Annotated in this window: 868 protein-coding genes, 2 tRNA genes, 2 other RNA genes, 29 pseudogenes and 1 riboswitch (2 of these 902 running past the window's edge); of the genes and pseudogenes, 465 read left to right on the top strand and 436 right to left on the bottom strand. The window is 63.0% G+C overall.

Going from position 1 to position 891,629, the window contains the following annotated elements; all coding sequences use genetic code 11:
• The 16 genes from NLM25_RS36960 to NLM25_RS36885 all read left to right on the top strand — a co-directional run.
• A protein-coding gene (locus tag NLM25_RS36960) for a chemotaxis protein (protein ID WP_254140180.1) crosses the window boundary here: on the top strand, positions 1–783 show its 3' portion. It extends 408 nt beyond the left edge of the window; only the last 783 of its 1,191 coding nucleotides appear in the window; its start codon lies beyond the left edge, outside the window; it ends in the stop codon at positions 781–783.
• The gene (locus tag NLM25_RS36955; protein ID WP_254140179.1) at positions 780–2,123 is read left to right on the top strand and encodes a flagellar hook-length control protein FliK; all 1,344 of its coding nucleotides are present in this window, start codon (positions 780–782) and stop codon (positions 2,121–2,123) included. Before NLM25_RS36960 ends, NLM25_RS36955 begins: the two co-directional genes overlap by 4 nt.
• A complete protein-coding gene (locus NLM25_RS36950) occupies positions 2,074–2,658 on the top strand; it encodes a transglycosylase SLT domain-containing protein (RefSeq protein ID WP_254122800.1) in 585 nt (194 codons plus the stop codon). Before NLM25_RS36955 ends, NLM25_RS36950 begins: the two co-directional genes overlap by 50 nt.
• A gap of 87 nt (positions 2,659–2,745) precedes the next feature.
• A complete protein-coding gene (locus NLM25_RS36945; protein WP_254122799.1) occupies positions 2,746–3,978 on the top strand; it encodes a flagellar hook protein FlgE in 1,233 nt (410 codons plus the stop codon).
• 34 nt (positions 3,979–4,012) lie between these two features.
• Positions 4,013–5,488: a flagellar hook-associated protein FlgK gene (flgK, locus tag NLM25_RS36940; protein ID WP_254140178.1), complete on the top strand. Its 1,476-nt coding sequence runs from the start codon at positions 4,013–4,015 to the stop codon at positions 5,486–5,488.
• Between the two features lie 3 nt (positions 5,489–5,491).
• On the top strand, positions 5,492–6,538 hold the full coding sequence (locus NLM25_RS36935; protein ID WP_254140177.1) for a flagellar hook-associated family protein: 1,047 nt from the start codon (positions 5,492–5,494) through the stop codon (positions 6,536–6,538).
• Positions 6,539–6,605: 67 nt separating this feature from the next.
• Complete coding sequence (flaF, locus tag NLM25_RS36930; RefSeq protein ID WP_254122793.1) at positions 6,606–6,950, top strand: flagellar biosynthesis regulator FlaF; 345 nt, start codon at positions 6,606–6,608, stop codon at positions 6,948–6,950.
• Entirely contained in the window at positions 6,950–7,369 is a 420-nt protein-coding gene (gene flbT, locus NLM25_RS36925) for a flagellar biosynthesis repressor FlbT (protein ID WP_254122791.1), read from the top strand. The genes flaF and flbT overlap by 1 nt, the downstream gene beginning before the upstream one ends.
• 15 nt (positions 7,370–7,384) lie before the next feature.
• Positions 7,385–7,804: a flagellar hook assembly protein FlgD gene (gene flgD, locus NLM25_RS36920; protein WP_254122790.1), complete on the top strand. Its 420-nt coding sequence runs from the start codon at positions 7,385–7,387 to the stop codon at positions 7,802–7,804.
• Positions 7,801–8,067: a flagellar biosynthesis protein FliQ gene (fliQ, locus tag NLM25_RS36915; protein WP_254140176.1), complete on the top strand. Its 267-nt coding sequence runs from the start codon at positions 7,801–7,803 to the stop codon at positions 8,065–8,067. Before flgD ends, fliQ begins: the two co-directional genes overlap by 4 nt.
• A gap of 76 nt (positions 8,068–8,143) precedes the next feature.
• Positions 8,144–10,225: a flagellar biosynthesis protein FlhA gene (gene flhA, locus NLM25_RS36910; RefSeq protein WP_254122786.1), complete on the top strand. Its 2,082-nt coding sequence runs from the start codon at positions 8,144–8,146 to the stop codon at positions 10,223–10,225.
• Positions 10,222–10,974, top strand: a complete 753-nt coding sequence (gene fliR, locus NLM25_RS36905; RefSeq protein ID WP_254140175.1) for a flagellar biosynthesis protein FliR — start codon at positions 10,222–10,224, stop codon at positions 10,972–10,974. The genes flhA and fliR overlap by 4 nt, the downstream gene beginning before the upstream one ends.
• A 6-nt stretch (positions 10,975–10,980) precedes the next feature.
• Complete coding sequence (locus NLM25_RS36900; protein WP_254140174.1) at positions 10,981–11,400, top strand: hypothetical protein; 420 nt, start codon at positions 10,981–10,983, stop codon at positions 11,398–11,400.
• Positions 11,397–11,879 (top strand): rod-binding protein, encoded by a 483-nt coding sequence (locus NLM25_RS36895; RefSeq protein WP_254140173.1) that lies wholly within the window; start codon positions 11,397–11,399, stop codon positions 11,877–11,879. Before NLM25_RS36900 ends, NLM25_RS36895 begins: the two co-directional genes overlap by 4 nt.
• A gap of 39 nt (positions 11,880–11,918) precedes the next feature.
• Positions 11,919–12,431, top strand: coding sequence for a flagellar biosynthesis protein FlgN (locus NLM25_RS36890; RefSeq protein WP_254122779.1), 513 nt, complete (start codon positions 11,919–11,921; stop codon positions 12,429–12,431).
• Positions 12,428–12,883 carry a hypothetical protein gene (locus NLM25_RS36885; protein WP_254122778.1) on the top strand — a complete coding sequence of 152 codons (456 nt, stop codon included), beginning with the start codon at positions 12,428–12,430 and terminating at the stop codon, positions 12,881–12,883. Before NLM25_RS36890 ends, NLM25_RS36885 begins: the two co-directional genes overlap by 4 nt.
• A gap of 272 nt (positions 12,884–13,155) precedes the next feature.
• On the opposite strand, the gene NLM25_RS36880 is transcribed toward NLM25_RS36885, so the two are convergent.
• Positions 13,156–13,932, bottom strand: a complete 777-nt coding sequence (locus NLM25_RS36880; RefSeq protein ID WP_254122777.1) for a response regulator transcription factor — start codon at positions 13,930–13,932, stop codon at positions 13,156–13,158.
• A gap of 816 nt (positions 13,933–14,748) precedes the next feature.
• On the opposite strand from NLM25_RS36880, the gene NLM25_RS36875 reads away from it, so the two are divergent.
• On the top strand, positions 14,749–15,693 hold the full coding sequence (locus NLM25_RS36875) for a hypothetical protein (protein ID WP_254140172.1): 945 nt from the start codon (positions 14,749–14,751) through the stop codon (positions 15,691–15,693).
• A 14-nt stretch (positions 15,694–15,707) separates the two neighbouring features.
• Here the strand turns inward: NLM25_RS36875 and NLM25_RS36870 are convergent, their stop codons facing one another.
• On the bottom strand, positions 15,708–16,286 hold the full coding sequence (locus NLM25_RS36870) for a MarR family winged helix-turn-helix transcriptional regulator (protein ID WP_254140171.1): 579 nt from the start codon (positions 16,284–16,286) through the stop codon (positions 15,708–15,710).
• 652 nt (positions 16,287–16,938) lie between these two features.
• On the opposite strand from NLM25_RS36870, the gene NLM25_RS36865 reads away from it, so the two are divergent.
• Positions 16,939–17,826: a dienelactone hydrolase family protein gene (locus NLM25_RS36865; protein ID WP_254140170.1), complete on the top strand. Its 888-nt coding sequence runs from the start codon at positions 16,939–16,941 to the stop codon at positions 17,824–17,826.
• A 189-nt stretch (positions 17,827–18,015) separates the two neighbouring features.
• Here the strand turns inward: NLM25_RS36865 and NLM25_RS36860 are convergent, their stop codons facing one another.
• Entirely contained in the window at positions 18,016–18,864 is an 849-nt protein-coding gene (locus NLM25_RS36860; protein WP_254140169.1) for an SDR family oxidoreductase, read from the bottom strand.
• A gap of 156 nt (positions 18,865–19,020) precedes the next feature.
• Between NLM25_RS36860 and NLM25_RS36855 the strand changes: the two genes are divergently transcribed.
• A complete protein-coding gene (locus NLM25_RS36855; RefSeq protein WP_254141322.1) occupies positions 19,021–19,776 on the top strand; it encodes an HAD family hydrolase in 756 nt (251 codons plus the stop codon).
• Between the two features lie 24 nt (positions 19,777–19,800).
• Here the strand turns inward: NLM25_RS36855 and NLM25_RS36850 are convergent, their stop codons facing one another.
• Both NLM25_RS36850 and NLM25_RS36845 read right to left on the bottom strand, forming a co-directional pair.
• Positions 19,801–20,208, bottom strand: a complete 408-nt coding sequence (locus NLM25_RS36850; RefSeq protein ID WP_254140168.1) for a nuclear transport factor 2 family protein — start codon at positions 20,206–20,208, stop codon at positions 19,801–19,803.
• Positions 20,209–20,306: 98 nt separating this feature from the next.
• On the bottom strand, positions 20,307–21,776 hold the full coding sequence (locus NLM25_RS36845) for a mannitol dehydrogenase family protein (protein ID WP_254140167.1): 1,470 nt from the start codon (positions 21,774–21,776) through the stop codon (positions 20,307–20,309).
• Positions 21,777–21,918: 142 nt separating this feature from the next.
• On the opposite strand from NLM25_RS36845, the gene NLM25_RS36840 reads away from it, so the two are divergent.
• The 6 genes from NLM25_RS36840 to uxuA all read left to right on the top strand — a co-directional run bounded on the left by NLM25_RS36840 (position 21,919) and on the right by uxuA (position 28,136).
• Complete coding sequence (locus NLM25_RS36840) at positions 21,919–22,731, top strand: FadR/GntR family transcriptional regulator (RefSeq protein ID WP_254122766.1); 813 nt, start codon at positions 21,919–21,921, stop codon at positions 22,729–22,731.
• Between the two features lie 89 nt (positions 22,732–22,820).
• Positions 22,821–23,780, top strand: coding sequence for a sialic acid TRAP transporter substrate-binding protein SiaP (locus tag NLM25_RS36835; protein ID WP_254141321.1), 960 nt, complete (start codon positions 22,821–22,823; stop codon positions 23,778–23,780).
• 114 nt (positions 23,781–23,894) lie between these two features.
• Positions 23,895–24,473, top strand: coding sequence for a TRAP transporter small permease (locus NLM25_RS36830; RefSeq protein WP_254140166.1), 579 nt, complete (start codon positions 23,895–23,897; stop codon positions 24,471–24,473).
• A gap of 4 nt (positions 24,474–24,477) precedes the next feature.
• Complete coding sequence (locus tag NLM25_RS36825; protein ID WP_254122762.1) at positions 24,478–25,884, top strand: TRAP transporter large permease; 1,407 nt, start codon at positions 24,478–24,480, stop codon at positions 25,882–25,884.
• On the top strand, positions 25,881–26,930 hold the full coding sequence (locus tag NLM25_RS36820; protein WP_254140165.1) for an L-idonate 5-dehydrogenase: 1,050 nt from the start codon (positions 25,881–25,883) through the stop codon (positions 26,928–26,930). The genes NLM25_RS36825 and NLM25_RS36820 overlap by 4 nt, the downstream gene beginning before the upstream one ends.
• Before the next feature lie 15 nt (positions 26,931–26,945).
• Positions 26,946–28,136 (top strand): mannonate dehydratase, encoded by a 1,191-nt coding sequence (gene uxuA / locus NLM25_RS36815; protein ID WP_254140164.1) that lies wholly within the window; start codon positions 26,946–26,948, stop codon positions 28,134–28,136.
• Between the two features lie 124 nt (positions 28,137–28,260).
• Here the strand turns inward: uxuA and NLM25_RS36810 are convergent, their stop codons facing one another.
• On the bottom strand, positions 28,261–29,199 hold the full coding sequence (locus NLM25_RS36810; RefSeq protein WP_254140163.1) for a LysR family transcriptional regulator: 939 nt from the start codon (positions 29,197–29,199) through the stop codon (positions 28,261–28,263).
• Positions 29,200–29,410: 211 nt separating this feature from the next.
• Here NLM25_RS36810 and NLM25_RS36805 point away from each other — a divergent pair, with 211 nt between their 5' ends.
• The 6 genes from NLM25_RS36805 (at position 29,411) to NLM25_RS36780 (ending at position 35,302) form a co-directional block, all read left to right on the top strand.
• Positions 29,411–30,490, top strand: a complete 1,080-nt coding sequence (locus tag NLM25_RS36805) for an ABC transporter ATP-binding protein (protein ID WP_254140162.1) — start codon at positions 29,411–29,413, stop codon at positions 30,488–30,490.
• Positions 30,491–30,525: 35 nt separating this feature from the next.
• A complete protein-coding gene (locus NLM25_RS36800) occupies positions 30,526–31,242 on the top strand; it encodes an HAD family hydrolase (RefSeq protein ID WP_254140161.1) in 717 nt (238 codons plus the stop codon).
• 16 nt (positions 31,243–31,258) lie between these two features.
• Positions 31,259–32,566, top strand: coding sequence for an FAD-binding oxidoreductase (locus tag NLM25_RS36795; RefSeq protein ID WP_254140160.1), 1,308 nt, complete (start codon positions 31,259–31,261; stop codon positions 32,564–32,566).
• Positions 32,567–32,588: 22 nt separating this feature from the next.
• Positions 32,589–33,635, top strand: coding sequence for an ABC transporter substrate-binding protein (locus tag NLM25_RS36790; RefSeq protein ID WP_254122751.1), 1,047 nt, complete (start codon positions 32,589–32,591; stop codon positions 33,633–33,635).
• A gap of 72 nt (positions 33,636–33,707) precedes the next feature.
• Positions 33,708–34,520, top strand: coding sequence for an ABC transporter permease (locus NLM25_RS36785; protein ID WP_254141320.1), 813 nt, complete (start codon positions 33,708–33,710; stop codon positions 34,518–34,520).
• Positions 34,517–35,302: an ABC transporter permease gene (locus NLM25_RS36780; protein ID WP_254122750.1), complete on the top strand. Its 786-nt coding sequence runs from the start codon at positions 34,517–34,519 to the stop codon at positions 35,300–35,302. Before NLM25_RS36785 ends, NLM25_RS36780 begins: the two co-directional genes overlap by 4 nt.
• 6 nt (positions 35,303–35,308) lie before the next feature.
• Here NLM25_RS36780 and NLM25_RS36775 read toward each other — a convergent pair whose 3' ends face one another.
• Complete coding sequence (locus tag NLM25_RS36775; protein WP_254140159.1) at positions 35,309–35,962, bottom strand: TetR/AcrR family transcriptional regulator; 654 nt, start codon at positions 35,960–35,962, stop codon at positions 35,309–35,311.
• 207 nt (positions 35,963–36,169) lie between these two features.
• Here NLM25_RS36775 and NLM25_RS36770 point away from each other — a divergent pair, with 207 nt between their 5' ends.
• Genes NLM25_RS36770 through NLM25_RS36760 form a run of 3 tightly spaced genes read left to right on the top strand, consistent with a single transcriptional unit; the run spans position 36,170 to position 40,703 of the window.
• A complete protein-coding gene (locus NLM25_RS36770) occupies positions 36,170–37,510 on the top strand; it encodes an MFS transporter (RefSeq protein ID WP_254140158.1) in 1,341 nt (446 codons plus the stop codon).
• A gap of 19 nt (positions 37,511–37,529) precedes the next feature.
• Positions 37,530–39,014 carry a carboxylesterase family protein gene (locus NLM25_RS36765; protein ID WP_254140157.1) on the top strand — a complete coding sequence of 495 codons (1,485 nt, stop codon included), beginning with the start codon at positions 37,530–37,532 and terminating at the stop codon, positions 39,012–39,014.
• Positions 39,015–39,038: 24 nt separating this feature from the next.
• On the top strand, positions 39,039–40,703 hold the full coding sequence (locus tag NLM25_RS36760; RefSeq protein WP_254140156.1) for a carboxylesterase/lipase family protein: 1,665 nt from the start codon (positions 39,039–39,041) through the stop codon (positions 40,701–40,703).
• A 67-nt stretch (positions 40,704–40,770) separates the two neighbouring features.
• Here the strand turns inward: NLM25_RS36760 and NLM25_RS36755 are convergent, their stop codons facing one another.
• Positions 40,771–42,468, bottom strand: coding sequence for a GMC family oxidoreductase (locus NLM25_RS36755; protein WP_254140155.1), 1,698 nt, complete (start codon positions 42,466–42,468; stop codon positions 40,771–40,773).
• 247 nt (positions 42,469–42,715) lie between these two features.
• Here NLM25_RS36755 and NLM25_RS36750 point away from each other — a divergent pair, with 247 nt between their 5' ends.
• Positions 42,716–43,462, top strand: a complete 747-nt coding sequence (locus NLM25_RS36750) for a metallophosphoesterase (RefSeq protein WP_254140154.1) — start codon at positions 42,716–42,718, stop codon at positions 43,460–43,462.
• Between the two features lie 8 nt (positions 43,463–43,470).
• Here NLM25_RS36750 and NLM25_RS36745 read toward each other — a convergent pair whose 3' ends face one another.
• The 9 genes from NLM25_RS36745 to NLM25_RS36705 form a co-directional block, all read right to left on the bottom strand.
• Positions 43,471–44,103, bottom strand: a complete 633-nt coding sequence (locus NLM25_RS36745; RefSeq protein ID WP_254122738.1) for a hypothetical protein — start codon at positions 44,101–44,103, stop codon at positions 43,471–43,473.
• An 8-nt stretch (positions 44,104–44,111) separates the two neighbouring features.
• Positions 44,112–46,364: a xanthine dehydrogenase family protein molybdopterin-binding subunit gene (locus NLM25_RS36740; RefSeq protein ID WP_254140153.1), complete on the bottom strand. Its 2,253-nt coding sequence runs from the start codon at positions 46,362–46,364 to the stop codon at positions 44,112–44,114.
• Position 46,365: 1 nt separating this feature from the next.
• Positions 46,366–46,827: a (2Fe-2S)-binding protein gene (locus tag NLM25_RS36735; protein WP_254122734.1), complete on the bottom strand. Its 462-nt coding sequence runs from the start codon at positions 46,825–46,827 to the stop codon at positions 46,366–46,368.
• A gap of 291 nt (positions 46,828–47,118) precedes the next feature.
• Positions 47,119–47,571: a universal stress protein gene (locus NLM25_RS36730; RefSeq protein WP_254140152.1), complete on the bottom strand. Its 453-nt coding sequence runs from the start codon at positions 47,569–47,571 to the stop codon at positions 47,119–47,121.
• Between the two features lie 77 nt (positions 47,572–47,648).
• Entirely contained in the window at positions 47,649–48,077 is a 429-nt protein-coding gene (locus NLM25_RS36725) for a universal stress protein (RefSeq protein WP_254122730.1), read from the bottom strand.
• Between the two features lie 166 nt (positions 48,078–48,243).
• Positions 48,244–48,972 carry an aspartate/glutamate racemase family protein gene (locus tag NLM25_RS36720; protein ID WP_254140151.1) on the bottom strand — a complete coding sequence of 243 codons (729 nt, stop codon included), beginning with the start codon at positions 48,970–48,972 and terminating at the stop codon, positions 48,244–48,246.
• A 40-nt stretch (positions 48,973–49,012) separates the two neighbouring features.
• On the bottom strand, positions 49,013–49,783 hold the full coding sequence (locus tag NLM25_RS36715) for an amino acid ABC transporter ATP-binding protein (protein ID WP_254140150.1): 771 nt from the start codon (positions 49,781–49,783) through the stop codon (positions 49,013–49,015).
• A complete protein-coding gene (locus tag NLM25_RS36710) occupies positions 49,780–50,442 on the bottom strand; it encodes an amino acid ABC transporter permease (RefSeq protein WP_254140149.1) in 663 nt (220 codons plus the stop codon). Before NLM25_RS36710 ends, NLM25_RS36715 begins: the two co-directional genes overlap by 4 nt.
• A 3-nt stretch (positions 50,443–50,445) precedes the next feature.
• On the bottom strand, positions 50,446–51,282 hold the full coding sequence (locus NLM25_RS36705) for a transporter substrate-binding domain-containing protein (RefSeq protein ID WP_254122725.1): 837 nt from the start codon (positions 51,280–51,282) through the stop codon (positions 50,446–50,448).
• A 237-nt stretch (positions 51,283–51,519) separates the two neighbouring features.
• On the opposite strand from NLM25_RS36705, the gene NLM25_RS36700 reads away from it, so the two are divergent.
• The 10 genes from NLM25_RS36700 (at position 51,520) to NLM25_RS36655 (ending at position 60,805) form a co-directional block, all read left to right on the top strand.
• Positions 51,520–52,437 carry an NAD(P)-dependent oxidoreductase gene (locus NLM25_RS36700; protein ID WP_254140148.1) on the top strand — a complete coding sequence of 306 codons (918 nt, stop codon included), beginning with the start codon at positions 51,520–51,522 and terminating at the stop codon, positions 52,435–52,437.
• 16 nt (positions 52,438–52,453) lie between these two features.
• Positions 52,454–52,807 carry a RidA family protein gene (locus NLM25_RS36695; RefSeq protein ID WP_028160714.1) on the top strand — a complete coding sequence of 118 codons (354 nt, stop codon included), beginning with the start codon at positions 52,454–52,456 and terminating at the stop codon, positions 52,805–52,807.
• Between the two features lie 10 nt (positions 52,808–52,817).
• Entirely contained in the window at positions 52,818–54,044 is a 1,227-nt protein-coding gene (locus NLM25_RS36690; protein WP_254140147.1) for a pyridoxal phosphate-dependent aminotransferase, read from the top strand.
• Positions 54,041–55,702, top strand: coding sequence for a thiamine pyrophosphate-binding protein (locus NLM25_RS36685; protein ID WP_254140146.1), 1,662 nt, complete (start codon positions 54,041–54,043; stop codon positions 55,700–55,702). Before NLM25_RS36690 ends, NLM25_RS36685 begins: the two co-directional genes overlap by 4 nt.
• A 3-nt stretch (positions 55,703–55,705) precedes the next feature.
• Positions 55,706–56,971 (top strand): FAD-binding oxidoreductase, encoded by a 1,266-nt coding sequence (locus tag NLM25_RS36680; RefSeq protein ID WP_254140145.1) that lies wholly within the window; start codon positions 55,706–55,708, stop codon positions 56,969–56,971.
• A 9-nt stretch (positions 56,972–56,980) separates the two neighbouring features.
• The gene (locus tag NLM25_RS36675) at positions 56,981–57,724 is read left to right on the top strand and encodes an aspartate/glutamate racemase family protein (RefSeq protein ID WP_254122717.1); all 744 of its coding nucleotides are present in this window, start codon (positions 56,981–56,983) and stop codon (positions 57,722–57,724) included.
• A gap of 109 nt (positions 57,725–57,833) precedes the next feature.
• On the top strand, positions 57,834–58,538 hold the full coding sequence (locus NLM25_RS36670; RefSeq protein WP_254122716.1) for a GntR family transcriptional regulator: 705 nt from the start codon (positions 57,834–57,836) through the stop codon (positions 58,536–58,538).
• A gap of 278 nt (positions 58,539–58,816) precedes the next feature.
• Positions 58,817–59,377: a phosphonopyruvate decarboxylase gene (locus tag NLM25_RS36665; RefSeq protein WP_375166904.1), complete on the top strand. Its 561-nt coding sequence runs from the start codon at positions 58,817–58,819 to the stop codon at positions 59,375–59,377.
• Positions 59,377–59,967 carry a thiamine pyrophosphate-dependent enzyme gene (locus NLM25_RS36660; RefSeq protein ID WP_254140144.1) on the top strand — a complete coding sequence of 197 codons (591 nt, stop codon included), beginning with the start codon at positions 59,377–59,379 and terminating at the stop codon, positions 59,965–59,967. The genes NLM25_RS36665 and NLM25_RS36660 overlap by 1 nt, the downstream gene beginning before the upstream one ends.
• A gap of 58 nt (positions 59,968–60,025) precedes the next feature.
• Complete coding sequence (locus tag NLM25_RS36655; protein ID WP_254140143.1) at positions 60,026–60,805, top strand: SDR family NAD(P)-dependent oxidoreductase; 780 nt, start codon at positions 60,026–60,028, stop codon at positions 60,803–60,805.
• Positions 60,806–60,812: 7 nt separating this feature from the next.
• Here the strand turns inward: NLM25_RS36655 and NLM25_RS36650 are convergent, their stop codons facing one another.
• Genes NLM25_RS36650 through NLM25_RS36640 form a run of 3 tightly spaced genes read right to left on the bottom strand, consistent with a single transcriptional unit; the run spans position 60,813 to position 63,833 of the window.
• A complete protein-coding gene (locus NLM25_RS36650) occupies positions 60,813–61,640 on the bottom strand; it encodes a carbohydrate ABC transporter permease (RefSeq protein WP_254140142.1) in 828 nt (275 codons plus the stop codon).
• Complete coding sequence (locus NLM25_RS36645; protein ID WP_254140141.1) at positions 61,637–62,485, bottom strand: carbohydrate ABC transporter permease; 849 nt, start codon at positions 62,483–62,485, stop codon at positions 61,637–61,639. Before NLM25_RS36645 ends, NLM25_RS36650 begins: the two co-directional genes overlap by 4 nt.
• Positions 62,486–62,492: 7 nt before the next feature.
• Positions 62,493–63,833, bottom strand: a complete 1,341-nt coding sequence (locus NLM25_RS36640; RefSeq protein WP_254140140.1) for an ABC transporter substrate-binding protein — start codon at positions 63,831–63,833, stop codon at positions 62,493–62,495.
• Between the two features lie 76 nt (positions 63,834–63,909).
• Between NLM25_RS36640 and NLM25_RS36635 the strand changes: the two genes are divergently transcribed.
• The gene (locus NLM25_RS36635; protein WP_256570791.1) at positions 63,910–64,965 is read left to right on the top strand and encodes a LacI family DNA-binding transcriptional regulator; all 1,056 of its coding nucleotides are present in this window, start codon (positions 63,910–63,912) and stop codon (positions 64,963–64,965) included.
• Positions 64,966–64,998: 33 nt separating this feature from the next.
• Complete coding sequence (locus tag NLM25_RS36630) at positions 64,999–67,149, top strand: ADP-ribosylglycohydrolase family protein (RefSeq protein WP_254122709.1); 2,151 nt, start codon at positions 64,999–65,001, stop codon at positions 67,147–67,149.
• 7 nt (positions 67,150–67,156) lie between these two features.
• Here the strand turns inward: NLM25_RS36630 and NLM25_RS36625 are convergent, their stop codons facing one another.
• The 3 genes from NLM25_RS36625 to NLM25_RS36615 are packed head-to-tail and all read right to left on the bottom strand — an operon-like array spanning position 67,157 to position 70,926.
• Positions 67,157–67,951, bottom strand: a complete 795-nt coding sequence (locus NLM25_RS36625; RefSeq protein ID WP_254140138.1) for an IclR family transcriptional regulator — start codon at positions 67,949–67,951, stop codon at positions 67,157–67,159.
• A gap of 19 nt (positions 67,952–67,970) precedes the next feature.
• Positions 67,971–69,704, bottom strand: coding sequence for an FAD-dependent oxidoreductase (locus NLM25_RS36620; protein ID WP_254140137.1), 1,734 nt, complete (start codon positions 69,702–69,704; stop codon positions 67,971–67,973).
• A gap of 7 nt (positions 69,705–69,711) precedes the next feature.
• Positions 69,712–70,926: an ABC transporter substrate-binding protein gene (locus NLM25_RS36615; RefSeq protein WP_254140136.1), complete on the bottom strand. Its 1,215-nt coding sequence runs from the start codon at positions 70,924–70,926 to the stop codon at positions 69,712–69,714.
• A gap of 338 nt (positions 70,927–71,264) precedes the next feature.
• Here NLM25_RS36615 and NLM25_RS36610 point away from each other — a divergent pair, with 338 nt between their 5' ends.
• The gene (locus tag NLM25_RS36610; RefSeq protein WP_254140135.1) at positions 71,265–72,566 is read left to right on the top strand and encodes an MFS transporter; all 1,302 of its coding nucleotides are present in this window, start codon (positions 71,265–71,267) and stop codon (positions 72,564–72,566) included.
• A 6-nt stretch (positions 72,567–72,572) separates the two neighbouring features.
• On the opposite strand, the gene NLM25_RS36605 is transcribed toward NLM25_RS36610, so the two are convergent.
• On the bottom strand, positions 72,573–74,054 hold the full coding sequence (locus NLM25_RS36605; RefSeq protein WP_254140134.1) for a hypothetical protein: 1,482 nt from the start codon (positions 74,052–74,054) through the stop codon (positions 72,573–72,575).
• A gap of 53 nt (positions 74,055–74,107) precedes the next feature.
• Entirely contained in the window at positions 74,108–75,070 is a 963-nt protein-coding gene (locus NLM25_RS36600; protein ID WP_254140133.1) for a LysR family transcriptional regulator, read from the bottom strand.
• 134 nt (positions 75,071–75,204) lie between these two features.
• On the opposite strand from NLM25_RS36600, the gene NLM25_RS36595 reads away from it, so the two are divergent.
• From NLM25_RS36595 to NLM25_RS36550, 10 genes are all read left to right on the top strand, one after another.
• On the top strand, positions 75,205–76,518 hold the full coding sequence (locus NLM25_RS36595) for a cation:dicarboxylate symporter family transporter (RefSeq protein ID WP_254140132.1): 1,314 nt from the start codon (positions 75,205–75,207) through the stop codon (positions 76,516–76,518).
• A gap of 18 nt (positions 76,519–76,536) precedes the next feature.
• Positions 76,537–77,571 (top strand): PdxA family protein, encoded by a 1,035-nt coding sequence (locus NLM25_RS36590; RefSeq protein ID WP_254140131.1) that lies wholly within the window; start codon positions 76,537–76,539, stop codon positions 77,569–77,571.
• Positions 77,561–79,015, top strand: coding sequence for an MmgE/PrpD family protein (locus NLM25_RS36585; protein WP_254140130.1), 1,455 nt, complete (start codon positions 77,561–77,563; stop codon positions 79,013–79,015). Before NLM25_RS36590 ends, NLM25_RS36585 begins: the two co-directional genes overlap by 11 nt.
• 18 nt (positions 79,016–79,033) lie before the next feature.
• Positions 79,034–80,470, top strand: coding sequence for an MmgE/PrpD family protein (locus tag NLM25_RS36580; protein ID WP_254140129.1), 1,437 nt, complete (start codon positions 79,034–79,036; stop codon positions 80,468–80,470).
• A 40-nt stretch (positions 80,471–80,510) separates the two neighbouring features.
• Complete coding sequence (locus tag NLM25_RS36575; RefSeq protein WP_254140128.1) at positions 80,511–81,482, top strand: tripartite tricarboxylate transporter substrate binding protein; 972 nt, start codon at positions 80,511–80,513, stop codon at positions 81,480–81,482.
• 17 nt (positions 81,483–81,499) lie between these two features.
• Positions 81,500–82,288 carry an SDR family NAD(P)-dependent oxidoreductase gene (locus tag NLM25_RS36570; protein ID WP_254140127.1) on the top strand — a complete coding sequence of 263 codons (789 nt, stop codon included), beginning with the start codon at positions 81,500–81,502 and terminating at the stop codon, positions 82,286–82,288.
• On the top strand, positions 82,288–83,106 hold the full coding sequence (locus NLM25_RS36565; RefSeq protein WP_254140126.1) for an alpha/beta fold hydrolase: 819 nt from the start codon (positions 82,288–82,290) through the stop codon (positions 83,104–83,106). The genes NLM25_RS36570 and NLM25_RS36565 overlap by 1 nt, the downstream gene beginning before the upstream one ends.
• Positions 83,107–83,194: 88 nt before the next feature.
• Positions 83,195–83,986 carry a fumarylacetoacetate hydrolase family protein gene (locus NLM25_RS36560; protein WP_254122696.1) on the top strand — a complete coding sequence of 264 codons (792 nt, stop codon included), beginning with the start codon at positions 83,195–83,197 and terminating at the stop codon, positions 83,984–83,986.
• Positions 83,987–84,096: 110 nt separating this feature from the next.
• Positions 84,097–84,870: a transporter substrate-binding domain-containing protein gene (locus NLM25_RS36555; RefSeq protein WP_254140125.1), complete on the top strand. Its 774-nt coding sequence runs from the start codon at positions 84,097–84,099 to the stop codon at positions 84,868–84,870.
• A gap of 133 nt (positions 84,871–85,003) precedes the next feature.
• Complete coding sequence (locus tag NLM25_RS36550; RefSeq protein WP_254122694.1) at positions 85,004–85,420, top strand: hypothetical protein; 417 nt, start codon at positions 85,004–85,006, stop codon at positions 85,418–85,420.
• A gap of 7 nt (positions 85,421–85,427) precedes the next feature.
• On the opposite strand, the gene NLM25_RS36545 is transcribed toward NLM25_RS36550, so the two are convergent.
• From NLM25_RS36545 to NLM25_RS36530, 4 genes and pseudogenes are all read right to left on the bottom strand, one after another.
• On the bottom strand, positions 85,428–86,168 hold the full coding sequence (locus NLM25_RS36545) for an IclR family transcriptional regulator (protein ID WP_254122693.1): 741 nt from the start codon (positions 86,166–86,168) through the stop codon (positions 85,428–85,430).
• A 21-nt stretch (positions 86,169–86,189) separates the two neighbouring features.
• Positions 86,190–87,041: a CoA ester lyase gene (locus tag NLM25_RS36540; RefSeq protein ID WP_254140124.1), complete on the bottom strand. Its 852-nt coding sequence runs from the start codon at positions 87,039–87,041 to the stop codon at positions 86,190–86,192.
• Positions 87,041–87,508, bottom strand: a pseudogene (locus tag NLM25_RS36535) (MaoC family dehydratase); the annotation flags it as partial. The gene NLM25_RS36540 and the pseudogene NLM25_RS36535, both read right to left, overlap by 1 nt.
• Positions 87,509–87,537: 29 nt before the next feature.
• Positions 87,538–88,740: a CaiB/BaiF CoA-transferase family protein gene (locus tag NLM25_RS36530; protein ID WP_254140122.1), complete on the bottom strand. Its 1,203-nt coding sequence runs from the start codon at positions 88,738–88,740 to the stop codon at positions 87,538–87,540.
• A 227-nt stretch (positions 88,741–88,967) separates the two neighbouring features.
• Between NLM25_RS36530 and dctP the strand changes: the two genes are divergently transcribed.
• From dctP to NLM25_RS36500, 6 genes are read left to right on the top strand one after another with little or no spacing between them, the layout of a single operon-like run.
• Complete coding sequence (gene dctP, locus NLM25_RS36525) at positions 88,968–89,993, top strand: TRAP transporter substrate-binding protein DctP (RefSeq protein ID WP_254140121.1); 1,026 nt, start codon at positions 88,968–88,970, stop codon at positions 89,991–89,993.
• Positions 89,994–90,033: 40 nt separating this feature from the next.
• Positions 90,034–90,588 carry a TRAP transporter small permease gene (locus NLM25_RS36520; protein ID WP_254122689.1) on the top strand — a complete coding sequence of 185 codons (555 nt, stop codon included), beginning with the start codon at positions 90,034–90,036 and terminating at the stop codon, positions 90,586–90,588.
• Positions 90,589–90,600: 12 nt separating this feature from the next.
• Complete coding sequence (locus NLM25_RS36515) at positions 90,601–91,890, top strand: TRAP transporter large permease (protein WP_254140120.1); 1,290 nt, start codon at positions 90,601–90,603, stop codon at positions 91,888–91,890.
• 29 nt (positions 91,891–91,919) lie between these two features.
• Positions 91,920–93,086 (top strand): acyl-CoA dehydrogenase family protein, encoded by a 1,167-nt coding sequence (locus tag NLM25_RS36510; RefSeq protein WP_014492761.1) that lies wholly within the window; start codon positions 91,920–91,922, stop codon positions 93,084–93,086.
• Positions 93,087–93,110: 24 nt separating this feature from the next.
• Positions 93,111–94,664, top strand: a complete 1,554-nt coding sequence (locus tag NLM25_RS36505) for an AMP-binding protein (protein WP_254140119.1) — start codon at positions 93,111–93,113, stop codon at positions 94,662–94,664.
• Between the two features lie 7 nt (positions 94,665–94,671).
• Complete coding sequence (locus NLM25_RS36500) at positions 94,672–95,919, top strand: acetyl-CoA hydrolase/transferase family protein (protein ID WP_254140118.1); 1,248 nt, start codon at positions 94,672–94,674, stop codon at positions 95,917–95,919.
• 1 nt (position 95,920) lies between these two features.
• Here the strand turns inward: NLM25_RS36500 and NLM25_RS36495 are convergent, their stop codons facing one another.
• The 3 genes from NLM25_RS36495 to NLM25_RS36485 are packed head-to-tail and all read right to left on the bottom strand — an operon-like array spanning position 95,921 to position 100,264.
• Entirely contained in the window at positions 95,921–96,457 is a 537-nt protein-coding gene (locus tag NLM25_RS36495) for a hypothetical protein (protein ID WP_254140117.1), read from the bottom strand.
• Between the two features lie 12 nt (positions 96,458–96,469).
• On the bottom strand, positions 96,470–97,789 hold the full coding sequence (locus NLM25_RS36490; RefSeq protein ID WP_254140116.1) for a hypothetical protein: 1,320 nt from the start codon (positions 97,787–97,789) through the stop codon (positions 96,470–96,472).
• Between the two features lie 60 nt (positions 97,790–97,849).
• Positions 97,850–100,264, bottom strand: coding sequence for a hypothetical protein (locus NLM25_RS36485; protein ID WP_254140115.1), 2,415 nt, complete (start codon positions 100,262–100,264; stop codon positions 97,850–97,852).
• A 513-nt stretch (positions 100,265–100,777) separates the two neighbouring features.
• On the opposite strand from NLM25_RS36485, the gene NLM25_RS36480 reads away from it, so the two are divergent.
• Positions 100,778–101,476: an RNA polymerase sigma factor gene (locus NLM25_RS36480; protein WP_254140114.1), complete on the top strand. Its 699-nt coding sequence runs from the start codon at positions 100,778–100,780 to the stop codon at positions 101,474–101,476.
• Positions 101,477–101,617: 141 nt separating this feature from the next.
• Complete coding sequence (locus NLM25_RS36475) at positions 101,618–102,442, top strand: flagellin (RefSeq protein WP_254122680.1); 825 nt, start codon at positions 101,618–101,620, stop codon at positions 102,440–102,442.
• A gap of 11 nt (positions 102,443–102,453) precedes the next feature.
• Here the strand turns inward: NLM25_RS36475 and NLM25_RS44200 are convergent, their stop codons facing one another.
• Positions 102,454–102,699 carry a hypothetical protein gene (locus NLM25_RS44200; RefSeq protein WP_254140113.1) on the bottom strand — a complete coding sequence of 82 codons (246 nt, stop codon included), beginning with the start codon at positions 102,697–102,699 and terminating at the stop codon, positions 102,454–102,456.
• Between NLM25_RS44200 and fliD the strand changes: the two genes are divergently transcribed.
• From fliD to NLM25_RS36425, 9 genes are all read left to right on the top strand, one after another.
• Positions 102,659–104,230 carry a flagellar filament capping protein FliD gene (gene fliD, locus NLM25_RS36465; protein WP_254140112.1) on the top strand — a complete coding sequence of 524 codons (1,572 nt, stop codon included), beginning with the start codon at positions 102,659–102,661 and terminating at the stop codon, positions 104,228–104,230. The two genes, NLM25_RS44200 and fliD, sit on opposite strands and share 41 nt — an antisense overlap.
• On the top strand, positions 104,230–104,658 hold the full coding sequence (gene fliS, locus NLM25_RS36460) for a flagellar export chaperone FliS (RefSeq protein WP_254122678.1): 429 nt from the start codon (positions 104,230–104,232) through the stop codon (positions 104,656–104,658). The genes fliD and fliS overlap by 1 nt, the downstream gene beginning before the upstream one ends.
• A gap of 171 nt (positions 104,659–104,829) precedes the next feature.
• The gene (locus NLM25_RS36455; RefSeq protein WP_254140111.1) at positions 104,830–105,102 is read left to right on the top strand and encodes a hypothetical protein; all 273 of its coding nucleotides are present in this window, start codon (positions 104,830–104,832) and stop codon (positions 105,100–105,102) included.
• 268 nt (positions 105,103–105,370) lie between these two features.
• Positions 105,371–106,036, top strand: a complete 666-nt coding sequence (locus NLM25_RS36450) for a flagellar hook assembly protein FlgD (RefSeq protein ID WP_254140110.1) — start codon at positions 105,371–105,373, stop codon at positions 106,034–106,036.
• Positions 106,037–106,067: 31 nt separating this feature from the next.
• Positions 106,068–107,333, top strand: coding sequence for a flagellar hook protein FlgE (gene flgE / locus NLM25_RS36445; RefSeq protein ID WP_254122675.1), 1,266 nt, complete (start codon positions 106,068–106,070; stop codon positions 107,331–107,333).
• Between the two features lie 3 nt (positions 107,334–107,336).
• Positions 107,337–107,597: a hypothetical protein gene (locus NLM25_RS36440; protein ID WP_254140109.1), complete on the top strand. Its 261-nt coding sequence runs from the start codon at positions 107,337–107,339 to the stop codon at positions 107,595–107,597.
• Between the two features lie 15 nt (positions 107,598–107,612).
• A complete protein-coding gene (locus NLM25_RS36435; RefSeq protein WP_254122673.1) occupies positions 107,613–108,068 on the top strand; it encodes a flagellar protein FlgN in 456 nt (151 codons plus the stop codon).
• Positions 108,069–108,084: 16 nt separating this feature from the next.
• Entirely contained in the window at positions 108,085–109,857 is a 1,773-nt protein-coding gene (flgK, locus tag NLM25_RS36430) for a flagellar hook-associated protein FlgK (RefSeq protein WP_254140108.1), read from the top strand.
• An 18-nt stretch (positions 109,858–109,875) separates the two neighbouring features.
• Positions 109,876–110,787 (top strand): flagellin, encoded by a 912-nt coding sequence (locus NLM25_RS36425; RefSeq protein WP_254140107.1) that lies wholly within the window; start codon positions 109,876–109,878, stop codon positions 110,785–110,787.
• A 6-nt stretch (positions 110,788–110,793) separates the two neighbouring features.
• Here the strand turns inward: NLM25_RS36425 and NLM25_RS36420 are convergent, their stop codons facing one another.
• From NLM25_RS36420 to NLM25_RS36380, 10 genes are all read right to left on the bottom strand, one after another.
• On the bottom strand, positions 110,794–112,368 hold the full coding sequence (locus tag NLM25_RS36420; RefSeq protein ID WP_254140106.1) for an AMP-binding protein: 1,575 nt from the start codon (positions 112,366–112,368) through the stop codon (positions 110,794–110,796).
• 33 nt (positions 112,369–112,401) lie between these two features.
• Positions 112,402–113,037 (bottom strand): uracil phosphoribosyltransferase, encoded by a 636-nt coding sequence (upp, locus tag NLM25_RS36415; protein ID WP_254140105.1) that lies wholly within the window; start codon positions 113,035–113,037, stop codon positions 112,402–112,404.
• 160 nt (positions 113,038–113,197) lie between these two features.
• Positions 113,198–113,326, bottom strand: a complete 129-nt coding sequence (locus NLM25_RS44010) for a hypothetical protein (protein ID WP_256570789.1) — start codon at positions 113,324–113,326, stop codon at positions 113,198–113,200.
• Between the two features lie 90 nt (positions 113,327–113,416).
• Complete coding sequence (locus tag NLM25_RS36410) at positions 113,417–113,803, bottom strand: hypothetical protein (RefSeq protein ID WP_254140104.1); 387 nt, start codon at positions 113,801–113,803, stop codon at positions 113,417–113,419.
• 18 nt (positions 113,804–113,821) lie between these two features.
• On the bottom strand, positions 113,822–114,007 hold the full coding sequence (locus NLM25_RS36405; RefSeq protein ID WP_254140103.1) for a hypothetical protein: 186 nt from the start codon (positions 114,005–114,007) through the stop codon (positions 113,822–113,824).
• Between the two features lie 114 nt (positions 114,008–114,121).
• A complete protein-coding gene (locus NLM25_RS36400; protein ID WP_254140102.1) occupies positions 114,122–114,520 on the bottom strand; it encodes a hypothetical protein in 399 nt (132 codons plus the stop codon).
• Positions 114,521–114,545: 25 nt separating this feature from the next.
• Complete coding sequence (gene dapA, locus NLM25_RS36395; RefSeq protein WP_254140101.1) at positions 114,546–115,463, bottom strand: 4-hydroxy-tetrahydrodipicolinate synthase; 918 nt, start codon at positions 115,461–115,463, stop codon at positions 114,546–114,548.
• 18 nt (positions 115,464–115,481) lie between these two features.
• Entirely contained in the window at positions 115,482–115,739 is a 258-nt protein-coding gene (locus NLM25_RS36390; RefSeq protein ID WP_254122664.1) for a hypothetical protein, read from the bottom strand.
• A 134-nt stretch (positions 115,740–115,873) separates the two neighbouring features.
• On the bottom strand, positions 115,874–116,152 hold the full coding sequence (locus NLM25_RS36385; protein WP_254140100.1) for a hypothetical protein: 279 nt from the start codon (positions 116,150–116,152) through the stop codon (positions 115,874–115,876).
• Between the two features lie 22 nt (positions 116,153–116,174).
• Positions 116,175–116,642, bottom strand: coding sequence for a hypothetical protein (locus NLM25_RS36380; RefSeq protein ID WP_254140099.1), 468 nt, complete (start codon positions 116,640–116,642; stop codon positions 116,175–116,177).
• A gap of 497 nt (positions 116,643–117,139) precedes the next feature.
• Here NLM25_RS36380 and NLM25_RS36375 point away from each other — a divergent pair, with 497 nt between their 5' ends.
• From NLM25_RS36375 to NLM25_RS36350, 6 genes are all read left to right on the top strand, one after another.
• Positions 117,140–117,229, top strand: coding sequence for a K(+)-transporting ATPase subunit F (locus tag NLM25_RS36375; protein ID WP_035698142.1), 90 nt, complete (start codon positions 117,140–117,142; stop codon positions 117,227–117,229).
• 112 nt (positions 117,230–117,341) lie between these two features.
• Positions 117,342–119,045, top strand: coding sequence for a potassium-transporting ATPase subunit KdpA (gene kdpA / locus NLM25_RS36370; protein ID WP_254140098.1), 1,704 nt, complete (start codon positions 117,342–117,344; stop codon positions 119,043–119,045).
• Between the two features lie 50 nt (positions 119,046–119,095).
• Entirely contained in the window at positions 119,096–121,210 is a 2,115-nt protein-coding gene (gene kdpB / locus NLM25_RS36365) for a potassium-transporting ATPase subunit KdpB (protein ID WP_254140097.1), read from the top strand.
• Between the two features lie 184 nt (positions 121,211–121,394).
• Positions 121,395–122,000 carry a K(+)-transporting ATPase subunit C gene (locus tag NLM25_RS36360; protein ID WP_254140096.1) on the top strand — a complete coding sequence of 202 codons (606 nt, stop codon included), beginning with the start codon at positions 121,395–121,397 and terminating at the stop codon, positions 121,998–122,000.
• A gap of 40 nt (positions 122,001–122,040) precedes the next feature.
• A complete protein-coding gene (locus tag NLM25_RS36355) occupies positions 122,041–124,764 on the top strand; it encodes a sensor histidine kinase KdpD (protein WP_254140095.1) in 2,724 nt (907 codons plus the stop codon).
• The gene (locus tag NLM25_RS36350; RefSeq protein ID WP_254122657.1) at positions 124,761–125,450 is read left to right on the top strand and encodes a response regulator; all 690 of its coding nucleotides are present in this window, start codon (positions 124,761–124,763) and stop codon (positions 125,448–125,450) included. Before NLM25_RS36355 ends, NLM25_RS36350 begins: the two co-directional genes overlap by 4 nt.
• 59 nt (positions 125,451–125,509) lie before the next feature.
• Here the strand turns inward: NLM25_RS36350 and NLM25_RS36345 are convergent, their stop codons facing one another.
• Positions 125,510–126,394: a Ku protein gene (locus NLM25_RS36345; RefSeq protein WP_254140094.1), complete on the bottom strand. Its 885-nt coding sequence runs from the start codon at positions 126,392–126,394 to the stop codon at positions 125,510–125,512.
• A gap of 117 nt (positions 126,395–126,511) precedes the next feature.
• Between NLM25_RS36345 and ligD (NLM25_RS36340) the strand changes: the two genes are divergently transcribed.
• The gene (ligD, locus tag NLM25_RS36340; RefSeq protein WP_254140093.1) at positions 126,512–129,178 is read left to right on the top strand and encodes a DNA ligase D; all 2,667 of its coding nucleotides are present in this window, start codon (positions 126,512–126,514) and stop codon (positions 129,176–129,178) included.
• 129 nt (positions 129,179–129,307) lie between these two features.
• Here ligD (NLM25_RS36340) and NLM25_RS36335 read toward each other — a convergent pair whose 3' ends face one another.
• Entirely contained in the window at positions 129,308–129,472 is a 165-nt protein-coding gene (locus tag NLM25_RS36335) for a DUF3309 family protein (RefSeq protein ID WP_007595743.1), read from the bottom strand.
• A gap of 180 nt (positions 129,473–129,652) precedes the next feature.
• Between NLM25_RS36335 and NLM25_RS36330 the strand changes: the two genes are divergently transcribed.
• Positions 129,653–129,970 (top strand): polyhydroxyalkanoic acid system family protein, encoded by a 318-nt coding sequence (locus NLM25_RS36330; RefSeq protein WP_254122654.1) that lies wholly within the window; start codon positions 129,653–129,655, stop codon positions 129,968–129,970.
• Positions 129,971–129,973: 3 nt separating this feature from the next.
• On the opposite strand, the gene treY is transcribed toward NLM25_RS36330, so the two are convergent.
• From treY to NLM25_RS36300, 6 genes are read right to left on the bottom strand one after another with little or no spacing between them, the layout of a single operon-like run.
• A complete protein-coding gene (treY, locus tag NLM25_RS36325; protein WP_254140092.1) occupies positions 129,974–132,760 on the bottom strand; it encodes a malto-oligosyltrehalose synthase in 2,787 nt (928 codons plus the stop codon).
• Position 132,761: 1 nt separating this feature from the next.
• Positions 132,762–134,516, bottom strand: a complete 1,755-nt coding sequence (gene treZ, locus NLM25_RS36320) for a malto-oligosyltrehalose trehalohydrolase (RefSeq protein ID WP_254140091.1) — start codon at positions 134,514–134,516, stop codon at positions 132,762–132,764.
• Positions 134,513–136,591, bottom strand: a complete 2,079-nt coding sequence (gene glgX, locus NLM25_RS36315) for a glycogen debranching protein GlgX (RefSeq protein ID WP_254140090.1) — start codon at positions 136,589–136,591, stop codon at positions 134,513–134,515. Before glgX (NLM25_RS36315) ends, treZ (NLM25_RS36320) begins: the two co-directional genes overlap by 4 nt.
• 3 nt (positions 136,592–136,594) lie before the next feature.
• The gene (gene glgB / locus NLM25_RS36310; RefSeq protein WP_254140089.1) at positions 136,595–138,742 is read right to left on the bottom strand and encodes a 1,4-alpha-glucan branching protein GlgB; all 2,148 of its coding nucleotides are present in this window, start codon (positions 138,740–138,742) and stop codon (positions 136,595–136,597) included.
• Positions 138,735–142,025 carry a maltose alpha-D-glucosyltransferase gene (gene treS, locus NLM25_RS36305; protein WP_254140088.1) on the bottom strand — a complete coding sequence of 1,097 codons (3,291 nt, stop codon included), beginning with the start codon at positions 142,023–142,025 and terminating at the stop codon, positions 138,735–138,737. Before treS ends, glgB begins: the two co-directional genes overlap by 8 nt.
• Positions 142,026–142,035: 10 nt before the next feature.
• Positions 142,036–143,982, bottom strand: coding sequence for a maltotransferase domain-containing protein (locus NLM25_RS36300; protein WP_254140087.1), 1,947 nt, complete (start codon positions 143,980–143,982; stop codon positions 142,036–142,038).
• 204 nt (positions 143,983–144,186) lie between these two features.
• Here NLM25_RS36300 and malQ point away from each other — a divergent pair, with 204 nt between their 5' ends.
• Both malQ and NLM25_RS36290 read left to right on the top strand, forming a co-directional pair.
• On the top strand, positions 144,187–146,148 hold the full coding sequence (malQ, locus tag NLM25_RS36295) for a 4-alpha-glucanotransferase (protein ID WP_254140086.1): 1,962 nt from the start codon (positions 144,187–144,189) through the stop codon (positions 146,146–146,148).
• A 43-nt stretch (positions 146,149–146,191) separates the two neighbouring features.
• Complete coding sequence (locus tag NLM25_RS36290) at positions 146,192–147,994, top strand: glycoside hydrolase family 15 protein (protein WP_254140085.1); 1,803 nt, start codon at positions 146,192–146,194, stop codon at positions 147,992–147,994.
• Positions 147,995–148,225: 231 nt separating this feature from the next.
• Here NLM25_RS36290 and NLM25_RS36285 read toward each other — a convergent pair whose 3' ends face one another.
• From NLM25_RS36285 to NLM25_RS36260, 6 genes are read right to left on the bottom strand one after another with little or no spacing between them, the layout of a single operon-like run.
• Positions 148,226–149,038 (bottom strand): HAD family hydrolase, encoded by an 813-nt coding sequence (locus tag NLM25_RS36285; RefSeq protein ID WP_254140084.1) that lies wholly within the window; start codon positions 149,036–149,038, stop codon positions 148,226–148,228.
• Positions 149,039–149,074: 36 nt separating this feature from the next.
• Positions 149,075–149,605 carry a gluconokinase gene (locus tag NLM25_RS36280; protein WP_254140083.1) on the bottom strand — a complete coding sequence of 177 codons (531 nt, stop codon included), beginning with the start codon at positions 149,603–149,605 and terminating at the stop codon, positions 149,075–149,077.
• On the bottom strand, positions 149,592–150,341 hold the full coding sequence (gene pgl, locus NLM25_RS36275) for a 6-phosphogluconolactonase (RefSeq protein ID WP_254141319.1): 750 nt from the start codon (positions 150,339–150,341) through the stop codon (positions 149,592–149,594). The genes NLM25_RS36280 and pgl overlap by 14 nt, the downstream gene beginning before the upstream one ends.
• A complete protein-coding gene (zwf, locus tag NLM25_RS36270; RefSeq protein WP_254140082.1) occupies positions 150,341–151,852 on the bottom strand; it encodes a glucose-6-phosphate dehydrogenase in 1,512 nt (503 codons plus the stop codon). The genes pgl and zwf overlap by 1 nt, the downstream gene beginning before the upstream one ends.
• Before the next feature lie 40 nt (positions 151,853–151,892).
• Positions 151,893–152,891, bottom strand: coding sequence for a phosphogluconate dehydrogenase (NAD(+)-dependent, decarboxylating) (gene gnd, locus NLM25_RS36265; protein ID WP_254140081.1), 999 nt, complete (start codon positions 152,889–152,891; stop codon positions 151,893–151,895).
• Between the two features lie 13 nt (positions 152,892–152,904).
• On the bottom strand, positions 152,905–155,754 hold the full coding sequence (locus tag NLM25_RS36260) for a bifunctional transaldolase/phosoglucose isomerase (protein ID WP_254140080.1): 2,850 nt from the start codon (positions 155,752–155,754) through the stop codon (positions 152,905–152,907).
• A gap of 307 nt (positions 155,755–156,061) precedes the next feature.
• Here NLM25_RS36260 and NLM25_RS36255 point away from each other — a divergent pair, with 307 nt between their 5' ends.
• The 4 genes from NLM25_RS36255 (at position 156,062) to NLM25_RS36240 (ending at position 161,796) form a co-directional block, all read left to right on the top strand.
• A complete protein-coding gene (locus NLM25_RS36255) occupies positions 156,062–156,724 on the top strand; it encodes an STM3941 family protein (protein WP_254140079.1) in 663 nt (220 codons plus the stop codon).
• A 299-nt stretch (positions 156,725–157,023) separates the two neighbouring features.
• Positions 157,024–158,967: a PrkA family serine protein kinase gene (locus tag NLM25_RS36250; RefSeq protein WP_254122638.1), complete on the top strand. Its 1,944-nt coding sequence runs from the start codon at positions 157,024–157,026 to the stop codon at positions 158,965–158,967.
• A gap of 19 nt (positions 158,968–158,986) precedes the next feature.
• Positions 158,987–160,264 (top strand): YeaH/YhbH family protein, encoded by a 1,278-nt coding sequence (locus tag NLM25_RS36245; protein ID WP_254124590.1) that lies wholly within the window; start codon positions 158,987–158,989, stop codon positions 160,262–160,264.
• A complete protein-coding gene (locus NLM25_RS36240) occupies positions 160,261–161,796 on the top strand; it encodes a SpoVR family protein (protein ID WP_254140078.1) in 1,536 nt (511 codons plus the stop codon). Before NLM25_RS36245 ends, NLM25_RS36240 begins: the two co-directional genes overlap by 4 nt.
• Positions 161,797–161,803: 7 nt before the next feature.
• Here the strand turns inward: NLM25_RS36240 and NLM25_RS36235 are convergent, their stop codons facing one another.
• From NLM25_RS36235 to NLM25_RS36210, 6 genes are all read right to left on the bottom strand, one after another.
• Complete coding sequence (locus NLM25_RS36235) at positions 161,804–162,247, bottom strand: DUF1801 domain-containing protein (protein WP_254140077.1); 444 nt, start codon at positions 162,245–162,247, stop codon at positions 161,804–161,806.
• 2 nt (positions 162,248–162,249) lie between these two features.
• Positions 162,250–162,468: a hypothetical protein gene (locus tag NLM25_RS36230; RefSeq protein ID WP_071910157.1), complete on the bottom strand. Its 219-nt coding sequence runs from the start codon at positions 162,466–162,468 to the stop codon at positions 162,250–162,252.
• A 44-nt stretch (positions 162,469–162,512) separates the two neighbouring features.
• Positions 162,513–162,944, bottom strand: coding sequence for an SRPBCC domain-containing protein (locus NLM25_RS36225; protein ID WP_254122635.1), 432 nt, complete (start codon positions 162,942–162,944; stop codon positions 162,513–162,515).
• The gene (locus NLM25_RS36220; protein WP_254122634.1) at positions 162,941–163,264 is read right to left on the bottom strand and encodes a helix-turn-helix transcriptional regulator; all 324 of its coding nucleotides are present in this window, start codon (positions 163,262–163,264) and stop codon (positions 162,941–162,943) included. The genes NLM25_RS36225 and NLM25_RS36220 overlap by 4 nt, the downstream gene beginning before the upstream one ends.
• Before the next feature lie 87 nt (positions 163,265–163,351).
• The gene (locus NLM25_RS36215; RefSeq protein ID WP_254140076.1) at positions 163,352–163,816 is read right to left on the bottom strand and encodes a DsrE family protein; all 465 of its coding nucleotides are present in this window, start codon (positions 163,814–163,816) and stop codon (positions 163,352–163,354) included.
• Positions 163,817–163,903: 87 nt separating this feature from the next.
• On the bottom strand, positions 163,904–164,524 hold the full coding sequence (locus NLM25_RS36210) for a hypothetical protein (RefSeq protein ID WP_254140075.1): 621 nt from the start codon (positions 164,522–164,524) through the stop codon (positions 163,904–163,906).
• 200 nt (positions 164,525–164,724) lie between these two features.
• Here NLM25_RS36210 and NLM25_RS36205 point away from each other — a divergent pair, with 200 nt between their 5' ends.
• Positions 164,725–165,309, top strand: a complete 585-nt coding sequence (locus NLM25_RS36205) for an STM3941 family protein (protein ID WP_254140074.1) — start codon at positions 164,725–164,727, stop codon at positions 165,307–165,309.
• A gap of 129 nt (positions 165,310–165,438) precedes the next feature.
• Here NLM25_RS36205 and NLM25_RS36200 read toward each other — a convergent pair whose 3' ends face one another.
• The 10 genes from NLM25_RS36200 to pqqA form a co-directional block, all read right to left on the bottom strand.
• Positions 165,439–166,494, bottom strand: coding sequence for a 2-oxoacid:ferredoxin oxidoreductase subunit beta (locus NLM25_RS36200; protein WP_254122630.1), 1,056 nt, complete (start codon positions 166,492–166,494; stop codon positions 165,439–165,441).
• The gene (locus NLM25_RS36195; RefSeq protein ID WP_254122629.1) at positions 166,491–168,338 is read right to left on the bottom strand and encodes a 2-oxoacid:acceptor oxidoreductase subunit alpha; all 1,848 of its coding nucleotides are present in this window, start codon (positions 168,336–168,338) and stop codon (positions 166,491–166,493) included. The genes NLM25_RS36200 and NLM25_RS36195 overlap by 4 nt, the downstream gene beginning before the upstream one ends.
• Positions 168,308–170,107: an FAD-dependent oxidoreductase gene (locus tag NLM25_RS36190; protein ID WP_254122628.1), complete on the bottom strand. Its 1,800-nt coding sequence runs from the start codon at positions 170,105–170,107 to the stop codon at positions 168,308–168,310. The genes NLM25_RS36195 and NLM25_RS36190 overlap by 31 nt, the downstream gene beginning before the upstream one ends.
• A gap of 236 nt (positions 170,108–170,343) precedes the next feature.
• Entirely contained in the window at positions 170,344–171,021 is a 678-nt protein-coding gene (locus NLM25_RS36185) for a DUF4286 family protein (RefSeq protein ID WP_254140073.1), read from the bottom strand.
• Between the two features lie 156 nt (positions 171,022–171,177).
• A complete protein-coding gene (pip, locus tag NLM25_RS36180; protein ID WP_254140072.1) occupies positions 171,178–172,164 on the bottom strand; it encodes a prolyl aminopeptidase in 987 nt (328 codons plus the stop codon).
• Positions 172,154–173,353: a pyrroloquinoline quinone biosynthesis protein PqqE gene (gene pqqE, locus NLM25_RS36175; protein WP_254140071.1), complete on the bottom strand. Its 1,200-nt coding sequence runs from the start codon at positions 173,351–173,353 to the stop codon at positions 172,154–172,156. The genes pip and pqqE overlap by 11 nt, the downstream gene beginning before the upstream one ends.
• A complete protein-coding gene (pqqD, locus tag NLM25_RS36170; protein ID WP_143841421.1) occupies positions 173,350–173,661 on the bottom strand; it encodes a pyrroloquinoline quinone biosynthesis peptide chaperone PqqD in 312 nt (103 codons plus the stop codon). Before pqqD ends, pqqE begins: the two co-directional genes overlap by 4 nt.
• An 11-nt stretch (positions 173,662–173,672) precedes the next feature.
• Positions 173,673–174,452 (bottom strand): pyrroloquinoline-quinone synthase PqqC, encoded by a 780-nt coding sequence (pqqC, locus tag NLM25_RS36165; RefSeq protein WP_254140070.1) that lies wholly within the window; start codon positions 174,450–174,452, stop codon positions 173,673–173,675.
• Positions 174,449–175,378 (bottom strand): pyrroloquinoline quinone biosynthesis protein PqqB, encoded by a 930-nt coding sequence (gene pqqB / locus NLM25_RS36160; RefSeq protein ID WP_254140069.1) that lies wholly within the window; start codon positions 175,376–175,378, stop codon positions 174,449–174,451. Before pqqB ends, pqqC begins: the two co-directional genes overlap by 4 nt.
• 130 nt (positions 175,379–175,508) lie before the next feature.
• The gene (pqqA, locus tag NLM25_RS36155; RefSeq protein ID WP_007595659.1) at positions 175,509–175,589 is read right to left on the bottom strand and encodes a pyrroloquinoline quinone precursor peptide PqqA; all 81 of its coding nucleotides are present in this window, start codon (positions 175,587–175,589) and stop codon (positions 175,509–175,511) included.
• Between the two features lie 243 nt (positions 175,590–175,832).
• Here pqqA and NLM25_RS36150 point away from each other — a divergent pair, with 243 nt between their 5' ends.
• The 5 genes from NLM25_RS36150 (at position 175,833) to tarD (ending at position 179,588) form a co-directional block, all read left to right on the top strand.
• A complete protein-coding gene (locus NLM25_RS36150) occupies positions 175,833–176,090 on the top strand; it encodes a DUF6894 family protein (RefSeq protein WP_254122622.1) in 258 nt (85 codons plus the stop codon).
• An 80-nt stretch (positions 176,091–176,170) separates the two neighbouring features.
• A complete protein-coding gene (locus tag NLM25_RS36145) occupies positions 176,171–177,571 on the top strand; it encodes an amidase family protein (RefSeq protein ID WP_254140068.1) in 1,401 nt (466 codons plus the stop codon).
• 2 nt (positions 177,572–177,573) lie between these two features.
• Complete coding sequence (locus NLM25_RS36140) at positions 177,574–178,050, top strand: glutathione peroxidase (RefSeq protein ID WP_254122620.1); 477 nt, start codon at positions 177,574–177,576, stop codon at positions 178,048–178,050.
• Positions 178,047–178,304 carry a DUF3297 family protein gene (locus NLM25_RS36135; protein WP_100231941.1) on the top strand — a complete coding sequence of 86 codons (258 nt, stop codon included), beginning with the start codon at positions 178,047–178,049 and terminating at the stop codon, positions 178,302–178,304. Before NLM25_RS36140 ends, NLM25_RS36135 begins: the two co-directional genes overlap by 4 nt.
• A 114-nt stretch (positions 178,305–178,418) precedes the next feature.
• On the top strand, positions 178,419–179,588 hold the full coding sequence (gene tarD / locus NLM25_RS36130) for a D(-)-tartrate dehydratase (protein ID WP_254140067.1): 1,170 nt from the start codon (positions 178,419–178,421) through the stop codon (positions 179,586–179,588).
• Positions 179,589–179,722: 134 nt separating this feature from the next.
• Here tarD and NLM25_RS44195 read toward each other — a convergent pair whose 3' ends face one another.
• The 4 genes from NLM25_RS44195 to NLM25_RS36110 all read right to left on the bottom strand — a co-directional run bounded on the left by NLM25_RS44195 (position 179,723) and on the right by NLM25_RS36110 (position 185,117).
• Complete coding sequence (locus tag NLM25_RS44195) at positions 179,723–180,913, bottom strand: DUF418 domain-containing protein (RefSeq protein WP_254140066.1); 1,191 nt, start codon at positions 180,911–180,913, stop codon at positions 179,723–179,725.
• Positions 180,914–180,921: 8 nt separating this feature from the next.
• Positions 180,922–182,370, bottom strand: coding sequence for an MmgE/PrpD family protein (locus NLM25_RS36120; protein WP_254140065.1), 1,449 nt, complete (start codon positions 182,368–182,370; stop codon positions 180,922–180,924).
• 278 nt (positions 182,371–182,648) lie between these two features.
• A complete protein-coding gene (locus tag NLM25_RS36115) occupies positions 182,649–184,001 on the bottom strand; it encodes a malonyl-CoA decarboxylase (RefSeq protein ID WP_254140064.1) in 1,353 nt (450 codons plus the stop codon).
• Positions 184,002–184,316: 315 nt separating this feature from the next.
• A complete protein-coding gene (locus NLM25_RS36110; RefSeq protein ID WP_254140063.1) occupies positions 184,317–185,117 on the bottom strand; it encodes a helix-turn-helix transcriptional regulator in 801 nt (266 codons plus the stop codon).
• A 60-nt stretch (positions 185,118–185,177) separates the two neighbouring features.
• Here NLM25_RS36110 and NLM25_RS36105 point away from each other — a divergent pair, with 60 nt between their 5' ends.
• A complete protein-coding gene (locus tag NLM25_RS36105) occupies positions 185,178–186,350 on the top strand; it encodes an MFS transporter (RefSeq protein ID WP_254122614.1) in 1,173 nt (390 codons plus the stop codon).
• 367 nt (positions 186,351–186,717) lie between these two features.
• A complete protein-coding gene (locus NLM25_RS36100; protein ID WP_254140062.1) occupies positions 186,718–188,985 on the top strand; it encodes a cation:proton antiporter in 2,268 nt (755 codons plus the stop codon).
• On the opposite strand, the gene NLM25_RS36095 is transcribed toward NLM25_RS36100, so the two are convergent.
• Positions 188,982–192,134, bottom strand: coding sequence for an efflux RND transporter permease subunit (locus NLM25_RS36095; RefSeq protein WP_254140061.1), 3,153 nt, complete (start codon positions 192,132–192,134; stop codon positions 188,982–188,984). The two genes, NLM25_RS36100 and NLM25_RS36095, sit on opposite strands and share 4 nt — an antisense overlap.
• 13 nt (positions 192,135–192,147) lie before the next feature.
• Positions 192,148–193,341 carry an efflux RND transporter periplasmic adaptor subunit gene (locus tag NLM25_RS36090; protein ID WP_254140060.1) on the bottom strand — a complete coding sequence of 398 codons (1,194 nt, stop codon included), beginning with the start codon at positions 193,339–193,341 and terminating at the stop codon, positions 192,148–192,150.
• 233 nt (positions 193,342–193,574) lie between these two features.
• Between NLM25_RS36090 and NLM25_RS36085 the strand changes: the two genes are divergently transcribed.
• The 3 genes from NLM25_RS36085 (at position 193,575) to NLM25_RS36075 (ending at position 197,634) form a co-directional block, all read left to right on the top strand.
• Positions 193,575–194,366: an ABC transporter substrate-binding protein gene (locus NLM25_RS36085; RefSeq protein ID WP_254140059.1), complete on the top strand. Its 792-nt coding sequence runs from the start codon at positions 193,575–193,577 to the stop codon at positions 194,364–194,366.
• 188 nt (positions 194,367–194,554) lie between these two features.
• The gene (locus NLM25_RS36080; RefSeq protein ID WP_254140058.1) at positions 194,555–196,273 is read left to right on the top strand and encodes a phospholipase C; all 1,719 of its coding nucleotides are present in this window, start codon (positions 194,555–194,557) and stop codon (positions 196,271–196,273) included.
• A 17-nt stretch (positions 196,274–196,290) separates the two neighbouring features.
• A complete protein-coding gene (locus tag NLM25_RS36075; protein WP_254140057.1) occupies positions 196,291–197,634 on the top strand; it encodes a cytochrome-c peroxidase in 1,344 nt (447 codons plus the stop codon).
• Positions 197,635–197,659: 25 nt separating this feature from the next.
• On the opposite strand, the gene NLM25_RS36070 is transcribed toward NLM25_RS36075, so the two are convergent.
• From NLM25_RS36070 to NLM25_RS36050, 5 genes are all read right to left on the bottom strand, one after another.
• A complete protein-coding gene (locus tag NLM25_RS36070) occupies positions 197,660–198,733 on the bottom strand; it encodes a hypothetical protein (protein ID WP_254140056.1) in 1,074 nt (357 codons plus the stop codon).
• A 113-nt stretch (positions 198,734–198,846) separates the two neighbouring features.
• The gene (locus NLM25_RS36065; protein WP_254140055.1) at positions 198,847–200,172 is read right to left on the bottom strand and encodes an MFS transporter; all 1,326 of its coding nucleotides are present in this window, start codon (positions 200,170–200,172) and stop codon (positions 198,847–198,849) included.
• A gap of 113 nt (positions 200,173–200,285) precedes the next feature.
• Positions 200,286–201,134: a fumarylacetoacetate hydrolase family protein gene (locus NLM25_RS36060; RefSeq protein WP_254140054.1), complete on the bottom strand. Its 849-nt coding sequence runs from the start codon at positions 201,132–201,134 to the stop codon at positions 200,286–200,288.
• Positions 201,131–202,735 carry a bifunctional 3-(3-hydroxy-phenyl)propionate/3-hydroxycinnamic acid hydroxylase gene (locus NLM25_RS36055; RefSeq protein ID WP_254140053.1) on the bottom strand — a complete coding sequence of 535 codons (1,605 nt, stop codon included), beginning with the start codon at positions 202,733–202,735 and terminating at the stop codon, positions 201,131–201,133. The genes NLM25_RS36060 and NLM25_RS36055 overlap by 4 nt, the downstream gene beginning before the upstream one ends.
• Positions 202,732–203,634 (bottom strand): VOC family protein, encoded by a 903-nt coding sequence (locus tag NLM25_RS36050; protein ID WP_254140052.1) that lies wholly within the window; start codon positions 203,632–203,634, stop codon positions 202,732–202,734. The genes NLM25_RS36055 and NLM25_RS36050 overlap by 4 nt, the downstream gene beginning before the upstream one ends.
• Before the next feature lie 172 nt (positions 203,635–203,806).
• Here NLM25_RS36050 and NLM25_RS36045 point away from each other — a divergent pair, with 172 nt between their 5' ends.
• Both NLM25_RS36045 and NLM25_RS36040 read left to right on the top strand, forming a co-directional pair.
• The gene (locus NLM25_RS36045) at positions 203,807–204,505 is read left to right on the top strand and encodes a GntR family transcriptional regulator (RefSeq protein ID WP_254140051.1); all 699 of its coding nucleotides are present in this window, start codon (positions 203,807–203,809) and stop codon (positions 204,503–204,505) included.
• 99 nt (positions 204,506–204,604) lie between these two features.
• The gene (locus tag NLM25_RS36040) at positions 204,605–204,853 is read left to right on the top strand and encodes a GCG_CRPN prefix-to-repeats domain-containing protein (protein ID WP_254140050.1); all 249 of its coding nucleotides are present in this window, start codon (positions 204,605–204,607) and stop codon (positions 204,851–204,853) included.
• 13 nt (positions 204,854–204,866) lie between these two features.
• On the opposite strand, the gene NLM25_RS36035 is transcribed toward NLM25_RS36040, so the two are convergent.
• Together NLM25_RS36035 and NLM25_RS36030 are read right to left on the bottom strand one after the other, a co-directional pair.
• Positions 204,867–206,360 carry an NAD(P)/FAD-dependent oxidoreductase gene (locus tag NLM25_RS36035; RefSeq protein ID WP_254140049.1) on the bottom strand — a complete coding sequence of 498 codons (1,494 nt, stop codon included), beginning with the start codon at positions 206,358–206,360 and terminating at the stop codon, positions 204,867–204,869.
• A gap of 96 nt (positions 206,361–206,456) precedes the next feature.
• Positions 206,457–206,921 (bottom strand): cupin domain-containing protein, encoded by a 465-nt coding sequence (locus tag NLM25_RS36030; RefSeq protein WP_254140048.1) that lies wholly within the window; start codon positions 206,919–206,921, stop codon positions 206,457–206,459.
• A gap of 188 nt (positions 206,922–207,109) precedes the next feature.
• On the opposite strand from NLM25_RS36030, the gene NLM25_RS36025 reads away from it, so the two are divergent.
• Positions 207,110–208,132, top strand: coding sequence for an AraC family transcriptional regulator (locus tag NLM25_RS36025; RefSeq protein ID WP_254140047.1), 1,023 nt, complete (start codon positions 207,110–207,112; stop codon positions 208,130–208,132).
• An 11-nt stretch (positions 208,133–208,143) separates the two neighbouring features.
• Here the strand turns inward: NLM25_RS36025 and NLM25_RS36020 are convergent, their stop codons facing one another.
• Both NLM25_RS36020 and NLM25_RS36015 read right to left on the bottom strand, forming a co-directional pair.
• Positions 208,144–209,997, bottom strand: coding sequence for an ATP-binding protein (locus NLM25_RS36020; RefSeq protein ID WP_254140046.1), 1,854 nt, complete (start codon positions 209,995–209,997; stop codon positions 208,144–208,146).
• Between the two features lie 133 nt (positions 209,998–210,130).
• Entirely contained in the window at positions 210,131–210,763 is a 633-nt protein-coding gene (locus NLM25_RS36015; RefSeq protein WP_254140045.1) for a cupin domain-containing protein, read from the bottom strand.
• 217 nt (positions 210,764–210,980) lie between these two features.
• Here NLM25_RS36015 and NLM25_RS36010 point away from each other — a divergent pair, with 217 nt between their 5' ends.
• The 7 genes from NLM25_RS36010 (at position 210,981) to NLM25_RS35980 (ending at position 219,910) form a co-directional block, all read left to right on the top strand.
• Positions 210,981–212,672 (top strand): peptide ABC transporter substrate-binding protein, encoded by a 1,692-nt coding sequence (locus NLM25_RS36010; RefSeq protein WP_254140044.1) that lies wholly within the window; start codon positions 210,981–210,983, stop codon positions 212,670–212,672.
• A 27-nt stretch (positions 212,673–212,699) separates the two neighbouring features.
• Positions 212,700–213,650 (top strand): ABC transporter permease, encoded by a 951-nt coding sequence (locus NLM25_RS36005; protein ID WP_254140043.1) that lies wholly within the window; start codon positions 212,700–212,702, stop codon positions 213,648–213,650.
• A gap of 2 nt (positions 213,651–213,652) precedes the next feature.
• Positions 213,653–214,528, top strand: a complete 876-nt coding sequence (locus tag NLM25_RS36000; RefSeq protein WP_254122593.1) for an ABC transporter permease — start codon at positions 213,653–213,655, stop codon at positions 214,526–214,528.
• 40 nt (positions 214,529–214,568) lie between these two features.
• Positions 214,569–215,897: an FAD-binding oxidoreductase gene (locus NLM25_RS35995; protein ID WP_254140042.1), complete on the top strand. Its 1,329-nt coding sequence runs from the start codon at positions 214,569–214,571 to the stop codon at positions 215,895–215,897.
• A 7-nt stretch (positions 215,898–215,904) separates the two neighbouring features.
• The gene (locus NLM25_RS35990) at positions 215,905–216,831 is read left to right on the top strand and encodes a glyoxylate/hydroxypyruvate reductase A (RefSeq protein ID WP_254140041.1); all 927 of its coding nucleotides are present in this window, start codon (positions 215,905–215,907) and stop codon (positions 216,829–216,831) included.
• Between the two features lie 9 nt (positions 216,832–216,840).
• On the top strand, positions 216,841–218,709 hold the full coding sequence (locus tag NLM25_RS35985) for an ABC transporter ATP-binding protein (RefSeq protein ID WP_254140040.1): 1,869 nt from the start codon (positions 216,841–216,843) through the stop codon (positions 218,707–218,709).
• Positions 218,710–218,983: 274 nt separating this feature from the next.
• Positions 218,984–219,910 (top strand): AraC family transcriptional regulator, encoded by a 927-nt coding sequence (locus NLM25_RS35980; RefSeq protein ID WP_254140039.1) that lies wholly within the window; start codon positions 218,984–218,986, stop codon positions 219,908–219,910.
• Between the two features lie 24 nt (positions 219,911–219,934).
• On the opposite strand, the gene NLM25_RS35975 is transcribed toward NLM25_RS35980, so the two are convergent.
• Positions 219,935–220,861: a catalase family peroxidase gene (locus NLM25_RS35975; protein ID WP_254140038.1), complete on the bottom strand. Its 927-nt coding sequence runs from the start codon at positions 220,859–220,861 to the stop codon at positions 219,935–219,937.
• Between the two features lie 470 nt (positions 220,862–221,331).
• Here NLM25_RS35975 and NLM25_RS35970 point away from each other — a divergent pair, with 470 nt between their 5' ends.
• Both NLM25_RS35970 and NLM25_RS35965 read left to right on the top strand, forming a co-directional pair.
• Positions 221,332–221,928 (top strand): hypothetical protein, encoded by a 597-nt coding sequence (locus tag NLM25_RS35970; protein ID WP_254140037.1) that lies wholly within the window; start codon positions 221,332–221,334, stop codon positions 221,926–221,928.
• Positions 221,929–222,164: 236 nt separating this feature from the next.
• Positions 222,165–225,493 (top strand): annotated as a pseudogene (locus NLM25_RS35965) (adenylate/guanylate cyclase domain-containing protein).
• A gap of 41 nt (positions 225,494–225,534) precedes the next feature.
• Here NLM25_RS35965 and NLM25_RS35960 read toward each other — a convergent pair.
• Positions 225,535–226,758 carry a polyhydroxyalkanoate depolymerase gene (locus NLM25_RS35960; protein WP_254140035.1) on the bottom strand — a complete coding sequence of 408 codons (1,224 nt, stop codon included), beginning with the start codon at positions 226,756–226,758 and terminating at the stop codon, positions 225,535–225,537.
• Between the two features lie 169 nt (positions 226,759–226,927).
• Between NLM25_RS35960 and NLM25_RS35955 the strand changes: the two genes are divergently transcribed.
• Positions 226,928–227,584, top strand: coding sequence for a glutathione S-transferase family protein (locus NLM25_RS35955; protein WP_254140034.1), 657 nt, complete (start codon positions 226,928–226,930; stop codon positions 227,582–227,584).
• Between the two features lie 280 nt (positions 227,585–227,864).
• On the opposite strand, the gene NLM25_RS35950 is transcribed toward NLM25_RS35955, so the two are convergent.
• Positions 227,865–228,089 carry a hypothetical protein gene (locus tag NLM25_RS35950; RefSeq protein ID WP_254122583.1) on the bottom strand — a complete coding sequence of 75 codons (225 nt, stop codon included), beginning with the start codon at positions 228,087–228,089 and terminating at the stop codon, positions 227,865–227,867.
• Between the two features lie 185 nt (positions 228,090–228,274).
• Here NLM25_RS35950 and NLM25_RS35945 point away from each other — a divergent pair, with 185 nt between their 5' ends.
• Positions 228,275–228,631: a hypothetical protein gene (locus tag NLM25_RS35945; RefSeq protein WP_254122582.1), complete on the top strand. Its 357-nt coding sequence runs from the start codon at positions 228,275–228,277 to the stop codon at positions 228,629–228,631.
• A gap of 9 nt (positions 228,632–228,640) precedes the next feature.
• Here NLM25_RS35945 and NLM25_RS35940 read toward each other — a convergent pair whose 3' ends face one another.
• Complete coding sequence (locus NLM25_RS35940; RefSeq protein WP_254122581.1) at positions 228,641–229,744, bottom strand: mandelate racemase/muconate lactonizing enzyme family protein; 1,104 nt, start codon at positions 229,742–229,744, stop codon at positions 228,641–228,643.
• Positions 229,745–229,912: 168 nt separating this feature from the next.
• On the opposite strand from NLM25_RS35940, the gene NLM25_RS35935 reads away from it, so the two are divergent.
• The 4 genes from NLM25_RS35935 (at position 229,913) to NLM25_RS35920 (ending at position 234,288) form a co-directional block, all read left to right on the top strand.
• Positions 229,913–230,758, top strand: a complete 846-nt coding sequence (locus tag NLM25_RS35935) for an AraC family transcriptional regulator (protein ID WP_254140033.1) — start codon at positions 229,913–229,915, stop codon at positions 230,756–230,758.
• A 133-nt stretch (positions 230,759–230,891) separates the two neighbouring features.
• Entirely contained in the window at positions 230,892–231,818 is a 927-nt protein-coding gene (locus tag NLM25_RS35930) for an SMP-30/gluconolactonase/LRE family protein (RefSeq protein WP_254140032.1), read from the top strand.
• Between the two features lie 213 nt (positions 231,819–232,031).
• A complete protein-coding gene (locus NLM25_RS35925; protein ID WP_254140031.1) occupies positions 232,032–232,625 on the top strand; it encodes a GNAT family N-acetyltransferase in 594 nt (197 codons plus the stop codon).
• Positions 232,626–232,641: 16 nt separating this feature from the next.
• Entirely contained in the window at positions 232,642–234,288 is a 1,647-nt protein-coding gene (locus tag NLM25_RS35920) for a GMC family oxidoreductase (protein ID WP_254140030.1), read from the top strand.
• A 125-nt stretch (positions 234,289–234,413) separates the two neighbouring features.
• Here NLM25_RS35920 and NLM25_RS35915 read toward each other — a convergent pair whose 3' ends face one another.
• The 3 genes from NLM25_RS35915 to NLM25_RS35905 form a co-directional block, all read right to left on the bottom strand.
• Positions 234,414–235,043, bottom strand: a complete 630-nt coding sequence (locus NLM25_RS35915) for a hypothetical protein (protein WP_254140029.1) — start codon at positions 235,041–235,043, stop codon at positions 234,414–234,416.
• A 118-nt stretch (positions 235,044–235,161) separates the two neighbouring features.
• Complete coding sequence (locus NLM25_RS35910) at positions 235,162–236,004, bottom strand: MoxR family ATPase (protein WP_028152332.1); 843 nt, start codon at positions 236,002–236,004, stop codon at positions 235,162–235,164.
• A 96-nt stretch (positions 236,005–236,100) separates the two neighbouring features.
• Positions 236,101–236,346 carry a GlsB/YeaQ/YmgE family stress response membrane protein gene (locus tag NLM25_RS35905; RefSeq protein WP_128927390.1) on the bottom strand — a complete coding sequence of 82 codons (246 nt, stop codon included), beginning with the start codon at positions 236,344–236,346 and terminating at the stop codon, positions 236,101–236,103.
• A 123-nt stretch (positions 236,347–236,469) separates the two neighbouring features.
• Between NLM25_RS35905 and NLM25_RS35900 the strand changes: the two genes are divergently transcribed.
• The 3 genes from NLM25_RS35900 (at position 236,470) to sseA (ending at position 239,221) form a co-directional block, all read left to right on the top strand.
• Positions 236,470–237,645, top strand: a complete 1,176-nt coding sequence (locus NLM25_RS35900) for a VWA domain-containing protein (protein WP_254122574.1) — start codon at positions 236,470–236,472, stop codon at positions 237,643–237,645.
• Positions 237,646–237,755: 110 nt separating this feature from the next.
• A complete protein-coding gene (locus tag NLM25_RS35895; RefSeq protein WP_254122573.1) occupies positions 237,756–238,169 on the top strand; it encodes a rhodanese-like domain-containing protein in 414 nt (137 codons plus the stop codon).
• Positions 238,170–238,369: 200 nt separating this feature from the next.
• On the top strand, positions 238,370–239,221 hold the full coding sequence (sseA, locus tag NLM25_RS35890) for a 3-mercaptopyruvate sulfurtransferase (protein ID WP_254140028.1): 852 nt from the start codon (positions 238,370–238,372) through the stop codon (positions 239,219–239,221).
• A gap of 2 nt (positions 239,222–239,223) precedes the next feature.
• On the opposite strand, the gene NLM25_RS35885 is transcribed toward sseA, so the two are convergent.
• A complete protein-coding gene (locus tag NLM25_RS35885; RefSeq protein WP_254140027.1) occupies positions 239,224–240,039 on the bottom strand; it encodes a hypothetical protein in 816 nt (271 codons plus the stop codon).
• A 364-nt stretch (positions 240,040–240,403) separates the two neighbouring features.
• On the opposite strand from NLM25_RS35885, the gene NLM25_RS35880 reads away from it, so the two are divergent.
• Positions 240,404–241,606 carry a L,D-transpeptidase gene (locus NLM25_RS35880; RefSeq protein WP_254140026.1) on the top strand — a complete coding sequence of 401 codons (1,203 nt, stop codon included), beginning with the start codon at positions 240,404–240,406 and terminating at the stop codon, positions 241,604–241,606.
• Positions 241,607–241,663: 57 nt separating this feature from the next.
• Here NLM25_RS35880 and NLM25_RS35875 read toward each other — a convergent pair whose 3' ends face one another.
• Both NLM25_RS35875 and NLM25_RS35870 read right to left on the bottom strand, forming a co-directional pair.
• Positions 241,664–242,626: a D-2-hydroxyacid dehydrogenase family protein gene (locus tag NLM25_RS35875; protein WP_254140025.1), complete on the bottom strand. Its 963-nt coding sequence runs from the start codon at positions 242,624–242,626 to the stop codon at positions 241,664–241,666.
• Between the two features lie 132 nt (positions 242,627–242,758).
• Complete coding sequence (locus tag NLM25_RS35870) at positions 242,759–242,974, bottom strand: hypothetical protein (RefSeq protein WP_254140024.1); 216 nt, start codon at positions 242,972–242,974, stop codon at positions 242,759–242,761.
• A gap of 234 nt (positions 242,975–243,208) precedes the next feature.
• Here NLM25_RS35870 and ettA point away from each other — a divergent pair, with 234 nt between their 5' ends.
• Positions 243,209–244,858, top strand: coding sequence for an energy-dependent translational throttle protein EttA (ettA, locus tag NLM25_RS35865; RefSeq protein WP_254122567.1), 1,650 nt, complete (start codon positions 243,209–243,211; stop codon positions 244,856–244,858).
• A gap of 7 nt (positions 244,859–244,865) precedes the next feature.
• The gene (locus NLM25_RS35860) at positions 244,866–246,092 is read left to right on the top strand and encodes a lytic murein transglycosylase (protein WP_254140023.1); all 1,227 of its coding nucleotides are present in this window, start codon (positions 244,866–244,868) and stop codon (positions 246,090–246,092) included.
• A 103-nt stretch (positions 246,093–246,195) separates the two neighbouring features.
• On the opposite strand, the gene NLM25_RS35855 is transcribed toward NLM25_RS35860, so the two are convergent.
• Both NLM25_RS35855 and NLM25_RS35850 read right to left on the bottom strand, forming a co-directional pair.
• Entirely contained in the window at positions 246,196–246,480 is a 285-nt protein-coding gene (locus NLM25_RS35855) for a hypothetical protein (RefSeq protein ID WP_247323010.1), read from the bottom strand.
• A gap of 211 nt (positions 246,481–246,691) precedes the next feature.
• Entirely contained in the window at positions 246,692–247,018 is a 327-nt protein-coding gene (locus NLM25_RS35850) for a hypothetical protein (RefSeq protein ID WP_254122565.1), read from the bottom strand.
• Between the two features lie 137 nt (positions 247,019–247,155).
• On the opposite strand from NLM25_RS35850, the gene NLM25_RS35845 reads away from it, so the two are divergent.
• The 3 genes from NLM25_RS35845 (at position 247,156) to bfr (ending at position 248,516) form a co-directional block, all read left to right on the top strand.
• The gene (locus NLM25_RS35845) at positions 247,156–247,461 is read left to right on the top strand and encodes a hypothetical protein (RefSeq protein WP_254140022.1); all 306 of its coding nucleotides are present in this window, start codon (positions 247,156–247,158) and stop codon (positions 247,459–247,461) included.
• A gap of 161 nt (positions 247,462–247,622) precedes the next feature.
• Entirely contained in the window at positions 247,623–247,895 is a 273-nt protein-coding gene (locus tag NLM25_RS35840; protein WP_254122563.1) for a bacterioferritin-associated ferredoxin, read from the top strand.
• A 132-nt stretch (positions 247,896–248,027) separates the two neighbouring features.
• Positions 248,028–248,516, top strand: a complete 489-nt coding sequence (bfr, locus tag NLM25_RS35835; RefSeq protein WP_008556076.1) for a bacterioferritin — start codon at positions 248,028–248,030, stop codon at positions 248,514–248,516.
• Positions 248,517–248,666: 150 nt separating this feature from the next.
• On the opposite strand, the gene NLM25_RS35830 is transcribed toward bfr, so the two are convergent.
• The gene (locus NLM25_RS35830; RefSeq protein WP_254140021.1) at positions 248,667–249,269 is read right to left on the bottom strand and encodes a pyridoxamine 5'-phosphate oxidase family protein; all 603 of its coding nucleotides are present in this window, start codon (positions 249,267–249,269) and stop codon (positions 248,667–248,669) included.
• A 192-nt stretch (positions 249,270–249,461) separates the two neighbouring features.
• On the opposite strand from NLM25_RS35830, the gene NLM25_RS35825 reads away from it, so the two are divergent.
• Both NLM25_RS35825 and NLM25_RS35820 read left to right on the top strand, forming a co-directional pair.
• Positions 249,462–250,865, top strand: a complete 1,404-nt coding sequence (locus tag NLM25_RS35825; protein ID WP_254140020.1) for a S8 family serine peptidase — start codon at positions 249,462–249,464, stop codon at positions 250,863–250,865.
• A 45-nt stretch (positions 250,866–250,910) separates the two neighbouring features.
• Entirely contained in the window at positions 250,911–251,153 is a 243-nt protein-coding gene (locus NLM25_RS35820; RefSeq protein WP_254140019.1) for a hypothetical protein, read from the top strand.
• A gap of 26 nt (positions 251,154–251,179) precedes the next feature.
• Here the strand turns inward: NLM25_RS35820 and NLM25_RS35815 are convergent, their stop codons facing one another.
• Together NLM25_RS35815 and NLM25_RS35810 are read right to left on the bottom strand one after the other, a co-directional pair.
• On the bottom strand, positions 251,180–251,533 hold the full coding sequence (locus NLM25_RS35815; protein WP_254140018.1) for a hypothetical protein: 354 nt from the start codon (positions 251,531–251,533) through the stop codon (positions 251,180–251,182).
• Positions 251,534–251,665: 132 nt separating this feature from the next.
• The gene (locus NLM25_RS35810) at positions 251,666–252,727 is read right to left on the bottom strand and encodes an alpha/beta fold hydrolase (protein ID WP_254140017.1); all 1,062 of its coding nucleotides are present in this window, start codon (positions 252,725–252,727) and stop codon (positions 251,666–251,668) included.
• Between the two features lie 123 nt (positions 252,728–252,850).
• Between NLM25_RS35810 and NLM25_RS35805 the strand changes: the two genes are divergently transcribed.
• Positions 252,851–253,117 carry a DUF2277 domain-containing protein gene (locus NLM25_RS35805; RefSeq protein ID WP_254122557.1) on the top strand — a complete coding sequence of 89 codons (267 nt, stop codon included), beginning with the start codon at positions 252,851–252,853 and terminating at the stop codon, positions 253,115–253,117.
• Positions 253,118–253,214: 97 nt separating this feature from the next.
• On the top strand, positions 253,215–253,430 hold the full coding sequence (locus NLM25_RS35800) for a hypothetical protein (protein WP_254122556.1): 216 nt from the start codon (positions 253,215–253,217) through the stop codon (positions 253,428–253,430).
• A gap of 9 nt (positions 253,431–253,439) precedes the next feature.
• Here NLM25_RS35800 and NLM25_RS35795 read toward each other — a convergent pair whose 3' ends face one another.
• The 3 genes from NLM25_RS35795 to NLM25_RS35785 form a co-directional block, all read right to left on the bottom strand.
• Positions 253,440–253,940 (bottom strand): collagen-like protein, encoded by a 501-nt coding sequence (locus NLM25_RS35795; RefSeq protein ID WP_254140016.1) that lies wholly within the window; start codon positions 253,938–253,940, stop codon positions 253,440–253,442.
• Between the two features lie 113 nt (positions 253,941–254,053).
• Positions 254,054–254,302, bottom strand: coding sequence for a helix-turn-helix domain-containing protein (locus tag NLM25_RS35790; RefSeq protein ID WP_247330096.1), 249 nt, complete (start codon positions 254,300–254,302; stop codon positions 254,054–254,056).
• A 214-nt stretch (positions 254,303–254,516) separates the two neighbouring features.
• Positions 254,517–255,284: an SDR family NAD(P)-dependent oxidoreductase gene (locus NLM25_RS35785; protein ID WP_254140015.1), complete on the bottom strand. Its 768-nt coding sequence runs from the start codon at positions 255,282–255,284 to the stop codon at positions 254,517–254,519.
• 111 nt (positions 255,285–255,395) lie between these two features.
• Here NLM25_RS35785 and NLM25_RS35780 point away from each other — a divergent pair, with 111 nt between their 5' ends.
• Complete coding sequence (locus tag NLM25_RS35780) at positions 255,396–255,881, top strand: J domain-containing protein (RefSeq protein ID WP_254140014.1); 486 nt, start codon at positions 255,396–255,398, stop codon at positions 255,879–255,881.
• Positions 255,882–256,094: 213 nt separating this feature from the next.
• Here NLM25_RS35780 and NLM25_RS35775 read toward each other — a convergent pair whose 3' ends face one another.
• The 3 genes from NLM25_RS35775 to NLM25_RS35765 all read right to left on the bottom strand — a co-directional run bounded on the left by NLM25_RS35775 (position 256,095) and on the right by NLM25_RS35765 (position 257,381).
• Positions 256,095–256,346, bottom strand: coding sequence for a hypothetical protein (locus NLM25_RS35775; RefSeq protein ID WP_254122552.1), 252 nt, complete (start codon positions 256,344–256,346; stop codon positions 256,095–256,097).
• A gap of 236 nt (positions 256,347–256,582) precedes the next feature.
• Positions 256,583–256,843 carry a hypothetical protein gene (locus NLM25_RS35770; protein ID WP_254122551.1) on the bottom strand — a complete coding sequence of 87 codons (261 nt, stop codon included), beginning with the start codon at positions 256,841–256,843 and terminating at the stop codon, positions 256,583–256,585.
• 154 nt (positions 256,844–256,997) lie between these two features.
• Positions 256,998–257,381: a RidA family protein gene (locus NLM25_RS35765; protein WP_254122550.1), complete on the bottom strand. Its 384-nt coding sequence runs from the start codon at positions 257,379–257,381 to the stop codon at positions 256,998–257,000.
• A gap of 490 nt (positions 257,382–257,871) precedes the next feature.
• Between NLM25_RS35765 and NLM25_RS35760 the strand changes: the two genes are divergently transcribed.
• The gene (locus NLM25_RS35760) at positions 257,872–258,306 is read left to right on the top strand and encodes a hypothetical protein (protein ID WP_254122548.1); all 435 of its coding nucleotides are present in this window, start codon (positions 257,872–257,874) and stop codon (positions 258,304–258,306) included.
• A 62-nt stretch (positions 258,307–258,368) separates the two neighbouring features.
• On the opposite strand, the gene NLM25_RS35755 is transcribed toward NLM25_RS35760, so the two are convergent.
• The 5 genes from NLM25_RS35755 to NLM25_RS35735 form a co-directional block, all read right to left on the bottom strand.
• Positions 258,369–259,193, bottom strand: coding sequence for a hypothetical protein (locus NLM25_RS35755; RefSeq protein WP_254140013.1), 825 nt, complete (start codon positions 259,191–259,193; stop codon positions 258,369–258,371).
• A 310-nt stretch (positions 259,194–259,503) separates the two neighbouring features.
• Positions 259,504–260,196 (bottom strand): glutathione S-transferase family protein, encoded by a 693-nt coding sequence (locus tag NLM25_RS35750; protein WP_254140012.1) that lies wholly within the window; start codon positions 260,194–260,196, stop codon positions 259,504–259,506.
• Between the two features lie 11 nt (positions 260,197–260,207).
• Positions 260,208–260,600: a hypothetical protein gene (locus NLM25_RS35745; RefSeq protein WP_254140011.1), complete on the bottom strand. Its 393-nt coding sequence runs from the start codon at positions 260,598–260,600 to the stop codon at positions 260,208–260,210.
• Positions 260,601–260,793: 193 nt separating this feature from the next.
• Positions 260,794–261,447: a glutathione S-transferase family protein gene (locus tag NLM25_RS35740; RefSeq protein WP_254140010.1), complete on the bottom strand. Its 654-nt coding sequence runs from the start codon at positions 261,445–261,447 to the stop codon at positions 260,794–260,796.
• A 255-nt stretch (positions 261,448–261,702) separates the two neighbouring features.
• Positions 261,703–262,215, bottom strand: a complete 513-nt coding sequence (locus NLM25_RS35735) for a mismatch-specific DNA-glycosylase (RefSeq protein WP_254140009.1) — start codon at positions 262,213–262,215, stop codon at positions 261,703–261,705.
• A 219-nt stretch (positions 262,216–262,434) separates the two neighbouring features.
• Between NLM25_RS35735 and NLM25_RS35730 the strand changes: the two genes are divergently transcribed.
• The gene (locus tag NLM25_RS35730) at positions 262,435–264,027 is read left to right on the top strand and encodes a protein kinase (protein ID WP_309143660.1); all 1,593 of its coding nucleotides are present in this window, start codon (positions 262,435–262,437) and stop codon (positions 264,025–264,027) included.
• 12 nt (positions 264,028–264,039) lie between these two features.
• Here NLM25_RS35730 and thiC read toward each other — a convergent pair whose 3' ends face one another.
• From thiC to NLM25_RS35700, 6 genes are all read right to left on the bottom strand, one after another.
• A complete protein-coding gene (gene thiC, locus NLM25_RS35725) occupies positions 264,040–265,938 on the bottom strand; it encodes a phosphomethylpyrimidine synthase ThiC (RefSeq protein ID WP_254122541.1) in 1,899 nt (632 codons plus the stop codon).
• 24 nt (positions 265,939–265,962) lie between these two features.
• Positions 265,963–266,571: a thiamine phosphate synthase gene (locus NLM25_RS35720; RefSeq protein ID WP_254140007.1), complete on the bottom strand. Its 609-nt coding sequence runs from the start codon at positions 266,569–266,571 to the stop codon at positions 265,963–265,965.
• Positions 266,558–267,340, bottom strand: a complete 783-nt coding sequence (locus tag NLM25_RS35715; RefSeq protein ID WP_254140006.1) for a thiazole synthase — start codon at positions 267,338–267,340, stop codon at positions 266,558–266,560. The genes NLM25_RS35720 and NLM25_RS35715 overlap by 14 nt, the downstream gene beginning before the upstream one ends.
• A 4-nt stretch (positions 267,341–267,344) precedes the next feature.
• Positions 267,345–267,542, bottom strand: a complete 198-nt coding sequence (gene thiS, locus NLM25_RS35710; protein WP_063981493.1) for a sulfur carrier protein ThiS — start codon at positions 267,540–267,542, stop codon at positions 267,345–267,347.
• A complete protein-coding gene (locus tag NLM25_RS35705) occupies positions 267,533–268,543 on the bottom strand; it encodes an FAD-dependent oxidoreductase (protein WP_254140005.1) in 1,011 nt (336 codons plus the stop codon). Before NLM25_RS35705 ends, thiS begins: the two co-directional genes overlap by 10 nt.
• A riboswitch (TPP riboswitch) is annotated at positions 268,531–268,659 on the bottom strand. (Overlaps the previous gene by 13 nt.)
• Before the next feature lie 133 nt (positions 268,660–268,792).
• Positions 268,793–269,326, bottom strand: coding sequence for a lytic transglycosylase domain-containing protein (locus NLM25_RS35700; RefSeq protein ID WP_254140004.1), 534 nt, complete (start codon positions 269,324–269,326; stop codon positions 268,793–268,795).
• Positions 269,327–269,555: 229 nt separating this feature from the next.
• Between NLM25_RS35700 and NLM25_RS35695 the strand changes: the two genes are divergently transcribed.
• Positions 269,556–269,756: a hypothetical protein gene (locus NLM25_RS35695; protein WP_254122536.1), complete on the top strand. Its 201-nt coding sequence runs from the start codon at positions 269,556–269,558 to the stop codon at positions 269,754–269,756.
• 75 nt (positions 269,757–269,831) lie between these two features.
• On the opposite strand, the gene NLM25_RS35690 is transcribed toward NLM25_RS35695, so the two are convergent.
• Both NLM25_RS35690 and NLM25_RS35685 read right to left on the bottom strand, forming a co-directional pair.
• Positions 269,832–271,157 carry an ATP-binding protein gene (locus NLM25_RS35690; RefSeq protein WP_254140003.1) on the bottom strand — a complete coding sequence of 442 codons (1,326 nt, stop codon included), beginning with the start codon at positions 271,155–271,157 and terminating at the stop codon, positions 269,832–269,834.
• Positions 271,158–271,168: 11 nt separating this feature from the next.
• Positions 271,169–271,909 carry a response regulator gene (locus NLM25_RS35685; RefSeq protein ID WP_254122534.1) on the bottom strand — a complete coding sequence of 247 codons (741 nt, stop codon included), beginning with the start codon at positions 271,907–271,909 and terminating at the stop codon, positions 271,169–271,171.
• 180 nt (positions 271,910–272,089) lie between these two features.
• Here NLM25_RS35685 and NLM25_RS35680 point away from each other — a divergent pair, with 180 nt between their 5' ends.
• Positions 272,090–272,659 carry a hypothetical protein gene (locus NLM25_RS35680; protein ID WP_254140002.1) on the top strand — a complete coding sequence of 190 codons (570 nt, stop codon included), beginning with the start codon at positions 272,090–272,092 and terminating at the stop codon, positions 272,657–272,659.
• 218 nt (positions 272,660–272,877) lie between these two features.
• Positions 272,878–273,408: a PRC-barrel domain-containing protein gene (locus NLM25_RS35675; protein ID WP_254122532.1), complete on the top strand. Its 531-nt coding sequence runs from the start codon at positions 272,878–272,880 to the stop codon at positions 273,406–273,408.
• A 220-nt stretch (positions 273,409–273,628) separates the two neighbouring features.
• On the opposite strand, the pseudogene NLM25_RS35670 reads toward NLM25_RS35675, so the two are convergent.
• From NLM25_RS35670 to NLM25_RS35635, 8 genes and pseudogenes are all read right to left on the bottom strand, one after another.
• A pseudogene (locus NLM25_RS35670) lies at positions 273,629–274,843 on the bottom strand (ABC transporter substrate-binding protein).
• A 140-nt stretch (positions 274,844–274,983) separates the two neighbouring features.
• Positions 274,984–275,814: an ABC transporter permease gene (locus NLM25_RS35665; RefSeq protein WP_254140001.1), complete on the bottom strand. Its 831-nt coding sequence runs from the start codon at positions 275,812–275,814 to the stop codon at positions 274,984–274,986.
• A complete protein-coding gene (locus tag NLM25_RS35660; RefSeq protein WP_254140000.1) occupies positions 275,811–277,064 on the bottom strand; it encodes an ABC transporter permease in 1,254 nt (417 codons plus the stop codon). Before NLM25_RS35660 ends, NLM25_RS35665 begins: the two co-directional genes overlap by 4 nt.
• Positions 277,065–277,284: 220 nt before the next feature.
• Positions 277,285–278,343 (bottom strand): ABC transporter substrate-binding protein, encoded by a 1,059-nt coding sequence (locus tag NLM25_RS35655; RefSeq protein ID WP_254141318.1) that lies wholly within the window; start codon positions 278,341–278,343, stop codon positions 277,285–277,287.
• A gap of 66 nt (positions 278,344–278,409) precedes the next feature.
• On the bottom strand, positions 278,410–279,534 hold the full coding sequence (locus NLM25_RS35650) for an ABC transporter ATP-binding protein (protein WP_254139999.1): 1,125 nt from the start codon (positions 279,532–279,534) through the stop codon (positions 278,410–278,412).
• A gap of 136 nt (positions 279,535–279,670) precedes the next feature.
• Complete coding sequence (locus tag NLM25_RS35645) at positions 279,671–281,239, bottom strand: DUF4403 family protein (protein ID WP_254122527.1); 1,569 nt, start codon at positions 281,237–281,239, stop codon at positions 279,671–279,673.
• Between the two features lie 129 nt (positions 281,240–281,368).
• Entirely contained in the window at positions 281,369–282,007 is a 639-nt protein-coding gene (locus tag NLM25_RS35640) for a PQQ-binding-like beta-propeller repeat protein (RefSeq protein ID WP_254139998.1), read from the bottom strand.
• A 30-nt stretch (positions 282,008–282,037) separates the two neighbouring features.
• Positions 282,038–283,258: a helix-turn-helix domain-containing protein gene (locus NLM25_RS35635; RefSeq protein WP_254139997.1), complete on the bottom strand. Its 1,221-nt coding sequence runs from the start codon at positions 283,256–283,258 to the stop codon at positions 282,038–282,040.
• A 150-nt stretch (positions 283,259–283,408) separates the two neighbouring features.
• Here NLM25_RS35635 and NLM25_RS35630 point away from each other — a divergent pair, with 150 nt between their 5' ends.
• Entirely contained in the window at positions 283,409–284,203 is a 795-nt protein-coding gene (locus NLM25_RS35630) for a DUF899 domain-containing protein (protein WP_254139996.1), read from the top strand.
• Complete coding sequence (locus NLM25_RS35625; RefSeq protein ID WP_254139995.1) at positions 284,196–284,471, top strand: hypothetical protein; 276 nt, start codon at positions 284,196–284,198, stop codon at positions 284,469–284,471. Before NLM25_RS35630 ends, NLM25_RS35625 begins: the two co-directional genes overlap by 8 nt.
• A 13-nt stretch (positions 284,472–284,484) precedes the next feature.
• Here the strand turns inward: NLM25_RS35625 and NLM25_RS35620 are convergent, their stop codons facing one another.
• Together NLM25_RS35620 and NLM25_RS35615 are read right to left on the bottom strand one after the other, a co-directional pair.
• Complete coding sequence (locus NLM25_RS35620) at positions 284,485–284,994, bottom strand: GNAT family N-acetyltransferase (protein ID WP_254139994.1); 510 nt, start codon at positions 284,992–284,994, stop codon at positions 284,485–284,487.
• Positions 284,995–284,996: 2 nt separating this feature from the next.
• A complete protein-coding gene (locus NLM25_RS35615; protein ID WP_254122521.1) occupies positions 284,997–285,476 on the bottom strand; it encodes an Lrp/AsnC family transcriptional regulator in 480 nt (159 codons plus the stop codon).
• Between the two features lie 132 nt (positions 285,477–285,608).
• Between NLM25_RS35615 and NLM25_RS35610 the strand changes: the two genes are divergently transcribed.
• Positions 285,609–286,004, top strand: coding sequence for a nuclear transport factor 2 family protein (locus NLM25_RS35610; RefSeq protein WP_254139993.1), 396 nt, complete (start codon positions 285,609–285,611; stop codon positions 286,002–286,004).
• A gap of 9 nt (positions 286,005–286,013) precedes the next feature.
• Here the strand turns inward: NLM25_RS35610 and NLM25_RS35605 are convergent, their stop codons facing one another.
• Both NLM25_RS35605 and NLM25_RS35600 read right to left on the bottom strand, forming a co-directional pair.
• Positions 286,014–286,433 carry a cytochrome c family protein gene (locus NLM25_RS35605; RefSeq protein WP_254139992.1) on the bottom strand — a complete coding sequence of 140 codons (420 nt, stop codon included), beginning with the start codon at positions 286,431–286,433 and terminating at the stop codon, positions 286,014–286,016.
• Positions 286,434–286,543: 110 nt separating this feature from the next.
• On the bottom strand, positions 286,544–287,260 hold the full coding sequence (locus NLM25_RS35600; RefSeq protein ID WP_254122518.1) for a L,D-transpeptidase: 717 nt from the start codon (positions 287,258–287,260) through the stop codon (positions 286,544–286,546).
• Between the two features lie 274 nt (positions 287,261–287,534).
• On the opposite strand from NLM25_RS35600, the gene NLM25_RS35595 reads away from it, so the two are divergent.
• From NLM25_RS35595 to NLM25_RS35585, 3 genes are all read left to right on the top strand, one after another.
• On the top strand, positions 287,535–288,587 hold the full coding sequence (locus NLM25_RS35595; RefSeq protein ID WP_254122517.1) for a glycosyltransferase family 1 protein: 1,053 nt from the start codon (positions 287,535–287,537) through the stop codon (positions 288,585–288,587).
• A gap of 33 nt (positions 288,588–288,620) precedes the next feature.
• Positions 288,621–289,310 (top strand): methyltransferase domain-containing protein, encoded by a 690-nt coding sequence (locus tag NLM25_RS35590; protein ID WP_254122516.1) that lies wholly within the window; start codon positions 288,621–288,623, stop codon positions 289,308–289,310.
• A gap of 154 nt (positions 289,311–289,464) precedes the next feature.
• Positions 289,465–290,124 carry a hypothetical protein gene (locus NLM25_RS35585; protein ID WP_014492925.1) on the top strand — a complete coding sequence of 220 codons (660 nt, stop codon included), beginning with the start codon at positions 289,465–289,467 and terminating at the stop codon, positions 290,122–290,124.
• A 287-nt stretch (positions 290,125–290,411) separates the two neighbouring features.
• Here the strand turns inward: NLM25_RS35585 and NLM25_RS35580 are convergent, their stop codons facing one another.
• Entirely contained in the window at positions 290,412–292,076 is a 1,665-nt protein-coding gene (locus NLM25_RS35580) for an aminotransferase class III-fold pyridoxal phosphate-dependent enzyme (RefSeq protein WP_254139991.1), read from the bottom strand.
• Between the two features lie 35 nt (positions 292,077–292,111).
• Between NLM25_RS35580 and asd the strand changes: the two genes are divergently transcribed.
• Positions 292,112–292,975 carry an archaetidylserine decarboxylase gene (gene asd / locus NLM25_RS35575; protein WP_254139990.1) on the top strand — a complete coding sequence of 288 codons (864 nt, stop codon included), beginning with the start codon at positions 292,112–292,114 and terminating at the stop codon, positions 292,973–292,975.
• A 64-nt stretch (positions 292,976–293,039) separates the two neighbouring features.
• Positions 293,040–293,609 carry an NUDIX hydrolase gene (locus NLM25_RS35570; protein WP_254139989.1) on the top strand — a complete coding sequence of 190 codons (570 nt, stop codon included), beginning with the start codon at positions 293,040–293,042 and terminating at the stop codon, positions 293,607–293,609.
• A gap of 199 nt (positions 293,610–293,808) precedes the next feature.
• Here the strand turns inward: NLM25_RS35570 and NLM25_RS35565 are convergent, their stop codons facing one another.
• On the bottom strand, positions 293,809–295,257 hold the full coding sequence (locus NLM25_RS35565; protein WP_256571069.1) for a FecR domain-containing protein: 1,449 nt from the start codon (positions 295,255–295,257) through the stop codon (positions 293,809–293,811).
• A 220-nt stretch (positions 295,258–295,477) separates the two neighbouring features.
• Positions 295,478–296,263 carry a DUF2147 domain-containing protein gene (locus NLM25_RS35560; protein WP_254139987.1) on the bottom strand — a complete coding sequence of 262 codons (786 nt, stop codon included), beginning with the start codon at positions 296,261–296,263 and terminating at the stop codon, positions 295,478–295,480.
• A 197-nt stretch (positions 296,264–296,460) separates the two neighbouring features.
• On the opposite strand from NLM25_RS35560, the gene NLM25_RS35555 reads away from it, so the two are divergent.
• A complete protein-coding gene (locus NLM25_RS35555; RefSeq protein ID WP_254139986.1) occupies positions 296,461–297,339 on the top strand; it encodes a DUF2147 domain-containing protein in 879 nt (292 codons plus the stop codon).
• Between the two features lie 66 nt (positions 297,340–297,405).
• On the opposite strand, the gene NLM25_RS35550 is transcribed toward NLM25_RS35555, so the two are convergent.
• Positions 297,406–297,636, bottom strand: coding sequence for a hypothetical protein (locus tag NLM25_RS35550; protein ID WP_254122509.1), 231 nt, complete (start codon positions 297,634–297,636; stop codon positions 297,406–297,408).
• A gap of 39 nt (positions 297,637–297,675) precedes the next feature.
• Between NLM25_RS35550 and NLM25_RS35545 the strand changes: the two genes are divergently transcribed.
• Together NLM25_RS35545 and NLM25_RS35540 are read left to right on the top strand one after the other, a co-directional pair.
• Positions 297,676–298,875 (top strand): extensin family protein, encoded by a 1,200-nt coding sequence (locus NLM25_RS35545; RefSeq protein WP_254139985.1) that lies wholly within the window; start codon positions 297,676–297,678, stop codon positions 298,873–298,875.
• Between the two features lie 102 nt (positions 298,876–298,977).
• A complete protein-coding gene (locus tag NLM25_RS35540; RefSeq protein ID WP_254139984.1) occupies positions 298,978–299,559 on the top strand; it encodes a histidine phosphatase family protein in 582 nt (193 codons plus the stop codon).
• A gap of 18 nt (positions 299,560–299,577) precedes the next feature.
• Here NLM25_RS35540 and NLM25_RS35535 read toward each other — a convergent pair whose 3' ends face one another.
• Together NLM25_RS35535 and NLM25_RS35530 are read right to left on the bottom strand one after the other, a co-directional pair.
• A complete protein-coding gene (locus NLM25_RS35535) occupies positions 299,578–299,919 on the bottom strand; it encodes a DUF6665 family protein (RefSeq protein WP_254139983.1) in 342 nt (113 codons plus the stop codon).
• Positions 299,920–299,973: 54 nt separating this feature from the next.
• Positions 299,974–300,609, bottom strand: coding sequence for a TetR/AcrR family transcriptional regulator (locus tag NLM25_RS35530; protein ID WP_254122505.1), 636 nt, complete (start codon positions 300,607–300,609; stop codon positions 299,974–299,976).
• A gap of 197 nt (positions 300,610–300,806) precedes the next feature.
• Between NLM25_RS35530 and NLM25_RS35525 the strand changes: the two genes are divergently transcribed.
• The 4 genes from NLM25_RS35525 (at position 300,807) to NLM25_RS35510 (ending at position 307,577) form a co-directional block, all read left to right on the top strand.
• The gene (locus NLM25_RS35525) at positions 300,807–302,144 is read left to right on the top strand and encodes an HlyD family secretion protein (protein ID WP_254139982.1); all 1,338 of its coding nucleotides are present in this window, start codon (positions 300,807–300,809) and stop codon (positions 302,142–302,144) included.
• A gap of 29 nt (positions 302,145–302,173) precedes the next feature.
• Positions 302,174–303,757 (top strand): DHA2 family efflux MFS transporter permease subunit, encoded by a 1,584-nt coding sequence (locus tag NLM25_RS35520; RefSeq protein WP_254139981.1) that lies wholly within the window; start codon positions 302,174–302,176, stop codon positions 303,755–303,757.
• Between the two features lie 558 nt (positions 303,758–304,315).
• A complete protein-coding gene (locus tag NLM25_RS35515; protein ID WP_254139980.1) occupies positions 304,316–306,115 on the top strand; it encodes an ABC transporter ATP-binding protein in 1,800 nt (599 codons plus the stop codon).
• A 55-nt stretch (positions 306,116–306,170) separates the two neighbouring features.
• Positions 306,171–307,577 (top strand): MATE family efflux transporter, encoded by a 1,407-nt coding sequence (locus tag NLM25_RS35510; protein WP_254139979.1) that lies wholly within the window; start codon positions 306,171–306,173, stop codon positions 307,575–307,577.
• A 195-nt stretch (positions 307,578–307,772) separates the two neighbouring features.
• Here NLM25_RS35510 and NLM25_RS35505 read toward each other — a convergent pair whose 3' ends face one another.
• Entirely contained in the window at positions 307,773–308,516 is a 744-nt protein-coding gene (locus tag NLM25_RS35505) for a sulfite exporter TauE/SafE family protein (protein ID WP_254122500.1), read from the bottom strand.
• 231 nt (positions 308,517–308,747) lie between these two features.
• On the opposite strand from NLM25_RS35505, the gene NLM25_RS35500 reads away from it, so the two are divergent.
• Positions 308,748–309,005 carry a hypothetical protein gene (locus tag NLM25_RS35500; protein ID WP_254139978.1) on the top strand — a complete coding sequence of 86 codons (258 nt, stop codon included), beginning with the start codon at positions 308,748–308,750 and terminating at the stop codon, positions 309,003–309,005.
• 5 nt (positions 309,006–309,010) lie between these two features.
• Here NLM25_RS35500 and NLM25_RS35495 read toward each other — a convergent pair whose 3' ends face one another.
• Complete coding sequence (locus NLM25_RS35495; RefSeq protein ID WP_254139977.1) at positions 309,011–310,381, bottom strand: PLP-dependent aminotransferase family protein; 1,371 nt, start codon at positions 310,379–310,381, stop codon at positions 309,011–309,013.
• 79 nt (positions 310,382–310,460) lie between these two features.
• Between NLM25_RS35495 and NLM25_RS35490 the strand changes: the two genes are divergently transcribed.
• Entirely contained in the window at positions 310,461–310,895 is a 435-nt protein-coding gene (locus NLM25_RS35490; RefSeq protein ID WP_254122497.1) for a DUF983 domain-containing protein, read from the top strand.
• Between the two features lie 72 nt (positions 310,896–310,967).
• Entirely contained in the window at positions 310,968–311,681 is a 714-nt protein-coding gene (locus NLM25_RS35485) for an alpha/beta fold hydrolase (protein ID WP_254139976.1), read from the top strand.
• Between the two features lie 184 nt (positions 311,682–311,865).
• Here the strand turns inward: NLM25_RS35485 and rnpB are convergent.
• Positions 311,866–312,297: RNase P RNA component class A (gene rnpB, locus NLM25_RS35480), an RNA gene on the bottom strand.
• A 150-nt stretch (positions 312,298–312,447) separates the two neighbouring features.
• Here rnpB and NLM25_RS35475 point away from each other — a divergent pair.
• Complete coding sequence (locus NLM25_RS35475) at positions 312,448–312,801, top strand: YciI family protein (protein WP_254139975.1); 354 nt, start codon at positions 312,448–312,450, stop codon at positions 312,799–312,801.
• 22 nt (positions 312,802–312,823) lie between these two features.
• Entirely contained in the window at positions 312,824–314,056 is a 1,233-nt protein-coding gene (locus NLM25_RS35470; RefSeq protein ID WP_254139974.1) for an RNA polymerase sigma factor, read from the top strand.
• Positions 314,057–314,209: 153 nt separating this feature from the next.
• Here the strand turns inward: NLM25_RS35470 and NLM25_RS35465 are convergent, their stop codons facing one another.
• Positions 314,210–315,073 carry an N-acetylmuramoyl-L-alanine amidase gene (locus NLM25_RS35465; protein ID WP_254139973.1) on the bottom strand — a complete coding sequence of 288 codons (864 nt, stop codon included), beginning with the start codon at positions 315,071–315,073 and terminating at the stop codon, positions 314,210–314,212.
• Between the two features lie 429 nt (positions 315,074–315,502).
• Between NLM25_RS35465 and rsmH the strand changes: the two genes are divergently transcribed.
• From rsmH to ligA, 20 genes are all read left to right on the top strand, one after another.
• Positions 315,503–316,492 (top strand): 16S rRNA (cytosine(1402)-N(4))-methyltransferase RsmH, encoded by a 990-nt coding sequence (gene rsmH / locus NLM25_RS35460; RefSeq protein ID WP_254139972.1) that lies wholly within the window; start codon positions 315,503–315,505, stop codon positions 316,490–316,492.
• Between the two features lie 3 nt (positions 316,493–316,495).
• The gene (locus NLM25_RS35455; RefSeq protein WP_254122491.1) at positions 316,496–316,888 is read left to right on the top strand and encodes a hypothetical protein; all 393 of its coding nucleotides are present in this window, start codon (positions 316,496–316,498) and stop codon (positions 316,886–316,888) included.
• Positions 316,885–318,633: a penicillin-binding protein 2 gene (locus NLM25_RS35450; protein ID WP_254139971.1), complete on the top strand. Its 1,749-nt coding sequence runs from the start codon at positions 316,885–316,887 to the stop codon at positions 318,631–318,633. The genes NLM25_RS35455 and NLM25_RS35450 overlap by 4 nt, the downstream gene beginning before the upstream one ends.
• Positions 318,634–318,716: 83 nt before the next feature.
• Positions 318,717–320,174 (top strand): UDP-N-acetylmuramoyl-L-alanyl-D-glutamate--2,6-diaminopimelate ligase, encoded by a 1,458-nt coding sequence (locus NLM25_RS35445; protein ID WP_254139970.1) that lies wholly within the window; start codon positions 318,717–318,719, stop codon positions 320,172–320,174.
• The gene (gene murF / locus NLM25_RS35440; protein WP_254122488.1) at positions 320,171–321,550 is read left to right on the top strand and encodes a UDP-N-acetylmuramoyl-tripeptide--D-alanyl-D-alanine ligase; all 1,380 of its coding nucleotides are present in this window, start codon (positions 320,171–320,173) and stop codon (positions 321,548–321,550) included. Before NLM25_RS35445 ends, murF begins: the two co-directional genes overlap by 4 nt.
• 152 nt (positions 321,551–321,702) lie before the next feature.
• Positions 321,703–322,806, top strand: coding sequence for a phospho-N-acetylmuramoyl-pentapeptide-transferase (gene mraY, locus NLM25_RS35435; RefSeq protein WP_014492955.1), 1,104 nt, complete (start codon positions 321,703–321,705; stop codon positions 322,804–322,806).
• A gap of 10 nt (positions 322,807–322,816) precedes the next feature.
• On the top strand, positions 322,817–324,217 hold the full coding sequence (gene murD / locus NLM25_RS35430; protein ID WP_254139969.1) for a UDP-N-acetylmuramoyl-L-alanine--D-glutamate ligase: 1,401 nt from the start codon (positions 322,817–322,819) through the stop codon (positions 324,215–324,217).
• A 2-nt stretch (positions 324,218–324,219) separates the two neighbouring features.
• Positions 324,220–324,624, top strand: a complete 405-nt coding sequence (locus NLM25_RS35425) for a hypothetical protein (protein ID WP_254122486.1) — start codon at positions 324,220–324,222, stop codon at positions 324,622–324,624.
• A 261-nt stretch (positions 324,625–324,885) separates the two neighbouring features.
• The gene (gene ftsW / locus NLM25_RS35420) at positions 324,886–326,037 is read left to right on the top strand and encodes a putative lipid II flippase FtsW (RefSeq protein WP_254139968.1); all 1,152 of its coding nucleotides are present in this window, start codon (positions 324,886–324,888) and stop codon (positions 326,035–326,037) included.
• Positions 326,038–326,147: 110 nt separating this feature from the next.
• Positions 326,148–327,248, top strand: a complete 1,101-nt coding sequence (murG, locus tag NLM25_RS35415; protein WP_254139967.1) for an undecaprenyldiphospho-muramoylpentapeptide beta-N-acetylglucosaminyltransferase — start codon at positions 326,148–326,150, stop codon at positions 327,246–327,248.
• Between the two features lie 122 nt (positions 327,249–327,370).
• Complete coding sequence (murC, locus tag NLM25_RS35410) at positions 327,371–328,774, top strand: UDP-N-acetylmuramate--L-alanine ligase (RefSeq protein ID WP_254139966.1); 1,404 nt, start codon at positions 327,371–327,373, stop codon at positions 328,772–328,774.
• A gap of 4 nt (positions 328,775–328,778) precedes the next feature.
• On the top strand, positions 328,779–329,699 hold the full coding sequence (murB, locus tag NLM25_RS35405; RefSeq protein ID WP_254139965.1) for a UDP-N-acetylmuramate dehydrogenase: 921 nt from the start codon (positions 328,779–328,781) through the stop codon (positions 329,697–329,699).
• Between the two features lie 23 nt (positions 329,700–329,722).
• Positions 329,723–330,709 carry a D-alanine--D-alanine ligase gene (locus NLM25_RS35400; RefSeq protein ID WP_254139964.1) on the top strand — a complete coding sequence of 329 codons (987 nt, stop codon included), beginning with the start codon at positions 329,723–329,725 and terminating at the stop codon, positions 330,707–330,709.
• Between the two features lie 350 nt (positions 330,710–331,059).
• Positions 331,060–332,076, top strand: coding sequence for a cell division protein FtsQ/DivIB (locus tag NLM25_RS35395; RefSeq protein WP_254139963.1), 1,017 nt, complete (start codon positions 331,060–331,062; stop codon positions 332,074–332,076).
• A complete protein-coding gene (ftsA, locus tag NLM25_RS35390) occupies positions 332,073–333,395 on the top strand; it encodes a cell division protein FtsA (RefSeq protein ID WP_254139962.1) in 1,323 nt (440 codons plus the stop codon). Before NLM25_RS35395 ends, ftsA begins: the two co-directional genes overlap by 4 nt.
• A gap of 90 nt (positions 333,396–333,485) precedes the next feature.
• Positions 333,486–335,288 carry a cell division protein FtsZ gene (gene ftsZ, locus NLM25_RS35385; protein WP_254139961.1) on the top strand — a complete coding sequence of 601 codons (1,803 nt, stop codon included), beginning with the start codon at positions 333,486–333,488 and terminating at the stop codon, positions 335,286–335,288.
• Positions 335,289–335,651: 363 nt separating this feature from the next.
• A complete protein-coding gene (lpxC, locus tag NLM25_RS35380) occupies positions 335,652–336,614 on the top strand; it encodes a UDP-3-O-acyl-N-acetylglucosamine deacetylase (protein ID WP_254122477.1) in 963 nt (320 codons plus the stop codon).
• Positions 336,615–336,860: 246 nt separating this feature from the next.
• Positions 336,861–337,751 (top strand): outer membrane protein assembly factor BamD, encoded by an 891-nt coding sequence (locus tag NLM25_RS35375; protein ID WP_254139960.1) that lies wholly within the window; start codon positions 336,861–336,863, stop codon positions 337,749–337,751.
• Between the two features lie 13 nt (positions 337,752–337,764).
• Positions 337,765–339,438, top strand: coding sequence for a DNA repair protein RecN (recN, locus tag NLM25_RS35370; protein WP_254139959.1), 1,674 nt, complete (start codon positions 337,765–337,767; stop codon positions 339,436–339,438).
• 156 nt (positions 339,439–339,594) lie between these two features.
• Positions 339,595–341,745 (top strand): NAD-dependent DNA ligase LigA, encoded by a 2,151-nt coding sequence (gene ligA, locus NLM25_RS35365; protein WP_254139958.1) that lies wholly within the window; start codon positions 339,595–339,597, stop codon positions 341,743–341,745.
• A gap of 162 nt (positions 341,746–341,907) precedes the next feature.
• Here ligA and NLM25_RS35360 read toward each other — a convergent pair whose 3' ends face one another.
• On the bottom strand, positions 341,908–343,182 hold the full coding sequence (locus NLM25_RS35360; RefSeq protein WP_254139957.1) for a multidrug effflux MFS transporter: 1,275 nt from the start codon (positions 343,180–343,182) through the stop codon (positions 341,908–341,910).
• A 333-nt stretch (positions 343,183–343,515) separates the two neighbouring features.
• Entirely contained in the window at positions 343,516–345,345 is a 1,830-nt protein-coding gene (locus NLM25_RS35355) for an aminopeptidase P family protein (RefSeq protein ID WP_254139956.1), read from the bottom strand.
• Between the two features lie 188 nt (positions 345,346–345,533).
• Between NLM25_RS35355 and NLM25_RS35350 the strand changes: the two genes are divergently transcribed.
• A complete protein-coding gene (locus NLM25_RS35350) occupies positions 345,534–345,713 on the top strand; it encodes a hypothetical protein (protein ID WP_254139955.1) in 180 nt (59 codons plus the stop codon).
• Positions 345,714–345,832: 119 nt separating this feature from the next.
• On the opposite strand, the gene NLM25_RS35345 is transcribed toward NLM25_RS35350, so the two are convergent.
• Positions 345,833–346,720, bottom strand: a complete 888-nt coding sequence (locus NLM25_RS35345; RefSeq protein WP_254139954.1) for a 50S ribosomal protein L11 methyltransferase — start codon at positions 346,718–346,720, stop codon at positions 345,833–345,835.
• 164 nt (positions 346,721–346,884) lie between these two features.
• On the opposite strand from NLM25_RS35345, the gene NLM25_RS35340 reads away from it, so the two are divergent.
• Positions 346,885–347,040 (top strand): Flp family type IVb pilin, encoded by a 156-nt coding sequence (locus NLM25_RS35340; RefSeq protein WP_375166950.1) that lies wholly within the window; start codon positions 346,885–346,887, stop codon positions 347,038–347,040.
• A 275-nt stretch (positions 347,041–347,315) separates the two neighbouring features.
• On the opposite strand, the gene NLM25_RS35335 is transcribed toward NLM25_RS35340, so the two are convergent.
• Positions 347,316–348,926, bottom strand: coding sequence for an NAD(P)/FAD-dependent oxidoreductase (locus NLM25_RS35335; protein WP_254139953.1), 1,611 nt, complete (start codon positions 348,924–348,926; stop codon positions 347,316–347,318).
• A gap of 261 nt (positions 348,927–349,187) precedes the next feature.
• Here NLM25_RS35335 and NLM25_RS35330 point away from each other — a divergent pair, with 261 nt between their 5' ends.
• Entirely contained in the window at positions 349,188–351,467 is a 2,280-nt protein-coding gene (locus tag NLM25_RS35330; RefSeq protein ID WP_254139952.1) for a fused MFS/spermidine synthase, read from the top strand.
• A gap of 109 nt (positions 351,468–351,576) precedes the next feature.
• Here the strand turns inward: NLM25_RS35330 and NLM25_RS35325 are convergent, their stop codons facing one another.
• Positions 351,577–352,560, bottom strand: a complete 984-nt coding sequence (locus NLM25_RS35325) for a glycerophosphodiester phosphodiesterase (RefSeq protein ID WP_254139951.1) — start codon at positions 352,558–352,560, stop codon at positions 351,577–351,579.
• Positions 352,561–352,718: 158 nt separating this feature from the next.
• Positions 352,719–353,504 carry a L,D-transpeptidase gene (locus tag NLM25_RS35320; RefSeq protein WP_254139950.1) on the bottom strand — a complete coding sequence of 262 codons (786 nt, stop codon included), beginning with the start codon at positions 353,502–353,504 and terminating at the stop codon, positions 352,719–352,721.
• Positions 353,505–353,830: 326 nt separating this feature from the next.
• Here NLM25_RS35320 and NLM25_RS35315 point away from each other — a divergent pair, with 326 nt between their 5' ends.
• Positions 353,831–354,154, top strand: coding sequence for a hypothetical protein (locus NLM25_RS35315; RefSeq protein WP_254122464.1), 324 nt, complete (start codon positions 353,831–353,833; stop codon positions 354,152–354,154).
• Positions 354,155–354,265: 111 nt separating this feature from the next.
• Here NLM25_RS35315 and NLM25_RS35310 read toward each other — a convergent pair whose 3' ends face one another.
• Both NLM25_RS35310 and NLM25_RS35305 read right to left on the bottom strand, forming a co-directional pair.
• Positions 354,266–355,027 (bottom strand): ABC transporter permease, encoded by a 762-nt coding sequence (locus NLM25_RS35310; protein ID WP_254122463.1) that lies wholly within the window; start codon positions 355,025–355,027, stop codon positions 354,266–354,268.
• Positions 355,024–355,947: an ABC transporter ATP-binding protein gene (locus tag NLM25_RS35305; protein ID WP_254139949.1), complete on the bottom strand. Its 924-nt coding sequence runs from the start codon at positions 355,945–355,947 to the stop codon at positions 355,024–355,026. Before NLM25_RS35305 ends, NLM25_RS35310 begins: the two co-directional genes overlap by 4 nt.
• A 285-nt stretch (positions 355,948–356,232) precedes the next feature.
• Here NLM25_RS35305 and NLM25_RS35300 point away from each other — a divergent pair, with 285 nt between their 5' ends.
• Complete coding sequence (locus NLM25_RS35300) at positions 356,233–356,952, top strand: hypothetical protein (protein ID WP_254139948.1); 720 nt, start codon at positions 356,233–356,235, stop codon at positions 356,950–356,952.
• A 67-nt stretch (positions 356,953–357,019) separates the two neighbouring features.
• Here the strand turns inward: NLM25_RS35300 and NLM25_RS35295 are convergent, their stop codons facing one another.
• Genes NLM25_RS35295 through NLM25_RS35280 form a run of 4 tightly spaced genes read right to left on the bottom strand, consistent with a single transcriptional unit; the run spans position 357,020 to position 359,999 of the window.
• Entirely contained in the window at positions 357,020–357,580 is a 561-nt protein-coding gene (locus tag NLM25_RS35295) for a TMEM175 family protein (protein WP_254139947.1), read from the bottom strand.
• A 43-nt stretch (positions 357,581–357,623) separates the two neighbouring features.
• A complete protein-coding gene (locus NLM25_RS35290) occupies positions 357,624–358,394 on the bottom strand; it encodes an SDR family oxidoreductase (protein WP_254139946.1) in 771 nt (256 codons plus the stop codon).
• A 15-nt stretch (positions 358,395–358,409) separates the two neighbouring features.
• On the bottom strand, positions 358,410–359,270 hold the full coding sequence (locus tag NLM25_RS35285; RefSeq protein ID WP_254139945.1) for an alpha/beta fold hydrolase: 861 nt from the start codon (positions 359,268–359,270) through the stop codon (positions 358,410–358,412).
• A 33-nt stretch (positions 359,271–359,303) separates the two neighbouring features.
• Entirely contained in the window at positions 359,304–359,999 is a 696-nt protein-coding gene (locus NLM25_RS35280; RefSeq protein ID WP_254139944.1) for an alpha/beta fold hydrolase, read from the bottom strand.
• Between the two features lie 125 nt (positions 360,000–360,124).
• Here NLM25_RS35280 and NLM25_RS35275 point away from each other — a divergent pair, with 125 nt between their 5' ends.
• A complete protein-coding gene (locus NLM25_RS35275) occupies positions 360,125–360,751 on the top strand; it encodes an ABATE domain-containing protein (RefSeq protein WP_254139943.1) in 627 nt (208 codons plus the stop codon).
• Between the two features lie 27 nt (positions 360,752–360,778).
• Here NLM25_RS35275 and NLM25_RS35270 read toward each other — a convergent pair whose 3' ends face one another.
• A complete protein-coding gene (locus NLM25_RS35270; protein WP_254139942.1) occupies positions 360,779–361,957 on the bottom strand; it encodes a cytochrome P450 in 1,179 nt (392 codons plus the stop codon).
• 16 nt (positions 361,958–361,973) lie between these two features.
• On the bottom strand, positions 361,974–363,182 hold the full coding sequence (locus tag NLM25_RS35265) for an ABC transporter substrate-binding protein (protein WP_254139941.1): 1,209 nt from the start codon (positions 363,180–363,182) through the stop codon (positions 361,974–361,976).
• Positions 363,183–363,299: 117 nt separating this feature from the next.
• On the opposite strand from NLM25_RS35265, the gene NLM25_RS35260 reads away from it, so the two are divergent.
• From NLM25_RS35260 to NLM25_RS35250, 3 genes are all read left to right on the top strand, one after another.
• Entirely contained in the window at positions 363,300–363,764 is a 465-nt protein-coding gene (locus NLM25_RS35260; RefSeq protein WP_254122453.1) for a MarR family transcriptional regulator, read from the top strand.
• A 225-nt stretch (positions 363,765–363,989) separates the two neighbouring features.
• A complete protein-coding gene (locus NLM25_RS35255; protein ID WP_254139940.1) occupies positions 363,990–364,799 on the top strand; it encodes an outer membrane protein in 810 nt (269 codons plus the stop codon).
• Positions 364,800–364,926: 127 nt separating this feature from the next.
• On the top strand, positions 364,927–365,868 hold the full coding sequence (locus NLM25_RS35250) for a LysM peptidoglycan-binding domain-containing protein (RefSeq protein WP_254139939.1): 942 nt from the start codon (positions 364,927–364,929) through the stop codon (positions 365,866–365,868).
• Between the two features lie 112 nt (positions 365,869–365,980).
• Here the strand turns inward: NLM25_RS35250 and NLM25_RS35245 are convergent, their stop codons facing one another.
• Positions 365,981–370,003, bottom strand: coding sequence for a VCBS domain-containing protein (locus NLM25_RS35245; RefSeq protein WP_254139938.1), 4,023 nt, complete (start codon positions 370,001–370,003; stop codon positions 365,981–365,983).
• Between the two features lie 596 nt (positions 370,004–370,599).
• Here NLM25_RS35245 and NLM25_RS35240 point away from each other — a divergent pair.
• Both NLM25_RS35240 and NLM25_RS35235 read left to right on the top strand, forming a co-directional pair.
• Positions 370,600–371,106 carry a FecR family protein gene (locus NLM25_RS35240; RefSeq protein WP_254139937.1) on the top strand — a complete coding sequence of 169 codons (507 nt, stop codon included), beginning with the start codon at positions 370,600–370,602 and terminating at the stop codon, positions 371,104–371,106.
• Between the two features lie 95 nt (positions 371,107–371,201).
• Positions 371,202–372,050, top strand: a complete 849-nt coding sequence (locus NLM25_RS35235; protein WP_309143635.1) for a tetratricopeptide repeat protein — start codon at positions 371,202–371,204, stop codon at positions 372,048–372,050.
• Between the two features lie 87 nt (positions 372,051–372,137).
• Here NLM25_RS35235 and NLM25_RS35230 read toward each other — a convergent pair whose 3' ends face one another.
• A complete protein-coding gene (locus NLM25_RS35230; RefSeq protein WP_254139935.1) occupies positions 372,138–373,211 on the bottom strand; it encodes a tartrate dehydrogenase in 1,074 nt (357 codons plus the stop codon).
• A gap of 21 nt (positions 373,212–373,232) precedes the next feature.
• Positions 373,233–374,531 (bottom strand): MFS transporter, encoded by a 1,299-nt coding sequence (locus NLM25_RS35225; RefSeq protein WP_254139934.1) that lies wholly within the window; start codon positions 374,529–374,531, stop codon positions 373,233–373,235.
• A gap of 155 nt (positions 374,532–374,686) precedes the next feature.
• Between NLM25_RS35225 and NLM25_RS35220 the strand changes: the two genes are divergently transcribed.
• Complete coding sequence (locus tag NLM25_RS35220) at positions 374,687–375,604, top strand: LysR family transcriptional regulator (protein WP_254139933.1); 918 nt, start codon at positions 374,687–374,689, stop codon at positions 375,602–375,604.
• Positions 375,605–375,642: 38 nt separating this feature from the next.
• Entirely contained in the window at positions 375,643–376,467 is an 825-nt protein-coding gene (locus tag NLM25_RS35215; protein WP_254139932.1) for an aspartate dehydrogenase, read from the top strand.
• A gap of 3 nt (positions 376,468–376,470) precedes the next feature.
• Here NLM25_RS35215 and NLM25_RS35210 read toward each other — a convergent pair whose 3' ends face one another.
• Positions 376,471–377,775, bottom strand: coding sequence for a sorbosone dehydrogenase family protein (locus NLM25_RS35210; protein ID WP_254139931.1), 1,305 nt, complete (start codon positions 377,773–377,775; stop codon positions 376,471–376,473).
• 511 nt (positions 377,776–378,286) lie between these two features.
• Between NLM25_RS35210 and NLM25_RS35205 the strand changes: the two genes are divergently transcribed.
• From NLM25_RS35205 to NLM25_RS35195, 3 genes are all read left to right on the top strand, one after another.
• Positions 378,287–378,811 carry a hypothetical protein gene (locus tag NLM25_RS35205; RefSeq protein WP_254122442.1) on the top strand — a complete coding sequence of 175 codons (525 nt, stop codon included), beginning with the start codon at positions 378,287–378,289 and terminating at the stop codon, positions 378,809–378,811.
• 319 nt (positions 378,812–379,130) lie between these two features.
• Positions 379,131–379,337 carry a hypothetical protein gene (locus NLM25_RS35200; RefSeq protein WP_254122441.1) on the top strand — a complete coding sequence of 69 codons (207 nt, stop codon included), beginning with the start codon at positions 379,131–379,133 and terminating at the stop codon, positions 379,335–379,337.
• A 280-nt stretch (positions 379,338–379,617) separates the two neighbouring features.
• A complete protein-coding gene (locus tag NLM25_RS35195) occupies positions 379,618–379,824 on the top strand; it encodes a DUF2934 domain-containing protein (RefSeq protein WP_254122440.1) in 207 nt (68 codons plus the stop codon).
• Between the two features lie 1,110 nt (positions 379,825–380,934).
• On the opposite strand, the gene NLM25_RS35190 is transcribed toward NLM25_RS35195, so the two are convergent.
• From NLM25_RS35190 to NLM25_RS35160, 7 genes are all read right to left on the bottom strand, one after another.
• On the bottom strand, positions 380,935–381,561 hold the full coding sequence (locus tag NLM25_RS35190; RefSeq protein WP_254122439.1) for an isoprenylcysteine carboxylmethyltransferase family protein: 627 nt from the start codon (positions 381,559–381,561) through the stop codon (positions 380,935–380,937).
• A 27-nt stretch (positions 381,562–381,588) separates the two neighbouring features.
• A complete protein-coding gene (locus NLM25_RS35185; RefSeq protein WP_254139930.1) occupies positions 381,589–382,620 on the bottom strand; it encodes an NAD-dependent epimerase/dehydratase family protein in 1,032 nt (343 codons plus the stop codon).
• A 29-nt stretch (positions 382,621–382,649) separates the two neighbouring features.
• Positions 382,650–383,186 carry a DUF962 domain-containing protein gene (locus tag NLM25_RS35180; protein ID WP_254139929.1) on the bottom strand — a complete coding sequence of 179 codons (537 nt, stop codon included), beginning with the start codon at positions 383,184–383,186 and terminating at the stop codon, positions 382,650–382,652.
• A 153-nt stretch (positions 383,187–383,339) separates the two neighbouring features.
• Entirely contained in the window at positions 383,340–383,996 is a 657-nt protein-coding gene (locus tag NLM25_RS35175; RefSeq protein ID WP_254139928.1) for an OmpA family protein, read from the bottom strand.
• On the bottom strand, positions 383,996–384,412 hold the full coding sequence (locus NLM25_RS35170; RefSeq protein WP_028145495.1) for a hypothetical protein: 417 nt from the start codon (positions 384,410–384,412) through the stop codon (positions 383,996–383,998). The genes NLM25_RS35175 and NLM25_RS35170 overlap by 1 nt, the downstream gene beginning before the upstream one ends.
• Before the next feature lie 88 nt (positions 384,413–384,500).
• Positions 384,501–384,788, bottom strand: a complete 288-nt coding sequence (locus NLM25_RS35165; protein ID WP_254139927.1) for a type II toxin-antitoxin system HicB family antitoxin — start codon at positions 384,786–384,788, stop codon at positions 384,501–384,503.
• 8 nt (positions 384,789–384,796) lie between these two features.
• A complete protein-coding gene (locus tag NLM25_RS35160; protein WP_254139926.1) occupies positions 384,797–387,424 on the bottom strand; it encodes an ATP-dependent helicase in 2,628 nt (875 codons plus the stop codon).
• A gap of 239 nt (positions 387,425–387,663) precedes the next feature.
• Between NLM25_RS35160 and NLM25_RS35155 the strand changes: the two genes are divergently transcribed.
• Positions 387,664–387,837, top strand: coding sequence for a DUF1328 domain-containing protein (locus NLM25_RS35155; protein ID WP_018319670.1), 174 nt, complete (start codon positions 387,664–387,666; stop codon positions 387,835–387,837).
• Positions 387,838–387,992: 155 nt separating this feature from the next.
• Here NLM25_RS35155 and NLM25_RS35150 read toward each other — a convergent pair whose 3' ends face one another.
• A complete protein-coding gene (locus NLM25_RS35150; protein ID WP_254139925.1) occupies positions 387,993–388,487 on the bottom strand; it encodes a thioesterase family protein in 495 nt (164 codons plus the stop codon).
• 84 nt (positions 388,488–388,571) lie between these two features.
• Between NLM25_RS35150 and NLM25_RS35145 the strand changes: the two genes are divergently transcribed.
• The 3 genes from NLM25_RS35145 to NLM25_RS35135 all read left to right on the top strand — a co-directional run bounded on the left by NLM25_RS35145 (position 388,572) and on the right by NLM25_RS35135 (position 391,880).
• Positions 388,572–389,996, top strand: a complete 1,425-nt coding sequence (locus NLM25_RS35145) for an FAD-binding oxidoreductase (protein ID WP_254139924.1) — start codon at positions 388,572–388,574, stop codon at positions 389,994–389,996.
• 103 nt (positions 389,997–390,099) lie between these two features.
• A complete protein-coding gene (locus NLM25_RS35140; RefSeq protein ID WP_254139923.1) occupies positions 390,100–391,422 on the top strand; it encodes a Spy/CpxP family protein refolding chaperone in 1,323 nt (440 codons plus the stop codon).
• A 98-nt stretch (positions 391,423–391,520) separates the two neighbouring features.
• The gene (locus tag NLM25_RS35135) at positions 391,521–391,880 is read left to right on the top strand and encodes a hypothetical protein (protein ID WP_254139922.1); all 360 of its coding nucleotides are present in this window, start codon (positions 391,521–391,523) and stop codon (positions 391,878–391,880) included.
• A 128-nt stretch (positions 391,881–392,008) separates the two neighbouring features.
• Here NLM25_RS35135 and NLM25_RS35130 read toward each other — a convergent pair whose 3' ends face one another.
• The 7 genes from NLM25_RS35130 to NLM25_RS35100 form a co-directional block, all read right to left on the bottom strand.
• The gene (locus tag NLM25_RS35130; protein ID WP_254122427.1) at positions 392,009–393,100 is read right to left on the bottom strand and encodes an ABC transporter ATP-binding protein; all 1,092 of its coding nucleotides are present in this window, start codon (positions 393,098–393,100) and stop codon (positions 392,009–392,011) included.
• Positions 393,101–393,175: 75 nt separating this feature from the next.
• Positions 393,176–394,027: a carbohydrate ABC transporter permease gene (locus NLM25_RS35125; RefSeq protein WP_028147670.1), complete on the bottom strand. Its 852-nt coding sequence runs from the start codon at positions 394,025–394,027 to the stop codon at positions 393,176–393,178.
• 3 nt (positions 394,028–394,030) lie between these two features.
• A complete protein-coding gene (locus NLM25_RS35120) occupies positions 394,031–394,966 on the bottom strand; it encodes a carbohydrate ABC transporter permease (RefSeq protein WP_254139921.1) in 936 nt (311 codons plus the stop codon).
• A gap of 65 nt (positions 394,967–395,031) precedes the next feature.
• On the bottom strand, positions 395,032–396,348 hold the full coding sequence (locus NLM25_RS35115) for an ABC transporter substrate-binding protein (RefSeq protein ID WP_254139920.1): 1,317 nt from the start codon (positions 396,346–396,348) through the stop codon (positions 395,032–395,034).
• An 88-nt stretch (positions 396,349–396,436) separates the two neighbouring features.
• Complete coding sequence (locus NLM25_RS35110; protein ID WP_254139919.1) at positions 396,437–396,616, bottom strand: hypothetical protein; 180 nt, start codon at positions 396,614–396,616, stop codon at positions 396,437–396,439.
• 211 nt (positions 396,617–396,827) lie between these two features.
• Positions 396,828–398,495, bottom strand: coding sequence for a SulP family inorganic anion transporter (locus NLM25_RS35105; RefSeq protein ID WP_254139918.1), 1,668 nt, complete (start codon positions 398,493–398,495; stop codon positions 396,828–396,830).
• Between the two features lie 227 nt (positions 398,496–398,722).
• Complete coding sequence (locus tag NLM25_RS35100) at positions 398,723–400,207, bottom strand: caspase family protein (protein ID WP_254139917.1); 1,485 nt, start codon at positions 400,205–400,207, stop codon at positions 398,723–398,725.
• Between the two features lie 427 nt (positions 400,208–400,634).
• Here NLM25_RS35100 and NLM25_RS35095 point away from each other — a divergent pair, with 427 nt between their 5' ends.
• Genes NLM25_RS35095 through NLM25_RS35085 form a run of 3 tightly spaced genes read left to right on the top strand, consistent with a single transcriptional unit; the run spans position 400,635 to position 404,531 of the window.
• Entirely contained in the window at positions 400,635–401,666 is a 1,032-nt protein-coding gene (locus NLM25_RS35095; RefSeq protein WP_254122421.1) for a TRAP transporter substrate-binding protein, read from the top strand.
• Positions 401,667–401,688: 22 nt separating this feature from the next.
• Entirely contained in the window at positions 401,689–403,542 is a 1,854-nt protein-coding gene (locus tag NLM25_RS35090) for a TRAP transporter large permease subunit (protein WP_254141317.1), read from the top strand.
• Between the two features lie 11 nt (positions 403,543–403,553).
• Complete coding sequence (locus NLM25_RS35085) at positions 403,554–404,531, top strand: NAD(P)-dependent oxidoreductase (protein WP_254139916.1); 978 nt, start codon at positions 403,554–403,556, stop codon at positions 404,529–404,531.
• Here the strand turns inward: NLM25_RS35085 and NLM25_RS35080 are convergent.
• The gene (locus NLM25_RS35080) at positions 404,528–405,694 is read right to left on the bottom strand and encodes an ABC transporter substrate-binding protein (RefSeq protein ID WP_254139915.1); all 1,167 of its coding nucleotides are present in this window, start codon (positions 405,692–405,694) and stop codon (positions 404,528–404,530) included. The genes NLM25_RS35085 and NLM25_RS35080 overlap by 4 nt on opposite strands.
• 284 nt (positions 405,695–405,978) lie before the next feature.
• On the opposite strand from NLM25_RS35080, the gene NLM25_RS35075 reads away from it, so the two are divergent.
• Entirely contained in the window at positions 405,979–408,408 is a 2,430-nt protein-coding gene (locus NLM25_RS35075; RefSeq protein ID WP_254141316.1) for an EAL domain-containing protein, read from the top strand.
• A gap of 269 nt (positions 408,409–408,677) precedes the next feature.
• A complete protein-coding gene (locus NLM25_RS35070; protein WP_254139914.1) occupies positions 408,678–409,979 on the top strand; it encodes an MFS transporter in 1,302 nt (433 codons plus the stop codon).
• A gap of 176 nt (positions 409,980–410,155) precedes the next feature.
• On the opposite strand, the gene NLM25_RS35065 is transcribed toward NLM25_RS35070, so the two are convergent.
• From NLM25_RS35065 to NLM25_RS35045, 5 genes are all read right to left on the bottom strand, one after another.
• Complete coding sequence (locus tag NLM25_RS35065; RefSeq protein ID WP_254139913.1) at positions 410,156–411,073, bottom strand: MBL fold metallo-hydrolase; 918 nt, start codon at positions 411,071–411,073, stop codon at positions 410,156–410,158.
• A 92-nt stretch (positions 411,074–411,165) separates the two neighbouring features.
• Positions 411,166–412,371, bottom strand: a complete 1,206-nt coding sequence (locus NLM25_RS35060) for an NAD(P)/FAD-dependent oxidoreductase (protein ID WP_254139912.1) — start codon at positions 412,369–412,371, stop codon at positions 411,166–411,168.
• A 119-nt stretch (positions 412,372–412,490) separates the two neighbouring features.
• Positions 412,491–412,781 (bottom strand): hypothetical protein, encoded by a 291-nt coding sequence (locus tag NLM25_RS35055; RefSeq protein ID WP_254139911.1) that lies wholly within the window; start codon positions 412,779–412,781, stop codon positions 412,491–412,493.
• Positions 412,782–412,878: 97 nt separating this feature from the next.
• The gene (locus NLM25_RS35050) at positions 412,879–413,838 is read right to left on the bottom strand and encodes an AraC family transcriptional regulator (RefSeq protein ID WP_254139910.1); all 960 of its coding nucleotides are present in this window, start codon (positions 413,836–413,838) and stop codon (positions 412,879–412,881) included.
• A 196-nt stretch (positions 413,839–414,034) separates the two neighbouring features.
• A complete protein-coding gene (locus tag NLM25_RS35045; protein WP_254139909.1) occupies positions 414,035–414,646 on the bottom strand; it encodes a TetR/AcrR family transcriptional regulator in 612 nt (203 codons plus the stop codon).
• A 129-nt stretch (positions 414,647–414,775) separates the two neighbouring features.
• Between NLM25_RS35045 and NLM25_RS35040 the strand changes: the two genes are divergently transcribed.
• The 5 genes from NLM25_RS35040 to NLM25_RS35020 all read left to right on the top strand — a co-directional run bounded on the left by NLM25_RS35040 (position 414,776) and on the right by NLM25_RS35020 (position 421,659).
• Entirely contained in the window at positions 414,776–416,008 is a 1,233-nt protein-coding gene (locus NLM25_RS35040; protein ID WP_254139908.1) for a cytochrome P450, read from the top strand.
• Between the two features lie 290 nt (positions 416,009–416,298).
• The gene (locus NLM25_RS35035; RefSeq protein WP_254139907.1) at positions 416,299–419,916 is read left to right on the top strand and encodes an AsmA-like C-terminal region-containing protein; all 3,618 of its coding nucleotides are present in this window, start codon (positions 416,299–416,301) and stop codon (positions 419,914–419,916) included.
• An 86-nt stretch (positions 419,917–420,002) separates the two neighbouring features.
• Positions 420,003–420,215 (top strand): hypothetical protein, encoded by a 213-nt coding sequence (locus tag NLM25_RS35030; protein ID WP_254139906.1) that lies wholly within the window; start codon positions 420,003–420,005, stop codon positions 420,213–420,215.
• A 71-nt stretch (positions 420,216–420,286) separates the two neighbouring features.
• Positions 420,287–421,402 carry a DUF2336 domain-containing protein gene (locus tag NLM25_RS35025; protein WP_254139905.1) on the top strand — a complete coding sequence of 372 codons (1,116 nt, stop codon included), beginning with the start codon at positions 420,287–420,289 and terminating at the stop codon, positions 421,400–421,402.
• Between the two features lie 23 nt (positions 421,403–421,425).
• Positions 421,426–421,659 (top strand): hypothetical protein, encoded by a 234-nt coding sequence (locus NLM25_RS35020; protein WP_254139904.1) that lies wholly within the window; start codon positions 421,426–421,428, stop codon positions 421,657–421,659.
• A 173-nt stretch (positions 421,660–421,832) separates the two neighbouring features.
• Here NLM25_RS35020 and NLM25_RS35015 read toward each other — a convergent pair whose 3' ends face one another.
• Positions 421,833–422,060: a hypothetical protein gene (locus NLM25_RS35015; protein WP_254122409.1), complete on the bottom strand. Its 228-nt coding sequence runs from the start codon at positions 422,058–422,060 to the stop codon at positions 421,833–421,835.
• A gap of 228 nt (positions 422,061–422,288) precedes the next feature.
• Between NLM25_RS35015 and NLM25_RS35010 the strand changes: the two genes are divergently transcribed.
• Both NLM25_RS35010 and NLM25_RS35005 read left to right on the top strand, forming a co-directional pair.
• Positions 422,289–422,654, top strand: a complete 366-nt coding sequence (locus NLM25_RS35010) for a response regulator (RefSeq protein WP_254139903.1) — start codon at positions 422,289–422,291, stop codon at positions 422,652–422,654.
• A 210-nt stretch (positions 422,655–422,864) separates the two neighbouring features.
• Positions 422,865–423,350 (top strand): YkgB family protein, encoded by a 486-nt coding sequence (locus NLM25_RS35005; protein ID WP_254139902.1) that lies wholly within the window; start codon positions 422,865–422,867, stop codon positions 423,348–423,350.
• 10 nt (positions 423,351–423,360) lie between these two features.
• On the opposite strand, the gene NLM25_RS35000 is transcribed toward NLM25_RS35005, so the two are convergent.
• Complete coding sequence (locus NLM25_RS35000) at positions 423,361–423,858, bottom strand: GNAT family N-acetyltransferase (protein ID WP_254139901.1); 498 nt, start codon at positions 423,856–423,858, stop codon at positions 423,361–423,363.
• Positions 423,859–424,038: 180 nt separating this feature from the next.
• Between NLM25_RS35000 and NLM25_RS34995 the strand changes: the two genes are divergently transcribed.
• Entirely contained in the window at positions 424,039–424,302 is a 264-nt protein-coding gene (locus NLM25_RS34995; protein WP_254141315.1) for a hypothetical protein, read from the top strand.
• Between the two features lie 158 nt (positions 424,303–424,460).
• Positions 424,461–425,216: an outer membrane protein gene (locus NLM25_RS34990; RefSeq protein WP_254122404.1), complete on the top strand. Its 756-nt coding sequence runs from the start codon at positions 424,461–424,463 to the stop codon at positions 425,214–425,216.
• A gap of 182 nt (positions 425,217–425,398) precedes the next feature.
• Here NLM25_RS34990 and NLM25_RS34985 read toward each other — a convergent pair whose 3' ends face one another.
• The 4 genes from NLM25_RS34985 to NLM25_RS34970 form a co-directional block, all read right to left on the bottom strand.
• Positions 425,399–425,854 (bottom strand): hypothetical protein, encoded by a 456-nt coding sequence (locus tag NLM25_RS34985; RefSeq protein ID WP_254139900.1) that lies wholly within the window; start codon positions 425,852–425,854, stop codon positions 425,399–425,401.
• 179 nt (positions 425,855–426,033) lie between these two features.
• A complete protein-coding gene (locus NLM25_RS34980) occupies positions 426,034–427,740 on the bottom strand; it encodes a response regulator (protein ID WP_254139899.1) in 1,707 nt (568 codons plus the stop codon).
• Positions 427,737–429,248: an ATPase domain-containing protein gene (locus tag NLM25_RS34975; RefSeq protein ID WP_254139898.1), complete on the bottom strand. Its 1,512-nt coding sequence runs from the start codon at positions 429,246–429,248 to the stop codon at positions 427,737–427,739. The genes NLM25_RS34980 and NLM25_RS34975 overlap by 4 nt, the downstream gene beginning before the upstream one ends.
• Before the next feature lie 169 nt (positions 429,249–429,417).
• Complete coding sequence (locus NLM25_RS34970; RefSeq protein WP_254139897.1) at positions 429,418–430,353, bottom strand: AraC family transcriptional regulator; 936 nt, start codon at positions 430,351–430,353, stop codon at positions 429,418–429,420.
• A 106-nt stretch (positions 430,354–430,459) separates the two neighbouring features.
• Here NLM25_RS34970 and NLM25_RS34965 point away from each other — a divergent pair, with 106 nt between their 5' ends.
• From NLM25_RS34965 to NLM25_RS34945, 5 genes are all read left to right on the top strand, one after another.
• Positions 430,460–430,798: a carboxymuconolactone decarboxylase family protein gene (locus tag NLM25_RS34965; protein ID WP_375167856.1), complete on the top strand. Its 339-nt coding sequence runs from the start codon at positions 430,460–430,462 to the stop codon at positions 430,796–430,798.
• 122 nt (positions 430,799–430,920) lie between these two features.
• Entirely contained in the window at positions 430,921–432,192 is a 1,272-nt protein-coding gene (soxC, locus tag NLM25_RS34960; protein WP_254139896.1) for a sulfite dehydrogenase, read from the top strand.
• Positions 432,179–432,727, top strand: coding sequence for a c-type cytochrome (locus tag NLM25_RS34955; protein ID WP_254139895.1), 549 nt, complete (start codon positions 432,179–432,181; stop codon positions 432,725–432,727). Before soxC ends, NLM25_RS34955 begins: the two co-directional genes overlap by 14 nt.
• Before the next feature lie 7 nt (positions 432,728–432,734).
• Complete coding sequence (locus NLM25_RS34950; protein WP_254139894.1) at positions 432,735–433,205, top strand: DUF302 domain-containing protein; 471 nt, start codon at positions 432,735–432,737, stop codon at positions 433,203–433,205.
• A 20-nt stretch (positions 433,206–433,225) separates the two neighbouring features.
• Positions 433,226–433,543, top strand: a complete 318-nt coding sequence (locus NLM25_RS34945) for a hypothetical protein (RefSeq protein WP_254139893.1) — start codon at positions 433,226–433,228, stop codon at positions 433,541–433,543.
• Positions 433,544–433,957: 414 nt separating this feature from the next.
• On the opposite strand, the gene NLM25_RS34940 is transcribed toward NLM25_RS34945, so the two are convergent.
• From NLM25_RS34940 to ssrA, 7 genes are all read right to left on the bottom strand, one after another.
• Positions 433,958–435,829, bottom strand: a complete 1,872-nt coding sequence (locus tag NLM25_RS34940) for a ferrous iron transporter B (RefSeq protein ID WP_254139892.1) — start codon at positions 435,827–435,829, stop codon at positions 433,958–433,960.
• A 34-nt stretch (positions 435,830–435,863) separates the two neighbouring features.
• Positions 435,864–436,139 carry a FeoA family protein gene (locus tag NLM25_RS34935; protein ID WP_254122394.1) on the bottom strand — a complete coding sequence of 92 codons (276 nt, stop codon included), beginning with the start codon at positions 436,137–436,139 and terminating at the stop codon, positions 435,864–435,866.
• A gap of 115 nt (positions 436,140–436,254) precedes the next feature.
• Complete coding sequence (locus NLM25_RS34930; protein WP_027529561.1) at positions 436,255–436,509, bottom strand: ribbon-helix-helix domain-containing protein; 255 nt, start codon at positions 436,507–436,509, stop codon at positions 436,255–436,257.
• A complete protein-coding gene (locus tag NLM25_RS34925) occupies positions 436,506–436,694 on the bottom strand; it encodes a DUF4169 family protein (RefSeq protein ID WP_254122393.1) in 189 nt (62 codons plus the stop codon). The genes NLM25_RS34930 and NLM25_RS34925 overlap by 4 nt, the downstream gene beginning before the upstream one ends.
• 276 nt (positions 436,695–436,970) lie before the next feature.
• Positions 436,971–438,404 (bottom strand): class II fumarate hydratase, encoded by a 1,434-nt coding sequence (fumC, locus tag NLM25_RS34920; RefSeq protein ID WP_254139891.1) that lies wholly within the window; start codon positions 438,402–438,404, stop codon positions 436,971–436,973.
• Between the two features lie 87 nt (positions 438,405–438,491).
• Positions 438,492–439,010: an SspB family protein gene (locus NLM25_RS34915; RefSeq protein WP_254139890.1), complete on the bottom strand. Its 519-nt coding sequence runs from the start codon at positions 439,008–439,010 to the stop codon at positions 438,492–438,494.
• Between the two features lie 113 nt (positions 439,011–439,123).
• Positions 439,124–439,491: a transfer-messenger RNA gene (gene ssrA, locus NLM25_RS34910) on the bottom strand.
• A gap of 96 nt (positions 439,492–439,587) precedes the next feature.
• Between ssrA and NLM25_RS34905 the strand changes: the two genes are divergently transcribed.
• The 12 genes from NLM25_RS34905 to NLM25_RS34850 all read left to right on the top strand — a co-directional run bounded on the left by NLM25_RS34905 (position 439,588) and on the right by NLM25_RS34850 (position 450,301).
• Positions 439,588–440,193, top strand: coding sequence for a chromate transporter (locus NLM25_RS34905; protein ID WP_254139889.1), 606 nt, complete (start codon positions 439,588–439,590; stop codon positions 440,191–440,193).
• Positions 440,190–440,720, top strand: coding sequence for a chromate transporter (locus tag NLM25_RS34900; RefSeq protein ID WP_254122389.1), 531 nt, complete (start codon positions 440,190–440,192; stop codon positions 440,718–440,720). The genes NLM25_RS34905 and NLM25_RS34900 overlap by 4 nt, the downstream gene beginning before the upstream one ends.
• A gap of 93 nt (positions 440,721–440,813) precedes the next feature.
• Positions 440,814–441,575: a tripartite tricarboxylate transporter TctB family protein gene (locus tag NLM25_RS34895; protein WP_254139888.1), complete on the top strand. Its 762-nt coding sequence runs from the start codon at positions 440,814–440,816 to the stop codon at positions 441,573–441,575.
• Between the two features lie 7 nt (positions 441,576–441,582).
• Entirely contained in the window at positions 441,583–443,097 is a 1,515-nt protein-coding gene (locus tag NLM25_RS34890; RefSeq protein WP_254122387.1) for a tripartite tricarboxylate transporter permease, read from the top strand.
• Positions 443,098–443,237: 140 nt separating this feature from the next.
• Positions 443,238–444,218 carry a tripartite tricarboxylate transporter substrate binding protein BugD gene (locus NLM25_RS34885; protein ID WP_254139887.1) on the top strand — a complete coding sequence of 327 codons (981 nt, stop codon included), beginning with the start codon at positions 443,238–443,240 and terminating at the stop codon, positions 444,216–444,218.
• Positions 444,219–444,388: 170 nt separating this feature from the next.
• Complete coding sequence (locus NLM25_RS34880) at positions 444,389–445,183, top strand: thymidylate synthase (RefSeq protein WP_254139886.1); 795 nt, start codon at positions 444,389–444,391, stop codon at positions 445,181–445,183.
• A gap of 5 nt (positions 445,184–445,188) precedes the next feature.
• The gene (locus NLM25_RS34875) at positions 445,189–445,674 is read left to right on the top strand and encodes a GNAT family N-acetyltransferase (RefSeq protein ID WP_254122384.1); all 486 of its coding nucleotides are present in this window, start codon (positions 445,189–445,191) and stop codon (positions 445,672–445,674) included.
• Positions 445,674–446,183, top strand: coding sequence for a dihydrofolate reductase (locus tag NLM25_RS34870; protein WP_254139885.1), 510 nt, complete (start codon positions 445,674–445,676; stop codon positions 446,181–446,183). Before NLM25_RS34875 ends, NLM25_RS34870 begins: the two co-directional genes overlap by 1 nt.
• A gap of 153 nt (positions 446,184–446,336) precedes the next feature.
• On the top strand, positions 446,337–447,473 hold the full coding sequence (hflK, locus tag NLM25_RS34865) for an FtsH protease activity modulator HflK (protein ID WP_254122382.1): 1,137 nt from the start codon (positions 446,337–446,339) through the stop codon (positions 447,471–447,473).
• Positions 447,470–448,366, top strand: coding sequence for a protease modulator HflC (hflC, locus tag NLM25_RS34860; protein WP_254122381.1), 897 nt, complete (start codon positions 447,470–447,472; stop codon positions 448,364–448,366). Before hflK ends, hflC begins: the two co-directional genes overlap by 4 nt.
• Before the next feature lie 71 nt (positions 448,367–448,437).
• Positions 448,438–448,644 carry a DUF2065 domain-containing protein gene (locus tag NLM25_RS34855; protein ID WP_025038031.1) on the top strand — a complete coding sequence of 69 codons (207 nt, stop codon included), beginning with the start codon at positions 448,438–448,440 and terminating at the stop codon, positions 448,642–448,644.
• A gap of 157 nt (positions 448,645–448,801) precedes the next feature.
• A complete protein-coding gene (locus NLM25_RS34850) occupies positions 448,802–450,301 on the top strand; it encodes a Do family serine endopeptidase (RefSeq protein ID WP_254139884.1) in 1,500 nt (499 codons plus the stop codon).
• A 143-nt stretch (positions 450,302–450,444) separates the two neighbouring features.
• On the opposite strand, the gene serB is transcribed toward NLM25_RS34850, so the two are convergent.
• The gene (serB, locus tag NLM25_RS34845) at positions 450,445–451,350 is read right to left on the bottom strand and encodes a phosphoserine phosphatase SerB (protein WP_254122379.1); all 906 of its coding nucleotides are present in this window, start codon (positions 451,348–451,350) and stop codon (positions 450,445–450,447) included.
• Positions 451,351–451,361: 11 nt separating this feature from the next.
• On the opposite strand from serB, the gene miaA reads away from it, so the two are divergent.
• The 9 genes from miaA to NLM25_RS34800 all read left to right on the top strand — a co-directional run bounded on the left by miaA (position 451,362) and on the right by NLM25_RS34800 (position 460,680).
• On the top strand, positions 451,362–452,303 hold the full coding sequence (gene miaA / locus NLM25_RS34840; protein WP_254139883.1) for a tRNA (adenosine(37)-N6)-dimethylallyltransferase MiaA: 942 nt from the start codon (positions 451,362–451,364) through the stop codon (positions 452,301–452,303).
• 329 nt (positions 452,304–452,632) lie between these two features.
• A complete protein-coding gene (locus NLM25_RS34835; protein WP_254122376.1) occupies positions 452,633–454,408 on the top strand; it encodes an acetolactate synthase 3 large subunit in 1,776 nt (591 codons plus the stop codon).
• Positions 454,409–454,412: 4 nt separating this feature from the next.
• A complete protein-coding gene (locus NLM25_RS34830; protein WP_254139882.1) occupies positions 454,413–455,384 on the top strand; it encodes a threonine dehydratase in 972 nt (323 codons plus the stop codon).
• 23 nt (positions 455,385–455,407) lie between these two features.
• Entirely contained in the window at positions 455,408–455,950 is a 543-nt protein-coding gene (ilvN, locus tag NLM25_RS34825) for an acetolactate synthase small subunit (protein WP_254122374.1), read from the top strand.
• Between the two features lie 3 nt (positions 455,951–455,953).
• Positions 455,954–456,649 (top strand): class I SAM-dependent methyltransferase, encoded by a 696-nt coding sequence (locus NLM25_RS34820; protein WP_254122373.1) that lies wholly within the window; start codon positions 455,954–455,956, stop codon positions 456,647–456,649.
• A 49-nt stretch (positions 456,650–456,698) separates the two neighbouring features.
• Complete coding sequence (locus tag NLM25_RS34815; RefSeq protein ID WP_254139881.1) at positions 456,699–457,574, top strand: EamA family transporter; 876 nt, start codon at positions 456,699–456,701, stop codon at positions 457,572–457,574.
• 7 nt (positions 457,575–457,581) lie between these two features.
• Positions 457,582–458,184 carry a LysE family translocator gene (locus NLM25_RS34810; RefSeq protein ID WP_254139880.1) on the top strand — a complete coding sequence of 201 codons (603 nt, stop codon included), beginning with the start codon at positions 457,582–457,584 and terminating at the stop codon, positions 458,182–458,184.
• A 135-nt stretch (positions 458,185–458,319) separates the two neighbouring features.
• The gene (gene ilvC / locus NLM25_RS34805; RefSeq protein WP_014493068.1) at positions 458,320–459,339 is read left to right on the top strand and encodes a ketol-acid reductoisomerase; all 1,020 of its coding nucleotides are present in this window, start codon (positions 458,320–458,322) and stop codon (positions 459,337–459,339) included.
• Between the two features lie 489 nt (positions 459,340–459,828).
• Entirely contained in the window at positions 459,829–460,680 is an 852-nt protein-coding gene (locus NLM25_RS34800; RefSeq protein WP_254139879.1) for an SDR family oxidoreductase, read from the top strand.
• Between the two features lie 4 nt (positions 460,681–460,684).
• Here NLM25_RS34800 and NLM25_RS34795 read toward each other — a convergent pair whose 3' ends face one another.
• Positions 460,685–461,305 carry a hypothetical protein gene (locus tag NLM25_RS34795; protein ID WP_254139878.1) on the bottom strand — a complete coding sequence of 207 codons (621 nt, stop codon included), beginning with the start codon at positions 461,303–461,305 and terminating at the stop codon, positions 460,685–460,687.
• A gap of 106 nt (positions 461,306–461,411) precedes the next feature.
• Between NLM25_RS34795 and NLM25_RS34790 the strand changes: the two genes are divergently transcribed.
• The 3 genes from NLM25_RS34790 (at position 461,412) to NLM25_RS34780 (ending at position 464,621) form a co-directional block, all read left to right on the top strand.
• Positions 461,412–462,065 carry a TetR/AcrR family transcriptional regulator gene (locus NLM25_RS34790; protein ID WP_254139877.1) on the top strand — a complete coding sequence of 218 codons (654 nt, stop codon included), beginning with the start codon at positions 461,412–461,414 and terminating at the stop codon, positions 462,063–462,065.
• Between the two features lie 327 nt (positions 462,066–462,392).
• Positions 462,393–464,105: a sulfatase-like hydrolase/transferase gene (locus NLM25_RS34785; protein WP_254139876.1), complete on the top strand. Its 1,713-nt coding sequence runs from the start codon at positions 462,393–462,395 to the stop codon at positions 464,103–464,105.
• A gap of 138 nt (positions 464,106–464,243) precedes the next feature.
• On the top strand, positions 464,244–464,621 hold the full coding sequence (locus NLM25_RS34780; RefSeq protein WP_254139875.1) for a rhodanese-like domain-containing protein: 378 nt from the start codon (positions 464,244–464,246) through the stop codon (positions 464,619–464,621).
• A gap of 30 nt (positions 464,622–464,651) precedes the next feature.
• Here the strand turns inward: NLM25_RS34780 and NLM25_RS34775 are convergent, their stop codons facing one another.
• Together NLM25_RS34775 and NLM25_RS34770 are read right to left on the bottom strand one after the other, a co-directional pair.
• A complete protein-coding gene (locus NLM25_RS34775; RefSeq protein WP_254139874.1) occupies positions 464,652–466,211 on the bottom strand; it encodes a glycine betaine ABC transporter substrate-binding protein in 1,560 nt (519 codons plus the stop codon).
• Positions 466,208–466,990 (bottom strand): ABC transporter ATP-binding protein, encoded by a 783-nt coding sequence (locus NLM25_RS34770; RefSeq protein WP_254139873.1) that lies wholly within the window; start codon positions 466,988–466,990, stop codon positions 466,208–466,210. Before NLM25_RS34770 ends, NLM25_RS34775 begins: the two co-directional genes overlap by 4 nt.
• A gap of 134 nt (positions 466,991–467,124) precedes the next feature.
• On the opposite strand from NLM25_RS34770, the gene NLM25_RS34765 reads away from it, so the two are divergent.
• Positions 467,125–467,943 carry an ABC transporter ATP-binding protein gene (locus NLM25_RS34765; protein ID WP_254122363.1) on the top strand — a complete coding sequence of 273 codons (819 nt, stop codon included), beginning with the start codon at positions 467,125–467,127 and terminating at the stop codon, positions 467,941–467,943.
• Positions 467,943–468,728: an ABC transporter permease gene (locus NLM25_RS34760; protein ID WP_254139872.1), complete on the top strand. Its 786-nt coding sequence runs from the start codon at positions 467,943–467,945 to the stop codon at positions 468,726–468,728. The genes NLM25_RS34765 and NLM25_RS34760 overlap by 1 nt, the downstream gene beginning before the upstream one ends.
• A 43-nt stretch (positions 468,729–468,771) precedes the next feature.
• On the opposite strand, the gene NLM25_RS34755 is transcribed toward NLM25_RS34760, so the two are convergent.
• A complete protein-coding gene (locus tag NLM25_RS34755; RefSeq protein ID WP_254122361.1) occupies positions 468,772–469,221 on the bottom strand; it encodes a cupin domain-containing protein in 450 nt (149 codons plus the stop codon).
• Between the two features lie 138 nt (positions 469,222–469,359).
• Here NLM25_RS34755 and NLM25_RS34750 point away from each other — a divergent pair, with 138 nt between their 5' ends.
• From NLM25_RS34750 to NLM25_RS34690, 13 genes are all read left to right on the top strand, one after another.
• Positions 469,360–470,385, top strand: a complete 1,026-nt coding sequence (locus tag NLM25_RS34750) for an ABC transporter substrate-binding protein (RefSeq protein ID WP_254139871.1) — start codon at positions 469,360–469,362, stop codon at positions 470,383–470,385.
• Positions 470,386–470,414: 29 nt separating this feature from the next.
• Positions 470,415–471,119: an NUDIX hydrolase gene (locus NLM25_RS34745; RefSeq protein ID WP_254139870.1), complete on the top strand. Its 705-nt coding sequence runs from the start codon at positions 470,415–470,417 to the stop codon at positions 471,117–471,119.
• 95 nt (positions 471,120–471,214) lie between these two features.
• Positions 471,215–472,525: an ABC transporter substrate-binding protein gene (locus NLM25_RS34740; protein WP_254139869.1), complete on the top strand. Its 1,311-nt coding sequence runs from the start codon at positions 471,215–471,217 to the stop codon at positions 472,523–472,525.
• Positions 472,526–472,540: 15 nt separating this feature from the next.
• A complete protein-coding gene (locus tag NLM25_RS34735) occupies positions 472,541–473,308 on the top strand; it encodes an ABC transporter ATP-binding protein (protein ID WP_254139868.1) in 768 nt (255 codons plus the stop codon).
• A 5-nt stretch (positions 473,309–473,313) separates the two neighbouring features.
• The gene (locus NLM25_RS34730; protein WP_254139867.1) at positions 473,314–474,018 is read left to right on the top strand and encodes an ABC transporter ATP-binding protein; all 705 of its coding nucleotides are present in this window, start codon (positions 473,314–473,316) and stop codon (positions 474,016–474,018) included.
• Between the two features lie 5 nt (positions 474,019–474,023).
• On the top strand, positions 474,024–474,905 hold the full coding sequence (locus tag NLM25_RS34725) for a branched-chain amino acid ABC transporter permease (protein ID WP_254139866.1): 882 nt from the start codon (positions 474,024–474,026) through the stop codon (positions 474,903–474,905).
• Positions 474,902–475,921 carry a branched-chain amino acid ABC transporter permease gene (locus tag NLM25_RS34720; RefSeq protein ID WP_254122350.1) on the top strand — a complete coding sequence of 340 codons (1,020 nt, stop codon included), beginning with the start codon at positions 474,902–474,904 and terminating at the stop codon, positions 475,919–475,921. The genes NLM25_RS34725 and NLM25_RS34720 overlap by 4 nt, the downstream gene beginning before the upstream one ends.
• Positions 475,881–476,810, top strand: coding sequence for a polyphosphate kinase 2 family protein (locus tag NLM25_RS34715; protein WP_254139865.1), 930 nt, complete (start codon positions 475,881–475,883; stop codon positions 476,808–476,810). The genes NLM25_RS34720 and NLM25_RS34715 overlap by 41 nt, the downstream gene beginning before the upstream one ends.
• A complete protein-coding gene (locus tag NLM25_RS34710; RefSeq protein WP_254139864.1) occupies positions 476,807–477,844 on the top strand; it encodes a patatin-like phospholipase family protein in 1,038 nt (345 codons plus the stop codon). The genes NLM25_RS34715 and NLM25_RS34710 overlap by 4 nt, the downstream gene beginning before the upstream one ends.
• Before the next feature lie 300 nt (positions 477,845–478,144).
• Entirely contained in the window at positions 478,145–478,999 is an 855-nt protein-coding gene (locus NLM25_RS34705; RefSeq protein WP_254139863.1) for an arylamine N-acetyltransferase, read from the top strand.
• A 768-nt stretch (positions 479,000–479,767) separates the two neighbouring features.
• On the top strand, positions 479,768–482,095 hold the full coding sequence (locus NLM25_RS34700) for a mechanosensitive ion channel domain-containing protein (protein ID WP_254139862.1): 2,328 nt from the start codon (positions 479,768–479,770) through the stop codon (positions 482,093–482,095).
• Positions 482,096–482,197: 102 nt separating this feature from the next.
• Positions 482,198–483,196 (top strand): tripartite tricarboxylate transporter substrate binding protein, encoded by a 999-nt coding sequence (locus tag NLM25_RS34695; protein ID WP_254139861.1) that lies wholly within the window; start codon positions 482,198–482,200, stop codon positions 483,194–483,196.
• Between the two features lie 138 nt (positions 483,197–483,334).
• Positions 483,335–484,987 (top strand): NAD-dependent malic enzyme, encoded by a 1,653-nt coding sequence (locus tag NLM25_RS34690; RefSeq protein ID WP_309143634.1) that lies wholly within the window; start codon positions 483,335–483,337, stop codon positions 484,985–484,987.
• 297 nt (positions 484,988–485,284) lie between these two features.
• On the opposite strand, the gene NLM25_RS34685 is transcribed toward NLM25_RS34690, so the two are convergent.
• Entirely contained in the window at positions 485,285–486,688 is a 1,404-nt protein-coding gene (locus NLM25_RS34685) for a hypothetical protein (RefSeq protein ID WP_254139860.1), read from the bottom strand.
• Positions 486,689–487,037: 349 nt separating this feature from the next.
• On the opposite strand from NLM25_RS34685, the gene NLM25_RS34680 reads away from it, so the two are divergent.
• The 8 genes from NLM25_RS34680 to NLM25_RS44000 all read left to right on the top strand — a co-directional run bounded on the left by NLM25_RS34680 (position 487,038) and on the right by NLM25_RS44000 (position 495,313).
• Entirely contained in the window at positions 487,038–487,430 is a 393-nt protein-coding gene (locus NLM25_RS34680) for a BlaI/MecI/CopY family transcriptional regulator (protein ID WP_254122339.1), read from the top strand.
• The gene (locus tag NLM25_RS34675; protein ID WP_254139859.1) at positions 487,427–489,937 is read left to right on the top strand and encodes a M56 family metallopeptidase; all 2,511 of its coding nucleotides are present in this window, start codon (positions 487,427–487,429) and stop codon (positions 489,935–489,937) included. The genes NLM25_RS34680 and NLM25_RS34675 overlap by 4 nt, the downstream gene beginning before the upstream one ends.
• A 167-nt stretch (positions 489,938–490,104) precedes the next feature.
• The gene (locus NLM25_RS34670) at positions 490,105–491,586 is read left to right on the top strand and encodes a DUF1800 family protein (RefSeq protein ID WP_254139858.1); all 1,482 of its coding nucleotides are present in this window, start codon (positions 490,105–490,107) and stop codon (positions 491,584–491,586) included.
• A 2-nt stretch (positions 491,587–491,588) separates the two neighbouring features.
• Positions 491,589–492,839, top strand: a complete 1,251-nt coding sequence (locus NLM25_RS34665; protein ID WP_254139857.1) for a DUF1501 domain-containing protein — start codon at positions 491,589–491,591, stop codon at positions 492,837–492,839.
• A 170-nt stretch (positions 492,840–493,009) separates the two neighbouring features.
• Positions 493,010–494,173: a serine hydrolase gene (locus NLM25_RS34660; RefSeq protein ID WP_254139856.1), complete on the top strand. Its 1,164-nt coding sequence runs from the start codon at positions 493,010–493,012 to the stop codon at positions 494,171–494,173.
• A 170-nt stretch (positions 494,174–494,343) separates the two neighbouring features.
• Positions 494,344–494,853, top strand: a complete 510-nt coding sequence (locus NLM25_RS34655) for a septal ring lytic transglycosylase RlpA family protein (protein WP_254139855.1) — start codon at positions 494,344–494,346, stop codon at positions 494,851–494,853.
• 115 nt (positions 494,854–494,968) lie between these two features.
• Positions 494,969–495,124, top strand: coding sequence for a hypothetical protein (locus NLM25_RS34650; protein ID WP_212096529.1), 156 nt, complete (start codon positions 494,969–494,971; stop codon positions 495,122–495,124).
• Between the two features lie 60 nt (positions 495,125–495,184).
• Positions 495,185–495,313 (top strand): hypothetical protein, encoded by a 129-nt coding sequence (locus NLM25_RS44000; RefSeq protein ID WP_256565996.1) that lies wholly within the window; start codon positions 495,185–495,187, stop codon positions 495,311–495,313.
• Positions 495,314–495,451: 138 nt separating this feature from the next.
• On the opposite strand, the gene NLM25_RS34645 is transcribed toward NLM25_RS44000, so the two are convergent.
• The 3 genes from NLM25_RS34645 to NLM25_RS34635 all read right to left on the bottom strand — a co-directional run bounded on the left by NLM25_RS34645 (position 495,452) and on the right by NLM25_RS34635 (position 498,959).
• Positions 495,452–495,757: a hypothetical protein gene (locus NLM25_RS34645; RefSeq protein ID WP_254139854.1), complete on the bottom strand. Its 306-nt coding sequence runs from the start codon at positions 495,755–495,757 to the stop codon at positions 495,452–495,454.
• A 112-nt stretch (positions 495,758–495,869) separates the two neighbouring features.
• On the bottom strand, positions 495,870–496,142 hold the full coding sequence (locus tag NLM25_RS34640) for a hypothetical protein (RefSeq protein ID WP_254139853.1): 273 nt from the start codon (positions 496,140–496,142) through the stop codon (positions 495,870–495,872).
• A gap of 126 nt (positions 496,143–496,268) precedes the next feature.
• Positions 496,269–498,959: an alpha/beta hydrolase fold domain-containing protein gene (locus NLM25_RS34635; protein ID WP_254139852.1), complete on the bottom strand. Its 2,691-nt coding sequence runs from the start codon at positions 498,957–498,959 to the stop codon at positions 496,269–496,271.
• 260 nt (positions 498,960–499,219) lie between these two features.
• Here NLM25_RS34635 and NLM25_RS34630 point away from each other — a divergent pair, with 260 nt between their 5' ends.
• Both NLM25_RS34630 and NLM25_RS34625 read left to right on the top strand, forming a co-directional pair.
• Complete coding sequence (locus tag NLM25_RS34630) at positions 499,220–499,396, top strand: hypothetical protein (RefSeq protein WP_254122326.1); 177 nt, start codon at positions 499,220–499,222, stop codon at positions 499,394–499,396.
• Between the two features lie 81 nt (positions 499,397–499,477).
• Entirely contained in the window at positions 499,478–500,938 is a 1,461-nt protein-coding gene (locus NLM25_RS34625) for a carboxylesterase/lipase family protein (protein WP_254139851.1), read from the top strand.
• Between the two features lie 15 nt (positions 500,939–500,953).
• On the opposite strand, the gene NLM25_RS34620 is transcribed toward NLM25_RS34625, so the two are convergent.
• Positions 500,954–501,133 (bottom strand): hypothetical protein, encoded by a 180-nt coding sequence (locus NLM25_RS34620; protein WP_254139850.1) that lies wholly within the window; start codon positions 501,131–501,133, stop codon positions 500,954–500,956.
• Positions 501,134–501,284: 151 nt separating this feature from the next.
• On the opposite strand from NLM25_RS34620, the gene NLM25_RS34615 reads away from it, so the two are divergent.
• Together NLM25_RS34615 and NLM25_RS34610 are read left to right on the top strand one after the other, a co-directional pair.
• Entirely contained in the window at positions 501,285–502,082 is a 798-nt protein-coding gene (locus tag NLM25_RS34615; RefSeq protein ID WP_254139849.1) for a class III extradiol ring-cleavage dioxygenase, read from the top strand.
• A gap of 196 nt (positions 502,083–502,278) precedes the next feature.
• The gene (locus tag NLM25_RS34610; protein ID WP_254139848.1) at positions 502,279–503,049 is read left to right on the top strand and encodes a phosphorylase; all 771 of its coding nucleotides are present in this window, start codon (positions 502,279–502,281) and stop codon (positions 503,047–503,049) included.
• Between the two features lie 23 nt (positions 503,050–503,072).
• On the opposite strand, the gene NLM25_RS34605 is transcribed toward NLM25_RS34610, so the two are convergent.
• From NLM25_RS34605 to glgC, 4 genes are all read right to left on the bottom strand, one after another.
• The gene (locus tag NLM25_RS34605) at positions 503,073–503,756 is read right to left on the bottom strand and encodes a nucleoside deaminase (protein WP_254139847.1); all 684 of its coding nucleotides are present in this window, start codon (positions 503,754–503,756) and stop codon (positions 503,073–503,075) included.
• A gap of 300 nt (positions 503,757–504,056) precedes the next feature.
• A complete protein-coding gene (locus NLM25_RS34600) occupies positions 504,057–504,317 on the bottom strand; it encodes a SemiSWEET transporter (RefSeq protein ID WP_254122318.1) in 261 nt (86 codons plus the stop codon).
• Between the two features lie 35 nt (positions 504,318–504,352).
• Entirely contained in the window at positions 504,353–505,810 is a 1,458-nt protein-coding gene (gene glgA / locus NLM25_RS34595) for a glycogen synthase GlgA (protein ID WP_254139846.1), read from the bottom strand.
• Positions 505,807–507,069, bottom strand: coding sequence for a glucose-1-phosphate adenylyltransferase (gene glgC / locus NLM25_RS34590; RefSeq protein ID WP_254122316.1), 1,263 nt, complete (start codon positions 507,067–507,069; stop codon positions 505,807–505,809). The genes glgA (NLM25_RS34595) and glgC overlap by 4 nt, the downstream gene beginning before the upstream one ends.
• A 393-nt stretch (positions 507,070–507,462) precedes the next feature.
• On the opposite strand from glgC, the gene NLM25_RS34585 reads away from it, so the two are divergent.
• A complete protein-coding gene (locus tag NLM25_RS34585; protein WP_254139845.1) occupies positions 507,463–507,924 on the top strand; it encodes a hypothetical protein in 462 nt (153 codons plus the stop codon).
• A 123-nt stretch (positions 507,925–508,047) separates the two neighbouring features.
• On the opposite strand, the gene NLM25_RS34580 is transcribed toward NLM25_RS34585, so the two are convergent.
• Positions 508,048–509,028 carry an ABC transporter substrate-binding protein gene (locus tag NLM25_RS34580; RefSeq protein ID WP_254139844.1) on the bottom strand — a complete coding sequence of 327 codons (981 nt, stop codon included), beginning with the start codon at positions 509,026–509,028 and terminating at the stop codon, positions 508,048–508,050.
• A 475-nt stretch (positions 509,029–509,503) separates the two neighbouring features.
• Here NLM25_RS34580 and NLM25_RS34575 point away from each other — a divergent pair, with 475 nt between their 5' ends.
• The 9 genes from NLM25_RS34575 to NLM25_RS34535 all read left to right on the top strand — a co-directional run bounded on the left by NLM25_RS34575 (position 509,504) and on the right by NLM25_RS34535 (position 518,428).
• The gene (locus NLM25_RS34575; RefSeq protein WP_254139843.1) at positions 509,504–510,607 is read left to right on the top strand and encodes an ABC transporter substrate-binding protein; all 1,104 of its coding nucleotides are present in this window, start codon (positions 509,504–509,506) and stop codon (positions 510,605–510,607) included.
• A complete protein-coding gene (locus tag NLM25_RS34570; protein ID WP_254139842.1) occupies positions 510,585–511,607 on the top strand; it encodes an ABC transporter permease in 1,023 nt (340 codons plus the stop codon). The genes NLM25_RS34575 and NLM25_RS34570 overlap by 23 nt, the downstream gene beginning before the upstream one ends.
• Positions 511,601–512,401 (top strand): ABC transporter ATP-binding protein, encoded by an 801-nt coding sequence (locus NLM25_RS34565; RefSeq protein ID WP_254139841.1) that lies wholly within the window; start codon positions 511,601–511,603, stop codon positions 512,399–512,401. Before NLM25_RS34570 ends, NLM25_RS34565 begins: the two co-directional genes overlap by 7 nt.
• Entirely contained in the window at positions 512,395–513,567 is a 1,173-nt protein-coding gene (locus NLM25_RS34560; RefSeq protein ID WP_254139840.1) for an acyl-CoA dehydrogenase family protein, read from the top strand. The genes NLM25_RS34565 and NLM25_RS34560 overlap by 7 nt, the downstream gene beginning before the upstream one ends.
• 20 nt (positions 513,568–513,587) lie before the next feature.
• Complete coding sequence (locus NLM25_RS34555; RefSeq protein WP_254139839.1) at positions 513,588–514,688, top strand: LLM class flavin-dependent oxidoreductase; 1,101 nt, start codon at positions 513,588–513,590, stop codon at positions 514,686–514,688.
• The gene (locus NLM25_RS34550; protein ID WP_254139838.1) at positions 514,685–515,623 is read left to right on the top strand and encodes an ABC transporter substrate-binding protein; all 939 of its coding nucleotides are present in this window, start codon (positions 514,685–514,687) and stop codon (positions 515,621–515,623) included. Before NLM25_RS34555 ends, NLM25_RS34550 begins: the two co-directional genes overlap by 4 nt.
• A gap of 331 nt (positions 515,624–515,954) precedes the next feature.
• On the top strand, positions 515,955–516,800 hold the full coding sequence (locus NLM25_RS34545; protein WP_254139837.1) for a CmcJ/NvfI family oxidoreductase: 846 nt from the start codon (positions 515,955–515,957) through the stop codon (positions 516,798–516,800).
• Positions 516,801–516,903: 103 nt separating this feature from the next.
• Positions 516,904–517,215: a septal ring lytic transglycosylase RlpA family protein gene (locus NLM25_RS34540; protein ID WP_254122305.1), complete on the top strand. Its 312-nt coding sequence runs from the start codon at positions 516,904–516,906 to the stop codon at positions 517,213–517,215.
• A 43-nt stretch (positions 517,216–517,258) separates the two neighbouring features.
• Positions 517,259–518,428, top strand: coding sequence for a Gfo/Idh/MocA family protein (locus NLM25_RS34535; RefSeq protein WP_254139836.1), 1,170 nt, complete (start codon positions 517,259–517,261; stop codon positions 518,426–518,428).
• Between the two features lie 193 nt (positions 518,429–518,621).
• Here the strand turns inward: NLM25_RS34535 and NLM25_RS34530 are convergent, their stop codons facing one another.
• The 7 genes from NLM25_RS34530 to NLM25_RS34500 all read right to left on the bottom strand — a co-directional run bounded on the left by NLM25_RS34530 (position 518,622) and on the right by NLM25_RS34500 (position 527,464).
• A complete protein-coding gene (locus NLM25_RS34530; RefSeq protein WP_254139835.1) occupies positions 518,622–519,932 on the bottom strand; it encodes an ABC transporter substrate-binding protein in 1,311 nt (436 codons plus the stop codon).
• Positions 519,933–520,127: 195 nt separating this feature from the next.
• Positions 520,128–521,366: an ABC transporter substrate-binding protein gene (locus NLM25_RS34525; RefSeq protein ID WP_254139834.1), complete on the bottom strand. Its 1,239-nt coding sequence runs from the start codon at positions 521,364–521,366 to the stop codon at positions 520,128–520,130.
• 40 nt (positions 521,367–521,406) lie between these two features.
• Entirely contained in the window at positions 521,407–522,885 is a 1,479-nt protein-coding gene (locus NLM25_RS34520; protein ID WP_254139833.1) for an ATP-binding cassette domain-containing protein, read from the bottom strand.
• On the bottom strand, positions 522,885–523,811 hold the full coding sequence (locus NLM25_RS34515; protein ID WP_254139832.1) for a branched-chain amino acid ABC transporter permease: 927 nt from the start codon (positions 523,809–523,811) through the stop codon (positions 522,885–522,887). The genes NLM25_RS34520 and NLM25_RS34515 overlap by 1 nt, the downstream gene beginning before the upstream one ends.
• Before the next feature lies 1 nt (position 523,812).
• Positions 523,813–524,688, bottom strand: a complete 876-nt coding sequence (locus tag NLM25_RS34510) for a branched-chain amino acid ABC transporter permease (RefSeq protein ID WP_211384649.1) — start codon at positions 524,686–524,688, stop codon at positions 523,813–523,815.
• 102 nt (positions 524,689–524,790) lie between these two features.
• Entirely contained in the window at positions 524,791–526,035 is a 1,245-nt protein-coding gene (locus NLM25_RS34505) for an ABC transporter substrate-binding protein (RefSeq protein WP_254139831.1), read from the bottom strand.
• Positions 526,036–526,360: 325 nt separating this feature from the next.
• The gene (locus NLM25_RS34500; RefSeq protein WP_254139830.1) at positions 526,361–527,464 is read right to left on the bottom strand and encodes an FAD-binding oxidoreductase; all 1,104 of its coding nucleotides are present in this window, start codon (positions 527,462–527,464) and stop codon (positions 526,361–526,363) included.
• 225 nt (positions 527,465–527,689) lie between these two features.
• On the opposite strand from NLM25_RS34500, the gene NLM25_RS34495 reads away from it, so the two are divergent.
• The gene (locus NLM25_RS34495; protein ID WP_254139829.1) at positions 527,690–529,579 is read left to right on the top strand and encodes a peroxidase family protein; all 1,890 of its coding nucleotides are present in this window, start codon (positions 527,690–527,692) and stop codon (positions 529,577–529,579) included.
• 87 nt (positions 529,580–529,666) lie between these two features.
• Here the strand turns inward: NLM25_RS34495 and NLM25_RS34490 are convergent, their stop codons facing one another.
• Positions 529,667–530,899, bottom strand: a complete 1,233-nt coding sequence (locus NLM25_RS34490; RefSeq protein ID WP_254139828.1) for an SMP-30/gluconolactonase/LRE family protein — start codon at positions 530,897–530,899, stop codon at positions 529,667–529,669.
• A 305-nt stretch (positions 530,900–531,204) separates the two neighbouring features.
• Here NLM25_RS34490 and NLM25_RS34485 point away from each other — a divergent pair, with 305 nt between their 5' ends.
• The 5 genes from NLM25_RS34485 (at position 531,205) to NLM25_RS34465 (ending at position 535,863) form a co-directional block, all read left to right on the top strand.
• On the top strand, positions 531,205–531,450 hold the full coding sequence (locus tag NLM25_RS34485) for a hypothetical protein (RefSeq protein WP_254139827.1): 246 nt from the start codon (positions 531,205–531,207) through the stop codon (positions 531,448–531,450).
• Between the two features lie 559 nt (positions 531,451–532,009).
• On the top strand, positions 532,010–533,572 hold the full coding sequence (locus NLM25_RS34480; RefSeq protein ID WP_254139826.1) for a 2-isopropylmalate synthase: 1,563 nt from the start codon (positions 532,010–532,012) through the stop codon (positions 533,570–533,572).
• Positions 533,573–533,790: 218 nt separating this feature from the next.
• The gene (locus tag NLM25_RS34475) at positions 533,791–534,804 is read left to right on the top strand and encodes a TRAP transporter substrate-binding protein (RefSeq protein ID WP_254139825.1); all 1,014 of its coding nucleotides are present in this window, start codon (positions 533,791–533,793) and stop codon (positions 534,802–534,804) included.
• A gap of 204 nt (positions 534,805–535,008) precedes the next feature.
• Positions 535,009–535,617: a Spy/CpxP family protein refolding chaperone gene (locus NLM25_RS34470; protein WP_254122281.1), complete on the top strand. Its 609-nt coding sequence runs from the start codon at positions 535,009–535,011 to the stop codon at positions 535,615–535,617.
• Positions 535,618–535,787: 170 nt separating this feature from the next.
• A tRNA-Lys gene (locus NLM25_RS34465) sits at positions 535,788–535,863 on the top strand.
• Positions 535,864–535,920: 57 nt separating this feature from the next.
• Here NLM25_RS34465 and NLM25_RS34460 read toward each other — a convergent pair.
• Together NLM25_RS34460 and NLM25_RS34455 are read right to left on the bottom strand one after the other, a co-directional pair.
• Complete coding sequence (locus NLM25_RS34460) at positions 535,921–537,252, bottom strand: hypothetical protein (RefSeq protein ID WP_254139824.1); 1,332 nt, start codon at positions 537,250–537,252, stop codon at positions 535,921–535,923.
• A gap of 974 nt (positions 537,253–538,226) precedes the next feature.
• Positions 538,227–539,264: an IS110 family transposase gene (locus NLM25_RS34455; RefSeq protein ID WP_254137022.1), complete on the bottom strand. Its 1,038-nt coding sequence runs from the start codon at positions 539,262–539,264 to the stop codon at positions 538,227–538,229.
• A gap of 514 nt (positions 539,265–539,778) precedes the next feature.
• Here NLM25_RS34455 and NLM25_RS34450 point away from each other — a divergent pair.
• From NLM25_RS34450 to NLM25_RS34440, 3 genes and pseudogenes are all read left to right on the top strand, one after another.
• Positions 539,779–541,790 (top strand): annotated as a pseudogene (locus tag NLM25_RS34450) (ParB/RepB/Spo0J family partition protein).
• Positions 541,791–542,501: 711 nt separating this feature from the next.
• Positions 542,502–542,813 (top strand): DUF736 domain-containing protein, encoded by a 312-nt coding sequence (locus NLM25_RS34445; protein WP_254122275.1) that lies wholly within the window; start codon positions 542,502–542,504, stop codon positions 542,811–542,813.
• Positions 542,814–543,478: 665 nt separating this feature from the next.
• Positions 543,479–543,802 carry a DUF736 family protein gene (locus tag NLM25_RS34440; RefSeq protein WP_254122273.1) on the top strand — a complete coding sequence of 108 codons (324 nt, stop codon included), beginning with the start codon at positions 543,479–543,481 and terminating at the stop codon, positions 543,800–543,802.
• 1,693 nt (positions 543,803–545,495) lie between these two features.
• Here NLM25_RS34440 and NLM25_RS34435 read toward each other — a convergent pair.
• Positions 545,496–545,906 carry a hypothetical protein gene (locus tag NLM25_RS34435; protein ID WP_254122272.1) on the bottom strand — a complete coding sequence of 137 codons (411 nt, stop codon included), beginning with the start codon at positions 545,904–545,906 and terminating at the stop codon, positions 545,496–545,498.
• A gap of 157 nt (positions 545,907–546,063) precedes the next feature.
• Here NLM25_RS34435 and NLM25_RS34430 point away from each other — a divergent pair, with 157 nt between their 5' ends.
• From NLM25_RS34430 to NLM25_RS34415, 5 genes are all read left to right on the top strand, one after another.
• On the top strand, positions 546,064–546,243 hold the full coding sequence (locus NLM25_RS34430) for a helix-turn-helix domain-containing protein (protein ID WP_254122270.1): 180 nt from the start codon (positions 546,064–546,066) through the stop codon (positions 546,241–546,243).
• A 424-nt stretch (positions 546,244–546,667) separates the two neighbouring features.
• Positions 546,668–546,802 (top strand): hypothetical protein, encoded by a 135-nt coding sequence (locus NLM25_RS43995; protein WP_256565533.1) that lies wholly within the window; start codon positions 546,668–546,670, stop codon positions 546,800–546,802.
• Between the two features lie 426 nt (positions 546,803–547,228).
• Entirely contained in the window at positions 547,229–549,514 is a 2,286-nt protein-coding gene (locus tag NLM25_RS34425; protein WP_254122268.1) for an AAA family ATPase, read from the top strand.
• A gap of 48 nt (positions 549,515–549,562) precedes the next feature.
• The gene (locus NLM25_RS34420) at positions 549,563–550,999 is read left to right on the top strand and encodes a hypothetical protein (protein ID WP_254139823.1); all 1,437 of its coding nucleotides are present in this window, start codon (positions 549,563–549,565) and stop codon (positions 550,997–550,999) included.
• A gap of 315 nt (positions 551,000–551,314) precedes the next feature.
• Complete coding sequence (locus tag NLM25_RS34415; protein WP_254122264.1) at positions 551,315–552,286, top strand: hypothetical protein; 972 nt, start codon at positions 551,315–551,317, stop codon at positions 552,284–552,286.
• Positions 552,287–552,572: 286 nt separating this feature from the next.
• On the opposite strand, the gene NLM25_RS34410 is transcribed toward NLM25_RS34415, so the two are convergent.
• The 4 genes from NLM25_RS34410 to NLM25_RS44540 form a co-directional block, all read right to left on the bottom strand.
• Positions 552,573–557,546, bottom strand: coding sequence for an ATP-binding protein (locus NLM25_RS34410; RefSeq protein ID WP_254139822.1), 4,974 nt, complete (start codon positions 557,544–557,546; stop codon positions 552,573–552,575).
• A gap of 1,013 nt (positions 557,547–558,559) precedes the next feature.
• Complete coding sequence (locus NLM25_RS34405; RefSeq protein ID WP_254122262.1) at positions 558,560–559,846, bottom strand: CARDB domain-containing protein; 1,287 nt, start codon at positions 559,844–559,846, stop codon at positions 558,560–558,562.
• A gap of 1,392 nt (positions 559,847–561,238) precedes the next feature.
• The gene (locus tag NLM25_RS34400) at positions 561,239–561,607 is read right to left on the bottom strand and encodes a hypothetical protein (protein ID WP_254139821.1); all 369 of its coding nucleotides are present in this window, start codon (positions 561,605–561,607) and stop codon (positions 561,239–561,241) included.
• Between the two features lie 820 nt (positions 561,608–562,427).
• A complete protein-coding gene (locus NLM25_RS44540; protein ID WP_375166948.1) occupies positions 562,428–562,766 on the bottom strand; it encodes a tyrosine-type recombinase/integrase in 339 nt (112 codons plus the stop codon).
• Between the two features lie 294 nt (positions 562,767–563,060).
• On the opposite strand from NLM25_RS44540, the gene NLM25_RS34395 reads away from it, so the two are divergent.
• Both NLM25_RS34395 and NLM25_RS34390 read left to right on the top strand, forming a co-directional pair.
• On the top strand, positions 563,061–566,198 hold the full coding sequence (locus NLM25_RS34395; RefSeq protein WP_254122256.1) for a hypothetical protein: 3,138 nt from the start codon (positions 563,061–563,063) through the stop codon (positions 566,196–566,198).
• Entirely contained in the window at positions 566,199–568,286 is a 2,088-nt protein-coding gene (locus NLM25_RS34390) for a hypothetical protein (protein ID WP_254122254.1), read from the top strand.
• Positions 568,287–568,358: 72 nt separating this feature from the next.
• On the opposite strand, the pseudogene NLM25_RS34385 reads toward NLM25_RS34390, so the two are convergent.
• A pseudogene (locus NLM25_RS34385) lies at positions 568,359–568,603 on the bottom strand (hypothetical protein); the annotation flags it as partial.
• A gap of 989 nt (positions 568,604–569,592) precedes the next feature.
• Here NLM25_RS34385 and NLM25_RS34380 point away from each other — a divergent pair.
• A complete protein-coding gene (locus NLM25_RS34380) occupies positions 569,593–570,243 on the top strand; it encodes a hypothetical protein (protein ID WP_254122252.1) in 651 nt (216 codons plus the stop codon).
• Between the two features lie 924 nt (positions 570,244–571,167).
• On the opposite strand, the pseudogene NLM25_RS34375 reads toward NLM25_RS34380, so the two are convergent.
• Positions 571,168–571,651: pseudogene (locus tag NLM25_RS34375) on the bottom strand (3'-5' exonuclease); the annotation flags it as partial.
• Between the two features lie 117 nt (positions 571,652–571,768).
• Here NLM25_RS34375 and NLM25_RS34370 point away from each other — a divergent pair.
• From NLM25_RS34370 to NLM25_RS34330, 9 genes are all read left to right on the top strand, one after another.
• Entirely contained in the window at positions 571,769–572,143 is a 375-nt protein-coding gene (locus tag NLM25_RS34370; RefSeq protein ID WP_254122250.1) for a nuclear transport factor 2 family protein, read from the top strand.
• A complete protein-coding gene (locus NLM25_RS34365) occupies positions 572,140–573,360 on the top strand; it encodes an amino acid ABC transporter substrate-binding protein (RefSeq protein ID WP_254139820.1) in 1,221 nt (406 codons plus the stop codon). The genes NLM25_RS34370 and NLM25_RS34365 overlap by 4 nt, the downstream gene beginning before the upstream one ends.
• Positions 573,361–573,556: 196 nt before the next feature.
• Complete coding sequence (locus NLM25_RS34360; protein WP_254122245.1) at positions 573,557–575,137, top strand: Na+/H+ antiporter; 1,581 nt, start codon at positions 573,557–573,559, stop codon at positions 575,135–575,137.
• Between the two features lie 383 nt (positions 575,138–575,520).
• Positions 575,521–575,688, top strand: coding sequence for a hypothetical protein (locus NLM25_RS34355; protein ID WP_254139819.1), 168 nt, complete (start codon positions 575,521–575,523; stop codon positions 575,686–575,688).
• A 77-nt stretch (positions 575,689–575,765) separates the two neighbouring features.
• Positions 575,766–576,608 (top strand): alpha/beta fold hydrolase, encoded by an 843-nt coding sequence (locus tag NLM25_RS34350; RefSeq protein WP_254139818.1) that lies wholly within the window; start codon positions 575,766–575,768, stop codon positions 576,606–576,608.
• Positions 576,605–576,910, top strand: coding sequence for a GNAT family N-acetyltransferase (locus NLM25_RS34345; RefSeq protein WP_254122239.1), 306 nt, complete (start codon positions 576,605–576,607; stop codon positions 576,908–576,910). The genes NLM25_RS34350 and NLM25_RS34345 overlap by 4 nt, the downstream gene beginning before the upstream one ends.
• Entirely contained in the window at positions 576,907–577,800 is an 894-nt protein-coding gene (locus tag NLM25_RS34340) for a pirin family protein (protein ID WP_254139817.1), read from the top strand. Before NLM25_RS34345 ends, NLM25_RS34340 begins: the two co-directional genes overlap by 4 nt.
• Positions 577,801–577,853: 53 nt before the next feature.
• On the top strand, positions 577,854–578,291 hold the full coding sequence (locus NLM25_RS34335; RefSeq protein ID WP_254122237.1) for an OsmC family protein: 438 nt from the start codon (positions 577,854–577,856) through the stop codon (positions 578,289–578,291).
• 65 nt (positions 578,292–578,356) lie between these two features.
• Positions 578,357–578,869, top strand: coding sequence for a nuclear transport factor 2 family protein (locus NLM25_RS34330; protein ID WP_254122235.1), 513 nt, complete (start codon positions 578,357–578,359; stop codon positions 578,867–578,869).
• A 277-nt stretch (positions 578,870–579,146) separates the two neighbouring features.
• On the opposite strand, the gene NLM25_RS34325 is transcribed toward NLM25_RS34330, so the two are convergent.
• The 5 genes from NLM25_RS34325 to NLM25_RS34300 all read right to left on the bottom strand — a co-directional run bounded on the left by NLM25_RS34325 (position 579,147) and on the right by NLM25_RS34300 (position 583,365).
• Positions 579,147–579,545: a RidA family protein gene (locus NLM25_RS34325; RefSeq protein ID WP_254122233.1), complete on the bottom strand. Its 399-nt coding sequence runs from the start codon at positions 579,543–579,545 to the stop codon at positions 579,147–579,149.
• Positions 579,546–579,576: 31 nt separating this feature from the next.
• Positions 579,577–580,443 (bottom strand): alpha/beta fold hydrolase, encoded by an 867-nt coding sequence (locus NLM25_RS34320; RefSeq protein WP_254122231.1) that lies wholly within the window; start codon positions 580,441–580,443, stop codon positions 579,577–579,579.
• Positions 580,444–580,515: 72 nt separating this feature from the next.
• Positions 580,516–581,256, bottom strand: coding sequence for an SDR family NAD(P)-dependent oxidoreductase (locus NLM25_RS34315; RefSeq protein WP_254122229.1), 741 nt, complete (start codon positions 581,254–581,256; stop codon positions 580,516–580,518).
• A 216-nt stretch (positions 581,257–581,472) separates the two neighbouring features.
• A complete protein-coding gene (locus tag NLM25_RS34310) occupies positions 581,473–582,273 on the bottom strand; it encodes an SDR family NAD(P)-dependent oxidoreductase (protein ID WP_254122227.1) in 801 nt (266 codons plus the stop codon).
• Between the two features lie 429 nt (positions 582,274–582,702).
• Entirely contained in the window at positions 582,703–583,365 is a 663-nt protein-coding gene (locus NLM25_RS34300) for a hydrolase (RefSeq protein ID WP_254124573.1), read from the bottom strand.
• A gap of 132 nt (positions 583,366–583,497) precedes the next feature.
• On the opposite strand from NLM25_RS34300, the gene NLM25_RS34295 reads away from it, so the two are divergent.
• Entirely contained in the window at positions 583,498–584,406 is a 909-nt protein-coding gene (locus NLM25_RS34295) for a LysR family transcriptional regulator (RefSeq protein WP_254122226.1), read from the top strand.
• Between the two features lie 133 nt (positions 584,407–584,539).
• A complete protein-coding gene (locus tag NLM25_RS34290; RefSeq protein ID WP_254122225.1) occupies positions 584,540–585,115 on the top strand; it encodes an alpha/beta hydrolase in 576 nt (191 codons plus the stop codon).
• Between the two features lie 860 nt (positions 585,116–585,975).
• Here the strand turns inward: NLM25_RS34290 and NLM25_RS34285 are convergent.
• The 3 genes from NLM25_RS34285 to NLM25_RS34270 form a co-directional block, all read right to left on the bottom strand.
• Positions 585,976–586,341 (bottom strand): hypothetical protein, encoded by a 366-nt coding sequence (locus tag NLM25_RS34285; RefSeq protein WP_254122224.1) that lies wholly within the window; start codon positions 586,339–586,341, stop codon positions 585,976–585,978.
• Positions 586,342–587,792: 1,451 nt separating this feature from the next.
• Positions 587,793–588,080, bottom strand: coding sequence for a hypothetical protein (locus NLM25_RS34280; RefSeq protein WP_254122222.1), 288 nt, complete (start codon positions 588,078–588,080; stop codon positions 587,793–587,795).
• 305 nt (positions 588,081–588,385) lie between these two features.
• Positions 588,386–588,529, bottom strand: a complete 144-nt coding sequence (locus NLM25_RS34270) for a hypothetical protein (protein ID WP_254139816.1) — start codon at positions 588,527–588,529, stop codon at positions 588,386–588,388.
• 92 nt (positions 588,530–588,621) lie between these two features.
• Between NLM25_RS34270 and NLM25_RS34265 the strand changes: the two genes are divergently transcribed.
• The gene (locus NLM25_RS34265) at positions 588,622–588,801 is read left to right on the top strand and encodes a hypothetical protein (RefSeq protein WP_254122216.1); all 180 of its coding nucleotides are present in this window, start codon (positions 588,622–588,624) and stop codon (positions 588,799–588,801) included.
• A gap of 200 nt (positions 588,802–589,001) precedes the next feature.
• Here NLM25_RS34265 and NLM25_RS34260 read toward each other — a convergent pair whose 3' ends face one another.
• The 14 genes from NLM25_RS34260 to NLM25_RS34195 form a co-directional block, all read right to left on the bottom strand.
• Positions 589,002–590,288, bottom strand: coding sequence for an NRAMP family divalent metal transporter (locus tag NLM25_RS34260; protein ID WP_256565532.1), 1,287 nt, complete (start codon positions 590,286–590,288; stop codon positions 589,002–589,004).
• A 91-nt stretch (positions 590,289–590,379) separates the two neighbouring features.
• Complete coding sequence (locus NLM25_RS34255) at positions 590,380–591,444, bottom strand: UDP-glucuronic acid decarboxylase family protein (RefSeq protein WP_254139815.1); 1,065 nt, start codon at positions 591,442–591,444, stop codon at positions 590,380–590,382.
• 12 nt (positions 591,445–591,456) lie between these two features.
• Complete coding sequence (locus NLM25_RS34250; RefSeq protein ID WP_254122210.1) at positions 591,457–592,581, bottom strand: glycosyltransferase; 1,125 nt, start codon at positions 592,579–592,581, stop codon at positions 591,457–591,459.
• Positions 592,578–593,666 (bottom strand): glycosyltransferase, encoded by a 1,089-nt coding sequence (locus tag NLM25_RS34245; protein ID WP_254122208.1) that lies wholly within the window; start codon positions 593,664–593,666, stop codon positions 592,578–592,580. The genes NLM25_RS34250 and NLM25_RS34245 overlap by 4 nt, the downstream gene beginning before the upstream one ends.
• Positions 593,663–594,790, bottom strand: coding sequence for a glycosyltransferase (locus tag NLM25_RS34240; RefSeq protein ID WP_254122206.1), 1,128 nt, complete (start codon positions 594,788–594,790; stop codon positions 593,663–593,665). Before NLM25_RS34240 ends, NLM25_RS34245 begins: the two co-directional genes overlap by 4 nt.
• Positions 594,787–595,899 (bottom strand): glycosyltransferase family 4 protein, encoded by a 1,113-nt coding sequence (locus NLM25_RS34235; RefSeq protein WP_254122204.1) that lies wholly within the window; start codon positions 595,897–595,899, stop codon positions 594,787–594,789. Before NLM25_RS34235 ends, NLM25_RS34240 begins: the two co-directional genes overlap by 4 nt.
• Complete coding sequence (locus NLM25_RS34230; RefSeq protein WP_254122202.1) at positions 595,896–597,182, bottom strand: TIGR04295 family B12-binding domain-containing radical SAM protein; 1,287 nt, start codon at positions 597,180–597,182, stop codon at positions 595,896–595,898. The genes NLM25_RS34235 and NLM25_RS34230 overlap by 4 nt, the downstream gene beginning before the upstream one ends.
• Entirely contained in the window at positions 597,179–598,243 is a 1,065-nt protein-coding gene (locus NLM25_RS34225; RefSeq protein ID WP_254122198.1) for an NAD-dependent epimerase/dehydratase family protein, read from the bottom strand. Before NLM25_RS34225 ends, NLM25_RS34230 begins: the two co-directional genes overlap by 4 nt.
• Positions 598,243–599,355 (bottom strand): NAD-dependent epimerase/dehydratase family protein, encoded by a 1,113-nt coding sequence (locus NLM25_RS34220; RefSeq protein ID WP_254122196.1) that lies wholly within the window; start codon positions 599,353–599,355, stop codon positions 598,243–598,245. Before NLM25_RS34220 ends, NLM25_RS34225 begins: the two co-directional genes overlap by 1 nt.
• Positions 599,356–599,595: 240 nt before the next feature.
• Positions 599,596–600,537 carry a beta-xylosidase gene (locus NLM25_RS34215; protein ID WP_254122195.1) on the bottom strand — a complete coding sequence of 314 codons (942 nt, stop codon included), beginning with the start codon at positions 600,535–600,537 and terminating at the stop codon, positions 599,596–599,598.
• Positions 600,534–601,301: a TIGR04290 family methyltransferase gene (locus tag NLM25_RS34210; RefSeq protein WP_254122194.1), complete on the bottom strand. Its 768-nt coding sequence runs from the start codon at positions 601,299–601,301 to the stop codon at positions 600,534–600,536. The genes NLM25_RS34215 and NLM25_RS34210 overlap by 4 nt, the downstream gene beginning before the upstream one ends.
• Positions 601,298–602,398, bottom strand: a complete 1,101-nt coding sequence (locus NLM25_RS34205; RefSeq protein ID WP_254122193.1) for a glycosyltransferase — start codon at positions 602,396–602,398, stop codon at positions 601,298–601,300. The genes NLM25_RS34210 and NLM25_RS34205 overlap by 4 nt, the downstream gene beginning before the upstream one ends.
• Entirely contained in the window at positions 602,395–602,991 is a 597-nt protein-coding gene (locus NLM25_RS34200) for a histidine phosphatase family protein (protein WP_254122191.1), read from the bottom strand. The genes NLM25_RS34205 and NLM25_RS34200 overlap by 4 nt, the downstream gene beginning before the upstream one ends.
• Positions 602,991–604,091: an inositol-3-phosphate synthase gene (locus tag NLM25_RS34195; protein WP_254124571.1), complete on the bottom strand. Its 1,101-nt coding sequence runs from the start codon at positions 604,089–604,091 to the stop codon at positions 602,991–602,993. Before NLM25_RS34195 ends, NLM25_RS34200 begins: the two co-directional genes overlap by 1 nt.
• Before the next feature lie 317 nt (positions 604,092–604,408).
• Here NLM25_RS34195 and NLM25_RS34190 point away from each other — a divergent pair, with 317 nt between their 5' ends.
• Both NLM25_RS34190 and NLM25_RS34185 read left to right on the top strand, forming a co-directional pair.
• Complete coding sequence (locus NLM25_RS34190) at positions 604,409–604,696, top strand: hypothetical protein (RefSeq protein WP_254122189.1); 288 nt, start codon at positions 604,409–604,411, stop codon at positions 604,694–604,696.
• 16 nt (positions 604,697–604,712) lie between these two features.
• The gene (locus tag NLM25_RS34185; protein ID WP_254139814.1) at positions 604,713–605,627 is read left to right on the top strand and encodes a hypothetical protein; all 915 of its coding nucleotides are present in this window, start codon (positions 604,713–604,715) and stop codon (positions 605,625–605,627) included.
• A gap of 4 nt (positions 605,628–605,631) precedes the next feature.
• Here the strand turns inward: NLM25_RS34185 and NLM25_RS34180 are convergent, their stop codons facing one another.
• Together NLM25_RS34180 and NLM25_RS34175 are read right to left on the bottom strand one after the other, a co-directional pair.
• On the bottom strand, positions 605,632–606,408 hold the full coding sequence (locus NLM25_RS34180; RefSeq protein ID WP_254122186.1) for a Crp/Fnr family transcriptional regulator: 777 nt from the start codon (positions 606,406–606,408) through the stop codon (positions 605,632–605,634).
• A 214-nt stretch (positions 606,409–606,622) separates the two neighbouring features.
• Positions 606,623–606,925 (bottom strand): hypothetical protein, encoded by a 303-nt coding sequence (locus NLM25_RS34175; protein ID WP_254122185.1) that lies wholly within the window; start codon positions 606,923–606,925, stop codon positions 606,623–606,625.
• On the opposite strand from NLM25_RS34175, the pseudogene NLM25_RS34170 reads away from it, so the two are divergent.
• Positions 606,861–607,097 (top strand): annotated as a pseudogene (locus NLM25_RS34170) (transposase); the annotation flags it as partial. The gene NLM25_RS34175 and the pseudogene NLM25_RS34170 sit on opposite strands and share 65 nt — an antisense overlap.
• Here the strand turns inward: NLM25_RS34170 and NLM25_RS34165 are convergent.
• Positions 607,092–607,400, bottom strand: a pseudogene (locus NLM25_RS34165) (transposase); the annotation flags it as partial. The pseudogenes NLM25_RS34170 and NLM25_RS34165 sit on opposite strands and share 6 nt — an antisense overlap.
• A 74-nt stretch (positions 607,401–607,474) precedes the next feature.
• A complete protein-coding gene (locus NLM25_RS34160; RefSeq protein ID WP_254122184.1) occupies positions 607,475–607,729 on the bottom strand; it encodes a hypothetical protein in 255 nt (84 codons plus the stop codon).
• A 1,293-nt stretch (positions 607,730–609,022) separates the two neighbouring features.
• Between NLM25_RS34160 and NLM25_RS44535 the strand changes: the two genes are divergently transcribed.
• Entirely contained in the window at positions 609,023–609,331 is a 309-nt protein-coding gene (locus NLM25_RS44535) for a hypothetical protein (protein ID WP_375166901.1), read from the top strand.
• A gap of 94 nt (positions 609,332–609,425) precedes the next feature.
• Here NLM25_RS44535 and NLM25_RS34150 read toward each other — a convergent pair whose 3' ends face one another.
• The gene (locus NLM25_RS34150) at positions 609,426–609,668 is read right to left on the bottom strand and encodes a hypothetical protein (protein ID WP_254122182.1); all 243 of its coding nucleotides are present in this window, start codon (positions 609,666–609,668) and stop codon (positions 609,426–609,428) included.
• 2,276 nt (positions 609,669–611,944) lie between these two features.
• On the opposite strand from NLM25_RS34150, the gene NLM25_RS34145 reads away from it, so the two are divergent.
• Positions 611,945–612,115, top strand: coding sequence for a hypothetical protein (locus NLM25_RS34145; protein WP_254122181.1), 171 nt, complete (start codon positions 611,945–611,947; stop codon positions 612,113–612,115).
• Positions 612,116–612,123: 8 nt separating this feature from the next.
• Here NLM25_RS34145 and NLM25_RS34140 read toward each other — a convergent pair whose 3' ends face one another.
• The 3 genes from NLM25_RS34140 to NLM25_RS43990 all read right to left on the bottom strand — a co-directional run bounded on the left by NLM25_RS34140 (position 612,124) and on the right by NLM25_RS43990 (position 612,833).
• Positions 612,124–612,402 carry a hypothetical protein gene (locus NLM25_RS34140; protein ID WP_254122178.1) on the bottom strand — a complete coding sequence of 93 codons (279 nt, stop codon included), beginning with the start codon at positions 612,400–612,402 and terminating at the stop codon, positions 612,124–612,126.
• On the bottom strand, positions 612,399–612,617 hold the full coding sequence (locus tag NLM25_RS34135) for a hypothetical protein (protein ID WP_254139813.1): 219 nt from the start codon (positions 612,615–612,617) through the stop codon (positions 612,399–612,401). The genes NLM25_RS34140 and NLM25_RS34135 overlap by 4 nt, the downstream gene beginning before the upstream one ends.
• Positions 612,618–612,710: 93 nt before the next feature.
• Positions 612,711–612,833 (bottom strand): hypothetical protein, encoded by a 123-nt coding sequence (locus NLM25_RS43990; protein WP_256565531.1) that lies wholly within the window; start codon positions 612,831–612,833, stop codon positions 612,711–612,713.
• A gap of 931 nt (positions 612,834–613,764) precedes the next feature.
• Between NLM25_RS43990 and NLM25_RS34130 the strand changes: the two genes are divergently transcribed.
• Entirely contained in the window at positions 613,765–614,031 is a 267-nt protein-coding gene (locus NLM25_RS34130; RefSeq protein WP_254122176.1) for a DUF6894 family protein, read from the top strand.
• Positions 614,032–614,173: 142 nt separating this feature from the next.
• Here the strand turns inward: NLM25_RS34130 and NLM25_RS34125 are convergent, their stop codons facing one another.
• Both NLM25_RS34125 and NLM25_RS34120 read right to left on the bottom strand, forming a co-directional pair.
• Positions 614,174–614,803: a tyrosine-type recombinase/integrase gene (locus NLM25_RS34125; RefSeq protein WP_254122174.1), complete on the bottom strand. Its 630-nt coding sequence runs from the start codon at positions 614,801–614,803 to the stop codon at positions 614,174–614,176.
• Positions 614,804–614,841: 38 nt separating this feature from the next.
• Positions 614,842–615,228, bottom strand: a pseudogene (locus tag NLM25_RS34120) (transposase); the annotation flags it as partial.
• Positions 615,229–615,411: 183 nt separating this feature from the next.
• Between NLM25_RS34120 and NLM25_RS34115 the strand changes: the two are divergent.
• Positions 615,412–615,876, top strand: a complete 465-nt coding sequence (locus NLM25_RS34115; protein WP_254139812.1) for an NUDIX hydrolase — start codon at positions 615,412–615,414, stop codon at positions 615,874–615,876.
• 1,053 nt (positions 615,877–616,929) lie between these two features.
• Here NLM25_RS34115 and NLM25_RS34110 read toward each other — a convergent pair.
• Positions 616,930–617,232, bottom strand: coding sequence for a hypothetical protein (locus NLM25_RS34110; RefSeq protein ID WP_254122170.1), 303 nt, complete (start codon positions 617,230–617,232; stop codon positions 616,930–616,932).
• Between the two features lie 142 nt (positions 617,233–617,374).
• Between NLM25_RS34110 and NLM25_RS34105 the strand changes: the two genes are divergently transcribed.
• Together NLM25_RS34105 and NLM25_RS34100 are read left to right on the top strand one after the other, a co-directional pair.
• Positions 617,375–617,674 carry a hypothetical protein gene (locus NLM25_RS34105; protein WP_254122168.1) on the top strand — a complete coding sequence of 100 codons (300 nt, stop codon included), beginning with the start codon at positions 617,375–617,377 and terminating at the stop codon, positions 617,672–617,674.
• Complete coding sequence (locus NLM25_RS34100; RefSeq protein ID WP_254122166.1) at positions 617,675–617,959, top strand: hypothetical protein; 285 nt, start codon at positions 617,675–617,677, stop codon at positions 617,957–617,959.
• 41 nt (positions 617,960–618,000) lie between these two features.
• On the opposite strand, the gene NLM25_RS34095 is transcribed toward NLM25_RS34100, so the two are convergent.
• Complete coding sequence (locus NLM25_RS34095) at positions 618,001–618,885, bottom strand: NAD(P)/FAD-dependent oxidoreductase (RefSeq protein WP_256570778.1); 885 nt, start codon at positions 618,883–618,885, stop codon at positions 618,001–618,003.
• A 20-nt stretch (positions 618,886–618,905) separates the two neighbouring features.
• On the opposite strand from NLM25_RS34095, the gene NLM25_RS34090 reads away from it, so the two are divergent.
• Positions 618,906–619,295 (top strand): hypothetical protein, encoded by a 390-nt coding sequence (locus NLM25_RS34090; RefSeq protein ID WP_254122162.1) that lies wholly within the window; start codon positions 618,906–618,908, stop codon positions 619,293–619,295.
• A gap of 46 nt (positions 619,296–619,341) precedes the next feature.
• On the opposite strand, the gene NLM25_RS34085 is transcribed toward NLM25_RS34090, so the two are convergent.
• Positions 619,342–620,943: an alpha-amylase family glycosyl hydrolase gene (locus tag NLM25_RS34085; protein ID WP_254122160.1), complete on the bottom strand. Its 1,602-nt coding sequence runs from the start codon at positions 620,941–620,943 to the stop codon at positions 619,342–619,344.
• 207 nt (positions 620,944–621,150) lie between these two features.
• Between NLM25_RS34085 and NLM25_RS34080 the strand changes: the two genes are divergently transcribed.
• The 4 genes from NLM25_RS34080 to NLM25_RS34070 all read left to right on the top strand — a co-directional run bounded on the left by NLM25_RS34080 (position 621,151) and on the right by NLM25_RS34070 (position 623,904).
• Positions 621,151–621,426: a hypothetical protein gene (locus NLM25_RS34080; RefSeq protein ID WP_254122158.1), complete on the top strand. Its 276-nt coding sequence runs from the start codon at positions 621,151–621,153 to the stop codon at positions 621,424–621,426.
• Positions 621,427–621,496: 70 nt separating this feature from the next.
• Positions 621,497–621,619, top strand: coding sequence for a hypothetical protein (locus tag NLM25_RS43985; protein ID WP_256565529.1), 123 nt, complete (start codon positions 621,497–621,499; stop codon positions 621,617–621,619).
• Positions 621,620–621,673: 54 nt separating this feature from the next.
• Positions 621,674–622,021 carry a hypothetical protein gene (locus NLM25_RS34075; protein WP_256565905.1) on the top strand — a complete coding sequence of 116 codons (348 nt, stop codon included), beginning with the start codon at positions 621,674–621,676 and terminating at the stop codon, positions 622,019–622,021.
• 86 nt (positions 622,022–622,107) lie between these two features.
• Positions 622,108–623,904, top strand: a complete 1,797-nt coding sequence (locus NLM25_RS34070; RefSeq protein ID WP_254122154.1) for an SDR family oxidoreductase — start codon at positions 622,108–622,110, stop codon at positions 623,902–623,904.
• On the opposite strand, the gene NLM25_RS34065 is transcribed toward NLM25_RS34070, so the two are convergent.
• The 13 genes from NLM25_RS34065 to NLM25_RS34010 all read right to left on the bottom strand — a co-directional run bounded on the left by NLM25_RS34065 (position 623,889) and on the right by NLM25_RS34010 (position 636,299).
• The gene (locus NLM25_RS34065; RefSeq protein WP_254139810.1) at positions 623,889–626,288 is read right to left on the bottom strand and encodes a glucose/quinate/shikimate family membrane-bound PQQ-dependent dehydrogenase; all 2,400 of its coding nucleotides are present in this window, start codon (positions 626,286–626,288) and stop codon (positions 623,889–623,891) included. The two genes, NLM25_RS34070 and NLM25_RS34065, sit on opposite strands and share 16 nt — an antisense overlap.
• 5 nt (positions 626,289–626,293) lie before the next feature.
• Entirely contained in the window at positions 626,294–626,671 is a 378-nt protein-coding gene (locus NLM25_RS34060) for a cytochrome c family protein (RefSeq protein ID WP_254122150.1), read from the bottom strand.
• 21 nt (positions 626,672–626,692) lie between these two features.
• Complete coding sequence (locus NLM25_RS34055; protein ID WP_375167855.1) at positions 626,693–627,142, bottom strand: c-type cytochrome; 450 nt, start codon at positions 627,140–627,142, stop codon at positions 626,693–626,695.
• 185 nt (positions 627,143–627,327) lie between these two features.
• Complete coding sequence (locus tag NLM25_RS34050; protein WP_254139809.1) at positions 627,328–628,167, bottom strand: substrate-binding domain-containing protein; 840 nt, start codon at positions 628,165–628,167, stop codon at positions 627,328–627,330.
• The gene (locus tag NLM25_RS34045) at positions 628,151–629,998 is read right to left on the bottom strand and encodes a methanol/ethanol family PQQ-dependent dehydrogenase (RefSeq protein ID WP_375166899.1); all 1,848 of its coding nucleotides are present in this window, start codon (positions 629,996–629,998) and stop codon (positions 628,151–628,153) included. Before NLM25_RS34045 ends, NLM25_RS34050 begins: the two co-directional genes overlap by 17 nt.
• 114 nt (positions 629,999–630,112) lie before the next feature.
• Positions 630,113–630,901 (bottom strand): heme-binding protein, encoded by a 789-nt coding sequence (locus tag NLM25_RS34040; protein ID WP_254122144.1) that lies wholly within the window; start codon positions 630,899–630,901, stop codon positions 630,113–630,115.
• 84 nt (positions 630,902–630,985) lie between these two features.
• A complete protein-coding gene (locus tag NLM25_RS34035) occupies positions 630,986–631,909 on the bottom strand; it encodes a cytochrome c oxidase assembly protein (RefSeq protein ID WP_254122142.1) in 924 nt (307 codons plus the stop codon).
• A complete protein-coding gene (locus NLM25_RS34030) occupies positions 631,897–632,250 on the bottom strand; it encodes a hypothetical protein (protein ID WP_254122141.1) in 354 nt (117 codons plus the stop codon). The genes NLM25_RS34035 and NLM25_RS34030 overlap by 13 nt, the downstream gene beginning before the upstream one ends.
• Entirely contained in the window at positions 632,247–632,846 is a 600-nt protein-coding gene (locus tag NLM25_RS34025; protein ID WP_254122140.1) for a cytochrome c oxidase subunit 3, read from the bottom strand. The genes NLM25_RS34030 and NLM25_RS34025 overlap by 4 nt, the downstream gene beginning before the upstream one ends.
• Complete coding sequence (gene ctaD, locus NLM25_RS34020) at positions 632,843–634,756, bottom strand: cytochrome c oxidase subunit I (RefSeq protein WP_254122138.1); 1,914 nt, start codon at positions 634,754–634,756, stop codon at positions 632,843–632,845. The genes NLM25_RS34025 and ctaD overlap by 4 nt, the downstream gene beginning before the upstream one ends.
• Entirely contained in the window at positions 634,753–635,736 is a 984-nt protein-coding gene (coxB, locus tag NLM25_RS34015) for a cytochrome c oxidase subunit II (protein WP_254124567.1), read from the bottom strand. Before coxB ends, ctaD begins: the two co-directional genes overlap by 4 nt.
• Positions 635,737–635,937: 201 nt before the next feature.
• Positions 635,938–636,060, bottom strand: coding sequence for a hypothetical protein (locus NLM25_RS43980; protein ID WP_256565527.1), 123 nt, complete (start codon positions 636,058–636,060; stop codon positions 635,938–635,940).
• A gap of 29 nt (positions 636,061–636,089) precedes the next feature.
• Positions 636,090–636,299, bottom strand: a complete 210-nt coding sequence (locus tag NLM25_RS34010) for a hypothetical protein (RefSeq protein ID WP_254122136.1) — start codon at positions 636,297–636,299, stop codon at positions 636,090–636,092.
• 266 nt (positions 636,300–636,565) lie between these two features.
• Between NLM25_RS34010 and NLM25_RS34005 the strand changes: the two genes are divergently transcribed.
• The 4 genes from NLM25_RS34005 to NLM25_RS33985 all read left to right on the top strand — a co-directional run bounded on the left by NLM25_RS34005 (position 636,566) and on the right by NLM25_RS33985 (position 638,955).
• The gene (locus NLM25_RS34005; RefSeq protein WP_254139808.1) at positions 636,566–636,739 is read left to right on the top strand and encodes a hypothetical protein; all 174 of its coding nucleotides are present in this window, start codon (positions 636,566–636,568) and stop codon (positions 636,737–636,739) included.
• Positions 636,740–637,524: 785 nt separating this feature from the next.
• Entirely contained in the window at positions 637,525–638,292 is a 768-nt protein-coding gene (locus NLM25_RS44190) for an NUDIX hydrolase (RefSeq protein WP_309143633.1), read from the top strand.
• A gap of 116 nt (positions 638,293–638,408) precedes the next feature.
• Positions 638,409–638,642 carry a hypothetical protein gene (locus NLM25_RS33990; protein ID WP_254122132.1) on the top strand — a complete coding sequence of 78 codons (234 nt, stop codon included), beginning with the start codon at positions 638,409–638,411 and terminating at the stop codon, positions 638,640–638,642.
• A 106-nt stretch (positions 638,643–638,748) separates the two neighbouring features.
• Complete coding sequence (locus NLM25_RS33985) at positions 638,749–638,955, top strand: hypothetical protein (protein ID WP_254122130.1); 207 nt, start codon at positions 638,749–638,751, stop codon at positions 638,953–638,955.
• Between the two features lie 50 nt (positions 638,956–639,005).
• On the opposite strand, the gene NLM25_RS33980 is transcribed toward NLM25_RS33985, so the two are convergent.
• A complete protein-coding gene (locus NLM25_RS33980; protein ID WP_254122128.1) occupies positions 639,006–639,893 on the bottom strand; it encodes a manganese catalase family protein in 888 nt (295 codons plus the stop codon).
• A gap of 421 nt (positions 639,894–640,314) precedes the next feature.
• Between NLM25_RS33980 and NLM25_RS33975 the strand changes: the two genes are divergently transcribed.
• From NLM25_RS33975 to NLM25_RS33965, 3 genes are all read left to right on the top strand, one after another.
• A complete protein-coding gene (locus NLM25_RS33975) occupies positions 640,315–640,812 on the top strand; it encodes a ferritin-like domain-containing protein (RefSeq protein ID WP_254124561.1) in 498 nt (165 codons plus the stop codon).
• 190 nt (positions 640,813–641,002) lie between these two features.
• Positions 641,003–641,167, top strand: coding sequence for a hypothetical protein (locus tag NLM25_RS44530; protein ID WP_375166898.1), 165 nt, complete (start codon positions 641,003–641,005; stop codon positions 641,165–641,167).
• Between the two features lie 206 nt (positions 641,168–641,373).
• Positions 641,374–641,712: a hypothetical protein gene (locus NLM25_RS33965; RefSeq protein WP_254122126.1), complete on the top strand. Its 339-nt coding sequence runs from the start codon at positions 641,374–641,376 to the stop codon at positions 641,710–641,712.
• A gap of 249 nt (positions 641,713–641,961) precedes the next feature.
• On the opposite strand, the gene NLM25_RS33960 is transcribed toward NLM25_RS33965, so the two are convergent.
• The gene (locus NLM25_RS33960) at positions 641,962–642,177 is read right to left on the bottom strand and encodes a DUF6894 family protein (protein ID WP_254122124.1); all 216 of its coding nucleotides are present in this window, start codon (positions 642,175–642,177) and stop codon (positions 641,962–641,964) included.
• A 913-nt stretch (positions 642,178–643,090) separates the two neighbouring features.
• On the opposite strand from NLM25_RS33960, the gene NLM25_RS33955 reads away from it, so the two are divergent.
• Together NLM25_RS33955 and NLM25_RS33950 are read left to right on the top strand one after the other, a co-directional pair.
• Positions 643,091–643,618: a hypothetical protein gene (locus tag NLM25_RS33955; protein ID WP_254122122.1), complete on the top strand. Its 528-nt coding sequence runs from the start codon at positions 643,091–643,093 to the stop codon at positions 643,616–643,618.
• A gap of 138 nt (positions 643,619–643,756) precedes the next feature.
• On the top strand, positions 643,757–643,927 hold the full coding sequence (locus NLM25_RS33950; RefSeq protein ID WP_254122120.1) for a hypothetical protein: 171 nt from the start codon (positions 643,757–643,759) through the stop codon (positions 643,925–643,927).
• A gap of 252 nt (positions 643,928–644,179) precedes the next feature.
• Here NLM25_RS33950 and NLM25_RS33945 read toward each other — a convergent pair whose 3' ends face one another.
• Both NLM25_RS33945 and NLM25_RS33940 read right to left on the bottom strand, forming a co-directional pair.
• Entirely contained in the window at positions 644,180–644,512 is a 333-nt protein-coding gene (locus NLM25_RS33945) for a hypothetical protein (RefSeq protein ID WP_254122118.1), read from the bottom strand.
• Positions 644,513–644,590: 78 nt separating this feature from the next.
• A complete protein-coding gene (locus tag NLM25_RS33940; protein WP_254122116.1) occupies positions 644,591–645,049 on the bottom strand; it encodes an Hsp20 family protein in 459 nt (152 codons plus the stop codon).
• A gap of 334 nt (positions 645,050–645,383) precedes the next feature.
• On the opposite strand from NLM25_RS33940, the gene NLM25_RS33935 reads away from it, so the two are divergent.
• From NLM25_RS33935 to NLM25_RS33895, 9 genes and pseudogenes are all read left to right on the top strand, one after another.
• The gene (locus NLM25_RS33935) at positions 645,384–645,599 is read left to right on the top strand and encodes a hypothetical protein (RefSeq protein ID WP_254122114.1); all 216 of its coding nucleotides are present in this window, start codon (positions 645,384–645,386) and stop codon (positions 645,597–645,599) included.
• On the top strand, positions 645,596–645,775 hold the full coding sequence (locus tag NLM25_RS33930) for a hypothetical protein (RefSeq protein ID WP_254122112.1): 180 nt from the start codon (positions 645,596–645,598) through the stop codon (positions 645,773–645,775). Before NLM25_RS33935 ends, NLM25_RS33930 begins: the two co-directional genes overlap by 4 nt.
• On the top strand, positions 645,772–646,008 hold the full coding sequence (locus tag NLM25_RS33925; RefSeq protein WP_254139807.1) for a hypothetical protein: 237 nt from the start codon (positions 645,772–645,774) through the stop codon (positions 646,006–646,008). Before NLM25_RS33930 ends, NLM25_RS33925 begins: the two co-directional genes overlap by 4 nt.
• A 59-nt stretch (positions 646,009–646,067) precedes the next feature.
• Entirely contained in the window at positions 646,068–646,364 is a 297-nt protein-coding gene (locus tag NLM25_RS33920; RefSeq protein WP_254122111.1) for a hypothetical protein, read from the top strand.
• Positions 646,365–646,376: 12 nt separating this feature from the next.
• On the top strand, positions 646,377–646,748 hold the full coding sequence (locus tag NLM25_RS33915; protein WP_254122110.1) for a hypothetical protein: 372 nt from the start codon (positions 646,377–646,379) through the stop codon (positions 646,746–646,748).
• A gap of 727 nt (positions 646,749–647,475) precedes the next feature.
• Positions 647,476–648,735 carry a hypothetical protein gene (locus tag NLM25_RS33910; protein ID WP_254122109.1) on the top strand — a complete coding sequence of 420 codons (1,260 nt, stop codon included), beginning with the start codon at positions 647,476–647,478 and terminating at the stop codon, positions 648,733–648,735.
• A gap of 158 nt (positions 648,736–648,893) precedes the next feature.
• The gene (locus NLM25_RS33905) at positions 648,894–649,067 is read left to right on the top strand and encodes a hypothetical protein (protein WP_254122108.1); all 174 of its coding nucleotides are present in this window, start codon (positions 648,894–648,896) and stop codon (positions 649,065–649,067) included.
• 15 nt (positions 649,068–649,082) lie between these two features.
• Positions 649,083–649,289, top strand: coding sequence for a DUF2188 domain-containing protein (locus tag NLM25_RS33900; RefSeq protein ID WP_254122107.1), 207 nt, complete (start codon positions 649,083–649,085; stop codon positions 649,287–649,289).
• 10 nt (positions 649,290–649,299) lie between these two features.
• Positions 649,300–650,211 (top strand): annotated as a pseudogene (locus tag NLM25_RS33895) (ATP-dependent DNA ligase); the annotation flags it as partial.
• A gap of 52 nt (positions 650,212–650,263) precedes the next feature.
• Here the strand turns inward: NLM25_RS33895 and NLM25_RS33890 are convergent.
• The 3 genes from NLM25_RS33890 to NLM25_RS33880 form a co-directional block, all read right to left on the bottom strand.
• Positions 650,264–651,244, bottom strand: a complete 981-nt coding sequence (locus tag NLM25_RS33890; RefSeq protein ID WP_254139806.1) for a DUF305 domain-containing protein — start codon at positions 651,242–651,244, stop codon at positions 650,264–650,266.
• Between the two features lie 142 nt (positions 651,245–651,386).
• Positions 651,387–651,932 (bottom strand): hypothetical protein, encoded by a 546-nt coding sequence (locus tag NLM25_RS33885; protein WP_254139805.1) that lies wholly within the window; start codon positions 651,930–651,932, stop codon positions 651,387–651,389.
• Positions 651,933–651,945: 13 nt separating this feature from the next.
• Positions 651,946–653,121: a zinc-dependent alcohol dehydrogenase gene (locus NLM25_RS33880; protein ID WP_254122101.1), complete on the bottom strand. Its 1,176-nt coding sequence runs from the start codon at positions 653,119–653,121 to the stop codon at positions 651,946–651,948.
• 158 nt (positions 653,122–653,279) lie between these two features.
• Between NLM25_RS33880 and NLM25_RS33875 the strand changes: the two are divergent.
• Positions 653,280–654,061: pseudogene (locus NLM25_RS33875) on the top strand (SDR family NAD(P)-dependent oxidoreductase).
• 37 nt (positions 654,062–654,098) lie between these two features.
• Here the strand turns inward: NLM25_RS33875 and NLM25_RS33870 are convergent.
• The 6 genes and pseudogenes from NLM25_RS33870 to glgA (NLM25_RS33845) form a co-directional block, all read right to left on the bottom strand.
• Positions 654,099–654,305 (bottom strand): DUF72 domain-containing protein, encoded by a 207-nt coding sequence (locus tag NLM25_RS33870; protein ID WP_254124556.1) that lies wholly within the window; start codon positions 654,303–654,305, stop codon positions 654,099–654,101.
• Positions 654,306–654,316: 11 nt separating this feature from the next.
• Positions 654,317–654,820, bottom strand: a pseudogene (locus NLM25_RS33865) (DUF72 domain-containing protein); the annotation flags it as partial.
• A 214-nt stretch (positions 654,821–655,034) separates the two neighbouring features.
• Entirely contained in the window at positions 655,035–657,272 is a 2,238-nt protein-coding gene (gene glgX / locus NLM25_RS33860; protein WP_254122099.1) for a glycogen debranching protein GlgX, read from the bottom strand.
• Between the two features lie 21 nt (positions 657,273–657,293).
• A complete protein-coding gene (locus NLM25_RS33855; protein ID WP_254122098.1) occupies positions 657,294–657,575 on the bottom strand; it encodes a DUF3606 domain-containing protein in 282 nt (93 codons plus the stop codon).
• A 72-nt stretch (positions 657,576–657,647) separates the two neighbouring features.
• The gene (locus NLM25_RS33850) at positions 657,648–658,784 is read right to left on the bottom strand and encodes a glycosyltransferase family 4 protein (RefSeq protein ID WP_254122097.1); all 1,137 of its coding nucleotides are present in this window, start codon (positions 658,782–658,784) and stop codon (positions 657,648–657,650) included.
• A 22-nt stretch (positions 658,785–658,806) separates the two neighbouring features.
• Positions 658,807–660,216, bottom strand: coding sequence for a glycogen synthase GlgA (glgA, locus tag NLM25_RS33845; protein ID WP_254122096.1), 1,410 nt, complete (start codon positions 660,214–660,216; stop codon positions 658,807–658,809).
• A 338-nt stretch (positions 660,217–660,554) separates the two neighbouring features.
• Here glgA (NLM25_RS33845) and treZ (NLM25_RS33840) point away from each other — a divergent pair, with 338 nt between their 5' ends.
• The 3 genes and pseudogenes from treZ (NLM25_RS33840) (at position 660,555) to NLM25_RS33830 (ending at position 663,770) form a co-directional block, all read left to right on the top strand.
• Positions 660,555–662,372 carry a malto-oligosyltrehalose trehalohydrolase gene (gene treZ, locus NLM25_RS33840; protein WP_254122095.1) on the top strand — a complete coding sequence of 606 codons (1,818 nt, stop codon included), beginning with the start codon at positions 660,555–660,557 and terminating at the stop codon, positions 662,370–662,372.
• Between the two features lie 68 nt (positions 662,373–662,440).
• A pseudogene (locus NLM25_RS33835) lies at positions 662,441–663,297 on the top strand (SDR family oxidoreductase).
• Positions 663,298–663,557: 260 nt separating this feature from the next.
• A complete protein-coding gene (locus NLM25_RS33830) occupies positions 663,558–663,770 on the top strand; it encodes a hypothetical protein (protein WP_254122094.1) in 213 nt (70 codons plus the stop codon).
• Positions 663,771–663,794: 24 nt separating this feature from the next.
• On the opposite strand, the gene NLM25_RS33825 is transcribed toward NLM25_RS33830, so the two are convergent.
• Together NLM25_RS33825 and NLM25_RS33820 are read right to left on the bottom strand one after the other, a co-directional pair.
• Entirely contained in the window at positions 663,795–664,043 is a 249-nt protein-coding gene (locus tag NLM25_RS33825; protein WP_254122093.1) for a PilZ domain-containing protein, read from the bottom strand.
• A gap of 95 nt (positions 664,044–664,138) precedes the next feature.
• Positions 664,139–664,420 (bottom strand): Rieske 2Fe-2S domain-containing protein, encoded by a 282-nt coding sequence (locus NLM25_RS33820; RefSeq protein ID WP_375166897.1) that lies wholly within the window; start codon positions 664,418–664,420, stop codon positions 664,139–664,141.
• A gap of 498 nt (positions 664,421–664,918) precedes the next feature.
• Here NLM25_RS33820 and NLM25_RS33815 point away from each other — a divergent pair, with 498 nt between their 5' ends.
• Together NLM25_RS33815 and NLM25_RS33810 are read left to right on the top strand one after the other, a co-directional pair.
• Complete coding sequence (locus NLM25_RS33815; RefSeq protein ID WP_254122091.1) at positions 664,919–665,113, top strand: hypothetical protein; 195 nt, start codon at positions 664,919–664,921, stop codon at positions 665,111–665,113.
• A gap of 132 nt (positions 665,114–665,245) precedes the next feature.
• On the top strand, positions 665,246–665,515 hold the full coding sequence (locus NLM25_RS33810; protein ID WP_254122089.1) for a hypothetical protein: 270 nt from the start codon (positions 665,246–665,248) through the stop codon (positions 665,513–665,515).
• A gap of 193 nt (positions 665,516–665,708) precedes the next feature.
• Here the strand turns inward: NLM25_RS33810 and NLM25_RS33805 are convergent, their stop codons facing one another.
• From NLM25_RS33805 to NLM25_RS33795, 3 genes are read right to left on the bottom strand one after another with little or no spacing between them, the layout of a single operon-like run.
• Positions 665,709–665,954 (bottom strand): hypothetical protein, encoded by a 246-nt coding sequence (locus NLM25_RS33805; RefSeq protein ID WP_254122087.1) that lies wholly within the window; start codon positions 665,952–665,954, stop codon positions 665,709–665,711.
• Positions 665,955–665,994: 40 nt separating this feature from the next.
• Complete coding sequence (locus tag NLM25_RS33800) at positions 665,995–666,948, bottom strand: DUF72 domain-containing protein (RefSeq protein ID WP_254139804.1); 954 nt, start codon at positions 666,946–666,948, stop codon at positions 665,995–665,997.
• A gap of 3 nt (positions 666,949–666,951) precedes the next feature.
• Positions 666,952–667,596 (bottom strand): cell envelope biogenesis protein TolA, encoded by a 645-nt coding sequence (locus tag NLM25_RS33795; RefSeq protein ID WP_254122085.1) that lies wholly within the window; start codon positions 667,594–667,596, stop codon positions 666,952–666,954.
• An 83-nt stretch (positions 667,597–667,679) separates the two neighbouring features.
• On the opposite strand from NLM25_RS33795, the gene NLM25_RS33790 reads away from it, so the two are divergent.
• Positions 667,680–667,904 (top strand): hypothetical protein, encoded by a 225-nt coding sequence (locus NLM25_RS33790; RefSeq protein WP_254122083.1) that lies wholly within the window; start codon positions 667,680–667,682, stop codon positions 667,902–667,904.
• A 6-nt stretch (positions 667,905–667,910) separates the two neighbouring features.
• Here NLM25_RS33790 and NLM25_RS33785 read toward each other — a convergent pair whose 3' ends face one another.
• From NLM25_RS33785 to NLM25_RS33775, 3 genes are all read right to left on the bottom strand, one after another.
• Complete coding sequence (locus tag NLM25_RS33785; RefSeq protein WP_254122081.1) at positions 667,911–668,168, bottom strand: hypothetical protein; 258 nt, start codon at positions 668,166–668,168, stop codon at positions 667,911–667,913.
• Between the two features lie 84 nt (positions 668,169–668,252).
• Entirely contained in the window at positions 668,253–668,567 is a 315-nt protein-coding gene (locus tag NLM25_RS33780) for a hypothetical protein (RefSeq protein WP_254122080.1), read from the bottom strand.
• Positions 668,564–669,202: a cysteine hydrolase family protein gene (locus tag NLM25_RS33775; protein ID WP_254124554.1), complete on the bottom strand. Its 639-nt coding sequence runs from the start codon at positions 669,200–669,202 to the stop codon at positions 668,564–668,566. The genes NLM25_RS33780 and NLM25_RS33775 overlap by 4 nt, the downstream gene beginning before the upstream one ends.
• Before the next feature lie 343 nt (positions 669,203–669,545).
• Here NLM25_RS33775 and NLM25_RS33770 point away from each other — a divergent pair, with 343 nt between their 5' ends.
• From NLM25_RS33770 to NLM25_RS44525, 4 genes and pseudogenes are all read left to right on the top strand, one after another.
• Positions 669,546–669,788 carry a hypothetical protein gene (locus NLM25_RS33770; protein WP_254122079.1) on the top strand — a complete coding sequence of 81 codons (243 nt, stop codon included), beginning with the start codon at positions 669,546–669,548 and terminating at the stop codon, positions 669,786–669,788.
• Positions 669,789–669,831: 43 nt separating this feature from the next.
• Positions 669,832–670,362, top strand: a complete 531-nt coding sequence (locus NLM25_RS33765; protein ID WP_254124552.1) for an alpha-ketoglutarate-dependent dioxygenase AlkB — start codon at positions 669,832–669,834, stop codon at positions 670,360–670,362.
• Entirely contained in the window at positions 670,362–671,327 is a 966-nt protein-coding gene (ligD, locus tag NLM25_RS33760) for a non-homologous end-joining DNA ligase (RefSeq protein WP_254122078.1), read from the top strand. The genes NLM25_RS33765 and ligD (NLM25_RS33760) overlap by 1 nt, the downstream gene beginning before the upstream one ends.
• A 292-nt stretch (positions 671,328–671,619) precedes the next feature.
• Positions 671,620–671,691: pseudogene (locus NLM25_RS44525) on the top strand (DUF2934 domain-containing protein); the annotation flags it as partial.
• Positions 671,692–671,883: 192 nt separating this feature from the next.
• On the opposite strand, the gene NLM25_RS33750 reads toward NLM25_RS44525, so the two are convergent.
• The 4 genes and pseudogenes from NLM25_RS33750 to NLM25_RS33735 all read right to left on the bottom strand — a co-directional run bounded on the left by NLM25_RS33750 (position 671,884) and on the right by NLM25_RS33735 (position 675,634).
• Entirely contained in the window at positions 671,884–672,420 is a 537-nt protein-coding gene (locus NLM25_RS33750; RefSeq protein ID WP_254124550.1) for a DUF4142 domain-containing protein, read from the bottom strand.
• Positions 672,421–672,889: 469 nt separating this feature from the next.
• Positions 672,890–673,069 (bottom strand): hypothetical protein, encoded by a 180-nt coding sequence (locus tag NLM25_RS33745; RefSeq protein ID WP_254122077.1) that lies wholly within the window; start codon positions 673,067–673,069, stop codon positions 672,890–672,892.
• Positions 673,070–673,093: 24 nt separating this feature from the next.
• A pseudogene (locus tag NLM25_RS33740) lies at positions 673,094–673,324 on the bottom strand (DNA ligase); the annotation flags it as partial.
• Between the two features lie 1,455 nt (positions 673,325–674,779).
• Complete coding sequence (locus NLM25_RS33735; RefSeq protein WP_254122076.1) at positions 674,780–675,634, bottom strand: LysR family transcriptional regulator; 855 nt, start codon at positions 675,632–675,634, stop codon at positions 674,780–674,782.
• A 160-nt stretch (positions 675,635–675,794) separates the two neighbouring features.
• Here NLM25_RS33735 and NLM25_RS33730 point away from each other — a divergent pair, with 160 nt between their 5' ends.
• The 5 genes and pseudogenes from NLM25_RS33730 to NLM25_RS44520 form a co-directional block, all read left to right on the top strand.
• Positions 675,795–676,619: an oxidoreductase gene (locus NLM25_RS33730; protein WP_309143659.1), complete on the top strand. Its 825-nt coding sequence runs from the start codon at positions 675,795–675,797 to the stop codon at positions 676,617–676,619.
• 46 nt (positions 676,620–676,665) lie between these two features.
• Positions 676,666–677,514 (top strand): alpha/beta fold hydrolase, encoded by an 849-nt coding sequence (locus tag NLM25_RS33725; protein WP_254122072.1) that lies wholly within the window; start codon positions 676,666–676,668, stop codon positions 677,512–677,514.
• A gap of 105 nt (positions 677,515–677,619) precedes the next feature.
• On the top strand, positions 677,620–678,150 hold the full coding sequence (locus NLM25_RS33720) for a VOC family protein (protein WP_254122070.1): 531 nt from the start codon (positions 677,620–677,622) through the stop codon (positions 678,148–678,150).
• 139 nt (positions 678,151–678,289) lie between these two features.
• The gene (locus NLM25_RS33715; protein WP_254122069.1) at positions 678,290–678,688 is read left to right on the top strand and encodes a hypothetical protein; all 399 of its coding nucleotides are present in this window, start codon (positions 678,290–678,292) and stop codon (positions 678,686–678,688) included.
• A 212-nt stretch (positions 678,689–678,900) separates the two neighbouring features.
• Positions 678,901–679,048: pseudogene (locus tag NLM25_RS44520) on the top strand (IS110 family transposase); the annotation flags it as partial.
• An 81-nt stretch (positions 679,049–679,129) separates the two neighbouring features.
• On the opposite strand, the gene NLM25_RS33710 reads toward NLM25_RS44520, so the two are convergent.
• On the bottom strand, positions 679,130–679,351 hold the full coding sequence (locus tag NLM25_RS33710) for a hypothetical protein (protein ID WP_309143631.1): 222 nt from the start codon (positions 679,349–679,351) through the stop codon (positions 679,130–679,132).
• Between the two features lie 325 nt (positions 679,352–679,676).
• Between NLM25_RS33710 and NLM25_RS33705 the strand changes: the two genes are divergently transcribed.
• A complete protein-coding gene (locus NLM25_RS33705; RefSeq protein WP_254122068.1) occupies positions 679,677–680,135 on the top strand; it encodes an Hsp20 family protein in 459 nt (152 codons plus the stop codon).
• 134 nt (positions 680,136–680,269) lie between these two features.
• On the opposite strand, the gene NLM25_RS33700 is transcribed toward NLM25_RS33705, so the two are convergent.
• Positions 680,270–680,410: a hypothetical protein gene (locus NLM25_RS33700; protein ID WP_254122067.1), complete on the bottom strand. Its 141-nt coding sequence runs from the start codon at positions 680,408–680,410 to the stop codon at positions 680,270–680,272.
• A gap of 234 nt (positions 680,411–680,644) precedes the next feature.
• Here NLM25_RS33700 and NLM25_RS33695 point away from each other — a divergent pair, with 234 nt between their 5' ends.
• Together NLM25_RS33695 and NLM25_RS33690 are read left to right on the top strand one after the other, a co-directional pair.
• Positions 680,645–681,136: a hypothetical protein gene (locus NLM25_RS33695; RefSeq protein WP_254122066.1), complete on the top strand. Its 492-nt coding sequence runs from the start codon at positions 680,645–680,647 to the stop codon at positions 681,134–681,136.
• Positions 681,137–681,320: 184 nt separating this feature from the next.
• On the top strand, positions 681,321–682,292 hold the full coding sequence (locus NLM25_RS33690; protein ID WP_254122065.1) for an ABC transporter substrate-binding protein: 972 nt from the start codon (positions 681,321–681,323) through the stop codon (positions 682,290–682,292).
• Positions 682,293–682,681: 389 nt separating this feature from the next.
• Here NLM25_RS33690 and NLM25_RS33685 read toward each other — a convergent pair whose 3' ends face one another.
• The 5 genes and pseudogenes from NLM25_RS33685 to ligD (NLM25_RS33670) all read right to left on the bottom strand — a co-directional run bounded on the left by NLM25_RS33685 (position 682,682) and on the right by ligD (NLM25_RS33670) (position 686,378).
• The gene (locus NLM25_RS33685; RefSeq protein ID WP_254122064.1) at positions 682,682–682,900 is read right to left on the bottom strand and encodes a DUF6894 family protein; all 219 of its coding nucleotides are present in this window, start codon (positions 682,898–682,900) and stop codon (positions 682,682–682,684) included.
• A 450-nt stretch (positions 682,901–683,350) separates the two neighbouring features.
• Positions 683,351–683,434, bottom strand: a pseudogene (locus NLM25_RS44515) (L,D-transpeptidase); the annotation flags it as partial.
• Between the two features lie 994 nt (positions 683,435–684,428).
• Positions 684,429–684,749, bottom strand: coding sequence for a hypothetical protein (locus NLM25_RS33680; RefSeq protein ID WP_254122063.1), 321 nt, complete (start codon positions 684,747–684,749; stop codon positions 684,429–684,431).
• A 71-nt stretch (positions 684,750–684,820) separates the two neighbouring features.
• Positions 684,821–685,279 carry an Hsp20 family protein gene (locus NLM25_RS33675; RefSeq protein WP_254122061.1) on the bottom strand — a complete coding sequence of 153 codons (459 nt, stop codon included), beginning with the start codon at positions 685,277–685,279 and terminating at the stop codon, positions 684,821–684,823.
• Between the two features lie 178 nt (positions 685,280–685,457).
• A complete protein-coding gene (gene ligD / locus NLM25_RS33670; protein ID WP_254124546.1) occupies positions 685,458–686,378 on the bottom strand; it encodes a non-homologous end-joining DNA ligase in 921 nt (306 codons plus the stop codon).
• 470 nt (positions 686,379–686,848) lie between these two features.
• Here ligD (NLM25_RS33670) and NLM25_RS33665 point away from each other — a divergent pair, with 470 nt between their 5' ends.
• The gene (locus NLM25_RS33665; protein WP_254122059.1) at positions 686,849–687,076 is read left to right on the top strand and encodes a hypothetical protein; all 228 of its coding nucleotides are present in this window, start codon (positions 686,849–686,851) and stop codon (positions 687,074–687,076) included.
• Positions 687,077–687,512: 436 nt separating this feature from the next.
• Here NLM25_RS33665 and NLM25_RS33660 read toward each other — a convergent pair whose 3' ends face one another.
• The gene (locus NLM25_RS33660) at positions 687,513–687,698 is read right to left on the bottom strand and encodes a hypothetical protein (RefSeq protein WP_254122057.1); all 186 of its coding nucleotides are present in this window, start codon (positions 687,696–687,698) and stop codon (positions 687,513–687,515) included.
• An 878-nt stretch (positions 687,699–688,576) separates the two neighbouring features.
• Between NLM25_RS33660 and NLM25_RS33655 the strand changes: the two genes are divergently transcribed.
• Positions 688,577–688,801 (top strand): hypothetical protein, encoded by a 225-nt coding sequence (locus NLM25_RS33655; protein ID WP_254122055.1) that lies wholly within the window; start codon positions 688,577–688,579, stop codon positions 688,799–688,801.
• Between the two features lie 53 nt (positions 688,802–688,854).
• Here the strand turns inward: NLM25_RS33655 and NLM25_RS33650 are convergent, their stop codons facing one another.
• Positions 688,855–689,097, bottom strand: coding sequence for a hypothetical protein (locus tag NLM25_RS33650; protein ID WP_254122053.1), 243 nt, complete (start codon positions 689,095–689,097; stop codon positions 688,855–688,857).
• Positions 689,098–689,377: 280 nt separating this feature from the next.
• Positions 689,378–689,551: a hypothetical protein gene (locus tag NLM25_RS33645; RefSeq protein WP_254122051.1), complete on the bottom strand. Its 174-nt coding sequence runs from the start codon at positions 689,549–689,551 to the stop codon at positions 689,378–689,380.
• A gap of 238 nt (positions 689,552–689,789) precedes the next feature.
• Here NLM25_RS33645 and NLM25_RS33640 point away from each other — a divergent pair, with 238 nt between their 5' ends.
• Positions 689,790–689,990, top strand: coding sequence for a hypothetical protein (locus tag NLM25_RS33640; protein ID WP_254139803.1), 201 nt, complete (start codon positions 689,790–689,792; stop codon positions 689,988–689,990).
• A gap of 725 nt (positions 689,991–690,715) precedes the next feature.
• Here the strand turns inward: NLM25_RS33640 and NLM25_RS33635 are convergent.
• Both NLM25_RS33635 and NLM25_RS33630 read right to left on the bottom strand, forming a co-directional pair.
• Positions 690,716–691,764 (bottom strand): annotated as a pseudogene (locus NLM25_RS33635) (hypothetical protein).
• 50 nt (positions 691,765–691,814) lie between these two features.
• A complete protein-coding gene (locus tag NLM25_RS33630; RefSeq protein ID WP_254122049.1) occupies positions 691,815–693,113 on the bottom strand; it encodes an Nramp family divalent metal transporter in 1,299 nt (432 codons plus the stop codon).
• Between the two features lie 201 nt (positions 693,114–693,314).
• Between NLM25_RS33630 and NLM25_RS33625 the strand changes: the two genes are divergently transcribed.
• Together NLM25_RS33625 and NLM25_RS33620 are read left to right on the top strand one after the other, a co-directional pair.
• The gene (locus NLM25_RS33625; RefSeq protein ID WP_145668885.1) at positions 693,315–693,653 is read left to right on the top strand and encodes a DUF1236 domain-containing protein; all 339 of its coding nucleotides are present in this window, start codon (positions 693,315–693,317) and stop codon (positions 693,651–693,653) included.
• A 125-nt stretch (positions 693,654–693,778) separates the two neighbouring features.
• Complete coding sequence (locus NLM25_RS33620) at positions 693,779–694,159, top strand: hypothetical protein (protein WP_254122047.1); 381 nt, start codon at positions 693,779–693,781, stop codon at positions 694,157–694,159.
• Between the two features lie 79 nt (positions 694,160–694,238).
• On the opposite strand, the gene NLM25_RS44065 is transcribed toward NLM25_RS33620, so the two are convergent.
• Complete coding sequence (locus NLM25_RS44065) at positions 694,239–694,640, bottom strand: hypothetical protein (RefSeq protein ID WP_305887439.1); 402 nt, start codon at positions 694,638–694,640, stop codon at positions 694,239–694,241.
• A 309-nt stretch (positions 694,641–694,949) separates the two neighbouring features.
• On the opposite strand from NLM25_RS44065, the gene NLM25_RS33610 reads away from it, so the two are divergent.
• From NLM25_RS33610 to NLM25_RS33595, 4 genes are all read left to right on the top strand, one after another.
• Positions 694,950–695,150: a hypothetical protein gene (locus NLM25_RS33610; protein ID WP_254122045.1), complete on the top strand. Its 201-nt coding sequence runs from the start codon at positions 694,950–694,952 to the stop codon at positions 695,148–695,150.
• 15 nt (positions 695,151–695,165) lie between these two features.
• Positions 695,166–695,573, top strand: coding sequence for a hypothetical protein (locus tag NLM25_RS33605; protein ID WP_254122043.1), 408 nt, complete (start codon positions 695,166–695,168; stop codon positions 695,571–695,573).
• Positions 695,574–696,016: 443 nt separating this feature from the next.
• Positions 696,017–697,057, top strand: coding sequence for a glycosyltransferase family 4 protein (locus NLM25_RS33600; RefSeq protein WP_254122041.1), 1,041 nt, complete (start codon positions 696,017–696,019; stop codon positions 697,055–697,057).
• 128 nt (positions 697,058–697,185) lie between these two features.
• Positions 697,186–697,692 carry a PRC-barrel domain-containing protein gene (locus NLM25_RS33595; protein ID WP_254139802.1) on the top strand — a complete coding sequence of 169 codons (507 nt, stop codon included), beginning with the start codon at positions 697,186–697,188 and terminating at the stop codon, positions 697,690–697,692.
• Positions 697,693–697,953: 261 nt separating this feature from the next.
• Here NLM25_RS33595 and NLM25_RS33590 read toward each other — a convergent pair whose 3' ends face one another.
• On the bottom strand, positions 697,954–698,181 hold the full coding sequence (locus NLM25_RS33590) for a hypothetical protein (protein ID WP_254122037.1): 228 nt from the start codon (positions 698,179–698,181) through the stop codon (positions 697,954–697,956).
• A gap of 217 nt (positions 698,182–698,398) precedes the next feature.
• Here NLM25_RS33590 and NLM25_RS33585 point away from each other — a divergent pair, with 217 nt between their 5' ends.
• Positions 698,399–699,508, top strand: a complete 1,110-nt coding sequence (locus NLM25_RS33585; protein WP_254122035.1) for a DUF1236 domain-containing protein — start codon at positions 698,399–698,401, stop codon at positions 699,506–699,508.
• A gap of 23 nt (positions 699,509–699,531) precedes the next feature.
• Positions 699,532–699,843 carry a hypothetical protein gene (locus NLM25_RS33580; protein ID WP_254122033.1) on the top strand — a complete coding sequence of 104 codons (312 nt, stop codon included), beginning with the start codon at positions 699,532–699,534 and terminating at the stop codon, positions 699,841–699,843.
• Here the strand turns inward: NLM25_RS33580 and NLM25_RS33575 are convergent.
• Positions 699,792–700,097, bottom strand: coding sequence for a hypothetical protein (locus NLM25_RS33575; RefSeq protein ID WP_254122031.1), 306 nt, complete (start codon positions 700,095–700,097; stop codon positions 699,792–699,794). The two genes, NLM25_RS33580 and NLM25_RS33575, sit on opposite strands and share 52 nt — an antisense overlap.
• A gap of 246 nt (positions 700,098–700,343) precedes the next feature.
• Between NLM25_RS33575 and NLM25_RS33570 the strand changes: the two are divergent.
• Positions 700,344–701,169: pseudogene (locus NLM25_RS33570) on the top strand (ribonuclease HII).
• A 28-nt stretch (positions 701,170–701,197) separates the two neighbouring features.
• Here NLM25_RS33570 and ligD (NLM25_RS33565) read toward each other — a convergent pair.
• Positions 701,198–702,145 (bottom strand): annotated as a pseudogene (ligD, locus tag NLM25_RS33565) (non-homologous end-joining DNA ligase).
• A 226-nt stretch (positions 702,146–702,371) separates the two neighbouring features.
• Here ligD (NLM25_RS33565) and NLM25_RS33560 point away from each other — a divergent pair.
• A complete protein-coding gene (locus NLM25_RS33560) occupies positions 702,372–703,502 on the top strand; it encodes a YihY/virulence factor BrkB family protein (protein WP_254122027.1) in 1,131 nt (376 codons plus the stop codon).
• Between the two features lie 43 nt (positions 703,503–703,545).
• On the opposite strand, the gene NLM25_RS33555 is transcribed toward NLM25_RS33560, so the two are convergent.
• On the bottom strand, positions 703,546–705,474 hold the full coding sequence (locus NLM25_RS33555) for an AI-2E family transporter (RefSeq protein ID WP_254122025.1): 1,929 nt from the start codon (positions 705,472–705,474) through the stop codon (positions 703,546–703,548).
• Between the two features lie 272 nt (positions 705,475–705,746).
• On the opposite strand from NLM25_RS33555, the gene NLM25_RS33550 reads away from it, so the two are divergent.
• Positions 705,747–706,202 (top strand): YidB family protein, encoded by a 456-nt coding sequence (locus NLM25_RS33550; protein ID WP_254122023.1) that lies wholly within the window; start codon positions 705,747–705,749, stop codon positions 706,200–706,202.
• A gap of 51 nt (positions 706,203–706,253) precedes the next feature.
• The gene (locus tag NLM25_RS33545; RefSeq protein WP_249759731.1) at positions 706,254–706,517 is read left to right on the top strand and encodes a GlsB/YeaQ/YmgE family stress response membrane protein; all 264 of its coding nucleotides are present in this window, start codon (positions 706,254–706,256) and stop codon (positions 706,515–706,517) included.
• Between the two features lie 83 nt (positions 706,518–706,600).
• Here NLM25_RS33545 and NLM25_RS33540 read toward each other — a convergent pair whose 3' ends face one another.
• From NLM25_RS33540 to NLM25_RS33515, 6 genes are all read right to left on the bottom strand, one after another.
• On the bottom strand, positions 706,601–707,338 hold the full coding sequence (locus NLM25_RS33540; protein WP_254122021.1) for a hypothetical protein: 738 nt from the start codon (positions 707,336–707,338) through the stop codon (positions 706,601–706,603).
• Positions 707,335–707,751, bottom strand: a complete 417-nt coding sequence (locus NLM25_RS33535; protein ID WP_254122020.1) for a phage holin family protein — start codon at positions 707,749–707,751, stop codon at positions 707,335–707,337. Before NLM25_RS33535 ends, NLM25_RS33540 begins: the two co-directional genes overlap by 4 nt.
• Positions 707,748–708,428, bottom strand: a complete 681-nt coding sequence (locus tag NLM25_RS33530; RefSeq protein ID WP_254122019.1) for a hypothetical protein — start codon at positions 708,426–708,428, stop codon at positions 707,748–707,750. The genes NLM25_RS33535 and NLM25_RS33530 overlap by 4 nt, the downstream gene beginning before the upstream one ends.
• A gap of 12 nt (positions 708,429–708,440) precedes the next feature.
• Positions 708,441–709,388, bottom strand: coding sequence for a DUF3618 domain-containing protein (locus NLM25_RS33525; protein WP_254122017.1), 948 nt, complete (start codon positions 709,386–709,388; stop codon positions 708,441–708,443).
• 78 nt (positions 709,389–709,466) lie between these two features.
• The gene (locus tag NLM25_RS33520; protein ID WP_254122015.1) at positions 709,467–710,063 is read right to left on the bottom strand and encodes a hypothetical protein; all 597 of its coding nucleotides are present in this window, start codon (positions 710,061–710,063) and stop codon (positions 709,467–709,469) included.
• A gap of 51 nt (positions 710,064–710,114) precedes the next feature.
• A complete protein-coding gene (locus NLM25_RS33515) occupies positions 710,115–710,552 on the bottom strand; it encodes a SemiSWEET family sugar transporter (RefSeq protein WP_254141312.1) in 438 nt (145 codons plus the stop codon).
• Between the two features lie 153 nt (positions 710,553–710,705).
• On the opposite strand from NLM25_RS33515, the gene NLM25_RS33510 reads away from it, so the two are divergent.
• The 4 genes from NLM25_RS33510 to NLM25_RS33495 are packed head-to-tail and all read left to right on the top strand — an operon-like array spanning position 710,706 to position 712,711.
• The gene (locus NLM25_RS33510; RefSeq protein WP_254122012.1) at positions 710,706–711,290 is read left to right on the top strand and encodes a phosphatase PAP2 family protein; all 585 of its coding nucleotides are present in this window, start codon (positions 710,706–710,708) and stop codon (positions 711,288–711,290) included.
• Positions 711,277–711,882 (top strand): cupin domain-containing protein, encoded by a 606-nt coding sequence (locus tag NLM25_RS33505; protein WP_254122010.1) that lies wholly within the window; start codon positions 711,277–711,279, stop codon positions 711,880–711,882. Before NLM25_RS33510 ends, NLM25_RS33505 begins: the two co-directional genes overlap by 14 nt.
• Complete coding sequence (locus tag NLM25_RS33500) at positions 711,879–712,226, top strand: DUF3147 family protein (RefSeq protein ID WP_254122009.1); 348 nt, start codon at positions 711,879–711,881, stop codon at positions 712,224–712,226. Before NLM25_RS33505 ends, NLM25_RS33500 begins: the two co-directional genes overlap by 4 nt.
• A complete protein-coding gene (locus tag NLM25_RS33495; protein ID WP_254122008.1) occupies positions 712,223–712,711 on the top strand; it encodes a DUF3147 family protein in 489 nt (162 codons plus the stop codon). Before NLM25_RS33500 ends, NLM25_RS33495 begins: the two co-directional genes overlap by 4 nt.
• 14 nt (positions 712,712–712,725) lie before the next feature.
• Here the strand turns inward: NLM25_RS33495 and NLM25_RS33490 are convergent, their stop codons facing one another.
• The 4 genes from NLM25_RS33490 to NLM25_RS33475 all read right to left on the bottom strand — a co-directional run bounded on the left by NLM25_RS33490 (position 712,726) and on the right by NLM25_RS33475 (position 715,279).
• Complete coding sequence (locus NLM25_RS33490) at positions 712,726–713,211, bottom strand: ferritin-like domain-containing protein (protein WP_254122007.1); 486 nt, start codon at positions 713,209–713,211, stop codon at positions 712,726–712,728.
• A 232-nt stretch (positions 713,212–713,443) separates the two neighbouring features.
• Entirely contained in the window at positions 713,444–713,701 is a 258-nt protein-coding gene (locus NLM25_RS33485; protein ID WP_254122006.1) for a response regulator, read from the bottom strand.
• Between the two features lie 253 nt (positions 713,702–713,954).
• The gene (locus NLM25_RS33480; RefSeq protein ID WP_254122005.1) at positions 713,955–714,458 is read right to left on the bottom strand and encodes a ferritin-like domain-containing protein; all 504 of its coding nucleotides are present in this window, start codon (positions 714,456–714,458) and stop codon (positions 713,955–713,957) included.
• Positions 714,459–714,646: 188 nt separating this feature from the next.
• Entirely contained in the window at positions 714,647–715,279 is a 633-nt protein-coding gene (locus NLM25_RS33475) for a cysteine hydrolase family protein (RefSeq protein ID WP_254122004.1), read from the bottom strand.
• 117 nt (positions 715,280–715,396) lie between these two features.
• On the opposite strand from NLM25_RS33475, the gene NLM25_RS33470 reads away from it, so the two are divergent.
• Positions 715,397–715,540, top strand: a complete 144-nt coding sequence (locus tag NLM25_RS33470; RefSeq protein WP_375166896.1) for an SDR family oxidoreductase — start codon at positions 715,397–715,399, stop codon at positions 715,538–715,540.
• Positions 715,541–715,642: 102 nt separating this feature from the next.
• On the opposite strand, the pseudogene NLM25_RS33465 reads toward NLM25_RS33470, so the two are convergent.
• Positions 715,643–715,816: pseudogene (locus tag NLM25_RS33465) on the bottom strand (DNA ligase); the annotation flags it as partial.
• Between the two features lie 242 nt (positions 715,817–716,058).
• On the opposite strand from NLM25_RS33465, the gene NLM25_RS33460 reads away from it, so the two are divergent.
• A complete protein-coding gene (locus NLM25_RS33460; RefSeq protein WP_254122002.1) occupies positions 716,059–717,054 on the top strand; it encodes an MBL fold metallo-hydrolase in 996 nt (331 codons plus the stop codon).
• 624 nt (positions 717,055–717,678) lie between these two features.
• Here NLM25_RS33460 and NLM25_RS33455 read toward each other — a convergent pair.
• The 3 genes and pseudogenes from NLM25_RS33455 to NLM25_RS33445 form a co-directional block, all read right to left on the bottom strand.
• Positions 717,679–718,107 (bottom strand): hypothetical protein, encoded by a 429-nt coding sequence (locus NLM25_RS33455; RefSeq protein WP_254122000.1) that lies wholly within the window; start codon positions 718,105–718,107, stop codon positions 717,679–717,681.
• A complete protein-coding gene (locus tag NLM25_RS33450; RefSeq protein ID WP_254121998.1) occupies positions 718,094–718,321 on the bottom strand; it encodes a hypothetical protein in 228 nt (75 codons plus the stop codon). The genes NLM25_RS33455 and NLM25_RS33450 overlap by 14 nt, the downstream gene beginning before the upstream one ends.
• A gap of 1,329 nt (positions 718,322–719,650) precedes the next feature.
• Positions 719,651–719,938: pseudogene (locus NLM25_RS33445) on the bottom strand (DNA ligase); the annotation flags it as partial.
• Between the two features lie 562 nt (positions 719,939–720,500).
• On the opposite strand from NLM25_RS33445, the gene NLM25_RS33440 reads away from it, so the two are divergent.
• Together NLM25_RS33440 and NLM25_RS33435 are read left to right on the top strand one after the other, a co-directional pair.
• The gene (locus tag NLM25_RS33440) at positions 720,501–720,851 is read left to right on the top strand and encodes a hypothetical protein (protein ID WP_254121997.1); all 351 of its coding nucleotides are present in this window, start codon (positions 720,501–720,503) and stop codon (positions 720,849–720,851) included.
• 611 nt (positions 720,852–721,462) lie between these two features.
• Positions 721,463–721,660, top strand: a complete 198-nt coding sequence (locus NLM25_RS33435; RefSeq protein ID WP_254121996.1) for a DUF6894 family protein — start codon at positions 721,463–721,465, stop codon at positions 721,658–721,660.
• A gap of 266 nt (positions 721,661–721,926) precedes the next feature.
• Here NLM25_RS33435 and NLM25_RS33430 read toward each other — a convergent pair whose 3' ends face one another.
• Positions 721,927–722,256 carry a hypothetical protein gene (locus tag NLM25_RS33430; protein WP_254121995.1) on the bottom strand — a complete coding sequence of 110 codons (330 nt, stop codon included), beginning with the start codon at positions 722,254–722,256 and terminating at the stop codon, positions 721,927–721,929.
• 1,307 nt (positions 722,257–723,563) lie between these two features.
• Positions 723,564–723,794 carry a DUF6894 family protein gene (locus tag NLM25_RS33425; RefSeq protein WP_254121994.1) on the bottom strand — a complete coding sequence of 77 codons (231 nt, stop codon included), beginning with the start codon at positions 723,792–723,794 and terminating at the stop codon, positions 723,564–723,566.
• Between the two features lie 163 nt (positions 723,795–723,957).
• On the opposite strand from NLM25_RS33425, the gene NLM25_RS33420 reads away from it, so the two are divergent.
• A complete protein-coding gene (locus NLM25_RS33420; RefSeq protein ID WP_254124544.1) occupies positions 723,958–724,167 on the top strand; it encodes a PRC-barrel domain-containing protein in 210 nt (69 codons plus the stop codon).
• A 46-nt stretch (positions 724,168–724,213) separates the two neighbouring features.
• Here the strand turns inward: NLM25_RS33420 and NLM25_RS33415 are convergent, their stop codons facing one another.
• From NLM25_RS33415 to NLM25_RS33400, 4 genes are all read right to left on the bottom strand, one after another.
• Entirely contained in the window at positions 724,214–724,543 is a 330-nt protein-coding gene (locus tag NLM25_RS33415; RefSeq protein WP_254121993.1) for a PQ-loop repeat-containing protein, read from the bottom strand.
• Between the two features lie 1,080 nt (positions 724,544–725,623).
• Positions 725,624–725,923, bottom strand: a complete 300-nt coding sequence (locus NLM25_RS33410; protein WP_254121991.1) for a hypothetical protein — start codon at positions 725,921–725,923, stop codon at positions 725,624–725,626.
• Between the two features lie 34 nt (positions 725,924–725,957).
• A complete protein-coding gene (locus tag NLM25_RS33405; protein WP_254139801.1) occupies positions 725,958–726,917 on the bottom strand; it encodes an alpha/beta fold hydrolase in 960 nt (319 codons plus the stop codon).
• Positions 726,918–727,134: 217 nt separating this feature from the next.
• Entirely contained in the window at positions 727,135–727,644 is a 510-nt protein-coding gene (locus NLM25_RS33400; RefSeq protein WP_254121987.1) for a Phasin protein, read from the bottom strand.
• Between the two features lie 354 nt (positions 727,645–727,998).
• On the opposite strand from NLM25_RS33400, the gene NLM25_RS33395 reads away from it, so the two are divergent.
• On the top strand, positions 727,999–728,208 hold the full coding sequence (locus NLM25_RS33395) for a PRC-barrel domain-containing protein (RefSeq protein WP_254121985.1): 210 nt from the start codon (positions 727,999–728,001) through the stop codon (positions 728,206–728,208).
• Here the strand turns inward: NLM25_RS33395 and NLM25_RS33390 are convergent.
• A complete protein-coding gene (locus NLM25_RS33390; RefSeq protein WP_254141377.1) occupies positions 728,182–728,343 on the bottom strand; it encodes a hypothetical protein in 162 nt (53 codons plus the stop codon). The genes NLM25_RS33395 and NLM25_RS33390 overlap by 27 nt on opposite strands.
• 302 nt (positions 728,344–728,645) lie before the next feature.
• Between NLM25_RS33390 and NLM25_RS33385 the strand changes: the two genes are divergently transcribed.
• From NLM25_RS33385 to NLM25_RS33375, 3 genes are all read left to right on the top strand, one after another.
• Entirely contained in the window at positions 728,646–728,831 is a 186-nt protein-coding gene (locus NLM25_RS33385) for a hypothetical protein (RefSeq protein ID WP_254121983.1), read from the top strand.
• Between the two features lie 285 nt (positions 728,832–729,116).
• Positions 729,117–729,818, top strand: coding sequence for a DUF1326 domain-containing protein (locus NLM25_RS33380; RefSeq protein WP_254121981.1), 702 nt, complete (start codon positions 729,117–729,119; stop codon positions 729,816–729,818).
• Positions 729,819–729,927: 109 nt separating this feature from the next.
• Positions 729,928–730,572 carry a DUF2182 domain-containing protein gene (locus NLM25_RS33375; protein WP_254121979.1) on the top strand — a complete coding sequence of 215 codons (645 nt, stop codon included), beginning with the start codon at positions 729,928–729,930 and terminating at the stop codon, positions 730,570–730,572.
• An 860-nt stretch (positions 730,573–731,432) separates the two neighbouring features.
• Here NLM25_RS33375 and NLM25_RS33370 read toward each other — a convergent pair.
• The 5 genes from NLM25_RS33370 to NLM25_RS33350 form a co-directional block, all read right to left on the bottom strand.
• A complete protein-coding gene (locus NLM25_RS33370; RefSeq protein ID WP_254121974.1) occupies positions 731,433–731,972 on the bottom strand; it encodes a hypothetical protein in 540 nt (179 codons plus the stop codon).
• A 93-nt stretch (positions 731,973–732,065) separates the two neighbouring features.
• A complete protein-coding gene (locus tag NLM25_RS33365) occupies positions 732,066–732,245 on the bottom strand; it encodes a hypothetical protein (protein WP_254121972.1) in 180 nt (59 codons plus the stop codon).
• 43 nt (positions 732,246–732,288) lie between these two features.
• The gene (locus NLM25_RS33360; RefSeq protein ID WP_254121970.1) at positions 732,289–732,465 is read right to left on the bottom strand and encodes a hypothetical protein; all 177 of its coding nucleotides are present in this window, start codon (positions 732,463–732,465) and stop codon (positions 732,289–732,291) included.
• 20 nt (positions 732,466–732,485) lie between these two features.
• Positions 732,486–732,806 carry a hypothetical protein gene (locus NLM25_RS33355; RefSeq protein ID WP_254121968.1) on the bottom strand — a complete coding sequence of 107 codons (321 nt, stop codon included), beginning with the start codon at positions 732,804–732,806 and terminating at the stop codon, positions 732,486–732,488.
• 70 nt (positions 732,807–732,876) lie between these two features.
• Entirely contained in the window at positions 732,877–733,326 is a 450-nt protein-coding gene (locus tag NLM25_RS33350) for an Hsp20 family protein (RefSeq protein WP_254121966.1), read from the bottom strand.
• Between the two features lie 371 nt (positions 733,327–733,697).
• On the opposite strand from NLM25_RS33350, the gene ligD (NLM25_RS33345) reads away from it, so the two are divergent.
• Positions 733,698–734,576: a non-homologous end-joining DNA ligase gene (ligD, locus tag NLM25_RS33345; protein WP_254121963.1), complete on the top strand. Its 879-nt coding sequence runs from the start codon at positions 733,698–733,700 to the stop codon at positions 734,574–734,576.
• A 32-nt stretch (positions 734,577–734,608) separates the two neighbouring features.
• Entirely contained in the window at positions 734,609–734,848 is a 240-nt protein-coding gene (locus tag NLM25_RS33340; RefSeq protein WP_254121961.1) for a hypothetical protein, read from the top strand.
• A 1,944-nt stretch (positions 734,849–736,792) separates the two neighbouring features.
• Here NLM25_RS33340 and NLM25_RS33335 read toward each other — a convergent pair.
• Positions 736,793–736,960, bottom strand: coding sequence for a hypothetical protein (locus NLM25_RS33335; RefSeq protein ID WP_254139800.1), 168 nt, complete (start codon positions 736,958–736,960; stop codon positions 736,793–736,795).
• A gap of 295 nt (positions 736,961–737,255) precedes the next feature.
• Here NLM25_RS33335 and NLM25_RS33330 point away from each other — a divergent pair, with 295 nt between their 5' ends.
• From NLM25_RS33330 to NLM25_RS33315, 3 genes are all read left to right on the top strand, one after another.
• Positions 737,256–737,978, top strand: coding sequence for a Crp/Fnr family transcriptional regulator (locus NLM25_RS33330; RefSeq protein WP_254121957.1), 723 nt, complete (start codon positions 737,256–737,258; stop codon positions 737,976–737,978).
• 36 nt (positions 737,979–738,014) lie between these two features.
• Entirely contained in the window at positions 738,015–738,233 is a 219-nt protein-coding gene (locus NLM25_RS33325) for a DUF6894 family protein (RefSeq protein ID WP_254139799.1), read from the top strand.
• 2,320 nt (positions 738,234–740,553) lie between these two features.
• A complete protein-coding gene (locus NLM25_RS33315) occupies positions 740,554–740,784 on the top strand; it encodes a hypothetical protein (protein ID WP_375166895.1) in 231 nt (76 codons plus the stop codon).
• Between the two features lie 28 nt (positions 740,785–740,812).
• Here the strand turns inward: NLM25_RS33315 and NLM25_RS33310 are convergent, their stop codons facing one another.
• The 6 genes from NLM25_RS33310 to NLM25_RS33285 all read right to left on the bottom strand — a co-directional run bounded on the left by NLM25_RS33310 (position 740,813) and on the right by NLM25_RS33285 (position 745,876).
• Positions 740,813–741,079, bottom strand: a complete 267-nt coding sequence (locus tag NLM25_RS33310) for a hypothetical protein (RefSeq protein ID WP_254121949.1) — start codon at positions 741,077–741,079, stop codon at positions 740,813–740,815.
• 313 nt (positions 741,080–741,392) lie between these two features.
• A complete protein-coding gene (locus NLM25_RS33305; RefSeq protein WP_254121947.1) occupies positions 741,393–741,887 on the bottom strand; it encodes a hypothetical protein in 495 nt (164 codons plus the stop codon).
• Between the two features lie 274 nt (positions 741,888–742,161).
• Entirely contained in the window at positions 742,162–742,635 is a 474-nt protein-coding gene (locus NLM25_RS33300) for a hypothetical protein (RefSeq protein WP_254139798.1), read from the bottom strand.
• Positions 742,636–742,758: 123 nt separating this feature from the next.
• Positions 742,759–743,328, bottom strand: coding sequence for a thermonuclease family protein (locus tag NLM25_RS33295; protein WP_254121944.1), 570 nt, complete (start codon positions 743,326–743,328; stop codon positions 742,759–742,761).
• Positions 743,329–743,982: 654 nt separating this feature from the next.
• Positions 743,983–744,822: a Crp/Fnr family transcriptional regulator gene (locus NLM25_RS33290; RefSeq protein WP_254121943.1), complete on the bottom strand. Its 840-nt coding sequence runs from the start codon at positions 744,820–744,822 to the stop codon at positions 743,983–743,985.
• An 814-nt stretch (positions 744,823–745,636) separates the two neighbouring features.
• Complete coding sequence (locus NLM25_RS33285) at positions 745,637–745,876, bottom strand: DUF1127 domain-containing protein (protein ID WP_254121942.1); 240 nt, start codon at positions 745,874–745,876, stop codon at positions 745,637–745,639.
• Positions 745,877–746,020: 144 nt separating this feature from the next.
• On the opposite strand from NLM25_RS33285, the gene NLM25_RS33280 reads away from it, so the two are divergent.
• Positions 746,021–747,568 (top strand): winged helix-turn-helix domain-containing tetratricopeptide repeat protein, encoded by a 1,548-nt coding sequence (locus tag NLM25_RS33280; RefSeq protein WP_254121941.1) that lies wholly within the window; start codon positions 746,021–746,023, stop codon positions 747,566–747,568.
• Positions 747,569–747,843: 275 nt separating this feature from the next.
• On the opposite strand, the gene NLM25_RS33275 is transcribed toward NLM25_RS33280, so the two are convergent.
• Positions 747,844–747,921 (bottom strand) — tRNA-Met (locus tag NLM25_RS33275).
• Between the two features lie 534 nt (positions 747,922–748,455).
• Between NLM25_RS33275 and NLM25_RS33270 the strand changes: the two genes are divergently transcribed.
• The 8 genes from NLM25_RS33270 to NLM25_RS33235 all read left to right on the top strand — a co-directional run bounded on the left by NLM25_RS33270 (position 748,456) and on the right by NLM25_RS33235 (position 758,032).
• Positions 748,456–749,817: a PotD/PotF family extracellular solute-binding protein gene (locus NLM25_RS33270; RefSeq protein WP_254139797.1), complete on the top strand. Its 1,362-nt coding sequence runs from the start codon at positions 748,456–748,458 to the stop codon at positions 749,815–749,817.
• 83 nt (positions 749,818–749,900) lie between these two features.
• On the top strand, positions 749,901–750,779 hold the full coding sequence (locus tag NLM25_RS33265) for an ABC transporter permease (protein ID WP_254121939.1): 879 nt from the start codon (positions 749,901–749,903) through the stop codon (positions 750,777–750,779).
• Complete coding sequence (locus NLM25_RS33260; protein ID WP_254139796.1) at positions 750,776–751,681, top strand: ABC transporter permease; 906 nt, start codon at positions 750,776–750,778, stop codon at positions 751,679–751,681. Before NLM25_RS33265 ends, NLM25_RS33260 begins: the two co-directional genes overlap by 4 nt.
• A gap of 18 nt (positions 751,682–751,699) precedes the next feature.
• Entirely contained in the window at positions 751,700–752,806 is a 1,107-nt protein-coding gene (locus NLM25_RS33255) for an ABC transporter ATP-binding protein (RefSeq protein WP_254121935.1), read from the top strand.
• 22 nt (positions 752,807–752,828) lie between these two features.
• Entirely contained in the window at positions 752,829–753,320 is a 492-nt protein-coding gene (locus NLM25_RS33250) for a (2Fe-2S)-binding protein (protein ID WP_254121933.1), read from the top strand.
• A gap of 2 nt (positions 753,321–753,322) precedes the next feature.
• Positions 753,323–755,710, top strand: a complete 2,388-nt coding sequence (locus NLM25_RS33245; protein ID WP_254121931.1) for a xanthine dehydrogenase family protein molybdopterin-binding subunit — start codon at positions 753,323–753,325, stop codon at positions 755,708–755,710.
• 11 nt (positions 755,711–755,721) lie between these two features.
• Complete coding sequence (locus NLM25_RS33240) at positions 755,722–756,519, top strand: xanthine dehydrogenase family protein subunit M (protein ID WP_254121929.1); 798 nt, start codon at positions 755,722–755,724, stop codon at positions 756,517–756,519.
• 16 nt (positions 756,520–756,535) lie between these two features.
• Entirely contained in the window at positions 756,536–758,032 is a 1,497-nt protein-coding gene (locus NLM25_RS33235) for an amidase (RefSeq protein WP_254139795.1), read from the top strand.
• Here the strand turns inward: NLM25_RS33235 and NLM25_RS33230 are convergent.
• A complete protein-coding gene (locus NLM25_RS33230; RefSeq protein WP_254121925.1) occupies positions 758,029–758,928 on the bottom strand; it encodes a LysR substrate-binding domain-containing protein in 900 nt (299 codons plus the stop codon). The two genes, NLM25_RS33235 and NLM25_RS33230, sit on opposite strands and share 4 nt — an antisense overlap.
• A gap of 611 nt (positions 758,929–759,539) precedes the next feature.
• Positions 759,540–760,454: a LysR family transcriptional regulator gene (locus tag NLM25_RS33225; RefSeq protein WP_254117113.1), complete on the bottom strand. Its 915-nt coding sequence runs from the start codon at positions 760,452–760,454 to the stop codon at positions 759,540–759,542.
• Positions 760,455–760,750: 296 nt separating this feature from the next.
• Here NLM25_RS33225 and NLM25_RS33220 point away from each other — a divergent pair, with 296 nt between their 5' ends.
• From NLM25_RS33220 to NLM25_RS33175, 11 genes and pseudogenes are all read left to right on the top strand, one after another.
• Positions 760,751–761,308 (top strand): flavin reductase family protein, encoded by a 558-nt coding sequence (locus NLM25_RS33220; protein WP_254117114.1) that lies wholly within the window; start codon positions 760,751–760,753, stop codon positions 761,306–761,308.
• Complete coding sequence (locus NLM25_RS33215) at positions 761,305–761,709, top strand: nuclear transport factor 2 family protein (RefSeq protein WP_254117115.1); 405 nt, start codon at positions 761,305–761,307, stop codon at positions 761,707–761,709. The genes NLM25_RS33220 and NLM25_RS33215 overlap by 4 nt, the downstream gene beginning before the upstream one ends.
• A 21-nt stretch (positions 761,710–761,730) precedes the next feature.
• Positions 761,731–763,311: a 4-hydroxyphenylacetate 3-hydroxylase family protein gene (locus tag NLM25_RS33210; RefSeq protein WP_254137154.1), complete on the top strand. Its 1,581-nt coding sequence runs from the start codon at positions 761,731–761,733 to the stop codon at positions 763,309–763,311.
• A gap of 233 nt (positions 763,312–763,544) precedes the next feature.
• Positions 763,545–764,408 carry an intradiol ring-cleavage dioxygenase gene (locus tag NLM25_RS33205; protein ID WP_254117117.1) on the top strand — a complete coding sequence of 288 codons (864 nt, stop codon included), beginning with the start codon at positions 763,545–763,547 and terminating at the stop codon, positions 764,406–764,408.
• A gap of 441 nt (positions 764,409–764,849) precedes the next feature.
• Positions 764,850–765,335 (top strand): annotated as a pseudogene (gene opgC, locus NLM25_RS44510) (OpgC domain-containing protein).
• Between the two features lie 197 nt (positions 765,336–765,532).
• On the top strand, positions 765,533–766,609 hold the full coding sequence (locus NLM25_RS33200; protein ID WP_254121923.1) for a calcium:proton antiporter: 1,077 nt from the start codon (positions 765,533–765,535) through the stop codon (positions 766,607–766,609).
• A gap of 49 nt (positions 766,610–766,658) precedes the next feature.
• Positions 766,659–767,768, top strand: coding sequence for an efflux RND transporter periplasmic adaptor subunit (locus tag NLM25_RS33195; RefSeq protein ID WP_254121921.1), 1,110 nt, complete (start codon positions 766,659–766,661; stop codon positions 767,766–767,768).
• Between the two features lie 4 nt (positions 767,769–767,772).
• On the top strand, positions 767,773–770,811 hold the full coding sequence (locus tag NLM25_RS33190; protein ID WP_309143630.1) for an efflux RND transporter permease subunit: 3,039 nt from the start codon (positions 767,773–767,775) through the stop codon (positions 770,809–770,811).
• A gap of 15 nt (positions 770,812–770,826) precedes the next feature.
• Positions 770,827–771,268 (top strand): annotated as a pseudogene (locus tag NLM25_RS33185) (patatin-like phospholipase family protein); the annotation flags it as partial.
• A 482-nt stretch (positions 771,269–771,750) separates the two neighbouring features.
• Positions 771,751–772,017 carry a hypothetical protein gene (locus NLM25_RS33180; protein WP_254121919.1) on the top strand — a complete coding sequence of 89 codons (267 nt, stop codon included), beginning with the start codon at positions 771,751–771,753 and terminating at the stop codon, positions 772,015–772,017.
• 145 nt (positions 772,018–772,162) lie between these two features.
• The gene (locus tag NLM25_RS33175) at positions 772,163–772,417 is read left to right on the top strand and encodes a PepSY domain-containing protein (protein WP_254121917.1); all 255 of its coding nucleotides are present in this window, start codon (positions 772,163–772,165) and stop codon (positions 772,415–772,417) included.
• Between the two features lie 812 nt (positions 772,418–773,229).
• On the opposite strand, the gene NLM25_RS33170 is transcribed toward NLM25_RS33175, so the two are convergent.
• A complete protein-coding gene (locus NLM25_RS33170; protein ID WP_254121915.1) occupies positions 773,230–773,760 on the bottom strand; it encodes a septal ring lytic transglycosylase RlpA family protein in 531 nt (176 codons plus the stop codon).
• A 236-nt stretch (positions 773,761–773,996) separates the two neighbouring features.
• Positions 773,997–774,224 carry a hypothetical protein gene (locus NLM25_RS33165; RefSeq protein WP_254121913.1) on the bottom strand — a complete coding sequence of 76 codons (228 nt, stop codon included), beginning with the start codon at positions 774,222–774,224 and terminating at the stop codon, positions 773,997–773,999.
• A gap of 456 nt (positions 774,225–774,680) precedes the next feature.
• Between NLM25_RS33165 and NLM25_RS33160 the strand changes: the two genes are divergently transcribed.
• Complete coding sequence (locus NLM25_RS33160) at positions 774,681–774,917, top strand: hypothetical protein (protein ID WP_254121911.1); 237 nt, start codon at positions 774,681–774,683, stop codon at positions 774,915–774,917.
• Between the two features lie 77 nt (positions 774,918–774,994).
• On the opposite strand, the gene NLM25_RS33155 is transcribed toward NLM25_RS33160, so the two are convergent.
• Positions 774,995–775,510 carry an MBL fold metallo-hydrolase gene (locus NLM25_RS33155; RefSeq protein WP_254121909.1) on the bottom strand — a complete coding sequence of 172 codons (516 nt, stop codon included), beginning with the start codon at positions 775,508–775,510 and terminating at the stop codon, positions 774,995–774,997.
• Between the two features lie 43 nt (positions 775,511–775,553).
• Here NLM25_RS33155 and NLM25_RS33150 point away from each other — a divergent pair, with 43 nt between their 5' ends.
• Positions 775,554–775,997: an ABC transporter substrate binding protein gene (locus NLM25_RS33150; RefSeq protein WP_309143658.1), complete on the top strand. Its 444-nt coding sequence runs from the start codon at positions 775,554–775,556 to the stop codon at positions 775,995–775,997.
• Positions 775,998–776,154: 157 nt separating this feature from the next.
• Here the strand turns inward: NLM25_RS33150 and NLM25_RS33145 are convergent, their stop codons facing one another.
• The 3 genes from NLM25_RS33145 to NLM25_RS33135 all read right to left on the bottom strand — a co-directional run bounded on the left by NLM25_RS33145 (position 776,155) and on the right by NLM25_RS33135 (position 779,634).
• Complete coding sequence (locus NLM25_RS33145) at positions 776,155–776,571, bottom strand: hypothetical protein (protein ID WP_254139794.1); 417 nt, start codon at positions 776,569–776,571, stop codon at positions 776,155–776,157.
• Between the two features lie 253 nt (positions 776,572–776,824).
• Positions 776,825–777,571: a C13 family peptidase gene (locus tag NLM25_RS33140; protein WP_254121904.1), complete on the bottom strand. Its 747-nt coding sequence runs from the start codon at positions 777,569–777,571 to the stop codon at positions 776,825–776,827.
• A gap of 1,091 nt (positions 777,572–778,662) precedes the next feature.
• Entirely contained in the window at positions 778,663–779,634 is a 972-nt protein-coding gene (locus tag NLM25_RS33135) for a DUF418 domain-containing protein (protein WP_254121902.1), read from the bottom strand.
• Between the two features lie 529 nt (positions 779,635–780,163).
• Between NLM25_RS33135 and NLM25_RS33130 the strand changes: the two genes are divergently transcribed.
• On the top strand, positions 780,164–780,385 hold the full coding sequence (locus NLM25_RS33130) for a hypothetical protein (protein ID WP_254139793.1): 222 nt from the start codon (positions 780,164–780,166) through the stop codon (positions 780,383–780,385).
• 158 nt (positions 780,386–780,543) lie between these two features.
• On the opposite strand, the gene NLM25_RS33125 is transcribed toward NLM25_RS33130, so the two are convergent.
• The 3 genes from NLM25_RS33125 to NLM25_RS33115 form a co-directional block, all read right to left on the bottom strand.
• A complete protein-coding gene (locus NLM25_RS33125; protein ID WP_254121898.1) occupies positions 780,544–780,747 on the bottom strand; it encodes a hypothetical protein in 204 nt (67 codons plus the stop codon).
• A gap of 513 nt (positions 780,748–781,260) precedes the next feature.
• Positions 781,261–781,464 carry a hypothetical protein gene (locus tag NLM25_RS33120; protein WP_254121896.1) on the bottom strand — a complete coding sequence of 68 codons (204 nt, stop codon included), beginning with the start codon at positions 781,462–781,464 and terminating at the stop codon, positions 781,261–781,263.
• Positions 781,465–782,258: 794 nt separating this feature from the next.
• A complete protein-coding gene (locus tag NLM25_RS33115; protein WP_254139792.1) occupies positions 782,259–783,182 on the bottom strand; it encodes an arginase family protein in 924 nt (307 codons plus the stop codon).
• A 142-nt stretch (positions 783,183–783,324) separates the two neighbouring features.
• On the opposite strand from NLM25_RS33115, the gene NLM25_RS33110 reads away from it, so the two are divergent.
• A complete protein-coding gene (locus NLM25_RS33110; protein WP_254121893.1) occupies positions 783,325–783,534 on the top strand; it encodes a hypothetical protein in 210 nt (69 codons plus the stop codon).
• Between the two features lie 1,212 nt (positions 783,535–784,746).
• Here the strand turns inward: NLM25_RS33110 and NLM25_RS33105 are convergent.
• Positions 784,747–784,953 (bottom strand): hypothetical protein, encoded by a 207-nt coding sequence (locus NLM25_RS33105; protein ID WP_254121891.1) that lies wholly within the window; start codon positions 784,951–784,953, stop codon positions 784,747–784,749.
• 255 nt (positions 784,954–785,208) lie between these two features.
• Here NLM25_RS33105 and NLM25_RS33100 point away from each other — a divergent pair, with 255 nt between their 5' ends.
• Positions 785,209–785,391, top strand: a complete 183-nt coding sequence (locus NLM25_RS33100; protein WP_254124540.1) for a cold-shock protein — start codon at positions 785,209–785,211, stop codon at positions 785,389–785,391.
• 28 nt (positions 785,392–785,419) lie between these two features.
• Here the strand turns inward: NLM25_RS33100 and NLM25_RS33095 are convergent, their stop codons facing one another.
• Positions 785,420–785,722: a hypothetical protein gene (locus NLM25_RS33095; RefSeq protein ID WP_254121890.1), complete on the bottom strand. Its 303-nt coding sequence runs from the start codon at positions 785,720–785,722 to the stop codon at positions 785,420–785,422.
• Positions 785,723–786,442: 720 nt separating this feature from the next.
• On the opposite strand from NLM25_RS33095, the gene NLM25_RS33090 reads away from it, so the two are divergent.
• Entirely contained in the window at positions 786,443–788,002 is a 1,560-nt protein-coding gene (locus tag NLM25_RS33090) for a hypothetical protein (RefSeq protein WP_254121888.1), read from the top strand.
• A gap of 1,853 nt (positions 788,003–789,855) precedes the next feature.
• Here NLM25_RS33090 and NLM25_RS33080 read toward each other — a convergent pair.
• Positions 789,856–790,959 (bottom strand): DNA topoisomerase IB, encoded by a 1,104-nt coding sequence (locus NLM25_RS33080; protein ID WP_254121884.1) that lies wholly within the window; start codon positions 790,957–790,959, stop codon positions 789,856–789,858.
• A gap of 254 nt (positions 790,960–791,213) precedes the next feature.
• On the opposite strand from NLM25_RS33080, the gene NLM25_RS33075 reads away from it, so the two are divergent.
• Positions 791,214–792,038 (top strand): ribonuclease HII, encoded by an 825-nt coding sequence (locus NLM25_RS33075; protein WP_254121882.1) that lies wholly within the window; start codon positions 791,214–791,216, stop codon positions 792,036–792,038.
• 31 nt (positions 792,039–792,069) lie between these two features.
• Here NLM25_RS33075 and ligD (NLM25_RS33070) read toward each other — a convergent pair whose 3' ends face one another.
• The 5 genes from ligD (NLM25_RS33070) to NLM25_RS33050 form a co-directional block, all read right to left on the bottom strand.
• Positions 792,070–793,017 (bottom strand): non-homologous end-joining DNA ligase, encoded by a 948-nt coding sequence (ligD, locus tag NLM25_RS33070; RefSeq protein WP_254121880.1) that lies wholly within the window; start codon positions 793,015–793,017, stop codon positions 792,070–792,072.
• Positions 793,018–793,125: 108 nt separating this feature from the next.
• Positions 793,126–794,529 carry a TAXI family TRAP transporter solute-binding subunit gene (locus NLM25_RS33065; RefSeq protein ID WP_254121878.1) on the bottom strand — a complete coding sequence of 468 codons (1,404 nt, stop codon included), beginning with the start codon at positions 794,527–794,529 and terminating at the stop codon, positions 793,126–793,128.
• Between the two features lie 37 nt (positions 794,530–794,566).
• Complete coding sequence (locus tag NLM25_RS33060; protein WP_254121876.1) at positions 794,567–794,827, bottom strand: hypothetical protein; 261 nt, start codon at positions 794,825–794,827, stop codon at positions 794,567–794,569.
• A 46-nt stretch (positions 794,828–794,873) separates the two neighbouring features.
• The gene (locus tag NLM25_RS33055) at positions 794,874–795,437 is read right to left on the bottom strand and encodes an MOSC domain-containing protein (protein WP_254121874.1); all 564 of its coding nucleotides are present in this window, start codon (positions 795,435–795,437) and stop codon (positions 794,874–794,876) included.
• The gene (locus NLM25_RS33050; RefSeq protein WP_254139791.1) at positions 795,437–795,733 is read right to left on the bottom strand and encodes a hypothetical protein; all 297 of its coding nucleotides are present in this window, start codon (positions 795,731–795,733) and stop codon (positions 795,437–795,439) included. Before NLM25_RS33050 ends, NLM25_RS33055 begins: the two co-directional genes overlap by 1 nt.
• A 284-nt stretch (positions 795,734–796,017) precedes the next feature.
• Between NLM25_RS33050 and NLM25_RS33045 the strand changes: the two genes are divergently transcribed.
• Positions 796,018–796,242 carry a DUF2171 domain-containing protein gene (locus tag NLM25_RS33045; RefSeq protein ID WP_254121872.1) on the top strand — a complete coding sequence of 75 codons (225 nt, stop codon included), beginning with the start codon at positions 796,018–796,020 and terminating at the stop codon, positions 796,240–796,242.
• Positions 796,243–796,402: 160 nt separating this feature from the next.
• The gene (locus tag NLM25_RS33040; RefSeq protein WP_254121871.1) at positions 796,403–796,576 is read left to right on the top strand and encodes a hypothetical protein; all 174 of its coding nucleotides are present in this window, start codon (positions 796,403–796,405) and stop codon (positions 796,574–796,576) included.
• 94 nt (positions 796,577–796,670) lie between these two features.
• Here NLM25_RS33040 and NLM25_RS33035 read toward each other — a convergent pair whose 3' ends face one another.
• The gene (locus tag NLM25_RS33035; protein ID WP_254139790.1) at positions 796,671–797,111 is read right to left on the bottom strand and encodes a hypothetical protein; all 441 of its coding nucleotides are present in this window, start codon (positions 797,109–797,111) and stop codon (positions 796,671–796,673) included.
• An 877-nt stretch (positions 797,112–797,988) separates the two neighbouring features.
• Here NLM25_RS33035 and NLM25_RS44180 point away from each other — a divergent pair.
• From NLM25_RS44180 to NLM25_RS33020, 3 genes are read left to right on the top strand one after another with little or no spacing between them, the layout of a single operon-like run.
• Positions 797,989–798,315: a phosphatase PAP2 family protein gene (locus NLM25_RS44180; protein WP_309143657.1), complete on the top strand. Its 327-nt coding sequence runs from the start codon at positions 797,989–797,991 to the stop codon at positions 798,313–798,315.
• Positions 798,312–798,644, top strand: a complete 333-nt coding sequence (locus NLM25_RS33025; RefSeq protein WP_254121869.1) for a hypothetical protein — start codon at positions 798,312–798,314, stop codon at positions 798,642–798,644. Before NLM25_RS44180 ends, NLM25_RS33025 begins: the two co-directional genes overlap by 4 nt.
• On the top strand, positions 798,641–799,117 hold the full coding sequence (locus tag NLM25_RS33020) for a DUF3147 family protein (protein ID WP_254121868.1): 477 nt from the start codon (positions 798,641–798,643) through the stop codon (positions 799,115–799,117). Before NLM25_RS33025 ends, NLM25_RS33020 begins: the two co-directional genes overlap by 4 nt.
• Positions 799,118–799,135: 18 nt before the next feature.
• Here NLM25_RS33020 and NLM25_RS33015 read toward each other — a convergent pair.
• The 6 genes and pseudogenes from NLM25_RS33015 to NLM25_RS44170 form a co-directional block, all read right to left on the bottom strand.
• Positions 799,136–799,357 (bottom strand): annotated as a pseudogene (locus NLM25_RS33015) (DUF892 family protein); the annotation flags it as partial.
• A gap of 237 nt (positions 799,358–799,594) precedes the next feature.
• Positions 799,595–800,170: pseudogene (locus NLM25_RS33010) on the bottom strand (YihY/virulence factor BrkB family protein).
• Positions 800,154–800,594 carry a hypothetical protein gene (locus NLM25_RS44175; RefSeq protein ID WP_309143629.1) on the bottom strand — a complete coding sequence of 147 codons (441 nt, stop codon included), beginning with the start codon at positions 800,592–800,594 and terminating at the stop codon, positions 800,154–800,156. The pseudogene NLM25_RS33010 and the gene NLM25_RS44175 overlap by 17 nt, the downstream one beginning before the upstream one ends.
• A complete protein-coding gene (locus NLM25_RS33005) occupies positions 800,581–801,126 on the bottom strand; it encodes a hypothetical protein (protein ID WP_254121867.1) in 546 nt (181 codons plus the stop codon). Before NLM25_RS33005 ends, NLM25_RS44175 begins: the two co-directional genes overlap by 14 nt.
• Before the next feature lie 11 nt (positions 801,127–801,137).
• Positions 801,138–802,313 carry a zinc-dependent alcohol dehydrogenase gene (locus NLM25_RS33000; protein ID WP_254121866.1) on the bottom strand — a complete coding sequence of 392 codons (1,176 nt, stop codon included), beginning with the start codon at positions 802,311–802,313 and terminating at the stop codon, positions 801,138–801,140.
• Positions 802,314–802,456: 143 nt separating this feature from the next.
• Entirely contained in the window at positions 802,457–803,086 is a 630-nt protein-coding gene (locus NLM25_RS44170; protein ID WP_254121865.1) for a DUF3459 domain-containing protein, read from the bottom strand.
• A 110-nt stretch (positions 803,087–803,196) separates the two neighbouring features.
• On the opposite strand from NLM25_RS44170, the pseudogene NLM25_RS32990 reads away from it, so the two are divergent.
• Positions 803,197–803,271, top strand: a pseudogene (locus NLM25_RS32990) (metallophosphoesterase); the annotation flags it as partial.
• A 421-nt stretch (positions 803,272–803,692) separates the two neighbouring features.
• Here NLM25_RS32990 and NLM25_RS32985 read toward each other — a convergent pair.
• From NLM25_RS32985 to NLM25_RS32975, 3 genes are all read right to left on the bottom strand, one after another.
• Positions 803,693–803,965 (bottom strand): hypothetical protein, encoded by a 273-nt coding sequence (locus NLM25_RS32985; protein ID WP_254139788.1) that lies wholly within the window; start codon positions 803,963–803,965, stop codon positions 803,693–803,695.
• Between the two features lie 66 nt (positions 803,966–804,031).
• On the bottom strand, positions 804,032–805,003 hold the full coding sequence (locus NLM25_RS32980) for a patatin-like phospholipase family protein (protein WP_254121863.1): 972 nt from the start codon (positions 805,001–805,003) through the stop codon (positions 804,032–804,034).
• Positions 805,004–805,019: 16 nt separating this feature from the next.
• Positions 805,020–805,256, bottom strand: a complete 237-nt coding sequence (locus tag NLM25_RS32975; protein WP_254121862.1) for a DUF3551 domain-containing protein — start codon at positions 805,254–805,256, stop codon at positions 805,020–805,022.
• Positions 805,257–805,400: 144 nt separating this feature from the next.
• On the opposite strand from NLM25_RS32975, the gene NLM25_RS32970 reads away from it, so the two are divergent.
• Positions 805,401–806,258 carry an SDR family oxidoreductase gene (locus tag NLM25_RS32970; protein ID WP_254121861.1) on the top strand — a complete coding sequence of 286 codons (858 nt, stop codon included), beginning with the start codon at positions 805,401–805,403 and terminating at the stop codon, positions 806,256–806,258.
• 68 nt (positions 806,259–806,326) lie between these two features.
• Positions 806,327–806,713, top strand: coding sequence for a VOC family protein (locus tag NLM25_RS32965; protein WP_254121860.1), 387 nt, complete (start codon positions 806,327–806,329; stop codon positions 806,711–806,713).
• 113 nt (positions 806,714–806,826) lie between these two features.
• Here the strand turns inward: NLM25_RS32965 and NLM25_RS32960 are convergent, their stop codons facing one another.
• Together NLM25_RS32960 and NLM25_RS32955 are read right to left on the bottom strand one after the other, a co-directional pair.
• Positions 806,827–807,453 (bottom strand): hypothetical protein, encoded by a 627-nt coding sequence (locus tag NLM25_RS32960; protein ID WP_254121859.1) that lies wholly within the window; start codon positions 807,451–807,453, stop codon positions 806,827–806,829.
• A 12-nt stretch (positions 807,454–807,465) separates the two neighbouring features.
• Positions 807,466–807,786, bottom strand: coding sequence for a hypothetical protein (locus tag NLM25_RS32955; RefSeq protein WP_254121858.1), 321 nt, complete (start codon positions 807,784–807,786; stop codon positions 807,466–807,468).
• A 253-nt stretch (positions 807,787–808,039) separates the two neighbouring features.
• Here NLM25_RS32955 and NLM25_RS32950 point away from each other — a divergent pair, with 253 nt between their 5' ends.
• The 3 genes from NLM25_RS32950 (at position 808,040) to NLM25_RS32940 (ending at position 809,640) form a co-directional block, all read left to right on the top strand.
• The gene (locus NLM25_RS32950) at positions 808,040–808,249 is read left to right on the top strand and encodes a hypothetical protein (RefSeq protein ID WP_254121857.1); all 210 of its coding nucleotides are present in this window, start codon (positions 808,040–808,042) and stop codon (positions 808,247–808,249) included.
• Between the two features lie 132 nt (positions 808,250–808,381).
• Positions 808,382–809,425: a glycosyltransferase family 4 protein gene (locus NLM25_RS32945; protein ID WP_254121856.1), complete on the top strand. Its 1,044-nt coding sequence runs from the start codon at positions 808,382–808,384 to the stop codon at positions 809,423–809,425.
• A complete protein-coding gene (locus tag NLM25_RS32940) occupies positions 809,422–809,640 on the top strand; it encodes a hypothetical protein (RefSeq protein ID WP_254121855.1) in 219 nt (72 codons plus the stop codon). Before NLM25_RS32945 ends, NLM25_RS32940 begins: the two co-directional genes overlap by 4 nt.
• A 14-nt stretch (positions 809,641–809,654) precedes the next feature.
• Here NLM25_RS32940 and NLM25_RS32935 read toward each other — a convergent pair whose 3' ends face one another.
• Positions 809,655–809,909 (bottom strand): PilZ domain-containing protein, encoded by a 255-nt coding sequence (locus tag NLM25_RS32935; protein WP_254124538.1) that lies wholly within the window; start codon positions 809,907–809,909, stop codon positions 809,655–809,657.
• A 1,015-nt stretch (positions 809,910–810,924) separates the two neighbouring features.
• Here NLM25_RS32935 and NLM25_RS32930 point away from each other — a divergent pair.
• The 3 genes and pseudogenes from NLM25_RS32930 to NLM25_RS32920 all read left to right on the top strand — a co-directional run.
• Positions 810,925–811,140, top strand: a complete 216-nt coding sequence (locus NLM25_RS32930; protein WP_254121854.1) for a hypothetical protein — start codon at positions 810,925–810,927, stop codon at positions 811,138–811,140.
• A gap of 15 nt (positions 811,141–811,155) precedes the next feature.
• Positions 811,156–812,298 carry an AI-2E family transporter gene (locus NLM25_RS32925; RefSeq protein ID WP_254121853.1) on the top strand — a complete coding sequence of 381 codons (1,143 nt, stop codon included), beginning with the start codon at positions 811,156–811,158 and terminating at the stop codon, positions 812,296–812,298.
• A 304-nt stretch (positions 812,299–812,602) separates the two neighbouring features.
• Positions 812,603–813,346 (top strand): annotated as a pseudogene (locus NLM25_RS32920) (excinuclease ABC subunit A); the annotation flags it as partial.
• Here the strand turns inward: NLM25_RS32920 and NLM25_RS32915 are convergent.
• From NLM25_RS32915 to NLM25_RS32905, 3 genes are read right to left on the bottom strand one after another with little or no spacing between them, the layout of a single operon-like run.
• Positions 813,276–813,608 carry a SemiSWEET family sugar transporter gene (locus NLM25_RS32915; protein WP_254121852.1) on the bottom strand — a complete coding sequence of 111 codons (333 nt, stop codon included), beginning with the start codon at positions 813,606–813,608 and terminating at the stop codon, positions 813,276–813,278. The pseudogene NLM25_RS32920 and the gene NLM25_RS32915 sit on opposite strands and share 71 nt — an antisense overlap.
• A 24-nt stretch (positions 813,609–813,632) precedes the next feature.
• Complete coding sequence (locus tag NLM25_RS32910; protein WP_254121851.1) at positions 813,633–814,031, bottom strand: low affinity iron permease family protein; 399 nt, start codon at positions 814,029–814,031, stop codon at positions 813,633–813,635.
• 14 nt (positions 814,032–814,045) lie between these two features.
• Positions 814,046–814,213, bottom strand: a complete 168-nt coding sequence (locus NLM25_RS32905) for a hypothetical protein (protein ID WP_254121850.1) — start codon at positions 814,211–814,213, stop codon at positions 814,046–814,048.
• A 227-nt stretch (positions 814,214–814,440) separates the two neighbouring features.
• Between NLM25_RS32905 and NLM25_RS32900 the strand changes: the two genes are divergently transcribed.
• A complete protein-coding gene (locus tag NLM25_RS32900) occupies positions 814,441–815,046 on the top strand; it encodes a cupin domain-containing protein (RefSeq protein WP_254121849.1) in 606 nt (201 codons plus the stop codon).
• Between the two features lie 114 nt (positions 815,047–815,160).
• Here the strand turns inward: NLM25_RS32900 and NLM25_RS32895 are convergent, their stop codons facing one another.
• Positions 815,161–815,523, bottom strand: coding sequence for a response regulator (locus NLM25_RS32895; RefSeq protein ID WP_254121848.1), 363 nt, complete (start codon positions 815,521–815,523; stop codon positions 815,161–815,163).
• Between the two features lie 319 nt (positions 815,524–815,842).
• On the bottom strand, positions 815,843–816,358 hold the full coding sequence (locus NLM25_RS32890; RefSeq protein WP_254121847.1) for a ferritin-like domain-containing protein: 516 nt from the start codon (positions 816,356–816,358) through the stop codon (positions 815,843–815,845).
• Positions 816,359–816,483: 125 nt separating this feature from the next.
• Between NLM25_RS32890 and NLM25_RS32885 the strand changes: the two genes are divergently transcribed.
• Together NLM25_RS32885 and NLM25_RS32880 are read left to right on the top strand one after the other, a co-directional pair.
• Entirely contained in the window at positions 816,484–817,533 is a 1,050-nt protein-coding gene (locus NLM25_RS32885; RefSeq protein ID WP_254124536.1) for an ATP-dependent DNA ligase, read from the top strand.
• Positions 817,534–817,577: 44 nt separating this feature from the next.
• Positions 817,578–817,745, top strand: coding sequence for a DUF2934 domain-containing protein (locus NLM25_RS32880; protein ID WP_254121846.1), 168 nt, complete (start codon positions 817,578–817,580; stop codon positions 817,743–817,745).
• Between the two features lie 35 nt (positions 817,746–817,780).
• Here NLM25_RS32880 and NLM25_RS32875 read toward each other — a convergent pair whose 3' ends face one another.
• Positions 817,781–818,761, bottom strand: coding sequence for a DUF305 domain-containing protein (locus tag NLM25_RS32875; RefSeq protein WP_254121845.1), 981 nt, complete (start codon positions 818,759–818,761; stop codon positions 817,781–817,783).
• A gap of 396 nt (positions 818,762–819,157) precedes the next feature.
• Here NLM25_RS32875 and NLM25_RS32870 point away from each other — a divergent pair, with 396 nt between their 5' ends.
• On the top strand, positions 819,158–819,940 hold the full coding sequence (locus NLM25_RS32870; RefSeq protein ID WP_254124534.1) for an SDR family oxidoreductase: 783 nt from the start codon (positions 819,158–819,160) through the stop codon (positions 819,938–819,940).
• 30 nt (positions 819,941–819,970) lie between these two features.
• On the opposite strand, the gene NLM25_RS32865 is transcribed toward NLM25_RS32870, so the two are convergent.
• The 4 genes from NLM25_RS32865 to NLM25_RS32850 form a co-directional block, all read right to left on the bottom strand.
• Positions 819,971–820,693, bottom strand: coding sequence for a DUF72 domain-containing protein (locus NLM25_RS32865; protein WP_254121844.1), 723 nt, complete (start codon positions 820,691–820,693; stop codon positions 819,971–819,973).
• 104 nt (positions 820,694–820,797) lie between these two features.
• A complete protein-coding gene (locus NLM25_RS32860; RefSeq protein ID WP_254121843.1) occupies positions 820,798–822,069 on the bottom strand; it encodes a DUF892 family protein in 1,272 nt (423 codons plus the stop codon).
• Between the two features lie 116 nt (positions 822,070–822,185).
• On the bottom strand, positions 822,186–822,512 hold the full coding sequence (locus tag NLM25_RS32855; protein ID WP_254121842.1) for a low affinity iron permease family protein: 327 nt from the start codon (positions 822,510–822,512) through the stop codon (positions 822,186–822,188).
• Between the two features lie 382 nt (positions 822,513–822,894).
• Complete coding sequence (locus NLM25_RS32850; protein ID WP_254137937.1) at positions 822,895–823,176, bottom strand: hypothetical protein; 282 nt, start codon at positions 823,174–823,176, stop codon at positions 822,895–822,897.
• Positions 823,177–823,605: 429 nt separating this feature from the next.
• On the opposite strand from NLM25_RS32850, the gene NLM25_RS32845 reads away from it, so the two are divergent.
• The 6 genes from NLM25_RS32845 to NLM25_RS32820 all read left to right on the top strand — a co-directional run bounded on the left by NLM25_RS32845 (position 823,606) and on the right by NLM25_RS32820 (position 826,485).
• Positions 823,606–823,833: a hypothetical protein gene (locus tag NLM25_RS32845; RefSeq protein WP_254137936.1), complete on the top strand. Its 228-nt coding sequence runs from the start codon at positions 823,606–823,608 to the stop codon at positions 823,831–823,833.
• Positions 823,834–824,034: 201 nt separating this feature from the next.
• On the top strand, positions 824,035–824,343 hold the full coding sequence (locus NLM25_RS32840; protein ID WP_254121839.1) for a hypothetical protein: 309 nt from the start codon (positions 824,035–824,037) through the stop codon (positions 824,341–824,343).
• Positions 824,344–824,446: 103 nt separating this feature from the next.
• Positions 824,447–824,812 carry a response regulator transcription factor gene (locus NLM25_RS32835; protein ID WP_254121838.1) on the top strand — a complete coding sequence of 122 codons (366 nt, stop codon included), beginning with the start codon at positions 824,447–824,449 and terminating at the stop codon, positions 824,810–824,812.
• Positions 824,813–824,841: 29 nt separating this feature from the next.
• Complete coding sequence (locus tag NLM25_RS32830; protein WP_254121837.1) at positions 824,842–825,237, top strand: response regulator; 396 nt, start codon at positions 824,842–824,844, stop codon at positions 825,235–825,237.
• 375 nt (positions 825,238–825,612) lie between these two features.
• Entirely contained in the window at positions 825,613–826,170 is a 558-nt protein-coding gene (locus tag NLM25_RS32825) for a hypothetical protein (protein ID WP_254139787.1), read from the top strand.
• 24 nt (positions 826,171–826,194) lie between these two features.
• Positions 826,195–826,485 carry a hypothetical protein gene (locus tag NLM25_RS32820; RefSeq protein WP_254121835.1) on the top strand — a complete coding sequence of 97 codons (291 nt, stop codon included), beginning with the start codon at positions 826,195–826,197 and terminating at the stop codon, positions 826,483–826,485.
• A gap of 209 nt (positions 826,486–826,694) precedes the next feature.
• Here the strand turns inward: NLM25_RS32820 and NLM25_RS32815 are convergent, their stop codons facing one another.
• Positions 826,695–826,880: a hypothetical protein gene (locus NLM25_RS32815; RefSeq protein WP_254121834.1), complete on the bottom strand. Its 186-nt coding sequence runs from the start codon at positions 826,878–826,880 to the stop codon at positions 826,695–826,697.
• A gap of 466 nt (positions 826,881–827,346) precedes the next feature.
• Here NLM25_RS32815 and NLM25_RS32810 point away from each other — a divergent pair, with 466 nt between their 5' ends.
• Positions 827,347–827,979 carry a tyrosine-type recombinase/integrase gene (locus NLM25_RS32810; RefSeq protein ID WP_254121833.1) on the top strand — a complete coding sequence of 211 codons (633 nt, stop codon included), beginning with the start codon at positions 827,347–827,349 and terminating at the stop codon, positions 827,977–827,979.
• 92 nt (positions 827,980–828,071) lie between these two features.
• Here the strand turns inward: NLM25_RS32810 and NLM25_RS32805 are convergent, their stop codons facing one another.
• Both NLM25_RS32805 and NLM25_RS32800 read right to left on the bottom strand, forming a co-directional pair.
• Positions 828,072–828,398, bottom strand: a complete 327-nt coding sequence (locus NLM25_RS32805; protein ID WP_254121832.1) for a hypothetical protein — start codon at positions 828,396–828,398, stop codon at positions 828,072–828,074.
• Between the two features lie 952 nt (positions 828,399–829,350).
• Positions 829,351–830,325: an AraC family transcriptional regulator gene (locus NLM25_RS32800; RefSeq protein ID WP_254139786.1), complete on the bottom strand. Its 975-nt coding sequence runs from the start codon at positions 830,323–830,325 to the stop codon at positions 829,351–829,353.
• 1,210 nt (positions 830,326–831,535) lie between these two features.
• Here NLM25_RS32800 and NLM25_RS32795 point away from each other — a divergent pair.
• Entirely contained in the window at positions 831,536–832,330 is a 795-nt protein-coding gene (locus NLM25_RS32795) for a class I SAM-dependent methyltransferase (protein WP_254121830.1), read from the top strand.
• Between the two features lie 546 nt (positions 832,331–832,876).
• On the opposite strand, the gene NLM25_RS32790 is transcribed toward NLM25_RS32795, so the two are convergent.
• Positions 832,877–833,041 carry a hypothetical protein gene (locus tag NLM25_RS32790; protein ID WP_254121829.1) on the bottom strand — a complete coding sequence of 55 codons (165 nt, stop codon included), beginning with the start codon at positions 833,039–833,041 and terminating at the stop codon, positions 832,877–832,879.
• Positions 833,042–833,844: 803 nt separating this feature from the next.
• Here NLM25_RS32790 and NLM25_RS32785 point away from each other — a divergent pair.
• Positions 833,845–834,663 (top strand): BA14K family protein, encoded by an 819-nt coding sequence (locus NLM25_RS32785; protein ID WP_254121828.1) that lies wholly within the window; start codon positions 833,845–833,847, stop codon positions 834,661–834,663.
• Between the two features lie 349 nt (positions 834,664–835,012).
• Positions 835,013–835,489: a hypothetical protein gene (locus tag NLM25_RS32775; protein WP_254139785.1), complete on the top strand. Its 477-nt coding sequence runs from the start codon at positions 835,013–835,015 to the stop codon at positions 835,487–835,489.
• Here the strand turns inward: NLM25_RS32775 and NLM25_RS32770 are convergent.
• From NLM25_RS32770 to NLM25_RS44505, 6 genes are all read right to left on the bottom strand, one after another.
• A complete protein-coding gene (locus NLM25_RS32770; protein ID WP_254121826.1) occupies positions 835,458–835,880 on the bottom strand; it encodes a hypothetical protein in 423 nt (140 codons plus the stop codon). The genes NLM25_RS32775 and NLM25_RS32770 overlap by 32 nt on opposite strands.
• A gap of 119 nt (positions 835,881–835,999) precedes the next feature.
• Entirely contained in the window at positions 836,000–836,806 is an 807-nt protein-coding gene (gene fetB, locus NLM25_RS32765; protein ID WP_254121825.1) for an ABC transporter permease, read from the bottom strand.
• On the bottom strand, positions 836,803–837,399 hold the full coding sequence (locus tag NLM25_RS32760; protein ID WP_254121824.1) for an ATP-binding cassette domain-containing protein: 597 nt from the start codon (positions 837,397–837,399) through the stop codon (positions 836,803–836,805). The genes fetB and NLM25_RS32760 overlap by 4 nt, the downstream gene beginning before the upstream one ends.
• A 3-nt stretch (positions 837,400–837,402) precedes the next feature.
• Positions 837,403–838,437 carry a Cj0069 family protein gene (locus NLM25_RS32755; RefSeq protein ID WP_254139784.1) on the bottom strand — a complete coding sequence of 345 codons (1,035 nt, stop codon included), beginning with the start codon at positions 838,435–838,437 and terminating at the stop codon, positions 837,403–837,405.
• Between the two features lie 363 nt (positions 838,438–838,800).
• Positions 838,801–839,490, bottom strand: coding sequence for a glutathione S-transferase family protein (locus tag NLM25_RS32750; protein WP_254139783.1), 690 nt, complete (start codon positions 839,488–839,490; stop codon positions 838,801–838,803).
• Positions 839,491–839,513: 23 nt separating this feature from the next.
• Positions 839,514–839,615 carry a DUF1127 domain-containing protein gene (locus NLM25_RS44505; RefSeq protein ID WP_375166894.1) on the bottom strand — a complete coding sequence of 34 codons (102 nt, stop codon included), beginning with the start codon at positions 839,613–839,615 and terminating at the stop codon, positions 839,514–839,516.
• A 265-nt stretch (positions 839,616–839,880) separates the two neighbouring features.
• Here NLM25_RS44505 and NLM25_RS32745 point away from each other — a divergent pair, with 265 nt between their 5' ends.
• The 3 genes from NLM25_RS32745 to NLM25_RS32735 all read left to right on the top strand — a co-directional run bounded on the left by NLM25_RS32745 (position 839,881) and on the right by NLM25_RS32735 (position 841,836).
• The gene (locus NLM25_RS32745; RefSeq protein ID WP_254121822.1) at positions 839,881–840,816 is read left to right on the top strand and encodes a transcriptional regulator GcvA; all 936 of its coding nucleotides are present in this window, start codon (positions 839,881–839,883) and stop codon (positions 840,814–840,816) included.
• A gap of 322 nt (positions 840,817–841,138) precedes the next feature.
• Positions 841,139–841,378: a hypothetical protein gene (locus NLM25_RS32740; RefSeq protein WP_254121821.1), complete on the top strand. Its 240-nt coding sequence runs from the start codon at positions 841,139–841,141 to the stop codon at positions 841,376–841,378.
• Between the two features lie 263 nt (positions 841,379–841,641).
• Positions 841,642–841,836 (top strand): hypothetical protein, encoded by a 195-nt coding sequence (locus NLM25_RS32735; RefSeq protein WP_254121820.1) that lies wholly within the window; start codon positions 841,642–841,644, stop codon positions 841,834–841,836.
• A 444-nt stretch (positions 841,837–842,280) separates the two neighbouring features.
• Here the strand turns inward: NLM25_RS32735 and NLM25_RS32730 are convergent, their stop codons facing one another.
• Together NLM25_RS32730 and NLM25_RS32725 are read right to left on the bottom strand one after the other, a co-directional pair.
• Positions 842,281–842,532: a hypothetical protein gene (locus NLM25_RS32730; protein ID WP_309143628.1), complete on the bottom strand. Its 252-nt coding sequence runs from the start codon at positions 842,530–842,532 to the stop codon at positions 842,281–842,283.
• Between the two features lie 119 nt (positions 842,533–842,651).
• Positions 842,652–843,113: an Hsp20 family protein gene (locus tag NLM25_RS32725; protein ID WP_254139782.1), complete on the bottom strand. Its 462-nt coding sequence runs from the start codon at positions 843,111–843,113 to the stop codon at positions 842,652–842,654.
• 319 nt (positions 843,114–843,432) lie between these two features.
• On the opposite strand from NLM25_RS32725, the gene NLM25_RS32720 reads away from it, so the two are divergent.
• Entirely contained in the window at positions 843,433–843,660 is a 228-nt protein-coding gene (locus tag NLM25_RS32720; protein ID WP_309143627.1) for a hypothetical protein, read from the top strand.
• Positions 843,657–843,836 (top strand): hypothetical protein, encoded by a 180-nt coding sequence (locus NLM25_RS32715; RefSeq protein WP_254121818.1) that lies wholly within the window; start codon positions 843,657–843,659, stop codon positions 843,834–843,836. The genes NLM25_RS32720 and NLM25_RS32715 overlap by 4 nt, the downstream gene beginning before the upstream one ends.
• Positions 843,837–844,309: 473 nt before the next feature.
• On the opposite strand, the gene NLM25_RS32710 is transcribed toward NLM25_RS32715, so the two are convergent.
• The 4 genes from NLM25_RS32710 to NLM25_RS32700 form a co-directional block, all read right to left on the bottom strand.
• Positions 844,310–844,549 (bottom strand): hypothetical protein, encoded by a 240-nt coding sequence (locus NLM25_RS32710; protein WP_254121817.1) that lies wholly within the window; start codon positions 844,547–844,549, stop codon positions 844,310–844,312.
• Positions 844,533–844,658, bottom strand: coding sequence for a hypothetical protein (locus tag NLM25_RS43970; RefSeq protein WP_256565523.1), 126 nt, complete (start codon positions 844,656–844,658; stop codon positions 844,533–844,535). The genes NLM25_RS32710 and NLM25_RS43970 overlap by 17 nt, the downstream gene beginning before the upstream one ends.
• 542 nt (positions 844,659–845,200) lie before the next feature.
• On the bottom strand, positions 845,201–846,874 hold the full coding sequence (locus NLM25_RS32705; RefSeq protein WP_254121816.1) for a DNA polymerase/3'-5' exonuclease PolX: 1,674 nt from the start codon (positions 846,872–846,874) through the stop codon (positions 845,201–845,203).
• Between the two features lie 343 nt (positions 846,875–847,217).
• A complete protein-coding gene (locus NLM25_RS32700; RefSeq protein WP_254121815.1) occupies positions 847,218–847,733 on the bottom strand; it encodes an inorganic diphosphatase in 516 nt (171 codons plus the stop codon).
• Between the two features lie 306 nt (positions 847,734–848,039).
• Between NLM25_RS32700 and NLM25_RS32695 the strand changes: the two genes are divergently transcribed.
• Complete coding sequence (locus NLM25_RS32695; protein WP_254121814.1) at positions 848,040–848,243, top strand: hypothetical protein; 204 nt, start codon at positions 848,040–848,042, stop codon at positions 848,241–848,243.
• Between the two features lie 30 nt (positions 848,244–848,273).
• Here the strand turns inward: NLM25_RS32695 and NLM25_RS32690 are convergent.
• Positions 848,274–848,471, bottom strand: a pseudogene (locus tag NLM25_RS32690) (DUF6496 domain-containing protein); the annotation flags it as partial.
• Positions 848,472–848,846: 375 nt separating this feature from the next.
• On the opposite strand from NLM25_RS32690, the gene NLM25_RS32685 reads away from it, so the two are divergent.
• The 5 genes from NLM25_RS32685 to NLM25_RS32665 all read left to right on the top strand — a co-directional run bounded on the left by NLM25_RS32685 (position 848,847) and on the right by NLM25_RS32665 (position 851,813).
• Positions 848,847–849,242: a gamma-glutamylcyclotransferase family protein gene (locus NLM25_RS32685; protein WP_254121813.1), complete on the top strand. Its 396-nt coding sequence runs from the start codon at positions 848,847–848,849 to the stop codon at positions 849,240–849,242.
• Positions 849,243–849,280: 38 nt separating this feature from the next.
• Entirely contained in the window at positions 849,281–849,808 is a 528-nt protein-coding gene (locus tag NLM25_RS32680) for an autotransporter-associated beta strand repeat-containing protein (protein ID WP_254121812.1), read from the top strand.
• A 404-nt stretch (positions 849,809–850,212) separates the two neighbouring features.
• A complete protein-coding gene (locus tag NLM25_RS32675; protein WP_254139781.1) occupies positions 850,213–850,482 on the top strand; it encodes a hypothetical protein in 270 nt (89 codons plus the stop codon).
• 57 nt (positions 850,483–850,539) lie between these two features.
• Complete coding sequence (locus tag NLM25_RS32670) at positions 850,540–850,749, top strand: hypothetical protein (protein ID WP_254139780.1); 210 nt, start codon at positions 850,540–850,542, stop codon at positions 850,747–850,749.
• A gap of 437 nt (positions 850,750–851,186) precedes the next feature.
• On the top strand, positions 851,187–851,813 hold the full coding sequence (locus NLM25_RS32665; protein ID WP_254115807.1) for a response regulator transcription factor: 627 nt from the start codon (positions 851,187–851,189) through the stop codon (positions 851,811–851,813).
• A gap of 797 nt (positions 851,814–852,610) precedes the next feature.
• Here NLM25_RS32665 and NLM25_RS32660 read toward each other — a convergent pair.
• The 5 genes from NLM25_RS32660 to NLM25_RS44500 all read right to left on the bottom strand — a co-directional run bounded on the left by NLM25_RS32660 (position 852,611) and on the right by NLM25_RS44500 (position 855,543).
• Positions 852,611–853,096 (bottom strand): DUF992 domain-containing protein, encoded by a 486-nt coding sequence (locus tag NLM25_RS32660; RefSeq protein ID WP_254139779.1) that lies wholly within the window; start codon positions 853,094–853,096, stop codon positions 852,611–852,613.
• Positions 853,097–853,696: a hypothetical protein gene (locus NLM25_RS32655; RefSeq protein ID WP_254139778.1), complete on the bottom strand. Its 600-nt coding sequence runs from the start codon at positions 853,694–853,696 to the stop codon at positions 853,097–853,099.
• On the bottom strand, positions 853,693–854,829 hold the full coding sequence (locus NLM25_RS32650) for an AI-2E family transporter (protein ID WP_254139777.1): 1,137 nt from the start codon (positions 854,827–854,829) through the stop codon (positions 853,693–853,695). The genes NLM25_RS32655 and NLM25_RS32650 overlap by 4 nt, the downstream gene beginning before the upstream one ends.
• A gap of 51 nt (positions 854,830–854,880) precedes the next feature.
• Entirely contained in the window at positions 854,881–855,117 is a 237-nt protein-coding gene (locus NLM25_RS32645; RefSeq protein WP_254139776.1) for a hypothetical protein, read from the bottom strand.
• Positions 855,118–855,345: 228 nt separating this feature from the next.
• Complete coding sequence (locus tag NLM25_RS44500; RefSeq protein ID WP_375166808.1) at positions 855,346–855,543, bottom strand: hypothetical protein; 198 nt, start codon at positions 855,541–855,543, stop codon at positions 855,346–855,348.
• A gap of 247 nt (positions 855,544–855,790) precedes the next feature.
• Here NLM25_RS44500 and NLM25_RS32640 point away from each other — a divergent pair, with 247 nt between their 5' ends.
• On the top strand, positions 855,791–856,501 hold the full coding sequence (locus NLM25_RS32640; RefSeq protein ID WP_254115838.1) for a Bax inhibitor-1/YccA family protein: 711 nt from the start codon (positions 855,791–855,793) through the stop codon (positions 856,499–856,501).
• 6 nt (positions 856,502–856,507) lie between these two features.
• On the opposite strand, the gene NLM25_RS32635 is transcribed toward NLM25_RS32640, so the two are convergent.
• The 7 genes from NLM25_RS32635 to NLM25_RS32605 form a co-directional block, all read right to left on the bottom strand.
• Positions 856,508–857,011: a DUF1269 domain-containing protein gene (locus tag NLM25_RS32635; protein ID WP_254139775.1), complete on the bottom strand. Its 504-nt coding sequence runs from the start codon at positions 857,009–857,011 to the stop codon at positions 856,508–856,510.
• A 187-nt stretch (positions 857,012–857,198) separates the two neighbouring features.
• Entirely contained in the window at positions 857,199–858,971 is a 1,773-nt protein-coding gene (locus NLM25_RS32630; protein ID WP_254139774.1) for a complex I subunit 5 family protein, read from the bottom strand.
• Positions 858,971–859,312: an NADH-quinone oxidoreductase subunit K gene (locus NLM25_RS32625; RefSeq protein WP_014493399.1), complete on the bottom strand. Its 342-nt coding sequence runs from the start codon at positions 859,310–859,312 to the stop codon at positions 858,971–858,973. The genes NLM25_RS32630 and NLM25_RS32625 overlap by 1 nt, the downstream gene beginning before the upstream one ends.
• Positions 859,309–860,238, bottom strand: a complete 930-nt coding sequence (locus NLM25_RS32620) for an MnhB domain-containing protein (RefSeq protein WP_254139773.1) — start codon at positions 860,236–860,238, stop codon at positions 859,309–859,311. Before NLM25_RS32620 ends, NLM25_RS32625 begins: the two co-directional genes overlap by 4 nt.
• Positions 860,239–860,249: 11 nt before the next feature.
• On the bottom strand, positions 860,250–860,543 hold the full coding sequence (locus NLM25_RS32615; RefSeq protein WP_028152034.1) for a monovalent cation/H(+) antiporter subunit G: 294 nt from the start codon (positions 860,541–860,543) through the stop codon (positions 860,250–860,252).
• Positions 860,540–860,830 carry a monovalent cation/H+ antiporter complex subunit F gene (locus NLM25_RS32610; protein ID WP_071911305.1) on the bottom strand — a complete coding sequence of 97 codons (291 nt, stop codon included), beginning with the start codon at positions 860,828–860,830 and terminating at the stop codon, positions 860,540–860,542. Before NLM25_RS32610 ends, NLM25_RS32615 begins: the two co-directional genes overlap by 4 nt.
• Positions 860,823–861,344 carry a Na+/H+ antiporter subunit E gene (locus tag NLM25_RS32605; protein WP_254139772.1) on the bottom strand — a complete coding sequence of 174 codons (522 nt, stop codon included), beginning with the start codon at positions 861,342–861,344 and terminating at the stop codon, positions 860,823–860,825. The genes NLM25_RS32610 and NLM25_RS32605 overlap by 8 nt, the downstream gene beginning before the upstream one ends.
• Positions 861,345–861,710: 366 nt before the next feature.
• Between NLM25_RS32605 and NLM25_RS32600 the strand changes: the two genes are divergently transcribed.
• Both NLM25_RS32600 and NLM25_RS32595 read left to right on the top strand, forming a co-directional pair.
• Positions 861,711–862,814: an efflux RND transporter periplasmic adaptor subunit gene (locus NLM25_RS32600; RefSeq protein ID WP_254124144.1), complete on the top strand. Its 1,104-nt coding sequence runs from the start codon at positions 861,711–861,713 to the stop codon at positions 862,812–862,814.
• Positions 862,811–865,876 (top strand): efflux RND transporter permease subunit, encoded by a 3,066-nt coding sequence (locus NLM25_RS32595; protein ID WP_254139771.1) that lies wholly within the window; start codon positions 862,811–862,813, stop codon positions 865,874–865,876. Before NLM25_RS32600 ends, NLM25_RS32595 begins: the two co-directional genes overlap by 4 nt.
• A gap of 6 nt (positions 865,877–865,882) precedes the next feature.
• On the opposite strand, the gene NLM25_RS32590 is transcribed toward NLM25_RS32595, so the two are convergent.
• From NLM25_RS32590 to NLM25_RS32560, 7 genes are all read right to left on the bottom strand, one after another.
• Entirely contained in the window at positions 865,883–867,712 is a 1,830-nt protein-coding gene (locus NLM25_RS32590) for an SLC13 family permease (RefSeq protein WP_254139770.1), read from the bottom strand.
• 52 nt (positions 867,713–867,764) lie between these two features.
• Positions 867,765–869,594 carry an SLC13 family permease gene (locus tag NLM25_RS32585; RefSeq protein WP_254139769.1) on the bottom strand — a complete coding sequence of 610 codons (1,830 nt, stop codon included), beginning with the start codon at positions 869,592–869,594 and terminating at the stop codon, positions 867,765–867,767.
• Between the two features lie 54 nt (positions 869,595–869,648).
• Positions 869,649–871,031 (bottom strand): M20/M25/M40 family metallo-hydrolase, encoded by a 1,383-nt coding sequence (locus tag NLM25_RS32580; RefSeq protein WP_254139768.1) that lies wholly within the window; start codon positions 871,029–871,031, stop codon positions 869,649–869,651.
• Positions 871,032–871,133: 102 nt separating this feature from the next.
• A complete protein-coding gene (locus tag NLM25_RS32575; protein WP_254139767.1) occupies positions 871,134–872,783 on the bottom strand; it encodes an MFS transporter in 1,650 nt (549 codons plus the stop codon).
• Positions 872,784–872,854: 71 nt separating this feature from the next.
• Entirely contained in the window at positions 872,855–873,853 is a 999-nt protein-coding gene (gene glsA, locus NLM25_RS32570) for a glutaminase A (RefSeq protein ID WP_254139766.1), read from the bottom strand.
• A gap of 196 nt (positions 873,854–874,049) precedes the next feature.
• Positions 874,050–875,615 carry an AbgT family transporter gene (locus tag NLM25_RS32565; RefSeq protein ID WP_254139765.1) on the bottom strand — a complete coding sequence of 522 codons (1,566 nt, stop codon included), beginning with the start codon at positions 875,613–875,615 and terminating at the stop codon, positions 874,050–874,052.
• Between the two features lie 411 nt (positions 875,616–876,026).
• Positions 876,027–877,625, bottom strand: a complete 1,599-nt coding sequence (locus NLM25_RS32560; RefSeq protein WP_254139764.1) for a DcaP family trimeric outer membrane transporter — start codon at positions 877,623–877,625, stop codon at positions 876,027–876,029.
• Between the two features lie 501 nt (positions 877,626–878,126).
• Between NLM25_RS32560 and NLM25_RS32555 the strand changes: the two genes are divergently transcribed.
• Positions 878,127–879,344 (top strand): ATP-binding protein, encoded by a 1,218-nt coding sequence (locus NLM25_RS32555; RefSeq protein ID WP_254139763.1) that lies wholly within the window; start codon positions 878,127–878,129, stop codon positions 879,342–879,344.
• 311 nt (positions 879,345–879,655) lie between these two features.
• On the top strand, positions 879,656–880,291 hold the full coding sequence (locus tag NLM25_RS32550; RefSeq protein ID WP_254139762.1) for a response regulator: 636 nt from the start codon (positions 879,656–879,658) through the stop codon (positions 880,289–880,291).
• A gap of 334 nt (positions 880,292–880,625) precedes the next feature.
• Here the strand turns inward: NLM25_RS32550 and lpdA are convergent, their stop codons facing one another.
• Genes lpdA through NLM25_RS32525 form a run of 5 tightly spaced genes read right to left on the bottom strand, consistent with a single transcriptional unit; the run spans position 880,626 to position 885,889 of the window.
• Positions 880,626–882,023: a dihydrolipoyl dehydrogenase gene (gene lpdA, locus NLM25_RS32545; protein WP_254139761.1), complete on the bottom strand. Its 1,398-nt coding sequence runs from the start codon at positions 882,021–882,023 to the stop codon at positions 880,626–880,628.
• Positions 882,024–882,036: 13 nt separating this feature from the next.
• Positions 882,037–883,320: a dihydrolipoamide acetyltransferase family protein gene (locus NLM25_RS32540; RefSeq protein WP_254139760.1), complete on the bottom strand. Its 1,284-nt coding sequence runs from the start codon at positions 883,318–883,320 to the stop codon at positions 882,037–882,039.
• On the bottom strand, positions 883,320–884,336 hold the full coding sequence (locus tag NLM25_RS32535; protein ID WP_254139759.1) for an alpha-ketoacid dehydrogenase subunit beta: 1,017 nt from the start codon (positions 884,334–884,336) through the stop codon (positions 883,320–883,322). Before NLM25_RS32535 ends, NLM25_RS32540 begins: the two co-directional genes overlap by 1 nt.
• A gap of 3 nt (positions 884,337–884,339) precedes the next feature.
• Entirely contained in the window at positions 884,340–885,572 is a 1,233-nt protein-coding gene (locus tag NLM25_RS32530) for a 3-methyl-2-oxobutanoate dehydrogenase (2-methylpropanoyl-transferring) subunit alpha (RefSeq protein ID WP_254139758.1), read from the bottom strand.
• Complete coding sequence (locus tag NLM25_RS32525) at positions 885,569–885,889, bottom strand: hypothetical protein (RefSeq protein WP_254139757.1); 321 nt, start codon at positions 885,887–885,889, stop codon at positions 885,569–885,571. Before NLM25_RS32525 ends, NLM25_RS32530 begins: the two co-directional genes overlap by 4 nt.
• 125 nt (positions 885,890–886,014) lie before the next feature.
• Between NLM25_RS32525 and NLM25_RS32520 the strand changes: the two genes are divergently transcribed.
• Positions 886,015–886,515 (top strand): Lrp/AsnC family transcriptional regulator, encoded by a 501-nt coding sequence (locus NLM25_RS32520; protein WP_254139756.1) that lies wholly within the window; start codon positions 886,015–886,017, stop codon positions 886,513–886,515.
• A gap of 64 nt (positions 886,516–886,579) precedes the next feature.
• On the opposite strand, the gene NLM25_RS32515 is transcribed toward NLM25_RS32520, so the two are convergent.
• Positions 886,580–887,089, bottom strand: a complete 510-nt coding sequence (locus tag NLM25_RS32515; protein ID WP_254139755.1) for a hypothetical protein — start codon at positions 887,087–887,089, stop codon at positions 886,580–886,582.
• 390 nt (positions 887,090–887,479) lie between these two features.
• On the opposite strand from NLM25_RS32515, the gene NLM25_RS32510 reads away from it, so the two are divergent.
• The 3 genes in view from NLM25_RS32510 to NLM25_RS32500 are tightly spaced (at most 52 nt apart) and all read left to right on the top strand, a layout consistent with a single transcriptional unit that may run on beyond the window.
• Complete coding sequence (locus NLM25_RS32510; RefSeq protein ID WP_254139754.1) at positions 887,480–888,478, top strand: ABC transporter permease; 999 nt, start codon at positions 887,480–887,482, stop codon at positions 888,476–888,478.
• 48 nt (positions 888,479–888,526) lie between these two features.
• The gene (locus tag NLM25_RS32505) at positions 888,527–889,543 is read left to right on the top strand and encodes a sugar ABC transporter substrate-binding protein (RefSeq protein WP_254139753.1); all 1,017 of its coding nucleotides are present in this window, start codon (positions 888,527–888,529) and stop codon (positions 889,541–889,543) included.
• A 52-nt stretch (positions 889,544–889,595) separates the two neighbouring features.
• Positions 889,596–891,629, top strand: partial view of an SMP-30/gluconolactonase/LRE family protein gene (locus NLM25_RS32500; protein WP_254139752.1) — the 5' portion only. 84 nt of this gene lie beyond the right edge of the window; only the first 2,034 of its 2,118 coding nucleotides appear in the window; it begins with the start codon at positions 889,596–889,598; its stop codon lies off the right edge, out of view.

Raw genomic sequence — 891,629 nt, 5'->3', positions numbered from 1 at the left:
GACGTCAAGCCGCGCACGCTTCCATCGGGCCTGGGCGGGCAGGTCGCGCTGGTCCAGGGCGCGCTGTTCGCGCGCTCCGAGGCATCGCTCGCGATCGAGCGCCTGGACGACGCGCGCCTGCTCTTGCCAGGCACGCTCGTGGAGGAGGCGGCGCTGCGCCGCGAGATCCTGCTGGTCGGGCAGGCCGAGGATTTCGACAAGTTCGAGTTTCTGACGCTGGCCTATATCCGCCACTACCGCAACTCGGTCTACGCCGGGGACTTCTGGCAGCGCTTCTCCTCTGGCCTGACGCAATCGAGCCTCGCTCTCGACGAGCGCCGCTTTGCGCGGATCGTCACCCTGCTGGAGCAGATCGACCGCGCGAGCCGCCTCAAGCTCTATCTCGTGATCGCGCGTACCGCGATGGTGAATGGGCGGCTGGCCGTGTCCCGGCTTGCCGGCGAGCGCGCGCTGACACTCAGTGCCGATGCCTCGCCGGAACGCGAGCGCGCGCACTTCTTCCGCGGCGTCTCGCGGGCGCTCACCGACGAGTATGACGGTGGTGTCGCCGAGCTGAAAGCACTCGACCGCTCCAAGCTACCCGAGCGCGACGTCCCGTTGTTGAACGCAACGTTGCAGCTGGCACTCGATGTCCGCAAATCGTTCGCGGGCGGATCCGCCGTCGCCGACAAGCCTCCGGTCACGCCGGCGCGCCTCGATCTCGCCTCGTCGACCGCGACGCTCGCGCGCGCTCAGACAGAGCTCGGCGAACTCGAACGCCTCACCAGGGATCGCCGTCCATGACGAAACTCAGTGGAACCTCAGGCCAGGTCTTTTCGGGTCTCGCCGAAAGCCTCAACATGCGCGGCACGTCGCGCTCCGGCAAGACCGCCGGGACGAAATCGCCGGCAGATTCGTCGTTCAACGATCTGCTGCACACCGTCTCGAATCTCGCGAAAAAGGCGCTCAACGACGAGGGCAGCGATACGAGCGTGAAAGCCGGGTCGTTGCGAACGCGTCTTGCGCACCCAACCGGGAAGGACAAGACGACGGACGAGACGGTGCAGGAACGCACCGGGGCGGCTGACGAGTCAAAATCCAGTCACAAGGCTTCCGACGAAAAGACCGAGAAAGCGCCAGAGACGCAAGCTCCGGTCGACCACAGCGCGAAGGCGGATGTTTTGGACAGGCCGAGCATTCCCGCCATCGCCGGACAGGAGATCGCGGCCGTTCCGACGGTGAAGCCGCAGATCCAATCGCCGGCAGGCGACAAGAAGGATGCGCCCGCACGCGATGAGCGCGCATCCACGACGAAGCGTGAAGTTCAGGCGACAGGTATGGCGAGGATCGCCACCGCCGATCCCGCGCCGACAGCTACGGCTCCGACAGGTTCGCGGTCACAGGCCGTGGCATCGCCGACCGTAGCGGCCGCGCAGCAAGGCAGCGAAGCGTCCTCGAAGGCCATGCCCGCGACGCAGGGCTTCGAGGCCGTCACGGCCAATGTCGAACGCGCTGTCAAAGCCTCGGCGCGGGACGCACTGCCCGAAGCGACCAAGGTCACCGTGGTCCAGCAGGAGACCCATCTGCCGCCGACACAGTTCAGCGCCACGCAGCAGGTCGCCAACGCGGTCGTCGCCGAGCTGAAGGAATCGCCGGCTTCGACGGCATCCGCCGTCCCCGATCTCGCGACGTCGCAGACCAATGCGCCCGAGCCGCTCAAGATCCTCACGATCAATCTTGAGCCGCCGGCGCTCGGCAATGTCACCGTGCGCCTGCGCCTCGTCGGCTCGGAGGTCTCCGTTCACCTCGCGGCCACGCGCAAGGACACCAGCCAGATGCTGGATCAGCAGCGCGACTCGATCCGCGATCTCATGCAGTCGGCGGGCTATGTCGCCGACGTCGCGCCTGTCCAGCACGGTTCGCTGGACGGATTCCAGAGCGGCTCGGGGCAGTCGCAGCCGCAGCTCTCGGGCCAGCAACAGTCGTCGTCGCAGTCGCAAGGCTCGTTCAACGGCGCCAGCACGTCGTCGGGGCAATCGGATGGCGATGCGAGGCAGGCCCGGCAGGAGCGCCAGTCCAACCAGGAGACGCGTCATGACCAGGACGTGGGCCCGCAGATTCGCCGCGGCCCTGTTTATCTGTAACGCGGGCGCCGCCGCAGCGGCGACCGACAACGCACGGCCCTGCGAGCGCGAGATGGCGCGCGCATCGCAGCAGCACGGGATTCCGCTCGGCATTCTCTATGCCGTCGGCCTCACCGAGACCGGACGGCGCGGCGCGCTCTATCCTTACGCGCTCGGCGCCGACGGCCAGACCGTGTTCGCCAAGGACATGAACGATGCGATCGCGAATTTCGAGGCGATGCGCAGCAAGGGCATCAAGCTGATCGACCTCGGCTGCATGCAGATCAACCACTATTATCACGGCGACAAGTTCGCTTCGGTGCGCGCGATGTTCGATCCCGCCAAGAACGTCGAATACGCCGCACGCTTCCTGAAGGAGCTGAAGCAGCGCGAGGGCAGCTGGACCATGGCGGTCGCCCGCTACAACGCCGGCCCCAACAATCAGCCTGCGCAGAAGCGCTACGTCTGTCACATCGTCGCTCATCTGGTCTCGAGCGGCTTCGGCGCGTGGACCGACAAGGCGCGTTCCTTCTGTCAGCCGAAGACAACGTCATAACAAGAAGTTGTGCATGGTTCCAAACCATCAGCCCCGCGCAAGCAAGAACCCTCATTGTAACTGCACCCTACCAAAGGAGCCCAATCCATGAGCCTCTACGGCATTATGCGCACCGGCGTTTCCGGCATGTCTGCGCAGTCCAACAAGCTGTCGACGGTCTCGGACAATATCGCGAACGTCAACACCACCGGCTACAAGCGGGCTTCGACCGAATTCTCCTCCCTGATCCTGAAGAGCGGCTCGGGCAATTACGACTCCGGCGCGGTCGAGACGACCGTCCGTTACGCCATCAGCGACGCCGGGCATACGCAATTCACCACGTCGACCACGGACCTCGCCGTCCAGGGCAACGGATTCTTCGTGGTCTCGAACGCCGCCAACACGCAGCAGTTCCTGACGCGCGCCGGCTCGTTCGTGCCTGACAGCCAGGGCAATCTGGTCAACGCCGCCGGCTACTATCTTCTGGGTCAGCCCGGCCTCGTGACCAATTTTTCGCAGAACAGCCTGGCCGGCATGCAGATCGTCAACATCGCCCAGGTCTCGCAGGTGCCGGTGCCGTCGACGGCGGGGACGCTCACGACCGGCAATCTGGATCCGAAAGCGGCCGTCATTGCCGGCCCGCCCGGTCCGGCCTCTTACTCTTCGAAGAGCTCGATCGTGGCTTACAACAATATCGGCCAGGCCGTGACGCTCGACGTCTATATGTCCCATACCGCGACGGCCGCCGGCTCAGACACCTGGCAGATTCAGGTCTATGACTCCGCGACGGGTACCTCGCTTGCTCCCGCCACCACTTTCACCTTCGACACCACGGCGGCCGGAAAGGGTGCGCTGGCCGCGGCGAGCCCGACGGGCCTCACCGTGACCGTTCCCGGCGGCGCGCCGCTCGCCATGGATCTGTCGAACATGACGCAGGTCGGGACCGATTTCAGCTTCAAGGCAACCGTCAACGGCAGCGTTCCGTCGGCCATCGACAAGGTCGACGTCGACGAGGCGGGCCATGTGACGGCGGTCCTCAAGAACGGCCAGCAGCTGACGCTCTACACGCTCATGCTTGCCGACGTCGCGAGCCCTGACAATCTCACGCCCGAGCCGGGCAACGTCTATTCGACCAACGCGAATTCCGGCAACGCGCAGGCCGCGAATGCCGGCACCGGCGGGCTCGGTACGATCCAGAACGGCGCGCTGGAAGACTCCAACGTCGATCTCGCGGACGAGCTCACCGGGATGATCGAGGCGCAGCGCGGCTTCACCGCGAACTCGAAATCGTTCCAGACCGGTGCCGACCTGCTCGACGTCGTCGTCAACCTGAAGCGCTGAATTCTTCGGCGCTCATTCCGGGCAAGAGTCAATCATGTCCCTTACCGCTGCTCTCGACTCCGCTCGCGCCTCGCTCATGGCGTCCGGTATCCAGTCGTCGACCATCTCGCGCAACATCGCCGGCGCCAGCGCCGCCGGCTATTCGCGCAAGATCGCCGTTCTGGACAATTTGCCCAATGCCGGCGTCTATGTCGCGGCGATCCAGCGTGCCGCCAGCTCGGGTCTCTACAACAACGTCTTGATCGCGACCTCGTCGTCCGCCAAGCAGAGTGCGATCTATGACGGTCTTCAGACGATATCGGCCTCGACTGTGGACGATCCCGATCTCGGGCAGTCGCCGGCCGCCCAGCTCAGCAAGCTGAAGCAGGCGCTCCAGCAATATGCCAACGCCCCGGACAACACCACGCTGGCGCAGGCGGCGGTCACGTCCGCCAAGGACATGGCGACCGCGCTCAACCAGGCCACCAAGACCGTGCAGACGGTGCGCCAGGGTGCGGACGCCGATATGGCGACTTCGGTCACCAATATCAATCAGTTGCTCAGCCAGTTCGATAAGGTCAACACGGCGATCGTGAAGGGGACGATCACCGGTGACGACGTCACCGACTACCTGGATCAGCGCGACACCATCGTCTCGAAGCTGTCGGAGGAGGTCGGCGTCTCGATGACGCTTCGTGCCAACGGCGACGCGGCGCTGTACACCGACAGCGGCGTCGTTCTGTTCGACAAGACGGCGCGCTCGGTCAGCTTCGCGGCGACCAATATCTATACGGCTGGCACGACGGGCAATGCGGTCTATATCGACGGTGTCCCGGTCACCGGCGCCAATTCGGTGATGCCGATCAAGACCGGCAAGCTCGCGGGCCTTGCCCAGTTGCGCGACAACGCCACGGTCACGTATCAGAGCCAGCTCGACGAAGTCGCACGCGGCCTTGTCGAAGCCTTCAAGGAAGTCGACCAGTCCGGCGCGGCGCTGCCGGATGTGCCCGGCCTTTTCACCTATCCGGGTGCGCCGGCGATGCCGGCGAGCGCGACAGTCTCGGTCGGCCTGGCCGGCTTGATCAGTGTTGCCGCGTCGGTCGATCCGGCGCAGGGCGGCAACCCCAATCTGTTGCGCGATGGCGCGATCAGCGGCAATGTTGCATACCGATACAACACCGCCGGCAGCGGCGGCTACTCGACCCGGCTGCAGCAGCTCATCGGCAACATGGATGCGGCGCAGCCGTTCGATGCGACCACGCAAGGCAAGCCGATGGGCAGCTTGATCGACTTCGCGGCGTCATCGACGAGCTGGATCGAAAACCAGCGCAAGACCGCGGACGACAACGTCACCTACCAGAAAACGCTGCTCGACCGCAGCACCGCGGCGCTTTCGAACGTCAGCGGCGTCAACATGGACGACGAGATGTCCTTGATGCTTCAGGTCGAACGTACCTATTCGGCGTCGTCGAAGATCATCTCGACCGTCGACCAGATGTTGCAGAGCCTTCTGGCTGCCGTGGGGAACTAAGTCATGATGAGCGCCAACTATATCTCGACCTTGATGCTGTCTTCGTCGTTGAGGTCCTCGATCACGAACAACCAGGCTGCGCTGACCAAGGCCTCGAAGGAAGCCACCACCGGCCGCTTCGCCGATGTTGGCCTCGAACTCGGTGCCACGACGGGAAACGACGTCACGCTGCGGGCGGATTTCAGCTTCGCCGATCAGCTCGTCGATACCAACGGGCTCGTCTCGGGCCGCCTGGACACGACACAGAACCGGATCACCCAACTCAATACGACAGCAACGTCCTTCCTCAAGGACCTGATCGCGGCCCGCAGCACCGACGGCGGCGGGCGGATCATCCTGCCGCCTGCGTCGTCCAACCTCCAGGACCTGATCGGCGCGCTGAACGTCTCCTATAACGGTTCGTATCTCTTCTCGGGCATCAACACGCAGAACACGCCGATCACGGCTTACACCGCGGGCTCGGCCAGCAAGAACCAGGTCGACGCCGATTTCCTCGCGACCTTCGGCTTCTCGCAATCCTCGCCCAGCGTGAACACCATCACCCCGGCGCAGATGCAGACCTTCCTCGACACCACTTTCGATGCCGAGTTCGCGAGCCCGGCCTGGAACACCAACTGGTCATCGGCCACCGACCAGGTCATGCAAAGCCGTATCTCCACGACCGAGATCGCCGATACGTCAGTGAGCGCCAACCAGGCCGGCTTCCGCAAGCTCGCCGAGGCCTACACCATGATGGCGGATCTCGGGAATGCGAACCTGGACCAGGCGACGTTCCAGGTCGTCGTGGACAAGGCCATCGGGCTCGTCGGTAACGCCATCACGGACCTCGCTGCGCTCGGCGGCAGCGTCGGCACGGTCCAGCAGCGGGTCACCGGCGCCACCGACAAGCTCAAGACGCAGCAGGACATTCTGAACAAACAGATCGTCGGTATGGAGGCGGTCGACCCGACCGAGGCCTCGGTCCGGGTCAACACACTGCAGACGCAGATCCAGACGGCACTTGCGCTCACCTCGCAGCTTCAGAAGCTCAGCCTCGTCAATTATCTCTGAGCCCAGGTTCCTGGTTAGGCTCGCAACCTTTGTCTCATTGTTTGGTCTCCTGCGCAGAGTGGTTCCGATGACGTTTGAAGCCTATGGAGCGGTCGTCGACGATAGCGGCTATGAGGCGCGGGGCCGCGAGCGGCAGGCGCTCAGTCTCGGCATCGACCGGCTCGAGCGGCTCCAGGGAGGGCGCTTCAGCCGCGAGGACCAGGTCGAGAGCCTGCTCTATGTGCGGCGGCTGTGGACGATCTTCATCGAGGATCTGGCGCATCCGGAGAACGGCCTCCCCGAGAAGCTGCGCGCCGACATCATCTCGATCGGCTTGTGGGTCGTCAAGGAAGCCGACCGCCTGCGCGAGGAGAGGTCGAACGACGTGATGCAGCTCATCGAAATCAACCGCATGATCCGAGACGCGCTTTAATGAAAGTATCCTTGCGGGCGGGCGAACGCATTTACATTAACGGCGCGGTGCTGCGCGTGGACCGCAAGGTCTCCGTCGAGCTCGTCAACGACGTGATGTTCCTGCTCGAAGGGCAGGTCATGCAGGCTTCCGACGCCACCACGGCGATGCGGCAGCTCTACTTCATCGTCCAGCTCATGCTGATGAACCCGACGGATATCGGCGCGGCAGCGGCGCTCTATGGCGAGCATCATGCGTCCCTGCTCGCGGTTTGCGAGAGCCGCGAGATGCTCGACGGGCTCGCCGCGATCCACGAGCTGGTCGGAACGACACGTTATTTCGAGGCGCTCAAGCGGATCCGGGCGCTGTTTCCGGTGGAGGACGCCATCCTGGCCGGTCTCGCCGGCGCCACCACCGAGATTCCATTCGAGGCTGCCTGACAGCGGAGAGGCTACATGAACGTCACCAGCGCGACCGACAGCACCAGCAAGTCCAGTTCGACCAACTCCACCACGACCACGGCGAGCAACACCGTCGATTACAATACGTTTCTTCAGCTCCTCGTCGCCGAGATGAAGAACCAGGATCCGACCAATCCGATGGACACCTCGCAATATATGAGCCAGTTCGCCCAGCTCTCGACGGTCGAGCAGGCCATGCAGACCAATTCGAAGCTGGATGCGCTGCTGTCCTCGCAGTCGCTGTCACAGGCCAATGGGCTGATCGGGAAAACCGTCAGCTTCACCGACTCGACCGGGGCGACCTTCAGCGGCAAAGTCACTTCGATCTCGATCAACAGCGACGGCTCCATCGCGACGCTCGAGAACGGCACGAAGGTCGCGGTCGGACCCGGACTCACGATCAGCCAGTCATGAACGAGAGGGACGCCCTCGACATCGTCCAGGCGGCGATCTGGACCATCATCGTCGCCTCCGGCCCCGCCGTCGGCGCCGCGATGCTTGTCGGCACCGCCATTGCGCTGATCCAGGCGCTGACCCAGATCCAGGAGGTGACGCTGACCTTCGTTCCGAAGATCATCGTCATTCTCCTGGTCGTTGCCGTCTCCGGTTCCTTCATCGGCGCGCATCTCTCCACCTTCACCGAGCTGGTCTATTCGCGGATCGAGCACGGCTTCTGATCCGCGAGAGCTCCGGCCACCACCCCCGCGTAAGCTTTGCACGGCAGATTGGGGGTGGACCCTCTGCCGGTGACCCATGGCCGATACGTTAGCTGCTAGCCTGCCGACCCCGCGACGATTGGGGGCCGACGCGTTTTTCGCGGGCGGTATCGTGGCCATGCTCACGATCCTGTTTCTGCCCATACCGCCGATCCTGATCGACCTCGGACTTGCCATCTCGATCGCACTGTCGGCGCTGATCCTGATGGTTGCGCTGTGGATCCAGCGGCCGCTTGATTTTTCCGCGTTCCCGACCGTGCTGCTGATTGCGACGATCCTGCGCCTGGCGCTGAACGTCGCGACCACCCGTTTGATCCTGTCGCGCGGCGGGGAAGGCGAGCAGGCCGCGGGCCACGTCGTTGCCGGCTTCTCGAAATTCGTCATGGGCGGCGACTTCGTCATCGGCCTGATCATCTTCGCCATCCTGGTGACGGTGAACTTCGTCGTGATCACCAAGGGTGCAACGCGTATCGCCGAAGTCGGCGCCCGCTTCACGCTAGACGCCATCCCCGGCAAGCAGATGGCGATCGACGCCGATCTCTCCGCGGGCCTGATCGACGACAAGGAGGCGCAGCGCCGGCGCCGCGAGCTCGAAGAGGAAAGCGCGTTCTTCGGCGCCATGGACGGTGCCTCAAAATTCGTCCGCGGCGATGCCATTGCCGGCCTGATCATCACCGCGATCAACATCTTCGGTGGCATCATCATCGGCGTAACCCATCACGGCCTGACCCTGTCGCGCGCCGCCGACGTCTACACAAAACTCTCGGTCGGCGACGGTCTGGTATCGCAGATGCCGGCCCTGATCGTGTCCCTGTCGGCGGGCCTGCTGGTCTCGAAGGGCGGCACCAGGGGCTCGGCGGAGCAGGCCGTGCTACGGCAGCTCGGCGGCTATCCCCGCGCGGTATCTGCCGCCGCGCTGATGATGTTCGTGCTCGGCCTGATGCCGGGTCTGCCGATGGCGCCCTTTGTGCTGCTCGGCGGCGTCATGGCCTTCGTCGGCTATTCGCTGCCGAAGCAGCAGGCGGCCTTGAAGCAGAAGGAAGATGCGCGCAAGGCCGACGAGCGCGCCCAGGCCGAGGCCAAGGACTCCGTCAAGGAGTCGCTCAAGACCGCGGAGATCGAGCTGTCGCTCGGCGGTCATCTTTCGGTTCACATGCTGGGCTCGCGCACCGAGCTTGCGCACCGGGTCAGCAAGATCCGGAAGAAGTTCGCGAAGCAGTATGGTTTCGTGGTTCCCGAGATCAAGCTCAGCGACAACCTGTCGATCGATCCCAAGGGATACCAGATCAGGATCCACGACACGCGCGTCGCCCATGGCGAGCTCCGGCTCGGCGAGGTGCTGGTGCTCGTCGACAAGGACGGCAAGCCCGACGTGCCCGGCGAAGAGGTGATCGAACCCGCTTTCGGCATGAAGGCGCTGTGGGTGACGGAGGCGTTCACCGACGAGGTCAAGCGTCAGGGCTGCAAACCCGTGGACAATCTGTCGGTTCTGCTCACGCATCTGAGTGAAGTGCTCAGGGCAAATCTCGCGCAGCTGCTGTCGTACAAGGACATGCGCGGGCTGCTCGACCGTCTCGAACCCGAATACAAGCGCCTGGTCGAGGATCTCTGCCCGTCGCAGATCTCCTATTCGGGCCTGCTGGCGATCCTGAAGATCCTGCTGGCCGAGCGCGTGTCGATCCGAAACCTCCATCTGATCCTGGAGGCCATTGCCGAGATCGCACCCCATGTCCGGCGCTCCGAGCAGGTCGCAGAGCATGTGCGGACGCGCCTTGCCCAGCAGATTTGCGGCGACCTCTCCGACAACGGCGTGCTGAATGTCGTCCGCCTCGGCAATCGCTGGGACCTGGCGTTCCACCAGAGCCTGAAGCGCGACGCCAAGGGCGACGTCGTCGAGTTCGACGCCGACCCGCGCCTGATCGAGCAATTCGCGACCGAAGCCAGTGCCGCGATCCGCAAATTCACCGAGAACGGCACCAGCGTGGTTCTGGCGGTGACCCCCGAAGCCCGCCCCTATGTCCGGATGATCCTGGAGCGCGTGTTTCCGACCTTGCCGATCCTCTCGCATGTCGAGGTCGCCCGCAGTGCCGAGATCAGGGCGCTCGGAGCCGTCTCGTGATCGCCGGCCTTGCCGACAGCGTGCTGGTCACGTTCATCGTGTTCTGCCGCATCGGCGCCTGCCTGATGCTCGTGCCCGGCTATTCCAGCGTCAACGTTCCGGCCCAGGTCCGCCTGTTCGTCGCGCTGGTCACCACGTTTGCGCTGACGCCGATCCTGATCGCGGTCCTGAAACCTCTGACCGACAACGCCGCGCCGTTGAATCTCGCGCTCCTGATCTGCTCCGAGCTCGTGGTCGGCAGCGTCATCGGGCTCGGCGGGCGCGTGTTCTTCCTCGCGCTCCAGACCATGGCGACCGTGATGGCGAGCGCGATCGGGCTGAGCAACATCCCGGGAACGCCGGTCGGCGACACCGATCCGGCGCCGGCCCTGGTGCCGCTGATCATGGCCGCCGTCACCACGCTGTTCTTCATGACCGATCAGCACTGGCAGGTCCTGCGCGGGCTGATGAACTCCTACGACGTCTGGCAGCCCGGCAACAGGATCGGCGGCAGCATGGCGCTCGACCAGCTCGTCGGCCGCCTGTCCGAGGCGTTCGTGCTGACGCTGCGGATCACGAGCCCCTTCATCGTCTACTCGGTCATCGTCAACCTCGCGGTCGGCCTGATCAACAAGCTGACGCCGGCGATTCCGGTCTATTTCATCTCGGTGCCCTTCGTGCTGTTCGGCGGCTTCCTGCTGCTCTACCTCACCAGCGACGAGCTCTTGACGCAGTTCATGCTCGGCGTCTCGTCGTGGCTGGCGGAGTGATCGGTCATGAATTCGCGCGCGGACAAGCTCGGCCGGATGGTCTCGCTGGTGAAGCTTCAACTCCGGCTGTCCGAATGGCAGCTGGCGCATCTGAGGCAGCAGGAGCGCAGCTTGCAGGACGAGCAGGAATGGCTGGTGGGGACCCTCAACGAGGGGAAGCCGCCGGCGGGGTCGTCGAGCGAATCGATCGCGCGGCGCCTGAACAGGACGAGCGTCGATGCGCGCGCGGTCCAGGCGCAGGCGTCGCAGCAGCTCGACCAGGTCCGCTCGGAGAGCCGCCGTGTGAAACAGCTCGAGCAGGTCGCGAAGGCCGCGCTCGCGGACAAGCTTCGCGACGCGGAAGCGCGCTCGCTCGAAGAGATGATGGGAATGAGCCCCGCCGTGCGCGACTGGACGCCACGGCCAGCCAGCCGGAACAAGACATGATCGTGACAGCGACACCCGACCTCGTTCTCGATGTTCTCGAGGCCGCCGATCCCGTGGCGCAGCGCGCGGCGACGGCGAAGCTCGATGCGCTGAAATCATCGAACGCCGATTTCGCCGCCACGATGGACGCGGAGGTCGGCAAGGCCAAGGCGGCGACTGCCGATCAATCCGTGGCGAAGGTGGCCGAGGCGCAGTCGACGGCTGTGAACGGACCGCCCGTGCAGGTGATCAAGGCGCCCGCATCCGGCGAGGTGTACCGGAAGTTCGAGGCGTTCATTCTCCAGACCTTCGTCGAGACGATGCTGCCGAAGGAGTCGGAGGAGGTCTTTGGCAAGGGCACGGCCGGCGGCGTCTGGAAGTCGATGCTGGCGGAGCAGCTCGGTGCTCAGCTGGCAAAGGGCAAGGGCATTGGCATTGCCAAGCAGCTCGCCGCTGCTCAGCCAGCGGGGCCTGACGTTACGGGGAAGGCCGGATCGTGATCCGGGAATGGGTGACAGAAGTTGAGGGGTGAATTTCCTATGCAGGCACAAGAAGGCGCGGCGGCCCTGGTGGTGGAGCAGCCGGTCATGGACACCGAGGCGATGACGATGGAAGTTGCGTCGGGCGATGCACTATTGCCCGCGCTGCTGCCGAATGTCGGCAATGACGTGGTCAACGACGGCACTGACGAGGCGAGATCGGACGAGGTGCGCGGCTTGTTGTCTGCAATCCGCCGGCTCGAGAACATCGTCGAAGAAGAGACGGTCGCGCTCGCTACGGGCCAGAAGATCGATTTCGACGATTTCAGCGCCCGGAAGAGCCGGAGCATGCTCGAATTCGTCCGCCTGATGCGGGCACGGATGCATCTCGGCAGCGAGGTCGAGATCACCGAGGAGATCCAGCGGTTGCGCGAGAAGCTCGAGCGAAACCGTTCCATCCTCGAAATGCATTACGATGCGGTGCGCGAGGTCGCGACCATCATCGTCAAGGCGATCAAGGATGCCGAGTCCGACGGCACCTATACCGGCCGCACAGCACGGGACGGAAAATGATCAGACTCGTGCTGGCCGGGCTCTGGGTTTGCATCCTCACGGCGGGCACGAGCTATGCCGTGGCCTATTGGAAGGAGAACGGCAGCCTGCTGCCGGCAAAGGAGGAGTATCTCGACGGCCTCCAATACCAGAAGACGCGGGCGCTCAGCGTGCCCATGGTCGAGGGCGGCAACGTGCAGGGCTACATCGTGGCGCGCTTCGTCTACACCGTTGAGGCGCGGACCATGCACCAGCTCAACGTCCCGCCGGAGCCGTTCGTCGTCGACGAGGCTTTCCGCAGGATCTATGCCGACGACCGCCTCGATTTCAGGAAGCTCGCCCGTTACGACCTCTCCATTCTCACGACGGCCATCAAGCAGCGCGTCAACGAGCGGATGCAGGCCGACATTGTCCAGGACGTCCTGGTCGAGGACTTCAACTACGTTTCGAAGGAAGAATTCCAGAAGCAGTAGCGTTTTCGTGCGAGCTGGATACCGGCTCGTGCAAGAAAGCGCGCCGGAGCTGAGATCCAGAGCCCGATTCCGATTCCATCCAGGCGGGGCTTCGGCGCGCGTGATCGTTTCGGGAGGATCTGGCCTGAGTAGCAAATCGACGCCCGTGCCGCGGCGCCTGCGTCGCGGGGCCCGCCGTCTGCTCCACCGTTTCTATCGCTGAAAGTGCAACGGCCTCTGCGAAGGGTACTCCGCAGAGGCCGTTGTCGGTTTCGTGGCGTTGCCCTGCCGCGTCAGTTTCCGGCCGGGTACGCCGCCGGGGCGGCATGTGCCCTGTTCAGGAGGATGCCGACCTCGTCCAGTTCCTGCATCGGCACGTCGATGGCGGTCGTCTCGCCGGCCGGAATGTCGAGGCGGTATCCGACGTAGCGCCGGGCCACGATCGCGTCGAAGCCGAGGCGGTCGCGGAGTTTCTTGCGCAGCTTGCTGACGTGGCTCTCGATCACGCTCTCGTCGAAGGTCGACTCGAAGATGCCGTAGACCGCGTTGAAGATCTGCGTCTTGGTGATCCACTTGCCGTGGTTGCTGACCATATATTCGAGAATGCGCAGCTCGCGGCGGGGCAGGGTGAGGGCGTGGCCCGCGATCTCGGGGTCACGTCCGTTGAAGAAGACCTGGATCCTGGTCTCGCAGGGCCTCGGCAGCTCGCCCACCCGGCGGCGCGCGATTGCGGCCGTTCGGGCGAGGATCTCGCGCAGGTGAATCGGCACATGAACGACGTCGTCGACGCCCGATTCGAACAGCTCAAGCGTGTTCTTGAGCATCTTCTGGCCGCTCATGGCGATGATGGGAGCCGAGGAGCGCTTGCGCATCGCCCGCGGCAGGCTTCCACGGGCGTCGCAATCCCCGAGGAGGAAGGCGTCGACCGCAGCCAGATCCGATTCACTCGCAGATTGCAGCCAGTCCCAGAATTCTCCGGAGGAGAAGCCGATCGACGATACACCTTCGCGAACGAGCCCTCCGACGTAGCTGTTCGTGACGCTCTCGCGATCATCAACGATGATATACATAGTCTTTCGCCCCTGTTTCGCACTTGTTGCGGCCGGTTGGTTGTTGTGATGCCCGGCTCGGCAATGATGCTGTTTGACGACATTCCTTCCCGCGAACCGTTGTTATGGTTTCGATATTCGCGGGCAGCCCTACGCATTCAGTGCCTGCGTGTGCAGGCCTGCTACTTCGACTCGATACTGAACGCTTACTGCGTGAGGCCCGGCGGGTGTCTTACGGATCACCCCGCGGAGCGGATTGAGACAGCGACCTAGAACAGTTGCGCCAAGTTGCCTATCAGGTCCGAACGCCACTGAACTGTGTCGATCTCCTCGCCAACTGGCGAGAATCACTTGGTAGGACCGTAACAATTGCCGATTTCCGATCAAGCGCGCGGAACAAAGCGATTGCTACACGTGCTTGATGCTAATGATTTGTTTCGGGTTGTTTCTTTGTATATCTGACCGCATCAGTTGATTTGATATCCGAACTAGTTTTGCACCGTAGCGTTTCTAAGGTTCCGCATCCCCGTACAATCACAGCTGTTTTATCGGGTGCTGCGGGTCACGCGCATGGAGGGGTTTTCAACCCCGGATTGACTCTCCCGCTCATGTTTCCACATGCGACAATTCGACTCATGTACGGCGAGGCGACTCCAGCTTGGCGAAATCTTGGCGAGTGTGTGTCTTTCGAGTCGCACTCTCGCCACGTGCATGACGCTTTTGACTCATGTGACGTCGCATCGCGCGCGATGAAAAGTTTTCGTTGCGCACGTTTCAGGCAAGCTTCGGCAAATAACTTCACCGTTCGATAGATCGAACCGAACGGAGCATTTTCACATGTTGTCCGATGGACAAGCTCGCCCCAACGCGACCGCTGATGTTTCCGCGGCGGCGAAGCCGGCTCCGGAAGCGCGCGATGCAAACACGACACAGACGGCCAAGCCCGCTGCAAATGCAAAGCGTGTGGCGGCTGCGGCGAACGACGAAACTCTGGCGAAAGAGGCGCTCGAGGGGCTGAAGCGTATTCGCGCCAAGGCGCGCCTCGACAAGATGGCGATACCGAAGCCTGCACCAGTTGTAATCAAGCCGGCGGTAATCGTCGCCAAGCCGCCGCCGCCGCGTCCGACATGGGTTGTGCCGCTCGCAACCCTGGCGGTCGCCGCGATCCTGGTGGTCTGCGCCTGCACCGGCGTGATTGCTTATCTCACCACGCAGCCCGCCCAGAGCAACGTTGCCGCCAATACGGAGATCAGGAATCTGCGCGAGACTGTCGCGCAGCTGCGCAAGCAGGTCTCGGGCGTGTCCGAAAATCTCGACGGCCTGCGCACCGCGGTCGATCAGTCGAGCAAGGCGACCAATGACCGCTTCGGCAGGTTCGGCGAGAACCTGGATCGTATCGAGCGTGTGAGCTCATCCTCGACGGTGAAGCTCGACAAGCTTGCGCAGGCTCAAGCCCAGGCCCAGGTCCAAGCCCAGGCGCCGACGACCGTTGCTGTGCAACCGCCGTCGCAGACGATGCCGATGATGGCCTCGGTTGCTGCGCCCGAGATCACCGGCTCGGTGGCCCCGTCCGCGCCGCGCAAGGCGATCAAGGGCTGGTCCGTCCGTCAGGCCTATGAGGGGATTGCGATCCTGCAAAGTCCGAACGGCGTCATCGAGGCCGTGCTGGGACAGCAGGTGCCCGGCCTTGGCCGCATCGAGGAAATCAGGAACGAGAACGGCCGTCTGGTGGTGGAGTCCAGCGGCGGTGTCATCTACTCGTCACGCAAGGCAACGCCGTGATCGAAGGCCGTCTTCTATTGGCGGTGATGCTCGAAGCTGGTGCATAGCAGATCGATTTCCGCCTCCGCGATCGGTGCGCGAAACAGGCGGCAGCTGAACTCGGCGGCCGCCTTGCCGTCCGTGCCGGCGCGATCCTCGCGCAGGAAGATGCATCGTTTGCAAACGTCGGTATGGTGCCGCTGCTCGGCCGCGTCTGCCTGATCGAGCACATGCCGGAGCGTGTCGCGAAAGCGGATCTTGGTTTCGTCGTCGAGGACGGCGATCGGCTCGAGGAGAACGCTGATGGGGTCGCGCACCAGGAACTTCTTGCCCTGCTGTGTCACGCTCAGCGTCACCGATCGCTTGTCCGTGGCCGAGCGCTTTCGCTCCAGATATCCGAGCCGCTCGAGCTCGCCGATGATGAAAGAGGCGGTGCCGCGCGTGGTGCCGACATAGCTCGCGAGCGCCGAGGGCGTCCGCGAGAAACGGTTGGCGCGGGAGAGAAAGCGCAGGGCCATCCATTCGCGGTCGCGCAAGCCATGCTTGGTGCCTTCGAACCACAGGATGCGGGCCATCTGCCCCAACAACTCAATCGCTTCACGAGCTAAAATCATTTCAAGTCCGGATCGGATAAAGCTTTATTCAATTGCGTCTTTGGTCGCGCAATCTGGGAGGGCGAGAATGAATCTTGTCGAGCGATCCTTCGCTCGAAGAGGACGACGAACCGCGCTTGGTAGACGCTTCTCCGTTCTGGAGATGGAGGTTTCGAACGTGGAACTAGAGCGTCACACAGAAAGTTCGAGTAAATCGTACGGCTCAACTCTTCGGAAAATTTCAGTCAAATGACCGAGTTTTTCCCGCAGGATTCCGGTCTCGTGCCGCGTGTGAGCAACATGATGTGTCGCCACGGCCACTGCGGAGCCCATTTGTTGCCACAGGACGTTTCGAATCGCGGGCACCGCCGGAGCGTCTGCAACTCGTGGCAGCGAAAACGGTGGTGAGAGAACCACCATTCGCAGTTAATGGATGTTGCGCTGCAATGCAGCCAGACGGTTAAATCCGAAATACGTTCGGCCTACGCGCCGAATTCGCTTCATGTGTTTCCAACGCGGGCCTTCGCCATTGCTGGTCGGCAACGGCCTTTGGATCGTAGAGACAAGCCAGAAGGGCGGCGCGCTCGCAGGCTGGTGATTTGCGTTTCGCCGGCAACTATCGGCGAATGCGCCGCCCGAACGATCAGGGCCAGGAATCAGGAAGGATAGACCGATGAGCTTCGAAACCACCATGACATCCGACGTCGTCGGGCTGACGAAAGTCGCGCCGGTCTCGCGTCGCGGATTCATGAGCGCGACGGCGGCGGTCGCTGCCGGCTACACGCTTGCGGCCGGGCCGGTCCGCGCCGAGGTGATCGCGACCGACACCAGCGGCCTCCAGGCTGGCGATGCCAGGATCAAGGTCGGCTCCGAGGAGATGCCCGCCTATTTCGCCCGTCCGGCCGGCAACACCAGGGCGCCGGTGATCATCGTGGCGATGGAGATTTTCGGCCTGCACGAATACATCAAGGACGTGACGCGGCGTCTGGCCAAGCTTGGCGCGTTCGCGGTCGCGCCCGATTATTACTTCCGCAAGGGCACTGACCTCACCAAGGTCGCGGACATCAAGGATCTGCTGCCGATCGTCAATTCGAAACCGGACGCGGAGCTGCTGTCCGATCTCGACACGACAGTGGCATGGGCAGGATCGCAAGGCGGCGACACCGCCAAGCTCGGCATCGTCGGCTTCTGCCGGGGCGGGCGCACCGTGTGGGAATATGCCGCCCACGGCGGCACCCTCAAGGCGGGCGTTGCGTTCTACGGCACGGTGGTCGATCCCGCCAATCCGCTGTGGCCGAAGAGCCCGATGCAGCTCGCGCCCGAGATGAAGGCGCCGGTGCTCGGCCTCTATGGCGGCGCCGATACCGGCATTCCCGTCGCTCAGGTCGAGCAGCTCAAGGCCGCGCTCGAGCAGAACAAGAAGACGGCCGAATTCAAGATCTATCCGGAGGCGCCGCACGGCTTCCATGCCGACTACCGCGGCAGCTACCGCAAGGATGCGGCGGAAGATGCCTGGAAGCAGGCCCAGGCCTGGTTCAAGAAATATGGCGTGTTGAGCTGACGCCGAATCTCAAGAGGGCGGCCTTAATGGCCGCCCTCCTTGTATCAAGTTGCGGTCTCACTTCGTCATCGCGCCATAGACGATGTCCTGCGTTGAGCGGCATCTGCCCGAAGCGGATGTCGTCGCCGATCGTCGCGAACGAGCAGGCGCCGCCGCAATCGACCGTCGGCGCGACGCCGTCAGGATCGCCTATCGTCCTTCGCCGGCCCGCCACAGCGCGTCCAGGCCGTGCCGGTAGGTCGGATGGGCAAGCGTGACACCGAGCTCGCGCTTCAGTTTCGCGTTGGCGACGCGGGCGCTGCTGGCGTAGAAGCTGCGCGCCATCGCCGACATCTCCGCAGTCTCGAACGGCTCTTCGGCCGGCGGTACAACACCCATCAGTTTCGCGGCATAGGCGATCACGTCCTGCGGCGGCGTCGGCTCGTCGTCACAGACGTTCCAGGTGCCGCCGCCACGGTGTTTCACCGCGGCCATGATCGCGCTTGCGATATCGTCGACATGGATGCGGTTGAAGACCTGCCCGGGCTTGATGATGCGCCGGCCGGTCCCCGCCCGCAGCGTCACCAGCGCGTTGCGCCCGGGGCCGTAGATGCCGGCAAGCCGCAGGATCGCGGCATCGCCGCGCGTCGTGTCGGTCCAGGCCTGCTCGGCGACGACCCGCATACGCGTGCGGTCGAGTGTGGCCTGCGGTGGCGTGCTCTCGTCGACCCATCCGCCCGCGTGATCGCCGTACACGCCGATGGTGGAGAGATAGACCACCTTGCGGCGGCCCGTCGCCAGCATGTCGCCGAAGGCCGCGATGGCAGGGTCGCCGGTGCTGCCAGGCGGGATCGAGATGAGAAGGACATCGGCCTCGCCGATACGTTCGACCGTCTCGCGTGCTGGACTGCTTCCGGAAAAGGCATGGAGTTCGATGCCGGCAAGGTCATCCCGCGTTCCGGGATCGCGCACGGTGCCGGCGATATGCGAGAAGCTGCCGCCGAATTGGCGGACGAAGTGCCGGGCACTGTAGCCGAGGCCAAGGATGAAGAGCCGCATGCGCCTGCCGTGCTGGTCGGAGTTCCCGGTCGCGCTAGCTGCGCGCCCTTTGCTCATAAGAGATTTTTGGGTCCGGCAAAAGATATTGCAATTTTACTCGCCCACCAATGCAGGCGATGCTCGCCTATGACAGGAGCGTCAGGAGGGGCATCCTTCATGCAGGCAGAAGCGCCAGCTTTAGCGCCCGGCGATGCTGTCGAACTGATCCAGCGTGCCGCCGCGTTGATCTTCGATGTCGACGGTACGCTGGCCGAAACCGAGGAACTGCATCGGCGGGCCTTCAACCACGCTTTCGCCCGCCACGGTCTCGACTGGCATTGGGACCGCGCCGTCTACAAGAATCTGCTGCGGGTGACGGGTGGCAAGGAGCGCGTCCGCGCCTATCATGAAAGGCTGTGGATCGCCTCGCCATTGTCGGATGCGAGCATCGCAGAGCTCCATCGCGTCAAGACCTTGCATTACGCCGAGTTGATCGAGACCGGCTGCTGTCCGCTGCGGCCGGGCGTGGCGGATCTGCTCGCTGCGGCCAAGGCGCGCGGCCAGCGGCTTGCGATCGCGACCACCACCTCGCACGGCAATATCGATGCGCTGCTATCGCAAGCGCTGGGGAGCCGCTGGGCCGCGGATTTCGATGCGGTCGTCGCCGGCGACGACGTCCGGCACAAGAAACCCGCGCCGGATGTCTATCTCGAAACCCTGGCGCGGCTGAAGCTGGAGGCTTCAGACTGCGTCGCGATCGAGGATTCCGCCAATGGCCTGATCGCGGCCTCGCGGGCGAACATTCCGGTGCTCATCACGCGCAGCATGTTCTTCCGGGACGATGATTTCAGCGATGCACGGTTCGTGCTGGATGATCTGTCGGAACTCGGGGGCTCAAAACAAAAAACTGAAAAACAACCCCATGCACAGTAGAAAGCGCCGGCCGGCCCGCCGCGGTCAGTGGACCCGGTGGCTCGGGCTATCGTCTTCAGCCTGCTCGACAATCTGCGCGATCGGGCTCGACTGGTGATGCACCAGGCGCCAGCCGTCGCCAACGCGCCGAAAATGGTTGGCTGCGGCCAAAGCGGTGCCGTCGACGATCTCGATGCAGAGCACGCGGGCGCTGTCGCCGTCGACGATGGCCTGCGGTTCGGCGCAAGCGATCTGTGGCCGCTCCGGATTTTGCAGGATGTCGCGCCAGCTGCCGATCACGGTGGCGCGGCCGATGATGGCCGGCCAGCCGGGATGGATGCAGGAAATGGCGTCGTCATCCGCCCACATCCGCTCCATTTCGTTGAAGTCGCCCGTTGAAAAGGCGGCGTAGAAGGCCGCGTTCGCGGCGATGACCTTGTTGTCCTTTGCCATCGCTCTCGGGTGAGCCAATGACAGGCAAAAATCAAGCGCGACTTCCGATCGATTTTGCGTTCGACTTTGACCGCAGTGCAGCATTGCCTGCTTTGTGATCACGCCGAGACGTGCGTCTCCACGGCCCGCCGCGCGCCGTCCTTATAAAGACGGCCGAGTGCGGAGGTCACGGCCTCGCGCAGGCGCGGATCGGCGCCGAATGGACCGAACACTTTTTCCACGCCAAGCAATTTGGGCGCGAGCTTCTCGGCGACGGGACCGGCCTCGCGCGCCAGCGCGGCGAACTCGGCGGCGAGCGGATCGCGCACGTCGATCGCGCGGCCCTGCTCGTCGAGCGCGGTGACGTAGCGCATCCAGCCGGCCACGGCGAGCGCATGCGTCGCGATCGGCAGGTTCTTGGCGAGGCGATCCTGCATCGCGCCGAGCAGGCGCTGCGGCAGCTTTTGCGACCCGTCCATCGCGATCTGCCAGGTGCGGTGATGCAACGCCGGATTGGCGAAGCGCTTGAGCAGCGAAGCACGGTAGGCGGAAAGATCAGTGCCAGCAGGCATCGTCAGCGTCACCGCGGCCTCTTCCATCACCTGCGCGGCGAGACGGGCGAAATGCGGATCCTGCATGGTGCCGGCGATGGTCTCGTAGCCTGAGAGATAGCCGAGATAGGCCAGCGCGGAATGGCTGGCGTTGAGCAGCCGCAGCTTCATCAGCTCGAACGGCTTGACGTCGGTGACGAGCTCGACGCCCGCGGCGGCGAGATCGGGCCGGCCTGCCGTAAACCGGTCCTCGACCACCCATTGCGTGAAGGGTTCGGTCATGACCGGCCAGGCGTCGCGCAGGCCGAGAGCGGTCGAGACCGCATCGCGGTCCGCGTCCGTCGTCTCCGGCACGATGCGGTCGACCATGGTCGAGGGGAAGGCGGCCGTCTCGGCAATCCACTTGCCGAGATCCCTGGACCGAAGCGCAGCGAACTGCGCCACGATCCGCTGCACCGTGTGGCCGTTGGCGGCGAGGTTGTCGCAGCACAGCACGGTGAAGGGCGGAAGTCCCTGTGCGCGCCGGCGCGCCAGCGCGGCCACGATGAAGCCCGGCGCCGAGCGCGGCGCGTCGAGATTGTTGAGATCGTGCACGACATCGGCATGCCGCTCGTCGAGGTCGCCGGTCTGCGGCGTGTGGCAATAGCCCTTCTCGGTGACCGTCAGCGAGACGATGCGGATGGACGGATCGGCCATCCGCTCGACCAGCGCTGCCGGATTCTCGCGCGCGACGACGCTGTCGAGCAGCGCGCCGATCACGCGGTGCTCGGTGCCTTCCGCGGCACGTACGGCGACCGTATAGAGATGATCCTGTGGAGAGAGGGCGTTGCGCGTATCCGGGCTGCGCAGGCTCGCGCCGACGATGCCCCATGACGCGGCGCCGGTGGCGAGGCAGTCGTCGATGACGACCGCCTGATGGGCGCGATGAAACGCGCCGAGGCCGAGATGCACGATACCGGGCGTAACGCGCGACCGGTCATAGGCCGGGCGACGGATAGCCGGCGGCAACCGGTCGAGATTGGCGCGGCCAAGGCGCATGGACGTCTCCCCTTGCTTTGCTGCTGCTTGACATGGCGCCTGTCCTCGGTCAATGCTTCGGTCAATTGGTAAGACCAATTTTCCAAAATTGGCGGGCCGCCGGGGGTGCCTCCCCTGCGAGACCCTTTCGGGGAGGACCAGCGTGCCGCTGGAAGCTGTGGAGGCGAGACGGCTTTATCGCCAGGTCGCCGATCAATTGCGAAGCCTGATCGACAGCGGCGAGTACGCGGTCGGCAGCCGCTTGCCGACCGAGCGTGAGCTCGCCGAGCAGCTCAAGATCTCGCGCCCGACGGTGCGCGAAGCCCTGATTGCGCTCGAGGTGGAGGGTCGCGTCCGCATCCGGGTCGGTTCCGGCATCTACGTGACCGAGCCCGCGGATGCCGCGCCCGCGCTTCCGGCCTCCGGCATCGAAGGTCCGTTCGAGCTGCTGCGCGCCCGCGAATTCCTCGAAAGCGCCATCGCCGAGCAGGCCGCGCGTGTGGCGACGAAGGACGACGTCGCGCGCATCGATGCCTCCCTTGTCGCGATGGAGAATGTCGAGCATCCCGGCGAAGCCTCGATGGTGCACGACCGCGCCTTCCATGTCGCGATCGCCGGAAGTCTCGGCAATGCCGTTCTGGTGCGCGTGGTCGGTGAGCTGTTCGACCAGCGTCTCAATCCCTATTTCGCGCAGCTTGCGCATTATTTCGAGAGCCCGGGCACCTGGCGCACGGCGCTCGACGAGCATCGCGCCGTGCGTGATGCGATTGCGGCGCGCGATCCGGACGCCGCGCGCGAGGCCATGCGCACTCATCTGGCGCGTTCCCAGGAGCGCTTTGCACAGAACTTCGGTGCCGAGAACGCGGCGGGATCGTCTTCCGGGCGCAGCCGCACGGAGCGATCGCCGGCCAAGCCGTCAAAACCGAAACCTGCACCGAAGAAGCGGGCTGCGAGCAGCGGCGCACGGCGGCGATGAGATTGAGCGGCCCGTATCCACTTCGGGACGGGTGAACAAGAAGCAGACTTTAGTCAGTGGAGGATAAGTCAGTGTTGAAGAAGATGACGATGGTGCTCGCGACGTCGGTCGCGGCAATGTTCGCGGCGACCAATCCCGGCATGGCGCAGACCAAGCTCAAATGGGCCCATGTCTACGAGACGTCGGAGCCGTTCCACACCGCGTCGGTCTGGGCCGCGCAGGAGATCGGCAAGCGCACCAACGGGCGCTATTCGGTCGACGTCTATCCGGCCTCGCAGCTCGGCAAGGAGGCCGACATCAACCAGGGCCTTTCGCTCGGCTCTGTCGACATCATCATCTCCGGCTCGAGCTTCGCGGCCAAGAGCTTTCCGCCGATCGGCGTGACCTATTATCCCTATACGTTCCGCGATGCCGATCATCTCCTCGCCTACACCAAGAGCGATATCTTCAAGGAACTCGCCAAGGGCTATGAGGACAAGAGCGGCCACCACATCGTCGCGGTGACCTATTACGGCGTGCGCCAGACCTCGTCGAACAAGCCGATCAAGACCTGCGCCGACCTCAAGGGTCTGAAGATGCGCGTGCCCGACGTTCCGGCTTACCTTGCGATGCCGCGTGCCTGCGGCGCCAACACCGCGCCGATCGCGTTCGCCGAAGTCTATCTCGCGCTCCAGAACGGCACCGTCGAGGCGCAGGAGAATCCGCTGACGACGATCGAAGCCAAGAAGTTCTACGAGGTGCAGAAGCACATCGTGCTGACCGGTCATATCGTCGACCATCTCAACACCGTGGTGGCGGGCGCGCTCTGGAAGAAGCTCAGCGACGAGGACAAGAAGATCTTCACCGACGTCGCACAGGAGGCCGCTGCCAAGGCGACCGGCGAGATCAAGCAGAACGAAGCCAAGCTGGTGTCCTTCTTCAAGGAGAAGGGCCTGACCGTGACCGAGGTCGACAAGAACGAGTTCCGCGACACCGTGCTGAAGAACGTCGCGTTCGAGACGTTCGGCTATCGCAAGGCCGACTGGGAACGCATCCAGGCAGTGAAGTGACGACGTAGTCGTCATCCCGGGGCGGTCCGTAGGACCGAGCCCGGGATCTCGAGGTTCCGGGTCTGGTGCTAAGGCACCATCCCGGAACGACGGAGCCAGTTTGAGGAGTAACCCATGTCCACCGCCGAAGTGCACCGGCAGATCACCGGGGATGAAATCGCCCATACCTTCGAGGAGGAGGCGACGCCGAAGGTCGATCTCGGCGTCTACGCTTTCGAGGACTGGGTGGCGCTGGCGATCTTCTGGGTGATGGCGCTCGCCGTCTTCCTCCAGTTCTTCACCCGCTACGTGCTCAACGACAGCTATGCCTGGACCGAGGAGATCGCGACCTACTGCCTGATCGGCGTGGTCTTCATCGGCTCATCGATGTGCGTACGGCTGTCGCGGCATATCCAGGTCGACCTCATCTACCGCTATCTGCCGCAACCCGTGGGGCGCGCGCTGTCGACGGCGATCGACCTGATCCGGATCGCCTTCTTCGGCTACGCCATCAAGCTGGTCTGGGTCTACATCCAGATCATCGGCGATGAGTCCATGACCACGATCAATCTTCCCAAGGACTACGTCTATTACGCCGTGCTGCTCGGCTTCGTGCTGATGTTCGCACGCTCGGTGCAGGTCGCGGTGCAGAACTGGCGGCAAGGCTACTCGGTCCTCGAACGCCCCGGCGCCTACGACGGATCGGAAGGATAACATCATGCTGCTGTTGCTTGGAGGCTTTCTCATTCTGATGCTGCTCGGCGTTCCCGTGGCGATTGCCATGGCTGCGTCGTCGCTGCTCTACATCCTGGTCAGCGGCGTGACGCCCGACGTCACGCTGGCGCAGCGCATGATCGCGGGCGTCGAGAGCTTTCCGTTGCTCGCCGTGCCGTTCTTCATCCTGGCCGGCAATCTCATGAACATCGCCGGCGTCACCGGCCGCATCTACAAGTTCGCGGTCGCGCTGGTCGGCTGGATGCGCGGCGGCCTCGGCCACGTCAACATCATCGGCTCGGTGATCTTCTCCGGTATGTCCGGCACCGCGATCGCGGACGCCGCCGGGCTCGGCACCATCGAGATCAAGGCGATGAAGGACCACGGCTACTCCACCGAGTTCTCGGTCGGAGTCACCGCGGCGTCGGCGACGCTCGGGCCGATCATCCCGCCGTCGCTGCCCTTCGTGATCTATGGCATGATGGCCAACGTCTCGATCGGCGCACTGTTCCTGGGCGGCGTCATTCCCGGCATCGTCCTGACGTTGTTCATGATGGCCACCGTCACCTACTTTGCGCACAAGAACAAATGGGGCAGCGATACACCGTTCTCCTGGCCGCAGCTCGGCTCGGCCGGCCTCGAGATCCTCATCGTGCTGGCGTTCCCGCTTTCGATCTGGCTGATGGTGCTTGCCGGCATGTCGGTCAACATGGCTGTGGTCATCGGTCTCGGCACGCTGCTCGCGATCGACTGGTATTTCGACTTCTCGGCGGTGATGGCGCTGATGGCGCCGGTGATCCTGATCGGTGGCATGACGCTCGGCTGGTTCACGCCGACCGAAGCCGCGGTTGCCGCGGTGATCTGGTCGCTGTTCCTCGGTCTCGTGCGCTACCGCACCATGACGCTGAAGACGGTCGCGAAGGCGACCTTCGACACCATCGAGACCACGGCCTCGGTGCTGTTCATCGTCACGGCGGCCTCGATCTTCGCCTGGCTGCTGACGGTATCGCAGGCAGCCCAGATGCTCTCGGACTGGATGCTCAGTATCACCCACAACAAATGGGTGTTTCTGGCGCTCGCCAACGTCCTGATCCTGTTCGTCGGCTGCTTCATCGACACCACGGCGGCGATCACCATTCTGGTGCCGATCCTGCTGCCGATCGTGCTCAAGCTCGGCATCGATCCGATCCATTTCGGTCTGATCATGACGTTGAACCTGATGATCGGCCTGCTGCATCCGCCGCTCGGCATGGTGCTGTTCGTGCTCGCCCGCGTGGCAAAGCTCTCGGTCGAGCGCACGACGGTTGCGATCCTGCCCTGGCTGGTGCCGCTGATGCTCGCGCTGATCGCGATCACCTACATTCCCGAACTGACCCTCTGGCTGCCAAAATACATGGGACTTTCCAAATGACCTCTACCGCTCTCGCCGCAACCCTGTTTGGCCCCGAAGATCTGCGCATGATCGAGCATCCGCTCGACAAGCTCGCGGACGGCATGGTGCGCATCCGCTTCGGTGCCGGCGGCATCTGCGGCTCGGACATGCACTATTTCCGTCATGCCCGCACCGGAGATTTCGTGGTGAAGTCGCCGCTCGTGCTCGGCCATGAGATCTCGGGCGAGGTCGTGGAGATTTCCGGCTCCGCGGCGAACCTCAAGGTCGGCGACCGTGTCGCCGTCAATCCGTCGCGCTGGTGCGGCCATTGCGTCGCCTGCCGCGAGGGCCGGCCGAACCTCTGCGAGAACATCTACTTCATGGGCTCGGCCTCGAAGACGCCGCACATGCAGGGCGGTTTCGCCAATTATTTCGACGCGATCCCGGCGCAGTGCGTGAAGATTCCCGATCACGTGTCCTATCAGGCCGCGGCCCTTGCCGAGCCGCTCGCGGTCTGCCTGCACGCGGTCGCGCGCGCCGGCAACATCGAGGGCAAGCGCGGCATCATCTTCGGCGCCGGTCCGATCGGGCTTCTGACCATGCTCGCCGCGCATCGCGCCGGCATGGCCGACATCACGGTCGCCGACATCGCCCCGGCACCGCTGGCCTTCGCGACCCGGCTCGGCGCGTCGCATGTCGAGAATGTTGCGGGCGGTGAGGATGGCCTGAAGGCGCAGGCGGCGTCGCGTCCCTACGACGTCGCGTTCGAGGTCTCGGGCACGGCCGCGGGGCTTGCGAGCGCGATCGGCATCGTCAGGCGCGGCGGTGTGGTGGTGCAGATCGGCAATCTGCCGGGCGGCCAGATCCCGACGCCGTCGAATGCAGTGATGGCAAAGGAGATCGACCTGCGCGGCTCGTTCCGCTTCGGGCTCGAGTTCCTGACGGCTGTGGAGCTGATCGGCGCCGGCAGCGTCGACGTGCTGTCGCTGGTCACCGCCGAGCAGCCGCTGTCGACCGCGCCGGACGCACTGCGGCTAGCGCTCGACCGCTCGCAGAGCGTCAAGGTCGTGCTGACCGCGAATTGATTGGAGGGAACTCCCATGATGCTAGAGGGATGGCGCTGGTACGGGCCAGATGATCCGGTCTCGCTCGATGATGTCAGGCAGGCCGGGGCGACCGATATCGTCTCGGCGCTGCATCAGGTGCCGATCGGGGAAGCCTGGACGCGCAAGGCGGTCGAGGAGCGCAAGAATTTCATCGAGCGCGGCCAGCCCGGCCGCTCGCAGCTGACCTGGTCGGTGGTGGAATCGATTCCGATCCCCGACGACGTCAAGCGTCTCGGCGGCAAGGCCACAAAGTCCATCGAGGCCTGGATTGCGAGCCTGGAAGCGGTGGCGGCCGCCGGCATCAAGATCATCTGCTACAATTTCATGCCGGTGGTCGACTGGTGCCGCACCGATCTGGAGTGGGAGTTGCCGAACGGCGCCCGCGCCATGCGCTTCGACCAGGACCGCTTTGCCGCGTTCGAGCTGCATATCCTGAAGCGTCCCGCCGCCGTGCAGGAGTATTCGCCCGAGCAGCAGGCCCGCGCGAAAGCGCTGTTCGACCAGATGAGCCAGGCCGATATCGACTACCTCGTCATGGTCATCGCGAGCGCGTTGCCCGGTTCGACCACCGAGCCGATGACGATCCCGCAATTCCGCAACCGGCTGGAGACCTATCGCGACATCACGCCGAAGATCCTGCGGCAGCATCTCGCCGAGTTCCTGGGCCGCGTCGCGCCGGTTGCCGAGCAACTCGGGGTTTCGCTGACGCTGCATCCGGACGATCCGCCGCGGCCGCTGTTCGGCCTGCCGCGCATTGCCTCGTCCGCCGACGACTATCAGGCGCTGTTCGATGCCGTGCCGTCGAAGGCCAACGGCATCTGTCTATGCACGGGCTCGCTCGGCGTGCGCGCGGAGAACAATCTGCCGGCGATGGCCGAACGCTTCGGCCCGCGCATCGCCTTTGCGCATCTGCGCGCGACCAAGCGCGAGGCCGACGGCCTGTCCTTCTACGAGTCCGATCATCTCGACGGCGACGTCGACATGGTCGCGGTGCTGAAGGCGCTTTTGAAAGAGAACGCGCGGCGCGCGCCCGACAAGCGAATCGTGTTCCGTCCCGATCACGGCCATCGCATGCTGGACGATCTCGCCGCCACCAAGCGCACCAATCCCGGCTACACCGCCATCGGCCGCCTGCGCGGCCTCGCCGAACTCCGCGGCGCGATCAGGGCGATCGAGCATCGGTAGGAGCCGAAGCTCCATCCATGCCGTCATTGCGAGCGTAGCGAAGCAATCCAGGGTCTTTCCACGGAGGGATTCTGGATTGCTTCGCTACGCTCGCAATGACGGGGAGGGAGAAGAGCCTCCCCGCTCAATAACACGCCGCCATCGCGCCGAGCTTCGGATAGAGCCGGTCGATCGCGGCGATCTCGCTTTTCATCTGCGCGATGATCCAGTCGCGGATTTCGGCGGCGATGGGGCGCATCGGCCGGTTGCGCGGCGGCAGGAATTCGCAGATGCGCCGCGTGGTGGTCAGCCGGTCGGAGGCCGGCACCAGCGCGCCGGTCAATAACCAGTGCGAGGCCACCGTCAGCCAGCCGAGCGCGATGCCCTGGCCGAGCAGGGCGGCCTGCATCACGACGGCATAGTCGGTGAAGCTCAGCGCCTTGGCCGCACCGCGGCGGCCGGTGAGCAGCGAGGCGTAATCCGCGGCCCAGTCGCCCGGCGTCTCGGCGAGGCGAATGATGGTGTTGCCTTCGGTGGGATCGGTCTCGCCGAGATAGCCGGGGCTGCACATCGGCAGCATCACTTCCTTCATCACCAGCGTGCCGCCGGATGACGGCTCGTCGCGGTCGCGAAAGCGCATGCCGAGATCGACATTCTCCACCGGCCCGCGCAACGCGCCGGAGATGAGCTGGAAGCGCAGATCGACCTCGGGAAATTGCTTTTGCAGCTTGTCGATGCGCGGCATCAGCCAATGCGTGGTGAAGGCGGAGGAGACCGAGAGCGTCACCGTCTCGGTGCCTTTGCGGCGCCGCTCGATCTCGACGAGCCCGGTCTCGATGCTGCGAAAGCCCTCGAGCACGCGCCGATAAAGCAACTCGCCTTCCTCGGTGAGGACCGCGCGGCCCGCCTTGCGGTCGAACAGGCGAACGCCGAGATGCTCCTCGAACTGTCCGAGCATCCGGCTCACCGCGGGCTGCGTGACGTTCAGTTCCGCCGCTGCCGCGGTGAAGCTGCCATTGCGCGCCGCTGCGTCGAAGACGAACAGGGCGTTACTGGAGGGCAGCATCCGGCGCAGCTCGGGCATAACGCCATGTTATGAGCTGGGTGAGAATTTGGCAATTGCCGGATTTTGCCAAGTCTGGTGTCATTGGCATGACAGCCTAAACACAGGGCTCACGAGAGAAGATTTGGTGCGACGCACGCTTCGCCTGTGAGTGCTCAAAATCCCTGTCTATAAAGCAGGCTTATGGCGCGCAGTGAGGCACGCCAGCATAGGGACATGGCGAGGTCGATCGTTGGACAAACGAGCGGAAAGCGTCGAGATCAGGTCCGCGAGCAAGGCGTACGGCGCCGTTCGCGCCCTCGACGACGTTTCCCTCAATGTCGGCGCCGGCGAGTTCGTCTCGCTGCTCGGTCCCTCCGGCTCCGGCAAGACCACGCTGCTCGGCATCCTGGGGGGCTTCATCCTGCCCTCGAGCGGAACGATCCTGTTCGGCGGACGCGACGTCACCTGGATGCCGCCGCACAAGCGCGACATTGGCGTTGTGTTCCAGAACTACGCGCTGTTCCCGCATATGAGCGTCGGCGAGAACGTCGCCTTTCCCCTGCGTGCGCGCCGCCTGCCGAAAGCGAACTGGCCGGACAAGGTGCGGGCGGCGCTCGCGATGGTCGGGCTAGCCGGTTATGAGGGGCGCGGCATCGCGCAGCTCTCCGGCGGCCAGCGCCAGCGCGTGGCGCTCGCGCGCGCCATGATCTTCGAGCCGCGCCTGATCCTGATGGACGAGCCGCTTTCCGCGCTCGACAAGCAGCTCCGCGAATCCATGCAGATCGAGCTGCGCGCGCTGCACCGGCGCATCGGCGCCACCATCATCTACGTTACCCATGACCAGCGCGAGGCGCTGACCATGAGCGACCGCGTCGCCGTGATGAAGGACGGCCGGCTGATCCAGATCGACCAGCCCGAGCGGTTGCACGATCATCCCGCCGATTCTTTTGTCGCGAGCTTCATCGGTGAAGCCACGATGTTGCCCGTCCGCCGCGTCGATGCCTCCAGCGTCGCGCTCGGCAATGCGCTGCTGCGCAGCGCCCGCGCCATTCCCTCCGGTGACGCCCTGATGCTCGCCGTGCACAGCGAAAAGCTGCTGATCGACGACGGCGCGCAGGATGCCGCCTGCAATCGCCTGACCGGGACGGTCACCGATATCGTCTACCAGGGCGAGAGCCTGCGCATCTTCCTGGCGCTCACTGATGGCATCGCGCTCAGCCTGCGCCAGCCGAGCTATCACCAGGCCTACAGCCGGATCCCGCCGCTCGGCGGCAGTCTCACCGTCACCCTCCACCCCGAGGACACCATCGTCGTGCCCAGGGTGGACTGAAGCCAGCCTTGTTCAACCGAGAGAAGAAGCCAAAAATGTCGTCAGCAGCCTCGTTCAGCAATTTCAAGGTTCTCACCTTCGACGTCGTCGGCACCTTGATCGATTTCGAGACCGGCGTGCTCTCCGCGGTGCGCCGGATCTCGGGCAAGACACCGGCCGAGCTCAGCGACGACGTGATCTTCGAATCCTACAAGCGCGGCCGCGACAAGCACTATGAGCGCTCCAGCGAGGTGATGTTCCACGTCTATCGCTACCTCGCCAAGGAACTCGGGCTGCCGGCTGACGATGCATCCTGCGACGTGTTCCAGCTCGCCGTGCTGCGCTGGGGGCCGTTCGCGGATTCGGTCGAGGCGCTCAAGCGGCTGCGTACGAAGTTCCGCCTGGTGGCGATGACCAATGCGGACCGCGTCGCGCTCTCCTGCTACGCGCACGCGCTCGGCAATCCCTTCGACGACACCGTCTGCGCCGACGACACCGGCGTTGCCAAGCCGAACCCGGAGTTCTTCGCCTACAACAAGGGGCGCCAGTCCGCCTTCGGCTACAAGCAGTCCGACATCCTGCACGTTGCGCAGAGCCAGTACCACGACATCGGGATCGCGCGACAACTCGGTTACAAGGTGTGCTGGATCGAGCGCCGCCAGGGCATCGCCGGTTTTGGCGGCACGCCGGCGGTGGAGACGCTGACCAAGCCGGACTTCCATTTCCCGACGCTGAAGGCGCTGGCCGACGCGGCAATCGGGCCGGCGACTTAAATCCGTGAGCGCGAGCATGACACGGGACTGGAACGCGCTGCCATCGGCCAACTCGCTGTGGGAAGCCACAGCGGAGCCGGCGCGTGCGTTTCCCGTGCTGTCGGGCGAACATCAGGCGGATGTGGTGATCATCGGGGCGGGCTACACAGGCCTCTCCGCCGCGCATCACATCGCCAAGAGCGGATTGTCGCCGGTCGTGCTGGAAGCGAACCGCCCGGGCTGGGGTGCGAGCGGGCGCAATGGCGGTGTGATCACCGCCAAGTTTCGCCTGTCGTTCCGCGAGGTCGACGCCGCCCACGGCCGCGCCATGGCGAAGCGCATGTACGAGATCGCGCATGAATCGACCGACATGGTCGAGGAGCTGGTGTCCGAGTTCGGCATCACCAGCGCGAACCTGACCCGCACGGGCCAGGTCAAGGCCGCGCATAACGAGACGACGCTGAAGGCCGCGATCGACGAAGCCAACTGGATGACGCGCGAGATGGGCTCTGCCGAGGTCCGCATCCTCGACAGAGACGGCGTGCGCGAGGAGACCGGTTCCGACATCTTTGTCGGCGGCGTGCTCAATCCCGGCTCGGGCGGGATCCATCCTCTGAATTATCTGCGCGGCCTTGCAAATGGCGTCGCGAGCCGCGGTGTTCCGATCTTCCAGGAATCGCCGGTGGTGAGGCTGCGGCGCGATAACGACGGTATCGTCGCCGAAACGCCGCAAGGTGCGGTGCGCGCGAAACAGGCGATCATCGCCACCAACAGCTATTCCGACCTGACCGATGCGACCGCGCACATGCAGCGGACGCTGATCCCGTTCCGCAGCGCCATGGTTGCCACCGAGCAGCTGCCGCGCAATCTCGCTGGAAAGCTGATGCCGACGGGGCGCACCTACACCGAGACCAAGCGCATGATGCGCTGGTTCCGCATGGTCGACAATCGCGTCATCTTTGGCGGGCGCGGCGCCTTCGGCAAGCAGGACTCGCAAGCCGCCTTCGACGCGCTGCGCAAGGCGATGGTCGGCATCTTCCCCGATCTGGCCGACGTTCCGCTCGCATATAAATGGTCGGGCCTCGTGGCGATGACGCTGGACTCGGTGCCGCATATCGGCCGGCTCGACGACCGCACGCTGGTCTCGATGGGCTACAACGGCGCCGGTGTCGCGATGTCGGGCCTGATGGGCCGCTATCTCGCCGCCTTCGTGCGTGGCGAGTCGCCCGATGTCGGTCTGCTCGATATCAAGCGCATGAAGACGATCCCGTTCTATCCGCTGCGCGAGCCCGCCGTGCGCATGGTCGCCGGCTGGTACCAGTTTCTCGATGCGATCGGTCAATAAGATTGATTTGGAGGAGGTGAGGATGACGATGAAGCAGAAGTTTGGATTGAGCTGCGCGCTGCTGGGTGCGATCGGATTGACCAGTGCGGCTGATGCCGCCGAGCAGATCACCTTCGTCTCGCAAGGTGGCGCCTATCAGCAGGCGCAGACGGTGGCGATCCTCGATCCTTCCGCGAAAAAGCTCGGCATCACCATCAACCAGGATTCGATCCCCGACGCCTGGCCCGCGATCAAGACGCAGGTCGGCAGCGGCAAGCCGATCTGGGATGTCGTCGACACCCCGACCGGCAACTGCCTGCGTGGCGGCGAGCAGGGGCTGATCGAGAAGCTCGACTTCTCGAAGATTCCGAACGGCGCGGCTATGCCGGAGGCCTATCGCAGTCCCTATTCGGTATCCTATGAATTCTATTCCAGCGTGCTGTCCTACAGCCAGAAGACCTTCCCGAAGGACGCGCCGAACAGCTGGGCCGATTTCTGGGACGTCAAGAAATTCCCCGGCCGCCGCGCCCTGCGCAACCACCCGTTCGCCACGCTCGAGGCGGCACTGATGGCCGACGGCGTCGCGCCCGACAAGCTCTATCCGCTCGACGTCGACCGCGCCTTCAAGAAGCTGGAGGAGATCAAGCCGCATATCACGGTGTGGTGGACCTCGGGCGCGCAGTCGGCGCAGCTGCTCAATGACGGTGAGGTCGACATGGAGATGGCCTGGAACGGCCGCGTCAGCGCCGTCGCCAAGGAAGGCGCCAAGGTCGCCTTCACCTACAACCAAGGCATTTTGCAGAGCACCTCGCTCTGCATCCTCAAGGGCGCGCCGAATCTCGCCACCGCGGTGAAATTCCTCAACGAGGCCGTCGATCCCGTGCACCAGGCCAATCTGCCGCTCAACATCGATTACGGCCCGGGTAACCCCAAGGCGTTCGAGACCGGCGTGATCAAGCCCGAGCGCGCCGCGCAATTGCCGAGCGAGCCGGCCAATGCGGCCAAGCAGGCGCTGATGTCCTACGCCTGGTGGTCCTCGCCCGCGGGCGAAGCCGCCGAGAAGCGTTGGGCGTCGTTCATGCAGAAGTAAGCGAGCGAGGCAGCGTTGACGACATCCGTGCCCGATCCATCGCAAAAGCATCAGCGCCGCGAGCACGGCCTGATGCTGGCATTGGTGTCGCCGGCGCTGCTCGTGATCTTGGCTCTGATCGTGCTGCCGGTCGGCTGGCTCGCCTGGCAGTCGATCTATCATGACGGTTTCACGCTGGAGAACTATCGCCGCGTCTTCACCGAAGAGATCTACTGGCGCAGCTTTGCGCTGACCTTCGAGATCAGCCTCGCGGTCACATTGATCGCGCTGCTGCTCGGCTATCCCGTGGCCTACCTCGCCAATGCGGTGCCGAAGGGGTGGAGCATCCTCATCCTGTCGCTGGTGGTGCTGCCGTTCTGGACCAGCGTGCTGGTGCGCGCCTACGCCTGGCTGGCGCTGCTCCAGCGCACCGGCGTGATCAATCAGTTCTTGCGCTATCTCGACGTGATCTCCGAGCCGCTCGCGCTGGTCCACAACACCTTCGGCACGGTGGTTGCGACCGTGCATATCCTGCTGCCGTTCATGGTGCTGCCGCTCTATGCCACCATGCAGAAGATCCCCGGCGATTTGATGCAGGCCGGCGCGAGCCTGGGCGCAAGCCCGTCGCTGACATTCTTCCGCGTCTTCCTGCCGCTGTCGTTGCCGGGCGTGCTCGCCGGCTGCACCATGGTGTTCGTGCTCTGCCTCGGCTTCTACATCACGCCGGAGCTGCTCGGTGGCGGCCGCACGGTGATGGTGTCGATGCTGGTCAGCCGCAATGTCGAACTCTACAACCAGTTTGGCGCTGCGAGCGCCGTCGCGGTCGTGCTGTTCGCCAGCGTGCTCCTGATCTTCTTCGCCGTCAGCCGCTTCATTTCGCTCGATCGCGTGCTGGGGCAGAAATGATGCGCGCCTCGCCCGCACGGATCTTCCTCTATGTGATCAGCGCACTGGTGCTGGTCTATCTGATCCTTCCCGTCCTGATCATCGCGCCGATCTCGTTCTCCAGCGCACGCTTTCTGACGTTCCCGCCGCCGTCGTTCTCGCTGCGCTGGTACCAGCAATATTTCGCCAACCCGGCCTGGATGCAGGCGACGCGGGTGACGCTGACGGTCGCGTTCCTGACCGTCTTGATCGCAACGCCGTGCGGGGTCGCCGCCGCCTATGCGATCAGCCAGTCGAAGCTGCGCATCATGCGCGTCATCCATATGGCACTGCTCCTGCCGCTGGTGGTGCCGATCATCATCACTGCGGTCGGCATCTTCTTCGTCTATGCAAAAGTCGGCCTGGTCGCGACCATGCCCGGCCTCGTGCTGGCAAACGTGATGCTCGGCTTGCCCTACGTCGTCATCTCGGTGCTGGCGGGCTTGCAAAGCTTCGACCCGGCGCAGGAGATGGTGGCCCGTAGCCTCGGCATGAACCGCCTGCGCAGCTTCTTCGCGGTGACGCTGCCGCAGATCAAGTCCAGCGTGGTCGCGGGCGGCATCTTCGCTTTCATCTCGGCGATGGACGAGACCATCGTCGCGCTATTCATCTCCGGCGGCCAGTATCAGCCCCTGACCAAGCGCATGTTCACCGCGCTCCGCGACGAGATCGATCCGACCATCGCCGCGATCTCGACGCTGATGACGGCGGCGTCGTTCATGCTGGTGCTGCTCGCGAGCGCGCGGCAGAAGCGGAGTGGGTGAGGGCTGCTAAGCCTCCTTCGCCCCCAGCCATGCCAAAATCATCTCCACGATCTGCGTCCGGCTCTTCGCCAGCACCCTGGGCTCGCTGAGGTCGCGGTCGAACAGGGCGCCGAACGTATGGCGGTTGGCGACGCGGAAGAAGCAGTAGGAGGAGATGGCGAGGTGCAGGTCGATGGCGTCGACGTCGTCGCGGAAGGCACCCTCGTCGCGGCCGCGCTTCAGGATGCCGTCGAGTGTCGCGATCACGCTGGCGTTGAGCTGGCGCAGCTGCAAATTCTGCTTCAGGTGCTTGCCGTGGTGGATGTTCTCGATGCTGACGAGGCGGATGAAATTCGGGTTGCGCTCGTCGTGGTCGAAGGTCGCCTCGATCAGCCGGCGCAATCCCTCGCGGGCGTCGCAGCTTTCGATGTCGAGCTGGTCCTCCAGCGCGCGGATGCTGCGATAGGCTTCCTCCAGCACCGCGAGGTAGAGCTGCTCCTTGCCGCCGAAATAGTAGTAGATCATCCGCTTCGACGTGCGCGTCCGTGCCGCGATCGCATCGACGCGGGCGCCGGAATAGCCCTCCGAGGCGAATTCGGCCATCGCCACTTCGAGGATGTCGCGCTTGGTGCGCTCGGGATCGTTGGTGCGCTTCGATGGGGGCGGCATGCGCTCGAGCATTGCTGTTTCTCCCGCCAGTTTCCATGGATCGCCTTGAAGGTGAAGGCAAATTTCGCCTGTTCAGGCATCGATCCAAAGCGTATTGCGTAAACGTACTAGTTCGTACATTATGGATCCAAACCAAGGTTGCGGCAACAAGAACCAGAAAATGCTCGCGGGGCGACCGCCCGACGCGAGCCGCAACGGACACATGGGGAGGACAATTCAATGACGTTGACGTCAACCGCACCGCTGCAGGCGTCGTCCGGCGCAGAAGCTACACCGAACAAGCTTCCCAAGCGCGCAGCGCTGGTCAGCTTCGTCGGCAGCATGCTCGAATACTACGACTTCTTCATCTATGGCACCGCGGCGGCGCTGATCTTTCCAAAAGTGTTCTTCGCCAATGTCGATCCCTCGACCGCGACGCTGCTCGCGTTGCTCTCCTTCGGCATCGGCTATATCGCGCGCCCGGTCGGCGCCGTCATTCTCGGCCATTTCGGCGACCGCATCGGCCGCAAGACGGTGCTGCTGTTCACGCTGGTGCTGATGGGCGGCTCGACGCTCGCCATCGGCCTGCTGCCGGACGCCAAGGCGATCGGCAATGCCGCGCCTGTCATCCTGACGCTGCTGCGCCTGTTGCAGGGCCTCTCGGCCGCCGGCGAGCAGAGCGGGGCGAACTCGCTGACGCTGGAGCATTCCGCCAATTCCAACCGTGCCTTCTTCACGAGCTGGACCTTGAGCGGCACCCAGGCCGGTGCGATCCTCGCAACGCTGGTGTTCATTCCGGTGTCGAGCCTGCCTGAGGACCAATTGCTGAGCTGGGGCTGGCGCGTTCCATTCCTGCTGTCGTTCGTCGTTCTGGTCGTCGCCTATCTGGTGCGGCGGACCATGCCGGAAACGCCCGTGTTCGAGGACATCAAGGACAAGGCGCAGGTGGCGCGCTTCCCGGTCGTCGCACTGCTGCGCGATTACTGGCCAGACGTGCTGCGCGTCATCGTCTGCGCGCTGATCGCGACCGTGAGCACCATGACCGCCGTGTTCGCGCTCGGCTATGCCACCAGCAAGTTCGGCGTGGCGCGTCCGACCATGCTGTGGGCCGGCGTGCTGGGCAATGTCACCGCGCTGATCACCCAGCCGCTGTGGGCCCTGCTGGCCGACAAGATCGGCCGCAAGCCGGTGTTCATCGGCGGTGTGCTCGGCTGCGCCGTGCTGGTGTTCCCGTACTTCATGCTGGTGACGTCGGGGAATACGCTGGCGATCTTCGCAGCGGCGATGATCCTCTCGGGCGTCATCTATGCCGCGCCGAACGCGATCTGGCCGTCCTTCTATGCCGAGATGTTCGAGGCGCGCGTGCGCTATTCCGGCACCGCGATCGGCACGCAGCTCGGCTTCCTCGCCGCCGGCTTCACGCCGCTGGTGAGCGCAAGCCTGGTCGGCGAGGGACCGAACGGCTGGGTTCCCGTTGCGACCTTCGTTGCCTGCTGCTGCGTGATCTCGGCAGCGGCGGCGGCGACCGCGCGCGAGACGCACAAGGTCGACATTGCCGACCTCGGCAGGCAGCGTGGTTGAAAGCAGAGGTGACGATCGCATGTTGACGAATCCAGTTCCGACCACGAGCGGGCCGGTTCTCGGCGCCGAGCAGAACGGAGTACTTGCGTTCAAGGGCGTGCCGTTCGCAACTGCGCGGCGCTTTGCCAAGCCGGTGCCGCCCCGCGCGTGGACGGAGCCGCGGCAATGCACGGACTACGGCGCGTTCGCGCCGCAGCCCGGCCATCTCGATGCGGACGAGGCGACCTGTCTTAGCCTGAACATCTGGTCGCCGGCAGCGGCCGATCGCCCGCTGCCGGTTAAGTTCTTCATCCATGGCGGCGCCTTCGTCACCGGCGGCGGCGCCGATTACGACGGCTCCTTCCTCGCCGCGCACGGTCCGGCCGTGATCGTCACCATCAACTACAGGCTCGGGCCGCTCGGCTTCCTGCAACTGCATCGCCACGGCTTTGAGGAGGCCAACAACCTCGCCATGTTGGACGCGCTTGCCGCGCTCGACTGGGTGCGCGCCAACATCGCCAATTTCGGCGGCGATCCGGATGCGATCACGTTGTCCGGTCAGTCCGCCGGTGCTTCGATCGTGATTGCGCTTGCCACCCTGCCGCAAGCTCGAGGCAAGTTCATCCGCGCCCTCGCGCTCAGTGCGCCCGGGCGCAACATCATGAGCGCCGATCATGCCGACGACGTCGCGCGCCGCGTGCTCGACGAGCTCGATCTGGCGCGCGATCCAGCCGCGATTGCGTCCATGCCGCTGCCAAAACTCTTCGCCGGGATAGAGCGCGTCGGCCGCAGGCTCGCGGACGAGACGGAGCAGGGTACCGTGTTCGGTCCCGTGCTCGACGGCACGGTGATCCCGCGCGAGCCGCGCGATGTCTTTGCCGACGGGACCTTGCGCGACATTCCGCTCTGGCTCGGCTCCTGCCGCGACGAGATGGTGATGTTCCTGAAGAGCACGCCACCGGCCGCGATGATCCGCACCACCGAGCGGCAGGTGCGCGCGGCGTTTGGCGATGTCGGCTGGTGCCGCCTGCTGTCCTACTACCGTGCCACCGCGCGTCTCGACGAGGATCCGTACGAGGCGCTGCTCTCGGATGCGTTCTGGCATCGCCCGATGGCCGATCTCGCGCGGCTGCATGCTGCGGCGGGCGGCGCGGCGTGGCTGAGCCGGTTCGACCATCGTCCGGCGCTGGAGCCGTTCCTGTCGCAGGGACCGACCCATGGCGCGGACAACGCGTGCCTGTGGGCGCACCTGCCTGATTTCATCGACCGTCCGATCCTCAAGCGTAAGGGCGGACCGATGACGCCCGCCGACATCGACGTGGCGGCGCGGTTTCAGGCGGGTGTGCTGCGCTTCGTCACGACCGGTACGCCCGACGTCGCGGAAGCCTGGCCGCGGTTCGAGTCGGCCAAGGAGCCGCTCGCAATCTTCGGCCAGCCGTTCCATATTGTGCCTCACAATGAAGGCGCGCGCTTTCGCGTGTGGGCGGAACTGACAGAACAGTCCCGTTCCGTAGCGGTGGCCTGACAAGAAAAGCAAAGGGGAGATCAGATGGGCGTTTCAGACAGTGGGCGCGTGCTCTCGCGCGCGGTTCTCGCGATGGCCTCAATCCTCTCTTTGCTGGCGGCCGTGCCGGCGCCGGCGCAGATCGTCGTGACGCCGATCCCTGAAGATCCCGTCAGCATCGACAGCGGCGCTGTCTCCGGCAAGGTGCTGCCATCCGGCGTGAAGGCCTATTTCGGCATCCCCTATGCTGCGCCACCGCTCGGCGACCTGCGCTGGCGCGCACCGCAGAAGGTCGAGGCTTGGAAGGGCGTCTATCATGCCGACCGGCCGGCACCGGAGTGCATCCAGGTGCTGCGCCGGCACAATCTCAATCATTATTTCGGCGAGGAGGCGACCGGTGAGAATTGCCTCTATCTGAACATCTGGGCGAGCCCGGATGCGAAAGCGGGCGCAAAGCTGCCGGTGGTGGTCTGGATCTATGGCGGTGGCTTCACGCTCGGCTCCAGCGGCATGGCGATGTATGACGGCGAGAACGTTGCCAGGAAAGGTACGATCTTCGTCAGCTTCAACTACCGTGTCGGTATCCTGGGTAACCTCGCCCATCCCGAATTGACCGCGGAATCGCCGCACCATGCCTCCGGCAATTACGGCCTGATGGACCAGATCGCGGCCCTGCAATGGATCAAGCGCAACATTGCGACGTTCGGCGGCGATCCCGACAGCGTCACCATCACGGGACAGTCCGCGGGCGCCATGTCGGTCTCGGCGTTGGAAGCGAGCCCACTGGCGAAGGGCCTGTTCCATCGCGGATTCGCGATGAGTCTGAGCATGTTCGACAATCGCTTCAAATTCCCGACGCTGCCGGCCGCCGAGAAGATCGGTCTCGACGTGCAGACGGCGCTCGGCGCGTCCTCGCTCGCCGAGATGCGGCTGATCCAGGCCGACAAGATTCTTGCGATCCAGAAGGATTGCCAGCTCGGCTGCGCCGGAACGATCGCGGTCACGCCCGACATCGACGGCTACGTCCTGCCCGACACCGTGCCGAACATCTTTGCTGCCGGGAAGCAGAACGACGTCGCAACTGTCGCAGGCTTCACCAGCGACGAAAGTTCTAATGACCTCCGCACCGCGGCCAATCTGGAAGGCTACGTCGCGGCTGCGCGAAAGCTCTATGGCGACCAGGCCGACCGTTTCCTCGCGCTCTATCCGGCGAAGACTGACGAAGAGGCCAAGGCGATGGGCCTGCTCGCCGCGCGCGAGGGGCTGGTCGAGATCGGCACGCGCAACTGGGCCATGGCGCAGACGAAGAACGGCAAGGCGCCGTTCTACATGTACATGTTCTCTCGCGTGCACCCGTTCGCGAAGGACGTGCAGTTCTTCGACAGTCCGCAGAAAATCGGCGCCTACCACACGTCCGACGTGCCCTATTGGTTCGGGACCCAGGACGCCTTCAACAGGTTTCGTACCACGCGGGTCTGGACCGAATTCGATCGCGCAATGTCGGAACGCATGATGGATACGCTGGTCGCATTCGCGCGAACCGGCAATCCCGGCACGCCGGCGACGCCGTGGCCTCAGTGGGCTGCGGATACGCAGAAATATGTCGAGTTCGGCGACGATAGCGGTGTGCGCGAGGAGAACCGCGCGCGCCTCGACTTCCATACGCCGGCGAACGTCACGCCCTCGACACCGCGAGTCTCGCGGGACTGAAGCCTCCCTGGCATCATGGCCGGGCTCGTTGTCCCGGCCATCCAGTCCTGGTCTCGAACGTTGCCGCTTACTGCACCATCGCTGCCGCGATCTTCTCCGCCGACATCAGCACCGGGAAATTGGTGTTGGCGCAAGGCACCACCGGGAAGATGGAGGCGTCGACGACGCGCAGACCCTGGATGCCCTTGACGCGGCCCTGATTGTCGACCACCGCCATCGGATCGTCGGCCCGGCCCATGCGGCATGAGCACGAGGCGTGCCACACGCCGATGGTCGCCTTGCGGACGAAGGCTTCGAGCGCCTCGTCGTCGTTCATCACGTCATCGAAGGTGAAACCTTCCACCACGAAATTGTCGATCAGATAGTGCCGCAGCGCCGCCGGCCCGTCCATCAAGGTTGCGGCGATCTTTGTCAGGATCTTGTTCTTGGTATTGACCACGCCGATCTTGCGGACCTTGTCGGTGTAGGCGGCCGGGAACGGCTTGTCCGTCACAGTCTTCACGACGTCGCTCATCTGCACGGCCGCCATCTTGCGGAAGCCGCTCATCAGGCGATCGAGGTCGCGCCGGTCGGACAGCAAATTGAACTCGACGATCGGCTCGGCCGCGGGATCGCGCGAGGCAAGCTTGACCTGTCCGGTCTCGGAATAGGTCTTGTTGACGAAGGTCAGCAGCGAGCCGATCTGCTCGCCGACCGCGTGCCAGGCCGATTTGCTGAGCAGGACGACGAACATGTCGCCCTTCGGTACGCCTGATAGCCCGGACGAATAACGCAGGCCAAGCTGCATGTGACGCCTGGTATGCTCGTTCATGCGTGCGCCACGGCGGACAAAGGACGACAGCGAGATCGATGGATGATCCATCAGGCGCTGGCCGACGCCCGCCAGCCCCATCAGGACGGGAATGCCCATATCCTTGAGGTGGCCGACCGGACCGATGCCGGCGCGCAACAGATGCGCCGGCGAGTGGATCGCGCCGCTGGAGAGGATGATCTCGCGGCCGCGAAACTCCTGCTCGCGTCCGTCGACCACAGCCTTCACGCCGACGCATTGCGTGCCCTCGAACAGCAACTCCCGAACCTGCGTGTTGGTGGAGATCGTGAGGTTGGTGCGCTTGCGCGTGTCCCGATCGAGATAGCCCATCGCGGCCGAGACGCGTTGCTCGGCCTGGTTGGAATGCGTCACCGGGAAGAAGCCGTCGACGAACTCGCCGTTCTGGTCGGGCAGGAATTGATGGCCCGCCTGCTGGAAGGCCTCGGCGAATGCCTGCGAATGCCGTGTCCAGTGCTCCCGCGGAATTCTGCGGACCGGAATTCGGCCGTCCTTGCCGTGGTACGGCCCGTCGAAATCGAGGTCGCGCTCGACCTTCTTGAAGTAGGGCAGCACGTCCTTCCAGCGCCAGCCTTCGGCACCCCGCGCGTCCCATTCATCATAGTCGGTTGGTGCGCCGCGATTGGCCATCTGGCCGTTGATCGACGAGCCGCCGCCCAGCACGCGCGCCTGCTCGTATTTCCGCAAGGGCGGACGCCCTTCGTTCGGATTGTTGTGGCTGACGATTTGCGTCGTGACCTTGAGATCGGTCCAGTGGAAGCGCGGGTCGAAATAGGCTGTGCCGGGATAGCTGTCCCTGATCTCGGCGGGCTCGTTGCCCGGCGGTGTGTCCTGTCCGGCTTCGCACAGCAGGACCTTGTTGGCGCTCTTCGCGGAGAGTCGGTGGGCCAGCACGGACCCCGCCGAGCCGCCGCCCACGATGATGAAGTCGTACACGATTGGCGTTTCCTCTTGTTCTTGTACGGTGAGCCTAGCGGGTTATTGCCTGGAGGTCACGCCGCCACTGTCCGACAGTTCGCAACTCGCATCGCTTGCCCGGCCACCTTGAGTGTGTAATTCTTCCGTCAGCGCCGATTTGATCCTCAGCTTGCGGGCGCTTCTATAAATGCAGCTAAAGAGAACCGCCAGTCCTGCATTATCCCGCATCGCGTGAATCGTCGGCCATCTCGAACGGGAGGGTCACATGAAGTTTGCTGCCATCGCGGATGTACACGGGAATCGACCTGCACTTGAAGCCGTCCTTGCGGACATCGCCACGCTCGGCATCGACGAGGTCGTGAACCTCGGCGATCATGTCAGCGGCCCGCTGGAAGCGGCCCGAACCGCAGATTTGCTGATGGAGCGGGGCTTTCCGTCCATACAAGGTGATCAGGATCGAATCCTGCTGGAGCTCCGGCAGGCCGGCACCTCGGCGCGCAGCGATTTTCGTGAGCTCGAGCGCAAGCATTTCGAGTGGATGGCCAGCATGCCATCCACGCTCACGTACCAGGAACGGGTCTTCCTGTGCCATGGATCGCCAAGGGATGACGCTGCTTTCTGGCTCGACCACATCGCCGGCGACGGCTGTGCGCGTCCGAGCGGGATTGACGCTATTGAGGCCGGAGCCGAGGGGATCGACGCCGAGATCATCCTGTGCGCCCACACGCACATTCCGAGAATCGTTCGCCTGAGAGATGGCCGGCTGGTCGTGAATCCCGGCAGCGTCGGGTTGCCCGGCTATGACGGGAAATTGCCCGTTCCCTACGTGGTCGAAGTCGGCACGCCGCACGCTTGCTACGCTATTCTGGAGCACGTCGGAGGAGGATGGTCAGCGACAATCCGCTACGTGCCCTACGACACCACAGCCATGGCCGCACTGGCGCGCAGCAAGGGAATGCTCACCTGGGCGAGCGCGATTGCGACGGGGTGGGTGCAAGGCGGAGACAGATAGCCCTGCTGTCAGTTCGGACAGGGTTGCCCGGCCGCGCCCCACATTGCCATGTCCTTGACGTGATCCTCAAACGTGCCCGGTGGCGTCGTGCGGCCAGCTCCGGGCGCCCATCCGCGCGGGATGAAGCCGTTCAACGATGCGTCATGCCGCAAATGCGCCAGGAGACCAACGGCGTCGCGACCTCCATTGCGCTTGGGATCCTTCATCTGCGCACAGATCTCGGCGCCGCTCTTGCCGAACCAGATGAACTCGACCGGGGCGAGCTGCCAGTCGATGCCGGCGCGCGGCGGCGATGGTGCCGGATCGTTCGCCTGCGTCGAGGTCATGTGACAGGTCGAGCAGGCAATCTTCTCGGCCCCGATGCGGCTGTCACCACCGTGGACGTTCATGCCATGCACGCGCGGCCTGGTTTCGCCCGCCGGCGTCCAAATCGGGATCGCCCTGGCGTCGACATGGCAGTTGGCGCAGCGCGGATGCGTCACCACGGCCTCGATCCGCTTCCACGCCTCCAGCCCCTCGGCGCGGCTGACGCTACCCGGGGGCAGCGCATCCCTGGTGGTCTCGTCCTTGGCCGCGACAAGTCCGGTGAGGCCCGCAATCGCGGAAGCGGCGAGGGCGAGCGCGATCAGAGATCTCTTCATGGCCCGCCTCACACGAAATCGATGAACTTGTTGAAGGGCATTTCGCGGATGCGCTGCCCGGTCGCCGCGAAGATCGCATTCGCAAGTGCGGGCGCGGCCGGCGGAACGGGCGGCTCTCCAACACCTCTCACCTTGGGGTCGTTCTCAAGCCCGCGCACTTCGATGACGGGACATTGGTAGATCCGCATCGCTTCGTGGTGATTGTAATTGGTCTGTTGCACCGCGCCCTTGGCGTAAGTGAGCTCGCAGTTGATGGCGTGGCCGAGCCCCCAGATGACGCCGCCCTGAACCTGGTTCTCGAAGTTGACGGGATCGACGACCTTGCCGACATCGACCGCGATCCAGACCTTGTCGATCCTGATGCCGCGCTCCGTCTTCGTGACCTCGACGACCTCGGCTGTCGGTGTGCCGAAGGACTCAACGAACGCCACGCCGCGGCCCCTGCCGTTGCCGAGCGGACCCTTCCAGTCCGACATCTCTGCGACCGTCTCCAGCACCTTGCGGTAGGTCGGCACGGTGCACATCGCGATGCGCGCCTTCATAGGATCGAGACCCGCCGCATGGATCAGCTCGTCGATGAAGCTCTCGGTGAAGAAACCCGATGTCGAGGCGCCGACCGACCGCCAAGTCGTGCTCGGCGATAATCCTTGCGCCTCGTAGCTCGTCGCCCGGAAATTGGGGATGTCGTAGTAGACGTTCCACAGGCCGGCGGCCAATTGCCCGTCGGGATCCTTCGAGGGTGTGCCCGAACGCTCGAGCAGCCCTTTGAGCGGGGCAGTCGAAGCCAGTTGCAGGTCGGCTGCGACGATCTTGCCGTTGTCGATGCTGCCGCGATGCCGGGCGATCGCAATCTGTCGCGGAATGTCCTGGAGGAAATCCTCTTCGCGCGAGAACACCAGCTTGATCGGTGTTCCCTTCATCTGGTTTGCGATCTCGGCGAGAACGCGGACGTTCTCGTACTCGAGACGGTGACCAAAACTTCCACCAGCCCACTGATTGTGGAAGGTGACCTGTTCCGGCGCGAGACCGATTGCGGTCGCCGCGACGGACTGCACGAAGCGGGGGCTCTGATGGCTGACCCAGATCTCCATCCCCTTGTCGGTGACGAGGCCGATGCCGTTCAGCGGCTCGAGCGGCTGATGCGCCACGTAGGGTGCGCGATACTCGGCCTCGACGAGTTTGCCGGTCTTCAGGCCAGCTTCGATATCGCCGATCTTCCGCCACTCCTTGCCGAGAAATTCCGGCTTGAACGAGGATTCCAGAACCTTCCAATGGTCGGCCTGCTCGGCAGGATACACCGAGGGCGCCCATTCGCATGTGATGGCGTCGGCCGCCTTGATCGCGTACCAGCTGTTCGTCGCGATCACCGCGACGCCGTTCTTGATTTCGAGGATCTTCTTGACCCCCGGCATCGCCTGCGCCTTGCTCGCGTCGTACGATTTCAGCGGCTGCCCCTTGTTGGGGTTCAGCTTGACGGAGGCGTAGAGCATGCCGTCCATCTTCATATCGATGCCGAATTTCAGCTCGCCCATGACCTTGGCGCGAACGTCGAGCCGCGTCATCGGCTTGCCCAGCATGCGCCATTTCGACGGGTCGCGCGGCTTCGCGTCGAGCACCGGCGGAATCCTTGAAGCTTCCGCCGCAAGCTCGACATAGGCAATTTTCTTCCCGTCGGGCAGGATCACATGGCCGGATTGGGTGCGGAGGTCGGTCACAGCAACGCCCGATCGTTTGGCGGCGGCCGCCTTCAGCGTCTCGCGCGCGACTGCGCCGGCAACGCGAAGCTTTTCATAGGTGTCGGGGATCGTGCTCGACCCGCCCGTCATTTGCAGGCCGGCCTTCCTCAGCCATTCGAGCGTGGCGGCGCGCGCTTCCTCGGCGGCCGGACTCTGGTCCGCGGCCACGAACGGCGCGAACTCGTCTGCGAAGCCGGTGTTGAAGTAGGCGGGGCTCGGCCCTGCGAAGCGCATCTCGAACTGGCCGGGATCGAGGTCCATCTCTTCGGCGATCATGATCGGCTGCACCGAGCCGACGCCCTGGCCGATATCGGCGTGCTGCGCGATGAGCGTGATTTTTTCGGGACTGATCTCGACCCAGGGATTGAAGGTCACGGCGTCAGGCCCAAGTCCGACGGCCAGAGGATTGTCGCTGGCCGTCGCGGCTTGCGCGGCATCGCCAAAGGCGCCGAATGCGATGCCGCCGGCGATGGCGGCGGAGCCGAAAACGAAAGCGCGGCGGGACAGCCTTTGGATCTCGCCCATTTCACTTCTCCGCCATCTTTGCAGCGGCCGCATGGATCGCGGTGCGGATGCGGGGATAGGTCCCGCAGCGGCAGAGATTACCCGACATCACCTCGTTGATGTCCTCGTCCGTCGGCTTCTCGATCAATCCAAGCAGCGAAATGGCCTGCATGATCTGGCCGGTCTGGCAGTAGCCGCACTGCGGGACCTGATGTTCGATCCAGGCCTGGAGCACCGGGTGCTGGTCTCGATTGTCCAGCCCTTCGAGCGTGACGACGGCCCTGCCGGCGAGATCACCGATGCGCGCCTGACAGGATCGCACCGCCGCTCCGTCGATCTGCACGGTGCAGGCGCCGCATTGCGCGACCCCGCACCCGTATTTCGGACTGGTGATACCGAGCTCGTCGCGGAGCACCCAGAGCAGGGGCATCTCGGGAACAACGTCGACCTCGCGCTTGATCCCATTGACCGTGAGCTCGATCATATCGGTATCCTTTCGCGCGTCCTTGCGGGACGTGAGGTCGAACAAGCACGCTCCAGCGAGCGTCGTCGAACTTTTAGCCGGCACGTTCAGCGTGCCGCTCAACCGCCGGCGCTGTCAAACGGCGCGCCCGCGGCATTTGCAAATTCGCACGAAGACTATGGTGTGGGTTTTTGCCGCGCCTTCAGAGCGATCAGTGTCGATCGAGGCTATCGGCTTGAAGCAGGGTAGACCTCGCGACCTCATGCTCCGTCATGCCTGCGTGTCAGGCAGCAACGTCGGTGTTTCCCGGGATCAGTGGACGACCAGCACCGGCACGCTTCCGTCCGCCAGGACCTCCGATGTTTGACTCCCGAGGAATAGCTTCTTGAGACCCCGACGCCCATGTGAGCCCATGACGATCAAGTCGCAACCTGCGGACTTTGCCGTTGCGATAATCGTGGTGGCCGGGTGCGCATTTGGAACATGTAAGAGCTTTGCAGATATTCCGGCCTGCTCCGCCATGGCGCGCGCTTCACCGAGGAATTTGTCCGCACGCTGTTTGGAGGCCGCGTCGAAGGCATCAATTTCCTGCTGGGAGGGTATCCAGCCAGAGGCATGTCCGCTTCCGTAGTCGATCGGCAGCGGTTCCGTTACGGCGATGACCGTCACTTTGGCCTTCAGTGCCTTGGCCAATGCAATTCCATGCTCGAGGCCGTGCCGCGCGACATCCGATCCATCCGTGCTCAAGAGAATATGGGCGTACATTTGCGAGCTCCCTTTCTCGACGACAAGGTCTCTATTTCGCGGTGCGCTGATTTGGCCTCAAACGCGGGCCTGGATGTTCATGGACAGACCAGCACGGGTATCTTCGCGTGCGTCAGCACCTTGCTCGTCACGCTACCGATGAGAAGCGCGGCAACTCCGCTGCGCCCGTGCGACGACATGACGATGAGATCGCATCCCTTATCTGCGGCGGCAGCGATGATGGCTTGATGGGGTTGCCCGCTCTCCACTTGAAGCGTCTGGCACGAGACTCCGGCCGTCCTGGCTGCATTTGCCGTACTATCGAGCACGCTCGTGGCCTGCTGCTTGCGGAACTCGACATAGGCTACGACGGCCTCAAGGAACCGGCTCGACACTTCAGAGAATGGTTCCACAACGAAGATGATGGTTGCCGTGGCTCCAAGGGATTTCGCCAGCGCCAACCCCTGCGCTACTCCACGCTCTGCTAGCTCAGACCCGTCTGTCGGAATGAGAATATGCCGGTACATGCTTTACCTCCCGATTGTCTGGACGTATCGCTGCCTTGCATAGGTAAGCTGGGCTCGCCTTTCGGATGTAGTCTTGAGATAAATCAATCTACACAGATGTAGACAGTCGGCCCAGCCCGGACCTTCAACAAGTTCCGTACCGCGCGGGTCTGGACCGAGGTCGTGCTCAGCTCAGGAACGGCACCGGATGGGCCGCGCGATAGAAGAAGTTGATCAGGGTGTTGATGTCGAACACCGGCAGGTTCGAGACCTCGGCGACGTCCCGCGAGAACGGGCACATGTTGGTGCACTCGAACAGGATCGCGCCGGGATTTTTGCAGGACGCCATGAAAGCTTCCGTCATCTCGATCATCTCGGCGCGCAGCACGTCGGTGTCCAGTTCCTCCCGCCCGAGAATGTAGGTGGCCGGGAATTGCGCATCGGGCTTCATGCCCTGGACCTGGACGGGGATGTCGTCCTGCGACCAGCCGACGCCGCGGAAATGGCCGTCATTCATGTGATGGCCGCGCTCGGTGAAGACGCCGATGACCTTGCCCGGCGGCAGCATGGCGTGGATCAGCGGGGCCTGGATCAGGCTCGAGGTGAAGACCGGGATGTTCACCGCAGCGGCGAGCTGCTTCTGGAATGGGGCGAGGAAACCGCAGCTTGTCGTGATCGCCTTGACGCCCTCGGACTCCAGCTCGCGCGCCGCCGCGATGAACGGATCGAGCAGGGCCGGGTCGGGGTGATCGCCCATGATCTTGGTCGCGTGCGCACCGCGCACGATCTTGTAGCGCACGGGAAAATCATAGGAGAGCGCATTGCCGATGTCGCCGCGCGGACGCGGAAACTTCGTGTCGAGCATCAGGATGCCGATCGTCTCGCCGTAGTTCGTGAAGCCGCCACGGAGTTTCATCAGGTCTCTCTCCCGATTCGGGATGGTCGTGGCCGGCAGTTTAGTGCGTCTCGTGAAACCGGCTCAAGAATGCCTTCAGCCGCTCGCTGCGTGGCTGGCGGATGGTTTCTTCCGGTGTGCCGATCTCTGCCATGATGCCGTCGTTCATGAAGCCGACGCGGGTGGAGACGTCGGCGGCGAAGGCCATCTCGTGCGTGACCAGCACCATGGTCATGCCTTCGGCAGCCAGGCTGCGGATCACGGAGAGCACCTCGCCGACGAGCTCGGGGTCGAGCGCGGAGGTCGGCTCGTCGAACAGCATCACGTCGGGCTTCATCGCGAGCGCACGGGCGATGGCGACGCGCTGCTTCTGGCCGCCGGACAGGCGGCTCGGAAACGCATCGGCCTTGTCGGCGAGGCCGACTTTTGCGAGCAGGTCGCGGCCGAGCGCGTTGGCTTCTGCCTGCGCCATGCCCTTCACCTGCACCGGGCCCTCGGTGACGTTGGCGAGCACCGACATGTGCGGGAACAGATTAAAATGCTGGAACACCATGCCGACGCTGCGGCGGAGCAGCGCGAGCTGGGCATCGCCCGCGGCGCGCATGCCCTTGCCAAAGGCGAATGTATGCGTGCCGATCGCGAGCTCGCCCTGCTGCGGCATTTCGAGCAGGTTCAGGCAGCGCAGGAAGGTGGACTTGCCGGAGCCGGAGGCACCGATCAGGGTGACGACCTCGCCGCGCGCGACCGAGAGCGAGACGCCCTTGAGCACCTCGTGATCGCCGAATGCCTTGTGGATGTTGCTCGCGACCAGCGTCGCGCGGTTCGCGTTCATCGATGCGCTCCCATCTTCAGCTCGACCCGGTCCGCGACCAGCGTCAGCGGGAACAGCACGACGAAATAGAGCACGGCGATCGTGGTGTAGACTTCGAGCGGCTTGTAGCTCGACGCGGTGATCACGGTGCCCTGGTAAAGCAGGTCGCCGACCGCAACCACCGACACCAGCGAGGTGTTCTTGAGCTGCATGATGGTCTGGTTGATGAAGGAGGGGATCATCACCTGGGTCGCCTGCGGCAGCACGATGCGGCGGAAGATCCTGCCGCGGCGCATGCCGATGGCGCGGCCGGCTTCCCACTGGCCGGTGTCAACGGCCTCGATGCCGCCGCGGAAGATTTCCGCATAGAACGAGCCGGCGTAGAGCGACAGCGCGATGAAGCACGCCATCGCCGGCGACATGTCGACGCCGATCAGGACGGGCAGGGCGTAATAGACCCAGATCAGCTGCACCAGCAGCGGCGTGCAGCGGAACACCTCGATATAGAAACGCAGCGGCACCGTGACCCAGCGCGGTGCCGTCGTCCTGAGGATGCCGACGAACAGTCCGATCACGAGACCCGCGACCACCGTGGTCACCGTGTAGAACAGTGTGACCAGGAGCCCTTGCCAGATCAGGCCCCAATACGGCTTCAGCGCCGCGAAGTCCCAGACGTACATCGATCAGAACTGCACTTCGCTCGGGAGATCGTCGGCGGTGAGGCCGACCGCTTCGAAACCCTTCAACATCCATTCGCGGGTCTGGCCCATCGAGCGGTTGTAGTCGGCCCAGGCGCTGAGGAAATCCTTGTAGCGGCGATCGCTCTCGGCGCGGATGCCCATATTGGTCGGCAGCGTCAGCAGCGGGCGCGGGATCGCGAGATCGCCGAGGTTCGGATTCTTCTTCAGCGTCGAGACCGAGAGCACCGCCAGCGAGACGTTGCAATCGGCGCGTCCCGTCGCGACCGCCAGGATCGCCTCGTCGCGGTTCTTGAAACCGAGGATGGTTGCCTTCGGGCAGTAGCGGCGCGCGATCGTCTCGTGGGTCGAACCGATGTCGACGGCGATCTTGACCTCGGGCTTGTTGAGCTCGGCCCAGGTCTGCGGCTTGGCGAAGCCCTTCTTGGTGATGACGGTGAAGGAGTGCACCAGGATCGGCGTCGAGAAGTCGATCACCAGCGCGCGTTCCGGCGTCGGGTTCACGGCGAAGGCGAGGTCGACCTTGTCGGCCTGGAGGTCGAGGATCTGGTTGCCCCAGGTCGATTCCAGCGTCTCGAGCTTGGCGCCGAGCTTGCCGGCGATGTCCTTGGCCATCTCGATGCAGGCGCCCGACCATTCGTTGGTGGCGAGGTCCTTATGGAAGTAGGGCTCCTGTCCGACGATGACGGCGACGCGGAGCACGCCATTCTTCTTGATGCGGTCGAGCGTGGAGGCCGGCGCGTCGGCCTTGGCCGAGCTGCTCACGGCGGCAATCGCTGCGCCCGCGAGCGCGACTTTGGTGAGAGCGTCCCTGCGATTCATGGTCTCTGTCTCCCTGGAATTTGGGTCGGATCGTCTCCGGCCGCTGGACTATTTCTGTATTCAGGATAAAATGCAATACGGTATTTCGATTTGCTGGCCATTTGGGCGGCAAGGCAGAAATCAGCCGAATATCTTGGCAGGATTGCGCAAAATTCCTGATAGCCAGGGATTGCAAATCGCATTCAAGTCTGAATACAAGACTGAACGCAATATGGAAGTGAGCTGAAGGAGAGGCCTGTGCGCGCCCTATTCGTCGATGCGAACGACACCCTGGCGGCGGTGACCGACAAGCTGCTGGCCTCGCAGAAGCTGCCGGTCAGCATCAATCGCAATCCCTCGATCAAGCCTGACGATCTGCCCGGCCTGCTCGGCGATGCCGAGATCATGATCGTCGACCACACGGCCGTGCCGACCGCGATTGCCGAGAAGTGCAAGGCGCTGAAGCATGTCGTCTTCCTCGGCACCGGCGCGCGCAGCTACATGAATCCGGAAGAGCTTGGCGAGCGCGGCATCTCCGTCCACACCATCAAGGGTTATGGCGATACGGCCGTGGCCGAATGCGCGATCGCGCTGATGTGGGCCTCCGCGCGCAACTTCGGCGAGATGGACCGCGGCATGCGCGAGGGCAATTGGCTGCGCCGCGACGCGATGCAGCTCACCGGCAAGACGCTCGGCCTGATCGGCTTCGGCGGCATCGCCGCGGAAGCCGCGCGCATGGCGGCGGGCTGCGGCATGAAGGTGATCGCCTGGAACAGGACGCCGAAGTCGCATCCGGGCGTCGAGTTCGTGTCGCTGGAGAAGCTGCTGGCCGAGAGCCACGTCATCTCGCTGCATCTTCTGCTCAACGACGAGACCAAGGGTTTTCTGTCGCGCGAGCGCATCGCCCAGATGCGTCCCGGCAGCATTCTGATCAACACCGCGCGGGGCGCGGTCGTCGACGAGGACGCGATGCTCGATGCGCTCCGTTCGGGCCACATCGCCCACGCCGGCCTCGACGTCTTCACTGTCGAGCCGCTGCCCGCAGGTCATCCCGTGACAAAGCTGCCGAACGTGACGCTGTCGGCGCATTCGGCGTTCCGCACGCCCGAGGCGAGCGACAACCTCATTGGCGCGGCGCTCGATCACTGCCGCCGCATCATCGCCACCGGCAAGTAAGGAATAAGGACATCCCATGTCGGATATCACCCGCATCGACCAGAACGCCCGCCGCAGCCGCGCCTCCGTGTTCGGCGATCTCGTCTTCCTCGCAGGGCAAGTCGCGGACACCAAGACCGCCGACATCACCCAGCAGACAAAAGAGGCCTTGGCCAAGGTCGATGACATGCTGGCGCGCGCCGGCACCGACAAGTCGCGCCTGCTCAGCGTGCAGGTCTGGCTCAAGACCATGGACGACTTCGACGCCATGAACGCGGTCTATGATGCCTGGGTCGTGCCCGGCAATACGCCGACCCGCGCCTGTGGCAAGGTCGAGCTCGCCGATCCCGCCTTCCGCATCGAAGTGATCGCGATCGCCGCGCGCAGTTGAGGGCTCTGCCGTGACTGTCAGGGCACCCGCATCGACCTTCCGTCCCGCCCAGCGCATCGGCGCGATCGGCGTCTCCGAGATCCTCAAGATCGGGGCGGTCGCACAGCGGCTGAAGCGCGAGGGGCGGCCGGTGATCGTGCTGGGCGCCGGCGAGCCCGACTTCGACACGCCAGATCATGCCAAGGACGCCGCCGAGCGCGCCATCCGCACTGGGCAGACCAAATACACCATCCTCGACGGCACGGTGGAATTGAAGGCGGCGATATCAGAGAAATTCCGCCGCGAGAACGATCTCGTCTATGCCACTGATGAGATCACCGCCGGCGCCGGCGCCAAGCAGGTGATCCACAACGCCTTCATGGCGACCTTGAGCCCCGGCGACGAGGTCATCCTCGCAGCGCCCTACTGGACCAGTTATGCCGATATGGTGCGCATTGCCGACGGCACGCCGGTCGACGTGCTCTGCCGCGAGGACAATGGCTTTCGTCTGGACGCGGCCGACCTCGAACGCGCGATCACACCCAGGACGCGCTGGCTGCTGCTGAACTCGCCGTCCAATCCGACCGGCGCTGCCTATTCGGCGGCGCAGCTGCGCCCGATCCTGGACGTGCTCAAGCGCCATCCGCATGTCTGGCTGATGGCCGACGACATCTACGAGCACCTGACCTATGACGGCATGCCGTTCGTCACGGCCGCCGCGCTGGAGCCGAGCCTGAAATCGCGCACGCTGACCGTCAACGGCGTCTCCAAGGCCTATGCCATGACCGGATGGCGCGTCGGCTATGGCGGCGGGCCGCGCGAGCTGATCGCGGCGATGGCGGTGGTGCAGAGCCAGAGCACGACCAACCCGTCCTCGGTGAGCCAGGCCGCCGCGATTGCCGCGCTGACCGGGCCGCAGGATGTGCTGATCGAGCGCCGCGTCGCGTTCCAGCGCCGCCGCGACATCGTGGTCGATGCGCTCAACGCCATCGACGGCGTCACCTGCCGCCGGCCGGAAGGCGCGTTCTACACCTATGCCAGCTGTGCCGGCCTGATCGGCCGCCGCACGCCAGATGGGACCATCATCGACAGCGATGCTGCGTTCTGCCGCTATCTGCTGGAGAGGCATGACGTGGCCGTGGTGCCGGGCAGCTGTTTCGGCCTTGCACCTTATTTCCGGCTGTCCTACGCCACCTCGGAACAAAACTTGCGCGAGGCCATGATGCGCATCGCCAAAGCCTGCAGGGAGCTGTCATGACCATTCGCAACACCCGCACCGGGGGCCAGATCCTGATCGACCAGCTGGTCGCTCAAGGCGTCGACCGCGTCACCTGCGTGCCGGGCGAGAGCTACCTCGCGGCGCTCGACGCGCTGCATGACAGCCCGATCGACGTCGTGATCTGCCGCGCCGAAGGCGGCGCCGCGATGATGGCGGAGGCCTATGGCAAGCTCACCGGCCGCCCCGGAATCTGCTTCGTCACCCGCGGCCCCGGCGCCACCAATGCCAGCCATGGCGTCCACATCGCGATGCAGGACTCGACCCCGATGATCCTGTTCGTCGGCCAGGTCGATACCGGCATGCGCGAGCGCGAGGCGTTCCAGGAGCTCGACTACAAGGCGGTGTTCGGCACCATGGCGAAATGGGCCGTCGAGATCGACCGTCCCGACCGCATTCCGGAGCTGGTCGCGCGTGCCTTCCGCGTCGCGATGCAGGGCCGTCCGGGCCCCGTGGTGATCTCGCTGCCGGAGAACATGCTGACCGAGACCGCCGCCGTTGCGGACGCCATGCGTATCGAGCCGGCGGTGAGCTGGCCGGCGCCGTCAGATCTCGAGCGCGTCGGAGCGATGCTCGCGAGCGCCAAGGCGCCGCTCGTCATCCTCGGCGGCTCGCGCTGGAGCGATGAAGCCACCAAGAGCATCGCGCGTTTCGCCGAGCGCTTCGACCTGCCGGTCGCGACCTCGTTTCGCCGGGCGTCGCTGATCGACGCCGACCATTCGCATTATGCCGGCGACCTCGGCATCGGGCCGAGCCCGGGCCTGAAGGCGCGCATCGATAACGCCGACGTCATTCTGCTCATCGGCGGCCGCATGTCGGAGATGCCGTCGTCGTCCTACACGCTGCTCGACATTCCGACCCCGCAGCAGAAGCTAATCCACGTGCATCCTGGCTCCGAGGAGCTCGGCCGCGTCTATCAGCCGGCGCTGGCGATCCAGGCGACGCCCGCCGCGTTCGCCGCCGCCGTCGAGACGCTGAAGCCCGCCGGCACCGTTGCCTGGAAGGGCGAGGCCGCCAAGGCGCATGCCGATTATCTCGCCTGGACCGACAAGGCGCGCGAGCTGCCGGGCGCGTTCCAGTACGGCCAGGTCATGACCTGGCTGCGCGACCGCCTGCCGAAGGACGCGATCGTCTGCAACGGCGCCGGCAACTATGCCGGCTGGATCCATCGTCATCACCGCTTCCACAGCTTCGCCGCCCAGCTCGCACCGACCTCGGGTTCGATGGGCTATGGTGTGCCGGCTGCCGTGCTCGCCAAGCGACAGTTTCCGGATCGTGTCGTCGTCGCGTTTGCCGGTGACGGCTGCTTCCTGATGAACGGCCAGGAATTCGCGACGGCCGTGCAATACGACGCGCCGCTGGTGGTCATCGTCGTCGACAATTCGCAGTACGGCACCATCCGTATGCACCAGGAGCGCGACTATCCCGGTCGCGTCGTCGGTACCCAGCTCAAGAACCCTGATTTCGCGATGTACGCGAAGGCGTTCGGTGGCCATGGCGAGCGCGTCGAGCGCACCGAGGAGTTCGCGCCGGCCTTCGAGCGCGCACTGGCCTCGGGCAAGCCGTCGATCCTCCATTGCATCATTGATCCGCGCGCGATCTCGGTCGGCAAGGATTTCACGCCGGCGGTGAAGGCGTAGCCGATGTCGGAAGGCCGCCACGTCGCCATCATCGGAGCCGGCGCGGTCGGCGTGATCAGCGCCATCGAAGCGCTGCGCGAGGGTCATCGCGTCACGCTGATCGACGCGGGCGAGCCCGGTGGCGAGCAGGCGGCGAGCTACGGCAATGCCGGCTGGCTCTCATCGCATTCGGTGATCCCGCCGGCCGAGCCGGGCATCTGGAAGAAGGTGCCGGGTTATCTGATGGACCCGCTCGGCCCGCTCGCGATCCGCTGGTCTTACTTGCCGAAGGCACTGCCCTGGTTGATCAAATATTTGCTCGCGGGCTGGACCGAGGCGCGGGTCGAGAAGACCGCCTTTGCTTTGCGTGATCTGTTGAAGGACGCGCCGCTGCTGCACAGGAAGCTCGCGGAAGAAGCGGGCGTGCCCGAATTGGTCGAACGCAACGGCGTGATGCACGTGTTCCCGTCGCGCGGCAATTTCGACAACAATCTCGGCTGGCGTCTGCGCAAGAAGGTCGGCGTCGAATGGCTGGAGCTCAGCGCCGATGAGATGCGTCAGCGCGAGCCGGATCTCCATCCGCGCTACACCTTTGGCGTGGTGGTCGAGGAGGCCGGCCGCTGCCGCGATCCCGGCGCTTACGTCGCGGCGCTTGCCCAGCATGCGCTTGCGAGCGGTGCCAAGCTCGTTCGTGCCAGGGCAACCGGTCTCAAGCTTTCCGGCAATAAGCTCGTTGCCGTTCTCACCGAGACCGGTGAGATTGCTTGCGATGCTGCTGTGATCGCCGCCGGTGCGCGGTCCAGGCAGCTCACCGCATCGGTCGGCGATCCCCTGCCGCTCGAGACCGAGCGCGGCTATCACGTCATGATCGAGAACCCGGAATCGGGGCCGCGCAGCTCGATGATGGCGTCCGACGTCAGCATGGTCGTGAACTGGACCGACAAGGGGCTGCGCGCTGCCGGCACGGTCGAGATCGCCGGCCTCGAGGCTGCGCCGAACTGGAAGCGCGCCGAGATTTTGCGCAACAACCTCCTCAGCATGTTCCCCAAGCTGCCGAAAGACATCCCGACGTCGCGCATAAAAACGTGGTTCGGGCATCGGCCGAGCATGCCGGATGGTCTTCCCTGTATCGGCCACGCGCGCGCCTCGCGCGACATCGTCTATGCCTTTGGCCACGGCCATGTCGGCCTGGTCGGCTCGGCCCGCACCGGCCGTCTCGTCGCCCAGCTCCTGAGCGGCAAGCAGCCGGAAATTCCGCTCGCACCGTTCGCGCCCACTCGCTTCCTCTGAGATCGCACCATGACCACTTCAGCCAACTCATCCTCCCGCATCGCCCGTGGCGGCAAGGCCATCTACGGTGCGCCGCTGGGCATCTTGATGCTGGAAGCGCGCTTTCCCCGCATTCCCGGCGACATGGGCAATGGCACGACCTGGCCATTCCCCGTGCTCTATCGCGTGGTGAGCGGCGCTTCGCCGGAGAAAGTGGTGCTGAAGGGTGCGGCCGGCCTGCTGCCCGATTTCATCGATGCGGCCAAGGACCTGGTGAGGCTCGGTGCCGAAGCCATCACCACCAATTGCGGCTTCCTCTCGCTATTCCAGAAGGAGATCGCAGCCGCCGTCGGCGTGCCGGTGGCAACCTCATCGCTGATGCAGGTGCCGTGGGTGCAGGCGACCTTGCCGCCCGGCAAGCGCGTCGGCCTTGTCACCGTGTCAGGCTCGACCTTGACGCCGGCCCATCTCGAAGGCGCCGGCGTGCCGCTCGATACGCCTTTGGTCGGCACCGAGCACGGCAAGGAATTTTTCCGCGTCCTGATCAAGGCCGAGAAGGACGACATGGACGTGGCGCAAGCCGAGCGCGATGTGGTCGAGGCGGGCAAGCAGCTCGTCGCGAAAAACCCCGATGTCGGCGCCATCGTGCTCGAATGCACCAACATGCCGCCTTATGCGGCAGCCTTGCAGGCCGAGGTCGGCTTGCCGGTGTACGATATCTATTCCATGATCACTTGGTTTCATGCTGGGTTGCGTCCGCGCGCGTTCGCCTGAAGTCCGGCTGTCGCAAAGCTCTGAACAAGCTGTGCTAAGCAGCTGTTTGCATTGCAATCGTCCACACAGCCCCGGTATATTGGGCTGTGTTCGGGCATGAATGCAGCTGATGATGAGCAACGTGGAACTGGCCTCCGATAGTATCGTCGATCGCGTCTATGAACAGCTCAAGGCGATGGCCGTGAGCTATGAGTTCAAGCCGGGCGAACGGCTCAACGAAGGCGAGCTGGCCAAGCGCCTCGGCGTCAGCCGCACGCCGCTGCGCGAAGCGCTCAATCGTCTCAACACCGAAGGCTTCCTGCGCTTCACGCCGGGCAAGGGCTTTTTCTGCCGCGAGCTCGACGCGCACGAAATCTTCGATCTCTACGAGCTGCGCAAGTCGATCGAGGTCGCCTCGATCCGCCTCGCCATCAAGCGTGCGAAGGACGAGGACATCGACGCGCTCCTGAAATTCCTCGAAGCCACCGGCCCCGATCCCGGCCAGCGATCTTCGGTGGAGCTCGTCGAGCTGGACGAGACCTTTCACGAACGGCTGATGGGCATGTCGAACAATGCCGAGATGTTGCGCGTGCTGCGCAACGTCAATGCCCGCATCCGCTTCGTGCGCTGGATCGACATGGACAGCATCAACCGCTCCAATACGCAGGCAGAGCACCGCGCCGTCGTCGAAGGCCTCAAGGCGCGCGACGAGGAGGCTTGCGTCTCGGTGCTGGAGAAGCACATCGACCGCCGCCTGGATCGCATCACCTCCGCGATCAAGGAAGGCTACGCGCAGATCTATATGCCGGCGGCGGCGAGGTCTGCGGCGAACTAATCAGCCTGCTGCAAAGACGGTGCCCTCCCTTCTCCCCTTGCGGGAGAAGGTGGCGCGAAGCGCCGGATGAGGGGTATCTCTCCGCGCGTACGGAGTGTGCGGAGAGATACCCCTCACCCTGGTGAGTCCGTATCAACCTTCGGTGCTGCCTCTCCCGCAAGGGGAGAGGGCACAGCCATGCGCAGCGCTCGCGTCCCGCAGCTATACAATCCTTCGATACCTGATCGTGCCATACGGTCAGAGCTTTCGCGCGCGAACATCGCTAGCGTGCCGCCCGAATGTCACGGAGACCCGCGGTGCACAGCCCTCAAACTAGTCCCGAAGCGCGCAGCAGCGACGACTGGCCGTCCGAGCTCTATCGCGTCCTGAAAGCCGCCGACGTCAGGCAGATGTCCTACGTGCCTGATGCCGGCCACAGCCAGCTCATCCGCTTGTTCTCGGCCGACCGCGACGTCACCACCAACGTGCTGACGACGGAAGAGGAGGGCATCGCCATCGCCGCGGGCGCCTGGCTCGGCGGCCAGCGCAGCGTGCTGCTGATGCAGTCGAGCGGGGTCGGCAATTGCATCAACATGCTGTCGCTCTCGGCGATCGGCCGCTTTCCGCTTCTGATGCTGGTGACGATGCGCGGCGAATGGGCCGAGTTCAATCCGTGGCAGGTGCCGATGAGCCGGGCGACGCAGCCTTCGCTGGAGGCGATCGGTCTGAAAGTGATACGCGCCGAGACGCCGGAGGACCTGGTCGAGACCGTCGAATCGGCGGCGTCGCTCGCCTACGACTCAGACCAGCAGATCGCGGTCCTGATCGGGCAACGCCTGATCGGCAAGAAGAAGTGGTGATGCCAATGCAAGCTCAACTCGATCGTCGCGCCGCTGTCGCCGCGCTCCTGAAGGACCGCAAGGATACCCTGGTGGTCTCCGGCCTCGGCTCGCCCACCTACGACCTGCATTCCGTCGGGGATCACGACGGCAATTTCTATCTCTGGGGCGCGATGGGTGGTGCCGCGCTGATCGGGCTCGGGCTCGCGCAGGCCCAGCCGGGCAAGCGGGTCCTTGCCTTGACCGGCGACGGCGAGCAGCTGATGGGCCTCGGCGGCATCGCCACCATCGGCGTCGCGCGTCCGCGCAATCTCGACATCGTCGTGATCGACAACCAGCATTTTGGCGAGACCGGGATGCAGGCCAGCCACACCGGCCGCGGCGTCGATCTCACGGCAATCGCCGCCGCCTGCGGTTTTGCTGCGACCGCAACCGTGCGGACGCTGGAGGAGGTGCAGCGCCTCGCCGCCGAGATCGCCGGGCCGTCCGATGGTCCGCGGCTTTTTGTCATCAAGGTTTTGGCGGAAAATCCGCCGCGTTCACTGCCCTCGCGCGATGCCGTCTTTATCAAGAACCGGTTCCGTGCTCATCTCGGTTTTGCGGCGGCCTGATCCGGAGTTCTCGCTCCGGACCGGCCTGCCGCAAGCAGCTTATTCTGGAGTGAGACCCATGAAACTATCCGGCAAGGTCGCCGTCATCACCGGTGCGGCGCGCGGTATCGGCAAGGCCTGCGCAAAGCGTTTCCTCGACGACGGCGTCAAGGTGGTCATCTCGGACGTCGATACGGATGAGCTCGAGAAGACGGTCAACGAGCTGGGCAGGCCCAAGGAGCTGTACGCCGTACCGTGCCACGTCGCACGGCGCGCGGATGTCGATCGCGCGGTGGCGACCGCGGTCCGCGAGTTCGGCCGGCTCGACATCATGGTCAACAATGCCGGCGTCGCCCGCAACCGGGACATCCTGGAGATTTCCGAAGAGGAATTCGACGACGTCATCGCCATCAACCTGAAGGGTGCGTTCTTCGGCGTGCAGGCAGCGGCGAAGCAGATGATCGCGCAAGGCGGCGGCGGGGTCATCATCAACATGTCCTCGGTGAACGCACTGCTGGCGATCCCGTCGCTGGCGACCTACGCGATGTCCAAGGGCGGCATGAAGCAGCTGACTTCTGTCGCCGCCGTCGCGCTCGCCCCGCACAATATCCGCGTCGTCGCGGTTGGCCCGGGGACGATCCTGACCGACATGGTGGCGTCATCCATCTACACCTCCGAGGACGCGCGCAAGACCGTGCTGTCGCGCACGCCGATAGGCCGCGGCGGCGAGCCGAGCGAGGTTGCGTCCGTCGTGGCGTTCCTTGCGAGTGATGATGCGTCCTATATCACGGGGCAGACGATCTATCCCGATGGCGGGCGGCTGATCCTGAACTACACGGTGCCGGTGAAGGAGAAGTAGCGCGGCGTTACGACTTCACCGCGCCCGAAGTCATGCCGTCAATGAACTGGCGCTGCAGCAGCACGAAGATCACGACGATCGGTAACACGATGGTGACGGCGGCGGCGAGCATCTCGCCCCAGTCGGTCGAGTACTGGCCGGTGAGATTGTAGAAGCGCACGATCGCGGTGACGTTGCTGTCGTTCTGCAGGAACGTCACCGCGATGACGAACTCGTTCCAGGCATTCAGCCCGACGATGATCGCCACCGTGAGCAATCCCGGCCGCATCATCGGCAGGATCACGTAAAAGAACGTCTGCCACGGCTTTGCGCCGTCGACCTGGGCGGCTTCCTCCAGCGCGACGGGAATGGCGAGCGCATAGGTGCGCAACAGGAAGATTGCGAAGGGCGAGAACATCGCGGTGTAGATCAACGCCACCGCGGGGATCGAATTGACCAGGCCCAGCTTGGCGAAGATGAAATACAGCGGATAGAGATAGAGCTGCACGGGCACGGTGATCGTGGCCATGAAGTAGAAGGTGATGAAGCGCCAGAACTTGCCCTTCTGCCGCGCCAGCACATAGGCACAGGGCGTCGCGGTGACACAGACCATCACGATGGTGAGGATCGCGATCTCGGCGCTGTGCAACAGGCTCGGCCCGAGCTGGGCGTTGCGCCATGCGGAGGAGAAGTTTTCCCAGTGAAGCTGGGTCGGCAGCGCCAGCGGATTGCTGCCGATCTCGACCGTCGTCTTCAGCGCGTTCATGACGGCGAGCACGATCGGCAGCAGCGAGCTGAACGACGCGACGCCAATCAGCCCCAGGGCAAACGTCCTGCTCCAGCGATCCCCGATCATGTCGATTGCGCGTCGTCGGTGATCTGGAGCCAGAGATAGACGGCGGTCGCGCACAGGCCGAACAGGCTCATGACACAGGCCGCTGCTGCCGCCTGCCCGACATCGCCCTCGAAGAAGGCGTGTCGATAGGCGAAGGTGGCCAACACCTCGCTGCCATAGGCCGGGCCGCCGCGGGTGACGATGAAGATGAACTCGAACACCTGGAACGACCAGATCACGGTGAGAATGAGCATGAGCGTCAGCGTCGGACGAATGCCCGGAATCAGCACATGGCGGAACAGCGCGAAGAAGCCGGCGCCGTCGAGCCGCGCCGCCTCGATCTGGTCGACGGAGATCTGCCGCATCGCCGACAGGAACACGACCGCGAGAAAACCCCACCAGTGCCAGATGTCGACGGCCGCGACCGCATAGAGCGAACGATCAGGATCAGCGAGGGGATCTGAGATCGAAAAGCCGTGCTCGTTGAGCCAGGCGACGATGCCTGTGGCAGGGCTGAAGATCATGCCCTGGAAGATGCGGCCGGTGACGGCGACGGCGATGATGCGCGGCAGGAAGATGATGGACTGCACCACGATGCGCGCCTTCGGCGCCATCAGCAGCGCTGCCGCCATCACGAGCGCGAGGCACACCGGCACGGTGAGGAAGATCGCGGTCCAGATAAAGTTGTTGGTCAGAGCGGACCAGAACACGGGATCGGCGACCATGTTCTGGAAATTGGCCAGTCCCGCCCACATCGGCGTGCCCACACCATCCCAGATGAAGAACGCCGCCGTGAATGTCAGCACGGCGGGCACCAGGATGATGCAGATATTGATCAGCAGCGCCGGGAGCGCGAACAGCCACATTGTGGGATCAGGCCGTCCGCGGCGGCAGCGGCGGAACCTTGCCTTCCTTGGCTTCCTGGCTGAACAGTGTCTGCATGCGGGTGAGATATGCATCCGGCGTGATCTTGTTGAGCCAGACCTGCTCGATGCCCTCGATCAGATAGGAGTTGGTCGCGCCCGGCCAGAACGTCCACGTCGTGAAGCCGTACTGCCCCTTGCTGAAAGCCTCGTGCAAATTCGCGATGGTCTTCTCGAACAGCGGATAGCCGATGCCCTGCAGCATGTCCGGCGGCAGGTCCTTGACCGGCAGCGCCCATTTGCCGGGCCAGTCGCGGTTCATGGTCTCGTAGAACTTGCGGGTCAGCATGAACTCGAACACGGCGGCCGCGCCTTCGGCGTTCTGCGAGGTCTTCGCGATCGACAGCGTCGCGCCGCAGGCCAGGTGCACCAGCGATCCCGAGAAGGCGGAGCCGAGCGTCGGCGTCGGCATCACGTCCATCACCGTGTCGGGCTTCGACATGCCGTAGGACTTGGTGCCGAACGACCAGGTGCCGCTGAACGCCATCGCCGCCTTGCTGTTCACGACCTGCAGGAAGCTCTGCTCGATCGTCAGCGAGAAGTAGTTCTTGCCGAAATAGCCCTTGTTGTACCAGGCCTTCGACAGCTCGACCGCTTCGACGAAGGGCGGCGCGGTCCAGGGAAGCTCGCCTGCGAGCGCCTTGCGGACGTTGTCGGGGCCGGCGACGTTGTTGAAGAACACCGTCATCAGCCACTCGTTGACGCCCTTCCAGTCGGCATTGCCGGCGCCGAAGGGGATGATGCCCTTGGCCAGTGCGGCGTCGGCGACCTCTTCCATCTCCTTGCGGTTGGTCGGCAGCTTCCAGCCGTTCTGCTTGAACAGCTCCTTGTTGTAGAAGAGATGCATCGACTCGTAGTCGCGCGGCAGCGCGTAGAGTTTGCCGCCATAGACGCTGGTGTTGAGCAGGGGCGCGAGGAAGCGGTCCTTCCACTTGTACTTCTCGGCGAAATCGTCGAGCGGCAGCACCTGGCCGGCATTCGCGATCGCGGTGAGATAAGCGGGCCCTGCGGTCTGCACGATGTCGGGGCCGTTGCCGGCGACGAGGGCAACCTTCAGCAGGTTGTTGACTGCCGCACCCTTCACCTCGAGCTGGAGCAGATACTTGTCCTGCGAGGCGTTGAAGGCCTCGACCAGATCGTTGCGCAGCGCGGCCTGGCCGTCCGAATTCGCCTGGCCGAACCAGAACGTCACGACCTTGCGTCCGTCCTGGGCAGTGGCGCCGCGCGGCAGGCCGGCCGCAAGGGCTGCGGCAGGGATGGAGGCAACAAGCTGGCGTCGGGTCATGGTCATGGGATGAAACCTCGGTTTCCTCGAATAGCTGTGACGATTGTTGATTTTGCTTTAGTAATACGTATAACTAAGCCAAATGGCGACGTCAACAACGAGGACGAAGCGGGGGAAAGGGCGCGACAAAGTTGCGCTGTCCCGCCCCACGCAGAAGGATATTGCACTCGCGGCAGGTGTTTCGCAGGCCGCGGTGTCGCTCGTCCTGAACAAGGCGGAGACGCCCTCCGTCCCGCCGGCGACGCGCACGCGCATCCTCGAAGTCGCGCAGGAGCTGGGCTATCGGCCGAACCATCCGGCGCGCATGCTGCGCAGCGCGCGGACCATGACCTTCGCCTGCGTCATTCCCGACATCACCAACCCGTTCTATCCCGGCCTCGTGCGCGGCTTGCAGACGGTCGCGGCGCCCGCCGGCTATGACGTGCTGATCTACGACACCGACGGCCGGCCGGAAGGCGAGGCGCGCGCGATCGACTGGCTGCTGCAGGGGCGGGCCGATGGGGTGGTCGCGACGTTTTTTCATCTGCGCGCGCCGCAGCTTGCGGTGCTGGCCAGCAAGGGCATTCCGCTGGTGCGGCTGGAGAGCCAGCACAAGCCAGACGGACCGCTCGCGATCGACAGCGTCTATATCGACAACGCGGAAGCCGCGGCCGAGATGACGCGGCTTCTGATCGCGCGCGGGCACCGGCGTATCGCGATGATCCAGGCCGAGTTCGGCCCGAGCCACCGCCGCGCGCAGGGCTATGGCACGGTGATGCGCGAGGCGGGGTTGTCGCCCGATTTCATCACCGACAGCGCCTATTCGGAAGAATCCGGGGCGCGCGCGATGAAGCGTTTGCTCGAACGCAAGGGCGAGCGGCCGACCGCGGTGTTCGGCGCGAGCGACGTGCTGGCGCTCGGTGCGATGGAAGCGGCGCGCAGCGCCGGGCTCTCGATTCCCGGGGACATCGCGGTCGCCGGCTTCGACGACATTCCGGTCGCAAAACTGCTCGGCCTCACCACGGTGCGGCAGCCGGAGTTCGACCTCGGCGCGCTCGCGGCGAAGACGCTGGTGAAGCGGCTACTGCCAGGCGGGCTGGGATCGCCGGGCAAGAGCCACGAGCTGAAATTCGAGATCATGAAACGCTCGTCGGTTTGACCGGGCGAAGCAATTGAACGTGGGAGTGAACAAGTGACCTCTATTCCTCATGATTACGCGGAGCGCGTCTATGCCGGCGTGCTCGGCAAGCTCATCGGCGTCTATCTCGGCCGTCCCTTCGAGGGCTGGACCTATGAGCGCATCATGCAGGAGCTCGGGCCGATCAACTATTACGTCAACGAGCGCCGTGATGTCGCGCTGCGCTCGCACCATCTCGTCGTCACCGACGATGACGTCTCCGGTACCTTCGCCTTTCCGCGCGCGCTCGCCGACAACGGCTATCCCAAGCGCCTGACCGCCAAGCAGGTCGGCCAGGCCTGGCTGAACTACATCGTCGAGGAGCGCGCCGTGCTGTGGTGGGGCGGCATCGGCAATTCCACTGAGCACACCGCCTATCTCCGCCTGAAGTCCGGTATTCCCGCCCCCCAAAGCGGCTCGATCGAGCTGAACGGCACGACTGTGGCCGAGCAGATCGGCGCGCAGATCTTCATCGACGGCTGGGCGATGGTGAGCCCGGGCAATCCCGAGCAGGCCGCCTATCTCGCCGACCAGGCCGGCCGCGTCAGCCATGACGGCGAATCCGTGCATGCCGCAAAGCTGCTCGCGGCCATGGAGGCCCAGGCCTTCGTCGAGCGCGACGTGCAGAAGCTGATCGATGTCGGCCTCGGCTTCGTGCCGAAGGACGCGCTGATCCGGCGCGTCGTCAACGACGTCCGCGACTGGCACGCCGGCGACAACAGCAATGACTGGGAACGCACCCGCGCGTTGATTGCCGAGCGCTATGGCTACGATAAATTCCTCGGCAATTGCCACGTCGTGCCCAACCATGCGCTGATCATCCTGGCGACGCTGTACGGCAAGAACAGTTTTCAGGAGGCGATGCGCATCGCCAATACGGCCGGCTGGGACACCGACTGCAATGCCGGCAATGTCGGCTGCCTGTTCGGCATCCGCACCGGCCTTGCCGGCCTCGATGCCGGGCCGGATTTCCGCACGCCGATTGCCGATCGCATGTACATCTCGACCGCCGACGGCGGCGCCGCGATCACCGACGCCGTGATCGAGACGCAGTCTCTGGTCGCGGCGGGCCTTGCGCTCGCGGGCGCACCGGCGCTCGCCGTGGCCAAGAATGGCGCGCGTTTCAACTTCAATTTCCCGGGCAGCTTGCAGGGGTTCCATGCCAAGGGCGGATCGCCGGCGCGGCTGCACGAGGTCGAGCTCAGCAACGTCGCCGGCCATAGCCGCACCGGCGAGCGCAGCCTTGCGATCGACTTCCGCCGTCTTGCGCCCGGGCGCGTCGCGCGCATCGCCAGCCCCACCTTCTTCGACAAGGAGGTGTTTACGATGCCGACCTATCAGCTCGTGACCTGTCCGACGCTCTATTCCGGGCAGCGCGTCGAGTGCCGGCTCGAGTCGGAAACGGACGGCGGCACGGTCACCGCGCGCCTGTTCGCCAGCGTCTATGACGAGCACGACGAACTCGTACAGATCTATGGCGATGCGCAGGAGCTGACCGGCGGCTGCGAGGCCGTTCTGAGCTGGCAGGTGCCGGAGACGCACTCCTATCCGATCTTCGAGATCGGCATCGAGATCGAGACGCCCGATCCGCTCGGCGTCGACGGCACGCTGTATCTGGACTACCTGACCTGGGGCGGCGCGGCCGATACGGTGCTAAAGCGGCCGGACAACAATCTCAGCACGATGTGGAAGCACGCTTGGGTCAACAATGTCAGCCAGTTTCAGACCCGCTGGGAGGGGCTGCGCGTCACCAATGGCGACGGGATCGGCTTCATCGCGCAGGGCTCGCGCGACTGGAAGGATTATCGCGTAACCTCGGAGATCGCGCCGCTGCTGGCGAATGCCTGGGGCCTCGCCGCGCGCGTGCAAGGGCGCGAGCGATACTATGCGCTGATGTTCGATCGCGCCGAGGGCGGCCGCGTGCGCCTGGTCAAGCGCTTGCATGACGAGGTTGTGCTCGCGAGCGAGCGCTTCGCCTGGCAGCTCGATCAGAAGTATAAGGTCGAGCTGCGCGTGGTCGGTACCGGCATCGAAGCCCATGTCGACGGCAAGAAGCTGTTCAGCGTGCAGGATGCCCGTGAGCTGCCATTGACGGGTGGCGCCGTCGCGCTGGTCGTCGACAGCGGATCGATCTCCGCGGAAGAGGTGAGGGTGGCGCCGCTTTAGCGGCGCCTCACTCCGCCGCGATCGTCATCCCATAACCCAGCCGCTTCGAAATTCCACCCGCACAATCTCGCAGCGCATGCGCGATCGGGCTGTCCCAGCGCGCGTCGAAAGTGCCTTCCGGCCCCATCGCGGTGATCACCAGCGCGACATGGCCGGAATGGTCGAACACAGGCGCCGAGAAGGCATTGACGCCGGGCAGGGGATCGCCGAGCGCGCGCGCAAGGCCGTGCTTGCGGACCTCGGTGAGCATCTCGGCGACCTTCACGCCTTTCACTGCCCGCTTCGGATTGTAGCCGACGCCGTGACGGTCGAGGCCGCTTTCGAGCGCGGCGTTGATGGTCTTCTCGGGCAGGAAGGCCGCAAAGGCGCGCCCCGTCGCCGTCTCCAGGAGCGCCATCACCGAGCCGGCACGCATCACGATGTGCACGGGCTGGCCGGGCTCCTCCAACTGCACCACGGTCGGGCCGTGCGTGCCCCAGACCGCGAGCGAGACCGCGTGCCCGATCTGGCTCGCCAGCGCCGCAATCTTGGGACGTGCGATGCGCACGCCGGAGAGACGGCGCAGACTGATCAGGCCGAGTTCCAGAGCCAGCGCGCCGATTTCGTAGCGGCCGGTGGTCTCGTCCTGCTCGATCAGCCCGATACGGGAGAAGCTGGCCAGATAAGGATGCGCCTTGGCCGGCGTCATGCCGGCTTCGCGCGCGAGATCCCGCAGCATCATCGGCTCGCCGCATCTCGCCAGCGCGCGGAGCAATTCTCCGCCGACTTCGATCGACTGGATGCCGCGGCTTTCTCTCTTCATGCGTCTCCTGGCGTGTGGCTTACGCCGCGTTGCGCCTGGCGGCGCTGTCGGCGAGATGGCGGCCGGCAATGTAGCCGAAGGTCAGCGCCGGCCCAAGCGTGATGCCGGCGCCGGGATAGTTGCCGCCCATGATGCTCGCCATGTCGTTGCCGGCGGCATAGAGCCCGGGAATTACCCGACCCTCCGCATCGAGCGCCCGTGCGTTCTCGTCGGTGACGATGCCGGCATAGGTGCCGAGATCGCCGATCACCATCTTGACGGCGTAGAACGGGCCGTTCTCGATCGGCGCGACGCAGGGGTTTGGACCGTGCAGCGCATCGCCCTGGTAGCGGTTATAGGCCTTCGAGCCCTTGCCGAAGGCGGCGTCATGGCCCTGCGGCGCGGTCGCATTGAACTGCTTGACGGTTTCGGCGAAGGCATTCGCATCGATGCCGGCCTTCGCCGCGAGCGCGTCCAGCGTATCGCCGCGCATGAGGTAGCCGGTATTCAAGTGGTGCCCCAGCGGCATCGGGAAGGGCGGTACGCAGCCGAGCCCGTATTTGCGCAGGGTCGGGTGGTCGCAGACGAGGAAGGCCGCAATCTCCTCGCCGGGCTTTGCGGCCTTGATCATGGCCTGGACGAAGTCGTGATAGGAATTGCCTTCATTGGCAAAGCGCTTGCCGTCGCGCATCACCGCGATCACGCCGGGTTTGGCGCGGTCGATGAAGTGCGGCATCACGCCCTTCGAGCCGTCCTTGCGCGTCGTCAGCGACACCGGCACCCAGGCCGCCGCGTTCGGCAGGCGGTCCTCGACATGTCCGCCGGCGCTCTCCGCAAGGCGCAGGCCGTCGCCGGTATTGCCGGTCGGTCCGGGCGAAAAATGCTCATGGCCCGTCGGCGCGTGCGGAAACATCTTCTTGCGCCGCTCGACATCGTGCGGAAAGCCGCCACAGGCCAGCACGACGCCCCGCCGCGCGCGGATGCGTACATCGCGTCCCTCTCGGGTAACGATCGCGCCGGTCACACTGCCATTCTCGACCGTCAGCTCGCGCACCGGCGAGGACAGCCACATCGGAATCTTCAGGTCCTGCGCGGATTTTGCGAGCCGTCCGGCGAGCGCGTTGCCGTTGGTCAAGGTCATGCCGCGGCCGTAGCGCAGCACGTCCATCAGGTGACGCGACAGTCGCTTGGCGACATAGACCGCCGAAGTCAGCGACTTCGTCACCCGCATGAAATGGATGATCTCCTTCCCGGAGCCCAGCATCATGCCGAATACGGTGAGCTCGGGCAGGGGCATGCCGAGCGTCTTGATCTGGTCGCCGAGCTCGCGGCCGTCGAACGGTCGCGTCACCATGGAGCGGCCGCCCTGCGTGCCGCCGGGCGCTTCGGCGTGATAGTCCGGAAACACCAGCGGCATGTCGAAGCGCAGCGCCGTTTTACTCGTAAAGAAATCCACCGCCTCCGGGCCCGCGGTCAGGAACGCATCGACCCGCGCGGCATCAAAGTTGTTGCCGGCTTCGTGCCGCAAGTAGGTGCGGGCCTGCTCCGGCGTCTCGGCGATGCCGTAGGCCTTCGCCAGCGACGTGCCGGGAATCCACAGCCAGCCGCCGGAACGTGCGGTGGTGCCGCCGAAGCGCGGCTCCTTCTCGACGATCAGCACGTCGAGGCCGCGGTAGCGCGCGGTGATCGCGGCCGACATGCCGGAGGCGCCCGATCCGGCGACGAGCACATCGCACTCGTAAGTCTCAATTGCGCTATGCTCGTTGCCGGTCATGCTGGCCTCATTTCTTCAACAACGGACATTTGGACTCGGAGGCCGGGCGGAAGGCGTCCTCGCCTTTCACGGTCTTGACGATGTCGAGATAGTCCCAAGGCTCCTTGGACTGTTCCGGCGTCTTCACCTTGGCGAGGTACATGTCGCGGATGACGCGGCCGTCCTCGCGCAACTTGCCGCCATGGACGAAAGTATCCTCGATCGGCAGCTCGCGCATCTTGGCCATCACCTTGGCCGGATCGTCGGTGCCGGCGGCCTTGATGCCTTTCAGATAATGCAGCACCGAGCCGTAGACGCCGGTCTGGATCATGGTCGGCATCACCTTGGTGCGCTCGTAGAACTTCTTCGACCAGGCCCGCGTCGCCTCGTCCATGTTCCAGTACGACGCCGTGGTCATGTAGGTGCCCTGCGCGGACTTCAGGCCGATCGCGTGCACGTCGGTGTCGAACATCAGCAGTCCCACGAGCTTCTGGCCGCCCTGGACCAGGCCGAACTCGCCGGACTGCTTGACCGCGTTATCTGTATCCTGGCCGGCATTGGCGAAGGCGACCACGTCGGATTTCGAGCTCTGCGCCTGGAGCGCAAAGGAGGAGAAGTCGGCGGTGTTGGTCGGATGCTTCACGCCGCCGAGGACCTTGCCACCCATCTCGTTGATGAAACGCGTTGCATCCTTCTCGAGCTGCTGGCCGAAGGCGTAGTCCGCGGTGATGAAGTACCAGGACTTTCCGCCTTCCTTGATCACGGCGGAGGCCGTCACCTTGGATAGCGCGTAGGTGTCGTAGGTGAAGTGCACGGTGTTCGGGCTGCACAGCTCGTCGGTCAGCGAGCTTGCGCCGGGGCCGGAGAGCAGCGCGATCTTGTTGCGCTCGCGCACCATGTTGTGCACGGCGATTGCGATGCCTGAGTTCGGAATGTCGACGACGGCGTCGACCTTGCCGTTGTCGAACCAGCCGCGCACGATCTGCACGCCGACGTCGGTCTTCATCTGGTGGTCGGCGCTGATGATCTCGATCGGCTTGCCGAGCACGGTCGGCCCGAATTCCTCCACCGCCATCCTGGCCGCCTCGACCGAGCCCGGCCCGCTGTTGTCGCGACCCCAGCTCGACAGATCCGTCAGTACGCCGATCCGCACTGCGTCGTCGGAGACTTGCGCGTTCGCAACTGTGGTCATGGCAGCCGAAGTCATGGCCGCGAGCATGGCGCAGGCCAAAAACCCTCTCATCGTCGTTCCCTCTCTCAATGGCCGCTTGGCGCGGCTGGTTATTCTGGCGGCAGATTAGATATTGGCAAATGAGTTTGTCAATAGCGAATAATGGGGGTGCGTAGAGCAGTGCCGGGCAAGGAACAGACGCGCCATACATTCGGTGTCATCGCCCGACTTGATCGGGCGATCCAGTATTCCAGAGATGGTTGAGATTGAGCCGAGAAGCCGCGGCGTACTGGATTCCCCGCTTTCGCGGGGAATGACCGAGTGCTGAGAACGGGGAAACCAACACGCGGGCAGGTTGCAACCAGTTGCACGATTATCCATGATGCCGTCTGGAATTCATGGGGCTTGGCATGACGGCAGCAACGGGGGTCTCCGCTTCGGCGGAGAAATCGACGACGGCGCACGTGGTGTGGGCGAGCGCGCTCGGCACCGCGATCGAGTGGTACGACTTCCTGATCTACGGCACGGCCGCCGCGCTCGTGTTCAACAAGCTGTTCTTCCCGAGCTTCGATCCCTTTGTCGGAACGCTCGCGGCATTCTCGACCTATGCGGTCGGCTTCGTGGCGCGGCCGATCGGCGGCGCGATTATCGGGCATTATGGCGACCGGCTCGGCCGCAAGACCATGCTGGTCGCGACCATGATCGCGATGGGGCTCGGCACCTTCCTGATCGGCTGCCTGCCGACCTACAGCCAGATCGGCGTCTGGGCGCCGATCTTTCTCGTCATGTTGCGCTTCATCCAGGGCATCGGGCTTGGCGGCGAATGGAGCGGCGCGGTCGTGATGGTGATCGAGCATGCCGGTAATCGCCGCGGCTTTTACGGCAGCCTGGTGCAGATCGGTTTTCCCGTCGGAGTCGCGGCGTCCACCGGCATCTTCGGCCTGATGACGCAGCTGCCCGAGGCGGACTTTTTGAGCTGGGGCTGGCGCGTGCCGTTCCTGATCAGCATTTTGCTCGTCGGCGTCGGCTTCATTGTGCGGCTCAAGCTTGCGGAGACGCCGCACTTCAAGGAAGTGGTGGAGCGCAAGGAAGTGCTGGCTCAGCCGGTGCTGGAAGTGCTGCGCCGCGACTGGCGCAGCTTCCTGCTCGCGATCGGCATCACGGTGTCGGAAGTCGGGCTTGCTTACCTCCTCACCGTTTTCACGGTGGTCTACGCCACGACGAAACTCGGTTTGCCCCGCCAGGTGATCCTGAACGCGGTGGTCTATGCCGCGATCGTCGAGTTCGCGACGCTGCCGCTCGCCGGCTGGCTCTCCGACATCTTCGGCCGCAAGGCGCTGTATCTCGCCGGCGGCGTGTTCTCGGTAGCGCTGGCGTTTCCGCTGTTCTGGTTCCTCGACACAAAGGAGCCGGCGCTGATCACATTCGCGCTCGTCGTCACGATGACGCTGACACACGCGTTGCTGTTCGGGCCGAAGGCGGCGTTCATGCCGGAGCTGTTCCGCACCCAGGTGCGCTACAGCGGTGCTTCGCTCGGCGCCAACGTCGCGGCCGCGCTCAGCGGCGGCTTCTCACCGCTGATCGCCACCGCGCTGTTGGCATGGGCTGGTTCGTACTGGGCGGTCTCGGTCTACATCATCGCGCTGTCGATCATCACCATCGTTGCAACGCTGATGGCGCCGGAAACGGCGCGGGACGCGCTGAGGTCGTGAGGGGCCCTATTGGCAGGCGGGATTTGCGGCGTTCGGAAACACCAGGAAGGTGATGGTCTCCGGCGCAAGCCGGATCGCTCCCGCTTGTGTTGCGCGCGGTGCGAGCCGAGGCAGTTCGTCACCGGCGTTCAGCGCGAGCGTTTTGCCGTTCAACCTTACACTCGCGCCTTGCAGCCGCGCGGCATCTAATGTGTATCGCTCCGCGGGGCCAGGCGCCGTCAGAGCATGCGGTGTCCGCCGTGATATGTTGACGGCAAGCACGGACACCGCGCCCCGCATCGCCGGATGGCAATGGGCATAAAGATGCAGGCCAGGCGCGGCGGCTGCGCCCGCATCGAGCACGATCGTCCCCATCAGCCGGTGCCAGAGCAACGCAGCCCAGTAGTTCGGTCGCGGCCGGAATGTGCCCTCGTCGAGCAGGCCGTAGTCGCTGGCGGCCAGCGTGTTGTGCATCACCACCTGGACGCCGGCCTTCGCCAGGCGTCCAAGCTGGTCGACATAGCGGAACGTGTCGAGAAACGACTTGTCCCAACGGCTGCCGCCGCAGGCCGTATCCGCCGTTTCCGTCAACCAGATCGGCTTGCCCGGCTCGAATGCGTCGCGCAACGACCGGTAGGTCGCGAGCGTTACGTCGGTGCGAGCCAGCCATTCCTCTGAAAGCGCCTGTGCGGGATCATCGCGGCCGCCGCAGCGCGGCGAGACCGTGTTGTAGTGATGATAGGAGAAGCGATCGACGCCGGGGCCGGATGCCGCGAGCAGATCGCGCGTGGTGATGCCAGGCCCGGACGATGACGGCGCATCGCCAGCCGAGCCGGGACCGACGATCAGCGTCTGTGGCGCGGCACGCTGCATCCATTCGCGAAAGACCCTGAAGTCGCGGCCATAAGCCTTTGCATCATATCCAGACGGCGCACCGTTCGTGGCAGCGAGCGTCGGCTCGTTCATCAGCTCGGCGGCGGCGATGTGGCTGCCAAGCGAGTGCGTGAAATCGAGGAGGCGCTGCGCCTGGTCCGGCTTCCACACGCCGTCGCCATCGCGGCTGCCGGGACTGATGGCGAAGGAGGTGACGATCTCTGCATCGACCGCGCGCGCAAAGTCGATGACGCCATGCCATTGGTCGCGGCTGAGCACGGAGTTGAAGCCGGCTGGCGGCTTGGCCGGTACGGTCTCCGCATCGTTGAAGAACGTCGCATTGGCCCAAGTCCCGCTGACTCGAACATAAGCCGGCGCCAGGGCGGCTGCGAGCATGCGCAGACGTCGGTTGGAAAGATTGATCGGAGTCCTCAAGCTATAGCGATCGCGCTGATCGAAGGCACGGCCGGCGCGCGGATAAGGCCTCCAGAACCGCCCACCGGTCACCTCGACCATCTCGATATTGTAGGACTGAAAGCGAGGATCGATGGAGCCGATCGCCTTGAGCTCGCCGGGCGCAACGGAGATGTCGCCGGCGTATGCGGCGCTCGCCGCCGCGGTAGCGGCAAGGCCCACCAGCCATATGCGCCGCCAAAGCGGCCAAAGAAGCCGGGCGGGCCTGGTCGTCGTCATCTGGCTCGCGGCGCGGCGGCGGATTTTCCAGCCGGCCGACCCTTGCGAACCGTATTCCAGAAATTTTCGGCCGCGCGGGTCATGCGGGCGCGCGGGCGGAACAGCGAGACGGTGATGGCGATGGTCCATTCCGCCCCGCCGGCGCGCATCAGGCGGCCGCTGTCGAGATCGGCCTGAACCAGGCTCTGCGCAGCCCAGGTGATGCCGCGTCCTTCGCGTGCCATGTCGACCAGCAGCATGACCGGCGCGGCGAAGCTCGGAACGAGAAACGCGGACGGCTCTTTCACGGCGAGAAACGACGTAACGATCCGCCCCACGCCCGAGCCCGGGTGATAGGCGAGATAGGGCAGCGGCGCATCGGCCGTGCCGGGGAGGACGTAGCGCGGCCTGGCGTTGCCGCGGCGCGCGCCGCGCGATGGCTTCGTCATCGGCGCGCTGATCGGGATCAGGAGATCGTTCGACAGCTCGAAGCGCTGGAAGCGCTCCATGTCGAGCCGGGTCACCAGCGACGGATGATGATGGGCCAGCAGGAAGTGGGCTTGCGCATCCAGCAGCAGTTTTTCGCAGCCGGCAAAATTGGAGGCGACCAGCTGTACGGCGGAGTCCGCCCGCGCGCTGTCGGAACTGCGGATCCATTCCGGGAAGAAGGCCTGCGACAGCGCATGCGTGGCCGCAAAGGTGATGGTTTCGGCCTTCAGCCGCGCCGCCTCGAGCGCTTCCTCGCGTCCGACCAGAACCCTGCGCAGGACGTCTTCGGCAACGGGCCGAAAGCTCTCACCGGCCGGCGTCAGCGTGATCGTATGTGTCGAGCGTTCGAACAGTGGCGTGCCTAGCCACTCCTCGAGTGACCTGATGCGGCGGCTCAGCGCCGGCTGGGTCACGTGCCGGCGTTGGGCGGCGCGTGAGAACCCGCCTTCCTCGGCGATGGCAAGGAAGTCCTCCAGCCAGACCAGGTCCATGATGCGGTTTCGTCCTCAAATCATACCGATACGGCATTAGCGCCTCGGGCGCTGCTGGTCCAATGTAAATGCCATCACAAAACCAGAACAAGGCGCCACGCCGCATGGCGCAATGACGCGTTGGAGGGAATCAATTGCAGATCGCCGCAACACCGCTGTCCGAGCCCATACCGGCGCCGATTTCCGAACGGCGCCGCAAGCCGCTCTGGCGCGAGCAGTATGTCCTGGTGGTTGCCGGCGCCGCGCTTGGCGCATTGCTCGGCGCCCTGTTTCCGGCCTTTGCGGTCGAGCTGAAGCCGCTCGGCGATTGCTTCATTTCGCTGATCAAGATGACGATAGCGCCGCTGATCTTCCTGGTCGTGGTCACCGGCATCGCCCAGGTCGGCGACATGAAGGCGGTCGGCCGCATCGGGCTCAAGGCCTTTGCCTATTTCGAGGCGGTGACGACGGTCTGCCTGTTGATCAGCTTCGTCGTGGTGCGCTGGGTGCAGCCCGGTGCGGGCGTGGCGCATGCCACGGCGCAGCAGGCCGAGACCGTTGCCCGCTATTCGCAGGCCCATGTCGGATCGCTGTCGGCCTACATCCAGCACATGATCCCGGAGAGCTTTGTCGGCGCATTCGCGGCCGGCGACGTGCTGCAGGTGCTCGTGCTCGCGCTTCTGTGCGGCATTGGCCTGTTGCTGCTCGGCGAAAAGGCCGCGCCACTGCGGACAGGGCTGGAGCGGATCACCGAGCTCGTGTTCAGCGTCGTCCACGTTGTGGTGGCGCTGGCCCCGATCGGCGCCTTCGGCGCAATGGCCTTCACGGTCGCAAAATTCGGCGCCGCCACGCTCTATGCGCTGGCGCTCCTGGTCGGCACCGCCTGGGCGATGATGGCCTTCTTCATCTTCGTCATTCTCGGCACGATCTGCCGTCTCGCCGGCATCCGCCTGATGGATCTCCTGCGGTTGCTGCGCAACGAGCTGCTGGTCGTGCTCGGCACCTCGTCGTCGGAGACCGCGATCCCCGGCATGATGGAGAAGCTGCCGAAGGCGGGCGTGGGGCGGGCGGTCGCCGGCCTCGTCATTCCTTCCGGCTATTCCTTCAATCTCGACGGCGTCGCGCTGACGCTGCCGCTCTCGACCATGTTCGTCGCCCAGGTCTACGGCATCGAGCTGACGGCTGCGCAGCAATTGAGTCTGTTCGTGGTGATGCTGTTCACCAGCAAGGGCGCCGCCGGCGTCACCGGCGGCGCGTTCGCCGCGCTGGCTGCGACGGTGATCGCGGCAGGATTGCCGGCTGAAGGCCTGGCGCTGCTGCTCGGCATCGACCGTTTCATGTCGCTGGCCCGCGCCATCACCAACACCATCGGCAACGCGGTCGCCGCCATCGTGGTCGCGAAATGGGACGGGGAATTCAACCGCGAGGACTGGACCCGGTCCGCCGTTCAAATCCAACAAGCGAAGTAAGGATCCAAGGCTTCCAATATGGCTACCAACACCAGTGAACTGCCCGTCATCGCGCTGACCCCCGGCGATTGCACCGGCATCGGCCCCGAACAGATCGCGCGCATCCTCTCCGATAACCGGCTCGCCGACGCCGCGCGTCTCGTCGTGGTCGGCGATGCCCGCGTGCTCGAGATGGGCATGGAACATGCCGGCGTGAAACTGAAGGTCGAGCGGATCGCCTCGCCGAAGGCCGCCAGCTGGGGCCGCGGTACGGTGCAGCTCGTCGACTTGGGCAATACCGATCCCACAAAATTTCCGATCGGCAGAGCCAGTGCCGAATCCGGCCGGCTGACCGGCGAGACGCTGTCGCGCGCGATCGACTTCGCCAAGGCGGGCGATGTCGACGCAATCACCTTCGCGCCGCTCAACAAGCGCGCGATGTTCGACGGCGGCTGGAAGTTTCCCGACGAGCACAAGATGTTCGCGAGCCTGCTCGGCCACAAGACCTATTTCTCCGAGATGAACGTGCTCGACGGCCAGTGGATGTCGCGTGTCACGGGGCACCAGTCGCTGCGCGAGGCGCTCGACGGTATCAATCCGGCGAGCATCACTGATGCGATCGAACTGGTCGACCGGATGATGAAGAAGGCCGGCGTTGCCAAGCCGCGCATCGCGGTTGCGGCCCTCAATCCGCATGCCGGCGAGAATGGCCTGTTCGGCCGCGACGAGATCGAGATGATCCGTCCGACCGTCGAAGCCGCCGCCAAGACGGGCATCGCCTGCACCGGGCCTTATCCCGCCGATACCGTCTATATTCGCGCCTTTGCGGGCGAGTTCGACAGCGTGGTCGCGATGTATCACGACCAGGGCCAGATCGCGACCAAGCTGCGCGGCTTCAACCGCGGTGTCACCGTCACAGCCGGCCTCGAGACCGTCTTCACCACACCGTCGCACGGCACGGCGTTCGATATCGTCGGCACGGGCGTCGCCAAGACCGGCGCGCTCGAAAGCGCGGTCCGGCTCGCAGCACAACTGGCATCGATGAAGGTCAAGGAGGCCGCCTATGCCCACTGATCGCAGGACCCTGCTTCAGGCAGCCGCCGCGCTGCCGCTCGCGACTGTCGGCGCGAATACCGCCTTCGCCCAGGTTCCGGCCGCAACGCCCGCGGCCGCGCCACCCAAGGAGGTGACGCGCGCACTGGCGCATTATCTGGTCACCGCGAAATACGACGACCTGCCGGCAAATGTGCGCAAGGAGGGCGTGCGCACGCTGTTGAACTGGGTCGGCGTCGCCATCGGTGGCTCGCACCATGAGACGGTCGACATCGCCGTCGCGGCCCTCGGCCCCTTCTCCGGACCGCAGCAGGCGTCCCTGTTCGGGCGGCGCGAGCGGTTCGACATCATGAACGCGGCCTTCATCAACGGCGTGTCGAGCCACATCTTCGATTATGACGATACCCATCTGAAGACGATCATCCATCCTGCCGGTCCGGTCGCTTCAGCGATCCTCGCATTCTCGGAAATGCAGCCGGTCTCGGGCAGGGAATTCCTGAACGCGCTGGTGCTCGGCGTCGAGACCGAGTGCCGGATCGGAAACTCGGTCTATCCGAACCATTACGACGTCGGCTGGCACATTACCGGCACGGCCGGCGTGTTCGGCTCGGCCGCGGCGGTCGGCAAGCTGCTCAAGCTGAACGAGCAGCAGATGATTTGGGCGCTCGGCCTTGCCGCATCTCAGCCGGTGGGTCTGCGCGAATCCTTCGGCTCGATGAACAAGAGCTTCAATCCAGGTCGTGCCGCCTCCAGCGGGATCTTCGCGGCGATCCTTGCTTCGAAGAATTTCACTTCGTCCGATGCCATGATCGAGGCCAAGCGCGGCTGGGCCAACACCATCAGCACCAAGCAGGATTACAACGAGATCCTGGGCGACCTCGGCAAGCGCTATGAAGCCGCGCTCAACACCTACAAGCCGTTCGCCTGCGGCATTGTCATGCATCCCGCGATCGATGCCGCGGTCCAGCTGCGCAACGAGAGCAAGGTGACCGCGGACCAGATCGAGCGCATCGACCTCAAGGTTCACCCGCTGGTTTTGGAACTGACCGGCAAGAAGACACCAAGCCGGGGCCTCGAGGGCAAGTTCAGCATCTACCATGCGGTTGCGGTGGCAATCGTCGAGGGCGCCGGCGGCGAGAAGCAGTTCAGCGACCGGGCCGTGACCGATCCGACCATCGTCGCGCTACGCGGTAAAGTGAACCCGGTCATCACGCCGGGCATCAAGCCGGAGCAGGTCGATCTCACCATCGTGCTGAAGGACGGCCGCAAGCTCAACCGCTACATCGAGCACGCGATCGGCAGCGTTGAAGTTCCGATGACCGACAAGCAGCTCGAGACCAAGTTCTCGGACCTTGCCGACGGCATCATTCCTGCCGCGACGATCCGGCGCGTGATGGACGCCTGCTGGAACGTCGAGACCCTGCCTGACGCGGCGGAGATCGCAAAGATGTCGGTCGCGTCCTGACCGCGAGGGGATAGAAGCATGCCGTCACGCCGCCGTTTCCTGCAATCCGCCGGCCTGGTTACAGCTCTCGCCGCTACCGGCGGCCGTGTGGTTCTTGCAGCGGGGCCCGGTGTGACCGAGCGCCTCGCCCGCTACATGGTTGCCGCGCGCGATCAGGAGTTGCCGGAGCAGGTGCTGCGCGAATGCAAGCACCGCATTCTCGATACGCTCGGCGCGATGGTGTCTGGCTCGCGCATGAAGCCGGGCGAGATGGCGCTGAAATACGTCCGCACGCTTGGCGGCGATGCGCAGGCGTCCGTCATCGGCTCCGATTTCCGGACCACCGCGGTCAACGCGGCGCTGGCGAACGCGATGTTTGCGCATGCGGACGAGACCGATGATTTCGAGCCCGTCACCAAGGCGCATCCGGGATGCTCGGTGGTGCCGGCCGCACTCGCCTTCGGTGAACGCGAGCATCGCAGCGGGCAGGAATTCATTCGCGCGGTCGCGCTCGGCTACGACCTGACCTGCCGTCTCTTGATGGCGCTGGGTCCAGATCTCGTCCGTGGCTCGCACCGGAGCGCGGAAGGAACGTCATCGACCTTCGGCGCGCTCGGTGCCGCCGCTTCACTGGCGCGGCTCGACGAGAAGGGCATGCGCTACGCGATCTCCTATTCCTCGCAGCAGGTCTCCGGCCTGTGGAGCTGGGTGAAGGATCACGACCATATCGAGAAGGCGTTCGACTTCGCCGGCATGGGCGCCCGCAACGGGGTGATGGCGGTCGACATGGTCAAGACGGGCCTGACCGGCGTCGACGACGTGCTCGACGGTACGCATAATCTTTTCATCGCGCTGTCGACCGATCCGAAGCCGGAGGAGATGGTGAGGGACCTCGGCAAGCGCTTCTACGTCACGGAGACGGCGATCAAGACCTTCTCGGTCGGCTACCCGATCCAGTCGCCGTTGGACGCCATGCTGACGCTGCGCAAGCAACACAGCCTCACGCCAGATAACGTCCGTAATGTCCTGGTCAAGCTGCCGACCGATGCGATGGGGATTGTGGGCGAGAGCGCGATGCCTGACGTCAATTGCCAGCACCTCGTGGCTGTCGCGCTGGTCAAGGGCGCCGTGTCGTTCAACGACAGTCACGACGTCGCGCTGATGCATGATCCAAAAATCATGGAGCAGCGCGACAAGGTGACGCTGGCCGGCGACAAGGGGCTGATGGACCCGGCCGCACCGCGTGGTGCTGTCGTCGAGGTGACATTGACCGATGGCAGGAAGGTCGAGCACTTCACGAAATATCCGCCCGGCACCAAGGAGAATCCGCTGAGTACGGAGGCCGTGGCAGCCAAGACGCGGGACCTGATTGCGCCGGTTCTGGGCAGTGACAAGGCCGAGAGGCTGATTGATCAGATCGGCAATCTCGAACGGCTTGACGACGTCGGCAAGTTGAGGCCATTGCTGACGGCGTGATGAACCAATCAACAACAAGACAAACATCAAGGAAGTGCCCATGCGCGGGGTTATGCGACGCACCGTTCTGGCCGCCTGCGCGGCCGTTCTGTTCTCCGGCTTTGCGGGTGCGCAGGACTACCCCTCCCGACCCGTCAAGATCATCGTGCCGTTCCCGGCCGGCGGGTCCAACGACATCATCGCCCGCATCGTTGCGCAGAAGCTGACCGAGCGGAACGGCCAGACCTTCCTGGTGGAGAACCGCGGCGGCGCCGGCGGCAATATCGGCGCCGAGACGGTCGCGAGCGCCGAGCCCGACGGCTACACCCTGCTTTTGACTGCACCGCCTCCGCTCACGATCAACGGCTCCCTCTACAAGAAGCTGCCGTTCGATCCGGCGAAAGCCTTTGCGCCGGTGGCGCTGATTGCCTCGGTGCCGATCGTGCTGGTCGTCAATCCCTCGGTGCAGGCGAAGAACGTGGGTGAGCTGATCGCGCTGGCCAAGGCGAAGCCCGGTTCGCTGAATTTCGGCTCGTCGGGCATTGGCTCGACCAACCATCTCGCGGGCGAGCTGCTCAAGAGCATGGCCGGTATCGACATCGTGCACGTGCCCTATCGTGGGGCAGCGCCGGCGATGAACGATCTGCTCGCGGGTCAGATTCCCTTCATGTTCGACAACATGCCGGCGGTGCTGCCGCAGGTGCAGGGCAAGGCCATCAACGCGATCGCGGTCGCAGGCGCCAAGCGCGCGGAAGCGCTGCCCGACGTGCCGACGGTTGCCGAAACCGTGCCCGGTTTCGAGGCCTCGTCCTGGTTCGGGCTGGTGGCTCCCGCCAAGACGCCGGAGCCTGCGCTCGCCAAGCTGAGCGGCGAGCTCGAGACCATCCTGAAGATGCCTGACGTCAAGAAGCGCCTTGCCGAGCTCGGCGCCGAGCCCGGCGCGGTGTTCGGTCCGGCGTTCGGGCAGTTCATGACCGACGAAACCGCCAAGTGGGGCAAGCTCGTCAAGGCCTCCGGCGCCACCGTCGATTAGCGGATGAGGGTAGCGTCATGGATCTGAATCTGGGTGGCAAGGTTGCCGTCGTCACCGGCGGCAGCATCGGTATCGGCCGTGCCATTGCCGCCGAGCTCGCGCGCGAGCAGGCGCATGTCGTCATCGTCGCGCGCGACGCCGAACGGCTGGCGGCCTCGGCGCAGGACATTTCGCGGGACACAGGCCGGCGCGTGATCGCCTGTGCCGGCGACATGACCAGGCCGGACGACATCGTCCGCGCCATGGACACTGCGCGCGAGGCCTTCGGCCGCGTCGATATCCTCGTCAACAATGCTGGCGCGTCGCCGATGGGACGGATCGCCGAGACGCCGGATGCGACCTGGGCCAAGTCGATCGAGCTGAAGTTGCTCGGCTACATGCGCTGCGCGCGCAACGTTCTGCCGGAGATGCGGGACCGCCGCTGGGGCCGCGTCATCAACGTCATCGGCCGCAGCGGGCACCAGCCGCGCGCGGCCTACATGGCGGGCGGCGCGGTCAACGCGGCGCTGCTGAATTTCACGCTGGCGCTCGCCGAGGAATGCGCGCCTGACAACGTGCTGGTCACCGGCGTCAATCCCGGACCGGTGCAGACCGATCGCTGGGACAGCCTGATCTCGCAAGGAGCCGCGATCTCGGGTCAGGACCAAGGCGCGACCAATGCCGCCGCCATCGCCTCGGTTCCGCTCGGCCGCGTCGGACAGCCGCACGAGGTGTCCGGCATCGTTGCGTTCCTCTGTTCAGACCGCGCGTCCTTCATTACTGGTACCTGCATCAATGTCGATGGCGGTGGAACGAGGTGTATCTGATGGCTAGCGAACTGCGGAAGATCGGCGTCAGCGAGGATTGCGAGCTTGCGGTTCGCATCGACGACTATCTCCTGCCCTGGGACACCAAACCGCCGGTCGTGATGCTGCACGGGCTCGCCGAAAGCGGCGAGGCGTTCCGGCGCTGGGTGCCGTATTTCGCCACGCATCATCTCGTGGTGCGCCCTGACTTGCGCGGCTATGGCGATTCGACGCCGATGCAGGGCGATTACATCTATCGCTTCGCCGGCCTTGGCGACGACATCATCCGGATGCTGGACGCGCTGAAGCTCGATCGCGTCTTCCTGGTCGGCGGCAAGATCGGCGGCACGCTGGCGATGCATCTGACGGCCAAGCATCCCGACCGTGTGATCGCGGTCGCCGCAGTCGGCGCGCCGGCCTCGCTCACCTCGTTCAACGAGCGCGCGCCGACCTGGCGCAAGCAGATTCGCGAGCAGGGCGTGGAGGCCTGGGTCCGCGAGACCACGGCCGGCCGGCTCGGCTCGTCGCTGCCGCCGCCGGCGCTCGACTGGTGGATCAAGCTGATGTCGAAGACAAAGGCCTCGACGCTGGAGGCGTTCCTCCAGATGGTTCCGACCGTCGACGTGACCGGCGAGCTGCCCTCCATCAAGCGCCCGGCGCTGGTCATCACCACGACTGGCTCGGGGCTCGGCGACGTCGCTTCCGTCAAGGCGTGGCAGGAGACGATCCCGGGCTCGAAGCTCGAAGTACTGCCCGGCGATTCCTATCACGTGGCTGCCACGGACCCTGATGTCTGCGCGCGAAAAGTTCGCGAGTTCTTCGATCGCGTCGCGACTTAAGGCGTACGGGGCGGGCTGTTGGCCCGCCCATCGTTTGGTTCTATGACTGGCGTTCCGACAAGAAACGGCGAAATCAGGGAGTGAAGCCATGACAAAAACCACGCGACGGAGCGTGCTCACGGCCGCAGCAGCGATGACGGCAGCAGGCATCGCCGACGCAACGCCGGCGGCGGCGCAGGCCGGACCGAAGCCGATCTTCCCGGTGCCGATGGTGACGATCCCGATCGTGGGCGAAACGAGTGTGTTCCAGGTCCGCCGCATCTACTGCATCGGGCGCAACTACGCCGCGCACGCGATCGAGCGCGGCTCCGATCCGAACCGCGAGCCGCCGTTCTTCTTCCAGAAGCCGACGGACGCGATCCAGAACGTCGCGATCGGCCAGATTGCGGATCATCCCTATCCGTCGCTGACCAAGAACTATCATCACGAGGTCGAGCTGGTCGCCGCGCTGAAATCGGGCGGCACCAACATTCCGGCCGACAAGGCACTCGACCATGTCTATGGCTACGCGCTCGGCCTCGACATGACCCGGCGCGACCTCCAGAACGGCATGGCCGCGGAGAAGAAGCCCTGGGAGATCGGCAAGAGCTTTGACCACGCCGCGGTGATCGGCCCGATCCACCCGGCCAGCAAGACCGGCCATTTCGAGAAGGGCGCGATTTCGCTGGCGATCAACGGTACCGTGAAGCAGAACTCGGATCTCAGCAAGATGATCTGGAGCGTCGCCGAGCAGATCGCAAAACTGTCGGAAGCGTTCGAGCTGAAGGCCGGCGACATCATCTATTCGGGTACGCCGGAGAATGTCGGCCCGGTGGTGAAGGGCGACGTGCTGCTGTGCAAGCTCGAGGGCTTGCCGGACATGTCGATCAAGATCGTCTAGCGGCGGCAGCTTTCTTTGCCTCGCCCCGCAAGAACGGGGCGAGGGAGCGCACCACCGTTCGGTCGGAGCTCGTTCAACCCTGGAGGCGCACGGTGCGGCGGCATAGCTTGATGACTGCGTTGAGCCTGGTCGTCGCGACGATCGGTATTCCCGACGCAAAAGCCGAAGGCCCCGCCGACATCGCGCCGACGGGAACGCTCCGCGTGGCGGTGGCCGTCGGCCCCGCTGCGTCGGCGTTCTGGACGACGCGCGATCCTTCGACTGGCAAACCGCGCGGTGTCACCGTCGAGCTCGCCCGGGCTGCCGCAGACAAGCTGCACGTGCCGCTGCAGCTCGTCGAATACCAGAGCTCCGACGAGATCGCGGCTGTCAGCAGCAACGACGTCTGGGATCTCTCTTTCATGCCGGCGGACGTCAAACGCGAGCAGTTCGTCGACCAGGGGCCCGCTTACGTCGCTTATATGAGCGGCTATCTCGTGCGCGCCGGATCGGACATCCATTCCGTTGCGGATGTCGATCGCGCCGGTGCGCGCGTCGGCTGCATCGAGGGGACATCGACATCGCGCACGGTCGAGAAGTCGATCAAGCAGGCCAAGCTGACGAAGTTCGTCAAGCCGGAAGAGGCAGCCGAATTGATCGGCAAGGGCGAGCTCGATGCGCTCGCGATGGGCATGGGCGCGTTGGAAGATCTCTCGCGCAAGCTGCCGGGAACGAAAGTGCTTGACGAAGTGATCCAGTCGACCGGCGTCGTCGTGGTTGTGCCCAAGGGCAAGGCCGCAGCGAAGGTCTGGGCCGCGCACTTCCTCGACGACGCCAAGGCGGACGGCACGGTGCGGCGCGCGCTCGACGGCAACGGATTCACCGGCGACAAGGTCGCGCCGTAGCCGGTCTGTCTCCTCCGGGAACTCGCCTTCGTATTGCCGGAGTTCCATCGGCGATTGCCCCGTGTTGGGCAATGAACAAACCTCGTGCGGCCATATTTGAGTAAGACTGATCTCCCGTATGGGAGGCGCTCCGATGAAGAAAGCTCTGATCACTGCCGTCTTGATGCTGGCTGCGGTGCCCGCAACCGCCGTCGCGCAGGAGCGCGCCGGCGCTGCAGCGGTGGGAGCCGTGTCGGGCGCCGTCGTGTTGGGTCCGGTTGGCGCCGTGGCGGGCGCGGTGATCGGCTACACCGCGGGGCCAGCAATCGCCCGGTCCTGGGGCGCGAGAGATTCGCATTCGGCCAGACATCGGCAGCCGCCGCGCCGCGAGGCGTATCGCCCGGCCGCGAATGGCGCCCCGCCGCGCACACGCGAGGCGATGGCCGCCAACGGCCAGATAAGAGCTGCCAGCACTCCGCCGGTTCAGGCCGCCCCTGCGGTGCAGCCCGTTCAAGCTGCTCCAGTGGTGCCGGCGCAGACCTCGGCGCCACCCGTTCAGGGCTTCGACTGAAGCTATCCTACGCCGCTGTCTTCGGCCGCAGCCGGTCGACGGTCCGCGCGATCAGCGCGGCGACCTCCGGCACCTTCGGGCCGATGCGAAACTCCGGACCGGCGACGACGACGGAGAGACGCCGGTCGCCAATCGGCAAGGGAATCGCAGCGCCGGCGAGATCGCGGCTGTAATCCGCAAAACTCTGGCAATAGCCGCGCGCGATCGAGTTGCGCAGCTCGGTCTCGACGGCCTCGATGCTGATCGGCGTCGACGGGCCGTATTGCCTGAATTCGATCTTGCGATAGACGGAGTCGCGCTCCTCCTGCGAATATTGCAGCAGCAGAGCGCGGCCGCTCGCGGTGGCGTGGATCGGCACGCGGTGGCCGATGGTCGCGAAATAGCGGATCGCGGCCTGGGACTCGACGACATCGATGAACACCGCCATGACGCCGGCGGGGGCGACAATGGACGCGGTCTCTCCGGTTTCGGCGGAGAGATCGGCGATCAGCGTGTGCGTCCATGGCGGCAGCGGCTCGACCTCGGAGATCATCCGCGCCATCGCCAGCCACCGCGGCGTCGGATAGAAGCCGGCGCGCGGCCGCGGCTCGTAGAGATAGCCTTTCTCGGATAGCGTCGCGAGCAGGTTGAAGGTCGACGAGCGCGGCCAGCCGAAATGATCGGCGATCTCGGCAAGCGTCGCCGGCTTCCTCGTTTGCGCGAAGAATTCCATGATCTCCAGGACGTTTGCGGCTTGGCGAACGATCATGGCGGGGCTTTGCGTCCTGCTCTAGGGTTGGCCGAGGATCTTCTTCGCGGCGCGAAGATGCGGCTTGTCGATCATCTGGCCGTCGAGACGCAGCGTTCCGGAGTTCGGATTGCTCGCGAACGCCGCGATCACCTTCTCCGCCCAGGTGCGCTCGGCCTCGGTCGGCTCGAACGCCGCATTGACGACGTCGACGTGCTTGGGATGGATCAGCGCCTTCGCCGAAAAACCGTCGCGTCGCGCCGCGCGCGTTTCCTGCTCGAGGCCCGCGAGGTTGTCGATGTCGGTATAGACCGTGTCGATCGGCGCAACCTCGGCCGCGGCCGCCGCCATCAGGCAGAGATCGCGCGCCAGGCGATAGGGGCTGTGGAATACGCCGCCCGAGGCCTTCTCGGTGGCGCCGAGCGAGGCCGAGAGATCCTCCGCGCCCCACATCAGGCCGGCGAGGCGGGGGGAGCAGCCCTTGTAGCTGCCGAGGCCGAAGATCGAGCTCGCGGTCTCCGTCGCGACGCAGACGATGCGCGTCGCGCCGACCGTGATGCCGGATGCAGCTTCCAGCGCTTCGAGCCAGGTGGCAACCTGCCGCACGTCGTCGCCGCCTTGCGATTTCGGCAGCACGATGCCATCCGGCCGGCCGGGCATGACCGCAGCGAGATCGGCGAGCGTCATGCCGGTGTCGAGCGCGTTGACGCGGACATAGAGCTGGTGCGGGCCGGGACGGCCCTTCAGCATCGCGAGCGTCAGCCCGCGCGCCTCTTCCTTCTTCTCGGTGACGACGGAATCCTCGAGATCGATGATCAGCGCATCGGCCCGGCCTTCGCTCGCCTTCTCGAATTTGCGCGGGGAATCGCCCGGCACGAACAGCATCGAACGCATCAGACCGGCCTCTTGTGCATCATCGCCATGCGGCGGCATTTTCCGACGATCTCGTCGTTCTGGTTCAAGGCGTGGTGCTCGAACTCGACGATGCCCGCCCTGGGGCGCGATTTGGATTCCCTCAACGAAAGCACCCTCGTCGTCGCCCGCAGCGTGTCGCCATGGAAGACCGGTTTCGGAAACGTGACGTCGGTCATGCCGAGATTGGCGACGGTGGTCCCCATGGTCGTATCATAGACCGTCATGCCGATCATGATGCCGAGGGTGTAAAGGCTGTTGAAAATGCGCTGGCCGAACTCGGTCTTCTCAGAGAAATGGGCGTCGATGTGCAGCGGCTGCGGATTGAGCGTCAGCAGGCTGAACATGGTGTTGTCCATCTCCGTGACCGTCCGGGTCAGCGGATGCCTGAACTCCTGGCCTACGGAAAAATCTTCGAAATAAAGTCCGGCCATCGCGGTTTCCTCCCTGTGTCGTTGCGATTTGGCCCGCGCTGGCTTTAGGGCGGCGCGGCCAGGTGAATTGCCTTTTGCTCTGCGAGCCGATCGATCTCGTCCGTCGAGAAGCCGGCCTCGCGCAAAATGTCGCGGCCGTGCTGGCCCAGCGTCGGCGCGGGACCGGCGGCTTCCGGCTGGGTCACGCTCCAGGTCGAGGGCACGCGCATCTGGCGGATGCGGCCTTCCACGGGGTGATCGACGGTTTTGAAGAAGTCGACCGCGTTGAGATGCGGATCGTCCAGAATCGTCTCCAGCGTGTGCATCGGCATCACCGGAATGTCGGCGCGTTCCAGCAGTTCGCGCCATTCCGCCGTCGTGCGCGTGAGGAAGATGTGGCCGATCTCCTCATAGATCTCGTCGATGTGCTTCGTGCGCGAGGCATGGTTGGCGAAGCGGGGCTGCTGCAAGAACTCAGTCTGTCCGATCGCCTCAAAAAAGCTGCGCCAGTGCTTGTCGTTGTAGATCAGGACGCAGAGATGGCCATCGCTGGTCCTGTAAGGCTTGCGATAGCGCGAGAGCAGTCGCGCATAGCCGCCATGGTCGAGCGGCGGATCGTAGGTGAGGCCGCCGAGATGGTCGACCAGCACGAACTCCGCCATCGATTCGAACATCGGCACGTCGATGCGCTGACCGACGCCGGTACGCTGCTGGTGCATCAGTCCGCCTAGAAGCGCATTGACCATCATCAGGCCGACGATGCGGTCGGCGATGGTGACGGGAACGTAGCGCGGCGTGCCGTCACCGGCGGCAGCAAGCAGCGTCGGAATGGTGGCCGCGCCCTGGATCAAATCGTCGTAAGCGGGCTTTGCGGCATAGGGGCCGGACTGGCCGTAGCCGAACGCGCCGACATAGACGAGGGCGGGATTGACCGCGGCAAGCGTTTCGTAGTCGAGGCCGAGCCGCGCCATCGCCTGCGGTCGCACGTTATAGACGAGCGCGTTGGCGCGCTTGGCGAGCCGCAGCAAGGCGTCGCGGCCTTCTTTCTTCTTGAGGTCGAGGACGATGCTGCGTTTGCCGCGATTGGCGTTGTGGAACATCCCGCCCATGCCGGGCGTGCGGCCGGGACCGATCTGGCGAACGATGTCACCCTCGGGGCTTTCGACCTTAATGACATCCGCGCCCATGTCCGCCAGCACCTGGGTGCCGTAGGGCCCCATCAGCACCGAGGTCAGGTCGAGAATGGTGAAGCCGGCGAGCGGTCCCATGGGGCCTCGTTGGGTGAGTTCATATATGTGGAGTTAGAATTCATAAATCTGTGGTGTCAATTCGTGGACATGAACTGGGAGCGCATAGCCGCATGCGTAGTTCATATACTTGACAGATAAATTCACATATATGTACATCTTCCTCAAGCAAGAAATGGAGCGAGGGCTGAATGGTGCCGCAGCAATAGGCTGTCGCCTTCGGCGTGGGACGCGTCAGGGAGAATGAAATGAAGACAAATCTGGTCCGCGCTGCCGCCGTGCTCGCTCTCGCACTGCCGGTCTCGACGTTTTCGGCGCAGGCGCTGGAGCTCAAGGTCGCGGACTCCTTCCCCGCCGGGCACTATCTCGTCCGCCTGATGCTCAAGCCCTGGATGGACGACGTCACCAAGCGCACCAATGGCGCGGTGACCTTCACCTATTATCCGAACCAGCAGATCGGCAAGGCCGCCGACATGCTGCGGCTGACTCAGTCCGGCGTGGTCGACATCGGCTACATCGGACCATCCTATGTCTCCGACAAGATGCCGTTGTCGGAAGTCGCGCAATTACCGGGCGCGTTCGCGACCAGCTGCCAGGGCACGCTCGCCTATTGGAAGACTGCGCGCGAAGGCATTCTGGCCAAGCAGGAATACGCACCGAACAAGATCAAGCTGCTGATGGCCGTGGTGCTGCCGCCCTACCAGGTGTGGACCATCAAGTCGAAGGTTGAAACGACAAAGGACATGCAGGGCCTGAAGCTGCGTACCACGGGCGGCGCGCAGGACCTGACGCTGCGCGCGCTCAACGCCGTTCCGGTGCGCATGGCCGCGCCCGATGCCTATGAGTCGCTGTCGCGCGGCACCATGGACGGCCTGCTGTTCCCGCTCGACAGCGTCGTGTCTTACGGCCTCGACAAGTTGGTCAAGCACGCCACCGAAGGCGTCAGCTTCGGCAGCTTCATCGTCGCCTATTCCATCAACCAGTCGGTCTGGGACAAGCTGCCCGATGATGTGAAGAAAGCGATGAACGAGGCCTCGGAAGCGATCACGCCGAAGGCCTGCGCCGACGTCGACAAGGAAGGCGCAGTCACCAAGAAGCAGATGCAGGACGAGGGCGTCAGCTTCGATCCGCTCCCCGACGCGACGCGCGCCGAGATGAAGGACAAGCTGAAGGGCGTTGGCAAGGAATGGGCGAGCGGGCTCGACAGCCGCGGCAAGCAGGCATCCGCCGCGTTGAAGGAGTTCGACGATTTGCTGGCCGGCGGCGCCAAGTAACGCGCCGGGTAAACCGACAGAGAAGAAGGAGGCGCGAGAGGTGATCAAGCGGGCAGGAGATGTGCTCGGCGCGCTGGAGCGCGCGCTGACGGTGATCGCGGTGGTGTTCATGTTCGTGATCATGCTGCTTGTCGTGACCGACGTGTTCATGCGCTACGCACTGAACAGTCCGTTCTCTTTTACCTATGATCTGATCGGCCTCTATCTCCTCGCTGGTGTGTTCTTCTTCACGCTGTCAGACGCATTGCGCGAGCACGTGCATGTCGGCGTTGACATCCTCTTGTCGCGCTTCTCGCCGGCAGGACGGCGGCTGTCCGAGATCGTCACCGCGCTCGCCGGCCTGTTCGTGTTCGTCCTGATCTGCAAGGTCGGGTTCGAGCGTGCACTGGAGAATTACGAGCAGCACGACGTCCTCTCGGGCGCCATTCCCTGGCCGACCTGGATCTCGGCGGCACTGGTGCCGTTCGGCTGCGGCGTGCTGGTGCTGCGGCTGGCACTCCAGCTCGTCGGCAATGTGCTGAGCCTCGTCAGCGGGCGCGACCTCTATCCGCTGCCGCCGGTGACCGGCGTCGGCGAAGCACGCAGCTTCGAGTAACGGCAGGAATCCATGACACCTTTCATCGTTCTCGCCCTGCTGTTCGGCCTGCTCGCGCTCGGCACGCCCGTCGGTTTCGCCATGGCTTTCTCCGGCTCGGTCGGCCTCGTCATGGTCGGCGGCTGGTCCGCACTGTTCGGTATCCTGCAGACCGCTCCGCTCTCGACCGTCTCCTCCTACGAGCTGATCACCATTCCGATGTTCCTGCTGATGGCGGACCTCGTGCTGCTCTCCGGCGTCGCGGACGATCTGTTCAAGACGGCCTCGGCCTGGGTCGGCCGAATTCCCGGCGGCCTCGGCATGGCCACCGCGCTCGCCGGTGCCGGTTTCGGAGCCATCTGCGGCACCTCGACGGCCTCTGCCGCGACGCTGTCCTCGACCAGTCTGCCGGCGATGATCCGCCAGGGCTACGAGCCCAAGATGGCCGCCGGCGTGGTCGCCATCTCCGGCACGCTGTCGATGCTGCTGCCGACCAGCGTCGCGCTCGTCATCTTCGGCCTTCTCGCCGAGGTCAACATCGGCAAGCTGCTGATCAGCGGCATCATCCCGGCGATCCTGGTGACGTTCACCATCATGGCCACGATCTATTTCCTGGTCTGGCAGGATCCGTCACGCGCGCCGGCGGCGAAGTCGGTGCCGTGGCGCGAGAAGTTCGCGCTGCTGTGGCAGGTCTCGCCGATGGTTGTGTTGTTCTCGATCGTGACAGGGACGATCTACCTCGGCGTCGCGACGCCGACGGAAGCGTCCGCTTTCGGCGCGTTCGGCGCCTTCCTGCTCGCGATCGTCAAGGGCAAGATCACGCCGGCCTCGCTCTATGCGACGCTGCTGCGCGCCAGCCATGGCACCTGCATGATCATCATGATCCTCGTCGGCGCCTCGATCTTCGGCTACTTCTTCACGCTCACACATGTGACGCAGGACCTCGTCGCCTGGATCGGTTCGCTGCCGGCCTCGCGCTGGGTGATCATCACGCTGATCCTGTGCGGCTACATCGTGCTCGGCTCGTTTATGGACCAGATCGCGATCCTGGTGCTGACGGTGCCGATCGTGCTGCCGCTGATCAAGACGCTGGGCTTCGACCCGATCTGGTTCGGCGTCATCAAGATCGTCACGGCCGAAGTCGGCATGATCACGCCGCCGGTCGGGCTGAACTGCTTCATCGTCGCCCGCTATGCCAAGCGGCCCGTCGCGGAGGTGTTCCACGGCACCTTCCCGCACTTCATCGCGCACCTGATCGCGATCGCGATTTTGGTGGCGTTTCCGTCTATCATCCTCTGGCTGCCCTCGCAGATGGGGCGCTAGGAACAACGAGCCTCCACAAGGAGACCATCATGGATTTCGCGCTCACCGATCAGCAGGAAGCCATTCGCGACGCCATCGCAAAGATCTGCGAAGGCTTTCCCGATGCCTATTGGCTGAAGAAGGACCACGACGGCGGCTTCCCGCACGACTTTCACAAGGCACTCGCTGACGCCGGCTGGCTCGGCATCTGCGTGCCGGAAGCTTATGGCGGCTCCGGGCTCGGCATCACCGAGGCCGCGATCATGATGCGCACGATTGCGGAATCCGGCGCGGGCATGTCCGGCGCCTCCGCGGTGCACATCAACGTGTTCGGCCTCAACCCCGTCGTCGTGTTCGGCACCGAGGAGCAGCGCAAGCGCATGCTGCCGCCGATGGTCGAGGGCCGCGAGAAGGCCTGCTTCGCCGTCACCGAGCCGAACACCGGCCTCAACACCACCCAGCTCAAGACCCGCGCGGTGGCCAAGAACGACCGCTACATCGTCAACGGCCAGAAGGTGTGGATCTCCACCGCGCAGGTCGCGCACAAGATCCTGCTGCTGGCGCGCACCACGCCGCTGGAGGAGGTGCGCTCGCCGACGCATGGGCTGAGCCTGTTCTACACGGACTTCGACCGCAAGAAGATCAAGGTCCACGAGATCGAGAAGATGGGCCGCAAGATCGTCGATTCCAACGAGCTGTTCTTCGAGGACTTCGAGATCCCGATGGAGGATCGCATCGGCGAAGAGGGCAAGGGTTTTCAGTACATCCTCGAAGGTATGAACCCCGAGCGTATCCTGATCGCGGCGGAAGCCGTCGGTCTCGGCAAGCTCGCGCTGTCGCGCGCGACCGAATACGCCAAGACGCGCGTGGTGTTCAATCGGCCGATCGGCAAGAACCAGGGCATCCAGCATCCTCTCGCGGTGAACTGGGTCGAGCTCGAGGCGGCCTGGCTGATGGTGATGCAGGCGGCCTGGCAATACGACAAGGGCTTGCCCTGCGGCGCTGGCGCGAACGCCGCGAAATATTTCGCAGGCGAAGCCGGCTACCATGCCTGCGAGCAGGCCGTGATGACCCATGGCGGCTTCGGCTACGCCAAGGAGTTCCACGTCGAGCGATACTTGCGCGAGGTGCTGATCCCGCGCATCGCGCCGGTCAGCCCGCAACTCGCGCTCAGCTTCATTGCGGAAAAGGTGCTTGGGCTGGCCAAGTCTTACTAAGTTCGCGCGTTCGGCAGGATTGCCATGAATCTCGCTCATCATCTCCTGCGGGCCGCCAAGGCCGACGCGTCCGCGCCGGCGCTGCTGAAGGGATTGACGCCGGTTGCCGATTACGGCCGGCTCGCGACGATAGTGGCGTCGCTGGCGGCATCGCTGCAGCAACGCTTCGGCCTCGCCAAAGGCGACCGCGTCGCTTTGCTGATGAAGAACGTGCCGGACTACGTCCCCTGCCTGTATGCCTGTTGGCATGCCGGGCTGGTTGCCGTTCCCATCAACGCCAAGCTGCATCCGCGCGAGGTTGCGTTCATTCTCGAAAACTCGAGCGCCGCGCTTGTGTTCGTAACCGAGGACATGGCGAGCGTTGCGTCGGAGGCGCTTGTGCTCGGCACCGCCAGGCCGCGCGTCGTCGAGATCGGTTCGGCCGAGCATCGCGGCCTGGAGAAGGCCGATGGTATCGCCATCGCCGATGTCGCCATCACCGACCCTGCCTGGATCTTCTACACCAGCGGTACCACCGGCCGGCCCAAGGGCGCGGTGCTCAGCCATCGCAATCTGCTTGCGATGTCGCTGAATTATCTGGCCGAGATCAACCCCGTTGTCCCAGGTGAGGCACTGCTGCACGCAGCCCCAATGTCGCACGGCTCCGGCCTCTACATGGTGCCGCACGTGCTCGGCATGGGCGCGCAGATCATTCCGGAGAGCGGCCGCTTCGAGCCGGACGAGATTTTGGAGCTGACGGCCAAGCGCGACGGCATCTCCTTCTTCGCTGCGCCCACCATGGTGCGCCGCCTGACGGTCGCGGCGGAAGCGGCAGGCTCGAGCGCGCCGGGGCTGAAGACCATCATCTATGGCGGCGGCCCCATGTATGTCGCCGATTGCAAGGCAGCGCTGGCGGTGTTCGGACCGAAACTTGCGCAGATCTACGGTCAGGGCGAGACGCCGATGACCATCACCTATTTACCGAAGTCGATGCATGTCGACGCCGGCCACCCGCGTCATGAAGAGCGCCTCGCTTCGGTCGGCATCGCACAGGGCGTTGTGCAGGTGCGGACCGTGAATGAGGGTGGACAGGAGGTTGCACCTGACGAGATCGGCGAGATCATCGTGCGCGGCGATACAGTCATGTCCGGCTATTGGCAGAACCCGGACGCCACCGCGAACGCGCTGCGCGACGGCTGGCTCTACACCGGCGACATGGGTGCCTTTGACGCCGACGGCTTCCTCACGCTGAAGGACCGGTCCAAGGACGTCATCATCTCCGGTGGCACCAACATCTATCCGCGCGAGGTCGAGGAGGTGCTGCTGCGGCACGAGGCTGTCGCCGAAGTCTCGGTGATCGGCCGGCCGCATCCGGAATGGGGCGAGGAAGTGGTGGCGGTCGTCGTTCCCGTCGCGGGAAGAGCGGTCACCCAGGACGAGCTCGACCAGATGTGCAACGCCTGGATCGCGCGCTTCAAGCGGCCGAAACATTATTTCCTCACCGGCGAGCTGCCGAAGAACAGCTACGGCAAGATCGTGAAAACGGAGCTTCGGACGCTGCTCGGCGAGTCCTCCACACGCCTCGCGCCAATGGACTGAGGCGGCGATGCCTGCGGAGATCGCTTCGATCGATTTTTCGGGCCTGGTCCGCGAGAGCGATCTCGTCGTGTGTGGGCAGGCGACGGCGGAGCCTGTTACGCTGACCGAGGCGCTGATGGCGCAGGCGGTGTATCTGCCGCGCTTTCGCATGATGGTCGGGCCGATCTTCTCCGAGACGTTCTCCGCCGCCAGCGCGCCGAACGACTCGTTCCAGAGCTATGGCGTGATCGGCAATGCGCGGCGGCTCGCCAAAGCCGGGCGGCTCGACGTGATCCCGAGCAACTACAGCGCTTTTTGCGCCGACTTTGTCGCGCGCCGCCACAAGGCTGATGTTGTGCTGGTCCAGCTCGCGGAATCAGGAGGACGGCTGAGCACCAGCCTCTCCAACGATTATGTCATCGACGCCGCGCGCGGCGCGCGCTTGGTCATTGCCGAGATAAATGCGGACGCGCCCTTTACGTTCGGAGCCGAGTGGCCTGAGGATGTGCCGATCCATGTGCGCGTGGCGGCCCGACGTCCGCCGCTGGAGCTGGCCTCACCGCCGCTTGACGATGTCTCGCGGCGTATTGCCGCTCATGCGGCGGGCCTGATCGCCGACGGCAGCACGCTTCAGTTCGGTGTGGGACGGATTCCGGATGCGATCCTGTCCTCGCTGTCGCATGCGCGCAATCTCGGCATCCATTCCGGCCTGATCAATGACGCCGTCGTCGAGCTGATCGAGCGCGGCGCGGTGACGAATGCGGAGAAGGGAATCGATCCCGGGATCACGGTCACCAACCAGGTGATCGGCACGCAGCGGCTCTATCGCTTCGTGCACGAGAACGAGGCCGTCGCGGTGCGGCCGACGTCATATACGCATGGCCAGGGCGTGCTGGCGCGGATCAACCGGCTGGTCGCGATCAACTCGGCGCTTCAGGTCGGGCTCGACGGCAGCGTGAATTCAGAGACGCTGAATGGCGTGACGATCGGCGCGATCGGGGGGCAGCTCGATTTCGTGCGCGGGGCCAATGTATCACTCGGGGGCAGGGCGATCATCGCGCTGCCGGCGACGGCGTCGGACGGGACCAGCCGGATCGTCGCTGACGTCGAGACGGTGACGACACCTCGCGCCGATGTCGATGCCATCGTCACCGAATGGGGTGTCGCGGAGCTGCGTGGCTGCGGCCTCGCCGAGCGTGCGCGTCGCATGATTGCGATCGCAGCGCCCGTGCACCGCGACGCGCTGTCGGAACAGCTTCGCCGCGCGGCGCGCTAGCTCAGTTCATCATCGCAAGCGTCGGACGCTGGTTCTCGCCGGACCCGATGATGCCGGGGAAATCCGTCGCCTCGCCGGCGATCATGCCCGACATCTGCCAGAACAGATGAGCGAGGCGTGAGAACACCAGCCGCTCGCGCTCGGCAGGAACGGTGCCGTCCGGAACCGTCACAGTCTCGAGGCCGACCACTTTCTTGAAATCCGGCCAGATCGTCATCGACTGCGCGATCACGGAGTAGCAGCGCGGATCGTCGTCGTTCTCGTCGGGCGCCAGCGGTAAGCCGGGATATTGCACGGGCGCCGCGAAAAATTTGTAGGCGCCGTAGCCGAGCTGAAGCAGGAACTTTTCGGAGACGGCGATGTCGGCGGCAAAGGAGACGAGCCGCGCTTCGCTCAGCACGTCCGGATCGATCGCACTGAGGTCCGATGCGCGCAGCGCCGAGCAGAAGGCGAGGTCGCGATTGTGCTCGCGGAGCAGATTGGCCAGCGGCTGCTGCTGTTGCACGGTATCGGTGAGCAGGATGATGGTCTTGAGCATCTGTGGCGTGCCTCAGGGAAAGAGATGGCGGGCGGTCATGACCGCATCGTCGGCCGCGTGGTGGGCGAAGAAATCGTTGGCGATGCGCTGCCCCGGCGCGATCTCCAGGATGCGGTAGCGCGCCAGTGCTGCGGCATCGCGCGCGGCGCCGACATCGTCCTGCCAGGCACAGAGCGACAGCTCGAGCCGGCCGTATCCGCCGCTATCGGCGGCGTAGGCGCCGGTCACGGCTTCCACGGTTGCTGCCACCGCGCCGGCATCACTGGCCGAGATGTCGCGCAGGATCACGGCGATGCCGTTGGCGGTCTCGGGCTTCGAAGTCATCACCATGAAAGCATCGCGGGCACCGGTGCGTCCGGCGCGGCGGGCGGAGCGCACGATGCCTGCAAAAGCGGGATCAGGCCCGAGCTCCATCGTCGTCGTCTGCCGGTCATGCAGCACCGTGGCGCGCATCGCGCCGAGATCGCCCTTCAGCGCGTGATAGGACCGCGGCAACCACACCGTATCGAGCGGCACCTGCGAGGAGGTCAGGCTCCAGGCCTGGTCGAGCAGATAGCCCTCCCAGATCGCAGGGTAGGACGCGGCGAGCTGCTGCCAGGTGCGCAACAGCATTTCGGCGCGCCCGGTGCGGCCGAGATAGAGCGTGCGTGCCGACATCTCCCAGCGATTCCACTTGTGGAGTGCGACATCGCAGCCGAGGAAGGACGGCAGCAGCGGGGCCTCGCGCAAGGTCGCGCCGGCTTCGACGAACAGCAGCGGCTCGCGATATTTGTTCCACATCCGCACCATGAACTCGGCCTTTTCGAAGCAGAGGAGGCGGTCGCTGAACTCCGTCTCGATCGGCTCGATATGGCAGGCGAGGTCAAACCGCTCGAGCGAATGCCGGAGCGCGAAAGCCGCGGTCGCGTCGGTGCCGCGGGGATAGCAGGAGACGATCCGGGGGCGGACGGTGGACGCATCGGCTGCCGTGAGGAATTTCGACCAGCCGATGCCGCCCCACCACATCTCGTGCGGCCCGTCCGCGCCGCAGGGGCCGACGGTGCCGAACTCGGTCAGCTTGGACTTGAGAAAGTCGAAGCCGGGGTTCTCGCTTCTGGGGATGACGACGGCGCAGCCAGGCGTGAGCGAGCGGTAGAACAGCTCGGCCGCCGCGCCGCTCGGTGGCTCCTTGAGGATGATCACGCCGTTTCGCCTTCCGTCCGGCAGATCATCGAACGTCGGCGCGCCGTACTGGCCGGTTAGCCAATCGAGGCGATCGCGTTGGGCCTGGCCGAGCCTGATACCGCCGGATAGCAGCAGCCGATCAAGGTTTTCGTGCGTCCCGTCCGTCAATTCCGTACCCCCAGTCCCAGCCCTTTGACTTCAACGGTCCGGGTGGCGCGATCAGGCGCATTATTTGGGGCAGGCGCCGAGCGGGGTGATGGCCACAGAATAGATCGCAATGTCCTGCGTCATCGGGGCGATCGGGATCAGCAGGCAGCCGTCCTCGGTCTCGGCGCGATAGTGATCGCCGTTCCGCTGAATGCCGGCATAAATCAGGCTTTCAGCCGCGATGCCGGTCACGTCCTGGCTCTCGGCGGCGTCGCGAACATCGTCGGCGGTCTGGATGGTGACGCCATGCAGCAGGCCCTCTGCGGCGAATTTCGGCAGCGGCAGCGCGATCATGGCGATGCTCATCGCGCGCGAGACCGGAATGCGCACGCGCAGTTCGCCGAGGCCGGTGCGGTGGACGGTCGCCTTCTCCAGCGTCGCTTCGCCACTGGCGCGGAACAATCCGACCTGAACCGGGCCGCCGGGGCTTTCCTCGAAGACATCGGCCGGCAGGCGGTTGGCGCCGAACAGCGTGTAGAGATAGGCGTGGGATGGCGACAGGTGGGCAAAGCTGCCCGCGAGCCACATCGGCGGCGCGGCCGATGTGCGGGCGGCGGAGAGGCCGCGTGCGGTGATCTGCCGGCGGATGAAATCGCCGTCGACCATCGGTGCCAGCGCATGCGTGCCGAGGTTGACATCATGCTTCAAGGCACCGAGCAGCGCCAGCTCGTCGTCATCGGGCAGTAGCAGGAGGCGCGCCAATGTCGCTGCGCACCAGCGCGCGGCGATTTGGGGCGCCGCATAGGGAGTAAGGCCAAAGTCAAGTGCCACGTCTTCAGCGCTGGCGGCAAAGGCGAGGGCGCCGGCCTGAATCTCGCCCGCCAGCGCGATCTGGCATGCGGGGCGTGGATTGATCTCGCGCAGGACCCGGTCGCCGTCATAGTCGCGCACCGAACCGTCGGCCGAACAGCAGATCTGCTCCAGCACAGCGACGTTGCGGATCAGCATGCGTTTGACGTGAGGGGTGACCACGAGATCGGAGATGAAGCCTTCCGCACCATCCTCCTCGGCCAGGTCGTCGAAGGCGTCGTCGAGCGACATCAGATAGGCGCCGTGCAGGCGGATCTTGATGCCTTCCATGTCGAACACCCGTCGTAGCGCCTTCTGCACGCTGCCGGAATAGCCGAGATCGGCGAGCACGAGATCGGTGCAGTCGTCGAAGCCGGGAATGGCGTGGCGGAGATAGGCGAGCAGCCGGGCGCGCAGGCCGGCGGCGAGCTCGACGATTTCGGCCGGGTCGATCAGCTCCGGAAGCGCCTCGGCGAGCGCTTCGCCCGTGGCAATTCCGCCGGGGAAGCCGGCGAAGAAATTTGCGACCCTCGGCGGCAGCACCTTCATCATGTCGTGGAAGGTCGGCGCGTCGATCTTGAGGACCTTGCTGAGAAGGTCGACCAGCGGCTGCATCGTGTCGGCGGAGGCGATCAGGCTGACGCGGCGGTTGATCTCGAGATAGGCCGAGCTCATGCCGTGCAAATCCTGCCAGATCCGGTGCGGCAGAAAACCATCGCGGCCGAGGAAGCCGAGGGCGACCTTTCGGCCGGGACCGGATATTTCTTCGCAACGTCTGGCGATGAAGGCATCGCAGGCGGCCATGACCGGGCCGAGGACCGTCAGCCCCAGGTGGAAGGCTGGGGATTTCCCGGCGCTGCGGGCAGCGACCATGCGCCGTAGCGTTCGCGCACCATGATCAAGCCGCGACGGGCCGCCGGCGCACAACAGTTCGAACAACGCCGTTTCGCGCTGAAATCTCGAGGCCAGTTGCGCGGTGGCCTGAGGATAATAACGAGGGCAAATGCCGTGGCGCTTCGCGCCCTTGATGTCGGCCTTCTCGTTGTCGCCGACGTGAAAGGAGGAACTGGCGTCGATGCCCTGCTCCGACAGATACGTCGCGAATAGCGTCTCGCTCTTGCTGTTGCCGTGGTCGCACGACGCATAGAGGAAGTCCCATGCCAGCCCGGGACGGCAGGCTCGCAGCAGTCGCGCCAGCCGGTCGGAATCCCAATACGTGTCGGAGATGAATCCGACGCGATGGCCGGCGCGGTTCATGTCCAGATATTGCCTGATCATGTCGGGATTGGCGCGGCAGAGCTCCAGTTCGGCGGCGAACTCCGATTCGACCAGATCGTTCAGGTCTCCTCGCTCAAGGCCGAACAGCTTGAACGGAAAATAGGAATAGATCTCGGCGATGTGAACTTCGCTTCCGCCGCGCTTCTCCTTCGCGGTCCGGCGTGCGCGCGATTCGGCCTGGATTCGATGCTGAACGAAACTTGCGGAAACATTCGGACAAGTTCGTGAAATGCCGGAAAGCTCGTAAGTCCTTTCAAATACGCCATCCGGCGTCGTGCAGGCGCGAAGCAGAAACGTATCGAAAACATCGAACGACCAAGCAGAAACAATTTTCGTGCGGGGCGCGAGCCCTGCCGTTGCGATCATCATGCGACAATTCCCCGTCCACCATGACGATTAACGTGCGCATGCGCGGAGTCAGGCGCCACAACGACGAAAAAACTTCACGCACGATTCAAAATCGCATTCGTCGCGACTGACAGATTCAAAAAAAACGCTAGGTTCGAAAAAGGTGATTCGGCAAAAATTGCCGGGTGCGAAAGTCGTCTCGCGTTCATTCACACTCGGAAACAATCGCTCCTCGATGCGCTTCGCGCGCGTCGCGTTCGATCGCCTAGTGCCGCGTAATGTCAGCGTTTTCTCTCAACGACATCTATTCGGGATGGATGATCCGCCATGGCGCGAGACGATGTGATGATTGCAGCTGTGACGCGCGAGAGCATCGTGCGGTCGGCAATTATTGCCCGATGCTCGGCAAAAACGACCGGCTAACATCTTGAAAAATAACAAAAATTCTCCGCCTGGATTGTTTTGGCGCCGCGTTCAACTCCTGGAAGCCGTGTGGCATGTGCGCCGCCGGCATTGCGGGTTGGAGGTTGCGGGATGAGTTACGCTGCTGATGTCTGGGCTCCCGCCAAAGCCGAGATCACGACGACGGCGCCGGTCGATGCGATCGTACCGGTGATGCCGTCGGTGCCGCTCGCGCCGGACAGCGCACCAGTTGCCGCCGAAATCGTCTACGACGAGGACAGCGAACTTCTGGACAAGCTCGCCACCGGCGACGAAGCCGCGTTCCGCATGCTGGTCGAACGTCACATCGACCGCGCCTACGCGATCGCGCTGCGCATTGTCGGCAACGCGGCGGATGCCGAAGACGTGGTGCAGGACACCATGCTCAAGATCTGGAGTCATCGCGGTCGCTGGCAGCACGGCCGCGCCAAATTCTCGACCTGGCTCTATCGCGTCATTTCCAACCGCTGCATCGATCTGCGCCGCAAGCCGCGCAACGAGAATGTCGAGACCGTGCCTGAGGTCGCCGACGGTCAGCCCGGCGCCGTCGAGATCATCGAGCGCAACGAGCTGAACGGCATGCTGGAGCTCGCGATGCAGCGCCTGCCCGAGCAACAGCGGATCGCGGTGATCTTCTCGTACCACGAGAACATGAGCAACGGCGAGATCGCGCAGGTGATGGACACCACGGTGGCTGCCGTGGAGTCGCTGCTCAAGCGCGGTCGCCAGCAGCTTCGCCAGCTGCTGCGCAAGCACGAGCGCGACATCCGCACCGCGTTTACCGATTGCTAACCATAAAAATCACGTCACGAAAATTTTCGCGCCTGATCTCCTTGCGCTCCGCCGTTTGAGCGAACGGACGGGGCTGCGGTCCGCGTCGTCAATCGTCTTCAACGATGCGGCACGCCATGCCCATCAGCACAGGAGCTTCCAATGCCTGCAATCAATACCAACACCGCGGCGAACTCCGCGGTCCGCTATCTCAACATCAATTCCGCGCAGGAGAGCAGCTCGCTCGCAAAGCTGTCGAGCGGTTCGCGCATCACCTCGGCCTCCGACGACGCCGCCGGCCTCGCCATCTCGACCCGCATCTCCTCGGACGTCACCACGCTCCAGCAGGCCGCGACCAACGCCTCGCAGGCGACCGCGATCCTCCAGACCGCCGACGGCGGCGCCTCGAACATTTCCGATATCCTGGCGCGCATGAAGTCGCTGGCCTCGGAATCGGCGTCGGGTACCACGACCGACTCCAGCCGCGCCTACATCAACTCGGAATTCACGCAGCTGACGAGCGAAATCGACTCGATCGCGAGCGGCACGCGCTACTCCAGCCAGAGCCTGCTTGATGGCTCCAGCGTGTTCGCCTCCGGCGTCTCGGTCCTGGTCGGCTCCTCCGGCTCGGATACCATCACCATCACCCTGACCAGCCTCACGGCGTCTTCGCTTGGCGTGTCCTCGCTCGACGTGAGCTCGCTGTCGGATGCGACCTCGGCGCTGACCGCGCTCGATACCGCGATCGACACCGTCTCGGCCGCCCGCGCCAGCATCGGTGCGCAGGAATCGCGCTTCAACTTCTCATCGGACTCGATCTCGACGCAGACGCAGAACCTGCAGGCTGCGAATTCGGCGATCAAGGACGTCGATATCGCGGCCGAGCAGGCCAAGCTGTCCTCCGCCGAGGTGAAGACCCAGGCGGCGGTGTCGGCCGAATCCGCCGCGAACCAGATGCCGCAATATCTGCTCAAGCTGCTCGGCTAAGGCACGCGGCCCTAACGATCGTCATACCGGGCCGGCTTGATGCCGGCCCGGTCCAGCCTCGGATGAATCCTGGATGGATCGGGCAGCAAAGTGACAAGCGTCAGTTCGAGCACCAGCAGCACGTCGACGACCAGCTCGTCGAGCAGCTCCTCGGTCACCACGACCGGGACCACGACCTCGACAAGCGTCGACTGGAGTGCGCTGATCACCGCCGCGGTGAACGCGAAGCTCGCTACGGCGACTACGATCTCGACCACGATTACCAACAACGAAGCCAAGATCTCCGCCTACGAGACGCTTCAGACCAACCTTTCCACGCTGTCGAGCGGGCTGTCCTCGCTCGCGACCTCTGTCATCAATTCGCTGGCGACCAACGCCTTTGCCACCCGCGCTGCGACCATCAGCTCGACCGGCGACGTGAGCGCGTCCTCCGCGCTGTCGATGTCGGTCAGCAATGGCGCTGCGACAGGCGACCATACGCTCACGATCAGCCAGATCGCGACCGCGCACAAGGTGGTCGGCACCTCGCAGTCGAGCCAGACCGACGAGCTCGGCTACTCCGGCACGTTCTCCATCGGTCTCGATGGCGGCACCACGTCCGACATCACCATCACCAGCACGATGTCACTCCAGGACATCGTCGACAGCATCAACGCCCAGACCTCGACCACCAACGTCCAGGCCTCGATCGTGCAGGTGTCGAGCGGGTCCTACGAGATGGTGCTGACGGGAACCGAGGATGCCGCCGACATCACCTATTCCAGCACGTCCGGCGACGACATCCTGAACGAGCTCGGGGTGACCGACAGCACGGGCGCCTTCGCCGACGTCCTCCAGACGTCGCAGGCGGCCATCTTCTCCCTCGACGGCATTTCGATGACCCGGGATACCAACGACATCACCGACGTGCTCACGGGCGTGACGTTCAACCTGCTCCAGGCGACGCCTGATGGTGCCACGGTGAACATCAGCATAGAGCCCGACACCAGCCAGATCGAATCGGCGGTCGAGACCTTCGTCACCAACTACAACGCGTTTCGCGATGCGGTGATCGCGCAGCAAGCCACGTCGTCGGACGGTACGGCGGATTCGAGCGCGGTGCTGTTCGGCGACGGCACCATGCGCGATATCATGGACGCGCTCCAGAACGCGCTCAACAGCACCGTCGGCGGTCTCACCATGGCGGACCTCGGCTTGTCCTTCAACGAGAAGAACGAGCTCGAGCTCGACACCTCGACGCTGTCCGAGATCCTCAGCACGAATCTGAGCGGCGTCACCACGTTCCTGTCGGCGCAGACCAAGACATCGTCGAGCCAGCTCAGCGTCGTCAACACCGGAACGTCGCCGCAATCCTTTACGCTGGATCTGACGGTGGATTCCGACGGCAACCTATCCTCGGCTTCGGTCGGCGGCGATTCATCGCTGTTCACGATCAGCGGCACGACGATCATCGGCGCTGCCGGAACGGCCTATGCCGGCATGGCCTTCACCTATTCGGGATCGACGTCGCAGTCGATCACGGTGACCTCGACCCAGGGCATCGCGACCCAGCTCTACCAGATCTCCAAGAACTACTCGTCGAGCACGGGCGCGTTGCAGACGCTGATCACGAATCTGACCGATCGCGACAGCGAACTTCAGCAGAAGGTCGACGATATCGAAAGCGCCGCGTCGGCCTACCAGGCGCAGCTCCAGGTGCAATATGCGGCCTACCAGGCCGCGATCGAGAGCGCCAACAACACGCTCACCTATCTCAAGGCCCTGCTCAATTCCAGCTCGAGTGATTGATGATGCATAATCCGATGGCGTACATGGCCAACCAGGCCTATCGGGGAGCCGCGACCAGCGTGCCGCCGCTCAAGGCGATCTCGATGCTGCTTGGCGGCGCGATGACCTTCCTCCAGAAGTCGCTGGCCGCGCAGGAGGCGCGGCGCTTCGAGGAGGGGCACGAGTACCTGATGAAGGCGACCGCGATCCTGCGCGGGCTCAGCCACAATCTCGATTTCGCCAAGGGTGGGGCAGTGGCCGAGCGGCTGTTCCAGACCTACAACGCGATGATCGTGGCGAGCCACAAGGCCTTCGGCCGCCCGCATGCACGTGAAAGCTTTGGCCGCATCATTGCCGGGCTGACCGAGTTGCGGGAGGCCTGGGAGCACGTCGATGCGACGTTGCGCGGTGGCAAGGCCGGGCCGGCCGATTCGGCCCGCAGGGGCTGAAAAGCGCGGGCCGTCTGGTCCCGAAGCATGCCAACGATTCCACGGCCGGCCGTTTCGGCCGCCTTCCGTAGTGCTGCGGACGGTTTTGGCGCGTGAAACCGCCGGAATCCGGTTTCCGCCTTGCCTGCAATGCTTTATGACGTGGCCTGACCGAAGCGGGACCGGCGGGCGATGGACGTCACCGAGTTTGAGGAACTGATCGATCGGCTGGGCGAGGATCTCTCCCTCTGGCCCGACGATCGGCGCTTGCCTGCCGAAGAGCTGCTGGCACGCTCGTCCACCGCGCAAGCCCTGCTCGAAGAGGCGCGCACCCTGCGCCAGGCGCTCGCCGCGCCGCCGGTCCGCGCCCCCGCAGGCCTCGCCGACCGCATCGTTGCCGCCGCCGCGAAAACGAAAGGCGACACTGCCGAGCCCCGCACCGAAGGCGAGACGGCGGGGAGCTGAACGGCTCTTTCTCTCCGATGAGATCTGTCTCTTTCACCTCGCCCCGCTTGCGAGGAGAGGGAGTGCGGCACCATCGCCGTAACAAACTAGCCTGACATCATCGCATCGCTAACGCGTGAATACGGCAGATTTTGCCGCGTCGAATGCCGTTTTCGCGCACGCGAATCCCTGCCTGAATCCGCGCGCCCAACCGTTTCATCAGCACACAGATTTCAAGCGCGCCGACCGACGTCTGGTCGCTGGCCGCGCAAGGAAGCCGGAGTTTCTGATGACCGTTTCCGCCGCGAGTTCCGCAACGACTGCGACCACGACGACGTCGTCGTCGAGCACATCATCCAGTTCGTCGCTGACCTCCAGTGATTTCCTCAGCCTGCTCGTCAGCGAGCTTCAGAACCAGGATCCGCTGAACGCGACCTCGACGACGGACTTCATCAATCAGCTCACCTCCTACGCCAACTTCACCCAGCAGCAGTCGATCAACTCGAACATGTCTTCGCTGGCGAGCTCGTTCTCGAGCCTCGTGACGCTCAATTCGGTGAACTATATCGGCCACACCGTCGAGGCGAAGACCGACACGTCGACCCTGAGCAACGGCTCGGCGACGTTCGGCTACTCGCTGTCCTCGGCTGCTTCGAATGTCTCGATCAGCATCTCGGATTCCTCCGGCAACGTCGTCTACACCGGCACCGGCACGGGCAATTCAGGCTCCAACAGCTTCACCTGGGACGGCAAGGATTCCAGCGGCAACCAGCTCTCCGACGGTGGCCAGTACACCATCTCGGTGACCGCGACCGATTCCGCCGGCAACTCTGTCCTCAACTACACGACCGTCACCGGCACGGTGACCGGCATCGACACCTCGACCTCCACGCCCTCGCTCACGGTGAACGGCGTCGCCGTCAGCGCCGCCAACATCCTCGGCGTCACGTCCTGATCCCGCGTCCTGATTTCCTCGGAGTTTCATCATGAGTCTCACCGGTGCATTATCTTCGGCGATCTCGGCGCTCAGCGCCCAGAGCCAATCCCTGTCGATGATCAGCGACAACATCGCCAACTCCGATACGACCGGCTACAAGACGACGTCGGCGATGTTCGACGCGCTCGTGACCGCGTCGAGCAATACCACCTCGTATGCGTCGGGCGGCGTCACCGTCTCGGGCCGCGCCAACATCAGCCAGCAGGGCCTGCTGGCGGCGACCTCCAATGCCACCGACGTCGCCATCCAGGGCTCGGGCTTCTTCGTGGTGACCAGCGCCACGTCCGGCGGCATCACGTCCTACACCCGCAACGGCGCCTTCACGATCAACAATGCCGGCTATCTCGAGAACAACGGCAGCTACCTCGAGGGTTGGCGCACCGACGCGGACGGCAATGTGGTCGGCAGCGAGTCGGCCAGCAACCTCTCGGCCATCAATACCCAGATCGCCTCGACCAGCGGCAGCGCCACTACCAAGACCACGATCGCGGCCAATTTGCCGTCGGACGCTGCCACCGGCGACACCTATACCAGCTCGATGACGGTGTATGACTCCCTCGGTGCTGCCAACACGATGCAGATCACCTGGAGCAAGACCGGCACCAACACCTGGAGCGCGAGCTTCGCCAATCCGACCTCTTCGTCGGATACCACGACCGCGACAGGCACGGCCTCGGGCACGATCGACATCACCTTCAACAGCGACGGCTCGCTAGCCAGCACCAGCCCGGACCCGGCGACCGTCTCGATCACGGGCTGGACCGATGGCGCGGCCGACAGCACCGTGACCATGGACCTCGGCACGGTCGGCGGCACCGATGGCCTGACGCAATATGCCTCCGGCGAAACGACGCCCGATGTCAACGTCACCAGCATCGACTCCGATGGCCTGTCCTACGGCAAGCTGTCCAGCATCTCGATCGGCAAGAACGGTGTCGTCGATGCGACCTATTCCAACGGCGAGACCATCGCGATCTACAAGATCGCGGTGGCGACGTTCGCCGATCCCAACGGTCTCTCCGCGGCCAGCGACGGACTCTATTCGGCGACCGTGGCGTCGGGGAATGCCTCCTTGCAGGCGTCCGGCGAGAATGGTGCGGGCACGGTCTACGGCAGCGAGCTGGAATCCTCGACCACCGATACCTCCAGCCAGTTCTCGAGCATGATCTCGGCGCAGCAGGCCTATTCCGCCGCGTCCCAGGTCATCTCCACCGTCAACAAGATGTACGACACCCTGATCTCGGCGATGAGGTGAGCGATGCGTGGTGAGAAAGCGAGCGCCGCCGGAGAGGCGCTGCTGCGCCGGCTGAAGCGCCTGGTGGCCCGGGCGTCAACCGCCAAAGGCGATGACCGCAAGCAATTGCTTGCGCTGCTCGACGACGTCGAGACGACACGGCGCGGTCTCCTGCGGGAATGTGCGGAGATCGAGGGCGAGATGAGGCAGGCAACCGTCAGGACGACCGCGATCGGCGCGTATTTGCGTGGTTCGCAAGTCCACCGCGGCAAACGGCACAACTAGAAGAAGGCGATCACCATGACTGTAGCTCAAGCCACTCGGACAAGCGCCGCAAATGGCGATGCCCGGATCAAGTCGCTGATCACGCTGATCGACACGCTGACCGCGCTGGTCGCCGAGGAGAATGCCGAACTCGCTAAAGGCCTGCCGGCCTCGCGCCTGAAGCAGGTCGACGAGAAGAATCGCCTGGCGGAGATGTTCGAACGCACCGTCGCCGAATGCGCGGCGGGGACGACCAGCCTCAACGTACGCGACCGGATCCTGCGCGAGCAGCTCATGGAGCGGATCCTGAAGCTGCGTATGGCGATGGACGAGAATCTGGTGCGCCTGCGCGCGGCCATCGAGGCCAGCAACCGCCGGATCGAAGCCGTTATGCAGGCGATCCGCGAGCAGATCGCGGCGGTATCGCCCTATGGCGCCTCCGGCCGGCTCGCCGCGCGCGCGGTCTCCAGCGGCACCAGCCGCAGCGCCTGACGACGGAGGACACGCCGTGTCGCTCGATATCGCACGATCGATCGCCTTCAGCGGCCTGTCGGCCACGTCGGTGCAGATCAGCGTGACGTCGTCGAACATCTCGAACGCCGACACGACCGGCTATACGGCGAAGACCGCGAACCAGTCGAGCAGCGTCACCAACGGCGTCGGCACCGGCGTCACGGTGACCGGCATCACCTCGACGGTCGACAAGCTGCTGCTGAAGTCGTTGATTTCCGCGACCTCCGACCTCGGCTCCGCCGATACCACCAACACCTACCTGACGTCGCTGGAAAAGCTCTACGGCTCGACCAGCAGTACGGACAGTTCGTCGACCGGGACCTCTCTCGCCAACAGCATTGCTTCGCTGGAATCGGCGCTGTCGTCGCTGGCGAGCACGCCGAGCAGCGCCTCGTTGCAATCCAACGTCGTCAGCGCGCTCGACGACGTCGCGAGCCAGTTGCGGGAGACGTCGAGCAGCATCCAGAAGCTCCGCTCCGATGCCGACCAGGACATCGCGTCCTCGATCGATGACGTCAATACGGACCTGCAGCAGATCGCGGATCTGAACGCGCAGATCAAGCAGACCGCGGCGGCCGGCCAGTCGACCGCGGATCTGGAGGACCAGCGCAACACCGCGCTCCAGGACCTCGCGTCCAGGATGAACATCAATTATTTCACGGCATCGAACGGCGATATCCAGATCTACACCAAGTCCGGCCAGGCGCTGGTCGACAGTTCCGCGCATACCATCAGCTATACCGCCGCCGCCAATGTGACGGCGGCGACGACCTATACCGCCGGTTCCTCGTCGAGCGGCTTCAGCGCGATCACGGTGAACGGGGTCGACATCACCTCGCAGATCACAGGCGGGGACATCGGCGCGCTCATCACGCTCCGCGACACGACACTGCCGAACGCGCAGTCCCAGCTCGATCAGCTCGCCCAGCAGCTTGCGTCCGCAATGAACAGCGTCTCGAACAGCGCCTCCGCTGTGCCGGCGCCGACGAGCCTCACAGGGACGACCAGCGTCACCAGCAGCACGGCGCTGTCCGCCACCGGCACAGTGCGTCTTGCCGTCACCGACCAGAGCGGCAATCTGGTCTCCTACGGCGATCTCGACCTGTCGTCCTATTCCACCGTCGGCGACCTCGTCACCGCCATCAACGGCATCTCCGGACTGTCGGCCTCAGTCGACGCGGACGGCCATCTCTCGATCACCGCGACCGGCTCGGGCAACGGCGTCGCCATCAACCAGATGACGAGCTCGGTGGGGAGCTCGGGCGAGGGATTTTCCGAGCATTTCGGCCTCAACGACCTCGTGACCGGAACGAGCGCCGCTGACATCGCGGTCAACAGCAAGATCCTGTCAGGCACGAACGAGCTGCAACTGGCGACGCTGGACTCCTCGTCGAGCCTGACGGTGGGCAGCACCGTGCTGTCGTCGGGATCGGCCACCGTCGTCAACGCCTTCTACGACGCGCTGACGGACTCCCGGACATTCGCCACCACCGGCGGGCTCGCCGCCACCACCGGTTCGCTCGCCGATTATGCCTCGGCCATCGTGGCCGACGTGGCCAGCAAGGCCTCGCAGGCGTCCACCGATTACACCGCGAAGGAAACCGCGCAGTCGACCTATGCGAGTTCGCTGTCCTCGCAATCCGGCGTCAACCTCGACGAGGAGTCCGCCAAGCTCAGCACGCTTCAGAACAAGTACACCGCGGCCTCCGCGCTGATCCAGGCCATCAACACCATGTATTCGGCGCTGCTGTCCGCCGTGCAGTCGTAAACAGCCGGGAGCGGGCTCATGGTCGCGATGCGGGTCGCCACCTTCGCGCAGTCGAACAAGATGATCGCCGACGCGATGCGCGTGGAGACGGTCATGGCCAACAAGCAGATCCAGGAATCGTCGGGCGTGATCTCGAGCGATTTCGGCGGTTATGGGTCGGATGCGCAGCATGTCGTCAATCTCCAGGTCTCGGTGACTCGCGCGCAATCCTATATCGATGCCGCGACGCTCGCCGACAGCAAGGTCCAGGTGATGTATTCGGCGATCGGATCGATGACCGACATCCTCACGCAGCTCCGCTCCCAGCTCAGCGCGGCCTCGACCGGCAGCTCGACCGAGACGAATTCGGTGATCACCACCGCCCAGCAGATGCTGGAGGAGATGGGTTCGCTGATGAACACGCAATATGACGGCCAGTATGTGTTCGCCGGCGGCAAGACCGACACCGCGCCGGTCGATCTCACGAGCTTCGCGTCCGGTACCGGCTCCCTGACCACGACCGACACCAGCTACTACAACGGCGACGACGAGATCGCCTCGGTGCGGGTCGCCGCCGACGAGACGGTGTCTTACGGCATCACCGCCGACAATTCGGCGTTCGAGGAGGTGATGCGGGTGCTCAAATTCGTGGCCAACAGCACCTCGCTGTCGTCCTCGGATATCACCAGCGCGCTCGATCTTGCCGGCACGGCGCTCGACGACACCGCGGCGGTGCAGGCCAAGCTGTCGAACAACGCGTCTTCGATCGAGACGGCGAGCTCGCGCCAGACCGACTACAAGAGCTATGCCGAGACGCTGTCAAACGACCTTACCGGCGTCGACGTCGCCGCCATCACGGCGCAGCTGTCGACCTATCAGGCGCAGCTCACGGCGTCCTATTCGGCGCTCGCCAAGATCCTGAGCATCAATCTGGCGAGCTACCTGAAATAGGCCGGCCTATTCGGAAGCGATCCGTTCCATCGCCATGTCGCGTAGCCGGGCGCGCTGGATCTTCACGCCATTGGCGCTGTCGGTGACCGGGAAGGCATCCACGACGTAGATCCGTGCCGGGACCTTGTAGCCGGCGAGCCGCTCGCGAAGGCGCGCAGTCAGCGCCTCCTGCTGCGGTGGTTCCTGGTGCGGGATCACGAAGGCGACGCAGCGTGCGGTCCCCTTCAGATCGACCGCGACGACCTGGGCGTCGGCCACTCCCGTGCAGGATTTGAGCTCGTCCTCGATCTCGCCGGGCGCGACCAGGAAGCCGCCGAGCCGCATGGCGTCGCCCGCGCGGGTCTCGTAGACGAAGGCGCCGTCGCCGCGGAGATGGCCGATGTCACCGGTGCGGAAGAAGCCGTCGGCTGTGATCGCATCGCGCGTTGCGTCCGGGTTGTTGAAATAGCCGAGGAAGCACGAGGGCGCGCTGATCTCGATCTCGCCGGCGACGCCTTGGGCCGCGAGCTCGCCGGTTTCGGTGTCGCGCACGCGCACCTTCGTGTCGGGGGACATCGGCCAGCCGCCGCCCTCGATGCGGTCGGCGAAGGCGTCACTGACGCGGGCGATCGAGAACAGGGCCTGCACCTCGCTCGACCCGTAGAGGCCGAACAGCTTCATGCCGCGCGCCTCGGCCTCTACGGCGAGCTCGCGCCAGCCGGGCTGGAACGCGGCGAAGCCGCAGATCTCGAGATGCGGGAACGGCCGCGGCACATCGGTGAGCGCGAGGATGCGGCGGAACATCTCATCGGAGCCGAACGAGTGGGTGATCTCGTGCTCGTTGAGGATTTTGAGCGCCGGTGCCGCCTCGAAGGCGTCGAGCGCATGGACGGTCGCACCCGCGGCGATGAAGCCGAGCAGGCTCGTCATGCCGAAGGTGCCGCAGAATGGCAGCATGGCCAGCAGCGAATGACGCTGCGGCGAGAGGTTCAGCGCCTTGGCGACGGAGGTGGCGTGCGTGGCCAGCGTCCGCTGCGAATGCGCGACGAGTTTCGGTCCCTTGGTCGTGCCGGACGTGGTGTAGAGCAGCACGGGCAGGTCGACATCGTCCTGGGGTGGCGGGGCTGGTGGATATGCCTTGTCGAAGGCGTCGAAGCGCACGCAGGGCCAGTGTGCGGGGATCGTATCCGCGCCAACCACTGCGAGCTCCCGCAGCGCCGGAACCTCGTCCCTGGCCACGTCGGCGAGGATGGCGGCAAAATCGATCGAGCGGAAGGCGGCCTCGACCACCATCAGCCTGGCGCCAGAGACCTTGAGCAGATGCGCGACCTCGGCGCTGCGGTAGCGCGTATTGACCGCGGCGACGATCGCGCCACAGCGGGCGGCAGCGAACAGCAGCGCGATCCATTCGATCCGGTTGACCAGCCAGACCGCGACCACGTCGCCCTTGCCGATGCCCTGAGCCGCGAGCCAGGCGGCGGTCTGCTCGACCTTCCGTGAAAACTCGGCGCGTGAGGCTGGCGTGCCGTCGAACACGAAGGCGGGATCGGACGTGGGTTCGGTGCCGATCAGCGATTGAAGCGAAAATGGGTTGGCGCTCATGGCAACCGGACTAACCCGATCGCGCAAACCTGTCTACTTGGTGCCGAACATCCGGTCGCCGGCGTCGCCAAGGCCCGGTACGATGTAGCCGTGGTCATTGAGCCGCTCGTCGATCGCGGCGGTCCAGACCGGCACGTCGGGATGCTCGCTCTGGAACTGCGCGATGCCCTCGGGCGCGGCCAGCAGGCAGACGAAACGGATGTCGCGGGCGCCGCGCGCCTTGAGCAGGGAGGCGCCGGCGCAGGCGGAGTTACCGGTCGCCAGCATCGGGTCCATCAGGATCACGGTGCGGTCGGACAGGTCCTGCGGCGCCTTGAAGTAATATTCCACGGCCTGCAAGGTTTCGGGATCGCGGTAGAGCCCGATATGGGCGATGCGCGCCGAGGGCATCAGCGCCAGCATGCCGTCGAGGAAGCCGACGCCGGCGCGCAGGATCGGCGCCAACGTGAGCTTCTTGCCGGCGATCTTCGGCGCCAGCATCGGCGAGATCGGCGTCTCGATGTCCACCAGCTCCAGCGGCAGGTCGCGCGTCACCTCGTAGCCGAGCAGCATCCCGATCTCGTTCAGGATCTCGCGAAAGCTCTTGGTCGAGCGGTCCTTCTCTCGCATCAGGGAGAGCTTGTGCTGGACCAGGGGGTGGGCGACGACGTTGACGCTGCTTGTGCTCATGAAACCGCTCTACACGGTTCCGTGAAATTGCGCCAGATCGGCCCGGCCTTTCGCTCAGGTCTTTTCCGCGGGGATACGCGGCCTCCGGCGGGCACCGCGACCGCGCTGTGCGTCCGGTTGCTCGCCGCGTAGGCACCATCGTCGATCGATGTGCCGGGTTCTAAACTCCCAGACCGCGCGCAAGCAGCGTGATCACGAGCGTCAGGACTGCTCCCCAGATCAGGCTCAGCGTCATGGTCAGGATCGTCGTGGTGACCGCCTGCTCCAGATTTCCCTTGAGGAGCTGCATGCTACCTGTCCGAGGCCGTGGCCGCGGTGATGCGCATGCCGAGCAGCAGCGCGCACATCAATGCAACCAGGATGCCGATCTTGAGCTCGATCATGGCCGTAGCCTTGCGGCGATGCGCGCAAAAAGCCGCCTGGCTCCATCTGCCAACACGATCAGGGGATTGCCGCGGTTCTCGATGTCGAGCTCAAAGGTCTCGGCGGGGAATACGAGTGCGCACCGCGTCAGCCCGCTCTGCCGGTTGGCGAAGTCGACCGCCGAGCTCTTGAACAGGAACAGACCGCCGACGCGCCCATTCGCTTCGCGAGCGACCCAGAGGCCCGCGCCGTTGCGTCCGATGAAGAAGGCGGGGATGGCGGCGCTGACGACATCGGGGTCGAGCGGCTTGAGTGCCGTCGCCTGTTGCGCGTCAGGCCGGCGACGGGTGGCTTGAAGGGCGATCGCGGCCATGGCGGCCTCTTCACACATCTGCAAGGTCATGATGGTCTCCCATGCCCGTTAGGGGAGAAGGTGCCAGACATAGATCGTGGTCCTCAGCGCGATCAGCGCTGTGAGCACGCTGCCCATCGTGAGCACGGTCAGTGCGCCGAGCGCGACACGCTTGAGCCGGGCCTTGCGCTCCGGCGAGATCCGCGCAGGGGCCAGGTCAACGGAGTGTTCAAGGCCGTGAGTCAGCATCGACATCTCGATATTCCTTCGTCAGCATGGCGGTGGCCGAGGCCGCCGCAATCTGCCCCGAATGATGGCCATGAGCGCGTAGGATTGCGAGATGCGCGCCGGGCTCGCCGCATAGGAATCTCATAAAGATGCCGTCCGTCGCGTCGGAAGCCCTCTGAACAGGTCGCGGTTGCGCTTCGGACGAACTTCGGGCGGGGCAGGATCCGAACGCAAGATTCCGACGGCCGATGCAAAAGCCAGCCGCAGCCGCGGCTCGTTGATCTCACCACAGAAGCGGTCCAGGACCGCTGTCGCGTTCTCTCCCTCGCCACGGATAGCTGCGCAGAGCCGGGAGCTGGATCGGCGGAAGAAGTGGAGTGAGTCATCCGCGTTGCGCCGGTCGAGGCGATCGAGTTCTCCGGCAAGTGCGACGACATTCACCCGGTCGCAATCGTCCAGCGTGACGGCAAAGCGCAGCAGCGCCAATTGCCAGGCACAGAGCAGCCTGTGATGTCCATCGGCTGACGGCGGTGAGCTCATGCGAGATCCGATCGAACCCGAAACGTCAGGCACCGACGCTGTCGATCAGCTCTTCATCGGAGAGCGCAGCGAACGCCCGGACGACCTCCGCGCGAGCGGGAGCGTCCAGCGGCACGATCGGCAGCCGCGTGTCCGGCTGCATCAAGCCAAGCATGCTCAGGGCGAATTTGAGCGCCGCCGGGCTCTCCTTGGCGAGGCACGCGATGAGCGGCATCAGCCGCTTGTCGAGGTAGCGGGCGGATTGCAGCCGGCCCTGCCTGACATGTGAGAAGATCGTCCGGCAGAGATCCGGCGCGATGTTGGATATCTCCGAGATCGCGCCATCGCCGCCGTCCGCGATGAAGCCGAAGGCGGTGCTGTCGTCGCCGGAGAGACAGCGAAAGCCGGCAGGCAGGTGGCGGGACAGCCGCATCGGGCGGGTGATGTCATGGCTTCCGTCGCGCAGACCCACGAACTGGCGGGATTCGACGAGGCGCAGAAGCGTCTCGTCGGCGAGCGGTCGCAGTGTGCGGGAGGGAGTATCGTGCAGGATCACGGGCAGGCCGACCGAGCCGGCAAGGCTGCGGAAGTGCGCGAGCATCCCCTCCTGCATCGGCTTGTTGTAGGCGGGGACCACCGACATGATTGCATCGGCTCCGGCGGCTTCCGCGCGCCGCGCGAGCTCGACGGCGTGGCTCGTTGAATTCGACACCACGCCGGCGATGATCCGAACACGGCCGCGGGCGACATCGACCGCGGCGCGAATGACCAGCTCCTGCTCGGCCGGCGAGAGCGTTGGCGCTTCGCCTGCCGTCTCGCAGACCACGAGCGCGGGGACGCCGGCGGCGATCTGGCGCTCGCAGAGCGCGGCGAACGCCTTCAGGTCGATCGCGTCGGACGAATCGAACGGTGTCGGCAGGTCCGGAATGAACCCGGTGAACCAGGCGGAGGGCGGGATGAACATGGCTTTTGCCTGAGGGGTTCAGGCGGCGCGCTTGGGCGCGGCGGCATCGGGCCTTCTGCCCATGTCGAGCTCGATCTCGCGCGGCAGCTCGACGATGGTTTCGGGATGCTGGCCGTTTTCGAACAGCGCGTATTTGATCGCCTGCGCGCGGTTGACGAACAGGCCGCCATAGAGGCCGTTCTGTTCCTGGGCGACCCATTGTCCCCGCCGGTTCTTGCCGATGAAGACTATGGTCGAGGGCGAGCTGCACGACGAGGGAGGTTCGACGAGTTTCACGGATCTATTCCTTCCGATTGACGAAGGTCGCGGGGCGCATGTCCCGCGGCCACCCGATCAATATCTTTTCAAGCGAATATGATTTCGAGTGAGGCCGTGCGGTGATCGCATAGGAACGTCATAAAGCCTGATGTTCAGGCCAGTTCGTTGACGACATGAACCAGTGCGAACAGTGCGCCGAAGGCGACGCCTTCGTCCCAATGATTGAGGACGGCACCGAACAGCGGCTCGCGCCTGACGAGGCCGGCGAGGGCGCACAGAATGATCGACATCCAGAGCAGGGCGGCGAGGCTCCGCCCGAAGCCGACGCTGCCGAAGGCGGCAAAGGCGGCGAGCAGCGCGATGCGGACGGCAAAGCGCGCGATCACCCGAGCAGGGCTCGGGCCCCGCGATATGTCCGAAGATTGCGGCAAGGCGCGAACCTGTCAGGCTGGCTTAGCTGAAATTCTCGCAAGCAACCGGCTCGTAGAGAGCGTCCAGGGTTGGGCGCACGGTGGGGACGCTTGGCCGTGAAACCTCCACGGCCAGTGCCTTGACCTCGATGAAGGCCGACAGCAATGCCAGGGCGAGGTCGGCATGCCGGGCTTCGACCGCGGCGTCGAGCCAATCCGGCAGCTCGCGCTCGCGCGACAGCGCACAATGCCACTCGCCTTCGTCATAGGCGATGCGGCGAACCTGCCACAGCGGCAGCTCGAGCTCCATCAGCGCCAGCGCGGCATCGGTCCAGGCCTCCGCATCGACGAAACGCATCACGCGCGCGGTGCGCTCGCTTTGCCCGAGCGAGGGAAAGCGCCGGCAGGTGTGATCGATGACATCGAGCATCAGCGACCGCGTCATCACTGGCGCCGCGCGAAGGCGCTGGTTGAGGGAAGGTCGGGAAAGACGTCGGAGAGCGGCGGTCATGTCAGGCCTCCTGGAGTTGGCGTCGGTCAGTCGGCCGGCCTCTCCAAGATGGCCAAAAGTGCATTTGAAAACGAGATGGGGACGGGGCGGGAGATATAGTGATTTCATAAGTGACGATGGGAGTGCGCGAGGGGGCGCAACGTGCGGCCAATTCCCCTTCTGTCGTCCCCGCGGACACGGGGACGACAGCTCCGTGCGGGCAGGCACTGGCCCCAGCCTTTATGAGATTCCTATATCTTCGCCATAGGCCTCATCTCGAAAACCTATGCCTGTGCTGGCATTTCAGCACGGTCAAAAGTCCCGACTGGCGGTTGTGGAAATGCGCCTGCGTTTCCATCGAGCTTCGCCGGGTCCCCGAGAAGCAGTTGCGCCGGACATGAGGGCGCAATGAGGAGCAATCCCATGATGGACATCCTGATGCTGGCGCTGGGCTTCGTCTTCTTTGCCCTTGCGATCGGCTACACCTATGCCTGCGAACGGCTGTGAGGGAGCGGACCATGATTTTCGATTATGCGCTCGCCGGCGCCGTCTCGTTCGGCCTCCTGATCTATCTCACCTATGCACTCCTGCGGCCGGAACGGTTCTGAGCCGTGCTGCTCCTTGTCGAATTGCTGCTGGCGGACGCCGTGCTGGTCGCCTGCCTGCTGACGTTGCTCCTGCCGCTTTTGCGCCCGGCACCAAGCCTGAAGGGTTGATTCCATGACCATGATCGGTTGGCTCCAGATCATTCTCTTTTGCGTCATTATCGTCGCGCTCACCAAGCCGCTCGGCGGGTACATGACGGCCGTGTTCAACGGCGAGCGGACGTTTATGTCGCCGGTGCTGCGGCCGATCGAGGCGGGGATCTACTGGTTCTCCGGCGTCGACGAGAAGCGCGAGCAGCATTGGCTGACCTACACGGTCGCGATGCTGCTTTTTCACGTCGGCGGCTTCCTCATCATCTACGGCGTGATGCGGCTTCAGGCCGTGCTGCCGTTCAATCCTGCCGGGCAGTCGGCGGTGGCCCAGGATCTCTCCTTCAACACCGCGATCTCCTTCATCACCAACACCAACTGGCAGAACTACGGCGGCGAGAGCACGGTGTCCTATCTCGTGCAGATGCTCGGCCTGACGCACCAGAACTTCCTGTCGGCGGCAACCGGCATCGCGCTGGCGGTGGCCCTGATTCGCGGCTTCTCGCGCGCCTCGATGCGCACGGTCGGCAATTTCTGGGTCGACGTCACCCGCACGACGCTCTACGTGCTGCTGCCGATCTGCGTCGTCTACTGCCTGTTCCTGGTCTGGCAGGGCATCCCGCAGACACTCGGTGATTACGTCGAGGCGACGACGCTCGAAGGCGCCAAGCAGACCATCGCGGTCGGCCCGGTTGCCTCGCAGGTCGCGATCAAGATGCTGGGCACCAATGGCGGCGGCTTCTTCAATGCCAACGCCGCGCATCCCTTCGAGAACCCGACGGCGCTGTCGAACTTCGTGCAGATGCTGTCGATCTTCCTGATCGGCGCGGCCATGACCAACGTGTTCGGCCGCATGGTCGGCAACCAGCGCCAGGGCTGGGCGATCCTCGCCGTGATGGGCGTGCTGTTCCTCGCCGGCGTTGCCGTCACCTATTCGGCGGAAGCCAACGGCACCTCGACCATGCATGCGCTGGGCCTGACCGGCGGCAACATGGAAGGCAAGGAGGTTCGCTTCGGCATCGTCGCGTCCTCCCTGTTCGCCGTGATCACGACGGCCGCGTCCTGCGGCGCCGTCAATGCCATGCATGACAGCTTCACCGCGCTTGGCGGCATGATTCCGCTGATCAACATGCAGCTCGGCGAAATCATCATCGGCGGCGTCGGCGCCGGTCTCTACGGCATGCTGCTGTTCGTCGTGCTCGCGATCTTCGTCGCCGGCCTGATGGTCGGCCGCACGCCGGAATATGTCGGCAAGAAGATCGAGGCGCGCGAGGTCAAAATGGCGATGCTCGCGATCCTGGTGCTGCCGCTGATGTATCTCGGCTGGACCGCGGTCGGCGTGGTCTATCCGGCGGCGGTCGCCTCCATGGCGAATGCCGGCCCGCACGGCTTCACCGAGGTGCTCTACGCCTTCACCTCGGCGACCGGCAATAACGGCTCGGCCTTTGCGGGCCTCACCGGCAACACCTTGTTCTACAACCTCACGCTCGCCAGCGCGATGTTCGTCGGCCGCTTCTTCATGATCGTCCCGGCGATGGCGATCGCGGGCTCGCTGGCTGCCAAGAAATCGATCCCGCCGTCGGCGGGCACGTTCCCGACCACGGGCGGACTGTTCGTCGGCCTCGTCGTCGGCGTGATCCTGATCATCGGCGGCCTGACCTTCTTCCCGGCGCTCGCGCTCGGTCCGATCGTCGAGCATCTCGCGATGAACGCCGGCCAAGTGTTCTGATCGAAAAATGTTCTGATCGACAGTCTTCTGATGGGTTTGGAGTGACCTCCATGGAAACGATGAAACTGCAAAAACGCGCCTCCGTCTCGGCAATGCTCGACCCCAAGATCGTCGTGCCCGCGATCCGCGCCTCCTTCACCAAGCTCGACCCGCGGCTGATGGTCAAGAACCCCGTGATGTTCGTGGTCGAGATCGTGGCCGCGCTCACCACCGTTATTTTCCTGCGCGATGTTGTGACCGGCGGCGCAAATCTCGGCTTCACCTTCCAGATCATCCTCTGGCTCTGGTTCACGGTGCTGTTCGCCAATTTCGCCGAAGCGGTGGCCGAAGGCCGCGGCAAGGCGCAGGCCGATTCGCTGCGCAAGACCCGCACCGAGAGCCAGGCCAAGCTGCTGACCGGCGCCGGCCAGGCGTTCAAGCTGGTGCCGGGCACCAGCCTGAAGGTCGGCGACATCGTGCTGGTCGAGGCGGGCGATACCATCCCGTCCGACGGCGAGGTGATCGAGGGTGTGGCTTCGGTCAACGAAGCCGCCATCACCGGTGAATCCGCGCCCGTGATCCGCGAATCCGGCGGCGACCGCTCGGCCGTGACAGGCGGCACGCAGGTGCTGTCCGACTGGATCCGTGTCCGCATCACGGCGGCGCAAGGCTCGACCTTCATCGACCGCATGATCAAGCTGGTCGAGGGCGCCGAGCGCGCAAAGACGCCGAACGAGATCGCGCTCAACATCCTGCTCGCCGGTCTCACCATCATCTTCGTGTTCGCCACCGTCACCATTCCGAGCTATGCGGCGTATGCTGGCGGCTCGATCTCGGTGATCGTGCTGGTCGCGCTGTTCGTGACGCTGATCCCGACGACGATCGGCGCGCTGCTGTCGGCGATCGGCATCGCCGGCATGGACCGCCTGGTGCGCTTCAACGTACTGGCGATGTCCGGCCGCGCGGTCGAGGCCGCCGGTGACGTCGATACGCTGCTGCTCGACAAGACCGGCACGATCACGCTCGGCAACCGCCAGGCGACTGCATTCCGTCCCGTGCGCGGCGTCACCGAGCAGGAGCTCGCGGACGCAGCCCAGCTCGCCTCGCTTGCCGACGAGACCCCGGAAGGTCGCTCCATCGTCGTTCTGGCCAAGGAGAAATACGGCATCCGCGGCCGCGACATGGCCGAGCTTGGCGCCACCTTCATTCCGTTCACGGCGCAGACCCGCATGAGCGGCGTCGATGCCGGCGGCTCGTCGGTGCGCAAGGGCGCGGTCGATGCCATGCTCAACTATGTCGGCGGCGGCGCACCGCTGGCCGTTGCCTCCGGCAACACCGCGCGCGCGCTTCAGCCCGCCGGGCTCTCGGACATCGGCCGCGAGGTCCAGGCCATTGCTGACGAGATCTCGAAGGCCGGCGGCACGCCGCTGGCGGTCGCCAGGGACGGCAAGCTGCTCGGCGTGATCCAGCTCAAGGACATCGTCAAGGGCGGCATCCGCGAGCGGTTTGCGGAGCTGCGCCGCATGGGCATCCGCACCGTCATGATCACGGGCGACAACCCGATGACGGCCGCGGCGATCGCGGCGGAGGCGGGCGTCGACGATTTCCTGGCACAGGCAACTCCGGAGGACAAGCTCAAGCTGATCCGCGACGAGCAGGCCAAGGGCAAGCTGGTTGCCATGTGCGGCGACGGCACCAACGACGCGCCGGCGCTCGCGCAGGCCGACGTCGGTGTCGCCATGAACACCGGCACCCAGGCCGCCCGCGAGGCCGGCAACATGGTCGACCTCGATTCCAACCCGACCAAGCTGATCGAGGTGGTCGAGATCGGCAAGCAGCTGCTGATGACGCGCGGGGCGCTGACGACGTTCTCGATCGCCAACGACGTCGCCAAGTATTTCGCCATCATCCCCGCGATGTTCCTGGCGTTCTACCCGCAGCTCAATGTGCTCAACGTCATGAACCTGTCGAGCCCGCAGAGCGCCATCCTGTCGGCGATTATCTTCAACGCGCTCGTCATCATCGGGTTGATCCCGCTCGCTCTGAAGGGCGTTGCCTATCGTGCGGTCGGTGCTGGCGCGCTGCTTCGCCGCAACCTCCTGGTCTACGGCCTCGGCGGCATCGTCATTCCCTTCATCGGCATCAAGGCGATCGATCTCGTCGTTGTTGCCTTGCACCTGGCTTGAAATGTCAAAGCGAGCGACGAGGCGATCCTGCCAGACCCTCATCCTGAGGAGCGCGGAACGCGCGTCTCGAAGGATGAAGGCCCGGCCGGTGGCCTCGCCCTTCGAGACGCCGCGCAGGCGCGGCTCCTCAGGGTGAGGGGCAGGCTTCTTCGCTCGCAATGACGGAAGACATAGGAGACCTAACATGCTCAGAGAAATCCGGCCCGCCATCGTCCTGTTGCTGGTGCTCACCGCCATCACGGGCCTGGCCTATCCGCTCGCGATGACAGCCATTGCCGGCGCGATCTTTCCCGCGCAGGCGCAAGGAAGCCTGATCGAGAGGGATGGCAAGGTGGTCGGCTCCGCCCTGATCGGGCAGGAATTCAAGGACGACAAATATTTCCACGGCCGCCCCTCGGCGACGCTGGCGCCGGACCCGAATGATTCGACCAAGACGGTCTCGGCGCCCTACAACGCCGCCAACTCCGGCGGCTCCAATCTCGGCCCCACCAGCAAGGCGCTGGCCGACCGGCTGAAGGAGGACGTGGACAAGCTGAAGGCGGAGAACCCCAACGCTGCTGTCCCCGAGGATCTAGTCACGACCTCGGCCAGCGGCCTCGACCCCGACATCTCGCCGGAAGCCGCGCAATTCCAGGTGCCGCGCGTCGCCAAGGCGCGGAATATGCCGGAAGAGGCGGTGAAGCAGCTTGTGGCGGCCAACGTCCAAGGCCGTCTGCTCGGCCTGCTCGGCGAACCCCGTGTTAACGTATTGGCGCTGAACCTCGCGCTCGATCGCATGGCCGCGAAGTAGCGGTCTAGGCTCGCGGCGCCCCGATGATTATATTGGCAAAATGGTCCGAGAGCGCCGCGATCCCGAACAACGTCCGTCGCCTGAGGCGCTGCTGGAGACCGCGCGCCGGGAGGAGGGCGTCAGCGGCAAGCTGAAGATCTTCGTCGGCGCCGCCCCCGGCGTCGGCAAAACCTACGAGATGCTGCTAAGCGCCCACGCCAGGCGCAAGGCCGGCATCGACGTCGTGGTCGGTTTCGTCGAAACCCACGGCCGCGCCGAGACCGAGGCGCTGGTGCGCGGGCTCGAGGTGATCCCGCGCAAGCGGCTCGACTACCGCGGCCAGATCGTCGAGGAGATGGACCTTGATGCCGTGATCGCGCGGCGGCCGAAAATCGCTCTGGTCGACGAACTCGCCCACACCAATGCGGCGGGCAGCCGTCATCCCAAGCGCTATCTCGACGTCGAGGAGCTGCTCTCCCACGGCATCGACGTCTATTCGGCGGTCAACATCCAGCACATCGAGAGCCTGAACGACGTCATCGCCCAGATCACCCATGTGCGGGTGCGCGAGACGGTTCCGGATTCGGTATTCGACCGTGCCGACGCGATCGAGCTGATCGACCTCACGCCCGATGATCTGATCCAGCGGCTGAAGGAGGGCAAGGTCTATGTCCCGAGGCAAGCCGAGCGGGCCCTAGACCACTATTTCTCGCCGGGCAATCTGACTGCGCTGCGCGAGCTTGCGCTGCGGCGAACGGCCGAGCGCGTCGACGAGCAGCTTCTCAATCACATGCAGGCGAACGCCATCTCCGGTCCCTGGGCCGCGGGTGAACGCATTCTGGTCTGTGTCAGCGAGGATCCGCGCGCGGCCGGGCTGGTGCGCTATACGAAGCGGCTCGCCGACCGGCTGCATGCGCCGTTCACCGCGGTGTCGATCGAGACACGGCGATCCCTGCAATTGTCGGACGAGGAGCGCGATCGCCTCGCCGACACGCTGCGGCTCGCCGAGGCGCTCGGCGGCGAGGCGCTGACCATTCCGGCCGTCGGCCGGCGCATTGCCGACGACGTCATCAATTTCGCGCAAGGCAACAACGTCACCCAGATCGTGATCGGCAAGTCGACCCGCTCGCGCTGGTTCGAGATGACACGTGGATCGGTCGTGCACGATCTGGTGCGCCGCGCCGGCAACATCAGCGTCCATGTCATCCCCGGCGAGGAGCTCGTCGACCAGCCGGCGCCGAAAACGGCGGTGCAGACGGCTGCGCGATCGGACCCGTTCGATGCCCGGCCCTATCTCAAGGCGCTCGGGATTTCTGCGCTCGGCCTTGCTGCCGCCGTGGCCATCAAGCCGTATTTCGGCATCGAGAACGTCGACCTGATGTTCCTCACCGCCGTGGTGACGGTTGCCGTGCGCTACGGGCTGTGGCCGTCGATGCTTGCGAGCGTCGTCTCGTCGTTCGCCTACAATTTCTTCTTCCTGCCGCCGGTCTATACCTTCACCATCACCGATCCGACCAACGTCGCGGCGTTCTTCTTCTTCATGCTGATCGCGTTCGTGGTGTCGAATGTCGCGGGGCGGGTCCGGACCCAGGCCGACACCGCGATCGGCCGTATCCGGACAACCGAGCAGCTCTATGCTTTCAGCCGCAAGCTCGCCGGCACCGGCACGCTCGATGACGTGCTGTGGGCGACCGCCTATCAGATCGCGCTGATGCTGAAGGTCCGCGTGGTGCTGCTGCTGCCGGAGGAAGGCCTGCTCACGGTGAAATCCGGCTATCCGCCCGAGGATGATCTTGATCAGGCCGATCTTGCCGCCGCCAATTGGGCCTGGAGCAACGATCGTCCCGCCGGCCGCGGCTCGGATACGCTGCCGGGTGCCAAGCGGTTGTTCCTGCCGATGCGCACCGGACGCGGTCCGATCGGCGTCATCGGCATCGACAATGATCGTACCGGGCCGCTGCTGACCCCCGACCAGCGCCGGCTGCTCGATGCACTCGTCGACCAGGGCGCATTGGCTATCGAGCGCGTGCTGCTGGTCGAGGACGTCGATCGCGTCAAGCGCACCGTCGAATCCGAGCGGCTGCGCTCGGCACTGCTGACCTCGATTTCGCACGACCTCAAGACGCCGCTCGCCTCCGTGCTCGGCGCGGCCTCGACCATGCGCGATCTCGCCGGGGCACTGTCCGATACCGAGAAGCGCGATCTGCTCGCTACCGTGATCGACGAATCCGAGCGTCTCAACCGCTTCATCGCCAATCTGCTGGATATGACCAAGCTCGAATCCGGCGCCATCGTGCCCAACACGGCGCTGCACGATCTCGGCGAGATCGTCGGCAGTGCGTTGAGGCGGGCAAGCAAGATATTGACGGCGCACAAAGTGGAGCTGGTGCTGGCCGCCGATCTGCCGATGCTTCAGCTCGATGCCGTGCTGTTCGAGCAGGTGCTGTTCAACCTGCTCGACAACGCCGCAAAATATTCGCCGCCCGACACGACGATCGCAATCCGTAGCCAGCGCGAGCGGGATCATGTCGTGCTTCAGATCGCCGACGAAGGCGGCGGCATTCCGCCCGACGAGCTCGAGAGCGTGTTCGACAAGTTCTACCGCGTGCAGAAGGGCGACCATGTCCGTCCCGGGACCGGGCTGGGGCTCGCCATCTCCCGCGGCTTCGTCGAGGCGATGCGGGGCACGATCTCGGCCGCCAACCGCGGCGACCGCAGTGGCGCCGTTCTCACCATCCGTCTGCCCGTTCCGGTACAGACCCACGCATTGGATACCGCCGCATGAGCGCCGCCCCGATCAAGGTTCTGGTCATCGACGACGAGCCGCCGATCCGCAAATTGCTGCGGATGGGACTGACGACGCAGGGATATGAGATCCTGGAAGCGCCGAACGGCAAGACCGCGCTGGAGAAGCTCGGCGAGGAACCCGCGCTGATCATCCTCGATCTCGGTCTGCCCGATATCCAGGGCCACGAGCTGCTGCGCACCATTCGCGCTCGCAATGAGGGCGTTCCGATCGTGGTGCTGTCGAGCCGGGGCGACGAGGCCGGCAAGGTGCAGGCGCTCGATCTCGGCGCCGACGATTATCTGACCAAACCGTTCGGCATGGACGAACTGTTGGCGCGCCTGCGCGCCGCACTGCGCCATCAGCTTCAGGTGCAGGGCGAACGCCCGATATTCCGCACCGGTGATCTCTCGGTTGATCTCGTCCGCCGCATCGTCAAGCTCGGCGAGCGCGACATAAAGCTGTCGCCGAAGGAATATGACCTGTTGCGCGTGCTGGTGCAGCACGCCGGCAAGGTGCTCACCCACCGCTTCCTGCTCAAGGAGCTCTGGGACGAGCTGACCGACGCGCAATATCTGCGCGTCTACGTCCGCCAGCTGCGCCAGAAGATCGAGGCCGATCCGGAGCGTCCGCAATATGTGCTGACGGAGACGGGGATCGGCTATCGGCTGAAGGCGGGAGATTGATCCCCGCAGAACCGTAGGATGGGTTTCGCTTCGCTCTACCTATCCTACGATAACCACAGTCACCCCGCCTTCCTCTGCCGCGCTGTCGACCTGTGTGTCTTCTTCGCCGCCTGCCGCCGCCCCGTCGTCCGTCGCGCGTTCGACTTCGCCGCCGTCTTTTTCCCGCCGCGCCCTTTCAAGCTCTGCTTCAGCGCGTCCATCAGGCTGACGACGTTGCTCGGCCGCTCTTCCGGCTCCGGCAGCTCGATCTTCTTGCCGCTGGCCTTGCGCTTCACCAGTGCCTTCAGCGCGGTCTCGTACTCGTCCTTGAACTTGCTGGGGTCGAAATGCGAGGCCTTGGTGTGGAGGATATGGCCGGCGAGCTCGACCATGTCCTTGGTGATCTTCGGGCTCTTGATATCGTCGAAGAACTGGTCTTCCTCGCGCAGCTCATAAGGAAAGCGCAGCGTGGTGCCCAGCAGGCCCTTGCCGAGCGGCTTGATCGCGATGATGTGCTCGCGATTGGTGAGCACGATTTTTGCGAGCGCGACGCGATCCTGATCCTTCATGGCATCGCGGATCACGGCAAAGGCGTCGATCGCGGCCTTGCCGTCGGGTGCGACGTAATAGGGGTGGTTGAGGTAGCGCTGGTCGATCTCCTCGCTCGGGACGAAACTCTCGATGTCGATGGTGTGGTTGCTCTCGATCTGGACTGCCTCGAGCTCCTCCGGCTCGATCTCGACATATTTGCCCTTGCGCAGCTCGTAGCCGCGTCCCTTCTGGTCGCTCTCGACCACGTCACCGGTTTCGGAATCCACCATCTGTTGCTTGAGCCGGTTTCCGGTCTCGCGGTTGATCATGTGAAACCGCGTCTTCTCGGCCGCGGTGGTCGCCGGATAAAGCACGACCGGGCAACTGACCAGCGAGAGCTTTAACGTTCCCTTCCAATAGGCGCGCGGGGCCATTCCGTTCTCCAGTGTTTCAAGGCATTTTGGAACCCCAACCACCCCATCGGGTTTTGGTTCCGGGTGGGACTTTGGCCGTGATAGGCTCCAACGCGATTAGAGAATGCGGGACCGGTCGTGCTGCGAAAACTCTCCACCTACCGACAGAAGCGTGATTTCGAGAAGACCCCGGAGCCGTCGGGCAAGACGGCAGTGGCGCCCTCGAAGCAGCGGCGCTTCGTGATCCAGAAGCACGATGCGACGCGGCTGCACTATGACCTGCGGCTCGAGTTCGACGGCGTGTTCAAATCGTGGGCGGTGACCAAGGGGCCCTCGCTCGATCCGCATGACAAGCGGCTGGCGGTCGAGGTCGAGGACCATCCGCTCGACTATGGCGATTTCGAAGGTACGATTCCGGAAGGGCAGTATGGCGGCGGCACGGTCATGCTCTGGGACCGCGGCACCTGGGAGTCCGAGGATCCCGAGCGCGGCTTCAAGAAAGGCGATCTGAAGTTCACGCTGCATGGCGACAAGCTGCATGGAAGCTGGGTCCTCGTGCGCATGCGCAACGACCGCACCGGCGGAAAGCGCACCAATTGGCTCCTGATCAAGCACCGCGATGAATATGTCCGCGAGGGTGCGGACAACGACATTCTCGACGAGGACAGATCGGTCGCCTCCGGCCGTGCGATGGATCAGATCGCCGATGGCAAGGGCCGCGCGCCAAAGCCGTTCATGCTGACGAAGGGTGCCAAGACCAAGGCCGATGCGGTCTGGCAGTCCAACCGGGCCGAGGAGCCGAAAGGGCGCACCGTCAAGCCGGCGCCGCGCGCGGCGTTGCAGGGCGGGAAGGGAGCAAGGAAGAAAGCGACGACCGCGACAAATGCGAAAGAAGTCTCGGAGATGCCGGACTTCGTCGCGCCGCAGCTGTGCACTTCGGTCGGGCGGCCGCCCGGCGGCGATGGCTGGTGCCACGAGATCAAGTTCGACGGCTATCGCGTCCAGCTCCGCGTCGAGGACGGCGAGGCGACGCTGAAGACGCGCAAGGGCCTCGACTGGACCGACAAGTTCGCGGCGATCGCGAAGGAGGCGGGCGAGCTTCCCGACGTCATGATTGACGGCGAGATCGTTGCGCTCGATCACAACGGAGCGCCGAATTTCTCATCGCTTCAGGCCGCGCTGTCGGACGGCAAGACCGAGGACCTGATCTTCTTTGCCTTCGACCTCCTGTTTGCCGAGGGGCTCGATTACCGGCGCCTGCCACTCGGCGAGCGCAAGGATCGCCTTAGGGAACTGCTGGAAGCACGCAGGAAGAGATCGAGCCAGGTCCGCTATGTCGAGCATTTCGAGAGCGGCGGCGATGCCGTGCTGCAATCGGCCTGCAAGCTCGAGCTCGAAGGCGTGGTCTCGAAGAAGCTGGACGCGCCGTACCGGTCGGGACGCACGGAGAGCTGGACCAAGGCGAAGTGCCGCGCGGGTCATGAGGTCGTGATCGGCGGCTACAAGACCACCAACGGCAAATTCCGCTCGCTGATGGCCGGCGTGCACCGCGGCGATCATCTTGCCTTCGTCGGCATGGTCGGCACCGGTTTCGGCGCCGACAAGGTCAAGCGCATCATGCCGTCGCTGAAGGCCGTGGAGGCCAAGGAGAGTCCTTTCGGCGGCAAGAATGCCCCGAAGAAGACGCGCGACGTGCACTGGCTGAAGCCGGAGCTCGTCGCCGAAATCGAGTTTGCCGGCTTCACCGCCGACGGCAATATCCGCCAGGCCGCGTTCAAGGGCCTGCGGCAGGACAAGCCGGCCGAGGAGGTCGAGGCGGAGACGCCTGCCGATACCAAATTGGCAAAACCGTCCCCAAGAAAGCGCGCCGCGCCGAAGTCTGCCAGGAAAGACTCGGGCACCGCCGAGGTGATGGGTGTCGTGATCTCCAAGCCGGACAAGGCGCTCTGGCCCGATGGCGGCGACGGTGAGGGCGTCACAAAACTCGATCTCGCGCGCTACTTCGAGGCCATCGGGTCCTGGATGATCGAGCACATCAAGGGCCGTCCCTGCTCCATCGTGCGTGCGCCGGACGGCATTGGCGGTGAAACATTCTTCCAGCGCCATGCCATGCAAGGCACTTCGAACCTGCTTGAACTCGCGAAAGTCGCGGGCGATCGCAAGCCGTATTTGCAGATCGATCGTGTCGAGGGGCTTGCCGCGGTCGCGCAAATCGGCGGCGTCGAGCTGCATCCCTGGAATTGTGCCCCGAACGCCTACGATACGCCGGGCCGGCTGGTGTTCGATCTTGATCCGGCGCCGGACGTCGAGTTCGCCGATGTCGTGGACGCGGCCAAGGAGATGCGGCAGCGCCTCACCGACGTCGGTATGGAAAGCTTTTGCAAGACCACCGGCGGCAAGGGCCTGCACGTGGTGGTGCCGCTGCTCCACGGTGCGCGCGACAAGGTGAGCTGGAAGGAGGCCAAGGCGTTCGCGCAAGGCGTTTGCCAGTGGATGGCCGACGACGATCCCGAGCGCTATCTGCTCAACATGGCGAAGAAGCTGCGCAACGGAAAGATATTTCTGGACTACTTGCGCAACGACCGTATGTCGACCGCGGTCGCCCCGCTGTCGCCTCGCGCGCGCGATGGAGCGACCGTGTCGATGCCCCTGACGTGGGCGCAGGTGAAGGGTGATCTCGATCCGAAGCGGTACACGGTGCGGACTGTGCCGGGCCTGCTGACGCGATCGAAGGCGTGGGAAGGCTATGAAGACGCGGCTGCGTCGATCAAGCCGGCGATGAAGAAGCTGGCGGGGAAACGGTAGGTCGTGCTCCGGATGCTACGCCCGTAGGGTGGGCAAAGCGCAAGCGTGCCCACCGACTTTCTCGCGGGAGGGAGAAGGTGGGCACGGCGCAAGAGCGCCTTTGCCCACCCTACGGCATCGCGAATATCGCTAGATCCGTCCCAGCAGCAGAAGGATCAGCAGAATAACGATGACGAGCCCGAGTCCGCCGCCGCCGTAATAGCCGGTGCCGTAGAACGGGCCGCCGCCGATGCCGCTGAAGCCGCCGAGCAGGGCGATGACCAAAATGATTAGAATAATCGTACCGATAGACATGCGAGTCTCCTCCAGCCCTTTGTTGAAAGGGTCGTTGCACCTGTCCCTTGTGCGAGGGCAACTTGCCGCAGGTTTTATAGTTCCCCCATTGAAACACGGCGAACGGGTCCAACTTGCATGGAACCTTTGCCTGTGCAGCCGGCATGATTATGTGAGGATCAGTCACCGCAGGGCAGGGCCATGTCAGCACCGCTTGTCGTTTCCATTCCGCATCGTCTCGGCCGCGAGGAGGCCGTGCGCCGGCTCAAGACCGGGCTTGGCCGCGCCGCGGCCAGCATTCCCGTGATGCAGGTCGAGGAGGAGCGCTGGAACGGCGACAGCATGAACTTTCGCATCCGCGCGCTCGGGCAGATCGCGAGCGGTCAGGTCGATGTCGCCGACGATCACGTCAAGGTCGAGGTGGTGTTGCCGTGGCTGTTGCAGCGTTTCGCCGAGATGGCGCAGGCGACCATCCGCAAGCGCGGGCAGCTTCTGCTCACCAAGGATGAGGGAAAGTAGGCGTCAGCTGCGCGCGCGCTGTTGCCTCGGTCTCGCAGCGCTGGCGGCGCGGGCTTCGATGACGGCAGCAGGAAAATCACGGAAAGCATGCGCGAGCGGTAATTCATGGCCGGCAATGCCCGGCGCGGTGTAGCCGTTGATGTCGACCGCCGCGTCAACACCCTCGAACGCGGGCCATTGTCGGCCTTCCTGCGTGAAGGGTGCAAATTGGCGTCCGACCACGACGATCGCAGCCGCGCGGCCGTGTCGGCGGGCGAACGCGATGACATGGTCCGCATGCGCGCCGCGGACCTCCAGCGGCTGATACTCGCCCTGCGCGAAGACATCGGCGAACGCGTTGCGGAGCTTGAGCAGGTGCCGCGTCCAGGCCAGCTTGAGCTGGCCGTCCGGCCAGGTCTCGATCAGCCCGTGCCAGTCCGGCGCATCCAGTGATGTCAGCGCCGTCTGCCGCGCGGCAAAATCCACGGGGCGGCGGTTGTCGGGATCGACCAGCGACATATCCCAGAACTCGGTGCCCTGGTAGAAGTCGGGCACGCCCGGCTGTGTCGCCTTGAGCGTAAGCTGGCTCAGCGAATTCAAGGCGCCGAGCAGCGCGACGCGACGTGCCAGGGTTTGCAGCGCCTCCAGGAATTCGCGGGATTGCGAGGGGTCGAGGATCTTCTCGATGAAGCTCTTGACGCCGTTCTCATAGGGCTCGTGCGGATTGAGCCAGCTGGTCTCCTCCTTGCCCTCACGCGCCGCCTTCAGCGCATAGGCTTGGATGCGCTCGACAAAGCCGGCATCGGCCGGCTCCTGCAGCGACCAGGCGCCGAGCAGGGTCTGGTAGAGCATGTATTCGAACGTCGCTGACGGGGCGCGCAGATTGCCGTTGAGCGCAAGGTGCGGCGCGTTCAGGACTTTCCAGCGTGCCACGGCACTGGTCCATTCGCCGGGAATTTCACTCAGGGCAGCGATCCGCGCGCGGGCATCCTCGCCGCGCTTGGTGTCGTGGGTCGCGGTCGCCGTCATCCCTTGCGGCCAATCCTTGGCGCGCGCTCGCATGGCCTCGTGGAAGGCAGGTATCGTGAGGCCGTTGCTGGCGGGATCGCCGCCGACCTCGTTCAGGGCGAGCAGCCGGTGGAATTGATAGAACGCGGTGTCCTCCAGCGACTTCGCCATCATCGGTCCCGTGAACTGCTGCACCTTCAGCGCGAAGCGGCGCACCCGCGGGGCGCTGTGCGGGGGACGGCCGGGCTTGAGCAGGTCCATGGTCAGCGCGTCGCGCAGGAAGTCGAAAATGCCTTCGTCCGCCGCGAACCATTCCGCGCGGGCGTGTTCGATGGTGTCGTCGATCAGCTTGCGGTCGAGCGCAGTCGGGCCGCTATGCGTGAGGTAGGTGCGATAGACCGGGAAGTGCAGCACATAGAGCTCGAGCGCCTGCCGCAGGCTGTCGGCGGAGAAATCGCGGGTTGAGTAATGCCCGTTGGCGATGCGCGCGAGCAGGCGCGTGAGCACGGTGAATTCGCTGGTCAGCAGCGTCTCCAGCACGCGCCGCTTGGCCTCCTTGACGTAAGGCGCCAGCCGCGGCGGGCGGTTGCTGATCTGCCGCCAGGTCTCGTTCAGCGCCTCCAGCCCTTTCGCGTCGACCAGGACCTGGGTGATGACGTTCATCCACTCATAGCCCGTGGTGCCCTGAACGCCGGCAAAATGCGGCAGGCGCTCGTGCTCGCACAATATTTTCTCGATCACGGTATAGAACGGCTTTGTGTTGCCTTGCGCGTCGCGCACCAGCCGGCGCAGCCGCTGGCAATATTGCGCGGGATCGCGCAGGCCGTCGATGTGATCGAGGCGAATGCCTTGCAGCTTGCCGTCCGCAATGAGCTGCTTCACCAGCCGGTGCGTGGCCGCGAACGTGCTGGCGTCCTCGACGCGCAGGCCCGCAAGCCCGTTGACGTCGAAGAAGCGGCGATAATTGATGTCGCTGGAGGCAAGCCGCCAGTGCCCGAGCTTGTAGTGCTGGCGCTCCAGCAGATGATGCAGCGCCAGCGTCTGCGCCGGGCGATCCCTCGCGGAACGATAGGCGGCGAGACCGCGTACGATGATGTCGGCGCTGCCTGCGATCTCCTTGAGCTCCGCCTTGAAGGCGGGCGCTTCCTTGCGGTTGGGGCGGCGCAGCCCCGTGTAGCGGGCCGCGAGCGCGAGAAGGCGCTTGCCGGCGTCTGTCTCGGCGGCGTCGTCTTCCTTCACCATCATGCGCAGCATTTCGCCATAGCGCTCCGGTGCGATCGGCAGGCGATGCTCGAAATACCAGGCGGAAAAACTGCCTTCGTCGGGATCGTACTGCAGGTCGATCTCGCCGCGCTCCAGCGCCTCGCCATAGGGCGTGCCGAGGATCGGCAGCAGTACGCCGCCGCGCGCGCGATAGGCCAGTTGATCCCAGTCGATGTCGAAGGAAACTGCGTGCGGCGAGGCCTGCCCCCATTCCAGCACGTCCAGCCACCAGGGATTGTCGGCGAAATGCACGCCGACGTGGTTCGGCACGAAATCGATGATGAGGCCGAGGTCCTGCTGCTTGAGGGCATCGCTCAGCCGTGCAAAGCCGGCCTCGCCGCCGAGCTCGGGATTGAACTGGCCGTGATCGACGGTGTCGTAGCCGTGGGTCGAGCCCTTGCGCGCCTTCATCACCGGCGAGGCGTAGAGATGCGTGATCCCCAGCGCCTTGAGATAGGGAACGACCGCGGCAGCCTTGTCGAAGTCGAAATCCGCGGTGAGCTGAAGCCGATAGGTCGCAAGAGGAATCGCAGGAGGCATTTTAACCTCCGAGGTACCAGATCACTGACCAGGGCGGGAGCCGATCGCCGTTGACAGCGCCCCAGATCGGCGTGCCTGTCGCGTCGCCGGGCCGTGCGATGTCCTTGTCCGAGAGATTGGCGAGGAGGCGTAACGTCGTGCCATCGCCCATGCGCCAGTACGCGGTGAGCAGGCCGCTATCGGCCGCCGCGGCGTCGCCGAACCTCGCATTTTTCAGTCGGGGCGCGATCTCTTTGCGGCGGAGTGCGAGCAGGTCCCGCACCCGCGCGAGCCGGGTGTCCTGCTCCGGCGTGTGACCGGTCCAATCCAGGACGGCCGATTGCAGCGTTGCGGGATCGAGCGGGTCCGGCACGTCGTCGCCGTATTTCTCGTAGGCCCAGGCATATTCCTGCTTGCGGCCCTTGCGCACGGCGTCGGCAAGACCGCCCTGGAAATCGCAGAAGAACGGGAAGGGCACCGTCGAGCCCCATTCCTCGCCCTGAAACAGCATCGGCACCATCGGTGCGAGCAAAGTCACCGCGAGCGCGGCTTCGATCTGCTGCGGTGATGCCAGGCTCTCGAGCCGGTCGCCCAGGGGGCGGTTGCCGATCTGGTCGTGGTTTTGCAGGAAGTTGACGAAGGTCGACGGCGGCAGCTCGCCGCTCGCCTCGCCGCGCGGCTTCTTGCCCCAGAATTCGGAGATCTCGCCCTGGTAGACGAAGCCCGACGCCAGTGCGCGCGCAAGATCCATGCGCGGCGTCTGGTAGTCGGCGTAGTAGCCGGCGAGCTCGCCGGTCAGCATCACGTGCCAGACGTGGTGATAGTCGTCGTTCCACTGGCCGCGATATTTGCCGTTGGGCGGATCCTGCGCGGCATCGAGCAGGCTGGCGCGGTTGTCGCCGTTCTCCAGCACCAGATGGATGTGCCGCCCGGTGGCCTTGGCGAGTTCGCCGGTGGCGGCGCTGAGGTCCTGCAGCATCGACTGCTCGCCGGGGATCGCCATGATGTGGTTGGCGGCGTCCAGCCTCAGGCCGTCGAAGCGGTAGTCGGTGAGCCAGGACAGCGCGTTCTCGACTGCGAAGGCCCGGACCTGCGGCACGCGATAGTCGATCGCACTGCCCCACGGCGTATGCGCATCGGTGAAGAAGGCCGGCGCATAGCGGCCGAGATAATTCCCTTCCGGTCCGAAATGATTGTAGACGACGTCGAGGAACACCATCAGCCCGCGCAGATGCGCCTCGTCGATCAGTGTCTTGAGGTCCTCGGGCCGGCCATAGGCGCTGTCGGGCGCATACCACAGCACGCCGTCATAACCCCAGCCGCGGCGGCCGGCGAAATCGGCCAGCGGCATCAATTCGAGCGCGGTGACGCCGGTCGCAACGAGATGATCGAGCTTGTCGATCATGGCGCGGTAGGTGCCATCCCGCGTGAAGGTGCCGACATGAGTCTCGATCAGCACCGTCTCTTCCCAGGGACGTCCGCGCCAATCGCGCGCGCGCCATGCGAAGGCGTCGTGATCGATCACCTCGCTCGGGCCGGATACGTCCTCGGGCTGGAAGGCCGAGGCCGGATCGGGCACGTCGATCTCGTCGTCGATCCTGAACTTGTAGGGGCTGCCGACGGGCAGGGCGGCAATCTCGGCGACATACCAGCCATCCTGCCGGCGCTGCATCGCGTGCCTTCTGTCGAGCAGGAGATCGACCCGGCGCGCACCGGGCGCCCAAAGCCGGAACGACACGCCGTCCCTGGTCGGCCTCGCCCCGAAGGATGGCCTCATAGCGCCCCCGCGAAGGCGAGCACGGAGCGCGGCGGCGCCTTGCTGTCGCTTCCGGGCAGGAAATCAATGCTGTTCAGCCCGCCATCCGTCGTGTTCAGGATCTGCTGCCAGCTTTTGTATTCGGTCATTTTGGGCAATTTGAATGCGATTTCTTCGGGGGCGGCGTTCAGTACGATAAAGATCGCGGCGCTTCCCGGTTCCATCGGCCCCATCACATAGGAGAGGAACCGCCCTTCCGGGAAATTCCAGTCGCTCTCCGTCATCTCGTCGCCGGCGGGCGTCAGCCACAGCGCGCCGTAGGAGATGCCATCCTTGGCGCGGCCGTCGAGCCAGCGATGGCTGCGAAGCTGCGAGAACCGGCGGCGGATTTCGGCGAGCCCGGCGACGAAATCGACCATGTCGTCGCCGTCCTTGCCGAGATTGTCCCAGCCGACCCAGCCGACCTCGTTGTCCTGGCAATAGGCGTTGTTGTTGCCGGACTGCGAATTGCCAACCTCGTCGCCGGCGAGGATCAGCGGAACGCCCTGCGCCAGCATCAGGCAGGCCAGCACGTTCTTGCGAAGCTGCCGCCGCAGGCTGATGATGTCCGGATCGTCGGTCGGACCCTCGACACCGCAATTGTTGCTGTGGTTGTCGTTGGAGCCGTCGCGATTGTCCTCGCCATTGGCCTCGTTGTGCTTCTCGTTGTAGCTGAAGAGGTCGGCGAGCGTGAAGCCGTCATGCACGGTGATGTGGTTGATGCTGGCGCGCGGCCGCCGTCCGTCATGGTTGAACAGGTCGGATGAGGCCGTCATGCGGCTGGAGATGTCGCCGATCAGGCTGCCTTCGCCGCTCCAGTAGCGGCGCATGGCGCTGCGATACCGATCGTTCCACTCCGACCATTGCGACGGGAATGCGCCGACCTGGTAGCCGCCGAGCCCGAGATCCCAGGGTTCGGCGACGAGCTTGACCGTCGCCAGCACCGGATCCTGCCGGACTGCCGTGAGGAACGAGATGCCGCGATCATAGCCGTTCGGCCCGCGCGCCAGTGTGGTGGCGAGGTCGAAGCGGAAGCCGTCGACATGGCAGACCTCGACCCAGTAGCGCAGCGAATCCATCACCATCTGGAGCACGCGCGGATGGGTGAGGTTCACCGACGAGCCGCAGCCGGTGAAATCGTCGTAATAGCGCGGGTTCTCGCGATTCAGCCAGTAATAGGAGGCATTGTCGATGCCGCGGTAGCACAGCGTCGGACCGAGGTGATTGCCCTCGGCGGTGTGATTGTAGACGACGTCGAGCATCACCTCGATGCCGGCATCGTGCAGGCGCGCGACCGTGGTGCGGAAGGAATCGAGCGCGTTGTCCTGGGCATAGCGCGGCTCGGGCGCGAAGAAGGACAGCGTGTTGTAGCCCCAGTAGTTGGCGAGCTTCTTCTCGACCAGGATGCGGTCGTCGATGAAGCTATGGATCGGAAGGAGCTCGACGGTGGTGACGCCGAGCGTCTTCAAATGCTCGATCATCGCCGGCGACGACAGCCCGCCATAGGTGCCGCGCAAGTTTGGCGGCACGTCGTCGCGCTTCTGCGTCAGGCCCTTGACGTGGGCCTCGTAGATGATGGTGTCTTCCCAGGGGATGTTGGGCCGGATCTCGCGACGGCCCCAGTTGAAGGTCTCGTCGACGACGACGGCCTTGGGCATGCCGCGCGCGTTGTCGCGCCGGTCGAAGGAGAGGTCCTCGCGCGGCGAGCCGGTGCGATAGGCGAAATGCGCATCGCTCCAGACCAGCCGTCCGGCGAGCCGCTTGGCATAGGGATCGAGCAGCAGCTTGTTGGCGTTGAAGCGGTGGCCGTGCTCGGGCTCGTAGGGGCCGTGCACGCGATAGCCGTAGAGCTGGCCCGGCGAGACGTCGTTGAGATAGCCGTGCCAGACGTCCTCGGTGCGCTCCGGCAGCTCGACACGCTCCAGCTCGCGCCGGCCCTGCGTGTCGAACAGGCACAGCTCGACCTTCTGCGCGTTGGCGGAGAACAACGCGAAATTGCTGCCGCGTCCGTCCCAGCTTGCACCGAGGCGTGCGGGCGATCCGGCGGTCAGGCGCATCGGTCAGCTTTCCGGAACGAGGAAGATCGCGGCGAGGGGCGGAATGGTGAGGCGCAGTTCGGGGGCCTTGCCGTCAACGGCATTGACCTCGCCGATGTTCCCGACATTGGTGCCGCCATAATGGTCGGAGTCCGAATTGAACACCTCTTTCCACTTGCCGGCAAAGGGCACGCGAACGCGGTAGTTGCGATAGACGTTGGGCGAGAAGTTGACGATCACGAGGCATCGCGCGTGCTCGTCAAAGCCCTTGCGCAGCCAGGCGAACACGTTTCGGTTGCCGTCGTCCGTGATCACCCATTCGAAGCCGGCCTGTTCGCAATCCATCTGGTGCAGCGCCGGCACCGCGCGATAGAGCCGGTTGAGGTCGCGGATCAGCGACTGGATACCGGAATGGTACTTGTATTCGAGCAGGTGCCAGTCGAGCGACTGGTCGTGATTCCATTCGCGGCTTTGCGCGATCTCCGCGCCCATGAACAGCAGCTTCTTGCCGGGATGGCCGAACATGAAACTGTAATAGGCGCGTAAATTCGCAAAGCGCTGCCATTCGTCGCCGGGCATACGGCCCAGGATCGAACGCTTGCCGTGCACGACCTCGTCATGCGACAGCGGCAGGATGAAGTTCTCCGAGAAAGCGTAGTGCAGGCCGAACAGGATCTCGCCGTGATGATGCTTGCGGTGAACGGGATCCTTGCTGATGTAGTTCAGCGTGTCGTGCATCCAGCCCATGTTCCACTTGTAGCCGAAGCCGAGCCCGCCGAATTCGACCGGGCGCGAGACCTGCGGCCATGCCGTGGATTCCTCGGCGGCCGTGGTCGCCTGCGGGAAGCGCGCGAACAATTCGGTGTTGAAGCGGCGCAGGAAGTTGATCGCCTCGATGTTCTCGCGGCCGCCATACTGGTTCGGAATCCAGGCGCCGGGCGGGCGGCTGTAGTCGAGATAGAGCATGGACGCCACCGCATCGACGCGCAGCCCGTCGATCGCGTAACGCTCGAGCCAGAACAGCGCGTTCGACACCAGAAAGTTCGTCACTTCGGTGCGGCCGTAATTGTAGATCAGCGTGCCCCAGTCGAGGTGGCGGCCCTGCAGCGGATTGGCGTGCTCATAGAGCGAGGTGCCGTCAAAGCTGCCGAGCCCGTGCGGATCGTCCGGGAAGTGGCCGGGCACCCAGTCGAGCAGCACGCCGACGCCCTCGCGATGGCAGGCGTCGATCAGCGCGGCAAAATCCTCGGGCGTGCCGAAGCGGCTGGTCGGCGCGTAGAGGCCGGTCGGCTGATAGCCCCAGGAGCCGTCGAACGGATGTTCGCTGACGGGCAGGAATTCGAGATGAGTGAAGCCCATGTCGCGGGCATAGGCCGGCAGCTGCTCGGCGAGTTCGCGATAGGTGAGCCATTCGTCGCCGTTCTTGCGCCGCCAGGAGCCGAGATGGACCTCGTAGATCGACATCGGCGCCGAGAGCGCGTTGATGCCGTCCGGCGCCGGGCGCGGCCGCGGCAGATGCGCCTCGTCGAACACGATGGACGCCGTCTTCGGCCGCACCTCGCTCGCAAAGGCCATGGGATCGGACTTCAGCGGCAACTGGTGGCCGTGCGGCCCGACGATGTCGAACTTGTAGTGATCGCCGCCCTTGGCGTGCGGGATGAACAATTCCCAGTAACCGGCGCCGCGCACCCGCATGGGATGGCGCCGCGCGTCCCAGAAATTGAAATCGCCGACCACGGACACGCGCCGCGCATTCGGTGCCAGCACGACGAAGGCGATGCCGTCGATGCCTTCGAGCCGCATCGGATGCGCGCCGAGCTTGTCATAGAGTCGCTGATGGGTGCCTTCGCCGAGCAGATACAGATCGAAGTCGGTCAGGATCGGCGGGAAACGATAGGCGTCCTCGAACTCGACGACGCTGTCGCCGAACTTGGCGCGCAGCTGGTAGCGCTTCGAGCCGTTCGGCAGGGCGCCGATGAACAGACCTGAATCGTGGACGCGGTCGAGCTTCGCCACCTCGCCATGTTCGCCCACCGCCTCGACATTGGAGGCCTCGGGGAGGAACGCGCGCACCACGCTCTTGCCGCCCTCGGGATGCAACCCGAGATAATGGAAGGGGTCGGAATGGCGCCCCTCGATGATCGCGTAGGCCTCGGCTGGCAGTTTAGGCATGGGCTTCGCTCTCATTGGACAGAATGCGAAGCAGTCCGGTCAGCGCCGCGCGGAGTCCCTCCGGCCGGCGGGACAGCTCGTACTCTACTTCGTCGAAACCTTGATCAAGCAGGAAAAACCTTAACAGGCCTTCCGCGGATTGCCGATCTTCCGGCCACAGCCGGCGATCGGTCATGGTTTCGCGGTAGGCGTTGAGGAACGTCGCGGCGGCGCGTTCGCGCCATTCGCCGAGTGCGGTCGCGAGCCGGTCCTGCTCGTCGGCTGCGCCCGTGAGCGCACGACTGAGCGCGGTGTTTACCGAAAGCTCAATCGAGCGGATCAGGCCGGCGACGTCGCGTGCGGCCGGCGCCTTGCGCCGCCTGTCGGCCAGCGGCAGACGCGGATCACCGTCGAAGTCGATGATGAAGATATCGTCCTTCACGATCAGAATTTGCCCGAGGCGGAAGTCGCCATGATGACGGATGTTCAACCCGCCGATGTCGGATGGCAAGAGCGCATCGAGGTGGTCGGGCAGGGTCGCGCGCACCGCGACGAGCTGGTCGATCAACGGCCGATCGGCCTCGCGCAGACCGTCGCGGCTGTCGGCCAGCCGTTCGAAGATCCGCTCGGCCCGTGCCTTGAGCCCGGATGCCCAGCGCTCGACCTGCGCGGAGCCGATCGGCTCCGGCGCGAGATCGTCGGGCTTTGCGGCGGCGAGAGCCGCATGCAGCTCGGCCAGCCGCCGTCCGATCTGCGCCATGAAGTGCAGATAGGGCGCCTGCTCCTGGGTTTCGCGAAGCATTTCGCCCGGTGGCAGCACCCGCTGCTCGTCGATATAGCGGTCGAGATAACCCGTGGTGACCGCCCAGCCGTCGCCCTGGTTCTCGACATAGGCGTGCAGCACGCCGACCGCGCTGCTTCGATTGCCTTCGACCAGCTCGACGCTGCCGAGCAGCGCCGGCGTATTGGCAAAATGCGCGACGTCGGTGAGGTAGGAGCCAATCTCGATCTCGGGATTGATGCCGCTTTCGAGCTGGCGATAGATCTTGGCGACATACTGGTTGTCGACCAGCGCGATGCTGTTCGACTGCTCGATGGCGCGGATGCGTCCCGGCTCCTTGATGACGTAATCGGCGAACCGGTTGGTGGCTTTGAACTCCAGCCGCAGATTGTTCTCGTCGACCACCAGGTTCTGCGACAGGCCCCGCAGGAGAAGTCCGATGAAGATCTGCTCGGTTGCGACGTCAAGCAACGTGCCCTCTCGCGCGCCCTGGCGCACGGCGGCGAGCGCCTTCGGATTAAAGCGTTCGCGGTCGAAGCGGACCCACTCGATCTGCATTGGCAACACATAGCGCGTGGTCACGTCGTCCTGCGTGGTCTCGAAGAATGCGATCCACGGCCTGTTGTCGCCGATGTCGCTGAACGGTACCGCCGAGGTCAACGTGGCTTGAATGTGCTTGGGATTGTGCTCGGGATACCAGCGCGTGCGCGCCAGGAAGCCCGGCAGCACGTCGCGCTCGAACACGCCGCGCTCGCGCGCCAGCGACACCCAATTCGAATTGACCGGCACCACCAGCGTCTCGAATTCCGGCACCGCGCGCGGCGTCACCGGCTCGGACTTGTCGCGCTCGGCGAGCTGGAACCAGTAGAAGCCGTAAGGCCCCAGCGTGATCATGTAGGGCAGCTCGCCGACCGGCGGGAAGCGCGTTCGGCCGAGCATCTCCTGCGGGATGCGGTCCTTCCATGGCGACAGGTCGAGCTCCGTCGCCTGCGCGGCGCGCGAGAGGTTGGCCACGCAGAGGATCACCTCGTCGCCGTATTGCCTGACATAGGCGAGCACCGCGCGGTTGGCCGGCCGGATGAAGGTCATGGTGCCGCGGCCGAAGGCGAGCGTCGACTTGCGCACCGAGATCAGGCGCTTGGTCGCGCTGAGCAGCGAGGACAGGCTGCGCGACTGCGCCTCCACGTTGACCGATTCGTAGCCGTAGACGGGATCCATGATCAGCGGCGCGTAGAGGCGCGCCGGGTCGCAGCGCGAGAAGCCGCCATTGCGGTCCGGGCTCCACTGCATCGGCGTGCGCACGCCGTTGCGGTCACCGAGATAGATGTTGTCGCCCATGCCGATCTCGTCGCCGTAGTAGATGATCGGCGTGCCGGGGAAGGACAGCAGCAGCGAGTTCATCAGCTCGATCTTGCGGCGGTCATTGTCCATCAGCGGCGCGAGGCGCCGGCGGATGCCGACATTGATGCGGGCGCGTGGATCGTTGGCGTAGGTGGTCCAGAGATAATCGCGCTCGACGTCGGTGACCATCTCCAGCGTCAGCTCGTCATGGTTGCGCAGGAACAGCGCCCATTGGCAGCTTGCGGGAATGTCCGGCGTCTGGCGCAGAATGTCGGTGATCGGGAAGCGATCCTCCTGTGCGATCGCCATGTAGATGCGCGGCATCAGCGGGAAGTGGTAGGCCATGTGGCACTCGTCGCCACGGCCGAAATATTCCTGCACGTCCTCGGGCCATTGATTGGCCTCGGCCAGCAGCAGCTTGCCCTTGGAGTAGGCGTCGAGCTCCTGACGCAGGCGCTTGATGATGGCATGCGTCTCGGGGAGGTTCTCGTTGTTGGTGCCGTCGCGCTCGCAGAGATAGGGAATGGCGTCGAGCCGGAAGCCGTCGACGCCCGCGTCCAGCCAGCGCTTCATCACCTGGATCAGCGCGCTGACCACGCGCGGATTGTCGAAATTGAGATCCGGCTGGTGCGAGAAGAAGCGGTGCCAATAAAAGGCGCCGGCCTCCGGATCCCAGGTCCAATTCGACTTCTCGGTGTCAGTGAAGATGATGCGCGTGCCCTGGTATTTCTGGTCGGTGTCGCTCCAGACATACCAGTTGCGGGCGCTCGAGCCCGGATGGCTGCGGCGCGCGCGCTTGAACCAGTTGTGCTGGTCCGAGGTGTGGTTGACGACGAGCTCGGTGATGACGCGCAGGCCGCGCTTCTGCGCTTCCTGGATGAAACGCTTGAAATCCTTCATCGTCCCGAAATCGGGATTGACCGAGCCGTAGTCGGCGATGTCGTAGCCGTCGTCGCGGCCGGGCGACGGATAGAACGGCAGCAGCCACAGCGCGGTGACGCCGAGCTCCTGGAGGTAAGGCAGCTTCTCGGTCAGGCCGGCGAAGTCGCCGATGCCGTCCTGGTTGCTGTCGGCAAACGCCTTGACATGGAGCTGGTAGATAATGGCGTCCTTGTACCAGAGCTCATCCACGATCTCGGCAGCCTCGGCTTTCTTGGTGTCGACGGAAGACAATACATTCATGGCGTGATCCTTACGCCAGGCAGCGGAACAGCAACGCCGGATCGCGGTCGGGATCGATACGCAATTTGATCCCGCCCCATTCGATGCGGGACTGTTCGCCGGTGATGAGATTTTCCAGTGCGGTGACGTGGCGGCGTGCGCCGCCGCCGTCGATGGTGAGGTCGCCGAGCGGCAACCAGAATTCGCGCTCACGGCGCGTCAGGGCGATGACCGCGACGACGGTATCGGACGGATCGGCCGCCTCCTTGGCAAAGGCGATCGTCTCGCCATCCTCGATGCCGAGGAAGCGCAAGTTCTGCGTTTGCTGAAGTGCGGCGTGATCATCGCGGATGCGATTGAGCGCGGCGATGTAGGCCTTGATGTTGCCGGGCCGATCCCAGTCACGCTGCTTGATCCGGTATTTCTCGGAATCGAGATACTCTTCGCGGCCGGGAATCGCGTCGTGCTCCAGCAGCTCGAACCCGCTGTAGATGCCATAACTGCCGGACAGCGTCGCCGCCAGCGCGACGCGCGACTTGAACGCCCAGGGCTCGCCGCCCTGCAGATGATAGGGCAGCAGGTCGGGCGTGCTCACGAACAGGTTCGGGCGATAGAAGTCGCGCTCGGGATAGCGCGTCAGCTCGCAAAAATATTGCTCCAGCTCCCACTTTTCCGTGCGCCACGGGAAATAGGTGAAGGACTGCGCGACGCCGAGCTTGGCGAGGCCCTTCATCAGCTTCGGCTTCGCGAAGGTCTTGGAGAACAGGATCACCTCGGGATGGCGGCGGCGGATGTCACCGATCAGCCAGTCCCAGAACGCAAGCGGCGCGGTGTCGTGATTGTCGATGGCGAAGATGGTGACGCCCTGGTCGATCCAGAACAGCATGGCATCGCGAAACGCGTTCCACAGCCCGGCCCTGTCGACGGAGGAGAAATCGGGGTTGACGATGTCCGGATAGGGACCCTCCGCCGTCCGTACCGAGCGATCCGGCCGCCATTTGAACCATTCCGGATGCTGGGTCAGCCAGGGATGGTCCGGCGAGCATTGCACGGCGAAGTCGAGCGCGAGCTCGAGGCCGTATTCGAGGCACGTCGCGACCAGCGCGCGGAAATCCTCGATCGTGCCGAGCTCGGGATGCAGTGCATCGTGCCCGCCCGCGGCGGTGCCGATCGCATAGGGCGAGCCGGGATCGCCTTCGGTTGCCACCGGCGCATTGTTGCGGCCCTTGCGGCGGGTGTGGCCGATCGGGTGGATCGGCGTGAAGTAGAGCACGTCAAAGCCCATCGCGGCGATGTCGGGCACGCGCGCGATGCAGTCACGAAGCGTGCCATGCCGGCCGGGGATCTGGCTCTGGCTGCGCGGCATCATCTGATACCACGCGCCGAAGCGCGCCTTGTCGCGGTCGACGACCAGCGGGAAGTTCTGCGAGCGGGTGAGGTCGGGCCGCGACTGGCTCTCGGCCATGGCCGCGCCGAGATCGGCTGCAAGCAGCGAGCCGACATCGCCGGTCTGAAGATAATCCTCGCATTGCTTCATGATGACCGTCGTGGCGTCCTGCCGCGCGCCATGCGCCTTGGTCAGGAGGCCGGCGCCCTCGATCGCATCGAGGCTGACGTCCGCGCCGGCGCGCCGCTTGCGTGCGACCCCGCGGGACCAGGTGGCGAACTCGTCGGTCCAGGCTTCGATCGCATAGACATATTGGCCGGGATCAACCGGTGTGAACGCGCCGGACCAGCGGTCATTGCCGTGATGGATCATCGGCTCGCTCCGCCATTCCCGGTCCTGCTCACCGTGCCAGATCAGCGCGGCTCCGATCACTCCGTCGCCGTCGCGATAGATGTCGGCCCAGACCTCGACCCGTTCGCCGGCGATCCGCTTCACGGCGAAGCGGCCGCCATCGATCAAGGGATAGATGTCTTCGATGAGGAAAGCGCTGCCGGCTGCGGCACTCTCGACAGTTTGAATTGTCTTGTTCACGGTGATGCCATTGACAAGAAAGCAGGAGCCCGTTTCCCTTGTCGGGAACCTACGCTTGGTACCTATATAGAAAGCCGGTTCTGTGTCATTAGTTCCCTTGGGAACGACAGGTGCAGTTTGCGAGTTACCCTTGACTAAGGTCTTCCACCGCCTCGTTAAAATCGATGCCCCCGACAACAGGGTGGCTTGCAAGCTGCGTGCCGAATGGATCTTTTAGCTCAAGCCCGGATCAAGGGCGTTCAGTCCGAATTCGTCGACGCCCTCGGAAAGCTGCGGGTCACCGCGCCCGAGGCGCTCAAATCCATCCTCGACGCCCTGCCGGAGAAGCGGGTCTACCGCTTCGTCAGCGGGCCCGTGGTGGTGCGCGCCCTGGGACATCCGCGCACCGAATTGGCGACGATCGGCACGCCGCCGCTGCAGTGGAAATTGAGCGCAAACGGCAATGTGATCGCGCAAGGCGAGACGCGCGAGCCCGTCATCGCCTGGCCCGCCGGCCTGCCGCTCGGTTATCACCGGTTGACGCTGACCGATGCCAAGGGTGTCGCGGAAGAGGTGCCGATGATCGTGGCGCCCGAACGCGCCTTCGGCGGCGAGTTCGATCGCGGCTGGCTGCTTGCCGTGCAGCTCTACAGCGTCCGCTCGGACCGCAATTGGGGCATCGGCGATTTCACCGATCTTGCCGGCCTCGTCCGGCTCGCCAGGCAGCTGGGGGCCGACGGCGTCGGGCTCAACCCGTTGCACGTCCTGTTCGATGATCAGCCGGCCGATTGCAGCCCCTATTCGCCGAACAGCCGGCTGTTCCTCAACCCGCTCTATATCGACGTCGAGGCGATCCCGGAATTTTCCGCCGACCTCGTCCCCGACGCGGCTGCGACCGCGGCGCGGCTGCGTGAAGGCGATCGTGTGCCCTATGCGGACATGGCGGCGCTGAAATGGCGGGGCCTGCGCGCCGCTTTCGACAGTTTTGTGAAGAGTGCGAGCGGAGTCCGCCGCAACCAGTTCGACGCGTTCCGCGCCGATCGCGCACCGCTATTGTCCCGCTTCGCCTGCTTCGAGGTGCTGCGCCATCGCTTCACCCGGCCATGGTGGGAGTGGCCGCCGGAGTGGCAGCAGCCGGATGAAGCCAGATGCGCCGAGCTCCGCAGCGGTCCCGACAGGCGCGAGGTCGAGTTCGTCGAATTCGTGCAATGGACGGCCGACAGCCAATTGCATGCCGCCAAGGAGCTGGCCGGCCAGCTTGGCATGCGCGTCGGGCTCTACCTCGACGTCGCCGTCGGCGTGCAGTCCAACGGCTTCGATGCCTGGAACGAGCAGATGGCGATTTCGCGCCATCTCGCCGTCGGCGCACCGCCCGACGTGCTCAATACGGTTGGCCAGGATTGGGGCCTTGCCGGCTTCAATGCCGGTGGTCTCGAAGCGCAGTCTTTCGTGCCGTTCGCGAACATGCTGGCGGCGTCGATGCGCCATGCCGGTGCCATCCGGCTCGACCATGTGCTGGGCCTGAAGCGGCTGTATCTCGTGCCGCGCGGCTTCAAGCCCGACAACGGTGCCTATGTGCAGATGCCGTTCGAGGCGCTGCTCGGCGCGGTGGTGCGCGAGAGCGCGGCCCATAAATGCATCGTGATCGGCGAAGACCTCGGCACCGTGCCGGAAGGTTTCCGCGAGACGATGCAGGATTTCGGCATCTGGTCCTACCTCGTCATGATGTTCGAGCGCGACGATGCCGGCCATTTCCGCAACGCCGACCATTACCGGCCCAATGCGCTGGTCACGCTGAACACGCATGATCTCTGTACCTATGCCGGCTGGCGCTCCTTCAGCGATCTCAAGATGAAGCGCTCGCTCGGGCTCGATCCCGGCGAGGACGACCAGGCGCGCTGGGATGCGCTCGGCGCGCTCGACGCGATCCTGCGCCAGAACGGCATCAACGCCAACGATCTCTATTCAGTGCTCGCCTTCCTGTCGCGGGCGCCGTCGCGTCTTCTGGCGGTGTCGCTGGAGGATCTGCTCGGCGTGATCGACCAGCCCAACATTCCCGGCACGATCGATGAGCATCCGAACTGGCGCCAGCGCCTGCCGGTTACGCTTGACAAGATCGCCGCCAAGGTCGATCTCGCGGCCTTGAGGGCGGCGACACGGGAACGTTCGTTGACCGGCGGGAGTTGAAGCGCCTGGAATTTTTCGCGGATTTTCAGAGGCTCGCAACACATTGTCTCAGAGAATCGAGGACTATGCGCTGATCGGTGATTGCGAGACCGCGGCGCTGGTGGGGCGCAACGGCTCGATCGACTGGCTGTGCTGGCCGGCCTTCGATTCCGATGCCTGCTTTGCTGCGATCCTCGGCACGCCCAAGAACGGCCGCTGGCTGATCGCGCCGGGCGAGGACGTCGTCAGTATCTCGCGCCGCTATCTCGGCAACACCCTCATCCTCGAAACGCGCTTCGAGACCGAGAGCGGCGTCGTTGCGCTGATCGACTTCATGCCGCCGCGCGGCAAGGCCTCCGACATCGTGCGGCTGGTCCGCGGTGTCAGCGGCACGGTGAAGATGCGGATGGAGCTCGTCATTCGCTTCGGCTTCGGCGTCGACATTCCCTGGGTGCGACGCATCGACCATTCGCTGCTGGCGGTTGCGGGCCAGGACATGACGGTGCTGCGCACGCCGGTCGAAACCCACGGCGAGGACCTGACCACGGTCTCCGACTTCGAGGTGAAGGCCGGCGAGACCGTGCCGTTCGTGCTGACCTACGGCCCCTCGCATATCGATCCGCCCGCGCCCATCGATCCGGACGTCGCGCTTCAGGAGACCGAAAACTTCTGGAATGAGTGGTGCGGGAAATGCACCCGCGACGGCGAGTACCACGACCTGATCGTGCGCTCGCTGATCACGCTGAAGGCACTGACCTTTGGGCCCACTGGCGGCATCGTCGCGGCGCCGACCACCTCGTTGCCGGAAAAGCTCGGCGGCGCCAGGAATTGGGATTATCGCTTCTGCTGGCTGCGCGATGCCACCTTCACGCTGCTGGCGCTGATGAACTCGGGTTACACCGAGGAAGCCCTGGCCTGGCACAATTGGCTGCTGCGCGCAGCGGCCGGGTCACCGGCGAACATGCAGATCATGTACGGCATCTGGGGCCAGCGGCGTCTGCTGGAATGGGAAGCCGGCTGGCTCGACGGCTATGAGGGCGCCCGACCGGTGCGGGTCGGCAACGCCGCGCATGCGCAGCTCCAGCTCGACGTCTATGGCGAGCTGATCGACGCCTTCCACCAGTCGCGCATGGCCAGGCTGAAGCTCGACGACGAGACGACCTGGGCGCTGGAATGCGCGGTACTCCAGCATCTCGCCGAAGTCTGGGATCATCCCGACCACGGCATTTGGGAGCGACGCGGCCAGCCCCGGCACTACGTCTTTTCCAAGGTGATGACGTGGGTTGCGTTCGACCGCGGCATCAAGAGCGCCGAGACCTTTGGCTTCAAGGCGCCGCTGCTGCATTGGCGCGCCCTGCGCGAGGCCATTCATCGCGACGTCTGCAACAAGGGATTTGACGCGGAGGAGAACGCCTTCGTCGATTCCTATGGCTCGAAACTGCTCGATGCCAGCGTGCTGCTGTTGCCGGCGGTCGGCTTCCTGCCGTCGGCAGACCCGCGCATCCGGGGCACCATCGCGGCGGTCGAACAGCACTTGATGCGCGACGGCTTTGTCTTGCGACACGATCCGCGCGAGGTCTCCGAGGAGAAGCAGCCGATCGAAGGCGCGTTCCTGGCCTGCACGCTGTGGCTGGCCGATGCCCATGTGCTGGCCGGCGATCTCGACAAGGCGCAAGTCCTGCTCGACCGCGTCGTCGGCATCGCCAACGATGTAGGCCTGTTGGCCGAGGAGTATGATTCAGTCGCCAAGCGCCAGACCGGTAACTTCCCGCAGGCGCTGACCCACATCGCGCTTGTCAACACCGCACATAATCTGTCGGCGGCAAGGCAGGAGAGCGAGAAGCCGGCGGTGCAGCGGTCGAAATAGTAGTTGAGTCGGTTGCTGTGGACACTTCAGGGAAGCTGCCGGACGAGCTCGGCCTGCATGGTTCGAGACGCCCGCTTTGGCGGGCTCCTCACCATGAGGGTCTAATATTTCGCCGCGTCACGAGACCTTATCCTGAGGGCCCGCCGCAGGCGGGCGTCTCGAAGGATGGCCGCAGGCAGGCTCATCGCCAAGTTCTTGCCAAATGCAACAGTGCCGAGGCTATCGGACGTTCTACCCCACCCCGTTCCACTTCAGGATCATTTCCATCGCCTCCGCAAAACCATCCTGCTCATTGGTCGCGGTGACGTGGGTGGCCTGGTCCTTGACGCTGTCGGTGGCATTGCCCATGGCGATCGAGGTGCCGCTGACGCGGAACATGGCGAGGTCGTTCTGCATGTCGCCGATGGTGGCGACGGCGTCGGTCGAAATATCCAAGCGCTTGGCCATGGCCTGGACGAAGGTGCCCTTGTCGAAGCCGGGCGGCGTGACGTCGAGATAATAGGTCTGCGAGCGCACCGCGGTCGCCTCAACGCCGAGCGCCTCCTGCATCGCCTTCTCGCAGCGCTCGAGGCCGGCCGCATCGGCGCTGGCGCCGACGATCTTGCAGGCGCTCGAAAGATACGGCGAAAAATCCGTCACGATGGTCGGGTCGGAGCGGATCGTGTGCTGCTCGTGCGCGACGTATTTGCCGCTCGGGTTGTCGATCAGCCATTTGTCGTAGGTGAAGAGCCAGATGTCGGCGCCGAACTCCCGGAGGATCTGCAGGGACCGTTCGGCGGCGCCCTGTGGGATCAGGTGCTGCTCGACCGGCTTCATCTCGGGATCGACGATCGAGGAGCCGTTGAACGGGCCGACCGGCAGCCAGAGCGCCAGCGGCTCGATCAGGAAGCGCATGCCGATGGCGGGGCGGCTGGAGGTGATGGTGAAGCCGATGCCGGCCTGGTGCAGCCGATGCACCGCGGACCTCGCGCGTTCGGTCAGCGTCTTGTCCTTGGTCAGCAGCGTGCCGTCGACGTCGGAGACCACGAGTGAGATTTTCGTCATGGCAGGACCTTGGGTTTCTTGGCCTCTTTCTTGGCCTCAGCGTTTCGTGCCGCCCAGTCTCAGCTGCCGCACCACGCCGTCGACGATCGCCTCGACGGATTCGTCGATCGAGACGGTGATGACATGCTCGCCGGCCTCGGGCGGCTCCAGCGTCGTGAACTGGCTCGTCAGCAGCTCGGGCGGCATGAAATGGCCCTTGCGCTGCGCGAGCCGGGCGGCGATCAGCTCCTTGGTGCCCCTCAGGAAGACGAAGCGGACGTCGTCGCGGCCGCGCAGCAGCACGTCACGATAGGTGTGCTTCAGCGCCGAGCAGGCGATGATGACGTGCTCGCCCTTGTCGCAGACCCGGGCGATCTCGTCGGCGATGGCGTTGAGCCAGGGCCAGCGGTCCTCGTCGGTGAGGGGGTGGCCGGCCCGCATCTTCTGGACATTGCTGGCGGGGTGGAAGCTGTCGCCGTCCTCGAAGCGCCAGCCGAGCCGCTGGCCGAGCGCCTCCGCAACCGTGCTCTTGCCTGAACCCGACACGCCCATCACGATCAACGCACAAGGTGCTTCAACGCCCGCCACGAATTCCCTCCGGAAGCGCGGCCTGGTCGACCAGCCAGACGGTCTCACCATTCGAGCGCGCGCGTACAGCCGGCAGATTCTCGCCATTGAGCAGGCGCGTCAAGATCGGCTGCTTGTCGTGCCCGGCAATCTCGAACAGCATTTCGCGGCAGGACGCCAAAGCGGGCAGGGTGAGCGAGACCCGCGGCACGAAAGGCGCGACATTGGCCCTGGGGACGCCCACGACCCAGCGTGTGGTCTCCTCGACCGCGGGATAGCCCGGGAAGAGCGAGGCGGTGTGGCCGTCCGGTCCCGCGCCCATCAGAACCAGGTCGAACAGCGGCCGTGCCGGATCGAGGCTCGCAGCACCGTAGAACGATTGCAGCTCGCGCGCATAGGCTTGTGCACTTTGATCGGGGTTTTCAGCCGCCGTCGGGATCGGGTGGATATGGCCGGAGGGCGCATTGCGGTCGAGAAAGGTCGCGCGTGCGACCGCCATATTGTTGAGCGGATCGCTTTCCGTCACGAAACGCTCGTCGCCGATGAACCAGTGTACGCGGTCCCAGGGAATCCTTCCGCGCCAGGCGTCGCTTCCGAGCAATTGATAGAGCTTCTTCGGGCTCGAGCCGCCGGTCAGGCAGATTGCGATCCGCGAGGGATTGGTGGCGATCCGCGCCATCACCCGTTCGGCTGCGGCCAGCGCCAGCGCCTGGGCGTCGGCCTCGACGATCACCTTCGGCTGTCCGGCCGCGGCCATCACGAATATTTCCGCCAGCTGCGCCCGTCGCGCCGGAGCAACTCGTCGGCGCAGGCCGGGCCGTCGCTGCCAGCCTCGTAGGTCTCGATGCCGTTGGTGCCCGCGCTTTTCCAGGCATCCAGGAACGGCTGCACGGCCTGCCAGCCGGCCTCGATGCCGTCGGCGCGCTGAAACAGGATGTTGTCGCCGATCATGCAGTCGTAGATCAGCGTCTCGTAGCCGGTCGAGGGATCGGCGCGGAAATAGTCGCCGTAGCGGAACTTCATCTCGACGCCGTCGATGGTGACGCTGGGCCCCGGGATCTTGGCGTTGAACTGCAGCTCGATGGTCTCGGTCGGCGCGATGCCGATGGTGAGGAAGTTCTGCGACAGGCGGTCGACCGTCGTGCCCGTGAACATCGACAGCGGCGCCTGCTTGAACTTGATCGCGACTTCGGTGCGCTTGTGGCCGAGCGCCTTGCCGGTGCGCAGGTAGAACGGCACGCCGGCCCAGCGCCAATTGTCGATCATCAGCTTGAGCGCGACGAAGGTCTCGGTGGTGCTGCCGGGCTTGACGTCCTCGGTCTTGCGATAATCCGGGATCTCGTCTTCGCCGATCCGGCCCGCAAGATATTGCGCGCGCACCGAGCTCTTCAGCGCTTCCTCCTGGCTCGGTCGCTGGATCGAGGTGAGCACTTCGGCCTTCTCGGAGCGCACCGAGTGCGCGTCGAAGCGGGCGGGCGGCTCCATCGCGACCAGCGACATCAGCTGGAACAGATGGTTCGGCACCATGTCGCGCAGCGCACCGGTGGCATCGTAGAAGCCGCCGCGATGGCCGACGCCGAGCTTCTCCTCCACCGTGATCTGGATGTGGTCGATATGGTTGCGATTCCAGATGGGCTCGAACATGCCGTTCGCGAAGCGCAGCACCAGGATGTTCTGCACCGTCTCCTTGCCGAGATAGTGATCGATCCGGTAAATCTGGTGCTCGTCCATGATCTTCAGCAGCTCGGCGTTCAGCGCGCGCGCCGAGGCGAGATCGGTGCCGAACGGCTTTTCGATCACGAGACGCCGCCAGGCGCCGTTCTCCTTCATCATGCCGGTGCGACCAAGCTCGCGCGCGGTCGGCGCGAAGGCGGCCGGCGGCGTGGCAAGATAAAACAGCCGGTTGCCGCCGGTGTCCTGTGCGCATTCCAGCGAGTCCAGATGCTCGCGCAGTCGGTCGAACGAGGGCGGGTCGTTCGGATCGGCCTCGACGAACGTCACGCATTCCAGCAGCTTCCTGGCGACGTCGTCGTCCACGGGGCGCGTCGCGAACCGGCGCAGGCCCTTCAACAGGCTGTCGCGGAGCTCGTCGTCCGACTGGCCCTTGCGGGCCACGCCGACGACGCAGAATTTTTCCGGCAGCAGGTGCTCGGCGGCGAGGTTGTACAGCGACGGCATCACCAGACGGTGAGTGAGATCACCGGTGACACCGAAAATGACGAAGGCGCAATTTTCCGGCTTGCGCTTTGCTTGCGGGTCTTTTGTCACGAACGATTGGCCTTCGCTTTGTTACGTCTTGCTGTACTTGTTATTTGGGCTTCGACGCGCCCGGCTGCTTCGGCTCCTTGTGGCCGCCGAACCCTGCGCGCATCGCGGAGAGAATTTTTTCGGCGAAGGTGTGTTCCTTGCGGGAACGGAAACGTGTGTAGAGCGCCGCGGTCAGCACTTCGGCCGGCACCGCCTCGTCGATCGCGGCATTCACGGTCCAGCGTCCTTCGCCGGAATCCTCCACGAAGCCGGAATACTCCGCGAGTGCAGGGCTGTCCGCGAGCGCCGTCGAGGTGAGGTCGAGCAGCCATGACGGGATCACGCTGCCGCGCCGCCACACCTCGGCGATGTCGGCGAGGTCGAAATCATAGCGATGGTCGGCCGGCAGAGCCTCGATGCTGGCGTTCTTGAGAATATCAAATCCTTCGGCATAGGCCTGCATCAGGCCGTACTCGATGCCGTTGTGGATCATCTTGACGAAATGGCCGGCGCCGACCGGGCCGGCATGGATGTAACCCTGCTCGATGCGGGGATCGCGCCCGTCACGTCCCTCCGTGCGCGGGATGTCGCCGGCGCCGGGCGCGAGCGCGGCGAAGATCGGATCGAGCCGGTCGACCACCTGCTTCTCGCCGCCGATCATCATGCAATAGCCGCGGTCGAGCCCCCAGACACCGCCTGACGTGCCGACATCGACATAATGGATGCCGCGCGCCTTCAGCGCCTTGCCACGGCGGACGTCGTCCTGCCAGAACGTGTTGCCGCCGTCGATGATGACGTCGCCTTCCTGCATTACGCCCGCGATCGTGTCGATCGTCGTCTCGGTGATGTGCCCGGCCGGCAGCATCACCCAGGCCGTGCGCGGCCGTTCGAGTTTCGAGATGAACTCCTCGAGCGTCGCGGAGCCGACCGCGCCGTCGGCGGCAAGGCCGGCGACGGCCTTGGCGTCCTTGTCGTAGACCACGGTCGAATGGCCGTGACGCATCAGGCGGCGAACGATGTTGCCGCCCATCCGGCCGAGGCCGATCATGCCGAGTTGCATGTGAGAGATTCCCTTAATTCAGTGCATCGTTGAGCGCCGCATTGAGCGTCGCGAGACCTTTCTTGAGCCCGCCCTTCAGGTGCACCCGGAGCGCGCGCCGGCCGCGCTCGGTGAGCACGTCGAAGTCGCCGCGCGCCTGCGCCGCCTTGATGACGCCGAAGCTCGCCTTCTGGCCCGGCACCGCAAGGTCCTTGGCATCGTCGGCGGTGATCTGGAGGAACACGCCGCTGTCGGGCCCTCCCTTGTAGGCCTGCCCCGTCGAGTGCAGGAAGCGCGGCCCGAACTCGGCGCAGGTCGCGACGTGGCGCTTCTCGCGCACTTCCAGACGCATCGTCTGGAGTGCGTCGATCGTCGCCTTGTCGCGCGCGATGTAGCCTAGCAGGGCGACATAATCGCCATGGTTGGAGCGCGACAGATGCGCCCTCAGCCACGAGGTAAGGTCGCCGTTGGCGCCCGCGGCGCGCAGCGCCGTGGCGTTGGCTTCGTCGGTGTAGAGGTCGGCCTCATCGGTGCTGACCACCGGCTGCTCGGCCGGCAGTGTGCCGGTCTTCTCGAACGACGCGGTGAGCTCGCGGGTCTTGATCTTGGCCGCTTCCACGTCCGGCTGGTCGAACGGGTTGATGCCGAGGATCGAGCCTGCCACGGCGGTTGCCATCTCGAAGCGGAAGAATTCCTGGCCGAGATGGTCGATCGACTTCATGACGATGCGGACCACCGGATGGCCGGCCGCTTCGATCCCCGCGAGCGCCGAGTCGTGCGCGGCGTCCGCCTCGCCCTCGGTGCGGATGTCGATGAAGAAGCGGTCATTGCCGTAGACCGAGGGATCGCCCAGCGGCTCGCCGGCAATCGGGATCAGGCCCTTGCCTTCCTTGCCGGTGGATTCCGCGATGAGCTGCTCGGCCCAGGCGTCGAAATCGGCGATCTTCTTCGACGACAGGATCGTCACCTTGTCGCGGCCTTCGAGGCCGGCGAGGCCCATGGCAAGGCCGAGCTGCACGCCCGGGTTCTCACTCGGCGGCACGTCCGGGCCGCAGGAGCGGGCCATCGCCAGCGCATGCTTGAGGAAGGTCTTGACGTCGATGCCCGCGGTCGCCGCCGGCACCAGGCCGAACGGCGAGAGCACGGAGTAGCGTCCGCCGATCGACGGCTCGCCATGGAAGGTGCGGGCGTAGTTCAGCTCCTTCGCCGCCTTCTCAAGCGACGAGCCGGGATCGGTGACCGCGATGAAGCGGAAGCCGGTCTTGGCCTTCGGGCCGAGCGCCTGCGCGACGCGCTCGTGGAAATAGTCCTTCATCGCGTTCGGTTCGGTGGTGCCGCCGGATTTGCTGGAGACGATGAACACGGTGTTGGCGATGTCGATCTTGTCCTCCATTGCCCGCACCTGCGTCGGATCGGTGGAGTCAAGAACGTGCAGCTTCGGGAAGCCGGGCTTTTTCCCGAAGGTCTCGGCGAGCACCTCAGGGCCAAGGCTCGATCCGCCCATGCCGAGGACGACGGCGTCGGAGAATTTTTGGCCCTTCACGCGGCTCGCATAGTCCTCATAGTCGGCGACGTCGGCCTTTGCCGCGCTGTCGAGCCAGCCGAGCCATTTGTCCTCGTCAGTGCCGGTCCAGACCGATTTGTCGCGCTGCCACAGCCTGCGGATCTTTGCCGACGCGCGCCATTCCTCGGTGCTCTTGGCCACGGCCTTGCCGAGACCGTCGCCGAGCGAGAGATGCTGGCGGTCGATCGCGGGGCCAAGCACGGTCGCGCGCTTGTGGGCGACCGCACCGTAGAGCTTGTCGGCGGCATCGGCGAACTGCTTGACGCCGTCCTTGACGAGCTCCTCGGTGATCGCATCGAGCGAGACGCCGGAGCGCTCCAGCTCTTCCAGCACGCGCCTTGCGTCGTCGACATTCTCTTCCAGGCTGTCGCGCGGCTTGCCGTGGTCGCGGAACGCGTCGAGCGTCGCCGGCGGCACGGTGTTGATGGTGTCGGGGCCGATCAGCTCCTCGACATAGAGGACGTCGCTGTAGTCCTTGTTCTTGGTGCCGGTGGAGGCCCACAGCATCCGCTGCGGCTTGGCGCCCTTGGCGGCGAGCTTGTCCCAGCGCGGGCCGGAAAACAGGCGCTTGTAATCCTGGTAGGCGACCTTGGCGTTGGCGATTGCGACCTTGCCCTTCAGTGCGGCGAGCCGTTCCTTCTCGGATGGATCGTTGGCGCGGGCGATCTTCTCGTCGAGCTGCTTGTCGACGACCGAGTCGATGCGGCTGACGAAGAAGCTCGCGACGCTCGCCACGTGCGACGGGGCGCCGCCGCCGGCGACATATTTTTCCAGGCCGGCGAGATAGGCCTCGGCGACCTGAAGGTAGACGTCCCGGGAGAACAAGAGCGTGATGTTGATGCTGATGCCGTCGCCGATCAGCTGCTCGATCGCCGGCAGGCCCTCCGGCGTCGCCGGCACCTTCACCATCAGGTTCTTGCGACCAACGTCCTTCCAGAGACGCCGCGCCTCGGCGACCGTGCCGGCGGTGTCCATCGCCAGATAGGGCGAGACTTCCAGGCTGACATAGCCGTCGCCTCCCTGGAGGCGGTCATAGACCGGGCGGAGCACGTCGGCGGCGCTCTGGATGTCCTCGATCGCGACGGCCTCGAACAGGTCCGCCACGGTCCGGTCGCCGCGCTTCAGCGCCTTGCCGATCGGGGCGTCATACTCGTCCGAGCTGCCGATCGCCTTCTCGAAGATCGACGGATTGGAGGTGACGCCCTTGACGCCGTCGGTGTCGATCAGCCGCTTCAGATCGCCCTTGGCGATGAAGCCGCGGGCCAGGAAGTCCAGCCAGACGGCTTGTCCGTGCTTTTCCAGTTCTTTGACGGGATTCATGATGCTTATTTATCTCCAAGCCTACGGGCGAGGGGTTTCCGCGCCGGTCCTGACGCGCTATCCTCTAGCTTACATGCTCCCGGGAGGGAACCAATCAAGGGCATAGGCGTCATACCCTCCAGTGTAACTCCGTCGCGATCATGGCGATCCAGGCGGAAGTAGCCGTGCTGCGTAAAAAGTCGTTGGCTGGAAGAGCTCGCCAAGGTCTCGTCGCGTAACGTCAGCCGCTTCGTCTCGTCAGCCCATGGTTGCGTGGAGTGTCATCAGCGGATCCTGGTCCGCCTGATACATCGTCGCTCGGCCGCGAATGGCCATGCTGGGGAAAAGCATGCACGCACATCATAACGGCCGCACGCTCGCTGTCGCCGACAGCCCGCAGTCGGTCGCGCCGGCCGTATGCATCGACGCGTCCCACGACCTCGAAATCAGTCCATGTACGACCCAGCTGCGGCTGCTGGTCGCGGCGGGCTTCGCGATGACCCTTTTCAGTGCGACCCTTGTCTTCGACTGGTGGGATGGTCTCGGCGACTACGATACGACGATCGGCTATGCCGGCGTCGTGCTGTTCGGCCTGGTGACCAGCCGGCTGATCTGGCTGCTGCCCGCCGAACGGGGACCGGTGGTGATCGTCACCCCCTATGGCATCCGCGACCTCCGCATCGGCAATGAATTTCTGCTGTGGGACTCGATTGCGGAGATTTCGGCTGAGGAATGCCGCGGGCACAAGTCGATCGTGCTGACGCTGACGCCGGCCTTGCAGCGGCAGCTCTGCGCCGCCCGAAGCTTGGCGCGCCGCGCGCAGGACGATCGGCAGAATGAACGGATTGTCATCCGCTCGGAGGGTTTGGCGACCGATTTTGATACACTGCTGCGCGCTTGCCGCGATTGCCATGCTGCGAGCGCCGCGCGCACTGCATTGCAGCAGGAAGATGAACGCGGCACGCAAGGCTTCGCCGTACAAGCGTCATAAGATTGCCGCTCGCAGATCGCTCCATGTTGCAGTGCCGGATGGGCCCATCCCCGGTAATGCCCGGATGTTGCGACCAAGTGACATTTTCTGGAAATGAGCGAAGATAGCTACAGATTCGCACAAATTACAGGCATGTGCCTGTTCGTAACTCAACGAGTGCCTACGTTGTGCGTTGCGTGGTATCGGCGCCCGGGTGTCCAATGATCGTCATGTGCTCACGCTGATTCGAAATGGCCTGAGGAACGGTCCGGTAACTGCTTTCGTTTCAGCTTGTAGCGGAACTCACGCGGAGAGGGATCATGTATAACGATTCTCTATTCAACGCTTTCGCTAAGTCGTTCGAGGCGAGAAGCCAACACGACATGTCGATGGCGGAGTACCTGGAATCGTGTCGAAGCGATCCCATGAAATATGCGAACGCGGCCGAGCGATTGCTAGCAGCCATCGGTGACCCCCAGACGATTGACACGGCCAAGGACCCACGCCTTGGCCGTATTTTTTTGAACCGCACCATCCGGACCTATCCAGCCTTCGCCGGCTTCTACGGCATGGAAGAAACCATCGAACGCATCGTTGGTTTCTTCCGTCACGCCGCGCAAGGTCTCGAAGAGCGCAAGCAGATCCTCTATCTGCTCGGCCCGGTCGGCGGCGGCAAATCCTCGCTCGCCGAGCGGCTCAAGTCGCTGATGGAAGTGCAGCCGATCTACGTGCTCAAGGCCGGCGATGAACTCTCGCCCGTGTTCGAAAGCCCGCTCAGCCTGTTCGATCCAGATCATCTCGGGCCGATGCTCGAGGAGAAGTACGGCATTCCGCGCCGGCGTCTCACGGGCTTGATGAGTCCGTGGTGCTACAAGCGGCTCGAAGCCTTTGGTGGCGATATCTCGCAATTCCGCGTCGCCAAGATCCAGCCGTCGCGGCTGCGCCAGATCGCAGTCTCCAAGACCGAGCCGGGCGACGAGAACAACCAGGACATCTCCTCGCTGGTCGGCAAGGTCGACATCCGCAAGCTCGAGACCTACGCGCAGAACGACCCCGACGCCTACAGCTATTCGGGCGGCCTCAACCGCGCCAACCAGGGCATCCTCGAATTCGTCGAGATGTTCAAGGCGCCGATCAAGATGCTGCATCCGTTGCTGACCGCAACGCAGGAAGGCAACTACATCGGCACCGAGAATATCGGCGCGATCCCCTTCACCGGCGTGATCCTCGCGCACTCGAACGAAGCCGAGTGGTCGAGCTTCAAGGCCAACAAGAACAACGAGGCCTTCATCGACCGCATCTGCGTGATCAAGGTGCCTTATTGCCTGCGGATCACGGAGGAGCAGAAGATCTACGAGAAGCTGATCCAGGGCTCGGAGCTCGCGTCCGCGCCTTGCGCGCCCTCGACGCTGGAGACGCTGGCGCGGTTCTCGGTGATGTCGCGCCTGCGCAAGCACGAGAATTCCACGGTGTTTGCCAAGATGCGGGTTTATGATGGCGAAAGCCTGAAGGAATCCGATCCGAAGGCCCGCAGCGTTCAGGAATACCGCGATGCCGCCGGCGTCGACGAAGGCATGGACGGCGTCTCCACGCGCTTTGCCTTCAAGATCCTGGCTGCGACCTTCAACCATGATCCGCAGGAAGTTGCCGCCGACGCCGTGCACCTGATGTACGCGCTGGAACAGTCGATCCGCCGCGAGCAGCTCACGGAGGAAGTCGAGAAGCGCTATCTCGAATTCATCAAGGCGGATCTGGCGCCGCGCTACGCCGAGTTCATTGGAAACGAGATCCAGAAGGCTTATCTCGAATCCTACTCGGATTACGGGCAGAACCTGTTCGACCGCTACGTCGACTACGCCGATGCCTGGATCGAGGACCAGGACTTCAAGGATCCCGACACCGGCCAGCTGCTCGATCGCGAGCTTTTGAACCAGGAATTGACGAAAATCGAGAAGCCGGCGGGGATCGCCAACCCCAAGGACTTCCGCAACGAGGTCGTCAAATTCTCGTTACGTTCGCGGGCCCAGAACGGTGGCAAAAATCCGACCTGGACGTCCTACGAGAAGATTCGCGACGTGATCGAAAAGCGGATATTCTCCCAGGTCGAGGACCTGCTTCCGGTCATCTCCTTCGGGTCGAAGAAGGACGGCGAGACGGAGAAGAAACACGGCGAGTTCGTCGCACGCATGGTGGAGCGCGGCTACACCGAGCGTCAGGTTCGCCGGCTCGTCGAATGGTACATGCGTGTGAAGCAGGCCGGTTGAGGCGGATGAAAAAGTGCCGATTCACATTATTGACAGGCGCCTGAATCCAGGCGGCAAGAGTCTCGAGAACCGGCAGCGGTTCTTGCGTCGGGCCAAATCCCTGGTGCAGGGCGCCGTCAAGAAGACCTCGCAGGAACGCGACATCAAGGACGTCCTGGAGGGTGGTGAGGTCACCATACCGCTCGACGGCATGCACGAGCCGCGTTTCCGCCGTGAAGGCGGAACGCGCGACATGGTATTGCCCGGGAACAAGAAGTTCATCGAGGGCGACTATCTCCAGCGCTCCGGCCAGGGCAGCGCCAAGGATTCCGGTCCTGGCGAAGGGGACAGCGAGGACGCTTTCCGCTTCGTCCTCTCCCGCGACGAGTTCGTCGATCTCTTCCTCGACGACCTCGAACTGCCCGATCTTGCCAAGCGCAAGATCGCGCAGACCGAGAGCGAGGGCATCCAGCGCGCCGGCTACACCACCTCCGGCTCGCCCGCCAACATCTCCGTGAGCCGGACAGTGAAGCTCGCGCTTGCGCGCCGCATCGCGCTCAAGCGTCCGCGCAAGGAGGAGATCGAGGAGCTGGAAGCCGCGATCGCGGCCTGCACCGACGAGGACGAGCGTGTGGTGCTGCTCGCCCAGCTCGAAAAGCTGATGGCGAAGACCAAGCGGATTCCCTTCATCGATCCCCTGGACATCCGCTATCGCCGCTTCGAGACCGTGCCCAAGCCCGTCGCGCAGGCGGTGATGTTCTGCCTGATGGACGTGTCCGGCTCGATGTCCGAGCACATGAAGGATCTGGCCAAGCGTTTCTACATGCTGCTCTACGTGTTCCTGAAGCGCCGCTACAAGCATGTCGAGATCGTCTTCATCCGCCACACCGACCGCGCCGAGGAGGTGGACGAGCAGACCTTCTTCTACGGCCCGGCCTCGGGCGGCACGCTGGTCTCCAGCGCGCTCCACGCGATGCACGAGATCGTGCGGGAGCGCTTCAACCCGTCGGACTGGAACATCTACGCCGCGCAAGCCTCCGACGGCGACAATTCCTATTCCGACGGCGAGCTCACGGGCATGCTGCTGACCGACAAGATCCTGCCGGTCTGCCAGTTCTTCGCCTATCTCGAGGTCGGGGAGTCCGGCGGCAGCGCCTTCGATCTCTCCGACTCCTCGCTCTGGACCCTCTACGATCGCCTGCGCAACAGCGGCGCACCACTCTCGATGCGCAAGGTCAGCGAGCGCAGCGAGATCTTCCCGGTGTTCCACGATCTGTTCCAGCGCCGCGAAACTGCTCAGGAGAAAGCCGCTCCATGACGGAACGCTTGTTCGAAGGCGCCGATTGGGATTTCCACACCTTGCAGCGCATCACCGATGCCTGCGAGGAGGTGGCATTGAAGGATCTCGGGCTCGACGTCTATCCGAACCAGATCGAGGTGATCACGGCCGAGCAGATGCTGGATGCCTACTCGTCCGTCGGCATGCCGCTGTTCTACAAGCACTGGTCGTTCGGCAAGCATTTTGCGTATCACGAGGCGTCGTACCGCAAGGGCCTGATGGGCCTCGCCTATGAGATCGTGATCAACTCCTCGCCCTGCATCTCCTACCTCATGGAGGAGAACACGGCGACGATGCAGACGCTGGTGATCGCGCACGCCGCGTTCGGTCATAACCACTTCTTCAAGAACAATTACCTGTTCAAGCAGTGGACCGATGCGGAAGGCATTCTCGACTACCTGGATTTCGCCAAGAACTACGTCATGCAGTGCGAGGATCGTTACGGCCGCACCGAGGTCGAGCGCACGCTCGACGCCGCGCATGCGCTGATGTCGCACGGCATCGACCGCTATCCCGGCAAGAAGACGCTGGACCTGCGCGCCGAGGAGAAGCGGGCAGGGCGCCGCCGCCAGCACGAAGAGGAGGTTTTCAACGACCTCTGGCGCACCGTGCCGGCCGGGAAGAGCAAGACCCGCGCTGTGCTCAGCGTCGAGCGGCGCCGCAAGCTGCTCGGCCTGCCGCAGGAAAACCTGCTCTACTTCCTGGAGAAGAGTGCGCCGCGGCTGGCGCCCTGGCAGCGCGAGCTCCTGCGTATCGTCCGCCACATCGCGCAATATTTCTATCCGCAGAGCCAGACCAAGGTGATGAACGAGGGGACGGCAACCTACGTCCACTATCGCATCATGACCCAGCTGCATCAGCAGGGCCGCATCAGCGACGGCAACTTCCTCGAATTCCTGGGATCGCACACCAACGTGGTGTTCCAGCCTGAATTCGACGATCAGCGCTTCTCCGGCTTCAACCCCTATGCGCTTGGCTTTGCCATGATGCAGGACATCGAGCGTATCGTCACCAATCCGTCGGACGAGGACCGCGAGTGGTTCCCTGATATCGCCGGCAAGAACGACGTCATGGGCGTGCTGCGCGACGTCTGGGCCAATTACCGCGACGAAAGCTTCATCGCCCAGTTCCTGAGCCCGAAACTGATGCGGCAACTCCGCATGTTCCATCTGCACGACGATCCCGAAGAGCGCGCCGGCATCCGGGTCGATGCCATCCACGACGAGCGCGGCTTCCGCCGCGTCCGCCGCGAGCTGGCCCGGCAGCACGACGTCGGCTACATCGACGCCAATATCGAGGTGGTCGATGTCGATCTCTCCGGCGACCGCCGGCTGGTCCTGCATCACCGCGTCATCAAGGGCTCGCAGCTCAACGAGACCGACGCCAAACGCGTGCTCCAGCACCTCGCCGATCTCTGGACCTACGACGTCTCGCTGATCGAGGTCGATGCCAACGACAAGGTCTTGCGCGAATATGTCGTGAGCCCGCGTCCGATCCCGGCGGTGGCCTGAGGCCCGTCTACGCCGAACGCTTTGCGGGCTTCTTCCTGGCCTTGGACGCGTTAAGGTCTATCGCCGCGCGAATAAGCGCCTTCAACGCCTTCTCGTTGATCTTTTCGCCTTCGCGAATGTCGATCGCGCGCCGAACATTTCCCTCGAGGCTCGAATTGAACAGGCCGGCCGGATCGTCCAGCGCCGCACCCTTGGCAAACGTCAGCTTCACGACGGCCTTGTAGGTCTCGCCGGTGCAGATGATGCCGTCATGCTCCCAGACGGGAACGCCGCGCCATTTCCACTCCTCGACGACATCGGGATCGGCCTGCTTGATCAGGCCGCGGATTCGCCCCAGCATTTCGCCGCGCCAGTCGCCGAGCTCCTTGATCCTGCCGTCGATCAGCCTGGACGGCGAAGCGCCGTCCGTCTTCGTCGTGCTGCTTGTCTTCGCGGTCACAGCCTTCTTCATGATCACGCCTCTTGCCGCGCGCCGCTGCGGCGGCTGACATAGGGCAGCGCGAACATGTAGAGCCCGGTCGCGAGCAGCGGAATCAGCGGGACGAATGCCAGCAGCCCGATCCACGTGGCCTGGATTTGCAGCGTCAGGGCAACAATGTTCGCGATGACGGCGAGCGTGAAAGCGATGGACAGCCAGCGATGGATCTGCCGAACCCACATGTTCCCGGTCAATGAAACCTCCTCTTGAGATGATCGAATGAATCTCGGCGAGCGAGCTATTCAGCCCGCGCCAGCACTTCGTCCAGCTTGGCGAAAAACTGCTTCCACCCGGCATGCGCGCCGCCATAGGCCTGCTTCTGCGTCGGGCTGAAACCGGCCTGCTCGACGCGCAAATGCGTGCCTGCGCTCGTCGGGGTCAGCGTGAAGGTCACGACGCTCTTCAGATCGAACGCCGCGTCCTCATGCGAGAAATTCCAGGTATAGGCGAGCGCGCGCTGCGGCTCGATGGTGAGCACCTCGCAGTCCAGCACGCCGCCCCATTCGCCGCGAAGATTGAAGCGATGACCGACCGATGGCTTGAAGTCGTTCTTCATCAGCCATTCCTCGATCAGATGCGGCTGCGTCAGCGCGCGCCAGATCCGCTCGGCGGGAAAGGCAAATTCGCGCTCGACGACGACGGAACGTGTTTCGGTTGCTGCTTCAGTCATTGGTCCATCCTCTTCAGGAGATCGTCGAGGGCATCGAGCCGGTTCTGCCAGAAGCCGGCCATCTGGCCGGTCCAGTCGATCAGCGGATTGAGCGCGCCGGGCTGCGCGCTGTAATGGGTCTGGCGTCCTTCATGGCGGTCGCGCACCAGCCCGGCGAGCTTGAGCGCGCCGAGATGTTTCGAGACCGCCGGCTGGGAAACGCCGGATCGCGCCGTCAGTGCCCCGACCGTCTGCTCGCCCTCCCGGCACAGCCGCTCGAAGATCGCCCTCCGGGTGGGGTCGGCGAGCGTCCTGAACAGAAGATCGTGCGCGGCGGACATGCGAAATCCATAATCCATAAGTTATGGATTAACCCATAACCGTAGAGTTATGGGTAAGTCAAGCGGGGGAACGGAAAACTTCAGCGCCTAAGGCCGCAGATACAGATAACCCTGCGACTGCAACTCGGCCAAACGGACCACGCCGCCCTTCTCCGCGCTGACAAACCCCGGCAGCAAATCCGCCAGCGTGACGCTCTGCGCCTTCATCGTGTTGCCGCACGCCGCGAGCTCGACGCCGTTCTTCGAGAAATCGCCGACACGCTTGCTGACATCGGGATTGGCCTGCGCCCGGTGAAATGCCTTCAGCGCCAGCCCGTGGATCACCAGCGCGATCGTCACATGATCGGGACCGCCGACACCGTCGAGATGGTTCTGGATGTTGCCGAGCACGAAATTGACCTTCTCGGCGTCGGCGAGGTGATAGACGACCTTCAGCTTGTCCGACCTGGTGGTTTCAATCGCAGCCTTTTCAGTGGCAGCTTTGGCGCGCGAGGCGGCAAACGCCGCGCCCAGCGCCGAGACGGTGCTCCACAAGATGTTCCGGCGGTTCATGACGATCTCCCCCAAGCATGATCCGGAAAAGTGTGACGCGGTTTTCCGAAAAGATCATGCGCAAGCAATGACTTTGCCGGACGCATATCACTTGTGGCGGAGCACGGCGAGTTCCTTGCGGTCGTATGCAAGCGCAGCACACTCGCTGTTGTCAGTCCGCTCGAGGCGGAAAATCCCATCATCGCTGCCGGCGACCAGGGCCCGGTCGTCGGCTTCAGTCGCCTTGTTGTGCAGCCAGACCCTGATGCTTTCCAGCCGCACGATGGCAGATTTGTCGTCCTTCGACAGCGCAATACCGAGGCCGCCGCCCTCGCAATCGACGCCGCAGCCGAGGCGCACCTCGCTGCCGTCCTTGGTCAGCACGGTGTGGTGACAAGAGCCGCTAGAGTCGAAATCGCCGCTGCGGTGGCGGTATTGGAAGCCAATCCGGAAGGAGTTGTGCAGCTGCATGTCTGCTTCGTAGGTCTCCCCCGAGACCAGCAGCTTCATCGAAGCGACCTTCTGCTTCGGATGCCGCGCCAGATGCGCGGCATCGTAGCGGCGGACGAAGCAGGCATAGGCCTTGCTGCCGGGCGGTCCGGCATACATCCGCGCGTTGAAGGTCTCGGCCTCGGCCTTGCTCGCCTCGCGGATATCGTCGGCTTCCTCGGCCCGGGCGACGCCGATGAAAGCCACGAGGGCAAGCGGAAGGATGACGGCAAGCTTCATGATCACACCGGGCATTTTGGCCGTTGACGGGCCCGCACCGGGCGGGTGGGGGGCCTTTTGCCGGTTAGTCGCAAGCCGCACACCGTGCGTTCATCTGCACTTCCTCCGGCAGCCTCGCGCAAGGTTCCAGGCTTAACCCTTGCACAGGAGGGGGCGCGGAGTGACCCCAGGTTGTCGCAAATGGCTGGAGGCGGTGAAAAATGTCCGAAAGTCAGAACCTGCCCAATCTCGCGATCGGCTATTCCCGGGCCCGGCTGCTGATGCTCTTCGGCGGCAGCCTGCTGCTGACGCTGCTCTGCGCCGGGCTTGCGCATAGTTGGCAGCAAGGCCAGAACATCACCACGCCCCAGGTCGCCATCTGCTATGTCGGTGCGGTGTTTTTCGGCCTTGCCAGCTGCAGGATGCTCTGGAGGCTGATCACGGCCAGGCAGCCCGTGGTCTTCATCAGCCGTGTCGGCATTCGCGACACCAGGCTCGCCGGCGAGACCATCGCCTGGAGTGCCGTGCGGAAGGTGTTCCTCTGGGAGCAGCGCACGCAGAAATTCGTCGTGCTCAAGGTCGATCCCCTCATCGCCCAGCGATTCTCCGGAGGATTTGCCACGCAGGCCTTGGCGCTGCTGAACAAGGCGCTTGGCACTGACAGCGTGATCGTCAATGCGGGCGGCCTGACCATGGACACCGAAACATTGCTCGCGACTTGCAAGCAATATTGGGGTGCCGGACGCCCGGTCCAGGCGGACGAGGCCGCGCCGGCGCCCGAGGCTCAGCCCGAGCGGGTCGGTTGAGGCGACGCGTTCCTTGCGGCACGGGCAGTGCCGTAGGGTGGGCAAAGCGGAAGCGTGCCCACCAAAGTCGCTTACGGGGACAGCTCGTGGGCACGGCGCAAGCGCGCCTTTGTCCACCCTACGGATTCCTCACCGCAGGCTGGCGTTGATCTTGTCCAGCACTGCCGAGCCCGGACACAGCGTGTCCGCCTCCAGCGTGTTGAGCGGCGTCTCGACCGTGTTGAGATGCTCGTGCAGGTCCTCCGCGTCAGGATCGACGTAGAGCAGACCGGTGACGATCTGTCCCTTGGCGGCATGCCTCGCGAGGAAGGTCTGCGCGCCGAGCCGGTCGTGCGGGTCGTAGTCGGCGTCGATCTTGCGCAGCGCGATCTTGCTGCCGTCGTGCTGCTCGACCATTTGCACCGTTCCCGGCGCGTAATCGACGGCGATGGGATCGCGGCCGACCAGCACGTCGAGCCGGTTCACCGCGTCGTTGTGCTCGCGCACATAGTCGAAGCTCTTGGTCGAGCCGGCGTGGTTGTTGAAGGCGATGCAGGGGCTGATGACGTCGATGAAGGACGCGCCCTTGTGGCGGATCGCGGCGGCGATCAGCGGCACGAGCTGGGCCTTGTCGCCGGAGAACGAGCGCGCGACGAAGGTGGCGCCGAGTTGCAGCGCGATCGCGACGAGATCGATCGCGTTGTCGGTGTTGGTGACGCCCTTCTTGGACTTCGAGCCGCGGTCGGCGGTGGCCGAGAACTGGCCCTTGGTCAGGCCGTAGACGCCGTTGTTCTCGACGATATAGGTCATGTTGACGCCGCGCCGGATCGAGTGCGCGAACTGGCCGAAGCCGATCGAGGCGGAATCGCCGTCGCCGGAGACGCCGAGATAGATCAAATCGCGGTTGGCGAGGTTGGCGCCGGTCAGCACGCTGGGCATGCGGCCGTGCACCGAGTTGAAGCCGTGCGAATTGCCGAGGAAATAGTCGGGCGTCTTCGACGAGCAGCCGATGCCGGAGATCTTCGCGACCCGGTGCGGTTCGATCGAGAGCTCGTAGCAGGCCTCGATGATCGAGGCGGTGATCGAATCGTGGCCGCAGCCGGCGCACAGCGTCGAGATCTTGCCCTCGTAGTCGCGATGCGTGTAGCCGAGCTCGTTCTTCTTGAGGCCCGGATGATGGAATTTCGGCTTTGCAATGTAGGTCATGACACGGCCTTGCGGAGCGGGGTCACCTTGAGGTGATCCTGGTGGTCGCCAATGGCTTTTGCGATGAATCGGGCGGTGATCGGGGTGCCGTCATAGTGCACGATCGGCACGAGGCGCACAGGGTCGATGCCGTTCTCGTTGACGATGAGCTGACGGAGCTGGGCGTCGCGGTTCTGTTCGACCACGTAGACGAAATCGTGCTCGGCGAGGAAGCTCGCCACGCTCGAGTGGAACGGGAAGGCACGGATGCGCATCCGGTCGAGTTGGTGCCCGCGTGCTTCGAGCAGGCCGATCGCCTCGTCCATCGCAGGTGAAGTCGAGCCGAAATAGATCACGCCGTATTTGGTCGGCCGTTCCGCATTGGCTTGCAGCGGACGTGGCACCAGGTCCTGCGCCGTCTCGAACTTGCGCACGAGGCGTTGCATGTTGTCGGCATAGACCGAGCCTTCCTCGGAGTAGCGCGCATAGCGGTCACGCGAGGTGCCGCGGGTGAAGTACGAGCCCCTGGTCGGATGCGTGCCGGGATAGGTGCGATAGGGAATGCCGTCGCCGTCGACGTCGAGATAGCGGCCGAAGTCGCGACCTTCCTCCAGCATCTCCTCGGTCATCACCTTGCCGCGGTCATACTGTTTCGCGTCGTCCCACTTCAGCGGGCGGCAGAGGCGGTGGTTCATGCCGATGTCGAGATCGAGCATCAGGAAGATCGTGGTCTGGAGCCGCTCGGCAAGGTCGAACGCGGCGGCCGCGAACTCGAAGGCCTCGGCCGGATCTTCCGGGAACAGCAGGACATGCTTGGTGTCGCCATGCGAAGCGTAGGCGCAGGCGATGATGTCGCATTGCTGGGTGCGGGTCGGCATGCCCGTCGAGGGGCCGGCGCGCTGGATGTTCATGATCACGGCCGGGATCTCGGCAAAATAGGAAAGGCCGATGAACTCGGTCATCAGGGAGATGCCGGGGCCGGAGGTCGCGGTGAAGGCGCGGGCGCCGTTCCAGGACGCGCCAATGACGATGCCGATCGAAGCCAGTTCGTCCTCGCCCTGCACGATCGCGTATTTCGCCTTGCCGGTCTCAGGGTCGTGCCGGAACTTCTTGCAGTGGGCGGTGAAAGCCTCTGCCACCGACGAGGACGGCGTGATCGGATACCACGCGCACACCGTGGCGCCGCCATAGACGGCGCCGAGTGCGGCGGCGCTGTTGCCCTCGATGAAGATGCGGTCGCCGACCTTGTCGGATTTCTTCACCCGCAGCCCGATCGGGCATTTCAAATTCTGGAGCGCCCAGTCGCGGCCAAGGTGCAGCGCATGGACGTTGGAGGACAAGAGCTTCTCCTTGCCCTTGTACTGCTCGCCGATCAGCTGCTCGATCAGCTTCGGGTCCATGTCGAGCAGCGCACTGAGCGCGCCGAGATAGATGATGTTCTTGAACAGCTGGCGCTGGCGCGGATCGGTGTAGGTCGAGTTGGTGATCGCGGTGAGCGGCACGCCGATCACGGTGATGTCGTCGCGGAATTTGGTTGACGGCATCGGCTTGGTTGAATCGTAGAACAGATAGCCGCCCGGCTCGATGCCGGCGACGTCCTTGTCCCAGGTCTGCGGGTTCATCGCCACCATCATGTCGACGCCGCCGCGGGCGCCGAGATGGCCATCTTCGGTCACCCGCACCTCGTACCAGGTCGGCAGGCCCTGGATGTTGGAGGGGAAGATGTTGCGGGGAGAGACCGGAACGCCATGACGCAGGATCGCGCGCGCGAACATCTCGTTGGCGCTGGCCGAACCCGAGCCGTTGACGTTGGCGAAGCGGACGACGAAGTCGTTTACGCTGCTGAGCGGCTTTTTGTCGGACATGTCGAACCTGCGTGAGTCATCTCGATCAAATATTTCTGCATGTCCCAGGCACCGGTGGGACAACGCTCGGCGCATAGCCCGCAATGCAGGCAGACGTCCTCGTCCTTGACCATCACGCGCCCGGTCTTGAGATCAGACGAGACGTAAAGATCCTGGTCCGGATGCGGCGAGGGCGCCTTCAGGCGATGGCGCAGATCGTCTTCCTCACCGTTGTCAGTGAAGGTGATGCAATCCATCGGGCAGATATCGGCGCAGGCATCGCACTCGATGCAGAGCGAGGTCGAGAACACGGTCTGGACGTCGCAGTTCAGGCAGCGCTCGGCTTCGCCCAGCGCCAGCTTGACGTCGTAGCCAAGCTCGACCTCGGCGCGGATGTCCTTCAGCGCGATCACCTTGTCGCGATGCGGCACCTTGAAGCGCTTGTCGTTGGAGATGTCGTTGTCATAGCTCCATTCGTGGATGCCCATCTTCTGCGAGGAGACGTGCACCTCCGGCAACGGCCGCTCGGTGATGTCCTCGCCTGAGAGCATCTTGTGGATCGAGAGCGCTGCGTCGTGGCCGTGCGCGACCGCCCAGATGATGTTCTTCGGCCCGAACGCGGCGTCGCCGCCGAAAAACACTTTTGGATTGGTCGAGACGAAGGTCGCGGGATCGACCTTGGGCATGTGCCATTTGTCGAACTCGATGCCGCAATCCTGCTCGATCCAGGGGAAGGCGTTCTCCTGGCCGACCGCGACCAGCACGTCGTCGCAGGCGATCGTCTCGTCCGGTTCGCCCGAGGGCACCAGGTTGCGGCGGCCCTTGGCGTCGTATTCGGCCTTCACCTTCTGGAAGCTGACGCCGATCAGCTTGCCGGCGACGTGCTTGAAAGCGACCGGGACCATGTAATTGAGGATCGGAATGTCCTCATGGAGCGCGTCTTCCTTCTCCCAGGGCGAGGCCTTCATCTCCTCGAAGCCGGAGCGAACGACCACCTTGACGCTCTCGCCGCCGAGGCGGCGCGCGGTGCGGCAGCAGTCCATCGCGGTGTTGCCGCCGCCCAGCACGATCACGCGCTTGCCGATCTTGTCGACATGGCCGAACGACACGTTGGCCAGCCACTCGATGCCGATATGGATATTGGCGGCTGCTTCCTTGCGACCGGGAATGTCGAGTTCGCGGCCGCGCGGCGCGCCCGAGCCGACGAAGATCGCGTCGTATTTTTCCGCGAGCAGCGCCTTCATGCTGTCGATGCGGTGGCCGCCTTTGAAGTCGACGCCGAGACCCAGGATGTAGCCGGTCTCCTCGTCGATGACCGAATTGGGCAGGCGAAATTTCGGGATCTGCGAGCGCATCATGCCGCCGGCTTCGGGATCTCCGTCGAACACGGTGCAGTGATAGCCGAGCGGCGCGAGATCGCGCGCCACCGTCAGCGACGCGGGACCACCGCCGACGAACGCAACGCGCTTGCCGTTCTTCGGCGCGGGACGCGGCAGGCGCTGCTTGATGTCGTCCTTGAAGTCAGCGGCAACGCGCTTCAGGCGGCAGATCGCTACCGGCGTTTCCTCGACGCGTCCGCGGCGGCACGCGGGCTCGCATGGACGATCGCAGGTGCGTCCCAGAATTCCGGGAAACACGTTCGATTTCCAGTTGATCATGTAGGCGTCGCTGTAGCGGCCTTGTGCGATCAGTCGGATGTATTCGGGAACCGGGGTGTGTGCAGGACAGGCCCACTGGCAATCGACCACTTTGTGAAAGTAGTCGGGGGCCGCGATATCGGTCGGTTTCATTCCTACCCTGTCCGCGCAGGCCCAAAGACCCCGCGGCCTTTTCTTGAGCTTGCCGAACGCTAACGCGCGTCGATCTGGTTTATGAATGACGTCATTGGGTTAGCTTATTAGAACCGTTCCGAAGTACAACGGCAAATTTTCGCGCTTCCCCGCTTTCATGGGAGCTGCGCGCGTACAGCATTAGGGCCGCGCGCAAGCTGCGTGCGATGCAATATGTTGCGCTGCGGGTAGCTGCTTTAGCTGGGCGCGATATCGCTCTTCGCGAGGTCCCACATCAGCGAATAAGTGCCGACGGAGATGGGCAGCGGGAAGGGCGATGCAGCGGGACCGGTGAAGCGTTCGGCGATGACAGCGGAGACCGCGCCGACATGCGTGCCGTCGATCAGCACGAACCAGTCGCGCGCGCCCTCGTTGCGCACCGCCGGAATATCCGCCGTTGCGCCCGACAATTCCGCCTCGCTTTCGAGCAGATGCATCGAGATGATGCCTTCGCGGTCCTGCGGTGCCAGCTTTTCTTGCAGTGCATCACGCCATGCGCTCGCGTTGTCCGGCGTCGGCCGCAGCCGCACGAGGCCGAGCGCCGCGCCGCGGCCGGTGCCCTTGCTGATGGTGATGCGCGCGACCACGCGCAGCATGTCCTTGAAATGCGCCATGCTCCGCCGCGACCATTCGGTCTGGTTGGCGAGCCGCGTCCGGTAGGCGGGGCTGTCGAGCACATCGAGCGTTTCGGTCGAGTACAGCGAGAGATATTTGGGATTGGCGGCATGCGCGACATAGCGCCGCGCCTCCAGGAATCCCTCGATCGCGACGCGCTCTTCCAGATGTTCGCGATCGTACCAGCGGTTGAAATCGGCTTCCTCTGGAGCATCGATATTCATCGACGTCAGCAGCATGCCTTGCCCGGCGAGCGGCATTTTCTTGTTGTCCTTCCCATGCTGACCCGCATGGTGAGCATCCGGACGATGCTACGTATCGCCGGGTGAACCATGAAGGCCCCGCTGCAGCATCTCGGCCCTTCATCCTTCGAGACGCACTCCTTTGGAGTGCTCCTCAGGATGAGGAGGCAGATGCTAGCGCGCGACTTTCGATGCAAGGTCCGCGATCGACTTCATGACCGCGTCCCGCACGCCGGTATCATAGAGCGAATGTCCGGCTTCTTCCACGATCCGAATCTCGGAACCGGGCCAAACCTTCGCTAGCCGCTCGGATGTCTCAGGAGGGCACAACAGATCGTAGCGGCCCTGCACGATGATGCCGGGAATGCCTTCGAGCCGGCCTGCGTTTCGCAACAACTGGTCTTCGCTCATGAAGGAATTGTTGACGAAATAATGCGCTTCCATGAACGGCGTCGCAGGCAGCGTGCGCCAGACGTTCAGCGAGGCAAGATCCAGCCGCGTCTTTGCCGCCTTGTGCTCCGACAAGGCGCGCTCGGTGTCGTGCCAGGCGCGCGCGGCGGGTCCGTGCACGGCCGGATCGGCATCGAGGATGCGGCGCCAATAGGCGTCGATTGGATGCGCGCGCTCCTCCAGGGGCAGCACGCTCAGAAAATCCTCGTAGAGCGCGGGATAGAACTGTGACAGGCGCGACGTGAAGGCCGTCTCCACTTCGGCCCGCGTTCCCAGGAAGGTCGCGCGCAGCGCAATGCCGGAGACGCGCTCGGGATGCGCCTGCGCATACGCCAGCGCCAGCGTCGCGCCCCAGGAGCCACCCACCACCATCCAGCGCTCGAAGCCAAAATTCTCGCGGATCTTCTCCATGTCCGCGATCAGATGCGCCGTCGTGTTGTGCTCGCGCGATCCCTTCGGGCGGCTGCGGCCGCAGCCGCGCTGGTCGAACAGCACGGCGCAGAAGCGCTCGGGATCGAACAGCTTGCGATGGTCGGGCTGGCAACCGCTGCCGGGTCCGCCGTGCAGATAGATCGCGGGGATGCCGTCGGCACGGCCGACGCTCTCGACATAGAGCTCATGGCCGTCGCCGACATCGAGCATGTCGGAGGTCAGCGGGGCGAAAGGATCGGCACGTTTTACGGATGTGCCTGCGTCGGCGTCAGGCGCCATTCTCGGATTCCAGAGTGCCGCCGGCGAAGTTGCGATAGAGGAAGCGGTTCGTCTCGCCCTCGGCCTCGCGTTCGGCCTGCTTGAAGATGGTTTCGTGCAGCGGCGACAGCGCGCAGGCCGGATCGGTGTTGGCGGCGTCACCCGTCAGCGCAAAGGCCTGGCAGCGGCAGCCGCCGAAATCGATCTCGCGGAATTCGCAGGTCTTGCACGGCTCCTTCATCCAGCCGGTGCCGCGATAGCGGTTGAAGGCGTCCGAGTTCTGCCAGATCCAGGCGATCGAATGGTTGGAGCGCACGGATTCGAAGTCGAGCCCGGTGATGCTTTCGGCGGCGTGGCAGGGCAGCACCTTGCCGGCGGGCGAGATGTTGAAGAACTGCCGGCCCCAGCCGCCCATGCACTTCTTCGGCCGCAGCGCGTAGTAATCGGGAACCACGTAGTCGATCGCGAGCGTGCCCTTGAGGCGCTCGCGCGCCTCCTCGACGATGCGCGTGCACTCATCTAACTGCGCGACCGTCGGCATCAGCGCGGCGCGGTTCTTCAGCGCCCAGCCGTAGTATTGCACATTGGCGACCTCGAGCCGGTCGGCGTCGAGATCGATCGACATCTGGATGATGTCGGGGAGCTGGTGCAGATTCTGGCGATGCATCACCGCGTTCACGGTCAGCGGCAGGTCGAGCTCGCGCGTCCACTTTGCGACCTCGAGCTTCTTGCGGTGACCGTTCTTGTAGCCGGCGACGCGATCGGCGAGGCCCTCTTCGACGCCCTGGAAAGAGATCTGCACGTGGCAGAGGCCAGCGTCCGCAAGCTCGCTGAGCCGCTCGCGCGTCAGCAGCACGGCCGAGGTGATCAGATTGGTGTAGAGGCCGACGTCGCTGGCATGGTTGACCAGCTCGACGAGGTCCTTGCGCGCCGTCGGCTCGCCGCCGGAGAAATGGACCTGGAGCACGCCGATCTCGGCGAGCTCGCTCAACACCTTCTTCCACTCCTCGGTGGTCAGCTCCTTGCCCGAGCGGTCGAGCTCGACCGGGTTGGAGCAATAGGGGCATTGCAGCGGGCACCGATGCGTGATCTCGAGTAGCACCGCGAGCGGAATACCAAACGTCTCCGCCGTCGAGCGCTGCTTCTCCAGCACCGCGAGGCTATCGCTGGCGTCGGGCGGGATGACCGGGTTGCCGAGCACATCGCTCATGACGTCTTCTCCCGGGCCTCCGTGAGGAAGCCCTTGTCGGCGAGATCCTGCAGCATGACGATGACGTCGGCCAGGATCGCCTCGCGGGGCGCTGCGTATTTCGCGGCCAGCTGATCGGACACGTCGCCGACGCTGCGTTCACCATTGCAGAGCTGCAGGACCTCGACCGCGATCTCGTCCGGCGCCAGCACCCGTTCCGGCGCCAGGATCACCCAGACCTTGCGCGTCTCGTCGTATTTCAGCTTGGCATGCCGCGGTAGCACGGGGCGGCTTGCCTCGCTGACGCTGATATGACGCGGCCCGGCCATCGCTACGATCCTCAGCTCGATTTGGGCACGAAGGCGCCCGGCGGAATGTTGCCCTCGACATAGGCGTGCTGGAGCGCATCGAGCTGCACCCACAGCACGTTGGTCTTGAAGATCAGCGCGTTGCACACCTGGGCGCGTTGCTCCGGCGTCGTTGCATGCGCCTTGACATAGTCGAGCGCGAATCCGGCATCGCGCGGCGCCTGCGCAAGGCGGCGCTTGAAGTAGCTCATGATATCAGGATTGACGAAGTCGTAATGCTCCAGCATGCCGGAGATGCGCTCTTCGTGCAGGTTCGGCGCGAACAGCTCGGTGAGCGAGGAAGCGATCGCCTCCAGCGGGCTCTTCTCGCGGCAGTAGTGGACGTAAGCCTCCACCGCGAAGCGCGTCGCCGGCAGGATGCCTTCGGTCGATTCCACATAGGCCGTGTCGAGGCCGAGACCCTCGGTCAGCTTCAGCCAGCGCTCGATGCCGCCCTCGCTGCCGACGTCGCCGTCATGGTCCTCGATGCGGTGACGCCATTCCAGCCGCGTGGCGCGGTCGCGGAAGCGCGAGATCACCACAGCGTCCTTGATCGGGATCGTGCTCTGGTAATAGTAGCGGTTCAGCGCCCAGGCCTGCACCTGACCCTTGTTGAGCTTGCCGCCGTGCAGCAGCTTATGGAACGGATGCAGGCTGTGATAGCGCGTCGCCCCGATATGGCGCAGCGTCGCCTCCAGCTCATCGGCGCTGGTGAGCTTCAAGTCCTTGCCGATCGAGAGCGCAGTCATTCCAGTCAGTGACGCGGCATTCACAGCACGATCTCCGTTCCGTCGGCGGGTATCTGCCAGCCCGCCTGTTCGGCAGTCTTGCGCTCGATTGAGCCGGGCAGCAGTGCCGGATTCGAGTTATTGATATGCAGAAATATCTTCCTGTCGATATCGAGGTCGGCGAGCCGCGCGATCGCGCCGTCGTCGCCGGACATCGCGACATGGCCCATGCTCTTGCCGGTCTTGTGGCCGAGCCCGGCCCTGATCATCTCGTCGTCCTGCCAGACCGTGCCGTCGAAGAACACCAGGGCGGCGCCGTCGATCTCGGCCTTCAGCGCGTCGGTGACCTCGGCGCAGGCGGCGATGAAGTAGAAGCACTTGCCGGTGGACTTGTCGGTGATCTTCAGACCGAGCGTATCGCCGTCGCCGGTCTCGCCGCCCGGATGCGCCTTGCCTTCCAGATACCAGGCCGACTTGCCGGGCACCGCGAAGGGCAGCACCTCGAGTCCCGAGCGCGTGCCGTCGACGAGCCGTGGCTCGAACGGCTCGCTGATTCCGATCGGCTGGCGCCGCACGTTCTTCTCGTTCAGCACGTTGAAGATGCTGTTGCTCTTCAGGATCGCCAGCACCTTCTCATGCGCATAGACCGTGAAAGGCGAGCCCTCGCGCATCGAGAGCAGCCCGGCCACCGCATCCACTTCGCTGTTGGTCAGGATCACGCCTGCGACAGGCGTATGGCGCAGCGCGCCGGCCCTGGGATGCAGTTGCGGCGTGGCATTCAATTGCTGACGAAGATCGGGGGACGCGTTGATCAGGAACCAATGCTCACCGTCGCCGCTGAAAGCGACCGAGGCCTGGGTTCTCTGAAGCTCCTGGCCGTTTTCACGGGCCGCCCGGCAGCCCTCACACCCGCAGTTCCATTGCGGGACTCCGCCGCCGGCCCCGGCGCCCAGGACGACGACGCGAAGCATTAGACGTCTCCTGGAGGGAACGTCGCGAGGTGGATCTCAGGCCGACACAGCTGCCGACAAGTTTCGTATCTTCCGGAAACCGATCGTGACCGAAAGATCCACCTGCGCAGAACGCAAACTCACCAACCGCTTACTTGCGGGTGGCGCTCACATACATGTTGATTTCCATGCCACAGGGCACTTCGACGATCTTCGGGGCTTTCCAGGCCATTTCGGCTCTCCATATTGCGACTTCGGACATATCGCCCACGGTTAAATTACTGCGGGCGGAAAAGTTCGCTAGTGAAATCTTCCCGAGAAAGCCATGTTGCGCCGCGAAAATGAGGTGGAACATCGGTTACTGTGATGCTGCCTTGCGCTCGGCGCATTCGGTCGCGAACCCTGTCCTGATAAAGCAGTTGTGAGTGCAGTGCAGCCGTCAATCCGGTACAGGCGACCCAAGTGGACCTTCGTGATGCCCAGATACTTCTTCAACACCCGCATCGGCGACGAACTGATCGTGGATCCTGACGGAGAGGACCTGCGCAACCCCGATCGCGCCTGGGAGGTCGCCCGCCAGATGATCCTCGAAGTGGTGAAATCGGAGGGCGCCCAACCGGCGCTGCTCGAGGCCGTCATCGAGGTGACCGACGTCGAGGGCGAGATCGTGCTGGAGTTTCCCTTCAGCGAGGCGCTGCTGGACATGCCGGACCAGTCGGCGACGCGGCACTAACCCGCTCTTCCTCCCTGCGAAATCCGCATGGCTTTGCCGCGTTCCCGGCGCTAAAAGACGCCGGTCATACGGAGCAAGCCATGCAAGATCTCTGGCGCCTGTCGGCCGCCGACCTCGCCACCCTCGTCAAATCCAGGAAGGTTTCCGCCCGGGAGGCCGCCAAGGCCGGTCTCGCCCGGCTGGATGCGGTCAATCCCGCGCTCAACGCCGTGATCGACCACCGGCCGGAGGACGTGCTCAAGCAGGCCGACGCCGTCGATGTCGCCATTGGCCGGGGGGAGGACCCCGGCGTGCTCGCCGGCGTGCCCGTCACCATCAAGGCCAATGTCGACCAGGAGGGCTTTGCCACCACCAACGGCCTGAAGCTCCAGCGCGACCTGATCGCGCGCGAGGACAATCCGGTGGTCGCCAATTTCCGTAAGGCCGGCGCCATTCTCCTTGGGCGCACCAATTGCCCGGCCTTCTCCTATCGCTGGTTCACCACCAACCTGGTCCATGGCGACACCAAGAACCCCCGCGACGCCTCGCTGACCCCCGGCGGCTCGTCCGGCGGCGCCGGCTCGGCGGTCGCGGCCGGCATCGGCCATATCGCCCACGGCACCGACATCGCGGGCTCGATCCGCTATCCCGCCTATGCCTGCGGCGTGCACGGCCTGCGCCCGACTTTGGGCCGAATCCCCGCCTTCAACCCGGCGCTGCCCGAGCGCCCGATCGGGCCGCAGATCATGGCGGTGTCGGGTCCGCTCGCGCGTACCGTCAACGATCTCAGGATCTCGCTCGAAGCGATGGCGGCCCGCGACATCCGCGACCCCTGGTTCGTGCCGGCGCCGCTGGAAGGCCCGGCGCGCGAGAAGCGCGCCGCGCTCTGCCTCAACCCGGACGGTCTCGCGACCACGCCGGAAGTGAAGGCCGCGGTGATCGACGCCGGCAAGCGGCTCGAGCGCGCGGGCTGGACCGTCGAGACGATCGAGAATACGCCTCCGATGCGCGAGGCGGTCGAGTGGCAACGAAAACTCTGGCTCGGTGATGCCTATGAGGCGCAGCTGGAAATGGCCGAGCGAGAGGGCGATCCCGGTGCGCTGGCCTGCCTGCGCGGCAACCGCGCCAAGGTCACGCCGATGGACCAGGCGAATTACGCGCAGGCGCTGACCCGCCGCGCCACGCTGACGCGCGACTGGATGCTGTTCTTTGAAAAATATGCCGTGGTGCTGACGCCGGTCTCCGGCGAGCTGCCGTTCCCGGATCATCTCGACCGCAAGGACGCGGCATCCTTTGAACGCGTCTGGGAGGCGCAGATGCCGCAGATCGCAACGCCCTTCATGGGGCTTCCGGGCCTCGTGGTCTCCACCGGCCTTGTCGGCAAGGCCCCCGTTGGCGTGCACATCGTGTCCGGCCGCTACCGCGAGGACCTCTGCCTGCTCGCAGGCGAAGCGATCGAGGCTGGCGGCGTGCCGCCGTCGCCGATCGATCCCGTGGGTTAGCGATGTCTGCGATCTACGACTTCAAGGCCAACTCGCTTCTCGGCGACGAAGTGCCGATGCGCCGTTTCGAAGGGCAGGTGCTGTTGATCGTCAACACCGCGAGCAAATGCGGCTTCACGCCGCAATATCGCGGCCTCGAGGATCTCTATCGCGATCTCTCCCCGCGCGGCTTCTCGGTGCTGGGCTTTCCCTGCAACCAGTTCGGCGCGCAGGAGCCGGGGCAGGCGAGCGAGATCCAGGCGTTCTGCTCGACCAATTACGACGTCACCTTTCCCCTGTTCGAGAAGATCGACGTCAACGGAAGCAACGCACATCCTCTGTACGAGTACCTGAAACGCCAGCAATCCGGCCTGCTGGGCGCCTCCATCAAGTGGAATTTCACAAAGTTCCTGGTGGACCGTGCCGGCAAGGTGATCGCGCGCTACGCGCCGACCGCCCGGCCCGAAGGATTGCGGCAGCAAATCGAGACCCTGTTATGAGCGAGACAATCATGAGCGACGAATTTCCCGACCGCCTGTCGGTCGACCCGAACAGCCCCTATTACAACGCGGACATCCTGGCGCGCGACGTCGGCATCCGCTTCAAGGGCGTCGAGAAGACCAATGTCGAGGAGTACTGCATCAGCGAAGGCTGGGTCCGCGTCACCGCCGGCAACGCCAAGGACCGCTACGGCAACCCGCTGACCATCAAGGTGCATGGCCCCGTGGAGCCGTATTTCCGGGATAAGAAGTGACGGCGAAGCCGTCATTCCGGGGCTCGCGAAGCGAGAACCCGGAATCTCGAGATTCCGGGTTCGATGCTGCGCATCGCCCCGGAATGACGCATTAAAAAAGTAAGGCCACACCCCATGTCCGTCCGCATCGTCGACGTCCGCGAGATCACCAAGCCGATCTCATCGCCGATCCGCAACGCCTATATCGACTTCACCAAGATGACGACGAGCCTGGTCGCCGTCGTCACTGACGTCGTGCGCGACGGCAAGCGCGTCGTCGGCTACGGCTTCAATTCCAACGGCCGCTACGGGCAGGGCGGCCTGATCCGCGAGCGTTTTGCCTCGCGCATCCTTGAGGCCGATCCGAAGTCGCTGCTCGATGCAGCCGGCGACAATCTCGACCCCGACAAGGTCTGGGCCGCGATGATGACCAACGAGAAGCCGGGCGGCCATGGCGAGCGCTCGGTCGCGGTCGGCACCATCGACATGGCGGTGTGGGATGCGGTGGCGAAGATCGCGGGCAAGCCGCTGTTTCGCCTGCTCGCCGAGCGGCATGGCCTCACAGCCAATCCGCGCGTCTTCGTCTACGCCGCCGGCGGCTATTACTATCCCGGCAAGGATCTTTCGATGCTGCGCGGCGAGATGCGCGGCTATCTCGACCGCGGCTACAACGTCGTGAAGATGAAGATCGGCGGCGCGGGAATCGAGGAGGATCGCACGCGCATCGAGGCGGTGCTCAAGGAGATCGGCAAGGACGCGCAGCTCGCCGTCGATGCCAACGGCCGCTTCAACCTGGAGACCGGCATCGCCTACGCCAAGATGCTGCGCGACTATCCGCTGTTCTGGTACGAGGAGGTCGGCGATCCCCTCGACTACGCGCTGCAGGCCGCGCTTGCCGAATTCTATCCCGGCCCGATGGCGACGGGCGAGAATCTCTTCAGCCACCAGGACGCCCGGAATCTGATCCGCTACGGCGGCATGCGGCCCGATCGCGACTGGCTGCAATTCGACTGCGCGCTGTCCTATGGCCTGTGCGAATACCAGCGCACGCTGGAGGTGCTGAAGACCTACGGCTGGTCGCCCAGCCGCTGCATCCCCCACGGCGGCCACCAGATGTCGCTCAACATCGCCGCCGGCCTCGGCCTGGGCGGCAATGAGAGCTACCCCGACCTGTTCCAGCCCTATGGCGGCTTCCCCGACGGCGTCCGCGTGGAGAACGGCCACATCACCATGCCCGAGCTGTCAGGCATCGGCTTCGAGGGCAAATCGGACCTCTACAAGGAAATGAAGGCGCTGGCGGAGTAGGGGCGGCGCTGGGAGTGCGACGGCCGCGCCACTTGCTCCGTTGTCGTCCCCGCGAACGCGGGGACCCATAACCACAGGGAGAGGTGACGGCGCGAGCTGGTCACTCCGAGTCTTCGCCAAACCCACGCCTGTGGTTATGGGTCCCGGATCTGCGCTTCGCTTGTCCGGGACGACAGTTGAGTACGCATCGCGGCCCCCCGTGACAGCACCATCGGCTGCCGCACGCCATACATCAGCGTGCGCCACAGCCATTCGAGCGGACCGTATCGGAAGTGGCGCAGCCACCATGCGCTAAACAGCACCTGTCCGGTGTAGACGGCGATGCCGATGGCGAGGGCCGGGGTGATGCCAAGCCGCCCAAACAGGCCAAGGCCGTAGCCGTAAAAGATCCAGCCGAAGATGAGGGATTGCGCGACGTAGTTCGTGAAGGCCATCCGTCCCAGCGGCGCGGCCCAGCCGAGCAGCCTCTTGCCGCGCTCGAAACGGGCGATGCCGAGGATGGCGGCACCATAGCCCATGGCCAGCAGGATGGTGCCGAGCGGCTCGATGCCACGATAAAGCAAGGTCGCGCCGAGGCCGATCGCGGGGAGCGCGATGACGAGCAGTCCGCTGGTATTTTGCACAATGCCGCTACGCCAGGCCAGCGCGCCGACAAGAAACAGCCCGATCGTGCGCAGGAAGATGAATGCGTGCAGGGAGGCGATGAGGGGAATTTCGCGCAGGCGAAACGCCAACACATCGACGAAGCCGCCAGTCGCATAGATGCGATTGGCATCCATGACGTCCTGCCAGATCGCGGCCCTGCTCGGAAACAATCCAGCCGGCGGAAAGGCCTGCATCGCCAGGTACAGCGCCAGAAACACCAGCGCGGCGAGAGCGAGCAGCCAGCGCGGGCCAAACAGGAGCGGCAGCACGATGAACCCCGCTAGCGCATATTCGGTGAGGATGTCGCCGTTCCAGATCAGACACAGGTGAATGACACCGAACACCAGCAGCACGGCGAGCCGGCGCACGAGCAGCGCGGCGCGGCGCTCGCTGGTCGCGAGCCGGTCGAATTGAATGGCAAGACCTGCGCCGAACAGCAACGAAAACAGCGCAAACGCTTTGAGCTCGACGGCCTGTGTCAGGATCGTTTCGATGACACGATCGACCGGCGATGCGTGCGTCTTGGGACCAAGAAACTGTTCGAAGATCGAAACGCGAAATTCCATGACGAGATTGATGGCCATGACGCCGAGCAGGGCGATGCCGCGCAGAATGTCGATGGCATCGATCCGCTCCGCGGAGGGCGTCGGCCCGGGGACTGCGGCGTTATTGGACGTCACGGTAGAATTCACGCCCGCTGCAGCAACGGCCGCAGCGTACGAATATCCGTCACCGCCTCGATCTCATAGACCGACTTAATCAACTGCTCCGACTTCTCCCGCCCGACCACCGGCGCGATCAGGTCGCGCGCCTTGTCGATGACCTCTTCGCGCGTCATCGGGTTGCGCGGGGTGCCGCGCACGGCGGTGATGCGCTCGGAGAGGCGGCTGCCGTCGGTAAGCTCGATCTCGACGATGGCGACGCGCACCGGCAGCAGTTTGGCGAGCTCCTCGTCGCGCACCAAATTCACCTTGGCGCGCTCCTTCAAGACCGCCGCGTCCCGCATGCGTGGCTTGTCATGCGCGGCGTGAAAAGACGCGGTCTTGTCGAGCAGCATCACGGCGACCATGTGCTGGAGGCAGATGTCGGGGATGTCGCGGTTGTCCACGACCTCGGCGACCGATGGCGCAAGACGCACCGTCACCTGCTTGACTTGCTCCGCCTCGAAGGCCCGCTTGCTGCGGATCGTATAGATCGCGTCGAGCGGTCCCTGGATCGGCGATCCCACCGTCCATTTCTTGATGTCGGTGCCCGCGATTTCGTAGCGCTCGCCGAGCTTGTCCACGAGTTTTGCGGTCGCCGCCTTGGGCGAATACGCCAGGAAGTAATTGTCCGGCCCCGAGAAGACGTCGTCGACGCCGTTCCAGTCCGAGCGCACCAGGAGCGCCGAGGTGACGCCGTTGCGGGCCGGCATGCCGGCGAACACAAATCCCTTCTCGATGTGGTCGACGTCGCGCCGCCACACGATGAAGCCGGAGGATTGCTGTGCGGCATAGTCGAGCACCCAGCGCATCCGGCGCGCGTCGAAGCCGGCGACGCAGGCGGCTGCCGCGGAGGCGCAGAACGTGCCGGAAATGCTGTGCGTGCTCAGCACGCTCTCATAGCTGAAATCGGCGCCGCCCATCGCCATCACCACACGCGTGCCGACGTCGTAGCCGAGCGTCACCGCGCGCAGGAGATGCGCGCCGTCGATGCCGAGGTGCTCGCCAAGCGCAAGTGCGGCAGGAACGGTCGAGGATCCCGGATGCGACCGCGACGGGCTGTGGGAATCGTCGGTTTCGTCGGCATGCGCCATGACGCCGTTGGCAAGTGCGGCCTCGACCGGCGATGCCGTGAGCGTCGTACCGGCGACGGTGCCCGTTCCCTGCGTGGCATTGGCGCGGATGTAGCGCTGCGCGGCCTGACCGGGCGGCAGCTCAGACCCCGATATCATCGAGGCCAGCGTGTCGAGGATGTGGTGCTTTGCGTGTTCGGCGATCTCGGGCGGAAGTGCGCGGGCCTTGGCGGCACTCATGTAATCGCACAGCGCCGTCATCTCGGGCCCTGAAGGAGGGCCCTCCGCGAAACTGCGTGCAGGCGTGAGGGCGAGGCTGGTTGCCGCCGCGGCGGTCAGGCCGAGAAAGTGGCGTCGTTTCATGGTGTCCCGTCTTTGGTGCAGGAACTGATGAAACGGATAGCGCCTGGGATGGGCGGGTGTCCAGTGGCCGTCTTTCAGCAGCTTGTTTGTGGTGCGACGCGATGGCCACGCCAACAACGGTGTCGTCCCCGCGAAGGCGGGGACCCATAACCCCAGGAAGGAGTCGTGATGCGACGAGGCAACTCCGAGTCCCCGTAACCACGTCTTCCTGTGGTTATGGGTCCCGGATCTGCGCTCCGCTTCGCTGCGCTTGTCCGGGACGACAGCCGAGGTTGTCGCTACGACAACCGCATGTCCAGTAACCGTCGTCCTTCGCCCTTCAACAGCTTCTTCACTGCGCTCGAGGCCACGACCTCGCCATCATTGGCGTAGGCTTCGTGGTTCTTCTCGATGTCGTCGAAGCGGTAGAGGTAGTTGACCATGACGCCGGCGGACTCGCGCACGCCCTTCGGCGAGAGATCCCCTAACCAGTTGATGCGCTCGAGCCGGGCGCCGTTGCCGAGATGGAAGCGGGCGACGGAATCGATCAGCTTGCCCTTCGGCGTGCGGGCCTTGAGGAAATAGTAGGCCGCGAGCGGGTCGATCACGCTGCGCAGCAGCGTGGTCGTCTCGGGGTTCTCGAACCATTTGGGATCGTCGAGGCGCTTGAGGATCTCGCGGTCCTCATCGGACAGCGGCAGGTCCTTGTCCTGCTTGACCCACTGCATGAAGCCCGGCACCGGCGACAGCGTCACGAAGGTGTCGAGCTTCGGCGTCTCGCGGCGCAGCTCTTCGACCACCTGCTTGATCAGGAAGCTGCCGAAGGAGATGCCGCCAAGGCCGCGCTGGGTGTTGGAGATCGAGTAGAACACCGCGGTGCGCGCGCGTTCGATCGGCAGATGCTGGCGGTCGACCGCGAGCAGCGGTGCAATCGCGCCGGGGATCGTCTCGGTCAGTGCCACCTCGACGAAGATCAGCGGCTCGTCCACCATGGCGGGATGGAAAAAGGCGTAGCAGCGTCGGTCGACCGGATCGATGCGGCGGCGCAGATCGTCCCAATCGCTGATCTCGTGCACGGCTTCGTAACGGATGATCTTTTCGAGGATGTTGGCCGGGGTCGACCAGTCAATCCGGCGCAGCACGAGAAACCCCCTGTTGAACCACGAAGAGAGAAGATGCGAGACGTCGCGATCGAGCGCGGCGAGATCGGTGTGACCGTTCATCATGCCGAGCAGATCGGCGCGCATGCTGACGAGATCGCCGGTGCCGCCCGGCGCGCGGTTGAGGCGGCGGATCAGCTCCTGCCGGCGCGGCTCGGAGGCGAAGTGCAGGGAGCTCGCGTCCTCGTCGCTGGGCTTGGCGCGCCATTTCTCGATCGCCCTGGACAGGCGTTCCCGGTCGGGACCGAAATCGCGCACCAGTGCTTCGAAGAAAGCGCGGCGTCCCGTCGCATCCAGCTCCTGGTAGATGTCGAGCACCTCACGCGCCATGGCGGTGCCCGAAGCTTCGCCCCGGCCCGACAACAAGGCGCCGCAGAGCTCGATCAGCCCGTCGGCATCCTGCTTGGTGTCGGCCGAATTCCCGCGTCGAAGCAGCGTGCGGCCGCGTTCGGAGATGGTGGCGAGCAGGTCGGAGAAGTAGGCGTTGGCCATCGGAGCTTTTCGATTTCGGTTTGTGCGCTGCGGAAGCTTACACGGGATTTAGGTGAAAGCCGATCACAATCAAGCAGGGGAATGCGGCATCTTTAGTTGGGCCGTGCATTGCAAGAATGCCGTCATGCCGTTGAATGCGGACAATGTCACCGAGGGCACCGCTGCCGTAGGGTGGGCAAAGGCGCACTTGCGCCGTGCCCACCATCTCTCTCGACGACAGCGAAAGAGGTGGGCACGCTTCCGCCTTCGCTCTTCGAGCTACGGCGGACAAGTCGCTTTGCCCACCCTACGATTTCTTGCGGCTTGGCGGCGACCTCACCCCTTCCCCGCAAACTCCGTCGGCGTCCGGCCCGTCACCTGCCGGAACGCGGCCGAGAACGCCGACACGCTGGCATAGCCGAGCTGGGTCGCGAGCTGCTTCATCGACACATTGGTGTCCGTCGACAACCGCCGGATCGCTGCCGCGATCCGCGCGCGCTGGCACCAGCTCTTGAAGCTCAGCTGCGTCTCCGTTGAGAACAGCCGCGACAGCGTGCGCGCGGAGGTTCCGACCTCGCGCGCCAGCGTGTCGATGTCGTGCAGGCCGGTGGGGTCGTCGAGCACGATCATCGCGGCGCGGCGGCAGCGCGGCTCGTGCGGCAGCGGCACGAAGGTCGCGGAATCCTCGGCCTGGTGCAATTCCAGCATCACCAGACGGACCAGCAGCTCGGTGCGCTCTTCCGTATTGCGCGCGTCGAACAGCGCGAGGATCGCCTGATTGAGCAGTGGCGATACCCGCACCACGAATTCCCTGGTCAGGCCCTCATAGCGCTTTTGGCGCTTGAGCCAGGACAGGTCGAAATACAGCGTGCGCATCTCGATGTCGGCGAGCAGGTCGAGGGCGTGCTCGAGCCCGGCGGGCACCCAGACCGCACGGTCCGGCGGCACCAGCCAGCGTCCCCCGGGCGTCGTCACCTGCATGGTGCCCTTGGCCGCATAGATCAGCTGCGCCTCGCGGTGCATGTGCGGATCGATCCGCATGCCCTTGGGATAGTCGCGGGCGACCAGGTGCACGCCCGCGGGCGAGCGATGATTGCTCCGGACCTCCCGCAGGATTGGCGTTTCCAAGACAGTCATTGGCGGCATCCCGTCATGGCCAAGACATATAACCCATTTCGGAGCAGGAGAGGATTCGGAATGAACAGTCCCAGCCGGGTGATCAGTTTCGTCAACGCAGGCCATTTCATCGACCATTATTCGATGCTGATCTTCGCCGCCGCGGTGATCATCATGGGGCCCGCGCTCGGCATGGCCTATTCGGAGCTCCTGCCCTATGCGACCCCGGGCTTCGTCGCGTTCGGCGCGGGCTCGCTGCTCACCGGCTGGCTCGGGGACCGCTGGAGCCGCCGCCACATGATGCTGATCTTCTTCGTCGGCATTGGCCTCTCCATGATCTCGGTCGGCTTCGTGCAGACCCCGGCGCAGCTCGGTGCCGCGCTGCTGGCCATCGGCATCTTTGCCTCGATCTACCATCCCGTCGGCACCGCGATGATCGTGTCCTATGCCGACAGGCTGGGCCGCGAGATGGGCATCAACGGCGTCTGGGGCAATCTCGGTGTCGCCTCGTCCGCGCTGGTCACCGGCGTCATCGGCCAGTATTTTGGATGGCGCTTTGCCTTCATCATTCCGGGCATCGTGACGATCCTGATCGGCATCGCCTTCGCGATGATGGTCGTGCACGAGGACCGCAAGGGCTCGAAGCAGGCGGCCGCCCAGGCGCGTGTCGCCAAGCAGGACATGTGGCGGGTGATCCTGTCGCTGCTGATCGTCGTGATCGCGATCTCGACCACGTTCAACGCCGTCACCGTGGCGCTGCCAAAGCTGTTCGCGGAACGGCTCGCCGATCTCACCAAAAGCCCGGCGCTGCTCGGCGTCATCGCGGCTTGCGTCTACGTGTTCGGCGCGATGACGCAGTACACGATCGGCCGGCTGCTCGACCGCTATTCGCTGAAGACGGTGGCGCTGCCGCTGTCCTTCATGCTGGCGCCGTTCCTGTATCTGGCCGCGAGCCTGTCCAATCTGCCGCTGATCCTGGTCTCGATCGGCATCGTCATGGGCGCGTTCGGGCAGGTCACGGTCAACGACGCCATGGTCGGCAAATACACCAGCGAGGAATGGCGCTCGCGCGCCTATGCCGTGCGCTATTTCATCGGCTTCACCGCCGCCGGTGCCTCCGTCGGCCTGGTCGCATGGCTCTACGAGCAGGGCGGCTTCGTCACCATGCTGCATGCGTTCGCCGCGCTCTGCCTGCTGGCGATCGCCGCCGCGATCATCCTGCCGCGCGAGATCAGGTCGCCGCAGGCGGCCTAGGCTCTCTGCCCGTCATTGCGAGGAGCGTAGCGACGAAGCAATCCAGGCTACCTCCGCGGAGGGACTCTGGATTGCTTCGCTTCGTTCGCATTGACCGAGAAGCTCGCAATGACGGGGGATGAGGAGGCAGGCCACGCATGCCACCCATGATGCCATTATGCCGGTGTTTTGCCCGACGGAGCAAATAGATTCGGTAAGGCCGAAATTTTCTCGAGCTTTTTCAACGCCATCGCTACTGTGCATGGGGTTGTTTTCGAGCTTTTTGTTTTCGTCCCCCGCTGCAAGCCGCGGGAACCCGCTCCACCTCCCGCGGGTTCTATCCCCGTGGCCCCGTCACCGGGGCAAGTGAAGGGGGAAAGACACCTGCATGCAGTGGAGCCTGCTCCGACCGGTCGGCCTTGTCCCCGCGGCGCTTGTCCTCACCACCATTGCGGCCGGCGCCGAGGGCGGCAAATCGGCCGGTCCCTCGGAATTCCTGCTGGTCGCGCAGATCGTGCTGCTGATCGCCGTCGGTCGCGGCCTCGGCGAGATCATGCAACGGATCGGCCAACCCTCGGTGATCGGCGAGCTGCTCGCCGGCATCATCCTGGGGCCGTCGCTGTTCGGCTGGATCTGGCCGGAGGCGCAGCACGCCATCTTCCCGAAGACTCCCGAGCAGAAGGCGATGATCGACGGCATCGCCCAGTTCGGCATCCTGCTGCTGTTGCTGCTGACCGGCATGGAGACCGATCTCAAGCTGGTCAGGAAGGTCGGCAAGGCGGCGATCGCGATCTCGATCGCCGGCATCCTCGTGCCCTTTGCCTGCGGTTTTGCGCTCGGCGAGTTCCTGCCTGATGCGCTGCTGCCCAATCCGCAAGAACGCCTCGTGGCGTCGCTGTTCATGGGCACGGCGCTGTCGATCTCCTCGGTGAAGATCGTCGCCGTGGTCGTGCGCGAGATGAATTTCATGCGCCGCAATGTCGGCCAGATCATCGTCGCGACCGCCGTCATCGACGACACCATCGGCTGGATCATCATCGCGGTCATCTTCAGCCTGGCCTCGCATGGGACGCTGGATATCGCCTCGGTGGCGAAGGCGGTGCTCGGCACGCTCGCGTTCCTTGCCGTCAGCTTCACCATCGGCCGCAGGCTGGTGTTTCAGCTCATCCGCTGGGCCAACGACAATCTCGTCAGCACTGCGCCCGTCATCACGGTGATCCTGCTGCTGATGTCCGTCATGGCGCTGATCACGCATCTGATCGGCGTGCATACCGTGCTCGGCGCCTTCGTCGCCGGCATCCTGGTCGGCGAATCCCCGATCCTGACGAAGCAGATCGACGAGCGCCTGCGCGGCCTGATCTCGAGCTTCTTCATGCCGGTGTTCTTCGGCCTTGCAGGCCTCAGCGCCGATCTCTCGGTGCTTCGCGATCCCAATCTCCTGATGCTCACCGGCCTGGTGGTCGTGATCGCCAGCGTCGGCAAGTTCGGTGGCGCCTTCGTCGGCGGCACCGTAGGTGGCCTGAACACGCGGGAATCGCTGGCGCTCGCGAGCGGAATGAATGCGCGTGGCTCCACCGAGGTGATCATCGCGACCATCGGCCTGTCCATCGGCGTGCTCAGCCAGAACCTGTTCACGATGATCGTGACGATGGCGATCGTGACGACGATGGCGATGCCGCCGATGCTGCGCGCGGCGCTGGCAAGGCTGCCGATGAACAAGGAGGAGAAGGAGCGCCTGGAGCGGGAGGAATTCGAGAAGCGCGGTTTCATCGCCAATCTCGAGCGTCCCTTGCTGGCGGTGGACGAAAGCGTCAACGCCACTTTCGCCGCGCATGTCGCCGGCCAGATCGCCGGCATGCGCGGCCTGCCGATCACCGTGCTGCATATCGGCAGGCGCGCGGAAGAGCAGGAGAAGGGCCGCGACGAGGAGGAGAGCCACGAAGCCGTGGTGAAGAAGGCCGCCGAAACCGTGTCCGCCCACGGCGAAGGCAACGCCGGCAGCATTGATGTCGTCACCCGGGCGGGGCGCGCGGAGCTCGGCGAGACGATCGCCGAGGAAGCGCGGAAGGGTTTTGATCTGCTCGTCGTCGGCGTCGACAAGGTTACTGCCGCCAAGGATCGCTTCGATCGCAAGATCGAGGACATCGCCGCAACGTTCGAAGGACCGCTTGCGATCGTCGCAGCCAAGGGCAAGCATCTGAAGCAGCCGATGCCCGACGCGCTCAACATCCTCGTTCCGGTCTCCGGCAGCGGCGTCTCCAAGCGCGGCGCCGAGGTCGCGGTCGCGCTGGCGCAGGCCGGATCGGGCTCGCTCCGGGTGATCTATGTCGCGACGACGCGCGACAAGGGCGCGCAGCGCAGCCCGTCCCGCGGGCTGAGCCGGGAGGATGGCGTCCTCAAGGACACCAGCGATCTCGCCGCCCGCTACGACGTCGACATCACCACGACACTGCGCGTGAACCGGGCGCCGGAGGCGGCGATCCTGCGCGAGATCGGCGCCACCGATATCGATCTCGTGGTCATGGGCGTCGACCGCATCCAGGGCGACCATCTGTCCTTCGGCGGCGTTGCCGACGCCGTGTTGCGGCAGTCGAAGGTCTCGGTGCTGCTGGTGTCGAGCGGCGAGGCGCGGCAGGCGCCGGCGGAGAAGGCCTAGGACTTCGCTTCCACCGCCGGTTGGGCCTTCGCCTTCTTCGACGCGCGCCAGTTCTCGAACCGCTGCACCACCACGAAGAAGGCCGGCACGAACAGCACGGCGAGGCAGGTCGAGGCCAGCATGCCCGAGAACACCGTGATGCCGATCGACTTGCGCGCGCTGGCGCCGGCGCCGGTCGCGACCACCAGCGGCACCACGCCGAGGATGAAGGCGAACGAGGTCATCAGGATCGGCCGGAAGCGGGCGCGCGCCGCCTCGATCGCGGATTCCAGCACCGGCTTGCCGTCGCGGTTGTGCAACTCGAGCCCGACCTCGACGATCAGGATGGCGTTCTTGGCCGACAGCGCGATCAGGAGGATCAGGCCGATCTGGCAATAGAGGTTGTTGTCGATGTTGAGGCCGTTGAGAACCAGCATGGGCCCGATCAGCGACAGCGGCACCGCGAGGATCACCGAGATCGGCGCGTACCAGCTCTCGTACTGGCCGGCGAGCACGAGATAGACCAGCAGCATGGCGAGGCCGAACACCCAGTAGATCTGGTTCGAGACCGCCTTCTCCTGATAGGACATCGCGGTCCACTCATAGCCCGTGCCCGGCGGCAGCGTCTTGTCCGCGATCTCCTCCATCAGCTTCAGCGACTGCCCCGAGGAATAGCCCTGCGCCGGCAGGCCGATGATGGTCGAGGATGGATAGAGATTGTAGAGGCTGATCAGCGACGGGCCCGTGGCCGGCGTGATCGTCGCGACGGTGCCGATCGGGATCATGTCGCCGTTGGAGTTGCGGACCTGCATGTTGGCGATGTCGCGCTCGGTGACGCGGAACGCGGGATCGGCCTGGGTATAGACCTGGAACACGCGGCCGAACTTGTTGAACTGGTTGACGTAGGACGAGCCGAGATAGGTCGAGAGCGCCGCGAACACCTGATCGGTGGTGACGTGCAGCGTCTGGGTCTTGATGCGGTCGATCTCGACGTCGAATTGCGGCACCGACGAGCGGAACGAGGACTGCACGCGCTGCAGCGCGCTCTGGCTCTGGGCGTTGGAGACCATCGCGCCGGTGATGGCCTGGAGCTTGGCGAAATCGCTGTTGCCGTCGCGCAGCTCGACCTGCATCGAGAACCCGGCGGCGTTGCCGATGCCCTGGATCGGCGGCGGCGGCAGCACCAGCGTGCGCGCCTCCATGATGGTCGCGACCTTGTCGTTCAGCCCGTACACCAGCGAGCGCAAATCCTCGCCTTTGCCGCGGGCTCCCCAGTCCTTCAGGATGATGTAGGCGACGCCGGCATTGGCAAGGCTGGCACTGTTGTCGAGCGCGGAGATGCCGGCGATGGTGATGACCTGTTCGACGCCCGGCGTGTCCTTGATGATATCGGCGGCCCTGTCGAGCACCTTCTGGGTCCGCTCCAGCGAGGCACCGTCGGGCAACTGCACCGCGGCGATCAGATAGCCCTGGTCCTCGATCGGCAGGAAGCCGGTCGGCACCCGCGACAGGCCGTAGCCGCCGATCCCGATCAGCACCAGTGCCAATGCGACCGAGATCGTGCTGTTCCTGCACAGCACGCCAATGAGCCGCGTGTAGCCCCGCTCGACCCGGTTATAGACGGCGTTGAAGCCGCGGTAGAAGAAATTGCGCTGCTCCGGCGGCACCGTCGGCCGCAGCCAGAGCGCGCATTGCGTCGGCTTCAGCGTGGCCGCGTTGATGGCGGACAGAAGCGCGGTCGCCGCGATCACCAGCGCGAATTGCGAATAGATCCGTCCCGTCAGGCCGGCGAGGAACGAGGCCGGCAGGAACACCGAGATCAGCACCAGGGTGATGCCAACGATCGGCGCGAACAGCTGGTCCATCGCCCTGATCGCGGCGTCGTGGCCGTTCATGCCCTGCTCGATATTGTGCGCGGCGCCCTCGACCACGACGATGGCGTCGTCGACGACGATGCCGATCGCGAGCACAATCGCGAACAGCGTCGACATGTTGATGGTGAAGCCGAGCGCCGCCATCGCCGCGAACGCGCCGATGATGGTCACAGGCACGGTGGTTGCCGGCACCAGCATCGCGCGCCAGTCCTGCAGGAACACCAGGATCACGACCAGCACCAGCAGGCCGGCTTCGATCAGCGTCATGTAGACCTCGTGCACCGAGGCCTCCACGAACTTGGTGGTGTCGAACGGCGTGTCGTATTTGATGCCTTGCGGGAAGCGCTTGGCGAGCTCCGTCATCTTCTTCTCGACGGCCTGCTCGACCTGGAGTGCGTTGGCGCCGGGCGACTGGAATACGCCGATGCCGGTGGCCGGCTGCTTGTTCAGCGAGAAGATCTGGCTGTAGGTCTGTGCGCCCAGTTCGACCCAGCCGACGTCGCGCACCCGCGTGACGTCGCCGCTGGTGCCCGTTTTGACGATGATGTTCTCGAACTGGGTGGCGTCGTCGAGCCGGCCGTTGACGTTGAGCGTGTACTGGAACGCCTGGCCCGGCGGCGTCGGCGGCGCGCCGACCTGGCCGGCGGAGACCTGCTGGCTCTGCTGCTGGATCGCGTTGATGACGTCCTGCGGCACGAGGTTGCGCACTAGCAGCTTGTTCGGATCGAGCCACACCCGCATCGAATACTGGCCGGCGCCGAACACCGTGACGTTGCCGACGCCGGGCAGGCGCGAGAGCTCGTCGCGGATGTTGATGGTGGCGTAGTTGCTTAAATAGAGGCTGTCGAACGTCTTGTCCGGCGAGGTCAGCGTGACGAACAGCAGGATCGAAGTCGACCGCTTCTGCACGGTGACGCCCTGGTTCTGCACCGCGCTCGGCAATTGCGACAGCGCGCTGGAGACGCGGTTCTGCACCAGCACCTGCGCGAAGTTGAGGTCGGTGCCGATCTTGAAGGTCACGGTCAGCGTATAGGTGCCGTCGGAGCCGCTGTAGGACTGCATGTAGAGCATGTCCTCGACGCCGTTGACCTGCTGCTCGATCGGCAGCGCCACGGTGTCGATCACGGTCTTGGCGCTGGCGCCGGGATAGCGCGTGGTGACCTGCACCGTCGGCGGCACCACGTCGGGGTATTGCGCGATCGCGAGGTTGAACAGCGCGACGCCGCCGATCAGGATCATCAGGAGCGCGATGACGTTCGAGAGGACCGGCCGCTCGATGAAGAATTTTGAGATCATGGCTGGCAGCCCTTCACTTGGCCGACGCCTGCGGCTGACCGATCTTCGTCAGTTGCGGGTCGATCTTCTGGCCCGGGATCACGCGCAGCAGCCCCGCGGTGACCACGCGGTCGTCCGGCTTCAGTCCGCTTTCGACCACGCGCAGGCCGTTGTCGACAGGGCCGATCTGCACCTTGCGCTGCTCGACGACGTTGTCGCTGTTCACGACGAGAAGATAGCGGCCGCCCTGGTCGCTGCCGAGCGCGGTGTCGGGGACGAGGAGGGCGTTCTTCTCCTGGTCGAAGGGCACGCGGACGCGGACGAAATAGCCGGGCAGCAGCACCCGTTTGTCGTTGGGCACCACGCCGCGCACCGCGAGCGTGCCGGTCGATGAATTGAGGGTCGGCGAGACGTAGTCGAGGTGGCCTTGATGCGGATAGCCGGTCTCGGTCTGGAGGCCCACCTGGATCGGCAACTGCTTGAGGTCGGCGACGGTCAGCCCGCGGCGGGCCGCTTCGGCCCGGATGCGCAGGACGTCCTGCTCGTTGACCGTGAAGTTCACCCAGATCGGGTCCAGCGCCACGATGGTCGCGAGCTGGGTCGGGGAGGAGAAGCCGACGAGCTCGCCGACCGAGACCAGGTGCGCGCTGACGATGCCGTCGAACGGCGCGGTCACGTTGGTGTAGCCGTAATTGACTTCGGCGAGCCTCGTATTGACCTGGGCCTGCTGGAGACTGGCCTGAGCGTTGTCGCGGGTCGATGTCGATGTGTCGAGGGTGGACTGCGAGACCACCTGGCGCTGCACCAGATCGGTCTGTCGCCTGAAATCGGCTTCGGCCTGCTTCAGCGTCGCCTGCGCGCCGACCTCGGCGGCCTTCGCCTGCTCGAGCTTGAGCTTGTAGGTCTCAGGCTCGATCAAGAACAGCTGGGTACCCTGCTTGACGAAGCTGCCGTCCTGGTAGTCGATCGATTGCAGAAAGCCCTGCACGCGCGCGACGAGATCGACGCTCTTGATCGGCGCGGTGTTGCCGGTGGCCTCGACATAGCGGGTCACCGCGCGCTCCACGGGCGTCGCGACGTCCACCTTCGGCGGCGGCGGCGCCACGAACGTGTTCTTGTCCTCGCAGCCGGCGAGCGCCACCACGACCACGGCTGCGGTCAGTACCCGCCCGATATGTCTCCACGCTCCGTTCCGTTGTGCGAGGTCAGCGGGATTCGCGCAGGTCATTCGGTGGCCCCCGATTATTGTCTGTCGGTGCGGCAGGCTATCAACAAATGCCCGGCCGTGGAACACCATAGCCATGGCGGTCGCCGGCCTTGCACTGCAAACGCCGCTGTGGCCTTTGACGGATTTGTCATGACAAACCGCTTTTCACCGAGCGCACGATCGGCCAGAATTGTGTCAAAGGCCGAGTGACGCAGCGCGAGGCATCGAAGAAGAAAAGGTGAGGAGAACATGACATGCCAACGCTCGTCCAATCGGCTCTTGCCGGTCTCGTTCTTGCGGCTTTGGTCGCCATGCCAGCGCTAGCCGATGGTTTGAAGGACGACATCGCGCCGACCGGCAAGCTGCGGGTCGCGATCGCGATCAGCCCCGCGGGCGGTGCGTTCTGGTCAACCAAGACCGAGGCGGGATACGCCGGCGTGCCGGTCGATCTCGGCAAGGAGATGGCCGCCCAGCTCGGCGTCCCCGTCGAATATGTCGTGCACCAGAACTCCGGGCAGATCACCGAAGCGGCCGGCAAGGGGACATGGGACGTCACCTGGCTCCCCAAGGACCCCGAGCGCGAGACCAGGATGATGTTCGGCCCGATCTACGAGGTCGCCGACGCCACCTACATCGTCAAACCGGGTTCGAACGTCACCAATTTCGCCACGCTCGACCAGGCGGGCATCAAGGTGGCGGCCGTCAACGCCACGACCACCATGCGTGGCGCCATCGCGCATCTGAAGAATGCGAAAGTCACGGGCTACCAAACCTATGACGAGATCTTCGGTTTGCTCAAAGCCGGCGAGATCGACGCCTTCGCGCTGTCGCGCGACCAGCTCAACAAGATGGCGCAGAAGATTCCCGGCACACGGGTGCTGGACGAGACGTTCAAGAAGACGCTGACGGCCGTCGCCGTGCCGCTCGGCCACAGCCAGGCATTGACCTTCGTCACCAAATTCATGACGGACGCGACGACCAACGGCACGCTGCGCAAGGCCTATGACAATAACGGCCTGAAGGACACGCCGATCCGGACTGAGTAACGGCGCGGAGTCTTGAGCTTGCGCCGCAGCCTCGTATCGCGTGCGGCTCGCGATCGATTCGGCCAGTGTGAGAAATCTTGTCTGATCAACTGCGCAAATTGTCCTGTGCGTCAAACTGACACGGCTCTGTCATCGCGCGCCGTTAATCTCCCGAAGGTCGGCGTCAATTCCTTCGGGGCAACAGAACAATGAGATCCAGATTTCTGACGACGGTCGCGTTTTTCGCGGCCGCGACGGCACTTGCGTGCAGCATTCCCGTCCACGCGGACGATTTCGGCCGGGACGGCGACCACGGGCGGGATCAGGACCGCGGTCATCACCGTCATCCGCATGACATCCACACCGAGACGCCGATCAAGCATCTCGTGATCATCTTCAACGAGAACCGCTCGTTCGACCATTACTTCGCGACCTATCCGAACGCGGCCAATCCGTCGGGCTCGATCCCGTTCGTGCCGAAGCCGCATACGCCGAAGGTGAACAACCTCGTCACGGCGAACCTGCTGGTCAACAATCCGAACAACAGCCCGGCCAACGGCACCGGCGCGACGGCCCCGTTCCGTCTCGACCGCACCCAGGCCAACACGCGCTCGCAGAATCATTCCTACACGCCCGAGCAGCAGGCCGTGGACAACGGCAAGGAAGATCTGTTCCCGAAATTCACCGGCCGCGGCACCGCCGGCGGCGCCGGCGCGTTCGGCACCAACGGCCAGGTCATGGGCTATTTCGACGGCAACACCGTCACGGCGTTCTGGAATTACGCCCAGCACTTCGCCATGAGCGACAATGCCTGGACCGACACCTTCGGCCCGTCGACGCCGGGCATGCTCGAGGTGATTTCCGGCCAGACCAACGGCGTGCAGAACATCGTCGGCACGTCATCGTCGATCGCCGACGGCCAGGGCGGCCTGACGCTGATCGGCGACACCGATCCGGGCAACGATCCCTGCTCGAGCACGACCAGCACCATCCTGATGGACGGCAAGAACATCGGCGACCTGCTCAACGCCGAGCACATCAGCTGGGGCAGCTTCATGGGCGGCTTCGACCTGACGCTCAAGAACGCCAACGGCACCACCGGCTGCGGCCGCAGCACCTTCTCGAGCAACGTCAACGGCACCGTCGTGGACTACATCCCGCATCACGCCTGGTTCCAGTACTACAAGTCGACCGCCAACCCGACCCACGCGCGTCCGAGCTCGGTGCGTGCGGTCGGCCATACCTATGATCTCAACGGCAAGGTCGATCCGGCCAACCACGGCTACGATGTCGAGGACTTCTACGCCGCGGTGAAGGCCGGCAATTTCCCCGCCGTCTCCTACATCAAGATGTCGGCCTACCAGGACGGTCACGCCGGCAACTCCGATCCGCTCGATGAGCAGGCCGGCAATGTCGAGCTGATCAACTTCCTCCAGAAGCAGCCGGAATGGCGTGAGACCGCCGTCATCATCACCTATGACGACTCCGACGGCTGGTACGATCACCAGTATGTCGCGCCGAAGAGCGCCTCGTATGACGCAACCGCGGATCAGGTCAACGGTCCGGGCCTTTGCGGCCTCGGTCCCAACAAGCAGCCTGCGCCGAAGGGCCTGGTTGGCAAGCCGGTGAACGGCCGCTGCGGTCCGGGCACGCGCATTCCCTTCATCGTGGTCTCGCCCTACGCCAAAACCAACCACGTGAGCAGCACCTACATCTCGCAGGCCTCCGTGGTGCGGTTCATCGAGGACAATTGGCTGCGCGGCCAGCGCCTCGGCGGCGGCTCGTTCGACGCCAGCGCCGGCTCGATCATCGACCTGTTCGATTTCGATCATGATCACAGCCACGACTACCGCACGGACGCGCTGTTCCTCGATCCGACCTCCGGCACGGTGATCACCAGCCCGCCGGACGAGCATCACCACCACTAGTCCAACGGGACGCTTTGATGAACAGCCGCACCATGTGGCTTCTCGGCGCCGGCCTGCTCTGTCTGGCCGGCGCCGTCTTTGCTGCCGGGGCGCAAGGACGCGCGGAGACAAACCAGCCGGGCATGAACCCGAATCCGGTTCGCCTCATGCGTCCGCCCGTCGCGCCGTTGTCTTCGATGGCGCAACTCGGCAAGGAAATCTTCTACGACGCCTCGCTGTCCTCGTCCGGCGCGCTCTCCTGCGCCTCCTGTCACAGCCCGGATCATGCCTACGGCCCGCCCAATGACGGGCCGGTGATGCTCGGCGGCGCCACCCTGTCGCGGCAAGGCGCGCGCGCGGTGCCGTCGCTGACCTATCTCGATCGCCATCCGAACTTCAGCATCGGCCCCGACAAGGGCGACGACGACAACATCGTCGATCTCGCGCAGATGGCCGCAATCGGCCAGCAAGCCGCGCGCACGACGAAGACCGCAGGCGGCACCGGCGCGTCGGCGAACATCGTGCCGCAAGGCGGCTTGTTCTGGGACGGCCGCGCCGACACGCTTCAGGACCAGGCGCTGTTTCCGCTGCTCGATCCCAACGAGATGGACGGCGGCAGCGACGAGATCGTCGCGGACAAGCTGCGCCACGTGCCTTACGCCAACCGCTTCGTCGAGCTGTTCGGCGCAGGTGTGATCAGAAATCAGCGGCTCCTGATCGCGGAGGCCATGTTTGCCGTCGCGCGCTATCAGGTCGAGGAGCCGAGCTTCCATCCCTACACCAGCAAGTACGACTACTGGCTCGAAGGCAAGGCGCGGCTGTCCGAAAGCGAGCTGCGCGGCCTGCAAGCCTTCAACGATCCTGACAAGGCCAATTGCGCCGGTTGCCACACCTCGGCGCCGACCCGCGACGGCCTGCCGCCGCTGTTCACCGATCACCAGTACGAGGCCCTCGGCGCGCCGCGCAATGCCGCGCTCGCCGGTAACCGCGACCCTGATCATTTCGATCTCGGCGTCTGCGGTCCGCACCGCACCGACATCCCCGAGCAGACGCAATATTGCGGCATGTTCCTGACGCCGACGCTGCGCAACACGGCGACGCGCCACGCCTTCTTCCACAACGGCGTCTTCCGCAGCCTCGAGCAGGTGCTCGATTTCTACAACTTTCGCGATACGAACCCGGAGAAAGTGTTTCCGCATGCCGCCGACGGCACGGTGCGGAAATACGATGACCTGCCGCAAAAATATCATGCCAATGTCGATGTCACCGATCCGCCGTTCGATCGTCACCCCGGCGACAAGCCGGCGATGACCGAGCAGGACGAGGCCGACATCATCGCATTCCTGAAAACCCTGACGGACGGCTACAAGGTGGAGAACTAGAAAGCTCGTCCAGCGGCGGTGGAGCCTAGCGCGGCTTGATCTCCGCGTACTTCGCCATCGCCTTCTCGAACTTCCGGTTGAACAGCCACATCGCGGCGAGGATCTCTCGGAAGCTTGCCGATGTTCTCGCCCGATCAGCCTGTCCGAATGCGAAGATGCTGTTGTTGCGCAGGTGCTTCATGATCGTGGGGCTGGACACCCTGTAGTTCAGGAGATCGCCCGATTTGAGCGCGGACCGCGTCGGGGTGGGAACGATCTGGATCAATTCGAACAGCTTCATCTGGTCGATCGGGTCGGGCAACGTCTTCACGATTCCCGGGATCTCCCGGAAGACATCCGCGTGCGCGTTCATCAGGCCGTCGCGCACGTTGGTCCAGTGGTTGAAGCGGTGATCGGTGCCGCGGGCGCGCGCCTCTTCCTTGTCGTCGCGCGCGTTCAGCCCCGGATCGGCTGCCGCGATTTCGGGCTTGATCGCCTCCCATTTCCTGCGGCCGTTGCGGTCCTCGGACGGTCCGGTCTGGAAGCTGCCCATGTAGGTGTTCGAACGTCCGTTGCGGACATTCTGCTTGCCGTTGGTCTCGGCGAAGAACAGCCCGAGGCTGATCCGGCCGGCAGCTTCGGCGTGAGCCGGTGCAAGCCCTTTGGCGCGCGCAATCGCGACGGCGAGATCGACGACGTCCTTGAACGGCGTCGCCGAGTCCTGCGCACCCGCGGGCGGCGCCTCCATGATGTCGAACAGTTTTGAATATTCGTCGATCAGCGGCTCGATGTCCGCGTCGAAATAGGCCGGTGGTATCTCGAACTTGTTGGGCCGGCCGATCCGCGACGGCATGGCGTCGGTGAGATCCTTGTAGCTGCTGATGACGGCAACACGCGCCAGATAAATTGCCTGTCCCGGCAGGTTCGGCAGCGGTTGCTTCGCTTCGATCTGGCGGCGCCGCTCGGCAAGGATGGATTTGAAATCGCCGAGCGCGCGGTCATAGGCGGCGAGTGCCTCCGCTTGCCGCGTCGCGAGCGGACCCTGCTGTCCGATCGCGGGCGCCATAACGAAGAAGGCAACAGCCGCGAAGGCTGCGATGGCAAGACATCTCGGTCCCATTGCCGGGTTCCCCAAGGACTGTCGACAAGGCTTGTCGATTCGTCGCCAGGGGATCGTAAGCGCCAGACGCCGGGGCTGGCGAGATGCAAATTCCGGTCAGCCTTGTGTCGTGCCTACAATGTACGTTTCGCACTTTCCGGGGCGAGCAGGATGCCGATGAAGGCGCAGGCCGCGATCGCCTCGAAATAGAGGATCACGGGGGTGAAGCTGCCGCTCGATCCCATCAGGGCGGTGCCGACCAGGGGCGCGATGCCGCCGCCCAGGATGATGCCGAGCTGCTTGCCGAGGGAAGAGCCACTGACGCGGACTTCGGTCGGAAACAGCTCTGCCGTGAAGGCTGCTTCCGGCGCGAACATCAGCGCGTGGATGATTCCGATCGAGACGACGAGGCCCATGATCAGCAGCGTCGGATCCTTGGTCGCGACGAGCTGGAAGTAGATCGGGTACCAGGCCGCCGCCAGCAGGATGCCGAGTGCGATGAACGGGCGGCGACCGAAGCGGTCTGAATAGCTCGCGATCAGCGGCACCATGCACATCTCCAGCACATTGGCGATCATTGTGCCGAAGGTGACGCTGGACTGTGCCATGCCCAGCATCTTGACGGCATAACCGAGCACGAAGACCGTGCTCATGTACTGGAACGTGCTGTGTGCCATGTTGGCGAGACAGCCGAACAGCACCGATGTCTTCCACGACCGCGCCACCTCGAGCAGCGGTGCCTTCGGCCGCGCGGCCGAGGCCTGTACCGCCTTGAACAAGGTCGACTCATCGACCTGGAGGCGGATGTAGGTTCCGAGCGCCACCAGCACCAGGCTGAGCACGAAGGGCACGCGCCAGACCCATTGCGCGAAATCCTGCGGGGTCGAGACGAAGCCGAGCAGCGCGATGAAGCCGGACGCCAGGATCACGCCGATCGGACCCGACGCGTTGACGAAAGAGGCGAAGAAGCCGCGCCTTGCCGAAGGTGCATTCTCCAGCGTCAGCGACACCGCGTTCATGTACTCGCCGCCGAAGGCAAAGCCCTGCACGAAGCGCAAGGCGACCAGTGCGATCGGCGCCAGAAGCCCGATCGAATCATAGCTTGGCAGGCAGCCGATCAGGAAACTTGCGACGCCCATCAGCACGAAGGTGATCGTCAGCATCGCCTTGCGGCCGAGCTGGTCGCCGTAATGGCCGAACACCATGCCGCCGAGCGGGCGGGCGACGAAGCCGACGGCGAACGTCGCATAGACCGCCAGCATGCTCGCGGTCGAATCCATCTTGGGAAAGAAGAAGCGATCGAACACGACGGGCGCGGTGAAGGCGTAGATGAAGAAATCATAGTGTTCGATCACCGATCCGAGCGAGGATGCGACCACGAGCTTGCGGAAAGCCGGCGTGATCGGCGCCGCTTCGGCGTGGCCAGTCGTTCCGGTGATGACCTCTGCGGTGTTGCTCATGCGTTTCCCCTCTGCTTTTGCTTTTTGTCGTTCCAATCAGGTGCGACGGCCCGGCGGCTCGACGAGGCACGCCTCGCCGCCGCCGGAGTCCAAGGACGTGTCGAGCGGATCGGTCACGGCGTCTCGTCGACGACGGGATTGCGCAGGATGGCGAGCTTCTCGACCTCGACTTCGACGATGTCGCCGGGCTTCATCCACAGCGGCGGTGTGCGCTTGGCGCCGACGCCGCCGGGCGTACCGCTGACGATGACGTCACCGGGCTCGAGCCGGGTGAAGGTCGAGCAATATTCGATCTGGCGCGGAATATCGAAGATCATGTGCTTGATCTGCGCTTCCTGCACGATCTGCCCGTTGAGGCGGGTGGTGAGCTTGAGCTCGGCGAGCTCGCCGAGCTCGTCCGGCGTCATCATCCACGGGCCGAATGCGCCGGTATCAGGGAAATTCTTGCCGGGCGTGAACTGGTGGGTATGGCGCTGGAAATCGCGGATGCTGCCGTCGTTGTAGCAGGCATAGCCGGCGACATGGCCCATCGCCTCGCTGCGCGAGATGTAGCGGCCGCCCTTGCCGATGATGACCGCGAGTTCGCCCTCGAAGTCGAGGTCGGTCGAGACGCGCGGACGGATGATGGGCTTCAGATGTCCGGTCTGACTGTTGGAATAGCGCGAGAAGATGGTGGGGTGTTCGACCTCGGGGCGGCCGGTCTCCTTCCGGTGCGTCTCGTAGTTCAGGCCGACGCACAGGATCTTGTCCGGGTTCGGAACGACCGGCAGCCAGGTGAGCCCGGCGAGCGGCGTGGCGGCCGCCTTTGACTTCGCATCCGCGACGCCTGCGAGCGCGCCGGCGATGGCGGCCCTGAGATCGGCGTAGCGGGAGGCGAGCACGGCGCCGACATCGAGGAAACTGTCGCCATCGACGATGCCCCAGGTGGTCCGTCCGTCGATCTTAACGGTCGCGAGTCTCATGCTGTCTTCTCCATTTTCAAATCCGGATTGTGATGGCCGTGCAGGCGCGAACTGGTCTCGCGCAGGAGACTGCCGAGCTCGGCCGCGTTGCGCGCCGTTCCAAACAAGTAGTGATCAGGCCGCACGATCGCGGCGACGACGCCATGGCGGTCGAACCAGCCGGCCAGAACGCCGTCGATTTCCTCCAGCGCGCCGGGCTGGCCGGCACCCGCCGGCGCGATCGTCGCTGCGGACAATTCGGGATGCGCGGCGCAGAGCGTGGCGAGTGCGGATGTATCGCGGCGGCCGTCGATGAAGACGCGCAGGCCGGCTCCGGTCACCTGGTCGAGCAGGCGCGCTTCGCGCCCGCTCGCGATCCGTGGCTGCGGAAACAGCGTGCCGCGCGCCGAGCCGTCCTGCTCCGACAGAAAGCCTGCGCGCAGCGGCGGGATGATCTCCTGCCGCGTCAGCGCGAGCGGCTTGCCGCCGCCTTCCGCCAGAATCCGCGCGTCGCGCTGCCGCGCTGCCGCCGGATCGCGCTCGCAGATCGACTGGCCGATTGTCTTGATCTTGCCGGTCAGCTCGATGACGTGCTGCTTGCGTTCCGCCGTGTAGCTGTCGAGCAGCGTGTCGGGCGAAGTGCCCTTGAGCACGCGATCGAGCTTCCAGGCGAGATTCGTCGCATCGCGCAGGCCCTGGCACATGCCCTGGCCGATGAAGGGCGGCTGCTGATGTGCGGCATCGCCGGCAATGATGATGCGCCCCTTGCGCCAGTTGGCGGCGACGAGCGCGTGGAAGCGATAGGACGCCGCTCGCCACAGCTCGCCGTCCTCCGGCGTGAGCCAGGGCGACAGCAGCGACCAGACATTCTCCGGCCGCTCCATCTGCCGCGGGTCCTCGCCCGGCAGCAGCATGATCTCCCAGCGCCGATGGTTCTCCGGGCCGATCAGGAAGCTGACGGGGCGCGCCGGATTGCAGAACTGCGCGGAGTTTTGCGGCAGCTTTGCGAGCGCGGCATGATCGACCCGCACGTCGACCACGAGCCAGGGCTCGTCGAAGATCAGGTCTTCCAGCGCAATCCCGGCCATCTGGCGCACGGCGCTCGTGGCGCCATCGCAGCCGAGAACGTAGCGCGTCGTCACCGTCCGCAATCGTCCGCCAGCGTCCTTCAGCGTTGCCTCGACGCAGTCGGAGCGCTGCTCGAGATTGACCAGCTCGACGCCGAGCTCGGCCTGCACGCAAGAAAATCCCGTGGCGTGACGGCGCAGCTCCGCCTCGACCGGCGGCTGGCTGAACACCATGCTCGGCGTGTAGCCGAGCGGGTACGGCTTGGCGACCATGTCGATGCGACGGATCAGCTGGCCGTCGACGCCAAAATGCTCGGAGGCGGTGAACGGCTCGACATAGGGTGCGATCGCCTCCGCGACCCCCATATTGTCGAAGTGACGGAAGATCTCGTGGTCGAGCGCGATCGCGCGTGGCTTGTCGTAGATGACGGTGAGGCGATCGATGACGAGCGTGCGATGGCCGAGACGGCCGAGCAGGCCGGTGGCGACTGCGCCGGTCGGTCCGAAGCCGACGACGAGCACGTCGTAGTCCGTGGTGGCCGGGGACGTCGTCATGCGCGGCGACCTCGGTCGAACAGCACGGAGAGTTGCGCCGTCTTGCAGGCCTCGCTCTTGGGCGGCGCGATGCCCCACTGGTCGGTGCGTCCCGGCGGCCAGACCCATTCCGCCGGTCCTTTCGCGCGGTAGCTGTCGTCGACCTGGAGGACCTCGGCCGTATATTCGATGACGATTCCGGTCGGATCGACGAAATAGGCGAACACGTTGTCGCCGGGCCCGTGCCGGCCGACGCCCCAGCCGATCGGAAAGCCGTGATCGACCATGCGGCCGGAGCCGCGCATGACAGATTCCAGGTCCGGCATCAGGAAGGCGATGTGATTGAGTCCGTTGACCGGCGCTTCCGCGAGTACGACGGCATGGTGATCGCTGTTGCAGCACAGGAACGCCATCAGCTTCGAGCGGTCGGTGAGGCGAAAGCCGAGCACCTGCTGGTAGAACGTCGAGAGCTTTTCGATGTCGGCGCTGTTGATGTTGACGTGGGCGAGCCGCTCGGGACGGTCAGCCACGATGCGCGCCGCCTTGGTGCGATCGCCATGGACGAACTCCATGCAGCAGCCCTGCGGTTCACGGACGACGAAGTGTTCGCCGCCTGACGGCGCGCGCGACGGGCCGGGCGGCGTGATGATTTCGCAGGCGGCCTCGCGTGCGCGCGCAAACAGACGGTCGAGATCGTCGCGCGAGCGGACGCGAAAGGTGACCTTGCGGAGCGCGGCCCGCTCGGCTTGCGTGAGCTCGATGACGTGGAAGTCCGCTCCCGTCGCGGCGAGATAGACCGTGCCCTCGGCTTGTGCAGCGACATCGAGGCCCCAGACCTTCGCGTAGAAATCGGCCGAGGCGCCGAGGTGCGGCGTCGTGATCTCGACGCTGCGCAACGCGATCACCGGAAAATCGGACATCGGGCTTCCTCGCCGAAGGCAGGTGGCGCGCCCGAATTGCCGCGGATCGCCACAGAGCCGGTTGTTGTTGGCGAACGATTAATATATATAAAGCTCTCCGTAAAGATAGAATTTATAAATTAAAGGCGTTCGCGGCCTGATGTACAAACTTCGGTGAATCAGTGGGACGGCCATGAACTCTGACCTGTCGAGCCCGAAGTCCGACGCGCCGGCGACGCTGGCGACGAGCATCTACGCCCGCCTCAAGACCGACATCCTGACCACGCGGCTGGCGCCCGGCCGCAAGCTTCAGTCGCGCTTCCTGATGGAGCATTACAATGTCGGGCAGACCCCGCTGCGCGAGGCGCTCAACCGTCTGACCACGGAGGAGTTCGTGGTCGGCATGGAGCAGCGCGGCTTCTACGTGAAGCCGGTGAGCAAGGACGAGCTTCAGGAATTGACCAAGACGCGTTGCTGGGTCGAAGGGCTGGCCTTGCGCGAATCCATGCAGAACGCGACCCAAGGCTGGGAAGAGCAGCTTCTGGTGACGCATCACCGCCTCGACCGTACGCCGCGTTCACTTGATCCGGAAAAATTCGCGGACAATCCCGATTGGGAGAAGGCGCATCGCGCCTTCCACGCGACGCTGATCGGCCTGTGCGGCTCGCGCCCGCTGCTCGGCTTCTGCGAGCAGCTCGCCGATCGGCTCTACCGCTACCGCATGATGTCGATCGCCAAGGCCTATCCGGTCCGCAAGATCGGGACCGAGCACGCCCAGATTCTCCAGGCCGTGCTCGACCGGAAAACGGACGAAGCCGTGGCGCTGCTTCAGCAGCATTATCAGCGCACGGCTGACGTCATCTATTCCGATCTGGAGACGGTGCTGGATTGATACGCGTCGCCGTCTAAAGGCATGGCCAAGAAATTGGCGCATTGGAGGGGCCGAATGGCGCCGACCATATTGTGGTCGGCTCAAGCGCGGGAATGACCGATGACCAGGAATATCCTGTCGATACTGGTATTCGCGGCCCTGTTGTGTGTCACAAGCGTCAGTGCCGAGGCCGCGCAGGGCTGCGGCCGCGACGCCTATCGTGGCGCGGACGGCCGTTGCTACCTCAGGGGAGGCGCGGTCGTGGCAGAGCCCGGCGGTGCGATCATCGTTGCACCGTCGATGGGGGCCGGCCCGGGCCTTGTTGGGACCCGGGGCGGAGATGCTGCAGGACGGACCAAGCCCGACTGACCGCGCCTCGCGCTTACGCCGTGGCCCGGTACTCCGGCGCCGAGGCCAGGAATTTCGCATAGGCATCCGCATCCGGCGGCTGGAAGTGTCCGGCAAGCCCGCCGCGCTTCTGGTTCTTCGCGCCGATGTCGGCCATCAGCTCGTCGAAATGGCGGTAGTGATAGGGCGCGACGCAGAGGCCGCCATAGACGCCCGCGGCCGGCCGTTCGACGCGCTTGAAGTGCAGCATCATCTCGATGTTGTCGCGCATCGCTTGCGCCGTCGGCTGGTTCGCGAGCTGGACGTCGGCATACCGCACCAGCCAGTTGGCGGCGAGATCGGCACAGAGCACGGTGCAAAACGACGAGTTGAAGCCGACGAAGCCCATCTCAGGCAGGTCGGGATTTGCGATCAGGCGATAGAGCCGGTACTGCCCGTCCGTATCGACCAGCTTGGCCTGATAGGCCTCCGGCAGGAACGGCACGCCGAGCTTGTAGCCGATCGCGAGCACCGCGACGTCGGCACCAACGCGCTCGCCGCCGCTCATCACGATGCTGTCGCCTTCATAGTGATCGAAGCTGCCGAACACCGCCTTGATGCGGCCGTCGGCGACCATCGGATAGAAGCCCGGCGTTGCGATCGGCACCGAGCAGTTGACGCCGTCCTCGATCCGCTCCTTCGGCACCATCTTGCACCGGTTGAGCTTGAGCTGCGCCTTCAACAGGCTCTCAAGTCCGCGCCAGTTCGCCCAGATGAGAGGCGCGGTGAGACGAAGCGCGAGCCGCGCCATGGAGCTCGCGCCCCAGCCCGGAAACATCTCCTCCTGCGCGCGGATGTAGAGGATGCGCTTGAAGTTCACGAGCCCGCCGATGAAGTAGGGAATGCGCCAGACCGGCTCGCGCATCACGATGGTGACCTCGCGCGCGCCTGATTTCACCGCGTTCACCGCGATGTCGGTCGCGGACTTCGATCCGCCGAGCACGACGACGCGGCGCCCTTTCGCCAACGCCGGATCGCAATATTTTGACGAATGCAGGATTTGCCCGCCCTGCGCCAGGAAGCCATCCTCGCCCGGGCAATGCAGCTCCCGCGGCTCGTTGAACTGCCCGGTGCAGACCGCGACGAAATCGAAATCCTCGTTCGTGGTCGCGCCGGCCTTGTTCGACAAGGCGAGCGTCCAGCCTGGTTTGCCGTCGGCGCGCCGTGCCATGCCGGCGACGGCGGTGTCGAGGCGCAGCATGCGGTCGAGGCCAAAACTCTTCGCGTAGTCGGCGAGATAGGCATGGACCTGCGGCCCGGTCGGCCATTCCGGATAGGCCTCCGGCATGGCGCGGTCGGTGTAGCGGTAGAGCTCCTTCGGACTTTGCGTCTGCACCTCGGGATAGGAGCGCGCCGGCTCCCAGACGCCGCCGAGGTCGGCACTGCGCTCGACGACGGTGACGCGGTGGCCGCGGCTGGCGAACGCCTTGGCGGCGGCGAGGCCGGAGACGCCGGCGCCGATCACGCAGACATGCTTGGGGCTGACCATGGAATGCTCGCAATGTTTGGGCGCAAGCGGCCACGTTCGGCCGCGATGCACGGCCGGCGGACCTGCAAGCAGATGAAAATGGACGTGAGGCTTCGCCTATTCGTTGGCCTCGGGCGGCAGGAAGTCGACCTCGTGCAGCGCCGAGATGCGCACGACCTCCGCAGGGTCAGTCAGATTGTGGAGCTGGTTGAACAGCGCCTCCAGCTTCTGCATCGGCGAGACCCAGAACAGCGCGCGGCAGGGCTTGTCGGATTTGTTGAAATAGCCATGCGGGATGCCGCGCGGCATGCGCACGAGATCACCGGCATGAGCCTTGACCCATTGGCCGTCGAGCTTGAGGTCGAGCGTGCCTTCCTGGACCAGGATGAATTCGTCCTGGGTCGGATGGATGTGCACCGGCACGAACTGGCCGGGCTCGCTGTTGGTCTCGAACGCGAAGGTGGAGTCGGTGACGGCTTTCGGGAAATAGACCTGGCCAAGGATGTTCCAGCTCTTGCCGCCGTAGCCCGTGCCGTTTGCGGTAATGCCCTTTTCGAGTGCAGTCTTTTCGAGTGCTGTCATGGCTCGCCTCCTCATGGATACCGGCAGGGATGGAGCTTCGGCCTGCTATGGGCGGCTTGTCTATCCGCTAAACGAATCCGGATGCGGCTGTTGCCGTGCAACACGACGTTTTTGCGGCGCGGCTCTTTTCGCGTCCGGCGAACTATTATAGGCTTAAAGCAACTCCGTGACGCGAAGCGTGGTCGACGATGTCCGCAGCCGAGCTGGAAATGAGCATGCGGTCCGAAGCCGAAAGGCTTGCGGACTTCGCTCGCGTGACCACGGACGATGTCGACGAAGCGGCCGAGCAGATCGGACGCATCTTCTGTCCGCATGATCTCAAGCCGGTACGGCCGCGTGCGCCCGGCTTCTCCGCCCGGCACAATTGCGCGGCTTTCGACGGCTTCTCCATCAGCTATGTCGCCTATGGCGGGTCGGTGAGCATCGATCCCGGCTGCCTCGAGCGCTTCTTCCTGGTGCAGGTCCCGCTCACCGGCACCGCCCGCATTCGTGCCGGCGTCAGCGATGTCGATGCCGCGCCGGGCCGGACGGCGTCGCTGCTGTCGCCGACTATCCCGACCCGGATGACGTGGAGCGACTGCGCGCAAGCGATCCTGCTGCTCGACCGTCGCATGGTCGAGCAACGCGCGGCGGCGCTGTCGGGCAGGGCGGCCGGCCCGGTCGAGTTTGATGCCGCGATCGACCTGGACGCGCCGGCAGGGCAGGCGTTGCGGACCAGCCTTGCCGAGCTGATGCGGCTTGCCGAACGTCTCGGCCGGTCCGGCAGGCTTTCACCGGTCGCGATGGCCGATTGGCGCGAGGTGCTGCTCGATCATCTCCTCAATGGCCAGCGGCATGGCCTGTCGGATGCCATGAGGACGTTCTCAGGGCAAGCCGAGCGGCTGCCGCGTGCGCTCCGCGCCGCGCGGGACCATCTTGCCGACAATGCCGGCGAGCCGCTCGACCTCGCGCAGCTCGCCTGCGCCTCCGGCATCGGCGTCCGCGCGCTCCAGCTCGGCTTTCGCCGTCACTTCGGCCTGTCGATCTCGGAGATGCTGCTCGACATGCGCCTCGCCGGTCTGCACGCCCGCCTTGCGCAGGCCGCGCCCGATGCCTCCATCACCGGGATCGCGTTCGATCTCGGCTTCACCCATCTCGGCCGCATGGCCGGCGCCTACCGCCAGAAGTTCGGCGAGACGCCGTCGGCAACGCTGCGGCGACGGATGAGCTAGGCGGAAGGCATCTATTTCCGCGATCGCGTTGTGGCGTCGTCGGATGCCTGCCTGCGCAAGAAGCCCTCGACTTCGGCCTGCACCGAGTAGGGCGTCGGGATCGGATCGCCGGCGTCGTCGACGGCCGTGTCGAGGGAGCGGCGCAGCATGCGCGCGAGCTCGGCCTTGCGGTAGGGTTTCGTCAGAAGCGGCGCGCCCATGGTGGCGTGTCCCGGCCCATGCGGGGCGTCGTGGGCATAGCCCGACGTGAACAGCACCCGCAGCGAGGGCCGGGCGGCCACCATCTGATCGGCGAGCTCCCGTCCATTCAAGGCGCCGGCCATCACGATGTCGGTAAAGAGCAGATCGAACGGCGTGCCCCGGGCCGCGATGGCGAGCGCGTCGGCCGCGTTGGCGGCCGGGATGACCTTGTAGCCGAGACTTTCGAGCTGGACGGTGACGAACTGACGGACGTCGCGGTCGTCCTCAACGCAGAGGATGGTCTCCGTTCCGCCCACGATCTTGCGTTCGTCGTAGCCGGCCGGGCGAAGCGTGCTGGTCTCGGCCTTCGGCAAATAGATCGTGAAGGTCGTGCCGCCGCCTTCGGCGGAATCGACCTTGATGCCGCCACCGGACTGCTTGACGAAACCGAACACCATGCTGAGTCCGAGCCCGGTGCCCTTGCCGACCTCCTTGGTCGAGAAGAAGGGATCGAAGATCCGCTCCAGAAACGCCTGCGGAATGCCGGTGCCGCTGTCGGCGATCTCGATCTCGACATAGTGGCCGGCATAGCCGGCGCCGACGGCGACGGCCTCGCGCACGCCGAACACCACGTTGCGTGTCGTCAGCATCAGCTTGCCGCCGTCCAGCATCGCGTCGCGGGCGTTGATCGCGAGGTTGAGCAGCGCCGAGCTCAGCTGGCCGCGGTCGGCGAAAGCCAGCCAGACGTTGCGGTCGAGCCTGGTCACGATCTCGATCTTCTTGTCGAAGGTCGCCAGCAGCAGCTTTGTCAGCTCTTCGAGCAGTTCGTTGACGTCGATCTCGGCCGGCTGGAGCGCCTGCTTGCGGGCAAAGGACAACAGGCTCGATGTCAGCGCGGCGCCGCGATCGGCCGCTTCGCTGATCAGCTTGGTGATGGTCGCAAGCGGCGGGTTGTCCTTGACGGCGTCGGCGAGGATCTCGATCGTGCCCGTGATCACGGTGAGCATGTTGTTGAATTCGTGCGCGATGCCGCCGGTGAGCTGGCCGACCGCTTCCATCTTCTGAGCCTGGATCAACTGCTCCTCGGCGGCGCGTTTCTGGGTGACGTCCTTGACGAAATTATTGATGACGGTGCGTCCGCCGAGCCGGAGCGTGGAGCTCGACGCCTCGATCAGAATCTCCTCGCCGTTCCGGTGCAGCAGGGTCGCTTCGAACCGGATGCCGATCGGGGTATTCGACAGTTCCGGCAGGAGCCGCATCATGCGTTGCCTGAAGCCGTCGCGGAGCGGCTCGGCGATGAGCAGGTCGACGACGTCGGTGCCGAGCGCCTCCTTGCGCGTCCATCCGGTCAGGGCCTCGGCCTGAACACTCCACTCCAGGACGACACCTCTTTCGTCCGTCTGAACGAAGGCGTCGAGCGCGGTCTTGATGATGGCTTGCGTGACTTGTGCGCTCGCCTGCACCTGCTCTGCGAGTTGCGCAGCGATGCGCTTGTCCTGTGACGCCTCGATTGCGCGTGTGCAGTGCCGCGCAAGCAGCACCGCGACGGCGGCGCTAGCGACGAGGGCGACGATCTGGGCAAGGCCGAACCCGGCTCCGGTCACGGCATAGGAGGCGAGGAGCGCCGCGGCGGTCACGACGACCTGCGCGGTCATCGCGAGTGTCAGAAGCGGCCTGAGTTTCATGGTCTCACACCGACGACGTCAGTCGCGGCCCCTCGCGCCCGCCCTGTCAATGAGTCCGGCTCCACGTGAGCTACAGACTCCGTGCGCCGCCGTCGAGAGGCAATTTCCGGTGGCATCCGGGCGGCGGGCGTTTTCAACCTGCCGGCGATTCGGTCTGCCGCAGCGTCGTGACCCAGATCACGCGGGCGGCCTGCTGGGTCGGATTGTCGAACATGTGCGGCACGACGCTCGGAAAACGAAAACTGTCGCCGGCTTCCAGCAAGTGAGCCTGGTTGTCGAGCCACAGCCGCAGGCTGCCGGACAGGATGTAGCCGGCCTTCTCGCCGGTGTGCTGCAAAAAATCGGTGCCGGACGAGGCGCCGGGATTGAGCGTGAGCTCATAGAGTTCGAGCTGGCCTTGGTCGGCCGGCGTCAGCGCTTCCTTGACGACGCCGCTGGCGGTGAGCCGCAGCAGGCGCCGGCTGTTTTTGCGCACGATGTAGCGCTGCACATCGGCGGGATCGCTGGTCTCGAAGAAGTAGGAGATGGGAACGTCGAGCGCGATGCTGAGCAGGCGCAGCGTGCGGATCGACGGCATGGCGCGCGCGCGTTCGAGCTGGCTGATCATGCCGTTGGAGAGGCCGGTCTTGTTGGCGACGTCCTGGATCGACAGCCCGGCGCGCTGACGCAGCAGCCGCACGGTTTCGCCGAGCCGCTGGTCGACCGCATCGTCGGCCTCGATCGCCGGGGCGTCCTTCGGACCGTTTGTCTCGCCGCGACCATCCATGTCGCTCTCCCATGCATCATCTCAGCCCCGGACCACGTGGTCCGAGGCTTCAGTCGGAGTGAAAAGGTCGCGCATCCTAGCAATGTGATTGACAGCTGTATTTAGTCATGATGAAATTTTGGTTGAAAAATTTAGAAGCACTAAAGCCCACTCCTGTCCCTTTGCCGGGGTCTCGGGGCGCGGGAGACGGTGCCGCGTGCGGGAACGGAGACTGGTTATGGCAGACAGCACCGGCAAGTTCGGCGTTGGCGGACTGCATCATTTCGGCATTCCAAATCGCCGACAGTTCTTCCAGCTCGGCGCGGGCGCCGCGGCGGGATGGACGCTTTCAGGCAACGCCTTCGCGCAGACCGAGCGCCCGGGCAATCCGCCGGACAAGCCGCGCGGGCAGGTGATCGCCGCGCTGTCGCAGGAGCCGACCGTCTTCCATCCCCTGATGCCGGGCATCGAGGTCGATCAGGGCATCTGGTGGCAGGTGTTCTCGCCGCTCTGGTTCATCGAGCCCGACGGCAAATTCGTCCCCGACCTCGCGCGCGAAGTGCCGACCGTCGAGAATGGTGGCTTGTCGGCCGACGGCCTGACCTGGAAGATCAAGCTGCGCAGCGACGTGAAGTGGCACGACGGCACGCCGTTCACGGCCGAGGACGTGAAGTTCTCGCTGGAGCTGATCAACAACCCCGATTTCCGCGTCCGCAACCGCGTCGGCCACAACCTGGTCAAGGACATCAAGGTCGTCGCGCCCGACGAGATCCACTGGCGGATGGAGGCTCCCTATTCGCCTTACATGTCGATCCTGTCGCTTACCTTCATCGTGCCCAAGCACATCCTGGAGAAGCTGACGGATCCGAACGCCTCGCCGTTCCACAATGCGCCGGTCGGCACCGGGCCGTTCCGCTGGGGCGAGCGCGTGCCCGGCGACCACATTCAATTGAATGCCCACACCGGCTATCACGGCAAAGGACCTTACGTCGAACGCGTGGTCTTTAAATACATTCCTGATCTCACCGTGCTCTACACCCAGTTCCGCACGGGGCAGGTCGACTACACCGGCCTGCAGGGCATTTTGCCGAACTTCGTGCAGGAGGCGAAGACGCTGAAGGGCCGCAAGATCTTCGTCTCGGCGACGTCCTCGGTGGAGCACGTTGCGCCCAATCTCGAATTCGGTCCCTTCGCGGACCGCGCGGTGCGCGAGGCACTTTATCTCGCCATCAACAAGCAGGCGATCATCGATGCGCTGAACTACGGCCTGCCCACACAGACCGAGAGCTTCGTGCCGCAGCAGGCATGGTCGTTCCAGCAGGGCCTGCCGCAGCATAAATACGATCCGGCCAAGGCCAACGCGCTGCTTGATGCCGCAGGCTGGGTTCGCGGCTCCGGCGGCATCCGCGAGAAGGGCGGCGTGAAGCTCGAATTCACCAATTCGACCACGTCGGGCAACGCCGTGCGCGAACAGACCCAGCAGCTCCTGATCCAGGACTGGCGCGCGATCGGTGCGGCGATGCGCGTGAACAACATGCCGGCCGCGGTGATCTGGGGCGATTTCTGGCAGCAGTCGAAGTTCAATTCGGTGCTGGTGTCCGTGAACTTCATGCTCGGCAGCGATCCCGACGTCACCCCGCGCTTCGGCTCCGGCGCGATCCCCGCCAAGGGCGGCCGCGGCTACAACACTTATCAGTACAAGAGCCCCGAGGCCGATCGCCTGCTTGCAGAAGGCGCGAAGCAATTCGATCTCGCCCAGCGCAAGACCACCTATGGTGATCTGCAAAAGCTGATCCGCAACGATCTCGCCATCCTGCCGCTGTTCCAGGGCTTTATCGCCGAGGGCGTGAAGGAAGGGCTGCAAGGCTTCCGCCCCAACATCAACACCTCCATCAACTGCTGGAACATTCGCGAATGGTATTGGGCCTGATGCCTCAGGCTCGCTGGATCGCCTGAGATGGCCCGTTACGTCGTCAACCGCCTGGCTCAGGCGATCATGCTGCTGGTGATCGTTTCCGCGATCGGGTTCGCCATCCTGCATCTGGCACCCGGCGGTCCGCTCTCGCAATTCGCGGCGTCCGCGCAGATGACGCAGGAGGATCTCGACCGCGTCACGAAACAGCTCGGCCTCGATCGTCCGCTGCCGATCCAGTATCTCGACTGGTTCGGGCGCATGTTGAAAGGTGACTGGGGCAAGTCCTATCGCGACGGCGAGGCGGTGCTGTCGGTGATCTCCTCGCATCTCGGCGCGACGCTGGAGCTGATGGCGACGGCGACCATCATCGCGGTGCTACTCGGCTGCTGGATCGGCGTGCTCGGCGCGCTGCGCCGTTATTCGCTGTTCGATTCGCTCGCCACCGTCGGCGCCATGATCGCGCTGTCGATCCCGACCTTCTGGTTCGGCCTCGTCACGATCTACGTGTTCTCCGTAAAACTCGGCTGGCTGCCGGCCGGCAACCGCCAGACCGTCGGCGACGGCTCCTTCCTCGACCTCTTGCATCATCTGATCGCGCCGGCGCTGGTGCTGGCGCTGGTCGAGACCGCGATGTGGGGCCGCTTCATGCGCTCCTCCATGCTCGAAGTGATCAACCAGGACTACATCCGTACCGCGCGGGCCAAGGGCATGCCGGAGTGGCGCATCCTCACGGTGCACGCGCTGCGTAACGCGCTGCTGCCGATGATCACGGTCGCGGGCCTGCAGTTTCCGACGCTTCTCGGCGGTGCGCTGGTTGCCGAGACCGTGTTCACCTGGCCGGGCATGGGCCGACTGTTTCTCGATTCCATCGGTTATCGCGACTATCCCGTGGTGATGGGCATCCTGATGTTCTCGGCGACCATGGTTCTGATCGGCTCGCTGCTCGCCGACATCCTCTATGCCGTCGTCGATCCGCGCATCCGGGTGGGCTAGGGATGACGACTGCAACCTTGTCCACCGTTCAGCTCGCGCCCGGTCAGGCCGCCTGGCGGCGCTTCCGCCGGCATCGGCTCGCGCTCGCGGGCGCCGTGATCATCCTGGTGCTCGTCCTCGGCTCGGCGTTCGGTCCTTATCTGCTGCCGTTCGATGACACCTATATCGACATCATGAAGCGGTTCGCGCCGCCGCTGTCGGGCGCGCACATTCTCGGCACCGACGAACTCGGCCGCGACGTGCTGGCGCGGCTGATGATGGGTGGTCGGGTCTCGCTCTCGATCGGCATCGTCGCGATGGTGATCGCGATGGCGGTCGGCATCGCCGTCGGCGCTTTCGCCGGCTTCTATGGCGGTGTGGTCGGCGCGGTCCTGATGCGGCTGGTCGACGCCGTGCTGTGCTTCCCGACGATCTTCCTGCTGCTCGCGCTGGCGGCGCTCACCGAGCCCGGCCTGATCACAACGACAGTGCTGATCGCGGCGACCGCGTGGATGGCTGTTGCCCGCGTCGTCGAGGCCCAGGTCCGATCGCTGCGCGAACGTGAGTTTGCGGTCGCCGCACTTGCGTTCGGCTCGTCGAACCTGCGGATCATGTTCCGCGAGCTCGTGCCCAATGCGATCGCGCCGATCGTGGTCGCGGCAACGCTGAACGTCGCCAAGGCGATTTTGCTCGAATCCTATGTCAGCTATCTCGGGTACGGCATCCAGCCGCCGGCCGCGAGCTGGGGCAACATGCTCAACAATGCGCAGATCTATCTCACCAGCGCGCCGTGGCTCGCGATCGCGCCGGGCCTCGCCATCACGCTCGCGGTGACGAGCTTCAACTTCCTCGGTGACGGACTGCGCGACGCGCTCGATCCGCGGATGAACATCCCATGACGAGCAAGAACTCGATCGAACTGAAGTCCAGGAGTGCCCCATGTCCCCGCCGCTCACCCGTATAAACAGCGACGAACGCCTGCCGGCGCAGGTGGACGTCGTCGTCATCGGCGGCGGCGTCATCGGTGTCTCCGCGGCCTATCATCTCGCGAGGAAGGGCCTCTCCGTCGCTCTCGTCGAGAAGGGCCATGTCGGCGGCGAGCAGTCGAGCCGCAATTGGGGCTGGTGCCGCCAGCAGGGCCGCGCCCGCGAGGAGATTCCGCTCGCCCGTGAGGCGCTGCGGCTGTGGGAGGACATGCAGAACGATGCCGGTGTCGATGCCGGCTTCCGCCGCACCGGCGTTCTGTTCCTGACCAAAAGCAAGGACGAGCTTGCCAGCTGGGAGCGATGGGCCGCGACGGCGCGCGAGATGCAGGTGCACTCGACAGTCCTGACGCCGGCGGAAGTCGCCGAGCGCGTGCCCGGTAATGCCGAGAAATGGGTCGGCGGCCTGCACACGCCGAGCGATGGCCGCGCCGAACCGTCGATGGCGGTGCCCGCGCTTGCCACTGCCGCGCGAAAACACGGCGTCACCATCCATCAGGGCTGCGCCGCGCGTGGGCTGGAAACGACCGGAGGAAAGGTTAGCGCCGTCGTCACCGAGAAGGGGACGATCCGCACCCAGTCCGTGCTGCTGTCGGGCGGCGCGTGGTCGTCGCTGTTCTGTCGCCGTCACGGCATCGAGCTGCCGATCGGTCTCGTCAACGCCACCGCGTGCCGGACGACGCCGGGACCGGAAATCACGTCCGGCGCGCTCGGCACCGACTTCTATTGCATCCGCCGCCGCCTCGACGGCGGATTCACGCTGGCGCTGCGCAACCGCGGCACGGTCGAGCTGTCACCCGACCTGTTCCGCTATGCCCGCACCTTCTGGCCGACCTACTTGCATCGCAAGAACGGGCTGAAACTGTCGTTCGGCAAGTCGTTCTTCGACCAGATCGTGCGCGGCACGAGCTGGAGCTTCGACAAGCCGTCGCCGTTCGAGACCGAGCGTGTGCGCGATCCCGAGCCTGACATGTCGCTGGTCAATGCGGCGCTGGCCTCGCTGATCAAGTCGAACCCCGAACTGAAGGACATCGAGATCGCGGAGGCCTGGGGCGGCACGATCGACTGCACGCCGGACACCATCCCGGTGATCTCGCCGGTCGATGCCCTGCCGGGCTTCTTCCTCGCGACCGGCTTCTCCGGCCATGGTTTTGGTATTGGACCCGCGGCCGGCAAACTCGCCGCCGACATCGTGACCGGCGCGACGCCGCTGGTCGATCCCGCGGCCTACAGCCACAAGCGCATGATCGACGGCCGGCGCCTCGCGCCGGTCAGCCCGTTCTGAGGGCGGCATGACGGTTCTCTACAAGGCCAACATGGTGCGCGGCGCGGAATGGGCGACCTTCTTCGCCGAGCGCGCGCCCAATGTGCCGTTCCGCCTTTGGCCCGACATCGGCGATCCCGCCGATGTTCGTTATCTGGTGGCATGGGTGCCGCCTGACGACATCGCGACGACATTCCCCAACCTCGAGCTGGTCTTCTCGGTCGGCGCGGGCGTGGACCAGTTCGATACCACGAAAGTTCCGGCGCACATTCCGCTGGTGCGCATGCTGGAGCCCGGCATCGCCGAGACCATGGTGGAATACGTCACCATGGCGGTGCTCGGGCTGCATCGCGATCTCCTGCACTTCATCAGCCAGCAGAAGGAGCAGGTCTGGCGCGAGATCCGGATCACGCCGGCGAAGCGGCGGCGTGTCGGCGTGATGGGGCTGGGCCAGCTCGGCCATGCCGTGCTCGAACGGCTCAGGGCGTTCGACTTCCCGCTGCTCGGCTGGAATCGTTCGCTGCGCGAGATCGAGGGCGTCACCTGCTACGCCGGTGCGGAGGCGTTGCCGGAATTCCTCGCGCAGGCCGACATCCTCGTCTGCCTGCTGCCGCTGACCGATGAGACCCGCGGCATTCTCAACGCCGACCTGTTCGCGCGCCTGCCGCGCGGCGCGTCCCTCGTCAATGTCGGGCGTGGCCCGCATCTCGTCGAAGCCGATTTCCTCGCGGCGCTCGACAGCGGCGCGTTGTCAGGCGCCGTCCTCGACGTCGCCGATCCCGAGCCGCTGCCTGCGGGACATCCGTTCTGGAGCCACCCGCGCATCCTGCTGACGCCGCACAATGCCAGCATGACGACGCCCGATACGGCCGTCGATTTCGTGCTCGACGTCATCGAACGCCACCGCCGCGGCGAAGAGCTGCCGGGGCGCGTCGATCGTACGCGCGGCTATTAGGGCAATCGCATGAGCACCGGCGCAAGCAGACCTGATCACGTCATCGCCGCCGCGCAGGCCCCGGTGCTGTCGGTCACGGGCCTCACCACGTCGTTCGCGCGCGAAAGGGAATGGATCCCTGTCGTCCGCAACGTCTCGTTCGACATCGCGCCGCGCGAGACCGTGGCGATCGTCGGCGAGTCCGGTTCGGGCAAGAGCGTCACCGCGCTGTCGATCATGCGTCTCGTGCCGAAGGAGAGCGGCCGCATCGAGGGGCGCGTTACGCTGGCGGGTCGCGATCTGCTGACGCTGCCCGAAGCCGATATGAAGGACATCCGCGGCAACGACGTCGCCATGATCTTCCAGGAGCCGATGACGAGCCTCAATCCGGTGCTCACCATCGGCTTCCAGATCGCCGAAGCGCTGATCCAGCATCGCGGCCTCTCGCGCGCGGCGGCGGAGGCCGAGACCATCCGCCTGCTTGATCGCGTCCGCATTCCGGCGGCGAAATTCCGCTTCCACGAGCATCCGCACCGTTTCTCCGGCGGCATGCGCCAGCGTGTCATGATCGCGATGGCGCTGGCCTGCAAGCCGAAGCTGCTGATCGCCGACGAGCCGACCACGGCACTCGACGTCACCATCCAGGCTCAGATCCTGGAGCTGCTGAAGGAGCTTCAGCAGGAGGAGGGGATGTCGATCCTCTTCATCACCCACGACATGGGCGTGGTCGCCGAGATCGCCGACCGCACCGTGGTGATGTATGGCGGGCAGGCGGTGGAGACTGACGCTACGTCGCGCATCTTCGCCGCGCCCTCGCATCCGTATACGCGCGCGTTGCTCGCCGCCGTGCCCCGGCTCGGCTCGATGGACGGGCGCACGCGGCCGATGCGCTTTCCGATCGTGGACAAGGTGACGGGGACCTCGGATGAGCCGACGGAGACGCCGGACACGGTCTCGATTGCCGAGCGTCCGCTGCTCGAAGTCGCGGGCCTCACCACGCGCTTTCCGATCCGCTCGGGCCTGTTCGGCAAGGTCTCGGGCCGCGTCCACGCGGTCGAGAGCATCTCCTTCACCCTGCGCGCCGGCGAGACGCTGGCGCTGGTCGGCGAATCCGGCTGCGGCAAGTCGACGACCGGCCGCTCGATCCTCAAGCTGACCGAGCCGGACAGCGGGACCGTCCTGATCGACGGTCAGGATGTTCTCACCATGAACGGCCGCACCCTGCGCGACTTCCGCAAGCATATGCAGATCGTGTTTCAGGATCCGTTCGCCAGCCTCAATCCGCGCATGTCGGTGGGCACGGCGATCGCAGCGCCACTGCTCGCCAACGGGCTCGCGACGGCGTCGCAGGCGCGCGACAAGGTCGCCGATCTCCTCGTGCGCGTCGGCCTGACCGCCGACATGGCCGCGCGTTTCCCGCACGAATTCTCCGGCGGCCAGCGCCAGCGCATCTGCATTGCGCGTGCGCTCGCACTCGGGCCGAAGCTGATCGTTGCGGACGAGGCGGTCTCCGCACTCGACGTCTCGGTCAAGGCGCAGGTCGTCAACCTCATGCTCGACCTCCAGGCCAGCATGGGCCTTGCCTATCTCTTCATTTCCCACGACATCGCGGTGGTCGAGCGCATGAGCCATCGCGTCGCGGTGATGTATCTCGGCGAGATCGTCGAGACCGGCCCGCGCGCCGCCGTGTTTGGCAATCCTCAGCATCCCTACACCAGGAAGCTGATGGCAGCGGTGCCGGTGCCGGACCCCGCGCGTCGCGGCACGCGGCGTGAAGCATCCAACGACGAGATCAGAAGCCCGGTGCGGGCGCCGGATTATCAGCCGCCGGTCCGGCAATATCGCGAAGTGTCGCCCGGCCACGTCGTCCAGGTCTGGGGCGAGGAGTGGCAAGCCTGACGCGCGAAGGCGCGTTGCGAAGAATTTCAAGAACGCACGATAAAAATCGCGCGGTGATTTGCCGAGCATGTTAACGGGTTGTCGTGCGCGCTGTCGGGCTCGCGATATCACGCTGAAATCACAATGAAATCATCTCGTCGCGAGTCGATGCGATGGCTTGCCACAACAGCGTCGTGTTATGCGGTATAACTCGACCGTTGGCCGGTGATCTCCGATAATGCGCGGACCTCGGGAAGGCCGACGAAGACGTGCCTCTACGGACGGGTTTATTGAAATGACACAAGCAGGCGTCTACGGACGGAAGCTCGGGCAGGGCCTTCACGTGAAGCAAGCCCCGGTCCTGGTCACGCGTTCGCTGCGTAGCGCCGAGCTCGCGGTTACCGAAGTCCGCAATGATGATCCGAGGCGGGATCTTTCCGGCTCGCTGCCGGCGGAAGATGCCTATCTCGTCAGCCTGAAGATCCGCGACTATCCGGATTGCGAGTGCTGGGAGAACGGCCACTTTGTCACCAAGGCGAATGTCCGGGCCGGCGCGACCTATCTGTACGACCTCAAGCGCGATCCGCGCTATGTGATCGACAAGCCGTTTCACTCGCTCTTCTTCTATTTGCCACGCTCGGCCCTTCGCGACCTCGCCAGGCAACCCGGCGCGCCGCGCGTCGGCGAACTCAGCTACGAGCCCGGTGTCGGTCGTGATGACGGGGTGATCCGTCACATCGGCGCCACGTTGCAGGAAGGACTTCGTCGGCCTGACGAGACCAACCAGCTTTTCGTCGATCACATGATGCTCGCGCTCACGGCCCATGTCGCCCAGACCTATGGCGGGCTGAAGTCCGGGGCAGAGTTGAACCGCGGCGGCCTCGCGCCATGGCAGGTGAAGCGGGCATGCGACCGGCTCGACTCGGATCTCTCAGGCAAGATCGCGTTGCAGCAGATCGCGAGCGAGCTTGGCCTTTCGATCAGCCACTTCTCACGCGCGTTCCGGATCTCCACCGGCCTGCCGCCGCATCAATGGCTGCTCCAGCAGCGGGTGAAGGCGGCCAAGCAGCTGATGACGGTCCGCGACCTGCCGCTGTCGGAAATCGCGATCTCGGCCGGATTTGCCAATCAGAGCCATTTCACGCGGGTGTTTTCGCAGATGGTCGGCGTCAGCCCGGGCGCGTGGCGCCGTGAAAGGCATGGCGGGCCGATCGAGACCTGACGGAAAACGCGTCAGCAAAAAAATCTAGCGCCGCTTCGCCAGCGAGATGGTGTAGGCGGCGCGGCGCGCCGCAAAAATCTCGTCAGGCGGATGGCCGATCCCGTCGGCAAGATTGGCCGGATTGAAGATGGACCCGTCGCAGGCATCGTCGGTCTCAAGACTGGTGATGACGATCGTGCCCAGCCGAACCTCCTCGCGATTGTCCTCGTCCGGCCATCGCATGGTCGCGTCCATGACGGGATCGCCTGGCCGGTCGAGCAGGGCCATCACGTTGAGGCGGACGTCGCCGGCTGCGATCCGCCGAGCGAGATCCTCGTGCAGGAAGTCGGCGGACTTCGCCCTGGCTTCGTCCTCGCTCAGCGTGATGTCGCCGCCGACAGGCGCTACCCTGAACTTGATGAAGCGGGTCTCGCCTTTCGCATTCGTCGCGGGAAAGGCGTGCACGCCCCAATAGGTCGTGCCGGCAAAGCTTGCGGGCAGCCGGCGTGCGGCGATGTATTTCGCCTGATTCAGCGTCTCGGGGTTGGCTGCGGAGAACGCCTTGACCCTCTCTGCGTCCGGCTTGCCGTCCGCGCCGGGAATGCGCGCCTTCAGGAAGGCGAGCATCTGGTCGAGCGTCCTTGCGAAATGCACCGGAGCGCTTTCCACCAGGATGTCCGAGCGATGATCGTCGTCGCCAAGCCTGAAGCTGAAGCCGCGCAGCACGAGGTTGTTGGTATCGGCTACCCCGGGATTGCCGCCGCCGACGGAGAAGCGCGCCAGCACGCGCGACGGCTTGGTGAAGCTCAATGATCGCGTGATCTCCGCCGCGCGGTCGGACGGAGTATAGGTGCCGCGCACGCATCGGCCCTTGGCAAAGCTCGCACGCACCTTCGGCGGATTGCCTGCGACCGCCTTCAGCGCGTCGACGATCGCCGCCGGTGTGGCCGCGGGGGTGGGCAATTCGGACATGGCAAGGCCTCCGGCTCGAGCGGCATGTCCGTGTTGTAGGTGTCGCGCAGCGCCGGCGTCTTTCCCAAAGCCGCGCTGCCTTGCTTGATCCTGCTAAATGAATTGCTGCGGCTTCACCGCTCCCGTGCTCTCGTGCACGCTACGATGCAGATTAGTCCTGAAATTGTGATTGGATGGAGGGACTGAGAACCACGGTATGTGAACCGTCTCATATTCCGACACTTTCTTTTCGAGCTATCACTACCGCAAGAAATTGCCGCACCCGAAGCCAGTTGACAGACACGGGTGAGTTGCAATGCCTGCGAAGCCGCGTGCTCGCAGCTTTGGATTGGCTCTCGTCCTGTTCACGAGCGAGCCAGCCCCATCACTCACCACAGATTTTTCAGAAGTTGGAATCGAGGGAATCGCGAAACGCGTCCACGCAGCTCGGGGTCGGCGGGTAGGCTGCTACTTATTTAGAAGGAGCCCCCATGAAGATAAGCAACGCAATCTCCGCCGCATTTTCCATAACAAGGCACGCCGGCAATCTTGGGATCGCCCGGTCCAGTCTTATCAAGTCGGCCCATCTTCTTGAAAGAATTGGGCTCGCAGCCGTTGGGGCCTCCTGCGGTCTTTATGTAGGGGCGACCCTGTTACGTCAGAAAGGCGGATTGTTTGAAAGCGGCTGGATCGTGCTGCTGACGATGCTCTACGGCGCCCTCAGCTATTATGTCGGAATTGATTTGTCTCGCTCTGTCGCTCGGAAGTCGATTTCGAGTACCTCGGAAGAATACAACGGGTCCGAGGCCGTCGAGATCATGAGCGCGGCCGGAACGTTCGGCGCCGCGATTGCCGCAACCCTGTCCGTCAGCATCCTTGTCCTTGATCAAAACCTGCCCAATGGCCTGATAGTTTTTGTTGCCGGCTGTTGGGCGGTTGGCTCTTCGCTTCAAGTTGCGGCGGGTACGATGGCGCGCAACTACGAAGTGCCCGTGGACAGGAGTGAGGACAACGGTGCTCGCGGAGAGGCGTCTGCATGGCGTCATGACGTCGGCACACACGCAGTGCCGGATTCGGCTCAGGACTGAAAGTGCGTAGCTGAGACTCATCGCAACCTCTTCGTCCAACACTGCGTGCAGACGATTTCTAGTAGCGCAGTCGTTCGCATCGAGCACTGTCCCTCCCTGGAAGAGGTACGGTACTGAGCAACCTAAGTTGTCGCGCAACAGAGAAAACGTGCCATGGCGTTAGCGTTGGGATATTGTCCGAGCGCGCCGTGGTCCAAGATTCTGCTAACCGCCAACCACACGATCGGTGGGAGCCAATGCAGATTGCGGAGTGGCTCGAGAAGCTGGGCTTGGGCAATACGCAGAGCGTTTTGCCCAAAATGGGATCGACATGGGCGTCCTTCCCGAGCTGATGGACGAGGACTTCGACAAGCTCGGAGTTCTGCTCGGCCATCGCCGCAAAATGCTGCGTGCCATTGCCGACCTCGATCCCGCCGCGTCGATCGCATCGCCGGCGCCTCCTCATGACGCCGAGCGGCGCCACCTCACCGTCATGTTTTGCGATCTGGTCGGCTCGACTGCGCTCTCGGCGCGTCTCGATCCCGAGGACATGTGGGAAGTGATCCGTGCGTACCGCGCCGCCTGCGCCAGAGTCGTTACCGCTTACGACGGCAGGATAGCCAGGTTCGTGGGTGACGGAATACTCGTTTATTTCGGCTATCCCCGCGCCCACGAGGACGATGCGGAGCGGGCAGTGCGGGCGGGCTTCGACACCATCTCTGCGATTGGGCAACTCAAAACAGGCGCCGACGAACGGGTTGAATTGCGGATCGCAATTGCGACCGGGCTCGTGGTGGTCGGCGACCTCATCAGCGGAGATGCGTCAGAGGAGCACGCAACCGTCGGCGATACACCGAACCTCGCCGCTCGGCTCCAGAGCCTGGCGGAACCGGGGGCGGTCGTCGTTGCTTCGTCGACGCGCCGGCTGCTTGGTGATCTCTTCACTTTTCGCAACCTCGGCCGCCGTGAGGTCAAGGGAATAGCTGAACCCATCGCAGTCTGGGCGGTCGAAGGAGCGATCGCATCCGAGAGTCGCTTCGAGGCGGTCCGCGCGGCGCGGTCGATCGGCTTTGTCGGGCGCAAGGACGAGATCGAATTCATTCTCTCGCGCCAGCGGCTGGCATGGCAGGGGCAGGGCCAGATGGTCTTGATCTCTGGCGAAGCGGGCATCGGCAAGTCGCGTCTTGTCGCAACGCTGTCCGAAAGCCCCTTGTTGGGGGCGCACCGTCGGGTGCGATATCAGTGTTCGCCCTACCATACCAACAGTGCGCTCCATCCCTTTGTCGCGCAGCTCGAGCGCGCTGCCGGCATCCGTTCGCACGACACGCCGAGGCAAAAGCTGGACAAGCTTGAGGCGATGCTGGCTCTCGGAACACAGCAGGTCGCCCGAGCGACGCTTCTCATCGCGGCACTCCTGTCGATTCCAACCGGCGACCATTGCCCCCCGCTTGGCTTGAGCCCGCCGCAGCAGCGGCGACAGACGTTTGCCTCGCTCCTTGACCAGCTCGAGGGGTTGGCGCGAGAGCAGCCGCTGCTGATTGTCTGCGAGGATATGCATTGGGCCGATGCCACGACGCTTGAACTGTTCGATCTCGCGGTCGATCGGATCAGGGGGCTGCCGATCCTCGTGCTCACGACATCCCGGCCGGAGTTCGAGCCCTCCTGGTCGGGCCTTGCCAACGTCAGTCTGTTGCGGCTCGATCGGTTAGACCGGCAGGATACGCGTGCGCTGGTCGAGCAGGTGACCGTTGGTCGCCAGCTGCCGCGCGAGATGATGAAGCAGATCATCGACAAGACGGATGGCATCCCGCTATTCGTCGAGGAACTGACCAAGATGGTGCTGGAGTCCGGATTGCTCGTTGAAGAGCCCGGGCGCTATCGCCTCGATAGTCCACTCCCGCCGCTCGCTATTCCGGCGACGCTGCAGGATTCGCTGATGGCACGGCTCGACCGGCTCGCTCCAGTCAAGGAGGTGGCGCAAATAGGCGCCGCCATCGGCCGCGACTTTTCGTACGCGCTGCTCAGATATGTGACGGGACGCGATGATCTGACGCTGAGCTCCGCGCTAGCGCAACTCGAAGAGGCGGAACTACTGGTGCGTCGCGGGGCTCCGCCCGAAGCAAACTACAGCTTCAGGCACGCTCTCGTTCAGGAAGCAGCCTATGAGGGCCTGCTCAAGAGCAAACGGCAGGTGCTTCACAAGCGCATCGGCGATGTCCTGCGCGAGAAGTTTCCAGTCGTCGCCGAGACCGAGCCGGAAGTTCTGGCGCATCACTTCACTGAGGCGGGGCTGAGCGAAGTCGCCCTCGAGTGGTGGCGCAAGGCGGGTCAGCAGGCGCTGAAGCGCTCGGCTTATTCCGAGGCGATCGCACATCTCGGCAAGGCGATTGCGACGGCCGATGAACTGCGCGATGAGCCCCACCGGATGATGGATAGGCTGCATCTTCAAATCGCGTATGGCCGCGCCTTACGGGGCAGCCTCGGGCACAGCGCTCCCGAAACCGTAGCCGCATGGACGCGCGCCCGGCAATTCGCGGCCGACATCAATGATCCGGTTGAACTTGCGCCGATCCATTCGGGTCTCTTCAATGCCTGTCTGACACACGGCGAACTCGCTCCGATGCGGGAACTGGCGGACGCCATCAAAAGCGCGGCGGACCGACGGCCGGACTCGCCGGTGGCCGCCGTGGTCGCACACTGGACGGGTGGGGTTACCTGCTGGTTCGGGGGCGACTACTTGAACGCGAGAACGCATCTCGAGCATGCACTGGAGATCTATGGCGCCGAGCCGGATCCCGCGAAGTTCAGGGCTTCGGCGCTGGATCTGCCGTTCGTGATCATGAGGTTTCTTGCCCTGGTGCTTTGGCCACTTGGCAAGATCGCTCGCGCACGCCAGCTTGCGACCGAAGCGGTCAGTGCTTCGGGAGAAAAACGGGCGCTTTCCCGAGCCAATGCGCTTGTTCATCGAGCTGTGTTCGACGGACTAGGCGGAGGCATGTTGCAGCAAACAGAGACGATCCTGGCGCTCGGTCTCGCGCGCGATCACACGATGCCGCTGTATGTGGCCGCCGGCACCTATCTAAATGGCCTGGCCAAGTGGCGTGCCGGCGACCGAATAGCCGGACTGAGCGAAATGCGTCGCGGCTGGACCTTGCTGCACGAGAATGACTGCTATCTCTGTGAACCGTTTTGGGGGATGCATGTCGCCTTGGCGGACGCAGAGTCGGGTCAACTCGAAAACGGGCTGGAAATCTTGAGCGAATTGATCTCATGGACGGGGCAATCCGGGCAGCATTGGCTCGATGCCGAGCTGCATCGCGTATACGGGGAGCTCTTGTCGCGTCATGACCCTTCTGAGGAATCCAGTGCCGAAAATGCTCTCAAGCAAGGACTGGAGATCGCGCGACACCAACAAGCGAAGACTTTCGAGTTGCGCAGCGCCCTGGGACTTGCACGCCTGCACAAGGCAAAAGGCCGAGCGGGCGCGGTATCCGAGGTGCTCGCTCCCCTGCTCGCTGAATTCGATGCGGAGCGAAATCTTCCCGAAGTCGAAGAAGCGAAAGAGTTGCTCAAGTCTGGGCATTAGGCGCGTGCCGCTTCCCTATCTCCGGGCCAGGGGATGACGGGTTACGAATTCACGTGCACGAAATCCCGCAGCAGCGGATAGATCTCGTTATTCCAGCGCTTGCCCGAGAACACGCCGTAATGGCCGACGCCGGCCTGCATGTGGTGGACGCGGCGATAGGCGCGCACGCCGGTGCAGAGGTCCTGCGCGGCGAGCGTCTGGCCGATCGAGCAGATGTCGTCCTTCTCGCCTTCGACCGTCATCAGCCCCATGCGGCTGACGGCCTTGGTGTTCACGGGACGGCCGCGGTGCATCAGCTTGCCTTGCGGCAAGAGGTGCTGCTGGAACACGTCGCGCACGGTCTCGATATAGAACTCCGCCGGCAGGTCCATCACCGCAAAATATTCATCGTAGAAGGTCTTGATGGTCGCGGCCTTCTCCTTCTCGCCCTTGGCGATATGGTTGGCGAGATCCATGTGTTGCTTGATGTGGCGCTCGAGATTCATCGAGACGAACGCCGTGAGCTGCACGAAGCCGGGATAGACCTTGCGGAGCGCGCCGCGGCACTGCATCGGCACGTAGTTGATCAGGTTCTGCTCGAACCAGTCGATCGGCCTGCTCTTGGCGAACTCGTTGACCCTGGTCGGCTGGATGCGCGTGTCGATCGGGCCTGCCATCAGCGTGAGTGTCGCGGGCCGCGAGGGGTGATTGCCCTCGCACATGATTGCGGCGGCGGCGAGTGCCGAGACCGAGGGCTGGCAGATCGCGACCATATGCGGGCGCGGACCCAATTGGCCGAGGAAATCGATGAGGTGATCGGTGTAATCGTCGAGCCCGAAACGGCCCTCGCTGCGCGGAATGTCGCGCGGATTGTGCCAGTCGGTGATGTAGACGTCGTGATCCTGGAGCAGCGTTTTCACGGTGCCGCGCAGCAGCGTGGCGAAATGGCCCGACATCGGCGCCACCAGCAGCATGCGCGGCTGCTCCGGCGCGCCGTCCTTCCTGAAGTGCAGCAGCGAGCCGAACGGCGTCGCGTAGGCGACCTCCTCGGTGACGCCGACTTCGCGGTTGCCCACCATCACGCTGTCGATGCCGTAGGCCGGGCGGTGGTACGTGAGGGTGGAGCGCGAGATCAGCTCCAGCGCGGCCGAGAGCCGGCCGACGACCTGATCCGACAGGCCCTGCGGCACCAGATTGAGGAATTTGAGCGCGGACGAGGCTCCCGCCCGCCACGGCGCCGTCAGGTCCATATGGTTCTGATAGGCCTGATAATACATCGACATCATACTGAAAGCCCGGTTGCCCCCTGCTGCTATGCAATATCGACGCCAAGCGGGCGGTAGGCCGCCCTCGGAATTGGCACGTCGCTTGCTGCTCTCTTCGCGGGAAGCACAGGCAATGCGCACGCCCGCGCGGCGGAGCGGTGCCCGCGATCAGGCGTGAGGGAAGGGCCCTATGGCAAAGGCGACACTGACCATCAGCAGCAAAAACTATTCGTCCTGGTCGCTGCGCGGCTGGCTGCTGACGAAGTTTTCCGGGCTCGATTTCGAGGAGGTCGTGACCGCGCCGGACGACGCGTCGGCGCGTGCGGAGATCCTGCTGCTGTCGTCGTCGATCCTGGTGCCGTGCCTGCGCCACGAGGGCGCCGTGGTCTGGGATACGCTGGCGATCGCCGAATATCTCAACGAGGCGATGCCGGATGCCGGCCTGTTGCCTGATGACCGCGTCCAGCGCGCGCATTGCCGCTCGATCTGCGGCGAAATCCATTCCGGCTTCACCACGCTACGCGCGTCGCTGCCGGTCAATCTGAAGGGGCACTTCCCCGGCTTCAAGATCTGGTCGCGTGCGCAGGCCGACATTGACCGCGTGTGGTCCATCTGGCGCAACTGTCTGGAGAAGTCCGGCGGTCCCTTCCTGTTCGGCGAGAGGCGCACCATGGCGGATGCGATGTACGCCCCCGTGGTGACGCGCTTCGTCACCTATGACGTCAAGCTCGAGCCGCTCCTGAAGGCCTATGCCGATACCATCATGGCCATGCCGGAGATGAAGGATTGGGTCGCGGCTGCGAAGGACGAGCCGGCCGAGATCGAGGAGCTCGAGGTCGAATATTAGGCAGGCCAGGGGACGCCCTGCCTGTTTTGGGAGCGCGGCTTTAGCCGTCGCATCCGGCGGCCATGTCTTTGAAGCCGTTAACTTTTGGCGCCGTGGCCGGCTCAGGCTTGCTCACGCGCTGCGCAGATATTGTATGCGCGTGCGCCCGCATTGCGACATCTAGCCGTGAACAGGCGTGGACACGGCCTCACAGCTGATTCGGACGTGTTTCGTTCGGGCCGCGTTCCGAAGGTTAAGGCGGAGCGCGGCCTCGTTGCATTTTGAGACAAAGGCTGGGTGATCAGGCCACGCCCGACTGCTTCACCCGTGGCCGACGCCACCCGATGACGGTGGCTTCCACCGCGATGCCGGCCTCGTGGTTCTGCCAGCGTCCTTCGACATAGCGGCACGCGAAGGGCAGTTGGTACGTTCCGCTATGGTCCTCGCACAGCACCTCGACCGGCAGGCCAGGTGGTGGTTCTCCGGCGCCATCGAATTCCGCCAGTCGTCTATCGCGCGTTGCCATTCCAAAAATCTCCCCTAAACAAAGCCGCGAAGAGAGTGCCCAATTCTCCCCGCGTGCAGATCATCGCTCCCCGTCCAAGGGAGCAACTGCAAGCTCAACGCGAGAATGCGGTACGAGTGTGGTAGCGTCGGTGTGCGGCGCGCAAAAAGCGCACATTGCCGTGATCGATTGGACGAGGAACCTGCATGCTGCTTCGAAGCGCCGGCGTTTGTTTCGCGATGTTGCTGCTCGCCACGCTGGCGACTCCACCGGTCCGCGCGCAGGACGTGCCCGGCATCGAGATCTGCACGGTCGAGAAGACCATGGAGCGGCGCACGAGCTGCCTGCAGAGTAACGTCGACTTCCTCCAGAAGACCATCACCAAGCTGACGCTCGATCATCAGCAGAAGCTCGATGCGGCCAATCGTCAGATCGACGCGCTGAAGACTGTTGTCGCCGGCCTTCAGAAGACGCTCGGTGACCTCCAGTCTGCCCAGGCGAAGATCGCGGAGGATCTGAAGAAGAAGCAGGACGCACCGCCGCCGAAGGATGCGCAGAAATAAGCGCGGCGATTACGCCACGCGATAGCGCTCCATCACGCTGCGATCGGGCTCGTACCCAAGTCCGGGGCCCGTGGGCACAGCGACATGGCCGGTGGCATCGACATCGGCGCGCCCGCCCCAGAGGCACGCCTCGCGCTTGAGGTAGAACATTTCGACCAGCCCGTCGTCGCGTGTCGCCAGCAGGTGCAGCGTTGCCAGAAGGCCCGGACCGAAATAGGGGGAGTGCGGGACGATCTTCACGCCGAGCTGATCGGCCAGCGCCGCAACCTTCAGAAATTCAGTGATGCCGCCGACCTTGATCACCGATGGCTGGGCATGGCTCACCGCGCCCGCCTTCATCATCTGGCGGAACTGATATTCGGTGCAGGCATTCTCGCCGGCGGCGACGCCGAGCCCGCCCTTGCTGCGAACTTCTGCAAGCGCGGCAAAATCCTCGGGCGGCCAGACCGGCTCCTCCAGGAACATCGGTTGCGCGTCCTTGCACGCCTTCGCGAACGCGATCGCCTGCTCGCCGGTCAGCGGGCAGTTCATATCGACCATCAGAGGAACGCCGGGCCCGATCGCCTCGCGCGCGGCAAATACCGCGGGTGTCGTAGTCTCGTGCAGCTTGATCGCGCCATAGCCGAGCGCGAGCGCTTTCCTGCATTCGCCGGCGATGTTCTCGGGCGAGCCGATCCGCAGCAGGCTTGCATAGGCGGGAATATTTGCGCGCCTGGTTTCGCCGAGCAGGCGATGCAGCGGCACGCCTTTGGCCTTCGCCGCCAGGTCCCACAGCGCGATGTCGAGACCCGAGATCGCGAACATGGTGATGCCGTAGCGGCCGAACAGATGCAAATTGCGCTGGATCTGCTCCATGGCCGCGGGAATGCCGGCGGCGTCGGGCACCTTCAGCCCGCGGGCCTGCGGCGCGATCATCTCCTCGACGGCACTGTGCGTGGTGCGGGGACAGACATAGGCGAAGGCATCGCCCCAGCCGGTCAGCCCGGCATCGGTCGTGACTTCGACCAGCACCATGTCGAGCGCGGAGATGGCGGACGCGCCCTGGCGAAAGCTCGCGACACCGGCGTCATAGGGGATGCGGACATGGTGCGCCCGCACATCGGTGATTTCCATGGCGCGGTTCCTCTTTCTCGTGAGCGGTTTCAGCGAGTGTAGCTGCGAATGGCATGGCGTTGCCAGCGGCGATTCCCGGACTATCCTCATGCGCGGACCGCAATGCCGATCAAGCGAGGCGGCGCGCATCGGTGCATCATCGCCGCGCTTCGAATGAGAACCTGAACCATGAACCCAGCCCAGCGCGCGCTCTGGTATGTCGAGAGCCATCTGGCGGAGCCGATGACGCTCGACGAGATCGCCGTGGTCTCGGGCGTGTCGCGGTTCCACATCGTGCGCGCGTTTGCCGCAGCCACCGGGCTGTCCGTGATGCGTTACGTGCGCGCGCGGCGGCTGACGGAAGCCGCGCGCAATCTTGCGAACGGTGCGCCGGACATCCTGTCGCTGGCGCTGGCGGCGGATTACGGCTCGCACGAAGCATTCACCCGCGCGTTCCGCGACCAGTTCGGCACCACGCCCGAAGCGGTCCGCACCGCGACTTGCACCGGTCACCTCAAGCTTCAGGAGCCGATCCTCATGGATTCCACCATGCTCGACAATCTCAGCGCCCCGCGCTTCGAAACCGCAAAGACCTTCCTGGTCGCCGGTCCCGCCGAGCGTATCTCCTGCGACAACGGTGCGGCCATTCCGGGATTGTGGCAGCGCTTCCACCAGGAGGCCGCCGATATTCCCGCGGGCGTCGGCCAAGGCAATCATCAGGTCGCCTACGGCGTCTGCTGCAACGGCGACGATGCCGGCAATTTCGACTACATCGCCGGTGTCGAGGTCGCCGATTTCTCCGACCTGCCGCGGCGCTTCGGCCGCGTCCGCATCCCCGAACAGCGCTATGCGGTGTTTACCCACACCGAGCACGTCGCCTCGATCCGCCGCACGGTCAACACGATCTGGAATCAGTGGTTGCCGGCGTCCGGCCTGAAGGCCGCGGACGCCCCGAACTTCGAGCGCTATGACGAAAAGTTCGATCCCGCAACCGGCAATGGTGGCTTCGAAATCTGGGTGCCGGTCAGAGAGTAACGCGCAACGCTGGCATACCGTCCCGATTGCTTGGCAAGCCCCGGTGACTTTGTCATAACCGCAGGCAAATCTTGCGTGTGGGGCCGTGCCGGACATCCCGTGCAAGTCATAACAAGCAGCCGGGAGGGTCTCCATGTCCAACGTCCGCGTTCTCGCCACCGACCTCGAATTTCCCGAAGGGCCGGTCGTGATGCCGGACGGCTCGGTCGTGCTGGTGGAAATCCGCGGCCAGCGCCTGACGCGGGTTTATCCCGACGGCCGCAAGGAGATCGTCGCAAAAATTCCGGGCGGCCCGAACGGCGCCGCGCTCGGTCCCGACGGCAAGATCTACATCTGCAACAATGGCGGCTTCTCCTGGATTCCGACCGGCAACATGATCATGCCCGGCCCGCAGCCGGACGGCTATCTCGGCGGCTCGATCCAGCGCGTCGACCTGCAATCGGGCAAGGTCGAGACCGTCGTGACCAAATGCGGCGAGCACGATCTGCGCGGGCCGAACGACCTCGTCTTCGACAAGCACGGCGGCCTGTGGTTCTCCGATCTCGGCAAGCGCCGCCACCGCGAGATGGACGTCGGCGGAATGTATTACCTCAAGCCCGGCATGACCGAGATTGTCGAGGTCGTGCACGGCGTGCTGCCTGCGAACGGCATCGGCCTGTCGCCGGACGAGAACACCGTCTACATCGCGGAGACGCCCACGGGGCGGCTCTGGGCCTATGAGCTCTCCGCGCCCGGCACGCTGAAGCCGCGCGACGTGATCTATCGCGGCGAGCGGGGCAAGCCGATTTGTGGCCTCGGCGGCTACCAGATGTTCGACTCGCTCGCGGTGGAGGCTGGCGGCAATGTCTGCGTCGCCACCCTCGTCTCCGGCTGCATCTCGGTGATCGCGCCTGATGGGACCCTGGTCGAGCAGGTCCCGACCGGCGACCGCGTCACCACCAACATCGCCTTCGGCGGCGAGGGGCTGAAGACGGCCTACATCACGCTGTCAGGCAAGGGCGAACTGGTCGCCATGGACTGGCCGCGCGGCGGTTTGCCTCTCAATTTCCTAAACAAATAAACGGTGCTAGTTACGGTCCTGACGAGCGAGGCAAAGCAACCAGCAGACCCTCACCCTGAGGAGCGCGCCCTTCGCGCGCGTCTCGAAGGGCGAGGCCACCAGCCGGGCCTTCATCCTTCGAGACGCGCGTTCCGCGCTCCTCAGGATGAGGGGTTGGCAGTCAGGATTGCTTCGTCGCTTCGCTCCTCGCAATGACAAAAGAGAGAGTCTCAAATGCCCTGGCCTGATCCCATCACCCTGCGTGGACAGCACGCCCGTCTCGAGCCGTTGTCGCAGCAGCATCGCGAGGGGCTGGTGGAGGCCGTGAAGGACGGCGATCTCTACACGATCTGGTACACCGCGATCCCGACGCCGGAGAACGTCGCCAAGGAGATCGACCGCCGTCTGGCCTTGCAAGTCGCGGGCTCGATGCTCCCCTTCACCGTGTTCGATGGCAGCGGCAAGATCGTCGGCATGACGACCTACATGAACATCGATGCCGCCAATCGCCGCGTCGAGATCGGCTCGACCTGGTACGGCAAGAGCGCGCAGCGCGGTCCGCTCAACACGCAGTGCAAACTGCTGCTGCTCACCCACGCCTTCGAGACGCTGAATTGCATCGCGGTCGAATTCCGCACGCACTTCTTCAACCATCAGAGCCGCCGCGCCATCGAGCGCCTAGGCGCCAAGCAGGACGGCATCCTGCGCAGCCACCAGGTCGCGCCGAACGGCACGCTGCGCGACACCGTGGTCTACAGCATCACCGCGGCCGAATGGCCGACGGTGCAGACGCATTTGAATTATCAACTCAACGACAAGCCGCGCTAGGAGCGGCCGAGGCACCATGGACAGATTTGATTATGTGATCGTCGGCGCGGGCTCGGCGGGTTGCGTGCTCACCAGCCGGCTGAGCGAAGATCCGAACGTCAGCGTCTGCGTGCTGGAAGCGGGGCCGAGCGACTGGCACCCCTACATCCATCTGCCGGCGGGCTTCATCAAAACCTTCCACATGAAGAGCATCAACTGGGCCTACCAGCAGGAGCCGGGGCCTTGGACCGGCGGGCGCAGCATCTACGCGCCGCGCGGCAAGACGCTCGGTGGCTCGTCCTCGATCAACGGCCACATCTACAATCGCGGCCAGCGCATGGATTTCGACACCTGGGCGCAGATGGGCAATCGCGGCTGGGGCTATGCCGACGTGCTGCCCTACTTCAAGCGGCTGGAGAAGCGGGTCGGCGAGGGGGAGGACACCTATCGCGGCCGCGAGGGCAATCTCACCGTCACGACGATGGAGTGGCGCGATCCGCTCTGCGAAGCCTTCATGGAAGGCGCGGTCTCGCTTGGCATTCCCCGCAACCCCGATTACAACGGCAAGACCCAGGAAGGCGTCTCCTACTGCCAGCGCACCATCGACAAGGGCCTGCGCGTCTCCGGATCGACCGCGTTCCTCAAGCCCGCGATGAAGCGGCCCAACGTGCATGTGCACACCCATGCGCACGCGACCGAGATCATCTTCGAGGGCAAGCGCGCCGTCGGCGTGCGCTACACCAAGGGCGGCCGCGGCGGCACGCCTGTGGAGGTGCGCGCCAACAAGGAAGTCATCCTCTCCGGCGGCACCTATAATTCGCCGCAGCTGCTGCAGCTGTCCGGCATCGGTTCGCCCGATCTGCTGGGCGCCCACGGCATCGAAGTGCGTCACGCGCTGCCGGTCGGCGAAGGCTTGCAGGACCACTACGCGCCGCGCACGGTCGCTCGCGTGAAGGACATCAAGACCATCAACGAGCTTCGCCGCGGCTTCTCGCTGTGGATCGAGGCGCTGAAATGGGCGACCGCGCGCCGCGGCCTGCTGTCGCTGTCGCCGACCATGGTCTATTGCTTCTGGCATTCCGGCGAGAGCGCCGACAGTTCCGATCTCCAGCTCACCTTCACGCCGGCGAGCTACAAGGAAGGCGTGCAGGGCCAGCTCGAGGACGAGCCTGGCATGACGGTGGCCTCCTGGCAGCAGCGCCCCGAGAGCCGCGGTTACGTCCGCATCCGCTCATCCGATCCGTTCGCGCCGCCGATCATCCAGACCAACTATCTCGACGCCGAGCTCGACCGCCGTGTCATCGTCGGCGGCATGAAGCTCGCGCGGCGGCTTTTGAAGTCCGCGCCGCTGTCGCCCTACTACGCCTACGAGGATTTCCCGGGGCCGAACATCAACACCGACGACGAGTTCCTGGCGGCCGCCACCGAACGCGGCACCACCACCTTCCACCCCGGCTGCACCTGCCGCATGGGCCCGGCGGATTCGACCTGGGCCGTCGTCGACGACCAGCTCCGCGTCCATGGATTGGAAGGCCTGCGCGTCATCGATGCCTCGGTGATGCCGCGCATGATCTCGGCGAACCTCAACGCCTCCACCATGATGATCGCGGATCGTGCGTCGGATCTGATCCGCGGCAAGACGCCGATGGAAGCCGCCCGCATTCCGGATGTGGCGGTGGCGTGACATCTTCGTAGGGTGGGTTAGCGAACGGTGGCGCGAAGCGCGGCCGTTCGCGTAACCCACCGCTTCTGCCGATCCGGAGACAAACAGAGGCGGACTACGCCTTCGGCCAACCAACCCAGCTTTGCTTACGGGATCGGTGTCATCGGAGCGAAACTGGTCTTGATGTCGTCGAGGACGGGCTCTGTCGTCCGTCCGGTCATCACTGCCATGAGCGCCGGGAAATAAACGGAATAGGAGTGCGATCTCTTGCCCGTCTTTTCGTTGACGCTGTCGGTTTCACCGTGAACGACGTCCAGCGTGCACGGACCAACAGGCTCCTTGCCCGCTGATCTGAACTTGTAGTCAAACGTCACGGAGGACAGATCCGTGCTGTTGTCGGCATAAACTGTCGAATGTGCGATGGTGTACTTCAGATCCTGTCTATGATCGAAGAGCTTCGGCATGCCGTCGACGGTATACGTGATCTTCGAAGATTTGAACTTGCCGGCGAAGGCCGATGTGGTTTCGGCTGTCGCCAGAATCCCGGCAACGAGTACCACCTTGGTAACCAACTTGCCGTCCAGGGTTTTGATCCAGGCGACAGAATTTGCTGACTTGTCCCTGTAGACCTGGATGACAGCCGAACTGTCCTTTCCATCGTGGTAGGTCAATTCGACCGGTGCCGTCGTGTTCTCGATTGCGTTGCAGTCGATCGGCTCTGCGGCGACAGTTGCGCTCGCAAGCATCGCCAGAAGCAAGACGAAAACCCGCATCATCAGCCCCTCGCTCGCAACACACCGCCGCTCATCCTTCAAGACGCGCTACACGGCAGACTTGTGCCATACTGCGCATGCCTCAGGATGGCGGGATCAGCAGCGCTCTCGTGGCAAGAACCTAAACCTCCCGCCGGCTCAGAAACGCCAGCCGCTCGAACAAATGCACGTCCTGCTCGTTCTTGAGCAGCGCGCCGTGCAGCGGCGGGATCAGTTTGCGCGGGTCGCGCTCGCGCAGCTGCTCCACGCTCATGTCTTCGTTCAGCAGCAGCTTGAGCCAGTCAAGCAGCTCGGACGTGGACGGCTTCTTCTTCAGGCCGGGCACCTCGCGCACCTCGAAGAAGATGCGCAGCGCTTCCTCGACGAGGCGCTTCTTGATGCCGGGGAAGTGGACGTCGACGATGCGGCCCATCGTGTCGGCGTCGGGGAACTTGATGTAGTGGAAGAAGCAGCGGCGCAGGAACGCGTCCGGCAACTCCTTCTCGTTGTTGGAGGTGATCATCATGATCGGGCGCTGCTTCGCCTTGATCGTCTCGCCGGTCTCGTAGACATGGAATTCCATGCGGTCGAGCTCGAGCAGCAGATCGTTCGGGAATTCGATGTCGGCCTTGTCGATCTCGTCGATCAGCAGCACCGGGCGCTGCTCGGCCGTGAAGGCTTCCCACAGCTTGCCGCGCTTGATGTAGTTCCTGATGTCGGAGACGCGGGCATCGCCCAGCTGGCTGTCGCGCAGGCGCGACACCGCGTCGTATTCGTAGAGGCCCTGCTGCGCCTTGGTGGTGGACTTGATATGCCAGGTCAGCAGCGGCGCGTTCAGCGCCTTAGCCACTTCCTCGGCCAGCACGGTCTTGCCGGTGCCGGGCTCGCCCTTGATCAGGAGCGGGCGCTCCAGCACGATCGAGGCGTTGACGGCGACCTTGAGATCGTCAGTCGCAACATAGTCCTTGGTGCCGGTAAATTTCATTGCGTGTCCTTAGGTAATCGTCGGCGCGAGGCGCTCGCCCCCGTCGCGACAAGGGAACGGCCGCTCGTGGCGGCCGTTCCTGGTTCGGTCAGGCTTTCAGACCCGTCTTATCAGCGAAAGGATCACCAGCACAATCACCGCGCCGATGGTGGCATCCACGATGGCGCCGAGCGTGCCGGTGGCCAGCGCAATATGCAGCTGTGGCAGCACCCAGCTCGCCACGAGGGCACCGATGATGCCGACGACGATGTTGCCGATCAGCCCAAATCCCGCCCCATGGACAATCTTGCCGGCAAGCCAGCCGGCGATCGCGCCGATGATGAGCGCTGCGAGAATTCCCATTGCAAACGTCCCCCAAACAACCCCTTGAGGCGGCCAATTCTAGAGCAAAAAGCCTCCCGGTCCAGCGCAGAGCGGTGGGCTCGGCCCCTTGACGTTCGCCCCCCGACGGGCAATCTGTCACCCATGTTCCTGCAATTCTTCACTTCTCTGCGCGATGCGCAGGTCCCCGTGACGCTGCGCGAATACCTCACGTTGATGGAGGCGCTCGACGCTGACCTCGCGGACTACACGGTCGAGAATTTCTACTATCTGTCGCGCGCGTCCCTCGTGAAGGACGAGCGCAATCTCGACAAGTTCGACCGCGTCTTCGGCTCGGTGTTCAAGGGGCTGGAAAGCCTGCTCGACGCCATGGAGAAGGCGGAGATCCCCGAGGAGTGGCTGAAGAAGCTCGCCGAAAAGTACCTCAGCGAGGAAGAGAAGAAGCAGATCGAGGCCATGGGCTGGGACAAGCTCATGGAGACGCTGAAGAAGCGCCTCGAGGAGCAGAAGGGCCGCCACCAGGGCGGCTCGAAATGGATCGGCACGGCCGGCACCTCGCCGTTCGGCGCCCACGGCTACAATCCCGAAGGCGTTCGCATCGGCCAGGAGAAGAACCGCAACAACCGCGCCGTGAAGGTGTGGGACAAGCGCGAGTTCAAGGACCTCGACGGCAATGTCGAGCTCGGCATCCGCAACATCAAGGTGGCGCTGCGCCGCCTGCGCAAGTTCGCGCGCACCGGCGCGCCGGACGAGCTCGACCTCGACACGACCATTCGCGAGACCGCCAATCACGGCTATCTCGACGTGCACATGCGCCCCGAACGGCGCAATGCGGTGAAGCTGCTGGTGTTCTTCGACATCGGCGGCTCGATGGACGCGCATATCGAGCAGGTCGAGGAGCTGTTCTCGGCGGCGAAGAGCGAGTTCAAGCACATGGAATATTTCTACTTCCACAACTGCCTCTATGAAGGCGTGTGGAAGCAGAACAAGCGCCGCTTCACCGACCGTACCCCGACCTGGGACGTGCTGCACAAATACCCGCACGACTACAAGGTCGTGTTCGTCGGCGACGCCTCGATGTCGCCTTACGAGATCATGGTGCCCGGTGGCTCGGTCGAGCATGTCAACGAGGAGCCCGGCTCGGTCTGGCTCGATCGCATCATCCACACCTATCCGCATTCGGTGTGGCTGAACCCGGTGCAGCAGAAGCACTGGGACTATTCGGAATCGACCACCATCATCAAGCGCATCTTCGCCAACCGCATGTACCCGATCACGATCGAGGGGCTTGAGGGTGCGATGAAGGAATTGACGCACTAGCGCTGGTGTCATTCCGGGGCGCGCGCAGCGCGAACCCGGAATCTCGAGGTTCCGGGTTCGCTCGCTTCGCGATCGCCCCGGAACGACGGAAGAGAAGAAGGGAGAAACACATGCCCCAAAACATCACCCGCGGCATCAAGGCGCTGATCGACGAGGCCAATGCCGAGATCGAGACGCTCAACGCCAAGGACGCCATCGAGATCTCCAAGAACGGCGACGTCGTCATCGTCGACATCCGCGATCCCCGCGAGATCGAGCGCGACGGCCGCATCCCCGGCGCGTTCGCCTGCACCCGCGGCATGCTCGAATTCTGGATCGATCCGCAGAGCCCCTATGCCAAGCCGATCTTCCAGGAAGACAAGAAGTTCGTCTTCCACTGCGCCGGTGGCCTGCGCTCCGCGCTCGCGGCCAAGACCGCAAAGGACATGGGCCTGAAGCCCGTTGCCCACATCGCCGGCGGCTACGCCGCCTGGCGCGACGCCGGCGGGCCGGTGGAGCAGTGGGAGCCGAAGAAGAAGGGGTGAGGGTGCGCTGCTGTCACTCCAATCTCAGCTGTCATTCCCCGCGAAAGCGGGGAATCCAGTACGCCGCAGCCTCTCGGTTCAATCACAACCGTCTCGGAGTACTGGATCGCCCGTTCCCAGTGCGCAATTGCGCACTGGCCGGGCGATGACAGCGGAGCTTGGCGCGCACGGCCCGGAATGACGAAAAGGAAATGCATGCAATGACCACCGACCCCCTCGTCTCCACCGAATGGCTCGCCGCCCATATCAACGACGCCAACGTCAAGGTGATCGACGCCAGCTTCAAGTTGCCGGGCGTGCTGCCGCTGCCGAAGGACGATTATCTCGCCGCGCATCTGCCGGGCGCGGTGTTCTTCGACGTCGATGCCGTCTCGGATCATTCCAACCCGCTGCCGCACATGTACCCGAGCGCCGAGCAGTTCGGTCGCGACATCGGCAATCTCGGCATCGGAAATAGCGACACCGTCGTGCTCTACGATGCCGGCGGCTGGGTCGCGGCACCGCGCGCGTGGTGGATGTTCCTGGCCTTCGGCCACGGCAATGTGCGCATCCTCAATGGCGGCCTGAAGAAGTGGCGTGCCGAAGGGCGTCCCGTCGAGACCGGCGAGGTGAAGCCGAAGCCGGCGAGCTTCAAGGCGAGCTACGATTCCAAGCGCGTGCGCAGCATGCAGCAGCTCATCGCCAACGTCGAAAGCCGCGCCGAGCAGGTGATCGACGCGCGTGCGGCCGATCGCTTCGAGGGCCGCGCGCCCGAGCCGCGCGCGGGCATCCGTTCTGGTCACATCCCCGGCGCCCGCAACGTGCCCTACAATCTGCTGTTCGATGCCGCGACCGGCACCATGAAGCCGCTCGACGATCTCCGCGCCGCCTTTGCGAGCGCCGGCGTCAAGCTCGACGCGCCGATCGTGACGAGCTGCGGCTCGGGCGTGTCCGCCGGCGTGCTGACACTTGCGCTCTATCGCCTGGGCATTACCGACACCGCGCTCTATGACGGCTCATGGTCGGAATGGGGCCAGGAAAAGGGCCCCCCGATCGCGACCGGGCCGGCCTGAGCTTACTGGCGCGCGCGCGTGGCGGTTGTCGCCAGCATCTGCTGCCGCCCGAACGGATCGAAGCTCTGCTGCAATTGCTGAGGCGGTGGCGGACGCCGCACCACGCGGTGCCGCTTCTTCGCCTTCGCCTGGCGCTTGGCCGCCTTGCCGTCAGAGGCGCTGCTGTCGGCCTTGTTGCTCTCAGCCTTGTTGCTGCCCGCCTTGGCCTTCGCCGGCGGCTCCTTCGAGGCCGTCGTCGTGGGATCGCTCAGCGCGGCCACCTTGGCCGAAGCGACATCAAGCGCCGGGGAGGCGAGGGCGGCACTCGGATCAGCGAGAGCCGGTTCGCTGGCGGTCACGGCAGGCTTGGTCTCGGGGATCGATTGGGCCTCGGGGATCGATGCCGCGGTGTCGGCAGGGGTCAGCGTGTCGGTGGGCGCGGGCGCTGCGGCTTCCGCCGTCGTCTCGGCCTTCGCCGGCTCGGCGGCCGCGGCTTCAGCCGGCGGCGCGGCGACCTGAGCCTGGACGTCGGGCTCGGTCGTCAGCGCGGCGACTTGCTCGGGCCCGCTCACCGGCAGCGCGATGGTCGGCACCTGGTCGCGCAGCGACGGGGCTGGCTCGGCGGCCACCTCCGGCTCGGCCCGCAACGCCGCGAGCACCGGCTGGGCTGGCTCGGGCGCCTGCGCAAACACCTGCTCCTGCGGTCCGTTCCGCCAGGAGGGGTTGCTGACATACTGCTCATGGGTCGCCCGCAGCAGCGCGGCGGCGCCCAGGCCGAACACCAGGATGGAGGCTGACAGCAGGATCGCGGCAAACAGGAAGCGAAAGCCGGGAAGCATCGGACGGGTTACAAGTTTCCGCCCCGGCGGTGGCCAGGGCCCAAGAGCCATCTGAACGCGGTGACGGTACTGCTTGCCGCCTTCGCCACGCGGAAATTGGAGCTCAAAGCGGCGGCGAATCAGGCTGATTCGAACATATCGCAACGCCTCTGCGTCGTTCCCTTAAATTCGGGGCCCGGGACTCCGGCGATCTACGGCCCGATGCGATTTCCGCCCCGTGATGCAATGGGGCAACTGTGTGCGCCTGCATCACAAATCGCTAAATCAGGGACAAACAGCCTGCAATGTCTTGAATGTGCCGCTATCTTCGGTCATCTGGCCGTTAACGGTCCGGACGGGGCCCGGGGACACTACAAGAGCGATGATGATCAAACATTTTCTGACGATATGCGCTGCCGCAACAGTCGCTGCGGCGGGAACCTCGCTCGCACAGGCGCAGAGCTATCCGGTCCAGCAGGCGCCGAGCTACGGTGCCCCGGCCGAATATCGCCCCGGGGACCGCACCCCGAATTTCGACTCGCTGGAAGACGAAGACGACGCGATGCCGCAGGCCTCGCTGCCGCCGCCCGGCCCGGCCGATGATCCGCGTTATGGCCGCCCCGCCGGCCCGCCGGTCTACTCCGCCGCCCCGCCGCAGGGTCCGGTGATGTCGCCCGATGATCCCCGCTACGGTCGTCCGGCTGGCGCTCCGCCGGTCTACTCGGCCGCGCCCCCGCAGGGCCCCGTGATGTCGCCCGACGATCCTCGCTACGGCCGCCCCGCCGGTCCGCCGCCGGTGATCTATGCCAACCGTCCCGGTCAGCAGGGCCAGGCCCCCGCCAATGACGGTCTGCGTCCGCCGGAGGCCGTTGGTGGTCCCGCCGCGACCGGCACGGTCCAGTCCGGCCAGCCGTCCGTCGGCGCCGATGGCCGGCCGATGACGATCGCTTCGCTGCCGCCCGAGGAGCAGCCCGATGCTGCGCCGGCGCAGTTGCCGCAGAACCTGCGCCGCCAGGAGGTCTCGTTCCAGACCAAGGAGCCAGCCGGCACGCTCGTGGTCGATACCCCGAACACCTACCTCTATTACGTGCTCGGCGGCGGCCGTGCGATCCGCTACGGCGTCCGCGTCGGCCGCGACGGTTTCACCTGGACCGGCGTGCAGAAGATCACCCGCAAGGCCGAGTGGCCGGATTGGCATCCGCCGACCGAAATGATCGAGCGCCAGCCCTATCTGCCGCGCTTCATGGCCGGCGGCCCCGGCAATCCGCTCGGTGCCCGCGCGATGTATCTCGGCTCGACCGTGTACCGCATCCACGGCACGAACCAGCCCTCGACCATCGGCAAGTTCGTGTCGTCAGGCTGTATCGGCATGCTGAACGAGGACGTCTCCGACCTGTTCGATCGCGTCAAGGTCGGCACCCGCGTGGTGGTGATGCCGGGTGGCCCGCCGCCGGGAACGGCGACCGCCTCCAACGCGCCGCCGCCGGGAGCAGCCGCACCGGCTCCGATGTCCGCCCAGGCTGGCCCCGTTCCGGGCACGCAGCCGACGGTGGTGCCGCCGCTGCCCGCGCCGGTCACCGTGCGCTAGGCGCTGCGAGACCATTCAGATTTGCGAAGGGCGTGCCGTCGGCACGCCCTTTTCGTTTCAGGCCAGCTTCCGTGGCAGCTCGCTGCCCTTGGTGAAGGCGTCGATCGCCTCGACCATCTGGCCGTAATGGATACGCAAGCCGTCCTCGGTGGCGTAGCCGAGATGCGGGGTCAGCACGAGATTGTCGAGCTTGCGGAAGGGATGGTCGACCGGCAGCGGCTCGACCGAGAACACGTCGATGCCGGCGCCCGCAATCTTCCGCTGTTGCAAGGCCTCCAGCAGCGCCTGCTCGTCCACGATCGGCCCGCGCGCGGTGTTGACGAGGAACGCCGTCGGCTTCATCCGCGCGAGGTCCTCACGGCCGACCAGACCGCGCGAGCGATCGCTCAGAACCACATGGATGGTGACGATGTCGGCCTTGGCGAACAGCTCCTCCTTGGTGGCATAACCGACGCCGGCCGCCGCGCATTTCTCCGGCGTGAGGTTCGGGCTCCAGGCGATTACGTTCATGCCGAAGGCCTTGGCGATGGCGGCCATCTTGCTGCCGAGCTTGCCGAGCCCGACGATGCCGAGCGTCAGTCCCTCGATCTCGACGCCGGCAAAGGTCTGCCAGGGCTCGCCCGCATGCATCCGCGCGTTCTCGCGGCCGATGCCGCGGGTCAGCTCCAGGATCAGGCCCATGGTGAGCGGGGCGGTCGGATCGCGCGAATATTGCGTGCCGCCGATCGTGACGCCGCGCGCCTTGGCGGCCTCCATGTCGATCGAGGCATTGCGCATGCCGGACGTCAAAAGCAGCTTCAGCTTCGGCAAGCTGTCGAACAGGCTCTTGGGAAATGCCGTTCGCTCGCGCATCGCGCAGACGATCTCGAAGTCGGCGAGCGCGCTCGCCGCGGCCTGTTCCGAGGCAAAGGGATGGCTGAACACGGTGACGTCGACGCGGTCGGACAGTCTTTGCCAGTCGGCGACGTCGAGGGCGAGGTTGAAATAGTCGTCGAGAATTGCACAGCGCAGCCGCGTCATCAGCGTTCATCCATGGCGAGAGGTGATAGCGCGAGGCGAGGGCGCCATCGTCGGAACCGGGCCATGGTTGCGCGCAATCGGGGCTGCGCGCAAGCAGCTTACCTGTTCAAAAATCCGATAGGAGAGGAAGGCTCAGAGGTCGCGGGGCTTGAGGCGGAACGGCGCATCAATGCCGTGCTTGGCGCGCCAGGCGGGGCCGGGACCACGCATGTAGTGCAGCTCGGGGCGGTAAGGATTGAAAGCGGTGGCGAGGAAGCGCTTCCAGAAGCCCTTGACCTCGGACACGAGTCCGGACGCGTTCCCGGCCTCGACCGGAACGGCGATGGAGTGGGTCTCGATCAGAGCCATGGTCGGCCTCGCTGTTCTCCCCGCCGCTTCTGCCGCGGGTGGCGTCTTTTTGGCGCCATGACGAGCTTTGGCCTGCTTTATTAAAAAAAGGTTTCAATTGTCCGGATCGATGGCCGGATGGTGACCGTCCCGTATTGATCCGTGGTGAACGGAGGGAAAACATTGCCCTTTGGGGGCGGGATCGTTACATCGGCGGCAAGCAAATTTCCTCAAATCGAAGGTTTCACGGGACCGATGGCGCGCCAGTTCATCTATTTCATGCAGGGCCTGAGCAAGAGCTACCCGACCCGGAAGGTGCTCGATAACATTCATCTGTCGTTCTACCCGGACGCCAAGATCGGCGTGCTCGGCGTCAACGGCTCGGGCAAGTCGACGCTGCTCAAGATCATGGCCGGCCTCGACAAGGAATATAACGGCGAGGCCTGGGTCGCCCAGGGCGCCCGCGTCGGCTATCTCGAGCAGGAACCGCATCTCGATCCCGCGCTCTCCGTGCGCGAGAACGTCATGCTGGGTGTCGCCAAGCAGAAGGCCATCCTCGATCGCTACAACGAGCTGGCGATGAATTACTCCGAGGAAACCGCCGACGAGATGACCAAGCTGCAGGACGAGATCGAGGCCCAGGGCCTCTGGGATCTCGACAGCAAGGTCGACCAGGCGATGGACGCGCTGCGCTGCCCGCCCGACGATGCCGATGTGACCAAGCTCTCCGGCGGTGAACGCCGCCGCGTCGCGCTGTGCCGCCTGCTGCTCGACCAGCCCGAACTGCTGCTGCTGGACGAACCGACCAACCATCTCGATGCCGAGTCGGTGTCGTGGCTCGAAGGCCATTTGCGCAACTATCCCGGCGCGATCCTGATCGTTACCCACGATCGCTACTTCCTCGACAACGTCACGAGCTGGATTCTCGAGCTCGATCGCGGCAAGGGGATTCCCTACGAGGGCAATTACTCGTCCTGGCTGGTGCAGAAGCAGAAGCGGCTGGAGCAGGAAGGCCGTGAAGACGCCGCGCATCAGAAGACGATCGCGCGCGAGCAGGAATGGGTCGCGTCCTCGCCGAAGGCCCGCCAGGCCAAATCCAAGGCGCGCTATCAGCGCTACGAGGAGCTGCTCAAGCAGGCGAGCGAGAAGCAGACCCAGACCGCGCAGATCATCATCCCCGTCGCCGAGCGGCTCGGCGCCAACGTGGTCGATTTCGAAGCGCTCAGCAAAGGCTATGGCGATCGTCTCCTCATCGACGATCTCACCTTCAAGCTGCCGCCCGGCGGCATCGTCGGCGTGATCGGCGCCAACGGCGCCGGCAAGACCACGCTGTTCAAGATGATCACCAAGCAGGAAACGCCGGACAAGGGCACGATCACGGTCGGCGAGACGGTGCATCTCGGCTATGTCGACCAGTCGCGCGATGCGCTCGACGGCAACAAGAACGTTTGGGAGGAGATCTCCGGCGGCAACGAGCTGATCCTGCTCGGCAAGAAGGAAGTCAACTCGCGCGGCTATTGCTCGTCGTTCAACTTCAAGGGCGCCGACCAGCAGAAGAAGGTCGGCGCGCTCTCGGGCGGTGAGCGCAATCGCGTGCATCTCGCCAAGATGTTGAAGTCCGGCGCCAACGTGCTGCTGCTCGACGAACCGACCAACGATCTCGACGTCGACACGCTGCGCGCGCTCGAAGAGGCGCTAGAAGATTTTGCCGGCTGCGCCGTCATCATCAGCCATGATCGCTGGTTCCTCGACCGCATCGCGACCCACATCCTGGCCTTCGAGGGCGACAGCCACGTCGAATGGTTCGAAGGCAACTTCCAGGACTACGAGAAGGACAAGATGCGCCGGCTCGGCCAGGACAGCATCATTCCGCACCGCGTGAAGTACAAGAAGCTGACGCGGTGATTTCGGCATGATGCGGCGGGCGCTCATCGCAGCAGTGATCGTTCTCACCTGCGGCTGGTCGTCCGCCCGCGCCGCCGATGCCGCCTTCACGCAGTTCATCGCCTCGCTCTGGCCGGAAGCACAGGAAGCTGGCGTCTCGCGCAAGACGTTCGACGAACAGACGCGTGGGCTCGAGCCTGATTACAAGCTACCCGATCTGATCCTGCCCGGACGGCCCGCGACCGGCGCGCCGTCGCAGGCCGAGTTCGTGCAGGTGCCTGCCGACTATGTCAGGGAGGCCTCGATCGCGCGGCTCGCGGGCGAGGGGCAGCGGTTGCTGCAAAAATACAATTCCGCGCTGACGAAAATCGAGAAGACCTCCGGCGTGCCCGCCACCGTCATGCTCGCGATCTGGGGCCGCGAGACCGATTACGGCCGCTACACGCTGCCTTACGATCTCGTGCGGGTGCTGGCGACGCAGGCCTATGTCGGTCGCCGCAAGGACACCTACCGCAATGAGTTCATCCTCTCGCTGAAGATCCTCGGCGAGGGCGTGGTGACGCGCAAGGACATGCGCTCGTCCTGGGCGGGCGCGACCGGGCTGACGCAGTTCCTGCCGTCGGAATATTACAAGCACGGCGTCGATTTCGACGGCGACGGCCGCATCGACATCTGGCATTCGGTGCCGGATGCGCTGGCGTCAGCCGCGCAGCAGCTCGTCAACAAGGGCTGGCAGAGCGGCCTGCGCTGGGCCTACGAGGTGCAGGCGCCGGCGAAGGTCGATTGCACGACGGGCGTGCCGGAGGTGACGAAGCCGATCGGCCAGTGGCTGCGCGACGGCTTTGTGCCGGTGCGCGGCGCGAGGCTCAGTGCCGCCGAGCAGGCGCAGCCAGCCTCGCTGCTGCAGCCGGAAGGCATCTACGGCCCGTCATTCCTGACCACGAAGAACTACTTCGTCATCAAGGAATACAATTTCTCCGATCTCTACGTGCTGTTCGTCGGCCATCTCAGCGACCGCATGACGAGCCCGCTGCCGTTCGCGACACAATGGGCGGCATCCAAGCAGTTACGCACCAAGGACGTCGAGACCATGCAGCGCGGGCTCACGCGTGTCGGGCTCTACAAGGACAAGATCGACGGCAAGGCCGGCATGCAGACGCGCGCAGCGCTCGGCGCCTATCAGAAGTCGGCTGGCCTGAAGGTCGATTGCTGGCCGAGCGAAGAGGTGCTGCGCTCGATCCAGGCGGCGCGATAGCCGATCTCAATCGTCCCGCCAAAAGAAAAAAGCCCGGCCGATGGTCTCGGCCGGGCTTCGATCGCGGCGCGGATGCGCCATGCGATCAGATCTTGCGATCAGATCAGTAGCAAACGCGAACCGGGCGAACCACCCAGCCGTATCCGTCCCAATAGCGCTGGCGCTGCCAGTAGCAGGGCGGGGGCGGCGGGCCGGGCTCGGCGACGTAAACCGGACCACCATAGGCCGGGCGGCTCGACGCGATGGCACCGCCGACGATGGCACCGCCGATCAGGCCCGCTGCGATACCGGCGCCAATGTTGTCGCCAGCCTTCGCGGGCGGCGTGACCGTCACCAGCGAAGCAGCAACCGTCGCTACCGTAAGGGCGGCAACTAAAGTCTTCTTCATGCTCTAGGCTCTCCTGGGAGATGGGCTCCTCTTGTTAGAGGCGCCCGGGTTTCAAAGGTTCACGCAACACGCTGATGGAAGCGACCGTGCAGCTAGGAAGCGCGCAATTGGTCAATCCACGGTAAACGCGCACGGAGCTGTGACGAGAAAAAGCGGTCTTTTTCGGGCCCCAAGATGAACGGCGCATCCGTAGTGAACCGGCTTTGTCGTCTCAGCCACAGACTCGGACGCGACGGACGCGCCAGGCATAGCCGTCCCAGAAGCGCTGCTTCTGCCAGACACAGCCATCGCCATAATAGTCGTCAGCGACATAGCCGGGACCCGGCGCGTAGTAGCGGGGCGGGTAATAGCCGGGGCCATAGGAGTAGCCGGGGCCCGGTCCGTAATAATACGGAGACGCCAGCGCGCCGCCGACAATGGCGCCTCCGATGATCCCCGCGGCCACGCCAGCGGCGACACCACGCTGGGCATGGGCCGGTGTCCCGGCCGTGAGGGCCAGGATGGCGACGGCGGCGACCGTCAGGAGCGACTTCTTCATTGGTTTGACCTTTCGCTGATACACGCGGGAACTGTTTGGGGGGTAAGGTTCCATACTTCGTTTGAATGATCAATGAACGGCACCTTTGCCGGGGGCGACCAATTAACATGGATCGCAGGTCCGCGAGGGAGACGACGATGGGCAACGCGATGATGAATACCTTGATCGCTGCCGGGGTCATTTTCGCGATCGGCTATGGCTGGTTCACCCATCTCCAGAACCGGGGCCAGCGGCGCTCGCGCGCTGCGGCTGGCAGTGACGGAGGAAGTGGCGGCGACGGCTATTCGGGGACCAGCGACGGCTTCTCGCTGGGGAGCTGGTTTTCCAGCGACAGCTCAGGCGGCTCAACCGGCAGTGGCAGCTGTTCCAGCGGCGATAGCGGCAGCAGTGGCGGGGATTGCGGAGGCGGCGGCGATGGTGGTGGAGGCGGCGGCGGTGACTAGTTCCGCCAAAATCTTGATTCAGCGCAACACCCTATTTTAGAGCCGTTCTAGGCTGTTTTCCGGCCAGTTTGGAATAGCTTCAAATACCGGTTTTTCCCTTTGCATCCGGACGGCCCCTTAAATATCGATGATGGCGCATCACCGAAGGGCCTGCCGCTTCCATGATCGTTTGTTCCTGTAACGTGCTGAGCGATGACGACATCCGCGCCGCCGTCGCTGACTCCGACGACGCCGTACGTCATGCCAAGCAGGTCTATGGATGCCTCGGCTGTAGCGCCGAATGCGGCCGCTGCGCCCGCACCATCAAGACCATTATCGACGAAGCGCTTGGTCCCTGTGCCAAGTCCTGCTGCTCCGGCTGTCCGCATAGTCATACCGTGGCCGCCAATGACGAGACGGCCGAGCCCGCCCAGTTCGCCCTCGCGGCCTGCTGAAAACTTCCGCACCCCCGACTGAGCTTTTCCCCGGCTGCGTCCCCGTAGCCGGTTGCCCTCGTCCTTAAACTCATTTAGAAGCGTTCTAAATTCGGTTTAGGGCCGAGTTGGACTGCAAAGCTGGAGTGAACCATGCAGGGCGACGCAAAAGTCATCGACTATCTCAACAAGGCGCTGCGTCACGAGCTGACTGCGATCAACCAGTACTGGCTGCACTACCGCTTCCTCGACAATTGGGGCCTCCTCGACATGGCCAAGGTCTGGCGCAAGGAGTCCATCGAGGAGATGGAGCACGCCGACAAGCTCACCGCGCGTATCCTGTTCTTCGACGGTTTCCCGAACATGCAGGTGCTCGATCCCCTGCGCATCGGCCAGAACGTCAAGGAGATCATCGAGTGCGACCTCGCCGCCGAGATGAGCGCGCGGGCGCTCTATCAGGAAGCGGCGACCTACTGCCATGGCGCCAAGGACTACGTCACGCGTGACCTGTTCGAGAAGCTGATGAGCGACGAGGAGCACCACATCGACTTCCTCGAAACCCAGCTCGACCTGATCGGCCGCATCGGCCTCGAACTCTACACGCAGAAGCACGTCGGCGGGCTCGAGGGCGAGGGGCATTAAGCTCTAACGCCGCGACAGACTCTGTCGCCACACACTCCGGTGTCGTCCCCGCGAAAGCGGGGACCCATAGCCCCAGGGAGGAATGTGGCGCGCGATGCCAACTCCGAGCCACTACGCTTGTTCGGGACGACGCCGTGATTGGCGCACCGCCTACAACTGCGTCTTGTAACGCTCTTCCACGATCTCCTGGCTCTCCGGTTCGCCCAGGCCTGTCTGGTCGTGAATGACTTGGCCGATGCTCGGCATCACCGAGCGCTGCACCTTCTCCGGCGACCACAGCTTCGAGCGCATCAGCGCCTTGCCGCAGTGGAAATAGACTTCGCTGACCGCGACGTTCAGCACCGCGCGCGGCGGCTTGCCGAATTCCACCATCGATGCGAGCAGGTCCGGATCGGCCGACAGCGTGCCGCGTCCGCCGACGCGCAGCGTCTCGTCGATGCCGGGCACGAAGAACAACAGATGCACGAAGCCCGATCCTTCGACGACGTTGCGAAAACTGTCGATCCGGTTGTTGCCGGAACGGTCGGGCATCAGCAGCTGGTTGGGACCGGCGACATGGACGAAGCCCACCCCGCCGCCGCGCGGCGAAGCATCGACGCTGCCGTCGACGCCTGACGTTGCAAGCACGCAGAACGGCGACATCTCGATGAACTTCTTCGCATGCGCGTCGATCGCGGGACGCGCCTTTGCGATCACGCGCGGGCTCGGCTTGGCATAGATGGCGGCGAGGTCTTCGGCGCAAAGATCGGTCACGAAGGTCTCCCTGATTGAGTGGCGTTGGCGAGATCGGACTCCATCGGCAAGATAGCACGCGCGGCATGGACCAGCCACTGGACTGCGCGACGACCGGGAGCAGGCCCGCCCGGATGGTACAGGTAGCGCTGAACTAAAATTTCCCTTATAACGGGTGTTGTATTTTTTCGCTTTTCAAGGAAGGAATTTGTCATGGCTCCGACGCAGGCAATGCGGGTCGCGGGCGAGCGGCCGCGCCATCGCAAGCATGTCCCGGGACAGCTCATCGTTCGGTTGAAGCCGGAGGCCGCCCGGCAGATCGCGGCGACCTCGCCTCGGGCGACAACGCAGCGCGCGCTGAGAGCCGCGATGCCCGATGACGTCAGAGGTCCGATCGATTTCCTGAGCGACAATCTCGGGCTTCAGTCGATGAAGCCGCTGTTCGTGGTCGGTGACGGTGATGCGCCCGCGCAGCCGCAGCCGCAGGCGAGGGCCCTGGCCGCAGCTCATCGTTCGATCGCACGCTCCGCAACGGCGGTACCGCGGGAGGCGCTGGCCGGATTTCAGATCGTGCAGGTGGACAGCAAGGTCGATGCAGGCGTCCTGAAACGCCTGAGTGCCTCGAGGGCGGTGGATCTGGTCGAGCCCGTTCCCAACCGGTGGCTCAGTGCCGCCGCCGATCCCATGAAGATCCGGCAGTGGGGACTTCGCGCCATCAGATGGTTCGATAGACCGCGGCCGGGCGCGGGGCGGGTTCATGTCGCTGTGCTCGATAGCGGTGTCGATGCCGGACATCCCGATCTCACCGAAGCGATCGAGGAATATCGTCACGACGGAAACGGCGCGCGCGATTTTCTCGGCCATGGCACACATGTCAGCGGCACGATCGCGGCCGTGATCAATAATTCGGCCGGCGTCGCGGGCCTCGCCAATTGCCGGCTGCACTGCTGGAAGGTGTTCGACGATCCCAAACGCCCGGGCGCCGACGAGAACTTCAACTTCGAGTTCTACAGCAAGGCTCTCGCGGCCGCGCTCGATTCCAACATCAAGGTCATCAACCTCAGCATTGGCGGTGAGGACCGTTCGAAGGCGGAAGCGACGATCTTCGCCGAGCTGATCGATGCCGGCGTCGTCGTCTCCACCGCGATGGGCAACGAGTTTGAGAGCGGCAATCCGAAGGAGTATCCGGCGGGCTACCCGGACACGATCGGTGTCGGCGCCGTCGACGAATCCCATCGACGTGCCTCGTTCTCCAATACGGGGAAACACATCAAGCTGGTCGCGCCGGGCGTCAACATCCTGTCGACGGTGCCCCGGGTGCAGGCAAGCTTCGCCGACCATACTAGTTACGATTCCTGGCCCGGGACGTCGATGGCGACGCCGCACGTCACGGGTGCCGCTGCGCTCGTTTACATCGACAAGCCGAAATCCAAAGCAGCGGGGCTTGCGGTCGCGAAGCGCCTGATTGCGACTGCGACGAAATTGCCGGCGATGCGGGGGAAGGATTTTACGCCGGCATATGGCGCGGGCCTCCTGGATGTTGCGGCTGCTCTGCCCCGCGCGAAAGCGAAGAAATCGCGCAGGAGGAGAGCCAAGGCGAGAAAGAGCCGAAAATAGGCGTCATGACCTTGATCGGGCGCCGCGAACGGTTAGCTTCTCGGCATGTCCGTGCAGTTCAAATTCCATGATCGCGTCGATCAGCGCCGGCGGCGACAGATCATCAAGACGCTTGGGGATGCCGGCTATGCGGCCGAGAGCCTGTTTCCGGGACAGAAGCGGCAAGCTCTCGCCGCGATCTTCACCGTCGCCGAAGGGGACGCCAAATCCGTTCGCGCCGCGCTCGGCGATTTCGGCGATGACATCGAATATGTCGAGGTCTCTCCCAGGCGAGGCCTCAAGGCCTGAGTGCGTTCACGTCGCTCGAAAACGCTCTACACCGCATCCGCCGGCACGAAGCAGCTGATGATGATCGCGCCGCGGTGGTGGACGTACCACACCACGGCTTGGCCGACCGGATTGCCGCGATCGCGGATGATGGCGCGATCGGGCACCTCCATCCATTGTCCCTCGATCGGCACCCAATAGGCGCCGCCCCGCACGTCGTATTCCGTGCGATGGCCGTCGGAGATGTCGCAGCACGGCACGCCGTTCGGTGCGATCACGCTCTTGAACCAGGCACGGATGTCGGGCGGGACGTGGTCATATTGGCCGTTGTCGAACGCGAACGCGACGCTCGTCTGCGCCGCCATTGCGGCCAGCCAAACGCACAGTGCGAGCCTGTGCATGCGAACCTCCTCACCGCGTCTCGATTCTGGTTGTTGCGATTAAGCCCGAGCCGCCAGCGCATTGCATGCTCAAATAATATGCGGCGCCGGGGCGCCGCATATGATGCGTTGCGGGATGCGCAGTCCGCCGCCTTACATCGTCCGTTGCGGCGCGGTTTGCAGCAATTGCCTGATCTGCTCGGTGTAGAACTTTGCATTGCCGGTGGTGCCGTGACCGCGCGTCTCGGTGCTCGCGGGGATCAGGTACAGGCGGCCGTTCTTGACCCGCTTCATCGCAGCGTCCGTGAGGCCGGTCTCGGGCGGATTGCGCTCGTCGTCGGCGGAGTTGATCAGCAGCAGCGAGGCCTCGATCTGCTCCAGCTTCTCGCCGGCATTGTAGTCGTGCGAGGACTCCCACTGATAGACGAAGTCGTTCGCATCCGCCGTGATCGGTGTTGCCAGCCGCTCGTCGACGATCTTGTCGGCCTTGGCCGCGGTCGGCGCCTGCTGCTGATAGGCCAGCGTGCCGCCGATGCTGGCGACGCCATAGGCGGCGATGGCGTATTTCATCATGCGCGGCTGGCTGGTGTAGTTGCCGCCATTGTAGTCGGGGTCGTTGCGGATGGTGTCGAGCATGATCCGCCGCATCATCCAGTTGCGCGACGCCATCTCGGTCGGCTGCGAGGCCATCGGCACCAGCGCGTCCATCTCCTGCGGATATTTCTCGCCCCACATCCAGGTCTGCATCCCGCCCATCGAGTTGCCGATCACGAGCCGCAGATGCTTGACGCCGAGGCCTTCCTTCACGAGGCGATGCTGCGCCTCGACCATGTCGTCGTAATTGTATTTCGGAAAGCTCGTCTTCATGCCGTCCGACGGCTTTGACGATTTCCCGTGGCCGATCGCGTCGGGGAGGATGATGTAGTATTTGGATGCGTCGAGCGGCTGTCCCGCGCCGAACAGCTCGCCGGCAAAGGCTGATGACAGCATGCTCGCGCCCGAGCCGCCGGTGCCGTGCAGCACGAGCACCGGCTGGCCGCTGGGCTCGCCGATGGTGGTGTAGTGCAGCTTCAGCTCCGCCATGGTCTCGCCGGTGTGGAACTTGAAATCCTTGGCGACCCAGTCGCCTTGTTTCGGCGCCGGATAGTCGGCGGCGACCGCCGACGTTGCGATGGACAGCAGAACGGCTGACAGCGCCGCGCAACAAGCTCTCATGTTTCTCTCCCCATGCGGCTCATGATCGGCGGCCGCGTTACGGGAACTTAGCAGAAGTGTCCTGGAGGATGTAGGATTTCGGTTCGGTCGATCGTCCTTGAGGGAAGCATCAGGAGAGAGTGCATGTGCCGCAACATCAAGACCCTGTTCAACTTCGAGCCGCCGGCGACCGAAGACGAGATCCATGCCAGCGCGCTCCAGTTCGTGCGCAAGCTGTCGGGTTTCAACAAGCCGTCGCAGGCCAATGAGGCGGCGTTCGACCTCGCGGTGGCCGAAGTCTCGGAGGCCGCGCGAAAGCTGCTGACCTCACTGCACACCCATGCGCCGGCGCGCGACCGTGAGGTCGAGGCGGAAAAGGCCAAGGAGCGCTCGCGGCTGCGCTTCGGTTAGCCGGCCTCCTGCGTCCGTTCCGTGATCCGGCTCACGGTGAGAGCGGCCTCGGCTTGCGATGATGTCTGCCGGGATTTTGACCGCCCGGAGCACGAGCATGAGCCGCCCCCTTATTCCTCTCAAAGCAGGCGCCGTCACCTTCACGGCGCTGTGGACCGCATGGATGATGTGGTGGAGCGGCTCCTACAGCAGCGTCAACCTCGTCATCCTGACGCTGCTGGGCACGCTGGTCGGCTATCTCTGGTACCGCGCCATGCGCTGGCAGTTCGAGCGCATGGGCATGCTGCCGCCACGTGAGGATCAGGCGAAATAGGCGGCCCTGCTAGTCCTTGTGGCCGTGCTTCTTCTTTTTCTTCTTTTTCCTGTGATCGTCGTCTTCGCCGTCGTCGCTCTCGTCATCGACGATCGCCTCGTCAGCCTCATGCACCGCGGCCTCGAGCGCCGCGCGCTCGGCCGCTTCCTGCTCGCGTTGGCGGCGGCGCTCGTCCCAGGCGTCGAAGAGCTGCTCGAGCCACGGCAGCACCTGCTCGATCGACGGCAACTGGCCGGGCGGTCCGGTCTCGCCGCGCGGGCCTTGCGGGCCAGCCGGTCCTTGCGGTCCCGCAGCTCCCCGCGCACCGGCTTCACCGGGCTTACCCGGCAGACCGGCCTTGCCCTGCGCTCCGGCCTTTCCGGCCGCTCCGGGCTTGCCCTGAGGCCCGGGCTTGCCACGCGCGCCGTCCGGGCCACGCTTGCCCGGATGACCCTGCGGTCCCGGCCGTCCCGGTTCGCCCTGCCGTCCGCGCGGACCCTGCGGTCCCTGCCGTTTCTGTTCGTCTGCCACGCCATGCTCCCTTGACCGGAAGCAAGCTACTTAGCGGCGTTTGACGACAGCAGCAATTCTGCCGGCCCGCTGCGCCGGGCCTGATCAACATCAATCGTCCCGTACCTTGCGCGCTAGTCGTGATACGCGGGCACCTCGATGCCGGACGCCGCATAGATCCTGATCTTGTTGCGCAGCGTGCGCACCGACAGGCCGAGCACGCGAGAAGCGCGCGTGCGGTTGCCGTCGCAGCGTGCGAGGGTCTGGAGCACGAGCTCGCGCTCGACCTCGTCGACGGTCGCCCCGATCAACAGCGGAACGATCTGGTTGGGGGCCAGGAATTGCGCGCCCGGCTCGGACGCAGCGACATGAACAGTGGTCATCAACACACCTCCCGATCAACGCCCGCTTCCATCTTTGGAAGCGATCGAGAACAAACGGCCCCCAAGCCGTGAATCTACGGTGGGCGGGTTTGGTTAATGAAAGGTTAATCGCGGCCGATCGCACCAGATGACCTTGGGAATGCCGCGATGGCGCCGCGATTGGCACGAGATGCATAGCGATGCGGGACGATCTCGCGCGCGGGCGTGCCGCGCCTCACACCGTCCGGTACCCGCCATCCACCATCACGATCGTTCCCGTGACATAGGCCGACAGGTCCGAGGCAAGGAAGATCGCGGGGCCGACGATGTCCTCGGGCTTGCCGGTGCGCGCCAGCGGGGTGTGATCGACGAAGGCTTGCACCAGCGCCGGATTGGTCGCGCGCACATTGGCGTTGATGTTGGTCTCGATGAAGCCCGGCCCGATCGCGTTGACCCGCACGCCTTCCTTGCCGAGCTCCACTGCAAGCGCCTTGGTGAAGCCGAGCACGCCGTGCTTCGAGGTGGTGTAGGCCGCCGAGCTCGGCGTGCGCAGATGCACGAAGGACTGGATCGAGCCGATATTGACGATGCGGCCTTTGCTGGCGCGTAGCGGCGCGAGGAACGCCTGCGTCACGTTGAAGACGCCGTTGAGATTGAGCGAGATGATGTCGTCCCAGTCCTTCGCCACCGTCTCCGTCTCCGCGGTGAAGGCATTGCGGCGGGTGATGCCGGCATTGTTGACGAGGATCGAGGCCTGCCCGACCTTCTCAGTGACTTGCCTCGCGAGCGCAAAGCAGTCGTCACGCTTCGTCACGTCGAGCGCGAAGATCTCGGCCTTGCCGCCGTCCTTGCGGATCTCCTGGGCGGCCTCCGCGACCGTGTCGGCGTTGACGTCGAGCAGAACCACTTGCGCGCCCTCGCGGGCGTAGCCGGCGGCGATCGCCCGGCCGATGCCGGAGCCGGCGCCCGTGACGACGGCGATGTGGTTTGCGAGCAATGCCATGACAATTTCCTCCCGGATTCGTTTCGAAGTTTCATGAAAGGCTAACTCGAAATTAAGGGGTCGGAAACGGCGGCCTTGGCATACTGATCTTCATTGCTAAACGTTGCGCGCATGATGGAACGGCTTGAATCCTGGAAACTGGCTCTCGAACGCCTGCGGTCGGCGCGGTCGGCCGACTGGGCCGAGGCGGGCCGGCTGGTGGCCGAGATCGCGCGCATGAGCACGGATGCCACGCTGCGACAGGCGGCCGAGCAGGCGCTTCCGGTGCTGCGTCAGGCCGTGGACAATGACGATCACGGTGTCACGCTGGCGGCGCAGCGCCGCGTCGGCGTGATCCTCGAAGTCGTCCATGATCTCACCGCGCCGCGCTTCGGCCGCCGCAACGCCATGCCGAAGAAGCTCTCCAGCGAGGATCGTGCCCGCAGGATGCTCGGCCTGCCGCTCGCCGTTCAGCTCACCTGCGACGACATCAACCAGGCCTATCGCCGCGCCGCCAAGGGCATGCATCCCGACCGGGGCGGCAGCGCGGAAGCCTTCATCGACCTCGCCGCCGCGCGCGACATCCTGATCCATCCCGGCGCGCACAAGGACGCGTGAGGGCAACAAGCGATATCTCGTAGGGTGGGCAAAGGCGCGTTGCGCCGTGCCCACCGTCTTCGTGATGGATGGAATTGGTGGGCACGCTTTCGCTTTGCCCACCCTACGGCGTCGGTGCTCGACGCGGCCTCAGCTGTTCACGCAGCCCGGATAAAGCGGAGCGGGCAAGGACGCGTCGCGTCTTTGCCCGCTCCTGGTCCGCCGATCGAAGTTTTACCAGCTGCAGTGGCCGTTCTTCAGCGCATGGTCCTTCAGCACGAGTGCGTCGACGAAGGTCGGCACGGTCGCGCTGACGCGGGTGTAGTCGGAGAACAACGGCGCGGTCGGGATGCTCTCGTCCCAGATCTGGCAGAAGCCGGTGTCCTGCCAGCGGATCAGATGATAGCTGGCCTCGGCAGGGCTCGCGGCGACGAACGCGGTGACGGCAAGACCGGCGGCAGCGCACAGCACGGAAATACGACGCATGATCAGTTCCTCAAATGAAAGATGTGATGCGCCTCCCGACAATAGTTGGGAGGGATGGGGCGCTTTTGGGGATGCGCCCCGGACAAGATGTGAGTAGTTCCGCCGGCTGATCAGGTTCAAACAAGGCGCGCCGGAAAATGCGTCATTTGAGCCGGAAAACGAGCGCGCGCCTGCAAAGAAAAAGGGCGGGTCGCTTGCGCGGCCCGCCCTTCGAAATCAAATTCGTCGCGTGACGCTCAGAGCGTGCAGCGGCGCTCCGCGCGCATCTTGATCTGGAGGTCGGAAGCCGCGGTGAAGGTCGGGAGCGGCTTGCTGACGACCTTGTAGGTCGAGGCGCCCCACTGGAACGGCTTGTACTTCAGATCCTCGTTCCAGACCTGGCAGATGCCGGTGTTGTCCCAGCGGATCACGTAATAGCCGACCGCCGCCGAAGCCGGCACGGCAAAGACGGAAGTGGCGATGCCGGCAACGGCACAGAGGGCGAGCACGCGACGCATGAAGTATCTCCTTGTGGGGAAGTGTGACGCGAAAGTTCGTGCGGGAAAAGCAGGACCTTGGCAAGCCGGGGAGCGGCCGTTCACGGATATGTCAGACGGACGCGGCCACTTGGTTTGGCCGCGTGCCCTGCAAGTCACACGCGCGAGAAGCGGCTCACTTCGAAAGCGACGCCACCGCCTCGATCTCGATCAGCATCTTCGGATCGGGCAGCGCCTGCACCACGCAGGTCGTGCGCGCCGGATAGGGCGGCGGGCCGAAGGCGCCGGCATAGAGCGCGTTCATCGCGGCGACGTCGGAGGCGCGCGTGAGCAGCACGTTGACCTTGACGAGATCGCGGACCGTCGCGCCGGCTTCGTCGAGCACGCGCTTGATGTTGACGGCCACATTGGCGAACTGCGCTTCGAAGCCATCAGGCAGCGCGCCATGGCCGTCGAAGCCGGGAATGCCGGAGACGAACAGGAGATCGCCGACACGCGTGGCAAAGGACAGCGGCGGCGCCTTGACGTGCGGCGGGGGCGCGAAATGCTGGATCGGCATGGGATCACCTCGATGAAGGGCTGAGGCGCGTCAGCGTAGCGGCATGCAGGGGAGTTGCAATCGGCATTGAGAGAGGGGGCAAAACAAAAAATGCGAAAAACAACCCCATGCACAGTAGAAATCGAGCGGAAATCATTGATCTTTTTGAGTTCGGGAATGGCGAAATAATCGGTTGCTCCGTCGGGCAAAACAGGGGCAGAATGGCGTGATGGCGATTGTGTCTTGTTGCGCCAAACTCCGCGGTCATGCCCCGGCTTGACCGGGGCATCCAGTACGCCGCGGCCTCTCGGTTCAATCGTTGGCCCCTCTGGAATACTGGATCGCCCGTTCCCAGTGCGCAATTGCGCACTGGCCGGGCGATGACAGCTGAGAGCGCTGCTGCACCTCACGCCACGCGTCCATCCCATCATTTTGCCGCCGCGATCCATCGGGTAGATTCGCCCCGTCTGATTCGATTCCCTCCTTGAAAAATAGCCCCCGGAGACGCCCCATGAAGATCGCCACCACCTTCCGCGCCGCGCTGGTCGCCATTGCCGCGCTGGCCGGCCTTTCGACCTCGGCGATGGCCGACGGCGGCACCGTGGTGCTGACGATCTACAAGGCGGGCTGGATCATCGGCGGCTCCGGCGGTTCGGGCGTGCTCAACTTCCGCGGCCGCTCCTATGGGCTGTCGACCGGCGGCCTCGACTACGGCCTCGTCTTCGGCGGCTCCAAGACCGTGCTGCGCGGCCGCGTCTCCAACATCAACCGTCCGTCGGACGTGGCCGGCGTCTACGGCGCGGCCGGTGCCGGCCTTGCGGTGGGCCGCGGCGCCCGCGCGATCGTGCTGACCAACCAGAAGGGCGCCGTGCTGGAGCTGACCGGCACGCAGGTCGGCCTGATGGCGAATGCGGATCTCAGCGGCCTTGCGATCACGATGCGGTAGGGCGGGTGCGTAGGGCGACGGCCGCATGATGCGGCTGTCGCGTCAATCTCGGGTCAGGCTTGTTACCGTTGCGTGGGCCGCAGTTGTATCGGCTGCATTCCGGCTTGCGTCGACGCCGGCTTGCGCGGCGGGGCGGTGACCGGTCGTGGCTGCGGCACCGCCGCGGATCGCTGGTTCTGTTCCGCGCTGGCAGCAAGCAGGCGCGCGACCTGTTCCTGGTTCGCCTTCACGAGTTCGGCGGTCGCTGCCTGATCTCGGGTCAGTTGTTCCTGGCTGGCCTTGAGCTCGTCGATCGTCTGCTTCACGTTTGCGAGGTCGTTCGAGATCGTCTGGAGCAATTGCGTCAGCTCGGGCGGCATCTGGGCGGTTATCGGCGCTGCCTCTTGCTGAACTTGAGCTGCGGGTGGCAAAGGGGTCGTATCGTCCGCAGTCGCCACCTGTACGGCCGGGCCAGTCTCGGCGGAGAGCTGCGCCTCGCCCTGCGGCAGCATCGAGGCGGAAACCGCTTGCGGCGCCCAGCGGGACATCATGTGCAGCGTCGCGTCGCTGGCGAACTGCGAGGCAAAGGCGGCGCTGAAGATGCATGCCGCCAGCAAGAGGCCGATCACGCCGCGGAGCGCCGACCCGTGTCGGGGCGGCTGTCGCCCGGGCTGGTCGCCGGCCTCGGGCCCCAACCTGGCCATCTGCTGGTTCATACGCGCGAGCTGTTCATCGGCGAGCGCGATCTGTTGATAGGCATGCGCGAGCCTTTCATCCGCGCGCGCAACCAGCTCCTTGTCCGGCGCGGACAGTCCCGATCTCTGCGTGGACGGTCCGGGATCAACAGCGGGTGGATCAGCTGGCTTGTTGATTTCCGTGGTGGACTGCACTTCCGACGTGGACTGCATCTGCGCCTCCTGCCCGGGTTGACGCTGAATGAGGTTGGTCGTCCGAATCTGCTTTGCATACTCCCTCGTGCAGCTTTGACCAAAGCAAGACTGAGGCATGGAAACTCTGGGGCCGATTTGGGGCGATAGCCTGTCAGTCGCAGACGGAAGCGGGATGTTAGCCGTCGCAAGGTCCCGTAGGGTGGGTTAGCTGTGCGGCTGTGCGAAGCGCAGACGCTCAGCGTAGCCCACCTCTTTGGTTTCCGCAGTGACGGAAGTGGTGGGTTACGCCCTGCAGGTGCGCTTTGCGCATCTGCAGGGCTAACCCACCCTACGATCCGATCGCCGCATGAATCCGCTCGCAATGCGCGACGAGATTTGCGTGCGCATCGACGAAAGCCTTCAGCGGTGTCGGGATCGGAAAATAATAAATGTTGGCGATGAAGCCGTAGATGCCGGCATCGCAGCTGGTCGGCGCCGCACCGTGGACGAAGCCCTGCGCGGGAACGATCTCCGCCAGCACCTGCAAGTCGGCCAGCCCGCGCGCATAGGCCTGATCGGGCGTGTAGCGGCCGATGCCCTGGAAATGATAGCGTTGCGCGTTGTACGCCTTGGCCTTCTCGAACCCCTCGGCATTGATCTGCGGATGCTGCGCGATGAAGGCGTCGCGGAACGCGGGATAGAAGCGCTCGTCCTTCCAGCGTGAGTACGACATCACCCAGTAGAGATCGTCGAGCATGCGGGTGACGAGATGATTGGTCCGCCGCTGTTCAGGGGATAGTCCGGCATCGATGCTCAGGCGATATTTTGCGATCGCATGCGCGATGATGGTCTCGCTGTCGCCGATGGTCTCCCCGTCGTCGACGACATAAGGCAGCTGCCCGCGCGGCGCGGCGGAGGCATCGAACACGTGCTCGTGCACGAACGGCACGCCGGCGAGCTTCAGGAAGGTGTAGACCTTGAGGCCGTAGCCGTTGTTGTCGGCGACGCCGAACAATTGCGGATAGGAATAGAGGGTCAGCATGGTAGCTCCCTTCAGCGTGATGGTATCTTGGCTCGTTGCTCCGTCGTGACCGCTTGCGCAGGCTTGCTCGAGCGGATCATCAGAAACGATCCTGAATGGCCCGGCAGGTGCCAGCGTCCGTCGATCTCGGTTGCCTCGGCATTCACCGTGCCTTCATAGGTCACGCTGTCATAGCCGTAGCCGGGCGGCTCGTAATGCTTGACGACCGAAACCGCACTCCCGGAGCGATGACCGGCAATCGAGGCGTTGTGCGTGCTCAGCGGGCAGCCCGGAATCATGCATGGCTCGGTGACGCTTCCACTGACCGCGCCATTGATCTCGACGAGCGTCGCCGTGAACGTGATCATTCCGACACCCGGCTGGATGTAGCTGCCATCCCAGACACCGGAGATATCGTCGCTCATTGCGGTCGCTTCCCTGGATGATGCGGGCCGGTTGATATCAGGCTCTTCCACCTCAAGTCGTATCGCCGGAGTGACGTGCTTGCAACAGTGGCGCGCGTTATGCGCGGTGTCGTTCGATCGGAGGAGGCTTGGCAGCGCCCATTCGACGTATGGATTCGGGCCGATGTACCGGCTTCAGTGGGAGGCGTGACCTCTACCGGCCGGTCGATGCAGCCGTAAACACCGCCAACTGCGCATCGAACGCGCGCCGGAATGCCGGCCGCGCTTCGCCGCGCGCGACATAGGCGGCGATATCAGGAAATTCGTCCAGCAGGCCAGAGGTGTTCAACCGGCGCAGCACCGTTACCATCAGGAGATCGCCGGCGCTGAACGTGCCATCGAGCCAGTCGGCATTGCCGAGGTGACGGGACAATTCGCCGAGCCTGATACGCACGCGATCTTGCAGCATGAGCAGGCGCTCCGCGTACCAGCTCCTGTCGCGCTCGAACAGCATGGCCATCCCGAGCTCGACGATCGGCGGCTCCAGCGTGCTCAGCGCGGCAAACATCCACGCGATCGCGCGGCTCCGAGCGTTCGTGTCCTCAGGCAGCAACCCGGCGTGGCGCTCGGCGATGTGCAGCACGATCGCCCCGGACTCGAACAACACGAGATCGCCGTCCTCATAGGTCGGGATCTGCCCGAACGGATGCAGTGCAAGGTGCGCCAGCGCCTTCATCGCCGCGAACGAGACAAGGCGAACGTCATAGGGCTGGCCGACCTCCTCCAGCGCCCAGCGCACCCGCATGTCGCGGGCCTGCCCCTTGCCGCGGTCGGGCGAGTTTTCGAAGGCGGTGATGGTGGGGGGCATTGGAAGTCTCCGGCGTGTTGCGATGTATCCAGAGGACGGATGACGGGGGCGGTTTCCGACAACGATCCGTCCTTATCGCGTATGCCGCCAAACCAACGCTGTCGTCCCGGCGAACGCCGGGACCCATACCGCGGAATCTATCGGTTGCGGGCGGTCGACGTACCGAAACAACGAGTCTTCGCCAAACTTTGCCCTGTGGTTATGGGTCCCGGCGTTCGCCGGGACGACGACTGAGTGTGGAACACTACCCACGGCCTACGCCTTGATCCACGCCGCAAGCTCGCGCCATGGCTCCAGCGTCCAATGCCCGGACGCCGCGCCGGACGGCGAGGGCAGCACAAAAATCTCTGGCAAGCTCGCATCGCGCGGCTGCCGCCCTACCAAAATCCCGCTCGACGGCCTGCCGTAAAACAAGCTCGCCGCCTTCTTGCTCGTGAACGCAACCGTCCGCGGCCGGTACTTTTCGATCTTCGCCCTGAACCCAGGCACATCGATCGTCTCCGCCGCGATCTGGTGATCCATCCCCGCGCCCGACTTGGAGAGATCGGTGAAGCCGATCCCGAGCTCGATCAGCGCCGCGAATTCACTCGGCTGATAAAGCCGCGGCGTGATCCTGGCCTCATGGAGCGCACGCCAGAAGCGGTTGCCGGGATGCGCGTAGTAGTGCCCGAGCTCAGCGGAGCGCGTCGAGGCGGCGGTGCCGACGAAGACGAGGCGGAGGTCGGGGCGGAGCTGGTCGGGGAGGCGGTGGGGGGTGGCGCTCGGCAAAACGCGGGTCCAACAGGCTGGTCGAGACACAGTTTAATCGTTGGTTTGTTTAGCGAATGAGAGACCTGTCAATCTATAAAAATACCCCAAGCTGACTGTAGTAATGAGCGCATGTTGGAAGCTGTCGATTGGATGCAGGTTCGCAATTGCGATAAGCCGAAGATGTTGCGAGATGAACTCAGCAGAAAATGACCTATCTCTGTTGCTAAATTGTCGCTTGTGTATAGTTTTGGTCCCGAGGTTCTTCATCCTAAACGAGTGCTGGTTGTGGCAGGTCAACAGATCAAATCCGGGCTTCTGATTCTCGATAGATTCGAGTTGGTTCGGCAGCTAGGCGCGGGGGTATCTGGTTCGGTTTGGCTAGCCAGAGACTCGTCAACTGGATCCGAAGTAGTTCTGAAATTTTTCGCCCGACAGACTGCAGTTCGGGACGAGTACTATCGCCACTTACTGGAGTTGCACGAAGAGCTAGCAGGAATCCCTTCGCCCAGCTGGATCACTCCGATCGAGGTGAGCGAGTTCGAGGGGCTTGGTCTCATAGTCTTGCCGTACTTCGAAGGATCCAAAAATCTAGCGGATCTTTTAGCCGAACGACCCTCGATAACCTCTCTCCGAGCCGCCTTCTCTTGGATCGCTGGGATTGCCAACGCGCTTGATCGCCTCCATCAAGCCGGTGTTGTTCATGCTGATATCAAGCCCTCGAATATATTGATAAGTTCCGATGAGAACGAGATTCGACTCATTGATTTTGGGATGATTCGTAGGGACGAACGTTCAAACGTCGTCGAACTGATTTCGACTTGGCGATACTTGCATCCAATATTTACCGATGGGATCTCTCAAAAAAAGATCGGTCGGAAAACTCAAAACAATGCCGACCAGAAGAAGAGCCGGGCGATGGCTGTTTTTGGGCGGACCGTTCCGGGCGCATACGTCGACATTTATGCGCTGGGCATAATTGCCCTAGAACTACTTACCGGGCAAACGAACTATGCAAGACCACCGACCGAGCGTTCGATCAAAGATAAGATCGGTGCACTTAATGGGGCGTTCGCAAGACAATCAGAGAGCCTAAAGACCAGAATATCCAACCTGATTCTTCAATTGGTTCTAGTCAGTCCGGAAAATGAGACGATTTCTGCACGCGCGGCGGCCTCTATAGCTGAGTCAATAGTCTCTGAGTTGGCAAGGAGAGATTTGACGCAGGATGCGTCGGCGGTAGCGAGCGAAGGCGCGATCTCCCAAGCTGTCGACACTGCTAGTAATGCGCCGACGGCAGTATTCGAACTGAGGAATATTCGAGCCAGCCTCGAAGAAGAGACGTTGGCGCTATACTCGCAGGGCAATACTCGAGCGTCACTCAGCTCAGTTGAGCCCAATGCAGAAATTCAAGAAAAGGTTTCTGAGGTTTTTTCAACCGCTAGACGAAGAACTCAGTCGGCTTGGCGAATTGGCATGGCCATGACAGTGATCTGCTTCTCGCTAATTGTAGCGATGATTGTGATCGCGGTAGTCATGTCCACGATTGCTGGAAAGTTCATGTGGGGAGCGATTTTTGGCTCACTCGGTGTATCCTCTGTCATAGGGACGCTTATTTGGCGCCCTTACGATCGCTTGTTTCGCGCGACGATACTGGCCCAGCAAATTGAAGTCATTCACATTAAGGTCGTCGCGGGGTTAAGAAGTGTAGACCGCGGTGAGCAACTGAAAGTATGTGAAGATGCGATTGAATCGCTCACCGTGATATTCAAAGAGCATGCGCTCGGTGAAAGAGGTTCACCGAAGCGCAAAGTTTCTCGCAAGAAGCTCTAGGTCGATCATTCCTCACAGCACCCGATTGCTCTCCTTCACCTTCTCCGCATCCAGATAAACGCTGCTGCCCATCTCCTTGAACTTCGCGCTCATCTGCTTCATGCCGTCCTCGGCCGTCCCGCTCATCGACATGCCCACCGAGTTCGGATCGTTCAGCGTCGCGGCATAGTCCCGCACGTCCTGCGTGATCTTCATCGAGCAGAACTTTGGGCCGCACATCGAGCAGAAATGCGCGACCTTGTGGGCTTCCTTCGGCAGGGTCTCGTCGTGGAAGCTCTTGGCGGTATCAGGATCGAGGCCGAGGTTGAACTGGTCGGTCCAGCGGAATTCGAACCGCGCGCGGGAGAGGGCGTCGTCGCGCAGTTGCGCGGCGGGGTGGCCCTTGGCGAGATCGCTGGCGTGGGCCGCGATCTTGTAGGTGATGACGCCGGTCTTGACGTCGTTGCGATCGGGCAGGCCGAGATGCTCCTTCGGCGTGACATAGCAGAGCATGGCGCAGCCGAACCAGCCGATCATGGCCGCACCAATCCCTGAGGTGATGTGGTCATAGCCCGGCGCGATGTCGGTGGTCAGGGGCCCGAGGGTGTAGAACGGCGCTTCGCCGCACTCCTTGAGCTGCTTGTCCATGTTGATCTTGATCTTGTGCATCGGCACGTGGCCGGGGCCCTCGATCATGACCTGGCAGCCCTTGTCCCACGCGATCTTCGTGAGCTCGCCGAGCGTCTCCAGCTCCGCGAACTGCGCGCGGTCGTTGGCGTCGGCGATCGAGCCCGGACGCAGGCCGTCGCCCAGCGAGAACGAGACGTCATACTTGCGCATGAGGTCGCAGATCTCGTCGAAATGGGTGTAGAGGAAGCTTTCCTTGTGATGCGCCAGGCACCACTTCGCCATGATCGAGCCGCCGCGGCTGACGATGCCGGTGACGCGGCTGGCGGTGAGGTGGATGTATTGCAGGCGGACGCCGGCGTGGATGGTGAAATAGTCGACGCCCTGCTCGCACTGCTCGATCAGCGTGTCCTTGTAGAGCTCCCAGGTCAGCTTGACCGGATCGCCGTTGCACTTCTCCAGCGCCTGATAGATCGGAACGGTGCCGATCGGCACCGGCGCGTTGCGCAAGATCCATTCGCGGGTGGTGTGGATGTTGCGCCCCGTCGAGAGGTCCATCACGGTGTCGGCGCCCCAGCGGATCGCCCACACCATCTTCTCGACCTCTTCCTCGACGGAAGACGTCACCGCCGAGTTGCCGATATTGGCGTTGATCTTGGTGAGGAAGTTGCGGCCGATGATCATCGGCTCGAGCTCGGAGTGGTTGATGTTGGAGGGGATGATGGCGCGGCCGCGCGCGATCTCGTCGCGGACGAACTCCGGCGTGATGAAGGCAGGCACGGAGGCACCAAAGCTCTCGCCGTCGGCAAGGGCTGCTTCGGCGCGCTCGAGCTGCTGCTTGCGGCCGAGGTTTTCGCGGGCGGCGACGTAGATCATCTCCTTGGTGATGATGCCAGCACGGGCGAATTCGAGCTGGGTGATCTTGTGGCCGTCGAGGCCGCGCAGCGGCTTGTGATAGGCGCTGAACGCGCGCGCGGCCTTGTCGGTGGAGACGCTGCCATTGTCCTCCGGCTTGATCTGGCGCCCGTCATATTCCTCGACGCCGCCGCGCTCCAGCACCCAGGCCTTGCGGTCGCGGGCAAGGCCGGCGTTGACGTCGATCGTCACGCTCGGGTCGGTGTAGGGGCCCGAGGTGTCGTACACCGGCAGGTTCGGCTCGCCCGCGCCTTCGGAGAGGATGATCTCGCGCAAGGGCACGCGCAGGTCGGGCGCGGCGTCGGGCGATGCGAAGATCTTTCGCGAGGAGGCGAGCGGGCCGGTGGTGACGGCGGGGACGGTCTTGTCGGGGTTGGAGCGGATGTTCATGGGATCCTCCGTTATATCTCTGGTTCAAGCGGCTTTGGCGGTTTCGCCAAGCCATTGTTTGACCCGCGCATCCGGGTCGGCATTTTGGGTGACGTCGCTGACGACGGCGATGGAATCCGCGCCCGCGGCAAAGATCTCCGCGGCGTGCTCGAACTTGATGCCGCCGATCGCGACCAGCGGGATGGTGCCGATGCGCTTCTTCCATTCGGTGATTTTTGGAATGCCCTGCGGCTCGAAGCGCATCGATTTGAGCGTGGTGAAGAAGATCGGCCCCAGCGCGACGTAATCGGGTTCTGCCGCGAGCGCGGTCGCCAGCTCCGCATCGTCATGGGTGGAGATGCCGAGCGACAAGCCCGCCTCGCGGATGGCCTTCAGGTCCGCGTCGGCCAGATCCTCCTGGCCGAGATGCAGGTATTTTGCGCCGGCAACGACGGCCGCACGCCAATAATCGTTCACGACCAGCTTGGCCTGCGTGCCCTCGGTGATCGCCAGCGCGTCGCTGACGATCTGGAGTGCGTCGGCGTCGTTGAGATCTTTCGCGCGCAGCTGGATGGTGCCGACGCCGAGCTTGGTCAGTCGCTCGACCCATTTGAGGCTGTCGACGACGGGATAGAAACGATCAGGATACGGCATGCCAGAACGGGGTCCCAACGACAGGGGTGGAGGGGGAGGCGAAGTCGCGGGCGTTCATCAGCCCGGCCTCGTAAGCGGTGCGGCCGGCTTCGACACCGAGACGGAAGGCATTCGCCATCGCGACGGGATCGGCGGCCTTGGCGATGGCGGTGTTGAGCAGCACGGCGTCGTAGCCGAGCTCGAGCGCGTGCGCCGCATGCGAGGGCGCCCCCAAGCCGGCGTCGACCACCAGCGTGATGTCGGGCAGCCGTTCGCGCAGCAGTTTGAGCGCGTCGCGGTTGGTGATGCCTTTGGCACTGCCGATCGGCGCCGCCCAGGGCATCACCACCTTGCAGCCGGCATCGACCAGGCGGTTGGCGACCGAGAGGTCTTCCGTGCAATAGGGAAACACCTCAAAGCCGTCCTTGATCAGGATTGCGGCGGCCTCAACCAGGCCGACGACGTCGGGCTGGAGCGTGTCGTTGTCGGCGATCACTTCCAGCTTGATCCAGCTGGTGCCGAACAGCTCGCGGGCGAGCTTGGCCGTCGTCACGGCCTCACGCACGCTGCGGCAGCCGGCGGTGTTCGGCAGCACGGTGACGTCGAGCTCGCGGATCAGATTCCAGAATGCATCGCCCGTCTTGCCGCCGGCGGATTCGCGCCGCAGCGACACCGTGACGATGTTCGAGCCGGAGGCGCGGATCGCCGATTGCATGATCGCCGGCGAGGGATAGAGCGCGCTGCCGATCAGCAGGCGCGAGGCGAAGGTCTTGCCGTAGAAGGTCACCATGTCCTCACCCTCCCTGCCGCGGCGTGATGATCTCGATCTCGTCGCCGGCCTTGAGGTGGGTCTCGGCCCAGCGGCTCTTCGGCACGACGTCGTAGTTCAGCGCGATGGCGAAATGCGTGCCTTCGTAGTCGAGCTCGCTCAGCAGCGCGTCGACGCTGGCTGAATTCACCTCGCGTTGCTCGCCGTTGACGATCACCCGCATTGCATCACCTCATTGTCGATCTGGCCGCGCTCGACATAGCCAAGCGTCAGCTCGGCGAGCGCCGGTGCGATCAGGAAGCCGTGGCGGTAGAGCCCATTGACGCTGATCCGGCCGCCGCGCACGCCGATGCGCGGCAGATTGTCCGGGTAGGCGGGCCTGAGACCCGAGCCGAATTCGACGATCCGCGCCTCGCCGAAAGCCGGATGCACGGCATAGGCCGCGCCCAGCAGCTCCAGCGCCGAGCGCACGCTGACGCCGGTGTCCTCGGCCTCGATCGAGGTCGCGCCCAGCATGAACAGATTGTCCTCGCGCGGGATGACGTAGAGCGGCCAGCGCGGATGGATCAGCCGCACCGGGCGCGAAAGCTGCACCTCGCCGGTCTCGATCAGGATCATCTCGCCCTTGACGCCGCGAAGCTCCGGCTGCTCCTCGCGTGCGCCGAGGCCGCGGCAGTCGATCACGATGCCCTCCAGATCAGCGGCGCTGACGTCGCTGGAGAACTTGATGGTGCCGCCGGCAGCTTTGATGCGCTCGTGCAGCTTCGGCAGCACGCGGCGCGGCTCGACATGGCCCTCGGTCGGGAAGAACAGCGCATCGCGAAATCGGCCCTCCAGCGACGGCTCGAGCTCGGCAAGAGCCGCGGCATCGAGCCGGCGGTGGCCTTCGGTCATCCGCGCAAAACGCTCAAAATCATTGCGCTCGCGCGGGTGGGCGACGACCAGGGAACCATTGAAGGGCGTGTCGGGCAGCTCGCGCCGCCAGATGTCGAGGGAGTGCTGGCCGAGCCGGGAGATAATGGGCTCGGCGACCTCCGCCTCGCACCAGGGCGCGAGCATGCCGCCGGCCCAATGGCTGGTGGAATCGGTCATCGCGGCGTCACCGCGCTCGTGTAGGGTCACGGCGTGGCCGGCCTGCGCGAACAACAGTGCCTGCCAGGCGCCTGCAATGCCTGCGCCGATGATGGATACCGGGGAATCCGGTCGCTTGGTCGTCTGCAACATCCCTGTCCCTTCGCCGGCATGACCCGGATCAGGTTCAAAGGGTCACCGCGGTCTTGGGCGGATTTGCCCATTTAGCGGTATCTCAGCTCCTCCTCGGAGCACCCCTCGGAACGGCTCTAATGTATGCCAGTGGGCGCTGGTGTCAACGCGTTAGCCACAATGCTGTCATTCCGGGGCGATGCGAAGCATCGAACCCGGAATCTCGAGATTCCGGGTTCGGTCCTAGCGGACCGCCCCGGAATGACGATGTTAGTGAGAAACCTGCGCCCGCGCGTTACGGACGCGCTGGGCAAGCTTCCTGTGCGGCGCGGTTCCGAACATCGGCTGCGGATTGCCGTTGGGCTCGAGCCAGGTGTCGGCGCTGGCCTGCTGCACCATCTGTTCCTGCCGCTGCCGCTTTGCGACGTAGTAATAGCCGCCCGCGAAATAACGCACGGCTCGGGCGTGGTCGCCATTGGCGGCGTGATAGGCGCCGGCGAGATATTTGACGGCATAGGTGAGGTTGGTGTTGGGATCGCGCAGGCCGGCGGCGTCGCCGGTGTAGCCGACCCCGCGGGCGGTCGCGAGCTTGATCTGCATCAGGCCGATGGTGCCGCCACGGCCGACGAGCCCGGGCTGATAGCGGCTCTCGCGCATGATCACGCGATGCACCAGCGCCTCCGGCACGCCATTGGCGCGGGCATGGGCCGCGACCATCTCGGCGTATTCGGCTTCGCCGGCATTCGCCGCCTGCGCCATCATCAGACCCGCTGCAGCGAGCACGGCAATACGCAAAATTTTCATGAAATATTCCTCTGCAGAACTCACCTGCACCCGTGCGCGTTAGGCCGTGGGAACACGGCGATGATGTGGCGAAACGCCGCCTTCGGCGATTTTCGCCGGGCCGTCGTTTTTACGACTTAAACCTAAGTTAAGTTCGAAGCTGGCGGAGTGCATTACGCGACAGCAGGTCTGTCCATTGGTGCAGTCGCCCAAAAATCGCTATTCAAAACCAGCATTCGGGAGGACGTCCATGACTCGGGCTTACATCGGCGACATCCCCAAGCAGAATCCGTGTGCACAATGTGCGACACCGATCCCGTCTCCCGACTGGATCGAGCCGGGCGAAGGCCGCGTTTCCTATCTCTGGAAGTGCCACGCCTGCGGCTACCGCTTCGAGGCGGTGGCGATCTTCGATGCGCACGCGATCGAGCATCCGCCGCTCGCCGCCTGAGGCGTTGTCCCAGGGCATGATCTTGTTCGGAAGACCGCTGCGCACTTTGCGCTAGCGCGGCGCTTCGGGTCGTGCCTACGCGGCCAGCCGCGGCTGCTGCCACACCGGCAACTGCATGCGCACGATCAGTCCGTGCGGGTCGCGGTCGTGCAAGGACAGCTCGCCGCCATGGGCGAGCGCGATCGCGCGCGCGATCGACAGACCGAGCCCGAAGCCGGTGGAATCGTCCATGGTGCGCGCGTCGTCGCCGCGCACGAACGGCTCCAGCATCTCCTGCTTGCGTGCATCCGAGATGCCGGGGCCGTCATCCTCGACGTCGATGACGAGCGTGGTGCCCGAGATATCGAGGCGGATCGTCACCTCGGCGCCGAAGCGCACCGCGTTCTCGACGAGATTGGTGACGCCGCGGTGCAGATCGTCGGGCCGCGCGGCGGCAGTCGCCGAAGCGGGCCCGTCATAGTGCACGACATGGCCCATATCGCCGAACTGGTCGGCGATGAGCTGCAGCGTGCTCGCGATGTCGACCAGCGTCACCGCCTCGATCTTGCGGTCGTTGCGCAGCAGCGACAACACGGATTCCAGCATCGACCGCATCTGGTCGAGGTCGATCAGCATGCGCTTGCGGTTGCCCTCGTCCTCGATGAACTCGGCGCGCAGGCGCAGCCGCGTGATCGGCGTTCGCAGGTCGTGGCTGATCGCCGCCAGCATCCGGGTGCGATCCGACATCAGCCCTGCGATCCGCTCATGCATGCGGTTGAGCGCGCGCGCGACCGAGCGGATCTCCTCCGGGCCGCGCTCGGGCAGCGGATCGGCCGCCCCGTCCAGGCTGAAGTTCTCGGCGGCCCTGGCGAAGGACGACAGCGGCGCGGCCAGCGCGCGCGCCGCCCACAGGCCCAGCACGCTGATGCAGATGAAGGCGGTCATCAGCGTCACCAGCCACGGTGCGCCCCAGAACCACGGCCGCGGCCCGCCCTCGACATGGCCGGCGATCATGGCGCCGTCGGGCAATTCCACGCCGATGCGCCGCGCACCGCCTTCGGGCGCGAGCTGCGTCACCTTGTAGGCGTGGCCGAGGTGGCGGCGCACCCCGTGCACGTGCATACCTTCGCTCTCGTCGACGGTCGCCACCGTGCCGGGCACGATGGTCTCGAGGCCGAGCTTCGGGAAGGCGCGCGTGAGATCCGCCATGAGGCGCGGCCGCTCGCTGGCATCGGCCGAGCCGAGCAGCAACGCGGCATCGGTCAATTGACGGGCGCCATCCGGCGGCGCGTCGGGGCGGTCCGGCCGGGTGATCAGGAAGGCGGTGGTGACGACGAGGTGCAGCGCGACGGTCGAAGCCAGCACCAGCGCGGCGATCTGCCCGCCGATACCCTTGAGGTGGAAAAACCCGAACGGCTTCATCGTCGGCGCTCTCAGCTGCTCAGAGGCGCCGCAACCGCTTCGGTCCTGGGCGTGAACAGATAGCCGCCGGAGCGCACCGTCTTGATGATGGTCGGATCGGCCGGATTGGGCTCGATCTTGCGGCGGATGCGGCTCACCAGCACGTCGATGGAGCGCTCGAACGAGCCGGTGTTGCGGCCCTGCGTGAGGTCGAGCAGGCTGTCGCGCGACAGCACGCGGCCGGGCCGTTCGCAGAAGGTCCGCAAGAGATCGAACTCGGCGCTGGTCACCGCGACGCGCGCGCCTTCCGGATTGCGCAGCTCGCGCAGGCGCAGATCGATGCGCCAGCCTTCGAAGGCGAGCGTGGAGGCGCCCTCGATCGAGCTTGCCGCTTGAGCTGCGGCCTGGCGGCGCAGCACCGCGTTGATGCGTGCGAGCAGCTCGCGCGGGTTGAAGGGTTTCGGCAGATAGTCGTCCGCGCCCATCTCGAGGCCGACGATGCGATCGACGTCCTCGCCGCGCGCGGTCAGCATGATGATCGGCGTCTGCGCCTCCGAGCGTACCTTGCGGCACAGGCTCAAGCCGTCCTCGCCGGGCAGCATGACGTCGAGGATGATGAGGTCGACCCTGTGATCGGCCATGGCACGCGACATCTCGCGGCCATCGCTCACGGCGGTGACGTTGCAGGCGTTGTTGCGCAGGTACTTCGCAATCAACGTCCGGGTTTCGCGGTCGTCCTCGACGACCAGGATGTTGGGATTGGGAATGGCCATGAGCTTTGTTTGTCCAAGATTCGGGCCAAATGGCGAAGATTTTTGTTTCGGATTGTTTCTGGCTGCCGGGGCGCAACACCCGGCAATACCTGGGCAGGGAAACAGCAAGGTCTCGTTAACGCCGTTAACCATACCGTGACGGTGTCAGCAACGAAACCCCGCAAGAACCCCGGAGCCCTCATGACCTCGATTTCGGCCGCCTCCGCCGGTAACTACCAGTCGCCCCTGCAGCGGCTGCAGCAGGAGTTGCAATCGGAAGTTTCCGCCGGCACGATCTCGTCGTCCGACCAGTCGGCGCTTTCGACGGCGCTGACCGACATCGACACGGCCTTGCAGTCGAGCCGGTCCAGCGATCAGTCGAGCGGCACGCGTCCCTCCAAGGACGAGATGCAGTCGAAGATCGACGACCTCATTTCCAACGAGGTGTCGAACGGGACGTTGACGTCGGACCAGGCCGACGAGCTGAAGAACGTGTTCCAGTCCGCCTTCGCCAACGGTCCCGGCGGCGCCGGCGGTCCCGGTGGTGCGGGCGGGCCGCCGCCCGGTCCGCCGCCGGATGACAGCACTTCGGATTCGTCGTCGACGGACTCGACCAGCAGCACGTCGACTGACTCGACGACGGCCGAGATCCTCCAGCAGTTCCTCCAGGCGCTCCAGCAGTCGCAATCGTCGGCATCGTCCTACGGCGCCACCGGCAGCTCATCGAGCAACTCCGACTTCTCCGCGCTTCTCATCGACTACAAGAGCTGACCTGAAGCGACGCAGGTCTGCGCGTTCCTCGCCGCGATCGTGCTTCACCCAGGGCGCGCGATCGTCGGCGAGGAATCGTGCGCTGCAAAATGTTCCTGAGTGACTTAGGAACAATTGCAGGTTCGCGCATCGCGCGACGAAAATGCTGCACGCAAGGAACTGCACGTGATCAGCGCTGTTTTCTCCGTACAAGTTTTCTGCTGAAGGAGAGGACAACAATGTTGATGAAATCGATCGCCGCCGGCCTCGCCGGCACCGCGCTGCTTGCGACAGTTGCGTTCGCGCAATCGCCGACCGCCACCGGCGACAAGATGGCTCCTGCCGCCACCACCACGGCCACGACGACGACAGCGTCGGGCGAGTGGCGTGCCTCGAAGATGGCGGGCCTGAAGATCTACAACGAGGCCAACGAGAACATTGGCTCGATCAACGACCTGCTGATGGACAAGAACGGCGCCGTCAAGATCGCCGTGATTGGTGTCGGCGGCTTCCTCGGCATGGGCGAGCATCTGGTCGCCGTCCCCTACGAGAAGCTGAAGTTCGTCAACCAGGCCGTGGCCTATACCGGCACCGGCACGAACCCGGGTGCCAAGCCCGCCGCGACCACGACGACGGGCGCTGCGACCGGCACCGACAAGCCCGCTGCGACCACGACGACGTCCTCGTCGAAATGGTATCCGGACCACGCCGTGTTCAACGCCAGCAAGGACGAGCTGAAGAACATGCCCGAGTTCAAGTACTCGGAGTAATGGGCTTCTAGCCACTTGAACGAAGCGCGCCTGGTTTTCACCGGGCGCGCTGTCGTGTCGTTTTTTCTCTCCCGTCATTGCGATATGTTTGACCCTCACCCTGAGGAGCGCGCAATTCGCGCGCGTCTCGAAGGGCTAGGCCACCAGCCGGGCCTTCATCCTTCGAGACGCGCGAAGATGCGCTCCTCAGGATGAGGAATTGGCGCCGGCCGTCGGTCGCTCAATTCGACTTCACCAGCGGGCAACCGCCCTTGTCGAGGGGACGGAAGGCTTCGTCGCCGGGCACGGTGGCGATCAGCTTGTAGAGATCCCACTCGCCCTTGGATTCCTCCGGCTTCTTGACCTCGAACAGATACATGTCGTGCACCATGCGGCCGTCGATGCGGATCTTGCCGTTTTTGGCGAAGAAGTCGTTGACCGGCGTCTTGCGCATCTGCTCCATCACCTTCGGCGCCTCGTCGGTCTTGATGGCATCGATCGCCTTCAGATAGTGCATGGTCGCCGAATAGAGCCCGGCCTGGATCATGGTCGGCATGTGACCGACCTTCTCGTTGAACCGCTTGGAGAAGGCGCGCGTCTCCTCGTTCATGTCCCAGTAGAACGCGTCGGTGACGATCAGGCCTTGCGTGGCCTTGATGCCGAGCGAATGCGTGTCGGTGATCTCCTGCAACAGCGCGATCATCTTCTGGCCGCCCTGGGTCAGGCCGAACTCGGCCGCCTGCTTCAGCGCGTTGGTGGTGTCGCCGCCGGCGTTCGCCAGCGCGACCACCTTGGCCTTGGAGGCCTGGGCCTGGAGCAGGAAGGACGAGAAGTCCGAGGAGTTGAGGGGATGGCGCACTTCGCCGAGCACCTTGCCGCCGCTCTCCTTGACGACGTTGGCGGCGTCGCGCTGCAGCGCCATGCCGAAGGCATAGTCGGCGGTGACGAAGAACCAGGTGTCCTCGCCGCGCTTCACCATCGCCTTGCCGGCGACGTTCGACAGCGCATAGGTGTCGTAGGTCTAGTGCACCGTGTTGGGCGAGCAGGCGGGGCCGGTGATGTCGGACGAGCCGCCGCCGGAATTGATGTTGATCTTGTTCTTCTCGCGGGTCAGTGCCGAGATCGGCAATGCGACCGAGGACGTCGGCACGTCGAAGATCGCGTCCACCTTGTCGTTGTCGTACCAGTTGCGGGCGATGTTGACGCCGACATCGGGCTTGTTTTGGTGATCGGCGGCGACGACCTGCACGGGCTTGCCGGCGACCTTGGCGCCGTAATCGGCGACCGCCATCTCGACGGCCGCGAGCGAGCCCTTGCCGGTCGCATCCGCATAGAGGCTCGACATGTCCGTGAGCACGCCGATCTTGACGACGTCGTCGGAGATCTGCGCCTGCGCCGTGCCTGATGTGGCGGCGAGGGCGAGACCGGCCGCGATGGCGGCGACGAGTTTTTGCATGGTTGTTTTCTCCCTGTGTGTTGTTGTTTGGGCGTTGTTGCAGGGGAGGTTCTAGCGACAATCGGTCGCGGCAGCTAAGCAATCCGCGCCGTGGCGGGATGCAAAAAGGGAAGGGGCGAGCGGTGTTCCTTCGCGGCCGGTCAGGCGCTGTTGCCCTTGAGCCGTTCGTTGCGGCGGCGCAGGCCTTCGAGGGTGGCGAGCAGGATGACCGAGACCGTCGTCAAAATCACCGCCGCTGCCGTGATGGTCGGGCTGATGTTCTCGCGGATGCCGCTGAACATCTCGCGCGGCAGGGTGCGCTGTTCGGGACCCGCCATGAAGAGCACGATCACCACCTCATCGAAGCTGGTCGCGAAAGCGAACAGCGCACCCGACGCCAGGCCGGGCAGGATCAGCGGCAGGATCACGCGGCGGAACGCCTCAAGCGGCGAGGCGCCGAGCGAGGCGGCAGCGCGCGCCAAATTGGTGTCGAAGCTTTGCAGCGTCGCGCCGACCGTGATCACGACAAACGGCGTCGCCAGCGCAGTGTGGGCCAGGATCAAGCCGAGATAACTGCCGGTCAGTCCGATCGGCGCGAAGAAGAAATACAGGCCGACCGCGGTGATGACACCGGGCACGACGACCGGCGACAGCACGAAAGCCAGCACGAGTGGCTTGAACCGGCTCTTCCACTGCGCGAGCCCGAGCGCGGCCAGCGTGCCGAGAGCCATCGACAGCAGCGTCGAGGCTACACCGATGATCATGCTGTTCTTCAGCGAATTCATCCAGCGCGGCGAATTGATGAAGTCGTCGTACCAGCGCAGGGAGAGGCCCGGCAGCGGATAGGTGAGGTACGAGCCCGAGCTGAAGGACAGCGGCATGATCGCCAGGATCGGCGCGATCAGGAAGACGAACACCAGCGTGGAGATCACGATGGTCGCGGTCCACGCAATGCGCTGGCTGGGCGTGCGGAGGGAGGATTGATCGCTCAATTCTTCATGCCTCCCGTGACCTGCTGTCCCTGCACCAGCTTGCCGTAGACGAGAGCGAGCAGAAGCGTGGCCAGCAGCAGCACCGCACCCAAAGCCGAAGCAAGGCCCCAATTGGCCGTCTCGGTGGTGTAGAGCGCGATGAAGTAGCTGATCATCTGGTCGGCGGCGCCCCCGACGAGCGCCGGCGTGATGTAGTAGCCGAGCGCCAGGATGAAGACGAGCAGGCTTCCCGCGCCGATGCCGGGCAGGGTTTGAGGCAGGTAGATCCGCAGGAAGGCGGTGAGGGGTGGCGCACCGAGCGAGGCGGCGGCACGCATGTAAGCGGGCGAGATCGCCTTCATGCTGCTGTACAGCGGCAGGATCATGAACGGCAGGAGAACGTGGGTCATGGCCACGCAGACACCGAAGCGGTTGTAGATCAGACGCAACGGCTCATCGATGATGCCAAGCCAGTGCAGGCTGTCGTTCACGACGCCCTTGCTCTGCAACAGCACGATCCAGGCGCAGGTGCGAACCAGAAGCGACGTCCAGAACGGCAGCAGGACGAAGATCATCAGCAGGTTCGACCGGCCCGGCGGCAGTGCCGCCAGCAGGTAGGCGACCGGGAAGCCGAGGATCAGGCAGAGCGCGGTGACACCGAGGCTGATGAGGAAGGTGCGCGCAAAAACGTCTCGGTAGATGGCCTGATCCGGTGGGGCTGCGACGATCGCGCCGTCCGCGTTCCGCGTCATGTCGAGCGCCGCGAGAAGGTAGAAGCCGGTCACCGGACCGCCGGCGTTCTTGATCGTCGTCCAGGTGGTGCGTTCGCGCCAGGCCGGGTTGATCTTGCCCAGCGTCTCCGCGGCCGTGCCGGGCTCCGGCATCGCCTTCAGATTGCGCGCCGTGCTGATCAGGATCGTACGAAAGCCGTTCAGGGCGTAATTGAGCCGTTTGGCCGCGATGGCGATGGTGCCGGAGGCCCGCGCCGCCAGGATGTCGCTTGCCAGCGCCGCGTAGGCCGCCTCATTCGGCAGGTCCTTGCCGTCCCAACTGGCGAGTGCAGCGATCGTTTGAGGCAGGACCTGACGCACCTCGCGGTCATCGACCGCGCGCCACAGCATGCCGGCGATCGGGCCTGCGAAAGTGAAGAGCAGAAACAGCAGAAGCGGCAGAACCAGTGCCAATGCCTTGACCTGTCGTGCGCGCTCCGCCCGCTTCAGGCGGCGCTTGAGCGGCACTTCTGTCGATACATTGGCGGAGGCTGCCGTCATGGGAGGAGCCTCGTGGAGCGGCCTGAGCAAGCGCCTCGTCCTTCGAGACGACCGCTTCGCGGTCTCCTCAGGATGAGGCTCTTTGACATCCGTGTCTGTACAATCGTCGACACAGACTCAGACCTCATCCTGAGGGCCCGCCGTAGGCGGGCGTCTCGAAGGATGCGCGGCGGGCGGGCTATCCGCCACGTCTTTCCCTCAGCGCCCATTTGGTTGCGTGCTATTTTGCCGCCCATTTGTTGAAGCGCTCGGTCAGGCGATCGATGTTCTCGAGCCAGAAGCCAACGTTGATCTCGACCGCGTTCTTGATGTTGTCAGGCGCTGTCGGCAGGTCCTTCAGAACGGCGGGCGCGAGCTTACCGGCAGCGTCCTTGTTCGAGGTGCCGTAGGCGATGTTCTCCGACAGTTTTGACTGGTTCTCCGCCTTGCCTGCGAAGTCCAGGAATTTGTAGGCGGCGTCCTTGTTCGGGCTGCCCTTCAGGATGACCCAGCTGTCGAGCGTGAAGAGCGCTCCGTCCCACACCATGCCGAAGTTCTTCTTCTCGCTCTTGTTCGCGGTGTCGATGCGGCCATTGTAGACCGAGGTCATCGCCACCTCGCCGGAGGCGAGCAATTGCGGCGGCTGCGCGCCGGCCTTCCACCAGACGAGGTCACCCTTGATGCTGTCGAGCTTCTTGAACGCGCGATCGACGCCTTCGTCGGTCGCCAGCACCTTGTAGACGTCCTTCGGCGGAACGCCGTCGGCCATGAGGGCGATCTCAAGCGTGGTCTTCGGGCCCTGACGCAAGGCGCGCTTGCCGGGAATCTTCTTGGTGTCGAAGAAGTCGGCCCAGCCTTTGGGCGGCTCCTTCAGCTTGTCCTTGTCGTAGCCGAGTACGAAATCGTAGAGGATGGCGCCGACGCCGCAGGGATTGACGGACGGCGGGATATAGGCGGCCTCGCCGCCGATCTTCGTATAGTCCATCTTCTCGAACAGGCCTTCCTCGCAGCCGACCGCGAGTTCGTCGCTCTCGACCTGGACGACATCCCAGGTGGCGGCGCCACCCTGCACCTTGGCGCGCAACACGCCGACGCCGCCGTCCCAGGACTCGTCGTTCATCGCAACGCCGGCTGCTTTCTTGAACGGCTCGAAATAGACCTTCTTCTGGGCGTCCTGATACGCGCCGCCCCACGACACGACGGTGAGGTCACGCGCCTGCGCGACCGTGGCCAGCGCTGCGCTGGCAGTGAACGCCGCGACGAAACCCAGAGCAATCTTGCCAGTCTTGCGCTTCAGCATGGTCATTGTTCCTTCTTCATGTGGGTTGCATTGACGTTAATCGATGCAGGTTCGCTCATGTCGGGATCAGACGGGATCGAGGGCCAGGCAGTCCTCGGGGCGGAACGTAATGAACACGCTTTCGCCAGGTGTTAGGCGGCCATGTCGCGGGCTGTCATGCGCTCCCGGCTGAAGCTTGACCATGAATTCCCCGTTGCCGGCGACATCGAGCACGGCCAGCGCGTGGTCGCCGAGATAGATGGTGTTCTGCACTTTGGCCGGCAGCCGGTTCGGTCCGTCGCTGGAAGTGCCATCCGGGATGATGGCGACCCGCTCCGGCCGCACCGACAGCGAAGTCGATGCGCCCACACCCGATACATTAACCGCCCGTGCGGTCACGGCGCCGCCACCTGTCAGGACGACGCGGCAATATTCCCTTTCGACCGTCTCGACGGTGCCGGCCAGCACATTGTTCTCGCCGATGAAGTGAGCAACGAAGCTGTTCACCGGATGCTCATACAGCGCGTCGGGCTTGTCGATCTGCTGCACGATGCCGTCGTTGAATACGGCGATGCGGTCCGACATGGTGAGCGCTTCACTCTGATCGTGGGTGACGTAGACGACGGTGATGCCCATCGTCTCGTGCAGTTGCTTGATCTCCAGCTGCATCTGCTCCCGCAGGCGCTTGTCCAGAGCGCCAAGCGGCTCGTCCATCAGCACGAGTTGCGGATTGAAAACCAGCGCGCGGGCCAGCGCCACGCGCTGCTGTTGACCGCCGGACAGCTGCCCGGGCCGCCGCTGCGCCAGCGGTTCCATCTTGATCATGCGCAGCGCCGCTTTGACGCGCTCCTGCGTTTCCGACTTGTCGATCTTGCGCACGGACAGCGGGAAGGCGATGTTTTCCGCGATCGTCAGGTGCGGAAACAGGGCATAGTTCTGGAACACCATGCCGATGTCGCGCTTGTGCGGCGGCACGTTCTTGATCGACCGGTCAGCGAGGTAGATCTCGCCATGGGTCGGAACCTCGAAGCCAGCCAACATCATCAGCGTGGTCGTCTTGCCCGAGCCCGACGGACCGAGCAGGGTGATGAACTCGCCCTTCCTGATGTCGAGATCGAGGTTCTTCACCACGAGGTGCTCGCCATCATAGGTCTTCTGAATGCCGGAAAACCGCACCAGTGCCGGCGCAGGCGTGACCATGCCGGCTTCCATATTGCCCTCGCGTTATCAGCTATCGTGCTGTCAACACCTCGTTCGAGGTTGCGAGGAGCAGCTTAGCATCCTCCGACGAGAATGCCAGCGGCGCAAGCGACGGAGACGCGGCGAGGCGAGGCGAGTGAAGGCATCCTCACATCCCCGACAGCTTCGTCACCGACACGTTCAGCGTGCCGCCGGCTTCCGCGACCACGCGCAGCGTCTTTGAATCGAAGGCGATGTCGGCGAGCGTCAGGCTGTCGATCTTCGCGTCGACCTTGAGGCCGTCCTCGCTCTTCTGGTAGTCGGCGATCGCGGCCGCGATCTTCTCGCGCGCATTGGCGGCGATCGGCTTCAGGTCGAGCGTCGCTTTCTGCACCAGCGCCTGCTGCATCTGCGGCACCACCGCGCGTGCGGCGGCCCCGAGCAGGCCGAAGGCGGCCTCGGATTCCACCGCGAGCTGGATGTCGGCGAGCCGCAGCGTCTGCTGCGCCTGGTCGAGCATCGGCCGGCCCCAGATGTGCACGGTCGCCTCGGCACCAAGGCCGAGCCAGCTCTTCTTTTCCTTGGCGCGCACCAGCAGCGAGATCAGCAGCCGGTCGCCCGACGGGACCACGTTGACGCTCTTGACGGTGACGTCGACCGGGCCCGAGCCGTCCTCGGGATAGGTGTGGCCGACCATCTGCGCGGCGATCAGCTTGTTGATCTCGGTGAAGGGCACGTCGATCGGCACGCCGATGTTCACGCCGGTGCCGGTCGGCGGCACGATCGAGATCTTGTCGGGGAACGGGCAGTCCGGCTTGGTGGACGTCGAGGTGACGCGTGTCTCGAGCTCGAGGCCGAGCAGCAGCGTCACGTTCTGCGCGTCGACGCGCGGCTGCGCCGCGATGGCGCGGGTCGGTTTCATCTCGAGCCAGAGCGGCGGCAGCGCGGCCGAAGAGCTCGAGCCTTGCAGCGGGATCGAGCGGCAGGCCTTAGCCCATTGCAGCTTCGCATTCTCCCGCAGCGACGGATCGTTGCGGATCCGCTCGGAGACGATGTTGATCTGCTCGCCGACGTTCTTGTCGATCAGAGGCTTCACCTGCGCCGGCACGTTGACCTTGGCGCCGGAGACGTTGAGGTTGGTGTCGCCGAGATTGACCTGGGCGCCGAGATTGGGTTCCAGATGCCAGTTGGCCGCGAGCTTCGGGCGCGAGGTGACGACCACGTTGCCCTTGATCTCGGCGCTCGCATTCAGATTCTTGATGTTGACCGCGCCGATCCGTTTCGCTGCGTCACCGCCGAGCACGCTGCCGAGCGCGTCGCCGAGCGCCCCGGTGGCCTTGGACGACAGCGAGCCCGTCACGTTCAGCTTGCCATTGAGCGGCGTCGAGATCGTCAGCACGTCCTTGTCGCCGGCGGCCGCCATCGGCCCGCGCACGGCGCTCCAGCCGATGTCGGCGTTCTCCAGGATCTGCGAGATCGGGTTGTCGGCCTTGCCGGCGAAATTGCGCGGGGCGGCCTTCTCGGCCTGCTCCCGGATCGCCGATATCGCGATGGCAACCGGCGCCACCACGATCGAGCTCTTCGAGACCGGCGGCAGCGGCGGCAATTGCGCGACCGGCGGCGCAGTCGTGGTTGCGCGCGGCGACAGCCAGTCCATCGCTTTCAGGCTGATGAAAAACGACGCCGCGAGCACCGCCACGGCGATCAGGACGGTTTTGAAATTCAACGTCAGACGCATCTATCCCCCAAGCCGCCCCGGCGGGGATTTTACAGGGCGGGCGAGGAGGGCGCTAGAGCGCACCGGTGGGGTGGAATTGGGGCGAACAGGTTAACGGCTGCGACGCGCCGGCGCCGCGCATGCGCGCACCTAGCTGCGCCGGGGACGGCGGACCGCTCTCACATTGCCGCGAGGGCCGCCTCCGCAGAAGAACCGGTCGCCGCCGTCGGACTCCAACCCTGAAACCATCGTCCCGGCGGGCAGGTCGAGCTGCTCCAGCACCTTGCCGCTCTCGGGGTCGATCCGCCTGATGTCGCTATCCTCGCCCTCCCAGGTGCCATGCCAGAGCTCGCCGTCGACCCAGGTGACGCCAGTCACGAAGCGCCTGCTCTCGATGGTGCGGAGGATCTTTCCCGTTTCCGGATCGACCTGATGGATCTTGCGCTCGCGATATTGACCGACCCAAAGCGAACCCTCCGCCCAGGCCAATCCCGAATCGCCACCGCCGCCGGGTGAGGGGATGGTGGTGAGCACCTTGCCGGTGGCGGCGTCGATCTTCTGGATGCGATCCTCCGCGATCTGGAACAGGTGCCGGCCGTCGAACGCTGTCCCCGCATGCGCGGCGACGTCGATGGAGCGTGCGATCGTGCCGCTGGCGGGATCGACCGCATTCAGCTTGTCGCCGGATGCGAACCAGACATGGGTGCCGTCATAGGTGACGCCATGCACGGCCTCCACACCCGCAAACGGTCCGTACTCCCTGACGATCTCGGCGGCTGAACGCTTCATGTGCTCGATCCCTGTGATGTGTTCGCAATCCTACGTCTTCAGGAGCGGTCCGGGGAGTAACAAGCCTGTCGGGAAACCCGGGACCGGGGGCGTCATCCAGCGTCGGGCCCGTCCGTGTCCGAAGGACTGCACCTTGTTCGACCGCGCCAGCTCTTCGAGCGCCCGCTGCACGCTGCGCGCGCTCGTTCCCAGCGCCAGCGCGAGCGCCGAGCTCGACCAGGGCTCGCCGTCGGAGAGGAAGGCGAGCACCGCGGCGTGCTTTTCCTCGACGGGACGTGCCAGCACGAGGACCTCTCGCGTCTTGCGCGGTGACAGCGCAAAGCCCTGCTTCGTTGCGCTCACGTCGGCGAGGGGCTTGAGCTTCGCGCGGAGCCGGCCGATCTCGACCCGGAGCCGGGCGCGATGCGATTCATCGACGTGCCTCGCCCGAAACGCCGCGGTCATCAGCGCCTCGCGGGACACGTCCGCGGGCCACGCCTGCGCCAGGGGGCGGGCAAGCGCGAACAGCACCGGTCGCGTTCCGAACGAGATGACGATGCCTCCCTTGCGAACGGTGTGATGAAACGTGTCCACGACAAGCGCTTTGGACGCCGCCAGCGCTTCGACCTGTCCAAGCAAAAGCGGATGCTCCTTGCCACGCGCGATCAGGCGCGCCGCGGGCGTGTCGAGCACGAGGTTCGCACTTTCGACCTCGGCCGTGAGCGCAGCAATGCCGGCCAGCTGCGCTGCACGTGCCGCGCGGCCGAGCGCCGCGCGCGCGTCCTTCGTTCTGAGCCGCCGGATTGCGATGCCGGCGACCACGAGCTCGCGCACGACTTGCGATGCGGGCGGAAGCGGGGCCGCGCCGAGCTCGGCCAGCGTGCGCTCGGCCTCGTCGAGACGCCCGACAAGGAGGAGGCGGCGCGCCTCGATGTGACCCGCATGGGCGGCATTGGCGAGATCGCCGTGCTTTTCGAGCGTCGCGCGCGCCGCAGCAAGCGTTTTCACCGGCCAGTTCAGGTCGCGCGAGACGAGCGCGATCTCGGCTTCCGCGACCACGCATCTTGCGCGCGCCACCGCCTCTCTTGGGCCGAACGCGCGTGCGGCGCTGCGCAGCAGCGTCTTCGCCTTCGCGAGATCGCCCAGCTGCGCCATCGCGATGCCGCGCAGCGCCAGCGACGGCGCATCATTGCGCAGCGCAACGCGGTTCAGCGCGCCGAGCGGATCGCCGGCCTCTAACGCACGCGCGGCGGCCGTGATCAGCGACTCCATGACAATCCCGCCACACTTGTTACTCCCACCGCGCAACCGCTTGGTGCCAGAAATCGTTGACGACCGACAATGTGCGGTGAGGGGCGCGCGGTTCCGCGCGACGCGGAATGGCCGCCCCGGCAAGACGTCAAGCAAGAGGTTTGGAGAGTCATGATGACATCAGCAGACAAAGCAGGGACGAACGGACAGACCGCCATGCAGACACCGCCGGTGGTGTCGCCGCAGGACTGGGAGGCCGCCCGTCAGCAACTGCTCGTGAAGGAAAAGGCGCATACCCGTGCCCGCGACGCCCTGGCCGCCGCGCGCCGGCGCATGCCGTGGATGGAAGTCAGCAAAACCTATGCGTTCGAGGGGCCCGGCGGCAAGGTCAGTTTGACCGACCTGTTCCAGGGCCGGCGGCAGCTGATCGTCTACCGGGCCTTCTTCGAGCCGGGTGTGTTCGGCTGGCCCGATCATGCCTGCCGCGGCTGCTCCATGGTGGCCGACCAGGTCGCCCATGTCTCGCATCTCAACGCCCGCGACACCACGCTCGTGTTCGCCTCGCGCGCCCCGCAGGCGGACATCGCGCGGCTGAAGAAGCGAATGGGCTGGACCATGCCGTGGGTCACCGTCACTGACAGCTTTGACGCCGATTTCGGCGTCGACGAATGGCACGGCACCAACGTGTTCTACCGCGACGGGAACCGCATCTTCCGCACCTATTTCGTCAAGAGCCGCGGCGACGAGCAGATGGGCGGCACCTGGAACTACCTCGACATCACGCCGCTCGGCCGGCAGGAGGTCTGGGAGGACTCGCCAAAAGGCTATCCGCAGACGCCGACCTACAAATGGTGGAACTGGCACGACAGCTACACCGAAGGGGCCGCGCCCGACAAGAAGTGGGTCGAGATCTCGGACGCCGGCGAGAAGGCCTTTCGCGAAGAGGCTGCGGAAGGACGTGACTAGCCCCGTCAGCGCAACCGCCGGCGCCAGCCGCGATGGCGTCGTGGCCGCGCGCCACCTCGCCAGATGGCTTGGGCTGGCGGCCACGCCGACCTTTGCGAGCATGGCCGCGTTGACGGCCATGCTCGGCGGCGGGCAGGACATGCTGTGCGCCGCCGGGCACGCATCCGTGCTCGGCGGCATGGTGCCGATGTATCTCTTGATGAGCGCGTTTCACTCGGCGGCGTGGCTGAGGTTGATTTCGGAGCGGCGGGGCGGGGTCGGTCGCTAATGCGGCCCCGGCATCACCGGGGCCGCGTCACGTCGCTTCCGTCGAAGAACAGGACCATCAGGATCTCATCGTAGTATCTGTCGCCCACCTTCAACGCCTTCATGCCGCGACCGTATTCGACGAAGCCGGCTGCCGTGTAGAGCCGCAAGGCGGCGACGTTCTCGCTAACGACGACGAGATGGAGCTGCTCGACGCGCTGCGCAGCGTGCGCTGCCACCGCATCGACGAGCAGTCTCCCCGTGCCGGACTTCCGCGCTGGGGGCTGCACATACATCCCCCAGAGCATCGCCTTGTGCGCGGTCTTCGCGCCGTCCTCCCGCCGGAAGCCAGCGGTCCCCACGAGCTCGCCTGCGATGAACGCTCCGAAGACGTCCGATACCGAGAGGCGCTCCTCGAACCAGGCAAGCGGCATGTCCTGCTCGCGTTCGAACGTGCTGGCGAAAGCTTCGGGATTGGTCGCGAGGGCTTCCAGCCTGACAGGACGGTAGAGAGCTGCGTCGGCGGGCGTGAGCAGTCTGATCATGGCTATGAGAGATGCGCCAGCGGCAATGGCGCGCCAGCCTTCAAGGTCTGGATTGCGATGCTGCTGCGCACCTCCCGCACGATGGACAGGTTAAGAAGCTTGTCGACGAGAAAGCGCTGGTAATCCTCCAATTCCGGCACGACGATTTCGAGGAGGTAGTCAGCCTCCCCGGAAACGAGGTGACAGGCAACGACCTCGGGCATGGCCACGACCGTCCGCTCGAAGCTCAGCGCCTGATCGTTGGCATGGTCGTTGATCTTGACGCCGAGGAAGGCCGAGAAGCCTAGCCCGAGGCGGCCACGCCGCAAGGCGGCGCGGTAGCCGTCGATATAGCCGTCCCGCTCCAACCGCCGGACCCGCCGCAGGCAGGGCGATGGCGACAATCCGACCTTGTCCGCCAGTTCGATATTGCTCAACCGAGCATTGCTCTGGAGTTCGGTGACGATGCGCCGGTCGATCGCATCCAGCTCGCATTTTGGCATGAACTGCATCCTGTTGGACCATGAATGGCACAATGTTGCGCCCGAGCCGGCGAGACTAGCCTAGTTCGCTAGGACATGCCCCGGCTTTCCGTGGGAAGGATGGCGCCGACCTTGCTGCTGATGGAGTGAGCCATGACCGAAAGCCCTGATGTCGCGCCTCTGCTGGAGATGGTCGATCGTTACTTCACGCTGATGTACGACAATGACGTTTCGCAGTTCGACCGCGTCTTTGCGCCGACGGCGCAGCTCCACGGATTTCGCGATGCCGACTTGCGGATATTGCCGGTGAACGACTATCGAGCGATGCTGGCGTCGGCCCCGTCGCCGAAATCGAAGAATGCACCGCGCCTTCAGGAGATATTGCTGATCGATGTGACTTCGCCTGCGCAAGCCCTGGTGAAGGTTCGCGTTCGGATCGATCTGCTCCAATATGTCGACTATCTCGCGTTTCACTGCATCAATGACACTTGGCTGATCACAGCGAAGTCGTTCCACGTCGAGCGGAGGTATGAGCCGGCTGCCGCGTAGCGCCGGGCCCTATTGCCCGCCCGCCGCCTGCAAATAAGCAACGATCTTGCCCGCTTCCTCGGCTGACACGCCGCCATAGGGCTGCATCTTGTTGCCGGAGACGACCTCGTCCGGCTTGACCATGAAGCGGGTGAGCTTGTCCTGGTCCCAGGTGAAGCCGGCCTCTTTCATTGACGAAGAGTAGTTGTAGTTCGGCAGCGAGCCGGCCTTGCGTCCGACGATCTTGCTGAGGTTGGGACCCAGGCGATTGTCGCCTTCCTTCACGGAGTGGCAGGTGCGGCATGAATTGTTGAAGGCCTGCTGGGCTGCCTCGTCGCCCGCCGGCTGCTGCGCGAGCGCGGAGGGCGCGGACAAGAGCAGCGTCAACACACCGGCGCAGGCGATCGCGCGGGGCCATGGGCCTGGCGAGGTTTGCGGGCGTGATTGCATCTGCGCCTCCATCGGTGATCGCGCGGCAGCACGCACACGCGAGATGTCGAGGGCAAACGAAAACGGCCCCGGTGGGTTCCGGGGCCGTTTGCGTCAGAATGTCCTGTCGCTCAGCGCGTTGCGCTGCCGAGATCCGCCCTGCGCTCCGTCATCGGCAGCACGATCACCTTGGTACCGACGTTGACGCGGGAATAGAGGTCCGAGACGTCGTCGTTGGTCAGGCGGATACAGCCGGAAGAGACGCGCTTGCCGATGGTGTCGGGAGCGTTGGTGCCGTGGATGCGGTAGATGGTGCCGCCGAGATACATGGCGCGGGCCCCTAACGGGTTGCCGGGACCGCCGGCCATGTGGCGCGGCAGATAGGGCTGGCGGGCGATCATTTCGGGCGGCGGGGTCCAGGCCGGCCACTCTGCCTTCCTGGTCACCGACTGGACGCCGGACCAGGTGAAGCCGTCGCGGCCGACGCCGATGCCGTAGCGCAGCGCCTGGCCGTTGCCGAGCACGTAATAGAGATAGGTGTTGGGCGTATCGATGATGATGGTGCCCGGCGCCTCGCGCGTCGCGTAGGAGACGGTCTGGCGGCGGAAGCGCGCCGGCATCTCCACCGCGTCCTGATCTTCCGAAGGCGCGGCCTGATAAGGCGTCGCCTGGTAGGGCTGATAGGGCTGCAGCGGCTGCGGCGCGGTCATCGGCGGCAACGGCTGGAAGAAGGGGAAGAACTGCACCGGCGCGGCCTTTGCCGTGCCGGCGAATGCCACTGCGGAGATCGCGACTGCGCCAAAAGCAACGGCGCGCGAATACGTCTTGAACGTGTCCAGATTGAACATTTGATCGCCCCTGTTTGCTCGGTGTTTTTGACCACCGCGGCACCGTTGCGGTGCTCCGTTGCCCAAGATCACTAACGGCAAAACGTTTCGGGACATTTGCGCGGAAAACCGAAAACGGTTTCGTGGCGGAAAGGATTGTTTCATGACAGTTTCGTGGCCGCAGGGGTTCGTTAACGAACAAAACAGTGGGCCGACACTTCTGTGACGTCACACGCCTGAAATATCCTTCGTTGATGGTCCTAAGCCGAGAATCATCAACTCTCGGGATTCCCCCATGCGGGTATTAATCGCGACTGACGCTTGGCATCCGCAGGTTAACGGTGTGGTGCGGACGCTGACCTCGCTGGCGAATGCGGCCAAGGCCCTCGATGTCGAGATCGATTTCCTGACGCCGGACGGCTTCCGGTCGTGGCCGCTGCCGACCTATCCGGGCCTGCGCATTGCGCTGCCGAGCGGAAAGGAGATCGCGCGGCGGATCGAGAAGGCGGCGCCCGAAGCGCTGCACATCGCGACCGAAGGCCCGATCGGCTGGGCCGCGCGGGCCTATTGCCGCCGCAACCGGCTCGCGTTCACCACCTCCTATACGACGCGCTTTCCCGAATACGTGTCGGTGCGGACCGGCATCCCGGCGAGCGTCGGCTATGCCGTGCTGCGCCACTTCCACGATGCCGCCGCCATGACCATGGTGGCGACGCCGTCGCTGCGGCAGGAGCTGTCCGAGCGCGGCTTCAAGCGGCTCGGCTTCTGGACGCGCGGCGTCAACACCGAGCTGTTCCATCCCGATGCGCCGGCAAAGCTCGACCTGCCGGGGCCGATCTTCATGACCATGGGCCGCGTCGCGGTGGAGAAGAACCTCGAAGCGTTCCTCTCGCTCGACCTTCCCGGCACCAAGGTCGTCGTCGGCGACGGCCCGCAGAAGGCGGCGCTGGAGAAGAAGTATCCGGATGCCGTGTTCCTCGGCGAGAAGAAGGGCGCGGACCTCACCGCGCATCTCGCTGCCGCCGACGTGTTTGTGTTCCCGAGCCTGACCGACACGTTCGGCGTGGTGCAGCTCGAGGCGCTCGCCTGCGGCACGCCGGTCGCGGCGTTTCCGGTGACGGGTCCGAAGGACGTCATCGCCGATCATCCGATCGGCGCGATCGACCATGATCTGCGTACCGCGTGCCTGCGCGCGCTGACGATGTCGCGCGAGACCTGCCGCAACTTCGCGCTGGAGCGCTCCTGGGAAAACAGCGCGCGCCAGTTCGTCGGCAACCTCACCTCACTTCAGCCCAGCCGCGTCTTGCGCGCCTCGCCGGTCATGGCGCGGCGGCCGGTGCGCGGTTGATCGAACCTTTGAACCACAGCGAGAACCTCATCGATGGCTAAGATCATGAACCTTGACGGCACCCAGCAGCTCGACCTCACCCGTGGCACGGTCGAGCAGGCCTATGACCGCTGGGCGCCCGTCTACGATCTCGTGTTCGGCGGCGTGTTCGCCAAGGGCCGTCAGGCCGCGATCGCGGCCACCAACAAGATCGGCGGCCGCGTGCTCGAGGTCGGCGTCGGCACCGGCATCTCGCTGCCGCTTTACGCGCCGCATCTGCGCATCTTCGGCACCGACATTTCGGAAGCGATGCTCGACAAGGCGCGCCAGCGCGTTACCGAGGGCAATCTGAAGAACGTCGAGGGCCTCGCGGTGATGGACGCCGAGAAGCTCGAATTCCCCGACAATTCATTCGACGTCGTGATGGCGCAGTATGTCGTCACCGCCGTGCCGAATCCGGAAGTGGCGCTCGACGAATTCGCCCGCGTGCTGCGCCCTGGCGGCGAGCTGATCATCCTCACCCGCGTCAGCGCCGACACCGGCGTGCGCCGCTTCATCGAGCAGAAGCTCCAGCCGGTGGTGCGTCCGCTCGGCTTCCGTACCGCCGAGTTCGCCTGGTCGCGCTATGCGAAGTGGCTCTCGGGTGCCAAAGGCATCGAGCTCGCCGAACGCCGCCTGATTCCGCCGCTCGGCCATTTCTCGCTGGTGCGCTTCCGCAAGGTCGACGTCGCCAAGGCGGCGTGAGCGAGGCTGCGTAAGAGCGGCGGTGCAATCCGCCGCTCACGCGTTTACGTGCGTCATCGCGCCGCTGCACATCGTCACATGACAAAATGATGATGTCACACGGCCTACATCGAATCCCTGTAAATCCAGAACCCGAAGCATTTTGGGGGAGAGCATGATCAAGAATTATCTCGAGCAGCTGCGGATCCAGCGCTGGGACGACCATCGCTACTATCACCACAGCCGCATCAATCAGAGCCTGCACTTCGTCAGCGCGCTGAGCTTCCTCTTCGCCTATGTCTGGCTGTTCGTCGATCCCATGATCTCCGCGCTGGTCGGCTGGCTGGTCTCGATGACCTCGCGCCAGGCCGGTCACTTCTTCTTCGAGCCGCACGATTACGACCACATCAACCAGGCGACGCACGAGTACAAGGAAGACATCAAGGTCGGCTACAACCTTCAGCGCAAGGTGGTGCTGATGGCGATCTGGGCGCTGTCGCCGCTGGTGCTGGTCGTCGATCCGACCTTGTTCGGCCTGTTCACGCCCTGGGCTTCCGCGACCGACTTCATGCGTCAGGTCGCCAAGATCTGGCTGGTGATCGGCGGCGGCGGTCTTCTGTTCCGCACCGTGCACCTGTTCTTCATCCGCGACGTCGAGACCGGCCTCGTCTGGATGACCAAGATCCTGACCGACCCCTTCCACGATCTGATGCTCTATCGCAGCGCTCCGCTGGCGCTGATGCGCGGCGAGCTGATGGACCCCGGCCTGCACCTCAACCCCGAGCACACGCTGGGTCTCATCTCCGAGCCGACGCTCGAAGAGCAGCACGCCTGAGCGCGCCGTCGTCCAGACCGCAAATGTCTATGGCTTACGTCATGCCCGGCCTCGTGCCGGGCATCCACGTCTTGGGGGCTTCTTCTTCGCCTCTCCCCGCGCGCGGGGAGAGGCCGAATTTGCGCGCAGCGCGAATTCGGGTGAGGGGGGCTATCCGCGGGGGCGTTGCTAGTGGGGTGTCCGCCAACTCTCACCGCGCTCGCGGAGAGTCCCCCTCACCCCGACCCTCTCCCCGCAGGCGGGGAGAGGGAGAGGAGAGGGCGGTGTTCGGGGCGGACGAACCAGCCTCAGCGCCCGAAGCGCTTGGCCAGCATCTCCTTCAGGATTTGCCGCTTGATGTTCTTGTTGGTGAGCACGCCGTCGTGCCACCAGAAGCCGTCGGCTTTCATCTTCCCGGCCGCGCGGACGAAGCGTTCGGCGACCTCGGTGAAGTCGGCGTCGGTGTAGTTCAGGCTGAAGATCAGCCGGCCGGTGCCGACCCAGCTCAGCGACAGGCCTTCGGCGCGCAGATAATATTGCAGCATCCAGTTGTAGCGGGACGGCGTGGTGTACTTCACCGTCCAGATCGACGAGAAGTTGGCGAACCGCACCGGCAGGTCGGCATCGGTCATCATCTGGTTGAGCTTTTGCGTGCGGCCGTTCCAGGTCGCGTCCAGCCCGTCATAGATGGCGCGGAAGTTCGGGCTGGCGAGCCGGCTCAGGAACTCGTCCATCGCGGTCATGACGTAGGGATGCGAGTTGAAGGTGCCGCGGGCAAAGCAGATGTCGGCGGGACGATCGTCGCGGAAGCGGCGCATCAGCTCCTTCTTGCCGCAGACCACGCCGACCGGCAGGCCGCCGGCGAGGCTCTTGCCGTAGGTCACCATGTCGGCCTTGACGCCGAAATATTCCTGGGCGCCGCCGGCGGCGAGACGGAAGCCGACGAAGACTTCGTCGAAGATCAGCACGATGCCGCGCTCGGTGCAGACCTCGCGCAGCTTCGTAAGCCACTCGGTGTAGGCCGCGCGATCGAAATTGCCGCCGCGGGAGCTGTCGACCAGCGAGGAATCGCCGGGCGCGTTGGCGTTGGGATGCAGGCCCTGCAGCGGATTGACCAGCACGCAGGCGATGTCCTTGCGCGTGCGCAGGACATGCAGCGTCTTCTCGGACATCTCGGACAGCGTGTAGGTCTCGTGCGCGGCGATCGGGTTGCCGACGCCGGGCTGCACGTCGCCCCACCAGCCGTGATAGGCGCCGGCGAAACGAACCAGGTGCGTGCGCTTGGTGTGGTAGCGCGCCAGCCGCACCGCCTGCATCACGGCCTCGGTGCCGGACATGTGGAAGGAGACCTCGTCGAGGCCCGAGATCTGGCAGAGCCTCTGCACGTTCTCGAGGATGACGGGATGGTAGGGGCCGAGCACGGGACCGAGCGCATGCGCCCGCTTCTCCGAGCCTTCGATGCACTCCTTGTAGAAGTCGTTGCCGAAGATGTTGACGCCGTAGGACCCCGTGAGGTCGTAGGAGGTGTTGCCGTCGACATCCGTGACGGTGACGCCGCTGGACGATTCCATGAAGGTCGAGGTGCCGAGATGCTCGCGAACGAGACGCGAGAACTGGAACGGCACGCGGTAGGTCTCGGTGAAGTGCAGGTCGGAGATCGTCTCCGCCGCTTCCTTCGTCATCGCGCGACCCTTGGGGTAGCGCTCGGCGTAGAGAGCTGCGAGACGGAAGAAGGCGTCCTTGCGCTGCGTCACTATGTTCGCCGGAGCGCCGTCGCAGCCGAAATAGCGATCACCCTCGAACTCGTAGAACGGCAGCAGCTTTGCGACCCTGCGGGACATCTTGGAGTGCCCGGCGAGCGAGCGATGCTTGGCGCGGGACAACTCGACCCGCGCCTTGATCTTCGGGAGGACGGCGGCAGCGGACGCTGCGGCGGCCACGGAAAATGAGAGAATCGGGAGTGTCGTTTCCATGACAACAAGCGCTAACCCTGCGAGCTGACAGATTCATGACAGTCAAAGCCCTCATCGCCTCTTTCACCCAGCAGGAAGACCTCAACTTCCTGTTGACCAACCGCATCCCCCGCGCGGCGCTGACCCGCTTCATGGGCTGGTTCTCCAAGATCGAGAATCCCCTGGTGCGGGACGGCTCGATCGCGCTGTGGAAGCTGTTCTCCGACCTCGATCTGTCGGAAGCACGCAAGAGCCACTTCAAGAGCCTGCACGACTGCTTCACCCGGGAGCTCAAGCCGGGCCTGCGGCCGTTCGATCCGGATATCTCCGTCGTCGCCAGCCCGTCGGACGGCATCGTCGGCGCCCACGGACGCATCGCCGACACCGAGCTGTTCCAGGTCAAGGGCGCGCCCTATTCGCTGCTGGACCTCGTCGGCGATTCCGCGCTGGTCGACCAGCACCGCAACGGAAGCTTCGTCACGTTGCGGCTGACCTCGAGCATGTATCACCGTTTCCATGCGCCCTTTGATGCGCATATCGAGCGCGTCACGCTGATCCATGGCGATGTCTGGAACGTCAATCCGATCGCGCTGAAGCGGGTCGAGCGCCTGTTCTGCAAGAACGAGCGCGCCGTGATCCGTACGCATCTGTCGACCGGCGAGGCGGTGACGCTCGTGCCGGTTGCCGCGATCCTGGTCGCGAGCATCCGGTTGCACTTCCTCGACATGGTGCTGAACGCACAGACACGCGGTCCGGTCAATTTCCCCTGCGATGTCAACGTCACCAAAGGCGAGGAGCTCGGCTGGTTCGAGCACGGCTCGACAATCATCATCCTGGCGCCCGGCGATTTCACGTTTTGCGACGGTATCGCCGAGGGTACGCGCATTCGTGCGGGTCAAGCGCTGTTGAAGCGAAACTAGCCTTCAATCCGCCGTCGCCGCGGCCTATATGGTTCGCGGGCTGTTCGACGATACGGATTTGGTGATGGCGCGGGCGCCGGTCATGGCGGCGGGTGGTATTGTGCTGCGGCGTGGTGCGCCGCCGCTGGTTGCTGTCGTGCGCCAGCGCAAGCGTAATGAATGGGTCTTGCCCAAGGGTAAGCTCGACGATGGCGAGACGCCGAAGGAAGCCGCGCATCGCGAGGTGCTGGAGGAGACCGGCCACGACGTCGCCATCCACGAATTTCTGGGGACGCTGGTTTATCAATCCGGTGGCCGCTCCAAGGTCGTGCATTTCTGGCGCATGGAGGCCAATGGCGGTCCTGTTCGCAAGCTGATGAACGACATCAAGGCGGTGGACTGGCTGACGCTGGAGGATGCGCTCGCGCGCCTGTCGCGCGAATACGAGCGCGCGTTCCTGACCCAGATCGGCCCGATCGCGCTTGCGGCGGCCGGGCTGGCCTCGCCGCCCGATCCGGAGCCAACGCCGCCGCTGGCGGCAGACCACATCGATGCAGCCCTGCAGACGCTGACACCGGCGGAAGCTGCTTCTGTCGACGAGCTGCGGCATGGCTTGTTGCAGAAGGTGAAGGCCTGGCTGCGCGGCGAAGCGTGAGCAAGCACGATCTGCGCGCTTCTCTTCACCTCGCCCCGCTTGCGGGGAGAGGTCGGATTGCATCGAAGATGCGATCCGGGTGAGGGGGACTCTCCGCGAGTCCCTCTCGCCATTTGTGCGGAAGCAGGCCCTCACCCCAACCCTCTCCCCGTGAGAACGGGGCGCGGGAGTGCGCCGACAGCGCGGCGCGCACTACACTCTACCGCCGCTCCTTCTTCTCCTTCGGAGCGGGCGTTGGCCTTCGTGGTGCCGCAGGACGTTGCGCGGCGGGGAGGCGTTGCTGAAATCCGCCGGGGCGTTGCAGGCCCGGCTGTTGAGCCGCGGGCGGCTGGCCAGGCTGCGCGCCGGTGTGCGGCAGTTGCGGCTGTGTGGCCGGCTGCTGCTGCGGTCCGCCTGGCTGCGACGGCACGACTCCTCCGGGCCGATTCTGCCCGCGTTGTGGCTGGGTTTGCGGTGTGCCTTGTCCGGCGCGCGGCGGACCTCCTGCGCCTTGCTGCTGGCCGGGCTGCGGCTGGCCCTGTTGCTGCTGGCCTTGCCGCTGCTGACCTTGACCCGCGCGCGGGGCGGCCGGCTGCACTGCGCCGCCTTGTTGTCCTTGGCCCTGCCGCTGCGGCGGCTGCGCGCCCTGACGGTTTGGCGTGCCCGGCTGCTGCTGACCTCGTCGGTTGTCCTGACCGGGCTGGCCGTTCGGCCGCTGCGGCTGCTGACCCGGCGTCGTGCTCGGCCGCAATTGCTGCTGTTGCGGCTGGAACGGCCGCGGGATGCGCGGGCTCGCGGTCGGATTGGCGCGGCGGAAGTCGCGCTGCTCGGTGACGATCTGGCGGCCCGTGGTCTGCGCCAGATGCACCTGGCTGACGAAGCCGCGGTCGCGCGCGATCTGCTGCGGTGGAATCGTGATCGGCACCGCGGCAAAGCGCATGACGCCTGCCGTGGCTGCGCCCGGCCGGATCGCAAAGCCGCTGGAGGCTTGCGTCAGCGCGCCGAGCCGCGTGCCGCTGCTGCGGTCGTCGACGTCGATGTGCCCGACGCGGCCATCGGCATCGGGATAGAGTTTGATGTTGACGTTGCTCGTGCTGTTCGCCGCGGCGCCTTCGGGCACGTCGACGACGCCGGTGGTGCCGCGGATGCCGAGCGTTGCCGTCGGCGTCGTGATCTTCATGTCGCCGGTCTTCGCCACCGCTGCCGCGACGAAGGCGACCGTGCCCTTGCCGATGTCGAATATCCCGGAGTTCTGCTTGCCGCCGTCCTCATAGACGTAATTGTCGATGGTGATCTTCGAGCTGGCGGAGAGGTTGAACGTGGTCGCGTCATTGAAGGTGATGCCGAGCGTGGAGTTCGACGAGGTCTGCACGATATCGTTGAGATAGATGTCGTCGCGCGCGCGCAGCGGATACGAGTTCTTGTCGCGGACCACGGTCGCGATTCCCGTCACGGTCGCGACGTTGCCGATCGGCTCGACGGCGGCGGGTTGGGCGTCCGCGGCGGGCGCAGGCGAAGCCGATGGCGTCGGCGAGGGGGCGGGCGCCGGCTGCGCTTGTGGCTGCGCCTGCGCAAGCTCGATGGCGTCGGATGCCAGCGCCACGTCGGCGCCGGCCAGCGGCAAGGCCAGCAGGGCAAGCGCAACGGCGAAGCGGCGCCAGGCTACCAATGAAGTCACGAGGGGATCCCGGTGAGAACGCGAGGCGAGGGCGGCGGATTTCAGCCGGGGGCAGCTGAATGGTGGATGAACATATTGTCGCAGGGGAGGGGCGGACGTTCAAGGGCAGGCTCCTCAGGGCGAGGAGATAGAGTGAGGCTGTCGCGCGAGATCCCGGGTCGATGCTCTGCATCGCCCGGGATGACGATCGTACGGGATGACGCCTTCGGCGTCAGCTCACGCGCTTCCAGGTCTGGCCGCCGCAGAACATGCCGCCGAAGGCACAGCCCTGCACGCGCATCGCGTTCGGGCCCTTCATCGTGACGGTCGAGTCGTAGTTGCGGCCGGAGTCGGGATCGTGGATGCGGCCGCTCCACTTCGCGCCGTCGGGCTTCATGTTGATCAGGATGCGCTCGTTGGACTTCACGGCGTAGCCGCAGAGATTGGCGCCGCACTGTTCGACGCGGACATTGCCCTTGTTCTCCTCCGTCGCCCACACGCCGATCGGCGAGTTGGCAACCGCCACGGGCGCGGCGGCCACCGGAGCCGGAGCGGGTGCAACAGCGACGGGAGCGGGCGCAGCAACGGGAGCCGCAGCGGGCGCGGGCTGCGTGGTGGTGTCGTAGCTGGCGGCCGGAGCAGCGGTAACGGTGGTGGTGGGAGCCGCGGGCGCGACGACCGCAGGCGCGGCCGGCACGGTCGCCTGGACCGGTGCCTGCTGCACGGGCTGCTGCTGCACCGGAGCCGGCGCGGGCGGCGCGGTCGTGGCGGGAGCCGGCGTGTCGTCGACGTCGTCGTCCTTGGAGCCGAGGCCGTTGAGGTTGATGTTATTCAGCTTGATCGGCTTGTTCGACAGGCCCGGCGCGACGATGGTCACGCAATTGAGCGAGGCGCAGTTGCGCGGCGTCTCGATGCGGATGTGCTGGCCCTCGATCTGGAACGAGATCGAATTGCCGGCATGCGCGGCGGTGGCCGAAGCGAGGAAGAGCGCGGTGGCGGCGATGGTGAGCTTGCTCATGACAACCTCCGAAATTTGTGCGGGCCCGGTATGGACTGGTGTCGCGGGTGGATGAGGCGTGGTTCGACCCTAGGCCTGCTCCGTCCGGCCTTCTGTGATGGACGTCACTACGGCTCGCGGCCGCCTGGGTGAGCCAGCGCACATTCAGCCGCGATCCATCCCGCGTAACGTCGTCGCGGACAAAGAGGGAGGCGCCGATGAAGCGGCTTGCGACATCGCTTGGCACATTGATCGCTTTGATGGCGATTGCGCCTTCCGCCGAGGCCGGTTCCTACAGCTTCTCGATCGGTGGCCACCGGTTTCGTGTCGAGGCGCCCAGGAATTGCCGGTCGGCTTCCTGCGTGTCGATCTCCAATCGCAGCTTCAGGCCTAAGGAAGATGTCGGCAAGGCACCGGCGCCGCCGCCTGCGCCAGCGCCGGTCGTCCAAGCGCCGCAGCCGGTCTATCCGGCCGCGGTCCGGCCGCCACAACCGACCGTCGCCGTTGCGCCGCCCCCGGCGCCGCCTGCCCCCGTTCTTGCCGCGACGACGTCGCAGTCCGTTGTGCCGGCGCCTGCGCCAAGATTGGAGGCACCAAGAGCCGAGGTGCTGAGCCCCAGTCCGCCGCGTGTTGATCTCCAACGCGTCGATCCGCCGAAGGCTGCTACGCTCGATCCGCCGGTTATCGCCCCGAGTCCCGAGATCAAGCAAACGTCATCGATCGCACAGCGCGGCAATGACGAGCCGGCCTATTCGCCGCTCGGTGAATGGGAGAGCGCAGGCGCCAAGGGCACGGTTCGCATCGAACGCTGCGGTCCCGCGCTGTGCGGCTATGCGCTGGCCGAAGCGTCTAACCGGGGCGAGAGCGTGCTCGTCAACATGAAGCCGAAGACGCACGACGTCTGGACCGGCAGCATCTACAGCCGCTCCAGCGGCAGCACCTATTATGCGACGATGACGCTGAAGGCCTCCGGCAGGCTCCATGTCGAAGCCTGCGCGCTCGGCCGCTTCTGGTGCTCCGGCAACGACTGGAGGCGGGTCGAGGAGCCGCGGGAGGAAGTGGTCACGACCTCGCGCCAATGGGGCGCGCGGTCATAACGGATCGCGACACAAGCGCAAGAAGGGACGTGAAGAGCGGCAGCCTTCGATGCGTTTGATGTGCCGCTAGATCATGCCGAGCACGATGGCGCCGACGAAGGCCAGGGCAATGTACGCGGTGATCACGCTCAGTCTTCCGGCAAACGTCATGAGGTCGCTCCCTCTGTTGCCGCCCTGCGCGAGAGCATCATGGTTAACAGGAAGTCTCTCTCCGAAAAAGGCAGCCTCGCTGCCGCTCGTGCCGGGCCGCGCAGATGCATGCGCGCCGGTATGGTTAAAGAACACTGAAATCAACACGTTGAAGAGTCTTTAAGTAAATTCACCGAACGTGCGTGCATGACGCGCGGAGTTCGTTTGTATCTCGTCGGCTCCATCGTCCTTGTTTCGCTTGCGGGTTGCGGACGTGGCTTTTTCCAGGCCGAGCGTGAACCGTGGCGGGCCGAGGCCGAAGCCGCATGCCTGAAATCGGGCGCGGTGAAAGAGAGCGCCGACATCGTCCGCATCGACCCGATCTCCGGCCCCGGACAGTGCGGCGCCGAGTTCCCGTTGAAGGTCGCCGCCCTCGGCGAAGGCTCGAGCAGCTATGGCTTTGCCGACGAGGAACTGCGCCCGCCGGGCAGCATCGGCAACCAGCCGCGCTGGCCGGTGACGCAGCCGCGATCGAACACTCCGCAGAGCCAGAACTATCCATCGTCCTATCCGCAGCGGTCGAACTATCCCGAGAGCGCGGCGCGCCAGCCTTCCGGCTATGGCGCATCGTCCGGACCGATGCCGCTGAATGCGCCCGGCGTGGCGGCGCAGGAGGACGAGATCGATTTGCCGCCCGATGGCACCGATGCTGCGGGCGCTGCGCGCTACATGAATGCGCCGAGCTATCCGGCGCGACCGGCGCCTTACTCGCAGGCGCCCGCGCAGCAGCCGTTGCCGCGCCTCGGTCCCGCGCAGGGCAATCCCGTCACCGCCGTCGGTCCCGTTGCGATCAAGCCGACCGCGATCCTGGCCTGTCCGATCGTGTCCGAGCTCGACCGCTGGCTCGCCGACACCGTGCAGCCCTCGGCGATGCGCTGGTTCGGCGTTCGCGTCGCCGAGATCAAGCAGATCTCGGCCTATTCCTGCCGCGGCATGAACGGCAATTCGCATGCCCACATCTCCGAGCATGCCTTCGGCAACGCGCTCGACATCGCGGCCTTCGTGCTCGCCGATGGTCGCCGCGTTACCGTGAAGGACGGCTGGCGGGGCATGCCGGAAGAGCAGGGATTCTTGCGCGATGTGCAGTCAGGTGCCTGCGCGCATTTCACCACGGTGCTGGCGCCGGGATCGAACGTCTATCATTACGATCACATTCACGTTGATCTGATGCGCCGCGCCAGCCGCCGCCTGATCTGCCAGCCGGCCGCCGTCTCCGGCGACGAGGTCGCCGCGCGCGCGCAATCGCGCCGGCCCTATGCGAGCGCGCGTGAGCCGTCCGTGACCGGTTCGCTCGGTCGCAAGATAACGACGCGCAAGCACGAAGAAGACGAGTACGCCGACGAATAGGCAGAGGAAGCTTTTCTTGTAGCCCGGATGAGCGAAGCGATATCCGGGACCGTGTTCCCGCATATCGCTTCGCTCATCCGGGCTACGATCGCGTCAACTCGAATGTCCATCGTCCGCTATCTCACGCATCCGCAGGTGCAAATCGATCCTGATGTGCCGGTGCCGCAATGGGGGCTCAGCCCGGTCGGCCGCGCGCGCACCGAAGCCCTGGTGAATGCGAGCTGGCTCTCCCGCACCACGCAGATCATCTCCAGTGCCGAACGCAAGGCGATCGAGACCGCCGAGATCATCGCGGGCAGGCTCGGCATCATGATCGAGATCCGCGAGGCTATGCACGAGAACGATCGTTCGGCGACGGGCTTCCTGAAGCCGGCCGAGTTCGAGCAAGTCGCCGACCAGTTCTTCGCACAGCCTCATCTCAGCGTCCGCGGCTGGGAGCGTGCCGTCGATGCGCAGGCGCGCATCGTGCGCGAGACCAAGGCGGTGCTGGCGCGCAATCGTCCCGGCGACATTCTCTTCGTCGGCCACGGTGCCGTCGGCACGCTGTTGTTTTGCCATACTGCCGGCCATCCCATCGATCGCGTTCACGATCAGATGGGCGGCGGCGGCAACTGCTTCGCGTTCACCCTGGAAGGGCGCCGTGTCCTGCATGGGTGGCGCAAGATGGAAGAGGTCGGGACTTAGCTTTGCAGAGCTAGACGCTCATTTTGAAGCTGGCTTCGACGGTGCCGGCACCAGCCCCATGCACCGCTGCACCTCGCCCGGGACGTTGTAGGTCCGCATGATATGGCGGCTGTCGCGCAAGCCGGACGCCTCACGCTGCACCACGAACATCCAAAGCGCCTGGCCGGCCTCCAGCACCAGCTTGCGCCTTGCCGGTTGCATCGAGGCCGGCGTCTCCGGAAGCGCATGAGCGGCATCGAATTCGCGCAAGCGCGCAAGGCTCTGCTCGAGTGTGTGGCCCATCCGTCCAAGCGCCGAGGCCTGTTCCTGGACAATTTCGTAATGAAGGATATCGACCGGCGGGCGAAGATCACGGGACATGGCACTCAATATAGTGCCGCGGGAGCGGCCCGCGCAACGCGTGGCCTGCTGCTGCTACTTCGCCCGGTACGCCGCGAGAAACATCCGCGTCGCGCTGTCGACCACTTCGGTCATGCGCTCTTCCGACGGCGCGGGCGCGGCCTGGAAAACGAACGGCAGGAAGAGCGAGGCCTTGCACAGTTCCATGAACTGCGAGGCCGCAAGGTCGCAGTCGTCGATCTTGAGATCGCCGGCGGCGACATGGATTTTGAGATATTCGGAGAGCCGGTTGATCGTCTTGTCCAGCACGCGCAGATAATAGCGGCGGCCGACATCGGGCATGCGCTCGGCGATCGCCATCACGGTGCGGATCGCTGATCCGCCGCCGGGCCGGCACAGCAAGTGGATGTAGACCTGGCCAAAATCCTTCAGCGTGGTCTCGGCGTCGCGCGCCGGATCGAAATTGAACATGACCTGGCCGTGAAAGAGCGCTTCCTCCTCGAGGATGGCTTCAAACAGCGCGCTCTTGTCGGCGAAGTACACGTAGAGCGTGCCCTTGGAGACCTGCGCGGCACGCGCGATCTCGCCCATGCTGGCGCCGTCGAAACCAAGATCCATGAACACCTTGCGGGCCCCGTCCAGAATCTGGCGGCGCTTGGAACTGTCCTCCTCCTGGATGACGTGCAGATGTTCGCTGGCAGCTACAACCATTGGTTCAGCGTCTCGGAAGGTTTTTGGATCGGGCCCGACCCATGAAACCCAAATAAAGGATTCGGGCCAGTAGGGTCTCGACGGGAACATTATGTATATTGACCGAACCGTTCGGTCAATGATATTTGGAACAGGCGAGAGGGAACCGTCCGCTGGACGGCCGTCCTCGATCGCGCTTTTTTGTTGGGGAGGCCGTTATGGCCGTATCGAGAGACCAGGCTGCGCGCGTTCTTCGCCAGGACACGGTGGAGACGCCGGAGCAGGCGGTCAGTGAGGCTGCGACCGAGAAATCCGCCGCCCTTGCCGAGCAGTTGCGCTCTCATGTGGCCGACGAAACCAAGCGCCGCATCGCCGAGGCGCCGGAGAAGCCTGTGACCGACAAGCCGGCCGCGCCTGCGCCGGACGGGCCCGCCGCTGCCGGCGCGCCCAAGTCCGATACGCCCAAGTCCGGCAAGCGCAAATTCGTCCTGATGGGCGTCGGCCTCCTGCTGGCGCTCGCGGTCGCGAGCTATGCCGGCTACTACACGCTGGTCGGCCGCTTCTACGTCGCCACGGACGACGCCTATGTCCGCGCCAACAACACCATGCTGGGCGCGCGCGTTGCCGGCCACATCTCCTCGATCCTCGCGGGCGACAACACGACCGTGCGCGCCGGCGACATCGTCTTCCGCATCGACGACGGCGATTACAAGATCGCGGTCGATGCCGCCGCGACCAGGATCGCGACCCAGCAGGCCACCATCGATCGCATCGGCCGCCAGATTGCGGCGCTCGAAAGCCAGGTCGCGCAGGCCAAGGCGCAGCTCGTCTCGGCGGAAGCCGGTCTCAAGCGCGCCGATCTCGACTATGAGCGCCAGCAGGCCCTGAGCAGCAAGGGCTTCGCCTCGCGCGCCACCTTCGAAAGCTCGGAAGCCGGACGCGACCAGGGCGCCGCCGCAGTCAAGGCCGCGCAGGCCGCCTACGACGTCGCGGTCAGCAATGTCGACGTCACCAAGGCACAGCAGGCCGAAGCGCAGGCGCAGCTCGCCGAGCTCAAGACCTCGCTCGCCAAGGCCGAGCGCGATCTCGCCTTCACCGCGGTGCGCGCGCCGGTCGACGGCACGTTCTCGAACCGCCTGGTCAGCGCCGGCGACTTCGTCGCGGTCGGCCAGCGGCTCGGCAACATCGTCCCGCTCAATGACGTCTATATCGACGCCAATTTCAAGGAAACGCAGCTCAAGCGCATCCGTCCCGGCCAGCCGGTGACGATCAAGGTCGATGCCTACGGCATGCGCAAGTTCTCCGGCGTCGTCGACAGCATCGCGGCGGGCGCGGGCTCGGTGTTCACGCTGCTGCCGCCTGACAACGCCACCGGCAACTTCACCAAGATCGTGCAGCGCGTGCCGGTCCGCATCCGCGTGCCGAAGTCAGTGGCGAAGCAGAACCTGCTCCGCGCCGGCATGTCGGTCTATGCGACCGTCGACACCAACAAGGGCGCGGCCGACGCCGACAGCGAGGTCGATCTCGACGATCCCACCGCGATCCATCCGCAGTAGGCGCGCTACGAGCGCTGCGAGGCCGGACCATGGCGAACGCCACGACTGCTTCACCTGCCATGATGGCGGACCCCGCCTCGGAGCGTATCGCGCCGAAGCGGCTGTTCGCCTTCATCATCATGGTGTTCGGGATGTTCATGTCGATCCTGGACATCCAGATCGTCTCGGCGTCCCTCAGTGAGATCCAGGCCGGCCTGTCGGCAAGCTCCAGCGAAGTCGCCTGGGTCCAGACCGCCTATCTGATCGCCGAAGTGATCGCGATCCCGCTGTCGGGATTCTTGTCGCGCGCGTTCGGCACGCGGCTGTTGTTCGCGATCTCGGCGGCGGGCTTCACTGTTTCGAGCTTGCTGTGCGGCTTCGCTTCGACCATCGAGGAGATGATCCTCTGGCGCGCGCTGCAAGGTTTCCTCGGCGCCGGCATGATCCCCACGGTGTTCGCCTCGGCCTATACCGTGTTCCCGCGCTCCAAATTCCACATCGTCGGTCCCATCATCGGACTTGTTGCGACCTTGGCTCCCACGATCGGGCCGACGGTCGGCGGCTACATCACCGATCTGATGTCCTGGAACTGGCTGTTCTTCATCAACGTCGTGCCTGGCATCGGCATCACGCTCGGCGTGCTGGCGCTGGTCGATTTCGACGAGCCGCATTTCGAGCTGCTCGACCGCTTCGACTGGTGGGGCCTGCTGTTCATGGCCGGCTTCCTCGGCACGCTGGAATATGTGCTGGAGGAAGGCCCGCAGCACGAATGGATGCAGGACACGTCCGTTGCGATCTGTGCCTGGATCTGCGCGATCGCGGCGATCGCCTTCTTCTGGCGCGTCTTCACGGCGGCGGAGCCGATCGTCAATCTGCGCACCTTCTCCAACCGCAATTTCGCGATCGGCTGCCTCCTGCAGTTCTGCATCGGCATCGGCCTCTACGGCCTGACCTACATCTATCCGCGCTATCTCGCCGAAGTGCGCGGCTACAGCGCGCTGATGATCGGCGAGACCATGTTCGTCTCGGGCATCACCATGTTCCTGGTCGCGCCGCTGGTCGGCCGCCTCATGGTGAAGATCGACATGCGCTACATGATCGCGTTCGGCCTGATCGTGTTCGCGATCGGCTCCTACCAGATGACCTGGATCACGCGCGACTACGATTTCTACGAGCTGCTCGTACCGCAGATCCTGCGCGGGATCGGCATGATGTTCGCGATGGTGCCGACCAACAATATCGCGCTCGGCACGCTGGCGCCTGACAGGGTGAAGAACGCATCGGGCCTGTTCAACCTGATGCGCAATCTCGGCGGCGCGGTCGGGCTCGCCGTCATCAACACCGTGCTCAACGATCGCACCGATCTGCACATCACGCGCCTCCAGGAGCGCGTGACCTGGGGCAATGCCACCGCGACCGAAACCCTGACCATGTTCATGCAGAAGTTCCAGGGGCTCGGCGATTCCACGCTGATGGCGATGAAGCAGCTCAGCCAGATCGTGCACCGCCAGGCCGTGGTGATGAGCTTTGGCGATGCCTTCTTCGTGCTGACCGTGTTCTATCTCGGCCTCAGCCTGCTGGTCACGCTCCTGAACAAGCCGGCCTCCATGACCGGCGGCGGCGACGCGCACTGACGCGGCTCCATACTCGGTGTCGTCGCCCGGCTTGACCGGGCGATCCACACACTCGGTGTCATCGCCCGCCTGTGCGCAATTGCGCACTGGGGCGGGCGATCCAGTATTCCAGAGGCCGGCGTTGGAGAGCTCGCTCTCACCACATCCGTCCCGGCGTACTGGATGCCCCGCTTCCGCGGGGCATGACAGCGGAGAGTGGCGCGCCACCACCGAACCAAATTGCAACACTCGTCCGTGATCTTGCGGAAGCCCCGTTGCAAAGCGCGAACGACACATCTATAAAGCGCACCTTATTCAATCGAACCGGGGAGAGATTTGCATGATTTCGTCGCATTCGCAGATCGCACGCCCGCGCTCGATGATGTTCTGGCTCGGTATGTGCTCGACCCTCTAGGGTCCATTTTCGCCAGCTTCGATTGGGCCAAGGTTTCGACCAAGCGTCCCGATCGCCCCGCTTCCCAAGTCAAAATCAGCTTGAAGTGATGCCGTCCCGGCCCTCGCGGCCGGCCTGCGTCCATCGATGGAGCCGGCCCGCGCCAACAGCGGCCGGATGACGCCATGACCATTCTGTCAAAGAAGCCCGCGGCGATACGCGTGGTGCTGCCCTTCGTGTTCAGGCACTGGCTGAAGCAGCCGGGGCGGACGCTTGCCATCGTCGCCGGCCTGCTGGGTGCGACCGCCGCCGACCTGTTCATGCCGCTCTTCTCGGGGCAGCTGATCGACGCGTTGACCCGCGGGCCGTCCGATCCCGAGGCGCGCCACGCGGCACTTGTTGCATTCGGCGCCATCGTGGCGCTGGGCGCGGCCTCGATGGTGCTGCGGCTGGCGGGCTTGCAGGCAATCGTGCCGTTCACGCTGAAGACCATGTCGGAGGTCGCACAGGACGCCTTCATGCGTGTGCAGCGCTTCTCGACCGACTGGCACGCCAACTCGTTCGCAGGCTCCACCGTGCGCAAGATCACGCGCGGCATGTGGGCGCTCGACCTGCTCAACGATACCATTCTGCTGGCGCTTCTGCCTTCGCTGGTCGTGCTGATCGGGTCGATGGTGCTGCTCGGCGTGCACTGGGCTTCGCTCGGCGCGGTGATCGCGCTCGGCGCGCTCGCCTATGTCACGATGACGGTGCTGTTCTCGACGCGCTACATCGCGCCGGCCGCGCGTGTCTCCAATGCATGGGACACCAAGGTCGGCGGCACGCTGGCGGATGCGCTGACATGCAATGCGGTGGTGAAATCCTTCGGTGCGGAAGCGCGCGAGGATACGCGGCTCGCCCGCGTCATCAGCCGCTGGCGCGTGCGCGTGCGGCGGACCTGGTTCCGCTACAACTACACCGCCACGGCGCAGCTCTCGCTGCTGCTATGCCTGCGGGCGTCCGTGATCGGCGGCTCGGTGTTGCTGTGGATGTACGGGCACGCCTCGCCCGGCGACGTCACCTATGTGCTGACGAGCTACTACGTCATTCACGCCTATCTGCGCGACGTCGGCATGCACATCAACAACCTCCAGCGTTCGGTGAACGATATGGAGGAGCTGGTGGCGATCCATGACGAGCCGATCGGCATTGCCGATGCGGCCGCCGCGCTGCCGATCGCGATCGAGGGCGGCGAGATCGTGTTCGACGACGTCACGTTCCACTATGGCGGCCATCCCGCGCCGCTTTATGACGGGCTGTCGGTGACGATCCGCGCCGGCGAACGCGTCGGTCTGGTCGGCCGTTCGGGCTCCGGCAAGACGACCTTCGTCAAGCTGGTGCAGCGGCTCTACGACGTCTCCGGCGGCCGCGTGCTGATCGACGGGCAGGACATCGCGCTGGCCACGCAGCAATCGCTGCGCAGCCAGATCGCGATCGTGCAGCAGGACCCGATCCTGTTTCATCGCTCGCTCGCCGAGAACATCGCCTATGGCCGGCCCGGTGCCAGCCTCGAGGCGATCGAGCAGGCGGCGCGGCTCGCCAATGCGCACGACTTCATCCTGCGCCTGCCGAAGGGCTACGGCACGCTCGTCGGCGAGCGAGGGGTGAAGCTGTCGGGCGGCGAGCGGCAGCGCGTGGCGCTGGCACGCGCCTTCCTGGCGGACGCGCCGGTGTTGATCCTGGACGAGGCGACATCGAGCCTCGATTCGGAATCGGAGGCGCTGATCCAGCAGGCGATGGAGCGGCTGATGAAGGGCCGCACCTCGATCGTGATCGCGCACCGGCTGTCGACGGTACGCAGCCTCGATCGAATCCTGGTGTTCGACCGCGGCGATATCGTCGAGCAGGGCACGCATGCCGTGCTCGCGGGCAAGCCTGGCGGCATTTATCGCGGACTGTTCGAGCGCCAAGTGGTGGAGCTCGGACACATCGCAGCAGCGGAGTGAGGCGCGCGGCAGCGGGGCGCAAGTCCCGCGGTCACGCCGTCAAGGATGGAATGAGATGAAGGACCTGACGCGCGGCTCCATCGTGAGCCATATCCTGAGCATGGCGCCTCCGATCGTGGTTGGCATGATCACGATCATGATCTGCCAGCTCGTCGACCTGTACTTCGTCTCAGGGCTGGGCGAGGCGGCGATCGCCGGCGTTGCTGCGGCCGGCAATGCCGGCTTTCTCGTCAACGCGCTGATGCAGGTGCTCGGCGTCGGCGCGGTGGCGTTGATCGCGCACGCCGTGGGCCGCAAGGACCGCGACGATGCCAATCTCGTCTTCAACCAGTCGGTCGTCCTGTCGGTGCTGCTCGGGCTGCTGACATTGGTGGCGGGCTTCGCGCTGTCGCGCCCCTACATGCGCGCGGTTGCGGCCGACGCGGCCACGGTTGAAGCCGGCACGATCTATCTGCTCTGGTTCATGCCGGCACTGGCGCTGCAATTCGCAACGCAGGTCATGGCCTCCGCATTGCGGGCGACCGGCATCGTGCGGCCGAGCATGCTGGTGCAGGCGGTCGCCGTGGTCATCAACATCGCGCTCGCGCCGGTCCTGATCTCGGGCTGGGGCACCGGCCACGCGCTCGGCGTTGCCGGCGCGGGTCTCGCCAGCTCGATCGCCGTCTTCATCGGCGTGCTGATGCTGCTCGCGTATTTTCTGAAGCTGGAGCGCTATGTCGCCTTCCATCCGGCACAATGGCGGCCGCAGCTTCGGCAATGGAAACGGATCCTCAATGTCGGCCTGCCGGCGGGCGGCGAGTTCTTGATGGTCTTCATCATCATGGCCGTGGGCTATTACGTGCTGAGCGTTTTCGGCCCGGCGGCGCAGGCCGGATTTGGCATCGGGACGCGTCTCCTCGGCCTGATCCAGATGCCGGCGCTCGCCGTCGCCCTCGCCGCAGGGCCGATCGCCGGCCAGAATTTCGGCGCTGGCAACGGCGCGCGCGTGCGGGAGACCTTCGTCAAGGCGGCGCTGATCGCGACCGCCGTGATGATCGTTTTCCTGGTCCTCGCGCAGCTCGCGCCTGGTCTGTTGCTTGCCGGCTTCTCGAATGACCGAGAGACGATGGCGGTTGCGTCGCTTTTTCTGCGCATCGTCTCCCTCAACATGGTGGCGCAGGGGCTGATCTTCACCTGCTCCAGCATGTTTCAGGGGCTTGGCAACACCAAGCCGGTGCTGTGGACCTCGGCAACGCGGGTCCTCACCTATTCCCTGCCGTCGATCTGGCTCTCGACGTGGCCGGGCTTCCGGATGGAGCATGTCTGGTATTTGTCGATCGCGACGACCACGCTACAGGCCGCCCTGAGCGTGTGGCTGTTGCACCGCGAGTTCGGAAAGCGTCTCGCGCTGCCAGCACAGGAGAAGGTTGCGGAGCCGGCAAATGTCGAGCCGGTTGTGCCTCCCGTGCGCGAGCCCGCATAGCGGATTGCAGACGCGCTTGTCCCCCACCCATGGCTCCGGCTAGTTTTGCCGCGCCATGGGTGGCGAGAATCTGCTCAGAACCTGAATGACCGAAATGTTGAACGAGCAGGGACTCGATTTCACCACGGGCTGGATCTACGTGCTCGGTGTCGGCGTCGCCGGCGGCCTGGCGCTCGCCGCGAAGAGGACACGGAGCTAGAGCGCGGCGATACTGTTCCAGACGAGGGTAAGGCCCGACAGGAACAACAGGCCGAGCACGACGTCGCCAAAATGCTTGTCGTTCAGTGCGTGGTAGACGCGCGCCCCGGCCCATGCGCCGATCAGCGTGCCGGGAAAGGCGACCAGCGCGAGCCAGACCACTTTGAACTCGACGAGGCCCGAGGCCGTCTGCAACACCAAAGCGGTGGCGAGCACGGTAAAATTGAAGAGCTGGAAGATGCCGCGCCGCTCATGCTTGTTCCAGCCGCGGATGTTGGCCCACAGGATCGGCAGCGGCCCGGACAATCCGGCAAGGCCGCCGAGGATGCCGCCGGCAAAGCCGATCGCACCGTCGGCGATGCGTCCGCCGAATTTGACGGCGAGCGGCGTCTTGTTGAGGTACAGCGCGCTCGAAAAGATCAGGATCAGCACGCCGACACTCAGCTTGAATATTTTTGGATCGGCGGAGGCGATCAGCATGGTGCCGAGCGGCACGCCGATCAGTCCTCCGATCAGGAACGGCCAGACCAGCGAGAGATCAAAACTCTTCCACATCGACGGCAGCGTCGAGGTCTGCGCGATCACCGAGCAGATCAGCACCAGGGGCACCGCGAGCGAGGGCGGCAGCACGTAGAGCCAGATGCCGAGCGCCATCAGTGCCGTGCCGAAGCCGGCCAGGCCCGAGACGAAGCCGCCGGCCAATGCGCCAAACAGCAGCAGCGCGTAGTGAAGCGTTTCCAACCGATTGTCCTTGTCGCAATGGGCGATCCCGAATTGTTGATCGTCACTGCCCGCATAGCACAGCCGCTGCCGTGGAGGTCAATTTCAAAACCGCACGCAAGCGTGATCCCCCAAGGCGGGCGTTCGCGGCGAGCGGGCCTACATGATGGTCGTACTTCAATCTGGGGGCCCGCCCGACGCCATGATGCGCTCCGATTGGCCTGTTCCCGAACGAGATGATGGAGAATGACCATGACCCGCGCGAAGATTGCCGTTGCGGCCGCCCTCCTGTCGGCGGCGGCGCTGATGCCGACGATGGCGCAGGCGCAGTTTTCCGAGCCCGCGGCCTATCAGGCCGCTCATCCCGACCGCGACGTGCTGAATGGCGGCCAGCTCACGCCTGCAGGCCGAGCGGCTCGTGGCCTGCAGGGAACGCCGAGCGATGCCTACGCATCCTATCCGTCAGCCGTTGCGCCGGCGGTTCGCCCGCGCCATCGTCGCCATCATTAGCTCGCCTAGACGATCTGCCTGGTGTCGGCGGGCCTGTGCAGCGCGCCGACCAGGATGCGCAGTGCTTCCGTCAATTCCGCCCTGTTGCGCGCTGCGCCGAGCGAGACCCGCGCTGCATGCGGCGGTGTTCCGTCCACGGTGAAGGCATCGCCGGCGACGATCGCGAGTCCGTTCCGCAACAGATGCGACGCGACGTCGGGACGGTCGTCCGGCAACCGTAGCCAGAGATGATGGGCGGCGGGCCTGGCCAGGAACTGAAATCCTTTCAGCGCGCGCTGCGCCAGTTGCTGGCGGCCGATGGCTTCGTTGCGGATGGCAGTGATGATGCGATCGGCAATGCCGGTCTCGATCCAATGCGTCACCAGCGCGACCATCAGCGGCGCCGGCATCTGCACGGTGGCCTGCAGGTAAGTCCGCATCTCCCGCTGCGCGGCGCTGTCGGGCGTCACGAGATAGGCGACGCGCAGTGCCGGCGCGATGCATTTCGACAGCGTGGTCGCCAGATACGTCCGTTCCGGAATGAGGTTGGCGATCGGCGATGCCGAGCGGTCGAGCAGTCCGTAGGCGTCGTCCTCGATCAGAATCGTGTCGGCATCGCTGATGATCTTTGCGATGGCGCTACGCCGCTCGGCTGACAGCGTCGCGGTGGTTGGATTGTGCAGCGTCGGAATGAGATAGACGGCCTTCGGCCTGTGGGTGCGGCAGGCCTTCGCCAGCGCATCGGGCAGGATGCCGCCGTCATCCATGGCGACGCTCACGAGCTTGACGCCGAGCCGCGCCGCGGCGGCCTTGATGCCGGGGAAGGTGAGGGCTTCCGTCAGCACGACGTCGCCGGGCCGCGCGAGATGAGCGAGCAGGTTGAACAGGATCGTTTGCGCGCCGGGAAAGATCACGAGCTTGTCGGCATGCGCGTGCGGAACGCGTGCACGCATCCAGCGCGCCGCGACCTCGCGCTCATGCGCGCTGCCGCCGGGCGGCTGGTAGTTGAGATGCGCCGTCAGGCCCGATTGCGCGCGGATGGCTTCCATCCCGGCGATGATCCGCTCGTCGAGCTGCGCTTCCAGCGGATGCGGCGGAACGTTCATCGAGAGGTCGATCGCGACGGGATGCGGCAGGTCGACCGCGCGGCGCGCGCTGGTCTCCGACACGAACGAGCCTTGGCCGACCCGGGCTTCCATGATGCCGCGGCGCCGCGCCTCGGTGTAGGCGCGCGTCACGGTGGTGAGGTCGATGCCGAGGGCCTTGGCCAGCGCGCGCTGCGTCGGCAGCTGCTGGCCTCGCACCAGCCGGCCCGCGGCGATGTCGGCCTCCATGGCCTCGACGATGCGCTGGTAGCGCGGCCCGCTCAGCTCCGAGATTGTAGGAGTCCAATCCATGCAATTTAGGCCCATTCTCTTTGAATGTATGGATGCAAGATATTATTGTATGGATCAGTGAAAAGGAAGAGGTGTGGTCATGGCGACCGGTTCAATCTCTCTGGCGAAGGCAATGTGGCGCGGTTTCCGAGGCAAGTGCCCGAACTGCGGCGAGGGCCATCTGTTCGGCCGTTTCCTGAAGGTCGCTGATAGCTGCGATCATTGCGGCGAGGAGCTGTTCCACCAGCGCGCCGATGACTTTCCCGCCTATCTCGTGATCGTCGTGGTCGGCCATCTCGTGGTGCCGGCGATCCTCGCAGTCGAGACCGCCTATGCGCCGGCCGTCTGGCTGCAATTGGCGGTGTGGCTGCCAGTGACGCTGTTCGCTTCGCTCGCGCTGCTGCAACCGACCAAGGGCGCCATCGTCGGCCTGCAATGGCAGGTCGGCATGCACGGCTTCGAGGCGAGCAAGCTGCGACGCGAGGCCGCTGAGCTTGCGCCGGTGCTGGTGAAGGCGGACACGCGCGCGGCCTGAGCGGCCGCAGCGTTTACATCGCACGTTCGGCCGCTACACTCCATCGTACAAACAAGAACGGTGGAAACGCAGATGGCCGCACGCTCGAAGACTTTTCTGCTCTGTCACGGCGCATGGTCCGGTGGATGGGCCTGGAAGAAGATGCATCCGCTGATGGCGCAGGCCGGTCATCGGCTGATCGCGCCGACCTACACCGGGCTCGGCGAGCGCGCGCATCTCGCCCGTCCCGCGGTCGATCTCGACACGCACATTCAGGACATCCTCAACGTCATCAAATTCGAGGATCTCGGCGATATCGTGCTGCTCGGCCACAGCTATGGCGGCATGGTCGCGACCGGCGTCGCCGATCGCGCGCGTGAACGCGTGACGCAATTGATCTATCTCGACGCCTTCGTGCCGCGCGACGGACAGTCGCTGTTCGATCTCAACGAAGGCGGGCGCGAGCCGATGCGCAAGGCCGCAGCCTCGACTGACGGCTACCGTATCCCGCCGAATCCGCCGCCGCCTGACACCCCGCAAGCCGATCTCGACTGGCTCAATACGCGCCGCATCAACATGCCGATCAAATGTTTCGAGACCTCGCTGAAGCTCGACCACGGCGAGCCCGCGATGCCGCGCAGCTACATCTACTGCACGCGCATTCCGCCGGGTGACGTGTTCGGTCAATTCGCCAAGCGCACGAAGAGCGAAGATGGCTGGCGCTATTTTGAGCTCGATGCGAGCCACGCGCCGAATGTGACCGCGCCGGAGGCGCTGATGGGCGTCTTGGAGAAGATCGTCGCGTAACTTTCGCCGTCATTCCGGGGCGTGCGCAGCACGAGCCCGGAATCCATTTACCCACTGACACGTCCGCACGATGGATTCCGGGCTCTCGCTTCGCGAGCCCCGGAATGACACTATTTGAATGGCTGCGCGCTCGCGCCAAAATGGTGAGGGGCCCGATGCGTTGGCATCGAACCCCTCGTTGCAAGATATCAGCCGGCCTGTAAGCCGGGTTCTGTAGGGCACCGTCCGCTTGCGCAAACGATACGTGACGGCCATTCCTCTGGGACCATGTTTGCACATGGCCTCGAGCAACCTACCCGGACGGCGGGCCTGACATCGCCCCGCGGCGTTATCGCTCAAAGCGAACAGCCCGCTACGCCGTCCCTATTCGGTTTTGCTCCCGGTGGGGTTTACCATGCCGGCTCCGTTGCCGGATCCGCGGTGCGCTCTTACCGCACCTTTTCACCCTTACCCGCCTGTGCAGCTTGCGCTGCGAAGGCGGGCGGTTCGTTCTCTGTGGCACTTTCCCTGGGGTCGCCCCCGCCGGACGTTATCCGGCACCGCATGTCAAGGGAGCCCGGACTTTCCTCCCCGGCGGCCTTTCGGCACTTGCTGGAGCGGCCGTCCGGCCGACTGACCGGTTACGCATGGAGCATTTGTGACGGTTCCGTCAAGCCGATATCGAAGGGCACGCTTTGCCCGAAATAATTTATCCTGAAGATGTCGTTTGGAGCGCGCCCCGTTCGACTGGATGTCGGCGACACAGCCGAACAACAGGAGTTGAGCCATGCAATATCTGCTGATGATCTACCAGAACGAGGTCGAATACGCGAAGAACGACGCTGCCACGGCCCAGAAGATGATGGCCGAATACCAGACCTTCACGCAAGGCATCGTCCAGAGCGGCAATTTCAAGGCCGGCGACCGGCTCCAGCCGACCACGACCGCGACGACGGTGCGCATACGCGACGGCAAGCTGCTGACGACCGACGGGCCGTTTGCGGAGACGCGGGAACAGCTCGGCGGCTATTACCTGGTCGAGGCCAAGGATCTCAATGCTGCGATCGAGATCGCGGCCCGGATTCCGTCGGCGCGGATCGGCTCGATCGAGGTTCGGCCGATCTGGGTGTATGAGAAGTGACGGCGCAGCCGCGCATCGCCGCATGACTCCAAGCGAGATCGAAAAAATCTTCCGCGACGAGGCGGGGCGGGCGCTGGCCACCCTGATCCGCCTCGTCGGCGATTTTGATCTCGCCGAGGATGCGCTCCAGGATGCCTTTGCGGTCGCGCTGGAGCGCTGGTCGGCGTGCGAGGTGCCGGACAATCCGCGCGCTTGGCTGGTCAACGTCGCCAAGCACAAGGCGATCGATCGGATCCGCCGCCAGATCGCCTTTCGCGGCAGGCAACAGGCACTCGTGCACGAGCTCGAGCTGAACGCGCAAGCGCCCGACGAGCCGCCGGCGATGCTCGATGACGACATGCTGCGGCTGATCTTCACCTGCTGCCATCCCGCGTTCGCGCCCGAGGTCCAGGTCGCATTGACGCTGCGCACCGTCGGCGGGCTCTCGACCTCGCAGGTCGCGCGCGCCTTCCTGGTCGGCGAAGAGGCGATGGCGCAGCGCCTCGTCCGCGCCAAGCAGAAGATCAGGCTCGCCGGCATTCCCTATGAGGTGCCCGAGCGCGACGCGCTGGCGCCGCGGCTCGACGGCGTGCTCGCCGTGATCTATCTCGTCTTCACCGAAGGCTATGCGGCGACGTCGGGTGCGGATCTGATGCGGCCCGATCTCGTGGCCGAGGCGATCAGGCTCTGCCGGCTGCTCGACCGATTGATGCCCGATCGCGCCGGGATCAAGGGACTGCTGGCTTTGATGCTGCTTCATGATGCGCGCCGCGCCGGGCGCGAGACGCCGGCCGGCGATATCGTGCTGCTGGAAGAGCAGGACCGCACGCTCTGGGATCGCGCGCAGATCGAGGACGGTCTGCGACTGGTGGACGATGCGCTGCGCCTGCCCGGGCTGCCGCAAGCCTATGCGGTGCAGGCCGCGATTGCCGCGCTGCATGCGCGTGCGCCGAGTTTCGAGGAGACCGACTGGCCGCAGATCGCCGGACTCTACGAGGTGCTGCTGCGCATCAGCCCGTCGCCGGTGATCGAGCTCAACCACGCCGCGGCGGTGTCGATGGTCGACGGTCCGGGGCGTGCGCTCGCTCTCGTCGATGCGGTCGCCGCGCGCGGCGGGCTTCGTGGCTATGAGCTGTTGCCGGCAGTGCGCGCGGATCTGTTGCGGCGGTTGGGGCGGAAAGATGAAGCGCGCGAGGCGTATCGTCTCGCGACGGAGGCGACGCAGCTGGAGCCGTTGCGGCGGCTGTATGCGCGAAGGGTGAGGGAGATGGAGTAGGTGATTCCTCATCCTGAGGAGCGCGGAACGCGCGTCTCGAAGGATGAAGGCCCGGCTGGTGGCCTCGCCCTTCGAGACGCCGCGCAAGCGCGGCTCCTCAGGGTGAGGGTCTAGGCTCTGCGCTCGCAATGAGGGAGGGTGCGGCTGCTGCCGTCACTTCGATGCGACGACCGTCGCATCCGCCGGTAAACTTTCCAGCAGCGCCTGCAATGTCGACAGCGTCGAATGATCCGCGACGCCATCCAGCCGCGCCGGGCGGAAATGGCGCTGGAACGCGGTGACGACTTCCATCGTCGCGGCGTCGTATTTGCCGGTCAGCGGCACGCCGTAGCCGTATCGGGCGAGCGCCTGCTGCAGGCTCAGCACCTCGTCGCTGATGGTGCCGAGCATCAGGCTCTCGCCGCGCACGACCGGCGCGGGCGTCACCCAGTGGCCGACGCCGGAATTGGCCAGCGAATGCCACGGGAATTTCTCGCCGGGATCCTTCTTGCGCGCAGGCGCGACGTCGGAATGGCCGAGCACGCGGTGCGCCGGCACCTTGCGGCGGAGCATGATGCCGCGGCACAGCGCGATCACGGCGGCGATCTGGCGCAGCGGATATTCCGGATAACCCCAGTCATGGCCGCGATTGATGATCTCGATGCCGATCGAGCAGGAGTTGACGTCGTCTTCGCCGGCCCAGGCCGAGACGCCGGCGTGCCAGGCGCGCCTGGCCTCGGGCACGCATTGCACGATGCGGCCGTCCTCGAGCACGACATAATGCGCCGACACTTCGGTGCCCGCGGTGCACAGCCTTGCTAGCGCACCCTCGACATCGGGCATGCCGGTGTAGTGCAGCACGATCATATCCGGCTGCCGTCCCTTGTTGCGGTCGCCATGGTTCGGCGAGGGAATGATGTCGGAGACGATCGAGGAATCCGGCTCGAACGTCCGCGTGTTCGCCGCGGCCTTGGGAACCGGGAGAACGCGTTGACGCTTCGAATCAGATCCAGACGGCGTGGACGGACCGGACGACATAGACAGCTCAAGTCGGATAGAGAGTGGGCCAAGCCCTTCTCTTTACTATTCCTTTACCCTCCGCCGCGCGCAATCGTGCGGCGCGGTTAACGGATGCATTTTGGCGCAGTGTGTGGATGAGGCATCACCGACGCGTCACCTTTTCGACTTCTAACGAGCCGATCAACGTTTTCTTAACGCTAAGGGCCGTTACTGAGAGATGAAGAGCCGACCCGCGTCCGGAGGCGGCCAAAGCGTATTTTGGCTCGAAATCCCATGGCTGCCCGACAAATTCCACTGGGAACACTGGGCTGGCGGCCCGGGACGACCGGGCCAGGTAACCATGCTGGACAAGGGCTTTGTCGTGGAACCGCCGCGACGCGGAATTATTCGAGGCGTTATGGGCTTGTTCGTCCCCGATCTCGTTTGGACGTTCGGCAGGCTTGGCGCATGAGCTCGGTTCCGCACATCCCCGTTCTTGGCCGCGAGGCCATTGATCATCTCGCCCCGCGCGAGGGCGGTATCTATGTCGATGCCACCTTCGGCGCCGGCGGCTACAGCCGCGCCATCCTCGACGTGCCGGGAACCCGGCTGATCGCGATCGACCGCGACCGCACCGCGATTGCTGGTGGTGCCGAGCTGGTCGAACGCTCCGAGGGTCGGCTGACGCTTGTCGAGGACCGCTTCTCCAATCTCGCCGAGGTCTGCGCGGCGCAGGGCGTCGATGCAGTCGACGGTGTCGTGATGGATGTCGGGGTATCCTCGATGCAGCTCGACCAGGCTGGCCGCGGCTTCTCGTTCCGTCTCGACGGTCCGCTCGACATGCGGATGGGACAGACGGGGCCGACCGTGGCCGATGTCGTCGCGCGTGCCTCCGAAGGCGATCTCGCCGACATCATCTATCTCTTTGGCGAGGAGCGGCAGTCGCGGCGCATCGCCCGCGCCATCGTGGCGGACCGGCAGGAGACGCCGTTCACGACCACCCGCGCGCTCGCCGATCTCGTCGGCAGGGTCGTGCGCTCGAAACCCGGCGACATTCATCCGGCGACGCGGACGTTCCAGGCCCTGCGCATCTTCGTCAATGAAGAGCTCGAGGAACTCCAGACCGCGCTCGCTGCGGCCGAGCGCGTGCTGAGGCCGGACGGCCGCCTCGTGGTGGTCTCGTTCCACTCGCTGGAAGACCGCATCGTCAAGAATTTCCTGGCCGAGCGCAGCAAGACCGGCGGCGGCTCGCGGCATCTGCCGGAAGTGGCGCAAGTCGCTCCCAGCTTCCAGCTCCTGACGCGACGGCCGGTGGTCGCCGGCGAAGAGGAAGTCGCCCAAAACCCGCGCGCGCGTTCCGCAAAACTGCGCGCCGCCGAGCGCACGTCTGCGCCCGCGCATGACGACGGCGAGCCATCGACCTGGCCAAAACTCTCCGACGTGATGAGGGGGGGCTAGCACATGCGCTTCATCCACCTCCTCGTCATCGGCGCGCTGATCTTCGCGGCGGCCTATGTCTACCGGATCAAGATGGATTCCACGGCGCGTACCGAGAAGGTGCTGCGGCTGCATGCGGAGATCCGCGAGCAGCGCGATGCGATCGCATCGCTGCGCTCCGAATGGGCCAAGCTCGATGCGCCCTTGCGTCTGCAGGGCCTGTCCGACCGGCACCTGCCGCTCAAGCCGGTCAACGCCACGCAATATGATTCGCTGAAGAACCTGCCCGAGCGTCCGCCGCGGATGTTCAGGCCGGGCGAGCCCGACCCGATCGGGGCCATGCTCAACACCATCGAAGCCGCGAGCGACCCTGACACCGTGACGGGCTCCCTGCCTCAGCCCGAGGACAAGCAATGAGCGCTGCGACTCCGGCCAAACCCAAGCCGACTGAACCCTGGCGGCAGCGGCTGATCCGCAGCCTGCTCTACGGGCGCAACGTCGACCGCCAGGCGAAGGCCCGCGCGCGCGTTGGCCTCGCGATGCTGGCCTTCACCTCGGTCTACGTCCTGATCGGTGGCCGGCTCGTGATGTTCGCGATCGGCGCCGACGCCCACAGTGCGCGCCGCGCCGCCTCGCAGGAGGTGGTCGCGACTGCGCGCCCCGACATCGTCGACCGCAACGGCGCGATCCTCGCGACCGACGTCAAGGCGGCGAGCCTGTTCGGCGAGCCGCGTCGCATCATCGACAAGGACGAGGCGATCGAGCTGCTGACCGCGACCGTGCCCGATCTCGATGATGCTGAGGTGCGCGAGCGCCTGTCGGGACGAAAGGGTTTCGTCTGGCTCAAGCGCGAAGTCACGGCGAAGCAGCAGCAGGACATCCACAAGCTCGGCATTCCCGGCATCGGCTTCCTGCGCGAGAACAAGCGCGTCTACCCGACCGGCAACGAGGTCGCCCACCTCATCGGTCTCGTCAACATCGACAACCAGGGCATCGCCGGCATGGAGAAGTGGCTCGACAATCAGGGCCTCGCCGATCTCCACCGTGCCGGCTTTGCCACTGACCGGCTGCAGAAGCCGATCGAGCTCTCGGTCGATCTGCGCGTCGAGCACGCGTTGCGCGACGAACTGCTCAAGGCCAAGGAGAAGTACCATACCAAGGCCGCCTCCGGCATCGTCTCGAATGTCAAGACCGGCGAGATCGTGGCGATGGTCTCGCTACCGGACTTCGATCCCAACAATCCGAAGGAAGCGCACGACCCCGATCGCATCAACCGCCTGACCACGGGCGTCTACGAGATGGGCTCGACCTTCAAGGCGTTCACGCTGGCGATGGCGCTCGACTCCGGCAAGATCAATCTGAACTCGATGTGGGATGCACGCGGGAACCTGCACTACGGCAAGTTCACCATCCACGACAGCCATCCGCTCGGACGTTTCATCAACACCAAGGAGGTGTTCTATTATTCCTCCAACATCGGCGCTGCGCGGATCGCGCTCGGCCAGGGCGTCGAGGCGCACAAGGCGTTCCTCGCCAAGATGGGGCAGTTGACGCGGCTGCGCACCGAGCTGCCGGAGAGCGCGGCGCCGCTGATCCCGCGCCGCTGGGGTGAGCTGAACACGGTGACCATCGCGTTCGGGCAGGGCATGTCGGTGGCGCCACTCCAGGCGGTGATGGGGATCAACGCGCTAGTGAACGGCGGCTATCTGATTCCGCCGACCTTCATGAAGCGCAGCGAGGCCGAAGCGGCGGCGATGGCCAAACGCGTCATCAAGCCGGAGACCAGCGACAAGATGCGGTTCCTGATGCGCCTCAACGCCGAGGTCGGCTCGGCGCGGCAAGCGGACGTCAAGGGCTACTACGTCGGCGGCAAGACCGGCACGTCCGAGAAAGTCATCAATGGCCGCTACGCCAAGAAGCGGGTGCTCAACTCCTTCACGGCGATCATGCCCTCCGACAATCCAAAGTATCAGATACTGATCATGCTGGACGAGCCGCAGGCGATTCCCGAGACGAAGGGTTTCATCACCTCGGGCTGGAACACGGTGCCGACCGGCGGGAAGGTGATCGAGCGGATCGCGCCGCTTCTGGGCGTCGAGCCACGGTTCGACCTGCCGCCGTCCGACCGCCTTATTCTTGCAGCATCCAGGACAACCCAGTAATCAACCGGGGTGGCCATCGCCGGTGCTGAGTCGGCTTTTCCTGACGATTCGGCTTTCCGGCGCGGCATGTCGACTGGACGACCATGAAGCTGCGCGAACTTCTAGGCAATGATGCCGCACTCGAGCCCGCTGTCGCGGCGCTCGAGGTGACCGGTATTGCGCTCGACAGCCGTGTGGTCAGGCCAGGCGATCTCTTCTTCGCACTCGCGGGCAGCAAGACCGACGGCGCGCGCTTCATCGATGCCGCGATGGCCGCAGGCGCGGTGGCGGTCGTCGGCGACCACGCGCCGCCGGCCGGCAAGGTGCCGTTCATCGCCGTCGCCAACCCCCGCCGCGCGCTGGCGCTGGCCGCGGCAAGATTCTTCCCCGCCCAGCCCGCAACGATTGCCGCGGTGACCGGCACCAGCGGCAAGACCTCGGTCGCCGCGTTCACGCGCCAGATCTGGGAACGGCTGGGGCATGCCTCCGCCAGCATCGGCACCATCGGCCTCGTCTCGCCCAAGCGCACGGTCTATGGCTCGCTGACCACACCCGATCCGATCGCGCTGCACCGGCAGCTCAACGAGATCGCGCGCGAGGGTGTGACGCATCTCGCCTTCGAAGCCTCCTCGCACGGGCTGGACCAGTACCGCCTCGACGGCGTGCGCGTCTCCGCCGGCGGCTTCACAAACCTCTCGCGCGACCACATGGATTACCATCCAACCGTCGCGCACTACCTTGCCGCAAAACTCCGGCTGTTCCGCGAGCTGGTCGCCCCTGATGGAGCGGCGGTGATCTCGGCTGATCACGAATGCTCGGCGGAAGCGATGGACGCGGCGAAGTCGCGCGGCCTGCGCGTGATGGCGGTCGGCCGCAACGGCGATGGGGCAGGCGAGGGCATTCGACTCGCAAGCGCCGAGGTCGAAGGATTTTCGCAATTGCTCGCGCTCGAGCATCGCGGCAAGCGCCATTCCGTCCGGTTGCCGCTGGTCGGAGAATTCCAGATCGAGAACGCGCTGGTATCTGCCGGTCTTGCCATCGGCACCGGCAGCGATGCTGCCCATGTGTTCGCGAACCTCGAACATCTCGAAGGCGCCAAGGGTCGGCTGGAACGCGTCGGCGAGCGCAATGGCGCGCCGATCTTCGTCGACTATGCGCACAAGCCGGATGCGTTGGCGAAGGCGCTGCAGGCGCTGCGTCCTTACGCCAGGCGCAGGCTGGTCGTCGTGTTCGGCGCCGGCGGCGACCGCGATGCCGGCAAGCGTCCGATCATGGGCGAGATTGCGGCGGAGAACGCCGACGGCATCATCATCACCGACGACAATCCGCGCAGCGAGAAGCCGGAAGCCATTCGCGCCGAAATCCTCGCGACTGCCAAGGGTGCCCGCGAAATCGGCGACCGTGCCGCGGCGATCCGCGCCGCGATCGAGGAGTTGCAAGACGGCGATGCGCTGCTCATCGCCGGCAAGGGCCACGAGACCGGGCAGATCGTCGGCGGCCAGGTGCTGCCGTTCAGTGATCACGAGGCGGTCGCCGCCGCATTGACGTCGAGGATTGCATGAGCGCGCCAATATGGACGGTGGCCGAGGTGGCGCGCGCGCTGGGCGCTGCGGGGTCATTCCCGGACACGCCGATCGATTTCATTACGCAGGACAGCCGGCTGGTGAAACCGGGCAGCCTGTTCGTCGCGCTCAGCGGCACGCCGAGCGGCGGCTTCATCTCGGCCTTCGCCAGTGCGCGTGACGGCTGGGAATTTGCCGACAAGGCGGAAGCCTCGGGCGCCGTCGCGATGATCGTGCCGCACGAGATCGCAGGAATCCGCATTCCCCAGATCGTCGTCAAGGACACGCTGATCGACGGGCTCTGGGGCCTCGCGCGCGCCGCCCGCGCGCGCTTCAACGGTCCGGTGATCGGGCTCACCGGCAGCGCGGGCAAGACCAGCACCAAGGAATTCCTCGCCGCTTACCCTAACGCCTATGCCAGCCCGTCGAGCTTCAACAATTTCTGGGGCGTGCCGCTGACGCTGTGCAATGCCAGACCTGACGCCAGTCTCTGGGTCGTCGAGATGGGCATGAACCAGCAAGGTGAGATCGCGCGGCTCAGCGAACTGACCCGGCCGACAGTCGCGCTCGTCGTCAACGTCCAGCCGGTGCATCTGGAAAAGCTCGGCTCGCTCGAAGCCATCCGGCGCGAGAAAGTGTCGATCGCGCTTGGCCTGCCCGAGGATGGCGTGCTGGTGCTGCCTGCCGGCATCAAGGCGCCGGACTGGAAGGGCAAGGTGGTACGTTTCGGCGAGAAGGCCGAGGTGCACGAGGTCGCGCACGCGCCGCATGGCGAGAGTTGGCAGGTCGTTGCCGCGCTCGGCAAGAAGGAGATCGCCTTCAGCCTGACGCCGGGCGCGCCGCACCGCGTGCAGAATGCGCTCGCCGCGCTCGCCTCGATTCGCGCCGCGAACCTCGATGCCGCGACGCTCGCGATCAAGCTCGACCGGGTCGGCATCATGACCGGCCGCGGCGTCGAGCAGGCGGTCGGCGGCGTCACCGTGATCGACGACAGCTTCAACGGCAATCCGGCCAGCGTGGCCGCTGCGCTGCAAAGCCTCCAGGCGCGCAACATGAGCGGCGGCCGCCGCATTGCGGTGCTCGGCGACATGCTGGAACTGGGCGATGATGCACCGGGCTACCATACCGGCCTCGCCAAACATCTCGACGGCATCGACGGCGTCTACTGTGTCGGCTCCCTGATGCGCCACCTCTACGATGTGCTGCCGGCTGGCAAGGGCCTCGGCTGGCACGACGATCCCGCCACGCTGAAGCCCGGCGAGGTCGCAAATCTGCTGAGGGCAGGCGATGTCGTGGTTGTCAAGGGCAGCAAGAAGATGTTCTGGATCAACAAGTTTGTGCCGGGCCTAGTGGCCGCCTTGCAGGCAAAGGCGTAAACTGCTTGGAAGGCGCTGTTCCCGAATCCCACCCTTTTGCGGCGCGAAGCGTTTTCCCAGAGGTCGCCAGACCGCATGATGAAGACCAGCGAATGCGCGTGAGGCAAAGGCCAAGCCAAGGCCGCGTGCAAAGGCGCCATAGGACCGTCTGAATGTTTTACTGGCTGATCGAGCTCTCCAACACATTTCCGGGCTTCGGTGCCGTTCGCACCTTCCTGAACGTCTTCCGCTACATCACCTTCCGCACCGGCGGCGCCGTCGTCACCGGCGCGCTGTTCGTGTTCCTGTTCGGACCCTGGATCATCGATCATCTGCGCATCCGCCAGGGCAAGGGCCAGCCGATCCGGACCGACGGCCCGCAATCGCACCTCGCCAAGAAAGGCACGCCCACCATGGGCGGGCTGATGATCCTGTCCGGCCTCACGGTCGGCACGGTGCTGTGGGCCAATCCGCTCAACCCCTATGTCTGGATCGTGCTGGCGGTGACGCTCGGCTTCGGCTTCGTCGGCTTCTACGACGATTACCTCAAGGTGACCAAGCAGACCACCACCGGGTTCGGCAGCAAGCTGCGCCTGCTGATCGAGGCGGCGATCGCGCTGGTCGCCTGTTACGCGCTGGTGCGGCTGAACCGCGATCCCGCGTCGACCGCGCTGACGATTCCGTTCCTCAAGGACACCGTGCTGCATTTCGGCTGGTTCTTCGTCGTGTTCGGCGCCTTTGTCATCGTCGGCGCCGGCAATGCTGTGAACCTGACCGACGGTCTCGACGGCCTCGCCATCGTTCCCGTGATGATCGCGACCGCGAGCTTTGCGATGATCGCCTATCTCGCCGGCAACGCGGTGTTCGCCGACTATCTCCAGATCAAATATGTCGCCGGCACCGGCGAACTCGCGGTGCTCTGCGGCGCGCTGCTGGGCGCCGGTCTCGGCTTCCTCTGGTTCAACGCGCCGCCGGCCTCGATCTTCATGGGCGACACCGGCTCGCTCGCGCTCGGCGGCATGCTGGGTGCGATCGCGGTCGCGGTGAAGCACGAGATCGTGCTCGCGGTGATCGGCGGCCTGTTCGTGCTGGAGGCGGTCTCCGTCATCGTGCAGGTGGTGTCTTTCAAGCTCACGGGAAAGCGCATCTTCCGGATGGCGCCGATCCATCACCATTTCGAGCAGCTCGGCTGGACCGAGCCGCAGATCGTGATCCGGTTCTGGATCATCTCGGTGATGCTGGCGCTCGCCGGCCTGTCCACCCTGAAGCTGCGCTGACGGTACCACGATGATCCCGGTCACATCCTTCGCCGGCAAGACGGTCGCGGTGTTCGGCCTCGGCGGCTCGGGGCTTGCGTCCTGCCACGCGCTGAAGGCCGGCGGTGCCGAGGTGATCGCGGCCGACGACAATGCCGAGAACGTCGCCAAGGCCGCGCAGGCCGGTTTCATCACCGCGGATCTGCGCAACGTCTCCTGGGTGAATTTCGCAGCACTCGTGCTCGCGCCCGGCGTGCCGCTGACCCATCCTGTGCCGCACTGGAGCGTGCTGAAGGCGCGCGAGGCCGGTGTCGAGGTGATCGGCGATATCGAGCTGTTCTGCCGCGAGCGGCGGCGGCACGCGCCGAACGCGCCGTTCGTCGCCATCACCGGCACCAACGGCAAGTCGACCACGACGGCGCTGATCGCGCATCTCACCAAGGTCGCCGGCTACGACACCCAGATGGGCGGCAATATCGGCACCGCGATCCTGTCGCTGGAGCCGCCGCGCATGGGCCGCGTCCACGTCATCGAGATGTCGTCCTACCAGATCGACCTCACGCCCTCGCTCGATCCCTCCGTCGGCATTTTGCTCAATGTCAGCGAGGACCATATCGACCGTCACGGCACGATCGCGCATTACGCCGCGGTGAAGGAGCGCCTCGTTGCGGGCGTGCAGGCAGGCGGCACCGCGATCGTCGGCGTCGATGACGGTTTTTGCCGCGACATCGCCGACCGGCTCGATCGCGCCGGCAAGAAGGTCGAACGCATCTCCGTCAGGAATCCGCTGGCGAGCGGCATCCATGTCGAGCACGGCACCATCGTGCGCACCTCGGGCGGTGCCCGCAGCGAAGTGGCAAAACTCGGCGGCATCGGCTCGCTGCGCGGCCAGCACAACGCGCAGAACGCCGCCTGCGCTGCCGCCGCCGCGCTTGCGATGGGCATCAGCCTGGACGTGCTGCAGAACGGCCTGCGCAGCTTTCCCGGCCTTGCGCATCGCATGGAGCAGGTAGGCCGCCGCGGCAACGTGCTGTTCGTCAACGACTCCAAGGGCACCAACGCTGACGCCACCGCGCATGCGCTATCGTCCTTTTCGGAAATTTTCTGGATCGCGGGCGGGAAGCCCAAGGCGGGCGGCATCACGAGTCTCGCCGGCTACTTCCCCCGCATCCGAAAAGCCTATCTGATCGGCGAGGCGGCGCAGGAGTTTTCGGGAACGCTCGGCACGCAGGTGGCGCATGAGATCAGCCAGACTCTCGACGTCGCCGTCGAGCACGCCGCGCGCGATGCGGAGGCATCGGGCCTTGCGGATGCCGTGGTGCTGCTGTCGCCCGCCTGCGCGTCGTTCGACCAGTATCGCAACTTCGAAATCCGCGGCACAAAGTTCCGCGAGCTGGTGCAGGCGCTGCCGGGCGTGAAGCCGGTAGTGTGAGGATGCCGCGGCGACGCCGGATCGGACTTGTCGTTGCTGCCCTTGCTGTTCCGATCGTCGCGGGCTTTGTCTTCGTTGTCATCGTCGACAATGTCATGAGCGGCTTCGGCGCATGCCGCGTCGTTCGCCAGCGCGCGTTTGCCTCGCCGAGCGGTAGCCAATTGGTCGTCGTGGTCTGGAAGTCGTGCGGAGCGACGGTGCCCGACAGCACGCAAGCCAGCATCATTGCGCGCGGCCGGACGTTCTCGCCCGAGAGCACGCCGACCTTTCTCAGCGTGCGCGGCCATCTCGATGTTGTCGTCGTCTGGAGCAGTGAGCGAGCCGTCAGGATCGGCTTCATTCCCGGGCCTGACCAGATCTACAAGCGCGATCCGCGCGCGGGGGATATTGCGATCAATTACGAGTAGGGCGCGAAGCCGGTGGTTTGAAGGCAGGCGGCTATCGCTTGCTCCGCTGTCGTCGCCCGGCTTGGCCGGGCGACCCAGTATTCCAGAGACGACGCTTGAGCCGAAAGGCCGCGGCGTACTGGATGCCCCGGTCAAGCCGGGGCACGACAGTGTGTTTTGTGGACGCTGCGGAGATCATCTTCAAACATCCACATTTCATTAACCCCCCGTAAACCAACCTCGGCGACCAATGGACGGACCTCTGTCCGAAAGCGGCCGCCCATGCTCTCCCGTGAAGAACGCACCCCCTTTTCCGAGTGGTGGTGGACCGTCGACAAGCCGCTGATGGGCGCCATCCTGGCGCTGATGCTGACCGGGGTGATCCTGTCGCTGGCGGCGAGCCCGCCGGTTGCGACCCGCATCGGGCTTGATCCGTTCCATTTCTTCAGCCGCCACGTGATGTTCCTGGCGCCGTCCTGCATGGTGCTGCTCGGGGTCTCCTTCCTGACGCCGCGCGCGATCCGCCGCAGCGCGCTGATCATCTTCGCTGCGAGCATCATCCTGATCGTGCTGACGCTCGCGATCGGCCCCGAGGTGAAGGGCTCGCGGCGCTGGATCACGCTGCTCGGCGTCAACATCCAGGCTTCCGAAATCGCAAAACCGTCGTTCGTCGTCATCGCGGCCTGGCTGTTCGCGGAATCGACCAAGCGGCCGGAGATGCCGGCGACCTCGATGGCGCTGGTGCTGCTGATGATGCTGGTCGCGCTGCTGGTGATGGAGCCGGACTTCGGCCAGACCATGCTGATCCTGATGGTGTGGGGCTCGCTGTTCTTCATCGCGGGCATGCGTATGATCTGGGTATTTGGTCTTGCCGGGCTCGGAGCGGCCGGTCTGTTCAGCGCCTATCTGTTCGTTCCGCACGTCGCCGGCCGTATCAAGCGCTTCATGAACCCGGCCTCCGGCGACACCTTCCAGGTCGATACCGCCATGGAAGCCTTCTACAACGGTGGATGGTTCGGCCTCGGACCGGGCGAGGGGATCGCCAAGCGCAGCCTGCCGGACAGCCACACCGACTTCGTGTTCGCGGTTGCCGCCGAGGAGTTCGGTATCATCCTGTGCCTTGCGATGCTGGCGCTGTTCGCATTCGTCGTGATCCGCACGCTCTCGCGCGCCTATGCCAATGAGGACATGTTCTCGCGCTTTGCGGCGTCGGGCCTTGCGATCCTGTTCGGCGTGCAGGCCGCGATCAACATGTCGGTCAACCTCCAGCTCATCCCCGCCAAGGGCATGACGCTGCCCTTCATCTCCTATGGCGGCTCCTCGATCGTGTCGCTCGCCTATGGCGTCGGCATGATGCTGGCGCTGACGCGGCTGCGTCCGCGCACCGAGGTCGAGGCCAGCGGCCGCGCCGACGCGATGCGCAGCTACGCCTAGTCTTTCGTCATTGCGAGCGCAGCGAAGCAATCCAGAATCCTTCTGCGGGGACAGTCTGGATTGCTTCGCTGCGCTCGCAATGACGGCAAAGGCCTTGTAAAAGGGCATTTATGACCACGTCCCCCCTGATTCTTCTTGCCGCGGGCGGCACCGGCGGCCATCTGTTTCCGGCCGAGGCGCTCGGCGTCGAGCTGATCCAGCGCGGCTTTCGCGTCCGCCTCGTCACGGACGAGCGCGCGCTGCGCTATAGCGGGCAGTTCAGCAAGGACACGATCGACGTCGTCAGAAGCGAGACCGCGCGCGGCCGCAATCCGTTGCAGCTGGCCTATGCCGGCCTCACGCTCGCCGCCGGCACGCTCTCCGCTTATCGCTTGATCAAGCGATTGAAGCCGGTCGCCGTCGTCGGCTTCGGCGGTTACCCAACGCTGCCGCCGCTGGTCGCCGCAAAGTTCGCCGGCGTGCCCGGCATCATCCACGACGCCAACGCCGTGCTCGGCCGCGCCAACCGGTTCCTGTCAGGCCGCGTCCGCGCCATCGCGACGTCGCTGCCCGGCGTGCTCGACCGCGATCCGGCGCTATCAGGCAAGACCACGACGGTCGGCACGCCGATGCGTCCGGCAGTCCTCGCTGCGGCCGCTGTTCCGTATGCCGCGCCCGAGGTGAGCGGACCGCTGCGCCTGCTGGTCGTCGGCGGCAGCCAGGGCGCGCGCATCATGGCCGACATCGTGCCCGGCGCGATCGAGCGGCTCGAACCTGCGCTGTGGAGCCGGCTGATCCTGACCCAGCAGGTCCGCGACGAGGACATGAGCCGCGTCCGCGCGGTCTACGACAAGCTCAAGATCAATGCCGAGCTCGCGCCGTTCTTCACCGATCTGCCGGCACGGCTCGCCTCCAACCATCTGGTGGTGTCGCGCTCCGGCGCCGGCACGGTCGCCGAGCTCGCCGCGATCGGACGGCCCTCGATCCTGGTGCCGCTGCCCGGCTCGATCGACCAGGACCAGTTCGCCAATGCCGGCGTGCTGGTCAAGGTCGACGGCGCGGTCCGCATCCCGCAGACCGAGTTCACCTCCGACCGGCTCGCCGCCGAGATCTCCGCCTTCGCCGCCGCGCCCGCGCGCCTTGCATCCATGGCCGAAGCCGCCCGCGGCGCCGGCCGGCTCGATGCCGCCGAGCGGCTGGCCGATCTGGTGGTCAAGGTCGCGGGAATCTGACGCGAAAAAGCCCTTGTCTTCGCCTTCTAAAGCGGGGCATCCAGTAGGAACGGCGCGGCTGATTTGGCCGTGACCTTCGCCAGATGCCGCCTTTTTCCGGCGGCGAGGTCAGGGAACAGAGCATGAGACTGCCGCGCGAGATCGGACCCATCCACTTCGTCGGGATCGGCGGGATCGGCATGAGCGGCATCGCCGAGGTGCTGGTCAATCTCGGCTATGCCGTGCAAGGCTCGGACGCCTCCGACAATTACAATCTCGATCGCCTCCGCAAGAAGGGCGCAAAGGTCTCGGTCGGCCACAAGGCCGAGAATGTCGACGGCGCTGCGGTCGTCGTCGTGTCCACCGCGATCAAGCGTGACAATCCGGAGCTGATGGCGGCGCGCGAGCGCCGCATTCCCGTGGTTCGCCGCGCCGAGATGCTGGCCGAGCTGATGCGGCTGAAGAGCTGCGTCGCCATCGCCGGCACCCACGGCAAGACCACCACGACCACGATGGTCGCAACGCTGCTCGATGCCGGCGACCTCGATCCCACCGTGATCAACGGCGGCATCATCAACGCCTATGGCTCGAATGCGCGGCTTGGCGCCGGCGAGTGGATGGTGGTCGAAGCCGACGAGAGCGACGGCACATTCCTGAAGCTGCCGACCGACGTCGCGATCGTCACCAATGTCGACCCCGAGCATCTCGACCACTTCAAGACCTTCGAGGCCGTGCAGGACGCGTTCCGGCATTTCGTCGAGAACCTGCCGTTCTACGGCTTCGCCGTGATGTGCATCGATCATCCCGTCGTGCAAAGCCTCGTCGGCAGGATTGAGGATCGCCGCATCATCACCTATGGTGAGAATCCGCAGGCCGATGTCCGGTTCGTCGATCTCACCCCGATGGGCGGCGGATCGAAGTTCAAGGTCGCGTTCCGAGATCGCAAGACCGGCGCCATGCATGAGATCGCCGATCTCATGCTGCCGATGCCGGGCCGCCACAATGCTTCCAACGCGACGGCCGCGATTGCGGTCGCGCGCGAGCTCGGTGTGTCGGACGAGGCGATCCGCAAGGCGATCGCAGGCTTCGGCGGCGTCAAGCGCCGCTTTACCAAGACCGGCGAGTGGAACGGCGTCACGGTGATCGACGATTACGGTCATCATCCCGTCGAGATCGCAGCAGTGTTGAAGGCGGCGCGGGAATCCACCAACGGCAAGATCGTCGCCGTGGTGCAGCCGCATCGCTACACCCGCCTGCAATCGCTGTTCGAGGAATTTTGCACCTGCTTCAACGATGCGGACGCGGTTGTTGTCGCCGACGTCTATGCTGCCGGCGAAGCGCCGATCGACGGCATCGATCGCGATCATTTCGTCGCGGGCCTGCGCGCCCACGGCCACCGCGAGGTGATCGGGCTGCCGGCGGCGCCGGAGCTTGCGGGCATCGTCAAGGGGCTGGCGAAGCCGGGCGATCTCGTCGTGTGCCTTGGCGCCGGCAACATCACGCAATGGGCGTATGCGCTGCCCGGCGAATTGAAGGCGCTGGGGTAGGGCAGTGGGATTTCCCGACATCACCCCCTCGCTCAAAGCCGCGATGCCCGATCTACGCGGCCGGATGCTGGCCAACCAGTCGCTCGCCGAGCTCACCTGGTTTCGCGTCGGCGGTCCCGCGCAGGTGCTGTTCACGCCGGCGGACGAGGATGATCTCGCTTATTTCCTCGCCCATCTCGCTTCCGACATTCCCGTCTATGTCGTCGGCGTCGGCTCCAACCTGATCGTGCGCGACGGCGGCATTGCGGGCGTGGTGATCCGCCTCGCGCCGCGCGCCTTTGGCGAGGCGAGCGCGAGCGGCGACATCGTCACCGCCGGAACTGCCGCGCTCGACAAGCGCGTGGCGGAGGTCGCCGCGAGCGCCAATATCGGCGGGCTCGAATTCTACTTCGGCATTCCCGGCTCCATCGGCGGCGCGCTGCGCATGAATGCGGGGGCCAATGGCGGCGAGACCAAGGACGTGCTGATCGAGGCGCGCGGCGTCGGGCGCGACGGCACGAAGCACGTGTTCTCCAACGCCGGCATGAAGTTCGTCTATCGCAACAGCGGGGTCGATCCCTCCATCATCTTCACCTCGGCGCGCTTTCGCGGCGAGATCAGGGACACTGATGCGATCCGCGCGCGCATGGCGGAGGTGCAAGGCCACCGCGAGACCGCGCAGCCGATCCGCGAGAAGACCGGCGGTTCGACCTTCAAGAATCCGCCCGGCCATTCCGCCTGGAAGCTGGTCGATGCCGCCGGCTGCCGCGGCTTGCGCGTCGGCGGCGCGCAGGTCTCGGAGATGCACTGCAATTTCCTGATCAACACGGGCGACGCCACCGCGCACGACATCGAGACGCTGGGCGAGACCGTGCGTGAACGCGTGAAGGCGAATTCCGGAATTGAGCTGCACTGGGAAATCAAGCGGATTGGAATTCCCGGCTAACCCTGGACAAGCGACGAACGAACATGCGCATCACCATCCTCTTCGGCGGCTCCAACCGCGAACGTCTCGTCTCGGTCGCCTCGGCCCAGGCGCTGCATCAGGCGCTGCCCGAGGCCGATCTCTGGTGGTGGGACGTCGAGGACAAGGTGCATGTGGTGCAGTCGAAACAGCTGCTCGAACACGCCCGTCCGTTCGAGGACGAGTTCAAGCCCGGCACATCAGGCATTCCGCTGGCGCAGGCGCTGGATCAGGCCAAGGCCGAGAACCGCGTGCTGGTGCTCGGCCTGCATGGCGGGCGCGCGGAGAACGGTGAATTGCAGGTGATGTGCGAGGCGCGCGGCGTCCCGTTCACCGGCTCGGGCTCGGCCTCCTCGCATCTCGCCTTCGACAAGGTCGCGGCCAAGCATTTCGCTGCGCTTGGCGGCGTGACGCCGCCGGCCAATGTTGCGCTGGACAAGATCGACGAGGCCTTCGCCGAATACGGAAGGCTGATCGCAAAGCCGGCGCGCGACGGTTCGAGCTATGGCCTGATCTTCGTCAACGCCAGGCAGGATCTCGTCGCCGTCCGCAATGCGGCCAAGCACGAAGAGTACGTGATCGAGCCCTACATCGCAGGCGTCGAGGCCACCTGCGGCGTGCTGGAGCGCACCGACGGCTCGATCATCTCGCTGCCGCCGATCGAGATCATTCCGGGCGAGGGCAATTTCGACTACGCCGCAAAATATCTCCTGAAGTCGACCCAGGAGATCTGTCCCGGCCGTTTTTCGCCCGAGATCACCGCCGCGCTGAAGGAGCAGGCGATGCTGGCGCACCGCGCGATGTCCTGCACCGGCTATTCCCGCTCGGACTTCATCGTCTCGGACAGGGGGCTGATCTATCTCGAGACCAACACGCTGCCCGGGCTGACCAAGTCCTCGCTCTACCCCAAGGCGCTGAAAGCCGAAGGCATCGAATTCGTCGACTTCCTGCGCGGCCTGGTCGAGCTCGCCGGGCGGGGCGCGCGAAAATAATTAGGACTGGTTAACGGCGGAACAGGCGAAATGGCCGGTTTTGGAACCCAAAACCGGTAAAATGCCGGGTATCGCGGCACAAATGCCTCACAAGCCTGGGCAAAACGCATCCCGCGTTAACGAAGTTTACCTTTTGTTTACCAGGACGTCCGAAGGTTAACGCTGGCGGCGCATATGACGCTTTGGCTGCCGGCGCGTGGGCTGTTGCGGGTGATGTCACCTCCAGCGAACGCTTTGAAGGGGAGAGGTTTTCTACTTCTGAAGACCAGCACCCGGCCCGGCAAGTCCGAGACGTCATGTTCGCCAGGACCCGCGCGATGTCGCGGGCTAACTGTTGACGAGCTCGTGCAATGGATGGTGCAGGAAGCCTCACCCGGTCGTTTCTGAGATCGCTGAGGCCCCAAGCTGACCTGAAGGCGGCCGCTATCGGAGCGGTCGTGCTTCTGCGCGAGTGGGTGCAGGAGAGGCGTGACGAGAAGCGCGCTGCTGCCAAGATCCGGACCAAAGCCAAGCCCGTGGTCGAGCGCGATCCGCCGCCGCGCGTGGTCGCGCTGGTCGAGCGCTATCTGCCGCGCCGGGTCGGGATCACCATGACCGTTCTGCTGCTGCTTGGCAGCTGCGGCTTCGGCATCGTCAAAGGCGGCCATCTCCAGGATTTCATCACGGCGGTCAGCGACGCCCGCAACGCGCTGGCCAATTCCGCCGGCTTCCGCATCACCTCCGTCGTGATCAACGGCCGCAAGCAGCTCAGCCAGGACGAGATCCTCGCGGTCGGCGGCGTCAGCGGCCGTTCCTCGCTGCTGTTCCTCGACGCCGACGCCGTGCGCGACAAGCTCAAGGCCAATCCCTGGATCGCGGATGCGACGGTGCTGAAGCTCTATCCGGGCCAGCTCATGATCGAGCTCACCGAGCGCAAGGCGTTCGCGCTGTGGCAGGAGGCCGGCCGGCTCTCCGTCATCGCCGATGACGGCGCCGTGCTCGAGCCCTACGTCTCGCGCCGGTTCCTGTCGCTGCCGCTCGTGGTCGGCAAGGGCGCCGACACCCAGGCGCGCGATTTCCTGGCGCTGCTGGCGCGCTATCCGCAGATCAATTCGGTGACCAAGGCCGCGATCTATGTCGGCGAACGGCGCTGGAACCTGAGGCTCAAGGACGGCCTCGATATTCGTCTGCCCGAGCAGGACGTCGGCAACGCTCTTGCGACGCTGTCCAGGCTCGACAAGGAGGACAAGCTGTTCTCCCGCGACATCGTCGCCGTCGACATGCGCCTGCCCGATCGTCTGGTGGTGCAGCTGTCCGACGACGCCGCCAAGGCGCGCGAGGACCTGTTCAAGGACAAGAAGAAAAAGAAGGCCGGGGACGCCGCATGACCGGTCTTGATCGCACCCAGACCCCGAAGACGCGGCCGATGCCGCACAAGCGCGGCGGCCTCGTCGCCTGCCTCGACATCGGCACCAGCAAGATCGCCTGCATGATCGCGCGGCTGAAGCCGTCGGCGCCGAGCGACGCCTTGCGCGGCCGTACCCATGCGGTGGAATTGATCGGTTACAGCCAGATCCAGTCGCGCGGCATGAAGGCCGGCGCGGTGATCGATCTTGCCGAATGCGAGCAGGCGGTGCGCCAGGCCGTCGGGCTGGCGGAGAAGATGGCCAAGGTGCGGGTCGAGTCCGTGCTGCTGTCGGTCTCCGGAGGCCGGCTTTCCGGCCAGCTGGTCGAAGCCGCGGCCGATATCCGCGGTGGCGCGGTGACGGCGGCCGATGTCAGCCGCGTCACCTCCACCGGCATGCGCCACGCCACCGGCGAAGGCCGCACTGTGCTGCACGCGCTGCCGGTCGGCTACACGCTCGACGGCGTCAAGGGCATCCGCGATGCCCGCGGCATGGTCGCGCATCAGTTCGGCGTCGACATGAACGTCGTCACCTGCGATGCCACCGTCGCCCGTAACGTGATGCTGGCGGTGGAGCGCTGCCACATCAATGTCGAAGCCGTGGCGGCGAGCCCCTACGTGGCCGGCCTGTCGGTGCTGACCGACGACGAGGCCGATCTCGGCGCGGCCGTCGTCGAAATGGGCGCTGGCACCACGACGATCGCGGTCTATTCCGGCGGCCGCTTCGTGCATGCGGCGGGCTTTGCGCTCGGCGGGCAACACATCACGATGGATCTCGCGCGTGGCCTCTCCGCGACCATTGCCGATGCCGAGCGAATCAAGACGTTATACGGGACCGTCATCACCGGCGGATCGGACTCGCGTGAGCTGATGTCTGTACCGACAGCCGGTGACGAGCAGGATCTGCCGCAGATCGTCTCTCGCGCCACCATTGCCAACATCGTCAAGCACCGTGCCGAGGAAGTCTTCGAAATGGTTCGGGACAAGCTGAAGGATTCGCCCTTCGCCTCAGAGCCCAACGGTCGCGTCGTGCTCTCCGGCGGCGCCTCGCAGCTCACCGGTCTCGTCGAACTCGGCACCCAGATTTTCGGCCGGCCCGTGCGGATCGGACGTCCGCTCGGTTTCGGCCGGCTGCCCAACGAGGCGAAGAACGCCGCGTTCGCGGTGCCGGCGGGGCTCCTCGTCTACCCGCAATATGTTCACCACGAGCATGTCGAACCGCGGCATACGCGGCAGCAGGTCAAGACAGGGACGGGCGGTTATTTTGGAAAGGTCGGACGATGGCTACGCGAGGGCTTCTGATGGACCGGTTCCGCAATCTTCGAATTTCACCAACTCCCGCGGCCGCCGGCCGGGGCGAACCCACCACGCGCGCGTGATCGAGAGGCAAACATGACCATCAGCATCAATGTTCCTGATATTCACGAACTGAAGCCCCGCATCACCGTGTTCGGCGTCGGCGGCGCCGGTGGCAACGCCGTCAACAACATGATCACGGCGGGCCTCCAGGGCGTCGACTTCGTGGTCGCCAACACCGACGCGCAGGCGCTGACCATGTCGAAGGCGCAGCGCATCGTGCAGATGGGCACCGCGGTCACGCAAGGTCTCGGCGCGGGTTCGCAGCCGAACGTCGGCGCGGCGGCGGCGGAAGAGGTGATCGACGAGCTGCGCGACCATCTCTCGGGCGCCAACATGGTGTTCGTCACCGCCGGCATGGGCGGCGGCACCGGCACGGGTGCAGCGCCCGTCATCGCCAAGACCGCCCGCGACATGGGGATCCTCACCGTCGGCGTCGTGACCAAGCCGTTCCACTTCGAGGGCGGCCGCCGCATGCGCACTGCGGAAGCCGGCATCAACGAGCTGCACAAGGTCGTGGATACGCTCCTGATCATCCCGAACCAGAACCTGTTCCGGGTCGCCAACGAGAAGACCACCTTCGCCGACGCCTTCGCGATGGCCGACCAGGTGCTCTATTCCGGCGTTGCCTGCATCACCGACCTGATGGTCAAGGAAGGTCTGATCAACCTCGACTTCGCCGACGTTCGCGCCGTCATGCGCGAGATGGGCAAGGCGATGATGGGCACCGGCGAAGCTTCCGGCGACAAGCGCGCGCTGACCGCCGCTGAAGCCGCGATCGCCAACCCGCTGATCGACGACTCGTCGATGAAGGGCGCCAAGGGCCTCCTGATCTCGATCACCGGCGGCAAGGACCTCACCCTGTTCGAGGTTGACGAAGCCGCGACCCGTATCCGCGAGGAAGTCGATCAGGACGCCAACATCATCGTCGGCGCGACCTTCGACGAAGCGCTCGACGGCCTGATCCGCGTCTCGGTGGTCGCCACCGGCATCGAGCAGGCTGCGATCGCCCGCAACAGCCAGGCCACCAGCGCTCCGGTCGCGAATGCGGCGCCGCAGCAGACTCAACAGGTGCAGCAGGCTCCCGCTGCTCCGGCCGCCGCTGCCGAGAGCCGTCTCGCCGACCTGACCGCGCGTCTGCGTGCCGACAATCAGCGCATGGCCGAGCGCGCCCAGAAGCTGGAAGCCCAGATGCCGGCCGCAGCGCCGGCGCCGGTCGCGCCGCGTCCCAATGTCGAGCGTGCCGCGCTTGCCGCCATCGCGGCTGCCGTTGCCGAGGTCCCGCAGGCGCCCGCGCCGATGCAGACCTATGGCGACGTCACGGTGCGCCCGATCGCCCAGAAGCCGACCTTGTTCCCGGAGCCTGATATGGCCCCGGTGGCGATGCAGGAGCCGATGACGCCGGACACCTTCATCCCGCCGCAGGCCGAGCGTGCGCCGGTCCGTGCACCGCGGATGCCGCGGATCGAGGAACTGCCGATGCCGGCCCAGGCCGAGCTTCGCCAGGCCCGCGGCGAGGTTGAAGAAGAGACCCCGCAAAAGACCCGCCTGTCGCTGCTCCAGCGTCTCGCCAATGTCGGCCTCGGCCGCCGTGACGAGGAGAGCGAGGCGCCGGTCGCAGCCCGCACCGCAGGTCCGGCGATGCCGCCGCTGCCCGATCGCCGGCCTCAGAAGACCGTGGCACAGCAAATCGCGTCTACTGAGCCGGTATCAGAGTATGCCCGTCGATCCGCGCCGCAGGGCCTGGACATGCATGGCCGCCCGGCACCTGTTGCGCCGGCGCCACAGGGTGACGACCATCTTGATATCCCCGCCTTCCTGAGGCGGCAGGCGACCTGAGGATTGTTACAATAAGGCTGACGAAAAAAGGTCCCGGCGGGAAGCTTGCCGGGACCTTTCCTTTTGTCCCGTGCCTATCCGGATTGTGCGACCAAACAACTGATTTTAAATCATTAATTACGTATTCGGTGGTTCAGTAAAACTGCCGGAAACGGCCCCAAAACTCGGCGCAATTTGGTTAAGCCTTGGCGCGAATACGGCAGGTTTGGGGTAACAATCGGTAAAAAAGCGTGAGTTGGCGCTGTTTGAGGCAGTGACTATGGTTTGCCGTGACTTGGGGATACGGAGATTCGGAAGCGTCGGCACTGGCCGGCCAGACGGGTCTCGTATAAGTCGCAGTGGTCGTAGTGGGGCGGGTTCCTGATGAAATTTAGCCGGCAAACAACGCTTCGTGCGCAAGCCACCGTGGCAGGCGTAGGCGTTCACTCCGGTCTTCCTGTCACTCTCACGCTTGGGCCTGCGCCTGTCGACGCAGGTTTTATTTTTGTCCGCACCGGACTCGAGGGAAGTGACCGCGAAGTTCAGGCGACCGCCGATCAGGTGATCGCGACCGATTTTGCCACCGTCCTCGGCGATCGCAATGGTCCGCTGGTGTCCACCGCCGAGCACGTGCTCGCCGCGCTGCGGGGCATGGGCGTCGACAACGCCACCATCGAGATCGACGGTCCGGAAGTGCCGATCATGGACGGCAGCGCCGCGGCCTTCATTGCGGCGATCGACCAGGCCGGCATCGTCAGCCAGCCGGCACAGCGCCGCTTCATTCAGGTTTTGAAGCCGATCTCGGTCAAGATCGGTGACTCCTTCGGCGAGATCCGACCCTACGCCAACGGGTTCCGCGCCGAGGTCGAGATCGACTTCACCAATCCCGTCATCGGCCAGCAGAGCTACGGCTTCGACCTGAGCCCGGAACGCTTCCGCCGCGAAGTCGGCCGCGCCCGGACTTTCGGCCTGATGTGCGACGTCGCCCGGCTCTGGAGCGCGGGCTACGCACTCGGCGCCTCCTTCGACAATACCGTCGTGTTCGACGAGGAGCGGCTGCTCAACACCGAGGGCCTGCGCTACGCCGACGAATGCGCCCGCCACAAGGTGCTGGACGTGATCGGCGACCTCGCGCTGGCCGGCCTGCCGCTGCTTGGCGCCTACCGCTCGGTTCGCGGCGGCCACAAGCTCAACCACGCCGTCCTGACCGCGCTGCTCGCCGACCGTACCGCCTGGCGGGTGGTCGAGGGCGAGGCGGCTCGCCGCACCACGCGCCCCGCGGGCGAAGTCGGTCGCGGCATCGTCGGCGGCCGGGTCGCCGCGGCCTACGGGCCGGACGTGTCCTGAAGAGACCTGTCGCCGTGGCCGTGTGGCGGCGCCTTGCCCCGGGAAACTCCTGGTAACGATGATCGGCTAGGATTGCGGCGCGTTCGCCTTAATCCGGGCGAAATGCCTGCCTATCCGGTTGGTCCAAGGTCGTTTTTCGGTTACATCGGCGTGGTCGCATGGCAGGCACCACGGCACCATTTCGCGCCCAGGACGGGGTTCATGGGCTGGCGGACACCGCATCACAGGGCGTCAGGGCTTAAACTCATGTCGGCACAGCGTATGACGCGCGGATATCTCTCGGTCTCGTCTGGAGTCCGCGGGCTGCTTCACGCCGCCACCTTCATCGTGCTCGCGCTGCCGCTGGCCGGCTGCGGCACCGGCGCGCTCTGGGACAAGTTCACCGCCAAGGACGACACCTTCGTCGAGGAGCCCGCCGACAAGATCTACAATGAGGGCCTGTACCTCATGAACGAGAAGAAGGACATGAAGGCGGCGAACAAGAAGTTCGAAGAGGTCGACCGCCAGCATCCTTATTCCGACTGGGCCCGCAAATCGCTCCTGATGTCGGCCTATGCGTCCTACCAGGGCGGCGACTATGACGGCTGCATCGGCGCTGCCACCCGCTACGTCACGCTGCATCCGGGCAGCCCGGATGCTGCCTATGCGCAATACCTGATCGCGGCCTCCCATTACGACCAGATCCCGGACATCAGCCGCGACCAGGCCCGCACCGAGAAGGCGATCGCCGCGCTGGAAGAGGTCAACCGCAAATATCCGAACTCGGAATATGCGACCTCGGCCAAGGCCAAGATCGAGGGTGCGCGCGACCAGCTCGCCGGCAAGGAAATGAACGTCGGCCGCTACTACATGCAGAAGCGCGACTACACGGCGGCGATCAACCGCTACAAGGCCGTCGTCACGCAGTACCAGACCACCCGCCACGTCGAAGAGGCGCTGTTCCGGCTCACCGAGGCCTATATGGCGATCGGCATTGTCGGCGAGGCACAGACCGCCGCGGCCGTGCTCGGGCACAATTTTCCTGACAGCCGCTGGTACAAAGACGCCTATAATCTTGTAAAATCGGGCGGTCTCGAACCGAGCGAGAATCAGGGGTCCTGGATCAGCCGGACTTTCAAGAAGATGGGTCTCGGCTAGGAAATCTGGTTCCATGCTGGCGCGTCTGTCGATCCGTGACATCGTCCTGATCGAACGGCTCGATATCGAATTCGCCACCGGCCTTGCGGTTTTGACCGGCGAGACCGGTGCGGGCAAATCCATCCTGCTCGATGCCTTTGCACTGGCGCTCGGCGGCCGCGGCGACGCCGGCCTCGTGCGCCATGGCGCGGAGCAGGGGCAGGTTACCGCCGTCTTCGATATCCCCAAGAATCACCCTGCGGCGAAAATCCTCGCCGAGAACGGGCTGGACGATACCGGCGAGATGATTCTCCGCCGGGTGCAGCTCGCCGACGGCCGCACCCGCGCCTTCATCAACGACCAGTCGATCAGCGTGCAGACGCTGAAGGCGGTCGGCGCAGCCCTGGTCGAGATCCACGGCCAGCATGACGAGCGCGCGCTGGTCGATGCCGCCACCCACCGCCGCCTGCTCGACGCCTTTGCCGGGCTCGAAAAGGACGTCGCGGCCGTTGAGTCGCTCTGGGACGCCCGTCGTACCGCCAACACGGCGCTGGAGGAGCATCGCGCCGGCATGGAGCGCGCCGCGCGCGAGGCCGACTATCTGCGCCACGCCTCGGACGAGCTGAAGCAGCTGGCGCCCAAGGATGGCGAGGAGACCTCGCTGGCCCATCGCCGCACCACCATGATGCAGGGCGAGAAGATCGCCTCCGATCTGCGCGAGGCGCAGGAAGCGGTCGGCGGCCATCATTCGCCGGTCGCAACGCTCTCGGCTGCCGTGCGCCGGCTGGAGCGCCGCGCCGTCAATTCGCCGGCGTTGGTCGAGCCTGCCGTGAAGGCGATCGACATCGCGATCAACGCGCTGGAGGAAGCCGACCAGCATCTGCTGGCCGCGCTTGCCGCGACCGATTTCGACCCGGCCGAGCTCGAACGCATTGAGGAACGGTTGTTCGCCCTGCGTGCAGCCTCGCGCAAATATTCGACCCCGGTGGACCTGCTCGCGGCGCTCGCTGCCCAGTACGCGGCCGACGTCGTGCTGATCGACGCCGGCGCCTCGCAGTTGAAGAAGCTGGAGCAGGCTGCGATCGAGGCCGATGGCCGCTACGCCGCTGCCGCCAAGAAGTTGTCACTTGCGCGGCAGAAATCGGCGGAAAAGCTCAACAAGTCTGTCAATGCCGAGCTCGCACCGCTCAAGCTCGAACGCGCGAAATTCATCACCCAGGTGACGACCGACGAGGCGGCCCCAGGCCCGCAGGGGTTCGACCGCGTCGAGTTCTGGGTGCAGACCAATCCGGGCACCAAGCCGGGGCCGATGATGAAGGTCGCCTCCGGCGGCGAGCTCTCGCGCTTCCTGCTGGCGCTCAAGGTCGTGCTGTCCGACCGCGGCTCGGCGCCGACGCTGGTGTTCGACGAGATCGACACCGGCGTCGGCGGTGCGGTCGCGGACGCCATCGGCGGGCGGCTGGCGCGGCTTGCCGGCAAGGTGCAGGTGATGGCCGTGACCCACGCCCCGCAGGTCGCCGCCCGCGCCGACCAGCATCTGCTGATCTCCAAGGATGCGCTGGACAAGGGCAAGCGCGTCGCCACCCGCGTCAATGCGCTCGCCGCCGACCACCGCCGCGAAGAAATCGCCCGCATGCTCGCCGGCGCCGAGATCACGGCCGAGGCGCGCGCGGCCGCGGAGCGGCTGCTCAAGGCGGCGACGGCTTGATCGCATGTCCCGGACGCGCGCAGCGCGAGCCGGGACCAAGACTGCCGCCACCAGGCCCCGGATCAGCAGTGCACCGCGTCGCGCTGCACAGCATCCGGGGAACAAAGAACCCGACCCGCCTTTACCCTCCCGCCCGCTCCGTCGTATCCAAGCACCATGGCAAGAGCAGCAAAATCAAAACCGCTTCGTGACGTCGCCGACCTCACCAAGGCGCAGGCCAAGGTCGAGCACATGCGGCTGTCGCTCGAGATCGAGGGGCACAACGAGCGCTACTATCAGGATGACGCGCCCACCGTCACCGACGCCGAATATGACGCGCTGCGCCAGCGCTTCAACGCCATCGAAAAGCGCTTTCCGGAATTCGTCAGTGCGGACTCGCCCTCGCAAAAGGTCGGCGCAGCGCCGTCGGGCCGCTTCAAGAAGGTGCCGCACTCGCTGCCGATGCTGTCGCTCGACAACGCGTTTGCGGAGGAGGACGTCCGCGACTTCGTTGGCCGCATCGTGCGCTTCCTGAAGCTCGATGACGACCAGATCAACTTCTCCGCCGAGCCAAAGATCGACGGCCTCTCGATGTCGTTGCGTTATGAGGGCGGCGAGCTCGTCACCGCGGCGACGCGCGGGGACGGTGCGGTCGGCGAGGATGTCACCGCCAACATCCGCACGCTCGAAGACGTGCCGCAGAAGTTGAAGGGACGCAACATCCCCGACATCTGCGAGGTGCGGGGCGAGGTCTACATGACCAAGAAGGCGTTCCTCGCGCTCAACGAGCGGCAGAAGGCTGCCGGCGACACCATCTTCGCCAACCCGCGCAATTCTGCCGCAGGATCGCTGCGGCAGAAGGACCCGACCATCACTGCCTCGCGGCCTCTCGGCTTCTTCGCCTATGCCTGGGGCGAGATGAGCGCGATGCCCGAGGGCACGCAGAGCGGCATGATCGGCTGGTTCGAGCGCTGCGGTTTCAAGACCAATCCGCTGACCAGGCTGTGTCACTCCGTCGAGGAGCTTCTCGCTTTTCATCAATCGATCGAGGAGCAGCGCGCACGGCTCGACTATGACATCGACGGCGTCGTCTACAAGGTCGACCGTATCGACTGGCAGGAGCGGCTCGGCTTCGTCTCGCGCACGCCGCGCTGGGGCATCGCGCACAAGTTCCCGGCGGAGCGCGCTATGACGGTGCTGCGCGACATCGAGATCCAGGTCGGCCGCACCGGCTCGTTCACGCCGGTCGGCAAGCTCGAGCCGGTCGGCGTCGGCGGCGTGATCGTGCAGAACGTCACGCTGCACAACGAGGACTACATCAAGGGCATCGGCAACAAGGGCGAGGTGCTGCGCGAGGGCCGCGATATCAGGATCGGCGACACCGTCGTGATCCAGCGCGCCGGCGACGTCATTCCACAGATTGTCGATGTCGTCCTCGACAAGCGGCCGAAGACGGCGAAGGAATTTCCCTTTCCGAAGAAGTGCCCGTGCCCGCTGCACACCGACGTCACGCGCGGGGAGACGGCCGCCGGTGAGGAAGAATCACGCGCACGCTGCACCGGCGAGTTCGCCTGCCCCTATCAGAAGATCGAGCACCTCAAGCTGTTCGTGTCGCGACGCGCCTTCGACATCGACGGCTTGGGAGAGAAGCAGCTCCAATACTTCTTCGACGAGGATTGGGTGCGGGAGCCCGCCGACATCTTCACGCTGGAGAAGCGCAATGCGAAGCTGAAGCTCGAAGAGATCGAGGGCTACGGCGCCACTTCGGTGCGCAATCTGTTCGGTGCCATCGAGAGCCGGCGCAAAATCGCGCTGGAGCGTTTCGTCTACGCGCTCGGCATGCGCCATGTCGGCGAGACCACGGCGCTGGCGCTGGCGCGCGGCTACGGCTCCTGGGATGCCTTCCACGATGCCTGCCTCAAGGTCGCCAAGGGCGACGAGGAAGCGATGGCGGAGATGGACGCGCTCGACCAGATCGGCGACACCGTGATCAAGAGCATCGCCGACTATTTCGGCGAAAGCCACAATCGCGGCATCGTCGAGCGGCTCGTCAAAGAGCTCGATCAGATCGTCGACGCCGAGAAGCCGAAGAGCAACTCCGCCGTCGCCGGCAAGACGGTGGTGTTCACGGGTTCGCTGGAGAAGATGACGCGCGACGAGGCCAAGGCCACCGCAGAGCGTCTGGGGGCGAAGGTGTCGGGCTCGGTGTCGAAGAAGACCGACCTCGTCGTCGCCGGCCCCGGCGCGGGTTCAAAGCTCGCGGAAGCCAACAAGCACGGCGTCAAGGTGCTGACCGAGGATGAGTGGCTGACGCTGATCGGGGAGTGATCTCTTCTTCCCTTCTCCCCTTGTGGGAGAAGGTGGCGCGAAGCGCCGGATGAGGGGTTCTATCCCCGAGTCGAATTTTGACAGGGAGCGTGCGGAGACAGACCCCTCATCCGGCGCGCTATGCGCGCCACCTTCTCCCACAAGGGGAGAAGGAAGAAAGTCTCACATCATCCCGCTCTCTTCCTCTTCCGCCTGCTCGATCAGCGTCTCGCTCACCATGACCTCGCGGCGGGGGACGACGAAGATCATCATACAGGCGCAGAGCAGCGAGATCGCGAGCACTGCGGACGTGAGCGGCAGCGTCGTGGCGGAGTGGCCGCCGAGATAGGCGCCGAATTGCGACATCAGCGCGCCGATGCCCTGCTGCAGGAAGCCCATCGCACCCGACGCGGTGCCTGCGGCCTCGGGACGGATGCTGATCGCGCCGGCCGCGGAGTTCGCCATCACGAAGGCATTGCCGGCCATCACGATCATCTGCGTGCCGAACAGCCAGGCGGGCGCTTCGTTCCAGCCGATGAAGCTCCACGTCAGGTTCAAGAGGCTGCCGCAGAGCTGCAAACCGAGCCCGAACCAGATCAGCTTCTCCAGCGAGTGCCTGGGCGCAAAGCGCACGCAGAGCAGGTTGCCGACGAGATACGCAAAACCGGTCGTCGCAAACCAGGCGCCGTATTCGGCGCTGGTGCGGCCCATCTGCGTCACCACGAAGTAGGGGCCGCCGCCGGCGAAGGTGAAGATGATCTGCGAAGCCAGCACCTGGCACATCACGTAACCGACGAAGGCGCGGTTGCGAATGAGAACGCCGACGTCGCCGCGAAAGCCGCTGCCAGCGGCACGGGTGCGGCGCGTCTCCGGCAGGGCAACCGCGATGCCGGCGGCGACGAGGATCGCGCCGATGGTGATGGCGTAGAAGATCGCGCGCCAGCCGAACGCGGTCTCGATCAGGCCGCCGGTGAGCGGCGAGACCATCTGCCCGATCATCAGCGCCGCGACCACGAGGCTGATCATCGAGGCGACGCGATCGCGCTCGTAGATGTCGCGGATGATGGCGCGGCTGACCACCATGCCGGCGGCGCCGCCCAGCGCCTGGAAGAAACGCGCCGCGATCAGTTGCGGCAAGGTTTGCGCGAAGATGCAAGCGATGCTGGCCGCGACCATCAGCGTCAGCCCGCCGAGCAGCACCGGGCGCCGCCCGAACCTGTCCGACAGCGGCCCCATGATCAGCTGCGACAGCGCGATGCCGACCATGTAGAGCGACACCGTCATCTGCGCGATCGAGATGTCGCTGCCGAAATTCGTCGCCAGCACCGGTAGCGCCGGCACCAGCATGTATAGCGAGATCGGCGCGATCCCGGTCATGACGACCAGCAATAGCAGCACCACGCGCGAGGTCGCGATGTTGGCCGCCGCTCCTGGCGGCTTGCTGATCATGCCGTGCATTACGTGTCCGTCTCTGAAATTCGAATCGGACTGTAGCGTGCTCGCACAAGACGGATATCGGCGTTTCGGAATGCGGCTATACGGATTCCGGGATGGTTATGATGAGGGCGTGCGGAGGGGCGGATATTTACGGGGCGCACGTGCCGACATGTTGTGCGGCGTGCCTCAAACTCAGCTGTCATCGCCCGCGAAAGCGGGCGATCCAGTATTCCAGAGGCCGTATTGATTGAATCGAGAGGCTGCGGCGTACTGGATTCCCCGCTTTCGCGGGGAATGACATCCGTCGTGAGGAAAGAGCCTTGCGCAAATCGCGTAGTGCTATGCGCTTCGGCCTTACGCCTTCAGCTCCGCCGTCGCCTGATCGAGCCACGCCTTCGTCGCCTCGTCGAGCGCCGGCCGCACCTCGGCCCGCACGCGCGCGTGGTAGGCATTGAGCCAGTCGAGCTCGTCCTTACCCAGCATCGCGACATCGATCAGCCGGCGGTCGATCGGCGCGAGCGTCAGCGTCTCGAACGCGTTCATCGGTTTCTCCGCGCCCTTGATGTCGGCGGCGACCACCAGCTCGAGGTTCTCGATGCGGATGCCGAAACCGTCGGTCTTGTAGTAGCCCGGCTCGTTGGAGAGGATCATGCCGCGCTTCAGCGGCGTGGTGCCGAGCTTCGAGATCCGCGCCGGTCCTTCGTGCACACTGAGATAGCTGCCGACGCCGTGGCCGGTGCCGTGCTCGAAATCGACGCCGGCGGCCCAGAGATATTGCCGTGCCAGCGTGTCGAGCTGCGCGCCGGTGGTGCCGTCGGGAAACACCGCACGCGCAATCGCGATATGGCCGCGCAAGACGCGGGTGAAGCGGTCGCGCATCTCGGCCGTCGGCTCGCCCACGGCCATGGTGCGGGTGACGTCGGTGGTGCCGTCTTCGTATTGCGCACCGGAATCGATCAGCAAGAGATCGCCGGGCGCGATGCGCCGGTTGCTCTTGCGGGTGACGCGATAGTGCACGATGGCGCCGTTCGGGCCGGTGCCTGATATGGTCGGGAACGACACGTCCTTCAGCGCGCCGGTGTCGCGGCGGAAGGTCTCGAGCGCCTCGACCGCGTCGATCTCGGTGAGCTTGCCGCTGGGTGCCTCGCGGTCGATGAAGGCGAGGAAGCGCGCCAGCGCCACGGCATCGCGCACATGGGCTGTCTTCGTGCCCTTGATCTCGGTCGCATTCTTGACCGCCTTCAGCAGCGCGATCGGATCGCTGCCGCGCACCGGCTTGCCACCGGCGCTTACGATCAGCCGGCTGAGTGCGTCGGCCGCGGTGGCATTGTCGAGTGCGATCGCCGCGCCGCTCTTGGCGAGCGCCATCAGCGTCGGCGCCATCGCATCGGGCTCGCGCACGTCGGCGGACTGCTCGAGATGGTCGCGCGAGAGGTTGGAGAGCTTGCGGTGGTCGATGAACACGGTCGGCCGGCCGTCTTTCGGCACCAGCGCGTAGGACAACGGCAGTGGCGTATGGGCGACGTCGGCGCCGCGGATGTTGAAGGTCCACGCCACAGCATGGCTGTCGGACAAGACCAGCGCGTCGACGCCGAGCTTGTCGATCTCGCTTTTGATTTGCGTGATCTTCTCGGCCTCGGCGACCCCGGCATTTTGCAGGCTATGCACCGCCACGGCTGCCAGCGGCGGCTGCGGCCGGTCCTGCCAGATCGCGTCGACCGGATTGGAGTCGACTGCGACCAGCTCGGCGCCGGCCTTGGCGCAGGCGGCGGCGAGGCGTTCGGCTGCCGAAGAAGTGTGCAGCCACGGATCAAATCCGAGGCGGTCGCCGGCCTTCAGGTGCGCCGACACCCAGCTTTCCGGGGGCGGATCGATCAGCGATTCCACGGCCCAGGCCTTTGCGTCGACCTGCTTGGCCGCCTGGATCGTGTAGCGGCCATCGACGAACACCGCGGCTGCATGGGTCAGCACCACAGCCAATCCCGCCGAACCGGTGAAGCCGGTCAGCCAGGCCAGCCGCTCTTCCGACGGGGGGACATATTCGTTCTGTTGCTGGTCGGCGCGCGGAATGACGAAGCCGGTCAGCTTGCGGCGGGCGAGTTCTTCACGGAGCGTGGCAAGGCGCGCCGTCAATGCGACGCCGGCCTCGGGCTCCTCGAATGTCTGGAAATGCGCTTCGAACATGATGGGCTCAGTCTAGGATCATGGGGGGCGGTCCGCAATGTAGACGCATTTGCATCGCATCTGGCATGGAGTGTGCTTGAAAATGTTCCATTCGAATTGAGTGGAGTACAGGATGCAGCAGTTGCGCTTCGTCCGGATAACAGGGAAATTCGAGCAGGTGGTTCATCTCAACGGCGAGGGGACACACGATGCCAGCGTTCACGTTTGAGAAGATTTCGCCGCCGGCCGCCCGCGCCCCGGCCGCAACGCCCCCGAAGAAGCCGCGCGGCCTCATCACCCAGATGATCGATCGTTTCGCCGAACGCCGCGCCAAGCGCGCCTTGCGGGGCGAGCGCGCGCTGCGCCGGGACAAGAAGCCGGCGGAGTAAGAGCGGCGACGATAATGCCGTAGGGTGGGCAAAGGCGCGAAGCGTCGTGCCCACCATCTCTCTCGGTCGCAAAAAGTGCGTGGGCACGCTCCGCTTTGCCCACCCTACGGCACCCTCGCTCACCCCATCTTCCGCAGCAACAAGCTGCTCCACCCTTCGATCCGCAGGTGCCGCAGCGGCACGAGGCCGCGTGCGCGGTAGGCGGCGATCACGGCGGGGGCCTGGTGGGTCAAGAGGCCGGAGAGGATGACGCGGGCGCCGGGCGCGAGGTGCCGCACCATCGGGCCGGCCAATTGCCTTAACGGGTTGGCAAGGATGTTGGCCAGGACCAGGTCGAACGGGCCGCATTTGGCAAAATCCGGTGCGGCGAAGCCGGTGGCGCGGATCACCCGCACCTGGTTGCCGACTTCGTTCAGCGTCGCGTTCTCGGCCGCCACCCGCACCGATGGCGGGTCGATGTCGGAGGCGAGCACCGCGCGATGCAGCGCTTTCGCCGCCGCGATCCCCAGCACGCCGGTGCCGGTGCCGAGGTCGAGCAGGCTCCTCGGCAGGGAACTCTTCAGGACGTGGTCAAGCAACAGTAAACAGCCGCGGGTGGTGCCGTGGTGGCCGGTGCCGAAGGCGAGCGCCGCCTCGATCTCGATCGCAAGCTTGTTCGGCGCGACCCGGTCGCGGTCGTGACTGCCGTGCACGACGAAGCGCCCGGCCGGTACCGGGACGAGATCTTCCAGGCTCGCCTTGACCCAGTCCTTGGCCTCGATGGTGTCGAAGGTCAGGGTCCCGGCGATGTCGTTTCCTGCTGACGTCGCAACGACTTCGCGCAGCAATGCCTGGTCAGGCGCCTCGGCAAAATGGAGGGTAACGTCCCATTGTCCGTCCGGCCGCTCGAAGGCGGCGACTGCCGCATCGCCCTCCAAAAAGACCTCTGTGAGCACATCGACGACCCGCTTGGCCGCGGCCTCGGTGCCGATCGAAAAGCAGGCGCGATGGGTGGGGGAAAGCTGCATCCTAGGGTTCCGCTGAGTCCAATTTTTGGAACTTTTGTTCCCAATTTTCCGTATAACTTGCGGTTCCCAGATTAACCCGACCGAAGGTTGAGCCCCGTAGATTTTCGGATGTTGGAACCAGTCCACTCATTCTGTAATTGAAACGGAGGCAAGTCTTGAAGCGCATGATTCAGAAGTTCTGGTCGGACGAGTCCGGTGCAACCGCGATCGAGTACGGCCTGATCGCAGCGGGTATCGCACTGGCGATCATCACGGTGGTGAACAGCCTGGGCACCAGCCTGAACGACAAGTTCGGTTCGATTAGCACCTCCTTGAAGTAATTTCCGCTTCCCATTTCCCGGCGGGGGCTGATTTTTCTTTAGAGGCTGTTTCCTGACGATCGCCCGCACGGGGAATTGCCCCCCGGCGGGCGAGGTCGTTTTGGGGATCCACAGGTCGTCCGCTGGTTTCCCGCTCGTTGTCCACGGCTTTATCCCGCCACTCATCCCCAGCTTTTCCACCCCCTCGCACGCGGCTCCGCGGGCCGCCGCGCACCGGCTACCCACCGCTTTCGCACAGCCCTGCCAACAGACCTGTCCACAGCTCTTCCACAGACCTATCCACGGCTTCCGAACAGCGAGCGGTGGTCCCTCAGGATCGCCTGCGCCGCGTTGTGGCCGGGGGCGCCGGTGACGCCGCCGCCGGGATGGGCGCCGGAGCCGCAGTGATAGAGGCCCTTCAGGGGCCCGCGATAATCGGCATGACCCAGCATCGGCCGCGCCGAGAACAGCTGGTTCAGCGTCAGCGCGCCGTGGAAGATGTCGCCGCCGAGGAGGCCGAATTGCCGCTCGAGATCGAGCGGGGACAGGACTTGCCGGCCGAGCACGCTTGCGGCAAAGCCCGGCGCATATGTGTCCACCGTCGCGATCATGAGATCGGCGACCTCTTCGCGATGGTCGTCCCAGGATTTTCCGCCGGGCAGTTCGGGCGCGACGTGCTGGCAGAACAGGCTCGCGACGTGTTTGCCCTCCGGTGCAAGCGTGTCGTCGAGCGTGGACGGGATCAGCATCTCGACGACGGGTGAGCTGCTCCAGCCCTGCGCGCGCGCGTCGAGATACGCGCGATCCATGTAATCGAGGCTCGGTGCCAGGATGATGCCGGAGGAGAGGTGATCGCCATCGCCCGGGAGCGCGGTGAAGGAGGGCAAGCGGTCCAGCGCCACGTTCATGCGAAAGGTGCCGGAGCCGTTCTTCCAGTGCCGGATGCGGTTGAGGAAGTCCTTCGGCAGCGCGTCGGCCGCGATCAGCCGCGTATAGAGCAGCTTTGGATTGACGTTGGCCGCGACATATTTCGCGCGGATCGTCTCGCCGTTGTCCAGCACCACGCCGACCGCGCGGTCACGCTCGACGATCACCTCGCGCACGCCCGCATCGGTGTCGATCGCGACGCCGCGGCCCTGTGCGGTGCGCGCCATCGCCTGCGTGATCGCGCCCATGCCGCCGATGGCGTGGCCCCAAACGCCCTTCTTGCCGTTCACCTCGCCGAAGGCGTGATGCAGCATCACGTAGGCCGAGCCGGCGGCGTACGGACTGGCATAGTTGCCGACGATGGCATCGAAGCCGAACAGTGCTTTGACCAGATCATGCTCGAAGCGCTCGTCCAGCATCTCGCCGGCCGAGCGGGTGAAGAGATCGAGCAGGCTGCGGCTTTGCTCAAGCGTCAGGGTGCGCAGGATGTTGGCGCTCTGGAACGCATTCACGGCTTCGCGGATCGCGCTCGTGCCAAAGCCGTCGAGCAGGTTCGGTGGCGCGCGCAGCACGAACTGCCTGAGCACGTCGGCGATATCTTCCAGCTCGCGCGAGAACCCGTCGAGCGCCTCCGCATCATGCGCGCTGAGCCGCGCGACCGACGCCTTCGTCCGCCCCTCGCCGGTGAGGAGATAGCTGCCGTCGGGCGCAGGCAGGAAATTCTGCGCGCGCCGCTCGACGACCCGCAGGCCCTGCTCGGCAAGGGCGAGGTCGCGGATCACCTGCGGATTGAGCAGGCTCACGGTGTAGGCCGCGACCGAATTGCGGAAGCCCGGATGAAACTCCTCCGTGACCGCGGCCCCGCCGACCACCTTGCGGCGCTCGACCACGCGCACGCGCAGGCCCGCCATCGCGAGATAGGCCGCGCAGGTGAGGCCGTTATGGCCAGCGCCGATGATGACGACGTCGGTTTCGCTCATGATGTCCCTGGCGTCATTCCGGGGCGATGCGCAGCATCGAACCCGGAATCTCGAGGTTCCGGGTTCGCCTCTTCGAGGCGCCCCGGAATGACATCTCTATATCAAGCAATCGTCGCTGCAACATCACGTGTCCCTTTATTGCCCGTTCAGGCGCCTTGTGCTCCATTGCGCGCGTCCGGCGCCCGCCGGAGGACTTATCCGACGCGTTTTCTCGCGCGACCGGTGCCCACCTCGCCGGAAAACGCTTTTGCTGGAGCTTCCATGGATTCGATCGTGCAACCCGCCGCCACGGAGCAGCCGTCCTCGTCGCGCAACCGGTTGCTGCTGACGGTCTACACCGCCGCGATCTTCGTCAGCGCGCTGCTGTTGTTCTCGGTGCAGCCGCTGTTCACGAAGATGGTGCTGCCGCGGCTCGGCGGCTCGCCGGCGGTGTGGTCGGTGGCGATGGTGTTCTTTCAGTCGCTGCTGCTGGCGGGCTATGCCTATGCACACCTCTTGATGCAGGTCAGGAACCGGATCGTCCCGGTCGCGGTGCATCTGGTTTTGCTGATCGCAGCCTTCGCCACGCTGCCGCTCGGCATCGCCACCGCCTATGGTGAGCCGCCGGCCTCCGGCTATGCCTTCTGGCTGCTCGGCCTGTTCGTGGTCTCGATCGGCTTGCCGTTCTTCGCACTCGCCGCCAACAATCCGCTGCTGCAGGCCTGGTTCGTCCGCACCGGCCATCCCGCCGGGCACGATCCCTATTTCCTCTATGCCTCCTCCAACATCGGCAGCTTTCTCGCGCTGTTGTCCTATCCGTTCCTGCTGGAGCCGATGTTCACTTTGCACACGCAGAACCGGCTCTGGACCGGCGGCTATGGCCTCCTGATTCTCCTCATTGCAGCCTGCGGCGTGCTGCTGCTGCGCTCGCCGAAGCTTGCCGTGGTGGACGTGCAGACCGAGGACGTCAATGCGCCCGCGCCTGACATGGTGACGCGGCTGCGCTGGATCTTCCTCGCCGCGGTGCCGTCAGGCCTGCTCATCGCCGTCACCGCGCACATCTCGACCGACGTCGCGGCGGCGCCGTTGCTCTGGGTGCTGCCGCTGTCGCTGTATCTGCTCACCTGGGTGGTGGTGTTCCAGTCGCGGCCGCTGCTGCCGCACAAATGGATGCTGATGCTCCAGCCGGTCGCGATCGCGGGCGTCATCTTCCTGCTGGCCTTCGGCGGCGAACAGAATCTGCTGCTGACCCTCGGCGGCCACCAATTGTGCTTCTTCGTCATCGCCATGGCCTGCCACGGCGAACTGGCGCGGACACGGCCGGCCGCCAGATATCTCACCGGCTTCTATGTCGCGCTGTCGTTCGGCGGCATGGTCGGCGGGCTGTTCGCCGGCCTCGTCGCCCCATTCACCTTCTCATGGATCGCCGAATATCCGATCCTGATCGCGCTCGCCGCGCTGTGCCGGCCGCCCGCGAACGAGCGGCTGGTGGGCATCGTGAAATGGTACTGGCTGGCGCTCGCCGCGCTCGCGGTGGCGCTCGTCGTGCCCTCGTTCATGACGGGCGGCATCTCGACCTGGTTCGAGGATCACCGGGTCTGGGTCGCAGGCGCTGTCGGCGTGCTCGCCGCGCTGCTGGCGCTGGCGCTCAACGCCGGCCGCTGGAAGATCTTTGCGACCGTCGCGCTCGCGCTGGCGTTGATCCGCGTTTATCCCGCGGACGAGGGCCGCGTCACGACGGTGCGCAGCTTCTTCGGCGTGCACAAGATCGTGGTGACGCCCGGCGGCTATTTCCACGTGCTGATGCACGGCACCACCATCCACGGCGCCGAGCGCTTCCGCAACAATGACGGCACGCCTGTCGCCGGCCGGCCCGAGCCGATCACCTACTACCACAAGGATGGCGGCATCGGTCAGGCCGTCACCGCGATCCGCGAGCGCAAGGGCGCGCCGCTGAAGGTCGCCGCGATCGGCGTCGGCTCGGGTACGCTCGCCTGCGCCGCCGAGCCGGGCGAGAACTGGACCTTCTTCGAGATCGACCAGTCCATGGTCGACGCCGCAAGCGATCCGAAGAACTTTCGCTACATTTCGAGTTGCATGCCCGACATGAAGCCGGTGATCGGCGATGCCCGCCTCACCTTCGCGAAGGAGCCCGACGGCGCTTATGACCTGATCATCGTCGACGCCTATTCGTCGGATGCGATTCCGATCCATCTCGCCACCGAAGAGGCGATGAAGATCTACAAGGACAAGCTGGCTCCGCACGGCGCCGTGGTGATGCACGTCTCCAACCGGCACCTCGATCTCGAGACCGTCGTGGTCGGCATCGCCGACGCCAATGATTTGAAGAGCTGGGTCTTCAACGAGGATTCCGGGCGCGACAGCGACTACATCTTCTCGACCGACGTCGTCATCTCCGCGCGCGAAGACGCCGACATCGGCCGGCTCGCCGCCTCCAAGTCATGGGAGCAGACCGAAGCCGACGACCGGGTGCGGGTCTGGACCGACGACTACTCCAACATTCTGGGCGCGCTGTACCGGCGTCTGCGCGACGGGGAGTAGGAACGATTCTTCGTAGCCCGGATGGAGCGCAGCGCAATCCGGGGTGCCTTCGCGCGGCGGACACTGCTCCCGGATTTCGCTGCGCTCCATCCAGGCTGCAAGGGGGATTCTACGGCGCCACCGGCGTCCCCGCCGGCAGCGCAATTCCCTTCTCGCCCGCGATGTCTCTCAACAAATCCGGCCTGTCCGAGATGATACCGTCGACGCCGAGCTCGATCATGCGTGTCATGTCCTCACGCTTGTTGACCGTCCACACCACGACGCGCAGTCCGAGTGCGTGCGCCTCCGAGATGAGCGCTCCGGTCACATCGCCGAAATAGGGCGACCAGACCGCGCCGCCCGCAGCCTTGATCGTCCGCGGTAGCGAGCCGCCGTGATCGGCAGGATTGAAGCCCGCCGTCCAGTTGGTAGCCTTGTCGAGCGCCACCGTCTGGCCTGAGCCGCGCTGGAGCGTCAGGTAGACCGTCGGGATGTTGGGCGCCTGTTGCCGGACGAGCAGCAGGGTTCGCCAGTCGAACGACTGGATCATGACGCGGTCGGAAAACTTTTCAGTGTCGATCAGTCCGAGCACCTTGGTGACGAAAGCTTGCGGATCGAGGGATTCGTCCGGATGGTTCGGATCGATCTTGGTTTCGATGTTGAAACGCACGCGAGTGTTGCCGGACTTTCGCACCAGCGCGAACAACTCGCTCAGGGTGGGAATGCGTGTCCCCGGAACGGCCCGCTGATCGGGGAATTGCTTCGCATAAGAGCTGTCGGGACGGATCTGGCCGACGTCATAGGATCTGACCTCGTCGAGCCGCAGTTTTACGAAGGGCGTGCCGGGCGGCGTGACATAGGTCCCGTCGGATCTCCGCGCGAGATCGGGATTGAGCCCGCGCTCATGCGACACCACGACTTCGCCATCCGCGGTCACGCCGACGTCGAGCTCCAGCGTGTCCACGCCCATCGACAGCGCATTGGCGAAGGCCGGCAGGGTGTTCTCCGGCAGCAGCGCGCGGCCGCCGCGATGCGCCTCGAGATCGAAGGCCATAGCCTCTCCCGCCATCGAAACGAGGATCACAGTCAAGATCGTTGAGATATGTGAGGGCATGGCGGCACGCTGGGCAAGGGGCAGTGCTTGGTAGTCGAGCACTTTGCCGGCTTGTCGGCAACGTCGCAAAAACGAAGCCCCGACCGGGCCCGAGATTTTGAGAGCCGGTCGGCCGCGCCCTTCGTCGTCGAACGCGGCAACGCTGCGTTCGAATAGCGTCAGTTCTGGTAGTAATAGCCGCGCGGCTGATAAACCTGCCGGGGCTGCGGCTGATAATAGTAGCCCTGCTGGCCAGCGCCCTGGTCGTAATAGGAGCGCGGCTGCTGCTGCTGATAGACCTGCGCGTCATAGAGCGGCCGGGTGGAGGGGCGCGGCGCCGGATAGCGCGCGCCGGTGTCGCTGCCGTCGGCCGGATAGATGTAGTTGTCGTCCTGTGGCATGTAGCGGCGGGCGGGCTGCGCCGGCGGCGCCAGATTCACGGGATCGCCTGACGTGGCGTATTGCTCTTCGGCAGGCTGCGGAGCGCGGGCCACTGCTGTGGGGTTGCGGCCGCGCGGATTGCGGGCCAGAGCCACCTGGGCCGAGCCGGTCAGCGTCACCGTGGTGTTGAGCACGCCCTGTTGCTGCACCAGCGCGTAGAGCGTCGTCGCATTCTGACGCGACAGCCGCACGCAGCCATGCGACGCGGGCGAGCCGAGCCGGCCGACCGAGTCGGTGCCGTGGATGGCGTGCCCGACCTTGGTGAAGAAGATCGCATGCGGCATCGGCGCGTCGTCGAATTCCTTGGAGTAGTGATCCTCTTCCATGCGGAAGGCGCGGAATGCGCCGTTCGGCGTTTCACGCGAGGGAATGCCCGTCGACACCGGCCAGCGATAGCGCGCGACGCCGTCGACCGCGACGGTCATCTGCTGATTGTCCTTGTCGACGGTGATCTCGACCTTGGCCTGCGCGGTGCCCGCGCTCAAAAGCATCAGGGAGGTGAAAGCGATAAAAAATGAACGCATCTGAAAACGCATTTGAGTTCTGGCCTCCGGCCTGTTCACGCCAGGCGCTGCGGCTCTCCGTCCCCCGGCGTGCAATATGTCTGCAATCCGGCTTTCGTTCCAGCGGCCTGGCGGCCCATCGTTAACGCGATGCCGGGCGTAAGCAAGGCCGCTTTGTGCCACGTGGCTGGCGGCGGCGCTGACATTTTCGCGAGCGTGCCGAGCGTTCACAACGCCGACAATTCGTCATAAAGGCGCAACCATTCGGCCGCTTCGGGCGTTGATCGTGGCCACCCCGACAGGCGGCTTTCGCCGCCTTGCCCCCTTTAATTCCCTTGGGACCGAAGATGAACAAAGCCCGTATCGCCGCCGCGCAATTGCCGGCTGGTCTGCCAATCCGTCTGCTGTTCGCAGCCGCTGCCATCCTGCTCGCGTTGTTGTCGCTGCCGCAAGCCGGCCACGCCCAGGGCATCGTGCGCGGCGCCCAGGAAGGCTCCTATGAAGGCAACCGGATCGCCGGCCCTGTGGGCGGCGTGGTTGGTGGCGCGGTCGGCGCCGGTGTTGGTGGCGCCGTGGGGGCGGTCGAGGGCGTGTTCGGCATTCCGCATCATCGCCACTACCGCTGCCGCGGCTACTATGACGGCTATCACCGCTTCCATTGCTATCGGTAAGCACCGTCGTCATTCCGGGGCGCGCGGAGCGCGAGCCCGGAATCCATCGTGCGGCAGAGCCACTGGATGAATGGATTCCGGGTTCGTGCTTCGCACGCCCCGGAATGACAATCAGTTCTTCAACCGGTAACCCGTCCGGAAAATCCACCAGATGATGGCGAGGCAGATCACCAGGAACGCGGTCGTCATGCCGATGCTGACGGACACGCTGACATCCGCGATCTCGTAGAAGCTCCAGCGGAAGCCCGAGATCAGATAGACGACCGGGTTGAGCAGCGCCACCGTGCGCCAGGTGGGCGGCAGCATGTCGATGGAATAGAAGCTGCCGCCGAGGAAGGTCAGCGGCGTCACCACGAGCATCGGGATCATCTGGAGCTTTTCGAAGCCGTCGGCCCAGATGCCGATGATGAAGCCGAACAGGCTGAACGTCACCGCCGTCAGCACCAGGAAGGCCAGCATCCAGACCGGATGATGGATGTGCAGCGGCACGAACAGGCCGGCGGTGGCGAGAATGATCAGGCCGAGGATGATCGACTTGGTCGCGGCGGCGCCGACATAGCCGAGCACGATCTCGAAATAGGAGATCGGCGCCGACAGGATCTCGTAGATCGTGCCTGTGAATTTGGGGAAGTAGATGCCGAACGAGGCGTTGGCGATGCTCTGCGTCAGCACCGAGAGCATGATCAGGCCCGGCACGATGAAGGTGCCGTAGCTGACGCCCTCGACCTCGCTGATGCGCGAGCCGATCGCGGCGCCGAACACCACGAAATAGAGCGAGGTCGAGACGACGGGCGAGACGATGCTTTGCAGCACCGTGCGCCAGGTGCGCGCCATTTCGAACAGATAGATGGCGCGGATGGCGCGGTGATTCATGACGTCCTCACGAGGTCGACGAAGATGTCCTCGAGCGACGATTGAGTCGTGTCGAGATCGTTGAAGCGGATGCCGGCGTTGCGGAGGTCGCTGAGCAGGCTGGTGATGCCGGTGCGCTCGCCCTTGGTGTCATAGTCGTAGACGAGCGTCGCGCCGCCGTCGCAGAGGTCGAGCTCGTAATGGCTGAGGCTGTCCGGCAGCGTCGTGACCTTGCCCTGCAGATGCAGTGTCAACCGCTTCTTGCCGAGCTTCTCCATCAAGGTCGCCTTGTCCTCGACCAGCACGATCTCGCCCTTGTTGATGACGCCGATGCGGTCGGCCATCTCCTCGGCTTCCTCGATGTAATGCGTGGTCAGGATGATGGTGACGCCGGATTGCTGGAGGGTGCGCACCACCTCCCACATGCCCTTGCGCAGCTCGACGTCGACCCCGGCGGTCGGCTCGTCCAGGAACAGGATCTGCGGCTCGTGCGACAGCGCCTTGGCAATCATCACGCGGCGCTTCATGCCGCCGGAAAGCGTGATGATCTTGTTGTCCTTCTTGTCCCAGAGCGAGAGGTCCTTCAGGACCTTCTCGATGTGCGCAGGATTCTTCGGCTTGCCGAACAGGCCGCGCGAGAAGCTCACCGTGGCCCACACGCTCTCGAAGGCGTCGGTGTGCAATTCCTGTGGCACGAGGCCGATCAGCGAGCGCGCCTTGCGGTAGGAGGTCTGGATGTCCTCGCCGCCGACGAGGACCTTGCCTTCGCTGGGATTGGCGATGCCGCAGATGATCGAGATCAGCGTGGTCTTGCCCGCCCCGTTCGGTCCGAGCAGCGCAAAGATCTCGCCGCGCTTGATGTCGAGATTGACGTTTTTGAGCGCCTTGAAGCCGGACCCATAGGTCTTCGACAAATTGGCGACGGAAATGATGGAGGACATGATGGCCGCAAGTCTGAGGGGCAAAGGCTGGGGAGGGGGCTGGAACCGTCCCGGGAGGAGGTCAGCGGAGCCCTGAAATAGGAATGCTCTTGCCCGGCCGCAATTGCCGGGAGAAAAATGGTCTCAAAACAGGCGCTTCGGTGGCCGGTTTCAGGCAAGTGTTGCGCGATGGTCACGGGCTGTGGCTAAGATTGCCACTCACGCGCCTCTTTGTTGCGTCTGCGAGCAGGGCGTGGCTACGATTCCGGCCGATCGCAAAGCGTATTGTCCCCAGGGAAAAGACCGATGAGACCGAACGGCCGTCACACCGCCGGCGCCAGCCAGTTGTCCGCCATCCGCGTGTGGGCGATCTGCCTGCTCCTGCTGTCAGCTGTTGCCATCAACCCGACCACCGCCAAGGCGGCCCCGAGTCAGGCTGCCGCCCAGACCACGCATGTCTACCTGCTCCGCGGCGTGCTCAACATCTTCTCGCTCGGGCTCGACACGATCGGCTCCCGGCTCCAGGCCCAGGGCATCCCGGTGACCGTCGCCAACTTCGTGTCCTGGTCCTCGCTCGCCGATGAAGCCGCGACCGCCTACAAGGCCGGCCGAATCAAGACCATCGTCCTGGTCGGCCATTCCTCGGGCGCGACCGCGCTGCCGGATATGATCGCCAAGCTCAACCAGCTCGGCGTGCCCGTGAAGCTCGCGATCGGCCTCGATTCCGTGTTCAAGACCAGGCTGTCGACCGGCGCCGAGCGCTACATCAACATCTATATCGGCGATGGTCCCGGCGAGCCGGTGCGGGCCGCGGCTGGCCTGCGTGGCAAGCTCGACAATGTCGACGTCCGCGGCACCGGCGTCGGCCACATCTCGATCGACAAGAACGAGGCGATCCAGCGCAGGGTCATCGCCGAGATCGACGCCGCGATCATGCGCTCGCGCGCCCCGGCCGCTCCGGTTGCCGAACCGCGCGCACCGCGTCCGGCACGCTCGGCAGCCGCAACGGCGCCGGCACGGAACTGAAGTCGGCACATTAGCTCGAGATCTCGTCTGTGCCGCCGTCGACCTGCAGCTCGACGGCGGCATTGCTTTATGCCTCGTCCTCGCCACCCGGCGCTTCCGGCTTCAGATAGACGATCAGGCAGCAGCAGCACATCGCAAGTCCGGCCACGGGGAATCTCAAAGCCACGCCGGCTGCGATCGCGAAGGTCGCGAGCGTGACGATCGAGCGGGTGCGCATGATCCTGCGCTCCCGTGGCTGGACCTCGCCCGCCGGCGCACGCCCGACGAGGTCCCAGAGCAGCGCGACATAGGTCGCGTTCACCAGGAAGAACACTGCGGCGTAGAAAGCGACCGGCTGCGCCGCGAGCTCGCTCACCGCCATCCAGGCGGTGGAGAGCGGCAGCAGCGACACCGAGAACAGATGGGCAAAATTGAACCACATCAGCCGCGGCGTCGTTTCGCTCGCATAGCGCATCAGATGATGGTGATTGGCCCAGACGATCGCGATGAAAACGTAGCTGACGGCATAGGAGAGCCAGGTCGGCCACAACGCCAGCAGCGCCGCGAAGGTCGGGCTTTCGGGCGGGCGAAGCTCGAGCACCAGCACCGTGATCAGGACGGCGAACACGCCGTCCGAAAATGCGCTCAATCGTTCCGGAGTCCGTCTCGCATGTGCCATGTCGGCTGCTCCATCACGTCGATTTCACCTCACCGCCGTCCATGCGCAGCACCGTGCCGGTCATCCAGCGCGCCCGCGGCGAGACCGCGAATGCGATGAGCTCGGCGATTTCCCGGGCTTCGCCGAACCTGACAATGCCGGCTTGATTGAGCGCCTGTCGTTTTGCTTCGTCGAGCGAGATGTTGCGGGACGCCGCGGCCTTCTCGATCATGGACAGGCGGCGGCCGGTCATGATCGCGCCGGGCGAGACGCTGTTGACCTGAACCCCGTCGGCGATGCCGCGTTCCGCGAACGCCTTCGCCATGGCTTCGATTGCGGCATTGATGGCGCCGACGGCCGCGGCTCCCGGCTTCGGAATCACCGCCGCATTGCCGGACATGAACACGACACGTCCTCCGGCTTGCCTGAGCGCGTCCCAGGCACGGATCGTCAAACGCCGCGCGCCGTGGAATTTCAGCGCCATGCCGGCGTCCCACTGCGCATCGGTCATTTCAAACACATCGAGCCCGGGAACAGCGCCGGCGACATTGACGAGGGCATCGATGCGGCCAAAGCGATCCAGCGTCCGGCTCACGAGCGTGTCGGCCGAAGCCGGAGCCGCCAGGTCGAGATCGAGCTGCAGCGGCTCGGCGCCGGCCGCCTTGATCTCGCGTCCGGCCGCTTCCAGCTGGTCCGCGCTGCGTGCAGCGACGACGACCGCGCCGAAGTCCTGCGCGAGCCGTAGTGCGGCAGCCCGGCCGATCCCGGAGCTTGCGCCTGTCACGATGGCGACGGATGGCGACATGATGAAATCCTCGCGCTAGCGCAGCCGGCCGAGGAAATCGCGGATGCTGTCCGCGATCTCGCGCGCATGCGTTTCCAGCGCGAAGTGGCCGGTGTCGAAGAACTGCACCTCGGCGTTGGGATTGTCGCGCTTGAAGGCTTCGGCGCCGGGCGGGATGAAGAACGGGTCGTTCTTGCCCCACACCGCCAGGAACGGCGGCTTGCGCGTGCGGAAGTAGCTCTGGAATAGCGGATAGAGCGCAACGTTGCTCTTGTAGTCGCCAAACAGGTCGAGCTGCACGTCGTCCGAGCCCGGACGCGCCAGGTAAAAATTGTCGAGGTTCTGGCCGTCCGGCGACACCATGGCCGGATCTGGAACGCCGTGCGTGTACTGCCAGCGCGTCGTCTCCGGCGTGAGGAAGGCGCGCAGCGCGTCGCGGTTCGCCGGCGAGGGATCCTGCCAATACGCCTTGATCGGGGTCCAGCCGTCGCTGAGGCCGTCCTCATAGGCGTTGCCGTTCTGCGAGATGATGGCCGTGATCCGTTCGGGATGGCTGAGCGCCAGCCGAAAGCCCGTCGGCGCGCCATAATCGAACACGTAGATTGCGAACCGGTCGAAGCCGATCACTTCGGTGAAACGCTCGATCACATGCGCGATGTTGTCGAAATTGTAGATGAAGTCCTTGCGCGGCGGCATGTCGGACTGACCGAAGCCGGGAAGGTCGGGCGCGACGATGTGGTACTTGTCAGCGAGCAACGGGATCAGGTCGCGGAACATGTGACCGGCGCTCGGGAAGCCGTGCAGCAGCAGCAGCTTCGGCGCGCCCGAAGGTCCGGCCTCGCGATAGAAAATTTTGAAGCCGTCGACGTCTGCCGTGCGATATCGGGTGGTGGTCATGTCGTTCTCCGTTTTTCGATGGGGGATGAAGCGCTAGTTGCTGCGCACGGAACGAACCGCGTCGCGGATGATCTCGGCGACGAAAGCGGGCGCGGTGACGCTCGGCGTGTGATCGACGGCGTGGGTACGGATCTGCGCCTTCATGCGCTCGGCCATGAAGCGCTGCATCTCCGGCACGATCATGCGGTCCTGCTCCGCGAGCAGGTACCAGCTCGGCACGTCCTTCCAGAGCGGACGCCCGCCAGGGATCGTGATGCAGTCGACCGAGATCGGCCGCTGCACGGCGGCGAGCACGGTGTGATCTTCCGCGGACGCGTTTTGCGCGAAGGCGGTCGCGAAGGCGTCTTCAGGCAGCCAGATCAGGCCGTTGTCGTCAGGCGCAAGCTTCGGCGCCTGCGGATGCGGGGCGAGACGATAGAACACGTCCGCGACCTTCTCGCCTTCGTCAGGTGCCAGCGCTGCGACATACACCAGCGCCTTCACGCGTGCGGGGCGTGCCAATGCGATCACCGCGCCGGCATAGGCATGTCCCGCCAGCACCACCGGACCTTCGGTGCGGTCCAGGCTCCGGTTGAGGGCGGCGACATCGTCCGCAAGCGAGGTCAGCGAAAGCGGAGCCGCTTGCGCCTTGATGCCGTCGGCCTTGAGCGCCGTGATGACGCGCGCCCAGCTCGATCCATCGGCCCAAGCGCCATGGGCCAGGATCACAGTCATCTCCGCCTTGGCCATCTTCGCCTCCTGGATAGTAACCTGTTAAATAGCTGAGTTGAGGGTTATTAGCCCGATGAGTAACTTGTCAAGACGCATTTAACGGGTTACAGATCCGATCTTCCCGCCCGGCAGAGAAGCGACGCATGTCAAACAACAGACCGCCCGCCATGTTCATCGCCGACTCGCGCGGTCTCGATTTCCTGAACTCGATCGCGACGCCGGTCGATGTGCCCGTCGACTGGATCAACGACGGCGATGGCCTGGTCGACTGGCTGGCGCAGGCCAGGCTCGTCCCCGCGGAAGAACTGGAGATGCTGAGCACGCGCGCAAAGCCGGGCGAGCTGGACGCGGTCGCCGAACAGGCGAGGGCCTTGCGCGAGTGGTTCAGGACGTTCGTCCGCGGCCATGCCGGCCGGCCACTCGGTGCGGAGGTGTTAGGCGAGCTCGATCCGCTCAACAGCCTCCTGGCGCGCGACGAGGTTTTCGGCCGGATCGAAGCCCGGCTTCACGATGACAATCATGGCCTCGCGCTGCGCACGACGCGGCGCTGGCGATCGCCGGAATCACTGCTGCTGCCGGTCGGCGAAGCGATGGCGAAATTCGTCTGCGAGGAAGACTTCTCGAACGTGAAGGCGTGCGAGGGCCATAGCTGCACGATGGTGTTCGTGGACCATACCCGCAGGCGTGCGCGGCGATGGTGCAGCATGGCGATCTGCGGCAACCGCGCCAAGCAGGCCGCGCACCGCGACCGGCTCAAGCACCGGAACTGACCGACCGCAACGTCACATGCGATGCCGTCAGGCGGCGGTGACACGAACCGGCATGCTCTCCAGCCCGCGCAGGGAATTGTTGAGCCTGCGTTTCGGCTCTGCCGTGAGCTCGATGGTCTTCACGCGCCTTGCGAGCTCGCTGAAGATCAATTCGCCTTCCAGACGCGCGATCATCTGGCCGACGCAGGCGTGAATGCCGGCGCCGAAGCCGACATGGCCGGTCGCGAGCCGCTCGACGTCGAAGCGATCGGGTCCGTCCCACCGCGCCGGATCGCGGTTGGCGGAGGCCATGAACAGCAGCACCTTGCGGTGCGCGGGGATCACGCCGCCGCCGATCTCGACGTCGCGCGAGGTGGTGCGAAAGAACGTCTGCACCGGGGAATCGTAGCGCAGGCCTTCCTCGAAAGCGTTGCGCGCCAGCTCCGGCTTGTGGTGCAGCTTGCGGTATTCATCCGGGTGCGTGGCGAGCGCCAGCAGCGTGTTGCCGATGCCATTGACGGTGGTGTCGATCCCCGCGGTGAGGAACGGCCGCACCAGATGCGTTGCTTCGTGCTCGCTGATCTCGCCGTCGTCGGCCGCCTGGTAGATCATCATGCCGAGGCTGTCAGGGCGTAAGGCGTCGCGGGCGCAACATTCCATGATCCAGCTTTGCGCCGCGAGACCTTCCTTCCGCGAAGCCGCAAGCATCTCGTTCTCCGGACCAAAGCTGTCGAACACGAACGTGCTCCAGGCCAGCAGCTTCTCGCGGCCGTCCGGCCGGATGCCGATCGCATCCGGAAACACCTTCATCGGATAGGCTTCCGCAAGATCGGTCACGGCATCGAACGTGCCTTTGTCGATCAGCTCGGTGACCTTCCTCTCCGCCTCCTGCTGAAACGTCTCGCGCAGCTTCCTTGCGACGCCCGGAGACAGCGTACGGCCGAGAACCCGCCGGCCCTTGTCGTGATCGGGCGGATCGATCTGCAGCGTCAGCGGCTTCGGAAGCGCCGGGTTCATCCCGTGCAGCCCGACGCCTTCGCCGCTGATGAAGGTCTTCCAGTCCTTCAGCGCCGGCTCGACCTCGGCATAGCCCGCCATCGCCCACACGCCGTAGCGCTCCAGTGCGAACGCGGGCCCGAGCGCCCTTAGCGCCTGATAGGCGGGATAGGGGTCGATCAGGAAGTCGGGCGCAAACGGGTCGACCGGACTGGATGCAATGCCGCTCATGGTCAGCTCCCGGCCGCTATTGCTTGGTCAGCGGGCAGTGGCCTTCGCTCTCGGAGCGGAACGCGTCCTCGCCCTTGATCGTGGCGACGACCTTCAGCAGATCCCAGGCCGAATTCGACTCCTCGGGGGCCTTGACCTGGAGCAGGTAGAGCGGATGGATCTTGCGTCCGTCCTTGCGGATATAGCCTTTGCCGAACAGCGCATCGTCGGTGGGCATCTCCTTCATCGCGGCGACGACGGCCTTGCCGTCCTTGGCGCCGCCGACCTTGTCGACCGCCTTGAGATAGTGAATGACCGAGGCATAGACGCCGGCCTGCATGTCGTTCGGATAGGCCTTCGACGGAATGCGCTCGGCGAAGCGTTTGGCGAAAGCGCGCGTGCCGTCGTTCAGATCCCAATAGAACGGGTTCATGATCTGCGCGCCCTGCGCAAATTTAAGTCCGAGCGCGGGCAGGCCGTTCATTCCCAGGATCAATCCGACCAGCTTGTGGTCCTTGGTCAGGCCGAACTCGGCGGCTTGCTTCATCGAGGTGATGGTGTCGTCGCCGGCATTGGCGAAGCCGACGACGTTGGCGCCCGAAGCCTGCGCCTGAAGCAGGAAGGAAGCGTAGTCGGCCGTTCCCAGCGGATGCCGCACGCTGCCGAGCACCTCGCCGCCGGATGCCTTGACGGCCTCCGCGGCCTGCTTTTCCAGATCGTGTCCGAAGGCGTAGTCGGCGGTGATGAAGAACCACTTCTTGCCGCCCTGCTGCACGATCGCCTTGCCGAGGCCGCGACCGTAGGCATAGGTGTCGTAGGTCCAGTGCACGGTGTTCGGCGTGCACTTCTCGCCGGTCAGCAGCACCGTGCCGGCGCCCGATCCGACGAAGGCCTTGTTCTTCTCGGCGCTCATGCCGGCCACGGCAAGCGCGATCGACGAGTTCGGAATGTCGAAGATCGCGTCGACGCCGTCGTTCTCGTACCAGCGCCGCGCGATGCCGATCCCGATGTCCGTCTTGTTCTGGTGATCCGCCGCGACAACCTCGACGGGCTTGCCCGCGGCCTTTCCGCCATAGTCTTCGACCGCCATTTTTGCCGCGACGACCGAGCCGACGCCTTGATAGCTGGCGAACGGGCCCGACTGGTCGTTCAGGATGCCGATCTTCACCGCATCCTGGGCGAATGCCGGCGCTGCGGCCAGCATCAGGGCCGAAATGCACAATTTATGCAGGAATTTGCTGTTCATTGTCTCCCTCCCGTGGGCGGTCTTGGTGCCGCTAAATAATAGTTATATTTTATATCTATTTTCGGGAGAGTCAATTCGGCGGATGTCTGGCCGCCGCGGTTCGAGGAACATGAGCCCGTGAGACCCGCAGGGAAGCCCGGCCAGCCGCCGGAGAAATCGTTGAATTTGCAGGCGCTCCAGCGCACGCCGGGCTTCATGCTGCGGCTGGCGCAGCTGAAATTCTTCGAGGGCTTTTACGAAGAGTTCGCCGCATTGGGCGTGACGCCCGCGACCTATGCGATCTTCGCCGTCATCCGCGACAATCCCGGCGTTCCGCCGAGCAGCCTTGCAAGCCTGCTGCGGTTGCGCCTGCCCAACCTGATCAAGATCCTGAACGAGCTGGAATCATCGGGTTTCATCAAGCGCAACCGCTCGAAGGCGGATCGCCGCGCCGTCGAGCTCGTGCTCACGCCAAAGGGCGCAAAGCTCATTCAAGAGGCGGCAAGGCTGACGGAGCCGTACAACAAGAAGATGCTCGTCCCGCTCAGCGAGGCCGAGCAGCGCACCTTGCTTGATCTGCTGAACCGGATCCTGCCGCTTTAGGGCAAGGCTGCGGTGTTGCTACAGACCGCGCATCGCAGCCGGCTCAAGGGCAGGCTGTGAGCGTCGCGACGCGCTCAGTATCGTCGGAATTGTCCCAGCCCTCACGCCAAGGTTGTGTCTTTCAGGTGACAGCCAAATGCGGCCTGGCCGCCTAGGATATCGCCAATTCTGCAGAATTTTAGAATCGCGCGTCCGGCCGTCGGACGCGATGGACTGGAAATGAACATGAAGAAGATCATCGCGGCCACCCTGTTCCTCGCTCTCGGACCGGTGGCTGCTTCGGCCGCCGATCTTGCCTACAAGGCACGTCCCGCAGTTGTCGATCCCGGCTACAATTGGAGCGGCTTCTACATCGGTGTGAACGGCGGCTATGCTTGGAACAATTCCAGCGACGTCGCCGTTTCCGGCTCCCCTCTGATCACGATCTCGCAGCCTGGCGCCGTCCCCTTTGCCGTCGGTGGATTGCGGCCGGAAGGCTATCTCGTCGGCGGACAGGTTGGCTGGAATTACCAGTTTGGTCGCGGCTTGGTCGGCATCGAGGCAGATTTCGATTTCGCCGACATCAACGACTCCCGCAATGTCGATCTGCCGGCAATCGGTCCCCTTGTTCGAACCAGCGCGAGCGAGAAGATTGATTTCTTCGGGACCGTGCGCGGCCGTCTCGGTGGAATTGTGTCGCAGCGGTTGCTGCTGTTCGTGACCGGCGGTCTCGCCTATGCCAACGTCAAGGACACAGCTAACATCAACGAATTCTTCGCTGTGCCGGGGCTCGGGCGCCAGTTCACCGCAAGCGCCTCGGACCTGCGTTTCGGATGGACGGTCGGTGCCGGCGCGGAATGGGCCTTCGCCCGCAACTGGAGCGTGAAAGGCGAGTACCTCTACTACGATCTCGGCAGCCGCACGATCACCGGCCCGCAGACCAATCCCGTTGGGGCCGATTTCGCGACCTACAATTTCTCGACTCGCGGCAACATCGTGAAGGCAGGTCTGAACTACAAGTTCGACTGGGGCACGCCCGTCGTCGCAAAATACTGAAGTCCCATAGGAGTCCGGCCGCCTGGTGCGGTCCGGACGGCCCTCGGCGCCCCAAAATCCGCCAAATCGGTCGTCACTAAGCCGGTTTGGGGGAGGCCCTTGCCTCGCGTGTGGGACGGCTGGATTGATGATGGATTTGAGGCGGCTAGTCGTGCTCGCAGCGGTCGCGCTGCTTGCCCTCGGCACCGGTACGGCTGTTGCCTCTCCGGCCAAGTCCAAGCGCCCTGCGGTCGCGACCGCCGCGCCGCCGCCTCCCGCTCCGCCCGTGGAGCCGCTGCCGCCGCCGAAGGTCTACCTGTTCCGGGGCGCCATGGGGCCGATCTTCTCGACCGGCATGGACCGGCTCGGCGAGAAGCTGACGCAGGCCGGCTTCGCGGCCGACGTCTATGAGTTCACCCTGTGCCGGTTCATCGGCGGCCGCGTCATCTCCAGTTACAAGGAGACGCCGGCGCCGATCGTGCTGATCGGCCATTCCATGGGCGGGCTGTGCTCGATCGTAATCTCCGAGATGGCGGCCAAGGAGAACATTCCGATCAGCCTCGTCATCGCCATCGACCCCGCGCATGCGACCGGCGACGTGCCGCTCAATGTCGAGCGCTTCATCAACATCTTCCTGTCCGACAGCGTGCTCGGCGGCGGCGACGTCGTGGCCGTGCCCGGCTATCGCGGCCATTATGCGAGCTACGACCTCAAGGAGAACTCGCGGGTCAGCCACATCAACATCGAGAAGTCGGACGACATTCATCGCCAGATCGTCGAGATGGTGACGCAGCTGCCGCGTATCCCTGCGCAGGGCCAGGCTGATGCCGTGCCGCTGCGCTATCTCGTGCCGGCGGATACGCTGGTGGAATTGTGGGACAGCGGGGTGCGGGTCCCGGTGCGCGCGGGCGATACCATGGCGAGTATCGCTGCAGCCCGCCGCGTGCCGTTGTGGACGCTCGCGCAGAGCAACTCGCTGGCGGAGAACGCGACCCTCACACCCGGCCAGTCCATCATCGTCCCGCGCCATCTGACGCCGCCGGAGCCGACGGCCGCGATGGCGACGCCGACAACGCCGAGCCGGCGGTAGGTCCGGGACCGGTCTGATCGGAAACCAGGAAGTGCGTTCTCTCTCCGGCTTGCGGAGCGAGTCTCACGCGAACATGCCGCGATAAGTTGCCGGCATCGTCAGCAGGCCAGGGTCACACGATGAGGTCGTGATGCACATGAGATCCGACTGAACCGTCGACGACGTGAGCGCCATGGTGCAGGTGCGAAAGCTCGGCGGCCGCCGCGGCGTCGCCATGTCCGTCGGCTTTTGCCGCGCGTTCGTGATGGTCGAGCGGCGCTGGGACATCGTTCTCGAATGCGATGCCCGATCTCTCGATCGCCGGATTCAGGAAGTGGAAGGAATGGCCCAGCCCGTGCGGATTTTCCTGCCAGTGTCCGTGTGCGTCATCAGCCGCAGAATGAAATTGAGAATGAGGCCTGCTTGGCTCCCCGGTCGAAGCGTGACGGTGTTCGTTGGTCTGAGGAGGACTCGAACGCGCGCCGTCGCCGTTTTCGAGGGCGATCTCTGGGGCGGCATCAACCGCATTTCCGGTATCGGCAGCGCTCACCATGGTGGGGGCGACATCCGGCACGGGATGACTTTCCTGCGGCATGCCGCCCGCGCCAGTTCCGCTCGAATGGGTGCTCTCGCTGGTCGCGGTCTGTTCGAACACAAATCTGAAGGAGTCCATCGACGGCGAAACGGTTGCCGGATCCGAGAGGGTGGATGGCGTGGCAGCCTGGCCCGAGGTGGAAGAGGTGGTTGCCTCGCTCACACTGCTCCGATCCTGAGCGGCATCGAGGTGATGGCTGACATCCACCGATGGAGCGGTTGAGCCTCCGCTGGAGGAGGGCGGACTGTTGCCGTCCGTCGTGTCGGCGGAGACCTCGGACGTACTGATCGCAGCGACGGCCGTGTCACCTTGCATGGCTGCGGTCGGGCCGATGGTGTCGCTCACAGCCGGGGCCAGCGCGGCGGTTTGGTCCACGATGAAATCAGACGAATCGATGGTCGCGACACCCTGGAGATGAACTTCCAGCAGGCCGGAATCGCCGATATGGAGCGTTCGATCCGTCGGATTGACATAGACGACGGTTTCATTGGCCGAGCCGTCGTAAATCCAGGCGATGGTGTGGGCCGGCACGAATGTGCTTGTCGAGGTCAATGCCAGGATCAGGAATCCGAGCGCTCCGATGGCCGTCAAATCGATCTTGTCGGCTCCTGATTTGAAATCAGTGATCGTATCGAACCGGTCTGCACGGGAATCTGCCGTCGACAGATACACGAAGTTGTCATCGCCATTGCCGCCCGTGAGCCTGTCCGAACCGAGCCCGCCGATGATGGTGTCGCACCCGTTGCAGCCGTCGATATTGTCTCGTCCGGAGCCGCCGTAGATGATGTCATCCCCGTTGTTGCCCTTGATCGCATCGTTGCCCGATCCGCCAAAGATGGTGTCGTTCACGCCGGTGCCGTTGAGGGTGTCGTCACCGGCACCTCCGTAGACCGTTTGGGGAAAATTGCCGCCGCCGGCGATACAGTCATCCCCCGGCGTGCCGTAGACAAACGGGGGATCGCAGACGACGGTTGCTCCTGTTGCCAGATTGTCGAAGTCGTTGGGGTCGGCTTCACTGGCGCCACGGATGCAGATCGTCACCTCTTGGGCGGTGCCGTCGATGGTCGTCACCGTGAAGTGATCGGTGAGCGTATCGCCGATGTCGAGCGCGTCCACCACGCAGTTGTTGTTGTCGAGCACATAGGTCCATACGCCGGACGCGGTCATGGTGAAGGTGCCGTAGCCGCCGTCGCTTGCAGTGCACGAGGTCACCGCTGTGAAGGTGTTCGCCGGATTGTCGACGTCGGTATCGGCGAGCTTGCCGGTCGCGCACGGGATCCCGGACGAGATGCCGCCGGCTTCGAGCACCGAGCCCGTCGTGGTTCCGGAAATGATGGCGGCGTCATTCATGCCCTTGATCGTGATTGTCACCACCTGCGGCGTGCCGTCGAGCGTCGTCACGGTGAAATGATCGGTCCGGGTATCGCAGTCATTGAGGGCTTGCACTGCGCTGTTGTTGTTGTCGAGCGTGTAGGTCCACGTGCCCAGCGCTGTCATCGTGAAGGTCCCGAAGCCGCCCGCGCTCGTCTTTGGCGTGCTCACCGGGGTGAAGGTGTTGGGCGGATCATCGGGATCTGCATCGGTCAACGTGCCGGTCGCAGTCGGCTTGCCAGGCTTTCCATTGGCCACACATCCGGCCTCGAGCACCCAGCCGGTCGTCGTTCCGCAAATGACGGCAGCATCGTTGCTGCCGTTGATGGTGATCGTCACAACCTGTGCCGTGCCGTCGGTCGTGGTGACCGTGAAGCAGTCGGTCAGCGTGTCGGCCTTGTTGAGCGCCTGAACCGCGGCGTTGGCATTGTCGAGTGCATAGGTCCACTCGCCGGCCGCGGTGATCGTGAAACAGCCATAGCCATGCGCGCTTGCCGTCGGCGCGCCGACAGCCACGAAGGTGCTGGAGGGGTCGTCGACATCCGTGGCGACAAGTTTGCCCGCCGCGATCGGCGTGCCGGGCGAAGCACCGCTTGCCTCGACGACTGAACCGGTCGAGGTGCCGGAGATGACGGCGGCGTCGTTGCTGCCTTGGATCGTGATCGTCACGACTTGCGGGGTGCCGTCGATCGTGGTCACCGTCAGGGTATCGGTCAGGGTGTCGCCGACGCGAAGGGCCTGCACCGTGCTATTGTGATCGTCGAGGATGTAAGTCCACACGCCGTTGGCAGTCATCGTGAAACTGCCGTAGCCGCCCGTGCTCTTGGTCAGCGAACTGATGGCCGTGAAGGTGTTGGGCGGGTTGTCGACGTCCGTGTCTGTGAGCGTGCCGGTTGCGGTTGGTGTGCCGGGCGCCGCATTGGCGGTGCCGCCCGCCTCCACCACCCCGCCGCTGGCATTGCCTGAGATCGCGGCGGTGTCGTTGACGCCGTTGATGGCGATGGTGAAGGTCTGACTCGCCGAGAGCCCGCCGTCCGAGACCGTGATGACGAAGCTCGTGCTCGTCGGCGACTGCAGGGCATTGATTGCAGCGCTGTTCGGAACGAATGCGTAGGCGCCGGATGTGCTGTTGAGATAGAGGGTGCCATACGGTCCGGCCTCCGAAACATCGTATGTCCGTCCATTCAGGACCGTGTTGCCGACCGTCCCGCCGCTAATACCATAGGTCAATGTGGCATTGAACGCGCTGCTGGCGGCGAAGGTGCCGGTGGTCGCGGTGAACTCGTCGAACGTGATCGTGTCGATCTCGACCGGCCCGGCCGATACGCCCAGTGTCGGCGGCGGCCGTACGATGAGTGGGGTTACGAACACCGGCTCTGGCGTAGACGAGCCCAACGGCACAATTCTGTCTTCGAACGTGAAATTGATGTGCTCCAGCGGAAGCGAGTCGGCGAAAGGTGGCGTGCTCGATCCTGTTGCGCCTCGCGTGAGATTGGCGAGCACGTCCTGTTGAGCCGCCTGCAACTCCTCCATTCGAGCAGCGCTGTTGGCAACCTGGTTCATGCTGACCGAGGAGCCGATCCGGTGCAGGACGATGGTCTCGCCGGGATCATCCACGATGATGTGTCGCGGGACCGCCTCCTTGGTGATGAGCTCGAAGGCGCCGTGCTGCAGGTCCTTGTAGGTGATCCTGTCATCGTCCAGAAACGTGGTGTCCGGGTCTGCGGCTTGTGCGTCCTTCATCATCGAGAAGGTCAACGCCGCGATCGTCAGGATGCCGAACCCGCTCGCATGGGAACGGCTGCGAACGCTTCCCATGGGGGTGTCGATCGTCAGGGTGCCGCTGTTTGTCAGCCGGCCGGCCGCGAAAGCAAAATTTCCGCTGGCGACTGCGAGCACGGTCGAACGCGAAGCGCCGTCGGAATCGCAGGTGAATTCGCGCAGCTCGATGCGAGCGCAGCTGGAGACGTTGAATACGGTGTCGTCGAGAAGCCGAATTCCGATCTGCGCATCCGCAGCGGTCTCGATTACGTCACCGCGACAGACAAGGTCGCCAACGCTGACCCGAGTCGCCGCGCCGCCGTCACGCGTGAGAGTCGCGTGACCAAACGCTGTCCGAACCATGCCGATGATCTGGAGAGGCAGAGTCGCAATAGCTCCATGGGGGGCAACGCCCGAAGCGATGAACATTGACTTTGGCCTTGCATGCCGAATTATTCGGGCTTGGCGCGGTGCCGCGGTCTTCTTCTCGGTTTTGCCTACGCCACTGGGGCAAACAATGGCGCTGGCATCCCAGGCTTGCACGCCGAAAACGTTTGACTAAATCCCCCATCTCTATGGGTACGGAAGATTGACCAGGTCACGCGAGATGCCGCGTACTCGACACGAGCAGCTTGTCTCTCGGAACTGTTGACGACTAAGCGGTGCGAAAAAGTGGCTCACTTTCGGTAGCGAGGCAAACGGCTTGGCGCCAAGATCAATGGCAAAAAGGAGGTACTCCCTCTGGAGAGCTGGTCCACAGGACCGATCCGGGTGGTAGATATTCGCGGTGCATGACGTGCGAGCCTGGCCGGGACTTCCAAAGCCCGGCAAGCGGGCACGCGAACAGGATCTTCTCGGCAGGATCTTCTCGGAAAGGGCGGGTCATGTGCAGCCACACGATTACAGCCTTGGTGGCTGGTTTTGCCTGGGTTATCGCGAGTGGACTTGCGGCGCCGGCGCAGGCTCAAGTCGATCCGCTAAAGCCCGTCCTTCGGGATGTTGCGCCAAAGCCGATCGGAAAGGTCGTGGCCGTCACGGGGTCGGTCACGATCGAGCACGACGGTGCGGTCGTCGTCCAGGCGAACCTTCCCGATCAGGCCGCTCAAACCAAGGCCGGCGATGTCGTGTATCTGCGCGACGTGGTGCGAACCGAGACGGACAGCCGCGTCAGCATCAACTTCATCGATGGCTCGTCGTTCAACCTGTCGAGCAACGCGCGTATGACTTTGGACGAGTACGTGTATGAGCCGGCTGGAAAGTCCAACTCCTCGTTTTTCAATCTGACCAAGGGAACGGCCACATTCGTTGCCGGCCAGGTCGCGAAGACCGGCGACATGAAGGTCGATACGCCCGTTGCAACGATGGGAATCCGGGGCACCACGCCGCACATCGAAATTTCGGATGACGGCGGGGTCAAGTTTTCGACGCTCATCGAAGAGGGCAAGAGCAAATTGCTCAAGAAGAACGGCACCACCACGGCGCGGCAGCCCCAGGAGACCGGTCCCAGGATGAAGATCTGCCGAGGCTGCTGAAGCGATCTTCAAGGCGGGCATCTTGTCCCTGTCGCGGCATGCGAAGCATCCAGGGCGGTGTTCGCCCATCAGCGAGGCTTGACACGGACATGACCATGAGGGCCGCCATCGTCGATAGCGTCGCGCCTGTTCTCGTCTTGCTGTTGCTCGGTTCACCGGTGGCCGCGCAGGAGCCGCAGAAAAGCGGCCGCCTCAAGAACATTGAGCAGTGCAATGGTGCGGACCGCGTCCCGGCCCAGGTCCGGATCGCCGGCTGTGCGGCGCTCATCAATTCGGGTGATATCAGGGCGGACGCGCTGGCTGTGGCCTACAACAATCGTGGCAACGCTTATAGCGCGGCAGCGGAGTACGACCGTGCGATCGCCGATTTCGATCGCGCGATCGAGCTTGCGTCAGGTTACGTCAAGCCGGTGAATAATCGCGGCGTGGCCTATTTGAGGAAAGGAGCCTATGACGACGCGATTAAGGCTTTCGATGAGGCAATCAAGCTCAAACCCGGCTATGCCGGCGCTTTCGCCAACCGCGCGGTGGCCCACCTGAAATTGAACCAGTACGATCGGGCCGCGCGGGATTTCGACGAGGCGATCCGCCTCGATCCGGATTTGACGCTGGCATGGAGCGGACGCTGCTGGACCCGGGCGGTCACCGGTGATCTGCAGGCGGGGCTCGACGACTGCGACAGGGCGATCAAGTCGGGACCGAACGATGCCGCGGCATACGACTCACGTGCGCTGATCCGCCTGAAGATGGGTCAACTGGCCGCGGCCATTGACGACTACGATTCGGCGTTGCGCCTGGCACCGGGCCAGGCAGGCGCGCTTTATGGACGCGGACTGGCCAAACTCAGGCAGGGTGACAAAGCGGGCGGCGATCGGGACGTCTCGGCCGCAAGGCTCATCGAGGCCAAGGTCGGCGACGAGTTCGCCCGCCGAGGCGTGCAGTGACGTCCTGGCCGGCGGGCTCGACGCTCGCTGCGTCAAGCCCCCGGTCCCGCGTCGAATGCCCCTCCGACGCCTGCTCTCCAGAGCCTGCTAGACGTTCGAGCCGTGGATGGCGTCGATCACCGCGTCGGTGACTTCCTTCGTCGTCGCCTTGCCGCCGACGTCGGGCGTCAGCACGCCGGCCGCGCAGACGCGCTCGACCGCCGCCATCAGCCGCACGGCTGCGTCCTTCTCGCCGAGATGCTCGAGCATCTGCGCGCCGGTCCAGAACGTCGCGACGGGATTGGCGATGCCCTTGCCGGTGATGTCGAAGGCCGAACCGTGGATCGGCTCGAACATCGAGGGGAAGCGGCGCTGCGGATCGATGTTGCCGGTCGGCGCCACGCCGAGGCTGCCGGCGAGCGCGCCGGCGAGGTCGGACAGGATATCGGCGTGAAGGTTGGTCGCGACGATGGTGTCGAGGCTCTTCGGATGCAGCGTCATGCGCACCGTCATGGCGTCGACCAGCATCTTGTCCCAGGTGACGTCGGGGAACTCGCCGGCGACTTCGGCGGCGATCTCGTCCCACATCACCATGCCATGGCGTTGCGCGTTCGACTTGGTCACGACCGTCAGCAGCTTGCGCGGACGCGACTGCGCGAGCTGGAACGCGTAACGCATGATCCGCGTCACGCCGACGCGGGTGAACACCGCGACTTCCGTGCCGACCTCTTCCGGCAGGCCCTTGTGGGCGCGGCCGCCCATGCCGGCATATTCGCCTTCCGAGTTCTCGCGCACGATCACCCAGTCGAGATCGCCGACGCCGACATTGCGCAGCGGCGAGGCGACGCCGGGCAAAATCTTGGTCGGTCGCACATTGGCGTATTGGTCAAAGCCCTGGCAGATCGGCAGGCGCAGGCCCCACAGCGTGATGTGGTCGGGCACATCAGGCGCGCCGACCGCGCCGAAATAGATCGCGTCGAACTTCTTGAGCTCGGCAAGTCCGTCGGCCGGCATCATGACGCCGTGCTTCTTGTAATAGTCCGAGCCCCAGTCGAAGGTCTTGACGCTGAAGGCGAGGTCGCCGCTGCGCTTTGCGAGAGCCTCCAGCACGCGAACGCCGGCCGAGATGACCTCGGGGCCGATGCCGTCGGCGGGAATGGCTGCGATCGAGTGAGTGCGCATGAAGATGCTCCGTTTGGGATGTCAGTGGGATTGCGGGACGGGTTCGACGGGCGCGGTCTGCGCGCGCGACAATAGCAGGGTCAGGACCGCGGAGAGAACGAGCAGCCCGCTGACGAAATACAAACCGCCGACGAAGCTGCCGGTCTGGTCCTTGATCCAGCCGATCATGGCGGGCCCGACGAAGCCGCCGAGATTGCCGATCGAGTTGATGGTGGCGATGCCGGCTGCGGCCGCGGGGCCTGACAGGAACAGCGTCGGCATGCTCCACAGCGGCGGCTTTGCCGAGGAGATGCCGATATTGACCAGCGCCAGCGCGACCAGCACGGCGACGACACCGGCCGCGAGGCCGGCATAGGCGAGGCCTGCTGCGGCGATCAGGCAGGCCCACACGACATGCCAGGTGCGCTCGCCGGTCCGGTCCGAATGTCGCGCCCACAGGATCATGGCGACGACGGCGGCGGTTGCCGGCAGTGCGTTGAGGAAGCCGACCTGGAGCGAGGACAGACCGAACTGCTTGATGATCTGCGGCGCCCAGACCCCGAGCGTGTAGAGGCCGGCCGAGGTGCCGAAATAGATCAGCGACAGTGCCAGCACCCGCGGATCGGCGAGCCCGCGCCAGATGCTGTGGCTCGCGGTCGCAGCCTTGCTGGTGGTCTCCACGTTCATGGTCTCGACCAGCCAGCGGCGCTCGTCGTCCGCGAGCCATTTCGCCTTCTCGGGGCGGTCGGTCAGGAAGCCCAGCACGACGAAGCCGAGCAGCACGGCCGGCAGCGCCTCCAGCACGAACAGCCACTGCCAGCCCTTGAAGCCGAACAGGCCGTCCATCTCCAGCAGCGCGCCCGAGATCGGCGAGCCCAGCACGGTCGAGAGCGGCGCCGCCGCCATGAACAGCGCGGTCACCGCGGCGCGCTGGCGTGCCGGGAACCAGTAGGAGAGATAGAGGATGATACCGGGGAAGAAGCCGGCTTCGGCGACACCGAGCAGGAAGCGCAGGATGTAGAAACTCGTCGCGCCCTGCACGAACGCCATCGCCGCCGACACGAGGCCCCAGGTGATCATCACCCGCGCGATCCAGATCCGCGCGCCGATCTTGTGCAGGATGATGTTGGAGGGCACCTCGAACAGGAAATAGCCCCAGAAGAAGATGCCGGCGCCGAAACCGTAGACCGCGGGAGAGAGGCCGATGTCCTTGTTCATCGTCAGCGAGGCGAACCCGATGTTGACGCGGTCGATGAAGGCCACGAAGTACAGCAGCATGATGAAGGGAACGATGCGCCAGGTGATCTTGCGCAGCACGCGCGTCTGAATCTCGCTCGCCACCCTGGCCTCCCTGAAATTCGGTTTCATTGTGTCGGCGGACCCCGGAGGTCCACGCCGGCAGCGAGCCTAGGCGGGGGCAGCAGGCATACTCAATTGGCGCTGGTTTATACAAAAAAATGATATAATCCTCGCGGGTCGAGACGAAAGGACCTTGAATGGAATTGCATCAGCTCCGATGCTTCGTGGCGGCGGCCGAGCAGCTGCATTTCGGGCATGCGGCGCAGCAGCTCCAGATGCTGCCCTCGGCGCTCGGCCGGCAGATCAGGCTGTTGGAGGAGGATCTGGGCACGCGGTTGTTCGCGCGGACGACGCGGGCGGTGTCACTCACGGACGACGGCACGGCGCTATTACGCGATGCACGCGCGATCCTCGCCAAGGTCGAGGCCGTCGAGAGTAATCTGCGCAACCGCTCGCGTGCGGGGGCCGCGCGACGGCTCCGGGTCGGCGCCATCGACAGCGCGGCGGCCGGACTTCTGCCGCCACTGCTGCGCGATTTCCGCGACAAGCATCCCGATATCGCGGTGCAGCTGCTGGAGGACAAGACCGTCCGGCTGCTGCCGAGGATCCTCACCGGCGCGCTCGATCTCGCCTTCGTCCGCCCGCCGGTTCAGCCGGACAAGCGGCTCGAATTCCGCGACCTGCTCCAGGAGACCGCCATCGTCGCGTTCCCGCAGCGGCACGCGCTGGCGGAACGCAAGTCGATCACGCTGGCGCAGATCGCCGACGAGGCGATGCTGGTGCCAGACCGCCGCTCGCGGCCGCACAGCCACGACCTCACGATCAAGCTGTTCGAGCAGGCCGGGCTGACTCCGCGCATCGTGCAGGTCGCCGACGAAAAGCAGACCATCATCAACCTGGTCGCAACCAAGCTCGGCGTTGCCATCGTGCCGCGCTGGACCACGCGGGTGGCGGTGACGGGCGTGCGCTTCGTGCCGCTCCGGCCGAAGCAGAGCGGTCCGGTCGGCCGGCTGCCGCTCGCGGCGGCATGGTTGCGCGGCTCGCGCGATCCGGCCCGCGATGCCATGCTGGCGGTGCTGGAGGCGCGCCTGCGCAGCTATGCGCGGGAGGCGTGAGCGGTTATGACATTGGCCTGGCGAGAAGGTGGGACGCGATGACTGGACAGAAAGCTTCGAACGAATTGCGGGTTGCCATCGCAGGCCTCGGCTCGATCGGCACCAAGATCGCAACCGCCCTCGATCAGGGCATCGAGGGGTTGACGCTATCGGCCGTCGCGGTGCGCGATCTCGCCAAGCATCAGGCGTTCATCAGCGGTCTGCGCCGTCCGCCGCAGATCATGCCGATCGACCAGCTCGGCGACGCCGCCGACATCGTGGTCGAATGCGCGCCGAGCAATCATCTGCGTTCGATCGTCGAGCCCGCGGTGAAGCGCGGCAAGGCCGCGGTCGTCGTCAGCGTCGGCGGGCTGCTCGATAATTTCGATCTCGTCGATCTCGCGCGCGCCAATGGCGGCCGCATCATCGTTCCAACCGGCGCGCTGATCGGGCTCGATGCCGTCAACGCCGCCGCCGTGGGCACTATTCATTCGGTGAAGATGGTCACGCGCAAGCCGATCGACGGCTTGAAGGGCGCGCCGTTCATCGTCGAGAACAACATCGACATCGATAATCTGCGCGAGCCGCTCAAGCTGTTCGAAGGATCTGCGCGCGAAGCGGCGAAGGGTTTTCCCGCCAACGTCAATGTCGCGGTTGCGCTGTCGCTGGCGGGCATCGGGCCGGATCGCACCCAGATGCAGGTCTGGGCCGATCCCACCGTGACGCGCAACGTTCATCGCATCGAGGTCGAGGCTGATTCCGCGCGGTTCTCGATGGGCATCGAGAACGTCCCGTCCGAAAATCCCAAGACCGGCATGATCACCGCGCTGTCCGTGATCGCGCTGCTGCGCAAGCAGCGCGCCACGTTGTGTGTCGGGACGTAATTTTTACGCGCCCGTGACGCGCCAGATCACGTTGCCGACGTCGTCTGCCATCAGCAGCGACTTCTTGTCGGGGCCGATCACGACGCCGACCGGACGGCCGTAGGATTCCTTCTCGTCCGGGGACAGGAAGCCCGACAGGATGTCGCGACCGGGGCCGGACGGGCGGCCGTTCTCGAACGGAATGAACACCAGCTTGTAGCCGGACAGCTTGCTGCGGTTCCACGAGCCGTGCTGGCCGATCACCATGCCGTCCCCGAAGCCGGGCAGGGTCCCTGCCGGCATCCAGCACAGGCCGAGCGAGGCGGTATGGCCGCCCAGCGCGTAGTCCGGTTGAATCGCCTTGGCGACCATCGCCGGATCCTGCGGCACGCGGTCGTCCACCGTCTTGCCCCAGTAGCAATAGGGCCAGCCATAGAAGCCGCCGTCGCGCACCGAGGTGAGATAGTCCGGCGGCGTCTCGTCGCCGAGGCCGTCGCGCTCGTTGACGACGGTCCAGAGCACGTTCGTGGTTGGCTCCCAGGCAAGGCCAACCGGGTTGCGCAGTCCGGCACCGAAAATGCGATGCGTGCCGGCGGTGAGATCGAGCTCGTAGACCGCGGCGCGGCCTTCTTCGACCTCCATGCCCATCTCGGCGATGTTGCTGAGCGAGCCGACGCCGGCATACAGCTTCTTGCCGTCCTGGCTTGCCAGAAGACTGCGGGTCCAGTGGCCGCTCGGCTTGAACGTCGTGAGCCGCTTGCCTGGCGCGGTGATGCGGTCGGCGTTCGCGACATAGGGGAAGGCCATCACGCCGTCGGTGTTGCCGACATAGAAGGTGTCGCCGACCAGCGCCATGCCGAACGGCTGGCTGAGGTTTTCCATGAACGCGCCGCGATGCTCCGCGACGCCGTCGCCGTCCTTGTCGCGCAGCAGCGTGATGCGGTTGGCGGACACGCCGAGCGCCGCGGCGCGCCGCATCGTCGCCTGCATCGCATAGTGAAACACCGATCTCGGCGCGCCGGCGATCTGCGTCGCCTCCGCGATCAGCACGTCGCCATTCGGCAGCACCTCGATCCAGCGCGGATGGTCGAGCCCGGCCGCGAACGCATTGACCTTGAGCCCGGAGGCGACCGTCGGCTTCTGCCCCTCGCTCCAGCCGCGCGCCGTCGGCATCTTCAGGGTCGGGATGGCGCCTTGTGGTTTCGCCTCGGGAATGGCGGGCGTCTGGCCCCAGGCCGGCGCGGGCACGGTGCCCGAGAGCTTCCGCCATTGCAGCGCGATGCCGCCGAGGAGCGCAACGAATTGCGCGAAGATGCTGGAAAAAGTCATGAGAAGCCCCTGTCGAACCCTTAAGGCACAGTCCAACACCGGATCGCCCAAAGCCCCGCGCGGGCTCAGGCCTGATCGTCGACCTCTCCAGATCCACGATGTCTAGTCGTCGTGCCTCGTTGCGCGCGCATCCAACTGGTTGGCGGTAAAAAGGTCAACCGCCTGGGAACGCGATGGACGTCTATTCCCTTGGAATGGCAGCCGATCAAATTTGCATGGAGGTGCGAGGGCTGTTCGTGGCGGACTGGTCCAAGCGCGCCAACCCATCTCCGTCATCCTGAGGCGCCGGAGCGAAGCAGAGGCCTCGAAGGATGCGCGGTCCCGGCTATCGCCCGTCGGCGGCGATCGGGCAGAAGAACGCTTATGGAGCCGAAAGCGCTTTTGGCGCGAGCCCCTGTTCCTCCGCTAGGTATGGACATTGCTGACTGATTTTGCATGCCTTGCCCGCCGCGCGCAGTCGCGACATCTCCAAGCATGCAACTGTTTAACCATCCGTTAACCATACCTACTCATGATACTGCTCGTATGTGTGTTCGCGATGAGCTTGATCGGCATGGCGCAGCGTGGTTCCAGAGCGCCAGTTGGAGGGGATGAGGGCGTCCTGAGCTTTCCCTCACCGCTGGCACCAGACAAGGGAGCAACAGCTCTCGATCTGGTATATCAAGCGGCCGATGTCTTCCGCGATATGGAGAAGCACGCCCGCGAGACCGAAGCTCGTGCCCAATCACTTTGCACGAGCGCCTTAGAAAGATTGCGGCTGGCCGAAGTGCGAGCGGAAGCCGCGGAGCGGGCGCAGCGTGAACTCACCGTCACCACCGAACGTAAGTTGCAGGATGCTTGCCGAGCGCTGGAGCAAGCCCAGTGCTGCATTGAAGCTCAGAAGGACAAGCTGACGGCCGTGGAGCTTCGCGCCCAAGTTGCGGAAGCTCAAGCGCGACAAGCCAAGGAAGCGCTCGCGCTCGTTGAAGAGGCCATTCGCAAGCGTCTGCTTTGCGCAAGCCCGCATGCCGATGGCACGTTGGCAGCGGTAGCCTGACCAATTGCGACTGCAATGGCTCACTGGTGCGCGGGCAGGCGCGGAGCGGGCGAACTCACCCTGCTGTGAGCCTGGCGGGAGCCAACGCATTCAGCATTTGAAATCGGGCGGGATGGGGTTCGGCCCAAAGAGGGGCCGGTGCAGCCTGAGAGGCTCATTTTCCTTACGGGACAACACGCTGCGTTACCCGCGCGCGCCAAATTCCAATGACAGAGCCAGACGATAACGAACTATTAACCATGTTGGGATATCTGGAGAATTGGGCACTCGGGGCGCGTGTGCTGGCTTGCGGGCCAGCCGGTAGCGTAGGCGTGGACCCATGGCCCTTGACCCGGAAGAGCTCGTTACCCTGACAAATCACGGCTCGATGAAACTGCACGCGGCAGTATCGCGCGCGATGGCGTTGCTACCCAAGGAACGCAAGCGGACGACAATCGTCCGCGAGGGTGAACCGGCGATCCTGAATTTCGAGCAGATCAAAAACCTTGCGGCGCAGTGGCACGAACGGCTCGCGCCAATCGACTGACTAGTTTCGCTGTGCGGCCCCCGCGCCTCCCAAAGAGGCGGCGAGTGCACGGTCCCGTCGCCTTTCTGTAAGCATGAGCTTGATGCCGGTAGCCGCATGCGGATTACCGTTCGTTGCGACCGGCCTCCACGAGGGCTGCCGAGATTTCTCGCAGCGCCGACCGCCGTTTTGTCGTACCCGCGCGACGCTTGGCTTTCCGCTTCCCCGTTAAGATTTCATTAACCCTACGAGAGCAAGTCTTTTGGCCGGGGCCGGGCGGATCATTCGCAAGGAAAATCCCATGCCAAATCTGGAAGAGGCAATTCGCGAGCGCGCCTACCACCTCTGGGTCGCCGATGGTCAACCCGACGGAAAGGCGGAAGTCCATTGGATGCATGCTCAATACGAAATTCTCGCGGCGTCAGTTGCAAGCCCTGCCGCCGCTGACATTGCAGTGACAAAACCCGCCAGGAGGGCGCGATCCCCGAAAAAGCAAAACTCGCGCTGACTGGTCCAGCGCGAGGACCTGCGCCATTCGCAATCCGGTCGGCGGACTGCCGGTTGTCGTTCATCCAACGATGCGGGAATTGGCAGCCTCGCTAACCCAAACTTCTTCGAGAGGAACAGACAACAAGACCTGGACTATTTGTTGGGGTGGCAGTTCAATTGGCATTGGTTGATCGAGCCGGTTTCTCGCACCATCCAGCGCCGAGAGCGACGAGCGCCGACCTGACCAGAGCCGATGGCAACCAGTGTCCGACGGGACCAGTGTCCGTAAGGCCAGCGTCAAAGAGGCCAGGGTCCAGAAGGCCAGCGTAAAGCGAGCATCAACCCTGCAGGCAGCCCGCCAAGTCTGCTCGCAGCCAAACTTGGCAAGACACAGCAAAGCTTTTGCTAACGAAGAACCTTTGAAGCGTTTGGGACCATCGGTCGCTCCGATGGTCCCTTCTCATTGTGTTGCCATTGGCGCGAGACATCGCGTGGCTGTCGCTTACGCGTTCACCACGCGATCGATGCGCGGAACGCTATTTGATCGTCGCGTGCACAGTGATTACCGACGTGCCGGAAGCCGTCGGGCCCTGACCCGTTGCTCTGACGGCAAAAGTATCGCTCCCCTTATATTTGGCCTTCGTCTTGTACTCGAACGTAGACAGGTTGAGCCTTTTCAGCTTGCCGTGTGACGGCTTTTGAGAGATGTCCGCGCTACTCAAGGTGCCGCGCATCTTGATCGGAAATTGGCAACTTCCACCGGACGTGAGGTCAATGTCGGCCGTCGAGTTCTCGCCCCAATCCGCTAGTGTCCCTGAGATTGAGCATTCAGAAGCGGCCCCCGCCCGAGATACGGACAGTAGGCTTGGACAGCTAGCAACAAGCGCCAACGCAGCGACCTTTGACAACTGCATGATAGGCTCTCCGCAGTGTTGTCAGTTTACGGACATCGCTCCTCTGGCACCCCGGCTAGGCGGATGCCCTCGCAGATCTGCTCTCGTCCGGCGAGATATTTCGTATTGTCGCTTGCTTGGATGACAAGCAAGCGCTTGGATCGAGCGCAAGTCCCACACTAGCAGTAACGTCGTGCAGAGAAAGCGGACGGCAGGGACTGCGCCTTCGGGACGCTTCAGCGCGGCGACAAAAACGGAATGATCATCGGCACCCGGCGGCAATAGGCGCCGTAGGCGTCTTCGCCGAGCTCCTTGGACAGGAACACCTCTTCCATCCGGCCCTTCTGCCACATGCCGAGCGAGATCAGGATGGCGCCGAGGATCGTCGTCACCAGGCCGATCGCAACGCCGGTCACCAGCATGCCGAAGATCAACCCGGTGTAGATCGGGTGCCGCACGAAACCGTAGGGTCCGGTATCGATGACGCGATGGTCTTCCTTGTGGGTGATGGTGTTGGACCAGAATTTTCCGAGATGCAGCCGGCCCCACCAGGCGAAGGCGATGCCGGCGACCGAGAGCAGCGCGGCGATGGCGATGCCGGTGTTGCCGAGCACCCAGAGGGGCTTCAAGCCCAGGATCTCCGCAATAAAAGGCGTGTACAGGATGCCGCCGACCAGGATCGGCAGGCGATATTGCTGCGACTCCAGCGTCATGACCTGCTTCTGCGTCCGTCCCTGCCAGAACGAGGCGCCGACCCAGCTGGCGAGAAAGGCGACCCAGATCAGGGCCAGAAGTTCGGTCGGCCAGGTCGTGGTCCAGCCACCCCAGGCCACGGAGAGAAGCTTGCTGAAATCGAAGGACATGAAGGTTCTTTGCGTTAGGCGGCGGCCTTAGCCCGCGCGCGAGGAGAGCGCGTGATGCTTGATGGCGCCGGAGGGCTGCTGGCCATTGCGGGCGAGCAGATGGGTGATGGTTTCACGCAGCACGGGTTCGATCGGGCGCGGCGAGTAGCCGAGCTCGGTGCGCGCCTTGCCGATCGAGAGGTCGCTTGCGGCCAGTGCGATGCGCACACCCTCGGCGGTGCCGTTGGGCGGCCGGCGCGTGATGCGATCGGAGATGGATTCGAGCATGATCGCGGACAGCTCGGCGATCTTGCCGGGCACGACGACCGGGAACTGGCGGCGGCCGCTCATTGCCGACATCATCCGCAGGATGTTGCCGAGCGGAACGCAATCGCCGCCGAGGATGTAGCGCTGGCCGAGGCGGCCGCGCTCCATGGTCAGCACGAGGCCCATCGCGACATCGCGCACGTCGACGAGGTTGACCAGGAAGTTGAGATGCGGCTGCACCTTCTTCTGGAGGAAGTACCAGAGCATCGCCGTCGGCGGCGTCAGATTGTGGTCGGCTGCGCCGATCGGCATGGTCGGCGTGCCGATCACGAGCGGGAAGCCCGCGGCCGCGGCCTTCGCGGCGTGATGCTCGGCGAGTGACTTCGAGCGCGTATAGGCGCCGGGCATAGCATCGGCCGGCTGCAGCGCCTCTTCGGCGGCAACGCCATTGAGGTTGGAATAGCGGAACAGGATCGATTCCGTCGAGCAGTGCAGGAAGCGCGACACGCCGCGCTTCATCGCGGCTGCGAGCACGACCTCGGTGCCGCGGCAATTGACGTCGTGGAAGTCCTGCTTGTTGGCGACCCACATGCCGGGCAGGCCGGCGAGGTGATAGACCTGATCGACGCCCGCGACCGCCGCATCGACGGCGGCGGCGTCGAGCACCGAACCGTGCACATGTTCAACGTCGGCGTTCGCCGCGGCCGGCGGACGAACATCGAGAACCCGCACCCGCTGCCCACGGGCGCGGAGCGCTTCTACGAGATGATGTCCGATGAAGCCGCTGCCACCGGTAACCAGTACGAGAGCCATGCAGAAGGTTTGCTGTTTCGCTTCTAGAGCTATCGGGTTGAAAGGGAATTGGTCGGAAGAGGCGCCAGAATCGCGGCAAGGTCGCGACGGAAGCCCAATGCAATGAATAATTTCGCCATGACAAACATCGGTCCAAGCAGGAAATGCGTGGGGTGGTCGACCATCGACGGCTGCCGTTCCTCGAAAACCTTGTGGCCCACGATCTGCGCCGCGACGCCAATGCCGATCAGCACCGCAAAAATCGACCACATCATGACGATCGAGACCTGATTGCCGATCGCGGTTGCGACCGAAAGCAGCACGATCATCGCGGCGAGGATGCCGAGCCCGACCCCGGCGTCCAGCATCAGCCAGTACGCCAGCACCGGCAGGGCCAGAATCACCGCCAGGCTCACCTCGATCCCGAAGACGGGGAAATGCACGAGGGTCAGCGGCAGCACGGCGCCGGTGAAGAGCAGGAGGATACCGACCACGTGCATCGCGCAGTTCCAGGGATCGCGATGATATTCGACGTAGTCGGCCAGTTGGCGTTGAAAATAACTGGCCATCTCGGTCTCGTGCAGCATGGGGTCGGGAAGGGCGAGAACAGGCTATAGCACCTGATAGGGCAGTGCACAAACCGGCCCGCGTGTCGCGCAAAGCATGGCTGTTGCGCTTCCGACAGGTTGCAAAACGGTCAGGACTTCAAGGGGTTCCGCCGGCTGCCGAAGCGCTCCCGCTCAGCGCTTCTTGGCGGGCTTTTTCGCCGCAGGTGCAGGCGCCGCGGCCGGATGCGCGGGCGCCTCCTCCGGCAGCTTTGCGTAGGTCAGGATTTGCAGTTGGCCGTTGGCGGCCGAGGTCGGCTTGGCCCGGTCGAGAAACTGCTCCTCGCCGAGGCCGATCGGATGCAGCCGCTTGGTCGAGATCTTGAACGTGTTCACCAGCACGTCGCGGATCGCGTCGGCGCGGCGCTGGCTCAGGATCGCGTTGGCCTCGCGCGTCTTCGAATTTGATTCGACATGGCCGACGATCAGGAAGGTGTAGGGCAGCAGCGACGAATGAACCAGCGCGTCCGCGATGCGGCCGACGGTCTGGTAGGAGGCGGGCTGGATGATCGGCGTGTCGGCGTCGAACTGGATTTGCGCGTTGAAGGCGGGCAGGTTGGCCAGGTCAGGCGCGATGAGCGGCCGGTTCACCGGACCGGGATCGTTCTTGATCCTGGCCTTGGCACGCTCCATCACCTGCTGCTTGAGCGCGGGAAGATCGACCTCGGCGGCCTGCTCGAAATGGTTGAGCTTGCCGACGATGTCGTCGCGGGTCGGCGCCGCCGTCTGCGCGCTTGCTGCGCTCGCGAGCAGGGCCAGGCTGAGCGTGACGGCAATTCTGGACACGCGCATCAGCGATACCCCGCGTCGTCGACGGCCTTCAGGCAGTTGTTGCTGATGCCCTTGGGCGTCGAGACCAGGCAGGGAATCGACTTGCTGGTCTCCTTGGTCGAGCCGCCGCAGACCTTGACGATCTCGCGCTGACAGGCATTCGCCACCGTGACGCGCGCGGCGACGCGCTTCTGGATGGCGTCGAAGGCGCCGAGATAGTCGCTCGCGCATTGCTGGGAGAGCACGTCGCGGTTGCGCGACAGGCACTCCTTCAGGCGGGTCGAGTCCGGGTTGACGCCGCGGCAATTGGCGACGATTTCCGCACCGCAGCTCTTGGCCAGCAGCCCGATCGAATCGCCAAAGCTCATGGTCTCCGCCGCCGCAAGCGACGGCATCCCCAATGCCAGCAAGATCAGTGTGATGGAGCCCCGGACCATGGGTGCATCTGATACGGGGAAGTTCGCGGTGGTCAAGGGCTGTTCGGACCAGAACCGTCGAACGGTCGGCCAGTGCGGCGAACAGTCCTCACTCGGTGTCGGCGAGGGGAGGCCATTCGATCAGGGCGACCGTGTGTTTGCTGAGGTCGTCGGCAAATTCAGGATCGGCCTTGAGCTGGTCCAGCGTCCGCGGCGGGGGAAGCTGGCGGCCGTCCGCGATCAGCTCCTGCGCATAGAACGCGAGTGCCTCGGGCGCACTCTCCAGGGCCTCGTCGAGATCGTCGCCGCCGGAAATGCAGCCGGGCAGGTCGGGAAACCACAAGCTGACGGCGTCGTCCGGGTCCGCGTCCTCGATGATGGCAACGTACTGAGCCATATCGGGCCTCAGGCCCGTTGCACAAAGCTGTCCACGACCTTCTTCTCGCCGGCCTTGTCGAAGGCGATGGTGAGCTTGTTGCCGTCGATCTTGGTGACGCGGCCGTAGCCGAATTTCTGGTGGAAGACCCGGTCGGAGAGTGAGAATTCTGACGTCGTCCCGGTGGATTTCGCGACCAGCTCGCCCTCGATCGTCAGCGGACCGCGGCGGCGCGAGGAGAAGCTGCCGAAATCGGGTCCGGATGATGAGGAAGACGAGAATGTCGAGCCTTCTTCCTCGAAACCACCGCTTCTGTCGCCGCCGCCGCTGCGGCCGCCACCACGATTACGGTTGGCCTGGGCGCGCTGCCAGCCCGGCGTCGAATAGGTCGAGCCGAACGCCTCCATGTCGTCGAAACGCGAGGCGCCATAGCCGCCGGTGCCGCCCCAGGCCGAGCCGCCCTTGGATTCCGTGATCTCGACATTGGCGGCCGGCAATTCGTCGAGGAAGCGCGACGGGATCGTGGTCGACCAGGTGCCATGGATCCGGCGGTTGGTCGCGAAATAGATCATCGCGCGGCGCCGTGCCCTGGTCAGGCCGACATGGCCGAGCCGGCGCTCTTCTTCCAGCCCCGCGCGGCCCTGTTCGTCCAGCGTGCGCTGGCTCGGGAACAGGCCTTCCTCCCAGCCGGGCAGGAACACGTTGTCGAATTCGAGCCCCTTGGCCGAGTGCAGAGTCATCAGCGATACCGCGTCCTCGTCGGCCCCGCTATCGCGGTCCATCACCAGCGAGATGTGCTCCAGAAACCCTTGCAGGTTCTCGAACTCCTCCATCGAGCGCACCAGCTCCTTGAGGTTTTCCAGCCGGCCCGCGGCGTCCGCCGAACGGTCCTTCTGCCACATCTCGGTATAGCCGCTCTCGTCGAGCACGATCTGGGCAAGGTCCGTGTGCGCGGTGACCTCGCGCTGGGCGCGCCAGCGGTCGAACTGGGCGACGACGTCGCGCAAGGACCCGCGCGCCTTCGGCTTCAGCTCGTCGGTCTCGACCACCGCGCGTGCCGCCTCGAACAGCGGAATGCGGCGCTTGCGGGCGTGGTCGTGCAGCATCTGCACGGTGGCGTCGCCAAGGCCGCGCTTGGGCACGTTGACGATGCGCTCGAAGGCGAGGTCGTCGGCTGGCGAATTGATGACGCGCAGATAAGCCAGTGCGTCGCGGATTTCGGCGCGTTCGTAGAAGCGCGGGCCGCCGATCACGCGATAGGGCAGGCCGAGCGTGACGAAGCGGTCTTCGAACTCGCGCATCTGGTAGGACGCGCGCACCAGGATCGCGACCTCGTTGAGCTTTTCGCCCTTGCGCTGGATCTGCTCGATCTCCTCGCCGATGCCGCGGGCTTCCTCTTCTGAATCCCACGAGCCCGTCACCGTGACCTTCTCGCCGTCATGGTCCTCGGTGCGCAGCGTCTTGCCGAGCCGGCCTTCGTTATGCGCGATCAGATGCGAGGCGGCGGCAAGGATGTGGCCGGTCGAACGGTAGTTGCGCTCGAGGCGGATCACCTTGGCGCCGGGAAAATCGTGGTCGAAGCGCAGGATGTTGTCGACCTCGGCGCCCCGCCAGCCATAGATCGACTGGTCGTCGTCGCCGACGCAGCAGATGTTTTTGGTGGGACCCTTCTGCTCCCTCGCCCCGCTTGCGGGGAGAGGGTCGGGGTGAGGGGGAGTCTCGGCGAGCTCGGTGCTTGGAGAGTCCCCCTCACCCGCCGCGCTCTGGCGCGCAATTGCGCTGCCGAGCGCGTCGGCCTCTCCCCGCAAGCGGGGAGAGGCGAAGGACGGAGAGGCCGGCGCCTGCGACAGCAGCCGCAGCCACAGATACTGCGCGACGTTGGTGTCCTGATATTCGTCGACCAGGATGAATTTGAAGCGCTGCTGGTATTGCCGCAAGATATCCGGATGCTCGCGGAAGATGCGGATGTCTTCCAGCAGCAGATCGCCGAAATCGGCGGCGTTCAAAATCTTCAGCCGCTCCTGGTAGCTCGCATAGAGCTTGCCGCCCTTGCCGTTGGCGAAGACGGCGGCTTCGCCGGACGGCACCTGCGAGGGCGTCAGGCCGCGGTTCTTCCAGCCGTCGATCAGGCCGGCCAGCATGCGCGCCGGCCAGCGCTTGTCGTCGATGTTGTCGGCCTGCAGCAGCTGCTTGAGCAGACGAACCTGATCATCGGTGTCGAGCACGGTGAAGTTCGACTTGAGCTGCGCCAGCTCGGCATGGGTGCGCAGGATGCGGCCGCCGATGGAGTGGAAGGTGCCGAGCCACGGCATGCCTTCGACCGCGTGGCCGAGCATCTGGCCGAGCCGGTGCTTCATCTCGCGCGCGGCCTTGTTGGTGAAGGTCACCGACAGGATCTCGGCGGGGCGGGCGCGACCCTGGCTGAGGATGTGGGCGATGCGCGTGGTCAGCACACGCGTCTTGCCGGTGCCGGCGCCGGCCAGCACCAGAACCGGGCCGTCCAGCGTCTCCACGGCCTCGCGCTGCTCGGGATTGAGCCCCGACAGATATTTCGGGCCCACCGAGGCGCGCGCACGCGCGGCGATGCCGCCGGCCGCGGGCTGGTGGTCGGGGACGCTCTGGGACGTGATCTTGCTCGGCTCGGTCATGCGAATCATTTGGCCCCACGTTGGCACCGCGGGGTGGCGGGAGGGAGCCTTCTTAACAGGGATTGGTGCCTATATGGGGCGCCGGGGCGGGGTTTTCCACGTGCGCGGCGGGCCGATTTGTTCCAGCGAGAAGCGCGAATTTCACCGTTCTACGTGCCGGAACCATCGTTCCCGCGTCGAGATTGTCTGGGCAGGTGGCGCGGCAGCCGCGCCGACGCAAGAACAGACATCAAGACGAGGATTTGACCATGCTAGGCTGGGTTGTGACGTTTCTGGTTATCGCACTGATCGCCGGCATTCTGGGCTTCGGCGGCATCGCCGGCGCCTCGATCGAGATCGCCAAGATCATCTTCTTCATCGCGGTCGTACTGTTCCTGGTCTCGGCCGTGGTCGGCCTCGCCCGCGGCCGCAACAGGGTATAGCGTATCAGTCCCTCATGGTGAGGAGCGCGAAGCGCGTCTCCCGGACGATGCTTCGCACCGCCTAGAGAACCATGAAGGCCCGACTGTGGCCTTGCATCCTTCGAGACGCCCGCTTCGCGGGCTCCTCAGGATGAGGCGTTGAAGTGGATCATGCACTACCGCTTCGGGGGCATCGCCACGTTCCGGCCGATGCCCTCGGGCCGCGGCACGGCGCTGTGGGTCCCGACGACGGCCGCAATGCGCTGCCGGATATCCGGCGGAAAGGCCGCCACCTTTCGCGATCCCATGTCGATGTGAAGCGACATGTTTTCCGAGGTCGCCGATAGCCAGCCTTCGGTCGCGTGCCGCAACTCCTGGAACGTGTGCAGCCGCTTGTCGTCGGCTTCGAGCAGCCAGACCGACACCTGCACGGGATCGCCGAGGTGGATTTCGCGCAAATACCGCACATGGCATTCGGCAGTGAAGGTCGAGCCGCCCCGCTCCTTCATGTAGCCCGGCCCGATCCCGAGCTGTAACCACATCTGGTCGATCGCGCGGTCGAACATCACGTTGTAATAGGCCATGTTGAGGTGGCCGTTATAGTCGATCCATTGCGGCTCGATCTGCATGATCGAGGCGCGGAACGGTTCGGCAGCGGCGGTCTCCGGCATGTGTCCTTCCTGCTATGCGTCCGGTCGCTTGACTTGACCGGTGAGATGTCCTTTGCCACGGTTCTTCTGTCGGGAGGAATGTCCGTGGGTACGACCATCACCAATAATCCGCCGCGGCCGGAGCCGAAAGCCCTCGCAAGCGCGCTGGAGCAGCTTGCCGCACGCTTCGGCAACCGCCTCATCACCTCGCAGGCCGTGCGCGAGCAGCACGGCCATACCACCACATGGATCGTCAACCAGCCGCCTGATGGCGTGGTGATGGCGCAGGAGACCGCCGACATCCAGGACGTGGTGCGGATCTGCGCCAAAAACGGCGTCCCCGTCATTCCCTTCGGCACCGGCACCTCGCTCGAGGGCCAGGTCAACGCGCCGGCCGGCGGCATCTCGATCGACCTGCGCGACATGAACAAGGTGCTCGCGGTGCATGCCGAGGACCTCGATTGCGTGATCCAACCCGGCGTCACCCGCAAGGCGCTGAACGAGCATCTGCGCGACCAGGGCCTGTTCTTTCCGATCGACCCCGGCGCGGATGCTTCGCTCGGCGGCATGGCCTCGACCCGCGCCTCCGGCACCAATGCGGTGCGCTACGGCACCATGCGCGACAGCGTGCTGGCGCTGAAGGTGGTGCGCGGCGACGGCGAGATCATCACCACAGGCACGCGCGCCAAGAAATCATCCGCCGGCTACGACCTGACGCATCTGTTCGTCGGCGCCGAAGGCACGCTCGGCATCATCTCCGAGCTGACCATTCGCCTCCGCGGCATCCCCGATACGATCGCGGCCGGCGCGGTGTCGTTCGAGACCGTGCACGGGGCCTGTCAGGCCGTCATCCTGGCGATCCAGACCGGCATTCCCGTGGCGCGCATCGAACTGCTCAACGCCGCGCAGGTGAAAGCCTGCAACGCCTATTCGAAGCTGACGTTGCCGGAGACGCCGCTGCTGCTGATGGAATTCCACGGCAGCGAGGTCGAGGTCGGCGAGCAGTCCAAGGCCTTCGGTGAGATCGCCAAGGACTGTGGCGGCGGCGACTTCTCCTGGACCACCAAGCCGGAGGATCGCACGAAACTGTGGCAGGCGCGGCACGATGCTTATTGGTCGGTGAAGGCGCTGCGGCCCGGCGACAGCATCGGCGTGGTTGCAACCGACGTCTGCGTGCCGATCTCGCGGCTCGCCGATTGCGTCAGCGAGACCGAGGAAGACCTCAAGCGCCTCAATTTGCTGTCGCCGATCGTCGGCCATGTCGGCGACGGCAATTTCCACTGCTCGCTGGTCTGCGACACCAACGATGCCGGCGAGATGGCGCGCGGCGAGGAGTTCATGCATCGCCTGGTCGAGCGCGCGCAGGCGATGGACGGCACCTGCACCGGCGAGCACGGCATCGGCCAGGGCAAGCAGAAATATCTCAAGGCGGAACTCGGACCCGAAGCGCTCGACGCGATGCGGGCGCTGAAGAAAGCGCTCGATCCGCTCAACATCTTCAATCCCGGCAAGATCGTGCCGGAAGGCTAGCGTGGCCTGCCGCGTCGCGGTTGCGGAACTTTCGGCAGCCGGGCTGGTTCCAATTCCCGACAATTTCCGATGCCTTATTGGCGCGGCTTTGCGGGAGGATGCGATGTTGCGACCGATCGTTGGAATTGCCGTGATGGCGCTTGCCTGCATGCTGGCCGGTACGGCTCTGGGCAAGGGCGGGCACGGTGGCGGCCATGGTGGCGGGCATGGCGGTGGCCATCACGGCGGTGGTGGTCATCACGGAGGTGGTCATCACGGCGGTGGCCATTTTGGCCATCATGGCTTCGGACACGCGCATGGCGGCGGGCATCATGGCGGGCGGTTCGCAGCCGGCGCCCGACGTGGTGGCCCGAACTTCGGTCAGATCCGCAATGCCGGCGTCCGTCCCGCGCATTTCCGCAATGCCCTCAACGCGCACTCCGCCGCCTTCCGCAACGGCCGGCTGATGAGCAATCCGGGGGTGCGGGCGCAGATCGCGGCCGCTGCCGCGCTCGCCGGCTGGCATGGCGCAAGCAGCGGATGGTGGCAACATACGGGCGGCGGCTACGGCTGGGTCGGGCCGCTGTTCTGGCCGTTCGCCTATAACGACCTCTACGACTACACGATCTGGGGCGACGGCCTCGGCTTCTGGGGCTACGGCTATCCGGACATCTATGCCGGCATCTTCGGGCCCTATGGCTATGACGGCCTCTCGGCCTATCTGCCGCAACGTTCGCAAGGACGACGGCAAGCGCGAGGCGTCGCGCTCGATCAGCTCTGCGGCAGCGACCGCCGCGACATCGTCGGTCTGCCGATCGACCAGATCGCAGCCGCCGTGCAGCCGACGGACGCGCAAGGCGCAAGCCTCGACGATCTCGGCAATGCCTCGATCGACGCCGCAGGGCTGATCCGCGCGTCCTGTCCGGTGCAGGTCGCGGCGACGGCGCCCGGTCGGCTCGCGGCGATGCAGCAGCGCGTCGAGGCGATGGAGAAAGCCGTCGATCTCGTTCAGCCCGCACTGGATAAATTCTATGGCTCGCTCACCGACGAGCAGAAGGCGCGCTTCAATGCGCTGGCCGAGGATCAGCGCCGCGCGACGGCTTCCAGCAATGCCGGTGGATCGCTGGTCCAGACTTGCGGAGCATCTGCCGCACTCGATTGGCCCGGCGCCGACATCGAGGCGAGGCTTCACCCCGACGACACCCAGCGCGCTGCGCTGCAGGTGCTCCAGGATACCAGCGCCAAGGTCAGCGCATCGCTCAAGGCGGCCTGTCAGCCCAACGACGTGATGACGCCGCCGGCGCGCATGGTCGCGATCCGCAAGCGGCTCGATGTGATGCTGAACGGCGTCAAATCGGTTCGCGCGGCGCTGGAGGATTTCTACGCCACGCTGAATGACGAGCAGAAGGCGCAGTTCGAGGCCATCGGGCCGAGGCGCACGTCCTGAGCGCGCGGCAAGCCAGGCATGGCGGAAAAAACCGGATCGCCGATCTCGATCTTGTCCAATATTGTGCGCGCGTCTTGAAGACCACGGGTGGGGGGACGATGAAGTGGTTTGCGAGGCCGAAGCCGGCGGATGTTTGGGACGAGCCCCCTCAGGGCCCGCTCGGCGACATCGAGGCCGCCGAGCGCATCCGCGCGATCTGTGACGCCGCAGCCGTCAGCGCGGCAGGTTCGGCGCGCAACGACACGCGCGAAAGCGAGCGGTACGAGCGCGCGGCCAAGGTGGCGATGGAAATCGCGATGAAGATCTCGGATGGATTGATGCGCGACGCCGCCGTCCATCGCATCGTCGATCTCTGCATGAGGGCGGACGACATCAAGACCGCGCAGATCCTGTTTCGGGCGATCCATGCCAGCTGGATCCGTGAGACCGTGCAGCGGGACCATCCCACGCTGGCCTAGGGGCGTGTACTCGTAAATCCGGTATGCCCGGCAACGAGCCAAGTGCCATCGCGCTCTCCGGGCGTCATCGAAGCCGGTGACAGGAAGGCGAATTCCCGCTCACCGGTGGAATTGATCCTCTGCTGGCGTCAGATGGCCGCCTCGGTCTGCGCGTCGAAAACATGAAGCCGGGAAGGCCGCATGGCAACGCGCAGCTTGTCGCCCACCCTCACCCTCGCGGTCGGCTCGACGCTCGCCACCATGATACTCTCGCCGACCTTCATATCGAGCAGGATTTCCGAGCCGAGTTGCTCGACCACCTCAATCACAGCATCGAAGCATGGGTGGCCGAGATCAGCGCTACCCGCCACGGTGAGGTCCTCCGGCCGCACGCCGAGCATGACCTTGCGCCCGATACGGCCGCGCAGCCGCTGCGCGGTCTCGTCCGGCAGCTTGATGCGCAGGCCGGAGTTCTCGGCAATCAGCGATCCGTTCGCCTCGGTCACCGTAACGGCCGCGAAATTCATGGCTGGGGAGCCTATGAAGCCGGCGACGAACTTGTTGGAGGGATGATTGTAGAGTTCGAGCGGCTCCCCCACTTGCTGCACCACGCCGTCTCTCATGACGACGACCCGGTCACCCAGCGTCATAGCCTCGACCTGATCGTGAGTAACGTAAATGGCTGTGGTGCCGAGACGCAGATGTAGCTTTTTCAGCTCAACGCGCATCTGCACCCGCAGCTTGGCATCGAGGTTCGACAGCGGCTCGTCGAACAGGAACACGCGGGGGTGGCGCACGATAGCACGGCCTAACGCCACGCGCTGGCGCTGACCGCCTGAGAGCTGGCGTGGCCTGCGCGTTAGCAATTCACCAATGCCGAGCACGTCAGCTGCCTCCACCACGCGCTTGTCAATCTCGGGTTTCTCGAATTTGCGCATCTTCAGGCCGAACGCCATGTTGTCGTACACGGTCATATGCGGGTACAAGGCATAATTCTGGAACACCATGGCGATGTCGCGGTCCATGGGCGCCAATTCATTGACCACGTTGCCGTCGATGGAGATATCGCCGGAACTGATCGCTTCGAGCCCGGCGATCATCCTGAGCGTCGTCGTCTTGCCACAGCCAGAGGGGCCGACGAACACCATGAACTCTTTGTCGCGGATCTGAAGATTGACGTCTTTGACAGCGTGCACGTTGTCAAAGAACTTGTTGATCCCCTTGAGGACGACCTGGCCCATTCGCTTCCACCTGCCTCCCAAGGGTCTATGCGCAGTCTGCATGCGCGCTTTCGAATTCCCTTGACCGTGGTGCTGTCAGCCCTTCACCGATCCGGTCAGTCCCGCGACGTAGTGCTCGACGAAAAACGAGTATGCGATGGCGACTGGTATCGATCCAAGCAGGGCCCCAGCCATCAGCGGCCCCCAGTAGAATACATCGCCACGGATCAGCTCCGATGTGACGCCGACCGGCACAGTCTTCTGCTCTGGCGAGGACAGGAAGACGAGCGCATAGATGAACTCATTCCAGGACAGCGTGAAAGCAAAGATGCCGGCCGAGAGGATGCCCGGGATCGCCACCGGGATGACGATGTAGAGCATCGCTTGCCAGCGCGAGGCGCCGTCAATGCGCGCGCATTCCTCGAGCTCCTTGGGTACCGCCTTGAAGTAGCCCATCATGATCCAGGTGCAGAATGGAATAAGAAAAGTTGGATAGGTCAGGATCAATGACCAAGGCGTGTCACCCAGCCGATAGTTGCGTATGATCTCTGCCAGCGGAATGAACAGCAGCGTCTGAGGCACCAGATAGGTAATGAAGATGGCGGTGCCCAGGCTGCCGGCAAATGGAAAGTTCAGCCGCGACAGAGCATAGCCGGCGAACACACCGCACACGAGCGAGATGGCGGTTGATGCGAGCGCGATGAACGTCGTGTTCCACAGCCACGATGCGAACAGCGTCTCCTCGAACAGGTACCTGACATGGTCCCAGGTCGGTTTCCAGGTCCAGAACGGATTGTAGTTGCTCGAATTCCAGGGGCGGTAAAGCTCGCCGTCCGGCCGCACCGAGGTGATCACCATCCAGTAAAACGGGAACAGCAGGAAAAGCAGGAACAACGTCATAGGGACGTAGAAGAACACCCACTTTCGCCACCTTGCGCCTTCGATCATGGCTCAGCGAACCTCCACGCGGCGGATGTAGAGAAGCTGCATGACGACGACCAGAAACAGGACCGGAAACATGGCGAGCGAGATGGCGGCGCCCTCGCTTAGGAGGCCTGTGCCGACGCCGATCTGATAGGCGTAGGTGGCGAACAGGTGCGTTGCGTTGGCCGGCCCGCCGCCCGTCATCACATAGACAATCTGGAAATCGGCGAACGTCTGAATCACCGAGAACAGCATCACGACCATGGTCACGGGCAACAGCAGCGGCCAGGTGATGTGCCAGAACCGCTGCCACGGCTTGGCACCGTCGATGGCGGCGGCCTCGTTGAGTTCGGGACTGATGGTCTGCAGGCCGGCGAGCAAGCTGATGGCGAAGAACGGCACCCCGCGCCAGATGTTGACGATGATAATCGAGATCATCGCGAGGTCCGGATCGCCCAGCCAATTGATCCGCCCCGTGATCAAGCCGAGATGGTAGAGGAGCCAATTGAGAACGCTGAACGTCGGGTCGAACATCCACTTCCAGGCGAAAGTCGAGAGCACGGTCGGAATAATGAATGGCAGCAGGATGAAGGCACGGGTAAAAGCCTTGCCGCGGAAATTACGGTTGAGCAGCATGGCCAGCCACAGCCCGAGTCCCAGCTTGAAGACGGTGGTCACGCCCGTATAGAGGAAGGTATTGTAAACGGCGGTGCGAAAGATCCCGTCATTGAAGATCTTGTAGAAGTTGGCGAGGCCGACGAAGTCGCCGGGAATACCGACGCGCGAGCTGGTGACCGACAGCAGTATCCCTCGCATGAAGGGATAGGCGATGAACATGCCGAGCAGCACGATGGTCGGTACCAACAGCACGAACGCCAGCCAGCGCTCGTCCTCGAGCAAACGCTGTCGCCGGGGAGGGGGCGTCTCGCGGAGCGTGGTGTCGGAAACCGCGCTTATCGCCATGTTCGATCCTCGTCGGCCGGAAGATTCCGCCACCCCTCGAAAAATATGAGGGGGGCATTTTATCCTCAGACGTAGACCTTCCTGAGCTCAGCTTCCGCCCACTTCACGGCATCCTCGGGGGGCATGCCTTGGACGGCCTTTGCGTACATATCGACGATGACGTACTTGGTCACGACCTCGGCTGCCCTGCGGGTAGAGGGTCCCTCGTAGCCAGCGAAGCGCCCTGTGCGCGCGGCTTGCTTGTAGGGCAGCATGATCGGGTCGTCGCCCCAGAGCTTGTGCTTTTCCCAATCCGTGGTCGGGCCGACCGAGAAGCCCTTCTGGGAGACGAACCACTTGTCGTAGACGTCCTTGGAGTGAATCCAGCCAAGGAATTTCTTCGCCGCATCCTGGTTCTTGGAATACCCCATCAGGAGGTTCGAGAACGGGACGTGATAACTGAACTGTCCGCCGGGGCCCTTGGGCAGCGCGGCATGCAGGATGTCGTCCTTCAGTGGCGCGGCGGCCTCCGTCTTGTAGGTATCCGGCTTGCGCAGAGTCTCGATGTAGATCGAGGCGCCATTGAGCGTGGCGCTGCATGTCCCGGACAGAAAAGCGCGGTTGTTGTTGGAATCGTCCCAGGCGAGCCCGCCTTCATCGTGGGCATCCTTCCAGAAGGCTACCATGAACTTCACCGACTCGACCGTTGCCGGGCTGTTCAGCACAACCGTCTTGCCGTCTGCCTCGACCTCCTTGCCGCCCCAGGACCACAAATAGGGGTAGGCGAAGGCGGGGGCATCGCCGAAGGTGTGACCCAGCGTTTGGCCGATGGGTCGTCCCTTCGCCTTCAGCTTCTTGCCGGCCTCGCGATACTCTTCCCACGTCTGAGGAAATTTTCCGTCCGCGTAGCCGATCTCGGCAAACCAGGACTTTCGGTACGCGATCTGCAGGCCGACGATGCACCACGGCACTCCAATCCATTTCTTGCCGTCATTGGCGACAGCGCGGGATGTTTCGTAGAAGCCGCCCTGGCTCTTGCCGAGTGCTTCAGCGATGTCGCTGACGTCTACGACGCTTTCGCCGTAAAGTTGCCCCCAATTATTGAGGACGCAGACGATGTCGGGGCCAGACCCGGACTGGATCGCCGAGGTGACGCGGGCTTGGATATCGTTGGCGTTGATGGTCTCGATATTGAGCTTTATGCCGATCGCTTTCTCGCACTCCTTGGCGATTTCGTTACGCAGCAGCTGATCTGACGCCGGAACGAAGTCGGTCCAGCGTAGCCAGTGTACCGTGGCGGCTTGCGCATACGCGGGCGCCCTACCAACCGCCAGGATTCCGGCCATGCCGCCTGCAAGCGCGGTACCGCCCTTGAGGACGTTACGTCGGGTTACTGTCGTCATGCATCCCTCCCTCGATGTGTCCGAGTTGATGCTCTGCGGCCAGTCTTGCGCCGGCTTGGGTGCTTTCAGTCCATTGCGCCTCCGTGGTTCAACGCATGCGCGCGTTGATGCCTACGCAATGCATGGGCTCGATGATCATTCGGTGGTGTTTCACTGGCAGCGCTGGGGTGGCGAGTTCGCCGCGAACCAGGGTGCGTTCTTCGCGAGGCAGCGGCGCGATCGCATCGCTCCCAATCGTAACGGCGATACGACCGGCGGCCTGGATCATGTCGGCGCTGCAGCCAGGACTTGAATCCTACCGTCATAACGATCCCTCCCGCGCAGCGACGGTATAGCCGCGGCCAAGCGGGTTTTCCCCGTCTTATGTGAAGTTCGGTACCGGAAGCTGGCGCGACGTCATTGTCGCCGGTCGCAGCAGGAAATCAAGTGCTAGCTTTGACGCGCTGCCGTGGTCTTACTCCGCGAACTGAAGGCGGTGGTTATTTCGCCAGCTTGCGCACGGCCTCGTCGACGCTGTGGAAGACGTGCTCGCGGGGCAGGGCGTCGAACAGTCTGAAACGTTCGAACGCGTCCTGCGCGCGCGCCGATTCCAGCCGCGCCAGCGCGACCGTGACGCCCTGTTCGCTGCACACCTTGAAGACGTCGAGCAGGATCTGCGCGGCGGTGAAGTCGATCTCGACCATGCCGCTTGCCTCCAGCACCAGCAGCTGCGGCGTCGACGTGCCGAGCACTTTCGCCACGTCGCTGCGAAAGCCGGGCGCGTTGAGGAAGGACAGCGGCGCCTGCAGCCCGATCACGGCGACGCCATTGATGCGCTCGCCGGCGATGTGCGGATGCGCCGGCCACCAGATCGTGGTGCCCGGCACGCGCTCAAACTCGACCAGCCTGGCGCGCGTGATGCTCCAGATGCCGTGCAGCAGCGACAGCACGATGCCGAGGAACGCGCCCTGCTGGATCGGCAGCACGATGATCAGCGCGGCGGTCGCGACGATCAGCAGGAATTCGCTCGGCGACTGGCGGTAGATCGTGGCGATCTGCTTCACGCGGATGATCCGCAGTGCCACGAACAGCAGGATGCCGCCGAGCGCGGCGTCTGGAACGTGCTGCAACAATCCGGTGCCGAACGCGAGCAGTGCCAGCACGATTGCCGCTGCTGCAAGGCCCGCGAGCTGCGACTGTCCGCCGGTCTCGGCGACGATGCCCGTCCGCGGCGGGCTGGCATTGACCGGGAACGCGCCGAACAGGCCGGACAGCACGCTGCCGGCGCCGGCGCCGAGGAAATCGCGATCGACATCGGCGGGCTTGTCAGGATCGGACGGGAACGACCGCGTCGTCGCGGCGGTCTGCACCATCACCACGACCGTGATCACGAAGGCGAGCGGCACCAGGCGCACCCACTGCTCAGGCGCAAGCTCGGGCAGGGTCGGCCGCGGCAACGTGCCCGGCACCATGCCGACGACGTTGACACCCTTGCTCTCGAGGCCGAGCGCGATTGTGGCCAATGTCGCGGCGACGAGCCCGATCAGCGCGCCCGGGATCTTCGCACTGACCCTCTCGGAGATGAAGACCACGGCGAGCACGCCGAGACCGATGCACAGCGTAAACGGATTGGTGTGGCCGAGCTGGCCGGCGAGCACGCCGATGCGATCGAGCGTCGGCCCGCTCGGTGATTGAAGCCCGAGCACGCCCGGCAGCTGCGACACGATGATGTGGACGGAGATCCCGGCGAGGAATCCGACCATGACCGGCACCGACAACAGGTTGGCGATGCCGCCGAGGCGGAACGCGCCGCCGGCCAGCATCATCGCGCCGACCATCAGCGCCAGTGCGATCGCAAGCCCCTGATATTCGGGCGAGCCGGCTGCGGCCAGCGCCGCGAGCCCGCCGGCGAAGATCGGCGTGATCGTGGAGTCGGAGCCGCAGGACAGGAAGCGGTTGCCGCCGAGCAGCGCGAAGCCGAGCGAGCCGGCCATGAAGGCGAAGAAGCCGATCTGTGGCGCAAAGCCGCCGAGCCGCGCGGTCGCCATCTGTTCGGGAATGGCGATCGCCGCCAGCGTCAGGCCGGCCATCAGGTCGCCGGGCAGGGAATACGACGCGAGCGAGCGGAATAGCGGCCATGTGTGCCTGGCGTGAGCGTCGTGCGGCATTGATCAGAAGTCCCCCGGAAAGCCTGGCGGCGGGCGACCAGACTACAGCATTTCCGTACCGGGAAGCGACAGACGCAATTTCTCTGCATCCGCCGTCATTGCGAGCGCAGCGAAGCAATCCGGACATGCATCCGCGGAGACAGCCTGGATTGCTTCGCCGCTAGAACTCCTCGCAATGACGGAGGACATATTTATCCTCCTTTATCCTCCGGCTCGCCGAAATGGCCTCAGTACCGGCCGCGGTCGTTCCGATAATCGCCGCCGCGACCGCCACCCATTCCCACGCCAAGTCCGATACCAATGCCGATGCCTTGCATCACGGCGCCGGGCGGTGGGCCTGAAGGCGGCGCGCGTTCGTAGACCACTTCCTCGGGCGGAGGCGCAGGCCGGCGCTTCGGCGGCGTCTCGACCACCTTGCGCTTCGGCGGCGTGTCGTCGACGCGCTTCTTGATCACCGGAGCGACGCTCGGATTGACCGGCGTTGCCGGCGGCGACGGCGTCGAGCACGGACAGGTCGGCGCCATTGCGACGGCGATCGGGGCAGGGGTCGCTGCAGCCGTGACGGGCAACGCATAGTTGCGGTTCTGCACGCGGAGCAGCAGCCTGCGCGCGGTGGCGGCGAGGTCGCTGTTGTCCCAATTGTTGAGGTAGGCCTCGAACGCGGCGCGCGTGTTGATCGCGGTGGCCCGCTCCCACGCCAGCATCTGCCGCCGCCGCTCCAGCACCGTGCGCAGGCGCGGCGTGCGGGCGTCCTGAGCGTATAATTCGATATAGGCCTGATACGCCGGCACGGTGTCGTCGGTGATCACGAGCTCATAGGCGGCCCTGGCGTCCTTGCCCTGCAGATCCCTGCGCCAGTCCTCGACGCTGCGCGTGCCGCTGGCCAGCGCCATTGACGATGCGCCGGGAAGAGGAGGCTGACCGCCGCTGCTCTCGCCGCCGAAGAACCTGAAGTCGGTCGTCAGCGACGAGCTTTCCCAGGGGATCTGCCGCCCGTCGGTCGATTGCGCCACCGCGACGCGAATGCGCTTGAACACTTCCTCGATCGGCAAATTGGGCTGCTTGGCGACGGTCAGCGCCGCGGTGGTGTAGGGGCTGTCGATGCCGCTGCCATCCTCGGCTTCCGCGCCGGGCGAGGTCGAATAGGAGATGAACGAGCCGGGCGCGCCGGCCTTGGTATCGACGATCGCGAGCCCGTGGCCGGCGCCGCTGAGCGCCGGGAACGGATTGTTGCGGCAGGCGTCGAGCATGAAGATGCGCGCCTTTGTCGGCAGTGCGCCGAGCGTGTTGAGCAGATCGTTCAGCCGCACGCCCTGGAGCGGAATGTCGGCCTCGCGCTTGGGATCGAGATCGACCGGGACCAGATAATTCTCGCCGTCGATCTGGAGGCCGTGGCCGGCATAGAACACCAGCGCGACGGTATCGGCGCCGCTGGCGCTGACCTTGCCGGCGAAATCCGAGATCGCCGCGCGCATCTCGTTCTGCGCCAGATTGGCCGCCGTGGTGACGGTGAAGCCGGCATTGCCGAGCAGCTCCGTCATGCCCTTGGCGTCGTTGGCGGCATTGGGCAGCTCCGGCACCGTGCGATAGGCCGACTGACCGATCACGAGTGCGAGCCGCGCCTCGGCGGCGGCGTCTGTCGGCGTCATCAATTGCGTGAGCGCGAGAAGGCTGGAGGCAAGAAGCAAATTGCGAAAGGCTGGACGGCGCATAGTGTCACCTCCATCGGCAATGCGCGCGATGATGTCACCTTTTCTAGGTCGCCGCCACGTGCCTGTCTGTGCACTGGATCACGCTAAGCCGCGGCAAAATGGGGCAGGGCGTCTGCCGGAGCCCAGCGGCATCGTTCTGGTGGCATCCATGTGAATTGCGCATTGATCCATGCGCCAATTGGATTGATCGCTGATGCTGCGCAAAAGTGTCCTTGCGCACATCGGGCTCCAGGCCGGTCTCATCAAGAATCCCGCAAAAACATGCTTGTTTCGGTGCGCGCGGATGCCGTCAATATTCGCAACACGCCGCATTGCGACGTCCTGGGGCAAGCCTTGCCTGCCCCGTCGCTTTGGCCATACAGTCCGCGCAACAGGCCGTGGCTGCGATCTCGGCCGTAAACAAGAATATTCGGGGAGAGACCGCGCCATGACCATCGTGCCCGTGAGCCGTCGCACCTTCATCAAGTCGTCGACGGCGGTCACCGCCGGCCTCGTGCTCTCTCCCGCCATCATCGGCCGCGCGGAAGCTGCGACGCTGAAGCTGAAATGCTCCTCCTCGTTGCCGAACGATCCCAAATACGCCAACGGCCGCGTCTACTACGACAACCTCGTCAAGAACCTGAAGGGCAACGGGCTTGGCGAGCAGGTCGAGGTTGCTTTCTTCCCCGACAACCAGCTCGGGCAGGAGATCGACGTCATCAACTCGGTGAAGCTCGGCGTCATCGACCTCATGGTGTCGGGCTCGTCGATCTCGGCCAATCTGGTGCCGCTGGTCGGTACCTTCGACCTCGGCTTCCTGTTCTCGAGCTTCCCGCAGCAGACCAAGGCGTTCGACGCCGGCGCCGCCAAGCCGATCGAGGACGCGCTGCTCAAGGGCGGCAACATCCGCATCATCGCCTGGGCCTACAATTTCGGCTCACGCAGCGTGCTGGCGAAGAAGCCGGTGAAGACGCCGGAGGATCTCGCCGGCCTCAAGATCCGCACGCTGCCAAATCCCGTCATCACGGAATGCCTGCGCCTGATGGGCGCCGCCGCGACGCCGCTGGCGTTCGGCGAGATCTACACGGCGCTGCAGGCCGGCGTGCTTGATGGCCTTGAGCACGATCCGCCGACGATCCTCGCCAGCAAGTTCTTCGAAACGGCAAAATTCTATGCGCTGACGCAGCACAATTTCTCGCCGCTCGCGATCTACTTCAGCGACATGACCTACAACCGCATGGATCCGAAGCTGCGCGAGGGCTTCCTCGATGCCGCGAAGAAGGCCGCGGTCGACACCCGTGCCCACGGGCTTGCGGTCGAGAAGGAGGCGCTGGCGGCCTTGACCGAGAAGGGCGTCACGGTAGCCGAATGCGACCGCGAAGCGTTCAAGAAGCGCGTCGCGCCGCAGCACGAGAACTTCATCAAGGCGCGGCCGGAATCCAAGGCCGTCATCGACGTCATCCGCGCGACGCAGGCCTGATATGGCCAAATCCGAGCTGGCGATGGCCGGCGCCGTGTCTCTCTCGGGCGAGCGCCACGGGAGCATCACCCTGTTGCTTCGCCTCAGCGATGCGATCGCGGCCATTCTGCTGGCCGCCGATCTCGTCGTGGTCTGCGTCTCCGTGCTGCTGCGTTTCTTCTTCAATGCGCCGGTCGAATGGTCCGACGACGTCGCCCGGGGCCTGATGGTCGGCTCGGCCTTCTTCGGCGCGGCGAGCGCGCTCGCGCGCGGCGAGAATGTCGGCGTGTCCTTCTTCCGCGATCTGCTGCCGGTGCGGCTGCGCGCGCTGGTCGATGCCGCCAGCAGCGTGCTCGTCGTGCTGATCTCGGGCTATGTCGCCTACAACGCGATCAAGCTTGGGTCCTTGACGGCAGGCCAGACCACGGGATCCGGCCTGCCGCTGGAGCTGACCTTCTACCCGATGGGCATCGGCGCGCTGTTCATGACGGTGTTCGCGATCGATCAGCTCTGCGCGCGGCCGTTTCCTGACATTGTCAGGGGGCTCATTGCGGTCGCGATCGTGACCGGCCTCTATCTCGCCTGGGATTATCTGTCGCCGTCTACGGTGCCCTCGGCTGGCACGCTGATGCTGATCGGCTTCTTCGCGACCTTGTTCGGCGGCTTGCCGATCGGTTTCGCGCTGGCGCTGGCCGCGCTGATCTTCATCTGGGTCGAGGGCGCGCTGCCCGGCGTGATCTTCGCCCAGCAGATGGCGCGCGGCATCGACAATTTCGTGCTGCTCGCGATTCCCTTCTTCATCCTCGTCGGCTACCTCATGGAAGCCAACGGCATGTCGGTGCGGCTGATCGAGCTGTTGCAGCGCGCGGTGGGCCGCATGCGCGGCGGGTTGAACGTCGTGATGGTGGCCTCGATGGTGCTGTTCTCGGGCATCTCGGGCTCCAAGATGGCCGATGTCGCCGCGGTCGGCTCCGTGCTGATCCCGGCGGCGCGACGCTCGAAGCAGAACCCGGGCGGCGCCGTGGCGCTGCTTGCCGCGTCCGCGGTGATGGCGGAAACGATTCCGCCGTGCATCAACCTCATCATCCTGGGGTTCGTGGCGAACCTGTCGATCGGCGGCCTGTTCGTCGCCGGGCTGTTGCCGGCGGCGCTGATGGCGCTGGTCCTGATCGTCGTCTCCATCATCTTCGGCAAGACTCCGGCTGAAGCCGAGGATATCGAACCGCAGATGCCGGTGTCGGGCCTGTGGAGCGGCGCGATCGCCTCGTTCGGCCTGATCTTCATGATCTTCTTCGGCTTCAAGAGCGGCTTTGCCACCGCGACCGAGATCTCGGCGTTCGCCGTGGCCTATGCGCTCGTCGTCGGCAGCGTCGTGTTCCGGGAGCTCAGCTTCAAGTCGGCGGCGCACAGTTTTGTCCAGGCCGCGACGCGCGCGGGGCTCGTGCTGTTCATCGTCGCCGCGGCGCAGTCGCTCGCCTTTACGCTGACCTTGCAGCAGGTGCCGCATGCGGTCGGCGATTTCATGCTGGGATTGTCCAAGACCTCGGGCGTGTCGCTGTTCATCCTGCTCGCGATCGCCGTGCTGATCGTGATGGGCTCGGTGCTGGAAGGCGCCGCCGCGCTCATCATCTTCGGGCCTTTGCTGCTGCCGGTCGCCGTGCAGCTCGGCGTCGATCCCCTGCATTTCGGCGTCGTGCTGGTCATCGCGATGGGCATCGGCCTGTTCGCGCCGCCGCTCGGGCTCGGACTCTATGGCGCCTGCCTGATCGGCAATGTTCCGATCGAGCAGACGGTGAAGCCGATCATGGGCTATCTCGGCCTGTTGTTCCTCTGCCTGCTCGTCATCGCCTTCGTGCCGTGGCTCTCGACCGCGCTGCCACGCGCGTTCGGCTATTGAGGAGTGTTGCCGTGAAAGTTCTGCTGGCCCATACGCCGGAGATGCGCCGCAATTACTACGGCGACCGCAGCCTGAATGGCCTGCGCGCGGCCGCCGATGTCATCCTGCACGAGAGCGATGATACGCTGGACGCCGCCGGCCTCGTGCGCGCCGCTGATGATGCCGACATCATAGTCGCCGACCGCATGACCGAGGGCCGCGGCGAGATCTTCGCGCAACTGCCGCGCCTGCGTGCCTTCGTCCGCTGTGCCGTCGACATCCGCAATGTCGACGTCGATGCGGCCTCGAACGCCGGCGTGCTGGTGACCCGCGCCGGTCCGGGCTTCGTGCAGGCGGTGGCCGAGCTCGCGCTCGGCTTCATGGTCGATCTCTCCCGCGGCGTGTCGCGGGCGACGGCGGACTACCAGGCCGGCCGCAAGGTCGAGGCGCGGATGGGCCGCCAGCTCGCCGGCAGCCGCATCGGCATCATCGGCTATGGCAGCATCGGGCGTTACCTCGCCGAGATCGCCAAGGTGATGCGCATGGAGGTGCTGGTCGCCGATCCCTTCGCGACCGTCGGCGACAGCGAGATCCGGCATGTCTCTCTCAACGAGCTCCTCGCCGCATCGGACTATGTCGTCTGCCTGGCGATCGCCAACGAGCAGACCGAGAACCTGATCGGGGAGGTCGCGCTGGCGCGCATGCAGCGGCACGCCGTCTTCATCAACCTCTCGCGCGGTAACCTCGTCGACGAGGCCGCGCTTGCGAAGGTTCTACTCGAAGGCCGCATCGCAGGTGCTGCGATGGATGTCGGCCGCGCGCCCGACCAGATGCCGAGCCCGGCGCTCGCAAGGCTGCCAAATGTCATCGCCACGCCGCATGTCGGCGGGCTGACGCCGCAGGCGATCGAATATCAGTCGCTGGAAACGGTGCGGCAGGTCGAGGCGATCGTCAAAGGCGAGGTGCCGCAAGGCGCCGTCAACGCCGACCGCTGGACGCGGCGGCCCTAAAGGCGGTCGACCGCCCTGAACGTCCCGTCCTTCTGGATCACCGTCAAGAACACCTTCGGCTGCGTCTCGATCGCGCGCACGCCGACGGTGACAACGTTGCCGCTGATGTCGAAGCGACCGACATCGTTGACGGCCCGCAGCAGGCTCGCGCGGGTCGGCTGCGGCCCGGCCTGTTCCAGCGCCGCGGCCGCGAGGCGGCCGGAGAGATAGCCTTCGAGCGACACGAAGTCCGGTGTCAGCGTCGGGTCGAACGCCGTCTGCGCCGCCTGGTAGTCGGCGACGAGCTTTTGCGAGCGATCCCAGGGAAACGGCACGACTTGCGAGACGATGACGCCTTCGCCGTCGGGACCGAGCTCTCTCGCCAGCGCATTGGCGCCCACAAAGGAGATGTTGACGAAGGTCGGATGCAAGCCGCTGCGATGCGCGAGCTTGATGAACTCAGCGCAGGGGCCGTAGGTCCCGACCATCACGATGGCTTCGGGCTCGGCGCGCTTGATCATGCGCCAGGCCGAGCCGACCGCGCGGGTGTTGCGCTCGAAGGTGCCTTCGGCGGCGAGTTCGAGGCCGCGCCTGGCGAGCGCGCGCTTCACGCCGGCAAGACCGTCGCGGCCGAAGGAATCGTCCTGGTAGAAGATGCCGATGCGGGTGTAGTGGCGATCCTCGGTGAGGTGCTTGACCCAGGCCTCGGCCTCTGCGTCGTAGCTCGCGCGGATGTTGACGACGTTGGACAGTTCGAGGTCGCGCAGGAACTCGGCGCCGCTGAACGGGCCGATGAAGGGAACGTTTCTCGCACTCGTGATCGGTATGGTCGCCATCGCGGTCGGTGTGCCCACCGCGCCGATCAGCGCGAACACCTTGTCGTCCTCGATCAGCCGCAGCGTCTGCGCCACCGAGCGATCGGGATCGTAGCCGTCGTCGCGGCTGATGAGCTGAAGCCTGCGGCCGTGGACGCCGCCCTTGGCGTTGATCTCGGTGAAGGCCGCGACGATGCCTTGCCGCATCCGCTGTCCCAGCGCGGAAGAGGGGCCCTCGAGCGCGGCGGCCTGGCCGAACAGGATCGCATCCTCGCTGACGCCGACCTCGTCGCCTTTCGCTGCGAAATTCACCACGGCGAGTAGCGCGATGGCCAGGGCGGCGCGGGCCGCTGATCGCGGTCGTGTCATGAGGATGCTTGCCGGATAAGGGAAGATTTGTCGGAAACGCTAGTCCGGCCGGCCTGAACAGCTCGCTAACCCTTGATGCAACAGTGCTCCGTAAGACTCCGGGGAAAAGCGGCAAGTTGCTGGCAAAATGGGCCCTGCTTGCTGGTCAATCGTTAACTAAGCCACGCAATGTGAAACGCACGGGTTGCGAAATTGTGCGGTTCTTAACCGCGGTCCTTGTCCGATAGCAGTTACGGTGGCTCAACCAGAGGTGGGCTGCCGTGACAGGGGACTTGCGGATCAAGATGGGCGGTCGGGATCAGAACGATCAGGATCGGGGGCGTAGGAGCGGATGGTGGCGTGCCGCGCCGCTGCTCGGACTCTATCGCCCTGCGCTCGTCGCAGTCGGCGTCGGTCTTCTGTTCTCGGTCGTGGGCGCTGCCGCCGTGGCGCGATGGGAAGATCGCGTCACCAGGATCGAGTTCGCCAACGCGGCCGAAACCGAAGCCATCGTCATGCAGAACGGCATGAGCGAGTACATCTCCAGGCTCGTCGCGCTGCGCACGCTGTTCGAATCGACCAACGAGGAAATCACCCGCAGCGAATTCGAGACCTTCAGTGCCCGGCTGTTCGAACGTCATCCCGGCATGCTGCGCATCGCCTGGCTGCCGCGCGTCAACCGCAAGGAGCGCGCCGAATACGAGGCCGCCGCGATCACGGACGGCGTGTCCGGCTATCGCATCAAGTCGCTCCAGGGCGAGGGCTTCACGACCGCGCCGCAGGCCGATGAATATTTTCCGGTGTTCTACTCGACCCAGCCGAAGACGTCCTCGGTCTACGGCATGGACTACGCGAGCGTCCCGGAGCGCCGCGCGGTGCTCGAGCGCGCGCGCGACAATGACCGCGTCGCCGCCATTCGCACGCGCCTGTACGAGCCGAAGGAGGGCGGCCGGCTGCCCGACGTCCTCGTCGCCATTCCCGTCTACGCCAAGGGGACGTCGCGCGACACGGTCGCGGACCGGCGGCGCAATCTGGCGGGCTTCGTCGTCGGCGTCTTCGACCTGCCGCTGCTGCTCCAGTCCATCCGCGTCACCACGGGCGCAAGCCCGGCGGTCAGCGTGAACGTCTATCCGCCCTTCACGGGGCAGATCGTCAGCCTTGAGCAAATGCTGCCGGATTATTCGTCGGCCGCGACGTCGCCGCAGTCGATGCGGGACGTCGCCCGGACGCTGCACTGGTCGGGCAACCTCAAGATCGGGGATACCGACTGGCAGGTGCGCGCCATGCCGACGGCCGGCGGTTCGCTGGAGACGGCCTACGACCGCGCGGTCGCGGTCATCATCGTCGGCATGCTGCTGACGCTGTCGCTCGCAACCTATCTCATGCTCGCAAGCCGCAACTCGCGGCGGCTGTCGCTGGCGAACCGGCGGGTGCTGGAGCTCGCCCAGACCGACATCCTGACGGGCTTGCCGAATCGCGCCTTCTTCCTCACCCGGCTCGACCTGATGAACAACCAGTTGAGCGTGAGGGGCCTGCCGTTCTCGATCCTGATGCTCGATCTCGACCGCTTCAAGAACGTCAACGACTCGCTCGGCCACGGTGCGGGCGATGTGCTGCTGCGCCAGGTGGCGCTGCGGCTGCGATCTGCGCTGCGCGCCACCGACGTGCTGGCGCGGCTCGGCGGCGACGAGTTCGCCATCATCCAGGAGGCATGCGACGATCAGCGGGCCTGCGCGACCGAGCTCGCCGCGCGGATCGCCAAGCTGGTCGCCGAACCGTTCCTCCTGCCCGGCCATCGTGTCGAGATCGGCACCAGCATCGGCATCGCGATCGCACCGGACCATGGCAGCGACCAGGAGCAGCTGCTGAAGAAGGCGGACCTGGCGCTCTACCGCTCGAAATCGGCCGGCCGCAACTGCTTCACCATCTACGACGAGGCAATGTCGGCCGAGCTCGAGGCTCGCAATACGCTGGAGGGCGATCTGCGCGACGCCATCGCGCAGTGCCAGCTGGAGGTGCACTATCAGCCCTTTGTGGATGTCGCCGGCGGTGGTCGTCGCGGCTTCGAGGCGCTGGTGCGCTGGCGGCATCCGAGCCGCGGCCTGATCCCACCGGACCAGTTCATCGCGCTGGCCGAGGAGACCGGACTGATCGTGCCGCTCGGCGAATTCGTGCTGCGGCGCGCCTGCGCGGACGCAGCCTGCTGGCCCTCCGATCTCATCGTTGCGGTGAACCTGTCGCCGATCCAGTTCAAGGAAGCCGAGCTGTTCGAGACGATCTGCGCGGCGCTGCGCGATTCAGGCCTGGCGCCGCAGCGGCTGGAGATCGAGATCACCGAATCCGTGCTGCTGGAGCGCGGCGTCGAGAACCTTGCCTTCATGGAGCGGCTGAAGCACATCGGCATCGAGCTGGCGCTCGACGATTTCGGCACAGGCTATTCCTCGCTGAGCTATCTGACAGTATTCCCGTTCGACAAGATCAAGATCGACAAGTCCTTCATCCGCAACCTCGCGCATCAGCCGCGCAGCTCCGCGATCATCGCCTCGATCGTGACGCTCGCGCGCGGGCTGGATATGTCGGTCACTGCCGAAGGCGTCGAGACGGCCGAGGAGTTCGAGCGTTTGACGGCGCTCGGCGTCAACTTTGCACAAGGCTATCTGTTCGGACGCCCGCAGCCGGTCGACCAGATCACGTTCGACGTTGCCGTTCAGCCCTCGCAGCTCGACGCAGCCTGAGCGCGCGCCTCGTCCTTCGAGACGACCGCTTCGCGGTCTCCTCAGGATGAGGCCAAGCGGCATGTGCCTGTTGAAACTGTTGCCGCGCACTCCGTCCTCATCCTGAGGAGCCCGTCTAAAGCGGGCGTCTCGAAGGATGGCCGCAAACCGCCCGCCACGCTTCTTTCATTTCCGATTGTTACGCGCCAAAGCGGGCATGTGCGAAAATCGCTTGACCCGGGCAGCCCCGGATGGTCGTTAGGATCGTCCAGGGATGAAATAACAGAAACATGCGACTTCCGTTCTTCTACGGCTGGGTCGTGGTCGCCGTGACCTTCGTCACCATGGCCATCGGCGTCAACGCGCGCACCGCCTTCTCACTGTTCTTTCCTCCCATTATCTCCGAATTCGGCTGGGAGCGTGGCGTCACCGCCGGGGCATTTTCCTTCGGCTTCGTCGTCTCCGGCATCGTCAGCCCGCTGATCGGCCGCCTGATGGATCGCGCCGGCCCGCGCGCGGTGATGGAGCTCGGTGTCGTGCTGATGGGTGGCGGGCTGCTGCTCGCGCCACTCACCAGCCAACCCTGGCATCTCTACGTGACCATCGGCGTCATGGTCGGCGCCGGCTCGGTGTGTCTCGGTTATTCCGGCCAGTCGCTGTTCCTGCCGAACTGGTTCATCCGCAAGCGCGGCTTCGCCATCGGGATTGCCTTTGCCGGCGTCGGCATCGGCTCGGTGACGCTGCTGCCGTGGGTGCAGCACATGATCGAGCAGACCGGCTGGCGCACCGCCTGTACCGCGATGGGGCTGCTCATCCTCGTCGTGCTCGCGCCGATCAATCTGTTCCTGCACAAGCGCCCCGAAGACATCGGCCTTCAGCCGGACGGCGATGCCACGCCGGCGGCGGGCGCGGCAACGCCGGTCTCAAACATCGTCGATCCCGTCTGGGTCGGCACCGACTGGACGCTCAAGCGGGCGGTCGCGACCGCGCGCTTCTGGTGGATCGCGCTCGGCTATTTCAGCGGCCTGTACATCTGGTACGCGGTGCAGGTGCACCAGACCAAATTCCTGCTCGACATCGGCTTCAGCCCGGCTGTCGCGGTGTGGGCGCTCGGTATCGTCAGCCTGCTCGGCATTCCCGGCCAGATCCTGCTCGGCCACGTCTCCGACCGGATCGGGCGGGAATGGGTGTGGGCGATCAGCTGCGCAGGCTTTGCGATCTGCTTTGCGGCATTGATGGCGCTGAAATTCCAGCCGTCGCTGTGGCTGGTCTATGTCATGGTGTTCACGCAAGGCGCGCTCGGCTACGGCCTCACCTCGATCATGGGCGCGGTGGTGTTCGAGATCTTCCAGGGCAGGCACCAGGGCAGCATCTTCGGCACGATCATGCTGGCGGCGCTTGCCGGTGGCGCGGCCGGTCCCTGGGTGACGGGCCTGCTCTACGATCGCGCCGGCGACTACACGCTCGCCTTCGGCATCGCGATCCTCGTGAGCGGATTGTCGGCGCTCTCGATCTGGCAGGCCGCGCCGGGCAAGGTGCGTGCGGTGGCGGGCAGGCTGCACAAGCTTCCGGCCGCAACCGGCGCCGAATAGGTTCCGCACGCGCCGATTCGTCGTCGCCCTTTTCGCAGAACGTTGAGCATGTCGCGTCTCGGCGGGGTGCGCGGTCAGCGTAATCGCTTCCGGGCGACACGACGCATGAAAACCGGGGCGCGAACTCATGGATGTCATGAGCACCCGCCCCGGCTTGGCCCTAACTCAGCAAGCGATCAGTAGTCCCAGAACGCCGGCACCCAGCGGAAGGCGTCGCCGTCGGCTGCGACCCGGCCGATCGACGGGAACGGCAGGTGCGTCGCCACCAGCATCTCGCCGGTCTCGGCAAGCTGTCGCAACAGGCGGATACGAACGCGCGCGGCTTCCTCGGGGTCGTGCTCGAAGCCGTTGTGCCACTCCGGCTGTTCGAACCCGACCGCAAACACGGCGTCGCCGGCGAACGTCAGCGCCTCGCCGCCTGACGCGACGCGAACCACGCTGTGTCCGGGGGTGTGGCCGCCGGTGCGACGGACGATGACGCCCGGCGCAACCTCGTGCTCCTCGTCGAACTGCCGCAGCTGACCGCCGTACTCCTTCGCGAACCGCTTGGCGGCCGCCCGAAGCGCGTCCGGGAATCCCGGCGGCATGGCCACGCGCGAGAAATCAGGCGCCTCCCAGAATTTGACCTCGGCGGCCGCCACGTGGATCTGCAGGTCCGGGCGTAGCCGCTCCTTCACGCCGTCGACGAGCAACCCGCCGATATGGTCCATGTGCATGTGGGTCAGCACCAGGTCGGTCACGGACGAAAGATCGATGCCGGCGGCCTCCAGACGCTTGATCAACTGGCCAGCACGCGGCAGGTGCAGGTCTGGGTCTGATCCCAGTCCGGCGTCGATGAGGATGGTCCTGCCGCCGCTGCGGACCATGACCGCATTGAGCGCCCAGTCGAATGCGTCCTGCGGCAGGAACATGTCGTGCAGCCAGGTCGCCCGGTCGGCCGGCGTGGCGTTGTGCGCCAGCATGGTGGTTGGCAGCGGCAGCACGCCGTCGCTGACCACCAGCACATCGATCTCGCCGACCTTCAGCGCGTAGCGCGACGGCACCAGCTCTTCGGGTTTCGATGTCGCTTGGTATGAGGTGTTGTGCAGGTTCATGTTGGTCTCCTGTTTCAAGGCAGAGCTCCCGGCTTGTTCTGGTTGGGCCGGCCGCGCAGCCGGGAGAGCGCGGCCGTCATCCTTTCGTGCCGCTAGAGGCTCGTCACACGTTCCGGGTCGGCTGACGCGAGCGCTGCGGCGCGCTCGGCGCGGGGCGGGTAGATCCAGACGGTGTTGATCTCCTGCTTGGTCTTCTTGGCGACGTCGCCGACCATCTCGACCTTGCGGTCCCAGCCGCGCGTGAACAGCGCGCCGGCTTCGCCGAGATCGAGGCAGGTGACGTAAGCCTTCTGGTGATACGGCCTGGTCGGGACGCGCAGGAGTTCGGCGGCGGCATTGTTGCCGGCAAAGGCGCCCATGCGCGTGGCGTGTTGGCACGACATCAGCGCGTAATTGCCGTCGTCGTCGCATGCGGCCCGCGCGGCATCGCCGGTGGCGAAGACGCCGGCGACACCGGGCACGCGCAGATCGCGGTCCACCAGCAGCCGGCCGAAATTGTCGCGCTCGGCGGGGATCTGCGCTGTCAATGGCGCGGCGCGAATGCCTGCCGCCCACACCACCGTCTCGGTTTCGATGTGTTCGCCGGTCGACAGCGTAACGCCGGATTTATCGAGCGAGGCAACGCCGGCCCCGAGCCGGGTCTCGACGCCGAGCTTGCGCAAGGCCTCCTCGATCAAGGGGCGGGGGCCTTCGCCCATGTCGGGTGCGATCGCGCTGTTGCGATCGACGATGATCACGCGCGTGCCGGCGTCCTTGCCGAAAATCTTGTGCAGGCGTGCGGGCAGCTCGGTGGCCGCCTCGATGCCGGTGAATCCGCCGCCGGCGACGACGACCGTATCGCGGCCGTTGCCGGCCGGCCGCTCGGCGAGGCCGTGCAGATGCTTGTCGAGCGCGATGGCGTCGTCGAGCGAGTCGACGCTGAAAGCGTGCTCGGCAAGGCCGGGAATGTTGGGACGGAACAGGCGGCTGCCGGTGGCGACGACGAGACGGTCGTAGGACAGGGTTTTCTTCAAGCCCTGTGCAGCCGCGATCTGCACCGTTCGCGCTTCGGTGTTGACGGTCTCGGCGCTGCCCTGGACGTAGTCGACGTCGATGGCCTCGAGCACGTCGAGCAGCGGGGCGGTGAGGGTTTCCGGCTTCGGCTCGTAGAGCCGCGGGCGGACGACCAGCGTCGGCTCCGGCGCGACCAGCGAGATCTCCAGATCTTGCGGCGTCGCGCCCTGGATGTCGCGCAGGCGGGCAGCGGAGAGAGCGGCGTACATGCCGGCGAAGCCGGCGCCAATGATGAGCAGTCGCATGTAATCGAATCCTGGGTTTGGTTGGTTTGGAACGCGCGCGCCGTCGCCGCCGCTCGATGCGAGCAGAGCCTCGTAGGGTCGATGATGGCGCAAGAGGTGAAAAGGAGAGTGCCGTGCCCTTACGGCGCGGTGCAGTTCGGCAGCGAGGACAGCAGCGCGGGGCCTTCACATCCTCCCTGGCAGCTTCGCGGGCCTAATGGCCAGCCACGCAGCGCGGCCGGCATCACGGGCTTCCTGGGCCAGTCACGATCAAGCAGGATCGATGTCGAGGCGCTGGCGTTTTGCGCGGTCTGTGGCGGCGCCTCCTCGGCTGTCGGCGAGGTGAAGCGCACGGTCAGTGAGAGCCCGTATACGAGCGCCGTCGAGACGGCCTTCCGCCGGGGGGCAATTGCAAGCCGTTTCCAGTCCATCGTTTGTCTCCGTCCCCATGATGTGACGTTGCGATGTTTAGCGAACCAGATTGTCGATTGCCCCAGAGCGATTGCCGTCCCTGTCGAGAGATTGCTGCTAACGTGCGCGCCTGCGCCAATCGCTCGGCGTCTCGCCTGTCAGCTTCTTGAAGGCCGCGGCGAAGGCGGTTTGCGAGGAATAGCCGAGGACGGCGGCGATCGAGGCGACCGATTCGTCGCTCTCTTGCAGCATGTTCATGGTCTGCTCGAGCCGGTGTTGCCGCAGCCAGGCATGCGGCGAAAGCCCGGTGCTCTCCTTGAACGACCGGCAGAAATGAAAACGGGACAGTCCGGCGTCGGACGCCAGCGCCGAGAGCGAGACGTCTGCATCGCCGTCCGAACGCAGGCGTTCGATCGCGCGGCGCAAGACCGATGGCGCTAGCCCGCCGATGGTCGGCTGTCGCGCAGCCGGCACGCCTGCATGAGCGGCCAGCAGGCGCGTGGCGAGAAGATCCGTCAATTGCTGCCTGAACAGCGCATCCAGCGTGCCGTTGCCGTCGAGCGAGTCGGCCGCGCTCAGGAGCAGGCTCGACGTGATGGCGTCGGGATCCCCGGTTCTTTCCAGGAGGTCGTCGGAGCTTGCCGTGTTGGCCTCGTCGGCGATGCGCAGCAGCGTCCGTTGCGGGAGATAGAGCTGGATGACATGCATGGGCCGGTGAATGTCCCATCGGGACGTCGAGCCGGCCGGAATGATCGTCACGACGCCGGGACGCGCCGTCGAAATCGCGGCCGTCCGTCCCGTGCGCCGCTCCAGCGTCTGCGAGCCGGCGGGATACGTCATGATGACGTGATCGGCCATCGGCTCCACCACGTCGTGCAGCGGCTCGTGCTTCCAATAGGCGATGGTGCCGCTGTCGCAATCCGAGGCCATGCGAAGCGGCCTGGTCTTGAGCACGCGCGCCATCTCCGCGTCGGCGGCGCGCCGCGCCGACGTCGCACAGTCGTCCGGCTGTGTGCTCGTTATGGGTGGCAGGCCGTTGTGCGAGGGGTTGCGCATGAGTGGGGTGTTCCCGATCATCGCGTGGCTCCTCCCGATGTCTCTCGAACCAGACCAGGCGTCCGTGTTTGAAACGGGTCGGGGTGCGTTCTATGCGCTGCAACGGCGCGTCGTCTTGCCTGAAGCGGTTCTGCTTTGTCTGATCCTGCTCCAGGCAGGCGCGTCCTTTCGCGAATGCACGGCGGGGGCGGGCGATGAGGTGTCGGTGTCTTGAACGCTAGTTCGACGACAATCCCGTCCTGCGCCGCAAATCCGTGATCGCGCGCAGGAAGCTGTCGGCCGGCGTGGTCTCCGGATCGATCAGGCGGTGCAGGCGAAAGCCGTCTTCCAGTGCGAGCACGACGGAGGCCATCCACGGCGGGTTCAGCGTGTCGTTCCTGCCGTTGCTCTTCAACGTGGCCTCGACGATGTCGGCGACCAGCTTGCGCCGCGCGCGCAGCCGCTTGGCGAGCTCCGGGCGGCGCTTCTCGGCGCGCGCGACGAACAGGATCATCTCCATGTGCAGGAGCGGCGAGCGGCCCAGCGGGTCCTGCCGGCTGCGATCCATCGTCTTCAGCGCCGCGATGAAATCGTCGAGATTGTCGTGCTGCGCGAGGATGTCCATGTTGCGCCGGATCGACTGCTCGACATGATCCTCGAGCATGGCGATGATCAGTTCGTCCTTGCTCTTGAAGTTGGAATAGAACGCGCCGCGGGTGAAGCCTGCGGCGGCGGCGATCGCCTCGATGCTGGCGCCGCCGATGCCGTCCGCCTCAAACACGCGCGCGGCCGCTTCGAAAAGCTTGTCGCGCGTGTCGTCCCTGGTCGGCCTGGTTCTCAGCCTTGACATCGGCGCAGTTTAGGGCAGAATGCAACTCGATACAACAATGTATCGAGTTGATAAAACAGGGATGGTTACGCTGCGCAAGGGGGCTGCCCGGCGTATTCGATTCAGGCGGCAACCCGATTGGAGGTCACCATGAACGAGCATGTGCAAGGCGCCGGCGGCGGACCGCTGTTCAACCCGCTGTCGCCGGACTTCATCCGCGATCCCTATCCGCATTATGAGCGGCTCCGCGCGATCGATCCGATCCATGTGACGCCGTTCGGCCAGTTCGTCGCGAGCCGCCACGCCGACGTCAGTCTCGTGATGCGCGACAAGCGCTTCGGCAAGGATTTTGTCGAGCGTTCCAAGCGCCGCTACAGCGAGAAGATCATGGACGAGCCGGTCTTCCGCAGCATGAGTCACTGGATGCTGCAGGCCGATCCGCCGGATCACACCCGCTTGCGCGGCCTCGTCGTGAAGGCCTTCACCGCCCGCCGCGTCGAGGACATGCGGCCGCGGATCCAGGAGATCGTCGACCAGGCCATCGATGCCGTGATCGAGCGCGGTCACATGGACCTGATCGAGGATTTCGCGTTCCGTCTGCCCGTCACCATCATCTGCGACATGCTCGGCATCCCCGAGGATCATCGCGAGACCTTCTACAAGAGCTCGCGCGATGGCGGGCGGCTGCTCGATCCCGTACCGCTCACGCCGGAGGAGATCGCGAAGGGCAACGCCGGCAACATGATGGCGCAGATGTATTTCCAGCAGCTGTTCGAGCTGCGCCGCCGCAATCCAGGCGACGATCTCACCACCCAGCTCGTGCAGGCCGAGGAAGACGGCAACAAGCTCACCAACGAGGAATTGACCGCCAACATCATCCTGCTGTTCGGCGCCGGCCACGAGACGACCGTCAATCTGATCGGCAACGGCCTCCTGGCGCTCCATCGCAATCCGGATCAGCTCGCGCTCCTGAAGGCGCGGCCCGAGTTGATGGTCGGCGCGATCGAGGAATTCCTGCGTTACGATTCCTCGGTGCAGATGACGGGACGCGTGGCACTGGAGGACATCGAGGATCTCGGCGGCAAGAGCATCCCCAGGGGCGAGACCGTGCTCTGCCTGCTCGGCTCGGCCAACCGCGATCCGGCGGTCTACCCCGACCGGCCCGACCGGCTCGACGTCACCCGCCAGAATGTGAGGCCGCTGTCGTTCGGCGGCGGTATCCATTTCTGCCTGGGTGCCCAACTGGCGCGCATCGAGGCCGAAATCGCCATCGCGACGCTGTTGCGGCGGCTGCCGGATCTGCGCATCGACAACGTCGAGAACCCGGAATGGCGGCCGACCTTCGTGCTGCGCGGCCTCAAGCACCTGCCGGCGAGCTGGTGACAGCTGGCGGTCCTCATCCCGAGGAGCGCGCCAGCGCGTCTCGAAGGATGACAGGCCCGGATGCATCCATGCGGCGATAGCCGGGCCTCGCCCTTCGAGACGGCCGCGTTCCGCGGCCCCCTCAGGGTGAGGGTCTCGCGACCCGCGTTAACCTCCGCGCGCAACAGTCGCTGTGACTTCGCCACACTTCCCCTTATATAAGAGGCAGTTCCGGCGCGCCTGAAGCCTCAAGGCCAAGGTTTGCAGGGCCAAGGTTTGGCCCGGGTGCCGGTTTGGCCGAGGGGAGACCCGTGCAGACGACGCTGCTCGGATTGGCGATTGCCTTCATCATTGCGCTTCTGGCCGCGCTGATCGGGCCTTATTTCATCGACTGGAACCAGTTCAGGTCCCAGTTCGAGGCGGAGGCTGGCACGATCATCGGCGTGCCGGTGCGGGTGGCGGGCGAGCTGGACGCGCGGCTGCTGCCCGCGCCGACGCTGCGGCTGCGCTCGGTCACCTTCGGCGGCAACAACGATCTCGGCCGCCTGCGCGCCGACAAGCTCGACGTAGAGTTCAGCCTGAGCTCGCTGATGCGCGGCGAATGGCGCGCCACCGAGCTCTCGGTCAATGGCATGGCCGTGGATCTCGGCCTGGATGCCAGGGGCCGTGTCGACCTGCCATCCACCGCGAGCGGCACCTTCAATCTGGCCTCGCTTGCGATCGAACGGCTCAACCTCACCGGCCGCATCGCCCTGCACGATGCGGCCAGCCGCTCGACGCTGGAATTGAACGACATCGCCTTTTCCGGCGACGTGCGTTCGCTGGCCGGCTCGGTCCGCGGCGACGGCAGTTTCACCGCCGCCGGGGTGCGCTATCCGTTCCGCGTCTCCTCCGGGCCGAGCGCCGACGGCAGCGCTACCCGTCTCCACCTCAACATCGATCCCGGCCAGCGCGCGATCCTGGCCGATCTCGAAGGCGTGCTCGCCTTCGACAATCGCCTGCCGAAATTCGACGGCGCGCTGACGCTCGCCGTGCCCGCGATCAAGAAGGCCGGCGCGACGGGGCCGACGCCCTGGAAGCTCACGGCAAAGCTCAAGGCCGATCCGGCCGGCGCCAAATTCGATCAGATCGACGCGAGCTTTGGCGCCGAGGACAACGCGCTCAAGTTTGGCGGTGTCGGCGACGTCAGGTTCGGCGCTTCGCCGCTGCTGCGGGCGGTGCTGTCGGCGCGCCAGGTCGATGCCGACAAGCTGGCGGGCAGGGACGATGCCGATCCGCAGCGCGTCCTGCCGGCGCTGCGCGCCGGGCTTGCCGCGATCCCGCAGGCGCCGATCGCGGCGCAGATCGAGTTCAACTCCGACCAGATCATGCTCGGCGGCCGCCCGCTCCAGAACATCACGGCCGAGCTTCAGACCGACGGAAGGTCCTGGACCTTCCAGCGGCTCGAGCTGCGCGCGCCCGGCACGACGCAGCTCTCGCTCAACGGCGCAACGCCCGGCGCCGACAGCTTCAGCGGCCGTCTCAGCGTCGAATCGTCCGATCCCGATACGCTGGTGGCCTGGCTCCAGGGCCGCAGCGAGGTCAACCGCCGCAGCACGCGGCCGCTGCGCCTTGCCGGCGACGTGACCATCGCCGCCAACCATCTCGCCGTCGACAAGCTGAAAGCCGACATCGAGGGCGGCACGGTCGAAGGCCGTATTGCGTTCGTGCAGACAGGCGCCAGCAAAGGCTCGCGGATCGATGCTGACCTGAAGGCCGATCGTCTCGACCTCGATGCCGCCGCGAGTTTCGTTCGCGCGCTCGCCGGTCCCCAGGGCGAATGGCCGGAGGAAGCAAAACTCTCGCTCGACATCGGGCGGGCGATCTCGGCCGGCCAGGAGCTACAACGATTTTCGGCCGGACTCGCCTACGATCCGAAGAGCGTCGCTCTCGATCGCCTGAAGTTCGATCAAGCGGGCGGGGTGTCCGTCGATGGCGGCGGAAATTTCGATCGGGTCAATTCGCAGGGACGGTTTGTGCTGAACCTGACGGCCGCTTCGCTGCGGCCGATGACGTCCATCGTCGATGCGCTTTCGCCTGCATGGGCCCAGCGCCTTCAGGCAATCGATTCCGCCTCAGGGCCTTCCACCGCGAGTCTGGTCCTCGATCTCGGTGCCGACAAGAAAGGGGATGGCGGCCGCCGCTCCGCCACGGCCCAGCTCGACTTCGCGACGCCGCAGGCGACGGGGCATGTTCAGGCGGGCGCTGCGCCAGCGGTGTCCGACCTTCGCGGTCTTGATCTCGGCGCCCTCTCAGGCAACGAGTTCACCATCGATGCGCGGATGTCGTCCCAGCGTGGCAGTACGCTACTGGCCCTGTTCGGTCTTGATCGTTCGGTTGCTGCCGGCGAGGGCACTTCCCGCTTCGAAGGACGTTTGAGCGGCGCGTGGCGTAAGCCCCTGCAACTGAGCGCAAAGCTCAGCGGCGGCGGGCTGGATGCGGATGCGCAAGGCAGCGTCGAACTGTCGGAGCCCAAGGCCACCGTGAATTTGCGCGTGCGCAACGCCAATCTGGCGCCGTTGTTCGGGACCAGCCCGGCCGACCAATCGGTGCGGACCGTCAGCCTGTCCTCGCGCGTCGGCCTTTCCGGCAACCGCCTGACCCTGGACGATCTCGACAGCAGCGCGGCCGGCTCGCATCTGCGCGGTCATCTCGCGGTGACGCTCGATCAGGAGAAGAGCGTCGATGGCGAAGTCGGTCTCGACAAGCTCGACCTTGCGCCCGCGCTCGCGATGGTGATCGGCGCGGCCGGACGTGATTCCGGCGAGCCGCTGAGTGCGGGACTGCTCGGTGGCTGGCGCGGCCGCATCGCCTTTCAGGCCTTGCACGCCACCTTGCCCGGCGGCATCGAGCTGCGCCCCTTCGGCGGCACGATCCGGAGCGATGGTCAGTCGCTCGCGCTCGACACGCTCAAGGGCGGCCTCAGTGGCGGCGAGATGTCGGCGAGCCTTGATGCGCGCAATGGCGCCAATGGTCTGACGCTGAACGCGCGCATCGAGCTCAGCAATGTCGATGCAGCGACGCTGCGCTACCGCGACCTCGCGTTGCCGAAGGGCCGCGCCTCGGTGCAGATGACGCTGACCAGCCAGGGCCGCAGCGTTGCGGCGTTGACCGGTGCGCTCGCCGGCAACGGCACGGTGACGCTGGACGCCGCGGAAATCGGCGGCCTCAATCCGCGCGCCTTCGAGATCGCCATTCGCGCCAGCGACGGCGGCCAGGTCAGTGACGACAACAGGCTGCGGCAGCTGGTCGAGCCCGCGCTCGCCGCCGCGCCGATCGCGGTCGCCTCGGCGCAGATCCCGTTCACGATCCGCGACGGCCGCCTGCGCGTCGGCGCGACGCCGCTGGAAGCAAAGAATGCGCGCGCCATCGTCTCCGGCGGCTACGACATTCCCGCCGACCAGGCCGACATCCGCGCCAGCCTGACGCCGATCATGACCGGTCTCTCCGGCGCACCGCCGGAGATCCAGCTGTTCGCGGCGGGGCCGCCCGACAAGCTCAACCGCACCATCGATCTCGCGCCGCTGTCGTCGTGGCTCGCGGTGCGCACGATCGATCGGGAGACGCGCCGGCTGGATGCGATCGAGCGCGGCGAGCCGCCGCCGGCGACCGCGGCGCTGCCGACGCTGGTCTCGCCCGATCCCGTGCCCGAGCCGTCGCTGACCGATGTGCCGATGCCCGGCCGCGATCCCCGCCGCGCGCCGGCGAAGCCAAAAGCCGCGCCGCTGCCGAAAGCGCCGCATGCAGCGCCCGCCGCACCAAGCCCCCCGCTCGCGAGCCAGCAGGTCGCGCCGCTGCCGCCGCCGATCGAGGTGAGGCCGGCCCCCGGCCCGCCGCCCGTAAAACCGAGGCCCAAGCCGCCATTGGTGCTGACGCCGTCGAATCCGTGAGTGCAGTCGAAAGAACTTGGCCGGCAGCATCGTTGCGGCCATCCCTTCGAGACGCCCGCCGTTGGCGGGCTCCTCAGGATGAGGTCTTGTTTCTCGGCGACATCTTAGACCCTCATGGTGAGGAGCGCCGTCTTCGGCGCGTCTCGAACCATGAAGGCCGGGCAGCTTCGCAGTCCCCGTCATCCTTTGCCGCCGCCGAGGCCTTGCTCGCCGGTAAACCCGTTCCCTTGCATTTTAATGAATTTTCCTCGGCAAAACTGCGCTGCCGGTTTTACCGGATTTGCGCGTTTGTTCCCTAGTCTCGTTCCCAGAGGAATTCGGCGTCCTGCCAGCACAAGCAGGATGGCTCGCCAAGAACTGGGGTATCGAGATGAACGGGGCGAAATCGCTTCTGCAGGATCTGGACGACGCGATCGCGCGGGGCACCGACGAGAGCCGGGCGAAGGCGTTGTGGCACGCGACCGACATCCTGATCACCGGCCGCTATAGCGACGACGAGATCAGCATGTTCGGCGAGGTCATCGGCAAGCTCGCCGACGAGATCGAGGTCGCCGCGCGGGCGCAGCTCTCCGAGCTGATGTCGGCTTGCGACCACGCGCCGCTCAGCGTCATCCAGAAGCTCGCGCTCGACGACGAGATCGAGGTTGCCGGTCCGGTGCTGCGCGACTCCACGCGGATCGACGAGAAGATGCTGGTCGAGAGCGCCCTGACCAAGGGGCAGGCGCATCTGCTTGCGATCGCCCAGCGCGAGTCGATCGGCGAAGCCGTCACCGACGTGCTGGTCAAGCGCGGCAACCAGGAGGTCGTCACCTCCGTCGCGAAGAACGAGGGCGCGCGCTTCTCGGGCTCGGGCCTGCTGCACATGGTCCGCCGCGCGGAAGGCGACTCGATCCTCGCCGAGCAGCTCGGCCTGCGCAAGGACGTGCCGCGCCACATCTTCCAGCAGCTCATCGCGAAAGCGTCGGAAGACGTCCGTCGCCGCCTCGAGCACGAGCGCCCCGAGATGATGGCGCAAATCCAGAGCTCGGTGACCGAGGTCACCGGCGATTTGCAATCCAAGTTCGGTCCGTCCTCGCGCAGCTATTTCGTCGCCAAGCGCGTAGTGACGACGCAGTACCGCCAGGGCAACCTCAACCAGGATTCGATCTCGAACTATGCGCGCCAGCACCGTTTCGACGAGGTGCAGATCGGCCTGTCGCTGCTGTCGTCGCTGCCGGTCGACGTGATCGAGCGCGCGATGATGGACCGCAACCGCGAGATCCTCCTGGTGCTATGCAAGGCGCTCGATTTCTCGTGGAACACGACGATGTCGCTGCTGTTCCTCGGTGCCAAGGACCATCTGATCACGGCGCGTGAGCTCCATGACAACGAGCGCGACTTCGGCAAGCTCAAGATCGAGACCTCGCGCAGCGTCCTGAAGTTCTACCAGTCGCGCAAGACCGGTGCGGGTGAAGCGGGCCGTCAGCCCGAGCTCCAGATTCACTGAGCACGAAGAGGGGAGTATTTGCCATGTTGCCTCAATTCGGCACCGCAGTCCGCAAGACCAAGAGGCTCAACGCCGAGACGAGCGGATCGGCCCCGGAGAAGGCTTCCGTCGACGCCGCATGGCTCGTGCTGGAAGCCGCCAACGATCTCGGCGACCACGCCGCGATCGCAGCCTGCCGCCGCGTCATCGACGCCGAGCTGAACGGCACGGCCGCCGGCAGTTCGGATATCGATCTGGTGCTGGGGTATTTCCGGTAAGGTGCCGTGGTAGCCCGGATGGCCAGGGATTAGAGATTTCGCTGCGCTTGACCGGCCTGCGAACTTCGCCGCCGAACGATCAGATTTGCATATACGAAATCCGGAAATAAAAAGGCCTCGCCGAAGCGAGGCCTTTCTGCTTGATCTTGCCTGCTTGATGTTGCCGGCCGTCGCTAATCGTCCCAGTAATGACGGCGGATCACAACGCTGCGGTCGTAATCGCGGTCGCGGTGGTACCAGCCGTGATGCCAGCCGCGGTCATGCTCGTAGATGCGAGCGCGCGGACCATAGTAATCCCTGTCGCCGCCGACATAGACGCCGACGCCGGCCGCATTGGCGATGGTGGGGGCACCGATTGCAAGCGTCGCTACCGCCGCGAGAGCATAAGTCAGCTTCTTCATCTGTTCCTCCTTTGCATCGTCCGGGAGTCAACAACTGCCGCCATCGCCTGTTGCAGGAACTGTCAGGAAACTTTCTTGAACAGGCGTTCAGGGTCCACAGTGGGAAACCGCGGAACTGCAGAGCATCGTCAACAAAGGCGCACATTCGTGCCGTACCTCGCGCCAACTGAAAATGTTACGTGCTGCGACGGATCGCCGGCCAGCCCAAGTCGAAGCTCAAGGCCACTGATGTCGGAACCGCCTTCGATCCTGATCGTGGAAGACGAATATCCACTCCAGGGCGTGCTCGAGAGCGCGTTGGCCGAAGCCGGCTTCGCGTCGGACATCCTTTCGTCGGGCGAGGAGGCGATCACTATCTTCGTCGCCAGGGGGAAGCATCACAAGGCGCTCGTGACCGACGTCTGTCTTGGCGGCAAGCTGAGCGGTTGGGATGTGGCCCGGAGAATGCGAGAGAAGCATCCGGACCTTCCGGTCGTGTACATGATGGCCGGCGCCGATTTGGGTTTATGGAAGTCGCAAGGCGTGCCCAACAGCGTGCTTCTCGAAAAGCCGTTTCACCCCGAACGGCTCATCGCCGCGCTCCATGAGCTTTGAACCTGTGTGTTCGCCCGGATGGAGCGCAGCGTAATCCGGGACCGCCCGTCCCGCGGTTAGTCGACCGCGCCGCGAACACGCGCATCGCACGCAGCTGTGATCAGTGAAACCCCGATGCGGGGGTAACGACGGCCGCTTCTCTCCGTACTGCCTTCAGCGAAGCTGTTTTCGCAGAGCTGAACAACATGCAATCCGGGGAGAGATCGTCACATGCAAGGGTTCAACGTCGCTGAGAATGGAGGCGGTTCTTATCGTCCTCTCGCCATTCTCCGCTGGGTGATGGTGGTCATCTTCGTATCGTTTGGAATGCAGAAATTCACCCCGCAATCCGCACAAGGCATCGCCCAGTTCATCACCAACAGCCCGTTCATCTCCTGGCTGTCGGTGTTCGGCCTGAGGGGCGAGGCCTATTTTCTCGGTGTCGCCGAGTTCGTGATTGCGGCGCTGCTCGCGGCCGGCAGCTTCAGTCCGATCTTGTCTGCGCTCGGTTCATTCATGGGCATCGTGACCTTCGCGGTCACGTGGTCGTTCTTCTTCACGACGCCGGGCGTCGTCACCTGGAGCCTTTCGACCGATCCGATGGCGTGGAATCTTACCGGCGAGTTCCTGTTCAAGGACATCGTCCTGCTCTGTGTCTGCGTGGTGTTGTTTCTCGCCTCCCTGCCGCAATCGGTCGTTCGGCTCCGCACCGGCTGAGACGCGCCTCTTACCGACGCATGCGGTAGATCACGACGTCCTCGCCGTGATGCGTGGTGCTCTTCTCCAGGACATAGTTCGTCTTCTCCAGCACGCGACGTGACGCGCCATGTGCGACGAAAACCAGGCCGATGAGGGACGGGAGCTTGAGCTGTGACAGCCCGATTTCCGTCAGCGCGGCTGCGATCTCGCTCGCAAGTCCCTTGCCCCAGAGGTCGCGCTTGAACGTGTAGGCAATCTCGATCTCGTCGATTCCGTCCACGAGAATGTGCCTGATCCCGGCCCGTCCGGCGAACGCGCCGTCTTTCGTTCGCAGCACAAACAGCCCAAAACCGTGCTGGTCCCAATGGGCCATGTTGACCGCGAGATAGGTCTTCGTCACCTCGGGCGTACGCACGCCGCCGAGATAGCGGGACACGTCGGCATCGAGATGCAGCGCGACCAGATCGGCGAGGTGGTCTTCGCGCAGCTTCTCGGCGGTCAATCGATCGGTGCTGAACTGATCCATGGCCCTCGATAGCCGCTTTCGAAACCGGACATCGTTTACTCGCCGCTGATACGTCCTTCGGCGGTTTGGCCCGACGTGTCAATCGTCCGCATCAGCGCTGGCTTGATTTGAATCAAGCGTTAGGATGACGACCACGCCACAACCGCGACAGGCGGGGGCTTGTGGTCTGTTGGGGGTGTGATGATCCCGACCTGGTACGTCACCTTTGATGTTCGACAGCGTGGTGCCTTGCCGAGGCAGCGCAGTCCGCGCGAGACGAAGACTTTCGTGACCGAGGACGAAGCCAAGCGTTTCGCGCGCACAAAGCTCGACGAAGGCCTCGCCGTCTTTGCAGGCACGATCAATCCCCACGTCCCCAGGCGGCTCATTCCGGCGTCGGAGATCCAGGCGTGGCTCAACGATGAAGGAACCTCTCCGCCGCCTGCAGCTCCGAATGTCGAATAAGCATCTTACCGTGCATAGAAATGGCGCCTGGGTGTTGCCATTTTGTTACGGGCCTGGAGTCGTCTGCCGCGTAAACTTCTGGATGTTCGCGCGACTTATGCACGCCACCCAGCATAGGTGCCCATTTTTGAACGAAAAGAACTAGAAGGGGACGAGACATGAGAAAGCTTTCGATTGCTGCGATCAGCTTCGCGGCGCTGAGCGTGGCGGCTCCCGCCATGGCAGCCGACATGGCCGTCAAGGCGCCGCCGCCGGCACCGGTGGTGGCCGTCTACAGCTGGAGCGGATTCTACATTGGCGCCAATGGCGGCTGGGGACAGACCCATAATTGCTTGGATTTCGTAACGCCCGCCGGGAATGTCGCTGGCGGTTGCGCTGATCGCTCCGGCGGACTCGTGGGCGGACAGATCGGGTACCGCTGGCAAACCAATCAATTTGTGCTGGGCCTGGAAGCACAGGGCGATTGGGCCGACATCAAGAACACGCGTGTCAGCCTGATCGATCCCTTGATCTCGACCACAGGCAAGACCGACGCCATTGGTCTGTTCACGGTCCAACTCGGTTGGGCATGGAACCAGTCGCTGTTCTACGTAAAGGGCGGCGCCGCCGTGACCAACAATCGCTTCGATATATTCAACAACGTCACCGGGGTTGGCCTGGCCTCCGCAGGTCACACGCGCTGGGGCGGCGCCCTGGGGGTCGGCTGGGAATATGGCTTTACGCCGAACTGGTCGGTCGGTGTCGAATACGACCATCTCTGGATGGGGAATGACAACACAACCTTCGCAGGCGTGGTCACGCCCGGAGGCTTCACCCTCCTGGGCAACGGGGTCCGCCAGGATATCGACATGGTCACGCTTCGGTTGAACTACCGCTTCGGCGGTTACGGCGCGCCGGTCGCTGCTCGCTACTGAGCTTGTGTCTTCCCAGCAACTTCAGGCCCCGGCATCGACCGGGGCCTTTTTCATGCCGAAGGACGCGAGGGATTTCCGTCGGATTCTTCGTCGGCTCCGGCGATCGAGCCCGGCGAGTTGCCGAACGCCGAAGCCGACTGGAAACTGTGCGGACGCGTCGGTGCCGGTCAGCCGGATCTCAGTCACCAGGACCTGAATCCGAACCATGGGAACTGCCCCTGCCGCGCTGCAAGAACGATCGGTGGCGTCACCTGCCGCTTCGGCCTGATCGCGGCATGCTGGGCCTTGCGTGAGCGCTTGCGGTCGGTTGCTTCGGGCGAGCGCGCATCCGGACGCGGCAGCAGCGCGAGTGCGTTCGCCACCGCCGGCTTCTCCGCCGCTTGAGCGGGAGGCTTGACGCGGTCGGGCGAAGTCGCAGCCTCGGCAATCGAGATCACGGGCGCGGCGCCGGCAATCACCGGTGAGTGCGTGTCGAAGACCACCCGCTCGGGCCATTTGCGATCCGACTGAATGCGTATGGCCGGCCGATCCACGGCCGCGTTCTCCATGACGGGTGCCTTGGACAGGAGAACGTCCGCAACGAACAGGAGCGCGAGCAATGCCGCGCCGACCTTCCAGAAATACCCCAGCAATGGCATTTCAGTCGCTCCGTGCCCCCCGCATGTCTGGGCCAGGTTGCGACGACGTATGGTCATTGTTGGAGACGTTGCGCGAGGCAGCTTGATTCAGATCAAGCGCGAAGGAGATCTATGTAGCCCCGGACATCGCCTTGCAGCGCTGGAGGCTGGCCGTCGATCGCCTTCGGCACCGCGCGACATCAATACCGGCTGGAACGCTTGGACTCCGAATCGAGCCCGGATCCTGACCTTGCCGCGCTGAGCGCCGCGGCCAGCTCGTCGAGATGATAGGGTTTCGGCAGGATCTGCAGGCCCGCCAATTCGACGTCGTGAACTGCCGCCTCGGAGTATCCGCTGGTCAGAAGGACGGGTATGTCGCTTCGCCGTCTCTTGATCTCCCGCGCCAGCTCGACCCCATTCATGCCGCCGGGCATCATGATATCGGAAAAGATGAGGTCGACGGCGCGTCCGTCGGCCAGGGCACCGAGCGCGGCCGCGCCACTCGCCGCGCGCGTGACCTCGTAGCCGAGCTGCCCGAGCATCTCGCTCACCAGTGCGGCAACCTCGTCATCGTCCTCGACCAGAAGGATTCGGCCATGATTGCTCCTTTTCGGCCGCGCCCTGTTGAGATCGATGGGATGCCGCTCCCCGGAGGGAAGGCTGAGCGATCGCGGCAGGTAAAGTTCGATGCTGGTGCCTTGGCCGACTTCCGATCGGATGCGGACCGTACCCCGTGATTGCGTCGCAAAGCCATGGACCTGGGCCAGCCCGAGCCCCGAGCCCTTTCCGACCTCCTTGGTCGTGAAGAATGGTTCGAAAACGCGCGACAGGATCTCCGGACCCATGCCGACACCGGTATCGACGACGGACAGGCGCACGTAGTCTCCGGCGATCTGCGCGTCATTCAGATCGGGCAGATTTTCCCCGCGCACGAGGATCGTGCCGCCATTGGGCATGGCGTCACGGGCGTTGACGGCGAGGTTGAGGATCACGAGTTCGAGCTCGCCGGGATCGACCTCCACCGGCCAGAGCGTGTCCGGAAAATCGAACTCGACATGGACGTCGCCTCTCAGGCTTCGATCGAGCAGTTCGCGCATGCCTCCCATCTGCGAGGCGACGTCGACGGGCTCGGGCCGGAGCGTCTGCCGGCGGGAGAACGCAAGAAGTTGCCTCGTCAGGCTGGCGCCGCGCTGGGCGGCCTGGACCATCCCGTCCATGAGCCGGCGACGACGGGCCGGATCGGTCTGGCGGTCGAGGATGTCGAGGCCGCCGGAGATCACCATCAGCAGATTGTTGAAGTCGTGCGCCACCCCGCCGGTCAGCTGTCCGATGGCTTCGATCTTCTGGGCTTGCCGAAGCGTCTCCTCGACCCGGGCGCGCTCGTCCATCTCGACGCGCAGTTGCTCGTTGGCCTCCGCCAGCGCCCGCGTGCGCTCGACCACGAGCTTTTCGAGTTGCTGAGCGGTCTGCTCGCGGGCCTCGAACAAGGCCCGGATTTCATACTGACGCCGGCGTGCTCTCAGCGCCGACTGGATCGTGCTGGTCAGCGTCATGGGCTGAACCGGCCGCTCGAGCAGGGAGACGTTGCGGAGAACCTCGACGATCTGGCGGCGCCAGGCGACGACCGGCGGCTGCTCGCGGTGGCTGGTCAGGATGACGAAAGGGAGGTCGGACCATGGCGGCTGCCTCTCGACCCACTCTGCCAGTGCGGTCATGTCCTTGCCGAACAGTCCTTCCTCGGCAAGAAAAACCGCGCCGACCCCGGCGCCCATCTCGCTGACGAGTTCCGGGAGGCTACGGCAGTTGACCGCTTCCAGATTCGAGCTGCGGAAAAGCTCGGTGGACGCCGCTCCGTCGCGGCCGATCGGTGCGTAGACGAGAATGTGGCGATCGCGGTTCGAGCTCATTCCAGCGATCCTCCCGGCATTGTCGTGCCGGTATATTGCGGCGTGCCGGAAAAGATGCCGCTGAAGTTTTTCAGCGGCGGCCCGAGCGTGATGCCGGCGCCGGTGAGGCGAAACTCGCGGATGGTATGCTCATGATGGCCGCTGCGCTTCTTGACGACCGACAATGCGCGCCGAACCGTTCCGGCCGACTCGAAATAGCGCAGCATCAGCACCGCATCACTCAAATAGCTTATGTCGAGCGGCGTCTCCATCGGCCCGACCAGCCCATGCTGGGCAAGGATCAGAATGGTCATCACGCCTTGCTGCCCCAGATAGGTCAGGAGCTCGTGCATCTGGAGGACGAGAAATCGCTCGTCGGGCATGGCGTTCAGATAGCCGTTCAGGCTGTCGATGATGACAATGCGGGCATTGTCGGCTTCGACGCTTTTCCGCACGTTTGCGGCGAACTCGCCCGGGGACTGCTCGGCCGGATCGATCTGTTGAAACCGGATCAGTCCCGATGCGAAGTGCTTTTCGACGGGCAAGCCAAGCGACTTCGCGCGAGCCTCGACGGTGCCTCGGCCCTCATCGAACGCGAAGAATACCGCGTGCTCGCCTCGCTCGGCCGCCGCGATCGCATAGGTCAGCGCAAGGGACGATTTACCGACGCCGGCGGAGCCGATGAGAAGCGCGTTCGTGCCGCGCTCGAGACCGCCGCCCAGAAGCTGGTCGATCTCCGCGTTGCCGCTCGGCGTGAACTCGCCCAGGAAGGCCTTATGATGCTCGGCCGCGACCAGGCGGGGAAAAATCCGCAAGCCTCCCCGCTCGATCGTGAAATCGTGGAAGCCGCCGCGAAAACGAATACCGCGCATCTTGATCACACGAAGCCGCCGCCGTTCTGCGCCGTAGTCGAGGGCAAGTTGTTCGAGCATCACCACGCCGTGCGCAATGGAGTGGAGCTGGAGGTCGTCCTGGGATGACGAAAGATCGTCGAGCAGCACGACCGTGCAGTTGCGGTTGGTGAAGAAATGCTTCAGCGCCAGTACCTGGCGCCTGTAACGGAGCGGGTTCTGGGCAAGCAGGCGCAGTTCGGAGAGGCTGTCGAGCACCACGCGGGTCGGATTGATCCGTTCGACCTCCCTGAAGATCAGGCCGGTCGTTTCGTTCAGCTCCATCTCGGCCGGATGAAACACCGTGAGCTCGCGGTCGGGATCGAGGGTCGTCTCCGCCGGCACCAGTTCGAAGATGTCGACCCCTTCGAGCGACCAGCCGTGCCGCTGCGCCACGAGGTCCAGCTCGGGCCTGGTTTCGGATAGCGAGATGTAAAGCACGCGTTCGCCGTTACGGGCGCCCTTCAGCAGGAATTGCAGCGCTATGGTGGTCTTGCCGGTGCCGGGCCGTCCCTCGTAGAGATACATCCGATTGGCGTCGAAGCCGCCTCCGAGGATGTCGTCGAGCCCCTCGCTGCCGGTCGAAACCCTCGGCAAATCCGGCTCACCGTCCTGAGCGGCGCTGGCTGTGGTGATCATCGAACGTCCTGACGCTTTTACCCCGGAAAGGGCGTCATGGGTGTTGAGTCCCGCGGCTGGCAGCCAAAGGCTTCCACCGAAAAGGGAATGTCGATAAGGAACTCGAAGGACGGCCCCAAGTTCCTTTGCGGGAAATGGGCCCCTGTGGGAACCGCTGTCCTGACGGTCGCTACTGCTGCGGCTTCGCCATGCGCAGGGCGCCGGGTCGTATGCCGTATCTGCGCATGACGGCCTTGCTCAAGGCGCCTTCGGACGCATAGCCGACCTCGCCCGCGATTTTCGCGATCGGATCGGAGGTACCGGCCAGCCGCTTGCGAGCGATCGTCAATCTCAAATCGGACAAGAACGCCATCGGTGCGATCCCCGCACGCTTTTGAAATGCCCGCACCAATGTCGCGCGCGAGGTGATCGCAACGGCCGCCATCTCATCGAGCGTCCAGTCCCGGGCGAGATCGCCGAGGATCGCGGACACGACACGGGCCGTGGTGCGGTCGCGCAAGAGCGACACCGTCCCATTGCCGGTTGCGTCGTCTGCGAGATGGTCGCGCAGCATCATGACGAACAGCGCCCTCGCGAGATCGGCCGCAACCACCTCCGACCCGACCCTCCCGGCATCCAGCTCTTCGCGGATATCGGTCAACAGGCGCCGAAACCTCTCCAGCAACGGCTCGCCCGCTGTGCGCAGGATGATCTCGTCGGGAAGGGCGGCAATCAGCGGGTTCTCGTCCGTCGTCTCGAACAGAAACCGGCCACACAGCAGCTCTGTATCGACCTCGGCATCAACCGTCGCGCGCTGGCGGACGCCATTTCGGACCTCGGTCTTGATCCGCCCGGCAGCGCGCCCCGTTCGACTGCGGACCGCGTGACTGTCGCCGTGCGGCAGCAGCAGAATGTCACCAGCCTCCAGCCTCAGCGGGTCAAGGCCCGGGCGCTCGACCACACAAGAGCCGCGTGTGACCATGTGGAATTGCGCCCATCCTCTGCCGTTTGGCGCGTGCAGCGACTCCCAGCCGCCGCCGAACTTGCAGGAGTCCTCGAACACGGGACGGATCCTGAACAGCGGCACCATCGCCTTCAACAGCTCCGCCGCGTCCGTCTCGGACATTTCTCTCCCCTTGATCCGCCCGGACATGTCTCCGAGCCGCCTGGCCATCCACGGAGCGGCAAAGCGCATCTAACCTGTGCGCGTCAAGGCAGCGAGGAAGCATAACATGGCAATGCTCGACTGGAACAACTACCGCCGTCAGGTCGTCGCGGGCGTCGGCGAGATCGGGAAGCTGGCGCCGGATACGGTCAAGGGTTACGCGACCCTGAGCGGCGCAGGCGCCAAGACCGGTCATCTCGATGCGAAGACGCGCGAGCTGATCGCGCTCGCCGTCGCCATCAGTCTGCGCTGCGACGGCTGCATCACTGTTCACGCCGCTGAAGCGAAAAAACATGGCGCGAGTGAGGGCGAGATTGCGGAGGCGCTCGGCACCGCAATCTCGGTCAATGCCGGTGCGGCGTTGGTCTATTCGACCCGCGCGCACGAGGCTTTCAGGGACGCGTGAATTCACCGACGCTCATTCCTTCTAACATCACCTAACGAGCCATCTTCGCAGCGTCCGCTAGATTTGGGGACATGAAGGCGGACGTAATTTCCCAAAAGCACGATTGGTAAACGGAGGCGAATATGTCGTCCAAGACTCCGACTGAGATATTGCCACGACCTGCGAATGTGTCACGCCGCGGCTTCGTGGGAGGCCTCTCGGCGGGCATTTTGGGCGCGGTCGCGACCGAGGCGGCCGGCGCCGAGATACTGGCCGACATTCCCGATCGCGGCCCCGGCGCCGATCTCAGCGCACACAGCGAGCGCTCCCGTTTCGCAAAGCTCGATCGCATTCCGGAGTCCACACCGGGCAAGCGCAACGTCGACCCCGGCGATGCCATCAATTCCAAGACGCCGCACCATAAGCTCGTCGGCAACATCACGCCGACCGATCTGCATTACGAGCGCAGTCATTCCGGCGTGCCCGATATCGATCCGGCGCAGCACCGGCTCCTCATCCATGGCCTTGTGCAAAAGCCGCTGGTGTTCAGTGTCGAGGACCTGAAGCGGATGCCGTCGGTGACGCGCGTCGTGTTCATCGAATGCACCGGCAACGGCTGGGAAAACTGGAAAAAGGCCGATCCCGACATCACGGTGCAGAACACGCATGGTCTCGTCAGCACCAATGAATGGACCGGCGTGCCGCTGAAATTCCTGATCGACCTCGTCGCCAAGGACAAGGGCTCGAACTGGATGCTGGCCGAGGGCGGCGACGGCGCAGGCGTCGATCGCAGCATCCCGCTCACCGACGAGATCGTCAACGAAGCCTTCGTCGCCTATGGGCAGAACGGCGAGCCGCTGCGGCCTGCACACGGCTTTCCGATGCGGCTCGTGATGCCGGGCTTCGAGGGCAACCTCAACATCAAATGGCTGCGCCGCCTCAAATTCGGCAACGCGCCCTGGATGACGCGCTGGGAGACGGCGCGCTACACGCAGCTGCTGGCGGACGGCAAGGCGCGGCAATTCCAGCTCAGGATGGAAACCAATTCGGTCATCACGCAGCCCTCGGGCATGATGCAGATTCAGCCGGGCTACAACCGCATCTCCGGCCTTGCCTGGAGCGGCCATGGCAAGATCGCCAAGGTCGAGATCTCGACCGACGGCGCGAAGACGTGGAAGCAGGCGCAACTGAGCCTGCCGGTGCTGTCGAAGGCGCAGGTACGCTTCCAGATGGATTGGGTCTGGGACGGCAAGTCGACCAAGATCGTGAGCCGCTCGACCGACGAGAAGGGCAACGTTCAGCCGGACCGGCAGTCCTTCATCGCCGCGATGGGGAGCAATGCGCTGTTTCACTACAACGCCCAGCAGACCTGGAGCATCGATGAGGCCGGGAGGGTCCGCAATGTCCTCGCATAGCAAGCTGTTTCTCGCCGGCATCCTCGCGACTGGTTTGCTCGCAGCCCCCGCGTTGGCGTTCGATTTCGGCCGTCCCGCAACGCCGGCCGAGATCAAGCTGTGGGATATCGATATCGGCCCCGACGGCAAAGGCCTGCCTGACGGCAGCGGTACGGTCGCGCAGGGCAAGCAGGTGTTTTCCGACAATTGCGCAGCCTGTCATGGTGACAACGGCCAGGGCGGCATCAAGGATCGGCTTGCCGGCGGGCAGGGGACGCTCGCCTCCAACATGCCGGTCAAGACCGTCGGCAGCTTCTGGCCCTATGCGACGACCTTGTTCGACTACATTCATCGCGCGATGCCCTATCCGACGCCGGGCTCGCTCAGCACCGACGAAACCTACGCCGTCACCGCCTACATCCTGAGCCTCAACGGCATCGTTGCTGCGGACGGCAAGGTCGACAAGGACAGCCTGCCGAAAATCAAAATGCCCAATCGCGACGGCTTCGTTCCGGAGCCGGAATTCGATCCGGCCAAACTGTTCCGCAAGAAGTGAGCGGGCGATGAGGCTTTCGGCACTGATCAGGATCCTCGCTCTGGTCGCAGCGATATGCTCATGGGAGACACAGGCAATGGCCGCAGACGGACTCATCACCATCAAGAGCAACTTCGGGCCCGAAGACACGATGAAGCGACTGGAGGCCGAAGTGAACGCCAAGGGCCTCACCGTGTTCGCCCATGTCGATCATGCCGCGGGCGCCGCCGCCGTGGGTCTGACGTTGCGGCCGACTGATCTCATCATCTTCGGCAACGCCAAGGGTGGCACGCCGTTGATGCAGCAGGCTCAGACCATCGGCATCGACCTGCCGCTGAAAGCGCTGGTCTGGCAGGACGAACAAGGCGCGACCTGGCTGTCCTACAACGATCCCGCCTGGCTCGCCGGGCGTCACGGTGTCGGCGAGCCGGCCAAGGCTGCGGTTACCGCGATGACCGGCGCCCTGCATGCGATCGCGACCAAGGCGACTGCGCCGTAGCAAGCGCTTGAGGAGAGTCCATGAACAGCACCGACGGGCAACAGGCGCCATCCACTCCCCAAGGCGGCAAGCTCGCGAGATGGCTGGTCGTCGCGGTGTTATGCGCGATGCTCGTGGCCGCGTGCGTTCTGGGCTATCTCGGCTGGACCAGCACGGACACGAGCGTGCCGGCGTCCGGCTATGTCGCGCTGGTGCTCGGCGTCGCGTTCTCGCTGGTCGTCGGCATCGGCTTGATGGCGCTGGTGTTCTACAGCAGCCGCAAAGGCTATGACGAGCCCGCGGTGCTGATACAGGAGCCGGAGAGCGAGGCGGAGGATGGACAGAGCGGTCCGCGCTAGCGGCTAGGGTAATCGCATATGGCGGTTTGCGCGATCACAGCGCACGCCTCGTCCTTCGAGACGACCGCTTCGCGGTCTCCTCAGGATGAGGCTAAGCGGCATCAGTGCCGGTCGAAACAGCGGCCGCGCACTCGGCCCTCATCCTGAGGGCCCGCCAACGGCGGGCGTCTCGAAGGATGGCCACAGGGGAATCGCTCCCATATGCGATTCCCCTGCGCTAGCGGCCAGCGCAGAGAGCGATGATGTCATTGTGCCAGTGTTTTGCCCGACGGTGCAACCGGGGCAGTCTGTAGCGAGGATTACGCTTCGCTCCACCCGGGCTAGTGGACAATTCTCGCACCGCCTAAGCCATTGATTTCACAACCCCCGTCTACTGTGCATGGGGTTGTTTTCTCAGCTTTTGTTTTGAGGGGGCTATCCCGCCCCTAACGCGACCGCGGCGTTGTAGGTCACGAGGCTCGCGGCATAGGCCAGCACCAGCATGTAGAGGAAGGTCACGGCCATCCAGGTCCAGCTTCCGGTCTCGCGCCGGATCACGGCGAGCGTGGATGCGCATTGCGGGGCGAAGATGTACCAGGCCAGCATCGACAGCGCGGTCGCGAGCGACCATTTCGTCGCCAGCACCTGACCGATCTGCTCGGCGGCCTCCTTGCCGCCTTCGATCGCATAGACGGTGCCGAGCGCGGCCACCGCGACCTCGCGCGCCGCCATGCCGGGGATCAGCGCGACCGCGATCTGCCAGTTGAAGCCGACGGGGGCGAGCAGCGGCTCGAGCGCCTTGCCGATGATCGCGGCGAGGCTGAAGTCGATGGCGGGCTCGGTCGCGCCCGCGGGCGGCTGCGGGAACGAGGCCAGGAACCAGATCAGCACCATCATCGAGAAGATCGTGGTGCCGGCGCGATAGAGGAACATCTTGGCGCGGGTGAAGATGCCGATCACGATCGATTTCAGCCGCGGCATCTTGTAGTCCGGCAGCTCCAGCATGAACGGCGCCGGCGCATAGTCGCGCAGCATGAAGAACTTGATCAGGAACGAGACCAGCAGCGCGCTGGCGATGCCGGCCGCATAGAGGCCGAACATCACGAGGCCCTGGAGGTTGATGAAGCCCCAGACGTCTCTCGCCGGAATGAAGGCCGAGATGATCAGCGTATAGACGGGAATGCGCGCCGAGCAGGTCATCAGCGGCGCGATCAGGATCGTGGTCAGCCGGTCGCGCTTGTCGTCGATGACGCGCGTCGCCATGATGCCGGGAATGGCACAGGCAAAGCTCGACAGCAGCGGAATGAAGGCGCGGCCGTGCAGTCCCGCGCCGCCCATGATGCGGTCCATCAGGAACGCCGCGCGCGCCATGTAGCCGAAATCTTCCAGCAGCAGGATGAACAGGAAGATGAGGATGATCTGCGGCAGGAACACGATGACGCTGCCGACGCCCGAGATCACGCCGTTCTGGAGGAAGCTCTGCAACAGGCCGTCGGGGAGGGTGGCCTGCACGAGCTCCCCGAGCGCGTCGAAGCCGGACTTGAGCAGGTCCATCGCCGGCTGTGCCCAGGCGAACACCGCCTGGAACATCACGAACAGGATCAGCGCGAGCACGATCAGTCCGCCGACCGGGTGCAGCACCACGGCATCGATCCGCGCGGTCCAGGTGTCGGGTCTGGCAGGCAGGCTGACGCAGTCGGCAATGATGCGGTCGGCCTCGCGCTGGGTGGCGCGCAGCTCGGCGACGCTGAGCGCGCGCCAGTTGTTCTCCTGCGGCTCTTCGGCAAGTTTTGCCGAGATTTCGTCCGTCAGCGCCAGCAGATCGGCCGTGCCGCTCTTGCGGACCGCGATCGAGGTGACCACGGGCACGCCGAGCTCCTTGGCGAGCCGCGCGACGTCGACGGTGATGCCGCGGCGGCTCGCGATGTCGAACATGTTGAGGACGAGGATCATCGGCCGGCCGGTGCGCTTCAGCTCCAGCAGCAAGCGGATGGTCAGGCGCAGATTGGTGGAGTCGGCCACGCACAGCACGAGGTCGGGCACGGTCTCGCCGGAGGCCTTGCCGAGCACGAAGTCGCGGGTGATCTCCTCGTCCGGGCTGCGGCCGCGCAGCGAATAGGTGCCGGGCAGGTCGACCACGGAGACCTGGCGGCCCAGGGGCGTGACGAAGAAGCCTTCCTTGCGCTCGACGGTGACGCCCGGATAGTTCGCGACCTTCTGCCGGCTGCCGGTCAGCGCGTTGAACAGCGAGGTCTTGCCGCTGTTTGGCGTGCCGACCAGGGCGAGATGCAGCAGGGGTAATTCCATGGGATCAGGCCTTGGATCGGGGTCCGGTCGGCATCTAAGCGACGATGATGGCCATGGCTTCACGACGGCGGACCGCGATCGTGATGTTGTCGACACGGACGGCGATCGGGTCGCGCCCGACCAGCCCCTCGTGCAGGACCTCGATCCGGGCGCCCTCGACGAAGCCGAGCTCGATCAGCCGGCTCTCGAGCTCGATGTCGGAGAGGGCCGAGCCCGCGTCCTTGGCGGAAAGGTGCTGGATGACGCCGATATAGCCGCGCTGGGCCAAGCCCAGCGGCATCCGCGAACGCGTGTCATTGGTGTCGGTCATGCCCTGTATTTTCAACGCAGGGCATTGAGGTCAAGCGCGCGGGTCGGTCGAAACTGCACCTTAGAGTGATTTTAAAGTGCAGATCGGGGGACGCCCGGAAAAGCGCCCCTGACGCCTACTGAGCCGGGACCTTTTCCGGCTGGATGGCGGCCATGGCGCGGCTCTTGAAGTAGTCGAGCACGAACAGGCGGATCGCCGAGGACAGATTGCCCTGCTGGCGGGCGCCGTCGATCTCGCCGACGAGCTCGGACAGCGTCATGTTACGCAGGCCCGAGATCTCCTTCATGCCGTTCCAGAACGCCTCTTCCAGGCTGACGCTGGTCTTGTGGCCGGCGACCACGATCGATCGTTTCACGACGGGCGACTTCATGACTGATCCTCGCGATCGATCTGATGCTGGTCCAGATGCGCCTTCGCCTTGTCCGCGTGCGTCTCCTCCGCCGACCGCTCCGCCTTCGTGCGGCCGAACTTCGCCCGATTGGCGTCCGCCCGCTTCGCCGAGGCTTCCCGCTCGGCGCGCTTCCTGAAACGATTCAGGTTGATGACGTTCCCCATGCCGCGTCTCCATCATCCGATCCTCCTCAGACAAGATGAAACATTCAGAAACAGGGTGGCGCGTTGCGCCCCACAAGACTTGATCGCCATTCGCTCGTCCTCGTCAATCGGCCTCTGGGCCATCAAACGATGAATTAGCCCCGTCAAGGGCAGAGAGGCCGGCGTAGCACGCCGCCTCCCCGCAACATTGACGGTAATCAAATCCTGTCCTTTAAGCCTTATATTTATGCTTCCCGGGGCTCCGTATCATTACGGATGACTATCGGAATTCGGAATTCATCCGGGCTGCGTCATTTTCTCCGGCTGCACCAGGCGGTCGAACTCGGCCGCCGAGACGAAGCCGAGCCGCAGCGCCTCCTCCTTCAGGGTAGTACCGTTGGCATGCGCCGTCTTCGCCACCTTGGCGGCGTTGTCGTAGCCGATCTTCGGCGCGAGCGCGGTCACCAGCATCAGCGAGCGCTGCATCAGATCGCCGATGCGCTTTTCGTCGGCGCGGATGCCGCTGACGCAATGTTCGGTGAAGGAGCGCGCGGCGTCCGCCATCAGGCGGATCGAGTGCAGCATGTTGTAGGCGAGCACGGGCTTGTAGACGTTGAGCTCGAAATGGCCCTGGCTGCCGGCGACCGTGATCGCAGTGTGATTGCCGAACACCTGGCAGCACACCATCGTCATCGCCTCGCACTGCGTCGGGTTGACCTTGCCGGGCATGATCGAGGAGCCCGGCTCGTTCTCCGGCAGGATCAGTTCGCCCAGGCCCGAGCGCGGGCCCGATCCGAGCAGGCGGATGTCGTTGGCGATCTTGAACAGGCCCGTCGCGACGGAATTGATGGCGCCATGCACCAGCACATAGGCGTCGTTCGAGGCCAGCGCCTCGAATTTGTTGGCGGCGCTGGTGAAGGGAAGCTTGGTGATCCCGGCGGCGTGCTTTGCGAACAGTCTTGCAAAGCGCGGCTTCGAGTTGAGGCCGGTGCCGACGGCGGTGCCGCCCTGTGCCAGCGGATAGAGGTCCTTCACCGCGACCTTGAGGCGGGCGATGCCGCTTTCGACCTGGGCGGCGTAGCCGGAAAATTCCTGGCCGAGCGTCAGGGGCGTCGCATCCTGGGTGTGGGTGCGGCCGATCTTCACGATCTTGCCGAACTCCTTCTCCTTCTTGCGGAGCGCGCGGAGCAGCTCGCCGAGGGCAGGGACGAGATCGGCATTGATGCGGCTTGCGGCCGCAATATGCATCGCGGTCGGGAACGAGTCGTTCGACGACTGGCTCATGTTGACGTGGTCGTTGGGATGCACCGGCTCCTTGGCGCCGAGCTTGCCGCCGAGCAGCTCATTGGCGCGGTTGGCGATCACCTCGTTGAGGTTCATGTTGCTCTGGGTGCCCGAGCCGGTCTGCCACACGACAAGCGGGAAATGATCGTCCAGCTTGCCCTCGATCACCTCGCGCGCGGCGCGAATGATGGCGTTGGCGCGGCGCTGGTCGAGCAGGCCGAGCGCGAGGTTGGATTGTGCGGCGGCGAGCTTGACGATGCCGAGCGCATGCACGAGCGAAATCGGCATGCGGTCGATGCCGATGCGGAAATTCTGGCGCGAGCGCTCGGTCTGCGCGCCCCAATAGCGATCGGCGGGGACCTCGATGGGACCGAAACTGTCGGTCTCGATGCGGGTGGCGGGAGACGAGGTCTTCGAGCGGGCAGCCTTGGCCATGAGCACATCCATCCTGCCGCACGAACGCCGCGCGGCCTCTTCATGTGCTCTTCTATAGAGGCAGTTTGGCCGGCGCGACCGTTTCGCGCCCAACCTAGATCATTTCTTGCGGAAACGATCGAGCCGCACCACCTCGGCGCCGCCCTGGTTCGGAGCGGTCGGCTCGTCTGTGCTCTCTGCCGGCTCGATGGCAGGCGCGGGCACCGCGACGGCCGACGGTGCGGGAGCGGCCGGCAATGTCTCGGGCGAGACCTCGGCGACATCGGAGGTGTCGAACTGGAGGCCGAACTTCACGGACGGATCGAGGAAGCTCTTGATCGCACTGAACGGCACGATCAGCCGCTCCGGAATGCCGCCGAAGGACAGGCCGACCTCGAAACGGTCCTCGAGCACGGTCAGGTCCCAGAACTGGTGCTGGAGGATGATCGTCATCTCTTCCGGATATTGCGCCAGCAGCCGCGACGACAGCTTCACGCCCTCGGCCTTCGACACGAAGGTGATGAAGAAATGGTGCTCGCCCGGCAGTCCATGGGACGCGGCATCGGTCAGCACCTTCCGCAGCACGCCGCGCAGCGCGTCGCGGGCCAGCACATCGTATCGGATATGATCGGTCGCCATGATGGTCCTGTCGCATTCCCGGAGCCGGCCCCGCCGGCCCGACTCGCCAAGCCGCGATATTACCGCGCCTGACGGGTCAGCAGGAGTCCCCGCCGGGAAGGAAATAAGAGGTAAGTGGAGGCTTCTGTTGCCAGGTGCCTCCGAACCCCGCCTAACGGAGCTTAACCCGTTAGGACTTTAAGATGGTCTTTCAAACTGCGTTACGCAGCCTGAGCAACCGGAGCAAAGTTGTCGTTGGCAACTATTGCAGTAGCCCGATAACGGCGGAACAATACCGGGAAAAAGCACGCCCTTTACGCCCTCGTCGATCCTATTTCGCCCCCGCCAAAGCCCGCTTACAGGGCTAGCCCGCTGGTGGGCTTTGGTGGAGGCGCCGGGTACCGCCCCCGGGTCCGAATGGTTTATTGCGACGACCGTTTATTTCCATAGCCGGCGAACCGGCACCCCCAATATAGGGGGCAAAGGTTTCAAAAAACAGAGGTTTCGAGTGGAGACCCCACGGTTCTCTTTGGATAGGTTCCGGCCGGCCTTCGGTATGATCTTGGCCGCATGGCGGACTGCGTTCTAAGCTCCTGACATGTCCCCGGATTCAGCACCGGCCGCCCAAGAGCCGGATCGTCCAGCTACCCACGCCCCTCCACCCGGCCTCGTTGCGCTGTTCCTGGCCTTCGCCCGGATGTCGCTGGCCGGCTTCGGCGGGGTTTTGGTGTTTGCCCGCCACGCCATCGTCGATCAGCACCGCTGGATGACGGCGGAGGAGTTCAACGAGACCTTTGCGCTCTGCCATTTCCTGCCCGGGCCCAACATCGTCAACCTGTCGATGGTGTTCGGGTCGCGGCTGCGCGGGATCGCCGGCGGCGTTGCCGCCTTTACGGGGCTGTTGCTGCCGCCGACGGTGATCATGACCGTGCTCGCGATCGTCTACGCCCGGTTCGGCGATGTGGAGGTGCTGCGCCGCATCCTCGCGGGCATCTCCTGCGCGGCGGTCGGCCTCCTGATCGCGGTGGTCTTCCGCATGATGATGCCATTGATCAAGCGGATGGACGTCGTCGTGCTCATTCTGATGCTCGGCGTGTTCGTTGCGATCGGCGTGCTCCGCCTGCCGCTCCAGGCGGTGCTGCTGGTCGCGATCCCCGTCAGCATCGGCGCGACCTTCCTGATGCGGCGGAAGGTAGCAGCATGAACAGCGAGAACCCGATCTGGGCGCTGATCTCCACCTTTGGTCTAATGTCGCTGTTCGCCGTCGGCGGTGCCGCGGCGGCCGTGCCCGAGATGCACCGCATCGCCGTCGACGTGCATCACTGGATGACCGACAAGCAGTTCGCCGACGCCTATGCGATCGCGCAGCTCTCGCCAGGTCCGAACGTCCTTATCGTCACGTTAATCGGCTATGCCGTCGCCGGCATCCCCGGCGCGCTGGCGGCGACATTGGCGATGTGCCTGCCGACGGCGCTGCTTGCCTATTATGTCAGCCGGCTCCTGAACCGGCCCAGCCAGTCGCGCTGGCCCGGCCTGATTCAGGCTGCACTGGTTCCGCTGTCGATCGGATTGATGGCAGCCAGCGCCTTGATCCTGGCCCAGTCGACCGATCGCACCATTGCTGCGCTGCTTCTGACCGCGGTGGTTGCGGTGGTCGCATCCATCTCGCGCATCAATCCACTATGGCTTTTGCTCGCCGGGGGCCTGTTGGGTTTTGCTGGCATTGTGTGATGAAAATCGCTAGGCAGTGATCCGGGTGGGGGATCCATTCCAGCCGATTAGAACAACAGTGCTCGTGACTTAGAAGTCGCGGAGGAGACAAGCATGGCCGACACGATGGGCCACTCAGCGACTGCCACCCGAAATACGTCGGTGGCGCTCGGCTTCTGCCTGCTGGCGATTGCGCCGCAGATTTTCGAATTCATCTGGTCAATCGGGACAATCTTCGGCTGGGGCGCCGGGCGCGGCCCGGCGACGGTCGTGACCAGCCATGCGACGGCGCTGCTCGTCGGCGCGCCCAGTGCCTTATTCGGATCGTTCGGTGGCGGTACCAAGAAGGCGTCGGCTGAGGTGCTGCTGGCGCTGATCTATTCCTACCCGCTGTTTGCAGTCGCGATCCTCACGCTGTTCATGAAGATCCGGTCCGCGCAGGACTATATCGGCGGCGTCGTCCTGATGGCGGTCGCCCTGTTCGCGCTGTGGGCATCGAGTGATCTGCAGGGCATGCGAGGCTTCTCTTTCGGCGCAGGGACCGCGCCGCGGATGTTCGGCGGGCTGCTGGTCGCCTTGTCCGCCGGCATCGCCCTGACGGGCCTCCTGACGGAGGGGGCGGCGCTAGCCCACTACTCCTGGCGGGGACCGCTGTTCGTGATGGCCGCGATCCTCTTCTTCGCGCTGGCGATCCGACCGCTCGGCCTCGTGGTCACGGCCTTCGTCAGCTTCATGATCGCGGCGGTGGGCTCGCACGAGACGCGCTGGCTGGAAGCGGCCATCGTCGGCGCATGCCTGACGCTCGGCTGCGCAATCCTGTTTCCATACGTGCTCGGGCTGCCGATGCCGATGTTTCCGCGTTTCCTGATCCAGTGAGGGCGTGATGGATATTTTTGCCAACCTCGCTCACGGCTTCGCCGTCGCGTTCTCCCCGATCAATCTCCTGATGTGCCTGATCGGCGCCCTCGTGGGCACGCTGGTCGGCGTGTTGCCGGGCATCGGCACCATCGCAACGGTCGCGATGCTGCTGCCGATCACTTTCGGCCTGCCGCCGGTCGGCGCGCTGATCATGCTCGCCGGCATCTATTACGGCGCCCAGTATGGTGGCTCGACCACGTCGATCCTGGTCAACATACCAGGTGAGGCGACATCGGTCGTCACTGCCATCGACGGCCACCAGATGGCCAAGCAGGGCCGCGCCGGCCCGGCGCTGGCGATCGCCGCGATCGGCTCGTTCTTTGCCGGCTGCGTCGCGACCATCTTGATCGCTGTCCTCGGCGCGCCGCTCACGAAACTCGCGCTGGCGTTCGGTCCGGCCGAGTATTTCTCGCTGATGGTGCTCGGCCTGATCTTCGCGGTGGTGCTCGCCAAGGGCTCGGTGCTGAAGGCGATCGCGATGATCGTGTTCGGCCTGCTGCTGTCGATGGTCGGCTCGGACATCGAGACCGGCGCCTCGCGCATGGCCTTCAACATTCCGGAGCTTGCCGACGGTCTCGGCTTTGCGACGGTGGCGATGGGTGTGTTCGGCTTCGCCGAGATCATCCGCAATCTCGACGCCGGCGCCGAGATGAACCGCGACCTCGTGCAGCAGAAGATCACCGGCCTGATGCCGACGAAGAAGGATCTGATCGACTCGACGCCGCCAATCCTGCGCGGCACCGTGCTCGGCTCGATCCTCGGCATCCTGCCGGGCGGCGGCGCGGTCATCGCGTCCTTCGCTGCCTATACGCTGGAGAAGAAGATCGCGAAGGATCCGAGGCGGTTCGGCCGCGGCGCGATCGAGGGCGTGGCGGCGCCGGAAAGTGCCAACAACGCCGCGGCACAAACCTCCTTCATCCCGCTGCTGACGCTCGGCATCCCGCCGAACGCGGTGATGGCGCTGATGGTCGGCGCGATGACGATCCACGGCATCGTACCGGGCCCGCAGGTGATGCAGAAGCAGCCGGATCTGGTCTGGGGCATGATCGCCTCGATGTGGATTGGCAATCTGATGCTGATCATCATCAACCTGCCGCTCGTCGGAATCTGGGTGCGGCTGCTGCGCGTGCCTTACCGGCTGATGTTCCCCTCGATCGTGATCTTCTGCGCGATCGGCATCTACTCGGTGAACAACGCGCCGGTCGACGTCATCCTCGCGGGCGTCTTCGGTCTGGTCGGCTACTGGCTGATCAAGCACGATTTCGAGCCGGCACCGCTGCTGCTCGGCATGGTGCTCGGACCGCTGATGGAAGAGAACCTGCGTCGTGCGCTTCTGATCTCGCGCGGCGACTGGAGCGTGTTCCTGACGCGTCCGTTGTCGGCGGTGCTGCTGGCGATCGCGGCGTTTCTGCTGATCCTCACGGTCCTGCCCGTGCTGCGTGCCAAGCGCGACGAGGTGTTCACCGAATCCGAGAACTGACCGCGCCGCGCCCTGCGTCGTCGCCGCGCCCTGCGTCGGCGCGCCGCATTCGGAAGTCGAATCGACTTGTGCGACGGCTTGGTGAAATGAAAATGCCGGCCCTGTGGCCGGCATTTTGCCTTATGTCAGAGGGGATCGACATGACTTCCATTCGCGCACTTGCAGGCGCATGCGCCGCGGCGTTCGCATCATTGTGCGCCTTTGCCGCACCGGCGGAGGCGCAGACCTATCCGACGCGCAGCATCACCATGATCGTGCCGTTCGCGGCCGGTGGTCCGACCGACGTGATCTCGCGCATCGTCACAGGGCATATGGCGCAGACGCTGGGACAGAGCATCATCATCGAAAACGTGGTCGGCGCCGGCGGCACCACCGCGACCACGCGTGCCGCGCGCGCGGCCAATGACGGCTATACGCTGATCACCGGGCATATGGGCACGCATGCCGCCTCCGTGCCGCTCTACCCGAAGCTCGCCTACCACCCGGAAAAGGATTTTGAGCCGGTCGCGCTGCTGGCGGGCACGCCGATCCTGATCCTGGCGCGCAAGGACTTTCCGCCGAAGGACCTCAAGGAGTTCGTCGCCTACGTGAAGGCCAACGCGGAGAAGGTCAATGCCGCGCATGCCGGCGTCGGCTCGGTCTCGCACGTCTCTTGCGAGCTGCTGCACTCCATCCTCGACGTCAAGCCGGTCGGCGTGCCCTTCAACGGCACGGGTCCGGCGATGAACGCGCTGGTGGCCGGCCAGGTCGATTACATGTGCGACCAGATCGTCAATGCCGTGCCGCAGATCAATGCCGGCACCATCAAGGCCTATGCGATCGCAACGCCCGAGCGCAATCCGTCGCTGCCGAACGTGCCGACGACGGCGGAGGCCGGCCTTCCGACTTTCCAGGCCCAGGCCTGGAATGCGATGTTCGCGCCGAAGGGAACCTCGCCTGCGATCATCGCGAGCCTGAACGCCGCCGCCGTCAAGGCGCTCGACGACGAGACCGTGAAGAAGCGCCTGCTTGAGCTCGGCAGCGTCATCCCGGCGCCCAAGGACCGGACGCCGGAGGCGCTGGCGACCCTGGTCAAGAACGAGATTGCGAAGTGGACCCCGGTGCTCAAGCCGGCAACTTAACCAGCACTTTCAAGCCGATAGGCGAGCGGCGGGACGTCAGTTCCGCCCCTTGTCGTTTGTGCCGGGAACGCTCACTTTTCCGGGTATAATCAGGGAGGATAGCGAATCGCCGCTGTCGCAGCGCGGGGGGCGCCGTTAAGTTCGCCGCCTCCCCAAAGGCTCATTGGCACATGCACCAGTATCATGACCTGCTCGAGCGGATTCTTTCAGACGGCGCCGAGAAGACCGACCGGACCGGCACCGGCACGCTGTCCGTGTTTGGCCATCAGATGCGGTTCAATCTGTCCGCCGGCTTTCCGATGCTGACCACGAAGCGGCTGCCGCTCAAGGCGATCGTGCACGAGCTGCTCTGGTTCCTGAAGGGCGACACCAACATCAAATATCTGCGCGACAACGGTGTCACCATCTGGGACGAGTGGGCCGACGCCAACGGCGATCTCGGGCCGGTCTACGGCCATCAGTGGCGCTCCTGGCCTACGGCCGACGGGCGTAGCATCGACCAGATCGCCAACGTCATCGACATGATCAAGCGCACCCCGGATTCGCGCCGGCTGATCGTCACTGCCTGGAATCCGGCCGATGTCGAGAAGATGGCGCTGCCGCCCTGCCACCTGCTGTTCCAGTTCTATGTCGCGAACGGCAAACTGTCGTGCCAGCTCTATCAGCGCTCGGCCGACGTGTTCCTCGGCGTGCCCTTCAACATCGCCTCCTACGCGCTGCTCACCCTGATGGTGGCGCAGGTCACGGGCCTGAAGCCCGGCGACTTCGTGCATTCGCTCGGCGACACCCATCTCTATTCCAACCATCTGGAGCAGGCGCGGCTCCAATTGACGCGCGCGCCGCGCGCGTTGCCGGTGATGCGGATCAATCCCGATGTGAAGGACATTTTCTCCTTCCGCTACGAGGATTTCGAGCTCGTCGGCTACGACCCGCATCCGCACATCAAGGCGGAAGTCGCGGTCTAGCGCAGATGTCGCTCAACATCCGCCGCGTGCGCGCCGGCGAAGCCGGGCTCGTCCTTGCTTTCATCCGGGAGCTCGCCGAATACGAAAAGCTCTCGCACGAGGTCGAGGCGACCGAGGCGATGATTGCGGAAGCGCTGTTCGGCGAACGACCGCAACTCCATTGCGCGATCGCCGAGTGGGACGGCGAGGCGGTCGGCTTTGCGGTGTGGTTTGCGAATTTCTCCACCTTCAGTGGCCGCCACGGCATCTATCTCGAAGATCTCTTCGTGCGGCCGTCGCATCGGGGCAGGGGCCTCGGCAAGGCGCTGCTGGCCTACCTCGCGAAGGAGTGCGTCGACAACGGCTGGTCGCGCCTGCAATGGTCGGTGCTCGACTGGAACGCGCCGTCGATCGCGTTCTACAAATCGCTCGGCGCCGTCATGATGGACGACTGGACGCTGTGCCGCGTCACCGGCCCCGCGCTGACACGGCTTGCCGGGAGCGCGTCCTGATGGAGATCGTCTTCGTCGTCGCGATTGCGGAGAACGGCGTCATCGGCGCGAGCAACGCGATGCCATGGCGCTTGAAGTCCGACATGGCGCGCTTCAAGGCGCTGACGATCGGCAAGCCCGTGATCATGGGCCGCAAGACCTTCGAATCCCTGCCGCGGGCGCTTCCGGGCCGTACCAACATCGTCATCACGCGCGATGCGGATTATCGCGCCAATGGTGCCATCGTCACGACGTCGGCTGCCGATGCATGCGCAGTCGCGCGCGGCGATGCCCTGCGGCGTTCGGTCGCCGAGATCGCGGTGATCGGCGGCGCCGAGATCTTTCGGCAATGGCTGGACCGCGCCGATCGCCTCGAAATCACGGAAGTGCATGCGCGCCCCGAAGGCGACACGCATTTCGACATCGACAAGGCCGAGTGGGATGAGGTCGAGCGCATCCGTCATCCCGCCGGACCCAACGACAGCGCTGACTACTCCTATGTGACATATCGTCGGCGGGCGGGCCATTAACCGCATTCGCCAATGTTAACATTGACTTTTTCGTGCCCGAGCTTAGCTCGGAAGGCGGCCCAGGCCGCGTTGTAAGGGACTTGCCTGTCCCCTATAAAGCCGGACCGGACAATGCGGGCGGGGGCAATTCCACCCTGCCGAGGAGAGCGTCGAATGCCGTGGAAGAATCAGGGCGGTGGCCCATGGGGCTCGGGTCCGAAGGGACCTTGGGGCAACGGCCCGCAACCGGTCGGGCCAAGGCCGCCGGATCTGGAAGACCTTCTGCGGCGCGGCCAGGACCGCCTCCAGCAGATCATGCCGGGCGGTTATTTTTCAGGTATCGGCATCACGCTGATCATCCTGCTCATCATCGCGTTCTGGCTGCTGTCGGGCTTCTTCCGGGTGCAGTCCGAAGAGCTCGGCGTCGTGCTGCGCTTCGGCAAGCATGTCCGCACCGTGCAGCCGGGCCTGAACTATCACCTGCCCTATCCGATCGAGACCGTGCTGCTGCCGAAGGCGCTGCGCGTCAACACCATCTCCATCGGCATGACGCTGATCGACGATCCGGCGCGGCGCGGCCGTTCCATTCGTGACGTGCCGGAAGAGAGCCTGATGCTGACCGGCGACGAGAACATCGTCGATGTCGACTTCACCGTGCTCTGGCGCATCAAGCCGGACGGCGTCGGCGACTTCCTCTTCAATATCCAGAACCCCGAAGGCACCGTGAAGGCGGTCGCCGAGAGCGCGATGCGCGAGGTGATCGGCCGCTCGCAGATCCAGCCGATCCTGACCGGCGCGCGCAACGTCACTGAGCAGGGCGTGCAGGAACTGATCCAGCGCACCCTCGACAGCTACGGCGCGGGCATTCAGATCACGCAGGTGCAGATGCAGAAGGTCGATCCGCCCGCGCAGGTGATCGATGCGTTCCGCGACGTCCAGGCGGCACGCGCCAATCTCGAGCAGCTGCAGAACGAAGCGCAGACCTACGCCAACCAGGTCGTTCCTCAGGCGCGCGGCCGTGCGGCCAAGATTCAGCAGGACGCCGAAGGTTACAGGGAGCAGGCGATCGCCGAGGCCAAGGGCCAGAGCGCGCGCTTCCTGAAGGTTTACGAGGAATACAAGAAGGCGCCCGACGTGACGCGTGAACGGATCTATCTGGAGACGATGGAGCGCGTGCTCGGCGGTGCCGACAAGCTCGTCTATGACGGCGGCTCCTCGGGCCAGGGCGTCGTGCCCTTCCTGCCGCTCAACGAATTGACCACCAAGCGGCCGCCTACCACCGGTCAGCAATCGAGCGGAGCCACCCGATGAGGTCTCCGGTCACAGGTATCGTCACGCTGCTCGCCCTCCTGCTGGTCGTGATCGTCGGCTACATGTCGCTGTTCACGGTGCAGCAGACCGAGCAGACCATCGTGCTGCAGTTCGGCCGCCCCGTCGACGTCGTCACCGCGCCCGGCCTGCACTTCAAGGCGCCGTGGAATTCGGTGATCAACATCGACAAGCGGATCCTCGATCTGGAGAACCCGTCGCAGGAAGCGATCGCGTCCGACCAGAAGCGTCTCGTGGTCGACGCCTTCGCGCGCTACCGCATCAAGGACGCGCTGCGCTTCTATCAGAGCGTCGGCTCGATCCAGGCCGCCAACATCCAGCTCACCACGCTCCTGAATGCGGCGCTGCGCCGCGTGCTCGGCGAGGTCACCTTCATCAACGTGGTGCGTGACGACCGCGAGAAGCTGATGTTGCGCATCCGCGACCAGCTCGATCGCGAGGCCGACGGCTACGGCATCCAGGTCGTCGACGTCCGGATCCGGCGCGCCGACCTGCCCGAGCAGAACAGCCAGGCGGTCTACCTGCGGATGAAGACGGAGCGCGAGCGCGAAGCCGCCGAGTTCCGCGCACAGGGCGGCCAGAAGGCGCAGGAGATCCGCTCCAAGGCCGACCGCGAGGCGACCGTGATCATCGCGGAAGCCAACTCGCAGGCCGATCAGACCCGCGGCGCGGGCGATGCCGAGCGCAACCGCCTGTTCGCCGAGGCCTACGGCAAGGATGCTGACTTCTTCGCCTTCTACCGGTCGATGACGGCCTATGAGAACGGGCTGAAGTCGAACGACACCCGCTTCCTGCTGCGGCCGGAGTCGGATTTCTTCCGGTATTTTGGTAGCCCGTCCGGCAAGACGACGACCGCGACGCCGGCGAAGCCGTAAGCTAGACAAGGGCGGCCGGTCTGGCCGCCCTTCGTCCAGACAAGAACAGTACAACGGGAGGTTCCAATCCGATGAGGTCCATTGCGTTCGCCGACTTCCTCATCGGCTTAGGCATCCTGTTCGTGCTGGAAGGCTTGATGTTCGCGGCAAGTCCCAACTGGATGCGCAAGGCCATGAAGAGCGCTATCGCCACGCCGGACAATATCCTGCGGGCCGTTGGGATCGGTTCGGCCGTGGCCGGCCTGGTCCTGATCTGGGTTATGCGCCGTCCGATTTAGGCATCGCGCCAACGCCAAAGTGAAGGCGAGAGACTGGTTTTCGCCGTATTGTCCGGGTCTTGAGCCCCGTGAAGCTCCGCGCTTGCGCCGTCCCCCCGTTCGAGCGCAGTCTTGGAGGCGAATCCTTGGCGCCTTATCCTTTTCTCTGGAGATACCAATGACCGCTGCCACCATTGCCCCGACCCGCTTGCGCTTAGGGCTGGCCGCGCTCGCCGTCAGTGCATTCAGCGCGTTCGCCACACCGGCCTTTGCGCGCGGACCTGACGGCATCGCCGACGTCGCCGAGAAGGTGATCGACGCTGTCGTCAACATCTCGACCTCGCAGACCGTCGAAGCCAAGGGCGGCGGCAGCAACACCATGCCGCAACTGGCGCCCGGTTCGCCCTTCGAGGAGTTCTTCGACGACTTCTTCAAGAACCGCAGGGGTCCCGGCGGCGGCAGCAAGGGCGGCGAGCGTGGCGACAACCCGCCGCGCAAGACCAACTCGCTCGGCTCCGGCTTCATCATCGACACCGCGGGTGTCGTCGTCACCAACAACCACGTCATCGCGGATGCCGACGAGATCAACGTCATCCTCAACGACGGCACCAAGATCAAGGCCGAGCTGGTCGGCGTCGACAAGAAGACCGACCTTGCCGTGCTGAAGTTCAAGCCGCCGAAGCCGCTGGTCGCCGTCAAGTTCGGCGACTCCGACAAGCTGCGCCTCGGCGACTGGGTGGTCGCGATCGGCAATCCTTTCAGCCTCGGCGGCACGGTGACGGCCGGTATCGTCTCGGCCAAGAACCGCGACATCTCCTCGGGGCCGTATGACAGCTATATCCAGACCGACGCCTCCATCAACCGCGGCAATTCCGGCGGTCCGCTGTTCAACCTCGATGGCGACGTCATCGGCGTCAACACGCTGATCATCTCTCCCTCCGGCGGTTCGATCGGCATCGGCTTTGCCGTGCCCTCAAAGACGGTTGTCGCCGTGGTCGACCAGCTCCGCCAGTTCGGCGAACTGCGCCGCGGCTGGCTGGGCGTACGCATCCAGAGCGTCACCGACGAGATCGCCGAGAGCCTCAACATCAAGCCCGCGCGCGGCGCGCTGGTCGCCGGCGTCGACGACAAGGGCCCGGCCAAGCCCGCCGGCATCGAGCCCGGCGACGTCGTCGTCAAATTCGACGGCAAGGACGTCAAGGACCCCAAGGATCTCTCCCGCGTCGTCGCCGACACGGCGGTCGGCAAGGAAGTCGACGTCGTCATCATCCGCAAGGGCCAGGAGGAGACCAAGAAGGTCACGCTTGGCCGTCTCCAGGATCCCGACAAGGTGCAGGCCGCGGTGAAGACCGACGAGCCCGCGCCCGAGAAGCCGGTGACGCAGAAGGCGCTCGGTCTCGATCTTGCGGCGCTCAGCAAGGATTTGCGCACGCGCTACAAGATCAAGGACAGCGTCAAGGGCGTGGTCGTCACCAATGTCGACGCCAATTCGGACGCTGCCGAGAAGCGCCTCTCCGCCGGCGACGTCATCGTCGAGGTGGCGCAGGAGTCCGTCTCCAGCGGCGCCGACATCCAGAAGCGGGTCGACCAGCTCAAGAAGGACGGCAAGAAGTCCGTGCTGCTGCTGGTCTCCAACGCCGACGGCGAGCTGCGCTTCGTGGCGCTGAGCGTGCAATAAGGGGCGGTCTTGGCCCCACACTCAACTGTCATGCCCCGGCTTGACCGGGGCATCCAATACGCCGCGGCTTCTCCGTATCCTCGCTTTGTCTCTGGAATACTGGATCACCCGCTTTCGCGGGTGATGACAGCGGAGGGGAGGCTCTACGCCTCCACGAACTCGTCGCGCCGATACCCTTGGGCATAGAGCAGCGCGGTGAGATCGCCATGGTCGATCCGCGCGGCAGCCGCGGCCGCGACCGCAGGCTTGGCGTGATACGCCACGCCCAGCCCCGCCGCCTGGATCATCGCGAGATCGTTGGCGCCATCGCCGACCACGACGGAGTCGATGTCGTCGAGATCGAACGACTCCATCAAATCCACCAGCGTCGCGAGCTTGGCCGCGCGCCCCAAAATCGGCTCCTTCACCTCGCCGGTGAATTTGCCGTCGCGCACGACGAGCTCGTTGGCGCGATTCTCCTGGAAGCCGATCCTGGCCGCGACCGCGCTCGTGAACAGGGTGAAGCCGCCGGAGACCAGACAGGTATAGGCGCCGTGCGCGCGCATGGTCGCGACCAGCTCGCGGCCGCCCGGGGTCAATGTGATGCGCTTGGCCAGCACCTCGTCGACCACGCCGGCAGGAAGGTCCTTCAGAAGTGCGACGCGCTCGCGCAGCGCCGGCTCGAACTCGATCTCGCCGCGCATCGCGCGTTCGGTGATGGCGGCCACGTGGGCCTTCATCCCGACGAGATCGGCGAGCTCGTCGATGCATTCCTGGCCGATCATGGTGGAATCCATGTCGGCGAGAAAGAGCTTCTTGCGCCGGAATCCGACTGGCTGCACCACGATGTCGATGGGGAGATCGCCGCGAAGCTCGCGCAACCGCTGTTCGATGGCGTGACGGTCGCCTTCGAGGTTATCCTGCGCGCCGAAGGGGATGTCGACCGCAACGCCGTCGAACAGCCAGTGCGCCGGCGCTGCGTGGGGCAGCACGGCGCGGGCGCCGTCGACAATGGTAGAGTCGAGCGCGGGATTGTCAGGATTACAGATCAGCGTGGCGACGAGGGACATTTGAGGTTTTCGTGAACGAGGGGCATCCGATCAAGGCCGTGCTTATCGCAGGCCCGACCGCCAGCGGCAAGTCGGCGCTGGCGCTGGAGCTTGCGCTGAGCGCGGGCGGAATCGTCATCAATGCCGATTCCATGCAGGTCTATCGTGACCTCCGCATCATCACCGCGCGCCCCACACATGGCGAGGAAGCGCGCGCGCCGCACCGTCTCTACGGCCACGTCGATGCGGCCGTGAACTTCTCGGCCGGCGCCTGGGTGGCCGACGCGGCGAAGGCGCTGGAAGAGGCGAAAGCCGAAGGCCGCTTGCCGATCTTCATCGGCGGCACGGGGCTTTATTTCAAGGCGCTGACGGCGGGCCTCAGCGTGGTACCGCCAATTCCTGCGGAAATACGCGAGGGCGTGCGCGCGCGGCTGGAGCGGAATGGCGTCGAGGCGCTGCACGAGGAACTCGCGCGCCGCGATCCGCGCGCCGCCGAACGATTGAACCTGCGTGACCGCACCCGGATCGCGCGCGCGCTCGAAGTGATCGAAGCGACGGGCCGTTCGCTGCTCGACTGGCACCACGAAGGCCAGCCTCCGCTGCTGCCGAAAGACAGTTTTCGCGCGGTGTTTCTCGCGCCCGAACGTGACGAGCTCTATGCCCGCATTGATGCGCGTTTCGACGCCATGCTCGGTGGCGGGGCGCTGAAGGAGGTCGAGCGGCTTGCCGCCCGTCAGCTCGATCCGCTGCTGCCGGCCATGAAGGCCCATGGCGTGCCGGCGCTGATCCGGCACCTGCGGGGCGAACTCAGTCTGGAGGACGCCGCCATGATCGGCCGGGCCGATACCCGCCACTATGCCAAGCGCCAATTCACCTGGTTCCGGCATCAATTGCCCGATTTCGAATGGGTGAAGCTGGAGGAGGCGAGGGGCTGGCTGGCCGCAGCCGTTAGCGCGGCCCGGGACCCCGGCTGACGCGTTTTTGTACCCGGGTTCCCGAATTTACCCCTCGCCGAACCCCGGGAACACCGCTACACTGCCAAAATCGCGCGGGAACGGCCGCATCGCCTTGACATCCAGGCTTTGGCCGCTATGTTTCGCGCAACCTTTGGGAAGCCGAGCGTCCGTCATGCGCAACATTATTACCAAACTCCTTATCGCCGTCGTACCCAGGCACACCGCCGGGGGTGGCTAGCTGCCATCCACATGACAGGCGGTGTGCAGGGTCCCTCTTCGGGGCCTTTTTTATTTCCCGAAACCGACACGAACGAAGCCGCTGACAACAGCGCATCCGGAGCAAGACAATGAGCGACAAAAGCCACGATCCGAACCAGATGACCGGCGCCGCGATGATCGTCCGCGCGCTCATCGATCATGGCGTGACCGACATTTTCGGCTATCCCGGCGGCGCCGTGCTTCCGATCTATGACGAGATCTTCCAGCAGAGCGAGGTCCAGCACATTCTGGTCCGCCACGAGCAGGGCGCGGGCCATGCCGCGGAGGGCTATGCGCGCTCGACGGGCAAGCCGGGTGTTGCGCTGGTGACCTCCGGACCCGGCGCCACCAACATGGTGACGCCGCTGACCGACGCGCTGATGGACTCGATCCCGCTGGTCTGCATCTCCGGCCAGGTGCCGACGCATCTGATCGGCAACGACGCGTTCCAGGAGTGCGACACGGTCGGCATCACGCGGCCCTGCACCAAGCACAATTGGCTGGTGCGCGACGTCAACGATCTCGCAAAGGTGCTGCACGAGGCCTTCTATGTCGCGACCTCCGGCCGTCCCGGCCCGGTGCTCGTCGACGTGCCCAAGGACGTGCAGTTCGCGACCGGCACGTATCATCCGCCGCGCAAGTCGGACGTGCACCGCTCCTACGCGCCGCGCGTGAAGGGCGACGCGACGCAGATCCGCAAGGCGGTGTCGCTGCTCGCCAATGCCAAGCGCCCGGTGATCTACAGTGGCGGCGGCGTCATCAATTCCGGCCCCGAGGCGACCAAGCTCCTGCGCGAGCTGGTCGAGGTCACGGGTTTCCCGATCACCTCCACGCTAATGGGCCTGGGTGCGTACCCCGCGTCGGGCAAGAACTGGCTCGGCATGCTGGGCATGCACGGCACCTACGAAGCCAACATGACCATGCATGATTGCGACGTCATGCTGTGCGTCGGCGCGCGCTTCGACGACCGCATCACCGGCCGCGTCGATGCGTTCTCGCCGGGCTCGAAGAAGATCCACATCGACATCGACCCGTCCTCGATCAACAAGAACATCCGCGTCGACGTGCCGATCATCGGCGACTGCGGCAACGTCCTCGGCGACATCCTCCAGGTGTTCAAGGCGGAGGCGAAGAAGCCCGACATCAAGGCGTGGTGGCAGCAGATCGCGCAGTGGCGTGCCCGCAACTCGCTCTATTACAAGAAGAGCAACGACGTCATCCTGCCGCAACACGCGATCCAGAGCCTGTTCGATGCGACGCGCGGCAAGGACACCTACATCACGACGGAGGTCGGCCAGCACCAGATGTGGGCGGCGCAGTTCTTCGGCTTCGAGGAGCCGCATCGCTGGATGACGTCGGGCGGTCTCGGCACCATGGGCTACGGCCTGCCGGCCGCGATCGGCGTGCAGGTCGCGCATCCCGACAGCCTCGTCATCGACATCGCGGGCGATGCCTCGGTGCAGATGACGATGCAGGAGATGTCGACGGCGGTGCAGTACGAATTGCCGATCAAGATCTTCATCCTGAACAACCAGTACATGGGCATGGTGCGGCAGTGGCAGCAGCTGCTGCACGGCAACCGACTGTCGCATTCCTATTCGGAGGCGCTGCCGGATTTCGTCAAGCTCGCGGAAGCCTATGGCGGCGTCGGCCTCCAGGTGCACAAGCCTTCCGATCTCGAAGGTGCCATCCAGGAAATGATCTCGGTCAAGCGCCCGGTGTTGTTCGACTGCCGCGTCGCGGCGCTCGAAAACTGCTTCCCGATGATCCCCTCCGGCAAGGCGCACAACGAGATGCTGTTGCCCGAGCAGGCGAACGATGAGGCCACCGCCAAGGCGTTCGCCGGCGGCAAGGCGCTGGTGTGAGCCCATGTTCGACCTGACGGAGCTCGAGCGCGCACATGCGATCGTGGGGCAGGCGGTGCCGGCGACGCCGGCACGCGGCTGGCCGCTGCTCGCCGAGCGCCTCGGGACGCAGGTCATCGTCAAGCACGAGAACCACACGCCGATCGGCGCCTTCAAGGTGCGCGGCGGTCTCGTCTATCTCGAACGGCTGAAGCGCGAGCGGCCGGACATTCCGGGCATCATCTCTGCGACGCGCGGCAATCACGGCCAGAGCCTGGCATTCGCCGCGGGCCGCCATGGCGTGCCGGCAGTGATCTACGTGCCCCGCGGCAACTCGGTCGAGAAGAACCGCGCGATGAAGGCCTTTGGCGCCGAGCTGGTCGAGCACGGCGAGGACTTTCAGGCCGCCCGCGAGGAAGCCGAGCGCCGCGCGCAGTTCGCCGGCCTCCACATGGTGCCGTCGTTCCACCCGGACCTCGTGCTGGGCGTGGCGACTTACGCGCTCGAGCTGTTTCGGTCTTCGCCCGATCTCGACATTCTCTATGTGCCGATCGGACAGGGCTCCGGGATCTGTGGCTGTATCATGGCGCGCGATCTTCTGGGCCTGAAGACCGAGATCGTCGGCGTGCAATCGACCGAGGCGCCGTCCTATGCGCTGTCGTTCGCCGCCGGCAACATCGTGACCACCGAGACCAGCAACACGCTGGCCGACGGCATGGCCACGCGCATTCCCGACGCAGACGCGTTCGCGCTGATCCGGAAGGGGGCCGCGCGCATCGTGCAGGTTTCCGACGACGAAGTCGCCGCCGCGATCCGCGCCTACTGGACCGACACGCATAATCTCGCTGAAGGCGCGGGAGCCGCCGCGCTGGCCGCGGCGCTTCAGGAAAAGAACAAGCTGTCAGGCAAACGCGTCGGTCTCGTGCTGTCCGGCGGCAATATCGATTTCGATCTGTTCCGCAGTTGGGTCGGGGCAGAGGCGCCAGCGATGGCGTGACGGAGAGACAAGAGGGGACGACCATGAACCAGCCCGCATCCGCCTACTTCATCGAGGACCGCCACGATCCCAACGAGACGCATACGCTCTCGGTGCTCGTGCAGAACGAGCCCGGCGTGCTCGCGCGCGTCATCGGCCTCTTCTCCGGCCGTGGCTACAACATCGAGAGCCTTACGGTCTCGGAGACCGAAGCGCAGAAGCACCTGTCGCGCATCACCATCGTCACCACGGGCACGCCGATGGTGATCGAGCAGATCAAGCACCAGCTCGACCGCATGATCCCGGTCTATCGCGTCGTCGACATGACCCAGACCAAGCGCTCGATCGAGCGCGAGCTGGCGATGGTCAAGGTGCGCGGGCAGGGCGAGCACCGGGTCGAGGCGCTGCGGCTGGCGGATGCGTTCCGCGCCCGCGTGATCGACGCCACCACCGAGAGCTTTGTGTTCGAGATCACAGGCAATACGGACAAGATCAACCAGTTTATCGACCTGATGCGCCCGCTCGGCCTTGTCGAGGTGTCGCGTACCGGCGTTGCCGCGATCGGCCGCGGACCTGAAGGAATGTGAACCATGCTGGCGCGCGACTGGTACTACAACGAGCGGAACCGGATGGGGATCGAGCCCGCAGTGGCTTCGATCTACGACGCCCATGACGATGCCGATCTGCGGGCGCGCGCCGCGCTCAAAATGCTCGGGGTGCAGCGCGGCTGGCGCATCGCCGATATCGGCTGCGGCAACGGCGTGCTCGCCACCGAAGCGGCGCTGATGGGTGCCGAGGTGGACGCCATCGACATCTCGCCGGCGATGCTGGCACTCGCCGAGATCTACGCCCGCGACCGCAAGGCGCCCGTGCGCACGCAGTCCGCCGGCCTGCTCAGCTTCGCCTACCGGCCGGAATCCTATGATCTGATCGTCAGCGAGTTCACGCTGCACCATCTGCCGGATTTCTGGAAGGTGGTGGCGATGTCGCGAATCTACCGTGCACTGAAGCCGGGCGCGAGCTTCTATCTGCGCGACATCGTCTACGCCTCGATGCCCGACGCCGTCGAGCGCGACGTCGAGCAATGGGCCGACTTCCAGATCAAGAACCACGATTTTTCGCGCGAAGGCGTCGTCACGCACATGCGCGACGAATATTCCACCTTCGGCTGGGTGATGGAGCGGATGCTGACCGATGTCGGCTTCACGCTGGTCTCGGCCGACTACCACGCGCCCATGCACGGCACCTATCTGCTGCGGAAACCAAAAGCCGGCGAGCAAGGCTAGAACAGAACAACAAACAGGGCTGCACGACAAAGCAGAACCGAGAACAACAATGAAGCCGGCCGATATCCTCATCGCCATTCTGGTGGCGGTCATCTGGGGGTTTGCCTTCGTGGCGAGCCGGATCGCGCTCGACGAGTTTTCGCCGGAGCTGATGACGGCGATGCGCTTCACCATTGCCGCGGTGCCGTGCCTGTTCATTCCCAAGCCGAAGGTCGCCTGGTCGCTGCTGATCGCGATCAGCTTCGCGCTGTTCCTCGGCCAGTTCCTGAGTCAGGCCTATGGCATCGCCCACGGCGTGCCGGTGGGGTTGACCAGCGTCGTCGTGCAGAGCCAGGCACTGTTCACCATCGGCTTCGCCGCGGTCGCATTCGGGGAGCGGCCGACGCCGGTGCAGGCGCTCGGAATCGTCATCGCAGCAGTCGGTCTTCTGATGATCTGCGGCACCGTCGGTTATGATTTCAGCGTCGGTGCCTTCGCGGTGCTGATGATCGCCCCGATTTGCTTCGCCGTCGGCAATCTCCTGTTGCGCGGTGCCCGCGGCGCGCCGATGTTCGATCTGTTCGCCTGGCTCTGCCTTACAGCGGCGGTGCCGCTGTTCGCGCTGGCGCTGGTCGTCAACGGGCCGGTGCCGACCTTCCAGTCGCTGATCCACATGTCGCTCACGGGCCTAGTCTGCTTGCTGACGATCGGCGCCATCTCGACCAGCATTGCCTACTGGCTGTGGGGCCGGCTGCTGCGCGACTATCCGGCGGCGCAGGTGGTGCCGTTCGCGCTGCTGGTGCCTTTCGTCGGCTCGGCTGCCTCGAGCATCGTGTTCGGTGAAAAATTCGGACCCTTGAGGCTGACCGGCATGCTGACCGTGATCGGCGGCATCGCCGTGATGGTGCTGGCGAAGCGTCCGCAAATCCTGCCGAAGACCGCGTGAGGTGACGATGGCCCACTCGTTGTTCTATGCATTTCTCGCCTTCATGGTGGTGATGTATTTCACCCCCGGGCCGAACAACATCATGCTGCTGGCCTCGGGCCTGACCTATGGCTTCCGGCGCACCATCCCGCACATCGCCGGCATCGTCCTCGGCTTTGCCTTCATGGTCGCCGCGGTGGGCCTCGGGCTCGGCACCGTGTTCCTGGCCTATCCGGTCCTCCAGACCATCCTGAAATATGCCGGCGCCGCCTACCTGATTTACCTGGCCGGCATGATTGCCCTCTCCGGCCCCGCCAAGCCGGGCGAGGAGAGCGCCGGCCGGCCGATGACCTTCTGGGGCGCAGCCATGTTCCAGTGGATCAACGCCAAGGGCTGGGTCATCGTGATCGGCACCATCACCGCCTATGCGGCCATCGCCCAATTCCCGATCAACATCGCGATCCAGACCCTGATCAGCCTGCTCGTGGGCACCGTCTCGACCGTGGTCTGGGCGCTGTTTGGTACCGCACTGCGGCCGGTCCTGACCTCCGAGCGGCTGGTCCGCGCCTTCAACATTCTGATGGCGATCCTGCTGCTGGCATCGCTCTACCCTGTCTTCATGGATGCATGATGCCGCAGTTTTCCATGCAGAAACGGGTTTCCTTCGGGCTGCGAAATGCTCTAGACAGCCCCGGAAATCCGCAAATTTCACCGCCTGAGACCTGACCAACGGCCGATTCTGGCCACCTGAACCGAGGAAACGACTATGCGTGTTTATTACGATCGCGACGCCGACCTGAACCTGATCAAGGGCAAGAAGGTCGCCATCGTCGGCTACGGCAGCCAGGGCCACGCCCATGCGCTCAACCTCAAGGACTCCGGCGTCAAGGAGGTGGCGATTGCGCTGCGCAAGGACTCGGGTTCGGTCAAGAAGGCGGAAGCCGCCGGCTTCAAGGTGATGGAAGTCGCCGAAGCCGCCAAATGGGCCGACCTCGTCATGATGCTGACCCCGGACGAGCTCCAGGGCGACATCTACCGCGAGCACCTGCACGACAACATGAAGAAGGGCGCCGCCCTCGTGTTCGCGCACGGCCTCAACGTCCACTTCAACCTGCTCGACCCGCGCGCCGACCTCGACGTGCTCATGATCGCGCCGAAGGGCCCCGGTCACACCGTGCGCTCGGAGTATCAGCGCGGCGGCGGCGTGCCCTGCCTGATCGCGATCGCCAAGGACGTCTCGGGCAACGCCCATGACCTCGGCCTGTCCTACGCCTCCGCCGTCGGCGGTGGTCGTGCCGGCATCATCGAGACCACCTTCAAGGAAGAGTGCGAGACCGACCTGTTCGGCGAGCAGGTCGTGCTCTGCGGCGGCCTGGTCGAGCTGATCAAGGGCGGCTACGAGACCCTGGTCGAGGCCGGCTACGCGCCCGAGATGGCCTATTTCGAGTGCCTGCACGAAGTGAAGCTGATCGTCGACCTGATCTATGAAGGCGGCATCGCCAACATGAACTACTCGATCTCCAACACGGCCGAGTACGGCGAGTACGTCACCGGTCCGCGCATCGTGACCGCCGAGACCAAGGCCGAGATGAAGCGCGTTCTCGCCGACATCCAGGGCGGCAAGTTCGCCCGCGACTGGATGCTCGAGAACAAGGTCAACCAGACCTCGTTCAAGGCGACCCGCGCCAAGCTCGCCGCTCACCCGATCGAGGAAGTCGGCGCGAAGCTGCGCGACATGATGCCCTGGATCAAGAAGGGCGCGCTGGTCGACAAGTCGAAGAACTAAGCCCGTTGATCTTCGGACGTGGCGCGGCATGCCGCGCTACGTCCGGGACGCGGGAGCGAAAACACAAGCTTCGCTCGCCCAACCAATTCTTAAACCTTCACGAGTATCTTGGAGCGAGATCGCAACCAGCGGTCTCGCTCTTTTCATCTCGCGTTTTATCTCGCGCGAAGCATTGCTGCTTCATTCAAATTCTTCGCGAGCTGACATGCACTCTGAGCATGAAGAACTGACGCTTAAACCACATTCTTGATCTCGCGTCGTTTGTCAGGGCTTTTTCAGAAGCTCGCGATCACCAAAAGCCGAGTGTCTTCAGAGTCAAGGATTCGGCTCTTCATCTGCATTTTCAGCGCGCGATCAACCTCATGTCGCGACGTTCGCGCGCCGCTTCATCTTAAGAATTGAAACCTGCGTCGCCCTTTGAGCGTTGGGCGGCATTGCGCACTGGCGCGTTCCTCCTGCATGATCGCGGGAACTCAAGGGGAGGGGACCATGCGATCTGTTGTGGTGACCGGCGCGTCCACCGGCATCGGCTGGGCCATTGCGAAATTCCTGATCGGGCGCGGCTATCGCGTCTTCGGCAGTGTCCGCAAGCAGGTGGATGCCGACCGGCTCAAGGGCGAGTTCGGCGCCAATTTCATCCCGCTGCTGTTCGACGTCACCGACGAGGCCGCCGTGCTGGCCGCCGCCCGCCAGGTGCGTGAGGCGCTGGGCGGCGAGACGCTGGCGGGTCTCGTCAACAATGCCGGCATCGCGGTTGCCGGCCCCGTGCTCGAATTGTCGGCGGATGATTTCCGCCGCCAGATGGACATCAACGTCATCGGCCCGGTGATCGCGACGCAAGCCTTCGGGCCGCTGCTCGGGGCAGATCCCTCGCTGAAGGGGCCGAAGGGCCGCATCGTGATGATCAGCTCCGTCGCCGGCAAGAACGGTAATCCGCTGTCGGCACCCTACTGCACCTCCAAGCACGCCATCGAAGGGCTGTCGGAGAGCCTGCGCCGCGAATTGATGCTGTTCGGCATCGACGTCATCATTGTCGCGCCCGGCGCGGTGAAGACGCCGATCTGGAGCAAGGCCGAGCAGACCGATCTCTCGGTCTACCAGAACTCGCCCTATCTCCCGGCGCTGAACAAGGTCATGGCGTTCATGATGAAGCTCGGCGAGACCGGGCTGCCGGCCGAGCGGATCGCCGAAATCGTGTTCGAGGCGCTGACCGCGGCAAGCCCCAAGGTACGCTACCAGATCACGCCGGACCCGCTGCGTCATCTGATCGGCGCCGTGCTGCCGAAACGGACACTCGACCGCATCATTGCCAAGCGGCTGGGGCTGCTGCCGCAGGGCTGAAACCCTAGCGCGCCGCGATGGTCCGTCCGCGGGGATGGACGGCCATCGCGATCAGCCGCAGTGCCAGCACGGCGAGCAGCGGAATGAGGAACGCGGCGTAGAGCGGCATTGCCGGCACGCGCTTGCCGAACGAGACCATGAACTGGAACCAGAGATAGTAGCCGCAGGCGAGGTGCACCACGCGCCAGGCTTGCGGCCCGAGCAACGCGGCGGTGCGGTCGAACGAGGTCGCGCTCATGGCGATGATGACGGCATAGCCGATACCGCCAAAGACGTAGGAGGCGGCCGAGGTTGCCTCCGCAAACCCGGCCGGATCCATATTGGCGAAGGCAAGGATCGCAACCGCATGGATGGCGTGGGAGGCCGCAAAGCTCAGGCCCAGATAGCGGCGGTTGCGGCGCTGCCAGCGGGTCCAGGCATTGGGCCATAGCCGCGCCAGTGCCCCGGCGCTGAAGGCGAGGCAGAACAGCAGCAGCGAGCTTCGTGCCGTGAAGCGGATCACCATCCGCACGCCCTCGACCTCGAACTGCCGCATCGAGGCGATCCACAAGCTGAGGGCGACCAGGATCAGGGAGAGGACGGCGAGCAGCCGCCAGCCCTCGAACCAGTTTTGACGTTCCGTCACGATGGACCTCCCTCGTTATGTAATCGACGATTACATTCTCAGGCGGCGTGACGGCAACGGTGTAATCGCTGCTTACATTCACGTTCGAGTGATGCTAGGAAATCCCATGCCCTCCCGTCAGACGTCCAAGCCGCGCGCCCGCCGCCAAGCCTCCTCGGCCCGGCCCTATCATCACGGGGACCTCCGCCGCGTGTTGATCGATGCTGCGATGCAACTGGCGGCAGAGGGGGCCGAGATCTCGGTGCGCGAGGCTGCCAGGCGGGCGGCGGTGTCGCCTGGAGCGCCGTTCCGGCACTTCCCCAACCGCGACGCGCTGATGGCGGCGGTGGCCGAGGAGGCGCAGCGGCGCTTCCGTGCCGAGATCGAGGTGGCGCTGGGCCGGGCGCCGGCGACCGACCCGCTCGGCCGCTTCCGCGCCTTCGGGCTGGCCTATCTGCGCTGGGCGATGCGCAACCCCGCGCATTTCGAGATCATCTCCACCGGGCGCTATTTCGCCCATGGCAGCTCCACCGAGCTGACCCGTGACAATGCCGAGCTGATCGCTCTGACCGAGCAGATGCTGGCTGACGCGGCGGCGCAGGGCCTGCTGCGGTCGGACGACCTCAAGCGCATCGAGATCGCCGGCCGCGCCCTGGTCTACGGTTTCGCCCGGATGAATCTCGACGGCCACTTTCCGCGCTGGGGCGTGGAGGAGGGCGAGATCGAGCGGATGGCGGAAGGGGTGATCGACCTTTTCATCGCGGGGATCGCCAAGCCCTGAAGCGGCGGGTAGCTCTGCCCAACCCTCATGGTGAGGAGGCGCGCAGCGCCGTCTCGAACCATGCAGGCCCCACCCCGGGCCTCGCCCTTCGAGACGCCCGCTTCGCGGGCTCCTCAGGGTGAGGGGATAGAGCCAGGTGTGCGGCACCTCGCCGCCCACCTCCATAAAGCCAAAGTCGGATCGCGGCGCGCGTTGCCTGTCCTTGACTGTTCCGTTACAGTTTTATGACACGGTGCAGGCTTCCGGCTGCGCCGGATGCCCTTGCCGTCGTCAGGCCGGCCAGACGGCTAGGTATCATTGCGCCGGACCAGCTGTTGCGTGTCGTCGATGGCGTCCGCGCCCAATCCAGGCCCTTCTGCCACGACCGCCGCACTGGCGAGCGTCGCCGCGCTCGGTATCTGGCGGCTGCTCGCGGTCGCGGCTCCGCATCTGGCGGCACTCGCGCTGATGTACGAGACCGAGACCGATTTCGGCTCGCGCCTCTCCTTCGCACTCGCCTGGGGCATCCTCAACTTCTTCTGGATCACGCTGCTGCGCCGGCCGGCGCTGTCGGGCGCGCTGTCGCTGACCATGGTCGTCGTGCTGGTGCTGCTGTCGCGGCTCAAGCACGACGTTGCGCAGATGACGGTCAACTTCATCGACCTGATGATGATCGACCGCGACACCGTCGCGTTCCTGTTCACGATCTTCCCGAATCTGCGCTGGTCGGTGATCCTGGCCGGCCTCGTCACCCTGCCGCTGATGTATGCGCTGTGGTGGCTCGACCCGTTCCGCATCCGCCGCCTGCCGGCGCTCGCCTGCAAGCTCGCCTGTCTTGCCGCACTGGTCGGCTATTCGCTCTATCATCCGGATGAGGCCTGGCGCGGCTATTACGACGACGGCTATCTCTCGAAGTTCTTCCGCTCCGGCGTCAGCGCGGTCTCCGACTTCGCGCAATACGGCTTCATGGAGTCGGCGGCCTCGACCAACGAACGGCTCAACATGCCGCTGGTGGATGCCTGCCACCCCGCGGGCCGCCGGCCGAACATCATCATGGTCCATGATGAATCGAGCTTCGACATTCGCGCCGCGCAAGGCATCAAGGTGCCGCCGGGCTACGGCGATCATTTCAAATCCTGGGACGGCAAGCAGCGCACGTTCCTCGCCGAGAGCAATGGCGGTCCGAGCTGGTTCACCGAATACAACGTGCTCGCAGGCCTCTCCTCGCGCTCGTTCGGCCGCTTCGCCTATTTCGTGACGCGCATCGCATCGAGCCGCGTCGAGCGCGGCCTGCCGCTGGCGCTGCGCCGCTGCGGCTATGACACGATGTCGCTCTATCCCGCCTATGGCGGCTTCATGGCTGCGCGCAGCTTCCAGACGACGACCGGCGTCGAACGCTTCCTCGATTCCAAGGATCTCGGCGCCAAGGACGTCGAGCCGGACTCTTTCTTCTACGACAAGGCGCTCCAGTTGATGGGCCAGCAGCCGCCGAACAAGCCGCTGTTCACCTTCATCTATCTCGGCGCCAATCATTTCCCCTGGGAGACGCGCTTCCGCCCCGATCTGCTGCCGAACTGGCGTGCGCCGGGCAATGTGGCCTCCATCGACGAATATCTGCGCCGGCAGGCAATGAGCGCGGAGCAGTACAAGGCTTTCGTTGCGGGGCTGAAGAAGAACTTTCCGGGCGAGCCGTTCCTGATCGTGCGCTACGGTGACCATCAGCCTGAGTTTGCGCCTGCTATCCTCGAGCCCGGGCTCGACGAGGGCGCCCTCGGCAAGAAGCTCGACGCTTACGATCCGCGTCTCTACGCGACCTATTACGCGATCGACGCCATTAATTTCGAGCCGGTGAAGAGCGCCGCAGTGATGGACACGGTCGACGGCCCCTATCTGCCGCTGGTGATCCAGGAAGCGGCCGGCATTCCGCTCGATCCGTCCTTTGCCGAGCAGAAGGAGATCATGCTCCGCTGCAAGGGCATCTTCTACGGCTGCAAGGACGGCGCCGAGGCGCGGCGGCTGAACCGGCTGCTGATCAATGCGGGGATGATCCGGGGGCTGTAGTTTCCATCGCGGCCATTCATTCGCCACGGCATCGATCGATATTTTGGCCCCGGCGTCCTCCTCCGAACGAGGGACGCGATGAAGGGCGATGCCGGGTAATGGGGCGCTCAATCAATTGCGAACCACAGGAGAAGCAATTTGCCAATTTCCGTGAAACAGATGCTCGAGGCCGCTAACGCGGCCGTGCCGAAAATCACGCCGGCCCAGGCCAAGGAGATGATCGGGAAGGGCGCGCTCGTGCTCGACGTGCGCGATGCGCCTGAGATCGAGAAGAGCGGAAAGATCCCGGGCGCACTGAATATCTCTCGCGGCATGCTGGAGTTTCGGGCCGACCCGGACTCGCCCTATCACGACAAGACCCTCGCCAGGGACAAGACCGTGATCCTCTATTGCGCCTCCGGCGGCCGCTCCGCGCTCGCCGGCAAGCTGCTTCAGGACATGGGCTATGGCCACGTCTACAACGTCGGCGGCTTCAAGGACTGGGTCGATGCCGGAGAGGCGACCGAGGAGGCTTAAGCAAAGGCGGCGGCGCGGGGAGGCATTCCCCTAGCGCCTGCCCACCTTCTCCCACAGCCACTTCGCCACCGCATCGGGCGACGAATTCGCGTCGTTGCCGCTGGCGCGCAGGTTCGCTTCGCGCATCGTGGCGATGTCGATCTTGCCGAGCAGCGGCTTGAGGGCTGCCTGCAATTTCTCGTCACCGGACCGCTTCGGTGCCAGCAGCAGGATCGCATCATAGGGCGGGATCGCGTGCCTGGGATCGTCGAGCGCGACGAGATCGTATTTTGCAATCAGCCCATCGCTGGTGTAGCCGGCGATCACGTCGACCTCGCCGCTGGCGACCGCCGCATACATGAAGTCCGGCTGCATCTGCCGCTGGGCGCGGAACGAGAGGCCGTAGGCCTTTTGCAGCGCTGCCCATTCCGGGCGCGAGAAGAACTCGTAGTCGCCGGCAATCGACATCGTCGACGCATGCGCGGCGAGATCGGCGATAGTGCGGATGCCGAGCGCCTCGGCGCGCTTCTTCGGCATCACCAGCGCATAGGCATTCTCGAAGCCGAGCTCGCCGAGCAGGGTGATGTTGTCCTTCGCGAGCGAGGACTTCAACTCCGCCAACAGTTCCGCGCGCGGCTTGATGTCGGTGCGATGCAGCTGGTTGGCCCAGAGCGTGCCGGAATAGTCGACATAGAGATCGATGTCGCCGGCCTTGAGCGCCTCGAAGATCACGCTGGAGCCGAGACCCGATCGAGCGGTCGCGGAGAGACCGGCGGCCTGGAGGCGGTCCCTCAGCAGGGCCGACAGCACATATTGCTCGGCAAAAGTCTTGGCGCCGACGACGTAGCTCTGCGACGAGCGTCCCATCGCCGGCACCAGCGTTGCGAGGACCAGCGCCGCGATTCCGATGCCGCCGAGCGCGGGACGCACGCGACTGCGGTGGCGCAAGCCGCTCTCGATCAGGCCGAGCAGCTGATCGACGGCGAGCGCGAGCAGGGCCGAGGCAAAGCAGCCGAACAGCACGAACACCCAGTTCTGGGTTTGCAGCCCGGCGAAGATGTAATTGCCGAGGCTGGTCTGTCCGATCGGGGTGGACAGCGTGGCGGTGCCGATCACCCATACCGCGGCAGTGCGGATGCCCGCCATCATCACCGGCAGCGCCAGCGGCAGCTCGACCATGACGAGCGACTGCCGCGCGGTCATGCCGACGCCTTTCGCGGCTTCGATCAGCGCGGGATCGATGCCGTTCAGCCCGGTGATGCCGTTGCGCAGCACCGGCAGCATGGAATAGAGCGCAAGCGCCAGCATCGCCGGCAGGAAACCGAAGGCCGAGAAGGAGACGCCAAACCAGGCGAGCGTCACGGAGGCAATCAGCAGCAGCAGCGGATAGAACAGCGCGAGCAGCGCCAGCCCCGGCACCGTCTGTACGATACTGGCGAGCGCGAGGAGGACGGCGCGCGGCGCCGGGCGGTTGCGCGTCAGGATCGCCAGCGGCAGGCTGACGGCGAGGCCAAGCGCGAGCGCGGCAAGGCTGACCCGCACGTGATTGCCGAGATAGTCGGGCAGATGCGACAGCGCCTCGCCCCAGCGCGGATCGGCGAGGAGGTTCATGCCGCACCGCTCGTTGGCAGCAGCGCGTTCAACCGCTCGACCTGGCGCCGCGGGGTGCGCAGCAGCTCCAGCACATAGGCGTCGCTGCTGTTCGAGAGCTCCGCGGGCGTGCCCTGCGCCAGCAGCTTTCCACCGCGCATCACCGCGATGCGGTCGGCGAGCAGGATCGCTTCCGTCATGTCGTGGGTGATCATGACCGTGGTCAGGCCGAGCTTGCGATGCAGCTCGCGAAAATCCTCACCGAGCGCATCGCGGGTGAGGGGATCGAGCGCGCCGAACGGCTCGTCCATCAGCACGATGCGAGGCCTTGCCGCGAGTGCCCGCGCCACACCGACCCGCTGGCGCTGGCCGCCCGAGAGCGCCTCGGGCAGGCGGTCGCGGTGCGCGCGGCGGTCGAGCTGGACGAGCTCGAGCAGCTCGTCGACGCGCGCTGCGATCTTGGCTGCGGGCGTGCCGAGTAGTTTTGGCGTGATCCCGATATTGTCGGCGACACTCAAATGCGGGAACAGTCCGCCGCTCTGGAAGACGTAGCCGATCCGCCGCCGGAGCTCGACCGGATCGATGTCCTGCACGTTGTCGCTCTCGACGGTGATCGTGCCGCCGTCCGCCTCGATCAACCGGTTGGCGAGCCGCAGCAGCGTCGTCTTGCCCGAGCCCGAGCCGCCCACGATGGCCACAAACTCACCCTCGGCAACGTCCAGCGACAAATCGTCGACGGCCTTGAGCGAGCCGAAGCTTTTGGTGACGTGGGCATAGCCAATCATCGGCCTGGACGGCATCGGGCGGGGGCTCGCTTCGGTGCCCCGCCCATGGAGGGAGGGGATGACAAGGCCCATGCGTAGCACGCTTGGCGGCTCGATTGAACTTGGCCGCGCGAGCGGCTAAGGCATCGGGCCATGTTCGGAGGGAACACATGACAATGCCCACGGCAGTGGCGCTGGAAGATGCCAAGGTCGCGTTCCAACTCGGGGACGGGCGGGTCTATACGGCGGTGGAGAAGGCGCATCTGGCGGTCGCGCAGGGCGAGTTCGTCGCCATCGTCGGGCCCACCGGCTGCGGGAAATCGACGCTGCTCAACGTTGCCGCGGGTCTGCTCAAGCCGGCCGCCGGCAGCGTCAAGATCTTCGACCGGCCGCTGTCGGGGCTCAACCGGGACGCCGGCTACCTGTTCCAGGCCGATGCGCTGTTCCCCTGGAAGACCGCGCTCGACAATGTCGCGATCGGGCTCGAGATCAAGGGCACGCCGCGCGCCGAGGCGCTGCCGCGCGCGCAGAAATGGCTGACGTCCGTGGGCCTCGGTGCTTTCGCCAATCGCTATCCGCACATGCTCTCGGGCGGCCAGCGCAAGCGCGTGGCGCTGGCGCAGGTGCTGATCCGCGATCCAAAAATCCTGCTGATGGACGAGCCGTTCGGGCCGCTCGATGCGCAGACCCGGCAGGTGATGGGCAATCTGCTGCTCGACCTCTGGAATGCCGACCGCAAGGCCGTGCTGTTCGTGACCCATGATCTCGAGGAGGCGATCGCGCTCGCCGACCGCGTCGTGATCATGTCGGCCGGGCCGTCCTCGCGCATCATCGGCGACTGGCGGGTCACGCTGCCGCGCCCGCGCGACATTTTCGAGGTGCGGCTCGACAAGGAGTTCCATGCACTCCACCGCGAGATCTGGAGCGTGCTGAAGGACGAGGTGATGAAGGGTTACGCGCAATCCACCCAAGCGGCGGAGGCGGTCTGATGTCGCGCGTGACGCTGCTCGCACTGCAAGTCCTGGTCGCCGTCGTCTGCCTCGTGCTGTGGCAACTCTTTTCGACCGTGCCGGTGTTCGGCAAGATCCTGCTGCCGCCGTTCTTCTTCTCCAATCCCGTCGACGTCTTTGCCCAGATCGTGAAGTGGTTCTCGTCCGGCGTGATCTGGAAACATCTCGGCATCACGCTGACGGAATCGGTCCTGGCCTTCGTGATCGGATCGGCCGGTGGCGTGCTCATCGGCTTCTGGTTCGCGCGCCAGCCGCTGGTTGCGGCGGTGTTCGACCCTTACGTCAAGATGGTCAACGCGCTGCCGCGCGTCGTGCTCGCGCCGATCTTCGCGCTGTGGCTTGGTCTCGGCATCTGGTCCAAGGTCGCGCTCGGCGTGACGCTGGTGTTCTTCATCGTGTTCTTCAACGTCTATCAGGGCGTCAAGGAGGTCAGCCGCACCGTGCTCGACAATGGCCGCATGCTCGGCATGAGCGAGCGGCAGTTGATGCAGCACGTCTATTGGCCGTCGGCACTTTCGTGGATGTTCTCGTCGCTGCACACCTCGGTCGGCTTCGCCGTGGTCGGCGCGGTCGTCGGCGAATATCTGGGATCGGCGGCGGGGCTCGGCTATCTGATCCAGCAGGCCGAAGGCATATTCGACGTCGCCGGCGTGTTCGCCGGCATGTTCGTGTTGTCGGCCTTCGTCATCCTGATCGACTTCGGGGTGACGCTGGTTGAGCGCAGGCTGCTGGTCTGGCGACCGACCGTGGACGGGCGCGGGTAGGAAACGGGCCCGCGCCCCGGCGCGAGCCCGGAAGCGGGAAGGCTCAATCCAGCAGCTTGGTGTCGTCGGGCGCCTGCGGCGGGGTCTTGATCGCGATCGCCTTGACCTGGCCGCTGATCGGCTTGGTGCCGCCATGCGGTGTGCCCTTCGGAATGATGACGAGGTCGCCGGGCTTCACCGTCACCTCCTTGTCGCCGAGCCAGATCGTCCCGGTCCCGTCCAGGATGTACTGGATCTCGTTGGTGTTGGGGTGCATGTGCTTGGGCACATTGCCGACCTGGATCGAGATGGTGGCGCCGTCCGCGCTCGCGAACATTTTTGAGCGGTAGCCGACATTGTTGGCGTTCCCGAGCGCGTCGCCTTCCATCTCGCCGGTGTGGATGACTTGCGCGGTGATGTTTTCGGCGGCCAGCGCCGGTCGGAGCAGCTGGTTCGCGCCGCATCCGGCGGCAAAAGCGGTGGCGATCGATAGCCCGATTGCAAGGCGATTCATGGATGATCCTCCCCATCACAAGTTTGTTGTTGTGCACCCATGCTATTGCGCCGAAAGGCCGATGGCCAGTGCCTTAAGGCGCGCTTCTCAAGCCAGTCCTGCTGCTCTATGGTGCCGCCAGCCGAACGGAGGAAACCAATGAAGAACACGATTGCCAGGCTCGCCGGTGCGCTGCTCGCGCTGACGCTCACCACATCGCTTGCCGCGGCGCAAAGCAAGGTCACCGTCGCGGTCGGCGGGGGCGCCTGCCTGTGCTATCTGCCGACGGTGCTGGCAAAGCAGCTCGGCGAATACGAGAAGGCCGGCCTCAATGTCGAGCTGGTCGACCTCAAGGGCGGTTCGGACGCGCTCAAGGCCGTGCTCGGCGGCAGCGCCGACGTCGTCTCCGGCTATTTCGACCATTGCGTCAATCTCGCCGCCAAGAAGCAGGAGCTTCAGGCCTTCGTGGTCTATGATCGCTATCCCGGCCTCGTGCTGGTGGTCGCGCCCTCCCGCACCAATGACATCAAGTCGATCAAGGACCTCGCCGGCAAGAAGGTGGGCGTCAGCGCACCCGGCTCCTCCACCGACTTCTTCCTGAAATATCTCCTGAAGAAGAACGGGCTCGATCCCGCCGGCACCGCCGTGATCGGCGTCGGCCTTGGCGCGACCGCGGTCGCCGCCATGGAGCAGGGCCAGCTCGATGCCGCCGTGATGCTCGATCCCTCCGTCACCGTGCTCCAGGGCAGCCACAAGGATCTGCGCATCCTCAGCGACACCCGGACGCAGAAAGATACGCTCGAGACGTTCGGCGGCGAATATCCGGGCGGCGCGCTGTACTCGACCGTGGCCTGGATCAACGGCCACGAGAAGGAGACGCAGGCGCTCACCAACGCGATGCTTGCCACGATCGCCTGGATTCATTCGCATTCGCCCGAGGAGATCATGGCGAAGATGCCCGACGAGATGGTCGGCAAGAACAAGGACCTCTATCTCGCCGCGCTGAAGAACACGATCCCGATGTTCTCGGAAACCGGCAAGATGGACCCGAAGGGCGCGGACGCCGTGCTCGCGGTGTTCAGCGTCGGCTCGCCGGAGGTCGCGAACGCCAAGATCGACGTCAGCAAGACCTTCACCAACAAATTCGTCGACCAGGCCAAGAAGACCACCGGGAGCGCCAAATAACTGACGCGAAGGCAATGTAAACAGGCGTCATGACGTCACCGGTCATTCATCGCGTCACGACGCTTGCCCTTACCGTGCGGCCGATCGTTTGGCCGTTCGCGGAAGAGCAGCGTGCCGAGATCGCGTCGCATTTCGCCGAGAAGCAGCGCGAGCGGCCGAAGCTCTGGAACGGCCGCGTCCTGCTCGGGCGCGATGCCCTGTTCAAGGACGGCCATCTCTCGGCGACCTATTTCGAGACCGATTTCGCGAGCTTCCTTGCCTGGCGCGACTGGGGCTTTCCCGACAAGGCGGTGTTCAACGGCTTCGGCATGGGCGCGCTGCGCGCCTCCGACGGCGCCTTCATCATGGGCGAGATGGCGCAGCACACCGCCAATGCCGGCCGGATCTATTTCCCCTCGGGCACGCCCGACCTCGACGACGTCAGGGACGGCGCGCTCGACATTCCCGGGAGTGTCATCCGCGAGGTCGGGGAAGAGACCGGCCTGACCGAGGCCGATTACCGGGCCGAGCCGGACTGGCATTGCGTCGTGACCGGCCCGTCGATTGCACTGATCCAAATTCTCGACCTGGACATGTCGGGCGGCGTGGCGCGCGCCCGGATCGAAGCCAATCTCGCCCGCGAGGCCGAGCCCGAGCTTTCGGCCATTCATCTCGTGCGCGGAGTGAGCGATCTCACGCCGTCCATGCCGCGATTTGTCACGGCCTTTGTCGAGCAGCAGTTCGCGCCGCGCTGACGCGCGAGGCTTGACATCGCTGCGCTCAGCCCATGTGATGGGCAAAAAAGCAAAAGCAAAAAGAATGCAATGCACAATCGTCCAGGGAGGTTTTGATGCGTCTGCGCATGGCTGCCCGCTTGGTACGTGGGCTGTTGGTCGCGGTTGCCGCGACGGGCTTGGCGGTGTCCGCCCAGGCCCAGGAGAAGAAGATCAAGATCGGCGTCGTTTTTGATTTGACCGGACCTCTCGCCGGCGGTGGCTCCGAGCTCGGCTATATCGGCGCAAAGATCATCCTCGACCATTTCGCCAAGACCGGCGTCGAGGGCTACAAGATCGAGGCGGTCTACGCCGACGCGCAGAGCAAACCCGACATCGCCATCAACGAATCCGTCCGCCTGCTCGAGCAGGAAAAAGTGGACATGGTGCTCGGCTTCTTCTCCTCGGCGCAATGCGTGCCGGTGGCCGCGCGTGTCGAGCAGCTCAAGAAGTTCATGTGGATGACGACCTGCATCTCGTCGGCCGTGTTCAACGAGAAGGGCTACAAATACGTCTTCCGCCCGCAGGCGAGCGGCGACCAGTTCGGCATGATGACGATGGATTTCATCGCACAGAATGCCAAGGCGAAGTTCGACAAGGAGCCGAAGGATCTGCGCGTCGCCATCATCCACGAGGATGGCGCCTATGGCGTCGACGTCTCCAGGGGCAACGAGGCCGGCGCAAAGAAGGCCGGCTTCAACGTCGTGATGAAGGAAGGCTATTCAGCCACCGCGCCCGATCTGTCCGCGCTGGTGACCAAGCTGAAGCGCGCCAAGCCCGATGTCATTTTCCACACCGGCTACAACCCCGATATCACGCTGCTGCTGCGTCAGGCCCGCGAGCAGGGACTGAAGTTCGGCGCGCTGATGGGGCATGGCGCGGGCTACGGCGTCTATGAGAAGCTGAAGGAAGGCATGGGGGCTGACGCCACCTACATCTTCAACACCGACCCGATCTCGATCTGGCTCGCCAACCAGAAGACCATGGATCCGAAGCTTCCGCCTGTGATCAAGATGGTCGGCGAAGAGTTCGACAAGATCAGGCCGGGCGTCGCCATCCGCTCCGCCCATGTCGGCATCGGCGCGTCCAACACGTACGTCTTCATGTCCGACGTGCTGCCGCGCGCGATCAAGAAGTACGGCGGCGTCGATCCCGACGCGCTGCGCAAGGCGGCGCTCGACACCGACATCCCCGAGGGCGGCACGATGCTCGGCTTCGGCGTGAAGTTCTACGGCGAGGGCACGCCGATGGCCGGGCAGAACGAGCGGTCATTCCCGGTCGTGATCCAGTATATCGACGACAAGTCCTCTGTGGTGTGGCCCAAGAGCCAGGCGCAGCGCGAGGCCGTGCTGCCGCTGCCCAAGGGCACCACCTACAGCAACCAGTAGCGGCGGAGCGAAGCGGTGCTGGAAGTCAGCGGGCTGGTGAAGCGCTTCGGCGGCTTCACCGCCGTCAACAACGTGTCGTTCAGGGTCGACCAGGGCGAGATCCTCGGCCTGATCGGCCCCAACGGCTCGGGCAAGAGCACGATCTTCAACATGCTCTCCGGCACGCTGGCGCCGACGTCAGGTTCGATCCTGTTCGGCGGGCATGAGATCGCGGGCCTCGCGCCGCACCGGATCATCAACAGCGGCATCGGCCGCACCTTCCAGATTCCGCGGCCGTTCCGACGCCTGACGATCTTCGAGAACGTGGCGCTGGCCGGCTTCTACGGCCAGGGCCGGCACAGCCGTATCAAGTCGGAGGAGGCGGCCGAGCGGTCGCTGGCCATGGTCGGGCTGCCGACCGATCGCCATGCCAGCGTCGATGGCCTGGGCGCCGCCGGCCTGAAGAAGCTCGAACTGGCCAAGGCGCTCGCCACCGCGCCAAAGCTACTGCTCGCCGACGAGAGCCTCGGCGGTCTCGACGAGGCCGAAATGGACCAGGCGGCCGACATGCTGCGCAACATCCGCGACGAGCTCGGCATCACCATCATCTGGGTCGAGCACATCATGGGCGTGCTGATGCGCGTCGTCGATCGCGTCATGGTGCTCGATCACGGTGAGAAGATCTCGGAGGGGCTGCCGAGCGCCGTCGCCGGCGACCCGCGCGTCATCGAGGTCTATCTCGGCACCGACGCCGAGACCACGCAGGCCGCGGCGGCGGAAGCGCGCCGCCGCGCGGGAGGCTAGTTGCGATGCTGGAGCTTCGTTCGGTCAACGCGGGTTACGGCACGTTCCAGGCGCTGTTCGACGTCAATCTCGATGTGAAGGCGGGCGAGGCCGTCGGCGTCATCGGCCCGAACGGCGCCGGCAAGACCACCCTGATGCGCGTCATCTCCGGCCTGATCCGGCCTTCGCGCGGCTCGATCAGGATGGAAGGCGTCGACGTGGTGGCGACGCCGCCGCACAAGATTGTCAGCCTCGGCATCGCGCATGTGCCGGAGAACCGGCGGCTGTTTCCGCAGCTCTCGGTCGACGACAATCTCAAGATGGGCGCCTTCATGAAGGAGGCGCGTGGCCACTATGCCGAGCGGCTGGACGTCGTGTTCGACCTGTTTCCGCGCCTGAAGGAGCGCCGCCACCAGATGGCCGGCACCATGTCCGGCGGCGAGCAGCAGATGTGCGCGATCGGCCGCGCGCTGATGTCCAATCCAAAGCTCCTGCTGCTCGACGAGCCGTCGGCGGGGCTGGCGCCGGTCGTGGTGCAGCAGGTGTTCGAGCTGGTGAAGCGGATCCGCGCCAGTGGCCTGACCGTGCTGATCGTCGAGCAGAACGTGCAGCAGGTGCTGAAGGTGGTCGATCGCGCCTATCTGATCGAGGCGGGCACAATCAGGGCATCCGGCACGTCGGCCGAGATGCTGGCGAGCGACACGGTCAAGGAAGCGTATCTCGGGGTGTGAGGTTCATGCAGGCGTTCCTGGATGTTTTCGATATCTATTTGCTGGAGGCCGTGATCAACGGCATCCTGCTCGGCGGCGTGCTGGCGCTGCTCGCGCTCGGGCTGAACCTGATCTTCGGCGTCATCGACGTGACCTGGATCTGCTACGCCGAGCTGGTGATGATCGGCATGTACGCCATGTACTTCATGGTGCAGTATTACGGCGTCAGCTATTTCGTCGCCGCGCCACTAACCATCCTGCTGGTCGCGGTGCTCGGCGCGGCGCTGCATTACCTCGTCATCGCGCCGCTGCTCACCGCGCCGCCGATCAACCAGCTGCTCGCCACCGGCGGGGTGCTGTTCGTGCTCCAGAGCTTTGCCACCGTCGCCTTCGGCATCGACTTCCGCAATCTCGGCATCCGCCTGCCGGTGCTCGCCTTCGGCGACATGAATTTCAGCTACGCCCGGCTGCTCTCGTTCCTGGCGGCGCTGGTCGGCATGGTCGCGGTCTATCTGTTCATGACGCGGACCTTCACCGGCACCGCGATCCGCGCCATCTCGCAGGACCGGCAGATCATGGCGCTGATGGGCGTCGATACGAGGCGAATCTATCTCGTCACCTCGGCGCTTGGCGGCGCGCTGGCCGGGCTCGCGGCTTGTCTCCTTGTGCTGCAATATGACGTGCATCCCTTCGTCGGCCTGTCCTTCGGGCCGATCACCTTCCTGATCTGCGTCCTCGGGGGCCTCGGTAATTTCATCGGCGGCTTCATCGCCGCCTTCGTGTTCGCCGAGATCATCTCGCTCGGCGGCCTGTTCTCCGATCTCGAATGGGGCTACGTGCTCGCCTTCGCCTTCTTCATCGTCATGATGTTCATCCGGCCCGCGGGCCTGCTTGCGAGGCGCCGATGATGGGGCAGGGCCGGCTTGCGGCTTGGGCGGTGGGCCTCGCGGCGCTGGTCGCGCTGCCGTTCGTGTATCGCGATCCCTATCATCTGCACATCCTGGTGCTGATCCTGATCTGGTCGTTCGCCTACACCTCCTGGTCGATGATGGGGCGGTTCGGCCTGGTTTCGCTCGGGCACGGCGGCTTCATGGGGATCGGCGCTTATGTCACCGCGCTGCTATGGAATCATCTTGGCTGGTCGCCCTGGATCGGGATTCCCGTCAGCATGGTCGGGGCCGGCGCGCTGGCGCTGATCGTCGGCTATCCCTGTTTCCGCTTCCGCATCACCGGGCATTATTTCGTGCTGGTGACGCTGGCGCTGTCGGGCATCGTGCTCCAGGTCATCACGGCGACGCGCGACTATACCGGCGGCTCGCTCGGCTACACCCCGAACCGCGCGTCGGGCAACAAGCTGCTGGCGCTGCAATTCGACGACAAGACCACCTGGTACCTGATCGCGCTCGGGGTCTGGCTTTTCGGCATCGTGGTCTGGCACTGGGTGGACCGCAGCATGGCCCGCTACGCGCTGGAGGCGATCTCGGAGGACGAGGACGCGGCGGCTGCCGCCGGCGTCGACGTCACCGCGGAGAAGCTGAAGATCACGCTGCTCAGCGCGGTGATGACGGCGCTCGCCGGCGCGATCTACTGCCAGTACCAGATGTTCATCACACCGGACACCGTCAGCGGCATCGCGGTCTCGCTCCAGATGGTGTTCGCGGCCATCGTCGGCGGCCTGTTCGTTTCGCTGGGCCCGACCTTCGGCGCCATCATCACCATTCTGCTGGCGGAAACCCTGCGCATCGGCTTCGGCACCAAGGCGGTCGGCTGGGACAACCTCGTCTACGGCGTGCTGCTCGTGCTTTTCATCATATTCCTTCCCAAGGGCATCCTTGGTAGCTTGCTCGACCGATTGAAGCCGCAACGCAAGGTACCCCGCGCTCATGAACAAGAAGCCGTCCAAATCGCTCGCCCAGGAACTTGATCGCTACATCACGCCGTTCCGTTACGACGGATCGGGCAAGTTTCATCTCAAGGACCACAAGACCAACGAGAAGGGCGATCTCGACAAGGAGGCGGCGCAGGAGCTTCTCGACGCCAACAAGAAGCGGCTGATCGAGTTTCAGGAGAAGCTCTACGCCCAGGACCGCTGGTCGCTGCTGATCGTGTTCCAGGCCATGGACGCCGCCGGCAAGGATAGTGCGATCAAGGCGATCTTCGAGGGCATCAATCCGCAAGGCTGCGAAGTCAGTGCCTTCAAGGCGCCGAGCAGCAAGGAGCTCGACCACGATTTCCTCTGGCGCCACGTCGTCGCGCTGCCCGAGCGCGGTCATATCGGCATCTTCAACCGCTCGCATTACGAGGAATGCCTGGTGACGCGCGTGCACCCGGAAATCCTCGCCAAGGAGAAGCTGCCGCCAAAGCTCGTCACCAAGAACATCTGGAAGGAGCGCTTCGAGGACATCTCCGCCTTCGAGCGCTATCTCTGCCGCAACGGCACCGTCGTGCTGAAATTCTTCCTCAACCTCTCGAAGGATGAGCAGCGCGAACGCTTCCTCGACCGGCTGGAGGATCCGGCCAAGCAGTGGAAGTTCTCCATGGACGACATCAAGGAGCGCGCGTTGTGGCCGCGCTACCAGGCCGTCTATCAGGACATCGTCCGGCACACGGCCACGGCTCATGCGCCGTGGTACGTCGTGCCCGCCGACCACAAATGGTTCGCCCGCGTCGTGATCGGCTCCGTGATCAATGCTGCGCTCGAAAAGCTGGACCTGCGCTTTCCCCGCGCCGACAAGGCTTCGCTGGGCGAATTCGACGAGGTGCGCAAGGCGCTGGAGAAAGAGGGGAAGGGAGGCAGGAAGCGAGCGAAGTGACAGTCAGCGAGACCGCGAACCGGAAGAACGTCAACTTCGCCCTCCAAGGCGGCGGCGCGCACGGCGCCTTCGTCTGGGGCGTGCTCGACAAGGTGCTCGAGGACGGCAGGCTCGCGATCGAGGCGATCAGCGCCACCAGCGCCGGTGCGATGAATGCGGTGGCGATGGCCTCCGGCATGGCGAACGGAGGCGCGGAGGCCGCGCGGCAGAACCTGCACGCCTTCTGGTACGAAGTGTCGCGGATGGACATGGCGTACGACCTGTTCTCGCCGCTCAACCAGTGGATCCAGGCCCTGAAGCTGCCGCCGGAATATCATCCGGTCCACGCCTTCATCCACACGCTGACGCACACGCTGCCGCCGAACCTGCTCAATCCCTTCCAGTTCAATCCGCTTAGGGAGGTGCTGCAGCGCGTGGTCGATTTCGACCGGCTCAATTCCTCGCCGGACGCGCCGCAGCTGTTTCTCAACGCCACCAACGTCCGCACCGGCAAGATCAAGGTGTTCCAGAGCCCGCTTCTCACACCGGAAGCCGTGCTCGCCTCGGCCTGCCTGCCGCCCTATTTCCAGGCCGTCGAGATTGACGGCGAGCATTATTGGGATGGCGGCTATCTCGGCAATCCCGCGATCTATCCGCTGATCTACCGCAGGGGCAGTCACGACGTCATCATCGTGCAGGTGACGGCGATCCGGCGCGACGAACTGCCGGCCAGTGCAGCCGACGTGCTCCATCGCATCAACGAGATCAGCTTCAATTCGTCCCTGATGCGCGAGATGCGCGCGATCGCCTTCGCCACGCGGCTGATCGACAATGGCGAGCTCGACAGCGACAGGCATAGCCGCATGTACATACACTGGATCGGCAACGACCAGCTGATGTCGCAGCTCGGCACGGCCACGCAATTCCATCCGGAATGGAGCCTGCTATGCCGCTTGCGCGACGAGGGCCGCGAGGCGGCGCGAAGCTGGCTGGCGCGAAACTTCGACCGGGTCGGAGAGTCCTCGACGGTCGATGTGACGGACATGTTTCTCTAGGCGTCCTGTTTCTCTAGGCGTCCTGGCCCGCATGCGCGTGGCCGCGGACAAAAACCGCGAAAACAACCCCATGCACAGTAGCCGGGGATAGCGAAATCAATGGCTTGGCGGTCGCCGTGAATGTCTGCGGATTTTGCGAAGCCCCTTTGACCCGTCGGGCAAAACAGGAGCATGATGTCACCATCGCCCGAGCCCCGCGAACATTCGTGCGATAGACCGAATGGCGGCGACGCGCTACGATCGTTACGACGTGGATGATCTTCCAGAGTAGGTCCAACGTGGCAAAGGTCGGGGCTCGCAATGACCGACGCACACTTTGATCAGAGCGCTTGGTTGAAGCGCATCGGCTATTCCGGCTCCATTGCACCCACGCTCGAGACCTTGAACCGCCTGATTGTGGCCCACTCACATGCCATTTCCTACGAGACGCTCGACATTATGCTCGGGCGCCCGCCGAAACTCGATCTGGCTTCGCTGCAGAGCAAGATGATCACCAATAAGCGTGGCGGCTACTGCTTCGAACAAAATATGCTCTTTCGGGCGGGGCTTCGGTCGCTCGGCTATCGGATCACCAGCCTTCAGGGGCGTGTTGTCCGAGGGCTCGCGATTGATGCACCGCGTCCTGCTATTCATATGCTGTTGCAGGTAGAGTTGCCTGAAGGCCCTTATCTGGCGGATGTGGGCTTTGGAAATCTCGCGCCCACCTCTGCGCTCTTGCTCGCGCCGCAGGTGGAGCAGGAAACGCCGCATGAATTGATGCGCTTCATCGACGTCGATGGAGAGCTGACGCTGCAGGCGCGGCTCAACCATGGCTGGCAGCACATTTACCGGGTCATCCCCTATCCGCGCTACGACGGTGAATACGAAATCACCAATTGGTACACCGGCACGCATCCGGAGACACCGTATCAAGGCAACATCATTGTCGCCAAGCCTGGTCCCAATGGGACGCGGATCACGATGTACAATGCGCGCGTTACCGTACGCGATGCAGAAGGCCAGGCAAGAAAGCGATGGCTGGCCGCTGATGGTGAATTCCGAGACGTTCTCTGCGGCGAATTCGGACTGAATTTATCCAATGAAGATATTGACCGGTGCATCGCGGTCATGAAAGCGAAGGGTACCGGGGATGCGCCCCACCCATTTTTTGCGTGATGGGTTGACCAGCACAATTCATGTTGTGGTCCATAGCAGTGCTCTGCCGGTGCTCTGGCTTTCTCAAAATTATGAAAGGCGGCCGACGCGAATATTGCCTTCGACACAACGCGCTTATTTCGTCGTTTCACGCGGCCAATCCGTCGCGGAACCGGCGTGGATGCGCCCTCAATTGTGATCTCAAAACCATTGATCCTGCTTGACAGTTTTGTGTCACGGGAGGAGCATGCCGGTGGTCGCAAACAAGCGACGCGCAACGTCCACCTCATGAGCAAGGGGAGGTCTATGACACCACCTCCGCAAATCCAGCCGCGTTAAGTGCGATGGAGCTCGTTCGGACTATCGCATAGCGGCGGAAACCGCGAACGGCACGCCGGGTCAAGGTTTAGCGGGCTGCATCAGTGAGGCAAAGCCCCTACCTTCCCGGCGCTGTAATTTGCATCACACCGATCGAGTCGGATGGCCGTGATGAGGCCGCCGCGACAGGCGCTTTGACATCCTGCTTACTCTCCTCCTCCTCGCCGTCATTCCGGGCCGACTCCCGGAATGACGGGAGAGTTTTTTCGCACATTGCATCGAAATGCTGTTTCGGCGCCGCTGAATCCGCGGTTCCCATTCCTTCGCTGCGGCAAATGCCAAGAGAATGTCGCCTCGCTGGCCAACTTCCGACACAGCGCCGGGGCGAATAGCGGCGATCCGACATGACGCAGTGCTTCGGCGGTGACTGTCCCGATTCCGCCGGCGCATTCATTTTTCCAGGGAATCCTCGTGTCGCACAAGTTTGTTCCGGCGCTTCTCGCCGCTCTCTTCCTCGCGATCTCATCTCTCTCCAGCGTCAGTGCCGCGCCGGCGGCCGCCAACAATGCTGCCGCATTGTCGCCGGAGGACGCCAGGCGTGCGCTGGATACGCTCCAGGACGACAAGAAGCGCGCGCAGATGATCGACACGCTGCGCGCGATCGCGAATGCGAGCGGTCAGCAGCAGCCCGCCGCGCCCGAGCAGAAATCGCCGATCCCGCTCTCGGCCGACGGCCTCGGCGCGCAGCTCCTGCTGACGGTGTCCGAAGAGATCGGCGAGATCTCGCGCGAGATCGCCAGCGTGGCGCGGACGCTGACGCATTTCCCCGCCTTCTATTACTGGATCGTGCGGACCGCCAACGACCCCGCCGCCTACAACCTCCTGATCGAGATCGCCTGGAAGCTGGCGCTGGTGCTCGGCTGCGCCCTCGCGGCGGAGTGGGTGATCTTCCGTCTGATCCGGCGTCCGGTCGCGTTCCTGGAGGGACGCGTGCCGCAAACCGCGCGCCTGCCGGCGCAGGTGCTGCCGATTGCCGATCCGCCATCGTCGGTCGCCGATGTCACGCCCGCGCCCGAACTGCACAAGCGCCGCCACAGCCTGGCGCGTGTCTGGCAGTCGCTGCTGCGGCTGCCGTTCGTTCTCGGTCGTCTCATCCTCGAGCTGCTCCCGGTGTTCGTCTTCATCGGCGCGGCAACCGCATTGCTTGGAACGGAAATCGGTGACCCCGCAACCGTCCGCCTCGTGATCCTCGCCGTCGTCAATGCCTATGCGTTCTCGCGCGGGCTCATCTGCGTCGTTCGTGCGCTGGCGGGCCCGTTCGGCCTCGTTCCGGTTCGGGCCGAGACCGCCGCCTATATCGAGATCTGGGCGCGCCGCATCGTCGGCGTCGGCGTCACCGGCATTGCCTTTGCCAATGTGGCGCTGCTGCTCGGGCTGCACCGCGCCGGCTACGCGGCGCTGCTGCGCATGGTGATGCTGGTCGTGCATCTCTTCATCGTCGTCATCATCCTGCAATGCCGCCGCCAGGTCGCCGAAGCCATTCGTGCGCCGGCTGAAAGGCAGGGCATCGCGGCGCGCCTGCGCAATCGGATTGCCGGCGGCTGGCACTATCTCGCCATCGCGCTCGACCTTGCGCTGTGGGCGGTCTGGGCGCTCAACATCCGCAACGGCTATTCGCTGCTGCTGCAATATTTCGTCGGCACCGTCGTGGTGGCCCTGATCACGCGCGTCGCCATCATGCTGACGCTGAGCCTGATCGACCGCGGCTTCCGCATCAAGCCGGAGATCCTCCAGCGCTTTCCGGGGCTGGAGACCCGCGCCAACCGCTATCTGCCGCTGCTGCGCAAGATCGTTTCAGGCGTGATCGCGTTCATCGGCTTCGTCGCCGTGCTCGAAGTCTGGGGCGTCGATGCCATTGTGTGGTTCTATGGTGGCCAGATCGGCAGCCGGCTGATCTCGGCGGTGGCGACGATCGGCATCGCCGTGATCATTGCTGCCGTGATCTGGGAAGCCAGCAACGCGCTGCTGGATCGCCAGATCAACACGCTGTCGCGGGACGGGCACTATGCCCGCGCCGCGCGCCTGCGCACCTTCCAGCCGATGCTGCGGACGGCGCTGCTCTGCCTGATCGCCACCGTCGTCGGCCTCACGGCGCTGAGCGAGATCGGCGTCAATGTCGCCCCGCTGCTCGCGGGCGCCGGCATTGTCGGCATCGCCATCGGCTTCGGCTCGCAGAAGCTGGTGCAGGATCTCATCACCGGGCTGTTCTTGCTGCTGGAGAACACGGTGCAGGTCGGCGATAGCGTCAGCGTCTCCGGGCTCTCCGGCGTGGTCGAGAACGTTTCGATCCGCACCATTCGTCTGCGCGCAGGCGACGGCGCGGTGCACATCGTGCCGTTCAGCGCGGTCACCACCATCACCAACGCCAGCCGCGGCGCCGGCAATGCGTCCGTCAGCGTCAATGTCGCCTACAAGGAAGACACCGACCGCGCCGGCCAGATCCTCAAGGACATCGTCGACGAGATGCGCCGTGAGCCGGAGTTTCGCGCGGCGATCCGCGGCGACCTCGATCTGTGGGGCATCGACAAGGTCGACGGCGCCATGGTGTCGATCGTCGGCCAGATCCGCTGCACCGAGGCCGGCCGCTGGCCGGTCCAGCGCGAATTCAACCGCCGCATGAAGCTGCGCTTCCAGCAGAACGGCATCGAGGTCGCATCCCCGGTCCAGACCATTTTGATGCAGATCGCGCCGCCGACCGAAGCTGCCGCGAATTTGACGCCAAGGCGGGCGGCTGGATAACCGCTCGGTAAACTTACCGCTTGCCTCTGTCCACCCGGCAGCGTTCACTCCGGCTCCAGTCCGCTGACAACATGCGGGCGGCAAAAAGGGTGGGAGAGACTGATGCGGGGGCTGTGGGCCGGACTACGCGGTCACGTGATTGTCGTCTGCGCGTTGATTGGATGTGCCGCGTGGACGGCTTCCGCAAGCGCCCAGCCATTTCCATCGCGCCCCATTACCCTCGTCGTCCCGTTCGCGGCGGGTGGCCCGACCGATACGCTGGCGCGGATCCTGTCGGAGCGGATCGCGGCCGAGCTGCACACGACTGTCGTGGTCGAGAACGTGGCCGGCGCCTCCGGCAGCATCGCCGGCGCCCGCGTCGCGCGCGCGACGCCCGACGGCACCACCATCACGATCGGCCATTGGGGCACGCACGTGCTCAACGGCGCGATCTTCAAGCTGCCCTATGATGTGATCGCCGATTTCGAGCCGGTGGCGACGATCGCGATGGGCACGCAGCTGATCGTCGGGCGGAAGTCGCTCGAGGCCAACAATCTGAAAGAGATGATTGCGTGGCTGAAGGCCAGCCCCGGCAAGGCGACGGCCGGCACGGCTGGTGCCGGCACGGGCGCGCATGTCGCCGGCGTCTTCTTCAAGGAGAGGACCGGCACCGATTTCCAGTTCGTGCCTTATCGCGGCGCCGGACCAGCCATGATCGATCTCGTCGCCGGCCAGATCGACATCATGTTCGACCAGGCCTCGAACTCGCTGCCGCAATACAGGAACGGCGCGATCAAGGCGTTCGCGGTGACCTCGCCGACGCGGCTCGCCTCCGCGCCCGATATCCCGACCGTCGACGAGGCGGGCCTGCCCGGCCTCTACATCTCCTACTGGCACGGCATCTGGGCACCGAAGAACACGCCGAAGGAGATCGTCGCAAGGCTCAACGCCGCCATCGCCGTCGTGCTTGCCGATCCCTCCGTCAAGCAGCGCTTCGCCGAACTGGGGCAGGAAATTCCGCCGCCGGACCAGCAATCCCCTGCGGCACTCGGCGCATTCCAGAAGGCTGAGACCGAAAAATGGTGGCCGATCGTGAAGGCCGCCGACATCAAGCCCGAGTAGCGTTAACCTGTTATCGCACGCGAAAATCTCGCTGCGGTGCGAGATCACAATCGCTGCCTGAGTTTCTACGTCCTTGATCTCAGGTGAGCGCTGGCCGACAATACGTGCCCTTCAATAAGAAACTCCTCGGGGGAATTCGTGAATAGACCGGCTCGGGTCAGCGCCCATTCGACATCATCCGACACCGCCCACGGCATGACGCTGCTGCGCGATCCCTTGCTGAACAAGGGCACCGCCTTCACCGCGCAGGAGCGCGAGGCGCTCGGCCTCCGCGGCCTGCTGCCGCCTTGCGTGCTGACGATGGAGACGCAGGCCGAGCGCGTGCTCACCAATCTGCGCACGCTGCCGACGGACCTGGAAAAATACGTCGCGCTCAACGCGCTGCACGACCGCAACGAGGCGCTGTTCTTCCGCGTCGTCGTCGACAATATCGACGAGATCCAGCCGATCATCTACACGCCGACGGTCGGGCTGGCCTGCCAGAAATACGGTCTGATCTTCCAGCGGCCGCGCGGCATGTTCATCTCCTCGCGCGATCGCGGCCAGATAGCCGAGATCCTGAAGAACTGGCCCTATCCGGCCAAGCTGATCGTCGTGACCGACGGCGAACGCATCCTCGGCCTCGGCGATCTCGGCGCCAACGGCATGGGCATTCCGGTCGGAAAACTCTCGCTCTATTCGGCCTGCGCCGGTGTGCATCCCGAGCACTGCCTGCCGATCGTGCTCGACGTCGGCACCAACAACGAGGAGCTGTTGAACGATCCCTATTATCTCGGCCTGCGCGAGCGGCGGCTCACGGGCGAGGCCTATGACAGCTTCGTCGACGAATTCATGGTTGCCGCGCGAAAAACCTTCCCGGATGTGCTGATCCAGTTCGAGGATTTCGCCAATCATTCGGCGTTCAAGCTGCTGCACAAATATCGCGACGACGCCTGCGTCTTCAACGACGACATCCAGGGCACCGCGGCCGTGGCGCTCGCCGGCCTGTTCTCGGCACTCCGCGTCAACGGCGGCAAGCTGAAGGACCAGCGCATCCTGTTCCTCGGCGCGGGCGAGGCGGCGACCGGCATCGCCGATCTCGTCGTCTCCGCCATGATGGCGGAGGGCGCGTCGGAAGCCGAAGCGCTCCGGCGCAACTGGCTGGTGGATTCCCGCGGCCTCGTCGTCGGCGGCCGTGACGGCCTCTCAGGTCATAAGCTGCGCTATGCCCATGCCGATCAGGCGCCGATCGCCGACTTCCTCACCGCGATCAAGACGCTGAAGCCGACGGCGATCATCGGTGTTGCCGCGGTCGGCGGCGCCTTCACGCCCGACGTGCTCAAGGCGATGGCCGAGCTCAACGAGCAGCCGATCGTGTTCGCGCTCTCCAACCCGACCTCGAAGGCCGAATGCTCGGCCGAGGATGCCTACCGCTATACCGGGGGCCGGGCACTGTTCGCCTGCGGCAGTCCGTACGACCCGGTGAAGCTCAACGGCCGCACCTTCGTGCCGCGTCAGGGCAACAACTCCTACATCTTCCCGGGCGTCGGCCTCGGCGTCATCGCCAGCCGTTCGCGCCTCGTCACGGACGAGATGTTCATGGCCGCCGCCCATACGCTTGCCGATTGCGTCGGCAAGGACGACCTCGCGCAGGGTAGCCTCTATCCGGCGCTCCCTCGCATCCGCGAGGTCTCGGCCCGCATTGCGGCCGCCGTCGCGGACGTTGCCTATCAGCGCGGGCTCGCGGATGGACCTGCGCCGAACAACGTGAATGACCTGGTCCAGTCCCAGATGTACGAGCCGCATTACTGACACCTACAATTGGGATCGAGCCTGCGGATGCAGCCCTCGGTCCACTACTCTCAGCGCGAGCGCAGCTCGTCGCGGCCCCGTAAGAACTGGGGGGAGGGCGAGAGAGGTTGCCTCCCTAACCGCTCCGCTCTTCCGCGGGGAGAGTTCGGATTGCCCCGGCGATGCGAAGCATCGTCCGGCGATCCGGGTGAGGGGCAGGGGCACCTCACCAGGCGCGTACTCATAAGTCGTCGGCGATGTCTGCTTCGCTCCGATAGGAACTGCCTTTGTGAACGTATGTGTGCCCTACGCGTCCTATCACCTAATGGCAGCGTTGAGCGCATGCCAATCGACGCTCTCCAGTTCCTTGCGCTGTGTCGCCTGATCCGCGACGTTCCTGAACAAGGGTGTTGCTGCCCACGATGAGGGAACACACACGGCTGGCACGTCGACGACGTCGAACGGCTTCTCGCGATCTTTCGCCGTTTGGCATAGATGTTCCAGCCCCGTCTGAATTTGCAACGAGTAGTCGAGGCTGATCGCGCGGACTAATGTTCTGTTCGTGTTGTCGTTGAAAAATCGCGTAAGGGAATCGAACACCTCGCCAGGCGCGATGTCTCTGAAATAGGTCCTTAGCCGCTCCCCATAAGCGGTCTTGTTCTTCGGATCGGGATCGACAGCCCTGCTTGGAACATTTCCGAGAAGGAAGCTACGCGGGAACTGTGCGCTACCATGGCAGCTCAGGCAGGAAGAGTTCAGGTTGTCGAGCGGCCCGTTCACGCGCCCATGCCACCCCATCTCCAAACGGTTCTGCCAACCGTAGGTGACGCCCCTCAGGTCAGCATTGATCATGCTCTGCGTGACGGGCTGATCGGCTTCGGCGTGGGCATCGTTACCCCACATCAGTCCAACGGGTGTCAGCCTGCGCCAGGGGTCCTTGGATATGACATCCGTGCTGTAGACGAACGTTCCAAATACCCATCCGCTGGCGCCCGCCCGCGGGTCTCGAACGGCAATATCGAGCTGGATGAGATGAACTGCCTGAGGCACGCGGGTCGTCTTATGCTCGGGCACCCGATCAATGTCGGCATTCCAAGTCGGCGCGCCTTTTAGATATGGCACCTTGTCGTCGGACACGGTGCTGAACAAGAGCTTGAATGAGACGGTGCCCACCGGAAACAAGACGTTGGTCAGATCCGGTTGGCATGGTTCCTTGAAGACCTTTGCGAATGTTGTTGCTCCGATCTGATTGTAAAATCCGATTGCCCACGTCTGATCGCCGCCATCGACGCCTTCTTTAAGTTGATCTTTGAGGGTGGGCCGCTCGGCCGTGAGCCCATGCAGAAATTCTCGTCCTGTCGCTGTCCGATCCATCCAGAGGCCGTGGTACCAATTGCGCTTGTGGTTGTCTTGAATGCGGAACGCATTGGAAACCCCCGCCTCTGTGCCGTCCTCGTTGCCGTCGAACGCGTAATCCAGAACCGCATTCATGTAGGCGCGCCAATCGGTCCGGAAATCAATCGTCGACACGAAATCCGGTACCGCTTCGCTTGCGGTGCTGGGATAGTCGAAGCGCCCCTTGAAGCCCTGGTCCTCGGTGTGTCCGGGAGGCACCCCGAAGGATGGGTTATACGAAGTGGTGACGCATCGAGGGTCGGCACCAAGGGCCACCGTGCAACCCAACGTTAAAAACGCCATGAGGATAGTGGTGCGTATGAACATTCCTTCCTCCCGAAATGTATCCTGATCACGGTGTGAAATGTTGGCGCTGCCAGCAGATGCCCGCGCATTCCAGTCGCGGGAGGTCCCTTGACTCGCCTAAAGGCGCGTACGCTATCATAGGTTGAGTTGCTTGCCCATTCCCTCACGTTCGACACTTGCGTCAATCGGGCTATGGCCGCGCCTTAGCGAGTCCGCGTCCTGGCCAGATCCAAAGTCCATCGGACGAGCAGAGCTCCCGTTAGGTCAGCCAACTACCACCATTCCCAGTGGAATCGCCATTGTGCCGCCTGGCGGCATATGCGACAGTCTGTAGCGCTACAAGAAACTCAAACCGCAAGGTTCAGACACCATGGACGATCGTTTGCCCGAACTGGGCGACCTCGAGCACGAGGTCATGCAATTGGTTTGGGCCCATGGTCCTGTCACGGCCGAAGTCGTGCGCGAGCGGCTGTCGCGGCGTCTGAAGGAATCGACGGTGCGCACGGTGCTGCGCCGGCTGGAAGAAAAGGGCTATGCTCGGCACACCGTGGACGGGCGCACTTATGTCTACCACGCCGCCGAAGCGCGCGCGAAGGTCGCGGCCAAGGCGGTGCAGCGCATCGTCGACTGGTTCTGCAACGGCTCGATCGAGGAGGTCCTCGTCGGCATGGTGGACAATGCGATGCTCGACCAGCAGCAATTGCGCACGCTGGCCGACCAGGTGGCCAAGGCGAAGAAGGCGAGGGGAGTGAAGAAAGAATGATCGCAACTCTGGCGGAGGCGGCGCTGCGCTCCTTTGTGCTGGGAGGCGTCGTCTGGTTCGGTCTCAATCTGTTTCGCGTGCGCAATCCGCACGTCCACATGACGGCGTGGGTCGTCGTGCTGTTTGCCTCGCTCGCGATGCCCTTCGTGATGCATTGGCCGACGCTCACCATCACCCGGCTGCCTTTGCCGGCGCCTGTGCCGGACGATTTCCTTCCGGCCGACATCTCGATGCTGGAGACGCCGCAGCCCGCGCTGCCGGTCGTGCCCGTCGCGCCGCCGGTGAAGAGCGGGCTCCCGGTCGATTGGTGGCTGGTCGCCACCATGATCTATGCCGGCGTCGCCGGCCTGTTGCTGTTGCGGCTGGCCATCGGTCTTTGCCTGACCTGGCGTCTGGCACGCGCGGCAAGGCCGATGAGCGGCCCGCAGATGATCGATGCCGACGTGCGCGTCAGCCGCGACGTCGGTGGTCCCGTCACCTTCGGCTCGACCATTCTGGTGCCGCCGCAATTTGCCGGCTGGGACGCGAAGAAGCGCCTTGCGGTGCTCGCGCATGAGGGCGCCCATGTCGCCAACTGCGATTTCTACGTCCTCTTGCTCGCCACCCTCAATCGCGCGGTGTTCTGGTTCAGCCCGTTCTCGTGGTGGCAGCTCGCGCGTCTTGCCGAGCTCGCCGAGATCATCAGCGACGCAGAGGCGATCGAGGTGATCGACGACCGGCTGTCCTATGCGGAAATCCTGCTCGATTTTGCCAGCAGCGTGAAACCGCGGCCGGTCGAGCTTGCGATGGCACGGGCCTCGACCGTGCGCGCCCGCGTCGAGCGCATCATCGCGGCCGCGGCGATGCCCGTCGCGGTCGGCTGGCGCAAGCGGCTGTGGATCGCGGCTGCGATCGTGCCGGCCGTGATCGTGTCCGCCGGGATGATCGCCTATCGCACCCCGGATGCCGCGCCCGTCGCAGCCGATACCGGCGAGGTGCCGGCCCGGCATTATCGCCCGTTCGTCAATTTCTACGCCATGGGCCCGGCCTCGGTGTTCGCCATCTTCCGCGAGGGCGACGAGCTCTACGGGCAGCTCACCGGGCAGCGCAGGCTGCGCCTGACCGTTGGTGCTGACGGCACCGCGTCCTACGCGGCCTCGTCCGGCGAGATCACGTTCGCGCTCGATGCGGAGCGTCGCTCCTCCGAGCTGATGTTGCGCATGAGCGGCCGCGATGTGCGCGCGGTTCGCGTTGCCGAGATGCCGACCGCGGCAGCCGAACCGGCGCGGCTCGACCAGTATGTCGGCTGGTACAGGATTGCGCCGAACCGCGTGCTGACGGTCCTGCGTGACGGTGATCGGCTCCGGGTGCAGGAAACCGTGCAGGGCCCGGCGACGCTCCTCGCCGAAGGTGCCGACGTCTTCTCGATCCATGGCGAGAATCTGCTGATCTTCCTGCGCGACGAGCAGGCCAAAGTCTCGCGTGTGCTGGTGCAGAACGCTGTCTTCGGTGCGCGCCTCGCGCCGCGGATCGATGCGGCGGTGGCGCAGGCGGTCGAGGCCGATTTCGCGCGCCGCCTCGCGGAGGTTCCCGACAGATTCAGGGAGCAGGTCCCGGCCGCCGGCGGCAAGGAGGTGATCCTGCGCGGGATCGAGGACTTGCGCCGCGGCACGCCGAACTACGATCGCATGAGTGCGCCGCTGGCGGCCAAGATCCACCGGCAGCTCGATGAAACGCGCGCGACGTTCGTGGCGCTCGGCGCGGTCGAGTCGATCTTCTTCCGCGGCGTCGGCCCCGGCGGCTACGACATCTATGGCGCGAAGTTCGAGAACGGCACGGCCGAATTCCGCCTGATGCTCGAGCCCGACGGCAAGGCCGGCGACGTGATCTTCCGGGCCGACGGCAACGACGAGCTCGGCGGCATCGTGCCTTGCTCCGAGGAGGCGAGCGTGCGCGGCCGTGCCGGCACCTCGCCGATCAGGATCATGGTCTATAACGAGATGGGCGACGACATCCAGGTCTTCAATCTCGCCGCCGACGGCAGCCGCAGGATGCAGAGCGTCGTCCGGTCCAACGCGTCCTGGGCTTCCACGACCACCGTGAACAGTCCCTGGGTAATCGCCGACAAGTCGGGACGGTGCCTCGAGGTCCTGATGCCGGGCCGGCAGACGCGCTTCCATAATGTCGAGGCGTCGAGCCTTGGCGCGCGGCCGGGACGCGCGGCGCGCCGCGCAGTTCCGATCGCCAATGGCGAGGAGATGCTGCGGCGCTACATCGAGGGCGTCGGCAAGGGCCAGCCGGACTACGAGCGCATGACGCCGGAGGTCGCCGACATCACGCGCCAGCAGCTTCCGTTCGACCAGGCGATCCTGGCGCGGCTCGGCGCGTTGCGCGCGGTTTCGTTCCGCGGCGTCACCGCGCTCGACAGCGACATCTACGTCGCCCAGTTCGCCAACGGCTCTGCGGAATGGCGCATCGGCGTCAGGAACGGCACGATCACGAAGATCGCGCTCGGGCCCAATTTCTAGGACGGCTTTGCTGCCGGTCTGCCAAGACCGGCGGCTCCCGATGTCGTGACGGCGGCGACTCAATCTCCGCTTGCAGGCTCAGATACGAATGCTACGATCTGTAGCATTACCGTTCGTAGCCGCAGACGGCACGCCGTCGGGCAGTCTCGAAAGATTGAGCGACCGCCATGAGCAATGCTGCAAAGGCCGAGGTTGTGCTGGCGCTCCATCGCTTCGGGATGGGACCACGGCCGGGATCGATCGCCGCCATCGGGACCGATCCGCGTGGCGCTTTGATCGCAGAGCTCGACCGCCCGCTGGTATTGAGCGCGGCGGCGAGCCTCCCTTCGAGTGCGAAAGCCTACCGCACCGTGGCCGACGCCAATGCGCGGCGAACGGCGCGTGCCAAGCAGGCGCAGCAGCAGGCCAAGAAGCAGCAGATGGCTGCTGCTCCCGTTGCTGCGGGCGACCAAGGTCAGGCTCCGGCACAGCCGGAGGGGCAAGCGCAGGGCTACAGCCAGGAGAAGGACGCTGCCGAGATGGCGGCCAAGCAGGCCGCCGACGCCATTCCCGATCCCGGCCGTCCGATCTACTTGCAGGAAGCCAAGCTGCGCACGGAAGCCGCGCTCGCCGCCGATATCGGCTTTGCCGAGCGGCTGGTGTGGTTCTGGTCCAACCATTTCTGCGTCTCGGCCAACCGGATCCAGAGCATGTCCGGCGCCTATGAGCGCGAAGCGGTTCGCGCCAACGCGCTCTGCCGTTTCGTCGATCTCTTGCTGGCCGTCGAAGGCCATCCGGCGATGCTGTTCTATCTCGACAATCTGGAGTCGATGGGCGCGAACTCGACCGCCGGCATCAACCGCAGCCGCGGCCTCAACGAGAACTTTGCGCGCGAGATCATGGAGCTGCATACGCTCGGCGTACGCACCGGCTACACCCAGGACGATGTCATCAGCTTCGCCAACGTGCTGACCGGGTGGACGCTGGTGCCGCCGGGCGCCGATCCCCAGCATGGCGGCGAGTTCACCTTCAATCCACGGCTGCACGAGCCCGGCGGGCAGACCGTGCTCGGCAGGCGTTACGAGCAGGAGGATGCCGAGCAGGGACGCGCCGTGCTGCGCGATCTCGCCGCAAATCCGGCGACCGCCACGCATGTGGCAACCAAGCTCGCGCGCCATTTCGTCGCCGATGAGCCGCCGCCGGCGCTGGTCGAGCAGATGGCCAAGACCTTTCGCGACACCGAAGGCGATCTCAAGCAGGTCGCCATCACCATGGTGTCGTCGGACGACGCGTGGCGCGGGCCGCCGTCAAAGCTCAGGCGTCCCGGCGAATGGGTCGTCGGCATGGTGCGCGCGACCGGCATCACCGTCGTCGATCCCGTCCGCTTCACCGGCGGCCAGGAGCTGCTTGGGGAAGCGCTATGGCGTCCGTCCGCGCCGAAGGGTTATCCGGATGAGGAGGCGAGCTGGATCGACGGTGTCGGCCGCCGGCTCGACGTCGCCAACTATTTTGCCGAGCGCATCACCGGCATGGCCGATCCGCAAGTCATCATCGAGGACGTCTTCGCATCGCAGATCGCGCCCGAGGTGAAGCAGGCGGTCGGCCGCGCCGAGAGCCGGCAGCAGGCATTGGCGCTGCTGTTCATGTCGGCGGATTTTCAGAGGAGGTGAGCATGGGCTTGGTCAATCATTTGCCCACGCGGCGCGAGCTTCTGGTCGGCTCCGGGGCGCTGTTCGCGTGGAGCCAGATGCCGCGGATCGCACGTGCCGAAGGGCGCGATCCGCGCCTGCTCGTGATCGTCCTGCGCGGGGCGCTCGACGGCCTCGGTGCAGTCGCGCCGGTCGGCGATCCCGACTGGGTTTCGTTGCGCGGCGATCGCGCGCTGCTGCTGGACGGCAAGCCGCCGGCGCTGCCGCTCGATACCTTCTTCGCGCTCAATCCGGCGATGCCGAACCTGCACCGGCTCTACAAGAGCGGCAAGGCGGCGATCGTCCATGCCGCCGCGACGCCCTATCGCGAGCGCTCGCATTTCGACGGCCAGGACGTGCTGGAGAGCGGGCTCGTCAAGCCCGGCATGACCAGCTCCGGCTGGCTCAACCGCGCGCTGCTCGCGATGGAATCCGGCGGCCGCGTCGATCCGCGCGGCAGCCGCGCGCTTGGCATCGGCTCGGTGACGCCGCTGGTGGTGCGCGGCTCGGCGCCCGTCATGACATGGGTGCCGCAGAAATTGCTGCCGGCGAGCGAGGACACGCAGAACCGCCTGCTCGATCTCTACCAGCACACCGATCCAAAACTTGCGACCGTGCTCCAGGCGCGCATGAAGCTCGCCTCGCTCGGCGGCTCACCAGGCAAGGGCGATGCGATGTCGGACGATCCGACGCTGGCGCCTCCGGGCATCGCGCGCGTGCGCGCCTATTTTGCCGAAGCGGCCGGCACCGCCGCGCGCTATCTCGCCAAGCCCGACGGCCCGCGCGTCGGCGCGATGGGCTTCGTTGGTTGGGATACGCATATCGCCGAAGGCGCGGCCTCGGGCCAGCTCTACAATCTGCTCGGCGCGCTCGACGGCGCGTTCGCCGCGATCGAGACCAACATGGGCGAGGCGTGGAAGGAGACCGTGGTCGCCGTCGTCACCGAATTCGGTCGCACCGCGCGCATCAACGGCACGCAAGGAACGGATCACGGCACCGGCACGGTCGCTTTCCTCATCGGCGGCGGGCTCGCCGGCGGCCGCGTGATCGCGGACTGGCCCGGCCTGAAGCCGGCGCAGCTGTTGGAGGATCGCGACCTCAAGCCGACCACGGATCTGCGCGCCGTGCTGAAGGGTCTGCTGAGAGATCATCTGCGCGTCGAGGAGAACGTGCTGGCGGAAACGGTTTTCCCCGGCAGCGCCGACGTCAAACCGATGGGGGGCCTCGTGGCCTGAAGCGCGATGTGCACACTGACGCAACGAGAGCTCGATTTTCTCGCCAGCTTGAAGACGAACTGGCGAAGGCTCTATTGGCGTGAACTCGCGCGCATCCTCGGAGAGCATGCGCAGCCCGGATGCGCCGAAGCTTGCTCTGCGCCCCAACAGGGGTGACGGTGACGGTTCGAATGAGGCGGCGCCAATTCATTTCACTTCTCGGCGGAGCCGCACTGGCGCCGCTCTCCGCGTTGCCGGTGAATGCAGCCGACGGCTGCGGTGTCCCGCTCGAGCGGAACGACGGCTGGCCGGTCGGCTCCGTCAATGGCAACGGTCTCGCCGATCGCGAGGCGCTGTGCGGGATGGCCGATCGGCTCGCCTCGAGCGATGCCAATATCCATGCCGTCCTCGTCGCCCGCGATGGCAAGCTGGCGTTCGAGCGCTACTTCAAGGGAGCCGACGAGATACCCGGCCGCATTTACGGCCGCCGGGTGGAAACCGTCGCCTTTGATGCCGATACGTTGCACGACATGAAATCGGTGTCGAAGAGCGTTGCGTCACTCGCGGTCGGGATCGCGATCGATCGCGGTCTGATACGCAGCGTGGACGAACCGATCTTCAGCTTCTTTCCCGAGCTGGCCGACTTGCGTTCCCCTGAAAAGGACCGCATCCGGCTCGTGCATGTGCTCACCATGTCGATGGGCCTGAAGTGGATCGAAGCGACGCCCGCAACGGGAGACTACGACAACGACGAGACGCGCATGCATATGGCATGGGACCCGTGCCGCTACGTTCTCGGTCTTCCGGTGACTACCGCGGCGGGGCAGGAGTTCTTCTATAACACCGGCGCGCTTACGCTCGTGTCGGCCATCATCCGCAAGGCGACCGGACGCCCCCTCGATGAATTTGCGCGCGAGACGTTGTTCGAGCCTCTGGGGATCACCTGCACAGCGTGGGATCGGTACAGGGGGGATACCGATGCCGGAGCGGGATTGCGATTGCGACCACGCGACATGGCCAAGATCGGCCAGCTGGTCCTTGCGGGCGGCCGCTGGAACGATCGCCAGATCGTTTCCAAGGCATGGATCGACGCCTCGACGGCAGAGAAGATCAAGGGGACCGACGGTCAGTCCTACGGATATCTGTGGTGGCGCGGCCAAACGCGAATCAATGACCGGAAGATCAACTGGATCGGCGCGCTGGGGCGCGGCGGGCAGTCGATCCGCATCGTCCCGGAGCTCGATCTCGTTGTCGCGGTGACCGCGGGTTACTATCAGGACTACAGCCCACAAGCGTTTCGATTGCAGTTCGGCGTATTCAGGGACGTGTTGCGCGCGATCCCGCCTCCGGCCTGAGCTGGGCCATCGCCTCTAAGAGGCCATCTCTGCCCCGATTCAGGGGATGCCACTGTGGTGGAATCATCACAGCTGATGTGAAACGGCGGCGGCCTCAGGCCTGCTTTTGTTCCGACAAGGTTCTGCCCTCATTCCCGACCGAAACTCTCGGCAGTTCGGAGGGGCGTACCATGTCTCACATTGCACGTGCCGCAAGTGCCCGGATTTCCCTCGCAACCTCGTGCCGATTGCTGCTCGCCATCATCGGTGCCGCTTCGCTCGCCGCCTGCGCGCAGTCGCCGGTCGGCCGGCAGAAGGCTGATCTCGGCATCAGCCGGCACGCCGCAGTCGAGCGGCCGCACCGGGTGGCGGCGCTGCATCCACGGCCGATCCGCCGGGCGCGCGTGCCCGACGCCAAGCAAACCGCCTCGCACGGCGTTGCCAGCTTCTATTCGGATACGAAAACTGCGAGCGGCGAGAAGTTCGACAAGAACGAATTGACCGCGGCGCATCCCAGCCTGCCGTTCGGCACCAAGCTGCGCGTCACCGACGTCTCCTCCGGCCGCTTCGTGACCGTCCGGGTCAACGATCGTGGGCCTTATGTTCGCGGACGCGTGGTCGACATCTCGCCTTCCGCGGCCGAGGAGCTCGGCATGGTCGACAAGGGCATCACCAATGTCCGGCTCGACGTGGTGCGATAGAGCGCGATTCATCGACTTGAGCGCTCGCGCTTAACCGGCTGTTAGTCGCCCTGGCGCACCATGGGTGCCCAAACAAGTCGGGCCTTCAAATCGGAGGTCCTGGGGGAGGCGGCGCTTGAACACGATCCAGTATCTCGAAGATCAGGCCGCGCGCGCCGAGCGCCTCGCCAAACGGATCACGGATACACTGACGATCGAAAAGCTCCTGACCTTCGCCGGCGAACGCCGCCGCGAGATCGAGGTCATCGCCGGCAAGTACCGGCGCGTATAACTCCCATAAACCATGCACTGAACGCATTCGCCCTCGCCTCGAAGCGCGGAACTTCTCTTCGTGTCCTGCGTCATCTGGGCAGTGCAAGAGGAGGAGGAAGTCATGGGCTTTGGACGAGGTGCTTTGCTTTGGCTGCTTGGCGTGCCGCTGCCGATCGTTCTGCTGCTGGCATTGTTCTGGCACCACTGAGCATGATCCGGAAAAGCGTGTAGCGGTTTTCCGACAGGATCATGCTCGAACAAAAATGCTGCCACACGAAAAGCGCCGCGGGAGCGGCGCTTTTTTATTGCCTGCGATTCGAAGCGTATCAATGAGAACGAGGCGCGGTCAGGTATGGCTCTCGACGAAGTCGCTGAGATAGTCGGGCAGCGTGACACCATCGATCTCGCAGCGCGCCTTGATCTCGCCGGCGACGTCCGTCGAGATGTCCTTCATCCAGTGTTCGAGCGTGTTGAACGAGATCACCTTGATCGGATCGTTGAAGCAGCCGGCGACGAGCTCGCCGATCGTGGTTTCGAGATCGCTCCGCTCGATGCGGATTTCAGTCGCCTTGTCGCGGCGATCGATCACCACGAACAGGGTCTGGTCTGCGCCGTAGGGCACGACCTCGGATGGTACACCGGCTTCAAGCATCTCAGGGCACTCGTCTTGACTTCCGATCCCGGTTAACGGGAAAATCCGGAAGAAGGTTCCTGCCTTGGTGAAAAGCTTGTGGTGCGCGTGCAGCTTCCGCGTCTGCACGCAATCAGAGAAATTCTCTCAGCCGCGAGAGTTCGGCGATGTGCTCGGGCGAAAGGATATCCGTGACCAGCGGCGGCTGCGCCATCGTGTGAATATCATAGAGATGCCTGGTCGCGGCCGGCTTTTCCATGAACGCCGAGATGCACTCGTCGAGTGTCCCCTCGCTCACCTGGTACGAGGTTCTGTCCGGTCGGCGCTGGTTCGCGAGCGAGGGCCATTTATGCAGGGCCGCAAGCGCTCCGAAATCGACCTTTGAATGCGCAACCACGTCCCCCATCATCGCCTCACGCAAAACTGCCCCAGCACGCGGATCTGCGCGCCGGGGCCCACACCTATCGCTGCATCTCAATGCCTCACACACAACGCAGCAGCCGGGAAAAGGTTCCCGGCCGCCTCGTCGCCATCAGCTCGCGGCCGCCGCGATCTTGTGCCCCGGACTGGTCTGGCCGTGGCGGTTCTCGTCACCGCGACTGGCCTTTGGCGGAAGCCCGGCGAAGCGCCGCAGTGCTTCGGCCATCTGCACCCGGCCGGCGACCCCGGTGATCACCACGTCGACCATCGCAAAGGACGAGTGGAAATGGCCGTTTGCCTTGAGCTGCTCGACCGGGACGCCGGCGGCGGCCATCGCGTCGGCGTAGGCGATGCCCTCGTCGCGCAACGGGTCGAACTCGCAGGTGACGACGAAGGCCGGCGGCAGGCCCGAGACCTTGCCGCGCAGCGGCGAGACGCGCGGATCGGTGTGGTCGGCCGGCGAGCAGTAGAGGTCCCAGAACCAGTACATCAGCGACCGCGTCAGGAAGTAGCCGGTCGCATTGTCGTTGTAGGAGGGTCGGTCGAAGGTGCAGTCGGTGACCGGGCACACCAGCAGCTGCCCCGCGATCTCAGGCCCGCCGCGATCGCGCGCAAGCTGGCAGGTGACGGCGGCGATATTGCCGCCGGCGCTCCAGCCCGCGACCAGCACCGGACCCGGCTTGCCGCCAAGCTCGGCCGCGTGTTCAGCGATCCAGCGCGTTGCCGCATAGCCGTCCTCGGCCGCCGTCGGGAAGCGATGCTCCGGCGCGTGGCGATAGCCGACGCTGACGAACATCATGCCGGTCCGCCGCACCATGTCGCGGCAGAACGGTTCATCCGACTGCTCGTCGCCGAGCACCCAGCCGCCGCCGTGGAAATAGACCACGACGGGATGCGGCCCCGCCGTCGCCGGCTTGTAGACGCGGTAGGGCAGCGGACCGTCGGCGCCGGGCAGGGTGCCATCGACGATGTCGCCGATCAGCCGTCCCGCAGGGCGGCCCTTGTTGAACTCATTGACGAAGGCGCGGGCACCGATCGCGCCCATCGACTCGATCGGCGGCAGATTCAGTGACGCGAGCAGGTTCAGCACCAGCCGCACGTCGGGTTGCAGGCGCACGACCTCGCCGTCATTGCATTGCGCCGCGCCGTTCGGGCCGGTCAGCTTGAAACCGAGCATGCCGCGGCTCGTGACTTCGTCGCAGATGCTGCGATAGGGGCCGACGCCGCCGGTATAGGGCATCAGGCCCTGCACCTTGCCCGGCACGTTGGCGCCCGTGTACCAGGTGTTGGCGAGCCGGTGCAGCGTCACCATCGAGCAGTCGGTCATGTGCCGGCCCCAGCCGGCCTGCGCCGTTTCGGTCGGCTCCATCGTGGTGAAGCCGGCGTCGCGTAGCGCCGCAAGCCGGTCGACCACCCAGTCGACATGCTGCTCGATCGACACCGCCATGTTCGACAGCACCGACGGGCTGCCGGGCCCTGTGATCATGAAGAAGTTCGGGAAGCCTTCGACCGTGAGTCCGAGATAGGTCTGCGGCCCCTGCGCCCAGACATCGGTGAGCGATTTGCCGCCGCGCCCGGTGATCGGATGCACGGCGCGGATCGCGCCGGTCATGGCGTCGAAGCCGGTCGCGAACACGATGACGTCGACATCAAAGTTGCGCTTGCCGGTGGTGATGCCGCTTGCCGTGATCGCCTTGATCGGCTCCTGGCGCAGATTGACCAGCGTGACGTTCGGCCGGTTGTAGGTCGCGTAGTAATTGGTATCGAGGCAGGGGCGCTTGGCGCCGAAGGGATGGTCGTGCGGCATCAGCGCCGCCGCCGTTTCCGGATCCTTCACGGCCGCGGAAATCTTCTCGCGGATCAGCTCGCCGATCAGCGCATTGCCGTCGAAGTCGACGCCCTGGTCGGCCCAGAGCTGGGTCAGGATATGAACGAGATCGCCGGCAGCCCAGGCGCGTTCGAAGCGTTCGCGACGCTCGGCATCGCTCAACTGCCAGCTCACCACCGTCTGCTGCGGATACGGCACGCCCGTCATCGACTGGCGCGCATGCTCGCGATAGGCGGCGCGGTCGCTTTCAAAGTAGGTCCTGCGATCCTCCGGCGCCGGCCCGTTACCCGCAGGCAGCGCGAAGTTCGGCGTGCGCTGGAACACGGTCAGTTGCGCGGCTTGCTCGGCGATCAGCGGGATCGACTGGATCGCCGATGAGCCCGTGCCGATCACGGCGACGCGTTTTCCCGCGAGATCGACGCCGTCATGCGGCCAGCGGCCGGTGAAATAGACCTTGCCCTCAAAATCCTTGACGCCGTCGATCTCCGGCGGCTTCGGCGCCGAAAGGCAGCCGGTGGCCATGATGTAGTGGCGGCAGGAGACCGGCGTGCCGTTGTCGGTGGTGAGCTGCCAGCGCTCGGCCTTCTCGTCCCACCTGGCTTCGGTAACCTTGGTCTTGAAACGGATGTCGCGGCGCAGATCGTAGCGGTCGGCGACGAAGCCGAGATAGCGCAGGATCTCGGGCTGGGTCGCGTATTTCTCCGACCAGGTCCATGCCTCGTCGAGCTCCGGATCGAAGGTGTAGCTGTAGTCGATGGTCTGGATATCGCAGCGCGCACCGGGATAGCGGTTCCAGTACCAGGTGCCGCCGACATCGCCGGCTTCCTCGAGGGCGACCGCCGTGAGGCCGGCCTTGCGCAGGCGGTGCAGAAGATAGAGGCCGGCAAATCCGGCGCCGACCACGGCGACGTCGACCTGGTGGGCTGTTCCACTCGTCGCCTTGGACTCACGTGCGGCGACCATTGCGTCAGGCATGGTATTCCTCCCGTGTATCTTGTTTTGCCGGCAGGCTATCGTTGCAGGCCCGGCTTGTCATCAGAGCAGATGCAATCTTCGGTAGTCGTTTGCGGCCTCATCGTGGCCGCGCGAAAGTTACGGCGATACACGCACCGCGATGCACAATCGCCGGGATAGTCCGGTCTAATCAGATCACATCCTTCTGTGTATGCTTGCGGTTACAAGCCACGCGTGCCCAGGGCGTCATGACAGAGTTGAGCGAGCGCACGAAAGCGAACATGGACGTCGTCCTTGAGCAGACGTGTCGCCAATTGCCGCATGGCGGCGATCACGACAGCCGCAGGTTCATCGCCGAACGCCTGATCGAGGCGGCTCAGTCAGGTCACTCCACGCTTGGCGAGCTCGGCATCGTCGCCCGCCGCGCGCTGGCGGACATTATCGCCAAGGGCAACTAAGAGTAGCCGCGGAGCTTGCCTCCTCGCGCACCGCAGACGTAACCTGCCGGGGAACCCTTCCGCGCCCCGAGATCCCTCAAGATGCGGTCGTTGTTTGCGCTCGTTGTGGCCTCTTCGCTGCTTTGCTGCGACGGTGCGGCCGTCGCTCAGGCGGTCGGACAGTTTCCGTTCGCGCTGACGCGTGAAGGACAGATGCTTGGCGCCGTCGAGGGCGAGGTGGCGTCCTTCAAGGGGCTGGCCTATGCGGCCGCTCCGACCGGGCCGCTGCGCTGGCGGCCGCCGCAGGCAACGGCCGAGAACCCCGAGATGCGCACCGCCTATGAGTACGGCGCGCCATGCCTGCAGCCGTCGCTGCCTGATACGAGCGAGGATTGCCTCACGCTCAACGTATTCCGTCCCTTCGGGGTCGACGGTCCGCTGCCGGTGATGGTGTTCATCCATGGCGGCGGATTCGGCAGCGGCACCGCGAACGATCCGCTGTTCGACGGTGCAAAGCTCGCGCAGGCCGGCCTCATCGTGGTCACCGTGAATTATCGTCTCGGCGTGCTCGGCTGGCTCGCTCATCCCGCGCTGTCGGAAGGCGGCTCCGGCAATTACGGCCTGATGGACCAGATCGCGGCGCTGCATTGGGTGCACGACAACATCGCGGCCTTCGGCGGCGATCCGGGCAACGTCACCCTGTTCGGCAGCGGCGCAGGCGCGACGTCGATCGCGCTTCTGATGCTGTGTGCGCAATCGCGCGATCTGTTCCAGAAGGCCATTCTGCAATCGCTGCCCGGCCGTGCGCGTTTGCGCTCGGCACAGGAGGCGGAGGCCATGGGCCGGCAATTCGTGGCGGCGCTTGGGCAGGAGGCGGATTTGCGCGTCGTCGCGCCGGCGCGGCTGCTTGCTGCCGAGCAAAACCTGCTCACAGGCTCCGGACGCAGCTTCGCGCCCGCGATGGACGGAACCCTGGTGAGCGAAGACGTGGCCGCGGGATTTACGGCGGGGCATGAAAGCCGCATTCCTCTCATCATCGGCTCGAACGATGACGAGACGCGCTTCGATGGCGAGCCGGAGATCAGGGCGACGCTGGCGTCCTCGGGCGAGAGCAGCGATGAGCTGCGCAAACTCTACCCGGATATCGCCAGGCCATCGGAGCGCGCAGCCAAATTCTATACCGACAAGGTCTTCACCGAGCCGGTCAGACTGCTTGCCCGCCTCCATGCGGCAATCGGTGCGCCTACGTTTCGCTATCGCTTCGCTTACGTGGCCGAGGCCCGGCGCACGAATCCCGACGAAGGGCACGGGCGCGAGCTGCAATTCATCTTCGGCGCGCAAGGCATGCCCGGCGCGGGACTGCTCACACGAGGGGATCGCGAGGTCGCGAACCGCATGCGCGGTTACTGGATCAACTTTGCGAGGAGCGGCGATCCCAACGGCCCGGATCTGCCGCATTGGGATGCGGCCGCAGACCGCGATCGCCTGCTGCTGATCACGAACGAACGCATCGCGAGCGGAGACGACCCCTTGACGAGGCGTCTCGACCGGCTTGCGCGCTAGGAAGATGAGTTGGATTTATGCCGCGAGTTCGACCCGCGGCGCCGGGCTCAGCCGGTCTTCTTCGAGGTAGTCCATCGTGCCGTCCTTCTCGACGGCGTAGAACTGCTGGCCATCCTTCGACCTGTAGGCGGCGCGAACGACGCCGCGGCGGCCCTTGTCACTGTTGACGACGTCCCCCAGCGCAAACTTCTTCATCTCACGACCCTGTCTTCTGGCCGATTCCTTCGGCCACGGCCGGATTGTGGGCGGCAAATCGTTAACGACTTGCTAACCATACCGGTTTGCCTATGCTCGCCGCCGTTCGCGGGCAGTTCGCACCCCGCATCTTGTCAACGAGACCAGCCTCATGACGCGATTGCCGACCCTCTTCCTGTCGCATGGCGGCGGCCCATGGCCCTTCATGGAGGACCGGCGCGTGCAATACGCCAGGACCGCCGCGGAGTTCGGCCGGCTGCCGCAGCTTCTCCCAGAGAAGCCCAAGGCCGTGCTCGTCATCACCGGTCATTGGGAAGCCGACGCCTTCACCGTCTCCACCTCGGCGCATCCGCCGATGGTGTACGACTATTACGGTTTCCCCGAGCATACCTATCACCTCAAATATCCGGCGCCGGGCAAGCCCGAGCTCGCAGCCAGGGTGAGGGCGCTGCTCGAGCACGCGGGCCTGGATTGCCGGGAGGATCCCAATCAGGGTTTCGATCACGGCACCTTCGTGCCGCTCGGCCTGATGTATCCGAACGCGGACATGCCGATCGTGCTGCTGTCGCTGAAGTCTGCTTACGACGCGGCCGAGCACATCAAGGTCGGGCAGGCGATCGCATCGCTGCGCGACGAAGGGATTTTGATCGTCGGCAGCGGGCTGACCTATCACAACATGCGCGGGTTCGGCCGGGCAGAGTCGAAACCGGTCTCGTATGATTTCGAAGCCTATCTGAACGAGGCGATCGGCAATCCGGATCCGGCGCGCCGCAACGCGATGCTGGTCGACTGGGAGAACGCGCCCAGCGCGCGCCTCGCTCATCCGCGCGAAGATCATCTGCTGCCGCTGATGGTGGCCGCCGGTGCCGCCGGCAGCGACGTCGGCAAACGCGTCTTCGTCGACGAGGTCGCGAACGTTGCGATGGCGTCGTATGTGTTCGGCGGCTGAGCTTGCTTGCGCCTCTGAAGGTGCGAGTCTCCGCCGCGATCAGGCGGCAGCTGTGGCGTCCGAGGCACAGTTCTCCAACAACTGGCTTCCAACCGGGAGGCCGGTCGATTTTGTCTAGACGGGCAGTGCTCGTGCCGGCTTACTCTTGATCGCCCGAGTCTGGAGATACTTCGGTTTCAGGATATCGACGCCTCTGATGACGCTGCATGTTACGGTCGACGACGCTCAGATTGGCGCCCCCCGCCGTGACGTGAAGGCGGTCATCGCCGTCGTTGGACTTGCGATTGAGGCCAGGATAGCCGGGGCGTCAGCGATGATCGCTGACGGTGACCGAACCGCCTCTTGCTTGCGTGACGCCATCAGACACGGCGCGCGCGGCATTATAAGTTTTGGGGTCTGCGGCGGGCTAGATCCGAAGCTCCGACCAGGTCACGTTGTCATCGCCTCGTCGGTATTTGCCGCGAAAGATGAAGCTTATCCAGCTGACTTGCCCTGGGCCGAGGAGCTCCTTCGGATGATCCCGGATGCCAGGTACTCTGCGATAGCTGGTGTCGCTTCCCCGATGACAAGTCTTGAAGAGAGACGGGACTTCCATGGCATCACCGGGGCGGTCGCCGCCGACATGGAGTCGCAGGTCGTCGCTCGAATTGCTTCCGAATTCAGAATTCCCTTTGCCGTCTGTCGTGTTGTTCTAAACCCCGCGCATCGAAAACTTCCGAGGGCCGCGCTCATAGATATCGGGCCCGCAGGTAAGCCTGAACTGCGCAAAATTGGACGTTCGCTTGTTCAAGACCCGGGGCAACTTCCTGGTCTTAGCCGGCTCGCCGTTGACTCTGTCATGGCGGTGATGGCTTTGCGCAGCGCCAAGCAACGGCTTGGAGCTCACTTTGGTTTCCCGCACCTGTGTTCACGAAACCCGGTGCCCATTCCGACACGCACACTTGAAACGATGGCCACACGCGCCTGATCCTGCAGCAGCGCCTCCCGATCCTAGACTCCAGGTTTGTCCAGGTCCGAGATGGTGATTGAATCTGCACGCCGGCGCCGGAAGACGCTACTCACCGAAAGAGCCGGCGCGGCCAAAATATCCGCCAGCGCATTCCAGGAAAACGTTACCCGAGGCGCGCCCGCATGGCACGAAGTCTGCTCGACCGCTCGTCCGATGCAGCCTCGTCGTCTCATAAATCGCCAGGCGAGCGGGTTCCAGTCGCGCCAGACCTGCTCGGCCCTTTGAGATAGCAAGCCAGAGACGATTTCCGGCGCAGGTCCGAAGACCTCAGGCAGCCTGCTCGACAAATTGTTGTCCGACAGAACGTCCCATCTCGAAAATCCGCCCATGACCGGAGATGAAATGGCGAACACCACGCGACCAATCCGCGCCTCCCGTGTCGGGAAAGAACACATTGGGCAAGGTTCGACGATGGAATACAAGGTGCAATCCGGCAAACGCTTTTGCCCTAGAATCTTCTGCGCCGCTGAAAGAGCGACGAGTTCCGCGTGCCGGGTCACGTCGCATTCCGATGAAACGTGGTTGGTCGCTTCTGCGATGATCCGTCCTCGAGACGCGATCACGGCGCCGAATGGCAGCTCTCCTTGCTTCACCCCTTGCCGAGCGAGGTCGAGGCATCTTTCCATCATTCGCATATCTTGAGCGTCAGCTTCTGATCTACTCATGGGCGGTCCCTCGGGAACGCGAGATCGGTGTTGAGAATGCCCCCTTCAAATTACGGCCGCGCTGGAGCGACGACGAATGTTTCCGGCGCCGCACCGGAGGCGGCTTCTGCGGCCTGGCAATGTTGGCAATCAAACAACGGGCTACAAACAATCTGACTTGATCTGGATCAAGGGCCGCTACCTTTCAGGTACCGCACTGACCACACGATGGTCGATTGTCCATGTCGGCTCCGGGGTCCCTCGAAAGCAGACAGACCGGGTTTTATGGGGACACCCCAATCCGTCCTCGCAGCTTCAGGCTCAGCCGTACTTCAGCTTCATGAACAGGATGCCGGCGGCGAGCACCATGGTGACGGCGTTGGCGGCGACCAAAGGGGCGTCGCCTGAGAGCAGGCCGTAGACCAGCCAGAGCGCCAGGCCCAGCACCATGACCAGGAACATGCCGAGCGAGATGTCGCGGGCCGAACGGGTCTTCCAGACCTTGATGAACTGCGGCGCGTAGGCGACGGTGGTGCAGGTTGCGGCGGCAAAGCCGATCAGCTTGATCGCGGAGGGGTCCATGCCGGCTCTATAACATGGATTCGACGGATCTGTGCCTACGTCCGGCGCGCTGCCATGAGATCGCGATAGAGCGCGGCATAGTCGCCGGCGCGGTTGCGCCAGGACACGTCGGTCGCAAGGCCGTTCAGTTGCAGCCGGCGCCAGGTCAGCTTGTCGTGGAAGACGGTGTTGGCCTTGCGCAGCGTGCCGGCGAGGGCATCCGCGGTCACGGGGGCGAACTTGAAGCCGGTGGCATCAAAGCCCGATCTGTCGGCCTCGCCGATATCGACGATGGTATCCTCGAGGCCGCCGACCCGGGACACGATGGGCACGGCGCCATAGCGCAGCGCGTAGAGCTGGGTGAGACCGCATGGCTCGAAGCGCGAGGGCACGATGAGCGCGTCCGAGCCGGCCTGGATCAGATGCGCAAGGATCTCGTCGTAGCCGATCACGACCCCGATCCGGCCGGGGTTCGCGCGGGCGGCGGCCTGATAGCGATCCTGGAGATCGCGGTCGCCGCTGCCGAGCAGCGCGAGCTGCATGCCCTCGCCCAAAATGGTTGGAATGGCCTCGAGCAGGAGATCGAGCCCCTTCTGCCAGGACAGGCGGCTGATGACGCCGAGCAGGGGCGCCTCGTCCGAAGAATCGAGATTGAACTGCTGCTGAAGCACCGCCTTGTTCGCGGCCCGGAACGTCAGGTCCTGCGCGCCGAAGCGGTAGGCGATGTGCGGATCTTGTTGCGGATTCCACACCTCGATATCGATGCCGTTGAGGATGCCGCTGAGCACGTCAGCGCGTTCGCGCAGCAAGCCGCCCATCCCCATGCCGCCCTCGTCGCTCTGGATCTCCCGCGCGTAGGTCGGCGAGACCGTGGTGATGCGATCGGCGAATTGCAGGCCGGCCTTCAGAAAGCTGATGCCGCCAAAATATTCGAGGGCGTCGACATTGAAGGCGTGCCAGGGCAGGCCAATCGAGCCGATCAGCTCGCGCGCGAACTTGCCCTGATAGGCCATGTTGTGAATGGTCATCACGGTGGCGGGGCGCGGTCGGTTGTCATAGTGCAGATAGGCCGGCGCGAGCCCGGCCTGCCAGTCATGGGCGTGCACGACATCGGGCACGAACGCCGGCACGAGGCCGTGGCCGATGTCGGCGGCGATACGCGACAATGCCGCAAAGCGCACGCCATTGTCCGGCCAATCGACGCCATCGGCTGTCACGTAAGGATTGCCCGGCCGCGCATAGAGATGCGGCACGTCGAGCACGAACAGATCGAGCCCGTCATGTGAGCCCGCGAGCAGGCGTCCGGGTCCGCCGAAATAATCCGGCCAGCGCCGGATTTCGTCGGCGCCCCCCAGCATCCGCATCACGTCGGGATAGCCCGGCATCAGCGTGCGCATCTCGACGCCATGCGCCTTCAGCGCAAGCGGCAGCGCGCCGGCGACATCCGCAAGGCCGCCGGTCTTGACGATGGGGTAGACCTCAGAGGCGACCGCGAGGACGCGAACAGGCGTCATGTATTGAGCCTGTCGAGCATCGGCTGGGTGATGAGCGAAATGCCCTGCTCGGTGGTGCGGAAGCGCTTCGCGTCGAACTCGGGATCCTCGCCGACGACGAGTCCTTCCGGAATCTCGACGCCGCGGTCGATCACGACGTTCTTCAAGCGAGCGCCGCGGCCTACATTCACGTAGGGCATGATCACGGCGTTCTCGACATTGGCATAGGAGTTGATGCGTACGCCGGTGAACAGCAGCGAGCGGCGCAGCGAGGCGCCGGAAATGATGCAGCCGCCCGAGACCAGCGAGCTCACGGCCTGGCCGCGGCGGCCCTCCTCGTCATGGACGAATTTCGCGGGCGGCGTGATCTCCGCATAGGACCAGATCGGCCAGGCGCGGTCGAACAGGTCGAGCTCCGGCACCACGTCGGTGAGATCGATATTGGCGGCCCAATAGGCATCGACGGTGCCGACGTCGCGCCAGTAGGAGCGTGGGTCGCTGCCGGAACGGACGCAGGAGGTCGAGAACTGGTGCGCGATCGCACGGCCGTTCTTGACGATGTAGGGGATGATGTCCTTGCCGAAATCGTGATTGGAGTTCGGATCCGCGGCGTCGCGCTTCAGCTCCTCGTAGAGGAATTTCGCATCGAACACGTAGATGCCCATGCTGGCGAGCGAGACGTCCGGCTTGCCCGGCATCGGCGGCGGGTCGGCGGGCTTCTCCAGGAACTCCTGGATCAAGCCGTTCTCGTCGATATGCATGATGCCGAAGCCGGATGATTCCTGGCGCGGCATTTCGAGACAGCCGACGGTGACGTCGGCGCCGCTCTCGACGTGCTGGCGCAGCATCACCTCGTAATCCATCTTGTAGATGTGGTCGCCGGCGAGCACCACGATGAAGCGGGCGTTGTGCGACTCGATGATGTCGATGTTCTGGTAGATCGCGTCGGCCGTGCCGACATACCACATGTTCTCGGAAACGCGCTGGCTGGCCGGGAGGATGTCGAAGCTCTCGTTGCGCTCCGGGCGGAAGAAGTTCCAGCCCATCTGAAGATGCCGGATCAGGCTGTGCGCCTTGTATTGGGTCGCGACCGCGATGCGGCGGATGCCGGAGTTCACGGCGTTCGATAGCGCGAAATCGATGATGCGGGACTTGCCGCCGAAATAGACCGCGGGCTTGGCGCGCCGGTCGGTCAACTCCAGAAGCCGGCTGCCGCGTCCGCCAGCCAGGACGAATGCCAACGCCTGACGGGCGAGCGGCTCATTACCGACGGCACTCATGTCATCCTCCCACACTCCGGCGCATGCCAGATTCTGGCGTCAAGCAAGACCTTCGCGAGACGCCTCTCGGCCGCGCACCATTGGAACCGATAGTAGCGGTACGAATAGTAAATCGGGAAGGTGCTTGTTGGTTGCGAACGCGCGGGAAGCTTAATGCTTTGCCGTGGTCTGCTGCCTTGGGCTCCGTCGTACCGGTGTCATATCCGTGCGGGGGATGCCGGCGCCGGGCCTGACCAGAATTGAGGCAGGCGCGAGCTTCTTGTGCGGTGCACGAAACTGGAGGTCTTAACTTTCGGAGGCTTTGACTTTCGGAGGCTTTGATTTGGCGCAAGGATGCCCGATCATGGCCTTGCGATCCCCTTCCATACGAAACGTCAGACAGGGAGCAAGACGATGAGTATCTGGAAAACTGCAATTGCCTGTTCGCTGGCGGGTGCCGTGATGGCCGGCCAAATCGAGCAGGCGGCGGCGGCGCCGCTGCCGACCAACGTTGCGGCCATGAAAGCCGCGGCCGGCGATGATGTCACGCCGGTGTATTGGCGCGGCCGAGGCTGGGGCGGGGGCTGGGGCTGGGGTCTTGGCGGCCTCGCAGCCGGCGCGATCATCGGCGGCGCCATCGCCAGCAGCAGCTATGGCTACTATGGCGGCGGACCGTACTACGGCGGCTATGGATACCCGGGCTACGGCTATGGTTATGCGCCGGCCTACTATGGCGGCTATGGATCGAGTTACGCCTATGGACCGGGTTACGGTTATGGCTATCGATCCTACTACCGACCCCGTCCCTATTACGGCTACAGCTATGGCTACTACCGGCCCCGGGCGTATTACCGGCCTTACTACGGCTATTGGTGATCTTGCGCGGCTAGAGCGACAGCCACACGATCAGGCTCATGCAGGCGAAATGCGCGAGCACGATCGCGGCGAGATGCAACGGGCCGGCCTCGAGGCGAAGCCTGCGCATCCCGCCGCCTCCGTCTAGTTCGATCCCGCGGCCGCAGCGGTGAAGCTGCGGTCGACGGCTTTGCTGACGTCGAGTGTCTTCGGCAGGATGCCGTAGCGGGTCGAGCGGTCGGACGCTTCCTGAACTTCCTTCACGACGTTCTCGTCGATCACGATCGGGCTGGTGCGCTGCGCGGTGTAGGCCGACAGCAGCACGTCCTCGGGCAGCCTGGTCAGCTCGGCCGTGCTCCTGGCGTATTCACTGATGTGATCGAGCGACCATAGCCGCGCCTTGTTCAGCCGCTGCACGAGGTCCTGCACCGCCGCGCGCTTGGTGGCGATGGCGCTGTCGGAGGCGACGATGAAGGTGATGGTCGGCGTCAGGCCCTCGCCGTCGGCGACCACGCGGGCCTTGTCCTTCAACGTCGCGAACGAGACGTAGGGCTCCCACACCGCCCAGGCGTCGATCGAGCCGGCAACGAGCGCAATCTTGGCGTCGACCGGGCCGAGCGGCGCGAAGGTCGCGTCCTCCAGCTTGATCTGCGCCTTCTCCAGCGTCGCGTCGATCAGGAACTGGCCCCAGCCGCCGCGCGTGCCGGCGAGGCGTTTGCCCTTGAGGTCGGCGGCTGACTTGATCGGCGAATCCTGGCGCACAAGGATCGCTTGCGTCTTTGCATCCGACCTGGTGCCGCCGATCGCCTTGATCGGCGCGCCCGCTGCGTAGACCGAGAGGAAGGAGAGATCGCCGGTGTAGCCGACGTCGAGCGCGCCGGCGTTGAGCGCTTCCAGGATCGGCGCGGCCGCCGGGAATTCCGACCATTCGATCCTGTAGGGCAGGTCCTTTGCATAGCCGGAGATTTCGAGCAGCGAACGGTTGCCGCCCTTCTGGTCGCCGACGCGCAGCACGACGGTGTCGGCAGCGAACGACGCGGCGGCCGTGGACAACGTGATGGCGGCGGCAAGCAGCGATGCGGCGAGGCGGCGTGTGATGGGACGGTCGTGGGAGTTGATGCTCATGTGGCCTGTCTTGTTGCTTTGCTCACGACGCGTGAGCGAACGATGCAGCGGGACGATCAAGTCTATGATTGCGCGATGCGCAGTCAATGAAATGGCCAACCGTATTGCGTGCGCGATGAGCAAGGACGTTTCAGCGCGGCGCTGGTTTCGAGAACGTGCGATGTTCGCGACCGAAGCTGCGCAAGAATGAAGCAGGAGAGGGAGCCGCGTCGCGCCCTGCCAACCAATGCAGCGGCAAAAATCGTTTCATCGTCCCCGCACGCGCTGATGGAGAGAATGACTTCGCTTCGCGCCACATTCGAAATTCCATTTCATTGACGATGCGGCGAACGCGCCGCATGATTTGCGCATCGCATCAACGCGGCGCGAGAAGCGTCGGCGAAAATTATTCTCTCAACGCAGCTCCGCACGGAACATGCGCAACCTGAACCGTTGCGCGCATGGCGGAGCTGTGCCAGCGCAGGAGCGGGGACTGATGAACAACGACAACAAGCGCAGCGGTTCGGGGCTCGACCGGCGCCATCTGCTACAGGCCGGCCTTGCGGCGGCATTCGCCGCGCCGCTTGGTGCCCTTGGTGCAGCGCAGGCCTTTGCGCCGCGCGGGATTGCGCCCGGTGTCGATTTCTCGGAGTTTCCGCTGTGCCGGACGGCTGCGGATGGCCCCGCGCTCACAGGCGCGCCGCGCAAGCTGAAGCTGTCGTGGAACGCCGGCGCGGTCTGCCTCGCGCCGCTGCCTGTCGCGATCGAGCACGGCTTCTTCCAGAAGCAGAATCTCGACGTCGAGCTCGTCAATTATTCCGGCTCGACGGATCAACTGCTCGAGGCGATCGCGACGGGAAAGAGCGATGCTGGCCTCGGCATGGCGCTGCGCTGGCTGAAGCCGCTGGAGCAGGGCTTTGACGTCAAGATCGCCGCGGGCACCCATGGCGGCTGCATGCGCGTGCTGACGCGTACCGATTCCAACGTGAGCAAGCTCGCCGACCTCAAGGGCAAGATCGTCGCGGTCGGCGATCTCGGCGGTCCGGACAAGAACTTCTTCTCGATCCAGCTCGCCAAGCTCGGGATCGATCCCAACAAGGACGTCGACTGGCGCGCCTATCCCGGCAACCTGCTCAACGTCGCCGTGGAGAAGGGCGAAGTGCAGGCCTTCCTGTCGTCCGATCCGCTCGCCTATCTCTGGCTGAAGGACACCCAGTACAAGGAGGTCGCCTCCAACCTCGACGGCGAATACCGCGACAAGAGCTGCTGCATCGTGGGCCTCCGTGGCAGCCTTGTGCGCGAGGAGCCGCAGGTCGCCCGCGCGATCACGCAGGCGCTGCTCGATGCCGCCATGTTCACCTCTCAGAACCCTGTGGTGGCGGCGAAGTCGTTCCAGCCCTATGCGCCCAAGACGGCGACTCTCGCCGATATCGAGGGCATGGTGCGCTACCACACCCACCATCATCATCCCGTCGGCGAGATCCTGAAGCGTGAGCTCAAGGCCTATGCCGACGATCTCAAGAGCGTGCAGGTCTTCAAGCAGAGCACGGATACCACGAAGTTCGCGGAGCGCATCTATGTCGACGTATTCGCTGTCTGACGGCCTCGCCTCCGGCGCGCCGCGCGCCTCGCGCGCGCCGCTGCTCGCGGATTGGTTGCGGGAATCCGGCGTCGGCGTGTTCGCCAGCGTCGCCTGGATTGTCTTCGGCCTGTCCTGCCTGTGGTGGCAGGATGTCGGCGACTGGTCGCGCACGCATTCGCTCGGCATTGCCGCCTTCATCGTCGCCGCGGTCGCGTTGTTCGGGACCGTCGGTGCCGATTATCTGGGCTCCGCGGGCAAGGCCCTGCGCCAGCGCGCGCCCTGGCTCATCGCGCTCGGCGCCTTCCTGACCTTGTGGGAAGTCGCCACCGCAAAATTCGCCTGGCTGCCGCTGCCGTTCTTCCCGCCGCCGCAGTCGATCATCGAAGTCTATACCGACGATCTGCCAAAACTGCTCGACAGTGTCTTCGCCTCCGTCAAGCTTCAGCTCGGCGGCTACCTGATCGGCGCCACGGTCGGCTTCCTGACCGGCGTCTCGATCGGCTGGTCGCGCGCGGTCGGTTATTGGGTGCATCCGGTGCTGCGCTTCATCGGTCCGCTGCCGGCGACGGCCTGGCTGCCCATCGCCTTCTTCACATTCCCGTCGAGCTGGAGCGCCTCGACCTTTCTGATCGCGCTGGCGACCGGCTTCCCCGTCACCGTGCTGACCTGGTCGGGTGTCGCGAGCGTCAGCAATGCCTATTACGACGTCGCACGCACGCTGGGCGCCAAGCCGTCCTTCCTGGTGCTGAAGGTCGCGATCCCCGCGGCGCTCCCGCACGTCTTTGTCGGCCTGTTCATGGGGCTCGGCTCGTCCTTTGCCGTGCTCGTCGTCGCCGAGATGATCGGCGTCAAGGCCGGGCTCGGCTGGTACCTGCAATGGGCGCAGGGCTGGGCCGCCTACGCCAACATGTATGCGGCGCTGATCGTGATGTCGCTGCTCTGCTCCGGTGCGATCACGCTCTTGTTTGCAATCCGTGACCGCTTGCTGGTCTGGCAGAAGGGGACCGTGAAATGGTAGCCGCAGCCGGTTTGGCCGAAGTCGCGATACCGCCAGCCGCGGGCGCCGCGCTCGACATCGAGCAGGTCAGCCACGCCTTCGATATCGACGGCGCTGAGCTGCCTGTCCTCAGCGACGTCAGCATCTCCGTGGAGCCGGGCGAGTTCGTCGCGCTGCTCGGCCCCTCCGGCTGCGGCAAGTCGACCCTGCTGCGGCTCGTCGCCGGCCTCGACAAGCCCAAGCTTGGTACGCTGCGCGAGGACGAGGCGCGCATCACCCGGCCGCATCCTTCACGCGTGGTCGTGTTCCAGGACCCGACCCTGTTTCCCTGGCGGTCGGTCTGGGACAACGTCGCCCTGGGCCTCGAGGCCCAGGGCATTCTCAGGAGCCAGCGGCAGCGCGTCGATGACGCGCTCGATCTCGTTGGACTTGCTGCGTTCCGCAATGCCTATCCGCATCAGCTCTCCGGCGGCATGGCGCAGCGCGTTGCGCTGGCACGGGCGCTGGTCAACGATCCCAAAATCCTGATCCTCGACGAGCCGCTGGGCAAGCTCGACTCGCTGACCCGGATCACCATGCAGGCCGAGCTCGTCTCGCTTTGGCAGCGCAAGGGCTTTACCACGCTGCTGGTAACGCATGACGCCGAGGAAGCCCTGGTGCTGGCCAACCGCGTCATCGTGTTCAGCGACCGCCCCGCGCGCGTGAAGGCCGACATCCGTGTCGACCGGCCCTATCCGCGCCATCGCGGCGATCCGTATCTCGCCGATCTGCGCCGCCAGATCCTTGGCCTGCTGGGGTTGGATGCCACATGGTAACCTCGATAGCCAGGGGCCGCACGGCCCAGAGCGAGCCCGACTACATCGCACGCGCCGAAGCGTTGGCAGAGCGTTTCGCCGCGCGTGCGGCCGACCATGACCGCACCGGCAGCTTTCCTTTCGAGAATTTCCGCGAGCTGTCGGAAGCAGGTCTGCTGTCGCTGACGGTGCCGGCCATTCATGGCGGCGCCGGAGCGGGCGCGCGTTACGCTGCACGCGTCATCGGGATCATCGGCAAGGCCGATCCGTCGACCGCGCTGGTGCTGTCGATGCACTACATCAATCATCTCGTGATGGCGCGCAGTCCGACCTGGCCGGCGCGGCTGTCGCGCAAGCTTGCGCGCGAGAGCGTCGAGGGTCTTGCGCTCATCAACGCGCTCCGCGTCGAGCCTGAGCTCGGCTCGCCTGCGCGCGGCGGCCTGCCGGCGACGATCGCGCGGCGCACCGAAACAGGCTGGCGCCTGACCGGTCACAAGATCTATTCGACGGGATCGCCGATCCTGAAATGGTATCTGGTCTGGGCCCGGACCGACGAAGCCGAGACGCGCGTCGGTCAGTTCCTGGTGCCGGCAGGACTGCCGGGCACAAGCATCGTCGAGACCTGGGATCATCACGGCCTGCGTGCCAGCGGCAGCCATGACGTCATCTTCGACGACGTCGTGATCCCCCTCGATGCCGAGGTCGATGTCCGCAAGCCGGCCGAGTGGCGCGCGCCCGACGTCGCGCAGGCGACTGTCCACACCGTCTTCGTCGCGGCGATCTACGATGGCGTCGCTCGCGCCGCGCGCGACTGGTTCGTCTCGTTCCTGAAGCAGCGTGTTCCCGCCAGCCTCGGCGCGCCGCTGGCGACCCTGCCGCGCGCGCAGGAGATCGTCGGCGCCATCGAGGCCCGGCTCGCGGTCAATGCGCGGCTGATCGACACTTTCGCCCGCGACTTCGATGACGGTGTCGATCTCTCCAGTGGCGAATCCAACGTCATCAAGCTGACGGTCACCAACAACGCCGTTGCCGTGGTCGAGGATGCCTTGTCGTTGACCGGCAATCACGGCCTGTCCCGCGCCAATCCGCTGGAGCGGCACTATCGCGATGTCCTGTGCGGCCGTGTGCACACGCCGCAAGACGATTCCACGCGCACCGGGCGCGGCCGCGCCGCGCTCGGTCTTTAGAAACAAACAGGGAGACGATCATGTCGATCGAGTTCATCGGCTTCATCAGCAACAACAATTCATCCGAGACCGTCGTCCGCGAAGGACCGATCCTCAACCCCACGCACATCGAGACGGTGGCAAAAGCACACGAGAATGCCGGCTTCGGCCGCGCGCTGCTGGCGTTTCATTCGACGACGCCAGACGCGCTCCAGGTCGCCCAGCACGTTCTGGGCGTCACCTCTCGCCTCAACGTGTTGATCGCGCAGCGGCCGGGCTTTACCGCGCCGACGCTGCTGGCACGGCAGTTCGCCGTGCTCGACCAGTTTTCCCGCGGCAGGGTCGCGCTTCACGTCATCACCGGCGGCAACGCCACCGAGCTCAGGCAGGACGGCAACACGCTCGACGACAAGGACGAGCGCTACGCCCGCACCTCGGAATTCCTCGACGTCCTCAAGCTGGAATGGACCAGCGACAAGCCGTTCACCTACAAGGGCAAGTACTACCAGGTCGAGAACGCCTTCTCGCAGGTGAAGCCGTTCCGCCCCGAGGGGATCCGGGTCTATTTCGGCGGCGCCTCGGATGCGGCGATCGACGTCGCCGGCAGGCACGCCGACACGTTTGCGCTGTGGGGCGAATCCTACGCGCAGGTGCGCGATGTCACCTCCCGCGTGCATAACGCGGCGATCCGGCAGGGCCGGCCGACGCCACGCTTCAGCCTGTCGGTGCGTCCGATCATCGCCCCGACCGAGAAGCAGGCGTGGGAGAAGGCGGAAGAAATCCTGGCCCGCGCCACCGCGCTCCAGGACAAGACCGGCTATCGCAAGCCCGCCGACGGCCACGCCACCGCGGGTGCGCGGCGCCTGCTCGCGCTTGCCGACCAGGGCAGCCGCATCGACAAGCGGCTCTGGACCGAGATCGCAGCGCTCACCGGCGCCAACAGCAATACCACCGCGCTGGTCGGTACGCCCGAGCAGGTCGCCGAAGTCTTCGGCGACTATTACGATCTCGGCATCAGCCACTTCCTGATCCGCGGCTTCGATCCCCTGATCGACGCTATCGAGTATGGCCGCGAACTGATCCCGCTGACGCGCGAGCTGATCGCCAAGCGTCAGGCCGTTCGCGGCGAGGCGGCGGAATGATCCGCCTCATGCTGGCCGGCGCGCTGCTGTTCGGCTCGTTCGAGCTGGCGGCGGCGCAAACCACGTTGCGTGTCGGCGACCAGAAGGGCAATTCGCAGGCCGTGATGGAAGCCGCAGGCGTGCTCAAGGATGTGCCCTACAAGATCGAGTGGAAGGAGTTTCCGGCGGCGGCACCGCTGCTGGAGGCGCTGAGCGCCGGCGCGATCGAGACCGGGCTCGTGGGCGATGCGCCCTTCACCTTCGCCGCCGCTTCCGGCGCACCGGTGAGGGCGATTGCCGCGATCCGGCAGACGCGCGAGGGGCTCGCCATCCTCGTGCCCGAGACTTCGCCGATCAAGAGCTTTGCCGACCTGAAGGCTAAGAAGATCGCGACCGGCCGTGGCTCGATCGGCCACCAGCTGATCCTCGCCGCGCTCGAGAAGAACGGCTGGAGCGCGAGCGACGTGCAGATCGTGTTCCTCGCGCCCTCCGATGCCAAGATCGCCTACACGCAAGGATCGGTCGATGCCTGGTCGACCTGGGAGCCCTATGTCAGCCAGGAGGAGGTGCTGTTCAAGTCGCGCCGCGTCATCACCTCGGAAGGGCTGACGCCGGGGCTGAGCTTTCAGGTCGCGCGGCCCGACGCGATCCGCGACAAGCGCGTGGAGTTGACCGACTTCATCCGCCGCCTCACCGCGGCGCGGGCTTGGTCGCTGAACAACGTCGACAGCTACGCCGCGACCTGGGGCCGGCTGATGAACATCCCGACCGCCGTGCCGCAGAACTGGCTGTCGCGCGCAAAAATCCGCATCGCGCCGATCGATGACGGCGTGGTCGCGGACGAGCAGGGCACGATCGATCTCTATTTCCGCTGGGGCCTGATCAAGCAGAAGCTGGATGCGGCGGAGATCGTGGATCGGTCTTTTGCCGATGCGATTGCGAAGGCGGGGTTGTAAGCGACCCTCTCGTGTCCCGGACGCGGCGTCTTCCCTCTCCCCTTGTGGGAGAGGGTGGCTCGCCGCGATAGCGGCGAGACGGGTGAGGGGTCTCTCTCCGCGATCACATCTCTGGCATCTTGAACTCGCGGATAGATACCCCTCATCCGGCGCTACGCGCCACCTTCTCCCGCAAGGGGAGAAGGGGACCAGCGCTCACCTACATTCCTCGAGACATTTCTTCTGCACTGCCGGCTGGCGGCGACATCCGCATTGCTATTTGCAGCGCCTCCCTTGCACCTCGCTGTTCCCCGTCAAAAATCATTCAGACGACCACATCGGGAGACCGGCCATGGGCCTGCAAGAAACAAAAATCGAATCGCTTCCCTTCGTCACTGCCGAACTCAACTATCTCGCGCCGGTTTCGGGCAAGCCGCGCACCTATGCTTTCGATCCGCCGCCGGGCGAGCCCAGGAGCACGTCGTTGCCGGAGCCGCACCAGGTACCGATCTTCGATGCGCGCCTGATCGCGCAAAATTTCTCGCTCGATCGCGAGGGCTTTGCGCTGGTGCGTCACCCGACGCAGGTGAAGGATTTTTACAACGACGAGGAAATACTGGCGGTCTACTATCCCGCCGTCGAGGCGTTCCTGCGCGCGACGCTGAAGGCCGATCGCGTCGTCATCTTCGATCATACCGTACGCAAGCGCGTCGACGGCGCCGCCGATATCCGCGGCGGCGGGCCGCGCCAGCCTGCGACGCGCGTCCATGTCGACCAGACCGCCGTCTCGGGCGCCAACCGTGTGCGCGAGCATCTGCCCGACGAGGCCGACGAGCTTTTGAAAGGCCGCGTGCAGGTGATCAATCTCTGGCGGCCGATCCGCGGACCGCTGCGGGATTCACCGCTGGCGATGGCCGACGGCACCACAGTCGCGCCCGACGACCTCGTCGCCTCCGACCTGATCTATCCCAACCGTCGCGGCGAGACCTATTCGGTGAAATACAATCCGAGCCATCGCTGGTTCTATTTCCCGGAGATGACGCCGGACGAGGCGCTACTGCTCAAGTGCTACGATTCCGCAACCGACGGCCGCACCCGCTTTGGGCCGCACACCGCCTTCGTCGATCCGACCACGCCGGCCGATGCGGCGCCCCGCGAGAGCATCGAGGTCCGCACGCTGGTGTTCCACAAACAGTAACAATGTGTGATGGCACTGCCGGGCGCGCCCGGCAGTGTTCCTGGAACTTAACGGAACAAATCGACGTTTGCAGCGCCGGGCAGGGCGAACCGGGAGCGGTGCCGTGCGAACGCAGACGCTATTCTTCTGTCTGGCCACTTTTTCGCTTTCTGCATTTTCTGCCGCGCAAGCCGAAAGCGGGCTTGCCTCATACTACGGCTACGGAAAGGCCGGTAAGGGCGGCGAGCTGACCTGTGCCCACCGCACGCGTCCGTTCGGCACCGTGCTGCGGGTGTCCTATGGCGCTCGCTCGATTCAATGTCGTGTCAACGATCGCGGCCCCTTCATTCGCGGCCGCATCGTCGATCTCTCGGTGCCGGCCGCCCGCGCGCTGGGCATGATGAGCGCCGGTGTGGTGCGGGTCTCGGTGGAATAGGCCGGCCGTCGCGCTATAGTGCTGCCCAAAGCAGGGGGGCGCTATGAGCAGGATCAGGGTGGGACTCGTCGGCTGCGGCTTTGTGTCGGAGCTGCACATGTATGCGTTCCGGCGCGTCTATGGCGTGGACGTCGAGGTGGCAGCGGTCGCCGCGCGCGGCGATCGCGTCGTCGCATTCGCGGGGCATCACGGCATCCCGCGGGTCTATCGCAGCTTTGCCGAGCTGATCGCGGACCGCGAGCTCGATGTCATCGACATCTGCACCCCGCCCAACCTCCATGCCGAAATGATCATCGCCGCCATGCAGGCCGGCAAGCATGTGATCTGCGAAAAACCGTTCGCCGGCTATTTCGGCCGTGAGGGTGACCGGCAGCCGATCGGCAAGCATGTGCCGAAGGCGCTGATGTACGAGCGCGTGCTGGAGGAGATGGACGCGACGCGCACGGCGATCGAGCGCACCGGAAAACTCTTCATGTATGCCGAGGACTGGATCTATGCACCGGCCGTGACCAAGACCGCGGAGATCATCAAGGCGACCAGGGACAAGATCCTGTTCATGAAGGGCGAGGAGAGCCATTCCGGCTCGCACGCCGCCCATGCTGCGCAATGGGCAATGACCGGCGGCGGCTCGCTGATCCGCATGGGCTGCCATCCGCTCTCGGCCGTGCTTTATCTCAAGCAGGTCGAAGCCAGGGCGCGCGGCGAAAGCATTCATGTCGCCAGCGTCACCGGCGATGTCGGCAACGTCACGGCGATCCTGAAGCCCGAAGAGCGGACCTACATCAAGGCCAATCCGGTCGACGTCGAGGATTGGGGCACGCTGACGGCGACCTTTTCCGACGGCACCAAGGCGACCGTGTTCTCCGGCGACATGATCATGGGCGGCGTGCGCAACCTGATCGAGACCTACACGAGCGGCGGGTCGCTGTTCGCCAACATTACCCCGAACACGCACCTGATGAGCTACCAGACCTCCGAGGAGAAGCTCGCCAGCGTCTACATCACCGAGAAGGTCGACCGCAAAACCGGCTGGCAATATGTCTGCCTCGAGGAGGAATGGACGCGCGGCTATCTCCAGGAGATCCAGGATTTCATGGAATGCGCGGCCACGGGACGGCAGCCGCTGTCGGACCTCGCGCTGGCGTACGAGACGATCAAGGTGAACTATGCGGGGTATTGGGCGGCGGAGGAGGGAAGAAGGGTGGTGTTGTAGGCACCGGCGGAGCCGCAGCCTCACCTCGCCCCGCTTGCGGGGAGAGGTCGGAATTCAAGCGCAGCTTGAATTCCGGGTGAGGGGGACTCTCCGCGAGCCTAACTGTCACCGCCCCCGCGGAGACTCCCCTTCACCCCAACCCTCTCCCCGCAAGCGGGGCGAGGGAGCGCACTGTCCGCGCCGCGGTGCTTCACTACGCCCCGTAGGTCGATCCCTTCGGCAGCGGGAATACCGGATCCTGTGTGCGGATGTTTGTCGGCCACACCACCGAGATGTGCTCGCCGGCATTCTGCATCACCACCGGGGTCGAGCGCTCGTTCTGGCCTGACATCGGCGTACCCGGCGGGAAGAACTTGACGCCGTAGCCCTGGATGGTGCCGCCGGCGGGGATATCGACGTCGAGCGCGGCCTTGCGAACGGCCTCGGGCTCGAAGCTGCCGTACTTCTCCTTGGCGACCGGCAGCACGTTGTTGAGCAGCAGCCAGGTCTGGTTGAAGCCCATCGAGCAGTGCGGCGGCACGTCGGTTGCGCCGGTCTTGGCCTTGTAGCGCGTGACCATGGCGTTGGTCAGGTCGCCGATGCCCGGCGCAAGCTTGGCCGGGTCAAGCAATTGCGCCGGCACCGGATCGATGTTGCAGAAATTGTCGATGTCGGGGCCGAAGGTGGCACGCAGCTTGTCGAGCTGGCTGTAGCCCGCGCCCGCGCCGAACAGCATCTTGAAGCGCAGGCCGCTCTCGCGGGCCTGGCGCAGGAACAGGGTGATGTCGGGGTTGTAGCCGGCATGCGAGATCACGTCGGCCTTGGCGCGCTTGATTTTTGTGACGAGCACCGAGAGATCGGGCGCCGAGGCCGAATAGCCCTCGCGCAGCACCACCTGGATGCCGGCCTGCTTGGCATAGGCCTCGTCGGCCGTGGCAACGCCGACGCCATAGGGGCCGTCTTCGTGGATCAGCGCGACCTTGACGTCCTTGGGATCCAAGCCGAGCTTGCCCTGCGCGTGCTCGGCGAGGAAGCCGGCAAACGCCTGGCCGTACTGATCGGAATGGATCTGCGCGCGAAACACGTATTGCAGGTTCTTGTCCTTGAACACGGCGGTCGAGACCGCGGTCGTGATCCAGAGGATCTTCTTCTGCTGCTCGACCTTGGCGGCGAGCGGCACGGCGTGTGAGCTCGCATAGACGCCATTGATGATGTCGATCTTTTCCTGGCTGATCAGGCGCTCGGCCTCGTTGATCGCGACATCCGGCTTGCTCTGGGAGTCGGCGGCGACCGGCACGATCCTGGTCTTGCCGCCAATCCCGCCCTTCTCGTTGACGAGATCGATGGCGATCTGTGCACCGATCGAGGAGGCGACCGAGCCGCCGGCGGCGAACGGGCCGGTGAGGTCGTAGATCAGGCCGATGCGCAAATTCTCGGCTTGCGCCTGGGCCCGTGTCCAATCGAGGCTGAGTGCAGCGGCGGCAGCCGCCGAGTTCTTCAGCAGCTGCCTGCGTGAAGTCGGCATCCTATCCTCCCTCAAAACCGTTTGTTGATTGGTCTTGTTATTTTTTTGCGAAGTATGGGGAGCGGGGAGGCGGAAAGTCAACATCGCACAAGGTCGATACGAGGCAGCGGCCGGACTGAACGCATCTGCGAAAGGCAAAGAAAAAGCCCACCGCTCGCGAACGAGCGATGGGCGGAGATAGCCGCTGCGAGCCGGTTACTGCGACAGCTTCACGAAGCTCGGAAACTTCATCTTGCCCTCGGCGATCTTCTCGGGCCAGACCACGACCTGCTTGGAGTCCTGCCACTGGAAGACCAGGCCGGACACCGTCGTGGGGCCGGACTTGATGCCATGGGTGAACTCGTCGTCCTTGCCGTAGAACTGGATACGGCCAATCGTGCCTTCGTAGTCGGTCTTTTCGAGCTCGGTGACCATCTTGTCGGGATCGGTCGAGCCGGCGCGCTTGATGGCCTCGGTGATGAAGTAGACCTCGTCATAGGCGGTGTAGCCGGTATAGGCCGGCGGCGTGCCGAACTTGGCCTTGAAGGCGGCTGCGAACGGCTTTGTCTTCGAGGTCACCGCGACGTCGGGCGTCGCCACTGCCAGCGATGGCACGCCGTCGGCGGCCCCGTTGGTGTCCTTCCAGAAGGTCGGGCTCAGCGCCTGCGCGCTGATGCCGAACATCGGGATCGGCACCTGCTGGTTCTTCCACTGAACCGTCGGCTGCACGCCGACATGGGAGATGCCGGTGACGATCACGTCAGGCTTCTTGCTCTCGATGTTGTTGAAGATCGGCGTGAAGTCGGTGGTGTCAGGCGAGAAGCGGACATGCTCGACGACCTTGAGGCCGGCCTTGGGCAGGCAGGCTTCGTAGCCGACGTCGAGCGGCTTGGTCCAGGCGGCGTCCTCGCTCATGATCGCGACGGTCTTGAACTTGAGCTTGTCGACCAGGAGATCCTTGGCGGCGTCACAGACGAGCTGCGCCTGCGCGGCCGAGGTCAGGTAGCCGTGGAAAGTGTACTTGTTCTTCTCGTAGTCGTTGTGGATCGCCTTGGTGATCTCGTTCGAGGCGGCGCCGGGCGTGATCAGCGGCATCTTCAGCCGCGCCGCCCAGGGCTCGAGCGCCAGCACGACCTCGGAGATGTAGCTCGCGATCACGGCGGAGACCTTGTCCTCGCTCACCGCGCGCTGGAACGCGCGCACCGAGTCGGCCGAGGAGCTCTTGTTGTCGTAGGTGACGATCTCGATCTTGCGGCCGAGAATGCCGCCCTTGGCGTTGATCTCGTCGGCGGCGATCTGCGCACCGCCGGGGGTCGCAGCACCGGCAATCGATTGCACCTCGGCGATGACGCCGATCTTGATCGGATCGTTCGACTGCGCGTAGGCGGGCGCGGCGAGGCACAGGGCCAGCGCGGAGGTCAGGAGGCTGCTGCTAAGAAGCGTCGATCGTTTCATGGTCATTTCCCTTTCTATGCTTTTTGTTGATGTTGACGGACTAAAGGAAATCAGCGCCGGCTTCCGCGGCGAAGCGGCCGGGATCGCCCTCCCAGACGATCCGCGCGTGCTCGAGCACATAGACGCGGTCGGCATGGGGCAGCGCGAAGGTGACGTTCTGCTCGCCGAGCAGCACCGTGATCGCCGTGGTCTGCCGCAGCTTCTCCAGCGCCTTGGACAATTGCTCGAGGATGACGGGGGCAAGGCCCAGCGTCGGCTCGTCGAGGATCAGGATCTGCGGCTGCATCATCAAGGCGCGACCGATTGCCAGCATCTGCTGCTCGCCGCCGGAGAGCGTCTGCGCCATCTGGCCCTGACGTTCCTTGAGGATCGGGAACAGCTCGAACAGCCAGGCGAGCTGCGCGGCGCGCTTGTCGTCGGCGAGATGCTGCCCGCCGAGATCGAGGTTTTCGCGCACGCTCATCTCGCCGAACAGCTCGCGCGATTCCGGGCATTGCACGAGGCCGCTGCGGGCGATCTTCGCCGGGCTGGTGCCGCGCAGCTTCTCGCCGCCGCGCACGATCTCGCCGCTGTAGGGCAGGAAGCCCGAGATGGTGTTGAACAGCGTGGTCTTGCCGGCGCCGTTGAGGCCGACGACCGAGACGAACTCGCCCTCGTGAACGTGGATCGAGACGTTCTCCAGCGCCTGCGCCTTGCCGTAGAACACGCTGACATTCTCGACCTGGAGCAGCGGCACCTTGTCCTTGAAGCTGGTCTCGGGCCGCGCATGGGTCCCGATGGCGCCGCCGAGATAGACCCGGCGCACGGTCTCGTTCTTCATGACGTCCTCGGCCTTGCCGGTGACGATCTCCTCGCCGAGATACATCGCGAGCACGCGGTCGACGAGCGCGGCGACGCTCTTGACGTTGTGGTCGACCAGCATCACGGCGCGGCCCTCGTCGCGAAAGCTGCGGATCAGATCGGAGAAGACGTCGACTTCCGCCCGCGTCAGCCCGGCGAAGGGCTCGTCCACCAGCACGACTTTCGGGTCACGCGCGATTGCTTTCGCAAGCTCGAGCCGGCGCAGATCGGCGAAGGGCAGCGTCGGCGGGCGGCGGTTCATGACGTTGCCGAGCCCGACGCGGTCAGCAATCCACTTGGCGCGCTCGACCAGCGCCTTGTCCGGGAACAGCATGAACAGGCTGTCCGGCAGCAGTGCCACCAGGATGTTTTCCAGCACGGTCTGCCGGTTCAGCGGCCGCGAGTGCTGGAACACCATGCCAAAGCCCTTGCGCGCGATCTTGTGCGCGGGCAGGCCGGCGACGTTGTCGCCCTCGAAGATGACTTCGCCTGATGTCGGGCGTTCGATCCCCATCACGCTCTTCATCGCGGTCGACTTGCCCGAGCCGTTCGGCCCGATGAGGCCGAAAATCTCGCCGCCGTTGACCTCGAAGCCGAGGTTCTTCACCGCCGTCAATCCGCCGAAACGCTTGGTCAGGCCGCGGACTTCGAGCACGGCCCGGTTTGCAATCATATCCATCACGAGCGTGCCTCACGCGAGAGGGCCGCTCCGAGGAAGCCGCCGGGGAAGAACAGCACGACGAGCAGGGCGACCGCCGAGACGATGAAGGTCGCGAGCTCGCCGGTCGGCCGCAGGAATTCGCCGGCGACGATCAGGAAGATCGCGCCCAGCGCCGCGCCGAGCACGGTGCGCCGGCCGCCGAGCACGGCCGAGACGATGACGTTCACGCCGACCGCGACGTCGACGACGGTGCCGACCGAGGCGGTACCGAAGTAGAACACCAGCAGCGCGCCTGATAGCCCCGAGAAGAACGCGCTGACGATGAACGCGGCAAGCTTGTGCTTGATGATGTTGAAGCCGAGCGCGCCGGCCTGCACCGGGTCCTGGCCGCTGGCCTGGAGCACGAGGCCAATCGGCGATTGCGACAGGCCGTACAGGATCGCCGCCGAGATCGTCATGAATCCGAGTGCGATCCAGTAATTGGCGCCGGCATTGATCGTGATGACATCGGGGATGGTGAGGCCGATCTCGCCGCCGGTGAGATCGGCGAACACGACGATGAAGTTTTGCAGCATCAAGACCGCGACCAGCGTGGTCAGGCCGAAATAGGGCCCGCGCACCCGCAGCGCCGGCAGCGCCAGCACCAGGCCGGCGATGACGGAGGCGAGTGCTCCCAGCACGATGCAGGGATAAACCGACCAGCCGAATTGGGCGTTGAGGATGCCGGCGGTGTAGGCGCCGACGCCGATCAGGAAGGTCGGGCCGAAATTCACTTCGCCGGCGAAGCCGAACAACAGGTCCCAGGCCATTGCGAACACGCCGAAGTAAAACGCGACGGTGAGCAGGCCCAGCACATAGCCGGAGACGTAGAGCGGCAGCGTTGCCGCGATGACGACGAGCGCGAGCGAGATGAAGAACAGGCGCGAGGTAAAGAAGGTGGACATCTCAGCGCCTCCCCAGAAGGCCCTGGGGCCGGATATACATGACGAACACGAGCAGCAGCAGTGCGGGAATGGTGCGATAGGCCGGCGAGACCAGATAGGCCGTCAGCGTCTCGAGATAGCCGACCACGAAGGCGGCGATCAGCGAACCGGAGACGCTGCCGAGACCGCCGAGCACGACGATCGAGAACGCGCTCGCCGTCAGCGGTCCGACGCTGTAGGAGCTGACCCCCAAGAACATGCCGAGCAGCACACCGGCGATGCCGGCGAGGATGCCGTAGATTCCCCAGACCACGATGTAGATGTTGGTGAGCTCGAGCCCGAGCAGGGTGACGCCGCGCGGGTTCATCGAGGCCGCCAGCACCGCCTTGCCGGTGCGGGTGCGGTTCACCAGGAGCCACAGCAGCGCGATGACGAGGCAGCACACGATCGCCGTAAAAATCTCGTTCTTCGGCGTGCGGACGCCGAGGATCTCGACGACGCCCTCGACGATCGGCAGCACGGTCTTGGCGTTGTTGGTGAAGAAGTAGGCGATCAGCTCCTGGATCATGATGCCCCAGAGCAACGTGCCGGTGAGGACGAAGATCTCCTTCTCCTCATTGGGGATACGCCGGGAATCCTGGATCGGCTTCACCACCGCGAAATAGGTCGCGAAGGCGGTGAGGAGGGCGACCCCGACGCCGATCAGTGCACCGGCATAGGTGCCGACATTGAGCACGCTGGCCGCGGCCCAGGCCGCCACCGCTGCGGCCACCATGATGGCACCATGGGAGAGGTTGAGCACGCCGGAGACGCCGAAGATGAGGGTGAAGCCGGTGGCACCGAGAGCGTAGAGGGCGCTGATGGCAAAGCCATCGATCAAGATCTGGAAAGCTCGCATTGATGATTGGCCGCGTGGCAGTCAAACTGCCGCTTTGAGGGAAGGTGCTGCGGAGAGCCGCATGTGGAAGCTCCCGGGAGGTGGTCCCGGGAGCTGTTCCTGCTAGTTGCTGAGCTTGATGAAGCTCGGGAACTTGACGTCGACCTTGGCGACGTCCTTGGGCCAGACCGCGCTCTGCTTGCCGTCCTGCCATTGCAGCATCAGCCCGGTGATCAGGCCCTTGCCGTATTTGATCGAGTGGGTGAAGGGATCGTCCTTGCCGTAGAACTGGACGCGGCCGATCGTGCCTTCCCAGTCGGTCTTCTCGAGTGCGGCGACGAGCTTGTCGGCGTCGGTCGCGCCGGCGCGCTTCACGGCATCGGCGATGTAGTAGACCTCGTCATAGGCGGTGTAGCCGGCATAGGACGGATAATTGCCGAACTTCTTCTTGAAGGCTTCCGCGAACGGCACCGATTTCGGCGTCACCGCGACGCCGGGCCCGGAGACGCCCTGGTAGAGCACGCCTTCGGCCGCCTGGTTGGTGTCCTTGCCGAAGGTCTCGTTGGTCGCCTGCGAAGAGATGCCGAACATCGGGATCGGCACCTGCTGGTTCTTCCACTGCACCGTCGGCTGCACGCCGACATGGGAGATGCCCGTGATGATCACGTCGGGCTTGGAGCCCTCGATCTTATTGAAGATCGGCGTGAAGTCGGTGGTGTCAGGCGAGAAGCGGATGTGGTCGAGGACCTTCAGCCCGATCTTGGGCAGGCATTCCTCGTAGCCGACGTCGAGCGGCTTGGTCCAGGCGGCGTCCTCGCTCATGATGACTGCCGTCTTCATGTGCATCTTGTCGACGAGGAGGTCCTTGGCGCCGTCGCAGACCGAGAGTGCCAGCGCGGCCGAGGTCAGATAGCCGTGGAAGGTGTATTTGTTCTTCTCGTAGTCGGCATGAACGCTCTTGCTGATCTCGTTGGAGGCGGCGCCCGGCGTCACGAACGGCGTCTTCAGCCGCGAGGCCCAGGGCTCCAGCGCCAGCACGACCTCGCTGATATAGCTGGCGATGACCGCGTTGACCTTGTCCTCGTTCACCGCGCGCTGGAACGCACGCACGGAATCCGCCGAGGAGGAATGATTGTCGTAGGAGATGATCTCGATCTTGCGACCGTCGACGCCGCCATTGGCGTTGATCTCGTCCGCGGCGAGCTGCGCTGCCTGCGGAATCGAGGCGCCGGCAATCGCCTGCGCTTCCGCGATCACGCCGATCCGAAGCGGATCAGCCGCAAGTGCCGCGCCTGGTGCTCCCATTAGCGCACCGGCCGCGGCCGCACCGAGCGCTATTCGCAATGCAACAGAGAGTCGTTTTTTCATGTTGTTCTCTCCCTTTGAACAGGCCTCTTGTGAGCCATTGTGTCGCAACTATAACGGCGACGACATTCTCGGCAAGTGAAACCGCGTTCAGGATTGTGAGAGACGGACTAAAGTCTAGCGCTGCGCAAATTGCGGGCAGGAGAGCTGCTGGACCCGTTTCGCGCGCAGGCATGCAGATTTCGTCGGTGGGCATGCGTCCATGTTGCTGATCAGCTCGTAGCCCGGATGGAGCGAAGCGCAATCCGGGGTTCGCGCCAAGCGGCAACGAAGTCCCCGGATTTCGCTTCGCTCCATCCGGGCTACAAGAAAGAGCAACTCAATCAGCTCAGCGTGCTTGCAGCAGCGCAGGATCGAGCGGCTGAAGCCGGGCTGGATCGAATGGCGAGAGAGCGACCTCGCGCGTTGCACCCTCGGCGATCAGTTGCGCCATGGCCTCGCCGGTGGCGGGCGCATTCAGGATGCCCCACACATTGTGTCCGGTCGCAACATAGAGGCCTTCACTTTGCGGGACCTTGCCGATCAGCGGCAAGCCGTCCTGTGTCACCGGACGGAAGCAGGCCTGCCGTGCGATGATCTTCGCAGGATCGAACAGCGGCGACAGCCGCTCGGACATGGTTTGCAGGCGCGCAATCGCGTCCTGATCCGGCGTCACCGCAGCCGGATCGAGCGGCAGCGGCGCGATGTCTGAGAGTGCCGTGATATGCGTGCTGCCGTCGGCGCGTGGAAAGACTTCGATCGACACGGCGCTGCCGTCCTCGTCATACTCCAGGAACAACGCATCGGCCGGCACGTTGGGGCCGATGTCGTACACGATGCTCGGGCTGCGCTGGCCATAGACCGCGGGCAGGTTCATCCATTGTGCCGCGAGCAGCGACCATGGCCCCATCGCGATCACGACGGCATCGGCCTTGACGACGCTGCCTTCGACCTCGACACCCGTCGCGGTCGTGCCATTCGCATCGCGCGCGATGCCGGTGACGCGGCCTGCACGAAGCTCGGCGCCTTGCGCGAGTGCTGCGTTCATCACGGCCGACGTGAACTTGCGGGGATGAACGATCGCGGTCGTCTCCACTGTTCCGATGCGCTGGGCAATGGCGACGCCGTCGCTGAGCCAGCCGAGCGCGGATGGTGCATCCCGCCGCGCATCGCCATCGGAAGCAACAAAGCCGCTATAAGCGTTCATCGGACGATAGTCCCAATCGCCTGCGATCTCATCGCGGAGTTGCTTATGAAGCGCAAAGCTGTGCCGCGCCAGCGCATCGAGCGGCGAGCCTGCGCACCAGTCGCGCGCCAGGAAGCCGCCGGCCTTGCCGGACGCGGCGGCCGCGACCTCGGTCCGCTCCACGATGATGACGTCAGCGCCGAGCCGGCGGAGATATAGCGCGGTGCAGGCCCCGATCACGCCGCCGCCGCAGATGATGACGCGCATGGATTGTTCCTTGGATAGTGCTGCGCTGATTTGCGCAACATCGCCTGTTCGGCGCGATCGTTCAGGCCGAGATTGCCGCTGCGCCGCTAGAGGTGCAATTCTGTCGTATATCGGATGTCGTCACTCAACGATCATGCGAGCGTCACAAAGAATCACAAAAGCGTCATGCCGCAAGCGGCCAATTGAGCGGGCGCTGGGGGGAACACTCTACGGGGAGGGTAAACCATGGCGCTCAGATTCCGCAGCATCGACGGCTCCAACAACAATCGTGCGGATCCCACCTTGAACCAGGCCGACACCGACTTTGCTCGGCTGGGGCCGGCAAATTTCGTCGATGGGGTCAATGAAATGACGCCGGGGCCGAATCCGCGCGAGATCAGCAACATTGTCGTGGCGCAGACGGAAGTTGGCGATGACGAGGAAGGCCCACATCTGGTGGATGATGCCGGCGTCGCGCTGTCAGGCATGATGTATGCGTGGGGCCAGTTCATCGATCACGATCTGGATCTGCAGAAGGAGGGCATAGGCACGGATGATATCTCGATCAAGGTCCCTGCTGATGATGAATTTCTGCCGCCCGGCAGCATGATCCCGTTGACGCGGGTGGCGATCGATCCTGCGACGGGGGGCACCGGGCATCCGGCGGCCGCGATCAACACGGTGACGGGTTGGCTGGACGGATCGCAGATCTACGGTTCCGACGCGGCCACCGCAGCGAGCCTGCGAACGGCCGACGGCCATATGAAGGTGTCGGCGGGAGACAATCTCCCGATCGTCGAGACCGAGCACGGGAATGTCTTTGCGGCCGGTGACGTGCGGGCGCAGGAGAATCCCGACCTGACCGCCTTGCAAGTCTTGTTTGTGCGCGAGCACAATTACCAGGTCGATCGACTGCAGGAGGACCATCCGAACTGGAGCGGCGACAAGCTCTACGAGACAGCCAAGGCCATCACCACGGCCGAGATGGTCAACATCACCTACAACGAGTTCCTGCCGCATCTGTTGGGCGAGGACGCCATCAAGCCATACCACGGCTATGATCGCACGGCGGACGCGCGGATCACCGAAGAGTTTGCCGGTGCGGCCTTTCGCTTCGGTCACTCCATCGTCTCCGACGAAATCAGTGCGACCAGCAATCTGGGTGCCTTCACGTCGGAGCAGACGCTGGCGCAATCGTTCTTCGAAGACACGGCGACGTTCAAGGCGACTGGTGCGGATGGCCTGCTGCGGCATCTGTCGGGGGATCTGGCCAACCCGCTGGACGCTCACATTGTTGATGGCTTGCGAAACCTCCTGTTCGATCCTCCGGACAGCATGGATCTGGCAGCGATCAACATCCAACGCGGCCATGATCTTGGGCTAGGTACACTGAACCAAACCCGGGAGGCGCTGGGGCTTGCGCCTTACACCAGCTTCGATCAGTTCAGCTCTGACCCGGCGACGGCAGCAGCGTTCGAGGAAGCCTATGGTTCGATCGATGCCGTCGATTTGTGGGCCGGTGGACTGGCTGAGGATCATGCGGCAGGAGCCGTCATCGGGCCCACCTTCGGAAAAATCATCGCCGACCAGTTCACCGCTTTGCGCGACGGCGATCGCTACTACTTCGAGAACCAGGGCTTCGACAAGCAGACCCTGAACGAGATAAAGAACACCACGCTGTCGGACCTCATTCTGCGCGACACCGATACCACTGCGATGCAGAGCGATGCCTTCGTCGCCACCGAGCGGCACAGCGGCACGCTGGGCGGCGTAGACCCGACCGGAGAAGAGGCCGCATCAGGCATGGCGCAGCTTGTGGTCGGATCTCCCGGCATGGATATCCTGACTGGCGGAGATCTCGATGACACGCTGGTCGCCGCGCCCGGCCGCATGACCATGACCGGAGGTGCCGGTGTCGACACATTCGTATTCGACCTTGCTGAACTCGCAGGTAAGCACAACACCGCGGTCATCACCGACTTCGATCCCAAACAGGACAAACTGCAATTTTCAAACGACGTTCACGTCACAAAATCATCTGATCATCATGGCGGAACACTGTTGCAGGTCGGCTCCGAGACCATCGACCTGCTGGGCGTAAAGCAGTATGAGATGCATCATCACGAATGGACATAATGCCGGGTCGCCTCAAACGAGCGATGCAGCATCATTCGGCGCCGGCGAGGTACGCCGGCGCCGTGTCGTGATCCGCTCCGTGCCGCCTCAGCCCGGCCCTGCGCCCTGCGTCGCGGTGTAGACGGCGTAGAGCGACTGGCTCGCGGCCATGAACAGGCGGTTGCGCTTGGGGCCGCCGAAGCAGACGTTACCGCAGACTTCCGGCAGGCGGATGCGGCCGAGCAGCTTGCCCTCCGGCGACCACACCGTCACGCCGCTGTAGCCGACCGCGCGGCCGGCATTGCTGGACGCCCAGAGATTGCCGTTGACGTCGCAGCGCAGGCCGTCGGGCCCGCACTTCACGCCGTCGATCACGCAGTCGCTGAACTTCTTGAGACCCGAGAGCTTGTTGTCGCTGCCGACGTCGAACACGAAGATCTCGCCCTTGCCGCCGGGCCCGGTGTCGCCCGGTCCCTTGCCGGTCGAGGCGACGTAGAGCTTCTTGTAGTCGGGGGAGAAGCACAGGCCGTTGGGATCCGGCACCTGCTCTTCGGTGACGATGAGGTCGATGCGACCCGAGGGGTCGATGCGATAGCAATTGGTGGGCAACTCGCGCTTGCCCGGGACGAAGCCGGCCGGCTGTCCGATCCGCGGATTGAGCTTGCCGCCTGCATTGCTCGGGCCGCCCGCGACGTCGGGCTCGCCTTCATAGAGCTGGCCGCCATAGGGCGGGTCGGTGAACCAGTAGCTGCCGTCGGGATGCGCGGCGATGTCGTTTGGCGAGTTCAGCCGCTTGCCCTGATAGGCGTCCGCGAGCACCGTGGCGGTGCCGTCGTGCTCGTAGCGCGTCACGCGCCGGGACAAATGTTCGCAGGAGAGCTGGCGGCCCTGGAAGTCGAACGAGTTGCCGTTGGAATTGTTCGAGGGCGAGCGGAACACGCTGACGCGGCCGTCGTCCTCGGTCCAGCGCATCTGCCGGTTGTTGGGAATGTCGCTCCACAAGAGGTACCGGCCCTGCGCGCTCCAGGCCGGGCCCTCGGCCCACAACAGGCCGGTGTGCAGCCGCTTGATCGCGGTGTTGGGCTGCGCGAGATCGTTGAAGGAGGGATCGACCGCAATGATATCGGGGTCCCAGAAATAGGTGGTCGGTGCGCCGTTGGGGCCGAAATCACGCGGTGGGGTGGTGATGGTCGTCGGCGGTGCGGCAGGTCCGGTCTGGGCCAGCGCGGGGCCGGCCATCGTGGCGGCGGCGCCGAGCGCAAGTCCCCGGACAAGTGTTCGTCGTGAAAGCGCAGCATCCTGGTCACGCTGCTCGTGGTCACGAGCCTCTTGGCGTGTCATCGCGTCCTCCCGATCATGTTCGGCTGGCCGGTTGATCCGGCCGAGCGGGGCGAAGGTTAGTCCGGTCCGCGGCCGGTTGCGAGGGGCAGGCTCGCAGCCTCTGCGCGACGCCGGCTTGGCAGGGGCTGAAAGGCGGCCGCATTGCGGCTCCGCGAGGGCAAAAGCGACAATTCGTCCCGCTCTTGTCGTTCGGTGCTTGTCTTCGCACCCTGGCGGTTAACCGGGACCGTTTTTAGGGCGTGTCAAGCCTTGACCTCGCGCGCGATGTTGGCAGAACGTTGCCGGGGCATCAGCCGGAGTTCATTGTGTTAGCCGTTGTTGCATTGGTCATTGCGCTCGCCATCGCGTTCACTGCCGGCTATGTCACCCGCGATCTCGTCTCCCGCAAACGTCGGGCGGAGGCGCGCCGCTGGCGTGAATATACCGAGCCGGGCTGGCTTCGCGCCGCCGCGCCCGCCAACACCAACGAGGCCGCCCCCGTCGCCACCGGCGAGCTCGGTCAGATGCTGGACCGTTGGGAAAGCCGGGCCCGCAGTCGCCGCGCGAGCTAGCCAGACGACCGTAGGCGAAGCGCAATCCGTGGCCGGCGTCCCCACGCATCGCTTCGCGCATGCGCCTGCCTTCGCAGAATTTCTGGTTAACCGCATTAACCGCCCATCGGGATCCCCGAAGAGGGGCGGTCGTACGTCGTCACGAGCCGTGGATCGGGTTGCGGGGGGCGCCGTCGCGGACGCTTCGCGGTTCTATTAGGTCATCTCTACTGACCATCTTTTGGCGTTGCAGTTGCCGCCATTTCTCGTCTAGAAACGCGGCATTGAGCCTCCCGGCAACCAACCGTCAACGGTTTTGACCGAGGATTTGAGGGCTCAAAAGGGTCTGGCAATGCTGATTCGCGGCCAAATCGATGGGATTTCGGGGGAGGTGGCTCTGGCCGCCGCCACGATCCCGGCCGCGCTGCTGCCCACCCTCCTTATTGGCGGGCTTCTTCTTACTTGCCCCTGAGGGCCGGCTGGGCGCCACGCGCCTGGGCGCTCAGGGGTTGGTCGAGATCACCGGACACCTCAAGCGCCCAGAAGACTGACGGCGCGAAAGCTCAAAAGGAAATTTGAAATGGCCACCGCGAACAAGTCCGACAAGGACCGCGTCATTATTTTCGACACCACGCTGCGCGACGGCGAGCAGTGCCCCGGCGCCACCATGACCTTCGAGGAGAAGCTCGAGGTCGCCGAGCTGCTGGATGATATGGGCGTCGACGTCATCGAGGCCGGCTTTCCGATCACCTCGCAGGGTGACTTCGAAGCCGTGAGCGAGATCGCCCGCCGCTCCAAGAATTCCGTCATCGCCGGCCTGTCGCGCGCTCATCCGGCCGACATCGACCGCTGCGCTGAAGCCGTGAAGTTCGCCAAGCGCGGCCGCGTCCACACCGTGATCGCGACCTCGCCGTTGCACATGCGGGTGAAGTTGAACAAGACGCCGGAAGAAGTGCTCGAGACCTCGGTCGCCATGGTCGCGCGCGCCCGCAACCAGATCGACGACGTCGAATGGTCGGCCGAGGACGGCACCCGCAGCGAGATGGAGTATCTGTGCCGCATCGTGGAAGCCGTCATCAAGGCCGGCGCCACCACAGTGAACATCCCGGACACGGTCGGCTACACGGTGCCGGAGGAATACACTCACTTCATGAAGACGCTGATCGAGCGCGTGCCGAACTCGGACAAGGCCGTGTTCTCGGTCCATTGCCATAACGACCTCGGCATGGCGGTGGCGAACTCGCTGGCCGGCATCGTCGGCGGCGCGCGTCAGGTCGAGTGCACCGTGAACGGTATCGGCGAGCGCGCCGGCAACGCCGCGCTGGAAGAGATCGTGATGGCGATCAACGTGCGCAACGACAAATTTCCGTACTGGAACAAGATCGACACCACGCAGCTGACCCGCGCCTCGAAGGTGGTGTCGGCGGCAACCTCGTTCCCGGTGCAGTACAACAAGGCGATCGTCGGCCGGAACGCGTTCGCGCATGAGAGCGGCATCCATCAGGACGGCGTGCTGAAGGACGCCTCCACCTACGAGATCATGCGGCCCGAGATGGTCGGCCTGAAGCAGTCCTCGCTGGTGCTGGGCAAGCATTCCGGCCGCCACGCCTTCGTGCACAAGCTGGAAGAGATGGGCTACAAGCTCGGCCCGAACCAGTTGGAAGATGCGTTCACGCGGATGAAGGCGCTCGCCGACCGCAAGAAGGACATCTACGACGAGGACATCGAGGCGCTGGTCGACGAGGAGATGGCGGCCTCGCACGACCGCATCAAGCTGACCTCGCTGACCGTGATCGCCGGCACCCATGGCCCGCAGCGCGCGACCATGAAGCTCGACGTCGACGGCCAGATCAAGATCGAGGAGGCCGAGGGCAACGGGCCGGTGGACGCGGTGTTCAACTGCATCAAGCGCCTGGTGCCGCACGAGGCCAAGCTCGAGCTGTACCAGGTCCACGCCGTGACCGAAGGCACCGACGCGCAGGCCGAAGTCTCGGTGCGGCTGTCGCATGACGGCCGTTCCATGACGGCGCGCGCGGCGGATCCGGACACGCTGGTGGCCTCGGCCAAGGCCTATCTCGGCGCGCTCAACAAGATCGTCATGAAGCGCCAGCGCGACACGGTGACGACGGCGGCAGCGAGCTGACGCTTACGCTCCGGATGAAGCTACGGAAACGCGGCGCCCCCGGCGCCGCGTTTTTCGTTGAATGGCCGCGCGGATGTTCGATACCGCATTTTTGCAAGGAGACCCCTGCTAAGGGGCAATGGCGCCCCTGCCTGCTTCCCTATAAAGCTGCCTCAAGTCTTGAAACTAAGGCCTGGGGCCGGCGGTCCGTGCCCCACGAAAAACGTGCGGGAGGAAGCATGCGGAAACTCATTTTGGCTGCGGTATCGGTGGCGGTCTTCACCGGATCGCTGGCGCTGGCCGGGCCGGCATCGGCCCAGTCGCCGATCATCATCAAATTCAGCCACGTCGTGGCCACCGACACGCCGAAGGGCAAGGGGGCCGAGAAATTCAAGGAACTTGCCGAGAAGTACACCGGCGGCAAGGTCAAGGTTGAAATCTACCCGAACTCGACGCTCTACAAGGACAAGGAAGAGCTCGAGGCGCTTCAGCTCGGCAGCGTGCAGATGCTGGCGCCCTCGAACTCCAAGTTCGGCCCGCTCGGAATCCGCGAGTTCGAGGTGTTCGATCTGCCCTACATCCTTCCCGACCTGAAGACGCTGCGGAAGGTGACGGAAGGCCCGCTCGGCCTGCGGCTGCTCAAGCTGCTAGAGCCCAAGGGCATCACCGGCCTTGCCTATTGGGACAACGGCTTCAAGGAAATGAGCGCCAACAAGAAGCTGGTCACGCCCGCCGACTACCAGGGCATCAAGTTCCGCATCCAGTCATCGCGCGTGCTCCAGGCCCAGTTCAAGGCGCTCAGCTCGCTGCCGCAGGTGATGGCGTTCTCGGAGGTCTACCAGGCGCTCCAGACCGGCGTCGTCGACGGGCAGGAGAACACCTGGTCGAACATCTACACCCAGAAGATGCACGAGGTGCAGAAGTACATCACCGAGACCAACCACGGCTACATCGGCTACGTCGTGATCGTGAACAAGAAGTTCTGGGACGATCTGCCGGCCGACATCCGCGACCAGCTGTCCAAGGCGATGAAGGAGGCGACCGACTTCAACAACGCGCAGTCGCAGAAGGAGAACGACGACGCGCTGGCCGAGATCAAGAAGAGCGGCAAGAGCGAGATCATCAAGCTCACGCCGGAGCAGGATGCGGCGATGCGCAAGGCGATGGAGCCGGTCTACAAGGACGCCGCAGGCCGCGTCGGTCAGCCGCTGATCGACGAGTTCCAGAAGGAAGCGAAGAGCGCGACGAACTAACGTGCATGGCAAAATAATGCATGCGCAAAGGGCTTCCGTGCACTGCATGGAAGCCCTTTTTGTTGCAAATCATTTCAGTCTGCATCTGAACAGGCATTCACGGTAGTTACATCTCTGTAAGAACGGCTTCCCTGTCCAAGTTGTAAGTTGCGCGTCAGCTGCATCGCGCTCATCCTCGCGGGCATCCTTCCAGAGGAGGTTCGTATGAGGAAGTTCACCATCGCCGCCATCGCCGTGCTCAGCATCGCCGGCTCGGGCGCGGTCTATGCCCAATATCATCGCCCGTGGATGGAGCACATCCGCCACATGCGCATGAACCCGGAGGACCGCGCCGCTTTCGTCGACGCGCGGATCGCCGCCGTCCATGCCGGGCTGAAGCTCAATGCCGATCAGGAGAAGCTGTGGCCGCCGGTCGAGGCCGCCGTGCGCGACTTCGCCAAGCTGCGCATCGACCGCGCCAACGCGCGGATGAATGCCGGCCCGGGTGACGCATCGAGGGATGCCGACAGGCTTGATGATCCGATCGCCCGCCTGCGCCAGCGCGCCGAGGACATGGGCGCCAGCTCTGCCGCCCTGAAGAAGATCGCCGATGCCGCCGATCCGCTCTACAAGACGCTCGACGAGGGCCAGAAGAGGCGCCTTGCCGTGCTGACCCGCCACCGCGGCCCGTTCGGGGGCGGTGGGGACGGCCCGCCCCGGCACTTCATGGAACGGGGCATGGACCGCATGATGGAGCGCGGCATGGAGCACTTCCACCGCGACCGTTTCGACCGCGATGGCGGCCCGGACCGGGATCGCGAGGGCCGGCTCTGAGCCAGTGCGGGATTTTGCGGGGATTAACCCCGAGATTAACCCTGGGGAAGCCGCTGGAATCCAGCGGCTTTTCGCTTTTTGGGGACTGTGGAAAAACCTTCGCCGCATCGCTTGCCATCCCCGGATCGCTTTGCTAAACGACCGGCCTCGCAAGGCATTGACCGCCTTTCGGGCGCATAGCTCAGTTGGTAGAGCAGCTGACTCTTAATCAGCGGGTCCCAGGTTCGAGCCCTGGTGCGCCCACCAAGCTTTTCAATAGCTTAGGGGTTTGTCGCGGTCGTCATTCCGACAGACGGTCGATGGCTATTCCGACAAACCGGCTGCCTTTGTTCTTTCCTCTCGTCGCTTCTTGGTGCCGGAAATTAGCTGTTTCCGTGTGCGCTTTGCATAGGTCGGCAACTGCCGCGATGAGCGGTGCCGGCCCGCGGCTCTGAGCTCAGCGTCTGTCAAATCGCTGTCAGCACCCTCGGTGAAGCCGCCGTGGCGGAATGACGTGAAGGACAGTTCCTCCCGAAGACCGGCTGCGCGAATGATCTTCTTCACGACCTCCCGCAGGTAGCGAAGGTCCTGCTTTGCTGTGATCCATGGCAGCGGGGTGGCTGACCTCCGGTGCATATGGTCGCGCCGAAAAACTAGGCCAGACAGTGTCGTCTGTTTGATTGCGTCCAGCTCTGCCATCAGCTCGGGAAACAAGGTCGCGCCAGTCTCGTCGAACAGGGGCCACCAGGCCTCCTCGCCATTCTTCGGATGGACGATACGCACACTGTTCGGGCGCTCTTTCGGTCTGTAGTGGCCGATCTCGAGAGCACCGAAGACGTGCTCTTCTCTCTGGAGCCATTCCCATGCGACAAGTGCCGCCGTCGCCACGGATCGATAGCCAAGTTCGTTCGCCTTGGCGCGAAAGGCAACGAGTTCGTCCCAGGTTGCAGTCGGCGTCTCTCGCGCTGGCTGCCCCGGGGCGCGCGCCTTCAGTCCCATTTTGGAGAACGGATTGACGGCAGGCACTTTCTTCTCTTCCGCGCGCTGTCCGACGAACCAGGCACGACGGCAGGCCGTCATCGCAGCGTTCGCGAAGCGCCGGCGTTCCCGTTGCACAATGTTGCCGTCGGCATCCTTCTCTTCAACAAAGAGGAGCTTCGCATAGACGGCGTCGACGAAGCCTTTTGTAAAGTCGGCGATCTGCTTCGACCCCGCCCGCGTACCGTCTTTCAATAAGTGATCAGCGAATAGCGTCAGGCCCTGCTCATAGAGACGCTGCGTCTTGTGGTCGATTTCCTTCCACTTCTGATGAGCCTTGAACACCCCGGCGAGCCAGTCGAATGATCCAGGCGCGACGCCGAGCGGCACCAAATCCGTAAGACCACGAGAACGCCAACTATCGAAAGCCGGCAGAAGAACGTACTCGGCGCGTTCGACGGCGGCCGCGTAATCCTCGCCCAAAGGCTCTGCCTTGACATGGCATCCCTGATCACGTGCCCAGGTCGGAGGCTCAAAGAAATAGCCCACCGGCCACTCCTTAAAGGCTTCCTTCTGCAATACCGAGGCAATTTCAAAGCGGTCTTCGGAGGCTTCATACCAGCGCTGCCAGATCGGTTGACTGCCGATTCTGCCGAATAGCGGAGTCCCGCGCAACATATTCGTCTACGACCAACTTAGACCAAATAGGCTCTCGCGATCGGCCGCGGACTCGATAGCCGGTCGGCGCCGGCGCGTGTCCCTTGGAAATAGAGCGCACGAGCTCGTCCACGCTCCGGAAATCAAGATACGCGGCGAGCATGTCAATTCGCATCTCGGCTGGCCACGCCCCGTGCTCGGGATAGCGCGGCAATCGTGTGGAATGCCGCGATCTGGCCTCGCGCGACTTGCTATCACTGCTCGGTTGGGCTGCGGATCCATCGATCGCCATGCAGCAGAGCAAACATCATTCGGTCAATCCGGCAATTCCAAGCTAAACAACGTTGCCGCATGCTACGCCCAGATCAGACTGCTGGCGTCATCTCGATCAGGCTGATCGCTATTTCGTCAAATCGATCATCTTCGCGTTATCCCAACCGGCGCCAATGCAAATCGTAGCCATCCTTTGGACTCCGAGGATCTCGTCGTTGATATCGGGTGCGCGCAAATGGCGTGCGTGCGGCTATCGCCGCACCGGGCTCTCGTGAACCGAGCCGCGTTGCGTCTTGGCCTTCGGCTTCGATTCCTCGCGCAGGCAGCAGATATATAATGTGTCGCTCGCCGGAGGCACTCGCGCGAAGGGCTGCCGCTTCGCGGCACCGCTATCACTGCCCGTCGCGCGGGTGCCTTGTTAACCGGTCTTCTCTAACCGGGGTTGGGGCGTCAAGTACCAAATCTGATCTAATTGCCGCATTGTGGCTGTCCCTTCCGAACCTACCATGGCGTCAAAGCTATCCGGCGATCGCGCTTCTCTTCGAGGTCGGGATCCCCGCCTCATGATGATGTTCGTGAAGAAGTGGCGGGACCATCTCGGGAGCGCAGTCACGGAGCGATCGGCTCGCGCTGCAGACCGGTCATCACCCTCGCCATTCCTCGTCCTGCCGGACTCCTTGACAGCCTTTCGGCCGTGTTCCGCTGATCAGTGCACTCGGGTGTCAGGCCGCCGCTGTGGCCTCCGATCTCTCCCACCGGAAGTCGCTGCCGTCGCACCACATGCGGTGCAGGATGACGGATATCTTGCGAGCCACCGCAACCAGTGCATTTTTCATGGAGCTGCGCTTGGCAATGCGGATGCCCCATGCCTTTAGCGAGCACCAACGTCTGGTGTTGACCATCAATGAGTGCGCTGCTTCAAAGAGATGCTCTCGAGCAAAGGCATCGCCGCACCGGGTGATGCGCCCGTTGTAATCGACCTCTCCGGATGCGTATTTGCCCGGGGTCAGTCCAAGATGGACGCCAACATGCCGTGATTTTCGGAAGCGGCTTGGATTGTCGATGGTCGTCTTGAATGCCAAAGCTGTCAGGGGGCCAACGCCAGGAACCGTCATGAACCGGCGGCAAATAGCATCGCTCCGAACCAGGCGCCCAATCAAGCGCGTCAACACGTGCGCCTGTTCGCCGAGCATGCGCCGGGCCTCTAGCAATGGAACGACGAGGGCCTGTAAATCTCCATCAGCTACGATCAGCTCGCGTACACGTTCTTCAAAGCGGCTTTGGCCGATAAGGCCCACTTTGAATCCAAAGGTTCGAAGTGCTGCCCGAATATGATTGTTGAGGTCGCGTTGCTTGTCGAGCAGGCACCGACGACTGCCCATCAATGCTCGTAGCTTTTGGCTGTCTTCTGATTTGATGTGAACCGCCTTAAACCATCCTGTTCGCATCATTTGCGCGAGCGCGCGAGCATCGTTGCGGTCCGTCTTGACAGTTTGAGCCTGCATCACGCTCTTTGCGTGTCGGGTCTCAACACAAATGACCGGTAATCCACCTTCCGAAAGCCCCTTGGACAGCCACGAGGAACATTGACCGGCCTCCAGCCCAACGCGCCGCAAAGCGAAGCGGGTATTTTTCAGCCAGGAAATTAGCGCCTCGGGCTCAGTGTCCGTCACTCCTTCCCGGACGATATTTCCATCTTGATCAACGATGCAGATCGCGGTGCGCTTGAGAGAGACGTCGAGTCCAGCGAAGTAATTCATCAGGATCTCCAGCTCATCTTGTTGGGCGAATCGATCGACGTATTATGCGCCCGAGAGGTTGGTGCCCGGTTACTTCATCTCGCGACTGCACTCGGTCCCGGGTCCCGCCGCTTTCGCGTCGGCGCTATGCTGACCCTCTTGCGGGTGCCTCTTTTGATTTGCTCACTTTTGCTCTTATTTCCGACGTCCTGCTTTCACCCGCGGTGACTTGCTCAACATTCTAATGCTTGAAATCTATGGGGCTCCGCCCCTCGCGCGCGCCAGGGTGAAGCGCCGGCTGGTGCCGGCGCCGCCCCGAGCGGTCTCCCCGGTCTTCCGCGCTTGTTTCAATCCGCCAACTCCGGACTGCATGGCCCACGCTTGTGCAGACCCGCTTCTATCGAGCGGCCCCTACGGGCGGGTGATCCCCCTCCGGTCGGGTCGCCCTGGCACTTGCTACCCCGGTCTCGCCGACGGGCAGGGGCGCAGGCGCGTGGTGCGCCTTGCACCCATGGAAGCAAAGGAAAATACGATCATGTCGGCCAAGTCAGTTGAAATCATTCCGGCGAGCGGGACGGAGGTTTTGATTCCGCTCAACAAGCTCAAGAAATCCCCAAACAATGCGCGCAAGACGCCGCACAGTGAAGCGGCGATCGAGGGTTATGCGCGAGTATCGCCGCCAAGGGTATCCTGCAGAATCTGGTGGTCGAACCGGAGTTGGACGGAGAGGGAGCCGCCACAGGGTACTATCTCGTGACAATCGGCGAGGGCAGGCGGCTTGCCCAGCTTTTGCGGGTGAAGCGGAAGGAGATCAAAAAGACCGAGCCGATCCGTTGCGTCATCGACACCGCGAATGACCCCCACGAAATCAGCCTGGACGAGAACGTTACCCGGGAAAACATGCATCCCGCCGACCAGTTCGAGGCGTTCAGGAAGCTTGCGGACGAGCGTGGTTTTGGTGCGGAGGAGATCGCTGCCCGGTTCGGTGTGACGCCGCATGTGGTGCGGCAACGGCTCCGGTTGGGTGCCGTTTCCCCGAAATTGATCCAGCTCTATCGCGAGGGCGATCTGACCCTTGAGCAGTTGATGGCCTTTGCCATTACCGACGATCAGGCCCGGCAGGAGAGTGTCTATGAGTGCCTGTCCTACGACCGTGAAGCCGGTACGATCCGCCGGCTCCTCACCGAAACACACGTGGCCGCAACGGATCGCCGTGCGCGTTTTGTCGGGCTCGAAGCCTATGTCGAGGCGGGCGGTACGGTCTTGCGTGACCTCTTCACCGAGGACCGTGGCGGCTATCTGGAAGATTTGGCGCTGCTCGACTTGCTCGTGACCGCACGGCTTGGCCGGGAGGCGGATGCCTTGCGGATGGCCGAGGGATGGAAGTGGACGGAGCCCCACCTCGACTTCCCGCATGCTCACGGGATGAAGCGCGCTTACCCGCATCCGGTCGAGCTTTCGGCGGAAGATCAGGCCGCTCTTCAAGCGCTTCAAACCGAGTTCGATTGGCTGACGGAAGAGCATCAAACGGCCGAGGAATTGCCTGATGAGGTGGATGCACGGTTCGGTCAATTGGAGAGCCAAATCGAGCAACTCGAAGCGAAAAGGCAGGCCTACGATCCCGGCGATGTCGCGCGCGGCGGCGCGTTCGTGATCCTTAATCACGACGGCACCGTCAGGATCGAACGCGGTTTCATCCGTCCCGAGGACGACAAATCCCAACCCGGGGCCGGGCGGAATGGCGACGCTCAGGGGCAGGACGAGGAAGGCGACGGGGACGATCAAGCCACGCGCGATGGTGAAGGAGAGGACGGAGAGAATGAAGAGGAAGACGAGGAGCAGAAGCTGTCTGACACGCTCATTCGTGACCTCACCGCGCACCGTACCCTCGGGCTGCGTCTCAATTTGAGCGAGCAGCCCGAGGTCGCCATCGTGGCCGTCACCCACGCGCTTGCTGCGCAAATCTTCTACATCGGCGCCAATGCCCATGTGGTCGGTATTCAGCCCGTAAAGGCGGATTTGTCGACGCATGCGGCCGGAATCGAAGACACGCCGGCCGGAAAGGCGTGGTCGGATGGTCATGCGAACTGGGCGAGGCAGATGCCCCGGGACGTCGCCGCGCTGTGGGAATTCGTGGCCGAACTCGACTACGATAGCCGAATGGCGCTGTTCGCCCATTGCACGGCGTCAACGGTCAATGCGGTCAAATTGCCATTTGATCTGCGACCTCGCGCGTTGGCCGTGGCCAGCCGTATGGCCGGGGCCGTGGGCCTCGACATGACCGGATATTGGCGGCCGACGGTGCAATCTTATCTCTGCCGGGTCACCAAGGCGGGCATTCTGGAGGCCGTCCGCGAAGGCGTCGGCGAGGAGGCCGCCGAACGTTTGTCAGGAATGAAAAAGGTCGAGATGGCAGCGGCCGCTGAGCAGCTTTTGGCAGCAACGGACTGGTTGCCGTCTGTCCTCCGTACGGTGAAAACGGAGGATCAGGCCCGCACGTCAGACGAGGCGCAAGGGCGTGAATTCTGCTCGCAAGCTGCTGAGTAAGAGGTGAGCCGGGACGGCGAGCATGCCCCGGCTCACTTTCAAATTCCGGCCGCGTACCTAACGGTGCGCGGCCGGTTTGGTTGAGGTGATGCGGCGGCTAAGCCCGTTAGCCCGTCTCCAAATGCGGGTCACGATCCCTCTGATCTGCGCCATTTGCAGCGAACCGGTGAGCTTTTGCGGCGCCTCCCTTTTGGCGGCGGCCAGGCGATCAGGTTGGGGTTCTGATCGTATCTGGATCTCGCGTATCCGCCGCGTAGTCGCGCGAATAATCCTGGGCGCCCGCCGTCGTTTCCTAATTCGAAAATGCGGTCGAGCTCGTTTGCTTTATCCGGTGCATCTTGCTCGCGCTTGATGCGCAGACGTCGATTTTTCTCTGATCGATCCCGCCGTTTTCCAATGCTGTGGTGGGCTCTGGCAGCCACGGCCATCTCCGTCAGTCCGGTCATGGGCTCGCGTCCAACGCACCCTCGATTGGCTGATCAGGCCCGAGGGACGGCAAGAGCCTCGATCGCCTTCCCGCAACAGCTCACGCCTGCTTTTTTCCCCTGCCGCCGAGAGGCGGCATTCCTCGCGCAAGACAAAAAAGCAGGCTTTCGCCGTCCTCCGCTGCGCTTCGGGCCCAAGGGCTGCGGGCCGATCGCTCCCCGGGCCAAAGATCGCCATCGAGGCTGCGATGGGCGTGGCCCGAGCAACAGACAGACGGAGATCACCATGGCGACCATCGGCACTTTCACCGCTTCGGACAACGGCTACACCGGCTCGATCAAGACGCTGACGCTGAACATCAAGGCCAAGTTCGCGGCCTCAGAGAAGGACAACGACAAGGCTCCCGACTTCAGGATTTTCGCCGGAGCGACCGAATTCGGCGCCGCCTGGAAGAAGACCGTCCGCGACAGCGACCGCGAATATCTCTCGGTCAAACTCGACGATCCGAGCTTCCCCGCTCCGATCTACGCCTCGCTGGTCAAGGTCGAAGGCGAAGAAGGTTTCAGCCTGATCTGGTCGCGCCGCAGCGGCGACTGACGCCGGGGATCATCGGCCCCGTCTCCTCGGAGGCGGGGCTATTTTGCGGTTCCTGCGCCGCTTTGAAGGAAGATGGAAGGGCATTTTTCTCTAGAAAAGGGAGGCGCGCAGCCACGGATTCGCGGCACTCCTTGAAGCGGGTTCGAGGCGCCGAGTTGCGAATAAAATCGAGCTTTTGGACGCATTTTATGGCGGTTCGCGAGTTCAATCGCCGTCTGCGCATCAGCTCGATGGCACCGGATTCGACTGATTGGCGGCTCCGGCATCACGTCTCGGATGCGCAGCCGAGCCGCTCGTCGAGCCAAATGACCTGGTCTGAATCGCGAGAAGATCGAGATGTGAAGCGCACGTCGAGTCGCTGCCCACGCGCCGTTTACGTGGGCGAATGACGTTCTGCGGCAAGGCCCGTCTCCCCCGTCTGAAGGGGCACGATGCCCTGCTTTTGGCGCTACGACCTATGGCAGCCGTCCCCTATCCGAAACCCTCGCACGCTGCCTTTTTTCCCCGCCGGCAAGCCGGCTCCTCGCGCCCGCTTCGCTGCAAAAAAGGAGCGAGCTCAGGTGCGCCGCTGCGCTTCGCCCCCAAGGGTTCGGATGGGTGCCGTCCGCCATGACGGTCTCGCCATCGCAGGGCATCGGCCCCTGCGGCAACGAAGGAGACAGACCATGACCGCGATCGGATTCGTCACCCGCACAATGGACGGCGGCTTCAGCGGCGAGCTCAAATTGCTGCCCATCTGCGCCCACATCGACATCGTACCCAACCGCGATAAATCCGGCGATACTCCTGCAGACTTCCGCATCTTTACTCAAGGGATCGAGGTCGGATCCGGTCGAATTCTGAGCGGCGAGAGCCGCGCAACGGACTACGTCAGCCTGTCGCTCGCAGCACCTGGCTTTGGGGGCCGTAGGCTCTGCGCCAGCCTTGGTCGAACGGTTGGCCTAGGCGGTGACGGCGGCTTCTTTCTCGTCTGGAATCATGCCGACTAAGTCAAAAAAGTGGGCTCCCGCGCATTGTGCGGGAGCTTTTTTTGTCTCCTGGACGCCAGTTTTTTTGAGCGATTTAAGCGGCTCCGGCGTCAAAAATTCAGTCCGCCGACGTGAGAATCCTTGTCGGTTTGTGAGCGTTTCAAGGCTCCAATAGGCGATCTTCCGAGCTTGGAATTCTTGTGTTTCGGCCCACTTATGTCTCTCCACAACGCTCGACGGGCTTTCAAATTTTGCGGTTAGCGACGTTGTCTTGCGTCGATGCCAGCACCTCGCCATGGCAGACTGAGGAAACGACCATGGCTGAGATCAAGCGCGCCAGAAGACCAATTAAGTGTCCGGCTGCTGCAGATGGCATATGGGCGATGCCTTTGGCCCGCGCTCTACTCGTCGCTTCGCTCCTCACCGAGCCACCCTACGGGTGTCTCGGCCCTTCGGGTAACGATCGCTATCGCAAACGCTCGCAAACAGTGGAGCCCCGCAAGCTAACTGCTAGATCGTCGCAGCTCTTGCTCAATGAATTGGCCAGCAGACGGCAGCGCCCTCGACCGAACTCTCAGTAGAGGCGCGCGCGGTAGAGCAACTGGCCAAACGTCCCGTTTCGATCGGAGAAATGCACTTGCGCGGGGTGTAATTTTGCCCGGAATTGAAGGTCGCTCGATGGCTTTTTCGCTCCATTCCGATGAGGAAGCTCGCTCCAATGCCACTAGAATTTGCGCCGCTCTATAGGCCGCCGAGAGGCTACAATTGATAGCTTGGACACGTGCGGAGCCGTCGATTTTTTTGCGTGTCGTTTGGATCGCCAGATGCTGGTGCGGCAAGATGAGGAAGGGTTAGCGAGTAACAAAGAGGAGGGGAGTGAGTGCAAGATAAAAGCACTGGCGCCTGAGAGCGACTAAGTGGTTGTCTGCACATCCAGGATTTGGCTCTATCGATGTAAGTGATGTCGCTAAACCTTCCCTAATGCAATGGCGATGTTGAATGGTTGCGTCTGTATCTTGATGTGTGCACTGATTGGCTCCGCACAACAGCGCGTACCACGAGGCGATGCAGGAGTTTGGCAACGAATTCGACGTTTGGCCGAGCGTGACCGAAAAGAGCGGAAGACAGAGTTATCTCCGGCATCGTCCCTCGGAAATAGCAGAAGAGGAGCAATCCGCGACTATCGATCATCATTGACGAGGCCCGCATCGATCGTAGCTGGCCCTGGGCGCGATGCTGATGGGCGGAGTAGCAAGCAAGGGCCAATGCGCGTTGTTGACCTGACGTCGCTCGTCCGCGACTCAACATAGAGAGCAGGCTCTCGGCACCGGGTTCGATTGGTAACCGCTGATCCTTTCAACACGGGTGGCCGGTAGTTACGTCGTGTTGAGCAGAAGTGATGACTATGGCGCGGAAAAATCTGGTCACAAGTGAATTTGAGGCCATATCGAGATCACTCGGAGGCCGCCGGAATCGGTCACGACCTAGCAATTCAGGCGCCTCAGCGAGCCGAGCAATTGTGGCTGATTTTTGTGGCCGGCCGGCGATTTCTTGATCTTTGCTTTGGAGTGAAGGCCCTTGTTGGGGGCGGCTCGAAGAGCCATCCACACGGGAATCGATTTCGGGAGCACAGATCGTGCTCGACCGAACCGCGCGAGGCCGATCGAACGATGGCTCGGGTTGTCGTAAGCCCCTCGTGCCATAGGAAGCTTTGTCAATCAATTGCGGCCGCAGGGGCCGTTGGCATTCGCTCGATCGCTCCCTTGACCAGGTCCATCGAGTGTTCGAGACAATGCAGAAGCGATCTCAGGTCCAAAGCTGTGGCCTCCTCCAGATCGAGATTCTCTTCGCTGACAGCGCGGGCGACAAGTCGATCGATTTGTTCGTTTACTAGGACTCCTCCTGCGGACACCTCGATTTGCCCGCTTGGGCTGAGGCTAACCGAGACCTTCGACCGGCCGAGTATTGCGGCTTCTGCGACCGACCAAGGCAACTTGACGGAGCAGACAATCTCGCCGGTCCTGATCAGTCGGTAACCAGCGCTGTACCAGAGCGGGTCGAGGGGGGTCCCGTTTTCGCATCCCAATTCAAGGAAAGCTTCCACTGCATCGTTCACAAGAACCATGGCGCTAGCCGCACGAGTCCAACCAATTGTCGGAAGATAGCACGGAGCCGCGTCGATTGTAACTTAAAAGCGGTCGCCTTAAAGGCGTCAGCGGGGCCCTTCTATCCTCGTGAAACGGACGCACAAGGGCCCCCTGCGCGATACTCTGGCGAAGAACATGCGCCGCCTCAGAGCTGCGCGCGGCCTGAGCCAGGAAGCGCTTGCGCTTGAGAGCGGTATAAACCGCACTTACCTTAGCGGCGTGGAGCGCTCGGAACGAAACGTGTCAATTGACAATGTGGCAAGGATTGCCAGGGGCCTTAATGTGGAGCCTTGGAAGTTGTTGAAGGACGAGTAGCTTCGGTTAGTCTGTCCTCAAATCGGGCGGTCCTAAACTGGGGGTGCCAAGCCATCGCAGCTTGAGCCGTGGACCGGCGTGGCTAGCAGACTGTCTTCGAGAAGTGGGCCTTCCGGCCAAATTGAGGATCGCGGTGCGCATACTCTTCGTCAGGCTAATAATTTGAAGGTCATAGGTTCAACTCCTATCGGCGCTACCAACGCCCTCCTAGATTGGGGGTCTGCCGCCCTCTCGGAAATCCTGAGCAGGAGTTAGCCGTGAACGTCGATCTCAACGGGTTTGTACCGACCCTGCGGACGGATGACGACTTTCTCAACAATCCTCCTGATGGCCTCGCAGGCTGCGAGGCAGCTGTTCTCATCCGAGCCAGCCAGGTCCTTTTGAGGTCCCACACCTTCTCGTGATGCGCGTTTGCGGCTTTGGGATGAAATTCGACCGCGGGCAGGCGACCTCGGCGATGGTCGCCTCGATCACGTCGCGCTGGACCTACAGTTTGGCCAGCCGCTCGCGCGAGGCGCGGCTCGATGTTTCCGCCAGCAGCGCATCCATCGCCCTTTGAAATCGCGCCGTGGATGTTGCAGAGTCGCTTTTCAAGATCGTGAGATGGTGGGCCGTGTAGCTATGCAGCTCGCGCGCGGTCCCGTGATGATCGCTGACGTAAGCTGCAATGAGTTCGGGTGACGGCCAGTTGCTCCTCCCACGCAATTCTGCCTTCTGCACCTGAGCTTGCCTGGCGAAAATCGAGACGCTGGGCAACTTCCTGCGCCACGAGTACCGCGACATTGATGCAGAGGTAATCTGGAGTTAACTCAAGAGAACCTGCCGCTTCTGCTGAAGGTCTCACGCCGGCTGGCTGATCGCCTGCGCGACAAGGCGCCCGCATAATCGGGCAGACTGCCGGCGCTCAACCGAGTGTTGGATAATCGCGAAAATACACTTTCCCTGTTTCTCGGCAGCGGGTTAGATGCTGCTGGGGGAAACGCGTATGCTCAAAAAGATCATTGCGATCAAGAATGTCGGCCGCTTTCGGAATTCAGCAGCTTCAGGAAACCGGGAGCTCGCTCGGCACTCGTTCATCGTCGGGGCTAACGGGTACGGTAAAACGACGATCTGCGCGATCATGCGTTCGCTCAAAACGGGGGACGCATCCCATATTACCGGCCGCAAGACGCTGGGCGTGAGTGTACCGTCAGGTGTGGAGCTTCTTTTCGATACCGGTGCGGTTCGTTTCGACGGCGCGGCCTGGACAACAACCAAGCCCGCGATCGCGATCTTTGACGGGGTGTTTGTCGCTGAAAACGTCCACTCCGGCGATGTTGTCGACATTGAGCAGAAGCGAAACCTCTACCGCGTCATTGTCGGCGAGCAGGGCGTCAGGCTGGCGCAGGAAGACGCGAGGCTGGCTCAAGACAGCCGCGCGAAGACGGCCGAGATCACTGGGGCTGCCAAAGCTATCAACCCTCACGTACCAGCTGGTATGAAGCTGGAGAGCTTTGTCGCGCTGCCAGAAGCTGCCGATATCGCTGCTCAGATTATCAAACAGCAGCAAAACGTAGACGCTGCCAAGCAGGCGAGTGCCATCAGGGAACGCAAGCCTTTGGTGGAATTTCCCTGTCCGGACATGCCCTCGACCTTCGTGGGTCTCCTGGGGCGCACCATCGACGACATCGCCGCCGATGCAGAACAGCTGCTGAAAAGCCACCTTGCGAGCCACGGCATGTCGGACGGGGGAGCCAACTGGGTCGCCCGCGGGCTTGAACACGCCTCCGAGAGTTGTCCTTTCTGCGGCCAGGACATCGCCGGGTTACCCCTGGTGGCCGCTTACCGGTCGGTTTTCAGCGAGCGTTACAAGGCATTGGCTGATGAGATTGCGTCCGCTGCGGCATCGATTACCCAACTGTTCGGTGAGACCGCCTTGGCGCGTCTGGAGACGCTCGCCGAACAAAACAGTGCGGCCGTTATCTTCTGGAGCCAGTATTGCGATTTAGGGGCAACCTCCCTCGACCTGCCGGCCGCTACTTCGGCAGCCGCGCGGGACCTTGCCAAGGTAGCGGCCGAACTCCTTCGCCGAAAGGCAAGCGCCCCGTTGGAAGCGATTGAACTGGACGCCAAATTCAATTCTGCATTAGCCGCCTATGAGGCGGCTCAAGCGGCTTTGGGAGGCGTGAATAACGCGATCAAGGCGGCGAACGCTACAATCGTGGCAAAAAAGACGGAGACCGGTGCCGCTGATTTGAAGGCCGCTGAAGCCGAGTTGACACGCCTCAGAGCGGTTAAGACCAGGCACATGCCGGACGTGAAGGTGCTCTGCGACGCCCATACAGCCCTCGTGGCCGCCAAGGAGGCCGTCGATGCGCAGAAGGACACAGCACGCGCGGCGCTGGACGCACACACCAAAGGCGTCGTCAAACCGTATGAGAACCGCATCAATGCTTTTCTCGACGCCTTCAATGCAGGTTTTACAATCACAGAGACCAAGCACGGGTATCCTGGCGGTATCGCCACCTCGAGCTACCAGCTGGTGATCAACAACGTCCCGGTCGACATCGGCGACGGGAAGACTTCTGCCGGCGAGCCGAGCTTCAAGAATACCCTTAGCGCCGGTGACCGGACCACGTTGGCGCTGGCGTTCTTTCTGGCCCACCTAGAACGCGACCCCGAGGCGGCCAATACGATCGTGATGTTCGACGATCCGTTCAACAGCCAGGACGCATTCCGGCGCCGCCAGACCGTGCACGAGATCATGAAGCTGGCCGCTAGTTGTCGCCAACTCGTCGTCCTGTCGCACGATGCAACGTTTTTGAAGCAGTTGTGGGATAAGGCACCGCACTCAGAGCGGGCCTGCCTTGGCATATCAGATCAGCGGTCCCAGGGTTCGAAGCTTTCGGAGATTGATCTTGAAAGGGCCACTCAGGGCAGAACGGCAACCGATATTGATGACCTCCAAACCTATCTGATCAACGGCGCCGGCACACTTGTCGATGTAATCAGAAAGATGCGAGTGGTGCTTGAGACCTATTGCCGAACCACTTACCCGTCGAGCTTCCTTGCAACTGAATGGCTGGGCGACATGGTCGGTAAGATTAGGACAGGCGGAGCCTCACATCCGGCCCAAGCGCTTTATGATGAACTCGACCAGATCAACGGCTACACCAGCCAATATCACCACGGGGAAAATATGGGTGATATCACGCCAGACCAGATCGACCCGGTAGAGCTGACAGGCTACGTGCGGCGAACTCTCCGCATCGTAAATGCGCTGCAGGCATGATGTCCGGCTTAGGAAACCGAGGGACTAACAAGCAGGGCGAGGGATGAGATGCGGTTCAAGAAGTCGGAGGGGCAGACTGCGTCTGAGAAGATGCTGGCAGAGCTGTGCGACAAATCCTTCCTTCAGCTCTGGACTTACCCGAACCTGTTCAGAAAGCCGGGCAAGGAGCTGACCGATCTACTCGTGGTGTTCGGCAATGATGTGGTTATCTTTTCGGACAAGTCTTGCGGCTATCCCAGCACCGGCAACGCCGACCTGGACTGGAAGCTTTGGTACGGCAAATCGATCGATGATTCAGCGAGGCAGATCGCCCAGGCAGAGCGCTGCATCCGAGCCTTCCCGGAGAAAGTCTTTCTGGATGTGAAGTGCCAGGAACGGCTGCCGATCAATCTGCCCAATGCAAACGACATCCGCGTGCACCGCATTTGCATTGCCCTTTGCGCTCTTGACCGGGCCGAAGCGGAAACGGGGAAGCGCGCACTGAGGATTGAACCCGCCGTTCTGAATGACGCCGTCCGATTCACCGTGGGGATAACGGACAAGGCCAAGGGCTGGGTACACGTATTCGACGAGGAAAGCCTGACAACGGTTCTTAACGAGCTATCGACGATCAAGGACTTCATCGACTATCTCAACAGCAAAGTCGCGCTGATGGAGAGACCCAACTTCAAATATGCCGAGGCGGAAACTGATCTGCTGGCGTGCTACCTTTGCAATAACAGATCGTTTCCGGTCATCGAAGGCGACTTCGCCGTCCCGGGGGGGCTGTGGGCAACGGTCGAGGCGTCGCAGGAGTTTCTCGCCGGCCGCGAGGCGAACAAGGCCAGCGAGTTCTGGGACGGGATCATCGAGTACATCACCGACAACTACCTCGACGAGACCCTCGAGTTCGGCAACGAACTGGACATGTCGGACTATGAACGTGGGGCACGTATCTTGGCTGGGGAAACCAGGTTTCATCGGCGGGTGCTGTCAAAGCTCATCGTGGGACGGATGGAGGCGGCCAAAAAGAACGCCATTGGCACGCTGCTGCCATCCAATCAGGCCGACGTCGGGTATGTCCTTTATGTTGGCCAGGGCGATCAGGGCGGAGATCACGCAGCATATCGTGAAGAGCGAGCCAAGATTCTGCGCCTGCGCTGCGAAGCCGCAAAGGCGGCCATGCCGGAAAAGCGTTTCATCGTTGGCATCGCGATGGATGCGAGCGGCGTTGAAGGCTCTTCGGAGGATTTCATTTTCATGGACACGGCCGAATGGACGGCCGATAGGATGCAGAACGCTCAGAAAATCCGGGATGAACTTGGGTTCTTCAAAGCAGGGAATATGACCCTCACGCGCTTCACAGAGGACGAGTACCCTGGCAGTCGACCGGCGATCGATGTTCCCAAGCTGGCTGAAGAGTTATCCAACCTGACCCTATCGGAATCTGTTGAGCTAGCTGGGATGCTAAAAGCAAAGTGGGGTGGTTCTGAGCCCGCCGGCTGAAGCGCGTCTGCCTAGCCGCTCGTTACGGCGCAAAGTATCGGTTTCGTTTTCGCCAGAGAGTTCGCGGAGTGATTTGCCGCTGGCATAGATTTCACCGTCGCGGTTGATGGAAGTTATCGTTTGCCGACTCGCTCGAGCCGGCGCACCGATTTCGCGGCCTCGTCGGGGCTGCGGAAATGGTTTGCAGCAAGGCCGTTGAGGTAGATTGCGGACAAGGCGTCATGTCTGCCAACCATGCCATTGAGCCAAGCAGACTTACGTTAGCATATCCTGCCCGCCACTGGGCGGCGTCCGCAAAGGGAGGCTTCTAAAGCCATGTTCGCCAGTCCGGGGGGCACTATGGGGCCGATCGTTATCAACTCGAAGAAGCAGCAAACCGAGATATTCGAGCGGTTACACAATCGCATGAAGAGGCAATTCACGGGTCATGAACCTGGCAACGAATATTTCTTGCGCGGCTACAAGGGCTCCGAGGATATTGCCGGCTTCGGGCTCGATTTCTGGATCGGGTTTAAATGGATGGGGATCAATTTGTGGGGGCCGCCCCTCGATGGATCACAGGACAACAGAAATATCCTTGGCTTCGCGACTTACAGCGCAGAATCGGGGATTGGCAAAACGGCCGCGCTCCTTGCGAGCGACAAGGGTAGAATTGCGCTCTACCATGACGGTCGCGTTTACGCTCGGGATGGGCGAGCTCGGCCGCATCGAGATGAGGCAAAGATTAAGATCAATGGGCGGCTCTACTTCCGGATTGCCGACGTCGATGATGATCGCTTCTTTGATCGTGTCCTAAAGTATCACTACAGTCGCCTCAACCCCGATCTGAGGTCCGGTGGTGGTCGGGGAGGCAAGAAGGGCGGAAGCGGCCTGGATGCGGGACCCCCGAAGGGCGGTGTGCGGTCAAGCGCTGTCTTTCTCGCGCAGCACAATCCACTCACGACCGCCTTGTGGAAGCAGGTCGAAGCGCTTGGTTATGCGCTCCGCGCCTGTGAAGGCGTGACGCCCGATCTACTCGTCGAAAAAAATGGGAAATCGGCTCTTTTTGAGGTCAAGCCAGCGGCTCGAACCCACGACCTGATCTTGGCGTGCGGGCAGGTGCTGGTCTACAATGAACATGCCAAGGCGGACCGCATGGTCATTGTCAGTGAAAAGCCAGACTTGTCGCGATATGCCGGCAAGGGTATCGCGCGCGTTTTAAGGAAATTCGACATCAGCTACGTTCCTTACCGAAAGACCAGCGACGGATACCTTTTCGAGGGTCTTGAGCGCATCCTTCGCGTATAGAGATGTTTCGACCGCGCGGTGTCACAATCGTTTTGGTGAGTTAAGAAGAGCTCGCGGCGTCAAGAGCGCTAGCATTCCAGCGGCAACCTTCCCGCCGCTCATTTTAGCACCGAGCTTACGCATTACCGCCACGCACTCCCGCGCAGCAGTTGCATGATCCAATCCTGCTCGATTAATTTACGACGGGCGAAAGGCGCCTTTGAGCGAGAAATAAAGCGCCACTGCCTGGGATAAAGCTGCTGGGCAACTCGTTGGGAGCCAACCGGCGATCTGAACTTCAACGGCCTCAGAGAAGCTCGGGCAATCGATAGAGTAGGCGCCGCGCCGTTGGCCAGCCTGCGTTGACAAAGATATCGAGGCAGGCAATCAGCTTCTCGCGCCGATCGGGGCTGGCAAAGATGCCGCGGTGGTCGGCCAGATACACCCCCACGATCGTCACAAACCGATTGATCGCCATAGGCTCGAACTCGTAACCGTGTCGTGGACCGCCGGTGAGAACTGCGTGCACGATGAGGTCAAAGACGGTCTCGGGATCGGCAGGGCGCAGGAAATCTAGCAGCTCGATGAGGTAGTAAATTGTATGCGGGACGGCGACATCGCCAAGACGTCGGATGATCGGCGTCGCATCCCGCAGAAATGCACGTTTTGAATCGATGCCGGCCAAGGGGACGTCCTCGCTGCCCTGCGCCGCTGCGCCCGATGAGAAATAGAGCTGGTCGCCAATCTGATCGGCAAGACGCGCACAGGCGCGAACGCGGTTGCGCTCTGTTTCCGTGAGTTCGGCGTCGCCCTTGGCATAAAACGCATCGAGGCAAGACGCTGCGCGCGCCACCATTTCGGCCGCCAGCGACTGGAAATGCGTGCGAAGCTTGACCTCGATGGTCTTGTGCAGTCGATAGCCGCCGGTGATGTGGCCGCGCATGCTTGCAACGACGCGCCCGAGCTCGGCGTCATAGGTCTCCGGTTCGGCAAGCCAGGCTTGGATCAGGCTGTGGGCACGCGGCCGGTCATACCGGGTCCACAGAAACGTGACCACGCTGGCAATCCCCTCCACCATGCTATCGCCATGTACATCCTCCTCGTCGCTGGCGCGCGGGTGCAGCTTCAATGCGAGATCTTCGACGCGCTCCACGTCGTGATGGATTGCCCAGCAGAGGAAGCCGGTAAGGGCCGTCAGCACAGCCTTGTCGGTCGCGCTCGCGACGTATTGCTCAGCAATCCGCCAGAGATCCGCTCGCCTAAATTCCCAAAGGCATCCGAAATGGTTGGCGAACGCGTACCGAACACCCGCGTTCGGGTCGTCGCGCAGGGGGTCGATCGTGGGAAGTATGCGATCCGCCAACGATTGAGAGATTGTACAAAGGCGCAACGCCGCATCGGTTGCCGATGCGCGCGGCCCGCGATCGGTGGCTTTGCCCGGGACTCCTTCCGGACGACAATTCGTCAGCATTGGTGACACCAGCGTCCAGAGACGCACCGCCATCGCGGAATCTTTTCTCAAGTCGCTCTGCTCGCGCGCAAGCTTCGGCAGCGCATAACCCAGCTGATCTTCGGCATACGCGGTGATGCGCGGCGCAACCCCGTCGACGCTGGCGCTCTGGATGGCTGAGGCCACGGCTTCGGCTGCCGCAAGCCGGCTTGGGAAGTCGCCGCCAGCCTCATCGACGATTTCGATGAGGCGGAGCAGCTTCGCGTTGGCGGGCGCTTTGGCGTCAACCTCCTTGGGAAGCCAGTAATACGGTTCGACCGGCAGGCTCCTCACTTCGAACTCGTAGGTTCTGCGATTGTCGGTCGAAATTTCCTGGGTCGTGGCCGCCGTCACAAACCCGCGCGCTTGTTCGGTGGTGAGATTGGTTGGGCCAATGGCGCCAAACAGACGGCCTAAAAACGCCAGTTGCGTGCGTTCCGGATTCTTGAAGTCCGGGTAGGTGATGGTGCAGGCGCTATTCTCGAGCCGCTGCCGTTCCGATGGATCGACCAGGGGATAGACGGCAGCGACGAGATCAATGGCCTCTTTTGCCGTATCCGATGATCGTAGGATCGGCGTTGCGCTCGCATATGGCCACAGAAGTTTGCCAAGAACCGCCGCGCGCTTGGCGCCGACGAGAAATAACCGCGCCCAGAGCACCAGCGGCTTCGCATGGCGAATGACATATTGTGCAAGCGCCCGGGCGTCATCGTCGCTCGCAGTTTCAAGGCGAGTCTTGAAAGCCAAGAGCATGCCGGCCGCATTGTCCGCATGCGCATGGCGATCATCGGGATTGGATGCCCAGATGTGACTGTCATCCTCGATTAGCGTCAGCGTGGCACCGGCAGTTGGGAGATCAATGGTGCGAACCTCTCCGTATTTGCGTCGGACATAGCCTGCTAGCGCGGCGCTGATGGCACGGATGGCCGTTTCCGGCTGCGCTTCCAGGAAGCGCGGTACGATCTCCTTCAATTCCCATTTTGCGTGATCATAGTCCTGCCGCCGGTTGCTCGTTAAAGCGAGGATCTGGCTAGAGCCCATAGACGTCTTGCTGTCGTCGCTGACGCTGTAGCCGAAGACCACCCCAAAGATCTCAACAAGGAAATCGGGATCGGCATCCAGAAGCAGCTTTGCCTGACGTGCGAGCGCCGGGATGTCTTCATGCGCGTGGGTTTCAAGGCGCGCGGCCGCGAGCGCCTTCGCCAAGAGGGTGCGCGAGGCAACCGCATCCGAACGGTAGCTCTGTGCGACCAGTTCGATCGCGATAGGCAGCAAGGACAGGGCAGGGGGGCGATCGAACGCGTAGGAAAACAGCGCGCGTGCCGCAAGGCCAAAATCGGCCAGAATGGCGGGATTCGTGAGACGATCGCTGAACCGCGTCAGAAGCGTGCGGAACGGCCAGGCCAGTCCCTCCAGCTCGGTGCTGACGCGCGCGGCAAGATGGCACCATGCGGCATCCACGACTGGAAGCCCGTCATCAACGCGCACAACTATCGAGCCCACCACGTGTGCAAAGGCGCCGCTGGCGGCTTTCCGGCTGGCATGGTTCTGCAAAAGAGAAAGAAAACCTTCCAGGTCATCTTTCTGCCGCGGCTGCTCCGATGCGATGCGGGCCGCAATGCTGCGCGCCACGGGGTCGACGCCGGTGCCGCCAGCGAATAGCGAGACGGCTACCCAGAAGGCCTCGCGGGCAGGGTCGTCATTCTCCCAAAGTGCTTGCAACGCAAAACCAATCGCAGGCGCCAACATCAGCGACAAGCTGCGGTCATTGCGCAGACGATCCACGGTCGCCGCAATATTCAACGGATCGATGAAGAGGCGGCTCGCCGCGTAATCGAACAAGATGTGGTGCCGGAAGCCGATCAGTCGCACATCGGACAACAGCATCACGACGCCGTCTTTTTGAACGGCGTCGAAGGCGGCAGGATCCGGAGCCGCCGCCGTTGTGCGCCGCGCCCGCAAGCTTCGATTGGCGACCATTTCGCCGACCGCCTCGCGGAGGCAGAGCTCAGCGCCACTGCCGTGTTGTTCGACGCGCTTGCGCCAATAGAGCGCAAGTAGTGCGACTTGCGATGCGAGGCTGTTGAACGCCTCGGGCGTGGCGCCATTCGTGATAAGTTCAGCAAGTAGCCGTGTGTTAAAGGGAACGCGCGCTAGATCGTGCAACTTCTCGCCGCCGCGCGTGATTGCCTGGTCCAGAGGTGGCGCGTTAGCGCGCAACGCCGAAAACTCGGCATCCGTCCACGGCGGCACTGTGATGTGACGGATATCGAGAAAGTCCTTGCTCGCATAAGCCGCCGATGGCGGTGTCCCTTTGAACAACGAACGGAACTGTTCGCCCATCCGCAAATCGAACGAGCGAATGGAGGCAATCACCCTCCAGCGAGCGGAGGGATACTTGACGGCGGCGTCGATCAGGCTACGAAAGACTTGCTCGCCCGCACCGCCCCGCGTGGCATCCAGCGCATCGATGAACAGAAACGCAGGTGTTGCCCCCGGCCAATTTTGGAGGACGTCGACGACGCGGTGTTCGAGCCCAAGCTCCAGGCGCAAGCCCTCCACCGAGGCAACCGGCAACTGATCGACCGCCAGCTCAATGACATCGTATTTTTGTTCGCGGAGCGCGGTTGCCGCAGCGCTGATGACGGCACTTTTACCTGAACCGGGCTCGCCGATAACAAGGAAAGACCCGCTTTGTGCGGCTTCCATCACCGCTTGAGTGACGTGCCGCGGGACGGTGATATCGACGCCGGAGACAGTCGTTTTCTCAAATTCCGCCAACCGGCGGCCCATCTCCACGCTATATCGGGCAAGTTGCGCCACATCCGCCTCGTAACGCGGTGGCGCTTTGAGTGAGATGCCAAGAGCGGACAAAGCGCTACGAAATTGCAGGGGGCCATCGCCGAGCCTAGCTTCCATCAGGTGCTGACAATGCTTTTCGATCGCCACGAAGGCATTGGCTCCGGTGCTCGGTCGAGTGACGAGATGGCCGGCTCCCGCGACGGCCGCAGCACGGTCGGCGCCCGCCATATCGAATGGAATTACGAAAAGTAGGGGAAGGAGTGCACGAATGTCGCTCTCGCGGGCGGGCGCCTTGGTAAGGGACTTCCACTCCGCTTTCAGGGCTTGGACGAATGTCGTTAAGGCGTCCTTCTGTGCCTTGGGCAAGGGGGCCGCGTATTGCGCGCGGCAGGTGTTCAACGCGCGCGCGAGGTCGCGGGTCACGCTGCCACTCGATGTCGGGCCTGCCGCCAGCAGCAGGCGATCTTTGGATGGATCCAACGGCCGATCCCATCCCTTCCTCCCGTGGCCCCTTCTGGCGCTATGCCAGAGTCGGATCATTTGCCCAGCGGTTTTCCGCAAGTCGCTGTCGGCCTTGCCGGATAGCGTGACCCCGGTCTTGGCCTGAATGAAGATCCAACCGCCGGCATCGGTCTCGATCCCGCAATCGTCGACAGCGGCTTCACTTTCAAACCGTATCCCGCAAGGCTTTGCGCCACCTAGACCAAGGCGGTCATCCATGACGGTCTCTGCGAGCATCTGGACTGCGAAAACGGCGCCGACGGAGGCTTGGAAGGTCACGCCGGCAGTCGTTGCACTACCGCCAGCCCGTGCCAGTAGGTCGGCGGAGCTTTTTTTCTTGGCACTTGCTTTGGACGCAGATTTGCCGCCCGGCAAGGTCCGTCCCTTGCCTGACTTTCCGGTGGTCTTCTTGACAGGCCCCTCGGATGCCTTCTTTTTTTTGAGCGTCGTCTGCTTGCGCGGCGCAGCTCGCATCTTGCCCTTTGCCATGAGCGACGAATTTAGGTTGTAGCCCGGCCGCCGCAAGCGTGCTCAAATCAGGAACACTTTCAAGGACCTGCCCCAACGCTTTGTGGCGAGGGGCCGCCGGCCACAGCGATTCGCTTCGGGCAGGAGGCCGTTTTAGTTTCTGGTTTCGCTACGGCCGCAGACGGACCTCGACGATATCATTAAGCGGACCGAGCTACGGATATTGGGCATTTCCCAAAAGCTCGGAAACAAGAGGCGATATTCCCGCTGATAAGCAAAGCGGAAGTCCGTCGATACAGTTTTGCCGATACGATCGTTGGGCCTGCGCTGGCGTCAAACTGTGACACTTGTCGCGCGCTCGATTTGACGATCCGCAACGACTCCTTATTCTAGTTTCGCGAAGTGGTATCGATGTAGCATCAAAATCGGCGAGTCTGTGCCAGGTTTGTTGCAATCGTCGATGCTAAAAAGTCCCCGAGCCGGCATTGATGAAGGACCGCTGATCGGCAGATTTCTGAACGTGTTGGTTTCCGAAAAGGAAAGCTCTCGCTTTTTTGGGGGCAGCCTATTCCTTAGGATTGGCGCCTCACTCAAACTCGGCGTCGTTGAGCACTACGTAGGTGAGCGACTGAGGCCGGAGGTTTAGGTGACTTCTAATAGCGACAAGCGTTTTGCTCGGCACTTATCAAGGACGCGGTGATGCGAGCAAGGCACTGAAGAAGATGCTTACGCTCCCGAGCCGCCGCGGTGATCAAACAGCGGGAACCATTGTCCGTAAGTAGCACACAAGTGTGGAGCGACCTATATTGAGCATCCTTGATGAATTGAGCAAGAAGGTAGCCCAGAGCCTTGTTGTGCCCTTCCGCGCGAGCCGCAGCTTCGCTCGTACTCTTATTTCGGCCCAGTCCAAAGCGGAGCTTCGTGATAACTCTCTGACCGCCGAATAGAGAGCTAGGGGGAGCCGGCGGAATCCTCGGCGAAGTCCGGATCTGCGCGTTGATGCTCATCCGGGCTGCTCGTGCCGAGGAAGCTTTCTATGAAACTCCGAATCCACTGTAACTGATGTTGTTTGCTTTGCTGCTCTCTGGGACCTGATTCAAAATATCGAGATAGGCATAAACATAGTGATGGCCCACCCCCAAACCATACGGAAACTGCCAATACACGTAGTCGCCTTGTCCTGGATTGTACCCTGGGGCTGCTATGTCTGTTCTTGACGCGCCCCCATCAAGCTCGAGGCGAATCTTGAATGGCCCCGACGCCTTGTTGCCAATGTTCGCAAGGCTGAAATAGACGACAAAAGCTTGTCCCGGTTTCGGGAATTGCGTTGGTTGAATCCATGTATTTAGCCACGTGAGTTCTGCGCGTTGAACCTGTGGACGGCCGTCAGGAATACGAGCAGCGGCGGCGGCTGTCTGCACGAGGCGGTATAGAGGTACGAACCCTTGCGTCTGATTTGCGTAGACGTAGCAGGCAACTCCTTCGTCACGATAGCCCAACGCTGCAACAGCATTATCCCGTTCAGCGAGATCTGTTGTATAGAAATGGTCTCCGATCTTTGTGCTGACGCAACGGTAGAATGGAGTTACTCCACCTCGAGGTTTGTCATAGACGTAGCAGGCCTTGCCTTCGCCCCTGTAGCCGTATCTTTGGACGGCGAAATCCGCCTCCACAGCGGACGTGGTGTAAAAATGATCCCCATTGTTCGGGTTGTAGGCGCGAAATAATGGGACGGGCGCTTGAGGGTCGCTTGCTCGGACAAGTCTGTGGAAGGCGACGGCATTCGGTCGAGGCGCCGTATAGACGAAGCATTTAGTGCCTTCATCCGCATAGTTAAGATTTGCGATGGCGTTGTCTCGCTCGAGCACCGAAGTAGTATAAAAATGCTCCCCGGTATTCTTGCTTAGGAGGCGAAACAGCGGGGAGTTCTCCGCGGTCTTAATATCGAAAACATAGCATGCGACGCCCTCACTAGTATAGTTGAGGTTGGCAATCGCATTATCGCGTTCCGCCGCGGATATTGTGTAGAAGTGGTCGCCATTAATCCCGCTCACCATGCGATATAGCGGTACGCTTCCAAAGAGCTGACTCTCTAAGACGAAACAGCTTACACCCTCGCTAAGATAACCCACGTTCGCGACCGCATTGTCGCGTTCGGACGCGGAGGTTGTGTAGAAATGTTCACCAAGGCCTCTAGGGTTAACGAGAGGGGAATCAGGTGCGATTACCCAGCACGCCGTCCCTTCCGACTTGTAGTTGGAATTCTGAACGGCGGCGTCGCGTTCAGCGGCAGAAATCGTATAGAAATGATCTCCGGCCATCCTTCCTCTCCACAGGCTCTTAACCTTACATGAGATGGACTGATTGCTGCGTCTCTATCAAGCACGTTCCTGAGCGCCTGCTGTTCGAACGCTGCACGACAGTCGACCGAAAGCCAGTCCTCTATCAGCAGCGCCTCGATTAAGCCTCAGCAGAAGCCCACGGGCATCGGATACGGACAATTTTCACGCCCCCTAAAAGTCGCCCGGTTCTTCAGTTCACCCCATTCCCTCAACTGGCCACAAATCGGAACGTTGCCGCAGAGGGGGCAAAAGAAAGTTCTCGTGCCAGCTAGACTCATATCCACCCCCTGACCCCATGAGCAGAGCTTTTCGGTGCACGAGACTCCCGTTTTACAGGTACGATACCCGTCAAAATAAAACGACTGTCTTGTGGATCCTGCGGGCTCGGTATTACCTCCTGTAACTGGCCCACCCGCTGGCCCCTGTGTGGGGATTTGAACCTTTATTGAAACTTGGGCTTTATTGTTCGTCTCGTCTCGTTCGACAATCTGATTAGGATAGTCGATGTGCGCCTCATACCTGACGGGTGCCATATTGCCAGGAAGCAGGGTCACGCCCCGAGGTCCCCGCATATAGCCCACGGCGGGGTAGACCAGGGTGATCGTCCAGCGTCCGCCTTTGTTGAGGGGGCCAAACCGACAGATATCGGTCGTCGGATCAGGCTCCATCCCAACACCAGCTGCTGGATCGCACCTTATGGTGGAAATAAGCGGTTGCGTTTGAATTGAGACTGGCCGATGACCCGCGAAAGTCGTTGTGAGCTTCAGAAGCGCTTTCTGCACATCGGCCCCGCCTTCGGCGATTGTAGGTGCGCCGGATCGAGGTACTTCAAGTCCTCCAACTGGAGGGGTGGGTACAATCGGCGGCGCGTCTCTGAGCAGAGATGGTCGGCGTGATCCGGGTGACGTATTGGCAATTATGATCTGGATTTCGTAGGCCCTGCCGACAAGCACGTCGACCGGCGCCGCGCTCATGGATACGGTAAGATCGGGCAACGTTCTGGGCTGTGCCTCTGCCTCCCACGCTACTGCAGCTCCGATAGCGACCCCAGCAAGGATCGTCGCGGCCTTTCGTGAGAGAGGTAAGATCCTGGCCATGCTGTTTCTCACCAGCGGCACGAGGAATTTACACCCTGGGCCGCAAGGTGTCGATGCCCCACTGCGCAGGATTCAAGCTTCCTCGCGAGGGTTATCTTCTTTTGATGGTCTTCGGCTACCAGCGGTTGCTACCACCTAGCGGGGGGGCTCGATCCCGAATTTTTTGAGATCGCGATTGGCCTTCATCAAATCAAACAGCCGGGGAAGGTCAGTCAACGCATTGGGGCTTTCGCGCTCACGTCGTTCGATGATCCAACTGCGACGTTCCGGGTCCTCAATCTGCTCCTCTTCGGCGATGCACATCAGACGGTTGGCCGTCCGTCGGTTTTACCGAACCCAGTTCAGGAAGGATCATATTCATCCTGCTGCTGTCTTGCCTGCCTCTCCATTTTGACCCGCTCGCGCTCGTCCTCTTCTGCTTGCGCTCCATGCGTTCCCAGTTTCGAATTTCCAGCCAGCCACTCAAAACCGGGATCAGCGACAGCAAATAGACGAGCAGGAAAATATTGAGGAGCCAACTTGCGGCTGTTTCACCCATGTAGGCTTCGATTAGACCACGCAGCCAAAAGGCGATGGCGATCAGAATGCCGCCGCCCACAGATGTGAAAATGGCTTCCCGCAAGTCTTTCCGATTGAGGATCATCGCTCTACTCTCAGCCCTAGACCCGCTCAGCGCAGGGGCTAGCTCATGAGCCAGCCGAAACAGATTATCCCTGCCAAAAGCACGAACGGCCACGCACCCATTCATCGAGCTTGTCCCACAGTCAGCCCGCCGCGGCGATCACAAGTAACGCCAGCAGCAGGCGTGGACGAGGTACCGGGCAGGCGTCGATATGATCGGGCTCGGCACAAGTGAAGCTTCCATTGTCATACCGGCAGCCCGCGTAGTCCCAGTAAGTTTGAAGTTTCCGGCAGGAGCGCGACCTTTCGAGGCTTTGCCTTCATCCTGGACTAGGACGCGGTGTCATGCTTCTCCACGTAGCTCCGCGCAACCCGGTCAGAGATACCCTGACGTAAGGAGCCAATCAAAAATGGGCGGTGTATTGCCCGACGCGACAGCTTGATCCAAACCCGCGTAACGAATTTCTTCGTCGATCTCATCGAGGAATGACAGGGATTCCACGACTGCACAGACGGCGCGGATCAAAGCGTCAGCGTCTTTGTGTAGTTTAGGAAGGTTGAAGGGGGCCAGCCTTGCTGCCTTCTTCCGCAGCGGTCGTGGGGGATGTGAGCGGCGTCCTAGATCAGTGATACCAGCCTCCGCTGGGCGTCACTGTCGCCATCGATGTACCTTGCGTGGTCTGGATCGAGCGATGCCAGCCAACAACTGAACATCGCGCAAGGAGCCACCGGCTTTATGTACAAGCCGGGCCGCACGCGTGATGAATGTTCGGCGGCCCGAATGCGAGGAGCAGCCGTCAAGACCGATAGCTCGGTAGGCGCGGCTAAACCAGATGACGATGTTACGCGCTTTCATCTTGCCGCCCCGCTCCGAAAGCACGACGGGCTGTGAAGGTTCGGATTTCCCTCGGAGCGGGGAGAGCGCCTCTCGAAGGGCTGCATGGAGAGGGAATTCGGCCATGGCCCTTCTTTGCAGCGCCCTCCAAGGCTGGGCTAATGGCACCGTTCGGATCGAGAACCATCTCCCACGTGAGGTTCGCAATCTCAGCGGCTCGAAGGCCAGCTTTCACAGAGAGCAAGACGATCACGCGGTCTCGAAGCGGATACCGAGTCGTTTCGGCAAACAGAAGAAGATTGTCGATCTGGTCAGCAGCTAAAATCTTCGCCTGCTTGCCCGGCATAAAGCGCACGCTTTTGAATCTTCAGGCGATTCTATTTACAAAGCATGGCCGCGCAAGCACGATTTACTGGAGCAAATCAGAGCAGCCATGTGACGTGGCACCCGGCTGTCGGTCCCAAAATGGCGGCCCCAAGCCAGACCCTGAAGCGCATCGGTGGGGCCGTCCACATCATCAGCTCCGCCGATCACCCATTGCTTTCCCCCCGAACACGCGCCAATCTCATCCCTGACTCCAGTCTCGCCCGGAGGAACAAGCCGGGCAGGTCAGCTTCTGCAAAAGAAGGGAGCGTTCGCCGTGGAAATTCTTTTCCGATTCATGCTCACCCGGCCGGCGGTAGCTCAGAGCGAAGACGCTCCTAGCATTTTACTGGCGCAAGAATCTCCTTTCCAAGCAGCGCTCAAAGCGGCCGAGACAAGTCGTAATCGCCGGGAGGCCTACAAGGTCGCCGCACGTGACTTCGTTAAATCATCAGCTTTTATTGGTGATCCGAAACTCTTCTCTATCGCCAAAGAATTGAAGGCGCTCGCAACTGCATTCGACACGTTAGAAAAGAAAGAGGCGGTGACGAATTCGGAAGCGACCCAAGCCGTTGATGACGCTTTCGGAGCACGCCCGGACACTCTCGCGCTACGAGGGTCGCTCAATCAGCCGATCTCTTCTTTGAAGGATAGTTTGATTGCGATCAAACTTCTTCCTGAAGAGCATGAAAGGCCCATTGAACAGCTCTCGCGCCAGCTTCGCGACTTAGAAACAATTCTTCAAATTTCCAAAGTCGACGACTTTCCCGCAAAAGGGGCTGTGCTCTGGCGGTATCGGCGTCGATCGTTTCGCCTTCCAGATATCTTGCTTCCTCCTTCCGCGCTGTCCAACTCCGAGCAAGAGAAAGAGGAGCAGAAAAGACGTGAAGAAGAAGAGAAGAAAAGACGAGAGAACGCTCAAAAGAAATTCGATCTCTATAAGCACCTGGGAACAACAGTCGAGGTCTTAAAGAGGCTCGGAACCGTCCGAGACAATATCCAATCAACGCCGCAACGACCGGCTGTGGGATTCATGGTCGCCCCTCAGTGGCGACCGGTGCAGGTTTTTTCAACCGAAATGGGTCAGCGCCAGCACCTCTCGCAGCTGAATCTCTTGCGCACTGAGCTCAACATCAGGAATGAGTCTGGCGCTGCGGGAGCAACTGGAACTCCAACTCCCGCGACGAGAACAATTCCGAATGTCGAACTCGGCCCCAAAGTTGAAGGGAGCGCTTTTCCGGCGCTAAAACTGCAAAACGGAACAGGCGAATTCACACCCCTCTTGCCTGGTGAGGCAAGCTTTCGGCTGAAACCAGCGGTCGAACTTCAAATGCCCGAAGCCTCTCGCGCGTCGTTAAAAGAACGAGGGCTTGCGGTTTCCGAGCGCCCACTTGATCAAATTGTAGAGTCTCTTCGAAGCGAGCAGACAGCGTTAGCGAAGGAACTTGAATCTCTTTTTGGCAGGCCAACGCGGACAAGCCTCAAGCGAATCGGAAACACGCTCGTCAAAGTTGCGACTCCTCTTGCGTCAGACTGGACGACTCTGGTCTTAGGCTCTGGCGTTGGAACACTGACCGGGCCGCCCTTGCCCTTAGATCCCCGGGTCCCTCACTCCCACGGCAAAGTGGCTCCTTCGGGAATGGCCGATCTCTTGATCATCAAACAGCAGCTGATCAAATATGAAGCGGCGGATGTGGCTCACATCGAATCCATCTTAAAAGGCGAGAAAAAGGATCGCGAGCACTCGCGCCGCCGAGAGACCGAAGAGGTCACATTCCGCGAAAGCGAGACCACCACGACCGAAGAACGCGAGCTCGAATCGACTAACCGCTTCGAGATGTCCCGCGAGACGGAAAACACTTTGAGAGAGGACGCCTCCCTTAAAGCAGGCCTCACTCTGTCAGGAAGGTACGGGCCCACGGTTGATTTTTCCGCGAGTGCAGAGGGGTCTCTCGATCGCACCAAGGAAGAGGCGACGAAAACCGCGGCGAAATTTTCGCAAGAAGTAACGGAGCGCAGTTCCAGAAAAATCACGGAGCGCGTTCTTCAGCGAGCCTCGCTCCGGGTCACCAACGAAGTCATCGAAAAGAACCTGCACACTTTGGATAACACCGACGGCCCCGCGAACATCAGCGGCGTTTACCAATGGGTTAACAAAGTCTACGAAGCGCAAATGTTTAACTATGGCTTGCGCACGATGTTTGACTTCACGGTGCCAGAGCCCGGTGCTTTCTTGATCGCGGCCCTTGAGAAAAGCCATGCCCACGCCATGGAGCTCGAAAGGCCGTTGCCTTTCACTCTTCGACCTAATGAGATCGACGAAATTAATTATCACACTTACGTGTCGCTCTACCGTGCAACGGATGTCACGCCTCCGCCGGATGAGTACAAAACGAAATCATTTGATTTCAAGGCGGGCGGCGGAGACGACAGCACGGATTACGATCATTCCGGCCAAATCGTCATCGACGAAGGATACCAAGCCGTTCATGGCAGTGTCGGCAAAGTAGCGAACATCTGGGAAGACGCCGCCACGGTCGACGTGGTTCTCGGGAAGCGGACACACCGTTTTCCCAAGGGCGATTGGATGTGGAGCACGGACTTGGATCTGGAGACAGATTCGATTCCGTTTGCTCTAAACACGTACAAGATCAGTCATGTGGCAATTGCCGGTGAAGTGAAATGCCAACGCACCGAGCGCGCGATGAGAAAGTGGAGGCATGAAACTCACGCGAAGCTCACCCAAGCCTACAAGGTGCTTCAGGCCGACTACGAGGAGAAACTGGCGAACCTCGAAATGCAGGTAGGTGTTGCGATCAAAGGAAAAAGCCCAGCGCTCAATCTGCAGTTAATGAAGGATGAACTGCGAAAGAACTGCGTGGCAATTCTCACTGATCAGCACTTTGAACGATTTGGTGCGGTGGCGACAGGGTCCCACGGACTTCCGGAATCGGACCTTTACGAGAACGAGGCCGAAGGACCGTACGTGCGCTTCATCGAGCAGGCGTTCGAATGGGAGCATATGACATGGGTCACGTATCCGTATTTCTGGGGACGTAAAAGCCAGTGGGAGTCCAAAGTCTCTTATGAAGAAAATGATCCCGAGTTCAACCAGTTCTTAAAGGCCGGATATTGCCGGGTCGTAGTTCCCGCGCGTCCCGGATTTGAGGGCGCTATCGATCACTTTATGCATTTTGGCGAGCCGTGGAAGGGAAAGGGACTGCCGCCGATCTCGTCTCCACTCTATCTTCCGATCGCCGACGAAATCGCCGAACGATTGGCGAGACCAGGAGAAGAGGTTCCGCAAGGGGATCCGTGGCTCGTCCGTGTCCCGACAACACTCGTGCATCTCCGCGCCGACGACAGGCTTCCCGTTTGGATCAAGAACGCCGCGGGAGAGTGGGTTCCGGAATAAATGGCTGCACATCCTTTTGTGTTGGCAGGACCGATCGTGCGCAAAGCGACGCGCGAAATCGTCTGGTTTTGGGTGGCGTGCAGTAAAGAGATCAAAGGGTCTCAGGCTCGCGTTGTTCCCTACAACAACGACGGGTCGATCGCTACAAGGCTTGTCGACAAAGCCTTCAAGGAAATTATTTTAAGGATCAGCGACGAATACCGAATGAGGATCGGCGAGAATATCTGGATTGTCCTTTGCTCGGCCGTGCCGAAATCGGGATTGTTTCCGACGGATTTGATCTTGGGCTATGACTTAATCCTGAACACCGAAGAAAACGGTGAACCGAAAACGACGAAGATCAGTGATCTGAAACTCAGAATCAATTATCCCCCGTTTGATTTGCCGACGTTCATTATCGGTGAAAAGAAAAACTCGACGCTTGCGACCGGATCGTGTCGCCGCCCTGGGGCGCACGGCGAAGATGCTCACAATGTCTTTGATGAATTCATGGCCACGAACGCCGCGGATCCCGAGAAAAGGCCCTCAAGTCTTCTTCTCAGCGGCGACCAAATTTACGGCGACGATGTGGCTGTTCCGCTCTTTAAGGCGGTTCAGAAAATCGCGAAAAACGTCTTTGGCTATGTCGAAAAAATTCCGAAAGCAGACGGGTCGGGCTACACGTCAGTTGATTACTTTACCCACGAGAACCCCAAGTGGACGGAAGAGCCCGGCGCAGGTCGCGGATCGAAATGGGCTCCCGGCCCCGAGGAGCTTTGGTCGGGTCGTAAGCAGTTAAGCCATAGGATCACGAGTCCAATCGGATTCAGCACAGAAGATGGAGAAGCTCATCTTCTCTCATTTGCGGAGTATGCTTCGATGTATTTAGCAGTGTGGAGCCCCGAGCTTTGCAAGCTCTATGGGGTCGACGACGGCTCGGTCCCGAATTTGGAGGATTTCCCGACGGCTGTGCAGTCCAGCCGCCGAGTCATGGCAAATATCGCGGTCTACATGCTCTGCGATGATCATGAAGTCACGGACGACTGGAACCTCGATGAACCCTGGGAGACGGCGACAAAGGCGAGCCCGCTTGCGACAAGAATCATCTCGAACGGTTTGGCAGCCTACTGGGCTTTTCAGGCGTGGGGAAACGAGCCCGGCAAATTCAACAAGGACTTTCGCGACACTCTCTTCAAGCATTTCGAGAGACTTCGAACAGGCAAGGGGATGCCGGGCCCGACGTCGTACTTTTACGACAAACAGCTAATGAACTTTCATTGGACCTTTACGGCAGCGTCGAACCCGAAGGCAATTTGCGTCGACACGCGGACTCGGCGCGAATACCGGAGGGGTGAGTCGGTCGTGTTGAGCGGAAAAAAAGTGTGGCCAGCGATCAAAGAAGAGATGGATCAACAGGGTTTGCCTAGAGCCGGGCTGCTGCTTTTGGTTTTGCCGACGCCGTTTTTACCCCATCGAAGCATGCTCTATATCCAAAGTAAGCTCTTTAAATATCCCTCGGATCGCTATGAAGGGGATTACGAGCTTTACGCTAACAACACGGTTCAACGCTCGGAACTCATGGACTGGCTTAAGAATGAAACCAATCTCAAGGCGCTAGTTGTTTTTTCGGGTGACGTTCACCATGGCTCTGTGGTGACCGGACGCTACGCCTGGGGCGCCGATATGAATGAAATGATGAAGGGCAACGCTCAGTTCGTCATTCGTCTTGTGCAGGTCACAAGCAGCCCGATCAAGAATATTAAGAAGGATGCTTACATGGATAAGAAGTGGTACACGTTCTGGACGGACCCCGGAAACATCGGCGAATCGATCATTCCGTCGTGGGAACAACAGTACGCGATCCGTTCTCAAGGTGTCATCGCCATGCATGCTTCCGTTCGTGATCTCAAAGGACCACTCGGCCGGAAAACCTATGTTTTTGAAAACCACTTTTGCGTTGTCAAAATGCCGCTGAAGGCTGACGATCCGTCCGACATCATGTTCGTTGGGGTGAAAGACGGGAGGTTGAGAACAGCGAACATCACTGTCGATACGGACAATGACGCTACGAAATTCCGATTCATCAAGGGGTTCCCTCCGCCGAATTGAGTGAGCTGGTGGCGTGGGTCGGGGCTTGCAACAGATGGAGATGCACCTCATCGCCGATCCGGCGGATCGCGTTCACAACACGAGGCTCAACTGTTCTTGAAACAAATGTTCATGCGGATGCCAGGGGCCATCGGGCCAAGCGGCGGTGTGTTTCATGCCGCGCAATCTCAACGTCTCATCCGGCAGCGGCGCGCTGGAGCGCCTTCGCCTCGCCCCACGGCGCGCCTTCAGACGTCGAGCTCCTCACCCGAAATTAAGGTCACCGGCATCGCCTTCGGGTGGATCGGCTCGACGATGGCACTGGCGATAGTCAGCAGAACGTTCGGCTAGTCGGTTTTAACGCGCCCGAAACCGGAGACCGGGCTCTATGCGACGCAGAGCGCCACAAGGGCGATGCTGCAGAACGGCGACTTCGCGAATTGGTCAGCAGCGGTAGCCCGGCATTTCAGCAAATTGCATGCTCTTGTAAGTCTGGGACGGAAGGCACCAATGCGTGCAATTTCGGGCGTCGCTGCGGAGCGCTCCAAGTCAACGGCGTGGATGTGGGAGCTAATTAATCTCGGAAGGTCTAGCAGTTCGCTTCGTATGTGGCGCAACGAGCTGTCCAAAGCTGCCACGTCCTTGGTGCTGATGCAGGTTGTGTAAGATCACGACACGTCGCCCGCGCTACCAACGTCAGAGGTCGAAAGTCAGTTTGTGGCGCCAAATGGCATCTATCTCGATGAGCCCTATAAACAAACCGATCTCTCCGCCCATTACACCGGTATCGGAGAAGATGCTGACTGCGTGGCGCTTCAGGCGCGCTACAAGGACTGTGCAATCTCGATAAAGCGGGTCGCAGCATTGCTGAATCCGTAGGCGCTACGGTGCAATTGAAGATTGAGCACGGATATTGCCGACATAATCCGGAGTGGGCGTATCTGAGTTTGGTCGGTGGCGACAGACCCACGTCGCCGATTGATTGAGACTATTACATTCCGCACATCCAGAAACTCTTGAAGGCGCCATCCCTTGAACTTTCGCGGTTAATCTGGCGAACGATCACATCACTTCCTGTCGAGTCCAATTATTGGAAGGCTGCCTATCGTCGTAACTTGTCGGGGGTACGCATACTGCGGCCTCGCGTCTGGTGCATGAGCTTCGGGCTACCAAATGGGTTCCACAAGGCAATGGCGCGTTTGTTCGTCCGGGAGCGGCATCGCGCGAATTGTTGCCGGAAGGGTTTCCTTTTGACTCGGGTAATAAGGGCCTAAGTGCAATCGAATTTGGCTACGACGCATACTGCCGAACAGCGGAGGAAGATAGAATGGACGGCATAGCCAAGAGAGCAGGTTTTGCCGATGCAGCCGAGCTGGAGCGCGCGAGGCGTTTCGCCGCCCTTCCTGTGGAAGAGCAGGAAAAGTTTTTCGTTGAACGTGAGAACGCCGCGAAGGCGGCTATTCCGGATCGAGACCTTGCTAATCCCCAGCGACGCGCTCGGAATGTCGCCGAACAGGCTGAGAACGCTGCTGATAAGGAGAGCGAGATACGGAGCCGGTCAATATCCATCGGTCGGGAGGAAAAGAAAGTGGAGGCGGAGCAGTATTTGCGGAACCACTATCGGAATGCTGACGGCGAGATGACATGCCAGATATGCAAAGGTCCGTTACCGTTCAAGCTGGAGGACGGGGCCAAATTCTTTGAGGTGGTCGAGTTCCTTCCCGATCTGAGAAAGCGCCACTTCCAGAACTATCTCGCGCTTTGCCCCAATCATTCGGCGATGTACCGACACGCGAACGGATCCAGGGAAGTTATCTGTGAGATGGTCCAGAATCTCACGGGTAACGAGCTTGAGGTAACTCTCGGGCAAAAAGATAGGACGATATATCTCAGCAAGCATCACGTCATAGACATCAAGGCCGTTCTCGCGGCAGAAGCTCAAATTCCGCCGGAGGTTGAGGACGAGAATGCTGCGTGAGGCCCTCAATGTATCGCGACCAATACAAAAGGGATAGCGCCATCAAGATCGCACGGAGTTACAGCGATGTTCCTAGAGCAACTTAGTGACGAACAGCTCGATGCCTTCGAGTCGAACTATCGGAAGGCGAAGAAGACGGAGGGTGGAAAGTATTCACGCAGCGAAATCTTACTAGAGAGGCTGCGACGGAAACCGTCAGTGTTTGGTACCCGCCAGGTCGCCGCAAAGATCAGCGAATTGGCGCAACATCCGAGGATGGATTGTGCACCTATGGTCAAATCTGGTCTGAGTTTCGACCGAACACTCCCTGGGAGGGGCACAAGACGCTCGCAGTCGTAGCGTCAAGCCTGGGGCGTGTGGTGCATTATTGCGTCACGAACAATCTGCCGATTCTCACGACGCTCGTTGTCCAGACCGGCACGAGGCGTCTCTCGCATGAGGCCGTTCAAAATTTCTACAATGAGTGCCGAGAGTTGGGGGTTAGCGTAGGTCCCGATCCGGAAGTGTTTGTAAGAACGCAAGCAGAATTGACGCGGCACTTGGCCTTGCATGATCTTCCAGCCGCGTACTGATCGGGTTGCGCACCGTACCTCTCGAAGCAGGGCTCTCGCCGTCGTTGAGAAATTGCGAGACGGATGATGGGCGCGCTTGCTTTGCCGAGCGCAATGGTTAACCGGTCCGCGAAGCGGTCCGCTACAAAAATGGCTGTTCTGCCAAGTACTTGATCTCATTGGTGGGCCCGGCAGGACTCGAACCTGCAACCAGACCGTTATGAGCGGTGCGGCTAGCGTTACCCTCGCATAGGGCAGCTTTTTCTTCAGCGGTTCGGCCAAAAGGCGCCTTTTGCGCGCGAAATGCACCAAACTCGTTGCCCTCAGCCCTAACCGCAATCGGGTCGAGAAGCGTCTCGGCCGCTAGGCGGCGTCAGATCCGGCCGGATAACCGTGTGAATGCGGTCAGCCTCTGCACAGTTGGCTCGACGTTCTGCATGTAAATCTCGGTCCGGAGGAACGCGATCTCATCGTCGAGCGCGGTCTCATCGACGTCCCTGAACCAGGATTTCGGCTGCCGTCGCTGCCGTCATTCCAGCGATAACCCTGCGTTTCAACGAGTCCTTGAGCTCGAAAGCGGTCTGCTCCGCCCAGATTCGCATCGTCGGCCTGCGGGCGATTTCAAGCAGGAGCACAAGGGCGGATGAGGCCTTCGTCGGCAATTCGAACGCGAGCACCTCCAGCAAGGCGTGGCAATCGTCGACCGGCCGGTGCGCCTGATGGAAGTAGCCGGCTCCGTTCAGGAGATAGCCAAGCTGCAAGCCCGCGAAGCCATATTTGCGCCAGTCGATCTCGTTCATGCTGCGGCCCCAGGCCTTGTGCTCGAACAAGGGCCAGTAGCGTTCGGCGAACTTTCGGACCGGATGTTCCACTTTCTGCGACACAGCTAATCACATGGCAACGCTATAGCGGACCATTCCAAGCGTGTACCCTCGCGGACGTACCATGTGATGGAGTGCAATGTGCGACGGATCTTGGCCATCGACTACGATGCAATCATGCAGGGAAATCTCCGACGCGTTTTCGGAGAACGAGATCTATCCCGCAGAATCCAGGCGATCCGCGAGCTTTACGATAAGGATGCTGTGCTTCATGAGCCTCAAGATTCGGTGCAAGGTCATGAAGCGATTTCGCAAGCGGTGACAGAACTATTTGAGCGACTGCCGTCAGGTTTCGTTTTCAAGCCGATCCGACCGGCGCTCGGTCACAACGGTCTTGGTCGACTCCAGTGGTGGTCGGGGCCACCGGAAGGTCCCGCCGCCGTAACCGGCATTGATGTTGCCCATATCGAAGATAACGTAATCCGATCACTGCATGTGTTCCTCGATCAACCGGGCTCAGAGCAATGAAATCAATCTCGGCCCCGATCAGGATTGGATACTGTCTGTCGCTTACCGGGCCCGTATCCGGAAACAGCAGATCCGCCCAGCTTACGCACGACATCTGGCGAGACCAAGTGAACATCCGCGGCGGTCTTCTTGGACGTCCGGTCGAGTTGGTGCGCTACGACGATCAGGGGGACGGGTCGCGCGTGGCGTCGCTATACGCGCGCCTTATCGAGGATGATCGTGTGGATCTCGTGATGGGCGGATACGGGACCAACACCAACCTTGCCGCTCTGCCGGAAATAACCGCGCGGCGGCGCTTTTTTGTAGGGCTTATGGCGCTTGGTGCCAACATCGAGCTGCAATACTCTGACTACTTCGCGATGATTCCAACAGGTCCGGACCCCAACGCGTCGCTCACTGAAGGGTTCTTCGAAACTGCTTCGTTACAAAATCCTCGTCCTACCACTGTTGCGTTGCTCTCCGCGGATGCAGTCTTCTCGCGCAATCCGATCCTCGGTGCAAAGGCAAATGCAACAAAGTACAAGTTCGAAATCGTTCATGAGGCGACTTACCCGTTAACGACCACTGACTTCGCACCCTTTCTTGACGCCGCCGCACGAAGCGAATGCGACCTTCTCTTTCTGTGCTCGTATCTTCAGGATTCGGTCGACCTCCTTCGATCTCTCGACAGGCATTCGTTCCGGCCAAAGATGGTTGGAGCAAGCATGATTGGTCCTCAGAACGCTGGAGTCCGGAGCCAGCTCGGGCCGCTTTTGAACGGGATCGTGAACTACGAATATTGGGTGCCGGCACCCTCATTGGCGTTCGAGGGCGTAGATAAGCTCCTGAAAACCTACAGCTCGCGGGCAGCAGGGTCAGCCGTTGATCCGCTTGGACATTATATGGCACCGCTCGCGTACTCGCAGATGCAAGTTATCGAACAAGCTATCGAAGGTACGCGCAGCCTTAACGACAGTGCACTCTCAGAGTTCACACGCAACACAGAGTTCTCGACGGTGATGGGCAAAATCAAATTCGGTGTCCGTGGCGAGTGGGCGCACCCACGTGTGCTGCAGGTGCAATTCCAAAATGTCGACGGTTCCGATGTGGAGCAGTACAGGGATGGCTCGCGGCAGGTTGTCGTCGCTCCACGGGAGCTGGCATCAGGGCAACTGATATATCCTTTCGAGAACGCTCGGGAGGCGAAAAAGTCGGACCTTCGCGCGAAGTCACCTTAGACCGGTAGTTGACAGAGGCGGATGCCGGTCGGTGGCGTTCCGCCTCTTTCCACTGCAGGCCCCGCTATGTTCAGTCGCGACCGCGTACAGGGTGCGCCAACACCGCATCTATCCGGATGACAGAAACCTAAAGTCCTCATTCATCGAGCTGAGCCGCTCGATCATGCCTTGATCGCTAAGACGAGAGTAGGAAGACATGACTCCTGTAGCGCGCTTTGAGATCATGCTCCTGCTGTTGGCCATGATCGTCATCCTCGAGATACTCGCGCGAAAGCTTCAGCTTCCTCGTGCCGCGGCACTTATCGTGGGCGGAATTGGGCTCGCGATGATCCCGGAAAGCCCGAACATCGAACTCGATCCCGAGCTGGTCCTAATTCTGTTCTTGCCACCATTGTTGATGGCCAGCGCATGGTTCACTGCCTGGCGGGAATTTCGCGCCGACATAAGGATCATAATGCAACTAGCCGTTGGAGCTGTTGCATTCACTACGTTGGTCGTCGGCGTCGTAACACACTTGGTACAACCGGCCCTTCCGTGGGGAGCCTGCTTTGCTCTGGGTGCGATTGTCTCGCCGCCAGACGCGGTCGCTGCGAAGGCGGTGCTGCAGAAACTACCTTTGCCGCAGAGAATTATCGCGCTGCTAGAAGGAGAAAGCTTAGTCAACGACGCATCCGGGCTAGTACTTTTTCGACTAGCCGTCGGCGCAACACTTACCGGTGCATTCAGCACGACCTATGCGGTATTCCAGTTTTCCTGGGTTGCATTTGGCGGCGTGGCGTTCGGGGTGGCAGCCGCCTACGGGTCCATTTTCGTCATTAAACGCATTCCCGATGCCGATCTTACCGTCGCCTGGGGTTTCCTGACTGCTTGGATTTCGTACATTGCGGCGGAAAAATTGGGCGTCTCCGGAGTTTTGTCCACCGTAGCGTGCGGAATGGTTATGGGTTGGCACCAGCATGAACTTCTTTCAGCCGTTACACGCACGCGGTCGGCGGCCGTCTGGGGCGTTGCCGTGTTCTTGCTGGAATCGATGATTTTCATTCTTATCGGCCTGTCGCTGCGCGGCATATTGACCCGGCTCGGTGGACTGGAAACTTTGCTCCAACTGCTGCCATCGATGATGGCGATGATCGCAGCCGTGATCGTCGCGAGGTTTGTGTGGATCTTTCCGACAACGTACATTCCCCGCGCGTTGTTCTCGACGCTGCGCGCGCGCGATCCTTATCCTCCCCTATCCGTACCCTTCATCATGAGCTGGGCCGGCATTCGGGGCGTGGTCAGCCTAGCCGCTGCGCTCTCGCTTCCTGAGGCGTTTCCCGGTCGCGACCTCATTCTCGCGGTAACGTTCGCGGTCATTCTCGTGACGGTCCTGCTCCAAGGCACAACGTTGGCGCCCCTCGTGCGTTTGCTTTCCGGGATTGGACTTAATTCATTAACCGCCGCAAAGCTGTCTGAGGCTGAGGCCCGCGCTCGCATCGCTGCGGCTCAGCTATCGGCGGTTGAAAAAGAGTCGCTGAATTCCGACGGAAGTCACCGGCATCCTCGCTTAATGGAGCAATACTCTTACCGCGTTCGAGCGTCTGTGCGGTTCTCCGAAGAGCCCGAAGCTCATACTTCACATCGCGCGGATCACTTCGCAGCCGTTTTGGCCGCGCTTTCTGCTGGTCGTAAAGAATTGCTGCGGATGCACCGTGAAGACCTGATCCATGACAGCGTGCTCCATGCAATAGAGCAAGAACTTGATCTGGAAGAGATAACGGTAAAGCGGTTTGTATGACGGACCTCGAGAAACTCTTTATGCGCTTCAACGGCGGCAGATGCAAAGCTCGTCATTAGACTTAGATCGGGCGCGCGCGAGTTGGTCGACAAGCCTACCTATTTGCGTTCCGCTTTGTGAGACACAGCTGCTCACTTTCCGAACCTACCGTAAGCACACGCCACAATGTTACCTCGTTGAACAAGCGGAGCGTTAAGTGCCGAAGATCCTCAGTAACGAATGTCTGCCACCTGCGACCTCCGATCGCACATCGGCCAACAGCCAGGGGGACAGCGAGTTCAAGCACGCCGTCAGCAATCGGTCGACGGAAGCAGTCATAGCCGCGCTCTGGACAGAGACGTGCCTCATATTGCCTACCTTCTGGGCCAGGCTATGAGGCCTATGTGCCGTTCGACGCGGCCCGTCGTACCTTGTTTGCAGCTCACCAGGCGGCGGGCCACCGCATTGAGCAGGCAGGCGTACAGTTTAATAGCCGAGTGCCCGGCCTCATGAAGTTCTTTGAAAGCTTTGACGGGCTCGATCCAGAGAAGACCGCTGCCCGCGATCATTGACCTACTAGCAAGGCGGCGACCGTTGAACCTCGTCGGACTGATCTTCTGAGAGATGCTTCTTAGGAAAAAGCGACACAATGGCAAAGCTAACAACGCGGGACGGCACTAGAATCTATTACAAGGACTGGGGCTCGAGAGACGCCCAACCCATCATGTTCCATCATGGTTGGCCATTGAGCGCGGACGATTGGGAGAATCAGATGCTGTTCTTCCGCAACAGAGGTTACCGCGTCATAGCGCACGACAGGCGTGGTCACGGCCGTTCCGATCAGACCGATACCGGAAACGAAATGGATACTTACGCGGCCGATGTCGCCGAACTAGTACGTGACCTTGATCTGAAGGATGTAGTGCACGTTGGTCACTCGACCGGCGGCGGCGAGGTGATACGTTACGTTGCCCATAGTGAACCCGGTCGGGTTGCCAAGGCAGTGCTGATCGGCGCCGTGACTCCGATCATGTTGGCGACGCCACGATACCCTCGTGGTCTGCCAATGGAGGTCTTCGACGGATTTCGCAAAGCTCTCCTCCGTAACCGCGCGCAATTCTTCCTCGATGTCCCCAACGGACCGTTCTACGGCTTCAACCGCGAGGGCGCCGAAGTGAGCGAGGGACTTGTCCGCAACTGGTGGCGGCAGGGCATGATGGGCGCTGCCAAGGCACATTACGACTGCATCGCTGCCTTCTCGGAGACCGACTTCACAGAGGATCTGAAGGCCGTGTCCCTTCCGGTGTTGCTGATGCATGGCGAGGATGACCAAGTTGTGCCTGTCGACGCGTCGGCCCGCACGGCGATCCAGTTGTTAACCAGAGGCACACTGAAGACGTATCCTGGCCTGTCGCACGGCCTGTTCGCCACTCATCCCGATGTCATCAATGCCGATCTATTAGCGTTCATCGAGGATCGGACCACATCATGAACTCCGTAAGGGATAACGTTGCCGAACATCGTTTCGAACTGGCTATTGATGGCAGCGGTGAACTTGCTGCTGCATATTACCGCCCTAAAGGTGACCGGATTGTCCTCACCCACACCGAGGTGCCCGAGCGATTTGCGGGCCACGGCGTCGCCTCGGAGTTGGCGCGCGGCGTGTTCGAAGCGCTTCGGCGCGCCGGGCGCAAGGCCATCCTCGTTTGTCCTTTCATGACTGCCTTCTACGCACGTCACCCGGAATATTCGGACGTTGTCGATGACACGGCTCAACAGGAGAAAAGATTATGATTGAGATGGTCATCGAACAGCGGCGGCGAGATCTCGGGGGTGGCTTCGAGGTGGGACGTGTGCTGCCATTCGCCAAGCGGCGCATGGTGGGCCCGTTCATCTTTTTCGATCACATTGGACCGATTGATATCGCGCCCAGCGATGATCGCGGTTTAGACGTTCGCCCGCATCCGCATATAGGCCTCTCGACTGTGAGCTATCTGTTCGCTGGCGAGATCATGCATCGCGACAGTCTCGGCTACGAGCAGCCGATCCGTCCGCTGGAAGTCAATTGGATGACAGCAGGCAGCGGCATCACTCATAGTGAGCGCTTCGAGCATGCCCGCGCGCATGGTGATCGCGTGCACGGCATCCAGGCCTGGGTTGCACTGCCAGTCGACCAGGAGGAGGCCGCCCCTTCCTTTTCACACCATTCCGGAGTCGACCTGCCGCAGTGGAACGAGTCGGGGGTCATTGGGCATCTCATCGCCGGCAGCGCCTACGGCTTGGTGGCCGGCTCCGTAACGCACTCGCCGCTGTTCTACGCACATCTCGACATGTCGGCGGGGTCAACGGCAGAGGTTCCGGTCGGCCACAAGGAGCGTGCCCTATACGTCGCTACGGGCGCAGTTGAGGTGGATAGTCGCCGCTATGAGGCAGGTAGGATGCTGGTGCTCGGTGCGGGAATCTCGCGCGTAAAAGCGTTCGAAAAGTCGGCTGTGATGGTGCTCGGGGGCGAGCCCATTGGTGAGCGCTTCATCTACTGGAACTTCGTGTCATCTTCCAAGGAGCGGCTCGCTCAGGCGGCCTCAGACTGGAGGGCGGGACGGATGAAGCTGCCGGATGCGGACAACGCGGAGTTCATCCCACTACCGGACCAGCCCAAGCCGGCTGCCTCGGCCAGTTCCTAAGCGGCGAGATTACAAGAAATCGGTTTTGTCGCTCTTGTCTGATGGAGATGATGATGGCTGCGCCGCGCGCACATGTAACAGTGTCAGAGACCGGAAGAAGCACTTTCGCTGTTCGGATCGAAACGAGCAGTCATGTGCTTACCGGCGACGAACCCGTGGATGCCGGCGGTGGCGGACTTGGTCCCAGCCCTTTTGAACTTCTGTCGACTGCACTGGCAGAATGCACGGCGATGACTGTGCGTTGGTACGCCCGCCAACAGCGCTGGCCGTTGGAACATGTGTCGGTGGTGCTCGATTACGCGAAAAGACTGCCTGCCGGCGCTTCTAGTCCCGTTGATGTGTTCGAGAAAAACATCTTCATTCGGGGTGCCAAGCTTACGGACGAGCAGCGCTCACGACTGTTCGATGTTGCCTCCAAGTGCCCAGTTCAACGCGTTCTAGAAAGCTCTCCTTCGATAAGGTCAGAGCTAGCAGCAATAACTGACCTGTAAAGAGATAGCCAAGGGCGGCTACCTGACACCTCAATTCCTAGATTTTCCAGAAGAAGGAGCTCACAATGTCTACCAGTGCGCAAGCTGTCAAAAAGTTGTCTACCGCCGAACCCGCGTCTGCGGCATCCCCTTTGGCCATTCTGCGGTTGATCTTGTCGAACCCAACCGATCTGGATTTCGTCAAACAATTTACGACTGATGACTTCATATATGTATCGCTCAATTATGAGCACCCGGAACTGAAGCAGATCATGCCTTGGGCCGGAACCAACGAAGGCACCAAAGGACTGGTTCAGACCTTTATGGACGTCAGCCGTTATTGGACGACAGATGACTTCCAAATTCAGGACAGCTTTGAGAATAAGAATGGCGCAGCGATCTTTGGCTCCTTTACTTACACATCAAACATTTTGGGAAAAAAGGTGACATCACCCTTCGCGGTACTGGCGCGCGGCGAGAACGGCAAGCTGTCATACGTGCAGTTTATGGAAGATACCTTCGCGACCGTCCGCAGTTTTAGAGAAAGCGGCGAGTATCTCATCAAAGCAAATCCAGACGGATCGGAAACCAGCGTCTGAAAGCAAGGTTAAGATCCGGCCGCGATAAGCCATTACATTTGCATCAAGGGACTAGGCCACGTCCGGCCGACTTTGAGCCGTCTGGCCTAGTTGGAGCCACCCTGACCTCCGCGAGGAGCTGCAAGGCCGAGTTGGCTCTCAAAGGCCAGCTCCGAAGCTCGTTACCGACCAGGACCTGCGCACCATTCCATTGCCATGCCGGTCTAGATCTGCAGCATTTCCGGTAGTGAGGCCCCAGGACATTGGTGCTCGCCAAACGCCTGAAACCGGCAGCCGCTCAAGGCTGACTTGGGATGCGGGCAATCGCCTTGATTTCAAAATCGAAGCCGGCGAGCCAGGTCACGCCGACCGCCGTCCAGTTGGGGAAAGGCGGATCGCCGATCTCGGCAGATCGGACCTTCATAACGGTTTCGAACTGCGCTTCAGGATCGGTGTGAAAGGTGATGACGTCGACCACGTCGTCGAGGGTGCAACCGGCCGCGGCCAGAACAGATCTGAGATTGGCGAATGCGCGGCGCACCTGTTTCTCGAACACCGGTTCGGGCGAGCCGTCTTCGCGACTACCAACCTGCCCGGACACGAACAGCAGGTCGCCGGACCTGATCGCCGCCGAGTAGCGATGCTCGTCATAGAGGGCGTGGCGCTGGGCCGGGAAGATCGGCTCGCGTGTGGACATCGGTATCTCCTATGTGTGGTGGGAGGTGGCGTCACTTTCCGAGTGAGCGTTGAAGAAAGTCGCGGATGATGACGGCTATCGCTCGATGGTGCGTCTCCAGTGCAAAGTGGCCAGCGTCAAGCAGGTGCACCTCGGCGTTCGGCAGGTCTCGCTTGTAGGCGAGTGCTCCTGCGGGAACGAACGCAGGATCGTGACGACCCCATGCCGCCAGAAGCGGCGGATGGTGTTGGCGAAAGTACGCCTGGAAGGCCGGGTAGAGCGCGACGTTGCTGCGATAGTCCAGGATGAGATCAAGCTGTATGTCCTCCGCGCCATGACGCGCCATGTACGCGATGTCGAGCTCGTATCCGTCAGGGCCGAGCGGATCCGGATCCGCGCCTGTCCCGTATTGCCAGCTGCGGATCGTCTCAGGCGACAGCGATGCGCGACAGGCCTCGCGATTTGCTTCGGTAGGCTCGCGCCAGTAGGCCTGCCACGCGCCCCATTCGTCACTAAAGCCCTCCTCGTAGGCGTTTCCGTTCTGAGAGATGATTGCGGTGATGCGATCCGGGTTCTTCATGGCGAGCCGCAGGCCGATCGGCGCTCCATAGTCGAATATGTAGATGGCGAAACGGTCTAGCCCGATCGCATCGATGAACGCCTCGATCACCACGGCCAGGTCGTCGAAGCTGTAGTTGAATGCGCCGCGCTCGGGTGCCCGCGTCTGGCCGAATCCGGGCAGGTCGGGCGCGATGATGCGGTAACGGTCCGCCAGCAGAGGAATCAAGTCCCGGAACATGTGGCTTGCCGTCGGGAAACCATGGAGTAACAGCAGGGCCGGGGCATCGACGGGGCCGGATTCCCGATAGAAGACCTCGACGGCCCCGACCCGTTGGGTGCGATAGCGAACGCTCGACATCTGTCTGCCCTTTATGACTGAGGCGATGGTGCCGGCAAGCTGCACTTGGCCGACCCGTCGGCGTGTTGAATCCTAGGCGAGCGCGCCCGCGTCGGCGTTGAGGATCGTGCCGGTGATCACGCTCGCAGCCGGGCTTGCCAAGAACACGACCGCATTGGCGATCTCGCGCGGCTCAGCGTAGCGCCCCAGCGACGTCATGCCCCGCTGGAAGTCGGCTGTGTTGCCGTCTGCGGGATTCGCATCCGTGTCGGTCGAGCCGGGCTGCACCAGGTTGACAGTGATGCCGCTCGGCCCGAGCTCGCGGGACAGGCCGCGGGTGAACGAGGTCAGCGCTGCCTTCGAGACGGCGTAGGCCGTCACGCCCGGAAATGGAACGCGCTCGGCGAGACCAGAGCCGATGGTGACGATGCGGCCCCCTGCGCGAAGGTGCGGGATGACAGTCTTGGCGAACAGCATCGGCGCGCGGACGTTGACGTCCATCAGCTTCTGGTACTCGCCGAGGTCCAGCTCCGCAATCGACCCATAATAGCCGATCGCCGCGCTGTTGATGAGGATGTCGATGCCGCCATGCTCGGTCACCGCGTTGTCGACGGCGCGCGTGATCGCCTCGGGGTCGGCGCTGTCGGCCTGGATGGCGACGGCACGACGTCCGGTCGCCCTGATCGACGCAGCTACTGCCTGGGCCTTCTTGGCGGAGTTCTGATAGGTGAACGCGACGTCGGCGCCGTTCTCGGCGAGCGCCAGCGCGATCGCGGCACCGATTCCCCGCGATCCACCGGCCACGAGGGCTCGCTTTCCACTCAGATCGATCATTCTATTTCCTTTCTCCATCCTAAAGTCGGCCGCTCCGGAGCGCGTGAAGCCGCGACGGGAGCACATGTTCAACTTATTTTGGGGAGGGGCCTTCGCCTTGCTTAGTGGCGAAACCTGCCGAGCTGTGTTGCAGGGGATGGAACGCCGCGATCGGACGCTTGAGGAACAGCGGGTGATCGACGACCTGATACCGCTGCTTCAGCAGAACGGGGTGGATCAATGTGGCTCCGCACCGGACCCGACGGCGACCCGGCTTGGGGCGGGTTCCTGGTCGAGAATCTCGATCAGGCGCGCAGCAGCTTCACAGGGGTCCAAAGCGTTCGCGCCCGTCTCTTCGTTACTCTTGGAATATTCTGCAAGCCGCCTGCCGTACAGTTTGCGCTGCTCAGGGCCCATGTTATTGGCGGCGCTCATTAGAGCATCGGACGTCGTCAATACATCACCGCCTTGGATGCGGCCCATCGATACCGTCGTGACGTGCACGCCGAACGGCTTGAGGTCGGCCCGGTAAGCGGACACGAGCGCCTCGAGCGCCGCGTTAGATGCTGCTGCAAGCCCACAAAAGGTAGCTGGGGTACTGCTTCTCGCGTCGATGATTTGGACGATCTGGCCGCGCGATCGGCGAAGAGCCGGCAGAAAGGCGTTGATCACGCTCATCGCACCAATGACGCTCTCCTCAAGAGCATGCCGTGCGGTATCGATTGAGACCGCTTCGAGCGGGCTCGGGGGGATGACGTGAGAATTGTTGATCAGGAGGTCGAGCCCGGCCCCGTCGAGCGCGTCCGACACGCCTTCCGCCCAAATTCTGCCTTTGGTGAATTTGGTGACATCGCTCACCGCGAGGCTGACGCGCCCGCCCGCCCCAGTTCTGAGCTCCTGCACCTCGGCAGCAGACGCTGCAGTTCCGAAGACGATACAGCCTCGGGCGGCGTAGCCCAACGCGAGCTCGCGACCGAGACCGGTACCGGCTCCGGTGATCACGACCGAATACCGGTGACGTCGCGGGCGGGATGCCATAACTACCCTCCTGAATTGCAGCGCCAGCTTTCCGACGATGCTCCTGGCGACGAGAGCGACTTCATTGCCAAGGGGCTCGATCGAGCGCCTCGTTGCAGCGGAGTCCTGCGAGGCGGTGCTCATTTGAAAAGTGATACGTGAGAGCCCGCCCAGGACCGCACTAGCCTCCTGGATCTTGGCCGCAACTGTCGTCGGATCACCTACTAGGAACGCGCCTTCAGGCCCGGCCATGCTGTCGAACTGCGTGCGCGTCGGAGGTCCCTAGCCCCGCGCGCGCCCGACTGTCTCGGTGAGGTGGGCCCAGCCGGGAAGAAGGCGCCGCAGGCCGCCACTCCTGCGCAGCGAGCTGCACCTTTAGCTCGCCGGTTTCTTCGGCGGCGCAGGGAGCGGGTCGCGCAAGGCGCATCCCGGCTCCCCCATTCATTCCGATCAGACGCCTGCCGACTGTTCGTTAGGCACTGGTGTGTTCAGCAACTGCTGCTCCCACAGGTAGGCGACGCCGCTGCCGCCAACGTGATCGATCATGACCTGCGTCAGCGGACCGGCCGTCTTGAGACGCGCCCAGTCGCGCTGCCATTCGGCCGCGAGGGCCAACCAAGTCATCATGTTGATGCCGGCCCCGATCATGCGCTGAATGGCGACCTCGTGGGCCTCAACCGAGGTGCCTCCTGATGCGTCGGTGATCACTGTCACATCCCAGCCTTCGCCCGCGGCCTGGATCGCCGGCATGGCGACGCAGACTTCTGTCCAGAGGCCCGCTATGATCAGCTGCTTCCGTCCCGTCGCTTTCACAGCTTCTACGACGGCCTTGTCTTCCCAAGTGTTGATGAAGGTGCGGTCGATCACCTTCTGGTCCGGGAAGACGTCGGTGACATGCTTGAAGATCAGTCCGCCCCGCCCCGCAATGACGCTCGTCAGGATCGTTGGGACGCCGAAGACCTTGGCGGTCTTGGCTAGTGCAGTTGTGTTATTCACTACTGCCTGAGGATCATGGCTGTTCAGGTTGGCGAGCTGGTAGGGCTGATGGTCGATCAGAACCAATACCGAATCCTCCGGTCGAAGGAGGGAACCGAGACCTTGGCGAAAACTCATGGCAATTCCTTTCCTGCAGAAGCGCTCATTTGTCGCGATTTGCAGCGCACCGCGCATGTTCGAATGCCATTGCATTTCTCATGCGTATAGTTTCAAGAAGTGCTGTGCTGAGTTGCGGATCGGGGAACGCACGTGGATATTGAGGAACTTCGGACATTTGTCGAGGTCGCCGATGCTGGAAGCGTCACGGCAGCTGCGCTTCGTCTTGGCGTTTCCAAGTCGATCGTCAGTCGGCGTTTGGCCAGGCTGGAGGCGGACCTAGGTATCCAATTGCTCGCACGTACCACTCGAGGTGCTGGCCTGACGGAAGCTGGAATACCGTTTCGCGAACACGCCGCGAAGGTTTGCGCAGAGATCGACAATGCTCGAGAAACGATCCTGCCAGCGGGCAAACTACGTGGCAACTTGCGGATCGCCGCTCCGCTGACCTTCGGCCCGACACACTTCGCGCCCGTGGTCGCGGAACTGGCGCGCCTCAATCCTGAGCTGCAGGTTCGCGCTTCCTACACGGACCGTTTCGTTGATCTGATCGCGGAAGGGTTTGATTGCGCCATCAGGATCGGTCACCTCGTCGATTCGAACCTGCTTGCCAGGAAAGTTGGATACACGCCAGCCGTATATGTGGCAACGCCTGAATACATCGAGCGTCATGGTGCTCCAGAAACGCCAGTAGAATTCGAAACTCACGACGTTGTCATGCAAGGGACTGAGACCTGGCTGGCACTTGATGGCGACAAGCTGATTACACTTAGGCCGAAAGGGCGCTTTAAAGCGGACAACGCCGTCGCTCTCGTCGCCGCCGCTCTTGCGGGAATCGGGCTTGCAGGTATTCCGAAGGAACTTATCATCGGGCATCTTGAGTCCGGCGCCTTGGTTCCGGTGATGAAGAAGTATCCGCCCCCAACCTTGGGCATCTACGTGGTGCGTCCGGCCGGCCATCATCCAGCCCGAAAGGTGCGGGTGCTGACTGAAATGATGGTTGAATGCTGCGAGAGCCTCTGCAGGGGAATCATGCTGAGGGAAGCTCAACAAGCGCGGTAGCAAGCGAACACACCTGTTAGTGTTGCGAAAACTGCGACACAGACCGACAGCAAACGACGCTATCGTCACCCGTGCCCGAAGGGCACTATCGAGCCGGAGCGCACTTGCCAATTTGCAGGCGCAAGGAGGCTGGATGAGCATCGAAAGGCGGCGCGTCACTTTCAAGAACGATGTTCGAACGATCGTCGCGCACCTCCGCTTACCAGATCGCTTCTCCGAGCAAAAAGGCCATCCGGCCGTGGTGATCGTTGGCCCTGGCAGCAGCGTACAGGAACAGGCGGGTGCCGTTTACGCAGAGAAGCTGGCTGCCAAGGGCTATCTGACTGTCTTCGATCCCTCGTTCCAGGGCGAGAGCGAAGGCCAACCCCGAGACACCGAGAACCCGGCAGTGCGCGTCGAGGATATCCGCTGCGCGATCGACTTCCTCGTGACGCTGCCCTTCGTCGCCGAGGAGGCGATCGGTCTACTTGGCATCTGCGCGGGCGGCGGCTACGCGATCAACGCCGCTTTGATTGAGCGCCGCTTTAAGGCAGTGGGCACCGTCGTAGCCAACGACATCGGATCGGCGTTCCGGCGCATGCAGACGAAGGCCTCAGCGGTGGAGGACATGCTTGCGGCCGACTTATTGCGCCTTCCGCCCCACAGGTCGGCTTATGGCCCAAAATGGACCGACTTGCGCCGCCCTCCGATTGTCGCGTTCTGCCCTTAGCGCGGTGCTAGCAAAAATGGGCGAAACTGGGCAGTCATGCGCTCGCTGTTGGCAGCGAGATCCTTGTTTTCGGGAGAGCCGATAACGGACGTCTCTCGATCGATGAAGCCAAGACAATTGCAAGGCCCGCGACAGCCACGCCTGCAAAAACGTCCACGAAGTAGTGTCTCCGAGCAGGGGTGTTGCGGCTAAGGTGGCAATGGCCTGCCTTCGACGTTGCAAGATCTCGGGACTTACAGGCTCTAATCCGGTGGTTCCAGTCGAGTTATTTGTTGCTCGCGCGGGCTGGAGACTATCGCTTGACTGAGCGGCGACTTCGCTTTGACGGGCGAGGGAGCTTCGCTGGAAGTCACACATCCACTCAAAAACAGCGAGGTAGCCGAGAGCCAGGCCATCGCCGAGGCGGGTGCTCGAAACTGATGCGCCATTATCTTCAAGATTTCCAGGTTTCGGATGGGCGAAGTGACATGCTACGTCTTCGCTCGAAGGTTGCGGAGGTTTAAGCCGTAACCGATACGCGGACAATAGTTGAAATGGTGGCGGGCCGTGCCAGCGACGCCATTGGACCATCGCTAAGGCGGCCGGCGGTAGGTCCGGGCAGTTGAGGAGTATGGCTATCGGTTCTTGACTCGCCCTTCAATATCTACGAGGCGATGATTGAGATGTGAGCGCATAATTGTCCTCAATTTCAGCTGCGCGCTCCTCGTCCTTCGCAAAGACATACAGGAGATAACCATCAACTTCGCTGAACGGGCTTACCGCGAACGATGAGTGCCATTCGTGGCTGTATCGCTTGGTCCTGAATGGCGGTAATTTTCATGCTTCTCAATTGGAGCGCCGAAACCGGCCCACAGAACGGGCTATTGCCGTTTAACCACACAGGCATCCACCGCATAAGCGCACTGCTCACCTGCCGTTAGAACACCCCCGGTTGGGCCGGAGTAATTCACGGATGAAACTACGCCGCCTGCGAAGACGATATTGATCTTGCAAAAGCGCCTCGAGCTGACCGCGGTGGCACTGTAACGATCGCCGCTGATGTTAGCGACCTGCATGCCGTTCCCGGAATCATAGCCCCAGACTTCGGTGCTGCCTTCAGCCGCCTTGTTTAATGGTGCACCCATGCATGCAAGCACTCGTTCCTTTGACATGCCCACCATTTGCGTGCGCGCATCCTGCGCGACTTCCGCTCGTTGGAACGCGCAACCAGCCAATGCGGCGCCCATTAAAACTATCGCTAACCTATGCATAAGTCCCCCACTCCCAGACCCATCCAACCGCAACCATTGCGCGAGGGCAAGAGAAACGCAGTGCAACAATCGATGGGGATTGGCTCGGCCTGTCACTGAGGGTCAAAAGTGACCTTCCATGCGCGGCGGGGCGCTTCGCCCCAACCTTATTAAGCGGAAAATGAATACCGAGATCGGATAGCAGCTAGCGCTCCGCCAGTTGACGAGCCCGATAGGCTTTGATCGTCGCTTCGCTCACATCGGTCGGGTAGCAGAGCGGAGCTGCGCCACCCGGCCGGCTGTACGCGCTTCGACTACCGCAGGCGCGACCGTTGCGCATCCTGTCATCGGGGCAAGCGCATGATTTCCCGCGGGCATGATAGGCGCGCCGACTCTCCGCCACGATCACCGCTGCGATCGCGGCCGCTGTAAGTACGGCCGCCGTCTCTCTAACTTTGGACTCGTTTGGTGTTGCAGATGGCGTTGGCGGCACTGGCGCGGCTTGGCGTGGCGCCGGCTGCTGGATCTGCGGTCTAACGTCGAGCGGAGCTGGCGCCTTCACCAACGGCGTCCTGGAAGGTTCTGGGCGCGGTTCTGGTCTTGGTGGCACCTGAGCGGTGGCGGGCAGTTGGGCGAACGTAGCAGGCGCGGACGGCGGAGCGGCGGGACGGCTGACGACGTATGCCAGCAGCCCAATCGCAATCGCTAAAAACGCGTATCCGCGCATCTCCGAGCCCCCCTCCACGACGGGAGCGTTTCGCAACTTTCGCGAGAGATCAAGAGGGGGTTCCTGCTCGCAAGCCTTTGCGTCCTCGATGCGATGCCGAGCTCGGCTGTTGTCCGCGCCTACCGCCGCGAGGAGAGAGAACGAAAACCGAATCTGCGTGTCAAAAACGTGCCGCTATCGGCGCATTCTCATGCATGTTTCTGCATTTATACTCAACGACGCCCAACGCGCCGTCTTTCCAAGGGGAAAGATGGTGCTGCCAGACAGGATTGAACTAAGGCTGCAATCCTGCTTGCTATTGATTTTATTGGTAATTTCGGCCCGACGATCTGTTTTTGTGTGGCACTCTTGCGTGGCGCTTAGTCTCTGAAGAGTACCATAACCGTACAAGCGGATTCCACTGTGTTGGCGCGCCTTTCAACATGGCCGGATGTGGGCTGCGGCGCCGGAATGGGGCCGCCTTATCAACATGCGTCCTGCCTGAGTAGCGCGCGACTGAGGCCGAGTCAGAGCGGAAACTTATCAGCGCGGCGGCTGAAGCGTGAGGCGCCAACGGCTATGGGTAACGACCGAACTCTGGCGAACAGCAACCACCATCGGCATGCCCCGGTCCGCGCAGATGTTACCCTGCCGAAGCTTTGTGACAATCTCCGTGGGCTCTCCTGCTTGCCATTGTGAGCCTCCCTTCATGGCCAAAACATACTCGGTGTGGATCCGCCCACTACTGAATAGGTGCGAGTAATGAGAACGCGACGTAGCCGATCTCTTTGCCATCTCTCGCTACGAGCGCCCACCCGTCACTGTTTTTGACCATCGAAACCAGTGTTCCGGCAGGAAGCTTCTGGACGATGACTCCAGCGGAATTTGCGCTCTCAAAGACGTGCGCTGCGCTGGCGCTGACCACGACATGCGTCGGCTTCATCGGGATGGAGGCGGCGTCGAGCTTCGGGGAAGCTGTTTTTGCTGCGAGCACTTCGGCCTTGTTGGTGAGGGCAAAGTTGTTGCCCACGATCGAGCGTTTTTCTCACGCATGATGCACCACAATGGCTTAAATTGAGCGGGTTGTCATGGCTGCCGTCGCGGCGGCCGCCTCTGTGCCTTCCTCGCTGATCTGGATCTCAGTTTTCTGGACTATCCGAGACAAATGTTGAGGCGTGTTGGAAAAGCGGCTCCCGCTCCGACGATGCGCATGACCGGGGCGTGCGGGTCGAGCGGCGGTTCGGGCGACGCGGCGACGCCTCCGAGATTCTCCGCCGCAAACTGGCTTCGGTTGTTGGCTGAGATTTCACGAAACTAAAAGGACATGGAAGACCGTCAGGAGTGACGACGATGCTTGACGAAGAGCTTGCCCGCATCCGCGCGCATCGCAACAACATTCACCGCTATCGACGGCTTGAGCGAACGATGCTGTCTGATCTCGAGCGTCAGTTCGTCGAACGGCGCCTTGCCGAGGAGCAAGCCGCCCTCGAGGCGCTGACGTCCAGGACATTTCCCGTTACATTGTCCATGCCGAGAGGATCGACCAGGCCGTCGAACATGGGGGCCGCCTCATGATAGGGATCCGAGCCCTTCTGATCCGCGGCAGCGAGAAGGTCATCCATCACTACCATCTGCTGCTGGCTCGCGCAAAAACTGACGAGGAGCGCGAACTCTATCTGGGCCGCATCGAGCGAGAACATCGCGTTCTCGATCAGCTTCAGTGCAGTTTCTCGGAGCGTTCCTTGGCATGACCTGTCAGAAGGACAACGATCAATTCGCCAATTTCGACCTCTTGCTGAAGCGTCGTGGGCGCGGCAGATGGAAGTGGTCCGTCTCCGCGGCTAGTGGCGAGCCCGTAATATCCGGCTCGGAATGCACGCGCGCGGGCGCGCGGTACAAGGCGGAACGCGCCTTGTTCCTTCTGATGTGCGCGAGCGCCTCGCGAAGGCAGTCAACCGATGATCCAGCTCGCGACCAAGCCGGCCGTTGCCGCGAATATCGCCGAGACGGTCAACCAGCCAAGCGCCTTCATTCCGGCGCTGTTGACTTCGCTGCCCATCAGTCGGTGATCGCTCGTCATCAGGAGGATTAGAAGCAACAATGGCGGCGTCGAGAAGCCCTGCACGATGCCCGAATAAATCAGCGCCTTCATGGGATTGAAGCCAAGGAAATTGAGCAGGACGGCCGCAGCCGTGAAGCCGGCGATGGCGAGGTAGAATTGGTGGGCTTCCTTGGGGCGTACGTTGAGCGAGCTCTTCCAACCGAGGGTCTGGCAGAGATCATAGGCCGCGCCCGTGGTCATGACGGGGACCGCGAGGAACCCGACCGCGATAATTCCGATGCTGAAGAGCGCGGAGGCGGCATTGCCGGCCAAGGGTTTCAATGCCTCAGCGGCTTGTGCCGCGGTGCTGATGTCGCTCTGCCCTGCCTTGTGCAGCGTCGCCCCGGTCGAAAGAATAATGAAGTACATGATGACATTCGAGAACGCCATGCCGACCAAAATGTCGCGGCGCGATTGTGCAAGCTCCGTGCCCATGCCGGCGCGTCGCGCCTGCGCGCTCATCCGACCAGCGGCAATAAGCTCCTCGACTTCGACATTGGACTGCCAGGTATAGAGATAAGCCGATAGCGTCGTGCCGATCACCGCGACCAACATCGACAGGAATTCCTTGGAAAACTGGATCTCCGGAACGAACGTGCCTCGCAGCACGGCCCATGGATCCGGCGATGCAAGGGCCGCCGATCCGACATAGGCGAACAGCGACAGAGCCAGCCAGCGGAAGACGTTGCGGATGAGCGCATACGAGCCACAGACCTGTAGCACGAGGATGATGCCCGCAATCGCCGGGACCACGATGCCATGCGGGATGGCCACGAACAGGTTGATCGTTGCAGCCATCGCGCCGATGTTCGCCCCGGCCTCGATGACGTTCCCGATCAAAACGCCGATCAGCGCCGGCCACATCAGCCATGGCGTGAAGTGTTCGCGGAGAACGGCAAACAATCCCTTACCGGCGACGCGCCCGAGCTTGGCCGACAGATAGACGACGGCGAACATCATCGGGAACGTCACGGGCGCCATCCAGAGAAATCCATAGCCAAATTGCGCGCCTGAGCTCGCGTAGGTCCCGATCGCCGAGCAGTCATCGTCCGCCGCGCCGGTTATGAGTCCGAGACCGAGGGCTCGGGAGAAATCCCTTGGTTTGTCGCTGGAATCGGGGGAATTCGTCGCATCCATGGCAGCCCTCTGATCGCTAGACGCAATCACGACAACACGACGAAGCCGGGATTTGGTCGCGTGACTCCCTTAGGAAAGGACCTCTAGGACCTCATTGCCTGGGATCGGCAATTCGCAACTGGCTGGCGCGTCGTCCAGCCCGGCGTGGCGCGATTGCGGGCACCAGTGGGGGTCTATCGCCGGCGATCCGTAACGCGAAATAAGCAACCGTCGCCCGAAGACCATCCTCCAGCGCCACACGCGGCCGCCATCCGAGTGCTTTTGTGGCGGTGTCGATGACCGGCTTGCGTCGCCTCGGATCATCCTTCGGGAGCGCCTGGAAACGCAACGGCGAGATCGAGGCCGTATGCCTCAGGACTTCACGGGCGATGGCCTCTATGGTGACTTCGTGCGGATTACCGAGATTGCAGGGGCCGGTCACCGAGCACGGGCTTTCCATCAGGAGTTGGAGACCCCGCACGAGATCGTCGACAAAACAGAAACTCCGCGTCTGCGTGCCGGCGCCATAGATCGTGATCGGTTCGCCGCGAAGAGCCTGTACGATGAAGTTGGAGACGACGCGGCCGTCGTTCTCCAGCATGCGCGGGCCGTAAGTGTTGAAGATGCGGGCGATCTTGATCTCCGTTTGGTGCATGCGATGGTAGTCGAACATCAGGGTTTCAGCAGCGCGTTTGCCCTCGTCATAGCAGGCCCGTGGGCCGATCGGATCGACGTGGCCGAGATAGGATTCCGGCTGCGGATGGACCTCGGGGTCGCCGTAGACCTCGCTTGTGGACGCTTGAAGGACGCGGGCGCCCTTTTGGCGTGCAAGCTCGAGGATGTTGATGGTGCCGAGCACGCATGTCTTCATCGTTCCGACCGGATCTCTTTGGTAATGCCTGGGGGAAGCAGGACAGGCTAGGCTGTAGATCCGATCGATGTTGTCGTCGACTTTGATAGTGTCGCGCACGTCATGCTCGACGAAGCGGAAGTTTGGGTGGTTCAGGAGCGGCCTGACATTGTCGATCGTCCCTGTAAATAGATTGTCGAGGCAGATGACGTTGTTTCCACGTTGCAAAAGCGCGTCGCAGAGATGCGAGCCTATGAAGCCTGCGCCGCCGGCGATCAGGACAGTCGGAGAGTGGCGGGAGGCGTGGATGCGGGTTTGTAATGTCATGATGCGTTTCTTTCAGAGTTCGGCGACCTGCGCGGAGCGCGCAGCGGGGACGCCCATCGGGTTGCGGCGCGGCCGCGCAGTAGCCTCGGCATAGTATATCTCCAACTGGCGTGCCCGATGATCCGAGGTGTGATTTGCGAGGACGCGCTGCCGTGCTCTCTCGGCGATTGCGCGTCGTCGTTCTTCTGGCATGTCCCGCAGAATTTGGATGACGTCCCGGGGGGTAGATGCCAGCAGGATCTCCCGCGACGGTTCGAAGATCGTCTCGATGCCCGGCCATCGATCGGAAATCACGGGGGTGCCGCAGGCAGCTGCTTCGAACAGGCGAACGCTCGGCGAGAATCCCAGCGAGCGCATATCGGCGCGAGTTGCATTGAGGGTGAACCGTTGTTCGGCATAGAATTTCGCGTGCTGTTGAGGCGTTAGGTGTTCGATCCGCTGGACGTTGTCAGGCCAGCGGATCTGCCCGGGGTATTGCGCTCCGGCGACGATGAATTGTTCCGGGACGAGTTCCCTTGCTGGGGCGATCAGCAGCTGTTCGAGGGTCGGTTGTCGATCCTCGCTGTAGGTCCCGAGATAGCCGAGCAGCCATCTCGCCTGCGCCTGTTGCGGCTTGTAGGTCTCGTTGTCGGCGCTGCAATAGAGCACGCGTGCCAGGGGGCTGCCGTAACGTTCCTCAAGCATTGCGGGAACAGGGCCGCCGCTAAAGGACAGATAAAGGTCGAAGCGAGGAATCATCGCCGCGGAGAGATAATCGAGGCCGCCGTCGAGCTTCGCGAGCGTGACTGGCGTGTCGATATCGTAAAACGCCTTGATGCCTCGTGCGTAAGAGGTAATCCAATCTGAAATTGCAATGCCGTCGGGTACGTAGGAGCCTACGATCACCAGATTGGCATCGCGGATAAGCTGGCCGAAACGCTGGGGGATATCCCTCAGCGATTGATAAAGCTCCACGCGCCAGGACGATGGCTTGTCGAGATCGCGGTGCGTACGATACCACGGAACGTCGCGCTCCAGGAAGGTGATCTGGTGGCCCCGCCGTGCGAGGGCCTCGATCAGGGCGCGATAGGTCGTGGCGTGACCATTGCCCCATGACGACGTGACCGAGAGACCGACGACGACGATGCTGAGATTCATTCTGCTGCCTCGATACGCGAGCTGCTTCCGACAAAGAGTTCGTTGAATTGGCGGGCCCGGTGCCTATAGGTGTGTTCGCTGAGAATGCGGGCGCGGGCGCGGGCAGCGATCGCCGCGGCGCGATCGGCGCTGAGTTGGCTGAGATGGTAGGCAACCTCCGCTCCGTCCGAGGCCACCAGAACCTCACGACCGGGATCCAGGAAATTTTCGATTCCGTCCCATTGATCCGTGATCAGGCAGGCGCCTGCGCCGACTGCCTCGAACACCCGTGTCGGTGGCGAGAAGCCGAAACGCGCCATGCTGTCGCGGTTGACGTTGAGCGTCGCAAGACCGGAGCTGAAGAAGGCATTGTGCTCGCCGGTGCCGACATGACCCACCTTGCGGATGTTGCGGGCGGTGTCCTTGGTCTCCCAGCCGGAACCGCCGAGAGTGAATGTCTTGTTCGGCAACTCGCGTGCGACATCGAGGAAGAAGCGTTCAACGCGCTGCTCGCGATCCGGCAGGCGATTGGCCAGCAGGCTGAGATCGCAGGAAAAGCCAGGTTTTGGTGGCGAAGGAAAATGCGTCTCGGGATCGAGAGCGTTGTAGATCGGAACGCAGTCTCGAGAGCCCAGGGCGCGATAGGCCGAGATGACGGGCTCGCCTCCGCCGTAAGTCAGGACCATATCGTAGGAGGGAATTGCGCGTCGCAAATGGTGCCCGGCATCGCTCATCATGGCTTCGAGCGTGGCCGGGGCATCGACATCCCAATAAACACGCATGGTTCGGGAGGACATGGCGGCGACCGCCTCCTCCAGGTCCTGATCGAAGACACCGACGCCGCTGGCTTTAATCAGCATGTCGCCGGATCGCGCCGCTGCCTCGAGCGAGCCGCGCCAGCCATCTTCCGTTGCCGGATACACAACGACTCTGGCCCAATCGGGATCGGCGATGTCGCGATGGGCTTGGCGCTCGAAAGCATCGGGCTCGAAGAAGGTGATGTGGTGGCCGAGCGCAGCGATCTGTTTGAGCATGCCGCGATAATAGGTAGCGGCACCGTTCCAGTAGGACGAGACGAGGCTGGACCCGAAGAAGCAGATCTTCATGCAGAGGCTCCAATGTATCGCAGGGGCCGTGACGAGGTATCGGAGGCGCGAATGTCCTCGACAATGTCCACGAGCTGCTGCGCGCGATGACGGCAGGTATGACGCTCCCGGATCGTCTTAAGGCCGGCCTCGACCATCGCGGACGACAATGCCCGGTCATCGAGAACGGCGCGAAGTGCCAGCTTCATTTCCGTGCCGTCCGCAGCCTTGAGATAAGTGTCTTCGGGAAACAGGCCTTCGGCATCGGACCAGGGCGCCGAAACCAGGGGAATGCCGCAGGCGAGCGCCTCGAACACACGGATGGTCGGTATGCCTGGGAGTGATCGAACATAGGGCCCCCGGGGCACGTGGACAGTGGCGCGCGCCCCGGCAAAGGCGACCGGAGCCCAGTGCGCCGGGAGCCAACCGCCATATCGGATGCCCGCTCCCCGAATGGCATGGAGAGCCGGCTCCGAATAGCGAACGCCGTACACGCTCGTGCGCAAATTCATCTCGGCAACAGGCTTGACCAGAAATTCGTTGAGCTCGGCGCTGCGCTCGCCATCACCCCAATTGCCGATCCAGACCAGATCGTCGGTGCGTTCGACGCTTGGCAAGGGATGATACATCGCGATGTCGGCGCCCTCGTGCCACGTATAGGCTCGGTCACCCCAGCCGAGTTTGACATAGATCTGGCGAAGCACTTCGCCAAAGGCGAGCACGCCGTCGAAGGCGTCCAGGTCGAATTGGGCGAGTTCGTCCGGTGCGGTGATCGCGCGGTGGTGGGTATCGTGGAACAGCAACGTAAACCGCGAGCCGTGTGCACGCCGGTATCCGACCTGCTCGATCACGTCAGGCGAATTCCACTCGTGCACGATGACGAGATCGGCTCCATCCAGTGCCTCGTCGAAGTCAAGGCAGCTGTCATAGCGGCAAATGGCGATGCCCGGGAAGAGATCGCCGACGTCCTGGATTGCGGCGCCTCCCTCTCGGATGGCGTTCAGCCGGCTCCAGCCGTCGATCGGCTCGAACACGATGACCTCATGGCCGAGTGCGCTGAGCTCGCGCGCATAGCCGCGAAGGAAATGCGCGTTGCCGTTGTTCCAGCAGGAGGTGAACGCATGGTAAAACAGGACGCATTTCATGCGCGCACCTCGATCGGCATGGCCGGCGCATTCGTCCGGCGGGACTGCAGAAGGTCTTTGTAGAGGTTCAGATACGCTTCCGTCGTCCGCGCCAACGCGTAGGAGAGCGAATGCTCATAGGCTGCGCCTTGCAGGCGTACCCTCGCGGCAGTATCGGCGCAGAGACCGTCCAGAATCTGATGCAATGCCTGGCTGTCTTGCGGATCGAAAAACACCGCGGCGCCGCTCCATAATTCCCGGAATGTCGGGATGTCGGACAGCACAAGTGCGCAGCCGGCTGCAGCCGCCTCGAGAACCGAAAGGCCGAACGGTTCATACAGCGCCGAGCTGACAAAGATCGCCGCACGCTGGAGACGTGCGCGCAGATCATCGTGCGAGATTTGCCCAAGCCATTCGACACTGTTCGGCATGTTCGCGCCGCCGGCGCCTGCCACGCGGACCGGCCATTGCAGCCCTGGTGCGGCTGATGTCAGGGTCTCGATGTTCTTGCCGCGATCCCACAGCCGACCGGCCGCAAGGATCTGGTCGCGCTTTCGGCCGCCGAGAGCCCGCGATACGATCCCGTTCCAGATCACGACACCCGGCGTGTGAGGGCGATAGATATCGGTGATGTCGTCGTGAAAGGACTGACTGGGGGTGACCCAGACCTGGGTCCTATCGAGCGCTGTGGCCACCCGTTCCGTGTAACGCGTCCACCTGGGTTCACTCAGCCAGGCCGTATCGCGACAGGCCAGCGCCCAGGAGTTCACACAGGAATGCGCCACGACAATCGTCGGTGCGTGCCAGAGAAAGGTCGCTTCCCGGAAGCTGTTGAGATGAATGATATTGGGCCTGACCCGCGCCTCGACGGCGGCGAGGACGCGTCGCGCTTCGTCGATATCTCGGCCTTCCGGATCCTGCCATTCAAGCGCGAGGTCAGTCTCCATCAGGCGCACCGGCGAGCCCTTGAGTATCGCCCGCTGCTCGGGATGCGCCCGAGGGCCCATCGTCACCAGGGTGACGTCGACACCGGAGCCGGCAAGATTTGTGGCCAGCGCGCATGAGTAGGTCCATACGCCGCCAACCGTATCGGTCGTCATCAGGAGTCTGATTCTCGATGCGAGGCTCATGAGGCCACCTGAAGCTCGAGTGCGTCGAGCGGTACCGGGCGTTCGTTCTGCACGTCACTGAACTGGTCAAACATCGTGAGATAGTGCCGATGTGCGCGCTCCCAGGCGAAATCATCGGGCTCGCCCCATAGCTTTCGATAGTCCGGCGATCCCGGATAGGGATAAAGCGGGACTGGATCGTTGGCCCAGATGCCGGCATCCTGCATCTTTGCGCGCCAGCGCTGCACGACAGGATCGTCGTCTTCAGGCACCTCGATCAGGTTGGCTTGCACGAACGGAACGTGACGGCGGGCCTCGACAAGCCGGTCAGCGAGCTGATCGGTGCTCAGCTTGCAGTTCTTCGCCAGCGCAGCGCGGCCTTCGACCGTGAGGCTTTCAATTCCCGCCTCGATCGACACACAGCCGGCGCGCCCGAGCAGGGCGAGCATGTCCGGGTTCCACAGATCGATCCTCGTCTGCACGCCGAATTTAAGACCGCGCTGGCTTAGCCCTTCCAGCAGCTCGTGATTGGGAAGAAAGATCTCGTCGATGAAGTAGACATATTCGATGTTCTGCCGATGCAGGCGATCGATCTCGTCGAGAATGATCGCAGGCGGCCGCCTGCGGTAGGCGTTGCGGAAGTTCTCCTTGGCGCAGAACGTGCAGTTGTAGGGGCATCCCCGCGACGCTTCGACTTCCGCGCCGGGGCCGACAGGGGCTGCCTCAAAGCGGTGATGGTGGTGATGATGGCGCCGGATCATCTCGGCCGACCAATCGAGAGCGGGCTGATCTTTGAACTGCGCGGCCTGCGGGCCAGCATTGACCCGAATGGAAGCCTCGTCCGCAAGGCACAGGCCGGGAAAATCCCGCTCGCCGTTGGCCAGGCGCAGCAAGGACGCCTCACACTCACCCATGACGACGACGTCAACGCCGAGTTTCCTGAGTGCAGCCCGCGGGGTCGTCGATCCATGCGGGCCAACTGCAATCAGCACAGGCGCAAGATCCCGCACTGCCAAAGCAAGCGCCTGCGGAACGCGGAGCTCCGGGGGGGCGCAGCGCCAAAACAGATAGGTCGGTGCCGTGGTGATGACGATCATGTCGGGCCCGAAGCTCTGCAGCTCTGCTTCGATGTCGCGCGGCGACAGGTCGAACATGTGGGCATCGAGCAGTAGCGTCGGGTGCCCGGCTGCTTTAAGGTGGTGTTCGGTGATCCCGAGCTCAAGCGGCAGGTGAGGGGACCGGCAGCCGAAATAGATGCTGCCGGCATAATCCCAATTCGGGTTGATAAGGGCGACGCGCTTCATGCTAGAGCCTCGCGGCTGTCATGAGCTGCGGCGAAGCGGCCGCTCATCCAGGCGTGAAGCGAGCGAAGACCCTCTGCGAGTGGGATTTGCGGGGTCCAGCCCAGCGCTGTGGACAGGGCGCGCGTATCAGTGACGTACCACGGCTGATCGCCAGGACGCCAATCGGCAAAGCAGTATGCAATCTCGCGGCCAGTGAGCTCGGAGATTTGGTCGATCAACTCGCGAAGGCTGACGGCGTTGGCCGGTCCGCCGCCGAGATTGAACACCCGTCCACATGCGAGCCCGATCCGGTCGAGCGCCGCGAGCCAGGCTGCAACGGCATCTGACACATGCAAGGCGTCGCGAACCTGGTAGCCGTCACCGTAGATCGTCAGGGGCTTGCCGCGGATAGCGCTCAGCAGGAAATGCGCGACCCACCCCTGGTCTTCGGTGCCGAACTGCCGCGGCCCATAAATGCAGCTCATGCGCATCACCACCGTACGCAGCCCAAACACGCGCGCATAGTCATGGACATATTGGTCAGCAGTGCCCTTGGAACAGCCGTAAGGGCTATAGAAATCGAGCGGCGCGTTCTCGGAGATTCCATCCACCAGCAGGGCGCTGGTCGGCGTGTAACGGCGGCCGGCGAGCGCGATCTCGCTATCTTCGATGAGGCGGCCATAGACCTTGTTGGTGGAGGCAAACATGACGGGCGCGGTACTGTTGTGCAGGCGAACGGCTTCCAGCACGTTCAGGGTGCCACGTGCGTTGATCTCGAAGTCGGCAGCCGGGTCGCTCACGCTGTCCGTGACGGCGACTTGGGCCGCCAGATGCAGCACGGCCCGGGCGTCACGCACGGCGTCGATGACCGGGATCGGCTCACGGATATCCGCCACCGTGATGGTGATGAGATCACCATGCCTGGATTTGAGCCATTGTGCGTTCTCGCGCACGCCGGCGCGGGCCAGGTTGTCCAGCACCAGCACGCGCTCACCGCGTGCCGCCAGGCGATCGGCAAGATTGCAACCGATGAACCCGCAGCCGCCGGTGATCAGGACGGGCCTGTTGTCTCGCTGTTCCATCACGCGACCAATCCTCGCTGCAGCAGTTCGTTGGTCGCTCGTTCGGCTTGATCGTCGGCGATCTGGTCGGCGAGATATGCGGCGAGCTCTTCAAGCCCATCTTTGAACGCGACGTGTGGTTCGAAGGCGAGCAGGTCACGCGACTTGCCGATGTCCGCGAAGCAGTGCCTGATGTCACCGGCGCGAAATTTCCTCGTGATCTCGGGTGCGATGTCGCGGCGCCCCATCACATCAGCCAGGTCCTGTGCGACCGATAGAATCGTCCGGCTTTGACCCGAGCCTACATTGAACACGTTCTGCGCATGCTCTGTCTCCAGCGCGATGCGGCAGGCACGGGCGACGTCGTGTACATGGACGAAATCGCGCCGCTGCTCGCCGTCTTCAAAGACGAGCGGAGGGCGTCCGTTGAGCAGTCGGGCAGCAAAGATCGCGAGCACCCCGGTGTAAGGATTGGATAGGGCCTGTCGTGGACCAAACACGTTGAAAAAACGTAGCGCGAGGGTCGGAATGCCGTAAGCCTTGCCCGTGATGAGGCACATGCGTTCCTGCGCAAACTTATTGAGCGCGTAGACCGAGCTAAGCGATGGGTTCTTGGTCTCCGGCGTAGGTGCGGGCTCAAGCAACCCACCACTTGCATCGCGCAGCTCCCATTCGCCTCTGCGGAGCCGCTCTACGGACCGTTCTCCGCCGTTGACAACACTCTGATCGTGCGTGCGGTAAAGACCTTCGCCGTATATGCTCATGGACGATGCGACCACCAGCCGCTCAACCGGATGCCTCGAAAGGGCCTGCAATAGTACGGCGGTGCCAAGCTCATTCGTCCTAACATACGGTTCGATGTCGTACATGCTCTGGCCGACGCCGACAGCGGAGGCGAGATGCAGGACCATATCCGTGCCCCGCAGCGCCTGTTCGACGATGCTGGCCTCCGTGACGTCGCCGACGAGGAGTTCGGCTTCCCTTGCGAGGTAGGCTGGACGTGGGCGGCCGCTGCCATGGACCTGCGGAGAAAGATTGTCGAGAATTCTCACATCATAGCCGGCAGCGAGCAGTACGTCTGTTGCGTGTGAGCCGATGAATCCTGCGCCGCCTGTAATCAATACTCGCGCCATTCCGACATCCGTAACGTTGCAGGACCGATCCAGAGGATCGGTCGATAATAGGAGCTGAGGCGTGCAGTTGATGGGGTCGAGAGACGCGCGCCGGCCGGGTTTGGAGTCAGAAGCGATGCGAGGAATGTTCGTTCCCCCGCATTGTACAAACAATAATTTCGCTAACCTGGATCAATAACGTGGGTGAATCCGCGACTCGTCGTAGGCGCGGTTCGAGAGTCACTCAGAAGATTGGATCGTCTAATCGCTTGTCACAACTGGCGCGACGAGGCGTTGGGGAACGGCTATGCCAGTCTGCGCGCAGTAACGGTCGACCATCTGCGCACAAAAATCGGCAAACTCATTCACGTCGCGGGGCGGGCTGGTGTGATGTGGCTCCATGCCGCGATGCTCGGGTGTAAAGCAGAAAGTAACGGTCACCCGAAACTCCGCCAGAGCGTCCATCTGACGGTCGAACCAGTCGAGTGCGTTGGGACGAAAACTGTCGGCCCATGACAGGCCGGTCCTGAGATGAGTGACGCCTAAACGACGCATCCACTGTACGGCGCTATCGAGGCGACGATCTTCAAAGTGAAACCACTGACAGAGCCCCATGGCATGGGCGTACTCCTCGAAAAGTGCCGCTGCGGCCTTCGGCGAGCCGTCCTCGCGCAGCAGGCCCATATGGAAATGCCGGTAATAGGACGATCCCTCGGCCTCCTTGTGCCGCGTCGTGGCTTCCCAGGTCGAGGGCAGATCGTAGAGGCTGTACCAATAGATGCGCGGTGCGCGGTCGATCAGGAGCTCGGCAGTCCGTCTTAGGCCCCAGGCTTGCACTTCTTCGGCGCCGAAGGATGAGACGCCGACCTCTGTGACCCAGACCGGCAGCGAGGTTACAGCCTTGATGTCCTCGATCTTGGCCGGCCACTCACCGATCTGCCAGAGGTTCCAGTCGAGCGGGAATCCATGAACGGCGACTGCATCGAAATGATCGAGGACGCCCCGTGCCTTCATATTGCGTATGAAGGACGGATCGATCGGCGAGAGGCCGCCGAGCACGCGCGGCAACGCCGCCCGTGCGCCGCAGATCGCCTTACCCGCCGCGATGGCGAGGCTCGCAAATTGGGCCCAATCCGGATCGAGCACGATATCCCAATGCGATTTGTTGTTCGGTTCGTTCCAGATCTTTGCTGCCTCGATCATCGCTCGATCCCCCGGAACAGATGGGCTGAACCGTTGGACTGCGGACGTTCCGATCGCTTGCAGAGATAGACTTCATCTTCCGGGTGCGCCGCGATGGAAAAACCGGCACTCCGCAACATAGCCTCGACGCAGGCCCGGTTGGGGACCCACCAATTGGTGGGATCGTCAGCATATTCATTCTCGATGAAATGAAGCTTTGGATACCCGGCGGAGTCGAACTGGTCCGTGGTCCAAAAGTCGTAGTTTTCGTCAACGGCGTCGATGTGAGCGCCGCCTCGCTGCATGGATTGAAACAGCAGGAGATCACGGGCGACATGCTCGTGGATGAGGTCGAGTGCAAGTAGCGGGTGTCGCAGATGGTAGAGCACGCCCATAAATATCACGAGGTCGAATGTCTCTCCGAGCTGTCCGATATCGTATGTGGACATTTTGCGAAACTCGATGCGGAGCCCGTTCACTTCGGCGGCAAAGCGCGCTTGGGCGAGATAGGCTTCGTCGGTATCCAGGCCCAGGACGCGCTCGGCGCCGCGCCGCTTCATCTCCATGGCGTAGAAACCCGCGTTGCAGCCGATGTCGAGCACGGACTTGCCCTCAAGCCGTTCCGGAACCACGCTGGCGAAGTGGCGCCATTTCACCATGGGATAGTCGCCAAGGAAATGCGATGGAGCAGTCCGAACACCATCGAGATCAAGATTGTGGAACCAGGGTCCCAGATCGTCGACGCGCCGGCGGATTTCGTCCTTCGAAATAAGTCTTTGATTCACGCAGTCGCTCCATCGCTCGTGAGTGCGCGCGGCCGTGCCTGTTCGATCAGGCTGACGAGTTCCGAGGCGCGTCTGTCGGAGGTATGCTGACTGAGAGTTCGCTCACGCGCGCGTCTTGCCATGCGCTGGAGCTCAGCGTCGGTCAGCGTCAGCGCGGAGAGCGTATCGCCGGCGTCGTGCGCGAGCATGATTTCCTCGCCTGGCGTAAAAAAGTCGCTGATTCCGGGCCAATCGTCGGTCAGAAGTGGAGCTCCGCAAGCCGCAGCTTCAAACAGCCGGCCCGAGGGACACCATCCTGCGTCGGCCATCGCCTGGCGCGTTACGTTCAGCGTCATGCGGGACGAAGCGAAGAACGATGCATGCTCTGATGGGGGCAGGTGGCGGACAAAGTAGATATTGGAAGACCAGGGGAAATCGTCCGGATATTGCGCTCCGGCGATCAGGAAGCGCAGATCCTGCCGGGTATCCGCCGCGTCTACGAGGAGAGCCTCGAGTGCGGCCTGGCGATCTCTCGAATACGTGCCGAGGTAGGAGAGATCGGCGCGATACTGCGGCTGAGAAGCCGCTGGCCGGTGAATGTCAGTGTCGACGTGATTGTAGAGCGGCCGGACCTCGCGGGCGCCAAGGATGCGTCGGAAGTCGTCCTGGATCCTGGGGCCACCCGAGAAGCTCAGGACCAGGTCAAAGTCTGAGAGACCGCGCGAGCCGATATAGGGGACTGGATCACCAGCCTTCACCCGGGCGAGCGTCACGGAGGTATCGAGGTCGTAGAAGATGGAAACAGCGCGCTTTTCCGACCAGATGAGGTCCGTGGCTGCGACGGCATCAGGGCAGTAGGACGTGACGATGGCGGCATCGGCCTCGCGAACGTGCCGGCGTGCCGAAAGGGCTATCTCATCCCAGCACGCGAACAGTTCGAGGCGACCTGAAGGAAGCTCGAGCAAGTCTCTTGTGTCGGCATAATAGGGCACGTCACGCTCGAAGAACACGATCGTATGTCCGAGCCGCGCGAGATGCTTGCAAAGGCCACGCCAGAGGGTGGCGTGGCCGTTTCCCCAGGAAGAGGAGATCGTGAGCCCGAATATGACGATCTTCACGCCGGCACCCGCTGATTGATCGTCGTGACGCTAAATCCGCGGTCTTCGGCGCTGAGGGTACTGATGCTGGCCGGGTCGATCTCTATGGACAGAAAGTCGTCAAGCCGCATGCATGCGTAATGCAGCAGCGCCGCGCGGATCGGCTCGGCATGACTGACGGCTATCACGATGCCGGCGAGAGGATCATTGCGCAGCTGCTCCAGATGATTGACAACGCGACGTTGCAGAGACCGCATGCTTTCGCCGCCTGGCGGACGCGCGCTGCCACGACATGTGTTCCAGTGTGACCATTGCCGATCATTGTGCAAATCGGCGAAAGAGCGGTCGGTCCATTCGCCATAGTTGAGCTCGTCGAGTGCAGGGACGATCTCGATCGGTAACCGAAAGTGAGCCGACAGTATGGAGGCGGACTGCACGCAGCGTCGCCGCGGGCTGGATTGAATCAGGGACGGTCGCGGGCTGATGTTGCGTGCGCAACGTGCGATCTCTTCGGAACCGGTCTTGGAGAGCGTGACACCGTCCATTCGGCCGCACAGGGTGCGGCCGAGCAATGCGTGGTGGCCGTGGCGGACAAGATGAACGACACTAGCCATCAGACGTGCGCCTTGTCGTCGATGAAGGCGCGGGTGCGGCGGGCAGCCTCTGCATCGGTGAATTGCTGAGGCGGCGACTTCATAAAGTAACTCGACGGGCCGGTGAGCGCACCGGCAAGCCCGCGATCCATTGCCAGCTTGGCGCAGCGAACGGCATCAATGACAACCCCGGCCGAGTTCGGGGAATCCCAGACTTCGAGCTTGACCTCAGCGCTGAGGGGAACGCCGCCGAAGGTCGTGCCCTCGAGCCGGATGAAGGCGAATTTGCGGTCGGTGAGCCAGGGCACATGGTCGCTTGGCCCGACATGGATGTTGTCGGGGTCCATGGGGACGTCGAACTGGCTGGTCACGGCCTGCGTTTTGGAAATCTTCTTCGATGCGAGCCGCTCGCGCTCAAGCATGTTCTTGAAATCGGTGTTGCCGCCGACATTGAGCTGATAGGTACGGTCGAGCCGGACGCCGCGATCGCGGAACAGGTTCGCGAGCACGCGATGCAAGATGGTTGCTCCAACCTGGCTTTTGATGTCGTCACCAATGATGGGTAAGCCGGCATCCTCGAAGCGCTGTCGCCATGCCGGATTGGAGGCGATGAACACGGGAATGCAGTTGACGTAGCCGCATCCAGCTTCGAGCGCGCGCGCCGCATACCATTCGCTGGCCTGCTGGGCGCCGACGGGCAGGTAGGACACGAGCACGTCCGTTCTGGACGATGCGAGCGCCTCCGAGACGTCGGCTTCCGGAACCGCGGCGATTGGCACGTCATCTTTGAGGTAACGGCCGATGCCGTCGAGGACAGGGCCGCGCTGCACGGTCACGCCGGTCGGCGCGACCTCAGCAAAGCGATGCGTGTTGTTTGGTCTCGTGAAGATCGCATCGGCCACGTCGTGTCCCACCTTGTCGGCGTTGACGTCAAAGGCGGATGCGATCTGAATGTCGCTGATGTGATAACCGCCGAGATCGACGTTCATCAGCCCCGGCACCGGTTCGTTGGACTTGGCGTTGCGATAGTAGGTGAGCCCCTGGACGAATGAGCTTGCGCAATTACCGACGCCGACGATACCGACGCGCACGCGCCTTTTTTCCGCAAGAGGGGAATGCATAGTTGAAGCCTCCGGAAGCCGTGTGCAGGTAAGTAGGTCGGCGAACGTGTGTGAGGTATGTTCGTTCCAGCAGTGGACACGACCGCAGCTCGCGCCGCGCAAATCCCTGAGGAATAATTCGATAGGCTTAACCTGCGATAGAATCCCGGGCTGCAAAGCCGGAACGATCTTCTTCTTGGATGAAGATAAAGAAGATGCTGGTTGGTTCGTTCGCCGAAGGCTGAAGCCCTGAAGAACAAATCCCGGTCCTCTGCGTTCTGGCGGATGACTGATGCGATGGCGATCATCGCCCGGGTCCTTAGCAAGCGAGGTTCGAGATGACGTCGAGGACGCAGAACAGCGAAGCACAGCAGACCACCGATCATGACATCATCAGAAAGTGGACCGAGGAGCGCGGGGGCAAGCCCGCAACCGTCAAAGCAACCGAGGAGGACGGACACGCCGGCATCCTGCGCATCGACTTCGATCCGCCAGACGAGGGGCTCGACCGCATCGATTGGGAAGAGTTCTTCGCCAAGTTCGACGAGAGTGGTATCGCGTTCCTTCATCAGGACCGCACCAAGGACGGCAAGCTGAGCCGCTTTCACAAATTTGTTCGCCCCTGATCGCGGGCGGACGGACGTGACGAATAGTTGGGTCGAGGCGATGCGGGCCGGCGAATTCGCGCGGGCTTGGGCCGTCAACGACCGAGATCTCGCGATGCTTGCTTTTCCACCGAAGCACACGGGCCCGCGCCATTTGCAGCGGATCTGGCGGGGGGAGCCGCTCGCCGGCAAGCGTGTCCTTGTTCGTTGTTACCATGGGCTTGGCGACACGATCCAGTTTCTCCGGTTCATGCGTCCCTTGCGCAATGTCGCGCGCCAAGTAACGGTCTGGTGCCAGCGAGACCTGCTGCCCCTCGTCGAGCGCAGTGCTGGCGTTGATCGGGCAATTGCACTTCATGACGGCGCGCCGGAGGTGGACTTCGAAGTCGATATCGAAATCATGGAAGTGCCGCATGCGATCAAGGCGACAAGCGAACATGTCGCGACGATGGCGCCCTATGTGGCCCTTCCTCTAGGTGAGATGCCGCAGTTCATCGCAGGTAACGGCCTATCGGTGGGTCTGGTCTGGGAGGTCGGCGCTTGGGACAAGCGGCGATCCATTCCGCCCGCATTGTTGCATCGCCTCGCCGTCGCTGGGGTGACGCTTTACTCACTTCAACTGGGGACGCAGCAGAGCGATCTAGCCAAGATTGGTGCTCGCGACATCAGTGCGCCCGATATTGCCTCGCTTTGTGACCGTCTTCGGCAGCTCGATCTCGTCGTCTGCGTCGACACCATGCTCGCACATCTTGCTGGAGCAACCGGGTGCGAAGCCTGGGTCTTGCTGCATTCGGATTGCGATTGGAGGTGGCCCTTGTCTGGCTCTCGGTCGCTTTGGTATCCAAGCCTGCGTCTGTTTCATCAGACTAAGCCTGGCGAGTGGGAATCTGTCGTCCAGAAGGTGGCAGAGCGCCTGGAACATCGGGCCAGGCAATCAGCTGCTACTGCGTGAGTACTCAAGCCATTTCGACCTCGGCAGGTGTCAGCCTCGATTGGGTGGATGGCTGGTCGCGGCGGCGAATACGAAGATAGGTCGGATCGAATCCGGCAAGACGAACCAGCCCCGGCCAATCGGTTATGATCAAGGTCTTGCCCTGCCATTGCAGCAGCCGCGCGCGACGCAGCTCCTGAAGGGTGCGGTTTGCATGAACGGGAGAGATGCTGCAGGCGGCAGCCAGATCTGACTGGGTGAATGGCGACGACAACTTCAGATCCTTCGCGAGTCCGACATTTTGCAAGCGCACGGTGATCTCGCAGATCAAATGTGCGACGCGGGTCAGGGCATCGCGGCTGCCGAGGTTGACTGCCCAGTTGCGCTGCATGGCATGGTCGGCCAGCAGCATCAGTAGAAGCGCGCGCGACATGGCAGATGAGCGCTCAGCAAGAGTCCTCAGGAATCGATGCGGCACGAAGGTAACGATGGCTGGCCCCAGGGCGATCAGATTTCCGATGACAGGGGACTGGTGAAGCGAGTGAAGATCGGCAATATCGCCGGGGACGGCGATCGAGGTAATTTGCCCGTCGGCACTGCCGCTGTCTTGCCACGAGAGGTAGCCCTGAAGCAGCAGGCAGCAATGTGTCGGGTCGTCGCCGTGGCGCAGAACTGCCTGATGTGAGTTGAAATGCGCGATTGTGCTCGGCATCTCCGCCAGCAGAGCGAGGTCATCGCTGCTCAGGTCACACAGACTCACCAGGCGGTCGGCGAGCTTGGAGAAGGAAAAGCCTGCCTGCATTTATCGTCCGATCGCCCGCGGCCCATGTGCACTGTGACATCGAAGGCGGGGCGCGACATTAACCCTTGATACGTTCGCATCAATTCATGCCGTGAACGTCGATACATGCGATGAGGAGATAAAGACGCCGGACTTCGCCGATTCTCCGCTGCTCGCCGCTCTCCAGCGCCTGAAGCAGGACGAACGCGGGGCCGCGGTTCGTTCCTACGTTCGCTCATTCATAGTCGTCGACGACGATGATCACGCCCTCGTTGCCACGGAGCAGGATCGAGCCATGTGCGAGGAGTTGGGAAGGGCGGTCAAGATGTGTCGAGAGCAGTAGGCGGCCATGCCCCGGCAATGTCCATTTTCGCGGCTCGGCGGCGATGTTGAGCGCGACAATCAGTTCCTGCTCGCCCTGAATGCCGATCTCCTCGTCCACCTTGACCTCGGCAAAAACGGCCGAATGGGTGTTGCGCGCGTGGGACTTGTCCTCCGGGAAATGGTTGAGCTTTTCCTTCCATGTCCATATCGTCATGGACAACTACGCCACCCACAAGACACCCAGGATCAAAGCGTGGCTCGCTCGCCGGCCGCACTTTCATGTCCACTTCACACCAACTTCCGCGTCATGGATCAATTAGGTCGAGCGTTGGTTCGCTGAACTCACCAGAAAGCAGATCCAGCGAGGTGTTCACACCTCCATCAGGTGCGAGCCGACCCAGCAGCCACATCGCCTCGACATTGCGTCCGGCTTCTCGTTCCAGACGCCGGCTCGACTGCACCTGGTTCAGGTAGCCGTAGATGTACAGCTTGAGGAGAATCGAGGGATGGTACGATGGCCGGCCGGTTGCCTCGGGATCGACCCCGCCGAACCCAAGCTCGGCCAGATCGAGGTCGTCGACGAGGGCGTCGATGACGCGAACTGGATTGTCTTCGCCAATCCAGTCTTCCACGCATTCAGGAAACAGCGTGCTCTGCCCACGATCCGCACCCTCAATGAAGCGCTTCATCCGAGCCCCCGCAAATCGTGCGGGAATCATATCGCGCGAATCACATCAAGCGCAGCGTTTTCACACAGCCACGGTCATTTGCAGCCGTCGCAGCGAGCGCGGGCCCGCAGGATGTGGGCGCGCTGGCGCCGGCCGCGGATCTCGGTGCACGGCTCGCAATAGAGCGCCGGCTCCAGCTTCCACAGCGTGTCGGCGGGCCGCCTGATCGTCCGTATCGGGACCAGGGAGATGCGCCGGCAGCGGTTGCACTTGGCCTCGACCGGGTCGTAGCCGGCATTGAGCGCCTTGCCAATGGTGGGGTTGGCTTGCGGCTCGCCCGGCGACGGCATCTCGGGGCCGCCGGCTCACATGATCGCGTTCCAGGCGTCGCATTCCAGCCGGTGGGCCTCGAGCAGCTTGGCCTCAGCGGCTTCCCGGATCAGCGGGGACTCCCGGTAATAGCTCGCGTGCAGCCCGTGTGCCTGGCGGATGCCTTTTGGCCTGGGCCTTGCGGTCGCCGCCGGAGGCAGGATCTGGATGATGCGTAGGGTCCTGGTTCCGGATCGCCGCGCTCAGCCGACCAATAGCCCTCGTGAAGTTCATGCGCGCTTCCTCGGCGGCCGATGAACGAAGACCGGTAGACCTCGTCTCCAGTCCATCCGTTCTGTACGCGGGATCGGCCTTGGAATTGCAGACCCGAGCGGGTCGACCGACCGCTTTCCATCCGACCATGTATGGCCACTTCTGTTCGATCTTCTGTTTGAAGAAGTAATCCTCGAACGATTGCGCTCCTGAACCGAACTGCATAGGTCGACGCCAGCGCCAGCGGTCGTGATTAGAAAGACCGACCCGTCTTGAGGCGCGGTTTCAGGCGGATGCCAGTCACTCATGCCTCGCCTCGCTTTCGAATGGCCTTGGCTACGTCGACGCAACCGTTGTCGTGCATGCTGGCGTCGGCCAGCGTGCATGTCCGATTGACCATCTGATTGAGCCGCTGGATCTCGGCAAGAGCTTCGCGAGCTACAGCGCTGAACTCCCGCTAAACTGCCTTGCCGGGCTGCGTTCAGCACCAGGGAGATGGCGGGGGACGAGGGGGACGGCGGGGATAGCGAGCCGTCGCTCTGCTGGACGGACCAGCGGCGTGCTGAAGGCTCAACGACCGCGAGCAGGACTGCGACCGGGAGGACAGCGAGCCGTTGTTGACCGAATGCGTCTGATCCGAGCCGCATGGGCGCGCCGACGCGCGGAGCGGGGGCTTGCCACGGTGAAGCCTAACTGAGCCGGCAGGGTCTCAGGAGCGATCGTAGCCCGGTCGCTTTAATCTCCAAGTCTGAACTCCCGCCGGCTCACAAAGTCGGCGGGATTTTTGTTGAGCACTGAACGAAGAAGGCCGCAGCAGGTAGGGTTGCTGCGGCCTCATTCTCGGAAAATTCCAGGTGAAAACGATCTAAGTGAAATATGAGCCAGCCCCGGTAACGTAACTAAATCATTGCATTGTTTCTGCCGTGTTTCGTCGGGCGAAGAAAGTGCTGTTGGTAACTAGACGTCGCCCGGTTCCGCCCGCAAGCACTAGAGTGCCAAGTCCAAGCAGATCGCTCGATTAGAGCGACGGACAAAGAAGCTTGGCTGCGCACGGGCAATGAATGGCTCAAGATGGCACAGGACGCGGAACGGCGGTTAAGGGTGTAGGAACTCGGCAGCTTCCCGCACATTTCCCCAGTCATGCCGAGATACTTCTTCAACGTCATAGCGTAGAGCCGAGCACCGATGACACGGGAGAGGATTTGCCCGACGACGAAGCGGCGTGGCATGACGCTACGCTCTTTGCTGCCGAAGTCTTGGAGGGCATCGACGGAAGGTTTCGTGCCGGGCAGGAGTGGTCGCTAGAGGTGTCGGATGAAGCCGGAAAGCCAATCTTCTTCATCAACATTGGATCTAGGAAGATGAAGTAAGGTCGCCTGGGTTGGCGGCCTCCTTCATTGATCCCGCCCATCTGGCGCATCTCGCCGAATGTGATCTTCACTGGCGGCCTGGGATACACCCAGTTTACCCCACGTCCGAACCGGCATCTCCTGCCTGCCAGCCCTTCTCTGTAGGCTGATAACGCTCTCCGTGTTTCACCAGCCAGCCGCCTTCAACCATCTTCTCTGCCAAAGCCTTCGAGCATGCCGGCCGGTTGCTGCCGGGGTAATACAGGCCGTCTCTGCGCTCGACCATAAAGCCGTAGACGCGGACCAGGCGAAGCGCTTTCACCATGGCAGGAAGGAGAACTACGGTCGTGCTCGTCATTGCTCTCCAAGCAACGCCACCACCGAACGTTCCGAAGCACAACCTGCGTCAATTATCGATTTCCTCCGCCTATGTCGGACGGCATACAGACCCGATTGCCGAATGTTCCTATAGCTTAGTAGACCTTGGCGCCACCCTTAACCGCCAAGGCTTCCAACGGCTCCGGCATCTAGTTGTGCTGGGGCCGTTTTTTGCGACCTGCAACAACGAGCGTGAGCCACCGCGGGTCGTGGGTGTGGAAAAGGTATCGCTTTGGTCTGCCGAATGTCGGAATCGCGTAGGTTGCCTACGTCGACGGAATTCGGCGGGGACCGGACAGTTGCACCCGAGGGCAGCGCGGCTTAGATCCCGCACTCCCTCGGGCAAGAGATGTGGGGATTCAGCCACAGCAACAGTGATTTAGATTTGTCTTTGGAACGGCTGGTCGGTGCTCGGCTTGTATTCCGCGGTGACGGTCTCGGTCCCACAAGACAAGAGCCTGTCTGGAAACCCCAGCATCATCATGCCCCCCGGCCGATGCTGGGGCCAATTTTTGTGCGAGGCGTCGATTGGTCGAGACTTGGAGAGTGGCTTTCGCAATTGGTGCGACGACTATTGTCGCCGGCGGCGCCTACTCGGCCATCCGGTTTATCATCGGACTGCACCTTTGACTTCGACGGAAGCACGAGCGCGAGCTACTGCCGCTCAGGGTGTGGATAGGTGCGGCGATCATGCCGCATCCACCATCGTTTCCCATAGCTCTTGATGTGTTGCGGTTCGCGGCAGCGCTGCCGCAACAGCCAACATTTCGGGCGAGGGGACCCGCAGTTCTCGAAGGACTGCTTGGCCATCGCCGCCGGCTGCGATTACGCGCGCACCATCCAAATTGGCCCACTGTGAAAATCAAAATAGGCCACCGAGGTCGGGAACAGGTCAGTTGCCAAGACGGCCCCGGCAAGGGGCTTTTGGGGGGGCCGGGGCCGCTTGGGGAAGCTTGGCCCTTGGCAAGACCAAGCGATCTTCAGATTACTCTGCCCTCACAGCGTTTCTGTTCGTTTGAGAACATTGCGGAGCCAAAATATTGCCGTTTTTTCCCGGTTCCGTTTACATATGTTACTAGTGGCCGCGCGGCGCCTTGATAGCCTTCGGAAGCCGGGCTCGTTCTTTGATTTCGGATTTATTGCCTACCCGGGCGGCTCGCAGCTACAGGTTTGGCGGCGGGCATTTTCAGCAGAGAGTTTAGATCAGCGCTCAAAACTAAGGCCGCCCCCAGGGCGGCCTTTTTTCCTTTACCGGCAGAAAAGCCGCGGCCCCAGCTGCTGCCGGGCGGCTGGAGCCGTTGGGTTCGCTCGGGCTGGTACCCAACATCCGAAGCACAGCAACAAACCGGTCATCTGCCACTTGTTCCTGAGTACAGGCCTGCTCCCGAGAAATCGTGGTCAACGGAGCTGGGCGGCAGGCTGGGCTCCCCGTCAGGAACTTGCAGCCACTCATTCGCTTATGAGCATCATAGCCGAACGACGGCCATCGCCGCTGCTGAGGCTAGGGCTCGGTCTCCTAGGCACACCGGGCCCATTTCTTGAGGGCCGTCAGCGAGAGGCCCGTTGCTTTCCCTGGGCCTCGCGGGATGGGCCGTTCGGCCGCAGAGTTGCCGCCCACGCAACGCCTTTTGCCGAAATTGAATTTGGCAGGCGAAAGCCCCTGAGTTTTCAACCATAGTGAGTGGCAAGGAACGCCGCTGCGAGACAAAAGATGCCGCGCTGGAAAGAGAATTGGACGAAAGAAGAAGTCGAGAAGTTGAAGTCTTTCGCAGGTACGATGCCACTTACGCTGATCGCCCAAGAGTTAAACCGCACTCGGGGAGCCGTACTTGCGAAAGCAACGGAAGAGAAGTTGTCGATTATCGTAGGCACGCGCGGCGGGCGATCTTAGGTCTCAACAGCTCGCGAAAACACCGAGGAGCCAGGTACGGCTGAAATGAGCGTGCGGTCTTTTCAGTGCGAGATAAATGGGAAAGTGGGCGGCCCCGGCTGCAGGGGTCAACGGGGGTAGGCCGGGGCCGCGCCGCCGGCTCGACGGCGAGCCAGCGGGAAACAAGCCGCCTCAGTTGACGAAGTTCCTATACCGTCCAATGGTGCCCCCGGTAATCCACATGCGCCGGGTGGCTGTAAAGTTCAATTTCGAACCAAAGCCACCTGGGGTAGTTTACTCGCTATCACCGGCCAAGGCTTAGTCCGTGGGCGTCGGTGGCTGAGAGACCAAGCGCGCTCCCGCCTGCATTAAAGCGAAGCATCGCCATGCAAGATCGGTCTGTCTATCGCGTGCACGATTTAGCTTTCGAGATCGCGGAACAAAACGCTGTCATGAAGGAGTTGGTGGCAAGATCGGCCGAAGTGCTTAAGCTGCCGTCGCCCGACACCTTCCTGGGTCGCAAGACGCAGGAGCCGTTTCCCCGCGAGGAAGACTAGAGGCGCATCTATCGCGGCGCCAGTAGGTCATGGCCCGGCGGCATCAGCTTCAGGTAGGTGCCGCTTTCATGCATCCAGAGCAAGCCGCGCTCGATCGCGTAGCAGATACCGGCGCCGAACTCCGGATGGCCTCGGCTTCCCTTCAGGAGGGCCTTGAACTGCGTGTTGACGCGCTCGATGTAGACCCGCCCGTCCTGGGCGGCGGGCGTGGCGGCGGCGATCTCGACCAGCTTGCGCGCGGCTGTCTCGGGATTTGCGTAGGGCCGTTCTTCGGTGAGTTTGCTCATTTCGCTCCTGTCCCGCGGTGTGCGGTGCAGATGTGGCTCGGAATGCTGACGCTGGTAATCTCGATGCCGCAGAAGCAGCGCGATCGATCCTCGCGGGTCTGCGTCGGCAGGGAAAGCTTCTCGGTCCACATGCGATATTTCCACGCCGTCCAGTCGCGGTCGTCTCGCCAGCGGTCGTAATCCGCCTCGGCGATCTTCGGTTTAAGCTCGCTCAATCGCGCCCCGGCATTCCTCGGTGGCGCCGATGCCTTTCCCGCCTTGCCGGACGTCGGTGCCGGGGTAGAAGGCGAGCGACGAGCCCCACCGGTCTACGTCTTCGGGACGCCGGCACGTGTCCCGATGTGTCCGATGCGGACATCGCCGTAGTAGACGTTCCAGCCCTCTTGGTGCGGGTTGTCGCTAGGCTTGCGGCTGAGGGCGGGCACTGTCATGCGACGATTTATGCCGCGGCGTCAGCACTCAAGGCAAGAGCGGACTCGTTGTGCTCAACGTCAGTTCTTCTCAGTTTGACCCTTAGCGGACTCCACTCCTAATGCCCGCCGCGTGAATGAGCGAAGCTTAAGCTCGCGGAAAGTCAAAGCTGAAGAGAATAAACCCGACCGCACTAAACAGCAACAGGGCCAGGAACAGTGCCGCAACAGAAAAGGACCACACAGAAGGCTCCGAGCAGCTGAGTGCCATCCAATCGAGCAACGAGCGGAATATCATCCTCGCCGGCTGATCTGGGGGCAGACCTTGCTCAGTCAAGCTGCTGCCTCGCAAGCGAACTCTCAGGTTAGCCCTTTCGAGTATTGCAAGAACTTTTCGGCGGCAAGATACCCGCAGGGAGCGCCGCCCGACGGTGCTTTCCGTGCCCCACCCGGGCTCGCCGTCGAAACGGCCCTCTGGCCCTCAGCTGAACAACGAAAGGGCCGCCGCTATTTCGGCTGTCTGAAACCGGGCGTTGTACGATGGTTGCGTTGACGGGTGCTCCGGACCCGGATTGATCCGCCTTGGCTTGACGGTCGCGGTCCGTCGTGTCCGTTTAGAGCGAACGGCTAACTTTGAGTAAGTGAAGTCAGCAGCTCGCCATTTGACGAGTTTCCTCGCTAGCATCTGCAACCCCCAGTGATACCAACCGAGAATTGGACGGAAGGACGATGGGAAGAGAGACGAAATCAAACGAGTATCTAAGGCTGCAACGCCAGGAATGTCGCAGCAACTCTACTCTACGTTGCTCGTCATGGGAGAACTCCCGAGCAACGCGCTCGATAGAATTGACGATCTCGAAAAGAAAGCTAACGGCCAAGAAGAGGGTGTTTAAGTGCTGACGGTTGGAGTTGCTAGGCAGGAACGTCGAGACCAACGCAGCGTTGAGCCCACATGCGGTTCTATTTTGACTATCAGGATGCGGCCGGTGTCATCCTTGACGACCAAGGCGAGGAACTCCCGGACTTCGCGGCCGCGCGGGACGCCGCGATGAGATATTTGGCTGAGGGGATACGAGACCACAGCCCTTCAACCTTAACCGATAAGCTGTCCGTCCTCGTAAGAACGAAAGAGGTCCCGATTATGACCGTCTCGGCTACGATTGAAGTGGCGGCAGCAACACCGATTGGGGAAGCAGAAAACTCTCATGAAGGGAGTTAACTTCACAGTCTGCTTTTTGACCCGTATCCTGCGGGAGCTTGAGGAATAGGCCCCGCTCGGTTGTCTCTTAATCTGAACGTCCGCATCTGGCCCGGAGCCGTCTGTGACGGCAGCGCAGAGGGTGTCTGCTCCGCCTCAGAAGTCAGATGTCGACTTGTTCTGCTATCACGAGGGCATCGTCGACCTCGATGCCGTGATATCGAACTGTGCTCTCGATCTTAGTATGCCCCAGAAGGAGTTGTACGGCTCGCAGGTTGCCGGTTCGGCGATAGATCAAGGTCGCCTTTGTCCGGCGAAGGGAATGCGTCCCGAACAGATGCGGGTCCAATCCGATGTCGGCCCAATGGGATAGGAGGCGGGCATACTGGCGGGTCGTCATATAGCCACTCAGCCGCCGGCCAGTGAAAAGGTATTCTCCTGACTTCTTGCCCGTAACCCGCAGGTAGTCGTCGATTGCCTGCCGGGCCGATTCGGTCAGTTCAAATTTGACTGGCCGGCCGGTCTTCTTCTGTCGGACGGTCGCGCGGTCGGCTGAATATCCGCTTGGCGCAAGGTCATCAACTTTCAAGGCTACGACGTCGCAGCCGCGCAGCTTGCTGTCGATGGCGACGTTGAACAGTGCGAGATCGCGCATTCGGCCTTCGACCTGGAGCTTGGTTCGGATCGACCAGACGTGCTTCGGACGGAGCGGCGGCTTTGCGCCGACGATCTTCCCCTTGTTCCAAGGAACATGCTTCGAGACAGCGGGGATGGTGGTTGGGGTAACGGTCATGTTGACCTCCTCAGCTAGTGAGGCTGGTCATTTTCAGCCCGGAGCAGCGCCTGAAGGTCGAGCTGATCGTCGGTCTTGGTCGCGACGAACTTCATGGTCGGGCGTTGAGCCGCCTCGGCGATGGCTTCCGCATCTCGGAAGCCATTCTTCTGTCCCTTCGAATAGGGGCGTACGTATTTCGCCGGCATCAGGCGGGCGTCGTGGCCAAGTATTTGGAGCTTGCGACTGAGATGATGCGCACCGACGCAGGCCTCCATGCCAATCAGGTAGGGCGGCATATTCGCGAACCGTGCTGCCACCTGGCCACGCGACCACTTTTGCCGCAGGACAATCTCCCCGCGCGTGTCCTGACCGACAATGTGGAAGGAGTTTTTGCCGATATCGATACCAACAATGGCAGTTCGAGCATTGATCTGTTGGGACATGACGTGCTCCTCGTCTTTGGCGCCCCTTACCAGCTTCCATCGCTGGCTGGGCGGGAGCACGGCCGGACCATCCCACTAGCAGACGTGAACGAGCCACCCTGGCGGCATTAGGCGAGCCGCCAAACTTGTCTAGCCGAAGAGACAAGTTACCATTTCGCTGATTCTTGGTCGTTGCGGCTGGCTATGACGAAATCATCGAAGCTGGTTGCTGCGAAGCGTGGCAAGGTGCTCCTCGTAAGGCGTCGGTCGGACGGCCGCTGGATGTCTCCGGGCGGCCGCCGTCGCCCGAACGAATCCGAAAAGGAATGCTTGCGCCGAGAAATCAAAGAGGAGCTGCCAAAACTCAAGCTTGGACGCGTAAGCCTCTGGAAGGAGATCACGGCGAAAAACAAGCGGTCGGGGCGGAAGATGAGCGATGCGATCTTCGTCGCCAAGAACGCCAGAGGCAAGCTAGTCATCGGCGATCCGAAGGAGATCGACCGGGCCGCGATGCCGGCACAAAAACAAGCGTCGGCTCAAGCGCTCGTTCCTATGACAGGTGTTGGTTCAGCTCACGGCGATCGCGTAGCGGGCCTTCCTTTCAGTGCCGGGACTCGCCGAGCTACGCCGCCGCGTCTACCCGCGCCGCCCAACTTCGTTGATGGCTGAAACGAAAGAGGCTGCCAACCGTCCTCACCACACCGTGAGCTTTGCTCTCGGTGGGAGAGCAGCGGGCATCAATGTAGCTTGTGGGATAGGTCTCTAATAACCGCCCGTTGATCGTCGACATAGTCTTGAAGCACGGCTTTCCGGTCTTGCCGATCCAGGTCCGCGAGGCTGACAATCTGCTGAGCGCGCCGCGCCAACTCTTCGTAGTTTGCCGCGACCTTACGGAGAGAGGCCCGCGTGCCAGCGTTCTCGCAAGCATCGGCCTTAGTTCGGAACTCCTCCGCGCGATCCCGCCAATATTTGGGGGAGTGCATACGCTCGATACCCATGACGCCAATCCCGGACCGGTCCGTTCATGTTATTAATGGACATGTCGTCCATGAGTTCCATTCGCACGCTGAAATAGCACAAATTGAGAGCAGCCACTGCGGTTGTTAAAGCTAGACCACGGAGGCTCGGAGACTGGCCAGCGCTCAGTGACGGCCGCGGTCCGTGTTGGATCTCGACGCGGAAGCCTTCTGGCGCGGTGTGTCGCCCGCTGCTGGACGTTGCAGACCGGGCAGGTCACGCCGGCGCCGCCGCAACTGCAAGCGCGCTGTCCGCCCAACGCAGTTCAGATCGTTCTCCCAGACCCATCTGTGTCACCACGCGTCAAGCACTTCATCGCGGGTCCATGTCGAGAGAGGATCCTAACCACGCTGCCTCAGTACGCCACATTGGCAGTGCATTTGTGAACACTTATGCCCGGACGCAGCAGCTCCCTGACTGCCTCAGCACGGCTAGGAAGTCGCTCCGCGAACCAAAAGTCGTCGATAGCTTGCATATCTTCTTTGGCCATGAGGACTTGAAGTCGAAACGTGTGAATGCGCTCTGTCATTTGACTATAACGCAAATCCGAAATATCGGTTCCTCGCTCGCCACCCTTAGTGTAGGATCCAGTAGACCAAGCAGCTTGCGGCCATGCCCGGACTGTCGAGGCAAGCTTGCAGCTTGCTGATTCTGTTGTGACCGAAAGCACACACCGCACAACCAAGTCGGCCAATCCGCTCGCGTTCAGTTCCGGCCCGATGCCGAGGCGCCGGCGTTCGAGTTCGCGCCTCCGTGCGCCTTAACGGCACCCGTGGCGTTCGGGGACGTCGGCGCGGATTTCGCCGGCGCGCTCGACCCGCCGCCATTGTTGTCGGCCGGCGTGTTCAGGCTCGAGGCGCCGGCGCCGGTCGTGCCACCGGTGCCGGATGAGCTGATGCTCGATCCCGTGCCGGAGGCGCCCGATCCGCTTTGCGCGCCGGCCGTGGATGTCGTGAACAGGCCCGCACCAAGTGCGGTGCCAATTGCGGCCATCGCGATGAGCTTCATGTCAATTCCTCCGGCTGTGGGGCAGGGATGAGGCGGCGCGCGAGCTTCATCATCGAAGCGGGATCGGTTGCGGCCGTGTTCCGGAGCTAACCGCCGCGGTCGCCGAAAGTGCCAAATCATACTTGGCATTAGGAACGGCTCCATGAGCTTCCGGTTGCCGCCGAAGGGAGCAGCCATGCGCAGCACCAATCTCGGTCAGGTTCTTCTCGTCGCGGCATTGCTCGTCATGCTCGGCCTTGCCGCGTTCGGCATCGCCTGGGCGTGGGATGCGACCAACGGCGTGGACGACGTCGCCATGGACGAGCACGGCTGGATCGCGCTCGGTCTCGGCTCGTTCTTCTCGCTGCTGATCGGCTGCGGCCTGATGACCTTGATGTTCTTCAGCAGCCGACGTGGCTATGACGAGGCCGCCGATCCGTTTCGAAACAAGGAGAAAGAATAGATGATGAAGTATCTCGCGACGTTCCTGAGCCTCATGTTCGGCAGCCTGTCGTTCGCTCTCGCGCAGAGTAATTCAGGCGGCTCCGCGTCCGGGCAAACGACCACCAGCTCCTCGAGCGTGCAGGGCACCGCAGGCACCAATGCCAGCGGCACGGTCAACACCAACCAGGGCAACAGCTACGGCAACAACGCCGCCGGTGGCGTGAGTTCTGGCCACGATCGCACCGGCCAGCCGGCGACGAGCAATACCACGACCGGGCCGTCGAGCCAGGGCAACGGCAAGTAGGCGAGCACGGCGGGAGCATCACAAGCGGTGCTCCCTCCCTCCTACGCAAGACGTCGAGGAAGACTGTTGTGAATGGTGCAGGCGGCGAGAGCGGCATGCCCAAAGGCGACGCTGATCTGATTCAGGTCGCGGACGACGTCTCCGATGCCGTAAAGACCGGCCACCGATGTCCGCTGATGATCGTCCACCTTGAGGCAGCCTTGATCCGTATGCGCAGCACCCAGCGATAGCGCGAGCTGGGACCGCACCTCGGCGCCCATGGCGGGGTATACGACATCGAATTGCAAATTTGTTTCGAGACCAATTGTCTCAAGCTTATGATCCGCGCGCCGGAAGCGTAGGTCCGGCGCGTCGACGAGATGAATGCCGGCTTCGGTCATGGCAGAGATCTGTTCAGCCGCGCCCATTTCGGTGGCGAGCAGGGTGACGTCCTGGGAGAAGCCGCGCAGAAACATCGCTTTGGACGCCGCATGCTGCAGCGGCCCGACGACCGCGATACGGAGGCCCTTCGCTTCATAGGCGTCACAGATCGGACAGTACCGCAACGTGCCCTCGGCGACGGCAAGCTGCCATTCGTCGCATGGGGGATGGATATCGACCAGGCCGCATGCGAGCACCACGGTCGCAGCGTCGGCATCTCCGCCGGACCAGGTTGCATGAAATCCATGCTTGGTCATCTCAAGAGCCGTGACCTCTGCGTGGAGCACGGGCACTCTGAGCTCCGAGAGTTGCGCGGACATCCGGGCCAGAAGCTCCGTTCCGGGCAAGCCACCGGTAAAACCAGGCAGATTGTGACTGCGGGGAATCAGGGTTGCGCGACTTGCTCCCGCGTCGATCACGCAAACATCGCGGCGAAAGCGCGCCAGGTAGATCGCTGCCATCAGTCCTGCAGGCCCTCCGCCGACGATCAGGCAATCCCGGAACATCAAGCCCTCATATATTTCACGTGACCGTCACGTCGACACTCGCAGCGAACTGCGCGACCTGGCGTCCTCTGATCACCGTGAATGCGTTGTATTATCGATATGCTTGTAAGAAAGTGTTCGGATATCTCTGCCGAGTTTTGTTGAGAGCGGTTGTGTCTTTTGAGTCGATCGGCCTTCCCGATGTGTCGGGGCCCATCGCCGCCGCGTGCCTGGGCCTTGCCGTCGTCATGCAGCGACTGATCGCCAATGATCTCGCCGACGGCTTGTTTGGTCTTGCCGACGATCCGTTGCTTGATCTCTTCCGCTTTGCCCATCGTCGAACTCCAACGTCGCTGCGGCCCCGGCGCCTGAAGGAGAGCACGCCGGGGCGCCGCTTTGATGCGAGATGCGTCCGGCTGTGGGTCATGTAGGACGCAGGGATGAGACGCCGTGCCGGGCGCATCGTTCCTGTGACCATCATCGCGGTTCGATCGCGATGATCACGCCTTCATTGCCGCGAAGCAGGATCGAACCGTCCGGCAACGATCTCGAGGTCTGGTCGAGATGGGTCGACAACAGCAATCGGCCGCTTCCTTGCCACGTCCATCGTCTCGGCTCGGCAGCGATGTTGAGGACGATCAGCATCTCATCGCCGCGCACGACGCGCTTGAAGGCGAGCACATCGTGCTGAGCCCGCAGCGGCTCGTAGCGGCCTTCGCGAAGGCAGGCCTGTTCGCGGCGCAATGCCATCAGGGCGCGAAACAGCGACAACATGGACCGTTCATCGCTCCGCTGCCCGATCACATTGGCCGAGCCTTCCGGGTCAAGCGGCAACCAGGGGCAGCCGCTCGAGAAGCCGCCCCCGGCACTGGCGTCCCAACGGAGCGGCGCGCGCTCGGGATCTCGACACAAGCCATAACCTGGCACGAGCTTCTCGAAGGGGTCGCGAACGCGATCGGGCGGGATCGACACCCGCTTGCGGCCGATCTCGTCCCCCATGAAAAGGAACGGTGTTCCCTTCAAGGTCATCAGGAGCATCGCCAAGATGCGCATCTGCGTTTCGCCGATCTTGCTCGCGATCCGCGGCTTGTCATGACCTCCGATCACCCACACCGGCCATGCATCCTCGGGAAGTGCGTTGAAATAGGCATCCACCGTCGCCTGCAGCGACAGCGCATCCCATGGCGTATCGAGCAGCGCGAAGTTGAGTGGAAGGTGCAGGCGCGGCCGCTCCGTGCCGTAGAAGTGGCCAATGCGATCTGTCTTGCCCTGGACCTCACCGCACAGCAGCCGCCCGAAATATTCATCGATCACGCTTCGGATGAACTCGATGCACTCCATTGTCTCCGGCCGGTCGTCGGTGAAGACCGGCGTCTGGCGCTGTGGCGGCGGTTTACCTTTGGCGTTCGGGTTCGGCGGATTGTCGCGCAGAAGCGCGTCCTTGATCAGGACCGCGCTGGCATCGACACGGAAACCGTCGACGCCCCGATCGAGCCAGAAGCGCATGACATCGGCCACGGCTTGCTGGACACCCGGGTTGCGCCAGTTGAGGTCTGGTTGCTCGACCAGGAACGAGTGATAGTAGTATTGCCGTCGCGTCTCACACCATTCCCCCGCGCTGCCGCCGAATCGGCTCAGCCAATTGTTCGGCGGGCCGCCATTTTCGGCCGCATCAGCCCAGATGTACCAGTCGGCCTTCGGATTGTCGGACGAACTGCGGCTCTCGACGAACCATTCATGATCGTTGGCGGTGTGATTGGGCACGAGATCGAGAATGAGGCGGATGCCGTGCGCGTGAAGGGCGCCGAGCGCCCTGTCGAACCCGTCGAGGTCGCCGAATGCGGGGTCGATGGAGCAATAGTCGGAGATATCATAGCCGAGGTCGCGGAAGGGGCTCTTGTAGATCGGCGTGAGCCAGACCGCATCGACGCCCAGCCATTTCAAGTAGTCGATGCGCGACATGAGGCCGGTCAGGTCACCCTTGCCATCTCCGCCGGAGTCTTGAAAGGAGATCAGCGCGATTTCGTAGATAACTGCAGTTCGCCACCACGCCTCTCTAACCAAATTCTCCGACGTCATTCTTCCGATTTGCCTCTGCTTGCCAGACGAATTGCTCGCGGCATTGCCTCGGTTGAAAGGCCGGGATACCGCTCGACCATGGCTGACAAATCCGAGGCGGAACGATGGTTGCTATGGGCTTGCGGCCGCTGCGTCCGACGGTTGGATTAACATATGATAATGCAAAAGTGGTGCGAACCATCAACGTCAGCTTTGTAGGCGGGGGCTATGTCGGTGACCGTGCAAGGTGCAGAAGCACCAACGGCCGGACGATCTGCGAGGTTGAACGTGAAACACTATCGCGCTTACCAGGTCGACCCGGACGGGTCACTCTGCGGCTGCATCGACCTTGTCTGCGGTGACGACGAGCAGGCCAAGCGCGAAGCAGTTGCTCTGGTATCAATTCGCCGTATCGAACTATGGCGGCTCGACAAGCGCATTGCGCAATTCGAATCTCGGGACAACGAATTCAGCAGGGCTAAAGAGCCTCTAGGTCACCAATAATTGACATTGTTAAGTCTCACGCCCCGCGATTCTCGTAGGCTGAATTTCTTTCACTGGAGGTCCCGCGGCCATGTTCGATACCGCCACCACCGCGCGCGCCGTCCAGACGTCTCTCGACGATTTCCGGCAAGCCGGTTCCAAGGCGCTGAGGGAAGCGCCGGCCATGACCGTAGCCATGCGAGGGAGGCGGTGAATTTTCAAGTTTACGGTCCTGAAGATCCTGGTGAGCTATCCGGATGGGTTTGCCATGATGGAGGATCTCAAGCGGGATATGGCGATATTGGCGACCAGCGGAAGCGATTGGACGGATCGGACCAAGAGACTCGGCGCGCGTGTGTCGGGGCTCGACATTTTTTCGCAAGTGCTGGTCGAACGCGTCAGCGGAGGCTGGCGGATCACCGACAAGGGGCGCGCCGTCCTGGGCCTCATGGAGCAGCCTTCCGTGGATCCGCTGCCTGCCGAAGATGACCTGTCGCCTGAATTGACGGCCGTTGAAAGGGCGATCCCCCAGGTCCGGGAAAGGCGTGGACACCAGTTGGCGCGACGGCGGCGTTTGCGCGAAGCGCGAAGGCCGCCTCGGGCGCGCGCGTCCTGATGTTGGCGTGGCTGCACCCTGGATGCGAGGGCTAGGAACGAGCGTCACGCGGGGGACTTGAGCAAGGTCCTGACCGGAATACGCTCATGAACAAGTTTGACGCTACCTCGTCGTCCGCCGGCCTCACGAGGGTGACCGACGACATCTGGATCGCTGACGATGCGCCCATCAGTGCTGCGGGTCTGGTCCTGCCTGTTCGCATGACGGTCATCCGGCTGTCGAATGGCGATCTCGTATTGCACTCGCCGGTGCGGTATTCGCCGCTTCTCCGCAGCGAGCTCGAACGTTTGGGCCCGATCAGATATCTGCTCGCGCCCAATGTTGCGCACTGGATGTTTCTGCCCGACTGGCAAAAGCAGTTGCCGCAAGCTCAGACCTTCGCGGCGAGGGGGCTTTCGGCCCGGAAACAGGTGCGAGCGGCCGAGCTTCGCGTCGACCGCGAACTCAGCGATTTCACCCCGAGAGAATGGGCTGCGGAGCTTGAGACCATCGCCGTGACCGCACCGATGTTTTCGGAAGTGGAGATATTCGATAAGCGGAGCCGCACGTTGATCTTGACGGATCTCGTGCAGAATCTCGATCCTTCTCATCTACCGCCCTCAAATCAGGCGGCCGCTAACCTGCTTGGCATCGCCAAGCCTGATGGCAAAGCGCCGGTTTATCTGCGGCTTTTGTTGCGTCTCGGCGGCCGTTCGGTTCAGGCGGCCGCGCAGCGATTGGTAAGCCTGGCGCCCGAGCGCGTCATCTTCGCACACGGCGACTGGTTCGAGGCCGGTGCGACCGAACATCTTCGGCGGTCGCTGCGATGGCTGCTCCCGGGAAAGTCCGAAGTTGCCGCGCGCCCATTGGCGGGTACGCGTGTTGTCATCACGGGAGCGTCGAGTGGGATTGGCCGCGCCGCTGCGCTGGCCTTTGCACGGGAAGGAGCGAGCCTCACTCTCGCAGCGCGGCGTGGAGACATTCTCGAGGGCCTCGCGGCCGAGTGCGAGGCACTCGGCGGCCGTGCGCTGGCGGTCCCGACCGATGTCACCGATGCCGAGGCGGTCCGGCGGTTGGCGGCGCAGGCCGACGATGCCTTCGGTGGCGTCGACGTCTGGATCAATAATGCCGGCACGGGTGTGTTCGGCGCCTATCAGGATGCCGACATCGCGCTGCATCGCCGGACCATTGAGGTCAACCTGCTGGGGACCATGCACGGCGCCTTCGCGGTGCTCCCGGTCTTTCTCCGACAGAAGCGGGGGATCCTGATCAATAACATCTCACTCGGGGGCTGGGCGCCGACGCCGTTTGCCGCGGCCTATACCGCAAGCAAGTTCGGCCTGCGCGGCTTCACGGCGAGCTTGCGCCAGGAGCTCGGTACGCATGCGAATATCCACGTCTGCGGCGTTTTCCCGGCGATGGTGGACACGCCCGGCTTCGTCCACGGTGCCAACGTGTCGGGCAAGAGACTCGATCCGGGACCGCTGTTGTATCAGTCCGAGGATGTCGCACAGACGTTCTTGGACCTGGTCCGCATGCCTCGCGATGAAGTGGCCGTCGGGTGGCCGGCGCGCGCCGGCCAGATGGCCTACGCCGTCGCTCCGAAATTGACCGAGCAATTGCTTGGAGGTGCTTTCCGTTTCTTGCTGTCGCGCGCGCGCCGCGCGCCGGTTAGCGAGGGCAGCATGATCGAGGCGTCTCCGCCGGGCGCGTCGGTAGATGGCTGCTGGCTGGCGCGAAAACAGCTTCCGCCGGCCGGCGTGATCAGCAAGGGTCTTGCAGTGTTGGGACTAGCTGCTTGCGTGGCGCTCGTCGCCTCGGCCGCCAGCCGCCCTCAGAGCAGGACGAGGCACGGACGGGCGCAGGCGGGCACGGTCCGTCGCCGTCGTCATGGCAGCGCATAAGCGCGCACATAGTCGCCTAATTTAGTGCCGAACGAGCCGTGGCCGCCGTCAACGGTCACGACATATTGCTTGCCGCCCACCTCATACGTCATCGGCGTCGACTGGCCGCCAGCGGGAAGCCGATCCTGCCAAAGCTGTCTACCGTCACGGGCATCGAATGCCCTGATGTAATCGTCCATCGTTCCCGTGATGAAGATAACGCCGCCGGCTGTCACGATCGGCCCGCCCAGCATGGGAACGCCGAGCTTGAACGGCAGCGGCAACGGCGCCTGATCGCGGATCGTACCGATACGATGCTGCCAGACCACTTTGTGCGTCCTGAGATCGATGGCAGCGATATTGCCCCAGGGTGGGGCAAGACAGGGGATGCCGAGTGGCGACAGGAAGATGCCGAGATCGACGCCGTAGGGCGCGCCGTACATCGGCTGCACTCCGAGTTCGGTGCCCGGCGGATGCGCGGAGTTCGGGGCCGCCGGATTGTCTTGCCCACGCGGCACCAGGCGGGACACGAAGGGGATGGATTGCGGGTTCGCGATCGCGATCTGTCGCTGCGAATCCACCGCGATGCCGCCCCACTCGAACATGCCGAAATCGCCCGGGAAGACCAATGTGCCTTGCTCCGAGGGCGGCGTGAACGGTCCCTCGTAGCGCAGGCGCTTGAACTTGATGCGGCAGACGAGCTGATCGAACATCGTGCTGCCCCACATCTGCGCGCCCGTGAGCATGCCGGGTGGACGGAAGCTCAATTCCGAGAACGGCTGAGTGGGTGACAGCCGGTCGCCGGGCGCGGAAGCCTGCGGTACCGGTTTCTCCGGCGCAGGCACCAGTTGATGTCCGTCGCGGCGGTCGAGCACGAAGATGTCGCCCGTCTTCGCCGGAATGTAAATCGCGGGTGTCACCGCGCCGTTCGTGCGAAGATCGACCAGGCTCGGCTGCGAGGGCATGTCCATGTCCCAGAGATCATGGTGTACGTTCTGAAAGGACCAACGCAGCTTTCCGGTGCCGATGTCGAGCGCGATCAGCGCCGAATCGTAACGCTCCTTCTCCGCCGATCGGCCGCCGCCCCAGATATCGGGAGAGCTCGATCCGAGCGGCACATAGACAAGCCCGAGCTTCTCGTCGACGGCCGAAATGCTCCAGGAGTTTGGCGAGCCCGCCGTGAAATGATGCGAGGCAGACGGCATCTCGTTCGGATTGGGGTTGCCGGCGTCGAACGCCCAGATCAGGCGTCCGGAATAGATGTCGAAGCCGCGGATCACGCCCGATGGCACGCGATCGGAGTAATTGTCGATCACGGCGCCCCCGACGATCAGAACCTTGTCCGTGACCACGGGCGGCGAGGTGCCCTCGTAGAAACCGGGCGTCTGGATCTCGCTTCCTTCCTTCAGGTCGATCTGGCCGTGATCCCCGAAACTTTCGCAAGGCGTGCCGCTCCTGGCGTCCAGGGCGAACATCCGTCCGTCATTGGTCGGCACGAAAATGCGCTCCGGGCAATCGCTTGGAGCCGCCGCAGCGTCAGTGGTGACGCCGCCCGGTTTGGTCGCATGATAGGACACGCCGCGGCAGGTCATGTGCTGAAAGGTCTTGTTGTGCTGAACCTGCGGGTCGAACTTCCAGCGCAGCTTGCCGGTCGCCGCGTCAAGTGCGAACACGATCTGATGCGGCGAGCAAGTGTAGAGCAGATCGCCGATCTTGAGCGGCGTTGCCTGGTTGGTGATCTCGTCGGGATCATCAGGTCCTTTGTAATCGCCGGTTCGGAATTCCCAGGCGAGCTTGAGGTCCTTCACATTGGCGTTGCTGATCTGGGTGAGCGAGGAATAGCGCGTGCCAAGGCCGGTGCCGCCATAAGCCGTCCAGTTTTCGCCGGCGGCGGGCGGGGCCTGCCCGGACGAGGCAGTTGCGTCCGTCACGTCGCTTTCTCGCAGGATACCTGCGAGATCGTGGCGGTCATGCGTCAGCGAGACGCCGAGCACGATGGCGGCTCCGATCAGCACGAGGCCGAGAGCCCATCGCGCTGCGCGCGAGCGGGGCACGAGCCGGCGCGCGATGAAGGGGAGGAGAAGCCAGACGCCCAGTGGCGCAAGCACATCGCCGCGTGGCGCCAGCGACCAGAAATCGAAGCCCGCTTCCCAGACCGCCCACACCACCGTGCCGAGCAGCAACGCCGCGTAAACCCAGAGCGCCTCCGCGCGACGGCGCGCGAGCAGCCAGCTTGTGACGAGAAGCATGATGCCGGCGACGAGATAGTAGACGGAGCCCCCCAGCGCCGCGAGCCAAATGCCGCCGGCGGTAAGAAACAATCCCATGACGGCGACGACCAAGACGGTGACGGCCAACAACGGCGCGTCTCGAAACAGGCTTGGCGATCGATGGATCGAGGTCATTGGATTTACTTCAACGTATAAAGAAAAGCGGCTATATCGCGCGCGTCCTTTTGCGGGATGCCCATTCTCGGCATGGCATTCCCTGGCAACGCCCGCTGCGGATCCTCGATCCAGGCAGCCATGTTGTCCGGCGAGTTCTGGATATAGCCGGCAATATAAGTGCGAGTCCCAATCCGCTGGAGCGGGGGACCAACATTTCCGTCGGCGCCAGCGACGCCAGGAATGTCGTGGCAAGTGCCGCACTGGTATTGCTTGACGAGGTCGGTGCCGCGGCGCGCATCACCCATGAAATTGTCCGCGCCGGCCGCCTTACCCGGCTTGCAAGCGCCCGCCGTCACGGCCAGCAGCGAGACGATCAGTAATCGTGTCGTTGGATGGATCATCCGGCTGCTCCGCTCCGCCGATCAGGGCTTTTGGCCGAAGTTGAATGTCTTGGTGGCCGACCAGGGATCCGTCGTCGAAACCTGCTCGCTCGGGACTTGCTCGACTTCGGGCGACAAGGGATTGGCGGAGAAGGTTCGGCCCCATTGTCGGTTGGGATCGTTGCTGATCTTGCCGATATAGGAGACGAGGTCCCAGATCACGCTGTCCGGCAGCACGCCGCCCCAGGCCGGCATGCCGTTCGGCCGTCCCTGGTAGATCGACAGATAGATGTTTTCGGGTTGCGAGCCGTAAGTGAAGAGATTGTTGCTCAGCGCCGGTCCCATGCCGCCGCCGCCGTTCGGCGCGTGACAGCCGATGCAATTGAAGCTGACATAGTAGGTCATGCCGCGTTGCTGAGCGTTGGGATCGCCCTGGACCGGGTTCTTGATCTGCGGCGGATCGGGCTGCGCGCCCGGGAACAGCGTGGTCACGGGAACCTGCATGAACACGCCGGGACGGCCATTGCCAACGCGGCCGCCGAAATTTGGACGGGGCGCCAGTACCGGTGCGTGTACCTCCTGGGATTGAGGCAGGGTTTGCTGCGCGAGCGTTGCGCCGTCGGGAGCAGCCGCCAAGAGCAAGGATAGAGCACTTGCGCGCAACGCCATGGCAGACATCACTCGTGTCCTCCCGAGCCCGCGGCTGAACCGTCGACCAGAGGAACGCCGTAGCTTCGCAGCAGAGCGGCGATCTCGGATCGATGTTCGTCGATGAACACATTCAGCTGATCTCGTAGAGCGTGGTCGCCTTTGCGGACGCCCATCGAGATGGCGAACTGGAACTGTTGAGGCGCGAAGCGCGCGCCGTCCTGAATCGGAGCGACCGTCAGCGGCACCTCGGATTGCGCAGCGAAATAGCCGCCCAGCGGCCCCCATGCTGCGGCGATGTCGATCTCGCCGTGTTCGACAGCCTCGATCAGGCGTGCGGGCGGATCGGCCTGACGATAGTCACCGTAGATCGAGTAGCCGCGGACATTGTCGACGATGCCGAGCTCACCGAGCGCCTGCGCCGGCGGCGGATTGTTGCCGTCGTCACCCACGAGGTGCACGCCGATTATCAGACGATGCAGGCGCGGGTCGAGCAGGGACGAGAGATCGAGATGCTGGCTTTGACGGCTTACGAACACATAGCTGGAGCGATAATATGGCTTTGTGGTTTCCACCCGATCGTAGCCGGCCGGCACGCCCATCACGACGTCGCATTTCTCGGCCTTGAGGGTGTTACGGATGAAGCCGCGGCGCTGCGCCCACCAGGTGTAGGTGGTCTGCCGTCCCAGCTTCGCAGCCACCATCGTCGCCAGCTTGTTCTCGAAGCCAGCCTCGGCGCTGTTGGAGAACGGCAGATTGTTCGGGTCGGCGCAGACACGAAGCTCGCCATCCGCACTTGCAGGAACGGCTGACGCGAGGCCGGTCAGGGCGCCGATGGCAAGGGCGGCGCAATTATCGCGGAGGCGCATGGCTGCCGTCCTGAGAGCTGGCGCTGCCAAGTTTGAACACCAAGAGTTCGCTGCCGCCGGCGGTGTAGAACGGCAGATCCTGCATCGCTCCAGTGAAGCCGAGGGCTCCGTTGCGCACCCGCTGGTCGACCTCTGCATTGGCAACCGCTCCGGGCCAGCCGCCTACGCCGGAGAGGATCGCTATGTATTGTTGTCCATCCGCGCCGCGATAGGAGATCGGCTGGCCGATGAACCCCGAGCCGGCGCGGAACTGCCAGAGGACATTGCCTGTCCTGGCGTCCACCGCCTTGAACATGCGGTCCATCGTTCCGTAGAATGCGACATCGCCGGCGGTCACCAGTGCGCCGCTCCAGACAGGCAGCTTCTCGTGGATCTCCCACACCTTCTTGCGCGCGACCGGATCCCACGCCATGAACTCGCCGCGATGTCCGCCGGGACCGGCGTACATGTCGACCTCCGCTCCGACATAGGGCGTGCCCGCGATGTAGCCCACCTGCGAGGCCTTGAAGTTCATGCAGAGATGCTGATGCGGCACGTAGAGCAGCTTTGTGCGCGGCGACCAAGCTGATGGCTGCCAGTCCTTCGCGCCCGGCGCAGTCGGGCAGATGTTCTCGACCGTCTTGCCGACCAGCGGGGTCTTCTCCTCATTGGGAATGATCTTGCCGGTCTTGAGATCGACGCCCTTGTAGGCGTTCACGAACTCATATGCGTCCGCCGAGATCACTTCGCCGGTGGCGCGATCCATGACGTACATGTACCCGTTGCGGCCAGGATGGATCAGCACCTTGCGACGCTGACCGTTGAGTTCGAGATCGACCAGCACGTTTTCGTTGATCTCGTCATGGTCGAACAGATCGTGCGGGTTCACCTGGTACGCCCATTTCGCGCGCCCACTGTCAGGATCGCGCGCGAAAATGGTCGTGCTCCAGAGATTGTCGCCGCTGCGCTGGTTGGCATTCCATGGACTTGGATTTGCGGTGCCATAATAGATTAGGTTGAGATCCGGGTCGTAGGAGATCCATCCCCACATCGTGCCGCCGCCAACCTGCCATCGGTCGGCGGGCCAGCTCTTGACACCAAGATCCTTGCCTTTGAGGTTGTCATAGAAGGGCTTGAAGTCGTCGCCGATCAATACGTCCTTGTCGGGTCCCGTCGCGTAGGCGCGCCAGGCGATTGCACCCGTGTTCTCGTCCAATGCGGTGACCCAGCCGCGCACGCCGAGCTCGCCGCCGCTGTTGCCGATGAGCACCTTGCCCTTCACGACGACGGGCGCCATCGTGATGGTCTCGCCCTTGTTGATCTCGCCGAGCTTCGTATGCCAGAGTTCCTTCCCGGTCTTGGCGTCAATGGCGACCGAGTGGTTGTCGAGCGTATTGAGGAAGACCTTGCCGTTGTCGAAAGCCAGTCCGCGGTTGACCACGTCGCAACAGGCAACGCCGGCCGCGGCAGGCTCCGGCTTCGGCGCATACGACCATTTCAGCTCGCCCGTTGTCGCATCCAGCGCGAACACGCGGTTCGGGTAAGGTCGGGCATAAGGACTGACCACATACATGGTCCCATCGATGACGAGCGGAGCTGCCTCTTGCCCGCGATCGACGCCGACCGAAAACGTCCAGGCGAGTTGCAGGCGGGATGCGTTTTTGGCGTTGATTTGGTCGAGATCGCTGTAGCGGGTGTTGGCGTAGTCACGCGCCGCCATCGGCCACTGGCCGGGATCCTTCATGCGGTTTGTAAGATCGCCTTGAGCGGAGACCGGCGCTACCGATGCGCCGTACGCGCAGACCATGCCGATCATTCCGGCCAGCAGGCGTCCGACGCCAAACTTTAACATAGGTGAACTTCCCCACGGCGTTGACGAGGCCGTGCCGTGCTGCAGGCCGGTTTGCGAACATACAAACGTTGCTGCCGCGCATGGTTCCTATCCGCGGGAGCGGTGCGAGTGCCGCTATCGCACGACGTTTCCCGACACGCCCGCACCGAGATCGACCGCAATCTGATCCTCCTTGCCGTCGCATTTGGGATGACCAAAACCCGACGGGCTTTTGCCGTCCGGGCCGATATCGTAGATGATCGCATCCTTCATGTTGGGGCTGACGCCGGCCGGCACGTGATCGAGACCGAGGAAGTGACGCACGCGCCACGCAACATTGTGATCCGCGCAGGAGCTGTCGCCGCTGACGCCGAGTGCACCGGCGATGCCGTTGCCGTCATAGAGAGCGAGGCCTCCGCCGAAGACGATCACCCCGCCGACGGGCTTTCCGACCATGGGATCATGCGCCGTTCCGAAATCATCCGGTGTGCCTGCGTAGATGACTTCCGGGGATGGCGGATTGCTGAGCGCGGCACCGAACAGGTACCCTCCGGGCTGCGTGCCAGCGTACAGATTCGCGGTCGCCATGGCCTTGGTCTTCAGGCTGAATGCATTCGCCGTGTTGGCTTTCTCCGCGGCGATGGCACGGCTGCCGAGCCATTGGTCATCGACTTTGCTGCCACTGTAGGCGACAGCACAGACAACACCCTGCCGGTTTACCACCGCAGCCCATTCGTTATTGTCGAGGCCACCGTTGCTCGGACCGCCGCCGGGCTTGACGCTCTTCTTGAGAATGTCGGCGAGCTGATCGTGATCTACCGGACAAGACATTCCCGCGCGCGATTGATCCTGCGCAGTTGCGACTTGCGGCATCGCGAGAGCCGCCGTGAGAACGGTAGCCACCAGGACGGATCGTTTACCCATTTGCCCTCCACGGATGGTCGAAGTCAGCAGGCGAACGTTGCATCAAACCGGCGGTTCCTATGCATCGCGATCTCGTATCATCACTCAGCCCGCGGGTCCAAGCGCCGTCCGGCGGGCGGGCGCGTCGAATGCCGTCAGCCAGCGATAGGCGAAGAATAGCGCGGCGCCGGTGTAGAGCAGCCCCATCGGAACCCACATCAAGATGCCTGCAAGTTGCTGATCCTCGAGCTGCGACAGGCCGAATTCGCCGGCGAGCGCGCCTTGGCCCGGAATCCACACCCGTGTCGACAGCGTCAACAATGCCCCGAGCACGCCGGAATGCAGCACGGTGACGAACAGACAGACGATCGCAATGCCGTCGCGAAGCCGTATGCTGCGGCCCACGCCGCGGCCATGAAGCAGCACCCACCAGAACAGCAGAGCCGTGGTGAAGAAGCTGATGTGCTGGAAGCGGTGGACGGTCGTGTTCTGCAAAGCCCAGGTGTAAAGCGGTGGGGCATGCCAGACCCAGAGCGCAAGGCCATGCAGGCCAGTCGCGCTCAACGGATGGCTGATGACAGCCCATGGCCGCGCCACAATCGGAAGGTTGAGCCATCGGCCAGCTGTCGGGCGAAGCGTTGCGGGCAGACCCCACAACATAGGCCCGTTGATCCGTGCAAAGGCCATCAGCGGGGCGCCGACGACCATGAGCAGCTCGTGCTCGATCATATGGGCGGTGAACAGGCGCTCGCCGAGCCAGTGAATCGGCGAGGTGAGGGCGAGCGCGACGATCAGCCAACCCGTCCAGAATGCACCAACCTGACGAAAACTGACGCCGCGGCCTCCACCGGCATGATGCCAGAGCCGCTGGGTACCGATGTAGAATCCGATGCCGACCACATAGAGCGGAGTGAGGAGCCAGCGATCCGAGCTCCAGAGCGATCCCGTATCGACCTCGGAGAGTCCATGCGCCCGGGCCGGCCCGGCGAATAGGCTCAGCAACAATGTTAGCAGGGTCAGCGCAAGCATGGACTGATCATCAGCGAAGCGGCAAGCTGGTTCGCGATCACCAGTGCGAACAGCACGCCGGAGCCAACGCCGAGCCAGGCCATGAATGTCCTGGGACCGCCGCCTTGCGTGTCGCTCCATTGCGCGGCAACGCCCCGACGAACCGCACGGGCCGAGATCGCCGTTCCCGCAAGAGCCACGACGGCCAGCACGGAACTCATGATGGTGCCGCTTAGCCGGGTCGTCTCGCATGAGAAATGAGCGAGCGCGTAGACGCCCTGCAGGTTGATACCCCAGGCCAGCGGCCCGAGAGCGACGCCGGCCCAATAGAGCAGCCTTGTATGTTCTTCAGTCTCGGTCATAGGCGTGGCACCCAATCGAGCAGGGCATAGAGCGGCAGCCAGGCCAGCACGACGAAATTCCAGTAGAAGACATTGTCGGTGACATCGCTGAACCGGCGCGGTTTGGCGTGGCGCGTGAACATCAGCACGGTCAGCACCACGGTATCGCCGAGATCCGTGGCGAGGTGGGTCGTGTGAAGCCCGAGGATCAGCCACACGATCGATCCGTAGGCCGAATTGTCCCAGCGCGTATTGAGGTGGGCGAACTCGAAGCCGCGCAGGACCAGCAACACAATGCCGATCAGCGACATCACGATGAGGCCGACCCGCACTTTAGGAAGATCCTGCCGGTGTGCAGCGCGATTTGTGAACTCGTTAGGGATGATGCTCAGCAGATAGATCACGACCTCTGCGGTACCGGGCCAGAGATCGGGTGGTGATGCTCCAATCGGCCAGCTGGAGTTGACGGCATAAAGATACAGATAGGCGCCGATCGCGATGGCGAATCCCATGCCCTCCAGCGCCATGAATCCCATGGCACCCCACCACGGACCGCTTCGCGGGCCGTAGCCATAGGTCGGCAAGTCGCCAACGTTACGGACGATGGTTTGTCTCACTCCTCGTCCTCCCTGCTGCCGGCCGGCCAGAACCAGCCGATCAAGGCGACCGCCATCGGCGGGGTGCCCCACAGGACGGCCCACGGCGTGAAGATCGAGCCGATGAAGAACACTGTCGTCGCGAGCGCCGTCAGCAATGGCCAGATGCTCGGCTCGGGAGATGCCTCGCGGGTCTGTGGCTCGGCTTCGGCAAGCGACGTCAAAAGGACTTCCCGCCGATCGACGCTGAGGCCCGCGGCGACCGGCAGGCTCTCACCGTCGAGCCATAGCGGCTCCCGGTGTTTAACAACGGGAATGCGGTCGAAGTTCTGCGGCGGCGGCGGCGAGGACGTCGCCCACTCCAGCGTCGAGGCATCCCAGGGATTGTCGCCGGCGAGCGCGCCGCTCCGCAGACTGCGGATCACGTTGACCAGCAGCAACGCAAAACTGAGAGCGAAGATGAGAGCGCCGCCGCTGGACAGCAGGTTGAGATGCGCCCAATCCATGTCGGCGGTGTAAGTGTAGACCCGGCGCGGCATCCCGATCAGCCCGAGGATGTGCATCGGGAAGAACGCGATATTGAAGCCGACAAAGGCCAGCCAGAAATTCCAGCGCCCAAGCCGCTCGCCGAGCATCCGGCCGGTGATCTTGGGAAACCAGTAGTAGACCGCACCGATGAGCGGGAAGATCGCCCCGCCGATCAGGACGTAATGGAAGTGCGCGACGACGAAGTAGGTGTCATGTACCTGGGTATCGATCGGGACCGAGGCGACCATCACGCCGGACAGGCCGCCCATCACGAAGATCACGATGAAACCGATCACGAACAGGAGCGGCGTGCGGTAGACCGGCCGGCCATCCCAGAGTGTCGCCAGCCAGCAGAAGATCTGCAGTCCGCTCGGCACTGCGATCAGCATGCTGGATGCCGTGAACAGGCCGGCGCCGAGCTGAGGCAGGCCTGTCACGAACATGTGGTGGACCCAGAGGCCGAACGACAGAAAGCCGGTCGCGATAAGGGACAAGATAACGACGGGATAGCCGACCACGGGGCGGCGGGCGAAAGTCGCCAGGATCGCCGACACCATGCCCGTTCCGGGTATGAAGATGATGTAGACCTCGGGATGGCCAAAGAACCAGAACAGGTGCTGCCAGAGCAAAGGATGGCCGCCTGACGAGGAGTCGTAGAAGCGCGTGTTGACGAGACGGTCCAAGATCAGCGACGTCGACGCGACCATGATCGAGGGCATCGCGAACATCACCAGGAAAGCCGTGACCAGCATCGCCCAAACGAAGAGGGGAATGCGGTCGAGAGTCATCCCGGGCGCGCGCAGCTTGAAAACTGTCACGACGATCTCAACGGCAACAGCGAGGGCGGCGACTTCGGTGAAGGTGATCATTTGCGCCCAGACGTCCGGGCGCTTGGTCGGCGTGTATTGCAACGATGACAGCGGGACGTAGGCGAACCAACCGACATCCGGACCGACGTTGAGCGCAAAAGAAATCCAGAGAAAGCAGCCTCCGAACAGAAACATCCAGTAGCTGAACGCGTTCAGCCGCGGGAACGCGATGTTGCGCGTTCCGACCATCAGCGGCACGAGGTAGACGGCGAACGCCTCCATGACCGGCACGGCGAAAAGGAACATCATCGTCGAGCCGTGCATCGTGAAGATCTGGTTGTACTTATCGGGCGACAGGAATGTCTGTTCGGGGCCGGCGAGCTGAATACGCATTAGGATCGCAAGAACGCCGCCGAGCAGCAGGAAGACGAAGGCGGTGACGATGTAGCGCCGTCCCACCACCTTGTGGTCAACAGACATAAGAGCGCCGAGAAAACCGGATGGAGTTCGCCAGAGGCTATCGAGCCGTGTCGAAAGCTGCAGGCCGTTCAGTGCATCGTCGCGCAACTCGCGCTGGTCGGCGGTGACACTCACTTGAGCTGCTCCAGATAATGAAGGATCGCGATGAGCTCACCCGATTGCAGCGGCATCTTCGGCATGTAATTGCCGGGCTTGATGTGCTGCGGATCGGCGATCCAGGCGCCGAGCGAGGCAGTCGTCATCGGCAGCGTTCCCGCAGCGATCGTCGTCCGGCTACCGACATGGGTCAGGTCGGGGCCCAACTGTCCACCGGCGAGCGTGCCGCGAATGGTGTGGCACAGCGCGCATCCTCGCGCGCGGAACAGCTGCTCGCCCTGCTTGCCGAGCTGGTCGGACGGGCTATGCGCGCTTTGATTCTCTCGATCGCGCCAGCGGCCGAATTCATCCGGCGGCAGCGCGAGCACGGCAAAAGCCATGTGTGCATGCTGAAGGCCGCAGAACTCGGCGCACTGGCCGCGATAGATGCCGGCGCTCTTCGCCGTGAACTGCAGCTCATTCTTTTGTCCAGTGATGAGGTCCATCTTGCCGGTCAGGCTCGGGACCCAGAAGCTGTGGATCACATCGGCGGATTCCAGCTCGACCTTGACCGGCTGACCAGTCGGAATCCGGATCTCGTTGGCGGTCACGAAGCTCCTGTCGGGATTGCCGTCCTCGTAACGAACTTCCCACCACCATTGATGGCCGATGATCTTGAGCGTGAGGGCATGCTCGTCCCTCGCGAACACGGTGCGCTGCCCGGCATAGCTGACGATGGAGAGGCCCAGAACGATCACGAGCGTCGCCAGTCCTAGCCCAAGCACGACGCGCCCGGTGACGCGCTCGAATGGGATATGCAGCGCGAGCGGCTGGTCCGTGGTACGCTTCCTGCGCAACATCCCGATGATCAGAACGATCACCACTGCGACCCAGACGACTGAGGCGATCGCCAGGAATATGAAGAAGGTTCGCAGGATCTCGTCGGATTGCAGCCCTTGCGGCGCAAGCGCAGACTGCCGTCCGGCACAGGCGGCCAACGGCAGCAACGCAAATGGCACCAAGGCCGTACGTATCCGAACAGGCATCGATGTCGCCGAGCTCCCCTTGCCCCAGGGCGAACCGATCGCTTGTATGAAGGTTCCTATTCGGCCTCGGAACGGCGGCGTTGGAGCTACCCGTTCCGGCACATCCGCGAGCGTCGACACGCGAACGTCAGGTGGACGACGATCCGCAGGCCAATCCAGCGTGCCACCGCGGGATTAGAAAGGCCATCCTTTCGTGGCGATCACGATGGCCAGGTCGGCGCCAGCCATCAACAGCAGGACGGCGAGGACTGCAATGACCGCTCCGGGTTGAGTGATCCCACGCAGATCTTCAAGCATGTGTCGTTCCGCTGATGATGCCGTACGTTTTACCTTGCCATCGGCTTTTGTGGGTCGTCGCGGCGCTGCGCGGCTTCCGTGTTTCGGTCCAGCTGCGCGCGCTCGCTGCGGCGCAAGTGTCCGGACCGCCGGACGCCGTACCAGATCACCGCGCCAAGGACGAAGGCGCCGATGAACCACAACCACAAAGCTGTGGCCGAGACGTCTCCCAAAAGCATGCCGACGCCGGTATTGCCCATTTGTGTGCTCCCGTTGGATATGCGGGCAATGCAGGCGCTACGTGGTGGTTCCTAGATTTAGGAGGACGCCATTGGGTGCAATGCAGGCGCTGCAGAGAGCAGGGCGTCATGCGGCTCATCGTGCGCAGGCCGCCGACTATCGAATGCTGCGACCAATCGTCGGTTCGATCAGTCGTTCCGGTCGGCGCAGGCTGCGGCGATCGATACAGGAACGACGGCTGTGGATGCCGATTGCCCTGTGAGGATGGAGAAATGAGGAGACCACGATGTCCGAAATGCCTCCCGTGCCGGCAGAGCAACGCAGCAACAAGGGACCCGGTTCGGATCCCGCGACGGAGCCGGAAGATAAGATTCCTGAGCGTGAGAACTTCGACACTCAGGGGCGCCAGGGAAACATCAAACAGAACACTACCAATCAAGGCTATCAGCAGGATCGATGATGCCGCACAAGAACCCAGACGCGGAACGTTTCGGCGGACCCGGTTCCTCCCGCCAGGATCGGAAACATCCTGAAAAGGGAGGGCGCGAGCACGATGCACCGGCGCCGGGAGCGCCGACCAACAGCCCGAAATCCCAAGTCTCGGGCGGCGGTGGCGAACGCGATCAACACCATACGCACGACGATCGCCACAGGAGCTGACGCGGAACCACAAGCTGGGAGCAATGGAACGGAGAGACGAGATGCGCATGACAAAGTTAGGGATTCTGCTGATCGCCGCCCTCGCGACAGCGTCCATCGCCCCCGCCTTGGCGCAGGGGGGTGGCGGAGGTTCGGGTGGGTCCGGTGGCGGAGGTGCGGGCGGTTCTGCCGGCGCAAGCGGCGGTGCAGTATCGGGCGCTGGGAGCCAGGGCAGCGCAGCCACGTCAGGCAGCACAGCCACGTCAGGCACCGCCAACTCCTCGAACCCTGCCGATGCTGCGCGAGGTACGACGACCCTCGGAACGAACGGCGCAGGCACCGCCCAGTCGGGCGGCGGGAGTGGCCCAAAAGGATCGACCACGGTGGGACGACCTGGCAATCTGGCGGGCGGCACCAGCAGTGGACGCATCGACGGAACAACCACGCCGGGTCCCTCGCTGCAGGGCGACGATCGGATCCGATCCGAGAATGCGCCAAACTCCAGCGTCGATCGTACGGTCAAGAGCATCTGCAAGGGCTGCTAATGGCGCTGACTGAAAATCAGGGCGCCGGCTTGTCCGGCGTCCAATCGAGATCCGTGTTATCGTGCGGTTCGGGATCGGGCGCGCACGGTTCGATCTTCAGCTGATCTTCCAGCACCGGCTTTCTGCCGTCGTGCTCGACCAGCCCTGCCTGATCTGCCTTCTCGAGCGTCTCCTTCTTCGTCGAAAACGCCCGGCTGAGCTTCTCTCCATCCTTGAACACGGCGTATGGCATGTTCTTCTAGCCTCCCTGATCGAGCCAAGACGCTTTTTCAGCATCCTCTCCAACATGTCGGCGACAGACGCGCTCGCCATATCGTGCGTTCCTATCGAGGGGCATTTCCGCAAGAGACGCGTCGGCAAGAGCCTCGGAGGAACCGTGGCGATAGCCCTCGCTTATCATCCTATTGGAGGCAGGGCATGGGCAAAAAAACAATACGCCGCTTTACCGTTTCGTCTGGAAAATTCCGAGCTGCGCGTGATGCTGATCACGACCAGGCGCAAGCGCAAATGGAGCGTCCCGAAAGGCTCGTTGATTCGCAACACGGAGCCTCATCGCACCGCTGCGCTCGAAGCCTATGAGGAAGCGGGGCTGATCGGGGTCATCGCGAAACGTGCGTTGGGCAGCTTCAAGCATCGCAAGCGGAAGGGCGAGCGCAAGCGGACCATGGACGTCGATGTCTTTCCGATGAAGGTGCATGGCCGCGAGCGCTGGTGGCCGGAGAAGGGCGAGCGAGAGGCGATCTGGGTCTCGCCCAAGCGAGCGGCCCAGCTCGTGCACAAAGATGAACTGCGGCGCCTGATCGTTCGCTTCGCAGCGCAAACGGTATAGATGAGGACAAGATCCTTGCCGGAAGAGAGGTGAAGGACTGTTGCGCGCCGGTGAGCTCAGCCAGGAACAGTCGGAAAGAACAGCGATTAGACCCGATCAACCATGAGAGAACTACCATGGACTTCAAAGACGCGTCCGCAATGACCGAAGCATCTGGCCTTGCCGATAACACCGGTACTGGAAAGGTCTCCACAGCAAGCGGCAATGGAGCCAGCAGGCCGCATGAACCGCCGGGCAAGACCGCTACAGCGCAGGTCGCGCAGCAATTGCGAGACATCGCCATGACCGCGCCGTTGCGGTCACTGGTCGCGGCCTTCATCATTGGGGTCCTCGTGGCCCGGCGGCGTTGAGGCGGGACCGCGGACGTTGCGATCGTAGCGGCGCAATCGATGCGGCGTGACGTTGGAACGTCTCTTCCGACCACAGGTTCTCGAACGATCCCACGGAGAGATTGGTATGAATGAAAACGACAACACGACGTCCAGGTCGCGACAGAGCAGCTCCCTCGGCTGGGCCGTCGGCGCCATCTTCGTCATAGCCGTCATTGCGGCCGTCTTTTTCTACGACGGACGGGACGTCGGTCATCAGGCAACCACGACAAGTCCGACCAACGCTCCGAGCGTGACCACCGGCTCGAGCGGATCCGGTTCGGCCAACAAGTAAGTATTCCGAGACGGGCCGCCCGGTGATGGGCGGCCCGTTTGTTTATGACCTCAGGTCAGTGCATTCGTCACGGGCGCTTCGTTCATCTGCTCGACCTGCGCCCCACTGTCGGGCCGCGCCGGTCCCAGCACCGGCTCCTGACCGAGCGGCTCGAACCCGCCGCGGAAGGTGAACGTCCCCTGACCGTCGATGGACGGACCCTCGCAATATCGACCGGGCTGCAGGGAGTCGCCACCGCGCTCCGTGCCCATGAACATGTAGCTGAACTCGGTCGCCTCCTTGCTGCGATCGAAGCTGTTCGGGATCGGCAGCGATGCGTCCGCCCCCATTTCCTCAATGACCGCGAGCCATTGCTGCTGATGCATCGTATCGCGGGCGATGAGGTAGCTCAGCATGTCCTGCATGCCGGGATCGTTCGTGGAGTTGTAGAGGCGCACCGCGAGCGTTCGTCCCGTGGACTCTGCCGCGACGTTACAATACATGTCGGCCGCAAGGTTACCGCTGGCGTAGATGTGCGAGCAGTTGAACGGTACGCCGTCGCAATTGCCGGGAAATGCCGACAGGCCGCTCGAGAGGATGTGCTGATGCAGCATGCCCTCGATCACATGTCGCGGCCGTTCGCCGCCGTTCATGACGGCGCCGACGACCGGGTTGGCCTGCAGCGTCGTCTCCTGCGTCGTTGCCGGCGCCTCCTCGAGGTTCAGCGCAACCGCCGTCGCAAGCATTTCGATAAGGCTGATTTCTTCGGTCGCGGTGTTGAGAAGCACGTCCCGATACTTTGCGGGGCCGCGAGCGCCCCACGCCTGGAAGAAATATTGGAGGCAGACGCGGATCTCGCCTTCGACGCCGCCGATGGCCTGCTGCAGCTGACGGGCGAAGAGGGGATCGGGCTTCTCGACCCGTACGGGATATTGCAGTCGCTTGTCGAAATAGTACATGCACAGCTCCTTTTTGTGTCCTGGCACATGGGCGCAATGAAAAGCTGTCAGGTTGCGTTCCTAAAACATTTCTCGCGTGTTCTGGACATGCTCTGAAATTGCCGCCACCTCATTCCGCAAAAATGGCGTGGCCCCGGCGCGAGGGAGGGTCCCGCCGGAGCCGGACGCGCGCTTGTCACAGGACGGCAATTTCGTCGAAACGCTCGGCAAGCCGGATTTGTCATCACCAGTCACGGTGCGGCGGTCAGAGGCCGGGCTATGTGCACGGCTCCGGTCATGGCGTATCGAAGATTTGCTATCGCAGGTCAGGTTGGGTCCCGGTCCGGAACTCGCGTGGCTTTTGCAGACTCCCGTTTGCGCTAGGAACGACCGCTCGGGATGGCGGTTGCGGCAACGAAGCCAGTCGAACGGAGGACAGGAAATGGCGAACACTGCGCGCGACACTTTCGTTGTTGGACTACGCAATGCACATGCGATGGAAGTGCAGGCGAGGGAGTTGATGGAACGTCAGTCGGAGCGGCTGGACGAATATCCGGAGGTGAAGGCCAAAGTAATCGCTCACCTTCAGGAGACCAACGAGCAGCTGCAACGGCTGGAGCGATGTCTGGAATCTTGCGGCGAGACCACCTCCAGTCTCAAGGACACGACACAGTCCGTGATGGCCAACATGCAGGCCATGGCGCATTCGGTTGCCGATGACGAGATCCTCAAGAATACTTTTGCCAACAACGCGTTCGAGAATTTCGAGATTGCAGCCTATAAATCGCTTCTCGCGCTCTGCGGCGCCGCCGGGGTCGCCGAAGCGAAGGAGCCGCTCGAAGCGTCTTTGAAGGAGGAGCAACGTATGGCGGCCTGGATCGAGTCCAACGTCGAGAAGGTGACGATGGCATATCTGGCGCACCAGCGGCAATCGGCGTAACCGCCGGCAGGCGCGGCGGCTCGCTTGACGCGCCGGTGTGCCGCCGCCCTGAGGCAATCGATGACACACATTATCTTCAGCGATTATCATCTTCAGCGATTATCGCAATCCGGCCGCGGAGCAGGCTTACGAAATCGCGTGGGACTTCCTGGCACGTGCCGGCGCGATCCGGGATGAGTTCGAGACTTGCGTGTTTCTTGCTCAGCGAATGGCCGCGATGGTGGACCAAGGGCACACAAACCGCATCCGCATGGCCAACCGGGCCATCAACGAATATCAGCAATACCTCGATGAACGCGAGGATCGCATCCACTGTGGTGAGGACGTCAGTCCATCTGCAATGAATGTCCGGTAACGCTCCGAGCCGTTGCGGCCTGATCGGCGTCAGTTCGGTGGATCTGCGGGCACGCCATCGGCGGTCGCGACTTCGGTCATCGTCCGTTATTATGCTCAGATCAACAGCGACCCAGTGGCGCGGGGCGGGGAGCGGCGCCGGTTCGCAACAGGAACGTGGCGGACACAATCTGCATTGTTGCTTGACGCAACCCGAGGAGAATAGGCATGCGAAAAGTTGCCCTTGCAGCGCTGGCGGTCGGCGCGATATCGACCGCGACACTTGCCCCGGCCGAAGCACATTGGCGGGGAGGAGGCTGGCATGGCGGTTGGGGCGGCCCGGGTCTGGGCTTTGGCCTTGCCGCCGGTGCCTTGGCGTTCGGCGCTGCGGCGGCCGCATCGCCTTACTATTACGGCGCGGGATACTACCCGGGGCCGTATGGGTATTATCGCCCCGGCCCGTACGCGTATTATGGCCCACGCTATTACGGTCCCCGATACTATCGCCCGCGGTATTACGGCCCGCGATATTATCACACTCATTACCGGCCCTACGGGTACTGGTGACGCCCGGCGAACAGCTGGGCCTTTTGATTCGACGATCACCTCTGCAAATCCGGAAGCCGGATTAGGAACGCGAGAAGTCGAACGAGCTTGGCACAATAGCGCTCAACGGAGGCTAATTCTTAGCCAGGCGGCCCCGGTGTTTTCCCAACCGGGGCCGTTTCACCGCGCGGGTGGACACCACGTCGAGCCCGTCCGTCCCGCGGTGAAGGATCGAAAGTCGCCCCTTGCCTCGAAGGTACAACTTTCGGCTCAACGAAGCTTCTTGCTTTCGATCGTGATCGAGCAGACCGGTCCGATCCCGTCGCGAACTTCGAGGCTCCACCGCCCATCCAATTCGAGAGAGTCCTCGATGTCGCGCGCCAGCCGTTTGGCGGCTATCCAGGCCGCGTGATCGTTGGCCAATTCCTCACCGACATCGTCATTGTGAGGGGCGCCGTTCGTGATCTGATAAAAATACCGCGTCATTGCTCTGCCCGACTTCGGAAAAGCAACTTAATCTATGTTGTTTTTGTTCCCTGAGAGGTGCTTGGATGTTTCGGGCAGTAAAGGCTCTACCGTGGTTTGCTCTTGAGCTCTGCCATCGCCTTCCGGGCAAGGAGACCTAGTTCTCCCAACGTGGTCCTGCCCTCCACTGCGGCCGCTAAAAGTCGCGCGGCAACGAGCTTCCGGGTTTTGTGATCTCCGCCATTGGGAAGCGCATCCCGGAATGTTTCTTCCAGGACGAGCTCCATTCTTCTCTTCAATTTGTCGCTCAACTCGCTTCCGGGGCCTTCGGCCGTTGCCCATCCTGGTGGTGTCATTGTCGTGCTTCTGCTTTCCCAACGGCTCGTCCGGCTATTTCTTCAGATGCGCTTACTGCGCATCTCATGACCCATGTTTGCCGGGTGTCGTTCGAGGTTTATCGGAGAAGCCGGGTGAGCGCCGCACCAAATGTTAAGGGTAGGATTGCCAGCTGAACACGGCGCGCTTGGTCAGGCGAGGCGCTAAGTGAACGCAAAGGAAGCATGGAAGGCGGCTGGACGAGCGCTATCTGAGCGCGAACCATCCCAGGACCGCGAAAATGGGGATGATGGCCACGGCGAAAAGGACCAAAGGTGATGGCTCATTGCCTGTACGATCGCTCATCGGAGCCTCCGAAGTGCTTGGGAATCTTGGGCTCGCCCTTTCGGATGCGTGGCCTCGCGGAATATCAATGTCAGCAAGGTGAGACTGTTCCTGAAGGAGAACGGTCCGATCCGCGCGGTCTCGCCGCTGGACCTTCAATGCCTCCTCTTGGTTAGGGCGGCCAACGCCTCTTGCATCGCGACCTCCGTTGGAACCTCGGCAGCACATTGTCGCAGCAGGTGGCGCGCCGAGCGTCGTTCCGAGGAGCACTCGCATGATCGATATCGTCGTCGTCCCCGGGGATTCGCCCAATTCATCGCTGGCCGGCGTATCGTGGGCTGCCATCGTTGCCGGCGCCGTTGCCGCCTGCGCGATAACGCTGCTGCTGCTGGCCTTTGGCACGGGCCTCGGACTGAGCATGGTGTCCCCCTGGTCAGGGTCGGGCGTTTCAGCGACAACGTTCAAGATCACCACCGGCCTCTACCTGATTGTCATCGCCATGATTGCCTCTTCGATCGGTGGATATCTCGCGGGCCGGCTTCGTTCCGGGTGGGCAGGCGTCCACGGCGACGAAGTCTATTTCCGCGACACAGCGCACGGCTTCGTGGCTTGGGCGCTGGCTTCGGTTCTCGGCGCTGCTGTGCTCGCGACCCCTGCGACAAGTATTCTCGGAAGCGCGACGACCGGAGCGGCCCAGGGCGTGGCGACGAGCGCCGGGCAATCCGGAGGTCCGATGGATAATTATGTAGATACGCTGCTGCGCGGTGACCCAGCCTCTCAAGCTTCGTCGGTCAATCCGTAGGAAGTCCGCGGCGAGGTTGTCCGGCTCTTTACCCGCAGTTTTCGTGATGGCGGCGAATTGAAGGGACCGGATCGAGAGTATGTCGCGAAAGTCGTCGCGGCGCGCACTGGTCTTGCGCAACCCGAGGCAGAGAAGCGCGTGAACGACGTGATCACGCAGGTCAAGGCCGACATGGATGCTGCGCGCAAAGCCACCGCATCCCTGGCGTTCTGGCTGACCGCTTCGCTGCTGCTGGGTGCGTTCTGCGCCAGCCTGGCCACGACCGAAGGTGGAGCGCTCCGTGACGGCACCTGGAAACGCCGTCACTAACCGAAAGGAAAGCCCATGCCGATCCTTCTATGGCTCGTCGGAATACCGATCCCGCTGATCATTCTGATCATGCTGCTGCGTTAGTCAACGCGATCGGTGCTGGCGTCGGTTGTGCGCCATGACGATGCGGTGGTCGTAGAGCTTCCGATACCTAGGAGCCTGAGAAATCCGAAGGCCTACCCGCCGGCGCCCGAACGGGCGCGGCTCATATGTCCGCCGCGCCTCCTGGTCGCATCGTTAGGACGGACCGAGTCAGGACATCGGTTGCCGCCCCGAGGCGGCGGCCCAAGGCCGCCGCAACCGCATCGACGCGCCGCCGCGAGGCGGATCATCATGGTCGTCGTCCAGCTTGCGCAAGGCGGCGAGAATGTCCGCGAGACGGATTGGTTGGTCCATGCCCGGGATCGCGCGCAAGGCAGGACGGGATTCCACGGCGAACATGTCGGACGCCCAGGACGACAGGATGACTCGCTTCTCCGGCGTGGTAAGTCCGCTGTCGTTCAACACCTCGTCGGCAGATCCGTAATGAGCGGCGGGGTGAAAGATGGCATTGAGATTGGTGGCATTCGTCTTTGCGTTGGTCATGGTCGTCTCCCTTATGCACTCCTTCCTAGGGAGCGTTACAAGATCCGGGCGGCGGACGTGCCGCCGCCCGGCAGGCCGTCAGGCGGCCTTCTTCTGCTCGATCCGGGGCGAGGCGGTCGCACCGGCGATCTGGATTCGGCGCGGCTTCATCGCTTCGGGCACCTCGCGGACCAGATCGATGATCAGCAGGCCGTCGCGGAAGGCGGCTTCCTTCACCTGGACGTAATCGGCCAGGTTGAAGACGCGGCGGAAGGGGCGCGCGGCGATGCCCTGGAACAGGAACTCGCCCGCGGGCTTCTCGGGCTTGCGGCCCTCGATGATGAGCGCGTTCTGCTCGGCGGTCGCGGTAATGTCGTCGGCGCCGAAGCCAGCTACCGCCAGCGTGATCCGGTAGTGGTCCTCGCCGAAGCGCTCGATGTTATAGGGCGGGTAGCTGTCCTCGCTGGTCTGGCGCAGGGCGCTGTCGACGAGGCCGGCCAGATGGTCGAAGCCGATGGTGGAGCGCCACAGCGGCGCGAAGTCGAAGGTGGTCCTCATATCCAAGTCCTCCAAAGAGCAAGATGGTTACGAAGGAACGCAAGACGGCGGTCCTGAGACCTCCGGCCGCGCCCGTGCCCGACCCTGGAAGGCGTCAGGCACACCGCTCTCGCGGCGAAAAACGAAATAGAAAAACGGAAGGGCGTTTCAAGAGGGGGCGGCCAGATTTTTTTCGGCTCATGTGATTGGTTAACGCGCAAGGGACGAACATTCGCGTACCGCACCGCTTTGCCATCTTGACAGCCGTTTCGCGCCGAATATTTTTCCGCTTGGGAATCCGCTTCCCACGTCTCGAACCATGAAGGATTTTGGAAGACCGTCAGGAGTGGCGACGATGCTCGACGAAAACCTTGCCCGTATCCGTGCGCACCGCAACAATATCCATCGCTATCGCAGTCTGCTGAAGACGCGACTATCGGACCTCGAACGCCAGTTCATCGAACGGCGTCTCTCCGAAGAGAGCTCGGCGCTCCAGCGACTGACGACCGGGTCCTTTCCCCTCGCATTCGATATGCCGAAAGTGCCCGCGACAGTGGGAGCTGCCTCATGACTGGCGTCAAGGACCTGTTGATCCGTGGCAGCGAGAAGGTCATCGCGCATTATCGGCTCCTGCTCGCCGGCGCAAACACGGAGAAGGAGCGCGAGCTTTACCGCGCCAGGATCGCGCGCGAGCAACGGCTTCTGGACCAACTCCGCGATGGTTCGCCCGGACGGTTCGCCGCATGAGTTGCGAAAACGAGGAAGATCGCTTTGCCGGCTACGACATCGTATTGAAGCAGCGCGGGCGCGGCCGTTGGAAGTGGACCGTCTGCGAGGTTGGAGGAGAAGCCTTGATGTCCGGCTCGGAATGCAGCCGCGCAGGCGCTAGATACAAGGCAGAGCGGGCGCTGTTTCTCCTGCTCTGCGCCGGCGCGTCCCGGGCGGATTCCGCCAAAGGGAAACATCCGGACTGGCTTTAGGAACTCTGGACGTCAATGGCCGGTTGTCCGCCGCTGGACCCTTGAAGCGGAGAACAACGTTGGAAAGCACGATCGTCGGAGAATTCGCCACGCGGCGTGAAGCCGAGCTGGCAGTGGAGCGCGTGGTCCAGGAGTTTGGCGTGGCGCGGGGTGACGTCTTCATTCAGCCCGCGGGGGCTGCGAATTCGTCCGGCACGCGGGCCGCAGGCGCGGACGTCAAGACCGCGCCCGCGCCGGAGGGCCAGCAAAAGTTGGAGGGCGAGATCGAGGTGTCAGTCGACTTCCATGGCGATGAACCCGAGAAGATCGTCGAGGCGCTGAAAGGCACCGGTGCAACGATGGTTCGCACCAAATAGAGCCTTCATCGGATGGCTGGGCTCAAGCATCCCGTGACCCCCGACGGTCGCTACTTCGTCGTCCGGGGCAAGCTGTGGCGGATGAGCAATCCAGGTCTTGATCCCGATGAGAAGTCGCGGCTGGTGAAGCATCTGATGGATGCGCGCCGTGCCGTGAAGGCCGCCAAGGCGGCGCGAAGCTCGGCGGCTGAGTCTGCCGCACGCGATCTGGTTGACGCGACGAAGCGCGGTTTGGGCGAACGCGGACCGGTCTGGTGGAAGGACGGCGCGCCCGACCTCAACAGGCATGCGGTCAAGAACAGTCCCTACGCGGCCTGGTACACGCGGATCAGGCGGGGATATTCGGAAGGTCCCGCGGCTTGCGCAGAAACGCCTGGGCCATGACTTCGTCCGGCGTGAGCCTATCGTAAGGGCGCGAATTTTTGCGCGATTCTAGGTTTGATGGTCGGCCGTTGGGTAGGCGATCAGCGTCTTGGAATGCGTCTGGCGCGATTGTAGCGTCAATTATTCGTCGCGGAATCGTTCGCCGCACCTGCTGCATCGGTAAAGATCTATCAGCTTGCCGGATTCCGTATCAAGCATAGGCGTCAGGAGGCACGGTCGGGTCCCGCAATGTGGACAGGCCCGATCGGCCAAGTGCAATCGAACCTCATCGTCATCCATGGGCGTCATATGCGACTCTCTCCCCTCGGGGGAGACAGCATCAATCTGCGGTTCCTACTTCCACATATGTTAGGAGCAGCTCAGGAAGCCCGGTGATGAAGGCCATCATTGTGCCTGAGAGGAAGGGGAGTTCGTCAATGGGAACTTCCGGTAACCTTCGGTTTTGGTGACTGCAACGTCGTGAAGGCGTTGCCCAAAGGACCGCTGGCTCGATTGGGACGCGACGCCCATATGGCCGGCGGCTCCGGAGGGACGCGGTTGTCGATCGGCGGCCGGAAGGTCGTCTCCCGCACGTTAAGATCGGACGCTTGCTGCTAATCAACCGCGAGTGCTGCCGTCGTAATTGACCCGCCGGCTTGATATCTGAATTACCGCAATCCTTGTTTGGACCTCCAGCTTGTGATGGACGTTTAGAAAAAATGTGTAAGGAATTTATCTGACGACACACATGGAGACGTTTGAGACTTATCTGGAGCGGAAGTACCAGGAAATCATGCTGTTGAATGCCAGCCTGTGTCGTCCGCAAAACCTGTCTCGTCCACGCTCCGTAGACGAGATTATCAGGATGAAATTCCAACTGACTGCCGCTCTGCGTGCGGAGCACGAACTTCAGGATTGGAAGGCGACCGAGACGGCGTGGTCCACGACGGCGTGTCCTGCAAGCGGGCCATTCGTATTCAGTTACGACTATCAGCGCGCGGACCTCAGCGTCAGCGGACCGATGTTCTATGAACTTGGCGCCGGCTGCAGCAGCGAACTCTATTACAGTGCGTCCGGCATGGCCGCGATCTCGGCCGTGATGCTCTCGGCCGTGCAAGTTCTTGGCAGTGGCGAAATCCTGGCAATGACGGGGTCGTACGCAGAGACGCTGGAGTTAATCGAACGCTTTACGCCCAGCCTGCAAATCGTCTCTCCAGAGCTGCCGCTTGCCGCCACATCGACCGGCTTGCCAAGGGTCCTTCTGCTGGATTCATGTCTGCCTGCGACGGCGTTCGAAGCCATTCTGCGCTCCAGCAGCTCTGAACTCGACCTATTGGTATTCGATACAACATGCTTTGCAGTCCGTTCCGGCCGCATCCGCCGGGTCCTGCGCTGGGCGCAGCGCCAACAGGTTCCCGTTGTCATGGTACGAAGCCACAACAAGTTGGATTCACTCGGGGCGGAGTATGGGCGCCTGGGGTCGGTGGTTTTTGTCAGATGGAAGAATGCAGGCGATGAGGGCAGGAGCGTCATCATCGAACGCCTGACGGCGGAGGTCCGCAATGCAATCCGGCTGTTCGGCGGGGCTGCGCTCCCGGCTCATTTTCCGCCCTATGTGGGCCGTGAAGCCTATTGGATGCTGACGAAGAAGCGCGTCGCAGCCATCTTGCGCAATGGCCGTCGTACCGCGCGGATGTTTAGCCGCATGCTCGCGTCGCAATCGGCCCAGCTTCACTTCACCCACGGCCTTTACGTCACCCTGCGAGCGAAGAATCCTCTCGATGAAGAAAGCGCACGCCAGACCGCAGAGGCGATGTGCCGCGATCTCAGCCGGGACGGCCACGCCATTCGTCATGCCGGCAGCTTCGGATTTGACTTCGCGACAGCCGAGTGGGTCCGCGATGCGACCACGGCCCAGTTCAGCGTGCGGGTCGCAGTGCCCGACCTGCCGACCGGATTGTGGTATGATCTTTCTGCTGCGATCGCCGGATGGTGGAAGAAATCCTAAGTGACCGAGGCCGGACGGACCAGCTTAGCGGGTGAACAGGGTGAGGCACACGACACCTTCCGGATCGACGCACCCAAAGACGTGAGGCTGGCGGCTCAGTTCATCGCCGAGGAACATGTGTCGCGTTGCGGAGTTCGGACGATGAAAGGATGGTACGCATGAATGAGAAATTCGATCCTGCTCCACCGGACAAGAATGCGGACGATCCCAGACAAGCGATACGCCGCGATAAGGCAAAGGATGATGAGCTCGAGAAAGGTTTGAAAGACAGCTTTCCGGCATCCGATCCGGTGAGCAGTACACAAGCGTCCAAGGCGACGCCGGACGGTTGATTGAAGGGGAAGAACATGGGACTTGCAGCTTACGACATCGTCGGCAGGGACGGCGCCTGGCACGTCGAACATGACGGCTCGATCCGGAATACCTATCAGACCAAGGAGGCTGCATTTGAGGCGGCCGTTGCGGCAGCATCGCTTGCGATGCGACAGGGGCATTCCGTTCGCGTGACCGAGCCTGAGAGCGCCAATTCGATCGGCGCCAGAAATTCCGGTTAGCTTTCCTGGGCTCATCCGTGAGGGTCAGCGCGTCAGGATGCAGTCGAAAGGCGGGCGAGACCTCGTTCGCTATTTCCCTGAAGTCGTTGTCGCTGCGTCCGCCATCGATGCGGAATCGTTCATCTTGGACGGTGAGCTGATCATTCGGCTGGGTGAGGGATACTCCTTCGACGCACTGCTTCAGCGCATCCACCCGGCGCCAAGCCGGATCAAGCGTCTGGCTGGAGAGACGCCTGCGAGCTTCATGGCCTTCGACTTGCTGCGATCGGCGGATCAAGATCTTGCGGCGCTTCCGCTCGCCAAGCGACGGCCCGCGCTGGAGGCCTTCGCCCGCCGCCAGTTTCGCAACAACGATGTGTTCGTGCTTTCGCCGGCGAGCCGCAGCTACGCCGAAGCCAAGCGATGGCTTCAACGTATTGAGGACGGCCACGACGGCGTCGTCGCGAAGCGGCGGGATCTTGCCTATTGCAGCGGCACGCGCGACGGAATGCAGAAGATCAAGCTGATGCGATCGGCCGATTGTGTGGTCGGCGGTTTCAGATATGCCGAGAAGAAGCAGGCCGGCCGGAGGGTGATCGGTTCGCTGCTGCTCGGGCTCTATGATAAATCCGGGCTCCTGCATCACGTCGGGTTCACCTCCGCGCTCAAGGCCTCGGACAAACCTGGCCTCACCAAACGGTTCGAGAAGATTATCAGCGGGAGCAGCTTCAGCGGCAAGGCGCCCGGCGGTCCGAGCCGGTGGTCGACGAAGCGATCGGCCGAGTGGCAGCCGGTGCGCCCGGTTCAGGTTGTCGAGGTCTGCTACGACCATGTGTCCGGTGACCGATTTCGCCATGGCACCAGGATCCTTCGCTGGCGCCTGGACAAGAAGCCGTCCCAGTGCCACCTGGACCAGCTGCACCAAAAAGTAGCGCGCTCATAACTAGGTCGCGAGATCGCGCCAGCAGCCGCGTGTGCCATGCACATCCTCAGGTTCAATTCACATTATCACGCAGCATGTTGCGGAATGCCGTGCCGACAGCGGCAGCGCCGCTCGCGCTCTGCATCAGCGCGATTTCGCCCTGCTGCTCATGGCGAATGGCGTGAGCCATCACGCGTAGGCGCGGGTCACCGGAGCTATGCCACATCTGGTCGGCCATCTTGACCGCGCCGCGGTGGTGTTGGCTCATCAGTGCGATGAACAGCCCATCGAATCCGTCGGGCGGCGCATTCCTGGCTTGCTGGATCTCGTTCGTGGTCAGAAGGCCGGGCATGGCCGCGCGCTCCGCGGAACTGCAGTCGGGCATCTCGGTGGCGAACCAGCTTCGCCACCAACTTGCGAAGATCCGGGTCTCGCCGATCTGGCTCGAAACCATCAACATGGCGAGCTTCCGGAGATGGGCGTCCCGCGCCCGCCGAACCGCCAATTGAGCCAGCTCGATGCCCTGCGCGTGATGAGCGGTCATGTGGCGGATATAGGCCTGGTCCATGTCCTTGTCGCGCCCCACCCACGGCAGTTCGTAGCCGCGAGCGCCGAAAAGCGCGATTGCGCCGAGCGCCGCGATTACGGCCAGCGCCCCGGCGCTCCAGGCATTCGAGAATGAGACATCCCACGCGGGCGCGGCATCGTGGATCCAGCGCAACCGGACGAACAGGGGATACATCAGGGCCGACGAAGCGTGGACGAGAAAGCCAATCCAGTAAGGCTGCTGGAGGGTGAACAGCGGCTGCGAGAACGGGAACAACGGCACGAGGACGAACCATTCCATTCCCGATGTGAGAATTGCCCAAGGCAGCGCGAGCAGCAGAATCGTCCACGGCCGCAGATCGGCCGTCCAGCGCCCGAGCACGCCGAAGAACACCAAGGCCCAGGAAAAATCCGCCCATTGATGGAAGGCGATGCCGGTGACGATGGCGCTCCATGAGGGCTCCGCACTGAGCGCCCAGTCGCGCACGGGAATGGCAGCGACGGTCATCCAGTCGACCGCGGCGTCGCGTCCTATCCGCGCCGCGAAGAGCTGGCTGACGATGGTTGAGAAGCTGCTGCTGATCAGTCCAAGCGCGGCGGCCGCAATCCAGCGCGAACGCCGTCGCGGCTTGTCCTCGGTCTCGGCCAGATCAGGAGGTGACACCGGCCGTCGCGTGCTGGACAGCTTGCTTTGCCCGGCCTTTCACAGCCTCGACGCCCTTGGGAAAGCCGCTGCGATTCGGGTAGAGCTTACGTCGTTCATCGCGCGGCGGACGGCGCGGCTTGGTCTCCTGGGCTGCGCGATAGTCGAGCATGGCAATGCCGCCCACCATCAGCAACGCCAGCGCCACGTTGCCCTTCTTGGGGTTATCAGATGTCAGGCCGGAAAGCAGGGCAGCCGCATCGACGCCATCGCCGCCCACTCGCGCCCACAAGCCTTTATTCTTGTCCACCGAGAGGGACATGATCCCGGCCATGATTTCCCGCATGCCGAAGGCGCGGACCATTGTCTCGTTGCCTTCCATCCCCAGCGTTTCCGTGACACGTCGGGGAGCGAAAAGCTCTACGACCCCCAGGCAGATACTGAACCAGCCGAGAGCGCGTGCGAGTTGGTCTTCCGGCTGCTTCAAGCTTGGGCCGCCTTCGACGATCTTGGGATCGCCCTTGGTGCGTACGATGTTGGAGACGTGAAACATGTCGGAATGCTCCTCAGGGCTTCAGCACGACCTTGACACAGGAATCCCGCTTGTCGCGGAACACCTGGTACATCTCGGGTCCCTTGCTAAGCGGGACCGTGTGGGTGATGACGAAGGAGGGATCGATCTCGCCTTCCTCGATGCGGTGGAGCAGATCGTCCGTCCAGCGGTTGACGTGGGTTTGCCCGGTCCGCATCGTCAGTCCCTTGTTCATGAAAGCCCCCATCGGCAGCTTGTCGGAGAAGCCACTGTAGACGCCCGGCACCGAGATGATGCCTCCGGGCCGGCAGACATAAATCATCTCGCGCAACACATGGGGCCGGTCGCTTTCGAGCATGACCATTTGCTTGGCGCGGTCCAGGATGGTGTCGGGCAGCGACGCCATCACGTGCGATTCCATGCCGACGCAATCAATGCATTTTTCGGGGCCCTTGCCGTCGGTCAATTCCTTGAGCCGTTCCAACACGCTCTCGTTCTCGAAATTGATCGTAGTCGCGCCGGCGGCTTCCGCCATGCTGAGCCGCTCGGGCAGGCAGTCGATCGCAATCACCTGGTTGGCGCCAAGCAGGATGGCGCTGCGGATCGCCATCTGCCCGACAGGGCCGCAGCCCCAGATCGTGACAGTGTCGGTCGGCACGATGTCGCATTGCACGGCAGCTTGCCAGCCGGTCGGAAAGATGTCGCTGAGAAACAGCAGCTGTTCGTCCGGAATGCCGGCGGGCACCTTGATGTGCGTGGCATCGGCAAAGGGAACGCGCAGATACTCGGCTTGGCCGCCGGGATAGCCACCGGTCAGATGTGTATAGCCGAATAGGCCGGCGGTCGAATGCCCGAACACCTTGTCTGCCAAGTGTTTCTTGCGATTGGTGGTTTCGCAGACCGAGAAGTTGCCGCGCTTGCACTGATCGCATTCGCCGCAAATGATCGTGAAGGGGACGACGATGCGATCGCCCTTCTTCAGCTTGCCGTCAACGCCCGAGCCGACCTCGACCACTTCGCCCATGGTCTCGTGGCCCATGATATCGCCGGGCATCATGCCCGGAATGAAATTGTGGAAGAGATGGAGGTCTGAGCCGCAGATCGCGCAACTGGTCACCTTGATGATGGCGTCGCGTGGATCCTGGATTTCCGGATCGGTGACGGTGTCGCACCGGATGTCTTCCTTGCCGTGCCAGACCAGCGCTTTCATTCCACTTCTCCGCTCGATATGTCGCATCTAAGTCCAACAACGGACGATGGTTGCTATTGCATGGTGCAAATCTCTGCACCGCACCAGCTTCAGAGCGATAGGAACGAGATGATAACGAAGTGATTGGGCGTCATCGTCTCAATCCCGAGGATACGCCCATGCCCGCCAACCAACTCGCCGTCGTCACCGGCGCTTCCACCGGAATCGGCCTGGAACTCGCACGCTGCGCTGCCGAGGATGGCTTCAATCTGATCATTGCCTCAGACGAGCCCGCGATGAGCAAGCGGCAACCGATCTCCGCCGGCTCGGTTCGACTGTCGAGGCGGTCCAGGCCGACCTGTCCACGATCGATGGCGTCGACAAGCTCTGCGCCGCTGTCGGCGACCGTCCGATCGATGCTCTGCTTGCCAATGCGGGTGTCGGACTTGGCAAAGCCTTCCTAGATCAGGACTTCGCCAAGATAAGGCGGCTTGTCGACACCAATATCACCGGCACGCTCTATCTGATCCATCGCGCCGGAAACGGGATGCTTCGTCGGAATGCGGGACGCATCCTGATCACCGGCTCGATTGCCGGTTTCACGCCCGGCAGCTTCCAGGCCGTCTACAACGCCAGCAAGGCGTTCCTGGATTCGTTCTCCTTTGCTCTCCGCGAGGAGCTGCGCGACAGCGGCGTCACGGTCACCTGTCTGATGCCGGGTGCGACCGAGACGGAGTTCTTCCGTCGAGCGGACATGATGGACACGAAGGTCGGTACCGAGAAGAAGGACGACGCGCACGATGTGGCCAAAGCGGGCTTCGATGCGATGCTGCGGGGAGAGTCCGATATCGTCACAGGGATAAAGAACAAAATTCAGACTACGATCGCCAATGTGACACCAAATGAGGTCTTGGCCAAACAGCACCGCAAGATGGCCGAACCGGGCACGGCAAAGTCTTAGCTACGTAAATCGACCAGAGCCGCTGCGGCTGCGACCGCTAGAGCATCGCTTTCAGCTTGGCCGCATCCGCGGGGGCTGCGCTTTTCTGGTCGTTGTCGAAATAGACATAGACGTCACAACCTTGCCGTTTCCAGGATCGGATGCGCCGGGCCACTGCGCGAGAGCAGGGCGGGTATAATGGCCGTGATAGCGCCCACCTGGGCCGTGGCCGCGCACGTAAACGAAGTCCGCCGTGCGCTCCCATGGTGCCGGGGCATCGTGATGGTCGGAAAGGCATAGCGAGGCGTTATTGTCGGCGAGCACCCGCAGAATGCGAGGCTGATAACCAGCTGGGATGACGAAATTCGAAGCTGTAGCGACGCCTCTTCGATAGCAGCTTGAAGAACGAAGGAGCCGGTCGGCGTTCGCTTCGAATTGGGGTGGTAGCTGGAACAAGATCGGACCAAGCTTGCCACGGAGAAATTTAGCGCGATCTTCCAATAGGTCCAGGCTGTTTTCGCAGGCGTCAGACAGACGTTTCCAGTGAGTGATGAACTTGGACGCCTTCCAGGCGAAGACGAAGTCCTTGCCAGTCTGCTCCCGCCAGGCCTTGACCGACTCCGGCGTGGGTGTGCGATAGAACACACCATTGAGCTCGGTGCTATCGAATTGATTGGCATAATAGTGAAGCTGCTGCTTGAGCGGTAACCCTTCCGGGAAGAACGGGCCCCGCCAGGAGTCGTAGTGCCAACCAGATGTGCCGATCAGGGTGCGAGTCATTTCGAAGCCATCGTGGGTTGCGCAACGGGTAAAGCCGCAACCGCTCCAACAACGCCTCTGTCGCCCCATTGTTGCGTGGGGCACCGCTTGGTGCTTAGAGACCTCGTCGGGGATCATGCAAAGCCGCGCTGCGGGCAAGGGGCAACCTTGGTAGGATGATCTATGACGCTTGATCGTCCCCTTTTTGGCCGGAGACGGCCAGTGCTGCTGGCCTCTAGTCGCGCAGGGGTGCCTCGGCGATATCGAGCAGCGCGCCAAGACCTTGCCGCAGGCGGTGCGTCGCGATGTTCTCGGTAGCCAAGCCGAACACCACGAGAGATCGCCCCGTCACCGCGTAAGCGTGCCCAAATTCGAACGCCGGCATTTGAACGTCGGGTTGATTGGTGTCGATCAGGCCCAGCCAGCTGCTCCCGTCGGTGACGTCTGGCAAGGTGAAGTTCACGACGTCATAATAAGCGTTGTAGACCAGCAGCATGGTCGCGTCCGATCCGCGACGCTTGATGCCGGTCTCCTGTGCGCGTCCGTCGAGGAGCATGCCGAAACATTTGGCATTACCGTCCTGCCATTGGTCGGTTGTCATCTCTTCCCCCGATGGGGATAGCCATGCGACGTCCTTCACGTCGAGCTCTTCGTTGTGGGATCCGACAAGGAAGCGGCTGCGAAACAGAATGGGAAACGCTTTGCGCGTGGCGATCAGCTTGCGTGTGAACTCGCGAAGACTCCGGCCGTTCGCGGTGATGTTCATCCAGTCGAGCCAGCTGGTCTCGTTGTCCTGTGCATAAGCATTGTTGTTGCCTTGCTGGGTTTGACCGAACTCATCGCCGGCCAGCAGCATCGGCGTACCATGAGACAGGAGCATCGTCGCCAGCAGGTTTCGCTTCTGGCGCTCGCGCAGCGCCGTGATCTCCGAATCGTCCGTCGGTCCTTCGGCACCGCAATTCCATGAATGGTTGTTACTGTGGCCGTCGCGATTGTCCTCGCCATTCGCTTCGTTATGCTTGTCGTTATAGGAGACCAGATCGTTGAGATTGAAGCCGTCGTGGGCGGTGACGAAGTTGACGCTGGCCCAGGGCCGGCGGCCGCGCTTGTTGAAGAGGTCGCCGGATCCGGAGATGCGTTTGGCAAAGTCAGCGAGGGTGCCTGGATCGCCCTTCCAGAAGGCGCGTGCTGTATCCCTGAATTTATCGTTCCACTCGGCCCATCCGGGTGGAAAGCGGCCGACCTGGTAGCCGCCCGGGCCGATGTCCCATGGTTCGGCGATCAGCTTGACGCTGGAGAGTACGGGGTCCTGGCGGCACGCGTCGAGAAAGCCGCCGCCTTCGTCGAACCCGTACGGCTCCCGCGCCAGGATCGTGGCGAGGTCGAAGCGGAAGCCGTCAACGCGCATGTCGGTTGCCCAGTAACGCAGGGAATCGGCAACCAGCTGGAGTACGCGCGGGTGTGAGAGGTTCACCGTATTCCCGGTGCCGGTGTCGTTGATGTAGTAGCGCTTCTGATCGGACAGCAGGCGATAATAGCTGGCATTGTCGATGCCCTTGAATGACAGAGTCGGCCCAAGCTCGTTGCCTTCCGCGGTGTGGTTGTAGACGACGTCGAGGATGATTTCGATGCCATGGGCATGGAACTGGTTCACCATGGCTTTGAATTCGTTCGCAAACGGCGTCTTCAGGTAGCGTGGCTCGGGTGCAAAGAAGGCGATGGAGTTGTAGCCCCAATAGTTGCGTAGGCCTTTCTCGACTAGGTAGCTGTCGTCGATGAAGGCATGTATCGGCAAAAGCTCCGCGCTGGTGATGCCGAGCGAGCGCAGATAGGCCGGCACCTCGGAATGTGCGAGGCCTGAAAAAGTTCCGCGGTCCGCCTCGGGAACGAGGGGATGCAGTTGGGTGAAGCCCTTGACGTGCATCTCGTAGACGATCGTCCGCTCCCACGGTGTTTCTGGCTTGCGGGCCGTTCCCCAGGTGAACGCTGGATCGATCACGCGGCATTTCTGCATCAAGGGGGCACTGTCACGTTCGTCGTATGACAGATCCTTGTCGGCGTGATCGAGCTGATAACCAAACAACTCCGGTCCCCAGCGCAATTGGCCAACCAGCTGCTTGGCATAGGGATCGAGAACGAGCTTGTTGGGGTTGAAACGGTGCCCAGCTTCGGGTTGATAAGGACCATGAACGCGGTAACCGTAAACAGTGCCCGGACGGGCCGAGGGCAAATAGCCGTGCCAGACTTCATCGGTATATTCGGGAAGCTCGATCCGCTCGAGCTCGGTCTCGCCGGTATCGTCGAACAGGCAAAGCTCGACCTTGGTGGCATGTGCGGAGAACAAGGCGAAGTTGACGCCAAGCCCGTCCCAGGTGGCGCCGAGCGGAAACGGCCTACCTTCCGTGATCCGGGAGCGGCGCAGGCTCGACGCGGCTCGCGTCAAGGCGTCGTCGGAAAGTGATGGTCGATCCATTTTGTCCCCCAAGGAAAGCCGTCATGAAGCCGGCGCGGCCGCCACGGTTTCCGATGTCGTTGGCTCAGCGCAATTTGCGGAAGCGATCACCGCGGCTGGCGGGACGTCAGTCGGCGTTGACGGCGCGGTCGCCTTTTGCAGCGCGGCTTCCTTGCTGATTGCGGATAGCGAATTGCCGATTCGCTCGACGATGGTCGTCAGCTCGGCGTCGGATAATTTGAGGCGCTTCTTGATCAGTCGCACCTGGGTACGGTCGGTCAGATCGAGCTTGTTACGGATCGGCTGGGGCTTTGCGCGGCGCATGGCGGCAACTCCTGGTCTATCGTCGTAACAGTCGCTCGACGATTCCGTTCCTGGTCGCAGCACCGCAGGCGGTCAGCCAGCCGTTGGTACGCCCAGTTCGAGGCCGGCAGCAGGTGGCGGCATCCGGATCACGCCGTCGCACGAGGGGATCGCGAACACGTCGAGCTGCGCCTTCTGTCGCAATGCTGGCAGCCGGCGATACGCCGCCAGATAATCCCGCGCCATCCGCTCCGCCGTAAAGCGCTCCTCGAACCGCTTGCGGATCATCTGTCGGTCCAACGTTCCGATCGATTTTGCCGCCTCGACCGCCTCATCGACGGAGTTGACCACAAAGCCACTAACGCCGTGATCGATGACCTCAGGTACGGAGCCGTGCGCAAGGGCGATCACGGGCATCCCGCACGCCATTGCTTCTATCATGACGAGGCCAAACGGCTCGGGCCAACAGATTGGAAACAGCAGAGCGCGGGCATTGCCAAGGAATTCAGCTTTCTGGACTTCGTTGATCTCGCCCACGAACTCTACGCGCGGGTGCGCGGCGACCATGGGTGCGATCACCTGATCCCAGTAGCGCTGATCGGCGGCGTCGATTTTGGCCGCCATCCTGAGCGGCACTCCCGCCCTGGTCGCGATTTCGATCACCTTGTCCGGTCCCTTTTCAGGCGAGATGCGGCCGAGGAACGCCAAATAATCGCCTGGCGGTGGATTTCTGTATGGCAGAACGTTGTTAGGCAGTCCGTGAAGCACCGTTCCAAGCCAATTTACAGGCGGCATCGGGCGGCGTTGCGCGTCTGAAATTGAGACGAGCGGCGGCTCTGGGAAGGCCGAATAGAACGACATCAGATCGGGAAGATCGAACCGGCCGTGCAAGGTCGTCAGGATCCGATCCGCGTAGGGCCGCATCAGGGGACAGTGCAGATGGTCTATGTGGAAGTGCAGCACGTCGAATTCGTCGGCACGCCTCGCAACTTGATCCAGCATCATGACATGATACGGCGTCATGTCCTTGACTGAATGATCAAGTCGCAACGCCATTTTCGAGCACGGCACGAGTTCTGCCGACGTGACCGAGTCTCCGCTCGCGAATAGCGTGACCTCGTGTCCCTGACGCACCAGCTCTTCGGTCAGATATGAGACGATACGCTCGGTGCCGCCGTAGAGACGCGGAGGGCAGCTTTCCGCAAGTGGAGCAATTTGAGCGATTTTCATGTTGTGTGCCCCCAATGCCCTTCTAAATCGATGCCCGATAGAGATCCGCGTATGACTTGGCCGATTGGTTCCAACTGAACGCTTGAGCCATCGCAGCGCGGCGCATGTGGTCGAGGCGATCCTTCATGCCGAAGGTCGAGAAGGCGCGGCAGAGGCTGCCGAGGAAGCCGGGAGCGGATGGCTGGTCGAACAAAAATCCGGTCTCACCATCCACGATGGTTTCGGCGAGACCGCCGGTGCGATGGCCGATCGGCAGTGACCCGAAGCGTTGAGCGTACATCTGGCTAAGCCCACAAGGCTCGAAGCGAGATGGCATCAACGTAAAATCGCTGCCCGCGAAGATCCTGCGCGCCTCGGCATCATCGAAGCCGATCTTCACGGCAACGGACCGCGGTGCGCGGGCCTGTGCCTGGAGGAGTGCTTCCTCGAATCGAGGCTCGCCCTTGCCGGTGACGACCATCTGGCCGCCGGCATCGACGATCGCCTGGGCGCTTTCGATCACGAGGTCGACGCCTTTCTGATGCACCAGACGGGCGACGAGAGCGAATAGCGGTCCTCGAGAGACGGCCAGGCCGAACTGATCCCTGACATCGTCGGCATTCAGCGCGCGTTCGGTCCAGTCACCGGCGCCGAACGGCTGCAACAGGGACGAGCAGGTGCGGGGATCCCAAGTCTCGTCGATCCCGTTCAGGATACCCGACAATTGATGACGATCGGCTCGCTGCTTCAACAGTCCGTCGAGACCGCAGCCGAACTCGGCGGTGGTGATTTCCCGGGCATAGGTCTGGCTGACCGTCGTCAGGTGAGAGGCGTAGACCAGGCCGGCCTTGATAAAGGAGAGGCGATTGTAGAACTCGACGCCTTCGATGTTGAAGCTGGCCTCGGGGATACCCAGCTGCGCAAGCGAGCTTCGGTCGAAGACGCCTTGATAGGCCAGATTGTGGATCGTGAAGACGGTGGGGATGTGCGCGTAATGCCATTTCAGATAGCCGGGGATCAATGCGCATTGCCAATCGTTGGCGTGCACCAGATCGGCCGACCAATCCTTGTCGATCAGCCCTCTCGCGAGCTGCGCGGCGGCGTAGGAGAATGCCGCGAACCGGACGTTATTGTCGTGCCAATCGGCCCCACGTCCGTCGGCGTAGGGCGTGCCCTCGCGCTCGTAGAGCTCCGGACATCGGACGACGTAGTAAGCCAGACCGTCGGCGGTGTGGCCGAGATCGACTTCGAAAGCCGGAAGGCCGGCAAAAGCCTGGCATCGGCCTACGGTTTTGAGATCCTTTAAACCCAGGAGGACCGCGGGGTACCCTGGGATGATGACCCGGACGTCTGCAAACTCCCGCAAGGCGCGGGGAAGAGCGGCTGACACGGCGGCAAGGCCGCCAACTTGAATGAAATCTGAGACTTCGGGCGTCGCGAACAGAATACGCATTCGCTAGGCCCGGCCGCGGTGGTCAACGCCAACCATCTTTTTGAATTCCAATGCGCTTCCCCAATGAAGCGCCATCCAGGAATTCCGCGTCGCAGCAAAGGTTCCTGGTCTCGCTCGAAAGAAGCCACTTTTTGGCCTTCGGTACAAAAGTGTACAGAACCGAGCTGCCACAAGCTCAGCGCTCCGACTGATCTGTCTGTTCTGTACGCTGCAAACGAGGAACGAATGAGTGCATGCCAGCTTTCACGTCATGCTTAAGCGACCGTAAAGCGTCTTCGCGACGCCTCGGCGAAATTTCGGGCATCTATAAAAGGGGCGATCAGAATTTGAGTCAGAGAATGGGAATTGCCGGCCAACCCCGACGTCATGGCCCTCAAATCGTCGATCATGGGGTCACCTTCAACCTCTGGGCTCCTACCGCCCGATCGGTCGAACTGCTTGAGAGCGGTCGTCCGCCACGACGCATGCCGCACGACGAGGACGGCTGGTACCAGATGCTGAGCCCAACCGCTCACGCTGGCACCCGCTACCAATTTAGGATCAATGAGGATTTGGTCGTCCCCGACCCTGCCTCCTTCTTCCAGCCCGACGATGTGGGAGCTGCGAGCGAAGTCATCGATACGGCGACGCTGAGGGATTCCATGCTGTATCCGGGCCGTCCCTGGGCGGAGACCGTGATCTATGAGCTGCACGTCGGCACCTTCAGCGAAGAGGGGACTTATGCCGGCGTCGAGAGCAGGCTGCACTATCTGCGCGAGCTTGGCATCACCGCCATCGAGCTGATGCCGCTGAACGATGTCCCCGGCCGGCACAATTGGGGTTATGACGGCGTGCTTCTGAACGCGCCGAACGCGCGTTACGGTAAGCCGCAGGATCTCAAGCGGCTTTTGCGGGCGGCCCACGCTCTCGACATCATGGTCTATCTGGACGTGGTCTATAACCATTTTGGCCCGCAGCTGAACTATCTGCACAGCTATGCCGAGAGCTTCTTCACCGCGCGGCATACCACCGGCTGGGGGCCTGCGGTCAATCTCGAGGGGCACGACGGCGCGTTCGTCCGTGAATTCCTCATCGAGAACGCGCTGATGTGGCTGCGCGATTATGGCTTCGACGGGCTGCGCTTCGACGCGGTCCACGCGCTCAAAGACGATTCCGAGCGGCATTTTCTCGTCGAGCTCGCTGAGACGGTGCGTCACGAACTGCCGGGCAGGCGCGTCCATCTGATGCTCGAGAACGAGGCAAACCAGGCCCGTCTTCTCGATCGCCGGCAAGGGCTCTCGAGCCATTACGACGCGCAATGGGGCGACGACTTTCACAATGCGCTACACGTCCTGTTGACGGGAGAGGACGAGGGCTATTATCGCGCGTTCGCCGACAAGCCGCTGGAACATCTCGCACGTTCGCTGACGGAGGGATTTGCCTACCAGGGAGAGACTTTTCCGCTTCACGAGGCGCCGCGAGGCGAGCCGAGCGCGCATCTTCCGCCCGAGGCCACCATTTTCTTCGCGCAGAACCACGATCAGATCGGCAATCGCGCCTACGGGGAGCGGTTGTCACGGCTGGTCAGCCCCGAAAAGCTCGGGCAGGCGCTCGCACTGGTCCTGCTCAATCCGCACATTCCCATGCTGTTCATGGGGGAGGAGGCCGCGGCCGAAACACCGTTTCTGTTCTTCGCGGATTGGTCCGGTGAGGCCGCCGAATTGACGCGCGAGGGGCGGCGCAAGGAGTTCGCGCATTTCAAGGCTTTCTCAACCCCTGAAACACGCGCGGGCATACCGGACCCCTGCGATGAGCAAACCTTTCGCGCGTCGAAGCTCGATTGGGCAAATATCGATCGTTCCCCGGTCAGCCTTAAATTCCGGGGCCTGACGGCTCAGCTGCTGCGGATCCGGCGTGAAAAAATCGTGCCGCTGATCAAAGCGGGGATCGTCTCGGCCGAGCGGAGCTTGCTGGGAGATAACCCGCGCATGGGCGGATTGAACGTCGGCTGGCGAACGGGGGGCGGCGACATGCTGCAGATCGTCGCGAATTTCGCCGAGCAGGAACTTCCCATGCCGACGCTGATCGACGGTGAGACATTATGGCAGTTGCGACCGGGCAATGCGGGGGTGGTATTGCCGAGCGATATCATCGTGCGGCTGGGGCGGAAGTGCTGACGTACCGACTGCTCCTAGGAACACTTCCGGCAAGGCTCCGTTAGCGGAGCTGATCCAGGAGTCGTCCCATGCCCGAATATCCCAAGCCTCCCTTCGCCGCCCAGCAGCAACCGATGCCCGGCTCAACGCGCGCGATGAACCCTCGGCCTGATCATGGCGAGGAAAGCTACAAAGGCGCGGGGCGTCTCGTCGGCAAGAAGGCGATCATCACCGGTGGCGATAGCGGCATCGGCCGTGCCGTCGCGATCGCCTACACGCGCGAAGGAGCTGATATCGTCATGCCTAGTTGAACGAGGATGAGGATGCAGCCGAGGTGAAGGCGCTGATCGAGCGAGAAGGGCGCAAGGCTCTCTTGATCCCGGGCGACATCAGTCATCCCGACCATTGCCGGACGGTCGTCCAGCGCGCGGTGTCAGAGCTAGGCGGCATCGACATCCTGGTCAACAACGCGGCCCATCAGGCGACATTCAAAGACATCGGAGACATCAGCGACGAGGAGTGGGAACGGACATTCGCGGTCAACATCCACGCCATGTTCTATCTGACGAAGGCCGCTGTCCCGCACATGCGGCCGGGAGCCGCAATCGTGAACACCGCCTCAGTGAACTCGGATATGCCGAACCCGAGCCTGCTCGCCTATGCCACGACCAAGGGAGCCATTCAGAATTTTACAGGCGGGCTCGCGCAGATGCTCGCAGGCAAGGGCATCCGCGTCAACGCAGTGGCGCCTGGGCCGATCTGGACGCCGCTCATTCCTTCGACCATGCCGGAGGACACCGTCAAGAATTTCGGCAAGCAGGTTCCCATGCAGCGCGCTGGACAGCCGGCCGAACTGGCGACAGCCTATGTCATGCTCGCCGATCCGCTGTCGAGCTACAAATCGGGAGCGACATTGGCCGTGACGGGGGGAAACCCGTTCATCTAAGGACGGCGCCAAGCGATCGGGCGGACTTTTATTATTCGGCGAGGCCGACGGAAAATTACAGCCTTCACGTGCTCAGAGCGTAATGACATAGACCGCGAAGGCGATCGTCATCGCTAGGCCGACGACCACAATTCCGATGATCAGCTTTCCCATGAGGCCTAACCTTCTCCGGGAACGTCAATGGAACGTCGGCGTTTCCGTTCCAGAAAGGCTCGAACGCCATTGCCATTGTGCATCCTCGGCTTCGCCAAGCGGGAATCATGAAGGACTTTGCCCACGCTGCTTTCACGCCCGACGTCGTCCAGCTCATGACGACAGCGCTGGAGGCGGCCGTGGCTACGCTCCCGGAACCTGTGCACGCCCGGCATGTCCATTTGCTTGCAGAGTCGATCCTGCGGGGCGCGGATACAGGCGAACGGGACGTCGCCGCACTCCAGCGAATGGCGCTGCTGGAGTTGCAGCTCGCGCCTTGATCCCGACGCGCGCACTTATGAACGTCAGCGTGCCGAGCTTTTCAGGCGCTCCTTTTGTGTATCTTTGGCGCGCAGAAACTTGACGGCGATGTCGGCCCCGTTCACGCCGTCCAGCTCGCACCTGCGATAGGCTAGGCCGGTCGAGGAGAGAACCAGGAAGAATTCGGTCAGCGACAGGCCTTCGATCGACACGTCCAGCCAAAGCGTCGCTCCGGCTTCCGAAATCGTCTTGACCGCGCAGGGACGCCGCCACGTGCCGTCGATCGCCGTCATCTGGGCCGGGATCGCGGTTTCGAACGTCACGGATTGTTGGTCTTTGGATTGCCGCACGAAAGCCCCATCGGGAGATTATGCGGTATATGGAATCCTCAGTCGCCAGGAGCCGCCTTATCATTTGTTAGGGCGGGTCGCATTCTGTTCGGAAGGCGGGCTACGTTGCCTTGGCTTTCCGCATTGATCGGATTTCCGTCGATTTCGAACATCGAACCGTGGCATGGGCAGTCCCAACAGACTTCGAAACCATTCCAGTGCAGGTAACAGCCGACGTGACTACATGCTGCGGAATTGAGGTGGAGCGTTCCCTGATCGTCGCGATAGGCCGCGAGCTTCTCCAGACCGCGCCGAACGATTGCACCTTGCCCCGGTGTCAATGCCTCAACGGAGCCGACCTCGCCGGGCGCGACATATTCGGCAAAGCTCTTCAGGCGGTCACGTTCTCAGACATGAAATTCTTGGCGGCCATGAGGGGAGTGTATGCGCCCCGACAAAACAAGGAGTCAGACGGCTCCGACAAAGAGGCGCCAGCAGCCTCGCCAGAGGCAAACGACCTCGAAGAATTGTCAGGCAGGCTTTCGATGCGCAGGCGCCTTTGCGCGTCCAGCTTATCCCGAATGGGTTATCTAATTACTGCGCCAGTTGCCGACTGCATCCGCTTGGATCCGTCCCCGGCAGCAAACAGAACCATGGCGCAACTGTTCGCAGAGCGCCACGCGGTTATTGCGCGCCGGGCACGATGACGAGGAATTTCCCGGCTGGAGAGTCGCGGGGCCAGGGAACAACGCCTTGGCGATCTGATTGGATCGCTGCGGCTGAACCATGCGGTGGGCCGAGCATTTCGGACAAGCGTCGTTTTGACCAAGGAGGCGACAATGGACGACAAACGAAGGTCATCAGAGGCGGGCGAACAGGCCGCCAAAGACTTGCGCGAGGCAGCTGCCAGGGATGAAGCAAAAACAGAGAGCAGGACGGGGCACGATTTACCTAAAGGCGCTGATCGCTTCGAGGAACGTTCGAAAAGCTCCGATGGAAAAACCGCGGAGGAAAAGCAGCAAGGCAAATCGTGACATCGCGGCCGAGGTAGCGTTTCCCGGGCACTACCGTGCAGTGGCCGTCTGCTATGCTACAGCGTTTCCGTTTGTGGAACTTCGCGGAATCGCGCGCATTGATTGTGCGGAAATTCTGTTCACGGAGGAAACATGGCGGTCAACAAGCCGACGGGCGACAATGCCCGCAAGGGCGCTGTGAAGAAGCGCTCGCAGACGAAGAGCACCATTGGCGGCGCGAGCGCATGGACCAAGCGCGAAAGGAGTTCGGGCGAGTTCATGGCGGTGAAGCGTCCCGGCAAGAAGAAAAAGACCGCCAAGAAATTCAAAGGCGTGCGCGTCGAGAAGAAGAAGCCCGCGAGAAAACGTGCGGCAAAGAAGACCGCCAAAAAGAACAAAAAGAAGAAGACTGCCCGGCATTAAGCCGCGAACCTGGAGCGGGAATAAGGCTCGAAATGGATCGGCGCCGATCCGATGCGCGATGAACTTCGCGTGCTCCTGCGCCTCGCGGCGGGATACGCATGGATGTCCAACCCGGTCATGGGCGGAAACAGCCCGCGAGATCGAAGAAGAACTGTTTCATAAGAGCAAAAACGTTGCTCCCCCGGCAGCGTTCCTATCGCCCCGCGGACAGCCGCTCGGCATTCGCCGCGACTATTTTCCTGTAATGATCGAGGACGTGACCGCAGTCGCCGCCGCGGATGAAAATCGAGCCGGCCTCTGAGGCGGCGTCGAACTTCTCTGTCACCATGAGAAACATCTCGTCAGATGTGCCGTCTCCCGCGGCCATCTGCCGGAGTCGCATCTCCATGACCTCTAGCGCGTCGGCCATGAGTGTCAGCGCTGAAAACCAGAAAAGCATGTTTTACTCCGCCCCGGCTTTTGCCGGCTTCAACTATCGCTTATCCACGCATTCCGTCCCGGCGGGGTTCCAAAAGAGGGCGGGCGGTCCGCCGTTTCGGCCGGGGAGCGGACAGCATGCGATGCAGCGTCTTCGCGTTCGCCGGCGCATGGGCATCATTGTCGTTGTTGAAATAAACCCAGGCCCGCGTCGCGCCGCTCTCCCTGATCCGGTTCGCCCACTTCAGAAGTTCTTCATCCGAATAATTATGGCGATACCAGCGCTCCGGCCCATGGAGGCGGACGTAGACCTCGTCCGCCGTCCGGACAAGCTCGTCAGGAAGGCGCGGGCCGCTGCAGGAGCAGAAGATGATCCCGGCGTCGCGGAAGGCGCGGTAGACTGCCTCATTCCACCAGCTCTTGTGCCTGAACTCTACGACGTTGCGGCGTGCGGAATCGAGCTGGCTGACGATCGCAGCAAGGCGGGCCTTCGTGTATCGGTAGCTTGGCGGGAGCTGGAACAGAAAGCAGCCCATCTGTTCGCCAAGAATATCCGCGACGACCCCGAAGTCCCGGATCAGCGTCTTCGTGCCCTTGAACTTTTTGACATGGGTGATGAGTTCGCAGACCTTGACAGTGTAGACGACGCCCTTGCCACCCGGCTGGCGGCGCCAGGCGTGGACATTCGCGACGGTCGGCCATGAGTAAAATGACGCGTTGATCTCGACGGTGTCGAACGTTGATGTGTAGTGCGGGAACCAGTTCGGCTGCGGCACGGACGCGTAAAAGGAATCCCGCCATTTCCAGTACCGCCAGCCGGAACAGCCTACGAAGATTGTTTTCTTTAAATCAGGCGGTGGCGGAAGGCCGTCCGCCTTCATCTTGAGCCTCACACGGTGCATTTTCGCTGCGCGCAGAATGTTGTTCTCGCGCTGTTTTTCACGGCGAAGCCGGCGCCGTTCGCGTCTTTCTTCCAGCGTCAGTTGTGTGATGGGGCCGGGAGCCGGTGAAGGCACGTGTCAGTCCTTCGCTTTTCGCAAATTGCCTTCGAGGCGCTTTTTAAGCTCCCCCCAGCGTTCGTCCTCTGCGTCGGCGCGGCGCTGCACGGCCTCAAGATCCTTCGCTATGGCGTCGGCTCTGTCCTCGTGATCGGCTTCTGCCTCAAGCAGTGCCTCCTGGGCCTTCTCGATTGCCTGGTTGCGTTTCTCGCGTGCCTTGGCGGCTTGCGCCTCTTCCTTCGCGAGCCGCGCTTTCCGCTCGCGCTCCTCCTTCTCGTATCTGGCCGCGGCCTTGCGCTCAGTTTTCTCGTCACGCGTCTTCGGAGGACGCTTTCTGCCGGCACTTTCTTTCTTCGTCCGCGGCCGTGCATCGAGTGACGCGGCGGACGGCAATTCCGCGTGCTCTCTGAAGGCGGAGTTCGAGCCAACGGGTCTTTGCAGCACGACGCCGGGCTTTGCCATGGCGGCGGCGATGACCTTCTCGTCCTCGGCTTCCTTCGCGAAACTCTGATGGAAAAGGTTGCTGGCCGCGCCCCATGCTTCGAGCGCAGCCTTCATCGAGGGGGCTGCGATGGCGAGATCAAAAAATCCCTGCGAGGTCTGATAGACCTTGAGTTTGCGCGGCATTCCGGTCCAATGGATCGTCCTGTATTTTTGTTCCGCCATGGGAACGTTTCTGTTCCACTATTGGAAACATTATTGGCGGCGATGGTTGTAGCTTGCCGTCCTCCGACGCAGGGAAGATCCCGATGATCCTTGAAAGCTTTGATCGCCGCACACTCGCGAATATGGAAGCTGCCCTCGACCGGATTTGCGAGGGAAGGCCGGACCGCGAGGACCATGAGCTTAGATCGTTTATTGCGGAGAACCTTGTGCGCTGCGCGAAACAGGGCAAGACCTCCATCGGCGCTTTGACGGAAGCAGGAGAGGCCGCGCTCGCCGGCCGCTCGATCGCGGACAGGAGACAGGCCTGACGAATTTTACGCCGCGGAGGCTTCCTTGCCGGCGCGCGGCAGCCAGCGCCAGACCCCAAGAACGTTGATCAGAAGCAGGACCGCGTTCTGGACGACGAGCGAGGTTTTCGCCTCCAGCACGCCATCCGCAATCCAGGCCATGGAAGCCGCTATGAAGATAGCGAAGCCCCATACCGTGACGCGCGCGTTGATGTTCGCTGCGACCATGGCTGCCGCGATGATCGTGATGCCTGCTGCCGCCGCCCTCAGTATTTCGAGATCCATGGTTTCCCGCGTTGACCGTTGAGTGTTTTGATCCTTGGTGTATTGGCTCGGAAAAACATTCCGCCGGCCACCGTTCCTCCATGTTCACAGGACGATGATTTCCTGTGCGCGGATAACAATCTCTTCCTGTATAAGCTCACGTTCAAGGCGCTCGCGCAGGGTCCGCCAGAACTCGGGCGCGAGTTTTGCCGCCATGACCTCGATGACGACGATATTGTCCCGCTCGGTTTCCTCGCCGCTGCGCCAGAGGCCCTGGCCGGGTGCCCTGACGAAGCTCGTCGCGCCGCCGAATTTTCCGCTGAGCTCTTCCAGAAACTCTTCGAACCAGCGCTGCGGGACCGGCTGGCCGTCGCCTTTCGCCTTCGGCAGGAGAATCTGGATTAGATAGGAGTTGTTCACGACACAAGCCTCGCCCGCGCGCTCCCGGGCCAGCTGTTCAGAAGCGTCTCGGTCGTGACGCATTCGACCTGCTGCCCGAAGCGGTTCATATAGACGTTCATCATGGAATCATGCGTCTCGTCGGCCGAACCGCAAACCGCATCCGTCACCAGAATGACGCGGAAGCCCCAATCGATCGCGCCGAGCACGGTCGCGAGCACGCAGACATCGGTTTCTCCTCCGGTGACGATGAGCGTATCGACGCCCGCGCCGCGCAGCTGGAGGTGCAAGTCGCTACCGGTCCAGGGAGAGTAGATGTGCCTGTCGAAAATTCGCGCTGGCGGGACGAATCGCGCGAGGTCCGCGACGATGTCGATCATCTCCGCGCCGAGCCGGTCGATGGTCATCGCTTCCCAGCGCTCGTAATAATGCCGCCACATGCCGGCGCCCTGGCCGGGCTTTCTCGCCGGAATAAAGCGGGTAAAGATGGTCCGGTCCTGGTGCGCCTCTGCGATCCGGACGACATTCGGCAGCACGCGCGGCAGCCACGGCATCTTCCATTCAGTGGTTTCGGCGAACATCCTCTGCATATCGACACAGATATGGACCGCGTTCTCTCCCGGACTTCCCCAGCGAAGGTCGTCGTTCTTTGCCATGCCTTTATCCTCAACCGCCAGCTCCAACGGAGCGGCGCGGATGCTGGTTCCTGTCCTTAAAAGGGTTGCGGCGTGCAACCCGGCTAGCCCTGCGGCAATGAGCGGGGATCGGCGGTCAAGGGTGTGCCTTCGCACGAGCGAGCGAGCCGCGCCCTTGACGGCCGAAGGGGGCGCAAGCCCCGCCTTTAAAGCGCGAAGGATCGTCACCGGATGGCCGGGACGAAGACCCGGGCGCGGTACGCGCTAGAGCCTGGCCGGCCGCGCAGCGGGCGGCGCGCCCTCGTAAAAACGGAACCGCGCGGCCTCGCGGAAAGTTGGGTGGGAAAACAAGCTGAGGAACGAAATGAAGCGCATTACAAAATGGCGGGCCGCCGCAAGACGCGAACTGATCGAACCCAAAGGCGATAAGCGTTACATCAGGCGCGACGCGGGAGGCCGGATCAAAGAGAGCGATGACGTTGGTCGCTCGCTCTCGCAGGACAAACGCACCAAAGCCAAAAAAGCCGCGAAAGCGGATGAGGGCGACCGCGGCGACCGCAAGCCGGCAAAGGCCAAGGGACGGAAAAAGGCGCGTGCGCGAAAGTAGCGGCACATTAGATCTTTTTGGGGACGCGAGTCTCCCGGAAGGCATGAGGTATCAGCGCGACTTTCTGACGGCTGAGGAAGAAGAGCGGCTTCTGACCCATATCAAGGCCCTCCCGTTCAGGGAATTTGAATTCCGAGGCTTCACAGGCAAGCGCCGGACGGTCTCGTTCGGCTGGCGTTACGATTTCAACGGCGGCGGGCTGACGAAGACGGACGATATGCCGGAGTTTCTCATGGGGCTTCGCGGCCGCGCCGAAGCGTTCTCCGGAAACGCTCCCGGCAGCTTTCAGCAGGTTCTTGTCACCGAGTATGCAAGCGGGGCCGGAATCGGCTGGCACAAAGACCGTTCCGTCTTTGGCGATGTCGCCGGCATCTCTCTTCTGTCCGCCTGCATTTTCCGGCTTCGCAGGCGAAAAGACATCGGATTTGAGCGCGCAAATCTTCTTGCCGAGCCGCGCTCCATCTATCTCCTGCGCGGCCCTTCAAGAAGCGAATGGCAGCACAGCATCCCGGGCGTCGAAAGCCTCCGCTATTCGATTACGTTTCGTAACCTCCGCGAAGGAAGGCTTTCATAGTGGCCCGCGTCTCCACCCTGCCAAAAAAGTTGCAACCGATGCTCGCGAGGCTGACCGACGCGCCGTTCGACGACAAGGGCTGGATCTTCGAGGACAAGTACGACGGCTTTCGCATGGTCGCGAAGATCGAAAATGGCAGTGTCACCTTATACAGCCGCAACGGCAAGATCATCAGCCACAGCTATGTCGAGGTCGCGCAGGCGCTCGAAGCCGTAAAAGGGGATGTCGTTATCGACGGCGAGCTGGTCGCGATCGGCAAAGACGGCGTCTCGCATTTTCAGCTACTGCAAAATGCGTTCCGCCACCAGGCGAAGCTGCAATATTGCGCGTTCGATCTCATGTTTCAGGACGGGGAAGACCTTCGTGGATTAACGCTTCTCGCGCGCAAAAAGAAGCTTAAAGCCATCCTGCCAAAACATAAGCTGATCGCGTTCAGCCGTCACCGCGCGGCATCCGGCACGAAGTGTTTCGCGGAGGCCGAACGCAAAGGCCTCGAAGGGATCATGGCGAAGCGCACCGATAGCAAATACCTCTCCGGCGCGCGGACGGATGCCTGGCTCAAGATCAAGACTTCCCGGCGGCAGGAAGTCGTCATTGCTGGCTTCACCGCGCCGCGGCGCACGCGGCCTTTTTTCGGCGCGCTGACCCTGGCCCTGCGCGAGGGAAACGGCTGGCGCTACATCGGACATGTCGGCACGGGTTTCAGCCACGAGACGCTCGAAGAGCTGCACAAAAAACTGGTGAAGTTGAAGTCAGACAAATCGCCCTTCGGCGAAAAAGTGAAGGACGAGGCCGTCACTACCTGGGTCAAGCCGCTGCTCGTTGCCGAGGTGAAGTTTACGGAATGGACCGCTTCCGGAGAGATGCGCCATCCCGTTTATCTCGGCCTGCGCGCTGACAAAAACGCGAAAGACGTTGTGCTGGAGCGTGAGAAAAAGCCAGCCGCGCGCCGTCACAGGTCTTGACGCTGATCGCCACTGGCGCGTCGGTTGCGCCCCGACGCGGAAGGCCGCAGCCATTCCCGGCTACGGCCCACGCGATGGTCAAAAATAGCCGGGTAAAAATCTCCTAAGTGAAATATGGAGCCAGCCCCGGTCCCGCCACTATACCGGCCCGGACACGCCCGGCGTCAACTTATGTGAATCGAAAGTTAATTTCGTGAGGAGGGCGCCGCGGCCGCGCAGCGCACGCCCCGGCCGGCGGAGGAACTTGCGGTCAAAATGCTGATTTGTAGCTGAGCAACAGGGAGTAAGTGGCATGACGGGCTTGAGCGAGGAGGATATCAGGACGCGTGCGTACGTGCTCTGGAAAGACGCGGGCGAGCCCTTCGGAAAAATGGACGATTTCTGGTACGAAGCCGAACGTCAGCTCCTGGCCAAACGATCGAATGGACAGGTCGATGCCGATCAAACTGCCAGCTCGTCCGGAGATGGGGAGGCGAGCACAACCCTGCGAAAGGACGCAGCGCCGCGACATCGACACAAGAGGACGAGCCCGCCCGAAGCCGGGCTCCGGCTGCGATTACTTTCGGTTCTTGTCGAGGTTCTGCGCCATTTCGAGGTGATGCTTCAGAGCCGGCAGCGTCTTGCCCGCCCAGTCCTTCAGCTTGGGATCTTCACCACCGTTCGCGTAGCGCTCGAACAGCGACACCGCGTCCTTGTGCGCGCTGACCTGCATCGGGTCGTAGGTTGACGCAAAGTCGTCCGGCTTCGCATCGCGGAGCTTCGCGATCTCCTTCTGCGACGAGTCATCCAGCGACGCGGGAATGGCAGCCTTCAGGTTGTCAGGCACCATGGACTTCAGCTCGCTGCTGGTTTTCGTATGATCCGTTACCATCATTTCGGCGAACTTCTTTTCGTCGGCGTTGCCCTTCTGCTCCGCGATCTTGGCCGCCTCGATCTCCGTCATGTCGCTCATGGCGGCTTCCTTGATGAAGTCTTTCGTCCTGGGAGCGATCCCGAGGGTAGAGTTCACGCCTGTCTTCTCGCCGACCGACTGAGCCAGGGCGGGCGCGCCGATAACGGTCAGCAGAGCGAATGCGAGGATTGTCTGTTTCATGGATTTGTTTCCCCTGGAAGTTGGAATGCGCATGCAACCGGCTTTCGCAAGCAAAGTTCCTGACGCCGACGACGCAGTAAATGCTGCACGGCCCCGGCCGAGAGGAGGAGGCCGGGGCCGCTCGCCTAACAGGCAACGTGCCGGCAGGCTTGGCCGGCACATATTGGCAATCGTTTTTGATATGCCGCGTTCCTACAAAGCATATTCGCGACCGCCATTTTCGCTGTGTACACTTTTGCACGGAAAACGCAGCCCTGTCTTGGCATTCTGATTTTGTGATTCGGCGCTCGATGACCTTCCGTGCTTACGCGCATCTCTGCGATGATTTCGCGCGCACTGAAGCGTGCTCCCAGGGGCGGAGCGAATGGGAAGAGGCCGCCCGGGACTGGCGCGGCCTCGCCGAAGCAGCATTCGAAGAAGAACAGGCGGCTCAGTCTTCCCGGCCATTCTCCGCAGCCGGCTAAGCCCATCAGCCGCCGAGCACATTGCCCCAGCCGTCGAATTCAAAACCGCGCCAGGCGACAGCGCCGTCCGGGAGGTTGCGGGAGGTCGCGCGAAAGTCAGCTTCGTCCTCGCCCGTCCAGGTTTCAATCGTATCCGCGATGCGATCGTGAAGGATCGCGGGTTCTGCCGGATCGAAGCCCGACATGGGTCTTAGGGAAGAGGTTACCATTTACAGATCCTCCCTGATGCCGCGATAAACAGGATGCCGTACTTTCCCTTCGGCCGACTTCGCGCGGTATTCGATCTCCGCGAGGAGCTCAGGTTCGACCCATACACCCTTATGGGCTATCCGCTTGCTGTAAGGCTGCGTCCTGCGGATGAGTGGTGTCAGTTTGCGCCGCAGCTCGGCGGCTGAAGTTTTATCGAACCCGTGATCGACCTTGCCGGCATAGATAATGTCACGCAATGAAACCAGTGAAAGGCGCCGGCAACGTTTGCACTTCGCCTCAAGCAGATCATATCCCCCGTTGATAGCCTTTGGCCCTGCGAGCCGCCGCCGAAGAAGCCGCTGCCCATTAGTTCCAATCGTCGGATCGGCTTGCCGGTCGTCGACGATTGGGCGCATCTCCCCAGTGGCCCACGCCCAGATCAATGCGTTCCACGCCTCACATTCGAGCTTGTCGGCTTCACGGATCTTGGTTTCTGCCGCACTGCGGATCAGCTTCGACTTCTCGAAGTAGGTGTCGTGGAGTCCGTCAGCATGACGGACGCCCTTGGCCTGAGCTTTCCTCAGATCGCCGGAGAGTGGGATAGGAATGATGCGCGGGGACATTCAGTCATAATCGCGCCGAATCCAACCTCGGGAAAGTCGCTAGGGTAGGGGATGGGGAAAGTACCGATACCTGACATTGGTCAATGTTTGGCGTGGGGCAACAGTTGACTTGGGCAGAGCAGCTGCCAGGCAGGCTTAAACTGTCCACCTCTCCAAAGGAGCGTTCGACCGTGCGATCCCACCCAAGCACCTGGGAAACGTCTGACCACCGATTGACCGCCGAAAACTCGTGGATCGCAGGTCCTGGGCAAACTACAATTCGCCTGTAACCTATCGATTTAGATCGATCGGCAGGCATGGCCGAACTTCCGACGTTGCGCCGTGTTGGCGTACAATCTGCACTGGGGCGAAGCGCTTCCCTGTTTGGAAATGCTAGCTAAGCAATTGATATTGCTAGAGGCGAATTCCGACGTTTTTTCCAAATGCGCCCTGAAATCACTTACTACTCAGGCAGGTTTTGATTCCGCTGTTCTCGATCTCTCCGGCGCCGACTGTTGGCGCCGGAGAAATTGAGGTTCGTCGGTTGGCTTCGGTGCTTGTTGGGAAACCGCGTATTTGGAAAAGCGTGTCGGGGTGACGTTTATCGCGCAGGCGAATGACCTGCCTCATGCGAAGGATCGAAGGAAATAGAGTAGGATTGGGTCGTGTGGGGAAAGGCGGTAGTGCTCTCCCGACTCGAACGTCCGAAAGATGATTTAGAGTGAGATCTAGCTTCTACGAGAGGCATGGTTTTGAGTTGATCTCAGAAACCGGCGGCTCACGCAATGAAGAGAGGAGCCCGATGCACTGTAATCGTGGCGAGGTGATAATTATTCACCTCGATGATCGCCTCTGGCTCATAGCCGACTTCCGCGTCGGCTGTGGTGATTTCCGCTTGTGACCCACTGAGGAAGTCTAGAGGATTACCTAACCTGAGCGGGATAAGCACACAGCGTTTTCAGGGCCTTCCTCGATAGCTGCGCAGGATGCGACGTTGATCGAATGCAAGCAAATTGCGCACTGGACGGTCGAGGAGCGACCGGCCGAGACGACTGCAGCGACCCTGGTTCTCTTCAGGAGCCTTGAGTCATTCCAGGCCGCACATCAGGCAGTCGCGTTCACGAGATGGTCCGATACCGTCGAAATGAACGCGCGAAGCCGCCCAAGGCGCCGTAGGTCTCGGTGGTATCCCATCCAAATGTCTCGCGCTAGCGGCAGCGTCGGCAGGTCCAGTCTACGGATACCGGGGATCTGATTGCCGACCACGCAAGGCAGGACGGCGATGCCGACGCCTTCCCTGCACATGCGCCCTTGGACGTTGCGGTTGTTCGATCGCAGGACCGGTCTCGCGTTGGGGAAACTCTCGATGAGCCACGCGATGTCGGGGAAGTGGGGCGTGGATGGCGCGATCAGCCGGAAACCAGTCCCATCGCCATATTTGGGATCAGCCGCCTCCTGCGCGATGTAGACGCCGTATTCGAGCCTGAAGAGCCGCCGCTGAATGACATCGGCAGTGTCGAACGGAGCGGCACGAAAAGCGACTTCGGCCTCCCGCTGGGCGAGGCTGAACCGGCGCGTGCCGGTCAGGATCTCAACGTCGACATTGGGGTATGCGTTCGAGAAATCCGCCAGGATGGGAGGCAGGACATAGGCCCCGAACCAGTCCGTTGATGAAATGCGAAGATTGCCTTTGAGATTCTGCTCCCGCCCCGCAAGCCGGCGCTCCATGGCCAGCGCGCCTTCTTCCATTTGCTCGGCCAGGGCGATGATTCCGTGGCCCTCTTCGGTCAGAACAAGACCGTCCGCTGTGCGCTGGAAGAGCGTGTGACCGATTGCCTGCTCGAGTGCGCGTAGGCGCCTGCCGACGGTCGGATGGCTCGTCCGAAGCGAACGCGCGGCACCGCCGAGCGTGCCGGATCGCACAACAGCGAGGAAGATCCTTACGTCACTCCATTCCATCGCGACCCCCGCACAAAACTGAACGCCGAGAGTACAGGAACATCACTTAACGAACAAATATAAGCACCTAGTTTCCCGCCATCGTCTGAGGCGCGTCCTTCTGGGATTCCGCCACCCCATGAGGGCGGCTGCGTGGGTGAAACAACTTGGAGAAGAAGTTATGAAAACCTGGCTTATAACAGGCTGTTCGAGCGGCTTCGGCCAGCGGCTCGCGTTCGCTTCGGCACAGCGCGGCGATCGGGTTATAGCGACGGCCCGCAATGTCAGATCGATCGAGGCAATGGCTGAGCCTTTCGGCGGCCGCATGATCACCTTGCCACTCGACGTGACCGATGCGGCGGCAGCCAAGGCAGCGGTCGTGAAGGCGGTCGAGACATTTGGCGGGTTTGACGTGCTCGTGAACAACGCCGGCTACGCACTGTTCGGCGCGATCGAGGAAGGTACGCCCGAAGAATATCGGCCGATGTTCGATGTAAACGTCTTCGGTCTGATCGAAACCACCAGAGCCGCGCTACCCGTCCTACGACGTTCGGGCGGAACGATCGTCAACATGTCGTCCGGTGCGGGTATCGAGGGCCGCGGCGGCGGAGGCTATTACCACGCCGCCAAGTTTGCTGTTGAAGGAATTTCCGAAGCGCTCGCCGGCGAGCTGAAGCCGTTCGGAGTTCGCGTGCTGGTCGTCGAACCCGGGCCGTTTCGCACCGATTTCCTTGGCCGATCGATCATGATGGCGGCCAACGAGATGCCCGAATATGCCGCAAGCTCACGCAAACACTATCGCGAAACCAGCGACGGCAATCAGGCGGGCGATCCCGACAAGGCGATCGCAGTGATCCTGCAGGCGGTCGACGCCGAGGACCCTCCGCTCCATCTGCCGCTCGGCCCGGCCGCGCACGCGATCGCCGAGAGAAAGCTGGCGGCCTTCCGCAGCGACATCGACGCCTGGCGTGACATCACGATCGCTACCGATTTCGACCAGCCCTGAGCTTGTACACGCTCTATCTGACACCTCCATTTGACCGGAAGCGATCATGATCGCAGCTTTGAACGGGTTTACCCAGCAACTGGTGCCGGTGAACGGCATCAAGATCAACGCCGTGACGGGAGGCTCAGGCCCGCCGATCCTTCTGCTTCACGGCTGGCCAGAAACATGGTGGGAATGGCACAAGGTGATGCCGCTGCTGGCCGGCCATTTCAGCGTGGTGGCCATAGATCTGCGCGGTGCGGGCTTTTCCGACTGCCCGCTCGACGGCTATGACAAGGCGACGATGGCGCGCGACGCGCATGAAGTAATGCTTGCCCTTGGGCATGAACGCTACGCCGTGTGCGGACATGACATCGGTGGAATGGTCGCCTTGCCGCAGGTTGCCACCTATCGGGAGGCTGTTACCCACCTGGCCGTCCTCGACGTTCCGCTTCCCGGCTGGACTGGATGGGAGGCGACGACCGCAAAGCTCTGGCATTTCAGCTTCCATATGAACCGGGACCTGCCCGAGCGCCTGATTTACGGCCGTGAATATGACTATGTTTCGACCTTCATGGCTGAGCGGTTCTACGATCACAGCACGTTCACTCCCGCGGACATCGAGATCTACGCGAAAGCGATGGCCCTTCCTGGCCGCACGCGCGGGGGCATGGAATGGTATCGAGCCCTCGCGGCCGACCACGCCGCCGCGCTCGAGTATAAGAAGCAACCTCTCGCGATACCCGTGCTTGGCATAGGTGGCGACCAGCGCTTCGGTGCGCAGATGGTGCCGATGCTCAAGGAGTTTGCCACCAACGTGACGGGCGGCTCGATCGCGCGATGCAGCCACTATGTCGCTGACGAGCGGCCGAATGAAGTCGCAGCCGCTCTGATCGATTTCCTCAAGGCCAATTGAAGCTCTGCGCCCGCGCCGTCGTAGGCCGGGCGGATCACGACATTGCGGGAGAGTTGCGCCCGCACACATCGCGTTCGATCAATCAAACGAGAAAGGAACACTATCATGACCGCACCTGTCATTCGCGGCGTCAATCATATCGGCATCACGGTGGCCGACATCGAAGCAGCCAAATCGTTCCTGGTGGAAGCTTTCGGCGGTCAGGTGATTTATCAGTCCTTCGGACCGCAGGACCCTCCGCGACAGGGGGCCGAATTCGAGCGGGCCACTGGTGCTTTCCCTGGAACGGTCGTGCGGGCGCAGGCGATGGTCAAGATCGGAACCGGACCGGACATCGAGCTCTTTGAAATGCACGGCCCCGAACAAGCCCAGCCGGTTCGGGCCAGCGACTTCGGCATTACGCACTTCGGCGTCTACACTGACGACATCGACGCTTCGGTTGAGCGCTTCGAGAAGGCTGGTGGCACAGTCCTTACCGCGCCCCGCGCTATTCCCTACGCAACCGAAAAAGGTCCCGGAAACAGGGTCTGCTATTGCCGCATGCCATGGGGCGCGACGATCGAGTTCATCACCACGCCTGACCGCATGGCCTACCACGATCAAACGAACCTGCGGCGGTGGCAAGACGAGGATTGAGCTACCGGCTTTGAACAACGACATGCCGGATGCACGCGGCTCGCGCTGGAGCCACCATGTACCTTTTCGAAATAGCGGCCATCGGGCCACTGTCTCATCCGGGATATGCGCCCGCCAGCGGCGCGGTGGAGCGGCCGACATGGCGATCGCGATCATAACAGCGCCGCGCGCCAAGTTCGAAGATGGCGCAGCGTTCTATGAGTGTACAATCATTCTTAACAAGTTAGAAGGTCGGCCTATGACAAGTGCAACAATGATAGTGACCTGCAGCGGCGGCACGTATTTCGATCGCGACTACTATGTCGATGTTCACCTGCCGTTGGCCCTCGCAAGTTGGCAGAAGCATGGCCTCGAAGGTGCCACCGCCTTCTTCCCGCGAGACGCCGATGCCGTAGATGTCTCCGTTGGAATTTATCGATTTCGCAATGAGTCTGCTCTTCATGCTGCGCTTGCATCCGCCGAAACAGACGCAATTATGAACGACGTCCCCAGGTTTACTGACGCTAAGGTTTTCCGAATGATTGGCGCCCCGCTCTGATTACTTGCTGTTGTAATGCATGGGTGGTCACAACCGGTTTCGACTGGTTATGATCACGCCTTACTCGTCAGAGAATGGTATGACGCTGTCGGCTGGTGGGTCCCGCGCTCCAGCGTGCTTCCACTAATGATGCTGTGGACTTTCTACACCGGCACGAGAGCGCCAAGGAGTGGGTGCCATTTTGAGGCTCACACGATTTGGAAAAGCAGCCTATGCAGTCAGTTTCGGCGATTGGTCTGATATTGCGAAGTCGGTCTTCCAAGGCACGGCGTTGATGCAGCCGGCCAAGTGGTCGTACGCCGTCAGTTAAGGTGCCGACACGTCTTGGCGTTTTTCCAGAAGTTGCCGCCATGCCTGGTGAAGCCCGTAGACTGGCCAGGAGGACGCTGTAATGTCCTATCAACTTTTCGCTTCCACGGATGAGAAGATCGCGCACATCGCTCATGGCGTCGCCCCGGCAGCGCCCGCCATGAGGGGCGAAGGAGCTATGGGGACGGGAAAAGCCCCCGCTGCAATGGTCTCTACAGAGGCCCGCTCCTCATCAAGGCGCCGCTCGATGAAGCTCCGTTCGACCTCGGTGAGCTTCGTCTCCAGCAGTCTCTGATAGCGGCGGATATTGTTGCGGTGGGCTTGGATGCGGGCAATATCTACAGCAAGCATCATCGTCACTCCGACGGAATTTTGTCCTTTCGAGTTCATGGGTTTCGGAAGATCGTATCTTCCACGCGGAAAAATATTCAGAGGCGAACGGCTGTCAAGAGCGATCCGCAGCGGCCAGAGGACTACGGGCTGGCCGCCTACGGATCTCGATTTTTTTGCTCAAGGCCTCTTGAAACGCCTTTACCCTCTTCTAATTCGTTGCTTGCCGCGAGAGCGGTGTGCCGGACGCCTTAGTGGGTCCGGCGCGGGCGCCGGGCCGGGTAACAGACCCGCTCTGACTCCTGCCTTGCGCTCCTTGTATCCATCTTGCTCCTAGGAGGACTTGGACATGAGGACTACCTTCGACTTTGCACCCCTGTGGCGCTCCACCATCGGCTTCGACCACCTGGCCGACCTCGTCGACACCACGCTGCGCCAAGCAGAAAACCACTATCCGCCCTACAACATCGAACGCTCCGGTGAAGACCACTACCGGATCTCGCTCGCCCTCGCGGGTTTCGGCCCCGATGACATCGCTGTGACGGCCGAGCACAACGCGCTGACCATCGAGGGTAGGAAGCCCGAGACGGCGGCTGGCGAGTACCTGTACCAGGGCATTGCCGCAAGGCCGTTCCGGCGTGTGTTCAACCTGGCCGACTACGTTCAGGTGAAGGAGGCCGCCCTCCGCGACGGCCTTTTGATCATCGATCTTGTCCGCAAGGTGCCGGGAGCCATGAAGCCGCGCCGGATCCAGATCGGGAACGGCGTCTTTCCCGGCCCGCAGATCGAGCAGAAGAAGGCGGCCTGACGCCGGATCGACGCTCAACGGCGGAACGCGGCCTGCGCACCCACGCCGGAGAAGCGGATCATCCTGTCGTCATGGGCATCCGACATGTTCGCCGCCGGAAGCGAGGCTCACCTTGCGCGGAACAAGCCGCAGACTCAGTTCATCTTCTGGCGGAGCTTTTCGATGATCTCCCGCAGGTCGTTCGCGTACTCCTCGATGATACGGCGCGCCTGCTCAACGCGCGTTGGCTCCGATGGCGAATCTTCCGGGCGGGGCTCTTCGGGTGGAGGCTTCATGCTCTCCAACGTCGAACCAAGTCATCCACGACCCTTGAGGTAAATCAAATCAGGCCACTGGGGGCGTGTACTCATAAATCGCTTATGTCTGCTATTGGGGGCTAACCGGGCCTGATGGAGGGCGGGCTTAAGGGGGGCAACTGACGCTAAGCGGGCTTTCGATCTGGCAGCAGCTGCGCTCTATTTTTGCCGTTCAATCAACTGTAGAGTGCACTACTATCTGAGAGGGAGGGCATGATGAAAGCAACCTTTCTTTCAACCCTGATCCTTGCACTTTCGACAAGCGCCGGCTTCGCACAACAGCCCGCGCAGTGCCGAAACTTCGAGGCTACAATTGCGCTTCAGATGACCAAGGAAGGTTGCTTAAGCCAGATCGACCTTTGCACTGTCGGAACAGTCATGAGCGACGAGCCCGCTCTAAGCGGCGCAACGTGGCTTTTCACGGCGCACGGGATGGCCGAAACCGCAGGACTGCCTTCGTTGCCAAAAACACTGCAATCTTACGCGGGAACGGTGCTAGTCACGGCAAAAGGGGGGACATTAACCACCACCACCGCTGGCATGTACGACACCGAGGCGCAGGCTTTCAGCCAACTGGACAAAATCGTGAAGGGGACCGATCGCTTCAGCAACTCGGCCGGCCGGCTTATTTTTCTTACCGGAATCGGTCGTCAAGGTGGTGGATTTGATGCGCAAGGTCGCGGCGAGCTGTGCGTGAACGACTAATGGGGCGGGTCGCTTCTCTCATTTCCGCTGGTCGAAGCGCAGCTAATTGGACGCGAATGAGCCACTGCGGGCATGCGCCATTGTACTGCTTGGCGACGCAATATTTTGCAGCCACAGCCAGCGCGACGATCATAGAGATGTGATAATCTGTGCGCAGTCGTCCTCAGGCTGCAATGAGGATCGAATGAAGCGGCGCGAGTTCATAGCGGCTGCTGCCATGTTCCTCATTTCGCCCCAGCGTTTGTGGGCCCAGAGGAAGCCTCGGCGCATCGGCTTTCTTGCTGTAGGTGATGGGAGCGGGCAGGCCCTTAATCAATCCGAGCGTTCATTCCTTGATGGGCTGCGACACCACGGCTGGGTAGATGGAAACCTGATTATCGAATCCCGCTTTTCTCATCCACCCGATCAATTGTCAGCTTCAGTCGCCGACCTGATCGCTCTCAATCCCAATGTGCTAATCGCTGCGGGACCTCTAGCGGCCATGGCCCTGAAATCGGCAACTGCCACCATTCCAATTGTATTCGTGGCCGTGGCTGATCCCGTCCGCCTTGGCCTCGTGCAAAGTCTATCGCGACCAGGTGGCAACATAACGGGTATTACGACCAACGTACCTGAAGATTTTTTCGGAAAACGCGTCGAAATCCTTCGCGAACTCGTTCCGGGCGCCTCAAAAATCGCGATCTTGGTCAATCCGAAGAACCCAATGCTTTACTTGGTGGAAGAGACACGCAGCAAGGCGCGGAAGCTTGGCATAATGCTGCTGACAGTTGAAGCGGCCACGGCCGAGGACCTGGACTTCGCCTTTGCTTCGGCCTCTGCCCAAAACGCCGATGCAATAATTGATTTCGGTGATCCGCTCACCTATGTCGAGGCTCCGCGAATAATCGCACTCGCGGCGAAGCATCGACTGCCTGCAAACTACTTGTTTCGAGTCTACGCCAATGGCGGATTGTCGGTGTACGGCGCGGATACAGCCGATCTATTCCGCCGTGCAGGCAGTTTCGTCGATAGGATACTCAAGGGCACCAAGCCTGCCGACCTGCCGGTAGAGCAGCCGACGAAATTCGAGCTCATCATCAACATGAAGACCGCCAAGGCGCTCGGCCTCACCGTGCCGCCCTCACTGCTCGTCCGCGCTGACGAGGTGATCGAATAGAGGTGCTGTTTGCTGCCGTGCATGAGTCAGGTCATGGCCCTTAGCGGACCTGTCGATCTGCGCATCCAATGTCCGCTTACTTGGGCGGTGCGGACGAAGCTATGCTGGAAGCTGCAAGATAGATTTATGAGTACACGCCCTAATGCAGCGCTCAAAATACGGACAGCACAGCCGGTAAGTGAGCGGCCCCGGCTACAGGTGGGGTCAAGGGGGAGGCCGGGGCCGCTTGCCAACTCTGCCGCAGAGCTGGCGACGACTCCAATATGCACTTGTGGTTCCTGTGCTAGCCGATGGGCCGTGCCGCGCCGATCGTGCGGGCGCGGTGGAGGCCAAAGATGATTACGGCTGACCTGCCAAGCAACTCGTTCCGCTAGTGGCGCGTACCACCGTCACCGAGCAGCGTTGAGCGGAATGACGCAAATGGCGGCGTCGGCATCATCGATTACAAAGATGGAGTATCCTTTCCCAACGAGTTCGGGTCGGGTCTCGCGTAACGAACGAGCGAGCTTGATGGCTTCGATTTGGGCTTCCGTTTCGCTTGGTAAATCATGCGCTCCGAAGTCCGAAACGAAATGCGCATCAATGAGCTTGTAGGTAAAAAGAGGCATCGGGGTTGCCCGCGATAATGCGAAAAGCAAAGCCCCTGCTGGAATAACCAAACAGGGGCTCGCGGATGGATGGCGCGAGGCTCGCGGATGAGGTGTCGCTCCAAGGACCCGTATCACTGAAGCAAACAACCGCTTAGTTGGCTCGCCAAAATATTGTGCAAGCCGCGCAAATAAAAGGCCCGGCGCTCTTTCTCAGAATCACCGGCCCCCGTCCGATCCGCCACGTCGAACCATTTCTAGCAACTTGCCGCCCGGCTAAGGCTGGCGGTTATCCTTTCGGATGCAATGAGGCGGAATAGCGGGATCATGGACGGTGTATGAGTCCCCCGCAGAACGCACCGCGCGGTTCCACATTGAATGAACAACCCACCGGCAGAACGTCCGAAAGGTGGAAGGTTTTGACGTCAGAGCGGACAAGCGCGACTAACAAGCTTGAGCGCTATGTCGGCCCGAAGTGTTTCGGCACATCGCCCGCGCGCCGAGCGGGTTGCCGGGACCTCCTACCATAAACCGCGGCAGATAATCTTCCAATGCTCGAAAGGGCTAACTCGATAGTTCGCTTGCGAGGCGCGGCTTGACTGAGCAAGGTCATCTTACCCCGGACAACTGCCCTTTAACCACGTCCGGGTGTGCCTCGGATCAGCTGGTAATTCGTTGGCTCGATTACGTGGCACTCAGCTGCTGGAGCCTTTTGTGTGGTCCTTTGCTGTTGCGGCACTGTTTCTGGCGCTGTTGGTGTTTGGTGCGGTCGGGTTTATCATTGTCCGCTTTGACTTTCCCGATGAACCGCGAGCTTAAGGTTCGTTCATCAGGCGGCGCGCATCAGGAGTCTAGGAGGCGGTTGTCGGACCTCACGAGCAAACCGGCTGGCCTGTCATTAAGGGTGAGTGCTTAGGGTCACTTGCAGAGATCGCTGCACGAGCACCAAAATGCCTGCACCGGCGAGTTACGGAAACCGCGACTGCCCTCAGGAGTCGCGCTTACCTGGGGGCCCGGGCCGGTCAGGAAGGACATTTTTGCAAAGCCCGCCGCTTTCCGCCATTGCCGGGCGGCTACCTGAAGGTCTATTTGGGTTATCGTGAGCTGATCTTATGGCGCCAACGGCCCCGGATCGATTAATCGGGCTCCGCTTGCGAGCAATACAAACATCCCCTGATAGTCGCGATATCTCGCGGCCATTCGCGTCCTTTCGCGGCCCTTATCCAGGACATTGCCAGACTGGTCGCAAACTCGCCATTCCCAACCACGACGATTGCGATCGATCAACATAATCTCCAGCATTGAAGCTAAGGTACCCTGCATGCTGCACCGGGGGGTGGACCGTTGAGATTCGAGGAAAGTGGGAAAGTCGTCGTCGATAGCGCATCAATAGCGATTTGCTCCTCCGAGAGTCGCTTAATCAAGAACTCGCGCTCGAGAACTGAGAGCCGGGTGCTCAGCAGGCGGCGATAGCGGTGGAGATTGTCGCGATGGCAGCGAAGCCGCGCCAGTTTTTCGTCAATCACCATTGATACCTCACGATAATAATTCAGGCGGCCATGACGCGTTCAGTAGAGCGCAGGCGATAGGGTTTGCCGCCGGGCGGCCTGCCGGAATCTTCATCGAGCGCGCGCAACGCGGCGAGAATGTCGTCGATCGAGACCGGTGCCCCGAGTCCGATCGGCGCGCGCATGGAGGGACGTGACGCGATTGTGGAAGCGTCTGACGCCCATGAGGCAAGAATGGCGCGTTTCTCGGCTATTGTCAGGTAGGGATGTTTCACGACGTCTCCGGGCGTTCCAAACATAGTCCCGGGATGACGAAGCGCGTTAAAATCGAAGACGTTGTCATGGGCGGTCGTCGGCCGCATGGTCCTGCTCCTTTCAATGACGAGGAAATAGGAGCCGCGCGACGTGCCGCGCAGCTCCAATGGCGTCTGCGCTAGGCGGCTGCCTTAGCCTCCAGCTTCGGCACGTTGCCGGCCAAGGCGTCGCCGATCGCAATCCGGCGGGGCTTCATGGCCTCCGGAATCTCGCGGACGAGTTCGATGGTCAGTAAGCCGTTGTCGAACGCAGCGCTTTTCACCTGGACATATTCGGCCAGACTGAACTGGCGCCTGAAGGCGCGGGCTGAGATACCCCGGTAGAGGAAATCACGCTCGGTCTGGTCGGATTTACTGCCCTCGACGGTAACGACGTTCTGCTCGGCAGTGATCTCGATGTCTTTGGGCGCAAAACCCGCAACCGCCAGCGAAATTTGGTAGCGATCGTCGGCGAGACGTTCGATGTTGTAGGGCGGGTAGTTGTCCTCACTCGCCCGCTGAGCGGTCTCCGCGAGGTCGAAGAGGCGGTCGAAACCAATGGTCGAGCGCCAGAGCGGGGCAAAATCGTAGGTGCGCATAGCCAAATCCTCCTAAGAGCAAGATGTCTACGAGCGGCACCGGACACAACCGGTGCCCGTCTCTTGGCCGGGCCCGTCAGGCGCCCGGACGCCATCGTCAGATGGCGACAAAAAAATTAGCAAAGCCGATTTTCGTTTCAAGAGGGCGCTGAAAAAATTTTGCCACAGATCGCCGCCATTACAGGTCCTCGCGCAGCCCCTTGAAGAACGGATGCCTCACCTTTCCCTCAGCTGATTTGGCGCGGTACTCGATCTCTGCCAGCAGCTTCGGTTCGACCCAGATGCCTTTGTGCGCTATCCGCTTCGCGTAGGGTTGTGTCTTCCGGACGAGCGGTTGAAGCTTGTTACGGAGTTCGGCGGCCGATGTCTTGTCGAAGCCGTGATCGACCTTGCCTTCATAAACCAGATCCTCGCCCCTGCGCCGACCTAGATAAATGCCGTCCCACCTACCCTCATCGAGGGCGAAGCCGGCGATGGCGAGCGTCTCGCGTTGCCCGCAGGTCTTCTTGACCCAGTTGTTGCCCCTCCCGCTCGCATAGATGCTGTCGCGCACTTTCGAGACCACGCCTTCGAGCCCGACCTTGCAGGCGTGCGTGAACATCTCGCGGCCTTCGATCTCGAAGCTCTCGCTGAACTGTAGATCGCTGCCGGTGATGATCTTCTTCAGCGTGGCCTTGCGCTCGAATAGCGGCATCTTCCGGACGTCCCTGCCATTGAGATAAAGCAGGTCGAACGCGACGAGCACGATCTTAGTCGAGGTGCCCTTTAGCTCGTTCTGCAAGACGGAGAAATCGGTGCTGCCATCTGCGGCTGGCACCACGACCTCGCCGTCAACGATGGCCGAGCTCGCCTTAATGTGCCAGGCGTCGTTGGCGACCTTCTTGAAGCGTTTGGTCCAGTCGTGTCCGCGGCGGGTGAAAACGGTGACGGCTTCGTTGGCGAGATGCACCTGGACGCGATAGCCGTCGAACTTGATCTCGTGAATCCAGCGTTTGCCCGACGGCACGCGGTCGATTGAGGATGCCAGGGCCGGCTCGATGAAGCCCGGGAAGGGCGCCTTGACGCCGAGCGCTTCCGGTTTTTTTCGCTGAAACGCCACGATCTTAGACCAGGCGCAAGCTGTACTGCCGAGTGTCTTGGGCAGCGTAGCGATCGACGAATTCCTGCAGGTGAGACGGGACGTCGCTGAGTTGCAGGTTACAGCGATGCTGGATTTCGCGGGCAATGTCCTCAGAGACGTCTTCAGACCAGCGCTCTGCCGTGTTGAAAGCGATGACTTTGATAGGCCGCCGATACTCGCCGGCGAGAAGATCTTGAATGACGGTCTCGAGGTTGCCGCTTCCATGTCGGTTTCGCGCCAGGCGCTGCCTGCGCGCCCAATATCATCCGCCACCAGATACACGGTCGGCTCATCGGCCGGCACGATGGAAGGGGTCCATCGGGACTGACGCATACGCAACTCAACGCAACAGAACCGGGATTCAATTTGAACTGGGCTAATTCGTTCCAGCCCTTGGAACTGTTTGTTACTGCTGCGCCTTATACCGAAGGGCAGCCAACGGAGGAAACATGGCAGTCAACAAACCGACCGGCGACAACGCTCGCAAGGGCGCGGTGAAGAAACGTTCGCAGACCAAAACGACGATCGGGGGCGCTACTGGCTACACGAAGCGCGACAGGACGTCCGGCGAGTTCATGGCTGTGAAGAAGCCGAAAACAGCGAAGAAAGCCGCTAAGAAATTCAAAGGTGTGCGGGTTGAGAGGAGAGCTAAGAAGGCCACCAAGCGAGCCCGCTAGGGTGACGGTTGGCGTTACCGCGCGGGGTCTTCGGTAAAGGCCGCGGGTGAGGCGGCCTTACTCTTTGTCCTCGGTCCAACTGCGCTCGCCGCACTGACACTCGAACATATGCACGGTGAGGCCGCGCAATGGGTCCATCATCTTGTGAGCCAGTCGGGGTTGCGCACCGCACTTACACCGCTGCTCTTCCCGAGTCTTCGATCCGGAAAATTTGTCGCTACTGAAAAAGTTCATTGGGATCACCCTGCCAGAGGTGACTCAATAAGTGCCAAAGTGCACAATTGTTCCGCTGGCGGTTGGGACGCAATTTGTTGCGCCTATTGGCAGGCCGGGAATAAATGGCAACGCGCGCTATGATTCGGCCGCGCCGAACGGCCTCAGCATCCGGTGCCAGCCCCGGTGATGCGCGAGGCCGTTTTGTTGTTTGGAGTTAGGCTTATTTGGGCGGCTGCAGGCCTGGCGAACGCAGCCAGTCACTCAGATGTGCGCCGGTCTCGGCAATCCTAGCTTGCTTAAGAAGCGCATCGCGTTCGGCTGCTTGATCTTTAAGCTTGGCAGCCTGTTCGGCCATTCGATCTTCAAGGGAGCGGGTTTGCTTCGCCCTATTGCGGTGCTTGGACATGACGCCTCCTTGAGCCGTCAACGACGACTCCGCAACCGCAGCACCTCTATTCAGTTCCAAAAGCGAAACTAGGCCATCGCTCGGAAACAGGCCAGCGCCAAATGGATCTTTGAAAGAGGCCGCCAACTGAGGCGGCCTTAGTGCTTCTCGGCTTCCTAGATCATGGCTTCCAGCTCGGTGATAAGGTCCCTGTAGCGAACAACGATCCTGTCAAAGAAGGCGCGCTTTTTCTCCGACTTAGCTTCGTCTCTCATCTCTTCGCACCGGCTGAACTGTCGCCAAGGATCGCAAGATGTTCCAACATGTCTTTCATGGAGCTTTCCCCGTGAGGGGCAGGCTACCGGCAGATTAGGACACCCTCAAATTCAACTTAGGACACTTGAGGTCAAATACGGACAGCACCCCAAGTCGGGATCGTTGCCCTAGTGCTCGGAGGGCCCTTGTCCACGAGCTTTGCGGGCCATCTCCATCCACTCTTGCCCGAGCTCCAGCCAAGCCTCTCTATCCGCCTCCAGAACCGCCTTTTCAGCTTCCTCGAGGCAATTCCGCGCTTGCTGCAGGTATCTCGCAATATCAGCTTCGTGCATCGCCTACACCGCGACCGCGAAAGGCGCTCCGTTAATTGTCGGATTATAAAGGTGGCCCGTGCCAGCCGGTAAGTGAGCGGCCCCGGCTACAGGTGGGGTCAAGGGGGAGGCCGGGGCCGCTTGCCAACTCGGCGGCGAGCCAGCGAAGTAATAAACGCCGATCGCTCCCGCAGTTCCTAGCCGTTCTCCAGCAGCTTTTGGTCCGTCGTCTTGAGTCGCACATAGGTGCCGTTCTCGTGCCGGTTCGGCAGACTTCCTCGTTTGAGAAATGTCATTGCCAAAGAGCGAGCGGTGAGTAAAAAATTCACCTATCGAAACGGGGCCGACGAGTCGACAATGGCGGAATATCGCCTCTACCGGGTGGACAAAGAGGGCCATATCCTAGAAGCGGCCGTGATCGTCAGTTGCGAAGTTGACGACGCGGCCATCGCCGAAGCCAAGCAGTATGTGGATGGCGTCGCGATTGAAGTCTGGGACCGCGATCGCCGTGTAGCCGTCTTGCCATCTACGGAGTAAGGCCCGCGCTCGGGCAACGGCAAGCTCCACCTGGCCGTTACACGCGGCCCGCTCTACCGGCGCGGCAGCAGGCCCTCGCTAAGTGCCATCAGCCGCACGAAGGTGCCGCTTTCGTGTAACTCAAGCCAGCCTTGCTCGATCGCATAGCGCAGCCCGGCTCCGAACTCCGGGCCGCTAGCTTTCAGACTGAACAGAAACGGGGCGTTGATCCGTTCGATATAGATGCGGCCGTCCTGAACCGGCGTGATGCTTTTAGCGATCTCGACCAGTTTTCGCGCGGCCGCGATAGAATCCACAGGACCAGCCCCACTGATCGGCGGTGGTCGGCACGCCGGCGCGGGTGCCAATCGTGCCGACACGCACGTCACCGAAATAGATATGCCACGTCTTCTGGTGTGGATTGTCGCTGCGGCGTCGGGTGAGGGCGGTCATATCCAGAGATTAGGAAAGTGCAGGCTTCTAGGCCAGTCGCTGGATTTCGAGGGGTGGATGACACCAAGCCCAACAGGTTGGTCAACAGGTCTCGAAAAAAAGGGTGCTGGCCGAAAAAGGCCCTAGGCCGCCAACTGAGGGACCTTACTCTTCCTCGACGGGAAATGGCTCATGCGTCTTGCGGCCTAGGAAGGTGTCGGGCACAGGGCGCTGCAGCATTTCATGTGCCAGCCGTTCGGCTTTCTCAAATTGTTTGCGGGCCTTCTCCACGTCGCGCGCAAATTCGCCGGGGCGATAGGCAGGGAGCTTATCTGCCATAGGCTGTTCCTCCTCAGACCTACAACTACAGCTGGTAACTTAAGTTCAAAATCGATTAGGCCGCTCTTAAAATGAACCTAGTCCACCGAGGTCGGAAACAGACAGTACTAGAAAAAGGCCCCGGCCCAAAAGGGGCATGAGCCGGGCCTCCACGTTTGCCCCCACGAGCAATTTTGGGGCGGCCTCATTTCTTAATGACGCGGATTTAGATCGCCTCTAAACTTGTTCCATCTTCGGAATGAGCGAGCTTTTCCAAATGGGCAATTATCGAGCCTACCTAATCGGTGCCGATGGGCACATTGAACAGCGGGTTGACCTTGAGGTGCCGGACGAAGCCACCGCGCGCGAAAAGGCAGAACTGCTCGTCGACGGACATGCCGTCGAGCTATGGGACGGCGCAACGAGAATTGCCCGGTTCGAGCCCATCACTAGGCACTAGGGCGCTGAAGTTAAATGATCTTTCACCGTTTATCTTCTTCCGAGCGCAGGCGGTAAGGGAAGCGTTCCTAGGCCTCCTAAGATCACCTACGAGGCCAAGGACGCGATCCAAGAAATCAGGAGAGGCCTGCTCGTCATCGATAACAAGCTTAGGTGGCTTAGCGAGCCTTACTCTGAAGGGTGTCGCGTTCGAGGCGCGCGAGAATGCCAAGATCGAAGCAGATGGACCCTTATGGCTCGGTGTTTCCGAAGCGGCCGAACGCTATCGAGAGATCCAGGTTCGCCGACGTACCGGTCGCGGTGTCTGGTACGCGCACGTCGAGATACTGCGATGGGACGCAGTTCAGCGAACTGGAGAAGCGATTGCAAGCTTCAGTGAGCGCTGCGACTCAAAGGTAAAGGCAGAGGAGGCCGCTCGGAGGCTTCTGACTGAGAATGCCAAATACTTCACCGCGGAAACCTCAGTCGAAGCCGAGGTGTTATGCGAACTGGAGTGGGACGAAGGAGTAGCGGCGAAGCTGCTCTGACACCGGAACGCGGCGAGAACAAATTCCCCCGACTTTCCCCGCCTGTTGCCTTGCGGTCGGGCGCGCCAAGATCGATGCCAGCGATACGTTCGAGGAAGCCGCCCCGCATCTGTCCTCGCGAGAGGTTTTCTCAATCTTGAACGACGGCTCGGCGCTCTCGACCATACTGCAGAAGCGATGAAGTGTGCCCGCGCTGCGACTATCGGCGAGAGGCGATGGTTGGTCCCGCGCCCTTTGTCTCGACGGGGCCGCCTTGCAACGCCGCCCGCCTTTCCGCGACCGCATGATCGAACAGCTCAAGGACGAGGCCGAACGCGGCCATGTCCTCCTGTTCGATGGCTCCCTCGTCGTAGCACTTGATGGTTTCCGCGATGATCGCGTCGACTTCCCGCTGCGAAGCCAGCAGATCCTGCTCGGATCCGGCATCGCGGATCTCGGTTACAACCGCGAGAATTCGGTCGCGGTAGCTGGTGTTGTCATCGCGTTCGTCCCGGTTCAGATAGCGCCGGAGCCAGGCGGCGGCCGAGCCGATGCCAGAAAGCAGAAGCAGTGCGAACCAGAAGTAGTCGCTATACTTGTCCAGAAATGTCCGCTCCGTGCCGTTGATGACCGCCGCAGCTCCCCTGTGCACCGAGGGCTCCGCCTCCTTTTCCGTATCCGGCTTTGTGATGCGCCCGGTGCCGGCGACGCGTTGCGTGACCGTATCGCGTACGGCGAAAAGCTGCCGGTAGAATGCCGCCGCTTTGGCTTCCGACAGCTCTTTCCTGGCTAGGACGAGATGGTTGACGCTGATGGTGTCGATCTTGTCCTCTGGCCAGGCCGGGTTGGCGTTGAAGACACTGCCGGGGATCTCCTCGGCTTCGTAGCGGGGGTGCCGCAGGGCGATCGCTTCGGATGCTTCGACCGGAAGAAATTTCGGCGCTCCGCGCGATCGGGATGTCGCGACGATAGCTGCACTCGTGATTTTGCTGTCGAGGGGACCGCGAGGGATTCCGCTGCTCCTGCGGTGGTGATCGGCAAGATCCTGACCGTCCTGCTTTCCTCCTCGATGGCCTCGGCCATCCCCTGAACAACCTGGTGGTCTTCACTGCCTGAAGGGCCGACGGCGATCCGAAGGGTCTCGGGCTGCAGGAGGTAGAAAAGGCCGGCCGCTGCAGCACCGAAGGCGACGAAACCCGCAGCCAACAAGATCAGGAGCCGTCGTTGGCGTCGATCAGCGGGACTATTGATCGGAGCAGAAGCCGACATCGGCAGACCTTTTTGACGGGGTAGGGCTTTGCGGTCGCCTCCGTGCGGGATTATGACCACATCATCGAGCAAGCCATGCCGATGATGCACATGAACATCGCTACGGTCGCGGTCCAGCCTAACCAATAGACTGGCCCCGAAATCATCAGATCGCCCATGACCGACTTTCGCCGAACCAGCAGCATCATCACGGTCATGATCGGAGCGGCCAGTATACCGTTGATGACCGCGCTCCAATAGAGCGCTTTGATCGGGTCCAGCGCCGTGAAGTTAAGCCCAACGCCGAGCGCGACCGAAAGCGCGAGTACACCATAGAACGCGACGGCCTCCTTCGGCTTTCGCGACAGGCCGACCGGCCACTTGCGACCTTCTCCGATAGCGTAGGCCGTCGAGCCGGCCAGCACTGGGATCGCAAGAAGGCCCGTCCCGATGATGCCGAGGGCGAAGATCAACTCGGCCATCGCCCCCGCGACGGGCCTCAGGGCTTCGGCCGCCTGGGCGGACGATTCGATGTCGGTCTTGCCGGACGCGTGCAACGTTGCCGCCGTCGTCATGATGATCGCGATCGCGATGACGTTCGACACTGCCATGCCGACAAGTGTATCGATCCGGATCCGCTTGACCTCTTCGTCCTCCTTCTCCGGCTCGCGCTTGAGCGGCTTCTTGTCGGGATCGATCCGCTGCTCCTCTGCCTCCTGGGAGGACTGCCAGATGAAGAGATAGGGCGAGATTGTCGTCCCGAGGATCGCGACCAGGGTCGTCAGGAAGGGTCCATTCCATTCGATCTTCGGGATGAGAAGCCCCTTCAGGGCCTCGCCCCAGGGCACCTTTGCGAGAAAAAGGGCGATGACATAAGCGAGCAAAACGAGCGTCAGCCATTTCAGGATCGCCACATAACGCTCATACTTGAAGAAGATCTGCGCGATGACGGACACAGCACCGAAGAGCACGACGTAAAGTGTGCCCGATCCCCCGATCAGAAGCTTGAGGGCATCGCCCATCGCCCCAAGGTCGGCGGCGACGTTGATCGTGTTGGCGACGAAGAGCAGCACGATCATGGACCAGATGACGGGCGCGGGGAAATTCCGGCAGACGTTTCCGGCGATGCCGTGCCCAGTGACGCGTCCGATGCGACCCGAGATCTCCTGGATCGCGGCCATCAGCGGATAGGTGATCAGCATGGTCCAGCCGATGCCGAATCCTAGTTGGGCGCCCGCCTGGCTGTAGGTGCCGATCCCGGATGGATCGTCGTCGGAAGCGCCCGTGATGAGGCCGGGACCAAGACGCCGCAAGAAGCTATCTTGATCTTTATTCTCGACCGGCTTCTTGCGCGTTTTCCTCCTCGCCACTCGTCGTCCTCGCTGCCGTGGATCTGATTCCGGAACTCATAACGTCGATGCAGTCGAATTTGTTCGGCGCAGTCTTGGCGAGACCGACTCCGCCTGGCCGCCACGCTCTCGGGAAAAATAGGCAGTGGCTCTGCTGCTTTCCGGAACCTTGCCATCATTAGCGGGTTCTCGCATGCCGCATCTGGCGGCGAGGAGAACAACATGAACAAGCTTCTACTGACGACGGCCCTGGCCGCGCTGATCTCGACGGGCGCGATGGCGCAGTCGACGGTCGTCACCACCACCGGCACCGGTCACGCGGCCGCCGTGCAGATCGAGCCAGAATACCGCACCAAGATCCGCACCTACGTCACAGAGCACAAGGTCCGTCCGGTGCAGCAGAAGATAGTAGTCGGCCAGCCCGTGCCGCGCGAAGTCGAACTTGAGGCGGTGCCCGCCGACTGGGGTCCCTCGCTCACCAAATATCGCTATGTCTACTCGGGCGAGCGCGTGATGCTGGTCGATCCGTCGACCCGCACGGTCGTCCAGGAGATCGACTAAGCCTTCCCGGCGGGTCGCTGATCGCAGCGGCCCGCCCCCCATCCGGCCCCCGCCGTACCTTGAATTCCATTTGCGAGCGGCCGTCCATGCCGATCATTCGTTATTTCGTCTTGGTCGGCGGGTTCTTGCTGGCGCTGCTCTTCGTTGCGGATCGGTACATGCCCGCTCCCGTCGAAGCCGCCGCCGTGGCCGACCCCGACAGGACCATCATCCGCATAAAATCGGCGAGGAGCCTCCCGGAGAAGATCGTCTTCGACACCAGCCAGCGGGCCGAAGCGCCGATGATCGCGCAGGCCGATCCGGTCCCGGAAGAGCCGCTGCAAGAAGTGCGAGAAGCCATGGCCGCCGTGCCTGCAGCACCTTCCGGCGAGGCCCGGAAGGAAGGGCGGGCCCGCGCTGCGGCGGTCGTCACGCATCCGAAGCGGTCGGCAAAGCTGCAGAAGCGGACGCCCGACCGGCGCCTCGCCTTCAAACGGACTGATCCATTTGCGGGCAGATGGTGGTGAGCGGAAGCGCGACCGCGGTTCAAAGGAAAAGGCCGCTCCCTCGAGGGGCGGCCTTCGTAGGTTCCACGTGCGCCCGCTCTCACCAGTGGCGGTGATGCCGATGCCAGTGATGACGAACGACCGGATAAGACCCGCGATAGTAGGCGTAGGCCGGGCGGACGACGCGGCGATAGCGGTAACCGTAGGACACCGGCGCTGTGTAGTAGGTCGTGGTGTAGCCGCCGCCCCAGCGATAGGGCTCGTCGTACCCGTAGTCGTAGGCGTAGGGACCGCCATAGTAGCCGGCTCCATAGTAGCGGGGGCTACCGTAGTAGCCATAGCCCGGTCCCCAGCCATATGCCGAGGAGGCAATCCCGCCGATGACGGCGCTGGCAACCAGGCCGCCGGCGATGCCCGGCCCCCATCCGCCCCACCCGCCTCGCCAGTGGGCTTCGGCAGGAGACGTCGTGGCCACCGAGGCCAAACCGAGGGCGCCGACCATCAGCGCCGACATTGCATCTTCTTCATCGAGGATCCTCTCACTTTGTTCGAGCGCCCCGACCACAACGGGAAAAAATGGCAATGGTTTCGCTGGCCCCGGCGGCGAGCGGGCAATGGATGCTCGGTCTGGAGCAGCTTGACTCGAAAGCATCGAGCTTGACCACAACAGCAAGGTCTAGGTTGGGTTCAGTTCATGTTGCGTTGCGGAAGCTCTCGAGGGACCTTCGCTTGATCCAACCGCATTAACTTTGTTGAATTCACCGCACAGCGTTTCCGCAGTAAACTAACTCTTCTTGCGTTGGGGGGTCCCATGTTCGATCGTGCCACGACCGCGCTCTTGCGCGCCGTCTTCGATGAGGTCTGCGAAGACGTCTCGCGCCACGAAACCGCGGCGCGCACCCATGTAGCCTCGAGAATCCTAGAAGCGGCTACCGACGGCGACACTTCGCCCGAGAAACTGAAGCAGATCGGACGCACGGCCCTCCACGACGCGCCGACGATGTGGCGATAGGTCGAGGAAAGCGGGGTGAACTTCCAGGTCACCGTGCTCAAGATCCTGGTGAGCTATCCCGACGGGTTCGCTGTTATGGCCGATCTCAAGCGCGACATGGCGATCCTGGCGACGAGCGGGCGTGATTGGGCCGACCGCACCAAACGCCTTGCCGCTCGCGTGCCGGAGCTCGACATCTTCTCGCAAGGACTGGTCGAGCGTCTGAATGGCGGATGGCGAATAACGGAGAAGGGCCGTTCCGTGCTCGAGTTCATGGAAGCAAGGCCTGCCGACACGAGGACGGAGAGCGCTGCGCCCGCCGCGGCGCCGCCGGCTTCAAGTCCAGCGGCGTCCCCACCTGTCGCCGCTAGGCGCTCTGGCCGAAGCCAGCGCCTGCAGCGCCGTCGTGCGGCACGCGAGCGGGCCCGCGCAAAAGCTTGCTGAACGCGCACTTGTCCGGTTCACGAGGTTAACCGGGAAAAACCAGAAACTTTGCTGACCGTGTCGAGTTGCCAGCGATCGGATCGGTCGCCGGGAGCGTACAGATGGTCGACGAAGTCGTCTTGAAAAATGCCGCAGAGACCGCGTGGACGTTGTATCGGGCACGGCACCCCCATGTCGACGCTTCTGATAGCCGGCGCTGCCTCATGGAGCGCCATCTACATCGGAGATGCGAAGAGCGACAGAGCGATGCTGAAGACCTCGCGACCTTCGGACTAGCCTACCTGCACCGGCTTCCCATTGACGAATGTTGACGTGGATGAGAATGCTCGTCGCATACGTAGCCATCGGAAGCACAAGACCCGGCTGGACGCTGCTCGCGATTTCCTTTCTTATTTCCGCTTTCCTAGTGGTCGGCTTGCGCATCGCGCTAGGAGCCTAGCTCGATGAGGATCGCCCAGCTTGCCCCCTTGGCCGAGAGCGTTCCTCCGAAGCTGTACGGCGGCACAGAGCGGGTGATCGCTTGGCTGGTGGACGAGCTGGTCGCACTCGGACACGACGTTACACTGTTCGCGAGCGGCGACTCCAGCACGAAGGCCAAGCTTCACGCGGTGTGGCCGCGCGCACTGCGTCTGGGTCGGAAGGGCGTCGATCCGAACGCCGCTTGCGCGCTACTGATCGAGGCCATCTCCGAACGTGCGCACGAATTCGACATCATCCATTCCCACGTGGACTGGTTGCCTCTGCCGACCCTGAGTCGCGCCGGAGTGCCGTTTCTGACGACCATGCACGGTCGGCTCGACCTTCCGGGCTTGCCCGATGTGATCGGGACTTTCGCAAAGGCTCCCTTCGTCTCGATATCGGACAACCAGCGCCGTCCCCTTCCGGACGCGACTTGGATCGCGACGATTCCGCACGGGCTGCCCAAGGACCTGTTTCGTCCCTCCTTCGAAGCCGGTGCGTACCTGGCCTTTCTCGGGCGGCTGACGGCGGAGAAGGGGCCGGAAGCTGCGATGCGCATAGCTCGCGCCGTCCGGATGCCGCTCCGGATCGCGGCCAAGATACCTCGAGCGGAGACGGCCTATTTCAAGAAGAAGCTGGAGCCGGAGATCGACGGCCAGACGATCAAACTCGTCGGCGAAGTGGACGACGTCCGCAAGCAGCCGTTCCTCGCCGGCGCCGCAGCTCTCTTGTTTCCTATCGATTGGCCGGAGCCGTTCGGTCTCGTCATGATCGAGGCGATGGCGTGCGGCACGCCCGTGATCGCCTACCGTTCAGGATCGGTGCCGGAAGTCGTCGAAGACGGCGTCACCGGCTTCATCGTGGACGACGAGGAGCAAGCGATCGAAGCGGTCAAGAAAGCCGCCCGGCTGGACCGCAGCACAATCCGCGCCCGCTTCGAGGAGCGTTTCGTCGCCAGTCGCATGGCCAGGCAGTATGAAGAGAGCTATCGGGGACTGGTCGCTCGCGGAGCACGCCACGCCTGAGGAGCGTTTCTCGCGCGAAGGATTCCAAGGCGCGGGGCGTGGCCCCCGTTCCCGGGAACAACCGGCAGTCATGGGCGTTGGGGCGGGCATCCGAACGGGTGCTGCACTCACGCTGGAGGAGAAATTCCATGAAAAGCTTTCTTGCTGTCGCTTTGCTGAGCACCGCCGTTGTCGGGGGCGCCGCGTTCGCGCAATCCGCTCAGCCGGCCGACCGCGCCGCGCCGGCGGCTACCCAGCCCGCCGACAAGATGATGCTAAAGGACAATTGGCGCGCTTCGAAGCTCATGGGCCTGAACGTCTATAACGAGGCCAACGAAAAGCTTGGCGACATTAACGAACTGCTGGTCGACAAGAACGGCAAGATCAACGCCGTGGTGATCGGCATCGGCGGTTTTCTCGGGATGGGCGAGCACGACATCGCGGTCTCGATGGACAAGCTGAAGTTCGTTGAAGAGCCGGTCCGGACAAGCTCGACGAGCAACACGACCACTACGCGCGAGACCACCACCGGTGCGGCTTCGACGACCACGACAAACCGCAACACGAACGATTGGGTGCCGGACCACGCCGTCATGAGCGGCAACAAGGAGCAGCTGAAAGCGCTCCCGCAGTTCAAGTATTCGGACTACAACTGACGGGACCAAGCGTTCTCGGATTGAGGGGCCTCCATCGGAGGCCCCTTTTTCTTTGAGGTTCGATGACGCTCGCCAAACAGAAACGGCCCATCCGGGGAGCCGGACGGGCCGTTGGTGCGAAAGCTAGTAGTTTAGTGCATATGAACCAGGAAATAGCCGACGCCGCCAACAACGAGCACGGCAGGAACGGGCCAAAGAATCAATATGGGCATTCCAATCGCTGTCAGTAGGTCGCGGGCCTGTCGGCCCACGAATGGTCGCTTACTGCTCGGTGCAGACCTTCGTGGTCTTGACCGCCGATTCTGCCTCGACCTTGGTCTTGCAGACGCCGTTGCCGACAACCGTGGTGGTGGTCGTGGTCGGCTTGCTGTCGACCACGGTGTGCTTCTTGGTGGTCGCATCGCGGACGATGTAGAACTCGGCGGCGCTGGCGGCCTGGGTGCCGAGGGCGAAAGCGGCGAGCGCGCCGTACACGATCAGCTTCTTCATGATGTCCTCCTCAGTGTTAGCAAGTAGTCACTGCCAACGGAGATTCTTCGTCGAATTTCCGGTTGTTCCCGCCGACTAGCCCGTCGTCCCATTTCGCTACAGCACCAATTATGCGGCTCGCAGAAGAAATCGGATCCCTGATTGCCGAGTTTTCCCGAAACGGAACCGAAGCCGACCCTTCGGGTTAACCGAGGTCCGCATTTAGGAGGTTTCAGAGATGAACAAGCGTTTATTCTTGGCCACGACCGCTGCCGTCGCGATCGCGACTTCGGCTTTCGCTCAATCTTCGCCGAGCACGTCGAGCTCCAGTCCGTCCGCAACGCAGCAGCAGAAGGACTCCACATCGACGCCGTCCTCTTCGACGTCGACGCCGTCGAATTCGTCGGGCTCGGCTCAGACCAATCCTTCGAGCAACTCGGCTCAAACCCAGTCTCCGTCGTCGACCGGCCAAACCGCCGGTAGCCAGCCGTCCAATTCCGGGACGGGCACCAACACCACGCAGGCACCCGCCTCGGGCAATTCGACGAACCAGGCCCAGACCAATCAGCCGTCGAACCAGTCCACGACGCCGTCCAACCAGGCGCAGACCGATACTACTTCAAACACGAACAACCAGACGCAGAACGCCAATCCGCCGTCCTCGACCACCAACCAGGCGCAGTCGCCCTCTGGTAGCGGCTCGACCAGCACCGTCCAGCAGCCGATCAATCAGCAGAACACGGCGGATCGTTCGTCGAACACCAACGTGAACGCGTCGGTGAACATCAACGACCAGCAGCGGACCCGCATCAGCGCGTCAATATCACACCTGAACGTGCAGCCGCTCACCAACGTGAACTTCTCCCTGTCGGTGGGCGCCGTCGTCCCCCGCGACATCCGCCTGCAGCCGTTGCCGGCAGAGGTCGTCGAGATCGTGCCGCAGTATCGGGGCTACAACTTCGTGCTGGTGAAGGACGAGATCGTGATCATCGAGCCCTCGACCTACAAGATCGTGACGGTCCTGCCGTATTCCGGCCGTTCGACGGCGGCGGCACCGGCGCGCACCGAGCAGCGCAAGATGACGTTCAGCGACCGCGATCGCGAGGTCGTGCGCAAGCACGCCAAGGCGCGCCCGGTCGAGCGCGAGAAGCGGGTGACCACCGGCAGCTCGGTCCGGACCGAGATTCGGGCCGGCGAGCGCGTGCCGGAGGGCGTGGAGATCGAGGCCTTCCCCGAGGAGGTCTATCGGGATGCTCCGACACTTCGCGAGTACCGCTACATCAACCGGGACAGCCGCACCTACATCGTCGAACCCCATGAGCGTCGCATCATCGAAGAGATCGACTAATCCAAAAGCGAAGGAGAATATCCATGAAGACAATCGTGCTGGGAGCGCTCACGGCAACCTTGATGGCGGCGTCGGCGAATGCCGCGCCGCTCGCGCCTTCGGCCATAGCGTCGACCGAGCTTAGCGGCACCGAGCAGGTCCGTCTCGTCTGCAGCGAGTATGGCCGCTGCTACCGGGCCCGCGGCCCCCGCTACGTCCAGCGCTACTATGGCGGGGACGACGGCTACGTGGTCCGCCGGAGCTATGGCTACTATGGCGGCGGTCCCGGCTACTACGATCGGGGCTACGGCGGTGGTCCGAGCATCGGTTTCAGCTTCGGCACCCGGAGCTGGTGAACTAGGAAAGGGGGCCGCTCCCAGCGGCCCCTTTCTCCGTCGATTCCTGTGGGGATCATGGGATGTCGGCTGACGGCGGCATCGGTGATGCGCTTTCCATCCTTTTCGTAGTAGCTGAAGGTCGCACCGGTCCGCTTGCGCGTGTAGCCGGGCGCGGAGTCACTGACGTACCGGAGCCCTTCTTCCGCGATGGTGGCTGCCACTTCAGCGGTGCGGTCCAGAACCTGTTCTTCGTTGCCGGTCTGTCGGAGCATGCTTTGCCCCTCGGAAGCACCCTGGGATCGAGGCTCCGCTCTTTCTAAAGGACTGAAAACAAGCAGTTGGTTCCGTTCCGAGGTCGGCGGGTACTAGGTGTGGATTCCATACCGGGACCTCAGCTGGAGCCGGCGGTCCCTTTCCAAGGGACGCTGTGCAGGCGACGATGGCGGTGAAGACAACTTCAGACAATCGTCACAAATTTCACGGACACACCTGCACAATCAGTCTTCACGAAGGCCTACATGTCCCGGTATTCACTCGATGAGTTGCGTCGTCGTTATGTCGTCGAGAAAAGACCGCTCGAAGCCAGTGTCGAGCAGATCTTGCGGGCCGACACGGGCGCGGGAGCCCGTGCCATCCTGGCTTCTATAGATAAGCGGCGTTACGAAAACAGGTCCGAAGGACAGCGCCTACGCAAGATCCTCAGTTTTGAAACCTCTCTCTGGGAGAGCGGCGTTCATGCCGTGGCAGGCGTGGACGAGGCCGGGTTGAGTCCTCTCGCCGGGCCAGTCTCCGCTGGCGCCGTCATCCTGAAACCCGGCACGCGAATAGTTGGGATCGACGACTCGAAGAAACTCGACTCCGCGGCTCGCGAAGAGCTCGCGAAGGAGATCAAGGCAAAGGCAGAGAGTTGGTGTGTGGCGTTCGTGGAGGTCGAGGAGATCGACACGATCAACATCTATTGGGCGGGCATCCAGGCCATGCAGCGCGCGGTCAGGGGACTAGGATTGACGCCGCAGCATTTGCTGATCGACGCGAAGCGGTTGAAGGAAGTCGACATCCCTCAGCAGGCGATCATCAAGGGCGACGCCAAGTCCGCCAGCATTGCGGCCGCCTCCATCCTCGCGAAAGTCGAGCGCGACACGGTCATGCGGGCACTCGACATTCGTCACCCCGGCTACGGCTTCACGGATCACAAGGGCTACCCCGTGCCGGCTCACCACGAAGCGCTCGCCAGGCTTGGTGCATGCGCAGCTCACCGTCGGTGTTCGGACCCGTACGCAAGGCTCTTGGGGGTTGCCGCCCCTGCCGCCGTGGCCTTCAGCAGCCGAACGCGAAGCCGGCTGACCGGGTCGGACGTCTCTGTTCGGCGGCGCTATTTTCGCGACCCACTCTTTTCGCGAACGACGTCCTTGGCCTTTTTGTCGGACCGCAGGCCGAGATAGATCGGCTGGCGCAGCTCTCCCTTGCTGGTTCACTCGGCGAACTTCACTTCCGCGACCAACGAAGGACGCACCCAGGTCGTGACCCGCTCGTCCTTCACCTTGGCGGAGAACGGCGACTTGCCTGTCTTGAGCCTCACGAGCTTGCCGTGAAGCTCTTCGAGAACCTGGTGGCTGAAGCCGGTGCCTACGTGGCCGATGTACCGCCATGCGCCCCCTTCGCGTACCGCCAGCACGAGCGCGCCGAAGAAGGGCCGGGTTCGCCTCGGCGCCGTGAAGCCGGCGATCACGACCTCCTGCCGCTGCGCGGTCTTCACCTTCAGCCAGTCCGCGGTCCGGCGTCCAGAGTTATACGGGCTATCGGCGCGCTTGGCCACGATGCCTTCGAGATGTCTCCGCTCTGCTTCTGCGAAGAACTTTGTGCCGCTGCCTTTGCGGTGGTTGCTGAACGCGATCAGCTTGTGGCGCGGCAGGATGGCCTTGAGCCGCTTCTTGCGCTCGAGGAGCGGCAGCGCACGCAGGTCCTCGCCGTCTGCGAACATGAGGTCGAACGCGCAGTACAAAAGCTTAGCCTCGTGGCGCAGGGCGTTTTGAAGCAACTGGAAATGGGATACGCCGTCCTTCCCGATCGCGACGAGTTCGCCGTCGATTGCGGCGCCCGCCTTCACGCCCTCAAGTGCTTTCGCGACCTCGACATAGGAGTGGCTGATGATCTTCCCGTTGCGGCTGTAGAGCGCGACCTGACCGCTCCGGATCTCCGCGACCATGCGGAAACCATCGAATTTGTCTTCGAAGACCCAATCCGGATCGTCGAACGGCGCATCCGTCAGCGTGGCCAGCATGGGCTGCAGGCGAAGAGGCAAGCGCGATTTTCGAGGCATGGACGATAAAAGCCGGAAATGGATACGAACGAGCGGGAAGCATCGTGGGTTCCGCCCGACAAGGGAGAGCTTCGGCGGAATTGGGAATGCAGAGCCCAAATCTATACAGCCACCAGCTCGCCTGCCGCCTACGCCTCACTGCAAAGAAGTCCTCGCCCTATCGCTTGCGCAGAAACTGAAAAAGGAACGCTCTCGACCGGATTTGATTGGATGTTCGGAGAGCAACATGAGAGATATTTTGACAAAATCGGGTGAGCAAGAACAGCTTGGCAAATGGGGATTGGCTACGGCTATCGGCCTGCTTGCAGTAGCTTTTGTCGTTGAACGAATGGCTCCGCCCGAGGACGCGGCGCAACTTTCGAGAAGGTCACCCGCCCCTCCTGCGAGAGCCGACGCGCGAGTTGGGGAAGACGGCCGAGGTCGGCACGCCGCCTCGCCATCCGAGATCCCGGCGAAGGGATGGAAGGATATCCTGCTCCGGGTCTACAACAACATCTCTGAACATCGCATCATGGCTCTTGCCGCAGGGATGACCTACTACAGCATCCTTGCCATATTTCCCGCGATCGCCGCGCTGGTTGCGGTTTACGGGCTCTTCTCTGATCCCATGACCATCAGCAAACACCTCGATCAGCTTGGTGGATTCTTGCCGGGTGGAGCGTTGGATGTTGCGAGAGAGCAGATGACCCGGGTGGCTTCCAAGGGCTCCAACACGCTCGGCGTCACCTTCCTGATTGGACTAGCAACGTCTCTCTGGAGTGCGAATGCCGCCATGAAGTCGCTGTTCGACACCATGAACATCGTCCATGGGGAGGACGAGAAGCGTGGGTTCTTCAAGCTGAACGCTGTTTCACTGGCGTTTACGCTCGGAGGCATCTTATTCATCATAGCGGCTCTCGGCTCTATCGTCGCTGTTCCGGTGCTCCTCAACTATGTAGGTTTGTCCAATAGCGGTGACCTACTGCTGCGCATCGGCAGATGGCCTGCGATGTTCGTGGTACTCACGTTGGCCCTGGCCGTGATTTACCGCTATGGCCCCAGCCGAGAGGCAGCGCAATGGCGCTGGGTCACGTGGGGCAGCGCGATCGCGGCGCTCCTTTGGCTCGCCGTATCCGGCTTGTTTTCCTGGTACGCCGCCAGCTTTGGCAAGTTCAACGAGACGTACGGATCGCTTGGGGCAATCGTCGGCTTCATGACTTGGCTATGGATCTCAGCCATCGTTGTTCTCCTAGGCGCCGAGATCGACGCCGAGATGGAGCATCAGACCGCCCGCGACACCACCACGGGTCCCCCAGACCGCATCGGCGCGCGCGGGGCCCGAGTCGCGGACACGGTAGGTGCGGCACAAGGTTCGTGAATGAGCAGGTGGCGCAGCTCGTCGAGCCGGGTAGCTTTGAGGATTACATTGAGGACAAAGATGCTGGGCGGGATCCCCGGCGGGCTTCAGCTACACACGCATCTACGGCTGCTCGCAGCGATGTGACGTAGTGATCCGCACCCACCGCTGTCTGCACCGCTCTGTCTTTGAGAACCTCGTCTTCTGCGGGCCATAAACCGACGAGGATGGGAACACCCCTAAGCCTTCGTCTCAGGCGCTGAAGCAGGTAGCGCAAATGCGAAGGATTGCCCCGTATGTCGAGGTAAGAAATGCAGACCATAGCGACTCCCGTCACCTCCAAAGAGCCGATCCCTTCACGCGAGGCTTCATGATAGCTCGCAACCCTTGCTCCCAGTCCGTGTTTCTCAAGGAGCTGCGCCAGCATCGCAGCTGCGGATTCATCGAGAGGGCCCTTGCCAGCAAGGCACAACACCGGACTCTCGCCCCGCCATTGCGCCGATAGCGATTGAGAGTTCAACATCGTATCTGGCGGAGGCGCTTCCGCAACGGGCCGCTGGTCTTTCGGAGTGCCAGCCGGCGGCTCTCCGGACCGAGACGGATGGCTATCATCATAGGTCGCCAGCTCCCGTATCAGGCCGAAAATCGTATTCCTGACTTTTTCCAATTGCCGATGACCGATCACACCGCGCTCGGCGTCGTTGGCGGCAAGCTGCAAACCCTTGAGCGCGACCTCGTCGTAATAGGAGGACAAGGAGCGCTCGTCCAGCAGGAGTTCTGCATGGTCTTGGGCCTCATCGGCATCTCCTGCCAAGATACGTTGATAGAAGCTCTCGACCGGCGTCAGCGGGGGCCTGTCGCCAAGCAGGATATCAAGAAATTCAAGTCGGTCCACGTGCCTGCCGAGAACGACCAGGCACAGTGTCAGTGGCATCGAAAGGACAAGCCCGACCGATCCCCAGAGCCAGCTCCAGAATATGGCCGAAACCACGACCGCAAACGGAGATAGACCGGTGCTATGGCCATAGAGGATGGGCTCAACGCCTTGGCTCACGAGCAGTTCGATGACGACGTAAAGTGCAGCCGTCCAGATCGCCATAGACCAGCCCGTGTCAACTGCCGTTGCAAGTATGATGGGCAGGCCCGCCGAGATGAATGATCCGATGTAGGGCACAAATCGGAGCAACGCGGAAAGGATCCCCCAGAGAAGGGGGTTGGGCACGCCGATGAAATAGAGGCCTACCCCGATGACGACACCAAATGCGGAATTGAGCCCGAGTTGGGCAAGGAAGTAGCGGCTCAATCGCTTCGCAGCGTCGTCCATCGCCACGGTGGTTCGATGTAAATCCGTCGAGCCGAACAATCTGATCATACGATCCCGCAGATCTTCCTTCTGCAGTAGCACGAAGATGGCGACCACCACGATGATGCCGAACGTGGCAAATGGTGACAGGACGGGAGACAGGTATTTCTCAAGCAGAGCTAATGGGTTTGTCGGCTGGTTTCCGAGCGTTTGTTGCTCGCCGGCCGACCGGTCGATCTTGGGCGCCGACGGCGGCACGATAGGTTGCCTAGGCTTCGCATCATATCCAAAATGCTCAAGTACGCCGGACATCTTGTCCAGCGCCAACTCACGCACGGTCGAAATCTTCTTTTCGATGGTTTCCGCATATTCGGGAGCATGGCGCGTCAATTGTGCAACTTGCGAGCCGATGATCGTGCCGATGATGCCAATAATTCCGATCGCAAAAAGCACGGCGATAAGCACTGACGGGATCCGACCGAGCCGCAACCGCCGAAGAAAGTTCACCAAAGGGGACAGGACGAACGACAGAAGAACCGCGACCGTAATCGGGACGAGTACCTCTCGTGCGAGGTAAAGCGCAGCTACGATAGCGACGCCGACCTGCAGCGATAAGAGGGTTGAGGCCGGGCCGGACGCCGCGGGAACACGCTCCTCTTCCCAGGGTTCGAAGCGATCCGCGTTAGCCATGGCAGCCCTATGAAGCAGGCCCCTCGAAGGGGCGCAGCGCCTAGCCGAACCCGTCATTCTGCCAAACGTTCCCACGAAGATTGCGCAGATACCTTCTGATAAACGCAGGCATGCGGTTGCCTGAGGCAAGCACTCGTCATTCGTGAGTCCAAGCCGAGCCCTTCTTGCTCCTATCTGCCCTTGCGATCAGCGCGACCCTTCGAGTGTCGGCGCATAGGAACAGAGCTGGGGCTTTCCGAGTTCGAGCTGTCTCAACCTGAAAGGACCCGCAAATGAGTCGCGGAATGCCGTCCATGACTGCACTTCTCGGGATGCTGGCGATCGCCGGCTACCAGAATCGAGACAAGCTGGCGGAGTTTCTCAAAGGCCCGGGATCCGGATCTCTCGCGCCCTCCAATGCCCAACAGCCGCTTGGCGGCCTGCTCAGCAACCTCACTGGCATGCTGAGCGGAGCGGGTGTCGGAGGACTGCTTCAGGGAGGAATCGGCGAGCTCTTGGAGAAATTCAACCAAAACGGCCATGGCGACGTGGCGAAGTCTTGGGTCAGCTCTGAGCCGAATAAGGAGATCTCGCCTCCGCAACTGCGGGAAGCAATCGGGCCCGACGTGTTGGACAAGCTCGAGAAAGAGACCGGGCTGTCTCACGACGAAATCCTCGCAAGGCTCTCGCGTGAACTGCCGCAGGCCATCGACAGGTACACACCCGAGGGGCGGATACCAACCTCTTAGTTGTCGGATGGCCCTTGAACGGTTGCCGTTGTTTATTCGAAGGAGCGGACCATGAGCATTATCTGGACGATTATCATCGGCTTTATCGCGGGAGTCATCGCAAAATTCATCATGCCAGGCGACAACGAACCCTCCGGGTTCATCCTGACGACCATTCTCGGCATTGTCGGCGCCTTCGTTGCGACCTACCTCGGTCAGGCTCTTGGCTGGTACCGTCCCGGAGAAGGCGCTGGACTCATCGGTGCCGTGGTCGGCGCCATCATCGTACTCTTTGTGTATGGTCTCTTCGCCGGGCGCCAAAGGCGCGTGATTTGAACAGTAGAAAGCCAGGCTTGTATCTTGCCCGATCAGGTCGCGGGGAGCGTGCCGCCGGCGCGCTCCCGCGATAACTCATGAACTCATGAAGGCGACTTCACCTCGGAACGCGCAGCTGCGGCGGCATCCGAGCCAGTTTGCTTGAGGCGGTCCACAAGTTCAGCCCCGGTGTCGCTGATCTCTGCGACGACGGTGTCCGAAGCTTCCCGCAGCGCCTGCGACACCGCACCCGCGCGTCGATTGAGATCCGCCTTCACATCGTCGCTGACGTCGCCGATATACTTGTTCTCCATATCGGACGCACGAAACGCACCTGCCACCGCTGCACCGATCGCGATACCCACGACTCCAAGCACGAGGGGTTGCCGTTCAAGCATATCGGCAAGTGACGACCTCGCGCTGTTGATGGTTTCTTTATCTGGAAACGGGCGACCAAGCTTGTTGAACTGGTCCTGTGCGAAGGCGACCCCCTCGTCGAAGCGGTCGCGGACGTTGTTGGCTGCTCCCGACACCGCATCGGAAGCGGCAGTGGTCGTGCCCTCAAACGTGTCTCTAACGCCCATTGCCCGATCGTCGTCCATTTCAGGTGCTGTCGGAGGCGCTACGGTCTGCTTGACGGCGGATGCCGCCGACTTGAGACCACTCGTTCCGACGTCGGCGGCGGATGCAACGGCCTCCGTCGCCGATCGCGCCGCACTCTTCAGCCTCTGGTCGCCGGCAAGCAACCAGAGCGCGCCGCCCCCAATCAGCGCTGCGGCGAGGGGGTTTTCCCGGGCGGCGGTGACCAAACTGTCCATAAAGCTGATGTTTGTGCTGCTCATCGCACCATTTCCTTCACGGTATCCTTATCCTTTTCGAGCTGGCTGATCGTTTCCTGGGGGGCTAGATGACGCGCATCAAGTCGGCTGATGCCGATGGCTATCAGGACGGCGGCGATGACCGCCGCGATGACTGCCGAGGTCAGATAGGAGACCGGCGGCGACCATCCCGCCGAGATCAATGCGGCCGACAGGGCAAAAAGGGCCATGACGATCGCCGGGATCACCAGAACGGCGCCACCTACAATCAGGCCCAGCGCCCCGCCGATCTTCTGCAGCTTGTCGCCAAGCTCAGCTTTTGCCAAGTCAATCTCGTTCTGGAAGAGCTTGGCGAACTGCGCCATGGCATCGCCGAGCAGCGTCGAGATGGCCCTAAATTCGCTCTGGCTGGTCTTGATATCGCGCTCGATGCTCATGGTACCGTGCTGCCCTGTGCCGACGAGGTTTGCTTCGTATCGGAGCTGCGATGCATGGAGTCCTGAGGCCGGGTTTGTTGGCCCGGCGAGAACGAGCTCGCGCTCGGCTTCCAGCCGCCCTCCGACGCTGTTCTATCAGTCATGTCGCGCTGCGCCGCGGAGGACGACTGCCCTCCCGACGCCTTGAGGAAGCGCACGGCCGCGAAACCTGCCAGCACCGATATCCCGAGAAAGGCCGCGGGTTGACGTTTGGCAAAATCGGTCGCGCCTTCAACGAGGTCTTTGAAGCTTCCATCCCGGATCTTCTGTGCGGCGTCCGCGACGTAGTCGGCGGCGGAATCGATGCCACGCGCGGCGAACGGCACGTCGGCCTCAAACGCGCGGCCCGCGTCGCGGATGTTGCCTGCCAGACGCTCGATGAAATCTGCGCCCGAACGTTGCTGCTCGCGCGCCTGGCTCTGGATCTGGTCCACGGTTCCTTCCGCAACCTCCTTTGCCGCATCCGCGGCCTCGCCGAACTTGTCGCGTGCGGCGTCGGCCGATGCCCGGAAGGCGTCGCCAGCGCGCTGTTTCACTTCCGCTCCGGCATCACTTATTTGTTCCTTGATGTCTTTGGCGGTGCCCTTGCCCTGGTTCTTCCCGAACTGCGTCACGTTGTGCGGGTCCAAATCGCTCATGATGGTGATCCTTTAAGTGTTGGTTTGAGAGGGACTAAAGGCGGCTTTGACCACGTCGTCGGCAGCCTCTTTCAATGTGTCGGCCATGTTTTGCGTCATACGGCTAGTGTGGCTGCCCAGATCGGCCTCGGCGACTTTTTGCGTCGCCGCATCTGCCGCGGATGTGGTCGCCTCTTTCGCCGCCTCGAATCCAGATTGCGCGGCGGCGGCCGCAGCCTGCTTCACTCCGTCACTCGCCCGGCCCATCACCTCGGCTTCAGTCTTGGTCTCGGGAAGAGCGGCAGCAAGGATGGCGCCGATCGCGATGCCCAAGCCTCCGATCAGCGCGGCATTGTCGCCGATGGTCTGTCGGGCCTGGTCAGGTGCGTTCGCAGCGGCATCCTGGGCTGCGTCCATGCCGCTCTTGAACTTTTCGCTTGCGAAACCTGCAGCCTGCCGCAGATCAGAGGCGAGACCAGCGGCCTTGCCCTGCGCGTCACCTGCCAGCCCCGCGGCTCGATTTTGGGCGGCGGAGAGCGTCTCACTGGCGTCACCCTGCATCGCTCGGGCGCCCTCCGTTACGTCCCCAAGCATGCGCTCCGCTTTATCCATGACCGGACCGGTGACCTCTGCAGCGCGGTCCCGTACTGTCTTCGACGTCAGGGCCAGCCCGGCTCCAATCATGAGAAGCGGCAGCGGCGTACCTCGCATCAAGCGGAGCAGCGGGACACCGACTGCGGCCCCCGCGGCCACAGCGCGCATCGGGTTGTCCATGATCTGTTGCTTGAGCCCGTCGATCCAACTCTGGGTCTTTTGGTCGATGTATTCGGTGACTTCGGATTTGATGTGCTGCGGCGAGACTTTTTGGCGAATGTCGTCGGCGGTGCCCGATATCTGCTCCCTCAATCGCCCCACCGTCGCCGCCAACTCTGCGCGGCTGCGCTCGGACTCACGTCTCAACTCCTCCACGGATCGCGTCATCGCGACACCCTCCTTTGATTCTTTGATTTAATGACGAACTCGCGCAGTATTTGATCGTTCCTCGCGTCCTACGGACCTTTAAGGACGGCTGCCGTGCGGATCTCTCCGCAGAAGGTCGACGGGAGTCGTTCTCGATACGGCGCGCGGGATTGGGCCAATGCTTGCTTCACGGCCTCGCGGGTGACAGGCAAGCCGTGGAACTCGCGGCGCGGTGGCCGTTGCTTGGCCGCGACAGAGGTAGTGTAGGGTCCACGCCAAAGCCGGGCGAGTTGCGATGCTGCCGGGATCGGAGAAGATGCCGTAGATTGCAACGCGCGGGGCGATGGCGGGGAAGATCGCCAGAAGGCTGTAGTAGGTCATGCCGGCGGCGAGCGCGAGAACGCGGGGCTCGCCGATGTTGCCGTAGACCGCCAGAGAATGTCCTTTCATCCCCGCGCGGGAATTCCGCGGGCGACGTGGCGTGGCGTCCGCGGCCTCGGACTCCGTCGCAAGCTCGGCCGGCGAGGCATGCCGATCGTTATCTTCCTTCGTGGAGAAGGCAGCGTCATCCTTCGTTCTAGGCGCTTTTTCGGGCGGCGCGATGCGATCCCACAGAAACGCCACGGCCAGCAGTCCCAGCGCTGTCGCGAGATTCCATCCGTCACTGCGGCGATCCGCTTTACGACCTGTGCTCAAGCGTTCCTTCGGATCAGAAATCGCTGAAAGTCGGGAGGAGTTCCTGGTGGCCTAACCTCCTGCGGAGGGTCTGCTTTGGGCCAGCATATCCCGAACTTTGCAGCCCAGGACGACGCCCGACAGCGTCGCGCCGGCGATATTGGCCAGCACGATGACCCAGTCGCCCTCGATAGCTCCATAGATGACCCAGAGCCCAAGTCCCACCGTGAGCGCAGACAGCATGCCGAGCGATAGGTCGCCGGTGGATCCGCGCGGCCATGCCTTCCGGACCTGCGTCAGGTAGGAGAGCGAGGCGAGGAGCGCGGCGACCGATGTAGGGAGCGAACGAGAACAAGGGTTCTGGATTACTTGGGTTCGACCTTTAGCGGAGGATCGGTCGGCTAGACCCTGGCGCCGGCCGCCGCCGCGGCGCTCTCCGTAATGGCGCCGGAATCCGCATGCACCGCACCGGAATCTTGTCCTCCGATCAGGAACAGCCAGCGCCAGCATGGCGGCCAATGTCAGCAAGGATTTTCGCGCCATCCGCTTCTTCATCGGACCGCCAATTCGTTTTTTCAACAACGGCTTGAAAGTATGGTTGCTCCGAAGCGAACCGGGAACTGTCTCCAGCGTTAAACTCCGGTAGATCAACCGGACGAAGCAATGGCTCTTGCGACCGTCAAGCCCTCGAAAGCAGACGTGCGGATTGCCCGCACGGTGGCTCGCAGCACCAATCATCGAGCGGAGATCATTGCACGTGGGCTTACGTGGGGAGCCGATGAGAAGATTCTGCTGGCGCTCGCAGCGGCGGGCTGGCTCGCGACCCGGACGCAAGGCGAGGCGCTACGCCGGGCGGGCAACCACGCTTTACTGGTCACCGTCGCCGCTTCGCTTCTGCCCCACGGCATGAAGTCTCTGTTCGACCAGACCCGCCCCGATCGTAGAACGGTGCTCGGACATGTCCACGGCATCTCGTTCTCCGGGAAGCGCAAGAACGCGTTCCCCTCCGGGCACGCGCAGCATATGGGTGCGCTGGCGTCCGCGGTCGGACCTTTGCCGCCTGGAACTCGCCGGGCGATCCGCGCGCTCGCCATCGGCCTGTCGCTCACGCGCGTAGCTGTGCTGGCGCACTGGGCAAGCGACGTCGTAACCGGATTCGTGTTCGGCGCCGTGCTGGAGCGAATCCTTCGCCTCTGGACCGGATATGCCGCCGACGAATCGATGGAGAACGGCCATGCCGATACTTGAGGACCTGAAGGAGTATGCAGAGCGCGCGACTGGCCTGCGCCGTCCCGGAAAAAAAGGAGCCCCCGATCTTGTGCGGGAGCGGAAGCCTGAGACCGTTCGCTTCAAGGACGACGGTCTTATTCCCAATCATCCCAGATGGCCGCTGATCATCTACCGAAAGGCGATCGACCTTGACGGGAAGAATGACCCCGCTGCGGTGATGGAAGATCTCTTCGAGGCGAACGGCGGGGCCGATAGCTGGCGCGACGGTATCTATGACTATGTGCACTATCACTCCCGGATTCACGAGGTGCTCGGCATCGCGCGTGGCAAGGGGCGGGTACGTTTCGGCGGCAACAAGGGTCGGATCTACACTCTGAAAGCCGGCGATGTCGCTATCCTGCCGGCGGGGACCGGCCACCAGTGCTTGTCGGCAGAGGACGATTTTCTCGTCGTGGGCGCCTATCCGGCAACGGGGACTTACGATGAATGTACGGCGGTCGAGGACCGTCCGCGCGCGTTGAAGACAATTTCGAAGGTGCCGGTCCCACGCAAGGATCCGGTATATGGCGCCGCCGGGCCGCTTGCGAAGCTTTGGAGGAGGCCGAAGTGAGCGAGTACGTGCTCCGCTTTCTGATCGGCGGCGCGGTCGTCTCCGCCTTCGCGATGCTGGGCGACGTCCTGAGGCCGAAGAGCTTTGCCGGCTTGTTCGGGGCCGCGCCATCCGTTGCCCTCGCAACGCTCGGGATCGCGATCTATCAGCACGGCGCCGGCTATGCCGCCGTCCAGACGGGATCGATGACGGCTGGCGCCGTCGCGCTCGCCGTCTACAGCGTGGTTGTCTGGCAGCTTCTCGTTCGAGCGCGGGTGAGGGCGCTGCCCGCGAGCCTGATGTCGATCGTTGTCTGGCTCGCCGCGGCCTTCGGCTTGTGGGTCGTAGCCGGAGGTCAAACATGACCACGCCCATCCGCGTCTCGCCCTCGTCACTGCGGGAGGGACGCTGGTATGAGTACGTCATTCGTTTCGCGCTCGGCGGCGCCGCGACGGTTTTCACGGGCCTCATCAGCAGCCGATACGGCGCTTCGATCGGCGGTCTCTTGCTCGCGCTGCCGGCAATCTTCTGCGCCAGCGCCACCTTGATCGAAAAGCATGAAATCCGTCGCAAGCGCGAAGCCGGCCTTTCCGGGGAGCGACGGGGACAGATGGCGGCCGCGCTCGATTCCGCCGGCGCCGCCTTGGGGTCGGTGAGCATGTTCGCGTTCGCTGTGGTGTTCTGGCTCTTGGTCGAACGGAGTATTGCCGGCGCTTTCGTCGGCGCCTCGCTGGCCTGGTTGGCGGTCTCGGTCGCGAGCTGGCACGTGCGACGCAAGATGAGGTCGGACCGACGGGCGGCTGCTCGCGAGAAGGGCCGGCCCGCCATGCCGCGTAGCCGACCCTTCTGATGCTGGTCTAATCGTCAGGCCGCGGTGAAGGCTCTCGCGTTGACGCCCTTGCGCAGAGCGACCGTGTTGAGCTTGGTGTTCGCCGCCTTTTCCTCGTTCAGATTGGTGGTGAGGAAGCGCACGATCTCGTCGTGGCCGAGCTCTTCGGCCCAGGCAATCAGCGTGCCGTAGCGGCACATTTCGTAGTGCTCGACGGCCTGCGCGTTGGCGACAATGGCTGCGTCCAGAACGGCCTTGTCCTCGATCTCGCCGGCCGTCTCGTCGGCCTCACTGATGATCCCGTCGATGGCGGGGCACTTGGTGCCGCTGGGCTCCTTGCCGAGCTTGGCGAAGGCCTTTTCGAGTCGTCCCACCTGCTTGTTGGTCTCCTCGAGATGGTTCTTCAGGCCGGTGACGAGGTCGCGGTTGGTAGCCTTGTCGATCATCTTCGGCAGCGCTTTGACGATCTGCTGTTCGGCGTAGTAGATGTCCTGCAGACCGTGGGTCAGCAGGTCGTCCATGGTTTTGATAATCGACTTTTCCTCTCGCAATGATGGCAATGGAACGCGCGCGCCGTTTCGCGGTTCCCGTCCGCGACAATCGGCGACCGCGGCCCGCAAGGGCGCCCTCGGCAGCACTCATGAAAGTGAGACCCCGTTCGGTTCCTCCGCGTTCTGACCATCGGCGCCGAACCCGGCGACGCCAGCTTCACCAATCGCAAGAGCTAGGCCTTGGGCGGCGTCCGTCCGGTCGTCACCTCGCTAGGGCTTCCACGATCTGCTCCGGATGGTACGGCTTCTGCAGCGTGAGGCTGCCGGGGACCGGGCGGGGCGTGACGGGCGAAAAGCCCGTCGTATAGATGACGGGCAGACCAGGATGCTGCTCGCGGCGGCGCTCGGCGATCTCCCAGCGGTCGATTCCGCCAGGCAGCTTTATGTCCGTGACCAGCACATCCGCAGCTTGGCGCCCGCACCAGGACAGCGCCTGCTCGCCGTTCGCCGCATGGATCACGTCAAAGCCTTCCTCGCAAAGGACTCGACGACGAACTCGCCGATGAGGGGATCGTCTTCAACGACGAGGATACGCACCGGCAACACCCGAAGAATCTGACAAGCCTAATCGATCTCGAACCACCGAAGCCGTGGGTCGGTCCGCGATTCACATGGGATAATCGCGCCCGCGCCTGCGGAAGTGAAAACGGGCCCGCGAATGCGCGGGGCGTTCGATCGAATGAGTTGTCCGCGACGTAGCGCGAGCGAAGGCCTCAGGCAGCCTTCTGGTTCACGTCACTCAGCGCGAGCTTGTTGAGCTTCTGGTCCGTCGCCTTCTCCTCGTCGAGGTTCTGCTGCAGGACGGAGGCGCAATCGTCCCGGCCGAGCTTCTTCGCCCAGGCGATCAGGGTGCCGTAGCGCGTGATTTCGTAGTGCTCCACGGCCTGGGCGGCGGCGATGAGGGCGGCGTCGAGGACCTGTTTGTCGTCCACGTCGCCCGCGACTTCGCTCGCTTCCTTCAGGATGCCGTCGATCGCCGGGCAGTCGACGCCCTTCGCCTCGACGCCGTGCATCTGGAATACCTTCTCGAGCCGCGTGATCTGGTCCTTGGTTTCCGAGAGATGGGTCTCGAAGCCGTTCTTCAGCGTCTGGTCGCTCGCCTTGTCGATCATGTCCGGGAGGTTCTTCGCGATCTGCTGCTCGGCGTAGTAGATGTCTCGCAGCGTGTGCACGAAGAGGTCGTTCAGTGACTTGATGTCCTTGGTAAAGAATCCCATGGTGTCCTCCGGGTTGGGTTTGGACAGCAAACGATCGGCGCCTGCGACCGTTCCTCGCGCCCTCAAAGCGGGATGATTTCCTGGGCGCGGATGACGATTTCTTCCTGGTCCAGCTCCTTCTGGAGCCTCTCCCGCAGGGCGCGCTCCGGTCTCTTTGGGCAGCAGGTTTTGAACGCGGTATGCCATGCTCACGACCAACGCCTCGCCGTTCCAGGCCACGCGGCGAGGAGAGTTTCGGTCGCGACGCATTCGACCTGCTGGCCGAACCGGTTCAGGTAGATGTTCATCGTGGAATCGTGCGTCTCGTCGGCGGAGCCGCAGACCGCGTCGGTGGCGAGGATGACGCGAAAACCCCAGTCCACCGCGCCAAGGACGGTTGCGAGCACGCAGACATCGGTCTCGCCCCCCGTGACGATGAGAGTGTCCACGCCTGCGCCGCGCAGTTGCGCGTGGAGATCGGTCCCTATCCACGGCGAGTAGACGTGCTTGTCGAACGTGCGCGCGGGCGGCACGAAGCGGGCAAGCTCCGGCACCAGCTCGATCATCTCCGGGCCTATCCGCTCCATCGTCATCGAGCTCCAGCGTTCGTAGTAGCGCCGCCACATGCCGCCGGCCTGCCCGGCTGTCCGCGCAGGGATGAAGCGGGTGAAAATGGTTCGTTCGGCGTGCGCTGAGGCGATGGCGGCGACGTTGGGAAGGACCCGCGGCAGCCACGGCATCTTCCAGTCGGTGTTCTCCGCGAACATGCGTTGCATGTCGACGCAGTGATGGACGGCGCTTTCGCCGGGCGCCCCGTAGCGGAGCTGGTCGTCTTTGGACATTGCTCTTCCTCGACAGCCGCTTCTAACGGACCGGCGCGTGCCTGGTTCCTTATCGCAAGGAGGATGGTCGATGCAGGCATATGGGCAGCGGAAATGCCGCACGGTTAGTCCGAGGCGATGGCCGAGATCATGAAGGAGCAGTCGATCGGACGGCTGGGCCGCCCGGAGGTCGCCGCCGCGGCACCCTGGCTTTGCAGCCCGGCCGCTAGTTGCGTGATCGGCGTCGTCCTGCCGGTGGACGGCGGATTCACCGGTCGCTGACCAACGGACCTGGCGAGCCGGCAGATGCATTTCGGAGATCGTCCTTGCGAGAAGGCGGACCGCGCGCGCTGAGAGCTTGGAATTCCGCGTCCCTATGGGCCGTCATAGGTCCTCTCGGAGGCCCTTGAAAAAGGGATGTCGCACCTTGCCCTCAGCCGACTTGGCGCGATACTCGACCTCGGCGAGCAGCTTCGGCTCGACCCAGATGCCCTTGTGGGCGATCCGTTTCGCGTAGAGCTGCGTCTTCCGGATCAAGGGCTTCAGCCGCTTTTGGAGGATGACCTTTGGGGCACGAAAGGTCGTTGTAGTCGATCACAAGCCCACTGCAATCCGTTCATGAATAGGTCGAGGCACTTCTCCCTTCGGAACGGCTTTTGCGACGACAGGCATCGGCAGCATGCTCGGGGCGACCGGACCTCAATCCGGATTTTGCGACTTTCTGCTCGAAGCGCGGCCCAGGCTGCGGTAACGTTCGCTCGCGCATAAGCGCCAATGATGCGACGAAAAGGAGGAAGCACATGGCCAGATACGATGCGGTATCACGCCGTAACTTGCTGATCGGAGCCTCTGCAGTTGGAACGATGGGCGCTCTCGGCTCGCTCAGCCCAGCATTCGCCAAGGCCCCGAAGCTCGGCACCCAGGTTGCCCCGTTCTATCGCTTCAAGATCGGCGATTTTGAAGCAACGATCGTGACCGACGGGCCGCTGCCCCTCGGCGACCCCCACAAGAACTTCAATGGTCTTAGCGCTGCCGAGATGGACAAGCAGCTTACCGACAACTTCCTGCCGCTCAGCAACGCGGTGCTCCAGCAGAACGCGCTGGTGGTCAATACCGGTGACAAGCTCATCGTGTTCGATACTGGGATGGGAAGCCTGACGCTATTCGGTCCGACGACTGGCCGGCTGATGAGCAGCCTCAAGCTGGCGGGAATCGATCCGAAAGACGTCGACGCGGTGGTGATGACGCACGCGCACATCGACCATTGCGGCGGCTGCATGGCGGACGACGGATCGCGTCACTTCCCGAACGCCGAATATTTCATCACGCAGCCGGACTACGATTTCTGGACTGACGAGACCAAGGTGCCGTCGGAGTTCAAGGTCTTTCTCGATACGGCGCGCAAGAATCTGCAGCCGAACAAGGACCGGATGCATTTCATCAAGGACGGCGAGGAAATCCTGCCCGGTGTTCATGCGATCTTGGCGCCGGGCCACACGGTTGGTCACACGGTCTTCATGATCAATTCCGGCAAGGACTCGCTGTGCTACATCGGCGACCTCGCTCACCACCCGGTCCTGCTTCTGGAGAAACCCCTGACCGAGTTCATGTACGATACCGACGCCAAACAGTCGGCGAAGAGCCGGGTGCGTGTGCTCAACATGCTGGCGGAGGGCCGGACGCGCCTGCTCGCCTATCATTTCGCTTGGCCGGGGATCGGCCACGTGGCGAAGCAGGGCGATGGCTTCCGCTATTATCCTGAGGAAATGACGTTGATCCCATTGAGCCCAACCTGACTGTTGGGAATTTTGCCAGCCGGCGAGGGTCCCGGACAGCCGGGACCCTGGCGTTGCACGGCAGAGCGGCGCGGTTTATCGACTGCGCACCGTGGCTCTCCCGCAAGCCATCTACCCACGTCTTGCTTCCCTGAATACGTTAGCCGGATCGCCACCGGCGGCTTGTTTTATCTTGTCCGTTGGCGCACCGACGTCTGTTGTTTGCTGCGGTGCATGTGTCCGGTCGTGGCCCTTAGGCGAAATGCCGGACCGGCTCGTCGGGGTCGGCTTCCGGGGTGAAGCGGACGCTGGAGGCTAAAAGCGTTGATGGAACGCAGCAGCGGCAGCCCGGACGTCCGGTGACAGGTCCGGGTTCGAGCCCGCAAGGGGCAGCCACTACGTTTTCTTCGGCCACTTCGCCCGAGCAAATGTCATGGCGCGACGGAGATCAGCCATGTCGACCCAGCCCTTTTCCTCCAAGTGCACTTCCCACGTATACCAAACCTCGACAGGGGTCGTTCGCTACAGGCAGAGCTCAGTTGTACAACCTCTTCGTGCAGTCTCTTGCGCGTTTAGTCCTGCCGCAGTCGTCGAAGCGTGAAGATATAGCAGCGCATCGAAAGTCTCGCAGCTAAGCGATCGGACCTAATAGGCGCGCCGCACCACTCGGGGCCGCGAGGGCGGTCTCGTAGAAACCCGGTTGGCGATCGCGAGCACTGCGGCTTCGTCAGTTTCGAGCGCAATCTTCTGAGCAAGCATGACGTCGCCAGCCGCCAAGCCACATTCGGGAAGAAAGCACCACCCGAATTTGGGTTGCCCCTCTTCATCGAGCTCCAAAACATTACTCACGGTGCCTCGGTGAATTCGATACCGTCGGCCAGTGTGAGAACCGATGACTTCGAAATGATCTTCTGCATCAAATTGCGCGCGCTGCTCTGGAGATAGCCATTCTCGCAAGAGACGGAACGCACGCGTTTCCGGGTCATTTTGCTTGGCAAAGCTCCGGTAGAAGGCACGCACGGCCCGCAAGCTGGCAGCCCTGCTGCCGACGCCGCCGCCTCTAAACAGAAACACCGGCCCCGCCAAGATAGAAAAGCGTTTCCTCCACCGTCGGATCAAATGTCCGTACGACGTTTAGATCGCCAGCCGCTGTCCGAGTAGCAGCGGTAAATCCTTGGCCGGTTAGCTTCTTGAAGCGCTCCTCAGCCTCGGCCAGCTGCTTGCGGTCGTCTTGCTCAAAAAAATGTCTGCCGTCGCCTGTGCGGTCCATTACAATCTGGGTAGCCATGGAAGGAAACTCCGTTTCCTAGCCTCTGATGAGCAAGAACCTCGCGCCGCCAAATGGTGTTCCAAATTTTCGGTGTGCCTTCCCAGCGATCAGCCGCCGGTCTCGACGCTCGAAGGACGAAAACCTGATCCGCCGCGTTCTAACGAGGTCGCCGAATACGTCTAGGGACTGACTCAGGCGTCGGCTGCAAATCCGGAGCGACATTCAACCCGCGGATGCCGAGACCTTGTTTGCGAATTTCCGAAGATACTTCAGATAAGTTCGCTCAATACGATTGAAATGGCAAATAGGAGCAAAAGTCACGGACCATGGTGTCGTCCCTTTCGCTAATGGGGAAATAAGCCCATTTTCTAGGCGAGCCATTTGTCGCCGGCTGCAACAGGCGATTATCTGCACGGTAGAGTGCACCGAACTCGCGCGTGTCAGGCGCTACTCAGGCGCCCGCATTTCGCTCTCGATCACGCGCTGAATGTCTGGGCGCCGTTTTCCTGATCGGCAAGTGCATAGGCTTTCTGTACTTCGGACACCTGGGGCGCAGGGGGATTTGGGACATGACGCACCCTGTGACTAAGGCGGGAGCGCAACACTCTCAGTCACAGGTATGCCCTGAACGGCGAGTACTGCTGTGAGCGCATTGATCTCAATCTTAGTCACCCAGGTGGTCGAGCTGGCCGAGGTTCTTCCCTTCGTCCTGGACGAAATTCAGGACGAGCAGCCTGTCCCACCGTCGCAGGATCGGGAGGTGGGGACGGCGGGACGAGGAAGGGCGTGATTAGCGAGTGCTTCGCGCTGATATCAGATCCACCAAGTCCGCGGAGCGCCAAGCCTAAGGCGCCGGTAAGTAGCAGCAGTGCCGAGACGATGACAGCCAGAAACAGGCGGTCCATGTTGAGTTATCCTTGGAAGCAGTTGCCGACGCTAATCGCCTCACAAATGTCGGCATGAGAGCCAAATGATCATCCGGCTGGACGGTTCCTGGTCAGCGGGCGTCTTATCGTGCTGGACGGGCTTATGCGGCGGCGTGTGGCAGCCAGCGATTTTCTGCATTAGAGCGCGATGTAGCGAGCGCTTCGCGCTGACTGGTCTGGACGCGGGTGGAGCGGGCATCTAACGCTCCGCTAAAAGACCGCGGTGCTCCTAACAATAGGAACGCGACCCCGCTCCGGGGCCGGTTAAGGAACGCAGCTTGATGCGGGCGGTCGAGATCGTGCGGCACAAATTATGGAGCGCGCCCCTAGCGTATCTGGTTATGCATAGAGACCCACTGGTCTGCCAAGGCTTCAGTCCTGCATCAGACAGCGTTTCCTCGGAGCATCCTATTCGGGGGCAGGGAACCACGATCTCGCCGTCGATAGTGGCCGAGCTCGCCTTGAAGTGCCAGGCGTCGTTGGCGACCTTCTTGAAGCGTTTGATCCAGTCGTGCCCACGGCGGGTGAATACGGTGACGGCTTCGTTGGCGAGATGCACCTGGACGCGATAGCCGTCGAACTTGATCTCGTGAATCCAGCGTTCGCCGGACGGCACGCGGTCGATCGAGGATGCCAGGGCCGGCTCGATGAAGCCGGGGAAGGGCGCCCTGACGCCTAGTGCTTCCGGTTTTTTGCGCTGGAAGGCCATCCCTACACCAGGTGCAGACTGAACTGCCGCAGGTCTTGTGGGGAGCAGCGATCAACAAACTCCTGGAGGTACGACGGCACATCGCTCAGTTGCACATTGCAACGACGCTGGATCTCGCGGGCGATCGGCCCGGAAACATCTTCCGAGCACCGCTCTGCTGGATTGAAGGCGACAATCCGGATCGGCTTGCGATATTCTCCGGCTAGCAGATTCTGTCCAGTTTCTCACCACGTGCGCGCTTAGCTTTCATTTCGGCACGCCAGTCGCGGTCATGTCGCCATTCGGCGGCGCTGGCGGGGCGGCGGTGGGTCAGGGCGGTCATAGCAGGATCTCCGCAAAGCCAGACAAGCCGAGACTGGATTGCATATGAGCGAGGGTTGCGATTCCCGGGCTCGCAGGCACCGAAGTAGCTTGCACAACAAGGCAAAGGACCGCTGTCGTCCACAGCGGCCCCTCACGCTTTCCGGGTTTCAATGATTCCGAAATGGCTGGAGAGCGGGAGGTTCCTAGGAACTTTCGGAGGTGCAACCCGTTGAGCGGTCATTCAAGTAGAGGACCGCTCTTGAATCACATCGCCGCTATCTTGATCTTGCTCGTTGGCGGCTCTTCGCTCGCCTTGGCCCAGAGTACAGGTAAATCGAGCAGTGGCGGCTCGGCAGCGAGTGGAACTGCGGCCACCGGCTCGAAAGGTTATGCGGGCGGCACCCTATCGACCGGGCATACCATAAGCGGCACTGGGGGCTACTCCAGTCCCAACGTGGGCAACGCGCTCAGCCACGCAGCGACCGGCGACGTGGATGCTTCCTCGGTTGGTCCGGCTCCAACTTCCCACGACAACGCGGTGGATACGCCCGCCGCCGAACGCGCCATAAAGAACCTAGGCAACACCGACATCGGCATTCTCAAGAAGTAATACATTTGTTGCGTTCTTAGTGATGCCTCGATAGCGGGGCCAGTTCGCCCATCGCCTAGCTGCATCAGCGATCTTGTCGGGCGAATTGATCTGCAATCGCGCAAGTAACCGGGCTCTCTGCTCTTTGACTTGCTCGAGGCTTGACCGCGATCTGCGCGTCAGTCTTCCCGCCAGCCAAGCGCATCAAAAATCGTTTCTCGCGTGGACTGAGCAAGTCGACAACGTCGCGCGTTTTGTAGCGCCGTTTCGCGGGCACGTACATGATCAGCGCCCGACGGCCCCAAGCGTCGCCGGGAGGAGAACAACAAGAGCGGGACGCTGGGGCCGCGCGAGCGCGCCGGGATAAGCCCAGCGCACCGCAGTGACCAGTCCCACCACCGCCTGTTCCATCTGTTCACTTGTATACCCTAGGCGTCCCGCTTATTCGCGGGATGGTTGATCCAAATCAACATCCTAGATGCCAGTTCGCCGCGAATTCGTTGTGGACAGGACAGCATCCAAAGGAATCGGGAGATGACCGCAAAAATGCAATCAGGAGCGAATTCGCGTCGTACCGCGGCCCTTCGCCCTGGCTGTTGTGGAACGCGGCCGGCTCTGTAGGACTCTGACGCATGCCGCGCTATTTCTTCCACGTCACCCACAAACGCCGCGAACTCGACCGGGCAGGCTATGAGCTAGCTGACGAGCACGCCGCTTGGTCTAAGGCCATGGTAACGGCTGGGCAGATACTCCAAGGCCTCGGCGGGAAGCTCACACCCCACCGCGAATGGCGGATGGAAGTCGTGGACGAGTCCCAAAACGCGCTCTAAGTCCTGCGTATCAATGCTGAGAAGCGAACGTAAGCCTTGGCCCAGTTGGCGGATTCATCGTGCTGTTCTAGTAAAAGAACCATAGCGCGATGATGAGGGCTCCCAGCAGCATCACCGACACACCGCCGCTCCGAGGCAGCCACCACTCTGGTTCAATGCCGACCTGCGATCACGGGAGCAAGCTGAGACAAGGAAAACGGCGAGCAAAGCGCCGCTGATTTCAGGCCCCAAGCCGGGCTCGGTATGGCACCGCCGGTCGGGCCAGCTCATTTGCGTTCGAGCAGTTTGGTGAAGGTCAGCCCCGGATTGATCGCCAGCATATTGAGAATGTCGGGCAGCGGCATCTCGGGCGCATCCACCATCACCTCGAAATGACAGCCGGGATGCGCGACGTCGAAGTCGCGCAGATGTTGCAGCCACGCCTGTTGCAGGGATTCCGGGACGTGGGCGATGGTGAGGATCTTAACGACAGGGGGGGCATAGTCGCGCGCTTCGGCATCCTCCGGTGACAGACCTTGCTGGCGATGGACTTCAGCGCCTTGCTTCACTTTCTCCATCCAGCCATCGACCCACGCTTTGAGATCGGGATTCTCCATATGGTCGCCTCCGTTTCATGAAGTTTCGGGGCCGGGCGCACAGAGCGAAACCAGATTGATAAGACGGGCACGCCCTTGAGCGCACCCGTCCCCTCCAACGGCGCCGGAAGCTTGGGCAAGGCGGCCGTGGAGACGCGACCCTAACGGATTACGCCGGCTTCTGGTTTCAAATGGGGCGGGGCGGACGTGCCACTACCGGACGCTTGCCCTAGAGCCGCACGGTTGCCTTCGGCAAGGCCGGAGCGGCGGTGGCCGTCGAAGCCATGACGTGAGCGCAGAGCTTTTCGAGCGCGCGGCACCTGCGCGAAGCTGACGCAGCGGGCCGAGCGTCTCGTCGGGAAGTGGCCCCTCTCTTAGGAACGACCGGCCGGTTGCCGGGGTTTTCCCGAGCCCCCACAAGTGATGGCTCGTCGTGACTGGCCTCACAGCGCACTGTCCGGCAACAGCGCGCCGTGAGGCCGTTGCCGGTCACCCGCGCATGCACGCGTCACAAACTTCGCTCACACTGGGCAGATCGCGACTGACCGAGGCTTGAACAATCCGAACAACAATCCCAAGTGCGACAGTGACAAGTGCCGCTACTCCGCAGGCGAGGTCAGGATCTACCCTGACAGCCCTCCTCCGCTGACCCTGTGCAGAACGTGCTGGGCGCACGAGAGTGCGCGCAGGAGATTTAAGACTGGCCTGCCTGCGCTGAAGTGGGCACCGGGCGACAGACGCGTCAGCGTTCGGTCCTCATATACGGATGAACTCAGACGTCGGTTGAAAAAAATCCAGAGCGGCATTCAGGGATAGTGATGCTTCACCTCGCGGGTGCCGGACCGTGTTTGTGAATTTCCGAAGATGCTCCAGATAAATGCGCTCAACACGATTGAACTGCGAGCAGGAGCAAAAGGTCGCGGATCATGATGTCCTTCCTTTTGCTGTTTCAATGGCGGGAGAAGCCCAACGTTCCTAGACGAGCCGTTCGCGCCGGCTGCAACTGCTAGCAATTCGAGATCTCGCCGCCGGGTGGCGCCGCGGCTTATGGTTGCGGGACGGCTATGAAATCACCCAGTTGATCAGCCGCCAACTGGTCCATCCGATGGCGCCGATCCACACAACCGAGGCCGCGCCGGCGACGCATAAGAATACGACTGGCAACAGATAGCCATCAGTCCATCGACGGTCGTTGACCGGCGAGGTTTTCTCAGTCCTACTAAGCAGGTCGTCCCGTCCCGGAAAAACGGACATATCGGCGGAAGAATGACGTAGAAAATCGCTCATTGATGAATGTCCGTTTGGGGGGCGCGATCACCGAGATCTCGCTACAGTTTCTCGATCACAACAGCGGCTGACACGCGCAGAAAAGGCCCGTTCTGATCTCGCAATTCGACCTTGGTCACGCCCGGAGTGCCACGGCGCGATCCATCTAAAATCGCCTGACCTAGCAGTTCCAGAGCCATCTGAGGTGCCACGCACGTGTCCGGCAATTCGACGCCCTCGTCGTCGATGATCGTGTCGGCATCACTGAGAATGTCGAAATAGATGGTGGGCATGTGGCGGGAAGAACCGGCATAAGTGAGCGAAGTTCCTATTTTTCCCGACGTGCGATTGTCTGCACGGTTGGGTGCAGACGTGGTACTGATCTGGACGTTTCAAGGAACGCAGCTCAATTCCCCTCGTTTGCAGTTTGCACCAAAAACGAGATGCCTGAAGGCAATGCCTCGAGCTAAAGCGCATGCCGCCGTTATCCTGCGGGAGTATCAGAAAGCCGAGTCAGAATTGATCGGCAAGGCAGTCGTGCTTACGGATGGCAAGGCGGGGACCGTCAAAGGATTACACTTGGACGAAGCCCACGGTTTGCGTCTTTCCGTAGCTGGACATCCCGGGAAATGGCCCGTCTCACCGATCAAGCTGGCGCAGAAGTGACAGACGCCATGTCGGCCGAATTTTGGCGTTGTGCGTTTCCTGAAAATTACTCTTGTACAACGTGAAGCTTGCGCGCATGCGCGGCGCAGACCTGGTTACGGAACCGCCGTGCAAGCACGAGGATAGCCCCGAGCGCGACAATGTTCACGAGCTGTGTCATCATGAACACCAAATCGCCTATGGTGATCGAATGACCAAGAAAGAGCGCTGACGACAACATCCATAGTGCGTAGGCGCGCGCGCTGATTCCGGCGGAGCATTGCTCACTCAAGAGGCGCCAGATCTGAGGGACGTAGGCGCCGATGACAAGCGCGGTCCCAAAATAGCCGACGAGGAAGGGCGACTGTTGCGAAAGCCACGTATGCAATATGTTCATGATAGCCTCTTCAAATAGGAGGAAGAAGCTACCGACTTATACAGCCCCGTAAGAGCATTATCGAATGCCCTTTTCGCAGAATCTTAATGCGGGATATGCAGTCTGCAGTCGCGGTTCCGTGATCGGTCCGGCCGAGCAAGCACCACCCACTGAGGGAAACTCAGAAAGAAATTATCAGCCTGATCGCCAAGACGGTCGTAAATACGCCAAGGGCGATGACAGCAATTTTGAGATGAAGATCATTATCTAAGCCCATTTGCCTCTACTCACACAGCGCCGTCAGCCCCTCGCCACTGGCAGACCGGAAAAAACCCGGCGGCCTTGGAGGATACCGCCGGGCTGATCCGCCGATCACACCGCTTCAATGGCCGACAGGCTGAATAAATGGCGCTGGCGCGTCTGTGCGAATCCCGACACACCGTCTCGGTTTAGTCGGATGTGTGGCCGACAAGCCACGTCCTCTAGCGTGGAAGAATTCCTTCGCTGGATTACACGATTCAGACGTCCGCTGCGCACTGCATGCGGCATGTCATCACCGAGGTCGGCAAGATTGCCAAGGTGGCGCTCGAGGGCGACGGCCAAGAAGATCCTGACCAAAAACGCCGTCCCTCGTGTGCTGCAATCGGCATCTGCGCGGCAATCCAGAGCGCAGAACCTGGTTGTCGCTACCTGCTCCGACGACGAGGGCGTCCGCGGGGCCGCGAAGAACTGAAGTGCGTCTATCGAAAGCGCAATTCGGAATCCCCTTCTTCGGAAGGGGTATCGAGCAAGACTCGCCCGGCAACAGGGGCGCTGCAGCCAGCAGACTAGATCGAGAAATTTCCGGCTAACGACTTTCTGACCGACGGGTGGGGTGCGTTGAGCGATGCATCGCACCTTCTCGGCTATGAATGAATATGCAGCGTGAACGGCCCCACGTCGGGACCGAGCTCGGTACGACGAAGGGAATACGCCGCACCATCAGACCGCCGATGAAACTCCACTTTCTTTGAGAAGGACAACTATATTTTGCATGTACTGCAAGTCAACGAGCGTGCTGCAAGTCAACGGGCGTGCCGCGTGGGCGCGTTTCCGCGCGTCTCAATCAGCAAGCCAGCGCAGTGAAATCTTGGTCGGGGGAGGGCGGGAAAAAAGTTGCGGAAAAGCATGCCTATATCGCCCTTCATCAGCGTTCTCCTTCTCATCGGGACCGAGACAAGCGGGTTCTGCAGGAGCGACTGCATCGTTGCCTGCGGCTCGCCAAGGAGTTTCCGGAAGATCCGACAAGCTCAGCACATCAAGTTGCTGGAGGCCGAGCTGCTGGACGATCTCCGCGTCCTCGAACACCAGTAAGTTCGACGAGAGTCGCAAAGGCTTCAGCGGGCGCAAACGCTGCGCCAACTGTGCCGAAACCTCATGCGGGCGGCGGAAAGGCCTACGCGATCCTCGTCGGTGCGGTGAGCGCTAGCGTCGCCACGGCATCCGCTATTGCAAGCGGATCTGCATAGGTAACCATGTGACCGGCATTCTCGACCAGATGTAGCAGGGAGCGGGGCAACGCCTCGTGCAGGCGGCGCGACTGGTCGGCCTCGATGAGCCGGTCAGCCGTTCCATGCACGATCCTAACGGGGCACCGTATGTCCTGATACTGACGCTGCAACTGCGCGGCAGCTGGGATGAGGAACGCGCTCTCCTCGGCGGCCGCCCTCAATTGCTTGGGCCGGAGAGCCATCGAGAGCGGAAACTCGTTCTTGAATGCCGGCGGAACCGCGCGCGGCGCGAACAGCGTGCGCATTAGCTTCGGCATAATGGCCCACGATATGATCGGCGAGATCGTGTAGCGCATCAGATCGCCGAGCAGTGGCAGTGCCGGACCCGACATGAGCCAAAAGTCCATCCGAGAGGTTGGAAAATAATAGCCAGACGCAAGCACGAGCCCGCTCACGGCATGGCCGCTTCGCAGCGCCAGCGCGATCGCCACCAGCGTTCCCCAGGAGTGGCCGAGCACCACGGGTTGGCGCACTCCAAGCTGATCAAGAGCCATAGCGAACAAGGAAGCTTGCGTTTTGGGCGTCCAGATGCGCGTCCGCGGACGGTCGCTGTAACCAAACCCGGGCCGGTCGAAGCAAATGACGCGATAGTTGTGCGCCAGGCGGTCGACCAGACCGCTTAGGATGAGATCCTGAATCATGGTGCCATTCCCGTGGAACAGGACCACGCAAGGCGCGCCGGCATCACCGCGTTCGATATAATGCAGGTGCACTCCGTCGCACTCGATGAAGATGCCGATTGGTGGATTTTTTCGCTCCGCGGCCACCTGAAACGCGATATTGCCGAGTAACAGAATGAGAAGTCCGGCCAAAACGATCAGCAGGACGGTTTCAGTTGTAGACATTGGTCAATCCTTAGATCGTCCGCGCTGGCGCGGTACATCGAATGGGCGGAATAGCCGAGGACCCTTGCTCGAAAAGCCGACATTCGCACCGGAGAGCTCACTAGGGTCGCGCGTAAGCTCACGTCGAAGCGAATAGCCCTTCAGCCGAAGCAAGCAAACCGTCGGTGTGCGCGATCCGCTTGCGTCCGTCCGTTTGCCGCAGCGTTGCGGCTTGCCGTCATCGTCCCGGCAGAGTCGTCAGCTTCCGGGACGCTTCGGTCCGCCAGAACGGATATGCAGCAATTTCTCTCGAATGCTGCCCGAACATGTCGATCCGTCTTCTTGAAAATTCGGTAACAACGGCGAAGAATTCAATTGGCGACCTGATCGCCGCAAGCCTCAGACCGAATTCAAAAGCAAATTGCCCGTTGTCTTGGGCTATCTCGAGAAGTTTCGCTTGATAAGCCTGCAGGTTTGACGTCGCCAAAGCGATGCCTGTCGTTGAATCGCTATCTCTCATCCCCTGACTGAGGTCAGCTGGTAACGCATCCACCCGAGGCTCGCGGAGTGGAGCGTCGGGCTTTAGATCGTTATGAAGCTTAAGAGGCCGTTCAATCGCCGCTGCAGCCACAGAGTGCAGATCGTCTCTCGAACTTCTAACAAGGGCTTGCTTGTTTCGTTGGGCCCGCGCGGTCTTTTTCGGGTTGCGGACGCGCTTCGACGCTGTTGCCAGCTTACGTTTGCTCATCTGACGCTCCAAGGGATGGGGTCATTTCTGTAAAGACAACAGGCTTTGGAATACGGCGTTCCAAAGGCGCAAATTCTGCGAGATGTCCTCAGCTCAATCGTGCATATGATATTTTAGGTAGCAGCTCCGGACCACGAACGCCGAACTTGCAATCCGAGAGATCAATATTTGACGGCGCTTGGCCTGAGAACGGTCAGCACTCTGCTCGTTGTGTTCCGCTGCCGAAGCGGCGCCGGGGCCGCCGTCGAGCCCGGTAAAAGAGCTGGCTCCGTCGGCCGAGGTGTTCTCAAAGGGAACGCTGCTTAATTTTCCAAGTTTGCATCTGCACCGTCGCTCTAATGCGATTGAGAGGCAATGCCCCGAGCTAAAGAGCATGCCGCCGCGATTATGCGAGAATATCACAAGGCCGAGACGGAATTGATCGGCAGGGCGGTCGTGCTTACGGACGGTAAGGCCGGGACCGTCGAGGGACTATATTTGGACGAAGCGCACGGCTTGCGGCTTTCCATCGCTGGCCATCCTGGGAAGTGGCCTGTCTCAACGATCAAGCCGGTGCAGAAGTGACGAAGACAGCGCGCCTGGATTGCCGGCGGCCTCGGCTTCGTCGCGGTGCTGCTGACGATCGCTGCGAACGGAGCGAAGCTGCTGGGGCGTTGATATCCGCTTGTTGAAGCAGACATGCAGATAGTTCAAGTTCATGTCGGAAGTGACCCGTTTCTGACTTTCGTCGATGCGCCGAGATGTTAGGCCCATGGCGAGTCTCTATCTTGCGGGACCATCAAAACAATCGGGAAAAACCGGCAGGAGAGAGGGAACGGTGAAACGTCGATCGGGTTGATCGAGCACGTGGAGTCTTCGAGGCGTTGCTATCGGGCTGCAGACCTTCGCGCGATAGATCCGAGCGGCCAGTGCATGCGACCGTGAATTATTCGCGCGATACCTAGGCGCTCGCCGCTATGAACTTGCCATTGAGGCAGCCTCTAGCCGAGAGGGCGATGTCAATGAAAGTTCGCGAACTTGTAGACGCGCTTCGAGCGCTGCCAGATCAAAATGCTACGGTGGTTATTGGCGAGGGCAATAGGCCTGGCGAGTGGTTGATCGTCTCAGGCTTAGTATTGCGCCGGATTTTGCAGCTGGACGATGACCTCGCTGTGCTTGGAAACGATGTGGCGGTTGAGATCGTGTAACCGAACGGACGTTTGGTCGATTTTTCGTTTTCATCGCGCCTTCGAGATGGCTCGGCGGCGCTGACGGTTGCGCCGGGCTTGGCCTTTTTTGTTCCCAGCATGAAAAGTACGTCAAAGCTGCTACCCAAATCCGCCTTTTCAGGGACCTTGGAAAGCTGCTACCCACGGATCGGCCACAGGGCTATACTCACTTCAGGAGCCCTGTGACATCAAGGCCGAGTGACCCTAACCTTTCATACGGGTAACGCGTCTAATACGCTGATCAGCGTACGCGGGGAGGTTACGATGACACCATTCTCCCGTCGCCGTTTGCTCGACATTGCTGGCTCAATAACTGCTGCGTCTGTTCTAAGCGCGCTACGCCCCGTCCGAGTTGCGGAAGCGGCGGAGGAGAAAAGCACGTGGAACGTCAAAGGCCTCTTTATGGAAGCCTGCAATTGCGAAGCAATGTGTCCCTGCGTTGTGGGTAATGTCCCGACGCCCGGCACATGTGGGGTCCTTCTTGGCTACCATATCGAGTCCGGCCGGAAAGGCGATGTCGCGCTCGATGGATTGAATGTGGTGAGAATGAACTCCTTGCCGGGCCATATGGCTAAAGGCAATTGGCGGGGGGCGTTTTACATCGACGAGCGGGCAAGCCCGGAACAGCGCGAGGCACTGAGCGCGATCTTCTCCTTCAAGCCTGGTGGTGCGTTCGCGGCGCAGGCCCGATTGGTCGCCGAAGTGCTCGGCGTCAAGTTCGTGCCAATCACGTTCGAGGGCCAAGGACGGCAGTGGAAGATGACCATTGCTGGAATCGGGGATGCTGACATCACCGCGATCGAGGGGTTCGGCGGCAAGGAGATTCGTGTCGAGAACTTGCTAGGAAGAGCGCTTCCACACGTGCTCGCGAAATCGACGCATACCGCGTACAAAGACTTTGATCTCCAGTGGGAGATTAGCGGCAAGAATGGATTCTATGCGCCTTTCGCCTTTAGCTCGGCCTGAGATTCCGCGCCCACGTTCAATGGAGGTTTGGCGCCTTCTGCCGGTGGGGGTCTTGCTCGGGCTCTTTATCGGAGGGGCATGGACGTACCTTGTCTACATGGATTGGGGCATGCGCCACATGGATGTCGGCATGGACATGTGGATCATGCCTCAAATGGTAGATTGGGATGTGACAGATCTCAGCCTCGTGCTGTTGATGTGGGCGGTGATGATGGCGGCAATGATGCTGCCATCGGTTCTGCCAGTGATCGCGGTTCTTATCCGCATCGACGGCTCCGCGCGTGCCGCGGGGTTCATAGCGGGATATTTTGTGGTGTGGGGCGGATTCAGCGTCGCAGCAACTCTCTTGCACTGGGCACTCCTCAAGGCGGCTCTTGTCTCGCCGATGATGGAAAGCGTTAGCGTGCTACTAAGCGCCGCTGTGCTGGCCGCAGCTGGCCTTTTCCAATTCACGCCATTCAAGCACGCCTGTCTCGCCCGCTGCAGATCGCCATGGGGGGCGGTGCTCAATCCGTCGAGCTCTTCAATTTCGATGCGTGAGGGCCTTCGCTATGGCGCTTTTTGCGTCGGCTGCTGCTGGGCGTTGATGGCGCTACTGTTCGTCGCAGGCGTCATGAATTTGCTCTGGATCGCGGTCATTGCCGCCTACGTCATCGCAGAAAAATGGGCGCCGGGCGCGGAATGGTTCAGCCGCGCGGTTGGTGTGTTGTTATGCTTGGCAGCGGTTGCAGTGTTCGGAACCAGCGCAAGCTAAAGACGTCCCGGATCGTCGCCGACGAGGACGAGGAGACGTTCACGCGGTTGATGTCAGCTTGTGGTCCAAAGCCGACGCGGCTGGGTCACCGCGATTGTTCAATTGACTGGCTATCCGTGTTTAGGCTTAACCGCATCTCGTTTTTGACTGTCCGAAGTCATCAACTTAACGTATGTTATTCGATGGCCACGCAGGTGGGAGACGTTCCTATGTCGGCGTTCCGAGAGCTGGAAGCTTTCGCAGACTGCGTCGCGAATGCCCGAGAGAGAACAGCAACCGGGACTGAGCTTACGAGCGTTATGCTTGCTCGTTCAGAGGAACAGCTAGAGCAGTCTCGAAGGCTTTTAGCAGTGAGTCCTCCCATGACTCGGCCCAAACCTTTCCAATGCTGGCGGTCAGGAGATGACCATGCGTTCTTACAAAAACGAGGAAGTTGACCAAGCATACCGGGATACTCTCGACCAGCACCCGTTCGCCCCCGAAGGAGTGCGCGAGCAGATCGCACGTTCCGTGTTCAGCTTGCTGCGTGTGAAAAACTCCTCAGCCAAACATCCGGGCGTGACTTCGAGGAACCTGTGGTGCCGAGCGCTGCCGACTGTCGTGCAATAGCCAAAGCTTTTAGAACCAAAGCCAAAGAGGCGGGCGCTCCAAGTAGAGCAGCCTCGATCATGAACAACATCTCACACAGCTTTAGCGGCTTGGCGAGCCAGCTTGAATTGCTTGGGGAATAGCAGCGTCCATTTAGTTGGACGTCCGTTTGCGGCCCTTAGCTGATTTGGACCGACGGCGCAGCGATGGTCCGCTTTCAGCGTTGGAGCGAACGCGCATCCCCGCGCCGGCGGTGTGTTCGTTTGAGCCGCTCAAAAGAGATCAGGTTGATCATCCTGCCGCAAGTTCTCGATCGAGAGCAGCTCAACCTGGGGGCCGGTGCGCACGATCGCCTTTGTGATGCCGCGCGCGGTGCGATCCTCAAGCGTGCCGGCGATAGATTCGCGCTGTCCCCGCAGTCGGCCGACCGTGTGACGACGGGCGTCTTCAATAAAGCTCGATATCGACGCGCCCGTGGTATGGCTTGGCCCACTGGGATTCAATGACGACAAGACCGCTCTCAAGGTGCTTCTTACGTTCGGAGCCGGGCAGTGATTGCCATTTGCGAACGTCGACGGCAGGGAAGTCTCCGTCGAACCGTTCCGGCTTTTCCGGCGAGACCGAAACGTGCCCAGTTTCGTGTCCACTTCCCGGAAGCCACGGCCGAGATCATTGGCGAAGATCTTCAGCTCCGCCTTGATGCCTTCGATCCGCGTGGTAGTCGGCGAGATTTTCTTGCGAAGACGGAGCGCCTCAAGACAGAGCTCCAGGCGCTTCTTCAGGGTCTTCGCATCGGGTTCAATAGCGGGCATGGCGGGTCCTGACGCGCGGAGCGCGAGACGAGGGCCGCGCGTCACAAATGCTCCATAATCACCTTAGCGAAGAGTTTCGATTGGCGTATGTGGTCAGGTCTGTATTGCCCCCGGTGAGCATTGGAAGAGCTGTTGAAGCAAGCGTTCTTCCTGAGCAATTCGACGCTCGTAGATCGCCCGCTCGCGATCCGTTTTGGCGCGTTTGAGCAGCCAGCGATAGTGATTGATGATCTTCTCGCTGCCTTGAACCAGCCGATCGATTGTCGGATTCATGCCATCGCCTCCGTTCTACGCTGGTTGGCAGGTCGCGGAGCGTTCATCGCTCGGGGAAAGGTTGACGTCGAAAGGGAATCAACCGCCATCGTCTCCTCGGAGAGCCGCCGTTGAATATACTGCCGTTCCAGAGGCGAAGCTCGGTGCTCAGCAGCCGGCGATAGCGCCTGATGTTATTGTGACGCGCGCGCAGGCGCGCCAGTTTTTCGTCGATCACCATTGATACCTCCCGAGAGCAATTCAGGCGGCCATGACACGTTCGGTCGAGCGCAGGCGATACGGTTTGCCGCCCGGCGGCGTGCCCGGATCTTCATCGAGTGCGCGCAAGGCGGCGAGGATGTCGTCGATCGAGACTGGTGCTCCCAATCCGATTGGCAAACGCATGGAGGGACGCGAGGCGATTGCAGATGCGTCGGACGCCCATGAGGCCAGTATCGCGCGTTTCTCGGCCGTTCTCAGGTGAGGGTGCTTCACGACATCTCCAGGCGTTTCAAACCTAATCCGGGGATGCAGCAGCGCGTTGAAATCGAAAACGTGGTCGTCGGCGGTCGTCGGCCGCATGATCCTGCTCCTTTTCATTGACGAGGAACGGAAGCCGCGCGAAGTGTCGCGCGGCTCAGAAAGCCCTGCATTAGGCGGCTCTGGCTTCCAGCTTACGAACGTTGCCGGCATCGCCGATAGCGATTCGGCGTGGCTTCATGGCTTCCGGAATTTCGCGAACGAGCTCGATAGTGAGCAAGCCGTTGTCGAACGCCGCGCTACTGACCTGGACGTACTCGGCGAGGCTGAACTGTCGCTTGAAGCTGCGGGTCGAAATGCCGCGGTAGAGAAAGTCGCGCTCGGTCATGTCGGACTTGCTGCCCTCAACGGTGACGACGTTCTGTTCGGCCGTAATCACGATATCTTCGGGCGCAAACCCGGCAACTGCCAGAGAAATCTGATAGCGATCGTCAGCGAGACGCTCGATGTTGTAGGGTGGATAGTTGTCCTCGCTCGCCCGCTGGGCGGTTTCCGCGAGATCGAAAAGGCGGTCGAAACCGATGGTCGAGCGCCAGAGGGGGGCGAAATCATAAGTGCGCATAGCCAAATCCTCCAAAGAGCAAGATGGTTACGAGCGGCACCGGACACGACCGGTGCCCGTCTCTTTGCCCGGGCCCATCAGGCGCCCGGACGCCACCGTCAGATGGCGACGAAGAAATTAGCAAAGCGCTTTTTTGTTTCAAGGGGCGAACGAAAAATTTTGAGGCTTCCTGCGGGGCCGGCGCCTCCCGGGAACAAGGGTTAATAGCCGACGTTTTAATCTTGTCTTCCGTTACAGGAGGGCATTGATCCGGCCTCAGCATATCCCCCCGGTGCCGCTGAGGCCGTTTCTTTCAGTGGTGTGCTTTCAGTGTGAGTAGCGTAGTGCCAAAGCGTACCAAGAGGGCTCCGCCTGAAGTGGAGTCTCCTCCGATGCCCGGCTTTATCGATCCTCAGCTCGCGACCCTGAAGACGAAAGCACCTTCAGGATCCCAGTGGATTCACGAGATCAAATACGACGGCTATCGCATTCAGATTCACCTCGATGGCGACGACCGCAGGGCCTTCACGCGGAATGGCTTTGACTGGACACATAGGTTCTCAGCCATCGTCGGCGCCTTCGACATCACGGGGCAGGCGATCGTAGACGGGGAGGTGGTTGTCATCCATGAGGAGCGGACCAACTTCTCTGAGTTGCAGGCTGACCTCGGGAGAGGCGACCAGGATCGTTTTTTGTACTTCGCCTTCGATCTCTTATGGCTCGACGGTCAAGATCTTCGCAAGCTATCCCAGCTTGCCCGCAAAGAGCTGCTGAAGGAGCTGATCGAGAGCAACAAGCTGGAGACGCCCGTTTTCTACAGCGAGCATCATATGGGCGACGGGCCGGCGCTGTTCGAAGCGGCCGGCAAGCTCAACTACGAGGGCATTATATCGAAGCGGGTGGACGCGCCATACCGTTCGGATCGCGTCGAGGCTTGGCAGAAGATCAAAGCCGTCCAACGCCAGAAATTTCCTGTCGTCGGATTCGTCAAGGATCCATCCGGCGTCGCCGCTCTGTATCTCGGCAAGCAGGATGGCAAAGAGCTGCGATACATGGGGAAGGTCGGGACCGGTTGGAGCCGGACGAAATCAGCAGAAATCCGCAAGGCGCTGGAAACGGTGGTCAGCCCGAAAACCAAACTCACGAAACCCATTAGGAAGCCCAAGGCAACCTGGGTCGAGCCGAAATTCTATGCCGACGTCGAGTACCGGGACATCACATCGGAAGGCTTGCTGCGCGCAAGCTCCTTCAAGGGACTTAGTCGTAAATAGGAACAGCGGCGGCCCGACGACGTTTTCCTGTCATGTATATGGGCAGCATGATCGAGGACTCGTTCAACATCGCCTGGAGCTTCCTTGAGAGGTCAGGGGAGCTTGGCGAAGCTGACGCATGCACTGGCTTTCTGGTTAGGTTCATTGAAGACCAGATCAGAGCGGGCGAGCGTCGGCCGATGATGATCGCCAATCGCGCGATCGTTGCGTATCAATCAAGAGCTCTTAAGCCAAAATCGATTGAAAAGAGGCGCAGCTTTTGGATTGCCTGATACAGCTGCTGTCGTCTTGCAGTAAGAAGGGCGCGATATGCCTGGAAACGCAAGAGCAAAGGCCGCACTTATCTCCCGGGGGCCGACGTGGACAACGAAGAGCGTTTCCTCGCTGCTTTTCCTGGTCGATCTCGGTATAGCGGTGTCCTTAGCCGGACTCATCGTCACAATCCTGATGTTCGTAGCTGGATCGATATGATCAATCCTAAATGTCCGGTCTGCCTCGGCATTGGCTTCGTGTGTGAAAACCATCCGTGCCGTGCATGGAGCGAGGTATTCGGCTGTCAGTGCGGGGCCGGCATGCTTTGCAAATGCAATCACAGTGACAGTTATGTCGAGCCTGACCGGAGCCGAGTTCTCGTGGAGAGCCTGGCGACTCCACCCGCCAAGCATTGACTTCGTCGGCGCAGCTCTAATCCGATTGTCCGGAGCGCCCCAATCATTTGATGAAAACGTCATATCGTGCCCGTAGGCTCGCCAGCTGGTTTGGAAGGTAATGATTTTCCGGAACGTCCCAAGGGTTGCCCTGCAAAGAATCGGCAGATCAATACAACGCTCTATCACGAGTTGCCGGCACCAATCCCAGCCGAGCCTCCGTTTGAAGAATATCGCGAGGAGCGTTACCGGGTTGTCCACCCAGCTGGATAGGTTTAGCTGCCCTCACGTGGGATGATGCGAAGTCTAACCAGCTACGTCTCGCGCAGGGCAACCAACATGGCCGGCGTAGTTCGGCCTGCCGGCTTGCTGGAAAAACCTGACCTAACTCTGGCATCCTGGTCCGCGGCTTGTTTGGGATGATGAGGGCAGCTTTCATTGCGCCCAGCGATCCTGATGCGGAAGGATGGGTGCCCTAGTTTTGGTTGGCAACAATTTCGGAAATAGTCCATTGTTCCTGCATCACCGGCCATGGCTCTGTCCGTAGGCGCCGGTGGCTGAGAGACCATTGTGCTCCCGCCTGCTATGACAGGGAGTGCACGCTATGCCGCAGTCGGCTAACCTAACACCCAACAATGCAGAACACGCGGAACAAATCCGTCAGCGGACGGAAGAAGCTCGCAAGGTAGTGAAGCGGCCCGCGCCGGAGGCGCACGATCCTTTCCCGAGCGAAGGAGACGACATGGATCGGTGGATCAACTCGCGGGGCTTGCAGCCGCCGAAGTAGATTCTTAGGAGTGGGTGTCTGTTTCCGACCTCCGTGGCCCAAGGTGAAAACCGCGGTGGGCAATTCAGCATTGCTATGTGGTCCACGGCGAAGAGAAATCAGCCCGTGCGACAAGGGCGAAACTGTCGAACTGATGATTGCCCGTTATCGGCGCCTCAAGTCTCAAATACCCGATCAGCAAATGAACGATGCCAATGATCGCATGGTAGCCCAGCTAGAGCGGAGAAGCTGTCTTTGCATCCTGAGACAGGGCGAAGCATTGTGCCGTGATTGGCGTGCACTTTTGGACATTCTGCGGATTGATTTGGCGCTAACATTCATTGGGTGAACTTAAGCTTGCCGATGCTAGACTCATGTTTATGGCGCGGTACTACTTCGATCTTCTTGACCAGGATGGCCTTTAATTGACGAGGAAGGCTTACAGTTCGCCCATCTTGAGGCCGTAGAGCGCGAGGCTGCCAAGGCCTATGGCCGACGCGGCGGCGAGCAACTTCGAACGGCCTATAAGGGCTAGCGAATCCTCGATAGTCGTCCGCGACGATAACGGCTTGGTTATGCGGGTCCGGTTTACCGTCGAAATCGAACGGCTTAGGGGGCAGTAAGGCCGCACTCCTAAATCGGAGACGCTTCCTGACGTCGGGTAGTCCCGGTTAGCGGCGAGAAAGGGGGCCATTGCAGGACTTCGGCGCCCTGAACGGACATCAATCGACAAGCCCGGCGGTCCTTCCTTCCAGCTGAACTCGGTCAGATCATGTCGGACGCCTGAGTCCCGGCGAAGAAAGTCATTCTTCAATGTGCGAGCCAGTATCGGCTTCGCGAGCCTGTCTGAGCAGCATCTCGCGATCTTTACCCGGAGGCATAGCCTTCGCTCGCTGCCGGGCAACTTTTGCAAATTCCGTGAGGCGCTCCTGAAGAGATGTTGCCTGCTTGAAACGTCGTCGGCGCTGCATCGCGTACCCTCCTCAATTGCGCCGAGAGTAACGGAGGACATGATCTCAGTTCTTTCTCAAAGGTTAAACCGCTTCGGAGAAAACTGCTCCCTATCCTATCTGATAGGAACTTCGGCTTGCACCGCGTATTGAGTCCAGAACTCGCCTCTCAGAAGGGGGAGGCCCGGTCCACGTTGGCGGCTTCGCCACGTTCGCCGCGATATGCGGCCTTGCAGCGGCTTAGGTTGGTCGTTTTAAGGTTTCTCCACCTATCTCAAGTCGATGGTCTTGATCGTCGCCATCGCAGGAAACCGTCATGCATCCTACCGAGATGCTGATCCGCCGGCTGCGGGTCGATACGCATTTATCCGATGAAGACGCAGAAGCACTTTCAAACCTTCCTATGCAAATCAAGGAGGTTGATGCCGACACTCTCATCGTGTCTGAAGGGGACCGGCCGACCAAGTGTTGTCTGGTGATCCAAGGTTTCGCCTGCCGCTCAAAGGTCACCGATTCGGGTCGCCGCCAGATCCTTTCGTTTCACATCCCAGGTGATATTCCCGACCTTCAAAGCCTTTTTCTTCGGACGATGGATCATGACCTGACAACGATTTCTGAGGCGACGCTCGGCTTCATCGATCATTCCGCCGTAAATGCTCTCATCGATGCTCGCCCGTCGGTAGGCCGCGCGCTCTGGCGCGAGACCCTGATAGATTCGGCAATTTTCAGGGAATGGATTGTAAATGTGGGTGTCCGTCCTGCCGCAGCAAGAATGGCTCATCTGCTCGCTGAGCTGCGAGAGCGCATGGCGTCAGTTGGCCTCGCCGAGGACGGTACTTTTCATTTTCCAATTACGCAGAACGACCTTGCAGAGGCGCTTGGGCTGAGTGCCGTGCATATAAACAGGGTACTCCAGTCCTTCCGGGCACGGCGCGTCCTGGACTTACAGAAGCAGCAAATCATCATCGTGGACCACGATAAGGTCCTTACCGAGGGCGGCTTCGATAGCAGCTACCTTCATCTCAATAGGAACTTATAACTTTATGTCTGATTTGCAGCGAGCCAGGATCAAGCGATGCGTTTCTACTTTCAGCAACGGGGAGAACTAACCGACGAAGGGATTGATTATCCCGACGCCGAGGAGGCACTTCGGCAGGCTGCCGACGCGGCGCTCTCAATGGCGATTGAGCAACTCGACGAAACGATGGGGGAGCTCACTCTGGATGTTTCCTCGCAAGACGGTCCCATTGGATCGGTCACCGTCAGGTTGTTGATATCCAGGTCAAGCGGGTAGGTGCCGGTTTTTCCCGATTTGAGCCCGAAAAGCTATTTGGAACGACTGCTCACTTTCGCACCTAGGAACATCGACCCGGCGCGCGGTGGGTCGATGCTCGAGATGATTCTGCCAATGTCGGGGATCGGGACGGCGATTATCGGCGTCACGATCAACGTTTTCGAGTGGCGCGCGTTGATAGGCTATTGGCGCCTGAAGAGGCGGACGCCCACAAATGTGCCTATGGACGTGGAGTAGGGCCGCCCCAGCTGTCGGCCTCATGCGCCCTGTCCACAGTGGCCGGCCCTCATCAGGTCTCAATGCATTGAACAGCAAAATCGTCGCAGAGCGAGGCGAACATCTTCTTTGCTCGAGCGTCCTCAAAGCAAAATTGAGTGCCTTTTCCGCCGTGCTCGATCCACCAATCTACTTTGTGACCTCTTGAGATGCGGGAAGCTTCGCCGCGAAGTTGATCCAGTTGCCTTCCGTAGGCTCGAACAATCACGCAATGCGCCATAATCGATCCTCCGCTTAGATCAGACACCGCCATCTGGCTGAGTAGTCGGCGTCAGAATTCGCTTCGCCCGTTCGGCTTGTTCCAGGGTAAGATTTTCCGCAAAATTCCTCCCAATCAGAGCTGGTCCTCTACGTTCTCGATCGTAAACCATCCAACCGTTCCCTCCTTGCCGTACGAAGAATCTCGACTGTGGCCCACTCTCATTCAATGACGTTTCTCCCTGAATTGCCCCCGACGTCCGGGCAAGCTAATTCGAGCCATCGCGTATTACGCATCACCTATGTGAATCCCTTTTAGAAAGACTCAGGGAGTTCCTGTTTGAATTGCCAACAGAAGCCGAAATGGAGGTCAGCGACGTCGATCGACAACGTCTCCCTCTCACGGCTGCAACCCTGGAATAACTATGTCGCTGATGGGTGCACTGATTCACAAATGTTATGGCGGAAGCGGCGCTTGTCGGGATAATTAGGCAAACCGGTCGAAAATTTTGAAACCCGGAAAGTGAGGGCCGCTGTACAAAGCAGCGGCCCTTATCTTGTGCTGCATCGCACGCGCTTGCCCGAACCGTCCGCAAAGTTAGTGTGCTCAGCGGTGCAATGTGAACAGTCAATCCCTCCGAACATGCCAGCTTGAGAACGATCGGGATGGATCTGATTCAATGCTCGGTCGCGGGACGGCCACCTGCTCAGCCAGCCCCAGCGGGAGCGGTCCCTGCCTTTCCGAGCGCAGTGGCGTATTTTGGCTACTGTCCTAATTAGGATAGCACCAGATTTTGAAGATGCTCCAATGAAGAGGCCGCCAACTGAGGCGGCCTTACCTCATGCCCATGAATAGTGCTGCAACAAACAGTGCGGCGCCAAAGGCCGCGATGCCAAGACAGATACGTGCCTGAACCGAATATGGATTGGTGTGAGGTTGTTCGATCATAGCCTCATCTCGGCGGCTGTAAGCCGGGCGATCTCAACCACTCGCTCATGTGCGAACCCGTCTCGCACTGGCGAGCCTTCCGCAGAAGGCTCTCGCGCTCGATACCTGGGGCGGCCTTCTTGGCCTCATTACGCAAGCGGATGGCTTCCGCCGCGAGCCGCGCTTCCAAGTCCACAGTCTGCTTGATACGACGCCGACGCTCTGTCATGGCGCTGCTCCTTTCCGTTGGGGGAAGGCGGGAGCGCGTGATGGCGTTCTCATCACCGATAAATGCCACGGACCGTGCGGTGATGGACTAACCGTACAGTATCGGCACCGTGCGACGACAACTTAGGTTAACGAACCGGGAACTTTATTTTTGCGCGCGGCTCGAACTTTTCGGGAACCGCTCAAGAGGCGCATTTGGCTAACCTTCGGCCTTACTACGCATCTTCTTTGGGGAACGGCTCTTGCGTCTTCCGGCCTAGGAACGTGTCAGGAGGCGGTTGTTTAAGCGCCTCAAGACTGTTCCGGTAGCCCGTCAGGTAGCGGGCGTAGGCCACCGCGAACTCGCGCGATCCTCGCGGAACGGCCGGTACACTTCTCTGGAACGCTCGTAGGCCATAGCTCAGGCTAAACTGGAGAACCAAATCACGCCACGAGTGGGTCAACTCGCCTGGCCATGATGCCCTCCTAAACGCAGCTCGTGAAGCAGTCGTCGAAGGGTCTTCGATTGCTGTCGAGGTCCGCAATAGAGCGGGGCCTGTTCTCGAAGTTACGGCCATCTTCCATTCGCTGCGGCCTCCGGAAAGGCATTACCTCGTGGGACAGAGGTAGCCCACCGCACACACAAGTCAGCCGACAACGCGCGAAGTAGAAGATTGTGGAACTACGACGACTAACCTGTGTTAATCGGAAATGCCGAGATACTTCTTCAATGTTCATAGCGCAGTGCCGAGCACCGATGACACAGGAGAGGATTTGCCCGACGACGAAGCGGCGTGGCACAACGCTACGATCTTTGCTGGCGAAGTCTTTAAGGACATCGACGGGAGGTTTCGCCCTGGACAGGAATGGTCGCTAGAGGTGACGGATGAAGCCGGCAAGCCGATCTTCTTGATCAATATTGGATCTCGGAAAATGAATTAAGTCCGCCTCAGCTTGGAGGACGTGGTTTCTAAGTCGCAATGAGATCCTTACTGCCATCGATGAGCCGCACAAACGTTCCGCTCTCGTGCAGCTCGAGCCAGCCCTGTTGCACGGCAAACTTCAAGCCGGCTCCGAACTCGCTGCCGCTCGCCTTCAGCGTGAATAGGAAGGGCGCGTTGATGCGCTCGATATAGATCCGACCATCCTGCACCGGCTCGATACTGGCGGCGAGTTCGACGAGCTTTCGGGCCGCAGCTTCAGGGTCGGAGTAGGGGCGGGCCTCAACGTTCTTCATGCGCAGCTTTCCATATTTGATCCAGTCTTCCTAACTCCAAATGGTGAGTTCTGCCTAATTCAGCTAGGGTTGCCATGCAACCAACGCGCATTGTTGTGCTTGTAGGCCCATGCAAAGAGTTCATTTAGTGCGGGTGACAACTGACAGCGGCGAGCGCCAGATTTGGCTTGCAGCGACGGAGCGCGACAGCGCTGTCAACTACGTGCTCGATGCGATCCCGGAGGGCTGGACGGCCAGCCTAGTCCAGCGGGAGTTGAGCGCCGAGGATGCGGCGGCATTGCAAATGAAGCCAGGAGAAGTCCGCCAGCATCGACTATCTTGATAGCTTTGCGAGTGCGCCAGTACGCCTCTGGATTTTTTCGGCCGCTTGCGCAGCATAGATGTGCTGGCGGTGAGGGTAGCTCTCTTGCGGCTTCCAGCTGTCAAACTCGGCGCCGCAGCCGCAGCGCATCAGCGTGCTGCGGATCTCGCTGTCGCGCTTCTCGCCGCGGGCGCGCCTCGCAGGCATCTCGGCCCGCCAGTCTCGGTCGTAGCGCCACTCCGCGAAAGCGCTATCGGGGATGGAGGGCTCTAACTCGGACCAAGCCGTCTCAAAGGCCTGCCGAGCGGCATCGAAGCTCTCGGCGATGCCGCTGCGTCGCGTGCCCGGCTCCATGCCGGGGTAGAAGCCGACCGACCAAGCCCATTGATCGGCATGAACTGGCACGCCGGCGCGCTCGCCAATAGTGCCGACACGGACGTCGTCAAAATAGATGTGCCAGGTTTCCTGGTTTGGATTGTCGCTGCGGCGGCGCGTGAGGGCGGTCATATCCAAAGAATAGGGAAGTGCTGGCTTCTAGACCAGCCGCTGGGTTTCGAGGGATGAGACCGAGCCCAAGAGGTTGGTCAACAGGTCTCGCTTCGTCAAAAAGGGCGCCGGCCCAAAGGGGGATGAGCCGGGGCCTCCAAGGTTTGCCCTCACGAGCCTGAGGACATCGGGAAAACTTGGCAGGCGCGACGATGTTCCTGGCTCGTCACTGAGGCCCATCACGCCGATCGCGAACGAAACCGGACCCTTCAGCTTTGAGAAGGGGCACGATCAGTCACGAAGCGTCCCCCATCAGGGCCGGCGCCAGGCGAATATCGCGGCCATTGACCTCGACGAGTCCCGGGGAGCGGAGCCGCGAGACGTAGGTGCTGAAAGTCCCGCCGGCGGCGGCGAGCTTCAGCTCGGCCGCGAGGTCTTCGCGGCTAATCGCATTCGGGTAATGTTCGGTGAGCGCATCGAGCATCGGTCCGACGCCGGAGGGCTTCGGTTTCCAGAAGGCGACCAGCTCGGGCCCGGGTGGCGGCAGCGTCGGGACGACGTCACCTAGAGCGTGGATCGCGTCGGCGGTCGCGAAGTACTTCTCGCCGCGGCGCTCGATGCAGCCTGCGGTGCGCAGGCTCGACAGATAGGTGCTCCGAGTGCCGCCCTTGCGCTTCCGGCCGGCCGCGACCGCCCACTGCGCCTCGGTCATGCCGGCGGGATGAACCGCGGCGAGGGCTGCCAGCAGTCTCCGCTCCACGCCGAGCAAGGGAACATCGCCGCCGCCAGCGGGCGCCGACGGTGGCTTACGCGCGCGTCTGCCGGTTGCAGTAGAAGTTGTCAGCAACTGGCGTTAGCGTCGAGGTTAACAGCCGGAATGACGCGTCGCCTCTCACCGTCGAACGTTCGCGTCATCGGAGCACACGGCCGGCTTGCCACCACCTCTGACACAGATCCGATAGAGCCAGGGTTCGACGTAGCTGCCTTTCCAGATGCCGCGACCCGACCGCTCGGCCTGCTGCTGAACTGCACCGTACCGGCCGTTGGAATATTGCGGCCAGTCGAGCGCCAACCCCTGCTGTACAAGCCATTCACCGAGGTCGGCATCGGCTACCGCGCAGGTCGCGACCCTGCGTCCGTAACGATCGAGGCTGATGGACACGCAATTTATCGGCCGCCGCGCGATGAAAGCGTCGAGCGCGTTCGCGGCTTGGGCTCCGCAGCGATATTGCAGGCTGTCCTCACCGCGGCAGAACTGGCCGCTCTCTGGTGCGTCGACGCCCCAAAGGCGTATGCGAACGCCGTGCAATTCCAGTGTGTCGCCGTCGATAACGTTCGCCTGGCCGACGATCTCGCCGGCGGCCGCGCCCGTGATCGTGCCCGCGATAAAAACGCACGCTATGAGCGAAATTCGTGCCGTGGTGATGATCTGCAGTTCGCTTTGTCGCTGCAGCGTGTTCATAGGCTGTGAACTACGGGTTTTCCGCATGGGAATACGATGTTTTTCACGTATGTTGATTGTCAACGTCCGCAAAGGAAGGGGGCGGTTCCCCGCTAAGAGCACCGCCCCAAACCGACCCTCTACGGATCGTTCACCTTGGAAGCCGCCGCACCCCAACGGGTCGGCGGCGACCATACGCAGAGCCGCGCGGACCACTGCCTGGCAGACACTATAGCTGGGTTCGGTTGCGGAGCCGGGACGTTACCGGCGGGAAGCGCCAACTCATCAACACCTTTTCCTTTTCGGTGGAGGCCCTACTGATTTTGGTGGCGGCCGCTTGAGATCACGATAGATGAGTCCGCCCTCCGAGCGCACCATAAACCCACGTTTGTCAGTTGCCTGTATCCGCACCGCGAGACACCGAGCCGCCTGAGTCATATTCTATGTTCGACCACTTTTCCGCCCTTTGTGGACGCCTGCCGCAGTCAACCCGACGCCTTCCCGTGGCCCTTGGCGAACCTTCGTGTGCGACGGTATTGATGACGCCTATTAGGCCGTTAGCGGACCTTCGACGACCAACGTAGCGGAGTCCGCTTGTGACCCCAAGCGGACATCGTTGCGTCGCGAGAGCCGCACTGCGCGGCGACAGTAGTACCCCATGGTAGTTAATGCCATTCAAGCTGCTCCCCGCGCAGCTGCCATCTGTCGCGCCGCCTTCTCTTGTGCGCGAGCTGCTTCCAGCCGCGAGATGCTTTCCTGGAGTCGTTGGTTGTTTTCCAGGAGACGCTGGCTGGTCAGAAGGAGGATATGGTAGCCGAATTGCTGATCACTCTGAAAATAGATTTCAAGTAGCCTTTCATAAGTTATGGTCAGGACTTGGCCCTCTTCTATGCACTCGACGGTCGCGGTTCGCCGGTTATCGGGTGTGAGGAAGCCAAGCTCTCCCATGAAGCGCCCTGGCGGAAGCTCGACGCCGATTTCTTTGACGAGAAACTTCCCGGTGACGATGAGGAACATCTCCGAAGCGGCATCACCTTTCCTGAAGAGTATGTCGCCTCGGCGATATCTACGTTCGGTCATGAATGGTTTGAGCCATTCCATCGACCTGTCACCCCGCGTCGCGTTACGTGCTTTCTTAACGAGCTTGAGCAGTTGGCGGAGGCGAACGGCATTGACTGGCAACAGCAGCAGATAAAGCAGAAAGGTGGCGACGCTTCCGGAAAGCGCGCAAGAAATTGCGAAGAATGTACAGCCGACCATATTCGCGACCCGCAGCGGCACCATTCTTTGCATCAGCAAGGTAGCGACAAAGAATATGGCGCCAACCAAGGCGAACATGTTGGCGAGCGTGATATTCGCCAACACAATTTCAAACAGCCGATTGAACAGTGCGTCGTAGGTGATGTTGTCGGGATCAAATCCCATTTGAACGAGGATCTTTGCGATCCTGAAATTGTCGGCCGCCGTATCAAGTATGCGGTCTAGAATTCTCGAAAAATCTGCATTGGAATTCATCGGATCACCCCTATGCAAACATTCGGTTATGTAGGAGTTCGCGGATACGTGACAGTCGAAGTCGGACAACACAAGCGGTATCGATCCACGTTCAATATTACCCGGCGCGGTTGTTTTTAGTGATCACAGGCGTGTGGCCGGTAGCGTGTCAACGCTCAGGCCGGGCGGGGCGCCGGGGGCTTCGTCCTGCGATGCACAAAGCCGTTTCTGCCCGTAGACGGATTCCTTCGCCGAGGGGCCGGACCGCTGCTTGTGCCCCAGAGCAGTAGCCGGCCTCCACATAGATCAATTATCAAACCAACACCTAATCGGCTCGTCTCCTACAATTAGCTCGGACAGAGCGGATGGAAAGGAGCGTTGAAATGCAAGCTCTCTTTGGCACTTCCGTTCAAGCAAGTACGCAAAGGATATCGCTAGGATGATCGATGCAACGCCGGCAAAGTAAGGCCACCGTTCGCCGCTCATGGAGCACTCCGTAGCAGCAGGTTTGGCAATCGTTCCCCCGACCTTGGTTCTGCTAATGTACCGCTTCATACTTTCCCCGGCCGGCCTCGCCAGATGTGAATTGGTTCACGTCCCGTCAAATTTTTTCTCGCCTTTCGCTCGACCTGAGCGGTCCCTGCCACGGCCGCACGTGGCCCTTAGCGTCGAACGTCCATATTCGCGTTGACCTCAGCTCTCTGTGGTAGACCGGACGCGACCACGGACATAGCCGATCGATTCGATTGACCCATATCGGAAGTCAGCATCTGCGCAATTACGCCTTCTGGCCGTGACTAATCGTTCGACCTTCCCCCGCTATCAGATGTCGGCTTCACTCACCAGACAGGATGCCTCTCGGATCGCTACCCCGGTGCGAGGCGACGTAGCCGATTTCGCCGCGCGTAATACCGATATCCATAAGCTCCCTGTCACTTAAATCGCACAAGTTGGCCAGTAATCTCCGGCGTTTGTGCCACTCCTGAAATGCGTTCCAGTATGCTTCTGTAGGACCGTAGACCTGCCGCCTTTCTGTTGCCGGTGCCAATTTGGTAATCCCCTGGATCGTGCTCATTGAGGGTATCCTGTCCCGACTATTCACCAGGCGGAGGTTGCGCCAAGAGGTGCCGGCGCGCTTAACTGGTGGCTTACATTTCTCTTACTGGCGGCTTATTCTTCATGCGCTAATACAGAGGCGGCCCCGAGAAGGAATGGCAGCTTGCGCTATCTTTTCGAGGAATATGCATTCGACACCAACCGGCGCGAGCTGCATCGGCGGACCGATGCGGTGTCGATCACACCGCAGGTTTTTGACCTGCTCGATTACCTGATCCGCAACAGGGAGCGGGTTGTCAGCAAGGGCGACCTCATCAATGCCATTTGGAATGGTCGCATTGTGTCCGATGCTGCGCTTACGACCCGCCTGAATGCTGTCCGCGCGGCCATCGGCGATACCGGCAAGGAGCAGCGCCTCATCAAGACGTTTCCGCGCAAGGGCTTCCGTTTCGTGGGACAGGTGCAGGAGACGCGACAAATTGCGGGCCCGGATCCGGGCGATGCGCCCGAGAGCGCTCTTGCGCTCCCCGACAAGCCCTCCATCGCGGTATTGCCGTTCGATAACATGAGCGGCGATCCCGAGCAGGAATATTTTGCGGACGGAATGGTTGAGGAGATCATCACCGCGCTCTCGCGGTTCAAATCGTTGTTCGTGATCGCTCGCAATTCTAGCTTCACCTTCAAAGGCCGAGCCGTCGATATTAAGGAAGTCGGGCGCAGACTTGGCGTGCGCTACGTCCTTGAGGGGGCGGTGCGCAAGGCGTCAGGCAAAGTTCGCATCACTGGGCAGTTGGTCGATGCGGTGACAGGCGCGCACATTTGGGTGGACAGGTTCGAGCGCGACCTGACTGATATTTTCGTTCTTCAGGACGAAGTCACGGTCGCGGTCGTCTCAGCCATTCACCCGAAATTACTTCAAACAGAAATTGCGGAGGCGGCGCGGCGACGACCGAAGGACCTAACCGCGTATGATTTCTATCTTCGAGCCGCGCAACAGTACTACCCAATGACCCGTGAAGGGGTGGCCGAGGCGATCAGGCTGGCTCGTCGGGCTTTGGAGCTAGATCCCCGGTTCGGCGTTGTCGCTGCTCTGGCAGGTCTCTGTCACATGAACAACGTCCTCTTTGGCTATGCTGACGATCCTGATTCCGAGCGGAACGAAGCAATTCGGCTTTCTCACTATGCATTGAGCGTCGACGATGATGATCCCGATACGTTAGCTATGGCTGCCGCAACCTCGGCATTCATGGTCAGCGATAGTGAACGTGAGATCGAACTGGCAGAGCGGGCGGTCAAGCTCAATCCAAATTCACATCACGCATGGAATGGCCGAGGTTGGGTCTATACAATTGCAGCCCAGCCGGAGGAAGCGCTCCGCAGCTTTGAACGTGCTATCCGCTTGAGCCCGGTAGACCCGCTGCTATACCGGCCGTTTACTGGGATGGGGGTGGCCTTAATTGAGCTTGGGCGCTTTGACGAGGCAATCGTCGCTGGAAAGAAGGCCCTTCGTCAGAACCCCTATTCGTCGGCTTACCGCTGTCTCGCCGCCGCTTTCGCCCATCTCGGACGCGACGCAGAGGCGCGTGAGTGGGCAGCGCATGTGCTTAAAGTCGATCCCGCTTTTACAATATCTGCGTGGATCGCCCGGGGCGGGCAATCACGCTGGAAGCTGTATACCGAGGGTCTTCGCAAAGCTGGGTTACCCGAATAAGCGCGGTGCGCGGGTGCCGACGAGGCGATCGAACAGAAACCCTTGTTGCTGCCGTGCACGAGTCCGGGAATGGCCCCTTGCGGACGCACCAAAGTTCGAAAATCCATCTCCGAGATTGTTCGTTAGCGGTCATGGCACTTGTTGCGAGGGAGATCACAGCCGGGGAGATGGAGCGCGAAACGTCTTCACGAACGAAAGATCGGCGTGCCTGGTGCGGTTTCTGGTGCGGCGGCCGCGTTGCGGGCAACGAGAACGAAGTAAGCTATTGATCATGTTGGTGGGCCCGGCAGGACTTGAACCTGCAACCAGACCGTTATGAGCGGTGCGGCCAACCTGACCAAGTGCGACCTCCCGTTCGACCAATAGTGTTTCCCAGCGAGGCCGCGCGGCAGGAGGTTTACTGGATTGTTCAGGTGGCGTTTGGTGACTGTATTGCGGGAGCGCGCGGTTCGTCGAAGGCAGGTAAGGAACGCCCCGCTATTTTACTCTTGGTCGTGGTTTCCAAAGCATGCCGGCTACGCCTAGCAGAACGGCGGACGTCGCGCTGGGCGTTTGGATGGCGCAAGCCCATTCGGAAGAACTATTTGATTTTGTTGGATTTGCTTTTTGTCGGCTAAATCGATGGCCTAGCTGAGGGAATCGAACCTTATGCCATCCAACCTATCGCGCTCTAAAACTGCGCACGTTTGCAAATCCTGACGTCAAATTAAGCGCGCTGCCAAAACCAAATGCAGTAGTCTGATCCATTAGCCGCGTTTATGCGGCGAATTTTTACTTCCAATTTTACTTCGCAAAGTCCCACCCCTAGCCTCACGCGCAACTGATCACGGAAGCAGCCGATCAATGGCGATCGGTGCGAGCGTTCATCGTAACCAACGAGGGTTGCCATGTCTGACGAGACGAAGGGGACGTCCACTTCCAATCCGGCGGGATTGAAAGCCAAGGCGAACGACAAGTCGACCAAAAAGCTGAGCCGGCGCATGCTGTTGAAGGGCGCAGCGGCCGTTGCGGGCGCAGCCGCAGGCTCGGATGCGATCCGCGGATTCCCGACCATCTGGGCGCAGGAGATCAAGGACATCGAGCTGCGCCATGTCGGCGTGTCCTATTCGGTGGTGAAGGCGATCGGCGATCAGGCGGCCAAGGATCTCGGCTTCAAGGTCACCATGCAGAACCTCGACACCTCGGCCGCCATCAACCGCTTCATAAGCCAGCCTAATACGGTCGATATCGCCGATCTCGAGGGCTGGCAGGCCAAGCTCGCCGCCAAGCGCAGCGTGATCCAGGGCATCGAGGTCAAGAAGATCAAGGAGTTCGACAACATCCTGCCGATCTTCACCAAGGGCGAGATCGACGGCCACAAGATCCCGCGTCAGGGCATCTCGCCCTACGAGGCCATGTACATCTCGAAGCCAGTCTCCACCGATCTGCACGACGGCGTCACGGAGTGGGCGACCTTCCTGCCGCAGGTCTACAACGCTGACTCGATCGGCTATCGCCCCGACCTCGTCGGCCACGAAGTGACCGAATGGAAGGACCTGATCGATCCCAAGTTCAAGGGCAAGGCGGCGATCTTCGACGTGCCCGCGATCGGCATCATGGATGCCGCGCTCTGCTTCGAAAGTGCCGGACTGATCAAGTACGGCAACAAGGGCAACATGACCAAGGAGGAGATCGACTTCACCTGCAACAAGCTGATCGAGCTGAAGAAGCAGGGCCAATTCCGCGCGACTTGGACCACCTTCGACCAGTCGGTGCAGCTGATGGCCGCGGGCGAAGTGGTGATCCAGTCGATGTGGTCGCCGGCGGTTGCCGCGGTGCGCGTCAAGGAAATCCCCTGCGTCTACGCGCCCGTCAACGTCAAGAACGGCAAGGAAGGCTATCGCGGCTGGTGCAACGGCATGGGCCTGATGAAGCATCTCTCCGGCAAGAAGCTCGATGCCGCCTACGAATATCTCAACTGGTATCTCTCGGGCTGGCAGGGCGGCTTCGTCGGCCGCTACGGCTACTACAGCCCGGTGCCCTCGACCGCGAAGAAGTTCCTGACCGCCGCCGAATGGGATTTTTGGTACGACGGCAAGCCGGCGCCGGAGGTCATCAACGATCCCTACGGCGTGCCGATGGAGAAGGCCGGCACCAAGCGCGACGGCGGCTCGTTCCTCGATCGCGTCAAGAACATCTCCTGCTGGAACACGCTGATGGACGAAGCCGCCTACATGAACAAGCGCTGGAACGACTTCAAGGTGGCCTGAAACCTGCTTTCCCTGACGTCAACGAAGCACCGGCGCCGTCACGCGCCGGTGCTGATGAGACCGACTTCGAGGCATTTGCTGATATGCAGCCCAGTCAAGCTCCATCACGCGCCAATCTCGCCGGCTGGCTCTACGTCTCGCCGCTGGTCCTGGTGCTCGTGCCGTTCTTTGTGGCGCCGATCCTGGTCGTGCTGACCGCGAGCTTCTTCGCCACCGACGGCTTCGGCGGGCTGACGCCCGACTTTACGCTCACGAGCTATGTCGAGGTGCTGCATTCGGCCCTGACGCTGAAACTGTATCTGGCGACCATCAAATTCACCGTGCTGACCTGGATCTTCACGCTGATCATCGGCTTCTTCGTCGCCTATTTCCTCGTCTTCCATGTCCGCAACCAGTTGCTCGCGATCGGCCTGTTCCTGCTCTGCACCGTGCCGTTCTGGACCTCGAACATCATCCGGATGATTTCCTGGATCCCGCTGCTCGGCAAGGAAGGCCTGATCAACCAGGCGCTGCTGGCACTCGGCGTGGTCCATCAGCCGCTGGAAGTGCTGCTGTTCTCCGACTTCGCCGTCATCATCGCCTATGTCCACCAGCTCACGATCTTCATGATCGTGCCGATCTTCAATTCCATGGCGCGGATCGACAAGAAGTTGATCGAGGCCGCGATCAACGCGGGCGCCAGCCGTTTCGACATCATGCGCCTGATCGTGGTGCCGATGTCCAAGAGCGGCATCGCGCTCGGCACCATCTTCGTGGTCTCGATCGTGATGGGCGACTTCTTCGTCGTCAAGGTGATGTCCGGCGGCGGCTCGGCCTCCGTGGTCAGCGCGTTCTACGAAGACGTCGGCGTGCTGCAATATCCGACCGCGGCGGCAAGCGCGGTGCTGCTGACGCTGGTGCTGGTCGCGATCGTCTCGCTGATCCTGCGCACCGTCGATATCAGGCAGGAGATCACGCGATGAGCGCGGTTCTCGCCGACATGCCCAAAACCGACACATCCAAAACGATCGCGCCCGCATCAACCAAGGCGATCGCGCCGAGCAAGGGCGGCCGGCCCTGGACCTTCTACGTGCTGGCGACGCTGTTCGCGGCTTACGTGATAGCGCTCTACGGCCCGATGTTCTGCATCTACATCCTGTCGTTCCAGGATATCCGCGGCGGGCTCGTGTTCCCGATGAAGGGCCATTCGCTGCATTGGTTCGTCGATCTGTTCACGCAAGCGCGGACCGGCGACGTCAAGGGCTCGTTCGACCGCTCGATCAAGCTGGCGGTGATCGTCACAATCATTACCGTCGTGGTCTCGTTCCTCGCCGGGCTTGGCTTCCGTAAGCGCTTCCGCGGCGACACCTTCGTCTTTTACATAATGATCGGCAGTCTGGTCGCGCCCGGCCTGGTGCTCGGCCTCGGCACGGGTCTGCTGTTCCAGGCGCTGGGACTGGATGCGAGCTGGTACACCTCGGCGCTCGGCGCGCAGCTGTCCTGGACGCTGCCGTTCGGCGTACTGGTGATGTTCGCGGTGATGTCGCGCTTCAACCATGTCTGGGAAGAGGCGGCCTATGATCTCGGCGCCAGCCGCTGGCAGTCGATCTGGCTGGTGATGATCCCGGTACTGGCGCCCGGTCTCGTCGCAGTTGCGCTGTTCGGCTTCACGCTGTCCTATGACGAGTTCGCGCGCAGCCTGCAGACCGCGGGCTCGCTCAACACGCTGCCGCTGGAAATCTGGAGCATGACGCTCAACGTCACCTCGCCCTCGCTCTATGCGCTCGGCACGGTGACCACCATCGTCTCCTTCATCGTCATCGGCGCAAGCCTCGGCACCATCGTGCTGATCCAGAAGAAGCGCGGCAGCCGGGCCAAAGGTTGAGCAAGGGTTGAGTCAGGAATGAAAAGCGATCGCGGCGATATCGAACTGGCAGGCGTCTGCAAGAGCTTTGACGGCGTCACTAACGTGGTCGACGGCGTCAACCTCAAAATCGCCGACGGCGCCTATTGCTGCTTCATCGGCCCGTCCGGCTGCGGCAAGACCACGATCCTGCGCATGATCGCCGGCCATGAGGACCCGACCGCGGGCGAGATCGTGATCGGCGGCCAGAACGTCGTCGGCCTTGCCCCGGTGCAGCGCCGCACCGCGATGATGTTCCAGTCCTACGCGCTGTTTCCGCACCTGACCGTGCGCGAGAACATTGCCTTTGCGCTTCGTGTGCGCGGCCAGTCCAAGACGGATCGGCTGCGCGCCGCGGACGCCATGATCCAGAAGGTGCGGCTGACCCAGTTTGCCGATCGCCTTCCGGCGCAGCTCTCCGGCGGCCAGCAGCAGCGCGTCGCGCTGGCGCGGGCCGCGATCACCGAGCCGCGCGTGCTGCTGCTCGATGAGCCGCTGTCCGCGCTCGACGAGCAACTCCGCGTCCAGATGCGCCAGGAGCTGCGGCGGATGCAGCAGGAGCTCGGCATCACCTTCATCCACGTCACCCACACCCAGCTCGAGGCGATCGCGCTGGCCGATCTCGTCGTGGTGATGGAACAGGGCAAGATCAAGCAGGCAGGTGCCGCGCGGGACGTCTACGCCCATCCGCACGATCGTTACGTTGCCGAGTTCATGGGCGGCCAGAACGTGCTGTCCGGTCGGGTAGAGAAGGTCAATGGCGCCAGCTTCACGCTCGCGCAAGCCGCGCCCTCTGGCATCGAAGTGCCGCTTCAGGCGCGGCCGACCGTCAGCGTCGGCGACAAGGTCGATATCGCCGTGCGCCGCGACGATGTTGCGCTGGTGCGGCCGGGCAGGGACCTGCCGCCGGGCTGCACCACGTCGTTACCGAGCCGCGTGCTCGCGATCGAATATCAGGGCTATTTCGTCAAGGTCATGCTCGACACCGTGCCTGACGACGAGTTCGTCGCTTACGTGCCTGAAAAGACCTTCTTCGCAGATCCCTTCACCGTCGGCGATGTCGTCATGGCCACATGGGCCACCGGCAGCGCACTGCCTCTCGCCTAACGACCCCGTCGCGCACAGGAGTATGACCGTGCAGATATCCTTTACACTCAACGGCCGCCCCACCACTGTCGAGGTAGAACCGGCGACGCTCGTCGCCGAGCTGCTGCGCGAGCAGCTCAACCTCACCGGCACCCACATCGGCTGCGACACCAGCCAGTGCGGCGCCTGTGTGGTGCATCTCAACGGCCTGCCTGTGAAGAGTTGCACCCTGCTGGCGCCCGCGCTCGACGGCGCACCGCTGCTCACCATCGAAGGCCTGCAGGGCGCGCCCGGTTCGAACCAGATGCATCCGATGCAGGAGGCTTTTCGCGAGCATCACGGCCTGCAATGCGGCTTCTGCACGCCCGGCATGCTGATGACCGCGATCGCGCTCGCCACCGAGAAGCCTGACCTGACCGAGGCCGATGTCCGCCACGGCCTCGAAGGCAATATCTGCCGCTGTACCGGCTACCAGAACATCGTCGTCTCGGTCATGGCCGGCGCCGCCGCCATGAATGCCGCCAAGGGAGAGTGACAATGGGTGAAGTCATCGGAATCGGCGCCGCACCGAAGCGCAAGGAAGACCAGCGCTTCCTCACCGGCCGCGGCAATTACGTCTCCGACATCAAACGTCCGGGCATGACCGCCGGCGTGTTCGTGCGCTCGCCCCATGGTCATGCGGTGTTGCGCGGTATCGACAAGAGCGCCGCGCTGGCCTCGCCCGGTGTGATGGCGGTCCTGACCGGCGACGACGTCAAGGCCGATGGTCTCGGCGGGTTGCCCTGCGGTTGGGGCATCTCGGACGCCAAGGGCGTGCCTATGAAGGAGCCGCCTTTCCCGATGCTTGCGCAGGGCAAGGTGCGCTTCGTCGGCGACATGGTCGCCTTCGTCATCGCCGAGACGCCGGAGCAGGCCAATGCCGGCGCCGAGCTGCTGAACATCGATTACGAGGTATTGCCCTCCGTGGTCGGCGTGCTCGAAGCCGTCAGGCCGGACGCACCGCAATTGTTCGACGACGTCCCGAACAACATCTGCTGCGACTGGGAGCTCGGCGACAAGGCCGCGGTCGAGACCGCTTTCAAGAAGGCCGCGCATGTCGCCAAGCTGAGCCTCGTCAACAACCGCCTGATCGGCAACCCGATGGAGCCGCGTGCGGCGATCGCGGAATATGAGCCGGGCACCGATCGCTTCACGCTGTGGACCACCAGCCAGTTCCCGCACGTCGTCCGCTTCCTGATGGGCGCGCTGGTGCTGAACATTCCACAGCACAAGCTGCGCGTCGTCGCGCCCGATGTCGGCGGCGGTTTTGGCGTTAAGCAGTTCCACTACGGTGAAGAGGCCGTGATTACCTGGGCCGCCAAGCGTGTGCATCGGCCGGTGAAATGGGTCGCGAGCCGCTCGGAGGGCTACGTCTCCGATCGCCACGGCCGCGATCACGTCACCGAGGCGGAGCTGGCGCTCGACGAAAACGGAAAATTCCTCGCCTTCCGCGTCAACACGCTGGCCAATATGGGCGGCTATCTCTCGACCTTCGGGCCGAACATCCCAACCAATCTCTATGCGCCGCTGCTTGGCGGCGTCTACACCACGCCCGCGATCTATTGCAATGTGAAGGTCGTTTTCACCAACACGGTGCCCGTCGACGCCTATCGTGGTGCGGGCCGACCCGAGGCGACCTTCGTGCTGGAGCGTATGGTCGACGTTGCCGCCAGCGAGATGGGCATCGACCGCGTCGAGATCCGCCGCCGCAACATGATCCCGAAGGAGGCCTATCCCTATCAGACGCCGGTGCTGGTGCAGTACGATTCCGGCGATCCCATGGGTTGCCTCGACGGGGCACTGGTCACCGCCGACGTCAAGAATTTTGGCGTTCGCAAGGCGGCGTCGGCCAGCAAAGGAAAATTCCGCGGGCTCGGTTACTCCACCTATGTCGAGGCCTGCGGCCTTGCGCCCTCGCGCTTTGCCGGACGGCTCGGTGCTCGCGGCGGCCTCTATGAGAGCGCCACGGTGCGGGTGCATCCGACCGGCCAGGTGACGGTCATGATCGGCACCCACAATCACGGCCAGGGCCACGAGACCACCTTTGCGCAGATCGTCTCGGACAAGCTCGGCGTCGCCTTCGAGAATGTCGACATCGTGTTCGGCGATACCGACCGCGTGCAGTTCGGCATGGGCACCTATGGCTCCCGCTCGCTCGTGGTCGGCGGCGCCGCGCTGTCCAAGGCGACCGACAAGGTGATCGCCAAGGGTAAGAAGATCGCATCGCACCTGCTCGAGGCGGCCGAAGTCGACATCCAGTTCGAGAGCGGCAAATTCTCCGTTGCCGGCACCGACCGCATGAAGACCTTCGAGGAGATCGCGGGCGCGGCCTACGTCCCCCACAATTATCCGCTCGAAGTGTTGGAGCCGGGGTTGGAAGAGCAGGCCTATTACGACCCGGTCAATTTCACCTATCCCGGCGGTTGCCACATCGCCGAGGTCGAGGTTGATCCGGAGACGGGCACGGTGACGCTGGTCAACTACACGGCGGTCGACGATGTCGGCACGGTCATCAACCCCATGATCGTCGAGGGCCAGCTGCATGGCGGCATCGTGCAGGGCGTCGGCCAAGCGCTGTTCGAGAACGCGGTCTATGACGAAGGCTCCGGCCAGCTGCTGTCGGGTTCGTTGATGGATTACTGCATGCCGCGCGCCGACCATCTGCCGATGATGAAGGTCGCGACCCATTCGACGTTGTGCACGCACACGCCGATGGGTGTGAAGGGTTGCGGCGAGGTCGGCACCATCGGCTCGCCGGCTGCCGTGATCAACGCCGTGGTCGACGCGTTGTCGCATCTTGGCGTCACCCATGTCGACATGCCCGCGACGCCGAACCGGATCTGGCGCCTACTGCAGAACGCGTCGCTGCCGGTCGCTGCGGAATAGGGAGGATATCCATGAAGCCATTTGCCTATCACCAGCCCGACCAAATTCCCGATGCGGCCAAGCTCCTGACCTCGATCGAGGACAGCAAGCTCGTCGCCGGCGGCATGACGCTGATCCCGACGATCAAGCAGCGGTTGGCGAGCCCGGTCGCATTGGTCGATCTCTCAAAGCTTGGGTCCCTCAAGGGCATCACCGACGACGGCGTCACCATCACCATCGGCGCGATGACGCCGCATGCGGTGGTGGCGGCATCAAAACTGGTGCAGGCGAAAATCCCCGGGCTCGCGGCGCTGGCCTCGATGATCGGCGATCCCGCCGTGCGCAACCGTGGCACCATCGGAGGCTCGGTCGCCAACAACGATCCCGCCGCGGATTATCCCGCCGGTGTGCTCGGCCTCGGCGCCACCATCATCACCAGCGCGCGCGAGATCGCGGCCGACAAGTTCTTCCTCGGCCTGTTCGAGACCGCGCTCGAGCCGGGCGAGATCATCACTGCGATCCGCTTTCCCGTGCCACTCAAGGCCGGTTACACGAAGTTCAAGGCGCCGGCATCGCGTTATGCGCTGGTCGGCGTGTTCGTCGCGAAATTCGCTGATGGTGTCCGCGTCGCCGTAACCGGTGCGGGTCCCGGCGTATTCCGCGTGCCGCCGATGGAGGCGGCGTTGTCGGAGAATTTCGATCCATCCGCGATCGCGGCGATCAAGATCGATACCGACGGCCTCACCACCGATATCCACGCCGAAGCCGATTACCGTGCACATCTCGTCACGGTGATGGCCAAGCGCGCCGTCGACGCGGCGCTCAGCTAACTTCTTAGGGTTGATGATGACTGATGGTTCCGGCCGTGCGGCGTTCCCGCCGGCGCCGACTGGCCTTGGCGCGCTTTCTGCAACCGAGATCATGGCAGGCTACAAGCGCAAGGCGTTCACCCCGCGCGATGTCGTCGATGACACTATCGCTGCGCTGGAGGCGACCTGCGAGACCTGCAACGCGGTGGTGACGCCGATGTATGAGCAGGCGAGGGCGGAGGCCGATCGCATCACCAGAGAGATGCGCGCGGGCGAGGCCAAGGGGCCGCTCGCCGGCGTGCCCGTGACGATCAAGGACCTCGTCTTCGTCGCGGGCGTGCCGGCCTATGCCGGCTCGCCGATGAACACGAGCTTCGTTCCCGAGGCCGATGCCGCCGTGGTGTCGTCGCTGAAGGCATCGGGTGCGATCATCACCTGCAAGACCACGACCTGCGAGTCCGGCTACAAGCTGACGGCTGATAGCCCCGTCACCGGCCTCACGCGCAATCCCTGGAATCCGGGCCGCACCAGCGGCGGATCGAGTGGTGGCGCAGCGGCAGGCGTAGCCGCCGGCTGCGGTCCGATCGCGATCGGCACCGACGGTGTCGGCTCGATCCGTGTGCCGTCCTCCTTCTGCGGCGTGTTCGGGTTGAAGCCGACTTTTGGACTCGTGCCGCGTTCGCCCGGTTTTTCGCCGCCGTCCTGGGCCTCGCTCGCCCATACCGGGCCGATCACGCGCACCGTTGCAGACGCCGCGCTGACGCTGGAGGTCATCGCCGGTTACGATCTGCGTGATGCCGCGAGCCTTCCTGTGTCCAAGCGTCGCTTTGATACGAGCGCACGCCGCCTGGACGGCATTCGCATCGGCGCCAGCGCCGATCTCGGCTATGCCGCCGTCAGCCCTGACGTGTGCGCGGCCTTTGGCAAGGCTCTCGCCGTTCTCGATGCTTGCGGTGCGCAGGTCACCATGGATGGGCCGGGTCTCGACCCCGGCATCCTCGAACATACGCTCAAGCCGATCGCCTTCACCGAACAGGCGGCCGCGGTTGCGACCAAGACTTCCGCCGATCTCGCCAGTTCCGAAGCGGACTATCGCGATGTCGTCAGCGCCGGCCGCAACTACACCGGCACGGACTACATCGAAGCCAGTTACCGCCGCGGCCAGGCGCGCAATGCCTTCGTCAAACTGTTCGAGCGCGTCGACGTGCTGGTGACGCCGACCGTTGCTGTCACCGCGTTCGAGGCCGGCCAACTCGGCGTTAGCACCATCGATGGCAAGACGGTCGATCCGCATCTCGGCTGGTCACCCTTCACCTGGCCGATCAATCTTGCCGGTCTTCCCGCGGCGACGCTGCCCTGCGGCTTTGATCGCGACGGCATGCCGATCGGGCTTCAGATCGTCGCGCCCTGGCTCGACGAGCCCACGATCTTCCGCATTGCCGCCGCGTTCGAGCAGACGCAGCCATGGGCGAAGTTCTGGCCTTGGATAACTCAGAGCGAGAAGGGACGCATGCGGACGGAGGTGTGTCGCTAAGAAAGCTCAATTGGTAGGCCGCGGCCGCTGAGTTCTTCGTCGAGGCGCAGATAGTGTGCCAGATAGTCGTGCAGCGCGGTCGCCGCCGTCGAAGTAGCGACGCTTGATTTGTAGAGCAGGAGTTCGATTTTTGGCAACGGCGGGAGACCTTCATTCGGCCCGATCTCGCGCATCGCCGGCACCAACGCGCTGCGGCCGAGCACAGTGACGGCCATGCCCGCGAAGGCCGCAGCCTGCAGTCCGCCGACACTCTCGCTAACGCAGGCGATGCGCCAGCGAAGGCCCGCGCGTTCCAAAGTGTCGATTGCATAATCGCGATAGATGTTCCCGGGCGGAAGCAGTGCAAGCGGGATCGGGCGTTCCTGATGCGCCGAGGATTGCTCTCCGGTCATCCAGACCAATTGCTCTCGTCGCACCACTTGGCCGCCGGTGAAGTCGTTCATGCGAGTAACAAGCGCGATGTCAACATCGCCGCGCTTGACGAGGCCGACTAGCGGCGTGGACAGAGCGCAATTGAGTTCAACTTGGACGCGCGGAAACGATTTTCGGAACACGCTAAGGATCGAGGGCAACATGAAAGCGGCATAGAGATCTGGCGTGCCAAGCACAACCTGGCCCTCGATCTCCTGTGACGCCAATTGCGAAATCAATTCGTCATGCAACCGCAGGATGGATTTCGCATAGGTAAGGACTGTAGAGCCATCCTCTGTTAGCGTGAGCCTTCGGCCGCTATGTTCGAACAACTGCTTGCCGGTCAATTCTTCCAGCCGTTGCAATTGCAAAGTGATGGCTGGCTGGGTGCGGCCCAGCCGGCGCGCGGTCTCCGTGATACTGCCGGTCTCGACAACCGAGATCAGCGACCGGAGCATACGAATGTCGAGACTAATTAGGTTCATGCGGCGTCCATGTCGCCCAAAGCTTATGCAAGTTCCATGCTAAGGATACGACTGGCCCCCGCCATTGCGCAAACGCTTCGCCGATCCGAACCACCTGGTTCGCATGATGAATTCCCGCTGTTCGCCCCCGGCGGGACGGATCCTCATGCGGCCGCCCTTGCCATACCCGTATTCGCCGTTGGTGGGTCCCTTGTCGGAGCGCTGGCTATCTCAAGGCCCCCAAGGCGGCCTCACGCCAGCGCGTAGCGCTAAGCTAATTTGGAGTGCCTGTTTTGAACGCTTGTGCTGATGGGAGCGAATAAGCGGCCCAATCGCCTGGCATACGGGGGCGCCATTCCGCACCTGCTGAACCGGACCAGAACCCGGCTCGCGTCGTGAGAAAGATGAGCTCCGACGTACCTGAAGTGTGATATGGCCAAAAGTCCTTTTGAGGGTGAAATGCACCTTAACTCTTCGTCTGCCTTCGTAAGCAATTGAAATTGCAACAAATACGAACGCCCTCCGAGCACACCATAACCCACAGACATCACATTAGCCTGGCGAGGTGGAAGCACGCTCGCCGAAAAGATCGCGCAAAGTCAGTCGCGATGCAGAATGTGAGTGGATGAGGCTCAATCCAGTTGCTGCGCGACGTTAAGCAGCTTCTCTCTTAGCCACTTGTGTGCTGGATCGGTCGTATGGCGTGGGTGCCAGTACATGGCCTCGTGGATGTCCGGGACAGATATTGGGGACTCCAGCAGCTTGATATCGACCGTGCCAATCAGTCTTCTGGCCGCCCGTTCCAGCACGAGGCTGATGAGCCGCGTCCCTTTGATAAGAAATGGGCTCAACAGGAAGCTTTCGACCGTCACCTCAATACGCCGTTGAACGCCAGCATTGGCAAGATGTTGGTCGGCGAGGTTCAGCTGCCGATCGTCTCCGATGCCGTAGACGAGATGCGGGAGCTCGAGAAACTGCGTCTCGCTCAATATATCGCCTGTGACGTCGGGGTGATTTGCATCGACGGCGCAGAGCCAGCGATCGCTTAGCAGCGAGGCCGTCGGATAGTCGTTCGGTCCGAAGAGTTCGATCGGCTCGATGACAATGTCCGCCTGGTTCGTCTGCAGCACGCGCGCGGCGTCGCGAGCACGAGGCAGTAGATGAATCGTCACGTTCGGAGCCTCGTTGGAGATCATCCTCACGAGCGGCGTGAGCAGGACCAACCCCGCATAGTCGGACGCACTGATCGAGAACGTCCGCGCATCGGTCGCAGGGTCGAATCCAGGACGACGCAGCAGGAGATGTTCGACCTTGCTAAGCGATTCTTTCAGCGGGACGATGAGGTCTTCCGCATTTCGCGTTAGAGCCAGATCGCGCCCAACGCGCACGAGTAATGGGTCGTGGAAGACTTCGCGCAGTCGCGCGAGAGCCGCGCTCATCGCCGATTGGCTGAGACCGATGCGCTCGCCAGCCCGGCTCACGTTGCGCTCCGTGAGGAGCGCGTCGAGTATCACAAGCAGGTTGAGGTCAATACTTCGTAGGTTCACCCCAGGCCTCCCGGTGAATGCAGCCTCGGACCGTAACAATTTGTATCGTCGTGCACTATCGGAATGAGCTCGTCCTTGCCGTATTTCGATCGGCCGCATTTCGCATGTTGCGGTTGCGAGATGTTGCCGGCGATGTGTTGGCTCTCGGCTTTTCGGCGTCCCTCGAATGGTGTCTTAAGGCGCATGAGACGGATGGATCGATCCGGCAGATAGTTGGAATACTTATTATCGATTAGACGTCGGCCAGGCGCGCCACCTAGCTTCTGTGACACGAATAAGTCGCTACGAGGCGCACCATGAATAACAACTCGGGAATTGGAAACGACCTCGGAGTTTCGCCTTCGCAGACGACTGCGGATGCGGCCGAATTCCGGGCGGCAATGCGGCACTTCGTCGGAAGCGTGAGCGTCGTGACGACTTGGCATGGCGCTAGACCCTGGGGGATGACGATCAATTCGTTTACCTCGGTCTGCACCGAGCCGCCGACGATCCTGATCTGTTTGAACAGCAAGACCGTGACCGCCGCGCACGTCCGGGAGGGCGGGCGCTTCGCGGTGAACCTCCTCACTCAGGATCAGCTTCACCTTTCGGAGCTCTGCTCGCGTCCTAGCGTCGACAAATTCATTGACGAACACGTCTTGCTATCGGCCGGCGTTTTCGGCGGAAGCGGAGTTCCGCGGCTACGCGAGGCATCGGTTGTGTTCGAATGTCGGGCAGTCGAGCAACTCGTGGTCGGAAGCCATCGCATCGCCATCGCCGCGATCGAGTGCATTCATGCGCCGGCCGCTGGTCCGCCGTTACTCTACGGACAGGGGCGCTACATGCATGGCGTCGATCTGGAGGCGCGCGCATGACGTCCGCGTCGTCCCCGAAGGAAGTCGCCAACGCGCTCTACGACGCCTACTGCAGGCACGATCACCGCGCGATCCTCGCGCTCTATTGCGATGATGCGACGCACGACGAAGTCTCGCAACTCAAGACGAAGCAAGGCCCCGCCGAGATCGCGGTGGGCATGCAGAAGCTGTTCAGCTGGCTCCCGGACGTCCGATGGGAGGTGAAGTCCATGATTGTGGGAGGGGATGGAACGGTCGCCGTCGCCTACGTCATGCGCGCGACCGCTCCGCAGAAGAACGGCACGGCTGAAGCCAAGACCATTTCGTTGCGTGGTGTTCAACTGGTTCAAGTCGAGGACGGCCGGATACGCCACAGCGAAGACTACTGGGATGCAGCGACGTTCCAGCGGCAAGTTTCCTAAGAACATGAGAAGGAGTGAGCTATGAGAACCGGTGCCGAGTATCTTCAATCTCTACGAGATGGTCGCCGCGTCTACGTCGGTGGTGAGCTAATCGAGGACGTGACCACGCATCCCATGACGAAGGGGTATGCGAATGCCATCGCCGAATACTACGATCTTCATCTTGACCCGAAGCATCAAGACATCGCGACCTTCATCGATGAGAGTGGCAAGCGTCAGTCGATGCACTGGTTCCTTCCGCGGTCAAAGGAAGATGTAGTCAAGCGCCGCCAGTACTGCGACTTCCTCTGCCGTCACTTCAAGGGCGGCATCTTCACACGGCCGCCAGCCGGCATGAACGTGGTCATGTTCACCCAGGTGGACGACCAGAAGCCTTGGTCGGACAATTCGCGCTTCAGTGGCAAGAAGCGCGATCTCTCCGGAAATATTCAGCGTCAGTGGGAGGAGGTGACGTCTCAGGATCTGGCTATCTCGCCCATGTTCCTCGACGTCCAGTTCGATCGCGGCCGTGACAATGCGATGGCCGAGACGCCAATGCTGAAGATCATCGAAGAACGCGACGACGGCATCCTTGTCCGCGGCTGGAAGGCGATCGGCACGTCCGTTCCGTTCGTCAATCATCTTCTTATTGGAAACTTGTGGCGTCCCGGCCAGACCGCGGAGCAGACTGTCTACGCGCTGGTGCCGATCGCTACCAAGGGCATCTCGGTCGTGGCCCGCAAGTCGAACGCGCAGCCGGACGCAGATCCGTACGATCGCCCGTTGGCCACCATCGGTGACGAACTCGACGCGATGGTCTATTTCGATGACGTCCTCATTCCATGGGACCGGGTTCAGCACGTCGGCAATCCTGACCACGCGAAATGGTATCCGCAACGTCAATTCGACTGGGTGCATCTCGAAACCCAGATCCGTCACTGCGTCCATGCCGAACTGATGGTCGGCCTCGCTCTGCTCTTGACGCAGTCGCTGGGCACCAGCACCAACCCGGTCGTGGCGGCGCAGCTCGCTGAGCTCATTCGCTTCCGCGAGACCTGTCGGGCCTTCATGATCGCCGCTGAAGAGACGGGATTCGCGACGCCCGGGGGGCTGTTCAAGCCGAACAATATCTACATCGACTTCGGCCGCGCCTACTATCTCGAGAACCAGGCCAAGATGGTGAACACCCTGATCGATTTCTGCGGTCGCGGTGTTGTTATCCAGCCGTCGAAGCGCGAGATGGAGGATCCATATATCGGCCCGAAACTCGCAGAGGCCCTCCGCGGTGCTGAGATCAGTGCCTACGACCGTATCAAGATCTTCCGCCAAATCAGCGAGCGATTCCTGAGCGAGTGGGGCAACCGCCATGAGATGTTCGAGAAGTTCAATGGCACGCCTCTCTATCTCATCAACTTGCTGACGATGCAGCGCACAGAGTATCAGGTCGATGGACCGCTGACCGAGCTGGCGCGGCAGGTCCTCGGCTTCGGCGACACGGCGGAACTAGGGAAGCGTGCGCAGGAAGCTGAGCAGAAGTCCCACTACGCCAGCGTCCGCTTCCAGCCTGACTACGCGAAGGCCCAGGACGTTAAGAAATCCTACATGAACGACGCGGCCGAGTAGGCGAAGCATCACCCAAGATCGCGGAAGCCCCCAGTCGGCTTTCGCGGTCCCTTCAGCATTTTCGAAGGTGAATGATACAAGCACTTCACTTTTCTCGGCCTGCCGACACGCGTGGTGCTTGGTTCTCGGACCATCGGGTCGATCGGCTGCGAGGGCCGTCCGCCGAAGGTAATCCTGGTGGACGATGCCAGGATTTGACGTGACTTCACCAAAGATGAATTGGACAGGGAACTATGCGAAACTTTGACGAGATCACGATCACTGACGCGGTCGTCGACCGTCTTTCAGGTGCGAGCGACCGGCGAGCGGCTGAGGTCAGCGTCGCCTTGGTCCGGCATCTCCATGCTTTCGTGAGGGAGGTACGGCCGACGATCGAGGAATGGGAAAAGGGGATCGCGTTCCTGACGGATACCGGCAAAATGTGCAGTGACACCCGCCAAGAGTTCGTGCTCCTGTCAGATACGCTCGGCGTCTCGATGCTCGTGGATGCCATTAATCACGGAGCAGCCCAGGGCGTCACCGAGTCGACGGTGCTTGGGCCCTTTTACGTCGAGGGGCCACCCGAGAAAGGGCGTGGGGATAACATCTCTGGCGGTCTCGAAGGTGACCCGCTCATTGTCACAGGAACGGTGAATGCTCCGGACGGCACGCCGATCAACGGCGCCGTCGTCGATGTCTGGCATTCGGACGGCGATGGCTACTACGATGTCCAGCAACTCGGGGAGACTGGTGGCCTAGCAATGAGGGCCCGGTTCTCGACGGACGGAGATGGGAGGTTCAGTTTCTGGAGTATTAAGCCGGCGGCATATCCCATTCCTCACGATGGTCCTGTCGGAGCCATGTTAGAGAAGCAGGGACGGCATCCGTGGCGACCGGCGCACATCCACTTCATGATTTCGGCGCCTGGCTATCAGAAGCTGGTGACGCACATATTCGCGGAAGGCGATGCGTATCTCGACACCGACGTCGTCTTCGGCGTCAAGGACAGCCTGGTGCGCAAATTTGTCGAGATGCCGGCGGGGCAGGCGCCGGACGGCCTTATCCAAAACTCGCCCTTTTTCCACCTGCACTACGACTTCGGCTTGCACTTATCTTGAGGCTCGATTTTCGATAGGCGATGCCCACCAAAATGGGCACCAGCGATCAGCTCGTTCACCTTCTCCCCGTCAGGCGAAATCCAGGCGGAGCGCGAACCGCCCACGAACGAAGAGGGCACGTATCTGGTGCGGTTACTGGTGCGGCGGCGGCGCGGCAGGCAACGAGAACGAAGTAAGCTATTGATCCCGTTGGTGGGCCCGGCAGGACTCGAACCTGCAACCAGACCGTTATGAGCGGTGGGCAAACATGACCTCATACACGGCAGGGCTCTTCTTCGGCGTCTCGGGCAAAAGGCACTTATGCGCACGAAAATGCGCCGAAACTCGTTGCCCTCCACCGCCTGTCGGGTCTGTCTGTCGAGACGAAATCGCAGACAGAGAGTGACCTTGACGGGAAACCTGGCGCGAAACTCCAAGACTTGATGCCCTGGCCCTGACCTGGTGTTTCAATCCGTTTACTGGCAGTTGCCATTTGTGCCCGGTGCATGGTGCTCGCTCGGAGGATTGGCCGAGGCGCAGTCCCAAATCCTGCGCTCTCCCAACCTGGTCGCTCTTGCCGCCTGCTACTTTGCGTTTGCGCCGGTGCTGACCTTGGCAATGAGGTTTCCGACGTTTCGGAAGTTGTTGCCATCCTGACTTCTGGATGCCTTCCGTCCTGACAAAGCGAGCCTAGGGTTGCCCCGCTTCCTTCATTTTATGGCGATTGCGCTGTTGGCAGCACGGTTCATCTCAAAAGAATCGTGAATGTTGGAATGGCCGGTCTTCGCTCCTGCAATATGGTGCGGGCAGCAGTCCCTCGCCGTGTTCTGTGTATCGACCCTTCGATTCTTCCTTGGACATTTCCTGTTGACGCTCAGCTCAGGATCATTGTTGATTCAAGTGCTGATTGCGCGATGCGGCATTAGGCTCATGTCGGCCGTCGACTAGTACGTCGCTTGGTCGAAGCGGCTGGACGAGCTCGTCTCAAATGCGAGCGGTCGGAAGCGGGAGGCCACGGTGCCTGGATAGCGCGGCGTTCAGTTGCACGCACTGAGATGCGTGACGGAAACTCGGGGGGACAATGATGACACTGGGTAGGAACGCTGCGCCGATCGTCACTGATCTCGGGCGTGAGGAGAAGCCGCGTGGTTAGTGCTCAAACGCCCTTGTGGGCGAGGGTGTGGCCCGCGCTGGCTTGCGGTACCTTGGTAATCACCCCATTCGTCGGCAAGGGCGGCCTTGTCGCGACCGTTGCTGCGGTCGTTGTGCTGGGGACCGTTTTCGCGGCCGTGTACCATGCCGAAGTCGTTGCCCATCGGGTGGGTGAGCCATTTGGCACACTTGTGCTCGCCCTGGCCGTAACGATCATCGAGACGGCGCTGATTGTTTCGGTCATGATATCGTCGCCGACCGAAAAGGCAGGTTTGGCGCGCGACACGGTCTTCGCGGCTGTCATGATCGTCTGCAACGGTATCGTCGGGCTTTGCCTCCTTATGGGAGGAGCCCGCTATCGAGAGCAGGAGTTTCGAATTCAAGGGGCAAGCGCTGCGATGGGGGTCCTGGCCGCGCTTACGACGCTCACTCTGATCCTGCCAAATTTCGCAGCGCGTGAGCTCGGACCACTTTATAGCAAGCCGCAGCTCGTCTTTGCGGGACTGATTTCTCTGGTCCTCTACGGGTCCTTCGTCTTCGTGCAGACGATACGGCACCGCGACTATTTCCTTCCGGGGGTCGACGATAAGGAGGAGCACGCGCCTCCGCCGCCCAACAAGACCACGCTCGAAAGTGCCGGCCTTCTCGTCGTTTCGTTGGCGGCCGTCGTTGGCCTTGCCAAGATCCTGACACCGACGATCGAGACGGGGATAGACAACCTCAGCATGCCCGCGTCGACGGTCGGTATCATCATCGCCGCCCTGGTGCTTCTGCCGGAATGCGTCGCCGCGCTCAGGGCGGCTCGGAAGAATCGACTGCAAACCAGCCTGAATCTCGCATTGGGGTCGGCGCTCGCGACCATAGGCCTGACCATTCCCGCGGTCGCCGTCGTGTCTATCGTTCTCGGGCAGCGTCTCGAACTCGGTCTGGACGTCAAGGATCAGGTCGTACTTGCCTTGACGCTGATCCTTGGCATGATCACCCTGGGTACCGGGCGAACCACGGTTCTCCAGGGGATCGTGCATCTGGTGATCTTCGCCGTGTTCGTCTTCTTTGCTGTAGTACCCTGACGTTGGAGCGTCGCGCACGGGCGTATTCAACTCGCACGCGGAGCCGGCGATGTTTCGATTGCGATGGCGGCTGCTGATCTGCGCGGGGCTCGTCGTGCTCGGACTGCAGGCCTGCAGCGACAAGAAGCAGGAGGGCTCGGAGGACCCGGTGCGCGGGCTTCGCGCCTACAAGGTCTCCGCGAAGGCCGAAAGCCGCGTGCGCCGCTTCCCGTCGGTGTTGCAGCCGGCAGATGTCAGTAGCCTTTCATTCGAGATCGCCGGCCAATTGAAAGCGATCGCTCTCACTGTCGGCCAGAAGGTGCAGCTTGGCGACGTGCTGGCGGAAATCGATCCTCGCTCCTTGCAGACGCAGGTCGAGCAGGCAGGTGCCGGCGTGCAGCAGGCCCAAGCGCAGGCCGACAACGCGGAGGCCGATTTCCAGCGCAAGGACGAACTGCTCAAGAAGGGGGTTTCGACCCAATCCGTTTTTGATCAGGCGAGGGCCACCCTTCTGAGTACGAAGGCCCAGTTGGATCAAGCGAAGCGCCAACTCGACCTGGCAAGCCACAACCTGGAGCGAGGCAAGCTTGTCGCGCCATTTTCGGGGACCATTGCGAGGATCGAGGTCAAGTCGTTCGCGCAGATCGCAGCCGGTCAGCCGATCCTGACGTTGTACAGCGATGATCGGTTCGAGCTGTCGTTCCTGGCGCCGGCTCCCGTTTTTCAGAGCCTCGCCGTGGGGCGGGCAGTCGACGTCAAGGTCGCGGATCTACCTGATCTCGAGTTGACGGGTGAGATCAAGGAACTCGGCTCCAAAGCAGAGCAGGTATCGGCTTTTCCGGTCGTGGTCCGCCTCGAAAACAAGGTCGCTGGATTGAATGCCGGCATGTCCGTCGAGGCCTCCATCGAGGAGCCCTTGAACGGCGGCTCGGCTGGATTCCTTGTCCCGTTGGGCGTCGTCGCGCCCGAGAGCGCGAGCCAGCCGCAGGGGGCCGCGAGCGTCTTTCTCTACGACGGCGCGAGTTCGACCGTCAAAAAGCACAAGGTGATGGTCGGCGGGGTTCGGGACAACCGTCTGATCGTCACCTCGGGGCTCGCCGAGGGCGATATCGTTGCGTCCGCGGGCGTATCGTATCTCGTCGACGGCCAAAAAGTTAAGCTTCTACCCGTGCAGGAGTAAGGCCGTGAATCTTCTGACGCGGTTTGGTCTAGCGCGATCGCGGTTCACAATCGCGATTATGCTTTGCCTGATCGTCGCCGGCGTCGTTCTGTATCCGAACTTTCCGAAGCGAGAGGATCCCGTAATCGTCATCCGGACCGCGGTCGTCTCCGCGTTCTTTCCGGGAATGGCACCCGAACGCATCGAGAATCTGGTCGCCGTGCCGATCGAGCGCAAGATCCGAGAGCTCGCCGAGGTGAAGGACATCCGGACGTTGGCCGGGGAGGGCTCCGCGACCATTTACGTCGATTTGAAGGACGACGCCGGCGACGTAACGGCGACCTGGCAACGGCTCCGCGACAAGATGGGCGACGTGAAGCTGGAGCTTCCCGACGGTGTAGCCGGCCCCTTCGTCAACAGCGATTTCGGGGACGTGGCCATAGCCACCATTGCCATCACGGGAGACGGCTTTTCCCAGCGTGAGATGAAGGACGTCGCTGAGGATTTCCGCAAGAAGCTCTATCGGCTCGCCGGCATCTCGAAGATCGACATTCTTGGCGTCCAGGAGGAGCGCATCTGGCTCGAGTTGGACACCCGAAAATTGGCGTCCGTCGGCGTCCAGGTGAATGCCCTCGTCAAGGATTTGCAGGGGCAGAACGTCGTGCTTCCGTCGGGAACGATCAACGCCGACGGCACCCGGCTGTTGCTGGAGACCTCCGGAGATTTTCCCAGCGTACGAGCCATCGAAACCATGCTGACGCGGGTAGGCACCACGGACAGCCTGGTCAGGCTCGCCGATCTGGTCACCGTCCACCGGGGCTACGTCTCACCGAAATTCAAGCCGATCTACTTCAACGGACGGCCCGCGGTCGTCTTGAGCGTGGTGATGCAGCCCGATCAGGACGTGACGCAACTCGGCCGGCGGCTCCGCAGCGCGGCGCAGGATTATGAACGTCAGCTCCCGATCGGATATGTCGTCGATTTTGCGACCTACCAGGCCGAACAAGTGCGCGCTTCCGTCAGTTCGGCGCTTTCGAACGTCGGCCAGACGTTCATTGTCGTCGCCGGCCTGGTGGTCCTGTTTCTTGGACTGCGCGCTGGTCTGATCGCAGCCATGATCGTCCCGTTCGCCGTCATGTTCTCGGTCATCGGCATGCGGGTCGCCGGCATCGCGCTCGAGCAGGTGTCGATTGCTGCCATCATCATTGCCCTGGGCCTCCTGGTTGACAACGGGGTGGTCATGGTCGAGGACATCGTCAGCCGGATCGATCGGGGGACGCCGGCCGAGGCGGCAGGTCTTGCCGCTGGAGAACAATACGCACTTCCGCTGCTCATTTCCTCGATCACGACCATCGCCGCCTTTCTTCCGCTATTTCTTCTGCCCGGCTCGTCCGGCGAGTATGGCTTCTCGCTCGCGGCCGTAGTCGCCATGACGCTGGCCGGATCATGGGTCGCCGCCCTCTACATTCTGCCGGCGTTGACCGTCTGGTTTATCGGTCGCCGTACAAGCCCGCGCGATGAACGGGCGTCGTCCCCGCGTCTGCAGCGGCTCTACTGCATGGCGTTGGATCTCGCCTTGCGCTTTTCGCCGATCGTGATGGCGGTCTGCGTCGGCCTGGTCCTGCTCTCGATAAGCCTGTTCGGCAGTCTGCCGAAGCAGATGTTTCCGCTGAGCGAACGCAATCAATTCCTCGTCTACATGAATATGCCCGACGGAACGGATATTTCGCAGACCGAGGCGCAGGCATTGCGGATCTCGAAGTGGCTGGGAGACAAGACCAAAAACCCCGAAATCGGAAGCCATATCCTCTATATCGGCGACGGCGGGCCGAGGTTCTATCTGACGCTGACTCCGGTCGCGCCCGATCCCGCGTCGGCCTTCTTCCTGGTCAACGCGGCCGACTACAAAGGCGCGGTACGCGCCGCGGATCGCGCCTGGAATTATCTGTACGCCAATCACCCCGAAGCGCAGTTCAAGATCAAACGGCTGGCGATGGGATCGGTGGAATCGGGAATCGTCGACGTCGAGATATCGGGCCCAGACGGCGATCGCCTCCTTGCGCTGAGCCAGCAGGTGCGCTCGCTGTTTCGAACTGCCCCGGGGATCCGCGACAACGAGGACGATTGGGGCAACAAGCTGATTAAGGTCGTCGCGGAGATCGACCAGGACCGAGCGCGGCAGCTCGGTATCACCTCGGAAGAAATCACCCAGTTGCTGAATACGTATTTCAGTGGGGCTGACGTATCGGTCTACCGAGAGGGCGACAATCTGATTCCGATCGTGCTCAGAGCCGGTGCCTACACGTCTGACAGTCTCGAAGGTCTGACCAGCGCTACTTTGGCGAAAAACGGAACGTTGATCCCGCTTGCGCAGGTCGCCAAACTAAAGCCGACGTTCGACTTCGCGCGCATTCGCCGCAAGAATCAGGAACGAACGATTGCGGTGACAGCCCGGAGCACCGCCTTGACGGCTGGCCAACTCCTCGCCTCGATCGATCCCGGTCTGAAAGCCTTGGATCTCGCGGGCGGGTATCACATCAACATCGGTGGCGAGATCGAGAAGAGCGCTGAAACCAGCCAGAAGCTCGTCGCAGGATTCCCGATCGCGATCGGCGTCATGGTTCTTGCGATCATCCTTCAGTTCAACTCGTTCCGCCGGACCCTCCTCACTTTCGTGAGCATCCCCCTTATCCTGATCGGCATCCCGTTTGGGCTGCTGGCTGCGGGGCAGCCGTTGTCCTTCTTCGGAACGCTCGGCATCATCAGCCTGTCCGGGATTATCATCAACAACGCCATCGTGCTGATCGATCAAATCGACATCGAGCGCGAAAGCAGACAGTTGCGCGATGCGATCGTCGTGGCGTCGGAGAAGCGTCTTCGCCCGATCCTTTTGACATCGGCGACGACTGTCCTTGGGCTGGCGCCAATGGCGTTCGCCGGAGGCGCTCTGTGGCAGCCGATGGCCGTCCTCATGATGTCCGGGCTCGCAATCGCTTCGGTGCTGACGCTGTTCTTCGTCCCGGCCGGCTATTTTCTTCTTTTCCGCTTCGAGAAGCAGTCCTAGCGAGGGGGGCGACGAATGACGCCGAACAGCAAAGACGAACCGGCCCTCGTTGACCTTGCGCTTCGGGGGGCGGCTCGCATGGCGCGTTCACTTGGGGCGTGCTGGATCGCGTGTTGGAGGAGGATGGCCTAAAGATCGCGGGGATATCCGGAACGTCCGCAGGCGCCATGAACGCAGCAGTGCTGGCGGTCTGTTTGGTCGACGGCGCCAACGCCGCGCGCGATGCTTTGGAGCGTTTCTGGCGGCGCGTGTCGCAGGCGGCGGCGTTGAGCCCGCTGCAACGCTCCCCGGTGGATCGCCTGATGGGGCGGTGGACGCTCGATACGTCGCCAGCCTATCTCGCGATGGATCTGATGAGCGTGTCTTCTCGCCCTATGATCTCAATCTGCTGGGATTTAATCCGCTGCGGGGGATACCGGCGGAAACCATCGATTTCGACCGGCTTGCCCGCTCCCCGTCTGGCACCGGAAGCTGAAAGGCTCCGTTAGCGGGTGAAATGAACCTTTCGATCCAGGTTGCTGGAATAAGCCATTGAAATCGCAGGAAATGCGAACGCCCTCCGAGCGCACCACAAACCCACGTTTGCCAGTCGACGGTATCCGCACCCGTGACACACAGAGCCACGGGGTTGATACGACCGCCTTTCAATCTTTAGCGGACGCCTGACAGCAGTCGGCCAGAGGAGACCTTGTGACCCGCAGCGGACATCGCGCCAGCGAGCGCTCTTCGTCCATGGTCCTGGGTGACCAACTTTTCAGAAGAACGGCCCCGGCGCCGGGGCTGGGGGCTGATAGAGCGCCGGAGCCGTCGCTTCTCCCTACCGAGCAGCTTCTGGAGGAATGACATCATCAGACGGAGGAACCGACGACACTGAGACGAGCCTCCCGTCACAGACAAGTGCAGTTCGTGCCATTCGATGTGCCGTAAACGGAAAGCCCCTTGTCGCTGGTGAAATCATTGGAATCAACGAAATTTGCAAATTTTCAGCCATACTATCTCTCGGGAAGCTTCATCGTTGGGACGAAAATGGCGCGCTGGAAGCAGGATTGGACCACAGAGGAAGTTCAAAAGCTTAGATCTTTGGCTGGTACCATGCCACTCATGAAGATTGCTGCGGAGCTGGACCGGACCACCGGCAGCGTGCTCGCGAAGGCAATGGAGGAGAAGCTTCCAGTGATCGTGCATGTAAGAAGTGGACGGGCCTGAGACGATGAGGAAGGCAATGCTGTCTGAGATCACCGCGCGCCCTTCCTACGGCCGTGAGGTCACGGCCTGCTAGGGCCGCGAGGCGTAACAGAGGAACGTCAATTCAGCGCGCCCGTTGAAGCTTCTCACTCGAAAGGAGGTTGTGATGAAGCTTGCCACAATTCTAGTTCTTGGTTCCCTCGCCATGGGCTCAGCAGCCAGAGCAGATCAACCCGGACCCGACTGGATGCCGATGGAGCAAGTGAAGGCTAAGGTCATGGAGTCGGGCTATTCGCAGGTCACTAAGCTTGAAGCCGACGACGGCCAATGGGAGGGCGAAGGTATCAAGAACGGACAGAAGATGGAATTTCATGCCGACCCTAAGACCGGCGTCATCGTGCGCGAAAAGCCAGACCACTAGCCCTTGAGATCATGCGAGGCGGGTTGCCGATTGTGCTGAACGACGGGGACACAATTCAGTTCGGAAACAACTTGTCCCGGATGTAGCGCGAAGTCGGTGTCAGCCGGATTCCTCGTAGCTCTCGTACCACCAGCTCGGACGGTGAACGACAAATGTCCCGCCGGCTATCGAGCCGGCGGGCTCTCCATACGCTGGCGCCTCTTCTTGGCAGATGATTGTTTTCGCTTCGAGACGACCCGCCAACCTCGGCTGACGCTCTTGCTGTACTGGGGGAATGGGCCTTTGGAATCTGGCCGCCCACCGCTGCGCCAACCGTCTTTCAAGTTCCAGAGGGACTATACTCACGTCCGACACTCCAGGTTCACGGTCCTGCCGGTTGGAGCGTCAACGCTTGTCGTGTCTCAAAGGTCCGGATGCGCCGATCGGGAGGCGTAGAGCCCGTCGTTCACACTGGGCGGGTGTCCCATCAATCCCAAATTAGAACGCTGCCGGGCTCGAAATACACGTCCCGGCAGCGTTTTATTCTCAAACTGAGCCCTGAAATCCCAGTTACCTCTAAATCTGCAATGCCCGTGCCACAGGTTTGTGACAGCGCCCGCCGTTGCGGTTTCGCTGCCAAAGTCGGTGACCTATCTGCGAGATAATCAGAGCCAGCGAGAGACGGCCCGGCTGTTGCCCGCCGAGCAGTTAGCTGTCCTATGACCCTTATCGATCAACCCGCGCAGTCGGAGAAGGCGAAGCGTTAGCGATCCTCGTCACCTATTTATCTGCACAAGCGATCCTGTCCCGATACTCCCCGAGTGGTCGAATGTTCACAACACCTCCGCATGAATCTGAGCCACGCCACGATCCGTAATACCCAAGCTCCGCGCCGCGGCCAACGAAAGGTCGAGGACACGACCGCGGACGAACGGACCGCGGTCATTGACTATGACGATGACGCTTCGGCTTCCGTGGGTGACGCGCAACTTGGTGCCGAAGGGCAGGCGGCGGTGCGCTGCTGTTAGCCGATTACGATCAAACGATGAACCGCTCGCTGTCTTGCCTTTGGAATAAGAATAGTAGGAGGCCGAGCCGGAGAAGACTCGATTCGGAGAGGGAGCTCCTGAACGATCTTTCGAGGGCTCTTCCGAAGTGTGAGGTTGCGTTTGCTGTGTGGTCGAAGGTTGCGTTTGTGTTTCGTCCTTCTTTGTCTGGTCGCTTCCTTCAAGAGCCGGCTCCGCGCGAGCTCTTGGAATGATGGACCACCTGTCATCGAAGTTTTGTCCGACAGCAGGAGTTGAGTAGATCGCCATCCAAGCTGGGATTGTTGCAATCGCGATCATTCTCCAAAGAACTTGCATGATCGGCCTCACGCACAAATGAAACTGATGGACAATGCGAACTCATCTCCTTGTGTTCCTGCACGCGCATCCACGTGCAGAACAAAGGTGATGCATACCGATAGTTCGATGCGTGGTTGCGAGAGTGTTTAGGCGCAGCGCAGCAAGCAGCCATCGTGCTGCGACGCATCACGCCGTAGAAGCTGCAAAACCGAAGGCACAAATCATATTAGCCTCCAGCATCCGCTGCTTGGCTTCTACTCCGGTGATGCAGTCTTTTGATCTCGAAATTGCTCAAGCTTCGCTATTGCATTGGCCGCCAGCACGCCCCGTCTGACGAGGTAGAGATCGATCACCTTCCGCGCCTTGTCGACGCTCCAGCATAGCGCCGCGGCGATCTCCGGGGCCATTGCGCCGGCCTCAGCGAGCAGCGTCGCGGCTGTGCCGCGGTTGTCGTCGAAGTTGGCCAGCGCTCTTTGACGCATTCGGCGTTCTTGTCGTTGGCTTCGGCCTCGACCTGGAAGGGCCGTACATTCCTTCTCCTCGACGCCAAGAGCGGAGAGCGATCAACGGCGCGCCAATGTATATCCAATCAGCATGGCGATTCCGAGCGATGCGAGCGGAGCCTCGCGCGTTAGGTTGCTGACGATGGCCTTCCACTGCCAGGCGGCTTGCCATCGCCGAGCCCCTCGCGGACATCGCGTGCGACCTCGCGGACCGTTTCGTTGGCGGCAGCGAAAGTTGAGGTTTGGGTTTGGGATGGCGTGTCAGTCATGGCGTCCTCCTCGAGCGACAATGAACCGTGGAGAGCCAGGTTCCTCTAAAACTGACGGGGTCTTCTGTGCCTTTCCGTGTGCGACAAGACTGCAGTTCGTCTCGAGCTTTAGGAACGAGGCAATAACACAACGTGTTGTCAGAGGAAGTGGCGGCGGAGCCTCGCAATGATCAGCGTGTCAAGGAAAGATCTGGAGCTGATCGCACTGCAGGAGATCCGGAGCTTTCCGGGGGGCGAATTGGTCATCGCGGTCGAAATCGAATGCGACGAAGGTTATCCGAACGACATGAATTGGCGTTTGGACGTTACTGCGGCCGATAACGCCGACATAGATCGCATCGAGTATGCCGCTCGGACGACAACCGCAAGATTAAAACATCGATACGTTTTCCGGAGGCACTGAAGATCGATCGCGAGAACTTCTTGAGCAAGGTTTGCGCGGCTTTTGACCCATAGTGGACATTGAGCCCACGAACACGACTAGAGTTCGAGCAGGTCTCGCCCAGCTATAATATCGCCAGAGAACGTTTTACGAGCCTCATCCACGAAAACCTGGTCGGCCACAGCAGGGACAAAATGACTTAGGACCAGTGTTTTGACGCCCGCGGCTTGAGCGACTTCGCCCGCCTGTTCGACGGTGAGAGCGTTCCCTGAAATGCTCTTGAAAAGATCAGCCGCAGTATCCTTGTCGAACCTGCCGGCCTGCACAGCTTGGTCGAGCACCTTGCGCGTTCCCGGGAGATACTGCGCCTCGCATACGAATATGTCGGCGCCCTTGGCAAGATCGATCAGAGCGTCGGTCTTTCGGGTATTCCCTGAGAAAACGACCGAACGATCAGCCGTGTCAAAACGATATGACAACGCAACTGGAAGCGGAGGATGGTCTGCCAACACGCATGAGACCTTTACCTGGTCGTCCTGCATCACAACTCCAGCGGACACCACCTCATGCGGAAAAAGCATCGCCCTGGGATCGGGCTTCTTTTCATCGCGCATTCGCAGTGTTCCTCAACACCTTAAATGAGATGCATCGGCTGGTATTTCCGGAGATACCAACTGCGGCACGAAGCTCGGCTTTCAGCTAGACGTATTTGATTTGCGCGAAGCGGGAGAAGTGCCTCGCGCCATTGCCGCTGCAAAAACCCAGAAAGCAGAGGCCCTGGACATATTTAGTGACCCAATATTTTCCGTTCCGTCGAACCGTGTACCCGATCTCGCGGTAAAGGCCGGCTTACCATCGATCTCCTTCGACCCCGGCCTTTGCGCGAGCGGGTGGACTGATTTCCTACGGCCGGACTTTCTTGCCTTGTCTCGAATCGGGGCACACTATGCCGACCGAATGCTGAAGGGCGCCAAAGCGGCCGAGCTTCCTATTGAGCAGGCCACCAAATACCTGCTTGTCATTAATCTCAAGACCGCGAAAGCGCTCGGTATCGAAATCCCGGCGAACGTTCTCACGCGCGCGGACGAGGTGATTGAATAAGGCTTGTCACTTCGGTTTTGGCCCCAAGCCGAACAACGCTCAAACCATTAAGATGTCGGCTGTGGGAGGTAGACGAGACGCTGGGCGGCCCCGGCGTCCACCGCCGCTTATGACCCATGGCGGGCTACGGGTGGCTTATTGTTTTGCCAGGGAAGAATCATCCCTCCGGTCCGGGAATGAAGCAGCGCCACAGAGGAGTCATTCTTCCGTCGGCGTAGGACGGCCACCACCAAACCATCGCCCTGCCGCTGAGGTTCTGCCGGTTGAGCACGACAGAGTTTGGCACGTCAAACCATTGCCCGGGTTCGTTTGGCCGATGCGGATGCTTCAGAAGGACTCTATAGCCATTTTTTGCCATATCCCACTCGGCCACCGCATATTGGCCGTCCCCACCATCACAGCACGACTCACCTGCCTTGTTCTTGAGACTTTTGAACCAAGCGTTCAGTTCTGGTCGCATCAGGTCATGTGAATAGGCTGTGTTGATGCCGAAAAATGCGACCGTACACAATCCCACCGTGCGCGCTATCGTCAATCGATAAAGATGCGCCGGGCGTCCATTGGAACTGGTCATGGAAACCTCCGTTTCCCAGCCCATTTGCGTGGGTCGTCGGAACCGCGCGAAGGTTCAGCCAGAAGTGCACGCCGTTAGAGGTGCCGATCACTTCCTCGGCAGGATATTGCTTTTTTGCGTGACGCCGAGTCAATTTCGCCTCTTGGCCCAAATGCGAAGTCCGAGGGGACCGCCAAACAGTCTGCATAATCGGGGGTAACCGGAAACGGCGATGCGCCCGCGCGTAATAGCCTCTGCGCTCGCGGCCGGTTGTTCAAGGGCGTCCGACAAGCAACGGCAGCACGTCTGCACCGCCGGCCATGAGCGGATTCGACGGCTCGAAACGTTCCCGCAGTTCTCGCTTCCGGACGAGTGAGCGCGCATCGAGAAACGCATCCTTCAGGCTGACGGCTTTCCGGAGCGCGACGTTGAAAAACGCGTCGCCAAAATAGGTCCACTTGGCCTTGTCCTGGCAGCCGAACGACGGATGCTTGTCATCGGCCGCGGTGATGACCAACACATCGGGAGTCGCCAGGCGCGGGATAAAAACCCCGGAATAACAAGCCGAGATGACCACCACCTTGTGTCGCACACCTGTCTTCGCGAGCATATCGCGGAGACGAGATGGTGTGAGCGTTTCTGTGAGCCGCCCCGCCTTGATTGCAAGGCCATCAGGAGAACCATGCGAGGTGAGAATCAAAAAGAGAACATCTTTCTCGGGATCCAAGCGGCTGGCTGCCGTCTGCAACGACTTGGTCAGAGCTTCGATCGTTGCACTTCCCCCTTTCTTGGAATTGTACTCCACGTTGATTGGTCCAGTCTCGAAACGGCCGGCCACGACCTGAGCCGCGCCGGTCGCCTCGGATCTGAACACGCCTTGATCCCCGTACAGGCCAAAGGACACCACGCCAACCTTTCCAGCGCCCTCAATAGCATGTACCGGAGGAACCAACGGCCAGATGGTCAGAAAAAAAGCGACGAGCGGCGCGCCGAACCGCCTGATCGAGGACCTGGAGGTCATCGCGAACCTCGTTTCGAGATCGCCGCCACAGAACTGCGGCTCAACACAAAATAGCGGAAAGCCAGTGAATTTCCATCCTTCGGAATGGCACGTGCGCGGATATGGCCCGAAGCCCCCGAAAGGGACGGGCAGAGCATGTCCGTTCCGCCCCAATAGTTCAGACGTCAATTTGTTCTGCTATTGCGAGCGCGTTCCGCGTAAGGGCGACTTTGACGTGCTTCACCAGCGAACCTTTCCTGCCTGCGCGGCGTAAATATGTCCGCGGTGCGGGTAGCTCTCCGCCGGATTCCAACTGTCGAATGTGGTCCCGCAGACGCAGCGCATCAGCGTGTTTCTGATCTCGCTGTCGAGCTTCTCGCCCCGTGCGCGCCTGGCCGCCATATCGGCGCGCCAATCGCGATCGTGGCGCCACTTGGCAAAGGCGTCATCCGGAACGGTCGGGAGCAAGTCGGTCCAAGCAGCGTCGAAGGCGGCCCGAGCGAGTTCGAAAGTCTCGGCCGTTCCATCGCTGTGCTGGCCCGGGTGAAGGCCGGGATATAAGCCGACGCGCCAGCCCCACTGATCGCCGGTGGTCGGTACGCCGGCGCGCGTGCCAATGGTGCCGACGTGGACGTCTTTGAAATAGATGTGCCAAGTCTCCTAGTGCGAATCCTCGCTGCGGCGGCGGGTGAGGGCGGTCATGCCCAAGACTAGGGAAGAGCGGGGTTTCAGATCAGCCGCTGGATTTCGAGGGAGGGATAACGCCTAGCCCAACAGGTTGGTCAACTAGGCTTGACTAAAAAAGGCCCCAGCCCAAAGGGGGGCAATGAGCCGGGGCCTCCAAGTTTGCCCTCACGAGCTTGAGGGCATCGGGAAAACTTGGCAAAAGCTACAGTGTTCCTGGCTCGTCTCGCATGAGCGAGTGGCTGTGTTCACCCGGATTGCAGCCGCCGAAGTAAGGTCATGGTCCAAGACCCTCAGGTCGAGACCTACTCGTTCCAAGCGCGGGTTTACCTTGGCATCGCCGCCGTCGGCTCCGTAATCTTCCTCGCTGGGTTGCTTATGAGCGTCTTCTAGTAGACCGCCTCAATTGGGGCCTCTTTCATCGCCGACTAGGCGAGGCGGTATTCCGCGCGAGCGGGTCCTTTCAAAGACATCGGCTGCTGCGTGCCGTACATGAGCGTTCGCCACAACCGTTCGACCAGACCATATCGATAGTGCCTCAGCCACCCAGCGCTGAAGAATACCTGGCAGACGTACACGGCAAGCCCGATGGCCAGCGCCTCGGCCGCGCCGAAGTGCCCGAACAGGCCCAAGCCGCATAGAAAATCCAACCAAATGCCATTGTGGGCGATGCGTTTGCTATGAGGTTGTGTCTTTCGTACCAGCGGCTGCAACCTAGTGCGGAGTTCGGCTTCCGATGTTTTGTCAAAGCCGTGATCAACCTTGCCGGCATAGGTCAGTTCGTTACCCTTCCGCCAGGCCAGATATATACCGTCCCATTTTCCGTCATCGAGTGCGAAGCCGGCAATCGTGAAAGTCTCTCGTTGGGCGCATGTCTTTTTGACCCAGTTGTTGCCGCGCGCGCTGGCGTAGATGCTGTCGCGCACTTTTGAGACCACGCCTTCGAGCCCAATTTTGCAGGCGTGCGTGAACATCGCGCGACCGTCGATCTCGAAGCTTTCGCTAAACTGGACGTCGCTGCCGGCGACGATGTTCTTCGGCGCGCTCTTGCGCTCGAGCAAGGGGATTTTCCGGAGGTCCATTCCGTTGAGATAGAGGAGATCGAACGCAACGAAGACGATCTTGTTCAAGTTGCCCCGCAGCTCCTTGATGAGTACCGGGTAACCGGTTGTACCGTCCGCGGCGGGCACAACGATTTCGCCATCGATGATGGCCGGGCTCGCCTTGATGTGCCAGGCGTCGTTGGCGATCTTCTTGAAGTGCTTGGTCCAGTCGTGCCCACGGCGGGTGAATACGGTGATGGCTTCGTTAACTAGATGCAGCTGGACGCGGTAGCGGTCGAATTTGATCTCGTGAATCCAGCGTTCGCCGGACGGCACACGGTCGATCGAAGATGCCAAGGCCGGTTCGATTAAGCCGGGGAAGGACGCCTTGATGCCCAGGGCTTCGGGCTTTTTCGCTGGAATGCCACGGCCAGACCAAGCGCAGGCTGTATTGACGGGTGTCCGTAGCGATCGACGAATTCCTGCAGGTGTGAAGGAATGTCGGTGAGTTGCAGATGCACCGGTGCTGGATCTCGCGCGCAACGTCCTCGGAGACGTCTTCTGACCAGCGCTCCGACGTGTTGAACGCGATAACCCTGATCGGCCGTCTATACTCGCCAGCGAGCAGATCCTGAATGACGGTCTCGAGATCCGCCGCCTCCATGTCGGTTTCGCGCCAGGCGCTACCTGCGCGCCCGAAATCATCTGCCACGAGATACACCGTGGGGCATTAGCCGGGACGATTGAGGGGGGCCAGCCGGATTGACGCATACGCAACTCCACGCAACAGCCGGGATTCAATTTGAATTGGCTAGATTAGTTCTTGCGGTTGGAACTGCTTGTGCGCTTGCGCTCTTTAAGCTGAGAGGCAACCAGCGGAGGAAGCATGGCAGTCAATAAACCGACCGGCGACAATGCCCGCAAGGGCGCCGTGAAGAAGCGCTTGCAGACCAAAACAACCATTGGCGGCGTTACCGGCTACACCAAGCGCGACCGGTCGTCCGGCGAGTTCATGGCTGTGAAGAAGCCGAAATCGGCGAAGACAGCTGCCAAAAAATTCAAAGGCGTACGGGTCGAGAAGAAAAACAAGACAAAGAAAAAACGCTAAGGCGGCGGCGGCATGTGCGTCGGGAATCTCGCCTCGCTGAGGGCGGCTGCGGCTCCAAGATCGCGGGCACATCTCCGGAAGCATTCCAAGGGTCTGCTCGTAGGCGGCGCGGCTCCGCATTGGTCTGAGTGTCAGCTCTGTGAACCGACCGCTTCAGATTACTCTAAAGACGACAGCGGATGCGAGCTCAGCCAATGCGAAACGTTGCCCGTCATCTCGATCTCCTTTGCCTTCCTCAACAAGGCTTCCCGGTCGGGACCGGGTGGTAAAGTCATAGCTCGCTCACGCAGCAATCTTGCTCCCACCGCAAGCCTCTCTTCCAGGCTCACGGTTTGCTTGAAACGACGTCGCTTGCCGCTCATGCATTCCTCCCTGAAGAAGTGGCCCCAGCGGACCGCATGGGGAGAAGTCTTCCGCCGGGACCAGTCAATGCTGCCAATCGTGACGTTGGCGACGAAGAAACGCGATGGTTTTCCGCAGGTTCCTGGCTCCCAGATCCCGAAGCAAATTTTGAAGATGAATTATGCGCGTCCGCCTGGACATCCGTCTGTGGGCCCCAGCATCGGGCCGGGGGGCTTGATGATGCTGGGGCTCCGGACAGGCGTTGCCTTGTGGGACAGAGGCAGTCACCGCACACACAATCCAGTCGACAATGCGCGGTTCCACCGTGCACGTCTTCAAATCGGGTACTGTTCAACAGGCACTCGGAAAAGTCAGCGCATCCGGCTGAAAGAGGCCGCCAACGACACCGGCTTTACTAGAAGACGCTCATAAGCAACCCGGCGACGAAGATTACGAAGCCAATGGCGGCGATGCCAAGGCAAACCCGCGCTTGGAACGAGTAGGTCTCGACCTGAGGGTCTTGGATCATGGCTTTACTTCGGCGGCTGCAGTCCAGGTGAACGCAGCCACTCGCTCATGTGAAAGCTAGTCTCGTACTGCCGAGCCTTGCGCAGTAAGACCTCGCGATCCATCCCAGGCTTGAGGCGCTTGGCCTGCTCCCGCAAACGTTCGGCCTCTGCCGAAAGACGTTCTTCGAGGCTGTCGGTTTGTTTGAGTCTGCGTCGCCGCTTGGTCATGGCTCGTGCACCATGTCGAATGTCGATACAGCGGTATTTTAGGATTGGCGGCACACGGTTGCATTAACCCAGGTTAATTAGGATATTGCGAACCAGGACGCTTGGGGTCAAGTAGGGACAGCAAGGGGCCGCTGTCCTACACAGCGGCCCCCCTCGCGCTTCCGGGTTTCAATAATTCCGAAATGAAATCCTTAGCCAGCCCGGTTTTGCCACTTTGTCCCGGTTAACAAATTCCTTCTATAACAAATGTGAATCGGTGCCCCTAGATTTCCAAGAGGGTAAGGCCGCCTCAATTGGCGGCCATTGACAAGGGGCGGCGAGGTAGATCAACCGTCTCGGCACGGAATTCCGAAGCTATCGCAAGCGAGCGCGAATGACTCTTTCGCCTCAGCAGCTTCGAAGCAAAAGCGCGCTCCGACCTCTGCGCGATCAATCCACCAATCGGCTTTAGCTCCTTTTGCGATGCGGGAAGCTTCACCGCGTAGCAGGTCCAATTGTCGTCCGGCAGCACGAACGATCAAGCAATTTTCCTTAGGCATAATCCTGTCCTCTAATCGCAATCACACAATGTCGCCCGCCCGAAAATGGGCGGGCGACGTCGTTCCAGCCCCGGGGAGAGTTTGGCAAAATCCCGGATTAGGTCAGTTTGCCTGAGAGGTTCGCAACGGTCTGTTCGATATGCGACTCTTTCGCAGGGGGCTGTCCTAATTAGGACATTCGCAGAGGCAGATTACGGCACCTCACCCTTCAGGCTTTCCGGCAGTTGCAACTGCGCATGGCGGCAGAAGTAGCGGCTATACGGCTCGTTTTCGAATGCAACCTAGCCCACTGCAGAGAATCCGCGAGACAGCAATCGCCCCTAGATTTTGCACGTCGCGCTCGGGGACGAACTCAACGATGTCCAGCCCAACGATTCTGCACTTCGACGCGACACCCCGCATGAGATCGACAACCTCAAAATAGGACAGTCCGCCCGGCTGCGGTATAAGCACGCCTGGGATGACTGATGGGTCGAGACCGTCGCAATCAATGGTAATCAAGCACTCGCTATCGTCCTCTATCTCTTCAAGAACGCTCGCGATCCCGTGAAGCCGAAGATCTCTCGCGGTGACGATCTTCGCGCCCCACGCCTTTGCATAGTCATACTCGGTACGACCGGAGCCGCCAATGCCGCGTAAACCAACCTGCACGATGCGTCTGACCCAGGGCAATTCGCTGGCTCGTCGCATTGTGCTCGAGAATGTATACCCCGATCCGTTTCGCTGATCGCGCCAATCAAGATGGGCATCAATCTGCAAGATCGTCAGCCCTTTGCTTTTGCGGAATGCTTCGAAGAAGGGTATCGGAACCGAGTCATCCCCGCCTAGCAAGATCGGAATCGCGCCGGCCGAAAGGACTGCTTGCGTGGTGGTTCTGATGACATCGCGGTTGCTCTCAGGCGTCGTGGGATCTGTCACCAAGTTTCCACCATCCAGCACCCTCAATTTGGTTGGAGCGAGCAGCTCCGCTTCTTGATCGAAGTCCCAGCGGGTGAGATCGCTCTCATAATGACTCAGAGCGCGACGAATGAAGTCCGGCGCTTTGGCGGCATGGCTGGTCTGACCTACAACGTACGGGGTGGCATCGGAAGCGCCGAACAAGATGACATCGGCTGCAGGCAGGGTGGTGGTCAAGTCACAAGCCTCAACGCCCAGAAAAGTCGCCCTGTCGGTGTGCATTACAAGTCTCCGGGAGTGTCTACCCGTTCCTTTCAACCTGGGTCGCTCGACCGGGTTCCGATCGCGCCGTAGGGCTCGTGCTCGCGGCCGATATCGTCCGGAGACACTATTTCAAATGACAATTTGATTGTGGGGTAGGGTGATGTCGAGTGCGATTGAATTGATTGTGGACGGCTACGCCAGGCTCAAGGACCACCAGTCTCTCGAGGGCTTAAGGATGCACCGCCGGAACCTAGTGATCGACCTCACGGCCAGAACAGGCTTCGATTTCCGGTCGTCGATCGCTCAAATCGAGCGGGACATTGCGGCCATTGAGGCGGGACTACAAACGCTTCCGGGGCCGGTCGGCTAAGCGGACGGGGACAAGGGCAACGCACGGACCCTCGCTAACGATCGGGTCACGTACCGAGGTTGGAAGGTAGTTAGACGGGTAGCCGAAGCCAAAGGTCGTTGCTGGATAGCGTACCGGCCGGTGTGGCTATTTCCATATCAATGACGCGAAATGAGCCGGGCTGGTCGTCGTATAGATAGCGAAGGTGCCAGACCGGGCCAAGTTCTGGTGCGATTGCGAAGTCGTCTAAGGCGTTCGCAATGTATCGAACGGCATCGCGATGTGCTATCGGCGCGGAGAACATCGTGTCCTTCAGCGTGGCAAGGCTCATACCCTCCAGGAGCATGGTCCGCGCGGCTCCGTCCCCGTAGACGAGCCTGAGGGCCGATACGACGGAAGCGATGGCGTCAGGGTTCTTTAAAGGCACGGCAAATTCGTTTCAGGCTAAAAGACGGACCGTCAACGCAAGAGCGCGCGGGCGGCGGTTGCGTGACGAAGATCCATTTCATGGAACGGCAATCGAGGCCATGAGCTTTGTTCCAAGTCCTGGTCCCTACAATGTGGACTTATCATTAGCAGTCGCCGAAAGCACTTACGAGCCCAATCGCGATGAGAGTGATGGCAACACAAGTCCATAAGGCGGGCGAGCTCGAGCCAATGCCGACCACAAGGATCCCGACGCCGAAGACGACGATGAATACTGAGATCGCCTTGGCAATCGTTTTGTCCATCGCTCGAAGCGCGGATTGTCGCCATCGGACTCTTTCGCGGCAAAAACGTTCCTATTGTGTCGTCGGCCTCGAGCGGTAGGACTGGTGTGGGATTTGGCCGGCGATTTCTACCCCCTTCTCATCGGAGATGCGCCAAGCCGCCACTCCAAAACAGACCGTGAGCAACACGGTCGTTAGAAGCATCAGCACGGACAAGAACTGGCTCACCTCTGCACCCTAAACTCCTAACCATCAAGGAGCGTGCACGCAGCGTCGATTCGAAAAATGCAGCCCCGCTGACCAATGGTGAGTTTTCCCCAAGGTTGCAAACGCGGCCGATCTCCGCCTTGCTGCCTTGACCGAGCCGGCGGCTTAGGAGCCGCTTCAGCACTAGACGCGATCCAAGCCCACGCGCCGCTTACCGGACGGCGCGTGACTCCTCCAAGGACGCCGGGCGCAGCAACGACGGAGTTCATGCGGAGTGCCCGATACGAGCGGCCGCCGAGGGAACGCGTCCTGTGACCTAGCCGAGGCGGTTATCTGGGCCAGTTGACTGGTCGCGGTGCACTTCGTTTGAGTCCGACCGGACGAGCATCTCCAGCCTCGATTGCTCTTCGCTCAAGCGCCTTTCGACAAACTGACGCTCGAATTCTGTCAGGGTGGTTTGTAATAAGAGGCGATAACGTTGGATATTGTTGCGATGTGCACACGCCAAATGGTCGTCAATCATCGTCGTCTTCCTGCGGCGAATACCAACCGTTCCACTTTTTTGCTTGTGGGGTGAGGCAATCCCGAGGCGTCATTCCACGACGTCGCTGGCGCGGACTAACTTCGCGAAGCCGACATATCCGGCTGCCGCGCCCCATCTAATTCTGACGGACTTAGACGACAGAAAAGGACGACGCCCTTCGTTGTCGTTCACCGTAGTGCGCTTTGCTGTCCCGATCTGTGAACTGCTTCACAAGTCTCGTAGTCATCGCCTGTCATCACTCACTCATCGGGATTTGGTTTCATCCAGCCGGATGACGGCGGCCAGGATGTTTTCGTTCATATCAGCGCAGTGGAGCGCGCCGGCTTATCGGGCCTGGCCGAGGGGCAGAAGGTCTCTTATGAGGTCCAACTTGACCGCAAGCGCGGCAAGAGCAGCGCGGAAAATCTGCGCGTCTGACGGCTACCCCGACAATATGCCGTTTTGCTCACTGCGTTTTTCGACCGAGATCTCTCAGGAGTGCGTGGAGAAAGTCGCTGGCATGGTCGTATCGCGCGTTGCCATCGGTGATTTGACGGGCGCGCGGCTCTATTAAGCGGCCAACGGTTTCGGAGCCGAGCAGTTCAACTCTGTCCGACCACTGCAGCAGTAAACTATCGGGAATATCCGCAGATCCGAAGAGCTTCAGAAGGCAATGTTCGCCATCGGATTTGTGGTCGTGATGAGCCTTCGCCGCATAGAAAGCGAAAAAACCCCGAAAGGCATCACGGGAAACGGTAGGCTTTCCCATCGCAATATCCTTGAAAAAAATTCAGTTCTCAATGTCAGCGAGTCTGGACTCTTCGTGCGGGAAAAGCCAGCAAAAAATCAATTTCGCACCGCACCTCATGCAAAGAGACCGCCCGAAGGGCCGCCGCAATGGTTCATTACGTGGCTCGACAATCGTGCTCAAATCAGTCGTGGCACCGAGTGCCATCCCAGGCGCCGAATGGAAAAGCGATCCGCAATAAAAACGGGCCACCCCCGTGCCGGAAGCACGGCCAAGTGGGTCGCCCTCTGAACCTGCAAAACCGGACAAACTTCGGAAAATAATCGCGTGCCCCATTCCGTGTTGAGTTTCTCAGTGAAAGCCGCGCAGAAGCAGCTCTAGCAATAGGTCCCGACGCCGGTCGCCATTTCGCCATCGATAGTATCGAATGAACGTATGCGTTCGTCGCCCTCGATCGTGCTGGCCGATCGCCGGACCGCGACATTTACTTGGTGCTTGACGACTTTGGCGTACGTGCCGGCTGCCCCTGGCGTGAGACGGACCAAACTGATCGAGGGCATTGTCATGTCCCTGACCGGTGACGCCAGAGCCTACCCAAATGGCGCAACGTCCACTTTCGTTTCCTGCTGCACCCGCACGATCTCCAGGACGTGTGGCCGAAAGATATACCCACTTATAGTTTGGTTGGCGGCCGGAAAAACATCCTAAGATTGTGTTGCGTGCAGCCGAGGAGGATTTCCAATGCGCAGGCAGCCTGTTCCGCTTACTCCGGGTGACCTAGTCAATCGTCAATTTGGCACCGACGACAACCTGATAGGCAACCCTGACGCACCGACCCTATTCGGTGATGCTGGTGGTAGCATGTTTGACTTTTCGAAGGGAGGGAACGACACCTTCGATGAAATCGGACTTTCCAATTACACATTTTATGGCGACGTGGTTGGCAGCATTTTCGATTTTGCGCAGGGCGGGGATGACACGTTCAACGGACTCCCATTGGGTGGTGTCACCGCATACGGGGACGCTGGCGCGGACATGTCGGACCACAGTAAGGGCGGCAACGACACGTTCTTGAGTGGGACTGGCAGACAGCAAATCAACACGTTTTTCGGCGATGCCGGCGGCGCCATGTCGGGTCATGCTCAGGGCGGCGACGATACTTTTATAACTCAGACGGTACAGGGCGGCACCCACACCTTTTACGGCGATGCGGGCGGCGACATGTCTGGCCACAGCAAGGGTGGCAATGACAGCTTCCAGGGCTCCAGGCAGGCTGCAAATATCTTTTTTGGGGACACCGGGAGCAACATGTCCGGCCACGCCCAGGGCGGCGATGACACATTCACAGCCAGAACGGACTCAGGCAACACGTTCTACGGAGATGCCGGCGGTGACATGACCGGCCACAGCAAAGGTGGCAATGACACCTTCAACGGGGCCTTGTTCGCAACGCAGGTGTTCTACGGTGATGCAGGAGGCAACATTTCCGGCCATGCTGAAGGAGGCGACGACACTTTTACCGGCTCAGGTGGGGCGATAATGTCAAAGACCTTCTACGGCGATGCTGGGGGCGACGTCTCCGGCTCTGCCAAGGGCGGCAACGATACTTTCATAAACGCGGGCGGCTCCGCAGTGTCTTTTTACGGGGACGCCGGCGCCGCAATGTCCGGCCATGCGCAAGGCGGCGATGACCTTGCGACGTTACAGGGGAGCAACAACTTCGCCGTCGGCGATGCTGTTACGATGCTCGACGCTGCCAGCGGAGGTAACGATAGTCTTAGCGGCGGCGACAGCTCGTCAACTGATGTTGTAAACCAGCTCTATGGCGACGCACAGAGCATGGGCGGGGCGACCCAAGGAGGTGATGATCTTATCCTCGGGGGCCACGCCGTTGATAGCGGCCGGGTCGACAATTTCTTATGGGGCGATGCGGCGCAAATTTCAGGTCGTGCGAAGGGCGGCAGCGATGTCCTATACGCGGGGACGGCTGGGCAAGGTTGCACCGTTAGCAATGAGATGTGGGGAGATGGTGAACTGAGCGGCAATGCTCATGGAGGTGCCGATACGTTTGTATTCAAGGACGACGGTTCAATGACCGTAGGAACCAATAATGTCATCCAGGATTTCAGCCAATGTCAGGATGATAAGATAGCTTTCATTGATATTGCGGGCGTGCAGTCGTTTGATGATCTTGTCATCACCCAAAGCGGAACTAGCACCATTATCATGGCTGGAGCTGATCAAGTCACGCTTGCAAACTTCACGGGCTTGATGATGGCGAATGACTTTTTGTTTGTTTGAGAGCGCCCTCTTCATCACCATGGCTTCATCTAACAGGCCACCCTAATGGGCATCGGTATTACCGTGATTTGGCTACTTGCGACCTTCTTCAACGCTTGAAGGTCCAACCTCTATGTGGCCCCTCTCGTAGCTGGAGGCACTACCACTTCGGGGGCTTCTGAAGGGCGTGGATCGGGCAATGTCTTCATGATACGGTCACTAGTACGCGCATCAGTCCGGATTTGGCCCTTAGCTGAACCGCGCAGGGGCCATTGCGGAGTCTGGTTCCAAGGGTGAACCGAACGCAGGCTGCCGATCACGACTAAAGCGCTGTGGCGCTTTTCGGCCACCGGCGCTACTTATCTAGCTATGCCGATTTCCGCGGGTAGCCTACAGGCCAAACCACCCATCAGCCGCCTTGGCCTCCCGAAGGACGACTTGTTGAGATTCCACACTTTGGCCGGGGCCGCTCCGCCAGCTCTGGCGGCGAGCCAGCGACGACTCAAATATTTGCCCGCCCTTGTCGTTTCCCCTAATCCCTTGTCCCGCAAGAAAAGGACCCCAGCTCAAATGGGGGATGAGCCGGGGCCTAGAGGTTATCGTAAATACTCAAGGCGGGCGATGGCTCGGACCTGATAGGAGGGGCGCCGGTTTCACGCTGGCGGCCTCTGTCACAAAACTTTGATGAGCGTGTGCCAGCGTTGAGGGGCTGGGATTTCAGCGCCCAGATGGGAATGCATTACAAACGCTGCCGAGCGAACATATTCCGCTCGCGCAGTGTTCATGTCCTCTCTTTTTCGAGGTTAGTGCATGTTCAGTGCGGAAACGACTTCGCTCCTTAGGGCCGTCCTTGAGGAAGTTTGCGAAAATATTCCTGTGAGCGAGACGGGCGCCAGAGCGTACGTTGCTTCGAAGCTCCTCGATGCCGCTGCACATGGACAGCTCTCAACCGACGCGTTGAAAGCGGCGGGTCGCAAGGCCCTGAACCCACCAACAACGTGGCGCTGATTATCCGCTCCATCACTTGATCACATCGTATTCGGCGGCGTCGCCATTAGGATCTGCTCGAACCAGGCCTGAGCGGCGTCAGCCGTGGCAAAGACCTTGAAGTGATCGACGTCGCCGACCTGTTGGGCGGTGTTCACATAGACGCCCTCCGTGCGGTTCCTTCTCGAAACTCAAGCCGGCGCTGTCCGTATCTAACTCAGTGTCCGAACCTGATTTGAGGAGCCCAACATGGGAAAAGGGAAGGCAGTGGGGAAAGGCGATCCCCCGTCCTGCGCGGGCAACAGGAAGGCTGAGCAAGTGATCGACATTGCTGAGTGCCGAGAACATGCTGACCGCTACAAGAGACTTTCTGGCGCGAGCGGCATTTCCAAGGATCGCGCCGCCGTCATGAGAAATATCGCCCGAACTTTTGTGGGTTTGGCCGGCCAACTAGATAGACTCGCGTTCCTCGCGAGGACCGAACAGAGGTAGACAGCCTCAGCCGGCGGCCTCAGTTGAGTTTCCTGCGAAGCTTCGAGCGCTGGCGGGCCTAGCACTCCCGGCGCTCAAATCCCCAATTGGATCGGCGGCCGGGAGGGGTTGGAATGACATGCCGTGCCATGTGTGCCCTCTCACGGCAATGCTCGAACTTCGCGCGCGGGTATTCTTACGGAAACCCCGCCGCGTTCGAGCCAGCCCAGCAGGCCGCTGTCGACGAGGCGAAAGCGGTATATGCACTTCCTGGCCTCAAGCACTCAACCCTGTTGCAAAAACCTGAAACTGCGCACGTTGTGCGATGTTCCGAAGTTTTTCACATGGTTAGTGCGAGGGGCGGGACCGGCTTCGTTCGGCAAGGCTGTCGGCGATCAGGACGCCGAAGCCACGGCTTAGGTGGGGGCAATCAGAAAATCGAGACGCTTGCGAAGAAATGCCAGCACCATAATCTCGTCGGAAGTGAGCTTGGCGTACTGGCGCTTGAACTTCTGCGCGATTTTGGCTTCAATCATCTTCACGAGGTCACCTGACATGTAGGCGTTCAGGACTTCCGGGTGCACGTAGCACTTGCGGCAGATGGCCGGCGTATTGCCGAGCTGCTTCGAGACGCTCTCGATCGCGGCCACGACGTTGCGCTTGGCCTCGGCCTGGCTGTCGTACTTCTTGAATTCGGCCAGCGCCAACGCCGCCAGAACCGTCCCTGCCCAAGTCCGGAAATCCTTGGCGCTGAAGTCCTTGCCCGTGATGTCCTTGATGTAGGCGTTGACGTCGCCGGAATCGACGGTGCGGGGCTGTCCGTCGTCGTCGAGGTATTTGAAGAGCTCTTGTCCCGGGATCTCCGCGCAGCGCTTCACGATCGCGGCTATCCGCTTGTCCTCGACGCGAAGCTTCCATTGTTTGCCTGACTTGCCCGTGAAGTCGAACCGAAGTACGCCGCGGCCAACCGCAACATGCTTGCGGCGCATGGTGGTGAGCCCATAGGACTTGTTTGTTTCGGCATACTCGGCGTTGCCGACCCGGATTAGCGTCTTCTCCAGAAGACTGACGATCGTGGCCAGCACCTTCTCGCGAGGTAGTCCGTCCGCCTTCATGTCGGCGGCGACACGGTCGCGTAGCGCGGGCAGCGCGACTGCGAACTGGATGATGTGCTCGTACTTGTTTTGGTCGCGCAGCTCGCGCCATTTCGCGTGGTAGCGATACTGCTTGCGGCCCCGCGCATCGAGCCCGGTCGCCTGGATGTGGCCGTTGGCCGAGGGGCAGATCCACACGGATTCGTAGGCCGGCGGGATGCCGATTGACTTGATGCGCCGGATGACGCCGGAGTCGGTGATGCGCTTTCCGTCCTTGTCGTAGTAACTGAAGGTGGTCCCGGTCCGCTTGCGCGTGTAGCCGGGGGCGGAGTCGCTGACGTACCGAAGCCCTTCTTCCGCGATGGTGGCCGCCACTTCGGCGGTGCGGTCTAGAACCTGTTCTTCGTTGCCGGTCTGTCGGAGCATGGGCCTGTCCCTCGGAAGCACTTTGAGATTGAGGCCCCACTCCCTCTAAAGGAACGAAGGCACCTGTTGGTTCCGTTCTGGGGGCGGCGGACGCGATGTGTAGATGCAGCGAAGACCATCCGGACCACAGGTGGGAGCCGGTGGTTCCTTTCGACAAGCGCTGCGCAGTCGAGGAGGGGGCATGGCTTAACTTCAGACAATTGCCACAAAGTTCATCGACACGCTCCCCAGAGTCAGACCCCACCAAGGCCGCTATGTCCCGGTATTCACTCGATCTATTGCGTCAGCGCTATGTCGTCGAGAAAAGACCGCTCGAGGCCAGCATCGAGGAGATCTTGCGGGCCGACAGCCGCGCGGGAGCCCGTGCCATCCTGGCTTCAATCGACAAACGGCGTTTCGGAAATAGGTCCGAAGGGCAGCGTCTCCGCAAGATGCTCCGCTTCGAAACATCTCTCTGGGAAAGCGGCCATCATGCAGTGGCAGGCGTGGACGAGGCCGGGATGAGCCCTCTAGCCGGGCCCGTCTCCGCTGGCGCCGTGATTCTCAAACCGGGCACGCGGATAGTCGGAATCGACGACTCGAAGAAACTCGACGCCGCAGCTCGCGAAGAACTCGCGAAGGAGATCAAGGAAAAGGCAGAGAGTTGGTGTGTGGCGTTCGTCGAGGTCGAGGAGATCGACGCGATCAACATCTATTGGGCAGGCATCCAGGCTATGCAGCGTGCGGTCCAGGGACTAGGGTTGACGCCGCAGCACTTGCTGATCGATGCGAAGCGCTTGAAGGAAATCGACATCCCTCAGCAGGCCATCATTAAAGGCGACGCCAAGTCCGCCAGCATCGCCGCCGCCTCCATCCTCGCGAAAGTCGAGCGCGACGCCGTCATGCGGACGCTCGATTTGCGCCACCCCGGCTACGGCTTCGCGGATCACAAGGGCTACTCGGTGCCGGCTCATTATGAGGCGCTCGCGAGGCTCGGCGCATGCGCAGCTCACCGGCGGTCGTTCGGACCTATACGCAAGGCTCTCGGGTTGCCGCCCCTGCCGCCGTGGCCTTCAGCATCCGAGCGCGAAACCTGCTGAACTCCAGGTCGTACGCTTCGTCTCGGCGAAATTATTTTCGCGACCGACTCTTTTCGCGAACGATATCCTTGGCCTTTTTGTCGGACCGCAGGCCGAGATAGACCGGCTGACGCAGCTCGCCCTTGCTGGTCCACTCCGCGAACTTCACTTCAGCGACCAACGAAGGACGCACCCAGGTAGTGACCTGCTCATCCTTCACCCTGGCAGGAAAGGGCGATTTGGCTGTCTTGAGCCTCACGAGCTTGCCGTGAAGCTCTTCGAGAACTTGGTGGCTGAAGCCGGTGCCTACGTGGCCGATGTACCGCCACGCATCGTCCTCGCGTACCGCCAGCACGAGGGCTCCGAAGAAGGGTCGGGTTCGCCTCGGCGCCGTGAAGCCGACGATAACTAGCTCCTGCCGCTGCGCGGTCTTCACCTTCAGCCAGTCGGCGGTCCGGCGCCCGGACGCGTACGGGCTGTCGGCACGCTTGGCCATGATGCCTTCGAGATGTCTCCGCTCTGCTTCTGCGAAGAACTTTGTGCCGCTGCCTTTGCGGTGGTTGCTGAACGCGATCAGCTTGTGGCGCGGCAGGATGGCCTTGAGCCGCTTCTTGCGCTCGAGGAGCGGCAGCGCACGCAGGTCCTCGCCGTCTGCGAACATGAGGTCGAACGCGCAGTACAAAAGCTTAGCCTCGTGGCGCAGGGCGTTTTGAAGCAACTGGAAATGGGATACGCCGTCCTTCCCGATCGCGACGAGCTCGCCATCGATCACGGCGTCGGCCATCACGCCCTCAAGTGCTTTCGCGACCTCGACATAGGAGTGGCTGATGATTTTGCCGTTGCGGCTATAGAGCGCGACCCTGCTCCCGCGGATTTCCGCGACCATACGAAAACCGTCGAATTTGTCCTCGAAGACCCAATTGGGATCGTCAAACGGTGAATCGGTCAGCGTGGCCAGCATGGGCTGCAGGCGATGAGGCAGCGTGGATTTTCGGGTCATGGCCGGACGACGGGACAACAGTGGGCAAGTACGTGTAGGATGCATCGTGAGTTCCGTCGGACAAGGAAAGGCCGAGCCCGAAACCGCATCGCCGGCTGTTGGCGCCCGTCACCCGACGCCACCTCGAGGCGACTTCGAGAAGGGAAGCGAAGAGCTCGAACCGCTCTGCAGCGCGGCTCGCCTCTCGGCGGCGGCATGATCGAAGAGCTCGAGCACCAAACCGAATGCGGCCATGTCCTCCTGTTCGATTGCTCCATCATCGTAGCACTTGAGCGTCTCGGCGATGATCGCGTCGACCTCGCGTTGCGATGTCAGCAGATCCTCTTCTGACCGGGCTTCCCCAATGCCCGAGACCAGTTTGAGAATGCGGTTGCGGTTGCTGGCGTTGTCGTCTCGCTCGTCCCGGTTCAGGTAGCGACGCAGCCAGGCGGCTGCCGAACCGATGCCGGAAAGCAGAAGCAGGGCGAACCAGAAGTAGTCGCTGTACTTGTCCAGAAACGTTCGCTCGGTCCCGTTGATGACCGCCGCAGCGCCCCGGTGCACGGAAGGCTCTGCCTCTTTCTCCGTCTCCGGCTTCGTGATGTGCGCGGCGCCGGCGACACGTTGCGTGATCGTGTCCCGGACGGCGAAAAGCTGCCGGTAGAACGCCGCGGCCTTGGCTTCTGACAGCTCTTTTTTGCCCAGGATGAGATGGTTGACGCTGATGGTGTCGACCTTGTCCTCCGGCCAAGCCGGATTTGCGTTGAAGACGCTGCCGGGGATTTCCTCGGCTTCGTAGCGCGGATGCCTCAGTGAGATGGCTTCGGACGTTTCGACTGGAATAAACTTCGGCGATCCGCGCGATCGGGACGTCGCGGCGATGGCCGCGGCCGTGATCTTGCTGTCGAGGGGCCCGACGGCGAGATACGCGTCCAGCGTGGTGTCTTGCGCAAGCTTTTCGATCTCTTCGGTCCCGAATTGAGCCGTGGAAACCTTGTCAGGCTGCACGCCGGAGCCCTCTAGAATTGTCCGCAGGAGTGCGACGTTGGCGCCGGTCCTTCCGATGATGCCGACCTTACGCCCCGACAGATCGGCCATCTCTGCGATCTTGGCCCCTGCCTTTTTCTTGATGTCCTTGCCCTGTCGACCGGAGGGCGACCACAGGACGACGTAATTCTTACGTAGGACGGCGAGCGTCTGCGCGTCGGACGGCATGGCAAGATCGCCCCGGCCGACCGCCAAGTCGGCTTTGCCGGCGCCCATGAGGGCCAGGGATTCGGCCGCTCCTGCGGTCGTGATCGGCAAGATCCTGACCGTCCTGCTTTCCTCCTCGAAGGCCTCGGCCATCGCCTCGACCACGTGGTGATCTTCGCTGCCTGAGGGGCCGACGGCGATCCGGAGTGTCTCGGGCTGCAGCACGTAGAAGAGGGCGGCCGCCGCAGCGCCGAAGGCTACGAATCCCATCGCCAATACGATTAGAAGCCTTCGTTGGCGCCGATCAGGAGCGCTTCTGACCGCGTTGGATGGTGGCATCAGCGGACTCTCCGTGAACAAGCGTCTTCTTGGGAGCTCAAGCGCGCAGCCGGGAACTTGGCGAACCAGCGCCGGACCTGAATGTTCCGTCGCATGAGAGGACGTTGGGATGGCGCGCATACGGCGAGGACGGAATCGGTGTCGTCATGATCAAGGCGATGGCTGCGGCAGGCCAGTGATCACCAACCGCTTTGGATCGATGCCAGAAGTCGTCGAGGACGGCAGCATCACGGATCGTGGAAGGCCACCCGTTCAGCGAACTGATCGCCAAGAAGATCATCAGATCGGGCCGGCTCATGAAGCCTCGGGATAATCTGGGGCGGGCCGTCGAGATATTGGGCCTTCTACAGAGCCGGGAGGGCGCGAAATGGCGAGGACGGAAGCCGAACTCGCGCGATATCGCCAGCCGCAACCGTCCCGCCGGCCCGGACCACGCCCAGCACCCCGGACTTGAACGGACGGCCCGTTTCCGCCGACGAGAGCACGTGCCGTTTGAGGCCAGCTCGGTAGCGGTCGATGAGGACGCAGGGCGTCCGGAGCCCGGTCAGCTCTATGATCGCCGTCGGCCCGAGTTCGATCAGGCACCCGAGCGGCAAGCGCTCGAGGTCCAGGCCGGCAGTGGTGATGTTCTCGCCGAGGTCGCCGGCACTGACCTCAAAGCCAGCTTTAAGTAGCGTTGCGAAGAGTTCCGATGGGATCAGGTGGACCTGCCGGCGATTGGGCAGGCGGGGTCTGCGGCGGGCTAGATAGCGGTGCCGGACGAAAGGGCCGGCGTGGGCGTCGCCTTCGACGCCATTGCCTTCCACCAGAACTATGCGGTCCTTCGTCGGTTTGCTGAAACGGTGCCCGCGATCGGCGGCGACCGCAACCACCCTTCCCCCGAGCGAGCGATCGTGCCCCTGCGGCATCAGCGCCGCTTGTGGCGGAAGTAGCGCGTGATCTCCGCAAGCGTCATTGCGTTTCCGCAGGAGGCCTTTGCACGGTGCGAGCGTCGGAGGCCACTCAACGAGCCTACCGTCCCATGCTTCGCGTAGTCGCCGGCGCAAAGCGACTTTGTCGAGGCGTCATCGGGCCGATCGCCGAAAGATCGATCGAGTTTCTGCGCTGCCCGGAAGTCCTCGAGGTGCTGCGTGTTCGGGCCATAAGCGGCCTCTTTCTTGAGGAGATTATAGATCCGTCCGGCCATAAGCTGGAGATGTTTCATCTTGCCCTGCGGCATCGATCGGGCCCTGCAAAGGGCTCTAACAGCGTAGGCGCGGAAGTAATCAAAAGCGTCTGACATGATCAGGGTAAACGCCGGAGCTCTCCTACTAGTTCGGTCGAAACCGGTGGAGATGGAAGCCCGCTCGGCCGTCACTTTAGGAAGTGATTGAAATCTGAGGAGTGTTGCGATTCTCTGGGGGCAGCGCCATCCTTTCGCCAGAACAGCCCTCAGGGCATTGCAACGATGTACCGCTGTTCCCGTTGCCTCTTCGCAAGGAGAAGCACATGTCCGAAATCAGAGAACACATGAAAATCGTCGGTAAGGACGGCGTCCAGGTTGGCACTGTCGATAAAGTAGAGGGGGATCGCATCAAGCTGACGAAGAAGGATAACCCCGAGGGTCACAAGGACCATCACCACTATATCGACAAGAAGCTTGTCGGATCGGTCGAAGGCGACGTCGTCAAGCTCTCACTCAACGCCGACGCCGTTCCCAAACAGGAAGGTTAAAAAGAGCGCGGGCCCTGCACCATACACCGCAAGTAAACCGCGCGCTGACGACCTCCTCGCGAGCACGGGGACCGTAGGAATGAAAAGCCCACAAGCTGGACGATGTTCCTGCCAGGAACCAACAACCTGCTTCGTGCCTTGAGCCGTTTTAGAGGCACCGATGGCGGTAAACAAACCGTCCGGAGACAACGCACGCAAGGGCGCGGTGAAGAAGCGGACGCAACTCAAGAACCCTCTCGCCAAAACCTCGACCAAGCGCAAAAAGACGAGCGGCGAGTTCATGGCCGTCAAGAAGACCGCGAAGAAGTTTAAGGGTGTTTGGAAGGAGAAGTGATGGGCCGGTTTTTCATCGGCATCATCATCCTCAGCATCGCTATCGTGCTGGGGATGTATCTTCACATCATAGCGCTTTGAATACCTGCGCCGCCTCAGTCAGGCTGCGCCTTCGATGCCTGCGTGCTGCTGACCGGATCCGACGCTGGGAAGCTGTCGAGCTCCTCGTCGTTCGTCTTTTCCTTGCTCGTTTTGGTTGGGGTCTTTGGCATGCTTGTCCGTGGTGCCGGATCGAATGTTTTCAGCCATGGGCTTTCCTTTGTTCCGGCCAACATGAGCGCTTGGCGGGCGGCGCTGTTCCTCCGCAGGAACCAACGCTTTGGCGCGGGCTTGCTTCTGAGGAAGGATTCCAACATGTGCAGCAATCGCCAACGCCCGATCGTCGAGAGTCCGTGGAAGCCCGTCAGGCAGAACCCGGACCCAGTGTCCTCGTGCTCCTGCTTGCCAGCCTCGTTGGCAGCCGCGAGCCTCGTCGCCGTATGGGCATTGTTTTTCCACTCTTGAGCGCGGTTTAGCGCGACATTCGTGGCGCGCATGAAAGTGCGGTCAAGACTTGTCGAAAATCCGCCCGACCAAATCCCGTGATTTCTCCGCTTGAAAGCTGGTTCTGGATGAGATCAACGCCCGGATCGAGACGTCCTTGATGAACGATCGTGTTGCGCGAGTAGTTCCGCGCCGTCAACAATGGTTTTGGTCATCGCAGCGATGTCTTCGACAACTGACTTCCCAAATAGTGAAGCAGGTAGAGTTTGAGGGCGTCCCGTTTAACTCGCCGTAGATATTGATAAGGCCGCCCGAGTGTTTGACGAAGCGTACAGCTGGCGGAGGCGGAGACCGGTGCCTAGGCCGGTGTGTTGATGCTGAGAACGGCTCGCATTCGATCTATTTAATGCCTTGACCTATCCGAACGCTGCTGTCGGTGGCGGCGATCAATAACGTATTGCTCGGCCGGACGTCGCCATGCTGTCAACGATAGGCGTCGTCCGATAGGAGCTGCCGGCAGCCATTGCGATTGCCCCCTCTCCCGACAGAGCCGATGCATCTGCAATGAAGGCCAGACGAATCGGCTTTATGACACGCATATGAACTTGGAATTCGTCCGGACGTTATGATGGCAGATGCAAGAACAACGTTGCCTTCTCCGGGCAGCGACGGACGAGCTGATGGCCCTAGTTGAGGTTAAGCCTACCAAGCCCGATTTGCTGATTGCGCAAACCGTGGCGCAACACAAACCATCGCGCGGAGATAGTCTCACGTGGACTGACATGGGGCGCCGACGAAAAGATATTGCTGGCGTTGGCTGTCGCTGGGTGGGTCGCGAGCCGAGGCAGATCGGAGCAGTTGCAACGCGCCGGTAACCACGCGCTCTTGGTTACTGTCGCGGTGTCGTTGGTACCTCACGCCTTGAAGTCAGTGATTGACCAGACTCGTCCGGATCGCAAGACGGTGCTCGGCCACGTGCACGGCGTCTCGTTTTCGGGCAAGCGGGAGGACGCCTTTCCATCGGGGCATGCGCTGCATATGGGCGCCTTGGCGTCCGCCGCGGGCACTTTACCGCCGATGCCGCGAAGAGTGATCCAAACCTTGGCGGTGGGCCTTTCGCTGACGTGGATCGTCGTACTGGCCCACTGGGCGAGCGACGTGGTCGCAGGCTTTGCGCTCGGTGCCGTCATGGAGCGGATGCTGCGGTTCTGGACGGGATATCCGCTGCGATCCTCGGATGAGAGGCGGCCGAAATGACCGAGTACGTCATCCGCTTCCTGATCGGTGGCGCCGTGGTGTCGGCGTTCTCAATGCTTGGGGACGTGCTGAGCTTCGCCGGCTTGTTCGGGGCCGCGCCCTCGGTCGCGCTGGCCACGCTGGGCATCGCGATTTACCGGCACGGCGAATCCTACGCAGCCGTCCAAAGCCTGTCGATGATGGCGGGTGCGGTCGCACTTGACAGCGTCGTCGTCTGCCAGTTGCTAATTCGCGCGCGGATTAGCGCGCTGCTGGCGACCTTGCTGTCGATCGTCGCTTGGTTAACCACGGCCTTTTGCCTTTGGGCAGTCGCCGGAGGTCAGACATGAGCACGCCCATCCGCGTCTCGCCGTCCTCGCTGCGGGAAGGCCGCTGGTATGAGTATGAGGTCCGCTTCGCGCTCGGCGGGGCGGCGACGGTCTTCACCGGTCTGATCAGCAGCCGCTATGGAGCGTCCGTGGGCGGCCTATTCCTCGCTCTGCCGGCCATCTTCTGCGCCAGCGCCACGCTCATCGAGAAACATGAAATCCGCCGCATGCGGCAGGCTGGGCTACAAGGCGAGCGGCGAGGCCAACAGGCCGCAGCGCTCGACGCCGCAGGCGCCGCGCTCGGGGCGCTGGGCATGTTGGCGTTCGCCGTAGTGTTTTGGTTGCTGGTCGAACGCGGCGTCGTCGGCGCGTTCACTGGCGCCTCCCTAGCTTGGCTTTGCGTCTCTGTGGCCGCCTGGTTCGCCCGGCGCAAGCTGCGTGCTGCTCGCAAGCCCGAACGCGGCAGCGGCCCCGCGATGTCACGGAGCTGCTGAGCATTCAACGGAAGGATTTCAGGCCGCGTCGGAGGCTTTGGCGTTGACGCCCTTGCGGAGCGCTACCGTGTTGAGCTTGGTGTTCGCCGCCTTCTCTTCGTTCAGGTTGGTCGTGAGGAAGCGCACGATCTCGTCGAGGCCCAGCTGCTCGGCCCAAGCGATTAGCGTCCCGTAGCGGCACATCTCGTAGTGCTCGACGGCTTGCGCGTTTGCGACAACGGCGGCATCCAAGACCGCTTGTCTTGCGTGATGATCGGCAGCTCCGGATGGTGCTGGCGACAACGCTCTGCGATGCACCCGTCTATATTTCCCGGCATCGGGATGCGGTCACCAGCACGTCCGCTGCCGTGCGTTTGCACCACGCAAGCGCCTTCTCGCAGTCCGAGACGTGGAAGACGTGGCAGCGTTCGTCGCTCCACGACGACGCACGGATCTATATGAAACCTCCGAACGTTTAGACCGTCTGCGCCAAAAACTTTAGGTCGCGGCGTGTGTCGCGCCGACCGTATCCGCCATCTTCGCGCCGCGAGCGCCGAGCGGTTTGGGCCGTCCTGTGGTGGTGTCGCGCGCGGTTTGATGCTCCATCTCCGCATTGAGTTCACCCCCGAGCCGGATCACGATCGCCGAGAGCCATAGCCACGTCATGAAGCCGATGATGGCGCCCAGGGAGCCGTAGGTCTCATTGAAAGTACCGAAGTTGGCGGCGTAGCACGAGAACAGCGCGGAGGCCGCGAGCCAAAGCAAGGTTGCACCTGTGCTATCCCTCCATCGCGGTGCCTACCTGCTTGGACCGAAGCGGTAGATGCAGGACAGGCCCAGCGCGACGGCGACGAACATCGCCGGCCAAGCCGCGAAACGAATGAGAAGTTCGACGGGGTCGGAGAGCCAGAGGTGCTGCAAAACGATGGGGATGGCGACGACGGCGGCCAATGCGGCCAGGATGAAGCCGATGGCGGCAACGGTGAAGGCCAGCGACATGGCATTCAGTTTGAAGAAGCCCCGCTTCTCCTGCGCGCCGTAGACGATGTTCAGCGTGTCAAACAGAGACTTCATGGCGGCGTTCGCGCTCCAGAGCGAAATCGCAAGGCCCGACTGCGAAGGTGAAGCCCAACGATCGATCGCCTTTCGTGTCAACACGAGTGAGTTGCTCCCGCGCCACATCAATAGCGCCGCCGGGTACGAGATCCGCGGCAATAGTCTCGATGCTATCATTGGTATCCTGCAGCCAGCGGATTGCTGATGTAGCCAGGGTCCGCTCGCGTGTCTGTCGAAATCCGCCGTCCGTCGCGAGCCGGCGCTGCAGCGTCGACGTGCTGACGCAGGCTCGCTCCGCAAGATCCTTCAGCCGTAACAGGCCGCTCTCCGTCCGTTCCCAGCGTATGGCCGGCTGTGCCTCGTCGCGATCGAGGAAGCCGAGCCACAGCCGGAAGCATTCCCAATGTGGACTCGATCGAGCTGCCAAATCAGGAGGCGACACCGGCCGTCGCGTGCTGGATCATCTCCTTGGCTCGATTCTTTACGGCCTCCACTCCCTTGGGAAAGCCACTGCGGTTCGGATAGAGCTTGCGCGACGACTTGGACGGCGGCCGTCGCGGCTTGGTTTCCTGAGCGGCGCGGTAGTCGAGCACGGCGATGCCGCCGACCATGAGCAGCGCGAGCGCGATGTTGCCTTTCCTCGGATTATCCGGCGTCAGTCCGGAAATCAGCGCGGCCGCATCGAGGCCGTCACCGCCGACGCGCGCCCAAAGGCCCGCATTCTTTTCCACCGAGAGCGTCATGATCCCGGCGAGAATTTCCCGGACGCCGAAGGCGCGGACCAGGGTCTCGTTGCCTTCCATGCCCAGCGTTTCGGTGACGCGCCTCGGGGCGAACAATTCCATGACGCCGAGGCCGATGCTGAACCAGCCGAGCGCGCGCGCGAGCTGGTCTTCCGGCCGCTTGAGGCTCGGTCCGCCCTCGATCAGCTTCGGGTCGCCCTTGGTGCGCACGATGTTGGAGAAATGAAACATGGTTTGCTCCTTCAGGGCTTCAGCACGACCTTGACGCAGGAATCGCGCTTGTCGCGGAACACCTGGTACATCTCGGGACCTTGCTTGAGCGGGACGGTGTGGGTGATCACGAAGGATGGATCGATCTCGCCTTCCTCGATGCGGCGAAGCAGATCGTCGGTCCAACGGTTGACGTGGGTCTGGCCGGTCCGCATCGTCAGTCCCTTGTTCATGAAGGCGCCCATCGGCAGCATGTCGGAGAAGCCGCTATAGACGCCGGGCACGGAGATGATGCCGCCGGGCCGGCAGACATAGATCATCTCGCGCAGCACATGCGGCCGGTCACTCTCCAGCATCACCATCTGCTTGGCGCGGTCCAGAATGGTGTCGGGCAGTGACGCCATCACGTGTGATTCCATGCCGACGCAATCGATGCACTTTTCGGGGCCCTTGCCGTCGGTCAGTTCCTTGAGCCGCTGCAGCACGCTCTCGTTCTCGAAATTGATCGTGGTGGCGCCAGCGGCCTCTGCCATGCTCAGCCGCTCAGGCAGGCAGTCGATCGCGATCACCTGGTTGGCGCCGAGCAGGATGGCGCTGCGGATGGCCATCTGGCCGACGGGGCCGCAGCCCCAGATCGCGACGGTGTCGGTCGGCACGATGTCGCATTGCACGGCGGCCTGCCAGCCGGTTGGGAAGATGTCGCTGAGAAACAACAACTGCTCGTCGGGGATGCCGGCGGGGACCTTGATGTGCGTGGCATCAGCAAAGGGAACGCGCAGATACTCGGCTTGGCCGCCGGGATAGCCGCCGGTCAGGTGCGTATAGCCGAACAGGCCCGCGGTCGAATGCCCGAACACCTTGTCGGCGAGGTGCTTCTTGCGGTTGGTGGTCTCGCAGACCGAGAAATTGCCGCGCTTGCATTGCTCGCATTCGCCGCAAATGATCGTGAAGGGAACGACAATGCGGTCGCCCTTCTTCAGCTTGCCGTCAACGCCCGAGCCGACCTCGACCACTTCGCCCATGGTCTCGTGGCCCATGATGTCGCCGGGCATCATGCCCGGAATGAAATTGTGGAAGAGATGGAGGTCTGAGCCGCAGATCGCGCAACTGGTCACCTTGATGATGGCGTCGCGTGGATCCTGGATTTCCGGATCGGTCACGGTGTCGCACCGGATGTCTTCCTTGCCGTGCCAGACCAGCGCCTTCATCTCTGTTCCTCCCGCTCAACACGTGGCATCCAAGTCGGGAAAGGAACAATGGTTGCTATCGAACGGTACAAATCTTTGCGCCCCATCAGGCCCTTGGAATAGGAAGGCGACGGCGGTGGAACGGTAGGGCGTCCGCGATCCGATCATCGCGGGTCGAGCGCGATGATGACGCCTTCATTGGCGCGAAGCAGGATCGAGGCGTCCGGCAAGGATCGCGGCCGCAGGTCCAGATGGCTGGACATCAGCAGGCGTCCGAGGCCCTGCCAATGCCATGTCCGTGGCTCGGCGGCTATGTTGAGGGCGATCAGCATTTCGCGCCCATCCTGCACGCGTTTGAAGGCGAGCACGTCGTGTCGCGATCGCAGCGGCTCATAGTCACCCTGGCGCAGGCATGAATGCTCCTGCCGCAGCGCCATCAGCGCCCGAAAGAGCGCCAATAGCGAGCGCTCGTCGCGCTGCTGTTCGCCGACATTGGGCGAGCCTTCCGGCTCGAGCGGGAGCCCTGGACAGCCGCTCGAAAACCCCCCATCGGCACTGTCATCCCACCGCATCGGCGCGCGCTCTGGATCGCGACAAAGGCCGTAGCTGGGCACGAGTTTCTCGAAGGGATCGCGAATGCTGTCCGGCGGGATGGAGACGCGCTTGCGACCGATCTCATCGCCCATATAGGCGAACGGCGTTCCCCATAGCGACATCAGGAGCATCGCAAGCACGCGCATCTGCGCCTCGCCGATCTTGCTGGCGATCCGTTGCTTGTCGTGGCCGCCGATCACCTACACCGGCCAGGCCTTCTCGGGCAGGGCATTGAAGTACGCATCGATCGCCGCTTGCAGCGACAAGGCGCAGCTGTCGTTCCTAACTGGGCAGGATGGCTGCAGGTGAAATGCTCAAAATCGGAGTGATCTCGGACACGCACGGTCTGTTGCGGCCGGAGGCGGAGCGATGCCTGGCCGGGGTCGGCGTAGCCTGCGTGATCGCCGCACCCGTCCGGCAAGAGCTGCGACGATCTATGCAGGAACGACAAGTGCATCAAGACATTGCACCCCGTGATGTCGAAATGGAGCGACGCGATGCGCATGACTAAGTCAGGCCTAATACTGATTGCCCTCCTGACTAGTGCCACTACAGGCGCGGTCTGGGGCCAGGGAGGAAGCGGGAGCGGTGGAGCTTCAGGCGGAAGCGCGAGCAGTGCCGCCGGCGCGTCCGGCAGTTCACCCACCGGGACCAACTCGGCCGGGACGGCTCAATCGAGCGGCGCCGGCCCGCGGGGATCGACCACGGTCGGACGAGCCGGAAACCCGGCGGGCGGGACCAGCAGCGGCCGGATTGACGGAACGGTGACGCCCGGTCCTTCGCTGCAGGGTGACGACCAGATTCGCTCAGAGACCTCGCGGAACTCCAACGTCGATCGAAAGATCAAGAGCATCTGCAAGGGATGCTGACGCAGGATCAGGGTTTTGCCGTATCGGGCGTCCAGTCGAGATCGGCATCGTTTTGAGGCTGGGGATCAGGCGTGCATGGCTTGATCTCCAGGTCATCTTCCAGCTTCGGCTCCCCTTCGATTGTTCGACCAGGCCGGCCTCGTCGGCTTTCTCAAGCGCCTTCTCCTTGGTCGCGAACGTCCGGCTCAGCTTTTCGTCGTCGTTGAACACAGCATATGCCATGGCAGCCTCTCTCGTTTGTCTGGGACGCGTGCCAAGCGCGTGTCCCGTGCGATATCATCGGCGCACGCGATGGATTCCATCTTGAGCACGAGCGGTTTCCGTGGCTTGCATGTCAAGAAAACCCGCGCGCCACCTCTGGGCCATCGCCGTTTCCGACAGGTCGAAGGATTTTTCCGGCCCGGCTTCTTCCAGCCCTGGCCGGTAGCTCAGGAGATGGATCAGGTCATGGTGATCAAGGCTTTGCAATTCGGCCCGGAGCTGGCGAGCTTCGAGGGCGTGGCGAAGCCGGTAAAAGGTCTGGTTGCCGAATGTCAGGTCGGTCTTGCGTTCGGCTGCGGCCTCGATTCCGTCGGGAACTCGACCGTCGCGGGCGAAGAGGTCGATGACATAGAGGCGGAGCGAGGCCGGCGTTTCGAGGATGGGGTCAAAGGGCGCGTTCAACGAGAAGCCACCATCGCCAAGCCATCTGCCGGCGATCTGCACCGGCGCGAACTCGGGAAGAAAGCCGCAACTGGCCAGGATGTGATCCATGTCGATGCGCTCCGATGCAGAATCGAATAGGACGGTGTCGCCGCTTTCCAAGTCCGTGGCGCAGATCGTGATGCGGGGACTGCCATCGTTCAGGCGATCGAAATCGATCAGCGCCTCGAGGCGCTCTCGCGTGGGGCCTAGATCATACAGGCCACCGAAATGAGACGCCGGAAGGGGAAGTCGGGGATGGAAGAACCCCGCGCTGCCGAACAGGTGCGCGTTGATCGCGTTCATCCAACCGAACAGGTGGCGACCGGCATTCGGCGTCACGGTTACGCCGTCCGGTGCTCGCCAATAGTTGCGCAAGTTTGGAATCCGGTCGGCCGCAGCGCTTCCCGCGATGAGTGCAGCCGAGATAGCACCGGCCGACGAGCCCGCAACCCAGCCGGCCGAAAGTGACAAGGACGTAAAGGCCTCGAAGGCGCCGCCATGGTAGGCGCCGAGCCCCAGGCCTCCGGAGAGGACAAGGGCGGTGAGAGGCGGATCAATTGCCATATCCGGTCGGATTACCTCAGCGTTCGTATCCTCGACCGCGGCGGGCATAAGCGTAGCGGGGACTGATTCCGCAATAGGCGTTTGTTCCCGAGGCGCTCGCCATGCATTGGCCATAGCTCGCGAACTGGCCGTTGCCCGGATAACCCCAAATGCGACCTTGAAGGCAGTAGCGACCTTGCGCCATTGCCGGCGTTGCGGCGGCGAAGCTGGTCATGACTCCCACGGTGAGGGCAATGAGGGTGGCGCGTTTCATGGAAGGCTCCTGATTCAATTCGTGAACGCTACCTCCGATCTAGCGTTCCTAGCGCTGCGGCTCCGCGCGAGATCGTGTCTCATCTGCTGCCTTGGAACACTTCCGGCGGAGCTCCGTTAGCGGGGGAAATTGCCGGAGCCTCCGATGACCGAATATCCAAAGCCGCCTTTCCCTGCGCAGCAGCAGCCGATGCCCGGTTCGACACGTGCGATGAATCCACGGCCTGATCATGGTGAGGAGAGTTACAAGGGCTCAGGCCGCCTTTCCGGCAGGAAGGCGATCATCACCGGCGGTGACAGCGGCATCGGCCGCGCGGTCGCTATTGCCTATGCGCGCGAGGGAGCCGACATCGTCATCGCTTATCTGAACGAGGACGAGGACGCCACCGAGGTCAAGGCGCTGATTGAGCGGGAAGGGCGCAAGGTCATCCTGATCCCCGGCGACATCAGTCGGCCAGATCATTGCCGCGCCGTCGTGGAGCGCGCGGTCGCGGAGCTCGGCGGGATCGACATTCTCGTCAACAACGCCGCCCATCAGGCCAGCTTCAAGGACATTGCAGACATCAGCGACGAGGAGTGGCGGCACACGTTCGAGGTGAACATTCATGCCATGTTCTATCTGACGAAGGCTGCCGTCCCGCACATGCGGCCGGGAGCCGCGATCGTGAACACGGCCTCGGTGAACTCGGACATGCCGAACCCGACCCTGCTCGCTTACGCCACGACCAAGGGAGCCATTCAGAATTTTACTGGAGGACTCGCGCAGATGTTGGCAGCGAAGGGGATCCGCGTCAACGCGGTAGCGCCCGGTCCGATCTGGACGCCACTCATTCCGTCGACCATGCCGGAGGACTCGGTCAAGAATTTCGGCAAGCAGGTGCCTATGCAGCGCGCCGGACAGCCGGCCGAGCTCGCGACGGCCTATGTCATGCTGGCCGATCCTCTATCGAGCTACACGTCAGGAGCAACCTTGGCCGTCACCGGCGGAAAGCCATTCATCTAGGCCAAGAACTTGCAACTCTATTTAAGCCCCAATTGCCGAGTTGGGCGGATGATCAAGGCGGCAAACACATGATCCATCACGTCTCAATCGGCACTAATGACATAAGGCGTGCCAAAGCTTTCTATGATCCGCTTATGTCTCTGATTGGCTTTCGGCTACTGAAAGGCTCCGAAAGGTCGCTTCACTATGGAGCATCCGACATCGTCTTTAGCCTTGAAACACCGCTAAATGGGCTGCCGGCAATGGCTGGCAATGGCGCTCACATTGCCTTCCAGGCACTAAACCGCGAAACCGTTCGGACCTTTCACAAGACTGCCATAACGAATGGCGGAGTTGATGAAGGAGCTGCCGGTATCCGCGAAAATTACTTCGCCAACTACTACGGCGCGTTCGTTCGGGACCTCGACGGAAACAAGATAGAGGCAGTGACGTATACTGCGAGAGAGAGCTTCTAGGTTCCGAAGCCCGACCTCATCTTGCCTGGTTCGTCGAGGCCAGCCAGGTGTATGGGTTTTCCAGATAAAAAAGGCCCCGCAGCGCGGGGCCTTTGTCATATCCGGTCTGAGGACTATCGCCGTGTCCCCGCGCCGTAGAGCTCGCGCTCGCGGCCGATGTCGTCCGGTGACAAGGGCGGGCTTGCGGCGTCGAAGTCGCTCCAGCCGGCCTTCTGCCAAGCGGAACTGCGCTCCTGAAGGTTGACGGACCTCTCATGGAGAAGCGCATCGAGGCGCGCGCGATCGTTGTCGGGCACCTTCGCGGAGACGAGGGTGCCGCCGCGGCGAACGCCTTCCGCGTAGCGCGATGCGTCTTCTTTGGAAACGCCGGCCTGGGTGAGCGCGCCGACGATGCCGCCGGTGGCCGCGCCCGCGGCCGCGCCGGCGGCGGTGGAGGCGAGCCATCCAGCAGCCACGACCGGCCCGAGACCGGGAAGGGCCAACAGGCCGAGGCCGGCGAGAAGGCCCGCCGCGCCGCCGAGGCCGGCACCAATGCCAGCACCCGCGCCGGCCCCTTCAGCGCGATCGTCGACGCCGTCGCGGTCACGGTCGACTTTGCCGCGCTGTGAACCATACCAATTGTCGGAATTGTTGGCGACGATGCTGATGTCGGAGTGCGGCACGCCGGCGCTCTCGAGCCGCGTGACGGCCCGCTCGGCATCGGAATAATTGTCGTATAGGCGAGAGATGGTGGTCGTCATGCTAACTGCTCCTTACTTCGCGGGATTGACGTTGCCTTGGAAGTCGACGCTGACTTCGGTCTTGGTACCGGCCTTGTCGGCCTTGCCGCGCCAGACGCCTTCGTTGTCCTTCTGCAGGCCGGAGACGTTGGAATATCCCGCGTCCTCGATCCGCGATTTCGCCTGGCCCTCGGTGAAGCTGTTGCGGCCCGCGACTGGCGCGTTCGAATTGTTCTTGTCGGAGCTGTTGACGGCGTTGTTGCCTGGCCCGCCTTGCGCCGGCTGCGACTGGGCGCCCGCGGGGCACGACGCGAGCAGCAACAAGGTTGCGGCCAGCAAAGTTAGACGTGACATGTTTTTGTCTCCTGCTAGTGATTATGCCGGCGACAACAACTGAGACCCGAATTGGTTGCTGCTGTGCGAAGTGCGCAATGCCGCAGCACTCTCTCGCAAGATTGGCCGCAGCCAACGCCTGCTGCGCTGTCGTGCGGCACTGCGCGGGCGACAAAGCCTCTCAATCCTCCCTTCGTTATTAGTCGGGAAAAAGTGGAAACTTTCCCAAGTGCCTTGAGTTGGCAACGACGAGGTTCGTCTCCGGAGACTGAGCATGGTCGATGAAGTCGTCTTGAAGAACGCTACGGAGACCGCCTGGACGGTGTATCGTGCCCGGCATCCCGAAGTCGGCGCCTGCGACAGCCGGCGCTGCCTGCTGCAGCGCCATCTGCACAGGAGATGGGAAGAGCGAGAGAGCGACACTGAAGAGCTCGCCAGCTTCGGGATAGCCTACCTGCACCAGCTTCCCCGTGACGAATGTTGACGAGCATGAAAATGCTCGTTGCGCGCGTAGCCCGCGGAAGCACAAGACCCAGTTGGACGCTGCTCGCGCTTTCGTTTCTCATATCCGCAGTCGTCGTGATCGGCTTGCGCATCGCGCTTGGAGACTAGTTCGGTGCGGATCGCCCAGCTTGCCCCGTTGGCCGAGAGTGTTCCTCCAAAGCTTTACGGCGGCACGGAGCGGGTGATCGCGTGGCTGGTGGACGAATTGGTCTCCGCCGGGCACGCCGTCACCCTGTTCGCGAGCGGGGATTCGAAGGCGAAGGGAACCCTCCATCCGGTGTGGCCGCGAGCGCTGCGCTTGGGGCGCAGGGGCGTCGATCCGAACGCCGCCTGCGCGCTGCTGATCGAGGCTGTCGCCGAGCGCGCGCGCGACTTCGATGTGATTCACTCTCATGTCGACTGGTTGCCCCTGCCGGTCCTGAGCCGGACCGGCGTGCCGTTTCTGACGACCATGCACGGCCGGCTCGACCTTCAGGGACTATCCGACGTGATCGCTGCTTTTCCGGAAGCTCCCTTTGTCTCCATTTCCGACAACCAGCGCCGTGCGCTTCCGGACGCGAACTGGATCGCCACGATTTCGCACGGATTGCCCAAAGGTCTGTTTCGGCCCTCCTTTAAACCAGGTTCTTACCTGGCCTTTCTTGGACGGCTGACGGCTGAGAAGGGGCCGGAAGATGCGATACGCATTGCGCGCGCCGTCCGGATGCCGCTGAGGATCGCCGCCAAGATACCCCGCGCGGAGACGGCCTACTTCAAGAAGAAGCTCGAACCCGAGATTGACGGCGAGAACGTCCATCTGATCGGAGAGGTGGACGAGGTTGGCAAGCAGCCCTTTCTCGCCGGCGCCGACGCCTTGCTGTTTCCAATAGATTGGCCCGAGCCGTTCGGGCTTGTCATGATCGAGGCGATGGCATGTGGCACGCCCGTGATCGCCTATCGTTCCGGATCGGTGCCGGAAGTCGTGGAAGACGGCGTCACCGGCTTCATCGTGGACGGTGAAGAGCAGGCGATCGAAGCAGTCAAGGAAGTCGTTCGACTGGATCGAAGAAAGGTCCGCGCCCGCTTCGAGGAGAGATTCCTCGCGAGCCGGATGGCGAGCGAGTACGAAGACCGATATCGCGAGCTGATCGCTCGCGGAGGACGCCAAGCGCCATGAAGGATTTTGCGCACGCTGCGTTTTCGCCTGACGTCGTCCAGCTCATGACGACTGCGCTGGAAGCCGCCGTTGCAACGTTGCCGGAGCCCGTTCACGCGCGTCACGTCCATATGTTGGCGGAGTCCATCCTGCGGGCGGCAAATGCCGGAGAGCGGGACCCTGCCGTGCTTCAGCGGATGGCGATGCTGGAGCTGCAGCTTGCGTCCGGCCATTGAAAGGGGGCGGCGGGTCAGGCGGGCGCGTTGCGGGTTCCCGAACGCTCTTTTCGCCTGTCCCGAGCCCGCAAGAACTTGACGGTTATCTCGGCGCCGTTGACGCCGTCAAGCTCGCAGCTGCGATAGGCCAGGCCCGTCGAGGAGAGCACTAGGAAAAATTCTGTCAAGGAAAGGGATTCGATGGAAACCTCGAGCGTCAGCCTCGCACCTTCTTCCGAGATCGTCTCGACCGCACAGGGAGGCCGCCAGGTTCCGTCGATGGCCATCATTTGCGCCGGAAGCGCGGTTTCGAACGTAACGGATTGCTCGTCTTTGGATCGCGGCACGGAGGAATCACCATCGGACGATTGCGTCGCGTAGGAAATCTCCTGTTGCCGGAAGTTGCGTTATCATTTGTTAGAAAATGGAGTGCCTTTCTGCTGATGGCCCCGTTCAGGCCCAGCGCTCCCGGCCGCGAGGTGTTGGGTCTCAGAATGGTGGGCGATACTCATCGGCACCTCGTTCATCGAGGGAAATCATTCGCGAATCGAATGCGGCCCCGGCGCATGGGAGGGTCCGCCGGGGCCGCTCTTACGCGCGCTGTTTGAAGGAGATGTACTCAGGCGCGCAGTTGCTGTCGGGGGTCAACGCCTCGGAGTCGTCCCGTTCGACGGTGGGGTCGTCTCGTTGCGCATGCCGGGAGGACTGGAGGCGCCTTGCCCGCCGCGCTCGACATGGCTGATGCCGCCGCCGCCAGATCCGCCTGCGGACCCTCCTGCGCCAGTGCCACCGTTACCGGCCGCACCACCTGCGCTCGCGCCACCTGCTCCCGCGCCGCCCGATCCTGCACCAGCGCCTGCTCCCGCACCGCCGGCTCCCGCGCCTGCACCGCCCGCTCCCTGTGCGAATGCGGCGCCCACTGAGGCACTGGCCAGCATCGTGGCCATGAAGATCGTCAGAATTGTCCTACGCATAAGGTTTCTCCTTGAGGTTTACCAAGGACAAATCGTGTGCGGTTTGGACCGTTCCTAGGAATGCGTCTCAGTGTTGATATTGAGAGGGAACGGCGACTACGTCGAACTCCTCGGCAAGCGCATTCAAGGCCGCGCGCATTTCAGGACCTTGCATCGCCGGACCATGACGATGCGGCCCAGTCGATCTGGTCGGTTGACTGAGCCCCGATCGTAAGCGCCAGCAAGGCGATTATCCTTCGGAAAGACGACCGAGGTCTGCCGGTTGTTCCGGATAAAGGAACATCTGTCGCCTTATCTCGTTTTATGCGCGAGACTTAAAGAGGAAAACCAGATGGGCGCGACCATCGAACACGAGGGCAAAGGCAAGGACGGAGCATTCCGTCTGGAGGACGAGGTGGCTGCCTGGCGTAGCAGGCGCAGCCTGCGACAAGGAACCACGACAGGCAAAGTGCATGTGGTTCGTATCACGAAACGCGTGATCCCGGCGTCGCGTCCGTCAGCGGACCGCGCGCTCCTTACCGCAAGACCGCAGCTGCGCAGCCGGTAAACGTCGGAAAGGCGCATGACCGGCACGGCCAAAGCCCCATCAAAGAAACTCCAATCGAGAGGCTCTCCCGCAGCGGCCAAGCCAGCCGATCAAAAGCCACTCCCGCTGGGGGCGGGCGCGCGCATGAACGCCAGGATCGCCCTGGCACTGATATTAGTGGCGCTCGGACTTTGGACCGCCGCGAGTTTCCTGCCTGCTCTCGTTTGGGCGACCATCATGGCGGTCGCCCTGTGGCCGCTCTATCTGGCGTTCGCCACGCGCGTCATGGGCGGTCCTTCCGGAGCAGCGGCTTTTGCATTCACAGTCCTCGTCGCACTGATCCTGGTAACGCCAATTGCCCTTGCCGTGTACGAAGTCGCGCAGCAGAGCGATTTGCTGGCCGACTGGCTCAAGAGGGCGCGGGAGAGCGGCGCCGAAGTGCCAGACTGGATCGCCCGCCTGCCGATCGCCGCCGGGAGCATGGAGCAATGGTGGCGGGCCAATCTCTCGGATCCGAAGGCGGCTACGGAGTGGTTGAAGTCGGTGAATGCGGACAACGTATCCGACCTCTTCCGGACGTTGGGCGGTCAACTGGTCCACCGGCTGTTTCTCTTGTTTTTCTCCTTGTTGGCCTTATTCGCTCTGCTCCGCAGCGGCCGCTCGATTACGAGCCGCTTCCTTGAGACTTGCGACAGGCTCTTTGGAGACGCGGGAGAGTGCCTAGTCGAGAAGATGATCGACGCGACCCGTGCGACCGTGAACGGCACGGTGCTGGTAGCCCTTGGCGAAGGGATAGCGATCGGCATCGGTTATTTCGTGGCGGGCGTCCCCAATGCGCTGATGTTCGTCATCTTCACGACGGCGTTCGCGATGATCCCGTTCGGCGCCTGGCTGGCGTTCACCGTCGCGGCCATCGTCACGATATCGGAGGGCGGAAGCGGGGTCGCTGCGGCCGGAGTGTTCTTGTGGGGCTCGATCGTCATGATCGCTGGCGATCATTTCGTCTGGCCGACGGTGGTGAGCGGCTCGGCGAGGCTTCCCTTCCTGCTCGCGTTCGTCGGAATTTTCGGCGGACTGGCTGCGTTCGGCCTCATGGGTCTCTTCGTGGGGCCGGTCATCATGGCCGCGCTACTGGCGGTTTGGCGCGAGTGGATATTCCGGCCTCTACCGCAGGCGTGATGGAGGATATCATTGAAAACCCCGGCATAGCCCAATGTTAAAGGGTTGCCTGCTCCGCGAGTGGGACGCTGAGCGGCGTCGAGATCCAGGCAGCAAGCGCACGATGTAATCCCGCCATTTGCACACCGGATGGGCCTGCAGGCGTGCCGGCCCAGTATGGAAGCAGAATAATGTGTCTCATATCCGGCGGTCGTTGGAACGAACCTGCGCGCTTGGCAATGGTTCCATGAGGTAGCCCGCGAGTCTCTTGGGATCGTCGGCGTTTCGGGCCCGTTATCTGTCTTAACCGCAGCGGCAGCGAGTCATGGACGACAAGGCGTATAGACTAAAGCAGAGCCCGGCGCAGTCGGAACACGGATTAGTCAGGGTGCGGGGCGCGCGCGAGCACAATTTGAAGAACGTGGACGTGGACATTCCGCGCGATGCGCTTGTGGTGTTCACCGGCGTCTCCGGCTCCGGAAAATCATCCCTGGCATTCGGGACGCTGTATGCAGAAGCGCAGCGACGATATCTGGAATCCGTGTCCCCTTACGCTCGGCGCCTGTTTCACCAGATGGCCGTGCCCGAAGTCGACGAGGTCGAGGGGCTGCCGCCGGCTGTCGCGCTGCAGCAGCAGCGGGGCTCGCCGACAACGCGATCCAGCGTCGGCAGCGTCACGACGCTGTCGAACCTGTTCCGGATGCTCTATTCGCGCGCCGGCGACTACCCGAAGTCGCAACCTCTGCTTCATGCAGAATCCTTCTCGCCCAATTCGGCAGAAGGGGCTTGTCCGAAATGCCACGGTCTCGGCCGCGTCTACGACGTGACCGAACGCTCGATGGTGCCGGACGACACCCTCACCATCCGCGAGCGGGCCGTCGCGGCGTGGCCGACGGCATGGCACGGCCAGAACCTGCGCGATATCCTGACGACCCTTGGTTACGACGTCGACACGCCCTGGCGCGACCTTCCAAGAAAGGCGCGAAACTGGATCCTGTTTACGGACGAGCAGCCCACGGTCCCCGTCTATGCCGGCTATGACGCCAAGGAGGTGCAGAGAGCGCTGCGGTCAGCAGGTTACGGATCTTGCACGCCAGCACGATACCGGAGAGCGTCGCTCCCACGACGTTGGCCAGCACGATGACCCAGTCGCCCTGGATCGCGCCGTAAACGGTCCAGAGGCCCAGTCCCCGCGTAAGCGCAGCCAGCGTGCCTAGCGAGAGGTCGCGGGTCGATCCGCGCGGCCAAGCCTTCCTAACCTGCGGAATGTAGGAGAGCGATGCGAGAAAGGCGGCGACGCCGCCGACATAGGTAGCGATGGAGCCGGACATGGCGTGATGCCGTTCCTCGTTTCCTCAGCTGGCGCGCTTGAGGACCTCCACCTTCGCCTTCTCGATCTCCTTGTCGGGAGCTTCCTCGATGCCTGCGATAGCGTTGTGAGCATTCTTGGTCGCGAGGATGAGCTCGTCGAGTTTAACCTGAAGCGCCAGCGTATCCCGGTTCTGGGTCGCCTGGATCAGGAAGACCATTAGGAAGGTGACGATGGTGGTGCCTGTGTTGATGACGAGTTGCCAGGTGTCGCTGAAGCCGAACAGCGGTCCCGTGATGGCCCAAACCAGCACCGTGGTAACCGCGAGAAGGAAAGTGAGCGGGCGCCCGGAGATTCGCGACGTCGCTACCGCCAGTCGGGCGAACCAATCGCCATTCCGCTGCGACGCCGGTGATGCATTCCCGACAGGCAGGTGTGCTCGCATGATGACTCCTCCGATTAATTCGGCTCGACCTTGAGCTTGGGGTCGGAGGGCAGGACGCGCGCACCGGCGGCGTTCGCCGCCTTCTGCGTCGTGACGCCAGTGTCGGCGTGAACGACGCCGGCATTCTTGCCGCCGGTAAGCAGATAGAAGGCGGCTGCTGCGGGCACAGCGAGTCCGACCACGTCTAACGTCGACGTCCGCGCTTTCCTTTTCACTGCGCCTCCAATTCGCTTTTCTAACAACGACTTGCGCGGTTCGTTCCGTCGACGAGGATCGAACCCGGAACTCGCTTCGGAGTTATGGAGTCCGAATGTTGGATCGGACGGACGATGGTGGCCGATTGTGCACCCGGTGCTGGTTCGGACGAATGCTTCGCGGTTGCACCGGTTATCCCGGAAGGAGACGGACCATGCCGATACTTGAAGACTTCAAGGAATATGCGGAGCGAGCCACCGGTCTGCGCCGGCCTGGCAAGCGGAAGGCGCCCGAACTTGTGCGTTCAAGAAAGCCCCACACCGTTCGGTTCAAGGATGATGGGTTGATCCCGAACCATCCACGCTGGGCCCTGATCCTGTACAGGGGCGCGGTCGACTTCGACGGGGAGCACGATCCCGCGGCAGTGCTCGAAGACCTGTTCGAGGCGAACGGATGGGCCGACAGCTGGCGCGACGGCATCTACGACTATGTTCACTACCACTCCCGCATTCACGAGGTGCTCGGCATCGCTCGCGGTGAGGGCCGCGTCCGGTTCGGTGGCAGCAAGGGCCGGATATTCAAGCTGAAGGCAGGTGACGTCGCGATCCTGCCCGCCGGTACGGGCCATCAGTGCCTGTCCGCAGACAAGTACTTTCTCGTCGTCGGGGCCTACCCCTGGACGGGCAGGTACGACGAGTGCACGACCGTCGAGGATCGTTCGCGGGCGTTGAAGACGATCCCGAAAGTGCCGGTACCGCGAAAGGACCCGGCGTACGGCGCCGATGGTCCGCTCCCCAAGCTATGGAAAAAGCCGAAATGAGCGAGTATGTCATCCGCTTTCTGGCCAGCGGCGCGGTAGTCTCGGCCTTTGCCATGCTGACCGTCGGGACCAGTCTAGGTAATGCCCGCTTCATCAACCGCAGCAACGCACGAGCTAGGCAGACGGTGACCGGCCGGACGTCACCTCCCTGATCGCCTCGACGATCTGGTCAGGGTGATACGGCTTCTGCAGGATGAGGCTGCCGGGGACCGGACGCGGCGTGACCGGCGAAAAGCCGGTGGCGTAGATCACCGGAAGATTAGGATGATCCTGACGGCAACGTTCGGCGACCTGCCAGCCGTCGATCTTTCCAGGCAGCTTCACGTCGGTCACCAGAACGTCGGCGGCTTTGCGTCCGCACCAGGCCAGCGCCTGCTCGCCGTCGGCCGCATGGATGACGTCGTAGCCCTCGTCCCTGAGGACATCGACGACGAATTCGCGGATGAGGGTGTCGTCTTCGACAATGAGTATGCGCACCTGCAGCCGTCCTGAACGTTTTGATTTGCGAATTGCAAACTGCTAAATGTTTGCGCAGTTCCGAAAATGTCATAAGTTAATCGCCTTCTTGCTGCGACGCTTCACGATTGATCCGCATTAACGGGCATTCGCGGCGGTCTCGCGATATCCGGGCATGAAGCGACCTGAGGAGCCGCTGCGGTTAGGGCTGAACGGATGCTCCAGGCGTCGCGGTCGCCGCCTGGTTCGTGCTGCGCCAATTCGCGTCACGCTCTCGGCTCAACGAGCAGCGGCCCCGCGATGTCGCGGAGCCGCTGAGATCAAGACGGAAGAAGCTGGCCTAGGCCGCCGTCGACGCCTTGGCGTTGACGCCCTTGCGCAGCGCCACCGTGTTGAGCTTGGTGTTCGCCGCCTTTTCCTCGTTGAGGTTGGTGGTCAGGAAGCGGACGATCTCGTCGTGGCCAAGTTCTTCCGCCCAGGCGATCAGCGTGCCGTAGCGGCACATCTCGTAGTGCTCGACGGCCTGAGCGTTCGCGACGATGGCGGCGTCCAGCACTGCCTTGTCCTCGATCTCACCCGCGGTCTCGTCAGCTTCCTTGATGATGCCGTCGATGGCCGGGCACTTGGTGCCGCTGGGCTCCTTCCCGACCTTCGCGAACGCCTTCTCCAGCCGCTCGACCTGCTTGTTAGTCTCCTCCAGATGGTTCTTGAGGCCGGTGACGAGGTCGCGGTTGGTCGCTTTGTCGATCATCGTCGGCAGCGCTTTCAAGATCTGCTGCTCGGCATAGTAGATGTCCTGCAGACCGTGGATCAGCAGGTCCTCCATCGTTTTGATGTCCTTCGTGAAGAAGCCCATAATCGATTTCTCCTCTCGCAATGATGGTGAGGAACGCGTGGCGTCTCGCGGGGTTCCCATCTGCTACGATGCGTCAAGACGGAGGCCCTCTCGACGATCGAAGTGGGGTGCTGCTCATGGAGCCGATGGAAGCGCTGTCCGTCACTGAGATCCCCCGCGGGGCGGAGTGGCAGTACGAGCCGAAATGGGACGGATTTCGCTGCCTGCTGAGCCGCGATGGCGGACGAATTCGTATGCAGTCGAAGGGCGGTCGCGACCTCGTGCGCTATTTCCCAGAGGTCGCTGCCGCTGCGTCGGCCATGTCCGCCGAATCCTTCATCCTTGACGGCGAGTTGATCATCCACCTGGAGGAGGGCTACTCTTTCGGCGCACTCCTCCAGCGCATCCATCCCGCCGCCAGCCGGGTCAAGCGCCTTGCCGTCGAGACGCCGGCCTGCTTCATCGCTTTCGACCTGCTGCGGTCGGCCAGCGCCGACTTTGCGGGGCTTCCGCTTTCGAAGCGCCGCCCAGCGCTCGAGAAATTCGCGCGGCGCTATTTTGGCGGCAAGGACGTGTTCACGCTGTCGCCGGCAAGCCGCGACCGCGCCGAGGCGACGCGATGGCTGCAGCATGTGGAAGACGGTCACGACGGCGTCGTCGCAAAGCGGCTCGACCTTCCCTATTGCTGTGGCACGCGAGACGGGATGCAGAAGATCAAGCTGCTGCGCTCTGCCGATTGCGTGGTGGGCGGCTTCCGCTATGGCGAGAAGAAGCAGGGTGGCCGCAAGGTGATCGGCTCGCTGCTGCTTGGTCTATATGACGATTCCGGCCTTCTGCATCACGTCGGCTTCACCTCGGCGATCAAGACCTCAGACCGGCCAGGCCTGACCGAAAAATTCGAGAAGATTGCAAGCCAATGCAGCTTTACTGGCAAGGCGCCGGGCGGGCCGAGCCGGTGGTCTACGAAGCGATCCGCGGCGTGGCAGCCGGTGTGCCCCGTCAACGTCGTCGAGGTTTGCTACGACCATGTGTCCGGCGACCGGTTTCGCCATGGCACGAGGCTCCTGCGCTGGCGCCCGGACAAGAAAGCCTCGCAATGCCGGATGGACCAGCTTCGGCAAACATCGGTCAAGCGAGGCCGGGCCAGGGTCGCGAAGTCCGAGTCACGTCAGCGTGCGTGCGCGGCAGGATCGTGAGGCAGGGAAGCTACGTTGGAGCGAAGGATATAGGGAGGAATCACATGCAAAAGCCGACGGACGACCAGATCAAGACCCGCGCGCATCAGCTTTGGGAATTGGCGGGTAGGCCGGAAGGGCGGGACGACGAGTTCTGGCACGATGCCGAGCGCGAGCTCTCGAACCATAGTGCCATAAATTCGGAAGAATCCGCCGAGACGTTCACGGAGTAGCCCGCGCGGCTCGAGACAACCCGCTGACCGTTCCGTCAAAGTTTGTTCGCCAGCATGTTCCGCGTTGCCTGGCGTACCGCCTCGATGCCGCCGACACCGTGCATCAGTGCGATCTCGCCCTGCTGTTCATGGCGGATCGCATGAGCCATCAGACGCAGCTGCGGATCGCCCGATGAATGCAATTCGGCATCGGCCATCCGCACCGCGCCGGCATGATGCAGGCTCATCAGGCGGACGAACATCGCGTCGAACTCGGCGTCCGTGGCCTCGTGCAGCTGTTCCATCTGCGCGGCGGTAAGATAACCCGGCATCGCCGCGCGCTCCTCGCTGGAGCAGACCGGCATCGGCTCGGTGGACCAGCCGTCCCACCAGCGCGCGAAGATGCGGTTCTCGCCCACCTGCGACGCGACCATCAACGCCGCGAGAGCGCGCAAGTGCGGTGCTTGTGCACGGGCGGCAGCAAGCCGTGCCAACTCGATGCCCTGCTCGTGGTGCGTGCTCATGTGTCGGATATAGCGCTGGTCGTCGGCTGGATCGCCGCTCACGAGCGGCAACGGATCCGACATTCCCTCGGCCAGTCCGAGCGTTGTCGACAAGGCGAGGGCGCACAACGCCCCGATCGTCCAGCGTTGCGCGAACCGGACCTCACTGGTCGCCGGCGCCTGGCCGATCGGCCAGCGGAGCCACGCGAACAGCGGATAGATCAGGGCGGAGGAGAGATGGACCAGAAATCCGATCCAATAGGGCTGCTGCAGGGTGAATATCGGCTGCCGGAACGGAAACAGGGGGACCAGCACGAACCACTCGGTCGCTGACGTCAGGGCGGCCCAGGGCAGGGCGAGGCCGGCGAGAGTTGCCGGGTGGAGGCGCCCGGTCCAGCGGCCGAACAGGCCGAAGAACACCAGCGCCCAGGAGACGTCGGCCCATTGGTGAAAGGCGATGCCGATCGCAACCGCGGCAGCGCCCGGCTCGGACGACAGCACCGCGTCGCGCGCCGGGATCGCGGCGACCGTCATCCAGTCGACCAGCGGGTCGCGGCCGATCTGGCCTGCCGTCACCTGGCTCAGTAAGGTTGAAAAACTGCTGCTGACGATTCCGAGCTGGGTTGCCGCCAGCCAGCGCGATTTCGCAGGTGTCATGCGTCAAAGGGCTTCATCACCACCTTGATGCAGCCGTCCTGATCTTCGGATCAGGAGCCGTCTCGCAGCGGATGTCGCTTTTGCCGTGCCTGGTCAGCGCCTTCATCCTCGTCCCTCCACTTGAACAAACACATCAAAGCCGAGCGCCGAACGAAGGTTGCTATGGTCGATACAGAACTACAGTAGCTGGCCGATCGGTCGCTTCAGGTCGGTTAGGAACGGGTGACCGGCGGAACGATTGAGCTTCGTCAGAGCAATATCGAGGACCCTCCCATGCCCGCCAAGCAATTCGCCGTCGTCACTGGTGCCTCCACAGGAATAGGCCTGGAACTTGCAAAATGCTGCGCCAAGGATGGCTTTGATCTCCTCATCGCCGCGAACGAGCCGGCGATTGAGACGGCGGGGGCCGAGCTCCGGAAGCTCGGGGTCAGCGTGCAGGCTGTGGAGACCGATCTCGCGACCACCGAGGGTGTCGACAAACTTTGTGTTGCGGTCGGCGACAGGCCGATCGACGCGTTGCTCGCCAATGCCGGCGTCGGACTAGGAAAGGCGTTCCTCGATCAGGAATTTCGTCGGATCCGGAACGTCGTAGATACCAACATCACCGGCACGCTGTACCTGATCCATCGGGCCGCCAACGAGATGCTTCGGCGCAAGTCGGGACGCATTCTGATTACGGGTTCGATCGCCGGATTCACGCCGGGCAGCTTCCAAGCCGTCTACAATGGCAGCAAGGCATTCCTGGATTCGTTTTCCTTCGCGCTGCGCGAGGAGCTCCGTGACAGCGGCATTACCGTCACTTGCCTGATGCCTGGCGCCACCGAGACCGAGTTCTTCCGCCGCGCCGACATGATGGATACCAAGGTCGGAACGGAAGAAAAGGATGGTGCCGCTGACGTTGCGAAGGCCGGCTTCGCGGCGATGATGAATGGCGAGTCTGACATCGTGACGGGCTTCAAGAACAAAGTGCAGTCGAGCATAGCGAATGTCATGCCCAACGAGATACTGGCCAAGCAACACCGCAAGATGGCCGAGCCGGGCACAGCCAAGCAGTAGCATGGCTCGAATGTGCTGAATCCTTGCGCGCTAGAGCAGAGCTTTTAGCTTCTGGGCGTCGGCCGGGGCGGCGCTCTTTTGATCATTGTCGAAATAGACGTAGACGTCGCAACCTTGTCGCTTCCATGACTTGATACGCTTTGCCCATTGCGTCAGCGCCGGTCGCGTGTAGTGACCGTGATAGCGTCCACTCGGGCCGTGACCACGCACATAAACGAAGTCCGCCGTACGTTTCCAGGGCGCAGGCGCATCGTGATGGTCCGACAAACATAGCGAGATGTTTTGATCGGCGAGCATCCGGAGGATGCGGGATTGATACCAGCTCGGATGGCGAAATTCGAAGCTGTACCGACGTTTCTTCGACAGCAGCTTGAGGAACGAGGCAAGCCGGTCGGGATTTGCCTCGAACTGCGGGGGAAGTTGGAACAGGATCGGGCCCTCCTTGCCTCTCAGGCAGGAAATGCGATCCTCCAGGAGTTCAAGGCTGTTTTCGGAACGATCTGATAAGCGCTTCCAATGGGTAATGAACTTCGAGGCCTTCCAGGCAAAGACGAACTCTGGTCCGGTCTGCTCGCACCAGGCTTTCACCGCTTCGCGCGTCGGGGTGCGATAGAAGACGCCGTTCAGCTCGGCCGTGTCGAATTGGCTCGCATAGTAGCGAAGTTGTTCCTTCAGCGGCAAACTTTCCGGAAAGAATGGCCCTCGCCAGGAATCGTAATGCCAGCCGGATGTGCCAATCATGACGCGCGCCACTGAATTCTCCGTCGTTGGACGCGGCGACATGACGCCGCCGGTCTGACGGAGAACAGTTGGGCGGCAGAACCGTTGCTTGGCACTGCCGAGCCAGGCTGTAGCGTCTACTCCGTCTGTTCGACCGTAGCCGGCATTTTTGCGACCGACATCAGCGAGCGGGCCACCTGGTTCAACAGTTGGTCCGCATTTTCCTCCTCGGCCAGAGATTTCGACAACAAGCTGACGATGGCGCTGTGGCGGAGTTGCTGGGCGAGGTTGCGCGCGGTGGTGTAGCCGGCGATCTCGTAATGCTCGACTCGCTGCGCCGCCCCGATCAAGGCCAGGTCGGCGGCGGCATCCTCCTTCTCCTCGCCCTCGTCCATGATCTCCTGGCCTTCCTCGACGAGGCCCATCATACCCTTGCACGGCTTGGTTCGCGCGGACTTCCCGAGCAACTCAAAACACTCGTTGATGCGTTCCACCTGGGCTTCGGTCTCGGCGAGATGCTGCTCAAACAGCTCGCGAAGCTGATCGAAGCGCGCGGCTTCCGCCATCTTGGGCAGCGCTTTGGTTAGTTGCTTCTCTGCATGAAGGATGTCGCGCAGCTCGTCGATCAGGAGCTCACCGAGTCCGGCTTCGTCCACGGGCGGGGAGCTCTCGGTCACGATCGCCGACGCCGGGCCAGGCTCACCCGCCTGGATCGCAGGGGACTCGGTGAAGACCCACTCGCCCCCTTCGTTCCACGGCCCGCGCGTATCGATCTCGCCGTGATCGCCCGTTCCGGTCGAATCATTGAAGAACTGGTCGACGAGGCCAGGTGTCGGAGCGATGCGCCCGATGCTGAATGCCGGCTTCGCCATGCTTTCGAGCGCCAGCGAGAAGGCCTTCATGTGCGTGATCTCGCGGGTCATCAGGAATTGCAGCGCATCCTTTGTGCCGGAATCGTCGGTGAAGTTGATGAGCCGCTCATAGACGATCTTTGCCCGGGCTTCGGCGGCGATGTTGCTGCGCAGATCGACATCGAGTTCGCCCGTAATCTTGAGGTAGTCGGCGGTCCAGGCGTTTCCTTGCGAGTTGAACAGATTTACGCCCCCGCCGCCGGCGATCGCGATCAGCGGGTCTGCTTCGGCCGCCTCGCGATCGAATTTCATCGGTTTGAGATGCATGCGCGCAAGCGTTCCAACGACTTCGAGATGGCTGAGCTCCTCGGTGCCGATGTCCATTAGGAGGTCCTTGCGGTCCGGATCTTCGCAATTGATGCCTTGGATGGAATACTGCATGGCAGCGGCGAGCTCGCCGTTGGCGCCGCCGAACTGCTCGAGAAGCATGTTGCCGAACCGCGGATCCGGCTCGTCGACACGGACGGTGAACATGAGTTTCTTGACGTGATGGTACATTCCGGTTGCCCTCAGGGTACGAGAAAGTTCAGTTCTCGAACCGGTGGCTGTCGACCTTTGTTCCTAATTCAGATGTCAGTGCCATCAGGTTGTCTAGGTGGCGACGCTCGCTCTTGCTACTTCGCTTCCTGCACCTGCGTGCGGTCTTTCTCGACTTCCTCTGCGTCCTTGTCGTCGATGCTCATCAACGAATTGTCGGCTCCGCCGTGGACCTTCAGGAGTTCGTCGAGCTTTGCGTGAATGGCTTGGGTATCGCGGTGCTCGGCTCGCTGAATGAGGAGCGTCATTCCCCACGTGGCAAGCGTTGCCATCGAATGCCACTCCAGGCCGTTTCCAAGGGTGAGCCAGCAAACACAATAGATCAGATAGACCACGAACGCGGCCGGACGCGACATCGCGACACCGAGTTCCGTCAGCCAACCTTTGGCGTGGGCAGGGGGCATTCCCGCAAACGTCGAGTGAGGGACGGAGTTCCCGCCGAGGGACAGTTGGAGATTCCGCCGGCCGTCTCTGACCGCTCGGATCAGGATCGGGGCCGCCTCTGAAAAGCGGCGGCCCGAGGCCGCCGCAAGCGCATGGGCACCCCGCCGCAGCGGGGCGGGTCGTCATCGCCGTCCAGCTGCAGCGGAGAGAAGCTCACTGCGGTACGGTCATGGCCGATCTTCGCGACTTCCGCTCTACCCCCAACAACGGACGCGCCGACGGCTGCCGAGACCTTCGGCTATGGGCCAGAAGCTGACACCGCTGCCGTTAGGTCGGCGGCGTCGGCTGAGGTGCTGGCTGAGGCGGTGACGTTGCGGGATGCTGCGACGATGTAACAGGGGGCTACCGCTGCGGAGCCGTGCCGGGCTGCTGATCACCGCCTCCATGCGGGACACAGGTCCCCACGTTACTCAGCAGTCGTTTGGCCTCAATGTCGCGGGCCTTCTTGTAGTCCTTGCGCCGGTCGATCCTTGCCGCCGCCTGACGATCCCACGCATCGAACGCATCCGCATAGTGCTGTCGCATTTGCTCCTCGGCGGCGAGACAGTCGGTGAACTTATCGAACACCAGATCGGTGTTGACGGGCGCGACGCCGCCTACCAAGACCACCAACATCCACTTCATTGTTTTTTCTGCCTACGTTCGTGCCCGTTCTTGCCACTGACAAGCACCCGGCCAGCGTTGCTGACCGGGTTAGTCAATGCGGAGGAGAGCAATGATCGTCATCGATGTCCGGCAACGGGTCATGTTCTTTGCCGTTCCTATCGGACAGCGGACTTTCTGCCTCCGGTGAAACCCCGCTACTGTCGCGCAGCGTAGGAACGTCCAGAGCGCCGATGGCTTGGTTGTCATGAGAAAAGCGCAAGAATACCGCGAGTTGGCTGAGCGTTGTAGGGCCGCAAAGTTGGCTGCAAATGAAGGGCGAGCCAAACATTCGCTCGCAACCCTAGAGCGTAGCTACTCCACCCTCGCCAGCAGCGCCGAGATTGTTGCTCAGGCTGAGGCTCGCTGGGCAACTGCGAACAGCCTCAAGCAGCCGGAGGAATGACACCCATGCAAGCGAAGATCGAGCCGATGATTGATGCGCTGATGCACTACGACATCGAGACGGCCGTTGCATTCGAGCGGCTAGCCGCCAACGAGATTGATGGCGACCTCAGGGCGTGCCTTGAGGGCTTAGCGACAGCCTACCGGAAGCTCGCTGCGTTGCGGGCGGAAGAAATAGGCCTGCCGCCACCAAACAAGCCTTCACGTCAGGTAGGTCCCATGGCGAGCGGTTGACACGAACCTGCCAGCCCTTCGCCCGCTCCGGCCTGCGGAACTTCTTGAGACTATGGCTTCGTTCAGCTGGCTACAACCACCGAGATAAGTTCCGCGCGGGTGCCGCCGCCGCGCTGATAATTGCCAAGTTTTCCCGGAACTGGTTGCGTCCTCTTAGTCATCCTCGATAGAAGGGATACGATCTACTGGCTCGACTCGCCCATGCCCAAAGAAAAAGAACAAGCAGGCCGCAAGGTCACGTTTGAGCACCATTTGCCCGCGCAGATAATGGCCATCGATGGGACTTGGCGTCGCTCATGCCGCGTCAAGGAAGTCTCGGAAGCCGGCGGGATCCTTCAGGTTGAAGGATCAATCGAAGGACTGGCCTTAACGGAGTTCTTTCTTGTCCTCTCTTCGACCGGCCTTGCCTATCGCCGGTGCCTGCTCGACAGAGTGAACGGCGATGAGCTGGCGGTCACGTTCCTCCGACAAAAGAACAACGCCAAAAAAGCGTCAGAGCCTCCCGCTTAGTCCAGTGAGGAGTGCCCATGCTGCCGATTATTCCCAGTTCTCGGGAACCTTCTGCTTCTGTGCACTTTGTAACGTTCAGCGAAAATGTAAGTTGGGGGCGACCTTGCCGGAAGTGCCATTAATCCTTGTCGTCGAGGACGACGACGCCATCCAAGGGATTGTCGAGGATGCGCTGAGTGAGGGAGGCTTTGAGACCGCCATCGCCAGGAAGGGAGTGACTCTACTCAAAGGCGGGCTTGTTGCGTATCGGAGCCTTGTCACTGACATCAATCTACTCGGAAGGTTCAATGGTTGGGAAGTAGCGCGAGCGGCCCGCGAGGTGGATGCCGCGTTCCCGGTGATTTACATGTCGGGAATGGCGGCCGACCAATGGGCCGTGCAAGGCGTTCCGAACGGCATCACGCTGACGAAGCCATTCGCCTCGGCGCAGCTTGTGGCAGCGGCCTCGCAGCTACTCAATCAAAGTTAGTCGCTTCTTACCGGCACCGGAAGCATCGGATGAAGCATGCATCGATACTCCTCGTTGAAGATGAAGCCCTCATTCGGATGATGCTCGTAGATATGGTTGAGCAGCTTGGGCATACCGTCATTGCCGAAGCCGGGAGTGTCGATTTAGGCCGATCCCTTGCGGAGATTGAGGACTATGATTGCGCGATCCTCGACATCAATTTGCATGGGTTCAATGTGAGGCCCGTCGCCGAGGCCGTGACAGGACGCGGCCTTCCACTGGTATTCGTGAGTGGTTACGGCACGAAAGGTGTGCCTGATGGCTTTCAAGGAATGCCTGTCCTGAACAAGCCTTGCTCGCAGGAAGCGCTCAAGCGAACTATTGACGCTGTTCTATCCGATGCACAGCATGAAAAAATTCGAGACATCGGCGACGAAGGATCGTAAGCCGTCACCGCTCGACATCGCTTGCCGAACTAAACAGGTCTGGGGGTACATACCTGCTGAATAGGATTTATGATGCTTGGAAAATTGCTGTGAACGTTGGCTATCCGGTCAAAGGCGCATTCAAACCCGAATGAGAGACACGACGCTCGAAGCTTCCGCTTCGGGTCATTCTCGTCGTTTTGGCTGTCCGACAGTTACTTCCGGTATAACCTGACGAGCGGACATTCGCAGTGTTCGACGGCATGTCGCAAAAGGGCCAGAACCGGAAGCGGCGTAAATCGTTAAAGTTCGAAACATCTGCCGAGCTATCCCTCAATACTGGCTGGGGTAGAGCGATGAAAAGTGAGCCAAGCTGTCAGCGCCGTTGAAGGTCCCATGAACGAAATGGAGCTGCATGCCTATGGCAAACTCGCGCAAGCTCTCGCCGAGAGAGCTTACCAGCTTGCCGAGGGCGATTTAAACGCTGACGCTTTGGCGTCCCAATTTCCCAACGCTCCGCGTCCGATCTTCGCTCATAATGACACGTTCACATCGCTTGCGCTTGTTCTGTGGCCGCTCGGCATTCTCAGACCACTTAATCCAGGACCCAAGGGATGGGCGAGTGCTTTTGCGTTTGAGTGCAGCACAGAAGAGGCCGCTCAAGTGGCCGAACGCAATTCCCAAAATGGCGGCCCAAGCTTGCCTGAATTGCTGGAAGCCTTCATCGACTTCTTTGATAGTTATGGAAAAGACTATCACGACTTTTCCAGCGCCATATACGTGCCATTCGGGCGAAACGGACGAATGACTCAAGTTCTTAATGCCCTTGTGCCGCTTGGCTATGTTGAGAAAGCGAACGAAGGATATATTTGGACGGATGCCGAGCCCGTTATGCGCATTCTATACGGCTTCAAGGGTCTGTCAGACCCGGATGCTTTCGATCCCAGAGCGTGAGCGCGACCACACCGGAATATTTTCATGGACACGTTCTTTACCGACGAGCAGACGCGGGAAGTGATTGCGACGTTGGAGGACCACACTCCCGGTATCTGGGAGCGAATGAAGAAGATGGCCGCGACCCCGGACCGCCCGCACGATGAGGCGCAGGAATTAGAGCAGGGAGCCATCGTGCGCGTGCTGACCATCGTTCTGCCGATGTTGCCGTTCGTTGCGCAAGCTCAGGACCCACTCGAAGCAAGAGCACGCTTGAGTATAGACTTGGGTGATGCCGTGCGCACTGCAGTCGCATCGGAGAAAGACGGCTCCTAGATCAACGCGGTGACCGCTTTGGGTCAAAAGGCGAAGTCGCAGTCGGCCTGGTATCTCTGCCGTTATGCCACCCGGTCACCCAACGTGCTCGGCATGTCTGAGAAGGGCCAAGCTCGGCGTGACCGTCCTCGCTGCCGAGCCATCTGCATGGCGAGAGGTACCGACGCAAAAAGACGATGAAAACGAAAATCAACCAAACGTCCGTTCGATTACACGATCTCAACCGCCGCATCGTTTCCAGGCATTGCGAAGTCATCGTCCAGTTGGAAAATCCGGCGCAATACTAAGCCTGACACGAGCAACCACACGTCAGGCCTATTGCCCTCGCCAATAACCACCGTCGCATTTTGATCGGGCAGCGCTCGAAGCGCGTCTACAAGTTCGCGAACTGTCATGTGGCACCGTCCTCTCGGCTAGAGGCTGCCTCAATGGCAAGTCGAGACCGGCGAGCACCTAAGCATCGCGTGAACAATTCACGGTCACGTGCACTGGCCGCTCGGATCTGTCGTCCAAAGGTTTGCACCTGATTGCAACGCTCAATTTGATTTCGATCAATGACCGAAGACCAATACGAAGATGGCAGCTACGGTGAAAACACCCGCCGCAACAACAGCCGCACTCACTAATAACTCCCTACCCATGCCCACCATTTAACGGAGCTTAGGACCGAGCGCCTGTGCAGATTGTGCCAAAAGCGGGTAATTTGGGAAACGGGGACCGCCATAAGTCAGCTATGGGTCAATATCGCCCCTCCCATCGCTCGAAGTGGACGCGGTACGTCTCCAATCGTCTGAAAGCGGAAGAGGGGTCGGAAGGGCTCCGAGCTGAAAATGACCAGCCTCACAAGTTGAGGAGGTCAACATGACCGATGTTCTGAACGTAACCTACGCCGTCTCGAAGCGCACTCCCTGGAATAAGGGAAAGATCGCCGGCGCGAAGCCGCCGCTCCGGCCAAAACATGTCTGGTCAATCCGCACCAAGCTCCAGGTGGAAGGCCGGATGCGTGATCTGGCGCTGTTCAACGTTGCCATCGACAGTAAGCTGCGCGGCTGCGACGTTGTAGCACTGAAAGTCGATGACGTTGCCCCGGGTGGGTATGCTGCCGACCGCGCGAGCGTCCGACAGAAGAAGACCGGCCGGCCAGTCAAATTTGAACTGACGGAATCCACCCGCCAGGCGATCGATGACTACCTCCGGGCAACCGGTAAGAAGTCGGGCGCATACCTGTTCACTGGTCGACGGCAGGCTGGACACATGACAACCCGCCAGTACGCCCGGCTCCTATCTCACTGGATCGCTGACATCGGATTGGATCCGCACCTGTTCGGGACGCATTCTCTTCGCCGCACCAAAGCGACCTTGATCTACCGCCGAACCGGCAACCTGCGAGCCGTGCAGCTCCTATTGGGGCACACCAAGATCGAGAGTACCGTCCGGTATCTCGGCATCGAGGTCGATGACGCCCTCGCGATAGCGGAACAAGTCGACGTCTGATTTAGGGGGCAGAGCAGACGGGCTCTGCTTTGCCCTCGCAGCCGGCTTCGGGCCAGAAGCGGAAAGTGGCACGTCGGCCCAATGGTGCCCGGTCAGGATGAACCGACTCCCCAGGTAAAGCTGCTCACCCCCCAATCACGAAAGGGACCTTCAGGACGGCACTCAAGCTCCCAATGGGTGTTCTCGCCGACGTTTTCGTACGTCCAATCGATTTCGACGCTCTTGGTCAGCCGATCGATCCGGCCAGAGATGGTCGGCCTCCCATTCGCGTGTTGGCTGCTGAACCCGACAAGCAAGGGAGTAATCTTCGTGATCGGTACGATCTTGTCCTGGAACGACACTGTTTGATCGACGTCGCTCACAATGATGCTTAGATTGGAGAGGGGCGTAAATTCCAACTCTGCTCCGGGCTTACCCACCAACCTACTCGTTCCAGTGCAGCGTAAAGTTATTTTCGAGCTTTGCTGCTGCGCGGCGACGGACTGCATCGATGCAAGCAACAGGAACACGCACACTAGTCTCATCGACCACAGGCCTCGTTGCTATGTCAGATGCTGACTTCATGGGCTGGCATCATAGCTGCCGAGAACCACCGGCGCAAAGGTCCGCTTTGGGTCACTTTCGGACTTCCACGCGGTCCAAATCGAAGTCCGCTCTTACTGCACCAGCAGACATGAGCGGCGGAAGGCCCAAGGATGGCGGTCCGCCCGCAAGTTGTCCGGGTCCTTCTGAGTTTGCTGCATGCGCGGGGACCGCGCGACGGCCCGCCCTAAACGTATTAGCATTTTCGCAATCTCATCTAAATTTCGTACCGTATCGCACACAGAGGAGCTGCCGCGCCCGGCAGCGTGGCGCTGACCGAATACGAGAAGCATCTGATGATCGATGTCTACCTGCTGTCATAAGCGCCTTGGCGGTAAGGTCCCTCACTGCGGCCAATCCTTACAGAGCGTGATGCCGATCATGATCAGGGAGCCGATTGCGACCACCACGGGGCAGACAAACGGCAACTCCTCCAGCACGCAGATAACGACCGCCCAGGCGCGGAGGTTTTCTTCGTATGCGCGAAGCGCCAGCCTGCCACACCCATCTGACATCTCCGTTTGGCCCCCAGCAGCGGCGGTCTCACTCTTCAGCGAGAAGCGATCTCCGGCTATAGCCCATTCGGATGTATCCCTGGGTCAAGGTGAAGGAACCCCTGCATGGTCTGCTCGGCCCCTTGCAGCCGATCAGCGCCGCTGCAGTAGGCCGTGAGCACGCTGGTAGCCCCGCGCTCCTGGCGCTGTGCAGGGCTTTCCTACAGCCTCGCCCTGACGCCTTCAGCGCCAGGTGTGCGCGTTTGCCGTCCGTGAGGTCGAGCTGTCCGCGTTCTCAGCGGCCGTCGCCCGCGCATTGTGATGGGACGCAGGATGACTTCTGCCGCACGATCGATGCGGCGCGCACGCCTGATGGCGTCTCGCCGAAGCGCCGGCGGAACGAGCGATTGAAATGAGAAACGTCACCAAAGCCGACTGCAAACGCGATATCGATGATGGCCAAATGCAGATTGTGCGGGTCAGTCAGCATCGCGAAGGCACGCTCAAGCCGGCATCCTGCAAGGTGCTCGGTGAACGACTTTCCAGTCCCCTCGAGCAATTTTTGCACGTATCGCCGCGACATACCGACTGCTCCAGCGACATGGTGCAGATCGAAATTGGGATCGCTGGAGCGCTTCGCGACCTCCGCCAGGATCGCCTGTAGCTTGGCTGCCTTCACACCACGCTCCGCAACGATGTTTGCAGCTTCGGCGGTCGGTCCGAGCGTCGCGGCTACGAGATCGAGTAGATGTGCGCCGACGGTGGAGGCGAGTTTTGATGACGATGTTTCTTTGAATGATGCGAGCGACCGCAGGTAGAGGTGAAGCAGCCGAAGCGCCGGTCCAGGATGCACCGGCCGACCTGATAGATCTTCCGGCTGCGCGACCAGAGACCTAAGGGCGGCAGCCTGCACGGTCACGAATCTGACCCTGGCGCCGCGCGACCCAAATACTCGCAGCGGCCTTCCCCGGTCAACCAAACAAGCGGAGCCGGCATTGTAGACATGCTCCTCGCCGACGTTTGCAAATTGGACCGGTCCAGCCTCGACGATGTTCAGTCCGAATTGCTCACGGCTATCCTTGAGGTGGTATTTGTGACGGATAAACTCGACCGGCCTGGTGCTAATGCTACAAACGCCAACCGTGCCGAGCGGCAAGTAAGTGACGTCGATACGCGGGCGGCCGCCGCTGTGATCTATCACGTCCAAGGCGAGGTTCAGCCGCGCAAACTCTTCACGGAACGTGGAGAACCGTAAGCGCTCCGGCAGCATCTCAGTCGACCACCGCACAAGGGGAGATGACGTTGGCATGCTGGCCTCCCGTTTCGGCGCCAACCACGCAAGAACGACTGAGCTGCCCGAACGAAATCTGTAAATTACTCGAAGACGCCAACTCGTCTCACCAGATTATAACGCACCGCAGCTCCGGTGCAGGTGTGAGGTGGATTACAGATGGAGGTAAGCTCTCAAGAAAATGATGAGGAATTTCCCGTCAGGCTTTCGATGCTGACACGGTTCGCATCGAGGTTGCTATGATGCGCGAAATGCCGCAACGGCACGAAGAATTTGCGTGTGCAACTTTCAGGATGCGCATGTGTAATCCACAGCCGATACGACTTGCGTCACTCCTCAAAAGGTGAAGAAAACGCCGTGCCTGAAGGCCGCCAACCGAGACGGCTTGCTTCTTTAGCAAGCCCACATCATCCGCGAGCTGCGTGCGGACGGAAAAGCCAGTCTACGTTCCATTGCAGAGGAGCCGAACGAAGCCGGCAACTCGGTTGCGCGCGCGGAAGGCTCGGTTTGCTCGGTTCAGCGGTTGCGAGTGTCTTGACCATCGCAAGATCGAATGGGGTTGGGATAGAAGCAGCGATGCGGGCCCGAATGGGATCGCCCAAAAATGTCACTGCAATCGTGATCATCACTACAGATACTAGGACTACGAGCACATCAGTCATGATGCGCCTCCAAAAGTGCTTCGTCATGATTTGAACCCTCACAACCAATGACGCGCGCGTGCGCAGCTAAATTTCGCATGCAAGGGTATGTGAATGGGAGTTCGCCGCACGTAGCGGATCGTCCCTTTATAGCGCAGCAGTCACCAACTATGTAGCAGCGATCCCGACCCAATTTAGCCCGGATGCGTCAAAACTGATGTCCTCGCAGCTTCCACGTCGTGCATCGCACGGACACGACAGGATGGTCGAGGTCCTATGGAGGGCGACGAAAAGCGCGGGGACCGTGCGACCGAACCTATTGAGAATATCTGGCGCGAGAAAATCCGTAGTTGCAGTTGCAGAGGACATGCATCTGTTTCGGGCGTGCGCTCATATCATCGCGCTAGGCGGTCTACGTTGAACTGAGACATTGTGCCGCAACCGATTTGTAAACTGTGGTTGAGGCTCGTCTTGCGTGCCAATGTTCTCATCACGCCGGGCTCAAGCGACTGAGCTGATTATTCCATCGAGATCGAGGAGTAAATTTCATGGCGCAAATTCTTGCTCATAACCTCAAACCCGCCGCGACCTGGGGGTCCGGCGGCGCGTCCTACGATACCGTGAGCCAAAGCATAGCAGACGCCATTGATCACGTCGTGAATCGAATCTGGCCGCAACCGGGAGAGCGCATCCTTGACGTTGCGACAGGCACGGGCTGGACTGCGCGGCGGTTATCTAATCGAGGCGCAAAGGTGACTGGTATCGATATTGGCGAAGGCGTTATCGAGGCGGCGAAACTGATTGCACCGGAGATCGACTTCAAGCTCGGCGATGCCGAAGCGCTGGAATTTCCGGATCAAAGCTTTGACTGTGTGACTTCGACGTTCGGTGTCATGTTTGTCTCGCGCCCCGAGGCTGCGGCTGCCGAGTTGGCACGTGTCACGCGCAAGGGCGGGCGACTGGGGCTGGTCACTTGGCTGCCTGGCAGCGCGGTTGAAGAAATATTCCAGACAATGCGGCCATACATGCCGCCACCGCCTGACAATCCTCCTCCTTCGCCATTCGCGTGGGGCCGGGAAGGCCGCGTTCGGGAATTGCTTGGCGATACATTCGATCTGGCCTTTGAACCTGGCACCACGGTACTCCGCATGCCGAGCGGCCAAACGGTATGGGACATATTTGTGACTGGCTATGGTCCGACAAAAACGCTGGCCGCGTCGCTCGACCCTGAAAGGCGCACGGCACTTCAGCGAGACTTCATCGAAATGCATGAGAAGCACCGCTCGCCGGTCGGGTTAGCCATGCCGCGCGACTATCTCTGTACGATTGGAACTCGAAAATAACGCACCCGGCACTGCGTGCCCATCAGCCATCCTGCGCAACGCATCCGCATTCGATGAGCTTCCTCGTTGACGGATGCTAGGGACCTTGGCCGTCGTCTCGCCCGCCCGTCTCATTCGTCGTTTGCTTCACACCTTTTGCGAGCGCCCATATCAGATGATCCTGCCAAGGGCGATTGCGATGCGCAAACAGGTGCCTTACCGAGGTCAGCAACGCGGCGCTTCGGGGCCCGTGTTGGCCAGCCGCAAATCCTAGACCGCCTTCGCGCTGACGCTGCAATTGGAGTATCCGACCGCGACGCAACAGGAATGACGCCGATGACCGCGACCGTCGCGTCCCTCGCCAAACCGGTCCCTCGACCTCGATCCAAAAGGACCGCGAGCGTCAGTGCGTCGGCATTGGCACAGCACCTCGATTGCAGCCGCTGAGGCTCAAGCCGCCGATGCTGACCTACATCAGAAACGACGCCTGAGTATCGATGCGGTGACCGTGGCGATTCGGGATCGGCCGGGCCGGGGAAGCCGCCATGGTAAGCCCACTGTTGCCGCTCACTGCGACCAATCGTTATAGAGCGTGATGCCGATCATGATCAGCGAGCCGAGTGCGACCGCCGCCGGGCAGATAAAGGGCAACTCTGCCAGCACGCTGATAAAGACCACCCGGAAGCGGAGAGTTCTCTTCATATGCGCAAAGCGCCAGCCTGCCACACCCATCGGACATCTCCATTTGGCCCCCAGCAGCGGCGGTCTCACTCTTCGGCGCGAAGCGATCTCTGGCTATAGATCATTCGGATGTATCCCTGGATCAAGGTGAAGGAACCCTTGCAAACCTATCAAGCAGGCTGGATCGATCGGAGCAGCGAGCGGCGGGCTCTTGAGCCGACGTCGAAGCCAAGCGCGCAGGGCGAGCTGATCCAGCCGCAGTGCCGCCGGTCAGGAACGCCTCAAAAAACTTCTGGCGCTGCGCTGCGTCAAGCCGCGCCCGGCCCTGCATCGTCGCCTCGGTCAGATCAGTGCGCCGCATGTCGCGTGAACCTTTACCAGATCCCCTATGCGCTCGCGCTCGCTCAACGCCACTGGCGTTGATTTGTTGGGGCACAACAAGCCGCCCAGTGGACTGCCGCTCACAAAGGTGATGTGAGCGAGGGTCTCTGGCTAACAACCTCGATGTTAGCCGGAGCAGTCCTCAAAGGCGGCCAGGAAGCTAAAAGCGGAATTCAGCAAAGGAAAGTCGAAAACAAAAATGCCAAATATGCTGAAGTCCTGCGGTCGCGCGTACCCCGCGGAAGGTCCGGTCCCCAAAGTACCTTGAAGACCAAGATTCCTATCATCGACCTCGATGCGAGCGCATTAACGCGGGGGCCTCCTTTGTGTCCGGCACGTTGTCCACCGCAATCGGTAGCGGCTTGCCTCTCTCACTTGGGGCGGCGCATCGCCGCGTGCTGCAGCCGGAACTATCACCGAGGAGTAACACCAAACTTGAGGCGCACAACGGGTGGGATTAGGCTTCCGGCAAAGTGAAGAAGCAATGGCCTGATAACCCGGCGGTGGTCTACATGCGCCATACGATTAAGACCGCACCAAACGTCGTCATCCTCGAGGCGTCACACGCGCGGCGGGGATTTCCAATTTCCGGGATCGCCCGAACCCTCGTCACGGCGGCACTCATCGGGTTCTGTCTCAATGCCGACGTCGTCGCCTATGTGGCGCGCTACGCCGCTCAGCAGGAGTTATCTAAGTTCATCACGATCGTCCCGCCGGTCATGGCGCAACAGACGCCATTGTCGAAGGACGACGAGGCGGCGCAGCTCAAGCAGGCGGTCGACAGCGCGACAGCGCAACTGCGGCAGTCTCTGCAGCAAGAGCACGCGAGGGCTGAGGCGCTCGAAAAAGAACTTGTGAAGGCATGGCGGTACGTCGGGAAACTGCTGTCGATGCCCAACGGCGAGGCGCACCAGTTCAGCCAAGCGGTCGACAGCGCGACGGCGGTACTGTGGCAGTCTCTGCAGCAGGAGCGCGACAGGGCCGAAGCGCTTGCAACCGAACTGGCGGACGCGCGGCGCTCCATGGAACAGAAACCTGCCGTTGTGGAAGAGAGGCCCGGTGTCTCCTTGCCCGCCTGGGCAAACAGCTACGCCGCCTTCGTGAACCCCGCCCAGACCGCAGGTCAACCGGACGTGGGCACGGAGAACAGCAAATCGGCAATTAAACCAGGCGAACCAGCTCGCGTTGAACACAAACCGCGCGGGGGCTACGGCTGCCAGCACTTTCAGACCTACGATCCGGCATCCGGAACTTACATCGGCTATGACGGACGGCGGCGTTCCTGCCCATAAGTGCGGGGCGGTGTTTCGGCAACAAGTCTAGCTGACCTGCCGCTATGGGCAGCGAGATGCAGTCGCCCTCACTCGGCTGCTGCGGCTCCCTGACGACGTCACCGAACGTGTCGTCTTGTCGATCCATCCGAAGGCCATGCCGCGGTCCTGACGACGGACTAGCAGCGAGATGTCTGGATGCGGGCGCCGTGGGATGATGCGAAGGCGCTGCAACGGCAACTGGCAGATGACGCGCTCAAGATCGCAACGCGCGGGGCCGACAAAGAGGACCGCGCGGCGGCATCGTGATTGGGATGTCTTGACAACCTCAAGCCCGTCATCACGTCGTTTCAGGTTCTACTGCGATCTGATGGAGGAGATCAAAAATAGAGGTGAAGTGGTGCGCGCAGTAGTGCGGCGGCGCATATCAGTGCCACCGATAGTTAGTCTTGAACTTGCCTATTTGCAGCTCAGGATGGTCTGCGAATTGATCGCGTTGGCCTGCCTGACCGCGCACGGTGATGTGCCGGAAACGACGAGCAAAAGACTGACGAAAGCCTACAATGCCGACCAAATCATGAAGGCACTGGAACACCTTCACCCGGACTTTCATCCGATTCCGGGAAGGCAAGTGCACGATCAAACTGGCAAGGTAGTGGAGGTAATCCCTGTCGATGAACCGCACCTAACCAAGCGCGAGCTTCAACGATTGTACGGAGAGTGCGGCGACTTTCTCCATAGAGGAAACATTGAGCAGCTTATGAAAGTCCGGAGGCTGCCGGAGGTTTCTGAGATCGACACGTGGTTCAAGAAGATCACAGTGGTCGGATCAGACCTTCGGGCTTGACGCCGTTGATCGGCTGCACGGCAGCCAATTCGACAAGACCAAGCAACTCGAACGGGCTGAGCATAGTTGGCAGCGCAGGCGACGCGATGGAGGTGCCGAACAGGTTCCAGCTCAGGCTCGGACCACCATCGTCATCGTGGGCAGCCCCGTCGTGAACATGGCCTTCCGAATTGTCGCCGCCATGCGAGTGGACATGGCCCGCGAGCTGATCGTGAAAATGCACGGAACCGCTCAAGGACACGGCCGGCTCAGGCATGGCGCCGAAGACAGCTTCCACTTGAGAGACGGAAATCGAGGTGCCCTGAAGCAGAAACGCCGATATCGCCAGGAACATGATTGTTCTGGCGAATTGACGAAAGCGTTGGAGACGACCGCGCAACACGCGCACCATTTAAGAAGGTTTTTGCTGGTTTTTCAAGCGACGAGAGCGCATCCGGAACTCGGGCAATGCCGCGGCACCGCAGGCGCCACAGAACCCGAACTCCCATCACGCGAGGCACAGAGCAGCACTCAACCTGACCCATCGGTAGATATTCGATCGAGTCGTAGCCGATGCCGATGATCGGTCAGTAGGCGTGCCCCGCCCAGGACGGCGGCCAGCGTTCCCAGCCCGGTCCCGCCGGCAATCAGAAACATGATCAGCAGTTGATATTTTACTGCATCGACCGGCTCGACGCCCGCGAGAATCTGGCCGGTCATCATTCCCGGCAGGGAAACAAGGCCGATCGCCGCCATGCTGTTCATGATCGGCATGAAGCCGCTTCTCAACGCGTCCCGTATGATTGGCAGCAGGGCTTGGTGGCGGGTGCCGCCGAGCGCAAGACAAGCTTCTATGGCGGCTCGTTCGCGCACCAGGCTGTTCGTCAGCACGTCCAAGCCCAAGCTTATGCCGGTCATGGTGTTGCCCAGGATCATGCCCAGCAAGGGCAGCGCATAGCGCGGATGATACCAGGGATCCGGGCGTATCTCCGCTAAGAGCGCGAACATGGTAACGGTACCGGCGGCGAGCAGCGTGCATCCGCCGCCCAAGCCGTAGCTCCAAATGCTAAGCAGGCGCCGCTTCTGCCGCGCGACGATCTCCCGCGAGGCGAAGAGAACCATGATGAAAGCGGCGAGCGCGGTCCAAAGCGGCGATACCGCGGCAAACAAGAACGTCAGCACGTATCCAACAAGGACGAGCTGAACCACCATCCGCACTGTCGCGATGGCCAGTTGTTTTTCAAGCTTGAGGCGGAGAACAAGCGAGAGAACGCCGTCCATCACGACAATGAGAGCGGGGAGGGCCAGATCGCCGTACGAAAGCTGGATGTAGGTCACGGCTGATTATCCTCGATGCCACCATCGGGGCCCATCGCAAATATCCTTGACCCGACGCGGCGGGCTTGAGCGTCATCGTGGGTGCTCCAGATGACGCTGGTTCCATTCGAAATGCGTTCGGCGATCAAGGATTCCACGGCCGCAGCGGATGCAGAGTCGAGCGCCGAGGTTGGCTCGTCCAGCAGAAGCACCCGCGATCGCAGCATGAGCGCCCGCACTAGCCCCAATCGCTGTCGCTCGCCGGTCGAAAGTCTTTGGATCGACCAAGGTCCGCAGTCGTCCGGCAGTCCCAAACGTTTGACCAGCGCCAGGGCATCATCCCAGGCCGTAAAGTGTTCCTGCACGGTGTCGGACCACCAGCCAGGCTCGGCTGCGAGATAGGTCACTTGTTTTCGCCAGGCGGGGGCGGGCATCGCCTCCCTGGGCGTTCCGTCCAGCTTGACCGTTCCTTCGTTGGGATCGAGATCCGCGATGGAGCGGAGCAGCAAGGTCTTTCCGATTCCGGAAGGCCCCTGCAGGGCGACGCATTCGCCGTCCGGCAGGTCGAATGACACTGAGATGTGAAGGCGCCTGAGCCCGCTGACCGTCAGCATGCGTCAGAGCTTAAGCTGCAGCCGATCGGCAACCCGCCGAGCGATCTCCGCCGGCGCCTCGTCAGGGTAGGGATGCACCGAGCTGACATTGATCTCGCCGAGCACGTAGCTGTCGCTCCCATCGGCCTGGACGGGGCCGAGCATGAAGTCGGCATCCCAGAGCGCGGGCAGGTCGCCTCGCGCGATGTCCAGCAGCGAGGTTAACTGCGGCGTCCACTCGTCCTCCATCAACCGACGCAGCCGCTGGAAGCGGGGATCTGCGTTCGACGTGTAGACCCGCGACCCGGCTTCGGAACGTGCGGTCGGCGAGTCGACCAGGGCTTTGACCTTGTGATGGCCGAAACCGGCGCAACGATCGCCTGCCATGTAGCAGCGCACTACGCCCTCGGTCAGGCGATGTTGGAACGCCTGGTCGATCACGCTCCCGTTCTCGAAATACTCCGCGCAGCGACGGACAAAATCATCCAGCGTCAGGTCCTCGGGCGTATCCTTGGTTGCATCCAGCACCTTTATCATGGAGGAGGTCGGCAGCTTCTCGACCTTCCAGACGCCCTGGCCGCCGTTGCCCCGGTTGCGTTTGATCACCCGCGGGCCGGCGGCGAGCCTCGCCGGCAACTCGGCGCGCATGGCCGCAGCGGTCTGATATAGCGCCGTGTCGCTTCCCCAGCCCATCGAGCGGGTGCGATAGAAGACCTCCTTTGTGCCGATCTTGAGGATGACGTCCGGATGAGCGCTCACCCACACGCCCTGCGCGGCGACGTCGCGCAGCAGAGCGTCGAGATCGGCGCGGTTTCGACCGTCTTGAAGCGGGTTAACCCAAACGAGCACGCCGTCTACTGCGAGCAGTTGTTCGCGGACGGCGTCGGCGAAGCTTTCGTCGTAGATCGCGGGGTGCCCTTCCACGCCGACGGCGGCGAGCGCTTCGAATACGTCGACGAAGCGGCCGTCTTTCGAGGTGGCATCTCGGCGTGCGACGGCATCTCCTCGCGAGAGGATGGCGACGGTACGTCGAGGAGAGGGTTGTCGTTCGGTATCCATGCGCAAGCTCCACGTGTTGCGTGCTGCGCAGAACTTGGACCGAGGTCTCACCGGGAGTCTGCTTGATCCCGCACAGGCAGTCTAAGTGAACTCCTCCGGACCTTTCAAGATCGTAGCGGACGAACCTTGATGGCTCAGCAACGCTTGTCGCCCCCCTCGAATCGTGGGGGCATGAAAGATACGGCTTGTGCACAGGTTCCGGCGAATGCGAGAGCTAGTGCCAAAGTTGACAAGACCGCGAGCGATCTGGGTTTGCTCACAGGTTTCTCCCTTCTCGTCAGAACACTGTGCTAACTCCGCCGTCATGAGCATTGTTCGGAAACGAGCGCTGTTTTTGTTCCCGCAATGCCCCGGCCGAAGCGGTCAGTATTTCGGCCGGTGCGAAGTGGCCCATTCGCGTGCGTGTTCGATCGGCAAGCGCTGCACCGACGCGCGCACCTTTTGCGTCGCTGGCAAATTGTCCATGCGCTCCCGCCAGCGGCAGAATGCCGGGAACTTCGGATACATCGACTGCCCTTCCGCGGTCAGGCTGAAGGCGAACGTGCTCGGAAGCAGATAGAAATCCGCAATCGAGAGTTCGTCGCCGAGTAGGAAGTCCTTGCCATGCGCAAGCTGGCGTTCAGCGACTGTAAGGCCCGTCTCAACCTTGGGCAACGCGTGCGCCACGACCTTCTCGTCGGACGCAATGCCGAGTTCCGGGAAAACCAGACGCTCATGCGTCACGTGGTAGATCATGTAGGGGTAGTAGTAGTTGTTGATCGCGCTGATCCACTGGTTCATCCGCGCCCGCGCCTTGATGTCTTTCGGTGTCAGCAACACCCCGCCGAAGGCCTCGTCGACATAGGCAACGATTGCGCTCGTTTCATAGATGGTGAGATCACCGTGCCTGAGGATCGGGACGCGGTTGAACGGGTGGAGCGCCAGGTGATCGGGCTTTCCCATGACCGGTTCGAGGTCTTGGAAGTGGTAGGCCACGTCCTTGTGCGTCAGGATTAGGCGGACGATGTTGACAAAAGTGCTGCGTGGAAAGCCGTAGACGATCGGATCGGACATCGTTTTCTCCTTCTGACTTGGTCTCAGCACCAGAACGGCTTGGAGGCCTCGCGCAGCGCTTGCTCTCGCGTCAGGCCGAGATCGCGAAGCAGATGCGGGTCGTCGGCAATCTCGCGCAGCGCCATGCGCTGGAACGGCCGGTCAAGCCAGCTCCACCATCCCGGGCGCTGGGCGCCCGATCACGTTCCTGAGTTGGATTGATGAAGTGGGGCGGCCGGGTCGGCGGCCCGCACCGGTGGGTTTGAAAATGTATCGGTTAAAAGGACGGACATGACGGGCTCCAATTTGCTTGAAATGCATCACTGGAGCTGTTCAATAATGGTGCGGGGCGTTCTCCCGCAAAGCATCGTTTCTCGCGCCTGCCCTAGTTTTTCTCATGAGGTCGGTACGATGCGCCCACGCCTGCCACCGCTCAATGCCCTGAAGGCCTTCGAAGCCGCCGCGCGGCACGAGAGTTTTACGCGCGCGGCTGAAGAGCTTTGTGTCACCCAAGGCGCGGTAAGCCATCAGGTGAAAGCGCTGGAGACGGAGCTTGCGTTAAAATTGTTCAACCGTGAGCGGCAGCGTCTGATCATCACCGAGGCCGGTCGCGACTATCTTGCAGTCGTGCGCGACGCGCTCGATCGCATCGCCATCGGCACCGAGCGGTTGTTGCAGCGGCAGAATGCCGGCGTACTCACGGTCTCGACCTCACCAGACTTCGCCGCCAAGTGGCTGGTGCATCGGCTCGGCCATTTCGCGGAGACGCAATCGGGCATCGACCTCCGCGTCTCGGCCACGATGCATCACGTCGATTTTGCCCGCGAGGAGGTCGATCTTGCTGTACGTCACGGTGACGGCAATTGGCCGGGTCTGGATGCCGTTAGGCTCTGCTCGGAGCGGCTCTTTGCCGTGTGCAGTCCAAAGTTGCTGGTGGGGCGCCGCCGCATCAACGGGGCAGCCGACATTCTGAAGTTTCCTCTGATCCACCTGGACAGCCGGTCAGACTGGGCGAATTGGCTGCGGGGCGTCGGCATCGATGACGCCGACGTCACGCACGGCCCGGTCCTCAATCGTGCGAGCATGGTCATCGATGCGGCGATCAATGGGCAGGGTATAGCTCTTGCTCGCACGACCCTGTCGGCTTGGGATCTGATCAACGGTCGGCTGGCGCTGGCTTTTCCGGAGTCGTTGCCACTGTCGAAGAGTTATTGGATCGTTTGCCCCAAGGCGACCACGTCGCTGCCAAAGATTGGCACCTTTCGCGAGTGGCTGCTCACGGAGGCGTCGAACGATCTACGCCGGCTCAAATCGGTTGCTGGGGCTTCGAAGATGAAGCGACGGTAATATCCAAGCGCTCCCACCTTGCCCCAACTATCGTTGCTCGGGAGGCCGGTGCGTCTGGGCCGCGCGTCGATGCCGCCGCGATCGGAACAGAAGGCCCATACTTTTGTTCAATCGTCCGGGGCCTAACTAAGGAAAAAGGGCCATGATTGCTTACAGACTTATGACCTTGGGAGCGGTGCTCGCCTTCAGCGCTACGTCCGTGTATGCTGGCCCCTGCAACACGGCGAGCCGCGATGCAGGATCAGGAAATGTCCCGGGGTATACCGGGCAGACCACTGGTTCCACAGCAGCTGGTTCCAAGCAGCAACCGCCGACATCTTCGATGGGCAAAGCCACAGAGCATACCGCGACGTCGTCGGAAGACGCGCAGCGCCAGATGCAGAGCCAGCCGACCGCTGCCGAGCAATCGACGGCGACCAAGCCTGCCCCTTCCGCACAGCAACCGGATAAGACGGCAGGCACGGTCGATCAGACACGTCCCGCGCCCACTGAACAGTCAAAGAAGGCGACGGCCGGTGCAGCGGAGCCCGCACCGTCCGAGAAAAAGGCAACGGACTGCTAGAGGCGCGGGGAGGGGAACGTATCGTCGGCTGGTCGAAAGCCCCTCGCAAATCGTGCGCCCCTCCGCTGCCGCGATGACAACATCTGCTTGCTGCAGTTGGGCCGCGAGCAGCATGCTTGAGGGCTTCGACTTGAGATTCGTTCTGGCGTCGCTCCGGTCCCAGGGTGCATAGTGGTTCCATCACCGCACGGCACCGTGGCTTCGATCGGTGATGAGAACGCCGGTTGCGCTCCCGCCCAATTCGCTAGGGGAAGGAGAGTGCCATGAGACGACGCCCACAACCCTATATCTTTGATGAGAATCTGCACGCGGAGAGAGCCAGCATCATAGCGGAATTGGAAAATACGCAGCCAGGACCGCAGCATGACCTTCTAGAAAGCAAACTGCGCCAGCTCGAAACCGCTTCTCATGTAGACGGGTGGCTGACGTCACCAGGCCTGCAAGCTCCTGAAGAATAACGCCGCTTCAGTTGGTGGCCTGTCGTTTGCGAAAGGGGGCAGCAGATGGAAGAGTACCGCGTACATATCATGGGCCTTGATGGGCACATTGAGCACAGCATCCAAATAATCTGCGAGGACGAACCGAAGCTAAGAGGCGCCGCCGTGGTGATGCTGACGTACAGGCCAGGGCACTTACGGTCGTAGAACTTGGACCTCTTGGCGACTCGTTTCTCGCACAGGCGGTCGTTCAGGATGACGCTGCTATTGCGGCCCCGCTTGCCGGCGGGGGAGGGGACAATGGTAGTATCCATATGGTTTCGGCTCCTAAGGCTTCGGACCAAAGGGCTCGGCTTTGGGGCTTTCAGTCTGTCGTGCGGACACTGAAAGGCTTTAGGGCCGGGCCCTTATTTTGGTGAAGCCCGCTGAAACAGCTCGCATCAGGGTAGCGCAAAAGCACGTATTTCATAGGGTTTTCGTAGTTTCGGCGTGTTTCACCGAGTGCCAAAATATTGACGTGTGGGCTATGCCGGGAATTTCGCGCAAGGCGGGACAGGATTCGACGGCGAACATGTCGGATGCCCATGACGATAGGATGATGCGCTTCTCCGGAGCGGTGAGTTCCTTGTCGTTCAGGACGTCGTCCGGAGACGAGTAGTGCGCGGCCGGGTGGAAGAGGGGGTTGAGGTTGCCCCTATTGGTATTTGCGTTGGTCATCGTGGAATCCCTTTACTCTCCTTTCGTGTGGGATGCGGTCGTCGGGTGACGACCGGAGCCGCCGCGGAGCGCGGCCACGCTTGCGCGCGCCACGTTCCGCGTCGAACTTGGAAGCGGCCTCAGGCGGCCTTCTGCTCGATCTGCGTTGAGGAATTGCTGCCGCCGTTTCCGATCTGGATCCGGCGCGGCTTCATGGCTTCCGACACCTCGCGGACGAGGTCGATGATCAGAAGACCATCGCGGAAGGAGGCCTCCTTGACCTGGACGTAGTCGGCGAGATTGAAGATGCGCCGGAACGGGCGCGCGGCGATGCCCTGATACAGATACTCGCCGGCCGCCGTCTCGGGCTTCTTGCCTTCGATGGTCAATGCATTCTGCTCGGCCACGACCGTGATGTCGTTGGCGCCGAAGCCGGCCACCGCCAGCGTAATCCGATAGTTGTCCTCGCCGGAACGCTCGATGTTGTAGGGTGGATAGTTGTCATCGGTCGCCTGGCGGGGCGCAGTGTCGACGAGGCCGGCCAGGTGGTCGAAGCCGATGGTGGAGCGCCACAGGGGCGCGAAGTCGAAGGTGGTCCTCATACCAAGTCCTCCTAAGAGCAAGATGGTTACGAAGGAGCGCAAGACGGCGGTCCGGAGATCCCGGCTGGCGCCCGCGGCGGACCCGTGAAGGCGTCCGGCACACCGCTCTCGCGGCGAAAAACGACTTAGAGAACCGCAATGGCGATTCAAGAGGACGGTCAAAATTTTTGAGCCCCGACTGGTTAACCCGCAGTGGCCGGATTTGCGCGCTGCACGACTGCCCTCTTGACAGAGATTTCGGCCTAGATATTTTTTGCGCCGGGAAGTCGCTTCCCGTTTCTCGAATCATAAAGGATCTAGAAGACCGTCAGGAGTGACGATGATGATTGATGAAGATCTTGCCCGCATTCGTGCGCACCGCAGCAACATCCACCGCTATCGCAGCCTGCTGAACACGCGGCTCTCGGATCTTGAACGCCAGTTCATCGAACGGCGTCTTTCCGAGGAGAGTGCGGCGCTGGAGGCGTTGAGTTCCCGGACCTTTCCTATCGCGTTCAACATGCCTCCGAGAACGCCCGCACCGACGAGCGTGGGGGCGGCGTCATGACCGACGTCAGGGACTTGCTGATCCGCGGCAACGAAAAGGTCGTCGCCCACTACCGGCAACTGCTTGCCGGGGCGAAGACCGAAGAGGAACGGGAGCTCTACCTGACTAGGATCGACCGCGAGCAGCGGCTGCTGGACCAGCTCCAGAATGGCTTACCCGGACTGTTCGCTGCATGAACTCCCGAACCGAAGAGGATGACTACGCGGGCTTCGACATCGTGTTGAAGCCTCGCGGACGCGGGCGGTGGAAGTGGGCCGTTTGCGGAGCTGGAGGCGAAGTCATGCTGTCCGGTTCGGATTGCAGTCGGGCGGGCGCGAGATACAAGGCCGAGCGCGCGTTGTTTCTTCTGTTGTGCGCAAGTGCCTCACGATCTGCGTCCGCCGGACAATGGAGGGCGACGGTATCGCCGCCGTCTCACCATATTCGGCGCTAGGCGGCGGCCCTTAGGGCGCCAAGCCGCTTGCGAAGAAACGCGAGCACCATGATTTCGTCGGACGTGAGCTTTGCGTACTGGCGCTTGAAGTTCTGCGCGATCCTGGCTTCGATCATCTTGACCAGATCGCCGGAGATGTAGGCGTTCAGGACCTCGGGATGGACGTAGCATTTGCGACAGATGGCCGGCGTGTTGCCGAGTTGTTTGGAAACGCTCTCAATCCGCGACGACGTTGCGCTTGGCCTCGGCCTGGCTGTCGTACTTCCTGAACTCGGCCAACGCCATCGCCGCCAGCACCGTCCCCGCCCAGGTGCGGAAATCCTTGGCTCTGAAGTCCTCGCCCGTGATCTCCTTGACGTAGACGTTGACGTCGCCCGAATCCACTGTGCGCGGCTCTCCGTCGTCGTCCAGGTACTTGAAGAGTTCCTGGTCCGGGAGTTCAGCGCAGCGCTTCAATCGCGGCGATGCGATTGTCCTCGACTCGCAGCTTCCATAGCTTTCCCGACTTGCCAGTGAACTCGAACCGCAGGACACCACGACCGATCGCGACGTGCTTGCGTCGCATCGTGGTCAGTCCTGCTCGTGTCCGGCTATGCCGAAGGCGAAGGCGTTGCGCCTGATCTACCACGGATGGTCAAGCCATTCAGCAGCAACGAACTCGCCGCCAAACTGGCCAGCCTGTCGAGCGGCGGATAACGGTAAGCCAATGCTAGATGAGCCTCGCCCCAGCGGATACACACGTCAGCGCCACGTGGAAGGCCGCTTTGCCTCAACTTCCATGGGCCTATTCACGACGCCCCCGAGAGCTTCGGTGCTTACGAGGGCACAGGCGTCGCACCTGAACAGCCTGCAATCCGCGTGCTGCCCCAAAAATCGCATTTGCTGCAAACAAAGCTCGCACGCCCGAACCGGCACGGCCCGCGTCGCCTAAGATCGACCCCATCCCCGTCCTCGCTTCTGCACGCCGGCGGGCATAGGAATCTGATTCGAGGCGAGTTCCAAGAGGCATTCACCTCGACCTATGGAGGGGACGGATCAGTGCTCGACCTTTTCGCGATCGGGGCGATTGCACTTCGCCCCCAAGGGGAAGATCGGTTGCAACTGTGATCAGGCCGCCCGGGCGACGGAGCGCCGCTTCTGGCGAAGATATCGCGTGATCTCCGGCAACGTCATCGCGTTCAGGACCCGATCAGATGGCACGCCGCCCTTACGCGCCATCTCGACGCCCCAGTGCATGTGATCGAGCTCGGGGATCGAATGGGCATCCGGGTTGATGCTCATCATGCAGCCGAAATCAAGGGCTGCCTGGTGCCAGCGCCAATCGAGGTCGAGACGCCACGGATGGGCGTTGATCTCGACGGCGACGTCGTGCTTGGCGCAGGCCCGCAGCACCTTTTCGACGTCAATTTCGTAACCTGGCCGCCGCTGGAGCTGTCTACCGGTCATGTGGCCAATGATGGTGATATGAGGATCAGCGATGGCCCGGAGGAGGCGTTGCGTCTGCGCCTTGCGGTCCAGTTTGAAACGGCCATGGATGCTCGCGACCACGAAGTCGAAGTGCTCCAGCACATCGTCCCCATAGTCCAGCGAGCCGTCGGCCAGGATGTCGGACTCGATGCCCTTGAGGATCCGGAAATCCTTGCCGAAGCGCTTGTTGAGCCGGTCGGCTTCCCGGTGCTGCTGCGCGATCTCGTCCACCGACAGACCACCGGCATAGTGCGCCGATTTGGAATGGTCAGCGACCCCGAAATACTCGAACCCGCGTTCGCGGGTCGCCTTCGCCATCATCTCCAGTGTCTCGGTGCCGTCGGAGGCGTCCGTGTGGCAGTGAAGGATCCCGCGCAGGTCCATGTCGGTGACGAGTTTCGGCAACTTGCCTTTTAGAGCTAGTTCGACCTCGCCACGCCCCTCACGGAGTTCGGGGTCGATAAAAGGCAGGCCGAGGGCGCGGTAGATGTCGGCCTCGTCGCCCGCAATCAGCGTGCGGCTTTTGTGCAAGCCATCGGTCTCCAGCCGCATTCCCTTCTCCGCGGCCAAAGCTTGAAGTTGCTCGACATGAGCTGCGGAGCCGGTGGCGAAGAGGAGGGCGGCGCCGAAATGTTTACGATCGGATAGGTGGATCCGCAGTCCGTCTCCCGTCGAGGCCTTGCCGGCATCGGGAGCTTCCGCAACGATCGTCAGATCACCGACAAGTTCGCAGCCTCGGCGGAAGTCGCCTGCGACTGTGACGCGCTTCAGCTCTGGCCGGGCCTTACGGAGCGAGTCCTTGGCGCGCGCGAGCAGGGCGGCGGCACGGTGCAGATGGAGGCGGCCTTCTCCGCTTTTCGCTATGGCCAGGTTCTGCAGGATCTTGGTCTGGAGAGCGGCGCCCAGCCCCTTCGCCTTCTTGATGCGGTCGGCCTTGGCCGCAGCCTCCAATTCGGCGAGGGAGATGATGCCGAGATCCTTGTAGAGACGCAGCACTTTCTCCGGACGGAGACCGGGCACAGCAAGCATCTCGATCACACCCGCAGGAATCTCCTTCCGCAGTTTCTCGAGGCTCGGATGAGTGCCCGTCTTGTGAAGCTTGGTGATGATGTCAGCTATTGCGTCGCCGACGCCAGGAATCTCTTTGAGCCGGTCTTCGGCGATGAGCGTATCGAGAGGGATGGCGAGGGCCGCCAGGCTATCGGCAGCCCGAGAATAGGCTTTCGCCCGGTAGGGATTGCCACCGCGCAGGGCGGTGCGTTGCGCATATTCTCGCAGGAGACTTGCAACGGTGCGAGAGTCGAGCGACGGCAATCAACGAATCTCCCGTGCCGTGCTTTGCAAGTTGGGATCAAAGCGACTTTGAAGGGCCGGGGCGTCATCGGCCCGTTGATCGATAGACTTCTCAAGCTTCTGCGCTGTCCGAAAGTCCTCAAGGTGCTGGGTGTTAGGACCATAAGAGGCCTCTTTCTTGAGGAGACTATAGATCCGCCCGGCCACAAGCTGAAGGTGCTTCATCCTGCCCTTTGGCATCGATCGGGCCTTGCAAAGGGCTCGGACCGCAAAGGCGCGAAAGTAGTCAAATGCATCTGACATGATGGTCGGTAAACGCCGATCCGCGTCTATAGTTCGTTCGCCATCCGAGCAAGGCAGCGCATCATTTCGAGTGCTGCTTGATCGTCTTGATCGCGTGGTCCGGTCCGTGCCAACCCAGGAATTCAAGCTCCTTCTTTTCGAGCGCGACCGTCGCGCGGAAGAACTGTTCGAGTTCCTCGACCGCCCGGGCGGGGAGCTTCCGTATGTCCTCCAGATCGGTTTCGAGCGGCGAGCGGTCCGGCACCGCGAACACCCGATCATTGCGCTCTTCCTTGCCCTTGCTTCTCTGCAGCACCTCGAGCACGCCGACCGGACGGCAGGGCAGCACGACACCGGGATAGGTCCGGGAGTCGTGGATTACCAGGACGTCGACCGGATCGCCATCCTCGGCCCTAGTGGAAGGGATGAACCCCCAGTCGTACGGGTAGGTGAGGCCGGCCATCAATGGTTTGGCGAGCGTGAAGACTTTCAGTTCGGGATCCCAGTCCAGCTTACAGGAGCTGCCGCGCGGCGTCTCCACAACACAGTTCGCCAGGTCTTTGTCCGCCCAGGTCGGCAGCTTGAGAAAATTCACCATGGGTTGAGAACCGGCGAGCGAAAGCCGGGTTCCAGATACGACCGCGCTTGCTGGTCGGGCGCGGGTGGTGCCTCGCGTTACTGAGCTGCTCCTGCTGCGGCGAACTCCCTTATCTCCCTGCCAGCGTGAGAGAGTCCGCAATGCAGGGTCAAGCGATCGCCATTGAACGGCAACTTCGCGATTAACTATCGGAACGCCTTCCGCGGGTCTAGGTTGGCTCGATGCCCAATCACAAGGCAGCGCGTCTGCGACTGCCGGGTGCCCTGTCGGGACTCGAGATGACCTTGCCTATCTAGGAGATATTTGTTGACTGATCCGAATTGTCCGAGCTGCGGCGGCCTCGGCTGGGTGTGCGAAAATCACCCTGATAAAGCGTGGACTGAGAAAGAAGGCGGCTGCCAGTGCGGCGCTGGCATGCCCTGCGCTTGCAACAAAACGGAGGACGAGGGTATCCTTGATGTCGAAGGGATCATCGAAGAGATTGGCGGCAATCCGATGCGATCAGACTGATGGCCACGAAGCCCAGTAACGGCGCCGTCACTTCTTCGGAACTTTCTTGCCTTTCTTGCGCGCCTTTGAAAGGCCGATCGCAATTGCCTGCTTCTTGCTTTTCACCTTGCCGCCCTTTCCGCCACGGCCGCTCTTAGCCGTCCCCTTCTTGTAGCGTCGCATCTCGCTCTTGACGTCCGAGCCCGAGCTCTTTGAGTACCGACGCTTCTTCTTGGCTTTCTTTGCCATGGGTAGGTTCTCTCTCCGGTTTTAGGACGACAAACGAGCTCCTTGTCTTTCCACGCGAAGCATCGCTTCGTCGCTGTCTGGCTGCCCCAATCAAACAATCTTAGCGGAGCCGACTGGTTCCAAACCCTAGCTCCGAGCATCCAGACGCGCTGACAGCAGTGCCTTTTAGGAACGCTGCCAAGTGCTTCACTATTGAAGAGTTGGAGAACCTTTATCGATGCGCCGCACCAGAACTCGGTTAAAACACCAGGCATCCGGACAAGCTCGTCGGCGCGATCGGCGGCTTGGCGCCGAGGAAGATGAAGAAGGTATCGAGGATTGGATGGTAGGTGGCGGCGACAGCCAATCAGGTTGAACCGCAGGTGCTTGTAATTTGTGTTTGGTACCTTGAAAAAAGGTTTCCCGCTCCACAATCGAGGGCTGTCGGAAGCACGGCTGATCGGTGCCTATCGAACACAGGAGCGTTTTCCACTTGTCATTGCGGGACCATGGTTCGCCCCGATGATGTTCAACGAGCCCGGAGAAGGGCACCATATTCTCGGCGAGGTCTATCAGGTTGATGTCGCGCAGCTCGCGACGCTTGACCGCATAGAGTCTGTAGGCAAGCCGGGCAATTGCCGTCTGACTATTGATTTGGAAGCGGCTTCGAGTGGTGGGCGGGTTTCAGCATTCGGCTACATGAAATCCCGCGAGATAGCGCAGGGTATCTATCATTCTGGATATCTCGAAAGTTACCATGACCATCGGTTTGTTCCGATTGAGGCCCGATGACCCGAACGTCGCCTTCAGGACAAGGAGGCGACGTCGCTATGAAAGAGGTCGTCAAATCAGACGACTCCAAATTGTGCCGTTCAACGGCAGACCACTTGGGTATTACCCGTGCGGTCCCGCGTGCCCGTCCCAAAATAGCCGTGCTTGGGCCGGTACTTCTGAGCATCGGTGGCAGCGGGCGCGGCCTTGATGCCATCCGCGATCGCGTCTTCGGCGCTGGCGTTTATTCACGCGAGCTTCCGCTGGAGCGCATGGCGCGAGACGGGCGCATCATGTTCAGCAACTTCACCAAGACCGACTCCGGCACACTGCTGTTGACCGGCAACAACACCTATAGCGGCGAAACGCATGTCGATGGCGGTACCTTGGCCATCATCTCCGCCAGCAATCTCGGTTCGGGACCGTCGACGTCGACGGTTTTCATCGATGGCGCGACGCTGGCGACGCTCGCCGACATCAGCCTCGATCGCAGGGTACGTCCGCACTGGTTCAATCTTCGACATACATCGCGATCCGGGCGGCAGGCCCGCTCAGAATTCAGTTACAGGAGCGCAAAAGCCACCTAGCTCACTTCGGCCCCCATGCGGAAGACTGAATAAGGTATCGCAGCTCCGATGGGTGTGGGGAACGGCGGTAGCGCTCTCCTGACTCGAACCCCCCGACGGATGCACGATCCGCCTTTTTCGCTCTCGTCAATCGAGACTCGTCATTCCGACAAGGAGAAAACCCGTTGCGTCTTCAACGTAGGTTTGGCGGCTCGGTTGTCGGAATAGGCATTGATTTTCCTGGCAGATCATTCGCCTCTTAATCAGCGGGTCCCAGGTTCGAGCCCTGGTGCGCCCACCAAATCGAAAGCCCTATTAGCGCAGGGTTTTCCATTTCAGGCGACAGAGCAAAGAGCGTCTCGTGCGACGCTGTTAGCGGTCGGACATCGCACCGTGCGTGACTTGGCGATGTTCGCGAGATGTTCTTGCTGGTTCGCATCACCGTCGCGCTCGTCATCTCGCATGTATCGTCCATGACTTGTCGCACGCCCACGAGAGCGTCGCGTTTCGTCGAAGTTGTGACGCTGACCGACGTCGAGGACGTCCCTGGCGAGATAGGCGCACAAGAGCGCTGCCAGCGCCGTGACCATCATGTAGTCCGAGACTGGCCAGCTCGCGTCGCCACTCCGCTGCACCAGCAGCTTCGAAATCAGTTGCGTAAAGCCGCCGACGACAGCGCCGCTGACTTCGTTTGAGAAGACGAGACAGTGTAGCGGATCCGCGTGTCGAACAGCTCCGAATAGAACGCCGCGATGGATCCGGAGATCGATGCGACGCCGAAAGACAAGCCGGCGATGCCTCTGTTGATTTCCGAATTACGGAATTTCAAAGAGGTCGCCCGGGCGGAATATGGAAAGACGTCTTACCTAAGCGGCGGCGGACTGTTCTGCGGCGCAACACCCTCGCCGGGCCGCTCGATTGCTGCCGCCGTCAAGCGGGCGATGACACAGCGCGCAGATTGACGGACGCGTCTTCATAATCGCGTTTTCGACGACCCGCATGCTGCTCCTTGCCAGCAACTCCTTGATTTGAATCAGGGAGCATCGCGCCAAATTTGGGATGCTCGGCATACGACGGGGATTGGCTGCCTAGAGGATTTCTACGTAGTGGCTTATACTGATTGTGTGGTCGATGTGTCGCGACGGTAGGCTAAATTTATCGGAGAGTTGTCTGCATATGCCAGGAAACTAGCGGTTCGAAAGTTAGCACTGCAGGAAGGCGAGTGTATCATGTCCCTTCAGGAGACGCCGGTCAGCCGACATGTTCGAAATGCCTCCGGAAGGTCGAGGCGCACGCGCAAGGGCGCGAATGAGATGGCCCGGTTGGAGATGCTGCTCAAACGCAGAGCCTATAGCTCGTCCAGGTTCTCTTGCGACAAGATCATCGAGGCAGCCCTCTCATGAAACGAATTCTCATTGCTGATGATCATGATGCTGTTCGATCCGGGCTACGGGCGGTCCTCGAGCAGCGGCCGGGTTGGATGATTGTCGCCGAGGCGTCCGACGGAAAATCGGCATTTGAGGCCGCTCTCAAAGAGCGGCCCGATGTTGCGATCGTCGACTTCTTCATGCCGCGCATGACGGGATTGGAAATAACCCGAGGAATAAAAAAACATCTCCGCGAAACTGAGGTGCTGATCTTTACCGCGCACGAATCCGGAGTGCTGGCTCAAGAGGCGCTTCAAGCGGGTGCGCGCGCGTTCCTGGTCAAGTCGGACGCAAACAAGCTGCTGCTGGCTGCCGTTGAAGCGCTAATGGCACGTAAGCCATTCGTCGGCGGACGATTTTGTGGTCAGTCGGGTCGAGAAGACGAAGCTGGTGAGGGGCATGTGAAGCTGTCTCCGCGAGAGCGACTCGTTGTTAAGCTCGTGGCCGAGGGGTACAGCAACAAGGGTATCAGCGCGATGCTGAGCTCAAGCGTGAAAACCACGGAAACGCATCGGGCGTCGGCCATGGGAAAACTGGGGGTCAATTCGATAGCTGGACTGGTCCGCTACGCGATCCGAGCAAAATTGATTGAAGAGTGAACGAAATCAGCGCGGCCCGCTGCGCTTCGCAACCGATCGCTGCGGTGAAGCAGAGCTGATCGCTGCGGAAGCACAGCTCTGTCCTTCCCCGTCCGCGAAGGGATCGCGGACGGTCACCTCCAGCGCCACCCGCAGTGGCGGCGACCGCGATGCCACCAGCAAACCCAACGGCGCCTGCGCGGTCGCGGCCGCCCCCAACCAGGGCCATGCGGAGGCCCCCACTGCGCCTGCGTCGCGAGATCGGTGGTTACCGCGGCCCGTCCCGGATTTGCGGCGACCGGCATAGCCTCCGCTGTCGCAATGAAACGAACGCCGATTGCGCCGACAACTGCTGCGGCGACGGCGCCCTGCGCAAAACCAAGGAAGGCACGACGTGTGGGAGCGTCCATTGTTCTTCTCTCTTCTTGTTACGCAGTTTCAAGTACGGACTACGGTAGCGGGGAACGGCAACGTTGGCATCCGACGAAACCCCGAGCAATTGGCTCGGATTATTCCCGCCGTCCTGGATACTCGGGTCATGTGGTTCGCGCCGGGACCGGACGTGCCTTCGCGCGCTCGCGCAGGCGCTGAAACGTGACGTAGAGCATCGGCACCATAAAAATCCCGATTGAGCTTGCGGCGAGCGTGCCATCGTCTGATCGCTTCGACGATGCCGACAGCGGGCGGAGGGCCTGCGGCTGGCTGTGTCCAGCCCGCGCCGCGAGCGATGAATGTCAGGAAACCCGCCGCCAGCATCCTGGTCAAGACGTCCGCAAGGTCCATTGTCCGCTCTCTGCTCCGGGGTTCGGGACAAGCCACTATCCCGGTCCGCGCGGGCCGAGTGTCAGGTTCGTAACTCCCGCCGCGAGGTTCAATCCGATCGATCGCTCGATCGACAGAGGCTGGAGCGCAATCGTCCGGCGAGAGCCTCCGATCAGAACGTTCGCTCCGAGACCGGGACCGAACGCGACATTGCCGCTCGCCCCCACGTAGCTCCCGCGCAGCGTGCCGGGGCCGACGCGCGAGTTCCTGGCGAAGACGGCCCATGAGAGGGTTCCTGCGCTGGTCACGCCGATGTCGAGACCAACGCGTCTGATCCGTCCGTCGTAGACGTACTGCCGGGTCGGGCGTCTCGTGATGAATACGCAACGAAGCTCCTGCGCGGAGCCGAGCACCAGCCCAACGCGCGGAGTGCTGGTGCATACGAGCCGGCCGACCCTGAACGCCTCGGCGCGTGCGGGCAGGGCGTCGACGCACATCAAGGCGGATCCGCAGATGATCGCAAGAAGCAGATTAATGCGCATTCAGGCCTCCGTTTGACTTCCGGTGTTGGTGGGCGAACTCCCTGGGCTGCGATCCTGGCGAAGCCAGAACGTGATGCCGAGGCCGATCAACAGGACGGCGCCCAACAGGAAGAAGATGATGGATTGCTGTAACCAGGATATCGCCGGAACCGTGACGCCCATCGCAAGGCCGAGGAAGGCAATTTGCGGCGACAGAAGACTGACGCCCGCGAGGAAGGTGCCGAGCGCAAGTAATGTGAGAAGGACGAGGCTGGTCGCCGGCGTCGGCAACAATTGCTGAACGCCTGACACCAGCATGATGTTCATCGTGACCAGGACGGCAACCCAGTGCAGCGCCTGGGTCCAGATCAGTCGCCACCGGGCCTCCTTGCCATCGACCTCCTGCCATTTGTTGATGACGCACACAACGCCGATGGCGAGCGCGAGAAATTCCCAATAACCAACGAGAGGCTGGTGAGAGGCGTTGGTATAGGCGACGCCCGCGACGGCGAGCACCAGTGCAATGATGTATGGAAGTTGCTGCCACAGAAAATGTTTCATCCGCGCGTGCGCCGGGGATGGCTCCATTCCGTTGTTCCGTTCGGCTCGAATCTCGCTCATGGCGCGCCCATTTGCGATGGTCCCTTGTTGGACATGCGCCCGCTGCTATCGCCGAGGTAATCCTCGACGTACAATCTAATGATCGCGACCCGGCCGACCGCGACCAGCGGCATGGCGAGTGCGATACCCATCACGCCCAGCATCGCGCCCAACAGCACGATCGCGACCAATGTCCATGCGGGAGGAATTTCGACCGCCTGGCGCTGGATCAACGGGCCGATCACATAGCCCTCGATCGATTGAATGATTGTGTAGATGACGACGGCCCAGATCAGCAGCGATGCGCCGAGCGGCATCGCGACGAGCGCGATCGGGATCGCGGCAAGGATGGGCCCCAGATACGGAACGAAGTTGGAAAGGCCCGCCTGCAGCCCAAGCACGAAGGGACCGGGAAGCCCGATCAGATAGAGCGCGACCCACACGCACAGTGTCATCAGGATGATGCGGATCAGCTGACCGACGAACCACAGCCGCAGGACGTTTCCCATCTCGTTCATTACGGCGCGTGTTCGGGCGCGATAGAAAGGCTTCACCAGCATCACGAGACTCTCGCGATGGCTGGTGGGGTCAAAGGCGAAGAGGATACCGACGAACGCGATCACCAGCACACCGGTCAGAAAGCTCGACGCTCTGCCAAGGACGAGCTGGGCGTGGCTGAAGAACCGGCCTTGATCGGACAGCAGCCATTGCGCAAAATCGCGCCCCCATTCCGGACCAAGCAGATCGACGCCGTAGGTCAGAAGGCGTTGCTGCAAGACGTCGAACTGGGTGTCCATGACCTTCAGCAGGATGCGTGTTTGCTCCGGCAGCTTGCCGCCTCCCCAGACGAGGCCTAGTCCGACCATGGTGGCGAACAGCAGCAGCACGAATGTCAGCCGCCAGACACGATTGAGTGGAATTAGTAACGCCAGTGCGCGTGCGGCGGCATCCAGAAAGGCAGCGAACAGCACGCCCGCGAAGATGAGGAGAAGACTCGAGGCCGCTTGCCATACGAGGAAGAGAGCAACGCAAACGGCGAGCAGGGCGAGACCCGTTGCGAGAAAGCCGCGCCGCCTGTCGGTCATGCCCTGGTCTGGAGGCACGCGGACCACGACCTCGCGCGGTTGCTCTTGTCCTGTCCTCACGTCGCTCATCGATCGGGTGTCTCGGCGGCGAATTGCAATGACGAACTGTCGCGCCGGGGCTCAGGTGCGAACACGGCGGCTGCCAAAATGGGGATGCGAGCCGCCGCGATGACGCCAGTAGCGATGCTTGGTGGGGTTCGTATTCGTATTTGGCGCGGCGGCGCTTGGCGCAGGTGTCGTGACTTCCTTTGGCGCGGCTGTGGTCGGATTGGTCGTCTGCGCCTGGGAACTGGTCGAGTGCGCGGTCGCAATCGATCCGGCAAGGATCAGGGTACCGCAAATGGTCCGGACTTTCATGATTGTCTCCAACTGATCCGCAACACTTCAGATCGAGATAGCGCCGACGGCCAACGCATAGACGCGGACGCATGCGGCGAGCCCTCAACCCCGGAGATGAGGTGGGCGGAAGGGGCTATCTGAACGGGGTAGGCCGGCCACCGTCGGTTACGAGACTAGAGGCGGCGTCTCGGTCCGCACATCAGGGATTCTATGTAGAGGGCGAGGCAGGAAATCGGTCGACAGCCCCTAATGAGGACTTGTCGACCCGGGCGTAGCGGCCGGGGCGACCAGCACGAAGCTCGCGCGGAACAACTCGCCCGCTTTAGCGAGTTCGGTCGCGATATGCCTGGCGTGCAGAACGGCGGCGTCCTGGTCGGCGCACTCGCATCCAATTCCGTCCGGACAAAGGCCGTACTTGTCGACGATGTGAAAGAAGTAGCGCATGCGAACGGATTAGGCCGGTGCGTGACCAGCTTCCAGTGACAAAGGTGTAAGAGTCCAGGCAAAAAGAAGCAGGATAAGGAGCCTCGGGTAACCCAAGGTTACGTTTCGGTAAGCCGCTCTGTCGGAACACGGGTCTCCCGAGCTAGGGTGATATATCTTCCGACGCTCGGGTGATCATCCGATGTCCCCGCAAGCGCCGGACCGCTAGCTTGATTTGTTCATTTGAACCAATCCCGGGAGGCAAGCGATGTCGAATTATGATCCGAATCTGACTGCCTCAGGCACTGGTGGCAGCGCGCTTGCGATCGATCCCGGATTGCGCGCCTACATGCTGCGCATCTACAATTATATGGCCGCGGGCGTGGGCCTGACCGCAATTGTGGCGTGGCTGACATATCAGCTCATGGGTCCCGCATTGCTTGAGAGCCCGTTGATGTGGGTTTTCATCCTGGCGCCACTCGGGCTAGTGTTCTTCATCGGGGCGCGCATCAATACGCTGTCGGCGGAAACGGCGCGCATTCTGTTCTTCGTCTATGCGGCGCTGGTCGGCGTCTCGCTCTCGACGCTGCTGCACATCTACACCAGCGCCTCGATCACGCGCGTGTTCTTCATCGCGGCTGCGATGTTCGGGGCACTCAGCGTCTTCGGCTACACCACGAGGCGCGACCTGTCCGCAGTCGGCAGCTTCCTGTTCATGGGCCTGATCGGCATCATCGTCGCAAGCCTGGTCAATATCTTCCTGAGGTCGACGGGGCTCGATTGGTTGATCTCGATCGTCGGCGTTGGCGTCTTTGCGGGACTCACGGCCTATGATACGCAGCGGATCAAGGCGATGTACGAGAGCAGGGACGATGCGACGACGGCAGGCCGCAAGTCGGTGATCGCGGCACTGTCGCTCTACCTCAACTTCCTCAATCTGTTCATGATGCTGCTGCGCCTGCTCGGCGGCAGGCGGTAGGCAGCTTCAGGCCGCCGGCCGCTCCGCCGCGCTGGCGAGCGCATCGCGCAGGATCTTCTCCTTGGTCTCGTCCAGGGACGTTTTCAATACGACTCCGCCGGCATCCTTGATTTCGTTCAACACCTTGTCGGCCGTCATGTTCTTGATCAGGACGAAGAGCGCGGCGTTGCCGGGGTGGAGCGAAGCGGACAGCTCCTTCATGAAGGAATCGTTGATGCCGAAATCGGACAAGGCGCCTCCAAGCGCGCCGGACGCAGCGCCGACCGCGACACCGATGATCGGATTGAGGAAGAGCACGCCGACAAGGAGTCCCCAGAAGCTGCCGGTAATCGCGCCCGTCGCCGTGGTGTTGACGAGCTGGTTGAGCTTGATGTTGCCGTTCTCCGCCTTGACGGCGATCACGGCGTCACTGATGGTGATCAAATATTCCTTTTGCAATTTGAGCAGCCGATTCCGGACTTCTTCGGCCTTTGCTTCGGTCGGGTATACGATCGCAACCAGATCAGACATGGAGACCTCCTGGGCATTCCCGCAGGGTCCGCGGGAAGACTGATGCCAACTGCATGGCGCGGAGACTAAACGGCGAATTGCAAGCTAGACATCCGAGAAAACCCTTGGGCGCGGGAGAGAATGTTCCGGATCATTAGAGCAGGGGAATCCCTCGACCCGATCTGCGCGATCCGGCTGTTCTGAGTCTTCAATTTGCGGCCAACATCGACGCGGCGAGCAGCAGCGACACCAGAAGCAGGGAGATGCCCGCGGCGGACCATTGACGGAGAACTTCGTCGCCTCTTTCGATAAGGCTGCCGAATCTAAGACAGCCGCGCCGGAGCGGACCGACCACCCTCATGAGCGCTTTCCAGGCCGCGGATGAGCCCAGCGGGTGTGGCCACGGGCTGAGCAGGATCGCGAGCGCCGCCCCTCCCAGCACCGGCAGGAGCAATTTGGATAGCGCGTCGATGCCGAACAGCTTCGATGTCGCATCATACGGGACCGGCAAATACGAATCCCAGGGCAGCAAGCCAAGGAACAAAGAACAGAGGGCCAAGGCAAGTGCCGCGAGGTCGCGGCTGAGCGGTGCTGGGCCGACGAGGGCAATCGGCTGGTCCGACGGCGCGAGCGCATGGGACAGGACCAGCACGACATAGGCGGTCGTGAACATTCCGCCGGCCTGGAGCACGACGGCCCACCACCACTGCCCCGTTCTCGCCGTGTCCTGGAGCAACAACTCCTTCGCGAGTGACGCTCCGCTCGGTTGAACACCCATCAGGGCGATACCGCCAATTGCGATCGCCAGGACGCTCAAGGGCAGGGCCCGTGCGACACCTCGCAGCCCGGTGATGCGATCGTGGCCGAGCCCGGTGTAGATTGATCCGACGGCCATGAACATCGCCGCCTTGGCAGTCGCATGGGAAACTGCCTGCAACAGGCCGCCCGCCAGGGCCTGGTCACTTTCGAGCTTCCCGGACGCGCCGAACGCAAGAGGAAACATCAGAAAGAGATATCCAATCTGAGCCAGCGTCGAATATGCAATCAGGAGCTTGAGGCGCTCTTGCCGGAGAGCGACAACGCTTCCGAACACGATCGCTCCGGTTCCCAGCGCTGCGAGCAATTGTGCGGCAGCCAAGCCGGGCAAACCTGGCATGACGTCGAACCAGAGCCGCACAAGGATGAAGAACGATCCCTTCACGACCAGGGCGGACAGGATCGCGCTGCCTGCGGCCGGTGCGCCAGCGTGAGCGGGTGGCAGCCAGAGGTGCAACGGAAAGAGTGCAGTTTTTGCGAGGAGACCGGTCGTCATCAAGGCTGCCGCGATGAGCACGCCGGAGTCCGCGCTCACGCGATGCGACAACAACTCGATATCAAGGGTGCCGTAGAGACCATAGAGCAGCGCGGTGCCCATCAGGTAGAGGACCGAGCCGAGCAGTGCGAAGAGCAGATACCGCAACGCGGCCCGAAGCGTCTCCGCGCGACCGTCGAGGGAGACCAGAGGCACCGCGGCGAACGTTAGCAATTCCAGCGCAACATACAGCGTGAAGAGGTCTCCCGCGACGAAGATCGTGTTCAGCGCCCCCCAGATTGCCAGAAGCAGGATCCAGAATGCGAAAGGTGCGCGCGCTTCGACAGATTGGGGACGAAAATCGGTTGCGGCAAAAATGGCGACCGCGCAGATCACGACCGCCGTCGTCGCGAGCATGACCGCCGACAATCCGTCCGCGCGGAGGGCTACGCCGAGCGGGGGTGGCCAGGCGCCGAGTAGGTAGACGAGGTGGCCGTCGCTCCGAGGCAGGAGCACGAGAACGGCGAGAGCAATCGCCGACCCGACCGGTACGACCGTGGAGGCGACCTGCCGGACGTAGCGCTGGCCGAGAGCGAACGCAAGCAAGACGCCCGCGACCGGCACGACGATCGACAGCACCAGCAGGAAGCCGCCGGCGGTGGTCACCAGCGCGGGGGCGGGGGGCAGCATCAGTGACCGGACGGATCGGAGCGCGGGCTCGCCGCCGCCCGACTGTTAAGCGTCGTGGAGCCTGCGATCTGAAAAAGCCGCAGCAACAAGGCTATCGCCAGAGCCGTTGCGGAAAACGCGACCACGACTCCTGTGATCACCAGCGCCTGCGGCACCGGGTCGTTGCCAAAGCCCGCTGCGGCGCCTCGTCGCCCGACGATGCCGAACAGAAGAAACACGCCGCTGCCGAGCAGGTTGAATGCGATGATCTTGCGAAGCGGTTGCGGATTGGCAATCAGGCCGTAGAGCCCGAGCCCGACCGCCGCGGCGGCGCACAGTCCGAACACCGTCACGGCGCTCATCGCTCAGCGCTCCTTTCAGGTGCACCGGCGAGCAGCAGACCGAGCGTCGTCGCGATCGTCAGGAGCATCGCGACCTCAATGCTCAGAATTAGCGGCTTGGCGAACGCAACGGGATAGGCAAGGAACGCCGACCCAAAACAGAGCCCCCCAAGGCCGACGGCAAGGAATAGGCCGGGGCCGGCCACCAGGATGAGACGTAGCCATCGATTGCGCACGGGCGGGGTATCCACCAGCCCGGCCATGATCACCAGCAGCCACATCGATGCCAGAACCGCGCCGCCCTGAAATGCTCCGCCGGGGTGATCAGCGCCCGTCCACAGCATGTAAATGCCGACGACGATGCCGGCGGGTGGCAACAGGCGCGCAAGAAAGGCGAGAACACCATTTGGATCAGCCTGGTGGCGTGGTCCGGGACGACCGCCCCAGGCCTGGTCCGACGCGAGCGACCAGACACCGACGATGGCGAGCAGGAGCACGACCTTCTCGAGCATGGTGTCCAATCCGCGGAATGCCATGAGAACGTTGGTGACGGGGTTGGTCATGCCGGTCGCCCCGGCATTCGCGACAACGGAGGGCGCGAGCGTTGGCGCCGGATCGGGCAGCAGCAGGATCGTGACGGCCAGCGCTGCCGCGATCGACGCCGACAGTATGGCCGCGCTCAAGCGCATGATCAGGCTGGGCCCTTCCGTTGTCATCGCCTCGGTATCGCGCAGCCGGGCCGCCGCACCCAACAGCACGACGCCGCCCAGGCCTCCGCCAATTGCAGCCTCGGTCAGCGCGACATCGACGGCGTCAAGACGGACCCAGATCAGCGCAACCAGCAGTCCGTAGGCGATGAAACCGACCGTGGCCGAATAGGTGTCGGGGACGGCGATCGTCCAGATGGCGAGGCCCAGCACCACGGCGGCGAGCGCGATCTCGAACACTGTTGCGATGTTCATTTGCCTGACCCGCTCTGACGTGCCGTGCGCGCGATCAATTGGGAGACGGTGGCGCCAGCGAGCAGCACGAACATCCAGATGCTGATCAGCTTCAGCCCGTCACGCAGGCCTCCTGTTTGGGGGAGCAGGCCGAGCACGACGAAACCCAGGCCGAGGTTATCGGCCTTGCTGAGCGCGTGCAGACGAGTCAGGGTGTCGGGAAAGCGAAGAAGGCCGACGGTGCCGGCGAAAAAAAAGAATACGCCTGCCGACACTCCCGCAACCGTGATGATGTCGCGTGCGACGCTCATCTGTCCTCCCCCGGATCGGCCCCATCGGTTTCGAGGCGGGAGAGCCCCTTCTTGACGAATGCGATGGATGCGAAAGTGGCGAGCAGTGCCAGTATCAATGCCACGTCGACGGCCGCCGGCACGCCTGTCACGGTGCCGAGCAGCAGCAAGACGGCAATGCCGGCAGTCCCGATCAGTTGCGCCGCCATCATCCGGTCGGCATCTGTCGGGCCACGCAAGATGGAGACCAGCCCGAGCCCCAACATCGCTAGGATCAAGCCGACTGCGGCAGTGAGGAATTCAGTCATTGTAGAGGGCTCGAACCAATGCCGCTTCCTCCGCGGCAAGTTCGGCAACGACCGGTTGCTCGACGTCGAGACAGTGATAGACGAGCTGCCCGCTCTCCTCCCCGGTTGGCACAGTGCCAGGCAAAAGGCTGGTGAGTGTCGTGAACACGTTCCGTTGCATCCCGCGTGAGAGGCCGGTCGGATAGAACACAAATCCCGGCCGCAGCGGCAGCCGGGGATCGAGCGCGCGGCGTGCGACGTCTACGCCGGCGACCACCGATTGGTATAGGAACAGCAGCGCCAGGCGGACCATGGCAGGAATTGACCGCCGGGATCTGCTCGGCTCCAGCAGGTGCAGGCTTATCCAGGTTGCTGCCGCGATTGCTGCCGCGGCGGCAGGAATATCTGTCGGATCGGCGCCGGCGAGCACGAGCCAGAGGCAAAGGAAAAATGCGGCTCTGAAAGTCGCAGTTCGCCACGATCCTCCAACCGCGACGACGGCACGCCCATATCGATCACCTGAGGACCCTGTCATCCCGGTTTCCTCGGTTGCTCCCGGATTGCGTCGTCCGGGTCTGCCGTGCTTTGAGGAAGCGCGATTGCGCGCCCCAGACGAGAATTCAAACGACGGAGCCGCGGCAGGGGTCGCGACCGCTTCACCTGACGATTGCATCATGCGTCGTGGACGGAACCGGCGACATCGGGTGATTGCCTGATCATGTCTCAGGAATCTGCTGATGGCCGAGCACGGATTCCATCCGGCACCACCGAGTAGATTTACCGATGTTGACGGCGGACTCCTTCGGCAAAAATGCGGATGGCGGTACCGGGGAAAATGCGACTGCGGACTGAGCAATCCTCCCGGCAAGATCTCACTCCCGGAATGGAACAGGTCATGTTCATGCACGGCAGCCGATCCGCGCCCCGAAACATCCTCACATCGACGCTGGTGACGGCGTTCTCGCTGATGCTGGCAGGATGTGGACGGGAAACCGAAACCAAGGACGCATCTCCGCCGCGGATCGTACGTACGGCGACCGTAGAAAAACGCAAGGTCACAACGCCGCTGACATTCTCCGGACGGGTCGAGGCAGAAGACGAGGTGAATGTCGCATTCCGGATCTCGGGACGATTGTTGAGTAATGACACCAAGATAGGCGACCGGGTCAAGGCCGGCCAGGTGCTGGCACGATTGGAGTCGCAGAATGAACTGAGCACGCTGCGGCAGGCGCAGGCCTCCCTTGCCGCCGCTCAGGGGCAATTGACCCAGGCGCGCAATCACTTCGATCGTCAGGAGACGCTGTTGGCGCAGGGGTGGACCACGCGCGCTAACTATGATGCCGCAACCCAGGCGCGGCAAACCGCGCAATCGCAAGTCGATGCGGCCGAAGCGCAACTGAACTCTGCGCATGACCTCGTTGGTTTCACCGAACTCAAGGCTGATGCACCCGGTGTGATAACAGCCACAGGTCCGGTCGCCGGCGAGGTCGTCCAAGTCGGGCAGATGATCGCCAGGATCGCACGGCAAAACGGTCGCGATGCGATCTTCGATGTCCCTGCTCAATTGATCAGATCGGCCTCCACCGATCCAGAGATTACTGTCAGCTTGGCTGACGATCCGTCGATAACGGCGCAAGGGCGCATTCGCGAAGTCGCTGCACAGGCCAGTGCTGTGACCCGAACCTTCGAGGTCAAGGTCGGCCTGACGGATCCGCCAGCCGCGATGCGGTTGGGTGCGTCAGTGATAGGGCGAGTGAGTACCACTGCAGGGCCGATGATCGATATTCCATCTTCCGCGCTGACCAGGATGAACGAGCAGCCCGCCGTATGGGTCGTCGACCCGGCCACCGCCACGGTCGCGGTGCGCAATGTGGACGTGCTGCGATTCGATGAAGCGCAGGCCATCATTTCCCAGGGGCTCGACATCGGCGAAATAGTTGTCACCGCCGGCGTTCAGGCGTTGCATCCGGGTCAGAAGGTCCGGATCCTTGGATCCGAGCCATGAGCGGAATCAATCTTTCCGACTGGGCTCTGAAACACCGTTCGCTGGTCGTCTATATGATGATGATTGCGGTGGTCGGGGGGACGCTGTCCTATTTCCGGTTGGGGCGAAACGAAGATCCCGCCTTCATCATCAAGACCATGGTCGTCCAGGCCGCGTGGCCCGGCGCAACTGTGGAAGAGACGATGAAGCAGGTGACTGAGCGCCTCGAACGTCACTTGCAGGAAACGCCGCATCTGGACTTCCTGCGGAGCTTCACAAGGGCCGGTGTCGCGACCGTCTTTGTAAATCTGAAGGGGAGCGCGAATGCGAAACAGGTGGCCGACACCTGGTACCACGTACGAAAGACGATCGGAGACATGCGTCATACACTACCCGCAGGCGTGATCGGGCCGGGATTTAATGACGAATTCGGTGATACATTCGGCATCATCTATGGCTTTACCAGTGACGGCTTCACTCGGCGCGAGTTGCGCGATCGGGTCGAGGACATCCGCTCAAGGCTGCTTCTCGTACCTGACGTGTCAAAGATTGAGCTTCTGGGCGAACAGGATGAAGTGATCTTCGTCGAGTTCTCCACGAAGGAGCTTGCGGCCCTCGGAATTGATCGGTCCGCTCTTATTGCGGCGCTCCAATCGCAAAACATCGTGCGTCCGGCGGGAACGATACAGACCGGCCTGGAAAGCATCTCGATTCGGGTATCAGGCAGCTTCCAATCGGAGCAGGACATCGCCAACATCAATTTTTCCGCCGGTGGCCGCATGCTCCGCCTGAGCGATATTGCGCAGGTGCGACGCGGCTACACGGATCCGCCCCAGCCGATGTTTCGGATCAATGGCAAACCGGCAATAGGCCTTGCAATCGCCATGCGGGATGGCGGCGACATTCTCGCGCTCGGCGCCAATATCAGAAAAGCAATGGCGCAAATCACCGCGGATCTCCCCATTGGAATCGAGCCCAGCCTGGTCGCCGACCAGCCCGTTGTCGTCGATCAGGCGATCCGCGAGTTTACGGTCTCGCTGATGCAGGCGATCGGCATCATCATGGTGGTGAGTTTCATCAGCCTGGGCGTACGACCCGGCCTGATCATCGCGCTGGCCATACCGTTCACGCTGGCGATCGTGTTTCCGATCATGGGACTTCTCAGCATCGATATGCAGCGAATCTCGCTTGGCGCGCTCATCATTGCGCTCGCATTGCTGGTCGACGATGCGATGACGACGACCGACGCAACGCTCAGTCGGCTCGCAGAGGGCGCAAGTAAGATCGAGGCGGCAACTTTCGCATATCGGACCCATGCAATGGCGATGCTCGCGGGCACGCTGGTCACGATAGCGGGCTTTATACCGGTCGGCTTTGCCGCGAGTTCCGCCGGTGAATACACGTTCTCGCTCTTCGCAGTGGTCACGATCGCACTTCTGGTTTCCTGGTTCGTTGCGGTCATTTTCACGCCGCTGCTCGGAGCAGCGATCCTTGTTCCACCGAAGCAGACAAGTACGGCGGATCCGGGCAGGATCTTCCGCATGTATCGGAGTTTCCTGACTGTCGCGATGCGCGCGAAATGGCTAACGATCGCGATCTCCTTGGCGCTCTTCATTTGTTCGGTGCTTGCGCTGCCGCTCATCCCGCGACAATTCTTTCCATCGTCGGACCGTCCCGAATTGCTCGTGGACCTGAGCTTGCCGCAGAACTCGTCAATCCACGCGAGCGAGGCTGCGGCAAAGCGCCTGGATGCTGCCCTTTCGACCGATGCCGATGTTGCGCGGTGGAGCACCTATGTCGGGCGCGGCGCCATCCGCTTCTATTTGCCCCTTAATGTTCAGCTACCGAACGATTTCTTCACGCAGGCCGTGGTGATCGCCAAGGATGTCGCTGCGCGCGAGCGCCTGCATGCCAAGCTCGAAAAGCTGCTCGCGCAGGACTTTCCTAACGCGATTGCGTTCGTTTCTCCACTTGAGCTCGGACCGCCGGTCGGATGGCCGGTGCAGTATCGGGTCAGCGGGCCCGACGTGGAACGGGTGCGCGAAATCGCGCTCAAAGTCGGACAGATCGTAGCCTCCAGTCCGGACACCAAACAGGTGAATTTCGATTGGATGGAACCCAATCGCCAAGTGCGTATTCGCGTGGACCAGAACGAGGCTCGCCTTCTCGGCCTCAGTTCGCAAGCGATCGCGACAGTCCTGAATACGGTCATATCCGGCACACCCGTTACCCAGGTTCGCGACGATATCTATCTGGTCAATGTGGTGGCGCGTGCGACCAACGAGCAGAGGGGCTCGCTGGACGGTCTGCGCAACTTGCAGGTGGCGCTGCCGGGTGGGCAAACTGTTCCTCTCAGCCAGTTCGCCTCCTTCGAATATGACCAGGAGTTTCCGCTCGTCTGGCGGCGCGATCGCATTCCGACCCTGACGGTTCAGGCTGCTATTGCCGGCGACAAGCTGCCGGAGAGCGTGGTTACGTCGCTTTCGATGGCGATCGAGAACTTCAGAAAGAGCCTTCCTTCGGGGTACAGCGTCGTCGTGGGTGGCACCGTGGAGGAAAGTCAGAAGTCGCAGGCGTCTGTGCTGGCAGTGGTGCCGGTGATGCTGTTCGTCATGTTTACCGTCCTCATGGTGCAGCTCCAGAGCTTTCCGAGGCTGTTCATGGTGCTCAGCGTGGCGCCGCTCGGCCTTATCGGCGTGGTGGCAGCGTTGATGCTGTCCGGCAGGCCCCTGGGTTTTGTCGCCATTCTCGGCGTGCTCGCGCTGCTGGGCATGATCAGCAAGAACGCGGTCATTCTGATCGGTCAGATCGACGCCGAACGCGCTTTGGGCAAGACGGCCTGGGACGCTGCGGTGGATGCCAGCAGTTCCCGTTTTCGGCCGATCATGTTAACGGCCGTATCGACTGTTCTCGGGATGATTCCAATCGCGCCAACAGTATTCTGGGGACCGATGGCATTTGCGATCATGGGCGGACTCCTTGTCGCCACCGTTCTGACGCTGGTCTTCCTGCCGACGCTGTATGTCGCCTGGTTTGCGCGGGACGAGAAAGAGCAACCGTCCGCGGGATCGCGCCCGGCCTGACGGCCGCTAGAATCGGAGCAGCCAAGGCACCAGCGCCAGGGTCGTTACCATCACGACGACGGTAAAAGGGACACCAATCTTCAAAAAATCGCCGAAACCGTAATTGCCCGGTCCGACCACCAAGGTGTTCACTGGCGAAGACACAGGCGTCATGAAGGCGGCCGAGGCTGCGATGGCGATAGTCATCGCGAAGGGATACGGCGAGGCGCCGATGTCCTTCGCGACAGCGAGCGCTACTGGCGCCATGAGCACCGCGGTTGCCGTATTCGAGATGAACAGGCCAAGGGCAGCCGTGATCACGAAGAGCAGCGCCAACAGGACTCGCGGTGATGCCTCGCCCGCAAGATGCGTCACCGCGTCGGCGGCGAGATCGACGCCACCGGTTCGTTGCAGCGCCAGCGAAAAGGGCAGCATGCCGACAATAAGAACCAGGCTCTTCCAATTGATCGAGGTATAGGCACTGTTGAAATCCACGCAGCCCAGCAACCCCATCAGCAAGCAGCCGATCAGAACCGCGTGCACGTTCGGCACCACACCGCTGACCATCATACCGACCGTCAAAGCCAGCACCGCCAGAGCCTGAGGTGCGAGGTTCGCGGCCGGCAGAACCTCTTTGTGCTCGGTCGGCAGGTTCAGGACGACAAGATCCGAGAATTCGGATCGCAGCTTGCGGATATCAGACCAGAAGCCGGTCAGCAGAAGGGTGTCACCGACCTTCAAGGTCTCATCGAGCAGCCCCTTGCTCACGACCTCGCGACCGTGCCGCAACCCCAGCACCGTCAATCCCATTTCGCTACGGACCCGCGCCTGCAAAACGCTCGATCCGATCAGCCTGGATTCCGCCGGGACGATGACTTCGACCATGCCGATCGCCTGCGAACGATCGGTGAAGTAGCAGCCATCGCCCAGAGGAATCTTCTCGACTTTATAATCACGCAGCATCCGATCGGTCTCGACATTGGGCGCGATGACGTCGAGTAGCAAGATCTGCCCGGCGGCCAGTTCGGTCCGTGCATTCGGGCGGCTCACCTCGGTCCCAAAGCGGCCGGGGAGCTCGATGGCGAGCAGATTCACGCCACGGTTCCGGAGCGGAAGCTCTTCCAGACGCTTGCCGATCAGCGGCGAGTCAGTCAGCACGCGCACGCGCAAGGCTCGATCGGCGAGGCCATACTGCGTCACCCAATCAAGCAAGTTCGGCTGACGGCGCTCGCCATCCACACTCTTGGCCGAGACGGGCAGAAACTGCCGCGCGAACAGCATATAGGCAACGCCGAGCGCCAGGAATGTGAGCCCAAAGGGCGTGAAGCTGAAAAAGCCGAAGCCTGCCGCACCTTGGCGGATCAGCTCGGCGTTGACCACGAGATTTGGCGCCGTCGCAACGAGGGTGAGCATGCCACTGATCAGGGCCGCAAAGCTCAAGGGCATCATCAGCTGGCTCGGCGCGGCACCTGTGTTCTGACAGATGCGCAGCACGACCGGGATGAAGATGGCCACCACGGCCGTCGAACTCATGAATGCACCGAGCCCGCTGACCGCGAGCATCAGCAGCACCAGCATGCGCGTCTCGCTGCTGCCGGCGGTCGCGTCCAGCCAATCGCCGAGGCGACGCGCCACACCGGTGCGCACCAGCCCTTCTCCGATCACGAAGAGACCTGCGATCAGCACGATGCTGGGATCACTGAACCCCGCCAGCGCCTCGTTGATGGTAATCACCCCAGTAAATGGCATGATCACGATCATCAGCAGCGCGACCGCATCCATGCGCGGGCGATTGGCCATAAACATCACGATCGCGGCCGCAAGCAGCAGAAGAACCAAGGCAAGATTGGTGTTCATGCGGAAATACCCGGTCGGTTAAGACGCAATCCAATCATGCTACGCAAACTGCTCATCCTGCGAATGGCCAGAGCATCGGCACGAGAAACGTGCCTACCAGGAAGAACCAGAGCAGCAACGGTAGACCCATCCTCCAGAAATCGCCAAATCGATAGCCGCCGGGGCCCTGCACCATGAGGCTCGCTGAGGCAGCGATTGGCGTAAGAAAGGAAGCGGCCGCAGCCACCGCCACAGTCACCAGCGCGGTGCGCGGCGAGACACCGACGGCTTCCGCGGAGGCAATCGCTATCGGAATGACGATGAGTGTCGTCGCTGTGCTGCTGATCAACTGACCGATTAGTGCCGTGAGCAAAAATAGCCCCGCCAGCAGCGCGTACGGGCTCGCATTGCCGACAATGGCAACGAGGGTATCGGCGATGAGATAGGCTGCACCCGTCTTGTACATGGCGGTCGAGAGCGGGATCAGCGAAGCGACCATGATCAGCACGTTCCAGTTGATCGCCCGATAGGCTCGTTCGATCTTGAGTACGCCCAGCAGGATTACCGCGCAGGCCGCCGCCAATCCAGCGACGACTCTTGGCACGACGCCCGTCGCTAGCAGCGTAACCATGACCGCGAGAATGACAATGGCGCGCACGGAGCCGGTGCCCAGGGGCCTGGCCTGGCTGCGGATCATGTCGGGGGCAGCAATGACGAGCACGTTGGGATCGCGCCCGTACTCCTCAAGCGCCTCCCAACGGCCTTGCAGCAACAGCGTGTCACCCGCCGCAAGAACGGTTTCGCCCGGCCCGAGATTCTCGCCGCCGCGTTGAACGCCCAGGATAATCAGATCACCACTTTCGGTGACCATGCCGGGGAAGACGGTCTCACCGATCAAACGAGAGCGGGGCGGAAGAACCACCTCGGAGAAGCCGTGGCTATCGTTAAACAGTGCCTCCCGCATTTTGCCGATCGTCTCCTGGCAGGGCGTCAGGCCATGCTGCTCTGCGAACGCGTCCATCGCCGCCTGTTCGCCGCGCATGATGAGTCGATCGCCCTCGACGAGAGAATGCTGCCACGAGATGCTGTTCTGGCGGCGCGGGCGAATAGCGATGAAGCTGAGCTCCGGGTGGTTCTCGCGCTCCAGCCGCGATTCCAGCACCGCCTGCAACGTGCCGCGATAGGGCGAGGCGGCGGTGATCTCGAGCTGATACACCTGGTCAAACAGCTTGTATTGCTCGGTCAGCATGCGCGAATGATGGCTCAGGTCCTCCGGCATCTCCCGGCTAGTGCGCACCGGCAGCAGCATATCGCCGAAAAGAACTACGATGGCCACGGTACCGGCCAGGAGTGGTACGCCGATCACCGTCATCTCGAAAAAGCCGAAGGGCGCGAGGCCGACATCGCTTGCCGCGTCGGACAGCAACACGTTCACAAGGCTTCCGGTCAGTACCAGCATCGAACCCGAATAGGAGGCGAAGGCGAGAGGCATCATGAGTTGTGCAGGCGGACGCTTGAGCCGGACGGAGACGATCACCAGCACGGGCAGCAGGGCAGCCACTGCGCCCCCCGAGCCGATCAGCGCCGTGAGAAAGGCCACGAGCAACATCGACAGCACCAACAGGCGTGTCCGGCTTTCGCCGGCGTAACGGATCAGCACCTGGCCTGCCCACGTGGTGACGCCGGACGAATCCAGGCTGGCACTCACCACGAAGAGCGAAGCAATGAAGAGTATCGTGGTGTCGCCGAAGCCTGCCAGCGCCTCGGAGAGCTCCAGAATGCCGGTCGCGTAAAGCACGAGTGTCGCACTTAGCGCCACGACCGCGACCGGCACCCGGTTCGAGACGAACAGCAGCACCATCGTGGCGATGATGGCGAAAGTGATGAGGATATGCGGCGTCATCGCACCTCGCGAGGGCGGTCCGGCCCGGAGCCAGCGCTGCGTGCCCGTGCCGCTCTACCGCGACAGCGCTTCCAGAATACGTGCCCAGGAGCGGATGCCCTTATGGAAGCTCTTGAGATTGTACTTCTCGTTCGGGCTGTGGATGCGGTCATCCTCGAGGCCGAAGCCTGCAAGCACCACGTCCATGCCCAGCGATTGTTTGAGCTGATGGGTCACGGGAATGGAGCCGCCACCGCCGATGAAGACTGCGGGCTTGCCCCATTCGGCCGTCAGTGCGTCGCGCGCTTTGCCGAAGGCCGGGGCATCGATCGGGAAGCGGATCGCCTGACCCGCGCCATGCTCCAGGAATTCCACGCGGCAATCGGCCGGGACGCGTGCATGCACATGCTCCCGGAAGGCTTTGCGGATGGCAAGGGGGTCCTGATCGAAAACCAGGCGGAAAGACACCTTTGCGGATGCCATGGCGGGAATCACGGTCTTGAATCCGGCCCCCTGGTAGCCGCCGCCCATGCCGTTGATTTCGCAGGTCGGGCGCGACCAGACCATCTCCAGCGCGTCGCGGCCCTTCTCGCCGGCGAGAACCGAAAGCCCGATGGCGCCGAGGAAGGACTTTGCGCTGAAGTTCAGGCTGTCCCATTGCTCGCGCAGCGCCTTGGGAAGTTCCGGTACGCCATCATAGAAGCCGCGCAGCGTGACGCGTCCGTTGTCGTCGTGCAGGTCAGAGAGGATGCGGGCGAGGATGCGGTTCGGATTGGCCGCGGCCGAACCATAGAAGCCCGAGTGCAGGTCGCGGTCGGCGGCGTGTATGATGACCTCTTCACCGCAGAGCCCGCGCAGCATGGTCTGGATCGCCGGCGTCTCGGGGTCCCACATGTTGGTGTCGCAGATCAGGCCAATATCTGCGCGCAGTTCGGCGGCATGGGCATCGAGAAAGCCGGGCAGGTTCACGCCACCGGATTCCTCTTCGCCCTCCAGCAGGATCGAAACCGGAATCGGCAGTTTGCCGGTGACCGCCTTCCAGGCGCGGCAGGCCTCGACAAAGGCCATGAGTTGGCCTTTGTCGTCCGCGGCGCCGCGGCCCGTGATGATCTTCGCGCCATCGGGCATCGTCTGGATAGACGGGTCAAAGGGATCGCGCTCCCAGAGCTCGAGCGGATCGACCGGCTGCACATCGTAATGGCCGTAGAACAGCGCCGAGGGGCCGGGCACGTTGCGGTCATGCGCCACGACCATCGGGTGCCCCGGTGTCGGGCGCACCGAGGCGTCGAAGCCAATGCTCTTGAGGTCGGCCACGTGCCATTCGGCATTGGCCGTACATTCGGCCTTGTAAGCCGGATCGGTCGAAATCGACTTGATGCGCAGGATCGCGAACAGACGCTCGAGGGCCGCATCGAGATTTGCGTCGACGTTGGACAGGACATCATCGAGCTTGGTCATGGAGCCCTCCGGAGGGTCTTCTGAGCCGTTGGTCAGAACGCGGCACGATCGCCACATTGTCCGTCGTAGCAAACGCTGTTTCTTGCCAGGAGGTTACGATTGCTATTCGTTCCTTCCGCGCTTACGCGGCGCCGGGTCGGGAATTTCGCCTGGCAGGAAGTTGGGAAGCTTTCCTGCCGGGAAAATCGCAAGCAAGGCAACGCCAGCCATGATGATGAGGCCAATTTTCAAAGCGCGCAATCGCACGACAGTGTTGACGCGCACCGCCTCCGCCACTTGAGCCGGAGAGGCCGTGGTTTGCTCCATCACGCTCTGCAGCCGGTCATTGCTGATGAAGGTGATGTTATCCAGGTCCAGCTGCGCCTGTATCTCAGGCGGCAATTTTGGATTTTCGGCGATGGTCCGCAAGACAGCCGCGCTTAACAAGCCGACGAGGAGTGCCCCGGCCACCGCCGTGCCGACGGCTGCGGCGAGATTGTTGGTCGTGCCGCGCAGCGAGCCGACGTCACCCGCGAGCTCTTTCGGCGAAGCCGTGACCAGCACGTTGAACAACAGTGTGACCAGCGATCCCTGTCCAATACCGAAAATCACCAGCCCAAGGAGAACCGGGACGGCGCTCCAATCATTCCTCACGACAAAGGCGAGCCAAAGGAGCGCCACAGTGCAGAGTATGAAGCCATAGCGTCCGATCTGCCTCGGCGTGAACCGACCATAAAATCGCACGATCAGCATCGCCGCGAAGAAGACGGTGAGGTTGAACGGCATCATGGCGATCGTTGTCGCCAGCGGCGTCCGTCCCTGCACGATCTGGATGTACAATGGAACCGAGAAATTGAGCATCGATTCCAGCGCTACGACAGCAAACATCGCATACACCGCCGCCCGCTCCTGCGGGGAGTCGATCACCTCGAGCGCAAGAAGCGGCGTCTTCCCCGCAGCCTGCTGTCTGTGGGTCCAGCTCAGAAAGCCCTGACCGAGCACGATACCCACCACGATCATGATCGGGGCGGGAGATAAGCCAAAGAGGTCGAATGGCGCATTGGGCCCCGCCAATCCCAGCCCCCACCGATTGAGGTTGTTGAAGCCGAAGCTGATCAGAATGATGGCTGCGGCAGCGAGGATGACGCCTACGAAATCGATCCGGACCTCCGGACGCGCCTCATCGGGCTTGAGTCGAAAGCTCAAAAGGAAAACCACAGCCGACACGGCGATCAGAATCCCGAACGCAGGGCGCCATCCGATGAATGTGCCTAGAGTACCACCGATGACAAACGCCAGAACGCCCGCAGCGGCGCGCGCGGAACCCAATGCGCCAACGGCTGTTGCCTGCTGCCGCCCCTTGTAGTTTTCCGCGATAAGCGCCACCAGCGACGGTACGATCACCGCACCAGCCGCGCCGGACAAGGACTGCGCAGTAATCATGAGATCCGCGTTTGGACTGAACGTCATCAACGCCTGCGCGGCGCCGAACACGGCAACGGCAACGCGGAATACGTGCGTCGCTCCGTAGCGCTGTGTCAGCTTCGCGCCGAGCATGACGAAGCCGGCAACAAGCATCGAATAAGCCACGATACCGGTGGCGACCGTCGTGGGCGGAACGCCAAAACTGTTGACCATCCCGCCCAGCGCAACCGGCAAGGAGGCGACGTTGAAGGACATGATCATCTGGCCGAGGGCGATGGTGATCATCGGCACCCAGGATGCATTCTCTTCTTCAACGGAGTGAACCGTCGTCGCAGATGCCATCGTCATGGCGTGTCCCTGTCATTTTTTCTGAAGTCCAGCCCCAGTCGGTGCGGGCTGAATCTCCGGAAAGTGCAAACCTACGCTTCCGGGTTGGACATGAATAAATCCATGCCCAGCCGCTGCGACAGATACTTCGCTACAAGTTGTCCCTTGACGCTGTTTCCGGCGCTGTCCAGCGGTGGCGCAAAAGTCCCCAGACCGCCCTTTCCCGGGGAGACCGTGACGATCCCGCCGCCGATGCCGCTCTTGCCCGGTAGCCCGACATCGTAAAGCCAATCGCCTGATGTCTCGTACATTCCGGCAGTCGTCATGACAGCCAGTGCGTAGTGGCAGACCGACGGATCGACCACGCGCACTTTCGTGATGGGGTTCACGCCACCGTCCGCCAAAGTCGCACCCATTACCGCCAGATCCTTGGCACTCACATTCAGCGCGCATTGTCTGGTGTAAAGATCGGTCGCCTCTGCCGGATCGCAGTAAATCAGTTCGAAACTCTGGAGCAGACGGGCGATGCTCTGGTTTCGGAAGTTGGTCTCCGTCGCCGAGGCATAAACCTCGTCGTTGAGCGCAAGCGGACGTCCGGCGAACTGTGACAATCCGTCGTAGATGAAATTCCATTTCGCATCAGCCGTCGCTCCCGGGACGAGGCTTGTCGTCGCAATCGCGCCCGCATTCACCATCGGATTTGTGCGGCCATCGGGGCTGCGTTCGACGGCAGCGAGCGAGTTGAACGGAAGGCCGGTCGCGTTCGCTCCAAGCTTCTGGCGTGCCTGCGCCGCGCCGAGGGCCTGACAGACCAATGCAAAGATGAACGGCTTGGAAACGCTCATGATCGAGAACTCGTATTCGGCCGCCCCTACGGCGTATACGGCGCCGTTGGTACCGACCACGCAAACGCCGAACAGGTCGCTCGGCACTTCCGCGAGCGCGGGATAAACTTGAGAGTTCCTGCCATCCGTATTTGATTTGTAGCGCGCGTACACCTCGTCGATCAGCGAGATGACTTCAGCTTCGGCCGGCAAGTGTCCGGTTGATACGTAGGAATAGTTGTTGTCGGCATCGGCGTTCGCATTCATTGCGCGTTCCAAGCCTCCATAATGAGAAGCACCGAGGGAGCCCCCGACATGTGTCGGGTCAAACGCTCGCCGTTTTCGTTCGCCGCCTTTAACGAGGCCCAACGGACCGTCATCTAACGTCGATTTTCCTTGGTGAACAATCAGGCCATTTACCCGAACATCTCGGGGTTTTTCCGGGTTAGGGCTGCCTTGTGCCTCACAATCCCCAAGGCAAGCCCAGCAGGTACCAGACAACGAACAGCACGGTCCAAATGATGGCCATCCAGAGAGTGTACGGCAACATCAGCGCGACAACCGTCCCGACGCCCGCTTTCTTGTCGTAAATCTGGGCAAATCCGACCACCATGGCAAAGTAGGCATTGAGCGGGGTGATCGCGTTGATCGGCGAGTCGCCTATGCGGTAGGCGGCCAGGACGGCTGCGGGATCGACGTTAAGCTGCACGAACACCGGTACGAAGACCGGCGCGAAGATGGCCCATTTGGCGATCGCGGGCGTGAACACGAAGTCCAGGATCATGACGACAATGATGAAGCCAACCAGCAGCCACAGCGTGCCGATATTCGCGCTTTTCAAGACATCGGCCATCGTCAGGGCCATCAGCGTTGGAATGTTGCTGTAGTTGAAGTAATCGACGAACTGGCTGATGACGACGAAGAGGAGGATGGTGCCGCTCAGCGAAGCCACCGCCTTGGTCATGGCCGCGATGACGGCCGTGGAGCTATTCACCGTTTTCGCGCCGATGCCGTATGCGATCCCGGTTGCAAGGAACAGCACCATGATGACCCCGATCAGGCCGTTCATGAATGGTGAGTTGCCGATCAGGACGCCTGTCGTCGGATTGCGCAGGGGCGCGCCCGACGGAACCGTCAACAGAAGGAACAGGATCACGACCCCGAGCAGCGCAGAGCCGCTGTACCTCAGCCCACGCGACTCGTCGGCGGAAAGCTGCCCTCCGTTCGCCCCCGGCCGAGTGTTGGCGGTCTTTTCGGCCTGGTAAGCGCCCAGCCGTGGCTCGATGATCCGGTTGTTGATGAGTGCGATGACGATGGTCAGGACAAGAACAGAGGCGATCGAGAACGAGACGTTGGCGGTCAGATCCAGCGACGTGGTGGGGTTGACCATGTGGATTGCGTCGTTGGTAATTTCCGTCAGAACGGCATCAAGCGGCTTGATGATCATGTTCACGGTGAATGCACCGGCGACTGCGGCAAATCCCACAGCGAGCCCGGCGAGAGGATGCCGGCCAACGCTCAAGAAGGCGGCGCCGGCCAACGGGATCAACACCACATAGCCGGCGTCTGCGGCAATGCTGGACAAGATGCCGACGAACGCGACGATGTAAACGAGTGCCCAGCTCGGAGAGACGGCCACGAGTTTTCTGATCAACGCGTTGATCAGGCCGGCTTCCTCGGCGACGCCGACGCCCATCATGGCGACGATCAACAGCCCAACCGCGGTGAAACCCATGAGGTTTGGCACGAGCCGGGTGTAAATATGACGAATTCCATCCGCCGTCAGCAGGCTATTGGCGGCAGAGGTCGCGGTCTCGATCTTGTGAGTATCCGGATTGATGGCCTGATAGGTGACGCTTGCCCCCAACATGTAGAGTAAGTGAGACAGCACCAACACGATGGCGATGAGGATCAGAAATATCACGACCGGGTGCGGGACGCTGTTTCCGACACGTTCGACAGTGTCGAGGGCTCTTTGCGTCATCGTCTTCGATGGCGGCGTGTTCGTGGCGTCACTGCGCGCGCTCATGTCGGAAATCCTCCCGCTCCATTCGCGACGGCTGGAGCAGCGCTGGTACCATGATGATCCATGTTATGAGAACAGCGAGGAAGGATCGGACGCCAATGCGCGCTCGAAACCGCTGATCTCGTAATCAACGCGACGACCCCGCTACTCCTCTGACGAAGATGCCAGCGTCATCGCCGCGAGTGCGGCGACGATCTGAAAGGACCATGGAGACACGGAGGCCTGTCGGGAGAGGATTGCTTATCCTTTCGCGATCTGTCCGTTCACACGCTGCCTTACGAACAATCAATAAGGCGCATCAAAATCCGGCTGAATACCGAATGGGCCTAGATTGTTCCGGGGCAATTACCGACCCGAACGAACGTCTGTGTCAGCAAGGCTTCCATGTCTGCCTGCGAAGCAACAAGGCTGTCTTCAGAACCGCACAGTGGCCGAGCCTAGGATGCGATTGGCGGTACCAGAGCCGGCGCTGACCGGGGCTGTTGCTGCGGTGCCGCCGTACACGTCCCGATGGGAGTAGACATATTCAAGACCGACGTCGAGCCATCCGGTCCCGACGCTGTTGCCACGAAGCTCGGCGAACGGGCTCCAGATCAAATTGACGATCCCCTGCTGCATGGTGCTGTTCAACGACGTCGCCGAGGCAGATCCCGGCACGAACAATTGCGCATACGACGGATATTGCTGCCATGCGTAGGAGTAGACGAAATTGCTGCGCAATTGCGGTGTCCAGAAGCGGCGGTAGCCTGCGCTCGCGCCATAGGTCGGCAGGGCGTCGAGGCTGGGATCGACAATGCCGGGCGGGCCGATGTTGGACAGCGCATCCTGGCCGAAGGTATTGGCGCCGAAATAGCGCCCGATGCCTTGGCCGTAATAGGCCATGCCAACCAGCTCGTCCGGACCGAAAGCTGGTGACAGCCATCGCATTGGGAAGCGACCGCTGCCCGCGAGACCCCAACCGGCGGTATTGCGCTCGACCGCTGGCGGCGCTGCCGCCGTACCAGCCGTGCGGATGGTGAGATCGCGCAGCAGGCCGCGCAAGTCGAGGCCCAGGCCATCGTTCCGGTATTCGAGCCGGCCGAGTAGATCGGGCACGGAGGCAAATGACGGACTCAATCCACCAAAGCCAGCCGGGGTGCTGATCTGCGTGAATACCCCTGCCGCGGACGTGTACTGCGTATCCGGCATCTCGATCGAAACGTGCCCGGTCAATCCCGGAGCCAATGTCGCGGTCGCCCGAACCTGCGCCTGGCGCACGAATGACTGGTTGAGGTTGGTCGAGAAGTTCACGGTTTCATAAACGCCCTCGTTCCACAGGCTGTTCGCCCAGCCGACCAGGACACGAAACTGTTCGCTGCCGACCTCGCCCCAGGCCTGACGGAGCCGAAAGACCGCATTGGGTGAGGCTGCCGCGCCCCCGCCGAAGTCGCCTTCCAAGCGGGTTTCCAGAGTGCCCCAAGCGGTCGCCGTGCGCGTATCCATACCGATGCGACTGAACCGGGCGGACAATCCAGTATCGCCTCCCTGGATGTCGGCGGGGCTTCCGGAAAGCGGAATGGTTTGCACGGTCGGGGCATCGGACTGATTGCGGCCATTGAAGTCGTGGTAGCCATGGACGTTCGCGAAACCGTAGAATCGCACCTCGGACTGCGAACCCGGGATGCGCAAGGACAAACCCGGGAGATCGGAACGCAGCGCGTCCTCGCCTTCGCCGTCGAACTGACTGCCCATCGGTTCGGGCGGACGCAGGCCCGGAATGGGCGCCGCCGCAGCTTGTGGCGGGACCGCAGCATTCGCAGCTACCCGCGGCTCAGTCGACGCAACCGGAATCGCAGGCGGCTTTTGCCCGGCGGTCGGTGCGACGACGTCACGACGTGCGGTGGCGGCCTGGGACTTCGAATGCTTGTCGCGTGCTTCGAGTTCGTCGACGCGATGGCGCAGCGCGCTGATCAGCTTGTCACCTTCTGTTGCGCGGGCTTGCAGCGCATCGAGACGGCGCATCAACTCTTCCATGGAAGGTTTCTGGTCCTGGCTGGCGGGTGTCTGCGCCAAAGCCGGACCGGAAAATATTGCGATTGATGCAACGCCGCAAAGCGCTCGGAATGTTCGCACGCAAGCCTCCTGTTGACAAGTTTGGGGCACATCGAGTTTTGCGCTTGATTTCAGCGATCGCAAGCCAGCTCCATCGCAGGTCGAAATTTTCGGCAAGATTGTGCCATTTCGGTTGTACCGCAACGCAGTTGCATCGCGCTCGGTCGGCGCAACATCATCCTGCAGCGCGGCGTGAAATCGAAATGGCTCACAATCCCACCACTGTGCGCTGCGTCCCGTACGTGGCACGAATTGCATAGTCATATGCCGGAATTCATGCCAGTCATGCGAGGTTTTGGTCTTCGGAGAATACAACCTGCTGGCTCAGGGTAAGATCGAGCGTATAATCCGATCTATCCCCTAGGGCGTTTCCTGTAGTCCGGTGATCGATACTGGGACGACTGGAGAGGGGAGCGTTAGAGATTGAGCGTTGAGTTCGACCTCGAAAACGACCCGGAAAGTTGGGTGCGCACCGTGAAGCCACACAGTTCTCCTGCTCGCGAGCCGGCGCGTCCCTTTAGCAACGATCACCTGATCGGCCAGGGCGCAATTGGCGATCGCTCATATTGGACACACTCCGAAGAGCTCCTTTTCGCGGTCCGCCCCTTACGCGGCGGGCGCTTCGTGTACGAGGCAATCAATCAGGCCTTCGAGGCTCTCCTTGGAATGTCGCAGCAGGAGGTCCGAGAGCTGGACGTCTTCGAATGTCTTGCCAAGGAAGACGCCGAGCGTCTCTGTGAAATCCTCAAGGGATGTCTTGCGGAAGGAACCGAGGCCAAAATTCAGCACAGTCTGATGCTCGGCGGCTTGCTGCGGGATGTCGAGACAACCGTTGTTCCGATCCTCCATCCCATGGCCGGCAATGCGGCCCGGTTGATTGGCGGTCATCGGTTACTCCACAAGGAGGGGCTCGACTGTATGACTAAAGAGGCTGCTTTCCTTCACGGGGACGTCAGCCTGATGTCCATCCGCGAGGACATCCACCAGCGGATCGCATCGGAGCTTCATGATTCGACATGCCAAGAGCTGGTTGCCGCCAGTCTTGGTGTGATGCGTGTCCGCACTTGCCTCGATAACCCGCGCGGCGTCGAGCGGCTGTGCGATGATATCGACGCGTCGATCGACGCGGCACTCAGGGAAATCCGTTCCCTGACCTATCTGCTCCACCCCCAGGATCTGACGGACCGGGGACTCAAGGCGACGATCGAGCAGCATGCCTTGGGGTTTCGTGCACGTACGTCGTTGCGGGTGAGCACGAGGATACCCGCCGCCGTCGATAAGCTACCTTACGCGAGCCAGCTCTCGGTTCTGCGGGTCATTCAAGAGGCGCTCACGAACATATTCCGCCACGCGAAGGCGACGGAGGTCAGAATCGTCGTCGAGGCGATCGAGGGTCACTTCCATCTGACGATCAGCGACAACGGGCGCGGTTTTCCGGTCGATCACACAAAACGTGGCAACGGTGCGATATCGCCCGGTGTCGGCATTCCCGCCATGAGAGCGAGACTTAAGCAGCTTGGGGGCACGTTCGAGATCAGGTCCGATCTTGCACCGCGACATTCCGGCACGACGCTGTGTGCGGTGTTCCCGCATGGTCTCATGACCAAAAGGCGTAGCCGGCGCGCGTCACTGAAATCATAAGCCAGCGTGTGCACGGAATGACGGAGATCAGGGACCCCGAGGGCAGGCAGTCTCTGTCCGTCGGTTCCAGGAGTTCCCTACGCGAAACGAAGGCCGATCGACGATGATCGTGTCGCGGTCCGATTTGGGTTGCGTGTGGGCAAGACCGGTCGATGTCTGTGGAAACGCCGATGTTTGGTACATCCGCCCGGAGATATCAGGGTTTTGTAGGATAACCCATTGGGGAATAATCGGTAGATTGGCAAACTTGACTGCTGGAAATCTCCATCGATTGCCCGACAGGTTCTGGGCCCGCATACGGGAACGAGGCCGTGAAACGCATCGTGGTTGCGGATGATCATGAAGTCGTACGTTCCGGGCTCCGAGCGATCGTTGAGACCCGCTCAGACTGGATCGTCAGCGGAGAGGCGACCAACGGCGAGCAGGCTGTGGCCGTGGCGATGGAGACGCGTCCGGACGTCGTGATAGTCGACTATTCGATGCCGCTGATGAACGGACTTGAGGTCAGCCGCCGCCTCAAGTCGATGCACCTGCGCACCGAAGTATTGATCCTGACGATGCACGAGAATGAGGAATTGCTGACTGAAGCCATCCTGGCTGGCGTTCGCGGCTTCCTGTTCAAATCGGACGCCAGTAGGCACCTGATCTTCGCGATCGAGGCCTTGCTCGATGGGAGACCTTACTTCACGGGCGTTCTGTTGGAGAAGTTGCTCCACGAGTACCAGGCCGGCAAGCAAAATACGTCCGACATGCTGCTCACCGCGCGCGAGCAGGGCGTTGTCCAGCTTATTGCAGAGGGACACACCAACAAGTCGATCGGCGTCATCCTGAAGCTGAGCGTAAAGACCGTCGAGACCCACCGCGCGTCAGCGATGCGCAAGCTGAGAATGTCATCGACGGCCGAGCTGGTCCGCTACGCCGTTCGCAGGAAGCTCGTCAACCCTTGATGGAGCTTTCAGTACGAGCCGCCGCGTCGCTTAGCGATCAGCGACAACACGGTCTCCTGTTGGAAATAGCGCAATGACGGATTATGATCGTCCGACGGATGCCCATTTTCAGCCGCATAAGCCTGGGATGCGACCGGCAAGTCATTGATTATCCTGAAACCGCAGCTGATTCTTAATCAGCGGGTCCCAGGTTCGAGCCCTGGTGCGCCCACCAAAGGAAAATGCTTATTTTCCAGGACCGTCGCGGAGTGGTCGCCGAGAACAAATGGGTCTCGTGCGGCGTTTTGTGGCCTGACGTACGGAAGGCACAACGCGCTCCGCTTCGGGAATGGGTCTAGACGTGGATCGCGTGGCCGAGCGCCTTGAATGCGGCTTCCTGAATGGCCTCACCCAGCGTCGGATGCGCGTGGATCGTGCCGGCGATGTCCTGCAAGACGGCGCCCATCTCGATCGCGAGGCCAAACGCGGCAGACAGCTCCGAGACTCCTTGTCCAACCGCCTGGATGCCGATCACCTGCTGATTGTCGGCCCTGGCGACGATGCGCACGAAGCCAGGCTCGCCATGGCGCGTCATCGCGCGGCCATTGGCTGCAAAGGGAAACTGCCCAACCTTGATGTTGATGCCGGCCTCGCGCGCCTCTTCCGGTGACAGGCCCGCGGAGACGATCTCGGGATCGGTGAAGCAGATCGCCGGGATGCAACGCTTGTCCCACGCGCGCGGCATGCCGGCTGCGATTTCCGCCACCATCTCGCCCTGCGCCATGGCGCGATGCGCGAGCATCGGCTCGCCCGTGACATCGCCGATCGCATAGATGCCGCGCATCGAGGTCTCGCAATGCTGGCCGATACGGATGAAGCGACCATCCATGTCGAGCACGAGTTGCTCGAGCCCCAATGCGGCGGTGACCGGCGCGCGCCCGACCGTGACGAGAATTTTGTCGGCCGTCAGGCTGCGCTCCTGGCCGTCGGCCATCTCGACGCGCAATCCGTCGCCCTGGGCGGTGAGGCCGAGCGCCCGGGCGCCGGTCAGCACCTCGACGCCGAGCGCGGTCAAGCGCCTGGCGATCGGAGCCGTCAACTCGGCGTCATAGAGCGGCAGGATGCTGTCCTGCGCCTCCACCACGGAGACCTTGCTCCCGAGCTTGGCGAACGCCGTCCCGAGTTCGAGCCCGATATAGCCGCCGCCGACGACGACAAGGGATTTTGGCACCTCTGCGAGCGACAGCGCACCGGTCGAGGAGATGACGTTGCCGCCGAACGGCAGCGATGGCAGTTCGACGGGAGCCGAGCCGGTCGCGATCACCACCGTCTCGGCCTTGATCGTCTTCGCGCCGGTCTCGGTCTCGACGACGATCGTCTTGCCGTCGCGGAAACGCGCGTGGCCCTGAACGATCTTGACCTTGGCCTTGCGCAGCAGCGCGGCGACGCCGTTGTTCAGCCGATGGACGATGCCGTCCTTCCAGGCGATCGCCTGTTTGAAGTCCAGCGCTGGCTGCGCCGCCGTCAGGCCGAATGGCGTCTTGCCGCCGGCCGCATCGACCAGTTTCTCGAATTCTTCGGCGACATGAATGATGGCCTTTGAGGGAATGCAGCCAACATTGAGGCAGCTTCCACCCAGTTTGCCACGTTCGACGAGGACGGTGTCGAGGCCGAGCTGGCCGGCGCGGATCGCGCACACATAGCCGCCGGGGCCGGCACCAATGACGACAAGCTGACAGGTGATCTCGGTCATTTCTTCTTTTGCCTCAGGGGTCGACGAAGATCGTCGCCGGATTCTCCAGCAGCTCCTTGAGCCTTTGCACGAAGATTGCGGCGTCCCATCCGTCGATGACGCGGTGATCGAAACTGGAGGAAAGATTCATCATCTTGCACGGCACGAACTGCGTGCCGTCCCAGACCGGACGTATCGCGATCTTGTTGACGCCGACGATGGCGACCTCAGGATGGTTGATCACCGGCGTGGTCGCAAGGCCGCCGAGCGCGCCGAGCGAGGTGATGGTGATCGTCGAGCCGGTCAGTTCCTCGCGTGTCGCGGTGCCCTCGCGGGCGCGCTGGGCGAGACGGTTCAGCTCGGCGCTGCAGTCGCGGAGGTCACGCGCCTCCGCATGCTTCACCACGGGCACGACGAGGCCCGACGGGGTCTGGGTCGCGATGCCGATATGGATGCCCGCATGCTGATGAACGATGCCGGCCTCGTCGTCATAGAGCGCATTGAGTGCAGGTTGCTCGGCAAGCGCCTTGACCATGGCGCGCATCAGGAAGGGCAGCAGCGTCAGCTTGGGATGCTCCGGCGCGGGCTTCCTGTTCAGCGTCGCACGCAGATCCTCCAGCGGCGAGACGTTGACCTCCTCGATGATGGTGATGTGCGGGATGCGGGACTTCGACAGCGCCATCTTCTCGGCAATGCGGCGGCGCAAGCCCACCACCTTCACGTCGGTGACGGCGGTCTTCGGGGGCATGGCGCGGCCATGGCGAGGTGCCGGCCCGCGCGACAGGAAGGCGTCGATGTCCTCGTGGGTGATGCGTCCGGCGGGGCCGGTGCCGTGGACCTGGCGCAGGTCGATGCCGGCTTCGCGCGCCTTGAGGCGTATGGCCGGTGAGGCCAGCGGCTTCTCGCCCGGGGCGCGGCGGATCGCGGATGTCGTCGCCGGGCGGGCTTCGAGGGTCGCGGGGCGGATGGAGGGAGCGGACGCTGACTCGGTCGTCGCGGCTTCGGCTTTCTTCGCAATGGGCGGCGTCGGGACGTCTTTCTTCGGCGCTTTATCTTCTGGCTCCGCAACATCGTCGCCGGCGACCTTGAGCTTCACGAGCGTCGAGCCGATCGCAACCGCTTCACCGATCTTGGCGCCGATCCAGCTGACCTCGCCCGCGAGCGGCGAGGGAATCTCGACCGAGGCCTTGTCGGTCATCACGGTGGCGAGCAAGTCGTCCTCGCGAACGAGATCGCCTTCCTTGACGTGCCATTCGACCAGCTCGGCTTCGGCAATGCCTTCCCCGATATCCGGGAGCTTGACGCTGCGCTCGCCCATCAGCGTGCCTCCACGATGTCGCGCAGCGCTTGCCCGAGCCTGACGGGGCCGGGGAAATAGTCCCATTCCTGCGCATGCGGGTAGGGCGTGTCCCAGCCGGTGACGCGCATCACCGGCGCTTCGAGATGATAGAAGCAGTGCTCCTGCACCAGCGCCGTGAGCTCCGCGCCAAAGCCGGAGGTCAGCGTTGCTTCATGCAGCACGATGCAGCGGCCGGTCCTGGCAACGGAGGCAGCGATCGTCTCGAGATCGAGCGGAAGCAGGGTGCGCAGGTCGATCACCTCTGCGTCGATCCCTGTTTCCTCGACGGCCGCAAGGGCAACGTGAACCATGGTTCCGTAGGCAAGGATGGTGACGGCCTCGCCGGTGCGCCGGGTCACCGCCTTGCCGAGCGGCGTGGTGTAATGTCCCTCCGGCACTTCGGAAAGCTCATGCTTGGCCCATGCGGTGACCGGGCGATCATGGTGACCGTCGAACGGGCCGTTGTAGAGCCGCTTCGGCTCCAGGAAGATGACGGGATCCGGATCCTCGATGGCCGCGATCAGCAGGCCCTTCGCATCATGGGGATTGGAGGGGACCACGGTCTTCAGTCCGGCGACATGGGTGAACAGCGCCTCGGGGCTTTGGCTGTGCGTTTGCCCGCCAAAAATGCCGCCGCCGGTCGGCATGCGGATGACCAGAGGACAGGTGAAATCGCCGGCCGAGCGATAACGCAGGCGAGCTGCCTCCGAGACGATCTGGTCGTAGGCCGGATACATGTAGTCGGCGAACTGAAGCTCGACGCAGGGGCGCAAGCCGTAAGCGGCCATGCCGATCGCGGTGCCGACGATGCCGCACTCGCTGATCGGCGCATCGAAGCAGCGCGAGACACCGTATTTCTGTTGCAGGCCCTGCGTGCAGCGGAACACGCCGCCGAAAAAGCCGACGTCCTCGCCATAAACCACGACGTCGTCGTTGCGAGCCATCGAGACGTCGAGCGCCGAGCGGATTGCCTCGATCATCGTCATGCGTGGCATGGCTCAGACTCCGATCTGCTGGCGCTGGCGCCGTAGGTGCGGCGGCAGCTCGGCATAGACGTCCTCGAAGATGTCGCGGGCCGAGGGCTTGCTGCCCGAGTGCAGTGTACCGAAGCTCTCGGCCTCCTTCTGTGCGGCGATGACTGTGGCGAGAATTTCGGCCTCGGCCTGCTTGTGGCGTTCTTCCGACCAGGCCCCGGCCGCGATGAGATGCTGCTTGAGCCGGATCACGGGATCGCCCAGCGGCCACTCCTCGGACTCGTGCTTCGGCCGGTAGGCGGACGGATCATCCGAGGTCGAATGCGCGCCGGCGCGATAAGTGACGTATTCGATCAGCGTCGGTCCGAGGTTGAGCCGGGCCCGCTCGATGGCCCATTTCGCGACGGCGTAGGTCGCAAGATAATCGTTGCCGTCGACCCTGAGCGCCGGGATGCCGAAGCCGAGGCCGCGCGCTGCGAAGGTGCCGGAGCCGCCACGCGCGATGCCCTGGAAGGTCGAGATCGCCCATTGATTGTTGACGACGTTGAGGACGACGGGCGCCTTGTAGGTCGAGGCGAACACGAGGGCGGCATGGAAGTCGGACTCGGCCGTCGAGCCGTCCCCGATCCAGGCAGCGGCGATGCGGCTGTCGCCCTTGATCGCCGAGGCCATCGCCCAGCCGACGGCCTGAACGAATTGGGTGGCGAGATTGCCGGAGATCGAGAAGAAGCCATGCTTTCGGGACGAGTACATTACCGGCAGCTGACGTCCCTTCATCGGGTCGTTCGCATTGGAATAGATCTGGCACATCATGTCGACGAGCGGATAGTCATGCGCGATTAGCAGGCCGGCCTGGCGGTAGGTCGGGAAGTTCATGTCGTCGGGGCCGAGCGCGATGCGGAAGGCGCAGCTCACCGCTTCCTCGCCGGTGTGCTGCATGTAAAAGGACGTCTTACCCTGGCGTTGCGCCATCTGCATGCGCGCGTCGAACGTGCGTAGGGTCATCATGTGGCGCAGGCCAGCGACCAGTTCGTCCTGGGAGAGGTCCGGCACCCATGGTCCGACTGCCTGGCCCTCATGATTGAGCACGCGGATGATCGAATAGGCGAGATCGCGAATCTCCTCGGGCGCCACGTCGACCGGCGGACGCCGGACCGAACCTGCCTTCGGAATCGTGACACCGGAGAAATCCGGCTTGCCCCCCGGCCGGCTTGCAGGCTCGGGAACGTGAAAGCGAAGTGGCGTGAGACTGGTCATGGAAGCGTCCGCCCGTTTGCGGGTTGTGAAGAGGCAACAGCCGGTTGACTGTACGTCTCGCGCGAAAGCTCTGCGACGCGAAGGTCCATGATCGCCGGATGGCGTGACAACCGCTCCGTGAGGTCCGCGCAGTCGGCCGACGGCTGGACTTCAAGAACCATCCGTATCGTTTGGTTCCCGTCGGAATGCGTCGTCATCGAGAGCTGGTCGAGGCCGAAGCCGAAACGCCCTGCGTCGAGGACAAGTCGAACGATCCCGTCAAAGGGATCGGACGTGGTGGCCGTGACGCTGACGCGTCGCCGCTGTTGAGGTTGCATGTCACGTTCTCTCGCGGCGCAATGATAATCTCCTGGGGCAAGAAAACTTCCCAAAATTTTGACGGAATAGCTAAAGTATCGGGATATTTTCCCGAGAACCTGCAAAACGACAGAAGGATTAACTGATGTCCTCCAAGCGCGGCTCCACGGAGGAGCTTGATCAACTGGATCGCCGGATTCTCTCGGCGCTTTGCGAGGACGGCCGCTTGACGACGAGTGCGCTTGCGGAGCAGGTCGGGCTCTCGAGCTCGCCGTGCTGGACCAGGGTGAAGCGCCTGGAGGAAAACGGCGCGATCGAGAAATACGTCGCGGTGCTCAATCACGCCCATCTCGGCTACAACAACATCGCCTTCGTGGAGATCACGCTGGACAAGCATGACGACAAGGTGCTCGAGCGTTTCGGCGCCGCCCTGTCGCGAATTCCGGAGGTGATGGAAGCCTATCTGGTGACCGGCGACTACGACTATCTCATCAAGGTCGTCGTGCGGGACACCGATCACTACGAGCGCTTCCTGCGACAGGCGTTGTACAGGATACCGGGCATCCGGCAGTCGCGAACGACATTTGGCTTGCGGACTCTGAAGCGCCAGATCTCCATCGATCCTTCCAAGGCCGGTCCGCCTTGAACAGAGCAGACGTCAAGCGGATTGACGTCTGCTCCATAAGGTCGAACTGAAACGGTGTGGTTCGTCAGAACGCGGTCTTCTTGCCGATGATGCCGACATAGCTCGATCGCACCAGGGCTCCCCATCGTCCATCCTTCTTGACGATCACATAGAGGGAGTCGGCCGACAATATCGGCTTGTCGTTGGCATCGTAGCGCGTGAACCTCGTGACGAAATGGAGCTTGTCGTCGGATTTCTGCACGAGCTTGCGATACGTCCATGCCGAACGAGCCCAGGTCGAGGCCTGCGCCAACTGCTTCGCATCGTTCGATTGCGCATATTCTTCGGGCGTGTTCCAGATCTGCACCTGGCCGGCGGCGATCCGAATGTGCGGATAGTGGACGGTCTTGGCCCAAGCTTCGGCATCGCGCGAATTGAACGCCTTCATGAACTCGTCGAGATAGGCGCATCCTTGCTTCAGGAGATCATCGTTTCCGGGATTCAAGCATTCGTCCTCTGCCTGACCTTGAGCGAGCGCGGCAGTGGACATGCTGACGAACATACCCGCAAGCGCCAGCAACTTACGAACCTTCATGCTTGAACCTCCCTGATGAGCCAGACCGACTTTCGCTGTGATTGATGGATGCGTCGATCGAGTTCCGATCTTAGGTGGACGGAGCACTGAGGCAATGCCGACGCAGAGCAGTAATTCTGAAAGGGGGGTCAGTTTTTCTCAATGACAGAGATGTCTCCCAGGTTACCCCCGGGAATGCAGGCAGGTCAGAAAAACGAAACAGGGGGTCAGAAAAAGCGCCTTGCATGAAGCGTAGCGACCTCGCTCATCTGCGTTCACGAAGAAGAGCCTGTTGCAGGCAGAGGAAACGATGATCGTGAGCGGCCAATCTTGCGCCCGGGCTCGGCCCGGTTGCGCCTCCAGGTCCGGTGCGCCCGGTAGCAGCCGGAGCAGGCGAGACTGGATCGGAATATGAGCCGCTCGGAGACCTCGGCGCGCGGACTTGTGTCGTTCAAGCTGACCCAGGAAGAGGTCATCTTCGGCGTGACGCTCGTCCTGATCGCGGCGTTCTCGATCTTTCTGCCGAGATTCCTCACCGCCGGAAATATCCTCACGCTCCTGAACAACGTCGCCACGCTCGGCATCCTCGCCGTCGGTATGGCGCTGGTTGTGGTGGGGCGCGGAATCGACCTCACCATGATCGCCGTGATGGTGATCGGCGTCGCGTTCAGCATCTGGCTGTCGACGACCGGTTTGCCGTTCGGCTGGGCGCTCGTGGTCGGCGGGCTTCTCGTCGCGCTGGTCGGCGTCGGCACGGGAACGCTCGTCGCCGTGGCCGACGTGCCGCCGATCTTCGCGACCCTCGGCCTCGCATCGGTGGTCTACGGCGCCGGGCGGATCGTCTTCAAGTCGGACGTGGTCTACGCCCCGACGGGCTACGAATGGTTCACGTTTCTGGGGACGGGATCGATCGCCGGCATTCCCGTCTCGGTCTGTGTGGCGGCTGCGCTGGCCGGCCTGGTGGCCCTGTTCCTGCGCAACACCCGCTTCGGACGATTCATCTATGCGACCGGCGACAATCCCTTTGCCGCGCGAACGATGGGACTGCCGACCCGCCCCGTGATCATCTCGCAATATGCAGCGAGCGCATTGATCGCTTTTCTGTCCGGCATCCTGATGTGTGCGGTGGTCTCGGGCATCAATACCCGCTTGTACAATTCGACGCTGATCTACGATGTGCTCCTCGTCGTCGTGCTTGGCGGGATCGGCCTCAGCGGCGGGCAGGGCGGCGTCCGCAATGTCGTGGTGGGGACCATCCTCGTCGGTGTCCTGACCAACGGAATGACCATTCTCAACATCAGCTTCACGGCCCAGAATCTGATCAAGGGCGTGATCCTGCTCGGCGCGCTGGCGATCGATGCGGTGCTGAACCCGCGCGACGAACAGACGTCGCAGAGCGGTGACATCTAGGGCGGTCGCCGGATGCTGCAAGAATTTCAAGACAACGGGAGGATCATCATGTCTTTCATTCTGCGAAAATTGCTGCTGGCTGGCCTCGTGATCGGAGGCCTCGCCTCCGCCGCGGCGCCAAGTGTCGCAGCCGAGGTGCAACAGGTCGGAAGAGAGGCATACCTGAAAGCCCTCAAGGGCAAGAAGGTGATCTTCGTTCCGATCTCCCAAGGCTTCGACCTGAACCAGGCCTGGGTGACGGTGTGGCAGCGTCATGCCCAGCGGTATGGCTTCACGCTCGAAGTGCGCGATCCGAACATGAATACCGAGGCGGGCATTCGCGCTTTGACGGGCGCGATTGCCGAGAAGCCTGATCTGCTGATCGTGCAGAATCCGGACGTGCAGACCTATGCGCGCCAGTTGAAGCAGGCTCAGGACGCCGGGATTGCGGTCCTTCAGGTCAACATGCAGTCGGCGACCCAGACCGATTCCTACGTGGGGAACGACTGGATCGAGATGGGCCGGCTCGAGATGGGCGAACTTGCCAAGGCGTGCGCCAAGGGCAAGGGCCCGTCCACCAAGGTCGTCTGGCTCGCGGGCGTGGAGACAGGGGCGGCCAACATCTACATGCGCCAGGGCATCAACGAGGTGCTCGCCGCAAATCCGGACCTGCAACTCGTGTCCGACCAAGCCGCCAATTACGATTCCGACAAGGCGCGCCAGATCACCGCGACGGTCCTCCAGCAGCATCCCGATCTCTGTGGCGTGATGGGGATCTGGGACAATGCCGAGGTCGGCGCCGGAGCCGCCGTGGCGGCTGCAGGCAAGACGGGCCAGGTCACCATCGTGACGAACGGCGCGGGAAGCCAGACGGGTTGCGACAGCGTCAAGAAGGGCCTCCTGACGGTCGTCTACAACTTCCATGCCGACATCCAGGGCGAAATCGCCGCTGGCCAGATCTCGGAGCTGCTCCAGGGCAACCGCAAGGCGGGGACCATCAAGGATGTGTTCTTCGGTCCGGTGACGCGCGTCGACAAGAGCAACGCGACGGGCCGCAACTGCTGGACGCTCGACGAACTCAAGTAACAGGCAGGTCGCGCGATGGGCTGTAGGCCGGCGCGCGCAGGGAATATCCGAGATGAGCTTTTCGACGGACATCGTTCGGTGGCGCTACAGGCTTCTTCCCGATCACGTGATCGGGGAGATCCTCACCAAGAAGTGGGTCGATAGCGCGATCCCGTTCCTGGCGCTGGCGCTGCTCGTCTTCGGTCTGGGGCCGTTCGTTCCGCATTTCTTCGAATGGACGACCCTCGGAAATCTCGCGCGCCAGTTTGCGGAATTTGGCCTGATCGTTCTCGGTCTCACGATCGTGATGATCTCGGGCGGAATCGACCTCTCCGTCGGGTCGGTCTTCGCGCTCTCCGTGCTCATGTCGCTGATTGGCATGAACGTCGAAGGATGGAATGCCGGCGCAGGTCTCATTGCGGCCCTGGCCGTCGGGGCTGCGTGCGGCGCCCTGAACGGATTGCTTGTCGGCTATGTCAGGATGCGGGCATTTCTCACGACCCTGGTCACGCTCATCATCTTCCGATCGCTGTTCGAGATCGTCTTTCCGGAGTTCTCGACGGCGATCGTGACCAACGTATCCTCCTCCGCCGCGTTCGAATATCTCGGCACCGCGGCGATCGGGCTGGTGCCGATCTCCTTCATGATGACGGCCGCCATGGCGATCGGCATTCACGTCGTGCTCTCCCGCACGCGGTACGGCTGGCACCTTCTCGCGGTCGGCGGCGCACGGCGCTCGGCATACAACGCCGGCATCAACGTGCGCTGGACGATCTTCAGCGCCTATGTCTGTTGCAGCACTCTCGTCGCCCTGTCTGGTTTTCTGTTCGCCAGCCGTATCGGGAGCGCGGCATCGGACGTCGGGGCCGGCCTCGAATTGCAGGCGCTCACGGCCACGGTGCTGGGTGGCATCTCGCTCGGCGGCGGACGAGGCACCGTCTCCAAGGCAATCATGGGCGCTGTTTTCGTGCTGCTGCTGTCGAACAGCTTCCTCGCGCTCGCGATCTCCGGCCCGGGTGCAGATCTCGTCCTCGGCTTGATCCTTGTCGCTGCCGTCTTTCTCGACGTGCGCTGGGTCAAGAACCGCCACAAGCTGTTGCGGAGCGTGTACATCTCTCCGGCCTACGCCCGCATGCCGGCCACTTTGACCGATTCCGAAACCGGTGCCATGGCGCCGAACGACAAGCTGCGCGATGTCGGCGTCATCGGCCTCGGCGTCCTGGAGGGAGCGGAGGATGTCATCTTCGATCGCGACGACAACCTCTACACAGGCAACCGTCACGGCGACATCCTGCGCTGGTTTCCGCCGGACTATCAGCGCTGGGAGGTGCTGGCGCATATCGGCGGGTCGCCACTGGGAATGGCCTTCGACCGCCAGGGACATCTCAATATCTGCGTCGCGGGAATGGGTCTCTATCAGGTCGAGATGAACGGCACGGTGCGCCGGCTGACCGCGGAGACGAACCGGAGCCTGCTGTCGATCATCGACGATTCCGACATGAAGCTCGCGGACGATCTCGACATTGCGCCCGACGGCTCGATCTACTTCAGCGAGGCGACGACCAGGTTCGAGATGCACGACTGGTACTCGGACGCACTCGAGAGCCGCGGCAATGGCCGCATCATCCGCTATGATCCGAAGAGCCGAAAGACCAGAACCGTTCTGAGGAACCTGGTGTTTCCAAACGGCATCTGTATGTCCTACGACAACCACTCCGTCCTGTTCGCGGAAAGCTGGGCTTGCCGGATCAGCCGGTACTATTTCGATGGGCCCAGGAAAGGCGAGGTCGAAGTCGTCATTCCGAACCTTCCCGGCTATCCCGACAACATCAATCGTGCGTCTGACGGGAGCTACTGGCTGGCCCTGATGGGGATGCGCACACCCGCGCTGGACCTGTCGCTCGAAATGCCGGGCTTCCGCAAGAGGATGTCGCGGCGCTGTTCCGAGGATGCCTGGCTGATGCCGAACCTGAATACGGGCTGCGTGCTCAAGTTCAACGAGAAGGGCGAGATCCTCGAGAGCTATTGGGATCAGGGTGGGCAGAAGCACCCCATGATTACCTCGATGCGGGAGCACAAGGGCGTGCTTTATCTGTGCGGCATCTTC

This window comes from Bradyrhizobium sp. CCGB01 (assembly GCF_024199795.1).
Lineage (GTDB): Bacteria > Pseudomonadota > Alphaproteobacteria > Rhizobiales > Xanthobacteraceae > Bradyrhizobium.
Note: the sequence above shows the minus strand (reverse complement) of the source record. Positions and strands in the feature narration are given on the sequence as shown.

Excerpts from the sequence above, each read along its gene's own strand:
- NLM25_RS36955 (WP_254140179.1), top strand. The coding sequence starts at position 780 with ATGACGAAACTCAGTGGAACCTCAGGCCAGGTCTTTTCGGGTCTCGCC.
- NLM25_RS36950 (WP_254122800.1), top strand. The coding sequence starts at position 2,074 with ATGACCAGGACGTGGGCCCGCAGATTCGCCGCGGCCCTGTTTATCTGT.
- NLM25_RS36945 (WP_254122799.1), top strand. The coding sequence starts at position 2,746 with ATGAGCCTCTACGGCATTATGCGCACCGGCGTTTCCGGCATGTCTGCG.
- flgK (WP_254140178.1), top strand. The coding sequence starts at position 4,013 with ATGTCCCTTACCGCTGCTCTCGACTCCGCTCGCGCCTCGCTCATGGCG.
- NLM25_RS36935 (WP_254140177.1), top strand. The coding sequence starts at position 5,492 with ATGATGAGCGCCAACTATATCTCGACCTTGATGCTGTCTTCGTCGTTG.
- flaF (WP_254122793.1), top strand. The coding sequence starts at position 6,606 with ATGACGTTTGAAGCCTATGGAGCGGTCGTCGACGATAGCGGCTATGAG.
- flbT (WP_254122791.1), top strand. The coding sequence starts at position 6,950 with ATGAAAGTATCCTTGCGGGCGGGCGAACGCATTTACATTAACGGCGCG.
- flgD (WP_254122790.1), top strand. The coding sequence starts at position 7,385 with ATGAACGTCACCAGCGCGACCGACAGCACCAGCAAGTCCAGTTCGACC.
- fliQ (WP_254140176.1), top strand. The coding sequence starts at position 7,801 with ATGAACGAGAGGGACGCCCTCGACATCGTCCAGGCGGCGATCTGGACC.
- flhA (WP_254122786.1), top strand. The coding sequence starts at position 8,144 with ATGGCCGATACGTTAGCTGCTAGCCTGCCGACCCCGCGACGATTGGGG.
- NLM25_RS36900 (WP_254140174.1), top strand. The coding sequence starts at position 10,981 with ATGAATTCGCGCGCGGACAAGCTCGGCCGGATGGTCTCGCTGGTGAAG.
- NLM25_RS36895 (WP_254140173.1), top strand. The coding sequence starts at position 11,397 with ATGATCGTGACAGCGACACCCGACCTCGTTCTCGATGTTCTCGAGGCC.
- NLM25_RS36890 (WP_254122779.1), top strand. The coding sequence starts at position 11,919 with ATGCAGGCACAAGAAGGCGCGGCGGCCCTGGTGGTGGAGCAGCCGGTC.
- NLM25_RS36885 (WP_254122778.1), top strand. The coding sequence starts at position 12,428 with ATGATCAGACTCGTGCTGGCCGGGCTCTGGGTTTGCATCCTCACGGCG.
- NLM25_RS36880 (WP_254122777.1), bottom strand. The coding sequence starts at position 13,932 with ATGTATATCATCGTTGATGATCGCGAGAGCGTCACGAACAGCTACGTC.
- NLM25_RS36875 (WP_254140172.1), top strand. The coding sequence starts at position 14,749 with ATGTTGTCCGATGGACAAGCTCGCCCCAACGCGACCGCTGATGTTTCC.
- NLM25_RS36870 (WP_254140171.1), bottom strand. The coding sequence starts at position 16,286 with ATGATTTTAGCTCGTGAAGCGATTGAGTTGTTGGGGCAGATGGCCCGC.
- NLM25_RS36865 (WP_254140170.1), top strand. The coding sequence starts at position 16,939 with ATGAGCTTCGAAACCACCATGACATCCGACGTCGTCGGGCTGACGAAA.
- NLM25_RS36860 (WP_254140169.1), bottom strand. The coding sequence starts at position 18,864 with ATGCGGCTCTTCATCCTTGGCCTCGGCTACAGTGCCCGGCACTTCGTC.
- NLM25_RS36855 (WP_254141322.1), top strand. The coding sequence starts at position 19,021 with ATGCAGGCAGAAGCGCCAGCTTTAGCGCCCGGCGATGCTGTCGAACTG.
- NLM25_RS36850 (WP_254140168.1), bottom strand. The coding sequence starts at position 20,208 with ATGGCAAAGGACAACAAGGTCATCGCCGCGAACGCGGCCTTCTACGCC.
- NLM25_RS36845 (WP_254140167.1), bottom strand. The coding sequence starts at position 21,776 with ATGCGCCTTGGCCGCGCCAATCTCGACCGGTTGCCGCCGGCTATCCGT.
- NLM25_RS36835 (WP_254141321.1), top strand. The coding sequence starts at position 22,821 with ATGGTGCTCGCGACGTCGGTCGCGGCAATGTTCGCGGCGACCAATCCC.
- NLM25_RS36830 (WP_254140166.1), top strand. The coding sequence starts at position 23,895 with ATGTCCACCGCCGAAGTGCACCGGCAGATCACCGGGGATGAAATCGCC.
- NLM25_RS36825 (WP_254122762.1), top strand. The coding sequence starts at position 24,478 with ATGCTGCTGTTGCTTGGAGGCTTTCTCATTCTGATGCTGCTCGGCGTT.
- NLM25_RS36820 (WP_254140165.1), top strand. The coding sequence starts at position 25,881 with ATGACCTCTACCGCTCTCGCCGCAACCCTGTTTGGCCCCGAAGATCTG.
- uxuA (WP_254140164.1), top strand. The coding sequence starts at position 26,946 with ATGATGCTAGAGGGATGGCGCTGGTACGGGCCAGATGATCCGGTCTCG.
- NLM25_RS36810 (WP_254140163.1), bottom strand. The coding sequence starts at position 29,199 with ATGCCCGAGCTGCGCCGGATGCTGCCCTCCAGTAACGCCCTGTTCGTC.
- NLM25_RS36800 (WP_254140161.1), top strand. The coding sequence starts at position 30,526 with ATGTCGTCAGCAGCCTCGTTCAGCAATTTCAAGGTTCTCACCTTCGAC.
- NLM25_RS36795 (WP_254140160.1), top strand. The coding sequence starts at position 31,259 with ATGACACGGGACTGGAACGCGCTGCCATCGGCCAACTCGCTGTGGGAA.
- NLM25_RS36790 (WP_254122751.1), top strand. The coding sequence starts at position 32,589 with ATGACGATGAAGCAGAAGTTTGGATTGAGCTGCGCGCTGCTGGGTGCG.
- NLM25_RS36785 (WP_254141320.1), top strand. The coding sequence starts at position 33,708 with ATGCTGGCATTGGTGTCGCCGGCGCTGCTCGTGATCTTGGCTCTGATC.
- NLM25_RS36780 (WP_254122750.1), top strand. The coding sequence starts at position 34,517 with ATGATGCGCGCCTCGCCCGCACGGATCTTCCTCTATGTGATCAGCGCA.
- NLM25_RS36775 (WP_254140159.1), bottom strand. The coding sequence starts at position 35,962 with ATGCTCGAGCGCATGCCGCCCCCATCGAAGCGCACCAACGATCCCGAG.
- NLM25_RS36770 (WP_254140158.1), top strand. The coding sequence starts at position 36,170 with ATGACGTTGACGTCAACCGCACCGCTGCAGGCGTCGTCCGGCGCAGAA.
- NLM25_RS36765 (WP_254140157.1), top strand. The coding sequence starts at position 37,530 with ATGTTGACGAATCCAGTTCCGACCACGAGCGGGCCGGTTCTCGGCGCC.
- NLM25_RS36760 (WP_254140156.1), top strand. The coding sequence starts at position 39,039 with ATGGGCGTTTCAGACAGTGGGCGCGTGCTCTCGCGCGCGGTTCTCGCG.
- NLM25_RS36750 (WP_254140154.1), top strand. The coding sequence starts at position 42,716 with ATGAAGTTTGCTGCCATCGCGGATGTACACGGGAATCGACCTGCACTT.
- NLM25_RS36745 (WP_254122738.1), bottom strand. The coding sequence starts at position 44,103 with ATGAAGAGATCTCTGATCGCGCTCGCCCTCGCCGCTTCCGCGATTGCG.
- NLM25_RS36740 (WP_254140153.1), bottom strand. The coding sequence starts at position 46,364 with ATGGGCGAGATCCAAAGGCTGTCCCGCCGCGCTTTCGTTTTCGGCTCC.
- NLM25_RS36735 (WP_254122734.1), bottom strand. The coding sequence starts at position 46,827 with ATGATCGAGCTCACGGTCAATGGGATCAAGCGCGAGGTCGACGTTGTT.
- NLM25_RS36730 (WP_254140152.1), bottom strand. The coding sequence starts at position 47,571 with ATGTACGCCCATATTCTCTTGAGCACGGATGGATCGGATGTCGCGCGG.
- NLM25_RS36725 (WP_254122730.1), bottom strand. The coding sequence starts at position 48,077 with ATGTACCGGCATATTCTCATTCCGACAGACGGGTCTGAGCTAGCAGAG.
- NLM25_RS36720 (WP_254140151.1), bottom strand. The coding sequence starts at position 48,972 with ATGAAACTCCGTGGCGGCTTCACGAACTACGGCGAGACGATCGGCATC.
- NLM25_RS36715 (WP_254140150.1), bottom strand. The coding sequence starts at position 49,783 with ATGAACGCGAACCGCGCGACGCTGGTCGCGAGCAACATCCACAAGGCA.
- NLM25_RS36710 (WP_254140149.1), bottom strand. The coding sequence starts at position 50,442 with ATGTACGTCTGGGACTTCGCGGCGCTGAAGCCGTATTGGGGCCTGATC.
- NLM25_RS36705 (WP_254122725.1), bottom strand. The coding sequence starts at position 51,282 with ATGAATCGCAGGGACGCTCTCACCAAAGTCGCGCTCGCGGGCGCAGCG.
- NLM25_RS36695 (WP_028160714.1), top strand. The coding sequence starts at position 52,454 with ATGTCGGATATCACCCGCATCGACCAGAACGCCCGCCGCAGCCGCGCC.
- NLM25_RS36685 (WP_254140146.1), top strand. The coding sequence starts at position 54,041 with ATGACCATTCGCAACACCCGCACCGGGGGCCAGATCCTGATCGACCAG.
- NLM25_RS36680 (WP_254140145.1), top strand. The coding sequence starts at position 55,706 with ATGTCGGAAGGCCGCCACGTCGCCATCATCGGAGCCGGCGCGGTCGGC.
- NLM25_RS36675 (WP_254122717.1), top strand. The coding sequence starts at position 56,981 with ATGACCACTTCAGCCAACTCATCCTCCCGCATCGCCCGTGGCGGCAAG.
- NLM25_RS36670 (WP_254122716.1), top strand. The coding sequence starts at position 57,834 with ATGATGAGCAACGTGGAACTGGCCTCCGATAGTATCGTCGATCGCGTC.
- NLM25_RS36665 (WP_375166904.1), top strand. The coding sequence starts at position 58,817 with ATGTCACGGAGACCCGCGGTGCACAGCCCTCAAACTAGTCCCGAAGCG.
- NLM25_RS36660 (WP_254140144.1), top strand. The coding sequence starts at position 59,377 with ATGCCAATGCAAGCTCAACTCGATCGTCGCGCCGCTGTCGCCGCGCTC.
- NLM25_RS36655 (WP_254140143.1), top strand. The coding sequence starts at position 60,026 with ATGAAACTATCCGGCAAGGTCGCCGTCATCACCGGTGCGGCGCGCGGT.
- NLM25_RS36650 (WP_254140142.1), bottom strand. The coding sequence starts at position 61,640 with ATGATCGGGGATCGCTGGAGCAGGACGTTTGCCCTGGGGCTGATTGGC.
- NLM25_RS36645 (WP_254140141.1), bottom strand. The coding sequence starts at position 62,485 with ATGTGGCTGTTCGCGCTCCCGGCGCTGCTGATCAATATCTGCATCATC.
- NLM25_RS36640 (WP_254140140.1), bottom strand. The coding sequence starts at position 63,833 with ATGACCATGACCCGACGCCAGCTTGTTGCCTCCATCCCTGCCGCAGCC.
- NLM25_RS36635 (WP_256570791.1), top strand. The coding sequence starts at position 63,910 with ATGGCGACGTCAACAACGAGGACGAAGCGGGGGAAAGGGCGCGACAAA.
- NLM25_RS36625 (WP_254140138.1), bottom strand. The coding sequence starts at position 67,951 with ATGAAGAGAGAAAGCCGCGGCATCCAGTCGATCGAAGTCGGCGGAGAA.
- NLM25_RS36620 (WP_254140137.1), bottom strand. The coding sequence starts at position 69,704 with ATGACCGGCAACGAGCATAGCGCAATTGAGACTTACGAGTGCGATGTG.
- NLM25_RS36615 (WP_254140136.1), bottom strand. The coding sequence starts at position 70,926 with ATGAGAGGGTTTTTGGCCTGCGCCATGCTCGCGGCCATGACTTCGGCT.
- NLM25_RS36610 (WP_254140135.1), top strand. The coding sequence starts at position 71,265 with ATGACGGCAGCAACGGGGGTCTCCGCTTCGGCGGAGAAATCGACGACG.
- NLM25_RS36600 (WP_254140133.1), bottom strand. The coding sequence starts at position 75,070 with ATGGACCTGGTCTGGCTGGAGGACTTCCTTGCCATCGCCGAGGAAGGC.
- NLM25_RS36590 (WP_254140131.1), top strand. The coding sequence starts at position 76,537 with ATGGCTACCAACACCAGTGAACTGCCCGTCATCGCGCTGACCCCCGGC.
- NLM25_RS36585 (WP_254140130.1), top strand. The coding sequence starts at position 77,561 with ATGCCCACTGATCGCAGGACCCTGCTTCAGGCAGCCGCCGCGCTGCCG.
- NLM25_RS36580 (WP_254140129.1), top strand. The coding sequence starts at position 79,034 with ATGCCGTCACGCCGCCGTTTCCTGCAATCCGCCGGCCTGGTTACAGCT.
- NLM25_RS36575 (WP_254140128.1), top strand. The coding sequence starts at position 80,511 with ATGCGCGGGGTTATGCGACGCACCGTTCTGGCCGCCTGCGCGGCCGTT.
- NLM25_RS36570 (WP_254140127.1), top strand. The coding sequence starts at position 81,500 with ATGGATCTGAATCTGGGTGGCAAGGTTGCCGTCGTCACCGGCGGCAGC.
- NLM25_RS36565 (WP_254140126.1), top strand. The coding sequence starts at position 82,288 with ATGGCTAGCGAACTGCGGAAGATCGGCGTCAGCGAGGATTGCGAGCTT.
- NLM25_RS36560 (WP_254122696.1), top strand. The coding sequence starts at position 83,195 with ATGACAAAAACCACGCGACGGAGCGTGCTCACGGCCGCAGCAGCGATG.
- NLM25_RS36555 (WP_254140125.1), top strand. The coding sequence starts at position 84,097 with ATGACTGCGTTGAGCCTGGTCGTCGCGACGATCGGTATTCCCGACGCA.
- NLM25_RS36550 (WP_254122694.1), top strand. The coding sequence starts at position 85,004 with ATGAAGAAAGCTCTGATCACTGCCGTCTTGATGCTGGCTGCGGTGCCC.
- NLM25_RS36545 (WP_254122693.1), bottom strand. The coding sequence starts at position 86,168 with ATGATCGTTCGCCAAGCCGCAAACGTCCTGGAGATCATGGAATTCTTC.
- NLM25_RS36540 (WP_254140124.1), bottom strand. The coding sequence starts at position 87,041 with ATGCGTTCGATGCTGTTCGTGCCGGGCGATTCCCCGCGCAAATTCGAG.
- NLM25_RS36530 (WP_254140122.1), bottom strand. The coding sequence starts at position 88,740 with ATGGGACCGCTCGCCGGCTTCACCATTCTCGACCTGACCTCGGTGCTG.
- dctP (WP_254140121.1), top strand. The coding sequence starts at position 88,968 with ATGAAGACAAATCTGGTCCGCGCTGCCGCCGTGCTCGCTCTCGCACTG.
- NLM25_RS36515 (WP_254140120.1), top strand. The coding sequence starts at position 90,601 with ATGACACCTTTCATCGTTCTCGCCCTGCTGTTCGGCCTGCTCGCGCTC.
- NLM25_RS36510 (WP_014492761.1), top strand. The coding sequence starts at position 91,920 with ATGGATTTCGCGCTCACCGATCAGCAGGAAGCCATTCGCGACGCCATC.
- NLM25_RS36505 (WP_254140119.1), top strand. The coding sequence starts at position 93,111 with ATGAATCTCGCTCATCATCTCCTGCGGGCCGCCAAGGCCGACGCGTCC.
- NLM25_RS36500 (WP_254140118.1), top strand. The coding sequence starts at position 94,672 with ATGCCTGCGGAGATCGCTTCGATCGATTTTTCGGGCCTGGTCCGCGAG.
- NLM25_RS36495 (WP_254140117.1), bottom strand. The coding sequence starts at position 96,457 with ATGCTCAAGACCATCATCCTGCTCACCGATACCGTGCAACAGCAGCAG.
- NLM25_RS36485 (WP_254140115.1), bottom strand. The coding sequence starts at position 100,264 with ATGATGATCGCAACGGCAGGGCTCGCGCCCCGCACGAAAATTGTTTCT.
- NLM25_RS36480 (WP_254140114.1), top strand. The coding sequence starts at position 100,778 with ATGAGTTACGCTGCTGATGTCTGGGCTCCCGCCAAAGCCGAGATCACG.
- NLM25_RS36475 (WP_254122680.1), top strand. The coding sequence starts at position 101,618 with ATGCCTGCAATCAATACCAACACCGCGGCGAACTCCGCGGTCCGCTAT.
- fliS (WP_254122678.1), top strand. The coding sequence starts at position 104,230 with ATGATGCATAATCCGATGGCGTACATGGCCAACCAGGCCTATCGGGGA.
- NLM25_RS36455 (WP_254140111.1), top strand. The coding sequence starts at position 104,830 with ATGGACGTCACCGAGTTTGAGGAACTGATCGATCGGCTGGGCGAGGAT.
- NLM25_RS36450 (WP_254140110.1), top strand. The coding sequence starts at position 105,371 with ATGACCGTTTCCGCCGCGAGTTCCGCAACGACTGCGACCACGACGACG.
- flgE (WP_254122675.1), top strand. The coding sequence starts at position 106,068 with ATGAGTCTCACCGGTGCATTATCTTCGGCGATCTCGGCGCTCAGCGCC.
- NLM25_RS36440 (WP_254140109.1), top strand. The coding sequence starts at position 107,337 with ATGCGTGGTGAGAAAGCGAGCGCCGCCGGAGAGGCGCTGCTGCGCCGG.
- NLM25_RS36435 (WP_254122673.1), top strand. The coding sequence starts at position 107,613 with ATGACTGTAGCTCAAGCCACTCGGACAAGCGCCGCAAATGGCGATGCC.
- NLM25_RS36425 (WP_254140107.1), top strand. The coding sequence starts at position 109,876 with ATGGTCGCGATGCGGGTCGCCACCTTCGCGCAGTCGAACAAGATGATC.
- NLM25_RS36420 (WP_254140106.1), bottom strand. The coding sequence starts at position 112,368 with ATGAGCGCCAACCCATTTTCGCTTCAATCGCTGATCGGCACCGAACCC.
- upp (WP_254140105.1), bottom strand. The coding sequence starts at position 113,037 with ATGAGCACAAGCAGCGTCAACGTCGTCGCCCACCCCCTGGTCCAGCAC.
- NLM25_RS44010 (WP_256570789.1), bottom strand. The coding sequence starts at position 113,326 with ATGCAGCTCCTCAAGGGAAATCTGGAGCAGGCGGTCACCACGACGATC.
- NLM25_RS36410 (WP_254140104.1), bottom strand. The coding sequence starts at position 113,803 with ATGACCTTGCAGATGTGTGAAGAGGCCGCCATGGCCGCGATCGCCCTT.
- NLM25_RS36405 (WP_254140103.1), bottom strand. The coding sequence starts at position 114,007 with ATGTCGATGCTGACTCACGGCCTTGAACACTCCGTTGACCTGGCCCCT.
- NLM25_RS36400 (WP_254140102.1), bottom strand. The coding sequence starts at position 114,520 with ATGAGCTCACCGCCGTCAGCCGATGGACATCACAGGCTGCTCTGTGCC.
- dapA (WP_254140101.1), bottom strand. The coding sequence starts at position 115,463 with ATGTTCATCCCGCCCTCCGCCTGGTTCACCGGGTTCATTCCGGACCTG.
- NLM25_RS36380 (WP_254140099.1), bottom strand. The coding sequence starts at position 116,642 with ATGACCGCCGCTCTCCGACGTCTTTCCCGACCTTCCCTCAACCAGCGC.
- NLM25_RS36375 (WP_035698142.1), top strand. The coding sequence starts at position 117,140 with ATGATTTTCGATTATGCGCTCGCCGGCGCCGTCTCGTTCGGCCTCCTG.
- kdpA (WP_254140098.1), top strand. The coding sequence starts at position 117,342 with ATGACCATGATCGGTTGGCTCCAGATCATTCTCTTTTGCGTCATTATC.
- kdpB (WP_254140097.1), top strand. The coding sequence starts at position 119,096 with ATGGAAACGATGAAACTGCAAAAACGCGCCTCCGTCTCGGCAATGCTC.
- NLM25_RS36360 (WP_254140096.1), top strand. The coding sequence starts at position 121,395 with ATGCTCAGAGAAATCCGGCCCGCCATCGTCCTGTTGCTGGTGCTCACC.
- NLM25_RS36355 (WP_254140095.1), top strand. The coding sequence starts at position 122,041 with ATGGTCCGAGAGCGCCGCGATCCCGAACAACGTCCGTCGCCTGAGGCG.
- NLM25_RS36350 (WP_254122657.1), top strand. The coding sequence starts at position 124,761 with ATGAGCGCCGCCCCGATCAAGGTTCTGGTCATCGACGACGAGCCGCCG.
- NLM25_RS36345 (WP_254140094.1), bottom strand. The coding sequence starts at position 126,394 with ATGGCCCCGCGCGCCTATTGGAAGGGAACGTTAAAGCTCTCGCTGGTC.
- NLM25_RS36335 (WP_007595743.1), bottom strand. The coding sequence starts at position 129,472 with ATGTCTATCGGTACGATTATTCTAATCATTTTGGTCATCGCCCTGCTC.
- NLM25_RS36330 (WP_254122654.1), top strand. The coding sequence starts at position 129,653 with ATGTCAGCACCGCTTGTCGTTTCCATTCCGCATCGTCTCGGCCGCGAG.
- treY (WP_254140092.1), bottom strand. The coding sequence starts at position 132,760 with ATGCCTCCTGCGATTCCTCTTGCGACCTATCGGCTTCAGCTCACCGCG.
- treZ (WP_254140091.1), bottom strand. The coding sequence starts at position 134,516 with ATGAGGCCATCCTTCGGGGCGAGGCCGACCAGGGACGGCGTGTCGTTC.
- glgX (WP_254140090.1), bottom strand. The coding sequence starts at position 136,591 with ATGCGCCTGACCGCCGGATCGCCCGCACGCCTCGGTGCAAGCTGGGAC.
- glgB (WP_254140089.1), bottom strand. The coding sequence starts at position 138,742 with ATGCCTAAACTGCCAGCCGAGGCCTACGCGATCATCGAGGGGCGCCAT.
- treS (WP_254140088.1), bottom strand. The coding sequence starts at position 142,025 with ATGAATGTATTGTCTTCCGTCGACACCAAGAAAGCCGAGGCTGCCGAG.
- malQ (WP_254140086.1), top strand. The coding sequence starts at position 144,187 with ATGGATCTTTTAGCTCAAGCCCGGATCAAGGGCGTTCAGTCCGAATTC.
- NLM25_RS36285 (WP_254140084.1), bottom strand. The coding sequence starts at position 149,038 with ATGACGAAAATCTCACTCGTGGTCTCCGACGTCGACGGCACGCTGCTG.
- pgl (WP_254141319.1), bottom strand. The coding sequence starts at position 150,341 with ATGGCCGCGGCCGGACAGCCGAAGGTGATCGTCGAGGCCGACGCCCAG.
- gnd (WP_254140081.1), bottom strand. The coding sequence starts at position 152,891 with ATGCAACTCGGCATGATCGGCCTCGGCCGGATGGGCGGCAACATCGTT.
- NLM25_RS36260 (WP_254140080.1), bottom strand. The coding sequence starts at position 155,754 with ATGAATCCCGTCAAAGAACTGGAAAAGCACGGACAAGCCGTCTGGCTG.
- NLM25_RS36255 (WP_254140079.1), top strand. The coding sequence starts at position 156,062 with ATGGCCATGCTGGGGAAAAGCATGCACGCACATCATAACGGCCGCACG.
- NLM25_RS36250 (WP_254122638.1), top strand. The coding sequence starts at position 157,024 with ATGTATAACGATTCTCTATTCAACGCTTTCGCTAAGTCGTTCGAGGCG.
- NLM25_RS36240 (WP_254140078.1), top strand. The coding sequence starts at position 160,261 with ATGACGGAACGCTTGTTCGAAGGCGCCGATTGGGATTTCCACACCTTG.
- NLM25_RS36235 (WP_254140077.1), bottom strand. The coding sequence starts at position 162,247 with ATGAAGAAGGCTGTGACCGCGAAGACAAGCAGCACGACGAAGACGGAC.
- NLM25_RS36225 (WP_254122635.1), bottom strand. The coding sequence starts at position 162,944 with ATGACTGAAGCAGCAACCGAAACACGTTCCGTCGTCGTCGAGCGCGAA.
- NLM25_RS36220 (WP_254122634.1), bottom strand. The coding sequence starts at position 163,264 with ATGTCCGCCGCGCACGATCTTCTGTTCAGGACGCTCGCCGACCCCACC.
- NLM25_RS36215 (WP_254140076.1), bottom strand. The coding sequence starts at position 163,816 with ATGAACCGCCGGAACATCTTGTGGAGCACCGTCTCGGCGCTGGGCGCG.
- NLM25_RS36210 (WP_254140075.1), bottom strand. The coding sequence starts at position 164,524 with ATGAAGCTTGCCGTCATCCTTCCGCTTGCCCTCGTGGCTTTCATCGGC.
- NLM25_RS36205 (WP_254140074.1), top strand. The coding sequence starts at position 164,725 with ATGTCCGAAAGTCAGAACCTGCCCAATCTCGCGATCGGCTATTCCCGG.
- NLM25_RS36200 (WP_254122630.1), bottom strand. The coding sequence starts at position 166,494 with ATGACCTACATTGCAAAGCCGAAATTCCATCATCCGGGCCTCAAGAAG.
- NLM25_RS36195 (WP_254122629.1), bottom strand. The coding sequence starts at position 168,338 with ATGTCCGACAAAAAGCCGCTCAGCAGCGTAAACGACTTCGTCGTCCGC.
- NLM25_RS36190 (WP_254122628.1), bottom strand. The coding sequence starts at position 170,107 with ATGAAACCGACCGATATCGCGGCCCCCGACTACTTTCACAAAGTGGTC.
- NLM25_RS36185 (WP_254140073.1), bottom strand. The coding sequence starts at position 171,021 with ATGCCGCTCGCCGGGCAAGGCATGCTGCTGACGTCGATGAATATCGAT.
- pip (WP_254140072.1), bottom strand. The coding sequence starts at position 172,164 with ATGGCGCCTGACGCCGACGCAGGCACATCCGTAAAACGTGCCGATCCT.
- pqqE (WP_254140071.1), bottom strand. The coding sequence starts at position 173,353 with ATGAGCGATGTGCTCGGCAACCCGGTCATCCCGCCCGACGCCAGCGAT.
- pqqD (WP_143841421.1), bottom strand. The coding sequence starts at position 173,661 with ATGGCCGGGCCGCGTCATATCAGCGTCAGCGAGGCAAGCCGCCCCGTG.
- pqqB (WP_254140069.1), bottom strand. The coding sequence starts at position 175,378 with ATGCTTCGCGTCGTCGTCCTGGGCGCCGGGGCCGGCGGCGGAGTCCCG.
- pqqA (WP_007595659.1), bottom strand. The coding sequence starts at position 175,589 with ATGGCCTGGAAAGCCCCGAAGATCGTCGAAGTGCCCTGTGGCATGGAA.
- NLM25_RS36150 (WP_254122622.1), top strand. The coding sequence starts at position 175,833 with ATGCCCAGATACTTCTTCAACACCCGCATCGGCGACGAACTGATCGTG.
- NLM25_RS36145 (WP_254140068.1), top strand. The coding sequence starts at position 176,171 with ATGCAAGATCTCTGGCGCCTGTCGGCCGCCGACCTCGCCACCCTCGTC.
- NLM25_RS36140 (WP_254122620.1), top strand. The coding sequence starts at position 177,574 with ATGTCTGCGATCTACGACTTCAAGGCCAACTCGCTTCTCGGCGACGAA.
- NLM25_RS36135 (WP_100231941.1), top strand. The coding sequence starts at position 178,047 with ATGAGCGAGACAATCATGAGCGACGAATTTCCCGACCGCCTGTCGGTC.
- tarD (WP_254140067.1), top strand. The coding sequence starts at position 178,419 with ATGTCCGTCCGCATCGTCGACGTCCGCGAGATCACCAAGCCGATCTCA.
- NLM25_RS36120 (WP_254140065.1), bottom strand. The coding sequence starts at position 182,370 with ATGAAACGACGCCACTTTCTCGGCCTGACCGCCGCGGCGGCAACCAGC.
- NLM25_RS36115 (WP_254140064.1), bottom strand. The coding sequence starts at position 184,001 with ATGGCCAACGCCTACTTCTCCGACCTGCTCGCCACCATCTCCGAACGC.
- NLM25_RS36110 (WP_254140063.1), bottom strand. The coding sequence starts at position 185,117 with ATGACTGTCTTGGAAACGCCAATCCTGCGGGAGGTCCGGAGCAATCAT.
- NLM25_RS36105 (WP_254122614.1), top strand. The coding sequence starts at position 185,178 with ATGAACAGTCCCAGCCGGGTGATCAGTTTCGTCAACGCAGGCCATTTC.
- NLM25_RS36100 (WP_254140062.1), top strand. The coding sequence starts at position 186,718 with ATGCAGTGGAGCCTGCTCCGACCGGTCGGCCTTGTCCCCGCGGCGCTT.
- NLM25_RS36095 (WP_254140061.1), bottom strand. The coding sequence starts at position 192,134 with ATGATCTCAAAATTCTTCATCGAGCGGCCGGTCCTCTCGAACGTCATC.
- NLM25_RS36090 (WP_254140060.1), bottom strand. The coding sequence starts at position 193,341 with ATGACCTGCGCGAATCCCGCTGACCTCGCACAACGGAACGGAGCGTGG.
- NLM25_RS36085 (WP_254140059.1), top strand. The coding sequence starts at position 193,575 with ATGCCAACGCTCGTCCAATCGGCTCTTGCCGGTCTCGTTCTTGCGGCT.
- NLM25_RS36080 (WP_254140058.1), top strand. The coding sequence starts at position 194,555 with ATGAGATCCAGATTTCTGACGACGGTCGCGTTTTTCGCGGCCGCGACG.
- NLM25_RS36075 (WP_254140057.1), top strand. The coding sequence starts at position 196,291 with ATGAACAGCCGCACCATGTGGCTTCTCGGCGCCGGCCTGCTCTGTCTG.
- NLM25_RS36070 (WP_254140056.1), bottom strand. The coding sequence starts at position 198,733 with ATGGGACCGAGATGTCTTGCCATCGCAGCCTTCGCGGCTGTTGCCTTC.
- NLM25_RS36065 (WP_254140055.1), bottom strand. The coding sequence starts at position 200,172 with ATGAGCAACACCGCAGAGGTCATCACCGGAACGACTGGCCACGCCGAA.
- NLM25_RS36060 (WP_254140054.1), bottom strand. The coding sequence starts at position 201,134 with ATGAGACTCGCGACCGTTAAGATCGACGGACGGACCACCTGGGGCATC.
- NLM25_RS36055 (WP_254140053.1), bottom strand. The coding sequence starts at position 202,735 with ATGACGACGTCCCCGGCCACCACGGACTACGACGTGCTCGTCGTCGGC.
- NLM25_RS36050 (WP_254140052.1), bottom strand. The coding sequence starts at position 203,634 with ATGTCCGATTTTCCGGTGATCGCGTTGCGCAGCGTCGAGATCACGACG.
- NLM25_RS36045 (WP_254140051.1), top strand. The coding sequence starts at position 203,807 with ATGAACTCTGACCTGTCGAGCCCGAAGTCCGACGCGCCGGCGACGCTG.
- NLM25_RS36040 (WP_254140050.1), top strand. The coding sequence starts at position 204,605 with ATGACCAGGAATATCCTGTCGATACTGGTATTCGCGGCCCTGTTGTGT.
- NLM25_RS36035 (WP_254140049.1), bottom strand. The coding sequence starts at position 206,360 with ATGGTCAGCCCCAAGCATGTCTGCGTGATCGGCGCCGGCGTCTCCGGC.
- NLM25_RS36030 (WP_254140048.1), bottom strand. The coding sequence starts at position 206,921 with ATGACAGCACTCGAAAAGACTGCACTCGAAAAGGGCATTACCGCAAAC.
- NLM25_RS36025 (WP_254140047.1), top strand. The coding sequence starts at position 207,110 with ATGTCCGCAGCCGAGCTGGAAATGAGCATGCGGTCCGAAGCCGAAAGG.
- NLM25_RS36020 (WP_254140046.1), bottom strand. The coding sequence starts at position 209,997 with ATGAAACTCAGGCCGCTTCTGACACTCGCGATGACCGCGCAGGTCGTC.
- NLM25_RS36015 (WP_254140045.1), bottom strand. The coding sequence starts at position 210,763 with ATGGATGGTCGCGGCGAGACAAACGGTCCGAAGGACGCCCCGGCGATC.
- NLM25_RS36010 (WP_254140044.1), top strand. The coding sequence starts at position 210,981 with ATGGCAGACAGCACCGGCAAGTTCGGCGTTGGCGGACTGCATCATTTC.
- NLM25_RS36005 (WP_254140043.1), top strand. The coding sequence starts at position 212,700 with ATGGCCCGTTACGTCGTCAACCGCCTGGCTCAGGCGATCATGCTGCTG.
- NLM25_RS36000 (WP_254122593.1), top strand. The coding sequence starts at position 213,653 with ATGACGACTGCAACCTTGTCCACCGTTCAGCTCGCGCCCGGTCAGGCC.
- NLM25_RS35995 (WP_254140042.1), top strand. The coding sequence starts at position 214,569 with ATGTCCCCGCCGCTCACCCGTATAAACAGCGACGAACGCCTGCCGGCG.
- NLM25_RS35990 (WP_254140041.1), top strand. The coding sequence starts at position 215,905 with ATGACGGTTCTCTACAAGGCCAACATGGTGCGCGGCGCGGAATGGGCG.
- NLM25_RS35985 (WP_254140040.1), top strand. The coding sequence starts at position 216,841 with ATGAGCACCGGCGCAAGCAGACCTGATCACGTCATCGCCGCCGCGCAG.
- NLM25_RS35980 (WP_254140039.1), top strand. The coding sequence starts at position 218,984 with ATGACACAAGCAGGCGTCTACGGACGGAAGCTCGGGCAGGGCCTTCAC.
- NLM25_RS35975 (WP_254140038.1), bottom strand. The coding sequence starts at position 220,861 with ATGTCCGAATTGCCCACCCCCGCGGCCACACCGGCGGCGATCGTCGAC.
- NLM25_RS35970 (WP_254140037.1), top strand. The coding sequence starts at position 221,332 with ATGAAGATAAGCAACGCAATCTCCGCCGCATTTTCCATAACAAGGCAC.
- NLM25_RS35960 (WP_254140035.1), bottom strand. The coding sequence starts at position 226,758 with ATGATGTCGATGTATTATCAGGCCTATCAGAACCATATGGACCTGACG.
- NLM25_RS35955 (WP_254140034.1), top strand. The coding sequence starts at position 226,928 with ATGGCAAAGGCGACACTGACCATCAGCAGCAAAAACTATTCGTCCTGG.
- NLM25_RS35950 (WP_254122583.1), bottom strand. The coding sequence starts at position 228,089 with ATGGCAACGCGCGATAGACGACTGGCGGAATTCGATGGCGCCGGAGAA.
- NLM25_RS35945 (WP_254122582.1), top strand. The coding sequence starts at position 228,275 with ATGCTGCTTCGAAGCGCCGGCGTTTGTTTCGCGATGTTGCTGCTCGCC.
- NLM25_RS35940 (WP_254122581.1), bottom strand. The coding sequence starts at position 229,744 with ATGGAAATCACCGATGTGCGGGCGCACCATGTCCGCATCCCCTATGAC.
- NLM25_RS35935 (WP_254140033.1), top strand. The coding sequence starts at position 229,913 with ATGAACCCAGCCCAGCGCGCGCTCTGGTATGTCGAGAGCCATCTGGCG.
- NLM25_RS35930 (WP_254140032.1), top strand. The coding sequence starts at position 230,892 with ATGTCCAACGTCCGCGTTCTCGCCACCGACCTCGAATTTCCCGAAGGG.
- NLM25_RS35925 (WP_254140031.1), top strand. The coding sequence starts at position 232,032 with ATGCCCTGGCCTGATCCCATCACCCTGCGTGGACAGCACGCCCGTCTC.
- NLM25_RS35920 (WP_254140030.1), top strand. The coding sequence starts at position 232,642 with ATGGACAGATTTGATTATGTGATCGTCGGCGCGGGCTCGGCGGGTTGC.
- NLM25_RS35915 (WP_254140029.1), bottom strand. The coding sequence starts at position 235,043 with ATGATGCGGGTTTTCGTCTTGCTTCTGGCGATGCTTGCGAGCGCAACT.
- NLM25_RS35910 (WP_028152332.1), bottom strand. The coding sequence starts at position 236,004 with ATGAAATTTACCGGCACCAAGGACTATGTTGCGACTGACGATCTCAAG.
- NLM25_RS35905 (WP_128927390.1), bottom strand. The coding sequence starts at position 236,346 with ATGGGAATTCTCGCAGCGCTCATCATCGGCGCGATCGCCGGCTGGCTT.
- NLM25_RS35900 (WP_254122574.1), top strand. The coding sequence starts at position 236,470 with ATGTTCCTGCAATTCTTCACTTCTCTGCGCGATGCGCAGGTCCCCGTG.
- NLM25_RS35895 (WP_254122573.1), top strand. The coding sequence starts at position 237,756 with ATGCCCCAAAACATCACCCGCGGCATCAAGGCGCTGATCGACGAGGCC.
- sseA (WP_254140028.1), top strand. The coding sequence starts at position 238,370 with ATGACCACCGACCCCCTCGTCTCCACCGAATGGCTCGCCGCCCATATC.
- NLM25_RS35885 (WP_254140027.1), bottom strand. The coding sequence starts at position 240,039 with ATGCTTCCCGGCTTTCGCTTCCTGTTTGCCGCGATCCTGCTGTCAGCC.
- NLM25_RS35880 (WP_254140026.1), top strand. The coding sequence starts at position 240,404 with ATGATCAAACATTTTCTGACGATATGCGCTGCCGCAACAGTCGCTGCG.
- NLM25_RS35875 (WP_254140025.1), bottom strand. The coding sequence starts at position 242,626 with ATGACGCGGCTGCGCTGTGCAATTCTCGACGACTATTTCAACCTCGCC.
- NLM25_RS35870 (WP_254140024.1), bottom strand. The coding sequence starts at position 242,974 with ATGGCTCTGATCGAGACCCACTCCATCGCCGTTCCGGTCGAGGCCGGG.
- ettA (WP_254122567.1), top strand. The coding sequence starts at position 243,209 with ATGGCGCGCCAGTTCATCTATTTCATGCAGGGCCTGAGCAAGAGCTAC.
- NLM25_RS35860 (WP_254140023.1), top strand. The coding sequence starts at position 244,866 with ATGATGCGGCGGGCGCTCATCGCAGCAGTGATCGTTCTCACCTGCGGC.
- NLM25_RS35855 (WP_247323010.1), bottom strand. The coding sequence starts at position 246,480 with ATGAAGAAGACTTTAGTTGCCGCCCTTACGGTAGCGACGGTTGCTGCT.
- NLM25_RS35850 (WP_254122565.1), bottom strand. The coding sequence starts at position 247,018 with ATGAAGAAGTCGCTCCTGACGGTCGCCGCCGTCGCCATCCTGGCCCTC.
- NLM25_RS35845 (WP_254140022.1), top strand. The coding sequence starts at position 247,156 with ATGGGCAACGCGATGATGAATACCTTGATCGCTGCCGGGGTCATTTTC.
- NLM25_RS35840 (WP_254122563.1), top strand. The coding sequence starts at position 247,623 with ATGATCGTTTGTTCCTGTAACGTGCTGAGCGATGACGACATCCGCGCC.
- bfr (WP_008556076.1), top strand. The coding sequence starts at position 248,028 with ATGCAGGGCGACGCAAAAGTCATCGACTATCTCAACAAGGCGCTGCGT.
- NLM25_RS35825 (WP_254140020.1), top strand. The coding sequence starts at position 249,462 with ATGGCTCCGACGCAGGCAATGCGGGTCGCGGGCGAGCGGCCGCGCCAT.
- NLM25_RS35820 (WP_254140019.1), top strand. The coding sequence starts at position 250,911 with ATGTCCGTGCAGTTCAAATTCCATGATCGCGTCGATCAGCGCCGGCGG.
- NLM25_RS35815 (WP_254140018.1), bottom strand. The coding sequence starts at position 251,533 with ATGCACAGGCTCGCACTGTGCGTTTGGCTGGCCGCAATGGCGGCGCAG.
- NLM25_RS35810 (WP_254140017.1), bottom strand. The coding sequence starts at position 252,727 with ATGAGAGCTTGTTGCGCGGCGCTGTCAGCCGTTCTGCTGTCCATCGCA.
- NLM25_RS35805 (WP_254122557.1), top strand. The coding sequence starts at position 252,851 with ATGTGCCGCAACATCAAGACCCTGTTCAACTTCGAGCCGCCGGCGACC.
- NLM25_RS35800 (WP_254122556.1), top strand. The coding sequence starts at position 253,215 with ATGAGCCGCCCCCTTATTCCTCTCAAAGCAGGCGCCGTCACCTTCACG.
- NLM25_RS35790 (WP_247330096.1), bottom strand. The coding sequence starts at position 254,302 with ATGACCACTGTTCATGTCGCTGCGTCCGAGCCGGGCGCGCAATTCCTG.
- NLM25_RS35785 (WP_254140015.1), bottom strand. The coding sequence starts at position 255,284 with ATGGCATTGCTCGCAAACCACATCGCCGTCGTCACGGGCGCCGGCTCC.
- NLM25_RS35780 (WP_254140014.1), top strand. The coding sequence starts at position 255,396 with ATGATGGAACGGCTTGAATCCTGGAAACTGGCTCTCGAACGCCTGCGG.
- NLM25_RS35775 (WP_254122552.1), bottom strand. The coding sequence starts at position 256,346 with ATGCGTCGTATTTCCGTGCTGTGCGCTGCCGCCGGTCTTGCCGTCACC.
- NLM25_RS35770 (WP_254122551.1), bottom strand. The coding sequence starts at position 256,843 with ATGCGTCGCGTGCTCGCCCTCTGTGCCGTTGCCGGCATCGCCACTTCC.
- NLM25_RS35765 (WP_254122550.1), bottom strand. The coding sequence starts at position 257,381 with ATGCCGATCCAGCATTTCGCGCCCCCGCCGCACGTCAAGGCGCCGCCG.
- NLM25_RS35760 (WP_254122548.1), top strand. The coding sequence starts at position 257,872 with ATGAAGATCGCCACCACCTTCCGCGCCGCGCTGGTCGCCATTGCCGCG.
- NLM25_RS35755 (WP_254140013.1), bottom strand. The coding sequence starts at position 259,193 with ATGCAGTCCACGTCGGAAGTGCAGTCCACCACGGAAATCAACAAGCCA.
- NLM25_RS35750 (WP_254140012.1), bottom strand. The coding sequence starts at position 260,196 with ATGCTGACCCTCTATTCCTATCCGCAATTGTTCGGCGTCGCCGACAAC.
- NLM25_RS35745 (WP_254140011.1), bottom strand. The coding sequence starts at position 260,600 with ATGAGCGACGATATCTCCGGTGTCTGGGATGGCAGCTACATCCAGCCG.
- NLM25_RS35740 (WP_254140010.1), bottom strand. The coding sequence starts at position 261,447 with ATGCCCCCCACCATCACCGCCTTCGAAAACTCGCCCGACCGCGGCAAG.
- thiC (WP_254122541.1), bottom strand. The coding sequence starts at position 265,938 with ATGAACATCCGCTCCAACCCCGACAAGACCGTCCCCGCCGTCACCACC.
- NLM25_RS35720 (WP_254140007.1), bottom strand. The coding sequence starts at position 266,571 with ATGCCGTATCCTGATCGTTTCTATCCCGTCGTCGACAGCCTCAAATGG.
- NLM25_RS35715 (WP_254140006.1), bottom strand. The coding sequence starts at position 267,340 with ATGGTGACCTTCTACGGCAAGACCTTCGCCTCGCGCCTGCTGATCGGC.
- thiS (WP_063981493.1), bottom strand. The coding sequence starts at position 267,542 with ATGCGGGTGATCGTCAACGGCGAGCAACGCGAGGTGAATTCAGCCAGC.
- NLM25_RS35705 (WP_254140005.1), bottom strand. The coding sequence starts at position 268,543 with ATGTTGCAGACGACCAAGCGACCGGATTCCCCGGTATCCATCATCGGC.
- NLM25_RS35700 (WP_254140004.1), bottom strand. The coding sequence starts at position 269,326 with ATGAAAATTTTGCGTATTGCCGTGCTCGCTGCAGCGGGTCTGATGATG.
- NLM25_RS35695 (WP_254122536.1), top strand. The coding sequence starts at position 269,556 with ATGACTCGGGCTTACATCGGCGACATCCCCAAGCAGAATCCGTGTGCA.
- NLM25_RS35690 (WP_254140003.1), bottom strand. The coding sequence starts at position 271,157 with ATGAAGCCGTTCGGGTTTTTCCACCTCAAGGGTATCGGCGGGCAGATC.
- NLM25_RS35685 (WP_254122534.1), bottom strand. The coding sequence starts at position 271,909 with ATGGCCATTCCCAATCCCAACATCCTGGTCGTCGAGGACGACCGCGAA.
- NLM25_RS35680 (WP_254140002.1), top strand. The coding sequence starts at position 272,090 with ATGACCTCGATTTCGGCCGCCTCCGCCGGTAACTACCAGTCGCCCCTG.
- NLM25_RS35675 (WP_254122532.1), top strand. The coding sequence starts at position 272,878 with ATGTTGATGAAATCGATCGCCGCCGGCCTCGCCGGCACCGCGCTGCTT.
- NLM25_RS35660 (WP_254140000.1), bottom strand. The coding sequence starts at position 277,064 with ATGACGGCAGCCTCCGCCAATGTATCGACAGAAGTGCCGCTCAAGCGC.
- NLM25_RS35655 (WP_254141318.1), bottom strand. The coding sequence starts at position 278,343 with ATGCTGAAGCGCAAGACTGGCAAGATTGCTCTGGGTTTCGTCGCGGCG.
- NLM25_RS35650 (WP_254139999.1), bottom strand. The coding sequence starts at position 279,534 with ATGGAAGCCGGCATGGTCACGCCTGCGCCGGCACTGGTGCGGTTTTCC.
- NLM25_RS35645 (WP_254122527.1), bottom strand. The coding sequence starts at position 281,239 with ATGCGTCTGACGTTGAATTTCAAAACCGTCCTGATCGCCGTGGCGGTG.
- NLM25_RS35640 (WP_254139998.1), bottom strand. The coding sequence starts at position 282,007 with ATGAAGCGTTCAGCCGCCGAGATCGTCAGGGAGTACGGACCGTTTGCG.
- NLM25_RS35635 (WP_254139997.1), bottom strand. The coding sequence starts at position 283,258 with ATGGAGTCGCTGATCACGGCCGCCGCGCGTGCGTTAGAGGCCGGCGAT.
- NLM25_RS35630 (WP_254139996.1), top strand. The coding sequence starts at position 283,409 with ATGATGACATCAGCAGACAAAGCAGGGACGAACGGACAGACCGCCATG.
- NLM25_RS35620 (WP_254139994.1), bottom strand. The coding sequence starts at position 284,994 with ATGATCAGACTGCTCACGCCCGCCGACGCAGCTCTCTACCGTCCTGTC.
- NLM25_RS35615 (WP_254122521.1), bottom strand. The coding sequence starts at position 285,476 with ATGCCAAAATGCGAGCTGGATGCGATCGACCGGCGCATCGTCACCGAA.
- NLM25_RS35610 (WP_254139993.1), top strand. The coding sequence starts at position 285,609 with ATGACCGAAAGCCCTGATGTCGCGCCTCTGCTGGAGATGGTCGATCGT.
- NLM25_RS35605 (WP_254139992.1), bottom strand. The coding sequence starts at position 286,433 with ATGCAATCACGCCCGCAAACCTCGCCAGGCCCATGGCCCCGCGCGATC.
- NLM25_RS35600 (WP_254122518.1), bottom strand. The coding sequence starts at position 287,260 with ATGTTCAATCTGGACACGTTCAAGACGTATTCGCGCGCCGTTGCTTTT.
- NLM25_RS35595 (WP_254122517.1), top strand. The coding sequence starts at position 287,535 with ATGCGGGTATTAATCGCGACTGACGCTTGGCATCCGCAGGTTAACGGT.
- NLM25_RS35590 (WP_254122516.1), top strand. The coding sequence starts at position 288,621 with ATGGCTAAGATCATGAACCTTGACGGCACCCAGCAGCTCGACCTCACC.
- NLM25_RS35585 (WP_014492925.1), top strand. The coding sequence starts at position 289,465 with ATGATCAAGAATTATCTCGAGCAGCTGCGGATCCAGCGCTGGGACGAC.
- NLM25_RS35580 (WP_254139991.1), bottom strand. The coding sequence starts at position 292,076 with ATGGAAACGACACTCCCGATTCTCTCATTTTCCGTGGCCGCCGCAGCG.
- asd (WP_254139990.1), top strand. The coding sequence starts at position 292,112 with ATGACAGTCAAAGCCCTCATCGCCTCTTTCACCCAGCAGGAAGACCTC.
- NLM25_RS35570 (WP_254139989.1), top strand. The coding sequence starts at position 293,040 with ATGGCGCGGGCGCCGGTCATGGCGGCGGGTGGTATTGTGCTGCGGCGT.
- NLM25_RS35560 (WP_254139987.1), bottom strand. The coding sequence starts at position 296,263 with ATGAGCAAGCTCACCATCGCCGCCACCGCGCTCTTCCTCGCTTCGGCC.
- NLM25_RS35555 (WP_254139986.1), top strand. The coding sequence starts at position 296,461 with ATGAAGCGGCTTGCGACATCGCTTGGCACATTGATCGCTTTGATGGCG.
- NLM25_RS35545 (WP_254139985.1), top strand. The coding sequence starts at position 297,676 with ATGACGCGCGGAGTTCGTTTGTATCTCGTCGGCTCCATCGTCCTTGTT.
- NLM25_RS35540 (WP_254139984.1), top strand. The coding sequence starts at position 298,978 with ATGTCCATCGTCCGCTATCTCACGCATCCGCAGGTGCAAATCGATCCT.
- NLM25_RS35535 (WP_254139983.1), bottom strand. The coding sequence starts at position 299,919 with ATGTCCCGTGATCTTCGCCCGCCGGTCGATATCCTTCATTACGAAATT.
- NLM25_RS35530 (WP_254122505.1), bottom strand. The coding sequence starts at position 300,609 with ATGGTTGTAGCTGCCAGCGAACATCTGCACGTCATCCAGGAGGAGGAC.
- NLM25_RS35525 (WP_254139982.1), top strand. The coding sequence starts at position 300,807 with ATGGCCGTATCGAGAGACCAGGCTGCGCGCGTTCTTCGCCAGGACACG.
- NLM25_RS35520 (WP_254139981.1), top strand. The coding sequence starts at position 302,174 with ATGGCGAACGCCACGACTGCTTCACCTGCCATGATGGCGGACCCCGCC.
- NLM25_RS35515 (WP_254139980.1), top strand. The coding sequence starts at position 304,316 with ATGACCATTCTGTCAAAGAAGCCCGCGGCGATACGCGTGGTGCTGCCC.
- NLM25_RS35510 (WP_254139979.1), top strand. The coding sequence starts at position 306,171 with ATGAAGGACCTGACGCGCGGCTCCATCGTGAGCCATATCCTGAGCATG.
- NLM25_RS35500 (WP_254139978.1), top strand. The coding sequence starts at position 308,748 with ATGACCCGCGCGAAGATTGCCGTTGCGGCCGCCCTCCTGTCGGCGGCG.
- NLM25_RS35495 (WP_254139977.1), bottom strand. The coding sequence starts at position 310,381 with ATGGATTGGACTCCTACAATCTCGGAGCTGAGCGGGCCGCGCTACCAG.
- NLM25_RS35490 (WP_254122497.1), top strand. The coding sequence starts at position 310,461 with ATGGCGACCGGTTCAATCTCTCTGGCGAAGGCAATGTGGCGCGGTTTC.
- NLM25_RS35485 (WP_254139976.1), top strand. The coding sequence starts at position 310,968 with ATGGCCGCACGCTCGAAGACTTTTCTGCTCTGTCACGGCGCATGGTCC.
- NLM25_RS35475 (WP_254139975.1), top strand. The coding sequence starts at position 312,448 with ATGCAATATCTGCTGATGATCTACCAGAACGAGGTCGAATACGCGAAG.
- NLM25_RS35470 (WP_254139974.1), top strand. The coding sequence starts at position 312,824 with ATGACTCCAAGCGAGATCGAAAAAATCTTCCGCGACGAGGCGGGGCGG.
- NLM25_RS35465 (WP_254139973.1), bottom strand. The coding sequence starts at position 315,073 with ATGTCGTCCGGTCCGTCCACGCCGTCTGGATCTGATTCGAAGCGTCAA.
- rsmH (WP_254139972.1), top strand. The coding sequence starts at position 315,503 with ATGAGCTCGGTTCCGCACATCCCCGTTCTTGGCCGCGAGGCCATTGAT.
- NLM25_RS35455 (WP_254122491.1), top strand. The coding sequence starts at position 316,496 with ATGCGCTTCATCCACCTCCTCGTCATCGGCGCGCTGATCTTCGCGGCG.
- NLM25_RS35450 (WP_254139971.1), top strand. The coding sequence starts at position 316,885 with ATGAGCGCTGCGACTCCGGCCAAACCCAAGCCGACTGAACCCTGGCGG.
- NLM25_RS35445 (WP_254139970.1), top strand. The coding sequence starts at position 318,717 with ATGAAGCTGCGCGAACTTCTAGGCAATGATGCCGCACTCGAGCCCGCT.
- murF (WP_254122488.1), top strand. The coding sequence starts at position 320,171 with ATGAGCGCGCCAATATGGACGGTGGCCGAGGTGGCGCGCGCGCTGGGC.
- mraY (WP_014492955.1), top strand. The coding sequence starts at position 321,703 with ATGTTTTACTGGCTGATCGAGCTCTCCAACACATTTCCGGGCTTCGGT.
- murD (WP_254139969.1), top strand. The coding sequence starts at position 322,817 with ATGATCCCGGTCACATCCTTCGCCGGCAAGACGGTCGCGGTGTTCGGC.
- NLM25_RS35425 (WP_254122486.1), top strand. The coding sequence starts at position 324,220 with ATGCCGCGGCGACGCCGGATCGGACTTGTCGTTGCTGCCCTTGCTGTT.
- ftsW (WP_254139968.1), top strand. The coding sequence starts at position 324,886 with ATGCTCTCCCGTGAAGAACGCACCCCCTTTTCCGAGTGGTGGTGGACC.
- murG (WP_254139967.1), top strand. The coding sequence starts at position 326,148 with ATGACCACGTCCCCCCTGATTCTTCTTGCCGCGGGCGGCACCGGCGGC.
- murC (WP_254139966.1), top strand. The coding sequence starts at position 327,371 with ATGAGACTGCCGCGCGAGATCGGACCCATCCACTTCGTCGGGATCGGC.
- NLM25_RS35400 (WP_254139964.1), top strand. The coding sequence starts at position 329,723 with ATGCGCATCACCATCCTCTTCGGCGGCTCCAACCGCGAACGTCTCGTC.
- NLM25_RS35395 (WP_254139963.1), top strand. The coding sequence starts at position 331,060 with ATGGATGGTGCAGGAAGCCTCACCCGGTCGTTTCTGAGATCGCTGAGG.
- ftsA (WP_254139962.1), top strand. The coding sequence starts at position 332,073 with ATGACCGGTCTTGATCGCACCCAGACCCCGAAGACGCGGCCGATGCCG.
- ftsZ (WP_254139961.1), top strand. The coding sequence starts at position 333,486 with ATGACCATCAGCATCAATGTTCCTGATATTCACGAACTGAAGCCCCGC.
- lpxC (WP_254122477.1), top strand. The coding sequence starts at position 335,652 with ATGAAATTTAGCCGGCAAACAACGCTTCGTGCGCAAGCCACCGTGGCA.
- NLM25_RS35375 (WP_254139960.1), top strand. The coding sequence starts at position 336,861 with ATGTCGGCACAGCGTATGACGCGCGGATATCTCTCGGTCTCGTCTGGA.
- recN (WP_254139959.1), top strand. The coding sequence starts at position 337,765 with ATGCTGGCGCGTCTGTCGATCCGTGACATCGTCCTGATCGAACGGCTC.
- ligA (WP_254139958.1), top strand. The coding sequence starts at position 339,595 with ATGGCAAGAGCAGCAAAATCAAAACCGCTTCGTGACGTCGCCGACCTC.
- NLM25_RS35360 (WP_254139957.1), bottom strand. The coding sequence starts at position 343,182 with ATGCACGGCATGATCAGCAAGCCGCCAGGAGCGGCGGCCAACATCGCG.
- NLM25_RS35355 (WP_254139956.1), bottom strand. The coding sequence starts at position 345,345 with ATGTTCGAAGCGCATTTCCAGACATTCGAGGAGCCCGAGGCCGGCGTC.
- NLM25_RS35350 (WP_254139955.1), top strand. The coding sequence starts at position 345,534 with ATGCCAGCGTTCACGTTTGAGAAGATTTCGCCGCCGGCCGCCCGCGCC.
- NLM25_RS35345 (WP_254139954.1), bottom strand. The coding sequence starts at position 346,720 with ATGCAGCTTTCCCCCACCCATCGCGCCTGCTTTTCGATCGGCACCGAG.
- NLM25_RS35340 (WP_375166950.1), top strand. The coding sequence starts at position 346,885 with ATGATTCAGAAGTTCTGGTCGGACGAGTCCGGTGCAACCGCGATCGAG.
- NLM25_RS35335 (WP_254139953.1), bottom strand. The coding sequence starts at position 348,926 with ATGAGCGAAACCGACGTCGTCATCATCGGCGCTGGCCATAACGGCCTC.
- NLM25_RS35330 (WP_254139952.1), top strand. The coding sequence starts at position 349,188 with ATGGATTCGATCGTGCAACCCGCCGCCACGGAGCAGCCGTCCTCGTCG.
- NLM25_RS35325 (WP_254139951.1), bottom strand. The coding sequence starts at position 352,560 with ATGCCCTCACATATCTCAACGATCTTGACTGTGATCCTCGTTTCGATG.
- NLM25_RS35320 (WP_254139950.1), bottom strand. The coding sequence starts at position 353,504 with ATGCGTTCATTTTTTATCGCTTTCACCTCCCTGATGCTTTTGAGCGCG.
- NLM25_RS35315 (WP_254122464.1), top strand. The coding sequence starts at position 353,831 with ATGAACAAAGCCCGTATCGCCGCCGCGCAATTGCCGGCTGGTCTGCCA.
- NLM25_RS35310 (WP_254122463.1), bottom strand. The coding sequence starts at position 355,027 with ATGAATCACCGCGCCATCCGCGCCATCTATCTGTTCGAAATGGCGCGC.
- NLM25_RS35305 (WP_254139949.1), bottom strand. The coding sequence starts at position 355,947 with ATGTCCTCCATCATTTCCGTCGCCAATTTGTCGAAGACCTATGGGTCC.
- NLM25_RS35300 (WP_254139948.1), top strand. The coding sequence starts at position 356,233 with ATGAGACCGAACGGCCGTCACACCGCCGGCGCCAGCCAGTTGTCCGCC.
- NLM25_RS35290 (WP_254139946.1), bottom strand. The coding sequence starts at position 358,394 with ATGTCGCCATCCGTCGCCATCGTGACAGGCGCAAGCTCCGGGATCGGC.
- NLM25_RS35285 (WP_254139945.1), bottom strand. The coding sequence starts at position 359,270 with ATGACCACCACCCGATATCGCACGGCAGACGTCGACGGCTTCAAAATT.
- NLM25_RS35280 (WP_254139944.1), bottom strand. The coding sequence starts at position 359,999 with ATGGCCAAGGCGGAGATGACTGTGATCCTGGCCCATGGCGCTTGGGCC.
- NLM25_RS35275 (WP_254139943.1), top strand. The coding sequence starts at position 360,125 with ATGTCAAACAACAGACCGCCCGCCATGTTCATCGCCGACTCGCGCGGT.
- NLM25_RS35270 (WP_254139942.1), bottom strand. The coding sequence starts at position 361,957 with ATGAGCGGCATTGCATCCAGTCCGGTCGACCCGTTTGCGCCCGACTTC.
- NLM25_RS35265 (WP_254139941.1), bottom strand. The coding sequence starts at position 363,182 with ATGAACAGCAAATTCCTGCATAAATTGTGCATTTCGGCCCTGATGCTG.
- NLM25_RS35255 (WP_254139940.1), top strand. The coding sequence starts at position 363,990 with ATGAAGAAGATCATCGCGGCCACCCTGTTCCTCGCTCTCGGACCGGTG.
- NLM25_RS35250 (WP_254139939.1), top strand. The coding sequence starts at position 364,927 with ATGATGGATTTGAGGCGGCTAGTCGTGCTCGCAGCGGTCGCGCTGCTT.
- NLM25_RS35245 (WP_254139938.1), bottom strand. The coding sequence starts at position 370,003 with ATGTTCATCGCTTCGGGCGTTGCCCCCCATGGAGCTATTGCGACTCTG.
- NLM25_RS35235 (WP_309143635.1), top strand. The coding sequence starts at position 371,202 with ATGAGGGCCGCCATCGTCGATAGCGTCGCGCCTGTTCTCGTCTTGCTG.
- NLM25_RS35230 (WP_254139935.1), bottom strand. The coding sequence starts at position 373,211 with ATGCGCACTCACTCGATCGCAGCCATTCCCGCCGACGGCATCGGCCCC.
- NLM25_RS35220 (WP_254139933.1), top strand. The coding sequence starts at position 374,687 with ATGGAATTGCATCAGCTCCGATGCTTCGTGGCGGCGGCCGAGCAGCTG.
- NLM25_RS35215 (WP_254139932.1), top strand. The coding sequence starts at position 375,643 with ATGACTGGACAGAAAGCTTCGAACGAATTGCGGGTTGCCATCGCAGGC.
- NLM25_RS35210 (WP_254139931.1), bottom strand. The coding sequence starts at position 377,775 with ATGACTTTTTCCAGCATCTTCGCGCAATTCGTTGCGCTCCTCGGCGGC.
- NLM25_RS35205 (WP_254122442.1), top strand. The coding sequence starts at position 378,287 with ATGATACTGCTCGTATGTGTGTTCGCGATGAGCTTGATCGGCATGGCG.
- NLM25_RS35200 (WP_254122441.1), top strand. The coding sequence starts at position 379,131 with ATGGCCCTTGACCCGGAAGAGCTCGTTACCCTGACAAATCACGGCTCG.
- NLM25_RS35195 (WP_254122440.1), top strand. The coding sequence starts at position 379,618 with ATGCCAAATCTGGAAGAGGCAATTCGCGAGCGCGCCTACCACCTCTGG.
- NLM25_RS35190 (WP_254122439.1), bottom strand. The coding sequence starts at position 381,561 with ATGTCCTTCGATTTCAGCAAGCTTCTCTCCGTGGCCTGGGGTGGCTGG.
- NLM25_RS35185 (WP_254139930.1), bottom strand. The coding sequence starts at position 382,620 with ATGGCTCTCGTACTGGTTACCGGTGGCAGCGGCTTCATCGGACATCAT.
- NLM25_RS35180 (WP_254139929.1), bottom strand. The coding sequence starts at position 383,186 with ATGCTGCACGAGACCGAGATGGCCAGTTATTTTCAACGCCAACTGGCC.
- NLM25_RS35175 (WP_254139928.1), bottom strand. The coding sequence starts at position 383,996 with ATGCGCGTGTCCAGAATTGCCGTCACGCTCAGCCTGGCCCTGCTCGCG.
- NLM25_RS35170 (WP_028145495.1), bottom strand. The coding sequence starts at position 384,412 with ATGGTCCGGGGCTCCATCACACTGATCTTGCTGGCATTGGGGATGCCG.
- NLM25_RS35165 (WP_254139927.1), bottom strand. The coding sequence starts at position 384,788 with ATGGCTCAGTACGTTGCCATCATCGAGGACGCGGACCCGGACGACGCC.
- NLM25_RS35160 (WP_254139926.1), bottom strand. The coding sequence starts at position 387,424 with ATGATTCGCATGACCGAGCCGAGCAAGATCACGTCCCAGAGCGTCCCC.
- NLM25_RS35155 (WP_018319670.1), top strand. The coding sequence starts at position 387,664 with ATGCTAGGCTGGGTTGTGACGTTTCTGGTTATCGCACTGATCGCCGGC.
- NLM25_RS35150 (WP_254139925.1), bottom strand. The coding sequence starts at position 388,487 with ATGCCGGAGACCGCCGCTGCCGAACCGTTCCGCGCCTCGATCATGCAG.
- NLM25_RS35140 (WP_254139923.1), top strand. The coding sequence starts at position 390,100 with ATGTTGCGACCGATCGTTGGAATTGCCGTGATGGCGCTTGCCTGCATG.
- NLM25_RS35135 (WP_254139922.1), top strand. The coding sequence starts at position 391,521 with ATGAAGTGGTTTGCGAGGCCGAAGCCGGCGGATGTTTGGGACGAGCCC.
- NLM25_RS35130 (WP_254122427.1), bottom strand. The coding sequence starts at position 393,100 with ATGGGCCAGGTCGTCCTCAAGGGGATCAACAAGTTCTTTGACAACGTG.
- NLM25_RS35125 (WP_028147670.1), bottom strand. The coding sequence starts at position 394,027 with ATGATCGAAGGCGCAAGGTGGCGAAAGTGGGTGTTCTTCTACGTCCCT.
- NLM25_RS35120 (WP_254139921.1), bottom strand. The coding sequence starts at position 394,966 with ATGGCGATAAGCGCGGTTTCCGACACCACGCTCCGCGAGACGCCCCCT.
- NLM25_RS35115 (WP_254139920.1), bottom strand. The coding sequence starts at position 396,348 with ATGACGACAGTAACCCGACGTAACGTCCTCAAGGGCGGTACCGCGCTT.
- NLM25_RS35110 (WP_254139919.1), bottom strand. The coding sequence starts at position 396,616 with ATGATCCAGGCCGCCGGTCGTATCGCCGTTACGATTGGGAGCGATGCG.
- NLM25_RS35105 (WP_254139918.1), bottom strand. The coding sequence starts at position 398,495 with ATGCCGCACGACGCTCACGCCAGGCACACATGGCCGCTATTCCGCTCG.
- NLM25_RS35100 (WP_254139917.1), bottom strand. The coding sequence starts at position 400,207 with ATGCGCCGTCCAGCCTTTCGCAATTTGCTTCTTGCCTCCAGCCTTCTC.
- NLM25_RS35095 (WP_254122421.1), top strand. The coding sequence starts at position 400,635 with ATGACCATCGTGCCCGTGAGCCGTCGCACCTTCATCAAGTCGTCGACG.
- NLM25_RS35090 (WP_254141317.1), top strand. The coding sequence starts at position 401,689 with ATGGCCGGCGCCGTGTCTCTCTCGGGCGAGCGCCACGGGAGCATCACC.
- NLM25_RS35080 (WP_254139915.1), bottom strand. The coding sequence starts at position 405,694 with ATGACACGACCGCGATCAGCGGCCCGCGCCGCCCTGGCCATCGCGCTA.
- NLM25_RS35075 (WP_254141316.1), top strand. The coding sequence starts at position 405,979 with ATGGGCGGTCGGGATCAGAACGATCAGGATCGGGGGCGTAGGAGCGGA.
- NLM25_RS35070 (WP_254139914.1), top strand. The coding sequence starts at position 408,678 with ATGCGACTTCCGTTCTTCTACGGCTGGGTCGTGGTCGCCGTGACCTTC.
- NLM25_RS35065 (WP_254139913.1), bottom strand. The coding sequence starts at position 411,073 with ATGAACCTGCACAACACCTCATACCAAGCGACATCGAAACCCGAAGAG.
- NLM25_RS35060 (WP_254139912.1), bottom strand. The coding sequence starts at position 412,371 with ATGCGACTGCTCATCATTGGCGCCGGCTTCGCCGGCATGTACGCCGCT.
- NLM25_RS35055 (WP_254139911.1), bottom strand. The coding sequence starts at position 412,781 with ATGGACTGGAAACGGCTTGCAATTGCCCCCCGGCGGAAGGCCGTCTCG.
- NLM25_RS35050 (WP_254139910.1), bottom strand. The coding sequence starts at position 413,838 with ATGATCGGGAACACCCCACTCATGCGCAACCCCTCGCACAACGGCCTG.
- NLM25_RS35045 (WP_254139909.1), bottom strand. The coding sequence starts at position 414,646 with ATGTCAAGGCTGAGAACCAGGCCGACCAGGGACGACACGCGCGACAAG.
- NLM25_RS35040 (WP_254139908.1), top strand. The coding sequence starts at position 414,776 with ATGAACGAGCATGTGCAAGGCGCCGGCGGCGGACCGCTGTTCAACCCG.
- NLM25_RS35025 (WP_254139905.1), top strand. The coding sequence starts at position 420,287 with ATGAACGGGGCGAAATCGCTTCTGCAGGATCTGGACGACGCGATCGCG.
- NLM25_RS35020 (WP_254139904.1), top strand. The coding sequence starts at position 421,426 with ATGTTGCCTCAATTCGGCACCGCAGTCCGCAAGACCAAGAGGCTCAAC.
- NLM25_RS35015 (WP_254122409.1), bottom strand. The coding sequence starts at position 422,060 with ATGAAGAAGCTGACTTATGCTCTCGCGGCGGTAGCGACGCTTGCAATC.
- NLM25_RS35010 (WP_254139903.1), top strand. The coding sequence starts at position 422,289 with ATGTCGGAACCGCCTTCGATCCTGATCGTGGAAGACGAATATCCACTC.
- NLM25_RS35005 (WP_254139902.1), top strand. The coding sequence starts at position 422,865 with ATGCAAGGGTTCAACGTCGCTGAGAATGGAGGCGGTTCTTATCGTCCT.
- NLM25_RS35000 (WP_254139901.1), bottom strand. The coding sequence starts at position 423,858 with ATGGATCAGTTCAGCACCGATCGATTGACCGCCGAGAAGCTGCGCGAA.
- NLM25_RS34995 (WP_254141315.1), top strand. The coding sequence starts at position 424,039 with ATGATCCCGACCTGGTACGTCACCTTTGATGTTCGACAGCGTGGTGCC.
- NLM25_RS34990 (WP_254122404.1), top strand. The coding sequence starts at position 424,461 with ATGAGAAAGCTTTCGATTGCTGCGATCAGCTTCGCGGCGCTGAGCGTG.
- NLM25_RS34985 (WP_254139900.1), bottom strand. The coding sequence starts at position 425,854 with ATGCCATTGCTGGGGTATTTCTGGAAGGTCGGCGCGGCATTGCTCGCG.
- NLM25_RS34980 (WP_254139899.1), bottom strand. The coding sequence starts at position 427,740 with ATGAGCTCGAACCGCGATCGCCACATTCTCGTCTACGCACCGATCGGC.
- NLM25_RS34975 (WP_254139898.1), bottom strand. The coding sequence starts at position 429,248 with ATGATCACCACAGCCAGCGCCGCTCAGGACGGTGAGCCGGATTTGCCG.
- NLM25_RS34970 (WP_254139897.1), bottom strand. The coding sequence starts at position 430,353 with ATGTCCGAGACGGACGCGGCGGAGCTGTTGAAGGCGATGGTGCCGCTG.
- NLM25_RS34965 (WP_375167856.1), top strand. The coding sequence starts at position 430,460 with ATGGCAATGCTCGACTGGAACAACTACCGCCGTCAGGTCGTCGCGGGC.
- soxC (WP_254139896.1), top strand. The coding sequence starts at position 430,921 with ATGTCGTCCAAGACTCCGACTGAGATATTGCCACGACCTGCGAATGTG.
- NLM25_RS34955 (WP_254139895.1), top strand. The coding sequence starts at position 432,179 with ATGTCCTCGCATAGCAAGCTGTTTCTCGCCGGCATCCTCGCGACTGGT.
- NLM25_RS34950 (WP_254139894.1), top strand. The coding sequence starts at position 432,735 with ATGAGGCTTTCGGCACTGATCAGGATCCTCGCTCTGGTCGCAGCGATA.
- NLM25_RS34945 (WP_254139893.1), top strand. The coding sequence starts at position 433,226 with ATGAACAGCACCGACGGGCAACAGGCGCCATCCACTCCCCAAGGCGGC.
- NLM25_RS34940 (WP_254139892.1), bottom strand. The coding sequence starts at position 435,829 with ATGGAATTACCCCTGCTGCATCTCGCCCTGGTCGGCACGCCAAACAGC.
- NLM25_RS34935 (WP_254122394.1), bottom strand. The coding sequence starts at position 436,139 with ATGACCGACACCAATGACACGCGTTCGCGGATGCCGCTGGGCTTGGCC.
- NLM25_RS34930 (WP_027529561.1), bottom strand. The coding sequence starts at position 436,509 with ATGAAGTCGCCCGTCGTGAAACGATCGATCGTGGTCGCCGGCCACAAG.
- NLM25_RS34925 (WP_254122393.1), bottom strand. The coding sequence starts at position 436,694 with ATGGGGAACGTCATCAACCTGAATCGTTTCAGGAAGCGCGCCGAGCGG.
- fumC (WP_254139891.1), bottom strand. The coding sequence starts at position 438,404 with ATGGATGTGCTCATGGCCAAGGCTGCCCGCTCGAAGACCTCGTCTCCC.
- NLM25_RS34915 (WP_254139890.1), bottom strand. The coding sequence starts at position 439,010 with ATGGCGACCGATCATATCCGATACGATGTGCTGGCCCGCGACGCGCTG.
- NLM25_RS34905 (WP_254139889.1), top strand. The coding sequence starts at position 439,588 with ATGTCCCCGGATTCAGCACCGGCCGCCCAAGAGCCGGATCGTCCAGCT.
- NLM25_RS34900 (WP_254122389.1), top strand. The coding sequence starts at position 440,190 with ATGAACAGCGAGAACCCGATCTGGGCGCTGATCTCCACCTTTGGTCTA.
- NLM25_RS34895 (WP_254139888.1), top strand. The coding sequence starts at position 440,814 with ATGGCCGACACGATGGGCCACTCAGCGACTGCCACCCGAAATACGTCG.
- NLM25_RS34890 (WP_254122387.1), top strand. The coding sequence starts at position 441,583 with ATGGATATTTTTGCCAACCTCGCTCACGGCTTCGCCGTCGCGTTCTCC.
- NLM25_RS34885 (WP_254139887.1), top strand. The coding sequence starts at position 443,238 with ATGACTTCCATTCGCGCACTTGCAGGCGCATGCGCCGCGGCGTTCGCA.
- NLM25_RS34880 (WP_254139886.1), top strand. The coding sequence starts at position 444,389 with ATGCACCAGTATCATGACCTGCTCGAGCGGATTCTTTCAGACGGCGCC.
- NLM25_RS34875 (WP_254122384.1), top strand. The coding sequence starts at position 445,189 with ATGTCGCTCAACATCCGCCGCGTGCGCGCCGGCGAAGCCGGGCTCGTC.
- NLM25_RS34870 (WP_254139885.1), top strand. The coding sequence starts at position 445,674 with ATGGAGATCGTCTTCGTCGTCGCGATTGCGGAGAACGGCGTCATCGGC.
- hflK (WP_254122382.1), top strand. The coding sequence starts at position 446,337 with ATGCCGTGGAAGAATCAGGGCGGTGGCCCATGGGGCTCGGGTCCGAAG.
- hflC (WP_254122381.1), top strand. The coding sequence starts at position 447,470 with ATGAGGTCTCCGGTCACAGGTATCGTCACGCTGCTCGCCCTCCTGCTG.
- NLM25_RS34855 (WP_025038031.1), top strand. The coding sequence starts at position 448,438 with ATGAGGTCCATTGCGTTCGCCGACTTCCTCATCGGCTTAGGCATCCTG.
- NLM25_RS34850 (WP_254139884.1), top strand. The coding sequence starts at position 448,802 with ATGACCGCTGCCACCATTGCCCCGACCCGCTTGCGCTTAGGGCTGGCC.
- serB (WP_254122379.1), bottom strand. The coding sequence starts at position 451,350 with ATGTCCCTCGTCGCCACGCTGATCTGTAATCCTGACAATCCCGCGCTC.
- NLM25_RS34835 (WP_254122376.1), top strand. The coding sequence starts at position 452,633 with ATGAGCGACAAAAGCCACGATCCGAACCAGATGACCGGCGCCGCGATG.
- NLM25_RS34830 (WP_254139882.1), top strand. The coding sequence starts at position 454,413 with ATGTTCGACCTGACGGAGCTCGAGCGCGCACATGCGATCGTGGGGCAG.
- ilvN (WP_254122374.1), top strand. The coding sequence starts at position 455,408 with ATGAACCAGCCCGCATCCGCCTACTTCATCGAGGACCGCCACGATCCC.
- NLM25_RS34820 (WP_254122373.1), top strand. The coding sequence starts at position 455,954 with ATGCTGGCGCGCGACTGGTACTACAACGAGCGGAACCGGATGGGGATC.
- NLM25_RS34815 (WP_254139881.1), top strand. The coding sequence starts at position 456,699 with ATGAAGCCGGCCGATATCCTCATCGCCATTCTGGTGGCGGTCATCTGG.
- NLM25_RS34810 (WP_254139880.1), top strand. The coding sequence starts at position 457,582 with ATGGCCCACTCGTTGTTCTATGCATTTCTCGCCTTCATGGTGGTGATG.
- ilvC (WP_014493068.1), top strand. The coding sequence starts at position 458,320 with ATGCGTGTTTATTACGATCGCGACGCCGACCTGAACCTGATCAAGGGC.
- NLM25_RS34800 (WP_254139879.1), top strand. The coding sequence starts at position 459,829 with ATGCGATCTGTTGTGGTGACCGGCGCGTCCACCGGCATCGGCTGGGCC.
- NLM25_RS34790 (WP_254139877.1), top strand. The coding sequence starts at position 461,412 with ATGCCCTCCCGTCAGACGTCCAAGCCGCGCGCCCGCCGCCAAGCCTCC.
- NLM25_RS34785 (WP_254139876.1), top strand. The coding sequence starts at position 462,393 with ATGGCGTCCGCGCCCAATCCAGGCCCTTCTGCCACGACCGCCGCACTG.
- NLM25_RS34775 (WP_254139874.1), bottom strand. The coding sequence starts at position 466,211 with ATGAACCTCCTCGCCGATCCGCGCTGGGGCGAGGCGCTGTCGCATCTG.
- NLM25_RS34770 (WP_254139873.1), bottom strand. The coding sequence starts at position 466,990 with ATGCCGTCCAGGCCGATGATTGGCTATGCCCACGTCACCAAAAGCTTC.
- NLM25_RS34765 (WP_254122363.1), top strand. The coding sequence starts at position 467,125 with ATGACAATGCCCACGGCAGTGGCGCTGGAAGATGCCAAGGTCGCGTTC.
- NLM25_RS34760 (WP_254139872.1), top strand. The coding sequence starts at position 467,943 with ATGTCGCGCGTGACGCTGCTCGCACTGCAAGTCCTGGTCGCCGTCGTC.
- NLM25_RS34755 (WP_254122361.1), bottom strand. The coding sequence starts at position 469,221 with ATGAATCGCCTTGCAATCGGGCTATCGATCGCCACCGCTTTTGCCGCC.
- NLM25_RS34750 (WP_254139871.1), top strand. The coding sequence starts at position 469,360 with ATGAAGAACACGATTGCCAGGCTCGCCGGTGCGCTGCTCGCGCTGACG.
- NLM25_RS34745 (WP_254139870.1), top strand. The coding sequence starts at position 470,415 with ATGACGTCACCGGTCATTCATCGCGTCACGACGCTTGCCCTTACCGTG.
- NLM25_RS34740 (WP_254139869.1), top strand. The coding sequence starts at position 471,215 with ATGCGTCTGCGCATGGCTGCCCGCTTGGTACGTGGGCTGTTGGTCGCG.
- NLM25_RS34730 (WP_254139867.1), top strand. The coding sequence starts at position 473,314 with ATGCTGGAGCTTCGTTCGGTCAACGCGGGTTACGGCACGTTCCAGGCG.
- NLM25_RS34725 (WP_254139866.1), top strand. The coding sequence starts at position 474,024 with ATGCAGGCGTTCCTGGATGTTTTCGATATCTATTTGCTGGAGGCCGTG.
- NLM25_RS34720 (WP_254122350.1), top strand. The coding sequence starts at position 474,902 with ATGATGGGGCAGGGCCGGCTTGCGGCTTGGGCGGTGGGCCTCGCGGCG.
- NLM25_RS34715 (WP_254139865.1), top strand. The coding sequence starts at position 475,881 with ATGAACAAGAAGCCGTCCAAATCGCTCGCCCAGGAACTTGATCGCTAC.
- NLM25_RS34705 (WP_254139863.1), top strand. The coding sequence starts at position 478,145 with ATGACCGACGCACACTTTGATCAGAGCGCTTGGTTGAAGCGCATCGGC.
- NLM25_RS34695 (WP_254139861.1), top strand. The coding sequence starts at position 482,198 with ATGCGGGGGCTGTGGGCCGGACTACGCGGTCACGTGATTGTCGTCTGC.
- NLM25_RS34685 (WP_254139860.1), bottom strand. The coding sequence starts at position 486,688 with ATGTTCATACGCACCACTATCCTCATGGCGTTTTTAACGTTGGGTTGC.
- NLM25_RS34680 (WP_254122339.1), top strand. The coding sequence starts at position 487,038 with ATGGACGATCGTTTGCCCGAACTGGGCGACCTCGAGCACGAGGTCATG.
- NLM25_RS34675 (WP_254139859.1), top strand. The coding sequence starts at position 487,427 with ATGATCGCAACTCTGGCGGAGGCGGCGCTGCGCTCCTTTGTGCTGGGA.
- NLM25_RS34670 (WP_254139858.1), top strand. The coding sequence starts at position 490,105 with ATGAGCAATGCTGCAAAGGCCGAGGTTGTGCTGGCGCTCCATCGCTTC.
- NLM25_RS34665 (WP_254139857.1), top strand. The coding sequence starts at position 491,589 with ATGGGCTTGGTCAATCATTTGCCCACGCGGCGCGAGCTTCTGGTCGGC.
- NLM25_RS34660 (WP_254139856.1), top strand. The coding sequence starts at position 493,010 with ATGAGGCGGCGCCAATTCATTTCACTTCTCGGCGGAGCCGCACTGGCG.
- NLM25_RS34655 (WP_254139855.1), top strand. The coding sequence starts at position 494,344 with ATGTCTCACATTGCACGTGCCGCAAGTGCCCGGATTTCCCTCGCAACC.
- NLM25_RS34645 (WP_254139854.1), bottom strand. The coding sequence starts at position 495,757 with ATGCTTGAAGCCGGTGTACCATCCGAGGTCGTGCCCTACGGCGCAGAC.
- NLM25_RS34640 (WP_254139853.1), bottom strand. The coding sequence starts at position 496,142 with ATGGGGGACGTGGTTGCGCATTCAAAGGTCGATTTCGGAGCGCTTGCG.
- NLM25_RS34635 (WP_254139852.1), bottom strand. The coding sequence starts at position 498,959 with ATGCCTGACGCAATGGTCGCCGCACGTGAGTCCAAGGCGACGAGTGGA.
- NLM25_RS34630 (WP_254122326.1), top strand. The coding sequence starts at position 499,220 with ATGGACGTCGTCCTTGAGCAGACGTGTCGCCAATTGCCGCATGGCGGC.
- NLM25_RS34625 (WP_254139851.1), top strand. The coding sequence starts at position 499,478 with ATGCGGTCGTTGTTTGCGCTCGTTGTGGCCTCTTCGCTGCTTTGCTGC.
- NLM25_RS34620 (WP_254139850.1), bottom strand. The coding sequence starts at position 501,133 with ATGAAGAAGTTTGCGCTGGGGGACGTCGTCAACAGTGACAAGGGCCGC.
- NLM25_RS34615 (WP_254139849.1), top strand. The coding sequence starts at position 501,285 with ATGACGCGATTGCCGACCCTCTTCCTGTCGCATGGCGGCGGCCCATGG.
- NLM25_RS34610 (WP_254139848.1), top strand. The coding sequence starts at position 502,279 with ATGACGCTGCATGTTACGGTCGACGACGCTCAGATTGGCGCCCCCCGC.
- NLM25_RS34605 (WP_254139847.1), bottom strand. The coding sequence starts at position 503,756 with ATGAGTAGATCAGAAGCTGACGCTCAAGATATGCGAATGATGGAAAGA.
- NLM25_RS34600 (WP_254122318.1), bottom strand. The coding sequence starts at position 504,317 with ATGGACCCCTCCGCGATCAAGCTGATCGGCTTTGCCGCCGCAACCTGC.
- glgA (WP_254139846.1), bottom strand. The coding sequence starts at position 505,810 with ATGACGCCTGTTCGCGTCCTCGCGGTCGCCTCTGAGGTCTACCCCATC.
- glgC (WP_254122316.1), bottom strand. The coding sequence starts at position 507,069 with ATGAGTGCCGTCGGTAATGAGCCGCTCGCCCGTCAGGCGTTGGCATTC.
- NLM25_RS34585 (WP_254139845.1), top strand. The coding sequence starts at position 507,463 with ATGAGTATCTGGAAAACTGCAATTGCCTGTTCGCTGGCGGGTGCCGTG.
- NLM25_RS34580 (WP_254139844.1), bottom strand. The coding sequence starts at position 509,028 with ATGAGCATCAACTCCCACGACCGTCCCATCACACGCCGCCTCGCCGCA.
- NLM25_RS34575 (WP_254139843.1), top strand. The coding sequence starts at position 509,504 with ATGAACAACGACAACAAGCGCAGCGGTTCGGGGCTCGACCGGCGCCAT.
- NLM25_RS34570 (WP_254139842.1), top strand. The coding sequence starts at position 510,585 with ATGTCGACGTATTCGCTGTCTGACGGCCTCGCCTCCGGCGCGCCGCGC.
- NLM25_RS34565 (WP_254139841.1), top strand. The coding sequence starts at position 511,601 with ATGGTAGCCGCAGCCGGTTTGGCCGAAGTCGCGATACCGCCAGCCGCG.
- NLM25_RS34560 (WP_254139840.1), top strand. The coding sequence starts at position 512,395 with ATGGTAACCTCGATAGCCAGGGGCCGCACGGCCCAGAGCGAGCCCGAC.
- NLM25_RS34555 (WP_254139839.1), top strand. The coding sequence starts at position 513,588 with ATGTCGATCGAGTTCATCGGCTTCATCAGCAACAACAATTCATCCGAG.
- NLM25_RS34550 (WP_254139838.1), top strand. The coding sequence starts at position 514,685 with ATGATCCGCCTCATGCTGGCCGGCGCGCTGCTGTTCGGCTCGTTCGAG.
- NLM25_RS34545 (WP_254139837.1), top strand. The coding sequence starts at position 515,955 with ATGGGCCTGCAAGAAACAAAAATCGAATCGCTTCCCTTCGTCACTGCC.
- NLM25_RS34535 (WP_254139836.1), top strand. The coding sequence starts at position 517,259 with ATGAGCAGGATCAGGGTGGGACTCGTCGGCTGCGGCTTTGTGTCGGAG.
- NLM25_RS34530 (WP_254139835.1), bottom strand. The coding sequence starts at position 519,932 with ATGCCGACTTCACGCAGGCAGCTGCTGAAGAACTCGGCGGCTGCCGCC.
- NLM25_RS34525 (WP_254139834.1), bottom strand. The coding sequence starts at position 521,366 with ATGAAACGATCGACGCTTCTTAGCAGCAGCCTCCTGACCTCCGCGCTG.
- NLM25_RS34520 (WP_254139833.1), bottom strand. The coding sequence starts at position 522,885 with ATGGATATGATTGCAAACCGGGCCGTGCTCGAAGTCCGCGGCCTGACC.
- NLM25_RS34515 (WP_254139832.1), bottom strand. The coding sequence starts at position 523,811 with ATGTCCACCTTCTTTACCTCGCGCCTGTTCTTCATCTCGCTCGCGCTC.
- NLM25_RS34510 (WP_211384649.1), bottom strand. The coding sequence starts at position 524,688 with ATGCGAGCTTTCCAGATCTTGATCGATGGCTTTGCCATCAGCGCCCTC.
- NLM25_RS34505 (WP_254139831.1), bottom strand. The coding sequence starts at position 526,035 with ATGAAAAAACGACTCTCTGTTGCATTGCGAATAGCGCTCGGTGCGGCC.
- NLM25_RS34500 (WP_254139830.1), bottom strand. The coding sequence starts at position 527,464 with ATGCGCGTCATCATCTGCGGCGGCGGCGTGATCGGGGCCTGCACCGCG.
- NLM25_RS34495 (WP_254139829.1), top strand. The coding sequence starts at position 527,690 with ATGGCGCTCAGATTCCGCAGCATCGACGGCTCCAACAACAATCGTGCG.
- NLM25_RS34490 (WP_254139828.1), bottom strand. The coding sequence starts at position 530,899 with ATGACACGCCAAGAGGCTCGTGACCACGAGCAGCGTGACCAGGATGCT.
- NLM25_RS34480 (WP_254139826.1), top strand. The coding sequence starts at position 532,010 with ATGGCCACCGCGAACAAGTCCGACAAGGACCGCGTCATTATTTTCGAC.
- NLM25_RS34475 (WP_254139825.1), top strand. The coding sequence starts at position 533,791 with ATGCGGAAACTCATTTTGGCTGCGGTATCGGTGGCGGTCTTCACCGGA.
- NLM25_RS34470 (WP_254122281.1), top strand. The coding sequence starts at position 535,009 with ATGAGGAAGTTCACCATCGCCGCCATCGCCGTGCTCAGCATCGCCGGC.
- NLM25_RS34460 (WP_254139824.1), bottom strand. The coding sequence starts at position 537,252 with ATGTTGCGCGGGACTCCGCTATTCGGCAGAATCGGCAGTCAACCGATC.
- NLM25_RS34455 (WP_254137022.1), bottom strand. The coding sequence starts at position 539,264 with ATGAATTACTTCGCTGGACTCGACGTCTCTCTCAAGCGCACCGCGATC.
- NLM25_RS34445 (WP_254122275.1), top strand. The coding sequence starts at position 542,502 with ATGGCGACCATCGGCACTTTCACCGCTTCGGACAACGGCTACACCGGC.
- NLM25_RS34440 (WP_254122273.1), top strand. The coding sequence starts at position 543,479 with ATGACCGCGATCGGATTCGTCACCCGCACAATGGACGGCGGCTTCAGC.
- NLM25_RS34435 (WP_254122272.1), bottom strand. The coding sequence starts at position 545,906 with ATGGTTCTTGTGAACGATGCAGTGGAAGCTTTCCTTGAATTGGGATGC.
- NLM25_RS34430 (WP_254122270.1), top strand. The coding sequence starts at position 546,064 with ATGCGCCGCCTCAGAGCTGCGCGCGGCCTGAGCCAGGAAGCGCTTGCG.
- NLM25_RS43995 (WP_256565533.1), top strand. The coding sequence starts at position 546,668 with ATGAAATTCGACCGCGGGCAGGCGACCTCGGCGATGGTCGCCTCGATC.
- NLM25_RS34425 (WP_254122268.1), top strand. The coding sequence starts at position 547,229 with ATGCTCAAAAAGATCATTGCGATCAAGAATGTCGGCCGCTTTCGGAAT.
- NLM25_RS34420 (WP_254139823.1), top strand. The coding sequence starts at position 549,563 with ATGCGGTTCAAGAAGTCGGAGGGGCAGACTGCGTCTGAGAAGATGCTG.
- NLM25_RS34415 (WP_254122264.1), top strand. The coding sequence starts at position 551,315 with ATGTTCGCCAGTCCGGGGGGCACTATGGGGCCGATCGTTATCAACTCG.
- NLM25_RS34410 (WP_254139822.1), bottom strand. The coding sequence starts at position 557,546 with ATGGCAAAGGGCAAGATGCGAGCTGCGCCGCGCAAGCAGACGACGCTC.
- NLM25_RS34405 (WP_254122262.1), bottom strand. The coding sequence starts at position 559,846 with ATGGCCGGAGATCATTTCTATACGATTTCTGCCGCTGAACGCGACGCC.
- NLM25_RS34400 (WP_254139821.1), bottom strand. The coding sequence starts at position 561,607 with ATGATCCTCAATCGGAAAGACTTGCGGGAAGCCATTTTCACATCTGTG.
- NLM25_RS44540 (WP_375166948.1), bottom strand. The coding sequence starts at position 562,766 with ATGCCGGGCAAGCAGGCGAAGATTTTAGCTGCTGACCAGATCGACAAT.
- NLM25_RS34390 (WP_254122254.1), top strand. The coding sequence starts at position 566,199 with ATGGCTGCACATCCTTTTGTGTTGGCAGGACCGATCGTGCGCAAAGCG.
- NLM25_RS34380 (WP_254122252.1), top strand. The coding sequence starts at position 569,593 with ATGGACGGCATAGCCAAGAGAGCAGGTTTTGCCGATGCAGCCGAGCTG.
- NLM25_RS34365 (WP_254139820.1), top strand. The coding sequence starts at position 572,140 with ATGAAATCAATCTCGGCCCCGATCAGGATTGGATACTGTCTGTCGCTT.
- NLM25_RS34360 (WP_254122245.1), top strand. The coding sequence starts at position 573,557 with ATGACTCCTGTAGCGCGCTTTGAGATCATGCTCCTGCTGTTGGCCATG.
- NLM25_RS34350 (WP_254139818.1), top strand. The coding sequence starts at position 575,766 with ATGGCAAAGCTAACAACGCGGGACGGCACTAGAATCTATTACAAGGAC.
- NLM25_RS34345 (WP_254122239.1), top strand. The coding sequence starts at position 576,605 with ATGAACTCCGTAAGGGATAACGTTGCCGAACATCGTTTCGAACTGGCT.
- NLM25_RS34340 (WP_254139817.1), top strand. The coding sequence starts at position 576,907 with ATGATTGAGATGGTCATCGAACAGCGGCGGCGAGATCTCGGGGGTGGC.
- NLM25_RS34335 (WP_254122237.1), top strand. The coding sequence starts at position 577,854 with ATGGCTGCGCCGCGCGCACATGTAACAGTGTCAGAGACCGGAAGAAGC.
- NLM25_RS34330 (WP_254122235.1), top strand. The coding sequence starts at position 578,357 with ATGTCTACCAGTGCGCAAGCTGTCAAAAAGTTGTCTACCGCCGAACCC.
- NLM25_RS34325 (WP_254122233.1), bottom strand. The coding sequence starts at position 579,545 with ATGTCCACACGCGAGCCGATCTTCCCGGCCCAGCGCCACGCCCTCTAT.
- NLM25_RS34320 (WP_254122231.1), bottom strand. The coding sequence starts at position 580,443 with ATGTCGAGCGTTCGCTATCGCACCCAACGGGTCGGGGCCGTCGAGGTC.
- NLM25_RS34315 (WP_254122229.1), bottom strand. The coding sequence starts at position 581,256 with ATGATCGATCTGAGTGGAAAGCGAGCCCTCGTGGCCGGTGGATCGCGG.
- NLM25_RS34310 (WP_254122227.1), bottom strand. The coding sequence starts at position 582,273 with ATGGCATCCCGCCCGCGACGTCACCGGTATTCGGTCGTGATCACCGGA.
- NLM25_RS34300 (WP_254124573.1), bottom strand. The coding sequence starts at position 583,365 with ATGAGTTTTCGCCAAGGTCTCGGTTCCCTCCTTCGACCGGAGGATTCG.
- NLM25_RS34290 (WP_254122225.1), top strand. The coding sequence starts at position 584,540 with ATGAGCATCGAAAGGCGGCGCGTCACTTTCAAGAACGATGTTCGAACG.
- NLM25_RS34285 (WP_254122224.1), bottom strand. The coding sequence starts at position 586,341 with ATGGGCGCCGCATTGGCTGGTTGCGCGTTCCAACGAGCGGAAGTCGCG.
- NLM25_RS34265 (WP_254122216.1), top strand. The coding sequence starts at position 588,622 with ATGATAGGGATCCGAGCCCTTCTGATCCGCGGCAGCGAGAAGGTCATC.
- NLM25_RS34260 (WP_256565532.1), bottom strand. The coding sequence starts at position 590,288 with ATGGATGCGACGAATTCCCCCGATTCCAGCGACAAACCAAGGGATTTC.
- NLM25_RS34255 (WP_254139815.1), bottom strand. The coding sequence starts at position 591,444 with ATGACATTACAAACCCGCATCCACGCCTCCCGCCACTCTCCGACTGTC.
- NLM25_RS34250 (WP_254122210.1), bottom strand. The coding sequence starts at position 592,581 with ATGAATCTCAGCATCGTCGTCGTCGGTCTCTCGGTCACGTCGTCATGG.
- NLM25_RS34245 (WP_254122208.1), bottom strand. The coding sequence starts at position 593,666 with ATGAAGATCTGCTTCTTCGGGTCCAGCCTCGTCTCGTCCTACTGGAAC.
- NLM25_RS34240 (WP_254122206.1), bottom strand. The coding sequence starts at position 594,790 with ATGAAATGCGTCCTGTTTTACCATGCGTTCACCTCCTGCTGGAACAAC.
- NLM25_RS34235 (WP_254122204.1), bottom strand. The coding sequence starts at position 595,899 with ATGAGCCTCGCATCGAGAATCAGACTCCTGATGACGACCGATACGGTT.
- NLM25_RS34230 (WP_254122202.1), bottom strand. The coding sequence starts at position 597,182 with ATGAAGCGCGTCGCCCTTATCAACCCGAATTGGGATTATGCCGGCAGC.
- NLM25_RS34225 (WP_254122198.1), bottom strand. The coding sequence starts at position 598,243 with ATGGAACAGCGAGACAACAGGCCCGTCCTGATCACCGGCGGCTGCGGG.
- NLM25_RS34220 (WP_254122196.1), bottom strand. The coding sequence starts at position 599,355 with ATGGCGCGAGTATTGATTACAGGCGGCGCAGGATTCATCGGCTCACAC.
- NLM25_RS34215 (WP_254122195.1), bottom strand. The coding sequence starts at position 600,537 with ATGATCGAGGCAGCAAAGATCTGGAACGAACCGAACAACAAATCGCAT.
- NLM25_RS34200 (WP_254122191.1), bottom strand. The coding sequence starts at position 602,991 with ATGGCTAGTGTCGTTCATCTTGTCCGCCACGGCCACCACGCATTGCTC.
- NLM25_RS34195 (WP_254124571.1), bottom strand. The coding sequence starts at position 604,091 with ATGCATTCCCCTCTTGCGGAAAAAAGGCGCGTGCGCGTCGGTATCGTC.
- NLM25_RS34190 (WP_254122189.1), top strand. The coding sequence starts at position 604,409 with ATGACGTCGAGGACGCAGAACAGCGAAGCACAGCAGACCACCGATCAT.
- NLM25_RS34180 (WP_254122186.1), bottom strand. The coding sequence starts at position 606,408 with ATGCAGGCAGGCTTTTCCTTCTCCAAGCTCGCCGACCGCCTGGTGAGT.
- NLM25_RS34175 (WP_254122185.1), bottom strand. The coding sequence starts at position 606,925 with ATGACGATATGGACATGGAAGGAAAAGCTCAACCATTTCCCGGAGGAC.
- NLM25_RS34160 (WP_254122184.1), bottom strand. The coding sequence starts at position 607,729 with ATGCCGTCGCCGGGCGAGCCGCAAGCCAACCCCACCATTGGCAAGGCG.
- NLM25_RS44535 (WP_375166901.1), top strand. The coding sequence starts at position 609,023 with ATGGCTCAAGATGGCACAGGACGCGGAACGGCGGTTAAGGGTGTAGGA.
- NLM25_RS34150 (WP_254122182.1), bottom strand. The coding sequence starts at position 609,668 with ATGACGAGCACGACCGTAGTTCTCCTTCCTGCCATGGTGAAAGCGCTT.
- NLM25_RS34145 (WP_254122181.1), top strand. The coding sequence starts at position 611,945 with ATGCAAGATCGGTCTGTCTATCGCGTGCACGATTTAGCTTTCGAGATC.
- NLM25_RS34140 (WP_254122178.1), bottom strand. The coding sequence starts at position 612,402 with ATGAGCAAACTCACCGAAGAACGGCCCTACGCAAATCCCGAGACAGCC.
- NLM25_RS43990 (WP_256565531.1), bottom strand. The coding sequence starts at position 612,833 with ATGACAGTGCCCGCCCTCAGCCGCAAGCCTAGCGACAACCCGCACCAA.
- NLM25_RS34130 (WP_254122176.1), top strand. The coding sequence starts at position 613,765 with ATGCGGTTCTATTTTGACTATCAGGATGCGGCCGGTGTCATCCTTGAC.
- NLM25_RS34125 (WP_254122174.1), bottom strand. The coding sequence starts at position 614,803 with ATGACCGTTACCCCAACCACCATCCCCGCTGTCTCGAAGCATGTTCCT.
- NLM25_RS34115 (WP_254139812.1), top strand. The coding sequence starts at position 615,412 with ATGACGAAATCATCGAAGCTGGTTGCTGCGAAGCGTGGCAAGGTGCTC.
- NLM25_RS34110 (WP_254122170.1), bottom strand. The coding sequence starts at position 617,232 with ATGAAGCTCATCGCGATGGCCGCAATTGGCACCGCACTTGGTGCGGGC.
- NLM25_RS34105 (WP_254122168.1), top strand. The coding sequence starts at position 617,375 with ATGAGCTTCCGGTTGCCGCCGAAGGGAGCAGCCATGCGCAGCACCAAT.
- NLM25_RS34100 (WP_254122166.1), top strand. The coding sequence starts at position 617,675 with ATGATGAAGTATCTCGCGACGTTCCTGAGCCTCATGTTCGGCAGCCTG.
- NLM25_RS34095 (WP_256570778.1), bottom strand. The coding sequence starts at position 618,885 with ATGTTCCGGGATTGCCTGATCGTCGGCGGAGGGCCTGCAGGACTGATG.
- NLM25_RS34085 (WP_254122160.1), bottom strand. The coding sequence starts at position 620,943 with ATGACGTCGGAGAATTTGGTTAGAGAGGCGTGGTGGCGAACTGCAGTT.
- NLM25_RS34080 (WP_254122158.1), top strand. The coding sequence starts at position 621,151 with ATGTCGGTGACCGTGCAAGGTGCAGAAGCACCAACGGCCGGACGATCT.
- NLM25_RS43985 (WP_256565529.1), top strand. The coding sequence starts at position 621,497 with ATGTTCGATACCGCCACCACCGCGCGCGCCGTCCAGACGTCTCTCGAC.
- NLM25_RS34075 (WP_256565905.1), top strand. The coding sequence starts at position 621,674 with ATGATGGAGGATCTCAAGCGGGATATGGCGATATTGGCGACCAGCGGA.
- NLM25_RS34070 (WP_254122154.1), top strand. The coding sequence starts at position 622,108 with ATGAACAAGTTTGACGCTACCTCGTCGTCCGCCGGCCTCACGAGGGTG.
- NLM25_RS34065 (WP_254139810.1), bottom strand. The coding sequence starts at position 626,288 with ATGACCTCGATCCATCGATCGCCAAGCCTGTTTCGAGACGCGCCGTTG.
- NLM25_RS34060 (WP_254122150.1), bottom strand. The coding sequence starts at position 626,671 with ATGATCCATCCAACGACACGATTACTGATCGTCTCGCTGCTGGCCGTG.
- NLM25_RS34050 (WP_254139809.1), bottom strand. The coding sequence starts at position 628,167 with ATGCGCCTCCGCGATAATTGCGCCGCCCTTGCCATCGGCGCCCTGACC.
- NLM25_RS34045 (WP_375166899.1), bottom strand. The coding sequence starts at position 629,998 with ATGTTAAAGTTTGGCGTCGGACGCCTGCTGGCCGGAATGATCGGCATG.
- NLM25_RS34040 (WP_254122144.1), bottom strand. The coding sequence starts at position 630,901 with ATGGGTAAACGATCCGTCCTGGTGGCTACCGTTCTCACGGCGGCTCTC.
- NLM25_RS34035 (WP_254122142.1), bottom strand. The coding sequence starts at position 631,909 with ATGCTTGCGCTGACCCTGCTAACATTGTTGCTGAGCCTATTCGCCGGG.
- NLM25_RS34030 (WP_254122141.1), bottom strand. The coding sequence starts at position 632,250 with ATGACCGAGACTGAAGAACATACAAGGCTGCTCTATTGGGCCGGCGTC.
- NLM25_RS43980 (WP_256565527.1), bottom strand. The coding sequence starts at position 636,060 with ATGCTTGAAGATCTGCGTGGGATCACTCAACCCGGAGCGGTCATTGCA.
- NLM25_RS34010 (WP_254122136.1), bottom strand. The coding sequence starts at position 636,299 with ATGGGCAATACCGGCGTCGGCATGCTTTTGGGAGACGTCTCGGCCACA.
- NLM25_RS34005 (WP_254139808.1), top strand. The coding sequence starts at position 636,566 with ATGTCCGAAATGCCTCCCGTGCCGGCAGAGCAACGCAGCAACAAGGGA.
- NLM25_RS33990 (WP_254122132.1), top strand. The coding sequence starts at position 638,409 with ATGGACTTCAAAGACGCGTCCGCAATGACCGAAGCATCTGGCCTTGCC.
- NLM25_RS33985 (WP_254122130.1), top strand. The coding sequence starts at position 638,749 with ATGAATGAAAACGACAACACGACGTCCAGGTCGCGACAGAGCAGCTCC.
- NLM25_RS33980 (WP_254122128.1), bottom strand. The coding sequence starts at position 639,893 with ATGTACTATTTCGACAAGCGACTGCAATATCCCGTACGGGTCGAGAAG.
- NLM25_RS33975 (WP_254124561.1), top strand. The coding sequence starts at position 640,315 with ATGGCGAACACTGCGCGCGACACTTTCGTTGTTGGACTACGCAATGCA.
- NLM25_RS33965 (WP_254122126.1), top strand. The coding sequence starts at position 641,374 with ATGCGAAAAGTTGCCCTTGCAGCGCTGGCGGTCGGCGCGATATCGACC.
- NLM25_RS33960 (WP_254122124.1), bottom strand. The coding sequence starts at position 642,177 with ATGACGCGGTATTTTTATCAGATCACGAACGGCGCCCCTCACAATGAC.
- NLM25_RS33955 (WP_254122122.1), top strand. The coding sequence starts at position 643,091 with ATGATCGATATCGTCGTCGTCCCCGGGGATTCGCCCAATTCATCGCTG.
- NLM25_RS33945 (WP_254122118.1), bottom strand. The coding sequence starts at position 644,512 with ATGACCAACGCAAAGACGAATGCCACCAATCTCAATGCCATCTTTCAC.
- NLM25_RS33940 (WP_254122116.1), bottom strand. The coding sequence starts at position 645,049 with ATGAGGACCACCTTCGACTTCGCGCCGCTGTGGCGCTCCACCATCGGC.
- NLM25_RS33935 (WP_254122114.1), top strand. The coding sequence starts at position 645,384 with ATGCTCGACGAAAACCTTGCCCGTATCCGTGCGCACCGCAACAATATC.
- NLM25_RS33930 (WP_254122112.1), top strand. The coding sequence starts at position 645,596 with ATGACTGGCGTCAAGGACCTGTTGATCCGTGGCAGCGAGAAGGTCATC.
- NLM25_RS33925 (WP_254139807.1), top strand. The coding sequence starts at position 645,772 with ATGAGTTGCGAAAACGAGGAAGATCGCTTTGCCGGCTACGACATCGTA.
- NLM25_RS33915 (WP_254122110.1), top strand. The coding sequence starts at position 646,377 with ATGGCTGGGCTCAAGCATCCCGTGACCCCCGACGGTCGCTACTTCGTC.
- NLM25_RS33910 (WP_254122109.1), top strand. The coding sequence starts at position 647,476 with ATGGAGACGTTTGAGACTTATCTGGAGCGGAAGTACCAGGAAATCATG.
- NLM25_RS33905 (WP_254122108.1), top strand. The coding sequence starts at position 648,894 with ATGAATGAGAAATTCGATCCTGCTCCACCGGACAAGAATGCGGACGAT.
- NLM25_RS33900 (WP_254122107.1), top strand. The coding sequence starts at position 649,083 with ATGGGACTTGCAGCTTACGACATCGTCGGCAGGGACGGCGCCTGGCAC.
- NLM25_RS33890 (WP_254139806.1), bottom strand. The coding sequence starts at position 651,244 with ATGACCGTCGCTGCCATTCCCGTGCGCGACTGGGCGCTCAGTGCGGAG.
- NLM25_RS33885 (WP_254139805.1), bottom strand. The coding sequence starts at position 651,932 with ATGTTTCACGTCTCCAACATCGTACGCACCAAGGGCGATCCCAAGATC.
- NLM25_RS33880 (WP_254122101.1), bottom strand. The coding sequence starts at position 653,121 with ATGAAAGCGCTGGTCTGGCACGGCAAGGAAGACATCCGGTGCGACACC.
- NLM25_RS33870 (WP_254124556.1), bottom strand. The coding sequence starts at position 654,305 with ATGGGAGCGCACGGCGGACTTCGTTTACGTGCGCGGCCACGGCCCAGG.
- glgX (WP_254122099.1), bottom strand. The coding sequence starts at position 657,272 with ATGGATCGACCATCACTTTCCGACGACGCCTTGACGCGAGCCGCGTCG.
- NLM25_RS33855 (WP_254122098.1), bottom strand. The coding sequence starts at position 657,575 with ATGCGCCGCGCAAAGCCCCAGCCGATCCGTAACAAGCTCGATCTGACC.
- NLM25_RS33850 (WP_254122097.1), bottom strand. The coding sequence starts at position 658,784 with ATGAAAATCGCTCAAATTGCTCCACTTGCGGAAAGCTGCCCTCCGCGT.
- glgA (WP_254122096.1), bottom strand. The coding sequence starts at position 660,216 with ATGCGTATTCTGTTCGCGACGCCCGAAGTCTCAGATTTCATTCAAGTT.
- treZ (WP_254122095.1), top strand. The coding sequence starts at position 660,555 with ATGGGAATTGCCGGCCAACCCCGACGTCATGGCCCTCAAATCGTCGAT.
- NLM25_RS33830 (WP_254122094.1), top strand. The coding sequence starts at position 663,558 with ATGAAGGACTTTGCCCACGCTGCTTTCACGCCCGACGTCGTCCAGCTC.
- NLM25_RS33825 (WP_254122093.1), bottom strand. The coding sequence starts at position 664,043 with ATGACGGCGATCGACGGCACGTGGCGGCGTCCCTGCGCGGTCAAGACG.
- NLM25_RS33815 (WP_254122091.1), top strand. The coding sequence starts at position 664,919 with ATGGACGACAAACGAAGGTCATCAGAGGCGGGCGAACAGGCCGCCAAA.
- NLM25_RS33810 (WP_254122089.1), top strand. The coding sequence starts at position 665,246 with ATGGCGGTCAACAAGCCGACGGGCGACAATGCCCGCAAGGGCGCTGTG.
- NLM25_RS33805 (WP_254122087.1), bottom strand. The coding sequence starts at position 665,954 with ATGCTTTTCTGGTTTTCAGCGCTGACACTCATGGCCGACGCGCTAGAG.
- NLM25_RS33795 (WP_254122085.1), bottom strand. The coding sequence starts at position 667,596 with ATGGCGGAACAAAAATACAGGACGATCCATTGGACCGGAATGCCGCGC.
- NLM25_RS33790 (WP_254122083.1), top strand. The coding sequence starts at position 667,680 with ATGATCCTTGAAAGCTTTGATCGCCGCACACTCGCGAATATGGAAGCT.
- NLM25_RS33785 (WP_254122081.1), bottom strand. The coding sequence starts at position 668,168 with ATGGATCTCGAAATACTGAGGGCGGCGGCAGCAGGCATCACGATCATC.
- NLM25_RS33775 (WP_254124554.1), bottom strand. The coding sequence starts at position 669,202 with ATGGCAAAGAACGACGACCTTCGCTGGGGAAGTCCGGGAGAGAACGCG.
- NLM25_RS33770 (WP_254122079.1), top strand. The coding sequence starts at position 669,546 with ATGAAGCGCATTACAAAATGGCGGGCCGCCGCAAGACGCGAACTGATC.
- NLM25_RS33765 (WP_254124552.1), top strand. The coding sequence starts at position 669,832 with ATGAGGTATCAGCGCGACTTTCTGACGGCTGAGGAAGAAGAGCGGCTT.
- NLM25_RS33750 (WP_254124550.1), bottom strand. The coding sequence starts at position 672,420 with ATGAAACAGACAATCCTCGCATTCGCTCTGCTGACCGTTATCGGCGCG.
- NLM25_RS33745 (WP_254122077.1), bottom strand. The coding sequence starts at position 673,069 with ATGTCGGGCTTCGATCCGGCAGAACCCGCGATCCTTCACGATCGCATC.
- NLM25_RS33735 (WP_254122076.1), bottom strand. The coding sequence starts at position 675,634 with ATGGAATGGAGTGACGTAAGGATCTTCCTCGCTGTTGTGCGATCCGGC.
- NLM25_RS33730 (WP_309143659.1), top strand. The coding sequence starts at position 675,795 with ATGAAAACCTGGCTTATAACAGGCTGTTCGAGCGGCTTCGGCCAGCGG.
- NLM25_RS33725 (WP_254122072.1), top strand. The coding sequence starts at position 676,666 with ATGATCGCAGCTTTGAACGGGTTTACCCAGCAACTGGTGCCGGTGAAC.
- NLM25_RS33720 (WP_254122070.1), top strand. The coding sequence starts at position 677,620 with ATGACCGCACCTGTCATTCGCGGCGTCAATCATATCGGCATCACGGTG.
- NLM25_RS33715 (WP_254122069.1), top strand. The coding sequence starts at position 678,290 with ATGGCGATCGCGATCATAACAGCGCCGCGCGCCAAGTTCGAAGATGGC.
- NLM25_RS33710 (WP_309143631.1), bottom strand. The coding sequence starts at position 679,351 with ATGATGCTTGCTGTAGATATTGCCCGCATCCAAGCCCACCGCAACAAT.
- NLM25_RS33705 (WP_254122068.1), top strand. The coding sequence starts at position 679,677 with ATGAGGACTACCTTCGACTTTGCACCCCTGTGGCGCTCCACCATCGGC.
- NLM25_RS33700 (WP_254122067.1), bottom strand. The coding sequence starts at position 680,410 with ATGAAGCCTCCACCCGAAGAGCCCCGCCCGGAAGATTCGCCATCGGAG.
- NLM25_RS33695 (WP_254122066.1), top strand. The coding sequence starts at position 680,645 with ATGATGAAAGCAACCTTTCTTTCAACCCTGATCCTTGCACTTTCGACA.
- NLM25_RS33690 (WP_254122065.1), top strand. The coding sequence starts at position 681,321 with ATGAAGCGGCGCGAGTTCATAGCGGCTGCTGCCATGTTCCTCATTTCG.
- NLM25_RS33685 (WP_254122064.1), bottom strand. The coding sequence starts at position 682,900 with ATGCCTCTTTTTACCTACAAGCTCATTGATGCGCATTTCGTTTCGGAC.
- NLM25_RS33680 (WP_254122063.1), bottom strand. The coding sequence starts at position 684,749 with ATGCGGCCGACGACCGCCCATGACAACGTCTTCGATTTTAACGCGCTT.
- NLM25_RS33675 (WP_254122061.1), bottom strand. The coding sequence starts at position 685,279 with ATGCGCACCTACGATTTTGCCCCGCTCTGGCGCTCGACCATTGGTTTC.
- NLM25_RS33665 (WP_254122059.1), top strand. The coding sequence starts at position 686,849 with ATGGCAGTCAACAAACCGACCGGCGACAACGCTCGCAAGGGCGCGGTG.
- NLM25_RS33660 (WP_254122057.1), bottom strand. The coding sequence starts at position 687,698 with ATGTCCAAGCACCGCAATAGGGCGAAGCAAACCCGCTCCCTTGAAGAT.
- NLM25_RS33645 (WP_254122051.1), bottom strand. The coding sequence starts at position 689,551 with ATGGCAGATAAGCTCCCTGCCTATCGCCCCGGCGAATTTGCGCGCGAC.
- NLM25_RS33640 (WP_254139803.1), top strand. The coding sequence starts at position 689,790 with ATGAGCGAGCTTTTCCAAATGGGCAATTATCGAGCCTACCTAATCGGT.
- NLM25_RS33625 (WP_145668885.1), top strand. The coding sequence starts at position 693,315 with ATGAACAAGCTTCTACTGACGACGGCCCTGGCCGCGCTGATCTCGACG.
- NLM25_RS44065 (WP_305887439.1), bottom strand. The coding sequence starts at position 694,640 with ATGGTCGGCGCCCTCGGTTTGGCCTCGGTGGCCACGACGTCTCCTGCC.
- NLM25_RS33610 (WP_254122045.1), top strand. The coding sequence starts at position 694,950 with ATGTTCGATCGTGCCACGACCGCGCTCTTGCGCGCCGTCTTCGATGAG.
- NLM25_RS33600 (WP_254122041.1), top strand. The coding sequence starts at position 696,017 with ATGAGGATCGCCCAGCTTGCCCCCTTGGCCGAGAGCGTTCCTCCGAAG.
- NLM25_RS33595 (WP_254139802.1), top strand. The coding sequence starts at position 697,186 with ATGAAAAGCTTTCTTGCTGTCGCTTTGCTGAGCACCGCCGTTGTCGGG.
- NLM25_RS33590 (WP_254122037.1), bottom strand. The coding sequence starts at position 698,181 with ATGAAGAAGCTGATCGTGTACGGCGCGCTCGCCGCTTTCGCCCTCGGC.
- NLM25_RS33585 (WP_254122035.1), top strand. The coding sequence starts at position 698,399 with ATGAACAAGCGTTTATTCTTGGCCACGACCGCTGCCGTCGCGATCGCG.
- NLM25_RS33580 (WP_254122033.1), top strand. The coding sequence starts at position 699,532 with ATGAAGACAATCGTGCTGGGAGCGCTCACGGCAACCTTGATGGCGGCG.
- NLM25_RS33575 (WP_254122031.1), bottom strand. The coding sequence starts at position 700,097 with ATGCTCCGACAGACCGGCAACGAAGAACAGGTTCTGGACCGCACCGCT.
- NLM25_RS33560 (WP_254122027.1), top strand. The coding sequence starts at position 702,372 with ATGAGAGATATTTTGACAAAATCGGGTGAGCAAGAACAGCTTGGCAAA.
- NLM25_RS33555 (WP_254122025.1), bottom strand. The coding sequence starts at position 705,474 with ATGGCTAACGCGGATCGCTTCGAACCCTGGGAAGAGGAGCGTGTTCCC.
- NLM25_RS33550 (WP_254122023.1), top strand. The coding sequence starts at position 705,747 with ATGAGTCGCGGAATGCCGTCCATGACTGCACTTCTCGGGATGCTGGCG.
- NLM25_RS33545 (WP_249759731.1), top strand. The coding sequence starts at position 706,254 with ATGAGCATTATCTGGACGATTATCATCGGCTTTATCGCGGGAGTCATC.
- NLM25_RS33540 (WP_254122021.1), bottom strand. The coding sequence starts at position 707,338 with ATGAGCAGCACAAACATCAGCTTTATGGACAGTTTGGTCACCGCCGCC.
- NLM25_RS33535 (WP_254122020.1), bottom strand. The coding sequence starts at position 707,751 with ATGAGCATCGAGCGCGATATCAAGACCAGCCAGAGCGAATTTAGGGCC.
- NLM25_RS33530 (WP_254122019.1), bottom strand. The coding sequence starts at position 708,428 with ATGAGCGATTTGGACCCGCACAACGTGACGCAGTTCGGGAAGAACCAG.
- NLM25_RS33525 (WP_254122017.1), bottom strand. The coding sequence starts at position 709,388 with ATGACGCGATCCGTGGAGGAGTTGAGACGTGAGTCCGAGCGCAGCCGC.
- NLM25_RS33515 (WP_254141312.1), bottom strand. The coding sequence starts at position 710,552 with ATGCTGGCGCTGGCTGTTCCTGATCGGAGGACAAGATTCCGGTGCGGT.
- NLM25_RS33510 (WP_254122012.1), top strand. The coding sequence starts at position 710,706 with ATGGCTCTTGCGACCGTCAAGCCCTCGAAAGCAGACGTGCGGATTGCC.
- NLM25_RS33505 (WP_254122010.1), top strand. The coding sequence starts at position 711,277 with ATGCCGATACTTGAGGACCTGAAGGAGTATGCAGAGCGCGCGACTGGC.
- NLM25_RS33495 (WP_254122008.1), top strand. The coding sequence starts at position 712,223 with ATGACCACGCCCATCCGCGTCTCGCCCTCGTCACTGCGGGAGGGACGC.
- NLM25_RS33490 (WP_254122007.1), bottom strand. The coding sequence starts at position 713,211 with ATGGACGACCTGCTGACCCACGGTCTGCAGGACATCTACTACGCCGAA.
- NLM25_RS33480 (WP_254122005.1), bottom strand. The coding sequence starts at position 714,458 with ATGGGATTCTTTACCAAGGACATCAAGTCACTGAACGACCTCTTCGTG.
- NLM25_RS33475 (WP_254122004.1), bottom strand. The coding sequence starts at position 715,279 with ATGTCCAAAGACGACCAGCTCCGCTACGGGGCGCCCGGCGAAAGCGCC.
- NLM25_RS33470 (WP_375166896.1), top strand. The coding sequence starts at position 715,397 with ATGGCCGAGATCATGAAGGAGCAGTCGATCGGACGGCTGGGCCGCCCG.
- NLM25_RS33460 (WP_254122002.1), top strand. The coding sequence starts at position 716,059 with ATGGCCAGATACGATGCGGTATCACGCCGTAACTTGCTGATCGGAGCC.
- NLM25_RS33450 (WP_254121998.1), bottom strand. The coding sequence starts at position 718,321 with ATGGCTACCCAGATTGTAATGGACCGCACAGGCGACGGCAGACATTTT.
- NLM25_RS33435 (WP_254121996.1), top strand. The coding sequence starts at position 721,463 with ATGCCGCGCTATTTCTTCCACGTCACCCACAAACGCCGCGAACTCGAC.
- NLM25_RS33430 (WP_254121995.1), bottom strand. The coding sequence starts at position 722,256 with ATGGAGAATCCCGATCTCAAAGCGTGGGTCGATGGCTGGATGGAGAAA.
- NLM25_RS33425 (WP_254121994.1), bottom strand. The coding sequence starts at position 723,794 with ATGCCCACCATCTATTTCGACATTCTCAGTGATGCCGACACGATCATC.
- NLM25_RS33420 (WP_254124544.1), top strand. The coding sequence starts at position 723,958 with ATGCCTCGAGCTAAAGCGCATGCCGCCGTTATCCTGCGGGAGTATCAG.
- NLM25_RS33415 (WP_254121993.1), bottom strand. The coding sequence starts at position 724,543 with ATGAACATATTGCATACGTGGCTTTCGCAACAGTCGCCCTTCCTCGTC.
- NLM25_RS33405 (WP_254139801.1), bottom strand. The coding sequence starts at position 726,917 with ATGTCTACAACTGAAACCGTCCTGCTGATCGTTTTGGCCGGACTTCTC.
- NLM25_RS33400 (WP_254121987.1), bottom strand. The coding sequence starts at position 727,644 with ATGAGCAAACGTAAGCTGGCAACAGCGTCGAAGCGCGTCCGCAACCCG.
- NLM25_RS33395 (WP_254121985.1), top strand. The coding sequence starts at position 727,999 with ATGCCCCGAGCTAAAGAGCATGCCGCCGCGATTATGCGAGAATATCAC.
- NLM25_RS33390 (WP_254141377.1), bottom strand. The coding sequence starts at position 728,343 with ATGAACTTGAACTATCTGCATGTCTGCTTCAACAAGCGGATATCAACG.
- NLM25_RS33385 (WP_254121983.1), top strand. The coding sequence starts at position 728,646 with ATGAAAGTTCGCGAACTTGTAGACGCGCTTCGAGCGCTGCCAGATCAA.
- NLM25_RS33380 (WP_254121981.1), top strand. The coding sequence starts at position 729,117 with ATGACACCATTCTCCCGTCGCCGTTTGCTCGACATTGCTGGCTCAATA.
- NLM25_RS33375 (WP_254121979.1), top strand. The coding sequence starts at position 729,928 with ATGCGCCACATGGATGTCGGCATGGACATGTGGATCATGCCTCAAATG.
- NLM25_RS33370 (WP_254121974.1), bottom strand. The coding sequence starts at position 731,972 with ATGCCCGCTATTGAACCCGATGCGAAGACCCTGAAGAAGCGCCTGGAG.
- NLM25_RS33365 (WP_254121972.1), bottom strand. The coding sequence starts at position 732,245 with ATGAATCCGACAATCGATCGGCTGGTTCAAGGCAGCGAGAAGATCATC.
- NLM25_RS33360 (WP_254121970.1), bottom strand. The coding sequence starts at position 732,465 with ATGGTGATCGACGAAAAACTGGCGCGCCTGCGCGCGCGTCACAATAAC.
- NLM25_RS33355 (WP_254121968.1), bottom strand. The coding sequence starts at position 732,806 with ATGCGGCCGACGACCGCCGACGACCACGTTTTCGATTTCAACGCGCTG.
- NLM25_RS33350 (WP_254121966.1), bottom strand. The coding sequence starts at position 733,326 with ATGCGCACTTATGATTTCGCCCCCCTCTGGCGCTCGACCATCGGTTTC.
- ligD (WP_254121963.1), top strand. The coding sequence starts at position 733,698 with ATGCCCGGCTTTATCGATCCTCAGCTCGCGACCCTGAAGACGAAAGCA.
- NLM25_RS33340 (WP_254121961.1), top strand. The coding sequence starts at position 734,609 with ATGTATATGGGCAGCATGATCGAGGACTCGTTCAACATCGCCTGGAGC.
- NLM25_RS33335 (WP_254139800.1), bottom strand. The coding sequence starts at position 736,960 with ATGCAGCGCCGACGACGTTTCAAGCAGGCAACATCTCTTCAGGAGCGC.
- NLM25_RS33330 (WP_254121957.1), top strand. The coding sequence starts at position 737,256 with ATGCATCCTACCGAGATGCTGATCCGCCGGCTGCGGGTCGATACGCAT.
- NLM25_RS33325 (WP_254139799.1), top strand. The coding sequence starts at position 738,015 with ATGCGTTTCTACTTTCAGCAACGGGGAGAACTAACCGACGAAGGGATT.
- NLM25_RS33315 (WP_375166895.1), top strand. The coding sequence starts at position 740,554 with ATGCCGAGATACTTCTTCAATGTTCATAGCGCAGTGCCGAGCACCGAT.
- NLM25_RS33310 (WP_254121949.1), bottom strand. The coding sequence starts at position 741,079 with ATGAAGAACGTTGAGGCCCGCCCCTACTCCGACCCTGAAGCTGCGGCC.
- NLM25_RS33305 (WP_254121947.1), bottom strand. The coding sequence starts at position 741,887 with ATGACCGCCCTCACGCGCCGCCGCAGCGACAATCCAAACCAGGAAACC.
- NLM25_RS33295 (WP_254121944.1), bottom strand. The coding sequence starts at position 743,328 with ATGAACACGCTGCAGCGACAAAGCGAACTGCAGATCATCACCACGGCA.
- NLM25_RS33290 (WP_254121943.1), bottom strand. The coding sequence starts at position 744,822 with ATGAATTCCAATGCAGATTTTTCGAGAATTCTAGACCGCATACTTGAT.
- NLM25_RS33285 (WP_254121942.1), bottom strand. The coding sequence starts at position 745,876 with ATGAGCACGATCCAGGGGATTACCAAATTGGCACCGGCAACAGAAAGG.
- NLM25_RS33270 (WP_254139797.1), top strand. The coding sequence starts at position 748,456 with ATGTCTGACGAGACGAAGGGGACGTCCACTTCCAATCCGGCGGGATTG.
- NLM25_RS33265 (WP_254121939.1), top strand. The coding sequence starts at position 749,901 with ATGCAGCCCAGTCAAGCTCCATCACGCGCCAATCTCGCCGGCTGGCTC.
- NLM25_RS33260 (WP_254139796.1), top strand. The coding sequence starts at position 750,776 with ATGAGCGCGGTTCTCGCCGACATGCCCAAAACCGACACATCCAAAACG.
- NLM25_RS33255 (WP_254121935.1), top strand. The coding sequence starts at position 751,700 with ATGAAAAGCGATCGCGGCGATATCGAACTGGCAGGCGTCTGCAAGAGC.
- NLM25_RS33250 (WP_254121933.1), top strand. The coding sequence starts at position 752,829 with ATGACCGTGCAGATATCCTTTACACTCAACGGCCGCCCCACCACTGTC.
- NLM25_RS33245 (WP_254121931.1), top strand. The coding sequence starts at position 753,323 with ATGGGTGAAGTCATCGGAATCGGCGCCGCACCGAAGCGCAAGGAAGAC.
- NLM25_RS33240 (WP_254121929.1), top strand. The coding sequence starts at position 755,722 with ATGAAGCCATTTGCCTATCACCAGCCCGACCAAATTCCCGATGCGGCC.
- NLM25_RS33235 (WP_254139795.1), top strand. The coding sequence starts at position 756,536 with ATGACTGATGGTTCCGGCCGTGCGGCGTTCCCGCCGGCGCCGACTGGC.
- NLM25_RS33230 (WP_254121925.1), bottom strand. The coding sequence starts at position 758,928 with ATGAACCTAATTAGTCTCGACATTCGTATGCTCCGGTCGCTGATCTCG.
- NLM25_RS33220 (WP_254117114.1), top strand. The coding sequence starts at position 760,751 with ATGAATAACAACTCGGGAATTGGAAACGACCTCGGAGTTTCGCCTTCG.
- NLM25_RS33215 (WP_254117115.1), top strand. The coding sequence starts at position 761,305 with ATGACGTCCGCGTCGTCCCCGAAGGAAGTCGCCAACGCGCTCTACGAC.
- NLM25_RS33210 (WP_254137154.1), top strand. The coding sequence starts at position 761,731 with ATGAGAACCGGTGCCGAGTATCTTCAATCTCTACGAGATGGTCGCCGC.
- NLM25_RS33205 (WP_254117117.1), top strand. The coding sequence starts at position 763,545 with ATGCGAAACTTTGACGAGATCACGATCACTGACGCGGTCGTCGACCGT.
- NLM25_RS33195 (WP_254121921.1), top strand. The coding sequence starts at position 766,659 with ATGTTTCGATTGCGATGGCGGCTGCTGATCTGCGCGGGGCTCGTCGTG.
- NLM25_RS33175 (WP_254121917.1), top strand. The coding sequence starts at position 772,163 with ATGAAGCTTGCCACAATTCTAGTTCTTGGTTCCCTCGCCATGGGCTCA.
- NLM25_RS33170 (WP_254121915.1), bottom strand. The coding sequence starts at position 773,760 with ATGCAAGTTCTTTGGAGAATGATCGCGATTGCAACAATCCCAGCTTGG.
- NLM25_RS33165 (WP_254121913.1), bottom strand. The coding sequence starts at position 774,224 with ATGCGTCAAAGAGCGCTGGCCAACTTCGACGACAACCGCGGCACAGCC.
- NLM25_RS33160 (WP_254121911.1), top strand. The coding sequence starts at position 774,681 with ATGATCAGCGTGTCAAGGAAAGATCTGGAGCTGATCGCACTGCAGGAG.
- NLM25_RS33155 (WP_254121909.1), bottom strand. The coding sequence starts at position 775,510 with ATGCGCGATGAAAAGAAGCCCGATCCCAGGGCGATGCTTTTTCCGCAT.
- NLM25_RS33145 (WP_254139794.1), bottom strand. The coding sequence starts at position 776,571 with ATGACCAGTTCCAATGGACGCCCGGCGCATCTTTATCGATTGACGATA.
- NLM25_RS33140 (WP_254121904.1), bottom strand. The coding sequence starts at position 777,571 with ATGACCTCCAGGTCCTCGATCAGGCGGTTCGGCGCGCCGCTCGTCGCT.
- NLM25_RS33130 (WP_254139793.1), top strand. The coding sequence starts at position 780,164 with ATGGCAGTCAATAAACCGACCGGCGACAATGCCCGCAAGGGCGCCGTG.
- NLM25_RS33125 (WP_254121898.1), bottom strand. The coding sequence starts at position 780,747 with ATGAGCGGCAAGCGACGTCGTTTCAAGCAAACCGTGAGCCTGGAAGAG.
- NLM25_RS33120 (WP_254121896.1), bottom strand. The coding sequence starts at position 781,464 with ATGACCAAGCGGCGACGCAGACTCAAACAAACCGACAGCCTCGAAGAA.
- NLM25_RS33115 (WP_254139792.1), bottom strand. The coding sequence starts at position 783,182 with ATGCACACCGACAGGGCGACTTTTCTGGGCGTTGAGGCTTGTGACTTG.
- NLM25_RS33110 (WP_254121893.1), top strand. The coding sequence starts at position 783,325 with ATGTCGAGTGCGATTGAATTGATTGTGGACGGCTACGCCAGGCTCAAG.
- NLM25_RS33105 (WP_254121891.1), bottom strand. The coding sequence starts at position 784,953 with ATGATTGACGACCATTTGGCGTGTGCACATCGCAACAATATCCAACGT.
- NLM25_RS33095 (WP_254121890.1), bottom strand. The coding sequence starts at position 785,722 with ATGGGAAAGCCTACCGTTTCCCGTGATGCCTTTCGGGGTTTTTTCGCT.
- NLM25_RS33090 (WP_254121888.1), top strand. The coding sequence starts at position 786,443 with ATGCGCAGGCAGCCTGTTCCGCTTACTCCGGGTGACCTAGTCAATCGT.
- NLM25_RS33080 (WP_254121884.1), bottom strand. The coding sequence starts at position 790,959 with ATGCTCCGACAGACCGGCAACGAAGAACAGGTTCTAGACCGCACCGCC.
- NLM25_RS33075 (WP_254121882.1), top strand. The coding sequence starts at position 791,214 with ATGTCCCGGTATTCACTCGATCTATTGCGTCAGCGCTATGTCGTCGAG.
- ligD (WP_254121880.1), bottom strand. The coding sequence starts at position 793,017 with ATGACCCGAAAATCCACGCTGCCTCATCGCCTGCAGCCCATGCTGGCC.
- NLM25_RS33065 (WP_254121878.1), bottom strand. The coding sequence starts at position 794,529 with ATGCCACCATCCAACGCGGTCAGAAGCGCTCCTGATCGGCGCCAACGA.
- NLM25_RS33060 (WP_254121876.1), bottom strand. The coding sequence starts at position 794,827 with ATGAGCCGGCCCGATCTGATGATCTTCTTGGCGATCAGTTCGCTGAAC.
- NLM25_RS33055 (WP_254121874.1), bottom strand. The coding sequence starts at position 795,437 with ATGCCGCAGGGGCACGATCGCTCGCTCGGGGGAAGGGTGGTTGCGGTC.
- NLM25_RS33050 (WP_254139791.1), bottom strand. The coding sequence starts at position 795,733 with ATGAAACATCTCCAGCTTATGGCCGGACGGATCTATAATCTCCTCAAG.
- NLM25_RS33045 (WP_254121872.1), top strand. The coding sequence starts at position 796,018 with ATGTCCGAAATCAGAGAACACATGAAAATCGTCGGTAAGGACGGCGTC.
- NLM25_RS33040 (WP_254121871.1), top strand. The coding sequence starts at position 796,403 with ATGGCGGTAAACAAACCGTCCGGAGACAACGCACGCAAGGGCGCGGTG.
- NLM25_RS33035 (WP_254139790.1), bottom strand. The coding sequence starts at position 797,111 with ATGCGCGCCACGAATGTCGCGCTAAACCGCGCTCAAGAGTGGAAAAAC.
- NLM25_RS33025 (WP_254121869.1), top strand. The coding sequence starts at position 798,312 with ATGACCGAGTACGTCATCCGCTTCCTGATCGGTGGCGCCGTGGTGTCG.
- NLM25_RS33020 (WP_254121868.1), top strand. The coding sequence starts at position 798,641 with ATGAGCACGCCCATCCGCGTCTCGCCGTCCTCGCTGCGGGAAGGCCGC.
- NLM25_RS33005 (WP_254121867.1), bottom strand. The coding sequence starts at position 801,126 with ATGTTTCATTTCTCCAACATCGTGCGCACCAAGGGCGACCCGAAGCTG.
- NLM25_RS33000 (WP_254121866.1), bottom strand. The coding sequence starts at position 802,313 with ATGAAGGCGCTGGTCTGGCACGGCAAGGAAGACATCCGGTGCGACACC.
- NLM25_RS32980 (WP_254121863.1), bottom strand. The coding sequence starts at position 805,003 with ATGGCAATTGATCCGCCTCTCACCGCCCTTGTCCTCTCCGGAGGCCTG.
- NLM25_RS32975 (WP_254121862.1), bottom strand. The coding sequence starts at position 805,256 with ATGAAACGCGCCACCCTCATTGCCCTCACCGTGGGAGTCATGACCAGC.
- NLM25_RS32970 (WP_254121861.1), top strand. The coding sequence starts at position 805,401 with ATGACCGAATATCCAAAGCCGCCTTTCCCTGCGCAGCAGCAGCCGATG.
- NLM25_RS32965 (WP_254121860.1), top strand. The coding sequence starts at position 806,327 with ATGATCCATCACGTCTCAATCGGCACTAATGACATAAGGCGTGCCAAA.
- NLM25_RS32960 (WP_254121859.1), bottom strand. The coding sequence starts at position 807,453 with ATGACGACCACCATCTCTCGCCTATACGACAATTATTCCGATGCCGAG.
- NLM25_RS32955 (WP_254121858.1), bottom strand. The coding sequence starts at position 807,786 with ATGTCACGTCTAACTTTGCTGGCCGCAACCTTGTTGCTGCTCGCGTCG.
- NLM25_RS32950 (WP_254121857.1), top strand. The coding sequence starts at position 808,040 with ATGGTCGATGAAGTCGTCTTGAAGAACGCTACGGAGACCGCCTGGACG.
- NLM25_RS32940 (WP_254121855.1), top strand. The coding sequence starts at position 809,422 with ATGAAGGATTTTGCGCACGCTGCGTTTTCGCCTGACGTCGTCCAGCTC.
- NLM25_RS32935 (WP_254124538.1), bottom strand. The coding sequence starts at position 809,909 with ATGATGGCCATCGACGGAACCTGGCGGCCTCCCTGTGCGGTCGAGACG.
- NLM25_RS32930 (WP_254121854.1), top strand. The coding sequence starts at position 810,925 with ATGGGCGCGACCATCGAACACGAGGGCAAAGGCAAGGACGGAGCATTC.
- NLM25_RS32925 (WP_254121853.1), top strand. The coding sequence starts at position 811,156 with ATGACCGGCACGGCCAAAGCCCCATCAAAGAAACTCCAATCGAGAGGC.
- NLM25_RS32915 (WP_254121852.1), bottom strand. The coding sequence starts at position 813,608 with ATGTCCGGCTCCATCGCTACCTATGTCGGCGGCGTCGCCGCCTTTCTC.
- NLM25_RS32910 (WP_254121851.1), bottom strand. The coding sequence starts at position 814,031 with ATGCGAGCACACCTGCCTGTCGGGAATGCATCACCGGCGTCGCAGCGG.
- NLM25_RS32900 (WP_254121849.1), top strand. The coding sequence starts at position 814,441 with ATGCCGATACTTGAAGACTTCAAGGAATATGCGGAGCGAGCCACCGGT.
- NLM25_RS32890 (WP_254121847.1), bottom strand. The coding sequence starts at position 816,358 with ATGGGCTTCTTCACGAAGGACATCAAAACGATGGAGGACCTGCTGATC.
- NLM25_RS32885 (WP_254124536.1), top strand. The coding sequence starts at position 816,484 with ATGGAAGCGCTGTCCGTCACTGAGATCCCCCGCGGGGCGGAGTGGCAG.
- NLM25_RS32880 (WP_254121846.1), top strand. The coding sequence starts at position 817,578 with ATGCAAAAGCCGACGGACGACCAGATCAAGACCCGCGCGCATCAGCTT.
- NLM25_RS32875 (WP_254121845.1), bottom strand. The coding sequence starts at position 818,761 with ATGACGGTCGCCGCGATCCCGGCGCGCGACGCGGTGCTGTCGTCCGAG.
- NLM25_RS32870 (WP_254124534.1), top strand. The coding sequence starts at position 819,158 with ATGCCCGCCAAGCAATTCGCCGTCGTCACTGGTGCCTCCACAGGAATA.
- NLM25_RS32860 (WP_254121843.1), bottom strand. The coding sequence starts at position 822,069 with ATGTACCATCACGTCAAGAAACTCATGTTCACCGTCCGTGTCGACGAG.
- NLM25_RS32855 (WP_254121842.1), bottom strand. The coding sequence starts at position 822,512 with ATGCCCCCTGCCCACGCCAAAGGTTGGCTGACGGAACTCGGTGTCGCG.
- NLM25_RS32850 (WP_254137937.1), bottom strand. The coding sequence starts at position 823,176 with ATGAAGTGGATGTTGGTGGTCTTGGTAGGCGGCGTCGCGCCCGTCAAC.
- NLM25_RS32845 (WP_254137936.1), top strand. The coding sequence starts at position 823,606 with ATGCAAGCGAAGATCGAGCCGATGATTGATGCGCTGATGCACTACGAC.
- NLM25_RS32840 (WP_254121839.1), top strand. The coding sequence starts at position 824,035 with ATGCCCAAAGAAAAAGAACAAGCAGGCCGCAAGGTCACGTTTGAGCAC.
- NLM25_RS32830 (WP_254121837.1), top strand. The coding sequence starts at position 824,842 with ATGAAGCATGCATCGATACTCCTCGTTGAAGATGAAGCCCTCATTCGG.
- NLM25_RS32825 (WP_254139787.1), top strand. The coding sequence starts at position 825,613 with ATGAACGAAATGGAGCTGCATGCCTATGGCAAACTCGCGCAAGCTCTC.
- NLM25_RS32820 (WP_254121835.1), top strand. The coding sequence starts at position 826,195 with ATGGACACGTTCTTTACCGACGAGCAGACGCGGGAAGTGATTGCGACG.
- NLM25_RS32815 (WP_254121834.1), bottom strand. The coding sequence starts at position 826,880 with ATGACAGTTCGCGAACTTGTAGACGCGCTTCGAGCGCTGCCCGATCAA.
- NLM25_RS32810 (WP_254121833.1), top strand. The coding sequence starts at position 827,347 with ATGACCGATGTTCTGAACGTAACCTACGCCGTCTCGAAGCGCACTCCC.
- NLM25_RS32800 (WP_254139786.1), bottom strand. The coding sequence starts at position 830,325 with ATGCTGCCGGAGCGCTTACGGTTCTCCACGTTCCGTGAAGAGTTTGCG.
- NLM25_RS32795 (WP_254121830.1), top strand. The coding sequence starts at position 831,536 with ATGGCGCAAATTCTTGCTCATAACCTCAAACCCGCCGCGACCTGGGGG.
- NLM25_RS32790 (WP_254121829.1), bottom strand. The coding sequence starts at position 833,041 with ATGGGTGTGGCAGGCTGGCGCTTTGCGCATATGAAGAGAACTCTCCGC.
- NLM25_RS32775 (WP_254139785.1), top strand. The coding sequence starts at position 835,013 with ATGGAGGAGATCAAAAATAGAGGTGAAGTGGTGCGCGCAGTAGTGCGG.
- NLM25_RS32770 (WP_254121826.1), bottom strand. The coding sequence starts at position 835,880 with ATGGTGCGCGTGTTGCGCGGTCGTCTCCAACGCTTTCGTCAATTCGCC.
- NLM25_RS32760 (WP_254121824.1), bottom strand. The coding sequence starts at position 837,399 with ATGCTGACGGTCAGCGGGCTCAGGCGCCTTCACATCTCAGTGTCATTC.
- NLM25_RS32755 (WP_254139784.1), bottom strand. The coding sequence starts at position 838,437 with ATGGATACCGAACGACAACCCTCTCCTCGACGTACCGTCGCCATCCTC.
- NLM25_RS32750 (WP_254139783.1), bottom strand. The coding sequence starts at position 839,490 with ATGTCCGATCCGATCGTCTACGGCTTTCCACGCAGCACTTTTGTCAAC.
- NLM25_RS44505 (WP_375166894.1), bottom strand. The coding sequence starts at position 839,615 with ATGGCGCTGCGCGAGATTGCCGACGACCCGCATCTGCTTCGCGATCTC.
- NLM25_RS32745 (WP_254121822.1), top strand. The coding sequence starts at position 839,881 with ATGCGCCCACGCCTGCCACCGCTCAATGCCCTGAAGGCCTTCGAAGCC.
- NLM25_RS32740 (WP_254121821.1), top strand. The coding sequence starts at position 841,139 with ATGGGCAAAGCCACAGAGCATACCGCGACGTCGTCGGAAGACGCGCAG.
- NLM25_RS32735 (WP_254121820.1), top strand. The coding sequence starts at position 841,642 with ATGAGACGACGCCCACAACCCTATATCTTTGATGAGAATCTGCACGCG.
- NLM25_RS32730 (WP_309143628.1), bottom strand. The coding sequence starts at position 842,532 with ATGACCAACGCAAATACCAATAGGGGCAACCTCAACCCCCTCTTCCAC.
- NLM25_RS32725 (WP_254139782.1), bottom strand. The coding sequence starts at position 843,113 with ATGAGGACCACCTTCGACTTCGCGCCCCTGTGGCGCTCCACCATCGGC.
- NLM25_RS32720 (WP_309143627.1), top strand. The coding sequence starts at position 843,433 with ATGATGATTGATGAAGATCTTGCCCGCATTCGTGCGCACCGCAGCAAC.
- NLM25_RS32715 (WP_254121818.1), top strand. The coding sequence starts at position 843,657 with ATGACCGACGTCAGGGACTTGCTGATCCGCGGCAACGAAAAGGTCGTC.
- NLM25_RS43970 (WP_256565523.1), bottom strand. The coding sequence starts at position 844,658 with ATGCGACGCAAGCACGTCGCGATCGGTCGTGGTGTCCTGCGGTTCGAG.
- NLM25_RS32700 (WP_254121815.1), bottom strand. The coding sequence starts at position 847,733 with ATGGTGAATTTTCTCAAGCTGCCGACCTGGGCGGACAAAGACCTGGCG.
- NLM25_RS32680 (WP_254121812.1), top strand. The coding sequence starts at position 849,281 with ATGAAAGAGGTCGTCAAATCAGACGACTCCAAATTGTGCCGTTCAACG.
- NLM25_RS32670 (WP_254139780.1), top strand. The coding sequence starts at position 850,540 with ATGGATCCGGAGATCGATGCGACGCCGAAAGACAAGCCGGCGATGCCT.
- NLM25_RS32665 (WP_254115807.1), top strand. The coding sequence starts at position 851,187 with ATGAAACGAATTCTCATTGCTGATGATCATGATGCTGTTCGATCCGGG.
- NLM25_RS32660 (WP_254139779.1), bottom strand. The coding sequence starts at position 853,096 with ATGCGCATTAATCTGCTTCTTGCGATCATCTGCGGATCCGCCTTGATG.
- NLM25_RS32655 (WP_254139778.1), bottom strand. The coding sequence starts at position 853,696 with ATGAGCGAGATTCGAGCCGAACGGAACAACGGAATGGAGCCATCCCCG.
- NLM25_RS32650 (WP_254139777.1), bottom strand. The coding sequence starts at position 854,829 with ATGAGCGACGTGAGGACAGGACAAGAGCAACCGCGCGAGGTCGTGGTC.
- NLM25_RS32645 (WP_254139776.1), bottom strand. The coding sequence starts at position 855,117 with ATGAAAGTCCGGACCATTTGCGGTACCCTGATCCTTGCCGGATCGATT.
- NLM25_RS44500 (WP_375166808.1), bottom strand. The coding sequence starts at position 855,543 with ATGCGCTACTTCTTTCACATCGTCGACAAGTACGGCCTTTGTCCGGAC.
- NLM25_RS32640 (WP_254115838.1), top strand. The coding sequence starts at position 855,791 with ATGTCGAATTATGATCCGAATCTGACTGCCTCAGGCACTGGTGGCAGC.
- NLM25_RS32635 (WP_254139775.1), bottom strand. The coding sequence starts at position 857,011 with ATGTCTGATCTGGTTGCGATCGTATACCCGACCGAAGCAAAGGCCGAA.
- NLM25_RS32630 (WP_254139774.1), bottom strand. The coding sequence starts at position 858,971 with ATGCTGCCCCCCGCCCCCGCGCTGGTGACCACCGCCGGCGGCTTCCTG.
- NLM25_RS32625 (WP_014493399.1), bottom strand. The coding sequence starts at position 859,312 with ATGAGCGCCGTGACGGTGTTCGGACTGTGCGCCGCCGCGGCGGTCGGG.
- NLM25_RS32615 (WP_028152034.1), bottom strand. The coding sequence starts at position 860,543 with ATGAGCGTCGCACGCGACATCATCACGGTTGCGGGAGTGTCGGCAGGC.
- NLM25_RS32610 (WP_071911305.1), bottom strand. The coding sequence starts at position 860,830 with ATGACTGAATTCCTCACTGCCGCAGTCGGCTTGATCCTAGCGATGTTG.
- NLM25_RS32605 (WP_254139772.1), bottom strand. The coding sequence starts at position 861,344 with ATGACAGGGTCCTCAGGTGATCGATATGGGCGTGCCGTCGTCGCGGTT.
- NLM25_RS32600 (WP_254124144.1), top strand. The coding sequence starts at position 861,711 with ATGCACGGCAGCCGATCCGCGCCCCGAAACATCCTCACATCGACGCTG.
- NLM25_RS32595 (WP_254139771.1), top strand. The coding sequence starts at position 862,811 with ATGAGCGGAATCAATCTTTCCGACTGGGCTCTGAAACACCGTTCGCTG.
- NLM25_RS32590 (WP_254139770.1), bottom strand. The coding sequence starts at position 867,712 with ATGAACACCAATCTTGCCTTGGTTCTTCTGCTGCTTGCGGCCGCGATC.
- NLM25_RS32585 (WP_254139769.1), bottom strand. The coding sequence starts at position 869,594 with ATGACGCCGCATATCCTCATCACTTTCGCCATCATCGCCACGATGGTG.
- NLM25_RS32580 (WP_254139768.1), bottom strand. The coding sequence starts at position 871,031 with ATGACCAAGCTCGATGATGTCCTGTCCAACGTCGACGCAAATCTCGAT.
- NLM25_RS32575 (WP_254139767.1), bottom strand. The coding sequence starts at position 872,783 with ATGACGATGGCATCTGCGACGACGGTTCACTCCGTTGAAGAAGAGAAT.
- glsA (WP_254139766.1), bottom strand. The coding sequence starts at position 873,853 with ATGAATGCGAACGCCGATGCCGACAACAACTATTCCTACGTATCAACC.
- NLM25_RS32565 (WP_254139765.1), bottom strand. The coding sequence starts at position 875,615 with ATGAGCGCGCGCAGTGACGCCACGAACACGCCGCCATCGAAGACGATG.
- NLM25_RS32560 (WP_254139764.1), bottom strand. The coding sequence starts at position 877,625 with ATGGAAGAGTTGATGCGCCGTCTCGATGCGCTGCAAGCCCGCGCAACA.
- lpdA (WP_254139761.1), bottom strand. The coding sequence starts at position 882,023 with ATGACCGAGATCACCTGTCAGCTTGTCGTCATTGGTGCCGGCCCCGGC.
- NLM25_RS32540 (WP_254139760.1), bottom strand. The coding sequence starts at position 883,320 with ATGGGCGAGCGCAGCGTCAAGCTCCCGGATATCGGGGAAGGCATTGCC.
- NLM25_RS32535 (WP_254139759.1), bottom strand. The coding sequence starts at position 884,336 with ATGCCACGCATGACGATGATCGAGGCAATCCGCTCGGCGCTCGACGTC.
- NLM25_RS32530 (WP_254139758.1), bottom strand. The coding sequence starts at position 885,572 with ATGACCAGTCTCACGCCACTTCGCTTTCACGTTCCCGAGCCTGCAAGC.
- NLM25_RS32525 (WP_254139757.1), bottom strand. The coding sequence starts at position 885,889 with ATGCAACCTCAACAGCGGCGACGCGTCAGCGTCACGGCCACCACGTCC.
- NLM25_RS32520 (WP_254139756.1), top strand. The coding sequence starts at position 886,015 with ATGTCCTCCAAGCGCGGCTCCACGGAGGAGCTTGATCAACTGGATCGC.
- NLM25_RS32515 (WP_254139755.1), bottom strand. The coding sequence starts at position 887,089 with ATGAAGGTTCGTAAGTTGCTGGCGCTTGCGGGTATGTTCGTCAGCATG.
- NLM25_RS32510 (WP_254139754.1), top strand. The coding sequence starts at position 887,480 with ATGAGCCGCTCGGAGACCTCGGCGCGCGGACTTGTGTCGTTCAAGCTG.
- NLM25_RS32505 (WP_254139753.1), top strand. The coding sequence starts at position 888,527 with ATGTCTTTCATTCTGCGAAAATTGCTGCTGGCTGGCCTCGTGATCGGA.